This window comes from Flavobacterium flavipigmentatum, from assembly GCF_020911905.1.
GTDB classification, from domain to species: domain Bacteria; phylum Bacteroidota; class Bacteroidia; order Flavobacteriales; family Flavobacteriaceae; genus Flavobacterium; species Flavobacterium flavipigmentatum.
The window spans coordinates 2,883,574-3,806,319 of record NZ_CP087133.1 but is presented as its reverse complement, the minus strand read 5'-3'; the positions used below and the strand labels follow the sequence as shown (position 1 = coordinate 3,806,319).

General features: G+C 34.9%; 714 protein-coding genes, 7 tRNA genes, 6 rRNA genes, 1 other RNA gene, 8 pseudogenes and 1 riboswitch (1 of these 737 only partly in view). Of the genes and pseudogenes, 344 read left to right on the top strand and 392 right to left on the bottom strand.

What is annotated here, in order from left to right; all coding sequences use genetic code 11:
- The 9 genes from LNP22_RS16210 to LNP22_RS16170 form a co-directional block, all read left to right on the top strand.
- Nucleotides 1-58 carry the 3' end of a ribonuclease Z gene (locus tag LNP22_RS16210; protein WP_229974391.1) on the top strand. The gene continues 848 nt to the left of window position 1, outside the view, so the window shows 58 of its 906 coding nt (coding positions 849-906); its start codon lies off the left edge, out of view; the stop codon is at nucleotides 56-58.
- Nucleotides 59-147: 89 nt separating this feature from the next.
- Nucleotides 148-792, top strand: coding sequence for a pyridoxamine 5'-phosphate oxidase (gene pdxH / locus LNP22_RS16205; RefSeq protein WP_229974390.1), 645 nt, complete (start codon nucleotides 148-150; stop codon nucleotides 790-792).
- Between the two features lie 217 nt (nucleotides 793-1,009).
- Complete coding sequence (locus tag LNP22_RS16200) at nucleotides 1,010-1,456, top strand: CAP domain-containing protein (RefSeq protein WP_346432342.1); 447 nt, start codon at nucleotides 1,010-1,012, stop codon at nucleotides 1,454-1,456.
- A gap of 391 nt (nucleotides 1,457-1,847) precedes the next feature.
- On the top strand, nucleotides 1,848-2,333 hold the full coding sequence (locus tag LNP22_RS16195) for a SixA phosphatase family protein (protein ID WP_229974389.1): 486 nt from the start codon (nucleotides 1,848-1,850) through the stop codon (nucleotides 2,331-2,333).
- A gap of 5 nt (nucleotides 2,334-2,338) precedes the next feature.
- Nucleotides 2,339-4,420: a polyphosphate kinase 1 gene (gene ppk1, locus LNP22_RS16190; protein WP_210664868.1), complete on the top strand. Its 2,082-nt coding sequence runs from the start codon at nucleotides 2,339-2,341 to the stop codon at nucleotides 4,418-4,420.
- A gap of 36 nt (nucleotides 4,421-4,456) precedes the next feature.
- On the top strand, nucleotides 4,457-5,347 hold the full coding sequence (locus LNP22_RS16185) for a Ppx/GppA phosphatase family protein (RefSeq protein WP_210664867.1): 891 nt from the start codon (nucleotides 4,457-4,459) through the stop codon (nucleotides 5,345-5,347).
- Nucleotides 5,348-5,355: 8 nt separating this feature from the next.
- Nucleotides 5,356-5,937 carry a TMEM175 family protein gene (locus LNP22_RS16180; protein ID WP_229974388.1) on the top strand — a complete coding sequence of 194 codons (582 nt, stop codon included), beginning with the start codon at nucleotides 5,356-5,358 and terminating at the stop codon, nucleotides 5,935-5,937.
- A gap of 7 nt (nucleotides 5,938-5,944) precedes the next feature.
- Nucleotides 5,945-6,505, top strand: coding sequence for a Crp/Fnr family transcriptional regulator (locus tag LNP22_RS16175; RefSeq protein WP_229974387.1), 561 nt, complete (start codon nucleotides 5,945-5,947; stop codon nucleotides 6,503-6,505).
- A gap of 56 nt (nucleotides 6,506-6,561) precedes the next feature.
- Nucleotides 6,562-7,140: an NAD(P)H-dependent oxidoreductase gene (locus LNP22_RS16170; RefSeq protein WP_229974386.1), complete on the top strand. Its 579-nt coding sequence runs from the start codon at nucleotides 6,562-6,564 to the stop codon at nucleotides 7,138-7,140.
- A gap of 75 nt (nucleotides 7,141-7,215) precedes the next feature.
- Here the strand turns inward: LNP22_RS16170 and LNP22_RS16165 are convergent, their stop codons facing one another.
- Together LNP22_RS16165 and dnaX are read right to left on the bottom strand one after the other, a co-directional pair.
- On the bottom strand, nucleotides 7,216-7,659 hold the full coding sequence (locus tag LNP22_RS16165) for a DNA polymerase III subunit gamma/tau (protein ID WP_229974385.1): 444 nt from the start codon (nucleotides 7,657-7,659) through the stop codon (nucleotides 7,216-7,218).
- Nucleotides 7,660-7,898: 239 nt separating this feature from the next.
- A complete protein-coding gene (dnaX, locus tag LNP22_RS16160) occupies nucleotides 7,899-8,984 on the bottom strand; it encodes a DNA polymerase III subunit gamma/tau (RefSeq protein WP_229974384.1) in 1,086 nt (361 codons plus the stop codon).
- 527 nt (nucleotides 8,985-9,511) lie between these two features.
- Between dnaX and LNP22_RS16155 the strand changes: the two genes are divergently transcribed.
- The 8 genes from LNP22_RS16155 to LNP22_RS16120 all read left to right on the top strand — a co-directional run bounded on the left by LNP22_RS16155 (nucleotide 9,512) and on the right by LNP22_RS16120 (nucleotide 15,150).
- Entirely contained in the window at nucleotides 9,512-9,736 is a 225-nt protein-coding gene (locus tag LNP22_RS16155; protein WP_229974383.1) for a hypothetical protein, read from the top strand.
- Between the two features lie 421 nt (nucleotides 9,737-10,157).
- Nucleotides 10,158-10,859 carry a gasdermin gene (locus tag LNP22_RS16150; RefSeq protein WP_229974382.1) on the top strand — a complete coding sequence of 234 codons (702 nt, stop codon included), beginning with the start codon at nucleotides 10,158-10,160 and terminating at the stop codon, nucleotides 10,857-10,859.
- A 102-nt stretch (nucleotides 10,860-10,961) separates the two neighbouring features.
- Nucleotides 10,962-12,191 carry a TMEM143 family protein gene (locus LNP22_RS16145; protein ID WP_229974381.1) on the top strand — a complete coding sequence of 410 codons (1,230 nt, stop codon included), beginning with the start codon at nucleotides 10,962-10,964 and terminating at the stop codon, nucleotides 12,189-12,191.
- Nucleotides 12,192-12,235: 44 nt separating this feature from the next.
- Nucleotides 12,236-12,700, top strand: a complete 465-nt coding sequence (locus LNP22_RS16140) for an Mpo1 family 2-hydroxy fatty acid dioxygenase (protein WP_229974380.1) — start codon at nucleotides 12,236-12,238, stop codon at nucleotides 12,698-12,700.
- Nucleotides 12,701-12,775: 75 nt separating this feature from the next.
- A complete protein-coding gene (locus tag LNP22_RS16135) occupies nucleotides 12,776-13,396 on the top strand; it encodes an RDD family protein (RefSeq protein WP_229974379.1) in 621 nt (206 codons plus the stop codon).
- 17 nt (nucleotides 13,397-13,413) lie between these two features.
- The gene (locus tag LNP22_RS16130) at nucleotides 13,414-13,860 is read left to right on the top strand and encodes a hypothetical protein (RefSeq protein WP_229974378.1); all 447 of its coding nucleotides are present in this window, start codon (nucleotides 13,414-13,416) and stop codon (nucleotides 13,858-13,860) included.
- 431 nt (nucleotides 13,861-14,291) lie between these two features.
- The gene (locus LNP22_RS16125; protein WP_229974377.1) at nucleotides 14,292-14,771 is read left to right on the top strand and encodes a BON domain-containing protein; all 480 of its coding nucleotides are present in this window, start codon (nucleotides 14,292-14,294) and stop codon (nucleotides 14,769-14,771) included.
- Nucleotides 14,772-14,778: 7 nt separating this feature from the next.
- Nucleotides 14,779-15,150, top strand: coding sequence for a LysM peptidoglycan-binding domain-containing protein (locus LNP22_RS16120; protein ID WP_229974376.1), 372 nt, complete (start codon nucleotides 14,779-14,781; stop codon nucleotides 15,148-15,150).
- 317 nt (nucleotides 15,151-15,467) lie between these two features.
- Here the strand turns inward: LNP22_RS16120 and LNP22_RS16115 are convergent, their stop codons facing one another.
- Nucleotides 15,468-15,761 (bottom strand): hypothetical protein, encoded by a 294-nt coding sequence (locus LNP22_RS16115; RefSeq protein WP_229974375.1) that lies wholly within the window; start codon nucleotides 15,759-15,761, stop codon nucleotides 15,468-15,470.
- A 124-nt stretch (nucleotides 15,762-15,885) separates the two neighbouring features.
- Here LNP22_RS16115 and rnpB point away from each other — a divergent pair.
- From rnpB to LNP22_RS16100, 3 genes are all read left to right on the top strand, one after another.
- Nucleotides 15,886-16,207: RNase P RNA component class A (gene rnpB / locus LNP22_RS16110), an RNA gene on the top strand.
- A 28-nt stretch (nucleotides 16,208-16,235) separates the two neighbouring features.
- The gene (locus LNP22_RS16105; protein WP_229974374.1) at nucleotides 16,236-17,489 is read left to right on the top strand and encodes a cation:dicarboxylate symporter family transporter; all 1,254 of its coding nucleotides are present in this window, start codon (nucleotides 16,236-16,238) and stop codon (nucleotides 17,487-17,489) included.
- A gap of 137 nt (nucleotides 17,490-17,626) precedes the next feature.
- Nucleotides 17,627-18,538, top strand: coding sequence for a ketopantoate reductase family protein (locus LNP22_RS16100; protein ID WP_229974373.1), 912 nt, complete (start codon nucleotides 17,627-17,629; stop codon nucleotides 18,536-18,538).
- On the opposite strand, the gene LNP22_RS16095 is transcribed toward LNP22_RS16100, so the two are convergent.
- From LNP22_RS16095 to LNP22_RS16085, 3 genes are all read right to left on the bottom strand, one after another.
- Nucleotides 18,533-18,727, bottom strand: coding sequence for a hypothetical protein (locus LNP22_RS16095; protein ID WP_210664852.1), 195 nt, complete (start codon nucleotides 18,725-18,727; stop codon nucleotides 18,533-18,535). The genes LNP22_RS16100 and LNP22_RS16095 overlap by 6 nt on opposite strands.
- Before the next feature lie 98 nt (nucleotides 18,728-18,825).
- Nucleotides 18,826-19,512 (bottom strand): response regulator transcription factor, encoded by a 687-nt coding sequence (locus LNP22_RS16090; protein ID WP_229974372.1) that lies wholly within the window; start codon nucleotides 19,510-19,512, stop codon nucleotides 18,826-18,828.
- Nucleotides 19,513-19,522: 10 nt separating this feature from the next.
- Nucleotides 19,523-20,881: a sensor histidine kinase gene (locus LNP22_RS16085; RefSeq protein ID WP_229974371.1), complete on the bottom strand. Its 1,359-nt coding sequence runs from the start codon at nucleotides 20,879-20,881 to the stop codon at nucleotides 19,523-19,525.
- Nucleotides 20,882-21,031: 150 nt separating this feature from the next.
- On the opposite strand from LNP22_RS16085, the gene LNP22_RS16080 reads away from it, so the two are divergent.
- Nucleotides 21,032-23,134 carry an outer membrane beta-barrel family protein gene (locus LNP22_RS16080; protein ID WP_229974370.1) on the top strand — a complete coding sequence of 701 codons (2,103 nt, stop codon included), beginning with the start codon at nucleotides 21,032-21,034 and terminating at the stop codon, nucleotides 23,132-23,134.
- A 49-nt stretch (nucleotides 23,135-23,183) separates the two neighbouring features.
- On the opposite strand, the gene LNP22_RS16075 is transcribed toward LNP22_RS16080, so the two are convergent.
- Entirely contained in the window at nucleotides 23,184-23,786 is a 603-nt protein-coding gene (locus LNP22_RS16075) for an RsmD family RNA methyltransferase (RefSeq protein WP_229974369.1), read from the bottom strand.
- The gene (locus tag LNP22_RS16070; RefSeq protein ID WP_229974368.1) at nucleotides 23,783-24,604 is read right to left on the bottom strand and encodes a DUF3822 family protein; all 822 of its coding nucleotides are present in this window, start codon (nucleotides 24,602-24,604) and stop codon (nucleotides 23,783-23,785) included. Before LNP22_RS16070 ends, LNP22_RS16075 begins: the two co-directional genes overlap by 4 nt.
- Nucleotides 24,605-24,833: 229 nt before the next feature.
- Between LNP22_RS16070 and LNP22_RS16065 the strand changes: the two genes are divergently transcribed.
- A complete protein-coding gene (locus LNP22_RS16065) occupies nucleotides 24,834-26,258 on the top strand; it encodes an ATP-dependent DNA helicase (RefSeq protein WP_229974367.1) in 1,425 nt (474 codons plus the stop codon).
- A gap of 118 nt (nucleotides 26,259-26,376) precedes the next feature.
- Nucleotides 26,377-27,207 carry a 4,5-DOPA-extradiol-dioxygenase gene (gene ygiD / locus LNP22_RS16060; RefSeq protein ID WP_229974366.1) on the top strand — a complete coding sequence of 277 codons (831 nt, stop codon included), beginning with the start codon at nucleotides 26,377-26,379 and terminating at the stop codon, nucleotides 27,205-27,207.
- Nucleotides 27,208-27,479: 272 nt separating this feature from the next.
- On the opposite strand, the gene LNP22_RS16055 is transcribed toward ygiD, so the two are convergent.
- A complete protein-coding gene (locus tag LNP22_RS16055; RefSeq protein ID WP_229974365.1) occupies nucleotides 27,480-29,339 on the bottom strand; it encodes a carbohydrate-binding protein in 1,860 nt (619 codons plus the stop codon).
- A 602-nt stretch (nucleotides 29,340-29,941) separates the two neighbouring features.
- Between LNP22_RS16055 and kdsB the strand changes: the two genes are divergently transcribed.
- Complete coding sequence (gene kdsB / locus LNP22_RS16050; protein WP_229974364.1) at nucleotides 29,942-30,673, top strand: 3-deoxy-manno-octulosonate cytidylyltransferase; 732 nt, start codon at nucleotides 29,942-29,944, stop codon at nucleotides 30,671-30,673.
- A gap of 300 nt (nucleotides 30,674-30,973) precedes the next feature.
- On the opposite strand, the gene LNP22_RS16045 is transcribed toward kdsB, so the two are convergent.
- From LNP22_RS16045 to LNP22_RS15995, 11 genes are all read right to left on the bottom strand, one after another.
- Nucleotides 30,974-33,385: an alpha-ketoacid dehydrogenase subunit alpha/beta gene (locus LNP22_RS16045; protein WP_229974363.1), complete on the bottom strand. Its 2,412-nt coding sequence runs from the start codon at nucleotides 33,383-33,385 to the stop codon at nucleotides 30,974-30,976.
- 188 nt (nucleotides 33,386-33,573) lie between these two features.
- Nucleotides 33,574-36,324, bottom strand: a complete 2,751-nt coding sequence (locus LNP22_RS16040) for a gluzincin family metallopeptidase (protein ID WP_229976396.1) — start codon at nucleotides 36,322-36,324, stop codon at nucleotides 33,574-33,576.
- 297 nt (nucleotides 36,325-36,621) lie between these two features.
- Nucleotides 36,622-37,350, bottom strand: a complete 729-nt coding sequence (locus LNP22_RS16035) for an LOG family protein (RefSeq protein ID WP_210664842.1) — start codon at nucleotides 37,348-37,350, stop codon at nucleotides 36,622-36,624.
- Nucleotides 37,351-37,556: 206 nt separating this feature from the next.
- Nucleotides 37,557-37,916, bottom strand: coding sequence for a cupin domain-containing protein (locus LNP22_RS16030; RefSeq protein WP_229974362.1), 360 nt, complete (start codon nucleotides 37,914-37,916; stop codon nucleotides 37,557-37,559).
- Nucleotides 37,917-38,102: 186 nt separating this feature from the next.
- The gene (locus LNP22_RS16025) at nucleotides 38,103-39,200 is read right to left on the bottom strand and encodes a hypothetical protein (protein ID WP_229974361.1); all 1,098 of its coding nucleotides are present in this window, start codon (nucleotides 39,198-39,200) and stop codon (nucleotides 38,103-38,105) included.
- A gap of 12 nt (nucleotides 39,201-39,212) precedes the next feature.
- Nucleotides 39,213-42,044: an excinuclease ABC subunit UvrA gene (uvrA, locus tag LNP22_RS16020; protein ID WP_229974360.1), complete on the bottom strand. Its 2,832-nt coding sequence runs from the start codon at nucleotides 42,042-42,044 to the stop codon at nucleotides 39,213-39,215.
- A 99-nt stretch (nucleotides 42,045-42,143) separates the two neighbouring features.
- Entirely contained in the window at nucleotides 42,144-43,097 is a 954-nt protein-coding gene (locus LNP22_RS16015) for a Fic family protein (protein WP_229974359.1), read from the bottom strand.
- Nucleotides 43,098-43,161: 64 nt separating this feature from the next.
- Entirely contained in the window at nucleotides 43,162-44,946 is a 1,785-nt protein-coding gene (locus tag LNP22_RS16010) for a chloride channel protein (RefSeq protein WP_229976395.1), read from the bottom strand.
- Nucleotides 44,947-45,030: 84 nt separating this feature from the next.
- On the bottom strand, nucleotides 45,031-46,179 hold the full coding sequence (locus LNP22_RS16005; RefSeq protein WP_229974358.1) for a S1 family peptidase: 1,149 nt from the start codon (nucleotides 46,177-46,179) through the stop codon (nucleotides 45,031-45,033).
- 110 nt (nucleotides 46,180-46,289) lie between these two features.
- The gene (ggt, locus tag LNP22_RS16000; protein WP_229974357.1) at nucleotides 46,290-47,978 is read right to left on the bottom strand and encodes a gamma-glutamyltransferase; all 1,689 of its coding nucleotides are present in this window, start codon (nucleotides 47,976-47,978) and stop codon (nucleotides 46,290-46,292) included.
- Complete coding sequence (locus tag LNP22_RS15995) at nucleotides 47,975-48,559, bottom strand: acyl carrier protein phosphodiesterase (RefSeq protein WP_229974356.1); 585 nt, start codon at nucleotides 48,557-48,559, stop codon at nucleotides 47,975-47,977. The genes ggt and LNP22_RS15995 overlap by 4 nt, the downstream gene beginning before the upstream one ends.
- 194 nt (nucleotides 48,560-48,753) lie before the next feature.
- Here LNP22_RS15995 and glmM point away from each other — a divergent pair, with 194 nt between their 5' ends.
- Entirely contained in the window at nucleotides 48,754-50,142 is a 1,389-nt protein-coding gene (gene glmM, locus LNP22_RS15990; protein ID WP_210664836.1) for a phosphoglucosamine mutase, read from the top strand.
- A 79-nt stretch (nucleotides 50,143-50,221) separates the two neighbouring features.
- Here glmM and LNP22_RS15985 read toward each other — a convergent pair whose 3' ends face one another.
- A complete protein-coding gene (locus LNP22_RS15985) occupies nucleotides 50,222-51,706 on the bottom strand; it encodes a glycosyl hydrolase (protein WP_229974355.1) in 1,485 nt (494 codons plus the stop codon).
- Nucleotides 51,707-51,918: 212 nt separating this feature from the next.
- Nucleotides 51,919-52,788, bottom strand: a complete 870-nt coding sequence (locus LNP22_RS15980) for a lysophospholipid acyltransferase family protein (RefSeq protein WP_229974354.1) — start codon at nucleotides 52,786-52,788, stop codon at nucleotides 51,919-51,921.
- 116 nt (nucleotides 52,789-52,904) lie between these two features.
- Here LNP22_RS15980 and LNP22_RS15975 point away from each other — a divergent pair, with 116 nt between their 5' ends.
- Complete coding sequence (locus LNP22_RS15975; RefSeq protein WP_229974353.1) at nucleotides 52,905-53,543, top strand: rhomboid family intramembrane serine protease; 639 nt, start codon at nucleotides 52,905-52,907, stop codon at nucleotides 53,541-53,543.
- A 54-nt stretch (nucleotides 53,544-53,597) separates the two neighbouring features.
- Nucleotides 53,598-54,287 (top strand): SIMPL domain-containing protein, encoded by a 690-nt coding sequence (locus tag LNP22_RS15970; RefSeq protein WP_229974352.1) that lies wholly within the window; start codon nucleotides 53,598-53,600, stop codon nucleotides 54,285-54,287.
- 116 nt (nucleotides 54,288-54,403) lie between these two features.
- Here the strand turns inward: LNP22_RS15970 and LNP22_RS15965 are convergent, their stop codons facing one another.
- Nucleotides 54,404-57,031: a glycoside hydrolase family 3 C-terminal domain-containing protein gene (locus LNP22_RS15965; protein WP_229974351.1), complete on the bottom strand. Its 2,628-nt coding sequence runs from the start codon at nucleotides 57,029-57,031 to the stop codon at nucleotides 54,404-54,406.
- Between the two features lie 243 nt (nucleotides 57,032-57,274).
- Between LNP22_RS15965 and LNP22_RS15960 the strand changes: the two genes are divergently transcribed.
- The 20 genes from LNP22_RS15960 (at nucleotide 57,275) to LNP22_RS15865 (ending at nucleotide 91,256) form a co-directional block, all read left to right on the top strand.
- Nucleotides 57,275-58,306: a LacI family DNA-binding transcriptional regulator gene (locus LNP22_RS15960; RefSeq protein WP_229974350.1), complete on the top strand. Its 1,032-nt coding sequence runs from the start codon at nucleotides 57,275-57,277 to the stop codon at nucleotides 58,304-58,306.
- 308 nt (nucleotides 58,307-58,614) lie between these two features.
- Nucleotides 58,615-60,780 carry an alpha-glucuronidase family glycosyl hydrolase gene (locus LNP22_RS15955; protein ID WP_229974349.1) on the top strand — a complete coding sequence of 722 codons (2,166 nt, stop codon included), beginning with the start codon at nucleotides 58,615-58,617 and terminating at the stop codon, nucleotides 60,778-60,780.
- Between the two features lie 17 nt (nucleotides 60,781-60,797).
- On the top strand, nucleotides 60,798-61,538 hold the full coding sequence (locus tag LNP22_RS15950) for an SDR family NAD(P)-dependent oxidoreductase (RefSeq protein WP_229974348.1): 741 nt from the start codon (nucleotides 60,798-60,800) through the stop codon (nucleotides 61,536-61,538).
- A gap of 18 nt (nucleotides 61,539-61,556) precedes the next feature.
- On the top strand, nucleotides 61,557-62,729 hold the full coding sequence (uxuA, locus tag LNP22_RS15945) for a mannonate dehydratase (protein WP_319616446.1): 1,173 nt from the start codon (nucleotides 61,557-61,559) through the stop codon (nucleotides 62,727-62,729).
- Between the two features lie 128 nt (nucleotides 62,730-62,857).
- Nucleotides 62,858-63,964 carry an endo-1,4-beta-xylanase gene (locus tag LNP22_RS15940; RefSeq protein WP_229974347.1) on the top strand — a complete coding sequence of 369 codons (1,107 nt, stop codon included), beginning with the start codon at nucleotides 62,858-62,860 and terminating at the stop codon, nucleotides 63,962-63,964.
- 250 nt (nucleotides 63,965-64,214) lie between these two features.
- Nucleotides 64,215-65,648 (top strand): MFS transporter, encoded by a 1,434-nt coding sequence (locus tag LNP22_RS15935; protein ID WP_229974346.1) that lies wholly within the window; start codon nucleotides 64,215-64,217, stop codon nucleotides 65,646-65,648.
- A 28-nt stretch (nucleotides 65,649-65,676) separates the two neighbouring features.
- Nucleotides 65,677-66,711 carry a glycoside hydrolase family 43 protein gene (locus LNP22_RS15930; RefSeq protein ID WP_229974345.1) on the top strand — a complete coding sequence of 345 codons (1,035 nt, stop codon included), beginning with the start codon at nucleotides 65,677-65,679 and terminating at the stop codon, nucleotides 66,709-66,711.
- Nucleotides 66,712-66,790: 79 nt separating this feature from the next.
- Nucleotides 66,791-68,275, top strand: a complete 1,485-nt coding sequence (locus LNP22_RS15925) for a xylulokinase (RefSeq protein ID WP_229974344.1) — start codon at nucleotides 66,791-66,793, stop codon at nucleotides 68,273-68,275.
- A 7-nt stretch (nucleotides 68,276-68,282) separates the two neighbouring features.
- Entirely contained in the window at nucleotides 68,283-69,608 is a 1,326-nt protein-coding gene (xylA, locus tag LNP22_RS15920) for a xylose isomerase (RefSeq protein ID WP_210664823.1), read from the top strand.
- 279 nt (nucleotides 69,609-69,887) lie between these two features.
- Nucleotides 69,888-70,544 carry a fructose-6-phosphate aldolase gene (gene fsa / locus LNP22_RS15915; RefSeq protein WP_229974343.1) on the top strand — a complete coding sequence of 219 codons (657 nt, stop codon included), beginning with the start codon at nucleotides 69,888-69,890 and terminating at the stop codon, nucleotides 70,542-70,544.
- Nucleotides 70,545-71,113: 569 nt separating this feature from the next.
- Nucleotides 71,114-74,203 (top strand): SusC/RagA family TonB-linked outer membrane protein, encoded by a 3,090-nt coding sequence (locus LNP22_RS15910; RefSeq protein WP_229974342.1) that lies wholly within the window; start codon nucleotides 71,114-71,116, stop codon nucleotides 74,201-74,203.
- Between the two features lie 12 nt (nucleotides 74,204-74,215).
- Nucleotides 74,216-76,159 (top strand): RagB/SusD family nutrient uptake outer membrane protein, encoded by a 1,944-nt coding sequence (locus tag LNP22_RS15905; protein WP_229974341.1) that lies wholly within the window; start codon nucleotides 74,216-74,218, stop codon nucleotides 76,157-76,159.
- 292 nt (nucleotides 76,160-76,451) lie between these two features.
- Nucleotides 76,452-78,182: a glycoside hydrolase family 43 protein gene (locus LNP22_RS15900; RefSeq protein ID WP_229974340.1), complete on the top strand. Its 1,731-nt coding sequence runs from the start codon at nucleotides 76,452-76,454 to the stop codon at nucleotides 78,180-78,182.
- Between the two features lie 42 nt (nucleotides 78,183-78,224).
- Nucleotides 78,225-79,463: an SGNH/GDSL hydrolase family protein gene (locus tag LNP22_RS15895; RefSeq protein ID WP_229974339.1), complete on the top strand. Its 1,239-nt coding sequence runs from the start codon at nucleotides 78,225-78,227 to the stop codon at nucleotides 79,461-79,463.
- 83 nt (nucleotides 79,464-79,546) lie between these two features.
- Nucleotides 79,547-81,211, top strand: coding sequence for a sialate O-acetylesterase (locus LNP22_RS15890; RefSeq protein ID WP_229974338.1), 1,665 nt, complete (start codon nucleotides 79,547-79,549; stop codon nucleotides 81,209-81,211).
- Nucleotides 81,212-81,238: 27 nt separating this feature from the next.
- A complete protein-coding gene (locus LNP22_RS15885) occupies nucleotides 81,239-83,776 on the top strand; it encodes a glycosyl hydrolase 115 family protein (protein WP_229974337.1) in 2,538 nt (845 codons plus the stop codon).
- A 70-nt stretch (nucleotides 83,777-83,846) separates the two neighbouring features.
- On the top strand, nucleotides 83,847-86,147 hold the full coding sequence (locus tag LNP22_RS15880; RefSeq protein ID WP_229974336.1) for a glycoside hydrolase family 127 protein: 2,301 nt from the start codon (nucleotides 83,847-83,849) through the stop codon (nucleotides 86,145-86,147).
- Between the two features lie 51 nt (nucleotides 86,148-86,198).
- Nucleotides 86,199-87,770, top strand: a complete 1,572-nt coding sequence (locus tag LNP22_RS15875) for a glycoside hydrolase family 43 protein (protein WP_229974335.1) — start codon at nucleotides 86,199-86,201, stop codon at nucleotides 87,768-87,770.
- Between the two features lie 161 nt (nucleotides 87,771-87,931).
- Nucleotides 87,932-89,290, top strand: coding sequence for a glycoside hydrolase family 43 protein (locus LNP22_RS15870; RefSeq protein ID WP_229974334.1), 1,359 nt, complete (start codon nucleotides 87,932-87,934; stop codon nucleotides 89,288-89,290).
- Nucleotides 89,291-89,360: 70 nt separating this feature from the next.
- Nucleotides 89,361-91,256 carry a glycoside hydrolase family 97 protein gene (locus LNP22_RS15865; RefSeq protein ID WP_319616450.1) on the top strand — a complete coding sequence of 632 codons (1,896 nt, stop codon included), beginning with the start codon at nucleotides 89,361-89,363 and terminating at the stop codon, nucleotides 91,254-91,256.
- A 60-nt stretch (nucleotides 91,257-91,316) separates the two neighbouring features.
- Here the strand turns inward: LNP22_RS15865 and LNP22_RS15860 are convergent, their stop codons facing one another.
- From LNP22_RS15860 to LNP22_RS15855, 3 genes are all read right to left on the bottom strand, one after another.
- Nucleotides 91,317-93,785, bottom strand: a complete 2,469-nt coding sequence (locus LNP22_RS15860) for a glycoside hydrolase family 95 protein (protein WP_229974332.1) — start codon at nucleotides 93,783-93,785, stop codon at nucleotides 91,317-91,319.
- 327 nt (nucleotides 93,786-94,112) lie between these two features.
- Entirely contained in the window at nucleotides 94,113-94,172 is a 60-nt protein-coding gene (locus tag LNP22_RS18495) for a hypothetical protein (RefSeq protein WP_487320582.1), read from the bottom strand.
- A gap of 311 nt (nucleotides 94,173-94,483) precedes the next feature.
- Nucleotides 94,484-95,773 (bottom strand): hypothetical protein, encoded by a 1,290-nt coding sequence (locus LNP22_RS15855; protein ID WP_229974331.1) that lies wholly within the window; start codon nucleotides 95,771-95,773, stop codon nucleotides 94,484-94,486.
- Nucleotides 95,774-96,502: 729 nt separating this feature from the next.
- Here LNP22_RS15855 and LNP22_RS15850 point away from each other — a divergent pair.
- The 4 genes from LNP22_RS15850 to LNP22_RS15835 all read left to right on the top strand — a co-directional run bounded on the left by LNP22_RS15850 (nucleotide 96,503) and on the right by LNP22_RS15835 (nucleotide 101,783).
- Nucleotides 96,503-96,844 (top strand): DUF1398 family protein, encoded by a 342-nt coding sequence (locus LNP22_RS15850; protein ID WP_229974330.1) that lies wholly within the window; start codon nucleotides 96,503-96,505, stop codon nucleotides 96,842-96,844.
- Nucleotides 96,845-97,183: 339 nt separating this feature from the next.
- Nucleotides 97,184-98,371 carry an FAD-dependent oxidoreductase gene (locus LNP22_RS15845; protein WP_229974329.1) on the top strand — a complete coding sequence of 396 codons (1,188 nt, stop codon included), beginning with the start codon at nucleotides 97,184-97,186 and terminating at the stop codon, nucleotides 98,369-98,371.
- Nucleotides 98,372-98,384: 13 nt separating this feature from the next.
- Nucleotides 98,385-100,142 carry a flavin monoamine oxidase family protein gene (locus LNP22_RS15840; RefSeq protein ID WP_229974328.1) on the top strand — a complete coding sequence of 586 codons (1,758 nt, stop codon included), beginning with the start codon at nucleotides 98,385-98,387 and terminating at the stop codon, nucleotides 100,140-100,142.
- A 78-nt stretch (nucleotides 100,143-100,220) separates the two neighbouring features.
- Nucleotides 100,221-101,783, top strand: a complete 1,563-nt coding sequence (locus LNP22_RS15835; protein WP_229974327.1) for a peroxidase, FMP-type — start codon at nucleotides 100,221-100,223, stop codon at nucleotides 101,781-101,783.
- A gap of 285 nt (nucleotides 101,784-102,068) precedes the next feature.
- On the opposite strand, the gene LNP22_RS15830 is transcribed toward LNP22_RS15835, so the two are convergent.
- From LNP22_RS15830 to LNP22_RS15785, 10 genes are all read right to left on the bottom strand, one after another.
- On the bottom strand, nucleotides 102,069-102,446 hold the full coding sequence (locus LNP22_RS15830) for a hypothetical protein (RefSeq protein ID WP_229974326.1): 378 nt from the start codon (nucleotides 102,444-102,446) through the stop codon (nucleotides 102,069-102,071).
- Between the two features lie 907 nt (nucleotides 102,447-103,353).
- Nucleotides 103,354-104,610 (bottom strand): NAD(P)/FAD-dependent oxidoreductase, encoded by a 1,257-nt coding sequence (locus LNP22_RS15825; protein WP_229974325.1) that lies wholly within the window; start codon nucleotides 104,608-104,610, stop codon nucleotides 103,354-103,356.
- A gap of 866 nt (nucleotides 104,611-105,476) precedes the next feature.
- Complete coding sequence (locus tag LNP22_RS15820; protein WP_229974324.1) at nucleotides 105,477-106,031, bottom strand: YceI family protein; 555 nt, start codon at nucleotides 106,029-106,031, stop codon at nucleotides 105,477-105,479.
- Between the two features lie 5 nt (nucleotides 106,032-106,036).
- Nucleotides 106,037-106,432, bottom strand: coding sequence for a c-type cytochrome (locus LNP22_RS15815; RefSeq protein ID WP_229974323.1), 396 nt, complete (start codon nucleotides 106,430-106,432; stop codon nucleotides 106,037-106,039).
- Nucleotides 106,433-106,443: 11 nt separating this feature from the next.
- Complete coding sequence (locus LNP22_RS15810) at nucleotides 106,444-107,286, bottom strand: DUF5777 family beta-barrel protein (protein ID WP_229976393.1); 843 nt, start codon at nucleotides 107,284-107,286, stop codon at nucleotides 106,444-106,446.
- Between the two features lie 12 nt (nucleotides 107,287-107,298).
- On the bottom strand, nucleotides 107,299-107,700 hold the full coding sequence (locus LNP22_RS15805; RefSeq protein ID WP_229974322.1) for an OB-fold putative lipoprotein: 402 nt from the start codon (nucleotides 107,698-107,700) through the stop codon (nucleotides 107,299-107,301).
- A 113-nt stretch (nucleotides 107,701-107,813) separates the two neighbouring features.
- The gene (locus LNP22_RS15800; RefSeq protein WP_229974321.1) at nucleotides 107,814-108,692 is read right to left on the bottom strand and encodes a COG4315 family predicted lipoprotein; all 879 of its coding nucleotides are present in this window, start codon (nucleotides 108,690-108,692) and stop codon (nucleotides 107,814-107,816) included.
- Nucleotides 108,693-108,809: 117 nt separating this feature from the next.
- Entirely contained in the window at nucleotides 108,810-111,344 is a 2,535-nt protein-coding gene (locus LNP22_RS15795) for a carboxypeptidase-like regulatory domain-containing protein (protein WP_229974320.1), read from the bottom strand.
- A complete protein-coding gene (locus LNP22_RS15790; RefSeq protein ID WP_229974319.1) occupies nucleotides 111,345-112,244 on the bottom strand; it encodes a FecR family protein in 900 nt (299 codons plus the stop codon).
- A gap of 50 nt (nucleotides 112,245-112,294) precedes the next feature.
- Nucleotides 112,295-112,810, bottom strand: coding sequence for an RNA polymerase sigma factor (locus LNP22_RS15785; protein WP_229974318.1), 516 nt, complete (start codon nucleotides 112,808-112,810; stop codon nucleotides 112,295-112,297).
- Nucleotides 112,811-113,010: 200 nt separating this feature from the next.
- Between LNP22_RS15785 and LNP22_RS15780 the strand changes: the two genes are divergently transcribed.
- The 21 genes from LNP22_RS15780 (at nucleotide 113,011) to rrf (LNP22_RS15680) (ending at nucleotide 152,379) form a co-directional block, all read left to right on the top strand.
- Nucleotides 113,011-114,033 carry a hypothetical protein gene (locus LNP22_RS15780; RefSeq protein ID WP_229974317.1) on the top strand — a complete coding sequence of 341 codons (1,023 nt, stop codon included), beginning with the start codon at nucleotides 113,011-113,013 and terminating at the stop codon, nucleotides 114,031-114,033.
- Between the two features lie 1,322 nt (nucleotides 114,034-115,355).
- Nucleotides 115,356-118,094, top strand: coding sequence for a substrate-binding domain-containing protein (locus tag LNP22_RS15775; protein ID WP_229974316.1), 2,739 nt, complete (start codon nucleotides 115,356-115,358; stop codon nucleotides 118,092-118,094).
- A gap of 230 nt (nucleotides 118,095-118,324) precedes the next feature.
- A complete protein-coding gene (locus tag LNP22_RS15770) occupies nucleotides 118,325-119,683 on the top strand; it encodes a sugar porter family MFS transporter (protein ID WP_229974315.1) in 1,359 nt (452 codons plus the stop codon).
- Nucleotides 119,646-121,253 (top strand): glycoside hydrolase family 32 protein, encoded by a 1,608-nt coding sequence (locus LNP22_RS15765; protein ID WP_229974314.1) that lies wholly within the window; start codon nucleotides 119,646-119,648, stop codon nucleotides 121,251-121,253. Before LNP22_RS15770 ends, LNP22_RS15765 begins: the two co-directional genes overlap by 38 nt.
- Nucleotides 121,254-121,271: 18 nt before the next feature.
- Nucleotides 121,272-124,376, top strand: coding sequence for a SusC/RagA family TonB-linked outer membrane protein (locus LNP22_RS15760; protein WP_229974313.1), 3,105 nt, complete (start codon nucleotides 121,272-121,274; stop codon nucleotides 124,374-124,376).
- A gap of 21 nt (nucleotides 124,377-124,397) precedes the next feature.
- Nucleotides 124,398-126,089, top strand: a complete 1,692-nt coding sequence (locus LNP22_RS15755; RefSeq protein ID WP_229974312.1) for a RagB/SusD family nutrient uptake outer membrane protein — start codon at nucleotides 124,398-124,400, stop codon at nucleotides 126,087-126,089.
- A gap of 20 nt (nucleotides 126,090-126,109) precedes the next feature.
- Complete coding sequence (locus tag LNP22_RS15750; RefSeq protein ID WP_229974311.1) at nucleotides 126,110-127,507, top strand: DUF4960 domain-containing protein; 1,398 nt, start codon at nucleotides 126,110-126,112, stop codon at nucleotides 127,505-127,507.
- Nucleotides 127,508-127,528: 21 nt separating this feature from the next.
- Nucleotides 127,529-129,088, top strand: coding sequence for a glycoside hydrolase family 32 protein (locus tag LNP22_RS15745; protein ID WP_229974310.1), 1,560 nt, complete (start codon nucleotides 127,529-127,531; stop codon nucleotides 129,086-129,088).
- Between the two features lie 23 nt (nucleotides 129,089-129,111).
- Complete coding sequence (locus LNP22_RS15740) at nucleotides 129,112-130,017, top strand: carbohydrate kinase family protein (RefSeq protein WP_229974309.1); 906 nt, start codon at nucleotides 129,112-129,114, stop codon at nucleotides 130,015-130,017.
- A gap of 489 nt (nucleotides 130,018-130,506) precedes the next feature.
- Nucleotides 130,507-132,810, top strand: coding sequence for a beta-glucosidase BglX (gene bglX / locus LNP22_RS15735; protein ID WP_229974308.1), 2,304 nt, complete (start codon nucleotides 130,507-130,509; stop codon nucleotides 132,808-132,810).
- A 240-nt stretch (nucleotides 132,811-133,050) separates the two neighbouring features.
- The gene (locus LNP22_RS15730; protein ID WP_229974307.1) at nucleotides 133,051-137,211 is read left to right on the top strand and encodes a hybrid sensor histidine kinase/response regulator transcription factor; all 4,161 of its coding nucleotides are present in this window, start codon (nucleotides 133,051-133,053) and stop codon (nucleotides 137,209-137,211) included.
- Nucleotides 137,212-137,675: 464 nt separating this feature from the next.
- Complete coding sequence (locus LNP22_RS15725; RefSeq protein ID WP_229974306.1) at nucleotides 137,676-140,780, top strand: SusC/RagA family TonB-linked outer membrane protein; 3,105 nt, start codon at nucleotides 137,676-137,678, stop codon at nucleotides 140,778-140,780.
- Nucleotides 140,781-140,841: 61 nt separating this feature from the next.
- The gene (locus LNP22_RS15720; RefSeq protein ID WP_229974305.1) at nucleotides 140,842-142,365 is read left to right on the top strand and encodes a RagB/SusD family nutrient uptake outer membrane protein; all 1,524 of its coding nucleotides are present in this window, start codon (nucleotides 140,842-140,844) and stop codon (nucleotides 142,363-142,365) included.
- Nucleotides 142,366-142,375: 10 nt separating this feature from the next.
- A complete protein-coding gene (locus LNP22_RS15715) occupies nucleotides 142,376-143,476 on the top strand; it encodes a hypothetical protein (protein ID WP_229974304.1) in 1,101 nt (366 codons plus the stop codon).
- Between the two features lie 131 nt (nucleotides 143,477-143,607).
- A complete protein-coding gene (locus LNP22_RS15710; RefSeq protein WP_229974303.1) occupies nucleotides 143,608-144,999 on the top strand; it encodes an endo-1,4-beta-xylanase in 1,392 nt (463 codons plus the stop codon).
- A 46-nt stretch (nucleotides 145,000-145,045) separates the two neighbouring features.
- Nucleotides 145,046-145,969 carry a LamG domain-containing protein gene (locus LNP22_RS15705; RefSeq protein WP_229974302.1) on the top strand — a complete coding sequence of 308 codons (924 nt, stop codon included), beginning with the start codon at nucleotides 145,046-145,048 and terminating at the stop codon, nucleotides 145,967-145,969.
- Nucleotides 145,970-147,123: 1,154 nt separating this feature from the next.
- Nucleotides 147,124-148,637, top strand: a 16S ribosomal RNA gene (locus tag LNP22_RS15700).
- A 122-nt stretch (nucleotides 148,638-148,759) separates the two neighbouring features.
- A tRNA-Ile gene (locus LNP22_RS15695) sits at nucleotides 148,760-148,833 on the top strand.
- Between the two features lie 107 nt (nucleotides 148,834-148,940).
- A tRNA-Ala gene (locus LNP22_RS15690) sits at nucleotides 148,941-149,014 on the top strand.
- A 198-nt stretch (nucleotides 149,015-149,212) separates the two neighbouring features.
- A 23S ribosomal RNA gene (locus LNP22_RS15685) occupies nucleotides 149,213-152,095 on the top strand.
- Nucleotides 152,096-152,269: 174 nt separating this feature from the next.
- Nucleotides 152,270-152,379: ribosomal RNA gene (rrf, locus tag LNP22_RS15680) — 5S ribosomal RNA — on the top strand.
- Together the 16S, 23S and 5S rRNA genes with 2 tRNA genes alongside form the textbook arrangement of a ribosomal RNA operon.
- Nucleotides 152,380-152,501: 122 nt before the next feature.
- Here the strand turns inward: rrf (LNP22_RS15680) and LNP22_RS15675 are convergent.
- A pseudogene (locus LNP22_RS15675) lies at nucleotides 152,502-152,738 on the bottom strand (transposase); the annotation flags it as partial.
- Nucleotides 152,739-152,808: 70 nt separating this feature from the next.
- On the opposite strand from LNP22_RS15675, the gene LNP22_RS15670 reads away from it, so the two are divergent.
- The 3 genes from LNP22_RS15670 (at nucleotide 152,809) to LNP22_RS15660 (ending at nucleotide 154,004) form a co-directional block, all read left to right on the top strand.
- Nucleotides 152,809-153,111, top strand: coding sequence for a transposase (locus LNP22_RS15670; RefSeq protein ID WP_229974300.1), 303 nt, complete (start codon nucleotides 152,809-152,811; stop codon nucleotides 153,109-153,111).
- 32 nt (nucleotides 153,112-153,143) lie between these two features.
- Entirely contained in the window at nucleotides 153,144-153,620 is a 477-nt protein-coding gene (locus tag LNP22_RS15665) for an IS3 family transposase (RefSeq protein WP_229974299.1), read from the top strand.
- A 153-nt stretch (nucleotides 153,621-153,773) separates the two neighbouring features.
- Nucleotides 153,774-154,004 (top strand): integrase core domain-containing protein, encoded by a 231-nt coding sequence (locus LNP22_RS15660; RefSeq protein ID WP_229974298.1) that lies wholly within the window; start codon nucleotides 153,774-153,776, stop codon nucleotides 154,002-154,004.
- A gap of 428 nt (nucleotides 154,005-154,432) precedes the next feature.
- Here the strand turns inward: LNP22_RS15660 and LNP22_RS15655 are convergent.
- The 6 genes and pseudogenes from LNP22_RS15655 to LNP22_RS15630 form a co-directional block, all read right to left on the bottom strand.
- Nucleotides 154,433-154,513: transfer RNA gene (locus tag LNP22_RS15655), tRNA-Tyr, on the bottom strand.
- A gap of 174 nt (nucleotides 154,514-154,687) precedes the next feature.
- Nucleotides 154,688-155,074, bottom strand: a pseudogene (locus LNP22_RS15650) (TlpA family protein disulfide reductase); the annotation flags it as partial.
- Between the two features lie 18 nt (nucleotides 155,075-155,092).
- Nucleotides 155,093-155,857: a DUF4369 domain-containing protein gene (locus LNP22_RS15645; RefSeq protein WP_229974297.1), complete on the bottom strand. Its 765-nt coding sequence runs from the start codon at nucleotides 155,855-155,857 to the stop codon at nucleotides 155,093-155,095.
- Nucleotides 155,858-156,059: 202 nt separating this feature from the next.
- On the bottom strand, nucleotides 156,060-156,584 hold the full coding sequence (locus LNP22_RS15640; RefSeq protein WP_229974296.1) for a DUF421 domain-containing protein: 525 nt from the start codon (nucleotides 156,582-156,584) through the stop codon (nucleotides 156,060-156,062).
- 15 nt (nucleotides 156,585-156,599) lie between these two features.
- A complete protein-coding gene (rimK, locus tag LNP22_RS15635; protein ID WP_229974295.1) occupies nucleotides 156,600-157,967 on the bottom strand; it encodes a 30S ribosomal protein S6--L-glutamate ligase in 1,368 nt (455 codons plus the stop codon).
- Nucleotides 157,968-158,102: 135 nt separating this feature from the next.
- Nucleotides 158,103-160,649, bottom strand: coding sequence for an ATP-dependent Clp protease ATP-binding subunit (locus tag LNP22_RS15630; RefSeq protein WP_229974294.1), 2,547 nt, complete (start codon nucleotides 160,647-160,649; stop codon nucleotides 158,103-158,105).
- A 257-nt stretch (nucleotides 160,650-160,906) separates the two neighbouring features.
- On the opposite strand from LNP22_RS15630, the gene gyrA reads away from it, so the two are divergent.
- Together gyrA and LNP22_RS15620 are read left to right on the top strand one after the other, a co-directional pair.
- Entirely contained in the window at nucleotides 160,907-163,543 is a 2,637-nt protein-coding gene (gene gyrA, locus LNP22_RS15625; RefSeq protein WP_229974293.1) for a DNA gyrase subunit A, read from the top strand.
- A gap of 48 nt (nucleotides 163,544-163,591) precedes the next feature.
- A complete protein-coding gene (locus LNP22_RS15620) occupies nucleotides 163,592-164,860 on the top strand; it encodes a tetratricopeptide repeat protein (RefSeq protein ID WP_229974292.1) in 1,269 nt (422 codons plus the stop codon).
- Between the two features lie 71 nt (nucleotides 164,861-164,931).
- On the opposite strand, the gene LNP22_RS15615 is transcribed toward LNP22_RS15620, so the two are convergent.
- From LNP22_RS15615 to LNP22_RS15590, 6 genes are all read right to left on the bottom strand, one after another.
- Nucleotides 164,932-165,351 (bottom strand): OsmC family protein, encoded by a 420-nt coding sequence (locus tag LNP22_RS15615; protein WP_229974291.1) that lies wholly within the window; start codon nucleotides 165,349-165,351, stop codon nucleotides 164,932-164,934.
- Between the two features lie 177 nt (nucleotides 165,352-165,528).
- Nucleotides 165,529-167,487 carry a DUF349 domain-containing protein gene (locus LNP22_RS15610; protein WP_229974290.1) on the bottom strand — a complete coding sequence of 653 codons (1,959 nt, stop codon included), beginning with the start codon at nucleotides 167,485-167,487 and terminating at the stop codon, nucleotides 165,529-165,531.
- Nucleotides 167,488-167,792: 305 nt separating this feature from the next.
- A complete protein-coding gene (locus LNP22_RS15605) occupies nucleotides 167,793-168,542 on the bottom strand; it encodes a shikimate dehydrogenase family protein (RefSeq protein ID WP_229974289.1) in 750 nt (249 codons plus the stop codon).
- 2 nt (nucleotides 168,543-168,544) lie between these two features.
- Complete coding sequence (locus LNP22_RS15600) at nucleotides 168,545-169,939, bottom strand: tetratricopeptide repeat protein (RefSeq protein ID WP_229974288.1); 1,395 nt, start codon at nucleotides 169,937-169,939, stop codon at nucleotides 168,545-168,547.
- A 291-nt stretch (nucleotides 169,940-170,230) separates the two neighbouring features.
- Nucleotides 170,231-171,421: an aspartate aminotransferase family protein gene (locus tag LNP22_RS15595; protein ID WP_229974287.1), complete on the bottom strand. Its 1,191-nt coding sequence runs from the start codon at nucleotides 171,419-171,421 to the stop codon at nucleotides 170,231-170,233.
- A gap of 88 nt (nucleotides 171,422-171,509) precedes the next feature.
- Nucleotides 171,510-173,153: an OstA-like protein gene (locus LNP22_RS15590; RefSeq protein WP_229974286.1), complete on the bottom strand. Its 1,644-nt coding sequence runs from the start codon at nucleotides 173,151-173,153 to the stop codon at nucleotides 171,510-171,512.
- A gap of 285 nt (nucleotides 173,154-173,438) precedes the next feature.
- On the opposite strand from LNP22_RS15590, the gene LNP22_RS15585 reads away from it, so the two are divergent.
- Nucleotides 173,439-175,310, top strand: a complete 1,872-nt coding sequence (locus LNP22_RS15585) for an alpha-amylase family protein (RefSeq protein ID WP_229974285.1) — start codon at nucleotides 173,439-173,441, stop codon at nucleotides 175,308-175,310.
- Between the two features lie 85 nt (nucleotides 175,311-175,395).
- Here the strand turns inward: LNP22_RS15585 and LNP22_RS15580 are convergent, their stop codons facing one another.
- The 7 genes from LNP22_RS15580 to rsfS all read right to left on the bottom strand — a co-directional run bounded on the left by LNP22_RS15580 (nucleotide 175,396) and on the right by rsfS (nucleotide 181,016).
- The gene (locus LNP22_RS15580) at nucleotides 175,396-176,178 is read right to left on the bottom strand and encodes a superoxide dismutase (protein ID WP_229974284.1); all 783 of its coding nucleotides are present in this window, start codon (nucleotides 176,176-176,178) and stop codon (nucleotides 175,396-175,398) included.
- Nucleotides 176,179-176,190: 12 nt separating this feature from the next.
- Complete coding sequence (locus tag LNP22_RS15575) at nucleotides 176,191-176,454, bottom strand: acyl-CoA-binding protein (protein WP_229974283.1); 264 nt, start codon at nucleotides 176,452-176,454, stop codon at nucleotides 176,191-176,193.
- Entirely contained in the window at nucleotides 176,455-177,108 is a 654-nt protein-coding gene (locus LNP22_RS15570) for a phosphatidylserine decarboxylase family protein (protein WP_229974282.1), read from the bottom strand. It abuts the gene before it with no gap.
- Nucleotides 177,098-177,985: a phosphatidate cytidylyltransferase gene (locus tag LNP22_RS15565; protein ID WP_229974281.1), complete on the bottom strand. Its 888-nt coding sequence runs from the start codon at nucleotides 177,983-177,985 to the stop codon at nucleotides 177,098-177,100. The genes LNP22_RS15570 and LNP22_RS15565 overlap by 11 nt, the downstream gene beginning before the upstream one ends.
- A gap of 1 nt (nucleotide 177,986) precedes the next feature.
- Nucleotides 177,987-178,589: a lactate utilization protein gene (locus LNP22_RS15560; RefSeq protein ID WP_229974280.1), complete on the bottom strand. Its 603-nt coding sequence runs from the start codon at nucleotides 178,587-178,589 to the stop codon at nucleotides 177,987-177,989.
- 114 nt (nucleotides 178,590-178,703) lie between these two features.
- On the bottom strand, nucleotides 178,704-180,629 hold the full coding sequence (gene ftsH / locus LNP22_RS15555; RefSeq protein WP_210667953.1) for an ATP-dependent zinc metalloprotease FtsH: 1,926 nt from the start codon (nucleotides 180,627-180,629) through the stop codon (nucleotides 178,704-178,706).
- Nucleotides 180,630-180,644: 15 nt separating this feature from the next.
- The gene (gene rsfS / locus LNP22_RS15550; protein WP_007809313.1) at nucleotides 180,645-181,016 is read right to left on the bottom strand and encodes a ribosome silencing factor; all 372 of its coding nucleotides are present in this window, start codon (nucleotides 181,014-181,016) and stop codon (nucleotides 180,645-180,647) included.
- Between the two features lie 92 nt (nucleotides 181,017-181,108).
- On the opposite strand from rsfS, the gene LNP22_RS15545 reads away from it, so the two are divergent.
- Entirely contained in the window at nucleotides 181,109-181,837 is a 729-nt protein-coding gene (locus LNP22_RS15545; RefSeq protein WP_229974279.1) for a biotin--[acetyl-CoA-carboxylase] ligase, read from the top strand.
- A 135-nt stretch (nucleotides 181,838-181,972) separates the two neighbouring features.
- On the opposite strand, the gene LNP22_RS15540 is transcribed toward LNP22_RS15545, so the two are convergent.
- Both LNP22_RS15540 and pyrE read right to left on the bottom strand, forming a co-directional pair.
- Nucleotides 181,973-182,365, bottom strand: coding sequence for an SRPBCC family protein (locus tag LNP22_RS15540; RefSeq protein WP_229974278.1), 393 nt, complete (start codon nucleotides 182,363-182,365; stop codon nucleotides 181,973-181,975).
- A 159-nt stretch (nucleotides 182,366-182,524) separates the two neighbouring features.
- Nucleotides 182,525-183,169: an orotate phosphoribosyltransferase gene (gene pyrE, locus LNP22_RS15535; protein WP_210667948.1), complete on the bottom strand. Its 645-nt coding sequence runs from the start codon at nucleotides 183,167-183,169 to the stop codon at nucleotides 182,525-182,527.
- 7 nt (nucleotides 183,170-183,176) lie between these two features.
- Here pyrE and LNP22_RS15530 point away from each other — a divergent pair, with 7 nt between their 5' ends.
- Nucleotides 183,177-183,788 carry an NUDIX hydrolase gene (locus tag LNP22_RS15530; RefSeq protein ID WP_210667946.1) on the top strand — a complete coding sequence of 204 codons (612 nt, stop codon included), beginning with the start codon at nucleotides 183,177-183,179 and terminating at the stop codon, nucleotides 183,786-183,788.
- Between the two features lie 865 nt (nucleotides 183,789-184,653).
- On the opposite strand, the gene LNP22_RS15525 is transcribed toward LNP22_RS15530, so the two are convergent.
- The gene (locus LNP22_RS15525) at nucleotides 184,654-186,381 is read right to left on the bottom strand and encodes a M14 family metallopeptidase (protein WP_229974277.1); all 1,728 of its coding nucleotides are present in this window, start codon (nucleotides 186,379-186,381) and stop codon (nucleotides 184,654-184,656) included.
- Between the two features lie 169 nt (nucleotides 186,382-186,550).
- Between LNP22_RS15525 and LNP22_RS15520 the strand changes: the two genes are divergently transcribed.
- A complete protein-coding gene (locus tag LNP22_RS15520; protein WP_229974276.1) occupies nucleotides 186,551-187,900 on the top strand; it encodes a DEAD/DEAH box helicase in 1,350 nt (449 codons plus the stop codon).
- 216 nt (nucleotides 187,901-188,116) lie between these two features.
- Entirely contained in the window at nucleotides 188,117-188,563 is a 447-nt protein-coding gene (locus LNP22_RS15515; RefSeq protein WP_210667653.1) for a hypothetical protein, read from the top strand.
- A 126-nt stretch (nucleotides 188,564-188,689) separates the two neighbouring features.
- Here the strand turns inward: LNP22_RS15515 and LNP22_RS15510 are convergent, their stop codons facing one another.
- The 4 genes from LNP22_RS15510 to LNP22_RS15495 form a co-directional block, all read right to left on the bottom strand.
- Nucleotides 188,690-189,268: a PhnA domain-containing protein gene (locus tag LNP22_RS15510; RefSeq protein WP_229974275.1), complete on the bottom strand. Its 579-nt coding sequence runs from the start codon at nucleotides 189,266-189,268 to the stop codon at nucleotides 188,690-188,692.
- A gap of 193 nt (nucleotides 189,269-189,461) precedes the next feature.
- Nucleotides 189,462-189,920 carry a pantetheine-phosphate adenylyltransferase gene (gene coaD / locus LNP22_RS15505; RefSeq protein WP_210667656.1) on the bottom strand — a complete coding sequence of 153 codons (459 nt, stop codon included), beginning with the start codon at nucleotides 189,918-189,920 and terminating at the stop codon, nucleotides 189,462-189,464.
- Nucleotides 189,921-190,048: 128 nt separating this feature from the next.
- Complete coding sequence (locus LNP22_RS15500; RefSeq protein ID WP_229974274.1) at nucleotides 190,049-190,741, bottom strand: DUF421 domain-containing protein; 693 nt, start codon at nucleotides 190,739-190,741, stop codon at nucleotides 190,049-190,051.
- 180 nt (nucleotides 190,742-190,921) lie between these two features.
- Nucleotides 190,922-191,893 carry a D-alanine--D-alanine ligase gene (locus LNP22_RS15495; protein ID WP_229974273.1) on the bottom strand — a complete coding sequence of 324 codons (972 nt, stop codon included), beginning with the start codon at nucleotides 191,891-191,893 and terminating at the stop codon, nucleotides 190,922-190,924.
- Between the two features lie 130 nt (nucleotides 191,894-192,023).
- Between LNP22_RS15495 and LNP22_RS15490 the strand changes: the two genes are divergently transcribed.
- Genes LNP22_RS15490 through LNP22_RS15480 form a run of 3 tightly spaced genes read left to right on the top strand, consistent with a single transcriptional unit; the run spans nucleotide 192,024 to nucleotide 193,907 of the window.
- Nucleotides 192,024-192,209 carry a hypothetical protein gene (locus LNP22_RS15490; protein WP_229974272.1) on the top strand — a complete coding sequence of 62 codons (186 nt, stop codon included), beginning with the start codon at nucleotides 192,024-192,026 and terminating at the stop codon, nucleotides 192,207-192,209.
- Nucleotides 192,210-192,250: 41 nt separating this feature from the next.
- Complete coding sequence (locus LNP22_RS15485) at nucleotides 192,251-192,871, top strand: PASTA domain-containing protein (protein ID WP_229974271.1); 621 nt, start codon at nucleotides 192,251-192,253, stop codon at nucleotides 192,869-192,871.
- A complete protein-coding gene (locus tag LNP22_RS15480; RefSeq protein ID WP_229974270.1) occupies nucleotides 192,864-193,907 on the top strand; it encodes an RluA family pseudouridine synthase in 1,044 nt (347 codons plus the stop codon). The genes LNP22_RS15485 and LNP22_RS15480 overlap by 8 nt, the downstream gene beginning before the upstream one ends.
- Nucleotides 193,908-193,988: 81 nt before the next feature.
- Here the strand turns inward: LNP22_RS15480 and LNP22_RS15475 are convergent, their stop codons facing one another.
- From LNP22_RS15475 to LNP22_RS15450, 6 genes are all read right to left on the bottom strand, one after another.
- Nucleotides 193,989-194,603, bottom strand: a complete 615-nt coding sequence (locus tag LNP22_RS15475) for a hypothetical protein (RefSeq protein WP_229974269.1) — start codon at nucleotides 194,601-194,603, stop codon at nucleotides 193,989-193,991.
- A 4-nt stretch (nucleotides 194,604-194,607) separates the two neighbouring features.
- Nucleotides 194,608-195,849, bottom strand: a complete 1,242-nt coding sequence (locus LNP22_RS15470; RefSeq protein WP_229974268.1) for an ATP-binding cassette domain-containing protein — start codon at nucleotides 195,847-195,849, stop codon at nucleotides 194,608-194,610.
- Between the two features lie 27 nt (nucleotides 195,850-195,876).
- Nucleotides 195,877-196,722 (bottom strand): sulfurtransferase, encoded by an 846-nt coding sequence (locus LNP22_RS15465; RefSeq protein WP_229974267.1) that lies wholly within the window; start codon nucleotides 196,720-196,722, stop codon nucleotides 195,877-195,879.
- Between the two features lie 20 nt (nucleotides 196,723-196,742).
- Nucleotides 196,743-197,132, bottom strand: coding sequence for a DUF1398 domain-containing protein (locus tag LNP22_RS15460; RefSeq protein ID WP_229974266.1), 390 nt, complete (start codon nucleotides 197,130-197,132; stop codon nucleotides 196,743-196,745).
- Nucleotides 197,133-197,252: 120 nt separating this feature from the next.
- Nucleotides 197,253-197,690, bottom strand: a complete 438-nt coding sequence (locus LNP22_RS15455) for an acyl-CoA thioesterase (protein WP_229974265.1) — start codon at nucleotides 197,688-197,690, stop codon at nucleotides 197,253-197,255.
- 127 nt (nucleotides 197,691-197,817) lie between these two features.
- Nucleotides 197,818-198,285: a hypothetical protein gene (locus LNP22_RS15450; RefSeq protein WP_229974264.1), complete on the bottom strand. Its 468-nt coding sequence runs from the start codon at nucleotides 198,283-198,285 to the stop codon at nucleotides 197,818-197,820.
- A gap of 401 nt (nucleotides 198,286-198,686) precedes the next feature.
- On the opposite strand from LNP22_RS15450, the gene dnaK reads away from it, so the two are divergent.
- From dnaK to LNP22_RS15390, 12 genes are all read left to right on the top strand, one after another.
- On the top strand, nucleotides 198,687-200,573 hold the full coding sequence (dnaK, locus tag LNP22_RS15445) for a molecular chaperone DnaK (protein WP_210667678.1): 1,887 nt from the start codon (nucleotides 198,687-198,689) through the stop codon (nucleotides 200,571-200,573).
- Nucleotides 200,574-200,715: 142 nt separating this feature from the next.
- Nucleotides 200,716-201,786: a magnesium/cobalt transporter CorA gene (gene corA, locus LNP22_RS15440; protein WP_229974263.1), complete on the top strand. Its 1,071-nt coding sequence runs from the start codon at nucleotides 200,716-200,718 to the stop codon at nucleotides 201,784-201,786.
- A 62-nt stretch (nucleotides 201,787-201,848) separates the two neighbouring features.
- Nucleotides 201,849-203,942: a phosphate acetyltransferase gene (gene pta, locus LNP22_RS15435; protein WP_229974262.1), complete on the top strand. Its 2,094-nt coding sequence runs from the start codon at nucleotides 201,849-201,851 to the stop codon at nucleotides 203,940-203,942.
- 66 nt (nucleotides 203,943-204,008) lie between these two features.
- The gene (locus LNP22_RS15430) at nucleotides 204,009-205,193 is read left to right on the top strand and encodes an acetate/propionate family kinase (protein WP_229974261.1); all 1,185 of its coding nucleotides are present in this window, start codon (nucleotides 204,009-204,011) and stop codon (nucleotides 205,191-205,193) included.
- 11 nt (nucleotides 205,194-205,204) lie between these two features.
- Nucleotides 205,205-205,786, top strand: a complete 582-nt coding sequence (locus LNP22_RS15425; protein WP_229974260.1) for a hypothetical protein — start codon at nucleotides 205,205-205,207, stop codon at nucleotides 205,784-205,786.
- Nucleotides 205,787-205,859: 73 nt separating this feature from the next.
- Complete coding sequence (locus LNP22_RS15420; protein WP_229974259.1) at nucleotides 205,860-208,604, top strand: LuxR C-terminal-related transcriptional regulator; 2,745 nt, start codon at nucleotides 205,860-205,862, stop codon at nucleotides 208,602-208,604.
- A gap of 245 nt (nucleotides 208,605-208,849) precedes the next feature.
- Entirely contained in the window at nucleotides 208,850-211,864 is a 3,015-nt protein-coding gene (locus LNP22_RS15415) for a SusC/RagA family TonB-linked outer membrane protein (RefSeq protein ID WP_229974258.1), read from the top strand.
- 4 nt (nucleotides 211,865-211,868) lie between these two features.
- The gene (locus LNP22_RS15410) at nucleotides 211,869-213,326 is read left to right on the top strand and encodes a RagB/SusD family nutrient uptake outer membrane protein (protein WP_229974257.1); all 1,458 of its coding nucleotides are present in this window, start codon (nucleotides 211,869-211,871) and stop codon (nucleotides 213,324-213,326) included.
- Between the two features lie 174 nt (nucleotides 213,327-213,500).
- Nucleotides 213,501-214,886 (top strand): glucoamylase family protein, encoded by a 1,386-nt coding sequence (locus LNP22_RS15405; protein WP_229974256.1) that lies wholly within the window; start codon nucleotides 213,501-213,503, stop codon nucleotides 214,884-214,886.
- Between the two features lie 44 nt (nucleotides 214,887-214,930).
- Nucleotides 214,931-217,231, top strand: a complete 2,301-nt coding sequence (gene bglX / locus LNP22_RS15400) for a beta-glucosidase BglX (protein ID WP_229974255.1) — start codon at nucleotides 214,931-214,933, stop codon at nucleotides 217,229-217,231.
- A gap of 91 nt (nucleotides 217,232-217,322) precedes the next feature.
- Nucleotides 217,323-219,239, top strand: a complete 1,917-nt coding sequence (locus LNP22_RS15395; RefSeq protein ID WP_229974254.1) for a discoidin domain-containing protein — start codon at nucleotides 217,323-217,325, stop codon at nucleotides 219,237-219,239.
- Between the two features lie 108 nt (nucleotides 219,240-219,347).
- Nucleotides 219,348-220,736, top strand: coding sequence for a M20/M25/M40 family metallo-hydrolase (locus LNP22_RS15390; RefSeq protein WP_229974253.1), 1,389 nt, complete (start codon nucleotides 219,348-219,350; stop codon nucleotides 220,734-220,736).
- A gap of 66 nt (nucleotides 220,737-220,802) precedes the next feature.
- Here LNP22_RS15390 and LNP22_RS15385 read toward each other — a convergent pair whose 3' ends face one another.
- From LNP22_RS15385 to LNP22_RS15325, 13 genes are all read right to left on the bottom strand, one after another.
- Complete coding sequence (locus LNP22_RS15385) at nucleotides 220,803-221,108, bottom strand: hypothetical protein (RefSeq protein WP_229974252.1); 306 nt, start codon at nucleotides 221,106-221,108, stop codon at nucleotides 220,803-220,805.
- Nucleotides 221,109-221,114: 6 nt separating this feature from the next.
- The gene (locus LNP22_RS15380) at nucleotides 221,115-221,567 is read right to left on the bottom strand and encodes a hypothetical protein (RefSeq protein ID WP_229974251.1); all 453 of its coding nucleotides are present in this window, start codon (nucleotides 221,565-221,567) and stop codon (nucleotides 221,115-221,117) included.
- Between the two features lie 108 nt (nucleotides 221,568-221,675).
- A complete protein-coding gene (locus tag LNP22_RS15375; RefSeq protein WP_229974250.1) occupies nucleotides 221,676-222,353 on the bottom strand; it encodes a YiiX family permuted papain-like enzyme in 678 nt (225 codons plus the stop codon).
- A 164-nt stretch (nucleotides 222,354-222,517) separates the two neighbouring features.
- Nucleotides 222,518-223,396 (bottom strand): hypothetical protein, encoded by an 879-nt coding sequence (locus LNP22_RS15370; RefSeq protein ID WP_229974249.1) that lies wholly within the window; start codon nucleotides 223,394-223,396, stop codon nucleotides 222,518-222,520.
- A gap of 46 nt (nucleotides 223,397-223,442) precedes the next feature.
- Nucleotides 223,443-224,261: a 3-deoxy-8-phosphooctulonate synthase gene (gene kdsA, locus LNP22_RS15365; protein ID WP_229974248.1), complete on the bottom strand. Its 819-nt coding sequence runs from the start codon at nucleotides 224,259-224,261 to the stop codon at nucleotides 223,443-223,445.
- Nucleotides 224,262-224,573: 312 nt separating this feature from the next.
- Nucleotides 224,574-225,371 carry an arylamine N-acetyltransferase family protein gene (locus tag LNP22_RS15360; protein WP_229974247.1) on the bottom strand — a complete coding sequence of 266 codons (798 nt, stop codon included), beginning with the start codon at nucleotides 225,369-225,371 and terminating at the stop codon, nucleotides 224,574-224,576.
- 70 nt (nucleotides 225,372-225,441) lie between these two features.
- A complete protein-coding gene (locus LNP22_RS15355) occupies nucleotides 225,442-225,891 on the bottom strand; it encodes a 2-dehydro-3-deoxyphosphooctonate aldolase (RefSeq protein ID WP_229974246.1) in 450 nt (149 codons plus the stop codon).
- An 89-nt stretch (nucleotides 225,892-225,980) separates the two neighbouring features.
- A complete protein-coding gene (locus tag LNP22_RS15350) occupies nucleotides 225,981-226,670 on the bottom strand; it encodes a lysoplasmalogenase (RefSeq protein ID WP_229974245.1) in 690 nt (229 codons plus the stop codon).
- 8 nt (nucleotides 226,671-226,678) lie between these two features.
- Nucleotides 226,679-227,950 carry a sterol desaturase family protein gene (locus tag LNP22_RS15345; protein ID WP_229974244.1) on the bottom strand — a complete coding sequence of 424 codons (1,272 nt, stop codon included), beginning with the start codon at nucleotides 227,948-227,950 and terminating at the stop codon, nucleotides 226,679-226,681.
- A gap of 65 nt (nucleotides 227,951-228,015) precedes the next feature.
- Complete coding sequence (locus tag LNP22_RS15340; protein ID WP_210666644.1) at nucleotides 228,016-228,291, bottom strand: ATP-dependent Clp protease adaptor ClpS; 276 nt, start codon at nucleotides 228,289-228,291, stop codon at nucleotides 228,016-228,018.
- 36 nt (nucleotides 228,292-228,327) lie between these two features.
- A complete protein-coding gene (gene prmA, locus LNP22_RS15335; RefSeq protein WP_229974243.1) occupies nucleotides 228,328-229,161 on the bottom strand; it encodes a 50S ribosomal protein L11 methyltransferase in 834 nt (277 codons plus the stop codon).
- 147 nt (nucleotides 229,162-229,308) lie between these two features.
- Complete coding sequence (locus tag LNP22_RS15330; protein WP_115845979.1) at nucleotides 229,309-229,749, bottom strand: KTSC domain-containing protein; 441 nt, start codon at nucleotides 229,747-229,749, stop codon at nucleotides 229,309-229,311.
- A 352-nt stretch (nucleotides 229,750-230,101) separates the two neighbouring features.
- Nucleotides 230,102-230,353 carry a hypothetical protein gene (locus tag LNP22_RS15325; RefSeq protein ID WP_229974242.1) on the bottom strand — a complete coding sequence of 84 codons (252 nt, stop codon included), beginning with the start codon at nucleotides 230,351-230,353 and terminating at the stop codon, nucleotides 230,102-230,104.
- Nucleotides 230,354-230,439: 86 nt separating this feature from the next.
- On the opposite strand from LNP22_RS15325, the gene LNP22_RS15320 reads away from it, so the two are divergent.
- From LNP22_RS15320 to LNP22_RS15285, 8 genes are all read left to right on the top strand, one after another.
- Entirely contained in the window at nucleotides 230,440-231,009 is a 570-nt protein-coding gene (locus LNP22_RS15320; RefSeq protein WP_229974241.1) for a hypothetical protein, read from the top strand.
- The gene (locus LNP22_RS15315; RefSeq protein WP_089075917.1) at nucleotides 230,982-231,128 is read left to right on the top strand and encodes a hypothetical protein; all 147 of its coding nucleotides are present in this window, start codon (nucleotides 230,982-230,984) and stop codon (nucleotides 231,126-231,128) included. Before LNP22_RS15320 ends, LNP22_RS15315 begins: the two co-directional genes overlap by 28 nt.
- 110 nt (nucleotides 231,129-231,238) lie before the next feature.
- Nucleotides 231,239-231,469, top strand: a complete 231-nt coding sequence (locus LNP22_RS15310) for a hypothetical protein (RefSeq protein WP_229974240.1) — start codon at nucleotides 231,239-231,241, stop codon at nucleotides 231,467-231,469.
- Nucleotides 231,459-231,839: a YchJ family protein gene (locus tag LNP22_RS15305; protein ID WP_229974239.1), complete on the top strand. Its 381-nt coding sequence runs from the start codon at nucleotides 231,459-231,461 to the stop codon at nucleotides 231,837-231,839. The genes LNP22_RS15310 and LNP22_RS15305 overlap by 11 nt, the downstream gene beginning before the upstream one ends.
- 105 nt (nucleotides 231,840-231,944) lie before the next feature.
- Nucleotides 231,945-233,063 carry a vWA domain-containing protein gene (locus LNP22_RS15300; RefSeq protein ID WP_229974238.1) on the top strand — a complete coding sequence of 373 codons (1,119 nt, stop codon included), beginning with the start codon at nucleotides 231,945-231,947 and terminating at the stop codon, nucleotides 233,061-233,063.
- Between the two features lie 92 nt (nucleotides 233,064-233,155).
- Entirely contained in the window at nucleotides 233,156-234,619 is a 1,464-nt protein-coding gene (locus LNP22_RS15295; RefSeq protein ID WP_229974237.1) for a magnesium chelatase, read from the top strand.
- A 140-nt stretch (nucleotides 234,620-234,759) separates the two neighbouring features.
- Nucleotides 234,760-235,353: a 2OG-Fe(II) oxygenase gene (locus LNP22_RS15290; protein WP_229974236.1), complete on the top strand. Its 594-nt coding sequence runs from the start codon at nucleotides 234,760-234,762 to the stop codon at nucleotides 235,351-235,353.
- Between the two features lie 60 nt (nucleotides 235,354-235,413).
- Nucleotides 235,414-236,268, top strand: coding sequence for a DMT family transporter (locus tag LNP22_RS15285; protein WP_229974235.1), 855 nt, complete (start codon nucleotides 235,414-235,416; stop codon nucleotides 236,266-236,268).
- Between the two features lie 75 nt (nucleotides 236,269-236,343).
- Here the strand turns inward: LNP22_RS15285 and LNP22_RS15280 are convergent, their stop codons facing one another.
- Together LNP22_RS15280 and LNP22_RS15275 are read right to left on the bottom strand one after the other, a co-directional pair.
- The gene (locus LNP22_RS15280; RefSeq protein ID WP_229974234.1) at nucleotides 236,344-236,778 is read right to left on the bottom strand and encodes a DUF6526 family protein; all 435 of its coding nucleotides are present in this window, start codon (nucleotides 236,776-236,778) and stop codon (nucleotides 236,344-236,346) included.
- Nucleotides 236,779-236,824: 46 nt separating this feature from the next.
- A complete protein-coding gene (locus LNP22_RS15275; RefSeq protein ID WP_229974233.1) occupies nucleotides 236,825-237,313 on the bottom strand; it encodes a DNA-deoxyinosine glycosylase in 489 nt (162 codons plus the stop codon).
- 206 nt (nucleotides 237,314-237,519) lie between these two features.
- On the opposite strand from LNP22_RS15275, the gene LNP22_RS15270 reads away from it, so the two are divergent.
- On the top strand, nucleotides 237,520-238,545 hold the full coding sequence (locus LNP22_RS15270) for a helix-turn-helix domain-containing protein (protein WP_229974232.1): 1,026 nt from the start codon (nucleotides 237,520-237,522) through the stop codon (nucleotides 238,543-238,545).
- 68 nt (nucleotides 238,546-238,613) lie between these two features.
- Here LNP22_RS15270 and LNP22_RS15265 read toward each other — a convergent pair whose 3' ends face one another.
- The 7 genes from LNP22_RS15265 to LNP22_RS15235 form a co-directional block, all read right to left on the bottom strand.
- Nucleotides 238,614-239,813: an NAD(P)/FAD-dependent oxidoreductase gene (locus LNP22_RS15265; protein WP_229974231.1), complete on the bottom strand. Its 1,200-nt coding sequence runs from the start codon at nucleotides 239,811-239,813 to the stop codon at nucleotides 238,614-238,616.
- A 460-nt stretch (nucleotides 239,814-240,273) separates the two neighbouring features.
- Entirely contained in the window at nucleotides 240,274-243,075 is a 2,802-nt protein-coding gene (locus LNP22_RS15260) for an AsmA family protein (protein WP_229974230.1), read from the bottom strand.
- A gap of 10 nt (nucleotides 243,076-243,085) precedes the next feature.
- Nucleotides 243,086-243,880 (bottom strand): MlaD family protein, encoded by a 795-nt coding sequence (locus tag LNP22_RS15255; RefSeq protein WP_229974229.1) that lies wholly within the window; start codon nucleotides 243,878-243,880, stop codon nucleotides 243,086-243,088.
- A 23-nt stretch (nucleotides 243,881-243,903) separates the two neighbouring features.
- Nucleotides 243,904-244,683, bottom strand: coding sequence for an ABC transporter ATP-binding protein (locus tag LNP22_RS15250; protein WP_229974228.1), 780 nt, complete (start codon nucleotides 244,681-244,683; stop codon nucleotides 243,904-243,906).
- A gap of 1 nt (nucleotide 244,684) precedes the next feature.
- A complete protein-coding gene (locus tag LNP22_RS15245; RefSeq protein WP_229974227.1) occupies nucleotides 244,685-245,443 on the bottom strand; it encodes an MlaE family ABC transporter permease in 759 nt (252 codons plus the stop codon).
- A 260-nt stretch (nucleotides 245,444-245,703) separates the two neighbouring features.
- Complete coding sequence (locus LNP22_RS15240) at nucleotides 245,704-247,971, bottom strand: glycosyltransferase (protein ID WP_229974226.1); 2,268 nt, start codon at nucleotides 247,969-247,971, stop codon at nucleotides 245,704-245,706.
- On the bottom strand, nucleotides 247,952-249,010 hold the full coding sequence (locus LNP22_RS15235; RefSeq protein WP_229974225.1) for a glycoside hydrolase family 130 protein: 1,059 nt from the start codon (nucleotides 249,008-249,010) through the stop codon (nucleotides 247,952-247,954). The genes LNP22_RS15240 and LNP22_RS15235 overlap by 20 nt, the downstream gene beginning before the upstream one ends.
- Before the next feature lie 336 nt (nucleotides 249,011-249,346).
- Here LNP22_RS15235 and LNP22_RS15230 point away from each other — a divergent pair, with 336 nt between their 5' ends.
- Entirely contained in the window at nucleotides 249,347-249,508 is a 162-nt protein-coding gene (locus LNP22_RS15230; protein ID WP_229974224.1) for a DUF1328 domain-containing protein, read from the top strand.
- Nucleotides 249,509-249,882: 374 nt separating this feature from the next.
- Here the strand turns inward: LNP22_RS15230 and LNP22_RS15225 are convergent, their stop codons facing one another.
- The 9 genes from LNP22_RS15225 to LNP22_RS15185 all read right to left on the bottom strand — a co-directional run bounded on the left by LNP22_RS15225 (nucleotide 249,883) and on the right by LNP22_RS15185 (nucleotide 260,361).
- Nucleotides 249,883-251,301, bottom strand: a complete 1,419-nt coding sequence (locus LNP22_RS15225) for a TolC family protein (protein WP_229974223.1) — start codon at nucleotides 251,299-251,301, stop codon at nucleotides 249,883-249,885.
- Nucleotides 251,302-251,426: 125 nt separating this feature from the next.
- Nucleotides 251,427-254,588 (bottom strand): efflux RND transporter permease subunit, encoded by a 3,162-nt coding sequence (locus LNP22_RS15220; protein WP_229974222.1) that lies wholly within the window; start codon nucleotides 254,586-254,588, stop codon nucleotides 251,427-251,429.
- Between the two features lie 11 nt (nucleotides 254,589-254,599).
- On the bottom strand, nucleotides 254,600-255,742 hold the full coding sequence (locus LNP22_RS15215) for an efflux RND transporter periplasmic adaptor subunit (RefSeq protein WP_229974221.1): 1,143 nt from the start codon (nucleotides 255,740-255,742) through the stop codon (nucleotides 254,600-254,602).
- Between the two features lie 260 nt (nucleotides 255,743-256,002).
- On the bottom strand, nucleotides 256,003-256,596 hold the full coding sequence (locus LNP22_RS15210; RefSeq protein WP_229974220.1) for a TetR/AcrR family transcriptional regulator: 594 nt from the start codon (nucleotides 256,594-256,596) through the stop codon (nucleotides 256,003-256,005).
- 619 nt (nucleotides 256,597-257,215) lie between these two features.
- Nucleotides 257,216-258,160 carry a ketopantoate reductase family protein gene (locus LNP22_RS15205; RefSeq protein ID WP_229974219.1) on the bottom strand — a complete coding sequence of 315 codons (945 nt, stop codon included), beginning with the start codon at nucleotides 258,158-258,160 and terminating at the stop codon, nucleotides 257,216-257,218.
- Nucleotides 258,161-258,223: 63 nt separating this feature from the next.
- The gene (locus tag LNP22_RS15200) at nucleotides 258,224-258,805 is read right to left on the bottom strand and encodes a Crp/Fnr family transcriptional regulator (RefSeq protein WP_229974218.1); all 582 of its coding nucleotides are present in this window, start codon (nucleotides 258,803-258,805) and stop codon (nucleotides 258,224-258,226) included.
- Nucleotides 258,806-259,115: 310 nt separating this feature from the next.
- A complete protein-coding gene (locus tag LNP22_RS15195; RefSeq protein WP_210666672.1) occupies nucleotides 259,116-259,616 on the bottom strand; it encodes an SRPBCC family protein in 501 nt (166 codons plus the stop codon).
- Complete coding sequence (locus tag LNP22_RS15190; RefSeq protein ID WP_210666673.1) at nucleotides 259,613-259,933, bottom strand: ArsR/SmtB family transcription factor; 321 nt, start codon at nucleotides 259,931-259,933, stop codon at nucleotides 259,613-259,615. Before LNP22_RS15190 ends, LNP22_RS15195 begins: the two co-directional genes overlap by 4 nt.
- Nucleotides 259,930-260,361 carry a VOC family protein gene (locus LNP22_RS15185; protein WP_229974217.1) on the bottom strand — a complete coding sequence of 144 codons (432 nt, stop codon included), beginning with the start codon at nucleotides 260,359-260,361 and terminating at the stop codon, nucleotides 259,930-259,932. Before LNP22_RS15185 ends, LNP22_RS15190 begins: the two co-directional genes overlap by 4 nt.
- Nucleotides 260,362-260,700: 339 nt before the next feature.
- On the opposite strand from LNP22_RS15185, the gene LNP22_RS15180 reads away from it, so the two are divergent.
- A complete protein-coding gene (locus LNP22_RS15180; protein WP_229974216.1) occupies nucleotides 260,701-261,189 on the top strand; it encodes a hypothetical protein in 489 nt (162 codons plus the stop codon).
- 221 nt (nucleotides 261,190-261,410) lie between these two features.
- Here the strand turns inward: LNP22_RS15180 and LNP22_RS15175 are convergent, their stop codons facing one another.
- The 16 genes from LNP22_RS15175 to LNP22_RS15100 form a co-directional block, all read right to left on the bottom strand.
- Nucleotides 261,411-261,869: an Imm42 family immunity protein gene (locus LNP22_RS15175; protein WP_229974215.1), complete on the bottom strand. Its 459-nt coding sequence runs from the start codon at nucleotides 261,867-261,869 to the stop codon at nucleotides 261,411-261,413.
- A 160-nt stretch (nucleotides 261,870-262,029) separates the two neighbouring features.
- Nucleotides 262,030-262,932 (bottom strand): hypothetical protein, encoded by a 903-nt coding sequence (locus LNP22_RS15170; RefSeq protein WP_229974214.1) that lies wholly within the window; start codon nucleotides 262,930-262,932, stop codon nucleotides 262,030-262,032.
- 255 nt (nucleotides 262,933-263,187) lie between these two features.
- Entirely contained in the window at nucleotides 263,188-263,778 is a 591-nt protein-coding gene (locus LNP22_RS15165; RefSeq protein WP_229974213.1) for a hypothetical protein, read from the bottom strand.
- Nucleotides 263,779-263,937: 159 nt separating this feature from the next.
- Complete coding sequence (locus LNP22_RS15160) at nucleotides 263,938-264,873, bottom strand: hypothetical protein (protein ID WP_229974212.1); 936 nt, start codon at nucleotides 264,871-264,873, stop codon at nucleotides 263,938-263,940.
- A 150-nt stretch (nucleotides 264,874-265,023) separates the two neighbouring features.
- Nucleotides 265,024-265,539: a hypothetical protein gene (locus tag LNP22_RS15155; RefSeq protein ID WP_229974211.1), complete on the bottom strand. Its 516-nt coding sequence runs from the start codon at nucleotides 265,537-265,539 to the stop codon at nucleotides 265,024-265,026.
- A gap of 176 nt (nucleotides 265,540-265,715) precedes the next feature.
- Nucleotides 265,716-266,450 (bottom strand): YARHG domain-containing protein, encoded by a 735-nt coding sequence (locus LNP22_RS15150; protein WP_229974210.1) that lies wholly within the window; start codon nucleotides 266,448-266,450, stop codon nucleotides 265,716-265,718.
- 912 nt (nucleotides 266,451-267,362) lie between these two features.
- On the bottom strand, nucleotides 267,363-267,800 hold the full coding sequence (locus LNP22_RS15145) for a hypothetical protein (protein WP_229974209.1): 438 nt from the start codon (nucleotides 267,798-267,800) through the stop codon (nucleotides 267,363-267,365).
- A gap of 307 nt (nucleotides 267,801-268,107) precedes the next feature.
- Complete coding sequence (locus LNP22_RS15140; RefSeq protein WP_229974208.1) at nucleotides 268,108-269,598, bottom strand: serine hydrolase domain-containing protein; 1,491 nt, start codon at nucleotides 269,596-269,598, stop codon at nucleotides 268,108-268,110.
- A 104-nt stretch (nucleotides 269,599-269,702) separates the two neighbouring features.
- Entirely contained in the window at nucleotides 269,703-270,080 is a 378-nt protein-coding gene (locus tag LNP22_RS15135; RefSeq protein ID WP_229974207.1) for a hypothetical protein, read from the bottom strand.
- Nucleotides 270,081-270,177: 97 nt separating this feature from the next.
- Nucleotides 270,178-270,762 (bottom strand): hypothetical protein, encoded by a 585-nt coding sequence (locus LNP22_RS15130; RefSeq protein ID WP_229974206.1) that lies wholly within the window; start codon nucleotides 270,760-270,762, stop codon nucleotides 270,178-270,180.
- Between the two features lie 206 nt (nucleotides 270,763-270,968).
- Nucleotides 270,969-271,478: a hypothetical protein gene (locus LNP22_RS15125; RefSeq protein WP_229974205.1), complete on the bottom strand. Its 510-nt coding sequence runs from the start codon at nucleotides 271,476-271,478 to the stop codon at nucleotides 270,969-270,971.
- Between the two features lie 195 nt (nucleotides 271,479-271,673).
- Nucleotides 271,674-273,032, bottom strand: a complete 1,359-nt coding sequence (locus tag LNP22_RS15120; protein ID WP_229974204.1) for a tetratricopeptide repeat protein — start codon at nucleotides 273,030-273,032, stop codon at nucleotides 271,674-271,676.
- A 268-nt stretch (nucleotides 273,033-273,300) separates the two neighbouring features.
- Nucleotides 273,301-273,867, bottom strand: coding sequence for a hypothetical protein (locus LNP22_RS15115; RefSeq protein WP_229974203.1), 567 nt, complete (start codon nucleotides 273,865-273,867; stop codon nucleotides 273,301-273,303).
- A gap of 83 nt (nucleotides 273,868-273,950) precedes the next feature.
- A complete protein-coding gene (locus tag LNP22_RS15110) occupies nucleotides 273,951-274,811 on the bottom strand; it encodes a hypothetical protein (RefSeq protein WP_229974202.1) in 861 nt (286 codons plus the stop codon).
- Between the two features lie 394 nt (nucleotides 274,812-275,205).
- Nucleotides 275,206-275,460, bottom strand: coding sequence for a hypothetical protein (locus LNP22_RS15105; RefSeq protein WP_229974201.1), 255 nt, complete (start codon nucleotides 275,458-275,460; stop codon nucleotides 275,206-275,208).
- A 177-nt stretch (nucleotides 275,461-275,637) separates the two neighbouring features.
- Nucleotides 275,638-276,414: a hypothetical protein gene (locus tag LNP22_RS15100; RefSeq protein WP_229974200.1), complete on the bottom strand. Its 777-nt coding sequence runs from the start codon at nucleotides 276,412-276,414 to the stop codon at nucleotides 275,638-275,640.
- 229 nt (nucleotides 276,415-276,643) lie between these two features.
- On the opposite strand from LNP22_RS15100, the gene LNP22_RS15095 reads away from it, so the two are divergent.
- Nucleotides 276,644-278,239 (top strand): IS1182 family transposase, encoded by a 1,596-nt coding sequence (locus tag LNP22_RS15095; protein WP_429670527.1) that lies wholly within the window; start codon nucleotides 276,644-276,646, stop codon nucleotides 278,237-278,239.
- 89 nt (nucleotides 278,240-278,328) lie between these two features.
- Here the strand turns inward: LNP22_RS15095 and LNP22_RS15090 are convergent, their stop codons facing one another.
- Nucleotides 278,329-279,723: a hypothetical protein gene (locus tag LNP22_RS15090; RefSeq protein WP_229974198.1), complete on the bottom strand. Its 1,395-nt coding sequence runs from the start codon at nucleotides 279,721-279,723 to the stop codon at nucleotides 278,329-278,331.
- A 353-nt stretch (nucleotides 279,724-280,076) separates the two neighbouring features.
- On the opposite strand from LNP22_RS15090, the gene LNP22_RS15085 reads away from it, so the two are divergent.
- Entirely contained in the window at nucleotides 280,077-281,672 is a 1,596-nt protein-coding gene (locus tag LNP22_RS15085) for an IS1182 family transposase (protein WP_429670526.1), read from the top strand.
- A 99-nt stretch (nucleotides 281,673-281,771) separates the two neighbouring features.
- On the opposite strand, the gene LNP22_RS15080 is transcribed toward LNP22_RS15085, so the two are convergent.
- The 6 genes from LNP22_RS15080 to LNP22_RS15055 form a co-directional block, all read right to left on the bottom strand.
- Complete coding sequence (locus tag LNP22_RS15080) at nucleotides 281,772-282,152, bottom strand: YbbC/YhhH family protein (RefSeq protein WP_229974196.1); 381 nt, start codon at nucleotides 282,150-282,152, stop codon at nucleotides 281,772-281,774.
- Between the two features lie 184 nt (nucleotides 282,153-282,336).
- Nucleotides 282,337-282,792, bottom strand: coding sequence for a hypothetical protein (locus LNP22_RS15075; protein WP_229974195.1), 456 nt, complete (start codon nucleotides 282,790-282,792; stop codon nucleotides 282,337-282,339).
- 630 nt (nucleotides 282,793-283,422) lie between these two features.
- On the bottom strand, nucleotides 283,423-283,731 hold the full coding sequence (locus LNP22_RS15070) for a hypothetical protein (RefSeq protein ID WP_229974194.1): 309 nt from the start codon (nucleotides 283,729-283,731) through the stop codon (nucleotides 283,423-283,425).
- Nucleotides 283,715-284,803 carry an efflux RND transporter periplasmic adaptor subunit gene (locus LNP22_RS15065; RefSeq protein ID WP_229974193.1) on the bottom strand — a complete coding sequence of 363 codons (1,089 nt, stop codon included), beginning with the start codon at nucleotides 284,801-284,803 and terminating at the stop codon, nucleotides 283,715-283,717. The genes LNP22_RS15070 and LNP22_RS15065 overlap by 17 nt, the downstream gene beginning before the upstream one ends.
- Nucleotides 284,793-288,077 carry an efflux RND transporter permease subunit gene (locus LNP22_RS15060; protein WP_229974192.1) on the bottom strand — a complete coding sequence of 1,095 codons (3,285 nt, stop codon included), beginning with the start codon at nucleotides 288,075-288,077 and terminating at the stop codon, nucleotides 284,793-284,795. Before LNP22_RS15060 ends, LNP22_RS15065 begins: the two co-directional genes overlap by 11 nt.
- An 11-nt stretch (nucleotides 288,078-288,088) precedes the next feature.
- Nucleotides 288,089-289,471: a TolC family protein gene (locus LNP22_RS15055; protein WP_229974191.1), complete on the bottom strand. Its 1,383-nt coding sequence runs from the start codon at nucleotides 289,469-289,471 to the stop codon at nucleotides 288,089-288,091.
- A gap of 165 nt (nucleotides 289,472-289,636) precedes the next feature.
- On the opposite strand from LNP22_RS15055, the gene LNP22_RS15050 reads away from it, so the two are divergent.
- The gene (locus LNP22_RS15050) at nucleotides 289,637-290,677 is read left to right on the top strand and encodes a sensor histidine kinase (RefSeq protein ID WP_229974190.1); all 1,041 of its coding nucleotides are present in this window, start codon (nucleotides 289,637-289,639) and stop codon (nucleotides 290,675-290,677) included.
- A complete protein-coding gene (locus LNP22_RS15045; protein ID WP_229974189.1) occupies nucleotides 290,674-291,378 on the top strand; it encodes a LytR/AlgR family response regulator transcription factor in 705 nt (234 codons plus the stop codon). Before LNP22_RS15050 ends, LNP22_RS15045 begins: the two co-directional genes overlap by 4 nt.
- Before the next feature lie 89 nt (nucleotides 291,379-291,467).
- Here LNP22_RS15045 and LNP22_RS15040 read toward each other — a convergent pair whose 3' ends face one another.
- From LNP22_RS15040 to LNP22_RS15020, 5 genes are all read right to left on the bottom strand, one after another.
- Complete coding sequence (locus tag LNP22_RS15040; RefSeq protein WP_229974188.1) at nucleotides 291,468-292,190, bottom strand: DUF4386 domain-containing protein; 723 nt, start codon at nucleotides 292,188-292,190, stop codon at nucleotides 291,468-291,470.
- 129 nt (nucleotides 292,191-292,319) lie between these two features.
- A complete protein-coding gene (locus LNP22_RS15035; protein WP_210665018.1) occupies nucleotides 292,320-293,084 on the bottom strand; it encodes an SDR family NAD(P)-dependent oxidoreductase in 765 nt (254 codons plus the stop codon).
- 134 nt (nucleotides 293,085-293,218) lie between these two features.
- The gene (locus LNP22_RS15030) at nucleotides 293,219-294,142 is read right to left on the bottom strand and encodes a helix-turn-helix domain-containing protein (RefSeq protein WP_229974187.1); all 924 of its coding nucleotides are present in this window, start codon (nucleotides 294,140-294,142) and stop codon (nucleotides 293,219-293,221) included.
- A gap of 94 nt (nucleotides 294,143-294,236) precedes the next feature.
- The gene (locus LNP22_RS15025) at nucleotides 294,237-294,797 is read right to left on the bottom strand and encodes a 2'-5' RNA ligase family protein (protein WP_229974186.1); all 561 of its coding nucleotides are present in this window, start codon (nucleotides 294,795-294,797) and stop codon (nucleotides 294,237-294,239) included.
- Nucleotides 294,798-294,917: 120 nt separating this feature from the next.
- Complete coding sequence (locus tag LNP22_RS15020; RefSeq protein WP_229974185.1) at nucleotides 294,918-295,232, bottom strand: hypothetical protein; 315 nt, start codon at nucleotides 295,230-295,232, stop codon at nucleotides 294,918-294,920.
- Between the two features lie 240 nt (nucleotides 295,233-295,472).
- Here LNP22_RS15020 and LNP22_RS15015 point away from each other — a divergent pair, with 240 nt between their 5' ends.
- From LNP22_RS15015 to LNP22_RS15000, 4 genes are all read left to right on the top strand, one after another.
- Nucleotides 295,473-296,147, top strand: a complete 675-nt coding sequence (locus LNP22_RS15015; protein ID WP_229974184.1) for a response regulator transcription factor — start codon at nucleotides 295,473-295,475, stop codon at nucleotides 296,145-296,147.
- A gap of 1 nt (nucleotide 296,148) precedes the next feature.
- Nucleotides 296,149-297,537, top strand: a complete 1,389-nt coding sequence (locus LNP22_RS15010; protein ID WP_229974183.1) for a HAMP domain-containing sensor histidine kinase — start codon at nucleotides 296,149-296,151, stop codon at nucleotides 297,535-297,537.
- Between the two features lie 76 nt (nucleotides 297,538-297,613).
- Nucleotides 297,614-298,336 carry a hypothetical protein gene (locus LNP22_RS15005; RefSeq protein ID WP_229974182.1) on the top strand — a complete coding sequence of 241 codons (723 nt, stop codon included), beginning with the start codon at nucleotides 297,614-297,616 and terminating at the stop codon, nucleotides 298,334-298,336.
- 43 nt (nucleotides 298,337-298,379) lie between these two features.
- Nucleotides 298,380-299,327 (top strand): bestrophin family protein, encoded by a 948-nt coding sequence (locus LNP22_RS15000; RefSeq protein ID WP_229974181.1) that lies wholly within the window; start codon nucleotides 298,380-298,382, stop codon nucleotides 299,325-299,327.
- A gap of 66 nt (nucleotides 299,328-299,393) precedes the next feature.
- Here LNP22_RS15000 and LNP22_RS14995 read toward each other — a convergent pair whose 3' ends face one another.
- Nucleotides 299,394-300,812, bottom strand: a complete 1,419-nt coding sequence (locus tag LNP22_RS14995) for an aminotransferase-like domain-containing protein (protein ID WP_210665026.1) — start codon at nucleotides 300,810-300,812, stop codon at nucleotides 299,394-299,396.
- A 97-nt stretch (nucleotides 300,813-300,909) separates the two neighbouring features.
- Between LNP22_RS14995 and LNP22_RS14990 the strand changes: the two genes are divergently transcribed.
- Nucleotides 300,910-301,821 (top strand): EamA family transporter, encoded by a 912-nt coding sequence (locus LNP22_RS14990; protein WP_229974180.1) that lies wholly within the window; start codon nucleotides 300,910-300,912, stop codon nucleotides 301,819-301,821.
- A 121-nt stretch (nucleotides 301,822-301,942) separates the two neighbouring features.
- Nucleotides 301,943-304,201, top strand: a complete 2,259-nt coding sequence (locus tag LNP22_RS14985) for an acyl-CoA dehydrogenase family protein (protein WP_229974179.1) — start codon at nucleotides 301,943-301,945, stop codon at nucleotides 304,199-304,201.
- 63 nt (nucleotides 304,202-304,264) lie between these two features.
- Here the strand turns inward: LNP22_RS14985 and LNP22_RS14980 are convergent, their stop codons facing one another.
- Nucleotides 304,265-305,011: an NUDIX hydrolase gene (locus LNP22_RS14980; RefSeq protein ID WP_229974178.1), complete on the bottom strand. Its 747-nt coding sequence runs from the start codon at nucleotides 305,009-305,011 to the stop codon at nucleotides 304,265-304,267.
- Between the two features lie 264 nt (nucleotides 305,012-305,275).
- On the opposite strand from LNP22_RS14980, the gene LNP22_RS14975 reads away from it, so the two are divergent.
- The 5 genes and pseudogenes from LNP22_RS14975 (at nucleotide 305,276) to LNP22_RS14955 (ending at nucleotide 313,866) form a co-directional block, all read left to right on the top strand.
- Nucleotides 305,276-307,720 (top strand): glycoside hydrolase family 3 N-terminal domain-containing protein, encoded by a 2,445-nt coding sequence (locus LNP22_RS14975; protein ID WP_229974177.1) that lies wholly within the window; start codon nucleotides 305,276-305,278, stop codon nucleotides 307,718-307,720.
- Between the two features lie 134 nt (nucleotides 307,721-307,854).
- Nucleotides 307,855-309,501, top strand: coding sequence for a SusR family glycan utilization regulator (gene susR, locus LNP22_RS14970; protein WP_229974176.1), 1,647 nt, complete (start codon nucleotides 307,855-307,857; stop codon nucleotides 309,499-309,501).
- Nucleotides 309,502-309,701: 200 nt separating this feature from the next.
- Entirely contained in the window at nucleotides 309,702-311,918 is a 2,217-nt protein-coding gene (locus LNP22_RS14965; RefSeq protein WP_229974175.1) for a glycoside hydrolase family 3 C-terminal domain-containing protein, read from the top strand.
- An 82-nt stretch (nucleotides 311,919-312,000) separates the two neighbouring features.
- Entirely contained in the window at nucleotides 312,001-312,651 is a 651-nt protein-coding gene (locus LNP22_RS14960; protein ID WP_229974174.1) for a DUF1349 domain-containing protein, read from the top strand.
- A gap of 81 nt (nucleotides 312,652-312,732) precedes the next feature.
- Nucleotides 312,733-313,866: pseudogene (locus LNP22_RS14955) on the top strand (acyltransferase family protein).
- A 96-nt stretch (nucleotides 313,867-313,962) separates the two neighbouring features.
- Here the strand turns inward: LNP22_RS14955 and LNP22_RS14950 are convergent.
- Nucleotides 313,963-314,901 (bottom strand): alpha/beta hydrolase, encoded by a 939-nt coding sequence (locus tag LNP22_RS14950; protein ID WP_229974173.1) that lies wholly within the window; start codon nucleotides 314,899-314,901, stop codon nucleotides 313,963-313,965.
- A gap of 429 nt (nucleotides 314,902-315,330) precedes the next feature.
- On the opposite strand from LNP22_RS14950, the gene LNP22_RS14945 reads away from it, so the two are divergent.
- From LNP22_RS14945 to LNP22_RS14910, 8 genes are all read left to right on the top strand, one after another.
- On the top strand, nucleotides 315,331-316,776 hold the full coding sequence (locus LNP22_RS14945) for an MFS transporter (RefSeq protein WP_229974172.1): 1,446 nt from the start codon (nucleotides 315,331-315,333) through the stop codon (nucleotides 316,774-316,776).
- An 86-nt stretch (nucleotides 316,777-316,862) separates the two neighbouring features.
- Nucleotides 316,863-317,699, top strand: a complete 837-nt coding sequence (gene kduI / locus LNP22_RS14940) for a 5-dehydro-4-deoxy-D-glucuronate isomerase (RefSeq protein ID WP_229974171.1) — start codon at nucleotides 316,863-316,865, stop codon at nucleotides 317,697-317,699.
- Between the two features lie 6 nt (nucleotides 317,700-317,705).
- Nucleotides 317,706-318,491, top strand: coding sequence for a gluconate 5-dehydrogenase (locus LNP22_RS14935; RefSeq protein WP_229974170.1), 786 nt, complete (start codon nucleotides 317,706-317,708; stop codon nucleotides 318,489-318,491).
- 21 nt (nucleotides 318,492-318,512) lie between these two features.
- Complete coding sequence (gene uxaC, locus LNP22_RS14930) at nucleotides 318,513-319,919, top strand: glucuronate isomerase (protein WP_229974169.1); 1,407 nt, start codon at nucleotides 318,513-318,515, stop codon at nucleotides 319,917-319,919.
- Between the two features lie 13 nt (nucleotides 319,920-319,932).
- On the top strand, nucleotides 319,933-320,955 hold the full coding sequence (locus LNP22_RS14925) for a sugar kinase (protein ID WP_229974168.1): 1,023 nt from the start codon (nucleotides 319,933-319,935) through the stop codon (nucleotides 320,953-320,955).
- Nucleotides 320,956-320,966: 11 nt separating this feature from the next.
- Nucleotides 320,967-321,635: a bifunctional 4-hydroxy-2-oxoglutarate aldolase/2-dehydro-3-deoxy-phosphogluconate aldolase gene (locus LNP22_RS14920; protein WP_229974167.1), complete on the top strand. Its 669-nt coding sequence runs from the start codon at nucleotides 320,967-320,969 to the stop codon at nucleotides 321,633-321,635.
- 211 nt (nucleotides 321,636-321,846) lie between these two features.
- Nucleotides 321,847-323,310 (top strand): tagaturonate reductase, encoded by a 1,464-nt coding sequence (locus LNP22_RS14915; protein ID WP_229974166.1) that lies wholly within the window; start codon nucleotides 321,847-321,849, stop codon nucleotides 323,308-323,310.
- Nucleotides 323,311-323,313: 3 nt separating this feature from the next.
- A complete protein-coding gene (locus LNP22_RS14910) occupies nucleotides 323,314-324,936 on the top strand; it encodes a UxaA family hydrolase (RefSeq protein ID WP_229974165.1) in 1,623 nt (540 codons plus the stop codon).
- Nucleotides 324,937-325,020: 84 nt separating this feature from the next.
- Here the strand turns inward: LNP22_RS14910 and LNP22_RS14905 are convergent, their stop codons facing one another.
- A complete protein-coding gene (locus tag LNP22_RS14905) occupies nucleotides 325,021-326,049 on the bottom strand; it encodes a LacI family DNA-binding transcriptional regulator (RefSeq protein ID WP_229974164.1) in 1,029 nt (342 codons plus the stop codon).
- A 325-nt stretch (nucleotides 326,050-326,374) separates the two neighbouring features.
- Between LNP22_RS14905 and LNP22_RS14900 the strand changes: the two genes are divergently transcribed.
- The 11 genes from LNP22_RS14900 to LNP22_RS14850 all read left to right on the top strand — a co-directional run bounded on the left by LNP22_RS14900 (nucleotide 326,375) and on the right by LNP22_RS14850 (nucleotide 342,904).
- Complete coding sequence (locus LNP22_RS14900; protein WP_429670525.1) at nucleotides 326,375-327,775, top strand: glycoside hydrolase family 28 protein; 1,401 nt, start codon at nucleotides 326,375-326,377, stop codon at nucleotides 327,773-327,775.
- 33 nt (nucleotides 327,776-327,808) lie between these two features.
- A complete protein-coding gene (locus LNP22_RS14895; RefSeq protein ID WP_229974162.1) occupies nucleotides 327,809-330,949 on the top strand; it encodes a SusC/RagA family TonB-linked outer membrane protein in 3,141 nt (1,046 codons plus the stop codon).
- Between the two features lie 12 nt (nucleotides 330,950-330,961).
- Nucleotides 330,962-332,647 (top strand): RagB/SusD family nutrient uptake outer membrane protein, encoded by a 1,686-nt coding sequence (locus LNP22_RS14890; protein ID WP_229974161.1) that lies wholly within the window; start codon nucleotides 330,962-330,964, stop codon nucleotides 332,645-332,647.
- Between the two features lie 109 nt (nucleotides 332,648-332,756).
- Nucleotides 332,757-333,698, top strand: coding sequence for an alpha/beta hydrolase (locus LNP22_RS14885; RefSeq protein ID WP_229974160.1), 942 nt, complete (start codon nucleotides 332,757-332,759; stop codon nucleotides 333,696-333,698).
- A gap of 6 nt (nucleotides 333,699-333,704) precedes the next feature.
- A complete protein-coding gene (locus LNP22_RS14880) occupies nucleotides 333,705-334,670 on the top strand; it encodes a DUF4861 family protein (RefSeq protein ID WP_229974159.1) in 966 nt (321 codons plus the stop codon).
- 96 nt (nucleotides 334,671-334,766) lie between these two features.
- Complete coding sequence (locus tag LNP22_RS14875; RefSeq protein WP_229974158.1) at nucleotides 334,767-335,987, top strand: glycoside hydrolase family 88/105 protein; 1,221 nt, start codon at nucleotides 334,767-334,769, stop codon at nucleotides 335,985-335,987.
- 24 nt (nucleotides 335,988-336,011) lie between these two features.
- Nucleotides 336,012-337,631 carry a glycoside hydrolase family 43 protein gene (locus LNP22_RS14870; protein ID WP_229974157.1) on the top strand — a complete coding sequence of 540 codons (1,620 nt, stop codon included), beginning with the start codon at nucleotides 336,012-336,014 and terminating at the stop codon, nucleotides 337,629-337,631.
- A gap of 7 nt (nucleotides 337,632-337,638) precedes the next feature.
- Nucleotides 337,639-339,636 (top strand): pectate lyase, encoded by a 1,998-nt coding sequence (gene pelA, locus LNP22_RS14865; protein WP_229974156.1) that lies wholly within the window; start codon nucleotides 337,639-337,641, stop codon nucleotides 339,634-339,636.
- 23 nt (nucleotides 339,637-339,659) lie between these two features.
- The gene (locus LNP22_RS14860) at nucleotides 339,660-341,009 is read left to right on the top strand and encodes a glycoside hydrolase family 28 protein (RefSeq protein ID WP_229974155.1); all 1,350 of its coding nucleotides are present in this window, start codon (nucleotides 339,660-339,662) and stop codon (nucleotides 341,007-341,009) included.
- Nucleotides 341,010-341,065: 56 nt separating this feature from the next.
- Complete coding sequence (locus tag LNP22_RS14855) at nucleotides 341,066-341,809, top strand: rhamnogalacturonan acetylesterase (protein ID WP_229974154.1); 744 nt, start codon at nucleotides 341,066-341,068, stop codon at nucleotides 341,807-341,809.
- Nucleotides 341,810-342,085: 276 nt separating this feature from the next.
- Nucleotides 342,086-342,904 carry an SDR family oxidoreductase gene (locus tag LNP22_RS14850; RefSeq protein WP_229974153.1) on the top strand — a complete coding sequence of 273 codons (819 nt, stop codon included), beginning with the start codon at nucleotides 342,086-342,088 and terminating at the stop codon, nucleotides 342,902-342,904.
- Between the two features lie 214 nt (nucleotides 342,905-343,118).
- On the opposite strand, the gene LNP22_RS14845 is transcribed toward LNP22_RS14850, so the two are convergent.
- Together LNP22_RS14845 and LNP22_RS14840 are read right to left on the bottom strand one after the other, a co-directional pair.
- Complete coding sequence (locus tag LNP22_RS14845) at nucleotides 343,119-343,847, bottom strand: LytR/AlgR family response regulator transcription factor (protein ID WP_229974152.1); 729 nt, start codon at nucleotides 343,845-343,847, stop codon at nucleotides 343,119-343,121.
- On the bottom strand, nucleotides 343,844-344,896 hold the full coding sequence (locus LNP22_RS14840) for a sensor histidine kinase (protein WP_229974151.1): 1,053 nt from the start codon (nucleotides 344,894-344,896) through the stop codon (nucleotides 343,844-343,846). Before LNP22_RS14840 ends, LNP22_RS14845 begins: the two co-directional genes overlap by 4 nt.
- A 268-nt stretch (nucleotides 344,897-345,164) precedes the next feature.
- Between LNP22_RS14840 and LNP22_RS14835 the strand changes: the two genes are divergently transcribed.
- The 5 genes from LNP22_RS14835 to LNP22_RS14815 all read left to right on the top strand — a co-directional run bounded on the left by LNP22_RS14835 (nucleotide 345,165) and on the right by LNP22_RS14815 (nucleotide 354,521).
- Nucleotides 345,165-346,319 (top strand): efflux RND transporter periplasmic adaptor subunit, encoded by a 1,155-nt coding sequence (locus LNP22_RS14835; protein ID WP_229974150.1) that lies wholly within the window; start codon nucleotides 345,165-345,167, stop codon nucleotides 346,317-346,319.
- Between the two features lie 6 nt (nucleotides 346,320-346,325).
- On the top strand, nucleotides 346,326-349,490 hold the full coding sequence (locus tag LNP22_RS14830) for an efflux RND transporter permease subunit (protein ID WP_229974149.1): 3,165 nt from the start codon (nucleotides 346,326-346,328) through the stop codon (nucleotides 349,488-349,490).
- Between the two features lie 19 nt (nucleotides 349,491-349,509).
- Nucleotides 349,510-350,913, top strand: a complete 1,404-nt coding sequence (locus LNP22_RS14825) for an efflux transporter outer membrane subunit (protein ID WP_229976391.1) — start codon at nucleotides 349,510-349,512, stop codon at nucleotides 350,911-350,913.
- Between the two features lie 322 nt (nucleotides 350,914-351,235).
- Nucleotides 351,236-352,699: a glycosyltransferase family 2 protein gene (locus LNP22_RS14820; RefSeq protein WP_229974148.1), complete on the top strand. Its 1,464-nt coding sequence runs from the start codon at nucleotides 351,236-351,238 to the stop codon at nucleotides 352,697-352,699.
- A gap of 592 nt (nucleotides 352,700-353,291) precedes the next feature.
- A complete protein-coding gene (locus tag LNP22_RS14815; protein WP_229974147.1) occupies nucleotides 353,292-354,521 on the top strand; it encodes a PQQ-dependent sugar dehydrogenase in 1,230 nt (409 codons plus the stop codon).
- Nucleotides 354,522-354,567: 46 nt separating this feature from the next.
- On the opposite strand, the gene LNP22_RS14810 is transcribed toward LNP22_RS14815, so the two are convergent.
- From LNP22_RS14810 to LNP22_RS14795, 4 genes are all read right to left on the bottom strand, one after another.
- Nucleotides 354,568-355,584, bottom strand: coding sequence for an FAD:protein FMN transferase (locus LNP22_RS14810; protein WP_229974146.1), 1,017 nt, complete (start codon nucleotides 355,582-355,584; stop codon nucleotides 354,568-354,570).
- Between the two features lie 20 nt (nucleotides 355,585-355,604).
- Nucleotides 355,605-357,803: a PepSY domain-containing protein gene (locus tag LNP22_RS14805; protein WP_229974145.1), complete on the bottom strand. Its 2,199-nt coding sequence runs from the start codon at nucleotides 357,801-357,803 to the stop codon at nucleotides 355,605-355,607.
- A 48-nt stretch (nucleotides 357,804-357,851) separates the two neighbouring features.
- Nucleotides 357,852-358,334, bottom strand: a complete 483-nt coding sequence (locus LNP22_RS14800) for a DUF2271 domain-containing protein (protein WP_229974144.1) — start codon at nucleotides 358,332-358,334, stop codon at nucleotides 357,852-357,854.
- Between the two features lie 81 nt (nucleotides 358,335-358,415).
- Nucleotides 358,416-359,912 (bottom strand): ankyrin repeat domain-containing protein, encoded by a 1,497-nt coding sequence (locus tag LNP22_RS14795; protein ID WP_229974143.1) that lies wholly within the window; start codon nucleotides 359,910-359,912, stop codon nucleotides 358,416-358,418.
- A gap of 412 nt (nucleotides 359,913-360,324) precedes the next feature.
- Here LNP22_RS14795 and LNP22_RS14790 point away from each other — a divergent pair, with 412 nt between their 5' ends.
- The 9 genes from LNP22_RS14790 (at nucleotide 360,325) to LNP22_RS14750 (ending at nucleotide 381,075) form a co-directional block, all read left to right on the top strand.
- Nucleotides 360,325-360,861 (top strand): response regulator, encoded by a 537-nt coding sequence (locus LNP22_RS14790; protein WP_229974142.1) that lies wholly within the window; start codon nucleotides 360,325-360,327, stop codon nucleotides 360,859-360,861.
- A 63-nt stretch (nucleotides 360,862-360,924) separates the two neighbouring features.
- A complete protein-coding gene (locus tag LNP22_RS14785) occupies nucleotides 360,925-361,929 on the top strand; it encodes a chemotaxis protein CheB (RefSeq protein ID WP_229974141.1) in 1,005 nt (334 codons plus the stop codon).
- The gene (locus LNP22_RS14780; protein WP_229974140.1) at nucleotides 361,821-364,295 is read left to right on the top strand and encodes a CheR family methyltransferase; all 2,475 of its coding nucleotides are present in this window, start codon (nucleotides 361,821-361,823) and stop codon (nucleotides 364,293-364,295) included. The genes LNP22_RS14785 and LNP22_RS14780 overlap by 109 nt, the downstream gene beginning before the upstream one ends.
- Before the next feature lie 248 nt (nucleotides 364,296-364,543).
- Nucleotides 364,544-367,474: a triple tyrosine motif-containing protein gene (locus LNP22_RS14775; RefSeq protein ID WP_229974139.1), complete on the top strand. Its 2,931-nt coding sequence runs from the start codon at nucleotides 364,544-364,546 to the stop codon at nucleotides 367,472-367,474.
- A 216-nt stretch (nucleotides 367,475-367,690) separates the two neighbouring features.
- Nucleotides 367,691-371,656: a family 16 glycosylhydrolase gene (locus LNP22_RS14770; protein WP_229974138.1), complete on the top strand. Its 3,966-nt coding sequence runs from the start codon at nucleotides 367,691-367,693 to the stop codon at nucleotides 371,654-371,656.
- 178 nt (nucleotides 371,657-371,834) lie between these two features.
- On the top strand, nucleotides 371,835-374,504 hold the full coding sequence (locus tag LNP22_RS14765; protein ID WP_229974137.1) for a beta-1,3-glucanase family protein: 2,670 nt from the start codon (nucleotides 371,835-371,837) through the stop codon (nucleotides 374,502-374,504).
- 92 nt (nucleotides 374,505-374,596) lie between these two features.
- Nucleotides 374,597-376,234: a glycosyl hydrolase family 18 protein gene (locus LNP22_RS14760; RefSeq protein WP_229974136.1), complete on the top strand. Its 1,638-nt coding sequence runs from the start codon at nucleotides 374,597-374,599 to the stop codon at nucleotides 376,232-376,234.
- Between the two features lie 5 nt (nucleotides 376,235-376,239).
- A complete protein-coding gene (locus LNP22_RS14755; protein ID WP_229974135.1) occupies nucleotides 376,240-378,108 on the top strand; it encodes a carbohydrate-binding protein in 1,869 nt (622 codons plus the stop codon).
- A gap of 87 nt (nucleotides 378,109-378,195) precedes the next feature.
- Entirely contained in the window at nucleotides 378,196-381,075 is a 2,880-nt protein-coding gene (locus LNP22_RS14750) for an RICIN domain-containing protein (protein WP_229974134.1), read from the top strand.
- Between the two features lie 85 nt (nucleotides 381,076-381,160).
- Here LNP22_RS14750 and folE read toward each other — a convergent pair whose 3' ends face one another.
- The 5 genes from folE to LNP22_RS14725 form a co-directional block, all read right to left on the bottom strand.
- A complete protein-coding gene (gene folE / locus LNP22_RS14745; protein WP_229974133.1) occupies nucleotides 381,161-381,760 on the bottom strand; it encodes a GTP cyclohydrolase I FolE in 600 nt (199 codons plus the stop codon).
- Between the two features lie 22 nt (nucleotides 381,761-381,782).
- Nucleotides 381,783-383,261, bottom strand: a complete 1,479-nt coding sequence (locus LNP22_RS14740) for a cryptochrome/deoxyribodipyrimidine photo-lyase family protein (protein ID WP_319616472.1) — start codon at nucleotides 383,259-383,261, stop codon at nucleotides 381,783-381,785.
- A complete protein-coding gene (locus LNP22_RS14735) occupies nucleotides 383,254-383,904 on the bottom strand; it encodes a flavin reductase family protein (RefSeq protein ID WP_229974131.1) in 651 nt (216 codons plus the stop codon). The genes LNP22_RS14740 and LNP22_RS14735 overlap by 8 nt, the downstream gene beginning before the upstream one ends.
- Nucleotides 383,901-384,197, bottom strand: coding sequence for a TIGR03643 family protein (locus tag LNP22_RS14730; protein WP_229974130.1), 297 nt, complete (start codon nucleotides 384,195-384,197; stop codon nucleotides 383,901-383,903). The genes LNP22_RS14735 and LNP22_RS14730 overlap by 4 nt, the downstream gene beginning before the upstream one ends.
- Before the next feature lie 792 nt (nucleotides 384,198-384,989).
- Complete coding sequence (locus LNP22_RS14725) at nucleotides 384,990-386,306, bottom strand: hypothetical protein (RefSeq protein WP_229974129.1); 1,317 nt, start codon at nucleotides 386,304-386,306, stop codon at nucleotides 384,990-384,992.
- Nucleotides 386,307-386,966: 660 nt separating this feature from the next.
- Between LNP22_RS14725 and LNP22_RS14720 the strand changes: the two genes are divergently transcribed.
- The 10 genes from LNP22_RS14720 (at nucleotide 386,967) to LNP22_RS14675 (ending at nucleotide 406,410) form a co-directional block, all read left to right on the top strand.
- Complete coding sequence (locus tag LNP22_RS14720; RefSeq protein WP_229974128.1) at nucleotides 386,967-387,518, top strand: hypothetical protein; 552 nt, start codon at nucleotides 386,967-386,969, stop codon at nucleotides 387,516-387,518.
- Nucleotides 387,519-388,327: 809 nt separating this feature from the next.
- The gene (locus LNP22_RS14715; RefSeq protein WP_229974127.1) at nucleotides 388,328-389,296 is read left to right on the top strand and encodes a YheT family hydrolase; all 969 of its coding nucleotides are present in this window, start codon (nucleotides 388,328-388,330) and stop codon (nucleotides 389,294-389,296) included.
- Between the two features lie 403 nt (nucleotides 389,297-389,699).
- A complete protein-coding gene (locus LNP22_RS14710; RefSeq protein ID WP_229974126.1) occupies nucleotides 389,700-391,466 on the top strand; it encodes an Ig-like domain-containing protein in 1,767 nt (588 codons plus the stop codon).
- 74 nt (nucleotides 391,467-391,540) lie between these two features.
- Nucleotides 391,541-393,559 (top strand): OmpA family protein, encoded by a 2,019-nt coding sequence (locus tag LNP22_RS14705; protein ID WP_229974125.1) that lies wholly within the window; start codon nucleotides 391,541-391,543, stop codon nucleotides 393,557-393,559.
- A 436-nt stretch (nucleotides 393,560-393,995) separates the two neighbouring features.
- Nucleotides 393,996-394,454 carry an RNA methyltransferase gene (locus LNP22_RS14700; RefSeq protein ID WP_229974124.1) on the top strand — a complete coding sequence of 153 codons (459 nt, stop codon included), beginning with the start codon at nucleotides 393,996-393,998 and terminating at the stop codon, nucleotides 394,452-394,454.
- A gap of 129 nt (nucleotides 394,455-394,583) precedes the next feature.
- Entirely contained in the window at nucleotides 394,584-398,279 is a 3,696-nt protein-coding gene (locus tag LNP22_RS14695; RefSeq protein WP_229974123.1) for a two-component regulator propeller domain-containing protein, read from the top strand.
- Between the two features lie 176 nt (nucleotides 398,280-398,455).
- Nucleotides 398,456-401,425: a SusC/RagA family TonB-linked outer membrane protein gene (locus LNP22_RS14690; RefSeq protein ID WP_229974122.1), complete on the top strand. Its 2,970-nt coding sequence runs from the start codon at nucleotides 398,456-398,458 to the stop codon at nucleotides 401,423-401,425.
- 16 nt (nucleotides 401,426-401,441) lie between these two features.
- Nucleotides 401,442-403,184 carry a RagB/SusD family nutrient uptake outer membrane protein gene (locus LNP22_RS14685; protein WP_229974121.1) on the top strand — a complete coding sequence of 581 codons (1,743 nt, stop codon included), beginning with the start codon at nucleotides 401,442-401,444 and terminating at the stop codon, nucleotides 403,182-403,184.
- 85 nt (nucleotides 403,185-403,269) lie between these two features.
- Nucleotides 403,270-404,262, top strand: a complete 993-nt coding sequence (locus tag LNP22_RS14680) for a purple acid phosphatase family protein (RefSeq protein ID WP_229974120.1) — start codon at nucleotides 403,270-403,272, stop codon at nucleotides 404,260-404,262.
- 324 nt (nucleotides 404,263-404,586) lie between these two features.
- Nucleotides 404,587-406,410 carry an alkaline phosphatase gene (locus tag LNP22_RS14675; RefSeq protein WP_229974119.1) on the top strand — a complete coding sequence of 608 codons (1,824 nt, stop codon included), beginning with the start codon at nucleotides 404,587-404,589 and terminating at the stop codon, nucleotides 406,408-406,410.
- A gap of 155 nt (nucleotides 406,411-406,565) precedes the next feature.
- Here the strand turns inward: LNP22_RS14675 and mnmE are convergent, their stop codons facing one another.
- Nucleotides 406,566-407,966, bottom strand: a complete 1,401-nt coding sequence (gene mnmE, locus LNP22_RS14670) for a tRNA uridine-5-carboxymethylaminomethyl(34) synthesis GTPase MnmE (protein WP_229974118.1) — start codon at nucleotides 407,964-407,966, stop codon at nucleotides 406,566-406,568.
- Nucleotides 407,967-408,148: 182 nt separating this feature from the next.
- Between mnmE and LNP22_RS14665 the strand changes: the two genes are divergently transcribed.
- Nucleotides 408,149-408,982 (top strand): universal stress protein, encoded by an 834-nt coding sequence (locus tag LNP22_RS14665; protein WP_229974117.1) that lies wholly within the window; start codon nucleotides 408,149-408,151, stop codon nucleotides 408,980-408,982.
- A 70-nt stretch (nucleotides 408,983-409,052) separates the two neighbouring features.
- Complete coding sequence (locus LNP22_RS14660) at nucleotides 409,053-410,825, top strand: MutS-related protein (protein ID WP_229974116.1); 1,773 nt, start codon at nucleotides 409,053-409,055, stop codon at nucleotides 410,823-410,825.
- Nucleotides 410,826-410,888: 63 nt separating this feature from the next.
- Here the strand turns inward: LNP22_RS14660 and LNP22_RS14655 are convergent, their stop codons facing one another.
- From LNP22_RS14655 to LNP22_RS14630, 6 genes are all read right to left on the bottom strand, one after another.
- Nucleotides 410,889-411,518 (bottom strand): DsbA family oxidoreductase, encoded by a 630-nt coding sequence (locus tag LNP22_RS14655; RefSeq protein ID WP_229974115.1) that lies wholly within the window; start codon nucleotides 411,516-411,518, stop codon nucleotides 410,889-410,891.
- A gap of 332 nt (nucleotides 411,519-411,850) precedes the next feature.
- Nucleotides 411,851-412,969 carry a DNA polymerase III subunit beta gene (gene dnaN, locus LNP22_RS14650; protein WP_229974114.1) on the bottom strand — a complete coding sequence of 373 codons (1,119 nt, stop codon included), beginning with the start codon at nucleotides 412,967-412,969 and terminating at the stop codon, nucleotides 411,851-411,853.
- Nucleotides 412,970-413,074: 105 nt separating this feature from the next.
- A complete protein-coding gene (gldG, locus tag LNP22_RS14645; RefSeq protein ID WP_229974113.1) occupies nucleotides 413,075-414,760 on the bottom strand; it encodes a gliding motility-associated ABC transporter substrate-binding protein GldG in 1,686 nt (561 codons plus the stop codon).
- The gene (gene gldF / locus LNP22_RS14640) at nucleotides 414,760-415,485 is read right to left on the bottom strand and encodes a gliding motility-associated ABC transporter permease subunit GldF (RefSeq protein ID WP_229974112.1); all 726 of its coding nucleotides are present in this window, start codon (nucleotides 415,483-415,485) and stop codon (nucleotides 414,760-414,762) included. Before gldF ends, gldG begins: the two co-directional genes overlap by 1 nt.
- Nucleotides 415,486-415,683: 198 nt before the next feature.
- Entirely contained in the window at nucleotides 415,684-415,980 is a 297-nt protein-coding gene (locus tag LNP22_RS14635; RefSeq protein ID WP_229974111.1) for a putative quinol monooxygenase, read from the bottom strand.
- Between the two features lie 296 nt (nucleotides 415,981-416,276).
- A complete protein-coding gene (locus LNP22_RS14630; protein WP_229974110.1) occupies nucleotides 416,277-417,104 on the bottom strand; it encodes an SAM hydrolase/SAM-dependent halogenase family protein in 828 nt (275 codons plus the stop codon).
- Between the two features lie 184 nt (nucleotides 417,105-417,288).
- Here LNP22_RS14630 and LNP22_RS14625 point away from each other — a divergent pair, with 184 nt between their 5' ends.
- The 5 genes from LNP22_RS14625 (at nucleotide 417,289) to LNP22_RS14605 (ending at nucleotide 423,326) form a co-directional block, all read left to right on the top strand.
- Nucleotides 417,289-418,236 carry a PhoH family protein gene (locus tag LNP22_RS14625; RefSeq protein ID WP_210668141.1) on the top strand — a complete coding sequence of 316 codons (948 nt, stop codon included), beginning with the start codon at nucleotides 417,289-417,291 and terminating at the stop codon, nucleotides 418,234-418,236.
- A gap of 195 nt (nucleotides 418,237-418,431) precedes the next feature.
- Nucleotides 418,432-418,785: a DUF1801 domain-containing protein gene (locus LNP22_RS14620; RefSeq protein WP_229974109.1), complete on the top strand. Its 354-nt coding sequence runs from the start codon at nucleotides 418,432-418,434 to the stop codon at nucleotides 418,783-418,785.
- Nucleotides 418,786-418,911: 126 nt separating this feature from the next.
- Nucleotides 418,912-419,745, top strand: a complete 834-nt coding sequence (locus LNP22_RS14615; RefSeq protein ID WP_229974108.1) for a Cof-type HAD-IIB family hydrolase — start codon at nucleotides 418,912-418,914, stop codon at nucleotides 419,743-419,745.
- Between the two features lie 140 nt (nucleotides 419,746-419,885).
- Nucleotides 419,886-422,234: a S9 family peptidase gene (locus tag LNP22_RS14610; RefSeq protein ID WP_229974107.1), complete on the top strand. Its 2,349-nt coding sequence runs from the start codon at nucleotides 419,886-419,888 to the stop codon at nucleotides 422,232-422,234.
- 135 nt (nucleotides 422,235-422,369) lie between these two features.
- Nucleotides 422,370-423,326 (top strand): phosphoribosylaminoimidazolesuccinocarboxamide synthase, encoded by a 957-nt coding sequence (locus tag LNP22_RS14605; protein ID WP_229974106.1) that lies wholly within the window; start codon nucleotides 422,370-422,372, stop codon nucleotides 423,324-423,326.
- A gap of 73 nt (nucleotides 423,327-423,399) precedes the next feature.
- On the opposite strand, the gene LNP22_RS14600 is transcribed toward LNP22_RS14605, so the two are convergent.
- Both LNP22_RS14600 and LNP22_RS14595 read right to left on the bottom strand, forming a co-directional pair.
- A complete protein-coding gene (locus LNP22_RS14600; RefSeq protein ID WP_229974105.1) occupies nucleotides 423,400-423,939 on the bottom strand; it encodes an SRPBCC family protein in 540 nt (179 codons plus the stop codon).
- 45 nt (nucleotides 423,940-423,984) lie between these two features.
- Entirely contained in the window at nucleotides 423,985-424,485 is a 501-nt protein-coding gene (locus LNP22_RS14595; RefSeq protein ID WP_229974104.1) for a nuclear transport factor 2 family protein, read from the bottom strand.
- 357 nt (nucleotides 424,486-424,842) lie between these two features.
- Here LNP22_RS14595 and LNP22_RS14590 point away from each other — a divergent pair, with 357 nt between their 5' ends.
- Entirely contained in the window at nucleotides 424,843-425,220 is a 378-nt protein-coding gene (locus tag LNP22_RS14590) for an ankyrin repeat domain-containing protein (RefSeq protein WP_229974103.1), read from the top strand.
- Nucleotides 425,221-425,459: 239 nt separating this feature from the next.
- On the opposite strand, the gene LNP22_RS14585 is transcribed toward LNP22_RS14590, so the two are convergent.
- Nucleotides 425,460-426,548 (bottom strand): M42 family metallopeptidase, encoded by a 1,089-nt coding sequence (locus tag LNP22_RS14585; protein ID WP_210668153.1) that lies wholly within the window; start codon nucleotides 426,546-426,548, stop codon nucleotides 425,460-425,462.
- Between the two features lie 80 nt (nucleotides 426,549-426,628).
- Here LNP22_RS14585 and LNP22_RS14580 point away from each other — a divergent pair, with 80 nt between their 5' ends.
- From LNP22_RS14580 to rrf (LNP22_RS14555), 6 genes are all read left to right on the top strand, one after another.
- Nucleotides 426,629-427,309, top strand: a complete 681-nt coding sequence (locus LNP22_RS14580) for a DUF4294 domain-containing protein (protein WP_229974102.1) — start codon at nucleotides 426,629-426,631, stop codon at nucleotides 427,307-427,309.
- A gap of 1,007 nt (nucleotides 427,310-428,316) precedes the next feature.
- Nucleotides 428,317-429,830, top strand: a 16S ribosomal RNA gene (locus tag LNP22_RS14575).
- A 122-nt stretch (nucleotides 429,831-429,952) separates the two neighbouring features.
- Nucleotides 429,953-430,026, top strand: a tRNA-Ile gene (locus LNP22_RS14570).
- A gap of 107 nt (nucleotides 430,027-430,133) precedes the next feature.
- Nucleotides 430,134-430,207: transfer RNA gene (locus LNP22_RS14565), tRNA-Ala, on the top strand.
- Nucleotides 430,208-430,405: 198 nt separating this feature from the next.
- Nucleotides 430,406-433,288 (top strand): 23S ribosomal RNA (locus LNP22_RS14560).
- A gap of 174 nt (nucleotides 433,289-433,462) precedes the next feature.
- Nucleotides 433,463-433,572: ribosomal RNA gene (gene rrf, locus LNP22_RS14555) — 5S ribosomal RNA — on the top strand.
- 727 nt (nucleotides 433,573-434,299) lie between these two features.
- Here the strand turns inward: rrf (LNP22_RS14555) and LNP22_RS14550 are convergent.
- Both LNP22_RS14550 and LNP22_RS14545 read right to left on the bottom strand, forming a co-directional pair.
- Complete coding sequence (locus LNP22_RS14550) at nucleotides 434,300-434,944, bottom strand: endonuclease III domain-containing protein (RefSeq protein WP_229974101.1); 645 nt, start codon at nucleotides 434,942-434,944, stop codon at nucleotides 434,300-434,302.
- Nucleotides 434,945-435,012: 68 nt separating this feature from the next.
- Nucleotides 435,013-435,879 carry an alpha/beta hydrolase gene (locus LNP22_RS14545; protein WP_229974100.1) on the bottom strand — a complete coding sequence of 289 codons (867 nt, stop codon included), beginning with the start codon at nucleotides 435,877-435,879 and terminating at the stop codon, nucleotides 435,013-435,015.
- Nucleotides 435,880-436,017: 138 nt separating this feature from the next.
- On the opposite strand from LNP22_RS14545, the gene LNP22_RS14540 reads away from it, so the two are divergent.
- From LNP22_RS14540 to LNP22_RS14515, 6 genes are all read left to right on the top strand, one after another.
- Nucleotides 436,018-437,445, top strand: a complete 1,428-nt coding sequence (locus tag LNP22_RS14540) for a glycogen synthase (protein WP_229974099.1) — start codon at nucleotides 436,018-436,020, stop codon at nucleotides 437,443-437,445.
- Nucleotides 437,435-438,715, top strand: coding sequence for a glucose-1-phosphate adenylyltransferase (locus LNP22_RS14535; protein WP_229974098.1), 1,281 nt, complete (start codon nucleotides 437,435-437,437; stop codon nucleotides 438,713-438,715). The genes LNP22_RS14540 and LNP22_RS14535 overlap by 11 nt, the downstream gene beginning before the upstream one ends.
- Nucleotides 438,716-438,808: 93 nt before the next feature.
- Complete coding sequence (gene glgB, locus LNP22_RS14530) at nucleotides 438,809-440,716, top strand: 1,4-alpha-glucan branching protein GlgB (RefSeq protein WP_229974097.1); 1,908 nt, start codon at nucleotides 438,809-438,811, stop codon at nucleotides 440,714-440,716.
- Between the two features lie 196 nt (nucleotides 440,717-440,912).
- Entirely contained in the window at nucleotides 440,913-443,312 is a 2,400-nt protein-coding gene (locus LNP22_RS14525; RefSeq protein WP_229974096.1) for a glycoside hydrolase family 31 protein, read from the top strand.
- Nucleotides 443,313-443,397: 85 nt separating this feature from the next.
- Nucleotides 443,398-444,213 carry a M48 family metallopeptidase gene (locus tag LNP22_RS14520; RefSeq protein WP_229974095.1) on the top strand — a complete coding sequence of 272 codons (816 nt, stop codon included), beginning with the start codon at nucleotides 443,398-443,400 and terminating at the stop codon, nucleotides 444,211-444,213.
- A 142-nt stretch (nucleotides 444,214-444,355) separates the two neighbouring features.
- On the top strand, nucleotides 444,356-445,657 hold the full coding sequence (locus tag LNP22_RS14515; protein ID WP_229974094.1) for an MFS transporter: 1,302 nt from the start codon (nucleotides 444,356-444,358) through the stop codon (nucleotides 445,655-445,657).
- 513 nt (nucleotides 445,658-446,170) lie between these two features.
- On the opposite strand, the gene LNP22_RS14510 is transcribed toward LNP22_RS14515, so the two are convergent.
- Genes LNP22_RS14510 through LNP22_RS14500 form a run of 3 tightly spaced genes read right to left on the bottom strand, consistent with a single transcriptional unit; the run spans nucleotide 446,171 to nucleotide 448,300 of the window.
- A complete protein-coding gene (locus tag LNP22_RS14510; RefSeq protein ID WP_229974093.1) occupies nucleotides 446,171-447,232 on the bottom strand; it encodes a hypothetical protein in 1,062 nt (353 codons plus the stop codon).
- Entirely contained in the window at nucleotides 447,216-447,749 is a 534-nt protein-coding gene (locus LNP22_RS14505; protein WP_229974092.1) for an anti-sigma factor, read from the bottom strand. Before LNP22_RS14505 ends, LNP22_RS14510 begins: the two co-directional genes overlap by 17 nt.
- Complete coding sequence (locus LNP22_RS14500; RefSeq protein ID WP_229974091.1) at nucleotides 447,746-448,300, bottom strand: RNA polymerase sigma factor; 555 nt, start codon at nucleotides 448,298-448,300, stop codon at nucleotides 447,746-447,748. The genes LNP22_RS14505 and LNP22_RS14500 overlap by 4 nt, the downstream gene beginning before the upstream one ends.
- 255 nt (nucleotides 448,301-448,555) lie before the next feature.
- On the opposite strand from LNP22_RS14500, the gene LNP22_RS14495 reads away from it, so the two are divergent.
- The 5 genes from LNP22_RS14495 to LNP22_RS14475 all read left to right on the top strand — a co-directional run bounded on the left by LNP22_RS14495 (nucleotide 448,556) and on the right by LNP22_RS14475 (nucleotide 455,521).
- Nucleotides 448,556-449,254: a hypothetical protein gene (locus tag LNP22_RS14495; protein ID WP_229974090.1), complete on the top strand. Its 699-nt coding sequence runs from the start codon at nucleotides 448,556-448,558 to the stop codon at nucleotides 449,252-449,254.
- Between the two features lie 263 nt (nucleotides 449,255-449,517).
- Nucleotides 449,518-451,971, top strand: a complete 2,454-nt coding sequence (lon, locus tag LNP22_RS14490; protein ID WP_229974089.1) for an endopeptidase La — start codon at nucleotides 449,518-449,520, stop codon at nucleotides 451,969-451,971.
- Nucleotides 451,972-452,212: 241 nt separating this feature from the next.
- Nucleotides 452,213-453,232 (top strand): type IX secretion system protein PorQ, encoded by a 1,020-nt coding sequence (gene porQ, locus LNP22_RS14485; RefSeq protein WP_229974088.1) that lies wholly within the window; start codon nucleotides 452,213-452,215, stop codon nucleotides 453,230-453,232.
- A gap of 151 nt (nucleotides 453,233-453,383) precedes the next feature.
- The gene (gene cmk / locus LNP22_RS14480) at nucleotides 453,384-454,076 is read left to right on the top strand and encodes a (d)CMP kinase (RefSeq protein WP_229974087.1); all 693 of its coding nucleotides are present in this window, start codon (nucleotides 453,384-453,386) and stop codon (nucleotides 454,074-454,076) included.
- A gap of 68 nt (nucleotides 454,077-454,144) precedes the next feature.
- Nucleotides 454,145-455,521, top strand: coding sequence for a nucleoside permease (locus LNP22_RS14475; RefSeq protein WP_229974086.1), 1,377 nt, complete (start codon nucleotides 454,145-454,147; stop codon nucleotides 455,519-455,521).
- Between the two features lie 129 nt (nucleotides 455,522-455,650).
- Here LNP22_RS14475 and LNP22_RS14470 read toward each other — a convergent pair whose 3' ends face one another.
- From LNP22_RS14470 to LNP22_RS14460, 3 genes are all read right to left on the bottom strand, one after another.
- Nucleotides 455,651-456,037: a DoxX family protein gene (locus LNP22_RS14470; RefSeq protein WP_229974085.1), complete on the bottom strand. Its 387-nt coding sequence runs from the start codon at nucleotides 456,035-456,037 to the stop codon at nucleotides 455,651-455,653.
- Between the two features lie 86 nt (nucleotides 456,038-456,123).
- On the bottom strand, nucleotides 456,124-456,912 hold the full coding sequence (locus LNP22_RS14465; protein WP_229974084.1) for an anti-sigma factor: 789 nt from the start codon (nucleotides 456,910-456,912) through the stop codon (nucleotides 456,124-456,126).
- Nucleotides 456,912-457,442 (bottom strand): RNA polymerase sigma factor, encoded by a 531-nt coding sequence (locus LNP22_RS14460; RefSeq protein WP_210667231.1) that lies wholly within the window; start codon nucleotides 457,440-457,442, stop codon nucleotides 456,912-456,914. The genes LNP22_RS14465 and LNP22_RS14460 overlap by 1 nt, the downstream gene beginning before the upstream one ends.
- Nucleotides 457,443-457,986: 544 nt before the next feature.
- Here LNP22_RS14460 and LNP22_RS14455 point away from each other — a divergent pair.
- A complete protein-coding gene (locus LNP22_RS14455; protein WP_229974083.1) occupies nucleotides 457,987-458,571 on the top strand; it encodes a glutathione peroxidase in 585 nt (194 codons plus the stop codon).
- Nucleotides 458,572-458,779: 208 nt separating this feature from the next.
- On the opposite strand, the gene LNP22_RS14450 is transcribed toward LNP22_RS14455, so the two are convergent.
- Entirely contained in the window at nucleotides 458,780-459,274 is a 495-nt protein-coding gene (locus LNP22_RS14450) for a GNAT family N-acetyltransferase (protein ID WP_229974082.1), read from the bottom strand.
- 312 nt (nucleotides 459,275-459,586) lie between these two features.
- On the opposite strand from LNP22_RS14450, the gene menD reads away from it, so the two are divergent.
- Nucleotides 459,587-461,251, top strand: coding sequence for a 2-succinyl-5-enolpyruvyl-6-hydroxy-3-cyclohexene-1-carboxylic-acid synthase (gene menD, locus LNP22_RS14445; RefSeq protein WP_229974081.1), 1,665 nt, complete (start codon nucleotides 459,587-459,589; stop codon nucleotides 461,249-461,251).
- Nucleotides 461,252-461,337: 86 nt separating this feature from the next.
- Nucleotides 461,338-461,679, top strand: a complete 342-nt coding sequence (locus LNP22_RS14440; RefSeq protein ID WP_229974080.1) for a DUF2853 family protein — start codon at nucleotides 461,338-461,340, stop codon at nucleotides 461,677-461,679.
- A 177-nt stretch (nucleotides 461,680-461,856) separates the two neighbouring features.
- Here the strand turns inward: LNP22_RS14440 and LNP22_RS14435 are convergent, their stop codons facing one another.
- Complete coding sequence (locus LNP22_RS14435; RefSeq protein WP_229974079.1) at nucleotides 461,857-463,206, bottom strand: M28 family metallopeptidase; 1,350 nt, start codon at nucleotides 463,204-463,206, stop codon at nucleotides 461,857-461,859.
- Between the two features lie 167 nt (nucleotides 463,207-463,373).
- Here LNP22_RS14435 and LNP22_RS14430 point away from each other — a divergent pair, with 167 nt between their 5' ends.
- The 6 genes from LNP22_RS14430 (at nucleotide 463,374) to LNP22_RS14405 (ending at nucleotide 470,007) form a co-directional block, all read left to right on the top strand.
- Complete coding sequence (locus LNP22_RS14430) at nucleotides 463,374-464,231, top strand: CvfB family protein (protein ID WP_229974078.1); 858 nt, start codon at nucleotides 463,374-463,376, stop codon at nucleotides 464,229-464,231.
- 699 nt (nucleotides 464,232-464,930) lie between these two features.
- Nucleotides 464,931-465,764 carry a 1,4-dihydroxy-2-naphthoyl-CoA synthase gene (locus tag LNP22_RS14425; protein WP_035625114.1) on the top strand — a complete coding sequence of 278 codons (834 nt, stop codon included), beginning with the start codon at nucleotides 464,931-464,933 and terminating at the stop codon, nucleotides 465,762-465,764.
- Nucleotides 465,765-465,853: 89 nt separating this feature from the next.
- The gene (gene menA / locus LNP22_RS14420; protein ID WP_229974077.1) at nucleotides 465,854-466,816 is read left to right on the top strand and encodes a 1,4-dihydroxy-2-naphthoate octaprenyltransferase; all 963 of its coding nucleotides are present in this window, start codon (nucleotides 465,854-465,856) and stop codon (nucleotides 466,814-466,816) included.
- A 29-nt stretch (nucleotides 466,817-466,845) separates the two neighbouring features.
- Nucleotides 466,846-467,523 (top strand): metal-dependent hydrolase, encoded by a 678-nt coding sequence (locus LNP22_RS14415; RefSeq protein WP_229974076.1) that lies wholly within the window; start codon nucleotides 466,846-466,848, stop codon nucleotides 467,521-467,523.
- 200 nt (nucleotides 467,524-467,723) lie between these two features.
- Complete coding sequence (locus LNP22_RS14410) at nucleotides 467,724-468,926, top strand: tetratricopeptide repeat protein (protein ID WP_229974075.1); 1,203 nt, start codon at nucleotides 467,724-467,726, stop codon at nucleotides 468,924-468,926.
- Nucleotides 468,927-468,960: 34 nt separating this feature from the next.
- Nucleotides 468,961-470,007, top strand: coding sequence for an o-succinylbenzoate synthase (locus LNP22_RS14405; RefSeq protein WP_229974074.1), 1,047 nt, complete (start codon nucleotides 468,961-468,963; stop codon nucleotides 470,005-470,007).
- Between the two features lie 47 nt (nucleotides 470,008-470,054).
- Here LNP22_RS14405 and LNP22_RS14400 read toward each other — a convergent pair whose 3' ends face one another.
- Both LNP22_RS14400 and LNP22_RS14395 read right to left on the bottom strand, forming a co-directional pair.
- A complete protein-coding gene (locus LNP22_RS14400; protein ID WP_229974073.1) occupies nucleotides 470,055-470,612 on the bottom strand; it encodes a hypothetical protein in 558 nt (185 codons plus the stop codon).
- A gap of 18 nt (nucleotides 470,613-470,630) precedes the next feature.
- On the bottom strand, nucleotides 470,631-471,539 hold the full coding sequence (locus LNP22_RS14395; RefSeq protein WP_229974072.1) for an OmpA family protein: 909 nt from the start codon (nucleotides 471,537-471,539) through the stop codon (nucleotides 470,631-470,633).
- Nucleotides 471,540-471,734: 195 nt separating this feature from the next.
- Here LNP22_RS14395 and LNP22_RS14390 point away from each other — a divergent pair, with 195 nt between their 5' ends.
- Complete coding sequence (locus LNP22_RS14390; protein WP_229974071.1) at nucleotides 471,735-472,208, top strand: CYTH domain-containing protein; 474 nt, start codon at nucleotides 471,735-471,737, stop codon at nucleotides 472,206-472,208.
- Nucleotides 472,209-472,215: 7 nt separating this feature from the next.
- Nucleotides 472,216-473,184: a YpdA family putative bacillithiol disulfide reductase gene (locus LNP22_RS14385; protein WP_229974070.1), complete on the top strand. Its 969-nt coding sequence runs from the start codon at nucleotides 472,216-472,218 to the stop codon at nucleotides 473,182-473,184.
- 73 nt (nucleotides 473,185-473,257) lie between these two features.
- Here LNP22_RS14385 and LNP22_RS14380 read toward each other — a convergent pair whose 3' ends face one another.
- Nucleotides 473,258-474,826 (bottom strand): protein adenylyltransferase SelO, encoded by a 1,569-nt coding sequence (locus LNP22_RS14380; protein ID WP_229974069.1) that lies wholly within the window; start codon nucleotides 474,824-474,826, stop codon nucleotides 473,258-473,260.
- A 110-nt stretch (nucleotides 474,827-474,936) separates the two neighbouring features.
- Nucleotides 474,937-475,467 (bottom strand): peptide-methionine (S)-S-oxide reductase MsrA, encoded by a 531-nt coding sequence (msrA, locus tag LNP22_RS14375; RefSeq protein WP_229974068.1) that lies wholly within the window; start codon nucleotides 475,465-475,467, stop codon nucleotides 474,937-474,939.
- A gap of 178 nt (nucleotides 475,468-475,645) precedes the next feature.
- Between msrA and LNP22_RS14370 the strand changes: the two genes are divergently transcribed.
- Nucleotides 475,646-477,133, top strand: a complete 1,488-nt coding sequence (locus LNP22_RS14370; protein ID WP_229974067.1) for an aminotransferase class V-fold PLP-dependent enzyme — start codon at nucleotides 475,646-475,648, stop codon at nucleotides 477,131-477,133.
- Between the two features lie 226 nt (nucleotides 477,134-477,359).
- On the opposite strand, the gene LNP22_RS14365 is transcribed toward LNP22_RS14370, so the two are convergent.
- From LNP22_RS14365 to LNP22_RS14315, 11 genes are all read right to left on the bottom strand, one after another.
- On the bottom strand, nucleotides 477,360-477,812 hold the full coding sequence (locus LNP22_RS14365) for a DoxX family protein (RefSeq protein WP_229974066.1): 453 nt from the start codon (nucleotides 477,810-477,812) through the stop codon (nucleotides 477,360-477,362).
- 53 nt (nucleotides 477,813-477,865) lie between these two features.
- Entirely contained in the window at nucleotides 477,866-478,432 is a 567-nt protein-coding gene (locus LNP22_RS14360) for a Crp/Fnr family transcriptional regulator (protein WP_229974065.1), read from the bottom strand.
- Between the two features lie 548 nt (nucleotides 478,433-478,980).
- Complete coding sequence (locus LNP22_RS14355; RefSeq protein ID WP_229974064.1) at nucleotides 478,981-479,715, bottom strand: hypothetical protein; 735 nt, start codon at nucleotides 479,713-479,715, stop codon at nucleotides 478,981-478,983.
- A gap of 171 nt (nucleotides 479,716-479,886) precedes the next feature.
- On the bottom strand, nucleotides 479,887-480,273 hold the full coding sequence (locus tag LNP22_RS14350) for a VOC family protein (protein ID WP_229974063.1): 387 nt from the start codon (nucleotides 480,271-480,273) through the stop codon (nucleotides 479,887-479,889).
- Between the two features lie 110 nt (nucleotides 480,274-480,383).
- Entirely contained in the window at nucleotides 480,384-480,803 is a 420-nt protein-coding gene (locus LNP22_RS14345) for a hypothetical protein (RefSeq protein ID WP_229974062.1), read from the bottom strand.
- Nucleotides 480,804-481,023: 220 nt separating this feature from the next.
- On the bottom strand, nucleotides 481,024-482,766 hold the full coding sequence (locus LNP22_RS14340) for an APC family permease (RefSeq protein ID WP_229974061.1): 1,743 nt from the start codon (nucleotides 482,764-482,766) through the stop codon (nucleotides 481,024-481,026).
- A 143-nt stretch (nucleotides 482,767-482,909) separates the two neighbouring features.
- On the bottom strand, nucleotides 482,910-483,380 hold the full coding sequence (locus LNP22_RS14335) for a nuclear transport factor 2 family protein (RefSeq protein ID WP_229974060.1): 471 nt from the start codon (nucleotides 483,378-483,380) through the stop codon (nucleotides 482,910-482,912).
- 51 nt (nucleotides 483,381-483,431) lie between these two features.
- Complete coding sequence (locus LNP22_RS14330) at nucleotides 483,432-483,956, bottom strand: hypothetical protein (protein WP_229974059.1); 525 nt, start codon at nucleotides 483,954-483,956, stop codon at nucleotides 483,432-483,434.
- A gap of 18 nt (nucleotides 483,957-483,974) precedes the next feature.
- Nucleotides 483,975-484,445: a hypothetical protein gene (locus tag LNP22_RS14325; protein WP_229974058.1), complete on the bottom strand. Its 471-nt coding sequence runs from the start codon at nucleotides 484,443-484,445 to the stop codon at nucleotides 483,975-483,977.
- Nucleotides 484,446-484,451: 6 nt separating this feature from the next.
- The gene (locus tag LNP22_RS14320) at nucleotides 484,452-485,129 is read right to left on the bottom strand and encodes a peptidoglycan DD-metalloendopeptidase family protein (RefSeq protein ID WP_229974057.1); all 678 of its coding nucleotides are present in this window, start codon (nucleotides 485,127-485,129) and stop codon (nucleotides 484,452-484,454) included.
- 12 nt (nucleotides 485,130-485,141) lie between these two features.
- Nucleotides 485,142-485,807 (bottom strand): spermidine synthase, encoded by a 666-nt coding sequence (locus LNP22_RS14315; RefSeq protein WP_210667203.1) that lies wholly within the window; start codon nucleotides 485,805-485,807, stop codon nucleotides 485,142-485,144.
- Nucleotides 485,808-485,871: 64 nt separating this feature from the next.
- On the opposite strand from LNP22_RS14315, the gene LNP22_RS14310 reads away from it, so the two are divergent.
- Nucleotides 485,872-486,423, top strand: coding sequence for a 1-acyl-sn-glycerol-3-phosphate acyltransferase (locus tag LNP22_RS14310; RefSeq protein ID WP_229974056.1), 552 nt, complete (start codon nucleotides 485,872-485,874; stop codon nucleotides 486,421-486,423).
- A gap of 70 nt (nucleotides 486,424-486,493) precedes the next feature.
- A complete protein-coding gene (locus LNP22_RS14305) occupies nucleotides 486,494-487,504 on the top strand; it encodes a hypothetical protein (protein ID WP_229974055.1) in 1,011 nt (336 codons plus the stop codon).
- A 170-nt stretch (nucleotides 487,505-487,674) separates the two neighbouring features.
- Here the strand turns inward: LNP22_RS14305 and LNP22_RS14300 are convergent, their stop codons facing one another.
- The gene (locus tag LNP22_RS14300; protein ID WP_229974054.1) at nucleotides 487,675-488,142 is read right to left on the bottom strand and encodes a helix-turn-helix transcriptional regulator; all 468 of its coding nucleotides are present in this window, start codon (nucleotides 488,140-488,142) and stop codon (nucleotides 487,675-487,677) included.
- A gap of 312 nt (nucleotides 488,143-488,454) precedes the next feature.
- Here LNP22_RS14300 and LNP22_RS14295 point away from each other — a divergent pair, with 312 nt between their 5' ends.
- From LNP22_RS14295 to LNP22_RS14280, 4 genes are all read left to right on the top strand, one after another.
- Nucleotides 488,455-489,609, top strand: a complete 1,155-nt coding sequence (locus LNP22_RS14295) for a M14 family metallopeptidase (protein WP_229974053.1) — start codon at nucleotides 488,455-488,457, stop codon at nucleotides 489,607-489,609.
- 77 nt (nucleotides 489,610-489,686) lie between these two features.
- The gene (locus tag LNP22_RS14290) at nucleotides 489,687-490,166 is read left to right on the top strand and encodes an Lrp/AsnC family transcriptional regulator (protein ID WP_007805990.1); all 480 of its coding nucleotides are present in this window, start codon (nucleotides 489,687-489,689) and stop codon (nucleotides 490,164-490,166) included.
- 90 nt (nucleotides 490,167-490,256) lie between these two features.
- Nucleotides 490,257-492,842, top strand: a complete 2,586-nt coding sequence (locus LNP22_RS14285) for a phosphoenolpyruvate carboxylase (protein ID WP_210667198.1) — start codon at nucleotides 490,257-490,259, stop codon at nucleotides 492,840-492,842.
- Between the two features lie 44 nt (nucleotides 492,843-492,886).
- Complete coding sequence (locus LNP22_RS14280; RefSeq protein WP_229974052.1) at nucleotides 492,887-493,402, top strand: DinB family protein; 516 nt, start codon at nucleotides 492,887-492,889, stop codon at nucleotides 493,400-493,402.
- 172 nt (nucleotides 493,403-493,574) lie between these two features.
- Here the strand turns inward: LNP22_RS14280 and recQ are convergent, their stop codons facing one another.
- The 5 genes from recQ to aroB form a co-directional block, all read right to left on the bottom strand.
- Entirely contained in the window at nucleotides 493,575-495,713 is a 2,139-nt protein-coding gene (gene recQ, locus LNP22_RS14275) for a DNA helicase RecQ (RefSeq protein ID WP_229974051.1), read from the bottom strand.
- 123 nt (nucleotides 495,714-495,836) lie between these two features.
- Nucleotides 495,837-496,241 carry a DNA primase gene (locus LNP22_RS14270; protein WP_210667195.1) on the bottom strand — a complete coding sequence of 135 codons (405 nt, stop codon included), beginning with the start codon at nucleotides 496,239-496,241 and terminating at the stop codon, nucleotides 495,837-495,839.
- A gap of 7 nt (nucleotides 496,242-496,248) precedes the next feature.
- Nucleotides 496,249-497,217 (bottom strand): deoxyhypusine synthase family protein, encoded by a 969-nt coding sequence (locus tag LNP22_RS14265; protein WP_035681188.1) that lies wholly within the window; start codon nucleotides 497,215-497,217, stop codon nucleotides 496,249-496,251.
- Nucleotides 497,218-497,322: 105 nt separating this feature from the next.
- The gene (locus LNP22_RS14260; RefSeq protein WP_210667193.1) at nucleotides 497,323-498,726 is read right to left on the bottom strand and encodes a type III PLP-dependent enzyme domain-containing protein; all 1,404 of its coding nucleotides are present in this window, start codon (nucleotides 498,724-498,726) and stop codon (nucleotides 497,323-497,325) included.
- A gap of 294 nt (nucleotides 498,727-499,020) precedes the next feature.
- A complete protein-coding gene (gene aroB / locus LNP22_RS14255; protein WP_229974050.1) occupies nucleotides 499,021-500,088 on the bottom strand; it encodes a 3-dehydroquinate synthase in 1,068 nt (355 codons plus the stop codon).
- A 91-nt stretch (nucleotides 500,089-500,179) separates the two neighbouring features.
- On the opposite strand from aroB, the gene LNP22_RS14250 reads away from it, so the two are divergent.
- Complete coding sequence (locus LNP22_RS14250) at nucleotides 500,180-501,349, top strand: proline dehydrogenase family protein (protein WP_229974049.1); 1,170 nt, start codon at nucleotides 500,180-500,182, stop codon at nucleotides 501,347-501,349.
- Between the two features lie 415 nt (nucleotides 501,350-501,764).
- Here the strand turns inward: LNP22_RS14250 and LNP22_RS14245 are convergent, their stop codons facing one another.
- A complete protein-coding gene (locus tag LNP22_RS14245) occupies nucleotides 501,765-503,555 on the bottom strand; it encodes an ABC transporter ATP-binding protein (RefSeq protein ID WP_210667190.1) in 1,791 nt (596 codons plus the stop codon).
- Between the two features lie 242 nt (nucleotides 503,556-503,797).
- On the opposite strand from LNP22_RS14245, the gene LNP22_RS14240 reads away from it, so the two are divergent.
- The 5 genes from LNP22_RS14240 to LNP22_RS14220 all read left to right on the top strand — a co-directional run bounded on the left by LNP22_RS14240 (nucleotide 503,798) and on the right by LNP22_RS14220 (nucleotide 507,848).
- A tRNA-Val gene (locus tag LNP22_RS14240) sits at nucleotides 503,798-503,872 on the top strand.
- A gap of 174 nt (nucleotides 503,873-504,046) precedes the next feature.
- A complete protein-coding gene (locus LNP22_RS14235) occupies nucleotides 504,047-504,610 on the top strand; it encodes a Crp/Fnr family transcriptional regulator (RefSeq protein ID WP_229974048.1) in 564 nt (187 codons plus the stop codon).
- Between the two features lie 63 nt (nucleotides 504,611-504,673).
- Nucleotides 504,674-505,561: an NmrA family NAD(P)-binding protein gene (locus tag LNP22_RS14230; RefSeq protein WP_229974047.1), complete on the top strand. Its 888-nt coding sequence runs from the start codon at nucleotides 504,674-504,676 to the stop codon at nucleotides 505,559-505,561.
- A 12-nt stretch (nucleotides 505,562-505,573) separates the two neighbouring features.
- Nucleotides 505,574-506,503 carry an alpha/beta fold hydrolase gene (locus LNP22_RS14225; protein ID WP_229974046.1) on the top strand — a complete coding sequence of 310 codons (930 nt, stop codon included), beginning with the start codon at nucleotides 505,574-505,576 and terminating at the stop codon, nucleotides 506,501-506,503.
- Between the two features lie 304 nt (nucleotides 506,504-506,807).
- On the top strand, nucleotides 506,808-507,848 hold the full coding sequence (locus tag LNP22_RS14220) for a ligand-binding sensor domain-containing protein (RefSeq protein WP_229974045.1): 1,041 nt from the start codon (nucleotides 506,808-506,810) through the stop codon (nucleotides 507,846-507,848).
- Between the two features lie 292 nt (nucleotides 507,849-508,140).
- On the opposite strand, the gene LNP22_RS14215 is transcribed toward LNP22_RS14220, so the two are convergent.
- Genes LNP22_RS14215 through LNP22_RS14205 form a run of 3 tightly spaced genes read right to left on the bottom strand, consistent with a single transcriptional unit; the run spans nucleotide 508,141 to nucleotide 509,569 of the window.
- Entirely contained in the window at nucleotides 508,141-508,659 is a 519-nt protein-coding gene (locus tag LNP22_RS14215) for a hypothetical protein (RefSeq protein ID WP_229974044.1), read from the bottom strand.
- The gene (locus LNP22_RS14210; protein ID WP_229974043.1) at nucleotides 508,646-509,104 is read right to left on the bottom strand and encodes a hypothetical protein; all 459 of its coding nucleotides are present in this window, start codon (nucleotides 509,102-509,104) and stop codon (nucleotides 508,646-508,648) included. Before LNP22_RS14210 ends, LNP22_RS14215 begins: the two co-directional genes overlap by 14 nt.
- 6 nt (nucleotides 509,105-509,110) lie before the next feature.
- On the bottom strand, nucleotides 509,111-509,569 hold the full coding sequence (locus LNP22_RS14205) for a hypothetical protein (RefSeq protein ID WP_229974042.1): 459 nt from the start codon (nucleotides 509,567-509,569) through the stop codon (nucleotides 509,111-509,113).
- A 303-nt stretch (nucleotides 509,570-509,872) separates the two neighbouring features.
- Between LNP22_RS14205 and LNP22_RS14200 the strand changes: the two genes are divergently transcribed.
- The 3 genes from LNP22_RS14200 to LNP22_RS14190 all read left to right on the top strand — a co-directional run bounded on the left by LNP22_RS14200 (nucleotide 509,873) and on the right by LNP22_RS14190 (nucleotide 513,033).
- Nucleotides 509,873-511,840, top strand: coding sequence for a sensor histidine kinase (locus tag LNP22_RS14200; RefSeq protein ID WP_229974041.1), 1,968 nt, complete (start codon nucleotides 509,873-509,875; stop codon nucleotides 511,838-511,840).
- Nucleotides 511,840-512,583, top strand: a complete 744-nt coding sequence (locus LNP22_RS14195) for a LytR/AlgR family response regulator transcription factor (protein WP_229974040.1) — start codon at nucleotides 511,840-511,842, stop codon at nucleotides 512,581-512,583. Before LNP22_RS14200 ends, LNP22_RS14195 begins: the two co-directional genes overlap by 1 nt.
- 120 nt (nucleotides 512,584-512,703) lie before the next feature.
- The gene (locus LNP22_RS14190; RefSeq protein WP_229974039.1) at nucleotides 512,704-513,033 is read left to right on the top strand and encodes a DUF4870 domain-containing protein; all 330 of its coding nucleotides are present in this window, start codon (nucleotides 512,704-512,706) and stop codon (nucleotides 513,031-513,033) included.
- A 155-nt stretch (nucleotides 513,034-513,188) separates the two neighbouring features.
- Here the strand turns inward: LNP22_RS14190 and LNP22_RS14185 are convergent, their stop codons facing one another.
- Complete coding sequence (locus LNP22_RS14185) at nucleotides 513,189-513,785, bottom strand: hypothetical protein (protein WP_229974038.1); 597 nt, start codon at nucleotides 513,783-513,785, stop codon at nucleotides 513,189-513,191.
- Between the two features lie 482 nt (nucleotides 513,786-514,267).
- Here LNP22_RS14185 and LNP22_RS14180 point away from each other — a divergent pair, with 482 nt between their 5' ends.
- Both LNP22_RS14180 and LNP22_RS14175 read left to right on the top strand, forming a co-directional pair.
- On the top strand, nucleotides 514,268-514,855 hold the full coding sequence (locus tag LNP22_RS14180) for a Crp/Fnr family transcriptional regulator (protein WP_229974037.1): 588 nt from the start codon (nucleotides 514,268-514,270) through the stop codon (nucleotides 514,853-514,855).
- A 306-nt stretch (nucleotides 514,856-515,161) separates the two neighbouring features.
- Complete coding sequence (locus LNP22_RS14175; protein ID WP_229974036.1) at nucleotides 515,162-515,530, top strand: helix-turn-helix transcriptional regulator; 369 nt, start codon at nucleotides 515,162-515,164, stop codon at nucleotides 515,528-515,530.
- A gap of 62 nt (nucleotides 515,531-515,592) precedes the next feature.
- On the opposite strand, the gene LNP22_RS14170 is transcribed toward LNP22_RS14175, so the two are convergent.
- Nucleotides 515,593-517,134 (bottom strand): hypothetical protein, encoded by a 1,542-nt coding sequence (locus LNP22_RS14170; protein WP_229974035.1) that lies wholly within the window; start codon nucleotides 517,132-517,134, stop codon nucleotides 515,593-515,595.
- Nucleotides 517,135-517,572: 438 nt separating this feature from the next.
- The gene (locus LNP22_RS14165) at nucleotides 517,573-518,310 is read right to left on the bottom strand and encodes a hypothetical protein (RefSeq protein ID WP_229974034.1); all 738 of its coding nucleotides are present in this window, start codon (nucleotides 518,308-518,310) and stop codon (nucleotides 517,573-517,575) included.
- Nucleotides 518,311-518,711: 401 nt separating this feature from the next.
- On the opposite strand from LNP22_RS14165, the gene LNP22_RS14160 reads away from it, so the two are divergent.
- A complete protein-coding gene (locus LNP22_RS14160) occupies nucleotides 518,712-519,131 on the top strand; it encodes a DUF2452 domain-containing protein (protein ID WP_229974033.1) in 420 nt (139 codons plus the stop codon).
- Here LNP22_RS14160 and LNP22_RS14155 read toward each other — a convergent pair.
- The 4 genes from LNP22_RS14155 to LNP22_RS14140 form a co-directional block, all read right to left on the bottom strand.
- The gene (locus tag LNP22_RS14155) at nucleotides 519,128-520,420 is read right to left on the bottom strand and encodes a DASH family cryptochrome (RefSeq protein WP_229974032.1); all 1,293 of its coding nucleotides are present in this window, start codon (nucleotides 520,418-520,420) and stop codon (nucleotides 519,128-519,130) included. The two genes, LNP22_RS14160 and LNP22_RS14155, sit on opposite strands and share 4 nt — an antisense overlap.
- Nucleotides 520,417-521,964, bottom strand: coding sequence for a cryptochrome/photolyase family protein (locus tag LNP22_RS14150; RefSeq protein WP_229974031.1), 1,548 nt, complete (start codon nucleotides 521,962-521,964; stop codon nucleotides 520,417-520,419). Before LNP22_RS14150 ends, LNP22_RS14155 begins: the two co-directional genes overlap by 4 nt.
- On the bottom strand, nucleotides 521,954-522,091 hold the full coding sequence (locus tag LNP22_RS14145; RefSeq protein WP_229976390.1) for a DUF2256 domain-containing protein: 138 nt from the start codon (nucleotides 522,089-522,091) through the stop codon (nucleotides 521,954-521,956). Before LNP22_RS14145 ends, LNP22_RS14150 begins: the two co-directional genes overlap by 11 nt.
- A 741-nt stretch (nucleotides 522,092-522,832) precedes the next feature.
- Nucleotides 522,833-523,936, bottom strand: a complete 1,104-nt coding sequence (locus LNP22_RS14140; protein WP_229974030.1) for a PepSY-associated TM helix domain-containing protein — start codon at nucleotides 523,934-523,936, stop codon at nucleotides 522,833-522,835.
- A gap of 252 nt (nucleotides 523,937-524,188) precedes the next feature.
- Here LNP22_RS14140 and LNP22_RS14135 point away from each other — a divergent pair, with 252 nt between their 5' ends.
- Complete coding sequence (locus LNP22_RS14135; RefSeq protein WP_229974029.1) at nucleotides 524,189-526,522, top strand: TonB-dependent receptor; 2,334 nt, start codon at nucleotides 524,189-524,191, stop codon at nucleotides 526,520-526,522.
- Between the two features lie 75 nt (nucleotides 526,523-526,597).
- Here LNP22_RS14135 and LNP22_RS14130 read toward each other — a convergent pair whose 3' ends face one another.
- From LNP22_RS14130 to LNP22_RS14095, 8 genes are read right to left on the bottom strand one after another with little or no spacing between them, the layout of a single operon-like run.
- Nucleotides 526,598-527,989 (bottom strand): AMP-binding protein, encoded by a 1,392-nt coding sequence (locus tag LNP22_RS14130; protein ID WP_229974028.1) that lies wholly within the window; start codon nucleotides 527,987-527,989, stop codon nucleotides 526,598-526,600.
- A gap of 12 nt (nucleotides 527,990-528,001) precedes the next feature.
- The gene (locus tag LNP22_RS14125; RefSeq protein ID WP_229974027.1) at nucleotides 528,002-528,244 is read right to left on the bottom strand and encodes an acyl carrier protein; all 243 of its coding nucleotides are present in this window, start codon (nucleotides 528,242-528,244) and stop codon (nucleotides 528,002-528,004) included.
- Nucleotides 528,245-528,273: 29 nt separating this feature from the next.
- On the bottom strand, nucleotides 528,274-529,680 hold the full coding sequence (locus tag LNP22_RS14120; protein ID WP_229974026.1) for an MATE family efflux transporter: 1,407 nt from the start codon (nucleotides 529,678-529,680) through the stop codon (nucleotides 528,274-528,276).
- The gene (locus LNP22_RS14115; protein ID WP_229974025.1) at nucleotides 529,677-531,512 is read right to left on the bottom strand and encodes an IucA/IucC family protein; all 1,836 of its coding nucleotides are present in this window, start codon (nucleotides 531,510-531,512) and stop codon (nucleotides 529,677-529,679) included. The genes LNP22_RS14120 and LNP22_RS14115 overlap by 4 nt, the downstream gene beginning before the upstream one ends.
- A gap of 12 nt (nucleotides 531,513-531,524) precedes the next feature.
- Entirely contained in the window at nucleotides 531,525-532,877 is a 1,353-nt protein-coding gene (locus tag LNP22_RS14110; protein WP_229974024.1) for a lysine N(6)-hydroxylase/L-ornithine N(5)-oxygenase family protein, read from the bottom strand.
- 16 nt (nucleotides 532,878-532,893) lie between these two features.
- On the bottom strand, nucleotides 532,894-535,335 hold the full coding sequence (locus LNP22_RS14105; protein ID WP_229974023.1) for a GNAT family N-acetyltransferase: 2,442 nt from the start codon (nucleotides 535,333-535,335) through the stop codon (nucleotides 532,894-532,896).
- Nucleotides 535,313-536,833: a pyridoxal phosphate-dependent decarboxylase family protein gene (locus tag LNP22_RS14100; protein ID WP_229974022.1), complete on the bottom strand. Its 1,521-nt coding sequence runs from the start codon at nucleotides 536,831-536,833 to the stop codon at nucleotides 535,313-535,315. The genes LNP22_RS14105 and LNP22_RS14100 overlap by 23 nt, the downstream gene beginning before the upstream one ends.
- Nucleotides 536,834-536,863: 30 nt before the next feature.
- Nucleotides 536,864-537,496: a nitroreductase family protein gene (locus LNP22_RS14095; RefSeq protein ID WP_229974021.1), complete on the bottom strand. Its 633-nt coding sequence runs from the start codon at nucleotides 537,494-537,496 to the stop codon at nucleotides 536,864-536,866.
- A gap of 267 nt (nucleotides 537,497-537,763) precedes the next feature.
- Here LNP22_RS14095 and LNP22_RS14090 point away from each other — a divergent pair, with 267 nt between their 5' ends.
- Nucleotides 537,764-538,879, top strand: coding sequence for a Fe(II)-2OG oxygenase family protein (locus tag LNP22_RS14090; RefSeq protein WP_229974020.1), 1,116 nt, complete (start codon nucleotides 537,764-537,766; stop codon nucleotides 538,877-538,879).
- Between the two features lie 70 nt (nucleotides 538,880-538,949).
- Here LNP22_RS14090 and LNP22_RS14085 read toward each other — a convergent pair whose 3' ends face one another.
- Nucleotides 538,950-539,708, bottom strand: coding sequence for a phosphatase PAP2 family protein (locus LNP22_RS14085; RefSeq protein ID WP_229974019.1), 759 nt, complete (start codon nucleotides 539,706-539,708; stop codon nucleotides 538,950-538,952).
- A 410-nt stretch (nucleotides 539,709-540,118) separates the two neighbouring features.
- Between LNP22_RS14085 and LNP22_RS14080 the strand changes: the two genes are divergently transcribed.
- The 4 genes from LNP22_RS14080 to LNP22_RS14065 all read left to right on the top strand — a co-directional run bounded on the left by LNP22_RS14080 (nucleotide 540,119) and on the right by LNP22_RS14065 (nucleotide 544,202).
- On the top strand, nucleotides 540,119-540,298 hold the full coding sequence (locus tag LNP22_RS14080) for a hypothetical protein (protein WP_229974018.1): 180 nt from the start codon (nucleotides 540,119-540,121) through the stop codon (nucleotides 540,296-540,298).
- 74 nt (nucleotides 540,299-540,372) lie between these two features.
- On the top strand, nucleotides 540,373-542,196 hold the full coding sequence (locus LNP22_RS14075; RefSeq protein ID WP_229974017.1) for a T9SS type A sorting domain-containing protein: 1,824 nt from the start codon (nucleotides 540,373-540,375) through the stop codon (nucleotides 542,194-542,196).
- A 98-nt stretch (nucleotides 542,197-542,294) separates the two neighbouring features.
- Nucleotides 542,295-543,791 (top strand): hypothetical protein, encoded by a 1,497-nt coding sequence (locus tag LNP22_RS14070; RefSeq protein ID WP_229974016.1) that lies wholly within the window; start codon nucleotides 542,295-542,297, stop codon nucleotides 543,789-543,791.
- 219 nt (nucleotides 543,792-544,010) lie between these two features.
- Nucleotides 544,011-544,202, top strand: coding sequence for a cold-shock protein (locus tag LNP22_RS14065; RefSeq protein WP_229974015.1), 192 nt, complete (start codon nucleotides 544,011-544,013; stop codon nucleotides 544,200-544,202).
- A 147-nt stretch (nucleotides 544,203-544,349) separates the two neighbouring features.
- On the opposite strand, the gene LNP22_RS14060 is transcribed toward LNP22_RS14065, so the two are convergent.
- The 11 genes from LNP22_RS14060 to LNP22_RS14010 form a co-directional block, all read right to left on the bottom strand.
- The gene (locus LNP22_RS14060; protein ID WP_229974014.1) at nucleotides 544,350-545,825 is read right to left on the bottom strand and encodes an FAD-dependent oxidoreductase; all 1,476 of its coding nucleotides are present in this window, start codon (nucleotides 545,823-545,825) and stop codon (nucleotides 544,350-544,352) included.
- Nucleotides 545,826-546,029: 204 nt separating this feature from the next.
- Nucleotides 546,030-546,461, bottom strand: a complete 432-nt coding sequence (locus tag LNP22_RS14055) for a nuclear transport factor 2 family protein (protein WP_229974013.1) — start codon at nucleotides 546,459-546,461, stop codon at nucleotides 546,030-546,032.
- A 68-nt stretch (nucleotides 546,462-546,529) separates the two neighbouring features.
- The gene (locus LNP22_RS14050; RefSeq protein ID WP_229974012.1) at nucleotides 546,530-546,829 is read right to left on the bottom strand and encodes a Crp/Fnr family transcriptional regulator; all 300 of its coding nucleotides are present in this window, start codon (nucleotides 546,827-546,829) and stop codon (nucleotides 546,530-546,532) included.
- Nucleotides 546,830-546,877: 48 nt separating this feature from the next.
- Nucleotides 546,878-547,267 (bottom strand): nuclear transport factor 2 family protein, encoded by a 390-nt coding sequence (locus tag LNP22_RS14045; RefSeq protein WP_229974011.1) that lies wholly within the window; start codon nucleotides 547,265-547,267, stop codon nucleotides 546,878-546,880.
- Between the two features lie 68 nt (nucleotides 547,268-547,335).
- Complete coding sequence (locus LNP22_RS14040) at nucleotides 547,336-548,175, bottom strand: MBL fold metallo-hydrolase (protein ID WP_229974010.1); 840 nt, start codon at nucleotides 548,173-548,175, stop codon at nucleotides 547,336-547,338.
- A 290-nt stretch (nucleotides 548,176-548,465) separates the two neighbouring features.
- Nucleotides 548,466-549,047, bottom strand: a complete 582-nt coding sequence (locus LNP22_RS14035) for a Crp/Fnr family transcriptional regulator (RefSeq protein ID WP_229976389.1) — start codon at nucleotides 549,045-549,047, stop codon at nucleotides 548,466-548,468.
- A gap of 141 nt (nucleotides 549,048-549,188) precedes the next feature.
- Nucleotides 549,189-549,935 (bottom strand): succinate dehydrogenase/fumarate reductase iron-sulfur subunit, encoded by a 747-nt coding sequence (locus LNP22_RS14030; RefSeq protein WP_229974009.1) that lies wholly within the window; start codon nucleotides 549,933-549,935, stop codon nucleotides 549,189-549,191.
- Between the two features lie 17 nt (nucleotides 549,936-549,952).
- On the bottom strand, nucleotides 549,953-551,863 hold the full coding sequence (locus tag LNP22_RS14025; protein ID WP_229974008.1) for a fumarate reductase/succinate dehydrogenase flavoprotein subunit: 1,911 nt from the start codon (nucleotides 551,861-551,863) through the stop codon (nucleotides 549,953-549,955).
- A gap of 8 nt (nucleotides 551,864-551,871) precedes the next feature.
- Nucleotides 551,872-552,528 (bottom strand): succinate dehydrogenase cytochrome b subunit, encoded by a 657-nt coding sequence (locus LNP22_RS14020; RefSeq protein WP_229974007.1) that lies wholly within the window; start codon nucleotides 552,526-552,528, stop codon nucleotides 551,872-551,874.
- 40 nt (nucleotides 552,529-552,568) lie between these two features.
- The gene (locus LNP22_RS14015) at nucleotides 552,569-553,999 is read right to left on the bottom strand and encodes an anion permease (protein WP_229974006.1); all 1,431 of its coding nucleotides are present in this window, start codon (nucleotides 553,997-553,999) and stop codon (nucleotides 552,569-552,571) included.
- Nucleotides 554,000-554,010: 11 nt separating this feature from the next.
- Nucleotides 554,011-555,204 (bottom strand): porin, encoded by a 1,194-nt coding sequence (locus LNP22_RS14010; RefSeq protein WP_229974005.1) that lies wholly within the window; start codon nucleotides 555,202-555,204, stop codon nucleotides 554,011-554,013.
- A 404-nt stretch (nucleotides 555,205-555,608) separates the two neighbouring features.
- Between LNP22_RS14010 and LNP22_RS14005 the strand changes: the two genes are divergently transcribed.
- Complete coding sequence (locus LNP22_RS14005) at nucleotides 555,609-556,064, top strand: response regulator (RefSeq protein WP_229974004.1); 456 nt, start codon at nucleotides 555,609-555,611, stop codon at nucleotides 556,062-556,064.
- A gap of 125 nt (nucleotides 556,065-556,189) precedes the next feature.
- Here the strand turns inward: LNP22_RS14005 and LNP22_RS14000 are convergent, their stop codons facing one another.
- The 8 genes from LNP22_RS14000 to LNP22_RS13965 all read right to left on the bottom strand — a co-directional run bounded on the left by LNP22_RS14000 (nucleotide 556,190) and on the right by LNP22_RS13965 (nucleotide 561,910).
- The gene (locus tag LNP22_RS14000) at nucleotides 556,190-556,555 is read right to left on the bottom strand and encodes a hypothetical protein (protein ID WP_210665171.1); all 366 of its coding nucleotides are present in this window, start codon (nucleotides 556,553-556,555) and stop codon (nucleotides 556,190-556,192) included.
- 184 nt (nucleotides 556,556-556,739) lie between these two features.
- Complete coding sequence (locus LNP22_RS13995) at nucleotides 556,740-557,672, bottom strand: transglutaminase-like domain-containing protein (protein WP_229974003.1); 933 nt, start codon at nucleotides 557,670-557,672, stop codon at nucleotides 556,740-556,742.
- Nucleotides 557,673-557,691: 19 nt separating this feature from the next.
- Complete coding sequence (locus LNP22_RS13990) at nucleotides 557,692-558,543, bottom strand: substrate-binding domain-containing protein (protein WP_229974002.1); 852 nt, start codon at nucleotides 558,541-558,543, stop codon at nucleotides 557,692-557,694.
- Nucleotides 558,544-558,603: 60 nt separating this feature from the next.
- The gene (locus LNP22_RS13985; protein ID WP_229974001.1) at nucleotides 558,604-559,080 is read right to left on the bottom strand and encodes a DUF4265 domain-containing protein; all 477 of its coding nucleotides are present in this window, start codon (nucleotides 559,078-559,080) and stop codon (nucleotides 558,604-558,606) included.
- 4 nt (nucleotides 559,081-559,084) lie between these two features.
- Entirely contained in the window at nucleotides 559,085-559,477 is a 393-nt protein-coding gene (locus tag LNP22_RS13980; RefSeq protein WP_229974000.1) for a VOC family protein, read from the bottom strand.
- A 58-nt stretch (nucleotides 559,478-559,535) separates the two neighbouring features.
- Nucleotides 559,536-560,405 (bottom strand): nucleoside phosphorylase, encoded by an 870-nt coding sequence (locus tag LNP22_RS13975; RefSeq protein ID WP_229973999.1) that lies wholly within the window; start codon nucleotides 560,403-560,405, stop codon nucleotides 559,536-559,538.
- 107 nt (nucleotides 560,406-560,512) lie between these two features.
- The gene (locus LNP22_RS13970) at nucleotides 560,513-560,845 is read right to left on the bottom strand and encodes a translation initiation factor (protein WP_229973998.1); all 333 of its coding nucleotides are present in this window, start codon (nucleotides 560,843-560,845) and stop codon (nucleotides 560,513-560,515) included.
- 114 nt (nucleotides 560,846-560,959) lie between these two features.
- Nucleotides 560,960-561,910 carry an isopenicillin N synthase family dioxygenase gene (locus tag LNP22_RS13965; protein WP_210665177.1) on the bottom strand — a complete coding sequence of 317 codons (951 nt, stop codon included), beginning with the start codon at nucleotides 561,908-561,910 and terminating at the stop codon, nucleotides 560,960-560,962.
- A 172-nt stretch (nucleotides 561,911-562,082) separates the two neighbouring features.
- On the opposite strand from LNP22_RS13965, the gene LNP22_RS13960 reads away from it, so the two are divergent.
- Together LNP22_RS13960 and LNP22_RS13955 are read left to right on the top strand one after the other, a co-directional pair.
- Nucleotides 562,083-564,059 carry an alpha-ketoacid dehydrogenase subunit alpha/beta gene (locus tag LNP22_RS13960; RefSeq protein ID WP_229973997.1) on the top strand — a complete coding sequence of 659 codons (1,977 nt, stop codon included), beginning with the start codon at nucleotides 562,083-562,085 and terminating at the stop codon, nucleotides 564,057-564,059.
- Nucleotides 564,060-564,202: 143 nt separating this feature from the next.
- Complete coding sequence (locus tag LNP22_RS13955) at nucleotides 564,203-565,945, top strand: DUF885 domain-containing protein (RefSeq protein WP_229973996.1); 1,743 nt, start codon at nucleotides 564,203-564,205, stop codon at nucleotides 565,943-565,945.
- 79 nt (nucleotides 565,946-566,024) lie between these two features.
- Here the strand turns inward: LNP22_RS13955 and LNP22_RS13950 are convergent, their stop codons facing one another.
- The gene (locus LNP22_RS13950) at nucleotides 566,025-566,426 is read right to left on the bottom strand and encodes a glyoxalase (RefSeq protein ID WP_229973995.1); all 402 of its coding nucleotides are present in this window, start codon (nucleotides 566,424-566,426) and stop codon (nucleotides 566,025-566,027) included.
- 68 nt (nucleotides 566,427-566,494) lie between these two features.
- On the opposite strand from LNP22_RS13950, the gene LNP22_RS13945 reads away from it, so the two are divergent.
- Nucleotides 566,495-566,878 (top strand): acyl-CoA thioesterase, encoded by a 384-nt coding sequence (locus LNP22_RS13945; RefSeq protein WP_210665181.1) that lies wholly within the window; start codon nucleotides 566,495-566,497, stop codon nucleotides 566,876-566,878.
- A gap of 44 nt (nucleotides 566,879-566,922) precedes the next feature.
- Nucleotides 566,923-567,363 (top strand): hypothetical protein, encoded by a 441-nt coding sequence (locus tag LNP22_RS13940; RefSeq protein ID WP_229973994.1) that lies wholly within the window; start codon nucleotides 566,923-566,925, stop codon nucleotides 567,361-567,363.
- Between the two features lie 87 nt (nucleotides 567,364-567,450).
- Here LNP22_RS13940 and LNP22_RS13935 read toward each other — a convergent pair whose 3' ends face one another.
- Both LNP22_RS13935 and LNP22_RS13930 read right to left on the bottom strand, forming a co-directional pair.
- Entirely contained in the window at nucleotides 567,451-568,707 is a 1,257-nt protein-coding gene (locus LNP22_RS13935; protein ID WP_229973993.1) for a mechanosensitive ion channel family protein, read from the bottom strand.
- Nucleotides 568,700-568,987: a DUF3817 domain-containing protein gene (locus LNP22_RS13930; RefSeq protein ID WP_229973992.1), complete on the bottom strand. Its 288-nt coding sequence runs from the start codon at nucleotides 568,985-568,987 to the stop codon at nucleotides 568,700-568,702. The genes LNP22_RS13935 and LNP22_RS13930 overlap by 8 nt, the downstream gene beginning before the upstream one ends.
- A 102-nt stretch (nucleotides 568,988-569,089) precedes the next feature.
- On the opposite strand from LNP22_RS13930, the gene LNP22_RS13925 reads away from it, so the two are divergent.
- The 4 genes from LNP22_RS13925 (at nucleotide 569,090) to LNP22_RS13910 (ending at nucleotide 574,231) form a co-directional block, all read left to right on the top strand.
- Nucleotides 569,090-569,623 (top strand): DUF6155 family protein, encoded by a 534-nt coding sequence (locus LNP22_RS13925; RefSeq protein ID WP_229973991.1) that lies wholly within the window; start codon nucleotides 569,090-569,092, stop codon nucleotides 569,621-569,623.
- A 108-nt stretch (nucleotides 569,624-569,731) separates the two neighbouring features.
- A complete protein-coding gene (locus LNP22_RS13920) occupies nucleotides 569,732-571,273 on the top strand; it encodes a DEAD/DEAH box helicase (RefSeq protein WP_210665186.1) in 1,542 nt (513 codons plus the stop codon).
- 278 nt (nucleotides 571,274-571,551) lie between these two features.
- On the top strand, nucleotides 571,552-572,886 hold the full coding sequence (locus LNP22_RS13915; protein WP_229973990.1) for a DEAD/DEAH box helicase: 1,335 nt from the start codon (nucleotides 571,552-571,554) through the stop codon (nucleotides 572,884-572,886).
- Between the two features lie 85 nt (nucleotides 572,887-572,971).
- Nucleotides 572,972-574,231: an NAD(P)/FAD-dependent oxidoreductase gene (locus LNP22_RS13910; RefSeq protein ID WP_229973989.1), complete on the top strand. Its 1,260-nt coding sequence runs from the start codon at nucleotides 572,972-572,974 to the stop codon at nucleotides 574,229-574,231.
- 40 nt (nucleotides 574,232-574,271) lie between these two features.
- On the opposite strand, the gene LNP22_RS13905 is transcribed toward LNP22_RS13910, so the two are convergent.
- On the bottom strand, nucleotides 574,272-575,501 hold the full coding sequence (locus tag LNP22_RS13905) for a multidrug effflux MFS transporter (RefSeq protein WP_229973988.1): 1,230 nt from the start codon (nucleotides 575,499-575,501) through the stop codon (nucleotides 574,272-574,274).
- A 215-nt stretch (nucleotides 575,502-575,716) separates the two neighbouring features.
- On the opposite strand from LNP22_RS13905, the gene LNP22_RS13900 reads away from it, so the two are divergent.
- Nucleotides 575,717-576,142 (top strand): hypothetical protein, encoded by a 426-nt coding sequence (locus tag LNP22_RS13900; protein WP_229973987.1) that lies wholly within the window; start codon nucleotides 575,717-575,719, stop codon nucleotides 576,140-576,142.
- 114 nt (nucleotides 576,143-576,256) lie between these two features.
- Complete coding sequence (locus LNP22_RS13895) at nucleotides 576,257-576,670, top strand: hypothetical protein (RefSeq protein ID WP_229973986.1); 414 nt, start codon at nucleotides 576,257-576,259, stop codon at nucleotides 576,668-576,670.
- A 240-nt stretch (nucleotides 576,671-576,910) separates the two neighbouring features.
- On the opposite strand, the gene LNP22_RS13890 is transcribed toward LNP22_RS13895, so the two are convergent.
- Nucleotides 576,911-577,372 (bottom strand): hypothetical protein, encoded by a 462-nt coding sequence (locus LNP22_RS13890; protein WP_229973985.1) that lies wholly within the window; start codon nucleotides 577,370-577,372, stop codon nucleotides 576,911-576,913.
- Nucleotides 577,373-577,516: 144 nt separating this feature from the next.
- Here LNP22_RS13890 and LNP22_RS13885 point away from each other — a divergent pair, with 144 nt between their 5' ends.
- Nucleotides 577,517-577,906 (top strand): hypothetical protein, encoded by a 390-nt coding sequence (locus tag LNP22_RS13885; RefSeq protein ID WP_229973984.1) that lies wholly within the window; start codon nucleotides 577,517-577,519, stop codon nucleotides 577,904-577,906.
- Nucleotides 577,907-578,153: 247 nt separating this feature from the next.
- Here the strand turns inward: LNP22_RS13885 and LNP22_RS13880 are convergent, their stop codons facing one another.
- From LNP22_RS13880 to LNP22_RS13840, 9 genes are all read right to left on the bottom strand, one after another.
- Nucleotides 578,154-579,005 (bottom strand): hypothetical protein, encoded by an 852-nt coding sequence (locus LNP22_RS13880; protein WP_229973983.1) that lies wholly within the window; start codon nucleotides 579,003-579,005, stop codon nucleotides 578,154-578,156.
- Between the two features lie 6 nt (nucleotides 579,006-579,011).
- Nucleotides 579,012-579,533, bottom strand: coding sequence for a hypothetical protein (locus tag LNP22_RS13875; protein ID WP_091290622.1), 522 nt, complete (start codon nucleotides 579,531-579,533; stop codon nucleotides 579,012-579,014).
- A gap of 158 nt (nucleotides 579,534-579,691) precedes the next feature.
- The gene (locus tag LNP22_RS13870) at nucleotides 579,692-580,237 is read right to left on the bottom strand and encodes a hypothetical protein (RefSeq protein WP_229973982.1); all 546 of its coding nucleotides are present in this window, start codon (nucleotides 580,235-580,237) and stop codon (nucleotides 579,692-579,694) included.
- Nucleotides 580,230-580,406, bottom strand: a complete 177-nt coding sequence (locus LNP22_RS13865; protein ID WP_177178038.1) for a hypothetical protein — start codon at nucleotides 580,404-580,406, stop codon at nucleotides 580,230-580,232. Before LNP22_RS13865 ends, LNP22_RS13870 begins: the two co-directional genes overlap by 8 nt.
- 104 nt (nucleotides 580,407-580,510) lie before the next feature.
- Complete coding sequence (locus LNP22_RS13860) at nucleotides 580,511-580,909, bottom strand: hypothetical protein (RefSeq protein WP_229973981.1); 399 nt, start codon at nucleotides 580,907-580,909, stop codon at nucleotides 580,511-580,513.
- A gap of 111 nt (nucleotides 580,910-581,020) precedes the next feature.
- Nucleotides 581,021-581,527, bottom strand: a complete 507-nt coding sequence (locus LNP22_RS13855) for a hypothetical protein (protein WP_229973980.1) — start codon at nucleotides 581,525-581,527, stop codon at nucleotides 581,021-581,023.
- A 3-nt stretch (nucleotides 581,528-581,530) separates the two neighbouring features.
- Nucleotides 581,531-582,250: a hypothetical protein gene (locus LNP22_RS13850; RefSeq protein ID WP_091290613.1), complete on the bottom strand. Its 720-nt coding sequence runs from the start codon at nucleotides 582,248-582,250 to the stop codon at nucleotides 581,531-581,533.
- Between the two features lie 284 nt (nucleotides 582,251-582,534).
- Nucleotides 582,535-583,728 carry a hypothetical protein gene (locus LNP22_RS13845; RefSeq protein WP_229973979.1) on the bottom strand — a complete coding sequence of 398 codons (1,194 nt, stop codon included), beginning with the start codon at nucleotides 583,726-583,728 and terminating at the stop codon, nucleotides 582,535-582,537.
- Nucleotides 583,729-583,812: 84 nt separating this feature from the next.
- Nucleotides 583,813-584,139, bottom strand: a complete 327-nt coding sequence (locus tag LNP22_RS13840; protein WP_229973978.1) for a hypothetical protein — start codon at nucleotides 584,137-584,139, stop codon at nucleotides 583,813-583,815.
- A 612-nt stretch (nucleotides 584,140-584,751) separates the two neighbouring features.
- Between LNP22_RS13840 and LNP22_RS13835 the strand changes: the two genes are divergently transcribed.
- The 5 genes from LNP22_RS13835 (at nucleotide 584,752) to LNP22_RS13815 (ending at nucleotide 589,049) form a co-directional block, all read left to right on the top strand.
- The gene (locus LNP22_RS13835) at nucleotides 584,752-586,665 is read left to right on the top strand and encodes a DUF294 nucleotidyltransferase-like domain-containing protein (RefSeq protein ID WP_229973977.1); all 1,914 of its coding nucleotides are present in this window, start codon (nucleotides 584,752-584,754) and stop codon (nucleotides 586,663-586,665) included.
- A gap of 2 nt (nucleotides 586,666-586,667) precedes the next feature.
- Nucleotides 586,668-587,264: a 3'-5' exonuclease gene (locus LNP22_RS13830; RefSeq protein ID WP_229973976.1), complete on the top strand. Its 597-nt coding sequence runs from the start codon at nucleotides 586,668-586,670 to the stop codon at nucleotides 587,262-587,264.
- Between the two features lie 115 nt (nucleotides 587,265-587,379).
- Nucleotides 587,380-587,520: an SsrA-binding protein gene (locus LNP22_RS13825; RefSeq protein ID WP_210665194.1), complete on the top strand. Its 141-nt coding sequence runs from the start codon at nucleotides 587,380-587,382 to the stop codon at nucleotides 587,518-587,520.
- 75 nt (nucleotides 587,521-587,595) lie between these two features.
- A complete protein-coding gene (locus LNP22_RS13820) occupies nucleotides 587,596-588,195 on the top strand; it encodes a peptidylprolyl isomerase (protein ID WP_229973975.1) in 600 nt (199 codons plus the stop codon).
- Between the two features lie 8 nt (nucleotides 588,196-588,203).
- Nucleotides 588,204-589,049 (top strand): EamA family transporter, encoded by an 846-nt coding sequence (locus tag LNP22_RS13815; RefSeq protein WP_210665196.1) that lies wholly within the window; start codon nucleotides 588,204-588,206, stop codon nucleotides 589,047-589,049.
- A 90-nt stretch (nucleotides 589,050-589,139) separates the two neighbouring features.
- On the opposite strand, the gene LNP22_RS13810 is transcribed toward LNP22_RS13815, so the two are convergent.
- The gene (locus LNP22_RS13810) at nucleotides 589,140-589,694 is read right to left on the bottom strand and encodes a fasciclin domain-containing protein (RefSeq protein ID WP_210665197.1); all 555 of its coding nucleotides are present in this window, start codon (nucleotides 589,692-589,694) and stop codon (nucleotides 589,140-589,142) included.
- Between the two features lie 209 nt (nucleotides 589,695-589,903).
- Between LNP22_RS13810 and LNP22_RS13805 the strand changes: the two genes are divergently transcribed.
- Nucleotides 589,904-590,428, top strand: coding sequence for an ExbD/TolR family protein (locus LNP22_RS13805; protein WP_229973974.1), 525 nt, complete (start codon nucleotides 589,904-589,906; stop codon nucleotides 590,426-590,428).
- A 360-nt stretch (nucleotides 590,429-590,788) separates the two neighbouring features.
- On the opposite strand, the gene rpsA is transcribed toward LNP22_RS13805, so the two are convergent.
- Entirely contained in the window at nucleotides 590,789-592,567 is a 1,779-nt protein-coding gene (gene rpsA / locus LNP22_RS13800) for a 30S ribosomal protein S1 (protein ID WP_229973973.1), read from the bottom strand.
- Between the two features lie 362 nt (nucleotides 592,568-592,929).
- On the opposite strand from rpsA, the gene LNP22_RS13795 reads away from it, so the two are divergent.
- From LNP22_RS13795 to arsB, 5 genes are all read left to right on the top strand, one after another.
- A complete protein-coding gene (locus LNP22_RS13795; RefSeq protein WP_229973972.1) occupies nucleotides 592,930-593,439 on the top strand; it encodes a hypothetical protein in 510 nt (169 codons plus the stop codon).
- A gap of 145 nt (nucleotides 593,440-593,584) precedes the next feature.
- Nucleotides 593,585-593,911 (top strand): ArsR/SmtB family transcription factor, encoded by a 327-nt coding sequence (locus LNP22_RS13790; protein ID WP_210665201.1) that lies wholly within the window; start codon nucleotides 593,585-593,587, stop codon nucleotides 593,909-593,911.
- Nucleotides 593,912-593,971: 60 nt separating this feature from the next.
- Nucleotides 593,972-594,445 (top strand): DUF6428 family protein, encoded by a 474-nt coding sequence (locus LNP22_RS13785; RefSeq protein WP_229973971.1) that lies wholly within the window; start codon nucleotides 593,972-593,974, stop codon nucleotides 594,443-594,445.
- Nucleotides 594,446-594,496: 51 nt separating this feature from the next.
- The gene (locus LNP22_RS13780; protein ID WP_229973970.1) at nucleotides 594,497-595,126 is read left to right on the top strand and encodes a low molecular weight phosphatase family protein; all 630 of its coding nucleotides are present in this window, start codon (nucleotides 594,497-594,499) and stop codon (nucleotides 595,124-595,126) included.
- A gap of 1 nt (nucleotide 595,127) precedes the next feature.
- Entirely contained in the window at nucleotides 595,128-596,186 is a 1,059-nt protein-coding gene (gene arsB / locus LNP22_RS13775; RefSeq protein ID WP_229973969.1) for an ACR3 family arsenite efflux transporter, read from the top strand.
- Between the two features lie 220 nt (nucleotides 596,187-596,406).
- Here arsB and LNP22_RS13770 read toward each other — a convergent pair whose 3' ends face one another.
- Nucleotides 596,407-599,592, bottom strand: a complete 3,186-nt coding sequence (locus tag LNP22_RS13770) for a cytochrome c biogenesis protein CcsA (RefSeq protein WP_229973968.1) — start codon at nucleotides 599,590-599,592, stop codon at nucleotides 596,407-596,409.
- Between the two features lie 314 nt (nucleotides 599,593-599,906).
- Here LNP22_RS13770 and LNP22_RS13765 point away from each other — a divergent pair, with 314 nt between their 5' ends.
- The 11 genes from LNP22_RS13765 to LNP22_RS13715 all read left to right on the top strand — a co-directional run bounded on the left by LNP22_RS13765 (nucleotide 599,907) and on the right by LNP22_RS13715 (nucleotide 613,867).
- Entirely contained in the window at nucleotides 599,907-601,595 is a 1,689-nt protein-coding gene (locus LNP22_RS13765) for a glycoside hydrolase family 28 protein (protein ID WP_229973967.1), read from the top strand.
- 70 nt (nucleotides 601,596-601,665) lie between these two features.
- Complete coding sequence (locus tag LNP22_RS13760) at nucleotides 601,666-602,427, top strand: Rossmann-like and DUF2520 domain-containing protein (RefSeq protein WP_229973966.1); 762 nt, start codon at nucleotides 601,666-601,668, stop codon at nucleotides 602,425-602,427.
- Entirely contained in the window at nucleotides 602,411-602,938 is a 528-nt protein-coding gene (locus LNP22_RS13755; protein WP_229973965.1) for a KdsC family phosphatase, read from the top strand. The genes LNP22_RS13760 and LNP22_RS13755 overlap by 17 nt, the downstream gene beginning before the upstream one ends.
- 107 nt (nucleotides 602,939-603,045) lie before the next feature.
- Nucleotides 603,046-603,972: a geranylgeranylglycerol-phosphate geranylgeranyltransferase gene (locus LNP22_RS13750; protein WP_229973964.1), complete on the top strand. Its 927-nt coding sequence runs from the start codon at nucleotides 603,046-603,048 to the stop codon at nucleotides 603,970-603,972.
- The gene (locus LNP22_RS13745) at nucleotides 603,965-604,549 is read left to right on the top strand and encodes a Maf-like protein (protein ID WP_229973963.1); all 585 of its coding nucleotides are present in this window, start codon (nucleotides 603,965-603,967) and stop codon (nucleotides 604,547-604,549) included. Before LNP22_RS13750 ends, LNP22_RS13745 begins: the two co-directional genes overlap by 8 nt.
- A 10-nt stretch (nucleotides 604,550-604,559) precedes the next feature.
- Nucleotides 604,560-605,093, top strand: coding sequence for a mechanosensitive ion channel family protein (locus LNP22_RS13740; RefSeq protein WP_210665211.1), 534 nt, complete (start codon nucleotides 604,560-604,562; stop codon nucleotides 605,091-605,093).
- Between the two features lie 111 nt (nucleotides 605,094-605,204).
- On the top strand, nucleotides 605,205-606,305 hold the full coding sequence (locus LNP22_RS13735) for an AI-2E family transporter (protein ID WP_229973962.1): 1,101 nt from the start codon (nucleotides 605,205-605,207) through the stop codon (nucleotides 606,303-606,305).
- 97 nt (nucleotides 606,306-606,402) lie between these two features.
- Nucleotides 606,403-608,208 carry a BamA/TamA family outer membrane protein gene (locus tag LNP22_RS13730; protein WP_346432341.1) on the top strand — a complete coding sequence of 602 codons (1,806 nt, stop codon included), beginning with the start codon at nucleotides 606,403-606,405 and terminating at the stop codon, nucleotides 608,206-608,208.
- 206 nt (nucleotides 608,209-608,414) lie between these two features.
- Nucleotides 608,415-608,906, top strand: coding sequence for a hypothetical protein (locus LNP22_RS13725; RefSeq protein ID WP_229973961.1), 492 nt, complete (start codon nucleotides 608,415-608,417; stop codon nucleotides 608,904-608,906).
- A 584-nt stretch (nucleotides 608,907-609,490) separates the two neighbouring features.
- On the top strand, nucleotides 609,491-612,022 hold the full coding sequence (locus tag LNP22_RS13720; RefSeq protein ID WP_229973960.1) for a PIG-L family deacetylase: 2,532 nt from the start codon (nucleotides 609,491-609,493) through the stop codon (nucleotides 612,020-612,022).
- 114 nt (nucleotides 612,023-612,136) lie between these two features.
- Nucleotides 612,137-613,867, top strand: a complete 1,731-nt coding sequence (locus LNP22_RS13715) for a sodium:solute symporter family protein (RefSeq protein ID WP_229973959.1) — start codon at nucleotides 612,137-612,139, stop codon at nucleotides 613,865-613,867.
- Nucleotides 613,868-614,342: 475 nt separating this feature from the next.
- Here the strand turns inward: LNP22_RS13715 and LNP22_RS13710 are convergent, their stop codons facing one another.
- The 5 genes from LNP22_RS13710 to LNP22_RS13690 form a co-directional block, all read right to left on the bottom strand.
- Entirely contained in the window at nucleotides 614,343-615,185 is an 843-nt protein-coding gene (locus LNP22_RS13710) for a DUF2911 domain-containing protein (RefSeq protein WP_229973958.1), read from the bottom strand.
- Between the two features lie 71 nt (nucleotides 615,186-615,256).
- On the bottom strand, nucleotides 615,257-615,919 hold the full coding sequence (locus tag LNP22_RS13705; RefSeq protein WP_229973957.1) for an HAD family hydrolase: 663 nt from the start codon (nucleotides 615,917-615,919) through the stop codon (nucleotides 615,257-615,259).
- 102 nt (nucleotides 615,920-616,021) lie between these two features.
- Complete coding sequence (locus LNP22_RS13700; RefSeq protein WP_229973956.1) at nucleotides 616,022-616,738, bottom strand: tRNA threonylcarbamoyladenosine dehydratase; 717 nt, start codon at nucleotides 616,736-616,738, stop codon at nucleotides 616,022-616,024.
- A 76-nt stretch (nucleotides 616,739-616,814) separates the two neighbouring features.
- On the bottom strand, nucleotides 616,815-617,462 hold the full coding sequence (locus LNP22_RS13695; protein ID WP_229973955.1) for a TatD family hydrolase: 648 nt from the start codon (nucleotides 617,460-617,462) through the stop codon (nucleotides 616,815-616,817).
- On the bottom strand, nucleotides 617,462-618,061 hold the full coding sequence (locus LNP22_RS13690; protein ID WP_229973954.1) for a DUF1684 domain-containing protein: 600 nt from the start codon (nucleotides 618,059-618,061) through the stop codon (nucleotides 617,462-617,464). Before LNP22_RS13690 ends, LNP22_RS13695 begins: the two co-directional genes overlap by 1 nt.
- 97 nt (nucleotides 618,062-618,158) lie before the next feature.
- On the opposite strand from LNP22_RS13690, the gene LNP22_RS13685 reads away from it, so the two are divergent.
- The 3 genes from LNP22_RS13685 (at nucleotide 618,159) to LNP22_RS13675 (ending at nucleotide 621,714) form a co-directional block, all read left to right on the top strand.
- Nucleotides 618,159-619,373 carry an MDR family MFS transporter gene (locus tag LNP22_RS13685; RefSeq protein WP_229973953.1) on the top strand — a complete coding sequence of 405 codons (1,215 nt, stop codon included), beginning with the start codon at nucleotides 618,159-618,161 and terminating at the stop codon, nucleotides 619,371-619,373.
- 167 nt (nucleotides 619,374-619,540) lie between these two features.
- Complete coding sequence (locus LNP22_RS13680) at nucleotides 619,541-619,909, top strand: BlaI/MecI/CopY family transcriptional regulator (RefSeq protein WP_229973952.1); 369 nt, start codon at nucleotides 619,541-619,543, stop codon at nucleotides 619,907-619,909.
- A 5-nt stretch (nucleotides 619,910-619,914) separates the two neighbouring features.
- Nucleotides 619,915-621,714, top strand: a complete 1,800-nt coding sequence (locus LNP22_RS13675) for a M56 family metallopeptidase (RefSeq protein ID WP_229973951.1) — start codon at nucleotides 619,915-619,917, stop codon at nucleotides 621,712-621,714.
- 246 nt (nucleotides 621,715-621,960) lie between these two features.
- On the opposite strand, the gene acs is transcribed toward LNP22_RS13675, so the two are convergent.
- The 7 genes from acs to LNP22_RS13640 form a co-directional block, all read right to left on the bottom strand.
- Entirely contained in the window at nucleotides 621,961-623,871 is a 1,911-nt protein-coding gene (acs, locus tag LNP22_RS13670; RefSeq protein WP_229973950.1) for an acetate--CoA ligase, read from the bottom strand.
- A gap of 505 nt (nucleotides 623,872-624,376) precedes the next feature.
- Nucleotides 624,377-625,846, bottom strand: coding sequence for a ketol-acid reductoisomerase (gene ilvC, locus LNP22_RS13665; RefSeq protein ID WP_229973949.1), 1,470 nt, complete (start codon nucleotides 625,844-625,846; stop codon nucleotides 624,377-624,379).
- 65 nt (nucleotides 625,847-625,911) lie between these two features.
- On the bottom strand, nucleotides 625,912-626,433 hold the full coding sequence (gene ilvN, locus LNP22_RS13660; protein WP_229973948.1) for an acetolactate synthase small subunit: 522 nt from the start codon (nucleotides 626,431-626,433) through the stop codon (nucleotides 625,912-625,914).
- A gap of 84 nt (nucleotides 626,434-626,517) precedes the next feature.
- Complete coding sequence (gene ilvB / locus LNP22_RS13655; protein ID WP_229973947.1) at nucleotides 626,518-628,215, bottom strand: biosynthetic-type acetolactate synthase large subunit; 1,698 nt, start codon at nucleotides 628,213-628,215, stop codon at nucleotides 626,518-626,520.
- 57 nt (nucleotides 628,216-628,272) lie between these two features.
- Nucleotides 628,273-629,946, bottom strand: coding sequence for a dihydroxy-acid dehydratase (ilvD, locus tag LNP22_RS13650; protein ID WP_229973946.1), 1,674 nt, complete (start codon nucleotides 629,944-629,946; stop codon nucleotides 628,273-628,275).
- A gap of 269 nt (nucleotides 629,947-630,215) precedes the next feature.
- Nucleotides 630,216-631,334 carry a 3-isopropylmalate dehydrogenase gene (gene leuB, locus LNP22_RS13645; RefSeq protein WP_229973945.1) on the bottom strand — a complete coding sequence of 373 codons (1,119 nt, stop codon included), beginning with the start codon at nucleotides 631,332-631,334 and terminating at the stop codon, nucleotides 630,216-630,218.
- A 62-nt stretch (nucleotides 631,335-631,396) separates the two neighbouring features.
- Complete coding sequence (locus tag LNP22_RS13640) at nucleotides 631,397-632,572, bottom strand: 2-isopropylmalate synthase (RefSeq protein WP_229973944.1); 1,176 nt, start codon at nucleotides 632,570-632,572, stop codon at nucleotides 631,397-631,399.
- A gap of 155 nt (nucleotides 632,573-632,727) precedes the next feature.
- Here LNP22_RS13640 and LNP22_RS13635 point away from each other — a divergent pair, with 155 nt between their 5' ends.
- Entirely contained in the window at nucleotides 632,728-634,272 is a 1,545-nt protein-coding gene (locus tag LNP22_RS13635) for a hypothetical protein (RefSeq protein WP_229973943.1), read from the top strand.
- Between the two features lie 244 nt (nucleotides 634,273-634,516).
- Here LNP22_RS13635 and LNP22_RS13630 read toward each other — a convergent pair whose 3' ends face one another.
- The 10 genes from LNP22_RS13630 to hisG all read right to left on the bottom strand — a co-directional run bounded on the left by LNP22_RS13630 (nucleotide 634,517) and on the right by hisG (nucleotide 645,386).
- The gene (locus LNP22_RS13630) at nucleotides 634,517-636,172 is read right to left on the bottom strand and encodes a M1 family metallopeptidase (RefSeq protein ID WP_229973942.1); all 1,656 of its coding nucleotides are present in this window, start codon (nucleotides 636,170-636,172) and stop codon (nucleotides 634,517-634,519) included.
- Nucleotides 636,173-636,748: 576 nt separating this feature from the next.
- The gene (locus LNP22_RS13625; protein WP_229973941.1) at nucleotides 636,749-637,468 is read right to left on the bottom strand and encodes a hypothetical protein; all 720 of its coding nucleotides are present in this window, start codon (nucleotides 637,466-637,468) and stop codon (nucleotides 636,749-636,751) included.
- A gap of 80 nt (nucleotides 637,469-637,548) precedes the next feature.
- Complete coding sequence (gene hisIE / locus LNP22_RS13620) at nucleotides 637,549-638,148, bottom strand: bifunctional phosphoribosyl-AMP cyclohydrolase/phosphoribosyl-ATP diphosphatase HisIE (protein ID WP_229973940.1); 600 nt, start codon at nucleotides 638,146-638,148, stop codon at nucleotides 637,549-637,551.
- 44 nt (nucleotides 638,149-638,192) lie between these two features.
- Nucleotides 638,193-638,948, bottom strand: coding sequence for an imidazole glycerol phosphate synthase subunit HisF (gene hisF / locus LNP22_RS13615; RefSeq protein WP_229973939.1), 756 nt, complete (start codon nucleotides 638,946-638,948; stop codon nucleotides 638,193-638,195).
- Nucleotides 638,949-639,015: 67 nt separating this feature from the next.
- Nucleotides 639,016-639,741 (bottom strand): 1-(5-phosphoribosyl)-5-[(5-phosphoribosylamino)methylideneamino]imidazole-4-carboxamide isomerase, encoded by a 726-nt coding sequence (hisA, locus tag LNP22_RS13610; protein WP_229973938.1) that lies wholly within the window; start codon nucleotides 639,739-639,741, stop codon nucleotides 639,016-639,018.
- A 124-nt stretch (nucleotides 639,742-639,865) separates the two neighbouring features.
- Nucleotides 639,866-640,447 (bottom strand): imidazole glycerol phosphate synthase subunit HisH, encoded by a 582-nt coding sequence (hisH, locus tag LNP22_RS13605; protein WP_229973937.1) that lies wholly within the window; start codon nucleotides 640,445-640,447, stop codon nucleotides 639,866-639,868.
- Between the two features lie 102 nt (nucleotides 640,448-640,549).
- Nucleotides 640,550-641,686 (bottom strand): bifunctional histidinol-phosphatase/imidazoleglycerol-phosphate dehydratase HisB, encoded by a 1,137-nt coding sequence (gene hisB, locus LNP22_RS13600; protein WP_210665238.1) that lies wholly within the window; start codon nucleotides 641,684-641,686, stop codon nucleotides 640,550-640,552.
- A 284-nt stretch (nucleotides 641,687-641,970) separates the two neighbouring features.
- Nucleotides 641,971-643,017, bottom strand: coding sequence for a histidinol-phosphate transaminase (hisC, locus tag LNP22_RS13595; protein ID WP_229973936.1), 1,047 nt, complete (start codon nucleotides 643,015-643,017; stop codon nucleotides 641,971-641,973).
- Nucleotides 643,018-643,100: 83 nt separating this feature from the next.
- The gene (gene hisD / locus LNP22_RS13590; RefSeq protein ID WP_229973935.1) at nucleotides 643,101-644,393 is read right to left on the bottom strand and encodes a histidinol dehydrogenase; all 1,293 of its coding nucleotides are present in this window, start codon (nucleotides 644,391-644,393) and stop codon (nucleotides 643,101-643,103) included.
- 135 nt (nucleotides 644,394-644,528) lie between these two features.
- A complete protein-coding gene (gene hisG, locus LNP22_RS13585) occupies nucleotides 644,529-645,386 on the bottom strand; it encodes an ATP phosphoribosyltransferase (RefSeq protein ID WP_229973934.1) in 858 nt (285 codons plus the stop codon).
- A gap of 100 nt (nucleotides 645,387-645,486) precedes the next feature.
- Between hisG and LNP22_RS13580 the strand changes: the two genes are divergently transcribed.
- Nucleotides 645,487-645,633, top strand: coding sequence for a hypothetical protein (locus LNP22_RS13580; RefSeq protein ID WP_229973933.1), 147 nt, complete (start codon nucleotides 645,487-645,489; stop codon nucleotides 645,631-645,633).
- Nucleotides 645,634-645,674: 41 nt separating this feature from the next.
- On the opposite strand, the gene LNP22_RS13575 is transcribed toward LNP22_RS13580, so the two are convergent.
- Together LNP22_RS13575 and LNP22_RS13570 are read right to left on the bottom strand one after the other, a co-directional pair.
- Nucleotides 645,675-647,093: a sensor histidine kinase gene (locus LNP22_RS13575; protein ID WP_229973932.1), complete on the bottom strand. Its 1,419-nt coding sequence runs from the start codon at nucleotides 647,091-647,093 to the stop codon at nucleotides 645,675-645,677.
- 4 nt (nucleotides 647,094-647,097) lie between these two features.
- Nucleotides 647,098-647,760, bottom strand: a complete 663-nt coding sequence (locus LNP22_RS13570) for a response regulator transcription factor (protein ID WP_229973931.1) — start codon at nucleotides 647,758-647,760, stop codon at nucleotides 647,098-647,100.
- 200 nt (nucleotides 647,761-647,960) lie between these two features.
- Here LNP22_RS13570 and LNP22_RS13565 point away from each other — a divergent pair, with 200 nt between their 5' ends.
- Nucleotides 647,961-650,051: an LTA synthase family protein gene (locus LNP22_RS13565; RefSeq protein ID WP_229973930.1), complete on the top strand. Its 2,091-nt coding sequence runs from the start codon at nucleotides 647,961-647,963 to the stop codon at nucleotides 650,049-650,051.
- A gap of 168 nt (nucleotides 650,052-650,219) precedes the next feature.
- On the opposite strand, the gene ettA is transcribed toward LNP22_RS13565, so the two are convergent.
- From ettA to holA, 3 genes are all read right to left on the bottom strand, one after another.
- Complete coding sequence (ettA, locus tag LNP22_RS13560; RefSeq protein ID WP_210665246.1) at nucleotides 650,220-651,914, bottom strand: energy-dependent translational throttle protein EttA; 1,695 nt, start codon at nucleotides 651,912-651,914, stop codon at nucleotides 650,220-650,222.
- 74 nt (nucleotides 651,915-651,988) lie between these two features.
- Nucleotides 651,989-652,171: a CAL67264 family membrane protein gene (locus LNP22_RS13555; RefSeq protein WP_210665247.1), complete on the bottom strand. Its 183-nt coding sequence runs from the start codon at nucleotides 652,169-652,171 to the stop codon at nucleotides 651,989-651,991.
- Nucleotides 652,172-652,239: 68 nt separating this feature from the next.
- Complete coding sequence (gene holA, locus LNP22_RS13550; protein ID WP_229976387.1) at nucleotides 652,240-653,244, bottom strand: DNA polymerase III subunit delta; 1,005 nt, start codon at nucleotides 653,242-653,244, stop codon at nucleotides 652,240-652,242.
- A gap of 72 nt (nucleotides 653,245-653,316) precedes the next feature.
- Here holA and LNP22_RS13545 point away from each other — a divergent pair, with 72 nt between their 5' ends.
- The 3 genes from LNP22_RS13545 to LNP22_RS13535 are packed head-to-tail and all read left to right on the top strand — an operon-like array spanning nucleotide 653,317 to nucleotide 655,673.
- Complete coding sequence (locus LNP22_RS13545; protein WP_229973929.1) at nucleotides 653,317-653,769, top strand: type I restriction enzyme HsdR N-terminal domain-containing protein; 453 nt, start codon at nucleotides 653,317-653,319, stop codon at nucleotides 653,767-653,769.
- Between the two features lie 18 nt (nucleotides 653,770-653,787).
- Nucleotides 653,788-654,807 (top strand): glycosyltransferase family 2 protein, encoded by a 1,020-nt coding sequence (locus tag LNP22_RS13540; RefSeq protein ID WP_229973928.1) that lies wholly within the window; start codon nucleotides 653,788-653,790, stop codon nucleotides 654,805-654,807.
- Nucleotides 654,808-654,839: 32 nt separating this feature from the next.
- The gene (locus tag LNP22_RS13535) at nucleotides 654,840-655,673 is read left to right on the top strand and encodes an OmpA/MotB family protein (RefSeq protein WP_229973927.1); all 834 of its coding nucleotides are present in this window, start codon (nucleotides 654,840-654,842) and stop codon (nucleotides 655,671-655,673) included.
- Nucleotides 655,674-655,865: 192 nt separating this feature from the next.
- On the opposite strand, the gene LNP22_RS13530 is transcribed toward LNP22_RS13535, so the two are convergent.
- The 3 genes from LNP22_RS13530 to LNP22_RS13520 all read right to left on the bottom strand — a co-directional run bounded on the left by LNP22_RS13530 (nucleotide 655,866) and on the right by LNP22_RS13520 (nucleotide 660,154).
- On the bottom strand, nucleotides 655,866-656,486 hold the full coding sequence (locus LNP22_RS13530) for an L-threonylcarbamoyladenylate synthase (protein ID WP_229973926.1): 621 nt from the start codon (nucleotides 656,484-656,486) through the stop codon (nucleotides 655,866-655,868).
- Nucleotides 656,487-656,630: 144 nt separating this feature from the next.
- On the bottom strand, nucleotides 656,631-658,970 hold the full coding sequence (locus tag LNP22_RS13525; protein WP_229976386.1) for an ATP-dependent helicase: 2,340 nt from the start codon (nucleotides 658,968-658,970) through the stop codon (nucleotides 656,631-656,633).
- A gap of 416 nt (nucleotides 658,971-659,386) precedes the next feature.
- The gene (locus tag LNP22_RS13520) at nucleotides 659,387-660,154 is read right to left on the bottom strand and encodes a sulfite exporter TauE/SafE family protein (RefSeq protein ID WP_229973925.1); all 768 of its coding nucleotides are present in this window, start codon (nucleotides 660,152-660,154) and stop codon (nucleotides 659,387-659,389) included.
- A gap of 124 nt (nucleotides 660,155-660,278) precedes the next feature.
- Here LNP22_RS13520 and LNP22_RS13515 point away from each other — a divergent pair, with 124 nt between their 5' ends.
- A complete protein-coding gene (locus LNP22_RS13515) occupies nucleotides 660,279-660,800 on the top strand; it encodes a DUF7935 family protein (RefSeq protein ID WP_210665253.1) in 522 nt (173 codons plus the stop codon).
- Nucleotides 660,801-660,896: 96 nt separating this feature from the next.
- Here LNP22_RS13515 and LNP22_RS13510 read toward each other — a convergent pair whose 3' ends face one another.
- The gene (locus LNP22_RS13510; RefSeq protein WP_229973924.1) at nucleotides 660,897-661,796 is read right to left on the bottom strand and encodes a patatin-like phospholipase family protein; all 900 of its coding nucleotides are present in this window, start codon (nucleotides 661,794-661,796) and stop codon (nucleotides 660,897-660,899) included.
- A 53-nt stretch (nucleotides 661,797-661,849) separates the two neighbouring features.
- Nucleotides 661,850-663,910 carry a M1 family metallopeptidase gene (locus tag LNP22_RS13505; protein WP_229973923.1) on the bottom strand — a complete coding sequence of 687 codons (2,061 nt, stop codon included), beginning with the start codon at nucleotides 663,908-663,910 and terminating at the stop codon, nucleotides 661,850-661,852.
- Nucleotides 663,911-663,977: 67 nt separating this feature from the next.
- Here LNP22_RS13505 and LNP22_RS13500 point away from each other — a divergent pair, with 67 nt between their 5' ends.
- From LNP22_RS13500 to LNP22_RS13490, 3 genes are read left to right on the top strand one after another with little or no spacing between them, the layout of a single operon-like run.
- Nucleotides 663,978-664,751: a Dph6-related ATP pyrophosphatase gene (locus LNP22_RS13500; protein ID WP_229973922.1), complete on the top strand. Its 774-nt coding sequence runs from the start codon at nucleotides 663,978-663,980 to the stop codon at nucleotides 664,749-664,751.
- Nucleotides 664,748-665,149, top strand: coding sequence for a hypothetical protein (locus tag LNP22_RS13495; protein WP_229973921.1), 402 nt, complete (start codon nucleotides 664,748-664,750; stop codon nucleotides 665,147-665,149). The genes LNP22_RS13500 and LNP22_RS13495 overlap by 4 nt, the downstream gene beginning before the upstream one ends.
- Nucleotides 665,150-665,195: 46 nt before the next feature.
- The gene (locus LNP22_RS13490; protein ID WP_229973920.1) at nucleotides 665,196-665,702 is read left to right on the top strand and encodes a hypothetical protein; all 507 of its coding nucleotides are present in this window, start codon (nucleotides 665,196-665,198) and stop codon (nucleotides 665,700-665,702) included.
- Between the two features lie 8 nt (nucleotides 665,703-665,710).
- Here LNP22_RS13490 and LNP22_RS13485 read toward each other — a convergent pair whose 3' ends face one another.
- The 3 genes from LNP22_RS13485 to LNP22_RS13475 form a co-directional block, all read right to left on the bottom strand.
- Nucleotides 665,711-666,112, bottom strand: coding sequence for a DUF4348 domain-containing protein (locus tag LNP22_RS13485; RefSeq protein WP_229973919.1), 402 nt, complete (start codon nucleotides 666,110-666,112; stop codon nucleotides 665,711-665,713).
- The gene (locus tag LNP22_RS13480; RefSeq protein WP_229973918.1) at nucleotides 666,112-666,654 is read right to left on the bottom strand and encodes a DUF1697 domain-containing protein; all 543 of its coding nucleotides are present in this window, start codon (nucleotides 666,652-666,654) and stop codon (nucleotides 666,112-666,114) included. The genes LNP22_RS13485 and LNP22_RS13480 overlap by 1 nt, the downstream gene beginning before the upstream one ends.
- 81 nt (nucleotides 666,655-666,735) lie before the next feature.
- Nucleotides 666,736-667,173: a hypothetical protein gene (locus LNP22_RS13475; RefSeq protein WP_229973917.1), complete on the bottom strand. Its 438-nt coding sequence runs from the start codon at nucleotides 667,171-667,173 to the stop codon at nucleotides 666,736-666,738.
- Between the two features lie 324 nt (nucleotides 667,174-667,497).
- On the opposite strand from LNP22_RS13475, the gene recG reads away from it, so the two are divergent.
- The 6 genes from recG (at nucleotide 667,498) to pheT (ending at nucleotide 679,043) form a co-directional block, all read left to right on the top strand.
- Nucleotides 667,498-669,606, top strand: a complete 2,109-nt coding sequence (recG, locus tag LNP22_RS13470) for an ATP-dependent DNA helicase RecG (RefSeq protein WP_229973916.1) — start codon at nucleotides 667,498-667,500, stop codon at nucleotides 669,604-669,606.
- A gap of 285 nt (nucleotides 669,607-669,891) precedes the next feature.
- Nucleotides 669,892-670,953: an efflux RND transporter periplasmic adaptor subunit gene (locus tag LNP22_RS13465; RefSeq protein WP_229973915.1), complete on the top strand. Its 1,062-nt coding sequence runs from the start codon at nucleotides 669,892-669,894 to the stop codon at nucleotides 670,951-670,953.
- Nucleotides 670,954-671,051: 98 nt separating this feature from the next.
- Nucleotides 671,052-674,150 (top strand): efflux RND transporter permease subunit, encoded by a 3,099-nt coding sequence (locus LNP22_RS13460; RefSeq protein WP_210665265.1) that lies wholly within the window; start codon nucleotides 671,052-671,054, stop codon nucleotides 674,148-674,150.
- Between the two features lie 83 nt (nucleotides 674,151-674,233).
- Complete coding sequence (locus LNP22_RS13455) at nucleotides 674,234-675,544, top strand: TolC family protein (protein WP_229973914.1); 1,311 nt, start codon at nucleotides 674,234-674,236, stop codon at nucleotides 675,542-675,544.
- A 27-nt stretch (nucleotides 675,545-675,571) separates the two neighbouring features.
- Complete coding sequence (locus LNP22_RS13450) at nucleotides 675,572-676,435, top strand: bestrophin family protein (RefSeq protein WP_229973913.1); 864 nt, start codon at nucleotides 675,572-675,574, stop codon at nucleotides 676,433-676,435.
- Nucleotides 676,436-676,622: 187 nt separating this feature from the next.
- On the top strand, nucleotides 676,623-679,043 hold the full coding sequence (gene pheT, locus LNP22_RS13445; protein ID WP_229973912.1) for a phenylalanine--tRNA ligase subunit beta: 2,421 nt from the start codon (nucleotides 676,623-676,625) through the stop codon (nucleotides 679,041-679,043).
- An 87-nt stretch (nucleotides 679,044-679,130) separates the two neighbouring features.
- Here pheT and LNP22_RS13440 read toward each other — a convergent pair whose 3' ends face one another.
- The gene (locus tag LNP22_RS13440) at nucleotides 679,131-679,643 is read right to left on the bottom strand and encodes an adenine phosphoribosyltransferase (RefSeq protein WP_229973911.1); all 513 of its coding nucleotides are present in this window, start codon (nucleotides 679,641-679,643) and stop codon (nucleotides 679,131-679,133) included.
- Nucleotides 679,644-679,755: 112 nt separating this feature from the next.
- Here LNP22_RS13440 and LNP22_RS13435 point away from each other — a divergent pair.
- Nucleotides 679,756-679,829, top strand: a tRNA-Arg gene (locus tag LNP22_RS13435).
- On the opposite strand, the gene LNP22_RS13430 is transcribed toward LNP22_RS13435, so the two are convergent.
- Together LNP22_RS13430 and LNP22_RS13425 are read right to left on the bottom strand one after the other, a co-directional pair.
- The gene (locus LNP22_RS13430; RefSeq protein WP_229973910.1) at nucleotides 679,795-681,345 is read right to left on the bottom strand and encodes a recombinase family protein; all 1,551 of its coding nucleotides are present in this window, start codon (nucleotides 681,343-681,345) and stop codon (nucleotides 679,795-679,797) included. The genes LNP22_RS13435 and LNP22_RS13430 overlap by 35 nt on opposite strands.
- The gene (locus tag LNP22_RS13425; protein ID WP_229973909.1) at nucleotides 681,342-681,512 is read right to left on the bottom strand and encodes a hypothetical protein; all 171 of its coding nucleotides are present in this window, start codon (nucleotides 681,510-681,512) and stop codon (nucleotides 681,342-681,344) included. The genes LNP22_RS13430 and LNP22_RS13425 overlap by 4 nt, the downstream gene beginning before the upstream one ends.
- 535 nt (nucleotides 681,513-682,047) lie before the next feature.
- On the opposite strand from LNP22_RS13425, the gene LNP22_RS13420 reads away from it, so the two are divergent.
- From LNP22_RS13420 to LNP22_RS13405, 4 genes are all read left to right on the top strand, one after another.
- Nucleotides 682,048-683,097 (top strand): restriction endonuclease, encoded by a 1,050-nt coding sequence (locus LNP22_RS13420; RefSeq protein ID WP_229973908.1) that lies wholly within the window; start codon nucleotides 682,048-682,050, stop codon nucleotides 683,095-683,097.
- Nucleotides 683,098-683,212: 115 nt separating this feature from the next.
- Entirely contained in the window at nucleotides 683,213-684,169 is a 957-nt protein-coding gene (locus LNP22_RS13415; protein WP_229973907.1) for a hypothetical protein, read from the top strand.
- Nucleotides 684,170-684,255: 86 nt separating this feature from the next.
- A complete protein-coding gene (locus LNP22_RS13410) occupies nucleotides 684,256-687,084 on the top strand; it encodes a PIN domain-containing protein (RefSeq protein WP_229973906.1) in 2,829 nt (942 codons plus the stop codon).
- 15 nt (nucleotides 687,085-687,099) lie between these two features.
- Entirely contained in the window at nucleotides 687,100-687,846 is a 747-nt protein-coding gene (locus tag LNP22_RS13405; RefSeq protein ID WP_229973905.1) for a HEPN domain-containing protein, read from the top strand.
- Between the two features lie 715 nt (nucleotides 687,847-688,561).
- Here LNP22_RS13405 and LNP22_RS13400 read toward each other — a convergent pair.
- From LNP22_RS13400 to LNP22_RS13390, 3 genes are all read right to left on the bottom strand, one after another.
- Nucleotides 688,562-689,356 carry a hypothetical protein gene (locus LNP22_RS13400; RefSeq protein ID WP_229973904.1) on the bottom strand — a complete coding sequence of 265 codons (795 nt, stop codon included), beginning with the start codon at nucleotides 689,354-689,356 and terminating at the stop codon, nucleotides 688,562-688,564.
- 26 nt (nucleotides 689,357-689,382) lie between these two features.
- Entirely contained in the window at nucleotides 689,383-690,612 is a 1,230-nt protein-coding gene (locus tag LNP22_RS13395; protein WP_229973903.1) for a hypothetical protein, read from the bottom strand.
- A gap of 91 nt (nucleotides 690,613-690,703) precedes the next feature.
- A complete protein-coding gene (locus LNP22_RS13390; protein ID WP_229973902.1) occupies nucleotides 690,704-691,213 on the bottom strand; it encodes an endonuclease V in 510 nt (169 codons plus the stop codon).
- Between the two features lie 574 nt (nucleotides 691,214-691,787).
- Here LNP22_RS13390 and LNP22_RS13385 point away from each other — a divergent pair.
- Entirely contained in the window at nucleotides 691,788-692,765 is a 978-nt protein-coding gene (locus LNP22_RS13385) for a hypothetical protein (RefSeq protein WP_229973901.1), read from the top strand.
- 279 nt (nucleotides 692,766-693,044) lie between these two features.
- Here the strand turns inward: LNP22_RS13385 and LNP22_RS13380 are convergent, their stop codons facing one another.
- Nucleotides 693,045-694,319, bottom strand: a complete 1,275-nt coding sequence (locus LNP22_RS13380) for a hypothetical protein (RefSeq protein WP_229973900.1) — start codon at nucleotides 694,317-694,319, stop codon at nucleotides 693,045-693,047.
- A 169-nt stretch (nucleotides 694,320-694,488) separates the two neighbouring features.
- Nucleotides 694,489-695,193 (bottom strand): hypothetical protein, encoded by a 705-nt coding sequence (locus LNP22_RS13375; RefSeq protein WP_229973899.1) that lies wholly within the window; start codon nucleotides 695,191-695,193, stop codon nucleotides 694,489-694,491.
- A gap of 609 nt (nucleotides 695,194-695,802) precedes the next feature.
- Here LNP22_RS13375 and LNP22_RS13370 point away from each other — a divergent pair.
- A complete protein-coding gene (locus tag LNP22_RS13370; RefSeq protein WP_229973898.1) occupies nucleotides 695,803-696,486 on the top strand; it encodes a hypothetical protein in 684 nt (227 codons plus the stop codon).
- A 308-nt stretch (nucleotides 696,487-696,794) separates the two neighbouring features.
- Nucleotides 696,795-697,223 carry a hypothetical protein gene (locus LNP22_RS13365; protein WP_229973897.1) on the top strand — a complete coding sequence of 143 codons (429 nt, stop codon included), beginning with the start codon at nucleotides 696,795-696,797 and terminating at the stop codon, nucleotides 697,221-697,223.
- Nucleotides 697,224-697,994: 771 nt separating this feature from the next.
- On the opposite strand, the gene LNP22_RS13360 is transcribed toward LNP22_RS13365, so the two are convergent.
- Both LNP22_RS13360 and LNP22_RS13355 read right to left on the bottom strand, forming a co-directional pair.
- Complete coding sequence (locus LNP22_RS13360) at nucleotides 697,995-699,392, bottom strand: ComEC/Rec2 family competence protein (RefSeq protein ID WP_229973896.1); 1,398 nt, start codon at nucleotides 699,390-699,392, stop codon at nucleotides 697,995-697,997.
- A gap of 3 nt (nucleotides 699,393-699,395) precedes the next feature.
- Nucleotides 699,396-701,345, bottom strand: coding sequence for a gluzincin family metallopeptidase (locus LNP22_RS13355; RefSeq protein ID WP_229973895.1), 1,950 nt, complete (start codon nucleotides 701,343-701,345; stop codon nucleotides 699,396-699,398).
- A gap of 570 nt (nucleotides 701,346-701,915) precedes the next feature.
- Between LNP22_RS13355 and dinB the strand changes: the two genes are divergently transcribed.
- The 3 genes from dinB to LNP22_RS13340 all read left to right on the top strand — a co-directional run bounded on the left by dinB (nucleotide 701,916) and on the right by LNP22_RS13340 (nucleotide 706,961).
- Nucleotides 701,916-703,100, top strand: a complete 1,185-nt coding sequence (gene dinB, locus LNP22_RS13350) for a DNA polymerase IV (RefSeq protein WP_229973894.1) — start codon at nucleotides 701,916-701,918, stop codon at nucleotides 703,098-703,100.
- Nucleotides 703,101-706,157: a DNA polymerase III subunit alpha gene (locus LNP22_RS13345; RefSeq protein ID WP_229973893.1), complete on the top strand. Its 3,057-nt coding sequence runs from the start codon at nucleotides 703,101-703,103 to the stop codon at nucleotides 706,155-706,157.
- 579 nt (nucleotides 706,158-706,736) lie between these two features.
- A complete protein-coding gene (locus LNP22_RS13340; protein WP_229973892.1) occupies nucleotides 706,737-706,961 on the top strand; it encodes a hypothetical protein in 225 nt (74 codons plus the stop codon).
- Between the two features lie 166 nt (nucleotides 706,962-707,127).
- Here the strand turns inward: LNP22_RS13340 and LNP22_RS13335 are convergent, their stop codons facing one another.
- A complete protein-coding gene (locus LNP22_RS13335; RefSeq protein ID WP_229973891.1) occupies nucleotides 707,128-707,376 on the bottom strand; it encodes a hypothetical protein in 249 nt (82 codons plus the stop codon).
- Nucleotides 707,377-707,532: 156 nt separating this feature from the next.
- Nucleotides 707,533-708,198 (bottom strand): annotated as a pseudogene (locus LNP22_RS13330) (IS6 family transposase).
- A gap of 270 nt (nucleotides 708,199-708,468) precedes the next feature.
- Here LNP22_RS13330 and LNP22_RS13325 point away from each other — a divergent pair.
- Nucleotides 708,469-710,700 carry an NHL domain-containing protein gene (locus LNP22_RS13325; protein WP_229973890.1) on the top strand — a complete coding sequence of 744 codons (2,232 nt, stop codon included), beginning with the start codon at nucleotides 708,469-708,471 and terminating at the stop codon, nucleotides 710,698-710,700.
- A gap of 338 nt (nucleotides 710,701-711,038) precedes the next feature.
- Here LNP22_RS13325 and LNP22_RS13320 read toward each other — a convergent pair whose 3' ends face one another.
- From LNP22_RS13320 to LNP22_RS18475, 7 genes and pseudogenes are all read right to left on the bottom strand, one after another.
- Nucleotides 711,039-712,055 carry a cytochrome-c peroxidase gene (locus LNP22_RS13320; protein WP_229973889.1) on the bottom strand — a complete coding sequence of 339 codons (1,017 nt, stop codon included), beginning with the start codon at nucleotides 712,053-712,055 and terminating at the stop codon, nucleotides 711,039-711,041.
- A gap of 65 nt (nucleotides 712,056-712,120) precedes the next feature.
- Entirely contained in the window at nucleotides 712,121-712,987 is an 867-nt protein-coding gene (locus LNP22_RS13315) for an MbnP family protein (RefSeq protein WP_229973888.1), read from the bottom strand.
- Between the two features lie 31 nt (nucleotides 712,988-713,018).
- Nucleotides 713,019-713,402 (bottom strand): hypothetical protein, encoded by a 384-nt coding sequence (locus tag LNP22_RS13310; protein ID WP_229973887.1) that lies wholly within the window; start codon nucleotides 713,400-713,402, stop codon nucleotides 713,019-713,021.
- A gap of 5 nt (nucleotides 713,403-713,407) precedes the next feature.
- Nucleotides 713,408-715,387, bottom strand: coding sequence for a TonB-dependent receptor plug domain-containing protein (locus LNP22_RS13305; protein ID WP_229973886.1), 1,980 nt, complete (start codon nucleotides 715,385-715,387; stop codon nucleotides 713,408-713,410).
- Between the two features lie 4 nt (nucleotides 715,388-715,391).
- Complete coding sequence (locus LNP22_RS13300) at nucleotides 715,392-716,315, bottom strand: FixH family protein (protein WP_229973885.1); 924 nt, start codon at nucleotides 716,313-716,315, stop codon at nucleotides 715,392-715,394.
- A gap of 319 nt (nucleotides 716,316-716,634) precedes the next feature.
- On the bottom strand, nucleotides 716,635-717,012 hold the full coding sequence (locus LNP22_RS13295) for a hypothetical protein (RefSeq protein ID WP_229973884.1): 378 nt from the start codon (nucleotides 717,010-717,012) through the stop codon (nucleotides 716,635-716,637).
- A gap of 487 nt (nucleotides 717,013-717,499) precedes the next feature.
- Nucleotides 717,500-717,937 (bottom strand): annotated as a pseudogene (locus tag LNP22_RS18475) (IS1 family transposase); the annotation flags it as partial.
- A gap of 446 nt (nucleotides 717,938-718,383) precedes the next feature.
- On the opposite strand from LNP22_RS18475, the gene LNP22_RS13290 reads away from it, so the two are divergent.
- Complete coding sequence (locus LNP22_RS13290; RefSeq protein ID WP_229973883.1) at nucleotides 718,384-720,825, top strand: DUF4114 domain-containing protein; 2,442 nt, start codon at nucleotides 718,384-718,386, stop codon at nucleotides 720,823-720,825.
- 424 nt (nucleotides 720,826-721,249) lie between these two features.
- Here LNP22_RS13290 and LNP22_RS13285 read toward each other — a convergent pair whose 3' ends face one another.
- The 8 genes and pseudogenes from LNP22_RS13285 to LNP22_RS13255 all read right to left on the bottom strand — a co-directional run bounded on the left by LNP22_RS13285 (nucleotide 721,250) and on the right by LNP22_RS13255 (nucleotide 742,676).
- Nucleotides 721,250-721,393 carry a hypothetical protein gene (locus tag LNP22_RS13285; RefSeq protein WP_229973882.1) on the bottom strand — a complete coding sequence of 48 codons (144 nt, stop codon included), beginning with the start codon at nucleotides 721,391-721,393 and terminating at the stop codon, nucleotides 721,250-721,252.
- Between the two features lie 24 nt (nucleotides 721,394-721,417).
- A pseudogene (locus LNP22_RS13280) lies at nucleotides 721,418-721,852 on the bottom strand (serine hydrolase domain-containing protein); the annotation flags it as partial.
- Nucleotides 721,853-722,110: 258 nt separating this feature from the next.
- Nucleotides 722,111-722,242, bottom strand: a complete 132-nt coding sequence (locus tag LNP22_RS18470) for a DDE-type integrase/transposase/recombinase (protein ID WP_429670524.1) — start codon at nucleotides 722,240-722,242, stop codon at nucleotides 722,111-722,113.
- A gap of 504 nt (nucleotides 722,243-722,746) precedes the next feature.
- On the bottom strand, nucleotides 722,747-724,687 hold the full coding sequence (locus LNP22_RS13275) for an OmpA family protein (protein WP_229973881.1): 1,941 nt from the start codon (nucleotides 724,685-724,687) through the stop codon (nucleotides 722,747-722,749).
- 2 nt (nucleotides 724,688-724,689) lie between these two features.
- Complete coding sequence (locus LNP22_RS13270; RefSeq protein WP_229973880.1) at nucleotides 724,690-725,601, bottom strand: PorP/SprF family type IX secretion system membrane protein; 912 nt, start codon at nucleotides 725,599-725,601, stop codon at nucleotides 724,690-724,692.
- 58 nt (nucleotides 725,602-725,659) lie between these two features.
- A complete protein-coding gene (locus tag LNP22_RS13265; RefSeq protein ID WP_229973879.1) occupies nucleotides 725,660-739,375 on the bottom strand; it encodes a T9SS type B sorting domain-containing protein in 13,716 nt (4,571 codons plus the stop codon).
- 675 nt (nucleotides 739,376-740,050) lie between these two features.
- Nucleotides 740,051-741,085, bottom strand: coding sequence for a hypothetical protein (locus LNP22_RS13260; protein ID WP_229973878.1), 1,035 nt, complete (start codon nucleotides 741,083-741,085; stop codon nucleotides 740,051-740,053).
- A 58-nt stretch (nucleotides 741,086-741,143) separates the two neighbouring features.
- Complete coding sequence (locus tag LNP22_RS13255) at nucleotides 741,144-742,676, bottom strand: sulfatase family protein (protein ID WP_229973877.1); 1,533 nt, start codon at nucleotides 742,674-742,676, stop codon at nucleotides 741,144-741,146.
- A gap of 965 nt (nucleotides 742,677-743,641) precedes the next feature.
- Here LNP22_RS13255 and LNP22_RS13245 point away from each other — a divergent pair.
- The 8 genes from LNP22_RS13245 to LNP22_RS13210 all read left to right on the top strand — a co-directional run bounded on the left by LNP22_RS13245 (nucleotide 743,642) and on the right by LNP22_RS13210 (nucleotide 752,521).
- A complete protein-coding gene (locus LNP22_RS13245; RefSeq protein ID WP_229973876.1) occupies nucleotides 743,642-744,127 on the top strand; it encodes a hypothetical protein in 486 nt (161 codons plus the stop codon).
- A gap of 199 nt (nucleotides 744,128-744,326) precedes the next feature.
- Nucleotides 744,327-744,881 carry a DUF3592 domain-containing protein gene (locus LNP22_RS13240; RefSeq protein ID WP_229973875.1) on the top strand — a complete coding sequence of 185 codons (555 nt, stop codon included), beginning with the start codon at nucleotides 744,327-744,329 and terminating at the stop codon, nucleotides 744,879-744,881.
- Nucleotides 744,882-744,929: 48 nt separating this feature from the next.
- Nucleotides 744,930-745,748: a hypothetical protein gene (locus tag LNP22_RS13235; RefSeq protein ID WP_229973874.1), complete on the top strand. Its 819-nt coding sequence runs from the start codon at nucleotides 744,930-744,932 to the stop codon at nucleotides 745,746-745,748.
- A gap of 418 nt (nucleotides 745,749-746,166) precedes the next feature.
- On the top strand, nucleotides 746,167-746,604 hold the full coding sequence (locus LNP22_RS13230) for a hypothetical protein (RefSeq protein WP_229973873.1): 438 nt from the start codon (nucleotides 746,167-746,169) through the stop codon (nucleotides 746,602-746,604).
- A complete protein-coding gene (locus LNP22_RS13225; protein WP_229973872.1) occupies nucleotides 746,601-750,365 on the top strand; it encodes a DUF4132 domain-containing protein in 3,765 nt (1,254 codons plus the stop codon). The genes LNP22_RS13230 and LNP22_RS13225 overlap by 4 nt, the downstream gene beginning before the upstream one ends.
- Before the next feature lie 156 nt (nucleotides 750,366-750,521).
- A complete protein-coding gene (locus LNP22_RS13220; RefSeq protein ID WP_229973871.1) occupies nucleotides 750,522-751,007 on the top strand; it encodes a hypothetical protein in 486 nt (161 codons plus the stop codon).
- A 388-nt stretch (nucleotides 751,008-751,395) separates the two neighbouring features.
- Nucleotides 751,396-751,752, top strand: a complete 357-nt coding sequence (locus LNP22_RS13215; RefSeq protein ID WP_229973870.1) for a hypothetical protein — start codon at nucleotides 751,396-751,398, stop codon at nucleotides 751,750-751,752.
- A 379-nt stretch (nucleotides 751,753-752,131) separates the two neighbouring features.
- Nucleotides 752,132-752,521, top strand: a complete 390-nt coding sequence (locus tag LNP22_RS13210; protein WP_229973869.1) for a hypothetical protein — start codon at nucleotides 752,132-752,134, stop codon at nucleotides 752,519-752,521.
- A 589-nt stretch (nucleotides 752,522-753,110) separates the two neighbouring features.
- Here LNP22_RS13210 and LNP22_RS13205 read toward each other — a convergent pair.
- From LNP22_RS13205 to LNP22_RS13160, 10 genes are all read right to left on the bottom strand, one after another.
- Entirely contained in the window at nucleotides 753,111-753,644 is a 534-nt protein-coding gene (locus LNP22_RS13205; protein ID WP_229973868.1) for a hypothetical protein, read from the bottom strand.
- A 64-nt stretch (nucleotides 753,645-753,708) separates the two neighbouring features.
- Nucleotides 753,709-755,862 (bottom strand): Hint domain-containing protein, encoded by a 2,154-nt coding sequence (locus LNP22_RS13200; protein ID WP_229973867.1) that lies wholly within the window; start codon nucleotides 755,860-755,862, stop codon nucleotides 753,709-753,711.
- A gap of 42 nt (nucleotides 755,863-755,904) precedes the next feature.
- Nucleotides 755,905-764,067: a Tc toxin subunit A-related protein gene (locus LNP22_RS13195; protein WP_229973866.1), complete on the bottom strand. Its 8,163-nt coding sequence runs from the start codon at nucleotides 764,065-764,067 to the stop codon at nucleotides 755,905-755,907.
- Nucleotides 764,068-764,097: 30 nt separating this feature from the next.
- Entirely contained in the window at nucleotides 764,098-771,570 is a 7,473-nt protein-coding gene (locus tag LNP22_RS13190) for a SpvB/TcaC N-terminal domain-containing protein (RefSeq protein WP_229973865.1), read from the bottom strand.
- A gap of 461 nt (nucleotides 771,571-772,031) precedes the next feature.
- On the bottom strand, nucleotides 772,032-772,697 hold the full coding sequence (locus LNP22_RS13185; RefSeq protein WP_229973864.1) for an IS6 family transposase: 666 nt from the start codon (nucleotides 772,695-772,697) through the stop codon (nucleotides 772,032-772,034).
- A 64-nt stretch (nucleotides 772,698-772,761) separates the two neighbouring features.
- A complete protein-coding gene (locus LNP22_RS13180) occupies nucleotides 772,762-772,890 on the bottom strand; it encodes a hypothetical protein (protein ID WP_229976385.1) in 129 nt (42 codons plus the stop codon).
- Nucleotides 772,891-772,892: 2 nt separating this feature from the next.
- Nucleotides 772,893-773,102, bottom strand: a complete 210-nt coding sequence (locus LNP22_RS13175) for a hypothetical protein (protein ID WP_229973863.1) — start codon at nucleotides 773,100-773,102, stop codon at nucleotides 772,893-772,895.
- A gap of 24 nt (nucleotides 773,103-773,126) precedes the next feature.
- Nucleotides 773,127-775,526: a serine hydrolase gene (locus LNP22_RS13170; protein ID WP_229973862.1), complete on the bottom strand. Its 2,400-nt coding sequence runs from the start codon at nucleotides 775,524-775,526 to the stop codon at nucleotides 773,127-773,129.
- Between the two features lie 102 nt (nucleotides 775,527-775,628).
- On the bottom strand, nucleotides 775,629-776,654 hold the full coding sequence (locus tag LNP22_RS13165; protein ID WP_229973861.1) for a helix-turn-helix domain-containing protein: 1,026 nt from the start codon (nucleotides 776,652-776,654) through the stop codon (nucleotides 775,629-775,631).
- A gap of 466 nt (nucleotides 776,655-777,120) precedes the next feature.
- Complete coding sequence (locus LNP22_RS13160) at nucleotides 777,121-778,611, bottom strand: recombinase family protein (RefSeq protein ID WP_229976384.1); 1,491 nt, start codon at nucleotides 778,609-778,611, stop codon at nucleotides 777,121-777,123.
- Between the two features lie 359 nt (nucleotides 778,612-778,970).
- On the opposite strand from LNP22_RS13160, the gene LNP22_RS13155 reads away from it, so the two are divergent.
- From LNP22_RS13155 to LNP22_RS13145, 3 genes are all read left to right on the top strand, one after another.
- A complete protein-coding gene (locus tag LNP22_RS13155; RefSeq protein ID WP_229973860.1) occupies nucleotides 778,971-779,501 on the top strand; it encodes a hypothetical protein in 531 nt (176 codons plus the stop codon).
- A gap of 52 nt (nucleotides 779,502-779,553) precedes the next feature.
- A complete protein-coding gene (locus LNP22_RS13150; RefSeq protein ID WP_229973859.1) occupies nucleotides 779,554-779,952 on the top strand; it encodes a hypothetical protein in 399 nt (132 codons plus the stop codon).
- A gap of 119 nt (nucleotides 779,953-780,071) precedes the next feature.
- Nucleotides 780,072-780,347, top strand: a complete 276-nt coding sequence (locus LNP22_RS13145) for a hypothetical protein (protein WP_229973858.1) — start codon at nucleotides 780,072-780,074, stop codon at nucleotides 780,345-780,347.
- An 83-nt stretch (nucleotides 780,348-780,430) separates the two neighbouring features.
- Here LNP22_RS13145 and LNP22_RS13140 read toward each other — a convergent pair whose 3' ends face one another.
- A complete protein-coding gene (locus LNP22_RS13140) occupies nucleotides 780,431-781,567 on the bottom strand; it encodes an IS110 family RNA-guided transposase (protein ID WP_229973857.1) in 1,137 nt (378 codons plus the stop codon).
- A gap of 495 nt (nucleotides 781,568-782,062) precedes the next feature.
- Between LNP22_RS13140 and LNP22_RS13135 the strand changes: the two genes are divergently transcribed.
- Nucleotides 782,063-782,407 (top strand): hypothetical protein, encoded by a 345-nt coding sequence (locus LNP22_RS13135; RefSeq protein WP_229973856.1) that lies wholly within the window; start codon nucleotides 782,063-782,065, stop codon nucleotides 782,405-782,407.
- A gap of 695 nt (nucleotides 782,408-783,102) precedes the next feature.
- Here LNP22_RS13135 and LNP22_RS13130 read toward each other — a convergent pair.
- The 16 genes and pseudogenes from LNP22_RS13130 to LNP22_RS13055 all read right to left on the bottom strand — a co-directional run bounded on the left by LNP22_RS13130 (nucleotide 783,103) and on the right by LNP22_RS13055 (nucleotide 803,226).
- Nucleotides 783,103-783,800, bottom strand: a protein-coding gene (locus tag LNP22_RS13130; protein WP_429670523.1) for an IS1 family transposase whose coding sequence is annotated in 2 segments (ribosomal slippage) — nucleotides 783,103-783,617 and nucleotides 783,617-783,800 — 699 coding nt in all. Because the reading frame shifts where the segments join, the coding sequence is not laid out codon by codon here.
- 343 nt (nucleotides 783,801-784,143) lie between these two features.
- Nucleotides 784,144-784,539: a hypothetical protein gene (locus tag LNP22_RS13125; RefSeq protein ID WP_229973854.1), complete on the bottom strand. Its 396-nt coding sequence runs from the start codon at nucleotides 784,537-784,539 to the stop codon at nucleotides 784,144-784,146.
- A gap of 94 nt (nucleotides 784,540-784,633) precedes the next feature.
- On the bottom strand, nucleotides 784,634-785,020 hold the full coding sequence (locus LNP22_RS13120; protein ID WP_229973853.1) for a hypothetical protein: 387 nt from the start codon (nucleotides 785,018-785,020) through the stop codon (nucleotides 784,634-784,636).
- Nucleotides 785,013-785,702, bottom strand: coding sequence for a hypothetical protein (locus LNP22_RS13115; RefSeq protein ID WP_229973852.1), 690 nt, complete (start codon nucleotides 785,700-785,702; stop codon nucleotides 785,013-785,015). The genes LNP22_RS13120 and LNP22_RS13115 overlap by 8 nt, the downstream gene beginning before the upstream one ends.
- Nucleotides 785,657-785,866, bottom strand: coding sequence for a hypothetical protein (locus LNP22_RS13110; RefSeq protein ID WP_229973851.1), 210 nt, complete (start codon nucleotides 785,864-785,866; stop codon nucleotides 785,657-785,659). Before LNP22_RS13110 ends, LNP22_RS13115 begins: the two co-directional genes overlap by 46 nt.
- Before the next feature lie 118 nt (nucleotides 785,867-785,984).
- A complete protein-coding gene (locus LNP22_RS13105) occupies nucleotides 785,985-786,662 on the bottom strand; it encodes an IS1 family transposase (protein WP_229973850.1) in 678 nt (225 codons plus the stop codon).
- Nucleotides 786,663-787,076: 414 nt separating this feature from the next.
- Nucleotides 787,077-790,655, bottom strand: coding sequence for a DUF6443 domain-containing protein (locus LNP22_RS13100; protein ID WP_229973849.1), 3,579 nt, complete (start codon nucleotides 790,653-790,655; stop codon nucleotides 787,077-787,079).
- 55 nt (nucleotides 790,656-790,710) lie between these two features.
- Nucleotides 790,711-795,852 carry a DUF5977 domain-containing protein gene (locus LNP22_RS13095; protein WP_229973848.1) on the bottom strand — a complete coding sequence of 1,714 codons (5,142 nt, stop codon included), beginning with the start codon at nucleotides 795,850-795,852 and terminating at the stop codon, nucleotides 790,711-790,713.
- Between the two features lie 5 nt (nucleotides 795,853-795,857).
- A complete protein-coding gene (locus LNP22_RS13090; protein ID WP_229973847.1) occupies nucleotides 795,858-797,516 on the bottom strand; it encodes a T9SS type A sorting domain-containing protein in 1,659 nt (552 codons plus the stop codon).
- Nucleotides 797,517-798,007: 491 nt separating this feature from the next.
- Nucleotides 798,008-798,627 (bottom strand): annotated as a pseudogene (locus tag LNP22_RS13085) (IS6 family transposase).
- Nucleotides 798,628-798,822: 195 nt separating this feature from the next.
- Nucleotides 798,823-799,293, bottom strand: a complete 471-nt coding sequence (locus tag LNP22_RS13080; RefSeq protein ID WP_229973846.1) for a DUF1097 domain-containing protein — start codon at nucleotides 799,291-799,293, stop codon at nucleotides 798,823-798,825.
- Nucleotides 799,294-799,311: 18 nt separating this feature from the next.
- Entirely contained in the window at nucleotides 799,312-800,052 is a 741-nt protein-coding gene (locus LNP22_RS13075; RefSeq protein ID WP_229973845.1) for an SDR family oxidoreductase, read from the bottom strand.
- A 125-nt stretch (nucleotides 800,053-800,177) separates the two neighbouring features.
- On the bottom strand, nucleotides 800,178-800,573 hold the full coding sequence (locus LNP22_RS13070; protein WP_229973844.1) for a hypothetical protein: 396 nt from the start codon (nucleotides 800,571-800,573) through the stop codon (nucleotides 800,178-800,180).
- 14 nt (nucleotides 800,574-800,587) lie between these two features.
- Complete coding sequence (locus LNP22_RS13065; RefSeq protein ID WP_229973843.1) at nucleotides 800,588-801,340, bottom strand: SDR family oxidoreductase; 753 nt, start codon at nucleotides 801,338-801,340, stop codon at nucleotides 800,588-800,590.
- Nucleotides 801,341-801,547: 207 nt separating this feature from the next.
- A complete protein-coding gene (locus LNP22_RS13060) occupies nucleotides 801,548-802,471 on the bottom strand; it encodes an AraC family transcriptional regulator (RefSeq protein ID WP_229973842.1) in 924 nt (307 codons plus the stop codon).
- 135 nt (nucleotides 802,472-802,606) lie between these two features.
- Nucleotides 802,607-803,226 (bottom strand): annotated as a pseudogene (locus LNP22_RS13055) (IS6 family transposase).
- Between the two features lie 324 nt (nucleotides 803,227-803,550).
- On the opposite strand from LNP22_RS13055, the gene LNP22_RS13050 reads away from it, so the two are divergent.
- The 6 genes from LNP22_RS13050 to LNP22_RS13025 all read left to right on the top strand — a co-directional run bounded on the left by LNP22_RS13050 (nucleotide 803,551) and on the right by LNP22_RS13025 (nucleotide 808,891).
- Complete coding sequence (locus tag LNP22_RS13050) at nucleotides 803,551-804,114, top strand: Crp/Fnr family transcriptional regulator (protein ID WP_229973841.1); 564 nt, start codon at nucleotides 803,551-803,553, stop codon at nucleotides 804,112-804,114.
- Between the two features lie 175 nt (nucleotides 804,115-804,289).
- Nucleotides 804,290-804,679, top strand: coding sequence for a RidA family protein (locus tag LNP22_RS13045; RefSeq protein WP_229976383.1), 390 nt, complete (start codon nucleotides 804,290-804,292; stop codon nucleotides 804,677-804,679).
- Between the two features lie 99 nt (nucleotides 804,680-804,778).
- Nucleotides 804,779-805,681 carry an NmrA family NAD(P)-binding protein gene (locus LNP22_RS13040; protein WP_229973840.1) on the top strand — a complete coding sequence of 301 codons (903 nt, stop codon included), beginning with the start codon at nucleotides 804,779-804,781 and terminating at the stop codon, nucleotides 805,679-805,681.
- A gap of 26 nt (nucleotides 805,682-805,707) precedes the next feature.
- Nucleotides 805,708-806,619: a helix-turn-helix domain-containing protein gene (locus LNP22_RS13035; protein WP_229973839.1), complete on the top strand. Its 912-nt coding sequence runs from the start codon at nucleotides 805,708-805,710 to the stop codon at nucleotides 806,617-806,619.
- A gap of 791 nt (nucleotides 806,620-807,410) precedes the next feature.
- A complete protein-coding gene (locus LNP22_RS13030; RefSeq protein WP_229973838.1) occupies nucleotides 807,411-807,998 on the top strand; it encodes a TetR/AcrR family transcriptional regulator in 588 nt (195 codons plus the stop codon).
- 77 nt (nucleotides 807,999-808,075) lie between these two features.
- Nucleotides 808,076-808,891, top strand: a complete 816-nt coding sequence (locus LNP22_RS13025; protein WP_229973837.1) for an SDR family NAD(P)-dependent oxidoreductase — start codon at nucleotides 808,076-808,078, stop codon at nucleotides 808,889-808,891.
- A 207-nt stretch (nucleotides 808,892-809,098) separates the two neighbouring features.
- On the opposite strand, the gene LNP22_RS13020 is transcribed toward LNP22_RS13025, so the two are convergent.
- Complete coding sequence (locus LNP22_RS13020) at nucleotides 809,099-809,959, bottom strand: LysR family transcriptional regulator (RefSeq protein ID WP_229973836.1); 861 nt, start codon at nucleotides 809,957-809,959, stop codon at nucleotides 809,099-809,101.
- 89 nt (nucleotides 809,960-810,048) lie between these two features.
- Here LNP22_RS13020 and LNP22_RS13015 point away from each other — a divergent pair, with 89 nt between their 5' ends.
- From LNP22_RS13015 to LNP22_RS12995, 5 genes are all read left to right on the top strand, one after another.
- Nucleotides 810,049-811,023 (top strand): alpha/beta fold hydrolase, encoded by a 975-nt coding sequence (locus LNP22_RS13015; protein ID WP_229973835.1) that lies wholly within the window; start codon nucleotides 810,049-810,051, stop codon nucleotides 811,021-811,023.
- A gap of 603 nt (nucleotides 811,024-811,626) precedes the next feature.
- Complete coding sequence (locus LNP22_RS13010) at nucleotides 811,627-812,526, top strand: AraC family transcriptional regulator (RefSeq protein WP_229973834.1); 900 nt, start codon at nucleotides 811,627-811,629, stop codon at nucleotides 812,524-812,526.
- 6 nt (nucleotides 812,527-812,532) lie between these two features.
- On the top strand, nucleotides 812,533-812,772 hold the full coding sequence (locus LNP22_RS13005; RefSeq protein ID WP_319616482.1) for a helix-turn-helix domain-containing protein: 240 nt from the start codon (nucleotides 812,533-812,535) through the stop codon (nucleotides 812,770-812,772).
- Nucleotides 812,773-812,866: 94 nt separating this feature from the next.
- Nucleotides 812,867-813,595, top strand: coding sequence for a hypothetical protein (locus LNP22_RS13000; protein ID WP_229973832.1), 729 nt, complete (start codon nucleotides 812,867-812,869; stop codon nucleotides 813,593-813,595).
- Nucleotides 813,596-813,597: 2 nt separating this feature from the next.
- Nucleotides 813,598-814,299 (top strand): M23 family metallopeptidase, encoded by a 702-nt coding sequence (locus LNP22_RS12995; protein ID WP_229973831.1) that lies wholly within the window; start codon nucleotides 813,598-813,600, stop codon nucleotides 814,297-814,299.
- Nucleotides 814,300-814,499: 200 nt separating this feature from the next.
- Here LNP22_RS12995 and LNP22_RS12990 read toward each other — a convergent pair whose 3' ends face one another.
- From LNP22_RS12990 to LNP22_RS12975, 4 genes are all read right to left on the bottom strand, one after another.
- Nucleotides 814,500-814,952, bottom strand: a complete 453-nt coding sequence (locus LNP22_RS12990; protein ID WP_229973830.1) for an Lrp/AsnC family transcriptional regulator — start codon at nucleotides 814,950-814,952, stop codon at nucleotides 814,500-814,502.
- Between the two features lie 224 nt (nucleotides 814,953-815,176).
- Nucleotides 815,177-816,169: a bile acid:sodium symporter family protein gene (locus LNP22_RS12985; RefSeq protein ID WP_229973829.1), complete on the bottom strand. Its 993-nt coding sequence runs from the start codon at nucleotides 816,167-816,169 to the stop codon at nucleotides 815,177-815,179.
- A gap of 167 nt (nucleotides 816,170-816,336) precedes the next feature.
- A complete protein-coding gene (locus tag LNP22_RS12980; protein WP_229973828.1) occupies nucleotides 816,337-817,368 on the bottom strand; it encodes a methionine synthase in 1,032 nt (343 codons plus the stop codon).
- A 30-nt stretch (nucleotides 817,369-817,398) separates the two neighbouring features.
- A complete protein-coding gene (locus tag LNP22_RS12975) occupies nucleotides 817,399-818,451 on the bottom strand; it encodes a DUF1852 domain-containing protein (RefSeq protein ID WP_229973827.1) in 1,053 nt (350 codons plus the stop codon).
- Nucleotides 818,452-818,718: 267 nt separating this feature from the next.
- Here LNP22_RS12975 and LNP22_RS12970 point away from each other — a divergent pair, with 267 nt between their 5' ends.
- The 3 genes from LNP22_RS12970 to LNP22_RS12960 all read left to right on the top strand — a co-directional run bounded on the left by LNP22_RS12970 (nucleotide 818,719) and on the right by LNP22_RS12960 (nucleotide 821,445).
- Nucleotides 818,719-819,348 (top strand): nitroreductase family protein, encoded by a 630-nt coding sequence (locus LNP22_RS12970; RefSeq protein ID WP_229973826.1) that lies wholly within the window; start codon nucleotides 818,719-818,721, stop codon nucleotides 819,346-819,348.
- Nucleotides 819,349-819,647: 299 nt separating this feature from the next.
- Nucleotides 819,648-820,514, top strand: a complete 867-nt coding sequence (locus LNP22_RS12965; protein WP_229973825.1) for an SDR family oxidoreductase — start codon at nucleotides 819,648-819,650, stop codon at nucleotides 820,512-820,514.
- Between the two features lie 13 nt (nucleotides 820,515-820,527).
- Nucleotides 820,528-821,445 (top strand): helix-turn-helix domain-containing protein, encoded by a 918-nt coding sequence (locus LNP22_RS12960; RefSeq protein WP_229973824.1) that lies wholly within the window; start codon nucleotides 820,528-820,530, stop codon nucleotides 821,443-821,445.
- Nucleotides 821,446-821,904: 459 nt separating this feature from the next.
- Here the strand turns inward: LNP22_RS12960 and LNP22_RS12955 are convergent, their stop codons facing one another.
- Nucleotides 821,905-823,866, bottom strand: coding sequence for a metallophosphoesterase family protein (locus LNP22_RS12955; protein WP_229973823.1), 1,962 nt, complete (start codon nucleotides 823,864-823,866; stop codon nucleotides 821,905-821,907).
- A gap of 240 nt (nucleotides 823,867-824,106) precedes the next feature.
- Here LNP22_RS12955 and LNP22_RS12950 point away from each other — a divergent pair, with 240 nt between their 5' ends.
- The 3 genes from LNP22_RS12950 to LNP22_RS12940 all read left to right on the top strand — a co-directional run bounded on the left by LNP22_RS12950 (nucleotide 824,107) and on the right by LNP22_RS12940 (nucleotide 830,038).
- A complete protein-coding gene (locus LNP22_RS12950) occupies nucleotides 824,107-825,387 on the top strand; it encodes an acetyl-CoA C-acetyltransferase (protein ID WP_229973822.1) in 1,281 nt (426 codons plus the stop codon).
- Between the two features lie 126 nt (nucleotides 825,388-825,513).
- A complete protein-coding gene (locus tag LNP22_RS12945) occupies nucleotides 825,514-828,435 on the top strand; it encodes a PQQ-dependent sugar dehydrogenase (RefSeq protein ID WP_229973821.1) in 2,922 nt (973 codons plus the stop codon).
- A gap of 250 nt (nucleotides 828,436-828,685) precedes the next feature.
- Nucleotides 828,686-830,038 (top strand): GH1 family beta-glucosidase, encoded by a 1,353-nt coding sequence (locus LNP22_RS12940; protein ID WP_229973820.1) that lies wholly within the window; start codon nucleotides 828,686-828,688, stop codon nucleotides 830,036-830,038.
- Between the two features lie 35 nt (nucleotides 830,039-830,073).
- Here the strand turns inward: LNP22_RS12940 and LNP22_RS12935 are convergent, their stop codons facing one another.
- A complete protein-coding gene (locus LNP22_RS12935; RefSeq protein ID WP_229973819.1) occupies nucleotides 830,074-830,610 on the bottom strand; it encodes a hypothetical protein in 537 nt (178 codons plus the stop codon).
- A gap of 187 nt (nucleotides 830,611-830,797) precedes the next feature.
- Nucleotides 830,798-831,289, bottom strand: a complete 492-nt coding sequence (locus LNP22_RS12930; RefSeq protein ID WP_229973818.1) for a TlpA family protein disulfide reductase — start codon at nucleotides 831,287-831,289, stop codon at nucleotides 830,798-830,800.
- A 207-nt stretch (nucleotides 831,290-831,496) separates the two neighbouring features.
- On the opposite strand from LNP22_RS12930, the gene LNP22_RS12925 reads away from it, so the two are divergent.
- The gene (locus tag LNP22_RS12925) at nucleotides 831,497-831,799 is read left to right on the top strand and encodes an ArsR/SmtB family transcription factor (RefSeq protein WP_210667029.1); all 303 of its coding nucleotides are present in this window, start codon (nucleotides 831,497-831,499) and stop codon (nucleotides 831,797-831,799) included.
- A gap of 6 nt (nucleotides 831,800-831,805) precedes the next feature.
- The gene (locus tag LNP22_RS12920) at nucleotides 831,806-832,909 is read left to right on the top strand and encodes an NADH:flavin oxidoreductase (protein ID WP_229973817.1); all 1,104 of its coding nucleotides are present in this window, start codon (nucleotides 831,806-831,808) and stop codon (nucleotides 832,907-832,909) included.
- 68 nt (nucleotides 832,910-832,977) lie between these two features.
- Here the strand turns inward: LNP22_RS12920 and LNP22_RS12915 are convergent, their stop codons facing one another.
- From LNP22_RS12915 to LNP22_RS12880, 8 genes are all read right to left on the bottom strand, one after another.
- Complete coding sequence (locus tag LNP22_RS12915; RefSeq protein ID WP_229973816.1) at nucleotides 832,978-833,559, bottom strand: chemotaxis protein CheB; 582 nt, start codon at nucleotides 833,557-833,559, stop codon at nucleotides 832,978-832,980.
- Entirely contained in the window at nucleotides 833,541-834,350 is an 810-nt protein-coding gene (locus LNP22_RS12910) for a CheR family methyltransferase (RefSeq protein WP_229973815.1), read from the bottom strand. Before LNP22_RS12910 ends, LNP22_RS12915 begins: the two co-directional genes overlap by 19 nt.
- 5 nt (nucleotides 834,351-834,355) lie before the next feature.
- Complete coding sequence (locus LNP22_RS12905) at nucleotides 834,356-834,721, bottom strand: response regulator (protein ID WP_229973814.1); 366 nt, start codon at nucleotides 834,719-834,721, stop codon at nucleotides 834,356-834,358.
- 14 nt (nucleotides 834,722-834,735) lie between these two features.
- Nucleotides 834,736-838,305, bottom strand: coding sequence for a hybrid sensor histidine kinase/response regulator (locus LNP22_RS12900; RefSeq protein ID WP_229973813.1), 3,570 nt, complete (start codon nucleotides 838,303-838,305; stop codon nucleotides 834,736-834,738).
- Between the two features lie 14 nt (nucleotides 838,306-838,319).
- Entirely contained in the window at nucleotides 838,320-839,540 is a 1,221-nt protein-coding gene (locus LNP22_RS12895; protein WP_229973812.1) for a hybrid sensor histidine kinase/response regulator, read from the bottom strand.
- 385 nt (nucleotides 839,541-839,925) lie between these two features.
- Nucleotides 839,926-840,759 carry a hypothetical protein gene (locus LNP22_RS12890; protein ID WP_229973811.1) on the bottom strand — a complete coding sequence of 278 codons (834 nt, stop codon included), beginning with the start codon at nucleotides 840,757-840,759 and terminating at the stop codon, nucleotides 839,926-839,928.
- A 280-nt stretch (nucleotides 840,760-841,039) separates the two neighbouring features.
- Nucleotides 841,040-841,381: a hypothetical protein gene (locus LNP22_RS12885; RefSeq protein ID WP_229973810.1), complete on the bottom strand. Its 342-nt coding sequence runs from the start codon at nucleotides 841,379-841,381 to the stop codon at nucleotides 841,040-841,042.
- Between the two features lie 68 nt (nucleotides 841,382-841,449).
- Nucleotides 841,450-842,022, bottom strand: a complete 573-nt coding sequence (locus LNP22_RS12880; RefSeq protein WP_229973809.1) for a YciE/YciF ferroxidase family protein — start codon at nucleotides 842,020-842,022, stop codon at nucleotides 841,450-841,452.
- 192 nt (nucleotides 842,023-842,214) lie between these two features.
- On the opposite strand from LNP22_RS12880, the gene LNP22_RS12875 reads away from it, so the two are divergent.
- Together LNP22_RS12875 and LNP22_RS12870 are read left to right on the top strand one after the other, a co-directional pair.
- On the top strand, nucleotides 842,215-842,724 hold the full coding sequence (locus LNP22_RS12875; protein ID WP_229973808.1) for a hypothetical protein: 510 nt from the start codon (nucleotides 842,215-842,217) through the stop codon (nucleotides 842,722-842,724).
- 97 nt (nucleotides 842,725-842,821) lie between these two features.
- On the top strand, nucleotides 842,822-844,018 hold the full coding sequence (locus LNP22_RS12870) for an IS256 family transposase (protein WP_229973272.1): 1,197 nt from the start codon (nucleotides 842,822-842,824) through the stop codon (nucleotides 844,016-844,018).
- A gap of 132 nt (nucleotides 844,019-844,150) precedes the next feature.
- On the opposite strand, the gene LNP22_RS12865 is transcribed toward LNP22_RS12870, so the two are convergent.
- The 4 genes from LNP22_RS12865 to LNP22_RS12850 all read right to left on the bottom strand — a co-directional run bounded on the left by LNP22_RS12865 (nucleotide 844,151) and on the right by LNP22_RS12850 (nucleotide 846,842).
- Nucleotides 844,151-844,798: a DUF5661 family protein gene (locus LNP22_RS12865; protein WP_210667018.1), complete on the bottom strand. Its 648-nt coding sequence runs from the start codon at nucleotides 844,796-844,798 to the stop codon at nucleotides 844,151-844,153.
- Nucleotides 844,799-845,318: 520 nt separating this feature from the next.
- A complete protein-coding gene (locus LNP22_RS12860) occupies nucleotides 845,319-845,870 on the bottom strand; it encodes a hypothetical protein (RefSeq protein WP_229973807.1) in 552 nt (183 codons plus the stop codon).
- A 32-nt stretch (nucleotides 845,871-845,902) separates the two neighbouring features.
- A complete protein-coding gene (locus LNP22_RS12855; RefSeq protein ID WP_229973806.1) occupies nucleotides 845,903-846,175 on the bottom strand; it encodes a hypothetical protein in 273 nt (90 codons plus the stop codon).
- Nucleotides 846,176-846,281: 106 nt separating this feature from the next.
- Nucleotides 846,282-846,842, bottom strand: coding sequence for a hypothetical protein (locus tag LNP22_RS12850; protein WP_229973805.1), 561 nt, complete (start codon nucleotides 846,840-846,842; stop codon nucleotides 846,282-846,284).
- 918 nt (nucleotides 846,843-847,760) lie between these two features.
- On the opposite strand from LNP22_RS12850, the gene LNP22_RS12845 reads away from it, so the two are divergent.
- The 4 genes from LNP22_RS12845 to LNP22_RS12830 all read left to right on the top strand — a co-directional run bounded on the left by LNP22_RS12845 (nucleotide 847,761) and on the right by LNP22_RS12830 (nucleotide 852,048).
- Nucleotides 847,761-849,071, top strand: a complete 1,311-nt coding sequence (locus LNP22_RS12845) for an AAA family ATPase (protein WP_229973804.1) — start codon at nucleotides 847,761-847,763, stop codon at nucleotides 849,069-849,071.
- 1 nt (nucleotide 849,072) lies between these two features.
- On the top strand, nucleotides 849,073-850,329 hold the full coding sequence (locus LNP22_RS12840) for a tetratricopeptide repeat protein (RefSeq protein ID WP_229973803.1): 1,257 nt from the start codon (nucleotides 849,073-849,075) through the stop codon (nucleotides 850,327-850,329).
- Nucleotides 850,330-850,523: 194 nt separating this feature from the next.
- Nucleotides 850,524-851,393, top strand: coding sequence for a helix-turn-helix domain-containing protein (locus tag LNP22_RS12835; RefSeq protein WP_229973802.1), 870 nt, complete (start codon nucleotides 850,524-850,526; stop codon nucleotides 851,391-851,393).
- Nucleotides 851,394-851,643: 250 nt separating this feature from the next.
- On the top strand, nucleotides 851,644-852,048 hold the full coding sequence (locus LNP22_RS12830; protein ID WP_210667004.1) for a cupin domain-containing protein: 405 nt from the start codon (nucleotides 851,644-851,646) through the stop codon (nucleotides 852,046-852,048).
- A 74-nt stretch (nucleotides 852,049-852,122) separates the two neighbouring features.
- Here LNP22_RS12830 and LNP22_RS12825 read toward each other — a convergent pair whose 3' ends face one another.
- The 13 genes from LNP22_RS12825 to LNP22_RS12765 form a co-directional block, all read right to left on the bottom strand.
- A complete protein-coding gene (locus LNP22_RS12825) occupies nucleotides 852,123-853,481 on the bottom strand; it encodes a DUF3526 domain-containing protein (protein ID WP_229973801.1) in 1,359 nt (452 codons plus the stop codon).
- Nucleotide 853,482: 1 nt separating this feature from the next.
- On the bottom strand, nucleotides 853,483-854,931 hold the full coding sequence (locus LNP22_RS12820) for an ABC transporter permease (RefSeq protein ID WP_229973800.1): 1,449 nt from the start codon (nucleotides 854,929-854,931) through the stop codon (nucleotides 853,483-853,485).
- A gap of 9 nt (nucleotides 854,932-854,940) precedes the next feature.
- Nucleotides 854,941-857,394, bottom strand: a complete 2,454-nt coding sequence (locus LNP22_RS12815; protein WP_229973799.1) for a TonB-dependent siderophore receptor — start codon at nucleotides 857,392-857,394, stop codon at nucleotides 854,941-854,943.
- Nucleotides 857,395-857,428: 34 nt separating this feature from the next.
- Nucleotides 857,429-858,124: an ABC transporter ATP-binding protein gene (locus tag LNP22_RS12810; protein WP_210667008.1), complete on the bottom strand. Its 696-nt coding sequence runs from the start codon at nucleotides 858,122-858,124 to the stop codon at nucleotides 857,429-857,431.
- A gap of 284 nt (nucleotides 858,125-858,408) precedes the next feature.
- Nucleotides 858,409-858,759 carry a hypothetical protein gene (locus LNP22_RS12805; protein WP_229973798.1) on the bottom strand — a complete coding sequence of 117 codons (351 nt, stop codon included), beginning with the start codon at nucleotides 858,757-858,759 and terminating at the stop codon, nucleotides 858,409-858,411.
- A 134-nt stretch (nucleotides 858,760-858,893) separates the two neighbouring features.
- Nucleotides 858,894-859,943 (bottom strand): alpha/beta hydrolase, encoded by a 1,050-nt coding sequence (locus LNP22_RS12800; protein ID WP_229973797.1) that lies wholly within the window; start codon nucleotides 859,941-859,943, stop codon nucleotides 858,894-858,896.
- Nucleotides 859,944-859,980: 37 nt separating this feature from the next.
- Nucleotides 859,981-860,391, bottom strand: a complete 411-nt coding sequence (locus LNP22_RS12795; RefSeq protein ID WP_229973796.1) for an OsmC family protein — start codon at nucleotides 860,389-860,391, stop codon at nucleotides 859,981-859,983.
- Nucleotides 860,392-860,466: 75 nt separating this feature from the next.
- Complete coding sequence (locus LNP22_RS12790; RefSeq protein ID WP_229973795.1) at nucleotides 860,467-861,339, bottom strand: helix-turn-helix domain-containing protein; 873 nt, start codon at nucleotides 861,337-861,339, stop codon at nucleotides 860,467-860,469.
- Nucleotides 861,340-861,742: 403 nt separating this feature from the next.
- Entirely contained in the window at nucleotides 861,743-862,330 is a 588-nt protein-coding gene (locus LNP22_RS12785; RefSeq protein WP_229973794.1) for a DUF4142 domain-containing protein, read from the bottom strand.
- A 509-nt stretch (nucleotides 862,331-862,839) separates the two neighbouring features.
- The gene (locus LNP22_RS12780; RefSeq protein WP_229973793.1) at nucleotides 862,840-864,273 is read right to left on the bottom strand and encodes a TolC family protein; all 1,434 of its coding nucleotides are present in this window, start codon (nucleotides 864,271-864,273) and stop codon (nucleotides 862,840-862,842) included.
- Nucleotides 864,266-867,433 carry an efflux RND transporter permease subunit gene (locus LNP22_RS12775; RefSeq protein WP_229973792.1) on the bottom strand — a complete coding sequence of 1,056 codons (3,168 nt, stop codon included), beginning with the start codon at nucleotides 867,431-867,433 and terminating at the stop codon, nucleotides 864,266-864,268. The genes LNP22_RS12780 and LNP22_RS12775 overlap by 8 nt, the downstream gene beginning before the upstream one ends.
- Nucleotides 867,434-867,546: 113 nt before the next feature.
- Nucleotides 867,547-868,629, bottom strand: coding sequence for an efflux RND transporter periplasmic adaptor subunit (locus LNP22_RS12770; protein ID WP_229973791.1), 1,083 nt, complete (start codon nucleotides 868,627-868,629; stop codon nucleotides 867,547-867,549).
- Between the two features lie 171 nt (nucleotides 868,630-868,800).
- Nucleotides 868,801-869,196, bottom strand: coding sequence for a hypothetical protein (locus tag LNP22_RS12765; protein WP_229973790.1), 396 nt, complete (start codon nucleotides 869,194-869,196; stop codon nucleotides 868,801-868,803).
- Between the two features lie 608 nt (nucleotides 869,197-869,804).
- Between LNP22_RS12765 and LNP22_RS12760 the strand changes: the two genes are divergently transcribed.
- Nucleotides 869,805-870,389 carry a pentapeptide repeat-containing protein gene (locus LNP22_RS12760; protein WP_229973789.1) on the top strand — a complete coding sequence of 195 codons (585 nt, stop codon included), beginning with the start codon at nucleotides 869,805-869,807 and terminating at the stop codon, nucleotides 870,387-870,389.
- Here the strand turns inward: LNP22_RS12760 and LNP22_RS12755 are convergent.
- The 3 genes from LNP22_RS12755 to glyA form a co-directional block, all read right to left on the bottom strand.
- The gene (locus LNP22_RS12755) at nucleotides 870,384-870,881 is read right to left on the bottom strand and encodes a GNAT family N-acetyltransferase (protein ID WP_229973788.1); all 498 of its coding nucleotides are present in this window, start codon (nucleotides 870,879-870,881) and stop codon (nucleotides 870,384-870,386) included. The genes LNP22_RS12760 and LNP22_RS12755 overlap by 6 nt on opposite strands.
- 98 nt (nucleotides 870,882-870,979) lie before the next feature.
- The gene (locus LNP22_RS12750; protein WP_229973787.1) at nucleotides 870,980-871,573 is read right to left on the bottom strand and encodes a MiaE family protein; all 594 of its coding nucleotides are present in this window, start codon (nucleotides 871,571-871,573) and stop codon (nucleotides 870,980-870,982) included.
- Between the two features lie 130 nt (nucleotides 871,574-871,703).
- Nucleotides 871,704-872,978: a serine hydroxymethyltransferase gene (gene glyA, locus LNP22_RS12745; protein ID WP_229973786.1), complete on the bottom strand. Its 1,275-nt coding sequence runs from the start codon at nucleotides 872,976-872,978 to the stop codon at nucleotides 871,704-871,706.
- Nucleotides 872,979-873,086: 108 nt separating this feature from the next.
- Between glyA and fahA the strand changes: the two genes are divergently transcribed.
- Nucleotides 873,087-874,370 (top strand): fumarylacetoacetase, encoded by a 1,284-nt coding sequence (gene fahA, locus LNP22_RS12740; RefSeq protein ID WP_229973785.1) that lies wholly within the window; start codon nucleotides 873,087-873,089, stop codon nucleotides 874,368-874,370.
- A 156-nt stretch (nucleotides 874,371-874,526) separates the two neighbouring features.
- On the opposite strand, the gene LNP22_RS12735 is transcribed toward fahA, so the two are convergent.
- Together LNP22_RS12735 and LNP22_RS12730 are read right to left on the bottom strand one after the other, a co-directional pair.
- A complete protein-coding gene (locus tag LNP22_RS12735; protein ID WP_229973784.1) occupies nucleotides 874,527-875,864 on the bottom strand; it encodes an endonuclease/exonuclease/phosphatase family protein in 1,338 nt (445 codons plus the stop codon).
- A gap of 144 nt (nucleotides 875,865-876,008) precedes the next feature.
- Nucleotides 876,009-877,049, bottom strand: coding sequence for an agmatine deiminase family protein (locus tag LNP22_RS12730; protein WP_229973783.1), 1,041 nt, complete (start codon nucleotides 877,047-877,049; stop codon nucleotides 876,009-876,011).
- Between the two features lie 191 nt (nucleotides 877,050-877,240).
- Here LNP22_RS12730 and LNP22_RS12725 point away from each other — a divergent pair, with 191 nt between their 5' ends.
- Together LNP22_RS12725 and LNP22_RS12720 are read left to right on the top strand one after the other, a co-directional pair.
- Nucleotides 877,241-878,764: a choice-of-anchor I family protein gene (locus LNP22_RS12725; protein ID WP_229973782.1), complete on the top strand. Its 1,524-nt coding sequence runs from the start codon at nucleotides 877,241-877,243 to the stop codon at nucleotides 878,762-878,764.
- A 223-nt stretch (nucleotides 878,765-878,987) separates the two neighbouring features.
- A complete protein-coding gene (locus LNP22_RS12720) occupies nucleotides 878,988-880,250 on the top strand; it encodes an OmpA family protein (RefSeq protein ID WP_229973781.1) in 1,263 nt (420 codons plus the stop codon).
- 270 nt (nucleotides 880,251-880,520) lie between these two features.
- Here LNP22_RS12720 and LNP22_RS12715 read toward each other — a convergent pair whose 3' ends face one another.
- Complete coding sequence (locus LNP22_RS12715) at nucleotides 880,521-881,408, bottom strand: carbon-nitrogen hydrolase (RefSeq protein WP_229973780.1); 888 nt, start codon at nucleotides 881,406-881,408, stop codon at nucleotides 880,521-880,523.
- Nucleotides 881,409-881,701: 293 nt separating this feature from the next.
- Nucleotides 881,702-882,700: a zinc dependent phospholipase C family protein gene (locus LNP22_RS12710; RefSeq protein ID WP_229973779.1), complete on the bottom strand. Its 999-nt coding sequence runs from the start codon at nucleotides 882,698-882,700 to the stop codon at nucleotides 881,702-881,704.
- A gap of 172 nt (nucleotides 882,701-882,872) precedes the next feature.
- Here LNP22_RS12710 and LNP22_RS12705 point away from each other — a divergent pair, with 172 nt between their 5' ends.
- Complete coding sequence (locus tag LNP22_RS12705; protein WP_229973778.1) at nucleotides 882,873-883,826, top strand: hypothetical protein; 954 nt, start codon at nucleotides 882,873-882,875, stop codon at nucleotides 883,824-883,826.
- Nucleotides 883,827-883,829: 3 nt separating this feature from the next.
- Here LNP22_RS12705 and LNP22_RS12700 read toward each other — a convergent pair whose 3' ends face one another.
- From LNP22_RS12700 to LNP22_RS12605, 20 genes are all read right to left on the bottom strand, one after another.
- Nucleotides 883,830-884,798 (bottom strand): YeiH family protein, encoded by a 969-nt coding sequence (locus LNP22_RS12700; protein WP_229973777.1) that lies wholly within the window; start codon nucleotides 884,796-884,798, stop codon nucleotides 883,830-883,832.
- Between the two features lie 74 nt (nucleotides 884,799-884,872).
- A complete protein-coding gene (locus LNP22_RS12695; RefSeq protein ID WP_229973776.1) occupies nucleotides 884,873-885,769 on the bottom strand; it encodes a LysR family transcriptional regulator in 897 nt (298 codons plus the stop codon).
- A gap of 87 nt (nucleotides 885,770-885,856) precedes the next feature.
- The gene (locus LNP22_RS12690; RefSeq protein ID WP_229973775.1) at nucleotides 885,857-887,884 is read right to left on the bottom strand and encodes a hypothetical protein; all 2,028 of its coding nucleotides are present in this window, start codon (nucleotides 887,882-887,884) and stop codon (nucleotides 885,857-885,859) included.
- An 84-nt stretch (nucleotides 887,885-887,968) separates the two neighbouring features.
- A complete protein-coding gene (gene fabG, locus LNP22_RS12685; RefSeq protein WP_210666981.1) occupies nucleotides 887,969-888,715 on the bottom strand; it encodes a 3-oxoacyl-[acyl-carrier-protein] reductase in 747 nt (248 codons plus the stop codon).
- Nucleotides 888,716-888,899: 184 nt separating this feature from the next.
- Nucleotides 888,900-890,222 (bottom strand): Na+/H+ antiporter NhaC family protein, encoded by a 1,323-nt coding sequence (locus LNP22_RS12680; protein WP_229973774.1) that lies wholly within the window; start codon nucleotides 890,220-890,222, stop codon nucleotides 888,900-888,902.
- Between the two features lie 58 nt (nucleotides 890,223-890,280).
- Nucleotides 890,281-890,377, bottom strand: a riboswitch (SAM-I-IV-variant riboswitch).
- 566 nt (nucleotides 890,378-890,943) lie between these two features.
- Entirely contained in the window at nucleotides 890,944-892,293 is a 1,350-nt protein-coding gene (locus tag LNP22_RS12675; RefSeq protein ID WP_229973773.1) for a DUF4302 domain-containing protein, read from the bottom strand.
- Nucleotides 892,294-892,323: 30 nt separating this feature from the next.
- Nucleotides 892,324-893,184 carry a zinc-binding metallopeptidase gene (locus LNP22_RS12670; protein WP_229973772.1) on the bottom strand — a complete coding sequence of 287 codons (861 nt, stop codon included), beginning with the start codon at nucleotides 893,182-893,184 and terminating at the stop codon, nucleotides 892,324-892,326.
- A 23-nt stretch (nucleotides 893,185-893,207) separates the two neighbouring features.
- The gene (locus LNP22_RS12665) at nucleotides 893,208-894,695 is read right to left on the bottom strand and encodes a RagB/SusD family nutrient uptake outer membrane protein (protein WP_229973771.1); all 1,488 of its coding nucleotides are present in this window, start codon (nucleotides 894,693-894,695) and stop codon (nucleotides 893,208-893,210) included.
- Nucleotides 894,696-894,707: 12 nt separating this feature from the next.
- Nucleotides 894,708-898,436, bottom strand: coding sequence for a SusC/RagA family TonB-linked outer membrane protein (locus tag LNP22_RS12660; protein ID WP_229973770.1), 3,729 nt, complete (start codon nucleotides 898,434-898,436; stop codon nucleotides 894,708-894,710).
- Nucleotides 898,437-898,664: 228 nt separating this feature from the next.
- On the bottom strand, nucleotides 898,665-899,780 hold the full coding sequence (locus tag LNP22_RS12655; protein ID WP_229973769.1) for a FecR family protein: 1,116 nt from the start codon (nucleotides 899,778-899,780) through the stop codon (nucleotides 898,665-898,667).
- An 81-nt stretch (nucleotides 899,781-899,861) separates the two neighbouring features.
- Nucleotides 899,862-900,479, bottom strand: a complete 618-nt coding sequence (locus LNP22_RS12650) for an RNA polymerase sigma factor (RefSeq protein WP_229973768.1) — start codon at nucleotides 900,477-900,479, stop codon at nucleotides 899,862-899,864.
- Between the two features lie 384 nt (nucleotides 900,480-900,863).
- Nucleotides 900,864-901,289: a hypothetical protein gene (locus LNP22_RS12645; RefSeq protein WP_229973767.1), complete on the bottom strand. Its 426-nt coding sequence runs from the start codon at nucleotides 901,287-901,289 to the stop codon at nucleotides 900,864-900,866.
- A 142-nt stretch (nucleotides 901,290-901,431) separates the two neighbouring features.
- Entirely contained in the window at nucleotides 901,432-902,304 is an 873-nt protein-coding gene (sucD, locus tag LNP22_RS12640; RefSeq protein WP_065450100.1) for a succinate--CoA ligase subunit alpha, read from the bottom strand.
- A gap of 75 nt (nucleotides 902,305-902,379) precedes the next feature.
- Nucleotides 902,380-902,742 (bottom strand): nuclear transport factor 2 family protein, encoded by a 363-nt coding sequence (locus LNP22_RS12635; RefSeq protein WP_229973766.1) that lies wholly within the window; start codon nucleotides 902,740-902,742, stop codon nucleotides 902,380-902,382.
- A gap of 1 nt (nucleotide 902,743) precedes the next feature.
- Nucleotides 902,744-903,673 (bottom strand): UDP-3-O-(3-hydroxymyristoyl)glucosamine N-acyltransferase, encoded by a 930-nt coding sequence (locus tag LNP22_RS12630; protein ID WP_229973765.1) that lies wholly within the window; start codon nucleotides 903,671-903,673, stop codon nucleotides 902,744-902,746.
- 115 nt (nucleotides 903,674-903,788) lie between these two features.
- Nucleotides 903,789-904,355: an elongation factor P gene (gene efp / locus LNP22_RS12625; protein WP_026985157.1), complete on the bottom strand. Its 567-nt coding sequence runs from the start codon at nucleotides 904,353-904,355 to the stop codon at nucleotides 903,789-903,791.
- A 137-nt stretch (nucleotides 904,356-904,492) separates the two neighbouring features.
- Complete coding sequence (gene lpxA, locus LNP22_RS12620; RefSeq protein ID WP_210667868.1) at nucleotides 904,493-905,278, bottom strand: acyl-ACP--UDP-N-acetylglucosamine O-acyltransferase; 786 nt, start codon at nucleotides 905,276-905,278, stop codon at nucleotides 904,493-904,495.
- A 73-nt stretch (nucleotides 905,279-905,351) separates the two neighbouring features.
- Entirely contained in the window at nucleotides 905,352-906,740 is a 1,389-nt protein-coding gene (locus LNP22_RS12615) for a bifunctional UDP-3-O-[3-hydroxymyristoyl] N-acetylglucosamine deacetylase/3-hydroxyacyl-ACP dehydratase (protein WP_229973764.1), read from the bottom strand.
- The gene (gene lpxD, locus LNP22_RS12610; protein WP_229973763.1) at nucleotides 906,733-907,776 is read right to left on the bottom strand and encodes a UDP-3-O-(3-hydroxymyristoyl)glucosamine N-acyltransferase; all 1,044 of its coding nucleotides are present in this window, start codon (nucleotides 907,774-907,776) and stop codon (nucleotides 906,733-906,735) included. The genes LNP22_RS12615 and lpxD overlap by 8 nt, the downstream gene beginning before the upstream one ends.
- A gap of 39 nt (nucleotides 907,777-907,815) precedes the next feature.
- Entirely contained in the window at nucleotides 907,816-909,045 is a 1,230-nt protein-coding gene (locus tag LNP22_RS12605; RefSeq protein ID WP_229973762.1) for an HD domain-containing protein, read from the bottom strand.
- Between the two features lie 223 nt (nucleotides 909,046-909,268).
- Here LNP22_RS12605 and porX point away from each other — a divergent pair, with 223 nt between their 5' ends.
- The 5 genes from porX to LNP22_RS12580 all read left to right on the top strand — a co-directional run bounded on the left by porX (nucleotide 909,269) and on the right by LNP22_RS12580 (nucleotide 913,559).
- A complete protein-coding gene (gene porX / locus LNP22_RS12600; RefSeq protein WP_229973761.1) occupies nucleotides 909,269-910,822 on the top strand; it encodes a T9SS response regulator signal transducer PorX in 1,554 nt (517 codons plus the stop codon).
- Between the two features lie 107 nt (nucleotides 910,823-910,929).
- The gene (gene tsaE / locus LNP22_RS12595; RefSeq protein WP_319616415.1) at nucleotides 910,930-911,379 is read left to right on the top strand and encodes a tRNA (adenosine(37)-N6)-threonylcarbamoyltransferase complex ATPase subunit type 1 TsaE; all 450 of its coding nucleotides are present in this window, start codon (nucleotides 910,930-910,932) and stop codon (nucleotides 911,377-911,379) included.
- 13 nt (nucleotides 911,380-911,392) lie between these two features.
- Complete coding sequence (locus tag LNP22_RS12590) at nucleotides 911,393-911,866, top strand: GNAT family N-acetyltransferase (protein ID WP_229973759.1); 474 nt, start codon at nucleotides 911,393-911,395, stop codon at nucleotides 911,864-911,866.
- Nucleotides 911,867-911,949: 83 nt separating this feature from the next.
- Nucleotides 911,950-913,149: an alanine dehydrogenase gene (locus LNP22_RS12585; protein WP_229973758.1), complete on the top strand. Its 1,200-nt coding sequence runs from the start codon at nucleotides 911,950-911,952 to the stop codon at nucleotides 913,147-913,149.
- A gap of 35 nt (nucleotides 913,150-913,184) precedes the next feature.
- Entirely contained in the window at nucleotides 913,185-913,559 is a 375-nt protein-coding gene (locus LNP22_RS12580; RefSeq protein WP_229973757.1) for a DUF4258 domain-containing protein, read from the top strand.
- Between the two features lie 114 nt (nucleotides 913,560-913,673).
- Here the strand turns inward: LNP22_RS12580 and LNP22_RS12575 are convergent, their stop codons facing one another.
- Complete coding sequence (locus tag LNP22_RS12575; RefSeq protein WP_229973756.1) at nucleotides 913,674-914,345, bottom strand: uracil-DNA glycosylase; 672 nt, start codon at nucleotides 914,343-914,345, stop codon at nucleotides 913,674-913,676.
- A gap of 111 nt (nucleotides 914,346-914,456) precedes the next feature.
- Here LNP22_RS12575 and LNP22_RS12570 point away from each other — a divergent pair, with 111 nt between their 5' ends.
- The 3 genes from LNP22_RS12570 to LNP22_RS12560 all read left to right on the top strand — a co-directional run bounded on the left by LNP22_RS12570 (nucleotide 914,457) and on the right by LNP22_RS12560 (nucleotide 918,063).
- On the top strand, nucleotides 914,457-916,622 hold the full coding sequence (locus LNP22_RS12570) for an endonuclease MutS2 (protein WP_229973755.1): 2,166 nt from the start codon (nucleotides 914,457-914,459) through the stop codon (nucleotides 916,620-916,622).
- A 330-nt stretch (nucleotides 916,623-916,952) separates the two neighbouring features.
- Nucleotides 916,953-917,258: a GIY-YIG nuclease family protein gene (locus tag LNP22_RS12565; protein ID WP_229973754.1), complete on the top strand. Its 306-nt coding sequence runs from the start codon at nucleotides 916,953-916,955 to the stop codon at nucleotides 917,256-917,258.
- Between the two features lie 391 nt (nucleotides 917,259-917,649).
- Nucleotides 917,650-918,063 carry a thiol-disulfide oxidoreductase DCC family protein gene (locus LNP22_RS12560; protein ID WP_229973753.1) on the top strand — a complete coding sequence of 138 codons (414 nt, stop codon included), beginning with the start codon at nucleotides 917,650-917,652 and terminating at the stop codon, nucleotides 918,061-918,063.
- 178 nt (nucleotides 918,064-918,241) lie between these two features.
- On the opposite strand, the gene LNP22_RS12555 is transcribed toward LNP22_RS12560, so the two are convergent.
- Complete coding sequence (locus LNP22_RS12555; protein ID WP_229973752.1) at nucleotides 918,242-919,123, bottom strand: DUF808 domain-containing protein; 882 nt, start codon at nucleotides 919,121-919,123, stop codon at nucleotides 918,242-918,244.
- Nucleotides 919,124-919,506: 383 nt separating this feature from the next.
- On the bottom strand, nucleotides 919,507-922,113 hold the full coding sequence (gene clpB, locus LNP22_RS12550) for an ATP-dependent chaperone ClpB (protein WP_229973751.1): 2,607 nt from the start codon (nucleotides 922,111-922,113) through the stop codon (nucleotides 919,507-919,509).
- Nucleotides 922,114-922,320: 207 nt separating this feature from the next.
- Between clpB and ytxJ the strand changes: the two genes are divergently transcribed.
- Nucleotides 922,321-922,710, top strand: a complete 390-nt coding sequence (gene ytxJ, locus LNP22_RS12545; RefSeq protein WP_229973750.1) for a bacillithiol system redox-active protein YtxJ — start codon at nucleotides 922,321-922,323, stop codon at nucleotides 922,708-922,710.
- Nucleotides 922,711-922,746 lie beyond the last annotated feature (36 nt).

Sequence of the window (922,746 nt, the reverse complement as noted above, 5' to 3'; positions counted from 1 at the left end):
CAAAACAATTTTTCCGAACGTGCTTTTGGCAGATGACGGCAGCAGTTTTGAATTTTAGTTGAAAGTACTACTATGTAAAAAGTAAAAAGTAAAATGTAAAAGGTTAAAAATCAAAAATCAAAAATCATCAATTTAAAATCTAAACTCATGAACGATTTAAGTAATTATAGAAAATCATACGAAAAAAGCGAATTGTTAGAGGCCAATATTCCGGAGGACCCTATTAATTTGTTTAACAGATGGTTTCACGAAGTAGAAGATTTTGACGGAAGCGGAGAAGTAAATGCAATGACTGTTTCGACCATTGGTTTAGACGGTTTTCCTAAATCAAGGGTTGTTTTATTGAAGAAATTTTCTGAAGAAGGATTTATTTTTTACACCAATTATAATTCGGAAAAAGGAAAAGCGATGGCTCAGAATCCCAATGTTTGTCTGTCTTTTTTCTGGCCGGAAATGGAGCGTCAGGTGATTATAAAAGGGATCGCCCAGAAGACTTCTGAAAATATCTCTGATGGCTATTTTGACTCTCGTCCCGAAGGCAGCAAATTGGGCGCTGTTGTTTCGAACCAAAGTGAGGTCATTCCGTCCAGAACTTTTTTAGAAGATAATCTGAAACAATTAGAAAAGGATTACGAAGGAAAAGCAATCCCTCGACCTGAAAATTGGGGAGGCTATTTGGTGACGCCTTTGCAGGTAGAATTTTGGCAGGGAAGAGCCAATAGATTACACGACAGAATCCGATATACGAGTCAGTCTGATTTCTCCTGGAGTATTGATAGGCTCGCTCCTTAAAAGTAAGAAAATTATATTGTGTAATATAAAAAAAGTGTATTTCATCGATTTTTTTTGGTAGTTTAACGATAAATGAAGTATTTTTATTTCAAGAAAATAAACAATTTGTCAAATATAGTTAAAGAGTTTGCCCCACAATCTACTTAAACTTAAACTACTCTTAGTTATGAAAAGTATTATGCGTTCTGTAGTGTTTATAATTTTAATAACGTCGGTATTGTCGTGCTCCAAAGACTCGCCAGAGGTTACTGAAACAAATACAACGGCAGGGTTAGTAACAAATTATACTTATAATAATGATGAGTTGGAAGTAATGCAATTGATAAATAATTATCGTCTAAGTATTGGATTAAGAAAATTAGAAATAGTAAATCATATTTCTTATAAATCAGCGGAGCATGATTTGTATATGATCGCCAACAATGTTGTCAATCATAATGGTTTTGAAGATAGGTCAGAGAATATTGTTAGTGTTCTAGGAGCTAGTAAAGTAGGAGAAAATGTTGCCTACAACTACAAAACTTCCGCAGACGTGGTCAAGGGGTGGTTAGAGAGTCCTGGCCATAAGGAAAATATAGAAGGTGATTATACGCATTTTGGCATTGCTGTAAAGTTAGACAGTAATGGCAGAAAATATTATACTAATATTTTTGCTAAGATCTAAAAGAAAATTGGACTGGTTTATTTTTTGGTTGTCGTTGTGACTTAGGTTGCAACGACTTTTTTTGTTCGAAAAAATACTATCCGGAATAAAACAATTACCCACCCAAAAGTTGTACTAAAACAGCAAAAAATCCAGTCACAACAAACACGATATTACCGATTGAAAAGTAGATTTCGCTACCTGTAAACATGATTTTTCTCACTGAGAGCCATTCTCATCAAAATCATTTTTTAGGATGAATGTTATTTTTTATAATAACTTGAGATTCTAAATAATTATTTGAGCAAAATGTTAACAGAATTAAAAAACAACAGCGGATTAAAAATTCTTTTGTAAATTAGAACTGAAATAATTTTCTAATAGCACATATTGTTACTTAATATACTTTTCTATGAAAAATTTAGTTTTAATACGACATGCAAAGTCCAGCTGGGAAGCTCCTCTCAAAGATTTTGACAGGCCTCTGATGAAAAGAGGAATTATAGATGCTCACGATGTCTCTGTCAAAATTTCTAATTTTCTTCCTAAGACTTATATAATTTGGAGTAGTACTGCTGCACGCGCATCAGAAACGGCTCTTATTTTTGCCCAAAACCTGTCGTATCCCATAGAAAGTATCGTTTATAAAGACGATCTTTACACCTTTGACGAAAAACAGCTCGAGAAAGTTATCAAATCTTGTGATAATAGTTTAGAAAGCGTTATTCTTTTCGGGCATAACGAGGCTATTACAAATTTTGTTAATAAATTTGGGGATGTTTTTATAGAAAATGTTCCTACATCCGGATTTGTAGCATTGCAGTTTGAGACAGAAAGCTGGAGCACTATCAATAAAGGTAAAACCCATAAAACAATTTTCCCCAAAGATTTAAAATAAATAAAGTGCACGAACAAAGATATATCGATAGAGAAAAAAGTTGGTTAGCGTTTAATGCGAGAGTGCTTCAGGAAGCAGCAGACAACACAGTACCACTTCTGGACAGATTGCGTTTTGTTGGAATTTTTTCTAACAATCTAGATGAATTTTTTAGAGTGCGTTATGCGGCAATCCGCAGATTAAGCCTTTCTGGAATTTCTGGTGAAAAATATTTAGGCGGTGTTTCTGCACATCAATTAATCAAGGATATTACCGAAATCGTTATCCAGCAGCAATCTGAAAGTTTACGAATTTTAAGTAATATTGAAGCCGAACTAGAGGCCGAAAACATTTTTATCGTAAAAGAAGACCAAATAAATAAAGAACAGGAAGATTTTTTAAAAGACTTTTTTGTTCAGAAATTAAGTCCCGAATTGGTTACGATTATTTTGAATGATTTGGCCGAGTTTCCTATCCTAAAAGATACTTCGGGGTATCTGGCCGTGAGGCTTGAGATGAATACCAACGACGAAATTAGGTACGCAGTAATCGAAATTCCCAAAACGATCAATAGATTTGTTGTTTTGCCTTCGCCTGACGAAAAACAATATGTAATTCTGCTCGATGATGTAATTCGTCTTAACCTGAAGAACATTTTTAATATTTTTGATTATAAAAGTGTTTCGGCGCACATGATCAAAATTACACGTGATGCACAGTTAGATATCGATAGTGATTTGAGTAAAAGTATGCTCGAAAAAATTGCTACATCTGTAAAAGACAGACGAATTGGAGAACCGGTACGTTTTATTTATGACAGTTTGATCGAAGACGATACGTTGCGTTTCTTTTTGGATAAAATGAAAATCGTCGAAACAGACAGTATTATCCCCGGAGGTAAATATCATAATCGCCGGGATTACATGAGTTTTCCGAATCTCGGAAGATTTGATTTGCTTTATAAAACTAATGATCCTTTACCCATTCCGGACCTGAGTTTGGGGGGCAGCATATTAGAGAAAATTAGTAAAAAAGACTATTTGTTGCACGCACCATATCAGTCTTTTTCGTATCTCACAAAGTTTTTGCGTGAAGCAGCTTTAGATCCTAAAGTGACGACTATAAAAATCACCTTGTACCGATTGGCCAAGAACTCTCAAATTATCAGTTCTTTGATTAATGCGGCAAAAAACGGCAAAAAAGTTACGGTTCAGATCGAGCTTCAGGCACGTTTTGATGAGGCTACTAATATCTCTTATGCCGAACAAATGCAAACTGAAGGTATCGAACTTATTTTTGGTATAAAAGGATTAAAAGTACACAGCAAAATTTGTATTATCGAAAGAATTGAAGACGGTAAAACGCGCCGTTACGGATTTGTTTCAACTGGAAATTTCAATGAAGCTACAGCCAAAATTTATACAGACGTAACGCTTTTTACCTGCCATCAGGGTATTTTAAAAGATATTTCAAAAATATTCGAATTTTTCGACATCAATTACAGAGTGCATCGTTACAAACATTTGATTGTTTCGCCACATTATACCAGAACAAAATTTATCAAACTAATTGATCGTGAAATTTTGCATGCTTTAGCAGGTCGAAAAACGCATATCAAATTAAAAATGAATAGTTTATCAGACTTTAAAATGATTGATAAATTATACGAAGCAAGTAATGCCGGTGTAAAAATTCAGCTTCAGGTAAGAGGAATCTGCTCACTGATACCAGGAATTCCGGGGATGAGTGAGAATATTGAGGCAATCAGTATTGTAGATAATTACCTGGAACATTCGAGAGTGTATATTTTTGGGAATGCAGGACTAACGGAAGTTTATATCTCTTCAGCCGATTTTATGACCAGAAATCTGGATGGGAGGGTAGAGGTGACCTGTCCAATCTATGATTTATCAATAAAAAAAGAGCTTATTGATAATTTTGATATCGCATGGAAAGGAAATGTAAAAGTGCGTTACCATTCGTATAAATTAGACAATAAGTATAAAGTGCGTAATCATCATCCGGTTTTCAGAGCACAACTCGAAACTTATAGATACTATCAAAATAAAATAGAACAGGCAAAAACTGTAGTTCAGGACATTAATTAATAATAATACCACAAAAAATTTCAAATCATAGTGAGCATGATTAAAATAAAAAAATACGCAGCAATTGATATTGGATCAAATGCCATGAGGCTTCTAATATCGAATGTTGTGGAACAAGACGGAAAAGAACCTCAGTTTAATAAAAGTTCCCTTGTTCGTGTGCCAATTCGTTTAGGACAAGACGCTTTTACGGTTGGCGAAATTTCTGAAGAAAATATAGATCGAATGGTAGATGCCATGAAAGCATTTAATCTTTTGATGAAAGTACATAAAGTAGAACGCTATATGGCGTTTGCAACTTCGGCCATGCGTGAGGCATATAACGCCAAAGAAGTGGTTGCTTTGATTAAGAAAAAAGCCGATATAAAAATCGAAATTATTGACGGAAAAAAAGAGGCGGCTATAATTGCTTCTACCGATTTGCATCATTTACTGAAAACAGATCAAACGTACCTTTTTGTAGATGTGGGTGGTGGAAGCACCGAATTTACGCTATTCTCTGATGGTAAAATGATTAATTCCAGATCTTTCAAAGCGGGTACTGTACGTTTGCTAAACGATATGGTGTGCGATGTGGTTTGGGATGAAATCGAAAAATGGATTAAAAGCAATACTGCCGATTATGAAGAAGTCACGCTAATTGGTTCTGGCGGAAACATCAATAAGTTGTTTAAAATGTCAGGAAAACAGCAGGAAAAACCGCTTTCGTATATTTACATTAATTCACAATATGCTTTTTTAAATTCGCTAACCTACGAGCAAAGAATCACCGAGCTAGGATTGAATTCAGATCGTGCTGACGTTATCATTCATGCCACACGTATTTATCTCAATGCAATGAAATGGAGTGGAGCCCGACAAATTTATGTGCCAAAAATTGGTCTTTCAGACGGAATTGTAAAAGCAATGTATTACGGTAAAATTTAATTTTTTATATGAATAAAACTAGACTAGAAGCTTTTAGTGATGGCGTTTTGGCCATTATTATTACCATCATGATTTTAGAAATTAAGGTGCCTCATGGTGACCAATTTACCGATCTTATGCCGCTCGTGTCTAAGTTTTTTAGTTATATTCTAAGTTTTATCTATGTTGGGATTTACTGGAATAATCATCATTATTTGATTCATAGTCTATCAAAAGTCAATGGAAAAATTCTGTGGGCCAACCTGCATTTGCTTTTTTGGCTTTCGTTAATCCCGGTTGCTACTGGCTGGATGGGAGAACATAATTTTGCAAAAGCTTCCATGACTTTGTACGGTGTTGTATTATTATTTTCTTCTATCGCTTATTTTATTCTACAAAGGACGATTATCAATAGCGAAGGAGAAAACTCGGTATTGGCCAAAGCGATAGGCAAAGATGTAAAAGGCAAAGTATCGACAATATTATATCTCGTTGGAATAATTTGTTCTTTTTATTACGAATGGATTTCTGGAGTAGCATATTTTGTGGTGTCGATGTTATGGTTGATTCCCGACAAAAGAATTGAAAAAGTTTTTGCTTCAAAAAATTAGCGATTTAATGAAATCAATTTTTCAATCAATTCATGTTTTATCATCGGCTGAATTAGATCAGTTGGATGATTTAATCTCGATCCGCACACTTAAAAAAGGAGTATTTTTATTGAAAGAAAATCAGGTTTGTAATGAAATTGTTTTTATCAGAAAAGGAATTTTACGTTCTTATTTTTTTAATCATCAAGGCGATGAAATTACCAATTGTTTTGCTTTTGAGAATGAGTTTATGGCCTCTTTCGCCAGTTTTATAACTCAAAATCCAGCAGAAGAAAATATTCAGGCATTATCAGATGTGGAGTTGCAGGTTATCGATCGTAAAAGTCTTGAAACGCTGTATAAGTCAAGTAGTCATTGGCAGGAAATCGGACGCAAATTGGCCGAAATGGAATTTGTAACCCTGCAAAAGCGTATGATTTCCTTTCAGAAATTATCAGGAAAACAGCGTTATGAGGAATTATTTCAGCATCATCAAAAATATATTCAGCTCATTCCTCTTCAATATTTAGCCTCATATTTGGGTATAACGCCGAGGCATCTCAGTCGTGTCAGAAAAGCGATTTTATAGGACATTTGTCCAGTATGATTTTAGTGGATAATGATATTTTTGTTAAAAACTCTACTATGAAAAAAATTCTGGTCATCAACGGACATCCTAATTCGCAAAGCTTTAATTTTGGCTTAGCCGAAAGCTATTTAAAAGGTGCTAAAGCCTGTAGCGCAGAGGTAGATGTTGTAACAATTGCAACATTACAATTTAATCCTAATTTACAGTTTGGTTACCAAAAACGCACTGATTTAGAGCCAGATTTAGTAGAATCTTGGAAAAAAATTCAGAATGCAGATCATTTGGTTTGGATTCATCCTGTTTGGTGGGGAGGATTGCCAGCACTTACAAAAGGATTTATAGATCGGTTGTTTTTGCCTGGAATGGCTTTTCAATATCGTGAAAATTCAGTTTGGTGGGATAAACTATTAAAAGGAAAAACGGCTCATATTATCACCACTCTTGATCAGCCGGGTTGGTATTATAGATTTTTTTATGCGAGACCGAGTGTCAATCAGTTAAAGAAATGTACTTTAGAATTTTGTGGTGTAAAACCAGTAAAAGTGACGTATATCGGTATCATAAAAACAGCTGATGAGCTTCAAAGAAAAAAATGGCTGCAAAAAGTCTATGATTTTGGGTTTCGAAATAGATAGCGGTAAAAATTGGCCGGCATCAATGAGGATTTTCGTAATACAATTTAATACAATTAAAAAATTTCGTCTTTAAAACTAAGAAAGTAAATCGAGTCCAAATGTAGAACGCAACAGTTCTAGGTTTGGATTTATTTCCAGTAGACGATTGTATCGGTCCTGATCGTTAAAACTTCTTTTGCTTTCAATCTTTTCGTTTACAATCACTTCTATGGTAATATCATGATTGTGCAAATGCCCTTTTAGATGCCCTAGAAGTCCATGAATCTGACTTTCGAAATCTAGTTTTGATCCTTCATTTGGTAACTCTAGTGTAATGACAGTTCCGTTTAGCGTTGGGTCGTTAATAAGCAATAGGGACTCCATGATTCTAAAACCTTTTTCACCCAAACGTTGCGCATATTTATTCCATTGCAACAACATTTCTGTTTCTGTAAATGGTTCGGTAGGCAGCGTTGTAGTGGGTTTTATATACGATTTGCTGTTTTCTTCTAATGCTTTTTTGGCTCGAATACTGGCCAAAGAAAAAGCTGAAACCTTTGCCAGATTGTCTGTGGTACTCGCTGGTTTGGCTTCTTTTGGAGTCTCAACTATTTTCTCGACAGGAGTAGTTTGTACAGGTAGATTAGCTGTTTCTGCCTTCTCGTTTTGAGCGATATTGAGATTGTTTTTTTCTGGAACTTCTTGCTTGACAACCTGAGGTTTTAAATTGGAGACTTCTACAATAGAATATCCTCCATTTTTAAAATAAGTCGGCGGAATTATGAATTGCTCAGCTTTTTTTTTTCTCCATCAAAAGTGATAGAGGCCAATTGCATCAAACATAATTCGACCAGAAGTCGCTGATTTTGGCTTAGTTTGTATTTTAAATCACAGTCGTTGGCAAGGTCAATTCCTTTTAATAAAAAATCCTGCGTACATTTTTGGGCTTGTATGCCATACATTTGCTGCGCTTGCTCGCCAACTTCAAGCAAAGCGATGGTTGCAGGGGTTTTGCTTACCAAGAGGTCTCTAAAATGTGAGGCCAGACCCGCAATAAAATGGTGTCCATCAAAACCTTTTGCAAGAATTTCGTTGTACGCCAATAAAAGATCTGGAATTTTATTTTCTAAAAGTAAATCGGTGATGCTAATGTAAGTTTCGTAATCTAAAACGTTAAGATTTTCGGTAACAGCCTGACGCGTTAAATTGGTTCCGCAATACGAAACGACACGGTCAAAAATAGACAAAGCGTCACGCATGGCGCCATCAGCCTTTTGAGCAATAATATGTAATGCATCATCTTCAAAGTTTATACCTTGGCTTGTCGCTACTTCGGCCAAATGTTCTTTGGCATCTTTGACTGTGATTCTCTTAAAATCAAAAATCTGACAACGCGATAAAATAGTTGGAATAATTTTATGCTTTTCTGTTGTTGCTAGGATAAAAATAGCATGTTTGGGCGGTTCTTCTAATGTTTTCAAAAAAGCATTAAAAGCAGCCGAAGACAACATGTGAACCTCGTCAATAATGTATACTTTGTATTGCCCTGTTTGCGGAGGAATCCTAACTTGGTCAATCAAACTTCGAATGTCATCGACAGAGTTGTTTGAAGCGGCATCCAATTCAAAAACATTAAAAGCAAAATCTTCAGTTGGATCATCATATCCGGGCTGATTTATTTTTCGAGCCAAAATACGTGCGCAGGTTGTTTTACCTACTCCACGAGGTCCTGTAAACAATAGGGCAGAGGCAAGGTGATTGCTATCGATGGCGTTTAACAAAGTGTTGGTAATGGCTTTTTGCCCTACAACATCCTTAAAGGTTTGTGGGCGATATTTACGGGCCGATACTACAAATTGTTCCATATTCTCTATTATTCGATAGCAAATATAGGCTGAAAATTACCAAATCACAAATCTGGAATCAACAAATCTAAAACGTAATTTTAAGTGTTTGATCCGCCGAAGGTTTTGGTGTTTTAGGCCTAAAATTACAATTACCAGTTATGCATATTATAAGTTGTACATGCATAAAATAAATATGGGAATTGTGATCTGTTTTTTTGTATCACCAACGAACATAAACTTCGAAAATAATACTTAAAAAAAAGTAAATTATTTTTTTGTTCTAAATTTTAATTTAATTAATTGATTTTAAGTTGTTTAATTGGTTTTCTTTTTGAAAAATAAAAGCTCTCTCAAATTTTTCTACAATACGAATAAACCCAATCCTCCATTGATACGTATATGTTAAAAACGATACTCTTGAGTCGGATAGATTTGAATGAAAAGTAGTTTTTGGAGCATCTTGAGTTTGTCAGGTTCCTGATTATCGTTTGTTTTTATTTCATGTTAATAAGAGAAAAAAGTTGGAGAAATTAAATATTCAAAGATTGTCGCAAACTTTAAATTATTTAGAGAGCAAACAGCGTGAGTTAGAGAGGCAAATGCAAAACGACACACGAAGTATTGACTCTATGATAAGATATATAAAGAGAGATATGCTTAACGAGTTTCAATTGTCTGATTTTGATGCGTCTATCAAACATCAGCTTAAAAATACAGAAAATTTTATTTTGATTGTACAAAATATTATTGAAGAAAATACAGAAGCTTAAAATATAGACGTGGTCAAAGAAAAAAAGAGGCTCTTTGGCAGCAGCTATATCAACTGTTTCTAAAACCACCGCCGCAAAAGTTCCCCAACCTTTGCGGTTTTGGTCTTCTTATACTTTACCAAACTGATGAAAATAGATCCACTTTGACTAAAATTTTCAGGAAATTTTCAATCCTTGTTTTAGTTTCAACAATTTTATTGGTGGTTGTTACTTTTTAGAATAATGACATATTCATTGGTTTATTTTAAATAAAAACAAAATTTTAACCTTTTTCGTTTTTGAAGTTTAAAAAACATACAATCTTCTTATCTTAGCAATTATCTTACTAATTTTTTTCTTGTACTTTTAATGTTTCAAAGGCAGCGAGAAAAATAGTTAGTAACAATTATTCAAAGCTCCAGAAAACTTAAAATACGATAAAATGAAACTTACACAATTTTTGACTAATCAGGGTTACGACCTGATAGAAGGACCAGTTAGAAATCATAAACCATTGCAATTGTGGCTCAAAAAGAGTTTTGATGAAGCGCAATTGTATTATGGCAGCATTGATCATGCTTTTAAGAGTGATGTAGTGCTCACAGAGATAGAGAACCCGGCGCTTAGCATCAATACGTCTAAAAAAGATGATTACGGATTTAATATTGGTATCACGCTCTTGCAGGAAATCCTTAAAACATTAGGTTTGGGAGCTTTTGAAATCAGCGCAAAAATTAAATCAGGAAAGTCGGTTACGATTAGCTATGACAATTCTTTTACTAAAGAATACGCTATTGGGAATCTTGAAGAGTATTTTTTCGGAGCTGATTTTCTACATCCAAATCCATCATTATTAAAAAATGCCAACCAAAATAATATATTACTGGTAACGGGAGTTGTTTTTGCTAAAAACCTGGTAGCCGATATCGAAACTGATTTTGCATTTGATGCAGCATTAATGGCCAACCTAAACGAAATGGTCGAAGGCAAAATAGATTTTACCAAAAGTGCTCAGAATAAAATAAAGATGGTGGCCAACGGAGAAATTCATTTTCCTGTTGCGGTCAAAGCCAGCAGAATAGATTATGACAGAAGCAGGTTTAATAAACTAATTTTGGTTACGGACAGCAGTAATATATTTTAGCATATAAAACCTTAAAGCGGGTATAGAATTAAGACTGTTTTTTTTAATAAAAAAGAAAAACTTTTAGACCTTTGTAGCTACAAATCTAAGAACCTACAAAAAATGACACGAGAACATTACATTCCTTTCAACAAGGAATTTTTACTCGAGCATCAACTAGCCACTTTCGGAGAAGATAAAAAGAAGGCAGATGATTTTAGAAAATTATTTGATATCATCGAGCATTATTATCACTACGAAGCCTTTAATCTTAATAGAAATTTAAAGCAAAATTACGCCTTATTCGATCCCGATTTAAGTTCGAAAGAACGAGAAATATTTAGAGGGAAAAGTGATTTTGCTGTTTTTAAGGAAACACTTCTCAAAGTCTTGGATAACGGTAATTACAGGCGTATTGATCAGGAGACTTTAGACAAAGCATTTAAGAATTCAGATTTAATAGGTTTAAATCTCGCTATTGATTTTAATGCATTTAGAGATTACGAATTGTATGTTCGCGGGCATCATAAAGCCAAAGAAAAGATCACTAAATACACTTTTTGGAAAAAAGAAATCGAAGTAGAATATTACGATCGTGTGATGATTTATCTCAATTATAACGATGCAGATTATCTCAAAGAAAAGAAAGTCAAACTCGGAAAAATGCCTGTGGATCCAGCATCTATCGTGCTGAAAATCTTTAAGCGTGTACCCAAAAACGACCTCGAAACAATATTTCCAAATGCTGTACCCAAAATGTCAACTACAGACAAACTCTTCTTTTGGGTGCCAGGAGTTTTTGGAGGATTTTCGTTATTGAGTACCAAAGTAATTCCTGCTTTGATTAACATGTATGCCGCTTACCAATCGGGAGAAACTATAGATTTGTTAAACAGTAAAGCCTCACTCAATCAGGGGCTAATTGCGCTCGGAATATTGTCACTTTATTTATTTAGACAGTACAGTAATTTTGTCAACAAGAAGATCAAATATTCAAAAATACTTTCAGATAGTCTGTATTTTAAAAACCTCGGAAATAACAGTGGAGCCTTTTATTCTTTGTTAAATTCTTCTGAGGAAGAAGTGCTTAAAGAAACTATTTTGGCTTTTGCTTTTTTAAATAAAAGTAATCATCCGTTAACGGCCGAAGAACTTGATAATCAAATAGAATCATGGTTTGCCACAAAGCTTGATACTTATCTTGATTTTGATGTGAATGATGCTTTGCAAAAACTGAAAAATATTGGGTTGGGTATAGAAACTGATGGAAAATGGCAAGTGATTGCAATAGACAAAGCGCTCATTCAGATTGATGAATTGTGGGATGGTGTTTTTGATTATAACCAGTTATAAGAGAGCTGTTTTTTTAGTATATTTACGTATCAAAATCCAAAAAAATGAGAACATTAGAACAATGGTTTGAAGAATATGCAGTAAGTCATCAAAACCCAAAAAACAAAGCGATACACTACATCTGCGTTCCTGCTATTTATTTTTCTATAGTGGGGTTGTTAATGAGTATTCCGAGTGGTATTATTGCTAATACTTTGCAGTTAAATGTTCGTATTATCGAAAACTGGGCGGTAGTTGTACTTCTTTTTGTCCTTGTTTTTTATGTGAGATTATCTATTGCAATGGCCTTTAAAATCGCCATCTTCTCGGCGATTTGTCTGATTATAAATTATTACATCGCACAAGTTGCTCCTTTATGGATAGTATCGATCGCTATTTTTGCAGTAGCTTGGATCGGGCAGTTTTACGGTCATAATATAGAAGGAAAAAAACCTTCATTCTTAAAAGATATCCAGTTTTTAATGATTGGTCCTGCTTGGGTGGTAGACAATTTGTTTTCTAGAAAATAGTTTGTTAGAATGTTAATATGAGATAATTAATGTATAAATGCAAATTGTTGTCATTTTATGATTAATAGAACAAAAATGATACATGATTTTACTGAGGTAATGTCTAAAAAGACAGATGAAGAACTGATTCAAATATTAACTATTAATGCAGATAAGTATCAATCTTTGGCAATTGAAGCTGCACGGTATGAAATTAAATCACGTAATATTGATATTACGAAAATTGATGATCAGCGTGAAATGCACAAAGAAGTTATCGCACTTGAAAAACTAAATAAAATTCAAAAGCAAAAAGATACTCTCCAAAATATTGCTGGTACTTCTGTTCGGGGGATTAATTTTTTTATTGATATTACAGCCATCTTTATCATTTATACTATTGTAGTCTGTACGGCTCATTATGGATTTAAAGTTGTAAGTCCGAGACAGATTTTATTTATTAACAGAACAACTATAATTACAGCTTTCCTGCTTTATTTTATAGTAGGTGAAACCTTATTTCAAAAGACTTTAGGTAAAATTATAACAAAAACCAAAGTAGTAAATTTAGAAGGACAAAAAGCAACTCTTCTAGATATTATAGTACGAACATTTTGTAGATTAATTCCATTTGATGGTATCTCGTATTTATATACTTTGAATGGATTTCATGATAAAGTGTCTAAAACAGTTGTAATAAAAGAAACTCAATTCTAAAACAGAAATAGAAGAATATGCGGAAATATTTTACTCTTTTATTTATAATTTTTCTTTTTAGCTCATGTAATAAAATCGAAAACACTAGCACTCTTAATCAAGAAGATATTCATTTTATTAAAAGTTTAAAACTACTAGAAAACGGCGAGAAGATATACAGTTTTTACAGTGAATTTACGAATGAAAAGGCAGGGAATTTCTTTACTGATAAAAGAATTGCTAAATACTGGATAGACAAAAGGAATTCAAAAAGAAATGGTATTGATTTTGCTTATTATAAAGACATATCAAAAATAGACACTGTCTATAATGCCGGAGCCACGTATTGCCCTTATTTGCTAATTACAAAAACCAACGGAAGTAGTTTTAAGGTAAGTGTTGATGGAGAAAAAGAAGACGTTAAAATTTTTTTTGAAGATGCACTTCGGGAGTGGAGAAAAGATATAGCACATTCGAAAAAGTAAAATTACAAATAAATTATATTTAGTAAATTTAATATGAAAGAAATAGATATTGTACGAGCTAAGTCAAGGATTTTTTCATTAATGCTTGTTTTAGAGTTTGCTTATTGTTCTTTTTTGCATTTTATATATAAGATTTCCTCATTTCAGTCTGAGCTGTTGTCTTGGCTTTATCTTTGTTTTTTGATTCTCTTACCTCTTTTTTTTAATACTTATGTATTTTTTAGGAGTAAAAAGAAATTAGATTTTATAGAAGCTAATAATGCTATCATTATTCAAATCTTAATTTTCTATTTTATTTTTTCTTATTTGATTTTTTAATATTAACCTTTTGTAAATATAAAAAAAATATAAGTTTTTTATTATTTTTTAATAGTATTTTGTAAATTAATTCGTTAATTTTAAAGGGTTAAATAACTTTAAAAAATATTATTATGAAGATTAAATCTATTTTATTAGGAATAGGCTTTGCTTTTTTGTTAGGGGCTTGTGGTCCTAAAGATGCGGATATTCAAAAAGAAATCGCTACAAAATTAAGCGATATGCCTGGTGTAGAGGTTACCGTAACGGATGGTGTTGCTACTATTTCGGGTACGTGTGAAAATGATTTTGTCAAACAAAGTGCAGAAACAGTCATTAAAGGAGTCAAAGGAGTAAAATCTGTGGTCAATAACTGCCAAGTTCCTTTGCCTGCACCAGCCCCTGAGGTTGCCCCTGTTGAAATTAGCCCTGATACAGTTTTAAATACTTCTGTAAATGATGTAGTAAAAGCGTACAGTGGCGTGAGTGCTTCAGTCGTAGATGGTGTTGTAACTCTTACAGGAAATATAAAAAGGGAACAACTTCCGGCTTTGATAAAAAGTGTACAGGAATTGAAACCTAAAAAAGTTGAAAATAAGTTAACTATTAAATAAAGTCAAGATGAGTTTACAAGATAAATACAAAGAGTTAACAAATTTGGCCAGTAGTTTGGAAATAGCAAACTTAAATGTCAGAGAGCAAGATAATGTGCTATATGTTGATGGTACGGCAAAATCTGCTGAGGATAAGGAAAAATTATGGAACGCATACGGAACAATCGACCCTGATTTTAGATCGGCTGATGTTGTGATGAATATTGCAGTTACAGAAGGAGCAACTACAGATTATACCGTGGTAAGCGGCGATTCGTTATCAAAAATTGGAAAAAAACACGGCGTTTCTTGGCAAGCAATTTACGAAGCCAATAAAGATGTCATTAAAAACCCTGATTTGATTCAGCCTGGGTGGAAATTAAAAATACCAACAGCTTAATTGATTTTTTGAGTTGTTTTTAAAAAGTCTGTCTTATGATGGACTTTTTTTGTGGCTTACTCTTTTTAGAAGGCATAAAGGTAACAAAGATTTAAACGGGCTTTTGTTGTTTTTTATTCATTGCGAGGAACGAAGCAATCTCTTTTGCTAAATCAATTTTCGATGTGGTTGCTTCGTTCCTTGCAATGACCTAGATTTTGTAAACTATTATTTTCTAATGAAACCTAAAGCCCTAGCCCTGATGGAAGCGGCATCCTTTTGCTGGCTTTTTTTGCCAGAAAAAGATAAAGCGTACAGCAGGAAAAAGCTCCTGAAAATCACCTTCCTTTAATATTTAAATCGAATAAAAATTTTGCGGTTTCCTGATCTGAATCTGCCGAAAAACCCGCTACATAAACTCCTTTTTTGCCTGAAATTGATTTGATTCCGTATACAACTGCCTCATCGCCTGGGTCCGAATCCCCTTCGTATCGGTACACATGAACAATTTCAAATTTTTCAGGATTTTTTTTAATCATATCTGAATTTAAATTAAAATCAAACGTAAATCCTTTCTCATTCAATTGATCTAAAGCTTTTGAAACAGTTGCGTAATGATACATTTTAGTCATAATAAATGAATTTTAAAATTATGAATTTTAAAGATAACCAATTTAAAATTAAATAATTAGGTAATTTCTATAAAAAACAGAAATTTAAATGCTCGATTGTTAGTTCATAAATTGCTACTTTTGCCGTGCAGACCGCCTTATCGTCGTCCTGATTTATCGGGAGGGAGGAAAGTCCGGACACCAAAGAGAAGCATAGCGGGTAACCCCCGTCGGTCCTGATAATTATCGGGATTAGGACAAGTGCAACAGAAAGTATGTACAGGTAATGCTGTAGTGAAACCAGGTAAACTCTATGCGGTGAAATACCAAGTATATCAGCATTTAAGGGCTTCTCGTCCGTTGTTGAAGGGTAGGTAGCTTGAGTCCAGCAGTAATGCTGGATCTAGATAAATGATAAGGCTCTGATTGATCAGGGACAGAATCCGGCTTATAGGTCTGCTTTTTTTATATATTTGTAAAGTCTAACTTACTTTTATGAATATATCTTCGCTAGCTCCGACTCAACCTTCTAAGAAAAGCACTTTTAGAGTGATTGTTACCAATCTTACTTTTTGGGTATTAATCGCCATTATAGCAGGTGTTTTACTCGGACATTTTGCACCGAACATCGGTGTAAAAATGAAGATAATTGGAGATACTTTTGTAGATATTATCAAACTTTTTATTGGTCCGATTATATTTTTAACCATTGTTTTGGGGATTTCCGGCATGGGCAACCTTAAAAAAGTAGGACGTATTGGTATTAAAGCGCTGACTTATTTTGAAGTGGTTTCGACTATTGCCTTGGCAATCGGAATTGGGGTTGCCTATCTTTTTCAACCTGGTAAAATAGATAAAACGGGATTGGCTTTACAAGATGCTAGTAAATATACCAAGAATCCTTCGGCAGATTTTTCGTGGCTGCAATTTTTTCTTTCTAATTTTACATTACAAGTTCTTTTAGCGGCTATTTTTGTTGGGATTGCATTGAATTTTTATAAACATAGAGAGCAGACTATCTTGGTCTTAGAGCGTGTTTCTAAAGTTGTTTTTACAGGTTTGAAGTACGTAATGTATTTGGCGCCATTGGGTGCTTTTGGTGGAATGGCCTACACTATTGGTAAGTTTGGTTTGGAAACCTTGATTCCGCTCGGAAAGTTGATGTTGTGCGTCTATCTTACCATGATTTTGTTTGTGTTTTTGATATTAGGAACCATCCTGAGGTATTATAAAATTAGTATTCTTTCTATTCTAAAATACATCAAAGAAGAGCTTTTATTAGTTTTAGGAACATCATCATCCGAGGCAGCTTTGCCTAGTATTATGATTAAATTAGAGCAAATGGGCTGTAGTAAATCGGTGGTAGGTTTGGTGATTCCGACGGGTTATTCTTTTAATTTGGATGGCACTTCGATTTATTTGTCGATGTCCGTGATATTTTTGGCGCAATTGTATGATGTACATCTTAGTTTTTTCGAAATTCTTAGTGTGATTGGTATTTTGATGATTACTTCAAAAGGAGCGGCAGGCGTTACAGGAAGCGGGTTCATTGTTTTGGCTTCTACGTTGACAGCAATTCATAAAATTCCGGTAGAAGGTTTGGCTTTTTTGTTGGGAGTTGATAAATTTATGAGCGAAGCCAGAGCAATAACCAATTTGATAGGAAATACTGTCGCAACGATTATAATTTCTAAGACCGAAAGAGATTTTACAACTTTGAATTTAGAGCCTGTTCCGGAAGATAATTAATTCGTATGTCCTAATTTTGTGTCTTTGCGAGGAATGAAGCAAACTCACTAGCAAAAGACACAAAGTTTGATTTTGTAAATTAGATTGCTTCGTTCCTCGCAAAGACATAGATTGGGTGAAAAATAAAAAATAGTAGAATGAGAATAGGAATTTTAGGATTAGGAGGTGTTGGAGGATATTTTGGCGGTCTTTTGGCGAAAGCCTTTTTGGATTCGGATGAAGTTGAAATTGTTTTTATCGCTCGCAGAGAAACTCAAAAAGCAATATTTAACCACGGATTAAAAATCGTAACCGATGAAACTGAAACTATTGTTTATCCCAAAATAGTATCCAATAATCCCGAGGAAATAGGTGTATTAGATTTTTTAATTTGTGCTACAAAAACGTATGATATTGAAGAAAGTTTGCTTTCTTTAAAGAAATGTATACATCCAAAAACAGTTATACTTCCTTTGTATAATGGGGTTGATGCTCCAGAGCGCATTCAGTTATTATTTCCTGAAAATGATATTCTGCAAGGTTGTGTGTATATCGTTTCGATGATTTCTTCTCCGGGAGTTATTCGAAAAATAGGGTTTTACGAAAAATTGTTTTTTGGCTCGAAAACGGCTCCTATTTCAAAATTAAAGGAACTGCAAAGTATCTTTCAAAAGGCTAAAATCGAAAGTTACTTGGTTGATGCTATAGAGGAAACGGTGTGGGAGAAATTTATCTTTATTTCAGCTTTGGCCTCAGCGACTTCCTATCTCAATCAGAATATTGGTGAAGTTTTAAGTACTCCCGAATCAAAAGCATTGTATGTCGAATTGCTACAAGAAATTGTTGGCGTTGCTGCAGCAAAAGGGTTACAATTGCCAAAAGATATTGTCAATCAAACGATTATTAAACTTGAAAAATCGCCTAAAGAAGCGACTTCATCGATGCACAGAGATTTATTAGCGGGCAAAAATACCGAGGTGATTTCGCTAACGCAGTTTGTTGTAAATGAAGGATTAAAACACGGCGTAAAAACTCCTCTCTATGAAAAGATTGCTGATTCTTTGTTATGATTCGTCTTTTGTACCACGAACTAAACTGATACCGGACATAAAGAAGACGATTCCCAAAATACCGTAAATAATTAACGATTTAATATCTCTCGTCTCTCCTGAAGTACCCGCAAATATAACGGCTGTGTAAATAAGGCCCACTATTCCGAGGACGGTTAACAGCCCACCAAAAAATCTTTTTAGATTCATAATTTATGTTTTTAATGTTCACTCCAAATGTATTCGTATTATATCTGTAGAACGTTACATAATTAACTACTAAAATTATATTATTCGCAGGCTGAAAATTAATGGATTATTTTGAATTCTAAACCAATATTTCGAATGCTTTCAATACGGATTCCAGCATCATCTTTAAAATATTTTCTGAGTTTACTGATATAAACATCCATGCTCCTACCAGAAAAGAAATCATCATTTCCCCAGATGGCAGTAAGGATTTGTTCTCTTTTGAGCAATTGATTTTTATGAATATAAAAGTACTTAATGAGAGCGGCTTCTTTCTCTGTAAGCTGTTGTATTTGTTGATTAAAATGCAAAGTCAAACGTTTGCTATCAAAAGAATATAGACCAATCTGAACGTTTTCGTATTCGGGCAAATTGATTTTTTTCTGACTTCTTTTTAGTATGTTTTGCAGGCGTAAAATGAGTTCTTCGGCCTCAAAAGGCTTAACTATGTAATCGTCGGCTCCTAATTTTAGTCCGATGATTTTGTCTTCTTTTAATTTTCTTGCTGTCAGGAATATAAAAGGAACTTCGTGATTGATCTTGATGATTTTTTCGGCCAGTGAAAATCCATCAAGTTTAGGCATCATTACATCAAAAACACAAATATCAAAACTTTGATTCTGAAATAACTCCAACGCAATTTCACCATCTGTCGCCCAAGTGACTTCATAATTATATAGTGCTAAATATTGTTTTAAAACATTTGCAAAATCAATATCATCTTCGGCCAAAAGTATTTTTTTCAATGTAAATAAATTAGACTTTAAACATGATGGTAAACACAGCTCCTTTTCCTAAGTCGCTCATTACGGCAATTGAACCTTGATGCGCTTTTATGATTTGGTGTACATAATATAATCCTAATCCCAGCCCTTTTGTGGTGTGTAAATTACCTTGTTCTACGCGATAAAATTTCTCAAAAAGCAAGGCTTGCTTGTTTTTCGAAATTCCAATTCCGTTATCTTCAATCGCAATCGTAAATTGATTTTGATAGTTTTTAGTGGTTAACAAAATTTTGTTAGAACCATATTTTACGGCGTTTTCTAAAACGTTTAAAATTGCAGTAGTGAGATGAAATTGATCTAAAACCAAGATCGTTTTTTTAGTTTGAAAATCAGTTTCAATTGTGATTTGCGGATTTCCAATTTTAAAGTCCTTTATGATTGAAAGTAAAAAATCTTCGGTTATTATTTTTTCTTTTTGAAGTTCTATTTGGTTCTCTGCCAATGAATTTGCCATTACCTGATCGATTAAATGCTGCAGACGATTGTTCTGACGTGAAATTGTATTAACAAGCGAAATAAATTTTTCATCATTATCCCGAATGTTTTTTTGCTCTAAAATTTTGGTAGAAATACTTAAAGTCGCCAAAGGTGTTTTGAGTTCGTGGGTAATATTATTGATAAAATCTGTTTTGACATCGCTTACTTTTTTTTGTTTGATCAAAGCTTTGATCGCAATTACAAAAAGCGTGATGAGAGTAGCAATAGAAAGCAACGACAAAACTAAAATAAAAGTCATTCTCTTCAAAATAATCATTTCCCAATCTATAACAGCGACATACATAGAATCTTCGGTCAATAACTTATAGTCTTGATTTTCAAAGGAACCATTTGTAGTCCCGACATAATTTCGAACCAGAAAAGAATGGTTTAACGAAGCCAGATTTCCATACAGTTTGTTCTGAATAGAAGGTTTTTCAGAAAAAATAGTGTCGTTTTTTTTAGTGTTTTGGTAAATAATAAATTTGTTCAGTACAATAGCAAAATCGATTTTCAAATTCGGTAATTCTCTTTTTAATTTTTGCTGAATTTTTAGGCTTATAACATCTGTAAATTCGTTCTCAAGAATAGTTTTTTTTAACTGAAATTTTGTTTTTTTTCCTTGAATATAATACGTTCCAATTTCTTTATAAAGAAACTCTTTTTTAGTAACCAAAGCCGAGTCAATATCGCTGTAGTTGTTTGTGATTTGTGCAATTTCATTCTTAATTTCGGTATGAAATTGCGCAACTTTATAATCGTAAGTTGTTTTTACCAAGTAGCATTGTACCGTAGATAAAACAACCAGCGCTACGATCGAAAAAGCAATTAATAAGTTGATTCTTTGTTTCATATCAAAAAGAAATTCTGTTCAAAAATAAACCTTTTAGGACACAATTTTGGTATTAACCCTGCATTAACCTTCAATTAACTTTCGCAATGATTTTTTAGAAGCAAATTTGTATCTGTTTTATCCAAAATCTCTATTTTAACTGAAGTTTTTATGTCTTTAAAAATCATTTTAGCATTGTTGTTTTTTTGTCTTTCGTTTTTGGGATATTCACAAATTGAAAGACCAAAAGACAGTATCACTACACAACTAACAGAAGTAGTGATCCATCAAAACAAAAAAACATTTTCTAACCAAAACGGAAATATAAAGTTGGATGTTGCCAATTCGATATATAACTCTATTCCTACCGCTTTGGAGTTGTTGGGAAAAATGCCTACTGTACAAATTAGTGCCGACAAGGAGAGTATTTCTGTTGTCGGAAAAGGAAATCCGCTACTTTATATTGATAATCAAAAAGCAGAAATAAACGATTTGAATATTTTGGCTGTTGCTGATATTAAAACGATCGAAATCATTCAGAATCCATCTTCCAAATATGAAGCCGAAGGTCGTTCCGTGATTTTAATTACTCGAAAATTAAGTAAAAAAGATAGTTTTCAAACTTCAATTTCCCAAGTGGCTTCTTTCAAAAAAGACTATAATAATTATCTGGGATTCAATTCGAGTTTCAAAAAAAATAAAATGGAATGGAAAGCTAATTTTAACTACAATCAACTGCAGCCGTGGGAAGGTCATAGCATAAATTATCTAATATCAGATGCTGATATTGCGTCTGATTATGATGTGGAAGCGTATACAAAAAGAACGCAATTTATTTTTGGAGGCGCTTTTTTTTATAAAATTAATGAGGATGACTATTTCTCGTTTAAGATGAATGCTAAGTTGCAAAACGATACTTTCAATATTAGAACTTCAACATTTAACAGAAAAGAAAATGTCGAAAATAATGTTCTAACTTTGGGTGATAACACAAGCATAAAGAATTTTGTAAACTCATTTTTTAATTATTCCAGAAAAATTAAAGCTATTGATACAAGTATTTTTACAGGATTTCAGTATTCTAATTTTGATCAGGACGAATGGAGTCAGATGGGCAATAATTATAATAATTCTGAATTTGAATTGGCACAAAATCGGGATCAGCAATTTAATGTGACTGTTTTTTCTGGAAGAATTGATTTGGAAAAAAAGTTTAAAAATGAAGTAAAATTAGAATTAGGCGGACTTTATTCAGAAGCCAATTCTAAATCTGATTTTGATATTTTTAGTTTTGAAACCACTCAAAATACAATGAATCACTATGATTTTAAAGAGCAGAATACTGCAGCCTATGGTCAGTTTTCAGGAAAGATAAAGAAAGTAGATTTTTTAGGGGGAATTCGAATTGAAAACACTCAAGTAAACGGAAAATTTATAACAGATGCGGTTCCTTTAATTAGCAAAAACTACACTAATGTATTCCCGAAAGCACAAATTTCTTTTTTGATAGATAGTACAAAAAGCATCGTGTTTAATTACGCAAAAAGTATAATTAGGCCCAATTATTCGTCTTTGAGTCAGGGAGCTACTTATATCAATCCGTATTTTTTATATACCAGAAATAGTAATTTAGACCCAACGATTACCAATGAAATTGCTACTACTTTTCAATATCATGATCAATCGATTAAAGTGAGTTATTATCAAATTTCTAATGCAGTCGAGGGTAGTTTTTTTTATGATAATCAGCAAAATATCATGACTTTTAAAGATGTAAATTATAATAAGGAATCTGGTTTTACTGTAGAATTGACATTTCCTTTTAGTTATAAATTCTGGACTTCTACCAATTCTATATTGTTGATAAAAAATAAAGTCGAAGATGATGCAGCGGTTTTTAAAACATCAAAACCTTATTTGTATTATTTTTCTAATCAGGAATTTAAATTCCCGAAAGAATATGTTTTTGCATTAAATTTTTGGGGTATAACGTTGCAAAAAGAAGGTGTTTTTGAAAGGAATGCTAGATTTATAATAGATATGTCTTTTTCTAAAACTTTTTTGAAAAACTGGAATTGTACTTTAAGTTATAATGATATTTTTAGAAATACCATTTTTAAAGAGCAATTTACTGTGAATGCGATAAGTTCAAAATCCAGATATTTGGTCGATGGCAATGAAGTTTCAATTGCTGTAAAATACACTTTTGGAAAAATAAAAGCGACCGAATTTAAAGAAAAAAATATCGATGATAATGAAAATCGCGTACGATAATAAAGCAGAAAATCCCTTTGCTATAAGGGATTTTGTATGGTAAAAAAAATTAACCTTCGTCTTCTTCTATAATTTTATTTGAATTATCGGCAAGCTCTTCATCGTCGTCTGTAGAGTTTAATTCGAAAAAACTAAAGAACGAACCACCATAATTTTTCTGAAAAGAAAAATTGCTCAGATGCTCCATTTTTGTGTATTTTGAGTGTTCTATGATCATCATTCCGTCTTCATTTAGTAACTCACGTTCAAAAACCAGTAATACAATTTTTTCAAAAGTGACTTGATCCAACCCATAAGGCGGGTCGGCAAAAATAATATCGTAAGAGGTTTTGCAATTTTCTAAATATTTGAAAACATCACTTTTGGTAGCAGCAATCTCAAAATCATATTCTGAGGCCACTTGCTTGATAAATTTTACACAACCAAAATCACCATCAACAGAGGTAATGGGTGCACTTCCGCGAGATGCAAACTCAAAGCTAATATTGCCAGTTCCCGAAAATAAATCCAAAATTTTTAAGCCATCAAAACTAAAATGATTATTCAAGACATTAAATAATGCTTCTTTACTCATATCAGTAGTTGGTCTTACAGGAAGGTTTTTTGGCGGAAAAATGCGACGTCCTTTGTATTTTCCTGAAATGATTCTCATGATTGAAATAGAATATAATGTTTTTGATTTTGTGCAGTTGAAAAGTTGTTTTTTTGCTGTAAAGCGCTCACATCAAAAAACGAAATATTACGTATGTATTGATAAGCAATAGCATAGAAAGGATCGTCTTTACTGATGGTTCCCAGTAATTCTAATGGAAAAGTTTCTGGGTTTAAATTGGTTTGCTCGGCTGTAAAAAGCAAATAATAGATAAAATCTTCCGGAGTTTGATATTCAAATGAGTTGAACAACAAAAGCTTTTGGTTTTGTACGACGATAACTTCAAAATGACCAAAATTAAAATTCACAACCATTTTTTTGTCGTCATTATTTTTTGATCCTTCTAAGATTTTTTCGACCAAAATACTGTTGGCATGTTTGTATTCAAAAGAACCAAACTGGTCAATAAAAAAGTTGTTGATGTTGACATACGGAATATAAACTGCATTCATCTGATAATTTTTTACTTCATCAAAAGCAAAAAAATCAGTATCAAAAACCTTTGTATTGTACTGTAAATAGCTGCCTAAGTAGTTTTCATCAAATAGGGCAGTGGGTACAAAAGTTGAAAGATTATTGTTGTGAATGACTAAAATTTCGTCATAAGTATCTTTTAATTCAGGATGTTTATTGAAGGCTTCTCCGAACAATTCTTCTATTTGGGTCGATTTATGAAATGCATCAAAATGTACTTCGTTTAGCGAAAGTATAGTATTGTTGAGTGTATCAAAACAACAAAAAGACAATCCAGTCAAGGAAACCTGAATGGATAATTTTTTGTAATTTTTTGTGGTAATATTAGTATTTTGCAATGACATGGTTTGATTTACAATTCGTTACCTGCTTTAGTATCAAGAATGAATTTAATTCGAACACAAACTTACAAATTAAAAAGCAACAATAATAATCAATAGTAAAATTCGATAAGTATCTAGACTTGCGTTTGTGTTTTTATTTTGGCGTGACCACTAAAATTACTTTTGATTTTTGAAATTGAAAGTGAAATTACCATTAAAAAAACCGTACTTTGTAGTTCAACTTTACTTTATGAATTCATCACAGTTTTACAGCGTTTTACAAAAACGATTTCCTTTTGCACCCACATATAAACAGGATATTTTTTTTCAAAAAATTGCTATTTTTTTAACGGAAACCAATAATGACACTATTTTTGTTCTAAAAGGGTACGCCGGAACTGGAAAAACAACTGTGATTTCGACGATTGTAAACAATCTGGAAGCTATTAATAAAAAATTTGTTTTGCTGGCTCCCACTGGGCGAGCTGCAAAAGTTATTGCCAATTATTCGAATACGCCAGCGTTTACCATTCATAAAAAAATATATTTCCCGAAAAAATCTGCGGGCGGAGGTGTTGCTTTTACCAGACAAATTAATAAGCATAAAAATACGATTTTTATTGTCGATGAGGCGTCGATGATTTCAGACAGCAATTCCGATTCAAAATTGTATGATAACGGATCGTTGCTTGACGATTTGATTTCATATGTGTATTCCGGAACCAATTGCAAAATGATTCTCTTGGGAGATACGGCACAGCTTCCTCCCGTCAATTTAGATATCAGTCCCGCACTCGATACGCATACTTTGGGCGCCCATTATGATAAAGAAATAGAGCACATTGAACTTGATGAAGTGATGCGTCAGGAAGAAAGTTCGGGAATTTTGTTTAATGCCACAGCCCTTCGAGAACTGCTGAAAGATAGTTTTATAACCGAATTTAAATTTGATGTAAAAAAGTTTAAAGACATTGTTCGGCTCACCGATGGTTATGATATTCAGGATGCAATCAATACGGCTTACAGCAATTATAGTATTGAAGACACCGCTTTTATTGTACGTTCGAATAAAAGAGCCAATCAGTACAATGAGCAAATTAGAACCCGAATTTTGTTTAAAGAAAGCGAACTTTCTGTTGGTGATTTTCTCATGGTGGTAAAGAATAATTATTTTTGGCTGAAAGAAACAGACGAAGCAGGTTTTATTGCCAATGGAGATATTATTGAGGTGCTGGAAATGTTCGGAATCAAAGAATTGTACGGTTTTAATTTTGCGAGAGTAAAAATTAGGATGGTCGATTATCCGGATCAAAAACCTTTTGAAACCGTTCTGTTATTAGATACTATAAAAAGTGAATCACCTTCTTTAACGTATGAAGAATCCAACCGTTTGTACGAGGAAGTGATGAAAGATTATGAAAGCGAAACCACGAAATACAAGAAGTTTCAGAAGGTAAAAGCCAATGAATATTTTAATGGTTTGCAAGTAAAATTCTCGTATGCGATTACCTGTCATAAATCGCAGGGAGGACAGTGGAATACTGTTTTTATTGAGCAGCCCTATCTGCCAAACGGAATAGATAGAGATTATATTCGATGGTTGTACACGGCTATGACACGTGCTAAAAATAAATTATATTTGATAGGATTTAAAGACGAAAGTTTTACAGAATAAAAATTCAGCTACAGATTAAAATGATTCCCACAGATTTATTCTGGATAGAATGAGATGAATTTTTAGAAAAATATTTTTTAATCCTTTTAAATCTGTGGCAAAATAATATTTTTCAGCAATGACAACACTAAACGATTTACATTCGATTTCATCAACGTTTTCGAATACTGATAAAATGCCGGTGCTGTTTTTAGGACACGGCAGCCCGATGAATGCAATTGAGGAGAATCAGTTTGTGACTGGTTTTCGTAATCTGGCAAAAACTTTGCCGCAACCTAATGCCATTTTGTGTATTTCGGCACATTGGTTTACAAACGGAACCAAAGTTACTTCGATGCAAATGCCAAGAACGATTCATGATTTTGGTGGTTTTCCGCAAGCACTTTTTGATGTGCAATATCCCGCAAAAGGAAGTCCCGAATTGGCTCAGGAAGTACATACGATATTAGAACCTGTCGCAGTAGATTTAGATGAGCATTGGGGCTTGGATCACGGTGCTTGGAGCGTAATTAAACATTTGTATCCAGAAGCCAATGTCCTTGTGATTCAATTAAGTATTGATTATACTAAGTCGGGGCAATATCATTTTGAACTGGCTCAGAAGTTACAATCCTTACGACGTAAAGGTGTTTTGATTATCGGAAGCGGCAATATTGTACACAATTTACGCCTAGTTGATTTTCAAAATTTTGACAAAGACAATTACGGTTACGATTGGGCAATTGAAGCGCGCGAAACGATTAATAATTATCTTTTGGATGGTAATTTTCAGCCTTTAGTTGATTTCGAAAAAATGAATAAAGCGATTCAATTGGCTATTCCCACTCCCGAACATTATTTGCCTTTGTTGTACACTTTGGGTTTAAAAGAAAAATCAGAAGAACTGAATTTATTTAATGATAAATTATTAGCAGGTTCTTTGAGTATGACTTCGGTGAGGATTTGTTAGAAAAAAGTATCTTAAAAACGTTTCTATTTATCGTATAAATAAAAAGACTTTAGGAATCTTAAAATTAAAATAAAGGAATTATAATTTTATCTAAAACAGATTTTTTTAATAATAAAATATTTTTGTTTCAACTAAAATAGTAAAAATAAATTTGGGATAGTGCTTGTAATAGTGAATTGCTATTTCAAAAAAACAAAATACTTACACTTATTTCTTTAATAAAATAGGTGTAAGTATTTTTTTTGCATTCTCTATTGATAGATGAAATACATTTAATTAATAAGTAGTTTTTTTCTTTTGCCATTAAATTCTACAATGTAAATTCCAGAGTTAAGTGAACTCACATTTACTAATTGTGAACGCCCTGACAATACTTTTGAACCAGCATTAGAGTACACAATCCAATCATATTCGTTATTAAAATAAATAAAATCTTTTGCAGGGTTTGGATAAAAGGTATTTGAATCCGATTCTTCCATAACTATATTTTTACTAGAACTGGTTTTAGAAGTAACATTATTAGAGAAATTGAACCAATTTAAATTAAATCCATCTTTTACTATCTCAAATTTTAATTTATGATTTCCTTGAGTTAAATTGACAGTAGTACTTGAGGTTTGCCAATTTTGCCAACCCCCAGTAATAGGAAGATCTATTGACTTTTGGTAATTATTATCTACCAAAAGATTTAAACGTCCACTTTTTTCTAAACTTGCTATCCTAATATCAAAGTTATAATTCCCAGTATTGGATACTGTGACATTGTATTCTAATATATCATTTACATCAAAATAACCAACATTTTGTCCTCCTCCCGTATCGGTAGTATTCTCTAACTGAGTGCCAAAGGTCATAGAGTAATTTTCCGCTTCAATTTTACCAGGTATAGACAAACCAGAGGTTGTTTGAGATGAAAAATTAAACCAATTTAAGTTGAAACCACCTTTTACTACTTCAATCTTTATTGTGTGTAATCCAGCTGGTAAGTCTATATTTTTAGTTATTGTCTGCCATGTTTGCCATCCATTAGTGATTGGTAAATCTGTTGATTGATAATAAACGCCATCAATTAAAACGTTAATTTTACCACTTTCACTGTTGCTCGCATATCTTAAATCAAAAGTATATTTAGATGCACTAGCTACATCCACTTTATATTCTAACCAATCATTCAAATCAAGATATCCTACATTCTGACCTTGTCCAATATCTGTTGTGTTTTCTAATTGAATACCAAATGAATTAGAGTAATTCTCAGCTTCAATTTTACCTGGAATTACTTGTGTAACAGGAATTGGGGGTGTTGTAGAGTTATTATATCGAACTGTCGCTGCTATTGGATAATGATCTGAAGCAACAGGGTTTGTAATAACCCATGATGTTAACGAAGTGTATTTTGAATCAGTAGGACAATAAATATAATCAAACTTGGTACCAAAACCAGTATTTACATTTCCAGTAGGATAAACATCTCTATAAGTATCGCGAAATTTAATAGCATTGTCGGAACCATTTTTCATCCATATTGTAACTGCATCTCCTTCGGTAGAATTAAAATCTCCAGTGACATATACTGGATCAGTTTTAATGGCTCTGTTTGCTATTTTTTCTGTGAGTAGTTTAGCGCTTTTTAGACGTGCATTAGGTAAATCTGGAGTAGGAAAATGTGAATTAAAAATGTAGAAGCTTTTCCCTGAAGACTTTTCTATCAAATGGACATAAGTACAAATACGATTATAATCACCTTCAAATCGGGAAGGAATATTTGGCGTAGTTGACATCCAAAAACTTCCGGAATTTGAACTATCTAACGAGTATTTATCTGCTTTATAGAAAATCCAGGATCCCTCTCCATTGTCACCGCCATCACGTGCTATACCATACCATGCATAACCTGTTTGTTGGGCAATATAATCACGTTGGTAATTGACAGCTTCTTGTGTACCAATAACATCTGCTTGTGTAACATTAAAAATAGAAGCCACATTTGATTTTCTATTGTCCCAATTTGTTCCAAAAGGTTGTTGGATATTAAAAGACATAATTTTTAGATTCAAGTCTTGTGATTTTGCAGTCGTAATTGCAAATAAGAATAAAATTAATTGAATTAGTGATTTTTTTTGTTTTTTCATGGTTTTTTGGGGTTATTAAATTTATAAATCAAGTAGGGTTAAGTAATCTAACAAAGTGAGTGATTTTAAGTAAAAATAAAGAAAAACTGTTTAAAATAGTAAATAAACAAGAATTATTCTACATAGTATCATTTTTGATGTATCATTATTAAAGGGCACAGTAGAAATTAAAAAAAATTATCAATAGAATTATTAATGTTAAGTCTTAACTTTATCTTTTTATAGTATGAAAGTAGTAATTTGAAAATAATATTTTTAACTAATCTACTCCCAGATTATTAAGTTATAGATTTACATTAATACTGTTTTGATAATACTTTATATTTGCTTATACTTTAGTGTTGAAGGGATTATTTGGATGACATAAATGAATAAGTTAAAGTTGAAATTTAAACTGTTTATTATAAGTTTGCAAATGAAAAATAAAAGCGAACATCATTTTAGCTACAATTAATTATAGAAAAACCAAACCATAGTATTTTTAGCAAAGAGAAAAAATTAAAATCTAAATAATATTTAATTTCCAAAATTTAGATTTCTAGAAAAAATGTAATTAGAATTCAATTTTAATAATATTCAATAAGAATTAGCAATAGTAATAAATGAAAATAATAGCAGTTATTCCGGCACGTTACGCATCTACACGTTTTCCTGCCAAATTGATGCAGGATTTAGGTGGAAAAACGGTAATATTGAGAACGTATGAAGCCTCGGTGGCAACCAACTTGTTTGATGATGTATTTGTAGTAACCGACTCAGATTTGATTTTTAATGAAATTGTTTCGAATGGTGGAAAAGCCATTATGAGCGTCAAAGAACATGAGTCTGGCAGCGACCGAATTGCAGAGGCTGTAGCAAGTTTGGATGTAGATATTGTGGTAAATGTGCAGGGAGACGAGCCTTTTACAGAGACAGGACCATTAGAACAAGTGTTGTCGGTTTTTAGAAATGATGAAGAAAAGAAAATTGATTTAGCATCTTTGATGCGCGAAATCACCGATGAAGACGAGATTAATAACCCGAATAATGTAAAGGTGGTGGTAGATCAGTCGCAGTTTGCACTGTATTTTTCGCGTTCTGTAATTCCGTACCCAAGAGATAAGGATGTGGGCGTGCGCTATTTTCAGCATATTGGGATTTATGCTTTTCGAAAACAAGCGCTTTTAGATTTTTATAGTTTACCAATGAAATCGCTTGAAGCTTCTGAAAAATTAGAACAACTTCGCTATTTGGAATTTGGAAAAAGAATCAAAATGGTAGAAACTACGCATGTCGGAATTGGAATTGATACGGCTGAAGATTTAGAGAAAGCAAGAGCTATTTTAGGAGTCTAAATTGTTTCAGAATAAGTTTTCTTCTGAAAAGCGAGTGCCCTAGCCCCGATAGAAGTGGAAATCCTTTTGTGCCGGTGTTCGGCATAAAAGATTGGAGCGGATAGCGGGAATAGCTTCCAGAAATTCAACTTTTAAAATTAATTGATACGAATGCTATCTTTGTTAGGAACGAAGCAATCTCATTTGCTAAATAAGATTAGTAGGGTTGCTTCGTTTCTTGTAAAAACCAATCTTTATGGATAAAACGCAAAAAAGCTCCAGAATGTTGGAGCTTTTTTATATTTAAAACCGAATAAATTCTTAGTACAAATCAGGGAATTTAGCAGGATTTGCTTCGTGCATCATGTCGTATACTTTCTCGAAAATATCTTCGGCAGAAGGTTTAGAAAAATAGTCGCCATCTGTACCATAAGCGGGTCTGTGTGCTTTTGCGGTTAACGTTTGGGGCTTGCTGTCTAAATATTTGTAAGCGTCCTGCTCTTCTAAAATTTGTTGTAAAATAAAGGCCGAAGCTCCACCAGGAACATCTTCATCGATTACGAGAAGACGGTTGGTCTTTGTGATACTTTTTACAATATCTTTATTGATATCGAAAGGAAGCAAAGACTGAATGTCGATGACCTCGCAATCTATTCCTAAATCTAGCAATTCTGTTGCAGCCTGCTGTACCAATCTCAAGGTCGAACCATAAGAAACTAGGGTGATATCTGCTCCTTCTTTTAGGGTTTCTATCACACCAATTGGCGTTTTGAATTCGCCGAAATTCAAAGGTGTTTTTTCTTTTAAACGGTATCCATTCAAGCATTCGATCACCAAAGCGGGTTCGTCACATTCTAGCAAAGTGTTATAAAAACCTGCGGCTTGCGTCATATCTCTTGGTACCAAAACATGAATACCGCGAAGGGCGTTGATGATCATTCCCATCGGTGAACCTGAATGCCAGATGCCTTCAAGACGGTGTCCTCGGGTTCTGATGATTAGCGGCGCTTTTTGTTTTCCAACGGTTCTGTATTGTAAAGTGGCCAAGTCGTCACTCATGATCTGAATGGCATATAGCAAATAATCCAGATATTGAATCTCAGCAATCGGGCGTAAACCTCTCAAGGCCATTCCGATTCCCTGACCGATAATTGTGGCTTCACGAATACCAACATCGGCAACACGAAGTTCGCCGTATTTTTCCTGCATGCCTTCTAGACCTTGGTTGACATCGCCAATGTTACCAACATCCTCACCAAAAATCAGAGTTTCTGGATATTTGGTAAACAAAGCATCAAAGTTGTCACGCAAGATCATACGTCCATCCAGATCCGGTTTTGCATTTTCGGCATATTGAGGAAGTACTTTTTGTACCGAAAAAACATTTTTATCAGAGTCAGAATGTAAATGACTGCTAAATCTTGGTTGTGTTATAGCAATATAATTGGTGATCCAGTTGGATAATAGGACTTTACTATTCGGTACTTCGATAAAACGCAATATCTTTCTGGCAATCGTAAGCATTTCCTTTTTTAAAGGTGCCTTGATAGCTTTGATTTCTGAGATATAATTTTGAATTTTATCTTTATGATTAAGGCTTGCCGCCGAAATTTGTTCTAATAAAACAATAAGTTCTTTTTGGTCTTCAATAATCGGATTGATGAATGAATCCCACGCTTCTTTTTTAGCTTCGAGTACTTCTTTTTTTAATTGAAAATCAATTTCAGCCAATTCTTCCGGAGATGCAATATTGATGGCGATCATCCACAAACGCATCTGACGAATACAATCAAAATCTCTCTCCCAAGCCAGTCTGTCGCTGTTTTTGTAACGTTCGTGTGAGCCCGAAGTCGAGTGCCCTTGGGGTTGTGTTAACTCATTGACGTGAATTAATACCGGCACGTGCTGCTCACGTGCAATGGCAGCCGCTCTCTCGTAAGTAGAGACCAACTCGGCATAATCCCAGCCTTTTACTCTAAAAATGTCATACCCGTTTGAGTCTTCATCGCGTTGGTATCCTTTTAGTATTTCAGAGATATTTTCTTTAGTGGTTTGATGTTTGGCGTGAACCGAAATTCCGTACTCATCATCCCATACACTCATTACCATTGGCACTTGTAGTACTCCGGCAGCATTGATAGTTTCAAAAAATAACCCTTCAGAAGTACTGGCGTTTCCTATGGTTCCCCAGGCAATTTCGTTTCCGTTTACAGAAAATTTGTCTTTGGCGGTGATTCCTTCAACATTTCTGTAAATTTTGGATGCCTGCGCCAATCCCAATAATCTTGGCATTTGTCCGGCAGTTGGAGATATATCTGAGCTTGAATTTTTTTGTTTTGTTAAGTCTTTCCACGAACCATCTTCGTTTAAACTATGCGTTACAAAGTGGCCGCCCATCTGTCTTCCGGCAGACATTGGATCAAAATTTAAATCGGTGTGACCGTATAAACCTGCAAAAAATTGCTTAGGTGTAAGTTCGCCAATCGCCATCATAAAAGTTTGGTCACGATAGTAACCAGAGCGGAAATCTCCGTTTTTAAAAGCCTTTGCCATAGCAAGCTGCGGCACTTCTTTTCCGTCACCAAATATTCCAAATTTGGCTTTTCCTGTCAATACTTCTTTACGTCCCAAAAGACTACACTCACGGCTTGTTACTGCAATTTTGTAGTCGTTTAATACTTCTGTTTTAAAATCCTCAAAAGTTAATGTAGTATTGTTTTTTTCTTTAATCATAATCTGGAATGGGTTATGTTGTGATGCAAAAATACTTAAAAAGTATCAATAATCATAATTCATTAAAATAAATATAATTTAATTATTTGCAAGTAAACACTAAAAATAGGCTTCTTTTTTTAAATTATTATCATGCTAATTTGCTTTTAAATAATAATAATTCATGTTTTTATTTAAAATTTATTCAATTAGAACCATTTTCGGGTAAAAAGATTGACTAATGTTTTAGGAGAAAAAGTGACCACAAATCGTATTTTTTCGTTGTATTTATTTTGCGAAATTTCCCAACCATTATTAGAATAGACAGGAAAATAGAGCTCGAAATAGTCCGGAACCAAGTTTAATCGGATGCCGCTATCGTATACAAAAGACTCTTTTTGAGATTTACTTTTCAGGAAACCAACGTCGCCATATGCTTCAATCCAGTTCCAGATAGAATAACTGGCATTAAAAGTCGCCATCCATTGATTGGCATAAGCAGGTTGTAATTTTGATTTAAAACCACCTTCGGCCATCACAAACTGCTGACTGTAAAACCCCGTAGTCTCTGATCTCCCGAAAAGATTATAATCAAACAAATAATCTTTTGGCCTGTCTAATCCAAAACTGTAATAGTCAGAATTGGTTTTGTTATAAAGAAAACTTCCTGCGTATACCCGTAAATTCAACTGATGATTGTTCTCAAATAAATGTCTGAACTCTGTTTCTGCAGCAATTTTTCCAAAGCTGCCCGAAAACTGAACATCGGTCATGAAATTAAAATGATCAATCATTTCTGATTTGGTATTGTAATAGCGTGCATTAAAAATCGAGTAATTTGGTTGCGAATTATCAGTTATAAAAGCACTTTTTTCTCGATTCACGCCTACATGACGCAACATGATCAGTTGCCTGTGGTTGTCTCTAAAATCATTTTCCCTAATGCGTAGCTGAATCATCGTATTCAGTTTTAGATAAGTAGCATCGGGTGCGTAATGAAAGTAATTCTCACTGACAGAATATTTTACATTATAAAGACGGCTATTTCTAAAATTTTGGATGAATGTAAAGGCCGAAGAACTCGAAATGGTTTTGGCATTTAGCGAATACGAAGGATTGATATCAAAATTGAAAGGCTTGTCGAGAATGGTTTTGTTATGAAAACGAATTCCAGGCGAGAAACCATCGTACAAATTGTAGGTAAGCGTTGGGATGTACAAAATTTGATTGTAGTAAGGATCTTCGAGGTCTTTGGCAAAATTAAATTTTATAGGTCGATCTGTAATCGCTAAATTTTTGAGTGATTTCCAGTTGTTTCTTAAGTTGTATTCGGGAACTTCGTTCTCGTAATTCAAAACTATTTTATCAGCATTTTTTCTTTCTAAAGTATAAATAGAATCTTTAGTTTTGGGCTCAATCCATTGCTTAAAAACCACTTGATTTTTTTGGATTCCGTATATCGGAATCGGAGCGTAATGTCCTGTTTTGTTTTTTAATGAAAACTGAATACTGTCTTTGTTTCTCGAAACATTCGAAAATTTATAATCGATGAGGTCTCTGGAATTGATAATAGTGCTAAAAAACCAATCGATATTATTGGTGCTGTTTTGAGTCACAATTTTCTCAAAATCAAATCTAGTCGTTTGCGAATTTTGATTTAAATCATAAAATTCCTGTATGCTTTTGTTGACAATGTCATGATTGAGGTAATTGTCAAGATAACTAAAACTAAGGCCTGCACGATATTTACTTGCAATTTGCTCGTTAAATTTTATCAGACTATTTTTTGGATTGCCAAGTGGCTGATCGAGGTTTTTTCTCGCCATCAGCATATAATAATAACTGTATTGCTCATTAAAAGTAAGATTGACAATATTATAGCTTTTTAAGATTTTTAGATCAGAGAGGCTTCCCAGCATCTTTTGGTCTAAATGATTTTCTTCCATGTATTTCATCATGGTATAAATCTGAATTCCATCATACAACCAATTATCTTTTCTGGGGTCTAGACGTAAAGTGTTTCTCAAATAGGTATTGAGATAAGTCTTAAAAAAAGTAATTTCAAAAACAAATTCATCAGAAAACGGGCTAATAAATGAGGGTAATTGGTTCAAGCCATAAAACTGATTTCGGTCGTAATCAGTTTGTGAAACAGTAATTTTTTCGTACGGATATTTACCAATAAAAGCACTCACAAAAGAAACCGCTCTGTTGATAATAATAGCTTTCTGAATCTCACTGAGTTTCTTACTTTTCATATTTGTGACCACTTCTAGCGAGTTGTTTTCGTAGCTTTTAAAGCTATTTTGTTTTTCGATAAAAAGGCTAAAATCGGTTCTGTTTTTTCCTGTAAAGAAATAGGAACCATCTAAATTAGTGGTTTCGTTTTTAGCAACCGAATTCAGATCTGTGGTTATGGCGTAACCAATTGGAATTTTGATCTCAACATCATAATCTGTAACAGCATTGGCAATATCATCAATGTTGAGATTGTTGTATTTTACAAATTGATGATTGTCAAAGCGTGCAGGGCTTAGAAACCAGTTTTTTAAAATCATTCCGCCGCTTGCCGTGTAGCCATAACGTGTAAATTTGTCACTCGGAATTTTTACAACGTAATTCAAATGCAGTGCTACTTTTTGTTTAGGAAGTAATTTTTGATTTAGTTGTATGGTTATAATATCAGGGTTTTGCTCGGTTCTTTCCCACTCAAGGGTAGTATTTCCTTCGCCGGAAACTTTCAAAATGGTGGTATTGCCACGTTCTTTTTCATTAGCAAGATGAAAACCTTTATAAAATTCATCCGAAAAGCGTTTTGCGAGCGGCGTATTTTTACCCGAATACGCATTATTCCAATCATTCAAAATAATAGTTTCCAAAGAATCATTTGAATCATTATAAAACGTGATGTCTTGTTGTATATTTAATGTTTTAAGCTCAAAATTTACCGCAACCTCCATTTTAGAATGATGCTGTGCATACTGTTTTAAAGAACTCAATAAAACGAGGGCAAAAAGAATAATTTTATAAAATGATTTCAATTTTGGTTATAAAAAGATGGTGATACTAAATTTACGTTCATAAATTAGTTTTGGTTTTTTGTAAAAATAATATAAAAAATGAATTTTTAACCGCAAAGGACGCAAAGTATTTAGACAAAGGTTTTATAAAACGAAAGTTCGCAAAGCGGTATTTGCTTTGCGAACTTTGTAAATTGTAGGTTATAAAATCTTTGCTTCCTTTGCGGTTAAAAAAAACTAGAAATTCGGACTCAAATCATATTTCTTGTAGAATTTATCCAAGACATCAACTACTTCATCTTCAGTGTCAACGATCTTAAATAAGTTTAAATCATCTGGACTTACGGTTTGCATTTTTTCGACCAAAACCGTTTTTACCCAATCAATTAGCCCTGACCAGAATTCTACGCCAACTAATATAATAGGGAATTTTCCAATTTTTTTCGTCTGAATCAAGGTAATCGCTTCAAACATTTCATCCAATGTTCCAAAACCTCCAGGCATTACTACAAAACCTTGCGAATACTTTACAAACATTACTTTTCTAACAAAAAAGTAGTCAAAATTCAGGTTTTTATCGTGATCGATATACGGGTTAAAATGCTGTTCAAAAGGCAATTCAATATTCAATCCAACCGAAATTCCGCCACCCAAATGAGCGCCTTTATTTCCGGCTTCCATAATTCCTGGGCCACCGCCCGTAATCACGCCATAACCGGCTTTACTAATTTTATAAGCAATTTTTTCGGCCAACAAATAGTATTTGTCCTCTGGTTTTGTTCTTGCCGAACCAAAAATTGATACACATGGGCCAATACGCCCCATACTTTCATAACCGTTTACAAACTCGGCCATGATCTTAAAAATCGCCCAGCTGTCATTGGTTCTAATCTCATTCCACGTTTTTTGTTTCAAACGATCCTGAATTACCTTATCCTCATCGTTATCAAAATCTTCTAATCTCATTTTAGATATTTTAATTATTTATATTTTTATTTCTAGCTGTGTGTTTTAAAATTGTCATCCTAAGCATAGTCAAAGCAAGGAGCTATTTCCTGCTGTACACTATATCTTTTGTGGTGAACCCCACCACAAAAGGATGCCGTTCCCATCAGGGCTAGGACAGTCGTTTTCAAAAAGAAATTTGGTTTTACAAAACGAAGAATTTTTTATTAATACGTTTGTTCTTCAATTGACTTCGTAATGTTGCTTTTAACTTTTCCGGTATGTTCTGTAGTTTTAGATTCGATAAGCATTATAGAACATTCCTCAACCGATGAAACCCTATGATTTACGCCTTTTTTGACCACAAATAAATCACCTTTCTTCATAGTGAATGATGGCTCGTTTTCAATTTCCATCAAGAGTTCACCCTCGACGATATAAAATAATTCATCTTCATTTTCGTGATTGTGCCACGGAACTTCCTGACCTTTTATTTTAGCAACTTTAATATATTGATCGTTTACTTCATCAATTATTTTAGGAGAAAAATATTGGTCAACGTTACTAAATTTTTCTTTTAGATTCATAGATTTTATATTAACCTTTGTCAAAATCAAATAATGTTTAACAAAAACGGCTAGCTAAATTAGGACTTTTTTTAAGAATTGCCACAAAAATGAAGATTTATTAATGTATAAAAAGTAGTGAGATAAGTTTGTTTTATAAATGTATATTGATTATCAGTTATCTGTGAGGTGAAAAAGTACTATTTTTTAATAATAATTTATTTTTCTTGTCATTTTAGTATCGAGAGATCCATTTTTAAAAAATACAATAGTTGTCCAGTTATTATTTATATCATATTGATAAGTGTATTTTGCAGTAAACATATTTTCATTGCTCTCCTTATCTGTTAATATATCAGATATAACATTATTATTTTTATCGTATTTGCATTTTCGAATTGCTCCATCATAAGTAAATTCAATAATATTATTGTTAATGTCAAATTTAAAGCTATCAGTATTAGAATTGTCAAATTGCATAGTAGTAGTGATGAAGTTAATTCTACTAAAATTGTCATATATTAGACTAGTCGATTTTTCTTTACTTTTATCTGTAATAAATTGATCAAATTTCGAAATTTCTCCTTTTTTGTTTAGGTAATAAACATTTTTCTTGAAATTAGAATCAATTGATAGTGAATCCTTTTTCAATTCCTTTGTATAATGATTATTATGCTTAAAATAATAAATTTTTTCTGTTATCAAATTATTTTCATGCTCATAAACAGATAAATATCCTTCAATATAAGGAATGTTTTCTACGATGCTGTAACGATACATTTTTACTAATTTATTTTTTTCTAGATATTCATAATCTTCAATTTGTATTTTATAATTTTTTTGTTTTAAATCATAATTAGTCAAGGATTTTCTTATGATGTTTTGGTTTTGATCGTATACAATACTATCTATAGAAAATACTCTTTCTGACTTGTCATTTCTAATTTCGTATTTTTTTCTTATGATGATTTCTTTAGAATAATTAAATGTGATTTTTTCGTTTCTATAAAAATCCTCAGTCATCGCTATTTTACCTTCAGGGGTAAATTCTAATGAACAAGCTTTTGTATTATCGTCATTATAATAATAGCTAATGTTTTTAATAGGTTTCCCTTTTTTTAAATTTAAGTCTTCTAAGGTGACAGGAAAATAAGCTTCATTAAGTACCTGATAATTTAGTGTGGGATTAATTTTGAAATCTTTTGTTTCAACTCTATAGTGATCTTTGGGATAATTAAAAGTTTCTATTTGTTGACTAAATATAGTATGACTTATAAATAGTAAAGTGAAAAAGATTTTCTTCATAAATTTAAATTGTTATTCCAATTCTTTTTTCAAAAATTTAGCCGTGTGGCTCTTCTTGCTTTTTGCCACTTCTTCAGGAGTTCCTTTGGCGATCAATTCTCCGCCGCCTTTTCCACCTTCAGGACCAATATCGATAATATAATCAGCAAGTTTTATAACATCCATATTATGTTCAATTACCAAGATGGTATTGCCTTTGTCTACCAGTTTATTAATTACATCCATCAAAACACGAATGTCTTCAAAATGCAATCCCGTAGTGGGTTCATCCAAAATATAAAACGTATTTCCAGTGTCTTTTTTAGACAATTCTCCTGCCAATTTGATGCGTTGTGCCTCACCGCCAGAAAGCGTTGTACTTTGCTGCCCAAGTGTAATATAGCCTAAACCAACATCCTGAATCGTTTTTACTTTTCGATAAATTTTCGGAATATTTTCAAAAAACGGAACCGCCTCATCCACCGTCATATTCAAAACATCCGAAATAGATTTTCCTTTGTATCGAATTTCTAAAGTTTCTCTGTTAAAACGTTTTCCCTGACAGGTTTCGCATTCTACATAAACATCGGGAAGAAAGTTCATTTCAATGGTTCTAACTCCCGAACCTTCACAGGTTTCGCAGCGTCCGCCTTTTACATTAAAACTAAAACGACCCGCTTTGTAACCGCGAATCATACTTTCTGAAGTCATGGTAAACAAGTTTCTAATTTCGGTAAAAACTTCTGTATATGTGGCAGGATTCGATCGAGGTGTTCTCCCAATCGGACTCTGGTCAATATCAATTACTTTGTCAATATGTTCTAGGCCTTCAATTTTTTTATAAGGTTGCGGTTTTTTGACACCATTAAAATAATACGCGTTCAAAATAGGGTAGAGGGTCTCGTTTATCAAAGTCGATTTTCCGCTGCCAGAAACTCCCGTAACACAAATTAATTGTCCTAGAGGCAATTCGATCGAAACATTTTTCAGGTTGTTTCCTGTCGCGCCAGTAAGTTTCATAAACTTTCCATTGCCTTTGCGTCTTTCTTTCGGAATCTCCAATTTCATTGTTCCGTTCAAATATTGTGCGGTAATGGTATTTGATTTTAAAGTTTCTGCAGGCGTTCCGATACTAATGATTTCTCCACCATATTTACCGGCTTTTGGCCCAATATCGATAACATAATCGGCTCGCTCAATCATATCTTTGTCGTGTTCTACCACAATAACAGAATTTCCTATGTCACGCAATTGCTCCAAAGAATGAATCAATTTTTCATTGTCTCTTTGGTGCAAACCAATGCTTGGTTCATCCAAAATATATAAAACACCTACCAATTGCGAACCAATTTGTGTGGCCAGACGAATACGCTGTGCCTCACCACCCGAAAGCGATTTTGAACTTCGGCTTAAAGCCAAATAATTCAAACCAACATTCATCAAAAAGTTCAGTCGGTCTTTGATTTCTTTTACCACTTCAGAAGCAATCAAAAGCTGTTTGTCTGATAAATGTGTGTTAAGATCTTGAAACCAGGCTGTCAAATCAGAAATATCCATATCACACAATTCGGTGATGTTTTTTTCATTTACTCTAAAAAACTGCGCTTCTTTTTTCAAACGTGAACCATCACAAACAGGGCAGTTGATCTCGTCCATGAAATCTTTTGCCCAGCGTTTTATGGTTGTCGAAGCGCTTTCGTCATATTGATTTTTGATGAAATTAGAGATTCCTTCAAAGTCTATTTTATAATCACGCGTAATGCCTAAATCTTTAGAATTTACCGTAAATTTATCTTTTCCGCCATGTAAAATCATTTGCATGGCTTCTTCTGGAATTTTCTCAATCGGGTCTGTTATTTTAAAACCAAATTTTTCTCCAATAACTTCCAATTGTTTAAAGATCCAAGACGATTTGTATTCGCCAAGCGGAGCAAAACCACCGCTTTTAATCGATAATTTTGGATTTGGAATAATTTTTTGAACATTGATTTCGTGAACCGTTCCCAATCCGTTACAATGTGGGCAAGCTCCTTTTGGTGAGTTGAAAGAAAATAAATTCGGTTCAGGATTTTGATAGGATATTCCTGTAGATGGACACATTAAATTTCTACTAAAATAACGTACTTCGTTGCTATCCTGATCCAAAATCATCAATACATTTTCTCCATGATGCATGGCGGTATTGATACTTTCAGATAAACGTTTCTGATTGTCTTCACTGTCTTCAACCAACATTCTGTCTACGACAATTTCAATGTCATGGGTTTTATAACGGTCAAGTTTCATTCCTGAAACCAAATCTTGTACTTCGCCATTTACGCGAACTTTTAAGAAACCTTGCTTGGTAATTTGCTGAAAAAGTTCGGCATAATGACCTTTTCTAGCCTTAATAACTGGAGCCAGAATATTGATTCGTTTTCCGCTAAAGTCCTGAATTATCAGATCTTTAATTTGCTCATCAGAATACGATACCATTTTTTCGCCGGTATTGTAACTGTAAGCATCAGCGCCTCTCGCATACAGAAGCCTTAAAAAATCGTATATTTCGGTGATGGTTCCTACAGTAGAACGTGGACTTTTACTGGTCGTTTTTTGTTCGATAGCAATCACAGGCGAAAGCCCATCGATTTTGTCAACATCGGGACGTTCTAAACCGCCCAAAAATTGTCTGGCATAAGCCGAAAAAGTTTCTACATAACGACGCTGTCCTTCGGCATAAATCGTGTCAAATGCCAAAGATGATTTTCCAGAACCTGATAAACCAGTAATGACTACTAGTTTCTCACGCGGAATAGAAATATCGATATTTTTTAGATTATGAACTCTTGCGCCAAGAACTTCAATGGTATTGTCTTTTTCTAACATAAATTTGAGCAAAAAGCAAAGTTACCATTTTGATTTATTCTTTTGATACTAGAGGCAAAAGTTTATGTTACAATTAGTAACAAAAAACGCCAACCTAAGTTAGCGTTTTCTTTTTCGGTTAAGCATATATTCTTCGATGGCTTCTTTGGTGGTGTACCAATTTCGACCTTCCTTATAAGCGTCAATTTTGCCTGTTCTGGCCAGTAAACTAACATACTCCTGACCATAAGGAGTTTCCGGCTCGCTTACGATATCAGAAATTTTTTGATAATCGTTATCATTTCCAGGCATTGCACTTAGATAGATGTTCAGTGTGCGCTCAAGAGCCTGACACATCAAAAGCATTAATTTTTGATAATTGCTGTTGTTGGCCTGATTGAGTGCTTCGTAGTATTTCTTTTGGTCATTTTTAAGGATAATGGCAGGAGGAAAACCGCACCGCATCAATAATAAATTCATGCTTAAACGCACTGTACGACCGTTGCCATCAAAAAAAGGATGTATCCAAACTAGTTTATGATGAAAAATAGTTGCCAGCTCGATATCATTTAAGTTTAAAGGATTTGTGTTAATAAAATCAATTAATTCGTCTAAATAATCCGAAACTTTATTCGCATTTGGAGGCATAAAATTTGCTCCGGAAATACGAACACCACCATTGCGTAATCGTCCTGCAAAATCATCTTCGATAGAACGTAAAACCAATCCGTGAATCGAAAGAATATCGATGCTTCGGAGCTTGTAATGTTCATCGACAATAGCATAAAGATAGTCGATGGCTTTGTCGTGATTATGGGTTTCGAAATGCTCTCGAAGCGATTTTCCTTTGATGGTAATGCCTTCCTGAATGACCATTTGGGTTTCGCGCAAGCTCATAGTGTTTCCTTCGATACTGTTTGAATTGTAGGTCCATTCTAATGATAAACTCTCGCGAATTTTATTCAAAGCGATATTGGGCAATGGTCTGCTATTTTGCAAATCCTGCCTTTTTTGGTACAATCTTTCAAAAGTCGATTGAAAATCAGTTCTGTATGTTAGGTCTATGTTCCACATTACAAAACAAATGTAATTCTTAATATCGGATAATCCAAATAATTAACCTATCCGATATTAAGGGTTATTCAATGGTCATAGAACGTAATTTGGTTCTGTAGGCTTCCAGAGCTATAGATTTAGAAATAAAGCCGAAATACTTGTCGTTGCGAAGTACCGGAATAAAAGCCGATTTAGATTTTTCGAATTTACTCATCACAATTTCCATGTTATCATAAGAGTAAATCGTGGCTGGTGGAGTTTTCATAACATCCTTTATCAAAGTATATTTTACTCTGTAGGAGTTGAATATAATTTCTCTAATATCATTAAAATGCACGATGCCCAGAAGATCCTTTTCATTATTTATAACAGGAAAAACAACTTGATTAGAATGCGAAATAAGATCTACCAATTTGCTCAGACTTTCTTCCGGAGCAACTGTTAAATAATCGGTTTGGATGATAGTATCAATATCCAAAGTCGAAAGAATATTAGAATCTTTATTGCTGGTAAAGGCGTGCCCTTTTTTCGCGAGTCCTTTTACATCTAGAGAATGTTTTTCAAATCTTTTTGAAATAGCAAAACTAATAGATGAAATAATCATTAGCGGAATCATTAATCCGTAACCTCCTGTTATTTCGGCAATTAAGAAGATGGCGGTTAATGGAGCATGAAATAATCCGCTCAAAATTCCAGCCATTCCAACCATAGTAAAATTACTTACAGGCAAATTGGCAAGCCCTGTCATGTTGACTAATTTAGAAAAAAAGTATCCTAAATACGAACCTAAAAATAGAGCAGGAGCAAAGTTTCCTCCGTTTCCTCCACTACCAATAGTAAGTCCTGAAGCAAAGACTTTTACCATCATGGTAAGTCCCACAAATATAAGCAATACCCAACTGTTGTTTTGGTAGCGGCTAAAAAGAGTGTTTTCTAATAACTTGCCGGGGTCACTTTCAGACAAGGTTTTGATGCTTTCGTATCCCTCACCAAATAGTGTTGGAAAAATAAAAATGAGTAAAGCCAATAATGAAGCGCCAAATAGTGCTTTTTTGTAAGGACTCATTTTTAAATGTGAAAAATAATGTTCTGTTTTTTGAAAATTTCGAGCATAATAAATCGCGACTAAACCAGTTAATACGCCTAAAATTATATAAAAAGGAATATTATGATAATCAAATGTTTGCTGTGTTTTGAAGGAAAGAAGTATTGTCTCGTCTAACAAAATAGCCGAAACCAAGGCACCCGTAGCAGCAGAAATCATAATAGGTGTAAAAGCTGATATACTCACATCTACAAGTAAAACTTCTATAGCAAAAAGAACACCAGCAATTGGTGCGTTAAAAGCAGCCGAAATTCCTGCTGCAACCCCGCAACCGATGAGTAATGTTCGATCTTTATATGGAAGTTTATAATTTTGAGCATAATTAGAGCCAAAAGCAGCACCCGTAATAACGATCGGGCTTTCTAAACCAGCAGATCCTCCGAGGCCAACAGTCAGAGAGCTGGTGACAATTTGAGCATACATTTGCTTTTTCGGAATGATACTTGCTTTTTTTGCAACAGCATATAAAATTTGAGAAGTACCTTTTTGAATACTTCCGTTTAAGACTTTTTTTACGACAAAAACAGTCAGTAAAATACCAATTATAGGAAGGATACTATTGATGAAACTAATTTTTAATATTCCGTTTATGTATGTAGCAAATGAAAAGACGCTGTGTGCAAAAGTCTTTAAAACGATTACAGCCAGTGCACACGATATACCAACCAGAACACTTGATAAAAAAATAAATTGCTTTGGTGTCAATATAGATTGAGCCAAAGCAATTATGCTTTCTAGTTTTCGGAAATATTTTTTCAAGATTATTTTTTAAAAAGTTAGATATATTGCAAATTTAGCTTTTTAATCAATAAAATAAGGCTATTACAACTTCTTTGTGAAAAACAACTACTGAATTAGCGCCGCTGCATGTTTGGCAACGATGCCAAAATTGTACCCTTGTGCAGCATCATATCCAGCATAGTTTACAGCAATAAGTTGCCCACATTCGTTAAAAACAGGCGATCCGCTTGCTCCATGAGTAGAGGTTACATTGTACTGTAAACTCACACCATCAGATTCTTTATTGATCTGACCTTCATATATTTGAACTTTTATACCGCGACGTGTGTTGGCAAGTGTCATTCCCATAGGATAACCAATCAAAATAGCATTTGTACCCGGTTTGATATGAGAATCATCTGTTACAGCATTCTCCAAATCGACGATATTCGTCACCGATCCTGGTAATGTTTCGCTATTTAATTGTAAAACTGCCACATCTACTTCTTCACCATCGGCAATTTTATATACTTTGCATTTTAGCCAATCTTCTTTAGAGCCGTGAAGTGCAACACTAATTTCAACAGTTTTTGGCGTAATCGTTATGTCATCTACTTTTATATAATTCACCACTTTTTCTGGAGTTACTGCCTCTTCTGCGCTACTATCATTGCTTGTATTTTCAGAATTATCGCTTGCAACTACTGCGGTAGAATCTACAGTTTTTGGAGTCTCTGTCTGAACTACTTCTTCAGATTCCTCTTCATAATCCCCCTCTTCACCTTCATAATACGAATTCCAGTTTTTCTCTATAAAAGCTTTATAATCTTCGGCTTTTATAGAATCAGGTAAAACTGCGGCAATATGTTCTTTTAGATAACTGTAAGAATTTTTAGTTTCGTCACCATACAACCACGGTTCTGCCACATGATGATTGGTGACAATTTTTCCATCCTCTGATACAAAAAATCCTGTTCCAGAAATTGTTTTTGGCGCTAAAGTGCTGTCATCAACTTCAATTTGAAAAGGTTCTGACCCTTTGATACTAATTTCCAGTGCATAAGTATGTTTGACCAATACAACAGCATCTTTAAATTTTTCATAAATTTCTGTCTGACCGTTTAGGCAAACGACTTCTTTTTTGTTGTATTTAGCCCATATTTTGGGGATAAAAGCAACTCCAAGTACTACAATAATGGCTATCGTAATACCAATTTTTATTTTTTTTGAATTCTTAGTGGGTTGTTTTTCTTCTGAAAAAGATTCTTCGGACATATTAGGTTTTTGTTTGGTTTTGGCTGTAAATTTAATAAAAAAAAGATTTCATTTTCTAAAAATTAAAAACTCTTATTTCTCTAAATTTTCGAAAAAAATAAGAGATAAATTTAAAATCCAACGGCGGTATCATCGCCCCGAAAATCTGCTCCGCCTTCAAGGGTATTATTAGGCAAAACCAGTATAGCATCCAGTTTTCCAATTACTGGAGTTGCTTTTTCATTGATCAAATAACCTTTTGCTTTAAGGGCATCAATTGTTTTTGTGTCGAAAGTATTGGGCTCAAAAGTAATAAGGTCAGGCAGCCACTGATGGTGAAAACGAGGGGCATTTACCGCCTCCTGTATGCTTAATTTGTATTCATACACATTTAGAATCGCCTGTAAAACAGTGGTTATAATAGTAGAGCCTCCCGGAGAACCCAAAACCATAAAAAGTTTTCCGTTTTTCTCAACAATAGTCGGTGTCATAGAGCTTAACATTCGTTTTTGAGGAGCAATACTATTGGCTTCATTTCCTACTAATCCAAACATATTTGGCGCACCCGGTTTGGCGCTAAAATCATCCATTTCGTTATTCAAAAAGAAACCCAATTCATCACAATAATATTTAGAACCATAACCATCATTGATCGTTGTTGTGGCTGCAACGGCATTTCCCTGAGCATCTACAATAGAATAATGTGTGGTTTCAAGGCTTTCATTATAATTTATTTTTCCTTCTTTTATTTCAGAGGATAAACTGGCTTTTTCAGGATTAAAAGTAGCCATTCTGCCTTTTAAATAAGCATCATCCAATAAAGCTTTTACAGGAATTTTTACAAAATCAGGATCGCCCAAAAACTGACTTCTATCAGCATACGCTCTTCTTTCTGCTTCTACAATTACCTGAATAGAAGCCGCTGTATTGTGCCCCATTTGTGCCAAATCATAAGGCGCAATCATCTTTAGTATTTGACCTAAACAAATACCACCGCTGCTTGGTGGAGACATTGAAGTTATTTTTAAATCTTTATAAGCAAATTGCAAAGGTTTTCTCCATTTTGCTTCATATTTTGCTAAATCTTCAAGTGTAATGATACCGCCTCTTTTTTGAAGATAATCAACTAATATTTGAGCTGTTTTTCCTTTATAAAACTCATCTCTGCCGTTTTTTAAAATCCTTTTCAATGTTTCGGCTAAAGCCAAATATTTAATGGTATCATTTTTTTTAAATTCGGTTGACAAAAGTGTCTTCGGACCATTGATTTTCACTATGGCAGCGCGGTAATCGTTCATGCTTTTTTCTTGTTTTTCGGTGACGATCACGCCTTTTTCTGCAAGAGCAATTACTGGTTTTAGAATTTCAGACATGGGCAAAGAACCTAATTTTTTGTGTACTGCAAAAACTCCTGCAACTGTTCCGGGTATACCTATTGCCAGAGCTGTTTCGGTACTTTTTCCTTTAATGACATTGCCGTCTTTATCCAAAAACATGTCTTTTGTTGCTGCCAAAGGTGCTTTCTCTCGATAATCCAGCGAACCTACTTCACCATTTGCTTTTCGATAGACCATAAAACCGCCACCGCCTATGTTTCCTGCAAAAGGAAAAGCCACGGCCAGCGCCAGTTCTGTACCTACCATTGCATCAAAAGCATTGCCTCCTTTTTTCATGATCTCAACGCCAATTTGTGATGCTTCTTGTCGGGCAGAAACCACCATAGCTTTGGTAACCACTAGTCCTGTTGGTTTTGTGGTAGTTTGCTGCGCAATACAACCTACATAAATTAGGCTTAATATAAGTGTTTTGATCTTTTTCATAAAGAAAGTAGTTTTTGTTTTGAATGTTGTCGTAAATCTTCAAAAAACAAGGTAAATTCTTGTTCAAATTCAGTGTAAAATGTTACTAATTCTTCACTGGCAAATTGCATTTTCGATTCGTTTTTAGAACGTCTGTCCATTTGAGTCAGAATCCGATGAATTCCTTCAATGGTTTGATAACTTAAAAGCCAGTTTTGCTCAATCATGTAAGGCATCATTCCTTTTGTTTTCTCTGTTAAAATATCATAATTTTGGTGCAATGAAGCATAAAATTTATTGATAAATTCTTCCAGATTTTCATCGGAATATTTTGTCCAGTTTTTCGCCAAAAAGTGATCGTAAACGATATCTACAATCACACCCGAATAGTGGTGGTATTTTTCGTGTAATCTTTTAGTACTTTGTCTAAAAATATCGTGCGAATCGGTATAAGTGTCAATTGATCGGTGCAAAATAATTCCTTTTTGTACATCTTCCGGAAAATGTTCAAATTGTTTACCTCGAATTCCATCGGCCATAAAATTGCCGATTTTTATCAAATCATTGTCACCAGACAGGTAAATGTGCGCTAAAAAATTCATTGTTTTTGGTGTTACAAAGCGTTTTATATTCAAATTTGTGCGCTTTATGATTGTAAATGTATAAAATTTCTTTCATAAATTGTATGCTGCATGTTTTAAGCATACAATATGTTTTTCAAAACTTAATCCCTTATTATCTTCAGTTACTGAGCAACTTTTTTATATTTGTAAAACAATAAATATAACTCAAAAAAATGACTTTAATAAAATCAATTTCAGGTATACGAGGTACTATTGGAGGAAAAGTAGGGGATAACCTGACTCCTGTTGATGCTGTAAAATTTGCTTCGGCTTACGGTACTTTTCTTAAAAATAATTCTCCAAAAGAAAAATTAACCGTTGTAATTGGTCGTGATGCCAGAATTTCGGGGCCTATGATTCATAATTTGGTGGTCAATACATTAATTGGTTTAGGAATTAATGTCATCGATTTAGGCCTTTCGACCACACCAACCGTAGAAGTTGCCGTGCCTTTAGAAAAAGCAGATGGCGGAATTATTTTGACAGCTTCCCACAATCCAAAACAATGGAATGCCCTGAAATTATTAAACGAAAAAGGAGAATTTTTGAGTGGCGACGATGGTGCTAAAATCCTTGAAATAGCAGAAGCAGAAGCTTTTGATTTTTCGGATGTGGATAGTTTAGGCGAAATTACTTCGAATGATGCTTACATGGATATTCATATTGATGAAGTTTTGAATTTGCCATTGGTAGATATTGAAGCCGTAAAAGCAGCAAAATTTAAGGTAGTGGTTGATGGCGTAAATTCGTCAGGGGGAATTATCATTCCTAAATTATTAGAATTGATGGGCGTAGAAGTAGTAAAATTATACTGCGAACCAAACGGTCATTTCCCTCATAATCCGGAGCCTTTAAAAGAACATTTAACCGATATCTCGGAATTGGTTGTCAAAGAAAAAGCACATTTAGGAGTTGTTGTTGATCCCGATGTAGATCGTTTGGCTTTTATTTGCGAAGATGGAGAAATGTTTGGAGAAGAATATACTTTGGTGGCTTGCGCCGATTTTGTTTTGGGTAAAACTCCTGGCAATACCGTTTCGAATATGTCATCTTCTCGCGCATTGCGTGATGTAACCGTTGCTCATAAAGGAAATTATGAGGCTAGTGCAGTAGGTGAGGTGAATGTAGTAGAATTAATGAAAAAAAATAAAGCAATTATCGGCGGTGAAGGTAATGGCGGAATCATTTATCCAGAGTTGCATTACGGGCGCGACAGTTTGGTTGGAGTGGCTTTATTTCTAACACATTTGGCACAGAAAAAAATGTCGGTTTCTGCTTTAAGAGCTTCTTATCCGGAGTATTATATGAGCAAAAATAAAATTGAATTGACACCTCAAATTGATGTTGACGCTATTTTGATAGCGATGACAGAAAAATACAAAAATGAGGATATTACAACAATTGATGGTGTAAAAATTGATTTTGCCACAGAGTGGGTACATTTAAGAAAATCAAATACAGAACCTATCATTCGTATTTACACTGAAGCTCCTTCGCAAGAAAAAGCAGATGTTTTGGCACTTCGAATTATAGACGAAATAAAAGCAATAGCTGGAATTTAATCTTTATAAATGCATTCAATAAAAAAACTCTTTCATTGGTTTGAAAGAGTTTTTTTGTGTCAACTATTTTAGAGAAGTCTTAATTTTTAATGATTTTGAATGATTTCTTAACCGAGCCATAAACTGCTGTCACGATATAAATTCCAGCCGAAAGTTTATCTCCAATTTTAATATCTTCATTGGTTGAATGAGCATCAGACGAGTAACAAATGGCTCCTTTCATATCGACAATTTTTATTGTCAAAGGTTCTGTATTGCTTGATTTTATTTGAAGTGTCGCCTGATTTTTAAACGGATTTGGATAAATACTAAAAGAATCTTTTTCAACTATAGGATCGTTCACGCCTAAATTTGCTGTTGCAACATCAATATAATTAAAACTCATATCGTTTGATTTGAATTTAATTTTTAATAAAACTTCTCCTTTTGGCAACGTAACTCCGTTTACAATTTTGTCTGCAAAAGTTTGCAATCCACCCGTTGCAGGAAAAGTTTCATCAGTTTTTGTAACAACGCCGTTTACAGTAATATCAAATTTTCCGGGAGTGGTTGCAGAAGCGATTCTAAAAGTTAGTTTGTACGTTCCGGCATCGGCGATATTTAGTATAAATTCATTCCAATCCCCTTCATTTATTAAGCTCACATTTTGGGTAGTTCCAGAATCTGTAGTGTTTTGCAAGCTTGTTCCTTTGCGACGATAATGTTTGTTGGCTACAATTCGGCCTGGAACATTCATTTTTTTGGTGGTATAACTAACATTAATATATTCGGTTCCTATCGGATTCAAAACGCCGCTTGTAGGATTTAAAAGCTGTCCTTGAAGCATGTCTGTCCAATTTGCGGGAACTCTGCCTGTAAACCATGAATATCTGTAGATGTCCGGATCATTTTCAAAATTTGTTATGATTTGCTTCATAAAAGCAGTTTTCTCATCAGCTGTCTGAATAACTCTGTTTGCAAATTCGGTTACCCAAATAGGTTTTCCATATTTTTTTAGAAGGCCGGTAACACCAATGACAGATCCCGCAGTATTATCATACGTGTGAAACGAAATGTAATCTACTTTGCAGTTTGGGCAAAGACTAAAAAATTGATCGTGCCACAGTAAAGGATCGCTGTAACCGCCATAATTATTTGGACCGTTGTAAGCCGGCGATGCGCTTATGATTTCCAGATTTTTTGCTGCAGCAATTTTTTCAATATTTGTCCATGCATTCACGGCATCTTGAGGCGTTAAGCGAGCGCCATCATTAAAATTGGGTTCATTAAAAGCCAACAGATATTTTGTGCCGGGTTTTATTTTTTCAATAAAAGATTGAAGATCGGCATCATTTACCCTTCCCCATGCCATCGGAACATATTCAACTCCCAAAGAAGCATAATTGGCGTTAAGATCATTCTCGGGCAGAGAACCCCAGTTGTACCACCACGAAATTCCGGGTTTTAGAGCTTGTAAATCTTCCAGAGAATGATTCCCATAAGCAATTCCGCGTTTGGGGCTTTGCGAAAAACTGTTAATGGAAACACTGCTCACAAGGAGTGCTAAAATTATTTTTTTTATCATAAGTAGGATTTTTTGAAAAGATTTGGGTTAAACTTATCAACTTCAAATGTAAGTCGTTTACACCATTTTTTTAGTTTATTGATTTGGAAAAAACATTACAAAAACCCATCAAAAAACGCATACTTTAATTATTTACTCCTTTCGGAAGCTTTATAAACAAAAAAAGTCCAGAAAGTAAATGATACCTTTTGGACTTTTTGAAATTGAATAATTTATCGTTTGTATTTCCATCTTTTATGCGTCCAAAGATAATATTCGGGCGCTTCTAGAATTTGTTTTTCAACTTCTTTCAAATACATTTCTGTGATGGCAAAATCAGTAAATTCTTTTGAATTATTACAAATCGGAACAAATGTAGCTTCATAATAACCTCTTTTTAATTTTTTTACTTTCACAAATAAAACACTCAAATCGTATTTTTTTGCCAGCATTTCTGCTCCCGTATGCACAGGAACTTCGATGCCCATAAATGTTTTCCAATGAAAAATTCTATCCATTTTTGGAGATTGATCGCTCGCCAAACCGTAAAGGCTTAAAATTCCTTCACGCTGATTTTGCGCCATCAACGGAATTGTTTTTTTAGTTTCTACCAATTCGGCATCGTATTTCGACCTGATTTTTCGAACTAATTTATCAAAATAAGGATTTGCAATTTTTTTGTACACTCCGTAAGCTTTAAATTTAAGTTGTTTATTAAGTGTCAAAAGCCATTCCCAACTAGCGTAATGCGATGCAAACAAAACAATACTTTTGTTTTTTGCTTCATATTCACGTACTAATTCAATATTGGTAACGGTAAATCTTTTTGCCATTTCTTCGGGCGAAATGGTCATAGTTTTTATCATTTCTAAAAACATATCGCACATGTGCTGATAAAATTTCTTTTCGATAGTTTTTCTTTCAGCATCATTTAAATTGGGCAAAGTAAGTGACAGATTTTCACGAACCACTTTTCTGCGGTATCTTAAAATATGATATACCAGAAAATAGACAAAATCAGAAAGCAAATAAAATATCCGAAAAGGAAGTATAGAAATTAGCCATAGCAAAGGGTAGGCTAGTATATAAACAAGAAACTGCATCTAAATTTTTTTACAAATATAAAGTAAAAATAAATATCCAGAATTATTTTGGCTTTTTGCTAACTTTAGTTTCTTAGCGGAATTACTATATTTACGCTTCAAATTAAATATAGTGTATGAATACCATTTTGATAGGGATTATCGTTGCGAATGTTCTGGTAAGTTATAAAGGCTTTAATGATTATTCTTTTTTTAGAAAATATGAATTTCATGTAGGAAGTATTCGTTCGGGAGAACAAATCAGGATGTTATCGTCAGGATTTCTGCATGCAGATATGATGCATTTGGCTTTTAATATGCTAACATTATGGTTTTTTGCTCCAGCCGTAATAGCGCATTTAGGCAGTATTTCTTTTTTATTGATTTATGTTGGCAGTTTGATATTTGGCAGTTTACTGACGATGGTTTTTCATAAAAATGACTTTAGTTACCGTGCAGTAGGGGCTTCTGGAGCAGTTACTGGTGTGCTATATTCTGCAATTTTGCTCGAACCCAATTCTACCATTGGTTTGTATTTCCTGATTAATATTCCGGCTTATCTTTTCGGAATTTTATATCTTTTATATTCTATTTATGGAATGAAAGCCAAAAATGATAACATCGGGCATACCGCACATTTTGGCGGAGCGGTGGGAGGCTATCTGATTACTTTGATAAAAGAGCCAAGTTTAATGATAGATCATAGTTTAATGACGATCTTATTGGCGATTCCTATTATAATACTTTTTGTGATGGCTAAAATGGATAAATTATAATGTTGGCACAACTTTTGGTAAGAGATTACATAACAAATTTAAATTAATCAGAAAATGAAAAAGCTAGTACTATTTTTAACTATCATGTTTATGACAATGTCTTACGGTCAAGAAATAAAACAAATTCCGCAAATAAATGTAAATGGAGAAGGTAAAGTAAAAGTGACACCCGATCAGGTTTGCATTTCGGCAACAGTTGAAACCACTGGGAGTAATGCTAAAGAAGTCAAAAAGCTAAACGACGAAAAAATGGATGCCGTTTTAAAATTCATAAAAAAAATGAATGTGCCAACTGCCGATTTTAGAACAAAACAAGTTTCTTTGAATCCAATTTTTGATTATGAGAAAAAGAAAACAACGTACAATGCTAACCAAACTGTCGAAATTGTTCTGAAAGATTTGTCTAAATATGATGAATTGATGGAAGGTCTGGTACAGCAAGGAATTAATCGTCTAGACAACGTTACTTTTGAATCATCTAAATTGGCGCAATATCAATCAGAAGCTCGTAAATTGGCCATTAAAGATGCTAAATTAAAAGCAGAAGATTATGTTTCTGTATTAGGACAAAAAGTAGGTAAAGCGATCACTATTTCTGATAACTCGCAAGTATATCACCCACAGCCTTTATATGCTGCAATGCGAATGAAAGAGTCTGCCGATGCAGGTGCTTCAAACGAAACATTGGCTATCGGAGAAATAGAAATTACCGCAAATGTTAGTGTGAGTTTTGTTTTAGAATAAAAAGCAAACCTTTAATAAAAAACATAAAATCCCATAACTCGCATGATGTTATGGGATTTTTTATTGTAATTGCTATAAAAATAAGCTTGTTAAAGTCGAGATAATGATTGCTGTTTTTATTTTTCTATCTCAATGATTTTCGAAATAATATTGCTTTTTGTTTGATTTTTTTCATCAGGTTGAGAGCCTCCGATTGCAAGTTTAATTTTGCCTTCAAATTGTTTAAGTTCACCTTGAGCGGTAACATAAGAAAGGTCTTCGGGAGAAAGAGTAAACCTGATTTTTTTACTTTCGCCAGGTTTTAAAGTAAGCCTTTCAAATCCTTTAAGACTTTTTAGTGGTGCTTTTACAGACGAATCCTGATTGATTATATATAATTGGGCTACTTCATCACCTTCAGTTTTGCCAGTATTGGTTATCCTTACAGACACAGCAACATTGTTATTTTTTTTTATTTTGGAAGAAACATCCAATTGATCATATTTGAATGAAGTATAACTGAGCCCGTATCCAAAACCAAAAAGCGGATGGCCTCTAAAGTAGCGATACGTTTTGTTTTCCATACTGTAATCTACAAAAGCAGAAAGATCTGAATCGCTGCCGTAAAAAGTTACAGGCAATCTTCCTCCTGGATTATAATCTCCAAATAAAACATCAGCGACCGCGGTTCCTGCCGCCTGACCTCCATACCACGCATTTACTATGGCAGGAATATTTTCTGCTTCCCAGGGAACGGCAATTGCACTTCCAGTCATTATAACAAAAATCACTGGTTTTCCTGAGGTTTTTAGTGCCTTCATCAATCGGGTTTGTACTTCAGGAAGCAGTATAGAAGTGCGGTCTCCACCTGAAAAACCGGGAAAGTTAACCGGCATTTCTTCACCTTCAAGCTGCGGAGATATTCCACCAACGTAAATAAAAGCATCGGCATCTTTATGTTTGTCTACTATTTTTATAAAGTCAGTTTTCTCAAAATTGCCCGTATTTAATGACACATTTGCTTTTCCTTCTCCCTGCCAATATTCTAAAACTAATTTGTAGACAGTATTTTTTTTGGTAATTAATTTAAATGTTTTTTCTCCCCATCTGTTTTTTGTCCATGCATTTATCATTTCTTTTCCATCAATTAAAAAACGATAACCATCGTCTGCGCTGAGTTCAAATGTTATAGAACCGTCGCTGTCTGCGGTAAAATTAGTGCTGTATCGGGCAGAAAAATGGTTGGCTTTAATGTTTTGTACAACGGCTTCGCCTTCCTGCCAAAAGTGATTTATTTCGGGTTCAATTCTTGTTGTCAGGGGATTTCCGGATAAGTTTACATTATCATAATATTCGGCTTTAAAGCCTTGTTTTCCTTCATACGAATATTGATTTTTAAGGTTTTGATATACCAATAAAGTATCGTTGGTAAAGTTGGTTGCTTTCTCGTAAACAACCTCTGTCTTTGTACCTATTTTTTCTTTAATACCTTGTAAAACAGTAGTTAGTTTACTCGGGGTTCCGTTGTAATTTCCTAAAATAGAAATCGAATTATCTGCATTTGGACCAAGAACAACAATTTTTTTTAAGTTTTTATTCAGAGGCAGGATGTTTTTTTCATTTCGAAGTAAAACCATAGATTGTCTGGCCATCTTTAAGGCGTGCTGTTGATGCTCCTGACTTTCCAGAACCGAAGATGGCGTCTGAGCATATTTTACCATTGCTACCTGATCAAACATTCCTAATCTGAAACGTATCATAAAAAGTCTTTTTACAGAAATATCTATCTGTTTCTCACTAATTTTCCCGTTTTTTACAGCCTGAACCAAAGCTTTGTAAGCATCTGTACCACAATCAATATCAGTACCGTGAAAAACGGCATCGGCAGCAGCCGATTCAGCATCGGGATGTGTTTTATGATTCTTAAAAAAATCGTCAATTGCCCAGCAGTCTGAGGTTACATAACCTTTAAATTTCCATTGGTTACGAAGAATATCTGTCATCAGCATATCACTGGCACAACAGGGCTGCGTTTTAAAAGCATTATAAGCACACATAACGCCTGCCACATTCGATTCGGTTATTAATTTTTTAAAAGCGGGAAGATAGGTATCCCAGAGTTCGTAAGGTGTAACATCAACATCAAAAGTATGGCGCAAAGGCTCAGGTCCGCTGTGTACGGCATAATGTTTTGCACACGCAGCAGCTTTCAAATATTTAGGATCATCTCCTTGCAGACCTCTAACAAAATAATCTCCTAATGTACCCGTTAAATAAGGATCTTCACCATAAGTTTCCTGTCCGCGACCCCAACGCGGATCGCGAAAAATATTAATATTAGGGGTCCAATAAGTAAGCCCCATATAACGCTCGTTGGTTCTGTTGGATTCGACGGCTTTATTGTAAATCGCTCTTCCTTCTAGTGCCGAATAATCTGCCATTTTGTAAAGTGAATTTTTATCGAATGTTGCTGCCATAGCTATTGCCTGCGGATAAACCGTGGTTTTGAAAGGAGTTCTTGCTACACCGTGTAATGTTTCGTTCCACCAGTCATAAGCTATTATTCCCAGCCTTGGGATCGCTGGGGATGAATTGAGCATTTGTGAAACTTTTTCTTCTAATGTTAATCGGCTTACTAGATCGTCTACCCGTTCTTCAAAAGTTAAATTAGTATCTTGAAATAAAAATTTTCCCTGATTTTCCTGCCCGAAGCAACAACACGTGGTCAATAGCAGTACTAGATATTTGAATTTTTGTGATTTCATAAGCTTTATGTTTTTTGAGATTAAACAATGTATGGTTATAAATTATTTACTTTAGCTTTCAAACAACCGATTGTGTAAAGAAATAGCTTTTTTTCAAAATAAAAAAATTATGTTTTGAGTATCATACGAAATAATCATAATTTGTTATTAAAATCATTTAGAGATTTAGAATATGCTAAATTGACATAGAATGGATTGTTATATCATTAAAATAATTACTTTTACTTTTTAGTACTATAATTAATGGAAGAACACAGACATGTAACGATTTATGATATTGCGGAGAGACTGAATCTTGCTACCTCAACAATTTCGAGAGCTTTAAAAGATCACCATACTATCAGTGAGCAAACCATAAAAAAGGTAAAACAGACTGCTAAAGAAATGGGTTTTGTTCCAAATACTTTGGCGGCAGGACTGCGTGGTAATCAATCTAAAACGATTGGAATTTTAATTCCTACTATTACACAGCCTTTTTTATCCTCTTTAATTAGCGGTATCGAAATTACTGCCAGAAAATCAGAGTATTCGGTTATTATTATGCAATCGCATGACTCGTACGAGATGGAGGTTGATTTGGCGAAATCATTATACAGTAATCGTGTCAGCGGGGTGATTTGTTCTCTTGCAATGGAAACCAAAGATACTTCTCATTTTAGACAATTCTCCAATAATAATATTCCGCTGGTTTTTGTGGACAGGGTTCCGAGAGATTATGATACTTTTCGAGTAGTGATCAATAATTATTTGGCGGGTTATAAAGCAACAAAACATCTTATCGAGCGAGGATGTAAGAGAATTGCGCACTTAACCGCGGGATCAGAATTTGGGACTCTTTATAATGAGCGAAAAAGAGGGTATACGGATGCTTTGTTAGAACACGATTTGCCAGTAGAAAATGATTTAATTATCAGCCTAAAAGAAATGACTTATGAAGAGGGAGTCAAAGCCAGTAATCATTTATTTGATTTAAAATTACCTCCGGATGGTCTTTTTGCTCCTGGGGATATTCTTGCAGTAAGTGCTGTTCAGACTGCAAAAAAAAGAGGCATCAAAGTGCCGGACCAGTTTGCGGTAATTGGGTTTAATAATGATCCCATTTCAGAAATAATCGAACCAAATATTTCTACTATAACGCATCCCGCTGAAAAGATGGGGAAAGCAGCTGCAGAGCTGATTTTTAAAAATTTAAAATCTGTTAAAGAGGAAGAAGCCAAAGAAATTACTTTTTTAAACACGCAGGTTTTAGTACGTGAGTCTTCAAAGAAAATTTAAATTAGATTTTAGATTTAAATCAAAAAGCCTGTTATACTTTCTATAGGTATTAACAGGTTTTTTGATGAAAATTAAAACGTATTCAATCTGATTGCAACTACTGAAATACTAGTTGATGACATTACTCTAGTTAAATTTTTAAGTTTTTATTTTTTTATTACGTTTTTTTTATATTTTTACACAACCGATTGCAAGTGTTGTATTTTTTTTAATACCATATTTTTTTAAGCATTTTTTTGCCAATAGCACGGTTATAAGTATGAATTAACGAATTAGATGTAAATCAAAATAAAAAAATAATTAAGATAATGAAGCACACAAAAAAGACTTTGTTAGCATTAGTAATAGTGCTTTTTATAATTTCATGGTCTTCATGGGGTCAGAAGGATTATAAGTTATGGCTTCAATATGATAAGATAACCAACTCCCAAATCCGTTCAGAATATACTACAGCCATTACAGGAATCGTTGGTTTAGGAAATTCTGAAACTTCCAAAATTGCTGTGAAAGAATTAGAATTAGGCCTGAACAGTATGCTGGAAAAAAAATTAGAAGTAAAATCTAAATTAGAAGGTCAAAATACTCTGGTTGTGGGAGCTCAGTCTGCTTTAAACCCTGAACTTCAAAAAGAACTAGCATCTCATATAACTCAAATAAATGAGGAAGGTTTTGTAATTAAATTGGTTATCGTAGATAACGCAAAACATATTGTAATTACAGGAAAAAATGATGTAGGTGTTTTATACGGAGTTTACAGTTTTTTACGAAGGATTCAGACAAATAAATCCATCAAAAATCTGGAGATTACTGAGTCTCCAAAAATAAATCTCCGCATCTTAAATCATTGGGATAATTTAGACCGGACTGTAGAACGTGGCTATGCGGGATTTTCTCTCTGGAACTGGCAAAAATTACCTGATTTTATTGATCAAAGGTATATAGATTATGCCAGAGCAAACGCTTCAATAGGTATTAACGGAACCGTTTTGACCAATGTAAATGCAAATGCTTTGATTCTTACACCTCAATATTTGGAAAAAGTGGAGGCGTTGGCTAATGTTTTTAGACCTTACGGAATAAAAGTCTACCTGACTGCCCGTTTTTCGGCTCCGGTTGAAATAGGTGGTTTAAAAACGGCTGACCCAAAAGACATCGCTGTAGCAAATTGGTGGAAAGATAAAGCGAAAGAAATCTACAAAAGAATTCCAGATTTTGGAGGATTTTTGGTAAAAGCAAATTCAGAAGGTCAGCCAGGACCACAAAATTATGGCAGAAATCATGTTGATGGTGCCAATATGCTGGCAGATGCTGTCGCTCCTTTTGGGGGGGTGATTATGTGGAGGGCTTTTGTCTATTCAGAACACGATGCAAATGATAGAGCAAAACAGGCTTACGCCGAATTTCAGCCCTATGACGGAAAGTTTAGAGAGAACGTGATTGTTCAAGTCAAAAATGGTGCGATTGATTTTCAGCCAAGAGAACCTTTTCACCCCTTGTTTGGCGCAATGCAAAAAACGCCTATTATGATGGAGTTTCAGATTACGCAGGAGTATCTCGGTTTTAGCACTCATTTGGTTTATCTCCCGCAATTATTTAAAGAGGTTTTAGATTCGGATACTTATCAAAAAGGGAAAGGTTCTACTGTTGCCAAAGTAGTTGATGGTTCTTTGTATAATGCTAAACTTACCGGAATTGCCGGAGTTTCAAACATTGGAAACGATCTCAACTGGACGGGACATCCTTTTGCGCAGGCAAATTGTTATGGCTTCGGCAGATTAGCATGGAATCCGTATTTGGATTCAGAAACAATTGCTGATGAATGGCTGAAATGTACTTTTTCCAATGATGAAAATTTTATCAAACCAGTAAAGGAAATGATGATAAAATCGCGTGAGACGGTTGTAAATTATATGACGCCTTTAGGTTTGCATCATATCATGGACACAGGGCATCATTATGGACCAGGGCCTTGGGTGGCCAATTTATCAAGACCAGAATGGAATCCCGTTTATTATCACAAAGCAGATAAAAACGGAATAGGTTTCGACAGATCAAAAACTGGCACGAATGCAACCTCACAATACGCACCGGAAATTGAGAAACTTTTTGATAACGTGGCAACTTGTCCTGAAAAAGATTTATTGTGGTTTCATCATGTCTCCTGGGATTATAAACTTAAAAATGGACAGACACTTTGGAACGGTTTATCGTTGAAATATCAAGAAGGTTTAGATCAGGTAAAAGAAATGCAAAGCACTTGGAATAAAACTGAAAAGTATCTAGATGGCGAACGTTTTAAGGAGGTACAAATGTTATTAGAAATTCAATATAAAGAAGCAAAATGGTGGCGAGATGCATGTTTGCTTTATTTTCAGCAGTATTCGGGTAAAGAATTACCAGCCGGAGTAGAGAAACCCACACAAACTTTAGAGTATTTTCAATCCTTAAAATTTCCTTTTGCACCTGGAAATTAATATTCAAATTAAAAAATATGAGCATAAAAAAAACAGCAATTGTAACCGGAGGAAATTCAGGTTTGGGTTTTGCAACAGCAAAAAAATTATGTGATAACGGTATAACAACTTACGTAATCGGAAGATCAAAAGAAAAAACAGAAGAAGCTTGTCAAGAAATAGGCAAAAATGCAATTCCGGTTTTATTTGATCTGAATGATATAGCGGGAATCCCTGCCATGATTGAGAAATTGACTAAAAATACGCCGATTGATATTTTGGTAAATAATGCAGGTATCAATCTCAAAAAAGAGTTTCTGGATGTCACCGATGAAGATTTTTTATCGATAATTCATACCAATCTTTTAAGTGTTTTTGCAGTGAGTAAAGCCGTTGTAAAAAAGATGAAAGAAAATAAGGGAGGAAACATTATTAATATTAGTTCGATGGCATCGCAATATGGTATTCCCAAAGTCATTGCTTATTCGGCCAGCAAAGGTGCGATCGAATCGATGACAAGAGCAATGGCGGTAGAATTGGCTCCTTTTGGTATTCGTGTCAATTGTGTTGCACCTGGTTTTATCAAAACTAAAATGTCGGCGAAAGCTTTAGATAATGATCCCGAAAGAAAAAATAAAGTGCTGGGCAGAACGCCAATGGGAATCTTAGGAGAACCATCAGATATTGCGGATGCTGTTTTTTATTTTGCATCAAACGAATCGAAATTTACAACTGGAACTGTACTGCCTGTAGACGGTGGTAACAGTATTGGTTTCTAATTATAATACAGACATACCATGATAAAAATGCAGCAAACCATGCGCTGGTTTGGTCCACAAGACAAAGTTAGTTTATTAGATATTAAGCAAGCCGGAGCAACCGGAATTGTAACCGCTTTGCACCAAATTCCTGTTGGAGAAGTTTGGAGAGTTGAAGACATTATAGAAAGGCAGCAAATAATAAAAAATGCCGGAATGCAATGGGTGGTGGTAGAAAGCCTACCTGTTCATGAAGAAATAAAAAGAGCGTCAGGTAATTATTTGCAATACATCGAGAACTATAAAATTAGTATCAAAAACCTTGCAGATTGTGGCATCAGAACTATTACTTATAACTTTATGCCTATTTTAGACTGGGTTCGTACCGATCACAGTTTTATCAATCAAGACGGAAGTAAAGCGCTGTTGTACAATAAAGATGCTTTTACTTATTTTGATTTGTATCTTTTAAAAAGACCTAATGCGGAGACAGATTATTCTGAAACAGAGAAAAATAATGCATTACAGTTTGGCAGTAAACTTTCCGAAGAAGAAAAAGCACTACTTTTTAAAAATGTATTGTTGGGATTGCCGGGAAGTAAAATTAATTTCACAGCAGAACAAATCCTTACTTTATTAGATAATTACGCTGATATTGATAATGAAAGATTAAGAAAAAATCTGATTTACTTTTTATCAGAAGTAGCTCCTATTGCTGAAAAGTATCAGGTAAAATTAGCCATTCATCCAGATGATCCGCCATTTTCAGTTTTAGGTTTGCCCCGAATTATGTCGACTGAAAATGATATCAAATCGATTTTTGAGGCTGTACCTTTAAACGCCAACGGATTGTGTTATTGCACCGGTTCTTTGGGTGCAAATCCCAAAAACAATCTGGAAAAAATTATTGACGATTATGGAGATCGCATTCATTTTTTGCATCTGAGAAATACGATAAGAGAGAATGAAAATGTTTTTAGAGAATCAGAACACTTAAATGGAGATGCCAAAATGGCTGCGATTGTCGAAAAAATAGTGTTGATGATGAACCAGCGAAATGTGAGTTTGCCAATGCGTCCTGATCACGGATTTTTGCATAGCATTGAGGAAGGAGAGGAGCAATATCCCGGCTATTCTTTGGTAGGAAGACTCAAAGGACTGGCAGAACTTAGAGGCCTCGAAATGGGTATTGTTTACAAGTTAGCTCAGTAGATTTTCAAAAAAAAATATTACAGTTTGCCAAATATTTACAATTGTTTGTGAATATGATAGACGCAGAGATAATTGTTTAATTTCTAAGTTGCCTCCAAATAAATTTTAACCTAACAAAAAACATAAAAATGAGAGTACTTAACCACCATTTATTGCTATTATCGCTTCTTATTTTAAACAGTTGCGCTTCTAAAGAAGAGGTTTCTTTAAAAAACACTTACAAAGATGATTTTTACATCGGAGCAGCTTTGAGTGCCAGCCAAATTGAAGAAAAAGAGGCCAAAACAGATTCTTTGATCACAAAGGAATTTAATAGTATTACAGCGGAGAATATCATGAAATCGATGTACATACATCCTTCTAAAGATAAGTATGATTTTACATTATCGGATAAATTTGTGGCGTACGGCGAAAAAAATAAAATGTTTATTCACGGTCATACTTTGATCTGGCACAGTCAATTGGCACCTTGGATGCAGCAAATAAAAGATAGTACCGAGATGAAAGCTTTTATGAAAGATCATATCTCAACGATAGTTTCTAAGTACAAAGGCAGAATCAATTCTTGGGATGTTGTCAACGAAGCTTTAAACGAAGATGGAACGTTAAGAAAATCAATTTTTTTGGATGTATTGGGTGAAAATTATCTGGCTGATGCTTTCAAATTGGCAGAAAAAGCAGACCCTAAAGTACAGCTGTATTATAACGATTATAACATAGAAGAACCTGCTAAAAGAGAAGGTGCCATTACATTAATAAAAAAAATAAAAGCAGCCGGCGCTAAAGTTGATGGTGTTGGCATTCAGGCACACTGGAAGTTAGACCGTCCATCTTTGGAAGTAATCGAAGAAAGCATTCTGGCTTATTCGGCTCTGGGTCTAAAAGTAGCTTTTACAGAATTAGATATCACGGTTTTGCCAAATCCCTGGGATTTAAGAGGTGCTGATGTAAATCAAAATTTTGAAGGGAATGCGAAAATGAATCCGTATGCAGAAAAAATTCCTGATTCTATTCAGATCAAACTGGCAGACCGATACGCCTCTATCTTTAAATTATTCCTAAAACATAAAGATAAAATTAGCAGAGTGACCTTTTGGGGAGTAGATGATAAACAATCGTGGCTTAATGATTGGCCTATAAAAGGGAGAACTAATTACCCTTTATTGTTTGACGCCAAAATGCAGCCTAAAAAAGCATATTTTAGTGTTGTGAATTTAAAGCAAACTAAACAATAATTTAGGCTAAAAAGAATGTATTAATACAGAATAATTAACAATTAATTGTTTTTATTTCAGATTCTAAAATAATCATGTCGTAATTTTTTTATTCCGTATTTTTATATACATTTACACAACCGATTGTTTAAAACTAAAATTCTTTTAAAAACCTGCTTTGGTTGTATTAAGAACTAAGATGATTACTTTACTATTGTTATAAAAAAAACAGTTTTTGATCGGAAGCTAACCCCAATAACCACAACCCATAATGAGTAACATTTCACACAAATTATCTATTAAAGAAAAAATAGGATACAGCTTAGGTGATTTAGCAGCTAACTTAGTCTTTCAGACCTTGATGACGTATTTGGCTTATTTTTATACCGATATATATGGATTGTCTCCTACGGATTCTTCTATTATCATGCTGGTAGTGGGACTAATTGCAGCCTTTATTTTTAACCCTATTATTGGCGTTTTGGCAGATCGAACTTTTACGAAATGGGGAAAATTCAGACCTTGGATTTTGGCAACGGCAATTCCGTTAGGAGTGATCGCCTTGTTAGCTTTTACCACACCCGATTTTTCATACAAAGGAAAAGTGATTTACGCAGTAGTCACATATACATTATTGTTATTGTTTTATGCTGGTAATAATTTGCCTTATTCGGCTTTAAGTGGCGTGATTACAGGCGATATGCGCGAAAGAAACAGTTTGTCATCGTATCGTTTTGTGGCGGTTATGTTTGCCCAGTTTTTTGTGCAGGTTTTTATGCTTGGGATTATCAAAAGCGCTGGAAATGGTGACAAAGCAATTGGTATCGAAAAAGTCATGACCGTCTTGGCGATCATTGGTACCATCATGTTATTAATCACTTTTTTTACTACAAAAGAACGCATTATTCCAAAACCGGAACAAAAATCAAGCATTAAAGAAGATTTACAGGATTTGACAAAAAACAAACCTTGGATGATCATGCTCAGTCTTACAACATTAGTTTTTATCACTCTTGCCATGAAAGGCGGTGCGTATGTATATTACTTCGAAAATTATGTCAATAAAGATCAGTTAGCCACTTTTATACAACCAATTTTAGAAGTATTAGCCAGTTTGGGATTGAATCAGTTTGGGAATGATCCTATTGCAGCGGGATTTGGATTGTTTAATGCAGGTGGTATTATTTTTATGATAGTTGGAATTACCTTATCTAAAAAATTAGCCGATAAATATGGCAAGCGCAATGTATTTGCGACGTTTTTATTTATTTCGACGCTGTTTATTATCGCTTTTTATTTTTTTGAAGCACAGTCTGTTAGCCTCATGTTTTATTCTCAAATTCTCCACGGATTTTTCTACGGCATCACAATCCCGATTCTGTGGGCCATGATTGCAGATGTTGCAGATTATTCAGAATGGTTAAATAATCGTCGCGCCACTGCCATCATTTTTTCTGCAATGATGGTAGGTCTAAAAGCAGGTTTAAGCATCGGAGGCGCTTTGACCACATCTTTTCTTGGCTATTATCATTATCAACCGAACTCTTTAATTCAAACCGATACCGCTATTAATGGTATCAAATTATTGGTTAGTATTTTTCCGGCCATACCTTTTTTAATTGGGGTTGCCTTGTTGTTTTTCTATAAAATTAATAAAAAAATGGAAGTACAGATAGAATCGGATTTAAAAGAAAGAAGAACTTAATTAGTATTAAAAAAATAAAGATATCACGATGCCTGAAGATAGTATTGAGCAAGTTAATTTCGAAGAGATTAATAAAAAAGCCATTTCACAACCCTTAGTTTCCAATATTTATACTGCTGATCCATCGGCACACGTATTCAATAATAAAATTTATATTTATCCTTCACATGATATAGATGCCGGCATTCCGTTTAATGATAATGGGGATCATTTTGGTATGGAAGACTATCATGTTTTTTCGATGGAAACCATTAAATCAGAAGCTGTAGATCATGGAGTGGCTTTGCATGTAGCGGATGTAGCTTGGGCAGAAAAGCAAATGTGGGCACCCGATGCAGCCTGCAAAAACGGAAAATATTATTTGTATTTTCCGGCAAAACGCGCCAACGGAATTTTTCAGATTGGGGTAGCAATTAGCGATTCACCAGAAGGTCCTTTTACTCCTGAGCCACAACCAATTGCGGGAAGTTATAGTATTGATCCTGCTGTTTTTGAGGATGAAGACGGAAAGTATTACATTTATTTTGGCGGTATTTGGGGTGGACAACTTCAAAAATACCGAGCCAATACCTATGATCCAGATTACGAAGAACCTTCTAAAAACGAACCTGCGTTAGGACCAATTGTGGCACTTCTTACCGAGGATATGTTAGAATTTGCAGAAACGCCAAAAGAAATTCAGATTCTAGATGAAAACGGAAAAAATATCCTAGCAGGAGATAATGATCGTCGTTTTTTTGAAGCATCGTGGGTGCACAAATACAACGGCAAATATTATTTTTCTTATTCAACAGGTGATACACATTTTATTTGTTATGCAACGGGAGATAATCCGTATGGGCCTTTTACCTATCAGGGAAGAATTCTAAATCCTGTGATTGGATGGACTTCTCATCACTCGATTTGTAAAGTAGACAATGAGTGGTATTTATTTTACCATGATTCGAGTTTATCAAAAGGCGTGACCCATTTGCGAAGTATCAAGGTTACCAAAATTGAGTATTTGGAAGATGGTTCAATCGTGACCATTAATCCATACGGAATGGCAGGAATAGCCGATTAAGAAGGCTGCTTTTGATTAAAGAACAATTTTATAAAGTATTATTTATTAAATTTATAAATGATAAAAAAAAGTATAAATTATGTATTACCTAGGTTATGATATTGGAAGTTCTTCTGTAAAAGTGGCTTTAGTAGAGGTTTTTACGGGCAAAAAGATAGTTGTTTTGCATGAACCTCAAAACGAAATGGAAATCGTATCCTTGCAGCCGGATTGGGCAGAGCAGGATCCTGAAATTTGGTGGCAATACATTTGCGTAGCAACCAAAAGAGCCATTTTAGAGGCCAATATCGATGCTTCAAAAATTCTTGGAATCGGTATTTCTTACCAGATGCACGGATTGGTTATTGTTGATAAGGATTACAATTCGTTGCGAAATGCTATCATTTGGTGCGACAGCCGTGCAGTTGCTATTGGTGATAAGGCTTTTGATGATTTAGGAAAAGAAAAATGCATGCAACATTTGCTAAATTCTCCTGGGAATTTTACCGCCTCGAAACTAAAATGGGTCAAAGAAAATGAACCCGAAATTTACAGTAAAATTTACAAATACATGTTGCCTGGGGACTATATTGCCTGTAAACTTACGGGCGAGATTACGACCACCAAAAACGGTCTTTCTGAAGGAATGCTTTGGGATTACACAGAAAACAAAGTTGCCCAATGGCTGCTGGAATATTATGGAATAGATCCGTCATTGACCCCGAAAATTGTCGAAAATTTTACAGATCAGGGTTTGGTAACTGCACAAGCTTCTAAAGAGTCGGGGCTTCCTGTTGGTATTCCTGTGGTTTACCGTGCTGGAGATCAGCCCAATAATGCGTTGTCTCTTAATGTTTTAAATCCGGGTGAAGTGGCGGCAACAGGCGGTACTTCGGGTGTTTTTTACGCCGTTAGCGATAGTGCTGCAGGAAATAAAAGCACTAGAGTAAATAATTTTGTACATGTAAATGATGCTGTTGCATCGCCAAGAATTGGCAAATTACTCAACATCAACGGAGCAGGTATTCAGTACCGTTGGCTGCGGAACAATATGGGCACAGAAACCTATGAAACCATGAACCGAAAGGCTTCAAAAATTGGGATTGGTGCCGATGGAGTAGTGGTGATTCCATTTGGTAATGGCGCTGAGCGTATGTTTTACAATAAAACGATCGGTACTCATTTTTTAAATCTGAATTTAAACATTCACAGCAGTGCCCATTTATTTAGAGCATCACTGGAAGGTATCGCTTTTTCTTTTGTGTATGGAATGGAATGTCTGAAGGATGATAATGCTGCCATCAATGTAATACGAGCTGGAAATGATAACCTTTTTCGATCAGAAATTTTTTCGAATACCGTGGCTACTTTAATCGGACATGAAATTGAAATTTACAATACAACAGGCGCAGTAGGAGCTGCCAGAGCCGTTGGACTAAGGGATGGTGATTTTGAAAAATTTGGATCAAGTATTACCATCAACGATCATGTTATGACTTTTTTACCTCTAAAAAACAAAGAGCCTTACGAGAAAGCATATCAAAAATGGAAACAAGAATTAGAATTAATACTAACACATAAATAAGATACAAATGATAGTTTTAGGTAATAAAGAATACTACAAAGGCATAGGTCAAATTAAGTTTGAAGGAAAAGAATCCGACAATCCTCTGGCTTTTAAATATTACAATCCGGAACAGGTTGTGGCAGGAAAAACCATGCGTGAACATTTTAGATTTGCTATTGCATACTGGCACACGTTCTGTGGGCAAGGTAGCGATCCGTTTGGGCCAGGAACGCAAAGATTTGCGTGGGATCAATCGACAGACCCTATTCAGGCCGCAAAAGATAAGGCAGATGCTGCTTTTGAGTTTATCAGCAAAATGGGTTTTGATTATTTCTGTTTTCACGATTATGATTTGGTTGCCGAAGGTCCGACTTTTGTAGAATCTGAAAGACGTCTGGCTACGATTACAGAATATTTAAAACAGAAAAAAGCCGAATCTGGTATCAAGTTGCTTTGGGGAACTTCTAACTGTTTCTCAAATCCTAGATTTATGAATGGAGCAGCGACCAACCCCGATTTTAATGTGGTGGCCCGAGCGGGCGGACAAGTAAAACTGGCCTTGGATGCTACTATTGCATTAGACGGAGAAAACTACGTATTTTGGGGTGGTAGAGAGGGATATATGTCTTTATTAAACACTGATATGGGCAGAGAATTAGACCACATGGCACAATTCTTGACTATGTCCAGAGACTACGCAAGAGCCCAAGGTTTTAAAGGAACGTTTTTTATCGAGCCAAAACCAATGGAACCTTCAAAACACCAGTACGATTTTGATTCGGCAACAGCTATTGGTTTTTTACGCGAATACGGATTGGATAAAGATTTTAAAATTAATATTGAAGTAAATCACGCTACTTTGGCGCAACACACTTTTCAGCATGAACTGGAAGTGGCTGCAAAAGCAGGAATGTTAGGAAGCATCGATGCCAACAGAGGTGATTACCAAAATGGCTGGGATACGGATCAATTTCCTAACAACATTCAGGAAACTACCGAGGCAATGCTTGTTTTCTTAAAAGCGGGTGGACTGCAAGGCGGTGGTGTTAACTTTGATGCAAAAATAAGAAGAAATTCTACCGATCTTGAAGATGTTTTCTTGGCTCATATTGGCGGTGCTGATACTTTTGCAAGAGCACTTTTGACCGCAGATAAAATCATCACGTCTTCTCCTTACGAAAAATTAAGAAAAGAAAGATACAGTTCATTCGATTCTGGAAAAGGAAAGGATTTTGCTGATGGAAAATTAAATCTTCAGGATTTATACAAAATTGCTCATGAAAACGGAGAATTAAATCTTCAAAGTGGCAAACAGGAATTGTTTGAAAACATCATCAACCAATATATTTAATCTCTAAGGTTGTTGAGAGCATTTTATAAGGAAATTAAAGTTCGGTTCTTTTTTGTGTGATAGTTGTAAAACGTTAAAATTGAAATTTAGTTAGTGGTTTCTTTTTTAATTTTCTATCTCAATAAAAGATCAAAAAAAACGGGTCACCAGGTTTTTTTCGGATGCTTTAATTTCCTTATTTTTTTTCCAAAAAATTATTTTATATCTGAATAAGTATTTTACGATGCTTATAATCAATATTTTAGAAAGCAATAATTAACCAAACCAAAAAACACAAAAATGAAATTTTTTATTGATACAGCAAATTTAGAAGATATTAAAGAAGCTCAGTCTCTGGGGGTTCTGGATGGCGTAACTACAAACCCGTCTCTCATGGCAAAAGAAGGTATTGTGGGCAAAGACAATATTCTAAAACATTACCTTGATATTTGTAATATTGTCGATGGCGATGTTTCGGCAGAAGTTATTTCAACAGATTTTGACGGAATGATCAAAGAAGGATTGGAACTCGCTGAGTTGCACGAACAAATTGTGGTAAAATTGCCAATGATTGCAGACGGAATTAAAGCTTGTAAATACTTTTCTGATAGAGGAATCAGAACCAATGTTACTTTGGTCTTTTCGGCAGGTCAGGCTTTATTGGCTGCCAAAGCTGGCGCTACTTATGTGTCGCCATTTCTGGGAAGATTAGATGATGTCTCAACAGACGGAATGCATTTAATAGCCGAAATAAGGGAGATTTATGATAATTATAATTTTCAAACTCAAATACTTTCGGCTTCTATACGTCACACGATGCATATTGTAAACTGTGCAAAAGTTGGTTCTGATGTGATGACTGGGCCATTATCGGCAATCAAAGGTTTACTCAAGCATCCGCTAACAGATATTGGGTTAAAACAATTTATAGAAGATGCCAAAAAGATGAATTTGTAAAAAAAAAATTACTGAGTTTTAAGTTCAATTCAAACAAAAAATAGAAGTGTAATTTCAAAAAATAGCCCTTATTTAGTTTCTAAACTACTTTTAAACTCCTTTTCAATATCAATTTGAAAAGGAGTTTTTGTTATATAACAACCGATTGTTTGTTTTGAAGGGTTTTTAATGAATATTAGAAACAGAATTAATAACAGATATATTCATATTCGCAATCGATATTATTTTATGTATTCTCTATTTTAGTACTATTTGTATTTCATTTTTACTGAATACTATTGATGGATAGCAAGTTTTTTAGGTTTTTTTGTTTTATGATTTTTTTAAAGAATCTAAAAAAACTTCTTTAAATCATTAAAATTTTATTTAAAAAGTATTGAGTGTTTATGGATTGTTTAAATATTTATATTTAAAAATATATAGAATGTTTTTTTAAACGTGTTTTTTTTGTTAATTCGTAAAAAAAAATACAAACAACCGATTGTGTATTAATTGTTTTTTTTATATTTGTTGTAAATACACTAATTAACCAAACCGAAATCGAATTTTAACTATTTAAATCAATTTTTATGAATAACCTTTTTGTTACAAGTAAAGCGAAGCATCTAAAATGCTTTTGTTTTTTGATCTTAATGTTTGTGTTGTCACTTCATTCGAGTGCACAGACTAAAGTAACAGGCATGGTATCGGATGCAAGTGGTCCAATTCCGGGAGCTAATGTAAATTTAAAGGGAACAAAAAATGGAGTAAGTACCAGTTTTGATGGTAATTATTCTATTACTGTGCCTTCCAACGGAGTTCTTGTTTTTAGTTTCTTAGGCTTAAAAAGCAAAGAAATTGCTGTAAACGGGCAAACTGTAATAAATGTAACTCTCCAAGAAGATTCCAGTCTTTTAAAAGAGGTTGTGGTAATCGGGTATGGAACGCAGATGAAAGAAGCTGTAACGGGCTCTGTAGCGTCTATTGGCGGCAAGGAATTAAATGATGTGCCTGCCGCAAACGTTACACAGGCATTACAAGGCAGGTTACCTGGTGTAGAGCTTACACAGACTTCATCAAAACCGGGAGCTTCAATGCAGATCCGTATTCGTGGAACAAGGTCTCTTACAGGAAGCAACGATCCGTTAATTGTACTTGATGGAGTGCCATTTGCGGGTTCAATTGGCGATATTAATCCGGTGGATATTAAATCGGTTGATATTCTAAAAGATGCTTCTGCGACCGCTATTTATGGTTCACGTGGTGCCAATGGAGTTATATTAATTACCAGTAATAAAGGGCGTAAAAATCAAAAAGCCAGGTTTAATTATAATGCGTTTAGCGGTATCAAACAAGTCTTTGGTAAATACGATATGATGGATGGCGCTAAGTTTGGAGCACTTCGTGATTACGCTGGTTTGTATACAGATGGTGTTGATGAATCCAGAGGTACGAACACAGATTGGCAGGACTCGCTTTACGGCGCTGGCGAAATGATTAGCCATGATGTGAGCGTTTCCGGAGGTAGTGAGCGCGGATCTTATAATGCAGGTTTAGGCTATTATAAAGAAGAGTCTGTATTACCGGGCCAAAAATATGAGCGTTTTAGCCTTAGAGCAGGTCTAGACCAGCAGCTGGGATCGGCTTTTCGTATTGGATTCAATACAAATAGCAATTACGCTGTTACAAATGGAGACAACATTGGCACGGGAACGATCTTAGGAACTTCGCCTTTGACTAATCCTTACAATGCAGACGGATCTTTAAAAAGAACTGTTAGAATGGGTGCAGACGATCAATGGGTTTATACCAGAGAATCTATTAATAACCTAGGTGATTCTTATGTGAATTTAAACAGAGCTTTTAGTTCGTATAATAATATTTTTGCAGAACTTAAAATTCCTGGTGTTGAAGGTTTAAAGTACAGAATAAACACGGGATTAAATTTACGTGTGGCTAATAATGGTTATTATGAAGGACAAGGTGTATTTGATGTAAACCCTGCTACAATATCAAACGCTTCTATTAGCAATACTTTATCGACTCAATGGCTTATTGAAAACTTGTTAACTTATGACAAGACTTTTGCTCAAAAGCATACTATTAATTTTGTCGGATTATATTCGAATGAGCAGTTTACAGGAAATACTTCTCAAATATCAAGAAACGGAATCACTTCGGATGCATTTCAGTTTTACAACTTAGGACAAAGTGAAGAAGAGGCCGTTATAAATCCCGCCAATCAGGACTATACACAATGGGGTTTACGATCTTACATGGCGAGAGCAATGTATTCATTCGACAACCGCTACTTTATTTCAGGAACCATTCGTTCTGATGGTTCATCAAGATTATCCAAAGGAAATAAATGGGTAACTTATCCGGCTGTTTCTGCAGGATGGACAGTTTCTAATGAATCTTTTATGAAAAAGTTTTCAAAAGTAAGTTTGCTGAAATTACGTGCAGGATACGGTGAAACTTCTAATCAGGCTGTTAATCCCTATGCTACTTTGGGAGCTTTAAGTACGAGACCCTATAATTTTGGAACAACTAATTCGACCGGTGTATATGTTACCGAATTGCCTAATCCAGATTTAGGTTGGGAGTTTTCTACAACTTGGAACTATGGAATAGATTTTGGATTCTTTAATAATCGTTTGTCAGGTACAATTGAATATTATAAAACAAATACAAAAGATCTTTTGCAAAGAGTGGGTTTGCCGGCAACATCGGGTGTGAGCAGTTATGTAGCAAACGTTGGGGAAAGCGAAAATAAAGGTTACGAAATCTCTTTAAACGGTGTCATTTTAGACAATCCAAAAGGGCTAAGCTGGACTGTTGGATTTAATTTATATGCAAATCAGAATAAACTCGTGGCACTTGCTTCTGGATCACAAAGAGATGAGGCGAACTCATGGTTTGTAGGTTATAATATAAATTCTATCTATGATTACGAAAAAGTAGGCATCTGGCAGGAAGGTGATCAATATATGTCTATTTTAGAGCCAGGTCCAACGGGTATAAACCAACAAGGAACAGTAGTAGGATCTATAAAAGTAAAATATACAGGAGATTTTAATGCAGATGGTTCGCCAACACGCGCAATTAATGCAAGTGACAGACAAATTATCGAGACTGACCCTGATTTTCAAGGTGGTTTTAATACAAATCTAATGTATAAAGGTTTTGATTTTTCTGCTGTTGGAGCATTCAAAAGCGGAGGGGTTTTGGTAAGTACACTTTACGGAGGCGCCAGTTACCTTAATTTACTTAACGGACGCAGAAGCAATGTCGATGTAGATTATTGGACACCCGACAACAGAGATGCTGAGTATCCTAATCCAAGAGGTATTAGAAGTGGTGATAATCCAAAATATATGTCAACAATGGGTTATTTTGATGCCTCTTATGTAAAAATCAGAGCCTTAACTTTAGGATATACTTTAGATCAGGAGTTTATGAGAAATTTAGGTATTGAGAAACTTAGACTTTATTTTACGGCACAAAATCCTTTTGTACTTTTCTCTCCTTACCACAAACAGTCTGGAATGGATCCGGAAACCAATTCGTTTGGAGACGAAAATCAGGCAGTAGCTTCCTATCAGCGTAGATTTCTGGTTATTGGAACAAATACACCGACTACCAGAAATTATTTATTCGGACTTAATTTAACATTTTAATCAAGAAGAGCCATGAAACGATATATTTTTAAAAATTTAATTATAGGATCAGTAGTTTTGTTTTCCTTTGCAGGCTGCTCTGATATTTTAGAAGAAAAACCACATGATTTTTATGAGCCTGGCTATTTTAAAACAGAACAGGGCGTATTGCAGGGATTAACTTCACATTATGCTCACTTGCGCTACATCTACGGACAAGCCTATTTTTATAATGCTAGCCAGACTGGTACAGATGAAGCAACCTACGGACAACAGGCCGACGGAAATTTTAAAGATCATGACTTATCAGGAGTTGGGGTGATAAATCCAAACTCGAGTCGTTCTGATGTATTGTGGAATAATTCGTATAACGATATAAATACTGCCAGCGGAATTATCGAAAATGGCGCAGCAGTGGGTATTTCAAACAGTCTTATTGCAGAATCTAAATTTTTCAGAGCTTTTGATTATTTTTTATTAGTGCAAACTTTTGGAGGTGTTCCTTTGGATTTAGGAGCTGGTGAACTTAAATTTAACAGTAAACCGTCAAGATCTTCAAAACGAAACACAGTAACTGAGGTGTATACCAAAGCTGTTTTTCCAGATTTGATAGCGGCTGTAAACGAACTTCCAGATGCCCCACGTCTAACAGGTACAGCAACTAAAACTCTAGCTCGTTTAATATTAGCAAAGGCTTATCTGACTTATGGATGGTGGTTAGAAAACCCAAATAATATTCCGACCTATCCTGATACCCCAAGAACAGATCCTGATGGGCACAATGCGCAATGGTATTTTCAGAAAGCGTATGATGTAGCGATAGAAGGAATTAATAATCCTGGACCGTATGCATTACTGGATTATTTTTATGATGTTAGCTTAGGATCTAATGATCGTAATAAAGAGATGATGCTTTACGCCGATCATACACAGGACAGCGAATATTATAACGGAGGAAGCCTTTCATTTGGTAGCGGTGGTGCACCGGATAATTTTGCAGGCTGGATGGGAACATGGAATTATACCGCTATAAGAAGCAAAAATGCTGCGGGAGCTTCGGTTTCTTCTGTGCAACGAGCTGCCGATCAATTCTTGGGACGCCCGTGGGTAAGAATGGCGCCACCAATAGAAGTTTTTACAAATACTTTTGCAGATAAAACAAATGATTCAAGATACGACGGAACATTTACTTCGGCTTACCGTGGAAATTGGAATCTTACAGGAACTGGACTAACCACCGTGCCAACATTGTACAATGCTAATGGATTACCAATACAACCAGGCGATGCAATTGTTACTTTTCTTAATCAGGAACCAGGTACCCCAATTACATATCCTACGGGAGCAGGTGATAATGGTGTAGGCGCAGGAGTTTTACCAGGCAGATCTGATTATGTTATTTCTCCGTTAGGAATAAACAGAATCGTATATCCTGGTTTATGGAAATTAGGACCTTATCGTACAGATAATGCAGGAGGATTAGGACAGCCAAATGCCGGAAGTACCCGACCATTTGCAGTGGCAAAATTTTCAGAACTTTATTTTGTTGCAGCAGAAGCGGCGGTAAAAGGAGCAACGGGTACTTTGACCGCCAGAAATCTTATCAATGTAATACGCGCCCGTGCCGGAAAATGGCGTTGGGATAATAATGGAAGAGTGGCAAAAATTGCAGATAACAGCGTCGCATTAACAAATGCAACTCCTGCGGTAATTGACATCAATTATATTCTATCAGAACGCTCTCGCGAATACTTTGGTGAAGGCTACCGTTGGTATGATTTAGTAAGAACTCAAAAATGGAATGAATTGGCCGGAAAATATTCAATTGGTGGATCTAATTACGGAGATCACACTCCACAGGTGATTACCAGAACTATAGATGCTCATCACTATTTGCGCCCAATACCGCAAGGACAATTAGATGGTATGGAAATGTCAGCAGCAGAAAAACAAGCCTACCAAAATCCAGGGTATTAATATAGTTTGATAGAAAAGGACTTTTACTTTGACTGTAAAAGTTGACTTTACGAAATAATGCATAGTTGAGTTTTTAAGTTTGATTAGTTAAGCCGGGAATAACTTTCCCGGCTTTTAAACGGAATTCAATTTTGATAGACGATCTGCTTCAAAAAAGTACTTTTTATAAGTAATATTGGGAGCAAATTTAAATAAAAGACATTTCTGAAAGTAATGAATTATCTTTAATTGAGTATTTTAAAACAAAACAAAACCTCTTTTTGAGGCGGTACTAACATTAGAACAACCACAAATGAAACAACGACAATTACTTTTTTTACTAGGATTATTGTTTCTCTTTTCTTTTAAAGGAGTTACAGTTAAAGATACAATTACAGGAAAACAGAAAATAAAATCGCCTGTTTTTTCGAATGTTATTTATCAGGGAGACGATGCTATTTATAAAAATAATCCATTAAAGGCAGATGAATTTTATTCTCCAATTTTGCAAGGATGTTATCCAGATCCCGCAATTACCAGAAAAGGAGATGATTATTACATGGTCTGTTCTTCATTTGCCATGTTTCCCGGAGTTCCAATTTTCCATTCAAAAGATTTAGTAAATTGGAAAGACTTGGGGGGCGTTCTAAATAACGTTAACGAATTTAATCCACACGATACAGGTATCAGCCAAGGCGTTTATGCACCGGGAATAACTTACAATCCGCACAATGATACTTTTTATATGATTGTGACCGCTTTTACAGGAGGTCTGGGCAATATTATAGTAAAAACCAAAGATCCAATGAAAGGATGGGGAAGTCCAATTAAATTAGATTTTGGAGGAATAGACCCTTGTATTTTCTTTGATGATAATGGCAAAGGCTACATCGTGCACAATGATGCTCCCGACAAAGGCAAAGAATTGTATCAGGGACACCGCGTAATTAAAGTTTGGGAATATGATGTTGCAGCTGATAAAGTGATTCCGGGCACAGATAAAATTATTGTTGATGGAGGTGTTGATCTTTCTAAAAAACCAATCTGGATTGAAGCGCCACATTTGTATAAAAAAGAGGGGCGTTATTATTTAATGTGTGCCGAAGGGGGTACCGGAGGTAATCACAGCGAGGTGATTTTTGTAAGTGATAGCCCAAAAGGACCTTTTGTACCTTCCTCTAATAATCCGATCCTTACACAAAGATATTTTCCAAAAGACAGGGTCAATAAAGTAGATTGGGCAGGACATGCTGACTTAGTAGTAGGGCCAGACAATAAATATTATGGCGTCTTTTTGGGTATTCGTCCTAATGATAAAGATCGTGTAAATGCAGGACGTGAAACATTTATGTTGCCTGTAGACTGGTCAGGAGTTTTTCCTGTTTTTGAAAACGGATTAGTTCCTATGGGACCAAAATTAAAAATGCCCAAAGGAGTCGAAAATAAAACGGGAAGAGAAGGATTTTTTCCTAATGGCAACTTTACGTTTACCGAAAATTTTACAAACGAAAAATTAGACTATCGTTGGATAGGCCTCAGAGGACCAAGAGAAAATTTTATTTCCATAACAAAAAAAGGATTAGAGATTAAGCCATTCGAAGTAAATATTAAAGAAATTAAACCTACTTCTACACTTTTTTACAGACAACAGCACAATACTTTTTCTTTTTCGACCACACTTGATTATCAACCCTCTTCAGAAAAGGATCTTGCCGGAATTGTGTGTTTGCAGAGCGAGCGATTTAATTATGTATTTGGTGTAACAAAAAAAGGGAATGATACTTATATCGTGTTGCAGAGAACAGAAAATGGGCAATCAACCATTGTTGCAAGTACTAAAATTGACATGAAAAAGAACCTCCGTTTGCAGGTTAAAGCCACAGGTGACAGTTATGAATTTGGTTATGCCTTAAACGGAGTTGATTTTGTCAACTTGGGCGGAAGCGTTTCTGGAGATATTTTGTCAACAAATGTCGCCGGAGGTTTTACAGGTGCCTTAATAGGATTATACGCTACGGCTGCAAATGATGCTCAACCAGAATAAAAAAATATCAAATTGCAATCGTATTAATTTTATAAATTAAATATGAAAAAGGATTATTTTAGACGGCTACTTTTTTTACAATTTTTCTTTCTGGTTTGGGGTTGTATCTGTAATCCGTCATCGTTAGTTGCACAAAGTAAATTAAATAATGAGCATTGGGTAGGCACCTGGGCCTGCGCGCAGATGTTGGTAGAACCGCATAACATGCCACCTGTTCCGGGGCTTTCAGAGAATACTTTACGACAAATTATCAGGGTTTCAGTAGGCGGAAAACGTTTACGACTCCGCTTTTCGAACATCTTCAGTGATCAGCCAACAGTCCTGAAATCTGTTAGCGTGGCAAATGTTGTCAATGCACCAATTGTTGATTTAAAGACGCAAAAAACACTCAGCTTTATGGGTAATCCCGGAATAACAATGAATCCCGGTGAGGAAGTATTTTCAGATGCTTTTGATTTTGAATTGCAGTCTGGACAGCTATTGGCGATTACTATTCATTATGGGGCAACTTCGGCAAAAACTTCGGGGCATCCGGGTTCGCGTACGACTTCATATCTGCTTCAGGGCGATAATCTTACTAATGCAGCTTTTGACGGAGCCATAAAAACAGATCACTGGTACACGATTATGGGACTGGATGTCAGTGCTAATAGCGATTCTGCCACGATAGTTTGTCTTGGGAATTCTATCACAGACGGTCGCGGATCAGGAACCAATAAGCAAAATAGATGGACTGATATCTTATCGGCAAGATTGTCTGCAGATAAAAAAACTGAAAAATTAGGAGTTTTGAATTTGGGTATTGGAGGAAACTGTGTGGTTAGAGGAGGATTAGGCCCTACTGCATTGGATCGTTTTGACAGGGATGTACTATCTCAAAAAGGGGCAAAATGGCTTTTAATTCTTGAAGGCATCAATGATATTGGCGGAATTAGACGTGCTGAAGATGCACCTGGCATAGCTCAAGATCTTATTGAAGCATATAAAATAATGATTGATAAAGCTCATGCTAAGGGTATTAAAGTCTATGGTTGTACTATTTTGCCTTTCGAAAAATCATTTTATGATACACTTTACAGGCAGGAAGCTCGAGATCTCGTTAATTCATGGATTCGAAATAGTAATGCTTTTGATGCTGTAATTGATTTTGATAAAGTAATGATTTCAGAAATTGGTTCAAAAACGATTTTGTCAAACATGCATGACGGCGACTTTTTACATCCTAACGAATTAGGCTATTTTACGATGGGACAGGCTGTAAATATTGATTTATTCAAGTAATAAAATACAGTATTTTGTTTTTAGAATTGGATTAAATTTTCACTATTCCAGTTTCAAATGATTTTGACAATAAAAATATCGATATGATGAAATCAATAATTAAATTTTTTGCATTTGCTGTTCTTTTTTCAATAGGACAAAAAGGGTATTCACAGGATGCTGATTTTCAGGTTTATTTGAGTTTTGGACAATCTAACATGGAAGGCAGCGCTAAAATCGAGCCTCAGGATAAGGTTGGGGTAGACGATCGATTTCAGGTTCTGGCAGCGGTAGACTGTCCAGAAATGGGACGAAAAATGGGTAATTGGTACACTGCCATACCGCCATTATGCCGCTGTACAACCGGACTAACCCTAACGGATTATTTTGGAAAGACTATGGTGGCCGATCTGCCAAAAAATGTTAAAATTGGTATTATAAATGTTGCCGTAGGAGGCTGTAAAATTGAACTTTTTGATAAAGATAAATCGGAGAGTTATATCGCAACAGCACCCGACTGGATGAAAGGCATGATCAAGCAATACGACGGTAATCCCTATGCGAGACTTGTAGAGATGGCCAGAATTGCACAGAAAAAAGGAGTAATCAAAGGTATATTATTACATCAGGGTGAGTCGAATACCAATGACACTCTTTGGCCGAAGAAGGTAAAAATTGTCTACGATAATTTGATGAAAGATTTAAATCTAGACCCTAAAAAAGTACCGTTGCTTTCTGGTGAGACGGTAGGTGAAGACCAGAATGGTAAGTGTGCGGTCATGAACAAAATTATTGCAAAACTGCCACAAACGATACCCAATTCATACGTAATTTCATCCTCTGGATGCGCTGGTGCAGATGATAATTTACATTTTACTGCTGCGGGTTACAGAGAATTAGGTAAAAGGTATGCGCAGAGAATGCTGTCTTTATTAGGATATAAATTGGATGATGGTAAAACGATTTTAAGAATCCATGCTCCTATTGGTTATGATCAGTTAAACTCAAATATACCATCAGGAAAGGTTGAAAGCATTAGTTATAATTCAAAAATGGTTGGCTCTCTAAGAAAAGCAACTGTTTATACTCCTCCAGGCTTCAATACAAAGAAAAAATACCCAGTTTTATATCTTTTACATGGTATAGGCGGTGATGAAAAAGAATGGCTCAACGAAGGGAATCCTCAGATTATATTGGACAATCTTTATGCTGAAGGAAAAATAGAACCCATGATTGTTGTCATGCCAAATGGCAGAGCGATGAAAGATGACAGCGCTTCCGGAAATATAATGGCTCCGGAGAAGATAGAAGCATTTGCCGTCTTTGAAAAAGATTTACTCAATGATTTAATTCCTTTTATTGAAAAAAAATACTCTACGTACAAAGACAGCGAGCACCGTGCAATTGCCGGATTGTCTATGGGAGGAGGGCAGTCTCTGAATTTCGGTTTAGGAAATTTAGATCAATTTGCTTGGGTTGGTGCATTCTCAGCGGCTCCAAATACTAAAATGCCGGAAGAATTGCTTCCTAATCCCGAAGAAGCAAAAAAGAAATTACAACTCCTCTGGTTTTCCTGCGGAGATAATGATCGGCTTATTGACAATAGCAAGCGAACTCATGATTATTTAGATAAAAATGAGGTACCGCATATTTATTATATTGAGCCCGGTGTGCATGATTTTAAGGTTTGGAAAAATGGTTTGTACATGTTTTCACAGTTTTTATTTAAGCCTGTCGATCAGTCCAGTTTTGCATCTTATAAATTTTAACTGAATCGTTAATCTAAAAAAAATCCAATGAATAGATTTTCAACATTCATCATCATACTGGTCTTACTTTGTACAGGTATGTCTTCAAAAGCAGCTCAGCCTTTTATAACGACTCAAAAAAGTGATGATGTTATTGTACTTAAAGATAAATCTGCACCTCTTTCATTTTTTGTGAATGCAGGATTGGATGCTGGTATTTTGAGGGCTGTTACTAATTTACAGTTTGATTTTGAAAAAGTTACAGGAGAAAAACCGGTAATTTTCAATCAAAATCCAAATCGGTCTTCACCATTAATCATAATCGGAATGATCGGTGCGAACGATGTAATTGATGATTTAATTAGAAGAAAAAAAATAGATGGAAAGTCACTTCAGGGAAAAAACGAAAAATTTAGTATTCAGAATGTAAAAAATCCGTTTGATGGAGTAGAAGAAGCACTTGTAATTGCGGGTAGTGACAAGCGCGGAACTATTTACGGAATTTACGAATTATCCCGACAAATTGGTGTTTCGCCTTGGTATTACTGGGCGGATGTTCCTGTAGAGAAAAAAGAAAGCCTTTATTTTGTAAAAGGAATATACAGCGATGGAGAACCTGCTGTAAAATATCGAGGGATTTTCCTCAATGATGAAGCGCCGGCATTAAGCGGTTGGGCCAAAGCTACATTTGGAGGGTTTAATAGTAAGTTTTACGAAAAAGTTTTTGAACTGATGCTTCGCTTAAAAGCAAATTATATCTGGCCTGCAATGTGGGGCAATGCTTTTTATGATGATGATCCTGCCAGCGGACCTTTGGCGAATGAAATGGGGATTATAATGGGCACCTCTCATCATGAACCTTTGGCTCTGGCACAGACAGACTGGCATCGTTATATTAAGAAAAATAATCTTCCAAATGTATGGGATTACTCCAAAAATAAACAAGTGTTAGATCAATTCTGGAAGGGCGGTATTGAGCGCAGTAAAAACTGGGAAAAATTGGTCACGATAGGCATGAGGGGTGATGGCGATGAAGCGATGAGCAAAGGAACTAATATCAGTCTTCTGGAAAATATCGTAAAAGAACAGCGAAGTATTATTGCTGAGGTAACACAAAAAAAAGCCGAAAAAACACCTCAACTTTGGGCTTTATACAAAGAGGTTCAGGAATATTATGATCAGGGAATGCGCGTTCCGGACGATGTTATTTTGTTGTTCTGTGATGATAATTGGGGAAATGTGCGTAAACTTCCTGACCTTAGCAAACCCATGCATAAAGGCGGTTACGGCATGTATTATCATTTTGATTATGTAGGAGGCCCAAGAAACTCAAAATGGATTAACATTAGTCCGATCCAGAGAGTTTGGGAACAGATGAATCTGAGTTATTCGCATGGTGTTGATAAAGTCTGGATTGTTAATGTGGGCGATCTCAAACCAATGGAGTTTCCTATAAGTTTCTTTTTAGAAATGGCATGGAATCCGGATAAGTTCATCTCTCAGAATCTTACTGAATTTACCCAAAAATGGGCGGCAGAGCAATTCGGAACAAAACATGCAAAAGAGATCGCAAGGTTATTAAATACCTATCCAAAGTTTAACAGAAGAGTTACTCCGGAGACGCTCGACAGTAAAACCTACAGTCTTGAAAATTACAACGAATTTGAATCGGTAGTGAATGATTACAAGAATCTGGCCCTTGATGCGTATCGAATTTACAATGATCTTCCAAATGACTATAAAGACGCTTATTTTCAATTGGTTTTGTACCCGATAGATGCCTGCTGTAATCTTTACGAAATGTATTTTGCTCAGGCCAAAAACAGAAAATTGGCATCAGAGAAAAATATTTTGGCCAATGTTTTTGCTGATGAGGTAAAAAGCAATTTTGAGAGAGATTCTGTTCTTCAAAATAAATATAATAATGAAATTTCTGGCGGAAAATGGACGCACATTATGGATCAGATGCGCATCGGATACAAAAATTGGTATGATACTCCTAAAAATATTCTGCCTCAAATCGACTATGTTTCAGAAAAGGATCAGATAGTGCGAAAAGTATTCGTTGAAAAAGAAGGTTATGTTTCAATTGAAGCAGCGAATTTTTCTAAATCGAATAACACAGATAAAATCCACTGGGAAGTAATTCCCGATTTTGGAAAGACACAAAGCGGTATTACTACTTTTCCGCAGCACATTTATCCACAACCAGACGATAATGTTGCTGTGGAATATGAAATTGATTTTATCTCTACAGGCGAATTTAATGTTGAGTTGCTTTTGGCTCCTACGCTTAATTTTAACAGCAATAAAGGACTTCGTTACGAGGTTTCTTTTGATGGAGAAAAACCGCAGCTCATTAATTTTAATGGACACTACCGTGGTGAATTAGGAAAGTGGCAGGCAGAACATCTGATACATTCGGTTACTAAACAGACTATTTCAAAAACAGGAAGACATGTTTTGCGTTTTCGTGTTTTGGATCCCGGAATTGTTTTGCAGAAAATTTTGATTGACACCGGAGGATTAAAACCTTCTTATTTAGGGCCGCCCGAGAGTGAAATGATTTCTAAAGATGGTTTATAGCAGTCAGTTATAAATATAGCGTTGTTATCATATAAAAATATAAAATTCGACAGCTTTTTAATTACAAAATATGATGAAAATTGCTTTGATAAAATATAAAATTTCATATTGTCTACTCGGATTATTCATGGGGTTTTCGGCAACAGCCCAAATGCATTCGTTCGGTTTAAATCAAGTAAGACTAAAAGAAGGTCCTTTTAAAAATGCTCAGGATGTAGATCTTAAATATATTTTGGCGTTGAATCCTGATAAACTGTTAGCACCTTACCTCATAGCTTCTGGTATGCCTATAAAAGCAGAGCGATATGGTAATTGGGAAAGTATAGGTCTTGACGGACATATTGCGGGTCATTATCTTTCTGCGCTGGCAATGATGTATGCTTCCACCGGAAATACAGAGATTAAAAACCGATTAGATTACATGATTTCAGAATTAGCTATTTGCCAGGATAAGAATGACAATGGTTATGTGGGAGGAATTCCGCAGGGAAAGGTTTTTTGGGATCGACTTCACAATGGTGATATTGATGGAAGCACTTTTGGATTGAATAATACTTGGGTACCGCTGTACAATATCCATAAACTCTTTGCAGGTTTAAATGATGCTTACCGTTATGCACATAATGAAAAGGCAAAAGATGTTTTGATAAAACTCGGTGACTGGTTTATTGAACTCATCCGTCCACTTTCAGAGGAGCAGATACAAAACATATTAAAAACAGAACATGGCGGCATAAATGAGTCTTTTGCAGATTTGTATATCCTCACAAAAGATAAGAAGTATCTAGAAACAGCTGAAAAAATTTCTCATCTGGCGCTTTTAAATCCGCTATTGAAAAAAGAAGATAAATTAACGGGGCTTCATGCGAATACTCAGATACCAAAAGTTATTGGTTTTGAAAAAATTGCATCGCTTTCCGGTAATAAAGAATGGTCAGATGCTGCACAGTTCTTTTGGAAAAATGTGACTCAAAAACGCAGTGTAGCCTTTGGAGGAAACAGTGTTGGCGAACATTTCAATCCCACGGATGATTTCAGCAGTATGACCAGATCCAATCAGGGACCGGAAACCTGTAACTCTTATAACATGGAACGTCTTAGTAAAGCTTTATTTCTGGACAAAAATGATATCAGTTATCTTGATTTTTATGAGCGCACACTCTATAATCATATTCTGTCAAGTCAACATCCAGAAAAAGGCGGATTTGTCTATTTTACTCCTATTAGACCCAATCATTATCGAGTATATTCTCAGCCAGAAACTAGTATGTGGTGTTGTGTAGGTTCAGGGCTTGAAAATCATGCCAAATACGGAGAACTAATTTATAGCCATTCGGATAATGATCTTTTTGTAAATCTTTTTATTCCTTCAATATTACAATGGACAGAAAAAGATATTCAGATGGAACAAACCACAAAATTTCCGTTTGAAAATACTACTGACTTGGTTTTAAAACTTAAAAAAAGCAAAACATTTTCTTTCAATATCAGATGTCCAGAATGGGCAAAAAATTTCGAAATTTTAATAAATAATAAATCGCAGCAAATAGAAGCCAGACCATCCAGTTATGTGACACTCAAAAGAAAATGGAAATCGGGAGATCGTATAACGGTAAGATTCAAAACTACAACACGTTTAGAAGGACTGCCTGATGGATCAAATTGGAGTGCATTTGTCAACGGTCCAATTGTACTGGCCGCTAAAACAGGAACAAAAGATGTAGAGGGTTTATTTGCTGACGAAAGCCGCATGGGACACACAGCAAGCGGTAAATATTATTCTCTGGATAAAGCTTTTGCACTTGTGGGAGATCAGGAAGATTATATTAAAAACCTCAAGGAATTGGGTAATATGTGTTTCAGTTTAGATTCATTAGAATTAGAACCCTTTTTTAAGGTACATGACGCACGTTATCAAATGTACTTTCAAAACTATTCAAAAGAGCAGTTTCAAGAAAAACTGGCATTGCTTAAACAACAGGAAGCGGATGCGATGATGCTTGAGGCAAAAACGGTAGACAAGATTAATTGCGGAGAACAGCAGTCAGAAGTAGATCATCTTTACAAAGGCGAGAAAACGAATTCAGGTTACGACGATGGAAAGTCTTGGAGAAGTACCCGTTCTTATATTTCATATCAACTAATAAACAAAAATAATTCGGGTAGATTTTTGGATATAAGCAGTATAGAGGAACTTAAAACTGATGCCATTATAATTCTTGTAAATGATAAACCTGCACAGACAGTGTCTTTAGAAAATAACGTAATTAGGCTGAATATAGACAAATTGGAAGTGATAAACATTAAAATAACAGTAAAAGCGGATCTTAATAGCCCAAAGTTTAATCAGCTAAGAATTTTAAAATTATAATAAAACAGAAATGATGAGGTGTTGTTTTTTAATTCAATTATAAAATAAACTATGAAAATAAGAAAAGCTTTTTTATGGATTATTTTGCTGGCTGGTTTGGTCAAAAGCACTTACGGGCAACAAAATAAAGCTCAAAATCCTGTAGTATTTGCCGATGTACCCGATATGTCTATGATCAGGGTTAACGACACTTACTACATGAGCAGTACCACCATGCACATGAATCCGGGTTTGCCCATAATGAGATCTAAGGATTTAATAAATTGGGAGCTTCTTACCTACGTTTATCAAACACTCGAGGATAACAATGACCGCTTAAATTTAAATAACGGAAAAAATGATTACGGAAGAGGCTCTTGGGCCAGCAGTTTTCGTTATCATAATGGTATTTATTATGTAAGCACTTTTTCTGGAACAACGGGTAAAACGTATATTTTTTCTACCAAAAACATTGAAAAAGGGCCTTGGAAAAAAGTGGTTTTAAATGATTCGTATCATGATCACTCGATTTTTTTTGATGATGATGGTAAAGTTTATATGGTTTGGGGAGCAGGAAAACTCCAAATTATAGAGTTAGAATCAGATCTTTCGGATGTAAAAAAAGAAACCCAAAAGGTGTTGATCGAAAATGCGAGTGCTCCCGCAGGAAATAATATCATGTTACAGTCTGAAGGTTCGCAGCTTTTTAAAGTTAAAGGAAAATATTATTTGTTTAATATAACGTGGCCAAAAGGAGGGATGCGCACTGTTATTATACACAAAGCCGATCATATTTTGGGACCTTGGGAAGGAAAAGTAGCCCTACAGGATTTAGGTGTCGCTCAAGGCGGAATTATAGACACACCAGACGGAAGATGGTTTTCTTATTTGTTTAGAGATTCCGGTGGCGTGGGCCGTATTCCTTATCTGGTTCCGGTTCAATGGGAGAATGGCTGGCCAATCTTGGGCGAGAATGATAAAGTTCCCGATAATCTTGATTTGCCTGCAAGCAAAGATTTAATTCCTGGAATTGTACAATCTGATGATTTTAATCGAAAAAAAACTGATAGCGATTTGCCTTTGGTGTGGCAATGGAGCCATAATCCAGATAACTCGCTTTGGTCTGTAAAAGAAAGAAAAGGGTATTTAAGATTAAAAACGGCTAGAACAGACAGTACTTTTCTTCAGGCTAAAAATACATTAACACAAAGAACTTTTGGACCCGAATGCACAGGAACCACTGTTTTGGAAGTTTCTAAAATGAAAGACGGCGACTTTGCGGGACTTTCGTTGTTACAAAAGAATTATGGATTGGTGGGTGTAAAAATTGAAAAAGGGTCGAAAAAAATTGTAATGATCGAAGCCGCCAAAGATAATCCATTAGAAATTGAAAGTGTTTCTTTAAGTCAGGACAGAGTTTACTTGAAAGCCGAATGCAATTTTAAAGACAAAGCAGATACGGGCAGATTTTTCTACAGCCTTGACGGAAAAAAATGGATGAGCATCGGAAGCACAATAAAATTACCGTATACAATTCCTCATTTTATGGGATATCGTTTTGGGTTGTTCAATTATGCCACTAAAAATGTTGGCGGTTTTGTAGATTTTGACTATTTCTATATTGGTGATACCATTACAAGGTAGCATGTAAAATTAGAGGAAAAAGAAGTCAAATTTTAAAATATAAGTATAAAAGATTTTTATGTTAGTAGTTTCAATAATGTGCTACATGAACCATAATTGTGGCAATTAATCCTTTTTCTAAAATCTAAAAACAATCGTTGAACATGATTAATAAAAAAACAATGGATTTAAAAAAAAGCAGCTTTTTAGCATTAATTTTCGTTCCTCTGATGGGTTTTAGTCAAAATCCGATTGTACAGACAAATTACACAGCAGATCCAAGTCCGATGGTTTATAACGGTAAAGTCTATCTGTATACGACTCATGATGAAGACAATTCAACGTGGTTTACTATGAATGACTGGAAATTATACACCACAGAAGATATGGTAAACTGGACGGATCATGGTGTGATTTTATCTTATAAAAACTTCAGCTGGGCCAAAATGAATGCTTGGGCAGCTCAATGTATAGAGCGTAATGGCAAGTTTTATATGTACGTCCCTATCACCAACAAAGAGGGTCAGGGATCAATAGCAGTGGCCGTTGCAGATAGTCCTTACGGGCCCTTTATTGATCCTTTAGGAAAACCACTCATTCGTAACAGTAATGCCGATATTGATCCTACCGTTTTTATTGATGATAATGGTCAGGCGTATCTGTTTTGGGGCAATCCGGAATGTTATTTTGTAAGATTAAACGAGGATATGATTTCTTTCGATGGAGAGATAAAAACAATTCCCAATACCGTTGAATCTTTTGGGAAACGACTTGGAAAAGAAGACCCTAAAAGGCCGACCACTTACGAAGAAGGACCGTGGCTTTATAAGCGAAATAATTGGTATTATCTTTTTTTTGCAGCTGGTCCGATTCCGGAACATATTGGTTATTCTATGAGCAAAAGTCTGACCGGTACCTGGAAATATCAGGGTATTGTAATGCCTACTCAGGGCACAAGTTTTACAAATCACCCCGGAGTTATTGATTTTAAAGGGAAAACCTATTTTTTCTATCATAACGGCGCTTTGCCTGGAGGAGGAGGTTTCACCCGCTCAGTATCGGTAGAAGAAATGTCTTTTCAACAAGATGGAAAAATAAAAGAACTCAATATGACCGAGGGAATTAAGAAAGGGATCGCTGTCCTCAATCCTTATGTTAAAACCGAAGCAGAAACAATAGCTTGGTCAAAAGAGGTAAAAGCGATGCAAAATGAGCAGGTTGGAGTTTTTATTACAGCCATGAAAAATGATGCTTTTACGAAAGTAAGAGATGTTGATTTTCGAAAAGAAGGGGCTTCAAAATTTACAGCCCGTTTAGGAACTATTCACAACGGAAATGTAGCTCTTGAAATAAGATTGGATAGTGTAGAAGGAGAACTGATAGGTAAAGTTGAAGTTCCCATGACGGGCGGAAATGATCGCTGGGTGTTAGTAAAAACGGATGTTAAAAAAGTATCCGGAATACATGATCTCTATTTTGTATTTAAAGGAAAAGCTTCCAGTCAGATTTTATATTTTGATTATTGGATGTTTTCTAAATAAATTAATAAACGAAAAGACAGTTATGAATTTTAAATATCTTTTGTACTTGTGTTTGTTTTGTTTTTTAAAATTGAACGCACAATCGGTGGTAACAAGCCCCGATGGTAAACTGAAAGTTTTACTTTCTATTTCTAACGGAATGCCATTCTATAGTATTTCATACAATCAAAAAACTTTTCTCGAAAATTCCCCGCTTGGTCTTACCACCAATGTTGGTGATTTTAGTACAGGATTATTTTTAAAAACCGATCCAGATCAAAATAAAATCAATGAAACCTATCAACTTCCTAATATAAAGCAGCGTAATGTACATTATGTTACAAATGAGGCTGTGTTTTCTTTTACAAAAGACGGAAAAATGGCTATCGACATTATATTCAGGGTGAGTAATAATAATGTAGCTTTCAGATACAAGGTATATCCTCAAAATGAATCTCGTTCGTGCGTGGTACAGGAAGAGTCTTCTGGCTTTCTTCTGCCCGAAGGAACGACAACATTTCTCTGTCCGCAAAGTAAGCCCATGACAGGATTTGCCAGAACGGCTCCAAGTTATGAAACTTCTTATACTTTAGATGCTCCGATGGGCAAAAATGGCATCGGTGAAGGTTACACGTTTCCATGTCTTTTTAAAGTAAAAAACGATGGATGGGTTTTACTATCCGAAACAGGTGTAGACAGTGGTTATTGTGGCAGTAGGTTACTCGGTCATGATAAAGGATTATATACTATCGGATTTCCCATGGCTGGAGAAAATAACGGTAACGGAACCACGGCACCAGGAATATCGCTCCTAGGTGAAACGCCCTGGCGCACCATAACTATTGGAGAAACTCTGGCTCCAATTGTAGCGACCACTATCCCATTTGATTTGGTTAAACCAAAATACGAAGCTTCAAAAGAATACCAATATACCAAAGGTTCATGGAGCTGGATTATTAAAATGGATAATAATACTACTTTTCCAGTACAGAAACAATATATAGATTTTAGTGCTTCAATGGGGTATGAAACGATTTTAATTGATGCGCTTTGGGACACTCAGATAGGAAAAGAAAAAATAGCCGAACTAGCTGAATATGGTGCAAAAAAAGGTATTGGTTTGTATTTGTGGTATAATTCGAATGGGTATTGGAATGATGCACCGCAAGGTCCCAGAGGTAAGATGGATAATCCCACAATACGCCGTCAGGAAATGGCGTGGATGAAAAGCATAGGGGTAAAAGGAATTAAAGTAGATTTTTTTGGTGGCGACAAACAAGTGACCATGAAATTATACGAAGACATTCTAACTGATGCAAATGATTTTGGTCTAATGGTTATTTTCCACGGTTGTACATTACCAAGAGGATGGGAGCGTATGTATCCCAATTTTGCCGCTAGTGAAGCTGTTTTAGCGAGTGAAAATTTGTATTTTGGACAAGCAAGTTGTGATAATGAAGCGTCCAATGCCGCCACACATACTTTTATCCGAAATGTTGTGGGAAGTATGGATTTCGGTGGAAGTGCTTTAAATAAATTTTACAATAGCGAAAATATTCCTAACAAAGGCTCAAAACGAATCACTTCTGATGTATTTGCATTAGCGACTGCGGTACTTTTTCAAAGTGGCGTTCAGCATTTTGCATTAGCACCAAATAATTTAGCCGATGCTCCTGCCTGGGCCATAAATTTTATGAAAGAAGTACCTACAACTTGGGATGAAGTTCTTTTTTTGGAAGGATATCCAGGGAAATATGTTGTGCTTGCGCGCCGAAAAGAAGCAAAATGGTATATTGCTGGTGTGAATGCTCAAAAGGAGACTTTTATAACTAAAATAAAACTCCCAATGATTGTTTCCGGCACAGCATTAAAGCACTACTTTGATGATGAAAAATTAAATGGAAACATTAAAGCAATAAAACTAAATGATGATCATGAAGTAGAAATAAAAATTCCTTCTAATGGGGGAGTTTTGCTGCTAAATTAAGTGGCAAACACTGTTGGTTTGCATTTTCGTAAAAAATGATTCGTTTGTTTTATTTAGTTATTATTCTGTAGCTCTAATTGTATATGTTTTGCCTTTTTTAGCTTTAAAAATTAAGGTATACCCAATTGCTGATTTTTCACTTTTGCTAGCAATACCCTTAATACTGAAGGCTTCATTTATTCTAATTTTGCAAGGACCGTCGTTTTTTGCAGTGATAGTTGCGGTTTTCAGTTTATTCATGTCCCACGCAATAGCAACAACAAAATTGCCTTTGGCTACAACACCTTCAATTTCGCCCTGATGCCACGTGTCTGGTAGCGCCGGCAATAAATGTATTTCATTGTTTTGACTCTGCATTAGCATTTCTATGACTCCAGCTGTTCCTGCAAAGTTTCCATCAATTTGAAATGGCGGATGTGCATCAAAAAGATTAGGATAAGCGCCACCATGTCCTTCATATTCAGAATCATTGTCTTTCGTGAGGCGAAGCTGTTTTCTAAATAGTTTATAAGCATGATTGCCATCTAAAAGTCTGGCCCACATATTTACTTTCCATGCAAGACTCCAACCTGTCCCATCATCACCACGAAGTTCTAATGTACGTTTTGAAGCGGCGGCTAATTCTGGTGTATTCAAAGGAGATATTAAGTTGGCAGGATGCAAAGAATACAAGTGTGAAGTATGCCTATGATGTGGATCTTCTTCTTCAAAATCTTCAATCCATTCCTGTAATTGTCCTTTTTTGCCAATTTTAAAAGGTAATAGTTTTTTGTTTGCATTTTCTATGGTTTGTCTAAAATCGGGATCAATATTTAATTGAGTCGAAGCCGCTATGGTATTAGAAAATAGGTCTTTTATAATTGCAATATCCATAGTGGCTGCTGTGGTTACTGTTCCTTTTCTTTTTCCATCATAATAATACTTGTTTTCAGGAGATGTCGAGGGCATGGTAACCCAATACCCGTCTTTGTCTTGCTGCAGCCAGTCTAATGTAAAAGTGGCCGCACCCTTGATAATTGGATACACTTTTTTAAGATATTCGATGTCTCCTGTGTATTGATAATGTTCCCATAAATGCCTGCTTAACCAGTTGGCTCCCATGTACCAATTGGCCCACATTGGATCGCCTTTTCCAAAATCACCAACAGGATTGCTGGTGCCCCAAATATCAGAGTTATGGTGTACTACCCAGCCATTAGCATGATAGAAGTTTTTTGCAGTTTCAGCACCTGTCACCGATAGATTTTTTATTAATTCATCTAATGGAAAAAATAATTCGCTCAAATTGCCAGATTCAACAGGCCAATAATTCATTTGTAAATTAATATTTGTAGTGTAGTTGCTGCTCCAGGGCGCACGGAGGTGCTGGTTCCAGATTCCCTGAAGGTTTGCTGGCACTCCATGAGTTCGGGAAGAAGAAATAAGCAAGTATCTTCCGTATTGAAAAAACAATGCTTCAAGTCCAGAATCTTCCCCACCTTTTGAGTATTGTTCCAGTCGTGTTTCGATAGTTTGTGATGATTTATTTTTTTCTTCTTTGTTGAGTTTTAGCGAGACTCTATTAAAAAAATAATGAAAATCTTCGAGGTGCTCTTTCAGCAGTTCCTCATATTTTTTGCTGGTCGATTTTTTTAAATAATCTTCCGCTAGTTGGTGCTCGTCTTTACCGTCGCTATCAGGGCATTTATCGTAACCATTAAAACTGGTCGCAGCTGATATTACTAATAAAATTTCGGTAGCATTTTCTATTTTCAGTGCATCACCAAGCGTAGTAAGTTTGCCGCCTTTTATAATCGGTTTAACGAGTAACTCAAAACGCATACCACGACAATTGGCCGTATCTTTATAAATAATAGGTTCTTTATTGTACTCAATATAATTAGGGTCAGCATGAGCAGGAGCTTTTCCCTTCATGCTAAGAATCTGCTCTTGCGCTGTGATGCTGTTTTTTAAAAGACTTTTGGTGCTTACAAAAACCGATAGTTTTTCTGGCTGGCTGGCGGTAAGTTTTAAGATGATGCATTCAGCGGGAGCCGAAGCAAAGATTTCCCGCTTGTACGTTACTCCCTCAATTGTAAAGTAAGTTGTAGCAATACCGTCCTGAATGTTTAAATCTCGATAATAGTCGGTAGGCTTTTTGTTGTCAAAATTTTGTTTTAAAAGGAGATCTCCCAAAGGCATGTAGGCTTCGCTGTAAATACCTTGCATTTTTTTTGTAAGGTCGTATGCTTTTTCGTAATTGCCTTCTTTTAATGCCTCACGCACAGGGGCTAAATACTGAAAAGCATCAGGATTGACGTTTGCTTTTACAGGACCGCCACTCCACAGAGATGCTTCGTTAAGCTGTATTAATTCTTCCTCGATTTTTCCAAATATCATGGCACCAAGTCTTCCGTTTCCAATAGGGAGTGCTTCCGTCCATTCTTTTGCGGGCTTATCGTAATGCATTTTTAATTCCTGCTGTGCATGAACAAACGTAACAGGTAAAAGCAGTAGAAAAGTAAGTAACTTAAGTCTATGATGTAACATTCTTTAGCGTTTAATTGGTTATTGGGGCGTGTATTATTTCTTTGTTGTAAATTTAATATAAAAGAGAGAATTAGAAGAATGGTATTATCTATAAAAAATGTTGTTTATGAGGAAAAATGTGAAAAATAAGAAGATTTTCAGAATGAGGAAATCCAGTATACTAAATTAGATTTTCATTTTTTAAAAATTTTTCAGCTTTTGTAGTCAGGTGCAATCTGATCGTCTTTTTAATCTAATCTTTCTAGACGCTTAAGATTTTCTGTAAAATCTGATTCAGAGAAATCTGTTCTCTAAGTTGTGAAATAGGATTGTTTTAGTTGCATATAATTATTGATACAGCCATTTTTTAATCAGTTTGGTATAATTTGGCATGACAGCAAAAAACATCAAAAAAACCATCAAACCTGAATTTATCAAAGCATTAAAATAATGGAATTAGCAGTGACAATGGATAAATGGCAGACCAGGCTGTCTTTTTTAAGCGCCATTTATTATTTTGCTTCAATAAATTATATGTGTTTGTTGGTGCAGAAATATTCAACAATCAAAATAGCCTTACTGATGGTACCATCGGTAAGGCTATTTTTGTTGTTTTTTATGTAAAGATTTAATTTAAATAATTTTCAAACTAATACATAAGTGTAATATTCTTCTATTGATTTTAAAAAAACCGCTAGTAAAATAAATATAAATTAATTTTATTTTCCGCTAGATGCTGTGATTTTTCCTAATTGAAGTCTAAAATCTGGTCTTTTAGCATTAAATATATCAACGAATGTTTCTTTGTTATCACTTTGTGAATAAACATTAAAGAAGATGCTGTTACCATACCAGTATTCTAAGTTTTCATTATTAGAATTGTTTTCTGTAAAGATGTTTCCATTACATAGATTGAAAAACATCTCCTCAAATTTGATTTTCTTTAAGTTAGCATCATTAATTTCTGTTTTACTGTCTAATAAAACGGCAGGATTAAATCCTGAAATCACACTGCGTTTCATTTGAAGTGATGCATTTTCAGCTACATAAACAGCTTCTTTTACAAGACCAGCCTGAATATCAGCTTTTATATTTTCGCTATCATTAAGCATTGTAATGTTTGAAGCAACAACTAGAGTTCCTTTTTTAGTAAAATCAGTTTCGTTTTTTCTTTCGTATGATTTAACTTCAAGACAACGAGATCCGTCTTTATTACTAGATAAATAAGAAGATCTTACAGCCAATGAGTTGTATAAACGACATTGTACGCCTTGAGTAAATTTATAATCGTCGTTGATTGACTTGTAAGAAACAAATTTAGTAGCATTTACATCACCTCCAAAAAAGGCAAATGAATCTCCTCCTGAATAACTTACCATTATGTTTTCTAAAATTGTCTTATTTCCAACACCAGCAATAGTCAATCCGTTAAAAGTATCTAATCCTTTAACTTTTTTTCCTGCAAATTCGATTCTCACATATCTTAAAATCCCTGAATTTCCCGCAAGGTTTTCGCCGCCATAAGTGGTAAGAGTTGGATCAAGATCTAAGTTATAAGAACCAGCATTTCCAAATTTATTGATTGGAGCATCACCAAGAATTACTACGCCTCCCCAATCTCCTGCTTTTTTCATACTACGATTTGAAGTAAAAACAATAGGGTCAGTCTCAAGGCCATCAGCGATGATTTGAGCACCTTTTGTTACTACTAAAGTTCCCTTTGTTTCAAAGTCACCAATGATTAATGTTCCAGGCTCGATTGTTAAAACAGCATTGTTTGTTACATACACATTTCCTTGTAGCACGTAAACATTTCTCTTAAGTAATTTTGTATTAACACTTATATTTCCAGCTAAAATTTGGTTAGGTTCTCCATACTCAACTTTGTGTGGCTTAAATTCGGTCCAGTTGTCTAACCAGTTGTTGTAGCCCAGAATTCCTTTCTCTTGTTGTGCACTCATACTTGTAACTGTCAAAAGCACACAGATGATTTGAGTAATTTTTTTCATGATAAGGGGGTATTAGGTTAATATTTAAATTTGGTATAATAATTTTGCAATACAAAATTATTATGTTGGCTTTTGTAAATATACAACTTTAAAAACAATTTGCAACTATAAAAAACAAAAAATGCAGAGATGTACGAGTTCAAAATTGATTTAGAGAAGCTTAGAAAGTCAAATAGTTTTCCTTATTAGCGCTCTTTTATTAGATTTAAAGGCTGAACTGTTCCAATTATAAAGATTCTAATTTCACTCCCGTTAAGTTCATTAAAAAAAATAAAAGTACGTAAATACATTATTTTACGTTTTTTTTGTCTAGATAACATTATTAATCAATTTTATTTTTTGCCGCTATTCAATAAAAATAATTCTTAAAACAAAAAATAGTTTTATAATAGATGTAGCGAAAAACCTAGCAATGATCAAATTCTTATGAACTACTAGAGTGTTTGTATCTGTTTTTGGAGGATAAGCGGATTTTGGCAATTTAAGGAATTCAAACCAATAGATTTAATAATGAAATTTGTTAAATAATTACAGGCCTTTTAGCATCTGCATCTTTGCATTGTAATCTTAAAGTACATGCAATAAAAATGTAATTCTACAATCAATCATCATTTTGATACATAGTAGCATTATGATAGCATGTAATTCAACAAAACGTCTAACAATTAAAAATTAAAAAAATGTTTACAGTAGAACAAATTAATGCGGCTCACAGTAAAGTGAAATCTGGTGCAGATTTTCCTTCTTAACATTAATGAAATTAAAGCTTTAGGTGTTACACACTACGAAGCTTATGTTGCACATGGACATATTAACTACCATGTAGCAAACAATTATACGGCAAAAGTACTAGCAAAATATGAGCTTTTAGTAATTGCAGATAACTCGCAAAGTGAAGGATTTAAGTTGGAATTGGTAGCGCATCAACAAGTTAAGACAGATTTTCTGACCTTCATCAAAATGTGTGCGGCCTTTGGTATTGAAAAGAGGGAAATCTGTATGGACAAAATGACCTGTACCTATTGCGATAAAGCTGGAAAGGAAATTTTGGTAGAACTAATTCCTTCTTAAGTGTTTTTATGTGTTGTAATTGTTAGCTGAAGGAGTCAATTTGGGTGCGAATATGGGGAATTACCCCCAATGGCTTAAAACTACATATTTTACTTTGCTTATCAAGTTTTAATTTAACATGGAATTATTTTATAGAAGATGTACAAATGTCAGAGGACTTTGTGCATCTTTTTTGTTTTTAAATATTTCATTCAGTTTAAAGTTTGTTTTGTGACTTATAATCTCCGTTTTGTGTCATTTTTTTATAATTGATTTTGTAACTCCAGTAATTTAGACTTATGGCAATGCTTGTGTATTGTTCTAAATGCGTAACCAAAATCAAGAATAAAGAAGAAAATTATGAACACAGAAAACTACGATGTAATCGTGATTGGTGGTGGGCCAATTGGTCTGGCTACGGCATACCATCTTGGCATGCGAAAAGCAAAAACCCTGGTCTTAGAGCAGTTTACGTTTGTAAATCAGCTAGGAAGTTCAGCCGGAGTTTCTCGCCAGTTTAGAATTCCATATCCGCAGGAATATATGGTGCAGATGGCGTTGGATGCTCAGCCTTATTGGGATGCGCTGGAAAAAGAAACCGATACTGCATTACTCGATAAAGTGGGGACACTTTGGTTTGGAGATCCTGCTGTGCATTCTACAGAGGGAAATATTGCTGAAGCGGAACAAGCATTAAAAGAATTAGGAGTTCCTTATACAACGCTAACAGCGAAAGAAATCGAAGAAAAATACCATTTTAAGAATTTACCGGAAACCTATACCGGATTGTTTCAAGCCGATGGTGCCAGCATTAATTTTAAAGCAACCAATGAAACGCTTCTAAATTTGTGCAAAAAAGAAGAAACGGTTCAATTAGAAGAGAATTCTCCTGTATTGAAAATTAATCAGTTGGGAGAACTTTTTGAACTCACCACTCCAAACGGAATTTACATCGCCAAAAAAATAGTTATTATTCCTGGTCCTTACATTAATAGCGTGGTCAATCTACTCGATTTTAAAATAGAAGCCACGTATTGGAATATGTCTTCGGCATATTTTAAAAAAACAGATCCCAACATTCAATACCCAACCTGGTTTGTATTTCAAAATCCAGTAGGCGAAAATGGCAATCAGTTTTATGGTTTTCCTTCAGTCGACTGGGATCATCCCGAATACATTCGCGTAGCGCCAGACTTTGTGATCAATCCGCTCGAAGAACCAAGTGACAGAACCTTAATTCCTAATCCTCAAGAACTAGGTTATACTTCAGACTGGGTAAAAGAGCACATGACAGGTTTGAATACGGAACCTGAATATACATCAACATGTCTTATCGCCCTGAGTAAAATTGCCAATAAGGAATTGTTGATTGATTTTGCTCCAAGTTATGTACCCAATCATAAAAATATCGTGTTATACGCTACCGGATGGGCAGCAAAATTCACTCCGTTTTTAGGAAAAATCATGTCGGATCTTGCCTTAGACGGATATACAGATTTTGATATTACCCCTTTCCAATTAGGATACAAATATTTTAAAGCAATTTAAAAATCAAAACATTATGAATAAAAATACGCCGTTAAATTCAGGGATGAAACCTGATTTAAAAATCGAAACTGCTATTATTGGCGCCGGAACTTCGGGATTATATACTGCTTATCGTCTCGTTACTGATAAAAAATACACTGCTGATCAGGTACAAATTTTTGATATGAATAGTAAACTAGGCGGAAGGCTGGAATCTGTTATCATGCCTGGAATGAATTTCTGGGGTGAGTTAGGAGGAATGCGCTACCTGACTTCTCAGGAAATTGTAACAACATTAATTGAAGGTTATGTACCTCCGGAGGATCCTGACAAACATATTCCTATCCTGAAAGATGTTATGACGCCAGTACCATTTCCTATGGGCGATCCCGCAAAACTATTAATGTATCTTAGAAAAGAGCATTTTAAACAAGATGACTGGAATGTCGCTCAGGAAGAAGATAAAAAACTGCCAACCCGATATTATTTGAATGAAAATGATTTTGGATTTAGTTCAGATCAGCTTTTTAATAAAATTATTTATGATGTTTTAATGGCAGATCCATGGGTTGCTGAACACTATGCTAAAAAAATCAAAAAAGGACCTTCTATTTATGATTATAGTTTTGAATTAGACAGCAGAGATTGGGATGATATAAAACCCAAATTGGTTTATAATTTTCCTAATTCTCCTTACGACAAACGTAAAGTAAATGATCTTGGTTTCTGGAATTTAATTAAGGATCAGGTTTCGCAGGAAGGATATCAATTTTTAGCGAATGCAGGAGGTTATTATTCCAATACGATCAATTGGAATTCAGCCGAAGCTTTCCCGTACATGGTAGGTGATTTTTCAGCAGGAACCATTTACAAAACTATCGAAGAAGGCTATGATAGTATCGCGTATGCGTTAGCCAATTCTTACATAGATCATGAAGGTGCCTGTATCTGGTCTGAAAATAAACTGGTGACTTTTACAAAAGAACATTCAGTAAAAACGCATAAATACCAACTGACATTTCTAAATCTGAAAACAAATAGTAAATGGCATGTGTATGCCAATTCCATAGTTTTGGCTATGCCTAGAAAATCTTTAGAACTTCTGGATCAAAATAATTTCTTTTTTAATGCAGATGAAAACTCCGTTATCAATAAAAATATCCGTTCTGTAATTATGGAACCTGCTTTCAAAATATTAATGGGTTTTGAATATCCGTGGTGGAAAGAATTAGGAATTGACTCCGGGCATTCTATCACTGATTTACCAATGAGACAATGTTATTATTTTGGAACAGATCAAAAAACGAACAACTCTATGTTATTAGGAAGTTATGGAGATATGGAAACTGAAACCTTCTGGAAAGCACTTTCTGATGATAAAGTACTTTTTGAGGTAAAACCGGCTAAATCAGCTTCGCTAAAAGAGTTACATGAACTAAATGATGTTCAGGCAACCAAATTGATGGTGGGCGAATTGATGAACCAGCTACGTGAACTACACGGTGCAGATGTAACGATACCGGAACCTTATGTAACGTATTTTAAAGATTGGACAGACGACCCTTTTGGTGCAGGATATCATGCATGGAAAGCTGGGTATTCTGTTAAAAAAGTAATGCCTTACATGAGAAAACCAGATGTTAACGAACAAATTCATATTTGCGGGGAAGCCTATTCTGATCAGCAAGGTTGGGTTGAAGGTGCTTTTTGTGAAGCAGAGAAAATGCTTCAGGAATATTTTGGACTTGATCGTCCGTTCTGGTTGTCTAAAGATTATTATTTAGGATGGTAAAATGAATCTACTTCTTTAAAAAAAGAGCTGTATTATCATCTTTTAGATGCGCAAATTATTAATTTTAAAAAAGATATTATGCTAAAACGTAACAATTCTGAAGATGAGGTAAATTTACTTCGAGTAAATTCAAATTCAGATCAAAATAGAAATGAAGCATTTCTGGGAGATGCTCCGGAAGATAACAAAGGTGTATTAGAGAGTTTGATGTCAGGATATTCAAAAGTTCAAATTGAAGATCCCATTAGGCCTTTTTATGAGGATAATCTACAGAAGATAGTAAACAATGTAGATTACGGTATTTTAAAAGTATTGCAAGGTACCTGGGTCAGTTATAATAATAGTGAAAAAAGTGAAAGAAAATTAATTGGTACCGGTATACATACTACTATTATGCCTTCGCCGGGCACCAATGCAGGAACTATTCCTGGAAAATATAGTTTTGAATGTCAAGAGTATATAGAAAAACTAACATTTGATCTGGTTCCGGGAGGAGTTCGTAATCGCGGTGGTGCAAACGAACAATTTTGCGGAGCTGTAAAATATGACCAAAGCATTAAAAGTGTAACAAGTGCAGAAGGTCAGGATGCATTGCAATATACGCCAATTCACGAGGAAAACGGTATGTATTTATGGCTTAGCGATGTGTTTAATTACGCTGCCACTGAAAAAACGATTAAGGAAGATCGCGGCGTACATGCTGTATCACAGGACAACCCCAACAAAGATTTATATAAAAGCGGATATCAGGATGAAACCCTTTTTCTAATTATAAATGATCAGGGTGAGAAAGAATATGTAACGCAAGAGAATTTAAATGGTAGAAAATATTATGAAATTATCGCAGCCAAAGAACTTAAAGTTGGAGCGGGTCAAACAGGGCAATATTTTATACCAGATTACTCTATTTCACGCAGTGGCGTGATTCCGCACGGTAGTACCATAACTTTATTAGGAGATTTGGTTCGAAATAATTTGCATGAAAAGGACAAAAAATATTTATTCGATGGTCCGCCACCATTTCCGGAAGGTAATGCCGCCTGGAAATATGATCATCTTTCGATTTCCAGAACTATGGGAGGAGCAGGTGCAAGCGAAACTGACCCTATTAATCTTGACAAACCCGCACCTGACTGGGTATTTGAAAAACTAGATGATAGTAATGATCCCGGAGAAAATAAAATCTATACGCAACGCATACTCGCAGATCCTTTATATCCTTATTCTGTAAGGCCTGATTTGCGTCTTCGTGATACTAATAAAGAAGATTATATAAAAAATTATGTACTTATTCAAATGTCATCTAAAAACAAAACAGGCGCTCAAGGAGGAATACTTAATGTTCCGTTTGTAAATCGTTTTGTCCCTACAGTAGAAATGAATATGCGCATGTGGCTTGAAACAGTTGTAGAAGACGAAAAAGAAATTCTGCAGTTGCAATATGAACAAGTCATCTTTTTTGAATTTGACTTTGGAGATGACGGAGGGACTACAAGCTGGCCACATATACAAGTCAATACGCTTCGTAAAATAGAAGATGTTCCGCTTGATCAAAGACGTTTAATAGAGGAACAATTTCCAGATTCTAAAAAAATTGAATCTGCTGCATCAGCTTCAGGATGTCCTTATCAAAAAGAATAATTTTTTTAATTCCACGGTGTTTTGTATTGAAATGCCGTGGAGTTTTAGCTAATTGGTTGATCATTTTGCAATATCCTATATCAGCAATAAAAAATATAATTATGCTGATGTTTTAAATAAAAAAATGCTTTGATTTTTAGGCTTAGATAAGAGTAAGTGTAAAAATTATAGGATAGTAGTATTTTGCGTCCACTGTAAATTATTGGCAATGATGATAGTAAAAGGATAAGGCTTTGGATGATAATTATCCAAAGCTTTATCCTTTTTAACATTTTAAGAAAAGATCTAGTTAAAATATTCTGCTATATATACTGCTAGATTTTCATCACTCATTTTGTTAGAGGTGCTTTCACTTGATATTGCATTTTTATACTGTGGGGTTTCAGCCAAAAAATTAATAAATTGTTCTTGACTTTGACCAGTTCCTGTAATGTGAATTTCATCTATGTTAGGCATTTTGCTCGCAATCTCTTTGAAAAATTTTTGCATTAAGCTAATTTCCTGATTATTTGAATTTTTTTCATTTGAATTGTTATCTGGTCCTGAATTTTTTACATGCCCTAGTACAACAAACTCCCCATTATCAACATTTTCTTTTCCTACGATTGTCGCGTTGTGTGAATCCATCCAAACTCCAAACGACTTCTTGTTTTTATCTGACATAATTTTATATTTTGTTAAAGATAACCTTCTCAAAATCATTACTATGAAAATTGGCTAAAGATTGTGATTTTATAAGTTGATATTAATATGCACGTATACAAAGAATTAGAGAAAGACAGAGAAAATTGCTCTAAAGCAAAAAACCTGCGAATCCTAGGATTTGCAGGTTTTTTGAAAAGATTGAAAAAGTGACCCTTTTACTTCTTTTACCCTTTTAGTGGGGAGAGTAGTATTCGAACCAAAAGCTGAGAACTCGCTTGTTTACTGCATTTTTAATTGTTTAAAACCTAGTGTGCCACGATGTTGCCACGAAAATAAAAGTACCGGTTTTTACAACATTTCTAAGGTGACTTTTATATGTTAACTTATTTAAAATAAGTGTTTTAAATTTAAAATATGGATTGCAAAAATACAATTATTGATGATGTAATACTAAATACAATTTTAAAATTGGATAAGAGCATTCTGTCGCATCAAAAAAAAACCAAAGATAAAAGGTATTCAAAATTCGATAGGACCAAGGAATAAGCATGTGTCAAAATTTATCATTGCTATTTTGAAATCACTTATAGCATGGTCGCTTACGTTCTTATTTATCATGATTTCCGTAACGGGTTCAGGAATGCTGCCTTCTACCGTTTTTGCTATATGGCTGATTTTGTAACTGTGTTTAAAGTGCAGATTTTTAAAAGCTTTTTCAGGCTTACGGTGCAGTAAAGCCTAAAATTTGCACTGTTACGGATGGGCTTCAGAATCAAATACCTTTTTTTTCAAAATACGTATTGTGTGGGTCTTTATACTAATAAAGTGTTCAAGATCGTTATGGAAAAAGTTTTCTTTATTTGTTCATCTGCCTTTGAAAATTGTTGAATAAACTTATTATATTTCAACATATTATACCCCATAGTTATCGTTGCTGATCCATTACTGATCTATGTTGCTCTATCAAGGCCTTAGCCGCGTAATCTCCGGATAGTAGGGCAGCATTTAGGGAACCGTTGGCGAGCATATCGCCTGCAATGAAAATCCCTTCGGAGACTGTTACATTCTTTGGTACGTATAATACATCTTTTATATCGGGTAGTGCCTTGGGTATATGATATAGCTTTACAAACCTAAGATTGGTAAATCCGCATTGCTGGAGCAGTTCTTCTTTTACTTTTTCAATTAGTTCCTTATCTTCCAAAGCGTGTTCTTTTACGATGGTTACCGAAAGCATCACCTCGTTATCCTTCTGGGGATCGACCCTTTGGGCGTAGGAGAGGGTATTGATGAGTGTGTCAGGATCCGGAATCAGCCCGATTAGTTGTTGGTTACTTGCGGGATGCGCTACCTTGAAGTATAATGTTGTGCATTTTTTCCATAAGATCCTCTCAGTGTGGTATCCAGGCAGGACTTTGTCCGTATTCGTGGCGAGGATAATGTAATCGGCCTCAAGAACCTCACCGCTTTCGAGGTGTATACGCCTGTTATCCGGTTCGATGTTCACCACAGTTGTGCTTGTCCTGATTGCCGATCTTGCCAAGGGTCTGGCAAGAGCTTGTGCAACGTCATGCATTCCATTTGCTGGTAAAGCTGCTCTTCCTTGGCTAAACATTTTAAAAATGAATTCGAACATCCTCGAAGAAGTGGAGAGCTTGTCTTCCAGATAGATGCCTGTGAAGAAAGGCATGAAAAAATTCTCAATTATCACATGGCTGAAGCCATACGCTTTAAGATACTCAAGGGTTGAAATTTCGGGAGCGTCGAATATTGCATTGATTGTCTTTGCTTTAAGATGTCTTGTAAGACGATATATCAGGAATTTATCCTTTACTGAAGCAGCAGGCGACAGTAAGGTTTTCAGCAGCATTGACGGTTGACGTAAAGGGTCTCCCATTACAGATTGCCTGCCGTTGCTTAAAATCACAGCCCCTGGCTGGAAATAGGCAAGATTGAGGCTGGCAAGGTCTAAATACTTGTTTACAGCGGGATAAGCGGTCAAAAGTACCTGAAACCCATGATCAAGGGCATACCCATCGATGATATCGGTCTGCAGGCGTCCGCCAATTTTTTTCTCAGCTTCCAACACTGTGGCAGAATAGCCATTATCTTCAAGTACCCTTGCAGAAGCCAAGCCGCTTGCTCCGGCGCCTATTATGTATACAGATGGATTTTTAAGCATATTTTGTTTAATCTAAATCGGTTACAGTAAAACAAAATTACACTTTTAAAACGTATGATGACCATTAAATAATTTAATAAATAGCGAGCTGGGTTCTTTCGCACCCGGGAATCCCTTTTTATCTTTAGAATTTTAAATCCATCGAAAAATGAATACAAATGGTCATTGCTATTCGAAGTCTATTATATTGCAGGCAGTATATTTTAAGCTTAGGTTTACATTAAGCTATCGGGATGTTGAAGAGATGATGAAAATGCGAGGAGTTCATGTTGATCATGCTACTATTTAGCGATGCTAATACAATTGATTTCTTATTAACTAATAGAAGACATATAAATCAGTGCCCGGTCATTTCTAATTAAAGCAATTAGTAATACTGTTGTCCGAGAGTAATAAACATTGATAAAAGCGGTTCTAATACTGCAGCGATTAAGGTCTATAACAAGCGTTCTTTCTCAAAGATTAAAATCCGACAGTGTAATTATGGCAATAATATTGTAGAACAGGACCATCGTTTTATATAGTGGAAGATTTTAACTGGTTTAGGTTTTAAAGGTTTTGAATCGGCCAGACAAACCTTGAGCGGAATTGAAGTTGTGTATATGCTGAGGAAGAATCTGATGATTAGACCAGGGATAAGTATGTTTAAATCATGCTGTAAATTGGCGGTCTAACTTTTAAATTACTTAAATTCTTATATTTGATTCTGACAGATGCGAGAGAACAAAAAAAAGAGGTCAGCTTGGCATGAAACTGACCTCATAATATTAGTCCTGATTAATAATCTTCCAAATCAAAAAAAGATTTATTCAGCTAATAGTTGTGGGTAAATTCTATTATCAAAAGATTTAATTTTTTTGAAACTATCACTTGATTAATAAAAAATTGTAACTGATTTTTATTTTGTCAGCAATTTTTTTTCTTACTAGACCTGGTATTTCTATATCGTAATCTTCCGGTTTAACTTCAAATGAACCAATAGCATTTACTCCGTTTGCAGCTTTCGAAATTTTCACCGTTACAATTACCGGTTTAGTTTTTCCGTGAATAGTAAGATCTCCTTTTAAAATAAAATTTTGAGGTGTATTGGTAATTTTAGAACTATCAAAATTTTCAATTTTACCTTTTAAAGTAGCTTTTGAAAATTTTTCAGATTCCATATAATTTTCGTTGAAATGCTCCTCCATTAAAGCAACTTTAAAGCGAAAACCTTTTATAAGAACCAGAGCAGCGAAATCTCCGCTTGACTGCTCTAAGACAGCAGATACACTTTTATTTTCGGCAGCAACTTCTTCATAGGAAGGCACAGTCGCCTGAAATTTTATAGTTCCAGTTTTTGTGATTAGTTTTTGCCCAAATCCATCGGTATTTGTAACAATAATCAACAGTAATACAAAGAAATTGATCAATCGTTTTTTCATAATAATTAGTTTTCTTTTAATCCGTCTGTATTCCATTTCACAATAACATCAATATTGGCCTGAGACATTCTTCCTGCCTGAGGCATGATACCTTGTTGTCCCGTCTGTAATTGAATTCTATTGAGTAAACCTGCGTTTTCGACTGCTGCTTTTACTTCAGCATAAGTGGTTAAAGGTCTGAAACCCGCAGATCTTCCACTTTGATGACAACCAATACAATTGGCATCAATAATTGATTTAGCATTTTTAGTATAGCTGGTTACAGCTGGTGGGTTTGTACCTGGTGTTTCAGTAACTGGAGGCGTTACTGTAACAGGTTTCTCAATATCCTGATAGGTGTCAGAATCGCTGCAGCTCGAAAATGCTGCAAGTAAAATCGTGAATGCTATTAGTTTTTTCATAAGTTATAATTTTAAAATACTCTATATAAATTAAATCCAAAAAAGAAATCTCCTTTACCCCAGTCACCACTGGCGTTTGTAAGGTATCCGCTCTCGCTCATAGATTGTGAATTAGTAAATATTAACTGAAAAACATGTCCTCCGGTTTCTACGTCCAATCCAACTGACAAAGGATTTTTATAAAATTCAGGCGTGTCAAAATTGTGCATGTATTCTAAATTCACAGATAATCTTTTGGTGATTTTATAGCGTCCTCCTCCTCCAAAAGAAAACTGATTATCATTTTCGATTGCCGGATTATAAAGGTTTTTATGTACAAATGAGGGTACTAATTCTAAGGATAGTTTTTCGCTCACTTTTCTTGAGATAAGTAACTGTTGTACATAAGTCATACGATGCTTGAATTCTAAACCAGGATATTGATCTTTTTCTAAAAAAGTATTGATATCTGCAACGCTGTATCCTACAATTTCAAAAGGAAAATTGGCATTTTGTCTCATCATTCGATATTTTAATCCTGTCTCATACATTTTGTTTAAGGTATGCCTAGAAATACTAACGGACAGCCAATCTGTAACTCCGTAAATACCTCCCAATTTTGTAGTAGCGTTATCGAGACCAAAAAAACTGTCTAAACCGTCTTTAACAGTACCAAAACGATGCGAGACTACAAAGTAGAACTCTTTTTTTGCAGCCATTTTTGTGGTCTGTAAGGTTACCAGCTGTAAAGCTTTAAAAGTTGCTGCAGAATAACTATCTTCTACCTGAGTAGAGTCAAGATCCTTGAGTAGATCCTCCTGCGAATAAGTCAGTGAAGCCAGAAAGAGGCATATTGTAACTAAAAATTTCTTCATCATTTTTATTAATTATTTTTGTTTGGTTATGGAACATTGGTCTAACTTAACTTCTTGAAAAAGTTCATCATAACCAATACATTTACCTTTAACCGTTACTTTATTATTGATGTTTTGATATTTTGTTTTTTGAATAAATAGACAAAAAACACTATTTTCAAGTATAACCACAGAATCTGTTTGTTTGGTTACTTTTCCTGTAATTTCAATTGTTTTATTCAGATATAGTGCATCAGCATTTTGCGGATTCGAATTATAATCTTCAAGTAATTTTGTTGCTGTTATGCTGCAATCAGGCATTTCTGATTCTATATTGCGTGCTTCCTTAAAGAGAAATCCGTAATAAAAATAAATTCCCGCTGAAACCAGTACTACTAGGATGGTCATTACAAATGCTATTTTTTTTCTTTTCATATCGATGTTTTAATTTTTCAGGAAGAAATAATTCTTTTTTTATTTCAAATTAGTCCAGTTTGATTGGACTAATTTGAAATATTGGGCTGTACTATAAAAATTTCTTTGAAATTTTATATCGCAAGCGGATAGTCTTTTACTGCTACTGGCCAAATAGCTGGAGCAGGAAAACTAATCCCTTTATTTGCACCTCTTACGCTAGCGTCTTGACCAAAATAATACAATGGCCAGCCGTTGTAAACCAATTGTGATTTACCAAATACAGTAATAACACTAAACTTAGATTTATCCAAAATAGAAGGAACGACTATTTTATCTGTTTCGTAAATTGGCCAAACAGCATTGTTTGAAAAATCTGCTTTTGTAAAATTATTTTTCTTAAAATTGTCATTCTTAAAAGTATACAATGTTAACCCTTTTGCATCTGTAAAATAAGTTGTTAAACCATCTCCAACAGTATAATCAGATTTATAGTTTTTACCATCATGTCCTGTAAGCTGGCTGCTTACAATCATCACAGAATAATCTGGTTTTGCTATAAACCAAACACCGCCAATTCCGTCACCTGTTGTTTTACCTGCAGCTTCTGGAGTATTAGCTCCGTTTGTACTTGGCGAATAATAATACAATGGCCATCCTTTATAGGTTAATTGTTTTTTTGCAGAGGCAGTAGTAATGGTTGCAAAATCAGATAATGTTAGTCCCGTATTTAATTTATCAGCAGTTAAATTATCTACGTAAAATGGTGGCCAAACGGCTTCACATCCGCCAGAACAAGAGGCTTGTCCTTTTGCATCTGCTGCAAAAAAGTACAAAGATCTACCATCTTTATCCGAAAGATAAGAACCTAATGTTGCACTTGTAGAAAGACTAATTTCTTTTTTTACTTCGGTAGTAGGTGTAGTGTCATTATTGTTGTCACTACTACAGCTTAGGAAAAATGTTGATGCTATAATAGCAACTAATGCGAATTTAATTTGTTTTGATTTCATTGTTTTACTTTTGATAAGGTTCAATAGTAAAACAGTCATGATGCAAATTACCCTACCAAAAAAAAATAATTTTATAAAAAAAGAAATATGATTTTCTTAAAGATCATAAAAATAGCGCTACAAAGAAACTCTAATGCTCACATTTGGAGTCCTTTGCAGAGCAAATGTTTCTACTTCCTCAATAGAATTTGTCAGAGAACTCATTCTGTAATATTCGCTGATTTCATTTTTTCGGTTTAGGATATTTAAGATCGAAATCCCAAATTTGTACTGAACTCCATTTGCCGTTTTCCAATTGTAAGTAGAAGAAAAATTAATCTGCGAGAAGACGTTCAAATTGGTATTATTTGGTTTGTTGTAAACCAGTACTGGATTTGAAGAATCAATTTGCGAAAAGTTAAGAGAGGTTTTGGGTCTGCCTGAAGACCATTTAGTTCCGATAGCGATTTTAAAATTATTTTTCTCATAAATGCCAGCCCAAGATATTGTATGCATTAGCTGAAAATTATTGGGAAAAATTGGGTATTCAAAATTAGCAAAATGATAATTATTATGGTTATAAGTATAACTCAACCAAGTAAGATAGTGATTCATTTTTTTCTGTATCAGCATTTCTGCTCCCCAAACTTCATAATTGCCAATGGTTCGCACAAATTCTAACTGATTCTGAAAACCTTGACTGGAGGTCGTAATTCCGCTTACTTTTTTGTAAAAATTTTCAATATCCAAAAGCCAGTCATTCTTTTTGTAGAATAAATTCAAGGAAATTTGCTTGCTTCTTTGAATTGGAATTGTCGTATTATTAGCGACAATCCAACGTCTTTTTTCAATACCAAAATAATCTTTTTGCAAATCAATGATTTGTTGAGTATTCTGGCTTTTCAGCTCGCCAAGTAGTTCTAGATTTAAGTTTTTACTTATCCCATAACCAAATTGTATTCGGGGTTCTACACTGTATTTTTTAAATTTTTCAATGTAATTAATTCGTGTTCCTGATTTAAAATATATTTTAGAGAGGGTATCATTGTATTTTCCTTCCAAAATTAAGGCATGCACTCTCAGAACGTCTTTTACTTTACGATAAAAAGCAGGATTAGTAACCTGTTCTAAATTGGTAATCCCTATTTCATTAAACTGATAACCATCGTTAAAACTAAATTTAGAAGTAACAGTATGATTGTTTTCTAAATTAAAACCATTATTATTAATAGTGTTTTCTTGGATAACGATCTGGTTTTCAATACTCGTTTTTTGGTTGCCCAAAAGTTCATAAGATGAATTGTAAACATTAATTTTACTTATATTAGAGCGATTCCAGTTTCTTTTCCAGGACAAATTTCCTCCATAATTTTGCTGGCGTAAAACGTTGTTTTCAGATCTGTTAATGTCATACACCTTAGCACTCTGAAAGACTTCCAGATTGTCTTTTATGGTAATTAAATCGAGTACTAATTCATCTTTAAGACCAATTTTTTGAGCATATTTCAGCGTAGCGTCGTAAAAGCCAAATTTTTTATCACTTTGATAATCGATATTTTGGTTTTGTGAAAAATCAGTGATAGTAGTGTTTTGAAATATTTTATCGAAATATTCCTTGTAGGTAGGCGTCTCTACAAAATCGGTAATAGATTTTCGCGCTGAAATTTCGATATAACTCTTTTTTGAAAGATTGTATTTTGCATACACATCAGCATTGATCATATTAATTCCCGCACTAAAAGAGTTTTTTTCTGCTGTTTCCAGAGTTGAAGAAATAGCGACTACACTCGATACACTTTCTCCGTAAAATGCAGAACTTCCGTTTTTATAAATAGAAATACTATTTGCCAGATTTGGGTTGAAAACCGATATTAAACCAAAAAAGTGCCCCGTTTGAAACATTCGTATTCCATTCCATAAAAACAAATTCTGGTCGTGCGTGCCGCCACGAACATTGATGCTTGACACGCTTTCGTCCAGACTGTTTACGCCGGGAATTTGCTGCATAGTCTGCAAAGCATCTGGTTCGATAAGTCCAGGTAGAATACCGAATTTCTTGGGTTTAATTTCAAAAGAGCCATCGCTATTTTTTGAAATTCCCGAAGCCAGAACAGCATTTGCCTTAATTTCTTCCAACTGCGTAATTTCAGGTTCTAATAGTATTTGAAGACAATTTTCAGGTTTAGAATTGACTGTAATAATTCTTTTGGCCGTAAATCCTACATGACTAATGAAAAGCAAACCGTCATTTTCTTTTTTAAATTCAAAATATCCCTTTGAATCTGTTGTAACCTGAATTTTAGCACTTAAACTGATATTAGCATTTTCAATAGGTTTTTTATCTGTACCGGAAAAAACGTATCCGCAGATTATGTGAGTTTCATGTTCTTTTTTATAGATATTAATGAATTGGTTGCCAATATTTTCAAAAGACAAATGGGTTTTTATAGCCAGATATTGCAGTTTTTGTTCTAGAGAAAGTGATTTTTTTGGAGGAACTAATTGCAGGTCGGCAATATTTTCTTCGGTGTAATTAAAATTAACGTGATGCTTTTGTTCAATATCAATTATGATTTTTTTAAAAGGCACAGCTTTTCCTTTGTCCTGAGCAGAAAGATTCAGAACAAAGAAAAACAGACCAAACAAAAAATGAAATGATTTGGGGGATAGCATTTATTTTTCGTCAAAAATTATTTTATTTTTCGAGACTTTTTTAGCCTTTAAATGACAGGTAGTACTAATAATTTGCAGGGCGATATCCAAGTCTTGAGTTGGTAATTTTCCCGTAAAAAGCGAAGTTGTATCTTTCGCATTCAGTTCAATCGTAATATTATATTGTCTTTGAACTTCGTCTAATAGGCTTTTAATATTTTCGCTATAAAAAGCGATTTGATTATCCATCCATTCCGGTTTTGACAAATTTACTACCGCGCTAAATTGTTTTCCGTTTTCAAAACTTACGCTTTGGCCATGTGTCAATAAAATCTGAGTGTTGGCATAATTTACCTTTACACGACCTTCATAACACACTACATCAAATCTGTTTTTTCTAGCTTTTACATTAAATTGTGTTCCTAAAACAGCTACTTTTCCAAGATTCGTCTGTACTTCAAATCGTCTCCCTTTGGCGACCCTGAAATAAGCTTCTCCTTTTAACTCAAGATGTCTGTTGTTATCCCAATTCCATTTTTTATAATGTATTTCAGAACCAGAATTTAGCACCACTTCAGAATTATCAGGTAATGAAAAAGTATTTTTTTCGCCAAAATTAGCCGTATGCGTTTCTGGTAAAAAAGACCTCGTAACAAAAGTAATTCCAAGCGCTAAAACAAAGATTGCGGCGGCTCGAAACATCCATTTTTTATATAAAGGAATTACTTTTGGAGTCGCTTTTTTCTGGCTCAAAATATTCGACAGCATAACGTTTTCATCCAAATCATCTACTTCCAAATGAGCGGTATAATTCTTTATCTTTTGGTATTTTTTAAAATCGGGGCTTGCTTCAAATTTAGCTAATTCATCCTCGGATAAATCATTGTTCAGCCATTTTGCCAATAAGCGATTTTCTTTCATTGTACTCGAATTATGTTAATAAAACAATCGGGACTAAATTTACCCTACTTTTATAGATCAATTTCTTTGCGCAAGCTTAATAGAGCCAAATGAATGCGTTTTTCTACCGCTTTGACACTAATATTTAATTCCAGAGCAATTTCACTGTATTTTTTTCCGTCAATCCGATGCATTAAAAAAGCAGTACGTTGTTTTTCGTTTAAGTTTTCAATGGCTTTTAAAAGTTTGACTTGAAATTGTTTTTCCTCCAGAATATATTCCGGACTTTCATTGGTTTTATCTAGACCTGTAAAGTTTTTTTCATATCTCAATACCACTTTCTGGTGGGCAATGGCATTGAGGCTGCTATTGTTAGCAATAGTATAAACATATGATTTTGCTTTTTCAATTGGCACCGTAGCACAATTTTGCCAAAGTTTCACAAAAGCTTCTTGCGCTACATCGTCTGCTTGATCGATATTTCCAAATTTGTAAAAAAGAAAATTCCGAAGTGCTTTTACGTGACTTTTGAAGAAAGACGAAAAGATTATTTCATCACAAGTACTGGATTGATTTTTAAGTGACATGTAGATTTTCGATTTATACGACACAAAAGTATTTGTTTTTAGTAAAAGTAGGGTAAAGATAAAGCTGATTGTTTTATAGAAGTATAAAATGCTATTGCTTTTAATGATTTATTATAAAAAAAGAAGAGACTTAAATCATTGATAGCGGATTTATTAAAAACCAGTTTCTTAAATTTTATTACATTTGTAAAAATATAGATATGTTCCCTTTAAAAAAATATTTATCCATAGCCATTTTATTACTCTTATGGTCTTGTCAAAATGACTCTGAGGAGCAAGATATCAATGTACAAGGAACAGTTACCAATACTTCTCCTCTTACTACTTATTTGCAAAGGGTTGCAATGGTTCAAACCGTGCAGGATAATGTTATCGACGGGTCTAGTTATTGCACTATAAAATTACCTTACACCGTTACAGTCAATAATACTCAAATTGCGGTTAATACTGCAGCCGATTATCAAAAAATAACAGATAATATTAATGCCAATGGATACGATGATGATATTGTAAAAATAGATTTTCCTGTAACAATGGTGTACTATAATTACATCCAGAAACTGATCCCCAATGAAACTGATTTCAAAGACTTAATCGATTACTGGAATCTCTATCCTGATCTATTATCCAAAATTAACGGACTAAATATCAACTATCCCATTACCATTAATACTTATAACAGTGCGAATCAGATAGCAAGTTCTCAATCTATTACAAGCGATCAGACTTTTTTTAATTTTATTAAAAATCTGAACAATAGTGAATATATTGCCTTACAATATCCAATTTCTATAACAGATTATAATAATGAGACAAAATCAATTACGAATAATCTGGATTTCGAAAATGCGATCAAATACGCTATTGATTACTGTCCCGAAAATAACATTACAGCTCTTGATTTTACAACAGTGCTAACAAATGGTTCTTGGAATATACCTTATTATTTCTCGAATTCTGACAAAACCTCATCTTATAATGGATACTCATTTGTCTTTAAAAGTGACAAATCGGTAGTGGCTACCAAAGGAGGGATTCCCGAAATAGGTCAATGGGAAAGTACTTTACAGTATGGCGGAGTTAGGAAATTGCAGCTAAATTTCAGTTCAGCGGTACTTTCTAATTTGAATAAAAACTGGAACTTGTTTGAATTTAATAATTCACAAATACGATTACGTGATGTAAGTAATAGCACTAATTATCTTTATTTTGAAAAAAAATAAATTCTAGTGTAACAGTAAATTGAAACATTTGGATATAAGATAGATAATAAGGTTCTGTCGCATTTGAGAATACCTTTTATCTTTGGAATTTTATATCCATCGAAAAACGAATACCAAAGGGCATAGCTATTCAAAATCTATTATTCTTCAGGCAGTGTATTTTAAATTAAAATTTATACTTAGTTATCGTAATGTTGAAGAAATAATGAAGATTTGTGGAGTGCCTGTGGATCATGCTACGATCCAGCGCTTTAAACCTTTCGTTGAATTAAAGATGAAGAATAGAAAAGATAGAGTGGGTAGAAGCTGTAGATAGGATGAGACCTAATATCAAAGTAAAAGATATTTGGTATTATTTATTAAAGTAGATAAATTATGCGATACGGTTGACTTTCTTTTTGACTAGAAAAAGACAAAGAATCAGTGCGTATTCTTATCTAATTAAATCACTTGCTAATAACTACATGCCAAGAATAATAAACATTGATAAAAGTGGTTCTAATGCAGCAGCGATTTAAGTCTATAACAAACCTTCTTTGTCAAAGATTAAAATCCGACAGTGTAAATACATTAATAACATAGTAGAACAGTACCATCGTTTTTACAAAGTGGAGGATACAAAACGGTTTAAGCTTTAAAAGCTTTGAATCGGCAAGACGAACATTGAGCAGAATTGAAGTTGTTCATATGTTGAGAAAGAATCACATGATTGGACCAGAGATAATTACGTTTAAATCATTCTGTAAATTGACGGGCTAAGTTTTATTTCACTTAAAATCTTGGCAGATGCAACAGAACCCGTTATTTAATTATAATACTGCTTTTTTACTTGTTAGGAATCTGTCTTCTTTGGCATTGTTGGTAATTAAAGTTTTATTTGTATTAATTTAAATTTTAGCTTGACAAGTAAATCAATAAAAAAAAGTTTAATAAAGTTTCGAACCTAAACTTTTTTGACCTTGATTTTACAGACCTTTGACTTTTGAAAAACATTATACGCGACTATTCTGCCACAAAACTAAAAAGCTCGAAAATAGAAATAATAAACATATTGAATGTCTTAACTTTTTGTGACAGAAAAATTAGCAGTTCAATTTCAAATGTGCCACGATTTTTGATTGATTAAAATAACCATTTTTATTTTTTAGTCAAGATATTTCAGTACTCATTTGCGTTTATGGAATAAAAGCTTAATTTTACTTTTTAAACTATACACACCTTCTTCCTTGTCATTTTAAATAATCCTTCCTAATTATTGAGACAAGTTCGATTAAACAAGGCACTTTATATAATTATTTTCATTTACCATAACAGATAATTCTATGCATAATTCTGTAAAATATATTTTGCTACTTTTCTTAGCATCATTAAGTTTAGTTTCCTGTAAGCAAAAACAGGGAAACAAAATTAAAGTTGGATTTTCTCAGGCCATGACTACAGACGACTGGCGAAAACAAATGAACAGTTCTATAAAGATTGAAGCTTCATTGCGTCCTGAGGTTGAATTAAAGATTAGTGATGCGAATAACAATATTGCGAAACAGATTGAAGACATTGAAACATTCATTTCTAATAAAGTTGACGTTATTATTGTCTCTCCAATTCAATCAAAACCGCTAACAGCAGTAGTAGAGAAGTCGATTAAAGCCGGAATTCCCGTCCTTGTAGTGGATCGGAAAATTGAAGGTGAAAATTATACCGCTTATTTAGGTGCTGATAATATTGAAATTGGGAGAATTACAGCCCGATATATTATTTCAAACAGCAAAGGTTCTGGTAAAATTATTGAAATTACCGGAGCAAATGGCTCTTCACCTGCCTATGAAAGAAGCCTTGGATTTGATCAGATTATTAATGAAAATAAGCACTTCAAAGTCGAGAATACCATTCATGGCGATTGGGAGGGAGAATCGGTTAAAGTACCATTAAAAGCAATTCTTTCAAAAAACTCAGACATTGAATATATTTTTGCTCATAATGACCGTATGGCTTTAAGTGCCTGGGAAACTGCGAAAACCTTAGGCTTAGAAAAGAAGATTAAATTTATTGGAGTTGATGGACTCAATACTGTTAATGGTGGTATAGAATTGGTAAAAAGTGGTATACTGGACGGTACTATTTTATATCCGACGGGAGGAAATGAAGCCTTAAAACTGGCTCTGAAAATGTATAATAAAGAACCGATTTCAAAAAATAATATTCTCAATACCATTGTTATTGATCAAAATAACGCTGAAATTATCGAAAATCAAATGGATAAAGTAGATCAGCAACAAGTAGTTATTGAATCACAGCAAGGAGCAATAAAAGTGCAGGAAAGAGAATATGCTTCGCAGAATAATCTGGTTCGGTTGCTCAGTTTTTTCCTTGTGATTATTTTGAGTTTGACGATTTACAGTATTTATTCGACTATTTCTATTTCGAGAAAGAAAAAACAACTCGAAAGAATCAACCAAACTGTAATTGATCAGAATAATGAAATTCAGGAAATGGCTCAAATTGCCCAAAGAAGCAACGAAGCAAAATTGAATTTCTTTACCGGACTTTCGCATGAATTTAAAACTCCTATAACACTTATTATGAGTTATGTAGAGTCGTTAATTGAAAATGAAAAAATTAAAGGAACTACACTGATTGACGAAGTAAAACTAATTCATAAAAATTCAAATCGATTACTCAGATTAATAAATCAATTGCTGGATTTTAGAAAAATTGAAGAGCAAAAATTCACTTTGAGAGCTTCAAATACTAAAATTTATGATTTTACAAATGAAGTAATGACGAATTTCAAAGGCGAAGCTGCCCGCAGAAATATTGATTTTCAGCTTATTTGCAAAAACAAAAATCTGGAATTATTTATTGATAGAGGATTGATGGATAAAGTATATTTCAATTTGCTCTCCAATGCTTTTAAATTTACTCCTGATAATGGTAAAATTAGTATTTTGATCTCAGAAAATCAGGATAATACAGTTAGAATTAGTTTTAAAGATTCTGGAATTGGAATACCTGAAAATGAATTGTCGAATGTATTTAATCCTTTTTTTAAAGCTTCAAATAATAATAAGAATAGTTCGGGAATTGGACTTCATCTCTCCAAAGAGTTTGTGCTTTTGCATCAGGGAACAATCGAATTAAAATCGAAGCAAGGAACTGAGTTTATAATTACCGTATTAAAAGGAAACATTCATTTGCAGCCTTCGGAAATCGTAAATAAAGCCGAAAATTTAAATCGTACTCCAAACTTAATATTGGATAATTTAGATATAGGGACAGATTTAAATCCAGACATTGTAATCTCTGAATCAGAAAAGCATACGCTTTTAGTTATAGAAGACAATATAGATTTGGTTACCTTTTTAAGGGCTAAATTATCCAGCGAATACGTAGTTTATACTTCAGACGGAAGCGATGCTATTGAAAAAACAATGGAAATCATTCCGGATATTATCATTTGTGATATAAATCTGGTTGACAAAGACGGATATGAAATTAGCAAAGAACTGAAAAAGGACCTGCGTTCGTCACATATTCCTATTATTATTTTGACGGCCCAAAGCGATAAAGAATCTACTTTGAAAGGGTTGCAAAGTGGAGTAGATCAATATTTGACAAAACCTTTTAGTCTTTCGATTTTAAAACAATCTATTTCCAGCTTGCTTTTCAACAGAGAAAAGCTTCGTTATTATTACACCAATAATATTTATCGCGTTGAACCAGAATCTAAATTTGGCAATCAGGAGCAGTCCTTTATTACTAAGATGAATGATATTATTAATAGAAATGTAGAAAATCCTAAATTTTCTGTTGAAGATTTAGCTGATAAACTTGGAGTTTCCCGAGTTCAGCTGTATCGAAAAGTAAAAGCTATTATCGGAATTAATATCAGTGATCATATTAATAATGTAAAATTGGAGAAAGCAGCAGAGCTTTTAAAGTCCAATAATATGAATATTTCTGAAATTGCGTACTCGTTGGGATTCTCTTCTCCAAACTATTTTTCTACAGCTTTTAAGAATAAATTTGGAATTTCACCAAAGGAATACAAATCTTCCACTTAATATAAGTTCAAAATCGATACAAATTAAGTATCAATTTTGAACCTAATGTAACAAAATCGAAACTACATGGTTTTCGTAAATAAATTTTAAATTGCGTAAAGCCTTGTAAATAAAGGTGTTTTTATTTAAATGTGAAACTGTCAGTATTTGTAGAATTAAATTGTAACATCATTAAAAATAAGTTGTTTTTTTTGCGGATATCTTAGCAATAAGTTTTTAATACATCTACAATGAACAAGATATTGATTTGGTCTGTTACTGCTGCACTGGCAGGTTTTCTATTCGGTTTTGATACCGTTGTTATTTCTGGAGCTGATAAACAATTGCAGCTTCTTTGGCATTCATCTGATGCTTTTCATGGATCTGTTGTTATGGCAATGGCATTGTGGGGAACAGTTGTAGGTGCTATTTTTGGAGGAATCCCAACCAATAAGATAGGTCGTAAAAAAACACTATTCTGGATTGGGATCTTGTATTTTATTTCGGCTGTAGGCGCTGCTTTTGCAAATGATCCCTTTGTATTTGCCGCTTTCAGATTTATTGGAGGTTTAGGAGTTGGGGCTTCTACTATTGCTGCTCCGGCCTATGTTTCTGAAATTGCTCCCGCTGACAAACGCGGACGCTTAGTAGCCTTGTACCAATTTAATATTGTACTTGGCATTTTAATCGCCTTTATATCGAATTACTTTTTAAAAGATATTGGAGAAAATGCCTGGCGTTGGATGATAGGAGTGCAGGCTATTCCTTCTTTTATTTACCTTCTTTTTATACTTACAATACCGGAAAGCCCAAGATGGTTGTTATCTAAAAACCGAGATGAGGAAGCGCGAAAAGTATTGTATAAAATTGATCCGAGTGCAGATCTTAAAGATATTATGGATGATTCTAGGGAAAATGGTGTTACCAAACATGAAAATATTTTCATGAAAAAATACCGTTTCCCTTTAATGCTGGCCTTCTTAATTGCCTTTTTTAATCAGTTTTCAGGAATCAATGCCTTCCTTTATTATGCGCCAAGAATTTTTGAAGAAGCAGGTTTAGGACAAAACACAGCTTTGTTGAGCAGTATCGGAATTGGTGTTACCAATCTTATCTTTACTTTAATCGGCGTAGCATTAATTGACAAATTAGGAAGAAAGCTATTAATGTACATAGGTTCTGTTGGATATATTATTTCTTTAGGATTAGTCTCAGCTTCGTTTTATTTCAATTGGGGAGGATTATCGGTACCTATTTTCCTTTTCTTGTTTATTGCTTCTCACGCCATTGGTCAGGGGGCAGTTATATGGGTTTTTATTTCAGAAATTTTCCCAAATCACATTCGTGCTTCGGGACAGGCTTTTGGAAGTTCAGTACACTGGGTTTTAGCAGCAATTATTCCTTCTTTAATTCCAATGTTGTTTTCAGAAATAGGCCCTGAAGTCGTATTCTTAATTTTCACATTAATGATGGTACTGCAGTTATTGTTTGTCATTTTTATAATGCCGGAAACTAAGGGCATATCTTTAGAGGTATTAAGCGAAAATCTAACCAAAAAAAATATCAAAAAAAATGAAAACAAAGAAACATCTGCCGCTGGCATTTTATAGTGCCATACTACTATCGATAGGAAGCTGTAAACCCTATTCAGCTCTTGCACAAAATAGGTCTGTTGCAGTTTCAACTTCTTCAGAGGAGCAAATGTACCGTCCTAACTTTCATTTTACACCCAAAAAAGGATGGATGAACGATCCAAACGGAATGTTTTATGCTAATGGTTATTATCATTTGTTCTATCAGTATTATCCAGACGGAAATAAATGGGGACCCATGCATTGGGGACATGCAACAAGTAAAGACTTAGTGAAATGGGAAGAGCAGCCTATTGCGATTTATCCGGACAACGACAAATATATTTTTTCAGGAAGCGCTGTTGTTGATGTAAACAATACTTCGGGTTTAGGTACTGGGAAAATGGCTCCCATTGTGGCGATTTATACGCTGCATGACATGACAAAAGAAAAAGAAAACAAAATTGATGTTGAGCAACAGGATATTGCCTATTCTAACGACTATGGTTTTACATGGCAGAAATTTAAGGAAGGAAATCCTGTTGTGAAAAATCCTGGAATTCGTGATTTTCGTGATCCAAAAGCAACTTGGGATGAAACACATAAACAATGGATATTAGTTTTGGCGGCTCAAGATCGATCGCAGTTTTACAAATCAAAAGATCTGAAGAACTGGGAATATTTATCTGATTTTGGAAAAAATATCGGAGCTCACGGAGGTGTTTGGGAATGTCCTGATTTCTTTCAAATAAAAGTTAAAGGAACCAATGAAACCAAATGGGTTTTAATTCAGAGTTTAAATCCGGGTGGCGCTAACGGAGGTTCTGGAACGCAGTATTTTATTGGAGATTTTGATGGAAAGTCGTTTACGCTAGATGCTAATTTTGCTAAAAGAGTAGAACAGGAAAAAGCCGTTTGGATTGATTACGGAAAAGATAATTATGCTGGCGTAACCTGGAATAATGTTCCAAGTGCCGATGGCCGTCGATTATTTATCGGGTGGATGTCGAACTGGGACTACGCGCAAGATGTTCCAACATTTGTATGGAGAAGCAGTACTACAATTGCCCGAGAAATTAAGTTGATCAAAAAAGGAAATGATTATAGTCTGATCAGTAATCCTGTGAAAGAAATCAACAAATATGTTTCTAAGACAATCAAAGGAAAAAGCCTAAAAGGAAAAGGAAAACTCTCCATTCTGGAAGCAGGAAAACTCGATTTGACTCAGGCAATTGTCAATTTTAATTTAAAAAACATAAAACAGGATACGTACACTTTTATACTTTCAAACGCAATTGGAGAATCTTTGACCTTCGGGATCAATAATTCAGAGCACTATTTATTTGTAGATCGTTCGAAAGCAGGAAAAAATGATTTCTCTGAAAAATTTGCCTCATCAATTACCAAAGCAATTTTAGATGGGAATCAAAAAGAAGGTGTTTTTAAAATCATTTTAGACAAAACATCCATTGAAATATTTTATAACAATGGCGAAAAAGTAATAACCGAAATCTTTTTCACAAACCAGCCATTTACATCTCTATCAGTTTCTTCAAACGAAGGAGTTGAACTGAGCAATCTCCTAATTAACCAATTAAATATAAACTAACTAAAAACCACTAACCTCATGAAAAGTAAAATTATTTATTTTCTATTTTTCTTCTTTCCAATGCTGATAATGACAGCCCAGGAAAGTGGGATTAAAGGAACAGTAATTTCGTCAGATGACGGAATGCCGCTTCCGGGAGCAACCGTACTTATTTCGGGTACAAACACCAGTACAGTAACAGATTTTGACGGGAATTTTTCTTTCGGTAATCTAAATTCAGATGCCGTAATTGTTGTTTCTTTTATTGGATATGCACCACAAACCATTTCCGTGAAAGGGCAAAAAACATTCAATATAATTTTAAAAGTAGACAACAACCAACTTAATGAAGTTGTCGTAACAGGATATTCAAAACAAAAGAAAACAGATATTACAGGTGCGGTTGCTGTTGTAAACATGAAGGAAGTCATGAAACAGCCGGAACCAAACCCAATAAAAGCGCTGCAAGGAAGGGTAGCGGGAGTAAAAGTATCTTCTGATGGATCTCCAAGCGGTTCTAATACTAAAGTGGTAATTCGTGGTGTAGGAACTTTAAACAACACAGATCCTTTGTATGTAATTGACGGAATGCCGACTAAATCAGGAATGCATGAATTGAACCCGAATGATATTGAAACCATTCAGGTTTTAAAAGATGCTTCTTCAGCGAGTATTTATGGTTCCCGTGCTTCAAACGGAGTAATTATCATCACTACCAAAAAAGGAAAAGAGGGTAAAATGAGAATCAATTTTAGTACTTATACGTCTTTTTCTGATTATTCAAGAAAGCTTGAGGTGTTAAATGCCAATCAGTTTGGTCAGGCTTTATGGCAGGCAAATATCAATGACGGATTAAATCCGAATAACAATAATTTGCGTTATCAATTTGACTGGTCTGTTAACAATAGCAAACCACAATTAAACAAAGTTTTGGTTCCTGAATATCTAGATGCGAATCAAACCCTTAAAGCATCGAATACCGATTGGTACGATGCAATTTCGCAAACCGGAATCGCAAAATCTTATGATTTATCAGTTTCAAATGCTTCAGATAAAGGAAATTATGTCTTTTCTTTGGGATATTATGGAAATGAAGGTGTTGTGAAAACGACTGATTTTGAGAGAATCTCTGCAAGAATGAACAGTTCTTATAAATATTTTAATGGTAAATTAGTTATTGGAGAAAACTTTAGTTTCAATCGTACCAATGAAGTTACAGATCCCGGAGTTTTAGATCCAGCTCTTCGTGCTTTGCCAATCATTCCGGTACGTACTGTTGACGGAAAAGGCTGGGGAGGTCCTGTTGGAGGAATGAATGACAGACAAAACCCGGTACGACTTTTAGAATATAATAAAGATAATAAATACGATTATTTACGTCTTTTCGGAAACGCTTATGCCGATTTAGAGATTATTAAAAACCTTCATATCAAAAGTAGTTTTGGTATTGATTACGGGGTTTATAAAAAACGTACGCTGCAAAGAAGTTACCAATCCGGTTATTTACAAAACGATCAGACATCGGTTACAATAGATCAGTCCTTAAGCGATAAATGGACCTGGACAAATACTGCTATTTACAGTTTGAATTTCGGTAAAAGTAATTTGAATTTAATGGCAGGAACCGAGATGTACAAAGATACTTTTGATACCACGACTTTACGAAAAAATGGCTTTTTGATTGAAACGCCTGAATATATGTATCCTGATGCAGGAACAGGAGAATCGTTTACAAGCGGCACTTCAACACTATATTCCTTATTGTCCTATTTTGGAAAAGCGGATTATGAATTTGATAATCGTTATTTGCTTTCAGCTACAATCCGTCGTGATGGTTCATCTCGTTTTGGTAAAAACAATCAATTCGGAACCTTCCCTGCAGTTTCCGCAGGATGGAGAATTTCTAATGAAAATTTCATCAAAAATAATGCACCTGTTTTTTCTGATCTAAAACTTCGTGCAGGATGGGGGCAAACCGGAAATCAGGAAATTAGCAATACAGCTGTTTACAGTTTATATTTGGCAAGTTATGCAGGAGGAAGCCCAACTTGGGCAACGTCTTACGGTACTGCTTATGATATTGCAGGAAACGGAAACGGATTACTTCCATCAGGTTTCATCGCAACCCAATCTGGAAATGATGACTTGAAATGGGAAACCACAACACAAACCAACATAGGTTTGGATTTTGGATTATTCAAACAAAAATTAAGCGGTTCTGTTGATTATTATATCAAAAAAACAGAAGACATTCTGGTTTTACCAGCTTATTTGGGAGTAATTGGAGAAGGCGGAAATCGCTGGGTTAATGGTGCTTCGATGCAAAATGAAGGTTGGGAAGTTACGTTAGATTACAGTGACAAAACTTCATTTGGATTGAAATATGATATCTCAGCAAATATTTCGGCAAACAAAAATAAGATTACACAATTACCAGATGAGGTAAAAAATAATTATGGAGGAGACGGATTAAATGATAATATTCTGGGACGTCCAATTAACTCTATGTACGGTTATATTACGGATGGATTATTTAAAAATCAGGACGAAGTAGATAACTCGGCTATTCAGGAAGGAAAAGGCCTTGGCCGAATTCGTTACAAAGATTTAAACGGCGACGGAACCATTACAGATAAAGATCGTACCTGGATTGGTAATCCAAATCCGGGACTTACATACGGATTTAATTTAGGCTTGGGCTATAAAAATTGGGATTTTACCACTTTCTGGGAAGGAGCAAGTGACGTTGATGTCATTAATAATACCAAATACCAAACAGATTTCTGGAGTGTTGATGATGTAGGTTCTAATAAAGGAACACGTTTATTAAATGCCTGGTCTTTGGATAATCCAAATTCTACGATTCCGGCTTTAACTACAGTAGATAGAAATGCAGAATCAAGATTCTCAACTTATTATGTTGAAAACGGTAATTATCTTAAACTGCGTGTTTTACAATTTGGATACAGTTTGCCAAAAGATTTATTAAAAAAAATCAATATTGAAAGCTTTAGATTATACATAAGCGGACAAAATTTATTGATTATTGATGCTAAGAGTTTCACAGGCGTTGATCCTGAGAACGCAGCTTTTGGATATCCTCAGCCAACGACTTTCACGGCTGGTCTTAATTTTACTTTATAATAAAAGATTAAATCAAAAAACATGAAAAAGATACTATATATAACAGGGTTTTTGGTAGTGGGGTTATTGGCTTCCTGCTCCGATTTTCTGGAAAATGATCCGCGTGGAGTATTATCAGAAAAAGATATTGTGACACCAGAGACAGTAGAAGGATTTATGAATGCCGCTTATGCACAATTAGGTAATGATCATTATGATTCGCCTTATAGTTTATGGCCATTTGGAAATGTGCGTTCTGATGATGCTTACAAAGGCGGAAGCGGAACCAATGATATTCAGGATTTACACTTTTTTGAAGTTTCGAATAATATCAGACCGGATTTTGGCGAATTAGATTCTTTTTGGTACATCAGCTATGTGGGTGTGTCCAGAGCAAATAAAGCCTTGAAAGCATTAGAACAAATTTCGGAAGCCGATTATCCGCTAAAGAAAACACGTATGGCTGAAATGCGTTTTTTAAGAGGACATTTTTATTTTATGCTAAAAATTATGTTCCGAAATGTTCCGTACATCACAGAAGATATTCCGGTAGAAGAGTATAAAACAATTTCAAACAAAGCCCTTACAAACGAAGAACTTTGGAACAAAATAGCCGAAGATTTTCAGGCTGCGGCCGATAATTTGCCAGAAACGCAGCCACAAGTTGGCCGTGCGACTCAAAAAGCAGCTTATGCTTATCTGGCAAAAACACGTTTATATCAGGCTTATACGCAAGATGATAGTTATAAAGTTACAGGAGTCAATCAGCAGCATTTGCAGGAAGTAATTGCAGCAACAGACAAAGTAATCGGAAAAGCAAGTTTGGAGCCTGATTTTGCCAATAACTTTTTACCTGGAACTTATGAAAACGGAGCAGAATCTATTTTCTCCATTCAGTTCTCAGACAACGACGGAACTTTATACGGGAGATTGAATTTTTCAGACGTTCTTTCAACTCCTCAGGGATTAGGATGCTGCGATTTTCACAAACCAAGTCAAAATTTAGTAAATGCTTTTAAAACGGGCACAAATGGTTTACCGGAATTTGATACTTATAATGACCAGGATTTTGATTATAAAAATAGAGATGCCAATACGGTTGATCCAAGATTGTATCACACCGTTGCAATGCCGGGATTACCATACAAATATGATCCTGAATTTCTATATGTGGAAGCTTGGGTAAGATCTCCGGGGACTTACGGTTATTTTGCTTCATTAAAAGAAAATGTGGCACCTAGCTGCAGTTGTGTGGTAAACATTGATCCTTTTTATGGGAATTCAAAAAACAGAATCCAGATTCGTTATGCTGATGTGATTTTGATGCGTGCCGAAGCTTTGATTGAATTAGGAAGACAATCAGAAGCTTTACCATTAATCAATCAAATTAGAGATCGAGCAGCTCAAAGTACAGGAAGACTTCCGTATGTAAACAATTTTAAAATCAATACTTATGTAGATGGGGTTAATTGCAATTGGACACAGGATTTTGCCCGTAAAGCAATGCGTTTCGAACGTCGTTTAGAATTGGCTATGGAAGGAAACCGCTTTTTTGACCTTGTTCGCTGGGGTGTTACAGATCAGGTAATGAATGATTTTTATGCAGAAGAAAAAACAAAACGCACCTATTACCAAGATGCCTTTTTTGATGCTCATAAAGAAGAATATTGTCCAATTCCGTTGAAACAAATTAATTTCAGTCAGGGATTATACAAACAAAATCCTGGTTATTAATCTATTTTAAGAACATCAACATGAGAAAATTTATATATAAAAATTGGAAAAAAGTGTCTTTGATATTGGCTGTAGTTTTTATGATTACTGGCTGCGAAAACAATTTTGAGAATGGCGGTTTTGATGTTAATTCACCGTCTAATGTTACTTCTTTTAAAATAAATGGAGTAGCGGGTCAAATTGATCAGAAAACAGGAAAAATTAATATCACGATGCCTTATGGATCTGACATCACGGCAGTAAAACCTGAAATTATACTTGAACAAGGTGCAACATCAAATTTAGATGTAACACTGCCCGCTAATTTTGCTAATCCTGTAAAGTTTAGAGTGACAAATGGAAATTTGTACAAAGACTACACGGTAACGACAATAGTTTTGAGTCCAATTAAGAGTTTTACCATTAATGGAGTTGCAGCAACTGTAAACGATGGTAATAAAACCATTACTATGACCTTACCTGAAGGTGCCAATTTAACCGCTTTACAACCAGTTATAGAACTAACAGAGGGTGTTTCTATTTCGCCTGCTTCTGGAACGAAAATTGATTTTACAAAGGCAGTGACTTTTGTAATAACCTCTAAAGGGAAAAGCGTGAATTATACCGCTAATGTTGGAGTTCCTGTAACAGGTTTAGTGGTTGCTTTTTTAGGAACTGCTGCAACGAGAGCTGAAATAACAAATATGGACGAAGTTACCGCTGCCAATTGGTTCTTCTCCACTTTTAGCGGAGCGAAATACATTTCATTTAGCAGTATTGAAAACGGTACAGATTTAACTGATGTTGATGTAATTTGGTGGCATTTTGATTCCGCAGCTAATTTACCAGCAATTGCCTATAAACCTGCCGTAACTACAGCTTTAAAGAATTTCAGAGCTAGCGGAGGAAATTTACTTTTGACTTCTTTTGCTTCACAATATGTAGATGCTTTAGGAATTGTTCCTTCAGGAAAAGGACCAAATAATGTTTTTGGAGATTTTCCACCAAATGGGTTTGTTGATGGAAATTCCTGGGGAATGTCTTTTGTAGGTAACGAGAATCACCCAATTTTTGAAGGATTGATAACTTATGAAAGCGGAAAAGCAAATTTATTGCAAAGCGGAACTTTCAGACTAAATCATACTGCATGGTGGTTTTTACCGGAATGGGGCGGATATGTTAATGGAGAAGGTTGGAGAAACCAAACTGGCGGAACCAACCTAGCGAGCGAAGCTTGGGATAATAATCTTGATGGAAGAGTTACCATTGCGGAGTTTCCAAATACCGGAACTAATAAAAATGTGATCGTGATTTCGATGGGAGCTTATGATTGGTATAATGAAACCAACAGCAGCGGTGTTCCAAGTCAGGTAAATGAATTTATCACTAATATTAAGCTTTTAACACAAAATAGTATCAACTATCTGGCTAAAAATTAATCTATCTCCAAATCAACAAAAATGAAATATAGAAACAATATAGTAACAATAGCTTCCGTTTTCTTTTCGCTTGTTTCTTGTAGTCAGGACGATAAGTATATTGGAGGTTCTATTTCAGGAGGGAATTCTGAGACAACAAGTATTTTCCCAGTTCCGCCCGCTCAATGGATGGGGGGAAGTGATGCTTATTACAGTGCGGGTTATACAGGAGATATTATGCCTTTTTTTGACAATGGGAAATTTCATATTTATTTCCTTCATGATGCACAAAATAAGCCTGCTGGAAAAGGGTTTCATGATATCCATGAATATTTAAGTACAGATTTGGCACATTTTACCTACGAAGGGCAAATGATTCCATACGGAAAAACGAATGATCCTGATTTTGCTATTGGCACAGGATCAGTGATGAAAGTGGGTAATCTTTATTACTTTTATTACACGGGGCACAATGAAACTGCGGCTTTTGTACAATCCAATGCAAGAGAAAGTGTTTTGTGTGCTACAAGTTCTGATTTGAAAAATTGGACTAAGCTGCCTGCTTTTAAAATTACAGCCCCGGCAGGATATTATAATTACGATTTCAGAGATCCGCATGTTTTTTATAATGATGAGCTTAAAAAATACTCAATGTTGGTGAGTACCCAGACAGAGCAAGGCAGAAAAGCGGTTTTGCTACATTTTACAACTGCTGATCCGGCATCAGGAAAATGGGATGTTCAAGCACCAATTTACACGACAACACCGCAAGAGAATTATTTAATGATGGAATGCGCTGATATCTTTAAAATGGGTAATTATTGGTATTTGATGTTCTCTGAAAACTGGAGTAGTGATAAAGGCACGCATTACAGGATGGCAAATTCTATTAATGGACCATGGATCAAACCTGAAAATGATAAGATTGATGGAGAATATTTTTATGCCGGAAAAACAGCTTCTGACGGAAATAAAAGATATGTTTTTGGATGGAATGCTAGAAAAACACCCGAAAATGATTTAGGAAATAAAGATTGGGCGGGGAATATGGTTATTCATGAACTAATTCAAAATACCGATGGAACATTAGGAACTCAGGCACCACAATCTGTTAAAGATTTATTTTCTAAAAAAAGCGGTAATGTCGAAGTTGATGTGATGACAGCAAATGTAATAGCAAATAATGGAACTTATACTTTATCAGGCACAACAGAAAAAGCAATGTTGACTTTTAAAGCTGTAGGTAAAAAAGCCAAAATAAAAGCGGAAGTGACCTTATCAAATGATACTGGAACTACAGGATTTGTTTACCATACCAATGATGCCGGAAGTTATTATAAGATTATTTTTGATATCCAAAAAGGTAAAGTTGTCAGCTATAACTCTGCCTCACAAGAAGTAACCCGAATACCATTTCAATTTCAGACAACTACTAAATATAATATTGAAATAATTATGGAAGGAAGCGTTGTAGTACTTTACATTAACGGTAAAGCAGCTTTAACAAATCGTATTTACGGAAGAGATCAAAACAAATGGGGATTAATTTCAGAAGGACAAAATAGTACTTTTTCTAATCTTCAGATGACAAGACCAGAATAACATTAATATAAAATAATTTTAGAATGAATAACGGAAAAAACCTTAAGGCGGTGGCCTACGGAGAAGTGCTTTGGGATGTTTTTGCCAATGAAAAAAAGATTGGTGGCGCACCGCTCAATGTAGCACTGCGCATGAAAACATTAGGCTGCGAAGTAGCCATGATTAGCTGTGTAGGGAATGACGAAGATGGAAATGCAATTATAGATCAGGTAAAAAGTTTAGGTCTTGAAACAGCTTCAATTATTAAATCAGAGGAATTTCCAACGGGTTTGGTAAACGTAACGGTAAACGAACGCGGCTCTGCAAGTTATGAAATCAGTTATCCATCAGCTTGGGATAAGATTGTATTAAATGATTTTGCAAAGAAAAAAGCATTAGATGCCGATGTTTTAATTTATGGAAGTCTGGTTTGCAGAGATGAGGTTTCAAGGGAATCTTTGCAACAATTGCTGCAGACAAAAGCCTATAAGGTTTTTGATGTTAATTTAAGAAAACCGCATTATTCTTATGAAATGCTAGAGCAATTAATGCACTCTTCGGATTTCATTAAGTTCAATGATGAAGAATTATTAGAGATTACTAAAGCGATGAAGTCATCGTTTACCAGTTTAGAAGACAATATGTATTTTATTGCAGAAAGAACCAAAGTAACTGCAATGTGCGTCACTAGAGGTAAACATGGAGCTTTATTAATGTGGAATGGTCAAATCTTTGAAAATGCAGGTTATCCTGTTGAGGTTGCCGACACAGTAGGCGCAGGGGATTCGTTTTTGGCAGCTTTAATAACTTCATTACTAACTGGAAAAGAACCGCAAAAAGCACTCAATTTTGCTTGCGCAGTTGGAGCATTGGTAGCCGAAGCACCAGGTGCCAATCCTGAAATTTCATATTCTAAAATTGAAGATTTAATGTCTAAAATTAAGATGTAATTTTACAATACATTATTCTATTTAAAAATCCAGAGAAATTCATTTTTCTCTGGCTTTTTTTTAAATTTCTGGTTGTATTCTCTATATAAAAGAGGGAAAAAAATACATAAAAAAATATACTATTAGACAACAGTTAAAGTCTGAATGAAGTTTTTTTGTATTTACGCTGCGTGAGTAATATTTTATAAAGATATGTGCAGGTAGAGTATAGCATTACTTTTAAAACAGCTCATCTAAAATATTGTTCATTAATTGCAGTAAAATTAATCACTTTGATTTTTAGATTTATGTAAATGCATCATTTGTCGTAGATAATGCTTCAAATGTTCTAGACTAACTACTACCTGAAAACTACATTTACAATCTCAAAATTTATTGATTTCATGTAAATGAGGTTTTAAAATTATATTATATAAAATAAATTATAATAAAAAGTTACAATCTACTCTTTATTGCATGTTTTTAACAACGCAACAAAAAACAAATAAAATGATAAAAAGAAAATTTAAGAATTATGCATTTCTAATGCTAATCGTTTTTGGAAATGGATATGCTCAATCAAAAACACACCTGGATGCTACTAAACCAATTGAAGACCGGATTTCACTTTTGATGAAAGAAATGACATTAGAAGAAAAAGTAGGGCAAATGAATCAATATAATGGCTCATGGGATGTTACAGGTCCAAAACCTGAATCAGGTTCTAATGAAGAAAAGTACAATAATATAAAAAAAGGATTGGTAGGTTCTATGCTAAGCATAAGAGGCGTTAAAGAAGTAAGAGCCGTACAAAAAATAGCCGTTGAAGAAACCCGCCTTGGGATTCCTTTACTTTTTGGTTTTGATGTTATACATGGTTATAAAACCATAAGCCCTATTCCATTGGCAGAAGCGGCAAGTTGGGATTTAGAAGCCATTAAAAATTCGGCACGTGTTGCTGCTGTCGAAGCTTCTGCTTCTGGATTAAACTGGACTTTTGCACCTAATGTAGACATCTCTAATGATGCAAGATGGGGACGAGTGATGGAAGGTGCCGGAGAAGATCCTTATCTGGGCAGCAAAATTGCAACCGCCAGAGTTAAAGGCTTTCAAGGAGAAAGCTTAAGTGCCAATACGGCTATCATTGCTTGTGCCAAACATTTTGCAGGTTATGGCTTTGTAGAAGCAGGCAGAGAATATAATAGTGTTGATATGAGTAATTCTAAGCTGTACAATAGTGTGTTACCGCCTTTTAAAGCTGCAGTCGATTCGGGAATTCGTACTTTCATGAATTCATTTAATACATTAAACGGAATTCCGGCAACTGGGAATATTTTTTTGCAAAGAGATATTTTAAAGGGAGCTTGGAAATTTAATGGTTTTGTCGTTTCTGATTGGGCCTCTATAGCCGAAATGATTACACACGGTTACGCAGCCGATGGAGCTGATGCCGCTCAAAAAGCCGTCATTGCAGGTTCTGATATGGATATGGAATCAAATGTATATGTAACTGAATTAGCTCAGTTGGTAAAAAAAGGATTGGTAAAAGAAAGTCTGATCGACGATGCTGTTCGCAGAATTCTTAGAGTAAAATTTGAATTAGGTTTGTTTGATAATCCATACAAATATTGTGATGAAGCCCGTGAAAAATCAAGTATTGGAAACAAGGCCAACAATGATGTTGTTTTGGATATGGCTAAAAAATCAATTGTTTTATTGAAGAATACAAGTCCGTCGGGGAAGAATGAAACACTATTGCCATTAAAAAAAGAAGGAGTGAAAATCGCTTTAATTGGTGCTTTGGCAAATGATAAGAACAGTCCACTCGGAAGTTGGAGAATTGCCGCTGATGATAATACAGCAGTATCAGTTCTTGAAGGAATGCAGCAATATAAAAATAATATGTTAGTATATGAAAAAGGAACTGATGTGGCTTTAAATAAGCAGGCATTTGTTGATGAAGTCAAAATTAATACAACTGATTTTTCTGGATTTGAAGCCGCAAAAAAGGCAGCAAAAGAGTCTGAAGTTGTGGTAATGGTTTTAGGAGAAATTGGTTTTCAAAGTGGTGAAGGACGCAGTAGAACTGAATTAGGCCTGCCGGGGAATCAGCAGCAATTATTAGAGGAAGTTTACAAAGTAAATCCTAATATCATTTTGGTTTTAAATAACGGGCGTCCGCTCGCATTACCGTGGGCACAAGAAAATATTCCTGCTATTGTTGAAGCGTGGCAGTTAGGAACCCAATCCGGAAATGCAATTGCCCAAGTTTTGTACGGAGATTACAACCCAAGTGGTAAGCTTACAATGTCATTCCCCAGAAACGTTGGGCAATGTCCAATTTATTACAATTTGTACAATACAGGACGACCAACCAATAAAGATCAGAACGCTTTCTGGTCTCATTATATTGATGTCGAAAAAACACCGTTATATCCGTTTGGTTATGGATTAAGCTATACTTCTTTCGAATATAAAAATCTGAAATTAGCAAAAACTTCCTTCCAAAAAGGAGAAAAAATTGAACTAACTGTTGATGTTACCAATACTGGAAATGTTGATGGAAAGGAAGTAGTTCAGTTGTATATAAATGATGTCGCTGCCAGTGTGGTGAGACCTGTTAAGGAATTAAAAGGTTTTGAACTTATTGCGTTAAAAAAAGGAGAAACGAAAACCGTTCAGTTTACTTTAACAGATAAGGAACTTGGATTTTATGACAACAATGGTAATTTTTTAACCGAAGCGGGTTTGTTTAATGTTTTGGTCGGCTGGAATTCTAATGAAGGTCTTACCAGTAAATTCGAACTAAAATAAATGCTAAAGAACTTAAAAACAAAAATAATCTTCGGGATTTAATTTATTTTTAATCAATTTACAGCCTGAGTAGATTAATCCTTATGAGATTATTAATCTACTCAGGTTTTTAGCAATATGGTAAATCTGGATAAAAAAGTAAGTGTTCGATTTAGTTTTATTAATATTGTTTTAGATATGATGAAATAAATCAATTGTAAATTTTGTTTCAAATAGAATTGATAAATATTAAAATGTAAAATGAAAAATATCAAATATATTCTTCTGTGCTGTTTTGGTCTTATAAATTGTTTGTTTTCTCAGGATAAATTTGAAAACTACCAATTTAGAAGCATACAGGAAACTACTTCAAAAAGAGCTATTTCTTCTATAATTCAGGATCACAATGGTTTTATTTGGATAGGTACAAATGGCGCAGGGTTATATCGATATGACGGGGTAAATTATTTTGGATACAAACATGATAAAAAACCAGCTTCAGTAAACAGTAACTTTATCTATGCCACTTTTATTGATTCTAAAAATAACTTATGGATTGGTACAGATGAAGGCTTGTGTTTATACAATCGGGATCTGGATAACTTTACTAAAATCAATATTCAGGATGCAATTGTAAAAGGCTACCAACAGCCAATTACTATTAAAACCATTATTGAGGATAACAACGGTGACATCATTTTAGGTGCGTATGGTTTTGGATTATTTAAATTAAAGGTAAAAACTTTAAAAGCATCTTTAGTGCACTCAAAAGTTCTGGAAAAACCAAACTTTTTAATCAAATGTTCTGTAAAAAACAAACAGGGAATACTTTATTTAGGAACCAGTTACGGACTTTTAGAGATCGATCTAAACGGAAAAGTAAAGCAGGTTTATAAAGACAAGTTTAAAAGAGAACCTTTATTAGATGATGTAGAGAGTCTTGTCATAGACAAATTTGGATATTTATGGTTGGGAACGACTGAAAATGGGCTGATAAAAATTAAACCTGAAACAGATAATTATCAATTTGAGAATTTTTTTATCACCAAAAATAAAATCTTATCTATTATACAAAGCAGTCAGGATTATATACTTTGCGGTACCGAAAATGATGGCTTATTAGTTGTAAATAACAAAGGAGAAGTACTAAAAAAATACCTTCACAGTAAATACAATAACTTCAGTTTAAAATCCAATTCCGTATGGTCATTATATGAAGACAAAGAAAAAAGACTTTGGTTGGGTTATTTCAATAAAGGGCTTGGCGTATTTGATAAGCCTAATAATAAATTCAATTCACTTGAGTCGCTTGTTAATAATGATAATTCGTTGCAGACTAGTTATGTAACTTCAGTTGTAAAAGATAAAAAGGGCAATCTGATGATAAGTAATGAAGGCGGAGGACTTGATATCTATAATCTTTCTGCTAAAACTTATATCCATGTTAACAAAAACAATCAAAGTTACTATTCTGGTCTTGATGCCTTTGATATTCAGACTATATTTATCGATAGCAAACAAAATATCTGGGTAGGAAGCTGGGACCGTGGCATCTATTTTTTGAAAAATGGAACTAACCGATTCATAAACTACAATACGACAAATACAGCCGGATTGAAATCAAATCGGATTTTTAGTTTTTCTGAAGATTCAGGAGGGCGAATTTGGATTGGAACTTTCATAAAAGGACTTCATTATTTTGACAATAAAAACAACACATTTGTGCATTGTAACACTAAACCATTTGCTGAAAACGCTTTAGATCAAGCATTTATTCGCAAAGTTTTTGTAGACTCAGATAATATTTTGTGGGTAGGAACGATTTTAGGACTTTATCAGGTACACTTAATTGCCGATTCTAGTTTTAGAGTAACAAAAATGCGGGATCAAATGTTCAGCGATAAAACAAAGTATAACGGCATTCAGACCATTTTATCCATTTATGAGTCCAACGATAAAAAAATATGGATCGGTACAGATGGGGAAGGACTGTTTAGTTATAATAAAAAAAACAAGATATTTTCTAATTATGATGATTTTCCAGGTTTTGAAGAAAAATCCGTTCGCGCCATCATTTCTGATAATAATGGATCTTTATGGATAAGCGGTGGATTGGGATTAACAAAACTCGATTTTAAAAACAAACAAAGCACCAATTTCAATAAAGATGATGGTCTTGTTGATAACGATTTTAATAATAATGCCGTCTTTAAAGATGGAAATGGAGAACTGTATTTCGGTGGTTATGAAGGAGTAAACTATTTTAATCCTAATGAAATTAAAAAAACAGAAAAAGCTCCAAGGCTGTATTTCAGTGATTTCAAGTTATTTAATAAATCTGTAAAACCAAATGAAGAAAATTCACCGTTAACCAAAGTCATTTCTCAGACAAAAGAAATTATTCTCAATCATGCACAATCTGTTTTTACGATCGAATATGTTGGGATAAACTATAATTATTCCAGAAAAAACCAATATGCCTGTTACCTTGAAGGTTTTGAGAAAGACTGGAATTATGTAGGCAATAACAGAACAGCAACCTACACCAACCTAGAGCCTGGCAATTATGTTTTTAAAGTAAAATCGGCCAATGCAGATGGTTCCTGGAGCAATGTTCAGTTAGAGCTAAAAATAAAAATACTTCCTCCTTGGTGGAAAACCATTTGGGCTTATTTAATATATGTCTCGATATTAGTTTTCCTGATTATATATTTCAACAAAATTTATCAAAATCGTTTTAAAGCCAAACAGGCCATAATTTTAGAAAGAGAAAAAACAATTCAGTTAGAGAAATTAAATAACAAAAAATTACAGTTTTTTACTAATATTTCGCATGAGTTCAGAACACCATTAACTTTAATTATTAATCCTCTTGAAGATATTTTAAGAAGTAAGAACGTATCGCGCGAAATACACAATAAATTAAAAATTGTACACAAAAGTTCAGACAGGCTTTCGAGACTTATCAATGAGCTTATGGATTTTAATAAATTAGAGTTCAACAAAATTTTCCTTCAGGTTAAAAAAATTGAAGTGATCGCATTTGTACAAGAAATTATAGGCTATTTTGATGAGGAAGCAGTTGCGAGAAACATAACTATTGATTTTGAATCAGAACGGGAAAAACTTGAAGATTGGTTAGATCCTAAAATGCTGGAAAAAATAATATTCAATATCATCTCAAACGCTTTTAAATTTACTCCCGATGATGGCTTTATTACCATTTCTATAGGTGAATCAGATTCACATCATTCATTAATAATTAATGGAAATAAAGTTCCATCCTTTTCAATAACAATTTCAGATACTGGCTCTGGAATCTACAAAGAGGATTTGAAAAGAATTTTTGATAGATTTTATCAGGTCAATAATCTCAATAAAGATTACTACGGAAGCACCGGAATTGGGTTAGAAGTAGTAAAAGAATTTGTGGAACTTCATAAAGGAAATATTGATGTTGAAAGCACACCGGGAGAAGGAACAAAATTCATGGTAACATTTCCTTTAGGCAATTCTTTTTATAAGGAAAATGAAGTAGTGAATGCAGTTTTTGAAATAGAAAAAAATAAAAATAAGTTTTTGTTTGAATCGAATAAATATGAGACAGATGATGAGGATATTAGTAACGAATCAAAGAAAGAAATTGCTACAGATACAGCAAAAGCATATACCGTTTTGATTGTTGAGGACAATCTAGAATTACGAAATTATCTGAAAATGGAGTTGAGTAAATCATATAAAGTTATTACCGCCGAAAATGGAAAAAAAGGTTACGAACTGGCCGTTCAGAAATTGCCGGATATCATAATTACAGATGTTATTATGCCGGTAATGGACGGATTGCAGTTGTGTAAAAATATAAAAGGAGACTTAAAAACAAGTCATATTCCGTTATTAATGCTCTCTGCAAAAGCAATGGTACAGGACAGAATTGAAGGAATCGATTCTGGTGCTGATATGTATTTGAGCAAACCATTTGAATTGGATATTTTAAAATCCAGTCTGGCACAGCTTATTACAAGCAGACAAATAATGTTTAATAAATTTTATACCGGTATTACAAAAGATGGGAAAGAAAAAACAACATCTTTAGACAATGATTTCATTCAAAAAATTCTTCATTTTATTAATGAAAACCTGAGCGAATCTGATTTAAGTGTAGAGTTGCTTTCTTCTAAAGTTTTCCTGAGCAGGAGTCAATTGTATCGTAAAATAAAAACACTAACGGGTGTTTCAGTAAATGAGTTTATTAGAAATGTAAGATTAGAAAAAGCAAAACAATTGCTCGAACAAGGCAATAAAAATGTTAACATCAATGAGATTAGTTATAAAGTCGGATTTACATCCCCTTCCTATTTTGCAAAATGTTATAAAATTAAATACGGTCATCTGCCTACACAGGAAACTGGATCTAAAGAATAAAGAGTATAGAATAAAGAATAAAGATAAAAAAGCTTCATTAAAAGCTCATATAATTTTACAAGCCTCGATTTTAAATCGGGGCTTTTTTTTTAAGCGTGTTTCAAAAAAAAGTGCTTTTTGAATTTTTCTCAAACTTGTTATTTTAATAAAAATACTACAATATTATTTCGTATAATATATTTTAAAGTATAATTTTTTACCAATACTTCATTAGTTGTTTGACGGTTTTTATATGTTATTAATTAAATCTAGAGGATTAAAATGCTGTTTTGCATCAAATGATGCATGATTTGCTTCATCTGTTCTACACTTGAACTGCTCTAGATTTTACTTTCGTTAAGAAATATTTAAGAAATAGTTTTTTTATCAAAACTTATGTAATGAGCCAGACAAAAAACAACGCATCAAATATTTTTTACAAACTAAAATAACTAATTATCTAACTCAACTCTAAACCAAATTTTATGCAGAAAAGAACATTAAAAATACTATTGTGTTTAATAGTGTGTATGTGGGGAAATTTTTTCTTTGCTCAAACTGTTAAAGGAAAAGTAACATCAGGAGGGCTGGGCTTGCCCGGTGTTGGTGTAATTGTAGAAGGAACAAATAATGCAACAAGCACCGATTTTGATGGTGGTTTTATCCTAAATAATGTAGATCCAAAAAGTACATTGATCTTTAGCTATATAGGTTATAAAAATGTGTCCCTGCCAGCAGACACAAAATCAGTGATGAAAGTCAACATGGTTAATGACCTTGAAAAGTTAAATGAAGTAGTTGTAATTGGATATGGAACTTCAAAAAGAAAAGATATAAATGGTGCCGTTTCTTCCATTAAAGCATCCGAAATTCAGGACAAACCCTTCACTTCTATCGATCAGGCCCTTGTGGGTAAGGCGGCTGGTGTAAACGTTACGCAAAATTCAGGTACACCGGGAGGAGGAATTTCGGTACAAATTAGGGGAATCACGTCTATTAACGGTAACGAGCCCTTATATGTAATTGACGGAACACCAGTTTTTGCAGACAAAAACAACGACTCTTTTTCGTTTAGCGCTTTAGGCGGAGGAAACGGACAAACTAAAAATTCCGCTTTGTCGGGATTGAATATTTCGGATATCGAAACTATCGATATTCTAAAAGATGCTTCATCAACGGCAATATATGGAGCAAATGGAGCAAATGGTGTTGTTTTGATTACAACCAAAAAAGGAAAAAAAGGAAAATCGACTTTTTCGTATGAAACGTATTTAGGGACTCAGCAAGTGACCAATTCAGTTGATGTTTTAAACTTGCCGCAATATGCTGCTTATCAGGCAAAAATTTTCAAACTAAATGGTGAGCCAATTCCGTATCAATATCAAAAACCTGATTTATTAGGGATAGGTACAAACTGGCAGGACGAACTTTTTAGAACTGCTACCATGTACAACCATCAAATATCATTTTCAGGTGAAAAAGATGGAACAAGATATTATACCTCTTTAAATTATTTTGACCAGGAAGGAATTGTTTTAAATTCTGATTTCAACAGAATGTCTATGCGACTAAACGTAGATTCAAATGTAAAATCATGGTTGAAAATGGGTAACAATATGTCAATAAGTAAATCATCTCAACAAGTAGTCAGAAACGATGACAGAGGTGGTTTAGTCATGAATACTTTAAGACAATCTCCAGAATTGCCGGTTAGGTATGCTGATGGTTCTTTTGCTGGTCCTACAAGTGGTTTAGGTTCTTCGGCAAATGAGGCTACCAACCCAATTGCCTTATCCGAATACAATAACGCAAAAACGGACCGATACAAAATCAATGGAAATGTATTTGCTGATTTCACTCTTATCAAAGGTCTGGTTTTTAGAACGGAATTGGGATATGATTTAAATTTTGCAAAAAGCAGCTCTTTTGCGCCTGCCTACACTTTAGGAAACGTGTCTGAACTTTTAAACAAATCATTCAAGCAACAGGATCAAAGTTTTTATTGGAGTTTAAAAAACTATTTAACGTATAATAAAACCATTAGCGAGAAACACAATTTTACCTTTTTGTTAGGTCAGGAAGCGCAGGAAAGCCAATACGAATATTTAAGTGGTTACCGATCGGGCGATTTCTTAAGTAAAGATTTTACCAACTTAAATATAGGGGATATAGATACTGCAGTTAACGGAAATGGTTCGGGAAGATGGTCCATGACATCTTATATTTCGAGATTAAATTATAGTTTTTCAGATCGCTATTCTTTTTCTGCGTCTTTAAGAGCAGATGCTTCTTCGAACTTTGGACCTAATAACAAATGGGGTTATTTCCCTTCCTTTGCTGCAGGTTGGACGGTGAGTAACGAAAAGTTCTTTGAGCCATTATCTTCTACAGTAAATTATTTAAAATTCAGAGCGGGTTATGGTTCTGTTGGAAATCAAAATATTCCAGCAAACAGATACCAGACCATTCTTTCCCTGACGGCATCTCCATTTGGAGGCGTATCCCCAACAATTGATAATTTAGGTAATCCGGATATCAAATGGGAATCACTTAAGTCTTTTGATGTTGGTTTTGAATTAGGTATGCTTAATAACAGAGTAAAATTAGATTTTGATTATTATGTTAAAAATTCTTCTAATTTCCTGACGAAACAAATCAACGATGAATCGAATCAAAGTGCGCTTAATTATTACTTGAATACCGGTGAAATTGAAACGAAAGGAATCGAACTTACCTTGAATACCAGAAATATTATTACCGAAAATTTTACATGGGACAGTACCATTATTTTTTCAAAATACAATAATGAACTAACCAGTTTTCAAGGTGCAGGCAAATCTTTATTAGGAAAAGTACAATTTGATTTATATAATGTGACCAGAACTACAGAAGGCGAGCCAGTTGGACAATTCTATGGGTATGTTACGGACGGATTATTTAAAAATGCGGCAGAATTAACGGCAGGACCAACTCAGGAAGCAGGAACAGGAATTGGTGATATTCGTTTTAAAGATCTGAATAACGACGGAAAAATCGATGCCAAAGATCAAACTGCTATAGGAAGTGCAATTCCTGATTTCACTTATTCTTTTAACAATAACTTTAAGTATAAAAACATTAGTTTATCGGTTGTTTTAACCGGAAGCCAGGGCAATGAAATCTACAACTTTACCCGTCATTATACGGATGGTATTTATCCGGGATTTGGAGATCGGTTTGCAAACGTGAGTACAAGGGCCATAAATGCTTTTGAACCGGGAGTAAACGAAAATACAAATGAACCAAGAATTAGCCTTAATGATCCAAATGGGAATGGCAGAATCTCGAACAGGTTTGTGGAAGACGGTTCTTATTTAAGAATTCAGAACGTTTCTTTGAGCTACGATTTACCAAAGAAAATATTCGAAACCTCTATTATATCTAAAATTAGATTGTACGTCAATGTCCAAAACTTATATACGTGGACTAAATATTCCGGTTTTGATCCTGCTTTAGGAAATTTAGATCAGAACATCACCCTAAGCGGTATTGATCTGGGTCGATATCCAGTACCGAGAACTACTTCAATGGGTTTAAATTTAGAATTCTAAAATTTACGCTAAAAGACAAATTAACTTAATGATTTACAGTCGTTAAATAAAAATAATAGTTATGAAAAAACTTTTTAAACTTTTTATGATGGGAATGCTGCTACCATTGCTGTCCTTGTGTTCCTGTTCTGATGATTTTTTGGATGCGCCATCTGAAAATCAATTAACGCCTAGCGATTTACCAGAAGGAGTTACCGCTTTTGACGGAATCGCTGAGAGTTTGTATTTTAAACCCTGGTTTACTTTTAATGATAAATTCCTGATTGCCGTAGGGGATATGTACGCCGGCAACGCTTTTACCTTTGATGGTGCTTATGCGCAATTTAAAGATGCACAGGTAACCTCACAAAATCCAATTCTGACAGAAGGATACGTTTCGTTATTTTCGGTTATCGATCAATCTAACAATTTAATGAGTTTGGTCGAAGACAGAAAGAGCGAATTACCAGAAGCATCGTACAAAAATGCCATAGCAATTTCAAGATTTATGAGAGCCAATGCCTATTTCTATTTGGTAAGAACTTTTGGAGCTGTACCTATTGTTAATAAAGCAGGAACGGCAGCACAGCCAAAAAGAAATCTTGTCGCAGATGTTTACAAATTCATCAAACAAGATTTAGAATTTGCCATTGAAAATTTGCCTGAAACTTCAGTAAAAAAAGGATATGTTACCAAATTCGCAGCCATGGGTATTCTTGCAAAAGTGCATTTAACTTTAAATGAATATGCACAAAGTGCGGCTTTAACCCAGAAAATTATCGGAAACCAGTATAAGTTAATACAAGAATACGGAAACTTATTTAGCAGTCCTGAAAATAATAATAGTGCAGAGAGTATGTTTGCCCTGCAATGGAAAGCAGTTGCTACAGAATGGGGAACTCAAAACACCAATCAGGCTTATATAGTTCCGGGAGGCTCAGGCATAACTGGTGGCGGTGACGGTTGGGGAGTTTACCTGCCTTCTATCTCACTACAAGCTGGATTTGACCCCAAGGATACTAGAAAAAAGAACACGATTATGACAGATGGTGACTTTTATCCTGAGTTGTTAAAAAATCAGGGAGGTTTTACATACAAAAAAATCCTTTCTTCTACCGGAGCTAATTTCAGAAAATACATTGTAGGTTCTGCAGCCGAAAGAAACGATGTGTTTTTTATGAGAACATCGCAAAACACGATTATATTACGATATTCTGATGTTTTATTAATGCATGCCGAAGCGATTTTGGCCGGAGCAGGTTCTACTACTTCTACAGCTGCTTTAAGCGCTTTTAATGAAGTGAGATCAAGAGCCGGATTGCCAGCTAAAACGATACTTACCAGAGAGGATCTATTTAATGAAAGAAGAGTTGAATTTGCACTTGAAGGACAATATTTCTTTGATTTAAAACGCCGCGGTCTGGCTGAAGCAACAGCAATTATTTCGCAGCAGGAAGTTGGTTTTTATTCTGATGATGCCAGAACTGATTTGATTTCCAGAAAGATAACCCCTGGAAGCAATTATTTTGAATTGCCATTACCGCAATCTGCTATTGATACTAATCCATCATTATTAGAGCCTCCGGTTCCTTTTAACTTCAATTAATCTTATTACTATGATCAATAAAATAAAATATAGAATTATAATTCTTTTAGCAATGTTGTCTTTTACAGCTTGCCAAAATGATGACATCGTTTCTGCAAATATAGATGCCATGGTTGCTGAACCGGGAGATCTGTTGAATCAGGCTTTTCCATTAAATAAAGTCAGAGTCGAAGGTAAAGGGTTAATGGGATTAAAAAGAATCACGCTGGACAACAAAATTGATATTAGTTTCAATCCCAATTACAATTCAGATAAGGCGTTTATTTTTACGATTCCCTTTGATGAAAAACTAGGAAGCAGATTTGGTGTACAGCCTATTACATTTATAACCGGAAACGGATCTGTAACCAAAAACATTGAGATTTTACAACCTGTTCCCACTATTACAAAAACAATTCCAGCTGTGGCAACTCCAGGATTTCCATTAGAAATTGAAGGTACCTGGTTTTATAATATTTCTTCGGTAACTTTAGGAGGAAAAGCACTAAATTATACGCTAAAATCATCTTCATCAATCATTATCGGTTTACCTGCAAATGCAGTTTCCGGATCAGAACTGGTAATTATTACACCCGGAGGTACAGCAAAAAAGACAATAGAATTTGCGACACTAATTCTTGTATCTGATTTTGACGGTAATGGTACCAGAACAAGCTGGAACGCTTACGGCGATATCGATAGTTTTAACGCAAATACTACAGGTGGTCCAACAGGTAATTATGCAACTCTTGCGTGGACTGGCTCAACTGCCAACGGTTATAACGGAAGCAGCGCAGGAGGCGGAACTAATTTTCTAAGTGCAACCAATAAAGATGCTACAAAAACCTTTATAGATATTGATGTAAGTGCGAATGTAATAGGCGCTCAATTCGCCATACAATTAAATACTATTGATGGTAAAGACTATGGTTATAATTTTAAAGTAACTGATCTAAATTGGACAACAAAAACCATATCCTTAGCTGATTTTAAAGATAATTATGGGTTCGGGCAGCCTGCTACTGCGCTGGACGCTTCTAAAGTTAATGAAATCAAAGTAGGAATTGTACAGAGTGATACGCCAAATCCTAGCATAATAAAATTTGACAACATTAAAATTCGTTACGAATAATTGAGGATTGTATGCTTTAACTAAAAAAGAGGTTGTCATCAAAAGCAGCCTCTTTATAAAAGTAAATTATATCATAAATAATAAAGGAAGTATAATAAGAGTATTCCAGAATATTCTATAATAAAAACAATATGAAAATTAAATTTTTACTAGTACTCAGCAGTCTCTTCTTTTTTTTAAATGCGTGTTCTAAAGATGATAATGAAACTATTGAAACTTTAGAAAATCCGGTTGCAAACGCACCAAAAGATGTGAATGACAATGGTTTTAAAGCCAAATGGAATTATGTTTCCAATTCTAAAAGCTATCTTCTGGATGTTTCTACAACCGAAAATTTTGCAGCATTTGTGCCCAATTATAATGCAAAAGAAGTGACTGATTTAAATGAAGTTGTAGTTGGTTTAATGGGAGGTACACAATATTATTACCGAGTAAGAGCCAAATCAGAGACGCAAACTTCGGGTTATTCAAATGTTATTAGTGTTGTAACTACTGGTTCCAGTGGTATTCCTGAAGATCCTACTTTTTTAAAAGTAAAAGTCAATAAGGTAGCAAATCCATTTTTTGTTGGTATGGCAATAAAAGCTTCGCAATTAACAAGCGGAAGTCCTTATGATATCATTTTGAAAAATGAATTTAGCAGTATTTCTGCCGAATACGAAATGAAAATGGATCAAATTTCTACTGCAAGCGGTGTTTATAACTGGGCAGTAGCAGATAAAATTGTTGCTTACGGAAATTCAAATGGTATCAATGTTCACGGTCACGCTTTGGTATGGCATAACTCAGTACCAAAATGGTTAACAGATTTTTCAGGTACTGATGCTGAATTTGCTGCAGAAGTAAAAAAATACATTACGGATGTTGTGACGCATTATGCGGGAAAAGTAAAATCATGGGATGTGGTCAATGAAGCTGTAGATGATAATGGTGGTAACATGAGAAATACTCTTTTTCTTAGACGAATGGGACCTAATTATATAAAAGATTGTTTTCAATGGGCAAGAAATGCAGCAACTGCAGCAGGTGACACAAATTTATTATTGTTTTATAATGATTATGCAACCTCAACCAATATCCCAAAACAAGATAAAGTTTTTAGCATCATAGATGATTTAAAAACAAGTATACTAATTGATGGTGTTGGTTTTCAAATGCATAATACTTATTTAAGCCCGACAAAAACTCAAATTGAAACAGATATTAACAGAGCGGTCTCAAAGGGTCTGAAAGTTCATGTTTCAGAATTAGACATTCAAGTCAATCAGTTTAATGACATCTCTACTTTTACAAATGAAAGAAGGTTAGCTCAAAAAGAAAAATACAAGGAAATGGTCAAAATCTATAATGCACTTCCCGCAGCAAATAAATACGCTTTAACGATTTGGGGAATGAAGGATAATGAATCGTGGATTCCGTATAGCACAGAACTTAACCACCCGGGAAATGACTGGCCTTTATTGTACGATTCAAATTTTGCTATCAAAAGTTCGCATACCGGATTTCTCGAAGGTTTAGATTAAATTTTTTAATGCATACTACTTTACTATTAATTAACCACAAAAAATTATGAAAAAATTAAATTTGTTATCAGTAACATTATCATGTGTTTTAGGATTTGCATCCTGCTCAGATAGTACAACGCCTGTATTGGAACAAGGCCAATTGGCAAGTGTAGACAACTCTAAAAGTACAGCTAAAATAGCCGGTGCACCCTGGGTCAAACAATTTGAAGATACATTCAATGTAGGTTCTAATCTGGCACAATGGACAAAAGAACAACGAGCAGATTATAATTCCTGGTATTGCGACTATGCCAGTTCAGTGCCAACTACGCAATGGAGAGATGGAAAACAATGTCTGGAAATCAAGACTACAAAATTGAGCACGTACAAATATCAATCCGGATTCATTTCTTCTAATTATCAATATAAGCCTGAAAATAATACAGAGTATATGCTTTCCGCCAATATTAAACTAGTAGCGATGGATGGTACAACTTACAAATCTTTCACACAAACTTACGGTGCCTGGCCTGCCTTCTGGTCTGTGCAGCAAAATGCATGGCCAACCAAAGGAGAAATCGATATTCTGGAAGGCTACTCTTTTGCACCTAATGCAAGTCGTTATACTTCAAATATTTTTTATGGAACTACTTCCGGAACAAACTTACTTGGAAACTCTGCCGAAAGAAACTATCCCGGTAGTTTTAATTTAAACGGAAATAACGGATGGCATTTATATGAATCCTTTTGGAAAATGCAAAACAATGTTGTAACCGTAACCATAAAGGTTGACAATGTAACTGTTGCAACATATACGAACAGCAGTGTAGCGAATCTTAATTTTAATAATTTTGGAACTCATTCGATTATTTTCAATATGAACGTGGGATCTAAAGACTCCAATTTTATAGACCCTAATAAAATTAACTTATTTTCATCTGTAATGATGTGGGTAGATGATGTAACGGTTTACAAAAGACCAATTTAATTGATAAGTGGAGGAAGCAGATTTTGAAAAATTATAAATATTTGTGTTGTAGCTAACAGTTATGGTTCGAATTCAATTCTTCAAAATACAACTTTAAAAAGAGGTTTTTCCTTTAGGGAGAGCCTCTTTTTTTAATATCAATTTAATCCCTTGTTATGTTCATATTTTAGAATATATCTAAGAGAATTTTCTGTTGTGAGTTTCAGCTATGTCCCTTAGTGTGAGCTTACCTCTATAGATTCCATAATCTTTTAATTTATCATTCACCAAATAGTTAATATTTCTTACTGCAGCTTTTCCAGTTTAAAAAGTTTCAAATGAAAAATCAGGATGATTGTTATAAAAGTGCAGATCTATTGATGCAACAATTGGTTTTAAAACACTCTCAGAAAATGATCATCCTGAAATAGACACTTCTAATGTTATTCTCATTGTGGCGGGATGCTTTAAAAAGAATATCAACCCAAAGCTCTTCTCTAGCATAATTCAACTTATTAGATTAGTAAATGTAGAATTATAACCTCATTTAAACAAGATGTATACGTGCTTAAGCCCTTTGATATTGGTACTTAAGATGAAATTTTGAGGAACAACTTTGAACTTTGAAAATGCGCCACGATTTTGCCATAATATTAATAATATTGGCAATAGGTAAGACCAACTTCATAGCCTTAATTTTTTTTATAGTAAATTAGCGATAAATTCCATTATATATAAACCTTCTTTAAATATAGCATTTCATAAAATCATATAATGAAGTTGGTTTGGTTGGATATTTTATAAATACAGTGCTTTTTTTAAAGAAAGTTTTGTTTAAAAAACAATATACAGGAAAATACTTTCAAATAATTATAAAATTTCAATATCTAAATATATTGTTATCAGAAAGTTAAGAAAAAATGCTAAAAAAGATTGTAAAAAATTGGTAAAAACTCTTGTAAATGCAAATAAACTGTCTACTTTTGCACCCGCTTTGAGAAACAACGATAAGCGGAAAGAATAAAGAAACACACGTTCGTAGACATATTGAATTGACAGCCGTTTTAACAGAGATGTTAGAACAAAAGAATAAGAGTAATGGAATCGAGAGATTCGAGAATAACCACTAGAGAAAGCATCATTATAAATAGCTTAAGTAATTAAGCACACAATATACGATGAAGAGTTTGATCCTGGCTCAGGATGAACGCTAGCGGCAGGCTTAACACATGCAAGTCGAGGGGTATAGTTCTTCGGAACTAGAGACCGGCGCACGGGTGCGTAACGCGTATGCAATCTACCTTTTACAGAGGGATAGCCCAGAGAAATTTGGATTAATACCTCATAGTATTACGACTCGGCATCGAGATGTAATTAAAGTCACAACGGTAAAAGATGAGCATGCGTCCCATTAGCTAGTTGGTAAGGTAACGGCTTACCAAGGCTACGATGGGTAGGGGTCCTGAGAGGGAGATCCCCCACACTGGTACTGAGACACGGACCAGACTCCTACGGGAGGCAGCAGTGAGGAATATTGGACAATGGGCGCAAGCCTGATCCAGCCATGCCGCGTGCAGGATGACGGTCCTATGGATTGTAAACTGCTTTTATACGAGAAGAAACACTACTTCGTGAAGTAGCTTGACGGTATCGTAAGAATAAGGATCGGCTAACTCCGTGCCAGCAGCCGCGGTAATACGGAGGATCCAAGCGTTATCCGGAATCATTGGGTTTAAAGGGTCCGTAGGCGGTTTAGTAAGTCAGTGGTGAAAGCCCATCGCTCAACGGTGGAACGGCCATTGATACTGCTAAACTTGAATTATTAGGAAGTAACTAGAATATGTAGTGTAGCGGTGAAATGCTTAGAGATTACATGGAATACCAATTGCGAAGGCAGGTTACTACTAATGGATTGACGCTGATGGACGAAAGCGTGGGTAGCGAACAGGATTAGATACCCTGGTAGTCCACGCCGTAAACGATGGATACTAGCTGTTGGAAGCAATTTCAGTGGCTAAGCGAAAGTGATAAGTATCCCACCTGGGGAGTACGTTCGCAAGAATGAAACTCAAAGGAATTGACGGGGGCCCGCACAAGCGGTGGAGCATGTGGTTTAATTCGATGATACGCGAGGAACCTTACCAAGGCTTAAATGTAGTTTGACCGTTTTGGAAACAGAACTTTCGCAAGACAAATTACAAGGTGCTGCATGGTTGTCGTCAGCTCGTGCCGTGAGGTGTCAGGTTAAGTCCTATAACGAGCGCAACCCCTGTTGTTAGTTGCCAGCGAGTCATGTCGGGAACTCTAACAAGACTGCCAGTGCAAACTGTGAGGAAGGTGGGGATGACGTCAAATCATCACGGCCCTTACGCCTTGGGCTACACACGTGCTACAATGGCCGGTACAGAGAGCAGCCACTGGGCGACCAGGAGCGAATCTATAAAACCGGTCACAGTTCGGATCGGAGTCTGCAACTCGACTCCGTGAAGCTGGAATCGCTAGTAATCGGATATCAGCCATGATCCGGTGAATACGTTCCCGGGCCTTGTACACACCGCCCGTCAAGCCATGGAAGCTGGGGGTGCCTGAAGTCGGTGACCGCAAGGAGCTGCCTAGGGTAAAACTGGTAACTAGGGCTAAGTCGTAACAAGGTAGCCGTACCGGAAGGTGCGGCTGGAACACCTCCTTTCTAGAGCCTGAGTGTTAGCACTAGTGCACGCTTAGGAAAAAAGATGTGGATCTTTTGGATATGAATTTTAAAATTCGATTACTCTTGCTGTTAGTTCAAATAATAAATTTTAAGTAAAACAGAGTCTCGTAGCTCAGCTGGTTAGAGTACTACACTGATAATGTAGGGGTCGGCAGTTCGAGTCTGCCCGGGACTACTATTTAACTTAAAAAAAGGAAATTCTAGAAGTTGGAATTCACCAAAAGAAATTAGAGAAGAATTAGAAATCTAAAATCTGAATTCTACAATCTAAGATTGCAAAATGGGGGATTAGCTCAGCTGGCTAGAGCGCCTGCCTTGCACGCAGGAGGTCAACGGTTCGACTCCGTTATTCTCCACAAGAAGTACAAAGATAGTAGTACAAAGTATCAAGATTAGTCTTAATACTTAATACAAGAATCTTACATACTTATTAAAGTTCATTGACATATTGAGATAAGAAAATAATAAAAAGTAGAAAGCGTTTTTTATTATAAGTAGCAATACAAATAATAAAAGACAAAAAAAAACGGTCATAATTGATTTTATGATTGGTACAATAAGCAAAATAAGGGCGTATGGGGGATGCCTTGGCTCTCAGAGGCGATGAAGGGCGTGATAAGCTGCGAAAAGCTACGGGGATCGGCACACACGACTTGATCCGTAGATACCCGAATGGGGCAACCCACTATGTTGAAGACATAGTACACCGATAGGTGGGCAAACCCGCTGAACTGAAACATCTAAGTAGGCGGAGGAGAAGAAAACAAAAGTGATTCCGTAAGTAGTGGCGAGCGAACGCGGATTAGCCCAAACCAATGATGTTACGGCATTGTTGGGGTTGTAGGACCACGAGATTTTATGTACAAGGAACCGGAAGTTACTGGAAAGTGACACCATAGAGGGTGATAGTCCCGTATGGGTAACGAGTATAATAGATAGTGGTATCCTGAGTAGGGCGGGGCACGTGAAACCCTGTCTGAATTTGGCGGGACCATCCGCTAAGGCTAAATACTCCTGAGAGACCGATAGTGAACCAGTACCGTGAGGGAAAGGTGAAAAGAACCGTGAATAACGGAGTGAAATAGATCCTGAAACCATACGCTTACAAGCGGTCGGAGCCCTTTCGTGGGGTGACGGCGTGCCTTTTGCATAATGAGCCTACGAGTTAACGTTGCTGGCAAGGTTAAGTGGTTAAGCCACGGATCCGTAGCGAAAGCGAGTCTGAATAGGGCGCTTTAGTCAGTAGTGTTAGACGCGAAACCGTGTGATCTACCCATGGGCAGGATGAAGCTGTGGTAACACACAGTGGAGGTCCGAACCGGTTGACGTTGAAAAGTCTTCGGATGACCTGTGGGTAGGGGTGAAAGGCCAATCAAACTCGGAAATAGCTCGTACTCCCCGAAATGCATTTAGGTGCAGCGCTGAGCGTAAAATTATATAGAGGTAGAGCTACTGATTGGATGCGGGGGCTTCACCGCCTACCAATTCCTGACAAACTCCGAATGCTATATAATGTTTCTCAGCAGTGAGGGCTTGGGTGCTAAGGTCCAAGTCCGAGAGGGAAAGAACCCAGACCATCAGCTAAGGTCCCCAAATATATACTAAGTTGAAAGAACGAGGTTTGTCTGCCCAGACAGCTAGGATGTTGGCTTGGAAGCAGCCATTCATTTAAAGAGTGCGTAACAGCTCACTAGTCGAGCGGACGAGCATGGATAATAATCGGGCATAAGTATATTACCGAAGCTATGGATTTAGAGTTTACTCTAAGTGGTAGGGGAGCATTCTAACAGGGTTGAAGGTGTATCGTAAGGTATGCTGGACTGGTTAGAAAAGAAAATGTAGGCATAAGTAACGATAATGCGGGCGAGAAACCCGCACACCGAAAAACTAAGGTTTCCACAGCTATGCTAATCAGCTGTGGGTTAGTCTGGTCCTAAGGCGAACCCGAAAGGGACAGTCGATGGCTAACGGGTTAATATTCCCGTACTACTAATTACTGTGATGGGGTGACGGAGTGATGAAAGCGCCGCGAACTGACGGAATAGTTCGTTGAAGTACCTACCTATAAGATCTGCAGGCAAATCCACAGATTTTGGGGAAATACGATAGTACTCGGCGTCTTCGGACAAAGAGATAGTGCGCCTAAGGGCTTCCAAGAAAAACCTCTAAACTTCAGGTAATTAGTACCAGTACCGTAAACCGACACAGGTAGTTGAGGAGAGAATCCTAAGGTGCTCGAGAGATTCATGGCTAAGGAATTAGGCAAAATAGACCTGTAACTTCGGGAGAAAGGTCGCCAGCGCAAGCTGGCCGCAGTGAAGAGGTCCAGGCGACTGTTTATCAAAAACACAGGGCTCTGCAAAATCGTAAGATGAAGTATAGGGCCTGACACCTGCCCGGTGCTGGAAGGTTAAGAGGAGATGTTATCTTCGGAGAAGCATTGAATTGAAGCCCCAGTAAACGGCGGCCGTAACTATAACGGTCCTAAGGTAGCGAAATTCCTTGTCGGGTAAGTTCCGACCTGCACGAATGGTGTAACGATCTGGACACTGTCTCAGCCATGAGCTCGGTGAAATTGTAGTAACGGTGAAGATGCCGTTTACCCGCAGTGGGACGAAAAGACCCTGTGCACCTTTACTATAGCTTAGTATTGACCTTGGATAAATGATGTGTAGGATAGGTTGGAGACTGTGAAGTGGCGTCGCTAGGCGTTGTGGAGTCATTGTTGAAATACAACCCTTTGTTTATCTGAGGCCTAACCCCGCGATTGCGGGGGACATTGCTTGGTGGGTAGTTTGACTGGGGTGGTCGCCTCCAAAAGAGTAACGGAGGCTTCTAAAGGTTCCCTCAGTACGCTTGGTAACCGTGCGTAGAGTGCAATGGCATAAGGGAGCTTGACTGAGAGACATACAGGTCGATCAGGTACGAAAGTAGAGCATAGTGATCCGGTGGTTCCGCATGGAAGGGCCATCGCTCAAAGGATAAAAGGTACGCCGGGGATAACAGGCTGATCTCCCCCAAGAGCTCATATCGACGGGGGGGTTTGGCACCTCGATGTCGGCTCGTCACATCCTGGGGCTGGAGAAGGTCCCAAGGGTTGGGCTGTTCGCCCATTAAAGTGGCACGCGAGCTGGGTTCAGAACGTCGTGAGACAGTTCGGTCTCTATCTACTGTGGGCGCAAGAAATTTGAGTGGATCTGATTCTAGTACGAGAGGACCGAATTGGACAAACCTCTAGTGTATCTGTTGTTCCGCCAGGAGCATCGCAGAGTAGCTACGTTTGGAAGGGATAAGCGCTGAAAGCATATAAGCGCGAAACCCACCACAAGATGAGATTTCTTTTAAGGATCGTGGGAGATGACCACGTTGATAGGCTATAGATGTAAAGGCAGTAATGTCATAGTCGAGTAGTACTAATAATCCGTAAGCTTATGTACACCCTTTTCCCGAGCCGCAAGGCTCGGGGAGAAACTTTCTAAATCAATACTTTTTTCTTTATCTCAGTATGTTAAGATATTTGCTCGACGCAGAGCAGTCTTAAAGACGAAAGTCAAAATTCTTAAAGTGAAATACTTTAGACTTTATGACCTTAGACTTTAGACTAACAACCTTAAGGTGGTTATTGCGGCGGGGCTCACCTCTTCCCATCCCGAACAGAGTAGTTAAGCCCGCCTGCGCAGATGGTACTGCAGTTATGTGGGAGAGTATGTCGTCGCCTTTCTTTTTAAAACCCCTGTTTCAATCGAAACAGGGGTTTTTTGTTTATAAAAAAATCTCCAAATTTAATAAATAATGGATCAAGACGAAAACGGATCAAGACGAAAACCTGTGGAGTGATAAAAATTATGCATAAATAGTAGTGAGTCTAAAAAGGAAGTATTCTACATTTCTAACACCTCTGAATTTTGCTCTGAATGCTTTTATTTTAGCATTGAATGATTCTGCAGAAGCATTAGTACTTCTGTTATCAAAATAGTTCAATATCGTTTGATAATGATTCATAATGGTACGAGAGATTGTACCGAAAGACTTAAACCCGGATTGATTTACTTTTTCATGCCATTTGGCCAATTTTGCAAAACTGGAGTTGCTACATTTACTGGGACATAAATTTTAAGACTGTTTAAATAAAAATAAATATCTTAGAATTATGAAAAAACGAGTTTACAGTGCTGATTTTAAATCATCAGCAGTACGATTAAGTTACGATCGAGAAAATATCAAAGAATTAGCAGATGAACTAGGTATCCAGGTAGAGCGTATTTATAAGTGGAGATCCTCTCAAAAGACATTTACTAATCCAAAACCAATTATTTCTAAAAAAACAGAGACAGATTCTTTAGAAGTAAAACAATTGCGAAAAGCCCTTAAAGAAAAAGAATTAGAGCTTGAGATATTAAAAAAGGCCGTTCACATCTTTTCCAAGAGCGATGGTAAATCTACCAATTTATAGTCAGCTATAAACATTTATATCCTATTGAAAAGATGTGCAGCGTTTTAAAAGTAAGCCGAAGTAGTTATTATAGATGGTTCAGCGGTGGTCCTTCTAATAGATCCATAGAAAATAGTCTATTTACAGATTTAATAAAAGAAGTTTTTGAACTAAGCATTCAAACTTATGGAAGTCCTAGAATAGCAGAACAGCTAAAAAGAAAAGGGTATAAAATATCCAAAAGGAAAGTTGCTAAATTAATGCTAGTTAATGGTTGGAGAAGTAAACTTAAAAAACGCTTTAAAGTGACCACAGATTCTAATCATCGATATCCAGTGTGCAGTAATTATCTCAATAGAAATTTTACACCAAAATCACTCAATGAAGTTTGGGTGTCTGATATAACGTATATAAGAACAGCTGCTGGCTGGTTATATCTTACCACTATTATTGATTTATATGACAGGCAGGTTATAGGATGGTCATTAAGCACGCGAATGTATACCAATCAAACTATTATTCCAGCTTAGAAAATGGCAGTATCAAAAAGAGAAATAACAGAATCTTTACTTTTTCATTGCTTCGCCAATTCGAGCAAAGCTCTCGGGTCAGATCGAGGTATACAATATGCTTCGATAGAATTCAGAAAATTGATTAATAAAAATACTTTAATCACTCAAAGTATGAGTAGAAAAGCTAATTGTTGGGATAATGCTGTAGCTGAAAGTTTTTTCAAGACCCTCAAAGCAGAACTTATCTATCAGCATAAATTCACAACTATTGAGGAGGCTAAATTAGCAGTCTTTGAATATATAGAAGTATGGTATAATAGAAAACGTCTGCATTCTTCTTTGGGATATAAAACACCTAAAAAAATGGAACTAGAATTTTATAAAATCAAAAGTGTAGCATAGGTCTTAGAAAATTTGTCCGACTTTTTGTTGCAAGTCCAGATACCGTCAACAGTTATTCTGAAATACACAATCCATTCTCTACTTTCTATTTTGGGTCTTTTTAAAAAGAATCCCAAACCAAAACTGCTTTCCAACATAATCCTACTTTTTAAATTAATAAATGTAGAATAATATTACTGCCAAATCAAGTCGTTAATCTCGTTAACCCCTATGATATAAGGGATTTTCACTATTTCTGGTGCACTTTTCAGCACGCCGGAAAGTGCACCGATTCTGCACCTTTAATTTTGTGAGGATTTATAAATATTGAAAACAGCCCTAAAATAAAAAAAACCTGCAAATCGTTGAATTTGCAGGTCTTCAGACTTTTTTTGCGGGTTTTTGAAAAGATTGAAAAAGCTGCCTTTTTACTTCTTTTACCCTTTTTGTGGGGAGAGCAGGATTCGAACCTGCGAAGTTCACACAGCAGATTTACAGTCTGCCCTCGTTGGCCGCTTGAGTATCTCCCCGAAGCTTGTATTAATGCGCTTTGTTGTGCTAAGCGGTTGCAAATATATAAACGTTTTTGATGTTTGCAAACTAAAATCGCACTTAATTTCAACTTATTTTTTAATTGATTGGTATTGAATAAAATAAAAAATCTCCACTAGGGAGATTTTTTTGTTTTATGAAGAATCTTAGTCTTATTTGGCCAAAAGTTCTAAAATTTTTGCTCTTAATTCTGAACCTCTTAAATCTTTTGCTACAATTTTTCCTGACGCATCTAGAATAAAAGTGGCAGGAATCGATTCTACTTCATACTGTTTGGCAATTGGTTCATCCCAGTATTTTAAGTTAGAAACTTGAGGCCAAGTCAATTTATCCTTTGCAATTGCCTGTTTCCAAGCACTGGCTTCTTTATCTAATGACACTCCTATGATATTTAGCCCTTTTGAATGTAATTCGTTATAAATAGCTACTACATTAGGATTTTCTTGTCTGCATGGACCACACCAGGAAGCCCAAAAATCAACAATTGTTACCTTGCCTAAGCTTTCTTTTAGAGAAATTACTTTCCCTTCAGGATTTGGAGCCGAAAAATCTGCTCTTCATTTAGCGCTATCTAAAGAAGGAGCTGCAGTTGCACCCACTGATGGCATTTTCATTCTGCCTAAAGTTTCTTTTACTTTTTTCCCTGGAGTAGTATTTTTTACAGATTCATCTAAGGCATTATAAAGAGTTTCGATTTTTTTTACATCTGCAGTTGGGTCTCCAGCCATACCTTGAAGAATCAAAGCCGAAATAAAAGATTTTGGGTGACCTTCTGCGTAACTAACATATTTCTTTTTTGTTTCTTCTTGAACTTCTGTCTGAATTGTCATGAATTCTTTCATCAAACCATTGATAACAGCAGTATCTTGCTTTTGTTGAGCAGCTTGCATCGTTTGCGTATTTTTTTTCTGAAAATCGATCAGTTTTTTTGTTGCAACTTTAAGCTCTGCATCAAATTTTACATATTCATCATTGTTGTAAGTACCAGAGATTTTTGTTTTTTGAATGCTGTCTTTGTCAACAGCAATGTTGATTTCTCCTGTTTCTAAGATAAAAGGAACTAATCCTTGAACATCTTGTATAATTAAAGTATGAAAAGCTGGTTCAGTTACTTTTCCTTTGATTTCAAATTTTCCATTTTCAACTTTTACAGTGTCAAGTGCAACTGTCATTTGAGTTTTTGGATCCTGACCTTGTAAAATGATCGTTTTTCCGTTTTCAATTCCTTTTGCCGTTCCAGTAATTAGGTATTCTCCGTCTTTAACTTTACTGCATGAAATAATCGCTACTGAAGCGGTAAGTAATAAAAATATTTTTTTCATTATGAAATTAATTAGTTAATTGATTTGTGGAACAAAAGTATTTAAAATTATTAGAACATAAATAATTTTACTACCTAAATTTTTGTTATTGTTTATAGTTTAAATGCTATTTGAAATCGTTCTTTTTATAAATTGCTTTTTGTTCAAAAACAGAAGTTTAATTAAATCTTTCTGTAATATTTGAAGTTTTGCTCTTACAATATTAGGAAATTTGACTTCCGGAGCTTTTGTCGTTGTGTTTTCGTTTGTAATGCGTTTGTATTAGATTACTATTTTTAGAAATAATACTTATTGTTCCATCTATTTCAAGCATGGCAAGTTTTACTTCATAAAAATACTCAACACCATGCTCTCGCATTGCTTCTTTCAATTCTTCGTTAGTAATATCTAATTTACTAAGAGTTTTAAAATCTAATTTTCCGTAATGAATCAAAATCTCAGGTTTGTCCAATAAGAGGGTATTGAGCTTTGGATATTTGTGTTCTAACTTCTTGATTCCGTAATTAATTATAAATAAAGCCAACGCTGCTATCAATCCTCCCAAAAGGCTAGTATCTGGCCCCACCATTGCATTCTGAACTGAATTACTAATGAGTAAAATCAGAATGATATCGCCTGTATTGAGTTGCGAAAGCTCTTTTTTTCCAAAAAGACGAAGGGCAATTGTCATAAAAAAGTAGACGGCCACACTCCTAAAAATAATATCAAGATATGGACTTAGTGTCATTTTTAAACGGTGTTTTTATAACTTAAAATTCTTCTCGATAGCGCGTATCATTTCTCCGGCAATATCTTTATTAGTAGCGCCTTCAATTCCTTCAAGACCTGGAGATGAATTTACTTCTAATAATAAAGGTCCTTTGGAAGAACGAATAATATCAACACCAGCTACTTTTAAGTCCATTGCTTTGGTGGCTTTTATGGCAATTCTTTTTTCTTCGGCAGTAACTTTTATAACAGATGCCGTTCCTCCAAGATGAATATTGGCTCTAAATTCCCCCGGCATTGCTTCACGCTGAATTGCCGCAACAACTTTTCCGTCAATTACAAAACAACGAATGTCTTTTCCGTTTGCTTCCTTGATGAATTCCTGAACTAATATATTGGCATTTAAGCTTTTAAAGGCATTTATTACGCTTTCTGCTGCTTTTTTGGTTTCGGCCAAAACGACTCCTTTTCCTTGGGTTCCTTCTAATAATTTTACAATCAAAGGTGATCCTCCCACCATTTTGATCAAATTATCGGTATCCAAAGGAGAGTTGGCAAAACCAGTAGTCGGAATATCGATTCCACTATTTAATAGCAATTGCAAGGAGTACAATTTATCTCTCGATTGAGTTATGGCTGAAGCCGAATTGAGACAATATACTTTTAGTGCTTCAAACTGACGTGTTAAGGCACAACCATAAAAAGTCATACTTGGTCGTATTCTGGGAATAATAGCGTCAAACTGATTGAGGATTTTTCCGCCACGGTAATGAATTTCAGGAGTTTTGGCATCCAGTTTCATGTAGCATTCTTTAATGTTCAAAAAATGCATTTCATGGCCGCGCATTTCTCCCGCTTCCATTATTCTTTTATTGCTATACAACTCGGGATTGCTTGCCAGAAGTCCAATTCGTAAACCTGAACTTGCTTTTTCAGAATTTTTATATAATTCTTTTAAAGTATCTGTTGTAGGTTGTCCAAGTAAATATTTTTCTTCGGGATCAACCAGAACACGGCCACTCATGGCTTCACGGCCTAAAAGCATACGAAAACCCATCGAGTCACGATTGGTCAAAGTCATTTCTATTGGCCATTTGGTATCACCAATTAATATATTGGTTTGGATAACATAGCGATGTTCTCTAAAGCCACTGGAACTTTTTACAATTCTTTTGTCTACCAATGGAGCTTCGCAATGAATGATGGTTTTGATATTGTTCTGAATTGGGTTGATATCAAATTTGACCCAATTGGCGTCATTTTTTATAAAAGGCGCAATGTTTATGGCATGCATCGCCGATGTTTTGGCACCCGAATCAACGCGGGCTTTGATAGTAGGAATTCCTAATTCTGGAAAAGAGCACCATTCTTCGCTACCTAAAATGACTTTGTTCTGAAGCATACGTTATTATTATCGATATTAGTATTCAAAAGTAGCTATTTGCTTTTAATAAATATAAAATTTGTACCAAAGAATAAACCCGTTATGTTATAAAAACGTAACGGGCATATTATTTTTGTTGTAATTTATTTTTTTTTATTGATTTGTAGGTTCTTCTGCTTTGTGAATTTCTACCGAAAGTTCTTGCGAGTTTTCTTTAAGATCCATTAAGATTTCATCACCTGAATGTAATTTTGAAGTAATGATTTCCTCTGCCAACAAATCCTCAACATATTTCTGAATGGCTCTTTTTAGAGGTCTTGCTCCAAATTGTCTGTCAAAACCTTTTTCAGCAATAAATGCTTTTGCTTTATCAGTAAGACTTAAATTATATCCAAGTTCAGAGATTCTGGCATATAATTTTTTAAGTTCAATTTCGATAATCAAATCAATATCGTGTTTTTCTAGTGCGTTAAATACGATTACATCATCAATTCTATTCAAGAATTCAGGAGCAAAGGTTTTCTTCAAGGCATTTTCGATGATGCTTTTTGAATTTTCATCGGCTTGAGCCACTTTTGCTGCGGTTCCAAAACCTACACCTTGACCAAAATCTTTCAATTGACGAGCTCCAACATTTGAGGTCATGATGATAATTGTGTTTTTAAAATCGATTTTTCGACCCAAACTATCTGTCAAATAACCGTCATCTAAAACCTGAAGCATCATGTTAAAAACGTCAGGATGTGCTTTTTCGATCTCATCTAGCAATACAACACAATAGGGTTTTCTACGTACTTTTTCAGTCAATTGTCCGCCTTCTTCGTAGCCCACGTATCCCGGAGGCGCTCCAACTAGTCGGGAAATTGCAAATTTTTCCATGTATTCGCTCATGTCGATACGAATTAACGCATCTTCAGAATCAAATAATTCTTTTGCTAAAACTTTTGCCAATTGTGTTTTTCCAACTCCAGTTTGACCTAAGAAAATAAAGGATCCAATTGGTTTGTTTGGATCTTTAAGTCCGGCTCTGTTACGTTGAATAGAGCGTGCAATTTTTAAAACAGCTTCGTTTTGGCCAATTACTTTATTTTGAATTAACTCTGGTAATTTTGCTAATTTATTACTTTCGGTTTGTGCAATTCTGTTTACAGGGATTCCAGTCATCATAGAAACAACATCTGCTACATTATCTTCTGTAACTTCAATTCTGTTATTTTTTGAATCTTCTTCCCATTGTTCTTGTGCAATAGCTAAGTCTTTTTCGATGCGTTTCTCATCGTCACGAAGTTTGGCAGCCTCTTCATATTTTTGTTTTTTGACTACCATATTCTTCATCTCACGCACTTCTTCCAACTGACGTTCTAGATCTAAGATTTGTTTAGGAACATCAATATTGGTGATGTGTACACGAGAACCCGCTTCGTCAAGAGCATCAATCGCTTTGTCTGGTAAAAAGCGCTCAGACATATAGCGGTTGGTCAATTTTACGCAAGCTTCAATTGCTTCTTGCGTATAAATTACATTGTGATGATCTTCGTATTTGTCTTTAACATTGTTTAAGATAGCAATCGTTTCTTCAACAGAAGTTGGTTCTACAATTACTTTTTGAAAACGTCTTTCTAAAGCGCCGTCTTTTTCGATATATTGTCTGTATTCGTCCAAAGTGGTAGCACCAATACACTGAATTTCTCCTCTTGCCAAAGCAGGTTTGAACATGTTGGAAGCATCAAGTGATCCGGTTGCTCCGCCAGCGCCTACAATGGTGTGAATTTCATCAATAAAAAGAATAATATCATCATTTTTTTCAAGCTCGTTCATCACGGCTTTCATTCTTTCTTCAAACTGTCCACGGTATTTTGTTCCGGCTACTAAACTAGCCAAGTCAAGAGTTACGACGCGTTTGTTGAAAAGAATACGAGATACTTTTTTCTGAATGATGCGTAACGCCAATCCTTCGGCAATCGCAGATTTACCCACTCCGGGCTCTCCGATAAGAAGCGGATTGTTCTTTTTTCTACGGCTTAAAATTTGTGAGACACGCTCAATTTCTTTTTCGCGTCCTACTACAGGGTCTAGTTTTCCTTCCTCAGCCATTTCTGTTAAATCTCTCCCAAAATTATCTAATACTGGAGTTTTAGATTTTTTGTTTGACTTATTGGCTGGATTATTAAAACTACTTTCTTTCAGACTGTCATCTTGTCCTGAATCATCGTTATAAGATTCGTTTCGTGGCAAGTTTTCTAAGAATTCTTCTTCGTTTGGAGTCATGTTTAAATATTGTTCTTTAGCGATATCATAATCTATTTTTAGTTTATTCAATAGCTTGGTTGTTGGATCGTTTTCGTTTCGTAAGATACACAAAAGCAGGTGAGCGGTGCTAATCGAGGAGCTTTGAAATACCTTGGCTTCAAGGAAAGTGGTCTTCAGCGCCCTTTCCGCTTGACGGGTAAGATGAAGATTTTTCTTTTCAGCATTTATTTCAACGCTTTGATTGGCGGGGCTTAGTATTTCTACTTTTCTGCGTAAGTGATCTAAATCGACTGCTAAGTTATTAAGGATATGGATGGCTTTTCCGTTTCCATCCCTTAAAATGCCTAGCATTAGATGTTCTGTACCAATAAAGTCGTGGCCCAAACGCAAGGCTTCCTCTTTACTGTAGGTAATAACATCTTTTACTCTTGGTGAAAAATTATCATCCATAATATATAATTGGTATTGTAAATTTAGTGAATTACTTTTTGAAAAACAAAAATCGTACCCTTTGGAATCTCCTGTCAGCTAAGAGACAAAAAAATAAAGAATAAAAGAGTTAAAAAACGCTTAATTTATTAACTAAAACGCTAGATAAAGTTGTTAATAAATCATTGAAATAAGTATGCGAAAATTGTTATAAAAATTTCAAAAAACCGTATCTTGGCACGCTTTGAAACTAATATAATTATTTAATATAACAACTTATGTCTGAAGGAGAAAAGTTAATTCCTATTAACATAGAGGATGAAATGAAATCAGCTTACATCGATTATTCGATGTCAGTAATCGTATCGAGAGCGCTTCCAGATGTTAGAGATGGCTTGAAACCAGTGCATCGAAGAGTTCTTTACGGAATGTATGACTTAGGAGTTTTTTCGAATAAAGCTCATAAAAAATCGGCGAGAATCGTAGGAGAGGTTCTGGGTAAGTATCACCCTCACGGAGATACTTCTGTTTATGATGCGATGGTGCGTATGGCACAAGAATGGAGTTTGCGTTATTTATTAGTGGATGGACAAGGGAACTTTGGTTCTGTCGATGGAGATAGCCCTGCGGCAATGCGTTACACTGAGGCCAGAATGAAAAAGATTTCGGAAGAAATCATGGCAGATATCGAAAAAGAAACAGTTGATTTTCAATTGAACTTTGACGACACATTATACGAGCCTAAAGTAATGCCAACGCGCGTTCCTACTTTATTGATTAATGGAGCAACAGGTATTGCAGTAGGTATGGCGACCAATATGCCTCCTCACAATCTTACGGAGGTAATTAATGGAACTCTGGCATATCTTGATAATAATGATATCGAAATAGATGAGTTAATAACACATATTAAAGCTCCGGATTTTCCAACAGGAGGAATTATATATGGTTATGAAGGCGTTCGTGAAGCTTTTAAAACGGGTAGAGGTCGTATCGTAATGCGTGCCAAAGTTGGTTTTGAAGAAGTTGACGGAAGAGAATCAATCATTGTAACCGAGATTCCTTATCAGGTGAACAAAGCCGAAATGATCAAACGTACGGCTGATTTGGTGAATGATAAAAAAATTGAAGGTATTGCCAATATTCGTGACGAATCGGATAGAAATGGTATGCGTATCGTTTATATTCTGAAACGTGATGCTACGCCAAACGTAGTATTGAATACCTTATATAAATACACATCATTACAATCTTCTTTTAGTGTAAACAATATTGCGCTGGTAAAAGGTCGCCCACAAATGCTGAATCTAAAAGATATGATTCACTATTTTATTGAGCACCGTCATGATGTTGTTGTTCGTAGAACTCAATTTGAATTGCGAAAAGCCGAAGAAAGAGCACATATTTTAGAAGGATTAATTATCGCTTCTGATAATATTGATGAAGTAATTAAAATTATTCGTGGTTCTAAAAACACAGAGGAGGCTCGTGATAAATTAATCGAAAGATTTAAATTATCAGATATTCAGGCTCGTGCTATTGTAGAAATGCGTTTGCGTCAGTTAACAGGTCTTGAACAAGATAAGCTAAGAGCTGAGTACGAAGAGTTAATGAAGTTAATCGAGCATTTAAAAGCTTTATTGGCAGATGTAAATTTAAGAACAGAATTAATTAAAGAGGAACTTACAGAAATTCGTGAGAAATATGGAGATGCCCGTCGTTCTCAAATAGAATATTCTGGTGGTGATGTGAGTATCGAAGATTTGATCGCTGATGAAAATGTGGTGATTACAATTTCGCATGCAGGTTACATCAAACGTACCAACTTAACAGAATACAAAACACAAAATAGAGGAGGAGTTGGACAAAAAAGCGCTGGAACAAGAGATCAGGATTTCTTAGAGCACATGTTTGTGGCAACAAATCACCAGTACATGATGTTCTTTACGCAAAAAGGAAAATGTTTCTGGATGCGTGTTTACGAAATCCCGGAAGGAAGCAAAACTGCAAAAGGCAGAGCGATCCAGAATTTGGTCAACATTGAAAGTGATGATAAAGTAAAAGCTTTCATTTGTACTCAGGATTTAAAAGACAAAGATTATATCAACAGTCATAACCTTGTAATGGTAACGAAACAAGGTCAGGTGAAGAAAACTTCTTTAGAGAAATATTCTAAACCAAGGGTAAACGGTGTTGCTGCTATTACGATCAAAGAAGGTGACGAATTGCTTGAAGCAAAATTAACTAACGGAGAAAGCCAAATTATCTTAGCGGTGAAGTCTGGTAAACTAGTTCGTTTTGAGGAAACTAAAACGCGTCCGATGGGAAGAACAGCTTCCGGAGTTCGTGGAATTACCTTAAAAGATGATACCGATGAAGTTATTGGTATGGTTACTGTAGACAAAAATGATATTAACGACTCACAAATTTTAGTTGTAACTGAAAATGGATACGGTAAACGTACCAAATTGGTGGATGACGATGGTGAAGATGTTTATAGAATAACAAATCGTGGAGGAAAAGGTGTTAAAACACTTAATATTACAGAGAAAACAGGAAAATTGATTTCGATAAATGCTGTAACCGATGCTGATGATTTGATGATTATCAATAAATCTGGATTAACAATTAGAATGGCTATCGAGGATTTACGTGTTATGGGACGCGCTACTCAGGGAGTTCGATTGATTAATTTAAAAGGAAAAGACTCTATTGCTGCCGTAACAAAAGTAATGAAAGATGATGTTGCTGAGGTTATTGTTGATGAAGATGGTAACGTCATAGAATCAGTTATTGAAAGAGTTAAACCAGATTTGGAAGTTCTTGAAGACGACGGAGCAGTAGAAGACGATGACGACGATGATGACGATGTTGTAGAAGACGAAGAGGATACTGAAGAAGAATCTGAAGAATAAATTTAGAGTAAGAAAAAAAAAGAAAATTAAATACACAAATTGAATATTATGAAAAGTAAATATGTAATACTTGCGTCAGCATTATTGATATCATTAGCTACTTTTGCTCAAAAAGATCAGATTAAAAGCGCTGAAAAAGCACTAAAAAGCGGAGATGCTCAAGGGGCAATTGCAATTTTGAAAGATGCAGAAAACATTATTGTAAATGCTAAAGATGTAGAACAAGCTCAGTTTTATTTTATAAAAGGTAACGCTTTCTTAGATTTAGCCAATAAAAAAGTAGAGGAAGGTAAAAACTTGTCTCAAGCTGCTGAAAGCTACCAAAAATTAATTGAAATTGAAAAACAATCTGGAAAACCAAAATATTCTGCTCAAGCAGCAGGTTCTGTAACAGAAATCAAAGGAAAATTAATCAATGCTGCCATTGCAGATTCACAAGCAAATAAACATGCTGATGGAGCAAAAAAATTGTATGACGCTTACTTGTTAGACAAAAAAGACACTATCAATTTGTATTATGCAGCTTCTACAGCGGTTAACTCTCAGGATTATGATCTTGCGTTACCGATGTATGAGGAATTAAAAAAGTTAAATTATTCAGGAAAAGGAACCAGTTTTACTGCTGTTAGTAAAACTAACGGTGAAGTTCAAGGTTTTTCAGATGCTAAACAAAGAGATTTAGCGGTAAAATTAGGAACTCACGAAAAACCTGAAACAGAAAACATTCCTTCTAAAAGAGGTGAGATTTACAAAAATTATGCTTTGATTTTGCTTCAAAAAGGGCGTACAGAAGATGCTAAAAAAGCAATCGCTGATGCTAGAAAAGCAAATCCTGAAGATAGTTCATTGATTCTTTCTGAGGCTAATTTATATCTTGAAACGAAAGATTATGATACATACAAAAAATTGGTAGGTGAGGCTTTGCAAAAAGATCCTAACAACGCTGATTTAATTTTTAATTTAGGTGTAATTAGCAACAACGCTAAAAACCCAGTAGATGCTGAGAAATACTACCTAAAAACAATCGAAATTAATCCAAACTATACTAATGCTTACATTAATTTGGCGGCTTTAAAATTAGAAGCAGAGAAACCAATCATTGATGAAATGAATAAATTAGGCACTTCTGCTAAAGATATGAAGCGTTATGATGTATTAAAAGCTCAAAGAGAAAACGTATTCAAAAGTGTAATTCCTTACCTTAAAAAAGCTAATGAATTAGATCCTAAAAATGAAGATATTACTAAAACATTAATTGGTGTTTATAGTGCTCTTGAAATGACAGCTGAAGCTAAAGCCCTAAAAGCTAAAAAATAATTTATCAAATTATTTCATAAAAAAAACCATTCGGAAACGAATGGTTTTTTTATACCTAAAAATTACTTTTTCTAGCTTACCAAAGTAGCAGTTAATGTAATTGTAGTATTTAAAAGTTTAGAAATCGGACAAATTTCTTTCGCTTTAGCCGCGGTTTTTTCAAATTCTTCTGCAGAAATTGATGGAACTTTTCCCTTCAAATCCAAATGAATTAGAGTAATAGTACCATCTTCAAAAGTTACTGTGGCTTCTGTACTCAAATCATCTGCTACAAATCCAGCTTCATTCAATAAAAAGCTTAATTGCATCGTAAAACAGCCAGAATGTGCTGCAGCGACAAGCTCTTCAGGATTGGTACCAACGCCATCTGCAAATCGTGTCTTAAATGATAATTGTGCTTTATCCAGTGTGGTGCTTTGCGTACTGATCGTTCCTTTGCCTTCCATACCAGTTCCTTGCCAGTTGGCATTTGCTTTTCTTGTAAATTTCATTTTGTTGTTTATTAAAGTTAATAAATTAAAATTTTGAACGTCAATTATATTTTTAAACTATAAATATAAGCAATATTTGAAAGTAATGTTTTATGAATATGTTACTTAAAAGTCAAATTCCAAAAAAAAGAGCTCAATGATAGTTCATTGAGCTCTTGGGTATCGTATAAAAGTCTTTTATTCCTGACCTAAATTGCGTAATTGTTTTAGTTTTTCTTTCCAAACTTCAAGGCTTTCTTTATGAATAGCAATGTTTTTGCGAACTTCTAATACAATTGAATTTTCTTTTTTAGCATTTTTGGTATTCGTAAAAAACTGAATATTATTTTCTAACTGAAAAATTTCATTCTGAACTTCTTCAATTTTTCGCATTAAGAAAATCTTTTCATTGTCTAGTTTTCTGGTATCATTGCTTCCAGATAATGAATCAATTCTGTTTGAGAAACGCATCATTTCTGTTTCTTTTTTACTCAAACTTAATTTTTCAAAAAGGGCATCCAGTATTTTATTGAATTTTCCTTCGATATGGCGTCTAGAAAAAGGAACTTTTCCAAAACCTTTCCAGGTTTCTATGTGTAATTTTATAGCATCCAAATCGGTTTTGTGATCGCCGGTAAGTTGGTAAGCTCTCAGGGTATCCAAATAGGCTTTTTTATTATCAAAAGCAGTGATTTCGTCTACGTTTTCTTCAGATTTTTGCTCTTTTAGTTTATCAAAATAGTGGTTACAAGCATCTTTAAACTCTTTCCAGATCTTATCTGAATATTTTTTAGGAACATGCCCAATTTGTTTCCACTCTTCCTGAATTTGCTTCATTATCGGTGTAGTTGTAACAAAATCAGTACTCTCCTGCAATTCTTTAGCTTTTGCAACCAGAGCCATTTTTTTGTTCAAATTGTCGTTCTGGTCTTTTTTAATATCCTTATAAAATGAATTTTTAAAAGAATTAAAATTTCGAACAGCAGTTTTAAAGGCAGCCCAAGTTTCTTCATTTACTTCAGATGGAACTTTTCCTGCAGCAAAAAAATCATTTCTAAGTGCTTCTACTTTTTGTATTTGAACCAACCATTGAGAATGTGCATTTACTTTTTCGGTAGCTAAAACTTCTATTTTAGCAATAATTTCTTTCTTGGTTTCCAGATTTCTTTGCTCGTTTGCTCTCTGACCTTCAAACAAAACTTCTCTTTTATCATGAATTTGTTTGGTTAACTCGCTAAATCTATTCCAGATGGCATCACGATGTTCTTTAGAAACCGGTCCGATGTCTTCTTTCCAGATACGGTGCAAATCTTGCAATTCACGAAAAGACTTACTTATATCGGTTTCGTTGACCAATTCTTCAACGCGAAAAATAATTTTTTGCTTTTGGTCTAAATTGTATTTAAAATCAAGATCTCTTGCCTCACGGTCTAGGTGCAAATAATCATAAAAATTTTCTACATGAAAATGATAATTATTCCAAACGTGATTGTATTTGTCTTTCGGAATTGGGCCAGCGTTTTTCCATCTTTCTCTTAAATCATTAAAATGTTTAAGAGTGTCTTTGATATTTTCCTGTGGGTTAATAAGCTCTTTTAGTTCTTCAACGATGGCAAGTCGATTTTCTAAATTTGATTTTAAATTAGTCTGTAAATGCTTAAAATGGTCATTTCTTTTTTCTCTAAATACATTATAATATTGATCAAACTTAGCTTTTAAAGGAGAATGATATTCAAATTCTTCATTAGGATCTTGATTTGAAGCATTAAATTCTTCTCTTTTTTCGTCCAGAAGATGACTGAATTGTAGTAAAAACGATTTTTTAATTTCTTCAATATGATCTTTTACAGACATTACTTTGTCCAGAGCTACTAGTTTTTTTAATTCGTCAACCAGCGCATCCAGAGAAAAAGTATCATAATCCTGCAACGGAATATCATGACGATCTTTTAAGGTTTCGTCTTCACTCTCTGCGGCATTAGAGCTTGTTATGGCATCTAAAGCCTCTTGATGATCCGTTTCAGTTGTGTTTGTAACGTTTTGCAAATCGTTTTCTGTGGCTGAATCTTCAATCGGAGCTTCCGTTTGAACAGCATCATTTGCGATTTCTAATTTTCCATCTGCTTCTTGCAGGTTATCATTCTTTTCTTCTAACATTTTCAAATGTATAAGGTTTGTATTTAAGAGACCGAAAGATAGTGAAGGTGTTTCTAAATACAAAATAAATCCTTTGTTAATAGCTTATTTCTCTATGAAATTCTTAACTATACAGGTGTTTAGGAGGTATGAATGGCATTTTAATTTTAAATTTTTAAAATAAATTCAAAAAAAAGCTTCTTTTATTTTAGAAAGTAAAGAGTGTTTGAAACATGAAATGGCAAAGTATTTTATTCAAAAAAAACTAAAACATTAATTATTGAAGCAATATGATTTTTTGAAAAGTAGTTTTAATCTCTAAAAAATTATTTATTCCAGATTTTCCATGACTTCTCCGCCTGAAAAATAAGCATGTCGTAGCCATTTTTTATCGTGGCTCCATTAACTTTTGCTTTCTTCAAAAAAGTGGTTTCTTCAGGATTATAAATCAAGTCGTAAGCAATGTGTTTGTCTGTAAAAAACTCGTACGGAAGATCCGGACAAGCCTCTATATTAGGACTTGTGCCCACAGGTGTACAATTGATTATAATTTGAAAATTATCAAAAGTTGTGGCATTTATCAAGTCATAATCAATCATGTTTTCTTTGGGTTCTCTCGAAACAAAAGTATGTAGTATATCAAGCTCATCAAGTGCAAATGCAACGCCTTTGGAAGCGCCGCCAGTGCCCAAAATAAGTGCTTTTTTATGATGTGGCTTTAATAATGGTTTTAATGATTTTTTGAAACCATAATAATCGGTATTATAGCCTTTTAATCTTCCGTTTTTGGTGAGTTTAATGGTATTTACCGCACCAATTAAAGTTGCTTTTTTTGATAATTTATCTAAGAAAGGAATGACTTGCTCTTTGTACGGAATGGTTACATTGAGTCCTTTTAGATCGGGATTGTTTTTTACTATTTCGCTAAATTCAGTAATGTCCTGAATGTCAAAATTTTCGTAGCTATTGCCTGCAAAGGTTTCATGGCTAAATTTTTCTGTAAAATATCCTTTTGAAAAAGAGTAACTAATATTACGACCTAATAAGCCAAAACGTCTCTTTAAAATATCGATCATTACTATTTTTTATGTTTTGCAATATAGTTTTGTACTGTTTTTTTTGTCCAGATTACTGGAAATAAATCTTCGATTAAGATATAGTTGTCAAAGTTCAGGCGTAATCCATTGCTTAAATGAAATTTGGCTTTGGTATTCTCCTGAAGCATAAAATACAATCCTGCCAAACGGTACTCGATTTCGTTTTCTTCTGGAAAATATTCCGAAGCTTGTAATAATGTTTGAACAGCACTGTCAAATTCGCCTAAAAATTGAAGAATATCAACCCAGAATAACCAGGTATCTAGCTCACAATCGCCAAATTCTACGGCTTTTCTGTATCCAAATTCGGCTTCTTCAAAAAAGTTCATTTGTTTGTTGATCGTTGCGTAACGTTTCCAATACAAACGGTTCTGATTGTCTATTGCCAATGCTTTATTGACAAAAAACAATGCTTTCTGAAAGTTTTTCTGGCGTACATAAAAATCTGTAATCGCAATCCAGCCTTTGTCTAAAAGAGGATCTTCGTGTACGGTTTGATTGTAATATTTTAAGGCTAAAACAGCGTTGCCTAATTTTTCGTAGCATTTACCAATTCGCAATAAAGCATACGATGTAGCATCGTCTAGCTCGATCGTGCGGTTGTAGCTTTCTATCGCTTCTGCGTATTTTTTTAGACGTTCGTACGCTTTGGCTTTTTCCATAAAAGCGCCCAAAAATTCGTCGTCGATAAGGGTAGCATAATCAAAAGCTCGAATTGCGTTTTCGTATTCTTTTACGCCGTAATGCAAGCGACCCAGTTGGTGCCAAGCGATTTCGCTATAAGGATTTTTATTGATGTATTCGATCAAATAAGCAATTGCTTCTTGATTTTGGTCTAAAAATTCAAAACAATACACCACATTATACAAGGCCGATTGGTCTTCTAAATCTTCTTCAAGACATTTTATAAAACTGTCTTTTGCCATTTCGAGATTATCCATAAAAAGGTATTCCATTCCGATTAAGTTGTACACATCGGCGTAGTCGTCTGTATATTGCAATGCAATTTTAAGTAGTTCTACCGCTTTCTCGTGTTGGTCTCTCTTAGAATAAATATTGGCTTTCTGAATGTAAATTTCCTCGTTATTGGGTTCGATTGCGTACAACTCGTTTAAAAGCTTTTCAGCGATTTCAAGTTTGTCGTCGTAGACCAACATTTCTACTTGTACTAATTTTAAGCCTGTAGATTTCGGGTGTTGATCTAATGCAAGTTTTAAGGCCTTTTTTGCTAAATTAGCCTTGCCCATATCTAAATAATGAAGAATAATTTCTTCAAATTCTTCAGAATCAAAAAAGAGTACTTTGTTTGTTTTTAACATTGACTCAAATTTGGAGAGGGATAGGTTATAATCTTCTTCTTCGTTGCTTAATTGCATACTTTTTTTTTTGAAATTAGCCTGTTATAAATTTAGGCAACCATATTTTGTTGTGAGGATAGGAAATTAATTGTTTTGAACAATTTAATTAACAATATGGATAGAATCTGGATTCTATTTTTAAGTTATACTCTTTGATGTGTAAAAATTAAATTTTATTGTCATTCTACACTATTATTTTTTAAAATATCATTTTGTGTACAAGTGCCTTAGCCCTGATAGCAGGGATATCCTTTTGCTTTTTCCTTTAAAAAGCAAAAGATAAAGCGGATAGCAGGAAATAGCTCCTGATTATGCTTTTTGTTTCATTATTTCATCCATAGCCTCTAAGATTATGGCACATCCTTCTTTGATTTCTTCTTCAGAAATTGTGAGCGGCGGCGTTATTCTTATCGCACAGCCTTCAAACAGCAACCAGAATAAAATGAGCCCTTTGTCCTGACAGTTTAAAATAACCTGATTGGTTATTTCGGCAGTTTCGGTCATTGCGGCCAGCATTAGTCCTTTTCCTCTAACTTCCTTTATCAAAGGGTGTACCAAAAGCGTTCTAAAGAGTTTTTCTTTTTCTAAGGCTTGCTGCATGAGGTTTGTTTCGGTTAATTCCTGCAAAGTCGCTAAACAAGCTGACGCAATGACAGGATGCCCTCCGAAAGTAGTGATGTGTCCTAGTTTTGGATTTTCGGTCAGCAGATCCATTTTTTCTGCGGCTGCGGTAAAGGCTCCTACTGGCATTCCGCCGCCCATTCCTTTGCCCATCACGACAATATCTGGAACGACATCGTAATTCTGGAAACCGAATAATTTTCCGGTGCGTCCAAAACCGGGCTGAATTTCGTCTACGATCATCATGGCGCCCACTTCGTCACAGCGTTGGCGAACTTTTTGCAAAAAGTTATCCTGAGGCTGAATAAATCCTGCGCCACCCTGAATCGTTTCCAGCAAAATTGCGGCGGTTCTGGTCGTTATTTTTTGTAAATCTTCTTCGTTATTAAAGGTAATAAAATCGACATCCGGGAGCAAAGGGCGAAAGGCTTGTTTGCGTTCTTCAAACCCCATAACACTCATCGAGCCCATCGTGTTGCCGTGGTACGCGTTATTACAAGAAATTAGCTGGCTGCGGCCTGTTGTTCTTCGGGCTAATTTTAGCGCACCTTCGATCGCCTCTGTTCCTGAATTGACCAGATAGGTTTTATTGAGCGATTCGGGTAGGAGCGAAGCCAGTAATTTGCAATATTGCACGGCAGGACTTTGCGAGTATTCGCCATACACCATCACGTGTGAATATTTGTCTAATTGGTCTTTTATGGCCTGATTGACTCTCGGGTGTTGATGCCCAAGGGTGCAAGCCGAAACTCCTGCTACGAAGTCTAAGTATTTTTTATTATTGGTATCGTAAATATAGGAACCTATGGCATGCGAAACTTCCATCCCGAGTGGGTAAGGAGAGGTTTGTGCCTGGTATTTTATAAAATCTGGATTCATTTTTTTAAGGTTCTAAGAATCTGAGTTACTAAGGTTCTAAGATTTTTGTTGTAATGTGTCAAGGTGGCTCAAAAGGCCTTAATTATTGCTATTTTTTACTCTTTGCACCAGGTTTCTTCTTGTCGTAATTCAAAGTTTCTTTCCTGATTTTCATCGGAACATTTTCTTTGGCAGCTTCGTCTTTTCCTTCTTTGATTAATTTATCGTTTTCTTCATTTTCTTCTTTCGAAAAAATATCTTCTTTTGATTTTATTCGTTCGTCAATTCGCCAGACTAATCCTCTTAGTTTTCGCGCATTTTCGGGCAAATCAATTTCGGGGAAAATGTCACCATCTACTTTGTTAAAAAAGGTGATGGTTTCGATCGCATTATTCTCTAAAATAAGATTGATTTTGCTACTTACATTTTTATTAATTCCGATGAGTTCTTTTTCGTCATTTCGCATAAAATAAACCACTTCGGTATTTTTAATGACATCTACATCGTGCAGTTTTCCATCTTTGAATTTTCCGAATAAATTAAGTCCCTTGACCTGATTGAATCCAGTGCCGAGCGTGTCCCGCGAGACCATAAAAGTATTGTTGAGTACTTTTAGCGAGTCTAATTTTTTGGTTGTATTGTTCCCAATTAGGTGCATGATATCGCCGGTAATCTGACTTTCTCCATTCCACAAGATTGGATTTCCTATCAGTTTTGTGAGCGCAGTTTTGGCACTCGAATGTATCGAATCGCATTTTCCGCTCATGTCGGTTTTGTAAAAACGAACATTATTAAAAGCTCTAATGATGCGATTGTCTTCTTTTCCGGTTACCATTAATCTTTTTCCGTGAATGTAAACAGAATCATTGTCTACAAAATTTACGGCAACGGCTCTTTTGGTCACAAACATCGAATCTTTGAGTTTGTAAATTTCGGCATAATGACCTTTGATGATACCCCGATTGATAGAATCTGTAATTTTTACATTTCGGGTAGCAGATGCAAATTCAACATTTCGATTATAATACAAACTATCTCCTTCAATTAAGCGGTCATCGTACCTTATGTAAGACTTTCGAAGAAAATGGGCCAGGTTTTTTTTGGTGTCATAAAAGCCTTTTTCGGTGTAAATATAATTGGCTTTACTGGTAATCGTTGATGGGCCAAAGAGGTAAGAATGACCAGAATTACTGTAATAATCTAAATGATTCGATTTTATAACGTATTTTGGATTGGTAATGGTCACTGCTGTCAAAAACTGAAATTTCTTTTGGGCCACAAAATATTTTCCAGATTTACTCACCAAAGTATTGTCTTTGTTTATAATAGTTCCTTTCGAATTATAAAAAACTTCCTGAACATTTCGGTCAAAATTGATTGTATCGGTTTGCAGAGTCGCATCGGGAGAGGTCATTACAGCATCGCCAGTAGCAAATGCTTTTTTTAGATTTCCATTGTATTCTGCATATTTACTGTTTAAATATAAAGTATCACCTTGTACCAATTGTACATTACCAAAGGCTTTTAAGTAATTTTCCTTCTGAAAAAAATACGCCTTATTACAGGTCATAACAACACCGTCATGGTCAATTAATACATTTCCGGTAAGCAATAATGCGCCAGGGATTAATTGTTCATTGACCTCAGAAAGATCGGCATTTTTGATAATTATTTTTTTTGTTGTTTGTGCCAAAATGTTTTGAGCATGTAACAAAAACAAGCTAAAAGAGATGAAAAACAGTAATTTCTTCAATTGATTTAATTTTTGTCAAATTTATGAAAAAGGATAGAACCGTAACAGATATTAAGATTTATTTATAACCGAAAATAGTTTCTTACAGGCAAGTTCTAAAGGGGTGTTAAACTTATCAACAAAAAGACAAACTCTCACGTTGTAGTATTGTGTTTGCTAATGATTTGTAATCGATTTGTTTCCAGATACTTTTAAATGTTGAAAAATAGCCTAAATTTAGGGAATGATTATTAATTCTTTAATTAATTTTTAAAAATGGAATAATGTTATGTTAAAAAAGAGAATATGATAAATAAGAAAACTTTTGTTACCGGAATAACTCTTCTGATTTTGGTAACAGCTTGTAAAACAAATGATTTAAGAATGAATGCTGCGAAAGATGAAGCCTTACCCCAAAATAAAATTGTAGTATATCAAGTTTTTACACGTTTGTTTGGCAATAAAAATACAACCAATAAACCTTGGGGAACGATTGAAGAAAATGGAGTCGGGAAATTTAATGATTTTACAGACAAAGCACTTCACGAAATTAAAGATTTAGGGGCTACTTATATCTGGTACACGGGCGTTCCGCATCATGCTTTGGTGCGAGATTATACTGCTTACGGCATTTCAAACGATGATCCCGAAGTGGTAAAAGGCAGGGCAGGATCACCTTATGCCGTCAAAGATTATTATAATGTAAATCCAGATTTGGCGGTTAATCCGGCGAATCGCCTGCAGGAATTTGAAGCCTTGATTGTGCGCACGCACAAAGCTGGTCTAAAAGTGATTATCGACATTGTTCCGAATCATATTGCTCGTAAATATGAGGGTAAAACCAATCCTAAAGGAGTTAAAGATTTTGGTGTCGATGACGATGTTTCAGTTGAGTATGCTCGAAATAATAATTTTTATTACATTCCGAATACAGAATTTATAGTTCCGGATGGAAATCTTCCATTAAATGGAGAAAAAAATCCGCTCGTAGACGGAAAATTTACTGAATCTCCAGCAAAATGGACAGGTAATGGTTCGCGAAAAGCAAAGCCAGATCAAAATGACTGGTACGAAACAGTAAAAGTGAATTATGGAATTCGTCCTGATAGTTCCAAAGATTTTCCAGAATTACCGGCGGGATTTGATAAAAAGTCATATAAAGAACATTTTACTTTTTGGCAGGACAAAGACGTTCCGGACTCATGGAAAAAATTCAGGTCGATAGCTTTGTATTGGATGAATAAAGGTGTTGATGGATTTAGATTCGACATGGCAGAAATGGTTCCGTATGAATTTTGGAGTTACATGAATTCGGCAATTAAAACAAAAAAACCAGACACTTTTTTATTGGCAGAAGTGTATAATCCGAAAGAATACCGCAATTATATCCGTTTGGGGAAAATGGATTATTTGTACGACAAAGTAGAAACATATGATAAGTTGAAAGATGTGGTGCGGGGAAATTCATGGCCTGACGGACTTTCGGATATTCAAAAAGGAATGGCGGATATTGAGCATCACATGCTTCATTTTTTAGATAATCATGATGAACAGCGTTTGGCAAGTCCAGAATTTGCAGGAAATCCAGAGCGAGGAAAACCTTTGATGGTACTTTCTACCACCATCAGCACATCACCAACAATGGTGTATTTTGGACAAGAAGTGGGAGAGGCCGGTAATGAAAATCCAGGTTTCGGAACCCATTCCAGAACTTCTATTTTTGATTATATCGGTGTTCCTAATCATCAGCGCTGGATGAATAATGGCAAATTTGATGGAGGTCAATTGTCTGACAAAGAGAAGCTTTTGCGTGATTTTTATAAGCGGTTATTAAATTTTTCGATCAACAGTTCGGCCTTAATGGGAAGTTTTTACGAAATGCAAACTGCAAATAGATTTAAAACAGTGGGGTACGACGATTTTATATATTCGTATGCACGTTGGTCTGAAAGTCAAAAATTAATTGTAGTAACCAATTTTTCGGGAACTGTAACAAGTGAATTTGAATTGAAAATTCCATCGGAGCTTATCTCAAAATGGAGTTTAAAAGATGGTGATTATCAATTGAAAGACCAATTATACTACACAAATACCATTCAAATGAAGGTTCAAAACGGGGAAGGATTGGCAAAGGTGAAAATCTTGCCTTCAGAATGTTTTATTTATGAATTAAAATAAGAAGTTTTTAATCGACCCATTATTTTAGGTTATTGATTCCTAAAAAAAAAGCTGAAACAAATGTGATGTTTCAGCTTTTTTTGGTTTAGACTTTTTTAACTTTCGATAAAGCAGTTTTATAATTTTCGTTGACTTTTTCCCAATTGATTAATTTGTAAAAAGCATCGATATAACTTTTTTTCCTATTTTGATAATCCAGATAGTAAGCGTGTTCCCATAAATCAATTCCTAAAATTGGTGTTCCTTTGATCAGGGCATTTTTCATGAGTGGATTGTCCTGATTTTCGGTGGTAGTAACCTGTAATTTACCAGCTTTATCTACGACCAACCAAACCCAACCTGAACCAAATTGTTTGTTTGCTTCATTTTTAAATTGCTTTGTTAGATTATCAAAAGAACCAAATTCTATATTAATCGAGCTTGCAAGCGTATCTTTTGGCGTTTGTTCTTTTGGTGTTAGAATATTAAAATACAAAGTATGATTGTAATATCCTCCCGCATTCTGACGCAACTTTGCGTTATTCAAATCTAAATTTTTTAGTATGTCTTCAATAGATGAATTTTCAAATTCAGTGCTCGCTATTTCTTTGTTAAGATTATTGGTATAGGTTAAATAATGTTTAGAATAATGCGTTTCTAAAGTAAGCGAGCGTATTTGAGGAGCTAGACCATCATACGCAAATGGAAGTTTGGTGATTTCAAAAGAACCCGGATCTGCTTTTACATCATCTGGTTTGCCTATCGTGATTTTTTCTTCCTTGGTAGGCAAGGGTACTTCAACAACTTCGGTTAATTGTTTATCATTACAGGAAAATAATAGAGTGGATGAAGCTAAAATTGAAAGTGTAATAAAAAATTTATTCTTCATGATTAATTATTTTTATGTTAACGAATTGATGATTTCGATATACTTTTCTTTAGCCTCATCTATAGAAAGATGACTAATCTGCATCCATGCATTTGTTTTAAAGGCATTTCGCAAGTCAAAATTTTCAGAGTGATTATAAATTGCAGTACCAAAAGTGGCTTGTTTATAATATGCATAAAGTCTTAATTGCACATCTTGTGGCAACGAAGATTGTGTCATCTGCAACGCTTTCTCAACGGCTTCTGTAAAACGAATATCTAAATTTTTGGCTGTCATTTAAGCTTTTGTGGCAATAATGGTTTTTCCTCCAATGGCTTTTTGGTTCAAAACGACATTGATTGGAGTACCTAAAGGTAAAAATAAATCTACTCTTGATCCAAATTTTATAAAACCTGCGTCTGTTCCCTGAATAACCTGCATTCCTTCTTGTGCATAATTGACAATTCTTCGGGCCAATGCACCAGCAATTTGGCGGTACAAAATTTGACCAAAGGTTTCGTTTTCTATTACAACAGTTGTTCTTTCGTTTTCTTCACTTGCTTTAGGATGCCAGGCAACTAGGAATTTTCCCGGGTGGTATTTACTAAATTTTATGATACCGTCTATGGCATAACGCGTAACGTGCACATTGATTGGTGACATAAAAATTGAAACTTGCAAACGTTTATCTTTAAAAAACTCTCCTTCGTATACTTCTTCAATTACGACCACTTTTCCGTCTACAGGAGCAAGAATATGATCACTGTTTCTTATTGCGATTCTTTTTGGATTTCTGAAGAATTGCAAAATGATAATCAAAATTACCAAAGCAGCTAACTGAATCAGCATTCTTAGCCAATTGATATCAATAAATTTGTCAGCAAGTAATAGTACTGCAACAGTAAAAACTGTGCCTAATAAAATGGATGGGGCTCCTTCTTTATGAAACATAATATAAGATTTGGTAAAATAAATATATAATTGGTGCTACAAATATAACACTATCTAGTCTATCTAGAACACCTCCGTGTCCTGGCATGATCGATCCGCTGTCTTTTACACCCGCAACTCGTTTGAATTTTGATTCGACCAAATCACCAATAGTGCCGAAAACACTAACTATAAGAGCGATAATTGTCCAGATCAAAATAGACATATTTCTAAATTCTGGATTAGGCCTGATGTAAAATTTTGAAATTAAAAAACCGGCAAGTGCTGCAAAAATAACGCCACCAAAAAAACCTTCGATGGTTTTTTTAGGTGAAATACGTTCAAATAATTTGTGTTTTCCTATTGACTTTCCTACCAAATAAGCAAAAGTGTCATTGGTCCAAATAAGTACAAATAGACCAATTATGATTTTAGGATTGTAATTTTTAATTCCAAATGAAATTTTAGTGATAAAAATAAAAGGCAACGTAATGTATCCTATTAAGTAAATGTATTTGGATAATTTACTAATGCTCTGGCTCTCATCAAATAAAAAGAAAATACATTTGATAGAAACTAAGAGCGTTATCGCTAGAAGGATAATAAATAATAAATCAGTATCAACTGTAATCTCAACTTCTTTTTTTAGAAGTTTATTAAAGTAATTTTCGGTCTCGGTTTTATAAAAACTGACCAAAACAATCGATGTATAAATAAGGTAAACAAAGGTAAGTGCAAAAACTTTGTTGATTTTTGCCAAATTGCAAAATTCATAAGTTGCAATAATTAGAAAAATACCAAAAAGGATAATAAAGCTTTCAGTAGAAAACAAAATAGATGTTAGTAATAAAGCGATATAAACAGCACCAGAAATGGTTCTTTTAAGTGTTTCATTCATCTTAAAGATCTTCTAGAAGCAATAAATAAAGGTTTTTAGCAACACTTCCGTACTGTGTAAAATCTTCTTCCTTCGCTTTTTCAAAATATTTTATTGTGGTAATATTAGTAGGATAGTCTCTCTCATACTTTCTTTTGATAGCACTTAAGCCATCGCTTTTTACAGAAAGAATCTGACTCGTGGTCGCAATAATTACAATGTTTGCGGGTAACTCATTTGGCTTGTTTTGTTTAATTTGTTTTGAAGAAAATAAAATAGATCCTTCGTCTGCAATTAAATTTTCGCAAGTAGCCAATAAAAATTTAGGTTTTACAGGAGCAGTATAAAGTAACTTGTTTTCGTCTAATAAATTAAAAAGCGCTGGTTCATAACATAACACTTCATTTTCAAACCAATCATTTTCTTCTAAAATATTTTCAAATTGTTCAGCAACTTCTTGTTTGTTTTCACAATATAAAAATTTGCCTCCATTTTTTTTAAAATTAAAAATGAAGCGCTCATCTATAGATAAATGGCTATCCGAAATAGAACCCGCATATTCACTTACATTTTCTTCTTCGGAAGAGGCATTGCTCGAACCAAATAATTTTTTGAAAAAACTCATTATAGCTGAAATACTTTATATATTAATTTGAAATCGTTCAAAGATAAAAAAATCTTAATTCAAAAGCCTGTTTTGAATTAAGATTTTAATAATTATTAGATATTTTGTTAAAGCTTAGGAAACTACTTCTTCAAGATTTTTATCAAAAGTACGTTTTCCAAAAATTGTTTCTAAGTCGTCCTTAAAGATTACTTCTTTTTCAATTAAAATATCAGCAAGTTGATTCAGCTTGTCTTTATTTTCTTCAAGAATGTTAATAGCTCTTTGGTATTGACCTTCAATCAAATCTGAGATTTCTTTGTCAATTACTTTTGCTGTTTCATCAGAATAGGGTTTAGAAAAATTGTATTCGCTTTGTCCTGTAGAATCGTAATACGTAACATTTCCTATTTTGTCATTCAGACCATAAATTGTTACCATGGCACGAGCCTGACGCGTTACTTTTTCTAAATCACTTAAAGCTCCTGTAGAAATTCTGTCAAAAGTTACTTTTTCAGCAGCTCTTCCACCCATTGTAGCGCACATTTCGTCCAACATTTGATCTGTTCTCACAATTTGACGTTCTTCAGGAAGATACCAAGCTGCTCCTAAACTTTGTCCGCGAGGTACAATAGTTACTTTAATAAGTGGTGCAGCATGTTCTAACATCCAGCTTACAGTTGCATGTCCGGCTTCGTGAATAGCAATAGCTCTTTTTTCTTCTGGTGTGATAATTTTGTTTTTCTTTTCAAGACCGCCAATAATTCTGTCTACTGCGTCAAGAAAATCTTGCTTGTCTACAGCAGTTTTGTTGTAACGCGCAGCAATTAAAGCAGCTTCGTTACAAACATTTGCAATATCTGCACCTGAGAAACCTGGAGTTTGCTTGGCTAAGAAGTCTAAATCAAGACCTTCTACTTTTTTGATAGGAGCTAAATGCACGGCAAAGATTTCTGCTCTTTCGCGAATGTCTGGTAAGTCAACAAAAATTTGTCTGTCAAAACGACCCGCACGCATTAAAGCTTTGTCTAAAACATCGGCTCTGTTGGTTGCAGCCAAAACAATTACGTTTGAGTTCGTACCAAAACCATCCATTTCTGTCAATAATTGGTTCAAAGTATTTTCTCTTTCATCGTTTCCGCCCGACATATTGCTTTTTCCTCTGGCTCTACCTACAGCATCAATTTCGTCAATAAAAATGATAGCCGGTGATTTTTCTTTGGCTTGCTTGAATAAATCACGTACTCTTGATGCACCAACACCCACAAACATCTCAACAAAATCAGATCCCGACAATGAGAAGAAAGGTACTTGAGCTTCGCCTGCTACAGCTTTTGCCAATAACGTTTTTCCGGTTCCCGGAGGTCCTACAAGTAAGGCTCCTTTTGGAATTTTACCTCCAAGATTGGTGTATTTTTCAGGGTTTTTAAGGAATTCTACAATTTCCTGAATTTCCTCTTTTGCACCTTCTAAACCGGCAACATCTTTAAACGTAGTTTTAATATCTGTCTTTTCGTCAAATAACTTAGCTTTCGATTTTCCGATGTTAAAAATTTGTCCGCCACCGCCACCGGCACCGCCAGACATTTTACGCATAATAAAAATCCAAACACCAATAATAATGATGATAGGAAGTAAGCTGATTAAAATATCGCTCCAGTTGTTTTTTTCCTGAAAAGAATAATTTTTTATCTTTTTCTGGGCATAAGCAAGTTGTAAGGTTTTTTCAAAATTCTGAATATCACCAATTTTTACAACATAATGCGGTCCTTTGTTCGGTCTTTTAAACATATCTTCAGCTACTTTTTTGTTAGCTGGGTTTTTAAGAGCCGCATCCGTTAGAAACACTTCTGTTTCTGACTTGTTATAAATTATTACCTTTTCAATTTCTCCTTTTTGCAAAAGATTATTGAAGTTAGGAGGTGATAATTGTATTGGTTCGCTTAAGTTTGATCCTCCAGTTGTAAAACTGATAACCAAGAAAACCAAAAGTATTGCGGTATAAATTAACCAAGGACTTATTTTAAATTTATTCTGATTCGGATTATTATCTTTAGCCATTAGAAGAAAATTTCTTTAATATTTGTTTTCGATTGTAGTTATTTTAGCGTCACCCCAAAGACTCTCGATATTATAGTATTCGCGAATGTGTTTCTGGAAAACGTGTACCACAATGTGTACATAATCCATCAATACCCATTCTGCGTTATCGGTGCCTTCTACATGCCAAGGTTTGTCTTTAAGATCTTTGGATACTGTTTTTTGAATTGAGTTTACAATAGCATTCACCTGAGTGTTTGAGCTACCGTTGCAAATAACAAAATAGTCACAAACTGCTGTGTCTATTTCTCGTAAGTCAAGAATATCAATGTCATTTCCTTTTACTTCTTCAATTCCTTTGATTATGTTCGCCAATAGAACATCATTGTTTATAGTCTTTTTCGCCATGAATTATTTATATGAATTTGTAAAGTTACCAAATTTTGTTATTATTTTTGAACCTTAACAAAATATTAAATTAAGTTATTTAAATTACTTGAATGAAACTAATCAAACTCGATGCCATAGATTCTACAAATGATTTCCTGAAAGCACTAGCAAGCCACGATGAACCTGATAATTTTACCGTAGTAACAGCTGAAACTCAGAGCAAAGGCAAAGGGCAAATGGGGGCAAAGTGGCAATCTGAGTCGGGTAAAAACTTAATTATGAGTGTCTTGGTAAAGGATTTTGTATTTGATAATCAGCAGGTTTTCGACCTCACAGTCGTAGTCGCATTGTCGGTAACTGAGGTATTAAAATCGTTGAATATTCCTGATATAAGCATAAAATGGCCTAACGACATTATGTCATACAATAAGAAAGTGGGTGGCATACTGATAGAAAATACGCTCAAAAGTGATGGCAGAATCGTGTCAGTAGTCGGATTAGGGCTTAATGTTAACCAAACCAATTTCGAAAATCTGCCTAATGCTTCCTCATTGGCTTTGATTGCCAAAACGCAATTCGATAAGGAAATCTTTCCTAATTTGATTGTCGAAAAAATAAAAGAAAAAATCACTCTGTGGCCCACTCATTCCACACTGTTTTGGAGCGAGTATTTTGATGCTTTGTTTCGAAAAGGAGTTCCAATGGCTTTTAAAAATCTCGAAAATCAAAATTTTATGGGAATCATTCAGGGCGTTTCTTCCTCAGGAAAAGTTCAGATTTTACTCGAAGACGACTCTATATCTGAGTTTGATATTAAAGAAGTTCAGATGCTTTATTAGGGAGGTTCTGAGCCACTGAGTTATTAAGTTGCTAAGTTTTTGGCTTTGTAAGATGTATTAGAATGTTGTTTCAAAATAGCACAAAAAAAGCCTGATGATCAACATCAGGCTCTTATATTTTTATTTTCTGTCGATTTACAATTTGGTCATGTTATTGGCCAAAGTTTCAATAAATTTACCAATCGGCCCTTTGATCATCATGGCCATCATCGGATTAAAATCTCCTTCAAAATCCAGTTTTACAGTACTAGAAGTATCAGACTCACTTTCTATATTCGAAACCAAAGTAAAAGGTAGTTTATCACTTGCAGCTCCCAAAACAATTTTGTTTGGAGCCGTTTTTTCTTTCATTTTCAGTTTTATTTCTGGCATTCCTTTCAGTCCAAAAATAAAAGCATCTTCGCCAATCACTTCAAATTTAGCAATATTATCCGGCATCAATTTTTCAAAATTCTTAACATCACTCAATAAATCAAACAATTCTTGTGCTGATTTCTGAACAGTAACTTTTGGACTCTCTAGGTTCATATAGTATTATTTATTTTTAACGCAAAGTGCGCATGGTTTTTTTATTATGATTGCGAATATCAAACGCAAAGTTCGCAAAGCTTTGTCGAAACAATTTTTAAATTCCAATAAAGATCGAAGCGATTTTTCAGAAAATCTTTACTCTTTACTCTTTACTCTTTACTCTTGTCCCCAAGTAGATGGCGTTTTGCTCCATTCCTGCAAAGCTGCCTGATCGTCCTCGGTAATATATTGCTTTTGAACTGCCAAATCCAGTAGATTCTCGTAGTTGCTCAACGTATACAAATCGATATTAGCGTTTTTAAAGTTCTCCTCTGCAACACCAAAACCGTACGTAAAAATCGCTGCCATTCCCTTAATGTTTGCACCCTCGTTGCGCAAGGCTTCTACAGCCATCAAGCTGCTGTTTCCGGTACTAATCAAGTCTTCTACCACCACCACATTCTGGCCTTTTTGCAAAAAGCCTTCTACTTGGTTTTGTCGGCCGTGTTTTTTAGGTTCGGGACGTACATACACAAACGGTAATCCGAGGCTTTCGGCCACCAAAATACCGATTCCAATGGCACCAGTAGCGACACCGGCTATCACATCGGGTTTGCCAAATTGTTTTTCTATATTTTTCGCAAATTCATCACGAATGTAGTTTCGGATGGGCGGAAATGAAAGAATTAACCTATTATCACAATAAATAGGCGACTTCCAGCCAGAAGCCCATGTAAAAGGATTTTCTGGATTCAATTTAATTGCATTTATTTGCAAAAGCAATTCTGCTGTTTTTTCGGCGGTATCTTTATTAAAAATCATAGTACAAATGTATAAAGTTTTTGTGAACGACAAACCACTTTTTTTGACAAATGAAATCTCTAAGGAGACTAATTTTCAAATATTCTTGTTAGAAAGTATTGATATCGAACAACTTATCGTAAAGATATTTCAAAATAAAATACAATCGGCATATTTATACCATCCTGACGAAAAGGAAATAATGAAAACTTTGAAGACTAAAATTCCTGTTAATAAAGCCGGTGGTGGACTGGTTTTTAACAAGAAAGGCGAAGTTTTATTTATCTTCAGAAATGGTAAGTGGGATCTGCCAAAAGGCGGAATCGAGAAAGGCGAGGAGATCGAAGACACCGCAATGCGCGAAGTAGAAGAAGAAACCGGGGTCGGAAAACTCAGAATCACAGGCAAACTTCAAAAAACATATCACGTTTTTAAACGCAACGGAAAATACAAACTCAAAATCACACATTGGTTCGAAATGCATTCCGATTTCGAAGGAACACCGCAAGGACAACTCGATGAAGGCATCGAAAAAGTAGCCTGGCTCAACCCCGAGCAAATCAAAGAAGCCCTAAAAAACTCATACGAAAACATCAAATTATTATTTGAGGAAGAAAAGAAAGTCTCTATTAAAGAATAAAGCTTCTAAGTCGCTAAGTTGCTGAGAAACTGAGTCTCTACTTTACAGGGCGTGCCACCATCCCGATAAGAGGGCTAAAGTACGTTGCGCATATACGCCCTCTTATCGGGATGCTGTCGGGCTATTCGCGCTACTTCGGTAGCTTGCTACTATCCCTCACGCGGAGCTTCACTTTGTAGCTATTTGTTTCATGTTTTCTTTGTTTCAGGTCTTTCCTGCGCTAGTGCGAGCATCCTGCTGTGCCTATTTTAAATTTTAGATATAGTTGATCTAGATTGTGTTCAAGAGCGTGACGCTCGGAATGGCTGGGAGTTTAAATCTCTCAAATATAATACCTTAAAAAGATAATTTTGCTTTAAACCATCAACTTATGCATGATTTTAGAGCTGTCGAGGAGTTTAAAACCCCTCATTTGGGGTTCTGAGCTCCTCCGTTGGGGTTCCGAACCCCAAAAATGACGTTCCAGACGTCAAAAATGACGTTCCTGACGTCAAATTATACGTTAGCAGACGTCAAATTTGGGGTTCCGAACCCCAAAAATGACGTTCCGGACGTCAAAAATGACGTTCCAGACGTCAAATTATACGTTACCAGATGTCAAATTTGGGGTTCAGAACCCCAAAAATGAGGTTCGGAACGTCAAAGATGGGACTCGTAACCCCATCCACGGGGCTCAGAACCCCAACGATGCACCAAACAACGGCAAACGACCACTAAAAAGTCTAAAATTTCACATTTCACTTCCCACTTTTCACACACAAAACATTTCACTTCCCACATTTCACATGCAAAAAACATTTTACTTCCCACTTTTCACACACAAAAACATTTCACCTCTCACATTTCACATTTCACAAAAAAAAAATCACAAAATACGATAAACAGGATATTGCAAATGTGCCTTTTCATAATAAACAGAATGTTTGTAAATCCATTCTAGCTGGGCTTCGGGGCTTTTTGCAAATTCGGTGTCGGTTTGTTTTTTGGTTTCCAATTCAGCTTTCAGAGCGGGGTTGTCTTTTAGAAGTTGCGCTGCAGTATCTTCAAAAATATAGTTAGAATAATGCTCTTTTTGTTGCAAAATAGGGTCGAAGAAATTCCAATTAAAAAAAGAATCAACACCTTCGGGTTCAAAAGCTTCTACAAGATATTTTACACCTTTTTGTTGGGTTGGTATTAGATAATCGCCTTTGGCAAAAGTCATTTTTATAAGGGTAGAATTTACTGCAGTATTGTAGTGCAAATAATGTCCTTCATAGGCATTTGGAACCGTTTTGAAACTCGCCATTTTATAACTTTCAACTTCAATAATCGTATCATTTTGAAACTGCTGATACGTAATTCCATTGTTTTTTAGCAGGTCAATAATGTTCCAATAGCCTCTCGGAATCACATACGCACTCGGAATCACAACTTCCTTAACCGACTTGAATTCTTTGATGTACGGAACGTCCTTTTTGTACGGTTTGCTACGGTCATAATACAATCGGTTTCCTGCCGTGGCCTCGCTCTTTTTGTAGCCCGCTTCATACCCTAAAAACGAAAAAGTAGTGGCTTTTGTACTGTCTAATGCCCACTGCAAAGTATAGGTTTTTTTGGGCTGGTATTGTTGCAGGTTTTGTACACGAAGCGTTTTGATTTTTTGATAATTTGCATCGGTAAAATCGAGAGTCGTTTTCATGTACTCGTAGGTTACTTTTACACGCTCGGCATATTTTTTTAGCATGTGTGTTTCTACCACAAACCCAATGGTATTAAACAGTGATGTGTAACCCGTAGTATACCTCGGGCTATCGACAAACTGCCCAAATCCTTTGTCCGGAGTGTCTCTAAAAGAGTCGACATAAGGCGTTGTTTCTATCTTTTTGTTTTGTAAATCTTTTACCAAAGCAGGCATCATTTCGGCATTCATAAAATCGCCCAAAACGGTTCCTAATTTGTTGTGCTGCGTCATGATATAGGTGAGTTTGTATTGATAATCGGCACCATTGCTCACGTGATTATCGATAAAAACATCGGCATTTATTTTCTGAAAGATTTCGACAAAACTCTTGGTATTTCGAGTGTCCGATTTTATCAAATCACGATTCAGGTCATAGTTTCTGGCGTTGCCTCTAAAACCGTAAATTTCTGGCCCGTCCTGATTGGCTCTTGTAGTCGAGTTTCGATTCAAAGCGCCTCCAATATTATAGACCGGTATGCAAACAAGTACCGTATTTTTTGGACTTTTTATTTTTCCGATAGCTAAATCTCGGTACAGTTGCATTGTGGCATCGATGCCATCGGGCTCACCGGCATGAATTCCGTTATTGATAAAAAGTACGGCTTTATTCTTTTGAATTTTCTCAAAATCAAATTCTTTCTCAGGATTATAAATGATCATGTGCAAAGGTTCTCCAGAGTCTGTCAGTCCCATTTCGACCATCTTTATAGTGGCAAAATCAGTTGCTAAAAGTTTGTAATAGGCAATAGTTTCAGGATACGAAGCAGCTTGGTTTCCGTTTCCTTTTTCGAAAAAAGTATCGTATTTTTTAGTGTTTTGAGCGAAAATTGCAATGGTGAAAAGCAAAAAGGGCAATGTAAAAAGTTTCATGATTTTGGTTTTAATAGAAATCAAATATAAAGGTTTTAGTTTTATTTGTTTGAAGTTTCAGGTTTCAAGTTGATGAACTTTGTGCTATTCCTTGTGTCTTTGCGGTTAATAAACCTGAAACCTGAAACAAGAAAAACCTCAAACAACTTTTTTTAACTACTTTTGCAAAATGAATAAAAAACACCATTCCAATAACATACTTTCGAATTTAGGAATTGAGCGCCTAAACGAAATGCAGGAAGTAGCGCAAGACGCTATTTTGAACGATAACAATGTTTTATTACTTTCTCCGACAGGATCAGGAAAAACATTGGCTTTTTTGTTGCCTATTTTAGAACTATTACAACCCGAAATTCTCTCGGTACAATGTTTGATTTTGGTGCCTTCACGCGAATTAGGTTTGCAAATCGAGCAGGTCTGGAAAAAAATGGGTACCGATTATAAAGTCAATATTTGTTACGGAGGTCACTCTATAGATACCGAAATCAAGAATCTGAGCAATCCGCCAGCCGTTTTGATTGGAACTCCGGGTAGAATTGCGGATCATATTGACAGAGAAACTTTTCGTACCGATAAAATTCAGACTTTGATTTTGGATGAATTTGACAAATCGTTGCAATTGGGTTTTCATGAGCAGATGTCATATATTATTGGCAAATTATCAAAACTAAACAAGCGTGTTTTGGTTTCGGCTACATCCGATATCGAGATTCCGAAATATACTCGCGTGATCAATCCAACGGTGTTAGATTTTATTCCCGAGGAAGAAGAAAAGTCTAATCTTTCGATGAAGATGATTGTGTCGCCCTCCAAAGATAAATTAGGAAGTCTCTTCAACTTAATTTGCTCGCTGAAATCGCAATCGGCTATTATTTTCTGTAATCACCGTGATGCCGCAGAGCGCATCAGCGATACCTTGAACGAAAAGGGTATCTATGCCACTTATTATCATGGCGGGATGGATCAGGACGAGCGTGAGCGTGCTTTGATTCAGTTTAGAAACGGCAGTGTGAGTTACCTTATTACAACCGATTTGGCTGCACGTGGTTTGGATATTCCAGAAATGAAACACGTTATTCATTATCATTTACCATTAAAAGAAGACGAGTTTACACATCGTAATGGTCGTACAGCGCGTATGCAGGCCTCTGGTACTGCCTATATTATCATTCACGAAAGTGAAAAAGAATTGGATTACATCGACTACGGAATGGATGTTTTGAAAGTTGAAAATGCGACAACTTTGCCAAAACCACCCGAATATCAGACCATTTATATAAGTGGCGGAAAGAAAACGAAACTGAACAAAATTGATATTGTAGGTTTCTTTTCTCAGAAAGGAAAACTCGAAAAGGGAGATTTAGGTTTGATAGAAGTCAAAGACTTTATTTCGTTTGCAGCGGTAAAATTTAGTAAGGTAAAAGACTTGCTTCATAATATCAAAGACGAGAAAATGAAAGGCAAGAAATTTAAAATAGAAGTGGCTAGAAAAGTCGTGAAGAAAGAGGAGGAAAGGTAAACGGATGTGTTTTTTAAAAAAAAATTGTACTATTTTTTTTAGACTTGTTTTTACTTGAATTTATTATCTAATTCATTGATTTTAAGTTGATTATGTCTTAATAGAGCAGATTATAAACAATTTCCTTAATTAAATGTTAATAAAATAACGCCATAAACTGGATTTTCTCAGATTTTTTCCGTTTTTTTAATCCCAAATAAAAACCCCAAATTAGTTATGAAAAGAATTATTACGATTGCCGTTTTGATGTTTAGTGTTGTGTCTTTTGCTCAAATAAAAGTACTTGAAACTGTACCAGTAGAGAAATTAGGAAAGGTAAATAACAACTACATTCAGAAAATTGGAGATGAATATACAGTGTATTACACTGCTATTCAGAGCGATGACGAATCTTCAACTATGAAAAAGTTTACATTTAAGAATGTTAACAATGATTATGCAAGTCTTTACACGATTATTATGAATGGTTTTAATGCAAATCCGTTGTATGATATCAAATTAGAATTACCTAATAATTATATTTGGTTGCATTATACAGGAAGTGTGATTCCAGAGAAAGCGACTGTGCAGTTTATGGTTTCAAACAAAGACGATTCTTCTGCTACAAGCAGTATTTCTGAGCCATTTGTAAGAGATCAAATCAATAAATTGTTTCAAAAATAATTTACTTTTTAGTATAGGATTAAAAAAGGCTATTCATATCGAATAGCCTTTTTTAGTTTTATGGAGTTTAAGGTTTCAGAAAACCTCTGCATCTTTGTCTCTATGCACCTCTGAACCTTAAATAAATTATATTTTCTTAACGTATTGGGTGATAATCACGATTTGCTGACCATCTACTTTTCCCTCAATATATTCTGCATTTTCATGATCTAAACGAATGTTACGAACTGCAGTTCCTTGTTTGGCGACCATGCTGGATCCTTTTACTTTTAGATCTTTGATTAAAACCACAGAATCTCCATGTTCTAAAATTACGCCGTTACTATCACGGTGAATGATTTTATTTTCGTCATCTTCGCCTTCACCAGTTGCTTGCGCCCAAGCAAGAGTGTCTTCGTCTAAATACATCATATCCAGTAATTCTTTCGGCCAACCAGCAGCTCGCATGCGACTTAACATTCTCCAAGCGACAACTTGTACCGCTACATTCTCGTTCCACATGCTGTCGTTCAGGCATCTCCAGTGATTTAAATCTACATTATCTGGGTTTTCAATTTGGTCAATACAGGTTGTACAAGCCATGATGCTCTCGTCGAGACCACCTTTTTGAGTCGGTAATACCTGATATGCTTTTAAGTTTTCTTCTGCGCCACAAAGTTCACATTTTGACCCACTGCGTTTGCTTAATTCTCTTTCGATACTCATTGTTTAGTGTTTATTTGAAAGGCCGAAATTACTTATAATAGGCTTTGCTTGCAAGTTTATATTTTAATATAGTTTCTGATTTGTGAGTTTGATCAACGAATCAATTTCATGTTGGTTAGACATTTTTGGTATTCCATTTATATAACCAATGTTAGTTTGTTTGCTTCGTTCCTCGCAATGACTTTGCGATTGATTACTTCTTTACCCTAACCGCATCCGGAACCAACATTTCGTAATCGCCACCATTGCGCAATACATCTCTAACAATACTCGAACTGATGTAGGAGGTTCTTGCGGCAGTTAATAAAAATACGGTTTCGATTTTTGAAAGGCGTCTGTTGGTGTGTGCGATGGCTTTTTCAAATTCAAAATCGGCGGGATTGCGCAAACCTCTTAAAATGAAATTTGCTTTTAGTTTTTTGGCTAAATCAATCGTTAATCCTTCATACGTGATAACAGAGATTTTTGGTTCGTCTTTAAAAGTTTCCTCAATAAAGCGTTTTCTTTCTTCTAGGGAAAACATGTATTTTTTTTCGGCATTGACACCAATCGCAATAACGATTTCATCAAAAAGAGAAATTCCTCTTTTGATAATGTCTTCGTGACCTAACGTAATCGGATCAAATGATCCTGGAAATATGGCTTTTCTCATTTTTTAAGGTTCAGAGGTTCAAAGTTACAAAGGTTGAAAGTTTTTTAGAACAACACATTGCGCTTTATTGTTTTTTGAGTTTCTAAGGTTCTGAGTGGCTAAGGTAGTAAGATTTTATATTTGAATACTTATGTTATTCTGAGTGTGTTTATGGCTTCTACCCATTCTTCTTTTTTGCAAACAGTACATTTTGCCGTTCCTGCTTTTTGTTCTTCAGTATGACCGCAAAATGTACAGGCATGAATGCCATCATTTTTTATAATTTTACTTTTTTTATTGAAGGATTCCGGTAAAATAGGCAGACCATATTTTACTTCTTTTTCTTCGTAATAGAAAACACTTATTTCACCGCTGGTTTCGATAAAAGCATATTTTACCTGTCCCAAATGTTCGACAGATTTGATGCGAAGTTCTGCGAAAAACTCATCTTGAGCAAGACTTTCTTTTTTAAATGAAGCAATTGAAAACTTACCTTCTTTGATAAGACATTCAGTTTTACCTTCAATAAATTCTTCAAATTTTTTACTTTTTCCGGTTAACCAGGTTACCAATCGATATAGTACGATAATTACAATAAAAACGATTGCAGCAGGTACAATACCAACATCTTCATAAAACATTGGATCGCCTGCTGCTGAACCCAATGCAATGATGATCACGGTTTCAAAAATTGACAATTGTTTGACACCTCGTTTTCCTGCCAGCTTTAAAGTCAGTAATAAAATGGCGAACATTATCGTAGAACGAAATATCACTTCAAAAATGAAACTCGCAGGTAAATCGTTGAAAAGTAATCTATTCCATTCAAATATATCTTTCATTTTTTTGAGGTGCTGAGATTCTTAGTTACTAAGTTTCTGAGGTTTGTTGTATTCTGATAAAAGAATTGTTTTTATTAATCAATTTTGAGATTTCAGTTCGACTTAGTTTTACAATTATATATATGTTAATAAAAAAGGTTCTGAGATCTAAGCCACTTAGTATCTCAGAACCTTAGCATCTTAAACTAAAGCCAACTCTATTGCGTTGGTAAATAAATCTTCTAAAGAAATTCCGGCGGCTTTGGCTTGTTGTGGAATCAGACTTTCTGTGGTTAGCCCTGGAATAGTATTCATCTCCAGCATGTGTGGTTCGTTGTTTACAATGATGAATTCACTTCTGGAGAATCCTTTCATTTTTAAGACTTCGTATGCACGTTTGGCGGTATCACTTATTTTTTGCGTTAGTTGGTCTGAGATTCTTGCGGGGGTAATTTCCTGTGATTTTCCTTCGTATTTGGCTTCGTAATCAAAGAAATCATTGTCTGATACAATTTCGGTGATCGGTAAAACGGTGATTTTTCCTTTGTAATTAATGACACCAACCGAAACTTCGGTTCCGTCAAGGAAACTTTCTATGATGATTTCGTTGTCTTCTTTGTACGCAACTTCAATAGCAATTGGCAATTCTGCTGCCGTTTTTACTTTGGAGATTCCGAAGCTTGAACCTGCTTTGTTGGGTTTTACGAAACAAGGGAGACCCACTTTTTTTACGATTTCGTCTGTATTGATTACATCACCTTTGTTAAGGTAATACGAAATGGCTGTTTTGATGCCGTATGGTTTTAAAATCGATAACAAGTCGCGTTTGTTGAAGGTTACCGCCGCTTGATAATAATCGCATGAGGTTTGCGGAATCTGCAATAGCTGAAAATAAGCCTGCATTAATCCATCTTCGCCTGGTGAACCGTGTATGGCATTAAAAACACAGTCGAATTTGATTTTTTCGCCGTTTATTGTTACTGAAAAATCATTTTTATCAATTGGGAATTCAGCATCATTATCATCTACATAGACCCATTTTTCTTTAAAAATATGAATACGGAATCCGTTGTATTTTGTTTTGTCAAGGTATTGTTTTACGACGTTTCCTGAGATAAGCGAAATTTTGTACTCGCTTGAATATCCGCCCATGATAATGGCTATGTTTTTCATTGATTTGATGTTTATTTGTTTAATCGTTTAATTTGTTTCAGGTTTTGTCGGACTTCGACTTTGCTACGTCTGACAAGATTGTTAAAATTTCTTTTTTTTTAGAATGCCAAATAGTAATGAAAAGATCTTTTTGAAAACCAGAGCCCTAGCCCTGATGGGAGCGGCATCTCCCGATTTAGAAAAACAAGGCTTTTTAGCCGTAGTTTTTGTTAATCGGGAATACAGCGGACAGCAGGAAATAGCTCCTGACAATGACCATGCTCAGGATGACAATTTGATTCTTTCTTGCATTAAACAAAATTATCATTTTTTTTGAAACGAAATAGCTTTATCTTTGCCTCTAATAAAAATAAATTTATGAGTTTACGTAACTATTTAACAAGCCGTGTGTTTTTTTTGCAAGTATTGCTTGCGGCTGCTATTATTGCGGTTTTAGCATATTTGTTTATGCATTGGTTGACTTTTACAACAGATCATGGGCATGAAATTGAGGTGCCAAATTTGGCTAAACTGACCGAAGAGCAAGTGGAAGAAAAATTGGATGAGCTGGACTTGGATTATGTGCTTCTGGACAGTGTTGATTATAAAAGTGGATTCCCTAAATACAGTGTTGTTGAGCAAGATCCGTTGCCGGGAACAAAGGTAAAAGTGGGTAGAAAAATATATATTAAAATTAATTCTTCGGGATTCTCGTCTGTTAGAATTCCCGATTTGATCGAAAAAACCTATCGTGAAGCCGTACCAACTCTTAAAGCTTTAGGGCTGGAGGAAGGAACAATAACGTATATTCCGAATTTAGGAAAAGATATGGTTCTGGAGATGCGTTACAAAGGAAGAAACTTAAAAGTAGGAGATCGTGTGCTGAAAGCCTCTAAAATTGATTTGGTTTTAGGAGACGGAAAAGCAACGTACGAAGATGAAGGTGAGGCGATGGATAGCACCGCTGTACCCACTACTGAAACACCAGCAAATGAATAATAGTATTGAAAATTTGGATTTGGAAGACGAATTATTCGAACATTTCAGATTTGAAGTCCCTAAAGGTCAAGCGTTTTTGCGTATTGATAAATATTTAATGAATTTGATTCAGAATGCGACTCGAAATAAAATTCAGAATGCCGCAACTGAAGGAAATATTTTTGTGAATGATATTCCGGTAAAATCAAATTATAAAGTAAAACCGTTTGATGTTGTAACCGTAATGCTGTCGCATCCTCCGTTTGAAAATCATATTCTTCCGGAAGATCTTCCGATAAACATTGTGTACGAAGACGAGGCTTTATTGCTAATTAACAAAGAGCCCGGAATGGTAGTGCATCCCGGTCACGGGAATTATACCGGAACTTTGGTAAATGCGTTGGCACATCATTTTGATAATTTGCCAATGAACAGCAGCGAACGTCCCGGTTTGGTACATCGAATAGATAAAGATACATCCGGACTTTTGGTAGTGGCCAAAACGGAAGCCGCAATGACGCATTTGGCTAAACAATTTGAAGCTAAAACTTCTGAACGCGAATATATCGCCCTTGTTTGGGGTAATGTTGCAGAGGAGGAAGGAACTATTGAAGGAAATTTGGCAAGGCACTTGAAAGATCGCATGCAAATGGCGGTTTTTGCAGATCCAGAAATCGGTAAACCTGCCATAACACATTATAAAGTTTTGGAGCGTTTTGGTTATGTAACTCTGATTTCATGTAAATTGGAAACCGGAAGAACACACCAAATTCGTGCGCACATGAAACATATTGGTCACCCGTTGTTTAATGACGAGCGCTACGGCGGTCATTTGATTCTAAAGGGAACTACTTTTACCAAATACAAGCAATTTATAGATAATTGTTTTAAAGCTTTGCCACGTCAGGCTTTGCATGCTAAAACATTGGGTTTCGTGCATCCGAATACAGGTGAAATGATGCGTTTTGATACCGAATTACCACAAGATTTTCAGGATTGTATTGAGAAATGGCGTAATTATGGAAAGACACATACTATGGATGAAGAAGAAAATTAATTAGATAATTTATCAATTAGAAAATTCGTATACTAAAAAAAGCTCCAAAAACAGGAGCTTTTTTTAGTATATCTAAATACTTTACTTCAAATTTTTAATAATTATATCAGTTATTTTAACCTTTCCGTTTGTTATAAATCCTAACTTTCCTTTTTGGCTTAAATTGTTACCAACGATAGCGCATTCTAAGGAAGTTTCATTATTTACTGAAAAAAATAAATGATTATTGAGAACTTTAATTTTAACCGAATACCATTTGTTGTTTTCTAAATTTATTGCCTTGGTAAATATACTTGGACCTCCATGTTTTCCGTACTCGTCACTGTTTTTATTGTAAACTCCTCTTCCTATGATAAGATTTTGGTCTATTTTATACAAGTAAGTTCTAATATATTTATTTTGATCAATATGAAGCATGATTTCAAATAAAGATTCCTGAATCACATTTACTTTAAGATTAATTTCGTAATTTTTTGAAAGCTTTTTTTTAGATTCTAAAACGCTCCATTTCAAAGGACTTCCAATGCCTATTAAAGTATCTTTGTCCAGAAACCATTCTTTTGAATCTAAATTCCAGTCTGATTTTAGTTCAGATTTTTGCGTTATTGCATAGCCTTTTTTTGTAGTTGAAATGGTATTGGAGCATGAAATCATTATTAGATTAAAAACTAATAATAGGGTATATTTAATTTTCATTTTTTTAATTTATCGTTTTATAGGACTTTATTTTTCCAGTTGATCCATTTAGAGAAGGAGTCAATTCGAACACAGAAGTAGGCGCAAGTCCAGATTCTATCCTGTGCGATACATACAAAATACTTACATTCGTTTCTTGTTTAATAGTATTGATGAGCTGAATTATCAAAGCTACATTTTCGTCATCGAGACCTTCTACAGGTTCGTCCAAAATCAATAAAGGCGGGTGTTTTAAGACGGCACGAACAATCAATGCCACTCTTTGTTGACCAATAGAAAGATCAATAAAACGTTTTTTTGCTAACGCACTCATTTTTATTACTTCGAGCCATTGCGTTACGATTTGCTTTTGCAAATTGGTTGGTTCAGTGTATAATCCGATAGAATCAAAAAAACCAGAAAGAATCATTTGTTCTAAAGTGTGGCCTTTTTGAAATAAATCGGTCATCGAAGTCGTAAAAATTCCAATTTGCTTTTTGATGTCCCAAATGCTTTCACCGCTTCCTTTTTTTCTTCCAAATAAAAATAAATTCTGACCAAAACCTTTTGGATTATCGCCTGTTATCAAAGATAAAATAGTGCTTTTACCAGAACCATTTGGGCCGATTAGCTGCCAGAATTCGCCTTGTTTGATCGTCCACGAAATGTTGTCTATGATTTTCCTTTCGTCATAACTTACCGAAACAGCTTCCATTTTTACTAATACACTTTCGTGAAAGGAATGTACCTCGAGCGCTTTAGGTATAGGGGTTGCCGTTAAGGGTTTAAAGTCTTTTTCTATTTTAGAAATCGAATGTAATTCGAAAGAATCATCGATTATTTGGGCTTTATTGGGCACAAAATCAAGTACATCTCCCCAACGATTGACCAGTTGAATGATGGCAATCTTACCCGTTAATTTTTCTAATGACTGCGCCAAAGTGGTTCGCGAAGCTTGATCCAAATGATCAAATGGATTATCAAAAATGATAAAATCAGGATTTTTCTCGAGACAGTATTTCAGGAATTGCTTTTTTCTTTCGCCTGACGAAAAAGTTCGTAATTGCCTGTGTTCATTTTGAGCAGCCTCGACACTGTCGTACTGATATTCCTGTTCGATAAATTTTTCGATAGCAATATCAGAAAAAAGAACTCCTTTTTTATTGTTAAAAATAGCTAATTCTCCTTTTACTTTCCCAGAGAGCAAAATATCAATAAAAGCCTTTTTGTTTACTTGATTCGAGAGTAAAATATCCCAATGTTGCATTAAAAAAAATTAAAAATAGTATGCTGTTTATTTGGTTGCCATTGGTCTATTTTGGCGGGACCATTCGCTCCAGGAGCCCACGTACAATTTAGGAATAGAAATTCCGGCATAGTCCATTGCCAACAAAGTATGACAAGCCGTTACGCCCGAACCACAATGTACAATAATATTTTCGGGATTTTTATCGCCAATAATTTTAGAATATTTTTCTTTTAATGTTTCAGCATGATGATAAAAACCATTCTCATCCAAATTTTCGCTAAACGGAACATTAATAGCTCCCGGAATATGTCCTGCAATGAGGTCTAAAGGTTCGGTGAGACCGTCAAATCGATTTTTGTCACGCACGTCTATAACAATGCTTTGGGTATTATTTCGAGCTATTTCGACTTCATCACTATCTGTCAAAGGCAATTTCCATCCTTCGACAGGATATTTTTCGGTTTGGCTGTATTTTTCAACTATTGAACTCACAGGGAAACCACTTTTTACAGCCGCTTGCAAGCCACCATTTATAACCTGAACTTTTTCATGTCCAATCGCCCTAAGCATCCACCAAAAGCGAGCTGCAGCATTAGAGCCGTTTTTATCGTCGTAAATAATTACATGACTTGTCGGCAAAATTCCGAGTGTGGATAGCACTTCAGCAAATTTTTCGAATGACGGTAAAGCATGTCTGCCACCGTTTGCTGGGTCAGATGTAATCGTAGCCAAATCACGATTGAGATCGACAAAACGAGCGCCTTTTAGGTGCTCTTTGCTGTAATTTTGTTCAGCATTTATTCCGGCGCGGGCATCTACAAGCACAATTTCCGGCGAATTTAGCTTTATTACTGCTACATCAGGAGTTATAATAGGTGATAATCGTGGCATCTTATTGTAATTAGGAATAATTATCCAGGAATTTTTTCAATCAGAATTTCATCTTCTAATTTATCATAGTACGTACAGGTCATTTCAATAATATCTACGCGCCATTTCGCTATTCCGCATTGACCGGACTGATTGCAAAAAGTAATATAATCGGTTTGACCGTCTTGGTGGGCAACCAAAAATTCGATAAAACGTTCTTTATTGACTTTGTCTTCGATTTTAATCTCAGCGTATTTTTCATCCGAAGTTACCGTGTAATTATTGACACCATAATATTCTACATGACCATCATTTACAAAAGTATCATAGCCTTTTACACCCAAAATAATAAGATGTTGTATGTATTTTGGGAAATCTGCACCGCTTTGTACTTTTGCGTGTGCTTCTTTTATTTGTTCTATTGTAAACATGTTTTTTATTTTTTAGTTTAACTTTTATTCCTCCAAAAAAAAAGAATTAAAGGTTTGTTACTTCTTTAACAAAGATATTGATTTGTGGTATTTTTTTTACGTTAAAATTCAGATTTTATTTTAAAGCCCAATAAAATCATCACTTTTAGGAAAAATACTCAAAGCCTGAATAGCAATTTCTGGGGTTGGAGATGCTAATTTGCGGAGTTTGGTATCCATCCAAGCGCCATCAACCGTAATAACCGCACAAAGTGTATCATCTTCTTTTCTAAATTCGTGAATGATAGACCAGCGCGAAGCATCAGCTTTCATTTTGGATGTTTTGGTATGAATGAATATTTTGTCTGAAAGTTTTAGCTCTTTTCTAAAAACGCATTCTTCTCTAAATAGCACTGGTCCAAAACTTTGTGTTTGCATCACTCTTAATGTCAAACCCAATTGCTCCAGAATCTCGATACGGTGTTGCGCACCAAAATCGTAATAAGCACTGTGACGAACGTGAAAATTTGGGTCTAAATCTGACCAGCGAAAAGATATTTCTTTAATAAATGAAACCATTTTTTATTTAAATTTTAGAAAATCGAAATTACAAATAAAAAAGCAAAGGCGACTTTTTTGAAAAGTTAAAGTCTGAGAGAAAATTGTAAAGCACTTTTTTATGCAGCATAAAATGTTTTAAGGAGTTTTATAAGCTTTCGAGATTGTCCCATTCGTATTCTATTTTAGAAAGTTTTCTGAAATAGAGGATGAGCAATAAAAGTTCCAGACGTATTTCGTATTTATTATCTTCGGAAATAAAAGGCATTACAAACATCGAAATCAGACAGAGTACAACTCCGAGGATCGCATCAAATTTGCCGATAGAGATGGCGTTTTCTTTTTCGAACCAAAGCGAGTAAGCAGCAAAACCTTTAAAAAGAAAAACAGCTATAATTATCAATCCCGTAATCGAAATAGGCACATTTGTTTCAAAACCATAAAATGACAGATGAAAGCGGTTGATAAATAGGCTTGTCGGCAAGGCGATAAGTCCGCAAAGCCCCATAATCATAAAAATCCAACAAAAAGTTTTCATCCACCAGGGCAAAAGTTTTCTTCTAATGATTGCCGGTTTTTCAAACTGGTCAAAATTGTTGTCCGATTGTGGGGTCATTTTTTTGATTTTTGGTTTAGTGATGCGGCAACGAATATAATTAATTTTAAGAATATCGAAATATTAATTTTTTTATGAATATTAAAGCATAGTCATGATTACTTCGCTATATTCTTATTTTTAATAGTAATTCAGTAAACTTTTTTAGTATCGGCATTCTTTTTATCTACTTTTTTGCAGGTAAAAAGTGTAGAGTGGATAACAGGAGAAGTCTCCTGATAATGACACCTGAATGACGGTTATGCCACGAATGTCAGGTTTGTGAAATGTCATGTTGTCAGCTAGTTTTTGATGTGTAGACAGTAAAACTGACAATTTACTTTGGTTTTTTATATTGGCACAAAGATTGACTTATGCCACATGAGTTATTAAATAGTATATCAAAATTAATTATATAAAAAATGGGTAAAATAATCGGAATTGACTTAGGTACGACGAACTCTTGTGTTTCTGTAATGGAAGGTAACGAAGCAGTTGTTATTCCTAACGCAGAAGGAAAAAGAACAACACCATCTATCATCGCTTTTGTTGAAGGTGGAGAAATTAAAGTAGGTGATCCTGCAAAAAGACAAGCGGTAACGAATCCTACAAAAACGATTGCTTCTATTAAACGTTTTATGGGACACACTTTTGCTGAAACTCAGGAAGAGGCAAAAAGAGTTCCTTACAGTGTAGTAAAAGGGGACAACAATACGCCACGTGTTGATATTGATGGTCGTTTGTACACTGCTCAAGAATTGTCTGCAATGACACTTCAAAAAATGAAAAAAACTGCTGAAGACTATTTAGGTCAAACTGTAACTGAAGCGGTTATTACTGTTCCTGCTTACTTTAACGATGCACAACGTCAGGCTACTAAAGAAGCTGGTGAAATTGCAGGTCTTAAAGTGATGCGTATCATCAATGAGCCAACTGCTGCGGCACTTGCTTACGGATTGGATAAAAAAGGAACTGATCAAAAAATTGCTGTTTATGATTTAGGTGGAGGTACTTTTGATATCTCGGTTCTTGAATTAGGAGACGGTGTATTTGAAGTATTGTCTACAAATGGTGATACTCACTTAGGTGGAGATGATTTTGACCAAGTTATTATTGACTGGTTAGCTGACGAATTTAAATCTGAAGAAGGTATTGATTTACGTTTAGATCCAATGTCATTGCAACGTTTGAAAGAGGCTGCAGAGAAAGCGAAGATTGAATTATCATCTTCTGCTGAAACTGAAATCAACTTGCCATACGTAACGGCTACTGCTTCAGGACCAAAACACTTAGTAAAAAAATTATCAAGAGCTAAATTTGAGCAATTATCTGATACTTTGGTAAAACGTTCTATGGAACCAGTTGCTAAAGCATTAAAAGATGCAGGTTTATCTACATCTGATATTGACGAAGTAATCCTTGTTGGAGGTTCTACACGTATGCCAAGAATCGCTGACGAAGTAGAAAAATTCTTTGGTAAAAAAGCATCTAAAGGAGTTAACCCTGATGAAGTTGTTGCTATTGGAGCAGCTATTCAAGGTGGAGTTTTATCTGGAGATGTAAAAGATGTATTGTTACTTGACGTTACACCTTTGTCTTTAGGTATCGAAACTATGGGTGGTGTATTGACTAAATTAATCGAGTCTAACACAACTATTCCAACTAAAAAGTCTCAAGTTTTCTCTACTGCTGCTGATTCTCAACCATCTGTTGAAATTCACGTATTACAAGGTGAAAGAGCGATGGCTGCTGATAACAAAACTATCGGTCGTTTTCACTTAGATGGTATTCCACCAGCACCAAGAGGAGTTCCTCAAATCGAGGTTACTTTTGATATCGATGCAAATGGTATCATCAAAGTTTCTGCAACTGATAAAGGAACTGGAAAATCTCACGATATCCGTATCGAGGCTTCTTCTGGATTAACAGCTGAAGAAATTGAAAAAATGAAAAAAGATGCTGAAGCTAACGCTGATGCTGATAAAATAGCTAAAGAAAGAGCTGAGAAATTAAACGAAGCTGACAGCATGATTTTCCAAACAGAAAGTCAATTGAAAGAGTTAGGAAGCAAATTAGCTGACGACCACAAAGTTGCTGTAGAGTACGCTTTAACTGAATTGAGAATGGCTCACCAATCTCAAGACATTCCAGCTATTCAAACCGCTCTTGACAACATCAATGCAGCTTGGAAAACAGCTACAGAAGCTATGTATGCTCAAGGAGAACAAGGTCAACAAGCAGCTGCTCCACAACAAGAGCAAGCGCAAGGAGACAATGTTGAAGACGTTGAATTCGAAGAAGTAAAATAAGTATTAAGTAATTAGTACTAAGTATTAAGAAAACCGAGTCAGAAATGACTCGGTTTTTTTATGCCCATAAGTCACTACAAAATGACAATTGTCATTTCCTTTTCGGAAACTTTTTTGTAATATTACTTTATAAATCATTTTGATGAGAAAAATAAAATATAAGAAAGGTAGAAAGCTTCAACACACTAGTTTAGAGTATACTGGGGTGCACAAAGATCATGCAACCGAAATGCAACTTTTTGTGTACAACGATACAGATATTATCGAATATGAAAAGTTTACCGTTTTAGCTCTCAATACTTGTATTGATTATACCAAAAACAATTGGCTCAATATTCACGGATTAAATGATATTCACCTTATAAAAACACTTGGTGACCATTTTAAGCTAGACGATTTTTTATTGGCTGATATTTTAAATACTACCAAAAGAACAAAATTAGAAGAGCAACAGGATGTTTTATTCTTCAATATAAAATCACTTTTGCCATCAGAATCTACAGACGGTCTTAAAGTCGAGCAGCTTAGTTTTATTTTAAAAGATGGAATCCTTCTTTCTTTTCAAGAAAAGCGAAGTGACTTTTTTACGCATATTCGCGAACGAATTCGCACACATGCAGGAATTGTTAGAACAAAAAAAGTAGATTATTTGCTTTATTTACTGCTAGATGCTGTCATGGAAAATTTTTATATTACCATCGAGGATGAGGAGGAAAGCATTGAAGAATTGATCAATTTGGCCAAGCAGAGTGCGGATCCTTTTATTTTAGAAAAAATTGAAAGTCATCGTGATAATTTTAATTTTTTAAAACGCTCTATTATTCCGCTTCGAGATTCTTTGTATTATTTGAAAACCATTAAAGATGATGATACTTATAACGGAATCGAAAAGGAAACTTTTAGCTTTTTTGTTCGGTTACATCAAAAAAGTTTAGAACTTTTAGAGCAGATCGATTCAGATATGAGTTCGCTCGAGAGTGCTTCAAATTTTTATTTTTCAGAACAAAGCCGAAAAATGAATGAGATTATGAAAACGCTCACGATCATTTCGGCAGTATTTATTCCGCTTACTTTTATTGTGGGCGTTTATGGAATGAATTTCGACAATATGCCGGAACTCCATACTACAAACGGATATTTTATAGTAATGGGAGCAATGTTATTCTTAGTAGTGGGCTTAATTGTTTATTTTAAGAAAAGACGCTGGTTTTAATTTTTTTCGATAATAAAAAATCCTTTTTAAACGATATTTGTTTAGTTTCAAAATATAAAATTATGAGTAAAGCAATATACATAGCCACCAGCGATCAAAATAGCGGAAAATCAATTATTACACTGGGTTTGATGAGTATTTTGATTGGTAAAACAGCCAAAGTGGGCTATTTTAGACCAATTGTTGAAGATTTTGTAGACGGAGAATTAGACAATCATATCGAAACTGTTCTTTCGCATTTTAACCTTGATATTAAGTTTGAAGAGGCGTATGCGATTACCAAAAGCAAATTAATCAAAAAGAAAAATAAAGGTAAAATTGGCGAAGTTTTAGATTTAATTATCGAAAAATACAAACGTCTCGAGGAACGTTTTGACTTTGTTTTGGTAGAAGGAACAAGCTTTACAGGCGAAGGAACTTCGATAGAACTGGATTTGAATGTGCTGATTGCAAAGAATCTTGGTATTCCAACCATTATTATCGGATCGGGAGTGGGCAAAACCTTAGAAGAATTAGTAGATAGTTTGTACCTGGTTTACGATTCTTTCAAAGTAAAAGAAGTAGAGGTTTTATCGGTTATTGCCAATAAAGTGCAATTTGAAAATATTGATTTGGTTACTAAAGGTTTACGAAAAAGTTTACCCGAAAGTGTTTTGATTAATACCATTCCGCTGATTTCTAGTTTGAATAACCCAACCATGCAGGAAATTGTAAATGAGCTGGATGCGAAAGTATTATTCGGAAGCAATTACTTAAACAACGAAATTGGGCATTTTAGTGTAGGAGCAATGCAGCTGCACAATTACTTAGTCCATTTACATGATAATGCTCTGGTTATTACGCCCGGCGATCGATCAGACATTATCTTAGGGGCCTTACAAGCGAATGAATCTGCTAATTATCCGACTATTTCGGGTATTATTTTAACAGGTAATATTATTCCGGAAGAAAGTATTTTAAAATTGATTGAAGGACTTTCTGCCATTGTTCCGATAATTTCAGTTGAAGGTGGAACGTACTCGATTACGAACAGAATTGGTGCTATCAAGTCAAAAATTTATGCCAACAATACCCATAAAATTGAAACATCTATTACTACTTTCGAAAAATATGTCCAAGTTGAAGCATTGTCAGAAAGGTTAATCACTTTTCAGGCAGAAGGCATGACGCCAAAAATGTTTCAGTATAATATGGTCAAGAGAGCCAAACAACATCGTAAACATATTGTGTTGCCGGAAGGTAACGACGAAAGAATTATCATTGCAGCTTCAAGATTATTAGCTATGGATGTCGTGGATATTTCGATTATTGGAGATAAAAAACAAATCGAAAGCAAAATAGCAGAATTAGGAATTTCGTTTGATTTTTCGAAAGTAAAAATCATCAATCCGATAGAATCTGAATTTTACGAAGACTATGCCAATACCTATTATGAACTTCGAAAAGCAAAAAATGTAACCATCACAATGGCGAGAGATTTGATGGAAGATGTTTCGTATTTCGGAACTATGATGGTATACAAAGGCCACGCAGACGGAATGGTTTCCGGAGCGGCCCATACCACACAGCATACTATTTTACCCGCTTTGCAATTCATCAAAACCAAACCAAATTCATCAGTGGTTTCATCGGTGTTTTTTATGTGTTTAGAAGATCGTGTTTCGGTTTTTGGAGACTGTGCTATTAATCCAAATCCTACGGCAGAACAGTTGGCAGAAATTGCTATTTCATCAGCAGATTCAAGCGCTGCGTTTGGGATAGAGCCCAAAATAGCGATGTTGTCTTACTCTTCTGGCTCGTCAGGAAAAGGTGATGAGGTAGAGAAAGTAAGAGCTGCCACCGAAATTGTAAAACAAAAACGCCCTGATTTAAAAATAGAAGGCCCAATTCAGTACGATGCCGCAGTAGATAAAGTAATTGGCAAAAGCAAAATGCCAGATTCTGAAGTGGCAGGGCAGGCGAGTGTGCTTATTTTTCCGGATTTGAATACAGGAAATAATACCTACAAAGCCGTTCAGAGAGAAACCGGAGCCTTGGCCATTGGCCCGATGTTGCAAGGTTTAAACAAACCCGTAAACGATTTAAGCCGTGGTTGTACGGTAGACGATATTATCAATACAGTGGTGATTACCGCTATTCAGGCGCAAGGGCTTTGATCAATTAAAAATTACGAATTAAAAATTAAAAACTCAGCAACTTAGTGCCTTAGCAACTTTAAAAAAATGAAAATACTAATAATAAACTCAGGAAGTTCTTCCATAAAATACCAATTGATGGTAATGCCTAACAATGAGGTAATTTGTTCGGGTATGATTGATAGAATCGGACTGGAAACTTCAAATGTTACGTTTAAAACAGCAGCCAATTCAATAGAAGAAATTATTCCAATTGCAACACATAAAGAAGGTCTGACCAAAGTAGCTGAAATGCTTTTGGATTCTGAAAAAGGAGTAATACAATCGACTTCAGAAATTAGTGCTGTTGGTCATCGTGTCGTGCACGGAGGCAGCTATTTTTCTGATACCACAATCATTTCTGATGAGGTAAAAGAAAAGATCAAAGAATTGTCTGAGTTGGCTCCGTTGCACAATCCAGCTCATTTGGTGGGTATAAATGTCGCCGAAGAAATTTTTTCAAATGCTACGCAGGTAGCTGTTTTTGATACTGCTTTTCACCAAACCATTCCGGTAGAGGCTTACAAGTATGCGATTCCTAATTATCTTTTAACAGAGCATAAAATACGTGTTTACGGATTTCATGGAACAAGTCATAAATATGTTTCTGAAAAAGCAATTGATTATTTAGAAAATAAATCTAAAATAATTACGATACATTTAGGAAATGGATGCAGTATGACCGCTGTTAAAGATGGAAAAAGCATCGACCATACGATGGGTTTTTCTCCTGCTAACGGCTTGATTATGGGTACTAGAGCAGGGGATATTGACCAGTCGGTAATTTTTTATCTGATCAAAAATTTGGGTTACACGGCAGACGAAGTCAATTCGATTTTACTAAAACAAAGCGGAATGTTAGGGCTCACGGGTTATAGTGATTTGCGCGATATTGAAGCAGAAGCCGAAAAAGGAAACAAAGAGTGTCAACTGGCTTTGCTGATGAATGCATACCGAATTAAAAAAACAATTGGGTCGTATGTAGCGGCTCTCAACGGTTTGGATGCGATCGTTTTTACAGCTGGAATTGGTGAAAACTCATCTTTTATCCGCAATTTAGTTTGCACTGATATGGAGTATTTTGGTATAGAAATAGAGGAAGAAAAAAACCTAATTCGTTCTAAATCCATTCGCGAAATTAATAAGCCAAATTCTAAAGTGAAAATTTTGGTCGTTCCTACGGATGAAGAATTTGAAATTGCTAATCAGGTGTATCATTTATTGGAGAGTTAAATCCTAATTTTATGAAACAAATATTCAAATTTTATATTTTATTGATCTTGGGATTTTTATCAAGTAATTCCTTTTGTCAAAACTATAATCACATAGTTTTTGAGGTATATGGAGATTTAAATAAAGATGGATTAGCTGATTTAGTACTTGTAAAAGAAGAGAATAAGGATAAGCATAATCCATTTTTATTAGAAATTAAATTTCAGGAAAAAGATAAAAGCTATCGTACTGTTTTAAGTTCAGAAACGGCGGTAGTTGATAAATTTACAGGTGAAGATAAGATAACTATATGTTTGTTAGAAAGTATTGAAATAAAAAAAGGGATATTGATTTTTAATCAAAGCTTAATACGAGGAACTTTTAAGCATAAATTTAGATTCCAAAAAAACAATTTTGAACTAATAGGTATACATTTTAATAGTGCCAATCCAGGGTATTTTCTGACTGTTGATTACAATCTTTCAACGGGAAAAATGATAGAAGTGAAAAGAGCGTATGAAACAGATAAAATAATCGAAGAAAATATAACAATAGAAAAAATTACACCTTTGCCAAATCTAAAAAAGTTTAATCCTTTAGATCATTTATATTAGTTCTAATTGTAAAAAGTATCATATTTCTAAAATTGAATATTTGTCAGTATCTTTGAGTATAAATACGAATATTTTGAAATCGATACTTCTAAAAGCATTTTTCTTCTTTTTAATAGTTTCACCAATTCAAGCGCAAGAATTACTTCCTTTCGTTGAAAATTATAATAAATCAAATTATCAGGGTGACAACCAAATCTGGAATGTGGTTCAGGGAAATGATAATGCCATGTACTTTGCCAATAATCACTATTTGCTACGATACGACGGCGTAATTTGGGAGAAATATACCTTGCCTAATAAAACCATCATTCGTTCTATAATGGTCGATGGTGATAAGATTTATTCGGGTTCTTACAAAGAATTTGGTTATTGGTATAGAAAAGAGGGGAAGATGCATTATGTTTCGATGACCAAAAACCTTCATTTATTTGATGAAAAAGACAACGAAGAAATTTGGAAAATTTTCAAATTTAATGAAGCTATTTACTTCCAATCTTTCAATGATGTCTTTATTTATAAGGGAAAACAGGTAAAGAAAATCAAATTTCCTTTTTTGATTTCTTACTGTTTTGTGGTAGACAACAGTGTTTATGTGGCCTCGGTTGATCAAGGGGTTTTTAAGATGGAGGATGCTAAAATTGCAAATCCAAAAGGGTGGAATATACTTAAAAACTGTGTCGTACACGCCATCGAAAAACACCAGAAAAAGACGTATATTTTTACGCAGAAAAAAGGTGTTTTTATTGTTGGAAAAAACAATCTGATTCCTTGGAGTAATCCATTAAATGAAACTTTGAAGAAAACGACGATCAATGTTGCAAAGTTTATCAATAATAATAAATTAGTTATCGGTACCGGAAATAAAGGGGTTTATATTATTGATTTGAATACCAATTTGTACAAAAATATTGATCGTAACAATGTTTTGATGAACAACTCTATTTTGAGTATTGGAGTAGATAAAGAAAACGATTTATGGCTGGGTCTGGATAACGGAATTGCGCATGTTGAGGTAAATTCTCCAATTGCTATTTTTTATGATAATACAGGAGTTTTGGGCTCCGTTTATTCGGTAGCGCCAACAAAAAATGGTTATTTAATAGCTTCTAATCATGGTGTTTTTGAGTACGGATCCGGAAAATTTTCTATGATTCCAAATACGCAAGGACAAGCCTGGAATATAACAGAAATTAATAACCAATATATTATAGGTCATAATGATGGTACTTTTGTGTACAATAATGGTCTTTTTTCTAAAATAAATGCGATTAATGGCGGTTGGAATTTATCTAAAAGTTCTATCAATAATACTTATTTTCAATCTAATTACAGTGGGATTTTAGTCTATGATGACGCTACTAAATTAAAGGAAAATAAAACGATTAAAAATCTTTCTAAACCAATCAAATATGTTGCTCAGAATAAGAAGAACGAACTTTGGGCGGCAGATAATTATCGGGGTCTTTATCGTGTTTTATATAACGACGAATACCAAACCAGGAAAGTTGAAAACATAACGCAGCAAAGTAAAATCAAGAATGATTTTGGTGTAAAAATCTTCGAATTTAGAAATGAAATTCTTTTTCTTATAAATAATGCCTGGTACACCTACAATTCATTGACTAATAAACTGGAAGAAAACGAATTGTTTAATGATAATTTTAAGAATATTTCGGATGTCGTAGCCATTGACGAGAGTCATTTTATTGTGCTTCAAAGCGGGATTTTGTATCATATTTATGCCAATGGTAATAAGTTTGTCTGGAATATCATTCAGGAAAAATATTATAAGGGAAAATTGATCAATGACAATTTGAGAATTTTTAGAGAAAAAAATAATTATCTGCTTAATCTTGATGATGGTTTTATTTCGCTTCAGTTAAAAAATGCAAACAAACAAAATCTAAAGTTAAAAATTGAAGCGTTTAGCGATCAAAATCTTGTAAATAATAATGATAAAATCAAATTTAATTCAGATTTAAAAATTCATGTAGTATCTGGAATTTATGGTGCTCAAAAGCCCAATTTATTTTATAAACTTGATAAAACTAAGGAATTTGTTTCTATAAAAGAAGGCCTTATTGTTTTGAATAATTTGAGCAACGGCTTTCACTCTATTGCCATTTATAAACATAATGGTGCTAATTATGATGAAGTTTCTAGTTTCGAATTTAATGTGGCACAGCCTTGGTATTTTTCTTTTTGGATGATACTGTTGTATTTGCTTTTTGTTGGAGCAATATTTTTCTTTTATTATAAATGGAATAAATTGCGCTACCTTCAAAAGTTAAAATTACAGAAAGAAGAATTAAAACATCAGAAAGAAATTCTAGAAATGGAATTGAAAGCTGAGAATGAATTGAATATTCAGGAATACGAAAAACACATTCTTGAATTGGAATTGCAGACAAAATCGTCTGAAGTAGCTGGGAAATCATTATCTATTGCGAAGCAAAGTGAAATGATAGAGAACATTCAGCGTATTTTAGATTCGGAAAAAGATTTTAATAAACTGAAAAGTGAAATTAAAAAAGCAATCAAAATTAATGAAGTTAATAAACATGAGTGGGAAATTTTTGAAACCAACCTCAATCAGATTCACAATGAGTTTATTATTAATCTTTCCAAAAAATTTCCCAACCTTACTCCCAAGGATATAAAGCTGTGCGTTTACCTTAAAATGAATCTTTCTTCTAAAGAAATTGCTCCCATGATGAATATATCTTTTCGAGGAGTTGAACTGCATCGTTATCGTTTACGAAAGAAATTAAACCTTTCTCAAGAAGAAAATCTACCAAAATTTTTACTGACTATCTAATTTTACTTACTAAATTTTAAGAATATATTATTTTTAAAGTGCTTTTTTTACATTATTACAATACATCATTACTACATCATAATGATATGTTAATGAAGATGAAATTTGTAAATATGTATTTGAATTACAATGATTTAAGTGTTGTTTTTATAGTTTTGATGTAATTATGTAGTAGACCTAAATGATGTACTACAACGTTGTAATTGTGTAATTTGGCGCTACTAACTTAAACGATTACGAACTGTATGAAAAATTTTATTTTTAGCTTTTTAGCGCTTTTGCTACTTCCAGCGTACATGTCTGGACAAGCAATTAAAGGAAAAGTAGTAGACGGCACGGGAATGGGAATTCCGGGAGCTGTCATTAGTGCTGCTAATTCCAGAACTTCTGCTGATACCGATTTTGATGGAAATTTTACAATTAATGCCAAAGAGGGTGAGATTTTAAAAATCTCAATGCTTGGTTTTGATGCTGTTTCTGTTCCTGCAACTACAGGTACGATGAATATTGCCTTAAAAGAATCAAGCGACACTGCTTTGAAGGAAGTGGTAGTAATTGGTTATGGGACAAGAAAAAAAGTAGACAATACAACGGCTATCAGTTCTATAAAATCGGAAGAAATCACCAAAACAAAGGTACTTAACGCTTCGCAGGCCATACAAGGTAAAGCGGCGGGAGTACAAGTAATTTCGTCTGATTTGCCGGGTAGTTCACCGTCTGTTGTTATTAGAGGTTTGGGGACTGCTTTGGGAGGAAGAACACCTTTGTATGTGGTTGACGGAATGCAAACGGATAATATCAACAATATCAATACCAATGATATTACATCTTATGATATCCTTAAAGATGCGTCGGCATTGGCTATTTACGGTACAAGAGCGGCAAATGGAGTTATCATTATTACTACTAAAAAAGGTAAAGGTGACAAAGTTTCTGTTGAGATTGAGAGTTTTGCAGGTGTAAGATCACCTCTTAAAAAAGTAAAAATGGCTGATAGTAATCAATATGCAAGTTTTACTAATTCAGCTTTGCAAAATAACACCTTTGCACAAAATCAGCCTGTAAACACAGATTGGTTTGATGAGATTACAAGAACAGGATCATATACTCAAAATAATGTTTCTGTTTCGGGAGGAACCGAAAGCATTAAATATTTTTTCAGCTTAGGGAATTATGAAGAAAAAGCAGTTCTAAACGGATTGGATTATGGTCGAACTACTTTTAGAACGAATAATGAATACAAGATTTCTAAAAAACTGACATTAAACCAAAACTTTAGTTTTACTTCTACAAAATCTACACCTAAACCGTTGGGCGCTTTTACAAATGCTTACAAACAGTCGCCAATTGTTCCTGTACGCTTTGCTGATGGAAAATATGGAGTGTCAAGAGTAGGTGCAGATGGTTTGGTGAGTCAAACTGGATCTGCATTTAATAATGTAGGGAATCCAGTGGCTCAACTTGATTTTTTTGATGAAGAACAAAGAAGTATCACATTACAAGGAGGTTTAAAATTAGATTACGAAATTTTAAAATCGTTAAAATTTACCTCTCAATTTAGTGGAGAGTATTACACTTGGAAACAATATAACTTTTCAGATACTAAAAATATTTGGTTAGCGGCAAATCCTAACAAAGTATCGGGCGATTACGAAAAAGAATTTCCAAATGCTAATTTAAATTTATTAACTAAAGGAAGAGAGCAGTACTACAATTGGAATTTGGCGAACTATTTGACTTATAATAAAGTATTCGCAGAAATTCACGATGTTGAAGTAATGGCAGGTATTGAAACCAGCGTTAGAGGGTCAAGAGAAAAATTGACTATTGCAAGAAAAAATGTAAATACTGATGCAAATTACTGGGCTTTAAAAGATGTAGAATATGCTACAAATATTACCAGCTATAAAGATGAAGTATTTAATGAAGTGAAATTGGCATCGTACTTAGCTCGTTTTCAATACAAATTGATGGATAAATATTTGGTAACCGGAACGGTTAGACGTGATGGATCATCTAATTTTGGTAAAGATTACCGTTGGGGTACATTTCCTGCTTTTGGTTTAGGATGGATTATTTCTAAAGAAGCCTTTTTGGCCGATTCAAAAACAATTAATTTACTAAAATTAAGAGGAGGTTGGGGAAAATTAGGAAATCAAAATGTACCTCTTAACAGAGCAAGCTATACATCTGGTCAAAATGCTTATTTAGGTGGTTCTATTTTAAACGAAGGGTCAACTATTAACTCTCAAATTGATCCAAGTCTGTCTTGGGAAATTACAAAAGAATCTTCTGTAGGTTTAGATTTTGAATTGTTAAACAGTAAATTAACAGGAACTTTTGATGTTTACGATAGAAATACAAGCAATATAATCTTAAATACAAGACCTTATTCTACCTCGGGAATTACAAACGTTTCTCCTGCGCATGTTGGTGAAGTATCTAATAGAGGTTACGAAATATCTTTACGTTGGGATGATAAAGTGAGTGACGATTTTAGTTATTATATCGGCGGAAACTTTTCGGGTAATCAAAATGAACTTAAAGGTTTAAAAGACGTTATTCTGTCTCCTGTTATTGGAGGAGGATTAGGTAATGGTCAGGATACTAAATTGTTGGATAATACTACAGTGGGTCAGCCATTAGGAAGTTTTTACATTTACGAATATGCTGGTTTTGATGCCGCCAACGGAACTATGCTGTATTATAACGCAGCAGGTGACAAAGTAACTCAGAATGTTTTAAACGCTACTACCGACAAAAAATATGTTGGTTCTAGTTTACCAAAAACGAATTACGGAGTTTCTTTAGGATTCAACTACAAAAACTTTGATTTTTCTGTAGATGGTTACGGAACCAATGGAGCAAAAGTGTACAATGGTAAAAAAGCACAACGTTTTTCTGGCGAAAATATAGAAGCATCTCTTGCAACTGATTTTTGGACAGCAAGTAATTTATCTGCTTCTAATCCAGCACCATTCAATCAAGTCCCAGTTGCTTCTACTTATTATCTGGAATCTGGAGATTTCTTCAGAATAAATAATATTACAGTAGGATATAAATTGCCACTACAAAGTACCAGTTTTATTAGTGCTTGCCGAATTTATGTAAATGCTATTAACCCGTTTATTACGCAAAAATTCTCAGGATTTTCTCCAGAATTAAACGGTGACGGAAATCCTTACGGATCGCAAGGAGTAGAGTTAGATGCTTATCCAACTTTGAGATCATTTGTAATTGGTGCTAACTTAAAATTTTAAAATTATGAAAAAGATATATATAGCAACGTTTGTATTATCAACACTCTTTTTTACAGGATGTGCAGACGATTATTTAGATGTAGATCAAACAGAATCTATTTCTACTGATGATGTCGAATTGTTTAATAATGATGCTGGTGCAACTCAGTTTGTTACCTCTATTTATAATAAATTCTTGAATTGGGACATGACCTCATTTGGTTGGATTGGACTTTCAAGTATTACGTCTGATGATGCCGATAAAGGTTCATCTCCTGGGGATACTGGAACAGATAAAGACGTATTAGATAATTTGACTTACAATGCATCAAATCCTTCTGTTGAAGGTATATTCAATGCTAATTATGATGGTATCAATAGATGCAACCAGGCCTTGAATATTTTGCCTAAATTAGACAAAGCCGATGCCAATTTAAGAGCCAGATTAGCAGGTGAAGCTAAATTTTTAAGAGCCTTTATGTATTTTACTTTAGTGAAATGTTTTGGAGGAGTGCCAATTGTAGACCACTTGCCTGTTCCAGGTTCAGATTCAGACAGAATTATGCAGTTGACACGCAAAACCTCTGCTGAAGTATATGCCTTTATCGAAAGTGACTTAAACGACGCTATTGCTGCATTACCTGAAAAATCGGCCTATGGAGCCAATGAAAAATCAAGAGTATCAAAAGGTGCTGCGTATGCTTTATTAGCAAAAGTAAGTTTGTATCAAAAAAATTGGCAAAAAGTAATTGACAATTGTAATAAAGTTACAGGTTATTCACTTGCCAATGATTATGCTACCATGTTTAGACCTGCAGGAAAATTTGATTCTGAATCTATTTTCGAAATTTATGCTCAAGGTGCTGTACCTGCTAAAGGAATCGAAGGTTACTCAAACACACAAGGTGCTCGTGGTGCTGGTGGATGGGGCTGGGGTTTCAATACACCATCTCAAAGTTTAGTAAATGCTTATGAGCCTGGTGATGTTAGAAAAACTGCAACCATTATTTTTAGAGGAACTACTTTGTACGATGGTAGGGTAATTCCAACGACAGTTGAAAATGAAACCTATAACTACAAAGCTTATTCGTCTGCTTACACAGATGCCTGGGAGACAGATGTAGATATTAAATACCTAAGATATGCTGAAGTTTTATTGATGAAAGCAGAAGCTCTAAATGAGTTAGGACAAACTTCGGAGGCTATTCCTTTGCTGAATCAAATTAGAAACAGAGCAAATCTAGGAGCAACTCCTGCTGTATCACAAGCTGATGTTAGAACTGCAATTTGGAAAGAAAGAAGGGTAGAGATGGCTTTTGAGCATGATCGCTTTTTTGATCTAGTACGTACAGGTCAGGCTAAAGCTGCTTTTACTGCAGATAATAATAAAGTTTTTGTTGTGGGTAAACATGAATTGTTCCCAATTCCTGCGGCATTCTTAAAACAAGCAGGAACTTTGTCTTCTCAAAATCCTTTATATTAAATCCTTAATTATCATTGCTGAATCAAGTAATGTAGGATTTTGATCTTACTAATAGTGAAGTTACAATTCTCTTTAAAATAGAGAAAAAATAAAAGGTAACCCATCTTTATCATACACCTAGGACTAAAAATTCTAGGTGTATTTTTTACAAAAAAATACCACAACTTACAAAAAATGAAAAGCAGTTTATATATCCCTCTTTTTTTGAGTGTTATTCTCTCATGTTCGTCTTCTTCATCAGAAGGTAATAATGGAGTAACACCCTTACCAACAAATCCGGTAATTCCAGTAAAACAGCTAACAGATACCGAAGCTTTAGACCAGGTTCAGAAAGATGCAATAAAATATTTTTGGGATTATGCCGATTCTAATTCAAAATTGGCTCGAGAAAGATATCACACTGAAGATCCTAATTTCGAATCTAATATTATCACCACAGGAGGCTCTGGTTTTGGGTTAATGACTATTGTTGTAGGAGTAGAAAGAGGTTTTTTGCCAAGAGCTGAAGCTGTTTCTAGACTTACAACAGCTTTAAATTTTCTCGAAAAAGCAGATCGTTTTCACGGTGCGTGGCCACATTGGATGGATAATAAAGCAGGAAAAGTAATTCCGTTTGGAACCAAAGATAACGGAGGAGATTTAGTAGAAACGTCTTTTGTTTGTCAGGCTCTCATTACTATCAGAGAATATTTTAAAAACGGAAGCACGACCGAAAAAGAATTAGCTGCAAAAGCAGATGAACTTTGGAAAGGGGTAGAATGGGACTGGTACACCAAAGGCGAAGAAGCGCTTTATTGGCATTGGTCTCCCAATTATGGTTGGGAAATGAATTTTAAATTAGAAGGCTACAATGAATGTCTGATCACGTACATCATGGCTGCATCTTCGCCAACGCATCCGATTTCTGCTGCTGCATATCATAAAGCTTGGGCAAGAAACGGAGCAATTATAAACGCTGGCACCCAATACGGAGTTCCGGTTGTTTTAAATTACAACGGAGCTACAGGAAGCGTTGGACCCATGTTCTGGTCTCATTATTCGTATTTGGGACTTGACCCAAATAATTTAAAAGATAAATATGCAGATTATGGAGTTTTAACTCAAAATCACGCCAAAATTATGGTGCAGCACAGTATAACAAACCCCAAAGGATGGAAAGACTACTCTGATAAATGTTGGGGACTTACGGCAAGTTACACCAGAAATTCAGACAGCACAACTGGTTATACGGCACATCAGCCAAATAATGATACGGGAGTAATTTCGCCAACCGCAGCTTTGTCGTCTTTTCCTTTTGCTCCAACAGAGGCAATGAAGTTTTTACATTATTTATATGATGAAAATAAAACAAAATATGTCGGTATTGCAGGGCCCTATGATGCTTTTTCACCACAGTATAATTGGGTAACGCCCCGTTATTTGGCCATTGATCAGGGAACTATTGCTCCTATGATTGAAAATTATAGATCTGGTTTATTATGGAAATTATTTATGAATGCGCCCGAGACTAAACAAGGTTTGATCAACTTAGGTTTTCATTCATCGAAATACGGTTTTTAATTCACTTTCTTAAAACACACACACAAACATATAAATACAATAGAATGAAAAATAAAGTAGTATTACTCTTTTTAGGATGTGCCTTGTTGGGGTATTCTCAAAACAAGGAGTCTAAAAATAGCGTAAAAATCAAACCAAAAGCCGAATTTGTAGCCGAATTATTGTCGAAGATGACATTGGATGAAAAATTAGGACAATTAAATTTGCCTAGTTCAGGTGACTTTACAACTGGTTTGGCTAAAAGCTCTGATATATCAAAAAAAATTTCCGAAGGTAAAGTTGGTGGTTTATTCAATATAAAATCAGTCGAAAAAATTAGAGAAGTACAAAAGCTGGCTGTTGAAAATAGCCGATTAAAAATTCCATTGATTTTTGGTATGGATGTTATTCACGGCTACGAAACAACATTTCCAATTCCGCTTGGATTGTCTTGTACTTGGGATATGAATTTAATCGAAAGAAGTGCTCAAATTGCTGCTCAGGAAGCCAGTGCAGACGGCATCAACTGGACGTTTTCGCCAATGGTTGATATTTCTCGTGACCCTCGCTGGGGAAGAATTTCCGAAGGTTCCGGCGAAGATCCATACTTGGGAAGTCAAATTGCAAAAGCAATGGTAAACGGCTATCAGCAACATGATTTGTCAAAAAACACTTCAATTTTGGCGTGTGTAAAACACTTTGCTTTGTACGGTGCGCCTGAAGCAGGGCGTGATTACAATACCGTAGACATGAGCCATATCAGGATGTTCAATGATTATTTTCCTCCTTACAAAGCAGCTGTAGATGCTGGTGTAGGTTCTGTTATGGCTTCTTTTAATGAAGTAGATGGAATTCCTGCTACTGGAAATAAATGGTTAATGACCGATGTTTTAAGAAAGCAATGGGGTTTTAAAGGATTTGTAGTGACAGATTTTACTGGAATTAACGAAATGATCGATCACGGAATGGGCGATTTACAGGCTGCCTCTGCTTTGGCCATGAATGCTGGTGTAGAGATGGATATGGTAGGAGAAGGATTCTTAACTACTCTAAAAAAATCGATTGACGAGAAAAAAGTAACTATAGAAAGAATAGATGTAGCTGTAAGACTTATTTTAGAAGCCAAATATGATCTAGGATTGTTTGAAGATCCTTATAAATATTGTGATATAAAAAGGGCCAAAACGGATATTTTTACTTCTAATAATAGAATAGAAGCCCGCAAAATAGCCGCTCAATCATTGGTTTTATTAAAAAATCAAAACCAATTGTTACCGCTTAAAAAGTCGGGAACAATTGCGCTTATCGGACCTTTGGCTGAAGCCGAAGAAAATATGTCCGGTACTTGGAGTGTGGCGACCAAGAAAGGAACTTCGGTTACGTTATTGAATGGTATCAAAGAAGTGGCCGGAAAGTCTGTAAAAGTGCTCTATGCCAAAGGAAGCAATTTAGATTATGATGAAACTTTTGAGACGAACGCTACAATGTTCGGAAAAACATTGCATCGTGATGCTCGCTCAAAAGAAGAATTATTGTCAGAAGCCCTAAAAGTAGCCAACCAATCAGACATTATTGTGGCGGCACTTGGAGAATCGGCAGAAATGAGTGGAGAATCCAGCAGTAGAACCAATTTAGAGATTCCGCAGGCACAAAAAGATTTATTAAATGCATTATTAAAAACAGGAAAACCAGTTGTTTTAGTATTATTTGATGGCCGTCCTTTGGTTATTCAGGACGAAAACAATACTGTTCCAGCGATTTTAAATGTTTGGTTTGCCGGAACAGAAGCAGGTTATGCAATTGCCGATGTTTTGTTTGGAGATGTAAATCCTTCCGGAAAATTGACTGCTACTTTTCCAAGAAGCGTGGGGCAGCTGCCTATTTATTACGCTCACAAAAATACAGGAAGACCGCTTTCTAACACAGAGGGTAAGTTCGAAAAATTCAGATCCAATTATATCGATGAGAGAAATGAACCATTATTTCCTTTTGGTTTCGGATTAAGTTATACGTCTTTCGATTATTCGAATATTAAAATTTCTTCTGATAAAATGAATGTTAACGAAAAACTAAAGGTTACCGTAGAGGTTACCAATACTGGAAATTTTGAAGGTAAAGAAACCGTACAATTGTACATAAGAGATTTAGTAGGTTCTGTAACCAGACCGGTTAGAGAACTGAAAGGTTTTCAGAAAGTCAACCTTAAAAAAGGAGAAAAACAAACGGTGACTTTTGAAATCACGGTGGAAGATTTAAAGTTTTATAACACTGATTTACAATTTGTAGCAGAGCCAGGGCAGTTTGATGTTTTCGTAGGAGGAAATTCAAATGCCGATAAGAAAGTTAGTTTTGAGTTAACTAAATAGTTGGTTTGTTATTAGTAATTGCCCTTCGTGAATGGTTAAACGAAGGGCTTTTTTTTAATTTAAAATCTACTAATCCCTAAAATTATAGAAAATGAATAAACGATATTGCATTTTACTTTTGATTCTAATGATTGCTTTTTACGGTAATTTATCGGCACAGCAGATTCCGGGTAAAACAGAATGGTTTGACCCCAATAAGCCAGCTACAACCTATTGTAATCCGATCAATATTGGCTACAATTACACGACTAATAATCATAACGGAATTCCGGAATCGCGCCGTTCTAGCGCAGATCCAGTGATTATTAATTACAAAGGAGATTATTACTTGTTTGCCACCAATCAGGCAGGTTTTTTTTGGAGCAAAGATCTGGCCGACTGGAATTTTGTTTACGGAAGTTTTCAAAGAAAACCTGCCGATGATGATCAATGTGCTCCTGCGGCTTGGGTTGTAAATGACACACTTTTTTATGTAGGTTCTACCTGGAAAAAAGACCATCCGGTTTGGAAAACAGCTGATCCAAAATCGGGTCGCTGGTTAAGACATGTTGACACAGCGATGTTACCCACCTGGGATCCTGCTATTTTTCAGGACGACGACAAAAAAGTATATATGTACTATGGTTCAAGCGGAAAATTACCACTCGTAGGAGTTGAAGTAGATTATAAAACGTGGCTTCCAAAAGGAAATCAGGCAGATTATCGTAAATTATATGGAGCAACTAAAGTAGAGGATATTCAGCAGCCTTACGGCGAAATAAAAGCGGTCGTCAATTTAGATCCGTCCAATCATGGATGGGAGCGTTTCGGCCCTAATAATGATATGGAGCCAGCACCATGGGGAAATTTTATAGAAGGGGCATGGATGACCAAACACAACGGAAAATATTATATGCAATATGGCGCACCGGCAACCGAATTTAAAGGCTATGCAAATGGGGTTCATGTAGGTGATAATCCGTTAGGCCCATTCGTATATCAAAATCACAATCCGATGTCGTATAAACCTGGAGGTTTTGTAATTGGTGCGGGACACGGAAATACTTTTGCAGACAATTACGGAAATTACTGGAATACAGGAACGTGTAAAATTTCGATAAAAGACCGATTTGAGCGTCGTATCGATATGTTTCCGGCAGGATTTGATAAAGATGATATCATGTATTCTATCACTTCCTACGGAGATTTTCCAATCATGTTACCAACGCAACAGCGGGATCATACCAAAGGAGCTTCTTCGGGCTGGATGTTACTTTCATACAAAAAAGCGGTAACAGTTTCTTCTGCTGAAGAATGCAGCGACGTTGAGACGCACAGGGTGGATAATGGAGGCAAAAAGGTATTCGAAAAGTTTTGCTATAATGCAGAAAACCTGACCGATGAGAATATTCAAACTTATTGGTCTGCTACAACAGATAAACCTGGCGAGTGGCTGCAACTTGATTTAGGCAGAAAGATGCAGATAAATGCCCTGCAAATTAATTACGCAGATCACAAAGCCACACAATACAATAAAGCAATGGACATTTATTACCAATATAAAATTTACATGTCTGATGATGCTCAAAATTGGAAATTGGTTGTTGATAAATCCCAAAATGATAAAGATGCTCCTCACGATTACCTTGAGTTGATTCAACCAATTATGGCACGTTACATTAAAATGGAGAACATTCATAATGCTTCCGGACTATTTGCGATTTCAGATTTTAGAGTGTTTGGAAATGGATTGTTGGCGAAACCAAAAATGGTTAACAATTTTAAAGTTGACAGAAATTTACAAGATTCCCGCAATGCAATGATATCTTGGAAAAAGCAACCTGATGCCGTTGGATATACCATTTATTACGGAATAGAGAAGGATAAATTATACAATACCATCATGGTGTATGACGCTGATAAGTATGATTTTAGAGGCTTGGACAAAGGAACGAAGTACTTTTTTACGATTGAGGCTTTTAATGAAAATGGTATCGGTTTAAAAAATAAAACTATAGAAGTAAAATAATTTTGTTTCGAATTTCTGAAAAGGTTTAAAAAAACTACGTCGGGTTGTAAAGAATTTTGTTCTTTTGTGAAACCAATAAAACGAAAACCCAAAAAACACAATTAACCTATGAAAAAAACGATTCTTTTAACTGTAGTGCTTTTAAGCGGATTAACTTCATTTGCACAATCAAATGACGAAAAAAACATTAAATCATTTTACAGAAAAGCGCTAACCGACTCCAAATGTTATATGTGGTTAGAGTATTTGTCTAATGATATAGGAAGTCGCTTATCGGGTTCTGAAAGTGCTGCAAAGGCAGTACAATACACAAAAGCGCAGTTAGAAACTTTAGATCTTGACAAAGTATATTTGCAAGAAGTAATGGTACCGCATTGGGTACGTGGCGAAAAAGAAACGGCTTATATTCTAGACAATAAAACGAAGACAGTTGTGCCAATTTGCGCCCTTGGAAGTTCTGTTGCAACTCCAAAAACCGGAATCACTGCCGAAGTTATTGAAGTAAAAGGAATAGCAGATTTAGCTGCATTAGGAGATAAAGTAAAAGGAAAAATTGTGTTTTATAACAGACCAATGGACCCTGAAAATATTGAGACTTTCAAATCGTACGGAGCTTGTGTAGATCAAAGATATGCAGGAGCAAAAGAAGCGGCAAAATTAGGAGCAGTAGGAACGATCGTTCGTTCGATGAATTTGCGCTTAGATGATTTTCCGCATACAGGAAACCAAAGCTATGGTGATTTGCCAAAAGAACAGTACATTCCAACAGCCGCTATTAGTACCAATGGTGCCGAGTTATTGAGTGAATCTTTAAAAAATAATCCAAGTCTTAAATTCTATTTTAAACAATCTTGTGAAACTTTGCCAGACGTTTTATCATATAATGTGATTGGCGAAATTACAGGAAAAGAGCATCCGGAAGATATCATGGTTGTTGGAGGACATTTGGATTCTTGGGATTTAGCAGATGGTTCACATGATGATGGGGCTGGTGTGGTGCAAAGTATGGAAGCAATTCGAATTTTGAAAAGCTTTAATTATAAGCCTAAAAACACGATTCGTGTTGTCTTGTTTATGAATGAAGAAAACGGTACCAGAGGTGGAAAAAAATACGAAGAGGTTGCTAAACAGAATAAAGAAAACCACATTTTTGCATTAGAAAGTGATTCTGGCGGATTTACTCCTAGAGGATTTTCTATTGATGCAGATGATGCGAATTTGAAAAAAATTCAAGGCTACAAAGACTTTTTTGAACCGTATATGGTGCACAGTTTTACAATGGGCCACGGTGGTTCTGATATTGATCCTTTAACTTCTAAAACATTAGTAAAAGTAGGTCTTAAACCCGATTCACAACGTTATTTTGATTACCATCACGCAGCAAATGATAAATTTGATGCTATCAACAAAAGAGAATTAGAACTTGGTGCTGCCACTATGGCTTCGTTACTCTATTTAGTAGATCAAAACGGAATCGTGTTGCCAGCTTCTAACTAAGAGTTTAGAAATAATAGTCATAATAAAGCCACTTTAAGAGTGGCTTTTTTTGCTATAAATTGGAGCTTAAAGTTTCATTATAACGAGATAATATAGAAAAGCAATCGGAATATTGGATAACAGAATTAAAATTTTTACCGCAATATCTTTGCGATGCTGGCTTTTACGAACAAATAGATCTGTTAAATGAGACAGCATGATAAGATTAAGCAGAATGGCAGAAGCGATAAAAGGGGCAGCAATAATTAAAATGTCAGCGCTCTTCTTTGCTGTGATATAAAGTATAAATAGCAACGTACTAATAATAAAGCTTCCGATGGCTAATTCTGTAGATTGCTGTTCTTGAATAGATGCTGAGGTATAAATTTTCATAAAATTTTAAATTTTAAAAGTAGTTTGGATGGACTCAATAGGAGTAAGGAGCATTTTAGAAAAATCTAGATAATAAAAAGGAAGTGCCTTTTGTCCTCTTTTATATTTTTTTAAAAAATACCCAATTTCAGTAGGATAAAAGATCGTTCCCGAAAGAATAACCAAGAATAAATACAGGCTCTTTTTTCTATTTCCTAAAAGATAATACTGCATTGCGATTTCGTCCTTAACAGATATTCCAGTATTGGTTAGGACGTGAATAACATCATGATCTTCTAGTTTTTCCTGAATATCAAAATTATTTTGCATAAGAAAATCGCCAATTCCGCGACCTAAACTTCCCGTTGGAAAGTCTAATAATTCTTCTTTGGTAATATCCCAAGGCGCATTTCTTTTGATGTATTTTTGATAGGGTTTTCTCGACCATTCATACATTTTTTCAATAAATAGATCTTTCATATAATTTTTTTAAAAGTACTTTGTTTTTCAAAGTTTAAAGAGAAATAAAAAAGCATCAATGATACTTCTTTATATAGCGATTCGTGTGGTAGGTTTTAGAATAATTTTTTAATAATTGTCTATGATAGTTTCCAGCAAATCTGAGTCTAGCAGGTTAGAAGGAGCTACTACCTGTTCATCTAGCGGAATATGATTTCCGTATCTTTGTTTCAAAATTTCCTGTACACGTTGATCATTTAAATTAAACTCTTTCAAAGCATGCAAAGGGCATAAAGTAATTCCAGCACTATTTTTGTATATTTTCCAAACCAATTCAGAGCAATAAATGCGCTGATCTGTCCATTCAAAAAAAGCATCATATTCTTTTCCATCAAGCTGCTGACTGTAATTTTGCATTTTTTGTACGACAAGCGGAGTTAAAACCTGGTCAGCATTTTTTAATCTTTTTATAACATAGTTATTGTCTTTTCCATGCTGAATCCATTCGTTAAACGGAGTCAGTTTTACAGGCTGAACAGCTTCAAAAACAAACCATTTTCCGTCTATTGCGTAAATAATACCACAATGCGAAAATTTTGAATTAGTTGCAATTCGCACTGCTTCACATTGAGGAGATTGCGAGGTTTGAAAAATAATATCGCCATCTTTAAGTTTACTTTCTATGGTGTTTTCTGTCTTTGTTTTTAAAAACGGATTGTTAGGGAAGACAGACATTGCTACAAACAGTGCAAGGCCAAAACTTAGCAGAAACGTAATTCCAAGAAACACATATTTTTGTTTTTTCATCTTTTTATTTTAAATGCTAAAAGTACATTATTACACTTTAGGAGAATTATCTTTTTTTAATACTTTAACAATGATTAAAAGAACTTTGAAGTACAAAGTAAATTATAAAAAAAATAGTTGCCAAATTAATTGACAACTATTTTATATAAATTTTATGAGAAGAATTAGATTCTAAAAATTCCTCCAACAGCAATAATTCTTTGAAAAAAGAAAAAGTCTTGCGAAGCTCTGTCTTCACTGCTCTGCGTGGTTCTAATATCTTGCATATTGATATAACCACCCTTTAGCTCTCCTTGTAAGTAAAAATACTTGAAGAAAGTAAAGTTGATTCCCGCTTTTGCAGATACACCAAAACCAGAAATATGAAAATCATCATGACGGTCCATTCCTAATAAAGTTGAATTTGTTTTTGGGAATAAAACCCCAGCTCCTAAACCTTCAGTCAAGTTAATCTGAACTTTATCTGTATTGGGCAAACCAAACCATTTCGAAATATCGTCATGTCTGGAAACCTCAGTATTAATATAGTTCAAACCATCTGTATGTTCGTACATTAAAAAAGCAGTACCATTTGGATTAGTAACACCTTTATCATAACCGCCTTCAATAGCACCACCTTGAGACATATCTACAGGAGTATTATTATAAAGTCCGTTGTAAATAGATCCAGCTTGATCAGCAGGTAAATTAATAGTACCAGTCACATTAGCCGTTTGATTCTGAGTCATCACATATTTCATGTGATCCCAACCAATAGCAACACTATAATGATCGTTAATGAAATACCCCATTCTAAAATTAGTTTGTGGAATCGTCATGTTTGCCGGATTTATATAATCAATATGATATCCTTTTGGCTTATCATGTGCTTTCATGTCTGCTACTGTAAAGTTGTAATCTTTACCTCTAAAGTTTACATCAGATTTTGTATAGCTATCTCTGTTTCCTCCCCAGGAAACGAAAAATTTACCTTTATTATGAGCTGTGTATTTTTGTACTGCAATTTCTTCCTGAGCAAATGTGCTTACTGAAAAACACAACATAAAAAAAAATATAATTTTTGCTTTCAATTGAAAATAATATTAAAAATTAAAATGTATTGATTGTTTTTCTAATCGCTACCAATTTGGTCATCAAACCTTCAAAATAGTCCAAATGAAGCATGTTAGCACCATCACTTTTTGCATTTGCAGGATCAAAATGGGTTTCTATAAAAATACCATCAACGCCAACAGCAATTCCCGCTTTGGCAACAGTTTCAATCATGTCAGGTCTTCCGCCCGTAACACCCGCAGTTTGGTTAGGCTGTTGCAAAGAATGCGTTATATCCAAAACCGTTGTAGCATATTGCTGCATCGTCGGGATACCTCTGTAATCTACAATCATATCCTGATAACCAAACATAGTACCACGATCTGTAACCATCACATTTTCGTTGTGGCAGTCCAGCACTTTTTGTACCGCATGTTTCATGCTTTCCGGACTCATAAATTGCCCTTTTTTCAGGTTGACCACTTTTCCTGTGTTGGCAGCTGCCACAACAAGATCGGTCTGACGCACCAGAAAAGCAGGAATTTGCAAAACATCTACGTATTGAGCTGCCATATCCGCATCTTCATTAGTATGAATATCGGTCACGGTCGGAACGTGAAATGTTTCCGAAACTTTTCTTAAAATTTTCAATGCTTTTTCATCACCAATTCCAGAAAAACTATCAATTCTAGAACGATTGGCTTTTTTAAATGATCCCTTAAATACATAAGGAATCTGAAGTTTGTCGGTAATACCAACTAATTTTTCGGCAATTCTCAGCGCCATTTCTTCACCTTCTATAGCGCAAGGACCCGCCAATAAAAAGAAATTACCGCTTTCAGTATGCTTAATTTGTGGAATATGTTGTATGTTCATAATATGTTTTTTTGACAGTGCAAAGGTAGTTATGATTTACTATTTACGGTTCTTGATTTAAGTTTTTTTTAAGAAGCTATTCCTGCTATTCGTTCCTATCTTTTTTTCCAAATCCTTTTTTTCTTGGTCTTTGCAGGAGCTTCCGTTGGTCGCTCTGCCAAAACCAGAAAAAATAGGCTTTCTCAAAAAAGGATATTCACTGCTATCAGGGCTATTGCTATACGTTTTCAAGAAATTTCAGGAATGCCTTAATCGTAATCAATTTAAAAATTAGCGTAAATTAGTGCAGTTCGCAGCAAAAAGAATTCAACATTATTTGTCGATTGTAATGTTAAATTCGGTTTCCAGAATAGTCGGTAATTGATCCTTTTCAATAGACACAATTTCGCTTGTTCCATTTGTAACCGATTTGATTGCGTTTTTAAAAAGCATTTTTTTGCCCAACGGATTCTGCAAAACAACAATCAAGTTTTGTACAAAAAACGAATCAGGATGCGAGTAATTATAATGATTGGCAGGTTTAAAGTCAATCCATTTTTGTGGCGTCAAATCAAAGGAATACAAATTAGACCATTCTTTTCCAATTAAAACGCGGAGTAAAAAGTCACCCTCTTCAGTTGTAACCAAAGTAAAAGTATCAAAATCATGCTGAATCTCACGATCGGTTTCACTTAGTTTCAAAGGTTCTCTGATACTGTTACCGCCAAAGCCCAAATCAATCAAATACGCTTCATTTTCGATCGTTGCAATGATCGCCAAATGTGTTTTAGGATTTTGCCCGGGATTCACCAGAGGGCGTGCTGCAACATAGTAATGCGGAACACCAATTTCCTGCAATGCCAGAGAAAACAAACCATTAATCTGATAACAATATCCACCTCGATTTTTATGAACAATTTGGTCTACAATGTCATCACCCGACAGCGAGATAATTTTTCCTGCCTGAACATCAATATTTTCAAAAGGAACACTAAATAGCTGACATTGCATGAGCTTTTTTATACCTTCAAAATTTAATTCTATTGGTCCAAAAAACTTAATTCTGTCTAAATAATGCTGTAAATTAAAACTCGGAGCTTCAACTTTAGTATGATTTTTTGATTGTTGCATTCTTTCTAAAATTATATTTTTCGTTTATGTTTTAATCAGTTTGCTGGGTTTACAATCAAATGCAATACATTTATTGCTTCAATCTCAATCCCATCGGAACCATCAAAATACCTTTTTCGTAAACATTGAGATAAAGTGTTACCGGTTTTTTTTGTCCTTCCCATTTAAGTTCGTACACATTAAGAAATCCGGCACCCATGTCGCTTCTTTTGGTCGGGAAAGGACAACAGGTTTCCAATCGTGTATAGGTGATTTTTTCTCCATTAGGCCCCGCCAAAGCATTCAGAAACCGATTTTCGTTAAGGGCTTCGTCTCTGGTATTTTGATAAAAAATATTAACCGGATAGTCAGGGTCATAACCGTACTTTTTGTCTTTGCTAAACAAAGTAATGGCAAAAGTATTGTCTTTCTTCAAAATCAGATCGGGTGCGTTGTCATCTACATTTTTCAAAGTCGATCTCGTACTTACACAAGAAGCTGTTAAAATAAGTATGGCGATAAAAAAAGCTGTTTTTTTCATAGTTTGAGATATTGATACAAATGTAAAAAGTTTTTTGCCAAAGACTAAAGGATTAAAAAGTAAAAAAATCTCTTCAATTTGCTTCAGTCTTATTTTTCCTGTATTTTTTTGAATGTTGAATTCAAATTGAGGATACCCACTACAATCAGATATTGTGCCACAAGATAGGTAAGCATAATAAAAAAAGAACTTCTTTCAATTGGTGCATAAAATTTGTTAATAGCCAAAATACTATCCGACATTACAAACACAATAGCACCAACAAAAATAAATTGCTTTCCGGGCTTTTTCCAAACCAAAAATCCATTAAAAGCAAATAAAAGCATGACAGAAATTACGCTGGCATAAACGGTGACTGGAATTTTTAATGGTCCTAAATGGGGTATTAAAACAGCTAACATTCCAGCCAAATAGAGGATAATAAGCAGTATTCCAGCTCCAAAAGTAATTTTGTTATTTGTTGATCTAGTCTTGATTTGCTTGCTAAAAAGCAGACAATAAACCAAATGCGAAATTAAAAAACAGACCAAACCTACTATAAAACAGATTTCGCCTTTATCAGTAAAAATCAAAACTATATCACCCATCCAAGAGAACAGCAATGCCGTCAAAAGAATTTTTTTGGATGGAAATTTTTCATTCAAATAAACACCAACTCCTAATAATGGAATCAAAAATGGTTTTAAAAATACATCTAGACTTTCGTTTCCTGAGAGTAAAATAAAAAGGTAAAAGAGCCCAAAAAATATATAAATTTTGAGGAATAGTGTATTTTTCATAAAAGTTTTTAAGAATTGATAAAAGATCTTGGCTCAGTTTTAAAATCTATCTGAACAAAATAAAGTGTCGCCAAAAAAGATACTATCAAATAAACCAATATGATATAAGTACTAAAGGATAATACATCATTTAGCCCAAACCAATCGCCATAAAAAGATATAATTCCGATAGCAATCGCGAGACGAAAACCTTCCCAGAAAATCGCATTTTTGTTTTTGTCCATCAATTCAGAGTAGCTGTAAATGGTAATCAGAATAAAAAATCCATAAATAAAAATATTAGGCAGACCAATTTTAGCTACATTATCAAACAGATAAGTAACAAACAAAAGAGTGATTAAAACTTGCGTAACCGACCAAAAAATTAGTTTTTGCGAATTTTGCGTGCCGTATTTTTCAAAATTAAATACATTTTCTATTTTCTTTACAGGATATTTTTCTTCAAAATTTGCGGGTCTCCAGCCTGTTGGTTGGAACCAAATAGTCAGTTTGTCTTTCCAATTTTCAGCGCGCCATGCATCCGAAATTAATAAAATCAAATGCTGAAAATTAATTCGTATCGGATTCCAAGTATTAGCCGGTCTTGTAATGCCAAAAACAGGAGGAACATCGTCTAATTCTGCTTGAAAAGTACCGAAAAGCTTGTCCCAAAAAATAAAAATTTGCGAATGATTTTTGTCTAAATACTCTGGATTAATAGCATGATGTACACGATGATGCGACGGTGTTACCAAAATATTTTCGATAAACCCCATTTTTTTTATGTGTTTAGTGTGATACCAAAATTGCAGAAATAAATGCAATGGCAAAGTGATAGCAATTACCTTTGCTGGAACACCTAAAAGAGCAGCCGGAATCAATAAAAAAGTAAATAGATTAAGCAAACTTGCAATGGGCTGGCGCAAAGCACAAGCCAAATTAAACTCTTCACTACTGTGATGAATGGCATGTTTGTTCCAGAGAAAATTAATTTGGTGTGCCCAACGATGGCTCCAATAGCCATAAAAATCAATGACAAAAAAGGCGATGAAGTAGGAGAGTGCGTTGGCTTCTAAATGTTGAAAAGCTATTTTTGAAACCAGCCATTCATACGAAATAAACGTCAGGCTTAGCCCCAGAACATCCTTTACAGAGTTGGTCATCCCTGAGCTAACGCTGGAAACACTGTCTATTAAGGGTACAGTATCTTCCTTTTTGTAAATGCCGTATATTTTTTCAATTATAATTAAAACTAAAAAAATAGGTGAGGCAATAATTAATATTTTGCCATACTCTTCCATAAAAAAACATTCTATTTTATTCAAATATAGAAAAAAATAGAATGTTTTTATAAATAATTCGCAATCTAAACAATCTCAGCGCTTAGTCCTGCTTCTAAAAGTTGTGTGCATTGTGGTTTTAATTTGTCCATCGGACCCGTTTTTACGGTACATTTTCCGTTATAATGCACGATCAGCGAGCATTGCTCTGCTTGTTCGGGAGTGTGTTGGCATACGCGCATTAAAGTCTCAATTACGTGATCAAAAGTATTTACATCATCATTATAAACAATGATTTCGTTATTGAAACCAGTCGCTTCTTTTTCCCGAACTTTTTCTCTTACTTTTTCTTTAGTACTCATGTTTTTTAGGTTTTTGTACTGTTGGAATTATTTGAACTAATTTACGTATTTTAATGAAACCCAGTTGTTCCTTTGGTGCTTTTTAACATAAGTAAGCCCTTTTTCTGTGCAGCAAGCATCGATAAACGGAATGTCTTCTTCGTAAAAACCACTCAAAAGTAAAGTTCCTTTTGGGTTCAGGCAATCTACATAACTTTGCATATCGTTTAGCAAAATATTGCGGTTGATATTGGCAATAATCAAATCATATTTTTTACCCACCAGTAAAGCGGCATCTCCTTCGTAAACGCTAATATGCTTGCAGTTATTGCGTTCGGCATTTTCTATAGAATTGAGATAACACCAATTGTCAATATCGATCGCATCTATGGGTTGAGCGCCTTTCATTTCGGCCAAAATTGCCAAAATGGCTGTTCCACAGCCCATATCTAAGGTTTTCATGCCTTGCACATCTGTTTCTAATAAATGCTGAATCATCATGTGAGTCGTCTCGTGATGCCCCGTTCCAAAACTCATTTTTGGCTCGATAACGATGTCAAATTCAGCGTCTGTTTTTGGGTGAAAAGGTGCGCGAACGTGACAGTTTCCATCTACATCAATAGGTTCAAAATTTTTCTCCCATTCCTCGTTCCAGTTAACCTGATCAATTTCTTCAAAAGTATATTCAATCTTAAATTCTTCCGATTGCAAAATATAAATGTCGTCCAGAATATTTTCATCCCATAAATCTTTCTTCACAAAAGCCGAAATTCCGTTTTCTGTTTCGGTAAAACTCTCAAAGGCTTTTTCTCCCAATTCGGCTATTAAAATTTCAGACCCTAATTCTTTTGGCTCAATCGTAAAATGATACCCTAAATATATATTCGACATAAATAATTTTTTTGCAAAGGTAAGAATCGAAATCAGAAGTTGATTAAAAATAGAACAGAACCTTGCTAGTTTTAAGGATAATTTAAAGTTTTTTCATAAAAAAAGCGACACCAAAGTATCGCTTTTTCAAAATATAATAGTGTAAATCTATTCTTGATTTGTTTTCTTTCTCCAAGTAAAAGAATTCAAAATGTGTCTTTTTGCAAATCTTCCAGGAGAGTCAGCATTGACCATTTTTACGTAAGTCGCTTTAGGAACACTGATGTATTCGTAAACACTTCCGTTAGAAAAATCGATAATCAAACGACCGTCAACAAATTTATAATCTGTAATTGAACAAGTCGAAATCGTTTCTGTATATTCAGGTAAATTAGCTTTAATCGTCTCAGGATTAATGCTTACCAAAAAGTGATAAGCCTCAATAATTGCTTTACTTTTTTCTTCTGCAGCTTTCAAACCAGCATCATCACCTTGAAATTTGTCAGGATGTGACTCTTTCATTGCATTGCGATAAATGGTTTTTAAATCTTTTAATTCGGCAGTTTTGTCTACGTTTAGTAACTTGCGGTATTCAACTATTTTTTTCATAAATAAGGTAACTACTTGTCTATTAGTTTGAAATTGATATTAAGGATTCAAAAAGACAAATTTTTTGCAAAGGTACACTTTTTTTTAACTTTTTACTTTTGATCGAAAAAATATTCCAAAAATTGGTAAAAATGTATTTTCAAAAATGCTCTTTATGTATTCTAAAATTTTTTTAAGAGTGCTATTTTTTAAGGAGCTGTTTCCCGCTGTTCCTTCCAATCTTTTGTGCCGAACACCGGCACAAAAGGATTTTCCCTCCCATCGGGGCTAGGGATTCAAGGTGATAATAGAATTTAGTTTCAGGTTTCAGGTTCCAAAACTTCAAACTTGAAACAAATAAAACTTTTTAAAACTATTCCTGCTCAGGCTTAAGATTTGCTTTAGCGAAGTTCTTCGATTTTTTTGGATATTTGTCGTAGCTCATATCGCTGGGATTTTCGATTATAGATTTTATTGTAATCAAATCACCTATGTTATGATTAGAATGTGCCATTTTATAATCTAAAAGATATTCACCACAAAAATAATTGTTGTTTTCATCTTTTTCCATGATGCCGGTATAAACTCCTTTTTGCAACATTTTTTCTTGTGAACTTTTAGTCATGATTCAGTATTTTAAAATTGATGCTGCAAAGTTAATCAATTTATCTTTGTTTTAGGGAGTTCCAGACAATCTGAGTATATTTGCACATGCAAAAAAACTTTAAGCCACATCCTAATTCTTTCAAAAATACATTTTGTGTTTTTAAGGAAGTCTTGCCGGAAGCGATAGAAGGATTAAAAATTCAGTTTCAAAGCAAAGCCGGAAGTACCTATTATTACACCGAAGCCGGAATGTATCGTGTATCCAATCACTGGGGAAGACTAGCCAACAGCAAATGGCGATTGGTGGCTATGGAACCAGAAACCGAATCAAAAACAAAAATAGGTTTTGCCGCTTGGAGCGAGTTTTATCCCGACAATGCCGAAGAAAAATTATATTATATTGAGGCAGATTACAAAAAAAATACTGTCAATTATCAGCATAAAAAGAATCCTGAGTACGATAAAAAAGCGATTCTAAGGACAAGTTTTGAAACCACAAAACGAATCAAGCAAATCAGGAATTTACAACAACTGACTTCGTGGGCAAAATATTTTGATTACGAAGATATCGATGAATTGAGAGGAACAATCATCCATAAGTTAATTTACACCGAGAAATCATTAGACGAAATTAAAAGAGAAACACAATGGGACGCAACAACGAAAGAAATATAAAAAAGCACAACGACAAATTGCACAAAGCCCAGAATAAAGTAAAACAGGCTGAGATTGCGCGTAAAGAAAAGCTCAAAGAAATTATTAAGAAGTTCAACGAAGACAAAAAAGAAGAATAAAAAAAGTTTCAAGTTTTAATTGTTTCAAGTTTCAAGTTTCAACTTCCTTTGCTAGAAAATGAAACTAAAGAAAACCTGAAAATTCAAACAAAAAATACCAAAAAAAAGATATGAGTAAATTCGAAGATTTAAAAGTAAGCGTGCAAGAAATCATTGATCTAATTGCTGCAAAAAACAATAGAGAAGCAAACAATAAATTGCTTGAAGTAAACGAAACTTTAGACGAACTGCTGGATCATGCTGAGGAGGATGAAGATTTGAGAGAAATTAGTCGCTATCAAGTATTATTAAATCAGTTGCATGTAAAAATTAACGGCGAAGAGCAAGTTGATGGAGAATAAAAAATGTTTTTGTGACACTGGTTTATTGTTCGAAAACTGCTGTGGTCTGTATCTTCAGAATAATCAAAAAGCACCAACGGCATTGGCTTTGATGCGTTCGAGATATTCGGCTTATGCAATACATGATGCCGATTATCTTTTAGCAACGACTTCTATTTCGGAGCGTAAATATTATTCGAAAAGCGACATCCTAAAATGGGCCACCGCTAATACATGGCAAAAATTAGAAATTCTAAGTTGTACCGAAAATACAGTCGAGTTTAAAGCTTATTTTTTAGACGAGAAAAGCATACCTCAAATACATTACGAGTTTTCTACTTTTAAATTCGAAAACGATGCTTTGTTTTACCTAGACGGAAAGTTTCAATAAATTATGATTTTATGGCTAATTTCGGCCCATTTTTGATTGTTTTTTTAACTAAAAATTAATAAACGTTTGTTTTTTCATCGCTTTAAAAAAGTGTAATTTAGAAGTATGAAAAACGAATTTAAAAAAGGTTTTTATTTTAAAACATACGAAGCTCCTTTTCAATCTCCGTTTGAAAAGCTTTTTGGTATTTTCAAAGAGCTTATCACCCATACTTCGGGTGATTTTGATGAAGCTATAGACTGGCTTCGGGAGCTGGATAAAGAGTATAAACTTACCGACGAAAACTACACGATCGATGATTTTATTGAAGATTTAAAAAAGAAAGGCTACATAAAAGACGAGGCCAAGGAAGATGGGACTTCTGGTTTTGGCATAACAGCTAAAACAGAACGCGCGATCCGACAACAAGCTTTAGATCAAATTTTCGGTAATCTGAAACGTGCGGGAAGCGGTAATCACAAAACCAAACATGCTGGAAACGGTGATGAACACACAGGTGAGTTTCGAGAATTCAATTTTGGTGATGGTTTAGAAAGAATTTCATTGACCGAAAGTCTGCGAAATGCCCAAATCAATAATGGAGTAGAAAGTTTTATGCTCACAGAAAATGATTTGGTGGTCGAAGAAACACAATTTAAGGCGCAAATGAGTACTGTTTTGATGATCGACATCAGCCACAGTATGATTTTGTATGGCGAAGACCGAATCACGCCAGCCAAAAAAGTAGCGATGGCTTTGGCCGAATTAATTACTACACGTTACCCAAAAGACACCCTTGATATTTTGGTTTTTGGTAATGATGCCTGGACAATCCCAATTAAAGATTTACCGTATTTACAAGTTGGGCCTTATCATACCAATACCGTTGCAGGCTTGCAATTGGCAATGGATATTTTGCGAAGAAAGCGAAATACAAACAAACAAATTTTTATGATTACCGACGGAAAGCCCAGTTGTGTGCGCGAGCGCGACGGTTCTTATTATATGAACAGTAACGGTCTTGACGATTATATCGTAGATAAATGTTATACACAGGCGCAACAGGCCCGAAAATTACACATTCCGATTACGACTTTTATGATTGCCAATGATCCATATTTGCAGCGTTTTGTTAATCATTTTACTGAAGCCAATCAAGGAAAAGCATTTTATACGGGAATTAAAGGTTTGGGCGAAATGATTTTTGAAGATTATGAAACCAATAGGAAGAAGAGGGTTAAATAAAGGTTCTAAGTCGCAGACGGACAAAGTTTTTTTTAAATAAAAATAAATTGAATTTTTAAATCATTAAATCTTTCAATTTTTAAATAAATAACATGAAAATAGAAAATATAAACACATTATGTCAGTTAAAAGCCGCAGGATATAAAAGTCAAAGTATTAAAGACGAATTGCGAAATAATCTTCGAGAAAAAATCAAGACTGGAAAACCTGTTTTTGAGGGCGTTCACGGTTTTGAAAACACTGTAATTCCAGAATTAGAGCGTGCCATTTTATCAAGACACAATATTAATTTATTAGGGCTTCGTGGTCAGGCCAAAACGAGATTGGCCCGTAAAATGATCGAGTTGCTCGATGAGTACATTCCATTTGTGGCGGGTTCAGAAATCAACGATGATCCGTTAAACCCAATTTCGCGTTTTGCAAAAGATTTAATTGCTGAAAAAGGCGAGGAAACACCAATTTCATGGTTACACAGAAGCGAACGTTTTTTTGAGAAATTGGCAACGCCGGATGTTACCGTAGCCGATTTGATCGGTGATGTCGATCCGATAAAAGCGGCCAATTTAAAATTATCGTACGCAGATGACCGCGTGATCCATTTCGGAATGATTCCGAGAGCCAATCGCTGTATTTTTGTAATCAATGAGTTGCCGGATTTACAGGCTAGAATTCAGGTAGCGCTTTTCAATATTTTGCAGGAAGGTGACATTCAAATTAGAGGTTTTAAATTGAGAATGCCATTGGATATGCAATTTGTTTTTACAGCCAATCCCGAAGATTACACGAATCGAGGCAGTATTGTAACACCTTTAAAAGATAGAATTGGTTCTCAAATTTTAACACATTATCCAGAAACTGTAGAAATTGCCAGAACGATTACAGAACAAGAAGCAAAGTTGGATGCCACACAAAGTGATATAGTTTATGTGCCAAGTTTAGCCAGAGATATTCTGGAACAAATCAGTTTTGAGGCTCGTGACAGCGAATATATCGATAATAAAAGTGGCGTAAGTGCCAGAATGAGTATTACGGCTTTTGAAAATTTAATCAGTACTGCCGAGCGTCGTGCTTTAAAATTAGGAGCTGATAAAACAATTTTGCGCTTGTCTGATTTTATCGGAATCATTCCGGCGATTACTGGAAAAGTAGAATTGGTTTACGAAGGCGAGCAGGAGGGAGCAGCTTCTGTGGCGCAACATTTAATTGGTTCTGCCATTCGAACATTATTTCCTACACTTTTGCCAAAAATAGAAAAACTCGAAAAACAAGGAGAAAAAACACCTTATTCTGATGTAATCGAATGGTTTTTTGCCGAAAGTGGTTTCGAACTTTTAGATGATTGTTCAGATGCTGATTATCAAAGTATTTTGGATGAAATTAAACCGTTGGATATTTTACTTAAAAAATACCAGCCACAATTAGATAAAAAAGATCACTATTTCTTAAAAGAATTTATTTTATGGGGATTAGTTGAATATAAAAAGTTAAGCAAAGACCGTTTTGCAAAAGGTCATGAGTTTAAAGATATGTACGGAAGTTATATCAGTAAATTATAATTAAAATTATCCTGCATCATACAAGCCTAATAGATTTAAATCTGTTAGGCTTTTTTTATTTAATCAAAAAGAGAACGGTTTCATTTTTAATTAGTCTACCTTGCTCTGTTGGCTGTATTTCCAGTCTTTCCCAAAAAAAAATGAAAGAGAGTTTTGAAGATTTGATTGCGAGTTATATCGAAAATAAAATAGGTATTTCGGAGCATTTTTTGAGTGAAGAATTATTAAACAACCTAAAGCAAAACTTACTCGATTTAAACAAAAATAGTTTGCTCAAAGAAGCAGGAATAGGCAACTCTGAGAAATTTTCTTATAATGAAAAGGTGAGAAGCGACACTATTTATTGGTTGGATAAAAAGCACAATAATATTTTTGAAAATGAATTTTTCGAGACAATTGATGCTTTTGTACTATATTTAAATGAAAGTTGTTATGCCGGAATTACAGGTTATGAGTTTCATTATTCGCTCTATCAAGTGGGTGATTTTTATCTGAAACATTTAGATCAGTTTAAAAATAATTCTGGGCGAAAATATTCGATGATCAGTTATTTAAACAGTGATTGGCATGAGGCAGATGGAGGTGAATTATTGATTTATCAAGAGCTTTGTAATCAGAAGATTGCGCCTACTCAGGGAAAAACAATTTTCTTTAAAAGTAACGAATTATTGCATGAAGTTTTGGTGACTCAAAATACACGAATGAGTATTACGGGTTGGTTGAAGAGCGATTAAAGTTTTTTTTGAAAAGATTGAAACAGAGAAATGTTATTTTTGTAATTCAAATCAAATCGTATGTTGTTTCTTGTTTTAAGCATTTTTTGCAGTGTAATTGTAGGCGTTATTTTTAAAATTAGCAGAAATTATTCGGTCAATTCTATTCAAATAGTAGCCATCAATTATGTCACGGCACTGTTGCTTTGCTTTTTTACCTTTAGTCCTAATGTGCAGGAATTAAAAGTCAATGCGCCTTGGAGTATTTACATTGGGGTCGGCATTTTATTGCCTGTAGTTTTTCTGTTTTTGATCGCGTCTATTAAATATATGGGAATCGTAAAAACTGATGCCGCTCAGCGATTATCACTCTTTATTCCGATACTTGCGGCGTGGTTTATTTTTAAAGAAGACTTTAATAGCTATAAAATTTTAGGGCTTTTAGTAGGTTTTACGGCTCTTTTATTCATTTTAAAAAAGCAATCTGTAAACGACAGTAATAAATGGATATACCCGGCTTTGGTATTATTGGGTTTTGGCGTTATTGATATTCTTTTTAAGCAAATTGCACTTTACACTACTTTGCCATATACGACTTCTTTATTTGTTGTTTTTACTATCGCTCTAGTAGTTTCGCTCATTGTTGTCGTATATGACGTGATAGCAAAAAAATCGAAAATAAATTTACAAAACATGCTTTTTGGAGCTTTGGTAGGGATTTTTAATTTTGGAAATATTTTATTTTACCTTAAAGCACATAAATCTTTCTCTGACAATCCCTCTACTGTTTTTGCCGGAATGAACATGGGTGTAATTATTTTAGGAAGTCTTGTTGGCCTGCTTTTTTTCAAAGAAAAAATATCTAAGATTAATTTTATCGGCCTCTTTTTAGCCTTAATTGCGATCGTTTTGATTGTTATTTCACAATTCAAATAATTTTCGAATGTAGTAGAATATTTATTTTAAGCTTTAATTGGATATACAGATTTGTTTAGTTTTTTAAATAGCAATCTAAACCCGTTCGTAATCGCCTTTCCAGTTTACGATTGCTTTTTTGATATCATTTCCCGAAAGATGGTTTTGAAGCGCTAAATCGATAAGTGGTAAAAACTCATTGTCTGGTGCAAAACGAAAAGCAAACAGTTGATCGTCTGTAAATTGATATTCAATTTCTTCAAATCTTTTTCCAGATAAGGTAAAATAACGGTATCTGAGCTCTAATTTTACGATTCTGTCCTGTAAAATAAGCGCGTAATGCTGGCGCAACATAAAAGCAAGACAAAATAAAAACACAAAAACGATACTTATAAAAGTCCAGATTAAATGATCTTCTGTTTTAAAAGCAAAATAAATACTGCTGACCAAAAAGGCAATCAAAACAGGATAATAGACAAAATGATGGGCTGTATAAAAACGAATATGGTTCTTTAGGTTTTGAGGTTTCATAAGATGTTATTTTTGCTATGTCACGTAAATATACACTAATTCAGCTTTAATTTTTGAGTGTACCAATAATTTCCCACTCCTGTAATTTGTTTTGAAATGATTTACTGGCATTTGCAGGACTGGTGGAAGGCAAGGTAATAAGCTGATAGTTTTTCTTTAAAACGACATATTTTTTAAAAAATGCGGCTGCTTTTTGACCGTTAAAAACAATGGTTTCTATTGTATGATGATGATGTAAAAATAATTCAAAATCGTTTGCAATTTCATTTTTTATCGCGCTATCCAAACTTCCAATCCGATCGCAAAATTGTAAAACGTCCCAAAGCGCAATTTTATTCTTTAGCAAAAGTGTTTTTCGGGTCGCATAATCATTCGAAAAATCTTCTTGAAGAATGGCAAACATAAATTTCCAGAAATTATTCTGATTATGACCGTAATACTGATTCATTTCTAATGATTTTGTGCCGGGCATTGTTCCTAAAATCAAGACAGTAGCATCATCTGGAGCGATTGGAGGAAAAGAGAAACTTTTCATATTATATTCATTTTTTATTGGATGATATTTGGGTTTAAAATATTCATATATAGGTAATTATAAAACAATTTGTAAAAATTATATAACATATTCAATCCTTTGATATGCGAACTTTGAAATATAGATTTTTAAAGAATTTATTTACGCTTTAGATTGTTCTCATAAAACTATAAAAGTAAATCATAGAATCTTAAATACCTCGGAAAATGAAAATAGTTACCATACAATCGGAGAAAATTAACGATATTTTTGAAGAACTTAAATTAAATTTTGGAGGAGAATTGCAAATTGATTTAGATGAGTATTGTTTACAAATTGATAATGATTTTGCAAAAGGATCAATTATTGGTGCATCCTTTAATGATACTATTACATATCTGCAATTTGACATGCTTTTCTATGATAAAATCACTGTAAATATTTTGAATAGAGATGCATCATCTGTTTATTTTGCATATTGTTCTAAAGGAAATTTGTTGCATAGTTTTGGGGTCTCTGGAACGGGAAGGAAATTAAAAAACTATCAAACGGCTATTATTTCATCAAAAAAGAATAAAATCAATGTTTTGTATTTTGATGAAAATCGATCAACAAAATTCAACCTAATCACTTTAGGGATTGATGTTTCTAAACAACATCAAAAGAGTCTCCTGCACCAAAAAATCAAAGAAACTTTTTTTGAGGATGCAAATGAAAAGGAATTCTTTTATTTAGGTTCTTATAATTTGCAGATCGCCGAAAAAATAGAACAATTAGAAGCTGTAAATCAAACCGGAGTAGTAGGAAATTTATTGAAAGAAGGTATTTTAAGAATCATCTTGGCAATGGAAATTCAACAGCATTCTGATGATTTATATCATTTTTCAAAAGACACAAATTGCCTGACTTTAAAAGAGATGGAGGAAATAAAAGAGCTTTCTGATTTTATTAAATCATGTCCCGAAGAGGCTTTTACCATTAAAAATCTGAGTAAAAAATCAGGTTTGTCTCCTAATAAATTGCAGGAAGGTTTTAAACTGATTCACAATAGAACTGTAAATGATTATATCACGCACATGAGGGTTGTGAAGGCAGAAATTCTGATACGAACTTCAGATTTAAATATCTCAGAAATAGTCTATTGTATTGGTTTTACCAGCAGAAGTTACTTTTCTAAAATTTTCAAACAAAAATTCAATTGCAGTCCAAAAGATTATAAAAGTAGTACTAATCCATTGGCAATTACGGCTTAGTATTTTGGCACAAAATAAAATTGCTTTCGCAGTAATTTTGTGCCAAAAATAATCTCTTTTGTGTTTACTTATCTTCCAAATTTATAATATTCTAAATCCTGATGTTTTTCATTTTTGATAGAAGCAGTGATAGAATTCATTCCAAGAACGCTAAAAGTGATGCCATTTCCTCCAAATCCTAAAATATAATGCTCGTTTCGTTTTGGGTCAGGTTTTCCAAAATAGGGAAGACCGTCTTTGGTTTCGCCAAAAGTTCCCGCCCAGGAATAGTCGATTTTGAAATTAATTTCAGGGAACTTTAATTTAAATTGTTTCAAAAGATATTGCTCTTTTTGAGGTAATAATTTGTCACGTTTTACTGGATCTTTAAAATCTTCATCCCCGCCTCCCGCAATGATTCGGTTATCTGCCGTAGCCCGAAAATAGAGATAAGGATCTGCTGTGTCCCAAAATATAGAATTCTTAAAAGCGTCTGGCAAATCAATAAGACTCTCCGAAGTTATCACGTAGGTACTTTTTAAATCAACTACTTTTTCTTTAAGGGTTTCAGTACTTTCATAGCCACTGCAATGTATAATATTATTTGCAGTTATATTTTTTTTGTCTTCAGTGGTGGCGATCAATTTTCCTTTATGATCTTCTATAGAAGAAATACGTGTTCGATCATAAATCTGCATGCCGTTTTGCTGACAGTAAACCAGTAAATCCTGTGCCAGTTTGTAAGGATCCATAACGGCCGCAGTTGATGATTCTATAGCAGCAAGAGCGTTTAAACCTAATTCTTTCAAATCGGCTTTTTCGAGCCATTTCACGACAAATCCGTTTTCTTTTCGTGCTTCAAATTCTGCTTTTAGAAAAGGAACATCTTTTTCTGAAGAACAAAAATAGACACTTTTTTTAAACTCAAAATGGCAATCACTTTTTATAGTATCGATTATTTCTCTTAAATCAAAAATAGCTTTTTTACCATTTTTATAGCTATCGACTGCGCACTCTAATCCTCTGATTTTTATAAGCTCATGTAAGGCTACATCAATCTCATATTGAAGTAAAGCAGTACTTGCAGCCGTGCTTCCGTTGCAGATATCACGTTTGTCAACAAGTATTATTTTTTTGCCTTCATTGATGAGTTGATAGGCAATTAAAGCTCCAGTTATTCCTCCGCCAATAATTAAAATATCTGTTCTAGCGTCTGATTCTAATGACGGATAACTGTTTTCCAATGCGTTTTTTAGTGGCCAGAAAGTTTCGGTAGATCGTAAATTCATTTTCTTGTAATTTTATAGTGTTAACTATTTTGTATCCTGTGTTTTAGATAAGTATTGTTCATGTGTTTCTTCAATGAAGAGTAAGTCTTTTATTTTTCCTGTTTTTTTTTGATAAAAAAGAGTTATTTATTTAAATAAAACTTTATAAACCAGTTGTTTGATTATTGTCAACTAAACCAGAATTATAAATATTGTCTAAAATTGCTATTCATTTTATTTTAATGGAAAAATCCCGAGTTTCCACTTAGGATTTTTCTGAATTAAGCATGTTTTATCATATAATGCCTCTTATTTATTATTATCAAGTATTTGTGGTTCGGAATAATTAGAAGCTTTCTACAACAATTACCGTTATAAAAATGCTCCAAAATGGATGATTTTGAAGTCGCTCATGAAATAATTAGTTAGACTACTTCATAACCAATAGGATTATTTTTGATTTTTTGTTTTCAATAAAATTTTAGGCGCCACTTACTTTTTCTCTTTTTATGACCTTGTTGTTTTTTTCATCATAAATAGCGTCATCAATTTTTTTTCCTGTTTTGCTCAATACTTTGATTTTTGGGTTCTGATGTGTTCCAGTAATCACAATCGGAATTCCAATAATTCCGAAAGGAGGCAATCCTAGTCGCATTCGTAAATCCAACAAACCATCAAAACTGGTTGTTCCTTTGATAGTAGGTCTGAAAGTCGCAACTCTAAAAGTAAAGGGCTGAATATGAATCAGATTGTTATCAATGGATGATTTTATTTCGATGCCTTTTAGATCAGGATTATCAAAGCCTTTTTGTCCCGTGGCCGTACTTATTTTGTCAAATAATTTGAGTCCTTTTATTTGCACTTCTTCTAGCTTTATGACACCATCACCTTTTAGAGAGCCGTAAATTGGACTCATATTTCCATTTAAATCGCCCTTTATTTTATAGTCTATTGTAATAATTCCTTTTGCTTTGTCGGCAACAGAAACCATTTTTTTAAACATCGAAATCTCTTTATATGCCTTTTCTACACTAAAATCGTTGGCTCTAAAATACAAATCAAAGTTGGCCATCGTAGGAGATTCATCTTTATAAGTCGCATCAATTGCTACCGCGCAATCAATGATGTTAAAAGTAGTATTCTGCATAAAAAATTGCCCTTTTGTGATACCTGTTTTTCCAGAAATACTTTTTAAAAGTAAGCCGTTATAAGCTACTTTCTCTATAACTGTGTTGAATGCTACATTTAAGTTTTTTGGAATAAGAACAACGCCGCTCATTTTAGGATTATCTTCTTTTGAATATTCAATCGCTAAATTTCGATCGTTATTTTCTCCTTTTTTAAGAGCCATAAATTCATCTATATCAATAAGTTTTGATTTTACGTTAAAATTACCGCTCAGAGTACCTTTTGATTCCAAAAAGTAATTTATGGTATTGAGTAAATACCCATCTATATCAAAATCAGACTTGCCGTAGTAGGCGTAACATTTATCCCACCACATTTTTTCGTTCTGAAACCTAAAATTTCCTTGCTTGATATAAAATGATTTAGGAAAAAGTTCAGAAGTTGCTTTGATATTTTTGAGTTCAAGCGTTCCTCGGTTATCCAGTTGGTCATATTGTCCGTTGGTAGCATAACTCTGTTTTCCGCGCAGCGAAAAATCGGCTTTAGCCCAACCCTTCACATCCATTCCTTTTTGAGCAAATACTTTGTATATTTTGCCCACATTGAGTTCTCCTTTTACTTTTGCATTATAAGTCAAATCACTAAAATCTGTAAGTGCTAATCTGGCATAAACTGGATTACCCTCAAAAACAAAAGATGCAGGCGCAACGGCCAGAATCAAATCTTTGAAGGTGCCTTTTTTATTTAAAACATTTGCAACAAAAGTGATATTAGTAATAGGATTAGGGTACGAATCTGTTTTTAGCCATCCGTTTTGTAAACTAACGCCACCTTTTGTTTTTGGAAATAGTTTTTGTGAAGCACTAAAAAGGCCATTGGCTTCCAAATCGGTTTTAAGGATTCCTTTCAGCTCCATCGTGTGTAAACCTAAACTTTTATCAATGGTAGCAAGGTCCAGAATGCCTTTTATGCGTGCTTTTACATTCATTTCTGAAAAACCTTTGCTCTGTAAAAAAGCCGAAAAATGATCTTTGTTTCCTACCTTAAAACGCAAGGTTCTAAGATTGATCATCAATTTTTCGAGATCAAGCGAAGGCATAATTGCATTCAGATTCATCTCAAGATGTGTCAGCGGAACCACTGCATTTTTATAATTTATTGAACCATCTTTAATCTTCATATTAAAGGCGAGATCTGGTTTTTGCTTTTTAGAAACATTGTAATCGCCCTTAAAAGTAAAAAGCAAATCACTGCGACCGGACATTTGGGTGTCTTCCAGCCAGCCCGAATATTCGGGAGGCAGTACCGAAAATAAATCTTTTAAAGTCGAATTATCTGATGCTGCTTTGATATTGATTTTATAACCTTCTTTTAAAATGGTAAATAAACCTGTGAAACGTAATGGCAATTTATTGATATGCAATTCATTTTTTCTAAGAATAAAAGAAAGGGCGTGGGTGTTAATTGTGGTAATAAGATCGGCATGTACTTCTTTTTTTCTAAGATATGCAGTTCGTCCGTAATAAAAATCTACAGTATCGATTTTTGCGGCCGTACTCAGGTCAAAAATATCTTCACTAAGATTTCCTTTTCCAACATAATTAAAGCCTTTTGCATCTACCAAAACCTTAGCCGAACGGTCGTTGTATTTGATATGACAATCTTCAAAATCAATGCGTTCTAATCGAATGGCTGTTCCTTCTTCTGTGGTATCTTTATTTTTTTTATCTTTTGGTGCCACATAAATATTGTAGTTGGCTTCTCCTTTTTGGTTGACCATTATATTGATGTAGGCCTTTGAAACATATAATTTATAGATTTTGACTTCATCATCAAAAAGCAATTTTTTTAAATTGATACCAAATGCAACTTGCTCTGCTTTTAATAAAGTGTCGTTGTTAAATGGCGTAGAACCTGTCATGGATAAATTATCCAGTGAAACTGTTAAAGACGGAAAATGTGTAAAAAAAGACAATCTCGATTTAGAGAAATCTAATTTTGTATCCAATCGCTGATTGGCAATTTTTTTTACTTCTGCGGCAATTGTCCCTGGAAAAAGCATCGGAATCAAAAATAGCAGGAGCAAAGTACTGGCCACAATAATTCCAGTGATTTTAAGTGTTTTCAGCGTTATATGTTGAAGAGAAGAACTCATGAAATGATGATTATTTTTTATTTTTATCAGCTTCTGCTTTCTTTGCGGCTTCTTCTTTCTCTTTTTCTGCTTTTTCTTCAGCCGCTTCTTCCTGTTCTTCTTTTTTCTCTTTTACAGCTTCCTTTTTTTCTTCTGCTTTTTTTTGTTTTTTCTTGTAATAGCCTTTCAATAAAAAATTACTTTTTGCGGCTTCCATATTTTCGCTAAAACCTTTTGTTCCAGATTCCAGATTATTTAATGTTTTAGAAACGCTGTTGGCCATACCTTCGTCACGAACCAAACGTGCCAGAGCGCCATTTCCATTGTTCATGCTATGACTAAAAATCGCTAACTCTTCGGTGATGATACCTGCGTTATCAACACTCTTTTTGACACTTTTCATAATGTCATTCATTTCTATTCCGTCAATAGAAGCTATTTTTTCGTTGTTTTTAATCATCACTTTCGATTTTACACCGGGAATGATGGTCAAAACTTTATCTCCCATTAGTCCATCAGAACCAATAGTAGCGCGGGCATCAGTTTTTATAAATTTGCGAACATCGTCTTTTAGCACCATTCCTACCACTACAGAAGAATCATTTATTAACGTGATTTCTTCGATAGTTCCGACATTTATTCCAGAAAATCGAACATTGTTACCGATCTCTAATCCGCTAACAGTCTTAAAGTTAGATGTAATTCGAAAAGTCGAACCAAAGAGGTTTCGTTGTTTTCCAATAAAATAAATAGCTGTAATAAATAGCAGTAAACCTATTGTTACAAACATTCCTAATTTCCAAGTATATCCAGATTGCTTATCCATGTTTTTTAATTTTTGTTATAATTTTATTCAAAAAAAGAGCGTACCCATTCGTCTTCGCTTTTTTCTAGTTCTTCGTAGGTTCCTTCGGCATGTATCACACCTTCTTTCAACACCATAATTCGGTCGGCAGTTAGTCTTGCGCAAGCCATGTCATGCGTAATAATGATCGAAGTGGTTTTGCGTTTGTGCTTGATATCCAGTATCAATTCGCTAATTTCCCGAGATGTTATGGTGTCCAGACCTGTTGTAGGCTCATCATACAAAATGATTTCGGGTTTTAAAATTAACGTGCGTGCCAAACCAATTCGTTTCTTCATCCCGCCGGATAATTCAGATGGCATTTTGTCTATCGCATCCCCAAGTCCTACACTTTCCAGAGCTTCCATCACCTGATTTTCTATTTCACTTTCGTGAAGGTCACGCTGATGTTTTTTTAAGGTAAATGAAAGATTTTCGCGAACAGACATCGAATCGTAAAGTGCACCACTTTGAAACAAAAATCCAATACGGACTCTGATTTCGTTTAGTTTTTCTTTGGATAAATGAAGCACATTTTCGTCAAAGACTTTTATTTCGCCATGATCGGGTTCAATCAAACCAACGATACACTTTATTGTAACGGATTTTCCAGATCCAGATCGTCCTAAAATGACCAAATCTTCTCCTTTATTTACCGTTAGATTTACACCTTTTAAAACTTCATTGTTAGCGCCAAATGTTTTGCGCAAATCCTTGATTTCTATCATAGGAGACGCCTTTTTGGCTTTTGTTTTTGTGGCTGTTATTTCGTGTTCTTGGGTCATATTACATAAATAAATCGGTTATCTGAACTGCTACCATATCAATAATAAAAATGCTCAGGGATGCTGTAACAACGGCAGAATTGGCGGCTTTACCAACACTTTCGGTTCCGTTGGCCGCATTAAAACCTTTATAGCATCCGATCATTCCGATAAAAAAGCCAAAGAAAAAAGTCTTGATCGTAGCCGGAATGACATCTAAAAATTGTAACGACTGAAAAATTTGTACGAGAAAATGATAAAAAGTAACATCTCCATGAATGTTAATCCCAACATAACCACCCAAAATTCCAACAGCATCTGCAAAGAAAACTAAAAGTGGCACCATCAAAGTTGTCGCTAAAATGCGTGTTACCACCAGATAATTATAAGGATTGATGGCTGATACTTCCATAGCATCAATTTGTTCTGTAACTTTCATCGAACCTAATTCTGCACCAATTCCTGAGGATATTTTTCCTGCACAAATAAGTGCGGTAATCACGGGCGCAATTTCTCGTATAAGTGATAAGGCGACCATTCCGGGCAACCATGATTCTGCACCAAATTTTACCAAAGTAGGACGGGATTGCAGCGTAAGTACCAGACCCATAATAAAACCTGTTATGGCAACCAACGGCAAAGATTTATATCCGATGACGTAACATTGCTTTATAAATTCTTTTGTTTCGTAAGGCGGTATAAAAACCTCCTTAAAAAACTTAGTAGCAAAAATGGTCACGCTACCAATATTATCGAATGTATTTTTTAAATTAAGAATCAAAATAGATCGTTTTAATGGTTTGAAATAGAATAGTTTACCCTATAAATTATCTTTATTTTATTGGAAAAGAAAATTACTTCCATTTTAAAGAAAATATCTTACACAACTTATTTGGAAGTTTATATAATTTTCATTGTACAGCAAAACACCTCATTCTGCACGTAACAGTGCTTAATGAGTGTTATGTTTTTTTTGGAAAAGTGTTAAAAATTACAAATCCCTTATTTAGAAGGGATTTGTAACTATTGAAAATGAAGTATTTAAGAATTAATTGCGAGGTTTGTTTTAGTTTTTAAAGGAATTACTTTAACATCCGCAGCTTTTAAATTCTCCATTACCAGACGTGCTGTTAAATAACATACTGTCGATTCTGCACCTTGATTGAGATTGATATTTTCTTTCTCAAGACCGTCATATCCACCGCCGGTAATAGGATGGTACATAATTTGGTTCAGATGATTTTTGCCTAAAAACCAGTTAAAAGCGGTTTTCATTTGTTGTTTATGTTCTGTGTTCTTAAAAGCTGTATAAAACGAGTTTAAAGTCTGAATGGTATACGAGACATCGATCGGTTGTTCGCCATATTCGTGGGGCTCGCTGTCTTTATGATACCAGCCGTTGTTCGAAATTACTTTGAAACCCTTTTCCGTATACATTTTTGAGGATAAAAATTCAAGCGATTCCAGCGCCACTTTTTTATAAATGGGTTTGTTGGTCACTAAATAGGCATATAACATCGATTCCGGTAAGATTCCGTTGCCGTAAGTTAGATAATTTTCAAACCATTTCCAGTCTTTTGTAGTGTGTATCTCGTAATTGGATAACAATTTAGCGTTAAGCTTATTGATAATGGCCGCTACATACAAATTCGGATTTGTGCTGTGATACAAATACAATCCTTTTGTAGCAAAACCAATCGAACGCGGAGACTGAATATTTTCGGCCCATTTTAAAGAATTCAACAAACATTTTGACGCTTTATTGACCAATGCATCTGGCAAAACAGAGGTTAGAGACACTACTGTTCCCAACGCCCAAATGGCTCTCGCATTAGAATCTTCAAGATTTACTTCTGCATTTTGTTCTACATGTTCACGATTATTTTCATCCACATAATTGATAAAATCTCCTTTTGGTTTCTGACAGCGTTCGATAAAATCGATGTATATAAGGATATACGGCAAGTCTGATTTGTCTGCTGTGAGTTTGTAATGAAGGCAAAAAGCAACCAGCGCTCTTGCGTTGTCATCGAGTGTGTAACCTGTTGAAAGATCAGGAATAGAAATTTTGCTAAACTGAATGATACCCAGATCTGTAGTCATTTTTTTGACATGATCCAGCTGAATTGAAGGATAGTTATATTTAATTTCTGATGGGTTTTCAATCAATTCTTTATACGTATTGATATGTGCAATAGCGGTATTTTCCCATGAAGAAGTACAGGTTTTTCTAAACGAATTAAGTCCCATTTCGATGCGCAGGTTTTCATCAGACAATAATTTGATGGTTGCATCTGCAAATTGATCTTCCTGTCCAATATCAACCAAAATTCCTGAATCGGATGTTAAAACTTCTAAGGTATGCGGGATTTTTGAAGCCACAATAGGGCAGGCACAACTCATGGCGTATGAAAATGTACCGCTCACCGCCTGATTTGGGTCTTTGGAAGTAAATAAATATATATCAGTCGCTTTTAAGTAATCCAGCAGTTCGTCTGTATGCAAATAGCGGTTGATAAAACGAACATTATTTTCGAGTTGCAAGTTTTTTACGATTCCTTCCAATTTAGTGCGATACGAATCGACACCATCGATAATCAGATTGGGATGCGTTTTGCCCATAATCAAATAAAGCACATTGGGCGTGTTCTTGATAATTTTAGGCAAGGCTCTCAAACCCGTTTCGATGTTTTTTCCTTCTCCCAAAAGTCCAAAAGTCGCCAAAACGGTTCTGTCCTGCATGTCAAATTTTGCTTTGGCATTTTGTGGCGTTTCATAATTTACAATATGGGTTCCGTGTGGTACATACGTGATACAATCGGCACTGATCTTATAATCGTTCATCAAAATGTCTTTGGACTGATTGGTCATCACAAAAACAGAATTGCTGTACGAAAGCAACAATTTTACAAACGTTTTCAACTCTTTATTTGGATTAGGAATAACGCTGTGAAACGTAAAAGTCACGGGTTTTTTTAATTCATTCAAAAACAATAATAAAAAGTCGCCGTAATTACCGCTAAACAAGCCAAACTCATGCTGAATATGCACCAGCTTAACTGCTTTGTCCTGATTGATTTCTTTGGCAACACGGGTGTAGCTTTCTTTAATTCGTGTATTCAAAACATACGCTTGATCGCTCTGCGCATTGGGTTTGTCTACCAATTCGCAAATTTCACACGCTATAGATTTACCAAAAACATCGGTTATGCCTTTGATCGTGTCCTGAGTATACGTAGCGATGCCGCATTGTGTAGGAGGAAATGTAGAAAGAAAAACTATTTTTGATTTATTTGACAATTTCTTCATGTGGATTGTTTTTTAGTTCGATTAATAATGCGTTGAGGTTTACAGAAGCTGCCGAAATTTTGTCATCGGCGGCACCGTAATAAATGTAGAGTTGACCATCAAAAAGGGATGTTCCTGTCGGGAAAACAACATAATTTACATAACCGTGTCTCTCAGAATATTCAGACGGACTTATGAGGGGTTTTGCCAGTCTTGCAATTACTTTTAAGGGGTTATGAAGGTCTAATAACACAGCACAGGCATGATAAACCAAGCCTTTTTCTCTTCTCTCGGCGGCATGATAAATAAGTAACCAGCCGTCGGGAGTCTCGATAGGTGGCGCACCAGGCCCAATATGGCTTGTTTCGTGCTCGTATTTGGGTTCCATAACAATATATTCGGGCAAATTACTCATGTAATCTTTCCAGAAATTCTCTTTTAAATCGGTGATTTTTTCGAAAGTAAATAATTGTATGGAAGGGAATAATCGGTGTAAAGCGACAAATTTTCCATTGATTTTTTTTGGAAACAAGACTACATTCTTATCCCAGATAAACAAATTGTCTTTGATGGTTTCTGTCAGCGGATAATTCCTCTCCATATTAAAAGCAAATATTTTGGCAACACTGGGGTTTTGCAAATGCTTTCTAATAAGGTTGGTAAATTCATTCATGATGAATTTGGGCGTGATGATCCCTCTTTTTCTAAAAGTTTTTAAATCTTTAGAAGTTGCCAGTGCCCCCGAAGCATTAATACCATCATACGCAACATAGGTCAGATAATAAGTATCATCGATTTTGGTAATGCGAGGATCTTCGACACCATGAATTTCATAAATAAATTCGGGAGAAAATACAGGTGCTGAGTTTCGTTCGATTACAGTCAACGGACCTTGCAGCTGACAGTAACCAATAGTAGAAAAATTACCTTTTTTTGCCGCTCGGTAAAACAGGTGCACTATGTTGCCCTCTTGATAAATTCCTGGATTTAACACTCCTAATTCTTCAAAACTTCTTTCGGTTTTTTCTAAAATGACGCCATGTTTTAGTACTGATTCCATATCGTTTTTTATTTTTAATTAAAATTAGAACAAGCACTAGCCCATGTTTAATGCAATCGGCTAAAAAATTAACTCTAAAGCATTTAGATGGGAATCTTGTAAGTCAAAACACAAAATTGTAAGAACTTTTTAGCGCGCTCTAAAAAAATAAGCAGATTACCGTTTTGAGTAGCCAGATCTGAAGAAATGACTCTTTTTTAACTAAAAATAGGTGTAGAGTTTTTTTTTGAGCTAAAAAAATAGTGGATTGAGTTAACAAAGTTCGATTGAATGATTGAATTTTGATAAACAAAACAGACCTAATCAAGTCATATTACTAATCTAAAACTAATTATTATGTTACGTTGGACAGTCATTTTTATAGTTCTTGCTATTATTGCCGGAATTTTTGGTTTTGGCGGTATTGCCGTTGGAGCTGCAAGTATTGCAAAAGTTTTATTCTTTATATTCTTGGTATTATTTGTGATTTCGCTCATTAGCGGAAGAACAAAAGTCTAGCAATAAAGTAATAATTGTATATAAAAAAGCGCACTGTAAGAAATTACAAGTGACGCTTTTTTTTGGTTTTTAGTTCAAGCTATTGAATTTTAGTTCATCAGATTTAATTTGTAGTTGATGATCTCTAAATTTTACTTTTAGTGTTTTAGAGAGTGCCCAAAATGCTGTATAAAGTAAAGAGAATATTTTTTTCTGATGATATTTGAATGTCTATTTTACCCGAGTGCCTAGCCCTGATGGGAGGGAAAATCCTTTTGTGCCGTTGTTCGGCATAAAAGATTTGGAAGGACAGCAGGAAATAGCTCCTGAAAAAAAGCGCTATAAAACCGGAGTTCTATAGCGCTTTGGCAATCAATAGTAATCTAAAATGGGTATTATTTCCAACCGCCGCCCAGAGCGCGATAAAGCTCTATATTGGTAGCCAATTGTTCTCTTTTTATATTGGCCAGTTCCAGTTCGCTTTGCAGTAAATTGGTTTGGGCAACCAAAACTTCTAAGTAGTCTGCCATTCCGTTTTTAAACAAGAGATTGGCATTTTTGATGGCTTGTTGCAAAGTTGTTACACGCTCTTTTAAGAAAGATTCCTGCTTCTCTAATTTTTCAACTTTAACCAACGCATCCGAAACTTCGCTGACAGCTACTAAAACAGCTTGTCTGAAAGTAAAAACAGCTTTTTCTCTTTCGGCTTTGGCGATGTTGTATTCGGTTCTTATTTTTTTACTGTTTAATAAAGGTTGGGTTAAACCTCCTGCAACCGTGCCAAATAAGGAAGCCGGAATGTTGAACCAAGTGCTGGTTTCGAACGAATTGACGCCACCTTGCGCTGTAATTTTAAGTGTTGGATATAAGTTGGCTTTGGTAATTCCTACTCTCGAATTGGCTACTTTTAGACCCAATTCAGCACTTTTTACATCGGGTCTTCTGCTCACTAAAGAAGAAGGAATTCCGATTGCGGCATTGTTTTTCACTTCGATTACACTCAAACGAGTGGTTCTTTCTTTTGAACTTGGAAAAGAACCCGTAAGTACGCTCAATGCATTTTCCTGAATAGCAATGTTTTGTTCTAATAACGGTATCAATTGTGCGGAACTCAGTTTTTGTGCTTGCGATTGCTGAATCGCTAATGAAGTAACCTGTCCGGCATCGTATTTTAGTTGTATGATAGTGGTGGTGCTATCATTTAACTGCACGTTTTTCTTGGCAATATCCAGTTGTGCATCGAGCATCAAGAGATTATAATATCCTTTTGAAACGTTGGCCACAATATTGGTCTGCAATGCTTTTTTTACTTCTTCGGATTGTAAATAGGTAGCAAAAGCACCTTGTTTCTGACTGCGGATTTTACCCCAAATATCGGCTTCCCAAGATAGTGAAGCGCCAGCCGAGTAATCGTCAATATGTTTTTGACCCAGCGCCTGATTTAGATTCAGTCCTGTAAAACTATTGTCAGACGGATTGCTGGTAGTGGCATTTACAAACAAATTGACTTCAGGAACATTGTTCCATTTAGACTGTGTAAATCGGTATTGTGCAATTTCGATGTTTTTTGTGGCAATTTGCAAATCATTGTTTCTTGCTACGGCGCTGTCAATCAGTTGGATGATGTCTTTCTCTGTAAAGAAATTTTTCCACTCCAAATCGGCGATACTTGTGGTATCACTTGAAGTTGATGCATTCCTGAAGTTCTCAGGAAATGCATCTTTTGGTGTTTCGATATCCTTAGAAACTTTACAGGATATGAAGGTGATCATCAAAATGAGGACCATCACAATTTTGGTTATGTACTTTTTCATTTTTATATTTTATTTTTCTGAACAAATATCTTTTCGGGTTTCAAGATCTCTTGAAACTTTGTAGGATATGTATGCGATGCCAATTATGATGGTCATCAAAATGGTCGTTATATAATTTTCCATGTTTATTTTTCTTCGTTATGAATTACGGCTACTGGTTTTCCAGAAAGCTTTTCTTGTAAATGTTGGAATACGATAAATAAAACTGGGATGATCAACAGTCCCAGAATTACCCCCGAAATCATTCCGCCAGCCGCCCCAATACTAATCGAATGATTACCTTGGGCTGATGGTCCTTTGGCACTCATCATCGGAATCAATCCCACAATAAAAGCCAATGACGTCATGATAATTGGTCGTAAACGCAGTTTTGCAGCTTCGATAGAAGCGCGTACCAATGCCTGTCCTGATTTTCTTCGCTGCGACGCAAATTCGACAATCAAAATAGCGTTTTTGGCTAATAATCCAATCAGCATCACCAGTGCTACTTGTACGTAAATATTGTTTTCGATTCCTGTTAAACCGATGGCTACAAATACACCAAAGATTCCTGCAGGTATTGATAATATTACGGCTAATGGCAAAATATAACTTTCGTATTGTGCAGCCAATAAGAAGTAAATGAATATCAGACACAATAAGAAAATGGTTGTAGATTGACCTCCAGAAGCAATCTCTTCCCGTGTTTGTCCTGAAAACTCATAACTATAACCCGCAGGCAATTGTTGTGCAGCGACTTCTTCAATCGCTTTGATGGCATCTCCTGAACTAAAACCTGGTTTCGGAATTGCATTTATCGAAATTGAGTTGAAAAGGTTGTATCTCGAAGCCGTTTCAGATCCATAAATACGTGTGAGTTTAACCAATGTATTTATGGGTACCATTTCTCCTGTTTTGTTTTTGACAAAAACACGGTCGATAGAAGATGGATCTGCTCTGTCGGCAATATCTGCCTGAACAATTACTCGGTAATATTTCCCAAATCGATTAAAATCGGAAGCCTGAGCGCTACCAAAATAGGTTTGCATCGTCTGTAGAATATCTTTGACATTTACACCCAATTGATTGGCTTTTTCATCATTAATATCCAGTTGCAATTGCGGGTAATCTGCTTTAAAAGAGGTAAAAGCAACCGCAATTTCTGGGCGTTTCATCAATTCTCCGATGAAGTTCTGAGAAATCCCGCTAAACTTGTCCAATTTGCCACCTGTTTTGTCCTGCAACACCATGTCTAAAGCTTCTACGTTACTGAAACCAGGAACAGTAGGGAAACTAAATACGAAGAAACTTCCGCCCGAAATGGCGCCTAATTTTCCTCGAACCTGATTCATTATTTCTTCAATGTTTTTTACTTCTCCACGGTCTTCATTCGGTTTAAGCAAAACAAAAACGACTGCCGATGAAGGGCTGGTTGAGTTTGTCAGCAAATTAAAACCTGAAATTGCTGTTACAAATCGGGAAGCCTCCAAACCTCTTAAAGTATTTTCTGCCTCGGTCATCACTTTTTGAGTTCCATCTAATGAAGTCCCTGATGGCGTATTTACTGCTATTGCAATAAATCCTTGATCTTCTGTTGGGATAAATCCTGCTGGAGTTGTTTTTACCATTACAATAGTAGCTACTGTAATTAAGGCTAATCCGCCTAAGCTAATCCATTTTCTACGGATTAAAAATTGCAAACCACCCACATAACGGTTAGTTAAAGACTCGAAACTATTGTTGAATCCGTCAAAGAATTTTTCTTTAAATCCTCTTTTTACATACGGTTTATTTTCATCCAAAGAATGATTGTCTTTTAAGAATAAAGCGGCTAGGGCAGGACTTAAAGTCAAAGCATTAACGGCAGAAATCACAATTGCAATTGCCATTGTAAAAGCAAATTGACGGTAGAAAACGCCTGTAGAACCCTCCATAAAACCAACAGGTAAGAATACCGCGGCCATCACCAGCGTAATCGAAATAATCGCTCCAGTAATTTCGTGCATCGCCTCGTGTGTAGCTGCTTTTGGTGACAAATGTTTGTGCTCCATTTTGGCATGTACGGCTTCGACGACCACAATCGCATCATCGACGACGATACCAATGGCTAGAATTAAGGCAAACAATGTCAATAAGTTAATCGAGAAACCAAATAACTGCATGAAGAAAAAAGTTCCTAAAATAGCTACTGGCACTGCTATTGCCGGAATCAAAGTCGATCTGAAGTCCTGCAAGAAAATAAATACTACTATAAAAACCAGTATAAATGCTTCTAACAAAGTGTGTTCAACCTGTTCTATCGATTGGTCTAAAGATACTTTTGTGCTGTAAAAAATATTGTGTTTAATACCTGCTGGAAAACTTTTGGCTTGTTTTTCCATCAGTTTGTTGATCGCTACCTGAATATCATTCGAATTAGAACCGGCCAACTGAATGATCCCGATTACAACACCTTTTTTACCATTTAATCGGGTTAAACTGTTGTACGAATAAGCTCCGAGTTCTATTCTGGCAACATCTTTTAAGCGAAGTACAGAACCGTCCGGATTAGATCGGATGGCAATATTTTCGTATTCTTCGGGTTTGGTTAATTTACCTTTGTATTTGATTACATATTCAAAAACTTCCTTGCTTCTTTCTCCAAATTTACCTGGAGCAGCTTCCAAACTTTTGTCTTGAATGGCTGCCATTACTTCGTTTGGCGTCACCTGATAAGTTGACATTTGTGTTGGATTGAGCCAAACACGCATCGAATAATCTTTTACACCACCAAAAATACTGGCCGATCCCACACCGGGAATACGTTTGATCTCCGGAATGATATTGATCTGGGCATAATTGGCCACAAAAGTCTGATCGTATTTTGCTTCATCATCGGTATACATCCCAATAGCCATGATAAAGCTATTTTGTTGTTTTGCCGTAATAACACCTTGTTGTACCACTTCTGCAGGCAACTGACTTGTTGCTTGTGCTACTCTGTTTTGTACATTTACCGCAGCTTGGTCGGCATCGGTTCCTAATTTGAAGAAGACGGTAATGGCCAAACTACCATCGTTACTCGCTGTAGAGCTCATGTAGGTCATGTTTTCGACACCGTTTATAGATTCTTCAAGAGAAGGAGCAACCGAACGTAAAACCGTTTCGGCATTGGCTCCCGGATAAACCGCCGTTACCAAAACAGAAGGTGGTGCAATATCTGGAAACTGTTGTAAGGGCAATTTGGTGAGTCCTAGGATACCTAAAATCACCAATAAAATGGAGATAACGGTAGCCAGTACTGGTCTTTGTATAAATATTTTGAACATTTTTGTAAAAATTATTTTTTGTTAATTATTTGGGCAACTTTTGCAGTTGATTTTTCAGGTTGAATTTCCTGCCCTTCCTGAAGTTTGTCTATACCGCTCAATACAATTTGATCTCCTGCTTTTACACCATCTTTGATGAGGTAGTTGTTTCCGCTTTTTCCACTTATTGTGATAGGCGTTTTGGTAACCTTATTTTCTTTGTTTACAGAAAAAACAAATATTTTGTCTTGCATTTCGATGGTAGCCGATTGCGGCACCAGAATAGCATCATCATGCTGAATACCTAAACGGATTCTTCCTGTATTTCCAGAACGTAGTAATCCTTTGGCATTCGGAAAAGTAGCTCTCAAAGTAATTGCACCAGTTGTTTTATCAAATTGACCATCAACCATATCAATTTTCCCTGTTTGTGCGTAGGCATTATTATCTGCCAGGATTAAGGATACTGGAGGTAATTTTTTAATTTTTTCGCCAATCGTATTTCCTGCATATTGTTCTTTAAATTTGATAAAGTCAGTTTCGCCCAATGAGAAGTAAACAAACACTTCGTGCACGTCTGAAAGGTTGGTTAAAGGTTGTGGATCTGTTGCACCAACCAGACTTCCTTGTTTTTTTGGTAATCTTCCGATATAACCGCTCACCGGAGCCGTAACGTTGGTATATCCTAAATTGATTTTTGCTGAACCCACCATCGCTTTGGCTTGCTCGATGTTGGCAGCCGCAATTTTTTGGGAAGCTTTGGCTGTTTTTAACTGATAGTCTGAGACAACTTTGTTTTGTACCAAAGGAGTCAATTTATCTACTTCCAATTGTGCGTTGATATAAGCGGCTTCTGCAGCGTGAAGACTGGCTAAAGCATTATTCAATTGCTCACGATAAGGACGTTCGTTTATTTTGAATAACGTTTGACCTTTTGCTACATAAGCACCTTCGTCAACATATACTCTTTCGAGGTTTCCGCTTACTTGCGGACGAATTTCGACATCTACAGCTCCTTGTATCGCAGCCGGATATTCTGCATCTGTGTTAGCGTTTGAACTGGTGATCGCTAAAACAGGAAGAATAGGGGCAGCTGGTGCTGGTGCTTGCGCCTTATCCGCACAACTACTTAATACGAGCGCAAGGATAAAACTGGATATAATTACATTTTTCATTTTTCTATTGGTTTTAATTTGTTGGACATTCTCGCTATTTAAAATTCTATTCATCGGACTTTTTCTATTTGTATTTATGGGTATTAAATTTTCTAACGTCGTTAAGTATATTGGCGCAAATAATCATAATACAACGCCTTTCCGATTCTATCTCATAATCGGTATTAAATTATTTATCACTGTTAAGTATAGTAGCAAAACAAGCTTGTTATTTACTCTATTAAATCATTTATCACTGTTAAGTAAAATTTAAATTTTTTTTATTGTATTGATTTGATGATACCACCAATCGCATCCTTCAAGATTTGATTGTTAATCGTTTCCATTATATCACTTTGATTGATAATGTTTATCGCAATCAAACCATGAATAACAGAAAAGAAAGTAAAGTACTTTTGTTTGATGACTTCTTGCGTTGGGTTGCTGTTTTTCATTATTTCGGCAATCACAGAAGTAAATAATTCATAAGGCTTTTTAGCAGCATCACACTGTTGCGAACAACAATTCATTTGTACACCAAACATTACCTGATACATTTCGGTATCTGTAAAAGCAAAATCCCAGTACGCCATCCACATCGCTTCCAATTGTTTTTCTGGCTGATCAAATTTGGCTTTGGCATTCTCCAGCTCTTTAGACAATTTTACAAACCCTTTACCTGTTAATTCCTGAAGAATAGCTTCTTTGTTAGAAAAATATTCATAGATAATAGGAGCAGTATACTCAATTTTATCGGCAATCTTTCGCATACTCAGACCTTGCCAACCGTCTTCTTTTACGATAGCATAAGCAGCTTCAAGAATATTAGTTCTTGTCTCTTCTTTTTGTCTTAATATACGATCTTTACTTGCCATTTTTTTGAGTATTAAATTGTTTAACACCGTTAGGCAAATGTACAGCTGTTTTTCGTATTATAATATAAATTAGTTATAATTTTTTCTTATCATGCAATAGAGCAACTATAAAAACCTTCAAAAGTCTTTATTGACAAGGCTTTGTTGAATAATAGATTTCTTTAGAAGCAGACGATTTTCGTATTTTAAGACGATCTGTCCCGCTGTACGTTCTATCTTTTATGGCTCCTATAGTTGTCGTGATTGCCATAAAAGGATGCCACTTCCATCGGGGCTAAGTGAGAAATTTAATTTTTATAAGACGTTTTTAGTAGAATCTGTTAAAAACCTTTCTGTTCTGAAGGCTTTTTAGTCAACTAAACTTTCAGCATTAAAAAAAACTTGTATTTACTTTGAAAACAACATAGCAAATCTCTAATTCTCGTAAAATTGATTTTAGATATAAAAGATTTTATACTTAAAAGTGAATAAAGCATATTAAAAACTACTCAAAAAAAAGAGGACTATAAATCCTCTTAATTTTTTTTTCAAAATTTTTCGTAAATCCGATAGTTGCATATTTTCAGTGTTTCTGTTCAACATTAGTTGCATTTTTTGGGCGTCGCATCCAACGAAAACTTTAGCTGTTTTGAGTAGCTTTTATTTCCAGATATATTTTTTCAGAAAAAGGGGTACTTACATTTATTTCTTTTCCATAATTAATGATCGCACCAGCGAAAAGTTCCAGTTCATTATTTTCTTTTCCTGAATTTACATCAAGTTGTAAAGAAGTCGGTGTTTTCGGAGGAAACGTTGATGCTTTTTCAAATGTTTTTTGAATAATATCATCATGCATACGAATACCTTTTTTATCAGCAATTGATTTTATTTCAATCATAATTTTGGTTGCTTCTTCTCTTTGCGATTCAATAGTACAAACGTCACCAATAGATGAATTATGTTTAGCCGTTACTAAACCAAAACTTGCAATAAAAATAAATTTAGTCCAAATATCAACTTGAACATTCTCTTTAAAGTCAAAATTTATGTTACTTATCTCTAGCAAATTTAGAATCCAATCAATATTTTCAGAAGTATGTTCTGGATCTTTACCAAAAATTAATTGTCCTGCTTTCCCTTTATGTTCAACGATTCCTTTTTCTTTTATATGAGAAGCAACATAGACACAAGAAGGTAAAATAATGGTGTTAGGTATTATTTTTCGAATTCGATCATAAATATCAGCTCCGTTCATCATTGGTAGTAAAACTGTATTTTTTGTAATTATTTTTGATAGTTGAATGCAAATATTCTTTAAATCATATTCTTTAACGCAGATAAAGACCAAATCTGGATTTTTAATTTCCGAAATATTTTGATAAATAGCATCAGGATTTGTGATGCTATTTTTGTGTTCAGAAGAGAGCAACGTAAGACCTCTTTCTTTTACTATTTCAAATGTTTTAGCTCTAGCAATAAATGAAATTTCATTTTGTTTATTTGTTTCGTTACTCTGTGATATCTTAAACCCAAAATAACCACCAACGCCTCCAAGACCTATAATAACAATGTGTTTTTTTTGCATTTTTTATTTTTTCACAAATATTAAAACTCTTGACTAGATAAGCACTTGATAAATGGCAAGAAATTATATTTTGCTAATTTCTTTTCTAATTCTACTTAACGAACTGTCGGTAATACCTAGATAAGAAGCTATAATTTTTAGTGGAACGTTTTGAAAAATATGAGGTTGCTCTTTTAAAAGATTTATATACCTTGTTTCTGCTTTTTTACTTGCCATTTCAATCACTCTATCATTTAGTTTAGAATAATTTATAACAAATAAAAGTCTACTGAACTCCCTGAATTCAGGAATACTATGAAAATTTTTCTGGACGTTTTCTAAGTTTGTTTGCCAAAATGAGCATTCAGTTATGGTTTGATAAGTTTCTTTTGTAGGTTCTTTTTTGAAAAAAGATAAAAAGTCATTTACAAAGCAAGGAGCGGAATAAATATTGGTTGTAATTTCTTCATTATCTTCATTAAGAATATAGGAACGCATATATCCTTTCTCTAAAAAATATGTTTTTGTACTAATAGCATCTTTATCAAGTAATATTGTATTCTTATCTATTGTAAAATCGCAAAATGTTTCCGTAATTTTTTCAACAATTTCTTTTTGTATAGGAAATAAAGAATGAAAAAAGTTATTGAGCTTTGATTTGTCCATCAGTTTTTTTTCTGTTGCCCAAAAGGTTTGACCGCTTGGAGGTAGTTTATATTAATTAAATTCTTTGATTTTTATTTTCTTTCTGAACTATAAAAATTCTATTGTTGTAATGAATACATAAATTATTGTCAAGATCAATACCCAACGGCTTCATATATGTATATAGTTGATCATAAGTGATCAAACTTCACAAAGGAAAATACATTCAAAAAAAAGTATCTTACATCGCTAAAAATAATATAATTGCTTATACTTATCTCTGTTATAGTGATTGTAATGATAAACTATGTGCTATCAATTTATTTTTAAATTATTTTTGAGATAGCGTTTCTAATAACTTTTCTAAGTTATCAATACTCATTTTAAATCCTTCTGTAAAGCCCATTTCAATCATTTTTTCCAAACGTTCGAGAGATTCATTTACAATGGTGATTTTTACTTTTGTTATTCCGTTTTGTTCGCTAAAATTATAATCCCATTCAGAACCAGGTAATTGGCGGTTTTCATTTTCGTCTGAAAAAGTATTGTACATTTTAAAATTGGTTTTTGGCGAGATAGAAGTAAATTCCTGAACCGACCACCGTTCTTGTCCTTCAGGACTCACCATGGCATAAAATCTTCTTCCGCCAACTTCAAAATTCATGTGTTTTGTTCTGGCAGACCAAGGTTTTGGTGCAACCCATTGGTCCAAAAGTTCCGCTTTCGTAAAAGCATCCCAAACTAGCGGCAATTCTGCAGCAAATTCTCGTGTTATCAATACCGTTTTAGATGGTTTGTCTAAGGTAAAATCGAATAGCAAATCGTTTTTCATTTTTTCTGGTTTTTCATAGTTAATAATACGTCATCAAGCTGGTTAAAAGCAGTTTCCCAGATTTCTCTAAAGGGGTTCAGCCATTGATCAATTTCTTTCATTTTATTAATTTGAAGCGAATAATAAATTTCTCTTCCTTGTTGTTCTTGTTTTATAATTTCGCATTCTGTGAGTATGCGAAGATGTTTCGAAATCGACTGACGGGTTGTATTAAAGTTCTCTGCAATGGCATTTGGTGTCATAGACTGCAGAGCAATTAGCGTAATAATCGACCGCCTTGTAGGATCGGCAATGGCTTGAAAAATGTCTCGTCTCATGTGTTTCTAGGATCAAAATCTACCATCCATTGAACGCCAAATTTATCAGCAAACATACCAAAGTAATTTCCAGACGGACCGTAATTTATTGGCATTTCAATTGTACCGCCATTAGAAAGTCCTACGAATAATTTAACAGCTTCTTCCTGGCTTTCTACGCTAATAAAAACCGTATATCTGTTATCGGTTTCCATTACTTGTCCCATACTTGTTAGTGTATCACTTGCCATTAACGCATTACCATTATTAATAGGCAGGGCAATGTGCATGATTCTCTCGGCATCATTTTCCGAAATTGGATACTCATCGCTTGCTATGTCTTTGTAATGGGAAATCTTTGAAAACTCACCACCAAAAACCGATTTATAAAATGTAAATGCTGCTTCGGCATTTCCATTAAAGTGAATGTAAGGATTAATACGTGCCATAAATTCTATTTTAAATTAGTATTTGTGAAACCAATTGGTTGCAAATATATACGCAACTATTCGGTTTCGCAATTTTTTTAACTATTATTTTCAGAAAATAGTAAAAAATATTTTAGTAAATATATTGATAAGCAGTGTTTTAAGGTTGGTATTTGTGTGTTGTACTGACTTTGTAATTGTTTTATAATTGAATTTAGTAAGTATTAAAATTAATTATTCTTAGCCGTATTTAAGAAAAAGTGAGCAAACTTTTATAGTGTTCATAATTTACAAGTAGACTTTATAAGAAACGCAAAGTCAGGGGAGACTATGAGTAGGAGGGTAGAATGCTAGTTAAAAATGATCAAATTATCTTTGCATACAGCCGAATGCTACTTTAAAGTGGTCAAATCATACTTGCATACGGTAGAATTCTACTTTACAATGGCTAAATCTAACTTGAATACGGTCGAATTCTACTTTACAGTGGTCAAATCATACTTGCATACGGTCGAATTCTACTTTACAATGGTCAAATCATACTTGCATACGGTCGAATTCTACTTTACAATGGTCAAATCATACTTGCATACGGTCGAATTCTACTTTACAGTGGTCAAATCATACTTGCATACGGTAGAATTCTACTTTACAATGATCAAATCAAGTTTTCAGTCGGTCGAATCAAGTTTTCAGTCGGTTGAATCAAGTTTTCAGTCGGTTGAATCAGGTTTTCAGCCGGTCGAATCAAGTTTTCAGTGGCTCAATCAAGTTTTCAGTCGGTTGAATCAGGTTTTCAGTCGGTCGAATCAAATTTTCAGTGGCTCAATCAAGTTTTCAGTCGGTTGAATCAGGTTTTCAGTCGGTTGAATCAGGTTTTCAGTCGGTTGAATCAAGTTTTCAGTCGGTTGAATCAGGTTTTCAGTCGGTCGAATCAAGTTTTCAGTGGCTCAATCAAGTTTTCAGTCGGTTGAATCAGGTTTTCAGTCGGTCGAATTCTACTTGACGGAGGATAATAAACTTTCTAATAGAACACAATTGCTTAAATAAATAGAGAGTAGCTGTTATAATCAGGCTTTATTAAGTTGATTAATAAAATCTTCTTTTACAATTTTTATTTCAATATAATTTGCGTTGCAGAATTGAATTTCTCGATCATAGTTTTTCAGTTCATCAAAAATCATTTCAACTTCTCGGAGTTTCCAAATCAAAAATATTTTTTCATTGCTTTTGTAGCAATAAGCTTCAAAATCATCTGTAAATGTTGATCCTAAGATTAAATAATTTCTTCCAAAATATTTTAGAAAATTAAATAGTTCTATTGGATTTTTATCTTCAATATTCAACGTAATAATTTTAGCGTTTAATATTTCATCCAGCAATGACAATAAATAACCGTTCAAATAAATTAAGTCTTCTTTTGTGCCAAAAAAATTATTTTGTAACCATAATTTACCATAGCCCATTTCTGGGTTCGAATTCAATTTTTCAAATTCAATTGCGAAATTTTCTTTATTTCCGATTATCATTTTTCATAATATTGATGGCTTGAATATAACTTTCCACTGTTAAATATAGTTTGGTACTAAATTAAGCCCTATTTTTGAGCTATTGCGAACAGGCGAAGTAAATTTATCCAAATACAAAACTAACTTCCCATCAATCAATTGCCCAAATCTGTTGTAGTTATTAGCGGTAGTTTTTTTTAATTTCTTCTAAACTTCTATTGAATTTGTCAAAAACAATTTGCTCACTTTCTTTTTTACTTGGCTTCCATTTTTCAATAGTTGTTGTACTATTTTTATTTTTATAAATTTTACTTGAAGTCAGCGTCCCTTTCATTGGGTCTGTAAAATCTATAGTTACTTTTGATTTTAGATATTTCTCAACTATTTTGGGTATTTCAGAAAAGTGTTCTGTTTCATTATTAATGTCAATTATTTTATGTTGAGCGTCTTTTGGAAATAATTTATTTAGCCACCATTGTTTCTCATATTTTGTATAAACGGGTATTGAATTCAAATACAGTTTATAACCTTCATAATATTCTGTAAAATCACTCCTAACAACGTAATTATAATAAATAATGGCCTCAATAGATGGCCAACTTATAAAACAGTTTTTATCAAATAAAGGCATTTCGATAGTAATTCCTTTATCATTAGAGAATAATTTTTCTCGTCTTTTCTCTTGACTTTCCTCTATTAGTCTTTGTCGTTTTTCGGGAATCGAAAATCCAAAAACTAAACCATAAATCATTATTAACGGAAAAAAAGCAAATATAGAAATTGTTGACCAACCCAATAAATCAACATCCCAATTTAATTTAAATGCAAAAAACATCATTAAAAATCCAATTATTGAAAATATAGAAAGGGGTAAAATGAAAAAGATAAATTTGGTGTTTTTTTCAAAGATTTCTTTCGTCATTATTTTATTAAGCCATCTTAAAATACTTTCGTTAAAAATAGCAAACAGTCCAACTGCAACAAAAATTGAAGGAATTAAATATAAAACTGATAATCTATACCCACTTTTGATATCAAAAAAGATTATGGACAAGCCAAAGATCAGGGTAAAAATTCCAACCAATTTCGGAATTATTTTTTCATTAAAATTCATGATTATCTTTGATTCTTATTAAGTCTTTTCTTTTAGATTTTTGCTCATTATTTCTATTCTGGTTTCTATTTTGGAATGGTTTTTTTGTTAAAATTATCCCTAATGAGTTCTTTTATTAAAGTGGATTTGCTGAATTTCTCCAGATACAGAACCAACTTTCTTAGTAGACCAATTGCTTAAATCTGTTGTTGTAGTAATTATTGGAATATATTGCTATTATTTATATTAATATATTTCTGTATATAATTCCCATACTAATCTTTTTAAAAATGGGTTTTCTATTTTTACGTTTTTAATATTTTTTTGTTTTGCGATTTTATGAAAAGACAATTTGTTGGATATATATTCTAAAATTCCGTTTTTGACGTCTAACAAATTATAAGTATAACCAAATAATTCTCCTCCATAAACTAAATATTTAGTTGAATCCTTGTCTAATCCTCCGTATGGACTTTTATAATAAGCTTTTTTACCTTGAATAGGTAATTCTCCTTCATTTCCCGATCCTAAAATTGTATAAACTCCCTTTTCTGTTGTCAAAAAAAAAAATATTTTTTGTCCTCTCTTGTAATTTGTCCAACGTGAAGCGCAAGTCCAATTTTCAAATTGATTAATTTTTACAGTTAGGTTAGTTAGCTTTCCTTTGATTAATTCGCTAAAAAGTACAGAAATCTGTTTTCCCTCCACATTCTTTATTTCTCCAATTCCAATTATTTTTGAATTATCGATTAGTTGACTAATAAGAAGTGGTGAATATTTAGCATTACAAACGGATGTAAATATTAATAAAAGAAAGATTATAATTTTATTTTTCATTTTTAGTGTCTTTGTTTACTTAGCATTTCTATCAACATTTTGGAACTTTTAGAGGTTGGGTAAATAAGAGCAGAGTATTTTCTGCTTTACATAAACTTTTTTGATTAAAGTAATTCTACTAAAGATCTAATTTAGCCAAACAGCTCTTATAAACTTGCTTTATTTTGACATTCGCCATTCAGCCAACGTCATTAATTTATTATTTTTTTGATCGAAAAATTTTATTTCAAAAGTTTTCTCGTAAATGTAATAGTTAAATTCTTTGTCTTGTACTGTTTTAACCCTGACCCAATAATAATTTTTATCATTCTCTTGCGGCGATTCTATAATACTTGTTCCAGCCCATTTTTGATTTTCTGGAAGCTTCTCCATCAAGTTAAAAATCTTTCTTCTATTCTTATTGTCTGAATCGCAGATTTTAAACGCTGGATTTCCGGTCGGAAAATAAATTTCATTAAGAAGCTTTGGATTATTTTTATTAAGTTCATTTAATCTTGCAATTGTGAGTTTGTAGAATTCATAATGTTTTATTGATTTATTTTTTCTTATTGAATGATAAATTTTTAATGCGGCAATTTTGTTACCCATACTTTCATAATAATTTCCACGTGCATAATCAGAAATGTAATTGCCAATACTATCGATAAACAATCGAGCTCTTTTATAATCTTTTAGTTTTATGTAATTAGCGGCGTATGCAGCTGCTGCATCGCCTTGTTTATATTGATCAGTATTTAATTCCTTAATCGATTTACTAAACTCTCCAAGTTTGTAAAACAATTCGGCTTTTAAATAATGTAATTTGTCATCAATATTAGGCTTAATTTGCAATTTATATTTATCAAAATATTTGACAGTCAGTAAGCTATCTGCTTCTTTAATTACTTTTTCAGGATTCTTTTCGGAATCAGTGTACATTATTTTTAATTGTTCTTCAAATTTTCCTAATTCAGCACTGATTTTATCCATTTCACGATGGATTTCAACATGATGCTTATGTTCCAACTCTTCTTGGGGAAGCTTTTTTTCTAAATTACGTTTATCGCAAGAAGTTAATAGAATTAAACTAATAAATAGAGTAATAATCGTTTTCATAAAGTGCTTTTAAATATTGTTTCCAATCTGTTCCTCTAGTGCTGTAGGTTTGCTACTAAACTAAACGCTATTTTTTGATTTGCTGAATTTCTCCAGATACAGCGCCAACTTTTTCATTAAGTCAATTTAACCAATTAGTTGTAGCAGTAGTTAGTGGCTGTTGTTTTTTTTGTCATTAAAATATTTAACGCCATCATCAAATAATGAAATATCTGTTTCATTTCTATTTTTTTCATCTAATTTATTCACCGTTACAATTGAAGATATTTTCTTGTCATTTTTATAAAATTCTTCTTTTAAGTAAATTTTCCCTAACTTATTTTTGTAATCATTTATTTCAAAAACAGCATAACACAATTTATTTGTTTGATAATAGTATGTTTTATGAATGTACAAATCGGTCCCTCCTCCATAATTGATTCTATATATAAAATTATTTTCTATATCAGAAAGAGTTCTGATGCCATAACCACCAACAACTTTATTATTCATTTCTATGATACCATCCGAAATTGATATTACATAATTTGTGTTATATAAATCCAATTTATTTATAGAATCTATTTTAATTACATATTCTTTGATTTCTTTTATGAATGAGTCATCAGTTTGAGCATAAAAATAATTACAAATTAAAAATAAAAAGAATGTATAAAATGTTTTCATAAGAATTTATTTGAGTATTAGAAGTACAATAGCCACTAGCGTTATGGTATCAAAGCGGGTTTGGTAATAAACTAAACGCTATTTTTTGATTTGCTGAATTTCTCCAAATACAGAACCAACTTTCTTAGTAGACCAATTGCTTAAATCTGTTGTTGTAAGTGTTCGCGGAAGTTTTTTTATCCTGCAACACCAAAATCTATAAATTTTAGTTGATTATTTATGAATTTAAAATTCCAAAAATATGTAAATTCTTTGTAAATATCGGACGTGTATAATTCATCTTTGATATCTTCAGAACCACTATCATAATCATATCGAAAAAAGACATTATTACTTTCAATAATCATTTCATAACCGTATGTTTCAGATAAGTTATCTATTTTCTTTTTATAATGGGCTTGTTTTTTAAACCATCCTATTTCATCTACGTTTAAATTATGAATAACCTCAAAGAAATATTTGTAATTTTCACTATTCTTTTCTCCTAGAATTTTTTTAACAGAGAAATTGAAATTAGTATTTAAAATTTCTTCGTTATTTTGCAATAATGCAACTTTGAATAATTTTAAATCTTCAATTAATTTTTCTCTATCTTCTTTTAATACTTTTGTTCTTTCTTGAAATAATTTAATATTTTGCTTTTCAGTTGAATTATATTCAATTTTATTATTATCCTCAATTGGTTTATACCAAGTCTTTGTAGAATAATAATTATCAATAGTTGAAACTTTAAATTTATAACCTTTTCTTGCAAATAAATCATTTGTTAAAAAACGGATTTCGTCAATGCTTAGATCTTTAATTTGTTCTATTTTGATAATTTGTGTTGAACAAGTTGAGCAGTCTTTTAATGTTTGCCCAAATGATTGAATCGAAAAGGTCAGAAGTATAAGTAAAAATGATATTCGCATAATTTATTTTATTTAAAAGATTGCATTAGCATAAAATAAAGCAACAACAGCTATGGTCGTAAATACACTAAAAATTATTGCTATATTTCGTAATTTGGTTTGTTTTCGTTTGTTAAAAAGATAGATTTCTGTTAGTAGATATAATAAAAATATTATTGTGAAAATCAGGCTTAATTCAAAAAATCTATTAATTTCAGAAACAAAACAAAAGTGGTCTTCTTGTAAATGTTTTGGCAAAGTATAATATGATAGATAATATATCATTATGAATGATATTATGAATGTCAAAATTCTAATTGATATGTATTTATATACTTTCATTTTTTACTGTCGGTTCGATAAAATTTCCGCTAAGATTCTACTACTACAGCGGTTCTAGCTACTTGGGATATTTTCATTAATTAATTCATGGATTTTTATTTTCTTTCTGAATTTTATAAACTCTATTGTTGTAAGGAATACATAAATTATTGTCAATACCAAAACAGTTGTGAAAAATTTGAAGCCTGTATCAATATTAATTACAATTAAATAAATGAGGCAAATAGTTGGTATTCCCAAGAATGTTAATAATGATAAAAAGTAGTTGTTTCTAATCTTTTCTATTAGATTTAGAAAAAATAATAGCGAACAAACAAGCATCACAATAAGACATACTGTTGAAAACCAAATATCTAATACTGCCTCGATAATGAATAAAATTTTTTCAAATAAATTCATATCAACAGCATAATTAGTTCCCGCAATAATAAGCCTATAGATTATAAATAGTATAATACTTATCAATAAATTAATTACCCAAAACTTAAATATTATTTTTTTCATTTCTAAGGTTAGTTTTTCAATTCACGGTCTTCGGTTAAAATCACCTTTATTGGAGGTCTCATCTCCTCTGGCAATGGCAATTTTTGTTTAAAAGTTTAACCATATTCTGATTTCATTAACCACAACATGTATCAGTATTGGAATAAATAGTAAGATACCTAAAACAAATGACCAATATCTAAAATTTTCATCGAAGAAAAAAAAACTTATAAAAGTCAAAATAGAAATTACAATCAATTGCGTAATAACACTATTTTTATCTATTTTTTTAGAAATGATTGTACCTAAAATTTCTCCTAAAAACAACATGATTACAGATGCATTTATCAACAAGAAAAGCATTCTAAGCATATTTTCAAATCCGCTATCATACCAATAAAGAGCGATTAAAACTAATGCAAAGCCACAATAAACTAGACTAGTAGGTTGTGTAAAAATGTTTTTTATTACCTTTTTAATATATTCAGAATAGCTTTCTTCTGGAATGATTTTCTTAGGTTTTTTTCTGCGAGATTTTTTGTTCATTTCTTTTAATGCCTTGATGCTTACTAAAGTTTGTTATTAATTAAGGAAATACTACTTGCAAAAAAAATAAGTACAGAATTGTTATTTGTTATACTCAATATAAAGTATAAATTTTAGTAGTCGTTGTAATTCATTTTGTTTATAGATTTATATAATTTATCAGATTAGAATTTCGAACAGCACAGATTTACAATCTATGCCCACAATGAGTAATTTTTATTTTAAGTATTAATATTAGTCTCTCACTTTACGAACACCCATTGGCACTACCCACTAGATTGTCAAAAAATTGGTTGAAGTGCGTAGATTATTCTTTTACTTTATTCAATATATCACCACTCCATTTAAGAGCTGTAATTTTTCCAGACTTATCTCTTATAAAATTAAGTTGACTATCTTTTTCGATAACAAAAAAATCATCATCATTTGTGAAATGCATTTTCCAGATACAGTTGCCCCAATAGTCATTATTCGTTATACTAAGATAAATACCGTCATCTTTTTTGTTTACTGACCATATGTAATTGCCACTTCCGTATTTTCCTAGATAAGGTTGTAAATCTTCGTCTTTTATGTAGATTTCTTTTCTAATCTCAGGCGTATAAGCATTCTTCCAATGATACACAGAGGCAACACTTCTGATAATTTCATCAAATAAAGCTGTATTGTAAGTATTTGTCATAACTACAACTCCATTGCCTCCTTCAAGAGTTCCAATGTATTGACTTACAAAACCTTCGTCTACGCCGCCATGCTCAAAATTTTTAACACCATTTTTATTAATTATAAATACGCCCAAAGCTGATTTAGTATCAATATAAGGTGTTAGTCTTGTGATAGTCATTTCTTTTGAAAGCACTTTTTGTGATTTTCCTTGTAAAGAAAGTTGCGTTTCAATTACATATTTTGCTAAATCTGTTGGGTTTGTCCATAAGCCTGCTGCTGCTTGCTCTGGATAAATATGATATTTTCCTTTTACGGCTTTCCCGTCATTGTAATAGCCAGTTGCTGCTAATTTTAATGTTTCTTTTGATGGAGGTTGTTCATAAGAACTATTGGTCATGCCTAGTGGTTGTAATATATTTTTCCACATATATTCATGATAAGGTTTTCCTGTGACATCCTCAATGATTAATTGCGAAATAGTTGTTCCACCACCAGAATATTCATACTTAAGAGAGGGTTCATACGCAGAACGAACAGCTTCTGAGTTGGCAGGTTTCTCACCATTTAATGTTTGTATAATAGTTGGTATTGCTTCTCCTTTTTCGTACCCATTAAATCCATGCACTGTTAGGCCTGCTGTATGGCTCAGCAAATTTGCTATGGTTATTTTTTTGCCTCTGGATAAAGAGTCATAAGGAAATTTCCATGTTTTTAAGTAGTCGTTTATATCTGCATTGAGATTCAATTTTCCTTCCTGAACTAATTTCAATACACCAATTGCATTTAGTGATTTACTATTAGAACCTGCCTGAAATAAAGTTTGTGTTGTAACAGGTTTTTGTTCTAAACTGTCTGCCCAACCATAGCCTTTTGCCCATTCTATTTTATAGTTTTTGATCACTGCAATGCTAACACCATTTGCATGGTAAAATTTCATTCTTTGTTCTAATGTCCAATTTTGAGGATTATTTTCTAATTGTACCCAGCTCGAAAGATGGTTTTCGACTTCTTTAATTTTGGATTGAATTTCTTTTGAATATTTTTTTGAATTTTGTCCGTAGACTGAACATACTTGGGTACAAAAAAAAAGGAAGATAATTATTAAAGCAGAATTTTTAGTATTTACAATCATTTTTGAATGTTGAATTTTTTGTTTGTGATTAGAGTAGTCTTTCACTTATTTATATCCAAAAAAAGAGATGTAAACAGGAAGATTTGTTTCTGAGTTTTTGTGGATCAAATATATTTATTTTTTCTTACAAATAGAACAGACATTGGCACAAGTAGGGGAGGCACACCTGCAAATATTTTTGGGTTGTATGCCACTCTAATGGTATAATAATCGCAACCCACTATTTCTCTGGGACCACTGTCGAAATAAAGAATATATTCTGGTTTTATAAAATGATTTTTGACATACTGTAGTCCTTCTATAAAACTAGAATCTTTAATTTTATCAGTAGAATATTTTTTTGTTAGTGCTTCCCAAGCATTTTTAGATTGGCAAGTAGTGTTAATTGTTCCTATTTCTGAAGTCTCAGCATTGACACCATAACAACTAACGACAAGGATAGGAAGTAGAGCAATACAAATTTTGCAAAAGTTTTTTAGCATATTGATTTAATTGTTGACGTTTTTGTTGCTTTTTATTTGTAAAAACTGAAGGTATTTTTTATCAACCTCAGTTAATTAAATTTAGAATTCTATTTTTCTATTTTTTGCTCAATAGCTCATCAAATTCTTCTTTTGCTTCGTCAATACCTAATAATCTACTTTCAAAAACTCCAGTATATTTGGTGTCTTCAATCGTGACTTCTTCAAACTCATTTTCCATAATTCTTAAATAGATTTTCTTAGGTGTTTTATTTCTAATTATATGGTAATCAATAATGGTGAATTTATTTTTAATTTTTTCGCCATTAAATTCTTGTTCGATTATAGTTTCAAAAGTTAATTTTTTAATACTTAACAGATTGCTCTTTTTGGTACTGTTTTTCCAGATGGTTCTTTCGATCTTTCCAAGATGGTTTTGCTCAACTTTATATTTTGTGTTCTTATCGACATCATACTTTGAAATATTTTTCAAAATTTTACTAAATTCAGGTAAACTCAAAAACTTTTTGGTTTTGTTATTGAATACATTTCCGTGTTCATTTTGCGTTTTATATTCGTTACTAATTTTCATGCATGTTTCTGAAAATTCAGTTGTATCAATCTTTTTATCTTGGTGTTGAAGTTTGATAAAAGAACACAGTAGCAGCGTTATTACTGGAATTAGAATATATTTTAATTTCATAATTTATCTTCTGTTTTGATAGATCATTTTTTTGATATTGTATTTAGATTCTATAATAAAATAAGCATTATTAAATTTATAAACTATCATTTGTGAAATTGGTCGAATCTACTTTACAGTGGTCAAATCAAGTTTTCAGTCTGTCGAATTTACTTTTTATCAAACCAATTTCTCAAATCCGTTGTAGCTGTTAGCAAACGTTTTTCTTAGCGAATTTTCTCTGTAGTCGAATAAGCAACTTTAATCCCTTCGCATTTTTTATTTTGCTTCACATGAACTAAAGTATCATTTTTGATATAGAATTTTTCGTTAATGAACATTTCATAATCATTGTCTGAATCTGGGTTACAATCTTTTATTGATACTTCTCTACCATTTTTTCTTATTTCTTCAAACGTTCTACACATTATACCATATTCCCTTAAATAGATACATTTTTTTGGTTTGAAGCTATTAAGAATAATAGTGTCATTTTTTATTCTCCAACTTCCTTCGCTCCACCATCTTGCTGTACATGCTCCACCAATCAATTTAAAAGTTCTATTTTGTTTAATCTCTAACTTTTCTGCAAATGGAATTCCCCTTATTGTATCAAACCATGTTTTCACAAACTCAGAATTTTGATTCTCATTTAGTTGTTCTTTCTGTTTAAACTTGTTACAACTTGACAAAGAAATTATTAATAGTATAGTAGGTAGAATATGTTTTAATTTCATAATTTATCTTCTGTTTTGATAGATCATTTTTTTGATATTTTATTTATATTCGATAATAAAATAAGCATTATTAAATTTATAAACTATCATTTGTGGAATTGGTCGGATTCTACTTTTAAGTCGGTCAAATCAAGTTTTCAGTCTGTCGAATCTACTTTTTATCAAACCAATTTCTCAAAGCTTTTATATTGGCTTTTATTTGCAGTATTCTTTTATTCCTTGCTCAGCTTCACGTTCACCATATTTTTTTGCATTATAATAATCTTCACAGAAATCGGATATTCCGATTTGTTGTTTTGCTTGAGCTAAAACAATATAACCATAACCATATTTGGGATTTATTTTAATTGATTTGCTAGCATCCTCGAATGATTTTTTATATTGACCTAATTCTAAATACAAAAAGGAGCGGTAACCAAATGCTCTAAAAAAATCAGGTTTTAATTCTAATGATGTATTAAAATCTTTTTCAGCATTGGAATAATTTTTTAATTTTCGATAGCAAAGTCCTCTGTCAATATAGGGAACGTGATTTTTTGGATCTAGTTCAATACGTTTTGTTGCGTATTCTATTGATTTTTCAAAATTATTCATATCAAAATACAACAAACTTAAATTGTCATAAATTTGATCGCGTGATGCTTTTGGAAGAGATAAGGCTTTAAGATAATCCTTCTCAGCATTTACATACTCTTTAATTTGAAAATAGCAGTAACCCCGATTTAAAAAATTATCTGATTTTGTCGCCTTATTGTTGATTAACATGGTATAAGCAATAATTCCTTGTTTGTACAATTTATTTACAGTAAATAGATCCGAAGCAAATTGTAGTTTTTGATTTAAAGTCCCATTACAAATTGAATCGGGTAACTGAAAGGGATTTTTATGCCCTAATTTTACTGCCGTTTTTCCATCTTTACAAGCCAAATCAAAATTTAATAATGAGAAGTTAATTTTTGCTCTCGCAGAATATGCTTGTGGATATTGGTTATCAAGATTAATTGCTTTATTAATCATTACCAACGCTTTTTCGTTGTTTCCGCTTTCTGCCAAAAGAATTGCAAGATTGTTAAATAATTCTCGGCTTTCAAATTTATTTTCAATAGCTGCTTGATAATCATCTTCAGCACTTTGGGTTTCTCTTAACTGTTGGTTTACAATACCTTTCCAGTAATAATATTTACCGACTTTTTTAATGTTTACAGCCTTTTCAAATGCTTGTAACGCTATTTCAAGTTTATGAATTTTATTGTTAAGTAGACCTTTTTCAAAATACAACTCTGCATCATTTGGATTTAATTGAATTGCTTTATCAATACTGGATGAAGCATCTTCGTATCTAAAAAAAACAAATGAAGCTTTTGAATGTCTGAGCCAATAATCTGAATTAATTGAATCTTTTGCAAAATCTTCTTTAAGTTTTTTAATTGCGTCCATTGCGTTAATCATTGAATTACTCTCGATTAAAGCATCAATTTCCTGATATTTAATATCTGATTGTCCTTGTAATTTAATGCTAAATATGATTATAATTAGGAATAGTATTTTGTTCATTTTTGTTTATGTTGTATAAAATTCGCAGCTAACGTCAGACTCTGAAAAACTAAAATCATACTCTTGAGAATCTTATGTTTAAGTTTTCTTTGTTATCCTTCAGAATACTTTCTAAATTTAAAATAGTTTTTTTTACAGCAGTAGTTTTTTTTCTAGTTTATTTACACTTTTACATTCTTAAAATTTCATTTCCGAATACAAAATCTATATTACTTATATTTAATTTATCTCCGTTATAGTAGCTTTTATCTGCTGAACATTTGTTCATTTATCTTGAAATTATGTTTGACCAAATTATGTTATTCTTTTTCTGCTGTTCTTTGAAGTCATAGTCTAATTCTTTTTGAATACTAGATACTTTCATTAAGTTGAAGCCGATTTTGAATTTTATTTTAGAAGAATTAATTTTTGAACTCATTAATAGTCTAATTTCAACTGTTCTTGATTTTCCTGGTGCCAGCGTCAAAATAGTTGGAATATTTTTGTCACAATCTTTTCCTTCAACTTGCAATTTATTACTATCAACCGAATAAAATATTTGCCATGAACAAGACATACTGTAATATCTTAATGTATCTTTAGTATTGTTGGTCAAAGTTGTAGGAGTTATCCAAAATGTTTGTTTGTTTTTTTTTGCAACTTTTCCTCTTATGATTGTTAATGTATAATTCTCTTTTTTTGCAGTTTGAGAAAAAGTCAAACAGTTAAAAAGCAAAATAGCTATTGTCAATATTATTCTTATCATATTCTCTTTTGTTTTGTTTTCTTTTGCACAAAGTTCTGGCGCTTTGCGCGATTGGGTAATAAAAAAGCGAGGTTTTTCGGTTAAACACAAACTTTCAAATATAAAAACAACTTTATTTTAAGTCAATTTCTCACATCTGTTGGAGCTGTTTACAGTACTTATTTATATTTTCATTATTCTGTTTTGTATGCGTAATAAGTTGGATATTCTGTTTTTCGGACATTCGTAATTATATCAATACAGTTTGTTTTAAAATTTTCTTCATATTCACTAGCATTCATTTTTTCGCAACCGTCAATATTACTTTGACTAATTCCAAAAAATAAACGTCCAGTAACTAACACTTCACTAATACTATCTATTTTAAAAATTGTGTTTTTTTCATCAGCTTTTATTATTCGTATTTTTGTAGTTGCTTCAGCTCTATATTCTGGAACATCAAAAGTGATAGTAAATAAACTATCAGTTTCTAAAATATTTGTCTCACTTGTTATTAAATTATTTAAGATTTGTTTTTTGCTAATTTGTATTGTGAATTCTTTTTCGGATTTAATTTTCACTTTTGTTTCTTGCCTTGGATTTGTATCGGCTAAAAATGAATATATTGTTATTACTCCAATTAATGAATTTAGTGCAAAATTTTTATTCTTATTTTCCTTTTGTTCTTGATTTTTTTTATGAAAATAATGATACGAAATTGGTAAAATTGATAAGGCAATTAGGTCTGTTAAATCTACAGTTCTATGGAATGCAAAATCTGTAATTTGTGAAATAAGTTTTATGAATTGCTCGGAAATTTCAAGTTTCCAAAAAATAAAAAATAGAAAAGTAAAAATGTAAATTTCTTTTGTTTTGTTTGAAAAAAACACTGAAATGAAATAAGGAAAAATAAACAAGCAAGTAAAATCAGAAAGTTTACCTGTTATGAAATTAGAAAACTCATATTTTAAATAAAAATCGTTTAGTAACAGAATTACCAAGCATAAAATAAAATAGTTTGCAGTAAACAGATTTAAATTTAATTTAGTTTTCATTTTTTTAGTTTTGTGCGGGATAATTACTGCCGATGTTCTGCTACTATAGCGGGTTTTGGACTAAATTAAGCCCTATTTTAGGATTTGCCAAATCATTCCAAATACAAAACCAACTTTCCATTAAGCCTATGCCCAAATCTGTTGTAGTAGCTGTTATGCGATGTTCTACTTACGTGGTTTAGTAGATTATTGAGATTTACCACCCACTTTCCCTACTATGAAAATCTTGGAAAAATTTAAATGCTTTGATTTTTGTACTATCTGATTTCATTTCTATTCCAAGCAATTTTTCTTCATGATTTTTTATAAACTTTAAATCATACGTCCCTTTAAAAACTTCATCTTCACATTGAATTGATATTTTTAGTTTTTTTTGATCTTGAAAATCAATATTCTAGGTTGCGATGTAATCTTTTTCAAAGTGAATCGACTCTGGAATTGAAATTTTATTGTCGTTTTCAAACACCATAAAATTCAAATATAAATCTTCTTTATAATTTACCCCGTTATATGTTATTTCTCGAATTTCCCATTGGCCAACTAATTTATCAATGATTTTTTCTTCTTTGTTACAAGAAAGACAAAGGAATGCCAGTAGTAAAAAAATAGTTTTAAATTTATCTTTTAGAATAGACATAATAATTTTCAAATGTTATATTTTTAAGTTTGTTTAGCGAATATCGCATAACGTTCTGGCACTACAGCGGGTTTGGGATTAAAAATGCGTAATCTTTCGGTTATGCCAAAACTTCCAAATACAAAACCAACTTTCCATTAAGCCAATTGCCCAAATCCGTTGTAGTAGCTGTTAGCGGTTGTTTTATTTTCACTCAAAACCATATCTCAATACCATATCAGAATTTACATTTCGTTTTCTCATTTGAGCGGGTTTCCATTTTTCTCTTTTAATAATTTTTTTCAATTCACTTTCAAAATGTTTTTCTAATTTATGATTTGATTTAATGTCAAAATAAAAACTAAAATATGTGATTTTTGCATTTCCATTTTTATCTACATAGAATGAAATATTTACGAATGCTGAAACATCATAATTTGGTCTTTTTATATAACCTTTTGGATAATTAATTGCATCATCAATTTCTTTCTGCATAACTTCACTATATTCATCTTCGCTATCATCTTTGTCGTTCGGATAATTTGGTCTTCTATCACATTTAGCATAATGCATCGTGTCATTAATATGTTTAATTAGGTATTTTTCATCTGCTATATTCAATAATGAGTCGACAAACTTTTCTCCATATTTTTGGTTAATTTTTTCTTCCATTAACTCACAATAACAATGTTCGGTTTGATTTTCATAGACAACGCAAGACGAACCTTCATTTCTAAAATCAATATTATTTTCTTTAAGAACTTCAATTAATTCTTTTTCAGAGCGTAAATAGTGATTTATTATATTTCCAGAATAATGACAGTAGGTTAGTTTTCCATTTTCTAATTCTTTTTTTGCTTCTGCTATTTCCTTCAAACAAGTTGTATCAGATTCTGAAACAAATTCAAAAAATGAGCCTTGCGGTTTATTTTCAAATTTGCACGAAGTTAAAGTTATGCATAAAAATATAAAAAGAAATGTCTTCATAAAATCTGTCGTTCTGGCTAGGAAAAATTACCGCTAACCTTCTGGCACTATAACGGGTTTGGGACTAAATTAAGCTCTATTTTCGGATTTGCCAAATCTTCCAAATACAAAATCAATTTCAAATTAAGCCAAATACCCAAATTGCTTGTAGCGTGTGTGCTTGTTGCACAACTGCTCAAATATAACAAAAAGGAAACATTAAAAAGCGTGGTTTTATGTAAATTTAAGCATGCAAGGAAGAAAAGAATTTACCCCAAAAATGCTCTATCAAGTATACTTAACAGACTTGATTCCAGAGCATAATTTTTATAGATTATTAGATCAATCCATCGATTTTCGATTTCTATATAAAGCTACTGCAAAGTATTATGGAGACGAAGGACAAGAGAGTATTGACCCGGTTGTGTTTTTCAAAATCTGTTTAGTAGGTTATTTAAACAACATAAATTCGGATAGGAAACTCATCGAATATTGCTCGAATTGTTTAGATGTTCGCTTGTTCATTCGTTATGACATTGACGAGGCTTTACCATGGCACAGCACCATTAGTCGCACGCGTCAGTTGTATGGTGAAGAAGTGTTTTTAAGTTTATTCAAAGAAGTTTTAAAGCTGTGCGTTTCCAAAGGTATGATTCGAGGCAAACGTCAAGCAGTGGACAGCGTTTTTATCAAAGCCAATGCTTCTATGGATAGCTTGGTAGAGAAAGAAGTACTGGAAGACGCCAGTGCCTTTGTGGATGAATTAGAAGAAAACAGCGAATTTAAAACCACAAGCACCAGAAAGAAACTAGTTGATCAGCACCACAATTGGAAAAAAGAAGCTTACAAAGACCAACCCAATCCCAACTTTAATATTGACAAATTAGATGAACATGGGAATACAATACGACCAAGATTTATATCGAATCACACCCATTATTCACCCACAGATTCTGATGCCAGGGTAAGTGTAAAACCAGGCAAAGCAAGACAGTTAAACTATTTTGGACAAATCGCTGTAGACGATGCCCATCATGTAATAACAGGCGCATGTTCTGATTTTGCAGACAAACGCGATAGTCAATGTTTAGAAAAAATAGTTGAACTAACAGAGAACAACCTACATGAAAACGGCATTGCATTAGAAGAACTCTTAGCTGATGGAGGATATAGCAGCGGCGAAGCATTAGCCTATTTATACAAAAAAAATATCGATGCTTATATTCCAAACTTCGGACAGTACAAACCCGAACGTGAAGGTTTTGTTTTTAATAAAGAATTGCATCAATATGAATGTATCAAAGAAGGTTCTAACAAAGCTATTCTACTCTTTAAAGGAGAAAAGACCGATAGTAAAGGCTACATCAAACGTACGTATCGCAGTAGCGAGAGCGATTGTAAAACCTGTCCGCTCAGAGAACAATGCTGTGGAAAAAGCACCAAATACAAAAAAATAGACAACAGCATTCATAAAGAACATTACGATAGAATGCACCAAAAACTCACACAAAACCCAAACTATACTAAGAAAATGGTACGAGTGAGAAGTAAAACCGTAGAACCTGTAATCGGAACTTTAGTCAATTTTACCAATATGAAGCGTGTAAATACTAGAGGAATCAAGCAAGCTAACAAACATGTTTTGATGGCAGCATTAACCTATAATTTAAAGAAATACTTGAAGTTTATCACCAAAAAAACAAAAACAAAAGCCGGAGTAGTAAGTGAATTACAAGCAAAAGTGTCAACTTTTCTAAAAACTGCCATCTATAACCTGAGAAACATGTTTTTAAGCATCTCCATTTTTAAAGACTACAACTTAAAACCCAAAATAAACCTCGCTTAAATATCCTTAAACGAGGTTGTTTTTTAAGCTTATCTTGAAATTTTACTTTTTTAAGAGAGTTGCGCAACAGCTACGTGTGTTAGGCGTCGTTATTGTTTTGGAATTTTTGGAAACTTCACAATTTTACCCAGCCCATTATAGATTGCGTCTCTACAGTTCTTTTTAAATTCCTCATTTTCATTTTCACGTAAATATTTGATAATCTCAAATAAATCTGAGGTTCTCACCAATGCAATTTTTTCTCTTTCAGCACCTATTTTACATTTTTCAGTAAAATCTAATTTTCTTGATTTTGGCTCTAACAATCTTTGTGGGTTACCAAATAATATCCCAAAAGCTTTTTCTTGGACTTCGTCTCTTGCAAAATCAGCATTTAATGATTCAAGTAATTGTCTGAATTTAGTTATGTTTATATCTTTTGTATCCTTTCCTTCACACTCTCCAATAAATCTGTGTTTTTCGGGACTAATTATTACTTGGTCAAGTTCAAGAACACCGTCGTTATAATTTTCAGCTTCGTAACCAAGAGTTATAAGAGCTTCAGTGACAGAATCCTCTAATGGAGTTCCGGTTTCAAAAAGTAAATCTTTTATTTTATTTTCTTTTGCAAACTCATCTTTTAATTGAATTATTTTTTCTGTAATTTCTTCTATTTTTCGATTGTTAGTTTCAATGGATTCATTGATTAACAATGCATTTTTTGTAGAGAATTCGTTTTTGTTGGCCCATTCTGGAATTGGTGTTTTTGCGGATTCCAAAGAAATTTTGCTATCAATATCAATTAAACATTGAATTAAAGAGTTTCCAAAACTTATTGCTTCTTTTGACCAAATATCTTTGTCATTTTCTTCGTCATATTCAATAAATTTTTCATTCTCATATTCTATTTGAGGCAAAGTGATTAAATATCCACTTCCAACTCTATTAACTGAACCTAAAACTTTGCTTTTATCCTTTCCTGTATAAATTACTTCACTAGATTCAGTATTTTCTAAATATGCTTTATATGTTAAATAATGACCGAATTTTTTATTAAAATCACTGAATAACTGATTTCCAAAAAAATGGATTTTTTCACCTGATGCAGATGTAATTTTACCAATATTAATTGGTAAAAAGTCGTAGTTTGATGATGATGTAGTATTATATGTGTTATGTCCTTTTCTAGGTGAAGTAACATTTATTGCTAGGGAAAAAGATTGTTTTTGATTTAAAAATAAAAATACAGTTTTACCTAGTTCTAACATGTCAGACAATTCTTTTTTTAAGTGCTTTGTGTTTTCTACAAATCTTGCAGATGTTGAAACATCATAGCATCCACCACCTGAGGAAAAACTTATCCATCCATAACCATTTGGACTTATTGCTTCAGGTGAAATAGCAATAATATCAGCATCCATTAATGAAATATTAGAAGAAAAATCTTTTTCAAGATTTGAAAAACCAGGGATTTCAAACCCCATAGTAAGGATATCTTTTTTCATTTTATAAGGTTGTGTTGTAATTTCAACTAACGTTTTATTATGTTCTGTAAATCAAATGCCTACAAAGCTGTTTTTATTTAAATTAATTCCTTCCATTTCTTCATTTTTCCGCCGTTAGCTTAAGTGGTCAGGTCGGGAGTCTGCAGGGGAATGACGCCTAACGTTCCCGCGCTACAAGCAATTTGGGACTAAATTAGCGTTATTTTTCGGTTATCGCTAAACTTCCAAATACAAAACCATTTCCCCATCAAGATAAATGCCCAAATCGCTTGTAGCGTGTGTGCTTGTTGCACAACTGCTCAAATATAACAAAAAGGAAACATTAAAAAGCGTGGTTTTATGTAAATTTAAGCATGCAAGGAAGAAAAGAATTTACCCCAAAAATGCTCTATCAAGTATACTTAACAGACTTGATTCCAGAGCATAATTTTTATAGATTATTAGATCAATCCATCGATTTTCGATTTCTATATAAAGCTACTGCAAAGTATTATGGAGACGAAGGACAAGAGAGTATTGACCCGGTTGTGTTTTTCAAAATCTGTTTAGTAGGTTATTTAAACAACATAAATTCGGATAGGAAACTCATCGAATATTGCTCGAATTGTTTAGATGTTCGCTTGTTCATTCGTTATGACATTGACGAGGCTTTACCATGGCACAGCACCATTAGTCGCACGCGTCAGTTGTATGGTGAAGAAGTGTTTTTAAGTTTATTCAAAGAAGTTTTAAAGCTGTGCGTTTCCAAAGGTATGATTCGAGGCAAACGTCAAGCAGTGGACAGCGTTTTTATCAAAGCCAATGCTTCTATGGATAGCTTGGTAGAGAAAGAAGTACTGGAAGACGCCAGTGCCTTTGTGGATGAATTAGAAGAAAACAGCGAATTTAAAACCACAAGCACCAGAAAGAAACTAGTTGATCAGCACCACAATTGGAAAAAAGAAGCTTACAAAGACCAACCCAATCCCAACTTTAATATTGACAAATTAGATGAACATGGGAATACAATACGACCAAGATTTATATCGAATCACACCCATTATTCACCCACAGATTCTGATGCCAGGGTAAGTGTAAAACCAGGCAAAGCAAGACAGTTAAACTATTTTGGACAAATCGCTGTAGACGATGCCCATCATGTAATAACAGGCGCATGTTCTGATTTTGCAGACAAACGCGATAGTCAATGTTTAGAAAAAATAGTTGAACTAACAGAGAACAACCTACATGAAAACGGCATTGCATTAGAAGAACTCTTAGCTGATGGAGGATATAGCAGCGGCGAAGCATTAGCCTATTTATACAAAAAAAATATCGATGCTTATATTCCAAACTTCGGACAGTACAAACCCGAACGTGAAGGTTTTGTTTTTAATAAAGAATTGCATCAATATGAATGTATCAAAGAAGGTTCTAACAAAGCTATTCTACTCTTTAAAGGAGAAAAGACCGATAGTAAAGGCTACATCAAACGTACGTATCGCAGTAGCGAGAGCGATTGTAAAACCTGTCCGCTCAGAGAACAATGCTGTGGAAAAAGCACCAAATACAAAAAAATAGACAACAGCATTCATAAAGAACATTACGATAGAATGCACCAAAAACTCACACAAAACCCAAACTATACTAAGAAAATGGTACGAGTGAGAAGTAAAACCGTAGAACCTGTAATCGGAACTTTAGTCAATTTTACCAATATGAAGCGTGTAAATACTAGAGGAATCAAGCAAGCTAACAAACATGTTTTGATGGCAGCATTAACCTATAATTTAAAGAAATACTTGAAGTTTATCACCAAAAAAACAAAAACAAAAACTGGAGTAGTAAGTGAAATACCAACCAAAGTAACAACTTCTCTAAAAACTGCTTTCTATGACTTGAAAAACACCTTTTTAAGACTCTTTATTTTTACAAACTCCAACTTACAACCCAAAATAAACCTCGCTTAAATACGCTTAAACGAGGTTGTCTTTTATGCTTAATTTTAAATTTTACTTTTGAATGAGGTTGTGCAACAGCTACGTGTGTTGGTGGCTGGCTTTTTTCTCTTATTTTCCGTGTGTCAATTTAACTATTTGTCCATTTTTCGAGTTTATAATAATTAGAAATGTTCCACCAAGCATATTGTTTGGTAGTGTTCCATTTAAAACCCAATAATTGTCGATTTGGTTTATTTCGTACGGTCTTTGTTTAGTTATTTTGTCCTTCCCGTAAATTTTAAACAATATTGCTTCAGCAACTATTATCGCAGTTTCTTTGTCCTTAATAACTGTGTCAACTAATATTTGCTTTTCCTTTTTGTTATAAAGGGCATCTTTTAGTTCGCTTTTTGCATATTCAACACCAAATTGCGTTCTGTCACTTTTAGTTTGTCCGCAAGAAGTCAGACTTATAAAAAGTAAACCAATAAAAGCGATTTTAAAATTCATATTTTATTTTTTTATTAATTGTCATTTCATTTTCGGTATGCTTGCCACCAACGTTCCTGCGCTATAAGCAGTTTGGGACTAAATTAAGCCGTATTTTCGGAATTGCCAAATCTCCCAAATACAAACCAATTTTTCCATTAAGCCTAATACCCAAATTGCTTGTAGCGTGTGTTACCAGTAGCCTTTATTTGTCGTAAACTAAATTTATGAAATTCGGTATTCTTTCGTCGTTTTTATTTTCCCAACTTTTGAATGTAAAATTTTCAATTTCGTTTTTTAAATCTAGATCTAATTTCAAATTTGTTTGTTCGCAAAAAGCTAAAATTGTCGCAAAACCTACAATTGTTGGATTTGTATCTGTGCCAATTCTTCCTTCTAATCTCTTTATTTTAACTTCCCATTTTTCATTACTCTTTGAAAAAGCAAATTCCAATCCATTTTTTACAGCCTTTTTCCAAGGTTCATAACCATTCATTGACACGCTTTCTAGGTTTCCTTGACTTTTCCATCCTTCACCCAGATATTCTTCAACGATTTTGTTTCCAGTATCACTTCTGCTAACTTCAAGATTTACTATTGCAAAAAATGGTTTTCCATTCTTGACTTTTAAAAATCTAAAATCCAATTTGTCGTTTATCATTATCCGATATTTCTGAAGGTTACTGGTAACTTGTTTATACCAGCCACAAAATGGCTCCAATCTACCCTAATTTAGGTGTATATAAGAGGTTCAGTCTGGTTTTATACTGTGTTTCTGTTTTCACAACAAAGCATTACAAATGCTTCATTCATTCTTAAAACAAATATAACAAATCCAGCATCATCACCTCTGAGGAAAACCGTAATGATTGATTATTTATTTGGAGACAAGTATACCACTAAATAAAAATAGGAGAGCAGGTATTTATACCTGTTTTGATGGAGTGTTGTGGTTTTGTAATGAAGTTTTTGGGTGTTGTCACGAAGTTTTTGGGTTCCATCATGAAGTGTTTTGGGTCTACAACCTAAACTTTGGGGTTCGGAACCCCTCGGTTGGGGTTCTGAGGTGCTCGGTTGGGGTTCCGAACCCCAAATTTGACGTCTGGAACCCCATTTTTGACGTCTGCAACCCCATCGATGGGGTTTGACACCCCAAATTTGGGGCTCAGGACGTCATCGATGGGGCTTAGTACCCCAAACGAGCTGTTTTTTGAGCATTTACTTTACAAATAAAGCCTTTCGAAACTAAAATTTCAAAAGGCTTTTTAAGAAAGGGGTTACGTATAGCTACTTAGTTTGTCGTTACGCTTGTCTGAATTGCATTTATAGTAGTCTGGATGGTGTTGCTTCGGAATATTTTGATTTGACTACTAAATGCCATAGCCCTGATAGGAGCGGTATCCTTTTTAGGCACACTAAATAGCCTCGCTACCCGAAACGAACTGCCTAAAAAGATATAGCGAATTGCTTCGCCAGTTCGCCTTTCAGGCTCGTGTGCAGGAACCAGCTCCTGAAAAAAAATGCTGCAAAACCTAAGTCTTACAGCACTTCTTAAACAAATCAATTCTATAGGTATTGGGTATTTATTCGTTGATAACATCACCTTCTTTAATTTCTTCGCTGGCGATTTTTACGAGTTTGTCGTTGGCGTTGAGGTCGCCAAAGATTTCTATTTTATCGTCTATTTCTCTGCCTTTTTTTACATCGACTCTTGTGGCTTTGTGGTTGAGGACTTTGATGACAAACGTTCCTTCTGCCGAATTGACAAAGGCCGATTTTGGTACTACAAACGTGCTGTCTTTCGCGTTAAGCGGCAATACAACTTCGGCTACCATTCCGGGTAACAAATCGCCACGGGTGTTTTGCACGTCCATTTCTACGCGCTCTGAACGTAATTTTAGGTCTAAAGCACCCGACATTCTCTGAATCTTGGCTTTGAAGGTTTCGGGTAACGATTTTACGCTAAAACTCATTTCGTCGCCATTGTGCAAATAACCCGTGTACAACTCCGGAACCGAAACAGCCAAACGCAATTTGCTTTGTTGCTGAAGGGTAAGCAAAGGCAAATCTGAACCTTTTCCCGCTGGCCCAACATAAGTACCTAAGTTGACGTTTCTGGCCGAAACGATTCCGTCAAATGGTGCACGAATTTCGAGATACCCTCTCATAATCGCTACTTCTTTGTGTGCGGCAACAGCGGCTTGGTATTGGGCATAATCAGAGTTTTTCTTTCCGCTTGCCATTTCTAGGTCGTTTTTAGAAATCGTTCCTTCTACTTTGCTGGTTTCATACAAACGGTTGTAGGTGCTTTTGCTCGTAGTATAAATGGCTTCCATCGATCGCAGCCTTGATTCGGCGGCAGCCAATTGCGAACTGATTTCGGGTGCTTCTAAAACGATTAAAAGTTGTCCTTTTTTTACTTTTGTACCAATGTCTACTTTTAGCAATTTTACAAAACTGCTCACTTTTGCATACAGATCTACTTGCTGAAAACCTGTTAATTCGGCTGGTAAGCGCAGTTCTGTAGCTAGTCTTTCTTTTTGCAACAGAAAGGTTTCTGTTTTGGGTTCAATTTCTGCCGTAACCGTTTCTTCTTTTTTAGAATTACAACTGCTTAGTAAAAATACCGCCATAAAAAATAGCGCTGTCGATTGTAGTATTTTAGTGTTCATTTTTTGAATTTAATGATGAGATATAATGAATGCTTTCTTCGTCTTCGGGATCCAGCGAAACAGATTGCGTCGAGGTATGTTCTTGTGCCCATGCAAAGATAAGCGGCAAGATAAGCAACACGGCAAAAGTGGAGAATAATAACCCGCCAATTACGGCTCTGCCTAAAGGCGAAACCTGATCGCCACCCTCGCCATGACCAATGGCCATTGGCAACATTCCGGCAATCATGGCTACCGATGTCATGATAATAGGACGCAAACGCAAGGCTGCTGCTTCACGCGCCGATTCTAAGGCATTACCATTTATTTTTCGGAGTTGTTCGGCATTCGTGACCAACAAAACGGCATTGGCGATAGAAACTCCTACCGACATGATGATCCCCATGTACGACTGTAAATTAAGGGTCGAACCTGTAATGGTCAACATTAATAACGCTCCTAAAACTACCGCAGGAACTGTCGTCAAGATCACCAAAGAGACTTTGAACGACTGAAAATTAGCGGCTAACATTAAGAAGATTACAAAGATGGCAACCAATAATCCGACTTGTAAACTGCTTAATGTTTCGCTCAATACTTTACTCAAACCAATAGGCGTGATGAATAAACCACGTGGTAATTCTCCCAGCGAATGGATGGTTGCATCAACATCTTTTACTGCCGTACCTAGATCGGTCTGGCTGATGTTGGCTGTAACGGTAATGTATGGCATAGCCCCTAAATTGTCATTTTCGCCGCTTACAACAGCGGGAGTTATTTTGGCTACATCGCTTAAAACAGGACGTAACGAATTTTTTAGTACTGGAATTTCTCCAATATCTGTTTTGCTTTTCATTTTATTTAAAGGCACCTGAACCTGAACATTATAAGAGAGCCCCGCTTTTTCATCAATCCAGGTGTTTTTCTCGGTATAACGTGACGATGAGGTTGAGGCGATTAACGAACGTGAAATATCATTCATATCAACACCCAACTCGGCGGCACGTGTACGGTCGATATCAATGTTCATCGCCGGATAATGTATTGGCTGACCGATTTGTACGTCTCTGAAATAAGCTATTTTTTGCAGTTTTTCGACAATCTGATTGGCGTACAACTCATTTCTTTTTTTGTCTTTTCCTGCAATTCTCACCTCGATAGGAGTGGGAGAACCCTGACTCAGAACTTTATCGGTTAGCTCGATTGGCTCAAAAGAAATCTTGACATCGGGAAGGATTTTTTTCAAACGGGCTCTGAACTCGTCTTTAAAATCATCCATATCTACATGATATTCTTTTAAACTTACCTGAAAAACGGCTTCGTGCGAACCCGCCATAAACAAATAAATGGGGTTGATTGAAAACAAAGACGGGTGTTGTCCGACATAAACAGACGTAATGCCGATGTGTTCTTTGCCCACCATTTTGTCTAATTCTTTGAGCACCATAATCGCTTTTTCTTCGGTGCGTTCTAAACGGGTTCCGTCCGGAGCACGCATTCTAAGCTGAAACTGACTTGAATTTACTTTAGGAAAAACATCTTTTCCGATAAAAGAAATAAAGACAACGGCAAGAACCGTGATACCGATAAGGTAGGTGAGTCCTGCTATTTTTTTGTAAGGAAAGAGACGATCTAGGGTTTTCATAAATCGCATTCGGAACCTCTCAAAAGCACCTATTTTTCCGTTGCCATCTGCATCCGTTCTTTCAACATAATCTTTTTTCTGAGTGATCAATTGTTTCTCAGATTCTGGGGTAAGTCCACACGCATTAAACTCGGCTTCGTCATCTGTAATATTGGATGCATGCTCGTGTTTCGGATGCGCTTTCATCAGCCAGTTTGCCATTACAGGAACAAAAGTCTGCGAGAGTAAAAACGAAATCACCATCGAGAATCCGATCGCTAATGCTAATGGCAAAAACAACGCTCCGGGAATACCAACCATTGTAAAGGCGGGCGCAAAAACCGCCAAAATACAAAGCAAAATCAATAATTTTGGCAACGCAATTTCCTGACAGGCATCCCAGATAGCGAGTGCTTTGGGTTTGCCCATGTCGAGATGTTGGTGAATGTTTTCGATGGTTACGGTACTTTCATCCACCAAAATTCCGATTGCCAAAGCCAGTCCGCTCAACGACATTAAGTTGATGGTTTGTCCGAATAATTTCAAAAATAAAACGCCCGAAATTATCGAAATCGGAATCGTAAGAATTACGATCAGAGCCGCGCGCCTGTCACCTAAAAACAATAGAACCATCAATCCTGTCAGTACAGCACCGATAATTCCTTCGGTAACCAAACTTTTTACCGAATTGATCACATACACCGATTGGTCAAATTCGTATGATAATTGCACGTCTTCAGGAAGCGTACTCTGAATCTTAGGCAATTCGGCCTTTAATTTTTGTACCACATCCCAAGTCGAGGCGTCTCCCGCTTTGGCGATACTAATATATACCGAGCGTTTTCCGTTTACCAAAGCATAACCTGCTGTAATATCGGCACCGTCTTTTACACTTGCTACATCGCCCAGCGTTAGGTTTTGAACACCACCTTTGAACAACGGAATTTTCTCGAAATCTTTGACTTCTTTGATCGTATTATTGGTAGGAGTAAGGTAGTTTTTATCGCCAATTCTCACGTTTCCGGAAGGAGCGGTTTGGTTGTTGAGTTTGATGGCTTCTACGATTTGATCGGGCGTCATGTTGTGTGAGCGCAACAAATCGGGATCAACGTTTACCTCAATAGTTCTTGGGCTTCCGCCAAAGGGAGCCGGCGACAATAAACCCGGAATAGAGGTAAAGGAAGCACGAACGTAAACATTTGCCAAATCCTGCAACTCATTATTAGACCTGATTTTACTGCTCAAAACCAATTGGCCGATAGGCAAAGAGGAAGCATCAAAACGAATGATAAACGGAGGTTGTGTCCCGGGAGGAAATGCCGCCTGAATTCTGTTGGATAAAGCACTCAGCTCAGCTGCCGCCTGCGCCATGTTGGTGTTTTCGTAATAGGTCAGTTTCATGATCATCAACCCCTGAATATTCTTGGTTTCGACCGATTTTACACCATTGGCAAAAGGAAGAATGTTGACGTAGTTTTTGGCAAAATAAGCTTCCATTTGGTCTGGAGTATACCCACCAAAAGGATGCGCAATGTAAATCACCGGCAAATTCATCTTAGGTAAAATATCGACTTTGATGTCTTTGATGGCGCCAATTCCGAAGAAAAATAAACCCGCCACTAGTACCAATATAGAGATGGGTTTGCGGAGTGCAAAACGTATTAAATTCATTGGTTTTTTAATTAAAATTCATTTATAAATAAGTCAAAATTGCCAGTGGCTGCTACTTTCAATAAAAATGATTGCCACACATTATTGTTTACAATGTCTCGGTCGATTTCGGCACGGTTGAGTGTGTACATTATTTGTGTTAAATCGGTCAAAGTGGTCAATCCATTTTTGTACAAAGTCGATTTTTGCAGATAGGCTTGTCTTGCAGCATTGACTTGAATTGGTGCTTCTGCAACATTTTCTAAACTGACTTTTATTTTATCATCGGCAAAATTCAACTGCGATTTTAACTCTCTGTCTATCTGATTGTATTCTTCTTGTAAAGCTTGCGAAACCAATTTTTGTGCGCTTACCTGTTTGCTGGATCTAAAAGGAGTGGTAAGATTCCAGGTGATTCCAACGCCTACTAAATAGTTGGTTCGGTCAGGATTTATGCCGTCCCAGTAGTTTCGCGTAAAAGCAGTTTGGTCTGTAGCATACGACGAATCAAATCCAGAAGCTCTGGTTTGCAAAACACCAAAAGCTGTCATGGTTGGATAATAAAAACGTTTGAACAATTTGACTTGCTGGTTGCTGTAGTCCATTTTTGTTTTGTAAAACTGAAGCAATGGATGCAGGCTGTCTGTAGCAACTCCCGCCAATAGTTCTCTCGGAATCTGATTGACAAAAAGGGTGTCTGTCGCAAAATCCTGAGGAGCAATCCCCATCAAATCGACCAATTTATTGTTTTGTTCCTTAACGAAATTTTTTGCTAGATTCAGCGCAATTTTAGCTTTAGAAACTTCGGCGGTAGCTAATGTAGAATCAACTCCTGCGAGCAGTCCGTTTTTTACTCTTGCTGCGGCGGTTCGCTTAAAAACTTCGGCTCGGCTTAAATTTTTTTGTTGTGAAATCAACAATCTTTGGCTGGCCAATAAATTTAGATAAGCGGCAGTAATTTTTATTTTTTGTTGAAATTGTTCCTGTTGAAGATCTTTTTCTTTGCTGTTTACTTCTATTTTTGCCAAATTGATTTTTTCCTGTATTTTTCCGAAAGTAAAAAAATCCCAGTTCATGTTGACCAAATAGAGCGCTCCAAAAGCCGAGTTCCAGTTTTGTTCAGGAAGCGGAAGCCCAGACGAAGCCACTCCAAGACCTCCAAAACCATACAAGGGACCATTTTGCCCGTTTACTGTTCCGTAATCTTGTTGTGCAGACAAATTAAGATTGGGCAAATAATCGCGTTTCGATTGTTTTAGCGTTTCCCGAGATGCATTGGTATAGTTGCTTTTTGCTTTTATAGCACCGTAATTTTCTAAACCAGTTTTGATTGCCTCTTTTAAAGACAAGGTTTGTGAAAAACCGTTGGCAGCGAAAATCAAGAAAAATAATAAAGTAATTTTTTTGAAATACATAAAACTCAAATTGTGAAATTGTGAGACAAAATTATTTCACTTGCAGCGATATGTGCCTTCTTAAATGATGTAATACACTAATAAATGACGAATTGAATTGGTCATTTATTGGGAATAAAAATTAAAAAAATGTGGTTAATTTGTAGACTATTTAAGTTTTAAAAAATGAATAAGAAATTTGATAACATGTTAGACAACAAATGGTGGCAGGAAGTTGCCGTTGTTCTTTTTTCGTTTACAATTTATACCTTAAAGAATGATTGGATGCTCTTTAGCTCTTTTACGTCTATTCTAATGGGTATTTTTTTCTACTTTATTCTTTACATGCACGCTCAGTTCAATCGTTTTTTTTTACTTCCTATATTATTTAAAGAACAAAAACCTGTCACCTATTTATTTTTAACACTTTTTGGGGTGTTACTTTTTTCTGTCTTTTTATACGAAATAACGACCTTAGAAATGTTTGCTAATTGTCATTTGTATCAAAATTCGCATCAGCGAAGTTATGTTTATCAATTGGCTAGCGTTTTGGGGACCTTAGTGTGTATTTTGAGTCCGATTATTGTTTTTAAGTTTTATCATATCCATAAAAAGCAAACAGACGAAACGTTGCTTTTTAATCAGATGCAGCTTAATTCGTTAAAAGGGCAGTTGAATCCACATTTTTTATTCAATACTTTTAATACCCTCTACGGAATAAGCCTTGAATTTCCGGAAAGAACCTCTGATCTGATCATGAAAGTGTCGCAATTGATGCGTTATCAATTAGAGAGCAACAACAAACAATATGTCTCGCTGGAGGACGAACTGGAGTTTATCAACAGCTACATTCAGCTCGAAAAAGAACGTGTAGGATACCGTTGCGTTATTGAGTACGATTGTAAAATTGACAATGAAAATGCCTATAAAATTTCGCCAATGCTCTTAATTGCTTTTATCGAAAATGCTTTCAAACATGGTACTTGCGCTATCGAAAAATGCTATGTTCGCATTTTTATAATAGTAGAAAATGGTGTATTGCATCTGCATGTTGTCAACTCGATTCCACAGAAAAAAATAGCTGTAGTTTCGACTAAGATTGGTATTAAAAATACAACCGAACGTCTGAATCTCCTTTACGGGAAAAATTACAAACTTGACATTCAGGAACATAAAACCACCTACATCGTTGACTTGAAATTGCAACTTAAAAAGTTGGTAGAATGAAGGAAACAAAAAAATGTATTATTGTAGACGATGAGCCGGCAGCACATTATGTTTTGTCCAATTACATCAAGCAAAATCCGCAGCTAGAATTGGTTTTTCAGGGGTATAATGGTATTGAAACGATGGATTATTTGCGAGAAAACAAAGTAGATCTGATGTTTTTGGATATTAATATGCCTGAAATTTCTGGAATGGAATTGCTCAAAATTCTTCCCATTCAGCCCAAAACAATTCTAACCACGGCTTATTCTGAATTTGCATTAGAAAGTTATGATTATGGCGTGATTGATTACTTGCTGAAACCTATTTATTTTCCTCGATTTCTAAAAGCAATTGATCGTTTTTTTTCGATAGAAAATACAAAAAATCAAGAGGAACAAATCACGGCCAACTCGGTGATCGTAAAGGTAGACGGGCATTTGGTCGACATTGAGTTGAATCAGCTTTTGTTTGCGCAAAGTTTTGGTAACTATGTGAAATTGCACACAATAAAAAGAACCTATTTGGCTTCTATTACCACTAGCGAATTTGAAAAATGTTTACCAGAAAAAAGCTTTCTTCGTATTCATAAATCGTACATCGTTGCGATTGATAAAATAGAAGGAACAGACAAAGATTTTGTTATTATTAAAAAAGAAAAATTACCAATTGGTATTACTTATAAAAGAGAATTAACAGACCGATTGAAGAATAAAAGTTAGAAATAATGCTTACTAATTCAATTATTTCAAAAAAGAAGCCTACTAAGATTTATTTCTTGTAGGCTTTTTTGATGTTTTTATCTTTCAGATTATGAGATGTTTAACTTTTTTTTCCAGATAGTGAGGTTTACTCCTTTAAAAATCAGCCAGAGGCTAAGTGTTAATTCTGCGATCAAGCAAGGTAATAATACTACCATACTAGAAAGTTGTGGTGCAAGGATTAAGGCAAAGCTGTTGGTTAAATAACACAATCCGGCGATCGACATGAGAATGCCGATTATTTTTGGGAAATAACCTGACTTAAAAAGTAAATAACCTTCTATAAGACATACAAATCCGAAAAATATCAGCCCAACACCAAAACCAAAATTATGCAGTTTTATAGAAAGATAAGAGAGCGCATGCAATTGATCCTGACTAAAAGATTTTAGGTAATCGGATTCTCCTAAAAAGAATAAAGCAGCAAAAAGGTTTAATTTGTTTGCTACCAAAACAGCAGTCTGAATCAGGTTAAAAGACAAATTAAGAACTGCCAGTTTTTTACTTACAGGTTTGAGTAAAAAATAGAGCAGAATCATTACCGGTAAATCACAAATTTGCATAATCAAATCGGCAGTAATGCCAATTTTCCATAAAAATGGAGAATGTATAATATTATTTGCAGTTGCTGTCGCATCTCCCGGAACAATTAATTTATTTCTAACAAAGGTTTCTGCAAAAAATCCAGCTACGATAATAAGTAAGTATAATAATCCGGCGATTCGGGCATAAACTTGCGGAGAGGTTTCGAAATTCTTAAAATTAAGTTTCATAATGGTTGGTTTAGTTGTATTTTAAGACGTCTAAAGCTTATAAATGTTACAAAAATCTTAATTTTTTAAGAAATAAAAAATCCAGCAGACTTTTAAAATCTACTGGATTTAATTTAATAAAAGATAGTTTTACAGCATCATTCCGCCAGAAACTTCGATACGTTGAGCGTTTACCCAGCGTGCTTCTTCGGTACACAAAAAAGCAACTACACCGCCAATATCATCAGGTAGGCCAACTCTTCCTAAGGCAGTCAGCGAAGCGATCTGTTGATTGACTTGGTCGTTGTCACGAACCAGTCCACCGCCAAAATCGGTTTCAATAGCGCCAGGAGCTACTACATTTACTTTAATTTTTCTTTCTCCCAATTCTTTCGCTTGGTATTTTGTCAAGGTTTCAATTGCACCTTTCATAGCCGCATACGCTGCGTATCCGGGGAATGAAAATCGTGCTAAACCTGTTGAAATATTGATAATTCCTCCTCCGTCATTTAGTACATTTAAGGCTTTTTGAGTCAGGAAAAAAGGCCCTTTAAAATGAATGTTGGTCAATTGATCAAATTCGGCTTCGGAAGTTGCTGCAAATGAATTATGAATTCCGATACCTGCATTATTTACTAAAAAGTCAAATTTATTAGTATTAAAAACATTTTTTAAAGCGGTAGAAACACTTTCGAAAAAAGTATCAAAACTACCTGAATCTGTTACATTCAACTGAATCGCAACTGCTTTTTGACCCAGATTTTCAATTTCTTTTACAACTGTTTCAGCTTCGTCTCTTTTACTGTTGTACGTAATAATTATATCGATTCCTTTTTTAGCAATCGCGATTGCCATGTTTTTTCCTAAACCTCTGCTACCACCTGTAACTAGAGCAATTTTTGTATTTACTGCCATTTTATTTTTGTTTTAAATTGATAGGACAAAGATAGGATCGAAGTAGTGTCACCGATTTGCAAATATCAAATCGATGTTTGCGAAATTCAAATCGGAGAATCGATGTTTTAAGTTTTAAATCTACAATCTCAACTTTAAACTCTAAAAGCTAAAGGTGTTATAGAAGTTTGCTTTTTGAAGAAATTAGAAAAATGAGCCAATTCTTCAAAACCCAAAGAATAAGCAATTTCAGAGATGTTCCAGTCAGTTTGTTTTAAGAGAATTTTGGCTTCGCTGATCAATCGACTGCTGATTAATTCGGTAGTAGTTTTTCCGCTGTTTTCTTTTAAAACTTTGTTGAGGTGATTGACATGAACGGATAGTCTGTTGGCAAAATCCTTTGCTGTTCTGAGTTCCAGTCTCTGATGAGGTGATTCTATTGGGAATTGTCTTTCTAATAATTCTGCAAATAAAGAAGAAACTCTTGCGGCCGAATTGTGTTTGGAATAAAGGGCCGTAATAGGTTGTAATTTTTGCCCAAAATGTATTAATTCTGCAACATAATTTCGAATCAAATCATATTTATAAACGTAGTCGGAGTTAATTTCTTTTTTTATTTTGTTGAAAATCAGTTCAACTTCGATAACTTCTTTTTCAGAAAGTTGAAAGACAGGATAGCCATCAGAGGCAAAAATAGGAAGTGCATCTAGTTCAATTCCGCTTTTGTTTTTGGATAAAAATTCATTCGTAAAAACACAAAATTGGCCAGATTGATTGATGTCCTGAGGTAAGTAATTATAAGGAATTTTGGGTGTAGCAAACAAAAGTGCGTATTGATCGATCTCGATAATTTTATCGGCATATTCGGCTCTGTTTTTGCCTTTAATCAAACTTATTTTGTAATAAGCCCTGCGATCATAAGGCATAATCGATTTTCCCTGCAAGCGTTCGAGAATTTCTTTTATGTCAAAAACATTAAAATGACCAATTTCTTTTTGGATGTCATTGGGTAATAAAGAATGAGGCGTAACAGCCGAGCCTTGGGTAATATCCTGATAAAAAGAGTCTAATGATTTCATAAAAAGAATTGTAAAATTCAAATATATGAAATTTCAAGAATATATTTTTATGAAGTTTCAGACTCTTTTTGTTTCTACTTTAAAAAAGTTGTATTCAAAACAAACTTCCCTGTACAAATTCAGGTTGCGGATTGCTATTGAAAGTAAAAGTATCGGTTACAAAAAATTGTTTTTTGACAGGATCTAATTCTCGCAAAACGATAGAATCGCATAAAAAATTGATATCGATTGTGGTAAAAAGATGTGATGCTATTTTGATGCTTTCGGGAGTTAGTTTTCGACCAATAGAAATATGAGGGTCGGTACTTTTTTTGAGATTTGAAAGTCGTAATGTTTCCTGCGTTTTTTTCATGACAAACTTTAGCTTTTCTTTAGAATCATCTTTAGGAGCAATAAAGAAAGTGCCATTATCGTAAGTTCCAAAATGATCCAAATCGACTTGAAAAGGACTAAAACTATCACAAACTCTGCCCAATTTTGTTCTGATTTTTGCCACTTCGGTTTCGGTCAGTGTAAATTCGCAGATCGTGATATGTGGTGTGGCATTTTTACTATTGTACCAGCCAATTTTTTTAGACAAAAGTTCTTTCATGACCTTAATAGTCTGAATTATGGCCTCGGAAGGATAAATTGCCACAGAAAACTTTTTTTCCATTGTTTTGCGGTTTGGGTTTCACAAATTTAAAATTTAAATGCAACGACAAACATTTCATGAAAATATTCTTTGAGGAATTTCAATTGTATTTCTAACTATAAAAAAACATTTTTTTTGTGTCTAAATTTTTCCTTTTAGATGTAATCGATGCAATATCTCCGATTTTAACAATCCGCTTCCGCCACCAAAATGTTCAATTACTTCTACTTCCGGGTGATGTTGGAGACAAAAAGTGGTAAATTCTTTTTCGACCTGATCTTCTATAGCAGAACTCAAAAGGACAACGTCGATTTTGTTTTTCAGAAAATAATCCTGAGCTAGTTTCTCATCATCAAAACCAATGGCGTTCCAATTTTCGTAATTGTTTACCAATCGCAATAAAGTCTCTAAAATAGGCTGATTTTTTCCGAGTATTAAGAATTCAAATGTTTTCATAATCACTAATTTGTAATACAAATTTATCGTAAAAAAAATAATTTCAACTTAATCTAGGATAAGAAATAGGTTCTTTTAACGTGAAGCATTCAAATTATTTTTGCTTGGTCGATCAGAGGTAATTACGAAGTGTAAAATTGTTGTAATAAATTCATTTTTCATAATAAAATTATATAATTTCCAGATTGTAATTTTTATTTAGCAACAATTCTTATTTTTGTTAGATATACATTTTCTCAGATGAAATTACTAATAGTAGAAGACGAGCCCAATTTATTATCTATTTTACGGAAGGGATTTGCAGAGAACAATAACGAGGTAAGTGTTGCGCTTGATGGCAAAACTGCTCTTGAAATGATGTATAATTATACTTTTGATGTCGTTATTTTGGATGTCATGCTACCCGATATCAACGGAATAGAAATTTGCAGAAGATTGCGCGCCAGTAAAAATTTTGTTCCTGTGCTACTTTTAACCGCTCTTGGAACCTCAGAAAATATTGTGACAGGTTTGAATGCGGGAGCTGATGATTATTTGGTAAAACCTTTTAAATTTGGAGAGTTGGAAGCTCGCGTAAACGCCCTAAATCGAAGAGCGAATCAGGAAACCGAGAAGATTGACTCGATCACTATAAACGATCTCGAGATCAATGCTAAAGCAAAAACTGTAAAGAGAGAGGGAGAATTGATTGTTCTGACTGCCAAAGAATTTAAATTATTGTATTATCTGGCCAAAAACAAAGACATTATCGTATCTCGTGACCAAATTTTGGATAATGTCTGGGATATTAATTTTGATATGAATACCAATGTTGTCGATGTATATATCAATTATTTGAGAAAAAAAATAGACAAACCTTATGCTACCAAACTTATTCATACCATAAAAGGTTTGGGTTATGTTATAAAACCATAAAATGGATATAAGAAAAAAAATTACAATTACGTATGTTGCACTTTCGACCTTTAGCACGTTGCTATTGTGTATTGTTGTATTTGTTTTGTTTAGGGCAAATAATCAATATTATTTTTTAAAACGTTTGGAAGACAGAGCCAAAATTGTAGCGTCTATTCATTTTCAGAAAGATCTTGAGAAAATCAAGTATTACCGCAACCTTAAAAAAAATGGCTTAGAAGAACTTATAGAAGAAGAAGAGTTTGTTCTGCGGGTTAATAGTCAAAACAGCTTTGAGTACAATACCAATCTTAATTTGCCTAACGAGTTTTATACCAATATATTAAAGACTGGAAAAGACTTTTTTGAGGTAGATAATAAATATTATCTCGGGCAAATTTTTACCGAAAGCAATCAAAAATATATTGTAATTGTGGGCGCTCGTGATAGAAAAGGAAAAACAACGACCGTTTATATTGTAAAAATAATGCTTTTTGGCGGTATCGGATTTGTGTTTCTAGCTTTCTTTTTGGGAAGGTTTTTGGCAAAACGAGTGATTAATCCGGTGGCAAGAATAACCAAGGAGGTAAACAGAATTAGCGCGTCTAATTTGCATAACAGACTTCCGGAAGTAAAAAATTCTGATGAAATTTCGGATCTGACGGCGACTTTTAATGATATGCTCGACAGATTAGAAACCTCATTTGAGATTCAGGCTAATTTTATAAATAATGCTTCACACGAGCTAAAAACACCTATTACAACGATCATCGCAGAGGCCGAAATCATGTTGTTGAAAGATAGGGAAGTAGCAGAGTATAAAGAGTCGCTGGAGAATATTTACAGTCAGGCGTCACGATTAGGAAATCTAACAGAAAGCTTGCTAAAGCTCACGCAAACGGGTTATGATGGCAAAAAACAAGTACTTGATATTGCCAGAATCGATGAATTATTGATGGAGGTGAAATCTGATTTAGATAAAATTTTTCCAGATAACCGAGTGAGTATCAAACTTAATTTTGCTCCAAAAGATTCTAATTTATTGCTATTGCCTTGTAACAAGCCTTTGTTAGAACTCGCCATCAATAATATTATCACAAATGGTGTCAAATATTCTGATAATAATGAGGTATTTGTAACGCTTTCTGCCAATCAGGAAAAGATCAGGATTACGATTAACGATATTGGTATCGGGATTCCGCCTGAAGATATTCCGCATTTGTACGAGCCTTTCTTTAGAGGAAAAATTGCAACCAAATATATAGGTTATGGTTTAGGACTTCCTTTGGCGTCTAAAATTATCCGTATGCATGACGGAGAATTACAAGTGCAATCGGAAGAAAATAAAGGTACAATTGTGACGATTATCTTTAAAAAATCCAACATTAAAACTTCTAATGTTAAATCTTAGGAATTTCTAATTTTAAATTAAGTCCCTTCTAATTTGGGCGAACTTATTTTGTAAGTGTAAACTAAACATTATACTTATGAAAAATTTCCTTATACCTACCACCTTAAAAGACGATACTATTAGCGCTGTAAAAGCCGCCATTCATCAATCTAAACAAAATTCGTGCGAGATTATTTTAATGCTCGTTTCTGAAACCCCGGATACTTTTTCTGCTTCACATTTTTTACGCGAAATGAAAACAGGTCTGACTACTAGTCAGGAAGAAGTTTTAGAAACGTGTCGCTATATGATTGATCATACTTCAAATTGTAAAATAAAAATACACAATCAGTACGGACTTTCGTTGCCTATTTTTAGAAATATTATTGAAGCTTTTACGGTTAAATTAGTGATTTTGCCACATTCTTATAAAAAAGAAACCAAGCGTATTCATCAGTATTTGATACAATTGGCAGGAAATCAAAAATGTCCGATTTTGCATTTAGGAATAGAGCCATTTAAAGAAGATTCTAATAAAGCGCTTTACATCGAAAACGGCAAAGCCAATATGCATGTAAAAGATATTCAGCAGTTTTTGAGTGATAATTTTTCTTTTGAAATCGTGAGCCAAACTGCCAAGCTAGAAGACAATTACGAAGATTTGGCACCGTATTTAGACGAAGCTATTTCAAAGTATGATATTGATTTATTGGTTGAAACCCGTAAAGGCGAGAAAATAAAATTTCAAAAATCAAAAAAAGAAAGTATCAACGAGCGATTGGGATTACCTATTTTATCACTTTATGAGGAGTTTGTTTAAGAACTTGATTTTAAAAAAGCAAGTTTAATTTAAAACGAAAATTATGTTATTAAAGAAAAGAATTCCAATGAAGTATGTGCTTGGAAAAATTAAAGTTGAATTAGGACTTCTGCTTGCATACACGACACTGTTCGAAATATTTCATCATTATTTTATCAATGTTTCTGTAGATGTTCCGATTGCGATCCCTACAATGATTGGTACAATTATATCTCTTTTATTGGCTTTTAAGTCGAATCAGGCCTATGACAGATGGTGGGAAGCCCGAATTATCTGGGGATCTATTGTAAACGAGTCCCGAACTTTGGTAAGACAGATACTAACATTTTATAAAGACCCTGATTTTTCTGTTGAAGCAAATGAATTTAAGGAAAATTTTACCAAAAGACAAATTGCGTGGTGCTATAGTTTGGGTCAGGCTTTGAGAAATAAAGATGCCATAAAACCTATTAAAAATCTGATAAGCGACGAAGAATTGCGTTTTGTGAAAAATCATCAAAACATTCCGAATGCCATATTATTACTGCACGCCAGAGATCTTAGAATTGCCAGAAAAGAGAAGCGATTCAACACGTATCAGCAAGTAGAAATTGACAATACACTGACAAGATTATGTGATGCCATGGGAAAATGCGAACGTATTAAAAACACTATTTTTCCAACTACGTATAGTATGTATATCCGAATGACATTATGTTTGTTTGTACTCTTATTGCCTTTCGGACTGATTAGTTTGTTGAGCTGGTTTGCAATTCCGTTGATTACTATTATTGGAGGTACATTCTTCTTAATCGAAAAAATGGCCATTCATTTACAAGATCCTTTCGAAAACAGACCAACAGATACGCCGGTTACTGCTATTTCGAACACAATTGAAAAGAATTTAATGCAAATGCTTAACGAATATCAAAGCGAATTTGATATCATAAATGAATTTGATCTAAAGTCGCTACCAGCAAAAGTAAATAAAGATGAATACTATGTCTTATAATTAATTTTGGTTTCTTAATTGTTAGCCAGACAGCATTGCTTTATTGTTTTTGCTGTCTGTTTTTTTTTATGAATCGAGCAGTTTGCCTAAAGTTTGTATCGAATGCCTTAATTCATTAGTCCACGGAAGGCCAAAACTCAATCGCATGCAGTTTGAAAATTGATCCTGAAAAGAGAAAATTCGACCAGGCGCAATGCTGATATTATGTTTCATAGCCAAATGATAAAAGTCCCCAGTGTCTATTTTTTTGTCTAATTCTACCCAGAGGAAAAACCCGCCTTGTGGTTGGCTCACTTTTGTACCTGCAGGAAACGATTCTAAAACAGTATTGATATAATTATTACAGTTTTGATGCAGTATTTGACGTATTTTTCTAAGGTGATTTTCGTATCTGCCATTTTTCAAGAAATCGCCAACTACTTCATGCGTAATAGTAGGTGAGGAGAGCGTGTGATAAATTTTGTTGCGCAATATTTCTTTTTTAAATTTTCCCGGAGATACCCAGCCCACACGATAACCCGGAGCAAGCGTTTTAGATACAGAACTGCAACAAAGCACAATACCACTTTCGTCATAGGTTTTGCAGTTGGTTGGTCGGCTTGAGCCAAAGTACAAATCCCCATGTATATCATCTTCTATGAGCGGAATATTATAAAATTCCATCAGTTTTACGACTTCTTTTTTATGTTCTGCTGGCATCATGCTTCCGGACGGATTACTAAAATTACTCATAAGTAAACAAAGGCTTACTTTTTTGGTTGAAAGTGCTTTTTTTAATGCATCCAATTCTATGCCGGTGGTCATGTTGGTGGGTAGTTCCATAATGTACAATCCCAATGATTTGGCCAACTGCAAAATTCCGAAATAAGCTGGACTTTCGGTGATAATCGTATCTCCAGGTTGGGTTAACGTTCTTAAGCAGTGCGATATTGCGCTAGTACATCCGGGTGTGGTCACAATATCATCTTCAGTCAGGGATCCGCCCCATGTAAAAGACCATCTTGCAATTTCTCTTCTAAGGTTAAGGTTGCCTTGTACTTGCTCGTAACTGGTACCGCTATTGGGCAGCTGGCGCATTGCCTGAATCATTCCTTTATTTAATTTGGCAATCGGAAGCAGCTCATTAGACGGAAAACCCAACGAAAGCATCGTAATGTTGTCATCGGTCATATTGCCGTAAACTTGATCGATTAAATCTTCACGATCGATATTGGCAGATCTTAAAATAGGACTACTTGGCGAAGGCTCAGCAATAATTCTCGCAGAGGTATTGCTCACATAGTAGCCTGATTGTGGTCGTGATTCTATTAGTGATCGGCTTTCAATTTCGTAATAGGCTTTGCTTACCGTACTCATGCTGTACCCTGTTTCAGCACAGACTTCTCTTATCGATGGCAATTTGTCGCCAACGTTTAAAACCCCCGATTTTATTTGCTTTTCGATTCTATCAGCGAATTGCAAATACAAGTAATTTGAATTTTTCATAAAAAAACTGTTATGGTGCAATTTACAAAAACTGTATCTGTATTGCTGTTTTATTTTTTAGAAATTTGTTTCAATAGAATTAATAAATTAGAATTTCGTGAAAACAACAAAATACTACGTAGCGGCAATTACCGCATACACCATCTGGGGATTTTTTAGCTTGGTTTTAAAGCCAATTCATGCGTATCCTTCTTTGGATATTTTATTCAATCGTGTTTTTAGTTGTAGTATTTTGATGCTGTTGATCGTTTTTGCTTTTAAAAGAAAAATGTTAAAAGAAACGGTAGCAACATTTAAGGCATTGCCAAAATCTCAAAAAAGAAAAACGATTTTATTAAACATTGGTGGCAGTATTTTTCTCACTTCCAATTGGTTTACCTTTATTTATGTAATGAATCATGTGAGTGTAAAAGCGACTTCTTTGGCTTACCTCGTTTGTCCAATTTTGACCACTTTGCTGGCGTATTTTATTTTGCATGAAAAATTAAGCAGAACACAATGGATTTCTGTTGGGTTAAGTATTTCCGGCTGTTTACTATTGTCTTATGCCGATATTATGGACATGTTTTTCAGCATTATTATTGGGTTTACATACGCCTGTTATTTAGTGAGTCAGCGCGCGAACAAAGGTTTTGACAAGTTTATCGTGCTTACGTTTCATATTTCGCTGGCAGCGTTGTTTTTATTGCCTTTTTACCCAGCTTACAGCGGTCCTTTTCCAACAGAATTTAAATTTTATTTTTATATTGAAACCATAGCAGTACTTTTTACTATTTTTCCGTTGTTTTTGAATTTATATGCGCTTTCTGGACTTAATTCCTCTACTGTCGGAATGTTATTAAATATTAATCCGATGATAGCTTTTGCTTTGGCTACCTTTTTTTATCACGAACCAATTAGTCTGATACAAGTGATCGCCTACGGAATTATTTTTGCTGCAGTTTTAGTTTTTAATTCGCATCATATTTTTGCAATGAAACAAAGATGGATTCCGATTTCTAAAAATTAATAAAATTACCACAACCTTAACAGGATATTCAAACAGGAATGATTATTTTTCATTTCTGTTTTTTTTTGTTCAAAACAGTTGTACTATAATCTTGATTTTCCAAAACGATTTAAAATTTATTATGAAAAATACTAAGCTACAAGCCTTCACGCCTTTATTTTATTTATTATGGTCCGATGATCTTCTGACCCAAAAAGAGTTTACAACTTTAAAAGAATTTATCATTTCTAAAACTGGAATTTCACCAGAAGATCAAGAATACCTTTTTTCTAAAATTGATATTTCAAATCCGCCTTCGCGAAATGAACTCTCACAATGGAAAGCAGATATTACAAAAACGATTCAGAATAAACCTTCGATAAAAAATATTTTTGAACTTGCAGGAGCTCTTTCAGAAAAGGATTCAGATATTTATGTATCAGAAAGCGATTTTTTAAAATTAGAAAATGATTTAGGAATTTTAGGCGAAGAAGTAATTCAGAATTTTAAAAGTAAAGCCGACTCTTTTACAGCGAGTTCTCAAACCACAAATAATTTTGACATTCAAAAAATAACCAAAATTTTGGATGGAGAGCAAGCTGAAATTATAAAAAAAGTAAAAACAGTTATTTCAAGACCCGAATTTGCTTATGAAACGTCGGCAGATGTAGCTGTATATCGAGAAACCGTTTATGATTGGTGTAAAATTTTAGCCAAAGAAAATCTTGGAAACATGGCCTATCCGAAGCGCTACGGAGGAGGAGAAAACATTGCTGATTATTTTGCTATTATGGAAACCCTGAGTTACCATGACTTGAGTTTAGTCATCAAGTTTGGTGTTCAATTTGGGCTATGGGGAATGAGCGTTCAATCTCTAGGGACAGAAAAACATTATGCCAAATATTTAAATGATATCGGTACTTTAAAACTCCCAGGCTGTTTTGCCATGACCGAAACGCATCATGGTTCTAATGTAAAAGGTCTCGAAACTACTGCAACTTACAATCATAAAGATCAAACGTTTACGATTCATACGCCTCACGAAAAAGCGCAAAAAGAATACATCGGTAACGCAGCCGTTCATGGGCAAATGGCCACGGTTTTTGCAAAACTAATTGTTGATGATCACGATTATGGTGTAAATGCTTTTATAGTTCCTCTTCGTGATGCGGAAGGCAATACGCTAAGTGGAATTACCATTGGCGATTGTGGTCATAAAATGGGTCTAAATGGGGTTGATAACGGGACAATTTCTTTTGATAAAGTAATAATTCCGAAAGAGAATATGCTCGACAGATTTGCTTCTGTAAATGATAAAGGAGAATTTGAAAGCCCAATACCAAGTGATAACAGACGCTTTTTTACGATGTTAGGAACTTTGGTTGGTGGAAGAATCGGAATCCCGCGTTCGGCATTGGCTGCGGCTAAATCAGGGCTAACAATTACTATTCGCTACAGCGATCTACGCAGACAATTTGGACCAGAAGGTGGTTCTGAAGTACCAATTTTAAATTACAGAATGCACCAACGCAGGTTGCTTCCGCATCTTGCCAAAACGTATGCTGTTCATTTTGCTTTGCAATATCTTACGAAACGTTTTTTAAACAAAACAGAAGATGAAATGCAGGAAATCGAAGCTTTGGCTGCTGGTATGAAATCCTATTCAACCTGGAGCACTAGGGATATTTTGCAGGAATGCCGCGAAGCAATTGGTGGAAAAGGCTATTTGTCTGAAAACAGAATTGACGCTCTAAAAAATGATACCGAAATTTATACTACTTTCGAAGGTGATAATACTGTTTTGATGCAACTGGTAGCCAAAAATCGCTTGTCTGAATTTAGAAAATCGTTCGGAGAAATGGGTTCTTTAGGCATTATCAATTATGTGTATGAAAATGCCAAAACGGCTATTGCCGAGAAAAATCCAATTGCCACTCGCAGAACTGATGACGAGCATTTACTGGATGATCAATTTCATATTCAGGCATTTATTCATAGAGAAAAAACAATTCTGGCATCGGCAGCAAGACGTATCAAGAAATTGGTAGACAGTGGTTTAGAACCTTATGATGCTTTCAATGTTGTACAACATCAAATGATTGACGTAGCAGAAGCGTATTTAGAAAGAGTAGTTTTAGAACAATTTCAAGCGGCTATTCAGGCCATTGAAGATGTAAAAATCAAAGAAATTTTGACAAAACTAAATCAATTGTATGCATTGGCGCAGATTGAGAAAAACAAAGCATGGTATCTGGAAGATGGTTATATGGAAGCCGTAAAAACAAAAGCAATTCGTAAAATGGTCAATCAATTGTGTTGGGACATTCGACCAGATGCGGTCGCATTAGTCAATGCTTTTGATATTCCCGAGAGTTGTTTAGCGGCTCCGATTGCGGTATAATTTTTCGAACCATATAAGTTATTTATTTCATAGAATAAAAATAACTTATATGGTTTACTAAACTTACCAACTCCCTTTTAAGCCTTCTTTCAAAGCATTATTGTATTTTTCCAGATCAAAGCTGTACAAATCAGGAGCTTTATGCGCTCCGCCTTTGCGAGATTCGTCTAATTTGGTTAGAATATCATACCGTAATATTTTGCGGTAAAAATTTCCTCGGTTCAATTTTTTACCCAAAATGATCTCGTATAACTTTTGAAGTTCAGGCATTGTAAATTTCTCAGGAAGCAAGTTGTACCCAATCGGATGATGGTTTAATTGCTCGCGAAGTGTCAACAATGCTTTGTCAAAAATAGTGCGATGGTCCATCATAAACGAAGGAAGATTATCGATAGAATGCCACTCGCAAGCCGTAGAATATTTGTCAATGATTAAATTTACTTTCGAAAAATCTGCCAGCGCATAATATCCAATCGACACAAAACGTTGCTTGTTCCAGATGCTGTCATCATAAGCTTCAAAAGCACTTTCGGAACGTTTTAGATTTCCAAAAGTATAAAATTGCTGCAGATAAACATTTTCGGTACCCGTTCTGTCTTTTAGGATCCGAATGGCTGCGTCATCTACATTTTCATCTTTTTGCACATAACCACCTGGTAACGCCCAAGCCTCCTGATCTTTCATTTTGACAGTCAAAACCTGTAAGGAAGTTTCGTAAAAACCAAAAATAACACAATCAATAGAAAGTGTGGGAATGTATTTTTTCCACGACGCTTCAGATTGGGTTTCAAGTATTTTTTTGAGTTCCATTTTTTTGATTTATGTTCAAATTTACTGTTTTTCTTTAAGATAGTTGCTTCTGAATGTTTTTGTTTCACTATTTAATTGTTATCTAAATACTGTATTTATTGGTAATAATAAATATATAACACTTATTAATTATGGTTAATTAAATTTTAGACTATTTTATTTGCTGATATGAGAAAAAATAATTAATATTGCTTCATAATGAAGCAATGAATTCTTTAGCCATTATACTTTACTATTTACAACCACATTTTAAATTTTTCAAGTATGAAAAAAACAATAATACAAACAGCACGAGTATCATTTTTGACCGCAGTGGTAATTTCTAATTTGTCATGGAATAGTATTTCTGATGAAAAAAATAATCCGCCACTTCTTACGATTAAAGGCTTTACTTTTAAAGATTTAAATAACAACGGAAAACTTGATATTTACGAGGATACAAGACTTTCTATTCAGGAACGTGCTGCAGATTTGGTCAATAAAATGACTGATGAGGAAAAAGCTAATTTTTTGATGGGAACCGGAATGCCCGGCTTTGATGGTTTAACGCCTGTTGTAGGCGCCATCGAGGGACGCGTGCCTGGTGCTGCAGGAGGTACTTACGAAATTAAACGTCTAGGAATCCCTGCTGTTATTGTAGCCGATGGCCCGGCGGGACTGCGTATCAAACCTATTCGTACAAACGATAAAAATACTTATTATTGTACCGCTTTTCCAGTTGGAACGGCTTTGGCTTCTACTTGGAATGAGGCCTTGATTGAAAGTGTTGGTAAAGCAATGGGGAGCGAAGTAAAAGAGTATGGAGTAGATGTTTTGTTAGCTCCAGCACTCAACATTCACAGAAATCCTTTGTGCGGACGAAATTTTGAATATTATTCTGAAGATCCTTTGGTAGCCGGAAAAATAGCTTCGGCAATGGTAAAAGGAATTCAGTCGAATGGTGTTGGCACTTCTATCAAACACTTTGCGGCGAATAATCAAGAGACCAATCGTCTTTCGATTAATGAACACATTAGCGAGAGAGCCATGCGCGAAATTTATTTAAAAGGTTTTGAAATTGCTGTAAAAGAATCAAATCCCTGGACCGTAATGTCTTCTTATAATTTGATAAATGGTACATACACCTCTGCCAGAAAAGATTTATTGACCGATATTCTCCGCAATGAGTGGGGTTTTAAAGGAATTGTAATGACGGATTGGTTTGGAGGTTATGCCGGTTTTAATTCGATTATATCAGGTACAAGCAATGTAACCCAGCAATTAGAAGCCGGAAACGATTTGCTAATGCCGGGACTTCCTGCTCAGAAAAAGGCTATTATCGAGGACATGAAAAGCGGCAAACTTGCTAAAGAAGTGGTTGATTTGAATGTAAAAAGAATTTTAGAATTGGTTTTGAAATCTCCGATTATGAGTAATTATAAATATTCGGATAAACCCAATTTAACAAAGCATGCCCAAATAACCAGACAAGCCGCCTCTGAAGGAATGGTGTTGTTAAAAAATGATAAAAATGTTTTGCCGTATACTAATAAAGCTGCTTCTGTGGCCGTTTTTGGCGTAACATCGTATGATTTTATCGCAGGCGGAACGGGGAGCGGAGATGTAAATGAAGCCTATACTGTTTCTTTGATCGAAGGTTTGTCTAAAGCGGGATTTTCGCTTGACGAAGAATTAAAAACACTTTACACCCCTTTTGTAGCCAAAGAAAAAGCGGCGGAACTCAAAAGCCGTGAGGAAAGAGGAATTTTGGCTTTGCCACAGCGATTACCAGAATTAAAATTAGAAAAAGAGGCAATAGAAAAGAAAGCAGTTTCATCAGAACTGGCTATTATCACCATTGGAAGAAATTCTGGAGAAGGTGGCGACCGTACTGTTGATAATGATTTTAATTTGGCCGAAGATGAGGTAGTGTTGATCAACAATGTTTCTGAGGCTTTTCATGCCAAAGGAAAAAAAGTGGTCGTGATTATGAATATTGGCGGCGTGATTGAAACAGCCAGCTGGAAGGACAAAGTAGATGCTATTTTGCTTTCGTGGCAACCTGGACAAGAAGGAGGAAACTCGGTAGTAGATGTTTTCTCGGGAAAAGTAAATCCTTCGGGAAAATTAACGATGACTTTCCCAATGAAATATGAAGATACACCATCGGCAAAAAACTGGTTGGGAACCCCGATAGAGAACCCAACAACTGTAACTTACGAAGAAGGCGTTTATGTAGGATACCGTTATTTTAGTACTTTTAACGTCAAGCCTTCGTACGAATTTGGTTTTGGAAAGTCCTATTCTTATTTTGCCTATTCTGATGTGAAATTAAGCAACAGCGTGTTTAAAGATAAGTTGACTGTTTCGGTTACCGTAAAAAACACAGGGAAAATAGCAGGTAAAGAAGTGGTACAATTGTATCTTTCGGCGCCATCAAAATCTATTGATAAACCAAAAGAAGAGTTGAAAGCCTTTGCTAAAACCAAAGAATTAAAACCGGGAGAAAGCAGCACTTTACAATTGACAATTTCTCCTAAAGATTTGGCTTCTTTTTTAGAAAGTAAAAATGCTTGGGTGGCTGAAGCAGGAACATATAAACTGCTTATTGGTGCTTCATCATCGGATATTAAAAACACAACTGAATTTACAGTTGAGAAAGAAATTACGGTCGAAAAGGCAAAAAAGGCATTTGAATTGGATGTTCCGTTTAATGAACTTAAACCGTAATTAATTCTAAATATTTTTGGTTAAATAGAAAAAAGACTGATTCGCCATCAGTCTTTTTTGTGCCTAAAATAATTCGGTTTGTGTGGCAGTTTGTTCTATATTTGTAAGTCATATTCTTTTTATCTCTAATTCTCTTGAAAAAGTTTTTGCTCCTTATTTTATTAATTTTTCTAGTTTGTCCTGTCCAGGCATCGGATAGTACCAAAACTATTCTGATAAAATTAAATCATGCATTGGCCAACAAGCAAAAGTATGTTTTGCTTAAGGAAGAGCGTATTTTAAATTTCAAAAAATTAAAATCCGAGAATTTATCAAAGGAGCAGGAATACAATTACAACAAAGCGCTGTACGCAGAATATCAAAAATTCAATTCAGATTCGGCAATTTTATATGTAAAGAAAAACCTCAAAATTGCAGAAAAACTTCAAAATAAAGAGCTAAAAGATTGGGCACAATTGCAATTGGCCAATTTATATTCTTCGTCAGGAAAATACCGAGAATCCGAAGCTATTTTAAAAAGCATTCATAAAAAAGACTTAGCAAAATCATTGCTTTCCAACTATTATGTGGTGTACAGAGAGTTTTTTGAGCATTACAATGCCAATAGTGTCAGCAAGCAATATATTGCCCAAATTGCCAAATATAGGGATTCTTTGTTGGCGGTTTTACCATCCTCATCACTCGATTATAAAATCAATTTAATTCAGAAGAATATTTCTCAGAAAAAATTGGAAACCGCTAAAAAGCAATTATTTGTTTTATTAAAAGACACAAAAGAAGAGGATTCTCAGTATGCGATGATTACGTATCTTTTTGGAAGTATTTATGAAAGTACACACGAATTAGAATTAAGAAAAAAATACTACGCACTTTCGGCCACAGCAGATATCAAAAATGCTATAAAAGACAACGCTTCTCTACAGGAATTGGCATTGGTTTTTTACGAAATTGGTGATGTAGATATGGCGTATAAACTCACTCAATCGGCAATTGAGGATGCTCTGTATTGTAATGTTCAGTTTCGAACTTTGCTCATGTCTGAGGTGTATTCGATTATCAATACAGCCTATTTAGAAAGAGAAGCAAAAAGAAAAACCGAATTACAATTGTATCTTTTATGTATTAGTTTGCTTTCGGTATTTTTGATCGTGGCCGTGATTTATGTTTACAAACAGATGAAAAAGGTTTCTAAAATTCGTGGAGAATTGTACGAAACTAGTCAAAAATTAGTCGAATTAAACAAAGATATTTCCGAAACCAATAATCAGTTGCAGGAAAGAAACGCTCAGTTGTCTGAGTCCAATCATATCAAAGAAGAATATATTGCACACTTTTTTCACCTTTGCTCAACGTACATCAATAAAATCGAGAATTACCGTATCATTTTAAACAAAAAAGCAACCGCTAAACAGTTTGAAGAAATTCACAAAATGCTTAAATCGACTACTTTAATCGACAACGAGCTTGAAGAATTATACAAGCATTTCGACAGTATCTTTCTCAATTTATATCCCACTTTCGTGAAAGATTTCAACGCACTGCTTATTCCAGAAGAACAGATCGTTCTAAAGCAAGGCGAACTCCTAAACACCGAATTGAGAATTTTTGCTTTGATACGATTAGGGATCAACGATAGCGTAAAAATTGCTGCTTTTCTTCGTTACTCTTTGAGCACGATTTATAATTACAGAACCCGCGCTCGAAATAAAGCCGCTGTTTCGCGAAATGATTTTGAGGAAATGGTTGTCAAAATTGGCTCGATTTCGGTAAAAATTAAATAAAATTATTTTAAATCCACTACTTTTTTTACTATTTATTTTTGTTTAATTGATTGTTTTTCAGGTATTTGATTTTTTAAAATACTACTTTTTTGTCTTTAAAAATCAAATACGTACGATAACGTTTTAGTTTTACAATACTCTTAAAAGATGTTTTTTGACCAGAAACTCTTTGATTACAAAAAATACTAAAAAATACAGTTATGTTTAAAAATGTTAAAACAGTTGTTGTTTTACTGTTGTGGGGTGCAATTGGTGTAAATGCGCAAAATAAACTTCCCCTTTATTTAGATGATAAAAAACCAATAAGCGATCGTGTAGAAGATGCGCTTTCGCGAATGACACTCGAGGAGAAAATCGCCATGATTCATGCGCAGTCAAAATTTAGTTCGCCTGGTGTACCACGTTTAGGCATTCCGGAAAACTGGATGACCGATGGACCACACGGAATTCGTACCGAGGTTTTATGGGACGAATGGAAGCAGGCGGGTTGGACAAACGATTCCTGCATTGCTTTTCCTGCTCTTACGGCGCTTGCTGCAACTTGGAACAAAGAATTGTCTTCGTTATATGGAAAATCAATTGGAGAGGAAGCTCGTTTTCGTAACAAAAATGTATTATTAGGACCTGGTGTAAACATTTACAGAACGCCTTTAAATGGTCGTAATTTCGAATATATGGGCGAAGATCCTTTCTTAGCCTCAAAAATGGTAGTACCTTATATTAAAGGAGTACAATCAAACGGAGTGGCGGCTTGTGTAAAGCATTTTGCACTCAATAATCAGGAAACCAATCGTAACGCTGTAAACGTAATCGTAGAGGATCGTGCGCTGTATGAGATTTATTTGCCTGCTTTTAAAGCGGCTGTCCAAGAGGGTGATGCGTGGGCAATAATGGGTTCATACAATAAATACAAAGGACAACATTGCTGCCACAATGAATTTTTATTGAATGATATACTTCGCGGAGAATGGGGTTTTAAAGGGGTTGTAATCTCAGATTGGGGAGGTGTTCACGATACAAAACAGGCAATTTATAACGGTTTGGATTTAGAATTTGGTTCTTGGACCAACGGACTTACATGGGGAACCAGCAATGCTTATGACAGCTACTATTTGGCAGCTCCATATGCAAAAATGATCAAATCTGGAGAAGCAGGAACCAAAGAATTAGACGATAAAGTACGTCGTGTTTTGCGTTTGTCATTTTTGACTAATATGGATAAAAACAGACCTTTTGGCTCTTTTGGAACGCAAGAACATGCTCAGGCTGGTTTAAAAATCGCAGAAGAGGGAATCGTGCTTTTGCAGAACAAAAACAATATTTTGCCAATAGACCTTTCAAAAACAAAGAAAATTGCTGTTATTGGCGAAAATGCAATCAAAATGATGACTGTAGGTGGTGGTAGCTCTTCGCTTAAAGCGCGATATGAAATCACACCTCTGGAAGGTTTGAAGAAAAGAATTGGCAACCAGGCCCAGATTGTGTACGCCCGTGGTTATGTAGGCGATCCCACAAGTGAGTATAACGGGGTGGTGGCAAAAGTTAGTCTGGAAGAAAAACGCTCTGCGGCCGAATTGTCTGCCGAAGCATTAAAAGTAGCAAAAGATGCCGATATCGTTCTTTTTATAGGAGGTTTGAATAAAAGTGAATACCAGGATGACGAAGGTTTTGATCGTAAAGAATTGGGACTTCCATACCATCAGGATCAATTAATATCAGATTTGGTTAAAGTAAATAAAAATGTCGTTTTTATTAATATTTCTGGAAATGCTGTAGCAATGCCATGGGTAAAAGAAGTTCCCGGAATTGTACAAGGGTGGTTCTTAGGGACTGAGGCTGGTAATGCACTAGCAGCGGTTTTGGTTGGTGATGCAAACCCTTCTGGAAAATTGGTTTTTACTTTTCCTGTAACATTAGCAGACAATGGAGCACACGCTCTGGGAGATTTTCCGGGTGGCGATGAGGTCAACTACAAAGAGGGAATTTTTGTGGGATACCGTTATGCAGACAAACAAAAAGCAAAAACTCTGTTTTCTTTTGGACACGGATTAAGTTACACGACTTTTGAGTACGGAAAAGTAACGGCCGACAAAAAACAAATGAGTGCGGGAGATCAAATTACATTTTCTGTGAAAGTAAAAAACACTGGAGCCCGTGAAGGTTCAGAAGTGGTTCAGTTGTACATCAGTGATTTAAAATCGTCATTGCCTCGCCCAATAAAGGAATTAAAAGGGTTTGAGAAAATTTCGCTTAAAGCGGGAGAAGAAAAAACAGTGACTTTTACAGTTGATAAAACAGCTTTGAGTTTCTTTGATGATAAAAAACACGACTGGGTTGCCGAACCTGGCGATTTTGAAGCTATTATCGGAGCTTCTTCAACCGATTTAAAATCTAAAGTGAGTTTTTCACTTCAATAATTTCATTATTACATATTGGTTTGTTTTAAAGCTGCAACGGTTCAAAATTGTTGCAGCTTTATTGATCTAAAAATTAAATGATATGAAAAAAAATATAATAATTTGGATAGTGCTTTGTGTATTTCAAGGCCTTTCGGCGCAAAGCCTAAATAAAATGCAATGGTTTAATGAGCCCGAAAAATGGGAGATTAAAAACAATACTTTGATTATGAATGTTACAGCTAACAGCGATTATTGGCGCATTTCTCATTACGGATTTACAGTTGATGACGCTCCATTTTGCTATGCTAATTATGGAGGTGAGTTTGAAGCAAAGGTAAAATTGACAGGAGATTACAAAGCTCGTTTTGATCAAATGGGACTAATGATTCGTGTGGATGAAAAAAATTATATCAAAACTGGTGTAGAATTCGTTGACGGAAAATTCAATATCAGTACCGTTGTAACGCATGAAAAAAGCGATTGGAGTGTAACAACTTTAGAAAAAATACCACCATTTGTATGGATAAAAGTAGTGAGAAGATTAGATGCTATCGAAATTTTCTTTTCGTATGATGATAAAAATTATACTCTAACCAGAAATGCGCCTTTGCAAGACAATACGCCTGTCATGGTTGGTTTGATGGCTGCTTCACCTGACGGGAAAGGCTTTGAAGCTAAATTCGAAAATTTTACTGTAAAACATTTGCCCGATCAAAGAAGAGCAGAATGGCTTAAAAATCATCAGGAATAGTAAGAAGAATTTTTAAATCAGTTTTCTATTTATTCTTAATTTAAAATAAAAAACTAACCTATAACCACCAAAAAATAATTTATGAGCGTATCTTCAGTAGTTATAAAACCAAAAAAACATTACGAAATTCTTGATGGTTTGAGAGGAGTTGCTGCCATTTTGGTAGTGGCTTTTCACATTTTTGAAGCTTTCTCGGGTGGTAATCGTTTTAAGCAAATTATCAATCATGGCTATTTGGCGGTCGATTTCTTTTTCCTTTTGTCAGGTTTTGTAGTTGCGTATGCGTACGACGATCGCTGGGGAGAAATGACGCAGTGGGAGTTTTATAAAAGAAGGCTCATTCGGCTGCAACCCATGGTTATTATGGGATCTATAATTGGTGCTTTACTGTATTATTTGCAAGCTTCAGCTCTTTTATTTCCTATGATTGCAGATATGTCCGTCTGGAAATTACTACTAGTGATGGTCGTTGGTTTTACTTTAATTCCGCTAACACCATCTGCAGATATACGTGGTTTGGGAGAAATGCATCCGTTAAATGGTCCCGCCTGGTCGCTTTTTTTTGAATATATTGCTAATATTTTATACGCTTTATTTTTTCGTAAATTTTCGAATAAAGTACTGGCTGTATTTGTTTTACTATTTGCCGGAATACTTATTAATTATACTGTTTTCGGTACAAAAGGAGATGTTATTGGGGGTTGGTCTTTGAATGTTGAGCAGCTCAATGTTGGTTTTACGCGTTTATTATATCCATTTTTTGCTGGTATTTTACTCAATAGATTGGGGAAAATAGTGCATATAAGATGAGCTTTTTGGCTGTGCAGTTTGTTGATTACTGCTATACTTGTGATTCCAAGAATAGGGGATGAAAATAGTCTTTGGATGAACGGATTATATGAATCATTTTGTATTATTTTAATGTTCCCACTCATTGTAGCCATTGGCGCAGGTGGTGAAATTAAAAATGCCTTTTCGGCCAAGATATGCAAATGGCTCGGCGATATTTCATATCCTCTTTATATTACGCATTATCCGCTTATTTATTGGTACACGGCTTGGGTTGTAGACAACAAAGTTTCACTGAAAGACGGATTTGGTATGGGAATTTTGCTTTTGATTAGCAGTATTGTAATTGCTTATTTGTGTCAAAAATTTTATGATGAACCGGTTCGGAATTGGGTTCAGAAAAAGAATAGAAAACAAACTATCTAAATATACGGATATATGAAGTAATTGGTCAGGAAGCAGTTTAGTTCCTGACCAATTTTTTTAAAGTACAATTTATCCAATTAAAGATCTTTTTTATTTTTAAAAAGAATCTGATTTTAACCATTCTTCACACGCTTTTGTCCAGAAAAAGCTAGTATCTTTTATGCCTAAACCAAAACCGTGGCCGCCTTTTTCGTAAAGATGCAACTCGGCATGAACTCCATTATTTTTTAAAGCCAGATAATAATTAATACTGTTTTCGGGAACAACAACCGTATCATCTGTAGCATGAACTAAAAATGCTTGAGGGGTTTCTTTTGTTGTTTTTTTCTCATTAGAAAACGATTCAATTAAAGTTACGGAAGGATTTACACCTAAAAGGCTAGTCTGAGATCCTTTGTGTGTAATCGTGTTTTCCATCGAAATAACAGGGTAAATTAAAATAGAAAAGTCCGGTCGTGCACTCACCTTGTTAGTCGATTGATAAACGATATCGTCGTAATGTGTAGAAGCAGTAGCTGCAAGATGTCCTCCAGCTGAGAAACCCATAATCCCTATTTTAGTAGGATCAACTCCGTATTTTAGGGCATTCTGCCTAACATAGCGAATTGCTTCCTGAGCATCTTGCAAAGGTCCAATTGTTTTGTTTTTCATAATCAAATCACTTGGTAATCGGTATTTTAAAACAAAAGCAACAATCCCTAAATCATTGAGCCATTTTGCGACTTTGATGCCTTCTTTGTCCATCGCTAAATGCGAATAACCTCCGCCGGGACAAATTATTACCGCGGTTTGATTGGGCTTTGTACTCTTAGGAAAAAAAATACTTAGGGTTGGAATTGTTACTTTATTAATGCTTTGCACTAATTGATCCTTAATAATTTCTTTTTCCTGATAATCCGGAGCTTGAAGCTCATCAGGAATTGTTTTCCATAAATTTATAACTTGATCCTGAGCTTGTAATTCATTGGTAATACCCATAAATAGTACAATTATTATAAGTACTTGTTTCCAATAATCTGGTGTTGAAGTTTTCAATTTGATGATATATTAAGTAATAGTTCGTCTTATTGGGTTTAAAAATAGCTTTTTTTACCAACTTTTTTTATGTATTACAGCCGTAAAAGTAGCTTTTTGTTTTGTGTTTAAAAATTGTTTCCTCAAGAAGTTTAACAAATTCTTAATACCAAAATTATTCATTAAATGCTTCCATTTACAATGTTTTGGTAAATATTAAGTAGGATCGAAAAATGTAACATATCATTTAACAAATATATTGCTTAATGTGTAAATTTATATAAGTTTTTTTATCTGATATGTTTATTTTTGATAGTAAAATAATTTTATGTATAAATTATTTGGTATATAAAGATTTAAAACTATATTTGTGCAATCGATTACATTTTTTTTGTTACAAGATAATTTATAATTATTTCGGCTTTTAGAAATTAAACAAATACCATTATTATGAGTCAAACCAATACACCTACTGGAAGATATCGCTGGAGTATCTGTGCGTTGTTGTTTTTTGCTACTACGATTAACTATTTAGACAGACAAGTTCTTTCTTTGACATGGAGTGATTTTATCGCACCGGAGTTTCATTGGACAAATAACGATTACGGAAATATTACAGCATTGTTTTCTATTTTTTATGCAGTTTCTTTGCTATTTGCAGGAAGATTTGTCGATTGGTTAGACACAAAAAAAGGTTTTCTATGGGCTATCGGAATATGGTCTTTTGGTGCGTGTCTGCATGCATTTTGCGGTATTGTAACCTCGGGAATCATCACAGGCAATTGGTTAGTAGGTTTTGAAGGAGCAAGAGAAGTCATTCACACAGTTAATGATACAGGAATGGTAATAAATGTGAGTGTTACCTTGTTTATTTTTGCGCGCTTTGTTTTGGCAGTTGGTGAGGCAGGAAATTTTCCGGCGGCTATAAAAACAACAGCAGAATATTTCCCGAAAAAAGACAGAGCTTTTTCGACCAGTATTTTTAATGCAGGTGCGACTGTTGGGGCTTTAGCGGCACCAATTACAATTCCGTTTATTGCTGAATCTTTTGGTTGGGAAATGGCTTTTATTATTATTGGAGCTTTAGGTTTTGTCTGGATGGGATTTTGGGTTTTTATGTATGACAAACCAGAAAGACATCCAAAAGTAAGTGCATCAGAATTAGAGTATATCCAGCAAGATGATATCGCAGACAGTAAATTAGTGGGATATGTTCCTGAAACGACCACAAAGGTTTCTCTTATCGAATGTTTAAAATACAAACAAACATGGGCTTTTGCTTTTGGTAAATTTATGACAGACGGTGTATGGTGGTTTTTCTTGTTCTGGACGCCGGCTTATTTGAGTTCTGTTTACGGAATGGATTCTACTGAAGCTGCTTTGCCTTTGTTCGTGCTTTATATGATTACATTACTTTCTATTATTGGAGGTTGGTTACCTACTTATTTTGTAGAAAAAAAAGGAATGAACCCCTACGAAGGAAGAATGAGAGCGATGCTGATTTTTGCATTTTTCCCTTTATTGGCTTTGATCGCTCAGCCTTTAGGATACATTTCGTATTGGATTCCGGTAATTATTATTGGTATCGCGGGTGCTGCTCACCAATCGTGGTCGGCAAATATTTTTACGACAGTGGGAGATATGTTTCCTAAAAAAGCAATTGCAACCATTACCGGAATTGGCGGATTAGCCGGAGGTGTTGGTTCTACTATTATCAATAAAGGTTCGGGATTGTTATTTGATTACAGTAAAAATACCAATATGTCTTTTATGGGCTTTCAAGGAATTGAAGCAGGATATTTTATCATTTTTTCAATTTGTGCGGTTTGTTACTTAACGGGCTGGATCGTGATGAAAACTTTGGTACCAAAGTACAGTCCGATCACTAATTTATAAGATTTCCTTAATTTTTAATCATTCTAAAAGGTAATTTTAAAATAATATTTTAATTTTGTGCAATCGATTACATTAAAAATAAAATTATGACAAAATATAGTTCAAGATACTCATCAAGCCCAGAAGCTGTTAAAAAATATGATACCCAAGAATTAAGAAACGAATTCTTAATTGATGATTTAATGCAAGCGGATGAAATTGTACTAACCTATTCTCATTATGACAGATATATAGCAGGTTCAGCAGTTCCTGTGAATGACTTGAAACTAGAAACTATTGATCCATTAAAAGCAAATTATTTTCTGGAAAGAAGAGAAATTGGGATCATAAATGTAGGAGGAAGCGGTTCTGTTATAGTAGAAGGAACATCATATCCGTTAGATTTTAAAGATGCTTTGTACATCGGTAGCGGTAATAAAGAAGTAGTTTTTAAAAGCAATGACAGCAAAAATCCGGCTAAATTTTATATCAATTCTGCACCGGCTCACACTTCTTACCCAACAGTAAAAGTAAGTTTGTCAGAAGCTAATAAATTGCAATTAGGCGCAATGGAAACGGCGAATCACCGTACGGTAAATCAAATGATTATTGGAGGCGTGGTCACAACTTGCCAACTGCAAATGGGAATGACAGAATTGCGTCCGGGAAGTGTCTGGAATACTATGCCTGCTCACGTACATGATCGCAGAATGGAAGTATATTTTTATTTGGATATACCAGAAAATCAGGCAGTTTGTCACTTTATGGGGCAACCACAAGAAACAAGACATATTTGGATGAACAATCATCAAGCGGTTATTTCGCCACCATGGTCGATACATTCGGGTTCAGGAACCAGCAATTATACTTTTATTTGGGGAATGGCGGGTGAGAATTTAGATTACGGTGATATGGATGTTTGCAAAATAAATGAATTAAGATAATAGAGTATGAATTTATTTGATATAAAAGGAAAAATTGCCCTAATAACTGGAAGCACACACGGACTCGGAATGGCAATGGCAAAGGGTTTAGGTCAGGCTGGAGCTACAATTGTGGTCAACGGAAATTCTTCTCAGCAAAAAATTGATGATGCTGTAAAAGAACTTCAAAGCGAAGGAATCAATGCAGTAGGTTATAAATTTAATGTAACCAACGAGCAGGAAGTTATTGCCGCTGTTGCGAAAATCGAAAGCGAAGTAGGAGCGATTGATATTCTGATCAACAACGCTGGAATTATTAAAAGAATTCCTTTAATCGAAATGGAAGTTGCTGATTTTAAGGAAGTGATTGATATTGATTTAGTAAGTCCTTTTATTGTTTCTAAGCACGTTGCCAAAGGAATGATCGAAAGAAGACAAGGAAAAATAATTAATATTTGTTCGATGATGAGCGAATTGGGTCGTAATACCGTAGGCGCTTATGCTGCTGCAAAAGGAGGCCTGAAAATGCTAACTAAAAACATGGCGACAGAATGGGCAAAATACAACGTTCAAATTAACGGAATTGGGCCAGGTTATTTCGCTACCGAACAAACAAAACCTATTCGCGTAGACGGAAATCCGTTTAATGATTTTATTATCAGTAGAACGCCTGCTGCAAAATGGGGCGATCCGAGCGATTTGGCTGGAGCAGCAATATTTTTATCTTCAAAAGCAAGTGATTTTGTCAACGGGCATATTTTATATGTAGATGGGGGAATTCTGGCGACAATTGGTAAACCATCAAACGAATAATTACTCAATTTTATTAAAATCATGAGCGCAAATAAGACATTTATAAACGATAATTTTTTACTTGAAAATAAATACGCAGAAGAATTATACCATAATTATTCTAAAAATCAACCAATAATCGATTATCATAATCACTTAAATCCGCAGTTTATTACCGAAGATAAAATTTTCGATAATATTACTCAGGTTTGGATAAACGGTGATCATTACAAATGGCGTGCGATGCGTACTTTGGGTGTTAATGAACAATTTATAACAGGTACTGGTTCTGATAAAGATAAGTTCTTAAATTGGGGAAAAACGGTTCCGTACACGATGCGTAATCCTTTGTACCACTGGACGCACCTTGAATTGGCGCGCTATTTTGATATTCATGAATTGTTGAATGAAAAGACAGCTGAGAAAATTTATATCGAAACTTCAGAAAAAATAAATTCAGAAGCTTACAGTACCAGAAATTTGTTAAAAAAGGTAAATGCCGAATTGGTTTGTACGACAGAGGATCCAATTGATACTTTGGAGTTTCACCAAAAATTAGCCAAAAATCCTTTTGAAACTAAAATGAGTACGGCTTTTAGACCTGATAAAGCCATTTTAATTGCAAATGACGGTTACAACGATTATATCAATACATTAGGAACGGTTGCTGGCGTAGCGATTAATACGTATGCTGATTTACGCGATGCATTAAAAAAGAGAATTCAATTTTTTAATGATAATGGATGCAAATTAAGCGACCACGGATTGGATCAGATTTATTTTGAAAATTTCACAGAATCTGAGGTAACTACAATTTTCAAAAAGAAAAGAGAAAATCAAGTGATTTCTCCAGAAGAAGCTTTAAAATTTCAAAGTGCAATTTTATTGTTTTTATCCGAAAGTTATTACGAATTAGGTTGGGTACAGCAATTTCACTTAGGGGCATTGCGCAACAATAATGCACGTATGCACAGAATTTTAGGTCCAGATACAGGTTGGGATTCTATTGGAGATTATCCGCAAGCGCAAAAATTATCTTCATTTTTGAATGCTTTGGATAGTAAAGACAAATTGACAAAAACGATTATTTATAACTTAAATCCAGCCGACAACGAAGTAATGGCTACCATGATTGGAAACTTTAACGACGGAAGTGTTAGAGGAAAAGTGCAATTTGGTTCTGGCTGGTGGTTTTTGGATCAGAAGGACGGAATGACAAAACAGTTGAACGCTCTCTCAAACATGGGTTTGATCAGTTGTTTTGTGGGAATGTTGACAGACTCCAGAAGCTTTTTATCTTTTCCAAGACATGAGTATTTCCGTAGAATTTTGTGTAATCTTTTAGGAGATGAAATTCAAAGAGGAGAACTTCCTGCTGATATGGAATGGATTGGAAAATTGGTTGCTGATATTTCGTATAACAATGCAAAAGAATATTTTAAATTTTAATTAAGTATTGATTATGAGTAAAATAGTTGCATTTGGAGAGATCATGTTGCGTCTTTCAACAGAGAGGCATTTGCGTTTTTCGCAAGCGAAGGCATTTGGTGCTTCTTATGGTGGAGGCGAATTTAATGTGTGTGTTTCTTTGGCCAATTATGGCGAAAATGCTGAGTTTGTAACGAGATTACCCGAAAATGAGATTGGTATTTCTGCTTTGAAAGAAATGCGAAAAATGAATGTGGAGTCCAAAAACATTATTTACGGAGGCGAACGTTTAGGGATCTATTTTCTGGAAACAGGTGCGGGAACACGCGGCAGTAATGTTGTGTATGATCGTGCGCACAGCTCAATGGCAACTATTCAAAAAGGAAGTATTGATTGGGAGAAAGTTTTAGAAGGCGCCGATTGGTTTCACTGGAGTGGAATTACGCCAGCGATTTCTGAGAGTGCTGCCGAAGCTTGTTTAGAGGCTATAAAAGTAGCTCATCAATTAGGGATTACGATTTCTTGCGACTTAAATTACAGATCAAAATTATGGCAATATGGCAAAACACCAAGCGAAGTGATGCCCGAAATGCTACAATACAGCAACGTAATTTTAGGAGATATTGATACCGCTTATTTTATGTTAGGATTACCAAAAGTGAATCCGAATTATCAGGACGAAAAATCGCTTCCTGTTTTATATACAAAGTTGTTTGATTTGATTCCGAATTTAAAAACGGTTGCCACCACGTTACGTTATTCTGTAAGTGCCTCTCACCAAAGAATTGGAGGTATTTTATTCGAAGGAAAAGCAATTTATCAGGCTGCTGTCAAAGAGGTAACTCCTGTAGTTGATCGCGTGGGTAGTGGTGATGCTTTTATGGGTGGTTTGATTTACGGATTATTAAATTATAAAAATAATAACCAAAAAGCATTAGACTTTGCAGTTGCGGCTTGCTGTCTAAAACATACAATTGCAGGCGATTATAATTTGGTTACACTCAAAGAAGTTGAAAATATGATCGATGGCGATTCTTCGGGATTGGTGTCTCGATAATACACATAAATATGGCAAAATATTCAAGAATTGAAGTAGCACAAACAATGAAAGAAAACGGAATGGTTCCGCTATTTTTTCATTCAGATATTGAAATCAGTAAAAAAGTACTAAAAGCCTGTTATGATGGAGGTTCCAGATTGATGGAGTTTACCAGCAGAGGAGATTTTGCTCATGAAGTTTTTGGAGCATTAAACAAATATGCATTGGCAGAATTACCCGGAATGATGTTAGGAGTGGGTTCTATAACCGATGCTGCTGCGGCTTCATTGTACATGAGTTTGGGGGCCAATTTTATTGTAACACCAGTTTTTAGAGAAGATATTGCAATAGCCTGTAACCGCCGTAAAGTATTGTGGTCTCCGGGTTGTGGCTCTCTTACCGAGATTGCAAGAGCAGAAGAATTAGGTTGCGAAATCGTAAAATTATTCCCTGGTGATATTTACGGACCAGAATTTATAAAAGCAATAAAAGGACCATGTCCTTGGACGAATATTATGCCAACAGGAGGTGTTTTGCCCACTGTAGAAAGTTTGTCTTCATGGCTCAATGCAGGTGCGACTTGCGTAGGTCTTGGTTCGCAATTGATCTCAAAAGATATTATTGATAACCATGATTTTGAAGGTTTAAAAAATAAAGTAAGTCAGGTTTTAGACATCATAAAAAATATTAGAAAATAAACAAAGAGTAATCCTCCCGATTTTTTTATCGTGCATCGTTTATATTTTAAAATTATAAGAGCATTACGCTTGCCAAAATAAGAGAAGCCATTCCTCACAGCAACTTTTATTTTAGTTTAAACAAGTGTAATGTTTCTTTTTAAAATGCAACGCTTTTGTCATAAAATAAAAAGGTATCAGTGGTTATTTAAAACACTTTAAAAAATTTGTAATGGAAAAGATAAACAGAGCTAACTCGGAGTTTTCAAATAAACTTCCAATAAAAATAGTTCAATTTGGTGAAGGTAATTTTTTGAGAGCATTCGTAGAATATGCTTTTCAAAAACTTAATCAGGAAGCCAATTTTAATGCTGGTATTGCGGTGATACAACCTATTGACAGAGGTTTGGTGAACATGATTAATGAGCAGGACGGATTGTACACTTTGTTTATGAAAGGTGTAAAAAAAGGAGAAGAAATTCAGGAAAAAGAGCTGATCACCAATATCGTAAAAGCAATTGATCCTTATGCTTCTTTTCAAGATTATTTGGCTTTGGCCAAAGAAGAAGAGCTGGCTTTTATCATTTCTAATACTACCGAAGCAGGAATTGAATATGTTGCCTCTGATTTGCCAACGATGCAGCCACCGGCTTCTTTCCCCGCAAAACTTACTATCCTTTTGCACGAAAGATTCAAACACTTTGATGGCGATGAAGCCAAAGGTTTAACGATTATTCCTTGCGAATTGATCAATTACAACTCTGATACTTTAAAAGAAATTATTCTAAAATATAGTATCGAATGGAAATTGAAACAGGATTTTATTTTCTGGATTTTAAACAGCTGTTCTTTTCACAATACTTTGGTAGACAGAATTGTACCAGGATATCCAAAAGATGAAATCGAAGCGTATAATAGTCAGTTAGATTATAAAGATGACTTGATCGTAAGTGCAGAAAGTTTCTTTTTATGGGTGATTGAAGGAGATGAAAAATTAAAAACAAAACTTCCGTTTGAAAAAACAGATTTAGATGTAAAAATTGTTGCTGATATGCAGCCATACCGTACCAGAAAAGTGAGGATCCTAAATGGTGCGCACACTGCAATGGTGCCGTTTTCTCTCCTTTACGGAAATGAAACGGTAAAAGAAACGGTTGATAATGCTTTTACTGGTGAGTTTGTAAACAAAGCTGTTTTTGACGAAATCAATGAGACATTAAACATGGATAAAGCAGAACTGACTAGCTTTTCTGAAGAAGTTCTGGATCGTTTTAGAAACCCGTTTATCAAGCATTTATTGTCAACAATTGCTTTAAATTCTATTTCAAAATTTAAAGTGCGTGTTTTACCAAGTATAACGGAATATGTTGCAATACACGGAAAACTTCCAGTGCATTTAACTTTTGCGTTTGCAGCTTTAATTCGTTTTTACAAAGGGACTTGGAACGGTGCTGACTTACCTGTTAACGATAGCGAAGATATTATTGTTTTTTTTAAAAATCTTTGGACATCAAGCAATTATAATAAAATAGCGCAAATGACTTTGCAAAATAAAAGTTTTTGGGATGAAGATTTAACTGAAATTTCAGGTTTGACAGAAGCAATCGCAACAGCATTAGAAGAAATTGAGGCAAACGGAATTGAAAAAGGTTTCGCTCATTTTCAAACAAAAATAAATTCAACTCAGAAAGTTTAGGTTATGGCAACTCAAAAAAAACTAATAAAAGTACATCCTACAGACAATGTAGCGGTCGCTTTGGTCAATCTTATAGCAGGAGAAGTGATTGATTTTGAAGGAGAATCAGTGACCATTGAGTCTGATGTAAAAATGAAGCATAAGATTGCAATGATTCCTTTTAATGCAGGAGACAGAATTATTATGTATGGCGTTTTGGTCGGAAAAGCAAGTGCCAGAATCGAAAAAGGCGGTTTGCTTTCTACATCGAATGTAAAACACGAAAGTGATAAAGTTACAGGGAAAACAGAAACGATTGGATGGACGGCTCCCAATGTAGATAAGTGGAAAGACAGGACTTTTTTGGGCTATCACAGAGAAGATGGGCAAGTAGGAACCGAAAATATTTGGTTGTTTTTTCCTTTGGTTTTTTGTGAAAACAGAAATATCGAAATCCTGAAAGATATTTTCGAGAAGGAATTAATGAAGCCAAAAGAAAATGATTATCAGTTGTTATTGCGCTCTTTGGTGAAAACCGAAACTGGCGGTGCAGCTAATGAAGCGGCTTCTAACGATGCTAATTTATTCAATAATATCGAAGTAAAGTTTATCACGCATCAAGGCGGTTGTGGTGGAATTCGTCAGGATTCGCACAGTTTGGCCAAATTGTTGGCGGGTTATGTCAATAATCCAAACGTTGCTGGTGCTACCGTTTTAAGTTTGGGATGTCAAAATCTTCAGATTCAGATTTTTAAAGATGCTTTAGACGAAATAAATCCAAACAGTAAAAAGCCAGTTTTAATTTACGATCAACAACAAATAGGTACGATCGAAGCCATGTTAAGTAGCGTGGTAAAAGACACTTTTGAAGCTATCAAAAAAGCAAACGAAATAAAAAGAACGCCAGCGCCATTGTCTAAATTAAAAATTGGTTTAGAATGCGGTGGTTCTGATGGATTCTCAGGAATTTCTGCGAACCCAACATTAGGAGTGACTTCAGACATGCTTACGGCATTGGGAGGAACTACAATTCTTTCTGAATTTCCCGAATTATGTGGTGTCGAGCAAGAATTGGTTAACCGTTGTAACGATGATACAGACGGAAAACGTTTCTTGGAATTAATGAAATGGTACGAAAAAACCGTGGTAGATGCAGGTTCAGGATTTGATATGAATCCGTCTCCGGGTAACATCAAAGATGGTTTGATTACTGATGCTATGAAGTCTGCCGGTGCTGCTAAAAAAGGGGGAACTTCTCCTATTGTAGGTGTTTCAGATTACGGAGAATATATTTCTAAACCAGGCCTGAATTTACTTTGTACACCAGGAAATGATGTAGAATGTACGACCGCAATGGTGGGTTCTGGAGCCAATATGGTTTTGTTTACAACAGGTTTGGGTACGCCAACAGGAAACCCAATTGCACCAGTAGTAAAAGTTTCTTCAAACTCTGAATTGGCCAGAAAAATGTCTGATATTATCGATATTGACACAGGTGGAATCATCACAGGTGAAAAATCTATTGAAGAGATGGCAGATGAAATGCTAGAATTTATTATTGATGTAGCCAGCGGAACGATTAAAACCAAAGCGGCAATTTTAAACCAAAACGATTTTATTCCTTGGAAAAGAGGGGTTTCATTATAAAAAAACATTTTTCACTTACTCAACGATATAAATTTATTTATAACAATAATAAATTTATTTATATCGTTTAGTTTTTAATAAAAATTAAGAGGTAGTTCTGGACGATGATTTACGAATGTGTAATTCTGGAGTTAGAACTACCTTTTTTTCGATTTTGATGGTTTGTGTTTTGTCGACTTGCTCCAAAAATACACGGGCAGCCATTTTACCCATCTCAAGCGGAGACTGGTCTACAGAAGTAATGGAGAGTTCCATAAATTTGGTAAAAGGCTCGTTACTAAAACCACCTACACAAAACTCTTTTGGAATGCTTATATTTCTTTCTCTTAATTCCTGAATAGCACCCAAAGCCGCAAAATCACTCGAAGAGAAGATCGCATCTGGTGCAATATCATATCCTAATAAAATTTCTACAGCTTCTTTTCCTGCTTCAAGACTACTTTTAGACTGAATAACGTATTTTTCGTTAAACGTCATTCCGTTGTCCAGCAAAGCTTGTTTGTACCCTAAAAATCTGTTTTTGAAAATCTCAAGCGATTGATCTCCAGACAAGTGAGCAATGCATCTGCAACCTTCGTCAATTAAGTGTTTGGTCGCCATGTAGCCGCCTTTAAAGTCATTGATCGTTACAGAACTAACACCTTCTATGTGTTTGCTTCTATCAAAAAATACTAAAGGAACATTTTTCTTTAATACATTATGAAAAGCTTCATCATTTTCGTTGCTAACATCCGAAACCGACATTAAAATACCGTCTACCTGAGCATCAATTAAGGTATAAAGGTTTTCGTTCTCTCTTTTTGGATCTTCGTGAGTTTGGCATATAATTACCTGATAACCATTAGGATGCAATTCTTCTTCGATTCCTCTGATGACAGATGCAAAGAAATTACTATCAATACGAGGAACAATAACCCCTATGTTATTACTACGGCCGCTTTTTAGAGCTAAAGCAAGTTTGTTTTGCTTATAGTTCATTGATGCAGCTGTTTTAAGAACCAATTCACGTGTGCTTTCTTTTATTTTCGGATTGTTATTTAACGCTCTGGAAACCGTAGCAGCAGTGATATTGAGCTTTTTTGCAATATCATAAATGGTTATTTTTTCGCTCATTCAAAAGTTATTTTGATTAATTAACAGACAAAAATACATTTTTTTTATATAACTCAATACTTTTTGTTATCGATTACCATAATTTTTAACTAAAACGTTTTCTGTCTGATAATGATAAAAAATTATGTATTTTTTTATCTAAAATGTAAATATAATTCATAATAAAAATTAAATATACATTTTATTTCTAAATAAATTTGGTGTATTAGAACTTATTTTATACTTTCGTGTAATCGATTACATGCTTATTGTTATTTTAATTAATAAATCTTAATATACCACGCAAATGACTAAAAGTAAGTTCATAAACCTAAAGATAATTGTTTTGTTCTTATCAATTAGTGTGCTGTTAGGTGCTTGTGGAAAACAAGTTTCTGGTACTAACGCCGAAATTGCTTGGAGCAAAATAGAAATGGTGGTAAAGAGTATGCCTCAAACCAGCTTTTTAGATAAAATTTACAATATCAATGATTTTGGCGCTGTTGCTGATGGTTTAACTTCAAATACGGCTGCTTTTGAAAAAGCGATCAAAGCTTGTGCGGCAAATGGTGGTGGTGTGGTTTTGGTTCCTAATGGAAAATATTTTACTGGCCCCATTCATTTAGAGAGTAATATCAATTTGCATTTGGAAGATAATGCAGAAATTCTTTTTAGCACAAATCCAAAAGATTATCCGTTGGTTCATACTTCTTTTGAAGGAACCGAACTCATAAATTATTCTCCTCTTATTTATGCAAAAAACAAAACCAATATTGCCATTACCGGAAAAGGAACGCTAAATGGTCAGGCAAACAGCACTAATTGGTGGATCTGGGCAGGCAGTAAAAGTTACGGATGGCAATCAGGAATCCCGTCACAAAATGATCCTAACAATCGCGAAGTATTGGTAGATATGGCAGAAAGAGATGTTCCTGTTTCTGAGAGAGTTTTTGGGGAAGGACGTTATTTGCGTCCTAATTTTGTAGAATTTTTTGATTGTAATACGGCTTTGATAAAGGATGTAAAAATTATAAATGCCCCTTTCTGGATTTTACATCCCATAAAAACAAATAATATTATTGTTGATGGAGTTACGGTGACAAGTCATGGTCCTAATAATGATGGTTGTGATCCTGAATATTCTCAGAATGTCATTATAAAAAATTGCACCTTCAATACTGGTGACGATTGTATCGCTATAAAATCGGGTAGGGACGCAGATGGCAGAAGAGTCGCAATTCCGAGTAAAAATATCATTGTTCAGAATTGTAAAATGATTGATGGTCACGGCGGTGTGGTAATGGGAAGCGAGATTTCTGCTGGTGTAAATAATGTTTTTGTAGAAAATTGCATTATGGATAGTCCTAATCTCGAACGCGCTATTCGTATCAAAACAAATTCTAAACGGGGCGGTATCATTGAGGGAATTTATGTAAGAAATCTTCAAATTGGTACTGTAAAAGAATGTGTTTTGAAGGCTACAATGACCTACAATGTTTATGGTTCTCAAACAGGGAATTTTATACCCACGATACGAAACATCAATCTTGAAAATATTAAAGTAAATGACGGAGGTGAATATGGTATCTTGGCAGATGGCTATAAAGAATCCCCTGTCGAAAATATCACTTTCAAAAATGTGGTAATCAAAAAAGTTGACTCGATGTATTCTTTGAAAAATGTAAAAAATGTACATTTTGTCGATACCTATATCAACGATAAAAAAGTCGAATCTATTAAAGATTAAAAATAACTATCAATTAACCCTTAAAACCAAACTATGAATATCAACCAATTAGTAAAAAAAAGAATAAAATACAATCTTGTATTTATGTTCTTCCTCAATTTTCTGCTGAGCTATACCATGAGCGCTCAGTCAGGACAGACAAGTACAATAGCCGGTAAAATTACAGATGCCGCAGGGCTTTCGTTGCCAGGAGTAAATATTCTTGAAAAAGGAACAAAAAATGGAACTTCGACAGATTTTGAAGGAAGTTTTAAATTGAATGTTTCTAATGAAAAAGCGACTTTGGTAATTAGTTATTTAGGATTTCAAACAAAAGAAGTTAGCGTAATGGGTAAATCAACCATTAATGTAAGTCTTACAGAAGAATCCAATTCATTAAAAGAAGTTGTGGTTGTAGGGTACGGAACGGTAAAAAAATCAGACCTTACGGGCTCTGTAAGTACGATTAGTGCTGCGACTATCACCGAGAGAAATACAATTAACGCCCTTGAAGCCATTCAGGGAAGTACGCCTGGGGTGCAAATTTCATCTAGTTCTGGCCGTGCGGGCGATGGTTTTCGAGTTGTAATTAGAGGAAATAACTCCTTATTAGCAGATTCCAGTAATCCATCAATGGTAGGTTCTACTCCTTTATATGTTGTAGATGGTGTTCCTATGGATGGAATTGACTTTTTGAATCCGCAGGACATTGCCAGAATGGATGTTTTAAAAGACGCTTCATCGGCAGCAATTTATGGTTCTAGAGGTTCTAATGGAGTAATTATTGTGACTACAAAAAGTGGTACGAGCGCTAAGGCCGGAATCAATGTTACTTTTGATACTTCTTATGGTAGCAAGACAGCAACAAGAATGCCAACCATGATGACAGGAGAAGAATGGTGGAAATTTCATCAGGTGGCTTATATGAGCGCAACACCTGCAACGCAGACTCCGGCGCAATTGGCAACATTGGCAGGAAATCAGAGCCCTTTGTTGGTATCAAGAGCCAATAGTGGTTACAATTTTGACTGGGCCGATGCTGTTATAAAATCTGGAATGACAGAAAATAATTATCTCAACATTTCAGGTCGTTCAGATTCTGGTTTGAGTTATAATTTAGGTTTTGGTATTCAAAGTGATAAAGGGTTAATCGATAATGATTCTACAGATAAATACTCATTCAAATTAGGTTTGAATCATAAAATAAATGATAAATTTTCTACAGGTGTAAACGTTACAGTTGCCCGTATCGACTCGCAATTGGGTAGTGACTTGGCCATGCAGGATGCCTTGAGATTGAGCCCGTTAATGTCCCCGTGGGCTGTTGATGCTGCTGGAAACGAAAAAGTAGGTGAGTTGTTTTTTCTGCCGGGAAAATTAACCTATCCAAACGGTACTTTTGCGATCAATAAAACGAGTAATGTGAATCCGTTAGTCGAAATTGCTAATTCATCTCAAACTCAAAAAACATGGCAAACAGTTGGTAATGTTTACTTTCAATACCAACCTGCAAAATGGTTTTCTTTCAAAACTACATTTGCTTCAGGAATCGAAAACACTACAAACGGTACTGCTTATGGAGCACAATCTAATGCAGGTGTGACATTAAATAATAAAAATTCATCTTCACTAGAGAACTACGATAACTTCAATTATACTTGGGACAATCAGATTGATTTGAAAAAGACTTTTAATGAAGTACATGATTTTAGTGTATTATTATTGCAAAGTATCTATTCTAATCAAGATGACAGATCGTATTTATACTCTAATTCACAACCCTTTAATACAGGAACAGATAATATTGGTTCGGGTGTTCAAACGAGTTATGTTGTAAAATCTTCTTATGCAAAAAACACCTTAAACTCGTATGCGGTGCGTATTAATTATGCGTTTAGAGACAAATATTTATTGACTGCCTCAAACAGATGGGACGGTTCTTCTGTATTGGCAGAAGGAGCAAAATGGGAGAGTTTCCCTTCGTTAGCTTTAGGTTGGAAAATTAGTAAAGAAGGTTTTTTATTGAATAACGAAACAATTTCTGATCTAAAATTAAGAGCAAGTGTGGGTTATACAGGAAATGATAACGTTGCTCCTTATACTTCGCAAGCGTTGCTAAATCAGCAAACATTTTATGCAAATGGTGCTACTGTCGTTCCTGGATGGCAGTCAGAGAATTTGGCTAATCAGAATTTGTCTTGGGAAAAAACAAGAGAATTTAACTTAGGACTTGACTTTGGTTTCCTTAAAAATAGAATTACAGGTAGCGTTGATGTTTACGACAGATTATCAGATGATTTGATTTACAAACAGCAATTGCCTGCAGAATCGGGTTGGAAAAACACTTTTTCTAATGTGGGTTCTGTGAGTAACAAAGGGATCGAGGTTTTATTAACGACAAAAAATATTAAAACAAGCACTCTTTCTTGGGAAACTACTTTTACTTTTTCTAAAAACGTAAATAAATTAGAATCCATCTACAATCAAGATAAGGTAAGTGATATTGGTAACAAATTGATTCTTGGAGCGCCATTAAACCCAAATTACAATTATGTTTATGATGGCGTTTGGCAAGAAAGTGAAGCTACACAAGCAGCTTCTTACGGAATGGCGCCGGGTCAGGCAAGGCCAAAAGATTTGAATAATGATGGTAAATTTAATCAGGATGACAGAACTGTAATTGGAAACCCAAATCCAGAATGGCAAGGAAGTTTCTATTCTAAATTGACTATTGGCCAGTTTGATTTTAACTTTTCTGTTCTTACAAGTCAGGGACAAACAGTGTTGAGTAGTTTTCATAAAAACTTTACCGATGTAAGTGACAGAGGTCGTCAGAAAATTGCAATGGATTATTTTATCCCTACAAATGGCACAGGTATCGCCGCTAATGCTAATACAGAAAATCCAAGACCAGGCCCAGTGGCTACTGGTGCAGGAGCTTACTGGAGTTCAGACTTTGGTTATTACAGAGATGCTTCTTATGTAAAAATTAAAAATATCTCGTTAGGATACACACTCAACTCTGATTTGATCAAAAAATTAAAAATGAGTAATTTTAGAATTTATGTAAATGTTTTAGACCCGTTTGTATTCACAAACTTTGACGGATATGATCCGGAGTGGGCAGGTTCTGCTTTTGGTGTAAACCGTCCGGCGTCTATTACTACCCAATTGGGACTAAGTGTTAAATTTTAATAAAGATATCAAATGAAAAAAATAATAATAATTTTAGGAATAGTAATGGCTGCATTTACTTCTTGCAGTGATTATATAGAAGAAGAGAGTTTATCGTATGTTCCAGCTGATGAAACGTATAAAACAGCCTCTGGTTTTCAATTGTTAATCAATGCAAATTATGCTTGGCTTAAAGGAATTTACGGCGGAAATCCGTGGTTATTTGAGTCAGGAACCGATATGTATGCAGAAGGAAGAACTCCGGAACCAGCTGGTTTAAGCCAATATACATTGCTGATTCCGTCATCCAGCAACGTAGACGAATTGTATATTTCGTGTTATCAGCAAATTCAGTCTGTAAACAAAACCTTGTATTATTCGACCGTTACAGAGCAAACCTCCAATCTGGGCATGCTTGTTGGAGAAGCACGATATTTAAGAGCTAATGCTTACTTTTTGTTGGTTCAAACTTATGGAGGTGTTCCTATTGTGAATGAACATGTGACTGCACCTATTTTATCTTTTACAAGAAATACCGCAGAAGAAGTATATACTCAAATTATTACCGATTTAGAAGCTTCTTTGGCTAGTGTGGGTACAGGCCCTTATGCCGCAACGGGTAAAGTAAACAAAAGAGCGGTAAATGATTTATTGGCAAAAGTATACTTAACAAGAGGTTACGAAACGTTTGGTACGGCATCTGATTTTACAAAAGCAGCTTCTTATGCAGATGCGGCAATTGCAGGTCAAGCCTTAAACATACCTTTTAGCCAATTATTTGCTGCCACTGCAACTGGTGACAACGATCTAAATGCTGAGACTATTTTTTCTGTTCAGTACGACAAAGCCTCAACCAGCACAGATCCTACACGATTAGGAAATAATCAGTTTTATTATTTTAGTTCTTACTTGGGTGGTTCTGAAACGGGCGCTCCGTTAAGAAGTTACAATTTATGTCCTACTACGTATGCTTTAGGTCTCTACGAAAAAGGAGATAAAAGATGGGAAGCTACTTTTATGACAGAGGTTCTGGAAGAAACGGTAACGACCAACGGAGCAGCAAAAACAACGCTGTATTACCCTTATTACAGGCCTACAAATCCGGCAGCAGTAAAAGTGAGACATTTTTATGAGCCTAAATGGTTTACTCCTGCAGATAAAACAGCTTGGCTAGCAGCCAATGCCTCAAGAAGAGCGGCTACTTTTGTGTACCATCCTTGGGGAGAATACGGTGCCGACCATACGCTTATCGATAATCGTGATTGTTATACTATTCCGGTAAAGAAATTTGATGATGCAAACCCAACAACGCCAGTAAGTACAGGACCTGTAAGCACAAGAGATATTATTTTGTCACGATTGGGAGAAACGTATTTAATCGCTGCCGAAGCATACCTAAAAGCAGGTATTCCAACAACAGGTTTAGATCGTCTTAACGAAGTGAGAAGAAGAGCCGGAGTTGCAAATGCTACTCTTGGGGAGTTTAATATCGACTATATCTTAGACGAAAGAGGCAGAGAGTTGGTAGGAGAATACAAACGTTGGTTTGATTTGAAACGCACCGGTACACTGGTAGCGAGAGCATCATTGCATAATTATAAAATCAAAGCGGCCAATTTTGTTGGAATAGACGGTGCGCTTAAAATTTTAAGACCAATACCTCAAACCGCATTAGATTTAAATCAAAATAAAGATTTTCCGCAAAATCCCGGATATTAGTAAGGGATTGTTTTGTAATTAATTTATAATAGTTGTTTTTAGAAGCTAGTTAAAAAGGAGTTTGATAGTTTATCGAACTCCTTTCTTAACTAGAATTAAAAAAGTTCAGATGAAAAAAATGCTTTTGATACTACTGCTGATTTCGAATGCTAATTTTGCTCAAAGCAATTTTAGTATCGATACTTCGTACACAGAAAAAAGTGTTTATACTAAGTTAATAAAGAAATATCCTTTTATAACGATCCCTCAACTTAAGGAAGATAAAACAGTAGTGCAAGTTGCTAATGTTGTTTATCAGGACCACAAAGAAAGACCTTTGCATTTGGATGCTTTTTTTTATAAGAAAGAAAAACAAAACCCGGCTGTACTATTGATTCATGGTGGTGGTTGGAAATCTGGAAATAAAAATCAAATGCATATTCTGGCACAGAAAATAGCTGCAAAAGGATATTCGTGTTTTGCAATTGAGTACAGATTGTCATTAGAAGCAAAATATCCCGAAGGAGTTATAGATGTAAAAAATGCTATCAAATTTATTAAAGATAATGCCAAAAAGTTCAATGTAGATCCAGACAAAATTGCCGTGTTAGGATGCTCTTCCGGAGCTCAAATGGCAGCTTTGATTGGTACAACAAATGAAAATTTGGTTTTTGAAGACCCTTTGTTCAAAAGCAAAGCTTCTTCAAAAGTAAATGCCATTATCAATATTGATGGAATTTTAGCCTTTAAGCATCCCGAGTCTTCAGAAGGCGAAATGGCATCATTTTGGCTCAATGGTACTTATGAGGAGAAACCTGAAATCTGGAAAAAGGCTTCGGCTTTATCGCATACTGATAAGACAACGCCGCCCATACTTTTTATCAACAGCAGTATCGACAGGTTTCATGCGGGCAGAGACGACATGATAAAGATTTTAGATCAGAATAAAATTTACAGCGAGATACATACGATCAAAGAATCACCGCATTCTTTTTGGTTTTTTGAACCTTGGTTAGCAGAAACGGTACTTTATTCTACTCAATTTTTAGATAAAATTTTCAAAATAAATTAAAATAAAATGAAAACAGTTATTACAATTTCGTCAGCATTACTTTTAAGTTTTACAGCAGTACATGCACAAAAATATGATGTAAAAACGGCTAAAACCTACGCTGAGATTTCGGTTAAAACCGATGGAAAATGGGAAGGTCGTAAATATATTGGAGGCACTACTTTTAATAATGTAGACAAATTAAAACTGGCGCCGGAGCACACAGATCATTCTTTTGATATTCGTTATGAAGGCCCGGGTTGGGAAAGTAATAAAATAGGATATCGCTTGTATCTCGACTGGAGAAATGCAATTGATATTTTCGGAAAAAAAACCTCGGCAATGGTTTTGCCACAAGTAGGGCAGGATAATTTTGACTCGTATCACGAAATGAGCGATTGGGGCGCAGATATCCTGAAAGCGGGTAAAGGAATCGGTATCGGGTCAATCGACCGTTATCTGAACAACGAAAAATTACATTTTTATGAGGTAGATTCGACTATTGCAACTGTTGCAAATAAAACCAATGAATCCGGTGTAAAAGTTGATTATTATGGCTGGAAAACAGCTTCGGATAAAATTGATTTTACATCTGAGTTGAGCATCAAACCGGATCAATTGTACACCAAACATACGATTCGTGCTTCTAAGGAAATTAGCGGAATTTGTACGGGTATTGTTAAGCAAAAGAATACAGAATTGTTTAAAAAAGAAAGTAAAAACAAAAAGTGGGCATATATCGCTACTTACGGAACGCAATCATTGGTTCCGGACAAGTTAGGAATGGCTATTTTTTATGAAGTGAAGACCGTAGAAAGTTTGGTTGACACCGAATTGGATCATCTGATCGTTTTTAAACCAAGTACAAAAACAAATTCTTTTTATTTATTGGGAGCTTGGGAACAAGAAAAAGACGGAATCAAATCGCAGGAAGAGTTTGTAAAATATCTGGATCAAAAATTAGAAGAACTGAACAAAAAAGGTAAAATCTAAAATTTGATGGTTAAAACTATTTTAAGTTTTGTTTGTATGTCTTTGCCTTAGGCAGGTAAAACTCAAATATAAAATTGTAATTATAATATATTTAAAATGAAAAAAAACAATAAACAACGCTCGCTTCTGTCACTCGTATTGATGTGTTTGATGGTTTTTACAAATTGTAAAATGATTTCGCAGGAACCGGTAAAAAGTGATATCGTCATTTCTAAAAATGCAAAATGGTCAGAAAAAATGGCTTTGACATTGATGAAAAGACACGAAAGATCGTATATGATTGACGATTCTAAAACACCAAAATGGGATTATGTACATGGCTTGGTTTTACATGCGATAGAGGCATTAAATAAAGTGCAGCCTGATCCAAGATATGCTGCTTATGTGAGAGATTATGTCGATACTTTGGTAGACAAAGACGGTAATATTAAAACGTACGAACTGGAGAAATACAATATCGATATGGTGGTAGCGGGTCGCTTATTGTTTGACCTTTACGAAACGACAAAAGACAACCGCTATTTGGTAGCTTTGCAGACTTTAAAAAAACAATTAGAGGGGCAGCCAAGAACTAATTCCGGCGGATTTTGGCATAAAAAAATCTATCCTAACCAAATGTGGTTAGACGGTTTGTACATGGGCGAGCCCTTTTATGCGCAATATACAGTTACTTTCGAAAACGGTAAAAACTTAGACGATGTCGCAAAACAATTTGAGCAGATTCAGTTGCATGCTACCGATCCTAAAACGGGTTTATTGTACCACGGTTGGGACGAGAGCAAAGCAATGCCGTGGGCTGATAAAGTGACAGGAAATTCTCCAAACTTTTGGTCAAGAGCATTAGGCTGGTACGCCATGGCACTTGTAGATGCCTTAGATTACTTTCCAAAGGATCATCCAAAACAAAAAGAATTGGTTGGTTATTTGAATAATGTTGCTGCTGCTTTGGCGAAATATCAGGACAAATCTGGTCTTTGGTATCAGGTAACGGATAAAATGGGTAAAGAAGGTAATTATCTGGAAGCTTCTAGTTCTTCTATGTTTGCTTATGCTTTTGCAAAAGGAGCCAACAAAGGATATTTACCTTCTAAATATAAAAAACTAGCCAATAAAGCTTTTGATGGTTTGACAAAACAATTGATAAAAGTAGATGCTGACGGAACCATTACACTCACTCAGGCCTGCCAGGTGGCAGGTTTAGGTGGTGATCCTTATCGTGACGGATCGTACGAATATTATGTAAACGAAAGAAAAAAAGACAATGATCCAAAAGCAACCGGCCCTTTTATATTAGCGGCTTTAGAGCTTAACAGATAATCATTTAAAAGTAATTTTTTTAGAATGAAATATAGCAAAAGCATTTTTCTTTGTCTGTTTTTTCTGCTGATGCAAAAAGATTTCGCACAAGAAAAACCGTTTGTATCGCAAGTATGGGTTTCGGATAACGGAAACGGAACCTACACAAATCCTATCATTCATGCTGATTATTCAGATCCGGATGTGGTGCGTGTAGGCGATGATTTTTATATGACAGCATCGTCTTTTAATGCTATTCCGGGACTGCCTATTTTGCATTCTAAAGATTTGGTCAACTGGAAAATTATTAGTTACGCTTTGGCGAAACAAATTCCAACAGAAACTTTTGATAAAGTGCAACACGGAAACGGAGTTTGGGCGCCTAGTATTAATTTTCATAATAATGAATTTTATATCTATTACCCAGATCCCGATTTTGGAATTTACATGATAAAAGCTAAAAAAGCAGAAGGTCCTTGGTCTGAACCTATTATGGTAAAAGCAGGAAAAGGACTTATAGATCCTAGTCCGCTTTGGGATACGGATGGGAAAGCTTATCTGGCTCATGCTTTTGCAGGAAGTCGCGCCAAAATTAAGACTTTGCTAGTCGTTTGCTCGATGAATCTGGAAGGTACCATTGCTTCTAATGATGCCGTAATGATTATCGATGGGCACGAAGACGAAGGTACTATTGAAGGTCCTAAATTTTATAAAAGAAATAATTATTATTACATTTTTGCCCCTGCTGGTGGCGTTGCGACGGGCTGGCAAACTGTTTTGAGGTCTAAAAATGTTTTTGGGCCGTATGAAAAAAGGAAAGTTTTAGAAGAAGGAAAATCCAAAATAAATGGTCCGCATCAAGGCGCTTGGGTACAAACGCAGACAGGTGAAGATTGGTTTATTCATTTTCAGGACAGAGGCGCGTATGGCAGAATTGCACATTTGCAGCCTATGAAATGGGAGAATGATTGGCCTGTGATGGGTGTAGATGTAGATAAAAATGGCATCGGAGAACCCGTTGCGACTTTCAAAAAGCCCAATGTTGGTAAAACGTATCCGATAGAAACACCCGCTGATTCGGATGAATTTAATACGCCAAAATTAGGTTTACAATGGCAGTGGCAAGCAAACGATCAGAGCAATTGGGGATTTCCGACAAGTTTAGGGTATTTTAATTTGTATTGTCTTCCGGCTCCAAAAGAGGCAAAAGGTATTTTTGATTTGCCGAACATGTTACTCCAAAAATTTCCTGCTGAAGAATTTACGGCTACCGCCAAACTGACCTTCAATTCGAGAATCGACGGAGAATCGACCGGACTGATGATCATGGGTTTAGATTACAGTTGTTTGTCTCTGAAAAGTGACAACGGAAAATTATACTTAAACCAAAAAAACGGCGCTTTTGATAAGGTAATTTCGGAGACTGAAACGGCACCAGTAGCAATAACCAACAAAACGGTTTATCTTAGAGTAAAAGTAAAAAAAGGAGCTATTTGTAGTTTTTTTTACAGTCTTGACGATAAAAATTATCAATCAATAGGTAAAGATTTTACGGCCAAAGAAGGAAAATGGATTGGAGCAAAAATGGGTTTCTTTGCACTGAGTCCCAAAGTAACAAATGATTCAGGAAATGTTGCAATAGATTGGTTTAGAATTACAAAATAAATTGAAAATGAAAAAGATTATAGCACTATTATTATTTGTCACCTTCGGATTGAGTGCACAAAATAAGTACAAAAACTGGTCAGATGTCGTTCAGAAAAATCAACCGGAATGGTTTGCTACCGAAGAAGCAAAAAAGATCGCTGAAAATATTTTGCTGTACCAGAGAGATATCGGCGGATGGCCAAAAAATATTCAGATGCAAAACGAATTGACGCCTCAACAAAAAAAGGATTTGATTGAGTTGAAAAAATCAACAAAAGATGTGACAACAGATAATAAAGCAACGTGCTTAGAAATGCTTTTTATGTCTAAAATGTATGAGCAGGTTAAGGACGAGCGTTATAAAACATCTTTCTTAAAGGGACTTGACTATTTACTGGAGGCACAGTATGAAAACGGTGGTTGGCCTCAGTTTTTTCCTTTAAAAAAAGGGTATTATACGCATATTACCTACAACGATAATTCGATGGTCAATATTTTGGATATTCTAAGGGAAATCGCTTATGAGACCAATTTTTACAGTATAAAACCTTCTGCTGCAGAGCTTGAAAAAACCAAAGTTGCTTTGAATAAAGGAATAGATTGCATCCTAAAAACACAATACAAACAAAATGGAGTATTGACGGCCTGGTGCGCACAACATGATGAGGTGACTTTGGCTCCGGCTAATGCAAGAGCTTTTGAATTGGCCTCGCTAAGCGGCTTTGAATCGGCCAAAATTGTTTTGTTTTTGATGTCTTTAAAAAATCCTTCACCAGAAATTATTACGTCAGTAAAAAGTGCGTACACTTGGTTCGAGAAAACAAAAATTACCAATCTTGAGGAAAAAAGAGTACTTAATGATGCTGGAAAAATTATCGATAAAAAAATGATTCCGACTACCAATGCAGCGCCAATTTGGGCAAGATTTATGGAGTTGGATACCAACGAACCTTTTTTTTGTGACCGTGATGGCATTAAGAAAAAAACGTTGGCCGAGATTGGGGACGAGAGAAGAAACGGTTATTCCTGGTATTCTGATGCAGGAAAGGAAGTCTTAAAAAAGTATGCAAGCTGGGCGGTCAAAAATGGTGTAAAAGTTTCTGATGCTGGATCATCAGTAAAAAAAAAAGACAATTATTTTACGGTAGCACAAGACGGATCGGGTGATTTTACTAGAATTCAAGAGGCGATAAATGCGGCTCCTTCTTTTCCTTACGAAAGAATCACGATTTTTATCAAAAACGGAATATACACAGAAAAAGTAAGGGTTCCGGAGTGGAATACCCATTTGACTTTGGTAGGAGAAAGTAAAGAAAATACGATCATTGCTTTTGATGACAATTTTTCGAAAATAAATTTAGGACGGAACAGCACTTTTTATACACCAACTGTTTTAGTCGAGGGAGATGATTTCTCGGCGACTAATTTAACGATTAAAAATACTTCTGGCGATAACGGACAAGCAATTGCTTTGTCGGTTGTCGCCAATCGTGTTATGGTTGCAAACTGTAATATTCTGGGTAATCAGGATACATTGTATTTGTCCGGAAAAGCGGCAAAACACTACTTTAGAGATTGTTATATCGAAGGTACTACTGATTTTATTTTTGGAGGCGCAACAGTTTTGTTTGAAAATTGTGTGATTCATAGTCTCAAAAGTTCGTTTATTACCGCCGCTTCAACTCCCGAAGGAACGGAGTTTGGATTTGTATTTAAAGATTGTAAAATTACTGCAAATCCTTTGGCTACAGCCGTTTATTTAGGAAGACCTTGGCGTATTTATGCCAAAACAGTTTTTATAAATTGCGAAATGGGAAAACAAATCAAACCGGAAGGTTGGGAAAATTGGTCGAAACCCGATGCCGAAAAAAATGCTTTTTACGCAGAATACAGTTGCAAAGGCGAAGGCTTTAAACCCACTAAAAGAGTGTCTTGGTCGCATCAGCTTTCTAAAAAAGAAGCCGACAATTACACTATAGAAAATATTCTGAAAGAGGATGTATCTAACTGGTATGCAAAATAAATTTCGATAAAAAAACAAAAATTATGCAGTTTAAAGATCTTCTTTTTCTATTAATTTGCTCCGTAACATTTGCTCAAAATACTGATTTCCCGAGTGCAAAAGTAGACGAAATTGTCAGTAGAATTCAGTTACCAGTTTTTCCGTCTTATCAAATCAATATTACAAAATTGGGTGCTAAAGGCGATTCGCTGACCAACAACAAAATAGTTTTTGATAAAGCGATGGCACTTTGCAAAAAGAATAACGGCGGAACGATCATTGTTCCAAAAGGAATTTATAAAATCAACGGTCCGATTCATTTTGTGAGCAATGTGAATTTAAAGATTGAAAAAGGAGCTAAGATTAAGTTTAGCGATAATCCAGATGATTATTTACCGATGGTTTTGACCAGCTGGGAAGGTACGATGGTGTACAATTACAGTCCGTTAATATATGCTTTTGAGTGCGAAAACATTGCCATTACTGGTGAAGGAACGATTGATGGCGAGGGAGGAATGACATGGAAAAGTTTTAAATCAAAAGAAAATGAGGGTAAAAACCTGAGCCGAGAGATGAATCATAATAATGTTCCTCTGAAGGATAGAAAATTCGGAAAGGGTTATTTTTTGCGACCGCAAATGATTCAGTTTTTTAAGTGTAAAAATATTTTAGTCGAAAATATTCGTATCGAAGATTCTCCGTTTTGGTGCTTGCATTTGCTGCAATCTCAAAGTATTACCGTACGCGGCATCAGTTATAAATCATTTAATTACAACAATGATGGTATCGATCCCGAGTATGCCAAAGATGTTTTGATAGAAAATGTAACTTTTGATAATGCAGATGATAACGTAGCCATAAAAGCTGGCAGAGACGATGAAGGAAGAGCAAATTCGGCTACACCAAGTGAGAATATTGTCATTAGAAATTGCAATTTCAAAGGGCTTCATGGAGTAGTGATTGGAAGCGAAATGTCGGCTGGAGTACAGAATGTGTATGTCGAAAATTGTAAAACGGTAGGCTATCTCAAAAGAGGAATTTATTTAAAAACCAATGCGGACAGAGGTGGTTTTATAAAAAATATTTTTGTTCGAAAGATACAATTAGACGAAGTCGAAGACTGTATTTATATCACAGCCAATTATCACGGCGAAGGCAGCGGCCATCAGTCTGAAATTTCGAATGTTTCGTTTTCTGATATTACGTGCAACAAAGTTTCGGCAGCGGGCATTGTAATTCAGGGGTTTCCAGACAAAAAAATCAAAAATATCTCGCTCAACAATATTGAAATTAAGTGGGCAAAAAATGCTATTTCGAGCGAAAATGCAGAAAATGTATTGATGAACGAGGTTGTGATTGGCGAGAGAGCGACCATTCCATCGGCTGCGAAATAACCGTTTGGTTTTATGTTTCTTTTGAAGTTTTAGTTTAAAAATTTAATGATTGTACTATGAAAAATTATCTTCTGATTCTTTGGTTGGTTTCGGCTACTTGTTTTGCTCAAAAAACAACACTTTACGGCATTGGAGATTCTACTATGGCCAACAAGCAAAACCCCGATCGCAATCCCGAATTTGGTTGGATGCAAGTGCTTCAGCCTTTTTTTAAAGATAATATTAAGGTAGAAAACAAAGCCGTAAACGGTCGCAGTACCAAAAGTTTTATTAACGAAAAACGTTGGGATTCTGTTTATAAAAAACTGCAAAAGGGTGATTATGTTTTTATAGAATTTGGACATAATGACGAGAAAATAAACGATTCTACTAGATTTACAAATCCGCATACGAGTTACCGATATAATTTAATTAAGTTTGTAAAAGAGAGCAGAGAAAAAGGAGCAATTCCTGTGCTTTTGAGCTCTATTGCGCGACGTGATTTTAACGAAAAAGGAGTATTGGTGCCTTCGCATGTCGAATATACTTTAGAGACGAGATTGGTGGCGCAGGAGTACAAAGTACCGTTTATCGATTTAGAATATTATACCGAATTGATGGAGCTAAAGTACGGTCCTGAAAGATCAAAAGAACTGCATTTGCATTTCAAAAAAGGAGAAGAACCTTATTATACAGAAGACAAGGCAGATGATACGCATTTGTCTAAAAAAGGCGCAACCGAAGTGGCTCAAATTGTAATAAATCAAATTAAACTTCTGGAGGATTCTTCTGTCAGTGTACTCAAAAAAAGCATTAAATAAAAGTGATTTAAGAAATAAGCAATGTATGTCACAGTCAATTTTGTTTGCCTTTTTATCTTTTTTCAATTTAAAACTTATGAAACAGTGCTAAAAATATTGGTGGTGATACTGTTGAAGTTCATAATTATAGCGAGATAATTGCTTTTATAAAGAATAATTATTGGCTTAACAAAAGGCACATAACGATGCTTACCTAAACTATTAGAAATAGCTGTTACAGATTGGCAAAAAGACGATTCGCATTTGTTTAAATATTAAAAATAAAAAAATATAATTTTGAAAATAGACTTTACATTAAAAGGAAAAGTAATAGTAGTTACAGGTGGTACAGGAGTTTTAGGCGAAGCTTTTGTAAATGGCATTGCCGAAGCTGGTGCGGCTGTTTGTATTTTAGGTAGAAACAAAGAAAAAGCCACCGAAAGAGCTGATTTTATAAAAGAAAATGGAGGCGAAGCAATAGCACTGATTGCCGATGTAACCAATGAAGCAGATTTGATACAAGCACGTGATTTGGTATTGGCAAAATACGGTAAGATCGATGGCTTGGTAAATGCGGCGGGCGGTAATATGCCGGATGCTGTGGTACAACCAGACCAAGATATTTTTAAGCTCAATATGGATGCTTTGCAACAAGTGGTCAACTTAAACTTGTTCGGAACGCTTTTGCCTACTCAGGTTTTTGGAGAAGCAATAAAAAACAATCCAGAATCGGGAAGTATTGTAAATATTTCATCTGTAGCGACAGAGCAAGCGCTAACCAAAGTTTTGGGTTATAGTTTGGCTAAATCTGCGATTGATTCGTATACAAAATGGTTTGCGGTAGAACTTTCGAGAAGATTTGGAGATAAAATAAGAATGAACTCGATTGTTCCCGGATTTTTCTTAACGGAGCAAAACAAAAGTTTATTGACCAATCCTGACGGCAGCTTGACCGAAAGAGGTAATTTGATTATTCAAAACTCGCCTTTCAAACGTTTTGGAAATCCTGAAGAATTAGTTGGTGGGTTAATTTGGCTATTAAGCGATGCATCAAAATTTGCAACGGGCTCAAAAGTAACTTTAGATGGTGGATTTACTATTTTTAGCGGAGTCTAGGTTTACTTTTTTGTAATACGACGTTATGGATGATGTATACGTAGCGTGGAATCTTCAGCGTGGTAAAGAGGAATTGTTTGAGAATATTATCTATCAATATGTCTAATAGATCGTATTTTAGAAATAAATTTAACAGTAAATTAATGATGGCTTAGATTATAAAAATCTAAGCTAAGTTATTGATTAGGAAATGTATGGTTATTTGTGTATTGTGCTATTTTATCCACTTATCTGTAATGACCTTAAACGTTTCTTTATATTGCTCACCTACAGTGATTTCGGTTTTATTGATTAAAATAGAGTTTTTGCTTATGGCAGTAATTTTTTCTAATGAAACGATAAAAGAACGGTGCAATCGCATAAATTTTGACGAAGGCAATTTTTCTTCTAATGCTTTTAAAGAAATTAAAGAAAGTAGTGGTTTCAGAGGTGAAGTCAAATGTACTCGCACATAATCTTTCAAACTTTCGATGTATGAAATATCTTTCAGACTTACTCTTATCCACTGATATTCTACTTTTATAAAAATAAACTCATCATCTGTGTTAATTACTTGAGATGCTGTACTTGTTTCTTCGCTTAATTGCAGTGCTTTGCTAGTGGCTCTTAAAAATTCTTCATAGCTAAAAGGCTTTAAAAGATAATCTACCGCATTAACTCTATACCCCTCTATCGCGTAATGATTGTAAGCGGTTGTAAAAATAATTTTTGGAGTTATACCTGATTGTTCTTGCAGTAGTCTTGCGAGTTCCATACCTGTTAGGTTAGGCATGTTGATATCCAGAAAAATTAGGTCGGGTTGCTGCTCTCTAATCAGGCTCATGGCCTCGACAGCATTATCGCAACTACAAACTAACTCCAAAAAAGGGGTTTGATCTATAAAAGTCTCCACGAGCTTCAGTGCCAATGGCTCATCATCTACGGCTATGCATTTTAATATCATTGTTCTAAAGTTATTTGGAGATTTATTTTATATTTTCCGTTTTCAGTAATGCCTGCATTGATAACGTGTTTATCAGGATATATTAATTGCAGTCGGCGTTTGGTATTCGTAAGGCCTATACCACCTTCGCTTGACGGAATATTTGTTTTTTCAAAATAAGTATTTTCTACCTCGAGTTCGATATCATTTCCTGTTTGTCTGATGATAATGATAATTTCACTTTTATCAGTTGCGTTTACACCATGTTTGAAAGCATTTTCTACAAGAGGCAAGAACAGCATCGGAACGATAGGAAAGTCATGCAGTTTTTCGGGAATATCGGTTACAATAGTCAATTTGCTATTGGTGCGAAGTCGCATTAGCGCGATGAAATTCTTCAAAAATTCTACTTCTTTCAAAAGTGTAGTTCTTTCTCCTTCTGTACTGTACAGCAGGTAACGCATCATGCTACTGAGCGTGTGAAGCGCATTTCGCGAATCTTCTATATTAGAATAAGTAAGTGAATAAATGCTGTTGAGCGAATTGAAAAAAAAGTGAGGATTGATTTGCGCTTTAAGCATAGACAATTCTGCCATGGTTTTGTCTTGCTCTAATTTTTGTTTGTGCTGTGCGGCTTTTTGCCAGTGCTGCAACATTGCCCAGCTAGTACTGATTCCTAAAACTAATAGTGTTAGTGTAAAAACATAATTATCAAAAAAATTACTTCTGTATTTTTTAAAACCCAAAATGAGCGCCAGTTTATTGCGCAAATCAGTGTTATAATTATAAAAAAAAGCGATCAGCTGCATTAAAAAAATGACCAAAAGAACCAAAAGTAAAAAAGGGCCTATTTTATCTTTTATAATGGTTTTCGGGACTATTATTTTAGCATTGTAATAAAAAATAACAATCATAAAAAACAACACTATGGTTTGCCATATCCAAAAAATATCTGGAAGCATAATATTCCACGTAAGTGGAATGTAAAAAAGCTGAATGTATCCCAATAATACCCAGGCAAGGATATGTAATCCGGTAAACATATAAGGTCTAAAAATGTTTAATAACATTATAATTGATGTTTTTATTGAACAATATTACATTTTATTTACATACAATATAAAACCAATCGCCCAAAAGGGTTCTATAATCCCTAAAAACCATTTTAGAGCCGACGAGTTAGGGCTAAAATCCTCTAAAACTCTTCAATATTGGCTTTGTCGGTTCTGATCCTATCTCTATCGATTATCTTCTGCTCTACGTCTATCAGATCTTTTTTGCATGTTGTATTTTCTTTCTTTTGTACCTGTATAAATAGATAATTACAAATTTGTAAGTATGAATAAGCAATCCTTTTTAAGCATTTTCGCAGCGTCTGTGATCATCGCTTCGTGTGGTAATAAAAGTGATCAGGCCCCTATGGGAGGACCTGGGTCACAAGTAAAAGAGTATAAGACGTTGACTTTAGAGCCAACATCTGCAACATTGAATACCGACTATCCCGCGAGTATTCAAGGACAGCAAAATATAGAAATACGACCAAGGGTTGAAGGCTATATCGATAAAATTTATGTAGACGAAGGCGCTGTGGTCAAAGCGGGTCAACCTTTATTTAAAATTAGTGCACCAGAATATGAGCAAGAAGTACGTACTGCTGCTGCAAGTATAAAAAGCGCTCAGGCAGCTTTGAGTTCTGCAAAATTAGCGGTTAACAAAGTGAAACCTTTGGTAGAAAAAGAAATCATCAGTAAATATGATTTGGAGTCGGCTCAATACAATTATGATGCAGCTTTGGCTACATTGGCTCAAGCAAATGCCAGTTTGGTAAATGCAAAAACAAACCTTGGCTACACTACGGTTACAAGTCCTGTTAATGGCGTTGTAGGGTCTATTCCGTTTCGTTTAGGAAGTTTAGTAAGTTCAAACACAACAGATCCTTTAACAACTGTTTCCAGTATCGGAAATGTGTATGCTTATTTTGCTATGAATGAAAAAAAACTTTTAGACTTTACAAAAAGTAAAGGCCCATTGGCTGAGAAAATAAAAGAATTGCCACAAGTTTCTTTATTACTCTCGGATGGGACTACGTATGCAGAAAAAGGTCGCATAGAAACGGTAAACGGTTTAATTAATACCGAGACTGGTTCTGTAAATATTCGAGCTCGTTTTCCTAATTCAAAAGGTATTATTAGAAGCGGAAGCAGTACAACAGTTCGTATTCCGAATGAAGTTAAAGATGGAATATTGGTTCCACAAAGTGCCACATTTGAACTACAGGATAAGATTTTTGCAGTGACTGTAGGAAAAGATGGAAAAACAAAAAATGTAAATATTACGGTGGCTGAAAACACTGCAGGTAACTATTATGTGGTGACAAGTGGATTAAAATCAGGCGATAAAATCGTACTAGAAGGAGTTGCTTTATTAAAAGACGGAAGCGAAATTAAAACTCAAAATCAGAATCCAGAAACGGTTTACGCTGACTTAAAATAAGAAAAGATGTTTAAAATTTTTATACAAAGACCTGTTCTTTCGACAGTAATATCGGTTATTATTGTCATATTGGGGCTAATAGGACAGTCAGCATTGCCAATTGCGCAGTATCCTGATATTGCTCCGCCAACAGTAAACGTTTCAGCAAGTTATACTGGAGCCAATGCTGATGTGGTATTGAAAAGTATTGTAATTCCGCTTGAAGAGCAAATTAATGGGGTAGAAAACATGACTTATATGACTTCTACAGCAACAAACGACGGAAATGCATCTATTAAAATCTTTTTTAAAGTAGGAACAAATCCTGATTTAGCGGCTGTAAATGTTCAAAACAGGGTTTCAAGAGCAACAAGTTTATTGCCTTCAGAGGTAACGCAGGCGGGTGTAACGGTTACAAAGAGTCAGAGTAGTAACTTATTGATTTTCTCTTTATACAGTGAAAATAAAGCGTATGATCAGACTTTCCTTCAAAATTATGCCAAGATTAATCTTGTTCCACAAATTCAACGTGTTGTTGGGGTAGGAGATGTATCTGTTTTTGGATCAAAGGACTACTCGATGAGAATCTGGCTTAAACCAGATATCATGCAGCAATACAAGTTGATTCCGAGTGATATTTCGGCTGCTTTGGCAGAACAAAACATAGAAGCGGCGCCAGGTAAATTTGGTGAGAATGGCGATCAGGCTTTTCAATATGTTATTAAATATAAAGGACGTTTAACAACCGCTTTGGAATTTGAAGATATCGTTATCAAATCTGTAGGGAACGGACAAATGCTGAGATTGAAAGATGTCGCAAAAGTAGAGTTAGGTTCTTTAAGTTATGCCTCAACTATTAAAACAAATGGTGTAGAGTCAGCAGCGATGGCAATTAGCCAGACTCCAGGTTCAAATGCGCGTGACGTAATCAATAATTCTAAGAAACTTATTGAAGAAGCGGCAAAAAACTTCCCAAAAGGAGTAAAATATACTATTCTTGTAGATGTCAACGAGAATTTGGATGCATCTATCGAAAAGGTAATTCACACCTTGATTGAAGCTTTTATATTGGTTTTTATTGTAGTATTTATTTTTCTTCAGGATTTTAGATCTACTTTAATTCCCGCAATTGCTGTTCCGGTAGCTATTGTAGGAACATTTTTCTTTCTGAATTTATTCGGTTTTACGATTAACTTATTAACGCTTTTTGCGATGGTATTGGCTATTGGAATTGTAGTTGACGACGCCATTGTAGTCGTCGAGGCAGTTCACGCTAAGTTGGATAACGGGTATAAATCATCTAAAAAAGCAACCATTGACGCGATGGATGAAATTTCTGGAGCAATCATTTCCATCACATTGGTAATGGCGGCGGTATTTATTCCAGTAACTTTCATTACGGGTTCAACAGGTGTTTTTTACAAACAATTTGGTATCACATTGGCAGTGGCCATTATCTTATCTGCTGTAAATGCTCTAACTTTAAGTCCTGCTTTATGTGCCTTGCTTTTAAAGCCTCATGCTGATGATCATAAACATAAAAGTTTTATTCAAAGGTTCTATACATCCTTTAACGTAGCTTTTGATAATGTTACTAATAAATACAAAAAGTCAGTACAGTTTCTTTCTGTTAAAAAATGGATTGTACTTACTTCAATTGTTATTGTTGGAGCGGCATTATTTTATATGATGAAAACCACGCCATCTGCTTTTGTTCCTTCGGAAGATCAGGGTACTGTTTTTGCCAATATTAGTTTACCACCGTCTGCTTCTATGGAGCGTTCTGATATAATAGCCAAGAAAGTAGATAGTATTGCACAAACGATCCCAGGTGTTAAAAACACTTTGCGTATTGTTGGGCAGAACTTTACAGCTGGAGCAGGAAGTGCTTATAGTATGGTTATTGTGAAATTAGAAACGTGGGACAAACGCGATTTAAGTGTTGATGATGTAATTGGTCAGCTTTTTGCTAAAACGAGCGGCATTCGAGAAGCTAATATTTTCTTTATTTCTCCACCAACCATTCAAGGATTTGGACAAAGTGGCGGATTCGAATTTCAATTGCAGGACAAAGGGGGACACTCGACAGCAGAATTCTATAAAGTGAATACCGACTTTTTAGAAAAACTATCAAAACGTCCTGAAATACAATATGCCACAACGCCTTTTAATCCCGGTTTTCCGCAATACATGATGGATATTAACCTAGCAAAAGCAAAAGATGCAGGTGTGCCAGTCAACTCGATTCTTTCTACTATGCAAGGTTATTATGGTGGATTGTATGCTTCGAATTTCAATAAATTCGGAAAACAATATCGTGTCATGATTCAGGCCTCTCCTGAGTTTCGTACAAATACAGAAGGATTGAATAAAATTTTTGTTCGAAATAGTGCTGGAAATATGGCGCCTATTACAGAATTTGTAAAAATGACCCGAGTTTTTGGACCAGAATCGATTTCAAGATTTAACTTGTTTACTTCTATCTCGATTACTGGAGCACCAAATCCTGGCTACAGTTCTGGAGATGCGATTAAAGCCATTCAGGAAGTAGCAGCAGAAAATCTTCCTGCTGGTTATGGTTACGAATTTTCAGGTTTAACACGTGAGGAATTGGCTTCAGGAAGTGAAACTATTTTCATTTTTATCTTGTGTTTGGTGTTTGTGTATTTCTTGTTAAGCGCCCAATACGAGAGTTATATTTTGCCTTTTGCGGTATTGTTTTCTATTCCGTTTGGATTAGCGGGAGCCTATTTGTTTTCGATTATATTCAAATTAAACAGTAATATTTATTTACAGATTTCTTTGATCATGTTGATCGGATTACTGGCAAAGAACGGTATTTTGATAGTGGAGTTTGCATTAGACAGAAGACGAAAAGGTTTGCCAATTGTGCAAGCTGCTATCGAAGGAGCTGTAGCCCGTTTACGACCAATTTTAATGACTTCATTTGCGTTTATTTTGGGTCTTGTTCCTCTGATGTTTGCTACTGGAGCAGGAGCAGTGGGTAACAAATCTATTGGTACAGGCGCAGTAGGAGGAATGTTAATCGGAACCGTTTTAGGAGTATTTGTTATTCCGGTATTGTTTATCATTTTCCAAACGTTACAGGAAAAAGTGAGCGGCCCAGCCAAAGAAGGTTATGATGAAGAAGTTGAAGAAGAAACAAAGCAAATAGAAGCTCATAAGGAGTAGTAATTTAATTAAGAATATGATGAGTCAAAGTTTCAATAAATATATTCTCGTGCTAGTAACAGCTGCATTATTGAGTGCGTGTTCTGTTGCTAAAAAATACGAGCGTCCCGCAGCAGTTTCGTCGGATAAGCTATTCCGAGATCAGGCTTCCGCCGATTCTACAACCTTGGCCAATATGCCTTGGCAGCATGTTTTTAAAGACGGAAAACTAAATGCATTGATTCAGAAAGGGCTGGATCAAAATTTAAACCTTAAAAATGCTATTGAAAACATCGTTCAGGCGCGTGCCACTTTACGTCAAAGTAAGCTGGCATACTATCCTACACTGAATATTGATGCAAGCGCCACACATAACAAACAATCTGAAGCTTCATTAAATTTTGGAGGTGCTTCTATCAATACATTAACAACAACGTACAAATTAGGTTTAAGTACTTCTTGGGAAATGGATATTTGGGGAAAATTGAGCAGTTCAAAACGAGCGGCTTTGGCGACCTACTTATCTACAGATGCTGCAAAACAAGCAGTTCAAACACAACTGATTTCAGATATTGCAAATAATTATTTTCTGTTATTATCTTTTGACAAACAACTCAAAATTACAGAAGAAACTTTAGAAAGCCGTGTCAAAAATGTAGAAACAATAAAAGCCTTAAAAGAAGGTGCTATAGTTAATGGAGCATCTGTCGTACAAAGCCAGGCTAATATGTATGCGGCACAAGTGCTGATTCCAGATTTGAAAAGAAATATTCGCGAAACCGAAAACGTGTTGAATATTTTGTTAGGACAAGTCCCTGGACCAATCGAGAGAGGGACATTAGATGAACAGGTTGTTCCTGAGAACCTTTCAGTAGGTTTACCATCGCAATTGTTACAAAATCGTCCTGATGTACGTCAGGCGGAGTTTAATTTTAGAACTGCTTTTGAAACTACAAATCTGGCAAAAACCTATTTTTATCCAAGTTTGACTCTTACAGCTAGTACTGGTTTTTCGAATCTGGAATTGAAAGATTTTTTCACTAATTCTATTTTCTATTCGATAATTGGCGGACTGACACAGCCTCTTTTTAATCAAGGAAAAAATAAGGCAAGACTTACTACTGCACAATCGCAACAATTACAGGCTATGAATAATTTTCAGCAAAGTCTTTTAGTGGCGGGGCAAGAAGTTTCAAACGCTTTATATTCGTATGAAATGGCAGTTGAAAAAGAAGATTCTAGAGCGCAACAAATTGCAGCACTTGAAAAATCAGTCGATTTTACGCAACAACTTTTACAATATAGTTCAGCGACAAATTATACAGATGTACTCACCTCGCAACAGAATCTTTTGTCAGCACAAATGAGTGGCATAAATGATAATTTACAAAAATTGCAAGCTGTTGTCGATCTATACCGCGCTTTAGGTGGTGGCTGGAAATAGTAATCAATTTTATCAAAAAAACAAAAAACGTCTCAAATCTTGAGGCGTTTTTTTGTTTCAAACAGGTCTATATTCACTTTTATTCAATTTGAAAAATAATAGAAAGTTGTATAATTTGTATATGAAATGTATAAAATTTACACACTAAAGTTTTTTGAGGTTTTCTGTAAGCCACTGTTTTTCAGCTTCTATTTTTAATGGCACATCCCTTGCAAAGGAGAACTGTGTAAAACAATCCTGCTCTCTCAAGAATTTAAATAATAATTAAATAAAGGAGACAGAAGTTTAAATAAAAGCCATAAAATTCAACAGTATTTTTAATATGAAAAGCGAAGCAATTACCTCAAAACAATTTTTTTCTTCTAGTCATGACATTAGTAGCAACGAACATTCATTAAGCAATCCTGTCTTTCGTATTCAAAACGAATCGACGCATAAAGCTGTCAAAAGACCATCAAGTGTATTGGGTTTAATAGTCCTTATCGGAACTTTTATCCTAATGATTACAGGTGCTTTTTTTGTGTATCAATTTCAAGCCGACTTTGATCAGTTTCATCTGGAAAGGATCAATTCTACATGGGGACTTCCATTTCTTGTGCTAACAGTTGCCTTATTCTTTTTTCAAGCGGGTGTATTTTTGTATAATTTATACCTTTTTTATAAATACAAGCCAATCGAATCGGTAACCGATGATTTATTACCAACTTGTACCGTGATTGTTCCTGCCTACAACGAGGGAAAACTGGTTTGGGATACTTTGTTGAGTCTAGCCGATAGCGATTATCCGGAGCAAAAAATGCAGATACTTGCCGTTGATGATGGTAGCAAAGACGATACCTGGTACTGGATGCAACAAGCAAAAATAAGATTGGGTGACCGTTTGACTATTTACCAACAACCCGAAAACAAAGGAAAACGCCATGCACTTTACCGTGGTTTTAAGTTAGGAACGGGAGAAATTTTTGTAACGGTAGATAGTGATTCAATTGTAAAAAAAGATACTTTACGTAATTTAGTAAGTCCGTTTGTTGTGGATGAAAAATGTGGTGCCGTTGCGGGAAATGTTCAGGTTTTAAACAATAAAAAAGCATTGCTTCCAAAAATGCTAAATGTAAGTTTCGTAATGAGTTTTGAGTTCATGCGTTCTGCAGAAAGTATGTTGGGTTCTGTACTTTGTACTCCAGGAGCTGCTGCTGCTTATCGCAATACTGCTGTTTTTGGTTGCTTGCAAGAGTGGATCAATCAAACTTTTATGGGACAGCCTTCAGACATTGGAGAAGATCGTGCCATGACCAATATGATACTCAAACAAGGGCACCATGTATTGTTTCAAAAAAATGCGTATGTATTGACCAATGTTCCTGAAGAATATACAGGTTTATACAAAATGTTTATCAGATGGAGCAGAAGTAATGTTCGCGAAAATATCATGATGGCACAATTTGTTTTTAAAGATTTTAGAAAAGAATCCAAATTTGGTGCAAGGCTTTTATTTTTAAATCAATCTTTAAAAATTGTTTTGGCATACCCATTTCTACTGTTTATGTTCTATTTGATAGCAACACATCCCTTATTATTTTTAAGTTCGACCATGTTGGGGATATTGATTTTTTCTAGCTTTTCGGTTTTCTTTTATGCAAAGAGATACAGCGTAGCTGAGGCATTTTGGGCTTATTCGTATAGTATTTTTTATACCTTCAGTCTATTCTGGATTACACCTTATGCGATTATTACAGCCAACAAAAGGGGTTGGCTTACCAGAGGATTAACGGAGAAAGTTAGTTAATCTGTAACATATAAACAGGTAAAATAAATAAACGATATTACCATGAATCAAAAACCACTTTTATTGTAAAAGTGGTTTTTTTTTGTTCAAAAGTGATGCTCTTATTCTCAATCCTCATTATCAATAAAAGGTTTATATGAGTTTAAAAAAGAACCAGATAAGTAGAGTGTTTATATCCTAAAAAAATTAAATCTTAGCTATGTCAATCTGACATAAAAAATGCGCTTACGCTAAATTCCCTCTACCAACTTTAGACGGAGACTTGACGGAAGCGTGACGGAGAAGTGACCTTAAAAAACGCAATGTCATACTGGCAGTTTTTATAAAAAATGCTAGCTAACAAATGTTGCTAACCTTTTGATATTATACTTGATACGGATGTTTTAAAGAGATTGCAATGACATTACAATTATATAAAGAATACTAAAAATGCTATAAATTTTATTATTAGTTTTTAATGAAATTTACTTTCCTAATTTCTGCAGCAGACAATACATACGATAAAAAAAATAGTTATTTATGATTGTGTTGCAGTCGTGAATGAACACAATAAGTAAGAATAATACACGTTTTTAATTAAAATCCCAAGACTATGAAAAACATCACCTACATTGCTATTCTTTCGAGTGCACTCTTTACCGTGTTCAGCTGTAACAATGATAAAGATCCTGAAACACCAGATCCAGGCACAGTTACACCTCCCGTAGAAGGTTCTGCTGCCAATACTAATTATCCTCCGGCGTTTGCCGGACAAACTCGTGCCAATGGTTTATTAACCAACACAAAGTACGAGTCAACCGTTATTACCAGCACGCTTACTAGCCCATGGGGAGTAAAAGTGCTTCCTGACGGAAGGCTGCTGGTCACAGAAAAAGCAGGAAGATTTCGTATCGTAACTACAGCAGGAGTGGTGAGTAGCCCTATTTTAGGTGCTCCAACCGTAAATGCAGCTGGTCAGGGTGGCTTATTAGGCCTGTGCCTTGATCCTGAGTTTGCATCCAACCGAATGATTTACTGGGTTTTTTCTGAAGCTGCAACGGGCGGTAATCTCACCGCTGTAGCCAAAGGAAGATTGTCTAATGACGAAAAAGCTATAGAAGCTGCAACGGTAATTTATCGCACTAATCCTGCCAATGCCAGTACGCTGCATTACGGTGGTCGAATTCTTTTTGATAAATCGGGCAACCTTGTCGTGAGTACGGGAGAGCGCTCTGTTTTAGAGACAAGACCTTTGGCACAAGCTGTTACTAATGGTTTGGGCAAAGTGGTACGAATTACAAAAGAAGGTGCACCAGCATCAGGTAATCCTACCTTTACGGCAACTGGAGCATTACCGGAGTTGTACACTTTTGGTCATAGAAATCCACAAGGACTGGCGCTGCATCCTACTACTGGTGAAGTTTGGTTGTCTGAACACGGACCACGCGGAGGTGACGAAATCAATCGCCTTAAAGCAGGTACTAACTACGGATGGCCAACGATTACGTACGGAATAGAATATGCTGGAGAGAAAATTGGAGCAGGAATTCAGAAACAGGAAGGTATGGAGCAACCGGTTTATTATTGGGATCCTGTTGTATCACCAAGCGGAATGACGTTCTACAGTGGTAATCGCGTTCCAGAGTGGCAAAATAACCTTTTTGTAGGCGCACTAAGCGGTATGCATATTGTGCGTTTGGCCATTCAAAATAATGTAGTGATAGGCGAAGAAAGACTTCTAACTCAGGAAAATCAGCGTTTTAGAGACATCACGCAAGGTGCAGATGGTGCTTTGTACGCTGTTACAGACCAAGGCAGATTGTATAAAATTGATAAAAAATAAGAAGTCGATAACCACTTGGTATACAGAACACTTCCGTAATAAGAAACTAGAGCTTTGCTTTGAATTTCTTGATACGGAAGTTTTTTGATTGAATGACTTTGCCATTGTCGGTAATCATCAGACAACTATATTTCGGGTATTTCTCAAGCAAAAGTAATCCCTGATCTTTTCCTAAAACCATAAGCGAAGTACTCAAACCGTTGGCAGTTTCTGCATCGGGACCAAAAACCGTAACGCTGCACAATCCTGTGGCGGGATAACCTGTAGTGGGATTGATAATATGAGAATATCGTTTGCCATCAAAAACAACAAATTTTTCGTAACTGCCAGAAGTAGTTACAGCGTCTTGCTCTAGTGGTACGACAGCTAAGACTTTTTCAGGAAAAAACGGATTCGTAATTCCAATTTTCCAAGGTTTTCCATTGTGTTGTTTACCCCAAGTACTCATGTCTCCCGAGCCGTTTATGATGCCCGCTTTGATGCCTTTGGCCAGCATCATTGCTCTACATTTGTCGGTAGCATAGCCTTCGCCCAGAGCGCCAAAACCTATTTTCATTCCTTTTATTTTCAAGAAAATGGTCGAGGCTACACTATCGAGAATAATATTTTTATACCCTACTTTTTCTACAGATTTTTGTATGGCTTCCGCCGAAGGCATCTCGGTCATCGATCCGTCAAATTTCCAGATCCTGTCCATGGCAGCAAAACTAATGTCGAAACCGCCGTTGGTGGCTTCAGAAAAACGAATGGCTCTCTGAGTAAGTTCAAAAACTTCACGATCTACTTTTACAGGACGAATTCCAGCATTTTGATTGACTTCAGAAACTTGTGAGTCTGCTTTCCAGTCTGATATTAAATTTTCAATTCTGCTAATTTCTGCAATAACAAGATTTATATTTTGTTCTGCCGCCAAAGAATCTTTTGCGACGATACTAATGTCAAAACGGCCTCCCATCAATAGCGTGGTTCTTTTTCGCAAAACCTGCGTATTGCCCATAAGGCAACTCATTACCATGCTAATAAGGAGTATTTTATAAGTAACGTGTTTAGAAAGTTTAGACATCTTAGCGGAGTAAAATCAGTTTAATAACAATCTGTGAGCAACTGGCCATTGTTTTTGTAAGCTTCTAAAGGCATCATTTTTTCGGCACTGCACAAGGCATCCAAAACCGATTCTACATCTTGTTGCATGGCCAAAGACCCGCAAATCATGATAACGCCGCCATGTTTTAGCAAATCAATAAAAAAGGAAGCATCTCTTCGAATCAAATCCATTACATAAAAATGTTCGGCCTCACGCGATAAAGCCAAATGGAAACTTTGAAGCTGTTGTTTTTGAATCATCGCTGCAGCGAATTTTTTATAACCCGTAACTGTTTCGGTTTCTTTTCTAAAACCACAATACAAATGAGCAGCTGTTTTTGACCTATTTTGTGCTATCATTCCCAGAAAAGGGGCAATACCAGTTCCGTTTGAAATAAAAGCAACTAGAGGAGCTTTTTTAGGAAAATGAAAAGCATTATTTTGAATGATTTGTCCTTTAATAACATCTCCTGACTGTAGTTGATTTAGATAACCGGAACCCAATCCGTGAGGATGCAGTTTGATGACCAATTGAATGTTACCCAAACGATTTCCGATAGAATAGAGGCGTTCTCGGGTATCATTGGCTGGATAAATGGCCAATAAATCTCCAGATGTAAATTTGGCTCTGCTATTCGCGCGAAGCGTAAGTAAAAATGTTTGTTCGGTCTCAGAAACCATTGTTTTCTCTAAAACCATTAGTTTTTGTAATCCTTTGGGAACGTGATTATAGAGCGATGGAGTAGTAGATAAAGAGGTTTGGGATTTAACATTCCACAATTTCGTCCATTCGACAAATTCTACAGTAGATTTATCGTTTACTGTTTGTACCGATAAAAAGCGTTCCGCCCAACTAAGATTAGCTATTTCTTGATCTACTTTAAAAGCAAAACCACAAAAATCAGGATATGCTTTTGAACCAAAGCCCACCACCGAAAAATTGATTTTTTGCTGTTGCTGATGTGTCTTTAGCAACGAAATAAATTTGTTGGCATTAGAAGGTGCATCACCCAAGCCATGTGTTGAAGTAAAAATAATGATATGTGCCGCTTTCGGAAAAACAGTAAAACTATTCATTTCAGCGAGGAATACTTTTTCTCCGTGTGCCACTAATTGCTTTTGAATGGCATTGGCAAATCGTAACGAGCTTCCGTTTTCAGAACCTACTAACAAGATGTATTTACTTTCGTGGGCTTTGAATTTGTTTTTAATTCGGCTTGATCTTCGTTTCAACGTAATGGCAAAACCAGAGTAGATAAAAAAGAGAATGTTGATACTGGCAACAGCGAGTATAAAAGCCCAGATGGCATTGGTTCTCCCGGTATGTAGATTCAGACTTAGATCGGATAATTGAACAGTCATTGGTGAACGTTTTTCGCTAACGATAGCGCCTGTAACCTGATGAACTTCAACTTCACGATCTTGCAATTCGATGATGTAATATTCTTCTGGATCATCCGTAAAAGGAAACTCAATTTTCTTTACATCTGATAAAAGTGTATTTTTAAAAAGCGATATTTCACTACCTTTTTTTGCAATATCTGAAGCTGTTGTTTGTGTGGTTGCGACTGGTTTTTTGTCTTCGTCCATAAAAAAATTAAACCTTTCTAAAGACAAATACGTTCCGGTTAAGGCAATAATTAAAATCGGAATTAATGTCAACCTACCCAGTACAACATGATAATACTGAGCAAAATATTCTTTGATTACTTTCGAAAAGAAATTTCGGATACCTTTTTGCCTGTTGAGCACAAGGACAAAACCAGAAATTGCAATTAACACCAATAAAAATGAAATTACACCCACAAAGAACCGTCCAACCTCGTGAAGAAATAATGAGCGATGAAAACCTGTCACCCATTGAATAAATGCACTCTTTTTTTGAGGTGTACCCAGCTTTTTTCCGGTTCTTACGTCAATATACGCATTGACATCGTTGCCCTCCTGATCAATCGCCTGCAGTGTTACAAACTGGTTGTGATCAATACTTAATTCGGTGATTTCTGGATAGGTCTTTTTTAAGACTGGCAGAATTTCTCCCAGAGTTATTTGATCAAAATTTTCAACTTTGTATGAAAGCGTTTTTTCCTGCATGGCATCGATTGCCAGAATAATACCCGTTGACGCTGCCAAAAGTAAAAATAAAGAAGAAAACAAAGCCAGAGCTAAGTGTGTGTAACGCCAAAAAGAAAGAGTCATCGAGTGTAATCTATTGAAATGTAGTCAATTGTATTGAATGTCGGGCTGTTAGATTTTGTTGAGCCTTACGTAACGGATGTATCCTTTACCTTCTGTTTTATCAGCAATTCCTGCTGTTGTGAGCGGAATTTCTAAGTCGTTTACATAATATTTCTGATCTTCTACAGCAGATTCGAATCTTAATTTATAGCCTTTATTAACTTTAGCATCTTCAATTTCGATGGTAGTAATACTGCGATCGCCACCTGTAACAGATGCTCCCGTTTTGGCACTGATATCTGAAGGTTTTTTAGAGTGAAATTTATTCCATTCTTTTAGCGAACTGTACCATTTTTTATCATCACCCATTACATAAAGTGTCTTTTCATACTCTCCCGCCGGATTAATTAATGAAACGACTATATAAGCACCTTCGCCCATATAATTGGCCATTTGTAGCATACATTTGTATTTGCTTGCCTGCGCATTAGCTTGAAGAGAGGTAAGGAGGATAAAAGTGCTTGTAAGGGCTATTTTCAGTATTGATTTCATAGTAGCAAATAAATTTATATTTTGTTGGTAAAGCTATAACTTCTTTCTAAAGTAGAATTTAAAATCACAGCAATTTTGTATTTATTTTAAAAATTCGACAGCAATATTATTTTTGGTCAATGATTCATTTTCTTTGGCCAAAGCATACGCAGTTTCATCAAATTCTGTAGTGATTTCTTTTTTGGCTCCGATAGATAATAAATATTTAAGAATTTCGTCATCTTTGGCGGTCATCGCAGCTTTGTGCAAAGCCGTTAAGCTATCTTTATTTTTGGCATTAACATCTATGCCAAAAGAAGCTAATTTTATAATTAAATTCAAATCATTTTTGACAATTGCAGCATGATATAAAGTGTTTCCGTCTTTTTGTTGTGCAGCCAAATTAAGTCCTTTGTCTTGAAGTAATTTTGCTTTTGTTTCAAACGGATCTGTAGTTGACTCTTTTTCCTTACCCATTTTTGGTCGGTACGATTGTACCAAATAGTAACCTAAATTGTTACCATCTTTATCCTGAACATTTACGTCTGCACCTTTGTTTAATAAAAGAGCAACTGCCTCAGGAGTTCCTGATTTTACGGCCATAGTTAGCGCCGATTCTCCTTTTATATTTTGAGTATTATAGTCTTTTACAATTGGTAAAAGTTGCTCCAATGCAGTAGCATCTCTTGACCCGGCAGCAATGATAAGCGGCGTATTTCCTTCCTTATTAGCTTTATTTGCAGCTACACCTTTAGCTAAAAAATAACTAATGATTTCTTTTTGATTCGGCTTTGTTGCGAGGAGGTGCAAAACATTCTCTCCAGATTTGTTTGTGGCTGTTGGTTTTATTTTTACGTCTTCAACCAAAAATTTAAAAGTTTCAATAGTATTCGATTCTCTGCGATTCCCTTGAGCGGCAATTAAAAGAGCATTATCGGTATATTTTACTTTTTTTTCTAATAATTTTTTCAAAAGGGCAATATTTCCTGTTCTTGCAGCGTAATCAAAAGCTGTATTTCCATTGTTGTCCACATCTTGGTATGACATTCCTTTGGTGACAAAATAATCGCTGTTGGTTAGATTTTTATCAAACGGAATAGCCAGAAGCAATAGGTTTTCGCCATTTTTATATTTTTTCTTCGGATCAATTCCAGCCTTAAAAAAAGCATCATATATAGCAGGATTTACGACTCCGCTAGAGGCGGCAAAGGAAATTGGAGAAGTACCGTGACTGTCTTCAAAGTTAATGTCGGATCCTTTGGCAATTAAGTATTCAACCACTTCTGTGTTTCCTTTGTAGGCGGCCCAATGCAAATAAATACGATTATCGTGGGTCAATTTGTTGGTTTCATTTCCAGGTTGTTCCAGTAAGTACTTTATAGTGGCAACAGGAGCGTCATTGTTGATCGCTAAAACTGTGACATCAAAAGCATTTGCGTTGGCTTCTGACGCACTATTTCCTTTTGCTATTTCAGCTTTGACAGCGTTTACATCGGGTGCTGTTTTCCAAAAAGCAGGTTCTAATAAAATGTTCTTTTGTTGTGCATTGGCACAAAAAGTGGCTATTAAGGCAAGAGAAATAAAAAGACTCTTTTTCATATTTAGATTTTTATTGTTTTTGAATTGATTATGATTTATTTTATCGAAAGAAAAAGCGTTTGCTTAACAATCTATTTAGAATAAATAAAAATAGCAGCAAATGTAAAAAATAATATTATAAAATCAATTTTTATTTAAATTCAAAACTCAAAATTAACGTCAGTTTAAGTAAAAGTTATTCTTTTAGTGCACTGAATCGATCATGACGATTTTATATTTTTCGTGTGATAATGAAAAAGCTTTACTAAAAATGGAGATTTGCATAGCTTTTATTAGTCTTCACGAAATGAAAGTAATCTAAAACCTATTAAATAATAAATATTCTATAATTATTTTCAATCAAAATAAATTTGTAATAAACAGTAATACCGTGTTATATACGTTGTTTTCTTCTTAACAGATGTTAATTTCTATGTATAATAACGTAAGTAAATTACCTTATTTTATATCTCGCTCTCTATTTATGTTTATATTTGAGATAAATACTGCCGTTGCAATGAATAATAAGCCCAATATGAGGATTCTGTTAACAGATGATGATGAAGATGATAGAGAATTTTTTGCAGAAGCAATTGTAGATCTTCACCTAAATTATCCCGTTGAATTTTGTAAAAATGGTATTGAACTCATAGATCGTCTTTCTGATTTAAATTCTGATATTCCAGATATCATTTTTTTAGATCTCAATATGCCCTTACTTTCGGGTCTGGAAACTTTACAGCAAATTAGAGAGGATACAAAATTTAAACACATTCCCGTAATAGCTATTTATTCTACATCTTCAACCGAAGAGGGTATAAAAGATACTTATAGTTTAGGTGCCAACGCCTATATTGTAAAACCTATTGAGTTTAATGATTTGAAAAAAATATTAAAAAAAGTCATTGAAACAAATTGGGAGGAAAAATTAAAAAAAGAAGCAATGGACTCCTTTATAATTTCGCTTTAGCGAAAAACACACACTATCGCCAAATTAATTTGGTTCTTACTCATACACAAAAGGTTAACCATCATGTATACGCAGAAAAATATCTTACCAAAGGCTACTCGCCAAGACTTTCCTATTGTAGGTATCGGCGCTTCGGCAGGAGGACTTGAGGCTTTTAAGGAGCTTATTGACACAATTCCTCTCGATTCTGAAATGGCGTATGTCATTGTGCAACATCTGCATCCGACGCACGATAGTATGCTGACGGAAATACTTGCGAAAGTGGCTAAAATTCCGATAAACGAAATTACCGATGAGATTCATCTGGCGCCCAATACGATTTATGTTATTCCAGAAAATAAAATGCTTACTTCTTTTGATGGGGTTTTAAAGCTAAGTCCACGTCTTAAAAATACAAAAAATCAGGCTATAGATGTTTTTTTTAATTCTTTGGCCGAAGTTCATCTTGATCTGGCGTATGGCGTATTGCTTTCAGGAAACGGATCTGACGGAACTGCGGGACTTGAAGCGATCAAGAAGCACGGCGGAATTACTTTTGCTCAGAATATTGATGCTGCAAATAACGAAATGCCGCAAAGTGCCATAGACGCTGGCGTGGTCGATTATATTTTGTCGCCGGCTGAGATCGTAAAAAAAATGATCGAATTCTCAAAAGCAAGAAATTTAATCAGCGAAGAAAACAATCCCGATGATGAAGCAGCATTTCAAGAAATCATTAAAATACTGCGCCATCATAGCGGAGTAGATTTTACCTATTATAAACAAACCACAATTCGTCGTCGTATTGCCAGAAGAATGGCAATGTGCAACATGGAAAATTTGGCAGATTATCTAAAAATGCTTCAGATTGATAAAAATGCACAAGAAGATTTGTTTAAGGATATGCTAATTCCTGTGACGGAGTTTTTTAGAGATGACAAAATATTTGCGACTCTGCGCGAAAAGGTTTTCCCTTTGATATGCACCAAAGTTGCCGAAGAAAACACGATACGCGTTTGGGTGGGGTGGCGGGATGCTCTACAGGAGAAGAGGCTTATACGATTGCCATCTCACTTCATGAATGTTTAGGAGATAATTTGGCAGGAAAGGAAATTCAGATTTTTGCTTCAGACATCTCAGAAGTTGCAATAGTCAAAGCGAGAACTGGTTTTTATACAAAATCTCAGGTAAAAAATGTTCCAGAAAACATTCTGGAAAAGTATTTTACGCCAACTGTAAACGGCTATAAATTAAAAAGGAAAATTAGGGATATTTGCATATTTGCTGTTCATAATTTTTTGACTGATCCTCCTTTTGCCAAAATGGATTTAATTAGTTGCAGAAATGTATTCATTTATATGGATTCGCTTTTGCAGAAAAAGTCCCTTACCACTTTTCATTATGCTTTAAAAGAAAATGGTTTTTTACTTTTAGGAAAGTCAGAAACTACCGTTCCGGCTGGCGAATTATTTCAGTCTTTCGATAAAGCCGCAAAAATTTACAGTCGTAAACAAGTTTCTGGTAGAATTTTACATTCTGGAGTAAGGTCTGACGAAAAATCTAAAATACCAAAGACACCCATTAAAAGAAAAGAAATACCTAAAGAAGATTTTAGAAAAAGTGCCGAATTGGTTTTGCTTTCAAAGCATACACCGCCAAGCGTTATTGTTAATGAAAATTTGGATATTGTACATATTAATGGCGTTATTACAGAGTTTATAGCGCTTAATCCGGGTAAACCCTCTTTTAATCTCTTAAAAATGGCTCGCGATGGATTGGTTTTTCAACTGCGTAATGCCTGTCATAAAGCCAAAGAAACGGGTTCGCTTATTATAAAAGAGGGAATTCAGATTAAAAATAAACAAAATATCAGCGAAATAACTATTGAAGTTCAACCTTTAGAAGATACTGCAGAGCCTTATTTTTTAGTGATTTTTCGCAAAAGCAGCAGTAGAAAGGAAGATATCATTTCAACCGCGGCTGCTTCAGATGATCCTCGGAATACTGTTTATCTGAAAAGAATTGAACAGCTCGAAAAAGAATTAGCAAAAATACACGATGATGTAAACGCTATAAGCGAAGAGCAGGAAGCTTCAAATGAAGAATTGCAAAGCGCCAATGAAGAATTATTGAGCGGAAGTGAAGAACTGCAAAGCCTCAATGAAGAGCTGGAAACTTCTAAAGAAGAATTGCAGTCGAGCAATGAGGAGCTTTTGCAAATAAACCAGGAGCTCTTAAATAAACAGCTGCAAATTAATATTTCAAAAAATTATACCGAAGCCATTGTAGCGACTCTTAGGGAACCTATTGTGGTGTTGGACAATGATTTAAGAATACGAAACATTAACCGGGCGTTTTCTAACAAATACAATATTGCAAAACATGAAGCCACCGGTAAATTGCTTTATGAGATTCAGAATCATCTTTTTGATAACATTCCGATGCGCGCAATGTTAGAAAAGATACTTCCCGAAAAAATACAGCTTGACGATTACCAGATTTCTGTAAATCTTTTGCCTTATGGCGAAAGCACGATGTTGTTAAACGCCAGACAAGTAACCAACGAAACCAGTAAAGAACAGCTGATTTTGCTGGCTATTGAAGATATTACAGAACGAAAAATTACAGAACAAAGATTACAGGTACTAACGGATGGTCTTGAAGCAAAAGTACTCGAGCGTACGGTAGATTTATTAACATCAAATACCGAATTGGAAAGTACGATAAAAGACCTAAACGACGCCAATGTTCAGTTACAGGAATATGCCTATATAGCAAGTCACGATTTACAGGAACCTTTGCGTAAAATATTAATGTTTATCAGCAGGCTTTTAGGTTTGAAAGAAAATATTTCTGAGGAAGCACTTCTTTTACTCGAAAAAATCAGCAAATCTTCGATTAGGATGAATACTTTGATTAAAGATTTGCTCACATATTCGTATCTAAAAAATACAGAACGAAGATTTGTAGTGACAGATTTAAATGTAATTGTCGAAAACATTCTTATTGATTTTGAACTTTTAATAGAGGAGCAAAATGCTCAAATTGAAGTAGGTAAATTGCCTGTTATCAAGGCTATGCCGCTACAGATGAATCAGCTTTTTTATAATTTGATCAGTAATGCACTAAAGTTTAGTAAAAATGATGGCTCGATATCCAAAGTAGAGATTAGTTCGAGCCAAATGACTTCTAATGAAATTAAAAAGTATCCTACTTTAGACCTGCATGCCCGCTATTGCGAAATTATCGTCAAGGACAATGGCATTGGTTTTAAGCAGCAATATGAAAATAAAATTTTTACTATTTTTCAAAGATTGCATAACTCTGATGTCTATAACGGAACGGGTATTGGTCTTGCTATCGGAAAGAAAATTGTAGAAAATCATAAGGGAATTATTTTTACCGAAGCGAAAGAAAACGTGGGAGCAACATTTCACATCATATTGCCGATGTAAGTTTATTTTTATCACTTTATTTATTGATTTACAGATTTTTTATACAGAATGTAATTTGTTGCATTAAAATAAAATTTTATATATTTGAATTTAGATATTCGTTTTTTTTATGATTTAAAATATTGAATTATCAGTATTGGTGTTAATAAATAAACGATTTGTCTCGCTCAGAAACAGCTTTTCCCAAAGAAGTTGTTTTTTGATATTGTGGTTTCAATAGCCACAAATTAACCTACAGACAAAGCCAAATGACGAATTTTATACTTAGATTTTTAGTTGTATGCCTATTTATTTTCCCTTGTTTAGTCAATGCTCAAATAAAAAAAATAGGGGTTCCCTTTATTACCAATTATAGTCCGAAAACCTATAAAGCTGCTTCAGAAAATTGGGATGTTTTGCAAAATTCTAAAGGAATGATGTTTTTTGCCAATCATTTCGGAATCATGCAATTTGATGGTGTGCGATGGAGTATTGTAACGCAACCCGAAAATAAAAGCATGATTCGCTCGCTCGCCATTGACAAAAAAGATGTTATTTATGTGGGCGCTCAAGGCGAATTTGGCTATGCGGCTCAATTATCAAACGGCCAATATAAATACACTTCTTTAGTAAAATTATTTCCAAACTTGGCCAAAAAATTTGGCGATGTTTTGCATACGACTGTTGTAAATGAGGAAGTGATTTTTTTCTCTAACGAAAAAATATTTATTTTTAAGAATAACAAAATCAAGGTCATAAAGTCGGATTCTAGTTTTGACGAATTTTTTACTATTGGTATGGATAGTTATGTTTTGGATAATGCCAAAGGCTTGCTAAAACTCAAAGGCGATGCTTTGCAACCCGTCACTGGCGGACAACAGTTTGTGGGCATGAATATTCGAAAAGCTCTTGCAACGAAGGAAGGCATGCTCTTACTCACACAAAAAAACGGACTTTTTATTTTTAAAAACAATCAAATAAAGCCTTTTGTAACCGAGGCAGATTATTTATTAAAGCAAAACCAAATCTCTACCGGAATTTTACTTCCCGATGGTTATTATGGCATCGGAATGCGTCAGGCTGGTTTGGTGGTGATTGATAGTCAAGGGCATTTGATTCAGCATATTAACAAACAAATGGGTTTGCAGAATGAATATGTGACCAATCTTAAAACCGACAAAGAAGGCAACTTGTGGGTAACGCTAAAAGAGGGTATTTCGATGATTCAGATTTCATCACCCTTGTCAAGAATATTAGATACTTCTAATTCTGAAACCAAAATTTATTGCAGTCAGATTTATCAAAATAAATTATACATCTGCACCGATAATGGTTTGCTTTGGCTCGATTGGGAGGCATATAAAAGTGGAAAGCAAGAAAATGTACACTTTCAACACATTTCTGGAATGTCTGAAAATGTCTGGAATATTGGGGTTTACGGCAATTCGCTTTTGGCTTTTGAAAAAAACGGTATTTTCGAAATAAAAGGAAATTCTGCTCAATTACTCACAAAAACAAATGGTGCCTGGCAAGGGATAATTATTCCAAAACATCCAGACTTGCTTCTTGTTGGCGGTTATACGGGTTTGTATCTTCTAAAAAATATAAATAAAACATGGGGATATCAAACAAAAATAAAAGGATTTGATGAAAGCAGCAGAGTCATTGTAACCGATAGAGATGGAAACATTTGGGTGGCTCACGGATACAAAGGTATTTTTAAACTAAAATTTAATAAAAACTTTGATACGGTTACAGATTATGATTTTTACAACCAAAAAAATGGTTTTCCATCGAGTTTGTTTCTGAATAATTTTAGCATTGACAATCAGATGCTTTTTGGAACCACAAAAGGAGTTTACAAACAAGATCCAAAGTCGAAAAAAATGATTCCTGATGCCACTTTTAAAAAATATCTCGGCACAGAAAACCATATTCGCCTGCTCAAGGAAGACCATCAAAATAATATTTGGTATGTATCCGGCGACAATACAGGGAAGATGAGCAGGGAGGCAAATGGCAAATTTACTACAGAAGAATTGCCTTTTAGAAAATTAAGATATTTGTATATTCCGGGTTTCGAAAACATTCAAACAACAGCAAGCGGAGATGTATTTTTTGGCACGCAGGATGGTTTAATTCATTATAAAAAGAACGGAAATAAAAGTTATCTTTCTAAATATAAAGCTGTCATCTCGGAGGTAAAATGTATTTTTCCTAAAGACAGTCTGCTATTTTCAAGCAGATATGATGTGTTGCCAACTCATAATATTTCTTCGGGCGATCAACTTTCTCCTGTTTTGTCTCATGCTAATAACGCTTTACATTTTTCGTTTGCATCTTTGTGTTATGACGAAGCCGATGCTACAAAATACGAGTATTGGCTGGAGGGTTTTGATCCCAAATGGTCGGATTGGAATCTTCAGACTGAAAAAGAATATACCAATTTGCCCGAAAATGAATATGTTTTTCACGTTAGAGCAAAAAATCTATATGATGTTGTAAGTGATGAGGCTGTTTTTAAGTTTCGAATTTTACCGCCTTGGTACAGAACAAGCTGGGCATACCTGTTGTATTTGGCACTTTTTTGTGTGTTGATTTATGCTATTATCAGATACCAAAAAAATCTTGCAGAACGCGAACGCGAACAATTGATCCTGAATCAGGAAAAAGAATTGTTGCGAAATCGTGCCGCATTAAACGAGCAAAAATTAGCATTAGAACAGGAGAATATGGCTATTATGCGTGAAAACCTTGAAGCTACCATCAATTTAAAAAATGCAAAAGTGGCTTCGAATACCGTAAATCTTATTCATTTAAACGAAATTTTACTGTCTATCAAGGAACTTATTGGTAAAATCGACAAGAAAAATGATGCGAATGTAAATTTTACTTTACTCACAAAAATAAATCGGATAATTGATCATGAGTTGCAAGGCGATCAGCATTGGAATGAGTTTGAAGAAATCTTCAATCAGCTTCATGATAATTTTATGCAACGACTCAAAACCAGTTTCCCAGAACTGACACCTCGAGATATGCGTTTGTGTGCTTATTTGCGAATGAATTTCAATACTAAAGAAATTGCACCGCTTTTAGGAATCTCCGTAAGAGGCGTTGAGGACACCCGATACCGCATTCGAAAAAAATTACAGCTTCCTTCAGACGCCAATATTACTGAGTTTATTCTTAATTTTTAGTATTTTATTATTAAGTATAATCTCAGGTACTTCTACTTATTTTGAATGCTTATTACTACATTTTTTTACAAGTACCGTAGTCAAACCGTACCTAAAAACAAGACTTCTACCTATTTTATTTGTTAATATTGTATGTTGTTAATAAAATAATAGTCTATTTTTTACAAATAGATCAATTATGGAGCTAGCAGACTTTACTAACAAAAAAATAAAAAAATGAAACAAAAAGACTCCTTTTTCGGACAACCACCGAGAAGTAATTATGCTTTACGAAAAAGATTTATTATTCTTACGATTTTGATTTTTTCGTCTTTTCTAAAAATGAGTGCGCAGTGTAATACTCTTATTTGGTCAGACGAGTTTAATGGTACAACAGTCGATGCACTGAAATGGCAAAGCATTTCAGGAAATGGTTGTCCTTCGCTTTGCGGATTCGGAAATGCCGAAGCGCAACGCTACGATCCTAATCAGGCGACAATAGTAAAAGAAGGAACAAACAGTTATTTGAACATTCAGGCCAAATATGAGCCGAATGCGCAATTTCCGCAACAACCTTATGCCTCTGCAAAATTAACTACAGAAGGAAAATATGCTGTAAAATACGGAAGAATAGAAGCCCGAATGAAGCTATCATCAGGAATGGGAGCGTGGCCTGCCTTCTGGATGTTGCCAGAGGGAGGATCTGGAACTTGGCCATTTACAGGCGAAATTGATATTATGGAAGCCAAACACAGGAATCCACAATCTGTAGATGGAACCATTCATTATGATGCTGGCGGTTATCATTATACAGGTAGAAGCTACGCATCTCCAACCGATTTGTCTACAGAATTTCACGTGTATGCAGTAGAATGGGCACCCAATAGTATCAAATGGTTTATTGATGGTAATTTATTTCATACCGCAACACCTAATACAACCGTAAACGGTGGATGGCCTTTTAACGACAGACCGTTTTACATCATTCTGAATCTTGCAGTAGGAAGTGCTGGAACGCCTTACACAAGTGTAAATGGTGCTGGAGTAGCACCAATTCCGGGAGATTTTCCAGCAAAATTGCAGGTAGATTACGTTCGTGTTTACAGCGGCAGTTTTACGTATGGTGTAACTGGTGATGCAAAAGTATACAACAATGAGACCAATAAAACTTATTCTATTAACACAATTGCCGGAGCAACCTATAATTGGACAGTTCCTGCGGGAGCAACAATTACTTCAGGGCAAGGAACGAATACAATTACAGTAAATTGGGGAACAACTGGAGGAGATGTTGCTGTAGCGACCAGCGTTTCTGGTTGTTCAGCTAACACTTACAAACTGGCTGTAACCACAGAAGCACCTTTACCCGTAGAGAGAATTTACGAAGATTTTCAATCCAATAGAAATATTGTTTATGGAAACAAAACCGGTGTTCTGAGTGAAGCTATTGCAAATCCGTCGGCTACAGGAATTAATACATCACCTTTGGTAGGAAGATATGTTCGTAACTCATCTGAATTGTATGATGTTATGAATATTAAAAATGTAGTGATCAGTAATGCCAATGATTACGTTTACGGTCGCAAAAAGATTTCTTTTGATATTTATACTTCTGCTCCCGTAGGTACTAAAATCTCGATGCAACTCGAAAATAGTCTGGTTACAACAGCCATTAATTTTCCTTCAGGAAGACACAGTGGTTACAAAGCCACCACTACCGTACAAAACAAGTGGGAGACTATTGAGTTTGAATTCGAAAAAGTAATCGATCCCAACACAAGTGCCCTTTCTATCAATACTGTAGTTTTTCTTTTCGAATCTAATTCTAATGCTGGAACTACTTATTATTTTGATAATCTACTTACAAAAGCGGCTCCTGAAAAACCTGTTATTGCTACTGATGTTTTGCAAAATTATGACGGTATCAATAGAATTATCAAGGGTACTACTACCGGAACTTACAGTGTAGTAGCTAATCCTGGTGCTAATTCGGTAAACGCTTCTGCGAATGTGGCAAGATATGTTCGAAATGTAACCGAGCAATATGATGTTTTATTTTTTAATACACAAAGTACGATTGAAGATGCGGGGTTATTAAAAAATCAGACCAATAAAATTATGATTGACGTCTATACTTCTGCTCCTATAGGAACTGTTGTAAGTATGAATCTAGAGAATAGCGCCACATCGCTTCCGGGTAATTTTCCAACGGGAAGAAATAGTAATTATGTTGCGATTACTTCAAAACAAAATCAATGGGAAACCCTGACTTTTTATTATAATTCAAGTCCGGACGCAGGAACATCGAACTTAGCGATCAATCAAATGGTTTTGTTGTTTAACTCTGGTTCTTATACCAGCGATACGTATTATTTTGATAATATTAGAATTGGTTCAACCAAATTGCCGGATACTTTTACGCCGGGAGTGGTTTACGAAGATTATCAAAATACACACAATATTACTTTTAGAGATGCGATCGGAACGTATACGCCAAACATTGCAAATCCGAGCGCAACCGGAATTAATACTTCTTCAAATGTTGGAAGATATGTTAGAAAATCAACAGAATTATACGATAATTTTTCTTTCAACACGACTTTAAATAATATTGGAGATTTCAAAAGCGGAACTAAAAAATTTGCGATGGATGTGTATACTTCAGCGCCAGTAGGTTCTGTTATTTCATGGCAGGCAGAAAGCAGCGCTTCAATTCCGTCTAACTTTCCGGTAGGAAGACACAGCGTTTATCAAGCGGTTGTAAAACAAACCAACACTTGGCATACGCTAATTTTTACGTATGCAAGCGCACCTGACGCCTCAACATTAAATAGCGAAGTAAATCGTTTTGTATTCTTGTTTGAGCCGGGAACCAGTTCTGGAAACACGTATTATTTTGATAATATCAGAGCGGTCAATTTAGTTTCTACAGAAAATCCGCCAGCGACATTGCCATCTCCTTGGGTTAGTACAGATTTGGGAGCTGTAACTCCGGCTGGAGAAGCAACTCACAGTAACGGAACTTTTACAATAAAAGGAGCAGGTACAGACATTTGGGAGTCAAGTGATCAGTTTCAGTATGTTAACCAAGCGATAACAGGTGATGCCGAAATTATTGCCAAAATAAATTCGTTAACCAATACCAATACCTATGCAAAAGCAGGTGTAATGTTCCGCGAAACACTTACGCCAACTTCTAAACATGCTATGACAGATGCCAGTGCAGGAGCAGGAATTGAATTTCTATCCAGAAACACAACAGCGGGAATAACAATTTTTGAAGGAACTGGCGGTGCGTCTCCAAAATGGGTTCGTTTGGTAAGATCAGGAAATACATTTACGTCTTATTCATCAGACAACGGTACAACATGGACACAAATTGGTACGCCAAGAACGATCGGCATGGCCAATACTATTTATGTGGGTATGGCGGTGACTTCTCATGCCAACGGAACATTGGCGACTGGAGTTTTTAGCGATGTCATTGTTAGAAATATTACTTCAAACAACAACGTCAATTTGGCTTTATCAAAACCAACTGTTGCTTCTACAGAGGAGAATGCTACTTACGCTTCGGCGAAAGCCACAGATGGAGATGCCACAGCCTCAAGATGGTCGAGCGGTTTTGCCAATGCCAGCGAATGGATTTATGTTGATTTGCAAAGCAATTACACTATCAATCGTGTGGTTTTGAAATGGGAAGCGGCTTTTGCAACCCAATATAAAGTGCAAATTTCTACTGATAACGTTTTTACAGAAAACGAAACAGTAAATACGCAAACGGCCAGCGATGGCGGAACAGACGATTTGGTCGTGAATGGAACCGGAAGATACATCAGAATTTTATGTACCACAAAGGCCTTGGCTCCATACGGATATTCTCTTTTTGAGTTGGAAGCTTATGGAACTGCTTCTACCGCTAAAAAAACAGCAACAATTGTTGAGGAACCGCAAGTAGAAACCGCAGTTTTTGCCATGTATCCTAATCCAGCAAGTAATTATGTTCAGGTTTTGGTACCCGAAAAATTAGATCATAAAGTGATCACAATTTTTGATAATTCGGGAACTCAGATTATCGAGTACAAAATGGATGCTGACAATAACGAAAGCCTGATCGATATAAGCAAACTTTCTAGAGGAATTTATATTCTGAATTTTAAATCGGATCAAAAAAGCTGGACCAAAAAAATGATTAAGCAATAATTATAATCCGTTGGGTGTGATTTGTTTAAAAATAAATGTTCTTGTTATAAATAAAACTGGAATAAAATTTAAATGGATAGCACCAATAATTACACCTGACGGATCAATAAAGTCATCATTTCTAAAAAATGGCTTTATGATTTCAAACCTATTTACGTAACCCCAAAATAACTTAAATATGAATAAAATTAAATTATCAGCAATTTCCTTTCTGATGACACTATTTCTGGTGTTGTCAAACTCTATGTATGGGCAAGGTGCCATACCTTTTACAATCACGAATAATTCTACATTTAATGATAACGAATTATATGTGGCGATTGTAGGTATCGATTACAACACAGGTAATCACGTTTGGGTCAATGCCAAAACGAGTCAGGTTTTACCCATGAGCTCTTCTTATAATACGGTTACGGGCCCAACAATTGGCGGGAATACCGGACCAGGACAGAACTCTAAATATGCTAATTGCTTTACCAAATTAAGCGAAATTCCAAATAAGACTTTTACATTGCCTTTAATCGCAGGCTGTAGAGTTTTTATCGCCAAAGGACAGCAATTGTATTTTTACTTTTTTGGCGCTAATGGTGCTCCTTCGGGATATACTTCTCCAAATCCGTTGAATGTAACCGATCCTAATCAGGGTATTTTATATGAAATCATTGAACTTACCAATAACCAATACGGTTTCTTTGGAAATCCTTCAAGAGTAGATTCGTATAAATATCCAATGGGACTGGAATTATTTGGTGCCAATGGTTATCAGAAAAAAGTAGGGGAGTTAAAAAAACACTCCGAAATTGTGGCGGCTTTCAAAGCCAATGTTCCCTCAGAATTTCAAGGTTGTGTAAATGATGCTACAGGCGAAATTACAGCACCATCCAAAACTCCTGCTTTTGCAGATGGAACAGGAGGAACAAGTGTAGGTCCTCACGCCAATTATTTAAAATCATACATTGATGCAATCTGGAATAAATATAAAAACGAAGATTTAATATTTTATGCAGGTGATGCAGGTGTTTTTAAAGGAAGAATTATTGGAGAACAGCTTCAAGTAGTAGGACAATCCGGTGGATTTACGGGCCGTACGGGTAGAGTGCAAAGCAGACCTTCGACTCAGGAAGCTCTTGAAGGCAAAGGTGTTTTAGACAGAAGATTGGTTGACGGAGATTTGGATCTGGTTATTCAAGCTCAGTTAACTGCGGCAATTAACAGACACATGGTAAATGTTACTACACCCAATCCGGGACAACAAAACTGGTACAATGCGTCGCAATTTTACCAAGCCAATCCAACAAATCATTATTCTAAATTCTGGCATTTACCCGGTATAAGTGTTGATAATCTGGCGTACGGATTTGCTTATGATGATGTAGCCGATCAATCACCTTCATTACATTCGCCACAACCAACAAAAGTGATTGCTGTTTTTGGAGGATACGCAGGATTAGTACCTTCTGTACCCGCTACTACAGATGTAATTACAGCTTATAAAGATTGTAACTATACCGGATTTTCTGGCGGATTAACTATAGGAGATTATAACTTGGCCCGATTAAAAACGTTAGGAATCGAAGACGATGCTATTTCTTCGCTAAAAATTACTAAAGGTTTTCAGGCGATTTTGTATCAAGATGATAATTTTGGCGGAGCTTCAACTGTCATCAATTCTGATAATTCTTGTTTGAATACTACTTGGAATGATAAAGTAACTTCTATCCGAATTTTGGCAAACGGAACCACTACTTTAGGAAATACGACTTATTACCTTCAAAACAGAAACAGTGGTTTAAACATGGATGTTTGGAATGCCAGTACGGCTAACGGAGCCAATGTAGCGCAAGGTGTTGCCAATAATAGTAACAACCAGAAATTTACTTTTACTCATTTGGGTGATGGTTTGTATAAAATTATTGTCAACCACAGCGGACAATCATTAGATATCAAAAACTTCAGTAAAGAAAATGGTGCCAATGTAGAGCAATATCCATACAATGCAACAACAAATCAGCAGTTCATATTGGTTTCAACAGGTGACGGATTCTATAAAATCGTTGCCAGAAATAGCGGTAAAATAGTTGAAGTTGGTGGCGCAAGCACTGCCAATGGTGCTAATGTGCAACAATGGGATGACAACAACCAGACTTGTGGTCAATGGAAATTGATTCCAGTTACCACTTCTTCAACATCTGTTTTAATACAAGCCGAAGATTATTCTGCCATGAATGGAATTCAGCTTGAAGCAACCACAGACACAGGTGGTGGTTCGAATGTTGGTTATACCGAAACAGGTGACTGGTTGGCGTATAACGCTATTAATTTTCCAACAACAGGATCTTATTTAATCGAATACAGGGTAGCAAGTGCCGTAACTGGCGGTAAGTTATCTTCAGATTTAAATGGAGGAACTATTGTTTTGGGTACTGTGGATGTACCAAATACCGGAGGATGGCAAAATTGGCAGACAATCTCGCAAACGGTAAACGTAAATGCAGGAACATACAATTTTGGTATTTACATTCAAAATACGGGTATGAATATCAATTGGATCAAAATTACTAAAGTTGGCGCTGGTTTAAACGCTAAAACAGTTGCTACAACAGTAGAAGAAGAACCAGTTGAAATGACTCTAAATGTCTACCCAAGTCCTGCAGAAAATACACTTTTTATCACAGCTGATGTAACTGAAGGAAATGTTAAGATTGTAGATTCTCAAACAGGAGAGGTAGTGGTGTCACAAAAAAGCAATAACAACAGCATAGATGTTTCGCGTTTAAAAGCAGGAATTTATTTGGTTGTTTTTGAAAAAGATGGTAGAAAAACGGTTAAACGTTTTATAAAAAAATAGTTTTAAATGATTAAAAGCCTCGAACATTCTAATCAAATGAGAAAAATTTGAGGCTTTTATTTTCTTCCCCAAAAAAAATAAAAAAGAAGATTATGAAAAAAAATTATACAAAGATTCAACTAAAATGGATCATTATTTTGGCTTTGAGCGTTTTCAATTTTTCTATCGCTCAAAAAAAAGTAATTGCGTACATTCCTAACTGGATTGATCTGAATGCTTTTTCAAGCACTATTCAATACAGTAAATTAACACATATAAACATTGCGTTCGAAAATCCAGATGCCAACGGATACCTAACATTCAATTCTGGTTCTACTACCATTATTAATGCAGCACATGCACAAAATGTAAAAGTTTTTGTTTCCCTTGGTGGAGGATCTATTTCTGAAGGCGGTGTCATTCGTGATAATTATTTCAACCTGATTACTCCTGGAAACAGAACAGCATTTATTCAAAAAATTTACGATTATGTTGTCGCTCATAATTTTGATGGAGTCGATGTAGATTTGGAAGGTCCTGCAATCAATGGTGATTACGGAGGATTTGTAATTGCTTTGGCGAATAAATTACATGCGGGTGGGAAACAAATTACAGCCGCACTTTCTGAAGGTTATGGTGGTGCCAATGTTCCTTCTTCTACGTTTGCTGCTTATGACTGGATTAATATTATGGCGTATGATGCAACAGGTCCTTGGGCTCCTGGAAATCCTGGTCCACATTCTCCGTATAGTATGGCGGTTAATCAGTTTAATTATTGGACAGGAAGAGGTTTACCAGCAAGTAAAGCCATTATTGGAGTGCCGTTTTACGGATATGGTTTTGGAGCTGCTGCTAATCAGGGAATTTCGTATGCCAATATTATAGCACAATATCCGGGTGCTGAAAATGTAGATCAGGTAGGAAATACGATTTATTATAACGGAATACCAACCATCAAACAAAAAACAGCTTTTGCGATTCAAAACGCCGGAGGTGTTATGATTTGGGAGCTGTCGCAAGATGCTGTGGGGTCAAAATCATTATTAACTGCAATCAATCAGGTTATTACAGGAAGTCAGCCACCAGCAGGAGGTACTTTGATTCAGGCCGAAAATTTCTCCTCAATGAGCGGTGTGCAAACCGAACCAACAACAGATACCGGCGGAGGTTTGAATGTGGGTTATGCAGATACAGGAGATTGGATGGCCTACTTTAATATCAATTTCCCTACGTCAGGTTCTTATTTGATTGAATATAGGGTAGCAAGTGCTGTTTCGGGAGCCAGAATTTCATCAGATTTAAGTGCTGGAACCATTCAGTTAGGGGCTGTTAATATCCCCAATACTGGAGGTTGGCAAAATTGGCAGACGGTATCTCAAACCGTAAATGTAAATGCTGGAACGTATAACTTTGGAATATACATTCAAAATTCTGGAGTGAATTTAAACTGGTTCAGAATCACAAAATCAGCTGCTGCTTTAACAGCCAAAATGACTTCTCCTGAAACTGTAGATGAAAAAACTATTGCAAGTCTGACTGTTTATCCAAGTCCTACGCAAGAGACTCTTTTCTTTTCTACAGAAATTTCAGGAGCGAGCGTGAGTATTATCAATTCTCAAGGTGGTCAAACGCTTTCTGAACAAAAAGTCAATAACAATAGTGTAGATGTTTCGGGTTTAAAAACCGGAATCTATCTTATTTTGGTAGAGAAAGACGGAATTAAAACGGTAAGACGTTTTGTGAAAAAATAAAGTAGATGAAGAAAAATATAATAGTTTTAGTTCTTTCAAAGCTACTTTTATTGACATTTATTTTCTTTGGTTTAAGCTGCCACGCTCAGGTTATAATGTTTGATGATTTTAATTATTCAGGCAATAATGATCCACAATTGTCATCATTTAATAAATGGCAAATTGTTAACGGAGTAAGCGGACCGCCAGAGGGAGCTATGTACAGTAGAAATAACGTAGCTTTTGTTACAGATCCAGATAATTCGACCAATAAGTTAATGACATTGAAAACGACTGTTAATGGCCAATCAAAAGCTGTAACACATTCTAGAATAGAAAGTTCTTATGAATATTTTGAAGGAACTTATGCATCAAGAGTCTACTTATCTGATGAATCTTTTGTATCGAAAGATGCCAATATACAGACCTTTTTTACCATTGTAAGTTCAAGTCTTGCTCAGGATGGTTCGAAGTATAGTGAAATGGATATAATAGAATATATGGCTGCTGATAAATGGGGTGTTTCTCCAGACAACAGAGTTGGATATACGACTTCCTATCATAAATATATTGCAAATCCTTGGAGGCCTTGGAAAACTTATTCTACCCAACAAAAATCATTAGCGGGGTGGCATACTTTTATCGCTACTTGCACAGATGGTGTGAATATCAAATATTACATGGATAACACGCTTATTGCAACTCATTCTGTTACTGATAATGAAACTCAGGCTGGTCTTCCTGTTTATCCCCGAAGTACGATGCAGGTGGCATTTGCTAACTGGATTTGGAATAATGTATTAGGTACCAGCACTAGTAATAGAGAGAATACTTTTATGGCAGACTGGGTTTTATATTATAAAAACACAGAATTAAGCCTGAATCAGATCAATACTTTGGTAGCCAATTATAGAGCACAAGGATTGAAAAGAAGAAACCTGGCAGGACAAACATTTTATGATACACCGCAAAATGGCGTTGCCACAATGTATAAGGATTGTAATTATGGTGGATCTGCTGTGAGTTTACCAGCTGGTAACTATACTTTAGGTGACTTGCAGGCAAAAGGAATTTTAGATAATGATATTTCTTCGCTTAAAGTGCAAAATGGTTATGAAGTAGTGCTGTACACAAATGATAATTTTTCTGGTTCTTCTGCAGTTATTACCTCAGATGATACTTGTCTGGTAGATAATAGTTTCAATGATACAGCTACTTCTTTAAGAGTGAGAGCGATAACAAATTCTTCTTCAGTATTGATTGAAGCAGAGAGTTATGCCGTCATGAGCGGAATTCAAACTGAAGCTACAACAGATACTGGTGGAGGATTGAATGTAGGTTATACAGATACGAGTGATTGGATGTCTTACAGCAATATCAATTTTCTAACATCTGGTTCTTATTTGATTGAGTACAGAGTTGCCAGCAATGTCAACGGAGCAGTCATTTCTTCAGATTTGAGTGCAGGAAGCATTCAGTTAGGAGCTGTTAATATCCCGAATACCGGAGGATGGCAAAATTGGCAAACAGTTTCTCAAACCGTAAATGTCAATGCGGGAACGTATAACTTCGGGATTTACATTCAAAATTCCGGTGTGAATTTAAACTGGTTCCGAATCACAAAAGCAGGATCGGCTCTTACTGCGAAATCAGCTCCAACAGAAAAAATTGAAAGTCTGACTGTTTATCCAAGTCCAACGCAAGATACTCTTTTCTTTTCTACAGAAATTTCTGGAGCGAGCGTGAGTATTATCAATTCTCAGGGCGGTCAAACGCTTTCTGAACAAAAAGTCAATAACAATAGTCTGGATGTTTCGGGTTTAAAAACTGGAATCTATCTGATTTTGGTAGAGAAAAACGGAATTAAAACGGTAAGACGTTTTGTGAAAAAATAACTTTTTAAAAAGAGCGCTATTGCTTATTTATTTATAAAAAAAGAATAGCGCTTTTTAATCAATAGTAACCCCAAACCTTAAATAAAAATGAAAAACAATTACAGCTTTCGCTTAATTTTACTCGCGTTTTTAGCTTTTAGTAGCTTTGCTGTTGCGCAGACCTCTCTAGGTTCGAGTAAAACATTTATGAACAGTTTAAAAAAAGAACTCGTTAATTCTGCTACTTCAAAAAGTGTCGAAAAAACAGTTTTGCTTGAAGTCGAAAATTCCAAAAAATTCAACGGAAAAATAAATTACAAACAATCTAATTCTTCGAGTGAATTTTTGATTGGCGAAATTAAAAATGTGGCAGAATCTTCTTTTTACATCAAAGTGATGGATAAATCATTAGAAGGGCACATTATTTTTAAGAAAACAAAAGAGGCATACAAATACCATTCTGATGCACAAGGAAACGCCTTTGTTTCTAAAGTAGACATCAATACGTTAGTTTGTATCAATTATGAAAATGTTCCTGAAAATACAAGTAAAACAAGTAAAGTGGCAGCTGCAGCAGAAATTGCTCCGGCTTTGTTAAACTTGCAAAGTTTACCGGGTGCGGCAGGTTGTGTTTTATTAGATTTTGATGGATATAACATGCCGGCAGGAAATCTTTGGAACAACGGTAACGCAATCAATGCAGCACCATCAGGGATGAGCGATGCCGCTGTACAGCAACATTGGGAGGTAGTAGCAGAGGATTACAGGCCTTTTAATGTGAACATTACAACGAGCGAAGCAGTTTTTAATTCCTATCCAAGAAATAGAAGAATGCGCGTGGTGGTAACTCCAACCAATACTGCGGCCCCGGGGGCGGGAGGTGTAGCATATATTGGTTCTTTTAACTGGGACAACGATGTGCCTTGCTGGGTATTTATTACTTCGGGCAAATCGGGTGGAGATGCCTCAGCGCATGAAATAGGTCATACTTTTGATCTTGGTCATGACGGTCGTACAAATCCGTCAGAAGGTTATTTTGTAGGGATAGATGGTACATCTTGGGCACCTATCATGGGAGCAGGTTATTACCGACCTGTTGTACAATGGAGCAAGGGAGAATACAATTATGCCAATAATAACCAAGATGATGTGGCAACGATTGCCAGTGCTAAATTTGGCGTGGGCTACAGAGGCGATGATTACGGAAATAATATTGCTTCGGCAGCAAACTTAGATTATAATGCTAGTGGCGCTATCAACCAGAAAAATGGTGTAATTGCCAGTGAGGCCGATTATGATTTTTTTACGTTTACAACTGGTGGAGGAAATGTTTCTATAAATGCCAATACGGTGAGTCGTGATGGAAATTTGCATCTTTTGATGCGGTTGTACAATGCTGCAGGAGCTGAGATAGGGACCTATTGGAACTCTGATCCGTTTGTTTTGAATGCTTCAATGAATGTAAATCTGCCAGCCGGTAAATATTATGTTGGTGTTGACGGAAGTGGTGCCGGAAATGCCGGTTACGGAGGATATTCGGCGTATGGTTCTATCGGAAGTTATTCGATTACAGGAACGATTCCGCCAGGAGGAAATGTCAGTCCATCAACAGATGTGATTACAGTGTATAAAGATTGTAATTACACAGGATTTTCAGGCGGATTAACGATTGGTGATTATAATATGGCCCGTTTGAATGCACTAGGTATTTTAAATGATGATATTTCTTCGCTTCGAATTACACAAGGTTTTCAAGCAATTTTGTACCAAGATGATAATTTTACAGGAGGATCGACAGTAATTAATTCTGATAATTCATGTTTGAATACAACTTGGAATGACAAGGTAACTTCTATTCGAATTATTGCAAACGGAGTGACCACTTTAGGAAATGCAACCTACTTTTTGCAAAACAGAAACAGTGGTCTAAATATGGATGTCTGGACTTCAAGTCTGGCCAACGGAGCCAATGTAGCGCAAGGAAATGCCAATGGTGGAAATCATCAAAAATACACCTTTACGCATTTGGGTGATGGATTGTATAAAATTATCGCCAATCATAGCGGTCAGTCATTAGATGTAAATAATTTTAATAAAGCTAATGGTGCCAATGTAGAGCAATATCCGTACAACGGAACCACAAATCAACAATTTATTTTAGTTTCTACAGGCGATGGATTTTATAAAATTATTGCCCGACACAGCGGTAAAGTTGTTGAGGTAGCAGGGGCGAGTACTGCCAATGGTGCCAATGTTCAGCAATGGGATGATAATGGCCAGACATGCGGACAATGGAAATTGATTCCTACTACGACAGCACAAACTTCAAGTTTAATTCAGGCCGAGGATTACTCAGCCATGAACGGAATCCAAACCGAAGCTACAACAGATACTGGTGGCGGATTAAATGTGGCATACACCGATACAGCGGACTGGATTGCGTACAACAATATCAATTTTCCGACTTCTGGTTCTTACACTATAGAATACCGAGTTGCAAGTGCTGTTACGGGAGCAAAAATATCTTCTGACTTAAATGGTGGCACTATTATTTTGGGAGAAGTTGGAATTCCGAATACCGGAGGATGGCAAAACTGGCAAACGGTATCGCAAACGGTAACTGTAAGCGCAGGAACGTATAATTTTGGCATTTACATACAAAACAGTGGAGTAAATATTAACTGGATTAAAATCACCAAAATAGGTGCTGCAGCAAGTACTCCTCAGGTTTCAACAATTGTGTTGAATGAAGAAATAGATGAGGTTGCTTTCAACGTATATCCAAATCCAGTTTCAGAAACACTTTTCTTTACAACAAATGTGTCAGGTGCCAATCTTAGTATCGTTGATTCGCAAACAGGAAGTTTGGTTACAAAGCAAAAAATTAATGATAATAATGTTAATGTTTCGGGCTTAAAAAGCGGCGTTTACATCATTGTTTTTGATAAAGATGGTCAACAAACGATCAAACGTTTTATAAAAAAATAAGTTTTCTTTTTTAATAAATCAGCCGTCTCGAAATTTTTCGGGACGGCTTTTTTTATAATTGAGTAGAAATGCGTATCCAACCAATTTAGCTCAACTTATTTGAAATTAAACTAATAAATTCTGCTCGGGTTTTGTTCTCTTCAAAAGCACCAGTAAAAGATGAGGTTGTGGTAAAAGAATTTTGTTTTTGAACACCTCGCATCTGCATACACATGTGCTGCGCCTCAATTACAACAGCCACTCCCAAAGGATTTAAAGCTTCTTGAATACAATTTCTTATTTGGTCTGTCAATCGCTCCTGAACTTGTAATCTTCTTGCAAAAGCATCAATAATTCGGGGTATTTTGCTCAACCCAACTATTTTTCCGTTTGGAATATACGCAACATGTACTTTACCAAAAAAAGGCAATACATGATGTTCGCACATAGAATACATTTCGATATCCTTTACCACGATCATTTGTTTGTGATCTTCTGTAAACATCGCCGATCTGATAATTTCTAGTGGATCTAATTCGTAACCATGTGTCAAAAATTGCATTGCTTTAGCAGCTCTTTCAGGCGTTTTTTCGAGTCCTTCTCGTGTCACATCTTCACCTAAATTTTTAATAATTGATTGGTAATTGGTTGCAATTGTTTCGAGTGTTTCTGAATTATAGCTTTCTGTTTTTTCGTAATTTCTCATTCAATATTTTTTTTATTTTTTATTATTTTCTTACTGATTTTGGATTGTTTACATGTTTTTTTAAAATTAGCTTCCCAGCTTCTTTTACATCATCTTTTTTTCTAAAACCCCAAATAATGGTACTCGCATACTTCCTTGTTTCTTCAATGTCTACTATCGGAAACGGATAATCTTTACCAATAAAACAACCATAAAATTCCTGATCTATCAAACCTAATTTCCAGGGTTCATGAAGTAGGTGAGCGGGAACATTGGCCAGTTCTGGAATCCATTTTTTTATAAAAATTCCATCAGCATCATGTTCTTCAGAATTTTTTATCGGATTATAAATTCTTATCGTATTTATTCCGGTAACACCAGATTGCATTTGCAATTGCGGATAATGAATACCGGGTTCATAGTCTAAAAATTGCCTTGCTAAAAAATGTAGCTCCCGCCAATCCTGCCAAAGATTAAACACAAAAAAAGACACCACCAAAGCACGCATTCTAAAGTTGATATAACCCGTTTGTACTAGGCAACGCATACACGCATCGACTATTGGTACGCCCGTTTTTCCTTCTTGCCACGCTTTTATATAAGTTTCATTCTTCGGTTTTTCCAGAACATCAAACGCACGATTAATGTTTTCAAACTCTATTCTGCATTCACTTTCAAACTTTTGAATGAAATGACAATGCCAATGCAAACGTGATATAAAGTTTGAAAGCGCTCTTTTGTTGGCAGATTTTTCATAATGCTGCATCGTATATTGATAAACCATCCGCATACTGATGTTTCCGTAGGTCAGATAAGGAGACAATCTGCTGCATCCTTTTCTACTTAAATTTGGTTTAGAAATATGTTTGCTATAATTGATATAACGTTCTTTTAAAAAACTATCCAGATAGCGCCAAGCCCAATATTCGCCTCCTTCCTGAAAATTTTTATTCCTTGTTTTTATTGCTTCCGGTAATTTTTCACCTTTTAAAGTATCATAATAAACGGTTTCTAAATCTAAAAAGCTTCCTTTTTTAGCATCAAATGAGTGCGGAATACCACTCATGGCGTGATTCCACCTTTTGTCCCAGTCACTTCGGGTTTTTAACTTTCGAACAACGCCATTGGTTTGAAATTCTTTCCAAATAATATTTTTTTCAAAGCAATATTTTTGAATGGCTATATCTCTCTCAAACGTTACTTTATTGCCAGTTTCCTGATACGAAAAAATATTTTTTATGACATACCTTTTTGAAAGTTCTTCTAAAACAAAACCTGCTTCCTGATGAAAAACATGAATTTTAGCAGAAGCTTTATCAAAACTTTGTTGTAGATAATTCAATGATTCATAAACAAAACGCCAGTGCCTCAAATCCGAATCATCATAATTCATCACCGAAGGTTCAAAACAATACAGTAATAAAATGGGCAGATCCTGTTGCTGGGCCGTAAACAAGGCCTCGTGGTCTGTCACTCTCAAATCCCTTTTAAACCATACAATATTGATTTCCTTTTTACTCAATTGAAAGTATTGAAGTTATCTCTTTGTTGGGTTTTGCGTAGCTCAACCTATCCAATCTTTTTGTTGTATGATAACTGTCTAGACCTGAACAGGTAATAGTGTTGGCTCTTTCTATGTCAATAAATCCGTCTTCATACAAACAATCTTCGGGAACGTACAATTGTACAATTTCGCCAATAACCATTGCGGTATTGTTAATGGTAATGTCTATTTTTTCTCTAAATTCTATCCCGAGTTGAATGTGGCTTTCTTTTACAAATGGAGCCTGAAAGTTGTTTTTGTATTCGGGTGTCAAACCAACAGCATCAAATTCAGATATATCAGAATCATAACGTGCCGAAGTTTGATGCGCTTGTTGATAAATAGCTTCGTTAATATGATTGATAGTATAAAAACCGGTAGCAAGAATATTTCTAAAAGTATCACGTTCAGGTGGGCTTGGTCTAAAGATCAAAGCAATTAGCGACGGATTGGCGCCAAGGTGAAAAATAGAACTAAAAACCGCCAGATTTGAAGTATTCGCATCACTTTTTGTACCTATTAAAGAAACACTTTTAAAACCGCCGAGACTGTTAATAAGGTGAACTCTTTTTTGTTTGTCTAAATGATCAATGTCTGATGAGTTTAGGTATGTTTTTTTCATCGTCGTTTGGATATTTTATTGTTTGAAATTGCTCGCTGTAAATTGCACTTAAACCGATCTATACCGGCGACACGTTTTGCGGCATGTTTTGTTTTACAATTTTCTACTCTTGTGCGCCAAAGCCTGTAGCTACTAAATTTTAGCTCTTTTTTCATCAAAGATTTTACATCAGCCTCAGACAAATTAAACTGAAACTTGATGGCTTCAAAGGGCGTTCTGTCTTCCCATGCCATTTCAATAATTCGATCTACATCAACTTCGGATAAACTTTCTACTTTTTTTACAGACAACATATTACTTTGTTTAATGAAAATTTTAAAAGATTAAACAAAAGTACATAATTTTGACAAACCAGAATTAAAAAATTAAAAGAATTTATTTCTTATCAAAAAATTATTGGTCTCAGATTCGGGTTTAAAACCCTTCAATTTATTGCAGTACTTTGGTAATCTGGCGCGTACTTATAATTTAAAGTAAACAAAAAAAGGCCAGTCCACATTCCCAGAAGTCTTCTCCTGAAAAGCTCGTAACTATTTTTGAAAGTGATTAGGTTTTTTTTAGGAATAAAATAACTGTATTTTGAGGTTATGAAAACCCCAACGTTTAGGTTCGAGACCTAAATGATGCGGTTCCAAACCCCACTGATGTGGTTCGTAACCCCACTGATGTGGTTCGTAACCCCGTTGATGCGGTTCACAACCCGACTGATGGGGTTCATAACCTCACTGACGCGGTTCGCAACCCCAATGATGCGGTTCACAACCCCACTGATGGGGTTCACAACCCCGTTGATTCGGTTCGCAACCCCGCTGATGGGGTTCCAAACCCCGTTGTTGTGGTTCCAAACCCAACTGATGTGGTTCAGAACCCCGTTGATTGGGTTCAGAACCCCGTTGATGCGGTTCGTAACCCCGTTCCTGGAAGGATTCTTACAATACGCCATACAAATTTCTCTTTCTGAACATGTATCATTAAAACAAAAAAAGCCATTCCGTAATGACTTTTTGCTTTTTAAATGGCCAATTACAAAGAGGTTGATACAATAAAAGACCGTCTAGATTTATTTTTTCTAGCAATAAAATAACTTACAGAACACTAATTTTTACCGAACTTGCTTTGTCGTTAAAAGTTCCTAGACAACTGTTATTTCCAGTTATTATAATAGTTTCTCCTCCAAAATTATCGTTTTGATACAGTGTAATTTTATAGCCACTTTCTAGACGTACCGATGACAAATCATCATTTACAACACCATACGATTTAAGCTGAGCCAGTGTATAATTACCTACTGGCAAGGCAACTGCATAACCTGTATAGTTGCAATTCTGGAAAACGGTTACAACACCTCCGGCCGCAGCATTATAATTATTATTGATATAAGTACGTGAAAAATTTCCAACTCCATCAAAATAATTATCGGCTAATTTGGCCGGATCTGTGGCAAGTTCTCCGCCTTGTACAATACCATCATTGCCATCATTCCAAGCCCATGGAGCATTGGCTCCACCTGATTTAAAATCATTTCCTTTAAAGCCTCCACCTGCATTAAAAAACAAATCGGTGTTGAATCGTTGGTCCCATAATCCTCCGGCTTCAAAAATATTAACAAGTTTGTACTCAACATAATTGTCATAATTATCGGCTGGTATCTGTGCAACTCCACTTGCAGAAGGGTAGTAGATAATTCCGTCTCCGTTTATATCGTGTTGTGGCCACGCTTTTAGGCCGTGCCCTTTTGCTTCTTGCGCCGTAACAGGATGCATTTCTCCGTTAAAGTCTTTCATTTGCAATGTTCCATCAATACTTTCTAGTCCGGTTACAAATGAGCTGCCCGCAGTTGCATAAGAAAAGAAGTCGGAATGATTGGTGGTAACGGCTCCTTTTAGGCTTCCGTAAGCAGATCCATCTTTTTCTACAATCATTAATACACCTTCTAAATCATTTTCGTGTTGGTCTAGTTGGTACAAAAGCGCAATATCTGTCCAATCTCTCGGAGAAAAAAAGGCGTATGTAATAAACCAATGTGTTTTTGATTCTACTACCGAATAGTAACAATGTGCAGATAAAGAGTTGGCAAACGCAGGAAGATTGTTCCAGTTATTCTCTGCATTCCAGTCATTATCATAATTTATGGCAGTAAGGTAATCTGATTTTCCTCCTTCAGAATAGGTTCCCGTAGCATCTACATCTTTGTAATGAATTGGTGCCCATCTTCTGGCTAAATCTGAACTGGCAGATGCACTAATTTTATTAAAAAAAAATTTTTTTTCTACCACATTTGTAGTTGTTTTTTCTTCTTCTAATGTGGTGTCCTGACATGAAAATGTCATTGCCAATGCCATCATAACGAAGACCTTACCGAATACTTTACTGATTACCTCTTTTCGATTCTTTTTTTTCATAATTCTAGTTTTTAATTGTTTATAACATATTTAAAATTCCTTGATTTTGATTCAATGCTAGTGTTATGATCCACTGTCAGATGATAAATATGATCAGCAATCTTTATTTTTTCTGAAAATCTTTCTACGGCATTTTATAGTTCGTTTTTTATTTTTTGAATTATAATTCTTACTTGCTTAAAAGTACCTAAAAGAAGAAATCGTACTATCTAAAAATATTATGATACCGTTAATAAAATGTTATTGCTTGAGGAAGGGGATTTTTTATTTTTTGAAGTCACTCAAAAGTTACGCGCACGGAAGCTTTATAACAAATGATCATTCATAGTTATTTACTTGTTTTTGCTTCTGATCGAAGTGCAGAAAATTTTGTAGCTACGTATCAAAATGCAGTTATTGATACTAAATGATGGAACTTTTTTTTTAAAATAGATTTACTTTAAAACATTAGAAAGCTATTTTTCAATTTTAATTTTGAAAAATGGCTTCCTCTTGGATTCTAATGTTAAGAATTCATCAGAGGGCAAAACTTAACATTGGCGAATACTTTTTAACGCTACCTTTGTTAATGATTTATTAACATTGAATTAACTATTAATTTAAGTTGATAATATCGTTAAGTTATAATAACACGTTTTAATAGATCAAATTAAGAGAATAATGAGAAAAAAAGTAATTCCAAATGAACTTGATCCCGAAGTAGAAAAGGGAGAAATAAATTCCTCTGTTGAAAACTTAGAAAATCCTTCTGAGGGTGCAGAGCAAGAAACAGTTTCGGTTGAAGATTTTCCAGAAATAAGCAAAGTAAAGAGACCTGTGAGAAAGGTGACTGAAAAACCAACGTTGCCTATCGAAGAAGTAAAAGCTGAAAACGAAGAAGTTGAACCACTAATAATTTCTGAAGAAGTAGAAGAGTCTACTGAGGAAAACGAAGATAAAGCGAATACCAAATCAAAAAAGAAGATCAAAAAGATGAAAGAAAAGGAAAAAGAAAAAAAGCAATTGGCTAAGAAAAAAGAAAAAGCGAAAACAGAGAAAAAGAAAGAAAAAGCTAAATTGGACAAGAAGAAAGAAAAGGCCAAAAAAGCAAAAGTGAAAGCCAATGCCAAAAAGAAAGCCAAAGCTAAAAAAGCAAAGGATAAGGCAAAAGCAAAAAAAATTGCCAAAAAGAAGGCAAAAAGATCAAAAGTAAAAAAGAATAAGAAAAAATAATTTTTATCTGACTGGCATTTGCTAATTTTTAGTTTGCATTATACGCTAAACCTTTCAAAAATAAGACATTAAATTAATTTTAGAAGCCAAGCAATTGTGCCAGTACTACTCCATAAAAAAACCGTAAAACGATTTGTTTTTACGGTTTTTTTGTTGTGAGATTTAGTGTTTTTTTAATTGCTTGGTGTTTGTTTTTTTGTTTTTGAAAAATTATAAGTTATACCAAAATAGCCACTAAAAGAAAAGATACTTTCTATAGGCACTTGTCCTCCAACTCCTATGTCATAAATTATTGTACCATCTGCTTTTGGACTTGCCTCGAGAGCGAATAATCTTTGTCTTGAATGGGCTTAGATTATCATTTTTAAATTTAAAATATATTCTTGTACCAATAAAAGCTAAAGAATCTTAGGCTACAAAGAAAACTTTTTCATTCATAAAATTCATTAAAACAGTGTTGACTATTTGCTCGTTGTCCTCTTTGTTTCTGTCTTCTTCGCTTTTTCGGTTCTTCATTTTCATCTGTAAAAGTTCAATCAGAAGTTTTAAGAGAAGTATTTTTATTTTCTTTAGACTGGCATGAAAAAAGAAAGTAGAGATAAAAAAGCATTAAAAAATTTTTCATAAACGTTTTTTAATTAAGTATCTCAAATTTAGTTTTTTAGTTATGTTTTGTTACACAATTGCATCAGGATCTTATGTCTTATTGATAATTTGAAAAAATGTAATAAAAAAAGGACAGATTTAAATTGTGTATTGATTGATTTCATAGATTTGTATTCAAACCGGACCATAAAAACTTCTTTATCATGCCAATTATTGAACAATCAGAGTATAATTTTCCTTCTATTATTCATCGCAACAGGCATGTTTCTACTATTTATGCTGCTTTGTTTAAAAAATTTGACGCTCCTGGATATACAAGAGAAAAACTTGAGTTAAAAGACGGCGACTTTATCAATATTGATTTTATTCTAAATGATCCTAAAAAAGCAGTTATTTTATGTCATGGTTTAGAAGGCGATTCCCGTAGAACATACAATAATAGTTGTGCCGTTTATTTTCAGGAGAAAGATTTTTCAGTTTTTGCATGGAATAATCGCACCTGTGGAGGAGAAATGAACCGTTTGCCAAGACTTTATCATCACGGCGCAGTAGATGATCTGGACGCAGTAGTGAAGTTTGTTTTGCAAAAAGGATTTGAAGATGTTTACTTAATCGGATATTCAATGGGAGGTGTACAACTGCTCAATTATTTTGGCTGGACAAAAATGGATGAACGCATAAAGGCGGGAGTATGTATTTCTGTACCCACTCATATCGCAACAAGTGCCGAAGTGCTTAAACAGGGCTTTAACAGAGTTTATTTAAAGAATTTTACAATTGATATTAAAAGAAAACTAAAACACAAAGCGGCGCAGTTTCCGGATTTTATAAACCGTGATCAAATTGACGGCATTTCTTCTTTTGATGAAGTCGATCATTATTTTACCGCTCCTTTACATGGTTTTGCAAGCCGTGACGAATATTATCAGCGAGTTTCTCCTGAATTCTCTCTTAAAAATATTACCACTCCGGTTTTAATTATTAATTCTCTTGACGATCCTTTTTTAGGAGAAAGATGCTATCCAAGGGCTATAGCTCAAGAAAGTGAATATGTTTATCTTGAAACTCCAAAGTATGGAGGTCATTGTGCTTTTCCCCTGCGTAATTCAGAGTATTCTTATGCTGAGAAAAGAGCTTACGATTTTTTTGAATCTTGCAAAGAGCCTGCATAGTATTTTATAATTATAAAGTAATAAGGCTTTTATATTCGAATTAAAGAATTCATACTATTATGTATGTTGCTTTGCAATGTACTGACTTTTTATCCATTCTCTCTTCTTTTCCTTTACCAGTTATTCGTAAGGTCATTCAGTTGTTACTTCTAGTTTTAGTAATAGAAAGTAATGATCTTAATTCGGACTATGATATTAATCTGTTTAAGCTTTAAGTATTGAAAAAAGTCATTAAACATAGCTCATTACAGCGGTTACTGACTTATAAATCATAAATTATAGAAATCCACATACAAATAGTGTTAATAATACAACTCTCACTCTTAATTGTATAATGTTTAATTGTTTTTCGGCATCACCTTTACACAATCAAATAATCTAAATCTTAAACAAAACAAAATAAATGAAAATCAAAATTTTACTATTAACCTTTATTGTATTATGTATCGCATCTATCACTGGATGTGAAAATGATGATTTTAAAGAAGTCGCTGGAGAATGTCCTGTAGTTGAGTCTACAACTCCTTTGCAAAATGCATTAAATGTTCCTTTGGATCAGGTTATTAGCGCTACATTCAACGAAGATATGGATCCGAATTCTATTACTTCGACTTCATTTATTGTATCGGGAATGTCTCCTATAACGGGAACAGTTACCTATACCGGGAGAACAGCAACCTTTAGACCACAAGCTTTGCTTGAGGAAAATACTACGTATACAGCTAAAATTACAACAAAAGCAAAAGATGTAAATGGTAATTTTTTACAGCTCGAGCATGTATGGGTATTTTCTACAGGAATGCTTTTAAGACCTGTAGTTACTGCTGCAGATCCTATAAACAATGCCATTGGGGTTGCCTTAAATAAAACAATTTCGGCAACATTCAATATGGCTATGAATGCAGCTACCTTAAATAGTACTACTTTTAAAGTAAATCAAGGTACTAATCCTGTGGCGGGAGTAATTTCTTATACAGGATCTACCGTATCTTTTGCTCCTACAAATCCTTTATTGGCTAATAGAATTTATACGGTAACGATTACTGCTGGTGCAAAAAACTCAATAGGTACTGCGATGATAGCAGATTATTCATGGAGTTTTACGACAGATGGTGTACCCACAGTAACTGCTACAGACCCTATGAATAACGCTATTAATGTTGCTTTAAATCAAACTGTAACTGCAGATTTTAGCACTCTAATGGATGCAGCTTCAATCACAACAGCTACATTTACTTTAAAACAAGGCACAACCACAATTCCGGGTACTGTTTCTTACTCAGGTAACACGGCTTCGTTTAATCCAACAAATGCGTTGGCATTAGGACAAATTTATACAGCCACAATTACAAATGGAGCAAAAAGTGCTTCTGGAACAGCATTGACTGCTGACTATGTTTGGAACTTTACTACGGTACTTTTACCACCTGCACCTATAATTGTAGATCTTGGAACGGCTGCTATGTTTGGCTCTTTTGGCGGAAATGCCGGAGTAACAAATCAGGGATTAAATACAGTAATAAATAATGGAAGTCTGGGTACTACAGCAGCTTCAACCACGATTACAGGATTTCACGATGGCCTTATCATTTATACCGAAACACCTCTAAATGTTGGTAATGTGACGGGTGATATATTTACTGCCCCTCCGGCTCCAGGAACAGCTACATCTTTATTAATTGCAGAAAAAGCATTATTAGATGCAAATACAGCATATTTAAGTATTTCGCCAGCGGCAAAACCAGGTGGTTCTGATCCGAATGCAGGAGAATTAGGTGGATTGACATTGGCTCCGGGAGTATACAAATCAGCAAGTGGTACATTTAAAATCAGCAATGGCAACCTGACCCTTGATGCGCAAGGTGACCCAAATGCTACTTGGATTTTTCAAACTGCATCTGGACTTACTGTTGGAATTGCAGGGCCTACGGGTGCAAAAAGCGTTATCATGATCAACAACGGACAACCTAAAAATGTTTTTTGGTATGTAGGTAGTGCGGCTACTATTAACAGTGCCGGAGGAGGAACGATGGTAGGAACTATTATTGCCAATTCTGGTGTTACGTTTTCTACTGCCGGAAATGCAAATCAGACGGTGCTTAACGGAAGAGCGATATCTTTAGTCGCATCTGTTACTATGGTAAACACCACTATTAATGTTCCTAACTAAAACATTTACGAAATAATATATCCCGTCTTCGGGCGGGCTATTTCTAAAGAAAAATAATCACTAAATACATGTAAATGAAAACTAACATTAGTTTTAAAACAAATATAAAAACAACAAAAAATTTAGATAAAACACTGTTAAATAGGTTTTTATTTTTGTTTTTATTGTGTGTAAGTACGCCAACGATGCTTCAGGCACAAGAGGTTTATTATACAAAGCCTTCTTGGTTCTTTGGTGTGGCAGGTGCCACCAATTATAGTTTTTACCGTGGTTCAACACATCAGCTTAATGCTAGTTTAACGCCACCGGTTACTTTTCATAATGGCGAAGGTGCGGGACTTTATTTGGCACCGCTTGTAGAATTTCATCAACCAGATACAAGATTAGGGTTTATGTTTCAGGCAGGATATGACAGCAGAAAAGGTTCTTTCGATCAGAAATTTACTTCTTGCAACTGCCCTGCAGATTTATCTACAAAATTAAGTTATGTTACCGTTGAGCCGAGCATTCGTTTTGCTCCTTTCAAATCTAATTTTTATTTGTATGGAGGCCCACGTTTGGCTTTCAATGTCGATAAATCATTTAAATATACATTAGGAACAAATCCGGCCTATCCGGAACAAGAGGCAACGCCAGCTGTAAGAGGTGATTTTGATAATATGAAAGAAGTTCTTGTCTCGATGCAAGTTGGAGCAGGTTATGATATTCCGTTATCGTCACAAAATCATAAAACACAATTTATTTTGTCTCCTTTTATAAATTTTCAACCTTATTTTGGACAACATGCACGTACTGTCGAAACTTGGAGTACAACAACTCTTAGAGTAGGTATGGCGCTTAAGTTTGGACAGGGAAAAGCATTAGAAACTCCTGGTGCAGCAGAGTCTAAGGTACAGTTTTCTGTAAATGCTCCTAAAAATATTCCAGGAGAACGTAATGTACGTGAAGTATTTCCTTTACGAAATTATGTTTTCTATGATCTTGAATCGAATAAAATACCAAGTCGCTACAAATTACTGAAAAAAGAAGATGTAAAAGATTTCAATGAAGATCAGATCGGAATTACGCCTAGTGTAAATACATCTGGACGTTCTGCAAGACAAATGACAGTGTATTATAATGTAATTAATATTCTTGGAAATCGAATGGTGAAAAATCCTTCAGCCAATGTAAAACTTGTTGGTTCTTCTGAAAAAGGATCTGAAGATGGTGTTGCTATGGCCGAATCGATCAAAACATATTTAGTTACTGTATTTGAAATAAATGCATCAAGAATCACAACCAAAGGGCAATCAAAACCTGCTGTTCCGTCTGAACAACCCGGCGCAACAAAAGAATTAGTATTGCTTCGCGAGGGAGATCGCAGGGTTTCTATCGAAAGTAATTCACCAGAATTATTGATGGAATTTCAAGCGGGACCAGATGCACCTTTAAAACCACTAGAATTAGTTACTTTGCAGGAGGCACCTATTGACAGTTATATTACTATTGATGCAACTGGTGCAAAACAGGCCTATTCGTCTTGGTCTTTAGAAACTACAGATCCCGATGGAAAAGTAAAAACTTTTGGCCCTTATACTCAGGAAAAAGTAAGTATTCCGGGTAAAAGCATCATGGGAACTCGTTCTGAAGGTGATTATAAAGTAAAAATGATTGGTAAAACCAAAACTGGCGGTATTGAAGAAAAAATAACCACCACACACATGGTACTTTGGACACCATCTAAAACTGATGAAGGACTTAGATTCAGTATTATTTTTGAATTTAATAAATCAAAAGCAATCGCGATGTATGATAAATACCTGACAGAGGTTGTTACGCCAAAAATACCAAAAAATGCTGTAGTTATCATTCACGGCCACACGGATATTATTGGTGAAGAGTCTTATAATTTGAATTTATCTATAGACAGAGCCAATGAAGTAAAAGGAATTATAGAAAAAGCATTATCAAATTCGGGCAGAAAAGATGTAAAATTTGAAGTACACGGTTTTGGAGAAGACGAAAATATGTCTGCTTTTGAAAACAAACTTCCCGAAGAACGTTTTTATAACCGTACAGTGATAATCGACATTATTCCCGCAACAAAATAAAAATATAGTTTTCATTTTAATATACAAATTCAGTTGTATATGAAGGAGATAAACAAAATAGTAAGCATAAACTCAGTATTAGTGTGAGATGAATTTGTTAATTTTAGTGAAATCAACTACTATTAAAAGCAATAAAAATACGATCAGGAAGATTATATAGGAACATAAAATGGAAGATTATGTTTTTATGGACGGCCCGTCTTATACATCTGTATGAGGCGGGTTTTTTTTGAATCAAATTCTGAACAAAGTAAATTCACAACCTATTTAATTATAATTTATTCTGTGTTTACTATTTAAAATATAATGGAGTTACGAATCTTTTTTTTTACTTCAATCTAAAGAAAAAAGGAACTAATTTGGGATGACAATGCTACTTTTTATGATGTTTGTTTAAGTATTGATTTATGTCCTTACAGTTTGTACTTTTGTGTTTATGAATGATAACTTTGTAAATGAATATTTCGGGATAGGGATACAAAATGGTAAAACGCCTGAAAATTTAGGTGTTTTGTGGCGATCTGCTCAAAATTTAGGCGCTACTTTTATCTTTACCATTGGTAACCGATATGCCAAACAAGCCTGTGATACTCATGATGCGGTAAAAGCAATTCCATATTTTCATTATGATACTTTTGAAGTTTTTTATGAAAATTTACCCAAAGGTGCACGATTGGTGGGTGTTGAATTAGATGAAAAAGCTTGCGATTTAGAAACTTTTGAACATCCAAGACGTTGTGTTTATTTATTAGGGGCAGAAGATCACGGCTTATCCTCAAAAGTAATGGATAAATGCCATCATTTAGTAAAATTCAAATCAGAAAAAAGCTTGAATGTCGCAGTAGCAGGAACTATTATTATGTACGACAGAAACTTATCGAAACCACGTTCTTAAAGCAAAAGCTTTTTCTCTACTGTCTAAAGAAATTAGAGTATTAAGATTTGCTTGTTTTTTTAAACTTAACATACACTTTATGTTTAAGTAAACCTCTGATTGTATACTTGTAGGTTAAAAAACAAACAAATGGTTAGAGGGTTATTGATAATGTGTTTGATCACATTACAGTCATTTGGTCAACAAATAAAGTTCGAAAATTTTACTACCAATCAGGGATTATCCAATAATTCGGTAATAGATATTGAAAATGACAAAGACGGAGGGCTCTGGGTTGCTACCTGGGATGGACTGAATTATTACGATGGTCATAATTTTAAGTGTTTTAAGCACAATGCAACTGATCATGAAACAGTATCTAGCAATTATATTATCAAACTAAAAAAGGATACTTCTGGATGTATTTGGCTGATTACTAAAGAGGGTGACGTCAATAAATACGTCGGAAATGGTAAATTCAGGACATTTAAGTTTAAGACACTTCCGCAAAACATTTATTTATCTCGAAAAGGAAATATCGTCGTTCAAACCAGTACGGCTTACTACGAATTTATAAAGGGAGCTTTCAACGCAATATCCTATAATAAAGTACAAAAAACAAATTTGAGTGATCTCAAAAACAGCTTGCTTAAAGAATATCCAAGACTGATTATCAATGATGTTTTAAAAGATAAATTCGGAAATATTTGGTATGCTACCCAAAAAAACGGAATATATATTATTTCTAACAAAGGGGGCAAAAAAAACATTGAACACTTAACCTCAGACTTGTATTTGCCTTATTCGTTTAGCAGTAATGAAATAGAAACGCTTCACGAAGATGCTTTTGGTAACATTTGGTTAGGGCAAAAAGATGGCGGATTAAGTATGGCGTACACAGGTTCGGAAATGTTAAACACAATACTGCCACATCCTGTAAAACATCCTAATTTGCCAACGGAAACTATTAGAGCCATTACCAAAGATAAAGAGGGTAAAACTTGGCTGGGCTACTACACAAATGGACTCTATTATTACAATAAAAAAAATCATTCTTACGACAAGTTTAGAATAAAAGAAGCCGCTTTGCATCCGGATTGGGAAAGGGTCAGGAGTTTATTCACCGCCAGTGACGGAACAATTTGGGTAGGAACTTATAAAGGAATTATACGTATTTCAGGCTCTCAATATAGGTGTTATGAGGCTGAAAAAATCAAGGAATTGCCCAATAACAGATCTTATTCTATTTGTGAAGATGAAAATAAACAGCTTTGGATAGGGTGCTGGGGTGGTTTGGCTAAATTTAATTTAGTAACGGAAAAATGGGAGAGTTTTAAAGGACAAAATTTGTTGAATAAATACCACATCAGATGTGTCAAAAAAGACAAACAGAGTTTAATTTTAGCTACCGAAAATGATGGTGTACTTATTTTAAATTTAGAAACCGGTAAGTTAGAACAAATTTCAACCCATCAGGGTCTTTTGGGCAATAGTGTTTATTCTGTTCTAATTGACAAAAATACTCATAATTACTGGATTGCTTCATTAGGAGGTGTTAGTGTTTTTAATAAAAAAAAGGGTCTGATTAAGAATATTATAGAGACGGACGGACTTCCTAGTCACATGGTGTATGGTCTTATCGATAACGGAAATAAGGTTTGGATGAGTACCACTAAAGGAATTGCATCTGTTGCTAAAAACAACTTTAAAATCACATCATACAATCCAAATCATGGGTGGCAGGCACCAGAATTTTCAGAAGGAGCCTATTATCAGGATAATAAAGGTCTTTTGTATTTTGGAGGAGTAAATGGACTTAATTATTTTGATCCGAATAGTCTTCGTACCAACACATCAGTTGAAAAGATCAAATTAAATATCGATGGTATCGAAAATTATTTGCCCGTAATAGAAAAGAGTTTTACGGATAATGAATTAGAAATAGAAATAGTACCTATTGTCTTTCCGAGAGAAAATTCAGCCCCAATTTATTATAAGTTAGAAGGAAGAGATAAAAATTGGATTTTATTACGAGATACCAAAAAAATAGAATATGGTAATTTATCTTCGGGAGAGTACCATTTTTTGATTAAAAAAGGCGAAAAAGGAGCAGTGAAGCCAGCCTTTTTTACGCTTCATATCAGGAAAGCTTTTTATGAAACAATATTGTTTTACATTTTATTATCAGCTTGTATTTTATTGTGTTGTATCACGCTGATTTATTTTAGAAATAAAACTGCAGCAGCGCAGCAAAAGTACTTGGTGGCAAAAATAGGAGCGCGAACCGCCATTATCGAAAAGCAGAAGAAAGATCTACAGGCTATCAATGAGAAACTGGATGAAAAGAACAAAAAAATTTCAGAGCAGAAAGAGAAACTTTTAAAACTTCACAGCACTCTTAAAAACGAAAATTTTGAAATCGAAAAATTTAAAACTTTTATGCTGGCAGAGTTTCAAGAGCCAATTGCTGAGATCATTAAAATTTCAAGTACGTATAAAAAAGATAGCGAAGTGCAACGGGATTTACTTTTTCAATCAGGTAAATTAGCGAATCTGATCTCGGGATGGAATTATTTGAGTTATGTAAAAGATATTGGACCGATCAGAAAATCGGCGGTCAATTTGTTTCCCGTTTTAAAGAATAGTATCGAAAAATTAAAAGAAGAACTGCAGCACAGTCAGGTGAACTTAAATTGCGAAATAGAGAATGCTGTCTATTTTGTATCTGTAGATGTATTGCGGTTAAAGTTACTTTTGCAGTATTTTTTTAATGATATCTGCAAATATTCTGAAACAGATAGTACTTTACATATTGAAATAGGGTATGAGGATAACTTCTTAAAAGTGAGTGTTATCTCTGATAGTGTTATCTTAAAAAATAATTGGTATAATATTCTACATTACAGTCCTTATTTTAAAGCATTAAATGTGTTGTTGGAAGATTTGAATGGGAATTTTTTTGATTATTCTGATGAAAAATTCAAAAGTACTTTACAAATTCCTTTAGAATTAGCGGCCGAAAATTTAAAAATGAAGGAAACAATTTCCTGGAAGCATTTCAGCGAACAGGATCAGCTTTCGCTGGATAAAGAATTGTTTTTGGTTTTTAGCGATCAGTCAGATTACACCGCAGCAAATCAGATTTTAGAGAATAATAATTATCATTTGCTTTTCGAAAATTCGGTAGCTAATTTAAATTCAGCTTTAACGCAATTAAACGTTTCTGTTTTGGTGTTTTATCAAGCGACATTCTCAAAAGAATTGGTTCATTTTTTAGCTTCTCATAAAAAGATGTCAGGTCTCAAAATACCGATGATTTATATCTCAGAATACATTAATTATGAATTGCATGAACAATTATTAGAGTTAGGTATCGATACACTGATTCAGTTGCCTGCAAGTTCCTCATTTATTATGAAAAAGATACGTTCTCTGCTTGATAAGAACAAAGAGGCATTAAAGGAAAATAAATTGCAGCAAAAAATATTCGAAATTTTAACAGAAGACACTCCTTTTTTAACCAATAATGATAAGTTGGTCAAGCAAGCTTTAGAAACTATAAAAAAGGAGTTGCAAGATCCTTCTTTTAATGTTGAAACACTTGTAGAAACCTTGGGGATTTCGAGAGTGAAATGCTACCGTATTTTTAAAGAAACATTAAATCAGTCACCTTCAGATGTAATAACCTCATTTAGATTACAGAAAGCAGAAATATTATTAAGAACCAAAAAATTGAATATTTCTGAGATCAGTTTTGAGTGTGGTTACAATGATCCGAAATACTTTGGACGTTCTTTTAAAAAATATTTTGGAAAAAGTCCTAAAGAATACAAAGGATTCTCTTAGAAAATTTGTTAGCCCTGTGTTTACAGAAAGTTATATGAATGTTATTGAACAAAACACCCCTTTTTTGTAGTTAATTTTATCCTAATTTGAATCTAAAATCCTCATTAATGCATCAAAATTACCCCATTTGGCAGGATTCATAAAATACTTTTGGCAAAACATAAAATAATATTTAAATGAAAAAAGTTTACGCATTATTAATTCTTGCCTTAGGATGTATGTCCTATTCCTATGCGCAGGTATCAGTATCTGGAGCTGTATTTTCGGGTGCTGAAAAAATACCAGTACCGGGAGTCTCAGTTTATATAAAAGGAGAGCCTAAAGGAGCTGTTACGACAGATTTTGACGGTAATTTTGTAATTAAAGCAAAACAAAACGATGGTGTTTTAGTTTTTTCTTATGTAGGATTTCAAACAAAAGAAGTAGCTTTCTCTGGGAGTCAAAAACTGAGTGTTTCTTTGACTGAAGAGGTTAGTACTCTTAATGAAGTAGTTGTTGTAGGTTATGGTTCTCAAAAAAGATCGGATGTAACCGGAGCTATTGCTTCTGTAAAGAGTGAAAATTTTAATAAAGGAGTGGTAGCAAATGCTGGACAGTTGATTCAAGGTAAAGTTGCCGGGGTTAACGTTACAGCCGCAAGTGGTGAACCGGGAGCTTCTCAGGACATTATTATTCGTGGAGTAGGAAGTTTGCGTTCAGGAACAACACCGCTTTATGTAGTAGACGGTTTTGCTTTGGACAATAGTAATAACGGTGTTGCTTCAAATCCTTTAAACTTTATCAATCCACAGGATATCGAAAGTATTGAGGTACTTAAAGATGCATCTGCATCTGCTATTTACGGTTCGAGAGCTGCAAATGGGGTGATTGTAATCACAACTAAAAAAGGATCAAAAGGAAGAAGTCAAATCAATCTTTCTATGACTTCCGGATTTTCAACATTAGCCAACAAGGTTGATGTTTTTAGTGCTGATGAATTTAGAAAACAAGTTGTAGCAGTAAACGGAAATTTACAAGATGGTGGAGCAAATACAGACTGGCAGGATGAATTGACCAGAACAGGTGTTTCTCAAAACATTAATTTCTCCATGAGTGGTGGAACTGATAAATCAACTTATGCCGCGTCTTTAGGGGTAGATAATCAGGAAGGTGTTTTACGAAATAGTGATTTAAAACGTTATTCAGGACGTTTAAATTTAAACCAAAAAGCCCTTAATGATAAATTTAATGTTGCTTTTAATTTGACAGGTACTAAACTGGAAAATTCAAGACCTGACGCCAGAAGTATAGTAGGGAATATGCTAACAATGAATCCCACAGATGCAGTTTATGTAGATGGACAGCCAAATGTTAACTTAAGTAATGATGTTTTGAATCCTTTAATCAGTGAGCGACTTTACTCTGATGAAACGAACAACAATCGTATTTTGGCCAATATTGCACCATCTTATGAATTTATAAAAGGGTTAACTTATAAATTTAATTTAGGAGTAGATTATTCTATGTCTGAGAGAGATATTCAGGTCTTGCCATACAGATCGGCTACAAACACGACTTTAGGATCTTTGAACAATATCGTTACGACCAATAACAATATCTTATACGAAAATACACTTACTTACAATTTTAGTAAAGAGGCTCATAATTTTACAATTTTAGCAGGTCAGTCGTATCAAAAAATACAAGTAAATCAAAAGAGTTATAATTTATCCGGATTTCCTGATAATGGTGTTGAGCCAAAAAATCAGATAGAAACTGCAAGTGAGCGCACCACTCAGGCTTCGTCTGCAGTAGAAAACGAACTTCAGTCTTTCTTCGGAAGATTAAATTATGGCTATGATAACAAATATTTGCTTACAGCAACTATGCGTGCTGACGGTTCGTCTAAATTTGGTAAGAATAATAGATACGGATACTTTCCATCTGTAGCTTTGGGTTGGAATATTACCAAAGAAGATTTTCTAAATGAATCTGAAATTGTTAATAATTTGAAGTTAAGAGCAAGCTGGGGACAAACTGGTTCACAGGAGATTCCTTCTAAAATAACAAAAGCAAGTTATACAGAAAGCAATACAGGAAACGATACGTATCCTTTAGATCCTTCTGCAACAGATTTAGGCGGATATCCTTATGGCTCTATTTATACTCGTTTGGCCAATCCTAACATTCAGTGGGAGGTTTCAACGCAGACCAATATAGGGGTAGATTTTAGTTTATTCAATAATAGAGTTTCAGGGACTATTGATTATTTTAACAAAGTTTCAGAAAACATTTTATTAGAAGTAGCGCCTGTAGATCCTATTCAACCTACATCAAAATATTGGACAAACATTCCAAATATGGAGATACAAAACAACGGTATCGAAATTGCTTTAGATTATAGCAGCGATAAAAGCCGTGATTTCTCTTATAGTATTGGCGGAAATATATCTTTTACAGAGAATAAAGTAGAAAATTCACCTTATAAAATATTGACTACAGGTGGAGCACAAGGAGGTGGACAGTCTGGAGCAACCATAAATGGAGTCCTAAACGGGCAGCCTATAGGTTCTTTTTACATGCTAGACTTTACAGGAATTGGTGCTAATGGTTTAAATCAATTTGCTGATACAAATAATGATGGTGCAATTCTTGACGATGACCGTATTGTTGCTGGCAGTGCATTACCAGACTATATTTATGCTTTCTATTTGAATTTTAAATATAAAAACTGTGATTTAGGATTTAATTTTAATGGTGCAGGCGGGAACAAAATTTACAATCACGTAGCAATGACTTCATTCAACAGAGGAAGCCTAGCAAATTCTTTTAATACCACAGACCGAGCTTCAGAATTTTCAAACGAAGCCTCTACGAATTCAAATACCGTATCTACAAGATATTTAGAAGATGGAAGTTTCTTACGATTAAATAATGCAACTCTTGGTTATAATTTAAGTCCAAAATCAATTGGACTTGATACTGTAATGGATAATATTCGCCTTTCGTTAACTGGACAAAATTTGTTTGTGATCACAAAGTATAGTGGTTACGATCCTGAAATAAACACGGGTACTGCTGTTGGTGATATTCAGTCTTTTGGAATTGATTATTTCAGTTATCCTAGAAGCAGAACCGTTTTAATTGGCTTAAACGTGGCATTTTAATTAAAAATAATATAACATGAAAAATAAAATAATAATAACAGCTCTTGCATTCGGTTTATTATTTACTTGGAGTTGTACCGACTTGGAAGAAAAAGTATTAGATGAATCGTTGAATGGCAGCGGTCAAGGAGATGCAATTAGTGGTGCAATTGCTCCGGCTTATGGTCAATTAAAAGCGACTTGGATACACACCAACAACTTTGGTTTGCAGTTAATTGCCAGCGACGAAGGTATTTTGCCTTACAGAGGAGGAACAGACTGGTATGATGGCGGTAAGTATCTGGCTGTACACGCACATACTACCACACCTACAAACGATTTGGTTACAAGTACATGGAATGAGCTTACAAAAAACATTTCCAGAACATTGTCTGCTATTGAAGTGTTGACTCCTCTTGCAAAAAGCGGAAATGCAGAGGCTCAGGGAGCATTGTACGAAATGAAAGCCTTGAGAGCTTACCTTAATATGCTTACCTTGGACAGTTGGGGAATTGTGTTTAAAAAAGAATCATCAGCGAGTACTTCAGAAATACTTCGCGGAACAGATGCAGTTTCTTATATCGAAAGTGAGTTATTGTCTGTAGCCGATGTTATTAATACGACCAAAGGACCAGGAAGAATGACACAGGCTGCCGTTTGGGGACTTCTTGCCAGATTGAATCTGAATGCTGCAGTTTACCGTGATCCTTATGGTACACCTACATTTGCTGCTGCCGATATGGATAAGGTAATTAAATATACCGATAACATTATTAATTCTGGTAAATTTAGCTTATCTCCTGAGTATTTTGACCTTTTTGACGATGCGAACAATTCAAATAAAGAATTAATTTTTGCTTTAGATCAGCGCGGAGTTTTAAGAGATGAAAATAACCGTTGGGCTTACTGGTCAATTCCGGGCTCAATGTTCCCTAGACCGGAATCAATTAACGCAGACGGAACAGATGGTCCGGCCATTACTTCAGATTTCTATCAGACATGGGTTGATGCTTATGGTAACGTAGATCCTGCTGATGCCGACTCGAGATTTTACAAGAACAATGCACAAGTACCAGCAAATTTGAAGGATCTTACTGGGCTTTCACCTTTAAACGATCAAAATCATTATTACTGTGTAAAAGGAGAGACCTTTGAAATAGACAGAGGAATTATGAGAGGTATTCCATGGGCAGCAAGAAAAGATGCTAATGGTGCATTTTTTAAATGCGATGGCGGGTACAGAATTTATCCTGTTAAACAAATAAAAGGGAATGGACCTGACAAAAATGTGGGTTACGTTAATCTTACGCTGAAAGTTGATTTTACTAAGGAAGGAAGTACACATGCAGCTGGATATAGAGTCTCTAAATACCAATTTAGTCACACTTCTCCTGATGGAAATTATTTTAGTAGCGTAGATATGGTACTGCTTAGATATGCTGAAATTTTTATGATGCGTGCCGAAGCCAAATTAAGAAAAGGAGATACCGCTGGTGCATTAGCAGATATGAATACTGTAAGAACATCAAGAACTGCTCGTGCTCCAATTCCAGCGGCTCTTCCAACGATCAATTTAGATATTTTGTACAGAGAATATGGTTTTGAATTTTACTGGGAAGGTCTGAGAAGAACCAATCAAATACGTTTTGGACATTATGAGGACAAATGGACTGAAAAAACAGATACAGATGTAAACAAAAGATTGTTCCCAATTCCTCAAGTTGCTATTGACGGGGCTTCTAATACTCCGGGATATTTGGTGCAGAATAAAGGATATTAAAACAAATAGAGTATAGATTTAATTTGAAGGCTGTTGGTTTTTCAAAGAGAGACTAAAAAGCCTTCAAATTTTTAATTTTAATAAAATGACAATACCAGTATTAAAAAAATATATATTCAAAGTATTTATTTGCACACTTTCTGTAAATTTTGCTTCTGCTCAAACAAAAGATACTAGTATCAAAAAATACCCAAATGCTCTTAATTTTATTGTAATGGGGGACTGGGGTAGATTTGGCGAAGACCATCAAATTCCTATAGCTAAGCAAATGGGTAAGACGGCTACTGCTATCAATCGTGATTTTATAATTTCTACAGGAGACAACTTTTACCCAATAGGTGTTGCAAGTGAATATGATCCGCAGTGGAAATCTTCTTATGAAGATATTTATACCGATTTTTCATTGCATTGGAACTGGTATCCGGTGTTAGGAAATCATGATTATGCCGGTAATCCGGATGCGCAGGTTGCTTACTCTAAAATAAGCCGTCGCTGGAATATGCCAGCCCGATATTACAGCAAGACATTTAATATAAACGGAGATTCAAACCAACAGGTATTAATTGCTTTTATAGATACAAATCCTTTAATTCCTGAATTTTACAAAAACGAAGTGTATGGTAAAAATGTAATTTCACAAGATACCACTGCACAAAAAAAATGGCTTATTAAAACCTTATCAGATGCGCCTAAAAGTGTTAAGTGGAAACTCGTTGTTGGACACCATCCTTTGTTTACTGCAACTCTAAAAAGGCGAGAAAGTTATGATACCAAAGCAGTACGTAAATCATTAAAATCCTTATTTGATAAATACGAAGTAGATGCTTACATAGCAGGTCATGATCATGATTTACAGCATTTATTGCCAGAGGGCAAGACAAATTATTTCGTTTCGGGATCAGCTTCTGAGGCTACTCCCATCGATCAATTGCCAATTAGTAAACTGGCTTCTTCCGAATACGGATTTATGACATTTTCAGTTCTCCCCGATACATTATATGTGCAAGCGGTTAATGAAAAAGGAGAAGTCATTTACAGTACCGAAATTAAAAAACAAGAAAATCTTCGACAGAAATAAATATGCCGAATTTACTTTATGGTAATTTAATCTGTACATATTCTGCTGATAATTTAAGTATTACATAAATAAATTTGCCTTTTTAAAGCAAGGCGGATAATTAATAATTTTGTTTGTTTTGTTTATTTTTTTTTTTGCTGCAGACCTGGTTGGGTCTGCAGCTTTCACAAAAATTAGTATGCAATTTATTTTAAAATCAAATTTCTTTTTGCCTACCAAGGGCTATGTTTTTATGTATTTTACATAATTCCACCTTTATAATACTCAATTTATATTCTTAATAAAGTTACCTACTGCTTTAAAAGAAATGAAACTCAATTTTCAATGAAAAAAATAATTACCCTTTTTTGCCTCCATTTTTTCCTGTCTGTACAAGCGCAGGAATACAGTTCTTCCAATATTCATTCGCATAACGATTATGCTAGCGCACTTCCTTTTTATGGAGCATATTCTAATGAAGCGGGAGTTATCGAAGCCGATGTTTTTTTAGTAAATAATGAATTATTGGTGGCACATACTTCTAAAGAAATTCTCGCTCATAATTCCTTAAAAAGTTTGTACTTGGAGCCATTATCTGCTAAATTAAAAACTTTAGGAGGAAAAGCATATCAAAGCAATAAGTCTCTGATTGTAATGATTGATGTAAAATCTGAAGCAGATGCTACTCTAAAATTAATTGTTGAACAATTAAAAACTTTTCCGGAAATAATTTCGAACAAAAACATAAAAATAGTGATTTCAGGCAACAGACCATCTATAGATAAATGGACATCTTATCCCGATTTTATTTATTTTGACGGAAGGTTCAACGAAACTTATTCTGCATCTGAATTATCTCGTGTAGCCATGATCAGCGAGGATTTACATAGAATAACAGTTTGGAACGGCAAAGGTGTTTTGACACAAGCCGATTTAGAAAAAATGCAACAGGCGATTAAAAAAGTTCACGATCAAAATAAAAAAGTAAGATTTTGGGCAACGGCGGATAATGTCAATACTTGGATGACTTTGATGAATTTAAAAGTTGATTTTATAGCTACAGATAATGTTTTTGGATTAACCCAATTTATCAAAAACATCAAAACTACTTTTTATCAAAATACGGAATTTCATCAGGCCTATGTTCCTAAAAATGTTTCGGCTTTCGCCAAAAAGAAACCCAAGAATGTAATTCTGCTCATTGGCGACGGAATGGGTTTAACTCAGATTTATTCCGGTTATACAGCTAACAAAGGACAGTTGAATCTTTTTAATATTCCGACGCAAGGGCTGTCTATTACCAAATCTTTAGACAGTTATATTACCGATTCTGCCGCAGGCGCAACGGCTATGGCAACCGGACAAAAAACAAATAACCGTTTTATTAGCGTTGATGAAAACCAAAAACCATTGGAATTGATAACACAACAACTAGCAAAGAATAATTATAAAACTGCGATTATTTCTGCAGGTAATATTACAGATGCAACTCCGGCAGCTTTTTACGCGCATCAGCCTGAAAGAAGTTTCAGCGAACCCATAGCGGCAGATTTTATAAATAATCCGTCAGATATTTTAATTGGTGGAGGGTTAAAAGAATTTAAATCTAGAAAAGATGGTAAGGATCTGGCTAAATTGCTAACGGAAAAAGGCTTTACATTTTCAGATAAATTCAGTACTCTGGATACCATCAAAAACAATCGATTTGTAGTTCTGGAAGATGCCTCGGTAGTTTCTATGAAAGATGGGAGAGGAGATTTCTTAGCTCAATCTCTGCTAAAAGCAACTTCGACTTTTGCCAAAACAAAGAATCCATTTTTTATTATGTTGGAAGGAGCTCAGATTGATTATGGTGGACATCAAAATAATTTGGAATATGTTGTTCGGGAGATGCTTGACTTTGATAAAGTAGTAGGGCAGGCAATGGAATTTGTTGATAAAAATCCCGAAACATTATTAATAGTAACTGCTGATCACGAAACGGGCGGACTTTCCTTAATTGGCGGAAGCACTACAGACGGATATGTGCATGGTAGTTTTAGTACAAACGATCATACTGCAGTTCCTGTTCCTGTTTTTGCTTACGGCCCTGATGCTCAAAATTTTATGGGTGTTTACCAAAATACAGAGATTTACACTAAAATAATGGAAGCACTTTTCAAAAAGTAATTCGTACTTAAAAATAAATTCCCTTGTTTAAAATTATATTTAGGCAAGGGAATTTTTTTTTTGTGAACTCAGAATAAATGAATCTAAACGTGAAAAGACATCTTTTTAAATATTTGATATTGTCTAACGGAAATTCTAATCCAGTTTTGTGAAATCTACTTTCCAATACAGAAATTAGCAAAAATATTGCCTAATAGCTCATCATTGGTAACTTGACCTGTTATCATTCCAAAGTGATATAAAGCTTCGCGAATATCAAGTGCCATTAGATCGCTCGAAAGATTTGTTTCAAGGCCAAATTTAACTTTCATGATCTCGTCTAATGCTTTAAGTAAAGAATCGTAATGTCTTGTATTAGTGACAATAGTTTCGTTATTTCGAAGTGCACCAGTATTTACAAATGATAATAGTTCATTCTTCAAATCATCAACGCCAATTTTGGCTTTGGCGCTAAGAAAAATTTGTTTTAGATTTAAAGTTTCAAGTTCCAGACGAGTATTCTGAAGTTGTTCCGGGCTCAACTGGTCTATTTTATTACAAACAATCAGAATTTCTTTTAAAGGATATTTGTTTTTTATTTTCTCAATTTCAACTATGAAGTCAGTACTTGAAATCTGAAATTTAAAAGTATCCATCAGGTAGATAACTAATTGCGCTTGTTCTATTTTTTCGAATGTTTTTTTGATTCCGATACTTTCTACAACATCTTTAGTTTCGCGAATTCCAGCGGTATCGATGAATCGAAAACCAATTCCACCAATAACTAATTCGTCTTCAATCGTATCACGTGTCGTGCCTGCGATATCTGAAACAATAGCGCGTTCTTCATTTAATAAAGCATTTAATAAAGTTGATTTACCAACATTGGGTTCTCCTACAATGGCTACTGGAATTCCGTTTTTAATAACATTTCCAACTGCAAACGAATCAATTAAGCGTTTTAATACAAACTCAATTCTATTCAATAATTCATAAAATTGTGTCCTGTCGGCAAATGCAACATCCTCTTCAGCAAAATCTAATTCTAATTCGATTAACGAAGCAAAATTCAAAAGTTCTTCTCTCAATTTGGCAATTTCATTACTAAAACCGCCGCGCATTTGTTGCATCGCAATTTGGTGTGACGCTTCGTTATCAGACGAAATAAGATCAGCAACAGCTTCTGCTTGCGATAAATCGAGTTTTCCGTTAAGAAAGGCTCTGAGGGTAAATTCGCCTGCATCGGCCATTCTGCAACCTTTTCTTAGTAATAATTGAATAATTTGCTGCTGAATATACGTTGAACCATGACATGAAATCTCGATAGTATTTTCGCCCGTGTACGAATTTGGCCCTTTAAATACAGAAACCAAAACTTCATCCAGCGTTTTGGTATCATCAACAATATGACCTAAATGCAAAGTATGTGTTTTTTGTTTGGTCAGATCTTTGTTTTTAATGGATTTAAAAACACTATTTCCGATGGTGATGGCGTCAGAACCCGAAATTCGAATGATGGCAATCGCTCCGGCTCCCGAAGGAGTGGCCAAAGCAACTATAGAATCTTGATTTATCATGCAGCAAAGGTATAAAAAAAGCCTTAAAATTGCGAATGTTAAGTACAGCCAAAACAGTGATTTGAAGAAAATAGATTACGTGTTTTAAGAAATGGTTAAGTGTTAAATTACTGATAATTATCAGGTTATTTCGGGTTTAGAATGACTAAATTTGAGAAACAAACCTCTAAAAATAAATTAACATGAAAAAGATATTATTTCCAACTGATTTTTCTGAAGCTTCGACAAATGCTTTTGTGCATGCTTTAGAATTTGCTAAAAGTGTCAACGGAGAACTGGTTTTATTGCACACTTTTGAAATTCCTGTATACGACAGCCAATTTTTCCCGCAAAATTATGCCTCGATTTACGACTCGATTGAGTTGGCAAATTTTGAAATGTTTAAGGATGGAATTCCAAAGTTAAGAGCTATCGCTGCCGAACGAAAGCTTGATGATATTGTACTAAAACATCGCTTGATGGATGGGGATTTACTTTATAATTTGAAAAATGCTGTTAAAGAAGATCATATAGATTTTGTGATTATGGGCACAAACGCCATCTCAGACTGGACAACTTTTTTTATCGGATCGAATACAAGTTCTGTGATTTCCGGAGTTGAAGTGCCTGTTTTATGCGTGCCTTTGGAAGCTAAATTCAAAAAAATAAAAACAATCGGATTTACCACTCGTTATCGTGAAAAAGATAAAAATGAATTGCTTAAAGTACTGCAAATTGCAAAGAAAATGAATGCAAAGGTAAAAGTGCTGTACGTGAGAACTTCTGATTCAGATGTTTTAGAGACTACCGTTAAACAATGGGAGAAAGATTTTGCTGGAGAAAACGTAGATTTTTTAGTTTTGCCAAGTGACGAAGTAAAGGACACTATTCTTGATTTTGTACTTTTTAAAGATATTGATGTTTTAGCAATGATTACACACAAACGCTCTTTTTTTGAAAGTATTTTTGATTCAAGTTTTACTAAAAAATTGTCAAAAATAGTTCCTGTACCTGTTTTAATAATGCATGAAACATAAAATTCTATTGTTTTTTGGTATCATTTCAGGCGATGGAACACTTATATTTGCAGTTCATTAAATTACACAAATGGATTCATATCAATATAAGGTTGCACATTACACAGAAGCGTTTCAAAAAATCAGTAAAAAATACAATAGCATAAGTTTTCTAAGGCTTTTAACCATTTTTTTATTTTTAGTTTTGATGTTTTATTACATCAAAACCAATGAAATGGTGTATGTAGCTTTTGCTTTTTTGTCTTTTGCTGGTTTTATTTTTTTAATGCGAATTCATGCTCGTTTGTCTTTTCAAAAACAGCTTACGACAGCGCTTTTACAAATTAATAAAAATGAAATTTCATATTTAAAGAGAGAAAAAAATCCTTTTGAAAATGGTGTCGAATTTAACGATTTTCATCATCCGTATGCGTATGATCTGGATGTTTTTGGAGACCATTCTTTATTCCAGAATCTAAATAGAACCGCCACTTTTATAGGAAAAAAAACTTTGGCACATCAATTATTGCAACTAAATTCAAATGAAGCTATTCTAGAAAATCAGGAAGCAATCAATGAATTAAAAACTAAAATAGATTGGCGACAAGATTTTCTGGCTTTGGCTACTGTCAGTCATGACACTAAAAATGCTTATGAATCTTTAATGTATTGGAAATCATTTATAAATAGTTCTTTATCTAAAGTTTTAGTTATAAGTTCAATTGTATTACCAACTTTGTTTCTCGGACTTTTGGTTGGATATTTTATTACTTCAAAGACGGTTTTACTTTCGTATTTGACGTATGTTTTTATCGCCAATATGATGGTGATGGGTAAGGCTTTTAAACAAATTCAGTCAGAAATTGCAAAGGCAGATAATATTGACAAAATCATCAAACAATATGGTCTCCTGATAGAGAAAATCGAAAATGAAACTTTTCAATCGAAGAAATTAGTAGAACTCCAAAATCAATTGATTTTTAAAAATCAAAAAGCCGGCACTCATTTAAAACAGTTGTCTGAATTGTTTTCGAGAATGGATACTATAAATAATTTTGTAACAGCTATCGTTTTTAACGGCACATTTTTATTCAACTTGCATGTTTTAAAAGCACTTTTAAAATGGAAAGAAAATTATGCTGATGAACTTGAAAAATGGGTCAACATTATAGGTGAGGTCGAGTCTTTGAACAGTTTTGCAAATTTGGGGTATAATAATCCTGATTTTGTTTTTCCTAAAATAAATTCTGACTATAAAATTGGATTTTCTAATTTGAGTCATCCTTTGCTAAATCCAGCAACAAGGGTAGGGAATGACACTCATTTTTATCCCCAATCGTTTATGATTTTGACAGGATCGAATATGTCTGGAAAAAGTACTTTTTTGAGAAGTTTAGGAATTAATATGGTTTTGGGCGGAATTGGTTCTGTGGTTTGTGCCTCTGAAGCGAATATGCATCCATTACCTGTGCTGGTTTCGATGCGATTATCGGATTCATTGGCAGACAGTGAATCGTATTTTTTTGCCGAAATTAAACGCTTGAAGCAAATTATGGATGCCCTGCAAGATCAACCGGCTTTTGTTTTGTTAGACGAAATTTTAAGAGGAACCAATTCTGATGATAAACGCAACGGAACAATTGAAGTAGTAAAGAAAATAATTGCGAAGAAAGCAATTGGAGCTATTGCAACTCACGACATCGAGGTTTGTTTGACTACTAATGATTATCCGGAAATTTTAACGAATCAATGTTTTGAAGTAGAAATTGAGAATGATGAATTGCATTTTGATTACAAACTCAGAAGTGGAATTTGTAAAAATAAGAGTGCTACTTTCCTGATGCAGAAAATGGGGGTTATTTGATTTTGGATTTTTTACTCGTGTACTGTGTCATCCCTGGCTCCTTGGGATGACAAGATTGGTTTATTATTTAAGAACCTCTTTGATAGTATTGACAAAAGCTTCTACAGGTTGCGCTCCAGAAACAGCATATTTTCTATCAAAAACAAAAAACGGAACGCCTTGAACACCAATTTCCTGCGCTTCGGTAATGTCGTTTTGAACTTCGTTTAAAAATGAGTTTTCATCTTTTAAAACTTCCAATACCTGAGTTTGATCTAAACCCGCTTTTACAGCTAATTCTATTAGAGTAGGACCGTCATTTAAATCTCGTCCTTGAGTAAAGTAAGCTTTAAAGAAAATTTCCTCCATTTCGTCCCCTAAACTTTTGGTTTTGGCCATTTGTATGATACGATGTGCAGTTAAAGAATTTGAGATGATAGCTTTATCGAAATGATACTCTAAGCCAACGCTTTTTGCACGTTCTGTGACTCCTTTATGCATTTCTTTAGATTGCTCAAGAGACATACCTTTTCGCTCGGCTAGAAACGTGTAAACGTCTTTGCCCGATTGAGGTTTAATGCTAGGATCAAGTTGAAAGCTTTTCCATTCGATTTCAAAATCATTTTCTGGAAATTCTGCCAAAGCAGTTTCCAATTGTCTTTTTCCGATATAACAAAACGGACACATGATGTCCGACCAAATTTCTATTTTCATATCACAAAAATAGGAAAAATTTGTTTCAATTTTTCTTTGTTTCAGGTTCAGTTTCCAGCATTGTGCTGTTTAACCGCAAATTTCGCTAAGTATTTATAAAAAACTTTGCTTGATTTTCTGCAAAAATTCATACAAGTGTTAATTGTATTTTAATCTGAAACTTAAAACTTGAAAAAGAATCATCACAGATATAAAAAACCGCAACTCTTAATTTAAGAATTGCGGTTTCCAGGTATAAAAAATGGTTGGTTAATAGCTATATTTTTTTTACAATGATAGCTCTTTCATTCGAAATAAAAAAAAAAGCCCTGTAACAAAAAGAAACTTTGATGTTAACTGTTTAACATCACTGGCATTACAAGCATTGTAACACTTTCTCCTTCTTCTAAACCATCAACGGGAGTAAGAATTCCGGCTCTGTTTGGAAGTGACATTTCGAGCATAATCATATCCGATTGTAAATTGGTCAACATTTCTGTTAAAAAACGTGAGTTGAAACCAATTTGTAAATCATCTCCCTGATAATCACATGTCAATCTTTCTTCGGCTTTGTTAGAGTAATCAATATCTTCGGCAGAAACATTTAGTTCTGCTCCTGCGATTTTTAGACGAATTTGGTGTGTGGTTTTGTTAGAGAAAATTGCAACACGACGTACAGAACTTAAAAATAAAGAACGGTCAATCATTAATTTATTTGGATTTTCTTTTGGAATTACCGCTTCGTAGTTAGGGTATTTTCCGTCGATTAAACGACACATTAAAATATAATTGTCGAATGAAAAAGTCGCATTCGAATCATTGTATTCAATTTTTACTTCCGCATCAGAAGTTCCTAAAATACTTTTTAGAATATTCAAAGGTTTTTTAGGCATAATAAAATCGGCTACCTGAGATGCTTTTACATCTGTACGCGCATATTTTACCAATTTGTGTGCATCTGTTGCTACAAAAGTCAATCCTTCCGGCGAAAACTGAAAGAAAACACCTGACATTACTGGACGCAAATCATCGTTTCCTGCTGCAAAAATAGTTTTGCTTACCGCAGTTGCCAAAACATGTGCAGGAACCAAAGTTACCGAAGGATCTTCAAGATTTACCGATTTTGGAAATTCCTCTCCCGCAGCATACGCCAAAGCATATTTTCCAGAGTTAGAACTAATCTCAACTGTATTGTTCTCTTCAACTGTAAACGTTAAAGGTTGTTCTGGGAACGTTTTTAAAATTTCAAGTAAAAGCTTTGCCGGAACAGCAACACTTCCTGTACTTGTAGAATCAATGGATAATGTTGCCGACATCGTAGTTTCTAGATCAGAAGCAGAAACGGTCAATTCATTATTGTTTAGTTCAAATAAAAAGTTGTCTAAAATAGGCAACGTATTGTTACTATTGATTACACTACCTAAAACCTGTAATTGTTTTAATAAGTACGAACTCGATACTATAAATTTCATCTGTTATGTTTTATTTTTTTCTGTATTTTGAGCATTTTGTTGCAAAATATACGTTTTACAAATATATCGTAAACAATCTTAGTTTTGCAAATTTTTTATCAACAACTATTTACTATACTTCCTTTTTCGGATGTAAGTAAAGGCAAGTCCGAAAACCAATAATATTAAAATTGGAAGCCCGATAGTTATGAATTGTGTAAGGCTGTAATTTTCGTAAACTTTCTCTTTGTCTAATAACGGCAAATCCAAATCTTTGCTTCTAATGTTAATAAGTCCTGTATCATCGAGCAAATAATTAATACAATTCATCATAAAATCTTTATTATCATACAGATTTCCTGTTCGCTGATCGTAACCCAATTCTACTGGCATCATGTTTTTATCCAATTGGTTTTTAGCTAAATCTCCATCGGCGATCACAATCATTTTGGTTGGTTTTCCTTTTGCTGTAAATGAATTTTCTTTAAATGGCAAAACACGATTTTCAAACGCAGAATCAAAATTTCCTTCTAATAAAACAGAAAGTACCAAATTTCCTTTTCCAACATAATCTTTTGGGGAACTTTCTTCAGAAACAATATTCAGATTAATTTCGGCAGGAGTTCCTATTTTCTTAGAATAGGGAGAAGATTGTAACAAAACTGTTTTTTTAATTCCGTTTTTTAAAGTATCAATCGGACTCGCAAAATCGAATTTGATACCACCTAAATTTTTCACGATCGGATGTTGACTTTCCGGATAAACCTGCGGTGCAAATTTCCAGACAAAATCCTGATATTGTGTCGCGCTTCCTTGCTCGCCAGTGGCCAATTTTATTGGGCTTCCTTGTTCGTCTTTTACCAAATCAGGATTGATTCTGAATCCGTATTTAAAAAACATATCATTCAGATTTAAATCTCTAGGATATGCCAAAGTAGCGCCCGCTTGGTTGTACAAACTATCCATATCTGCCGAAACCTGGTCGATTAACCATAACGTTTTTCCGCCATTCATGATAAATTGATCTAGCACCTGTTTCTCTTCGTCAGAGAAAGTTTCGGTAGGTTTGGTGATGATGGCAAGATCGTATTTCTTTAAAGCATCTAAACTTCCTGTTGGATTTTTTGCTACCGAGTCTAAGGTAAAAGGACCAATATAATAGCTTTCGCGAATTTGCATTAGCATTTTGGCAATATGAATTTCTTTCATTTCGCCGTTTCCTTTTATAATAGCAACTTTCTTTTGTTTGTCTTTTGTAATTTTATTGATCGCATCGGCAATCGAATATTCTAAATGCTGAATCGATCCTTTAACTTTTTGCTCAGTCGAAGCGCCCATAATGTTTTTCAACAAAGGAATATTTACTTCTTTATTGTTGTAAACCGCAACTGCCCACGGAAAAACCATCGCCTGTGATTGTTTTCCTTTATCATCAACAGTGATGTTTATTGGTGTAAGTCCTTTTTGATACAATGATTTGATCAAAGCCATGCTTTCGTCTTCATTTTCTAAAGGATTCACAAATTCGAAGACAATGTTATTGTTGTAAGCTTGAAATTCTTCTAATAATTGTTTCGTTTCCTGCTGTAAACGTCTAAAATCTGCGGGAAGTTCGCCCTCCATATAAATCTTGATCGAAAGCGGGTTTTTGACTTGCTTTACAATTTGCAAAGAAGTTTCGGATAAAGTATAGCGTTTGTCTTTGGTCAAATCAAATCGGTGGAAAAATAAACTTCCGAGTACATTGAGAACAATTAAAACAAAAATAGTAATCCCTAATGTCTTGATATTTTGTTGAGTAGCTGCTTTCATTAGGCTTTAAAAGATTTTAATTTATAAACTGTGAAAGACAAGAACAACACGGTAATACTCAGAAAGTAAATAACATCGCGAGTATCTATCACGCCTCGGCTGATGCTCTTAAAATGATCTTGCATTCCGAAAGCCGAAATAATTTCGGAAGTACCTGGAATCAATGAAGCCAAACCTTCAAAACCAAAATAAAAGAAAAAGCATAAAAAAACTGAAATGATAAACGCTACAATTTGATTTTCTGATAGGGTAGAAGTAAAGATTCCGATTGCCGAATAAGCCGCTATTAAAAACAATAAGCCAAAATAGGAGCCAATGGTGCTACCCATATCGATGTTTCCTTGTGGCAAACCTAAATTCGAAATTACTTTTACATAAATAAAGGTTGGAATAATTGCGAGTATAATTAGTACTAGCGATCCCAAAAATTTGCCGTTTACAATTTCCCAAATCGATAATGGTTTGGTTAAGAGTAATTCGAGCGTTCCTTGTTTTTTTTCATCAGAGAAACTTCTCATCGTTACAGCCGGAACCAGGAAAATCAGGATCCAAGGTGCTAATGTAAAAAATGGTGTAAGATCAGCATAGCCTGAGTTTAAGATGTTGTAATCTCCTTCAAAAACCCATAAAAAAAGTCCGTTGCTAATTAAAAAAATAGCAATGACCAAGTAGCCAATGGGAGACCCAAAAAAAGACTTTATTTCTCGTAATAGTATTGATTTCATGTAAAAAACGTTTATTCGTTTAATCGTTGATTTGTTTTTTTTGTTTCAAGTTTCAGGTTTCAGGTTTCAAGTTAACGCCGTTTTGCGAACTTTGTGTTTCCTAAAACCTTTTAAATATAATTTTTGCGCTCTTTGCGGTTAAATCTAGTTTTTAATACTTTGAAGTTTCAAATTTCACGTTAGGTGATTAACTTGAAACTAAGTTAAACTAACCAATTTATCTACGCTCCAGGCTTCTGGTTTTGCATTAAATAGTTTTTTTGTAAAACTCCAAACGGTATCAAAAAGTTCAGATTGTCTGTAATTTTCCAGATCGGCTTCGGTTTCCCAGTAGCTGTAAGTAAAAAAGATGCATTTATCATTTTTATCCTGATACAATTCTAAAAAACGATTTCCTTCCGCATTTCGTATTTTATTTTTGATACTTTCAAAATTTTCCAGAAATTCCGGAATTTTTTCTTCGTGAAAACTCATTTTTACTATTCTGACAAACATGCGTTGCAATTTTAGGTTTCTAATTTTAGATTTTTAAGTATGATGTCTCAAACGCTAAAGGTGCGCAAAAATACCAAAATTGATTGTTCTTTTTAGCAAAATTTAAAATATTCTGAAAAGCTTATTTCACAATGCTTTTCCACAATATTGTCATTTCCACGAAGGAGAAATCTCCGCAAGTAACTCGTTAGCGATAATCCAATCTTTGTAGAGCTTCTCATGAAGATTTCTCCTTCGTCGGAATGACAAAAAGACGAGAAATATTTTTTTAAATCTGCATCAATCAATCTAAAATCTTAAATAAATTGAATCGTAATTACATCACGATAATTCAATCCCAACAAACTATTGGCCGAGCCTACTTTTGAAGGATTGCTTCTAAAAATAGCAATTTCCAGAAATCCTGCTTCATTAAAAATAGCCAGTTTTTCGCCTTCATAAGTTTTAATGGGATATTTTTCTGAAGTTGCGATCGCCGAATAATTAGGCAAAATTGTTTTGATACTTTTGGGTTTCATTACAATTTCGTAAGGACGACCTTTGGCTACTTCAAGAAATTGTTGTTTTGAGATATTGGTGACAATGTTTCCAAAATGGTCAATATAAATAACATATCCTTTTAACGAATTACCATCTTTGCCTACAACCGCCTGCAACTCGGTAACTTGTTTGATTTCCTGAATTTCTTTACCAATAACATTCAATAAACCGCCTTTGGCAAGATGACAGGCAACTTGTATAAAAATATCCAAATCGCTTGATTCTGCAGGGAAACGATCGTGAATATTGATGATCACAATTTTTTCCGGAACGATTTTTTGTGTAAGCATACTCAAAATCCCATTATCTGCACAAATAAAGTAATGATCGTTCCATTGCATCGCAATGTGCTGGTTTTCTTTATTGCGTTCTATATCTACCCCAATTAAGTGTACGGTTCCTTTTGGGAAACTTAGATAGGAGGCTCCAACAATGTAACTTGCTTCGGCAGTGTTAAATGGATCAATATCGTGCGAAATGTCAATAATTTGTGCTTCAGAATATTCAGAAAGTATTTTACCCTTAAGGGAACCAACAAAGTGGTCTTTTAAGCCGTAATCGGTAGTAAGGGTAATTATTGACATATTTTTGTTTATAACTATTGGTAGTTTTTCAATCTAATTTTTATTAAATTTGAGAAGTGCAAAGCTAATAATAGTAAAGTCATAAATGCAAGAAACAAAAGACAAATTGCGTTTAAAGATATAAACATACCCGACAGCCAATTGATTTATAAAAAGATTTAATTTTAATTTAAAACTACCTCATTTGAACGAAAGAATAATCGAGCTCATAGACATCGCTCCAAAAGACTTTTGGGGCGCTCAAGACACTCATCTTGAAATCATCAAAAAGTATTACCCAAAGCTTAAAATAGTAGCAAGAGGGACCACTTTGAAAGCATTTGGCGAAAAAGAAGTTTTAGATGAATTCGAAAAAAGATTTCAAAGGCTGATGCTCCATTTTACCCGATACAATAATATTGACGATAATGTAATTGAACGCGTGATTATGGATGGTCAGGATGAAAGAAAATCATACGATCATGATAAAATATTGGTACATGGCGTTGGCGGAAAAATAATAAAAGCCATGACGCCTAACCAGCAATTACTTGTCGATACTATCAAAAAAAATGACATGGTATTTGCAGTAGGGCCGGCAGGAACTGGTAAAACCTATACGGGTGTCGCTATGGCCGTCAAAGCACTTAAAGAAAAAGAAGTAAAAAGAATTATACTAACGCGTCCAGCGGTAGAAGCAGGAGAAAATCTTGGTTTTTTACCGGGTGATATGAAGGAGAAACTGGATCCGTACATGCAACCACTTTATGATGCTTTGCGTGATATGCTGCCCAACGAAAAGCTCGAAGATTATATTTTAAAGGGAATTATTCAGATTGCGCCATTGGCATTTATGCGTGGGCGCACCCTGGATAACGCTTTTGTAATTCTCGATGAAGCGCAAAATACAACACATTCGCAAATGAAAATGTTTTTGACCCGTATGGGAAAAAATGCCAAATTTATGATTACAGGCGATCCCGGTCAGGTTGATTTACCCCGCAGGACCATTTCCGGGCTTAAAGAAGCTATTCTGGTTCTGAAAGACGTTGACGGAATCGGAATTATTTATCTAGACGATAAAGATATTGTTCGTCACAGATTGGTCAAAAAGGTAATCGATGCTTACAAACAAATAGAGAATCACGATTAAGTTTTTTATTTAATAAAATGTCAAATGTAAATCGTGTTTTGATGTTGAATACTATTCGTTTTATTTATATTCTTTTATAGAAATGAGTAAAACGAATATTTTTTGGAAGAAAAATTTCTACAATCTTGTCATTTCGCAGGAATCTCAACCCCCAATTAAATGATAGTTTTACATTCTTAGAGAGTATTAAAATAAATGAAACAACTAGATGATTTTTATTTAAACCAAGAAGAACCTATAAAAGGGATTTTTCTTGCACTTAAAAAAATTATCTTAAAACAAGACAGTAACATTACAAATGTTCTCAAATACGGAATGCCCTTTTTTTGTTACAAAGGAAAAATGTTTTGCTATTTATGGTTTCATAAAAAACTCAAACAACCATACATTGGAATTGTGGAAGGAAAGAGTTTTGAAGAACCCTTTTTAATTCAGGAAAAACGGTCCCGAATGAAAATTATGTTACTCAATCCTGATGAAGATTTACCTTTGGAAATAATAGAAAATGTTATTCAAAAAGCCTTAAAATTATATATAAATGATAAATAATACCAAGTATTGAGAAATCGTTAAATAAACAATAAACTTGTCTAAATAAAAGGGTTAAAGACGCTTGACCTTTGTTCTTCTGGCCATAAAAGTTTAAATTTGCCCCATAAATACTTGAACTATAATATGAATTCGAATCTCTCTACTATAAAAGTCGTTGTTACCGATTTAGACGGAACTTTACTTAATCCACAGCACAGAATATCAGATTACACCAAATCTATTTTTGAAGAACTACACCAGCAAAACTACCTTATTATCGTGGCCACAGGTCGTCATCACCTCGATGCTATGGCAATTATTGATGCGCTTGGTGTGCCAGTTTATCTGGTGAGTTCAAACGGAGCGAGAATTCATTCTCCCGAGAAACAAGAACTTTTTTCTTTTAATCTAAAAAGCGAAGTCGTAAAAGCAGCGTTAAGCGTAGAGATCGATCCTGAAATTACAGTAGTTTTGTTTAAAGAAAGTGTTTGGCAAACCAATAAACTGAGCGAAAAATTAAATGCTTTTCAAGCTGATCTAAAATACCTTCCAGAATTGGTGGATTATCAAACTTTAGAAGATTTTGAGTCGATTAAAATATTTTTTGCACACGATAATCACGAAAAATTAGTGGTTCTAAAAGATGCTATTTTGCAAAGTGGCGTAGACGAACTGCATCATGCTTTTAGTTTGCCAACTTGCTTAGAATTTATGGATAAATCTGTAGATAAGGCTGTTGCGATTCAGAGAGTGCTCGAAAAAGAAGGCCTCAGCATGCAGCATGCGATTTCTTTTGGTGACGGTTTTAATGATGTTCAGATGTTGTCAGCCACCGGAAAAAGCCTTATCATGGGAAATGCTCCCTTAGTACTAAAAGAAACTTTGCCGCATCTGGAAGTTATTAAAACCAATGCCGAAGATGGTGTTGCAAAATACATCGCTTCTAAAATCTTGAATAAGGAATTCGTAGCGGGTTAATTTTTTTATAATATATCGGTATCTAAAATAGCGTCCCTGACTCATTTTTCAGGGATTTTTTGTTTGAAATAATTCCAAACGCAAAAAACATTTTTTTAATAGTTTTCAAAGTGTATTTTTGTTTCACTAAAACAAAAACCATGACCAAAAACATTTTTATCCTTTCTTTTCTGTTTTTTTCGATAACAGGAATTAGTCAAAATTTAAAGTTAGAAGAAATAATGAAAGGAGAGTCTTTCATCGGAAACCAGCCTACATACGGACGTTGGTCGCTGGATGGAAAGAAAGTTTATTTTGAATGGAATCCGAAAGACGAATTAGGAAATAGTACGTATTACTGGCAAAAAGGAATGACTCAGCCGGCCATTGCTGATCCTAAAGAAGCAGTTTTTTCTAAGCTTAATTTTAAAAGAAAGCCAACATCAGACATTGTTTATTATTTGGATAAAGGCGCTTTGTATTCGTACGTAATAAGTACAAAATCGACCAAAAAAATGATTCAGCAAAGTACGCCGATTTCAAATATCGAATTAGGAAATGAAGCCGGAATTGTATTTTTTGAACAAAACAATAACCTTTTTAAGTACAACACCAAAGAAGGAACTGTTCTTCAAATTACCAATTTTGCCAAGGGAATCAAAAAAGCTAAAGCTCCCGAAAAAGAGTCTTTTTTGAAAGACCAACAAAAAGAATTGTTTCAATTTATAAAAGATAAAGAAGCCAGAAAACAATGGAATTTAGCCAAAAGTAAAGCCGTAAAATCGGATTTTGCTAAAGAGTTTTTTTACGGAGAAGACAATTTATACAGTTTGAAAGTAAATCCAAACGGCAAATTTGCCACTTTTAGTTTGGTTGAAGAACGCAAAACCAAAAAGGAAAAAATGGAAGTTTTTATAACAGAAGATGGTTATAATCAAACTCCGGAAACTAAAGACAAAGTATCGATAGATAATTTTGTAAAAACCAAATTTGCAATTTATTCTGTAGCAAAAGATTCTGTTTATTATGTTAATTTTTCATCATTAAGCCACATTCAGGATACGCCAAAATATTATGAGGAATACGATAAATTAAAAAATAAAGCCAAAGAAGACAGATGGGTTGTGGCTCAAGAACCTGTTTATAATGAAGACGGATCGCTCGCTATTGTCGAAATTAGAAGTCAGGACAACAAAGACAGATGGTTGGTGAGTTTGAATCTCGAAAACGGAACTTTTCAGGAAATAGAACAACAGCATGACGATGCCTGGATTGGCGGACCTGGAATTCCTTCTTATGCTTTCGACTCAGGGAATATTGGTTTTCTGGCAGATAATGAAACTGTTTATTTTCAATCTGAAGCTACTGGATATTCGCATTTGTATAGTTTTAATTTAAAAACAAAAAAGAAAACGCAACTCACAAAAGGCAATTGGGAAGTACGTGATCTGGCTTTATCCAAAGACAAAAAAGTATTTTATTTAACCACCAATACAACGCATCCTGGAAATAGAAATTTTTATAAATTGGCTGTAGCGGATGGTATTTTGCAACCGATTTTAACAAAAGACGGGGCGCACGAAGTAGTCATTTCTCCTGACGAAAAATCGCTTTTGGTACGTTATTCGTATAAAAATAAACCTTGGGATTTTTATATTGCCGAGAATAAAAACAATGCTGTATTACAGCAAATTAGTTCTTCTACTTCAGAAAAATTCAATAACTATAAATGGCGAGAAGCCGAAGTTATAACCTTTAAAGCACAAGACGGAACTCCGGTAAATGCTAGATTGTACACTCCGAAAACCGAAAATGCAAACAAAGCTGCTATTATATTTGTGCATGGTGCGGGATATTTGCAAAACGCTCATAATTATTGGAGTACGTACTTTCGTGAATACATGTTTCATAATTTGCTGACAGATTTAGGATACACGGTTTTAGACATTGACTACAGAGGAAGCGATGGTTACGGACGCGATTTTAGAACGGGTATTTATCGTTTTATGGGCGGAAAAGACCTTTCTGATCAAATTGATGGTAAAAAATACTTGGTAGATAAATACGGAATTGATGCAGATAGAGTAGGGATCTATGGTGGTTCTTACGGTGGTTTTATTACCCTGATGGGAATGTTGACTACTCCAGGTGAATTTAAATCTGGAGCTGCTTTGCGTTCGGTTACAGATTGGGCACATTATAATCATGGATATACAGGTAACATTTTAAATTTTCCGGAAACAGATCCACAGGCATACAAAAAAAGTTCACCAATTTATTTTGCGGATAATTTAAAAGGTAATTTGGTAATGCTTCACGGTATGGTCGATGATAATGTCGAGTATAAAGATATTGTGCGTCTGTCACAACGTTTTATAGAATTAGAAAAAAAGAACTGGACTCTGGCGTCGTTTCCCGTAGAGGCGCATGGTTTTAAAGAAACCTATTCATGGATCGATGAATACAGCAGAATTTTAAATTTGTTTAATTCGACACTTTTGAAACCATAATGCAGCTTCGCTTTCAGTCTAATTTCAAGGACTCAACGAAGTCGCTAAGAATCCTAAATGATTATATTTTTTTCTTTGTTTGCTCTTTTAAATAGTTTTAAATTTGCATTCTAAAAAACAACACAACTAAGCATAATGAGCAATACAATAACAACGACAAATTTTAATTTCCCGAATCAAAAATCGGTTTATCGCGGAAAAGTTAGGGAGGTTTACAACATAAATGACGAACTTTTGGTAATGGTTGCTACAGACAGACTTTCTGCTTTTGATGTGGTATTGCCAAAGGGAATACCGTACAAAGGACAAATTTTGAATCAAATTGCGACAAAATTTATGGAGCTAACAGAAGATATTGTTCCCAATTGGTTGATTGCAACTCCAGATCCTAATGTAGCTGTTGGACATTTGTGTGAACCTTTTAAGGTAGAAATGGTCATTCGCGGTTACGTTTCGGGTCATGCTGCTCGCGAGTACGCTGCGGGGAGAAGACAAATTTGTGGTGTAACAATGCCAGAAGGTTTAAAAGAAAACGATAAGTTTCCTGAACCTATTATTACGCCAACTACAAAGGCAGATAACGGTTCTCATGACGAAGATATTTCTCGTGAAGATATTTTGTCAAAAGGAATTGTTTCTGAAGAAGATTACATCGTTTTAGAAAAATATACACGTGATTTGTTTCAAAGAGGAACTGAAATTGCTGCAAGTCGTGGTTTGATTTTGGTAGATACAAAATATGAATTCGGGAAAACAAAAGACGGTGTAATTGTTTTAATTGATGAAATTCATACTCCGGACTCTTCTCGTTATTTTTATGCAGATGGCTATCAGGAAAGACAAAATAATAATGAAGAGCAAAAACAATTATCCAAAGAGTTTGTGCGTCGCTGGTTGATCGAAAACGGTTTTCAAGGTCAGGAAGGACAACAAATTCCAGATATGACAACTGCTTACATCGAATCTGTTTCTGAAAGATATATCGAGTTATACGAGAATATTTTGGGAGAAAAATTCGAAAAAGCCGACATTACCAATATTGATGAACGCATCAATAAAAATGTAGTGGACTATTTGGCTTCAAGAGAATAGTTTTTAGTTAAAATAAAAGAAATCCCAAATTCTAATTTTTTTGAGAATTTGGGATTTTTTATTAGAAATAAATTTAGTTCTCCATTTTTGTTTTTAGGTTTTCTAATCCCTTTTGCAAATCATTTCCAAGCATTTCCTCCATTTTCATGAAAGGAAGCATGATGTTCATAGGATAAGGGATAACACCGCTAACACCACATTTTACTTTGGTTTGATTCGCACCAATAGCTTCTGTAGAAGTAAATCCAACGGCAGTATCCTCAAAAGGTTCTTTAAATCGAAGTGCAAAATCAATGCGTTTACCTTCTGTAATTTTGGTAATTTCCTGCTCGCCCACACCAACTTCTTTTGCTTTACTTTCCCAAGCAGAAATTGAGCCAACTGCACCATCGGTTCCTGAATAAGTCAATTTCATTTTTGGATCAATTTTTGTCCAAACATTAAACTCGTTTTGATTTTTGAGAAATCTCACATAATTAAAAACCGAATCAACTGGTTTATTAATGGTAATTTCTTTCTCTACTTCATATTTTTTTGGCATACAATATGCCGCAATTAAAGCGCTGGCTAAAATAAAAATTAGCACAACAAGAATTTTTTTAATGATTCCCATAGTCTTTTGGTTTTAAGGTTAATTACTGTTTTTTGTTTCTTGGTTTTAATGTAAGCTGACTACTCGGGTTATTTTCCAATTATTATTGTCATTTTTCCAAATAATCATAAAGCGCCCAATATTGGATTTTGCATTTTTGGGCTCTGTATTATTATGAAACTTATGCAGCCCTATTTCGATAGCTCCAAAGTTTTTGATAGGATAGACTTCAATGCTTCCTTTTACAAGTTCTCGAGTGACTTTACCACAAATATTTTTTTGGGTTCCTTCTATAATAGCGTTTTTTGATGTCATAATGCCGCCATTATCATGATAAAACTCAATGTCATCAGCATAGAAATTTCCGTATGTTTCTAAATTGACCTCGCATGTATTGTAAGCATTAAAAAATAGACTGTCCAGAACTACGATCGTCTCATACAACTTTTGATCGTCTGGTTTGTAATTTTTAGTAATAGTATATTGATATTCTTTTGAAGATGTACAACTCCAAAAAAGAAACAAAACGATACAATTTAGAGCTGTTTTGAAAATAGTATTTAGCATAAAGTATTTATTTTTCTTTAAAATGAGTTTAAAAATTAAGTACGAATATACGTAATTTTTATTCAAGAAAAGGCATATTTATCAGGGTCTAGGAGCTGTAATTAGTAGTGAAGTCAAAAACCAAATGTTGTGAATTTGATATTTCGGAATGTTTTTTTTAATAAAACTTTAAAATAAGTGTAACAAAAAAGGTTTTTATTAGTCTTATAGTAAAACAAGACCTCGATTATTGCTTTAACATTAATTAAAAGTTAAGAATTAGTTAAAACACAGTACTTGGTAATGCATAATAATAAAATTTGAATTACTTTTACACAGAAATTAAAAATCATCATTAATCAATTAATAAACATCATCATGAAAAAATCAATTATTTATTTAGGAGTAGCTTTAGTAGCTTTTGCAAATGTTTCAATGGCTTCAAATACAAGCCCACTAGTGAAAAGTCATTTTGTGACTGCACCATACATTACACCTTTACACGTTGCAATTAGCAAAGGAGACATAGAAGTAGTTAAGAAATTTGTAGAGTACGGAGCAAATGTAAACGAAAGAACTGAAGATATGACACCTTTGATGGCGGCTGCACGTTATAATAGAGTTGAAATCATTAAATTTTTATTAGAAAACGGCGCACGTCCTGGAGACAAAACAGAAAGAGGCTTTACAGCTTTAAAATATGCTGAATTATCTAATGCAAAAGAAGCAATTGCTGTTTTGAAAGACTTAAAATAGTCAGACACATACATTTTAATATTTTTGAGTTAGTAGACAAAAATCAAAAGACCTTCTGTACAAGAAGGTCTTTTTTGTTTAGTGTTTTTTTAGCCCCAATGGGAGCGGCATCCTTTTGTGGCGGGGTTCGCCACAAAAGATACAGCGGACAGTGGGATTGGCTCCTGAAAAATAGCCACATTATTTTTTTACAAACATAAACTGAAATTTCTAGGTAGTGTTTAAATCATTTTTGATTTTTATTTAAAATAAGAGAAAGTTTCGTTGTTTTCAATTTTCAACAGCGATTCATAAATTAGCTGTATCACGTTTTCAACATCTTCTCTGTGTACCATTTCTACCGTGGTGTGCATATAACGCAAAGGCAACGAAATCAATGCCGAAGCCACACCACCATTACTGTAAGCAAAAGCATCGGTATCGGTTCCGGTCGCTCTTGAAGTAGCATGACGCTGAAACGGAATTTTCTTTTCTTCGGCTGTATCGACAATCAATTCACGTAATTTATTCTGCACAGCTGGCGCATATGCAATCACGGGGCCTTTACCCATTTTTAGGTCGCCTTCTACCTTTTTATCAATCATTGGCGTAGTGGTATCGTGGCAAACATCGGTTACAATCGCTACGTTTGGCTTGATGGTTTGTGCAATCATTTCGGCACCACGAAGACCAATTTCTTCCTGAACAGAATTAACAATGTACAAACCAAACGGAAGTGTTTTGTTGTTCTCTTTTAGCAAACGAGCTACTTCGGCAATCATAAATCCGCCCATTCTGTTGTCAATCGCGCGACAAACAAACTTGTTTTCGTTCAGAATCATAAATTCGTCCGGATAGGTAATCACACAACCTACATGCACGCCCATTTCCAGAACTTGTTCTTTGGTTTCGCAACCTAAATCGATAAAAATATTACTAATTTTTGCCGGTTCTTCCTTATCGCGCAAACGAGTATGAATGGCAGGCCAGCCAAAAACACCTTTTACAATGCCTTTTTTGGTATGAATATGAACTCGCTTCGAGGGTGCAATCTGATGATCGGAACCACCATTTCGAATCACATACAGCAAACCATCATCTGTAATGTAATTAACATACCACGAAATTTCATCGGCATGACCTTCGATCACAACCTTAAAGGGAGCGTCCGGATTAATAACACCTACGGCCGTTCCGTAAGTATCCGTGATAAAAGTATCCACGTAGGGTTTTAAATAATTCATCCAAAGTTTTTGCCCTTCGCTTTCGTAGCCAGTAGGAGAGGCGTTATTAAGGTAACTTTCCAAGAAAGCGAGAGAGGTATCTTTTAAGATAGATTGTGTGCTCATAAAATATTTTTTTGCTAATTTATAAATTTGGTATTAGAGTTGTATATAAATATATAATTTTACATTTAAATTATGACTCTATGAGATGTACCAGTTTTATTTTATTTTTTATGTTAGTTTGCTTTCTCGGTGAAGCTCAGGTTACGCCCAAGGAAAATACCGAGATGGGTTATATACTCACCGAAAACGATTCGATCTTAAATGATACCATCCAATTACCGGAGATTATTATTTCTAGAGAGAAATTAGATCCAGAAGCACAAAAACAATTTATGATTCTTCAAAACAGAGTCTATAAAACATATCCGTACGCAAAAGTAGCTTCAGACAGATTAACCGCACTAAACCGCGGAATGGCTCGTTTGAAAACCAATCGCGAAAAGAAAAAATATTTTAAAATCGTAGAAGACTACTTAAATAATGAGTTCGAAGATAGGCTCAAAAAGTTGTCACGCAAGCAAGGTCAAATTCTCGTAAAGCTCATTCATCGCCAAACCGGAATCACAACATACGAATTGGTCAAACAACTAAAAAGTGGTTTTAAGGCTTTCGTATCCAACTCGACTGCCAATTTATTTGATATAAGTTTAAAGAGAGAATACAAACCCTACGAAGTAAACGAAGACTATCTCATAGAAACCATTCTCGTCAGAGCCTTCGAATCTGGCAGATTAATAAATCAGAAACCCGCCAATCCTGTAAATTATAATGATTTGATGACGCATTGGGAAGCAATGGCAAAAAAGCCTCTCGAAAAATAACATGTTACATAATAACCCGACATTTTTTTCGATCTGTCGGGTTTTTCATTTGTACCTAATATATAATGTATTTTTTGAGGAGCTATTTCCTGCTATTCGTTTCAATCTTTTGTGCCGAACCCCGGCACAAAAGGATTTCCACTTCTATCAGGGCTAGGGGTTGTTGTTTTCATAGGAAGAGATGTATCTATAATATATATAAGGACAAAGCATCATACTATTATTAAAGTCTTATACTATATATGGTATACAAACGAAAAGATATCGCCTTTGCATTGACGATTAAAACGTTTTAAAAGTTTCAAATGTGTTCTTCAGGAGAAAAAAGTATTTTTTAGGTGCGTTTGCAAAGTTGCGATAAAAGGGGTTGTATGGTTGTTAAGTCAATAAAAATGGTTGTTTGGGGTTGCGGTGTATTGTGAAGTCTTGAAAAGTAAAAAGATAATTCTCACAAATTCCAAAAAGGTATAAAAGCTAAGTTTGCTGTTATCAGAAAGTTAAGAAAAAGTTTTACAAAAGGTTTAAAATATGTAACAAAAAGTCTTGTAAATGTAAATAAAGGGACTACTTTTGCACCCGCAACAGCGATAGACGTTCACTGAAATACTGACAAGTTGAGATAATCAAAAGAAAATTTATTTTCAAAAAAGATTGTAAAAAGCTTGTGAGATTTGAAAACAGATGTTACATTTGCACCCCGCAAAACACGGAAAGTTCATTGATAGATTGGTAAGGTTGAGAAGTGAAAAAGGAAATAAATTTTCTTAAAAAAAAACTTCAAAAACATTTGCCAGTTAAAAATAATTTTCTACTTTTGCACCCGCTTTGAGAAACAACGATAAGCGTAAAAGAATAAATAAATACACGTTCGTAGACATATTGAATTGACAGCCGTTTTAACAGAGATGTTAGAGCAAAAGAATAAGAGTAATGGAATCGAGAGATTCGAGAATAACCACTAGAGAAAGCATCATTATAAATAGCTTAAGTAATTAAGCACACAATATACGATGAAGAGTTTGATCCTGGCTCAGGATGAACGCTAGCGGCAGGCTTAACACATGCAAGTCGAGGGGTATAGTTCTTCGGAACTAGAGACCGGCGCACGGGTGCGTAACGCGTATGCAATCTACCTTTTACAGAGGGATAGCCCAGAGAAATTTGGATTAATACCTCATAGTATTACGACTCGGCATCGAGATGTAATTAAAGTCACAACGGTAAAAGATGAGCATGCGTCCCATTAGCTAGTTGGTAAGGTAACGGCTTACCAAGGCTACGATGGGTAGGGGTCCTGAGAGGGAGATCCCCCACACTGGTACTGAGACACGGACCAGACTCCTACGGGAGGCAGCAGTGAGGAATATTGGACAATGGGCGCAAGCCTGATCCAGCCATGCCGCGTGCAGGATGACGGTCCTATGGATTGTAAACTGCTTTTATACGAGAAGAAACACTACTTCGTGAAGTAGCTTGACGGTATCGTAAGAATAAGGATCGGCTAACTCCGTGCCAGCAGCCGCGGTAATACGGAGGATCCAAGCGTTATCCGGAATCATTGGGTTTAAAGGGTCCGTAGGCGGTTTAGTAAGTCAGTGGTGAAAGCCCATCGCTCAACGGTGGAACGGCCATTGATACTGCTAAACTTGAATTATTAGGAAGTAACTAGAATATGTAGTGTAGCGGTGAAATGCTTAGAGATTACATGGAATACCAATTGCGAAGGCAGGTTACTACTAATGGATTGACGCTGATGGACGAAAGCGTGGGTAGCGAACAGGATTAGATACCCTGGTAGTCCACGCCGTAAACGATGGATACTAGCTGTTGGAAGCAATTTCAGTGGCTAAGCGAAAGTGATAAGTATCCCACCTGGGGAGTACGTTCGCAAGAATGAAACTCAAAGGAATTGACGGGGGCCCGCACAAGCGGTGGAGCATGTGGTTTAATTCGATGATACGCGAGGAACCTTACCAAGGCTTAAATGTAGTTTGACCGTTTTGGAAACAGAACTTTCGCAAGACAAATTACAAGGTGCTGCATGGTTGTCGTCAGCTCGTGCCGTGAGGTGTCAGGTTAAGTCCTATAACGAGCGCAACCCCTGTTGTTAGTTGCCAGCGAGTCATGTCGGGAACTCTAACAAGACTGCCAGTGCAAACTGTGAGGAAGGTGGGGATGACGTCAAATCATCACGGCCCTTACGCCTTGGGCTACACACGTGCTACAATGGCCGGTACAGAGAGCAGCCACTGGGCGACCAGGAGCGAATCTATAAAACCGGTCACAGTTCGGATCGGAGTCTGCAACTCGACTCCGTGAAGCTGGAATCGCTAGTAATCGGATATCAGCCATGATCCGGTGAATACGTTCCCGGGCCTTGTACACACCGCCCGTCAAGCCATGGAAGCTGGGGGTGCCTGAAGTCGGTGACCGCAAGGAGCTGCCTAGGGTAAAACTGGTAACTAGGGCTAAGTCGTAACAAGGTAGCCGTACCGGAAGGTGCGGCTGGAACACCTCCTTTCTAGAGCCTGAGTGTTAGCACTAGTGCACGCTTAGGAAAAAAGATGTGGATCTTTTGGATATGAATTTTAAAATTCGATTACTCTTGCTGTTAGTTCAAATAATAAATTTTAAGTAAAACAGAGTCTCGTAGCTCAGCTGGTTAGAGTACTACACTGATAATGTAGGGGTCGGCAGTTCGAGTCTGCCCGGGACTACTATTTAACTTAAAAAAAGGAAATTCTAGAAGTTGGAATTCACCAAAAGAAATTAGAGAAGAATTAGAAATCTAAAATCTGAATTCTACAATCTAAGATTGCAAAATGGGGGATTAGCTCAGCTGGCTAGAGCGCCTGCCTTGCACGCAGGAGGTCAACGGTTCGACTCCGTTATTCTCCACAAGAAGTACAAAGATAGTAGTACAAAGTATCAAGATTAGTCTTAATACTTAATACAAGAATCTTACATACTTATTAAAGTTCATTGACATATTGAGATAAGAAAATAATAAAAAGTAGAAAGCGTTTTTTATTATAAGTAGCAATACAAATAATAAAAGACAAAAAAAAACGGTCATAATTGATTTTATGATTGGTACAATAAGCAAAATAAGGGCGTATGGGGGATGCCTTGGCTCTCAGAGGCGATGAAGGGCGTGATAAGCTGCGAAAAGCTACGGGGATCGGCACACACGACTTGATCCGTAGATACCCGAATGGGGCAACCCACTATGTTGAAGACATAGTACACCGATAGGTGGGCAAACCCGCTGAACTGAAACATCTAAGTAGGCGGAGGAGAAGAAAACAAAAGTGATTCCGTAAGTAGTGGCGAGCGAACGCGGATTAGCCCAAACCAATGATGTTACGGCATTGTTGGGGTTGTAGGACCACGAGATTTTATGTACAAGGAACCGGAAGTTACTGGAAAGTGACACCATAGAGGGTGATAGTCCCGTATGGGTAACGAGTATAATAGATAGTGGTATCCTGAGTAGGGCGGGGCACGTGAAACCCTGTCTGAATTTGGCGGGACCATCCGCTAAGGCTAAATACTCCTGAGAGACCGATAGTGAACCAGTACCGTGAGGGAAAGGTGAAAAGAACCGTGAATAACGGAGTGAAATAGATCCTGAAACCATACGCTTACAAGCGGTCGGAGCCCTTTCGTGGGGTGACGGCGTGCCTTTTGCATAATGAGCCTACGAGTTAACGTTGCTGGCAAGGTTAAGTGGTTAAGCCACGGATCCGTAGCGAAAGCGAGTCTGAATAGGGCGCTTTAGTCAGTAGTGTTAGACGCGAAACCGTGTGATCTACCCATGGGCAGGATGAAGCTGTGGTAACACACAGTGGAGGTCCGAACCGGTTGACGTTGAAAAGTCTTCGGATGACCTGTGGGTAGGGGTGAAAGGCCAATCAAACTCGGAAATAGCTCGTACTCCCCGAAATGCATTTAGGTGCAGCGCTGAGCGTAAAATTATATAGAGGTAGAGCTACTGATTGGATGCGGGGGCTTCACCGCCTACCAATTCCTGACAAACTCCGAATGCTATATAATGTTTCTCAGCAGTGAGGGCTTGGGTGCTAAGGTCCAAGTCCGAGAGGGAAAGAACCCAGACCATCAGCTAAGGTCCCCAAATATATACTAAGTTGAAAGAACGAGGTTTGTCTGCCCAGACAGCTAGGATGTTGGCTTGGAAGCAGCCATTCATTTAAAGAGTGCGTAACAGCTCACTAGTCGAGCGGACGAGCATGGATAATAATCGGGCATAAGTATATTACCGAAGCTATGGATTTAGAGTTTACTCTAAGTGGTAGGGGAGCATTCTAACAGGGTTGAAGGTGTATCGTAAGGTATGCTGGACTGGTTAGAAAAGAAAATGTAGGCATAAGTAACGATAATGCGGGCGAGAAACCCGCACACCGAAAAACTAAGGTTTCCACAGCTATGCTAATCAGCTGTGGGTTAGTCTGGTCCTAAGGCGAACCCGAAAGGGACAGTCGATGGCTAACGGGTTAATATTCCCGTACTACTAATTACTGTGATGGGGTGACGGAGTGATGAAAGCGCCGCGAACTGACGGAATAGTTCGTTGAAGTACCTACCTATAAGATCTGCAGGCAAATCCACAGATTTTGGGGAAATACGATAGTACTCGGCGTCTTCGGACAAAGAGATAGTGCGCCTAAGGGCTTCCAAGAAAAACCTCTAAACTTCAGGTAATTAGTACCAGTACCGTAAACCGACACAGGTAGTTGAGGAGAGAATCCTAAGGTGCTCGAGAGATTCATGGCTAAGGAATTAGGCAAAATAGACCTGTAACTTCGGGAGAAAGGTCGCCAGCGCAAGCTGGCCGCAGTGAAGAGGTCCAGGCGACTGTTTATCAAAAACACAGGGCTCTGCAAAATCGTAAGATGAAGTATAGGGCCTGACACCTGCCCGGTGCTGGAAGGTTAAGAGGAGATGTTATCTTCGGAGAAGCATTGAATTGAAGCCCCAGTAAACGGCGGCCGTAACTATAACGGTCCTAAGGTAGCGAAATTCCTTGTCGGGTAAGTTCCGACCTGCACGAATGGTGTAACGATCTGGACACTGTCTCAGCCATGAGCTCGGTGAAATTGTAGTAACGGTGAAGATGCCGTTTACCCGCAGTGGGACGAAAAGACCCTGTGCACCTTTACTATAGCTTAGTATTGACCTTGGATAAATGATGTGTAGGATAGGTTGGAGACTGTGAAGTGGCGTCGCTAGGCGTTGTGGAGTCATTGTTGAAATACAACCCTTTGTTTATCTGAGGCCTAACCCCGCGATTGCGGGGGACATTGCTTGGTGGGTAGTTTGACTGGGGTGGTCGCCTCCAAAAGAGTAACGGAGGCTTCTAAAGGTTCCCTCAGTACGCTTGGTAACCGTGCGTAGAGTGCAATGGCATAAGGGAGCTTGACTGAGAGACATACAGGTCGATCAGGTACGAAAGTAGAGCATAGTGATCCGGTGGTTCCGCATGGAAGGGCCATCGCTCAAAGGATAAAAGGTACGCCGGGGATAACAGGCTGATCTCCCCCAAGAGCTCATATCGACGGGGGGGTTTGGCACCTCGATGTCGGCTCGTCACATCCTGGGGCTGGAGAAGGTCCCAAGGGTTGGGCTGTTCGCCCATTAAAGTGGCACGCGAGCTGGGTTCAGAACGTCGTGAGACAGTTCGGTCTCTATCTACTGTGGGCGCAAGAAATTTGAGTGGATCTGATTCTAGTACGAGAGGACCGAATTGGACAAACCTCTAGTGTATCTGTTGTTCCGCCAGGAGCATCGCAGAGTAGCTACGTTTGGAAGGGATAAGCGCTGAAAGCATATAAGCGCGAAACCCACCACAAGATGAGATTTCTTTTAAGGATCGTGGGAGATGACCACGTTGATAGGCTATAGATGTAAAGGCAGTAATGTCATAGTCGAGTAGTACTAATAATCCGTAAGCTTATGTACACCCTTTTCCCGAGCCGCAAGGCTCGGGGAGAAACTTTCTAAATCAATACTTTTTTCTTTATCTCAGTATGTTAAGATATTTGCTCGACGCAGAGCAGTCTTAAAGACGAAAGTCAAAATTCTTAAAGTGAAATACTTTAGACTTTATGACCTTAGACTTTAGACTAACAACCTTAAGGTGGTTATTGCGGCGGGGCTCACCTCTTCCCATCCCGAACAGAGTAGTTAAGCCCGCCTGCGCAGATGGTACTGCAGTTATGTGGGAGAGTATGTCGTCGCCTTTCTTTTTAAAACCCCTGTTTCAATCGAAACAGGGGTTTTTTGTTTATAAAAAAATCTCCAAATTTAATAAATAATGGATCAAGACGAAAACGGGGATCAAGACGAAAACGGATCAAGACGAAAACCTGTGGAGTGATAAAAATTATGCATAAATAGTTAGGGATTCCTAAAAGTGCGTTAAGGATGTAAGTGGCATCCTTTTGCGATCGATTCATACTCTATCATACCCAAAATATCCCTCGCAAAAGATATAGCGGACAGCCTGACCCATAGGGAAACGCCATAAATAGTAAATACGAAAGGCTAGAATAATAACGATAAACTTTTCTTATTCCTCTTAGCGTATTATCAAAAAATAAATTACTATTTTGATACAAGCGATTCTAACGAATTAAAAAATAAATTACATCTTTCTAAATAAAGTTTCTTCTGATTTTTTTTTGAAAAAAAAGGGTTTGTATCCTCTGAAAATATTCTAATGAAGTATGGAAACTTGGTAAATTGTTTTGATCTTCAAAATAATGTTTGACTAAGATGGCAATAATGTTTAATTAAATTTTTAAAATCATGAGAGTATGTAGAGAAGTTAGTCGCTGGATAACAGAAAATGTACAGCAACCTGTTGAAAACTGGATAAATAGAGAGGAGCGAAGATGTAGAGAACACTCTTGTAACTGGTAGTTTTTGTGCTGCAATAAATAGATCACAGACCAAGGCTTAATTTGTTTATTAGGCCTTGTTTTTATAGAAATTGCAATAATCATTTATAAGGCAGCAATCACATTTTGGTTGGGTAGGGCGACAAATTTCCCTTCCCAAAAATGAAATCGCCATTCCGATTTCTAGCCAAATATTTTGTGGTAGGATTTTCATAAGTTCATTTTCGACTTTATTACCATCTTTATTTTCTGCCACTATACCGATTCTTGGTGCTACACGAATTACATGAAGATCAACAATAATTCCCTCATGCGCTTGTTTTGCTTCTCGCAATATTACATTGGCAGATTTTCGTCCGATGCCTTTTAAAGCAACTAATTCTTTCATATTTAATGGAATTTTTTCATCACTTTGCAGTGTCTTTGCAATATCCAGAATCCATTTTGACTTGGTTAAAAAATTTCTAACCTTACTAATATAGGGTAATAAAGTTCCTTCATCAGTGTTTGCAAGACTACTAAGAGTTGGAAATTTTTCAAAAAGTATTGGTGCTATTTTATTAATATTAGCATCAGAATCCTGAGCAGATAAAATCACCATAATCATCAATTGATAAATGTTTTGGTGTTCTAAAGGATGCTTTTTACCCTGATATTTGGCTAGAATGGGTGCTAATTTTGTCTCCCAATTTGATGTTTCTCCAAATAAATCCATTTAATTTTCTTTAGGTATTTTGTTAGTTATAACTGCCAAATAAGAGGTAATTAAGTTTTTTTTTGGAACTATTTAATAAAATTAATTATTTTTTGAATAACATCTTTATCACCCAAAATTTTTCGATGCCCTAAACCTTCCGTTACGACTAATTCACTATTTTCTAAATATTTATGAATATGAATTCCTGCTGTTACAGGTACATCATGATCATTCTTATCATGAATAACTAAGACCGGAATTTTTACCTCTTGAGCCGCTACATAAGCAGAGAAATCATTCATTTTTACTTTGTATTTATTTTCAAAATAATCGCATAAGCGTTGACTATAAATTGGTTTTAATTTTATTTTTGAAGTAAAATCCTCTAAAATATCTTGTACAATATCACCACTTCCTATGATTACCGCCTTCTGTACTTTTAGACCTTTTTTTACCGAATTTAGGACTGACATTCCCCCCAAAGAATGTCCTATAGCTATTTCGAATGGGCCATATTGTTTTTCTATTTCAAGAATAGACTCAATAAAATCCATCATAATTGTTGTTTTTCCAGCCGATTTTCCATGAGCTGGCGCATCAAAACTCACAGTAGTAAAACCATTGGCCAATAATTCATCTGCTATTTTAAATAACTGTGTACCACGCCCAGACCATCCATGGACTAACAAAACTGTACGTTTACTCTCATTTTTTCCGTATTCGTAGGTAATGATTTCTTTTTTAATAGTAGGGATCCATAATTTTTTCTGAATACTTTTTAGTTCCATATCAAGCTCTCTTGCAGGAATTTTATGTTTTATAGGTGTTGTAAAAAGCCTAGCAGCAAATGATGTCGCCAATTTTGAAGAAATTAAAGAACTTATTTTACTAATTATAAGAATATACTGTGGAATTTTTAAAGACTGAGTTTTTTTCTGAGATTTCTTTGTCATTTTAATAAATCGGAATTATTGTAGTGATTTTATTATTTTTTTGCTAAATTTAGAAAACATAAAAGTACTACAAATAATAAGTATTTTATCAACTTTTAATTTGAATTGAAGCGCATCTTTAGATTTAAAATTTAATAAATGGAAATTTTTCATATCAGTGCAGAATGTTATCCTGTGGCAAAAGTGGGTGGTTTGGCCGATGTTGTCGGAGCATTGCCAAAATATCAAAAGATAGCGGGCCATCACGTAAGAGTTGTAATGCCTTGTTATGATACAAAATTTAAGAGTGAAAATATCTTTGAAACCGTCTATTCGGGAACAGTAAAATTAGGAAGTTTCAATTTTCCGTTTAGTGTTTTAAAGGAAACAACTGATAAATTAGGCTACGAGCTGTATTTGATTGAAATTAAGGAACTTTTTGATCGTCCTAATGTTTACGGCTATCAAGACGATATTGAGCGATTTGTATCTTTTCAGATTGCTGCACTCGATTGGATTACAGCTCGGGAAACTATTCCTGATATTCTCAATTGTCATGATCATCATACAGGGTTAATTCCTTTTATGATGCAATATTGTTACAAATATTCCAAAATTGAGAAGGTAAAAACGGCTATCACCATCCATAACGGATTGTATCAAGGGCAGTTTGGTTTTGACAAATTATATTACATACCCGAATTTGATTTGAAGCATGTTGGTTTTTTAGATTGGGATTATGCTATTAATTCTTTGGCAGTTGCCGTAAAATGCGCTCACGCTGTAACCACTGTTTCCCCGAGTTATTTAGACGAGATTAATGTTTTTGCAAATGGATTAGAATCACTTTTTAATTCTGTTCGGAATAAATCAAAGGGCATCCTTAATGGTATTGATATAGAAGTCTGGGATCCCTCAAAAGATGCTATGATTGAGCAAACATTTTCTATAAAAGATTTCGAAAAAGGAAAACAAAAAAATAAAGAAAAACTATGCGAAATATTCGAGTTAGACGCTACAAAACCACTTTTTAGTTTCATAGGCCGATTGTTTGAAGAAAAAGGAGGCGATTTACTTCCTGAGGCTTCGGCCTTGGCCTTGGCAGAAAATTTTAAAGCCCTTAATATTTTGATTTTGGGTTCAGGTAATGCAGGTATTGAAGAACAATTAGCAGAGTTAAAAAAGGATCATAAAGGCAATTACAATGTTTTTATAGGATATAATGAAGAGTTATCACATTTAATTTATGCAGGCTCTGATTTTATATTAATGCCTTCAAGAGTAGAACCTTGCGGGTTAAACCAAATGTATTCGTTGCGTTACGGTACCGTTCCGATTGTACGAAGAACAGGTGGTTTGAAGGATACTATTATTGATTTTGGAGATAACGGAAATGGTATTTGTCATGATCAGGCATCTGTAGGAGATATTGTGTATTCTATAAATAGAGCTGTGGAGCTTTATGATGATAAGGAAAGTTTTAATAAAATAAGAACGCTTGGAATGGGGACAGATCATTCTTGGGAAAGCGTTTGTCAGGAATATATCGAAATTTACAACTTAATAATTCGGAAAAATGAGATTTAACAAAAAAAGTATTGTTGCCATTATTTTAGGGGGAGGTCAAGGGTCTCGTCTATATCCGTTAACAGAAACAAGATCTAAACCAGCGGTACCCATTGGGGGTAAATACAGACTGGTTGATATCCCGATTTCAAACTGTATCAATTCTGATATATACAAGATGTTTGTCCTGACACAGTTTAATTCGGCATCACTAAATGCGCATATCAAAAACACGTATAACTTTAGTGTTTTTAGCAGCGCTTTTGTTGATATTTTGGCAGCAGAGCAAACGCCCGATAATCCTACCTGGTTTCAGGGCACAGCAGATGCAGTAAGGCAGTGTATGCCCCATTTTTTGAATCATGATTTTGAATATGCCCTGATTCTTTCAGGAGATCAGTTATATGAAATGGATTTTAGTGCCATGATCAAAAAACACATAAAAAATGGTGCCGATATTTCTATTGCAACCCTACCCGTAAACGCAAAAGACGCTCCTGAATTTGGAATATTAAAAACCAATGCGGATAATGAAATTATATCATTTATAGAGAAGCCAAATGCTTCGTTATTGCCAGAATGGGAATCTGAAGTGAGTGATGAAATGAAGAGCCAAGGCAAGCATTACCTGGCTTCAATGGGGATTTATATTTTTAATCGCAAGCTTTTGGTAGAATTGATGTCTAATACAGAGACAAAAGATTTTGGTAAAGAAATAATTCCGCAAGCCGTTGGAAACAAAAAAATATTAAGTTATCAATACGAAGGATATTGGACAGACATTGGAAATATTGATTCGTTTTTTGAAGCGAATATTGGTCTTACGGATGACTTGCCAAAATTTAACTTATTTGATAATGATAAAAAGATTTTTACAAGACCGAGATTACTGCCTCCGTCAAAATTTTTCAAAACAACAATTGATAAAACCCTTATTTCAGAAGGTTGTATTATAAATGCTAAAGAAATTATCAGGTCTGTAATCGGTATTCGCTCTAGAATTGGGGTTGATACGGTTATCGAAAATTGTTATGTAATGGGTAACGATCTCTATCAAAATCTAAAAGATTTGGAAGATGATATCGAAAACGGCAGAAAACACATCGGAATAGGGGAAAGATGTTTTATAAAAAATGCGATTGTAGATAAAAACTGCCGTATCGGAAACGATGTTTACATCAACGGCGGACCTCATTTAGAAAATATTACGAGCGATTTGTATGCCATCAAAGACGGAATTGTTGTCATCAAAAAATCAGTCACGATTCCAGATAATTTTAGAATTGAATAAAATTTTAAAAACCTATTTTTTCTAAATTTCTAGTTTTAGACTAAAGATTTTAATTTATTAATTTTCTATTTATTTAGAAATTACAATCAATATATGAGCAACGTTATTACGCACTCTTTATTTACAGATTTTGACATCAATTTATTTAAAGCTGGAAAACATTATAAATTATACGAAAAATTAGGAGCACATTTAATTGAAGTTGATGGTGTAAAAGGAGTTTATTTTGCTGTTTGGGCTCCAACAGCGCAGTCTGTTTCGGTTGTTGGAGATTTTAATTATTGGACACAAGGTGAGCATCTTTTACAAGTTCGATGGGATTCTTCAGGTATTTGGGAGGGTTTTATTCCTAATCTTGAAAAAGGAGCGCTGTATAAGTATAAAATACAGTCGAATATTGACGGGCTTGTAACCGAAAAAGCTGATCCTTTTTCATTATACTGCCAAAAACCACCACATACCGCATCGGTAATTTGGGATTTAGACTATAACTGGAATGATAATAAATGGATGGATTTGCGTCAGGAAAGTAATGGTCTTGATAAACCTTATTCTGTCTATGAGTTACATTTAGGGTCCTGGAAGCGCAATGCTCATGACAACTCTTTTCTAAGTTACGTGCAACTTGCAGAAGATTTGGTTGCTTATGTCAAAGAAACTGGGTTTACGCACGTGGAGTTCATGCCCGTAATGGAGTATCCTTATGATCCCTCTTGGGGTTATCAATTGGTAGGATATTTTGCGCCTACTTCACGTTTTGGCAAACCACAGGATTTTATGTTTTTGGTAGATAAGCTTCATCAGGCAGGAATTGGTGTTATTCTCGACTGGGTTCCGTCTCATTTTCCAGATGATGCACATGGTTTGGGCTTTTTTGATGGCTCGCATTTATACGAACATCCAGATCGCAGAAAAGGCTATCACCCCGATTGGAAGAGTTTGGTTTTTAATTACGGTCGCAATGAAGTACGCGCTTTCCTGATCAGTAATGCTGTCTTTTGGCTAAGTCAATATCATGCAGATGGGTTAAGGGTAGATGCCGTAGCTTCTATGTTATACTTGGATTATTCCAGAAATGATGGAGAATGGGAGCCTAATATTTATGGCGGAAGAGAAAATCTGGAGACCATTAGTTTTCTTAAAGAATTTAATGAGGTGATTTACGCCAATTTTGTTGGAGTTCAGACCATTGCTGAAGAAAGTACTTCGTTTCCAATGGTTTCAAGACCTACTTTTACAGGTGGTTTAGGCTTCGGAATGAAATGGATGATGGGATGGATGCACGATACTTTAAAATATTTTCAAAAAGATACTATTTATAGAAAGTACCATCAAAACGATTTGACTTTTTCGATGACTTATGCTTTTACAGAAAATTTTATGCTGCCTTTTTCTCATGACGAAGTAGTCTATGGCAAGCAATCTATCGCCAATAAAATGCCCGGTGATGAGTGGCAAAAATTTGCCAATTTAAGATTATTGTATGGATATATGTTTACGCATCCGGGAACAAAATTATTGTTTATGGGCTCTGAATTTGGACAAACAGACGAGTGGAATTTCGAGAAAAGTCTAGACTGGCATTTATTACAATATGACTTTCATAAAGGAATAAAACAGACCATTACTGATTTGAATCAGTTGTATAAAAGCAGTCCTGCATTATATGAAAAACAATTTTCTGGCGATGGTTTCGAGTGGATTAATTACTCAGATCATCAGAATGCTGTTTTGTCTTACATAAGGAAGGGTAATAACGAAAGCCAAAATCTAATCGTAGTATGCAATTTTACTCCCGTTGTAAGAGAAAATTATCGTATCGGGATTCCTCAAAAAGGTAAATTAAAAGAAATTTTTAATACCGATTCCAGTCAATATGGAGGAAGTGGCGTCACGAATTCAGGTTTATTAGCTATTGAATCTTCTCCTTACGATGGCAGGGATTATTCTATCGAATTGATTTTACCTCCCTTGAGCGTCACCGTTTATTCTATCGCATAATGCTGTTACTTTTTTTTACTGTGATTTTATGATTTTTAGTTTTTTAAATTATAGAATTATCGATTTTATAAGATATAAATTACCATTCAGTCAAAGATATCGTTTTCGTGAAAAAACGCATTATTTTTAGTGCTATACCTGTATTTTTTGTACGTTTGAAATACAAGTAAGTTATTGAAATTAAATTATTTAAAAAATGATTACAAATACCGAATTAGAATATAAAGGGGATTTATATCCATCAAAAATAGTTGCGTTTGAGCAGGAAGGAGATTCCATCTTTTTTCATACTGATAATAAGGTTATTTTGAAAGTTACGGTTTTAAGAGACAGTTTAATACGTTTTAGATTTACTACAAAAGGATATTTTAGCAACGATTTTTCGTATGCAATAGACAAAACGCAATTGCATGGTTACAATTTTCTTGAAGTTACCGAAGAAGAAACGTATTATCAAATTCAAACCAGCAAAGTAAAAGCCAAAATTCAAAAAGCAGATTTACGCACTTCAATTTTAGACCTTAATGACAATGTTATTCTGGAAGATGAATTAGGTTTTCACTGGGAAGAAAGCTACGAATACGGCGGAAACATTGTAAAAATGAGCAAATCATCAAAAGATGGTGAATGTTTTTATGGTCTGGGAGACAAAGCTACTCAGTTAAATCTAAAAGGAAAAAGACTGGAGAATTTTGCCACAGATCAATACGCTTACAGCAAAGATCAGGAACCTTTATACAAAGTGGTTCCTTTTTATATTGGGTTGCAAAACAAACAATCCTACGGAATATTCTTTGACAATACATTTAGAACCTTTTTTGACTTTTGTCATGAAAGAAGAAGTGTAGCAAGCTTTTGGGCAGAAGGAGGCGAAATGAATTATTACTTTTTCTACGGCCCAAAAATGCAGGATGTTGTAACTTCTTATACAGATCTTACAGGAAAACCAGAACTTCCGCCACTTTGGGTGCTCGGGTATCATCAATGCAAATGGAGTTATTACCCTGAAAACAAAGTAAAAGAAATTGCCTCTAAATTCAGAGAACTAAAAATCCCTTGTGATGCTATTTATTTAGATATTGATTACATGGAAGGATTTCGATGTTTTACTTGGAACAAAGAATACTTTCCTGATCCTAAAAAAATGGTGGCAGAACTGGCAGATGATGGATTTAAAACCATCGTAATCATCGATCCAGGAATCAAAATAGATAAAGATTATTGGGTATATAAAGAAGCATTAGAAAAAGATTATTTCTGCAAAAGAGCCGATGGCCCTTATATGAAAGGGAAAGTCTGGCCTGGAGAATGTAATTTTCCGGATTATACAAATCCAGTAGTAAGAGAATGGTGGGCTGGTTTGTTTAAAGAATTAATTTCAGATATAGGTGTAAAAGGGGTTTGGAATGATATGAATGAACCAGCTGTTATGGAGGTTCCCAACAAAACCTTCCCAATGGATGTGCGTCATGTCTATGATGGAAACCCTTGTAGCCACAGAAAAGCACATAATATTTATGGCACACAAATGGCACGTGCCACGTATCATGGTGTAAAACGTTTTGCATATCCTAAACGCCCTTTTGTAATCACTCGTTCTGCTTATTCGGGTGCTCAACGTTATACTTCGTCCTGGACTGGCGACAATGTAGCAACTTGGGAACATCTATGGATTGCCAACATTCAGGTACAACGCATGTGTATTTCCGGAATGGGTTTTACAGGCTCTGATATTGGTGGTTTTGCTGAGCAGCCTACTGGCGAGTTATATGCACGCTGGATTCAGTTAGGGGTATTTCACCCGTTTTGTAGAACACACTCTTCTGGGCATCACGGCGATCAGGAACCTTGGGCGTTTGATGAAGATGTTATTAATATTACCAGAAAATTTATTAATTTAAGATACCAATTATTACCTTACTTATATACTATGTTCTGGCAGTATATCGAGGAAGGTGTGCCAATGCTTAAACCTCTTGTGTATTATGATCAGGAAGACATTCAGACACATTATCGCAATGATGAGTTTATCTTTGGGAATCAAATTTTGGTGTGCCCAATACTCGAACCTAATTCTTTAGGTAGACGAATGTATATTCCTAGAGGCGAATGGTATAACTATTGGACCAACGAACTTGCCATTGGCGGTAGAGAAGTCTGGATAGACACTAAGTTTGATGAAATTCCTGTGTATGTAAAAGCAGGTGCCATTATTCCAAAATATCCTGTACAGCAATATGTTGGCGAATTGGAGTTTGACGAATTGACACTTGATCTGTATTATAAAAATGGTAAAGAAACTTCAGTAGTATACGAAGATGCTCAAGATGGTTATGATTACAAAAAAGGAAGATATAGTTTTCTTTCTTTCCGAAACGTAGGAAAAGAAAAAGAGCTTATCGTACAGCTTCATAAAGAAGGGAAATATGAAACACCCTACACCAAATACAGAATCAATTTTATTGGACTTCCATTCAGAGTAAAAGAAATAGAAATCGATAACGAAATAATTTCTTTTGACAGAACAAACTTCGATACCGAGGGTTCTTTGGTAATTGATAAAGAATTTAACGAGCTTCACCTTATTGGCTGGTAAGAAATTTTGATAAGTTTTTTGATAATTATGTAAAGAGAACAATCAATTATAATTGTATTTTTGGATGTTTTAAAAATTATAAATCATGAAAAAACGTTTAGTAACAGGTGCTTTTTTGGCCATTTTAGTAGCCGCTTGTGCTACAAATCCTTTTTCAGGAAAGAGTACGTTAGCATTGGTTCCGGATAGCGAAATACTTCCGGCTTCCTTTCAGCAATACGATAAGTTCTTATCAGAAAACAAAGTAGTAACCGGTACTGCAGATGCAAAAAGAGTTGAAAATGTAGGAATCAAAATCAAAAATGCTGCCGAGATTTGGCTCAATGCAAATGGGTACAAAGAGTACCTTAAAGATTATAAGTGGGAGTACAAACTAATAGATAATAAAGAGTTGAACGCTTGGTGTATGCCGGGTGGTAAAATTGTTTTCTACACCGGTATTCTTCCGGTTTGCAAAGATGATGCAGGAATAGCTACCGTTATGGGGCACGAAGTAGCGCATGCGCTGGCCAATCACGGTCAACAACGTATGAGCGCCGCACAGTTACAACAAATTGGGAGTGCTGCTCTGGATGCTGCAACTACCAATAAATCATCAACAACAAGAGCTATCTTTTCTCAGGCTTACGGTCTTGGTACAGAGGTAGGAGGTATGTTGCCTTTTAGCAGAAGTAATGAGAGTGAAGCAGATAAAATAGGTCTTACGCTTATGGCAATTGCAGGTTACAATCCGGATAATGCTGTCGCTTTTTGGGACAGGATGTCTAAAGCCAGTGGAGGAGCTGCCCCGGCAGAGTTCTTGAGCACGCACCCTTCAGACGCTACACGTATCGCCAACTTAAAAGCTTTAATTCCGCAAGCAAAAGCTGAAGCCGCAAAATATGGCGTAAAGTTTAAATAATATACTTATTATTTTATCATAAAAACAAGGCTATTCTTTTTAAGAATGGCTTTTTTTATAAAAAGTAATCAACTTAATCTTCAAATAACAAATTCTTAATAAAAAATAGATAAATTCGCAACAGACTAACACAACCCTATTTATGAGTAATTTATCCAAAGGAAGCAAAAAATTATTAAACGCATGGGCCTTCTATGACTGGGCAAATTCAGTTTATCCTTTAGTAATTTCGTCCGCTGTTTTCCCTATTTTTTACGAAGCATTATTTTTAAAAAGAGATCATTATATCGATGCTTTCGGAATGAATCTTAAAAACACAGCTTTAATAAGTTTTATTACCGCAGCTGCATTCTTGGTAGTGGCTTTTATTTCGCCTCTTTTATCAGGTATTGCAGATTATGTGGGCAATAAAAAGGCGTTTATGAAATTCTTCTGTTACATGGGTGCCCTGTCTTGTATGGGTTTGTATTGGTTCAGGCTCGAAAATATATACGTGGGCGTACTGTTTTATTTCTTAGGATTAATCGGTTTTTGGGGGAGTTTGGTGTTTTACAATTCGTACCTGCCAGACATTGCATTTCCGGAGCAACAAGATAAATTAAGTGCGAAAGGATATTCATTAGGGTACGTAGGCAGTGTGGTTTTGCTGGTAATCAATTTGTTCATGATCATGGGTGCTGAAGGCGATGCCAAAATCGAAGCCATGAGATATTCGTTTTTAATGGTAGGGGTCTGGTGGATTCTTTTTAGTCAATATACCTATTATTATCTCCCAAAAGGAAACAATAGTACGGGCGAAAAAGTAACGAGAAGTGTCATTTTTAATGGTTTTAAAGAATTAAAAAAAGTCTGGAAATTATTAGAAGAAAACATTTCTCTCAAAAGATATTTAGGAAGCTTCTTCGTTTACAGCATGGCCGTTCAGACAGTTATGATCGTCGCAACTTATTTTGGAGCACAGGAAATTCAGTGGTCGTCAGAAAGCGAAAGCACAACCGGTCTCATTATTTGCATCTTATTAATACAATTAGTGGCCATCGGTGGCGCGATTCTTACCTCTAGAGCATCTGCCAAATTTGGCAACATCCCAACACTCATCGTCATCAATTGCATTTGGGTATTGCTTTGCATTCTAGCCTATTTTATAACATTACCCATCCATTTTTATGTCATGGCAACCCTAATTGGTTTTGTAATGGGCGGAATCCAAGCCTTATCACGCTCTACCTATTCAAAATTATTGCCTGAAACAGAAGACACAGCGTCCTTTTTTAGCTTTTACGATGTAGCCGAAAAAATAGGCATCGTAATCGGAATGTGCGTTTACGGCATAATCGATCAAATTACGGGTAGCCCGCGTCTTGCAATTGTTATTTTGGCCGTATTTTTTACTGTTGGAGTGCTTTTGCTCAGAAGAGTGCCAAAAAAAGGTGTTTTAAAATAATAAAAATACCTCACTTAAAACGATAAGAAAATGATTGTAACAAAAGATCCTTTTACTTTTAAACTATTGTTGTAAAAGTGAAAGGATCTTTTTTGTTTATCGAATGTGTTTTAGGTTTTAGACCCAAACGTTTGAGTATAGAACCTAAAGTTTGGGGTTCCAAACCCCTCGTTTGGGGTTCTGAGGTGCTCGGTTGGGGTTCCGAACCCCAAATTTGACGTTCGGAACCCCAAATTTGGCCCCCAAGGACGTCAAATTTGACGTTTGGAACCTCATTTTTGACGTCTGGAACGCCATCGATGGGGTTCAATACCCCAAATTTGCGCCTCAGCACCCCATTAATGGAGCTTGGAACCCCAAATAGGTTTAAAAACTAAAAGCACAATAGATCAGGGATGATTTTATTCATTTTTTGATTGATGATTGATTTTGCGATTGCTTTCTTAAAAAAAATCTTTTTATAATACTTTAAAAGCCAATCTTAGAACTGATTTTTTATTGTTTTGATATAAATTATTGTTTTTTGATCAAAGACACATTGCCATAATTAGAACTCACAGCCACTTTATTTTGACCTTTTTTCTTATAATAACCGCTAATTCTCTTTGTATTACTTTTACTTTCATTGATCGAAATCTCTAAAGTTCCATCACTTTTAATGCTTCCGTATTTGGTAGTGATATCAAAATCAAAAGGATAGTTTACATCATAACCCAAAGAAACATTCGTATATCCCGATTTGATCGTCACATTATTTGCTTTTTCATCCAAGACATCCACATTGATCTTCGAATAATTTCCTTCAAAACTAAAATTCTTTAAAATTTCTCCCACAGCAATCGTAATATAATTGCCATTCCCAGTAAAAGAATTTATTTTTTGAAATTTAAAAGTACCGTAATTACAATCATAATTGATGTTTTGCCCTTCTGCGATCGTCACATCGGTATAATTGGCATCCAGATTAATATTTCCCGCATCATTGATTTTTAAACCCGAATAACGTGCTTCTATTGTACCGCTTTTAATATAATCAATACTCGAATTTTGGCAGTAACCTATCTCAAATCTGTTCGAAGATCCGTTGAGTTTCCCAATCGTTACTTTACCATATTTACACGTGATATCGGTAGTAGATTCAAGGCTTAACGCCGAGATATTACCGTATTTATTGTTCAGTTTTACGGTTCCGTTTTTCGGAATCTTTATCACATAATTAATTTCAAAACTATTATGGCTTCCTTTGCTTTTATAACTCGAATTTCCGGTATTGGTAATAGCTGTAACCATCGCTTTTAAGGCTGTAATATCAACATCAATGCTGTTTAATCTTTCGTTTACCCAAGTTTCGTTGCTGCCAGTCACTTTGATCGTAATATCAAGGTCAATTTTGTTTTCGTTCCAGGTCGAAACCGTAATATTTCCGTATTTATTGTCGATATCAATGCCTGCATCCGCGTTTACAATGTAGGTTTTCTTGATGTTTTTTTGCTTTGAAACAAAAGTATCATCGTTTGCAATTCCTAAAATCGGAATTAATAGTAATAGAATCAGTATGTTAAAATGTTTTTTCATCGTTGTTATTTTTTAAATTTTCGTTTTCTTCAATTCGTTGCAAAACAGTTTGCAAAAAAGATATTCTGGTTTGCAGATTGCTAATCATGGCATAAATAATTTGTTTGTTTTCGCCGTTTTTCTGCAATTCTTTTATAATCTTTTCATAATCAGTATCAAAAGCTTTCATTTGTTGCAGCGCATCGTTTATAATTTGCTCGTTTTCCGGAGATTTTTTTTCTTTCAGTTTTACGAGTTCATTGTCAATTAATGCACTAAAAATAGAATCGGTACGCTGCGTCTCTTTCGATGCAAATTTAAATTCCTTAGGTTTTTGATTGTTATAAAAAATAGATACTCCCAACAGCACCACAATTGAAGCCGCAATGGCCCAAACCGCTCCAATGTTTTTTGCAGGTTGTTTTTTGTTCAGTTTATTCAAAAAATCAATTTGATGGCTGCTATTTAGCTCTTCTACATCCCACTGATTCTCAAATCTTTCAAATAATTGATCAAAATCGTCATTATCCTTTTTCATATTTCCTCTAATTTTTTTCGTAAACTTTCTTTTGCTCTGCTCAACGTCGTACGGCAGTTGGCATAACTGATATTCAAAATGTCGCAAATTTCTTCCTGATCATAACCTTCAATATAAAACAGCGTCAAAACCATTCGATAATTGTCTTTCAATTCTGAAATTGTATCCAAAACTTGTTTCACTTTAAGTGAATTCAAATCGATGCTTTCAGAAAGAATGCTATCATTTTCTTCTGCTTTATAAAGCGTTTTACTTAAATCCTCGAACTGAAAAGCGGTATTCTTTTTATAAAAATCAATACTATAATTGACAATTATTTTTTTCAACCACGCTCCAAAAGCCACTTCTTGCTTATAATCATTGATTCTGGTAAAAGCTCTCAAAAAACCTTCTTGCATGACGTCTTGTGCAAAATGTTCGTCTTTTACAATTCGATACGCCACATTATACATGGCTTTAGAGTATCTATTGTAAATTTCGAATTGAGCTTTCTGATTGTTTTTTTTACAAAGCGCGATTAATTCTTCGATATTTTGATTGGTTATGTTCAAGTAATGGTTGCTAGTTTTTTATAATGACTTTGCTTTTTTTGGTTTGTTACAGTTTTTGAATATTTTTTTAAAAATTAATTAAAAGAACTTCACAATTAAGCGTTATTTTGAAAATACTATTTAAGTTCTACATTAATTAACTGATAATCAAATTGTTATTTTTAATTTTTGAGTTAAGAATTTATTTGTTAAAAAAAACTAAAAGATATCATTCATTTTATTATTTTTGATGAAATAAAAATAAAAATTTAAATTATGAAAAAATTAAAAAGCATTGCTTTAGTGGTATTATTTGTTTCTACATCTTTGTTTGTTTCTTGTTCCAATGATTCAGATAATCCTAACGAAGAAACACCAGAAGCTTCAAAAGGAGATTATTGGCCAACAGCAGTTGGTAATCAATGGGTTTTAAACCAAAGTGGTTCTGAAACTATCATGAAAATCCTTAGCTCAGAAAAAGTAAACGGACAAACCTATTTTAAATTTGATAAGTTTTTTACGACAACTAGTCAAGTTACAGGTTCAGCATCAGCTTCAATTAAAAAAGTAGACGGAGATTATTATATTAAATTAGATGATATTGTAACTAACAGTAATGGGATTTCCAGTAAAATCAGTGGATATGAATTTATCTTCTTTAAAGATTATTTAGAAGTAAGTAAAACATGGACTGGAAATTATACACAAACAACGACAATTGATTTTCCTGGAGTTCCTGCTATAAAAATGAATGTTAAATATACAGGAACAATTGTAGAGAAAGGTGCAACTGCTACGATTAAGAATGTTACTTATAAAGATGTTGTCAAATTTAAACTAAAATTAGAGACTTCATTAGAAGGACAAAGTGCTGGTTCTACAGAAGCAGAATATTGGATTTCAAAAGGTGTAGGTGTCATTAAGTTTACTATGAATGATGTATCTTCTGAATTAGTTTCGTATAAACTGAACTAAAAATATTCATTGATTTAAGATTTTAAAACTCGAAAGTGATTTCGGGTTTTTTTTATGCTTTTTTCTTTCAGTATCATAAATAGTTAGAATTAAATACTAAATTTCAAAGTGAACTCTTTTGTTTTTGGCATAATGATTGTCTAATTTTACGGTCTATCTAGTATTTGAAAGACTTGATGTGTTTGTAGTAAAAACAAACGGTTTTAAGAGCAGATTTACAGTTAGAATAAACCTTTTAATGACAAAACGACTTATATATTATTATGTCAAACCATAAAATACTCACAATTGACAATCTGTCACTTCAAGAATTTGATTCAGAAGCAGAATTGATTCCATTATTAACACCTGAGGACGAAGAGGAAATGAATAACGAGGAACTTCCTGTTTCGTTGCCAATTTTACCTCTGCGAAATACGGTTTTATTTCCGGGTGTTGTAATTCCAATTTCGGCGGGTAGAGATAAATCTATAAAACTAATTAATGATGCAAATTCGGCGGGTAAAATTATTGGAGTAGTATCGCAAATCAACGAAGAAGACGAAGATCCATCCAAAGATGATATTCATAAAATTGGTACTGTAGCCAGAATTCTGCGAGTCCTTAAAATGCCAGACGGAAATGTTACGGTAATTTTACAAGGGAAAAAACGTTTTGAAATAGATGAAGTAGTGACCGAAGATCCTTATATCACGGCTACTATTAAAGAAGTATCTGAAGCTCGCCCGGATGAAGATGATTCTGAGTTTACAGCTATTTTAGATTCTGTAAAAGAGTTAGCAATTCAAATTATAAAGGAAAGTCCAAACATTCCGTCAGAAGCTACTTTTGCCATCAAAAACATCGAAAGCCAATCGTTTTTGATCAATTTTGTTTCTTCTAATATGAATTTATCGGTAAAAGAAAAACAAGGTTTGTTATCGATAAATGGTTTAAAAGAAAGAGCTCTCGAAACGTTGCGCTACATGAATGTGGAGTTGCAAAAATTAGAACTAAAAAATGATATCCAATCAAAAGTTCGCTTTGATTTAGACCAACAGCAACGCGAATATTTCTTGCATCAGCAAATGAAAACCATTCAGGAAGAGCTGGGCGGTGTTTCGCAAGAGGAAGAAATGGACGAAATGGGACTGAAGGCAAAGTCTAAAAAATGGGACGAAAAAACGCAGAAACATTTTGAAAAAGAATTGTCTAAAATGCGCAGAATGAATCCGCAATCACCTGATTTTGGTATTCAGCGCAATTATTTAGAACTATTTTTAGATTTGCCTTGGGGCGAATTTTCTAAAGACAAGTTTGACTTAAAAAATGCTCAAAAAATATTAGATAAAGATCATTTTGGACTCGAAGAAGTAAAGAAAAGAATGATCGAGCATCTGGCTGTTTTAAAACTTCGTAACGATATGAAATCGCCTATTATTTGTTTAACAGGGCCTCCGGGAGTGGGTAAAACCTCTATTGGTCGTTCTGTTGCAGAAGCTTTAGGGCGCGAATATGTCCGTATTTCATTAGGTGGTTTGCGTGACGAAGCAGAAATTCGCGGACACAGAAAAACATACATTGGTGCAATGCCGGGGAGAATTATTCAGAGTTTAAAGAAAGCCGGAACTTCAAATCCTGTCTTTATTTTAGACGAAATTGATAAACTTTCTAGTGGCAATAGTGGCGATCCTTCTTCTGCATTATTAGAAGTTTTAGACCCTGAACAAAACAATTCTTTTTATGATAATTTCCTCGAAATGGGTTATGATTTATCAAAAGTAATGTTTATTGCAACCTCAAATAACATGGCCGCCATTCAGCCCGCACTTCGCGACAGAATGGAAGTGATCAAAATGTCAGGTTACACTATCGAAGAAAAAGTAGAAATTGCCAAAAGACATCTTTTTCCAAAACAACTTGAGGCGCACGGTTTAACAACCAAAGACCTGACAATTGGTAAAAAACAATTAGAAAAAATTGTAGAGGGGTATACCCGCGAATCAGGCGTACGTAATCTCGAAACCAAAATTGCACAAGTCATCAGAAATGCAGCCAAATCGGTTGCGATGGAGGAAGAATACAATAAAAAAGTGACAGACGAAGATATTATCAGCGTTTTGGGAGTGCCAAGATTAGAACGCGATAAATATGAAAACAATGATGTTGCCGGTGTAGTTACGGGTCTTGCCTGGACAAGCGTTGGCGGTGATATATTGTTTATAGAATCTTTAATTTCTGAAGGAAAAGGAGTTATGACCGTTACCGGAAATCTGGGTACTGTCATGAAAGAATCGGCTACAATTGCACTTGAATACATAAAAGCAAATGCTAAGAAGTTAGGTTTGGCTACCGATTTATTTCAAAAATATAATATTCACTTACACGTTCCAGAAGGCGCAACACCCAAAGACGGTCCAAGCGCCGGAATTGCAATGTTGACTTCTTTAGTATCATTATTGACTCAAAAGAAAGTTAAGAAAAGTCTTGCGATGACAGGCGAAATAACACTTCGTGGAAAAGTCTTACCAGTGGGCGGAATCAAAGAAAAAATTCTGGCTGCTAAGAGAGCTAATATCAAAGAAATTATTTTATGTCACGAAAATAAAAGTGATATTGATGAAATTAAAACTGAATATCTTGAAGGCCTAACGTTTCATTATGTAAAAGAAATGAGCGAGGTTTTGGCTCTTGCTTTGACAGATCAAAATGTTAAAAACGCAAAACAGTTAAAATAAAATTTTAGCGAAATATTACTTTCCTGATCTTGAGATAGAGATCAGGAAGTTATACATCTCAAATACTATTCTGATGCATTTCAGTTTCAGTATTTGAGATTTTTTTATTGCCTTTTTATTATAAAGTGGTAATTCTGAAAGAATTAAGTTTTGGGTATAAATTTTTATATATTTTTAATTTTCAAACGTTTATAATTTTATCTTTGTAATTGAGTTTAGAATATACAAGCTACCTGTAAACATGTTAAAACAACTTGTTTTTTTTTTTATTGCATTTAGTTGCTCCCTTTCATACGGGCAAATTGGTGGCCGTTACACTTACCAATTTCTTAATCTAACGACATCGCCAAGACAGGCTGCGTTAGGAGGAAAATCGATAACAATTTATGATGAAGATGTAAATCAGGTGATGTTTAATCCCGCTACACTAAATGCAGATATGGACAAACAACTTGCAATGAATTATGGAAGTCTTTACGGAGAAGTTTCATACGGAACGGCTTCGTACGCCTATACGTATGACAGGCATTTGCAAACTTTTCACGCCGGAATGAGTTATGTAAATTATGGTAGTTTTGAAGGATATGATGAAAATGGTCTGGCGACTTCTAATTTTACAGGAAGCGAAGCCGCACTCTCATTTGGTTATGCTTACAATATTCCGTTTACCGACCTTCACGTAGGTGCAAATGCAAAATTGATAACTTCAACTTTAGAAACCTACAGTTCTTTTGGTGGTGCCATAGATCTGGGTTTTTTGTTTGTGGATGAAAGAAATGATGTAAACTGGGCTTTGGTAATCAGAAACATAGGAACTCAATTTACAACATATTCAGGAATACAGGAAAAATTACCACTCGAAATCATCGCAGGAGTTTCGCAAGAACTCGAACATGTACCTATTCGTTGGCATCTTTCGTTAGAAAATTTGCAACAATGGAATATTTCTTTTTCTAATCCAGTGCGAGGAGAAACCAATATTGACGGTTCTACCAACGAAGAAAAAGTGTCGTTTGTAAATAATGCTTTGAGACACGTGATAGTTGGAGTTGAGCTTTTTCCTAAAAAAGCATTTAATATTCGGTTAGGATATAATTTTAGAAGAGCAGAGGAACTAAAAATAGCAGAACAGCGCAATTTTTCGGGAATCTCTTTAGGATTTGGTTTGAAAATGAACCGATTAAAGTTTAACTATTCGTATTCAAGATACACATTAGCGGCAAACAGCAGTCTTTTTGGCCTTATCTTAAACCTTCAATAAGCAATTTTATGACAAACATGAACGACTAATCGTAACAGAAAGTTTTTTTTTAAAATTGAAAAAAAAATTGATAATTCAAAATAGAACATTATTTTGAATATTGATTAGTAAAACAAATAATTACAAATTTTATAAACATTAAAAGATTATTTTGAAAAAAATAACCATTGCAATTGACGGATTTTCGTCAACAGGAAAAAGTACTTTAGCAAAACAGTTGGCAAAAGAATTAGCATACGTATATGTAGATACAGGCGCAATGTACCGTGCCGTTACGCTGTACACAATGAAAAACAACTTTATCAATGCTGATTTTTTTGATAAAAAAGCCTTAATAGATTCTCTTTCTAAAATTCAGTTAGAATTTAAATTCAATGCCGATTTGGGTTTTGCCGAAATGTATTTGAATGGCGAAAATGTCGAAAAACAAATCAGAACTATCGAAGTTTCTAATTTTGTGAGCAAAGTGGCAGAAGTTTCTCAGGTACGTTCTAAATTAGTAGAGCAGCAGCAGGAAATGGGCAAAAATAAAGCGATTGTGATGGACGGAAGAGACATAGGAACGGTTGTTTTTCCTCATGCTGAACTAAAAATTTTTATGACCGCCAGCGCCGAAACCCGTGCGCAAAGACGCTTTGAAGAGTTACAACAAAAAGGAGATAACGTATCTTATGAAGACGTTTTGAAAAATGTTGTAGAAAGAGATTATATAGACACCCACCGAGAAGATTCTCCTTTAGTGATTGCAGCTGACGCAATCGAAATAGATAATTCGTATTTAAGTAGGGAGGAACAATTTTCTGCTGTTTTAGAATTAATAAATGACGTTGTTAAAACGACTTAATTTTTTGCAGATATCATTTTTAATGGTAGTTTTACCACTTCATTTATTTTAAAAGACAATCGCATCGTATGGGAATTAAAAACAGATTGATTATAATGAGTTTTCTTCAATTTTTTGTTTGGGGAGCTTGGTTGATCACAATTGGAAATTATTGGTTTGGAACAAAAAATTGGGAAGGAACACAATTTGGATTAGTTTTTGGTACCATGGGAATTGCCTCTTTGTTTATGCCTACTTTGACCGGTATTATTGCCGATAGATGGGTAAATGCCGAAAAATTATATGGTGTTTTGCACATACTTTATGCCGTAGTTTTATTTGCAATTGCTCAAGTTACTACTCCAGATAATTTTATATACGTTATGCTTGTTGCAATGTGTTTTTACATGCCAACAATTGCGCTGAGTAACTCCATTTCATACACTTCTTTAAAGTTAAATAATAAAAATATTGTAAAAGACTTTCCGCCAATTCGCGTTTGGGGAACTATTGGTTTTATCGTTGCCATGTGGATCACCAATTTGAGCGGAAGTAAAGCAACAGAATATCAGTTTTATATTGCGGGTGTAGGAGCTTTAATTCTGGGTATTTACGCCTTTACCTTACCAAAATGCCAACCACAACGTCTTACCAAAGAAAACGCTTCTTGGGTCGAGACGCTAGGTTTAGAAGCTTTTAAGCTATTTGGAAATTACAAAATGGCCTTGTTCTTCGTATTTTCAATGTTTTTAGGAGGTGCTTTGCAATTAACGAATGCTTATGGAGATGTTTTTCTGGATGAGTTCAAACATTTTCCAAAATATGCAGATTCTTTCGTCATAAAATATTCAACGATTATTATGTCAATTTCTCAAGTTTCTGAAACCTTGTTTATTTTGGCTATTCCATTTTTCTTGAGACGTTTCGGAATCAAGCAAGTGATGCTTATTAGTATGTTGGCATGGGTTTTACGTTTCGGATTATTTGCATTTGGAGATCCTGTAACGGGATTATGGATGATTATTTTGTCTTGTATCGTTTACGGAATGGCCTTTGATTTCTTTAATATTTCAGGTTCATTATTTGTAGAAAGCAATACCGATTCTAAAATACGTTCTTCTGCTCAAGGTTTGTTTATGATGATGACCAACGGCGTTGGAGCCGTATTAGGAAGTTTGACCTCTGGATGGGCAATAGATCGTTTCTTTACAAAATCGTTTAACAGCACAACCGAATTAGCTGGATTTTTGCAAACAGATACAACCAATTCTAAAATGTTAGAATTTGTAAAAACACAAGGAAATTCAGTAACTACAGACGGCATGTTTGCTAACCCAATTCTGATGAAAGACTGGCACACAATCTGGTTATCATTTGCGGCTTATGCTTTGGTAATTGCAATTGCTTTTGCTATTTTATTCAAACACAAACACGATCCAAAAGAAATAGAGAATTTAAGTCATTAATCCTTTTGGTTTAAAATAGTACAAAAAGTAAAAATAATTGGAGAGAAAAAATACTAGAATTAAATGTTTTAATGTTTAATGTATTTTTTCTCTCCAATTATTTATTTTTGGCCTTACCTTTTAATAAAGCTACGATTCTCTTTTAGTTTTAAATCCATTAGGAAAGATAATGGCCAGTAAAACGCAAATCAGTAAAAAATTGTATTCTACACCATTACTGCCACCACCAACAACAAACCATCCATTTTCAAAATGTACTAGAATAATTCCCATAAGAAGTACAAAAATTGTCACAAAACCAGCCAATCGAATGTATTTATTCCACAACAAAAGCACTGCAGCAATGACATGTGATATTTTAATAGACCACGCAATAAAAACACCAAAAGGGGCAAACCCAATCTGATTGAGGTATAAATTGCCAAAATCATTTATTCCGTTATTAAAGATTCCAAAAACAGAATGCGATAGCAGTATAATGGCTACTGCAATTCTTAAAAGTAATGTTCCGTTCATAATTTTAATTTTGATCCACTAAAAATAACAAAAAATGCCTCTCAAATAAATTGAAAGGCATTTTTAAAAATATCATCAGGCAGTTTTTAAACTTTTCCTAAAGTATACAATTGCTCCATTGTTGGCGTCAGACTTCCTCCAGCGGGCTCCAATGTTATTCCAAATGCTTCTGCAGCATCAGTTTGTTTTACTGCAAATATTTTTTGATCGTTGACATCAAAATCACTTAACAAACCAATACTGGTAGGAGTTAAGACTGGGCTTAATTTTAATGCCCAAACCTGATACACCATACCTTTTGGTGGTTTTGGTAAACCAGCCGCATCAATATAGGTAGTTTTGGTTTCTTTATTCCAATAGACTTTTGCAAACGATTTTGGCGAAACTGCCTGACCACCAAGTGTTACACCTGTATTTTTAATATCTCTTACAATTGTCAGATTTTTTTCTACTTCCGCATTTTTCTGTCCTAAAAAAGCATATTCTCTTTCAATTTTGGTTTTTTCATTGCCAAGAGTCGAAATCTTTTCTTTAGTTTGGCTCAATTGCAAAGTTTGATATCCAACACCCAAAAGCATTAAAACAGCAGCGGCCCAACCAGCATATTCAGACAAGCGTGAAGCAGGCTTCATATCGATTACCTTAGCGTGCTTTAATTCTAATTGTGCTTTTATCTTCTCAAAATTCGCTACCGAATGAAAAGGTGAAAAACTTGATGACAAAGCCACAATAGCGCGTTCTATTGCAATAATTTCCTGCTCAATTTCGGTATTTGTTTTGGCCAATTGAGCAATTTCTAGATTTTCAGACTCGGTCAATAAACCGTAAACGTATAGCTCTAGAGTTCCTGATTCTATATATTCTTGTGCTTCCATTAGATTTTTAAATAATTACGTAGGTCGTTAATACAATTTCTGTTTTGCGTCTTGACAGTCCCCAGCGGTATTGCAAGCTCTTCCGACGCTTCTTGCTGAGTATATCCTTTAAAAAATAATAAATCGATTATCTCAATACATTTTGGCTTTAATTTTTTTACAAATTCCTGAATTCCAATAGTATCAATTCTATTCACGAGTTTATTACTGTCGTCTAACAGATGTACGAAATTATCTGAGGATAGGTTTTTTTGGCTGTTGTTAAAATTTTTAGAACGCAATTTATCTATAGAGGTATTTCTTGCTATATTAAGGATCCAGGTATAAAATCTACCTTTCCCTTCATTATAGGTATCAATGTTTTTCCAGATTTTCACAAAGACCTCCTGTAATACATCTTCTGCCTCTTCGCGATTTTTTATGAGAACATTGATTACCGAAAACAAACTTTTCGAGTACATATCATATAAATAGGTAAAAGCTCTTTCGTCTTTCTTGTAAATTAAAACTAACAATTCTTCTTGACTCATAAATTTGAGAATTTTATTTTATGTGGATAAATTGACTTTTGGACTGTAATTTTCTTTTTTGTGAAATCTTGAGTTAAAGATAATTTATTTTTTTTTGAAAAACATTTTTTTATAACCATAAACTCATAAAAACATAATCAAATTTAAAATATTTCTTTTTTTCATTTTTTTAAAACCATAATCAAACTAATTACGTAAATGATAATAAGGCTGCAATAAAAAACATAGTGCAAAACAGAAAATAAATAAAGAAACGATAAAATAAAAGATCTGAAATTAAAATGATTAACAACTGAAAAAGTTCAAATCCTTAATCAATTTTAAATTTTAGAGGCAGGTATAGACAATAATAAAGCAATATTGATTTTTTTAAGAATCAAGTGAAGTACAAATTTTAAATTCATGGTTTGATTTGTTTGTTTTGGGGGAAGCCTAGCGTCTGATTAACGCTAGGCTTCATTTTTTAACTTATGTTTAATAAAAATAAAGACTTACCAAGTTCTCTCTCCGAAAGATTTTGATTAATTTTATAAAAAAATACACAATGAAAAAAATACTATTTTTAGCTATCGGATTACTCGTAGCGAGCACTCAAATGCATTCGCAAACCAGTAAAACCAAACTTCCAAAAACAAATAAAAACATGACAAAAGGAACGATCTATCAATTTAAAGTAGAAGATTTATCAGGTGACACTTTTGATTTTGCATCATTAAAGGGAAAAAAAGTAATGATTGTCAATACGGCTTCAAAATGTGGTTTAACTCCACAATACAAGGATTTAGAGGCTATTTACAAACAATACAAAGACAAAGGATTTGTGATTATTGGTTTTCCTGCAAACAATTTTGCTTCGCAAGAACCGGGAACCAACAAAGAAATCGAAACTTTTTGCCAACAAAATTATGGCGTAACTTTCCCGATGATGGATAAAGTCTCTGTAAAAGGAAACGATATGTGTGAGGTCTATAAATTCTTAACACAAAAATCTAAAAATGGTTTGCAAGATTCAGATGTAGAGTGGAATTTTCAAAAATACTTAATCAACGAAAAAGGCGAATTAGAAAAAGTAATCATGCCTAGAACATTGCCAACAGATCCTGAAATCATCAACTGGATCAAAAGCTAGTTTTACCTATTTTCTCAACAAAAAACCACCAATTTACGCGTAAGTTGGTGGTTTTTTTGTTGAATTAAGGAGCTACTTACTTCGTCAGTCGCTATCGCTCGTGTCCTGCTATCCGCTTGTATCTTTTGTTTTTTAAAGAAAAAACCAAAGGATAACGCTTCTAACAGGGCTAGGCAATCAACCTCTGTATCTTTGAACCTTTGTCTCTCTATAAAACCAATTGCATAAAAACCAAATCCAGCCAATGATCAAATTTATAGCCAACTTCACGTAACGTTCCGGTAACCACAAAACCATATTTTTCGTGAAAAGCAATACTACCAGCATTATCGGCGTCAATGGCACCAATCATGACATGTATGCCTTGCTGTTTGGCAAGCCGAATCAACTCGGTTAATAATTTTCCTCCCACACCTTTTCCTATGGCGCTTTCCACAACATAAACCGAATGCTCTACTGTGTATTGATAGCCAATTTTTTCACGAAACTGCCCATAACTTCCAAAACCAATCACTTCACCATCCAGATCTGCAACCACAATAGGTAGGTTTTTAGCTTTTTTATCTTCAAACCATTTAGTTTGCACTTCAAGTGTCTGAATATCATAATTATAATTGGCCGTTGTATGCAGTATAGAATGATTGACGATTTCCAGAATTTTTTCTAAATCGTCTGTCGTTGCGGGTCTTAGTTTGATGTCCATAGTTTTTGTTCTAAGTTTATTTTGAGCCTAACTTAATCTTTTGCATTTCAGATCATTTCTATTTCCAATTTTTTATTTTTTTAAATACATTTTAGTACCCCTATAAAAAGACTAAAAACAAATAAATAAAAAGCATCGGAGAAAATTATTTAGGCAAATTTGATGAATACAAATATATCGCCTTTTTCTAAAAATAGGGTCTAATATCTCGCTATTTATGAGTAAAATGAGAGGTGAAGTTTGTAACTTTGTAGCATCAAAAAGTAGAGTCTTATTTTTAGATTTTCTTTTAAAAAAATAATACACATCAGAATGATTTACCCCAAAATAGCGTTAGCGCAAAGCATTATCGAAATTTGTTCAGCTAAAGGAATCAACAACATTATCATATCACCGGGATCAAGGAATGCGCCCCTCACTATTGGCTTTGCACAAAATTCTAATTTTACCTGCTACAGCATTGCAGACGAGCGTTGTGCCGCTTTTTTTGCGCTCGGAATTGCCCAGCAAACAAAGCAACCAACCGCTGTGGTATGTACTTCTGGTTCGGCCTTGCTTAATTATTACCCAGCGTTTGCAGAGGCTTTTTACAGTCAGATTCCCCTAATTGTGATTTCGGCAGATCGCCCGCAAAGCAAGATCGATATTGGTGACGGGCAAACCATTCGTCAGGAAAATGTATTTCAGAATCATTCGGTTTTTAATGCTAATCTTACCGAAGATGCTTCCATCGAAAATGATTTAAAAATTAATAAAGCCATAGAAACGGCAATATTGCAAAAAGGGCCTGTTCATATCAATGCACCCTTTGAAGAACCTTTGTACGAAACTGTCGAAACCCTTTCTGTACAACCCAAAATTACCAGTTTAGAAGCAGTTTTACCAACAACAAAAACAATAACAAATAAAGAAGAATTTGTTTCTATTTGGAATGCTGCTCAGCGAAAATTAGTCTTAGTAGGCGTTAATGATACCGACTGTATCGATCAGGAAATAATCGATAATTGGGCAAATGACCCATCGGTGGTGGTGCTCACAGAAACTACTTCCAATTTGCATCATCCTACTTTTATCAATAGTATTGATACTTTAATTACACCTTTTGATGCAAATGATTTTCAGGAGTTTCAGCCCGAAATTTTAATAACTTTCGGTGGTATGATTGTTTCCAAACGTATCAAAGCTTTCTTGCGACATTACAAACCCCAACAGCATTGGCATATTGATACGTTGCGCGCATACGACACTTTTGGCGCTTTGACACAACATTTTGTGATGGAGCCAAATGATTTTTTCAAAGATTTATTAGCCAAAACAACTACTACTGAAAGTAATTATTTTAAAAATACAAAAACAATTTATGATCTGAGAAAAAAAAGAAGACAAGAATATTTAGATAAAATTTCGTTTTCAGATTTTAAAGTTTTTGAGAAAGTCATCACTCAATTACCTCAAAACAGTCAGTTGCAGATTAGTAATAGTTCTGCCATACGATACGCACAGCTTATTCATATAGACCCTACGATTGCCGTTTTTTGCAACCGTGGTACCAGCGGAATCGACGGAAGCACTTCTACAGCAATTGGCGCAGCTGTTGGCAGTACACAAGCAACTGTTTTTATTACGGGCGACATCGGATTTTTGTACGATAGCAACGCACTCTGGAATTCCTACACTCCTTCAAATTTTAAGATTATTTTGATTAATAATGGGGGCGGAGGTATTTTTAGAATTTTACCCGGACACGAAGAAAAACCGGTATTCAATACTTATTTCGAAACTTCGCACGAGCTAACGGCGGAACATCTGGCAAAAATGTATCAGTTTGATTATCTGACAGCTACAGACGAAATAACGTTAGAGAAAAGTCTCAAAATACTTTTTAATACTAATGATAAACCTGCTATTTTAGAGGTATTTACGCCTACCTTAGAAAACGGTAAAATCCTAAAGCAGTATTTTAAGGAACTAAACTAGTAAAATAATTTTTGTAAGTATTTATTTCTATATTTATAATTATTTATATATATTTGGCTATATTTAAAAATTATAAAATAATATTTATGAGTGCAAGAGAAGATTTAATTACAAAATACGCAGCCGATTTAAAAGAGAAATGCGGCGTAACACCAGACATGGATTTACTAACAAAAGTAACGATTGGTTGCGGACCCTCTATTTACAACATGGATTCTGCAACAGTTGCAGGTACAAGTCAATCTGAATTGGATACTGTAAAAAAGAATTTTTTAATAAAAAAGTTAGGATTAACAGCTTCACCAGACTTAGACGCAGGACTCAACGCTGTGTTAGAAAAATATGGTAAATCTAACAGAAACAAATACAGAGTAGTTGTTTACTATTTACTGACAGTACACTTTAAAAAAGAAAGCGTTTACAAGTAATATTTACTCCTATAAAGCATTAAAAGCGTCTAAAAAAATTAGACGCTTTTTCTATATTGATAAGTGGTAAATCTTTTATCACATGACTAAAGTCTATATACGCATGCACAATCTCTAAATACGTATGCACAAGTCTACAAACGTGTAGGAAACTTTTGTATTCGATTAGGTAAAAAATTATCGAATAGGAATAGGAAAAACCGGTAAACTCGCATGCCCTAATGCATCAACAGATTGAACAGCAAAGAAATAATTATCTTTAGAATACGGTATTTCGGCTTTCGCATCTTGTACAAAAAAAGTCTTTTCCCAATGAGAAGACTGTGTTTCTCTCATCAAAATCTGATAGCCAAAAGGTTTGGTTCCTTCAGGTGCTGTCCAACTCAAAGTCGAAGAGTTCGAGAGCTGTTTTACTTCTATACCAACGTTTGTAGGTGCTTTTGGAGACCAAGCAAGATTGGCCAAAGTGGCTAAATTAGCGCAAGTGTTTTTTCTTAAATAATCAAAATCCATAAATTCGGGAAGATCACCGTAAACAATGCCGTTCTCTGTTCTTAAATCTTGGTGCTGATGATTAAAATTCTCGTTAATTTCGCAAAAACGAACCGCAGTAAAACCATTTTGAGAAAAAGGCGTATGGTCACCACCTCTTAAAAAGCGGTCATTTCGATACACCAATTTTACCTTTAATTGATCTACATATTGCTCCGTTACCGTTTTGATATAACGCGCCAATAATCGCGATGGACTGTCGTTATCTCTGTTGATCGCTTTTCGCAATTTCGCTTCATCTTCTGTTTCTAGAAACGGAATTGTTTCGCTAAATATTCTAACCTGCGTGTTGTCTCTCAAATTGGTACCGCTCGACAAACTATTGCCAATCATATCGTTATTAAGCATCGCAACGATATTCCATTTTGATTCTTTAGCAAATTCTGCAAGATGTCTGGCTCCGTAAAGGCCTTGTTCTTCTCCTGTTACCGCCACAAAAATAATAGTTGCCGGAAAAGATCGTTTGCTCATTACTTTTGCCAGTTCCATAAGAGCGGCAACGCCAGAACCATCATCGTTAGCACCCGGAGCATCCGATTTTACATTCATTACATCCGTAACTCGCGAATCAAGATGCCCACTAATAATCAAAATGCGGTCATCATTAGGGTCTGTTCCTTTCAGGGTGGCCATCACATTTCCAAGCTGGCTGTCCTCTTTGATGCGCTTTCCATCGGCTTTTACTGTAAAATAATCAATTTTAGAAGTCAGTCTTCCGTTGGATTGCAAAGCATATTGATCAAATTCAGATTTCACCCATTGCTGTGCGGCTCCGATTCCTTTTGTTTTACTTTTGGTGTCGCTCAAAGTATGTCTTGTACCAAACGAAACTAGCTTTTTTACAGTGGCTTCGAGGCTTTCTGCTTTAATCTCGGCAATCATTTTTTTTATCTCAGGGTCTTCAACAGTTTGCGAAATAGCCGTTTGAAAGAAAATAAAGAAGACAAAAATGGAGAGAAAAGAGTTAATTTTCATGGATTTGGAGTTTAATTAGGTTTTCAAATTTAATCAAAAAAATAGAATAGTTCAACAAGTTAACTGCCGTTATTTTATCTAAAATATTTTTTGATTTCTGTCTTTCAAACTTCGTACCTTTGCACTTTAAAAACTTAGCTGCTTTAACAGCTCAGAATCTCATTAAAATGATAGAATTAGGAAAATACAACACACTCATTATATTACGTGATACCAAAGTTGGTCTTTTTTTGGGTGATCCCGAAAAAGATCCAGAAGGTATTCATGACATATTATTACCCAATAAATACGTGCCGAATGAGTTTGAAATCGGCGAAGAATTAACCGTTTTTGTTTACTTGGATCACGAACAACGTCCTGTTGCCACCACACTCGAACCTTATATTTTATTGAATGAATTTGCCCTTTTGCGTGTCAATTACATCAATCAAGTAGGTGCTTTCATGGATTGGGGAATGGAGAAAGATATTTTGGTTCCGTACAAAGAGCAAGCGCGCCCAATGGAGAAAGGAAAACGCTATTTGGTGTATCTTTATATGGATGAAAAAACAAACCGTTTGGTGGCTTCCAGCAAAACCAATCAGTTTTTGAATAATGATAATTTGACCGTTGAAAAAGGGGAAGAAGTAGATCTAATCGTTTCTCATATCACCGAAATCGGAATTAATGTTATCATTAACGAAGTGCATAAAGGATTATTATACAAAGACGAAGTGTATGACGACGCGATAAGAACCGGAGACAGAATGCGTGGTTTTATCAAAAATATTCGTCCCGACAATAAAATAGACGTAGCCCTCCAGATACAAGGTTATCAGAGTATTGAGCCAAACGCAGATAAGATTTTGGATGAATTGCGTGCCAATCGTGGTTTCCTGCGCCTAAATGATAATTCGCATCCCGAAGACATCAAAACGGTATTGAAGATGAGTAAGAAAACATTCAAAAAAGCAATTGGAGCATTGTACAAAGATCAACTTATAGAAATCAAAGAAGACGGAATCTATCTGTTGAAGGACCAATAATAACAAGAAAGGCTAATCATTACGATTAGCCTTTCTCTTTTTTATTCTAGTTTTAAAAAAAATTGTAATTAAAAAAAAACAGAAATAAAATAAACTCGAATCCCCAAAAACGTAAAACGTTATAAATTTTTGAAATTACATTTTTGAATGGTATGTCTTTAAATGATGAAAACATTTATTTTAAAAGCAAAAAATCAATTTCACGGCAGAACCATTTGGTTTTATAAAATAACTTATAGAAAGTTCCTTTTCAGTATTGCTTTTCTAATATCAATTTATTTAGACTGATGATAGAACATTTCAAGCGCTTAACCGTAGGTGTTACTTTATCCTTTTTGAAGTTTCAACAAACGAATACATCATTTGCCCATTAGTTGAAGGTTTGTAATTAAAAACCATAAAAAAATGAGCGACAAATTTTTTAAATTTTCTCAAAAAAATCATTTTTTAGGTTAATAAATCAGTGAAAGAAAATCAATCTTAGAATCAATAAATAAAAATGTATCTATTTGATTACTAGGTTGTAAAATTACATTTTTTTATGGAAAAGAAATGTTAAATAATGTTATTTTTTACAAGTAAATTTTATTTCTCTTCCCGTTACTTATTTTTAACCATTACTTAGCGATCAAAGAGTGCTTAAAAATCTAAAAAATGGTTTATTTTTACACTATTAAATTTTTAAAATAAAAAATAAAAATGGATTGGATTACCGCCAGAGAATTTGAAGATATCACATACAAAAAATGTAACGGAGTGGCCAGAATTGCTTTTAACAGGCCCAATGTTCGAAATGCTTTTCGCCCTAAAACAACCTCAGAATTGTACCAAGCTTTTTACGATGCGCAAGAAGATACTTCGATAGGCGTAGTGTTGCTTTCTGCCGAAGGTCCTTCTACAAAAGATGGTGTTTATTCTTTTTGCAGTGGCGGGGACCAAAATGCCAGAGGTCACCAAGGTTATGTGGGTGAAGATGGTCAGCATCGCTTGAATATTCTCGAGGTACAACGCCTTATTCGTTTTATGCCAAAGGTAGTTATTGCAGTTGTTCCTGGATGGGCAGTTGGAGGCGGACACAGTCTACATGTGGTTTGCGATATGACTTTGGCAAGTAAAGAACATGCTATTTTTAAACAAACTGATGCTGATGTAACTAGCTTTGACGGCGGTTACGGATCGGCGTATCTTGCCAAAATGGTAGGGCAGAAAAAAGCTCGTGAAATTTTCTTTCTAGGAAGAAATTATTCGGCTCAGGAAGCAATGGATATGGGAATGGTAAATGCTGTTATTCCGCATGATGAACTTGAAGATACCGCTTATCAATGGGCTCAAGAGATTCTTCAAAAATCACCAACTTCTATCAAAATGCTAAAATTTGCCATGAATCTTACCGATGACGGAATGGTCGGACAACAAGTTTTTGCGGGAGAAGCAACTCGTTTGGCCTACATGACAGAAGAGGCAAAAGAAGGTAGAAATGCTTTCTTAGAAAAACGAAAACCCAACTTTGGCGAAAATAAATGGTTACCATAATAATTTTAGATATCTAATTTGAGATTTTAGATTTTTAAATCTGAAGTCAAAATCCAACAACCTAAAATCTAAATTCTAAAATAAAAATAATGAAACATTGGATTGAAGCCGCAAGATTGCGCACGTTGCCTTTATCAGTTTCGGGAATCATAGTGGGTAGCGTTTATGCACTGTCCAATCCAACCGATAACATTTATACGCCAACCGAAGTTTTTAACTGGACTGTTTTTGGGTTTGCTATTCTGACTACATTAGGATTACAAGTTTTGTCTAATTTTGCCAATGACTATGGCGACGGAGTAAAAGGGACTGATAACGCAGATAGAGTGGGGCCACAACGCGCCATTCAGAGTGGGGTAATTACACCGCAAGCTATGAAAAAAGCCATTATTATCACGTCTTTGCTTACTTTAATATCGGCTATTTTACTTATTTATTTTGCTTTTGGCAAAAGTAATTTTGCCTATTCTATCTTTTTTTTGGTATTAGGAGTCGTGGCAATCGCTTCAGCAATTCGTTACACGGTGGGTAATTCTGCGTATGGTTATAAAGGTTTTGGAGATATTTTTGTATTTGTATTCTTCGGTTTAGTGAGTACTCTTGGTGTTAACTTTTTGTACGCCAAACAAATAGAACCTCTCCTCGTGCTTCCTGCAATAGCAATTGGTTTATTGAGCGTTGGGGTCTTAAACCTGAACAATATGCGTGACGAAGCATCTGATAAAAAATCAGGAAAAAATACAATTGTGGTGCAAATAGGAGGTAAAAAAGCCAAAATATATCATTTTTTACTCATAATAACAGCCATGATCTTGGTGGTTGTCTTTGCAATTTTAAACGGTTATAATTTTGATCAATACTTGTTTTTATTGGCATACATCCCTTTAACCAAACATTTAATTACGGTTTATAAAAATCAAGATTCCAAGTTATTAGATCCGGAATTAAAAAAACTAGCATTGAGTACATTTTTGCTTTCAGTACTATTAACCCTGTGCATGATTTCGTTAATATCAGACATTATTGTGAACCTATTTCTAGGCGGAAGATAAAAAAATATCTAATTTTTAATATTATCAAAATGAAAATTACATTTTACGGACACGCCTCTTTAGGCATTGAAGTGGGAGGAAAAAACATCATTGTTGACCCATTTATTACAGGAAATCCAAAAGCAGCTTCTATTGATATCAATACGCTCGCTGCAGATTATATTTTGCTCACGCACGCACATGGCGATCATATTTTAGATGTAGAAGCTATCGCAACACGCACCAATGCGACCATTGTATCCAATGCAGAAATCGCTAGCTTTTATGCAAAACTCGGGTTTAACGCCCATCCAATGAATCACGGTGGAAGCTGGAAATTCGATTTTGGAAAAGTAAAATATGTAGCAGCGATTCATTCGAGTGTTTTTCCTGACGGGAGCAATGGCGGTAATCCAGGCGGTTTTGTAATCGAAGGCGAGCACAAAAATATCTACATTGCTGGCGATACTGCGCTTACGATGGATATGAAACTAATCCCAATGCGCACAAAACTTGATTTGGCTATTCTTCCTATTGGCGATAATTTTACTATGGATGTCGAAGATGCCATAATTGCCTCAGATTTTGTAGATTGTGATAAAGTTTTGGGCTATCATTTTGATACTTTCGGGTATATCGAAATCGATCATACAGAAGCCATTAGAAAATTTTTCGCTAAAGGAAAAGATTTAATGCTACTAGAAATAGGAGATTCAATCGAATTGTAATTTGAAGGAGCTCTTTCCTGCTGTCCGCTGTATCTTTTGTGGCGAACCCCGCCACAAAAGGATGCCGCTCCCATCAGGGCTAGGGGTTTAGTAGTTATAAGAACATTCGTTGGTAATTTATTACAAACAAAGACCAGTAACAAAAAATCAGGCTCGAATTTTGATTAAAAAATTTAATTATTCAAAAATAGACTTCATCAATGGATTTAAAAAAAATAGTTTTATTCTTTTTAGTGGCAACTATTCAAAATACTTTTGCTCAAAAAGACGGTTACTGGGACAAGGAGCGTGCTACTACAAAAGAAATTATTCTCTCAGCACGTGATCGGGTGATTATTCCGAGCGAAGATTTACCCATTGGAACTACAGAAATCGTTTATCGTATTACACTTTTAGACGAAAACCAGCAAATGGCCAATAGTTTGGTTTCGGTTTTAAAAGCCATACCAGATCCTACGGGAATTAGTCAAGGATCTGCTGGCGCCGTATTTTTGATGTCTAAAATTTCAGGAGATGACGAATGTACTTACGCTGTTTTTAACTCAAATGACAACGCAAAAAAATACCTCGAAGATGGCAAAACAGATAAAGCTTGTTACGCCAAAGAAGAGGCTGTAAGCAAAGATGCCAAAAGAATATCCTTTGACAAATCGAGTTGTTTGCAACAAAATGATGGTATGATTTGGTTTGGTTTTCTAAGCAAAAATTGGATTTTAAATCAAAAAGTAGTGTTAGAAGTGGTGCCTTGGGTAGATACTAAACTAAATCGGGGTTGGAATCAGGATAACAAAAACGAAATTATCAGTTTGTGTAAAACATCAAACATGGCGCAAAAAATGGCCAATTCTGATGATTTTTGCGTTTGTATCTTAGATAAAATCATCAAGCAATATCGCTACACGGAGTTTCAAAAATTATTAGCCATCGAAAAAACAAAAGTTTTTAAAGACTTCGGAAACGCTTGTTATAATGATGTTGCGATCTCAAAAAATGTTTTTGAAGATTTGAGAGCTGAAGCTAATACTCTTATAAAATTGCAGAAATACAATGAGGCTATTCCTAAAATAAACACCATCATTGCCGAGGGGAAAGCGACTGCTTTAGATTACAGTTCAATTGGTTATGCCTATATCTTAACCAAACAATATGCAAAAGCTATTAAGTTTTTAAAGGAAGGTGAGAAATTAGACGATACAGAACTGTTGGTCAAATTAAATCTGGCACATGCATATTTAGTGAGTGATGATTATGGCAGTGCAAAACAGATTTATAAAAAATACCAAAACCAAAATGTCACCGACAGCCTCAGCTGGACGGATAAAGCGAAGCTGGATTTAGAAAATTTTAAAAAAGCAGGTCTTCCATCTTCCGATTTTGATAAAGTTTTGAATCTATTTGATTAAAAAAAATAAGTCATTTATATATTAAAAAAACATTTTGAAAGCTACTTACCACAAATACATGCTCGAGTTTAAACGTCCTTCCGGAACTTCTCGAGGCGTAATGACTCAAAAAGAAACCTGGTTTATCGTTCTCGAAGAAAACGGTAAAAAAGGAATAGGCGAGTGTGGTATTCTAAGAGGCTTGAGCGCAGATGATCGAGATGATTATAAAGAAAAACTCAGTTGGGTTTGCCAAAATATAGATTTGGGAGAAAAAGTATTGTGGGAATCGTTATTAGAATTTCCATCAATACAATTCGGAATAGAAATGGCTTTTTTATCCTTAAAAAGCGTAAATCCTTATTTGTTGTTTCCTTCAGATTTTACCAATAATTCTAAATCTATAACCATAAATGGCTTAGTTTGGATGGGAGAACCTGCTTTTATGAAAGAGCAAATCGAGGAAAAGTTAACAGAAGGATTTACCTGTATCAAACTTAAAATTGGTGCTATCGATTTTTCAAAAGAACTCGAGTTATTACATTTTATAAGGGCTCATTTTTCAGCTGAACAGATAGAAATTCGTGTAGATGCTAATGGTGCTTTTGCTTTAAGCGAAGCTTTAGATAAATTACATAAATTAAATATTTTTCAATTACATAGCATAGAACAACCTATTAAAAAAGGAGATATTCGGGCAATGGCAGATTTGTGTAAAACAGCACCTTTTCCTATCGCGTTAGACGAAGAGTTGATTGGTATTTTTACATTTGATGAAAAAGAAAAATTATTACAGGAAATAAAGCCACAATACATTATTTTAAAACCAAGTTTTATTGGAGGTTTCAGAGGAACGCAAGAATGGATTGATTTGGCAGAGAGATATAAAATTGCTTGGTGGATCACATCGGCATTAGAGAGCAATATTGGACTCAACGCTATTGCGCAATGGACATTTCTTAAAAACACAACGATGCCTCAGGGATTAGGAACTGGCGCGCTTTACACCAATAACTTCGAATCTCCTCTTGAAGTTTCAAAGGGACAATTATGGTACAGTCCTACTGTCAATTGGGGCTCAAGTTTTCTAGAAAAAGTATAAAAAAAAAACTGATCGAAGTCAGTTTTTGAAGTGAATGTTTTTAGTTTTTATTCTTTTCCTCCCTGCAAACTTTGCTGCCAGTCTTTAAGTTCCTGCCATTTTCCCTGATAAGCAAACAAAGCTTGCTTATTCCAGGTACTAGGATTGTGCATGGAGTAGTTTTCGCCGGCGGCTTCCAAAATAGCCAGTAGTCTTTCCGTTGGTGTTTCCGAAAGATCAAGCCATGTTCTGATGCCTGAATCATTGAATAACGCTTCAATTTTTGGGCCAATTCCTTCGACGATTTTCAAATCATTTTCTCTTATTCTTTTACCAAAAACAGCCATGGCCAATGCTTCATCAAAAACAATTGTAGGACTTGCTTTTGCGGTAAAAGATTGCGAAGTTGATGAAATAATATTGCTTTTTGCAGTCAAATCGGCTTCCATAGCTGTAATTTTAGCATTTAAGTTTTTTGTATTTGCTTTGCAAGCATCTAATTCTGATTGTAAAGAAACAGCCAAAGAAGTATCGCCATCTTTGGAGTTCATCTTCCCAAGTAAGTAGCCTAAAATTCCACAGATTAATCCCACTAGCGCAGGTATTAAGATACAAGGTATGTTCATAATAGTATATTTTATTAATTATTTGATCGTAATAACAGTTCTTCTATTGTTTGCTTTGCCTTCAGTAATGGCATTTTCGTCAATTGGTTCGTCAGGCCCTTTTGACTCTGTTGTAATGCGGTCGGATTTAATGCCCTTTTGAGTTAAATAATTCTTGATAAATTCTGCACGTTTTTCACCCAAAATTATATTTGAATCTCTGTTGCCTACATCATCTGTGTGACCAACTACCATGATAGTGGCATTGCTAACATGTGAAACATATTTAGTGATGTCGGCCATTTTTTGCTTTTCCTCCGCCGTTAAATTATCAGAAGTTTGGTTGGTGTTAAAATGTAAAATTAGAGGACTTCCGTTAATTTTTTCCTTCAGCATACTCCATTCATCAGAGGTTGTATCTGTACTCATTGGTTCAAATGTATACTCGGCCGGACCCAATAAAGTATCTGCAGCCATTTTCCATTTATCAATAATTTCACCTTTTATCACTAATTGCTTTTCAGACAAACCTTTAGAAACAAAGAATGTTTTTACATCGTGTGCCCTCGCTAAACCAAGATTCTCAAATTTTGTGGTGTTGGTTTCTTCCGAAGTAGCATAACCCGTAATAGTGATTTTTTGCTTGGCATTTGTAGTTAAAAAAGATTTTAAATTTTCAATACCAATTGATATTGAATCACTTACCGGAGTAATAATAGTAGCGCTGTTTTTCAAAAACTTAAAATTATCATTTGTATGATAATCAATTCCTGAACCATTTAGAACAAAAGGGACAAAATTAGCGTCTGTTGCCTTCACAATTGATGGTTTTTCAGTATCAACTATTGGCGTTTTCATACAGCAATTGCAACAAAATTTGAGATATAAAAAAGTTCCCAAAATGATGGTTACAGCAATGCCTAGCAAATAAAGTGCTTTTTTAGACATAGTTATAATGTTAAGGTTGGATCAAATTTAGTAAAAATTAAATTACATAACCTATTAATAATCAGTTATTTTTATTTTACAATGTAAGTAAATACATTATTTTTTTTATTATGATAAAATTTTAAAAAATTATAACTCAGATTTATGTTTTAATTAAAATGAGTAACTTGCACCATAATTAAATTACCACTACAAATGATAGAGATTGAGCGTAAATTTTTAGTGAAATCAGACCAATTCAAAAAGGAAGCTTTTACCCAAAATAAAATTGCTCAGGGATATTTGAGCTCACTTCCAGAAAGAACAGTTCGCATTAGAATTAAAGGAGAGAGAGGTTTTATCACGATTAAAGGAATTGGTCGTCAAGGTGGGATGTCGCGTTTTGAGTGGGAAAATGAAATTCCGATTGGAGAAGCACAGGAATTATTAAAATTATGCGAAAAAGGAAAAATTGAAAAAACGCGTTTCGAAATAAAATTAGGAAATCATGTATTTGAAGTTGATGAATTTTATGGCGAAAATGAAGGTTTAATAATGGCTGAGATCGAATTAAACTCAGAAACAGAAACTTTTGAAAAGCCTGATTGGTTGGGCGAAGAAGTGACCAATGATGAGCGTTATTATAATGCCTATTTAAGTAAGAATCCTTTTAAAGATTGGGGAAAATAAGCTGTTTATGACACAAGAATACGATCTGATTATTGTGGGCGGTGGCCCGATTGGTCTCGCTTGCGCAATTGAAGCACAGAAAAAAAAATTACACTATTTAATTATTGAAAAAGGTGCAATTGTCAACAGCATTTTTAATTATCCGTTGTACATGACTTTTTTCTCGACAGCAGAAAGACTAGAAATTGGAAATATTCCGTTTAATTGCCTCGCACCAAAACCGGGTCGTCAAGAAGCTTTGGAATATTATCGAAATATTCATCGATATTTTAATTTCAATATCCATTTATTCGAAAAAGTTACAGAAGTTTACCAACTTGAAAATGCCGCTTTTCATGTAGGAACAGATACAACTTCTTATGAAGCAAAAAATGTAGTTATTGCGACAGGATTTTATGATATTCCGATTGAAATGAATGTAAAAGGCGAGAATTTGCTCAAAGTTAGTCATTATTATAAAGAAGCGCACGAATATGCTTTTAGAAATATTTTGGTTGTAGGTGCAAATAATTCTTCTGTAGATGCAGCTTTAGAATGTTGGCGAAAAGGCGCAAACGTAACAATGGTCATTCGTAAAAACGAAATCAATAATCGAGTAAAATATTGGGCAAAACCCGATATCGAAAACAGAATTGCAGAAGGAAGTATAAAAGCTTATTTTGAATCAAGTATTACTGAAATTCGTGAAAATGAAGTGGAAATTGAAACTCCGGACGGACAAATTACCATAGAAAATGATTTTGTTCTCGCATTGACAGGTTACAAGCCAGATTTGATATTTCTGGAAAAGATGGGAATACAACTCTCTGACGATGAGTTGAAAATACCTAACTATAATCCTGATACTATGGAGACTAATGTTAAAGGTTTGTTTCTGGCAGGAGTGATTTGTGGCGGAATGCAAACTCATAAATGGTTTATCGAGAATTCGCGTGTACATGCCACTATGATTGTAGATTACATTACTTCGAAATAATTTTGGCTACAAATTAAAGGTTTTACACAGATTTAATCTTTACAATGTCTTTAATTTGTAGCCAAAATTAAAATTAAGAGCTACAAGAAAGCATAGAACATCCAACTTTTGATCGCGCCCAGTCAGGTCTTTTCGCAAACCATTTTTCAAATTCTGGTTGCTCATCGTACGGTTTTTGCAAAAGTGAATACAATTCCTTTATAAGTGAATAATCTCCTTGATCAGCGGCATCTATGGCCAATTGTGACATATAATTTCGTAACACATATTTCGGATTTACGAGATTCATCTCTTGCGAACGACTTTCATCGGATAGATTTTCTGTATTCAATCTTTCGATGTAAATCGTAAACCATTTTGTCCAAGAAACTAAAATTTCTCCCGTAATTTCTTCAGGCAGATAAAAAGCGTCCTGTATTATTTCTAAAGCTTTATCTGCAGAATCTTCCTTTTTTACTTTGCTCAAATTTCTAAAAAACAGGGTCATATCTGTTTCAGATAGTTGCAGAGTAGCTTCTAAATCAGCAATCAGTTTACTATCACTTTCGGTTGAAGTAAAAATTCCTAATTTACTCAAAAACATGTTTTTATAACCTGAATCGTAATCAGTAATAAAAGAGGCTAATATTTTTTCTAAAGGCTCTGCTTCATTAATAAGAGGATAAATGGCATTTGCCAATTGGTACAAATTCCATTGTGCAATCTGAGGTTGGTTCCCAAAACGGTAGCGGCGATTTTGGCTGTCTGTGGTGTTGGGCGTCCAGTTAGGATCGTAGTTTTCTAACCAGCCATACGGCCCATAATCGATTGTAAGACCGTGAATCGACATATTATCGGTATTCATTACACCGTGCACAAACCCGACACGCTGCCAATGTAGGATCATTTCGCGGGTTGTATCGGCTATTTTCTGGAAAAATTGTAAATACTGCTCTTTGGGTTCTCCTTTGATTTCTGGAAAGTAATATTTGATGTTATACTCTACAAATTGCTGCAAATTTTTAAGTTCATTGCGGGCTGTAAGCATTTCAAAACTTCCAAAACGAATAAAAGACGGCGCTACACGACACACGATGGCACCTTTTTCGTAAGCAGGATTTCCGTTGTATAAAATATCGCGCAAAACTTGGTCGCCCGATAGCATTAGCGAAAGCGATCGGGTAGTGGGTACTCCCAAATAATGCATTGCTTCTGCGCACAAATACTCTCTTACAGAAGAGCGCAAAACTGCCAAACCATCTGCCGTTCTGGAATAAGGTGTTTTTCCTGCTCCTTTAAGTTGTAGCGTAAAAAAAGCATCATCATGCTCAACTTCTGTCAAGTTGATGGCGCGACCATCGCCAAGCTGTCCTGCCCAATTGCCAAACTGATGTCCTGCATAACACATAGCATACGGGCGTGTATGCGGCAAAACTTCTTTTCCGGAAAACACATTCAAAAAAGAATCTGAAGTAATTTCTTCTTTAGCAATTCCAACCAATTTTGCTACTTCCTCAGACGCATGTATGAGTTTTGGGTTGGAAGGTGTTGTTGGATTTACAAACGAAAATACTGCATTAGACACCTGACGAACTTCGTTGGTTTCATTAGTATCAGCGGGTAATTCGTTGGTAAATCTATTGTTTATTTTTAAGTTTTTCATCAATATATTTTGATTTTTAGCCACAGATTAACAGTTTTAAAAACATTTAATCTGTGACTAATTGCTTTCAGTCTGTAATGATTTATTCAAAAATAAGCTGGAGCTGTAAATTAGCTTAATTTATCTGCGTACATTTTTTTTAATTTCTGTATTTTAGGATCAATTACGATCTGGCAATAACGTGCATCCTGATTGTTATTGTAGTAGTTTTGATGATCTTCCTCTGCTTCATAAAACACTTCTAAAGCCTTTAATTCGGTTACAATAGGATCACTGTAAGCAGGCTGTACTTCCTTAATTACTTGTTCTGCAATTGCTTTCTGCGCTTCGTCATGATACAAAATAATAGAGCGATATTGTGTTCCCGCATCAGCTCCTTGTCTGTTAAGGGTTGTGGGATCATGACTCGTCATAAAAATGAAAATTAAGTCATGGTATGAAATTATGTCAGGGTTAAAGGTTACTTGTATCACTTCGGCGTGACCAGTTCTGCCTGTGCACACTTCACGATAGGGTGGATTTTTAATAAACCCTCCGGAATATCCTGATTTTATACTTTCTATCCCTTTTAAACGCTGAATTACAGCTTCTATACACCAGAAACACCCTCCACCAAAAGTGGCTACAGCTACATTTTCCATATATTATTTTTTAAGTTTATTAAGCCTATTAATCCGATAGAATATTATGATAAATTATTTATAAAATTACTAATTAATTAAAGATACCAAAAGGTTATTTAATGTTTGAAGTTTATAATTGATAAATTCGCAATTCTATAAAAAAGCAATATATTTGCAGTCAAACTAAGGCACAACAATGGATAGCAAAAATAATACCATCACTTTAGAGACCTATTTTCAGGATTTTAGACAGCATATTGTGGGTGTAAATCAAGAATTTATGTCTCCTTATGGCAAAAAACAAATTGTTTACACCGATTGGACTGCCAGCGGAAGATTGTATCGCCCTATAGAAGAGAAACTTCTCAATCAATTTGGGCCTTTTGTTGCCAATACACATACAGAAACTACCGTGTCAGGTACTGCCATGACAAAGGCGTATCATCATGCCAGAGCTATTATAAAGCGTCATGCCAATGCAAATCAGGATGATGTTTTGATTACAGATGGCACCGGAATGACAGGTGTTGTCAATAAATTTCAACGTATTTTGGGACTAAAAATCCCCGAAAATCTTAAAAATCATACTGTTGTTCCTGCAGAAAAAAAACCGATTGTTTTTATTTCGCACATGGAGCACCATTCCAATCAGACTTCTTGGTTAGAGACGATTGCAGATGTCGAAATTATTCCGTCTTGTGAGAAAGGTCTTTTTTGTTTGGATAATTTAGCGTTATTGCTTGAGAAATATAGTGACAGAACGATTAAAATTGCTTCTATCACTTCGTGTTCGAATGTGACAGGGTTGAAAACACCTTTTCATGAAGCTGCCAAATTAATGCACAAGCATCACGGAGTTTGTTTTGTAGATTTTGCCTGTTCAGGACCTTACGTACCTATAGATATGCATCCTGAAGATCCAGAAGCGTATTTGGATGCCATTTTCTTTTCGCCGCATAAATTTTTGGGTGGGCCAGGAACTTCAGGTGTGTTGATTTTCAATAAAAAACTATACCATAACATGATCCCGGATTGCCCGGGAGGAGGAACTGTGAGTTGGACAAACCCTTGGGGTGAGCACAAATATATTGATAATATCGAAGAGAGAGAAGATGGCGGAACTCCCGGTTTTCTTCAGGTTATTAAAACAGCTTTGGCCATTGAGCTGAAAGAAGAAATGGGTATCGAAAACATTTTGCAGCGTGAGCACGAAATTGTTGACTATGTTTTTAATGCTTTGGATGGCGTGCCGAATATTAAAATTTTGGCGGGACAGCACAAAAATCGTTTGGGTGTAGTTTCGTTTTTTATTGATGATTTGCATTTTAATCTGGGTGTAAAATTATTGAATGATAAATTTGGGATTCAGACGCGAGGCGGATGCAGCTGTGCCGGAACGTACGGTCATTTTCTACTGCACGTAGATCAGGAAACTTCGAATAAACTGGTCAACGAAATTACCATTGGAGATTTGATCAAAAAGCCGGGATGGATTAGAATGTCTATTCACCCGACTACTACCGATAAAGAAATTGCTTTTGTTTGCGACAGCATCAAAGACCTGGCAAAAAACCACCAAAACTGGGCATTAGATTATTCTTATAATAAAAATACCAACGAATTCATTCATAAAAATGCAACTTCGTTTGAAGATGAATTGGTAGCCGAATGGTTTAATTCGTAATACATAATACTCAGAAAAGTGGAAGCACTTTTTAAATTCTTTTGTATAAAAAACATAATATAACCCGAGAGATTTTATTATTTCTCGGGTTTATTATTTCTGGCGATGTTCTTTTTTTAAAGAAGTATGGAGCTAGATTTTGTTTTGTGCCTGAAGTAATTACTTGTTTTGGTCGTTTTTTCAAAATTGTTCTTGGCAAAACTATTGCATCCGTTTTGGGTTGTGGTCAGGATTTGATAGCAGATAGATACGTCCAGACGATAAACACTATTTGAAGCGGTATTCTAAACCATAAATAGCCGATAGCGTTGCCTTGCAGATTTGCTTTTTGATAGTCAATGTGTTTTATTGCCGCATAGATATTGGCCGGGAGCAATAGTATAAAAAATACAATTAAAAGCCACGCTACAGTTGGCCTTAGACCAGTAATAAACAACCCAAAGGCAGCGACAATTTCTATCACACCTGTTATGTAGACCAGCTGTATTTTGTACGGAACAAAGTCGGGCAGCATCATTGCCATTCCTTTTGTAAAGACAAAATGTGCGATTGCGGTAAAGGCAAGCATGGCTGCCATTGCAATCCTTCCTGATAAGGCAAATTCAAAATTACCACGCCCAATTTTGGTTACCAAAAGGCTCAGGACAAATACGCTTAATAATACTAGTAGTGGTTTCATCTCTTTTTTTGGCAAAGATACTTTACCAAACAGGGTCAAACTATGAACCCAGGTTAAGAAATACGTTTTCGTATTCTGCTGAGCGCTTGCGGTGTGATGCCAATATAAGAGGCAATGTATTGCAAAGGTATTTGCTTGATGAGTTGGGGCTGTTCTGTAAAGAGGTTTAAGTAGCGCTGTTCGGCTTTGTCGTTGAGTAGCGAAAGTTCCCTGTTGGATTTCTTCAAAAATAAATCTTCGCCGGCTAATCTGCCTATTTGATGGCCAATTTTTGTTTCCTGATAAATGTTTTGCAAATCCTGATATGTCAGGCGCCAGAGTTTGGTGGGAGTAAGGGTTTCTATATGATAATGAGACGGTTTTTGAGTTAAAAACGAGTCGTAACCGCTTACAAAACCGTTCTCAAAGGCAAAAGCAAACGTTAAGTCTTTTTCTACTTTAGGGAGGTACATCCTGACAATACCTGTCTCGATAAAAGACAGGTAGTTCTCTGTCTGTCCCGCCTTTAACAGCAAATGTTTCTTTGGAAATTCCTGTACAGTGAGCTTCGAAGAAAAAATGTGCCAATCTTCGTCTGTGAGCTGGGTTGTTTTTTCAAAATAGTGTCGTATTCTTTCCATTAAATGGTGCAATATGAGTTTTTTCTGGTGCCACAATTTTAAATTTTCATTCTTTTACTGAATAGTAGCAACGCAATGCCGATTCTAACTGTAAACGAAGTTACTAAAAAAACGGTTTCTAATGATCATAAGACATGTTTTTACCAGCCTGAAACTAGCGCACGACATTGTTTGTTGTATGATTTATTGGGGACTTTTGTGGTATTAATGTGTTTTTGGCTGGCTTTGTGAGTTGCTTTTGCAGATTTACAAAACACTTCTTAATAAGTAGTAATTGCTTCGCTAACTTTATAAACTACTTCGCTAGATTTATAAACCGCTTTGCTAAGTTTATGAACTACTTCGCTAGATTTATAAACCGCTTCGCTAACTTTATAAACTACTTCGCTAGATTTATAAACCGCTTTGCTAAGTTTATGAACTACTTCGCTAGATTTATAAACCGCTTCGCTAACTTTATAAACTGCTTTGCTAGATTTATGAACAGCTTTGCTAAGTTTATAAACTGCTTTAATAGATTTATGAACTGCTTTGCTAGTTTTGCACTTTTATCTAGGGCTTGTAAATCCTAAACTGCTAATTTGTTTGAACTGTGGGCTTGTAGCGCCAAAAAGGCTTTTTACATATAATTTTACCTCTTTTGCCATTTGTTTTATTCCGTTTTGTGGGTCGTACATCGTTTGGTCTCTTCTTAGCATTGCATTGCTGTATTTGGTATAGCTGTTAATTAGCTGGTTGTTTTTAGCTTTTAATTCGGCTAGTTTTGCTTGCAGCGAGGTTACTTTTAGTTCGTTTTCGTTGGGATTGTACATTTTATTTTGCACCAGCACTTGTATCAGGTTTTCCAGATGGTCTATTTGTCTGTCGTAGGAGAGTTGCGATGTCGATATTTGGGTTACAGTAGTACCTGTAGCACTTTGTGGATCTGATGTTTGTGGTGCTTTTGCTCTGATGCCCTGCAGCTTTTTGTTGATTGCTTTTGCGTCTGAAATTGCCAGTGGGTCTGCGCCCGAAACTGCAAATGCATTGATAATTTTTGTAAATAAGGGCTTTAGGTTTTCGAACAAGTTTCTGCGTTCGTTGGTTGCGTAGTCGAAAGCTGTTTTTGCGATGGTGAGTTCGTTTAGTTTATCGATCGAATTTTGATGCAATAATTGAAGTTCTACGATTTTTAGGTTTCCTTTTGCGGGGTTGTAAATTGCTCCGTATCCTTTGCAAAACGAAATAATTTCTCTAAAATTGGCCGCGTTTTTGATGTGCCCGGTTTCTGATCTAGATGCCATGATTTAAAAATTTAAAGATTAATACTACACAAAATTAGTAAAAAAGAACTTACATTTATTTTGCAAAGTGTTAAAAATTAAATAATTATAAAATCAAAAGAAAATGCCCAGTTGTACTTATTCTTTTGTTTAAAGATTTTGTACTATTTTTTAAGAAGTTCTTTTTCACGACTAATTGGTTTGCGTACTTACCGACCAATAGTTGCCCGCACAATCGTAAAAAGATCCTCTTGTGTCGGGATCACCCAATTTATTTACAGGTTCTTCGATAATTGTACAACCCTTTTCTACCGCCAATTTGAAGGTTTTAAAAACATTTGGCACATAAAAATGTAGCATGGTTTGGTTGGCAGGATAGGTATCGGTGCTATTGCTAATCATGATTACAGAATCGTCTAGTTTAAGTTCGATATGCGCAATAGTTCCGTTTTGGTGGTCAAACCGTCTTAGTTCTGTGGCTCCAAAAACGGCTTTTAATAAATCTACTAATTTTTGAGCATCATCTGCAATTAAATAAGGTGACAGCGAATTGTAATTTTCTGGTTTGAATGTTTTCATTTTTACTGTTCTTTTTTTTATTATTGAATGATTTTAGAGGTAAAAGTAGTTTCAATATCATCATTGTATAAATAGGTTGTAGCAGTTTTTTTTGTAGCCTGTCTCTTTTATTATTCAATTTGAACTTCAAACAATACAAATGAAAGACTTTTTTTTCCGTTGCTCTCTAAATATAAAATTGCATACTTTTTTTTCTTTTTTTTAGAATTGATTAAGAAGCTTACAGGAAAGGAGATTGGATTTCCGGTTCCGATACTTTTTCCAGCCATTGTAAATCGATTTTCTTCTGATCCGATCATTATTCCTGTGCTGCAATTATTACAATTAGCATCTGAAAAGTATTTTACAGTAATGGAATCTCCAATTTTATAATTACTACTTTTTATGATGAGAGGTGTTTTATTATTATACTGATTGTACTCTTTTATTTTTACTTTATTATAGTAAACATGCCAAACACTTATGGTATCGGAAGCGTTGCAAACGATAGAAATTAAGAAAAAGGATAGTGCTAAAATCAGGGTTTTCATGAATGATTTTTAGAGTAATTATTTACGTATATTGCTCAAATTGAGCTTATACGAAGATATTAAAGTTTATGTTTTGATTTCAGGATTTCTAAAAAAATACTACAGTTCTGGCCTAGCCCCGATAGAGCCGCTATCCTCGCAGTGCAACGGAGAGATAAAGGCGAAAGCGGGACTAAAGTACTAGAAAACCTGATTTGTCTGCTCCTGAAAAAATAGTGTATTACATGATTAATCGAACGCCGCCGAGGTCTGAGACGCGGTAGGAGAATTTGTTGCCGGGCGAGCCAATAAACATAAAGTTTTTTGGAATCTGCCATTTTTTGGAGAGTTCGTCTATTAATTCGGGACCAAAAACACCTTCGATTTCGATAAACTCAATGTCGATTTGATCGTAAGCACGGTCTAAAACCTGTAAATCTTTTATTAGGGCTTCGTTGTTTTGAGAAGTGGTTTTGACATTTACGATTTTTAGTTTTTTTGTGGTTTCGTTTCCTTCGACGTATTGCAAAACTTTATTGAGGATCGCGATATCGTCTCCTTTTGTAAAAAATACAAATTCTTGTGAGTTGATTTTCAGACTCATTTTATGCAAATAGCGATTGCTGACAATCACGAATCGGCGTAATGGCTGGTAAAAATATTCTAAACTTTGTATTAAAACCCGAATTAGAAGGACACGGTTGAGCATGATGGCGACAAAAATCGTGGCGGGCACCATGTATTTGAGGAAGGTATAAAACGAGTTGATGTTGAGCTGCATGTTGCCGACAAAAGCTGCGATAATGGCTGTAACCGCCAGTACGACTACAAAACCACGTGCGCGCTCAGGTCGGGGTAATTTACTTCGTTTGAATTTGAGCAATAAATTACCGATGCCAAATAGTGCCATTACAGCCAAAAACGAAAAGGTATAGACGCCGGCCAATGATTCGAGATGTCCTTTTGTTACGAATAATACAGAAATGCACAGTACCAAAAAACTAATGACAATGCGATAATGAGAACCTCTTTTGTTTTGTTTGAGAAAATAATTGGGTAAGATTCTGTCTAATGTCATTCGGTTTAACAAACCCGAAACACCTACAAATGAAGTTAATACGGCTCCGCACAATACCAAAACGGCATCGATAGAAATAAGCCACGCGAGCCAGGAACCGCCCGTTGTCTCACCTAAATAGGCGAGAAGGGATTCTTTGTTTTCGCCCACTTCTGCCATTGGAATGATGGCGATGAGCAATAAGGCAATGACTGGATTGAAGAAACTTACAATAGCCCACATGTTGCGGAGCGTTTTAGGAAAAACGCCTTGTTTTTGCTCTTCGACAAAATTGGCAGAGCTTTCGAAACCTGAAATTCCGAGCATGGCAGCCGAAAATCCTAAAAATAATGCAGTGGTGATGTTTCCGAACTTAACAGGTAGTTCCCAATTGATGTGAAAAGTGTCTAAACCATTGTTGAGGATAAACCATAACGATGCTAAAACCAGTAAACTAAGGGTAACCAGATGGGTTATAAAAATAAAAACCGCTACAAATGCCGACTCGCCAATGCCTAAAATAGCCAATCCTGTAAATAATAATAGGACTACAATGGTAGCGTAAATGATGTTGATGTTGTGGAAAATTCCGTGTAAATAATGCATTCCTTCTGAGGCAGAAATCACTGCGGTGGCCATGTACGACAAAACAGTTAAGGTAGCTGCCAATGAAGCGAGTCTTTTGGTAGAGGTATTGAGCAAAACGTTGTAAGCGCCACCGTTTAAAGGGATTGCACCTACGACTTCGCCATAAATTTTACGAAATAAAAACAATACAACGGCTACAATTAATAACGAAATCCAGGCAAATTGACCTGCGTATAAGATGGTTAATGCAGATACATAAAGACAGGAAGAACTAATGTCGTTTCCGCAAATGGCTGTGGCTTGTAATTGATTTAATTTTTTGTGTACGATTTCTTTCATAATATAAAGATTATAACACATCGGTTGATCGTGAGTAGGAGGCACGACAAATAATCTTTTGGGGCAAAGATTATTTATTTTGAATTTATGCTAAAAGCATGTTTTTTGCTGATGTGTTTTTTTTAATCTTCAATTTATGAAAATTATTTGGCTTCCTGAAACTTTTTGAGAGATAATAAAGCCTGTTCCTGAATTTTTTTCTGAAAAAAACCTGTCCAACCTAATAAATAACCTGTAGGACCAAAGGCTTGCTTAGACCATTTCCATAAATCAAATTGGTCAACATGTTTGATGATCAATCCGTCCTGAAAAATAAACTCTGCACTTATTTTGTTGATGACGTTTCTGTTTGTTTTGGTAAAGTTGTAAGTTGCTACCCAGTTTGCGGTACCTGAAAATTCGTCTGCTTTGACATTAGAAAACTCGATTTTGAGGTTTCCTTTGCTTCTTAGAATCAGCATTTTCCACATGTCTGAAACTTGCTCTTCTTTAAGAAGTCCAAAAGCAGGATCTATAAAATGAACTTTTGGATGATAACATTCGCACATTGTTTTAGCATCGGCGTTGGCAAAAGCGGTGTAAAATTTGGAGATTAATTCTTCGTTTGAATTCATTGATAAAAAATTAGAATGCAAATGTAAGATTATTTTTCTGTGAATTTTATCTTATAAAACGCTAATTTGTTTAGCGGTATCAAAAGTTTTTATGCTTGTGCCGTAAGTCGTAGAAAAATAACTCTGTTTGTTTACAGCAGTGTAATTTCCGTTTTGATTCCCAAATTTACTCAAGTCTCCTGTAACATTGAATCGGATGGATTGTATGTTTTTCCTTTTTAACTTATTCATTTCTAATGGAGTAAAAGTGTAATAAGTAATTGTTTTTCCGTCGAGCGTTTCACTGATATTGCGGTCTACACATGCAATGACATCACCATCGATAAAATAAACGTAAACTCCTCCCGAGATTTTCATTTTGTCGTTTGAAGGAGTGATTGATAATTTTAAAATTCCGCCTTTCTCTGTTTTTGCGATTTGTACATTTGCTTCGCCGGTTAAGGCATATCTTTCGCAGATAAAAGTATAATTTTCTGTTGCTGGATAGGCCTTAGAGCCTTTTAGACTCATGGTTTCTTGTGCAGAAACGAAGGTAGAAATCAACAAACAGAGCCACAGCGGAAATTTTAAATTCATAGTATCTTAGTTTATTTTTTAGTTAATTTTAGCATCAAAACTTTCATCCCAATCCATTGATTTTATGGCAGATATCAAATTACTTTCGTCTACAAAAATTCGAAGTTCTTTATTGGCTACTTTTTTTGTGTACAGCGCATGATAACGATAAATTGTTTCCTGTCTGGTTTTGTAAACGCCATCTAATTTCAAATCAATAAAACTTCCGTAAAACTGTCTGAACTTCAAACAGGTTTTGGTCAAACGTTCTTCTGTCGTGTTTTCCATAACCGTTTTGGTCACTTCAGTTTCGTCAAAAGGCTTAAATTTAGAAGTGTTGCACGTTTCTAAAACTCGTTTTCCTAACTGATACGCTTTTTTCTGCTGATTAGAATTGATTTCGGCTTCTACTACTTTCTTGATTTTTAAATCGTCGGTATCTCTGCTAACCGTTTTTGATTTACATCCTACGATTAATAACAAACTTAAGATCAATAAGGCTTTCTTCATAACTATTTATGTTATTTTTAATAATAAATTTGGGTCAGGACAGTTTTCTATGTAAAAATTCAAATCGTTGATATTGCAAACTCCGGGATAATCGCCCCAATAATCCTGGATATCCCTAATAATCTGAAAATGCAAATGTGGTGCGTAATCTCCATTTTCGAATGATTTTCCTAGAGTTGCCAAGTTTTCTCCTTTTTTAAAGAAAGTCCCAACGGTTAAGTGCTCTATACTTTCTAACGACAAATGTCCGTATAAAGTATAAAAAACTTCATCATCTATCTGATGTTCTAAAATAATGGTTGGTCCGTAATCACCGAATCCAATATTATTTTTAAAACTGTGTACTTTTCCGTCAAGTGCAGCCAAAACTGGTGTTCCGGCTTTTATCCATAAATCAAGGCCGATGTGTATGTCACGTTCTAAAGTTGAGTCTTTTTTGAAAATCTCACTTCGTTTGTACATGTTTCTGGTCTCGATATAACCGCCGTAGGCTACTTTTACAGCATTTTTTTCTAAATAATTTTGGATGTATACTTCAAAATCAGAAGCGTTTGGAGCCTTTTTTTCGCCAATCTCTTTATTGAGTACAGATAAATCTAGCGGAATATATACTGAATAATCAATACTTGAATCTATTACTTTTGTTCGGGGTAAGGCTTTTAAAATAGAGGCTAGTGTCTTCATAACAGGGTTGATTTAAAGTTTTTTTTCGATGATAATTAGTTCGTTATGATCCTCAATGCGAGGCAACATTTTGGTAGTAAATATTTTTTGATCTATTTCAGCAATGTATTTTCGATTTCGTACGTTGTGTTCTTCATCAAGAATCATGGTGTTAAAGAGAATGTAACCTCTGTTTTTTAACAGAGAGCAAAGATGAGCGCTAAAGAAACTTTCGAACAAAAAATTAGGCATTTTTATGTCTTCAAAAATATCAATAATGATCAAGTCGTATTTGTCTTTTGTTCGGAGTACAAACTCAAAAGCATCATCAATAACAACTTCTAATTGCTTGATTTCATTAAGTTTAAAGTATTGATTGGCAATGGTTATGATGTCAGGATCGATTTCGACTCCTGTGATTTTTCCCGGATATTGCACTTCGTCTGTCAGAGTTTTGATCACGCTTCCACCGGCAACTCCTAATAGTAAGATATGATCCATTTTTAGGATGTTTCCGTATCCTATATTTCGTAATCCGTACCTTAATATACGCTGTAAACTTCCATAGGAATAATTGGTGTTTTCAGAATCGAGAACCAATTCGCCATTTGCCCAAGTTACCTCTAAAGTTTTACTTCGGGCGGATTTTTTCTTAAAAATTTTAATTGGAATAATATAACTGAGTATTTTTTGAATCATTTATTGCACTTTTACTCAAATTTACCATTTAAATCTTTTATTTTGCAACGTAGAATACAATTTAATGAAGAAACAATTATACAAATTCATATTTTTTAAGCTAATGGGCTGGAAAATAGAAGGAATAGAGAATGCCGAAATAAAAAAATGTGTTATGGTGGTGATACCGCATACAAGCAATCATGATTTTTATTTAGGGCTTTTTACCCGCGGGATTTCGGGCTTGCAAATGAATTGGGTGGGAAAGAAAGAATTATTCAGGTTTCCTTTTGGTTATTATTTTAGAAATGTAGGAGGAGAGCCTTTGGATCGTACCGGAGGTTTAAACAAAGTTGATTCTATTGTAGCCATCTTTAACAGGAAAGAAGTTTTTCGCCTGGCTGTTGCACCAGAAGGAACTCGCAAAAAAACACATGAGCTTAAAACAGGTTTTTATTATATTGCATTAAAAGCAAATGTGCCCATTGTTCCGGTTGCTTTTGACTGGGGCAAAAAAACCGTCAAACTGGGAGAACCTTTTTTTCCTACAGGTGATTATGACGCCGATCTGCAAATTTTAAAAAGATTTTACGCCGGAGTATTGGGTAAAATACCTGAAAACAGCTACTTATTTTAATATGAGTTAAAAAAATAAAACTAAAAGATTGAATTTTTCGTAAGTAAATTAAACTATAAAAATTATACTTATGAAAAACGTAATGATTACTTCGGCTCTTTTAATATTTCTTTTTATTTCATGCGATAACGACGATTCTCAAAATACACCACCAGCTTCGCCCGAGGCTACTTTGGTTACTTCGAGTAATACCTCGGGAAAAATTACATATCTTGATTTATTGCCTGCTTCTGCAATGGTAAAATCGTTTACAATAACTTCTGTCGATGCAGAAGGCGTTTTTTATGATAGCATGAGTGATGCTGTTATCGTAGCTTCGAGAACCAATAATAGACTAGAAAAATATACGGGAATCAAAACTGCTATTACAGCGGGAACCGATAATCTGACTTTGGCATTAAATAGTGTAACTGGAGATTTCACAAATGCTAGAGAGACGGCAGTTTCTGGAGATGTAGTAGTGGTGACTCAAGACCAACTTGCTTCTAACGGTATGATAAACAAACTTTTTGTTTATAAAATGACTAGTACGGGTTTTACTCTGACCAAGACTTTTACAACAGATTTTAAACTTTGGGGAATTCACATGGCAGGAAATGATTTGTATGCAGTTGCCGATTTAACAGGCGATATTGTGCAATACAAGGATTTTATGAATAATGCTTCCGGAAATATTGCCCCTACAAAACGTGTCACGATTCAAGGTTTGGTGCGTTCGCACGGAATTACCTATTCTTCATCAGATGATGTAATGATTTTGACCGATGTGGCAAGTGCAACTTCTGGAACAGATGGAGGTTTGATTATAATAAAAAACTTCTCAAGTGTTTTTAATGCTACTGCGGCAGCGGGTACCATTATGATGACCAACCAAATTAGAGTTTATGGACCAAACTCACTTTTAGGAAATCCTGTAGATGTGGCTTATGATAGTACAACAAAAAACATTTATGTTGCAGAAAGACTAAATGCGGGCGGAGAAGTGCTTACGTACAGTTATCCAACTGCTTCTGGGGACTTTGCTCCAAAAAATATACGATTGGAAGCAGGAGTAACTTCTGTTTTTCTTTTGAGAAAATAAATATATTGAATTAGTACTTTTGTTATTAATGACCTCAATTCATGTATTTGAATTGGGGTTATTTTTTTTTAAACAATTAAATTGAATAAGAGGGCGCTTTTTTTGCCTTCGTGAGAATACGCTAAACGAAAAATAGTTTTATTTTTTTTTAAATACGAGCTATTTTCAGATTACGGTGTATAGACCTTAAAGGTTCCGTTTTTATAAAAAAATACAATCTTCTCAATTTCTTCTTCAACAGCTGTAGTATTATTTTTTACTTCGGGAATATTTGGTAGTTCTTTTTTATTCTCTGAAAAATTAATTTCAGAAAATAAATCTCCGGAAACATTATTTTCTAGAGGAGAAAGAGTGTATGAATTTGTAATTTCTGGTAAACTACTATTTTTTTGAATGATAGGTTCTTCTCTGTTTTTAGGAAAACTCCCTTTACCATTTAATATCCAATACAAATCTACATCCGGAAAAACATCCAGTATCTTCAATACAAAATCTAAACTAGGCTTATTCCTTCCCGAAAGTAGGTGAGACATGCTAGATCGCTGTACGCCAATTTTATCAGCAAAAGAAGAAGCATTTAAGCTATAATAATCCAATATTATTTCAAGTCTTTTTACAAAATCATCGATGTTTACCATTGTAAATTGTTATTTAGAAATCACTTGTTTACAAATGTAACTAAAAGAAAGCAATAAAGCAATTTTACAGTTGTAAATTATGTTTTAAGAGGTATATTGTGTAATGTTTAGCTATATATAAAGTGTGTTAATATAATGAAAAACAGATATTTAAGCATTAAAAGAGTTATAAATAACATTTGTCAATTAAATAACCATAAAACCCAGTTACAAAGGCTAAAAGGCTGTTTACAATTATAACTTTTTGTAATTTTTTATTGTTTACAATTGTAAAAATAAAGATGTTTACTTTTGTAAACTAATTAAGAAACAATGAATTTAGAAGAATTATTTAGTCAATACAAAGAACAATCTATAAAAGGTCGTTACATTACTTTAGATCATATTCAACCTTTATTAGATCGATTAAACACCAATAATCAGGTGAAAATTATAGGAAAATCTGTTTTGGATAAACCTATTTATAGTTATCAAATTGGTACTGGTACAACACGTATCTATATGTGGTCGCAAATGCATGGTGACGAAAGCACTACTACCAAAGCACTGTTTGATTTTATCAATTTTTTGAATGGTGACTCAGAAGATGCTCAAAAAATGCTTAAAACGTTTACTTTTTACGCTATTCCAATGTTAAATCCCGATGGAGCAAAGCTTTATACGCGCGAAAATGCTAATGTGATAGACCTAAATCGTGATGCCCAGAATTTGACACAACCCGAGAGCAAACTTTTACGTCAAATCTTTGAAGAATTTCAGCCACATTATTGTTTTAACCTTCATGATCAGCGTACCATATATGCCGTGGGTGATACGAAAATGCCAGCTACGGTCTCTTTTTTGGCGCCTGCGTACAACGAAGAACGTGATATAAATGACTCACGTTTGAAGGCAATTAACCTTATTGCAGGTATCAATGATGTGTTAAAAAAGTATATTCCGGGGCAAATAGGCCGATTTAGTGATGCTTTTAATTTTAATTGTACTGGAGATACCTTTCAGTTTTTGGGTGCGCCAACCATTTTGTTTGAAGCAGGACATTTTCCAGACGATTATCAGCGTGAAACCACCAGAAAACTCCTATTTTTCTCACTTTTATCTGCTTTTAGGATTTTAAGCGAAAACGATTTAGTTGATAATCGAATTAATGATTATTTGAATATTTCACAAAATAAAGTCCTTTTTTATGATTTTATGTATAAAAATATCAAAATAAATTATGATGGTATCGAAATTATTACGAATTTTGTCGCACAATACAAAGAAGAATTGATTGAAAATGAGATTCATTTTAACGCTTACATTATTGAAGTAGGTGAATTAGAAAATTATTATGGCCATTATGAATATGATGCGAAAGGCGCAACGTATTCGGATGATTTTAGTAATTTTCCGAAAATGAATCAAAAAGCAGATTTTTATTTAAATAAAAATACTAAATTTGTTAACGGTTTGATAAAAAGTTAATTTTTATGTGAATTTGTTGTTTTTTATATATATTTTTATACTTTGTAATAGCAATTAGTAATATTAATTAAAGAATTATGAGTAAATTTCGTTTAGATGAAGTAGATCACCAGATTTTAGATATGTTAATAGACAATACGAGAGTTCCGTTTACTGACATCGCTAAAAAACTATTGATATCTGCTGGAACAGTACATGTTAGAGTGAAAAAAATGGAAGACGCAGGAATCATCATGGGGTCTTCATTAGCGTTAGACTATGATAAATTAGGATATTCATTTATTGCCTATGTCGGTGTATTTCTTAATAATACCTCACAAACTAAATTTGTGCTAGAGCGAATCAATCAAATTCCGTTTGTTACTGTGGCTTCTGTTACAACAGGAAAATTTAATATTTTTTGTAAAATCAGAGCAAAAGATACTAAACATGCCAAAGAAGTTATTTTTATGATTGACGATATTGAAGGAGTTTACAGAACAGAAACTATGATTTCGTTAGAAGAAAGTATTAATGATAAGAAACGTTTGATGCATACTATTTTTAAAAATATGTAACAATTTTTCTTGAATGCTATATAAAAATATACCTCAAGTTTATTCTTGGGGTTTTTTTATGACCTATTAACCAACCAACTACACACGATTATGTACACGTTACCAAAAATTGAGCGCTTTAATCAAGATGTTCTCTCAAAATACCACATTTATAATAGTGTATTTATAACCTTGCCTTTTGATTCTATAGACAATACGGGAGTTTTACTTCCTTTGTTTACAGAAACTTGCGAAACAGGTTTTAAAAAACAGGAAACCCCAAAAGAAATCTTTAATTTTTTCTCTGATAAATACCTGAATAATGCTTCTGAGACTGAAAAAATCGATTTAATGTTTCGATTTATTCAATATATAGAGCGACAAATTGTTTTGTTTGATGCTATAGAAGATGCTGCTTTTCCTGCTGTAAATAATATGGAAGGCCGAGGATCGCTTCGTGATATTAAAGAAAAATCTGAAGCCAAAGAAAAAGGAGAGGAATTGGTTGAATTTCTTGAAAATTTTAATGTTAGAACGGTTTTAACCGCTCATCCAACGCAGTTTTACCCTGGTCCCGTATTAGGAATCATAAATGACCTGACTGCTGCAATCCGTTCTAATGATTTGCTTAAAATCAAACAACTGTTAGCTCAATTAGGCAAAACTCCTTTTATTCAGAACGAAAAACCAAATCCGTACGATGAAGCTGTAAGTTTGATTTGGTATCTAGAGAATGTTTTTTATGCTACATCAGGCGAAATTGTTCATTATTTACAAAAAAACATGCTTCAGGGTGATGCGATAAAAAACCAACTAATCAAACTTGGATTTTGGCCGGGTGGAGATCGTGATGGGAATCCTTTTGTTACAACAGAAATAACACTAAAGGTTGCAGATCGTTTGCGTACTTCTATTTTAAAGTGTTATTATGTAGAGATGAGAAATTTAAAAAGAAAGTTAACTTTCTCAGGTGTAGATACTTTAGTATCTGAACTTGAACATAAACTATATCGTTCTGTATTTTATTCTAAAGGTGAAATTTATATCACTTTGGAAGAATTATTAACGCAATTGAATAAAATTAGAAGCATCATTATCGAAAAACATCAATCTTTGTATCTGGATGAATTGGAAGCTTTTTTGGTAAAAATTAATCTATTCGGATTTCATTTTGCTACTTTAGACATTCGTCAAAATAGTAAAATTCATAATGCTGTTTTCCATGATATTGTCGATTATTATTTGAAGTCAGGCTCAGGAGTTTTTCCGGAAAATTATTTTGATTTGTCTGAGTCCGAAAAAATCACAGTTTTATCTAAAGTAAAAGGGAAGTTGAATCCGAATGACTTTAATGATGAAATTACTAAATCTACTTTAGAATCTATTCAGGCAATTAAAACAATTCAGCAAAATAATGGAGAATTTGGCGCTAATCGTTATATTATCAGTAACAATGAAAGCGCGCTAAATGTTATGGAAACGTTTGCAATGATTCGTTTGAATAATTGGGAAGATCCTACGGTTGATATTATTCCGCTTTTTGAATCGGTTGATGATTTGCAGAACGCTCACGAAATCATGGAGCAGTTGTATACTAATCCTGAGTATTCTAAACACCTAAAATCCAGAGGAAATAAACAAACCATTATGCTTGGTTTTTCAGACGGAACAAAAGATGGTGGCTATCTGATGGCAAATTGGAGTATTTATCAGGCAAAAATTGCTTTGACTGAGATTTCGAGAAAATACAATATCAAAGCCATTTTCTTTGATGGACGTGGTGGACCTCCGGCTCGTGGTGGTGGAAAAACACACAAGTTTTATGCTTCTTTAGGACCAGAAATTGAAAATAACGAAATTCAGATTACGGTTCAGGGACAAACAATTAGTTCTAATTTTGGCACTTTGGATTCTTGTCGTTACAATATCGAAAATCTTTTGAGTGCTGGCGTTACCAATCAGGTTTTTAGTAAAGGAGAAAATGAATTGACTTCTGATGAAAAAGAAATTTTGAATCAACTAGCTGATTTAGGGTATAATAAATACTTGAACTTCAAGAATCACCCGAAGTTTATTCCGTATTTAGAAAAAATGAGTACGTTAAAATATTATTCTAAAACAAACATTGGTAGTCGTCCATCAAAAAGAAGCAAGTCTGATCAACTGGATTTTGCAGATTTACGAGCGATTCCTTTTGTGGGTTCCTGGAGTCAGCTGAAGCAAAATGTCCCTGGTTTTTTTGGAGTGGGTACTGCATTGAAACATTTTGAAGATACTAATCAATGGGATAAGGTGCATGATTTGTATCACAACTCATTATTCTTTAAAACTCTTCTTGAGAATAGTATGATGTCTTTGGCAAAATCATTTTTCCCGCTTACCTCTTACATGAAAAAAGACCCTGAGTTTGGTGAATTTTGGCAAATTATCTACGATGAATTTTTAGAAACAAAACGACTTTTGCTCAAAATTGCCGATCATAAACAGCTCATGGAAAATTATCCAGATGGTATAGCTTCAATTCAGGTAAGAGAACGTATTGTATTGCCGCTCTTGACAATACAACAATATGCTTTGTTGAGAATTAACGAATTGAATAAAGAAAAAGATAGTAATGAGGAGCTGATCAAAGTATACGAAAAAATCGTAACCCGATCTCTTTTCGGAAATACAAATGCAAGTCGAAATTCAGCTTAATGCTATTATAGTTTAAAAATTTTAAATCTCATAAAACGTATACCATGACAACAAGTGATTTATTGGAAAATGAATATTCGGGCGGATTTACAAATTATATTCGTGAAGCTGGCGATACTACTTTAATCGAAGAACTGGAAATCAGTTTGCATCAGTTTATTAAATTTGTACAAAATATCCCTATGCATAAATTTGATTACCGTTATGCAGAAGGGAAATGGACAATCAAAGATATTATTCAGCACATTATCGATTGTGAGCGTATTTTTGCCTATCGCGCTTTACGTTTTTCAAGAAATGACAATACCTCTTTGCCTAGTTTTGATGAAGATTCTTATGCCAACAGTACGAATTCAAACAATAGAAGCATTCAGGATTTGTTAACAGAATTTTCTGCCTTGCGACATTCTAATTTGTTGTTTTACAAAAGTTTATCAGAAGAACAATTAAAGAGAATCGGTACAGCTTCTAACAACAACATCTCAGTTCGGGCCTTAGGTTTTGTAATTATTGGACATCAAAAACACCATCAAAAAGTTTTTGAAGAAAGATATTTATAGAATTTTGAAATGTTTAAAATATAAAAATCCTGTGAAATACACTTCACAGGATTTTTTATTGCTATCGTAATTTTTTATCTAAAAATGTTACTTTCTACAAAGTATGTTGTCCCGAGGAACGAGAGGGCTTGTTTAGAAACTTACATAAATGACATATAACATACCTTTGTTCTTATGTTTTAATTTTAATGACTTCAGAAGCATTTTCTTTTCGTTCTACAATAGCAAGTCCAAATCTAATTTTATCATAAGAAACTTTCTCTTCAAAATAATCGAAATAAGGCTTTAAAGCCGTTGGGTATTCTAGCTTTATTTGTGCCTTGCGAAGTAATTCAATCTCTTCATCTGAAACAAATTGCTGTATGTTTATGTCATAACCATCAACATATAATTTGGCTAAATGCGAAACAATAGTTGTCTGTCCGAGATTTCGTTTTTGTGCAATTTCTTCTACGGTATGTCCGTTCTCAAAAAGTTCTAAAGTTATTTTATAAGTGCTGCCTTCTTTTTTTGTTTTGGTTGTTGTCTTTTTACTTTTATGAAATTCGATTATGGCATTTATAAAGGCGGAACCATATTTTTCTAATTTTGCGTTTCCAACACCATCAATAGCAATAAATTCTTCATCGCTCATAGGACGCAACGTTTCCATTTGCCTCAAGGCAGCATCACTAAAAATTACATACGCAGGAACTTCTTCTTCTTGGGCAATTTCATAGCGTAATTTTCTGAGCATCTCAAAAAGAGAATTTTTTACAGCTTTTACTTTTGCTTCTTTACTTTCGGCTTTATCAATTGTTTTTTTGATTACAGTTGTCAATTTTACTTTTTCGCCTTCAAATAAAACTTTTTTTGCAAAAGGGGTTAGTAAAATTTTATTGTGTTGATGAAAGGCAATTTCGCAATACCCTAAATTTATTAGCTGAATCAGATATTGGTTCCAGTCGTACCAGGAAATATCAGCGCCAATTCCGTACGTTTTTAAGCTTTGATAATTTTTTTCGTATATATATGCGTTTCTCGAGCCGCGCAAAAAATCAACAATTACAGCCAAGGGTTCCGATTCTTGTAAACGACTGATGGCAGACAACGCTTTTTGAGCCAAAATTGTTCCATCAAAGAAAATGGGAGGCTTTTTACAAATGTCACAATTGCCACAATTTTCAGTTACCAACTCACCAAAATAAGACAGCAAAATTTTTCTTCTACAGCTCAATGCATCCGCATATTGCTTCATTCTTTCTAATTTTGCCAATTGCACATCCGAATTTAATCCTTCCGAAGCAAATTTCTGAAGCTGTATCAGATCTGCGTAACTTTCGAACAAAACCGTTTCTGCAGGTAAACCATCTCGACCGGCACGACCAATTTCCTGATAATAGCCTTCAATATTTTTAGGCAAATTATAATGAATCACCCAACGTACGTTTGATTTATCGATTCCCATTCCGAAAGCAATTGTAGCACAAACTACCTGACAATCATCATTTATAAAAGCATCTTGTGTTTTTGCACGAAGTTTGCTGTCTAAACCAGCATGATAGGCTTTTGCAGCAATGCCGGTTTTTAGTAACTTATCAGCCAGTTCTTCGGTAGTTTTTCGACTTAAACAATAAATAATTCCTGATTGGTTGGGCTTATTCTGAACAAAATCAATTATTTGTTTGACACGATCGAGCGCAGGTCGCACTTCTAAACTTAGATTCTGGCGATCAAACGAAGCCACAAAAGTTTTAGGATTTTTCAGGTTTAATTGTTTGGTGATATCGGTGCGTGTTGCCTTGTCGGCAGTAGCCGTTAGAGCCAGAACAGGAGTAGAGGGAAAGCGGTTTTTTAGATACCCCAAATTGGTATAAGCCGGTCTGAAGTCATGTCCCCAGGAAGAAATACAGTGTGCTTCATCAATCGCTATAAGGCTAATAGTAAGTTGGTTGAATATACTATCCAGATAAGACAAACTTTCTGGTGCAATATAAACCAGTTTGAAGGTGTTTGATTTTAAGTTATCAATATAAAATTGTTGCTCCTCAGAAGATTGGCTGCTGTTGATGTAACATGCGGATATTCCGTTGGTTTTTAGACTATCAACCTGATCTTTCATCAATGCAATAAGAGGCGAAATGACAATGGTGATTCCGGGTAAAACCAATGCCGGCAACTGAAAACATATTGATTTTCCGCCACCGGTAGGCATAATTGCCAAAGCATCATGACCAGAAAGAATCGTGTTTATAATCGTTTCCTGATTGGGTCTGAATTTTTCGAACCCAAAATTTTCTTTTAGTTTGGCGTGTAGTAAATCTGAATTCATCTAGCTGATATTTGTAGAGATTAAATATACTATTTTTCTTATAAATAAAATCTCTTTTAATTTTAATTAATAAAAAAGGAACCCTGAAAAGAGTTCCTTAAATTATTTTTAAAAGATTATGTATTAATCTTCGTCATCTTCATCTTCGTAATCGTCTGCAACGTCATTTTTATCCTCGTCATCGTCATCATCGCCACCATCCAAATCAGGTTTGTCAAGATTTTCATCTTCATCGTCATCATCAATATCATCATCAAGATCTAGTCCTTTTACTGGCTCGATGATATCAACATCTACGTCGATTTCATCATCTTCATCATAATTCTCAATTCTATCAGCAAGTTTAGTACTGATTTTTACTAAATAAATAGTGTCTTCAGTACGCACTTCGACAGCTTCGATCAATTCGTTTTTAGCATTTCTAAAACGGATAACATCCGAATCATCATAACCATCAGGAAACTTTTCTACCAAAAGGTTTAAAATTTCATTGGTAAGTTTAGCGTAGTCAACTATAACTCTTTTCATAAATATACTATAAATCTAATAAATAAGCAAAAATTAAAGGCGCCACAATTGTAGCATCCGACTCAATAATAAATTTTGGAGTTTTAATATCTAATTTACCCCAGGTAATCTTTTCGTTAGGAACAGCTCCAGAATACGAACCATAACTGGTTGTAGAGTCTGAAATCTGGCAAAAATAACTCCAAAACGGAATATCATGCATTTCCATATCCTGGTATAACATTGGTACCACGCATATAGGAAAATCTCCAGCAATACCACCACCAATTTGAAAAAATCCGATACCGTTTGTGCTGTTTTTTGGGTACCAATCTGCTAGAAAAGTCATGTATTCAATTCCGGATTTCATAGTAGAGGCTTTCAACTCACCTTTTATTACATAAGAGGCAAAAATATTACCCATAGTACTATCTTCCCAGCCTGGTACAATAATAGGAAGGTTTTTTTCGGCAGCGGCATACATCCAGCTGTCTTTCAAATCAATTTCATAATATTCTTCTAAAACGCCTGATAACAACATTTTATACATGAATTCATGCGGAAAATAACGTTCTCCTTTATCATCTGCATCTTTCCAGATTTTGTAAATGTGTTTTTGCAAACGACGAAATGCTTCGTGCTCAGGAATACAAGTATCAGTAACACGATTCAATCCTCTTTCAAGCAAAGCCCATTCATCTTCCGGAGTCAAGTCACGATAGTTTGGCACTCTTTCGTAGTGAGAGTGTGCTACTAAATTCATGATATCTTCTTCTAGATTGGCTCCAGTACATGAAATAATCTGAACTTTATCCTGTCTGATTATTTCGGCAAAAATTTTACCAATTTCTGCTGTACTCATTGCGCCAGCCATACTTACCATCATTTTGGCACCATTTGCAAGCTGTTGCTCGTATGCTTTTGCAGCATCAACCAAAGAAGCAGAGTTAAAGTGTAAATAATGTTTTTCAATAAACTGACTGATTGGTCCTTTCATTTTTTTTTCTTTTTTTTTGTTTTTGAATTAAAAGCTTAACCTTTTTGGATGATACTGCAAATTAACAATTTTATGGATATTAACTTTTATTTTGCAGGTTTTATTTTATACTTTTTTAGTATAACCTAAAATTTTCAATACATCATCTGATGTTTGTTGCTCTGAGAAAACTTCAGTAGCCAAAATTCCATTTTCATCACGATCTATCAAAATATGTTTAGGCTGTGGAATCAAACAGTGGTGTAATCCACCATAACCTCCAATAGTTTCCTGATACGCACCCGTATTAAAGAAACCAATATACAATGGCTTTTCTTTGTTGTATTTAGGCAAATAAATCGCATTCATGTTTTGCTCTGAGTTGTAATAATCGTCACTATCACAAGTCAAACCTCCTAACAGAACCCGCTCATACGTATCATTCCAGCGGTTTACCGCCAGCATAATAAAACGTTTGTTTATAGCCCAAGTATCTGGCAAAGTGGTAATAAAAGACGAGTCAATCATATTCCATTTTTCTCTATCATTTTGTTGTTTTTGATACAAAATCTGATAGATTGCGCCACCGCTTTCACCTACTGTAAACGATCCAAATTCTGTAAAAATATTAGGAACATCTACTTCGGCTTCATCACATGCAATTTTAATCTGATTGATAATTTCATCAATCATATATTGGTAATCGTACTCAAAAGCAAGCGAGTTCTTAATCGGGAAACCGCCACCGATGTTCAAACCATCCAAAGTTGGGCATTCTTTTTTAAGCGCTATGTATACTTTAATACATTTTACCAACTCGTTCCAATAATAGGCTGTATCATTGATACCTGTATTGATAAAAAAGTGAAGCATTTTAAGCTCTAATTTATCATTCTCCTGAATTTGTTTTTTATAAAAAGAAACAATATTCTTGTAACCGATTCCTAATCTCGAGGTATAAAACTCAAATTTTGGCTCTTCCTCAGCTGCAATACGGATTCCGATTTTAAATTTTCCTTTTATTTCTGCCTGAAGCAAATCAAGTTCTTCATAATTATCAATGATCGGTATCGTGTTTTTATGTCCGTTATTGATCAATCTTGCTATGTTGCTAATGTATTCGTCTCTCTTAAAACCATTGCAAATAACATAGGTACTTTTGTTTATTTTACCATTTTCAAGCAAGTTTTCAACAATATTTACATCAAAAGCTGACGAAGTTTCTATATGAATGTTGTTCTTGAAGGCTTCATTCATAATGTATTCAAAATGAGAGCTTTTTGTACAATAACAATAGTAATATTTGGCTTCGTATTTGTTTTTTTCCATGGATTTTCTAAACCATGATTTTGCCTTATTGATGTTCTCAGAAATCTGAGGCAAATACGTAAATTTTAGTGGCGTACCATATTGTTCAACCAATTTCATCAAATCGATGTTGTGAAACTGAAGGTTGTCTTTGTTTAATTTAAATTCCTCTTGTGGAAAATAATACGTTTGATTTATTAAGTCAGAATATTTTGTATTCATTTATTTTGTGATATTAAGGATGTAATTTATAATGATGTAAACGGTGTTCCATCATCATTCAAACCCTAATATTGGCAAATACAATTTGCAGTTTTTCGTTTTCTGCTTTCGAATATAAAAAAACATCAAAACAAAAAGGGCTTTTACTCGCATAAAAGCGATTCAGGATCCTTAGCAAGGAACTCTTGAGACGGTTTCTGTAAGAACTGAATCTTCTTTGTTTTTTGTTTGTTTTCATTGGGGCAAATGTAAAAAATAATATATACCTAAAGCAACGCTTTTGATTAAAAAAGTTTACGATTTATAATCTTCAAACGCTTCCAGAATCAATTTATTTTCAACCAATTGGTTGATTTTGATTTTTCCGATACCTTCAATTAACGCAAATTGAATGGTTCCGTACTCATTTTTTTTGTCATGAATAAGCAGTTCTAAGATCGGATCGATGTCATTTTCTTCAATTTGTACATCGTCATAAATACTTTTAATAGCCGTTTTAATTTCTGCATATTCTGTAGCTGTAAGCAGTTTTTTTTGCATCGAAATATAACTTTCCAGAATCATACCAATCGCAATCGCTTCGCCATGTAATAATGTTTTTTTGCTTTCGCTTTCCAAAAAATAACTTTCTATAGCATGACCCAAAGTATGCCCGAAATTCAGTGCTTTACGAATGTTTTTTTCTGTAGGGTCCTGAATTACAATGTCGTTTTTTATTTCAACCGAGCGATAAATCAATTCATCAAAATCAGCGTAATCAATAGATTTTAAATCCAAAAACTGTCTCCAGTATTTGGCATCATAAATAAGTCCGTGTTTTAGCATTTCGGCAAGTCCGGAGCGCATTTCGCTTTGTGGCAGCGTTTCAAGATAATCCGTATCAATCAACACCATTTGTGGTACGTTGATCACGCCAATTTGGTTTTTTAAATTGCCCAAATCAACACCCGTTTTTCCTCCCACAGAAGCATCCACCATAGACAATAGAGTAGTGGGGATGTTTATAAAATCGATACCACGTTTAAATGTAGAAGCTACAAAACCACCCAAATCGGTCACAACGCCACCGCCCAAATTAATAATAAGCGATTTTCTATCGGCACCCAACTCGGTCAAAACATTCCAAATCTGAATGCATGTTTCGATGTTTTTATTCGCTTCGCCAGCTTCAAATTCGATAATTTCTATCGTCAAATCGGTTTCCAGTAAAGGCAAAAACTTCGGAAGGCAATACTCATTTGTTTCATTATCAACTATAATAAACAAATTTGAATATTTATTTTCTTTTAAATGTTTATGTAAAGCTTCGTAAGCATTTTGATTAAAATGCACGTGATAATTATTGGCTTGAATAGATTGCATAGTTCTTCGGTTAATTGAAAGCGCAAAATAAGGCTTTTTTAACTAAATAATATTTAAAATCAGTCTATATTTGCACAAAAAAATACCCTAAATGGAAAAAATATTCGATAACACTCAAGTCGCGTTTTCATTAAAAAGCGATACCGAACTTGATAGAGCTTATTTTCTTTTTAAAATGATTGACAGCCAACCCTTGGTGAGGATAGGGACTGCTGTTACCAATTTTGCCATTAAGGCAAATCTTCCGGTAGAAGGATTAATTCGTGCCACTGTTTTTGACCACTTTTGTGGCGGAATCAACGAAAACGATTGTATCTCGGTAGTAGACAAAATGTTTACCAAAGGCGTTTCATCTGTTTTAGATTATTCGGTAGAAGGAAAAGAAGAAGAGGAGCAATTTGATGCCGCTTTAGAAATGACACTCAAAACAATTGAATTTGCCAAAGAACGATTGGCTATTCCGTTTGCAGTTTTTAAACCAACTGGTTTTGGACGTTTTGAATTGTATGAAAAATTAGGAGAAAAACAAATATTATCTGCCGCAGAACAAGCAGAGTGGGATAGAGTAGTAGCTCGTTTTGACCACGTTTGCAGTGAAGCACATAAAAAAGATGTAGCATTATTGATTGATGGTGAAGAGAGTTGGATGCAAGACGCAGCTGATGATTTGGTGACCGATATGATGCGCAAATACAACAAAGAAAAAGCAATTGTTTTTAATACTTTGCAAATGTACCGTTGGGATCGTTTGGATTATTTAAAAAATTTGCACGAAACAGCAAAAAAAGAAGGTTTTTATATTGGTATGAAACTCGTTCGCGGTGCATACATGGAAAAAGAACAAAAAAGGGCCGAAGAAAAAAATTATGTTTCTCCAATTTGTGTTTCCAAACAAGCCACAGACGATAATTATGATGCGGCTGTACATTATATGTTAGAACACCTGGAAACAATGGCTATTTTTGCAGGAACGCACAACGAATTGAGCTCGTACAAATTGATGGAAATGATGCAAGCCAAAAACATTGCAAAAAATGATAACCGAATTTGGTTCGGACAATTATACGGTATGAGCGATAATATTAGTTACAATTTGGCCCAAAACGGGTACAATGTAGCCAAATATTTACCTTTCGGTCCTGTAAAAGACGTGATGCCATACTTGATTCGCCGTGCCGAAGAAAACACTTCTGTGGCAGGCCAAACAAGCCGTGAACTATCAATGATCAAAGCAGAACGCAAAAGAAGAAAAGGAAAATAGAACAATACTCTGTTTTTTACACTAATACAAAAAAACTTCAATGAAAATTGGAGTTTTTTTATTTTTAATATGTTTGATTTTTTTATCGAATTTGAAGATAACATCCTCAAACAATATTTCCTTTACGAAAAATAATTAGGTGCAATTGCTATAGTTACTTTACTCTGATAGTAAAATATTCTCAAAACTTTACACAGATTTTTGGACACTCTCCTATAAACGTACCCACAAAGTCTGAAAACGTATGCACAAAGTCTATAAATGCATACACAATCTCTATAAACGTATGCACAACTTCCATAAACGCATACACAAAGTCTAAAAACGCATGCACAACCTACGTAAACGCATGCATAACCTCCATAAACGCATACACAAAGTCTATAAACGCATACACATTTTTTTAAATTCCAGTTTAAGAATTGCTAAACTGAAGATTGCTTAAGTTTTTATAAATTCCGTTTTCTAGATTCATTAATTCCTGATGTGTTCCTTCTTCGGTAATTTTTCCGTTGTCCAACACCAGAATTTTATCTGCTTTTCTAATGGTCGAAAGACGGTGCGCAATAATAATACTGGTTCTTCCTTCCATCAAAACTTCTAAAGCTTCCTGCACCAGTTTTTCGCTTTCACTATCTAATGAAGAAGTAGCTTCGTCTAGAATCAAAATACTCGGGTTTTTAAGCAAAGCTCTTGCAATTGCAATACGTTGGCGCTGTCCTCCAGATAGTTTTACACCACGTTCTCCTACCAAAGTCTCGAATTTCTCCGGAAAACCTTCAACAAAATTTAGCGCATTGGCTTGTTTCGCAGCCAGAAAAATTTCTTCGTCAGTAGCATCGGGTTTTCCGTAAGCAATATTTTCTCTAATGGTACCTCCAAACAATATAACATCTTGCGGTACAATACTCATATTGCCACGAAGATTTTCTAAATCATAATCGTAAATGCTTTTCCCGTCTACCAAAATTTCACCCGAAGTAATATCGTAAAAACGCAATAACAACGAAGAAATAGTCGATTTTCCTGCACCACTTGGTCCTACAAGAGCAATCTTTTGCCCAAAATCGGCAGAGAAATTAACATCTTTTAGTACCTCAATTTCTTTTCTTGAAGGATAACTAAAAGCAACATTCTTAAAAGTCACGTTTCCTTTGATTTTTTCTAAAATAACTCCTTTTTTATTGGCATTTATTTCTTCTGGAGTTTCCTCCAAAAGTTCAAAAACGCGTTCTGTAGCACCCACGGCCTTCTGAATCTGAGCATACATTTCTGCAATTCCTCCAAAAGAAGCCCCAATAAAAGTGGTATAAAGTACAAACGAAATTAAATCTCCAACGCCCTGAACTTCACCTTTTATTGTTAGTGTAATTCCGTACCAAACCACAGCTACCACACAACCAAAAAGACATAATATGATAAACGATGCAAAATAACCTCGGTATTGCCCGCCTTTGATGGCTATTTTTACAATTTCTTTGATTTTATTTTTATAACGTTCTAATTCGTACCATTCATTAGCAAAAGCTTTTACATTGCTTATTCCTTGCAGCGTTTCCTCTACAATTACCTGACTTTCTGCTACTTTATCTTGTGTCTTTTTACCGTATTTTCGAATGAAGCGACCAAATATAACTGCCGCTACAGCCACAACCGGCACAATAGCCAACATCATCAATGTCAATTTCGGACTGATACTTCCTAAAATAACAAACCCTCCAATGATCAAAATAAATTGTCTTAAAAACTCTGCAATGGTGGTGGTAAAAGTATCTTGCAATTGCGAAATATCTGCACTAATTCGACTGTTCAATTCACCTACACGTTTTTGTGAGTAGAAAGACATGGGTAATTTTACCAAATTCTCATACAACGCAAAACGTATGTTGGATAAGGAATTCTCAGTAAAATTTACAAAAAGTGAAATTCTAAAAAAAGAAAAAATGGCTTGTAGCGTCAGTATGCCCATCAATGCCAGCGCAATTTCGTTGGCTTTGTTTAAGTCTTTATTGGTAACGCAATCTACCAGCATTCCCATCAGTTTAGGAAAAGCCAGAGCCGTTGCACTTGTCAGCAGTAAAAAAACAAGTCCGACAAAAAATTTCCATTTATGGTTTTTAGCATATTTAAAAATTCGTAAAGCTTTTTGTAGTGAATTAGAGTCTAATTTAGCTTTGGGTAAATCATTTTCTTGAAATCTTGCCATTTGTATATACAATTAAGTACAGCAAATGTATGACTATAGCCCCTGAATACAAAAGAATGTTAACATTTAGATTTAATATTTTAATAAAAAGTAAAAAGCCACTTCTAAAAAGCTTTAAAATTCAAAAAATAAAACACTGTAAAAGAGATCACTAAAAATTAAATCAAAAAATATTTCTTTTTTTTTCGAAATATCCTTGCAAATACAAATTCTAGATGTATATTTGCACACCTTTAAACAAAGGGCGATTAGCTCAGCTGGTTCAGAGCACCTCGTTTACACCGAGGGGGTCGGGGGTTCGAACCCCTCATCGCCCACAACAAACTCCTTAAGAAATTAAGGAGTTTTTTTTATATTTATTTTTCTGCCAAGCCGCTATTTTTTTTTAATCCCAAACAAGGCTTCCAATTATTTTCGCAACTACTAAGTAACTTTTTCTCAGAATCGGTTGCATTTGAATTGTATCTTAGCACAATTTTTAATGATATTCAATGAAACAATTATCTGATTTTATTAAATCTAAAGTAGTAATTAGCGCAGATGAGCTAGAGCATATTTTGTCTAATTTTCAAGAAATGATGCTTGAAAAAGGACAGTTTATTTTAAAAACAGGCCAAATTGCTAATCATTATTATTTTATAAAAAAAGGGGCTTTGCGCTTTTATTACGGAGATTATGAAGAACAACTAACAGCATGGGTAATTGTTAAAGATGAGTTTTTTACCGAAATATCGAGTTTAAATCCTCAACTCCCCACACGTTTTAATATTGAAGCTATCGAAAAAACAGAATTATTTTGCATTCATAGAGATGACATGGAAATATTGTACAAACAAATTCCCACCTGGCAGGAATTTGGCAGGATTACCTGGGAAAACATGGCTATCAGAATGATTAATCAAATTATTAGTTTTCAAACGTTATCGGCAGAAGAACGCTACCTAGAATTTATGCGTGATACCGAATTAATGAAAAGAGTGCCCGTAAAACAAATTGCCTCCTACCTTGGTATCACTCCAAATGCATTAAGCAGGATACGAAAAAACATCAAATAGTAATTACCTACCAAATGGTAGCTTTTTAAATGACAATGGCGTTTTAGATTTGCATTAAAAATAATGACAATGAAAAACACTATTGTGGTAGCCGGCGCTACCGGAAATTTAGGCCATCGTATTTGTACGGAATTAATTAAAGCGGGGACTCATGTTAAAGCAATCGTACGCGATAGTAGCAATCCCTTAAAAGTTGATGCCCTTAAAAAAATCGGAGTTGAGATTATTGAAGTTACTCAATTTAAAGAAAAAGAACTTACCCCTATATGCCAGGGTGCTTCATGTGTGGTATCTGCCGTTACAGGATTATATGATGTAATTGTTAATGCACAATTAGAACTATTACACGCAGCTATTGCAGCTGGAGTACCACGTTTTATACCCTCAGATTTTTCTTCCGAATTTACAAATATCCCCGAGGGTGAAAATAGGAATTTTGATTTAAGAAAAGAGTTTGGACATCACCTTGAAAAAAGCTCTATCAAAGCCACTACTATTTTTAATGGATGCTTTGCTGATATTTTAAGATACAATACTCCGCTATTTAATGTAAAAGGTCAAACGGTCGCTTATTATGACGATAAAGCCGACTGGAAAATTGATTTCACAACCATGGACGATACAGCGGCTTTTACTGCGAAAGCTGCACTCGATGCTACAACACCAAGATATTTAAGAATTGCCAGTTTCAGAGTTAGCCCAAACGACTTGGTTGCCTTAAGCGAGCAATATAAAGATAAAAAATTTAAACTTGTTGATATGGGTTCTATGGAAGGATTCTCTGCTTACAATAAAATACAGCGGGCACAGGACTCTGCCGGAGAAGATGAGCTATACCCAAAATGGCAGCAGGCACAGTACTTATACAGTATGTTTTTAGTACATCACGAAGCACTTGATAACGATAGGTATCTCAATTTGATGTGGTCTAAAGTAGAAGATAATATTTAAATACTTAGAATTATGAATATTGAAAATAAAAAGAACAGCACTGACCAGTACTCTGATGAAGAGCTTATTAAAAACTGGTTGGGATTTGAAAATAAATATACAGTGGTGAATGGTATACAACTGCATTATGTAGAAGGTGGTAGCGGTATGCCCTTATTATGCCTGCCCGGATGGCCGCAAACATGGTATTCTTTCCATAGAATTGCACCCCAACTTGCAAAAAGTTATAGGGTAATTGTTGTTGACATAAGAGGTATGGGGACTTCTGGAAAACCAGAAGATGGTTATAACAAAAAAACAATGGCCAAAGATATTTATGAACTTACAAAGCATCTGGGATTTGAAAAAGTAAACCTTTTAGGGCATGATATTGGAGGTATGATAGCAATGAGTTTTGCCTTTAATTATCCTGAGGTAATTAATAAATTGATTGTGATGGATGGTGCTCATCCTACTGAGGGTATGTTGCAAATGCCGCTGATACCGGCAAAAGGAACGTTTACAAATAAAATGGATATTAACATGCCCTATGTATGGTGGATGGGCTTTAATCAGGTCAAGCATCTTCCTGAAAAATTATTAGAAGACAGATTCAGGTACCTGCTTGATTATCTTTTTTCCTATGTAATGCTGGATGATACAAAAATGACTGATTTTGAACGGGAAGTTTATGCATCAGTATACAACAACCCTGAAAATATACGTGCTTCTAATGCATGGTATCAAAGTTTTACACAAGATATAGAAGATTCGAAAAACTATAAGCCGTTGACCATTCCGGTTTTGGGTATCGGGAGTAACTCAAGTTACAACTATATAAAAATGGGATTACCTTATGTGGCAATTAACTGCAAAGTAGAAGGAATTATAGATAGTGGGCATTATATGATAGAGGAAAATCCTGAAAAAATTATTGAATTGGTTACTGGTTTTTTAAGTTGATCAAATTATACTCTACCATAATTTTACCTTATCTAAGAACATCAAAATAGTGACTAGGTATTCAAACTTTCAAACTTTTATCCCTGATACTCCACCAAAATACTCCTTAAGAAATTAAGGAGTATTTTATTAAAGATATTTTTCTTCACAAATCCATCAGCTTCTATTTTTGTTATTTTAAAAAATAATTAAATCTCAAATATTCTTTTTTGAAACTTTATAGTACATTGCGTAATGAAAGTATTAAATATTCTACTGAGATAGTATAATATACAATTGTGCATCATTAAAAAATACCATTTATATGAAATTAAAATTAGATAAGTATTATATATTCAAAATTTGTTGTACATTCTTAATCGTTATGACAATCTCTTGTCGACAAAACCAATCAGAAGGAAAAAAAATTATTATCAATCCCGAAACCAATGATGTAATCACCTCCGAAGGACCTGAATGGATAGCTCGAAATATTATACAAGATAAAAAGAACAACATTTGGATCGCTGCATTTTCTGGTATTTTTCGTTACGATGGAAAGTCTTTTACCAACATTACAAGTAAAGTGATTTCGACACGTTTTTTTTCTATTTTAGAAGATAAAAAAGGCAATTTGTGGTTCGGTTCTATAGGCTCAGGTGTTTATTGTTACGATGGGAAATCCTTTCAGAATTTTACGACCGATGAGGGATTGCTTAACAATGAAGTTACAAGTATTTATGAAGATAAAAAAGGCAAAATTTGGTTTGGTGTTTCTGGGGGTGTAAGCTGTTATGACGGGATGTCCTTTCGAAATTATATAATAGATGGGAATGTAATGAATGAGGATCGAACTGGAAAAACTTTTCCTAATAGACGTCCTTATGAAATTACTTCTATTATTGAAGACACAAAAGGTAAATTTTGGTTTGCCACAAGAGGTAACACCTTTGTTTATGATGGTAAAACATTCTCTGTTTTTACACACGATAACAAACCTTTTAAAAATGTTCGTTCTTTAATCGAAGATAAAAAAGGAAATGTCTGGCTTGGTGGGGCTGATGGTCTTTGGCGCTATGATGGTAATGCATTGATCAATTTTACAAAAAATTTTGTGGGTTTTATCATCGAAGATAAAAAAGGCAACATTTGGACTAGTTCGCAAAGGGATAATAGCCAAGTTTGGGCACTTTTTCGGTATGATGGAAAGTCTTTGTCTGATAAAAAGCCTACTATAACCGAAATTAAGTCAGGTGGAAACGGTCTTTTTGGGATTTTAGAAGCTAGTGATGGGAATATTTGGTTTGGATCTATGAAGGGTGTGTACCGTTTTGATGGAAAGATCGTTACTGATTTTAAAAAGTAAAGATCTTCAGAAATAATATTGTATTGAATAATTTTAAGATAAAATTTATTGCTACTGATAATACGTTAGCAGAGATTGCATGATTTAGTGGAATCATAGTTTAGAATAGCGTTTATTTCCAATCAAAATTCTAATATAAATTCAATAAAAAAACTATTTTATATAATTGTAATCTCCTTTAAATCTTGAGTAAAATGATTCTTAAATAGTTCTGAAAGAATCCGCAAATTAAAAAATCTCCAAAGTCATTAGATTTCGGAGATTTTTTTTGGATTAGAAATTTCGTATCAATCTAATTTTTTGAAGCATGAACTGAATCAATCAATTTGTTGATTTTCATTAAAACTTGTTTTTCGTATTCTTCTTCTTTTTGTTCGCTTTTTTTTCCTGAACCGAAATTTTCGCTGATCGCGTAACTTTTTATAAAATGACTTTTTTTAGCCCCCAAACTATAATGCCAGCTTCCCATTTCGGAGCTGACAAAAATAACTGCTTCTTCGAGTTTCATAATTTTTTTGTTTGCAGAAAAGGGGCTCATTCGATAAATCGAATTATTTTTGAGATCAAAAGTATAAAGTATTTTCGCTTTGATCATCATATCGTATAAGCTATTGAGTACACCACAAACCAATAAAATATAAAGGGCATAAAAGAAAGCTTCGTCTAAAATTTCCCTTAAAGAAGGCAATACGATAGCTCCTGCAAAAAGACCAGCCAAAAACCAATGCGATAATTTTTGCAGCGGTTTTGCTGGCTGAAATGAAAAAGAATCTGATGTTTCTTTTATATTGTATCTTTCACGAATGTTCATTGCTGTTCAGTATTTCGTCTAATTCATTTGCTAAATTCTGCATTGCTCTGGCAGTAAATCCTTGAGCAATCAAAATAGATTTTTCTTTTCCATCCTTTAAATAATTTACGTTTAGTGATGTGTTGATCGTAACAAAAAAATGCTTCATTCTTATCAATTCAAAATTTTGAAAATCTTGTAACGGAATAGGAACAGGTTTCCCAATTAATCCCACTTTTACTATTATTTCATTTGCTTTTAAATCGATAATCACCTGTTTTGACCAAATAGAAATAATACAAAAAATGGATAAAACACCAAAAATCCAAAACATAGCCATATTATTGATCCAGATTCCTCCCACAGCAAATGCGGCAAGTCCAATGCTAATTAATATAGCAAAACCTAATTCTCTTTTCATGACATAATTATTGCCATTCCTTGTAAAATATTTAAGTTGTGACATTTTATACTATTCTAAAGTTACACCGTCTATTATTAAGGAGCGGCAATTCAATGAAAAATACGAGCTCGAATAATCGCCATTTAACTGGTCACTTAAAGCATCTAATGTAGCTCCTTTAAATTCAAATTTTCTTGATGGTGCTTTTCCGTAAATATCAATCATAGTCAATTCACCGTCGATTCCCGTCTTGTTTTTAGCGAAAGCGCGCAATAAGTTGATATCCTGTTTTTCAAAATCGATGGACAAATAATAATTTTTTAAATCATTGCTATTCTCTGTATCTTTTACAGAATTTGCTGATCTGCTAAAAGATACTGTTGAAGAGCGTACAGGCACAATTATCGTTTTATTTCCATCTTTGATACTAATTTCTATTTTAGTACGCTTTTCATCAAATTGACTGTAACTGATTTGAGTTAGAAAAAAGAAAACAATTGCTAGTAATATAAGGCTTTTCTTGTTCATGGTAGATTTGTTTTTTTAATAATTTAATAGGACAAGATTACTTCATACAAAAATTAATACCTACTGCGAATTGGTAAATGGATACTTTAGATTTTTATTTGGTTACGTCTGAAATATATTGGAAATCTAATAAATTCATCTTATTCTGAAGGCCTTATGATTAAGTGTGTTATCGTTTGAAAACAACGCATAAATGTTTGGTAAGTCAAATGACAATTTGTATTTTGCCGTCAATTACTATTATTTATGCCCACAATATTTACTATTAGATTCAAAAAAGCAAGAAAAAAACACCTGATTTTTTTGATATTATTATCGTTTGTATTTGTCGCACCACTTCAGGCACAAAGTATTTCTTCTGTCGAAAAAATAGTCAGTCTGGGGTATGCAAAACGCTTTTCGGATACGACAGGTTCTCTTAAAATTCAGCATCAAGCTCTCAATTTAGCCATAAAAAACAAAAGCAAAGTCGATGAAGTAATCTGTTATGCTTATCTCGCACTCACACAAAGGCGTTTACTTCATCTAAAAGAGTTTTTGCATTATGCAGATACAGCTTATTATCTTTCTAAAAATGTACAGAATGTGCGGGCAAAAGCTCATGCGGCAGCTGCAATGGGATCGTTAAAGTCGTATATAGAAGATAAACCTCAGGCGTTGAATTATTTACTAAAGGCTTATCAATTGTTTTCTAAAATAAACGCACACGATCAATGTGCCAAAATAGCTTCGGACATATCGTATCTTTTTTCGCCTGCTTCTCCTCCAAAAGTAGAGAAATATGCCCGAGAAGCGATGATTCATGCGGCAAAATCTGGAGATCCCGAAAGTAACTTGTATGCAAGACTGGCCTTTGGAAGTTTCTTAACCGATAAACTGGAAACGGGTGGAGTAGGCGACTGGGAAGTTGCTGTAAAATTTTTTAAAGAAACCGTTGCTTTAGCAGAAAAAAACGCCGATAAAATCATTAGTAAAAGTAACATAGGTATTGCTTACATCAATCTTGCCGATCTTTACACCAAAGACCCCAAGTCGATTGACGAAAAAGCCTTTTTGATGAATCTTGAAAAAGCGACTACAATTGCCAAAAGATACAATATAAAAATTATTTACCGCAGTGCGATTGGACTTCAAGGATATTATTTTACTCAAAAAGGCGATTATACAAAAGCGGAACTTCTTTTTATAGAGGGAATCAATTACCAAAAAAAACTTCCGTATACTGATAATTATCTATTGGCAACTTTTTACAGCTGTTTGAAAGATGTTTCTGTAAAAAGAAAAGATTTTAAGGCCTATTATGCTTACGATACTCTTTATGCAAAATACAATCAGCTGAAATATAATGAAGCAACTCAGTCTAAATTGCAAAATGCCGAAGCCAGATATGAATCTTCTAAAAAGGCAGAACGTATCAAACAGCTTGAACTCGAAAATGAATTACAACAAAAAAATAAACTATTAGGATATGCCATTGCCGGAGTTTTGCTAATTGGATTAATATTTATGTTTCGTTCCTATTATTATCGTCAGCGATATTATCAAAATAGAGAAGATTTTCTAAAGCAGGAACAAGCCAATAGCGAATTGAAAGTACAATTGATGGAAAAAGAAACGATAGAAAATCTTTCGGCCAGACTATCCTTAGAAAGACGATTATTGCGTTCGCAGATGGATCCTCATTTTATTTTTAATGCTTTAGGAAATATTCAAAGTATGATACTGCAAAAAGATACTATTCCGGCAGTTTCTTATCTAAATAAATTTGCCAAACTTACCAGACAGGTTTTAGAACAATCCCGCAAGGAAACTATTTCTCTGGAAGAAGAAATAAATACTTTGAAAAATTATATCGAACTGCAGCAGCTTCGCTTAAACAATGGTTTTGATTATGTAATTGAATGTGATGGCACTATTGAAACTGATGTTTTAATTCCGCCTTTATTGATTCAGCCTTTTATAGAAAATGCAGTAGAACATGGTTTGAAACCCCAGGAGAATAATGTACGAGGATTAATAGAAATTTATTTTAAAGAAGACGAAATAAAACGAAATTTGATCTGTACCATCAAAGACAACGGAATTGGATTAGCCGCTTCAAGAAAATTAAAAATCAACGATACACATCAATCTTTATCTACCACCATTACAGATGAAAGATTGACAAAAATGCAAAAAGAGAATCCAAACGCCGGTTTTACTGTAAAAGAGAGAGAGCCTGAAACAGACGGGCAGGGCTGTATAGTAATTTTAAACATTCCGATATTGTAATGATATACAAAACATTAATTATAGAAGACGAGCATCGATTAAGAGAAGCTTTATCTATTATGCTTGAAATGGTGGCCGGAGAAAATATTCAGATCATAGGATATGCCGAAAGCGTTGAAGAAGCCACAAAAATGATCGACAGACTCAAACCTGATTTGGTTTTTATGGATATTATGCTCAAAGACGGAACTGGTTTTGAGGTACTGCAGCAAATTTCTTTTAATGCTTTTCATCTCATATTTACAACCGCTTACGAGCAGCATGCCATAAACGCATTCAAATACAGTGCTGTCGATTATTTGCTTAAACCCATAGATTCACAAGAACTAAAAACAGCAATTGACCGTATTGCCATTTTAGAGGAAAGAGTGTTAGAAAAACAACAAATCACCGAATTGCAAACCAATGTTTCTAAAACGCCTGACAGACTCGTTCTACCAACGCAGGAAGCGATGTATGTTGTGAAATTAGAACAGATTTTAAGGTGTGAAACTTCGGGCTCCTACACCACTTTTTTTCTAACGGACGGCCGAAAAATAATGGTTTCAAAACCTTTAAAAAATTATGAAGATATTTTACTAGCACCAGTTTTCTTTCGTGTACATCAATCACATCTTATTAATGTAAATGCTATTCTGAGTTATTCCCGAGAAGGTATGGTTCACATGATTGATAAATCTGTAGTGCCCATATCAAGAGCAAAAAAAGAGCAATTTTTTAAATTAATGAAAGACGAAATCTAATTATTCACTGCATATAAATTTAACTGATCCAAATACCAACCAAAAGCTACACATGACAAAGTGGTTGTTTTGTTTTTCTCTAATTGTATCTACTTTTGAACCACACTAAAAATTGAAACAATGAATAATAAATCCTTATCAATCCTGAGCTACATCACCATCATTGGTTGGATTATAGCTTTTGTAAAAAGCAAAGATGTAACACCAAAAAGTGATCTTGTAACCTATCACCTTAAACAAGGCTTCGGAATTTTTCTATTTTCCTTTGCAGTAAATATTATACTTTCTGTTGTGGTCTTTACGGTAACTTCGCTTTATTTTCTTAATTACATTGGTTATGCTCTTTTTATTTTGTGGATTTTCGGAATAATTAATGCTGCCAACGAACAAAAGAAACCTATTCCTGTTATTGGAAAAATGTTTGAAGATAAATTTGGCTTCATCAACTAAACTCAATTAAATTTTACAAACCTAAGTGGCATTTTTCATTTTCTATAATGAAAAAATGTCACTTTTTTTGGCTATCCTATTTTATACTTTTTTGATGATGACTTTGGCTGCGATCATTTCAATGGAGAAAATATCAGTTTTTTAACAACTTCCATTTATTCTTTTATTAACACAATAGTAGCTTTATAACCCGTACCAACATTCCATTGACTTGCCTCAATAGCCACTCCTTTATCGTCATAAACCTGAAATTCTGCAGTATTGGGCGATGCAGAACCCTCGTTTAACGCTTCAAAATCAATTTTGTTAATTCCAGGTACCAAATTAATTTTGAATCCCTGAAATTCACCATTCAAACCCACTTGAGGCTCTATTATTTTATCATTCAGATATACTTTTATTTTGTCTCCATCAACAAAAGCAGCATCTCTGTAACGAATAGTAGAAACAAAAGCTTTCGTTTTAAAATTTCCTAAAAACTGATTTCTTCTGTAAAAAATACCATCTGTATTGGCTTCTTTTTTGTAAAGCATGGTATTCTTAAAAAGTTCCTCAGGGTTGATTTCTAATGAATCTGGCTTTTTAGTAAATTCTAACGGAGCGATTCGAGGAATAATTTCCTTTGGAGGAGCAATTTCCTTCATTTTTGAATCTGCTGGCGGAATAGCTCTGTATTTATTGCTCATTTCCTTTTGTGCATATCCTTGTAGGGCAATAGCCATCATCATAATTGTAAAAAATATCCTTTTCATAATCATTAGCTTTTAATAAATTAAATATAAATGAACCTCATGATCCATTACAGTAAAACTTATTTAAAAACATTTATTTCGGCTATTTATTGCCTGCACCGTAAATAATTGTCAAAGAATAATACATTTAAATGCTGGGGACAGCGCATTGAAATTTCAAGGAAACATGAGGTTTCTGATAGGGATTTGTATTAAAATAGGCCAAGCAATATTTTTAAATTAAAAGATAATTGTACTTAGTTTTTCAACTTATTGATCCAATTCATGTTACTCTTTAATAATAAAAAAGTAATCGTTTACATTTTTTGTTTTTTTAAGTTTTTAATAAGAAGGTGAAACTATCAAAAGCGTTAATTTTACACATTAAATAAAGAGACAGCTTTTACCAATTTATGATTTAGCATTTATTTGATAGTATATTGAAGTATCAAAGGCTAAATGCTTTTTTAAGTTGGTTTAAAATTCTAAGAATAAATAGTAAAATGGATCATGATCTTGAAAAAATACGTGAATTGATTTCAAGTTTTATTGAAATTAGTGATTCAGAATGGGCTCAATATTCTCCAAAGTTTACTGTTGAAAAATTCAGTAAAAAAGAGGTTATTCTTTGTCAGAATACAATTTGCAAAAACATATACTTCATTATAAATGGCTTAATAAGAAGTTATTATGTTGATGATAACGATGAAGAAAGGATTTTTCATTTTGCTGTAGAAAATACTTTTGCGACCAATTATGAAAGTTTTATAAAAGGTATTCCTTCCAGTTTTTCAATGCAGGCAAGTGAAAATACAACGGTTCTTGTTATCACGATCGAAATGGTGCAAGAGTTGTACAAAAATCTAAAGAATGGAGAAAAATTAGGCAGGTTGATTGCTGAAAATTACTTCTTTATGCTTAATGATAGAATTAAGGCATTATACACTCAGACTCCTTTGCAGCGATACAATAGCATGAATGCTACGTTTCCCAGAATACTAGAGCGTGTGCCGCAACATTACATCGCTTCTTATCTCAATATAACCTCTGTTCATTTAAGCCGATTGAAGTACGGAAATAAGGAAGATTGATTCAAACTGTTAACAAATGTTATTGTTTATCATAAAAACCTATTTTTACTTTGCATTTCTATTGTTCAGAAAGGCAAATAGGGTTTTAATTTACGTCTGGTATTATTTTTATTACAAAAATAGTATATTCTGTTTTTATTTATTTTTATTATTTGTTGTGATGAAATATTTTCATTAATGTTTTGGTTGTATAGAGAGTAGGGTAGTGCGAACGAAGAGGTAGATTTCTAAAAGTTTAATAATCAAAAAAAATATCAAACATCATTTCACTTTTAGTTGTAAAGTGATTTTGTTTAAATTGAATTTATGAATACTTCAATAGGAAATAATATTAAAAGTATAAGAGAATTAAAAAATTATACACAGGAATATATGGCAGATTGCCTTGGTATTACGCAAGCCGGTTACAGCAAAATTGAAAGTGGAAAAAACAATATTAGCTATAAAAAAATAGAAAAAATAGCTGTTGTTTTAGAGGTAAATTTAGAAGATATCGTTTATTTTGAAGGTCAGCGTTATTTTAAGAATGTCAAAGAAAACGACGTTGGAGATTTTATGGCTACTTGCAGTAAAGTAGAAAAACTCTATGAAGACAAGGTTTTTCTTTTAGAAAAGTTGCTTTGCAAAACTGATTTAGAATTAAAGAGATACAAGGAAAAATTTGGAGTGATATAAAAGTGTTCCTTAATAAAACAAACGGCCCAATCATAAAGTGACTGAGCCGTTTTTGTTTAGTTTTAGTTTTCACAAAAAGCACCAATTTGCTGCAAATGCTTTTCTGTTTGGTATTTATTAAAGTTATTCCATTTTGGTGGAGCACTTGTTTTTTGACCGTACATAGCATCCAGACAAATGTTGCTGTCTTTGTATCTGTCATGCAAAACAGCCAGAATTTTAAAGAAAAATTCATCTAGCAATACGATAGCTTCAAATTCAGCTTTTAATGCGTTGTAATCGCTATTAGACGGATTTAATAATTGTAATAAATCTAAAACTTCAGCCTTTTCTTCTTCATTAATTTCGGTTGCATAACCCATTTTTAAGGTTTTAAAAACCAGGTTATTCCATGCTTTGCTGTCATGTGCCCATTGAACATCAGCCAGGTTTAAAGAATGCTCACAAATTAAAATAATAGAAAAAAGAACATCGTTTAAATACTCAGCCGGAAACTCGTCAAAACTTCTGAATTCGAAACCACTTTGATACATTTTTTCCTGATTAAAATCAAGTCCAACTTCCGAAAGTAGTTCATATTCCATCTCGACTTCGATCTGGTCTCGCCACCAAATGTTTTCTTCTTTTTCAAATTTCAGAAGTTTTCTAAACTCGTCTACATTATAAGTTAAAATTTTACCTTTTGGCATCGCTTTATTAAAAGTTCCTACACCTATGTATCGCGACATCGCATTGCGCATAGAACCCAAAGTAAATTTTTTGTCTAAACTGTATTTATCGCTAATCACACCCATAATATCAGGGCTTCCAAGAGTGGCTATAAAAAAAGGCTCAAACCATTGTAATAAATAAATAGCATTGGCGTGCGTTTTCTCAAAATTATCATAATCAATAATTCTGCTGTCTTCTGTTAGCGTAGGCAAAGTGATATGAAAATGATAGGTTCCGTTATTAAACAAAACCAGATTCTCCTGATTGGTCATAAACATATTCAGACCATTGTTGTAGTCTGGAAAATTTAATTTTCCGTCAAGTACCGCCGATTCATTGATTTTATCAAGGAATAATTTTTTGGTTGCTTTTAGTTCTTTACACGAATCAACAACTGTTCTGTTTTCAAAATATTTGGTTACAAATTCAATAGAATCGCCATCAAAATGTACAGAACCCATTGTTTTATTTCTTTGGGTAATCATACTCTGAATGTTGTACGGCTGATCTTCAAGAAAAAGCTCCATGATCGATTGTCCCAGATATTCAGGATTTTCGGTGGGTTGTGCGATCACTTCTCCAGCTTCTGTATCAAGCAATGGTTTTATGGGTGATAACGTTTTGTGCTGATAGTTGATGTCTAGTTTTTCAAGCGAATGACTGTTCATCATTCGGCTCACTTTGTAGTTTTTATCCAAACCAAAAGCTTTTTTCAACAAAGGGGCTAAACTTTCTGGTTTGTAGCATTTTCTGTAGTCAATACTATATTTTTCAAAACCAATTTTTTCTTGTATAAACTCACCAGAAACTATTAGGGATTCTTCAAATTGCATGTAGGTTTCGTTTTCTAATCCTATTCCCCAATAATATTTTTGTGTCTGATTGTCTTTCATTTATACTAATTTTCTTTTTTTATGATGAATTATTCTTTTAAAGGCATTATTTTTATTCGAAAATACAATTATAATCGGTTAATAATCAGAGCCAAAAAGTCATTTAATGGAGAAAGCATCCAGGTTGCATCCACTAAAAAGGCTTGTTTTACTTTTAAAATTGTATGAAATTCTATTTTATTCTTAGAAATTTTGCACGTGTATCAACCGAAAGACGAATATAAAAGTCAAATTTTATAAAAGAGTTATAAAATCAATAAAGTTATTAATTACTTTTAAATCAGTATTTTGAGCAGATGAATAACCTAATTGCAACTTTTGCTATTCTTCTTTTTTCTAAGTTGCAAAAGTAGTTCTTTTTTATGTTATTTACAAGTAGCTAATATATTGAAAATCAATTACGGTCTTAAATTTAGAAATTGGGTTACCTATTTTTATTTATTCATGATAATAAAAAACATAAGAAGAGTATAATTCGTCATTCCACCAATCTTTTCTAACTTCTGAAAAATAGTTGTAATTGAGCTTTCCTGCCTGTGATTGCAACGGATAAACGACTACACCATTTTCTCGATAGGCTTTATGAAAATCCGTTTCTGGCACAACAGGCACAATGTGTCCAGAGAGACCTTTTATTTTTCTTTTGGCGCAAATAATTCCAACACCGCCATTGGTGTTAACATGATTCTGAATTTCATCAGTGGTAAACATTCTTTTCCAGCCAAAACTGGCTCCCCACTGCAAAAACCAGTCGTGTATGGCGCTAGAATAGATACGGTCAACCGTTTCTTCAAAAACAGCTTCTATTTCCTGGCCTTCTAGTATTTTTTCAAGAGATTCCGCTGTCCACCAAACCGTTGGTAGGTATACTTTAGAAAAATAACAATAATCGTAAGAATACACGTTGCAATAGGTATCTTCTATTGTTTTTTGATATCTGATACTATTTTCAACGTCTAATTTTTCAATAAGTCGCGCAAAACTTTCTTTTTTAGTGGTAGCATTGGTTACATCTCTAAACGGAATACTCAAATCCTGCATGGGTCTTTCTTTCTTGTCCATTGAATTCAGGCAAGATTCAGGATCAGGCAATAAATCGGCTTTCTTTATGAAACGGTTTACTATAGGATTATCCACCAAAGGTAATATTGTTTCTGATACGGCATATTTTTCCATCTTCACTTCTTAAAATTAATTGCTTTACGATGCTTAAATTGATTATTTGTACAGCGTAATTTTGTCCACCAGAACGTAAATATAAGGTTTTTAAACTTTGCAAATACCGCTGGAAAATGACAAATTAAAGAAAAAAATACAACTAATAAGGCAACTTTTTCGCTTTTAACTATTCAATTCAACCAAAATCATAGTAAAATAAAAGGTAAATTTCTTACCAAAAATAATTTAGCATCGGTTGGTATTTGCTTGTATTTCTTTTTAAGATTTTATTTCTTTTTTTAAGACTAAAATTGCTATTAAAACGACAAATTTACCTGTAATTTTATCCATAATATTTGTTAAAGATTGTAATCAATAGTATCTTTATGATCTAAAAAAAATAAAGAGATAACCCAATTATGGCAAATAAAAAACCAGACAATATTGTTTATTCTGAGAAGGAAGGATATAACTCAAGTAAGTTGCCATACGCAACAAATATTGGTGCACCCGTAATAAAAGTTGATGACGTTGTGGCTTGGAAGAGCAGAGGAATTCATAATGTCAATAAAGAATTCGAGAACAAGTTTAATGAACTTAAATCTGAATATCAGAAATTAATAGATGAGTTTAAATGGAACGAACTTGTGTACAATGCCAGGTTTTCGTTTGAACCTGTAATGGGCGAAATTTATCATCTTTATCTTGACACGGATGGTAAAGAATTCTTGTCTCTAATATCACCTGAGGAGTGGAATAAGGAATTTATTGGCTCATTTAAGCTCAACAGTGATAAAAAATGGATTTTGTTAGAAAAAAAAGGCTTGGATTTTTATTAATCCTTAAGCCATAAATTTCTAAATGATTTATTTTTGTCATAATCTGAGGCTTGTTTATCAATATTAAAATAACGATTGCCTCTCGGGTCATTGCCTACGCCCGCCACATAAGACCAGTTTCCCCAATTGCTGCAAACATCATAGTCAATAAGCTGCTGCTCAAAGTAGGCTGCTCCATAACGCCAGTCAAGTTTTAAGTCGTTACACAGGTAGCTGGCAACATTTTGGCGACCGCGATTGCTCATAAATCCGGTCAGTTTGAGTTCTATCATGTTGGCATCAATAAAATCTACGCCGGTTTTACCGTTAATCCAGTTTTGAAGCTGCTCAATATTAACTTTTTTCACTCCTGAGTCAGTGCTTTTAATGCCGTTTTTCTGAAAAAATTTGTTTTGGTGTTTCTTCATCATAAACCTAAAATAATCTCTCCAAAGCAATTCAAACACCAGCCAGTATGTCGATTCATTGGCAGTATGAAGAGATTCGTATTTTTGAAGTTCCTGATAAATATGCCTTGGAGAAACACATCCCAAAGCAAGCCACGCCGAAAATTTGGATGAATAATCAGCACCGACCATTCCGTTTCGGGTTTCTTTATAGTTCGAAATTGATTTTGTTTTAAAAAAATAATAATCCAATCTTTTCAGGGCCTGCGATTCACCTCCTTTAAATGCAATCGCCGCTCTTTTGTCTATTTTTACTTTTTTTAGACCTAATTCTTTCAGGTCCGGCAATTCTAGTTTAGGAATCTCTGGTGACTTGATCGTCGATGGCTTTTCTAAAGACACTCGAATAACCGAATCTTTCTCAATTTTTTTTCTAAAATTTGTAAAGACATCCGGAATATCTTTTATAGAGAAAGGCAGATCCTCGGCATGATATAAAGTACTGGTGCTCAGCGTTAACAACTCACATTTAAGTTTCCAAAGTTCAGACTGTACTAATGTTTCTAGCTGTTTTTCTTCAAAAGCAACTTCACGTTTGGCATACACCTTCGCCGCTCTGTACTGTTTCACGATCTTCGGAATTTCAATTTCTGGCTTTCCTTTCAAAATAATTAAACCGGAGCCTAGTGCTCTTAAATTTGCATCCAAATCGATCAGAGATTCCATCAAAAACTGCGCTCTGAAATCACCTGTTTTTTTAAATCCGTATGGGGTAGTTTCAAAATGAGCATCGTCAAAACAATATACTGGAACGACACTGTCACTCTGCGAAATTGCTTTTAGTAATGCTTCGTTGTCAGTAACTCTTAAATCTGTTTTAAACCAAACTATAGCTGTTTTCATAAACTGTTGATATTTTTTAAATAATAATCCGCCTGCTCTAAAAGCACTGTTTTATCCTCTGGCTTCATTTTGTTCCATACATTGTACATCATCCCAATTCTCGGATTTTGAGATAATTTATCTTTGTGTTTGTCATAAAAATTCCAATACAAACTATTAAAAGGACATGCTTTTTCGCCTGTTTTTTTCGCTTTATTATAAAAGCAGCTTCCACAATAATGGCTCATTTTATCCATATAGGCAGCAGAACTTACATACGGTTTTGTGCCTACAATACCGCCGTCTGCAAATTGACTCATTCCGCGGGTATTGGTAATTTCTACCCAATCAAGCGCATCGATATAAATACCCAAATACCATTGATCGACCTCGTCTGGATCAATTCCAGCCAAGAGTGCAAAATTTCCTGTAATCATCAAACGCTGGATATGATGTGCATAAGCATACTCTAGAGACTGCGTTATAGCATCTTTTAAGCAATTCATTTTGGTTTTTCCTGTCCAGAACCAATCTGGTAATTTTTCTTGATGGTTAAAGAAATTTAATTTGGCATATTCGGGCATCTTTAACCAATAAATACCACGCATATATTCTCGCCAGCCAATAATTTGACGCACAAAACCCTCCAACTGATTGTATGCTATGAGTTCGGGATTATGCTGCCAAGCTCGGATGGCCTCATTTACAACCTCAAGCGGACTAATCATTTTTGTGTTTAGTGAAAAGGACAATCGAGAGTGATACAACGACCATTGACCTGGCGACATTGCGTCCTGATAAGAACCAAACAAAGGCAAACACTCGGCTATAAAAAATTGCAGCAGTTCTAGTGATTGATCTCTGTTTATGGGCCAAATAAAGTTTTTTGCATCTATTTTTCCAATGGTTTGTATCGTCGTTTTCGAAATTTCCTCTGCTATTAACGCAACATCGGAGCTAAAAAGCAAAGGTGTTGTGGCACGATGGTCTTTTGGCAACTTTTTTCTGTTGTCACTGTCGTAATTCCACTGGCCGGTAATAGGATTATTTCCTTCCATCATGATGTCATGTTTTTTTCGCATAGTGCGATAAAAACTTTCCATTATAAAAGTCTTTTTTCCTTCAAAAAAAGCACCTAACTCATTTCTAGTGCTAAAAAAATGCTCTGTATCAAAGACTTCGTTCGAAATAGAAAGACTGGACGAAAAGTTTTTCAGCACACAGTCCAAACGATATTCATCTGGTAACTGATACTCAAAATGAGCGATATTCTCTTGCTTGATGATCGTATTTAGATTCGATTCAAAAGATTGTAAATTATTTGAATCGTTTATTTTTATATACAGTACTTTATGATTTTTCAATTGCAGCCAATCAGCAAACTGGCGCATTGCAGCAAAAAATCCAACCACTTTCTGAATATGATGGGTAGCATAATCCGTTTCGGTTCGAACCTCCATCATCACATACGTAATCGTATTGTCTATAGTATCAAACCACGAATGATTGTAATTGAGTTGATCCCCAAGAATCAGCCGAAGTGTTGGTGTATTTCTATTTTTCATTTTTATTTTTTCTGCACTTATCGCTACAATATTTTACGTCCTCCCAAACTTTCTCCCACTTTTTTCTCCAGGTAAACGGCAACTTACACACGATGCAGATTTTAGTCGGTAGGTTTTCTTTTTTTATTTTTCTCATCAGTTTTGTAAAGCACGGAACCTTTTTTTCAAAATTACTATGCTATCGAGGTTATTACTTTCAGATTATTTACAGCTTAAAAAAAGCAATATACTTTTGTTTAACTATTTGAATTTAATGCTAAACAAAATTACGTGTTTTTTTAATCAAAAAGAATAAAATAATGGATTAATTAGTATTTCAAACAGAAACTTTTTGCATGAAGCAATAAATTAATTTGTTTGCTTTTTATTTTAATTAATTAAACAAATAGAAAAGATAAAATGATTGACCAATTTTAAAGGAAGCGGAGGAAAGTTCTAATTTAAAACAATAAATTTTACATACAATTGAGCCGTAAATAAAGACACAAGACCACAGAAAAGTATTGATTTTAAAGAATAGGAGCAGAAATTTTGTTTTTATAATCACCACCCGTCCCGCTGTACGCTATATCTTTTGCTTTTTAAAGAAAAAAGCAAAAGGATACACTTCCATCGGGGCTAGAGTAGAAGTTTATTTTTCATAACCAAAAAAGAGCGGAAAGCCTATTTTATAAATGTATGGTGAGAGGTAAAAAGCAAATCAAACGCCTTGCAAAAAAGATTTTAATCTAATTGTTTAGGTGTTCTCGTTAGGTTTTGTGGTTTCAAAACCTAACGTTTAGGCGTTTTTCCTAAAGTTGTAGTTACCAACATCTAAAAACTTCATCAAAAGACCCAAATCCAGTAAAATAGTGGTGCACAACAACTACTATTTTTTCTTTCTTCCCCACCAAATTAAAAATCCTGATACAGGTAAGGTCAAAGCAAAAAGACACACGAGAAAAGCTATTATTTTGGTAGGATATCCATAAATACTGCCCGAATGAATAGGGTAGATGAGACGTCTGATTTTATCACCTCTTGAAAAATTCTCATAAGGTCTTGACTCAATAATTTCTGCCGTATATTTATCAAAATAAGCTGCGCTGGACTGAAATGGAATTGTTTTTTCTACATTTTCTTTTAGTACCAAAATACTATTTATGGTATCAGCTGGCATTCTAATCTGGATATTTCCTTGGTAATCAAAAATACTATCTGCTTGATTATAAATGGTCTGATAAAAGGCAGTTTTATTCAATTTTGGATCTGTTTTGTTTGGGTTTTCAACTTTATTCGAAAGCTTTTTTGTTGTGCCGTCAGCAAAATAATAAATGCCTTTTTCGAACCAATCGAAGGCAAATACAAGACCTGTTAGCGAAATAGTTAATAAAAATAAAAAGCTGTAAAACCCAAAAGTAGAATGAAAATCCCAGTTGATTCTTTTAAAAGAAGCTCCCCATTTTACGGTTAATCTTTGTTTGAGGTTTTTTATTTTTTTGGGCCACCACAAAATAAGTCCGGAGATAAGCATAAAAGCAAAGATCAGACAAGAGATTCCAGTGATAAGTTTTCCTATATCATCTAATAATAAGTGCCTGTGGAGCGACAAAACGATAGAGAAAAATCTGGTTTCCTGATCTACAGATCCTAAAATTTTACCGGAATAGGGATCAAACGCAAAAATGATACTTTCACCGTCCATATCTTTTCCCACAATTAATAGTGTTCGCTTAGGATCATTAAATGTGCTAATTCGGGTTATTTTTTTTATCGAATATTCTTTTTGAAGTAAATCGGTACAGTAATCAATGGGCTTTTTTGTCTTGCCAATTGTGGAAACAAAGTAAAAATCTGAATTTATATATTGGTCAATTTCTTTTTCGAAAACCATTATACTGCCTGTCAATGCTACTATAAAAACAATAAGTCCCGAACCTAAGCCCAGCCATAGGTGTAGTTTGCCAAAAGTTTTCATTAATTTTTTCTTCATTGTTTTCCGTGCGTTTTAGAGAGAAAAGGATGCTCACGAGTGATCCTTTAAATTTTCTTCAAATTTATAATTATTTAGACTATATATAAATAATTAAAGTGAAATATAAAAAACATTTCTTCTGTTTCGCTATTGGTTGATAAAAAAAGCACTAATTCTTCTCATCATAACTTGTTAAATAAATATTAATTTATATTTTTGCCTTGTTTTTATTTAGAATGAATAAAAACAATAACTAATATTTACAAAACAATGAAATATATTACTTTTAGGACAACAAGTTTTTTGTTTACAATTATCTTTTTGTTTTCATGCATTTCTGTTTTTGCCCAACAAAATCATGGAAAAATAAAAGGTCAAATTACCACTTCTGATGGCGATCCTGCAGCCGATGTGTATATCATATTAAAAAACTCAAAATACAATACGTCAACAAATGATGATGGTAGCTTCGAATTGAGCCGAGTAAAACCCAATACGTATACTTTACAAATTTCCTTGGCAGGATACGAAACATCAGAGCAAGAAGTGGTGGTTGTAGACAATGAGACAACGACAATCAACCTACAATTGAAGGTTTCTAATAAAGAATTGAATGAAGTTGTAATTAGTAGCAGAAAAAGTATCGTCTCAAAAAAAACAGTATATGTGGCTAGAATGCCTCTAAAAAATTTAGAAAATCCGCAGGTTTATAGCGTAGTACATAAAGAACTTTTGCAAGAACAGATGGCGGTAGAAATTGGTAGTGCCGTTCGAAATTCTCCTGGAGTTGTTCCGCTTAATTATCCGTCAGGAGGATTTGCAGCTATTTTTAGAGGATTTACAGTTGGAATTAATTCCAGAAATGGAATGGAAACTTTGTCAGGACGTTCTTCTGTTGGCATTGCAAATCTGGAAAGAATCGAAATTTTGAAAGGCCCTTCAGGAACTTTATTTGGTTCTTCAGCATCTTCTTTTGGCGGCGTGGTGAATTTGGTGACCAAAAAACCTTTTGAAGCAACGTCAACAGAGATAGCGTACACTGGCGGAAGTTTTGGTTTAAACCGACTTACGGCCGACATTAATACGCCTCTTACAAAAGATAAAAAAGTATTGTTCAGACTTAATATAGCGGTTAATAAGGAGAAAAGCTTTTTGGATTATGGTTTTAATAATACGCTGGCTGTTACTCCAAGTATTACCTACAAGGCGACAGACAGGCTTACATTTAACATAGATGCTGAATTATTTAATGTAAACAGTACTAAACCATTATATCCTACAGTGACTGCTGCTTCTGGCATAACAAACCCTTCGGAGTTTAAAATAGATTATAAAAAATCATTGGTTCATGAAGATGCAGACGCTAAGTCATCGGCTTCAAAAGCTTTCGTACAGGCAGAATATCAAATATCAGATCGCTGGAAATCAACTACTTTGTATTCTTTTGTAAGTGAGAATGTCGATTATAGCTATCAAGTAACACCTACTTGGACTTCGCCAACAACGGCTACTATTCGCGCCACGGTTTTTGGGCCAATTTCTAGTAATTATACCAATATTCAGGAAAATATTAATGGGGAGTTTAACACTGGATTCTTGAAACACAAACTCTTAACGGGTATTAATTACAGATATTATTCGGATACTTTTTCGTCTACACCAACTCCTACAGCTCCTTTTAGAACAATTGATGTTACGACAAACTTCGTTCCTGTTAGAAAGAATGATATTGATGCCGTAGCACTGGCTCCCGTGATAAGAGCGGGTAGAGAAGAGTACACCTTTAGTGCTTATGCTTCTGATGTAATTAGTTTTGCAGACCGACTTTCGGTGATGTTAAGTTTGCGTGTAGATAATTTTGACCGTAAAGAAAGTGGTACTACTCCAGCATACAATCAGACGTCTTTATCACCAAAATTAGGGTTGGTTTATCAGGTTGTAAAAGATCAGGTTTCGTTATTTGGTAATTATATGAATGGATTTCAAAATCTTGCACCAGTAAATCAGCCAGATGGGGCACAATTGATTTTAGATCCTTTATATGCTAATCAATTTGAAGGTGGTATTAAAGTTGAAGCATTCAATAAAAAAGTAAGTACTACCATTAGTTATTACAATATCACTAATGATAATGCCGTCATGAGGTTTACAGATTTAACGTACCAACAAGGCGGTAAACAAGTAAGTAAAGGGTTTGATTTTGAGTTAATAGCCAACCCAATTGCAGGACTTGATATCATTGCTGGATATGCTTATAATGATAATCGCATCGTAAAATCGGCAACGGCTTCTCTTGAAGGAAAAAAAGCAGCAGATGCACCCGAAAACGTTTGGAATATCTGGGCTTCTTATAAGTTTCAAAATAGTCTGAAAGGATTTGGTATTGGTTTTGGAGCTAATTATGTTGATGATACTTTTATGGCTACAACCAATACTTTTTACATTCCGTCATACACCATTTTTAATCAAACTTTATTCTACGAACAGCCTACTTGGAGAGTTGGTGTTAAATTGAATAACATAACTAACGAAAAATATTGGAGTACGTGGGGAGCAGCTCAGGCTCCGGCAAATTTCTTAGTAAATTTAACTTTCAAGTTTTAATTATTTATTTAAATCAAAATTTAAAAATCACCTCTATTTAAGTATAGAGGTGATTTTTTTTATAAATCGATGGTTTTATTGTACCAGTATCTCAGATTCTAAAGATTCTTTGATAAGCGGGTAATTTACTTTTCCGTTAACCGTCAATGGTACATCAGTTATGTGAATTATTTTTACAGAACTCGCATGCAAATGCAATTTTATTTTTAAGGTTTGTACCATTATTTCTTTATTCAAATTAGCATCTGTGTACAAAACAGCTAAATGTTTATCATTCAGATCCAAGCAAATAAAGGTTTTTCCACCGAAAGTGTCTTTTAAAAGAAGTTCGATTTCGTCTAAATTAATACGGCTGCCAAATAATTTGACAATTCGTTTTAATCTCCCTGTTATGTAATAATAACCTTCATCATCTTTTCGTGCCTGATCGCCGGTATGCAGTTTTTCTTCCTGATGATAAAATTGTAAATCTGCCCTTCTTTCGGCATAACCGCCAAAAATATTAGGACCATAATAAATTAGTTCCGAAGTATTTTCTTCAATCTCAAAGCGTCCATTTTGAATAGGTCGCCCAATCGAAGCTCTTTTTCTGAGTAAGTCTTCCGGTGGTAAAAAAGCCATACGTCCACTTGCTTCGGTCTGACCATATTGTGCAAAAAACTTTTTACCATATTTCTCGGTGTATTCAGAAATGACTTCGATTAATTTATGATTGATAATGCCGCCTCCATGCGTAAAATAACGTAATGTTGGATAGTCTTTTTTAAAAAAACCAATACTTTGAAGCATTTCATAAAAATAAGGCACGCCACCTAGTGTCGAATAACCAAAATTTTTCAAGTCATGCCAAAATTCCTTCTTAAAAACATCTTTGTCGGTACAGACAATTTGATGTGCTTTTATACAATTGGTATTAAATATCGATAATCCGTAAACAGAATTTATCGGAACATTGAGCGGTACCACATCATCACTTTTAACAGGCAGATAATCCAGAATCGATTGTGCATTTTCAACAAGATTTTCATCAGACAATCGCACAAATTTAGGTGATCCTGTTGTTCCTGAAGTGCTCAGCAAGAGTTTGACTTTTGGATGTATCGGGTAGATGGCATTTTCAATACGTTTGAATAATTGTATTGTACGTGATGCATCAACAACCTTATATCCTTCAATTTCGCTTCTGGACGGATCGTAAATATAATAAGGCGTATAATTTTTTTCTAAATTTTCTTTAAACTCAACATTCACTCCCAATCCTAATAAAGCAATTGTAAAACGGCTTTGGTAAAAATTTAAAAAAGTTTCAACGGCTGGTAACTGATTATCATTGTAAATAAACACAACAGAACGAAGATTTTCGATCTCCAGCGATTGATGCATTTCTTTTATAGTTTTAGAAAATCCAGTTGTAGCATCGGTAAAAATTAAATTTTTATTTTCTGATATTAAACGGTATAATTCCATAGCTTTGGGTTTCTAATTAATTTCAAATCCGTATTTCTTAAGTACTATTTTTATTCTTTCAACACTACTCATTTCCAGAATATCTTCCATTTCTATTGAGATTTTATACGTGCTTTCTAGTTCTTCAATTAGCACGAGATGACTCATAGAATCCCATTCTACTATTGCCTGATATTCTAGTTGGTCGTTTACCGATTCAACAGGTATTTCAAACGCTCTTGCAAATACGTGGTGTAATTGTGCTATTGTATTCATCTTTTTTTAGTATTTAAATTGATATTTTATTAAACTTTGGTATGTTTCCATTTTCCTTTACGAAAGACAATAATACAGGCTACAGCCAATACAATTTCTGACAGAAGGATGGCTGTAAAAACACCATTTGCCCCTAACTCAAAAGCAATTCCTAACGAATAGGCCAGCGGAATCTGAACGATATAAAACATTAAAATATAAAGCCATGTTACCACCTTGACTTCGCCCGCAGCGTTGAGCGCCCTAGAGATGACCATCGTGTAGCCTAACAAAATGTAGGCTATCGAAATAAAATGAATGTACCTTGTGCTGAAAGAGATAACTTCTGGAATATCTGTAAAAAATTTCACTACGGGAGCAGCCATGAAAATCCAGCAAATCCCGATTAAAATAAGGAATCCCATATTGAGCATTCCGGCTCTCCATACAGATTTTTCGGCTCTCTCAGGTTGTTTGGCTCCCAGGTTTTGTCCGGTCAAAATTCCGGCTGCATTCCCGAGTCCCCATGCTGGCATTGTTGCTATTGAGGCCACTCTTTGAGCCAAAATGTAACCTGCCAATGCATTTTCTCCAAAATGAGACATAATTTTTATCATAAATACCCAGCTTGAAGCAGGAATAATAAATTGAACGGTGCCGCCAAAAGCCAGTTTTACTACCCTTTTAAAAATAGCCAAATCGAATAGGAGTTGAGTCTTAGCAATTCTAAGCACCGTTTTGCCTTTTACCAAATACCAGGCCTGATAAATCACGCCGATAACTCTGGCAATTAAGGTCGCTAAACCTACTCCTAGTAAACCGTAAGCAGGAATTGGCCCCCATCCAAAAATAAACAGGGGGCACAATACAATATTTAAGGCGTTCGAAAGCCAAAGGATTCTCATCGCAGTAGAAGCATCGCCGGCTCCACGAAATATGCCGTTTATTACTATTCGCAGAATCAAAAATCCGCTTGAAGCAAACATGACCATGCCATACCATTTTCCTTCCTCAACCATTGCTTTAGAAAGTCCCATTGCGGTCATGATTTCGGTTGCCCATACAGAACAAACTACACTGATGATTATCGCTATTGGTGTTGTTATATAAATAACCTGCATGGCGGTTTGACCTGCAATTTTGAACTCTTTTTCACCTATTCTTCTCGAAATCATGGCCGATGCCGCAATACCAAGACCTATTGAAACAGAGTAACAAAAGGTAATAAATGTTGTGGTGGCACCAGCAATCGAAATGGCAGAAGTGCCTAATCTACTCACAAAAAAAAGATTGGAACAAACAAATAAAGATTCCATTAGCAGTTCTGCTACCATTGGTACAGACAATAGAATAATGGCTTTATTGATACTTCCAGATGTAAAATTAGTTTCAGTTCCTGATAGCGAGCGACTTATAAGCCCCAAGAAAGAGCGTGTTTTTAGAATCGCTTCTTTCATGAATTTTCCTTTACAATTAATAATTCTTTATTCACCAATTGAAACAATGGATTTGGAATAAAACCGCTTTTTTTCATGTGTGGAAAACCAGCCGTTTCTTCATAACCATTAAATAAACGTCGGCTATTAAAAATGAGACGTTTGAATTCTGGTATCAATAAATTATACTTCTCAAACATCTCCTGTAGCTCTGGATGCTCTTCCTGAAACTCTAAAATAATGTCGTAAACGCAATTCCAAAAAGAAACTTCAGAATAATTGGTAGTTGTTATTAGTACATCACTCAAGTATCTAAAAAAAGCATCAAAAACGGCAATCAGGATTACTAACGGCGCATTTTCAGGGTTTGGAGAGGCATTAAACATGTTATCTATAAACTCCTGCGGTAGTTTTTTCTTTCCTTCTTCGTTGATCAAAATATCTCCCACAAAATCCTGCAAAGCGATACGCGTTGGCACATAATCTTTTAGAATTAGAATTACATTTTGCCCGTGCGGATCAATACACAACGAATGCTGATAATAAATTTGAAGTACAGGTTTAAGGTACGCTCTCATATATGCTTTTAGCCATTGTTCTGTAGAAAGGCCTGATTTTGTTATCAATTCCGCAATAAGACTTTGGCCATGATCATCTACATAAAGCAAGGCTGCCATTGTCATCAAATTTTCTCCATGTTTTAGAAAATTGATAGGGCTTTCTCGCCACATCGCACCCAAATATTCATTGTATTGATAAGGCGGATTTTCAATTTTACAGTAACTAGGATGCGTATACGTGGCCGAAACCATTTCGCCTAACAACACAACACCCATATTTTGTAAATGAAGATCTTTTTTTAGTATCTCTTTAATATATTCTGTGAGACGTGGTGCTATCGATAATTGTTTCGGACACAGTCCTCTGATGTGGCTTGTGTTCAGTATCGATATTGACGTTTTTACATAATGTTTGTGCGGTTTGCTGTAATTAAAAAAGGTACGAATACTTTGTTGAGGACTGTAAATATCGTCTGAGAGGTCTAACGGAATTAGCTTTTTTGAAGCAATATCGTGCGAAAACTGCATGACCAGTTTATGTTGCCATTGCCACAAATGTACCGGAATAAAAATATAATCATCAGGATTTACATCAGATTGGATTAACTTATTTTTAAAACTATTAATTTTTTCAGAACCTATTTCACTTTCATAAAAATCATGTTTATTCATATCGGTTTGTAGTTGTATGCTAGCTCTATTTTTATGAGCTGCCAACCAGACCAAACGTGTTTTTTGACCCGCTTCTGGTGCGAAATTTTTATGATCTTCTGAATCAAAACCAATTCGGCCTTTATTAACAATTACCCACGGATGCCCATCAAGGCTGTGTTCTATAGTTTGAAAATCAGCATCTGCTAGTTTTGCTGCTGATAAACGTCGCTTTGAATGAATGAAAGCATCAGCATATAAAGTATGCAATAATTCTTCAACATAATGAGCAAGTGTAAAAGAATTGACTCCAAAAGTCTCCTGAAGTTCGATAAAGAAATTAGGTACGTCTACATGTTCTAATGTTTGCTCATTTTCTATTTTGTGAATACTTTCTGCAACAACATGCCAATAATTAAGAAACCTCGGATACGCAGAAAAGCGATAATGAATATTTTCTTTATCTGTTGCTAATATAAAATGGGTAAGTTCATTCTCATCTTTACCAATTATTTCGGGCTTAGCCAAATCCTCTCGCATCAATTCTGCAATGCTTTTGGCCAACAGTTTTCGATTTACTTTGTTCCAAATAGGAGCATTAAGATGCTGTGCGCCTGTGAATATATTTTCTGAAATTATCATTGTAATTCAATTTTAATGGTTTAATGGCTCGTTTACCAATTCGATAACATTTGCCTCTGTAAACTCTTTTGTAATTTTTTGTACACCAAACTGTTGAAAAGCAATTCGTTTTTCTACCTTATAGACTTCACGATTTGCAAGTTGATTAATAATACATGAATTTCTGTAAGCTCCCATTCCTAAATCAGGCGTAGAGAGGCCATGTGTGTGAAGTTCTGCATTCTGCACAAAAATATCCGTCGCGTTTTTATCAATTGTGTAATTGCGATGAACATTAAATAAACCATTTTCCAAACGATTGATCTTTGCTTCAATTCCTGACAGAATCGCTGGTTCTTTGTATTTATAACCTGTTGCCAAAATAATGCAATTACTCTGATCGTCATAAGGTGCATCAAGTTCTGTATGAACAAAATCCAGATTATAAGAACCATCGACAGTTTCTTTTACAGAAGTCAGGCGCATATTAGAACGTAATTCGACGTTTAGAGGAGTATCTTCCAGACTCATTTCGTATAAACTATCAAAAATTTCGTTTATTAATTCCTGATCAATACCTTTATAAAGACCGTGTTGTCTGGCTAAAAGTCGTTTTCTCTTTTCATCAGACAAACTATGAAAATGGTCAATATATTCGGGTGAAGTCAGTTCTAAAGTTAGTTTTGACTTATTATCAAGCGGGAAGAAATGCGAAGAACGGGTAAACCATTTTAGTTGCAATCCGTTTTGAGTTTCAGGTAAAAGATCACGAAATATTTCTGCAGCACTTTGTCCAGAACCAATAATACTAACAGTGGCGTTTTTTGGGATATGCGATTTATAGTATAAATATTTTGATGCATGAATTACATTAGGAAATGCTTCATTATCAACAAAATCAGGCATATATGGCGAAGTTCCTGTTCCTAAAACAATTTTCTGAGAATAATACGTAGCTATTTCAGATGTTTTTGTGTTTCTAACTATAATTTCATACAAATCATTTGCATGATTTATAGCAACTACTTTATGTGAGAATTTGCAATTGGGCAGTTGAGATGCTACCCATTTACAATATTCGTTATATTCTCTTCTGTAAATAAAGAAATTTTCTCTAATGTAAAAAGGATATAAACGTCCGCTTTCTTTAATAAAATTAAGAAAACTATATTTGCTCGTAGGGTCTGCCATTGTTACCAAATCTGCCAAAAAAGGAACCTGAAGCGTTGCGTTATTTAACATTAATCCAGGATGCCAGTCAAAGCTTTCAGACTGATCAAAGAACAGGGATGTTAATTCTTCTACGGGCTCTATTAAAGCCGCCATACCAAGATTGAAAGGGCCGATCCCGATCCCTATAACCGAATATATTTTTTCTGTATGCATTGTTATTTTTTAAGGATTAAACCTGAGAGGCGATTATTGGATTATTTTGAAAATCTTTTGCGGCAGGAAATTTTGCCCAATACCATTCTCTGTAGCAAAAGTTTAGATTGGCAGTTTTATGAGGCATTTCGATAACTTTATCAATTTTAAATCCTACATGAGCTTTGTTCATCATCGATGCGATCGAATCTACAGCACCTTCACCAACCATTCTACCTACTTTTGACTCTGCCCATACAAAATCCATCATAGATTGCGTGGCTGGCGAACCGTATTTTAGTTTAGGATCAACCGGCGCAATAAATTGATGAGTGCCGTAATCTGAGGGTTTTGCATCATAATATTCACCCAATATGTCGCGGCATACCCAGTACACTTCAATATTAAAAGTTGGAACACCGTTGGCTTCACCTATGTAACTATGTGCGTGATCTCCCGGAATAAGCGTGCGATAATAAGCTTCTAATTTTCGTATTGGCCAGTTCATTTGCCAGATTTTCAGCGCGTGTTCACGATGAAACCATTCGTGAAGCATCTCAAGATCTTTATCAATATCTACAGGTCGTAATGTGATTGTTACATTTTCCTTTTCAAAATACCTGCTAAAAACAGTTTCATTTCCTTTTGGATTAATTAATTTTTTAGAAAAAAAGTGCTTATTTAAAGGATTTGGATACGTTTTATAAACTGCAGGATTTGTTCTTGGAGCACTGGCTTCGTCCATGTTATTCAGACTTGTTAGCAAATTGCCTTTTACCATCAGCTTTACACTATTTGTGAGTTGAGCAGCCAAACCCGTGGTATCAAATTGCTCTTCGTTTTTTAGCGTTTCATATATCAAACCAAGAAGTGTATTTTCCTCGGCAAGTTTATTTTTACCAAAAGCATTTACAATTCCAAATAAATGATTTACCAATAAATAATATCCCCAGAGATTAATAATTTTAGTTTCGGCAATAAAAGATCTGCTTTCTTTACCAAAACCAGGAATCAATTCCTCCAGTTTTTCTACTATTCCTTCACGGAAAAAATAGCCCTGATTGTCTCTAAAATAAAGCTTTGAAGGAAAAAGATTTTCGTCAAACTCGACAAGCATATTTTGCTGATGAAACTCAGCTCCAAATCCGTATTGATTAAAAATACCTATCAGCGGTTTCAGACTAATATCTAAATAGTGTTTAAACCATAAAAGCGCAGTATCAGCTACCGTTGCATCTCGTCTCTTCGCAGCTTCATTAATAATATTGAGAATTCGCGGAGATTCGCCTAAAATACCATCCTGACAAAGAGAGGCAATCATCGTTACATTTTTGTTGATATTGGCTCCACTAAAAGGATTTTGGCGAACGCTAGTGCTAAAACCATCAATAGTTTTACCCTCGTAAGTAACCGTAATAAAAGCAGGATCAGTAATAAGTTCTATTTGAGGATAGTCTTTTTGAATGCCTTTTCCCCAATCGGTTTTCATGAGTTCTGCTGCATCGTAACCACGATTTAATTCATGAAGATAATTAACACGAAACGAATTGGTGATTTTTACATGCAAAGAGAATTTGTACATCCATTCACTTTCGGCATTATAAACCGTCCGAACAGAGGATGTAGCGGTGTAGGAGGGACCAAACTCCCCGAGACTAAATAGAATTTCTTTTGTCTGCATTTCCTTTACTTCGGTCAGATTCAATAAATATTGAGCTTCCCAAGGATGAGTTGGTACCACTTTATAATTTGTGTAGCGACCTAGTAATCCTTTGCTTGCAGGATCTGCGTACTTTAAAATTTCTTTTTTTAAATAGTCTGTAATTAAATAATCTACAGCGCTTTTTTCATGTACATTTTCGGGATGAACTAAGAAAAAGTGTAGAGGAAATTCACCTCTGGTTTCCGGAGAATATTTTTGGAGTTCTTCATTTGTAAATCCTTCTCTACTTTTTGTCAACGGATGTACGGTATGTCCTAAAATAAGGGATTGTTCTGCTTCAATAAAGGTTTGCTCAATAGTATTGGCGGCATGACCCCTATTTTTATAATGCGATAGATATAGCGCAAGATTATCGATACTATTTTTTAAACGCTCTTTTGTTGGCAAAGAATCAATCTCAGGATAATTTTCGGTGCTGTATGCAGCTACGAGTTCCGTAAATTGTAACGGATTTATTGCTGTAATTTTTTCTGTTGCAACATCACGAACCACAACAGGGAAACCGAAAGAATGCACGCCACTCTCTGAAAAATAAGTCAAAGGCGCAAAAACTTCCTGGCCAATAGACGCAAAATCAAATCTCATAAAAGAGGTATGACCTATCGTTTGCATACAATCGGCTAATGTCTGGTCGTATCTTGGAATACCTTCGTAACGGCTCCAATTATTGAATTCCCTGCAATAACAATTGAGCAGAGATTTAAAATTTATCTCTTCTGCCGCTTGGGGAAAATTAGTTAAGTCCGTAGTATTCATCTCCGTTTTGTTTTATCAGGTTAAGAATTTTTTTAATATCAGTAAGAGTCGTTAGGGGATTAAAAATGGTAAACTTCAGATAGAATTCTCCGTTTACTTTGGTACTAGCTACTAAAACTTCTCCGCTAAAAAAGAGTTTTTCTTTGATATACTGATTGACTTTACAAGAGCTATTTTTTGCTGAATCTCCAAGATATCTGAACACCAAAACCCCCATATCTGAGTGACACAAAAGCTCAAATTTTTGGTCAGATTCTATATATTCTGCTGTTTTTTGGGTTGTTTCAATAATAGTATCTGTAAACTGTCCTAATTTTTCTTTACCCATGTAGCGAAGTGTAAACCATAACTTCAGGGCATCAAAACGACGTGTACTTTGTATAATCGATTTGTTGATTTGAGCCGGAAGTGCGTCGTAATTTTGCTCTTTTGGATTTAAATAATCAGCATGATGCTTAATAATATTGAGGTGCAATTTGTTTTTTACAATAAAAGCACTGCTGCTAATAGGCTGAAAAAATGATTTATGGTAATCTATAGTTACTGAATCGGCTAGTTCGATACCGTTTAAAAGGTGACGGTGTTTGTCGGTCAAAAGCAATCCGCAACCATAAGCAGCATCTACATGAAGCCATAAATTGTATCGACCGGCAATAGCTGCAATGGCTTTTAGCGGATCAACATTTCCAAAATCTGTAGTTCCAGCAGTAGCAGTGATTGCAATCGGAATATTGCCTTTTTCTATTTCTTCAGCGATTGCTTTTTCTAGCTGTTCTGGGTTCATACGATATCTGTGATCAACTCCCACATGTACGATAGATTGTTCTCCAAGACCTAAAATCCAAGCATTTTTATGATTGCTAAAATGTGCTTTATCTGAAACAAAAATTCTAAATTTTGAGGCATCTGAAGGAAGTCCATCCAATTTGATATTGTGTTTTTGATACTGTAAAGCATAATAATCCCGAGCCAAAAGCAGTCCCATTAAATTGCTTTGAGATCCACCGGCAGTAAAAATACCATCGCCTTCTCTGTAACCAATTTGTTCACTTGTCCAATCAATTAATTTGCGCTCTATAAAAGTTCCGCCAGCACTTTGATCGTAAGTATCTTGCGAAGAATTTATAGCACTTATAAGCATTTCTGCTGCTAATGCTGGTATTACAACTGGACAATTTAAGTGTGCTATATACTCCGGAAGGTGATAAGCGGTAGCATGGTTAACATAAAGCTCATCAACTTCATTAAGCAAGCTTTCATAATCCGGTAGGGGGGATGCCAAATCTATTTCTTCAACTTTTGTTCGAATTTCTTCCGGTCTTATTCCGCTAAAAGGTTTACGATTGTTTTTTAAGAAATTAGCAACACGTTCTTGTGCTAATTTTACAGCCTGAGCATATTCAGCTCCAGAATTCTGGTGAAAAATGTCTTTGTAGAAATCTTCGTTAATAAGAGGTACTTTTACAGACTCTTCCTTATGGATCAATGTGTTGTTCATAAAATATTTGTTTAAGGATTTTAGTTATTTTTATTCGAGATAGATTACTTTTTTGGATAAAGGCGTTCTTTTCTTACTAGATGACTTGAGGTTTTCTGGATAATAGCCCAGATAGAGAAGACCAAGTGACTTTTCATTTGCTGCAAGACCAAATTGGGCAACATAATCAAGGGCTACTTGCTTGGTGCTCCAATAACTGCCTATTTTATGAGCAGTGCAGGTAAGTGCTATATTTTGTACCGCCGAAGATATTGCGGCAATCTCTTCCCATTCTGGTAAATCAATTTTTGTATTTCGCACCATGATCACACCAATAAGGCAAGCAGCATTTAATGGGTAGTTTGCGAGATAATTTAGCTTTTCGTTCTTGGCTTCGGCAGATAATTCATCATAAAAATCTTTGTAATAATGCGCCATATATTGACCATATTCTTTTAGATATTTCCCTCTAAAAACAATAAACCTCCAAGGTTCTGTCATTTTATGAGTTGGAGCCCAAGTAGCATTAATTAGTATTTCTTTAAGCAGTTTTTCGGGTAACTCTTTTTTAATAAAGTCATTGGCGAAAACACTTCTCCTTTTACGAATATTCTTCGAAATTTTATTTAATTTTTCAGAATATTCGGAACTATTGTTTTTACTGGGATTGTCTTTAATTTTCATATATATTTTGATTTTTTTTAACTATTTTCTTTTTATTTAGATTAAATAAAAATATATTTGTAAGTAATTACTATTTAGAATAAATAAGAATAATGAAAAACAAATGTATAAATTAATATCAATAAAAAAAATAAATATGAAAATTTTATACGAATGGACGTACATAGCAATGTTTAATTAGTAGCTAATTATTTATTATAATACTGATTAATAATTATTTTTTGTTAATTCCTCTATCTTTTAATAACTATAAAACGAGTTAAAAAAATGAAATCACAAACTATTGTTGCAGAAGAAAGACCTGCAAAAACTAATTTACATTTTGACATTCCTACAAAACCGTTAATCGTAGTGGTAACGCCTCAGGAAAGGAATATTTTATCAAATGTTGGTAACCTTTTAGTAAAAGCATTTGGCAATTATGAAAATCCAGATTATATCGCAGCACTCCATCTTCAAGCTTTTCAATTGCTTCCGGAACGAATTAGTAGAATCTTAAGTCACTTTGGAAGTGATTTTTCAGCAAATCAATATGGCGCGATTGTTTTTCAGGGACTTTTAGAGGTTGACCAAGAAGAGTTGGGACCAACTCCTCCAAACTGGCAAGAAACGGATTATGCAAAATTGAATAAATACGGTTTTATTTGTTCGCTTCTTCATGGCGCTGTACCTTCTAAACCAGTGCAATATTATGCGCAACGAAAGGGTGGAGGACTCTTGCATGCTGTAATTCCGGATGAAAAAATGGCAGTAACACAAACGGGATCTGGGTCCAAAACAGATTTATATGTGCATACAGAAGATGCTTTTTTACTTCATCAAGCTGATTTTTTAAGTTTTCTTTATCTAAGAAATGAAGAAAGAGTTCCTTCTACACTATATTCTATTCGTTCTCATGGAAAGGTTAATGAAACCATGCAAAAGTTGTTTAATCCTATCTATCAATGTCCAAAAGATGCCAATTATAGCGATAAGCAAGTCGTTTCAGGACCAACGGCTTCGGTTTTATATGGAAATAAACAGCTTCCCTTTATTCGTTTTGACGCTGCTGAACAAATCTTCAACGAAAATGCAGGACAAACTCCGGAAGCTCTTTATAATTTGACAGAATTTTGGAACGAAGCTAAAGAGCTTATCAATAGTGATTACATTCCAAATTCTGGAGATGTAATCTTTGTCAACAATCATTTGTGTGCTCATGGGAGAAGTGCTTTTGTTGCCGGACAGCGCGAAGAGAACGGAAAAATTATAAAGTGCGAACGTCGCCAGATGCTCAGGATGATGAGTAAAACTAGTTTAATTCATATAAGATCGGTGACGCAAACTCATGATCCATCGTTTATTATGGAAGAACATTTAGGAAATGTTTTTAATCTAGAATAGCTTTTATTAATTGAAAATAAATATTTAAAACTCAAAAAATAATCGATATTTGAAGCCTTTTTAATAGCAATTAAAATGTTTTGATGTAGTTAATAGTAAAATTTTTGCCATCATAAGTTGGAGCTAAAAAAGAGGTAGAGTTGTTTTCTTTATTTCCAAAAAGTTTTCGGGTCAAATAAGGATTCATCCAGTAAGCTATCTTAGTACTCAATATTCCGATACCAGCACCCGCCGCCACATCTGTGAGCCAGTGTCTGTTATTGTACATTCTAAAGATTCCTGTGCCAGCAGCAATAGCGTATCCTGCTACACCATACCATATAGATTGGTGTTTGTATTCCTGATACAAAAATTCGGCACCTGCAAAAGCTACAGCAGTATGACCTGAAGGAAAAGAATCATTTGATGTTCCGTCAGGTCGTTCGGCTTTTGTGATTGATTTTAATGCAAAAACGGTTCCTGTCATGATAATAAGTGAAGTACCTAAAATAACCGATCGGTCTCTCATGTCATTTTTTCCTTTTACTCCAAAAGCATTTAAAGTATAAACAGAAAGCGCAGGTACATATCTCGAAAAATCATCAACAGAAAATTTGCGATCTATGTTTTCTGTAATTTCTTCGCGAATCTGGTGATTGAAGCTTTTTATTTGACCGCTTTCAATTCCCCAAAAACCATAACCTATCAAAACGCCGGGAATAATAAGTTGTTTATAACTGTATTTAATATTTTGTACCGTATCACTACTGATGCTGTCGTTTTCCTTCTGATTTTGAGACCAACTGTACAAAGAAGTAAAGACAAACGATATGATTATAATTTTTCTCATTCTTGAATTTGTGATTTAAACTGCGGCATCATAGTAAATTGAACTTTTTAATTTCAGAATAATACTAAGATAGCAATCTTTTACCTAAGAAATGTAAAAGGTTTTTAATTTACAAAGAAAAAATTCAATAACTCATTTTAAAAAATGCATCTAGTGTAAATATTTGATTACAAAAAACACACAACAGGTGAGAATTATAAAACTTTAACACTTAATGATGTAAGAATAATTATTTTTTTTAGTAAATTTGAGTATGTCACTTTTAAGAAGTTATATAGAAGTGCAGCAAAAGATTACTACTACACGCCGTTTTCAAGAAATTCTTTTTTTTCCTTATAACCCCTTAGGTTACTTTTTTTTACGCAACAATCTTACATCACTATTACAACGAATTTAACCCCAAAATAATAATGAAAAAATTTCTTATCCTTTTGCTTGTTTTAGTTCCTTTTTGGTGCTTTTCGGATAATCCGCCACCACCTGGTTTACCCGATGAACCACCGCCGCCACTACCAGTAGATAGTATGATAAGTGTTTTGTTTATTGGCGGTATTATTTTGGGAACTTACATCATCAGTAAGAAAAGATAAATCAATTAAATAGAATACACTAAAAATTAGGTTGATTTAAAATCTAATTTTTGATGTAAAATAGATTAAAAATTATGAGAACAAAATTACTCTTATTTTCTTTTTTTATTTCGTTACAGGCCTATTCACAGCTCTTTATTGGTGCTAATACACCCGTTTATGTAAAAAGTCAGGTGTTATATGTCGGACAGAATTTAAACTTAGATACCAATTCAAATCTTTATTTAAGAAATAATTCTCAGTTGGTACAGGGTACAGCGGGATCATCTGCCAACGTGGGAACAGGAATACTTTCTGTTTACCAAGAAGGAACCTCAGACAACTTTGAATATAATTATTGGTGTTCACCTATCGGTGCACCGACTTCTTCATCGGTAAATAATAACTTTGGAATCACTTTATTGAATCGTCCTACGACTTCGGTTGCCGCAGTTCCTGCTACAGTTCTTCCTATTGGAAATTACAACGGAACTGCAAGTCCATTGGCAATAGCGCCTTACTGGATTTACAAATTGACCAACGCAAACAACTATTCTCAATGGGTACAAGTTGCAAGTGCTACCACTATTGCTCCGGGAGAAGGTTTTACTATGAAAGGAACAGGAGGTACAGATACCACAGATCCTGAAAGTACAGGAGTGGTCAATAATCCGGGAACTGGTTTACAGCGATATGATTTTAGAGGAAAACCCAATGATGGTACTATTACAGTGGCAGTAGGTAGTGGTAATGCTGCAACCTTAACAGGGAATCCCTATCCTTCTGCGTTAGATTTAAATGCCTTTTTATTAGATCCGACAAATAGTGCCTGTACGCGTGTGGCTTATTTTTGGGAACAGGACAAAACAGTAAATTCTCATTATCTTTCTGCTTATCGAGGAGGTTACGGAACATATTCGCCTGGGACTTTAGGTTCAAACGGAATTTATACAGCGGCTACTTTTAGTAGCTATAACCCTGATGGATCATTAAATACCGCTGGAACATCTTCTGGTTTGGTGATTGAAAGAAAATATTCGCCTATTGGACAGGGTTTTTTAATAAATGGTACTGCAAACGGTTCGGTTACTTTTAAAAATGCCCACAGAGTTTATTATATCGAAGGTGCTGGTTTGTCTCAATTTGCAAAACCTTCAAAAAATAAATCAGAAAATAAAACCACTGATAAAACGGAAAGCAAAGGTGAGCTTACTGAAGCAGTTGCAGAAATTTCGCATTTTAAAATAAACACCATCATCAATAATCAATTTACGAGACAGCTTGCATTGGCGTTTTTGCCAGAAGCAACGGATGGCGTAGACGCCGGAATTGATGCTTTGAATATGGATGGAAGCCTTCCAAATGATGCTTCATTTTGGCTGGAAAACGGTAACTACGTGATACAAGGACTTACTTTTGATGTTTCAAAAAAAATACCTTTAACAGTAAAAGCGGCTACCAGTACTACTTTAAAATTTTATATTCCTGAAATTATAAATTTTGATCCCACACAAAATATTTATTTGTTTGATGGATCTAACTCAACATACCATGATATTAAAAATGGAACTTATGAAGTTACTATCCCGCCAGGAGTAGATAGAGAGCGATTTAAAATTGCTTTTACAAGTCAGACATTAAGTACTAATAATCCGATAAAAGATGCTTTTTTTATCTCTCAGGATAATACTAATCAGGTCTTGAAAGTATCAAATCCTGATAATAAAAACATATCTTCATTTGCATTGTTTGATATTCTGGGTAAGACGATATTATCTCAAAACAACTTAGGAGCTGATCAAAATTACACATTTTCTACTTCGGGGTTGAGTTCTGGAATTTACATTGCCACATTTGTGACTTCAGATAATGAAAAAATAACTCAAAAGATTATTATCTCAAATTCAGGAATGCAATAATCAAAATTCTAAAATTTTACTTCTAATTTTTATATTTTTTAAACACTTTACAATTTCTCAAATCTACTTTATTACGAACAATGCTAATAACAAAAATTATGGTACATAAATTTATCGCACAAACTAATAATACATTTTTCTTGTTGCTATTTTTCATACTCTCATCTACTGGAAATGCACAAATTGGTATTGGTACAATTACACCCAATGCGAGTTCTGTTTTAGATATTTCCTCTACTACACAAGGTTTATTGGCTCCGAGAATGACAACCGCTCAAAGAAATGCCATAACAACGCCTGCAGATGGGTTAATTGTTTACGATACAGATCTAAAATCATTTTATTATTACGTATCAACTTCATCTTCATGGACCGTGATCAACAGTGGCGCTACACCAAGACAAAATTTTAAAAGAATACGTACAGGTGATGATCTGGCAATTGTTCTGGCAGCAGAGCTAGCAGCTGGTGCGGGTGCAAAATATTTGTTGGACTCTAATACTTTATACGAAATCAATGGTACCGTTACTTTTACCTTGCCTATAGATCTAAACAATGCTTACATTCAAGGTTTAGATTCCCAAAATGATGTTATCTTTAAGGCTTCAGGAAATCTTTTTGAGGGCGCTACTGGCGGAACTATTAAGACCCTTACTTTAAGAGCTGCTGCTGGTAGTGTATTTAATCTTAGTGGTGCAGCAACTCAAGCTCTGATATTTAGAGATTCTATCGTAGCTAGTTCTGCTAGTGTAGGTACAATATCAGGTTTTGGATTGGTTTTTTTTAGCATCGTTCAGTATGCTGCAAATACAACAGGTATTACGTATGACAATATAGGCAATTTATTACTAAGCAATCTGGGATGGTTTAGCAGTAATACAGGCACCTATGAAAAATTTACAGGAACATTTAACTTAATAGAAAAGCAAGGTGGATTTAGTACTGTAAATGGAACCGCCATTGGTTTTGATGTATCTACTGCAGGTCTTACTATTACTGGTGACGCTGTGTTAGAATCGGTTGTTTTTACCGGTACTAATACTGCAGGATATGTAAAACCCTATACTACAGGAACCTACACAGGGTATAATTTTAACAACAGCTGGAATGTGAGATCAGCTGGTATACCTACTGAAACGGATGCAACTGCTGTTGGAGATTTTTCTGTGGATTACGCAGTAGGATCTGGGGCAGCTACAACTTTTAATACCTCGAATCCTAGTAATATTGTAAAAGTTAATGGAGTTTCTACATCAAATAACTTATTTAGGTTCGCCATAGATGCTAATCCTAACAATAACAATAGATTACGATACCTGGGAAAAAAGAAAAGAATTTTTCAAGTTTCGGGTTCTATTTCTTTTCAAGTCCCTGCTGTTGGAACCTATATAATTTATGTAGCAAAAAACGGCACAGCATTAACTCAATACAAAGTCTATGGAAGAGGACTCGCAACCAATGATATAGTAGTTCTTCCAATAACTGCAACAGTTGAATTATTAAATAACGATTATATCGAAATTTTTGCACAGCGTTTTACAGGAGGTACAGGTGATTCGATAATTGTGCCTAACATGACGATTGTAATAAAATAAGAAAATTAAAAAACACTATTTTACATATAAAATAGCATTTTTCGTTTAAACATAAAATAGAGATAGAGAATTGGTAATAATTGACTCTTTTGAAACGGTATTATCTCATCAAAATTTGAGATAAATTAGGAGTTGTTAAGTTGTTTTCAAAATAAAAAACTTATTTTCAGTTAGTTCTCAATTTAAATGATTACATTTGAGGAATTAAATACATTAAAAATGCAAGAAGGTACAGTAAAATTTTTCAATGAAGAAAAAGGATTCGGATTCATAACTCCTAACAATGGAGGAAACGAAGTTTTTGTTCATGTTTCAGGTCTATCAGAAAACATTCGTGAAAACGATGCAGTACGTTATGACGTAGAAGAAGGCCGTAGAGGTCCAAACGCAGTAAACGTAGTAATAGCATAAGCACACTATAACAGTTACTTCTAAAGGCATTTGTATCAAGCAAATGCCTTTTTTATTTGTAGTATGTTACCGTTTGTTTATAAAATGAGCCAATAAAACGAATATCGAGAAAAAATAATACTTTTTATATCACTTGAAAAGCCTTTTTTATTTGTCTTTTTGTTGGAAATACGTTCCTCTTGGCGCATCACTTTCGTGAAGTACAACTTCAGAATGCAAAAACTCAGCAGCGTCAGCAGAATCTTTTACTTTTGATGTACTACGTTGTAACATTTTCAATTCAAAATCAGTTAACACACTTTCTCTAATACCCGCTTTTTTCCACCTCGCAGATTTACATCCTCTGGAGATTTCTCTAGCCAGTGTAAGCGCATCCAAAAGTGCCTGATTGGCTCCTTGTCCTTTAAACGGACTCATCGGATGGGCTGCATCACCAATTAATGTTACGGAACCTTTTTTTTCTAATAATTCAGATTGGAGTAATTCTCGATCATACACTGGATAGCCCGAAATCTGAGCTTCAGGCGTTGCTGCCATTATTTGTGGAATCGGATCGTGCCACTGTGTTCTACGACACGCTTCTTCCTTTAGAGCCTGAGGTCCTTGAATACTTAACGCCTTAGCTTCTTTTTCAGACATTAGAAAACTAAGTTGCCACATGATAGCATTGGCTGTATATGGCATCATATAGATACGCTCGTTACCATTGGCAGTTTGAAATACAGTAGCCGAATCTAGTAAAGAACTGTTAAGACCTTCGAGAGCAGTTAGCGGGCAAATACCCAATATTACAATACAGCCCAGATAACGAAGCGGGGTACTATCTTCCCCAATCAGTAATTTGCGTACGATACTACGAATACCATCGGCTCCGACCAAAAGGTCTGCCTTTGAGGTCTTCAACTCACCATTAACCTGAAAAGTTAGTTCAATGCCATTATCATCAACTTCCTTAAAATCTATTAGTTGATGTCCCCAATTTACAGTATTACTTTCACCTAGTTGATCCAAAAGCGCAAGACGCAAAGATTGTCTGGCAATGTGTATGTTGGTACGTTTTGGAACCTTTTTTTTGTCCGAATGGAGCCATTTTCTAATTCCCCATTCTCCAATTATTTTTCCTTCTGTAGTGTGTACGACATGTCGTGTAGAAATTATACCTTCTTTTAACGATAAAACACCCAACTCTTCCATTGCTTTGCTGGCTTGTTGCAGAGTGAGTCCGTAACCTTGTGATCGTGCACTAAAGTCACTATCACGCTCATAGAGAGTAAAAGGAATTCCGCGATGCAAACAAGCCACAGCCAGAGCCACGCCTCCGATACCGCCACCCACAATAGCAATACGCGGAAAGTTCTCATGATCCGGGGCAGGAGGGCTAATAGCAGGTTTCAATCCAGATCCCGAACATTTCGAACATAAATGTAAATGACCTTTGGGTGGAATAGGAGCTTGTCCTTCACCATTTGTTTTTTCAAATTGTGCTAATTCCGTTTGATAGCGGAGTCTTGCTTTCTTGGTGAGACCCCGACTTTTCTTGCCACGTCCTTGACATTCCTCACAAACAGTCCAGCTTGTTTCGTTATTTTTCAATTTTTTATAATTAAATGCAAATCTTTTCATTATCTAAAAGATTTCCAGTACAAAATTACTTTAAAATTTTCGGAAAAACCGCCAAACAAATAGTGTTTAGTTGTTCTCTCGAATGTCAAATTGTTTTTTGTTTTAAATTTAATTAATAGTTCTTAAATGAATAATATCTCATAAAAAAAACCGCTGATAGTAGTCAGCGGTTTTCAATTTATAAACAATATTTTTACCTGATGTTTATTCTGAAGCAAAACTTCCACCACTCATTGCTTTCTGAAAAGCTTGTGGATTCCAATATTCACGATAATTCACAATTAGGCCATCACGAAAAGTTACAAAAGTGGCATAACTCATTTCATACGGATTTCCATTACCAATTACTACTCCGGATGCACTCCATTCTGCGATGGCGACATTTGCATCATCGGTACCGTAGATTTTTAAGGCTGGAATTGTCTTTACATCTATAAAACCTGGGTAGTCTTTTAGGTAGGCATACAGCGCCTCACGGCCTTCAAATCTAGATGGTGAACCTTCTGGAGCAAAAGGAAATTCTGCCACAACATCTTCTGCACAAAGCGCCGACCAGCCTTTCATATCTTTGGCAAGAAAAGTATCTAAACTGTTACGAAGAAGTTGAACTGCTGAAGTTTTTTTTGAGCTTTCCATTTTTTTTAAAATTTAAAAGTTATTTTTTTATTCATTTTGATAAGGCAAAGTTGCATCAGAAGTAAGCCTCATAACAATGAGATATGATAAAAAAAACCGTTGATAATAGAGCTTTCACGATCACCTGCCCAATAATTTTCGATATACAAATGTACAATGTGCTCAACGCCTTTATCATCTACACTGTACTGTCGCATAGCACCTTTTACAATAAAACCAATCTGTTTGCAAACATCGCCTTCCTGCAAAAAATACTGTTTTTTTCTGAGTTTCTTGGGCTGAAAATTAGCTTCAATCAATGCTTCTTCATCAATTGTGAGCGGTAATCCAATATGCCGATTAATATAGGTAAAAAGTGCTTCGTGCATTGGTTTTTATAATTACATTAAACCAGTGCAAGGTATAAAAAATGATTCTTATTGCATCGCATCGGTGACAGTTTTGCTGTCGACAAACTGTTCAAAACTAATTATTTTACCATCCTTCAATTTCCAAATATGAGCAACTCTGGCTTCAAATGATTTTCCAGTTGTTTTATAAGTACCCGTATAAGTGCCAAAAGCGATTACTTTATCATCGTGGGCAACATAATCTTCGGGAGTAAATTTGTAGTTTATCCATTCGCTGCCCAAACGTTTAAACACATTTTTAGTCACGTTTTCCAAACCAATATAAGTCCCGGCATAAGGAAAACCTTTTGCTTCTGTCCAGGAAACATTATCGGCAACATATTTAGCCAAATTTTGACCATTTTCCTCTGAACTTTTTCCCTCGTAAGTACTTTTTACTATTTCAAGATTTGTCATTTTAGTTTTGTTTAAAGTACAGCCTGACAGTGCAAAAAGCACAACCAAGCTGCAACTGAATAACCATTTTACCATTTCATTTCTCCTGTATTTACTTTTGCACCAATCATCAAAGCGGTTTCAAAAGTGAGTGTAGGATATTTTGCTTTCAAAGCTAAAATTAATGCTTCTGAAGTTTTGTTTGTTTTTAGAGATTCTTCGTAAAACTGAATATAACTTTTTGTATGTTTTACAGCCGAGATGTCAAACGGACTTTGAGGATTGGAATGAGCTGGAATTACAATCTCCGGATGTAGAGCCGTAATTTTGTCCAAAACAGTTATCCAACTTTTACGCTCTTCTGCCGTCTGCGCATCCGCCATCCATAAGTGAAAAGTAGAACCAAAAACATTAATTCCTCCCACAACGGCTTTCATAGAAGGGATCCAGATAAATGTTTTCTCTGGGAAATCCTCCAAACCTATTATCTCTAACTTTTTTCCTTCCAAATCAATACTATTTCCTTTTAAAACCTGAGGCAAAACAACGTTTGAGGTAATATTTTTGCCTAATCGTTCTCCCCAAACTTCCAGTTTTTTCTGAGCGGTCTCTTTGATGTGTTCTATTGTTTTAGGAGCTGCATATACGGTAACTTCGGGAAAATATTTTTTAAATACTTCTAATCCAAAATAAAAATCAGGATCACCGTAAGAAACATAAATAGCAGTTAATTTTTTGCCTGAATTCTTAATTTCTTGTGCTACTTTTTCAGCTTCCGCTAAAGTAAATTGTGCATCAATTAGCACGGCATCTGTTTTCCCAGAGACAATTACCGATGCAACACCGAAACTATTTTCGGATGCATTGAATATTTGAAGTTTTAATTCTTTTGTTTCGAATGTTTTAAAACTTTGTGCTTGTGTTTCCATATTAAATAAAGTTAAGGACATTAATAATATTGTTATAATTCTAGTTTTCATATTTTTATATTAAAATTAATACTGCAAAGATGCAGTCATTTACTGTCCGAAAACATTAAACTAGTTTAATAAATTAGTGCAAAATAAGTGTGGATTGTTTTTGTGCAATACCATGTTTCCGGATTCCTGCGGATACAATATCAAAATCAAGTAGGTATTTGTGTTTTTGGAATAATTTGCAGATGTAGAAGCTGTTTTTGTAATACCCCCTAAACGGATCAGTAAATAGAGCTAAAAAATTATTTTTTCAAAACAATTTTTTTTCGAATATTGCTTAAAAAAACATTGGTAATCCCCAGATAAGCAGCTATTTGTATATTAGAGAGTCGTTGTATGATGTGTGGGTATTTCTCTGTAAATTCGATATATCGAGATTCTGCTGTTTTGCTCAGATTATCAATCATTCTTCTTTGAAGCGCCACGTGCGTTTTTTGCGTCATTACCCTGAATAATTTTTCTATTTTTGGCAAATTAGCGTATGCAAATTCTTTGTTTATTTTTGTAATGACCAGCACTTCACTATCCTCAAGAGCTTCTATACAAAGCTGTGAAGGAGTTTCATTGCAAAAGCTATCAATATCGGTAATCCACCAATTTTCTACTACAAAATAGAGAATTTGCTCAAAACCATTCTGATCTATATGATACACTCGAAAAAGGCCTTTTGTAACAAAACCTTCAAACTTACAGACTTCACCTTCTCTGAGTAAAAAACCTTTTTTCTGAATTGACTTTTCCTCAAATAAATCACAAAATTCTTCTGTTTCATTTTCAGAAAGTACAATATGTTTTCTAATGTTCTGTTTTAGAAGTTCTTTCATATTCGAAGTACGTAAAATAGCTGCCAAAGAAGTTTTTTTACTTTAAACGTAGCTAAGGTACAGAAAATATTAAATAAACAACCTAATTGAAGTGATACAATTTGTTTTTAACATAAGTTTATTTTTACAAAAAAAACAGCTTTACTTTTTTAAAAGTTGTGCTTTATTGTATTCATAGTTCATTCGGGCGATCGACAATACCGATATATCCTGAGGGCATTCTACCTCGCAAGCTCCAGTATTTGAGCAACTTCCAAAGCCTTCTTCATCCATCTGATTTACCATTGTAATGACTCTTTTTGAGGTTTCCAGCTTTCCTTGTGGCAATAAGGCCAGGTGTGTTATTTTTGCACTTGTAAATAATGCAGCACTGGCATTTTTACAGGTTGCAACGCAGGCACCACATCCAATGCAGGCTGCAGCATCAAAAGAAGCCTCACTTGCTTCGTAAGTGATAGGAATACTGTTGGCCTCAGGTGCTTGACCTGTCGAAACACTAATATAACCTCCTGAGCCGATGATCGCATCCAACGCTTTACGGTTGATTTTTAAATCTCTCAACACAGGAAATGCTAAAGCTCGAAAAGGTTCAATATAAATAGTGTCTCCATCCTTAAAACTTCGCATGTGCAGCTGGCAGGTGGTGGTATGTTTGAGCGGGCCGTGCGCCCTGCCGTTTATCATTATTCCGCATTGTCCGCAAATACCTTCTCGGCAGTCGTGATCAAACTCTATCACTCGCTCGCCACGCTGTAAAAGCGATTCGTTTAAAAGATCCAGCATTTCGAGAAAAGACATGTGTTCAGAGATATCATCTATTTCATAATTGACCATATTTCCTTTAGTAGTAGCGTCTAGTTGGCGCCATATTTTTAGATGCAGTTTCATTTTTTATTTTTTTGAAATTATTTGTAGCTCCTTACCGCAAGTTCTACCGAATCAAAGACTAACGGTTCTTTGTGAAGTTCCGGAAGCTGTCCTTCTCCTTTCCATTCCCAAGCAGAGACATAGCAGAAATCAGTATCATTTCGAACTGCTTCTCCTTCTGTCGTCTGAAATTCTTCTCTAAAATGTGCCCCGCAGGATTCTTCTCTTTGTAGCGCATCATGGCACATAAGTTCGGCCAGCTCGATATAATCTGCTACACGTCCTGCTTTTTCCAGTTCGCTGTTTAGTTTTTCGTCTCCCGTTATCAAAAGGTCGTTTTCAAAAGATTTCTTCAATAATTGTAGCGAATTGATTGCTTCCTGCAGTTTTTCTTTACTTCGTGACAACCCACATTTTTCATAGAGAAGCTTTCCAATTTTTTTATGAAAATAATCTACAGAATACTTTCCCTTACAGTTCAAAAACATATTTATTTGTTCCTGAGCCGATTTTTCCGCTTCCGCGAAAGCGGGATGATCCGTATTTATTTTTGGTGTTTTTAGCTCTCCAGACAAATAATTTGGAATAGTGTAAGGTGCAATGAAATAACCGTCTACACAGGCTTGCAGAAGAGAATTGGCTCCGAGTCTATTGGCTCCGTGATCCGAAAAATTAGCTTCTCCCAATGCAAAAAGTCCGGGAATAGTCGTCATTAGTTCATAATCAACCCAGAGTCCGCCCATCGTAAAATGTGCGGCAGGAGAAATGAGCATCGGCTCTTTGTAAGCGTCGATTCCGTTAATTTTTTCATACATCGAAAATAAATTACCATATTTCGACTTTATTTTTTCAATTCCTTGAAAATCAATTGCTTTAGAAAAATCAAGATAAACTGCATTTTTCATAGATCCAACGCCAAAACCTGCGTCAATACGCTCTTTTGCGGCGCGTGAAGAAATATCTCTTGGCGCAAGATTTCCAAAAGCAGGATAGCGGCGCTCGAGGTAGTAATCTCGTTCTTCCTCAGGAATACTATTAGGCATGCGTTGATCTCCCGCCTTCAATGGTACCCAAATACGTCCATCATTTCTAAGTGATTCAGACATTAATGTTAGCTTAGATTGGCTTTCGCCCCGTTGAGGAAGACAGGTAGGATGGAACTGAATCCAGCTAACGCCCGCCATATAAGCGCCTTTTTTATGTGCCCGCCATATAGCCGATCCGTTGCAGCCCATTGCCAGAGTAGAAAGGTAATAAACCTTGCCATATCCGCCTGTTGCCAGCACTACAGCATCTGCCTCATGACGTTCCAGAGCTCCTGTTTCCAGATTTCGGGCTATGATTCCTTTGGCTTTTCCATCAATCAAGACAAGTTCTACCATCTCATGACGTGTGTGCAAGGCAACTTTTCCAGCAGTTGCTTGGCGTAGAAGTGCCTGATAAGCTCCCAATAAAAGCTGCTGTCCCGTTTGTCCGCGAGCGTAAAACGTTCTTGATACCTGAACTCCTCCAAAAGATCTGTTGTTCAGATATCCTCCATATTCTCTTGCAAAAGGAACTCCCTGAGCAACGGCATGGTCAATCAGTTTGGCAGAACATTCGGCCAGTCGGTATACGTTTGCTTCCCTAGATCTAAAGTCACCACCTTTTATGGTATCATAAAACATTCTAAAAACGCTGTCGCCGTCATTTTTGTAATTCTTTGCAGCATTGACACCGCCTTGCGCCGCAACAGAATGTGCCCTTCTGGGCGAATCTTGAAAACAGAAGGATTTTATATTATAACCCTGTTCTGCAAGAGAAGCGGCACAAGAAGAGCCTGCCAATCCGGTACCTACTACAATGATGTTAAGTTTAGTTCGATTAGCAGGATTGACAAGCTTTGCTGTGGCTTTATAGTTGTCCCATTTAGTTTCCAGAGAACCTTCAGGTATTTTTGAGTCGATCATTTTGATACTTATTTAAAATAAATGTAAAGAGGTATTGCCATAAAACCTCCTGTAATAATCAGTGTATATACCCATCCGATTATTTTTACTGCTTTTATATATTTAGGATGATAAAGCCCCAATGTTCCGGAAGCACTAAAAAATCCGTGCAGTAGATGAAAGCCCAGTGCAACCAAGGATATTTCGTAAATTAAAACGTACCAAAACTGAGAATAAGAGTGTACAACTATTGCATATAAATCCTTGTGACCTTTGCTGTCGAGAGGCAATTCGGTAAATTGGTAGACATACCAGAAATCCTTAAAATGAATTATAAGAAACAATAGTAATATGGTACCGAGAATTCCCATATTTCTGCTGTTCCATGCGCTGGCGTAATTTCTCTTATCATAGTAATAATTTTTTCCGCTTGCTGTCTTATTTTTTATCGTGATAAGAAGAGCCAACACAGCATGACCCATAATTGATGCATACAATATCCATGAAATTATTTTGATCAGAATATTGCCGGAGAGCATCTTCGAATACCAATTGAACTGTTCTCTTGCCACATCTTCGGGCAGCAAAAGCTGAAGATTTCCCAGTAAATGTATCACGAGAAAAAAGCACAGAAAAAGACCTATGTTAGCTATAAATAGCTTCTTTTTTAGTGTGCTATTTTTCATAAGATCAAAATATTATAAAAATTCATAGTAAAAGATATTATTACCAAAGCCCGATAGCTTTCCACCAAAGTCCTCCTACAGTAAACCATATCAGTAGAAAAAGAACACTCATATAAAATCCTTGTTTCCACCAATCTTTTAAGTCTACGTAGGTGCTTCCAAAGAAAATAGGAGCGGGACCATGACCATAATGAGTAAGCGAACCCATGAGTGAGGCACAGGCTCCGAGGAATATGGCAAGCATCGTTCCCGGAACTCCTACTGCAATTCCTACCGATAAAAACACAGAATACATTGCGGCTACTTGTGCTGTTGCACTGGCAAACATGTAATGGCAGTAAGAATATACGATAATAATAAGCGGAAAAGCCCAATGCCAGCTTAGTTGAGAAAGTTCACTACCGACCAATTTGCCAAACCAACCAATAAGTCCAAGTGAATTTAGGTAGGATCCCATCATTACAAGAGATGAAAACCAGACAATGGTATCCCAAGCTCCCTTTTCAGATTTTACGTCTTCCCAAGTCAGTACGCCGCTCAATAGTAAGATGCAAAGCCCTATTAATGCTGCTGTAGTGGCATCAATGGCAAATAAATTTCCGAAGATCCAAAGTACGAGCAATATGATGAAAGTAGCGACCATTAACCATTCTTTTAGAGAAACAGACCCCATTTCGTCAAGTTGTTTTGCTGCTATTGCGGGTGCTTCTTTCGTTTCTTTTAATTCTGGAGGATAGGATTTATAAAGAAATAACGGAATCAGTAAAAAACAAACAAGACCAGGGACAGAGGCAGCAAGTGCCCAGCTTCCCCATGTAATGTTTACACCCAGATCGGCAGCGAATTTCTGCGCCATAGGATTACTGGCGGTAGCTGTTAAAAACAGTACTGAGGTAATCATATTAGCATTATAACTGCTAAGGGTAAGGTAAGCGCCAATTTTTCTGTGTGTTTCAGGTTTTTCAGCATGCGATCCCATATTTGTAGCAATTGATTTCATGATAGGGTAGATAACTCCTCCGGCTCTTGCTGTATTACTCGGAATAGCCGGGGCAAGTATAAGATCTGCTGTATTTAATCCGTAGGCTAGACCAAGCGGACTTTTTCCGAATATTTTAATAAAATTGTACGCTATTCTTGTCCCAAGACCTGTTATAATAAATCCTCTTGCAATAAAAAAAGCAAGCCCGATTAGCCATATTGTAGCGTTTCCGAATCCACTCAGCGCATTCACAATAGATTTTGCAGGATCTCCGGGAGCAAGCACTTGGGTGACGGCACATAATGTTATTCCGATTATAGCCATAGTTCCCATTGAAGCGGCTTTTGAAATGATCCCCACAATAGTAGCGACAAAAATAGCAAGGAGGTGCCATGCATTGGGCTGCACGCCTTCTGGATTTGGGATAAACCAAATTGTAAGGCCTATGGCGCAGGTAATAAAAACAGATTTGAAATTGATCTCTTTCATAATAATTAATTTTAGAATCTTACCTGCAATTGTACGTAAGCAAGGCTATTAGAATTTGTGGTCGTAAGAGGAATACTTTTTTTATAAATATCTATGGAAACTCCCATCTGCAGTGCGGCATAAAAATCATCCGCAAAAATCAGAGACAGGTTAGGAATTAAGGTTTGGCGTATATTATTGTCTATTTTGTAATTTTCATCAAAATATTCATAACGGGAAGAAAATTCGATAGCCCGCAATCTTCTATTTTTACAATCGTATCTTAGAGTAGGAAGCAGGTAAAAACCCTGCATTTTAAACTCATTTATAGATGGTTTTATAACTTGATTTACATCTGAATTACTTGCCATGTATGCCAGAAAATTGGTACCTGTCTTTCCTTCGGTCATCAGTAGCAGTTGCCATTTTTCTGAGAAATTAATTTTGCCCGTAAAATCAATACCGTAAGCATTTCCGATACCGCTTTCGCCAAGGTTCCCTCTGGCAATATTAGCTCCGATTGTTATCGTTTTGGCTACATCTGTTTCCAGCCTCAGATAGGTGTTTTTTGTATTATTGTTATCTTTCTTCTGGTTTTTATTGTTTCCGTTGTAGGCTCCTGCATAATATCTTAAACGGCCACTTGGTACTATATTTCCAAATATAGATACCCCGATCTGGAAACTCTGCCATCCGTTTTTTCCAAATGCATAATACTGATTTGAAAAATCAAGTGTGCGTATGATATCAACGGGAACAACATCTTCTATTCCGAAAAAAGGACGAAATTGTCCTGCCTGTAGGCTGAAATATGGATTGAGTTTGTACTTTATATACGCATTTTCAAGTACCTTATTAGATGGATTATCATTAAACTCGGCAAAATTCACCAGTACATTGGCTGAAAAATGGTCATTTATATCTGTTTTGAGCATTACTCTAGCTCGCTTGAGCATAAAGGTATTGGTAATGCCTTTTGTTGTGTTAGCGTCAAAATTTTTTCCATCAACGTCTGCGTCTTTTGTCAGCGAATAGACATAGCGCGTTTGCAGTACGCCCGCAAAACTTAGTTTTCTCTTGTAAGCAGAATAATTGGTAATGGTATCTGTAGAAGATGTCCTGTCTTTTTGCTGCGCCAACGATGATAGCATAATTGAAAATAAAGCAATTAAGAACATTTTATTTTTTGATAAAAAAAGAGGCGGAGATGTCAATTTATGTAGCATGACGATTTGTTCTTTTAAAATGGAATGTAAATGAACGACTTAAATATGCTTAAAGATATGATTTTTATCATATTTTTCTTAAAAAATCAATTATAATTTTTTAAATAACCCTTATTTGTTCAATAAAAATAAAATCAGAATTAGAAGATTTTCTATTCAAGCACATTCTTTGTTTAAGCCTCTACTTTACTGATAAATACAGTAGAAAATTATCATTATTTGTGATAAAATATTGAATGTTTTTGAACGTTGAAATGAAAATTTCGAAGTTTTTTTTAAAAATTTTGTAAAAAAGAATTAAAAACAAAATAGAATATTTGTATTATAAATAGTACGATTCTACCGTTTGGTTTTCGTATAAAAATATTTTTTGAACATTTTGTCTGACTTTAAAAAAGAAACAAATGAATAAAAAAGGAGATATTATAGTAATAGAAAATAATCAACGTGATAAAAATTTATTTATTGAAGTTTTTAAAGAGTTGGGATTTTCTAATAAGATAGCCTATTTTAAATCGGGAAAAGAGGCTTACAATACGATTATTAAAAATAAAGTAAATCCATTTCTAATATTTTCAGATATTGTACTGCTTCAAATGGAAGATCATAAGTTAATTGACCGAACGTACAAAAATGTAAGCAAAGAGCTTAATTGTCCGTACATGTTCTTTACTACGGCAGTAGCGCAATCTTTTATAATTGATGCCTATTCTAATCCCACAAAAAGCTATTTTGTAAAACCCTATAACTATGAAAAATTCAAGAATACGATCAAATCTATTATTGAATATTGGCTTAAAGCCGAGAAAATGACGCACCATATTGATAAAAAAGTGCTAAAAATAGAGACAAGCGATTAATGCTTTTATTTAACATCTTATTCAAGAAAACCAACGCAGACGATGCTTACAAGTGCTTATAAGCCCAAAAGAATAGTATAAAAAGACTCCTCAGACATGAGGAGTTTTTTGGTATAAACAGGTTTCTATTTGCTGGTAAGTGTAATTTTCATCGTTGGGTTATCTAGTATTAAACCCTCATGTTCGATGTCACTAACATACTTATAAGGTGTTTGTGTTTCGTCCTTTAAGACCAGACTTTTTCCTCCTTCTGATAAAATAAAAGTTCCGTTCATGTCATGTTCCAAAAAACCAGTTACTTTTCCATCTTCTGTAAAGGTTAGATTTCCTTTGGACAAAATTAAATTTTTTAACGAATCAGATAAGGGTTTTTTAAGTTCGACAGCGGTAACTTTCCAGGAATTAATAAGCTTTTTTCTCCCCTTGTGACAGGAAACAAATAGCAGTGCAAAAATGGCAATTGCAACAATAAGTAATTTTGATTTTTTCATGATTTTTGGTTTTAAAGTTAGAAAGCAAAAGATACGGAAAATATTTATATAAAACTAAAAATCAAGCACTTATATGAAAATGATTAAATTAACAAAAATGAATATTAGCAATTGTTTAATTGCCTAAATTATGAAATGTGAAATATGAATTGTAGAATAATGTAAAAAGTGAGGTTTTATTAACTTAATTTAAAGTCAAAGCACCCAAAATTTCTTCGTACATAAATGGCCCTCCGGGATATTGAGCCGTATAATCGAGATTTAGCCACACTTGACCACGTTCGTCAATATGATAATGCAACTTTTTTTTGTAGCTTTCTCTCTTAAAAAGCACATTTTTTATCAAATAATTGACCTTTTCTAAGTCGATTAAAGAGCCAATAAGAATTTCAGGATAAATATGACCTTTGGTATGTATAAGCCTCGGAGTACCGCCAATAGAGCGAATCGCCGCTGCCATCAAAATAGAATGATCATCACAATCACCAGAAAAATATTGCAAAGACTCGCTTGCGGTGGCAATATAATCACCTTCTTTTGGGTCGTTAACGTAATTCCAATGGCTATTAATTTCTTTAAAAACGGCAAAACACTGTATAATGGTTCGATAATCCGAATAGCCTTTTATACCTTTAAAATGTTCTGTAGTAGCCATAATCGCAAAATTTCGAACTTTTGGATCTTGATATTCGATGGCATTGATAATTTTTGATTTATTAGGGAACGGAAGTAATTTGGCCACAATAATATCCTGAGGGAACGGATTGTCTGACATGGTGTAAATCATCGAATTGTAATCTTCCGAAATTTCATTAAAACCATAGTTACCAAATACAGAACCATACACCAAAACCAACAAATATAAGGCAATACAAACAATTATAATAGTTCGCAAATACATTAAAATTAGAAAAAAACAGGCCAAAACAAACAAGAAAATAATCACTCTGTCGATGTTAAAGGGCCATCGCAGATCAATCAAATTCTGATGTAGAATAATGAAGACAGGAATCGTTATTAAAACACTCAGCAACATAATGATAATCCGATCCCAAGGCGATTTTACCTGTAGTTTGGATTTTAATTGCGGAAAGTTAATTTTAGGAATTCTTATCATACTTACAAAAAGCAATATTTTATAGTGCTTTTACGGTTTCAACAAATGTACTTTTTTTATCAATAATTCCGAGATCAAATAATTGATTTTGAATTTTAATGAATGCTTTTTCGTTTAAATTTTTTTGCGACCATTGCGTAAGCTTCAACCATTCTTGTATGTCTTCAAGTTTCTGATTAAAAATTTCTGCTAAGGTTTTATCTATATCTGGAATTTTAGCAAAATCATGGGTCGTTTTATTAATAATTTCGAGGATTTTCTCAATTATTGTCGAATTTTTCTTCAAAAATTCATCGCGAATCACAATAACAAACGAAGGCCACGGAGTTGGGCAGTCGCCGACACGTCTAAAAATTCCCTGATCGACAAGTGGTTTTGTCATAAAATGTTCCCACATAAAATAATCAGCCGTTCCGTTGGTCAAAGCTTCTACAGCACCATCAATGGTATTCACGATCTCAAACTGAAGATTATCGGTATTCCAACCCTGATGATCTGCATTGACATACGCCATTAATTGCGATCCAGAACCCAATCTGGAGATTGCTGCTTTTTTATTTTCTAAATCTTTAATGCTATGAAAATCAGATTTTTCAGCCACATGAATTCCCCAAATCAAAGGAGATTGAACGTAGATTTGTACAATCTTGCTGTGGTTTCCTGCCGTAATATCTTTTATAATACCTTCGGTCAAAATAACCGCTATATCTGTCTCGGCATCCCGTAACATTTGGCACATTTTACCTGTTCCTTCGGGAATATTTTGCCATTGCAAATCAATATTTTCTGCTTCAAACTCGCCATTTTCAATGCATATTTTCCATGGCAAATTGAAGTGTTCGGGCACACCTACAATTTTTACAGTCTTCATTTTTGTTCAAGTTTAAGTTAGTTTGGTATGCGTATTATAAGTTTGTCAGTTCAAAATCAACTAATTCTTCAATAAATCAGTTTTGTGTTTTTCAGAAAGGCAAGGTTCTGCAACTTCTATGATAGAAAGTGATTCATATTCATTCAAAAGTCTTTTTACAACAGCATAATCAACATCTTTTATCACTTCAACAGCAAAAAAAGTATCGTTTAAAGCTTCAGATACACAATTGATTGATTTTAATTTTTCTCTAATGCTTTCTTTGTCAAAACCTTCTTCTAAAATCAAAACCTGAATTATCGAATTTCCAGAATGGTGAAGGGTTTCCTTGTGAAAGAAACACTTTTCATTTTCATCATATGCTGCGCGAAAAATATCGTCTGTCGCTATAAAAGGTCCAAAAAACGGAATGTTATCCAATTTGAAATGTCCCTTTTCTAAATCAACAATCTCTCCCCACATGGTTTCTGAAACGATTTCTTCCAGGTAAGTGCTGTAATATTTAAATAGTATTTTTTTATGTGTTTCTTCTTCCATGTATCTATTTTTCAGATTGACTCACTACTTTTAAAGGCGATAAAACAATTCGATAACCATCAGGATCCTGAAACATTTTTCCGTTTTCATTCCAATATGGATTGACTGCAGTTATTATTGAGATATTGTTCTCTATGATACTATCAATTAATGAGTTATATTCTAAAAATGTTTTTGGGTAAAGAATTATAGCATCATCTTCATCAAAGAAATTATTTGCTTTTACATCAGATTGTGTAAACTCAAAATGCCAATCTAAACCAGTTTTTCCTACAAAAATTCCATCATAATTATCATGTTTTTGAAAACCACCCAAACGTTCAAAGCCCAAAATGTTTACATAAAAATGTTCTATTTTTTCTAAATCATTCGTATGACGTGCAACTCTTAAAAACATATATTTTTAAAGTTTTAAATAAGATTATTTATTTTTCAAATTGACTAATTATCTAATTTTACGAATTAGCAATTTTATCCAACGTATATGCAATCAATTCATCAACAGCCTTGTACGGATCTTCACTAAAAGTTCCCGAAGCACGATTGGCTATGATCGCATTCAAAGACAAGGCGTTATGTCCTAAAAGTGCAGAAAGCCCATAAATAGCTGCGGTTTCCATTTCTAAATTAGTAATTCGATTGCCATCAAAATCAAAATTATCCATTTTACTATTCAAATTTTCATCTTGAATATTCAAACGTAAAATACGTCCTTGAGGGCCATAAAAACCTCCGGCTGTAGCGGTAATTCCTTTGAAAATAATATCACTTTCAATTAATTTTTCTAACTTTTCTGAGCACGCAATTGCATAAGGCTTTCCTTTTTTGATGTCCCAATTGGTGTGCAGAACAAAAGCGTCTTCGACCGCATGATTCGAAACTTCATCAATCAAATAGGAGCGGAGCATATTGTCTAATCCTAAACCCATTTTAGACATTACAAAACTATCCACAGGAATAGATGCCTGTAAAGAGCCAGAAGTTCCAATTCGAATAATATTCAGAGAAATCAGGTCTTCTTTGGGTTGGCGAGTTTCTAAATCAATATTGACCAAGGCATCCAATTCATTCAAAACAATATCTATATTGTCAGGACCAATCCCGGTTGATATCACAGAGATTCTTTTGCCTTTGTACATTCCGGTTTGGGTTTTAAATTCCCTTTTTTGAGTAGAATATTCTATCGAATCAAAAAACTGTGTAATTTTTTCGACTCTATTTTGGTCGCCCACAAAAATGATATCGTGCGCAATATGCTCAGGACGAAGGTTCAAATGATAAACGCTTCCGTCTGGATTAAGTATTAATTCTGAATTTTGTATCATTTTTTTAGTTGCTAAAGTTTTTTTTAAGATTCTGAGTTGCTAAGGTTTTAAGGTTTTTTGTTTCAAGTTTCAGGTTTCATGCTGTGATGACCTGAAACTTGAAACCATTATCCGCCAACACGTTTCGTTTTAAATCCTTTTTCTTTTAAAATTGTCATTATTTTATCGCGGTAATCGCCCTGAATTATAATCGAATCGTCTTTAAAAGTTCCGCCTACGCTTAGTTTTGTTTTAATTTCTTTGGCCAAGATTTTAAAATCTTCGTCTGATCCTTCGTAACCTTCGATTATAGTGATTGCTTTTCCTTTTCTTTTTTCGAATTTGCAAATCATGGGCTCTTTTTGCACATAAAGTACATGTTCTTGCTCCTGAATTTCTTCCGGTTCATTTGATTCTACGTGATCTGGAAACAGATTTTTGAGTTGGTCTTGTAAGTCCATAAATTTTTTATGCTAAAAAATAAATTACAACTATTAAATATAACTAAAAATTAAATTCCAAATCCCAATTAGAATGTTGGGATTTGGAATTTTTAAATTGAATTTTCTTCTTGTTTATTTTTTTATTAAACCTAAATCCACTAAACGTTCGTATAAATAATCTCCCGCTGTAATATCTTCAAATTTCTTAGGATTCTCGGCATCAATACAATTTTCAAGGCAATCCAGACGCATATCGCTTACGGGGTGCATAAAAAACGGAATAGAATAACGTGAAGTTCCCCATAACTCTCTCGGAGGATTCACTACCTGATGAATCGTAGATTTTAGCTTATTATTGGTATGTCTCGACAACATATCTCCCACATTTATCACCAATTGATCGTCTTCTGCGATCGCATCAATCCAGTCTCCATTATGATTTTGTACTTGCAAACCTTTGCCCTGAGCACCCATTAATAAAGTAATCAGGTTGATATCACCATGAGCAGCAGCGCGAATTGCATTTTCTGGCTCAGAAGTAATGGGCGGATAATGTATCGGTCTTAAAATAGAGTTTCCATCTTTTGCATACTGATCAAAATAAAACTCATCAAGTCCTAAGTGCAAAGCCAAAGCTCTAAGCACGTAAACACCTGTTTTTTCAAGCATTTGATACGCTTCTTTACCGACAACATTAAAACGGGGCAACTCTTTTACTTCTACATTTTCAGGATATTCTGCAGCGTATTTTGAAGCTGCGTCAACATACTGACCAAAATGCCAGAATTCTTTCAAATCTCCTTCTTTACGTCCTTTAGCATGTTCTTTTCCAAAAGAAACATACCCTCTTTGACCGCCAATTCCGGGAATTTCATAATTATGCTTGGTTTCTATTGGCAAAGCGAAAAATTTTCTAATTTCGCCATAAAGCTCGTCTACTAACTGGTCATCCAAAAAATGACCTTTTAGGGCTACGAAGCCAATGTTCTCAAATGCACTGCCGATTTCATTTACAAATTTTTGTTTACGTTTCGGGTCGTCCGAAAGGAAATCACGTAAGTCTACACTAGGAATGTTTTGCATACTTTACATTTTTATTTTAAGATGAAAGGAGTTGTAAAGCCTTTCTGTAACAAAGGTAGAGAATATTTTAGATTTGAATTTTAAAAGTTATATTAAAATCAAAAAAATATAACAAAAATAACTAAAATTGTTATAATTTTTTATCTTTGAAACACTAAAAACGACAACCGACATGATCTTTTACAGACAAAACCTTTCCGATACTCAATTATTAGGTTTATATACAAAATTATTAAAGCCACGTTTGATCGAAGAGAAGATGCTAATCTTAATTCGACAGGGAAAAGTTTCTAAATGGTTCTCCGGAATCGGTCAGGAAGCTATTGCTGTTGGGGTTACAGCAGTATTGGATGATTCTGAGTACATCTTACCCATGCATCGTAATTTAGGCGTTTTTACATCCCGAAATATTCCTTTGTACCGTTTGTTTTCGCAATGGCAGGGAAAAGCCAACGGGTTTACTAAAGGCAGAGATCGCAGCTTTCACTTCGGAACGCAGGAATATAATATTATCGGAATGATTTCGCATTTGGGTCCACAATTAGGTATCGCAGACGGTATCGCTTTGGCAAATAAACTTCAAAACAATAAAAAAATTACAGCCGTTTTTACTGGTGAAGGCGCTACCAGCGAAGGTGATTTTCATGAAGCGCTAAACATTGCAGCAGTTTGGAAATTGCCCGTGATGTTTATTATCGAAAATAATGGTTACGGGCTTTCTACGCCCACAAATGAGCAATATTTATGTGAGAATTTGGCAGACAAAGGTATCGGTTATGGAATTGAAAGTCATATTATTGATGGAAATAATATTCTGGAAGTCTACACTAAATTAGCACAGCTAAAGGCCGAAATGCAAGAGAATCCACATCCGGTTTTATTAGAATTTAAAACTTTTAGAATGCGCGGTCACGAAGAGGCGAGTGGCACCAAATATGTTCCTGAAGAATTGATGAAAATGTGGGGTACAAAAGATCCGGTAGACAATTACAAAACGTTTTTATTGGGTGAAGGTGTTTTATCCGAAGAATATGATACTCACTTACGTGAAGAAATTAAAAAAGAAATTGACGAAAATTTAGCTATTGCAAATGCCGAACCAGAAATAATTCCGACTTACAGTGGAGAATTAGATGACGTCTACAAAGACTTTGAATATGAAGAAACTAGATCAAGTTTACTAACAGAAAATATTCGTTTTATTGATGCTATTAGTAGTAGTTTAAAACAATCAATGCAACGTCATGAAAATCTGGTAATTATGGGACAAGATATTGCCGAATATGGTGGTGCTTTTAAAATTACGGATGGTTTTGTAGCACTTTTTGGCAAAGAACGTGTACGCAATACGCCAATTTGCGAAAGTGCTGTTGTTTCTGCCGGTATGGGATTATCCATCAACGGCTATAAAGCTATTGTCGAAATGCAATTTGCCGATTTTGTTTCTACAGGTTTTAATCCAATTGTTAATTTATTAGCAAAATCACATTACAGATGGGGAGAAAAGGCCGATGTTGTCGTGCGAATGCCTTGTGGCGGCGGAACGCAAGCGGGCCCTTTTCATTCGCAAACAAACGAAGCTTGGTTTACCAAAACTCCAGGTTTAAAAGTGGTGTATCCAGCTTTTCCGTATGATGCTAAAGGCCTTCTCAATACGGCAATTAATGATCCGAATCCTGTGTTGTTTTTTGAACACAAACAATTATACAGAAGTATTTATCAAGACGTTCCGAGCGATTATTATACGCTTCCACTGGGCAAAGCAGCTTTATTAAAAGAAGGAAATTCGGTAACGATTATTACTTTCGGAGCTCCCGTGCATTGGGCTTTGGATACATTGGCGAAAAATCCTCAAATAGAGGCGGATCTGATCGATTTGAGAACGTTACAGCCTTTGGATACCGAAACTATTTTTGCATCGGTAAAAAAGACCGGAAAAGTGATTATTTACCAGGAAGATACTATGTTTGGCGGAATTGCGAGCGATATTTCGGCACTAATTATGGAAGAATGTTTTGAATATTTGGACGCTCCCGTAAAAAGAGTAGCAAGTTTAGATTCGCCAATTCCGTTTACAAAAGCTCTCGAAGATCAATTTTTGCCTAAAAATCGTTTCGAAGAAGTTTTAAAAGAATTATTGGCTTACTAAATTTTAAGTTTTCACATTCCTGCAAGGTTTTCAAAACCTTGCAGGAGAACAACTCATCATAAAATAGCCTAACAGCTATATAACTTATTTGTCTTTTATAAAGCAGATTTTTTTATCTTTAAACCATTAAAACAATCTACTTTATGAAAAAAATCTTTGTTCCAATTCTTGCCTTTACGCTTCTTTTTTCGTGTAATAAAAGCACAAAAACCAATGAGAGTAAAGCTTCCGATAAAAAATTCGATCAATACAAAGAAGGTTTTGTCACTTCTTTATGGCAACTAAATCCTGATTGGGCTTCAAGTCAGGGCTATCACAAATTTGATAGTATTTTGGTTATTCCCGATGGCGCACAACAAAAAAAAGAGCTTGATTTTGTAAAAGCGCAACTGGATTCTTTGCAACAGTTTGAAATTGAAGATCTGTCGGATAACAATAAAACCGATTTTCGAATGATAAAAAATCAGCTTGAAAGTACTGTTTTTAGTATCAAAGAATTAAAATCATGGCAATGGAATCCTTCTGAATACAATGTTTGCGGTTCTTTTTCTGAAATTTTAAATGGTAAATACGCTTCAGAAGAGGTTCGTTTACGTGCTTTTGGTGCAAAATTAAGTGCCGTTCCTGCGTATTATGAAGCGGCAAAAAAGAACATTAAAAACCCAACTATTGAGCATACAGCACTAGCAATTGCTCAAAATTTAGGCGGCTCTTCGGTATTTGAGGGCGAATTAAACGATATTTTGGCTAAAAGTAAATTGAGTGATGTCGAGAAAAAACAAATTCAGGAAAAAGCTAAATTAGCCAAAAAAGCCATTACAGATTATGCTGCATGGCTAGAAAAAACTCCCAATAAAACGCCTCGTTCTTTTAGATTAGGAACTGAATTATATGCTAAAAAATTCGATTTTAATATCCAATCAGGTTATTCTGCCGATGAAATTTTTAAAATCGCAACCGAGCATAAAAAATATTTACACGAAAAAATGTTTGTTTTGGCTGATAAATTATGGTCCAAATACAAAGGAAACGAGCCAAAACCTGCTGAGAAATTAGATGTAATCAAACAAGTAATTGATAAAATCTCGCTCAAACATACCACTCCGGAGAAATTTCAATCTGAAATAGAAAAACAAATTCCGGAACTTACAGCATATGTAAAAACTAAGGATTTATTGTACATCGACCCTTCAAAACCATTGGTGGTTCGTAAAGAACCGGCTTATATGGCGGGTGTTGCAGGCGCTTCAATCTCTGCTCCTGGACCTTACGATAAAAATGCGAATACCTATTATAATGTGGGAAGCATGGCGGGCTGGACAGCAGAAAACTCTGAAAGCTATTTGAGAGAATACAACGATTATATCCTTCAAATTTTGAATATTCACGAAGCAATTCCTGGACATTATACCCAATTGGTTTACAGCAATCAATCACCAAGTATTATAAAATCTATTTTAGGAAATGGAGCAATGGTTGAAGGTTGGGCGGTCTATGCCGAATTGATGATGCTTGAAAGCGGGTATAAAAACTCAGATGAAATGTGGTTGATGTACTACAAATGGAATCTAAGAACGACATGCAATACTATTTTGGATTATAGTGTACATACCAAAAACATGTCTAAAGAAGCTGCGATCGATTTATTGACTAAAGAAGCATTTCAGCAACAAGCTGAAGCAGATGGAAAATGGAAACGTGTAACACTTTCTCAAGTACAATTATGTTCTTATTTTACAGGTTATACAGAAATTTATAACCTAAGAGAAGAACTTAAAAAACAACAAGGTGACAAATTTAAATTGAAAGAATTTCATGAAAAATTCTTAAGTTTTGGAAGCGCTCCCGTAAAATACATTAAGGAATTGATGTTGTCGAAAGAGTAAATCCTTAAGATATTTTGTAAAAAAGGTTTGATGAGATTAGAGTTTCATCAAACCTTTTTGCTTGTAATACAATTTACTTTTAGTTTGACTCTAGCTCAAACAATTGCAATTGACTTTTCAGTCTTTCAACCAATAAATTCATCATTCTTTTGTTTAAACTCGAAGAATTCTGAATGTAAGTAGTGTATTCTTCGACAGTAAAAAGCCCAATCACCATTCCTTTTAGAGCATTTCTGAATTTAATATCTTTTTGAATAGAATTTTCAATGGTTTGAATTTTCTTTTCGATGGTATATCCATAAAAGTCAGGTTTGTTTTTATTTACATAATTGATAAAAACTGCGATAAACAGCTCATTTTGAAGCTTTAAAATTGGTCTAATTGTTTGATTTTGAAACAATTCGTCAGGTGAAGACTGAGTACCAACGGTTCCTAAAGTTTCGCCTCTAAATTCTCTTAAAAAAGTATCCCTGTCTGCCATGTTTTTTCTTTAAATTTAAAAAAAAATAACATACAAAAAGGTTATTTTTGTTTATATAATAGTAAAATATGAGATTCCATACCAGAAAATGGGTCAAACCCCAAGATTTAAATCCAAACGGTACTTTATTTGGCGGACAATTACTCGCCTGGATCGATGAAGAGTTGGCTTTGTACTCGATTGTTCAATTAGAAAACCCAAGAGTAGTAACCAAACACATGTCTGAAATCAATTTTAAAAGCTCTGCCAGACAAGGTGATATTGTCGAAATTGGTATTGATGTGGTAAAGTTTGGAAATACTTCTCTCGTTTTAAAATGTGCTGTTCGAAATATGATGACCCGTGAAATTATCATCACTATTGACAGTACGACTATGGTAAATCTGGATGAAGACGGGAAGCCAAAAGCACACGGAAAAACACAAATTGAGTTTGTAAAAGATCGTTTGTAAAGAGTTTTATTAATTAAGTTATATTTTTTAAAATAACATTAAAAATGTCAAAAAGATCACTGCTTTTTGTTGTGCTGAGTTTAAGTATTTTTGTCGCTTGCAATTCAAAGGAAGATAAAGATACGTACAAATTTTCTTTGTACCGTGCAGTTAATAAAAACGATACTGCGACTTTAACAATAAACAAAAATGAAAAACGCTTTTTTGGCCAATACGAAATAACCCATTATGAAATTGGCAAAGATTCTGGTGATGTAGAAGGAAATATAGTAGGGGATACGCTAAAAGGGAGTTTTCATTATAAAACTCATGGCGGGAGCTGGAAAAGAGTGCCACTGGCTTTGTTACAAAAAGACAATAAACTTTTTCTGGGTACAGGCGTTATAGGAACTTATCTTAATCTTCCCTGCTATATACCTGATATTCCTATAGATTACACAAATCCTGAGTTTCTTTTTGAAGAAATAAAAGTAGAAAAAAAATAAAATAAGGGAGAATATGATATAAGTAAACTTTAAGTTTTATATTAAATGAAACACTATTTACTTATATCATTTTACATTATATTGACCTCATTGTGTGTTTCCAATCTTAGAAGGAAGTTCAAATATCTCTAAATCAAAATATTGTACAGACGCCATTACATGATCAAAAATATCCGACATGATATACTCGTAATTGGCCCAGCGTTTGTCACTCGAGAAAGCATAAATTTCTAGAGGAACACCATGCGCAGTAGATTGCAGCTGACGACACATAATATGCATATCCTTGTTAAGGCCAGGATGCGTCACCAAATACTGAATGATATATTTTCTAAACAAACCCAAATTAGTCATATTGCGACCATTTAGAGCGAGGGTTTTGTCTACTCCGTTGGATGTATTGTATTTCTCAATTTCTACCTGTCTGGTTTCGATATAAGAGGTAATAAGCTGTACTTTTTTCATCTGCTCCAAATCTTCGGGATATAGAAAACGAATACTGCTGCTTTTGATTAAAATATGTCTTTTAATGCGTCTACCATCAGATTTTTGCATGCCGCGCCAGTTCTGAAAAGAATCTGAACTCAATGCATAAGTTGGAATCGTAGTGATGGTATTATCAAAATTTCGAACTTTTACGGTGGTCAGATTGATTTCGATAACATCACCGTCAGCACCAAATTTGTCCATTGTAATCCAGTCACCAATACGAACCATATCGTTTATCGCTACTTGTACACTCGAAACAAATCCTAAAATAGTATCTCTGAAAATCAAGATAATAATAGCCGAAAGTGTTCCTAAAACAGTTAGCAATTCGCCTTTTTTTACTCCAAATAAAGTCGAAATGATCATTGCGATTCCAAAAATCCAAAGCACGATCATGATTACCTGAATAAAGCTATCAATTGGTTTGTCGCTGTATTCGGGCTTCTGTTTTAAATAATCTTTTAAAGCATTAAAAATAGTTCTGGTAATCCATAAACTGATCAAAACGATATAAACGCCCACTATTTTTCCAAAAACAGATTCCCAGTACTCATATTTGTCCAAAATGATGGGAACCGCCTTATAAATAAAGAAAAACGGAATAAGGTAAGCGGTATATTTGGTTGTTTTATTATGAATGAGATAATCATCAAACTTTGTCTTGGTTTTTTGCGCAAAAACGGCCATCAATGTTACCAAAACAAATTTGGCAACATAATAAATAGCATACGCCAAAGCGAGCATGAGGACAATATTGAAGGCAAGGCTGATGTAAGACGCAAAGTTGCGACTCATTCCCCAATGTCTAAAAACAGGATATAAAAAGTTGAATAATTTATCCAAAATATTATGCATTTACAGCTAAGTATTTTTTCTCTATATAAAAAGTACCAAACGGAATAAGAGACGCAATCAATATAATTCCGAAGGTTTTAAGATCCCAATTTTGAGATTTTCTAAGCAAAATAGCCAAAATAATATAACCTATAAACAAAACACCATGTCCAATTCCGAAAGGACGAACTATTGTATGGTAAAGTTCCGGATTATTGCTTTTTAAAATAAGCATATTGGCAATTAAGACCAAATAAGAGATTCCTTCTAAAATTGCTGTAACCTTAAAAATCTTGAGCATTTAATTATTTTTTTAATTTGTAAAAGCAAAATTAAGTATTATCCTTGGTTTTTGATTAGGAATGCTAAAAGTAATTTACTTTTGTATTCTTAAACTTTGATAATGAGTAAACGCGATTTAAAAAAATACCTGGGCGAACTGACCAAAGAGCAACTCGAAGAACAAATTATCGAGTTGTACGAGAAATTCAGTCCTGTGAAAGTGTATTACGATTTTGTTTTTAATCCGAAAGAAGACAAACTTTTGCAGGAATGCAAGACAAAAATCTCTCACGAATATTTTCCTGTCAGAAAACCAGGCACAAAATCACGACCAAAAGCAAAAATGCGCCGTTCTGTGGCACAAAAATACATCAAACACTTTATTTTACTTGGTGTCGATCCTTTTGTGATCGCCGATGTTATGCTGTACAATATTGAAATTGCGCAAACGTTTTCTTCAGGAAATCACATTAAACAAGAATTATTTTACAAAAGCATCTTTAACTCCTTTGAACAGGCGGTAAATTTTATAATTTCAAACGGAATTTTATCAGAATTTAAATCCCGAATTGTCGCCATTCACGAAGAAACAACCCAACAAAAATGGAAGAATAAGCATGATTTTGAGGTGGTTCTGGAGAAAACCGACTTTTGAAAGATTTTCTTATAAAAAATCTTATTTAAAAAAATCATTTATTTTACGTTAAAATAAGGTGAATAACTGTTTTTTAGGTGTATTTTTGCAAAAATCCAAAAATTTACAATGTCTCAAAACACTTTAGAAATAGAAAGAGAAGAGAAAAAAGAACTTTATGCCTATCAAAAAGGTGACATCGACGCCATTTTTGAACGTTTAGACAATGCTTCTTCAAAACATCATTTATTATATCAACTGCCAACTGGTGGAGGAAAAACTGTGATTTTCTCCGAAATCGTTCGTCGTTATCTAGCCAATAATGATAAAAAAGTAGTGGTTTTAACGCATCGTATCGAACTTTGTAAGCAAACCTCTAAAATGCTTAAAGGTTTTGGAGTTACCAATAAAATTATCAACAGTAAAGTAAAAGAATTGCCGGATCAAAACGATTATTCTTGCTTTGTTGCGATGGTAGAAACGCTTAAAAACCGTATCAACGACGAAAAATTACACCTTGATAATATTGGTTTGGTCATCATTGACGAGGCACATTACAATTCGTTTAGAAAATTATTAAACTCATTCAAAAATGCTTTTATTCTTGGAGTAACGGCAACACCTTTGAGTTCGAATATAAAATTGCCAATGCATCAGAGTTATGATGAGCTAATCGTAGGCGATACGATTAGTTCCCTGATCGACAAAGGTTTTCTTGCAAAAGCAACAACATATAGCTATGATGTAGGATTGACATCGCTAAAAGTGGGTATCAACGGAGATTATACCGTAAAATCATCAGATGATTTGTACACCAATACCATCATGCAGGAGAAATTGCTACATGCGTATACAGAACGATCTTTGGGCAAAAAAACCCTGATTTTCAACAACGGTATCCATACTTCTTTATACGTTTATGAAACTTTTAGGGAAGCCGGTTACGACATCAGACACCTTGATAATACAAGTAGTGCCGAAGAAAGAAAAGATATTTTGGCATGGTTTAAGAAAACTCCAGATGCAATTTTAACATCTGTCGGAATCTTAACCACTGGTTTTGATGAGCCAACGGTAGAAACTATTATTTTAAACAGAGCCACAAAATCATTGACTTTGTACTACCAAATGATTGGTCGTGGTTCTCGTAAATTACCCGGTAAAGACGAATTTACGGTAATTGATTTAGGGAACAACGCCGCTCGTTTTGGACTGTGGAGCGAGCCTGTAAACTGGCAACATATCTTTAAATCACCTGAATTTTACCTGGAAAACCTACGTGATGATACCGAAATCGAATTGTATTTTAAGTATACGATGCCACCGGAATTACGTGCTAAATTTAGCAAAACAGCCGATGTAACTTTTGATGTAGACGAAGAACACAAATTAATTATCAAGCAAAATTTACGTTCAAAAGTGGTTTTAGACAAGTCTCTGGAACAACACGCCGCCATGTGCGTAGACAATTCTGAAACCCTTCAGGAAGCAAAAGCACTAGGAAAAGAGCTGGATGATGATATCGAATGCCGCATCAAACGCTATGCAAAATGTTTGAGCCAATGCAGTAAAAACTACCGCGAATGGCTGGTTGATGATTATAAACTAAAAATGGTACTATTAATCGGTAAAAAATACCGTGAAAAAATAATGAACGAACCAGATGAATAGCAATTTGTTTTATGTTTTTTTGTTTCAGGTTGTGAAGTTAAACATTGGAATTTCAACAATAATTTAAGGAGCTATTTCCTGCTGTCCGCTGTATCTTTTATGCCGAAACCCGGCACAAAAGGATGCCGCTCCCATCAGGGCTAGGGCTTTAGGTTTTATAAGAAAAATAGATACACAATAAAAATTAAGAATAAAAAGTTCTAATAAAAAATCATTTTAAACTGAGTAATCTGTGGCAGAAATCGCAAATCGCAAATCAGAACTCTAAAATAAAAAATATGTCTAAACAATTCTCAGCATTAGGGATTTCAGCACCGATTATAAAAGCGTTAAACGAATTGAACATTGTTGAACCAACAGAAATTCAACAAAAAACAATTCCGTTGCTTTTGGCTGAAACTCATGACGTAGTGGGTTTGGCCAAGACGGGAACGGGTAAAACAGCCGCTTTCGGATTACCATTGTTGCAATTGATAGATACACAATCGCCCATTGTACAGGCTGTTATTTTGGTGCCAACACGAGAATTAGGGCATCAGATTTTTAGAAATTTAGAAGATTTTTCCAAACACATACCCAACATTTCGATAGCGGCAACTTGTGGAGGAATCCCCATAAAACCTCAAATAGAGCGACTTGCACAGCCAACGCATATTGTTGTAGCGACGCCAGGACGTTTGATCGATTTGATTCAACGTAAAGCAATCGACTTAAAACAAACACAATTTTTAGTGTTAGACGAAGCCGATGAGATGGTGACTATCCTTAAAGAAAGTCTAGACGAAATTGTGGCTGAGCTTCCTAAAAAACACCGCACTTTATTGTTTTCGGCAACTTTGCCAGGAACGATCAAACAACTGATTCAAAATTACTTAAATAAAAATGTTGTTCAGGTAAGTGCCAACATGGAGACAGTTGGTAACCAAGGAATTGATCATGAATACATTGTAGTTGATCCTATAGAAAAATTAGATGTTTTGATGCATTTTCTGAACTCCAGAGACGGAGAACGCGGCATTATTTTTTGCAAAACCAAAGCTGCTGTTAATAAATTGGCTAAAAATCTGGCGATAAACCGTTTTTCTTCGGGAGCAATCCACGGAAGTTTGTCGCAGGGAATTCGTGACCGAATTATGGAACAATTTCGTGAAGGACACATTAATATTTTGGTAGCTACAGACTTGGCTGCCAGAGGAATTGATGTAAAAGAGATTTCTTATGTTGTCAATTATCATTTACCAGACGTTTACGAGACCTACGTGCACAGAAGTGGAAGAACTGCCAGAGCAGGAGCAAAGGGGCTTTCGTTAACAGTTTTACAACAGGAAGAAGTAATAGAAATTCCTGAATTTGAAAAAGCATTAGGTCTAAAATTTACCGAGTTCAAAAAACCTTCGGTAGCAAGTTTAGAAGAGAATAATACGCTTTTATGGGCCAAGCAAATCTTCAAAACCAAACCCAATCACGAACTTTCTGGGGATTTAAAAACAAAGGTAAAAACAGTATTTCATCATCTTACCAAAGACGAATTAATAGAAAAATTATTGGCCAATTACGTTTTGCAAAACAAAGTAGATGTAACTGAAAAACCTGTTAAAAAATTCAAAAAGTAATATTTCAAACTGTTGACTTTGCAAATTTATGTCGTACATTTAGGAGGTATTATTTTTAATAAAACCTACTTAATAAACAACATATATGAATATAGTCATCATTGGAGGTGGTTTTGCGGGCATCAATTTGGCAAAAGAACTTGTAAATCATCCTCAAATACAGGTTACACTTGTAGATAAAAACAATTACAATTTTTTTCCACCACTTATATACCAGGTTGCTACAGCTTTTTTAGAGCCTTCGAGCATTAGTTATCCGTTTAGGAAATTTTTTGCCGGCAAAAAAAATCTTCAATTTCGTTTAGGAGAATTGCTTTCTGTTGTTCCTTCCGAAAACAAAATCATTCTCAATAATGGCGAATTGGTTTACGATCACCTGGTTTTTGCCACTGGTGCCGAAACCAGTTATTTTGGTATGGAAAATGTAATGAAAAACGCCATTCCGATGAAAACATTGAACGATGCCATCGAAATGCGAAATACATTACTTAAAAACCTCGAAAAAGCGGCCATTACAAAAGATATTCGCAAACGCCGCAAATTATTGACTATTGTTGTGGCCGGAGGCGGTCCGACAGGAGTAGAGGTTTCGGGAATGTTTGCTGAAATGCGAAAAAATATACTTTTAAAAGAATATCCAGAGCTCGAAACTTCTGCGAGCAATGTCTATTTGGTAGATGGAGGAGACGCATTACTCTCGCCAATGAGTAAGGCATCACAAAAAGATACTTTAGAAGCACTGACAAATCTGGGTGTTGTTGTAAAATTAAACAGCCGAGTAACAGACTATGTTGATGATACCGTGTTTTTTGAAAATGGAGAAACTATTAAAACTAAGAATTTAATTTGGGCAGCCGGCGTTTCTGCAAAAATTTTCGAAGGAATCCCCACAGAAAGTTATGGCCGTGGCAGGCGTATGGCAACGGATCCGTATAATAAGGTAAAAGGTTTTGAAAATATTTATGCTATCGGCGACACTGCGATTACTGCCGGAGATAAAAACTTTCCTGATGGGCATCCGCAAGTTGCTCAGGTAGCAATTCAGCAAGGATTAAATTTAGCTAAAAACTTTAAAGCTTTAGTTCAAAATAAGCCTCTCAAGCCTTTTGCTTACAATGACAAAGGTTCTATGGCAATCATCGGGAAAAATAAAGCTGTAGTAGATTTACCTAGCCCAAAATGGCATTTTAAAGGATTTTTTGCCTGGATAATCTGGCTGTTTATTCACTTAATATCTTTGATCACGTACAGAAACAGGCTGAAGACCTTTTATAACTGGATGATCGCTTATTTTGCCAGTGATCAATCACTCAGAATGATTATCAGACCTGATAGAAAACAGTAACAAAAAAGCCAGAAAATATTCTGGCTTTTTGTTTTGATCATTAATGCGAAATATGAGTTTCTTCAGCTGGCGATACATCAACTTTTTGTTTGATAAAACGCTTTCCAATATTGAGAAAAACAAATGCAATAATGGTTGTTACGGTCATAATAGCAACCATTGGCGTTATTGAATCCTTTACAAAAATTCCAACCGCAAAAGAAGCCAAAGCACCTAACCCCAGCTGAATGGCACCCATTAAAGCAGAAGCACTTCCGGCATTTTTGGCAAAAGGAGCCATTGTCAGACCAGCAGTATTGGGGTTTGAAATTCCTAAACACGCCAAAAACAAAAAAAGCATACCGATAGTTTCATACAATCCTAATAAATTATTTAAAGAAAGCAACAGAAAAACAATACTCACCACAGATTGTAAAACCAAAGCACCAAAAATCATTTGTTCGCTGGAAAATCTTCTCAATAAAATAGAATTTAACTGACTAGAGCCAATAAAACTAACCGACATAAAGGCAAAAATCCATCCGTATGTTTTGGCATCTACATGGTAAATATCCATAAAAATGGTAGGAGAAGCCGCCACATAAGTAAACAATCCCGAAAAAGCAATCGAACCCGTAAAGGCATACGTATAAAATTGAGGCTCTTTAAGCACTTTTAGAAAGTTGGTAATAATGGGTTTGGGCTTTAGCGAAATTGTAGTATCTGGTTTGTAACTGTTAGGCAAACCTATCTGCGAAGCCACCAAAATAGCAATACCCATACACATTAAAATAAAGAAGACTGTGTGCCAGCCATAATCCTCGGTTACATAACCTCCAATTGTGGGTGCCAGCATTGGTGATAGCCCAAGGACAAGCATTAATAATGAAAATACTTTCGGAATGTCTTTTACAGGAAATAAATCTCGAACCATTGCTACTGAAGCCACTGTCGCTGCACAACTGCCAATGGCCTGCATAAAACGTAAAAGTATAAAGTAATCAATATTTGTAACATAAATACATCCTAAAGAAGCAAGAATATAAACCATAAGACCTATAAACAAAGGCTTTTTTCGTCCGAAACGATCTAATAAAGGACCATAAAGTAATTGTCCGACTGAAATTCCGATGAAATAGCTGGACAAACTAATCGAAACTTTGGCGATAGTTGTGTTTAAATCTTTTGCAATACCCGAAAAACCAGGCAAGTACATATCGATAGAAAAAGGTCCAAGGGCTGTTAGAAAACCTAATATAAGGATGAGTTTAATGTATTTTTTTGTTGTCATTTGCTTCAAAAACTGCTTTTATTTTTTTTGCAAAGGTAAAAATTTACTATCGGATCACGTATAATAATTACTTTTTATGACAAAAGTGGTTATTCTGTAAGTTTTGAGAAATGTTCTGAAACTCATAACAAAGACTTGTGTACTACCTTAGTACCATAATATTCCTCTATGAAAGAGAGTGTTTAAAAACCAATAATAATCTAATACTAAAAATTATGAAAAAGTACATTTTATTTTTTACACTTATTTGTGCAAGCGTTTCTTTTGCTCAAACGATTACTACTAAAATTGAAGAAGTGAGCGTTAGCCAATACGAGCTGCTAAAAAAAGTAAATGAGTTTTATCCAGACATTACTCTAAACAAAAACATCACAAATTTCTATGCAGATGATAAAATCATTGATTCTCAACAAGAATTTGACTTAAGAGGATCAAGTTTCTCAAAATACAAATTAGGAATTGAGCCAGATAACCAAAAACTTCTTTATCAGTACACTACAAAAGAAGGAGCAACAGTTTACGGTGATATCACGGTTTTTAACGGTAATGTTTTAAGAACTAAATTTGATAAAGAAACAAACGAAATCGAAGTTTCTATGAATGGTAAAGCTGTTTATGTGAAAAAAAATAAGAAAAAATAAATTTCTACTCTTTAGACTTTCAAAGCACCATAAAATGGTGCTTTTTTTGTTTTGGAAAATTTCGGAAATATTATTTATTCTTTCAACTATTAATATATTTGTTAAAAAATGATTATGGAAACATTTCTAGCTATTGGTGGTTTCTTTTTAACAGTTATTGGCACTTATTATGCTTGGAAATCATATAAAAGTAGTGCTGATATAACAGACGATAAAAATAATTTTCTAGCTATGTATAAATCTACGCAAACTTTATCTTTAGATATACAAAGAAAAATTCAAAAGTTAATCGATGAAAAAGATGCAGGAAATCACGAATTGTTTGCTAATATAACGTATCAGCAATATCTTACCATATTGAAAAGGGAATATGATAATTCACTTTCGGATAAAAATTATGAAGCTTTTAAAAATAATCAAGACTTAACTAAAAGTAATATAGCTTCTTATCTTAAGATGATTGAGACACAAAATAATGCTTTGTTGCAGTTTAAAAATCAATTATTGTTTTTTGATTTAGATCAATAATGATTACAAAATGAAAGTGCTATGATTGAAAGGAATAACAAAACACTGAAAAAAAAATTTAACATTTTAAAAGTATATATCATTTGAACTATAATTTATAGTATGGTTTGCAGTATGTCCAAGAAGATGTTAACAACTTTATTAACAGCATTTTTAACCCCTATTTTGTAGAAATCTAAAGATATAAAAAAAATATGGACATAAAAAAACCCCGTTTTATTGGGGCTTATTTATTACTTTTTAATTTAATCCTTCATAGGGATTATCACTATAAACTTCTTTACCATTTTTATACAATTGAAAAAAGTATTTACTTTTTCCTTTTATAGCAGTATCTACTTTGTACACATCTGAACCTAAAATATAAATTGAGCCTTTAGTTTTTAAATTACCATTTCCAACAGCGTAATTAAACTCATAATCTAAACGTTTGTTGTCAGGCTGAACTGTAATAAGATATTCGTCACAATCATTAGGCGGTTTTGGATATTCAATATAGCTTTCGGCAATTTGTTTATCTGAATCATAAATGTTTAACATTTTTGTGGGTAAAATAAATTCAGGATAATAGCGATTCACTAACGTAATAAAAGCAGATTGACCTGAGTTTAAAGATTCTGTTTTAGATATGAATGTTTTTTTCTCCTGTGACTGTACTGAAAAACAAATTAATAGAATGAATAATAAAGTAGTTTTTTTCATGTGTTAAATTTGTGAGTTAATAATTATTAAATAATTCAAATATAATGCCAAAAGGTTAAATATAAAGCTGTTTTGTTATAAAAGAATAAATAATTATACCTTTATATAAGTATTTTAACTTTAAGTAACGTAAAAATCGTAGAAATGGAGAACCAAGAGTTTTATCAGAAAAGTTTTGAAATTAAGTATAGCCAGCTTGTAGAATTAGCCTCAAGTATTTTAAATTTTGATTGTGTGGGAGGATATGAAGAAGTAAACAATGAAACGGTTTATTATATTAAACTTGATGAAAACATTAATAATTTTAAAGATAAATCGGAAGCGACTGCTTTTAACGAGTTTTTCAAAAATAATTTCAGCCAGTATAATAGCGATAATGAATCAAAGCTTCCTTACAATATAATAACAGTCCAACGAATACTATATTTTAAAACTCCTTTTGAAGCATTAAAAAGATTAATTGGAGCGTGGAAAGAATGGCAAATAATAAGCCCTGAGTTGAAAAGAAATTATTTCGAACAAATAAAAGTATAAAACTTTTAAAAATCAATAAGCCTTTGTAAATTAATACAAAGGCTTATCTATTATATAGTCATTGCAATACTGTCGAGAAATATAATTACCTGTTTTTCGATTGTAAATATTAATGTAGTGATAATCAAATCCAACATTTTTGCACCAATTATGCAAGTAAAATATTGATTTACAAAACTCAATTTTTATAGGTCTTATACTTTTATCTTTATTAAAGATTGTACAACTGTACGGAGTTGGAGTAGTATTAGCCATAAATATTACTGATTTGTAACTCTATCCCATAAAGAAGATTTTTAATCTTAAAACCTCCGTTCACACAAACAAAAGTCGAAATATCAAATTCCCCCTTTTTAATAATACTTGTGCCGGCTTCAATATAATTCACATAAGACCAAAATTCATTAGTTCTTATATCCGTGAATATAAAAACGCTAAGACCATACGGATAAGGATTAACTGTAGTCATTTTTACGTAAAAATCTCCAAACTGAACAATACTACCGTTATTCTGAACGGGAAAAGACGTAACCAAGTCATAACCGTTTCTAATGTAATTTGGGTTTTCTCCCTGAAACTCTAAATTATCAATATGAGTACCATTTCTATAAGTATCATAAAATGCTGTATAGAATTTATTATCAGATTGAATTGTACTAAGTTTTAGTACAGAATATACTCTAGTATCATAAGCATAACCTGACCCCTGAGAAAATCTACCATCTAAACGAAATTGAGGTAATTTATACTCTTTTAAATATCTTAATGGCTTCTTTTGAAAATCACTAAAATTTGAAATCTGAATACTTGAACCAGTAGAGTAAGGAACTCCAAGAAATATTTCTGTAAAAGCAGTAGCAAAATGATTTTCAGGAATAACATTTAAATCGACATTACCTAAATCATTAATAACTGATAGCATAGCCAAACTATCATAGTTATTAAAATAAACTCCATTCACACGTTTATTGTCGATAAAAAGCGACAATATGAAAAATGGTGTTTGAATATCTTTTACAGCGTAACCCTGTTCATCATAGTACGGAATTTCCTTTACTTTTACTGCGTATGTATCATCAATATATTGTATATAATTCATGTCGTTTTAATTGAATAAAGGAGCTTTTTTCAAGTCCGAGGTTGATAAATATTTTTTCAAATCAGCCTTTAAATCACGTCTTGTGATAACATAATAACAGCCAATTACTAATGGTACGGTCGTAGCTTGTTTAACTTTAAGTAACTCGTTAACTGTTTGATCTTCATTTTCGAAATTTGAAAACGGCTCAGTTATCCAAGTATACCAAGGTGCATCTTTTGTTTGCTTATTTGTTCCTAACCATACAGCTAAAGACTCCGCTATGTTGTGAACTTCTTTACGAGGTGTAATTTTGTTCAATTCAATTTCTTTAGTCATTGGATTTGAAACCGCAATTTTCAAATCTTTTTCTGCATCTTCCAAAGCTTTTTCCTCAGCATCTTGCGTAAATTTAGCATACCATTTTTTTAATAATGGATAACACACAATGATACCAACAACCAAAAGCCAGTACTTTTGAAGAAAATCAAAGAGCCAAACTGTGTTGGCTTGGCTCTTCGTTCTGTTTACTATCTCTCTTTGAGCCATAATTATTTTTTCTTAAATAATTTATAAGCTAAGAACCCTGCTAAAGCAACTAATACAACATTTGAAATAGTTTTATTGCTTGCGTAAAAAAGTTTGATTTTATCTAACATCTTGTTTAAATTTTTGAATTAATAATTTTTATCGTTTTGGACGTTTGTTTAGACTGTAACGCTGTAAACAGTATAAAAAAAAAGCAGTACGGGAATAATCAAATAATTAAATTTGAATCTCTTTTTAGCCGTTACGGTTACACCTGAAAGATTATAGTCTCCCATAATGTCAATAGCATCCTGAATGTCAGAATCGTAAATTAAATTATGATCAGGTGAGCATTCATGCTTAATAATTGCCCTTGCAATCACTAAATAAAATCTTGCATCTACAATTTTGATTGTTTGATCAGGGTCTAAGCCTACAGCTTTTGAAATAACTTCAATGTATTTTTGAGTATCATTTTCAGATGGTGGAGCATATTCAGTTATTAATTTTCTAACTGTATTTTTTCCCTTGTCAATGTCATTAGTCAAATCACGTAACATTGCACGAATACCAAATTTTACTTCTGTAAACTGTTCAAAATGCTTATCAGTATTTTGGCTATTTGGAATTTTCCCCTGCCAAGCAATGTTTGTTAAAACCAAGTTGCCCGGATTATTATTTCGAATCCCTCGAGTTAATTCCTTTCGACCTAAAAAACTACTCATTTTCTTCTGTAGTTAATGGTTTAACAGGCGTTTGAGGTTCATCTTTTCCAAAATCAAGTTTACTTAATTCATCAGACACAACCTGAATACCTTTCAAAATAGCAGTTACAACTGCCCCATATTTCACGATAATACCAATTATCGAAACAATTCCTTTCAAATTTTTCATGACTTATTTTGTTTTTAATTCTTTTCTTTTCTCTAAATACTCTTTGAGTAAATCAACTCCCTCATGTAAGATCAGAGGGAGGAATTTTAATATGAACTTAAACATTAGTTCGAGCGTAAAAATGTACCTGCATAACCTCCGTTTTTCGCACGTGGGTTAATTACAAATGCCATGCTGTCAATTACAACCTTACCGCCATTTTTCTGCATTGTACCCCAGTGGAATGATTGAACACCCGTTTTAGTGTTTGTAAAAGTGCATGCTACAGAGCCAAACCAACCTTTATCTGAAAGATTTGATTTTGTAGTAGTTACACATTTAATTGCTATCAATTCCCCTTTTGATAATCTCCAACCAGTTGTAAGATGTTGTTCAACGCCCTGATTTGGACCTGAAACAGGGGTATACGTAGTGTACTTTGCACCTGAATGCTTTACTTTTTGTTGATTATTATTGTTATAATTCTGATTATTAGAATTATAATTCTTTTTATTATTTGCCATTACTTTATAATGTGTTTAATTAATAGTACGATTTCAGCCATTTTTTTTAAAATTATTACTGCCGAATCTATCAGAAATACTATTAGATAGATTCGATAGTAATTTTTAGGCTTATCGTTTTTTAACAACTCTTTTGCCTGTGTTATTGCGGTCACGTCTTACAAACCAAATCAATGCTATAAGACCGACGAAAGCACCAACAACGATTTTCCAATTTCTTTCAAACCACACTTTAATAGTTGAACTAACCACAGTAGCACCAACCTGACCACTTCCCTGAACAAAACCTGCACTTAAACCATCGTTAATTCCAGTTGCAACAGCTTTACCGAAAATATTAGCACCTGCACCAGCGACAGCACCAGCCGTATTTGCAGTAGTTTGCTTTAAAGCTTCTGTTTGTGCATTCCAATAATCCGCTTCGGCTTGTTTTCCTTGTGCTTCTGCTTCTTTAGCAAGCTTTTTGGCTTCTACAGCATCAGTAACTTTTCCAATTACTGTTTGAGCAATTCCACCAACGCCTGGAACAAAACCAACGGCAGTAGTCGCAACTTTTACCAAGTTTTTGAACGAGACATTTTTCTTAATGGATTGACCAATTTTTTTAAAGAATCCCATATTTTACACAGTTTTTAAACATCTTACGACGAAGTTAATAATTGAGCCTTGTGACTTATTGATCTCAATACCAACAACAGCCACCAAAGGCAAGGTTAATCTATCCGTTAAACCTTGAACAACTTTTCCGTCAGCAAGAACTGCTTGGATTGGGTCAATGTCACGGCTTAAAGTTTGCAATTCGAAAGGAAGATATTTAACTACCTGACCATTTGCATATTGATACGATAAATCGCTTACAGAATCGTCGACAGTCATTACAGCCAAATCAAATCCCTGAACATCAATTTTTTTGTTAAACTCCTCAGAAGCAACAGATTTTTGTTCAAAGAAGAATAAATTGTTTGTTTGCTGTGGCTCTTCTATACCGTGCAAATCGTAGCGTTTACCTGCAATTAAATCTTCAAGAGTAATTTTAATACTCTCTTTATCTGCAAGATAAATTGAACCTTCGTCTGCCAATTCACATAATGCGATCAAAGCATTATCTTCATCCGACTGTGTATTTTCAGTTCCGTAGGTACTTGCTAAAATGAAATCTTTAAGCAAAACTTTATTTGCTAAAATGACATTCGAACCATTTCCACGTTCAATGTAAATACTAATTTTCTCAGTTGTTAAGCCTGATAAAGGCAAATCACTTGAAAGAATCAAAGCACCGATTGCTTTTGTCACTTGTAATTCTGGCGATTTTGTAACGCCTGTAATAGTTGCAATTTTCATTTGTTATAAATTTTATTTGTTTAATTTCTTTCACAAAGGTTATTGCAACTATTATTTGACGTTTTCTAATTCTTCCTATTTCTTTCTATTTTTTTCTAATTTTTACCATTTTAAGAAAGAATTTTGTACTCAATTAAATCCGAAATCATTAAGTATTTCCTTTTTAGTGCAAGGCTATCCAAAATGATTTGATACTCTTTTCTTGCCGTAGGATAGCTAACTTCAAGAATGTGCATTAATTGAGTTTTAGTAACTTTTTGGCTTGTATTTTGTGTTTTCATGGCTTATAAAAATAAAAGTTGATGTTCGTGGAATAATTCAGAATCAAAATCATTTACTAATTTTTCCTTTGTTCTAAATTCATGCAGATAAAAATGTAATTTGTTTTGAAACCATATTAAAAGTTGATTTTCAGTAGTCATGTCCATATCTTGAAGTAAAAGATTTAGAGCAACGATATAGGATATATCTTGATTGTTAGCGTAATATTCTCTAAAAAGAGATTTTGCAAGACGCTTTTTAATGGTGGTTGAAGAAAGAACAACTTTCTTTAAGCGTTTAATTATAGGATTGAATTTTGTAATTTGGGATTGTAAAAAATCAAAATCAAATAGAGTAATAAGCTTTTCTTTATTGATTTGGCTTTTACCCGTATTCTCACGAAGTTCAAAAAAACCTTTATTTGCAATTTTCAATAACTCATAAAGATTTGCTTTATCAAAAACACCCCAAGTCATTGTTTGACTGATATTTACATCAGCTTTAGAATGTTCATTTAGACCTCTGAAAAACGAGGAATTTAACTGATATTCAAAACGCCAAACATTGTCATTTTTTAAACCATTATTCGCATAATATTCATTTATATATGGCTTTTCAGTTAATTGCAATGACAGCGTTTTGTTATAGCATCGTATTATTTTGTCAGATGTTCTTTTGCCGATTTGAAAGCCGTTAAGAATTGATTTTCCTTTGTATGTTTCAAAATAGCTTTGTAAATTTTTCGGACGCCCTGAAATAAGGTAGTTACCTGCAACAACATTACTATATAAATTACGGTAAGAATTGTTGATATCAGACTTATCAAGGCATACATCCAGTCTATTAACTGACTTAAATAAATAGTTCGTTTCATCGCAAAAAGCGTTTATGATACCTCTTAAGGCATCGTTAGACAATGTATAAAATAGGTTGTTTTCAAATTGCAGTTGTGCAAATTGTTCGCTCATAATTACTGAACGAGGTTTTGCGGTATAAATACCAATTTTTAAATCTTCATAATATAAGTCAGCCCTTAACTCAAATATTTTAGTTCCGTATTCGTAAGGTTTCAAACGAAATTTCGACTGTTCAGGAAATTCTCCAAACGGTTGACCCTCAAGATTAATAATTAAGTAGTCAATATTTACAAGAGTAGGTTTTAAATTGTTTTTTTTAAATTTAGTCTGGGCTTGATGCCTTTCTTTATATGAAATCATAGTTTTTTAGTAGGTTTGAGTGAGTTAGTTGCCGTTATACCCTACGGCAACTATTAAAAAAATCGAAAGGGGAGTAGCAAAAAATTAATTTTCTAAATTTTGCCAAAGCGAATAATGATTTTTAGGCAAATCATTAATTGTAAATTCCTTTTTCGAAACAGCTTCAGTTATTTTCTTTTCAATTTCAAAAAATTTGCTTTTGTAATTGGAAATCTGAGAATTAAAAAAAACATTTATCTGCTGACCAATTTTTGTAATTTCTCTGATCGTAAAATCATGCTGATATTTAAGACCAATTAAATCGACAGTTTCTACAGGATTCTTTGAATACTCGTTTAAATCATGATTTAAACCAGCTAATTCCATGAGTAAATTTTCTCGTTTTTGGATTAAAAGTATAATTGTAGACATATATTAAGGTGTTAAAAGATTATGTTTAAGAAGTTTTGAAATGAGTGTTTTCTGAGAATTGCAGTAAAAAATAAATTCGTGAACACAAAAAGATTGAGTTACTATAAAGCAATCCGTACAAACTCGAATTGTAATTCCTATATTTGAACCACGGATTCTTAGAAATAATGTTTTAAACTTTAAATGAGAGGTTTTGCAAAATGGACGCATTTTTTTCAAAAATGTTTTTGCATTGAAATTTGTGTGACGCATCTTGTTTAATTCTACAAGTAATAGAGTGTAATTCTCTAAAGAAGATCGTTTTAAGGCCATGTGGTAATTGTTAATTAGTTATACCACAAATGAACTATAATTTATATTATGTAAAATAGGAAATTCTGGAAATTACCTATCATACTTTCATTTTACCTAATTATCATTCAATTCTTAAAATTCAAAAAAACAAATTGATCAATTACTCCATTAAAGCCTTTAAAAAAAACTATTTACAAATTATAAATAACTTAAAATTAGCATTTTATTAAAATAAATATATTCTGTTTAAGATGCTTTCATTGTAAGGTTTTATTTTATTATTTTTACATTCGATACTTTAAAAAAAATATCAAACGTATGAATACTATTGCTGAGCATATTGCAGATTTTTTAAAAGAATACCCGCCATTTGACAATCTAACTTTTCAAGAATTATCTGAAATTGCTTCTAATATTCATGTACTGAATTTAGAAAAAAATGCTATTTTGTTCCAGATTAATGACGTATTGCACGATAGTTTTTACGTTGTTGCCAGCGGAACGATCAATCTGAGCACCATTGCTGATGCAGAGGAAACCATTCTAAATAAATGCCATGAAGGTGACGTTTTTGGACTTCGCCCGTTTTTTGCCAAGAACAATTATATGATGACGGCAAAAGCACGGGAAGAAAGTATCATTTACGCCATTCCGATAGCTGTTTTTAGACCTTTTGTCGCCAATAATTCTAATGTACTGAATTTTCTGTTAGAAAGTTTCGCTGTAAACTCGCGTCATACAAAAGACACTGTATCGGGCAGCAAACAAATTTCAGACACGGGTTTCTATGTAGACCAACAGACTGAAATGCAATACATTCAGTCACTTTCATACAACAATTCGCCTCTTACAGCTGATCAAAATAGTATTGTAAAAGATGTGGCGCAATTGATGACAAATGCGATGGTCGACAATGTTGTCGTTACCGAAAAAAAGCATCCAATTGGTATTGTTACAGAAGCCGATTTATCGTCAAAAATTGCAACAGGCCGCTATCCTATTACCGAAACTATCGATAAAATCATGTCGTCTCCAGTGGTTACCGTTATTGAAAATGTTTCTTTGGCCGAAGCACAATTATTGATGTTAAAACACAATGTTTCGCACTTGTGCGTTACCAAAGATGGCACGAGTAAATCTGTTGTAAAAGGAATTATTTCTGAACACGATTTAATTGTTGCGCAAGCCAGTAATCCCGGGGTTTTGATCAAAGAAATCAAACGTGCACAACTGGCAAAAGATTTAAAACAAATACGCGATCGTTTGTCTGATTTGATTCAAAATTCAATTCAAAAAAATGTACCGCTATCTCATATCACAAACATTGCCGGAGAGATTAATTTGGCCATCATCAGGCGTGCTGTAGAGCTGTCTATTTTAGATTTGGGCTCCCCTCCTGCTCGTTTTGCATGGTTAAGCACTGGTAGTCAAGGACGTAAAGAACAATTATTGCTTACCGATCAGGATAGTATTTTGATTTTTGAAGATGTGGCTCCAGAAAAATACCGTGATGTAAAAGATTATTTTTTAAGATTGGCCAAAAGAACTTCTTCTATCCTAGAAAAAGTAGGTTACAGTTATTGCCCTAACGGACACATGGGAAGCAATATGTTGTGGTGTAAATCATTGACAGACTGGACAAAACAATACAATAGTTGGATGAATACTCCAGGTGAAAACAGTAATGATTTGAGCAGTATTTTCTTTGATTATGAAATTGTTTTTGGTGAACCTAAAATTGAGGAAGCACTGGAAAATGTTATTTTCAAAAATGCGACCAATAACACTCTTTTCTTTGATTTCTTAGGAAATGATGCATTACGAAAAAATTCGCCTTTGAGTTTCTTCAAAAAGTTAGTTTTGGAGGAAGAAGGACCGCATAAAGGAAAATTTGATATAAAAACAAGAGCCTTGATGCCGTTGATTGATTCTGCACGTCTCTTAATTTTGAGTTCAAACATCAAAGGAATTAAAAATACTTATTTAAGATTCAAGCAATTGGCAATAACCGATTCTAAAAATGCTGAAATTTATTTGAGCTGTGCCGAAGCTTTTTTGACCTTATCTAAATTTAGAACGATCGAAGGATTAAAAAATGATGATTCTGGTGAATATGTTAATATCAAGGAGTTTTCTAAAATTGACAGAGAGAAATTAAAAAATGCTTTGCAGCCTATGAAAGATCTTGAGGAGCTTATTAAGAGCAAATTTCAACTTACACAATTTTCATAAACATGTTAGACTGGCTTAAAAATATAAATAAAGAACATCCGGAATTCTGGAAAAACTACTTAACAAAATTCGATTCAAAACCGAATAGATTTGTTGTACTTTCTACTGAAACTTCTGGGTTAAACCCGGATAAGGATGTGATTTTGTCAGTGGGCGCTTTTGCTATTGTAGAGGATGCCATTATAATCAAAGATAGCTTTGAGAGCGTTTTACTTCAATATCAATTCCTGCAAGACCATCAGCTCTCGAATGATTTTATTATTGACAGCAAAATAAAAAAACTTACTGAACCAGAAGCGATTGAGTCATTAATTGACTTCATTGGCAATGCTGTATTGGTCGGACATCATATCAATTTTAATATAGAAATGCTCAACGAGGCGCTGGAACGACTTGATTGCGGCAGACTTAGAAACGAAGCACTAGATGTAGAGATGATGTACAGAAAGCACAAGGATATCACCGATAAGGAATTTACGCTGGATGATTTATGTGAAATTTATAAAATCCCAAAAAGCGACAGACCTTCTACTTCTGAAAATGCCTATAGAATTGCACTTTTATTCTTAAAATTAAAATCAAGATTGGGAATTAAATAAAATATTAAGATATTCTATGTTAAATCTAAAACCGAAAGACTTTGTATCAACACAAGGTCTTTTTTTATATCTTTGAAAAAATCTACGCAAAAATCTATGCAAAAATCTACCTACTATGTATAAAATTCTAGCCCGACTCAACAAAATTCTATTGCCTAGTTTTACCAAAAAAGGTTTAGATATTTCGAAAGCAAAAAAATGGCAAATGGCGATCATTGGTTATCGTGCTTATGTTACAAAACGTGCTTTGGGATAAACAATTTTATTATCACGCAAGATTGATAACGCATTCTTTTTTGTCAGGTATTTTGTTGCTTTTATTTTTTTTAATATGAAATTTTTTTTCGCGATAACTTTTTCACTGATTTGTTTATCTGTTTTAGGACAAGGTATTAAAGAGCAATTAAAGTCAATAAATACGATTGATCAGGCCAATGAATTTATTGAAAGCCATTCAGAACTTCAAAGTGAAATCTGGAAAGTTAATCCCGAAATTGAAACGAATTTAGCGTATAAAATTTTTGACAAGAAGAAACCAGGTGATGTTTTCTCGGATCAAAATGGTCTTTATAAAGTTATTAATTCGAAAAAAACCAATGCCTTCAGGGTAAGTTATATTTTTTTGGATGGAAATAAAATTTCGATACAATCGATAAATGATTTGCGAAATACTATTTTGAAAAAATACAAAAACGGAATTTCTTTTACTGATCTGGCCAATGAATACAACATGGATAGCAATAAAAACGGTGATTTAGGCTGGTTTGCAGAAGGCATGATGGTAAAAGAATTTGAAGCAGCCATAAAAAATCACCACCAAAATGATATTTTTACTGTTGATCTGAACCAGCAAAAATGGTATTATGTTATCTATAAAACATTCACTGACAGAAAAGTAGATGAATTGACTATTTTAAAAATTAGAAGCTAAATTTGAACATGAAAAATAAAGAATTTAATATTCCTCCTGTACCAGCAGTTCTTTTAGCTATTATTAGTGTTCAAAGTGGCGCAGCAATTGCCAAAACTCTTTTTCCTGCAATTGGAGCGGCGGGCACGGCATCTATTCGAATCGGAATTTCGGCTCTAATTTTATTGTTGGCGTATCGACCGAATTTATTTCAAATTACACCCAAACAATGGCGAATAGTCATTCCGTACGGACTGTCTTTGGGAGCCATGAACTTGATTTTTTATCTCGCTATAGAAAGAATTCCAATTGGGCTCGCCGTTACACTTGAATTTATCGGGCCTTTGTTAGTTGCTATAATTGGTTCTAAACGCTTAGTTGATTATTGTTGGGTAGTACTGGCTGCAGCAGGAATCGCCTTGATTGCTCCGTGGACCAATACCCGAATTGATTCTTTGGGTGTTTTATTTGCGCTTGTTGCGGGAGCGCTTTGGGCTGCCTATATTGTTTTGGGAGGGAAAATTTCCAAAATAATGAATGGTGGTCAGGCCGTTTCTACAGGAATGCTTTTTGCTGCAATTCTTATTCTTCCTTTTGGTTTTTACGAGAACGGATTTGCGAATCTCACTCCAAAATTCTTTGGTATGGGTGTGGCACTTGCGCTTTTATCAAGTGCTATTCCATTTACATTAGAAATGAAAGCTTTAGGCCAACTTCCTCCACGTACTTTTAGTATTTTAATGAGTTTAGAACCGGCAGCAGCAGCCATTTGCGCCTTTATATTTTTACAAGAAAATTTAACTTTTTACGAAATTTTGGCAGTAATTTGTGTTGTAATAGCTTCTGCCGGATCAACTTTGACGGCCAAGAAATAAATTTACAAAATTCTGAATACTTAAAAATTCCAAACTCCAACTTTTTAAAAATTGGAATTTGGAATTTAGGTTTTAAATTTTAAAAGGGTATTACATTTTTGGCAATAATACTGTATCAACTACATGAATCACACCATTTGATTGGTTAACATCTGCAATTGTTACTTTAGATTTGTTTCCACCTTCATCTGTGATGTATAAATCTTTTCCTTGCATCCAGGCAGTCAAAGTACCACCACTAACTGTTGTAAAAGTTGCTTTTCCGTTACCGGCTTTTATTGCTTTTGCAATATCAGAGGCATTCATTTTTCCTGCAACAACATGATAGGTTAACACCGTTTGTAATGTTTTAAGATTTTCAGGTTTCAATAATGTATCTACTGTTCCTGCAGGCAATTTATCAAACGCGGCATTTGTTGGGGCAAAAACGGTGAATGGTCCTTTACTTTGTAATGTTTCTACTAATCCAGCAGCTTTTACAGCGGCTACCAATGTAGTGTGATCTTTTGAGTTAACTGCGTTTTCTACAATATTTTTATTTGGATACATGGCTGCTCCACCAACCATTACTGTTTTTTGAGCAAATGATGTAAATCCAAATCCTAATGCTAATACTGCTACGGCTAAAAAATTTCTAGTTTTCATAATTAATGTTTTAAGTTATAAGCTCATTTACGGCGTAAGATTCGTTTTGGTTTTATAAAAAAATTAAAAAAGAGATCCCTTTATTAAAACATCTTAAAAAAACACTGTAAAACAAGGCTTTACTGATTAAAATTATTTTTAAAAAATTTTCGATTCCGTGCCTTTTTGGTATTCTTTTTTTCGATAACTTTAATAAAAATTAGCTCAATATGCAAAATCTACCAAAAAAAGTAAGAAGTAAAAAGTTAAATACACGAGTTGATTTGACTGCGATGGTGAGTGTTTCTTTTTTATTGATCATCTTTTTTATGGTGACAATTGAATTGGCAAAACCAAAGGGTATTGATTTAAGTTTACCTGATAATGGTTGGACTTGTGGTCCAATAGGTTGTATTGACGGAAATAGACTTTACACAATTTTGCTTGATGAAAATGATAAAATAGTAACCTATTCGGGATTATTATCATATCCTAATGACTTTCCAAAACAAGTTAAATTTGGAAAAGAAGGTATTAGAAAAGAAGTTTACTTAAAAAAGAAACAGATTGTTGAATACATGACAGGAATGGGAAAACCTAATAGTGGTGTCATAATAATCATAAAACCAAGTAAAAAATGCAACTTTAAAAATTTGGTTGACATTTTGGATGAAATGGCAATTGCAAAAATTGAGACCTACGCAATTATAAATGATTTTACTCCTGAAGAATCAAAATTATTGGCTTTGAAATAAAATATCGCAGAGATTCTTCGTCTTTCTCAAAATGGTAAGATTCTGAAAAAATGAATTTTTACTGAAAACCACTGCCCTAGCCCTGATAGAAGGGAAAATCCTTTTGTACCGCTCCTTTAGCGGGGCAAAAGATTGGAATGATAGCAGGAATAGCTTCTGAAAATTCTAATAATACAATTCAAAATTCTATCAAAATTTGACGGATTGCTGTGCGCTTCTATAGAAAATACTTAAAAGGTTCTTGATTACAAACTTGTAACCTGAAACAAAGAAAACTTAAAACAAACAAAAACCTAAAATAAAAAGCGTAAAAAAAATCCCACATCACTGTGGGACTTTCTATTTACAAAAATCTAAGAATTATTTTTTCTCAGTTTTTTCCATTTTAGCTTTCAATGCAGCCAATACATCATTGTTATCTCCTAAAGTTGCAGCTGGTGCATTTGTAGAAGAGTTAGATGAAGTATTTTCAGTTGCAGCTTTCACATTTTTCTCTTCTTCTTCACGGAAGATAGCTGTGTGAGAAGCAACTACTCTTTTGAATTCTTTGTTGAATTCGATTACTTTGAAATCAGCAGTATCACCTTTTTTCAATTTCTTTCCGTCTTCTTTTTCAAGGTGACGAGTAGGAATGAAAGCAACGATATCATCTCCGAATTCTACAGTAGCTCCTTTGTCAACGATTTCAGAAATTTCACCATTGTGGATAGTTCCTACAGCGAAAGAATCTTCGTATTGATCCCAAGGATTAGCAGTAGTTTGTTTGTGACCTAAAGATAATTTACGTCCGTCAACATCTAATTCTAATACAACTACATCCAATTTCTCACCAACATTTACAAATTCAGATGGGTGTTTGATTTTCTTAGTCCAAGATAAGTCAGAGATGTAAATTAATCCATCAATTCCTTCTTCTAATTCTACGAAAATACCAAAGTTTGTAAAGTTTCTAACGATACCTGTATGTTTAGAACCTACTGGGTATTTAGAAGTAATATCAGTCCATGGATCTTGAGTCAATTGTTTGATACCTAATGACATTTTACGGTCATCTCTATCTAAAGTTAAGATAACAGCTTCAACAACATCTCCAACTTTTACGAAATCTTGTGCAGAACGTAAATGTGTAGACCATGACATTTCAGAAACGTGGATCAAACCTTCAACACCTTCAGCAACTTCGATAAATGCACCGTAATCAGCGATTACAACTACTTTACCTTTTACTTTATCACCAATAGTTAAATTAGCATCTAAAGCATCCCATGGGTGAGCGTTTAATTGTTTCAATCCTAATTGAATTCTTGTTTTCTCATCATCGAAATCAAGGATTACAACGTTTAATTTTTGGTCTAATTCAAGAACTTCACTTGGGTGGTTAATACGGCTCCAAGAAAGGTCTGTAATGTGAATCAATCCATCAACACCACCTAAGTCAATAAACACACCATAAGAAGTAATGTTTTTAACAACACCTTCTAATACTTGTCCTTTTTGTAATTGACCGATGATTTCTTTTTTCTGTACTTCGATATCCGCTTCAATAAGCGCTTTATGAGATACAACAACGTTTTTGAATTCGTGGTTAATTTTTACCACTTTGAATTCCATCATTTTGTTTACATATACATCGTAGTCTCTAATTGGCTTAACGTCAATTTGAGATCCTGGTAAGAAAGCTTCAATTCCAAAAACATCAACGATCATACCACCTTTAGTTCTGCATTTTACAAAACCATTAACGATTTCTCCTGTTTCGTTTGCAGAAATAACTCTATCCCAAGATTTAATAGTACGTGCTTTTCTGTGAGATAATACCAATTGACCTGTTTTGTCCTCACGGATGTCAATTAATACTTCTACTTTGTCACCTACTTTTAAAGCTGGGTTGTAACGGAATTCGTTTAAAGAAATAACACCTTCAGATTTAGCATTGATATCAACGATAACGTCTCTATCTGTAATTCTAACAACAACTCCTTCAACTACTTCTTCTTGATCTGTAGCTATAAAAGTTTTTGATACTAAGTCTTCAAACTCTTGTAAGTTTTTCTCATCCACTGCATCAATACCTTCTTCGAAATTGTGCCAGTTAAAATTTGCTAAAAACTCTTCTTGTGATTTTAATTGTTCAGACATGCTGATAAAAAATTTGTATTCTGTTTTCCTCGAGTTTCATAAAGCAGTAGAAAAAACAGAAGTTGTTTTACATAAATAGTTGATTCCTAATGGAAACTCTTCTTTGCCAAAAGGATTGCAAAATTAGTACATTTATTTGTACCTGCAAAATAAATAACCGATGATTATCAGTCAATTGCTCAGAAGCACCACTTTTATCGCTTTTCAAGACCAAAAGTCCCGCTTTCGCCCCTATCTTTTATGGCAAACACTGCCATAAAAGGATATTGGGCTCTATCGGGGCTAGATTAGAGGTGAAGGACTTTTTAGAACTCTCCAAAAAACTAAATTTCAAATTAGAAATCTTTACTTATTTTTGTTTAATGACTCTTGACCAAATAAAGCAAAAAATAGCAACACTCCATCAAAACGGACAAGTGATAAACGCCACATATTGGCTTTTAAAAAAATACAATCTCAAAAACACAAACCTAAAAGCCTTCCAATTCAGAGAAAAAGCCAAACCCGACTTTATCCTCATGACCACCGAAGGCGACTTCGGGAAACCACAAATCATCCGAATTCCAGAAAACACCTTCGAATTTCCCTTAGAATTAATGCTAATTTTAATCGTGCACGAAATGGTACATGTCAATCAAAAAACCATAAAACCCTATGTTTTAGACAAAAATGAACGGGAATGGCAGGCCTATTACGAAATGAATTTTAATATTTTATTTCCGCAAGTTCCCGAAATCTCGACTTTTCATAAAAAGTTTTTCGCTCAAAAAGGCCTGGAATATTACCAACGCATGGGCGAAGGTTCTGAGCTGCAGCAAAAATATGCAAAACAAAAACAACAAGTCGAAGATTTGATCGCATCTTTGCAATAACCCTTTTTCTCTTTACAGGCTAGGATGAGAACTCTAAAATATTAGTTTTCAAAGACATTAATAATAGATTAAACAAAATAAAAGTGATTTTTCTTTTTTCAACAGAATGTTTATCGTAATATTGCAATATAAATATAAACAAAAAATGGGAGCTACCAAAACAGATCACTTTACAGACAGGCAAAACCAAATTGCAATTATCGCAAAAGCATTGGGACATCCCGCCAGGATTGCCATAATCGACTATTTGCTCAAAGTAAATTCGTGTATTTGTGGCGATATCGTAAACGAATTACCACTAGCACAGCCTACCATTTCGCAACACTTAAAAGAGCTAAAAAATGCAGGGTTGATAAAAGGTAGTATCGAAGGAAACTCAATTTGCTATTGTATTGATGAAAAAACTTTTGATATCCTAAAAGACTATTTTTCAAAAATCATCACAACAGTTACCAATCAAAAATGTTGCTAAAGAGCATTTTTTTGCTTTTTAGTATCGCAATATTGCAATAAACAATCAATATAAAATATTATGAAACTATCAGAAATTAAAAAAACATTAGAAACAGTTGAAACTGTAAATTTTCAGTTACCAAACGGAAACTTCGTTCCGGAACATTTTCACGTCACTGAAGTCGGCCTGATCACCAAAAGCTTTATTGATTGTGGCGGAACCGTACGCAAAGAAACCGTTGTCAACTTTCAGCTTTGGGACGCCAATGATTTTGATCACCGCTTAAAACCCAATAAATTACTTAACATTATTGAACTTTCGGAAAAAGTTTTAGGAATTGAAGATTTTGAAATTGAAGTAGAATATCAGGACACGACAATTGGCAAATATGATTTAGGCTTTAATGGCAAGGATTTTATGCTTTTAAACAAACAAACGGCTTGTCTGGCGCAAGACCAATGCGGAATCCCTTCTGAAAAGCCAAAACTAAAACTCACACAATTAAATGCTGATAGCTCAAATTCCTGCACTCCCGGCGGAGGTTGCTGCTAATATTTGACTTATCGAAGACCAATAAACCTACGTATTAACAATTTATATAACATGTCAAGTCAAAACCAATTATTCCCGGAAATTCAAACTATAGTTCAATCTTTTAATTTTGAAGGAATAAGCCCGGAACGTAAAAACATTCTGCAACCGCTGGCAGATTTTATTCAGCAAAAAGTAGATACACAAAGCGAAATCAGGCTAAATTTAATTTGCACACACAATTCCAGACGCAGCCATTTGTCTCAGGTTTGGGCGCAAACAGCGGCTTATTTTTACGGCATTTCAAACGTATTTTGCTATTCTGGCGGAACAGAAGCTACTGCCCTATTCCCAAAAGTGGTTGAAACTTTGGAGAAATCAGGCTTTAAAATTCAGAAACTATCTCAAGAAAACAATCCTGTTTACGCAATAAAATTTGCAGAGAATCAAGCACCTGTAATCGGTTTTTCTAAAACCTATGATGCTGATTTTAACCCCGAAAATGGTTTTGCAGCGATCATGACCTGCTCGCAAGCAGATGGCGGATGCCCTTTTATTGCGGGTGCCGAAAAACGTATTCCCATTACTTTTGAAGATCCAAAAGCATTTGATGGTACGCCACAACAAGCCGCTAAATATGAGGAAAGAAGTCTTCAGATTGCAAACGAAATGTTTTATGTTTTTTCTCTAATAAAAAAGTAATATGGCTATCAATCATTGTACTCCCGCAGTCGCGAGAAAAAAACTGGGTTTTTTAGACCGATTTTTAACCCTTTGGATTTTCTTAGCCATGCTTATTGGCGTTGCGATTGGTTATTTTATTCCGTCAAGCGGAAATTTTATCAATGCTTTTTCAAGCGGAACTACTAATATTCCGCTCGCAATTGGACTCATTCTGATGATGTACCCGCCCCTAGCAAAGGTAAAATACGAAAAGATGGGAGACGTTTTTAAGAACACAAAAGTATTAGGCGCTTCTTTGTTTTTGAACTGGATTGTAGGCCCCATTTTGATGTTTATTTTGGCGCTTTTATTTTTAGAAGGATATCCTGAATATAGGATTGGTTTGATCCTGATAGGACTAGCGCGTTGTATTGCTATGGTCGTAGTTTGGAATGATCTTGCAGATGGAAACAGGGAATATGCGGCTGGTTTAATCGCTTTAAACAGTATTTTTCAGGTCTTGCTTTACAGCGTTTATGCGTACATTTTTATCACCGTTTTGCCTCCTTATTTTGGTTACACCGGATTTAATGTTACCATTAGCATCGGGCAAATTGCAGAAAGTGTTGGTATTTATTTAGGAATTCCGTTTGCGCTGGGTATCATCAGTCGATATGCTTTGATAAAATGGAAAGGTGAAACCTGGTTTCAAGACAAATATGTACCGTTTATTTCTCCTATTACATTAATTTCGCTATTATTTACAATTGTAGTGATGTTTAGCCTAAAAGGTGAATTGATCGTTAAGATTCCGATGGATGTTATTCGGATTGCGATTCCGTTATTGATTTATTTTGTACTGATGTTCATCGCTAGTTTTTTTATCGGAAAGTATTTTGGTGCAGATTATTCTAAAAGTACTGCGATTGCTTTTACCGCTACCGGAAATAATTTTGAGCTCGCCATTGCCGTTGCTATTGGTGTCTTTGGCATTAACAGCGGGCAAGCTTTTACAGGCGTAATTGGCCCTTTGGTCGAAGTTCCTGCTTTGATTGCTTTGGTAAATGTGGCTTTTTGGTTTAGGAAAAAGTTTTTTTAAGGTACTAAGCTGCTTCGTGACTGAGATGCTGAGTTTTTTTGAAATGTTTCTAATGAAAACAACTGCCCTAGCCCTGATGGGAGGGAAAATCCTTTTGCTTTTTTCTTTAAAAAGCAAAAGATTTGGAAGGACAGCAGGAATAGCTTCTTATTAAAATTTAAATAAAAAAAAGGTTCAAATTGAACCTTTTTTTGTGAATTAATATAACGTATTTACTGTTCTATTTTTTATAATATTTACGATAAGCAGGATATGTGACTGCAGCAATAAGAGCAATTGCGCCCATAGAATACCAAATCCAGCTAAGAGAATGCGCTTCTCCGCTTGCATACGAGTGCAACCCAACCAAGTGAAAATTGACTCCGTAGTAGGTAAACAAAATTGATATAAACGCAAACATACTCATCACATTAAAAAACCAAGCACTACGAAGCGACGGCACAAAACGCGCATGAATTACAAAGGCGTAAACCATAATCGAAATCAATGCCCAGGTTTCTTTCGGGTCCCATCCCCAGTAGCGTCCCCAACTTTCGTTGGCCCATTGACCTCCTAAAAAGTTACCAATTGTAAGCATAATTAGACCAATTGTCAAAGCCATTTCGTTGATGTAGGTAATTTCTTTGATGTTCAGGCTCATTTTTTCTTTATTCTTTTCGTTGGTGAAGAAAATCAATATCAACGCCACAAAACCAAGAATCATTCCAAGTGCTGTCGGTCCGTAACTCGCTACGATTACCGCTACGTGTATCATCAACCAATACGAATTAAGTACTGGCTGTAAATTTGATATTTCCGGATCAATCCAATTTAAATTTGAAGACATAAAAATCATTGCCGTAACAAAAGCTGCTGAAGCTACAGTAAGTTTTGATTTTCGGTCAAAAGCTAATCCAAAGAACATCGTAGACCATGCAACGTATACAATGGCCTCGTATGCATTACTCCAAGGTGCATGGCCAGAAATATACCAACGCGCGATTAAAGCTAGTGTATGAACTCCAAATATTAATCCGATTAAAATATGAAAACCATTTACTGTAACGCGTAAAAACTTTTTATCGAAAAAAGTACTAAAAAGTGTAAAAATCAGCATAAATATGCCGGTAAGCAAATACCAATAAACCATTTTTGGTAAAATATTGTATTTGTTAGAGGCTATTTCAAGATCGATTTTTCTTTCGCTCGGACGAACTTTACTTCCAAATTTTTTCTGAAAACCATTGATACTTTCTACTAACTGATCTGCAGTTTTAAAATCTTTGGTAATAGCACCATTATTCAAAGCACTAAAATACAACGGAATAATTTGTTTGGTATAAGTAGCATCCATACCTTTTAAACCTGCATGTTCCAGCTCTAAATACGAAATCCATTTGTTGTTTGGGTCATTCGGAATTGGGAATATTTTTAAGATACTTCCGCTCAAAGCAGATTCCATTAAGTTGACTCTTTTATCTGTTTCGATAAAATCTTTCTCAAACTGATTTGGATTTGCCGCTTTGTAAGCAGCATCTAAATAGGGAGATAATTTATAATTTCCGTTAGCGTCAAAAAACTTGACAAAAGGAGCTTTTTTCGCCTCTTTCTCCACCCCGATAATTTTTCTGATACTATCATTTCCAGCTCTTAAATGAATAATAGGAACCTGTATCCAAACTTGAGCATATTGCGTCATGGACAAAAATACCTGATCAGAATTCATTCCGCTATAAGTATCATTCTGACTTACTTTTCGAAGTAATTCTGATGAAAAAGTATTGATTGGCTTCATTCTACCTCCCGCATCCTGAATAATCAAGCGACCAAATTTTGCAGCATGTGCCTCGGGTGCTTTGTAAATATTCAATAACGAATCGATTTGCTTTTCGCTTGGTGGCGCTGTCACGTGATTGGCGTGATCATTTGGGTCTTCATTATTTTGATGTTTGTGTACATGAGGCGCCTGTGCAAAACCTCCAAAACTTAGCATTAGAACCAAAATAGTAATGAGTTTCTCTTTTTTCTTTTTTACTACGTCTAATTTGCGTTTTAGATCTGCAAAACGAGAATTTTTGGTAAACATAATGGCCATCATACCAAAGTATAGCATAAAATAGCCTAAATACGTTATAGAAGTTCCCCAAAAATCATGGTTAACAGACAATACTGTTCCTTTTTCATCTGGATCAAATGAAGATTGAAAAAAACGGAATCCTTTGTAGTCTAAAACATGATTCATATAAATAGCAGCATCAAAAGTAGTGGCAGAATCCTGAACGGTTACTTTACTTTCAAAAGCAGAATAACTTTTTTCTGTTCCTGGATATTTGGTAGCAATAAAATCGTTTAGTTTTATTTTGAAAGGCAAAACATAAGCTTTACTTCCGTAGAATAGAGTATAATCGATATTGCCAATTTTTACCGATTTTGGTTCCCCTAACCTGCCTTTTGACCCCATAAGTGTAATTTCTTTTTCCTGACCTTCTGCTTTTACTTTTACCACCAAAACATCGTTATGCGCTTTTGCTTTAAAATCATTATTTGATTCGTAGGCAATAGTTCCTCTCACCGCAGGATCTGGAAATACAATGCGGATATCGCCAATACTGTACAACGAACGCATCATCAAAGGCTGAATATTTTCTTTGGTTACTGTTCCTTGCAATTTGTCGGCCATTCGCATAAAAGTACCTTCAAATGGTGTCTGAATTGTATATTTTTCTCCCGTAGTATTAATGTTTATAGCGCCTGCCGTTGGTTTATTCAAAGCAAATAAAACATTATGAATATTCTGAACTTCTCCTTCTTTCAAGAAATGCTCTTCACGCCCGCCTTCACCTGCTTCTACTAATTTTAGATATAAAGTTCCTTTTGCATCGGGTTTTACCATTTCTTTGGCCCCCAGAATATAATTAGAATAAGTCACTTCAAAAGGAGTTTGGTCAAACTTACCTGAAACCGTAAAATCGTTGTTGGTTACTGGAGATAATAAAAGACTTTTTTCGAAAACTCTGCGCTTCATTTCGCCTTTGTATTCGCCATCAGCAAAAATCGTTAGATACGTTTTTTCAGAAAGAATCTGATTTTCGGCAGCGCCTTCTCGAATGGGCATTACACCTTCATAACTAATGTATCGCGTAACAAAAGCCCCTAAAAGAATAAAAATAAAAGCAATATGCAACAATAACGTCGCCCATTTTTCTTTTTTAAGTAATTGATAACGTTTAATATTTCCTAAGAAATTAATCATAAAAAAGACCATTATTGCTTCAAACCACCAAGAATTGTAAACTAAAATTCGGGCAGTATCTGTATTGTACTTGCTTTCTATAAAAGTTCCGACACCCATCGCGATTGCAAATACTAAAAAAAGAGTGGCCATTAAACGTGTAGAAAACAAAAAAGAGAATATTTTTTTATCCATTTTTAACGAATTACATTGTATAAAAGTGCCACAAAAGTACTCAAAATTGTTGAGTTCTAATATTTGGCATTTGTTAATTAAAACCAAAAAAAACTGTCATTTTGATCAAATTTACCTCAATCATAAGTTTAGGTTTACAAAACAACTGAACACAATATTTTTCTCTTTTTAAAAAATTTTTATTAAATTTGTGTAATCGATTACATTGTTATTATCATTATTTAACAGAATATTTTTTTCACTTTTAATAAAAACAGATAACATCACACAACGATTTAATACATAACTATCCAACCGCATCTAACATAAAAAAAATGAAAACTAAAACAATTCGGCTATTGTATATTGCTTTTGCAGTTGTAACAGCAAATTATCCAAACAAAAGTATAGCTCAAACAGTTAAGGTTTATGATACTTACGAAAACATCGAATTTAAGATGTCTAAGGTTCAAGAACCTGTGATTCCAAATAATATGGTAAACCTTAAAGATTTTGGCGCTGTAAATGGTGGTCAGACTTTAAATACTCAAGCTTTCGCTGATGCTATTGAAGCTGTATTAAAAAAAGGTGGCGGAAAAGTTATAATTCCACCAGGCATTTGGCTAACAGGACCAATTATACTTAAAAGCAACATCGAATTGCACGCTCAAACGGGTGCTCTAATAAAATTCTCTACTGACAAAAAATTATATCCGATCATTCAGACTAGTTTTGAAGGACTCAATACCTGGCGTTGCATCTCGCCCATTTACGGCAAAAATCTAGAAAATATAGCCTTTACAGGGAATGGTGTTTGGGATGGTTCCGGAGAAGCTTGGAGACAAGTTAAAAAAAGTAAACTTAACGAAAGCCAATGGAAAGAACTTGTTGCCTCAGGTGGTGTCCTAAACGAAAAGAAAGATACTTGGTACCCCTCTGAAGCCTTTATGAAGGCGGCTGTAGGAGCCGATCAAAATGTACGTCTTGATCTAAAAACCAAAGAAGAATTTGAAGCCATTCATGATTTTCTGCGTCCCGTTTTGGTGAGCATTCAAAATAGCAAAAGAGTACTTTTTGACGGTCCCGTTTTTCAAAATTCACCTGCATGGAATATTCACCCGCTGATGGTAGAAGATTTGATTGTTCGGAATATAAACGTTCGTAATCCTTGGTTTTCGCAGAATGGTGACGGTCTTGACGTTGAATCCTGCAAAAATGTAGTCATCGAAAATTCTAGTTTTGATGTTGGTGATGACGCTATTTGTATTAAATCTGGAAAAGATAAAGACGGTCGCGATCGCGGTATTCCCTGCGAAAATATTATTGTAAAAAACAACATTGTCTACCACGGACACGGTGGTGTAACAGTGGGAAGCGAAATGTCCAGCGGTGTAAAAAATCTGCATGTTTCTAACTGTACTTTTATGGGTACTGATGTAGGATTGCGTTTTAAGAGCACGCGCGGACGTGGAGGGATAGTTGAGAATATCTATATTTCGGATATTTTCATGACTGATATTCCCTCTCAAGCCATTTCATTCGACCTTTATTATGGTGGAAAATCTATTGCCGAAACATTAGCCGAAGGTGGTAATAAAATCAATACTAAAGCGGTTCCTGTAAACGAAGAAACACCTCAGTTTAAAAATATTTCGATAAAAAACATAATCATAAACGGAGCTTATCAAGCCGTATTTTTGCAAGGTTTGCCTGAAATGAATTTAGAGAATATCGAAATTTCAAATTTAATAGCCAAAGCCGAAAAAGGTTTCTCTATTATTGATGCGAACGGCATCCAAATTAGCAATGCAAAATTGGATATTGAAAACCCAACGGTATTCGAAATTTACAATAGTAAAAACATGTCTTTCAAGGACATCGAATTCAATTCGACTTCTGCAAAAGCAATTACTATAGATGGATCAGAAAGTAAAAACATCGAATTAGCCTCTTCTAAAAATCTAGATTTTTCTAAAAAAACAACCATTGGAGAAACCGTTGCAAAAGGAGCTGTGAAGTTTTAATAAAAATAAATTGTGGAGACGCAAAACAGTAGCGTCTCCACAATTTAAAAAATAATGCTAATTTTGCGCTATGATTCGAATAACGCTAATTGGTTCTGGAAATGTTGCACAACATTTGATACAGGCTTTCGCTAAAAGTGAGCTTGTCGACATTGTACAGGTATTTTCGAGGCAAGAAGAAACGTTGTCTCACCTACTCGATCCTACTCAAATTGTAACAGATTATTCAGCTTTACAAGAGTCAGATGCATATATCATAGCAGTAGCGGATAATGCTATTTCAAGCGTTTCAGAGCAATTACCTTTTAAGAATCGATTGGTGGTGCATACTTCAGGAACGGTTTCTTTAAACGCTTTAGATCCAAAAAATAGACGTGGTGTTTTTTATCCTTTACAAACATTTTCTAAAAACGCAGCCGTTGATTTTTCCGTAATTCCGTTTTGTTTAGAAACCGAAAATCATTCCGATTACAGTGTTTTAGAAACTGTAGCCAAAAGCATTTCGAATGCCGTTTTTCCGATTAGTTCAGAACAACGAAAAGCATTACACGTTTCTGCCGTATTTGTGAATAATTTCACCAATCATTTGTATCAAATTGGTCATGAAATTTGCAAAGAACATCAGGTTCCTTTTGAAATTCTGAAACCTTTAATTGAGGAAACTGCTCAAAAAATAAAGATTTTAAATCCCGCTGATGCACAAACAGGCCCTGCAAAACGTAATGATTCCAGTACCATCGAAGCACATTTGGACTATCTGACCAATGAGAATCAAAAAAACATCTATAAACTCCTAACACAATCTATACAGCATAATGGCAAAACATTTTAAAGAAATAATGAACGACATCACAACTTTTGTTTTTGATGTTGATGGCGTACTGACAGACGGATCTGTTTTTGTAACCAACGAAGGAGAAATGCTTCGCACGATGAATATTCGCGATGGTTATGCCATGAAAGCAGCTGTAGAAAGTGGTTATAATGTTTGTATTATTTCGGGAGGAAGCAACGAAGGCGTTCGCATTAGATTGCGCAATTTAGGGATTACCGATATTCATTTAGGTACTCCTGATAAAGTAACAACTTTTAAAGAATATACTGATATTTACAACATAAAATCAGAAGAAGTATTGTATATGGGTGACGATATTCCAGATTTTCATGTGATGAAATTGGTTGGATTACCTACCTGTCCGCAAGATGCGAGCCCAGAAATAAAGAATATTTGCCGCTACATTTCGCACATAAAAGGCGGAAGAGGCGCGGTACGTGATGTGATTGAGCAAGTCATGAAAGTACAAGGAAAATGGATGGATTATTTTGATGGAAAACACGATTGATTTTTTTGTGAAATGAATTTTGTAAAAGTAAAATATAGCTCTAGCAACTTTATTTTAGAAAAACCTTTGAACCTTTGTAACTCTGAACCTTTGTCTCTTAAAAAAAAATGAAATTCCTTAAACTCATTCGATACCAGAACTTACTCATGCTTGCTTTTATGCAGGTATTGTTTCGATATGCTTTTTTAAAATTGCAAAATATTCCGCTGGCTTTGGCCGACTGGCAATATGGATTGCTAATTTTAAGTACAGTTTTGATTGCGGCCGCAGGTTATGTAATCAATAATATCATGGATGTCGCAAGTGACAACATTAATAAGCCAAAAGATGTTGTCATTGGTAAAGGAATTACAGAAACAGCAGCCTATAATATTTACATTACCCTCAATATTACAGGCGTTGCCATTGGTTGTTATCTGTCTAATGTGATCATGCGACCTAGTTTTGCCGTACTTTTTATTCTAATTGCCACACTTCTTTATTTTTATGCTACTGCTTTAAAACAAATTATGGTGGTAGGGAATATTGTTGTTGCATTATTGCTCGCCTCGAGCGTTGTCATTATTGGGGTATTTGATTTATTTCCGGCTACTAACTCAGAAAATCAGGCGCAAATGGCAAGCTTTTTTTCTATTTTGACAGATTATGCTTTGTTTGCTTTTATGATTAATTTAATTCGTGAAATCATTAAAGATATAGAAGATGTAGACGGTGATTATAACCAAGGAATGAATACTTTACCAATTGCAATTGGAAACCGACGAGCGGCGATAGTTGCCCTTGGGTTGGCTATTTTTTCCTTTATTTTACTGCTTCTGTATTGCAATAAATATTTTGTAGAAAATGGTCTTTTTTTCGTCACTTTTTATGCTTTTGCCTTTGTATTGGCTCCTCTGCTTTATTTTATTGTAAAAATCTACAGCGCAAAATCAAAAAAAGATTTTCACCATTTGAGTACCGTTTTAAAACTGATTTTACTTTTCGGAATTTTATCAATTGCGGTGATCACTTTTAATATTCATTATAATGCTTAAAGAAAAATTAAAAAAATACACGTTAATACTAGCCTCAGGTTCACCACGTAGACAACAGTTTTTTAAGGATTTGGACTTGGATTTCGAAATACGATTGAAAGATATAGAAGAAATTTATCCTCTGGAACTAAAAGCAGTCGAAATAACAAATTTTCTGGCTGAATTGAAAGCCAGTGCTTTTGAGGGAGAATTGCAACCTAACGAAATTTTAGTAACCAGCGATACTATCGTCTGGCATCAGAATAAAGCCTTGGGGAAACCAAAAAATGCCGAAGAAGCTTTTACGATGATAAAATCATTGTCGAATGCAACACATGAAGTAATCACTTCGGTTTGTTTCAAGACCAATACCGCTTCTACCCTTTTACACGATACTACCAAAGTTACCTTTAATGATATCTCTGATGAAGCTATTTTGTATTACATTCAAAATTATCAGCCCTACGACAAAGCTGGTGCTTATGGCATTCAGGAATGGTTTGGTTTTATGGCTGTAGCAAAAGTAGAAGGTTCGTATACAAATGTTATGGGGCTTCCAACTGCTAAAGTTTACGAATATTTAAGTACTTTAGAATAAAATTAAAATTATGTTTTCTTTCAAAGAATATTCACAGGAAATACTGGTAACAATCGTACTTTTTATCGTATTGATGTTACTGAGAGTTATTGTTGCAAAATTAATTCGAAAATTTGCAAAAACCAGTGAAAGATTAGAACACCGAACCAATTTGGTAATTAAATATGTTCATTTGTTAATGAATATCCTGGTAATTACGAGTTTGATTGTCATCTGGGGTGTTGATACTAAAGACATTTTTATTACGATTTCTTCCATTACAACCGTGATTGGAGTGGCGTTATTTGCACAATGGTCTATTTTAAGTAATGTTACTTCGGGGATGATTTTGTTTTTTTCGTTTCCTTTTAAAATCGGAGATACAATAAAAATTCACGACAAAGATTTTCCAATAGAAGCAGAAATTGAGGATATAAGCGCCTTTCATGTCAATTTAAAAACCAAAGATGGCGAACGAATTATTTACCCCAATAATTTACTGCTTCAAAAAGGTATTTCGATCATGCCTGCCCATTCTTACGAAGAGAAAGACTTCTTTGATTAATTTTTAAATGGGAATTTTGTAATTTAATCTTAAAAAATTAAAACAATAAAATCTTTGTAAAATACCATATTTGCTTCATCCAAATTTTAGTTTCACCAAACTTTCAAAAACATGATTAAGCAGATAGAATTGCCTTTTTTCGCAAAGATCGCCTTTATTTTAATTACATTACTCTCGCTCGGATTCCTTTTTTATATTGGTAAAGACGTTATTACGCCGGTGTTAATGGCTTTTCTGGTTGCCGTTTTATTATTACCCATATTTACTTTTCTAAATGTAAAATTTAGATTTCCCCGTTATTTGGCTGCGATCCTTAGTGTACTGTTTTTTGCTGCCTGTATCATTGGTATTATGGTCTTTATATCGTATCAGGTTAGCGATATTGCCAATGATTTCTCTACTATCAAAAAAAATGCAAATAGCTTTCTGGTCGACATTCAAAAATTTATAAAAGACAATTTTAATCTTAGTCTTGGCGAACAAAATAAATACATTGACGATGTGGCAAAGGATTCTGTAAAGAATGGCAAGGCTACTTTGGGTTCTGCCCTAATCTCTGTCTCTGATTTGCTTTTGGATTGTACAATAATTCCAATTTATACCTTTTTATTTTTAATTTATAAAGATCATTTTATTCTTTTTCTGGCCAAATTGATCAAAAAAGAAAACCACAATACTCTAAAAGATATTTTATGTCAGATAAAGGTTTCTGTCAACAATTATATCATAAGCCTGATTCTGGAAATGATTATTGTTTCTATTTTAACAGCATTAGGACTTTGGATTATTGGGGTTAAATATTTTGTGTTATTAGGACTTATTACTGGTATTTTGAATATGATTCCGTATATCGGTATCATGCTCGCTGGTGTAATTACCATTTTTGCTTCGCTCACAGGAACTCCGGAAACCTCTGTAATTATTAGTATTTTGATTGTAAACGTTATAGTACAACTAATTGATAATAACGTACTTGTTCCTTTAATCATTAATTCTAAAGTAGAAATAAATGCTATGGTTTCTATTATCGGAATCATTATTGGCGGTGCAGCTTCGGGAATTTCTGGAATGTTTCTTGCCATTCCTCTTTTGGCTATTCTAAAAATTATCTTTGACAGAATAGAATCTCTGGAACCTTGGGGTTATTTTATGGGAAATCACATGCCTAAAAAATTCACATGGAGAATTCGAAAAATTAAAATTGAAAGTTAAAAACGAATTTATTTGAGAATATTTATATTATTTGACTTATATTCATGATATAATTATCTATACACCCTTTTTTTTGATGTTTCGAAATTTTAAAATATTGTTTTTTATTTTACTTTGCATGTACTCTAATGAAGTACTATCGCAAGAAAAAGATACTAAAAAAGAAAAAGACAAGACAGAAACGCATTCTGAGATAAAAAAAAGAGCCAAAAAGAGTAAAGCAGCAAAATTCTTTAAGAAAGTAATTTTTCGATCTCCAAAATCTAAAACTAGTCAAATTCCTGTAATTATAAAAGATACAGCGAAATTTGAGGGCAAAATTATTCGAAAAATCCGAATCGTAACGCTAGATCCTTTTGGTCGTTCAGATACTGATTCTACTGTCGTTCCTAAAAATTGGGGAGAAAGAAACGGCAATAAATTTCATCTCAAAACCAAAAAATTTGCCATACAAAATTTATTACTTTTTAAAAAAAACACACCTTACAATGCTTACAAAGTACAAGAATCTGAACGTATTATCAGGTCGCAACGTTATGTGAGTAAAGTAACTATCTCTGAAGAATTACTTACAACCACCAACGATTCTATAGATATTACAGTTCGTGTTCTGGATGCCTGGAGCATACTGCCAAGATTTTCTATATCAAGTTCCCGAGTTAATGCCGGTTTTTTAGATCGAAACATTTTTGGTACAGGGCAACAATTAGAATATCGCTTTACCAATAGATTTCAGGATGGCCGCGATGGTCACGATGGTACGTATACAATTCCGAATATCAAAAATACTTTTGTTAGTACCCGCGTAAAATATAGAATTGATTTGGATAATAATTATAGCAAAAGTATTGCTATCGAGCGTCCGTTTTATTCTCCTCTAACAAAATATGCAGGCGGGATCGTTCTAGGCCAAAGATACCAGCGAGATACTTTGCAAGCTGCAGATTTGAGTTTTGCTTATCAAAATTTCAAATACAATGTACACGATTTTTGGATCGCAAAAGCATTCGATGTTACCAGTGATAATCCTAAAAAAGAGCGGACAACAAATCTTATTTTAGCAACACGATTGTTAGATGTTGATTATGTCGAAAGCCCACTTCCTGCTTATGATTCGATTCAATTTTTTTCTGATGAAAAGCAAATGTTACTTGGATTTGGATTGAATACCCGTGAATTCGTTAGAGACAATTATATTTTTAGAAATGGAAACCCTGAGGATGTACCCGTTGGAAGAATTTACGGAATTACATTGGGTTATCAATACAAAAATAAAATTTGGCGTCCTTATGCAGGCGCGCAGGCTTCGTTTGGAGATTATTTTCCCTGGGGATTTTTAAGTACCAATTTTGAAGTCGGAACTTACTTTCATCAATCAAAAACATATCAGACAGCGTTTTCTTTTCAAGCCAATTATTTTACCAACTTAATTGAAATGGGCAACTGGAAACTGAGGCAATTTATTAAACCCGAATTTATAATAGGTGTTAATAGAGCCGGTTCTATGGGCGACCAGCTTAATATAAATGAAGATTATGGTATCCAAGGTTTTAACACCGCAATTTACGGAACCAGCAAAATGGTACTAACGCTACAAACACAAACGTACGCTCCGAACGAAATTTTAGGATTTAGGATTAATCCGTTTTTTAATTATTCTATTGCTGTTTTAGGTAATAGTAATGTGGGCGTATTGCAAAATAAATATTATCAGAAATTAAGCCTTGGTCTCACTATTAATAATGACTATTTGGTATTTAGTTCTTTTCAGCTTTCTATTTCCTACTATCCAACGATTCCAAATCAGGGAGACAATATCTTTAAAACCAATACTTTTCAAAATTCAGATTTTGGAATGCAAAGCTTTGGACTTGGAAAACCTCGAATTGTAGAATATAAATAACTTCTGTTTTAAATTTTAGTAGTATTTTATCAAATAAAAACAATTTCGTAATGTTTTTATAAACATTTAATAATCAGTATTTTTCCTTTTAAATAGTGAAATTTCATAAACAAATAGACTAAATTTTAAGAGTAAAATGCATTTGTTTTTTAATTTTGGCACAGTATATGAATATTCACATACAGATTAACATAAAAACAATAAAAATGAAAACGCTAAAATTAACAATCTTCGGAATATTTCTTTTGGTTGCCAATGCCACACAAGCTCAAGTTTCTGTAAATATTAATATTGGTTCTCCTCCAGAATGGGGACCTGTAGGTTACACAGAAATGGAATATTACTACTTGCCTGATATCGAAGCCTATTATGATGTTCGAGCTACACAATTTATTTATTTTGGAGGGGGAAAATGGATTCGTTCCAGCCGTTTACCAAGACAATACAGAAATTATGATTTGTACGGAGGTTATAAAGTAGTTTTGAATGATTATCACGGAAGACGTCCTTACACATATTTTAAGAATCACAGGGTAAAATATTACAAAGGATACCACGGTGCACCTCAAAAATGCTACAAACCAAGAAAAGGAAAAGGTCACTACAAACACGAGCGAGATGATCACCACGATGATCACCACGACGATCGTCATGATGATCGTCATGATAGAGGACATGGAAAACATCACAGAGATTAGTTATTTTAACCTCTTCTTGATCAAACTTACATAGTTTAATTATTATAAAAAAATAGCAGCATCAGTAAAAGGTGCTGCTATTTTCTTTAAAATAATGGACAGAATTGTTAATTTACTCCTGAAATAAAAAAAATGATATTTAAAAAAATAATTTGTTGAAAAAAACGTTAACAATAGGTTTTTTCTGTCTTTAATGTATTAACTTTGCACTTAATAAATTTCTTTAATAGCAGAGATAATTGTTTTTTTTGTAAAAAATATATTGGTAAATTATTAAAAATCAAAATAATAGATAAAAAAAAGCAAGAAATAAATTGTTATAAGCTCCTGATTTAGTAAAGAAAAATTGCAAAAATAAATTAAATAAGTTGAAAAAATAAAATTCAAATTTTATATCCTAAGAATACCACAAGATTTGTTTACAAATCAATTCTTTTTAAAAGCTGCTAGTGATCCTTGCGGCTTTTATTATTTAATTTTTTTCTGTGTTAACAAATAAAAGACAAACATTAACATATCGTTTAAATACGCTACAAGAATATTATTAGTATTTTTGAAGCTATTACAAAACATTTATTCACGATATGCTTAAAATTGCAACACAATCTTTTTTTATTTTTTTAATAGGACTATTATCTTCTTTTGCCCAACAGCCACAAAAACCTAGTTCGGTAGAAATTTATAATCAAATAAAAAAGCTTAATTTTTTAGGCTCTGTTTTGTATGTAGCAGCTCATCCCGATGACGAAAATACACGTTTGATCTCTTACTTATCTAACGAAATGAACGCCAGAACTGGTTATTTATCATTAACTCGTGGTGATGGCGGACAAAATTTAATTGGTCCGCAATTGAGAGAATTGTTAGGCGTAATTCGTACGCAAGAATTGATAGAAGCCAGAAAAATAGATGGCGGAGAGCAATTTTTTTCTCGTGCGAATGATTTTGGGTTTTCAAAAAATCCTGATGAAACTTTGGAAATTTGGGACAAAGACAAAGTTCTGGCAGACCTGATCTGGACCATCAGAAAATTTCAGCCAGACGTTATTATAAATCGTTTTGATCACCGTTCTCCAGGCACGACACACGGGCATCATACATCATCAGCTATGTTGAGTGTAGAAAGTTTTAATTTGACAAATGATCCCAAAAAATACCCTGAACAATTGCAATATGTAAAACCATGGCAGGTAAAACGCCAGTTTTTTAATCCATCGTGGTGGTTTTACGGAAGTCAGGAAAAATTTGACGCTGCAAATAAATCAAAATTCACTAAACTGGAAACTGGAGTATACTACAATAGAATCGGGAAATCCAATCAGGAAATTGCGGCACTTAGTCGCAGTCGACACCAGTCACAAGGCTTTGGAAGTACTGGAGCGCGTGGAAATGAAACGGAATACTTAGAACAAATAAACGGTGAAGATCCAAAAGAAAGAGACAATCTTTTTGATGGTATTGACACGACTTGGAACCGCATTAAAAATGGTAAAGCAGTTGGAGAGTTAATTTCAAAAATCATCGACAAATACGATTTTAATAATCCGTCGGCTAGTATTCCTGACCTGATAAAAGCATATGGTATGATGCTGTCTTTAGAAGATGAACACTGGAAAACGCTTAAATTGGCAGCCATAAAAAATATCATTGCGACAAGTGCTGGTTTGTACCTCGAAGCAGTCGTACAAGAGCAGGAAGCTACTCAGGGAAGTGTCATCAACCTTACTGTTGAAGCTATAAATCGCAGTACTGTAGGTATGGAATTAGTTAGTATAATGTCATTACCCGATCATAAAATTATTCCTCAAAACAGTTCTTTACATAATAACAAAGATCTGAAATTCAAAACACAAATACAGCTTCCAGCTACTCTGGAATACACACAGCCTTATTGGTTGAAAGATAAAGCAAGTGTAGGTATGTATACCGTTTTAAACCAAGAAAACATTGGAATTCCGGATATTATCAGAGAAGTAAAAGTTGTTTTTAATGTAAAAATTAACGGAACCGAAATTCCGTTCGAACGTACGGTCGTTTACAAATACAATGACGATGTAAAAGGAGAAATGTACAATTTTCTGGATATTGTGCCAGAAGTTACGACTTCGATCTTAGAAAAAGTACTGATTTTTAATGGCGTTAAGACTAAAATGATTCCCGTAAAAGTTCGCGGCGGAAAAGATAATATTAAAGGGAATCTGCAACTCGAATTGCCAAAAAGCTGGATGATTTCGCCTAAACAAATTCCGTTTACTTTAGATAAAAAAGGAACAGAGCAAATTTTTTATTTTGAGGTAAGTGCTCCTTCACAACCAGAAGAAACCACTGCAAAAGCGGTTGCCATTGTTGATGGAAAGCGTTTTGATAAGGACCAAACTATCATCAATTACAGTCATATAACGAAGCAAATGGTTTTAAAACCAGCAGAATCCAAAAGCATCAAATTAGATCTGAAAACCAACGGAGAAAAAATAGCTTATATCATGGGTGCCGGTGATGAAGTTCCTGAAAGTCTGGCTCAAATGGGATACAAGGTAACCATCCTGAAACCAGAAGAAATTACCCCCGAAAAACTGGATGCTTTTGATGCTGTAATGACCGGAGTTCGAACTTATAATACCGTAAACGCATTGTCTAACAAGCAAAATATTCTTTTTGATTTTGTAAAAAGAGGTAAGAATATGATTGTACAATACAATACGCCAAATGGTTTGGTTACCGATAAAATAGCGCCTTTTCCTTTAAAAATATCTGCTGATAGAGTGACGGATGAAAACGCAAAAATTACATTTTTAGCGCCTAATCATCCTATTTTAAATACACCTAATACAATAACAGAAAAAGATTTTCAAGGCTGGACACAAGAACAGGGTTTGTATTACCCTAACGAATATGATGCTGCTTTTACTCCTATCCTTTCTTCGCATGATAAAGGAGAATCTGCCAAAAAAGGGGCTTTATTAGTGGCTCCGTACGGAAAAGGATATTATATTTACACGGGGTTGAGCTTTTTTAGAGAATTACCGGAAGGCGTTTCAGGAGCTTTTCGATTATTATCGAATATGATTTCGTTGAAACAACCCGTAGAAGCACCTAAACTAGAAATTAAGCAATAAATAATGGAAGCAAAAAAAACTAAAAAATGGAAAAAAAGCTACACTTATGTACTGGTAGCAAACGCCGTTTATATTTTAATTTTTTTCTTAATCATGCAATTATATTCTTAAACTATGCAACTATTTGATTGGATTGTCCTAATTGTTACGCTTTTATTTATCGTCATTTATGGCTCCTGGAAAACCAAAGGAAGCAAAAGTGTGGAGGATTTTATTTTAGGAAATAATGAAACTCCTTGGTATACGGTAGGTCTTTCGGTGATGGCAACACAAGCCAGCGCTATTACTTTTTTATCTACTCCCGGACAAGCATATCACGACGGAATGGGTTTTGTACAATTCTATTTCGGACTACCAATTGCCATGATTGTCATTTGCGTGACTTTTATCCCAATGTATCATAAAAACAAAGTATATACTGCTTATGAATTTTTAGAAAAACGTTTTGATGTAAAAACACGTTCTCTGGCGGCTATTTTATTTTTGGTGCAACGCGGTTTAGGAACCGGATTAACCATTTATGCCCCAGCCATTATTTTGTCGGCTATTTTAGGATGGAACCTGACTTTTATGAATATTGTAATTGGTCTTCTGGTCATCGTTTATACCTTTTCCGGAGGAACAAAAGCCGTAAACGTCACCCAAAAGCAGCAAATGTTTGTGATTATGTCGGGAATGTTTATCACTTTTTTTCTAATATTACATTATCTGCCGCAAGACATGACGATTTCGAGTGCCATGCATATCGCTGGAGCCAACGATAAAATGAATATCGTAGATTTTTCTTTTAATCCTGAAGAAAAATATACTTTTTGGAGCGGAATCACGGGAGGTTTCTTCCTGGCTCTCGCCTATTTTGGCACCGATCAGTCTCAAGTCGGGCGTTATCTGTCTGGAAAATCAGTCAAAGAAAGCCAAATGGGACTTATCATGAATGGTTTGCTCAAAGTGCCTATGCAATTTTTTATTTTGCTAACGGGTGTCATGGTTTTTGTATTTTTTCAGTTCAATCCCGTGCCTCTAAATTTCAATCCCAATAATAAAATTGTGATCGAGAAATCAGCTTATAAAGACGAATATCATGCTTTAGAGACCAAACTCAACAAACTTTCTGAAGACAAAAAAGTAATTAATCTTTTGTATATTGAGCAGTTAAATCTCGATTACGACAACCCAATTCTGCGCAAAGAACTGGTTACTTTATCCAACAAAGAGAAAGACCTTCGCGATCGCGCCAAAGAAATCATTTCTAAAGCCGACAGCAATAGCGAAACCAACGACAAAGATTATGTCTTTTTTCACTTTATTTTGCATTATTTACCAAAAGGACTCATCGGATTGTTGCTGGCCGTTATTCTCTCAGCCGCCATGTCTTCTACAGCTTCGGGTTTAAATGCTTTGGCATCGACAACAGCAATCGATATTTATAAACGAAATCTCAAAACTCAAAAATCAGATAAGCATTATCTTAATGCTACCAAATTTTTTACGCTTTTTTGGGGAATCGTAGCGATCCTTTTTGCCTGCGTGGGCACATTGTTCGAAAATTTGATTCAGTTGGTTAACATCATCGGATCGATTTTCTACGGAACCGTTCTAGGCATCTTTTTGGTTGGGTTTTACCTGCGCCGCGTACAAGAAAAAGCAATGTTTTACAGTGCCATCATAAGTCAAATTACCATTTTTGTAATTTATTACTTTATGATTTATATTTACCCTAGTGGTCAGGAAAAACTGGGTTATTTATGGCTCAATTTTATTGGCGCCATGCTTACCATTCTCCTTTCGCTGTTCATGCAAATTACTTTTTTTAGAAAACAAACCGTCACAACCGATTTAGTATAAAGCAAAACACATTCATAATTTTACGGCAGTAAATTGTAATAATAAGGGCGTGCCACCCTCTAAGAAAAGGCCTCATCAACGTTGCGTTCATGAGGCCTTTTCTTAGAGGGTGTCGTGCTATCCGCGCTACTTCGGTAGCTTGCTCCTATCACTCACGCAAAACCGTGGCACAAAAACATCTTTTGCTTTTAAAAGTTCTTTTACCGTTTAATAACCTCTGAAAAACAAGTGCCCTAGCCCTGATGGGAGGGAAAATCCTTTTGCTTTTTTCTTTCAAAAAGCAAAAGATTTGGAAAGAACAGCAGGAAATAGCTCCTGATTTCTATACTTTTATAACAAAGCACATTTTTTATTATGGAAGCTTGTGAAATGTAAATTGTAAAATAAGTTGCTCATTTATTGTAGCATAAAAAAAATCCAAATTTCAAATGTAACATTTGAAATTTGGATTTTTTTGTATTAAATGTGTTGCATTTTATCTACTCCACTCCGTAATACTATCTTTGTTCATTTTTACATAATCCTGATTATTAGCTACTTCAGCCGCTGCAAGCGAAACTTTTGCAGTTTCTATTGCCCCCGCTTTATCACCTTGTTTGGCCTGAATTAGAGATTTTAGGCGGGTAACATAAAAAGGTTTTTCAGTACTCAATTCTAAAGCTTTGTCGATATAAGTTCTAGCTTCAGTAATGCTTCCGTTTGTTTGAAATAAGTACTGAGAAGCAGCAAAATAATCGCTCCAAGAAGGACCGCCTAATGTTTTCTGAATACTGCTTGTAGCTGTTTTTGCGGTAGGAACCTCAAATTTTAAAGCAACATGAGAATTTTCCCAAGCCATTTCGAGGTATGCAAAATTAGGATCCAGACCATTAATTCCGATCGTAAATGTCTCTACTGGAGTTGGTAAAGCGTCTTCTTTTACAGTAGTTTTAAGCGCTACGTTTGCCTCATTCCAATTTTCTGGTAGTCCCCAATTGTCTGTGGCTGTGTAAAAAATTATTTCCCAGCTCTCGATTTTAGGAATCGTATAAAGTGAATATTTACCTTTTTTTAGCGTTTTTCCATCAATTACGACGTCATCACTAAAAGAAATAATCGTATTTTCGTTGGCACCCGTTCTCCAAAGTTTTCCAAACGGAACCAAATTTCCAAACACAGCTCTGCCTCTTGATCCTGGTCTTGAATATACCACTTCAACATCTGTTAGGCCAACAGTTTGTTTTACAATAGCTTTAGGACTCGCTTGCGGAGTTTTTATTTGTGCTTCTGTAGCAAAAGGAGCCAAAACAATGGCCAATGCGATAAGTAATTTCTTCATTCTCTTAGTTTATTTAGTTTTCTTCAAATTTACAAATTCCATTAAGTAACAAATGTTAAATTTTATATAATTCAGAAGTGTAATTGTGCTATTTTTTGAGCATTCAATTCGCTAAAATCATTAATAATAAGGTCGGCAGTTGATAAATCCTGCATTTTTGAATGAGTGCTGTTGTAACCTACACAAAAGATACCTGCTGCATTGGCTGCTTTTACTCCGTTTGTACTGTCTTCTATAATAATACAATTCGCTTTTGGAGCCACAGACAGCGAGGCTGCATGCAGGAAAATAGCAGGATCGGGTTTTGATTGCGGAAAATCTTCACCACTTACAATAGCGGTAAAATATTGATGCAAATTAAATCTTGTAAAAACGCGGTCAATAGTAACTTTTGATGCCGATGAGGCCAAAATCAATTGAATTCCGCTTTGATACAAATCTTTTATAAGATTTTCTACGCCTTCCAATAAAAATAAATCTTCTTTTGTATCAAAAGCATCATTAAATATGCTTCTTTTTCTCTGAATCAAATCTTCAACTTCGTGCTCAATTTCCGGAAAATGAGTTTTTAAGGTTTGAAAAGTATTGCGAGTAGAAAATCCTGTAAACGAAGTATACATTTCTTCGGTTACGTCAATATTCAACTCCGAAAACTGTTGGTAATACGCATAACGGTGCACAGGTTCTGTGTCTACAATCACGCCATCCATATCAAAAATTACTGTTTTTATCATTTTTTTTTTAGGTGCTAAGGTTCTTAGTTACTAAGATTATACGTTTTTTGTTTCAGGTTTCAAGTGCTTTGTACCAAAACCTGAAACTTTAGACTTCAAACATTACTCGTTTTTAAGTAAATGTCTGATCACGGTTTCGGCTGCATGCAGACCAAATAATCCGGGCATATAGCTGTTTGTTCCGTAGAAGGATTTTTTAAAATTTTTCCCGTCTGTTAATTTTAAACTTTTTGTATCCTGAATTTCAGACGAAAAAACTACTTTTAATTTATTGATTTTAAACTCTTTCAATCGTCTTCGGATTGTCTTAGAAAAATAGCAATTTATTGTTTTAGAAATGTCGGTGACTTTTACTTTTGAGGCTAACATTTTTCCGCCTGCGCCCATGCTGCTTAATATTTTGACTCTCTTGCGTTTTGCAGCGATGATTAGATTTAATTTTGGAGTGATACTGTCAATACAATCTAAAACATAATCAAAATCAGGCGAAACGATCTCAAAAGCACGTTCTGGCGAAAGAAATTCCTGCACACGAGTAAGCTTTAGTTCTGGGTTGATATCCATCAGGCGATCGCCGACAATCTTTATTTTAGGTGCTCCAACTGTCGAATGCAAAGCGGGTAATTGCCTGTTGATGTTGGTAATATCTACTACATCACCATCCACAATGGTCATGCTTCCTACTCCTGCTCTTGCCAGAAATTCGGCTGCAAACGATCCTACTCCTCCCAAACCAACTACCAAAACATTAGCGTTTTGTAGTTTTTCTAATCCCTCTTTTGTAAATAAAAGTTCGGCTCTTTCCGTCCATTCTGCCATATATTTTTTTATTTTTGTTTATTTTTTAGTTTCAAGTTTTCTCTGTTTCAAGTTTAAAGGTATCCGCTTGACTATTTTATCTCTCAAATACTTTTCTAAAATTACTTGCAATAATATCTTTCAATTCTCTGATTGTAATGTTTTTATATTCTGATGCTAACTCATAAACCTGCTCAATACTTTCATCGATAGTATCGGTTTCAAGAAAAAATCTGTCAATGGGAACTTTCTGAAAAACTGTTTTTAAATCTGGATTACGAAGCAAATATTTTCCAAAAGAAATATAAAAACCCTCTTTAATCAGTTGTTGTGCTACTTGATTGTTTTTAGAAAAACCATGTACAATCATCGGTACAGAAATTTTCATCTTTTTCTTGATGGCTATTACTTCCTGAAAAGCCGCTACACAGTGTATTACAACAGGTTTTTGATATTTTTCGGCCAAAGCCAACTGTTTTTCAAAAACTTTCATTTGTTGTTCCAGCGGAATTTCGATTCGCTTATCTATGCCGCATTCGCCAACTGCCAAACAATTTTCAGTTTGCAATTTTTCTTCTATAATTTTCAGGTCTTCATCGATTCTGTTTTCAACTATATACCAAGGATGAATCCCAATTGAATAAAACGGAATTGTACTATCAAATTCGTGAGGATATTGATTGACCAACTCCAAAATAAGAAGTTGATTGGTAAAGCGATGAGTATGAAAATTAAAAAAATCCATTAATGAAATGCTTTAACTCCTGCTCTTATGGCTACTTTTAAATCATTTTCTAAGGGTACAATCGGACAAGAATACTTATGATTATAAGCACAATACGGATTATAAGCCTGATTGAAATCTATTGCAATTATATCTCCTTTTGGAATTTTTAAATCGATATATCTTCCGCCAATGTAACTTTCTTTTCCAGAAGTGACATCCGAAAAAGGTAAAAATAAATGATCTTTGTATTCCTCCTGTTTAGAAAGTTCTATATTTCTATACACATTCAGTCGCAATGCTACTCCATCAATGGTAAAAAAAACGGTTCCGTATTTTATATATTTTGGTGTTCTTTTTCCCGTAGTTTTCATTTCAAAAACTTTCTCGTTGTTTGCTTTTACAAATTTTGCATCAACAAAATAGTTTTTATTGATCGGGAAAAATTCTAAAGTTTTAAAGGTTTTTAAATCCTCCTCCATCAACGGACTTGTTTTAGCATCAGCAAATTCTGCATTAATGGTGCTCTGGAATTTTTCAACTTCAGTTTTACTAAAATTTGCCTGAGCAAAGCCAAAGTTCCATATCAGGATTACAACAAAAGAAAATAAGTTTTTCATCTTCAAAAATTTATGCAAAAATAGTTTAAAAGTAACAAAGCAGCAACCGATCTACGTTACAAAGTTTTCTAACTTTGCGGCAAATAACATTTTTATAATGATCAAAACTGCTTTTAACCACTACATTAATAATTTTAGAGGATTTACAAGAGAAATCTGGATCCTTACTGTTGTCACTTTTATTAATCGTGCCGGAACGATGGTACTGCCTTTTTTGTCCAAATATCTAAAAGAAGAGCTTCATTTTGATTACGTTCAAATTGGCTGGATTTTGGTTGCTTTTGGTTTAGGATCAATGTTAGGATCTTGGTTAGGCGGCAAGTTATCTGACAAAATAGGTTTCTATAAAGTAATGATTTTCAGTCTTTTTACCAGCGGAATTTCGTTGTTTTTTGTGCAATATATAACTACATTTTGGGCGCTTTGCAGCGCTATGTTTGTACTAATGACCATTGCAGACATGTTTCGTCCCGCTATGTTTGTCTCTTTGGGAGCTTATGCCAAGCCCGAAAACAGAACACGAGCGCTTAGCTTAGTGCGTCTCGCAGTAAATTTAGGATTTGCTGCGGGTCCCGCATTAGGTGGTTTGATTATTATGGGGATCGGGTATTCGGGTCTTTTTTGGGTTGATGGTGCTTCGTGCATTATTTCTATTTTAATTTTTGCTTTGTTGGTTAAAGAGAAGAAAAAAGTAATTCAGAATGATCAATCACAGTATTCTATTGAGACAAAATCAGTTTTTCATGACAAAATATTTTGGGTTTTCTTGTTTGTGAGTTTTGTTACTGCCATGATTTTCTTTCAGCTTTTTACAACATTACCTTTATATCATGACGAAAAATTTGGTTTAACCGAATTTCAAACAGGTCTTTTAATGACACTCAACGGACTAATAATCTTTGCTTTAGAAATGCCCACCGTTGGTTTCCTCGATAGAAAAGGAATTCCAAAAATCAAAATTATTATCTGGGGTTCTTTTATAATGGCCATTAGTTTTTACATCTTACTACTTAATGTTTGGGTCGGAATATTGGTTATCAGTATGATTTTTATTTCGATTGGTGAAATCTTGGCTTTTCCTTTTTCGAATGCTTTTGCGTTAAGTCGTGCAACAAAAGGTCAGGAAGGTCGATATATGGCCTTATATACGATGAGTTTTAGCTTGGCGCACATTGTCAGCTCTAAAGTTGGGTTTGAAATCATCGATCGAATGGGCTACCAAACCAACTGGTTTTTTATGGCTTCTATTGGTATTATCGCAACAGCTTGCTGCTTCTGGATAAAAAAAGCCTTGATTGATGAAAAATTATAAAAAATAGTCCACTTATAATTAAGTACTTGATTTTCATTTTATTAAATATAAATTAGAAGTATTTTTAATGCCTAATACTTTTCTTTCAACTTCTTTTTTAGTTAAATAACTATTTTTATAGTTGTGTAACTAAAAAAATAGTTTATCTTTGAATTAAAATTAAAAAAATGCAAAAGTTAACTAACAAAGAAGAGGAAATCATGCACATTTTATGGAAGCTAAAAAAAGCTTTTGTAAAAGAGGTTCAAGCAGAGATTACTGAGGATCAGCCACATTATAACACACTCTCTACTATTGTTCGCAATCTGGAGGAAAAGGGATATGTGAGTCACCATGCGTTTGGCAACACACACCAATACTACCCGATTGTAAGCATCGAAGAATACAGAAAAAGGTTTATGAGCAATGCCATTGATAATTATTTTGGCAGCTCTTATAAAAGTATGGTTTCGTTTTTTGCGAAAGAAGAAAAAATTTCTGCTGCAGAATTACGCGAAATCCTGGCCATGATCGAAAGTCCAAAAGAAGAAAAATAATTACTATGGAAGCACTTTTCATTTTTATCGCAAAGTCTAGTGGGTTGCTAATGCTGTTCTATTTTGCCTATTATTTTTTATTGCGAAAAGACACTTTTTTCAACAGTAACAGATGGTTTTTACTTTCAGGTTTAATTAGCTCGATAGTATTGCCACTCATCGTATACACCAAAATTGTTTGGGTAGACCCCACGCCTGTTGCATCTTTTTCCCAGTTCACCAATTATCCGCTGATGAATGCTTCGCAGTCTGTTGCTATTGAAAGTTTTACAATCAATTGGGATTATGTAATGTTTGCCGTTTACGTGATTGGTTTTATCGCTTTTTTAATCAAATTTGGAATTGATTTTTACAGTCTAAATTTAGTTTTAAAAGGAAAAAAAGTGCAACAACAAGCTGATTTTAAATTTGTTGATATCAATGAAAATATTGCCCCTTTCTCTTATTTTGATTACATCGTGTACAACTCATCAATGTACAGCGCATCAGAATTAGAAAATATTGTTGAACATGAAAAAGTACACAGCGAGCAAAATCATACTATAGATGTTTTGATTTCGAGAGTATTTTGTGTGTTATTTTGGTTCAATCCAATAATGTGGCTCTACAAAAAAGCCATTTTGCAAAATTTAGAATTTATCGCAGATAGTGAAGCTGCAAAAAAAATATCAGACAAAAAAGCGTATCAATACACGCTTTTAAAAATAACAACACATGAAAGCTGTGTTGCCATTACCAATCATTTTTATCAATCATTAATCAAAAAACGAATTGTCATGTTAAACAAAAATCAATCAAAAAAATGGAACTATCTGAAGTTCTATGCCATTATTCCGGCACTTGTGGCCTTTGTGTTAATTTTTCAAATTGAAACTATAGCGCAGGAGAAAAAAGAAATCAAAGAAGTTTCTGAAAAGAAACAAGAAATTGATATTTACAAAATTAAAAAGTCAACAACCGATCAGGAATTAAAAGAAATCACCGAAAAATTAAAACAAAATCATAATGTTGAAGTTTTAATTTCTGAGGTAAAAAGAAATGCTGATAATGAATTGACAGCAATAAAAGTTGATATTGAGCAAGGTACTGGAGAGGCTCAAACGATTCAAATAGAAGGAAACAATCCTATAAAAAGCTGCGGAATCATTGTTACAACAGATAACGGAAGAAAAAAAATAAATGTAGTCACCGACGGTGCAATTGATAAACCCATTGTGATCGAGAATCGCACATTTGAAACTAAAGTTACACAAAGTAATGATGTTGCTGGACTGGCACCAACACCTCCTACGCCACCCACTCCTCCTGTTTTTCCAACGGGTCCGATGCCAACTCCTCCAGCTCCCGATTTGTCTGGTCTGCCAAAACCACCAACACCTCCTGTCAATCATAACGATAAGGCAGCGATGAAAAAATTTGAGAAAGAAATGGCGGATTTCGAGAAAAAAATGGAAGCTTTTGAGCCTGATATGTCTGCTTACGAAAAAGAAGTTGATGAAATCATGGAAAAACGCTCTGCTATTTTTGACAAAGAAATGGAGAAATATGAAATTGCCATGGAAAATTTTAATTCTGATATGGAGAAATACAATCAATATATGGAACAGCAATATGGTGGCAACTCTCAGCAATATCGCACTGATATGAAACAGTATGATGTAAATATGAAGCAGCATGCGCAGGAAATGAAACAACATGCGATAGAAATGAAACAGTATGAAAAAGAGATGAAGCAGCGTGAAAAAGAAATGAAGCAACAGGAAAAAGAGATGAAGAATAGGGAGAAAAAAAGTAAACAATCCTAATTTATATTCCACAATAAAAAGAAAACCAGTGTATCAAAAACACTGGTTTTTTTTTGGGTTAAAAGCATTTTTTAAGAATGTTGCTGCCTGAAAATAATTCTACTGACCACAAAAAAGTAATATCCAAATGTTTCAAAAAAAGAGAGGCTGTCAAAAAATAGCCTCTCTTTTTTAAAAAATATTTTCATGCCTATCCTTTATTAAAAATAAGAAGGAAACGCCTTTTTGTAACTCGTAATTTAAAAGTTATGCAATTCTGTTATTCATAATTTCTTCTACAATTTCAGGGTTTAATAAAGTAGAAGTATCACCAAAATTAGAAAAATCTCCTTCGGCTATTTTACGTAAAATTCTACGCATGATTTTTCCTGAACGGGTCTTTGGCAGACCAGATACAAACTGAATTTTATCTAATTTTGCGATAGGTCCAATGTGATCAGAAATGTATTGATTGATTTCTTTCATCAGGTTTTCTTTATTACGAACTTCCCCTGTTTCTTTCAGAATTACATATCCGTACAAGGCATTTCCTTTGATGTCATGCGGAAAACCAACAATCGCAGATTCTGCAACAGCCTGGTGCTCATTGATCGCATCTTCTATTGGCGCAGTCCCTAAATTATGACCTGATACAATCACGACATCATCCACTCTACCCGTTATTCTGTAGTAACCCACTTCATCTCTCAATGCTCCGTCGCCAGTAAAATATTTACCAGGAAAAGAAGAGAAATACGTGTCTTTATAACGTTGGTGATCTCCCCAAATGGTTCTTGCAATTCCCGGCCACGGAAATTTAATACACAAACTTCCTACTACTTGATTGCCTTCAATTTCATTACGTTTTTCATCCATCAAAACTGGCTGAATTCCGGGTAATGGCAGTGTGGCATAAGTAGGTTTTGTCGGGGTTACAAATGCAATTGGCGAAATCATTATACCACCTGTTTCTGTCTGCCACCAAGTATCTACCACAGGACATCTTTTATCTCCAACGTGATCATTAAACCAATGCCAAGCTTCTTCATTGATAGGTTCACCTACCGAGCCAATAACTTTTAGTGATTTTAGAGGGTATTTTTGAATATAATCTAAACTTTCTTTTGCTAATGAACGAATAGCTGTTGGCGCCGTGTAAAATTGTGTTATTTTGTGTTTTTCTATAATTTCCCAAAAACGACTAAAGTCAGGATATGAAGGTACTCCTTCAAAAATTACAGTAGTTCCTCCGTTTAATAATGGCCCGTACACAATGTATGAATGACCGGTAATCCAGCCAATATCAGCAGTACACCAGAAAATATCATTTTCTTCGTAGCTAAATACATTTTTAAAAGTATAAGCAGTATACACCATATATCCTGCTGTCGTATGTACCATTCCTTTTGGCTTACCAGTTGAACCAGAGGTGTATAAAATAAATAACGGATCTTCTGCATCCATTATTTCTGCAACGCTGTTATCCAAAGCTGCATCCAACAAAGGCTGCAACCATAAATCACGTCCTTCTTTCATTTTAACATCTGTATTCGTTCTTTTGACAACCAAAACTTTAGTTACCGAAGGACTACTTTCTAAAGCTTCATCGATGATTCCTTTTAAGTCGATGGTTTTATTTCCTCTGTAACCTCCGTCAGAAGTAATTACCATGCTACAATCGCAATCGTTAATTCTAGCCGAAACAGCAGAGGCTGAAAATCCTGCAAAAACCACAGAATGTATGGCGCCAATTCGGGCACATGCCAAAACAGCAACTGCCAATTCTGGAATCATAGGCAAATAAATGCAAACTCGATCTCCTTTTCGAACGCCTTGCTCGCGCAAAACATTCGCCATTTTAGAAACTCTTTCGTAAAGTTCGTTGTACGTTATATGCAGTGCACTTTCTGAGGGATTATTCGGTTCAAAGATAATTGCCGTTTTCTCTCCTCTTTTGCTTAAATGTCTGTCAATACAATTTTTGGTAATATTAACTTTGGCTTCTGTAAACCATTTTACTTCGGCATCAGCCATATTAAAATCCACCACTTTGTCCCACTGCTGGTACCAAGTGAAGTTTTCTTCCGCTATTTTTCCCCAAAATTTTCTTGGTTCTCTAATTGATTTATTGTAATGCTTAAAATATTGTTCTAAATTTTCAATTTTATAATAACTCATAGCTTGTGGAATTTTTTTTTTATAAATGTATTAAATATCGACGTATTCTAAAAACTATTTAATTTATAAATTTTATGAAAAAAAAACACATAATAAAAAAAACACCTTTTTTTTATGTATTTAATATAAAAAAACACTTTTTTAAACAAAGAATACTTTCTGCATAAAAGGCATGGTAAAAAATACCATGCCTTTTCCCTAAAACAATTTCAATAACAATTAATCTTGTAATTAACAATTACCAACTTTGTACTATTGTAAAAATAGTAGCAACTTTAATTAATTAAAACAGAAATTTCAACAAGTACGCTCATCAACTAAACGTACCCCAATCCTTGAGATTACCGCAACTTAACTACAATTGTTATGAGGTTAAGCAAATGTAATATGCATCTATATCTGTATTATTTAAAAATAAGTGCTTACTAATTCAAAATATTATATTTAAATCTAAGATACAGTACAAATCCCATCACATTTTGATGTGTGGTAATTCCCAATTTTATTATCCAATTTTTTTCATTGCGGTCATAGACGCTCTCAACCATTCTCCCACTTCTTCGATAGGATGTTGGCGAATTTCTTTATTTACGGCAATTAAAACAGCATTGTCTACTCCGTTTGAAGTTGAAAATGGTTTTCCAATTACATTTGTATCAATTTTTTTCATGAATTCAGTCAATAGAGGCTTACAAGCATGATCAAATAAATAACAACCATATTCGGCTGTATCCGAAATTACACGGTTCATTTCAAATAATTTTTTTCTTGCTATTGTATTGGCAATCAAAGGCAATTCGTGCAAAGACTCATAGTATGCTGATTCTTCAATAATTCCAGCTTCTGTCATAGTTTCAAATGCCAACTCAACACCAGCTTTGACCATTGCAATCATCAAAACGCCATTATCAAAATATTCCTGCTCTGGAATTGGAGCCTCTTGCGGAGCTGTTTTCTCAAAGTTAGTTTCTCCTGTTGCCGCTCTCCATTTTAATAAATTTACATCATCATTGGCCCAGTCAATCATCATTGTTCTGGAGAACTCCCCAGAAATAATATCATCCTGATGCTTCTGGAATAACGGACGCATAATATCTTTTAATTCGTCTGCCAATTCATACGCTTCAATTTTTGCAGGATTAGAAAGACGGTCCATCATATTGGTGATACCACCATGTTTCAAAGCTTCTGTGATGGTTTCCCATCCATATTGGATGAATTTTGAAGCATAAGCAGGTGCAATTCCTTTCTCTACCATTTTATCAAAACACAAAATAGAACCCGTCTGCAACAATCCGCAAAGAATTGTTTGCTCACCCATTAAATCTGATTTTACTTCAGCCACAAATGATGATTTCAAAACTCCTGCTTTATGACCGCCTGTTGCTACAGCGTACGCTTTTGCCTGATCTAAGCCAAAGCCATTTGGATCATTTTCCGGGTGAACCGCAATAAGTGTTGGTACACCAAAACCTCTTTTATATTCCTCGCGCACCTCAGAACCTGGGCATTTAGGCGCACACATGATAACCGTAATATCTTTACGAATTTGCATTCCTTCCTCTACAATATTAAATCCGTGAGAATAGGCTAATGTAGAACCGTTTTTCATTAATGGCATAATAGCAGTAACTACCGCGGTATGTTGTTTGTCTGGCGTTAAGTTACAAACCAAGTGAGCAGTCGGAATCAATTCTTCATAAGTACCTACTTTAAAACCGTTTTCGGAAGCATTTTTATAAGAAGGTCTTTTTTCTGCAATTGCATCAGCGCGCAACGCATACGAAATGTCTAAACCTGAATCTCTCATGTTTAAACCTTGATTCAAACCTTGTGCACCACAACCAACAATAACAACTTTTTTTCCTGCTAATGCCGAAATTCCGTCTGCAAATTCAGATTGCTCCATAAATTCGCAAACGCCTAATTGTTCTAATTGTAATCTAAGTGGTAATGTGTTGAAATAATTTGCCATTTTTTTTAAAAATATTTAATGAATGTGTAATTTAATGATTTGATTAACCGTTGATTAAAATTGTATTATTTGAATGATTCCAATAATGTTGATATCTCCATTTTTTCTTTAGAAACTGATATTCTTCCCGAACGTACAAATTGCATGATGCCAAATGGTTTAAATTTTTCATATAATTCTTCAATTTCGGAACGTCTTCCTGATTTTGAAATCACAAAGAAATCACGAGAAACCGTTACAATTGTCGATTGGCTATCTTTGATGATATTCTGAATTTGTTTTTCATCAAATAATAAATTGGAAGCAATTTTGAACAATGCATTTTCTAAAAAAATGGTTTCTTCATCTGTATGATAAAAAGCTTTTATCACTTCAATTTGCTTTTCAATCTGGCCTACAATATTCTGAACCCATTTTTCGGTTGTGCTAACTACAATGATAAACCGAGAAACATTCTCGATTTCTGACTCTGAAACGTTTAGACTCAATATATTAATGTGTCGCTTTAAGAATATTCCAGATATCCTGTTCAACAATCCAACGTTATTTTCTGAATATACCGATATGGTAAATGTTTTATCTTCCATCTTTTTTTAGTTTATTTTTGTTTCAGGTTTCAAGTCCCCATCTTAACTTGAAACTTTCAACCTGAAACTTGAAACTTTTTTTCTCTAGCTCAATCTAATATCAGAAACACTGGCTCCAGTAGGAATCATTGGAAATACATTGTTCTCTTTTTCGACCATTACTTCTAAGAAATAAGAATCTTTTGAAGCCATCATTTCTGCTACAGCAGCATCTAAATCCTCACGTTTGGTGACTTTTTTTGCTTTAATATAATAGCCTTCAGCAATGGCTACAAAATTGGGATTGATCATGTTGGTGGAAGCATATCTGTTGTCAAAAAACAATTCCTGCCACTGACGTACCATTCCTAAGAATTCATTATTTAAAATGACAATTTTAACTGGAATTTTGGTTTGAAAAATAGTACCTAATTCCTGAATCGTCATCTGAAAACCTCCATCACCGATAATAGCGACTACTTCACGATCCGGTCTTCCCATTTTAGCTCCAATTGCAGCAGGCAACGCAAATCCCATAGTTCCTAAACCTCCGGAAGTAATATTACTTTTGGTCGAATTGAATTTTGCATAACGACAAGCGAACATTTGATGCTGGCCCACATCCGAAACCATAATGGCATCACCTTTTGAATGTTTATTGATCATTTCGATAGTTTCTCCCATCGAAATACCTTTATCATTTGTCGGATTCAATTCTTCTTTTATTACCGATTCAAACTCAATTTTTTGTTTTTCTTTGAACTCGTTGTGCCAAGATTCATGCGATTTCTGCTCAATTAGAGGCAATAAGGCCGTCAAAGCTTCTTTTACATCACCTAAAACTGCTACTTCGGTTTTTACATTTTTATCAATTTCTGACGGATCTATTTCAAAATGAATCACTTTTGCCTGTTTGGCATAAGTCTTCAAATCTCCCGTTACACGATCATCAAAACGCATTCCGAAAGCTATTAAAACATCACATTCGTTGGTTAATAAATTAGGTCCGTAATTTCCGTGCATTCCCAACATTCCAACATTTAAAGGATGATCCGTTGGCAAAGCCGAAAGTCCAAGAATCGTCCAGGCGGCAGGAATTCCTGATTTTTCAACCAAAGCTTTAAATTCAGCTTCGGCTTGGCCTAAAATAATTCCTTGACCAAAAACGATAAAGGGTTTTTTAGCAGTATTAATTAATTCTGCGGCCGCAGCCACTTGATCTAATTTTAATTTAGGAACCGGAACATAACTTCTGATCGAAGTACATTTTTCGTAACTAAATTCAAGTTCATCAAATTGAGCATTTTTAGTAATATCAATCAATACAGGACCTGGACGGCCGGAACGGGCAATATAAAATGCTTTTGCAATGATTTCAGGAATCTCAGAAGCCTCTGTAACCTGATAATTCCATTTGGTAACCGGGGTTGAAATTCCGATAATATCAGTTTCCTGAAAAGCATCAGAACCCAATAAATGTTTTCCCACCTGCCCCGTGATACAGACCATCGGAGTCGAATCTATTTGTGCATCTGCAATTCCTGTAACTAAATTTGTAGCACCTGGACCAGAGGTAGCAATTGCGATCCCAACTTTTCCTGTAGCTCTCGCATATCCTTGGGCAGCGTGTGTTGCACCTTGTTCGTGACGTACTAAAACATGATGTAATTGATCTTGAAATTTATATAATTCGTCATAAACCGGCATTATAGCTCCTCCCGGATAACCATAAACCAAGTCTACTCCTTCTGCCAGCAAACATCTAATAACGGCTTCGGCGCCTGATATTTTTATCTTTCCCATTTGGTAATTTTATTGTTTAGAATTTGAAAAAATACATTTCAAATTCGTTTTTGTCGATTATTTATCGGTTACACAACCGGTAGAAGCGCTAGAAACAGACCTTGCATATTTAAGCAAAACTCCTTTTGTCGCCTTCAAAGCGGGCTGAACCCAGTTAGCTTTTCTTTCAGCAAATTCTTCATCGGATATTTTAAGGTCGATGGTGTTTTTTACGGCATCAATAGCAATTAAATCGCCTTCTTCTACAAGTGCAATACCGCCTCCATCATACGCTTCAGGTGTTATGTGACCTACCACAAAACCATGTGAACCTCCGGAAAACCTACCATCTGTAATCAGAGCAACGCTACTTCCTAGTCCTGCTCCTATAATGGCAGAAGTCGGTTTTAGCATTTCGGGCATTCCAGGACCACCTTTTGGTCCACAATTCCTGATGACGACGACATCACCCGGTTTTACTTTTCCGGCCTGAATACCGGGAATAACATCAAATTCACCTTCAAAAATTACAGCCGGCCCTTCAAAATATTCTCCTTCTTTTCCGCTAATTTTAGCTACAGCACCTTCAGAAGCAAGGTTACCGTATAAAATCTGAATATTTCCGGTTGGTTTTAAGGCCTTCTGAATTTCATGAATTACTTGCTGACCATCCTGTAAATCTGGAATTCCAGATAAATTTTCGGCTACTGTTTTTCCTGTTACAGTCAAACAATCTCCATGAATCAAACCTTCTTTTAGCAAATATTTCATCACGGCAGGAACTCCTCCAACAGCGTGAATATCTTCCATCATGTATTTACCACTAGGTTTTAAGTCGGCAAGAACAGGTGTTTTATCACTAATTCTTTGAAAATCATCAATTGTAATATCCACATCTACAGCATGAGCCATTGCTATAAGATGCATGACAGCATTGGTAGAACCTCCTAAAACCGCCACCAAAGTGATTGCGTTTTCAAAGGCTTTGCGTGTCATGATATCTTTTGGTTTTATATCTTTTTCTAATAATATTCTGATCGCTTTTCCTGCATCAAGGCATTCTTGCTTTTTTTCGTCACTCAAAGCAGGGTTTGAAGAACTATATGGTAAACTCATTCCCAACGCTTCAATCGCAGAAGACATAGTATTGGCTGTGTACATTCCGCCACAGGCACCTGCTCCTGGGCAAGCATTTTGTATTACCCCTTTAAAATCTTCTGGTGAAATTTCGTTTTTAAATTTTTTTCCCAAAGCTTCAAAAGCAGAAACAATATTTAACGATTCTCCTTTCCATGTTCCTGAATGAATAGATCCTCCGTAAACCATTATAGCGGGTCTGTTTACTCTTCCCATTGCCATCAAAGCTCCTGGCATATTTTTATCGCAACCCGGAATAGCAATCAAGCTATCATACCATTGTGCGCCCATAACAGTCTCAATAGAATCGGCAATAACATCGCGGGAAACCAATGAAAAACGCATTCCATCTGTACCGTTTGAAATCCCATCACTCACTCCAATAGTATTAAAAATAAGTCCGACTAAATCTGCATCCCATACCCCTTTTTTAACATCTTTTGCCAAATCGTTCAAATGCATGTTGCAGGTATTTCCCTCGTAACCCATGCTGACAATGCCTACTTGTGCTTTTTTCAAATCTTCTTCAGTTAAACCAATACCATACAACATCGCTTGCGCTGCAGGTTGTGTTTGATCTTGAGTGATGGTTTTGCTGTACTTATTTAATTCCATTATGTTAAATTGTATTTTAATTTTTATTCAAAAAAAAACCTCCCAATATCTGGAAGGTTTATAATATATTTTTTCAATTATATTTATAACATTCCCGATGCAGATGTGTGAATCACATTGACAACAAAGACAGTAGTAATAATAATTGAGATTTGCATTATTTGTTTTTTTTAGCTCTGTAAAAGTATAAAAACTATAAGGACTAAAAAAATAAATTCTCAACTTTTTAAATACTTTTTGTTGTTTATTTTATAATTTTAATAAAAATTTTAAACTATTGTTGATTGACCAATATGAACATTATCATTATTAAAATACAACAAATCGTCTTTACTAAAAATAAAGTTTGAAACAAACTCTCCTACTTCATTAGTCCCAAATTTTGAATCGGGTTTTAAATCTGTGGTTACCACTTGAAATTCTATTGCTTTTTCAACCGCTTGATAGACCACATTGGCCTCTTTAAACAAACCAAAATGTTCCAGCAACATGGCCGCAGATAAAATAGAAGCAATAGGATTGGCAATATTTTTTCCTTTAGCCTGCGGATATGATCCGTGAATGGGTTCAAAAAGAGCATTTTTTTCGCCCAATGAAGCCGAAGCCAAAAGTCCTATAGAGCCTGTAATCACACTTGCTTCATCTGATAAAATATCTCCAAAAAGATTCTCTGTCAAAATCACGTCAAACTGTTTTGGATTCAGAATGATTTGCATTGCGGCATTATCAACAAACAAAAAATCCAGAAGTACATCCGGATACTCTTCGCCTATTTTCTGCACCACTTTTCTCCATAATCTCGAGGTTTCCAAAACATTCGCTTTGTCTACCATTGTTAACTTTTTACGTCGGTTTTGTGCCGATTTAAAAGCTAAATGTGTAATTCTGGTAATTTCCTCCTCTGAATATTCACATAAATCCGAAGCGTATGTTCCTTCATCATTGATGGTTTTGGCTCCAAAATAAGCGCCTCCTGTCAGTTCTCTGAAAATAGTAAAATCAGCTCCTTCTATTATTTCTCTCTTTAACGGAGAAGCGTCAATTAAGGCTTTATAAGGTTTTATTGGTCGAATATTCGCAAACAAACCTAATTCTTTTCGCAATTTTAATAATCCTTGCTCTGGACGAACTTTTGCATTTGGATTATTATCATATTTTGGATCCCCAATAGCCCCAAATAAAACGGCGTCTGTATTCAAACAAAGATTTAGCGTTTGTTCCGGCAATGGATTTCCTGTCTTGTCAATGGCGATTGCGCCCATGAGCGCTTCTTCAAAAACAAATTCATGATTGTAAACCTCGCCAATCGCATACAATGTTTTTTTGGCTTGTAAAATGACCTCTGGGCCTATTCCGTCTCCTGGTAACACAGCTATTTTCAAATTCATAACGTCTCGTTCTTTATGTATTTAAATCTTTATTTTTCTCTTTCTTCTATTCTCTTTTTCAACTAGCTTCTTATTAAATCGCTTTCAATTTTTGAAGCTTCTATAATTTGATGAATATCAGCATCTAATACCTCTTTTTTGATATCTGCAAATTTCAAAAACTCAGTGTATACAATATCCAATTGTACTTTTGTAAGCTCGTAACCTACTTTTTTAGCACGGTAAGCCAACGCTGCTCTACCACTTCTTGCTGTTAGAATAATCGAAGATTCGTTTACACCAACATCCAGCGGATCCATAATTTCATAAGTAGCTCTGTTTTTGATCACCCCGTCCTGATGAATTCCGGAACTGTGTGCGAACGCATTTGCGCCAACAATAGCTTTGTTGGGCTGTACAATCATTCCCATACTTTCAGAAACCAAACGGCTCATTTCGTTTAATTCTCTGGTATTGATATTGGTGTCTAAATTTAAGTAGGGATGTTGTTTGAAAATCATTACAACTTCTTCAAGTGCCGTATTTCCTGCTCTTTCTCCAATACCATTTATCGTACATTCTATTTGTCTTGCTCCGTTTATAGCTCCTGCGATCGAGTTAGCGGTTGCCATTCCTAAATCATTGTGACAGTGACATGAAAGGATTACGTTTTCGATTCCTTTTACGTTTTCTTTCAAGTATTTAATTTTTGCTCCGTATTCTTCCGGCAAGCAATATCCTGTTGTATCTGGAATATTGAGTACAGTTGCGCCAGATTTAATTACTTCTTCGCAAACTTTTGCCAGGAAAGCATTATCTGTTCTTCCTGCATCTTCGGCATAAAATTCTACGTCTTCAACGTAGGATTTTGCGTGAGATACTGCAAATTTTGCTCTTGCAATAATATCTTCTCTTGTGGTATTTAATTTATGAAGGATGTGAGATTCTGAAGTTCCGATCCCTGTATGGATTCTGGGTCTTTTAGCATGCTTTAATGCAGCTGCAGCAACATCAATGTCATTTTTTACGGCTCTTGTAAGTCCGCAGACGGTTGCATTTTCTACAATTTTACAAATCTCAGAGACCGATAAAAAATCGCCCGGGCTTGACACCGGAAAACCTGCTTCGATTACGTCAACTCCCATTTTATCAAGTCGTTCTGCGATAACTAATTTTTGCTTAGTATCTAACTTACATCCTGGAACTTGTTCACCATCGCGCAAAGTGGTGTCAAAAATTTGAACTTTCTCTCTATTCATATTCATTTATTTAATGTAATTTCACATCTTGATAACAAATATATATTGTAGTTCTCCAGTACAAAATTCATTTTAACGAAATTATACTGTTCATAAAACAATTTATAACCAATTAAACAACTGAAAATCAATAATTTATATTATTATATTTTACAATGGCTAACCATCAAAAAGATTTCTTATTTGTACTGATTAAATCTCTTTCAAAGTCGGAAAAAAGGCAGTTTAAAATTTTTGCGAGCCGACTCGAAACCAGTTCTAATACGAAATTTATTGAATTATTTAACATTTTAGATAAATCTGAAACCTACGATGAGAAGCTCATTCTAAAGAGTGGTATTATCAAAAAAGTACAGCTATCTAACTTAAAATCATATTTGTATAAGCAAATTTTGGTCAGCATACGATTGAATATTCCCAGCCAAAATATTCGTTATCAACTCCGTGAACAAATCGATTTTGCGGTTATTTTGTACAATAAAGGTTTGTACAAACAGAGTTTGAAAATTCTGGACAAGACGAAAATTATTGCACTTGAAAATGACGAAAAATTAATGGCTTACGAAATTGTAGAATTCGAAAAACTAATCGAATCACAATACATCACCAGAAGTATTCAGGGGCGTGCAGATGAATTGGTTGTTCAGGCCAAAGAATTGAATTACAGAAATACAATCTCAAGTAAATTATCGAATTTATCGCTTCAATTGTACGGAATCATGCTCAAAACGGGTTACGTAAAAAGTGATGAAGAGTACAAATACATCGACGATTATTTTAATAAACATATTGCCAAATTAGACGAAACTAAATTTGGTTTTCGTGAAAAATATTGGTTTTATAATGCCAACTTATGGCGCAGTTTCTTGGTTCAGGACTTTTTAGCGAGTTATAAATATGCTTATAAATGGGTTACTTTATTTTATGATAACCCAAATATGATCTATCAGAATCCAGTATTTTTTCTAAAAGGGAATCATTACTTTCTGGAATCGCTTTATATGCTTAAGTATACGTCTAATTTTAAGAAATACTTATCGCTTTTAGAACAAACTATTACTGATGATAAATTTCCTGCAAATGATAACATTGCATCGCTATCATTTTTATATATCTATAATAATAAGCTGAATCTTCATATTTTGGAAGGAACTTTTGCCGAAAGTGAATATCTGATTCCTGAAATTTTAGATAAGATAAAATTACACAGCGAACATCTTGACGAACATCACGAAATGTTATTTTTCTATAAAATTGCCTCTATTTATTTTGGAAATGAAAAGTATACAGAATGTATTTATTATTTAGATAAAATCATTAATAATAAGAACTTAACGATGCGAGAAGATTTAATGTGCTTTGCAAGACTTTTGTCGTTAATTGCGCATTATGAGTTGGGGAAAGATTATTACCTAGAAAATCATCTTAAAAACACGTATAAATTCTTATTGAAAATGAACGACTTGCACGAAGTTCAAAAAGAAATTATCAAGTTTTTAAAAAATCTGAATAATTTTTATCCTGCTGATATTAAAAAAGAATTCAAAAAAATGCATGTTCGTTTTGTAGAACTTGAAAAGAATACTTACGAAAAAAGAGCTTTTTTATATCTGGATATTATTTCCTGGCTTGAAAGCAAAATCGAAAATCGAAAAATAGCCGATATCATTAAGGAAAAGGCAAAATTGAATAGTCGATAGGGTTTAAAATCCAATATTTTAAAATCCAAATTCTAATAAAAATGGGGGAAAGATTAAAATCGTTGACACCGTTTTTTGTCATTACCGAATGGAAAATTTTAAAAAAAAACGTGCATAAAATTGCAAATCTTTGTCGAGCCACTTGCGAAGATTTCTCCTTTGTCGAAATGACAAATTTTAACTAAACAACAAACCCGACAGACTTTAAAAATCTATCGGGTTTGTTGTATCAATTATAATTGGCTTATTCCACAATATTAGCACTAGTTACATAAAAATTCTTATCAACTTCTAAAATTCGATTTTCGTTTGTTACTTTCTCTGATTTCCAGCTTGTAGTAGGTTTCAACCAAGTCTCAACACCATTTACAGTCACTTTTACAGGCATATCAAAGTTGGGTACACAGTTTGTCCAATGGTAACCCAATTGTCCGTCTTTAAAAATATATTCTAAAACCGGAATTTGAGTTGTTGTCAAATATTGCGCAAATACCCTATTAAAGTTAATTCCAGATTGCGTATTGATGTAATCCTGAATTTGCTTAGAAGTAACCGTTTGGTGGTAAAAGGTACTGTTTAAACCCCTTAAAATCGATTTCCATTTGTCATCATCATTAATAATTTGACGAATCGTATGCAACATATTGGCTCCTTTTGGATACATATCACCAGAACCTTCGTTGTTGACATCGTAGTGGCCTATAATGGGTTTATCGTTTTGAATCCCTCTTCTACAACCTATTACATACTCTGCCCCTGCTTCTTTACCATAATAATATTCTACAAAAAGGCTCTCCGAATAATTGGTAAAACTCTCGTGAATCCACATATCTGCAATGTCTTTGTACGTAATATTGTTTGCAAACCATTCGTGTCCTGACTCATGGATGATGATAAAATCAAATTTTAATCCCCAACCTGTTCCGCTTAAATCACGACCCAAATAACCGTTTTTGTACCCATTGCCATACGTCACGCTACTTTGATGTTCCATCCCTAAATAAGGCGCTTCGACCAATTTGTAACTGTCTTCATAAAAAGGATACGGACCAAACCAGTTTTCAAATGCTTTTAACATTCTTGGCGCATCTTTAAATTGTTCTTTAGCGATAGCCAAATTATCTCTCAAAACATAATAATTACAATCTAAGTCTCCTTTTTCTCCTTTGTATTTCTCAGAAAAATTAACATAATCGCCAATATTAATATTTACTCCGTAGTTATTTATTGGGTTTGAAACATACCAATTGAATGTCTTTGTGCCATCTTTTTCTTTTTTAACGCTTTGCAATCTTCCGTTTGAAACATCGGTTAAATCTCCCGGAACATTCACGCTAATGAGCATATTTTCTACTTCATCATACATGTGATCTTTGTTCGGCCACCAAACGCTCGCACCCAATCCCTGACAGGAAGACGCAATAAAATCTTTTCCGTTTTTGTCTTTTTTCCATGTAATTCCTCCGTCCCAAGGTGGTTTTATCGCTTCTTTGGGTTTTCCTCCAAACGAAATAACAATTTCTTTGTTTGCACCTATTTTTTGAGCCGCGGTCAATTCGATAAAAAAGACATTTCCTTCTCTTTCAAATTTCAATTCTTTTCCGTCCTGCATTACTTTATAAATCTGCATAGGTTCCTGCAAATCGATCTGCATTTTTTTGTAATCACTTAAAACTGTATAACGTATCGTGTTGGAACCTTTGATTGTTTTGTCTGCTGGATTTACTTTTATATCCAAATGATAGTATTTTAAGTCCCACCAAGCTCTTTCTTTTGTGATGCTTCCGCGCAAGGTATCCTGATGTGTAAAAACGGTTTCAGACTTGTTAAGAAGTCCTTGTGCATTGGCTGAAGAACCAACCAGAAAGGCGAAAAAAACGCCACCAAAATATTTTTTCATTTTTAGAAATTTGGGATAAATAAAGTTACAGATGCGAAATTAATCCATAACAAAAGTAAACATTACGATTAAGTTTTTAGTGTTTTAACGATAGCTATTCTAAAAAAGTAGTTTTAAAATTGATTACTATTCTCTTTTTTAACTTTTAAGAACATTCTAAAATTGATGAAATTCGTTTAAGAATAGTTTTCTTTCACTTTCGTGAAAACTGAATGTATTGGTACTAGAAATTAAAAAGTTTTTATACTGATTTTATTCTCGCTTTTTTCTAATGAAGGAAGAATCCTTGTAAGAAGCTAACAAAAACTTTTTTAATATTGGGTGAATTTCAGACGGCGATTCTTCCTTCGTCAGAATGACAAGATGGGTTTATCTACTCTGTAATCATTTAGCTTACAACCTATTTTAATATTTTAAATCTAGCATTAAAGTTCTTTATTTACTACAAAATTGCCTCTGAAACCTAAAGTCCTAGCCCTGATGGAAACGGCATCCTTTTGTGCTGGGGTTCAGTACAAAAGATACAGTGTACAGCAGGAAATAGCTCCTGAAAACTATTATTTATTTACTATTTAATTAGCTATAGGCTTCTGAAAGTTCTTTAAATTGTTTTTTTATAAAAATTTTCCCTCTAATTCCCGCTACAAGCAAACCTAAACCTGATAAAATTGCACCGTACATTATAATATTTCCACCAGTTCCAATGGTGAAAATTAATCCAAGTGTAAGTAGTAGAAGGCCATAAAATATTTGTTTATTAAATCTTTTTCTAAAATCTCTCATGGCTATCATATTAACAAAATCAACTTTTATCATTATTACATATGAAAGTTTTAGGTTTCTTTTTTCAATAATATTACTTGTAATAAAGTAGTTTTCCCTTGAATGAATATCAGTTATGTCCCCAAAATCACCAGTCTTCATTACAGTATCTAATATTGTCTCAAAGTTTTGAATTAATTCTTCATCGGTCAGATTTTCATTATTTTTTTCAACTATTTCTTCGATATTTTCTTCAAATTCGGCCCTTTTTTCAGATAAATACTCGATTTGTTCTATTGAAGAAAGGCTCTGAATATAGCTTCTTTCAATTTCATCCTCATCCAACTCAATTTTGGGTTCGCTTTCTGCTTCTTCTTTAAGAATAGTTCTAATATCTACATTTCTATCTATCAAAATTTCATTTGCAACAACCAATGCGTCAGGATTGTATTTACTAGCATTTTTTGTCAGCATCAAAATTAATTCTTCATCAGAATAATGCACAAAACGTTTCCTGAATGTCTCTATGTCCATAATTTACTATTTTGTGTAAATATTAAAAAAATAAATTAATTTTAACATAAATAATTACGAATTTTATATTTTTCAATAAACTATTTTTGGCGTTTCTTTAAAACATCAACAACATCATTTAGCTGGAAACCTTTGGCTTGCAATAAAATTAGATAATGAAACAGTAAATCGGCGCTTTCGCTAAGGAATAAATTATCATTATTGTCTTTGGCTTCGATGACTACTTCTACAGCTTCTTCGCCTACTTTTTGCGCTATTTTATTGATGCCTTTTTCGAACAAAGATGCTACATAACTTTTTTCTGAGTCTGCATTTTCTCTACGGATTTTGATTGTATTTTCTAAATCTGAAATAAAACCATAATTTGCCACATTGGGCTCTTGCCAACACGTATCTGCACCTGTGTGACACGTTGGCCCCACTGGTTTTGCCTGAATGAGAAACGTGTCGCCATCGCAATCATTTTTGATGTCTACCAACTCTAAAAAGTTGCCACTCTCCTCGCCTTTTGTCCAAAGTCTTTGTTTGGAACGGCTGAAAAAAGTTACTTTTTGAGTTTCTATTGTTTTTTGAAGGGATTCTTCGTTCATGTACCCCAACATCAGAACATTTTTAGTTTCGGAGTCTTGAATAATTGCCGGAATCAATCCGTGTGCGCTTTTTGTGAAATCTACTTTCATTTTTTTAGTCTAAAGTTGTAAAGTCGAAAGTTGCAAAAGTAAAACTAAATTCGAACTTCTATATTGTTATTTTTTAATTCCTTTTTCAATGTTTTAATTTCGATTTCTTTAAAGTGAAAAACACTCGCAGCCAAAGCCGCATCTGCTTTTCCTTGTGTAAAAGAATCGACAAAATGTTGTATATTTCCAGCACCTCCAGACGCAATTATCGGAATATTTACCAATTCTGAAAGTCGAGCCAAAGCCTCGTTGGCAAAGCCGTTTTTAGTACCGTCATTATCCATAGAGGTAAATAAAATTTCGCCTGCGCCACGTTGGGCTACTTCAACCGCCCAATCGAATAGATTTAATGCTGTTGGCACTTTTCCGCCCACTAAATGCACGATCCATTGTCCGTCAATTTGTTTGGCATCTATCGCAACTACAACACATTGGCTGCCAAATTTCTGCGCCAAATCATTGATTAATTGCGGATTTTTTACTGCCGAAGAATTGATCGAAACTTTGTCGGCTCCGTTATTGAGTAAAATTTCAACGTCTTCTACAGATGAAATTCCACCACCCACCGTAAACGGAATATTGATTTTTTCGGCGACACTTCGTACCATGTTTATCAACGTTTTACGACGTTCTTCCGTTGCCGAAATATCCAAAAAAACCAATTCATCAGCTCCTTCATCAGAGTAAATTTTGGCCAATTCTACGGGATCACCAGCGTCGCGTAAATCTACAAAATTAACGCCTTTCACGGTTCTTCCGTTTTTTATATCGAGACAAGGTATGATTCTTTTTGCTAACATTTTTTTTTAGTGGTTGGTTAGTGGTTGTGAGTTGCTGGTCAATAAACGATCAAACGACAACCAACAATTATTTACCTATTATATAGTTCTCCAGTTGTTTCAACGAAATTCTGCCTTCGTAAATCGCTTTTCCTATGATCGTGGCCTCACAGCCTAATTCGGCTAATTTTGGCAACTCATCAAAAGTTGAAATACCGCCAGAAGCGATTAGTTTTACTCCTTTCGCTTCCGCTAAAATTTTCGCATACAAGTCAAAACTTGGGCCTTCGAGCATGCCGTCTTTAGCAATATCGGTACAGATTACGTACTGAATTCCTTTAGTTTGATACAGCTGAATAAACGGAATCAACTCTTCATCAGAATCTTCTAACCAGCCTGAAACTGCAATTTTTTCGTCTTTGGCATCGGCTCCTAAAATGATTTTATCCGAACCGTATTCTGCAATCCATTTTTCGAAAATTACTCTGTTTTTTACTGCAACACTTCCGCCCGTTATTTGGTTTGCACCGCTTTCAAACGCAATTTTCAAATCTGAATCTGCTTTTAAACCACCTCCAAAATCAATTTTTAAACTTGTTTTTGAAGCAATTTGTTCCAAAATTTTATAATTGACAATTTTGCTCGATTTTGCTCCGTCTAAATCTACCAAATGCAAATATTCTATGCCGTGCGCTTCGAATGATTTGGCTACTTCAAGCGGATTTTCGTTGTAAATAATTTTGGTATCGTAATCGCCTTTTGATAAGCGAACACATTTCCCGTCAATGATGTCTATGGCTGGTATTATTCTCATTTATTGATGTCTTAAAGTTTGAAAGTCTAAAGTCGTAAAGTATTATTTTTGATTGTCGATTAACGATTTTTGATTTCAGATTTCCTAAATTGGTATTGTAATTGATTTTTGAAATTGATATAGATTAAATTTTAAGAAAATTCTCCAAAATCTTCTCCCCAACTGCACCGCTTTTCTCTGGGTGAAACTGTGTCCCATAAAAATTATCTTTTTGCAATGCCGATGCATATTCTGACTCATAATTTGTCGTTGCAATTGCTGCTTCACAATACGGTGCGTAAAAACTATGCACCAAATACATGAATTCATTCTCCGGTATTCCTTTAAACAAATCCGACTTTAAATCGTAAATCTGATTCCAGCCCATTTGTGGTACTTTGACTTTTGGTGTAAATTGTATCACATCAACATCAAAAATTCCTAATCCTTTGGTAGCGCCTTCTTCAGACGATTTGCACATCAGCTGCATACCCAGACAAATTCCTAAAACGGGCTGTTTCAAATTCGGAATCAAACGATCCAAACCGCTTTCTTTCAGTTTTTTCATGGCCGAGCTTGCTTCGCCAACACCAGGAAAAATCACTTTGTCTGCCGCCAGAATTTCTTCTGGATTATTACTCAAAACGGCATTAAAACCAAGCCTTTCAATAGCAAACATAATGCTCTGAATATTTCCTGCTCCGTAATTTATGATTACTATTTTCATTTATATTAGTCTTAAAGTTGTAAAGTCAAATGTCTTAAAGTCTCTTGCGAATTTCCATAATTTAGGAATCTTTGGACTTTATGACTTTCAACTTTTGACTTATTAAAGCATTCCTTTCGTCGAAGGCAAAATCATTTTCTCTGTGTCTCGTTTCACCGCTACTTTTATGGCTTTCGCAAAAGCTTTAAAAATAGCTTCAATTTTATGGTGCTCATTGGTTCCTTCAGCTTTAATGTTAATATTAGCTTTGGCGCCGTCAGAGAAGGATTTAAAGAAATGATAAAACATCTCTGTTGGCATTTTACCCACCATTTCACGCTTAAATTCGGTTTCCCAAACCAACCAGTTTCTACCACCAAAATCAATCGCTACTTGTGACAAACAATCGTCCATCGGCAAACAAAAACCATAACGTTCGATGCCCAATTTATTGCCTAACGCTTTTGCAAAAACTTCTCCTAAAGCAATCGCAGTATCTTCAATCGTGTGGTGTTCATCAACTTCCAGATCCCCTTTTACCAAAATTTCCAAATCCATTTGGCCGTGGCGCGCGATTTGGTCTAACATGTGGTCAAAAAATGCAATCCCAGTTTCGATTTTACTTTTCCCAGTTCCATCAAGATTTAGGTTGATAAAGATGTCTGTTTCATTGGTTTTACGCGTTATAGAAGCCGAACGTGCTTCTAACTTCAAAAACTCATAAATGGCTTTCCAACTCATCGTTTGAAGAATAATCGTTTGGTCTAATTCTTCGCGTTTAGACGAAATTTCGTTGCTACCAATTCCATCATTATCGTTGATAAAAATGGCTTTTGCACCCAAATTTTTAGCCAACTCTACATCGGTCAAACGATCTCCTAGCACAAAAGAATTTTCTAAATCATACTCGGGATTATCAATATATTTGGTCAACATTCCGGTTCTTGGCTTGCGTGTTGGCGCATTATCTTCTGGAAAAGAGCGATCGATAAAGATATCATCAAACAGAACACCTTCGTTTTCAAAAGCTCTTAAAATAAAATTCTGAGTAGGCCAAAACGTATCTTCAGGAAAACTATCGGTTCCAAGGCCGTCTTGGTTGGTCACCATTGCCAATTCGTAATCCAATTCATTGGCAATTTTAGCCAAATATTGAAACGCTTTCGGGTAAAATTCTACTTTCTCCAAAGCATCCAATTGGTAATTTTCGGGTTCTAAAACAATCGTTCCGTCACGATCGATAAAAAGTACTTTTTTCATATTTACATTATTTTTTGGGCGTGTCCCTCTGGGTCGGGCTTTCGGCTTTATCTTTTGTTCCGCTTCTCTTCACAAAAGTATATCGCCTCTATCCCTCACGCAAAACGATTTTCGATAATATTTTTTTGTTTTGCCACAGATTATGCAGATTAAAAGGTTTTTTTCGCCACGAATTGTACTAATTTTCACTAATTCAATTCGTGCTAATTTGTGAAATTCGTGGCTAAAAATTACACACAATCAAAGAGAAAAATCATTTTAATCATTGAATCTGTGGCTCTATTTTAGCTTAACAACTTCAATTCCTTAATCAAAACTGCATTTTCTTCTGGAATTCCAATCGTTAAACGTAAACAATTTTCACACAAGGGCTGTGTAGTTCTGTTGCGAATTACAATTCCTTTTGCGATCAACTCTTTGTATCTTTTATTGGCATCATCTACTTTTATCAACACAAAATTGGCTTCTGTTGGATATACTTTTTCTACAAAACTAATATCAAGTAAAACTTTAAGTAACTCTTCTCTTTGTTCAATTATAGAGCTTATTTCATTTTTTATTTTATCCGCATCATTTAAGCGTGAGATAGCTCTTTGTTGTGTTAATTCGTTGACATTATAAGGTGGTTTTATTTTATTCAAAACCGAAATTACTACTTCTGAACCATAACAAATTCCCAGACGAATTCCAGCCAGACCATACGCTTTAGAAAGCGTTTGTGTTATCACCAAATTAGGATATTCATCCATTTCGGTCAGCCAGCTTTCTTTCTCAGAAAAATCAATATACGCTTCGTCAATCACTACCAAGCCTTTAAAATTCTGAAGCAATTTTACAACACTTTCATCCGTAAAAGAATTTCCAGTTGGATTATTTGGCGAACATAAAAAGATAATTTTAGTATTTTGATCAACTGCATCTAATATTTTCTCGACTTGCGGCTGAAAATCATCAGAAAGTAAAATCTCTCTATTTTCTACCGCATTAATGTTGGCCAAAACTCCGTACATGCCGTACGTTGGCGGCAGCGAAATAATATTATCTGTCTTCGGCTCACAAAAAGCTCTAAATAGCAAATCCAGCACTTCATCACTCCCGTTCCCCAACAAAATCTGACTTTGTTTTACCTTATTATTTTTCGACAAAATTGCTTTTACTGAGTTTTGCTGCGGATCAGGATAACGATTTACGCCATTTTGAAACGGATTTTCATTCGCATCCAAAAAAATCATTTCGGCAGTATCAAAATCTTCAAACTCATCACGAGCAGATGAATATGGTTTTAGTATTTTAACGTTTTCACGTGTTATTGTATTTATATCGAACTCCATTTTTTTTATTTTTTGAGAAGAGAAAAGAATCAAGAATAAAGATTCAGATCTATCCTTTAACTCTTTCATCTTGCTTCTTGTTTCTATTTTCTTTGTTCTATACTCTTCAATCTTAATGTTACGGCATTTTTATGTGCTTGCAAACCTTCTGCTTCAGCCATAATTTCAATCGCTTTTCCAATGTTTTGAATACCTTTTTCGGAGATTTTCTGGAACGTCATTGATTTCATAAAACTATCCAAATTCACTCCGCTATAATTTTTTGCATATCCGTTTGTCGGCAAGGTGTGATTGGTTCCGGATGCATAATCACCAGCACTTTCGGGTGTGTAATTCCCAATAAAAACCGAACCAGCGTTGCAAACCCCATTCGAATAAAAATCATCAAATTCCGAGCAGATAATAAAGTGTTCTGGCCCGTATTCGTTGATCAAATCTAAAGCGATAGTGTCGTTTTCGACCAAAATCAATTTTGAATTTTCAATGGCTTTTGCGGCGATTGCTTTTCTGGGTAGTGCTTCCATCTGAATTTGAACCTCTTTTTCGACAGCATTAATCAGTTTTCTTGAGGTCGAAACCAAAATCACCTGACTGTCTGTACCATGTTCTGCTTGTGATAGTAAATCAGATGCCACAAATGCTGGAACAGCAGTATCATCAGCCACGATCAACAATTCTGAAGGTCCCGCCGGCATATCGATTGCGACTCCAAATTGCGTTGCCAATTGTTTTGCAACGGTTACAAATTGGTTACCCGGACCAAAAATTTTATATACTTTGGGGATAGATTCTGTACCGAAAGTCATTCCGGCAATCGCCTGAATTCCGCCAACTTTTACTATTTTGGTTACGCCACACAACTGCGCAGCGTATAAAATTGCGGGATTTATTTTTCCGTTTTTATCGGGTGGCGAACATAAAACAATTTCTTTGCAACCCGCAATTTCAGCTGGAACTGCCAGCATCAAAACAGTCGAGAATAAAGGCGCTGTGCCGCCCGGAATATACAAGCCAATTTTTTGGATCGGACGTTTTTCCTGCCAACAATTAACACCTTCAATAGTTTCTACAGCGACTTTTTCTGTCTTTTGAGCGGCGTGAAATTTATAGATATTACTTTTTGCTAATTGAATAGCCTCTTTTAATTCAGTAGAAATTAAACCTACTGCTTCCTGAATTTCTTCTGAGGTTACCTCATAGTTTTCTATAGTAACTCCGTCAAAAATAGAAGTATATTTAGCCACAGCTTCATCTCCTTTTTTCTGAACTTCCTTGAAAATTTCTTTTACAGTAACTTCAATATCATCTACCGTTTTGGTGGGTCTTTTTAGTATTTCAGACCACGTGTTTGGTTTTGGATTGTCTATTTTATTCATTTTTTTTTTTGCTTTAAGCTTAAGGCTGTAGGCTTTAAGCTTTGTTACTTTGTGTTTTTGTTGCAGTAAGCTTTAGACATTAAGCATTTCAAAAGCTTATGGCTTAAAGCCTATTGCCTAAAGCGGGCGAAGCCCTTAAAGAACCATTTTTTCAATTGGACATACCAAAATTCCTTCGGCTCCAGCCTCTTTCAATTGATCGATTACATCCCAAAAGGTGTCTTTATCAATTACCGAATGTACGCTGCTCCAGCCTTCCTGTGCTAATGGTAAAACTGTTAAACTTCGTAAAACTGGTAATATTTTGCCAATAGCTTCTATTTTATGGTTCGGAACGTTCATCAAAATGTATTTGGAATTTCGAGCTCTCAAAACCGACTGAATTCTGAACTTTAAAGTATCGATGTGTTTTTGAATTTCAGGAGAAACCTTTGGTGAAACGGCCAAGACAGCTTCACTTTTTAAAATTACTTCTACTTCTTTTAAATTGTTTTTGAATAACGTGCTGCCACTTGACACGATATCGACAATAGCATCGGCTAGACCAATATTAGGAGCAATCTCAACAGAACCTGAAATTTGGTGAATATCAACGGTCAAGCCAAAAGAATTAAAATATTCGGTAACGGTATTCGGGTATGAAGTGGCTATTCGAAGTCCGGCTAAATCCTGAATAGAATTGTATTCGAAGGTCTTAGGAACCGCTACAGAAACTTTGCATTTTGAAAACCCAAGTTTTTGAATCACCTCGATATGTTTTCCTTTTTCCACTAATAGATTGTCGCCAACGATAGCCAAATCCACTACTCCATCGATTAAATACTGTGGAATATCCGAATTTCTTAGATATAAAACTTCCAGAGGAAAATTGGAAGCTTCTGCTTTTAACTGATCGTTTCCATTGTTGATAGAAATACCACAATCTCTAAGAATTTGAATGCTGTCTTCGTTTAAACGACCTGATTTTTGAATTGCAATTTTTAATGTACTCATTTTTTAGTTTTAGTTAAGATTAATAGTTTGAGTACAAAGAATTAGGAATAAAAAAACCCGTTTGATGTACTCAAACGGGTTTTAAAATATGATGATTTACATGCATACCATTAACACATCGCCTGAGAGCAATAATGAAAATGATGATGATGTAATTGATTTAAAAACATTTTTTATTGAATTTTATTTCTTTGATTCGGATGCAAATATAATAGATTATTTAATAAAAAACGATGTTTTTATTTAACTTAAATGTATTTTTTTGTTAAGAAAAAAATATTTTGGTTTTTAGTTTGCTTCATTTAAGTAAGTCGGAACTTCCAGATCATCAACAAAAGTGAGAGTTACCGTAGTTCCTTCTCCAATTTTACTATCAATTTTAAAGTCAATATGAAGGAGTTCTGAAAGACGTTTTACTATAGATAATCCTAGTCCAATTCCTTTTATTTCTGGATGATCAGATGCTTTTGACCTAAAAAATGGATTAAAAATTACTTCTAAATCTTCTTTGTCTATTCCGATTCCATTATCCAAAATCTTGCAGATAGTTTTACCATTCTCTTTGTAAAGCAAAATCGATACCTGCCCATTATTATGACTGTATTTGATGGCATTTGAAATCACGTTTCTAAAAATAGTAACAATCAAATAATTATCCGAGTTAATAAAGTAAGCTTCCTCTGCATCCACTTTTACAGCGATTTTTTTACTTTTAATTTTAGATGAATTTAACGTAAGAACATCCAAAATTAGCCCATTCAAATAAACCGACTCAGATAAAATATTCTTCCTCTGATTCTCAAAACGCGCTAGTAACAATAGTTGATCAACCAATATATTCAAATTATCAACTTCTCTAACGCAAAAATTTATTTTGTCTTCATATTCTTTTTTATCACGAGATTTACGAATCAATACTTCGAGTGTTCCTTTAATAACTGTAAGAGGCGTTCTTAATTCGTGTGATGCATCAGAGGCAAATTGTTTTTCTCTTTCAAGTGCATCTTCAAGTCGGTCTAATAAATTGTTAATCGTTTGAGAAAGAATATATAACTCGTCTTTTGTTGTCGGAAGCGTAATTCTTGTTTTTAAATTGTTTCTTGTTATGGTTCGGGAAGTATTTATGATAGAATTGATGGGTTTTATACTCCGTCCAGCAAAAAAACGGGCAATAAAAAATAACAAAACTAAAATTAACGGAAAAGTAAATACCAAAATATCGAACAAATTATCTAAAAGTACTCGAGAATAAGTAAGCGACATGGCAATAATCAAGTATCCGACTTTTTTAGAATTCATTATAACAGGAACCTGAACCTGTCGTAAAATATTATTACTGATTTTTGTGTCAAACAATTCAAAATTTTCTACAGAATCATGAAAAATAAGACTCTGTGTTTTAAGATTGGGAGATTTTTCTAAAACCTTTTTATTTGCATCTAAAAACATTACAAAAACTGGATTTACATCAACTGCTCTGTGTTCACGCTCATTCCATTCTTCCTTGTCTGTTAAAATTATTTGATTGTCTTTTACTGTAATTTCATTTAAATGATTTTTGACTTCAATCGTAATATTTTCATCAATATGTTGGTAAACAGAATGTTTTACAATGTAATAAATCGAAAAAAAAACGGCAAAAATAAGTAATCCCGTGATTACGATATAATTTAAAGCTATTCGGCTTTTAAAAGAAATTTGAATCATGTTCTTAATCATTTGCAATGTATCCTATACCCCGAATTGTTTTTATATAATCTTCCTCTATTTTTAAGTTTAGCTTTTTACGAATGGCATTCATAAAAACATCAATAACCCCAGTATCGTATTCAAAATTAATTTCCCAAACATCTTTTAAAATTTGATTACGAGTACAAACTTTACCTTTATTTTTTACCAAATATGTCAACAATGCAAATTCTCGTTGCGTAAGAGCAACTTCAAGATCATTATTGGTTATGATATGTTTTGTCAAATCTATTTTTATACCGCCCAAAGTCAGGATATCTTCCTTTTTGTGGGTTCTAAAATGAATTTTTATGCGCGCCAATAATTCATCAAAACTAAAAGGTTTTTTTATGTAATCATTAGCACCAGCCCTAAGTCCTTCTACCGTTTCCTGAACAGTATCTCTTGCCGTTAAAAAAATAATAGGAGTTATTTCGTCTTTAAGCCTAATGGCTTTGCATACGTCCAAGCCATTAATTTTTGGCAGCATCCAATCTAATATAATCAAATCGAACTTTTTGTGCTGAGTGAGTTCAAAACCTTTTGAACCATCGCTGGCAGTCGTTATCTCATATCCCTCCTCTTGCAATCCTTGTTGCAAAAACTGAACAATACCAAGCTCGTCTTCCACTATTAAAATATGCATTTTGATTTTTTTATTTGGCTAATAATTTAATTTTTATGAGGTGTTTTTAAATATCAAAGATACTTTTTTTAAGCACAAAAAAGTTTCAAAATCATGATTATAGTCAATTTAAGCAATTCTTAAGTTAACGTTAAGCAAGGTAAAAGCATAACCGAGCACTTGTAAAAGTGATTGCTCTTAATTTTGCTAAAAAATATCACATGAAGTTTTTGAAAAAATTTGCACCTCTATATTATCTTGCATTATTTTACCTGATTATCAGTTTTTTGCTTAGAATTATTTTACTATTTCATCCTATCACGCAGTGTACTTTTACTGTTTTCCAAAGTTTAAAAATATTTAGTCTGGGATTATTTTCTGATCTTTTTGTTTTTGTAATTGCAAGTTTATTTTTATGGTTGTATTTGATTTTTATATCGAATTCTAAATACAATAAACCGTATGGATATATCATTTTAGGAGTTCTTACTACTTTGTTTTTATACGTAGCCTCCGGCAAAAGTATCGTGACTGAATATGGTGGTGCTTTGCCTGGAATTGTGTTAATTTTTATCGGACTAAAAACCATTTTATTCGCACTTTTACTGTTTTTTCCTAAATGGAGAGCAAAAATTAGATTTTGGCTTTTTGCCTTTGTGCTGTTTTTGTATGTTTTACTGATTTTACAAAACGGTATAAGTGAGTTCTTCTTTTGGAATGAATTTGGTGTAAAATACAACTTTATCGCAGTCAATTACCTTATTTACACCAATGAAGTAATCGGAAACATAATGCAATCCTATCCTGTGATTCCAATATTTAGCGCTTTATTTTTGATCACTGGTTGTGTTACTTACTTTATTCTAAAAAAAGTAAAAAATTATATTGAAGAAGTTCCAAATTTTACCGAAAAAATAAAAACAAGTGTTCTTTATTTGGGACTTTTTGTCGTTTCGTTGTTTGCTGTTCCAACTTTGGCAAAAGCCGAAAACTCTCGCAATGTATTTGTTAACGAGTTACAATCTAGTGGTTTGTACAAGTTTTATTTGGCTTTTCAGAATAATAAATTAGATTATTTTAAGTTTTACAAAACCCTACCAGAAGAAAAAGCATTTGCGTTGCTAAAGCTTCAATTTCCAACTATTTCAGGAACTACTACTATTAGAAAAATAGAAAGCGATTCTGCAGAAATACATAAAAATGTCGTTTTGATCACGATAGAAAGTTACAGTGCCGACTTTATGAAGTCTTATGGAAACAAGCAAAACATCACTCCTTTTTTAGACAGTTTGGCTCAAAAAAGTTTGCAATTTACCAACTTATATGCGGCGGGAAACCGCACCGTTAGAGGACTTGAAGCCGTAACGCTCTGTTTGCCTCCAACAGCGGGAGAAAGCGTTGTAAAACGAGAAGACAACAAAAATAAATTTTCTACTGGAGCCATTTTTAAGCAAAAAGGATACAACTTAAAATTTATGTATGGGGGCGATGCATTCTTTGATAATATGCAAGATTTTTACTCTGGGAATGGATACGAAATTGTAGATAAATCAAGTCTTTCTACAGAAGAAATTACATTTTCTAATGTTTGGGGAGTTTGCGACGAAGACATGTACAACAAAGCGATAAAAGTTATGAATCTTGAAGCGAAGCAAAACAAGCCGTTCTTCAATCATATAATGACTGTGAGTAATCATCGACCTTTTACCTATCCTAACAATAAAATTGATATTCCGGGAGACATAAAATCGCGCGATGGAGGCGTAAAATATACCGATTACGCATTGCGAAAATTCTTTGCCATGGCTCGTAAACAGCCTTGGTTTAAGAATACCGTTTTTGTGATTGTTGCAGACCATTGCGCTTCGAGTGCTGGAAAAACAGAATTACCGCTGGATAAATACAGAATTCCTTGTTTTATTTTTGGTACTGATATTAAACCGCAAAAAATCAATAAATTGGCATCTCAGATTGATATTATGCCAACTCTTTTTGGTTTGCTGCATTTTAGTTATGAAAGTAAGTTTTTTGGTCAAAATGTTTTACAATCAACTTATCAGCCCAGAGCTTTTATTGCAACTTATCAGGATTTAGGTTTGATAAAAGACAATGTTCTGACTGTTTTATCGCCTAAGCAACGTGTTAGACAATTTAGTTTACATCAAAATACGCAAGAAGGCGTTGCACCGGAATATCAAATCTATTATGATGAAAAATGTATGAAAAAAGAAAGAACCGATTTGGTCAATGAAACGATTTCGTTTTACCAAGCGGCTTCCTATTTGCTGAAAGAAAAGAAATACGAGAAATAGCAACTGCGAAAGTGCCTCTGAAAATGAGTGCCTTAGCCCTGATGGGAGCGGCATCCTTTTTATTTTTTCTTTAAAAATAAAAAGATACAGCGGACAGCAGGAAATAGCTTCTAAAAAAAAGCCTCAAATCGTTATAATTTGAGGCTTTGCTTTATTAAGAAATTAGCATTAATTTCTGATTAACTTTTTGTATTTCAAACGTTTAGGAGTTAAATCACCACCTAAACGTTTCTTTTTGTTCTCTTCGTATTCTGAGAAACCACCTTCGAAGTAATACACTTCAGAATCGCCTTCGAACGCTAGAATATGTGTACAAATTCTGTCTAGGAACCATCTGTCGTGCGAAATTACAACAGCACAACCTGCAAAATTCTCAAGACCTTCCTCGAGTGCACGAAGGGTATTTACATCTAAATCATTGGTTGGCTCATCTAATAAAAGTACGTTTCCTTCTTCCTTTAGTGTCATCGCAAGGTGCAAACGGTTACGCTCACCACCCGAAAGCATGGAAACTTTTTTGTTTTGATCACTTCCGCCAAAGTTAAAACGGCTTAAATAAGCGCGGGAATTTACCTGACGACCTCCCATCATGATTAATTCCTGACCGTCTGCAAAATTTTCCCAGATCGATTTGTTAGGATCAATGTTAGAATGCGACTGATCTACATACGCAATTTTTACAGTTTCTCCCACAGAAAACTCCCCTGAATCTGTTTCTTGCTCGCCCATAATCATTCTGAAAATTGTAGATTTACCAGCACCGTTTGGCCCGATAACACCCACAATACCAGCTTGTGGCAAAGTGAAGTTTAAATTATCATACAATAATTTATCGCCAAAAGCTTTGGCTACATTTTTGGCTTCAATAACGTTGGTTCCTAAACGTGGTCCGTTCGGAATATAGATTTCTAGATTTTCATCCAGTTGTTTTTGATCTTCGTTTAATAGTTTGTCGTAGTTCTGCAAACGTGCTTTTTGTTTGGTTTGACGACCTTTTGCTCCTTGACGAACCCAGTCTAACTCACGTTCTAAGTTTTTACGACGTTTTGAAGCCACTTTTTCTTCAAGAGCCATTCTACTTGATTTTTGGTCTAACCAAGAAGAATAATTCCCTTTCCAAGGAATACCTTCTCCTCTATCCAACTCTAAAATCCAACCTGCTACGTTATCCAGGAAATATCTATCGTGCGTTACAGCGATTACTGTTCCCGCATATTGCGCCAAGTGCTGCTCTAACCAAAGCACCGATTCTGCATCTAAGTGGTTGGTAGGCTCATCTAGCAACAATACATCTGGCTGTTGCAACAACAAACGGCACAAAGCAACGCGACGACGCTCACCACCAGAAAGGTTTTTGATTGGCGTATCTCCGTCTGGCGTGCGCAAAGCATCCATAGCGATTTCTAGTTTGGTATCGATTTCCCAAGCTCCCATTGCATCAATTTTGTCTTGCAAAAGCGCCTGACGCTCCATTAGTTTGTCCATTTTTTCGGCATCTTCGTAGACTTCCGGCAAACCAAAACTATCGTTTATTTTATTAAATTCGTCTAAGACAGCCATTGTTTCGGCAACACCTTCACGTACAATTTCGATTACTGTTTTATCATCATCTAGTTGTGGTTCTTGCTCTAAATAACCAACTGTATACCCTGGAGCAAAAACAACATCTCCCTGATAATTTTTGTCAACACCGGCGATAATCTTCAAAAGCGAAGATTTTCCAGAACCGTTTAAACCCAAAATACCAATTTTAGCTCCGTAAAAAAAGCTTAAATATATGTTCTTCAATACCTGTTTGTCGCTACTTGAGTAAGTTTTACTCAGTTTTGACATCGAGAAAATTACTTTCTTATCGTCTGACATTTCTATTTATTTTTTATTATTTTAATTGTATAACAGTATTCATAATTCAATTGATTTTTCAATTCAATTGAATTTTAAACTCTTCCTTTTAAGGCATTAAAAACCCATGCATTGGCAAAAAAACCAACACCTACAGCTACAAATCCCCAGCCCGAAACATCTCTGTATCTAAAGGCTCCGAGAGCTATAAGTAACAATCCCATTAGTATCATTATAAAAGTGGCCCATCCTAAAATGGTATTTTTATTCATTCCCATAACTTTGTTAATATAATTTTAATGTGGCTTTATTTTTTTGAAGTGCAAATATCGTGAATTTTCACGGTTTAATTAAATATTTTATACAGCATTTCTTTTAACAAATCAGATTGGGGCAAAGCATTGGCGCCTACTCCCTTACTTTTAACGTCGACATCGCGTAAAGCACCTACAATTTGACTCACTTTTCGCATCGGATAATTTTTGATCGCCAAATCGTATTCCTTTAAAAAATAAGGATTTACCCCTATCACAGAAGCGACATTTTTAGGATTTTTATCTTTTAATCCGTGGTATTTTAAAAGCTGCACAAAAAATCCAAAAACCAATCCCGTTGTCATTACCAAAGGATATTCTTTAGGATTATGAGCAAAATTTTCGGCAATTTTATACGCTTTTAGTTGGTTGCGTTCCCCAATAGCTTTGCGGAGTTCAAAAACATTATAGTCTTTGCTAAAGCCAATGTTTTCCTCAATATGTTGTGGTGTAATAACAGTTCCCTGAGGCAAAATAATTTGCAATTTTTCGAGTTCGTTATTGATTTTACTTAAATCGGTACCCAAAAACTCAACCAACATGGCGTTTGCTTTTGGATCAATCGTGTATTTTTTACCAGCTAGTACACGCTTTATCCAGTCGCCTACTTGGTTTTCGTATAATTTTTTGCTTTCGTAAACCACCCCACTTTGTGCCAATAATTTGGTTACTTTTTTACGCTTATCAAGCGTTTTGTACTTGTAGCAAAAAACAAGTACCGTTGTTTCCATTGGATTATTGACGTATGATTCTATTTTATCAATCGTTCTGGACAAATCCTGTGCTTCTTTTACAATAACCACTTGTCGATCCGCCATCATTGGATAACGCTTGGCCGTTGAAACGATATCTTCAACTGAAACATCACGACCATACAAAACCGTTTGATTAAACCCTTTTTCTTCCTCAGAAAGCACATTTTGCTCTATGTATTCTGATAATTTATCAATATAATAAGGCTCTTCACCCATTAAAAAATAAATAGGTTTGATGTTTCCCGCTTTTATATCATTAACAATTTTTACAACTTCATCCATTCCATTCTTTTGTTTCAATTTTTAAATTTCAAGTTTTACCCGAAACCTAAAACTATTTTATATTTTTGCGCTATGCAGCAATTAAATTTTCCTTCTTATAGTTTCCGATTCAAAAATAGCGAAAATAAAGTGTCTATTTTTGATGAAATAAGGAAAAAATTTATCATTCTCACCCCCGAAGAATGGGTTCGTCAACATGTTGTTCATTTTTTAATGAATGAAAAAAAATATCCGAAATCACTCATAAACGTAGAAAAAGTATTAAAAGTCAACGGATTACGCAAACGATATGATGTTGTCGTTTTTGATACTGACGGAACCATTCATATATTAGTAGAATGTAAAGCTCCGGAAGTTAAAATTTCGCAAGCTACTTTTGATCAAATTGCACGTTATAATATGACAATGCAGGCACGGTTTTTGAACGTCACCAACGGTCTCCAGCATTTTTTTTGTAAAATGGATTTTGAAAACAAAAAATATGATTTTTTACGAGATTTGCCGAATTATAAAGATAGAGAATAACCTAAATATAAGATACTTTTGGATAAAATAGCAGTTGTAATTTTAAACTGGAACGGAGCAAAATTGTTAGAAAAATTTTTGCCATCTGTTATTCAATATTCGGCAGAAGCCACCATTTATGTTGCAGATAATGCCTCTACAGATAATTCTATAGCTTTTGTACGAGAACATTTTCCAACCATTAAAATCATAAAAAACTCAGGAAATCATGGTTTTGCAAAAGGCTATAATGAAGCCTTAAAACAAGTCAATGCCGAGATTTATGCGTTAGTCAATTCTGATGTAGAAGTAACAGCAAACTGGTTGCAACCTATTATAGCTACCTTTGATGCAGAGAAACAGACCTCTATTATTCAACCTAAAATTTTAGATTTTAAGAACAAAGAATACTTTGAATATGCAGGTGCAGCAGGCGGTTTTATTGATAAATTTGGTTTTCCTTATTGTCGTGGTCGTATTTTTGATACTTTAGAAAAAGACAATGGCCAATATGATGATTATGCTGAGATTTTTTGGGCTTCTGGAGCTTGCTTTTTTATTCGAAGTGAAATTTATAACGAATTAAAAGGTTTTGACGAATCTTTTTTTGCTCATCAGGAAGAAATCGATTTATGCTGGCGCGCCATAAACGACGGACACAGGATCAAATACAACTCTCAATCGGTAGTCTATCACGTGGGTGGAGCAACTTTGCAACAGGCAAATCCAAAAAAAACCTATCTGAACTTTAGAAATTCGTTGCTGATGCTGGTTAAAAACCTTCCGAAAAAAGGATTATTTTTTATAATTTTTGCCCGAATGGTTCTGGATGGAATAGCTGCGGTCAGATTTTTAACACAAGGAAAATTCAAACATTCAGCAGCAGTTCTACATGCGCATTTTTCTTTTTACTGTGTATCATTGGTTTACCTTAGAAAGAGAAAAGATTTTCAAATGAAGCAATACTATTCGGTAAGAAGTATCGTTTTCCTTTATTATATCAAAAATTTGACTCTTTTTAAAGAAATCTTTAACATTAATCAAAATTTTAAAAACTAAATTTGTAATCAACATAATTAAATTTTACATATATGAGAAAAGTAGTAATTGCACTATCCGTATTAATGGCATTAACGTCGTGTGTTTCTAAAAAGAAATATGCTGACTTAGAAGCTAAAAACAAAGAGACTCAAGATTTATTAAATTCTTGTACCGTAAAACTAAATACTTGTTTAGAAGAAAAAGCAGGATTGGCGGCTACCGCACAAAGTTATAAGGAGCACAATCAAGACTTGATCAGTACCTCAAAAGATTTGACAGTTTTGACTACAAAAGGTGCTGAAAACCTTGAAAAATCTTTAGAAAGCTTAAAAGAAAAAGATTTAAAAATATCAAGACTTCAAGATGCTTTGACTAAAAAAGACAGCGTAACACTGGCTTTGGTTACCAGTTTGAAAAGCTCTGTTGGAATCTCTGATCCAGATATCGAAATTAACGTAGAAAAAGGAGTTGTTTTTATCTCTATCGCTGACAAATTATTGTTTAAAAGCGGAAGTTATGATGTAACTGATAAAGCAAAAACGGTTCTGGCTAAGGTAGCAAAAGTAGTAAACGACAAACCTGATTTTGAATGTATGGTTGAAGGTCATACTGACAATGTTCCTTACAGAAGCAACGGCGTTTTGCTTGACAACTGGGATTTATCTGTAAAACGTTCTACTTCTATCGTTCGTGTTCTTACCAATGATTTAGGAGTGAATCCGGCTAAATTAATTGCTGCTGGTAGAAGTTCTTACATTCCATTAGTAGAAAATGATACACCAGAAAATAAAGCTCGTAATAGAAGAACTCGTATTGTGGTTATGCCAAAAATCGATCAATTCTATGATATGATTGAAAAAGAAATGAAAAAGCAACAACAATAATTTACGCTTTTAACATTCTTTATTATAAACAAAAAGCAGGTCTTACGACCTGCTTTTTATGTATTCATCATTTTTTTAATAACCAATTAAACAGAAATCAGAAGTACATTTTTTTTAAATTAACTAACTAAATTTTAACTTTAATAAAGTTAGTCAAATATATTCAAACTTTTACATAATTTAGGTTTATTTTTACAAAATTCCGATATCTCCTTTTCCTTCCCTTACAATAACGGGTTCATGCTCTGATAAATCAATGATTGTAGAACCAATATTATCTCCGTAACCCCCGTCAATAACCATATCTACTAGATTTTGCCATTTTTCAAAAATCAATTCCGGATCTGTGGTATATTCTATTACATCATCTTCGTCCCGAATAGAAGTCGAAACAATAGGATTTCCTAACTGGCGCACAATTTCGAGCGCAATTGCATTATCGGGAACACGAATACCCACCGTGGTTTTCTTTTTAAATTCTTTTGGTAAATTGTTATTCCCCGGCAAAATAAACGTATAAGGGCCCGGTAAAGCTCTTTTTAAAATCTTAAAAGTAGCCGTATCAATCTGACGCACATAATCTGATAAATTGCTCAAATCATGGCAGATAAACGAAAAGTTTGCTTTTTCTAATTTAACTCCTTTAATTTTTGCAATTCTTTCTAAAGCACGCGAATTGGTAATATCACAGCCCAATCCGTAAACAGTGTCTGTCGGATAAATAACTAAACCTCCGTTTTGAAGCACTTTTACAACTTTTGCAATAGCCGCTTCACTGGGTTTGTCAGGATATATTTTTATAAATTCGGCCATTTTGTTTTTTGTTTAAATTTAATTTGTTTCAGGTTTGTTCAGTTTCAAGTTTAAAGTTTAAAGTTATCAAAATCGATTTACAGACCTAACTAAAAAGTTTGGAAAACCTGAAACCTTAAACTACAAAAATTCCAAACTTCTTTTTTACCCTATAACATCCAACTTGGCAAATCGAAGCAATAGTTTTTTGATTCCGCCAACTTCAAATTTTATTTCGGCCTTTTTATCAGCTCCAACTCCTTCCAAATTTATTACTTCGCCTTTTCCGAAACGTTCGTGCATCACCACATTTCCTATGGTTAATTTACTGTCAAATAAATTAGCGTTTGAGGAACTAGGCACATTTCCTGCAACAGGTTTTAACTTTCGAACGCTAAGATCAGACTTCGATTCGGTATCTGAACTATATTTTACTGGTGGAGTTCCCCCTACCGGTTTTGCCAGTCGCAACTTTGATTTGTCGATATCGCCAAAAATATCACTGTCAATCATGGGTTTGTAACGATAATTACTTTCTGAAGGTGTTAAATATTCTAAATATTGCCCATCGATTTCTTCGATGAAGCGAGAAGGTTCACTGTCTGTTAGTTTTCCCCAACGATAACGTGATTGCGCATACGTTAAATACGCTTGATGTTCTGCGCGTGTCAAAGCTACATAAAATAAACGACGTTCTTCTTCCAATTCGCTTCTGGTGCTCATACTCATGGCACTCGGAAACAAATCTTCTTCCATACCCACCACAAAAACATGAGGAAATTCTAGTCCTTTTGCAAGGTGAATGGTCATTAAAGCCACACGATCTTCATCAGATGTATCTTTATCTAAATCTGTCGCAAGCGCTACATCTTCCATAAATTCTGATAATGCTCCTCTTGCGCCGTCAATTTCTTTCTGACCTTCAGTAAAATCTTTTATACCATTTAATAACTCCTCAATATTCTGAATTTTCGCCATTCCTTCTGGTGTGGCATCTTTTTTTAATTCCTGAACCAAACCTGTTTTTTTGGCCACATAATCGGTGATATAAAAAGCATCCTGATTTTGATCGATAACCTGAAAACTCTGAATCATAGTGACAAAATCATTCAACTTTTGCTTCGTTCCTGAATTCAATTTTAAGTCAATTTTATCAATATTGACCATAACTTCCCAAATCGAACGTTTGTAATGATTGGCAGCAATTGTTAGTTTTTCAACAGTTGTATCTCCAATTCCACGTGCAGGATAATTGATCACACGAATCAAAGCTTCCTCATCTTTCGGATTAATTACCAAACGCAAATAACACAAAACATCCTTAATTTCTTTACGCTGATAAAACGATAATCCACCATAAATTCGGTACGGGATATCTCGTTTTCTCAAAGCGTCCTCCATCGCACGTGACTGCGCATTGGTACGATACAAAATTGCAAAAGAGCCATTGTGCAACTGATTTTGCATTTTTTGTTCGAAAATAGTACTGGCTACAAAACGACCTTCTTCGGCATCGGTCAAACTGCGATGAATTTTTATTTTCGGACCAAAATCATTTGCCGTCCATACGATTTTATCAAGTTTGGTTTTATTATGATCAATAATGGTATTGGCTGCTTCAACAATATTTCGAGTAGAGCGGTAATTTTGTTCTAATCGAAAGGTTTTCACCCCTTCATAATCCTTCTGAAAGTTTAGAATGTTATTGATATTGGCACCTCGAAACGCATAAATACTTTGCGCATCATCTCCTACAACACAAATATTCTGAAATTTATCAGATAAAGCCCTCACAATCAAATACTGAGAGTGATTGGTATCCTGATACTCATCTACCAGAATATACCTGAAACGGTTTTGATATTTAGCCAAAACTTCTGGAAAACGAGTTAGTAATTCGTTGGTTTTCAATAATAAATCATCAAAATCCATCGCTCCGGCTTTAAAACAGCGTTCTACATATTGCTGATAAATCTCGCCCAAACGTGGCTTTTTAGCCATCGCATCTGCCTCTTGCAATTCTGGATTATTAAAATAAGCTTTAACCGTAATCAAGCTATTTTTGTAACTCGAAATACGACCTAAAATCTGTTTGGGTTTATAAATATCACGATCGAGCTGCATTTCTTTTATAATGGAAGAAATAAGTCGCTGTGAATCCTGCGAATCATAAATGGTAAAATTAGAAGGATAACCCAAATGCTCTGATTCTGAACGCAGAATACGTGCAAAAATAGAGTGAAAAGTACCCATCCAAAGATTTTTTGCCTCGCTTGCTCCCACAATATCCGAAATCCTATGTTTCATTTCGCGGGCTGCTTTGTTGGTAAATGTAAGCGATAAAATGCTAAATGCATCCACGCCCTGACTCATCAAATAAGCAATTCTTATGGTTAAAACACGTGTTTTTCCCGAACCTGCACCCGCAATAATAATCATCGGCCCATCTTTTTGTAAAACGGGTTCGCGCTGTGCCTCGTTGAGCTGGTCAATATATTTGTGCATGAAATTTTTTCTGTTTATGCAAAAATAAGAATTTAAAAAGAAAGTTCCTAAGATACTAAGGCACTGAGATTCTAAGTTTTTATCCTGAAGTTTTAAACGCTCTAAATTGTTGACTTTCATTTATTTTGAAGCCAAACAAAAGGCATTTTTTCAGGCAAAGTTCCCGCTTTCGGCTTTATCTCTCCGTTCCACTTCGAGGATACCGCCTCTATCGGGTCTAGAAAACAAACAAAAGGCTTCTTTTGAAAAAGTGGCTAAAATTCTAAGATTCATTAAAGAAAAAATTAGAGGCTAAAACCTAAATAAGAATCCGCTTTTATCTGCGTTTTCGCTTTAGCGAATAAGTATATTTCACATCAAATTCAACACAATCCCAAAAAAACTTAGAATCTTATTACCCTAGTAACTTAGCATCTTTATTTATAAAAAACATCATAAGCAAAACGAATCAATGTCCCGATTACCACCACCAAAAAGAAGATTCTGATAAAACCGTTTCCTTTGTTTATCGCCAACTTAGCGCCTAGCCAGCCTCCAAAAGCATTACTTGCGGCCATGGGTATAGCAATGGCCCAAATAATTTTTCCTTTAGAGAGAAACAAACAAATCGAACCAAAATTGGTAGCCAAGTTGACCATTTTAGCATTCGCAGAAGCGTGTAAAAAGTCAAAACCCATTAAAGCGATAAAAGCCACTACTAAAAAACTTCCAGTTCCGGGGCCAATAAATCCGTCATAAAAACCAACAACGATACTGATAAGAACAGCATATAAAATTTGTGTTGCAGGCGACATGTCTTTTGCTTCATGTTGTCCAAAATTTTTCTTGGCATACGTATAGACAAGTAAAAGTGATAATACGACTAATAAAAGCGGTTTCATAAAATCATTGCTCACATGTGTCAGTAAAGTAGAACCCAAAAAAGCAGATGGAACGGCCAAAAGCATCATAATTAACAATATTTTCCACTGGATAACGACTTTTTTTAAATATTGAAAAGCCGCAAAAGCGGTTCCGCTAAAAGCTGGTATTTTTAATGAACCAATTACGGTAGAAACGGGTAAATTTGGCAATAAAATGAGTCCCATTGGTGTCTGAATCAATCCTCCGCCACCCACAATCGCATCAATAAATCCTGCCGCAAAAGCAGCTAAACAAAGCAAAAATATGATATAGGTTTCCATTTCTATTGGTTATCAGGAGGTTTTTAAAGTCGTGTACAAAAGTAGGTTTACAATTTGTTTATTACAATAAATTTAATGTGGATTTGTCGTCAAAAAGTATATTTTTGTTGAAAATATTTAGAAAATGGATTTTACAAGAATTATAGAATTGGCCAGCTACACTTTACCCGCCATCGTCACCGGATTTGTAGCGTATAGTTTTTTTGAATTACACATTAAAAACAACGATAAAAAACGTGCGTTTCTACTAAACAAGCAATCGCATTCAGAATCATTACCCATACGTTTGCAGGCCTACGAGCGCATGACACTGTATCTCGAGCGTATCAACCTAACTAAATTATTGATTAGAATCACGCCAATTTCTACTGAAAAACACGATTACGAAAACTTTGTGATCGACCAAATAGAACAGGAATTTGAACACAATCTGACACAGCAAATCTATATGTCTGATGAATGCTGGACGATCATTACAACTGCTAAAAATTCGACGATACAGATCATCCGCAAAGCTGCTATGAGCGATCGAGTTGACAGCGCAGACAAACTACGCGAAGTGATTTTGAATGATTTATTAGAAAAACAATCACCAAGCAATGCGGCTCTGGCGTATATTAAGAATGAGGTTTCTGATTTATGGTAGCCTTGCTTTTAGATTTTAGAAGGTAAGTGTTTTAGAATAAAAATTACTACGTAATAGTTTTTATATCTAAAATCTACATTCTAAAATCTAAAATTGTTATTTGTTATCACTCATTATTTCAGATTTATTCTGAGCATATTCATACCCTTGATCCCACCATTTTTTCATTACTTCTTTGTTAAAAATTAATGCATTATTGGTTAGTTTTGTAGGTGTGTAATATAAATTTAATTTTACATTCTTATTATTTGCTATAAGTTTTCCTATAGCAATGTCGTGTTTTTCGACCTGATCTAGGGCAATTCGAAATAAATCAATCATGAGAGAAAACGGGTTTCTACCAATAACGGTTTTGTCCATATTGACCTCTGTTTCTAAGATGATTACGTCTATTTCAGTGGCCCCGCGATTGATTGCTTCTCGAATAGGTACCAAACTAGAAAATCCTCCATCTCCGTATTCGAAGTTGTCTTTGGTCACCAAACTCATAAACGGAACATAATTGCTGGAGATCCACGACCAGTCGCAAAATTCTTCGTATGTACAATCTTTTATAGACTTATATTCGGATTCGTTTTTGGTGAAATTCGTGACGGTAATCACCACATCTTTATTTGTTTTTTTGAGTTTATTGAAGTCCGACAGCGAAAAATTATCTTTAATGTATTTGCGTAATCCTTTGCTTTCGCCGAAGGTTCGTTTTCCCTTAAAAAATTGTCGCAAAACATTAAAGTGATTGATCGTAACAATATCAACTCCGTCTTTGCTTTTGACAACAAACGGACAGATATTAAAGATTTTACTCATGCTGACATTGGTGTAGACCCAATGGATTTTGGTAATCTGGCCAAGCGCCAAATGTGGAATAAGCAAACTTCCTGTAGAGGTTCCCAAAAATAAGTCGTATTCGTGTTTTTTTTCTTCAATCAAATATTGTGCAACACCACCTGCGAACGCACCTTTGCTGCCACCACCAGAAATAACCAATGCTCTCATAAATGTATAGTAGGTTTTTATAGAAAATTAGAGATAGATTTTTTATTTATTTTTTACTCTTTCAATAAACGATTCAGCTGAAATTGTTCATCGGGGTTCAAATTAGTCAAAATTCTTTCAAATGAAACACGATTATCTGAATTTTTCAATAAAAGGCGAATAGTATCTCGGCCAAATTTAGAAAATTGCCACATGTGATGCGTGGTGGCACTCACTAAATTTGATAAAACCTGATCGTTTATTATTTTAAAAGCAATTAATTTTTCAAGAGCATTTTGTCGTGTAGTGGCCTCATACTTTGTCGATGAAAACCCAATCAATTCATCTGCCAATGATTTTGGATTTTCAGAATAATTGGGCGTTGATAATGCCAGAGAAAGCCATAAAGTTCTCAGATTGTAATCGTTAAAACCAATCCAGTTTTGAGATTTATCCAAATATTCTTTTTGATGACTCGGGAAGCTTTTCCATAGCCAGAACAAAGCAACTTCCTGCGTTTGATAGGATTTATCCTCGAGCAAGGTTTCGTATTCGGCTCTAAAATCTTCCGGAATTTTTGTTACTGTTGCGGCAACAGTTTGACGAATTTGAATATTATTAGTCTGCAAAGCCAGTTGTAACAATGATTTTTTTGCGTCATATTTCTCGCTCTCTAATTGATCAACAATGGCCTCTTTTACTGACTGGTAAACAGCCGATTTTAAAGTTTTTATAAAAAAATCCTGCTTCTCATTCAGAGGTGTTTTCTTTAATTTATCGACTTCAAGGCGTACTTGAATCGATTTGTTTTTACTTAGCAAAGCGTTGGCTGTCGCAGTATCAAAAACGGTAGATTCGAGCCATGTTTTTTGAAATTTATCGACATCAAAATCAGAGACTTTTTTTATTTCATCAAAAAAATTAGAAGTATTTACCGTTTGATAAGCATATTTTTTCAAATAGTTTTTTATTGCCTTTTTAAAAGCCTTGTCACCAATAGATTCGTGTAAGACAAATAAAGTCCAGGCGCCTTTTTCATAAAATGTAAGCGAACTTGCCTTTGCATTCAAAACGGGAATAGTATCGGTACGCGAAGCAAATTTTAACTGCTGTGCCGTTTCATATAATTTCGAATAAAAATAATCATCGCCATAAATATCACGTTCAGCAAGCAAGGCAAAATAGGTTGCAAAACCTTCCTGAAGCCAATGATGCGTACTGCTTTCGGCTGTTATCAAATCGCCAAACCAGTGATGCGCCAATTCATGAGCATCTACATTGGTGTAGTTTCGATCTGCAAAACCTATCGAGTCTACTACATATCGGGTTGCGAAAAGTGTTGTTGTCGTATTTTCCATTCCCGCATACAAAAAATCCCGAACCGGAATTTGTCTGTTAATTTGCCACGGATACTTTACTCCGATTTCTTTTTCGAGGAAATCAAAAATACGTTTTGAATACCGATAAGTTGGTTCAAAACGAGTTGTATCTTTATTTTCTAAATAATATTCTAAAGGAATTTTAGACTTTGATTTGAACTCTTTTTTATCAAATTTGCCGATCGCAAGCATTAACAAATAAGAGCTCATCGGATTTTCCATCACATATTGCCACTGTATTTGATTGCCGTTTTCAACTCTATTTTTTAAAATTCCGTTTGAAATAACCTCATAATTTTTGTCGAAAATAATTCTCAAATTAAAAATCACTTTTTCTTTCACATCATCAAAACTAGGAAACCAATTGCTCGTGTACCTGCCTTGTCCCTGCGTCCAGATCTGAACATCATCATTTTCTATAGTAACAAAATACAAAGCCTGTTTTGGTTTTACGCTGTAGCCAAAAGTCAAATGATTTTTACCTTTATCAAAAGATGAAACGAGCAGCAATTGTTTGCCTGTATTGATGAATGGAATATCCTTATGATCCAGCTGAACATCGGTAAATTCCATATTCTGCGCATCAATTTTGATGGTGTCAAGGGCTTTTAACACTTCAAATTCATAATCTATACTACCTGAAACCTGTTTTTCTCTGGGATTTATTTGTAGTTGTCCTGAAACAGACTTGAAATCAACAAATTGGGTTTGCTGCGAAAATGCAAAACTCGTAATAAAAAGAAAAAGGTATTTCATTGAAAATAAATTAGTGCCAATTTTCCAAAGTTACAAAGGTTTTACCAACAAATCGAATGAAATTTGTATGTTTACAATAGAAAATTATATCAGCGTGTCAACACCCAAAAAAGCATTATTTAACTGGAGCAGCGGAAAAGATTCTGCTCTTACATTGTACAAAATTTTACAGAATTCAGATTTTAAAATCGAATATTTATTGACGAGTGTCAATCATCAGTATCAGCGAATTTCGATGCACGGCGTTCGTGTTGAACTATTAAAAGCACAAGCCAAAAGTATCGGTTTACCGCTAAAAATCATGCAAATTCCCGAAATGCCAACTATGGAAGTTTATGAGAATGTCATGACCGAAACTTTGACAGAATTGAAGAAACAAGGAATTACACATTCGGTTTTTGGAGATATTTTTTTGGAAGATTTACGCAAATACCGCGAAGATAAATTAGCCACATTAGGTTTTGAAGGCGTTTTTCCTCTTTGGAAGATTCCTACTCATGATTTGATTCAGGAATTTATTTCGTTAGGATTTAAAACCATTGTAGTTTGTGTTAACGAGCGATATCTGGACAAAAGTTTTGTGGGTAGAATAATTGATCAGGATTTTATTAATGATCTACCCGAAAATGTAGATGTTTGCGGCGAAAACGGCGAATTTCATACCTTTACGTTTGATGGTCCTATTTTTTCAGAACCCATTAAATTTGAAATTGGAGAAATCGTGTATCGAAAATATGAAAAACCGAAAAACGAAGACTCGTCCAATACGGCTTGCGATACAAATGCCAGCGATGCTTTTGATTTTGGATTTTGGTATTGCGATTTAATTGAGTTAAAATGATGACATTAAGATTTAAAACATTTTGTAATTTTATTTTAGTAATTGGCATTGCATTTCTTTTTCAAAGTTGTTGGGTTAGCAGATGTAAAAGACCTAAAATAGTGGGGTACATTTATGATTCTATTACTCGAAAACCCATTGAAAATTGTAAAGTTGGAGAAAGTCTAACGGACCAGAACGGTTATTTTCAACTGAAAGAATTGCGATATTCACAATTTACATTTGTAGGTTTTGAAGCCCCATCATTAATGGTAAATGAGCCTGTTAATAAAGAAGGTTACCAAAAAAAAGCTATAGAATTATTCAACCCTTTTGGTGGTGGGATAAAAAAAGGCGCTTTGCATAACGCTGATACTATTTTTTTGAGTAAATCAGAAATAATACCTGATTTTAAGTGATTTATATTTTATTTTATAGCAATACAAATGTGAAAATTAAAGTGTTATGCCATTAAAAGAGAAAAGTCCAGAAATAAAAAAAATACTATTATTTTTAGATGAAATAGGACTGCAAACCATTGAAAAAAAACTAGAAAACACATTTTTACCGGGACTTAGTTTAGGTCCGGATTGTCTTTATATCGATTTTGAAAAATTATTGTATCCTGGCGATATTTTGCATGAAGCAGGACACTTGGCCGTTGCAACATCGGAAGAAAGAAAATTGGCAGGTACTCCCGAAATGTCGACCGAATGGCCTCCGCAGAGTGAAGAAATTGGCGCAATTCTGTGGTCATTTGCTGCCGCAAATCATCTAGAATTACCACTCGAATTTGTATTTCATCCTAATGGTTATAAAAATGCGTCAGATTGGTTTATTTCTAACTTTAGTAGTAAAAATTACATCGGATTGCCTTTTCTACAATGGATAGGATTAACGCTGGGAGAGGAAAAAGCTTTAGAAGAAAAAAAAGAATCTTTTCCTATAATGCAAAGATGGTTGAGAGATTAAGCTATTTTTTAGGTAGATTCATCGATCCAAGTCTTTAAAAACCACAAACCTTTTCTTTTTTCAAATACATAATCAATAAAAATTCCGTTATTCACACCCCTTTGCTGAATAATAACCTTGTCTTTTTTTAAAATTGTTTTTTGATTATAATCTCTTTCTTCTTTATTTTTATTGAGGTTGATTATCGTATACTCTTCCTTTTTAATTATATAATCAACCAATTCAAAATCATCATTATTTAATTTTACGGTTAGCGGAAAATGGATCCTGCTCATTTGAAAAGTTTTATTTTTATTGAACTTTTCAAAAAAAGAAGCAAATTCTTCGGCTTTATTATTTTGTTGAGCCAGAATAGTGGTAGTGGCAAATAAACTCACTAACAGTACTACGATAAATAGTTTATTTTTCATTATTCAGAATAGATATTTAATAAATTAGTCACTGTATTCCAGTTTCTAATAGTTGCTGTCACATTTAGTTTTTTCTCAATATATTTTTGGTCAAATCTGGTTTTGCCTGCTCCAACGGCGTATTTAATAAAAATCCGATTGCCGTCTATACTGGCTTCATCAGGTTTAAACTGACTGATTTTAAGATCGTTTATATTTTCTTTTTTCAAAGAAATTGAAACAAAAGCGACGTAAAGTTTTTTGGTATCAACATCTTTTTCCATCAAATAAGGATTATTTTTAAAACACAATTCCAAATCTTCTTTAGTGATCACAATGGTAGGAACTTCATGACCAAAAACCTTAAAAATTTCCTGTTTGATCATAAAAGCTACTTTCGAAGCGCTCTCTTCGTCTGTATCTACAAAAACATTTCCAGATTGCAAGTAAGTGCTAACGTTTTTAAAACCTATATTTTCCAACATAGCTTTCAAGGGCTCCATCTTCATCATATTGTGTCCCGAAACGTTGATGCCTCGTAAAAGTGCTAAATGTGTTGTCATTTTTTTAATTTAAAATAAAAATAAAGAGCCCTTCAAAAATTAAAATGAAACGCTCTTTTATCACTGCAAAGTTACAGTTTTTTATTGCGATTTTTTGTACACCAAACCCGGGCCATCACATGTTCTCCAAGTGCCTGTTAACAAACCATCTGCATCTATAAATAGTGATTCTTTCGAATTGCCATAACAATTTCCTGCAAGAGTGCTATTGCCTAAAAAAGTCAATTCAAAATGTGTTAGGCCATTGAAATCTTTGGTTTCAAATATACCCGATTCGGTTGTGGTAGTATTATTTCTTACTCTGGTTTTAACAAAAGTTCTATCAGTATTAAAAATATAAAACTCCTGCCATTCCATCTGATTTCCGGTGGTTTCAGAGTCTGGAAAAGTGCCTGACATCTTAATTAATGTCCATTTGCCATGAAAATCAGATGCAGAAGCGGCACTGATTTCTTTCGTTTCATTTGAACAGGAAAAAAGACTTAACACAAGAATAAAAATGATTCCGATTTTTTTCATTTGCTTTGATTTTTAAGATTTTATACCCTCACAAGATACTTATTTTAGCTAACTATTTTTACAATTTAATAACCTAAGAATTTAAGTAATAATTCAGGCTGTTATTTTTTAAATTTAAAGATAAAAACTACTTTCTAACGTAAAGATATCTTTTTTTGTGCTTAATTTTGAAATCCGATTACACTTTCAAATTTCCTAATTAAAATCTATCTTCGCTTTTTGAAAGAGAAAAAAAAATAAAAAGCATAAAATACAAAAATCAATCCTCTAGATTCAAGCTCTTTTTACAATCTAAAATCAATAATCTAAACTCTAAAATTAGTAATGTCTAATAATCTCCTGGAAACTCCAATAGAATACTTAAAAGGCGTTGGTCCCAGTCGTGGCCAGCTGCTTCGTAAGGAATTGGGGATTCATAAATACGGAGACTTGATCAATTTTTTTCCGAATCGATACATTGACAGAACGCGTTATTACAAGATCAACGAACTGCAAAATACAGGTTCTGAAGTGCAGATTATCGGAAAAATAATCAATATAAAAACGGTCGAATTTGCTAAGAATAAAAAGCGTTTGGTTGCCACTTTCGTGGATGATACCGGGCAGATAGACCTCAATTGGTTTCAAGGACATAAATGGATTCGGGAAAGTCTTAAACTTAATGAAGTTTGCGTGATTTTTGGAAAATGTTCCTTGTATGGAAGTCAATTTAGTATGGCCCATCCGGAAATTGAGTTACTGACTGAGCACGAAAAAAGTCTTCGATCTGCGATGCAGCCTGTTTATCCTTCGACAGAAACCCTGACCAACAGAGGTATTTCAAATCGGACGATCAACAAATTAATGCAACAATTATTTATTGAAACACAGGCTTTATTTACCGAAACTTTTCCTTCTTATTTAATCGAAGAACTGAAATTAATTTCGAAAAAAGCAGCTTTATTCAATATTCATTTTCCAAAAAGCACCGAAGCTTTAGCGAAAGCGCAATTTAGATTAAAATTTGAGGAATTGTTCTTTATTCAGTTACAATTAATCACCAAAAACTTAATTCGAAAACATAAAATAAAAGGACATCCGTTTACCAAAGTAGGCGAATTTTTTAATGAATTCTATCAAAATCACTTGCCATTTGAATTGACGAACGCACAAAAAAGAGTGGTCAAAGAAATCCGTTCAGATATGGGGAGTAATGCCCAAATGAACCGATTGTTACAAGGAGATGTGGGTTCGGGAAAAACTATTGTTGCTTTTATGAGTATGCTTTTGGCACTGGACAATGGGTTTCAGGCTTGTTTGATGGCGCCTACCGAAATTCTGGCCAATCAGCATTTTATTGGATTATCTGAGTTTGCCGCGACCTTAAACATTAACATAAAAATACTAACAGGATCAACCAAAACTGCCGCACGAAAAATTCTTCACGAAGAATTAGAAAATGGCACTTTGCACATCTTAATCGGGACGCATGCTTTGTTGGAAGATAAAGTGAAATTTCACAATTTAGGCCTTGCCGTAATTGATGAGCAACATCGTTTTGGAGTGGAACAACGTTCTAAACTGTGGAAAAAAAATGAAATTCCGCCTCACGTTTTGGTCATGACCGCCACTCCTATTCCGCGGACTTTGGCGATGAGTTTGTACGGCGATCTGGATATTTCGGTGATCGATGAATTGCCTCCCGGAAGAAAACCCATTCAAACGGTACATCGATACGACAGTAACCGTCTAAAGGTATGGAAGTTTTTGCGCGACGAAATTGCCCTCGGAAGACAAATTTATATTGTTTATCCGCTTATTCAAGAGTCTGAAAAAATGGATTTTAAAGATCTGATGGACGGTTACGAAAGTATTTCCCGTGACTTTCCGCTACCGCAATATGCTATTTCGATTTTGCACGGAAAAATGAAACCAGCCGATAAAGATGCAGAAATGAAACGTTTTTCTGAGGGAAAAACCAATATTATGGTAGCCACAACGGTTATTGAGGTTGGGGTAAACGTACCCAATGCAAGTGTTATGATTATCGAAAGTGCCGAACGTTTTGGCCTGTCGCAACTCCATCAACTTCGCGGGCGTGTAGGTCGTGGCGCCGAACAAAGCTATTGTATCCTGATGACCAGTCATAAATTATCAAGTGATAGTAAAACAAGGATGGAAACGATGGTGCAAACCAACGACGGTTTTGAAATTGCCGAAGTCGATCTGAAATTGCGTGGCCCCGGAGATTTAATGGGAACACAGCAAAGTGGTGTTTTAAACCTTCAAATTGCCGATATTGTGCGTGATCGTGATATTTTGGCACTTGCCAGAAATTATGCGATGAAAATATTAAAGGAAGATGCACCACTTCAAAAACCTGAACATGCTGTTTTGAAAGCCGTTTTTATCGAATTGACGAAAAAGAAAAGCATTTGGAACTATATTTCTTAGTTTTAAAATATAAAATACCGAAATTTACGGAGATTTCTTTACAATTTGAAAACCTTTAAAGCACTCTAGGGCTTTAACTTTGTCCTTTTTTATAAAAAAAATCAAATTACGATTAAACCTTTCTTCACAAACCATGTCTAAATACATTCGCATCGAGCAAAAAAAGAAAATATTTGTACATACAAACGTTAAATAATAGTAAAGACCTTTTCATTTGGTAACAAAAAACTAAATTTGTCGCTGCTAGAAAAATACCAAAAAAGAAAAAAAACATTACCCAATTTTATGAAAGTAAAAAACCTAATCTACGCCTTACTCATCATCGCAATTGCAGGATTTATTGGCTACCGAGTTCTATCAAACAAAAGTAAAAATGAAGAATCTAAAAAATTTGGCGATAAGGATTCTCCAACAATAGTAACAGGAATTGTGCTAAAAACGGCAACATTTGATAATAACTTATCATTATCCGGTTCTATTGATGCCAATGAACAAATTGAGATAAGAAGCGAAGTTTCCGGAATTGTTGAAGGAATTTATTTTACTGAAGGCACTTATGTAAACAAAGGTCAGGTACTTTTTAAGGTAAATGATATTGAATTGAAAGCGCAATTGAGACAAGCTGCTACAAAAGAAGGTCTGACGGCTGAGAATGAAAGAAGAGCAAAATTACTACTTCAGAAAGAAGCAATCAGCCAAGAAGAATTTGACGTTGCTCGAGCAGATCATGCTTCGGCGCAAGCCCAAACTCAGTTGATAAAAGCTCAGATTGCAAAAACAGCTGTAAAAGCTCCTTTTTCGGGAAAAATTGGTTTGCGTTCTATTTCGCCGGGAACTTACATCACTCCTACTATATTGGTTGCAAAATTGGTTAATACCGGAAAATTGAAAATTACTTTTTCGATCCCAGAAAAATATGCCACTCAGGTACGATCTGGTTCTGTAATCGACTTTACGGTTTCGGGATCGACAAAAATATACAAAGCAAAAATTTACGCCATTGAACCGGAAGTAGAAGTTGCTACGCGTACCTTACAAATTCGCGCCATTGCAGAAAATACAGACGGAAAACTTTTACCGGGAACTTTTGCCGATGTAAAATTACCTTTAGACATCATAAAAGATGCCATCGTAGTACCTTCGGAAGCTATAATACCTGTAAAAGACGGTAAAAAAGTATTTATATCAAATATGGGTAAAGCCAAAGAAATAATGGTAGAAGCAACAACAAGAACAGATGCTTCTATTTTGATTCTTTCTGGGCTAAAAGCGGGCGACACCTTGATAACCAGCGGTGTAATGTCATTGAAAAATGAGTCTCCAATAGAAGTTAAAGTAAAAAATTAGTCCTTTTGAGTGAGTTGGTTATGCGTTTTTCGAACGCTATTTAACTTTATTTATCATTCAAAAATCTAAAATCAAAAATAAGAAATCTACAATCTCACATGAGTTTATCCACCACAAGTATAAAAAGACCTGTTTTAACCATCGTACTGAATCTTCTGATTATTTTATTCGGTTTTATTGGTTATACGTTTTTGGGTGTTCGGGAATTTCCCTCGATTGATCCTGCGCAGGTTTCCATTAGAACCAATTACACCGGAGCCAACGCAGATATTATCGAATCTCAAATTACAGAACCTCTTGAAAAAGCTGTAAACGCTATTGACGGAATTAGAAATATAACGTCGTCGAGCAATCAGGGAAGCAGTAATATAACGATAGAATTTAACCTTGATAAAGACTTAGAAGAAGCTGCAAATGATGTACGTGACAAAGTTTCGCAAGCGATTAGAAGCTTACCGCAGGATATTGATGCTCCCCCAGTTGTTTCTAAGGCTGATGCCGATAGTGACGCGATTATATCGATGACGGTTCAGAGTGATAGTCGTAGTTCATTAGAATTGAGTGATTATGCAGAGAATGTTATTTCGCAACGATTAGAGACCATTCCCGGTGTGAGTGGAGTTCAGATTTGGGGACAAAAACGTTACGCCATGCGTTTGTGGATCGATCCTGTAAAACTGGCAGCCTATGGTTGTACCGTTGCAGAAGTTCGTGATGCTTTGAATGCTCAAAACGTAGAATTACCATCTGGAAAACTTACGGGTAATAATACCGAACTTACTGTAAAAACAATCGGAAACTTATCCAAACCAGAAGAATTTAATAATATCATTATCCGTACCGATGGTGATAAAATTGTGCGTTTTAGCGATGTTGGTGGTGCCGAATTAGGTCCGGAAAATATCGAAACAAAATTGAGTCAGTCCGGTCTTCCTATGATTGGTTTGGCAATTGTTCCGATGCCGGGTGCCAATTATCTTGATATTTCATCAGAATTTTATAAAAAATATGAAGCCTTAAAGAAAGATTTACCTAAAGATATTAAGTTAAATATTGCTCTTGATAATACTATTTTCGTAAAAAAATCAGTGCTTGAAGTAGCCGAAACACTGGGAATTTCTATTATTTTGGTAATCATCATTATTTACTTGTTTTTTAGAGACTGGGCAATTGCTTTCAGACCTTTAATCGATATTCCAGTATCTTTAATTGCTACCTTTTTTATTATGTGGCTTTTTGGGTTTTCGATAAACGTACTGACTTTATTGGCAATTGTACTTGCTACGGGACTGGTCGTAGATGACGGAATCGTAGTAACCGAGAATATTTTCAAAAAAGTAGAAGAAGGAATGTCGCCGATCGAGGCTGCTATCAAAGGATCAAACGAAATATTTTATGCCGTAATTTCGATTTCGGTAACATTGGCCGCCGTATTTTTGCCCGTGATTTTCTTAGAAGGTTTTGTGGGCCGACTCTTTCGGGAATTTGGAGTTGTGATTGGTGCCGCCGTATTAATTTCGGCTTTTGTGTCCCTTACTCTAACACCGATGCTGAACGCATATTTGATGAAAGGCGGCGAACAGAAAAAATCTAAATTTTACATTAAAACAGAGCCCTTTTTCGAAAGATTAAATAGTGGTTACGCCGAATCGTTGCAAAAATTCATGACTAAAAAATGGATTAGCTTTCCTATTCTAATTGCGTGTTTCGGATTGATTTATTTATTTTTTACGATACTTCCAAAAGAAACTGCACCCTACGATGACCGTAGCTCGGTAACGATGCGTATGACAACCCCAGAAGGTTCTTCTTACGAATATACAGATCGCTTTATGCAGGAAATTTCAAAATTGGTTGATGATTCTGTTCCTGAGAAAAAAGTAAGTTTGGTGATCACTGCCCCAGGTTTTGGAGCTTCGGCTACTAATACTGGTTTTATCAGGCTGTCACTAAAAGAATCTGACGAAAGAAAAGCATCTCAAAAAGAAATTGCGGATAAATTAACCAAATGGACAAAAAAATATCCGGATGCTAAAACATCAGTTATTCAGCAACCAACCATCGCTGTTAACAGACGTGGAGGTTTGCCTATTCAATATATCATTCAGGCTCCTAATTTTGAAAAATTAAGAGAAAAAATACCTGTTTTTATGGATGCGGTGGGTAAAAGTGATGTTTTTTCGATTTCGGATGTCAATTTGAAATTTAATAAACCCGAAATTAATGTGAGTATCGACCGAGAAAAAGCCGAAAGTTTAGGCATCTCGATTATCGATATTGCACAAACTTTACAACTTTCGTTAAGTGGCCAGCGTTTTGGTTATTTTATCAGAAACGGAAAACAATATCAGGTTATTGGTCAGTTTGATCAAAAAGATCGTTCGAAACCACTTGATTTAACGTCGATGTTTGTCAAAAATAATAAAGGGCAATTGATTCAGATGGATAATGTGGTCAATGTAGAAGAGCAAAGTAATCCTCCGCAATTGTATCACAACAACCGATACATGTCTGCTACAGTTTCTGCTGGTTTGGCGCCAGGAAAAAGCATCAGCGATGGTATTCAGGCAATGGATCAGATAAAAGCAAAAGTGCTGGATGAGAGTTTTACAACCGATTTAAGTGGAGAATCTCGTGATTTTGTTGAAAGTAGTTCCAATACTTCTTTTGCATTTGGATTAGCGCTTTTATTGATCTTCCTGATTTTGGCAGCTCAGTTTGAAAGTTTTATAGACCCGTTGATTATCATCCTAACAGTACCAATGGCGGTAGCCGGAGCGTTATTTTCACTTTGGTTATTCAATCAGACTTGGAATATCTTTAGTCAAATCGGAACCGTAATGTTGATTGGTTTGGTAACCAAAAATGGTATTTTGATTGTTGAATTTGCCAATCAGTTGCGAGAACAGGGAAAACCAAAACTGGAAGCGATTTTAGAAGCTTCAGAGGCACGTTTACGTCCAATTTTGATGACCAGTTTGGCTATTGCTTTAGGAGCATTACCTATTGCAATGTCGCTTGGAGCGGCTTCTACGAGTAGAATCGGGATGGGAGTTGTAATCGTTGGAGGAACTATTTTCTCTCTGGCACTAACACTTTTTGTTATTCCAGCTATTTATTTGATGTGGTCAAAAGCCAGAAAACATTACCCGGAATTTGATCATATCGAAGAATACGAGAAAGAAAGCAAATCGTAGATTTAAATTAACATAAATTAATCCTGACCGTTTTTAAAAATTTGTTAGGATTCAAAAATAAATTCGTAGACAACATTTATCCTATGAAAACTAAAAATATATTAAAAACCTTGGTTTTGTTTTTGTTTTGTATTGCAAAAAGTAACGCTCAAGAAGTTCTGACTATCGAAAGTGCTATAAAAATTGCTTTAGAAAATAATTTTGAAATTAGGATTGCAAAAAATACTTCTAAAATCAGCGAAACCAATGTCACTCTTGGAAATGCAGGCATGTTGCCCACAGCAACTGCTTCGGTTGTAGATAATAATAGCATTCAGAATTCCTCGCAGACCCGTCAGGATGGCACATCTACTTCTTTAAATAATGCCAAAAACAATAGCTTGACGTATGGTGTAAGTTTAGGTTGGACTATTTTTGACGGAATGAAAATGTTTGCCCGATTAGACCAGCTAAAAGAGTTAGAAAAACTAGGCGACACCGAACTTAAAAGAACTATTTTGTCTAAAATTAGTCAGGTAAATTCTGCTTATTATGATTTGGTGCAGCAACAGCAACAGTTGGCCGCTTTAGATACGACCATTGTCATCTCTACGCAAAGATTAGACTTGGCAAAAAACCGTTTTAGCATTGGAAAAGCTTCAAAACTAGAGGTTTTGAATGCACAAGTCGATTTAAATTCAGATCAGGTAGCACTTTTACGCCAAAAAGAAGCCTATGCAAATGCCAAAATTTTATTGAATCAATATTTGGCGCGTGATTCAAAAGTTGACTTTAAAGTAATGAATGTTGTAACAGTTGATGAAAAATTGATTTTGGCCGATTTATTAGCTTTAGCACAAAAACAAAATCCAGTGCTGGAAGCTCAAATCATTAACAAAAGAATTGCCGAATTACAGCTTAAGCAGGTAAAAGCAGACCGCTACCCTACTGTACAGCTAACATCTGGTTACAACTTTTCTGAGAGCCAATCGAGTTTAGGATTTACAAGCCAAGCTTCTTCAAAAGGTTTAAATTATGGTTTTAATGCTTCTCTGAATATTTTTGACGGATTCAATCAACATCGTAACGAAAAAATTGCAAAATTGGATATTGAAAATACTCAAATTGCAATAGAACAACAAAATAATATATTGAATACCCAAGTGAGTACTGCTTTTCAAACCTACTTAACAAACCTTGAATTAATTGGTTTAGAGCAAGATAATGAAGAAATTGCAAAGCAAAACCTTTCGATTACGCTGGATAAATTTAAAATTGGAACAATCACTACTATAGAATTCAGAACAGCTCAGTTAAACTATGTAAATGCAAAAGTGCGATACAGCAACGCACAATATCAGGCAAAATTATCTGAAATTGCTTTGAAAGAATTAGCGGGAAATATTAATTTTTAATTTATTTTTGCTTCAAAAAAACGGTAAATGACATCCTATAACCCAAAAGATTGGTTTAGTTTTATTTTTCATTTTAGCAAAGCGGATACCTTTCGTAAATTACTTCCGATAATGATTTTCATCGGAATTTACTCGGCAACAATTGCTTATCTCGAAATAGAATTTTGGGATTTACCCGAAGATAGCCATGTAAAAAACATCTCGGTCATGCACAGCATGCTGGGTTTTGTCATTTCGTTATTGTTGGCTTACAGAACCAATACCGCTTATGATCGTTGGTGGGAAGGCCGCAGAATGTGGGGAAGTCTGGTTAATAACAGCCGTAATTTTGCTTTAAAACTATCGGTGATTTTGACAGACGAGAAAGACAGAGCCTTTTTTAGAAAAATAATTCCTGCTTATGCTTCTCTGTTAAACAAACATCTGAAAGACGAAGAAACGGGCAAGCAACTTTTTGATGATGTAGATTTAGTAATAGATCACCATAAACACAGGCCCAATCAGGTTGCGAAAATTATTTTTACAAAAATACATGATCTTTACAAAAGCAATAAAATTACAGGCGATCAACTTATTATTCTTAATAATGAAGTGATTACTTTTACAGATATTTGTGGTGCCTGCGAACGTATCAAAAACACGCCCATACCCTATTCTTACAGTGCTTTTATCAAAAAATTTATTTTTATTTTTGTATTGACACTTCCTTTTGGTTATGTCTTTTTGTTAGGTTATTATGTGGTTCCCGTAGTGGTTTTTATTTTTTATGTTTTGGCAAGTTTAGAATTAATTGCTGAAGAAATCGAAGATCCTTTTGGAATAGATGCCAACGACTTGCCTACTCAAAAAATATCCGAAAACATCAAAAAACATGTTGAAGAGTTGATTTAGTAAAGAATTAGAATCTAAATTTTGTGTTTAGATTCTAATTTAACCAAAGCACACGGCACGTTATCAAATGTCTGTTTCGTATTCTTTTTAATAAAATAAAGACCGGACTAAAAAACCAAATAAAATCTTTCTTTCTAGAACTCTCAATCCTTATATTTGTATTCTTATTTAAGAATAAAAAATTATCATGAAAATATCTTACAACTGGTTAAAACAATTCATTAAAACAGATTGGACATCTGAGCAAACTTCAGAATTACTAACAGATTTAGGACTTGAAGTAGAAGTTGTCGAAAAATACGAATCGATAAAAGGTGGTTTAGCAGGAGTGGTTGTAGGACATGTATTAACTTGCGAGAAACATCCTGATGCAGATCGACTAAAAATAACTACCGTAAACATTGGTCTTGAAGCACCTATACAAGTAGTTTGTGGCGCGACAAATGTTGCAGCAGGGCAAAAAGTACCTGTAGCAACTGTGGGTACAGTTTTGTATGACAAAGAAGGAGCTGCTTTTACTATAAAGAAAGGAAAAATTCGAGGACAGGAAAGTCACGGAATGATTTGTGCAGAAGACGAATTAGGCCTTGGTACAAGTCATGATGGTATCATGATTTTGGATGAAACATTAGAGCCTGGTACTCCTGCTGCGAGTGTTTTTAAACTTGCAGACGATGAAGTTTTTGAAATTGGCTTAACGCCAAATCGTGCCGATGCCATGAGTCATTATGGTACAGCACGCGATTTAAGAGCCGGAATGCTGCAAAGAGGTGTAAACGTAGAATTGATCACGCCTTCTGTGAGTAATTTTAGAGTAGAAATGCGTACTTTAAAAATTGATGTAAGCGTAGAAGAACCACTTCTGGCTCCTAGATATTGTGGTTTAACCATTTCAGGGATTTCTGTTGAGCCGTCTCCAGCCTGGTTACAAGACCGATTAAAAGCTATCGGATTAACTCCGAAAAATAACATTGTCGATGTCACCAATTATGTTTTGCACGAACTGGGACAGCCTTTACATGCTTTTGATGCCAGTAAAATAAACGGAAAAGTGATTGTAAAAACACTTCCGGAAGGTACAAAATTTGTCACTTTGGATGATGTTGAAAGAACATTACATAAAGAAGATTTGATGATTTGCGACGAAAAAGGCCCTCTTTGTATCGCAGGTATTTTTGGCGGAAAAAAATCGGGTGTTACAGAAGGAACTACAGCTATTTTCTTAGAAAGCGCTTATTTTGATCCTGTTAGTATTCGTAAAACTGCCAAAAGACATCAGTTAAACACAGATGCTTCTTTTAGATTCGAGAGAGGTATTGATCCCACTATTACAGAATATGCCCTAAAACGTGCAGCACTTTTGATTCAAGAGGTTGCGGGAGGAAAAATTACATGTGATGTGGTAGAAGTGTATCCTAAAAAAATTGAAGATTTTTCGGTTTTACTAAATTTTAACAATGTTTATAAAATTATTGGTCAGGAGATTCCAAAAGACACTATAAAAAAGATATTGGTTTCGCTGGACATCAAAGTAAATAGTGTTTCCGATTCTGGTTTAGGCCTGACGATTCCTGCATACCGAGTAGATGTGCAACGTGAGATCGATGTTATTGAAGAAATTTTAAGAGTTTACGGGTATAATAATATCGATTTTTCGAAAAAATTCAATGCGACCGTTTCAAATTCGCCAAGAACAGAAGATTATAAAGTTCAAAATGTAATAGCTTCTCAGCTAAACTCGCAAGGTTTTCACGAGATGATGGCCAACTCTTTGACAACAGCTGCTTACGCCAAATTATCAACAACTTTAAAAGAAGAACATAACGTAACAATGCTAAATCCTTTGAGTAATGATTTGGCTACTATGCGTCAATCGCTGTTATTTTCGGCTTTAGAAGCCATTTCTTATAACATCAATAGAAGAAATTCTGATTTGAAATTATTTGAATTTGGAAAAACATACCATAAATATCTCAACGGATACGAGGAGCACAAACACCTTACTTTGTCAATCTCTGGAAACAGAAACAAAGAAAGTTGGATTGCAGTTCAAAAATCTACCGATTTCTTTTTATTGAAAGGTTATGTAACGGCCATTTTAACGCGTTTAGGGATAGAAAAGATCACAAATGCTCCTGTGGCATCTGATGTTTTTTCTGAAGGAACTTCGATTTGCTACAACAATGATACATTAGTGGAAATGGGTGTGGTAAAAAAATCGATTTTAAAACATTTCGGAATCAAACAAGAGGTCTATTTTGCTGATTTTAATTGGGATTTAATTCTAAAAATTATCACAGGAAAAATTAAATACAGTGAGATTCCAAAATATCCGGAAGTTCGAAGAGATTTGGCTTTGTTGATAGACCAGAAGACGACTTATGAAAGTATTTATAACCTGGCAAAACAAACCGAAAAAGGACTTTTAAAAGACGTTAATTTATTTGACGTTTACGAAGGGAATAACTTGCCGGAAGGAAAGAAATCTTACGCATTAAGTTTTACTATTCAAGACAATACAAAGACGTTAACCGATGTTCAGATTGATAAAATCATGTCGAAATTACAACAAACGTTTGAGACAGAACTTGGAGCCAGTTTAAGATAGAACAGTTCTTATAGCAAAAGTAAACCCGACCATTTTTTTAAATTTTGTCGGGTTTGTTTTTTTATCTCATTCGATTTCTGGTTTTAATTAATACGTAAGAGCTGCAAAAATGGGATTGTTTTTTATTTTTTCTCTTCCATTTAAGAAAGTCAGTTCCATCAAAAAGTTGCATTGCACAATCTCACCCCCAAGTTTCTCGACCAAATCGCAAACTGCTTTCGCGGTCCCGCCAGTTGCCAAAACATCATCGTGAATTAAAACACGATCTCCTCTTTGAATGGCATCAGTATGTATTTCAAGACTCGCAGAGCCATATTCAAGGTCATAGGAAGCAGATAACGTCTTAAAAGGTAGTTTTTTAGGCTTACGAACCGGAATGAACCCTGCATTGAGCTCTTGAGCCAAAAGTATTCCGAAGAAAAAACCTCTGCTCTCAGCTCCTACTACTTTATCAATTTGTTGTCCTTTTAATGAATCTAATAAAATATTGAGGCATTTTTTTCTGGCAAGTGGGTCAATTAGCAAAGGTGTTATATCTTTGAACAAAATTCCTTCTTTGGGAAAACCCTGAATATCACGTATATAATTTTCTAACTGCATTTTTTTTTATTTTTATGTAAATTTTCGCTTGTATATGTCACTTTTATGCCTATCTTTGCACCCGCTAACAGCGTTTACCAAAACTACAAAAAATTAGTTTAGTAAAAAAATAGGCCTCGTGGCGCAACTGAATAGCGCATCTGATTACGGCTCAGAAGGTTACTGGTTTGAATCCAGTCGAGGTCACTACTCGGGACAAAAGAAAAATATCATCTTTTGTCCCGTTTTTTTTTGCCCGTAATCTATTGTTTACCAGATAGATACATTTAACCATTTCATTGACTCGGGCGGTGCGGATTTTCTGTTCTTGAAATGTGAAATTTTCGGGAAAAATTAAACCAATTAATTCTCTAGAATCAGCTAAAGTCCCACCATCAAAGGCTTCACCTAGCTTTAAAAGGTTTTCCAATCCAGTCGTCGTTAAATGCTCTATACTCGCCCTGTCGTCCTCTACATTACCCATCTCTTTTTCCAGATTACTGATAATCTCATTGTATTCAGTCTTCATGAGATTGTAATCTTCAGCATCGATTTTCTCGGTAACTAATAAATTTCTGGCCACAGATAATTTCTTTTCATAAACTGCAATCTGCTCAAGGGACTTCTTTTTTTCGTTAGCTATTACTCCAGTATGCTCTCTATAACCTTCAAGCAGAACTGCGGTATATAGCTTCTTAACTTCTTCTAAAGGTTTAAATTTATTTAAATGTTCTTTAAAAATCTTGTTAGCTATTTCAGAATTCACTCTCCATTTACATACTTTATCACAGTGATAATAGTAGTAATATTTATTCCTTCCTTTACATTTACTTCCTGTTAACTTCTGACCGCACTTTGGACAAAGAAAAAAACCTCGCAAAGGAAAATTCTCAATAGTCTTAATTTTTGGTCTATAAGTTCGCGCTTTACTATCAAGAACATCCTGTACCCGATAAAATAATCCCTCACTGATTATTGGCTCATGCTGACCATTGACCCACCTCTCCTCTTCATCTCTATACTTAGGGACAACTATCTTTCCGCAATAAAGTGGATTTCTTATAATAAGCCACAAGTTATTCTTAGAAATGGCAAAACCTTTTTCTTTGGCCATTTGATAAATTGATTCAGTACTAAAAATATTTTTAGCAATCTGCTCAAAAATCCAAATAACTTTTACAGCTTTATCTGGTACAATGGCAATATACTTTTTCCCATCCTCAGTTATTTTATTAGCATATCCATAAGGGGCCATACCCATATGCCTTCCCTCCTTCTTACCCCTTCTAAGCCCCTGAAAGGTATTCAATGCCCTTCGGTCGTTTTCAACCTCGGGTGCGGCTAGGTAAAATGCTAGCATCATTTTGTTTTCCGGAACACTCAGATCAAGTGGCTGCTCTATAGCCTGCGGTTCTATACCTAGCTTCCTTAATACATTGATCATTTGGTAAGCATCACCCGCATTACGACTAAACCTGTCCCACTTCATAAAAAGAACCAGATTAATTTTATTTTTATTTTTTTTTACTTCATCAAGAAATTTTTTCCATTGAGGCCTGTTAAATGTCTTTGCTGAATGATCCTCATAAATTACATTGCGTATCTGTATTTGGTTTATGCTACAATATTTTCTTAGCATCTCTTCCTGATTACGCTGCGAGAAGCCTTTTTCTGCCTGCTCGTCAGTACTTACTCTGATATATAAGTCCGCTATCTTGCTCATTTTGTTTTATTTAAATGTTTCAACACAGCGATATTAGCAATTATTCTTAAGAAATACAAAATTTCCTTGGCTTGTTCAATTGTAACATCTGATCCCTCAGATCTAAGCATTTGTAATGCTTTTTCTGGGGTCAACTTTGAAGTACCGTAGTCAATATCTTTCTCCATAATCACACTTTTAAAAATTTATAAAAAAGTAATTTAAATAGAGGTATGCTTCAAATTTAGTTATTGGCAATACTTGTCCTTACAAGGAAGTCTTTTTCCGAGTTGAGCGTCTTAGAGACCGAAATATTATGTGAGAATACTAAACAATATTTGGAGTTGAAATTACTTTAAATACTTGCAGATGCTTATTCTATAGAATTTAAAAAACATTCAGTATATGAAACATTCAAACATATGGGAACAAGAATGTAAATAAGTAAACCAACTTATTAAATCTTTGTCATTTCAAAAAAATAAAAGAAATATTTTATCTCTATATTACTTCTTCAAAACTAAAAACATCTGTATATCAAAAACTTAAAAGTAAATAATACAAATAAGGTACAAAAAAAATCTATTATTTTTAGAAAGCAGGTATTTAGCAGAAAAAACTAAACTATTAAATGAAAGATTTTTCCGCTCAACTGACTTATATTAGGACAAAACTCTATTATTTTTACAAAGTTATTTTAAAATACTCCGTAAAACAATTTAAATGTCGTTAGAAAAACATATAGATTTTAATCAATTAACCCCTGATCAGTTCGAAGAGTTATGCTTCGAGCTTTTGATTAAGCATGGCTTTACATCGATAACCTGGCGACAAGGTGGAGCCGATAATGGCAGAGACATAGAAGCAGATTTCTCCATTTCGAATGGGTTGCTTGGTACATTCAATGAAAAGTTCTTTTTCGAATGTAAGAGATATGAAAAAGGGGTTCCTCCTTCTGAACTAAATTCAAAAATAGCATGGGCTGATGCGGAAAAACCGCAACATATAGTATTCTTTATTTCTTCGTACCTTACTAACAATGCCAGAGAATGGATTGAAAAAGTTAAGAGAGACCGATTTTACAAAATTCATGTTGTCGAAGGCAAGACATTAAGTAGATTACTTGCCCAGCACGATGACCTGATTTCAAAATATTTTATAAAAAACAAGTTTATTAATCTTTTAGATGAAACAATAAGCAAGTGGACTCTACATAACCTTACACCAAATTTTTGGACTTACTATTATCTTTTAGATAACCTCGACAAAGAGTCGCTGACTACCAACCAACTTGTATATCTTTATGTGCTGTATTTCACCAACTATTCTAAATTAGAGGAACTTGAGAATGAAATTTATCATGGTATCATAATTTCAGATCATTTAAATGAGCTAAGCGAATTACTAAAGAAAAAACATTCATGCGATCACTCGGTTTTAATTGGTGAATTTGATTTTGATGTGTTAAGTGATGAAGGCTATTTAAAAGCGGATGAGGAAAGCAACCTAAAATTCAACTATGACTTTATCGCTACGGAGGCTTCAACAAAAAAACCAGATGGAAAAAGCTACAAATTATGTTATTATTTGTTTAGACGTTTATCATCAAATGAAAGCATTGAAATAATACTTCATCATACTTCGTCATTAGATTTTAAAATCCGGTATTCCAACAGCTATACTTTTGAACAATTTAAGGAAGCTTTAAACTTAATCAACTTACGTAAACAATTTCAGTATGAAGTTATAAAACTTAGCACCAATATGAAATAGAATCATCCTTGTACAACTTATCTAAATTTCATCGTTCTTTAATTAAAAAACAGAAGACATTACAGTAATGTAAAGTTTTATATTTACTCAACAGATTTAAAAACACATTCAATAAATGTTATACGATTACAACAAAGAAACTTTTGAGAAAATACAAAGCCTACCACAGGGTTTTTATTTGAATTATGACAAGAAAAAAAATCTAGTCCTAACAATTAAAGTACTTGCAGGTGTACTTGCCTCTATTGTAAAAGGCTGCCCTATCACTTTATATTTAATTAAAGATGAAAAACTGATTACGTTGTACATAATGGACCATCCAATAATGCCATTATATTTTAAAGGTATTAATTTTAGTGAGGAAGATAAAGATTTTAAAAACTTCGAGGCAGTTGTAATAGATCTGATCAAAGCGGAAAGTTTCACATTAGTCGTGATGAACGAGACACATTACCAGATTGTAAATTCAAAAATCAGCAAAAAAAATTCATTCAACCTTTTCTTAAAATGGCTAGCAGACAGTGAACAGGTATTTGAAATAATATTGTCAAATAGCAGCTTCAGCACTGATAACATGCCTATGTACATTGATTCGTTTGAAAATAAAATATGGGATGACAAACTTATTGACAACAAACCATATTATAAGTTTGACGAGTACACGAAAGATGGAAAACATGGATATCATCAAGAGTTTTCTTTTAGAAATATCCTTTCACTTTATTATGAGCCTAATGTAGAATTATATCATTCTATCAAAAAATTAAATGGAGAAGAATTTACAGATTTCGTTTTAATGTATGAAAGAGCAATAGTACTGATCGAATCTAAGTATACTATAAGCTCAAAACAAACTATGTTTAATAAAGCTATTAGTAAAGCAGTTAGGCAACTTGAAAAAGCAGAAACAACACTATTGGAGCAACCAGATTCCATCGCAGAACCTAAAGTGCGTCACGCGTTGTTAAATTTTGAAGTCCTTTTAAAAATGTGTGTTTTTTACGACGACGGGAGAGATTTATTGAACGCTTTTAAAAACATTTCTCATACAATATTTCTGCCTGGTATGTAAAAGCACTTACTGCGGGTGATCTGAAATCCTTTATTCCATCTATACCCAATACAGTTCTCTCGCAGTATAATTTCCAATTAGGATTAGTGCAGCACATTGTTGTGACAGGACAGTTACTTTTTTTTGAAGATTTATCAGACTACGGTCTTACTTTGAAAATAGATTTCTCAAAGTATAAAAAATTAACTTTTACTGCCCTTGAGGGGTGGCGGATTACAATTGATCTTGCTATCAATAAATTCCTGAACGAGTACTCCCAAAAATACATCTGCGGGGATGAGTTCATTTATAACAACAGTTTAACGATCGATGACGCAATACAGATTCTTGCCACATATGTCGAAACACTGCAGAATACTGAAATGAGCGAACTGATCTTGCATCAGCAGTTTTTTCTCTCGTACCTCCTCTACCTGCGCAATAACGATCAGCGTCAGCCTGACATTTTAAAATCATTATATCCTAGGATTCATAAAGATTTGTGGTTTTATACCTTCTGTTTCTGCCAGGTGCTGAATCATAAAAAAGAATATAAGTATTCACTGGACTGTGTGCTCCAATATGAATCCAATGGCGGTGAGCTATACAGCGAAATCTATCTCTTTAAAGGCGCCCTGTTCCATCTAAACGGAAGAAGCTCTGAAGTAATAGATATATTTACAGATTATCTCAACTCCTTAGAGATTATAGAGGAAAGGAATGGACTAAATATTGTTAATGCATTTGTAAGCATATTATATAAAAAACTAGATGAAGATATTCTACAATTACAGCTAGCCAAAATAAAGGAGAAAGAATTCAAAAACGAAGAGCTCAAGGGCTTACTGGAGATCATAATTACAACGAGATTCTTTAAGAATTTTGATCGTGAAGAAATTTACGAAAAGCTGTGTGTATTGCAAGAATTCAAAGAATTTGACATCAAGTGGAAAACCCTTATTGCCGAAAGTTTTAATTCGATTGGAAGAAGAAAGGAATCCATCGAATTTTTAAGAACATTTCTGGATAAAACGAAAATTACCGAAACACTCCGTTTTTATATAGTTCTGCTTCATGAACAGCTCTGCGACCGAAATGATCAGGAAAGAGGATTTTACGTAGAACTGCTTGAATTATTAAAGTTTTGGAGGGAAAATGCCTATTCACCTGACCGGCAATTACTTGAATATGAACACAATTTATACGGCGAGATTAACGATTTTGACGAAATCGAAAAAATCGACCAGTATCTCTATGAAAATTTCCCTTCCAATGAGCAGTATATCCTTTCATATCTGCACATTCTGGAAAGACGCCAGAACTTCTCCAAGCTGAAGGAGGTCTCAGAGAACATCGAATGGGAGATTCATAACGAAACATTTGGGGTGGAGCTAAGCATGATCTTAATAAGGACAGAGGCTGACACAGACCGAGGTTTTTCATTGCTTTATAAACTTGCCTCCAACACTTCGAATACTGAAGCGCGAAGAAATTATTTTGCAAGCCAGATATTATTAAAAGAACAGAAATATTTTAAAAGCTATCAGACCGTTGAGCTCGGCTGTTGGGTAACTTATTATGTAGGTGAAAAGAAAGATTATCTAAAAATTGAAAAAGAAAGCGGTCTGCAGAAAGACTTTTTAGGACGTAAGTGCGGAGAAACTTTCACAACGTCAACCGGTGTTTCCCAAAGGATTACCACCATATACATCCACGAAATATTAAATGATGCATGGCACTTATTCCGCACCATACAGGACCAGGCGGCAAATCCTGTCAATGAGCTGGGGTTTGAAGCGTTACAGACACCAGAAAATCCCAACGATTTAATAGAATTCTTCAAATCCCATTTCGGTCCTCTAGGGCTGAAAGATAAAGAATTTAAAGATCGGTCTTTGGAAGATTATTTCAATTATCGACTAGGTTTTTCAGAAATTTCCAAAATGGTTTTTGGTGAAAACTATATTGATGCGTATATGCATCTTACCAAGAATCCTGCCTTTAAGTTTACAACAATTCCATTGCTGCTCTCAAAGCCGATTCCGGAAAACCACGATTCATTAGAATTTGCCCTGGATTTCAGTACGCTGATGCTTTTTTATTCATTGGAAAAAGAGCTGGGCTTTGAATTCAAGCACAGATTTACCGTCTCATTTCTTGTAAAAGACAAGATAGAGATGGAAATTTTAGAACTGACGAATTCTGCACCTTCTTCAATGACTTTGCAGATAACCCCTCAGTCAGTAACAAAATTTGATACACCGGAAGATTTTAATCAAAAGAGAATTTTATTCCTAAAAGATATTTTAACGTGGATAGAAGATAACTGCAAAATTGATCTGGTCGCCGAAAAATTAAATATCGTTCGAAAAATAGGCCCCAAAGAGAGTATGGAAGGCATGATGAAAATTTTAGTGGAAAGTATGTGTATAGCGGACCGAGAAGACTTTCTGCTTATCAGCAGTGATTCAACTTTATACCTGGCAACTAGAAGTACCATCGGAAACATTATCAGCCCCGAGAAGTATTTAAATAGTTTTTATCCTGATAAATGCGGTACAGACTTCTACAGCTTTCTTTTAAAGTCAAATTATATTGGTATAAACATAATTTTCGATACACTTAAAACTGAATTCTATCAATATTTAGCTGGGGGAAAGAATTATTATAACCTCTGCCTTCAAAACCTCCAGTATAACGTTCATCAAAATCCAAATACTGTCGTTATGCTGAGCCGTTTCCTTAAGGATTTATATATCATGCCCTTGCTCAAATCCGAGCAGCAGGATCACCAAGCCCAGGTAATATTAAGCAGAGCTTTATTTGGTATGCCTAAAGAGGTCGCAATTAAATTCAGCAAACAGTTGGGAGTCGATTTTAAATTACTGGGAAACAAGTATGTACAAGTGATGAAGGTATTAAACAATTTTTTTTAGAAAAAGAGAACTTAAATGAAAGAAAATCAAGAATTTGCAGACAATGTTTTCAAAAATTTTAATGACTTGTTTTTTAATCCAGAAATCGAAAGAAGAAGACAGCTAAATCTAATTCAAGAACCATTTTACTTAATAGCAGGTCAAGTTGTATTCTTTTGTGACGGAAAACAACCAATAATTCGCCTAAACGAAGAAGTTAAAGCTACAGTTAAAATTAAAAAAAATGTAGATATCACAAATGAAAATTTTTGGGCATCAAGAAATGAAGTTGAAAAAGTACTATTTAGCGACCCTGAAAATTTAGATTGTGGTCACGCAACGATGATTCATTTTAAAGATGGTTATAAATTAACATTTGACTTTATTTACAATAAACATACTTGTAACAAGTATTTAAGTACAGCCGAGGAATTTCTTAAATCAGCACAATTTGCGCTTGAAAATAATTTTATATCTGCTTTTATTGATAATTCTTTTAGCTCGATGGAATTATTAGCAAAAAGCAAATTGCTTTTGGAGACAAATAAAAATATCAATGGTAAAACAAATCATAAAGCTATAAAAGCTGAATTTAATAAACGTTATAAAAACGATTTGAATAATATTGAAATAAATTATAAAATTGTATTAAATAAATTGTCTCTATTGAGAAATGATGCGCGTTATTTAGAAAAACCATTTACCATATCCGAAGAAGATAAAAAGTTAATTATAGATTCAATGCTTGATTTACATAAGAAAATTAAAGAAAACATCAGCTAAGACCAACTATTTAGGCAATTGTATTATTGGAAAATTAAAGGAATTAAAAATTAAACTGACAGGGTTCTATACTTTGGATTATAGCAAAATAATAGTGATGTCCTACCCTAGCCCCGATAGCAGTGGAAATCCTTTTGTGCCGGTGTTCGGCACAAAAGATTGGAACGTATAGCGGGAAAAAGCTCCTTAAAAATAAGATTAAACCTAAAAAAATCAGGGATCAGCAAATAAAATAAAAAATTCCCCTACAACCAAAAATTACGACAAGCACCACCGTAATTCCCAAAACCCGCTCAAAGCCCCAAAACACACAGCCAAAAACACCCAACCCCTATGACCCGCAGCACCCTTATAAGGAACCCAAAGCGGCCCCAAAGACATCACCTGCAAGGACATAGAAAAGGACCTTATAGAGAATGACACATCGGAGGGGTCACAAATGGATAGGAATACCCAAAAGAGCGATGAGGCTCAAAATGAATCCTTTGCGACCATAGCGCCCGAAAAGGACAATCCGATAAGGAAGGAATTCTAAATTAGGGAACTGGGAAATGACGAGCTTAAAGAAGATGAGATCGCAAGGGACTCGTCGCCTGATGGCGCACCCCGCAACAATAAACCTTCCCAGCGAAAAGTTTAAAGAACTTAGATTGGATACATGTAAAAAGCCGTTATCAGTGGAGTTTTTTTTATGCCTTGTACACAAAAACAAAACTTATTGCTTTGGTGTCAAAGTATCGCCAATACTTAAAGTATAAGAAAGCCTTGGATAAACGAAGTCTGTAACGGTATTTTCTTCTGCTCTTAATTTAAAAAATGCTGCTTTTTGATCGTCATTGGCTACTTCTAATACTTCTCCGGTAGCAAATCGAGGTACTCCGTCATTAAAATTTATAAAGGTTTTCGATTTTCTAAAAGTAATACCAAGCCATTTATTGTCTGATTCAGACTTTTTTATACTTGGCATGGACTCCAATATAATTTTATGCAGATACTTTGTATTGGCAGACAATGAAAACAAAACCATTGAATTATGGGTCAATGTAATATCAAATTCTTGGTTTGTTGTTTTATCTTTGAGCTTGAGTTTTCTTACGTTTTTCTCTGTCAATTTATCCGGATTTTCATAGCAGGTAAAAAGTCCGATATAAGAATCACTTTCCAAATCCATACATTGATCAGAATGGTATTTCATGGTGGCGTAATGGCAGTCATAGACTTCTATTAAGGCATTATTAAAATCCAGCAATGGCAATTGATGCGTTTGGTCACTTTGAATTGTCTGGTTTACAGATTCAACAATTTTGTGATGAAGGGCAGAAAAATTATGCGCCGGTATAGTGTATAGGGTCGTAGTTCTCACTATGGGTATACCTTTTTGAGATATCGCGACCAAATGATTCCCGATTCTGCCTTTTGCTACATCTTCAAAAGAAACAGAATTGGATAATTCGTCGAATAGATTCTTTTCTAAAGGAAGCGTAATTGTATAAAACCCTGAGTTTTCCATTATTGATTTTTAATAAAAAATTCCGTTTAAAATATTGGTTTTTCGTAATCACCGGAATTCATACTAAAATGAATTTTTCCATATTCCACTTTCTTCTCATACCTATTTTCTTGGTAGTAAGAATTTCGCAAATCAACCATCGTTTCTGAGGTCATTTCTGCCAGCTTAATTAATTGGCCATTTTCTTTGATATAAGTCTGACCGTTCATGTGTACAGCTTCCAAATTAGAGCAACGCGCCACATAACCCATTCTCACCGGAATTTTATCTACATTTAATACCGAAGGTCTAATTTCATGCGTATAGAACCTATTGGTAGAAAGCGGTATTAAAAATGCTGAATTTGGATATAATGTCACGCTGAATTCTTTTTCTAAAGCGGCATCAGTAACCGTACTTTTTAATTTGAAATGCAGTTTTGTCAACCCGCTTGTTTCTTTATAACACCAATCGTATTTGTCTTTTTTTGATGGCTTTAGCTGATCAAAATTAGCATCATCATAAAAAGTACAAAATACAATAATGCCTTCTTTGGGCATGTCTTTGGTTTTATCAGAATGCGCTTTTATTTTCGATTTTACTTCTTTTGAATTCTCAGCCGTTTTTACTTTGTTTTCATAAAGCTGCACCAATACATGATTTACTTTCGTTTCCTGTTCAAAACTATATCTGGCCGCATCGTTTAATGCATTGATGATAATATGATCGGTTTGGCGAAAGTTATCTGTTGGTCCTGTAAAATTGCTGGAACATCTTAAAAGACGATAATGCAGTATTTCATTTTCTTCTGCATTTTCTTCTTTTGAAACTTGGGTTAAATAAATCCCTTTTCTTAAAGCTAAAGAGTCTTTATTGGATTCTGTTAAATGCTGAAAAATATGCTCTGATTTAATTTTATCAAAATAATCTTTATCAAACATATCTCTAAAATAAACACCCGCATTGCTAATCAAAATTGGCACTTTTCCCAAATCTGTAATATGAAAGTTTTCTTGATGACATTTTTGGTAATTCACAGAGAGTTCCTTAATAATGTACAGCGTATTGGTATCATTTTTAAGTTCCTCTAAATCTCCGCAGACATACATTTTCTTATTGTCTAAAGGAGGCTGGATTTCAGAAAAACTTTTGACTACAGTTCCGCAAAAGTTTTCGATTGTATACTGAAGTTCTGCCGTATCCTGCTGCTTATTTTCTAATACAACAAGAATATTTTTATCTCTGGCAATTCTGTTTTCAATATCTGATCTCATCATTTTATATTTTAGTTTTAATCCGTTTGTTGTAAATGCATAATTGAATTAAACACAATGGTATTTAGTTTTGATACTTGCTTTTCGCTTTTATTTATATCGTGTCTTCCTTTGTCAATCGATCCAGTTCTTTCAGCAATGTCGGAATCCTGAATTCGCCCGCCATACTTGCTACTTTTTGTACTGCATCGTCTAGTTCAATTCCTATTGCTGTAATAAATAATGGTTTCTGACTATCTCCCCTTAATATGCCAATTTTATCTTTTTCGATCGAAGCAAAATTGGTTTTGGCAACGCCAATAATGGGAATTTCTTTGTTTAGTTTTTCATACAAATGACCACCCAAACCGTATTTCTTTTCATCGTCTAAATAAACAAAACTGTCCACGATAATAGCATCAACAGTTTTTAAATCTATTTGATTCAATAAACTCATAATACAGGGAAGTTCTCTTCTGTAAAATTCACCGGGAATATATTCTTCTACATTGTCTATAATTTCTGTGTGAATTTTAAAATTTTCACTTTCATTCCATTTTTCAAATTCCAGACAAACTGTTTTTGCTTTTCCGTCAAAATAGTAAGTATCAAAGGCTAATATCATATACAAGAAGCGTGTTAGTAATAAATTATATGATGAATTGAATTTCATTTTAGCGAATATAAAACTTATTTCTGCTACAAACATGAACTTACTGAAGTTGATTTCAAGAATTATCATAAAATCAAAAAACTCCATTAACGTTTTTTTTATTGGATTTTGGGATAATCTCCTTCTTTAACTATAAATTATCCAGTAAAATCACATTAAGCCATAGTTGGAAGGCAGTAGTTACTACATATGCCAGCAAAAGCTACAGCAGATCTGAAAAAGGCTTAATGGAAAGTTAGTTTGTATTTGGAAATAATAAAAAACCAAAGCCCAAACAAAAAAAATGGATTCAACTCTTAGTCCCTCCCGATTGCTTCGACAGTTCGCTTCGCTCGTGTGCCGTGATATGCTTTTGTGTCAGGGTCGGCAAAAACGATTCGAGCGGATAACCCGGGATTAGCTCGTAAAGATAATTATCCCATAGAGCAACGTACTTTAAATTTTCATATTATTAATTTTAGGATTGTATTTCTTCTAAGGATTATTATATTTAGGACCTCAATACAAAAGTTTAGCAAACGACACTATGTACGAATATCTTGAAAAAAACTTCAATCATTCCAACTGGTTTTATGAGTCTTATAATGGAAGTAAACTTAATAACCTGCAAGGAAACATCAAATTCATGAAGCAGACTAAATACTGGTTAAACAGAGACACCAATGAGCTTGAATTCGAGAATGGGACAGCTTCTTTCTCTTTTGAATTTAACCGGGAAAAAGAAATTATTACCGCACTAACAAATGAAGAAAAATACGAGACAAAGTATAGCAGTTTTAAAGAAGGCAAAATAATTTCCCACAGACATTGTCCCGATAACTCTGTCGAACTTTATGAATATGATGAGGCCACTGGCTTATGTAATAAATATATCACGATAAACAAAGAGGGAATCAGAACCGAGTACCCGCGGACTATTCAAATTTTAGAAGATCAGTCGATACTATACTCTGATAAAAATTTTATGATTAATTATGATCAGTACGGCAGAGTAAAACATAATAAAGTAAGCGCCAATTTCCAATACGTTTATGACTATCTTCCTGCTGCAAAAAAGGGATATTATATCAAAACTTCTCTTACTAATGAGCAGATTAGTTGTGTAGAAAAATACAATTATGATCATTATATAATAGAAGTAGTAATGTACAGGAATAACTCCGTTTCGAGTAAAAAAATGATGTTTTACGATGAAACGGATAAATTAATACAGGATCTTACCTTTTTTGACGATGATTCTTTCGAAAGCCACTACTATTTTTACAATGATAAAGGTCTGCTTATTGAAGATAAAATCTGCTCTGAAGGCAGAAAAACAGGAACATGCGATTTTTTTGAATACGACATTTACAATAACGTCATTAAAACAAGAGACAATACTTTCCAATATACGTATGACCAGCATGGAAACTGGACAGAAAAATTAGAACTTTCACATGGTGTGGTAATCTGCAAAATAACCAGGGAATTTGAATATTTTCCCTTGAGTCTTCGAAGTGTCTAGAAAAAGTATTTCTGAAAAATAACCTGTATTATCAGATGTGTTTGGAAAAACAATGGCAGAATAAGAAAAATATTTACTGGTATACGCTCTAAGCCCTTGCCTTGTGTGTACTTTTTGGTTAATTTTATCCTATGAGACCTCTGGCTCAAGCAAGAAAGGTAAAGATCAGAGAGCGAACATACCAAACAAATCCTCCAAATCCAGAACTATTTTCAATTAATCTAATTACCCAAATCTATTCTACAAATTTTTAATCGTTTGATTATTAAATATTATTTTTTAGTTTTTAAAGAAAATCTCATATCCCAATTCTATTTTTACAATTACAATATTGAGTTTTTCCTTAATTAAATTTAACCCATCAGTATCAAATAAATATTTCGTTTGGTAGGAAAAATGATACTGCCTTCCTTTTTTAAAATCTTTCTTATTGGATTTTTTTACCAGTTCTATATGAAATTCTATATTGTCAATTTCTGTAGACAAATCAGAATATTTCTTGATACTTCTGATTTCTTCTGCTGTTAACTTTTGATTTTCAAAATCAAAATCAATACAGCCATTTTCTTTTAATTTTTCATAAGTACTTTGGTCAGCCAATACAATTCCGAAATCGCAAAATTCATAAGAGAGTAAATAGAATTTCTTTTGAACATTAGCTTGTGTTAATTCCAAAATTTCATTTAAAACCATAGTAATTCTTTCATTATCGATATAATGGCTATATTTTTGAAAAAAAGTTTTAAAAATTTTGCCCTCTATTTCTAACTCAATAAAATATTTATCTTCTTTTTCTTCAATAGCGGTGATGGAATAATCAATATTTATATCAAGTAAATTGAAACTTTTGTCAAAAATTTCCAAGTAATCCTTACCTTCAAATATACCATCCGGAACATCATAAAAGAATTCTTCATTTGAAATTATATTCTCTAATTTCTCCAATGCATTGCCATAATAAGCATTATTTTGTAGCGATAATTTATTGAGATCTAAATAAAAATCTAATTTTTTATTTAAAGTCAAAGGTTTAAAATTAGAATTATCTAAATCAATATAAACTACTTCGGATTTATTTTCTTCAACAAATAAAGCACCATTGCTTTTATTACGTGCTATAGGAATTAAGTTTTCTGCACGGAATACCGGATAAAACTCCCTGTTAACTATGTTGCTTATTTCTTCTTTTAAAAAGCTTGGATTATTGAAATTGTTGTCTTTATTGTTATAATTTAAAACATTAAACTCCCCAAAATAAGGAACCTTAAAAATAACTTCCTTATTATGTTTTATTCTAAATTCTAAAATTTCTTTACTAGAACTAGGTATTTGCAGGTTTTCATTTTCTTCAAATCTGTGTATACCCTTAAATTTGCCATTATTCAAAAAGGTAATTTTTAAGATTTTAACAACTGATACAAAACCTCCATAAATTATCATTAAAAGTCCCATATAGTGAAACAATGTCACAGTAAAAGAATATAAATAATAACCAAAAAGGATTAAAATTATACCAATTAATATATTTATTAGGCTTCTTTTTTTAGAATTCATTTTATGTTTAATTATTTAGTGTATGATGTGGCTTAAGCGACAACTAATATTTTGAATCAGATCTTAGGCGGCTTTCAAAGTACAAAATTCCCTATTTTGGTATTTATGAAACATAATTCTCTGGACTTACAGGTCAGCCCCACTGGTGGCAGTGTTAGATACTTGTAAATTATTGCTCGAGTTCATTTAATATTTTTTTTGGAGCGTAGTGTATTTGAAAACCTCTCTCTAATGATTTTTCTATAAATCTTTTATATTCTTTGTACGCAGTTTTCTTGTCTGTAAATTTTAAGAGCCCGGCACCCGTGAATATTTCATTATTCCGAATTTCACAAATATCCCATTTGGAGTAATCATTTGGGTCCATTAAACAACAAACAGTCTGTACCTGAAGACTGTCAATAAATGATTCTAAATCACAGATTCCTTTTTCCAATTTGTATTTCAGCCAGTCCTTATCTGATAAGTCAGAGACATGGAAAATGTGAATAGTGTCCTTGAATTTATTTAATAATACAATCTCAGTTGAACCATATAAATTTCCAATTTGTATAAAATCGTAGGGAACTTCTGGTCTGAATTCACTCTCGAATAATTTTAGGGCTTCCAGGCTGTCTAAAAAACTAAACGGTTTTTCAAATTCTTCATCATCACCCTCCGTAATTAGGTTCGCTGGTATGGCAAGTAAATTGTCTCCAAAAATCTTAAAGGAATGAAGCTTTCTGAAATTTTCAGGCAATACCAAAAGGTTTTCTACAGAGAGTCTTGATTTTCCTGAAAGTTCTCCCATTTTTTTTTCAAGCTCGGTGAGTTTGTCGGTCATTTTATCGTTATTAAAATCTATATGTCTAATAGACCATATAGTATGACGCATAAGGTCAATTTATGAAAAAACTTCGTTTCTTTTACCTCAAATGTAACAAAAAAGTTGTGCTAAAAAAGGATTTTTTGAGTTTTTAGAAATACATCATATTATAGGAATTCATCACAGCCAAATCCATTTTTTTAGTCTATAAGTCCCTATGAAATGACTCTGCACAATTCGGTTCAGAGATTTGGAAAACTTTATTACCTTATGGTATAACAGCATCATAAAGTATGTCTTAACAATAGTGACGACATAACAATTAGCCCTGATAGCAGTGGAAATCCTTTTGTGCCGGGGCAAGGCACAAAATATTGCTTCGCCAGTTCACTTGCGATCTGGTGGAACGTATAGCGGGAAAAAGCTCCAAAAAAACAGCACTTTATACAATTGACTATGTTGATCACTCCAAATTAAATTATGGCAGTAATTCGTGATACGGGATTAATCCAGCCTAAAACTAAATCAGCTTATTTCCAGCTATACTAAAACAGTAGCAGGACAATTAGAATATCTCATTCACAGCTATTACTGCACAACTAAGAGATTTAGTATATTATTGTTATATTCGCTAAAAATCTTACTAATTACGCACTGCAAGTTAAAAAACTCGTATTTGTGCCATATTATGGCTGGAATAAATTAGTTAGTTGTGAAATAACAAAAACTGGAATGAAAAACAAAATGATAATCGAAAGTCTAAAGGAGAATGAAATCCTATTAGAAAAAATTGTAATTAAAAGTCTGCAATTAACCAACAATAAAACGCAATCTGAATTTTATAAACTTTGGAAAGAACATAATACCAATAAATATATTGAAGTTATGTTCAATGATTTGAAAACAAATATTGAAAAGTATTGGCTAAATGACAAATACAATAAAGACTTAGAAAAAAGCTTTAATATGCTATATTTTGAACATAGCGGACTTTATGGGGGAGAATTTGACACATTTGCAATCGATTTTAATTACAAGGGCAATGAAAGTCCAATTTTTGAAACTATGGATGATAGACTTAATTATTTAGAAAACATTTCTTGTCTGCCTGGATGTGAAATTCCATTACTTTACGATTTGACAAGAGAAATTCAAGGAAAAGAAGCTGATTTCGATGATTGGGATGACTTAATGGAGATTTATAACTTATTTGAAACTACAGCCTTAATAGAATCTCATCAAACTTTTTTAAAAGCTGACAATGAAAAACTATTTAGAGATTTGAATTTTAAAAAACCATTTTATTTTGCAGTTGGTGAGCACGATGCTGGAGCTCCGAAATTAATATACGTAATTGAATAAAAATATAAAAGCTAACAGCTACAAAGGACTTGGGCAATCGGCTTAATGGAAAATTGGTGTTATATTTGATAAGATTTACTTCGTCTATTTGCTAAGGCTAGGCTGGCAAATCCGAATAATGGGCTTAATTTAGTCCCAAAGTGCGTAAAGCCGCTGAACGTAAGGCTGTAAAAAAACCTCTTCAAATTTAGAGAGTATTCGGAGAGCTACCAAATAAAAATCTCAAATACGGGATTCTCATGAGGGTATTTTAGTTTTTTCATAGACTGACGTTATGGCTCAGTTTAGCAGAACCAAAACTAAATCATATGAAAATACATAATGCTGATTTTAAAATAATACGTTTGGATTTCAACATTGAGATTCTAAAAACAAAACCTTTAATAGAATCTAATCCTGAAATAGCTTTAGAATTATTCAAGGCTTCTGATGGAATGAAAGATGTTTGCAGGCTTGGCTTTAGGATTGCGTCACATTTTTTAGAAAAAAAATCGAAAAAAGAAGTTGTCGGTTATCTCTCTGAATATTTCTCTGATTTTGTGATAGAAAATAAAACGAAAGATTTGGTTGATATTAAACGATTTGTAGAAAACGCATTTCTTAATCACGAAATTCAATTCCAAGACAATAAACCGACACAAGTTATAATGGATAACTTAATTTTAAATCCAAATATTGACGGTTTTACGGAGCATATTTTTTCTCTTCTAAAAAAGCACGGCTATTACCCTGAATAATTAGCATTGGCTCTTACTTAAACGGTGCGGAAGCGATTCCGAAAATTGGAATAAATAGAAAAACCGAATGTATAACAGCTACAACGGATTTGGGTAATAGGCTTAATGGTAAATTTGTTTTATATTTGGGATGATTTACTTCGCCTGTTCTCTATAAGAAAAGGATTAAAGATAAAAGTTTTGTCAAGTGCTTATGAAATTATTATTTAAAAACTAAAAGCAAAAGCATAAAAAATGGATTCAACTCTTTAGCCCCGATAGCAGTGAAATCCTATGTGCCAGTGTTCGGCAAATAGCATATTTTGAAAAGATACTTTTTCTAATAAATGAACATTAAAATTTCAAATTATCAATCATAATCATTGGACCAGACTGCATCATAATTCAGCATACTAAATCCTGTTTTTAATAAGTCAAGACTTGAAAGTTTATTTCTCAAATCATTATAAATTTCTTCAAAACTTTTGCCTTTCAATACCCAATGCATAAACTATTCCTGTAATTGTTCCCCCAGAGAAAGTTGAAAGCATCTGCACATTTTCCAATAGCGGTTTTTTAAAATATATGAGTCGGTTCAGATAAGACATAGATCTTAAATGAAAGACAGCTGCTCTTTATCCTCCTCCTGAGCAGCTTAATGCAATTTTACCCAATGGCTTACTTGGCATTAATTGTTTATTCATTCTTTAAATATTTATAAATTATAATTCAAAGCAAACATATTTTCAAGAATTCAATTTTAAAGTAATTTGACAACTAATAAATGTCAAATTAAGTTTTTATGGTATATTCCACATATAGTGACCTAGAATCAACAGCCCCGGATAATTTTGACCATGATTCTTTAGCAACATTCGAAAGAGATGGATCACAATCTTTATCATAAGTATCTTCCATACGAATGATGCGAAATTTTGTTTTTTCTTTTAGACGGTTATGAAGGTTACTTGCAGGCATCTTCCATCCATTTTTTTTAGTAATATTAGGATCATTTTTATCTACAGGTATCATTGCTACAAGTTCCTCGCTATTCATTTTCTCAAGACCTGCAACCAGCGTAGCATTATGACTGCAATGATGTCCTACCTTATAAAATACTGTTTTCTCCAGCAGATTATCAACATTAAAACCCGATGGCTTGTCTTGCCATAAAATATCATTCCAAGACAACCAATTGCCGGTTTGAGCATCACCTACAAAAAGCAATACTTTACCTGATTTTACTAATTCAAAAGCCAGGACAAGACTTGTATTATTGGTATAACTATCCAGATAAAGTGCGAGTCTGCCTGCTTGATCCAACCAATCTGTATCAATTCTCTGCCACTCGTTTTTTACATCATTATAGGTACTCTTAACAAATTGATCATCACAGATCGGTTTCTGCAGGCGATTATTAAATGGAAAATAATCTTCATCCGGATCTGCTGCTCCTGTATTGCTAAAATTACTCAGCGCCTTTAGAAAACTTTGGGCATTATCGTCTGCTGCCTTAAGTTTATGATCATAAGATTCATCTTTTGCTGCTGTTATATCAAAAAGCAATTTGGTATTTCTAGGAGGACCGAGCACGTAAACTTTAACTTCTTCATCCATACCAGGGAGTGAAAATTGATTTCCAGGCTGTAAATATTTTACTTCAGAGCTCATTTCTTTGAGAATTTTTAATCCTTCAGCAGGCACGGCAGGAGCATCCCCATCTAAATAGAATCCCAGAATGTCATTTAAGCGCTCAGTCGCTATATGGTTTGAAAAAGCTGCATTTTTACTGTCGCTTATCGCAGTTTTAATCCCCCTTAATTTAGCAGTGAGCTCTTTCTCTCCACGGCTAATTTTCTGTGCACTTTTATCTTCTGGATCGTCAAGCCACGAGAGCCACGCTTGTTTGGCTTTTAATTTCAAAAAAATATCTTTGGCATGTTTAAAACCGGATAGATGATCATTGTGCTGATGGGTTCCCACTACAACATCTAAAGCATCTTCTTTTTGTTCATCTGCTATATGTTGTGCAATCTCCCTCATTCTTTGGACTGATTTTCCTCCATTTCTGAAGGAGCCACAATCAATTAAGACTGAACAACTTTTCTCCCCTTCTGCAAACTTTAGATAAAAGCAATCTCCCAGTTCTCCAACGCGATACATTCTTATAGATACACTTAATTTACTCATAGATTATAGATTATCGTGAAAATGTAATTTTGAAAAGTTAATACGATCGGAGAAACAATCGTCATCGTACATTGAACCGTCAAAGGAATGGAATGCATGAGTATCGTTTCCTTTTTGATAGTTTAGCTGTGTAAGAAATCGGCGCTGACTGCTAATATTTTTTGTAATAATGTAATCCAGATTAAAATTGTCTGCCAGATTAAATATTAAGGTGCACCCACCCCTAAACCTAAATTTTTCTTTATCACTTAGAGCTACCTCCGCTTTTTGCGTGAGCGTAACTATTACCTGTTCCAAAATATTTCCCTCACGTCCAATTCTGTAAGCAGGTCTAATTTTATGCACTTCAATTTTAAATGCATTTATGGGAATCATTTCTTTTCCAAAATTATCAAGATAAATAATTGGTTTATCTGTCAAACCTAATTTTTTAAGAAATGTTGACCATTTTTCTGGTCCAAGTTTATTCTCCTTTAGATCAAGCAAATCATGCAGCTGCAATTGACTGTTATTGTATTTATTAAATATTGCCTCACGGTCACTCATTCCTAAAATTACCCTGACCTCTTTTTCAACCTTTTGGGCAATGATATCTAATGCAATTTTTTCATCATTATTAAAATCATCTGGTTTAGACCATCGAAGACTTTCCTCAGAAAAGGTATTGACACGATCAGGAAAAATACCCCAATCACGAAAAGATTCCATAAAAGCGACCCTGTAATTATTATCATCAGCTGGAGCGGCGTCCATATCTGCTGTAATCAAAGCTCGGAAATAGTCACCAAAAGTGATATCAACAGGCGGGCAATAATCTAAAGCACGGATTGCTATATTGAGCAAATGTCCGGCGATCTGACAAAGTTCCTGAGCTAGGCGTTTTGTAAGATCATAAGAAAGTTGTCCCGATGGTAATATTCCTGTTCCATTGGATGCTATTCTTAATAAATCTTCTGTTTTAAAAGTATATACTTTAATAAGTGCATCAAAAAAAGCGGCTACAAGCAATGATCCCCTTTCATGTGGAGTTTCTACTGAATGATAAAGGGAAGAATCAGGCCTTTTACGTTCCCATTTTCCATCTTTATTTCGCGAGCCAATTGCACTGCGCAGAGCGCCATGCCCATTAGGTAAGGCATTGCCAAATTGTGTTGCAAGATCTCCAAGTAAATTAAATTCGTTTAAATCACCTTTGGAGGTTCGAAGCTGGCTTTCTACAAGTTCTGTAATAGTAAAACGTTGAAGAAGTGCAATAATATCTGAAAATGCTTCATGAAAAGCTGCTACATCGCTATTAGTAGACTCAAGAAAACGAGGATGAATACTGTCTAATATAGCATGAGTTACTTCGTGAGCGATAATATCCGGAGAAAGACAAGTAAAAACTGCTCCTCCTGGAAAACTTTTTGCATTTAATCTTGATGAAGCTTTGAAATATCCAAAAATTAATGCCTTTTTATTTGAATCATAATATGCATTTGCGTCTCTGGTCCCATGAGGATAAATCCTAATTTTTGCAACATATTCTGTTTTCTTGTCTTTTATTCGAGGGCTCCAGATAACTTTTCTTCCCAATGCTTTCTCAAAACTATCTAAGGTCTTCATTGCAATGGTATAAACAAACTGCTGATGAAACTTTGGATTTCCTTCATCTGGCTGGAGTCCGTTTTGAGATAATACTTCTATGCTGTTTAAATTTACTGCTTCATAGTAACAATTACTTGGAGGATCTACATCAATTATCTCAAAATATTCTCCATTAATACATATAGGATCTATGAAGTCTTTTGGATCTGTAAGGTTCTTGGATGCATTGACAGCTCGGGAAGGCTTCTTCAAATCCTCCCATCTAATGCGATAAACTGTCTGATTAAAATTCATGGTGTCTAACTGACTTGAAAATCCGGGATCAAGCGTGTAGCCCCTTAGATAACGGTAAGAAAGTTTTTTCATAAGCATTTAAATTAAAATTTGAGCACAAACCCTATTTCTGTAATTCTATATGGCATTAAAATGATATTTTTAAGAAATAAAAAATATTCTATTACTTATTCAAAATTTCACATCCTAAAGCCATCTCTAATCTTTTTCAAATTTAGATAATCAAAAACACATACAAATACGTAAAAATACTCATTTTCAATAACTTAAATAAAAATTATTTTAATCATTTTACCAACTTCTTTCAGGAAGAGACACTTAAACCCCAAAAAAAAACGTTATGCACAATATCTTTTCAATAAAACTAAACAGGAAGAAAAAACAAGCAGACCCGCGGATGAATTCGAAAGACTACAACATAATTTAAGTAAGGATTGCATTGCTAGTTAAGAAAAAACGCATTAAAAAAGTTACCGTTAATTTCTCTGTGTCACTCTGGTTTATGCTACATTTCAATATTTAGAGGCACCTAGAGTGTCAGAAAATCTTCATTAAATAATTTTGTTCTAATTTAGAACAAAATTATTTTTTTATATGTTACAATCCATACTAATTTTGACCTGTATAAAAAAGGAAAAGAGTATGGAAAGGGCAATTGTACATATCGATATGAATACGTTTTTCGTGTCCTGCGAAAGGCGAACCAATTCACAGTTAAACGGAATACCCCTCATAATTGGAGGAGGCGAAAGGGGCGTTGTGGCATCCTGCTCTTATGAAGCCCGACGTTTCGGGGTTCGCTCTGCCATGCCGATTCACATGGCCATGAAGCTCTGCCCGCAGGCCAAAATAATGAAAGGCGATATGGAGCTCTATTCCAGACTCTCCCATGACATCACCGAAATTATTCAGGAAAAAGCGCCCGTGGTGGAGAAAGCCAGCATCGATGAATTTTATCTGGACATCACCGGCATGGACAAATTCCATGGCAGCTACAAATGGACGAGTGAACTGGCCCAGACCATAATCAAAGAAACCGGCCTGCCGCTCACCTTTGCCCTTTCCATCAATAAGACCGTATCCAAAATCGGAACCGGGGAAGGCAAACAGAAGCAGAACCTTGAAATCCCTGAGCATCTGGTACAGCAGTTCCTGAACCCTTTGTCAGTGCAAAAAATACCCATGGTAGGTGAAAAGACCTTTCAGCTGCTGTCGAGAATCGGTATTAGAAAAATTGAAACCCTATCGAAAATGCCCTGCGAAGTCCTGCAGCAGATGATCGGCAAAAACGGATCTGAGCTCTGGAAAAAAGCCAACGGAATAGATCATAATCCCGTGGAGCCTTACACAGAGCGAAAATCAATATCAACCGAACATACATTCCAGCAGGATACCATCGATATTGACAGGCTTAAACGGGTAATCCTTGGAATGGTGGAAAAACTGGCCTTTCAACTGCGCTCCGAGCAGTGGTTGACATCAACAGTGACAATTAAAATACGCTACGCCAATTTTGATACCGAAACCAAGCAGTGCCGCGTACAGTATACCTCGGCCGATCATATCCTGACCCAGACCGTAACGGAATTGTTCGAGAAACTATACCAGCGCCGTATGCGGCTTCGTCTTATCGGTGTGCGCTTTAGCGGCCTTGTCCGAGGTACCTACCAGATCGATCTTTTTCAGGATACCGAAGAAATGCTCGCGCTCTATCAGGCGATGGACCGGATGAAAACCCGCTACGGCTTTGACGCGGTGATGCGATGCGCCGGGGCATCGTTTAAGCCCAATACTAAAAATGAAATTTTAAAACGTAAATCAGACTAAATGTATCTCAATTGTCATTCCTTCCACTCCCTGCGTTATGGTACGATCCCTCTGGAAGACTTAATTACTAAGGCCACTGCCTGTGATGTTACCGCTATGGCACTCACTGATATTAATACAGTAACGGGGATTTATGATTTTATAAAAGGATGCGAGGCTGCAGGTATTAAACCTCTGGTAGGTATGGAATTTCGATCTGAACACAAATTAAGATATATTGGTCTGGCTAAAAATGCTTCTGGTCTTGCCGAGATGAACCGTTTTTTAACCCGGCATAATTTTGAAAAAACAGTACTGCCTGCTTTTGCACCTGAATTTGAAAATGTCTTTGTTATTTATTCTTTAGAGAATGCACCGGATATCTTAAAAAGAAATGAATACATCGGTATTGGTCCGCAGCAATTACAAAAATTGGTATTGTCAGAATGGAAAACAAGACAAGATAAAATGGTTATTCTTCAGCCCGTAACCTTCCGTTCCAAAAGAGAATACAATCTCCACAGGATTCTCAGGGCAATAGATATGAACGTCATACTTTCCAGACTTACACCTGATGATTACTGCAGAGATTCGGAAGTAATGGTCCCAATGGAAACATTACTCTCCTGTTATGTGGAATATCCTCAAATCACTGCCAACACAGAGAAAATCATTCAGGAATGCCATTTTGAATTTGATTTTAAAACGCCAAAAAACAAAAAATTCTATACCAACAACAGAAAAGACGATATCAACCTTCTGACCACCCTTGCTCAGCAGGGTTTGGAGTGGCGTTATGGCAAAAACAATGCAGAGGCCAAATCCAGAATGTTCAAGGAACTAAAAGTTATTGACCAGCTGGAATTCAGCGGTTATTTCCTGATTACTTGGGATATTATCCGGTTCAGCAATTCTCAGGGATTTCTGCATATCGGACGCGGAAGCGGGGCCAACAGCATCATTGCCTATTGTCTGGGCATAACTGACATCTGCCCATTGGAACTGGATCTTTATTTTGAAAGATTCCTGAACCTGAACCGCAAAAGTCCGCCTGATTTTGACATTGACTGGAGCTGGAAAGAGCGAGATACAATACTCGAATATATATTTTCACGCTACGGCTATGAACACGTGGCTTTCTGCGGAACAAACGTTGAATTTAAATACCGTTCTATTTTCAGGGAGGTTGGAAAAGTCTTCGGGCTTCCCAAGGAAGAGCTCGATGCGCTTGCCAAAAATCCAATGGAACTGCATGCCACCAATAAGGTGGTCAAACAAGTACAGCAATATGGAATGCTGCTCGAGAAATATCCCAACCAAAGAAGCATGCACTCCTGCGGTATCCTGATCTCCGAAGAACCTATCACCAACTACACCCCGCTGGAGATGCCTCCAAAAGGGTTTCCAATTGTGCTTTTTGATATGCATATTGCCGAAGACATTGGCCTTGAAAAATTCGATATCCTGAGCCAGCGCGGTATCGGGCATATTGATGACAGCGTGAAACTCATTGAAAAGAATCGTGGCATCCGTTTGAATATTCGCGACACCTCCATTTCAAAAAATGAGGCCAGCTGCAATGCGTTTCTGGCCATTGGCAGGACCATTGGCTGTTTTTATATTGAAAGCCTCGCCATGCGCGGGCTACTTCGTCGTTTAAATTGTGATAATTACAAAACACTTGTTGCAGCCTCTTCCATTATCCGTCCAGGAGTTGCACAATCTGGAATGATGAAAGAATATATCTTCCGTCATAACCATCCCGATAAATTCGAGTATTTCCATCCGGTGTTCCAGGAGCAGTTAGGAGAAACGTATGGCATTATGGTATACCAAGAGGACGTCATTAAAATTGCGCTGCATTATGGAGGCCTGCCTGCTGCAGATGGCGATATCCTGCGACGTGCCATGTCCGGAAAAGGACGATCCAAGGAAGCACTCCAAAAGGTAAAGGATAATTTCTTTGCCTCCTGCCATGAGCAGGGGCATCCACTAAAACTCAGCGAGGAAATCTACCGGCAGATCGAATCCTTTGCCGGCTATTCATTCTGCAAGGCCCACTCTGCCTCCTATGCCGTGGAGAGTTACCAGAGCCTGTATCTGAAAGTGCACTATCCTGTAGAATTTATGGTTGCGGTGATCAACAATCAGGGCGGTTTCTATAGAACTGAAGTGTATGTCCATGAGGCAAGAATGTCAGGTGCTACCATCCACAACCCCTGCGTGAACAAAAGCGAACAACAGACCACTTTATACGGCACCGATGTCTATCTGGGTTTTATGCACCTGCAGAGCCTGGAATCTAAAATTGCCCTTCTCATACAGACCGAGCGGGAACAAAACGGTGATTATAAATCACTCGAAGATTTTATCAACCGCATTCCAATTGGGATTGAGGGCATTCAGATCCTGATTTTTATCGGCGCCTTCCGCTTTACCAAAAAAACCAAGAACCAGCTGCTGGTGATCGCCCGGCTGATTCTGGTAAATTTCAAACCCGAGAACCGAAGCCTGATGCTCATTCAGGAGCCTGTCAAGGAATATGAACTTCCAAAACTCGAACGTTCCCAGTTTGAAGATGCCTTTGACGAAATTGAGCTTTTGAGTTTTCCTGTTTCCTGTTCGCCTTTTGCGCTGCTGCAGACCAGATTCAGGGGCGATGTAATGGCCAAAGACCTTTTTGGACACCATAAAAAAACAGTCCGGATGCTGGCCTATCTGATCTCCAGAAAACACGTGCCAACCAAAATGGGCGCCATGTATTTCGGTACCTGGATCGATGCCCAAGGTGAGATGTTCGATACAGCCCATTTTACAGACAGTCTGGCGAAATATCCCTTTCAAGGAGGGGGATGTTATCTGCTGCTGGGCCATGTGGAAGTGGATTACCACTTCCCTACTATTACCGTTACCAAAATGGCGAAAATGCCTTTTATTGCAGATCCCCGCTATTCGAATTCTGATGAGCGGCAGTTTAAAGTACATGGCCAGCTTCGGGAAGATGTCAGCATGACCCAACGCCAGCCCTACCCGCAGGAACATGAGATCAACCTGCCCAGAATTAAGATGGGCAATTAAGAAGTTTTTCACTTGATTCTTTTGGCTTCGAATGTGCAGTTCTCCAAAAAAATAGGACTCTTCGGCAGCCCTAGCCCCGATTGCTTCGCCAGTTCGCTTCGCTCGTGTGCAGTGAAATACTTTTGTGACGGTGTTCGGCGCAAAAGATTGGAACGGATAGCGGGAAAAAGCTCAAAAAAAATAATATCAAATCTAAAAATTAAGTGATCAGCATCGTCCATATATACAATACTACACCTACCTATCTGATTACCTGATAGCTATTTTATAAATGCAAACCGTTATTCTGAAAAAAAAAGTGCTGCTATCCTTTTAAATTTGACAAAGACAAAAAAAAAGAAAAAGAAAAAAAAAGCATAAAGGACAACTAAGAACAAAGGACAAAGAAACAAACGCAAGACAAGCACGGCCATACCTCCCACCTGCCCCGCTACACCCTTTAAAAAAACAATAGCAATAATTTAATTCAAAAAATAAAATGACAAATTCAGATACAACAAAAAATTACCACAAGGACCACCGTAATTCTCAAAACCAAATCAAAGACCCAAAAATCGCAGCTAAAAACAGCAGGCCCCTATGACCCGGAGAACTCCCGTAAGGAACCCCAAAAGCAGCCCCAAAGACATAACCGCGAAGGACATAGAAAAGGAACCTATAGAAAATGCCCCATCAGAGGGGTCTCAAACGGATAAGAATACCCAAAAGGATGATGAGGCTGAAAGTGACAAATTTCAAACCATTGAACCTGGTGAGGATAACCCTGTTCAGAAGGGTATTCGAAATTGGGGATCTTGGCAATGAAGAGCTTAAAGAAGATGAACTTACCAGGGATGAAACAGGTGATCGAGCGCTGCACAATTATAAACCTTCTCAGCAAAAATTCTAATAAAAAAAAGCGACTCTTTCATTGAAAAGGGCGCTTTATTTGTAATGCTTTTTACAGGCTAATTAATTCAATTCTCTGACTTTACTTAAAAATAGATATACTGTCCTCAAGCTGCTCTCTGGCAATAAATTCAGTGATAAATTCACGGACTTCACTGTCAGTTCCGCTCTCAATATCAAAAGAATTGATGTGAAATTCATCATCCTGATCCAGAATATGTATGATCTCTGTGTAACCCTTTGAGATCAGGCTTCCTTTTAATTTAATAATATTAGACTGCTGCCTGCTGTCCAGTTCTTTTCGAACCTTAAGCTTCATCCCCTTTTCCATTGCAATTAATTTAAATAATATTGATGCTGTTTGATATCAAATATAAAAATTATTTAATGATATCTAATTCAAGATTCGATAAAATATATTAATACTTTGATTAGGGTTCTGTCGCCTCTGTCAGAATCAAATGTAAGACTTTAAGTAATTTTAAAGTTAGTCCGTCAATTTACAGAATGATTTAAACATAGATATTCCTGGTTTAACCATCTGATTCTTTCTCAACATATGCACAACTTCAATTCCGCCCAATGTTCGTCTTGCCGCTTCAAAGCTTTTAAAGCCTAATCCGTTTTGTATGTGCCACTTGATAAAACGATGGTCCTGTTCGACAATATTGTTGCCATATTTATATTGCCGGATTTTAATCTTTGAGAACGAAGGCTTGTTATATACTTTGATCGCTGCTGCATTAGAGCCACTTTTATCAATGTTTATTACTCGTGGCTTGCAGTTATTACTAATTGCTTTAATTAGAAAAGACTGAGCGCTCATTCTCTGTCTTCTCTTAGCTAAGTAAGAAATCAACTGTATTGCCAGACCTATCAAATGCCCTATATAAATAACACCATTGCCCTTTAATCTTAATATAAGTCTCGTCCATTCTCCAGCTTACCCCACTTTGACCTTTCTCTTCTTCATCTCTGATTCAATGAAAGGTGTAAATTTATAAACCCACCTTTGGATCGTAGCATGATCCACAAACACTACTTTAATCTTCATTATTTCTTCAACATCCCGATAGCTTAATGCAAACCTAAGCTTAAAATATAAGGCCTGCAGTATAATTGACTTTGGATAGCAATGACCTTTCGTATTCATTTTTCAATGAGTTTAAAAGGCTAAAGATAAAAGTTATTCTCAGATCCGACAGAACCTTGCGAAGCGCTTGCTATAAAACCCTAGAACTAACTATTCAATAATACATCGATGCCTAATCTTAGATTTTTCCTTTCTACATTATTTATGCAAAACATAATTGTACAATATAATTTTTCATCACATCCCAAAAATTAAAAAAAACATGTTTTTTTACTAATAAAAAAACTACTTTTATAATTTTTTTTGAATTTTAACACCGTATTTTTGAATATGAGGAAAACTTTACTTTTACTATTTATTTTATCTTATCCACCCCTTATCAATGCACAAACTGTAACTACTTTTGCAGGTGGTGGTAGTGGTGGTGGAATTTTTTCAGAAGGCATAGGCACAGGAACAGAAGCTAGATTTAACAGACCCGAAGCGCTCTGTTCTGATGCAAACGGAAATATGTATATTGCTGATACCGAAAATCATAGAATTCGAAAAATTACACCTGCTGGTTTTGTAAGTACCATCGCAGGCTCAGTACAAGGTTACGCTGATGGTCAAGGTGCAGCCGCGCAGTTTAGCAATCCTTCAGGAATCTGTATTGATCCAAATGGCAATCTATTTGTGACCGATTATAGCAATCACAAAATTAGAAAAATTACTCCTACAGGAATTGTCAGTACTTTTGCCGGGACTACCAAAGGTTTTTTAGATGGTAATGCTCTTACATCTAAATTCAGCAGTCCATATGGTATATTTATTGATCCAAACGGCAATTTATATGTTTCTGATTTTGCTAATGACAAAATTAGAAAAATTTCACCATCTGGTATTGTAAGTACAATTGCTCCTTTAGAAAACTTTCACTTGCCTAAAGGTATTTGTATGGATAAAAATGGTAATGTTTATGTCGCTTCTTCTGGTTCTGATAAAATAAAAAAAATTACTCCTACCAATAACGTAAGCGATCTGGCAGGATCAATTTCAGGATTCGCAGATGGTCTTGGTGCAATGGCTATGTTCGATTCTCCAAGTGGAATTTGTGTAGATTTCGATGGAAATCTATTTGTCGCTGATGCTTTGAATAACAGAATTAGAAAGATTTCACCTACTGGAGTTGTTACTACCTTTGCTGGAAATGGTGTTCGATCAAACTATGACGAGAACGGTGTCAAAGTAGGTTTTTATGGCCCTCTAGGTATTCATATAGACGCCGATGGAAATATTAACGTTGCAGACACGTATAATCATAGCATTAGAAAAATTACACCGTCGGGCTGGGTCAGTACTTTTGCTGGTTCGGGATCAGGAGATTCCGATGGTTTAAGATTAGTAGCAAAATTTGCAGGACCTAACGGGCTTTGTACTGATGCTGCAGGAAATATCTATGTCGTTGATAGACTCAATGGCAAAATCAGAAAAATTACTCCTGCTGGTATTACCAGTACTCTTGCAGGGTCCTCTGACAGAGGGAATACAGATGGAAAAGGTCCTAGTGCCAGATTTAGTTTCCCCAATGGAGTATGTGCAGATGCTAATGGAAATATTTATGTTACTGATGCAGATAATTACAGAATTAGAAAAATTACGTCTGAGGGTGTAGTAAGTACTCTAGCAGGTTCTACCGTAGGAATTTTAGATGGTCCTGGTGCCTCAGCTAAGTTCAGTGGAGGAATAAATGGGATTTGTGCAGACAAAAATGGTAATATTTATGTGGCTGATGATGAAAATTTTAAAATCAGAAAAATTACGCCAGAAGGTGTTGTGAGTACTTTTGCCGGCTCTACTTTTGGTTTTGCTGATGGGCCAGGAAATACAGCCAAAATCTGGCAGCCAAGAGGAATTTGTATCGATAAGAATAGTAATTTATATGTGGTTGACAGAATGAATCAGAGAATCAGAAAAATTACTCCAGCAGGTGTCGTAACTACCTTCGCCGGATCGACAGAAGGTTATACAGACGGCCCGGGTAATACAGCACAATTCTCTTACCCTGAACAAATAGGGATCGATAGTAATGATAATTTGTACGTATCAGATTATTCCTTTGGGAACTATTTAATTAGAAAAATAACCCCTACTGGAATAGTTAGTACCTTAGCCGGTTCTACAATAGGCTTTCTAGATGGTCCTGTAGCTTCCGCCCAATTTTCGGGCTTGAAGGGAATCTGTACTGATTCAAGTGGAAATGTGTATGTAGCAGATGATAACAACAGCAGAATTAGAAAAATTAGCCAAAATAAAGATCTGGGCTTGGATCAAAATAATGAGTTAAAGCGGCTCGTGAAATTTTATCCAAATCCAGCATCTGGTTTGTTAAATATTGAAATGGAAAGCTTCAATGAAAATACTAAGATTATAATCACGGACGTATTAGGTCAAACGATATATTCACAGAAAATACAAGCTTTGAATAGTACCTTAAATACAAATCGTTTTGTCAAAGGTATTTATTTTATAAGTTTGACAGATGGTGATGAAAAATTTACTCAAAAAATCATTTTCCAGTAAATAAATAACTTATCATAGGGATTTAATTTTTGCAAATCATTTATAAAAGTTCGAAAATTGTCCCTTTAGGGATAGAAGGTTAAATAAAATCCTGAGAAATCTAGATTTCTCAGGATTTCCTCTGATTAATAATTTTTGTTTCATTTTTTTTAAAATAATAAAGATAAAAGTTATTCCAAGATGCGACATAACCATACAAATATAATTAAATGAAAATATCATCTTGATATCAGCATCTTAACCGAAATAGGTCTTATTTTTAGATCCCTGGCAGTTTAAATCAACAGCACTAAGAGGTTCATTAACATTTTAATACTTTGTAATCTATACCTAAAGCATTAATTTCCTAAAAACTCACTATCACTTAATGTTTTCATAAACGCAATAAGGTTATTTTTTTCCTCTTCGGTGAGCGGAATCCGCTTTCCATTATTTTTAAAAATCGGATCAAGGTTATCGGCATCCAGAACACCATTATCAAAATAATCCAAAACAGATCTTAAATCAGAAAACTGCCCAAAACTTCCATAAGGGGCCGTATATTCAATATTTCGTAAAGTAGGAACACGAAAACTCATAAAATCAGCAGGAATTCCTGTAACCCTCCCTCGCCCCGCCTCGTTGGTATTGGTATTTATTGGAAAACCTATATTTCTAAAGCTCTGGTCGGTAAACAATTCTGTAGCGTGACAGCTGGCACATTTCTGCTGAAAGGTTTGGTAGCCCTGCAATTCACTTTGTGTAAAAGCTGCTATGTTTTGTTTTACCTTATCGTATTTGCTGCCGGCCGAAATTAAAGTATACTCAAATTGTGCAATGCTTTTATAGATCCTATCGGGTGTAATATTGGAATCCCCAAAACTTTTTTGGAACAAATCTTTATAAGATACATCTTCTTTAATTTTACCTATGACCTCCAGAATCGATGAGTCCATTTCTTCATGGGTGATGATGGGAACCAGGGGCTGGGTTTCAAGCTGGAGTTTGCTTCCGTCCCAATTGTAAAATTTCAAAAAAGCCAGATTCTGAAGCGATGGCGTATTACGAAGCCCTACCCTTCCCTTAATACCAACAGCCTGGGCATTATGGTCCGTAAAGGCGTTGGACTGGATATGGCAAGTAGAACAGGAAATGGTATTATCGGCACTAAACCTTTTTTCCGAAAATAGTTTCGCGCCCAATTCTACGCCGTATTTAGTTGGCTTATTTCGGCTTACAAAAGCATTCAGCTCTGGAAATCCAGATGGAATACTAAGCGAAATTTCGGGATTATCAATCAAAATCATATCAGCATCCTCATTGCTGCAGGATGCAAAAAACAAGGATAGTAACAGTATACTGATTATTTTTTTCATTATAAATGAGTTTAAAAACAGAACCGCCAGGCTTTAAAAAATCCAGACGGTCCTGCAAGATGAATTTAGTTCTCTACGCTTGTCACAGAAAACATTCCAGTGATATCACTTGATGCGTTTCCTCCTAAATTATCAACAAACTTTACCATTTGGGCAGCAGTATGAATATTTGGCGTTGCATTATCATTCATACCTGTTCCAGTTGACAAGGTAATGGTATTGGCTTTTCCGCTTAATAATTTATCAAAATCAGCTTTAATCTTAATTTTCGGAGCTTTGCTGCCCACAACTGCATTTGTCGTCAGGTTCAAAGTAATGTCTCTGTAAGCATTCACTCCTTGGGTATAGTTTGGCGCAGTTCCTTCCATTGTACTTCCTGTATGAATTGACATTGCTTTATTATCAGCATCATAAAAACCTTCCACTTTTGTAAAACGGTAGCCACTTCCCCATTCCCACATCATTTCTGTATCGTTGGCTCCGGCGCCCGCATAGAAATTAGGAAACCTTACCTGATCTAAAGTGTTTTGTTCTGGTTTGATCCCCAAGCCAAATTTAATCTGCTTATAAGTGGCAGAAGGCACATTGCTCAAAACATAACTAAGGGTCGCTGTTTTGGCCTGATCAATTACGGTTGCGCCTTTATCCAGATCATTTACGTTATAAGGAACTTCATCTCCGTTGTCTTTTACAAGGCGAATGTTGCTGATCACATATTTCAGTTCTGAGAAATGGTGCACCTGTCCTGCAGCTGATGTATTTGCTGTTGCTGATGCTGAAGCTGCATTACCTAACACGATAGTGGCATTCTTGAAAGTATTATTGAATTCCAACGTTACATTGTTCGCTGCTGGATTATCGTCATCACTTGAACACGATACGAATGCCAATGAGACAATGGATAATAAAAGGTATTTTTTTAAATTTTGCATTTCTTTTAATTTATGTATTTCTATTTATTTATTAAACCGCAATAAGAAAATATAAAATAGGAGGCGGTACAAAAATCTCAAGACAAGGCTCTAAAAGTTCCAGTTCTTTATAAAACAATACTTTATTAGAATTTATAGTTTTTAAAACAGAAACCGTGAATTCTAAATCGGAAATCAAAGTCATGTCTATTTTCTTTCCAATACTGGTAAGCTCCGAATCCGTGCTGTCCGATTTTTCCAGTTCTTTCTTCAAATGACATTTACCGTGGCATTGAAGTTCCGGCCTGGCTTTGTTGACGCAAAACTCCTGTTCTATATTTTTCTGATCGAACTTAAAGTGTACAATAATGAGTGCCTGCTGGAAAGAAACCAGCAGCAACAGCATTGTCATTGTGATACTAAAAACTTTTCTCATTTTGATTAGAAATTGAATTTTAAAGACGTGAAAATATTGCGCCCCATTCTCGGGATATTTCCCCAGTCTGCATAAGTGCTGTAATATTCATTTAGTAAATTCTCAGCCCCAACCTGCACCACTGTTCTGACTTTATTGATTTTAAAAGAATAATCCGCTGATATATTCCAGATCGTATAAGCAGACGTCAGGTCTTCTCCGTACTCCGGACTGTAATTGATCTGCTCAAAATCACCATTTACAGCAGTCTGTATTCTGAAATTTTTATGCATAAAGTGAAGTGAAGTCTGATAACTCAGCGGGCGAATAAATGGCAGGTTTCCTCCCTGACCATCCATTCCGCGAGCATAGGTAAGCGTTCCTTTCCAATGCAGATGCTCAAGGATATCATAACCCGAGTTGATTGACATATTAAAAAGTGTGGCATAATCTAATGACGTATAGCCTTTCACTCCAACGGACTGATAGTTCATCGGGCTTCCCATGCTCAAGATCCTTCCAATGATATAATTGTCAATGTAGAAGTAATTTATTTTTCCCTGAATGCTTAATTTTTCGTTTTTAAAACCTCCACTGGCATTTCCTTCATACGAAATTTCATTTTTCAAGTTGGGATTTCCAATATAATCGTAACGGTCAAAACTATTGTAGATGTAATACCCGTACCCTTCAGAAACCGAAGGTGCCCTGTGCCCGTAACCTGTTCCAACAGAGAAATTAAAATGATCAATATCCAGATTATAACCCGCATGTAAACTCGGCAGAAACCTTGTTTTTTCCTGTGGCGCTCCGGGATGAAAAATCCAGTTGAATTCCACATATTTGGAATAATTGTAATTTACCCCCAAAGAACCGCCTAAACTCACCTGGCTTTTCTCTGAAAGATCCCAGGAATTATTCATAGAAATCCCCCCGTAACGGGTCGTTACCCAAGGCCAGCTGTAAGCAAACATGGTTCTGTTGCTTCTATCCTGAGGATACATTCTCATCTCGGCTATAGATAAGTTATCATAAGCATTGAGTTGTATTTCAGACGAATAACTGTTCTTTTTCAAATTGGCCTTGGAAACCAGTCCATAAGTGGTACTCCAGCCCGGCATATCCATGTGAACCAGGTTTTCAGGACGGGTGGTATCATCCATATAATGCTCAATGGCGTTGAAATATATCTTTGAATCAATCACTTTTATCAGTCCGTCTTCAAATAGCTGCTTATAAGAAGCCGATGTAATAATTGCTCTTGAAAGTGATAAATCCATTGGCAGGGCGGGATAACCAACATCTTTTGCCATATCAAAAATCGCATCCACTCTTACAGATGATAAATCAGTAGTTTTATAGGCAAAACCCAGTGAAGTGTTGATTTTTTTATATTGAGAGTGTTTTACTTCGTCGTTGTTTCCGTCATAATAATCACCTGCTTTTCGATAGGAAATACTTCCCTCGGCCACAAATTTGTCACCTGAATACGCCACGTTTCCCAAATTGAAAAACTGTTTGTTATTGAACTCAAATCCGCTTTGATAGGCTCCTTTCCATTTTTTTTCTAGACCAAACGGTGTGCTTTTTCTTTTTAGATCAATACTTCCGGCCACCGTTGCCCCGTGTAGGCTGCCCTGCTGCCCTGATTTTATATCAATAGTTGAAAGATTATTGCTCTCCACATAAGAGGTTACCGGATCCATCTTGTCGGTGCAGGCACCAAAAATGTGCATCCCTTCAATGGTAAGGGTAGAACGTTCGCTGCTCATATTGTTTAAAAGCGGTTCCCAGGCATATGCGCCCCGTTTTATAAAGCTGATATTATCTGATGAGGATAAAAATTCATCAACAGAAACTGCCATTTTCATTTCGGTTTCAATTTTCTTTTTGGCGGCATTTTTTACCTGTACTTCTTCTAAGTTTTTTATGCTGTCGTGATGCGCGTGTGTTTTTTGCGCCGTAACAGACATTCCCAAAAAAAGGAGCATTATGATATATTTCATGTTTTTAGAATAAGGTATCAATATAAAGTTCACTTTTCACCCCTTCCTCACCGGGCGTAAAATCTGTTGGAACAACGGTTCCTTTTAGGATCAGCCCATTTTGATTGATCATAATTAAATTAAGGGTCCAGTTTCCTGTCATGGTATAATTTACAACGCCATGATACAAACCATCGTTTTGCTGCGTGAGATCCTGATTATTAGGCGAAGAATGGTTTCCCATTGAAGGCTCGGGCATTCTTGGGTCTAATTTTAAAGTATAACCACGCACCTGTGAATAAGAGTACTGGGAAGGATCGGGAAAAACGCCTGCAGGAGCAGTTGGTTTATTGTATTTGTAAATACCTGCAACTAACTTATTTTCGGAGACTTTCGGTTTTTGAGGGGAAACGAGTGCAATAACATATTGCTTGTCATCCTTTCCGGTAAAAGCGGTCATATTCAAATTTTTGTTGCTCTGCTTTTCAACCGAAATATCTTTACTAATGTCATATTTCTGATTATTAGCCGTAAAATTCACATATAATTTCCAGCTGTTTGCCTTAGTACTTTCACTTGTAAATACACAATAACCAGCGAAATATTTATTGGTCGGAACATATTGAAGATTGTAATTGTGCGGACAGGATGTTTTGCTTCCATCAGCAGCGCTCAAAATGGGTAAAAAAGTTACTTCTGAGGAACTTACATCCTGATTGGTCTGTATATTTATAATTTTCAAATGAAGTTCGTTGTAACCCTTAAAAAAGGTTCCGTTCAAGGCTTCAATACTTATTTTATAATTGCCACTTGATAGAGAAACAGCTTCTTTAAACTCATAATATTCCGGGACTTCAGAGCCTATTTCGGCCTGATAATCTGTTTTATCGATAGTGCAGGAAGTAATCACACAAAACAGTGCAATGACTAAAAATTTATAAGATTTCATTGGTAATGATTGTTTGAAAAACGATTTAAAATACAGCAGAAAGCGATCAAATTTTGAAAGCCAAAATACCATGACATTAAAATGGATGTTCTTAATTAAATTACTGCATCAAAGCAGATTTTTAACTATTTAGAAGACTATTTAGAAGACTATTTAAAGTTTACAAGTGTAAAATAAAAAATTGACTTTCTTATTACACACTCAAATCTTGGAATAAATTCTCATAAACTATTGTATATGAAAACACATTACACTTTATGCATCATTGAATGTTTACAATGAAAGCATTTTTTTACAAATTGTAAACTGAAAAATTTATCTATGAAAACCAGAGCGGAGGGTGAAAAGTAAGATTAGAAGCCCCGACAGGTTTCTTTTCAAATAACGCAGAAGTGTTTTCTTTTGATTCAATAGTAGCAACAATAGCAAAGCTTATTTCAGTAGTACTTTGAACATAAACAAGCTCTAATTTATCTTTTAGGCTGTCCTGCATTTTTCTTTGGTTATCAGAATATTTTTTTATACTTTTTTGAAGTTCGCATCGGCCATTACAACTATTGAATACCAATTTACGTTGTACACATATAGTTTTGGCTATTTCTTTCTGATTGAGTTTGAATGAAGCATATACAAACAGGCTACCGAAAGATGGCGATAAAATTAAAATAGAAAGTACTATGATGATTAATCTTTTCAACTGCTTGTTATATTTCGAAAACAAAAATACATCCTTTTTTATTTTTATTTTGAAGAAACTTCCTGTTTTTTTTAAACGTAATATCTTTCCCGTTTAATTAACAATTATTTATAACTTTTCTACCAGCTGTATTTTAAGATCAATCTGGCATTAAATGGTGTCCCAACTGTGAGATGAATTTATTCCAGCGGATGAGTTTCATTGGCCAGAGTTCATTAGGTTAAGAGTTGCGTTTCCCTCGATTTTCTATTGAAAATGTTGTCAATATTTCTTACCACCGAAACTTTTCTGATTTGATAATTTACAGAAAAATCCGTAATGTACTACCTTTTTGCTCTAGCTGCAGTATCTTCATTTGCCGGACGATTACCTAAAAATCTTGTTCGCAGGCTTTCTGATAATGCTTTTAAATCTTTTACCGAAAAGCCGTACACTAAAGCATGAACTGGAGCTAAATGCAAATAATAATTTCATTTTGATTCATCTATTGTTTGCCAACATTAAAACTCGCTACAGTTTTAAAATCTTTTTCTAAAGCATAAATAAGCTAGATAAAATTTCGTTTATATCTGATATAATTAAACAGTTTATCAACTTCATAGGTTTTTCCTTACTGATAATTGGTGGTTTAATATTCCTCGTAATTTAAAAATTCTTTTCAATAATATTGTGGTTGAATTTTTAATATTCTTGAAATACTATTTATCCCTAAACCTTCTTTGGTCAACTGAATATTTTTTTTTATTGGCATCAGACTTATAAGCCATATAAGTGTAATTTTCTATCAATCGTTTACCACAATTTTCATAATTATATTGTTATTTTTTACTTTTAGTTGTGCTGTTTTAGATACTTTTTTCTCTTTGCAACTTGAACAATTGATACTATCACTAACTCTTGAACACAAGGAAGAATTTTTGCTTATTTTGGCTCTTTTAAGGCAATATTAAAACAAAGAACATCAACATTACTGCCCATCTTTAACTTATTTTTTACTAGTAGTAATTATATCTCAACAAAATATAAAATTAAAATCTCATATAAGTAACTCTTGAGCACTAACCTACTGTATTGTTCTTTGTGGGATCGGATATACTTTGATAATTAGGAAGCATAGCTTCGATGAGCTACCGCAGCTCAATGTTTCTGAGACATTCTTTTTTCAGTTTGCGTCTACTCTTTAATCCGTTGAATAGCCCTATAAATAGATTTTTAGAAATACTTGTTTATCCTAACAGGAGCGGACTACTTTTAAAATCGATTGTCTCTAGGAAATTGTATTTCGTCTACAATAAAATACAGCTTAACTAATAATCCAGATTAAATTTGATTTGGATCATAAATTTGTTTTATCATTTAATATTCTTGATTATGAAACGATATTTACTTTTGTCAGTTCTTTGTGTTTTTTCTGCATCTTTTGGACAGAATTATAATTTTTTGGGGCCTTACACATTCGATGGGACACCACAATACTTTGTAACTAGTGATGTAATTACAACTCAAACTTTAGATTTAATAAATAACTCACTTCCGGAAAGGTACCCTGTGCCAATTTATAATCCACAATACATTTCATCGGGTTATGATACTGATTTAGTTATAAGCAAATATGCTGATGTTTGGGTGACTTTTGTTAGTGAAGGAGCTGGATATAAAAATGTTTTGGGTTTTTATACCTATGACATCAATAATCCACCAACTACAATTCCTAGGGCTGATCAAATCACTATTGTATTTCCTAATGTCTCGGCTACAGGAAGCGGAGGAAGTTTGGTAGCGGGTAATAAAGTAAAAATTGGTACTTTTCCAGCAGGAACAGGAATTGGTTGGGTTTTATTGGCTAATGGATGGAATGGTTCTGCAGTAACATCTGGTTTGTGGCAATTATTTTCTAATCCTAATTTTAATCCAGAAGCTATTCCTGCATTAAGACAACATAATGTACTCTTGAATGACCCTACTAATGAAAGAATTATTCTTGGCTTTGAAGACATTCGAAGAGACTATGGCAGTTGTGACAATGATTTTAATGATGCCATCTTTTACATTACAGCAAATCCTTATGACGCTATTTTGATAAATAATATTGCTGATGTAAGTATAGCAACCGATGTAAGTTCTGGAAATAACGGAGGATTAGAGAGCAATGGAGATTTAGCCACATTAATCGCTAAAAGAAATTTTATACGAACAAAAACAAATAGTTTTGATGACAAAAAAATAACACAAAAAAAGTTTGTTAAATCCTTAAATAATGATAAAATATCAAGTTCTAGTTTTGATTTTTCAACCATTATCCCAAATACAGGAATGTTTGGTACTGAAACAACTTCAGTTTCCAGTCCTAGCGACTTAGTTGGTATCACAAATGCAAAGCAAGTATATTCAGTGGATTATTATCAAGGTGAAAATCGTCTTGCAGCAGTTCTGGCAACAGCAACTACAGGAAGTATCTACAGTCATTCTAAAGCGATTTGTGACCGTTTGAATAATTCATCTCTTGAAGATATTAGAACAATTGACCTAAATGGATACGAAATTATAATGGCCAAATTAAAAAGAGCTAATGGATTGATAGAATATGCATTGAATTTTTCTATTCAAGATTTAGGAACCGAAAAAAAATTACACAGCTATTGGAATATTGATCAATATCCAGCTGGAGATTACCTTAATTTTCAGGTTTGGGGTTCATCAATGGGACAAATTTGTAGCATTACAAATGTTATGTTGGCTAAATTTAAAGAACAAGGAACTTTGATCTCTCCTGTAGTGACTAATCGAATTCCATCTGTTTTTGTAAAAAAAGGCTCTTACAAAAACGGTAAATTAGCTCTTACTTTAATAAATAAATCGGGTTCTTCTACTATAGACCTTCAGGGTAATAAAAAAGTAACTGAAGTATCCAATTTTGATTTTGTCTCTAAAAATATCACTCTAACAGGTTCTTATGAGCAAAATATTCAGCTTGATTTAGAGCGATTATTTGATGTTGGACTTTCTATTTTAGGTAACAAATCAAAACAAATAGATGCTTTGTATTTGGCAGATGGTCCTTGGGGATTAGATTATTCAAAAACAGAAACCAAAGTGTCGAACTTTAATATAGATAATATTTCGAATAGTGATTTTTCGACTGATCAATATGCAATAGAACGAAATGTAAGTGTCGCTGGAACTATTTATGGAACTTTGAATGTGTTTAGAAATATTCTTCCAGGCGAATTAGCTTTTGATGCAAGCTCTTATTCAACGGTAGGTTTTACAATTAGCAATTCGCTTCCTGTAGAAGTCGTTTTAGTAACAGAAAGCACAATAGATTGGAACAACAGATTGCGATTTAAAATCCCAGCAAATACAAGCGTTACAGAGGTAAATATTCTTCTAGAGAATTTTACAAACCCACTTGGTCAAAAGTACAACAACGAAAAAGTTAAAGGATTAGTTTTTTCACTTCAAGGGGATTATCAAGCTTTCCAATCATTTGCGACTAATATTTCTAAAGTAGCCTTCAAAAATTCAGGTACTTTAAGCATTACTGAACTTAAAAATGAAATCATCGCAAAAATATATAATTATCCAAATCCTTGCACCACGGTTACAACAATAGTTTTACCTAAAGCAATTGAGTATGCCAATATAAAAATAATTGATATGAATGGAAGAATAATTACTAATAAAAATTATAATGCTATTGCATCAACCAACGAAATTGCAATAACATTAGAAAACACAAGCAAAGGAATTTATATCCTTAAAGTTACCACAAAAGAAAACGAAACCTTTCAAACTAAATTAATTGTAAATTAATTTAGTTTGCTCTAGATTTTTTTAAGAGGCTGTCTAATTTTAGGCCGCCTTTTTGTTTATCCAGACTTACAAATTAAAATCCAGCGTTAGATCGTTGTATAATCAACAATTACACCTCTCATTTTCATTATTTCTTCAACGTCACGATAGCTAAGTGTAAATCTTAATTTAAAACACACTAACTGCAGGATTACCTATTTTGGATAGCAATGAGCTTTCATATTGATAATTTTAAGAATCTAAAAAGGTAAAGATAAAACTTAATGATAGTCGCGATAGAATCTGGCGGGGAACTACAAACAAAAAAAATCATATTTCTCTGAAGCTTTTTTTATTTTCTAAACTTTCGTTAAAACTTTTAAATTAACAAATTACAGTAATTATTTTAATGCTTTTTGGTAGTTGTATAAATCTAAAGCCGTACTTACAATACCTCCATTTCCATAAAAGTTGCTTTTAAGGTTTGAACATTCTCTGCATTTAATGAATAAAAATTTGAATAAGTGTACAATTCTACTTGCTTGGGTTCTTTAAGTTTTCCATTCTTAGGCAGAAATGAATCTTTCATTTTAGCAGGGGTTAAAATATTTTTTTATAAATAATCTCCAAAACTAATTCCTGTTATTTTTTCTACTATCGATGCCGCAAGACAGAAATTTACATTATTATATTCACATTTGTTTCCTGGAGCAAACCAAAGAGACACTTTATTATCAATTAATGCTGGTATAATAACTTCATTTGATATAATTTCCCATGGCTTTTCTTTTATTACATTATCAAATAGATGATATTCTTGCCCCAATCCATAAGTATTGCTTAGTAGATGTCTAGTACTAATATTTTGATAATTAAAATCTAAAAGATATTTTTGGTTTGGATCAGCAATATTCAATTTTCCTTTTTCTTTATGCTATAATATTGCTACCGCTGTAAACGTTTTTGATACCGATGCAATTGGAAATTGAGATTTTTTATTGATTTTTTGTTTCTTATCTATATTAGAATATGCATAAGAATATGAAAAAACTTTTTCTCCTTATTTTGAAACTAAAACACTGCCGTAAAAAAGATCATTTTTAGCAATCGTTGAAAAGAGATCTTTTATATATTGTCTTTAGATGGTACTTGTAAAAAATAAAGCTGTAAAGTAAAGAAAGATTTGTTTTTTCATTTAATTGATTTGATTAATGACTGATTGCTCCTTTAACGAAAATAATAAAATATTATTACTACAATTATTTTTTTATATTTAAATTATAGTTATGCTTTACAAAAAGCCACTTCAAATCATGTCAAAAATGATTTGCAAACAATTTGAATTTTTATTGAAATTAAAGGGATTATTGCCTAATTTATCTACTGCTCGATATAAATAACACCAAATACCATTTACTTTTATATAGGTTTCATTCAATCTACAACTCTCCCACTCTACCTTTTCTCTTATTTATCTCTAATTCAATAAAAGGTGTAAACTTATAAACCCAGCGCTGAATAATAGCATGATCAACATGAACTCCTCACATTTTCATGATCTCTTCAACATCCCGATAGTTTAATGTAAACCTAAGGTTAAAATATACTGCCTGCGGTATAACAGACTTCTGATAACAATGACCTTTCGTATTCATGAGTTTAAAAATTAATAAAAGGTAAAGATAAACTTAGCTTTAGATGCGACACAACCTCTATAATTCTGAATATTAAATCCTTAGCTAAGCCATCAAATTTCGGAGAACTAAGCAATTTAATGAAACATGTAAATACTTATATTGAATCTTCAACAGATAAAAATAAAGTCAATATCTAAAAAGGTATTGATCGAATTAATGAGAAATCTTAAAAACTCTTATAAATACAAAAATCCACTTTTCAGGTGGATTTTTATTTGTTATACTGGGTATATCATTATCTTTCTTTATTTAATTGAAAGAACGATGAACTCACTTCTTCTGTTTATCTTGTGCTCTTCTTCTGAACATTTTACATTATCCGAACATTGATTTACCAACTGGCTCTCGCCATATCCTCTACCCGAGATTCTTTGATTAGAAATCCCTCTTTTTACAAACCATTCTATTGTTGCTTTAGCTCTTTTGTTTGATAAAATCAAATTGTAATTTTTATTTTCTCTACTATCTGTATGAGAGCGGACATCTATTTTCATTTTAGGATATTGCGTCATTACGGCTAAAACTTTCTCTAACTCGAATTTAGCTTCGGGTGTAATAAATGATTGGTTTAAATCAAAATAAATAAGTGGAATATCTAATGTTTTAGCTAAATCGGTTCCGACTTCTATTTTTTTAATCTGTTTTTCTAATTTAACGTCAAGTTCATATTTCTCTTTTGATGATCCAATTTTGATCTCACTTTCGTGTGTTTCAAAGTCTTGTTTTAAAACTCTTATATAATAATTTTTATTGCAAGTAACTTCAAATGTATACCTTCCCTCTTTATCCGTTACAACTTCTAAAATTTGTTGAAAATTAGAATCAAGCAAAATTACCTTCGCATCACTCAATGTCAGATTCGTTTGAGAATCTACGACTACTCCTGATAATTTTTTATTGCAATCTAATCTTCTTGTTTCGGTAAATTTGTAGATATCATCACTGCCAATTCCGCCAGATTTATTTGAAGAGAAAAATCCTTTTCTACTAGCAGGGTCTATTATAAAAGAAAAATCATCAAATTTTGTATTAACTGGTTCTCCAATATTCTGCACAACACCAAAACCTGCATCGTCTTTTATCTTTGCCACAAAAATATCAAGACCTCCTAATCCTGGACGACCATCACTTGCAAAGTATAGTTCATTATCTCCCGAAATAAAAGGAAAAGTTTCTCTTCCTTCAGTATTAATAACTGGCCCCAAATTTTCTGGCTTTCCAAATGTACCGCCATTATTAATGGTAACACTATATAAATCAGATTGTCCCTGACCTCCTGGCATATCTGAGGCAAAAAATAATTTCTTTTCATCAACACTTAAAGCTGGATGCGCAATACTATATTGATCGCTATTAAAAGGCAATTCTACAACATTTATCCATTTATCTTTTACAAGTTCTGCTTTGTATAGTTTTAGTAGCGTAACTTTTTTATCATCCTTACCTCTTTTTCCTGCTAAAAAGTTATTTCTGGTAAAATACATTGTATTTCCGTCTTTAGTAAAAACTGGAGTAGATTCATTAAACTTTGAATTAATCTTTTTATCAAGTTGTATAGGAGATTCAAGACTTCCGTCTGATTTAACTACTGCCGTATATAAATTTGTAAAAGATCTATTTGTCCATCTAAATGTATTTTTACTTAATCTAGCTGTATCTCTTGCAGAAGCAAATACTAATTTTCCATCAAGCATGGTGCTTCCATAATCGGATTCAGTTGAATTAATTCCTGCATCAGCGATTTCAAATCTGCCGGAATTTAATTTAATTTGTTCGAGGTAATTTTTATTATTTTCAAACAAGACACCTCTACTGTCAGTCTTGATTTTTTCATTGAAGATATCCAACATCTTATCTGCTTCTGAATAATCTCCAACAGATTTAAGAGTTTGCGCATAGCGATAATAATACTCCGGATCTTGCTGATTATTTAACAAGAATAATTCGTCGTACCACTTTAGCGCTTTTGTTAATTCAGCATTAAAATAATAAGCATTCCCCAATCTTTGAAAAATTTTCTCCTCTCTATAACCCGCTTCTGCTAACTTTTCATAAATAGCAATTGCATCTATGTAAGCATATTTGTTATAATCTCTGTCTGCTCTACTTAATACAGCCTCTTGAGCATTAGTATTAAAAAATAAAAATGACAAAAAGATGCTGTATATTAATTTTTTAATTTTCATAACTAAAAGAATCTAGGTGAAGTTATACGACTGTATTTGTTTAAAAATTCAAAGCGAAAGAAAATCTCATGCGATCCTGAATTATAATTTACCAACTTGGTTGTTTCGCGATCATACGCATAACCAATATATAAACCATCAGTAACTTGAAATCCAGCCATTGCACTTATAGAGGCGCTCCATCTATAAGCGGCTCCTAATACAAATTTTTCATTAAACATAAAATTGGCTGAAATATCTACTTGTAGTGGCGAACCAGCTACCATTTTTGCTAACAAAGCAGGTTTAAATTTTATCATTTCATAACGATCTAAATTAAAAACGTATCCTGAAATAAAGTAATAGCTAATTTTGTCTTTGAAAATAGCAATATTATTATCGTTATAACGATCGGTTTCAATAAAATTTGGTACAGAAAGACCAACATATGCCTTATCAGAATGCCAATAGATTCCAGCGCCAATATTTGGTCTAAACTTATTAGCAAAATCCTGAAATTGAGGATCTCCTTGATTTTCTGGAGATAGTCTGGTAGGATCAAGATTAAATATATTTGCTGTTCCTTTTATACCGAAAGAAAGTTTAGCATCTGCAGATGTTTGAATAGAATAAGACAAATCAACAGATAAGTTATTTTCAGTAGTTGGGCCTATTTTATCATTGATTAACGAAACACCAAGTCCTAAATTGCTATTATTTAATGGCGTATTTACCGAAAAACTACTTGTTTTTGGTGCTCCCTCTAATCCAACCCATTGGGTACGATATAAACCAAAAATACTCAGTACTCCACGTGATCCCGCATAAGCAGGATTCACATTAATGGTGTTGTACATGTATTGTGTAAATTGTGCATCCTGCTGTGCAAAGCTTGCAGTTGAACAAAACAGTAAAATTAGAATTAACTTTTTCATTTTTTTCATTTTTAATAACAGCTCAAACTTCAACAAGCCAATTAATTAGCATAGAATATTATTTGGTCAAGTACAAATAACCCGCTTCCTGATGAGGATTAGATTGATGGTCTTTATATTTTATGATATAATAATATGTTCCCTCTGGTAATCCATTTGATTCTTTAATGGTAACACGTCCTTCTGAAATTCCTCTAAAGGCAACATCGGTATTATTGTAATGATCTCTTTCAAAAACCAATACACCCCAACGATTATAAATTTGAACTGTGTTGTCAGGATAACATTCTATTCCTTGTATATAGAATCTTTCGTTCATACTATCACCATTTATTGAAACGGCATTAAAAATTTTGATTACACATCCGCTTAACACTACGACTGTTGGATTATCACCTAGATTATTTATATTATCTGACTTATCCTCAACTTTAATTCCACTTAGAGTACTACCCATTACACTAGCCTGATTACTAACACTTCCGATATTAATATCATTTTGCGTGATGCTATATTGAGCACTAAAAGAAACTTCATCCGTATCATTTACATCCAAATCTATTGGACTTCCTGACATAATAATACCAGGTAATGGATCTGAAACAGCAATATTGTACAAAGGAACATTTCCAGTATTAGTAACCTTGAAGTTATAAGTTATTGTTTCTCCAGCATCTGCATTTCCATTACTATTTTCATCATTAAATACCGCTGTCTTAATTATAGCAATTGATGGAACTTCAACAATCGCTGGGGCACTTACTACTACCGTAGAGCTAATGGTACTACAATTCAATGGGTTGTTTACTTCACAAATCGTATAGCTTACGGAATAGTTTCCAGATGGGGTGTTGGCTGGAACTGTTACTGTTCCATCTGCATTTACTACTAGTCCTGATCCTACTGGAACCGTACTTGATGTAATTTGTACATTCCCTGCTGCAGTACCTACTACTACTGGACTTCCATTTAAGGTGTCGTTGCTCGTTAATGCCGTGGTGGTGCCTCCTGGTAATCCATTAACCGCAGGGGTCGTTTCTGTTACCGCAACAATCGCTGGGGCACTTACTACTACCGTAGAGCTAATGGTACTACAATTCAATGGGTTGTTTACTTCACAAATCGTATAGCTTACTGAATAGTTTCCAGATGGGGTGTTGGCTGGAACTGTTACTGTTCCATCTGCATTTACTACTAGTCCTGATCCTACTGGAACCGTACTTGATGTAATTTGTACATTCCCTGCTGCAGTACCTACTACTACTGGACTTCCATTTAAGGTGTCGTTGCTCGTTAATGCCGTGGTGGTGCCTCCTGGTAATCCATTAACCGCAGGGGTTGTTTCTGTTACCGCAACAATCGCTGGGGCACTTACTACTACCGTAGAGCTAATGGTACTACAATTCAATGGGTTGTTTACTTCACAAATCGTATAGCTTACGGAATAGTTTCCAGATGGGGTGTTGGCTGGAACTGTTACTGTTCCATCTGCATTTACTACTAGTCCTGATCCTACTGGAACCGTACTTGATGTAATTTGTACATTCCCTGCTGCAGTACCTACTACTACTGGACTTCCATTTAAGGTGTCGTTGCTCGTTAATGCCGTGGTGGTGCCTCCTGGTAATCCATTAACCGCAGGGGTCGTTTCTGTTACCGCAACAATCGCTGGGGCACTTACTACTACCGTAGAGCTAATGGTACTACAATTCAATGGGTTGTTTACTTCACAAATCGTATAACTTACGGAATAGTTTCCAGATGGGGTGTTGGCTGGAACTGTTACTGTTCCATCTGCATTTACTACTAGTCCTGATCCTACTGGAACCGTACTTGATGTAATTTGTACATTCCCTGCTGCAGTACCTACTACTACTGGACTTCCATTTAAGGTGTCGTTGCTCGTTAATGCCGTGGTGGTGCCTCCTGGTAATCCATTAACCGCAGGGGTTGTTTCTGTTACCGCAACAATCGCTGGGGCACTTACTACTACCGTAGAGCTAATGGTACTACAATTCAATGGGTTGTTTACTTCACAAATCGTATAACTTACGGAATAGTTTCCAGATGGGGTGTTGGCTGGAACTGTTACTGTTCCATCTGCATTTACTACTAGTCCTGATCCTACTGGAACCGTACTTGATGTAATTTGTACATTCCCTGCTGCAGTACCTACTACTACTGGACTTCCATTTAAGGTGTCGTTGCTCGTTAATGCCGTGGTGGTGCCTCCTGGTAATCCATTAACCGCAGGGGTTGTTTCTGTTACCGCAACAATCGCTGGGGCACTTACTACTACCGTAGAGCTAATGGTACTACAATTCAATGGGTTGTTTACTTCACAAATCGTATAGCTTACGGAATAGTTTCCAGATGGGGTGTTGGCTGGAACTGTTACTGTTCCATCTGCATTTACTACTAGTCCTGATCCTACTGGAACCGTACTTGATGTAATTTGTACATTCCCTGCTGCAGTACCTACTACTACTGGACTTCCATTTAAGGTGTCGTTGCTCGTTAATGCCGTGGTGGTGCCTCCTGGTAATCCATTAACCGCAGGGGTTGTTTCTGTTACCGCAACAATCGCTGGGGCACTTACTACTACCGTAGAGCTAATGGTACTACAATTCAATGGGTTGTTTACTTCACAAATCGTATAGCTTACGGAATAGTTTCCAGATGGGGTGTTGGCTGGAACTGTTACTGTTCCATCTGCATTTACTACTAGTCCTGATCCTACTGGAACCGTACTTGATGTAATTTGTACATTCCCTGCTGCAGTACCTACTACTACTGGACTTCCATTTAAGGTGTCGTTGCTCGTTAATGCCGTGGTGGTGCCTCCTGGTAATCCATTAACCGCAGGGGTTGTTTCTGTTACCGCAACAATCGCTGGGGCACTTACTACTACCGTAGAGCTAATGGTACTACAATTCAATGGGTTGTTTACTTCACAAATCGTATAACTTACTGAATAGTTTCCAGATGGGGTGTTGGCTGGAACTGTTACTGTTCCATCTGCATTTACTACTAGTCCTGATCCTACTGGAACCGTACTTGATGTAATTTGTACATTCCCTGCTGCAGTACCTACTACTACTGGACTTCCATTTAAGGTGTCGTTGCTCGTTAATGCCGTGGTGGTGCCTCCTGGTAATCCATTAACCGCAGGGGTTGTTTCTGTTACCGCAACAATCGCTGGGGCACTTACTACTACCGTAGAGCTAATGGTACTACAATTCAATGGGTTGTTTACTTCACAAATCGTATAGCTTACGGAATAGTTTCCAGATGGGGTGTTGGCTGGAACTGTTACTGTTCCATCTGCATTTACTACTAGTCCTGATCCTACTGGAACCGTACTTGATGTAATTTGTACATTCCCTGCTGCAGTACCTACTACTACTGGACTTCCATTTAAGGTGTCGTTGCTCGTTAATGCCGTGGTGGTGCCTCCTGGTAATCCATTAACCGCAGGGGTTGTTTCTGTTACCGCAACAATCGCTGGGGCACTTACTACTACCGTAGAGCTAATGGTACTACAATTCAATGGGTTGTTTACTTCACAAATCGTATAACTTACGGAATAGTTTCCAGATGGGGTGTTGGCTGGAACTGTTACTGTTCCATCTGCATTTACTACTAGTCCTGATCCTACTGGAACCGTACTTGATGTAATTTGTACATTCCCTGCTGCAGTACCTACTACTACTGGACTTCCATTTAAGGTGTCGTTGCTCGTTAATGCCGTGGTGGTGCCTCCTGGTAATCCATTAACCGCAGGGGTTGTTTCTGTTACCGCAACAATCGCTGTGGCACTTACTACTACCGTAGAGCTAATGGTACTACAATTCAATGGGTTGTTTACTTCACAAATCGTATAGCTTACTGAATAGTTTCCAGATGGGGTGTTGGCTGGAACTGTTACTGTTCCATCTGCATTTACTACTAGTCCTGATCCTACTGGAACCGTACTTGATGTAATTTGTACATTCCCTGCTGCAGTACCTACTACTACTGGACTTCCATTTAAGGTGTCGTTGCTCGTTAATGCCGTGGTGGTGCCTCCTGGTAATCCATTAACCGCAGGGGTTGTTTCTGTTACCGCAACAATCGCTGGGGCACTTACTACTACCGTAGAGCTAATGGTACTACAATTCAATGGGTTGTTTACTTCACAAATCGTATAACTTACGGAATAGTTTCCAGATGGGGTGTTGGCTGGAACTGTTACTGTTCCATCTGCATTTACTACTAGTCCTGATCCTACTGGAACCGTACTTGATGTAATTTGTACATTCCCTGCTGCAGTACCTACTACTACTGGACTTCCATTTAAGGTGTCGTTGCTCGTTAATGCCGTGGTGGTGCCTCCTGGTAATCCATTAACCGCAGGGGTCGTTTCTGTTACCGCAACAATCGCTGGGGCACTTACTACTACCGTAGAGCTAATGGTACTACAATTCAATGGGTTGTTTACTTCACAAATCGTATAACTTACTGAATAGTTTCCAGATGGGGTGTTGGCTGGAACTGTTACTGTTCCATCTGCATTTACTACTAGTCCTGATCCTACTGGAACCGTACTTGATGTAATTTGTACATTCCCTGCTGCAGTACCTACTACTACTGGACTTCCATTTAAGGTGTCGTTGCTCGTTAATGCCGTGGTGGTGCCTCCTGGTAATCCATTAACCGCAGGGGTTGTTTCTGTTACCGCAACAATCGCTGGGGCACTTACTACTACCGTAGAGCTAATGGTACTACAATTCAATGGGTTGTTTACTTCACAAATCGTATAACTTACGGAATAGTTTCCAGATGGGGTGTTGGCTGGAACTGTTACTGTTCCATCTGCATTTACTACTAGTCCTGATCCTACTGGAACCGTACTTGATGTAATTTGTACATTCCCTGCTGCAGTACCTACTACTACTGGACTTCCATTTAAGGTGTCGTTGCTCGTTAATGCCGTGGTGGTGCCTCCTGGTAATCCATTAACCGCAGGGGTTGTTTCTGTTACCGCAACAATCGCTGGGGCACTTACTACTACCGTAGAGCTAATGGTACTACAATTCAATGGGTTGTTTACTTCACAAATCGTATAACTTACGGAATAGTTTCCAGATGGGGTGTTGGCTGGAACTGTTACTGTTCCATCTGCATTTACTACTAGTCCTGATCCTACTGGAACCGTACTTGATGTAATTTGTACATTCCCTGCTGCAGTACCTACTACTACTGGACTTCCATTTAAGGTGTCGTTGCTCGTTAATGCCGTGGTGGTGCCTCCTGGTAATCCATTAACCGCAGGGGTCGTTTCTGTTACCGCAACAATCGCTGGGGCACTTACTACTACCGTAGAGCTAATGGTACTACAATTCAATGGGTTGTTTACTTCACAAATCGTATAACTTACTGAATAGTTTCCAGATGGGGTGTTGGCTGGAACTGTTACTGTTCCATCTGCATTTACTACTAGTCCTGATCCTACTGGAACCGTACTTGATGTAATTTGTACATTCCCTGCTGCAGTACCTACTACTACTGGACTTCCATTTAAGGTGTCGTTGCTCGTTAATGCCGTGGTGGTGCCTCCTGGTAATCCATTAACCGCAGGGGTTGTTTCTGTTACCGCAACAATCGCTGGGGCACTTACTACTACCGTAGAGCTAATGGTACTACAATTCAATGGGTTGTTTACTTCACAAATCGTATAGCTTACTGAATAGTTTCCAGATGGGGTGTTGGCTGGAACTGTTACTGTTCCATCTGCATTTACTACTAGTCCTGATCCTACTGGAACCGTACTTGATGTAATTTGTACATTCCCTGCTGCAGTACCTACTACTACTGGACTTCCATTTAAGGTGTCGTTGCTCGTTAATGCCGTGGTGGTGCCTCCTGGTAATCCATTAACCGCAGGGGTTGTTTCTGTTACCGCAACAATCGCTGGGGCACTTACTACTACCGTAGAGCTAATGGTACTACAATTCAATGGGTTGTTTACTTCACAAATCGTATAACTTACGGAATAGTTTCCAGATGGGGTGTTGGCTGGAACTGTTACTGTTCCATCTGCATTTACTACTAGTCCTGATCCTACTGGAACCGTACTTGATGTAATTTGTACATTCCCTGCTGCAGTACCTACTACTACTGGACTTCCATTTAAGGTGTCGTTGCTCGTTAATGCCGTGGTGGTGCCTCCTGGTAATCCATTAACCGCAGGGGTTGTTTCTGTTACCGCAACAATCGCTGTGGCACTTACTACTACCGTAGAGCTAATGGTACTACAATTCAATGGGTTGTTTACTTCACAAATCGTATAGCTTACTGAATAGTTTCCAGATGGGGTGTTGGCTGGAACTGTTACTGTTCCATCTGCATTTACTACTAGTCCTGATCCTACTGGAACCGTACTTGATGTAATTTGTACATTCCCTGCTGCAGTACCTACTACTACTGGACTTCCATTTAAGGTGTCGTTGCTCGTTAATGCCGTGGTGGTGCCTCCTGGTAATCCATTAACCGCAGGGGTTGTTTCTGTTACCGCAACAATCGCTGGGGCACTTACTACTACCGTAGAGCTAATGGTACTACAATTCAATGGGTTGTTTACTTCACAAATCGTATAGCTTACGGAATAGTTTCCAGATGGGGTGTTGGCTGGAACTGTTACTGTTCCATCTGCATTTACTACTAGTCCTGATCCTACTGGAACCGTACTTGATGTAATTTGTACATTCCCTGCTGCAGTACCTACTACTACTGGACTTCCATTTAAGGTGTCGTTGCTCGTTAATGCCGTGGTGGTGCCTCCTGGTAATCCATTAACCGCAGGGGTCGTTTCTGTTACCGCAACAATCGCTGGGGCACTTACTACTACCGTAGAGCTAATGGTACTACAATTCAATGGGTTGTTTACTTCACAAATCGTATAACTTACGGAATAGTTTCCAGATGGGGTGTTGGCTGGAACTGTTACTGTTCCATCTGCATTTACTACTAGTCCTGATCCTACTGGAACCGTACTTGATGTAATTTGTACATTCCCTGCTGCAGTACCTACTACTACTGGACTTCCATTTAAGGTGTCGTTGCTCGTTAATGCCGTGGTGGTGCCTCCTGGTAATCCATTAACCGCAGGGGTTGTTTCTGTTACCGCAACAATCGCTGGGGCACTTACTACTACCGTAGAGCTAATGGTACTACAATTCAATGGGTTGTTTACTTCACAAATCGTATAACTTACGGAATAGTTTCCAGATGGGGTGTTGGCTGGAACTGTTACTGTTCCATCTGCATTTACTACTAGTCCTGATCCTACTGGAACCGTACTTGATGTAATTTGTACATTCCCTGCTGCAGTACCTACTACTACTGGACTTCCATTTAAGGTGTCGTTGCTCGTTAATGCCGTGGTGGTGCCTCCTGGTAATCCATTAACCGCAGGGGTTGTTTCTGTTACCGCAACAATCGCTGGGGCACTTACTACTACCGTAGAGCTAATGGTACTACAATTCAATGGGTTGTTTACTTCACAAATCGTATAACTTACGGAATAGTTTCCAGATGGGGTGTTGGCTGGAACTGTTACTGTTCCATCTGCATTTACTACTAGTCCTGATCCTACTGGAACCGTACTTGATGTAATTTGTACATTCCCTGCTGCAGTACCTACTACTACTGGACTTCCATTTAAGGTGTCGTTGCTCGTTAATGCCGTGGTGGTGCCTCCTGGTAATCCATTAACCGCAGGGGTTGTTTCTGTTACCGCAACAATCGCTGGGGCACTTACTACTACCGTAGAGCTAATGGTACTACAATTCAATGGGTTGTTTACTTCACAAATCGTATAACTTACTGAATAGTTTCCAGATGGGGTGTTGGCTGGAACTGTTACTGTTCCATCTGCATTTACTACTAGTCCTGATCCTACTGGAACCGTACTTGATGTAATTTGTACATTCCCTGCTGCAGTACCTACTACTACTGGACTTCCATTTAAGGTGTCGTTGCTCGTTAATGCCGTGGTGGTGCCTCCTGGTAATCCATTAACCGCAGGGGTTGTTTCTGTTACCGCAACAATCGCTGGGGCACTTACTACTACCGTAGAGCTAATGGTACTACAATTCAATGGGTTGTTTACTTCACAAATCGTATAGCTTACTGAATAGTTTCCAGATGGGGTGTTGGCTGGAACTGTTACTGTTCCATCTGCATTTACTACTAGTCCTGATCCTACTGGAACCGTACTTGATGTAATTTGTACATTCCCTGCTGCAGTACCTACTACTACTGGACTTCCATTTAAGGTGTCGTTGCTCGTTAATGCCGTGGTGGTGCCTCCTGGTAATCCATTAACCGCAGGGGTCGTTTCTGTTACCGCAACAATCGCTGGGGCACTTACTACTACCGTAGAGCTAATGGTACTACAATTCAATGGGTTGTTTACTTCACAAATCGTATAACTTACTGAATAGTTTCCAGATGGGGTGTTGGCTGGAACTGTTACTGTTCCATCTGCATTTACTACTAGTCCTGATCCTACTGGAACCGTACTTGATGTAATTTGTACATTCCCTGCTGCAGTACCTACTACTACTGGACTTCCATTTAAGGTGTCGTTGCTCGTTAATGCCGTGGTGGTGCCTCCTGGTAATCCATTAACCGCAGGGGTTGTTTCTGTTACCGCAACAATCGCTGGGGCACTTACTACTACCGTAGAGCTAATGGTACTACAATTCAATGGGTTGTTTACTTCACAAATCGTATAGCTTACTGAATAGTTTCCAGATGGGGTGTTGGCTGGAACTGTTACTGTTCCATCTGCATTTACTACTAGTCCTGATCCTACTGGAACCGTACTTGATGTAATTTGTACATTCCCTGCTGCAGTACCTACTACTACTGGACTTCCATTTAAGGTGTCGTTGCTCGTTAATGCCGTGGTGGTGCCTCCTGGTAATCCATTAACCGCAGGGGTTGTTTCTGTTACCGCAACAATCGCTGGGGCACTTACTACTACCGTAGAGCTAATGGTACTACAATTCAATGGGTTGTTTACTTCACAAATCGTATAACTTACGGAATAGTTTCCAGATGGGGTGTTGGCTGGAACTGTTACTGTTCCATCTGCATTTACTACTAGTCCTGATCCTACTGGAACCGTACTTGATGTAATTTGTACATTCCCTGCTGCAGTACCTACTACTACTGGACTTCCATTTAAGGTGTCGTTGCTCGTTAATGCCGTGGTGGTGCCTCCTGGTAATCCATTAACCGCAGGGGTTGTTTCTGTTACCGCAACAATCGCTGTGGCACTTACTACTACCGTAGAGCTAATGGTACTACAATTCAATGGGTTGTTTACTTCACAAATCGTATAGCTTACTGAATAGTTTCCAGATGGGGTGTTGGCTGGAACTGTTACTGTTCCATCTGCATTTACTACTAGTCCTGATCCTACTGGAACCGTACTTGATGTAATTTGTACATTCCCTGCTGCAGTACCTACTACTACTGGACTTCCATTTAAGGTGTCGTTGCTCGTTAATGCCGTGGTGGTGCCTCCTGGTAATCCATTAACCGCAGGGGTTGTTTCTGTTACCGCAACAATCGCTGGGGCACTTACTACTACCGTAGAGCTAATGGTACTACAATTCAATGGGTTGTTTACTTCACAAATCGTATAGCTTACTGAATAGTTTCCAGATGGGGTGTTGGCTGGAACTGTTACTGTTCCATCTGCATTTACTACTAGTCCTGATCCTACTGGAACCGTACTTGATGTAATTTGTACATTCCCTGCTGCAGTACCTACTACTACTGGACTTCCATTTAAGGTGTCGTTGCTCGTTAATGCCGTGGTGGTGCCTCCTGGTAATCCATTAACCGCAGGGGTTGTTTCTGTTACCGCAACAATCGCTGGGGCACTTACTACTACCGTAGAGCTAATGGTACTACAATTCAATGGGTTGTTTACTTCACAAATCGTATAACTTACGGAATAGTTTCCAGATGGGGTGTTGGCTGGAACTGTTACTGTTCCATCTGCATTTACTACTAGTCCTGATCCTACTGGAACCGTACTTGATGTAATTTGTACATTCCCTGCTGCAGTACCTACTACTACTGGACTTCCATTTAAGGTGTCGTTGCTCGTTAATGCCGTGGTGGTGCCTCCTGGTAATCCATTAACCGCAGGGGTTGTTTCTGTTACCGCAACAATCGCTGTGGCACTTACTACTACCGTAGAGCTAATGGTACTACAATTCAATGGGTTGTTTACTTCACAAATCGTATAGCTTACTGAATAGTTTCCAGATGGGGTGTTGGCTGGAACTGTTACTGTTCCATCTGCATTTACTACTAGTCCTGATCCTACTGGAACCGTACTTGATGTAATTTGTACATTCCCTGCTGCAGTACCTACTACTACTGGACTTCCATTTAAGGTGTCGTTGCTCGTTAATGCCGTGGTGGTGCCTCCTGGTAATCCATTAACCGCAGGGGTTGTTTCTGTTACCGCAACAATCGCTGGGGCACTTACTACTACCGTAGAGCTAATGGTACTACAATTCAATGGGTTGTTTACTTCACAAATCGTATAACTTACTGAATAGTTTCCAGATGGGGTGTTGGCTGGAACTGTTACTGTTCCATCTGCATTTACTACTAGTCCTGATCCTACTGGAACCGTACTTGATGTAATTTGTACATTCCCTGCTGCAGTACCTACTACTACTGGACTTCCATTTAAGGTGTCGTTGCTCGTTAATGCCGTGGTGGTGCCTCCTGGTAATCCATTAACGGCAGGGGTCGTTTCTGTTACCGCAACAATTATATTTATAGGTGTTGGAGTAACATTAGAAGTATTATCACCAGGTGTAGGATCGGCTTCATTAGCAGCGATACTCGCGCTATTGGTATACGATCCTGAGGCATTTACTGTCGCAATAATAGACAAAGTAGCATTGGATCCATTGGCTAAAGTACCTATGTCCCAGATACCTGTTCCAATTGTATAGGTTCCTGCAGCTGTACTAGCACTTACAAAAGTATAACCAGAAGGTAAAACATCTGTTACACTCACTCCTGTGGCGTCGCTTGGTCCTGCATTAGTAGCCGTTAAGGTAAAAGTAACATTACTACCTACATTAGGTGTGCTGCTGCTTGCGGTTTTGGTGATAGCAATGTTCGCAGTACACACTGTAGATACTGCATTATTTGTTACATTAGCGTAAGATCCTGTATAAGTAGCTGCTGAGAGGTTTACTCTACCATCAGCTAAAACCGGTGCTACTGCTCCGCCTAATTGACCAAATTGTTGACCTGAAGCAGCACTTGCAGCATTGTTATAATACTCATTAGAGTCTGAGCAACCATCATTATCTGAATCTAGATCAAGTAAATTTGCAATTGTATCACCATCACTATCTAGCGCTCTACACAAAGAGAAAATAAATTCGATACCATCACCTCCAGAGCCTTCGGCTCCCTTTCCAGTCCAATCAAATGTTAACGAAGAATAGACGCCTTCTACTAACAAGGATCCCGCTGCAGTACCATTTTCAGGCAATGCAGAAGCTTCACTAGCTGCAACACCTGTAATAAGTGGATTCACATTCATTTCAGTAACTCTTCTAAAAGTAGTAGGAGTAACATATAGATTGCTTGTTCCTGCCAGCTTTTTTAATGTTGCTCCCGGTGTGGTAACCGTAAAAACTGCTGAATTTGGAATAACCCCTGAAAGTCCTCCTATCCTATCTAAATGAATAATAGGGTTGTAAACAGGCTGACTAAATGTAAATGTGATCGTTGCCGATCCTTTATCATCATTGGCTTGATCTATATTGGCAATATAACCTTCTGCGGTTGTATCCCAATTAAAAAGCGTTTGGAACGAAGATAGATTGTTTACTGCTTCACTCCAAAAGGTAGGCTCATTAGCAAAGGTACCAGCTGAGTTTGTTACACTAGTATTAGCGGCGTTAGTAACAGTTGCTGTCACATTTACACCATCGAGTGTTGAACCAGTAAACGGTCCTGAACCTGAAAAATTCCCTGTAATTCTGTTTGCTAAAACGGCACATGCATTTTCATCTGAATCAAGAATCCCGTCGTTATCATCATCCATATCATATCGATCTGAAACAAGATCCCCATCACTATCCGATCCTGCTGTCAAACAAGATGTAAATACAGACGCTTGCATAAAATTGTTTATCCCTGCGGTTTGCGCAATAGCGTAATTAATTCCTGCAGCTACTGTGTCATTCGTTTCTACAAGACTAGACAGACCATTAGCACCATAAGTTCCACCTATAGTACCAGAACTAGATAAAGCTTGAGTACTACCACCTTCTCGGGCATCATAGCACCCATCTTGATCAGCATCAACATCAAGATGATCTGGAATTAAATCACCATCTGTATCCCTGTCACAAAATGTTGCTGGCGTAATTGTAATTCCCCCAATTGCTCCCCCTGTACCTGTATCCGATCTTCTGATCACTAAACGTGTCACATTTTTTAAATCAATATTCCAAAGATTTGAAGCACTAGCAATATCAACGGTTGAATTTAGTGATATTTTGCCTGGTATTTGTGTAACATTTAAATTTGCAGTACCTCCTGCTGTATAAATGGCTGATGTTACTCCAGCATCATATTCAACACTATAATCTTCTACATCGTCAAAAGTATTACCTGCCTGCCAAGTTAAAACAGCATCAATGGGTTTGTTAAATTCATAAGTAACTTCTACAAATTGTCCCGCTGCAGACCCAGCATTATTTGTAAACTGAACAGATCCATTGGTGGTTAAATCAATTCCAATGTCATTCGTCGTCGCTCCTGTTCTAGCTGACAAGGACACTCTAGCTACAGTTTGGTTTGCTTGTGTTGCTGTTGAACCAACTATCCTGTAATTATTAGATATAGTTGTATTGGTATTATTTACTGTTGCACCTTCCGTAATTGAAGTGGTTTGATTTGGTGTGATATTAGGAGAACAACTTGTTACACCTTCATCTACATCTCGAATACCATCGTTATCATCATCTATATCAACAACATCAACTACAAAATCTTGATCTGAATCTATACAATTAGCTCCTATGTATATATTATCAACACCCCAATCGTCCCCTGCTGCAGGAGTAGTAGCTGCGAAAGATAAGGCAGCGACATTGTTTGAAGCCGTTTGCGTCCAAGGAATATCAATTCTTATCTGTGAGCTCACTAATCTAAATGTTGTTGGCACCACACCTGAAGTAAAACCAGATATAGTCGCTCCGTTACTTAAGGTAGTTGTTACTGCTCCTGCTCCAGTTGGATTTGTAAATGTAGCGTATATTGTACCTCCAAGAGAAACTGTTAAGGTAGCAGTACTTGCTCCATTTGTATCCCCAGAGTTTCCTGCCCAAAGATCAAAATACAAGCTTACTATACCAGCAACAGGTGTAAGAGAAATTCCTCCTATATTTTGAGTCATTGCAGAATTTGTTACTCCATTGAGATTATTAACAGCAATTCCTGTTGTTGTATTAAGTGCCCATGCACCTGTAGCTGGAAGCCATGCTTCATTAGGCGTTGCATTTTGAATAAAACTTCCTGAAAAAGTACCATTGCGAATTACATTCCTACAACCAGTTTGAGCTTGAAGATCAACACTAAAAACGCAAAAAAGAACCAACCAAAATAGCATTTTAAGCTTTATCGACGGTCTTTGAGAAAACATTTTAGCTGTTAAAAGTATACACGCCATTTTATGAGCAAAATTTGCAAATAAATGTTCTTTTAAAAACTTAAGGCAACTAAAAAAAATGTATAAGGTAAAGTTTTCCTTCATGATAAAAATTTTAGATAGACAGTAACAAATCATTTTTTTTTTTTACTTTTTGGATGTAAACATCTATTTTAGTAAAAAAATATTGCTCTAAGAAGATCATAAATAAATGACCTTCAAAATGAACAAAACATAAAAATTCAAAAAAATTATAGTAGCGTAATTTTAAAGATTATGGTTAGTTTTCATCTTTATCAACGCACAGATTTTATAATATAAAAAAAGTTTCACAATTGTGTTGTTATTACATACCCTTTAATAAAAACCTTAGTGAAAGATCTCTAAAGAAATGTGATTAAAAAACATTACATGTTAAAATAAAATTATCCTAATTTTTTTCAGACCATAACTAATTTCGTTAAACTGTTTAAAATCTTCGACGAATGAATAAAAAATATCGACGAATGGTTTTAAAACTAGTTGCTATTTAAACGTAAAATGAAGAAAAAAGTTAACTTATTATGATAATATTGAGACTTTACTTTAGGGAAAAATATTGATCATAAATTAGTAAAAAAAAACGTTGTGGAGTTAATGCTTAAAAATGGATACAAAAACACAAGATCTTTTATTTTAAAAAAATGCAAATCCCATCTATTGTTCGATATTTACTTTTGCAACAAAAGAAGATACTGTTTTTGTATCAGTACTATCTACGACTGCGTAAATACCTAAAATATTATTTCGATATACTGTATTAGCACTTGTAACGCTTGAGTTTGGAAAATCAATATCTACCCAATTTGCTTCTCCAAATGATCCGTCAGAATTTCTACTAACAGCAACAAATGATGCTCCATTTTTTTCTCCATTTACCGTAAGCCAATCCGATGGCATATTATAACCACCCTTTTTAGAAATAGTAATGCCTTCAAAATGAGTTATTACAGACAAAACTGTTTCGTTTTTGTAATTAAATGATTTCAAATTACTAGTTTGTTTCGTTTTAGAATTATAATCAACCAAAAAGGCTTGGCTTATTTTGCCGATTTTTGGGCTTGTATATCCTCCTGCCATGGTATAACTATCTCCGCCATTATGCCAAATACCATACAAAGTAGTGGTTAATGAATCGGGTACTTTAAAGTCTGTGCATTTTTTATTGACTATATCATAGAGAAATGCGTATCCGTTTTTATCATTATCAACGTCATAATTTCCCACAGCAAGACCGCCCATAATACTATGAACAAATACATTATTGGTATTCCCGCCATTCGGTGACACCTGAACCCACGTTCCTGAGCCATCAACAGGGCCTTCATAAAAGAATCCGAGATTTCCACTTGGTGCTTTGCCCGTAGAGGCTGATATTTTATAAGATCCAACTAACTGTATCGTGCCATGAGGCCCGTTGTTGGGTCCGTAGCAAGAAGTATTGATAACGGTAGCTTCTGGTGTACTCGGAAAATTAACATTGTACCACTTTCCTGCGTTACCGCTTCCTTTAAGTGGTCCCTCATAAATTAATCCCTGAACAAGATTGTTCTGACCTACTAAACTGCCTGCGATATATACATTTTCAGACTCCGAAACGCCTCTGATTCCTTGTATGGTGGTTTGTCCCGCAGGATTATTAAAATCTGCATAACTTACTGTATTTACCTCTGGTGTTATATTTTGTGACATAATTTTTGTTTTTTTATTACTATTTGAATGGGTGTATTTTAGATTTTTGAATACGTTTTTAGTCGAGTGTTGTAGTACCATAAACATCTTTTGGCATATTGACCCAGAGTTTTTCTATCTCAAGTTGGTGCAATTGCGCTTCTAAATCCTTTCTGATTTCGCTATAAGCGGGATCATAAGCAAGATTGGTAATTTCTAAAGGATCATTAATCAAATCATACAATTCATATTGTTTGAAATAAGCTGTCGAGGCATCAAAATAATAATCGAATTTCCACTTTTCTGTTCTAATACAACGAATACGATTAGCAGCCTTTACAATTGTCCAACTACTGTTAGAACCTGCCTTAATGTCGTCATAAGTAAATAAGATACTATCTTGAACAGGCGTATTATTCTCCATTATAGGAAGCAAACTTGTACCTGCCAAACCAGTAGGCGGATTTGATACATTTGCTATGTCTATAAAAGTGGGCATAATATCTACCAATGTTGCCAATGCCATTGATTGCTTTATTTTGTGATCTTTAAATAGTATTGGATTTGAAATAACAAGTGGTACTCTTAATGCTTCTTCATAAGCCACAAAAGTTTTCTGACGCAAACCACCATGAGCCAAGCCCATTTCTCCGTGATCAGATGTTAAAGTAACAATTGCAGCATCTGCTAATTTATTTCCATGCGCATCTTCTTTGTATAATTCTTCAATCAGATATCCGATTTCCTTATCAACATGACTTAATAAATAACCGTAAAAATTAATATAGTTTAGTTTATCCTCTGTACTAGCTATTTCGCCCAGACTTAATGCCATATTGAGTAAAATTTGTTCCTGCGCCATTGGTTTTTTATTTTCAAGCAAATTTTCATTTACGGTAGCCGGAAGTCCAATTTCTCTTCCTGACCAGGTTGTGGAATGATATCCCGAAGTTCCTGCCGATTTTGGATACGCCAATACATCATGCGGATTAACCAGTGAAAGAATCAGACAATACGGTTTATGATTTCCAGCGGCTCTTTGAGCTTTTACTTCCTTAAGATATTGTATGGCTTCGGCTGTATATTTCGCATCGTGATTGGCATATCCACCACCAAAATTAAGTGGATTTACATCTTCGCCAGCATCTGGAGCAACCCAGCCCATGGCGCCGTATAATGAGATATCTGCAGCGGTTAAATCTTCGTAATTTGTTTTTGTTCCATTAGGCGCTACTCCTTTACTCATGTGCCATTTACCTCTGTATTGCACATCGTATCCATCTGCCCAAAGTACATTCATTATATTAGGTAAAGCATTACTTAGTGTTGGTTCTTGCGGAGACAAAAGACCTCCTTCGGTTAGCGTTTGGCTTACTCCATGCTTGGCCGGATATGTTCCTGTAAACAAGGTTGCCCGGCTTGGAGAGCACATACAGGTATTGCAAAAAGCTCTATCAAAACTAAATCCATTCTGTTTTAGAAACGTGAGAGTTGGGAGATTTTTCTCTTCCCATCCCAACGGAAAATGTTGTGTGGCGCGTTGCTCATCCGTAATAATAAGAATCATGTCAGGCTTTTGTCCAATCTTATTCAGTTTTTTTTTAAAGTCCATTGTGTATTTGTTTAGTGTTAAATTATTAATAAAAGGATGTAATTATATGGCAACAAATATGCACCGCCTAACTATCTATCAATTTGTAGAATCTAAAAAAGTTACTCTTGAAAGCTTTTTTAAAATTCCGTTGAAAAGCAATAGTCTCGTCTCATTCGTATCAGGTCAAAAAACGCCAACCCATAGTTTTATTGCTTAATGAATAGTGCTTGTTTTGCAATAGCTTTTTTTAAAGCAAAAAAATAAAACTCCACGACATATTCATTTATGGTTTTGTGCCAAATACTATTACTTGATGCGCTTCAATACAAAAGCGTAAACCACTCAGAATGCTAAAAAAAAGACCACTGTATACTGTTGTAACTGTTTTGAATTAATAAGATTAAAGTTGCAATAATAAAATAAGTTTGTACTAAGTATAAATACCTGTTTTACAAATTACTATAAAAAATTTAAGGACTATATTTAAAGCTTAATTTTATTGGGGTAAGTGCTAACCCATTTTGTATCCTCAATTTTGTATCCTCAATTTTGTATCCTCCATTTTATAAATCGATGATCCTGTTCTACAATATTGGTCCCATATTTACATTGTCGGATTTTAATCTTTGAGAATGAAGTGGATACCTTTTTTGCCACAAAAAGTTAAGGCTGTCTCTTTCTACTTTAAGTAAAATTATAAGATTACATTTATGGTAAAATCATATATAAAATTAAACCATTTTTGCTTCAATCCCAAAGAGGACATCCAAACCAAATCCTTTAAGCCATACAAACACATGCGTTACCAGTAGTAAGCCAATCTCTTCAAATCATCTATAAAATTTATAGAAATTTATCCTTTTCAAGCCATAAACAAGCCAAATGGTGCCAATTAAAGACAATTGGCGCCATTTTTTTATAACCTTACTTATTTTTATTAGTCTAAAAAATCGGGCTCCTCAGTACCCCTAGCCCCGATAGCAGTGAAAATCCTTTTGTGCCGGGGTTCGGCACAAAAGATTGCAACGAATAGCGGGAAAAAGCTCCTAAAAAATAACATCAAACCCAAAAAGATACAACCAATAATTGCCACAAGGACCACCGTAATTCCCAAAACCAAATCAAAGCCCCAAAACACGCAGCCAAAAACACCCAGTCCCTATGACCCGCAGCACCCTTATAAGGAACCCCAAAGCGGCCCCAAAGACATAAGAGGGAAGGACATAGAAAAGGACCTTATAGAGAATAACCCTTTAAAGGGGTCACAAATGGATAGGAATACCCAAAAGAGCGATGAGGATGAAAGTGAAACTTTTGAAACCATAGCGCCCCAAAAGGATAATCCGGTAAGGAAGGAATTCGAAATTGGGCAGCCTGGAAGTGAGGAACTTCAGGAAGATGAAAGCACCAGGGATGAGCCCAGTCAGGGTGCAACGGGCAATATTAAACCTTCCCAGCGAAAATTTTAATGCATTCAGGTTTGATACATGTAAAATAACTGATGCATAGCTATTGCCGCACAATTAAAAGATTTAGTAGAATATTATTATATTCGCTTAAAAAAACTTGCCAACCGCACAAAGCAAAGTAAATAAAAGTCCTACTGGTGCCATTGTAAGACTGGTATAAACTAGCCGGCAGCATTGATAACGAAAAAGAAATGAAAAGATGAATTTTGAAAATTGGGAATATGGCGTGATTCCAACTGTTTTTATATGTGTTTTATTACCCCTATTTCTTTATTATTCATACTGGCTGTTTATTTCAGGAATTATCGGGCTGCATAGAATGGAAGAAAGTACAAGATGGAAATATTGTATTGGAGAGGTTAAAAACGCTGAAATAAAATACATGTCATTTTCTGAGGATTACCGCTTTAGGTTAAAAAAGACATATAACTATGTTGTAGACGACGTGGAATATGAATCAAATCAAACCTACGCCAGTGATTATCTGTTTGAAAAAGAGTATAAAAGTCTGGATCAATTTCCAATAATCGATGAAATCTTTTTAAAAAGCAATCAATTCATTCAGACTGAAAAAGAAAAAGAAATCCAAACAGGAACAAAAGTAACGGTCTATTACGATAAAAACAATCCAAAAAGATCCTGCCTGATAAATAAAATCAACAGTCAGATTTACTTGCCAATATGTATGGGATTTTTTTTTGGACTGGTACTGACGATTTTTGCTTTGAAACTAATCGGTAATTTAACGGCATGAAAAAATCATATAACTGGAACTAAAAGTTGAAAAACGAAATAATTATTTATGAAAGACTTTAATGCTGATGAATTTCCCAGAAATTTAAATGACCAGGAAATTGAACTATTATCTGAGCAGGTTATCAAAAATCCAATATCAGATTTGTGGAAACAAATTGCCGTTAAACTAACTTCTGAACAAAAAGTAAGAATCAATAAAAAAATTGAAAGTAAAAAATATCCTGAATCAGAAAAATTACCTTCATATAATAAAAAAGAAGTGAATGATGAAGAATGGGAAAGGTCAGTTAAGGAAAAAGAATTGGAAAAATTTCAAGGCAATATGGTGAAGTATGGATTATGGGAAGAAGTTTTGATTAACTCAAAAAAAGAGTGTTCAGTAATCCCATTCTTTAGTAACAAATACAAAGATTATTGGGAATTTCCATTCGACAAAGCAATAAAAAACATTGATAGAATAAAATCAACTTTTAGAGTTGAATTAAATAATGCTTTGAACATATTTCCTAATCCAAAAAATCCTTTGAAAGATAAAAACGTAAAGTATGAAGTAGTAAATGAAATTTTAAAATCGTTGTTGATTACAAAAAAATTAGAAGAAAAAGATAGTTTACTTATTTATAAAAACAGAAATCTAAATTCAAATTTGCCAAATGAAATTTCTGATTCTGTATTTGTAAGACTTCGAAAAAATTATGAAAAGATGAAAAAAGAATGGCATCCAAAAAAATTCATAACTAATTATAATTGCTATCTAGACGGAAGGAAGGGGAGAATTTATCAGTTAAATTATAACGAAAAAACCAAAAGTTATGATGTGAAAAATTATAGACAAGATCAAGGCTATACTTTTTTAACAGAATAAAACCGGACGGCTAACAGCAGAAGTTTCGTTGCGTGCGAAGCACTAACAAGGAAACCCGTGTTGAACGGAACCGCTGAGATTCCGCAACTATGGGTTTTTCGATAAATGAGTTATAAGAATTTCAAGAGGCTATCGCGAATCTTTCTTTTGGAGTAGTTTTCGATTATTTTTGTAGTTTTTTTTCTTATTATATAGCGAGTGTCACACTCGTAAACACAATCAAAATCAATAATTTTTTCTAAAGTTAAAAGGATAATCATTTAAATAGCCTGCTTTATCATTTATAATCTTTTTTGGTTATTTTTGAAAATATATAAAACGAAACAAACATTCGTATATACACCCAATTTTGGGAAGATTGGCGCTACTTTGTAACCTATATAAATAAGTTGGGTAAAATTTAAGACACAAATAGAACATGGCATCAATAGAGATACAAAAACTTAGTCGAACCCAAAAGAATTATCTTAAAAATTTATTTAACTATAAGTTTGAATCCTTATTTCAACTTTTATTTGAATTATTTGACAGTCACAAACATGGACATAAAGAAATCTTTGAAATAGAAGCATTATTAGCCGAAATCGGATACGGTAATTTGAACGAAATACCAAAAAATGAAACTGAAGAAATAAAAAAACTTATACGTTCAAAGTTACAAGAATGGGACCAAAAATCTGATTTTGAAAATCTTAGTTATAAATTAATGAGTCAAATTCAATCTAAAAATATAATCGTTATTTTAGACAATAAAGTTATTGAGCACATTGAAAATCCTATTATAATTAACCCTAATTCTGTCATATCCTTTATTGATAATTCCAAACTGGATAGCATAACCTTTACAACATTATGAACATTTTAGAACAAATTTTTAAATTAGAAAATCCAAAATTAGAGTATAAAATTTCAGAGGACATTTATGACTTACTTTTTGATTGGTTTAATGAAAGTAAAATTAACGTCACAACTTTTGAAGCAACCTTTTTTGAACCATTAATTAAAGTTTACAGAACATTAGAGCATGAAAACAAGTATTTTGAAGATAACTTTGAAGAGGTACGAAAAGGGTATTATTTAAAGTTTGCTTTCATGTATGTAATTAATCATTATCCAAATAACATATTACTAAAAAGGTTTTTTGAATTAAAAGATACGCCTTATGACTTTCATCGTAATATTACCTTATGGCATAGCCACGCAACTTTAGCTCATCAAAACCCAGACTTATTCAGACCATTAAATATAGGTTCTCAAATTGCAAATTATTATCATGCAATTCATGCGCGAATAGACCACAATATTAGTTATTTACCTTGCAATTTCGCTCAATTAAAATTTGATAACGATGCAATATATTTCAATGCTGTTTTCGAATACGTAAATGCACAAACATTTAAAGAGAAACCATATTTATTATTTTTATTACTAAAATCTACTACTTTAAACCATGATTATTTAATTGACGAAAACGGTAAACGTATTAACAATGGTCCCAAAACAATTAGTATTAGCCCATATGATGAAGGTATTGAAATAGCCTTTGAAAAGGCCATCAAAGAGCATAATCATTCATACAAAACGAATTTGAACAAGGAAATGTTTTTAATTTTAAAAAACTTTCTTGCTTTTAAATTAATAGATAAAAGAGCCAAGCTAAACATAGATAATTTTGAAGAAGCTAAGGAGTTAATAAATCAATCAAAAGGAATTGAAATAGTAATCTTAGAACATATTATATATTTTATAAAAAACGAATACTTATATGAACAAGATAGATACTGGAAAGTTTTACTACTTTCACTAACCAATAATCTTGTTTGTACAACCGAATGGTTAGAGGAAAAAATAGACTTTTTGTTGTCAAAAAGTGGAGACCGTACTTCTCTATTAAAGAACGAGATTAGAAACTCTCATCTTATTTTTTGCTATATAATTACACCGTTGATACAAAATTTATCATCTCAATTAGATTATTACAATTTACTTGTTCAGAAGTATGAAATGCTTTTATTACAAAGAACAAAAACTGAACCCTATTTAGATGGAGTAGTTCTTTTAAAAGAAATAGCTTCTAAAACAGACGAAAAATCAAGTGATAATGCAGCGTCAGAAAGTTTTATAACAAAATTATTCAGCGTAAAAAAGCCTTCTAGTTTTCAAATACGAGATTTCAATAAAGCACTTACCTTATTAAAATATAGCGGTTTTTATTATAAAACTAAAATATTTCATATTGAATCATACAGTAACTTGACTGATCAAGAAAAATCAAAATCATTGGATTTAATAAAGAAATTTATTGATGATTTGAATGTTTTGGTACCTGTTGCTTTAAAAAAAGTACATAAAGAAATGTTATATGCTGATGATAATGATAAAATATTCACCATCAACTATAAAGGTAAAGATATAATCTTTAGAAGTTCATTTTTTGTAGAAGATTGTAATAATCTGCTTTCAGAAGCAAATAGTCCTTACAGATTAGTTTCTATTCCTTTATCTGCAACCACTTATCATTCGGATACCGTTCCTTATGTTTTACTTTCTCTAGCCTTCATGAATAAATATGAACATGAAAATTTCGTGAAAACATATTTAAATGATGTTAATATACATGATTGGTTTACTGATAATGAGTACACCACTTATCAAAAGTTCGAATCAAGTATTAAAAAATCTAAAAATTTACACCCAACATTTTACTCAGAAACTACTATTCCTTTTTCTGAATTAAAAAATTTTCAGATCAATAAACTAAAGAGTGAAGAACATGATAATTTATTTCTTTCAGATATTAATTGGGAGTGGTTTAAAGTTAAGTACATTGATGAATTGAGTTCAAAAGAACAATGGTATGAAATAATGAATGTTATTTGCCGAAGTCCCAAAGGAAAAAAACCTACTGCTGCATGGATATCTAGTTTGCGAAAAGTAATAGAAAAATTAGGCGTCGAAAAATACTTTAAAGAATTACAAGTATTATTTGATTTATCATTAAAAGAAGAGTCGTGGTTTTTTGATGTTTATGCGAATGCCTTAAAAGGTTTAATTTGGTCATGTGCTTATATTGAACCAAATGATTTGTCTTTGAGTATTCTAAAAAAGATCACAGAGTATTCTTATTCTAAAATTCATGGAGTTGGCGCAAAATCTACCATTACTGGAAATTTAGCATTAGAAGCTTTGGTTGCTACTGAAAAAGAAGAAGCCTTTGGTATGATTAACATCATGAGGAACAAAACAAAATATAATAAATTTGTAGTTGCCTTAGAAAAAAGTATAGATAAGTTTAAGGAAAATTCACCAATACCAGAACAACTATTAGCAGATATGTCAATTCCTTCTTTTGGTTTTAAAGATGGCAAAAAAATATTTGAAATAGGAGATTGTAAGATAATTATAAGCTATCCAAAGAAAAAACTATCAAAAAACTATGAGGATAAAGATGGGAATAGCTTAAAGAAACTTCCAACCCAAATATCAGATGACCATGCCAAAACAGTAAAGGAAATCAATGCAGAAATCAAACAAATCAATTCAATTTTTAATGATTTAAGTAAACGCATCAAAACGTATTGGCTTTATGATAGGGTATGGTTTTTTTCAGATTGGAATAAATATATTAAAAGCCATGATTTACTATATCCACATATTGAAAACTTGATTTGGACAAATAAAACCCTAAATAAAGACTTTATTGTTTTAGACAATCAGTTATTAGATATCGACAATAAAGAAGTTACTTCGAACTCAGAAGATGAAATATGCTTATGGCACCCTGTCTCAAATAGTGAAGAAAATATAAGTCAGTGGCAAAATTACTTATGGATAAATAAAATTGTTCAAACCCAAAGGCAGGCATTTAGAGAAAATTATCCTTTCTCAAAAACAGAATTAGATTTGTTAGAAACACCACGTTTTGCCCATCATTTTTTAGAAGTTCAAAAACTAATGGCCATTGCTAATAATGCAGGCTGGATTTTTACTTATGTTCACGAAGGTGTAAACTGGCCACGTGTTTATTTGAAGCCATTGAATATTACAGCTCACATAATATGCGATTATGACAGATATAGTTTTGCCATTCCTACAAAGCAAATTTATTTTACCAAAGACAATTCAACCAAAATTACTGATTATAAACGAACTCAGCCTTCTGAAAAAATAAAACTATCTGAAATTCCCATAAATACCCTATCTGAAATCTGTAGAGATATTGATCTTTTTATTGCAACTACGAGTATCGCTAATAATGTTGAATTATCAGAAAATAGGCAAGAGTTTGAAACTTATACAGCCGAATATCAAAAAGGACTGTTTTCAGACAATGCAAACGTAAAAATCAGAAAACAAATTATTGAGAAAGTCGCACCTATTTTAAAACTCAACATAGAAAAATTTGAAGGTAATTTCGTTATAATCAATGGAAAGAATGACACTTATAAAATTAACTTAAGTAGTGGATTTGCACAATCTAATGAAACTCAAAAACACATTAATCTAATTCCGAATACAAGTAAATTAAAATCTGATAAAAAAACAAAACTACCGATTGAGGATGATGAAACATTGTACATTATCTTGGCAAAAATAATGCACTTGCAAACAATGTAAACTTCACCCAACAGCAGTTACACAATAGACAAGGCTTTGTGGAATTATCGTTTCGCAAGACGTTTTCGTTTAGCGGAAAATACTCGGGTTTCCGAATCCTTGTGCATCGTGTAGGCGAAACGTTGGCAGTAACTTTAGCGCAGAATCAATAAAAATATGAAAATAGAAAAAATAACGAATATCTTTTTTATAATTATTATTCTATTAATAATTTGGAAAGTCTATAATTATTATAACCCAAATTATCAAAAAAATTTTAGACAAAACATAAGTGAATTACAAGACAAAAGAACAGAATTAAATAAAATTGTGGAAACCGCTACATTAGAAATCTCAAGGCAAAATATACCAAATAAGTCAATGGATTTGGACGATATGTCTGAACCATTGCGAGAAAAAATGGAAGAACTAGGTTTTAGCAGTTTTAGGTTTGAAATAATTAATAACTGTAATAAAAAATATAGATTTTACTTTAAAGTTTGTAAAGGTTGGAATTTAGACAACTTAAATTATATAGAAATAATATTTTCCCCGTGTGACAGTGAAACAAAAGAAGGATTTCACAGTTTTGATGGAAATCACATAGACGTTTTTGGAGCTGGTGAAGAATGGAAAATTTTATCAGACACAGACTTTATATAAAAAAGCTACTGCCAACAGCTAAGGGTCTCGTTGCGTGTGTAGCACGAACAATGAAACTCGTATTGAACGGAACCGCTGAGATTCCGCAACTATAGGTTTTTCGATAAATGAGTTATAAGAATTTCAAGAGGCTATCGCGCCTCTTTTTTTGTGGAAGTAGTTTCTGCTTGGTTGTATAGTGTTTTCCATTACTTTTGAGCATAAGTTCCCTTATCCATAAAGTTAGATTTTACAAGGATTGGAGTTTTGGCTATCGTCAAGATACCAAGCTGGTGGAACACGTTGATCAAAAACTGCTGTTTTAGCACACCTTTTTTGTTATATTTGAGGTAATACAAATGGAGGTTTTTTCACAGACTGACGTTGTGCGAAATTTAAAAAAACAATAATGACTCTTAGAAAAATCAGATATAAAAATATTGGAATTCTATTAATTTTAGCTTTTGTAACATTTTGCATAATCTTTAATCATTATGTCAACTTAAAGAAGGAAAAATATCGAAAAGAATTTAAGGAATCGAAATTTATTGGAATAATCACCAAAAATTATCGACAAAAAGGTGGAACTATACTATTTTATAAAAACATAGAAACTGGTATTGAAACAGAATTAAATCCTTCTGATACTTTAGCAGATATTGCTAAAATTAGTGATACAATCATCAAAATAGAAAACTTGAATGAATGTATAGTTAAAAATATGGGCAAACACATAAGAATTATTTGTGAATATGAAGAAAAATGAGCCATCGCACAACAACTAAGGGATTCGTTGCGTGCGTAGAACGAACAATGCAGCCCATGTTGAACGGAACCGCTGAGATTCCGCAACTATAGGTTTTTCGATAAATCAGTTATAAGAATTTCGAGAAGCTATTGCGCCTCTTTTTTTTTGGAAGTAGTTTCTGCTTGGTTTTCTCGTGTTTTCCTTCACTTTTAGGCATCTAACCTTACCCGTAAAATTAACTCTTGCAGGGATTGGTATTTTGGCTACCGCCAAGATACCAAGCTGGTGGATCACGCTGGTCAAAATTTCCTATTTTAACATAATTTTTTTGTTATATTTGAGGTAATACAAACTGAGGTTTTTTCACAGACTGACGTTACCTGCAAGCTTTAAACCTATGAAAATTCCAATAGCACCAGATGATTTTCAAAATGAATTTTATTCGTCTATAGACTTAATGGATAAAATTGGAGATTTAAGAATCCGACAACTTGTTAATATATTAGATAAAGTTAATGACGAAATTATCATAAGCGGAATAATTAAAATATTCAAAAACACAAAAAGACCGAATACGGAATATGTTGACCAAAAATACGCAGGAAAAATATTGAACAAAATTAAACCTAAAACTCAAATTGATTTAATACTCATTTTAAAAGATACTATCGAAAATTGGAACAAAAGTGTTGAAGAATTGCCTTTTTGGTTAAAAGAAAATTTGGAGTGGATACCTTTTTTGCCACAAAAAGATAAGGCAGTTTTTAAAGATATGTCACCATTCTAAGTTTTGTGGCAGAATCGTGGCACATGGTTATCTTGCAAACTAGAAATCCAGCAAAACTGAGGTCTGGCGAGTTTAGGTTCGAAACTTTTAGAACCTGCTGAGTAGGACTCTTATTAAACAGATAGTATTTTGAATTGACCAAGTAGTTAAACTTTATATCACAACTGCTACTTAGGTGATGAAAATGTTACTTCGAATGTCATCAACACATCTGTAACACCTAGTCTGGTTTGATCTCATTTTTTTCGATTTAAGGAACTATAAAATAAAAAACAGCCCGAAGGCTGTTTTAATTTTTATGCGATATTAATATAAATCATTGATAATCTGTAACTGTTTTATGTAATAATTAATCACCAACACATCTGATACCATTGCCCTCTAAGATACTATTTTAGATTAAAAACAGCAAAAAAAAGAGGCTGTCCTTACTTTTCGGACAGCCTCTTACAAATATTGAAAAATTACTTTAAACAGAACTTCAATAAAAGCATGCGCCTTTAAAGTTTTTGTAAATTTACGACACTATAAAAACATAATAATGAATGTAAACCAACCTCCCTGCAAAGAATCTTTGCAGGGAGGTTAGTTACTCACCCCAACGATTAAATCCTGGGTTTCCAGTATCTTCCAGCGGACAGGTATCTGTAGTTAACCTTGCCTTTCGTGCTACGACACATCCACAGGATTTACAGGTTCGCTTATCTTCATTCTTTTTTAAGCTGAAATTATACACCAGCTGATCGGGTGCTTCTTCCAATTGATCACATGATCTGCAAGCGGCAAGTCTTTTATCATAGATATCTTCTGTTACTGTAGAAAACCCAACCAAGCCCCACTTCCACATGGATTTACCAAGTTTTTCGATTAGCTCCAGGTTTGAATATCCGCTTTGCTTTGCTTTTTGTTGGGCTTTAGGAATATAATTTGCCTGTTGTGCCATGAGCATATTCATCAATTCCGAACTTCTCCGCGACAATAATAAGTTTCGGGCATAATCATCATCGTCCAAGGCGGCATACAACACACTATCGGGTACCGGTTTTGATAAACCCAGGATTTCACCAAAGCGAATACATGCTTCATTGATATCGGTTAATTCTTTTAGTTCATTTAGTTCCATACCTTATTGTTTTAGTCAAAATCGCTGTCGGAAATACTTTCCAACAGCGATAGTAATGTTACTTTTAAATTTTAAAAGAAATAGAGCGTTGCTGTAAATCAATCGTTGATCCGTTATACGAACGTACATTGGTCGACGCAGTCAACGTATATTCTACACCTCGTTTGATTTCGGCAGCGATTTCTACTACAGGAATATTGGTTTTGGCCTGAACAGCACCAATGCTCGAATGCGGATTGAGTGTAAAATCGTGGTAACTTGAAGCCGATGCCGGGTTTACGATGGTATTAAATTCCAATTCGATAAGTCCCATTGCATGGATCAGATCACTACGTACCTGCCCGATCATCATGTCTCGTTGATTATTATCCGAAACTCCCGGAAAAAGGAAGTTTAAGTCGGTATTAACCGTAAATTTAGGAGAAACTTCGCCGTTAACGTCAACCACTTTATGCACTACCAATTCCTGGAATGCTTCTTGTGATGCATTCTGATCAATATCTTGGTTTACAAAGCTAAATGCGCCAACCATTGGCGGGAATGCCTTTACGCCCACCACTTGTAAGCCACCGGCTGTAGGGCCTCCGATACCATCTGGCGGGAAGTCCATTGCCTTACCGGCATCGATAGCATCAAAACGAGTATCTACCGTTGGCTGATACGGATCATTCATATAACGTTGATTTTCAGGAGAAATAAATTTAAACAAGGAATTGTCTAATTGTTTGATTCCAGGATTGTACATCGCTCCGAAATTTTTTCCGAAGTAAACATCCATCAAAAAGCTAATACTGTAATAATCGGCCATAGCCACAGAAGTCCAACCATTGGCACCAACCGGACTGGATTTTTGAAGCGCCGAAATCATATGTGCCAATACAAACGATATTCCTTCCTGTTCCATTCCTTTCAGACGTGTTAAACCACCAGTTAGTACAATATTTTGTACGTCCATCTGATTAAAGGCATAGGCATTAGGCGTCACGTTCGACTGATCATAATAGAAATTGATTTCAGGGAAAAACCCTTTGAATAAACGCAATATATATTTTATTAGCGCGCTGTTCATTCCGATATCTTCAAAATCCCAGCGTGGTGCATTGTTGTAAACATCTTCCGCCTGAGCATCGTCCAGGTAAGCCGCAGCGGTATTCGGAATACTGATCGCACGTTCGCCATGAAGGTAAAATTTTTGTGGACGTTGTACTTTTTCTTTTCTTCCATCGCTTAAAGCCGTTATGTGCATCACGCCAAAGAATTCATTCGATAGTTGCGTATAGCGTTTTTCATATTCCTTCGATCCGATTTTAGGTAGTTGTTTATGATCTTCCATAAGCCCCATATCAATCAGCTGACCCGAATTGGCCTGTAAGGTAAAATCTCCCGAAATAACTCCTTCCGACAATAACAAGTGTCCGTCGATAGCACCATCAAAAACCGCTAATGTTGAAATATGGTGTACACCACCGATATATTCCCCGATACTGATCTCATGGATGGGCACGGCCTCTCCCCATTCGTTTACCAACTGATCCACACCCGGAACCAATCGGTCACTGCGTTTTAGTTTACCGGTACTCATCAGGAATAACTGATCCGGTGTTACAATAATCTGACGATCGTCATTTCCAAAATGAATGTAAACCATAGCCGATTGATGTCCATCCGGTCCGGTACCCATACTGTAGGATACTTTTCCGGTATTCCATTTCGGTTTGCCAACTTCCATCGATGCCGTAAGTACTTCATCTCCACTCTGGAAATATTCAATTGCTTTAAATCCCCTCGGAACGGCAATCTTCGTACCGTTTGCATAACAGGAACAACAGCAAAAACACGTTAATGGGTAATAGCTGCCGCCTTGATTGGTACAGGCACGTCCACGTTTGGTACTATAATCGGATGGATTATTAATATTCAGACAAACACCGCTTGCATACGGATACAACACATTTTTAGGAACACAATCTTTAATCGGATTCCCATTTACGTCTTTACAGTTACATAAGCTGTGTGCCTGAGGTGAAAAATCTCCATAATCCTGACAGTGTCGATCCGGACAAATCAACGCAAACGGTTTACTCTGTGAAAAACTGTCGGTATCAAGATTCTCCTGAGTAACCTGCGCTTTTGGCCCTGTCCAGGTTACCTGATTTACTTCTTTTGCGTTAGGGTCAAGGTTAGCCCTAATGGATGTTACGCATTCTTCCCATGCCATAATTTTAAAGTTTAATGGTTATTATTAAGTTAACGATAGACTCTATTGTATTGCAAATACGTTAGAGGTATAATTGATGATAAAGAGCAGTCCGGTTAATTTTTCCGGATTCAGTTGCTTTTTGTCAGCGGTAAGTAATTCATCCGGCGTGGCCGCAATATGGAATACCAACTCGGCTTTTTCGGCCTGGAAGGACCCGCTAAGACTCACCGTTCCGACATTGTTGCCAACCGGAATGGACAGATCTGCTTTGTCCGTTTGTTTTAAGGTTAGAAAACTTCCTGATGGTTTATCAGAAACAGCACTATTGTTTTTAGTCTGCACCACTACATTCACCGATTTTAACTCCACTTGCTTAAGATTCGGTAGCACTATGGCATCGGTAAGAGTAAACGCCATGGTTTGGGTAACCGGATCGACCTGAGGATGCATAAACTGATACCAGTTGGCACTAAAAGCCTGTTGTAATACGATTTGTTTGGATACCTGATACGGATAAGGCGGATTTTGGGATTGCAGCTGTTTTTTCACATCTTTGGCAAATTGTCCCTGATCTTCATAAGCCGTATAACTGATCTTCACAATAATGTCGGATATCGAATTGAAATCAAAATGATTTGTTTCCGGCGGAAGGCTGAGTTCCCAATCCGAAACCGCTCCCGTTCCTTCAAATGGCAGGTACATATTGTCGTTAAAATTAAGTACAAACAAACCGTTATCGTCCACACCTCTTGAAAGAGCAATTTTCTGGTTAGGAATCCAATCTACGCGAACATTACCCGGATTCGGATTCGTAACAGGGTCCATTACATATTTCACGGCATTGATTTTTGGTTCCATAACCGTATAATTTTTCGTTTGTCGCAATACCGCATTGATATTTTGATAAGGACCTACAACAGCCGGAATGGATATCGAAATCGTTTTGATTTTACGCAGGTATTGTCCGGGGAAATCAAAATCAAACAACTGCTCGGAAAGTTTAAAACGCAGTGTTCCTCTTTCACCGGAATGCAGGCCTGTTTTAAATACAACAAATTGTAACGGATCCAATTGTAATAGCGAAATTGTTTTTTCTATTTCGAAAGTACGCGTGTTTTTTAGCGTATAGCTTTGTTCCATTTGTTTGAGCGACAACGTCAACGCTTCCCCGGAAAGTAGTCCTTTGTGAAGGTTATCCCAATAATCAAACTGAATAAACTGAGTGGTACTGTTCATTTCATTCTGATAGGCAGCCTGCGCTGCCAGGGCCATTCCGAGCGTAAGCTGGTACGATTGGAAATAAATCGTCGAAAGTCTGCTAATCATCCATGTATACAAATCCACATTGGTAAAACGGGTTGTCAGAAATTGTTCATAGGCATTTTCCTGATCGATGGTTTTATTATGGATCAACAGATTCTGCTGACTAATGAGTAGTTGTGCATTGGCCGAATTGATCTGATCCTGGATCTCTGCTATATCATAAGCTGCAGTTTGCTCTTGCAATTTCCAGTCGTCACGACGTCTACCATATTGTGCTGTGGTGGCTATAATTCCCGCACTCTGATTGAGAATTGATGAAGAGGTTTGTGCAATCTGAGCCCCTGCATTGATCGCATCTCCAAACTTCATACCTCCATCAGCAAAACCAAATATATTTGGAGCCAGGTAACCCGCCACGGAAATTCCATTGATACCAATCGAAACATATTCCGGGTAAATTGCAGCTCCCTGTAACGCAAGACTGGCAATTTCTAGGGCGTTTAAATTCTCATCGTACTGTTTTTGATAAAATTGTTCCCGATTTTGTGCACTAAGCAAGTTTTGTTGTAAACCGGCAATACCTTGTTTCGCCTGTTCAATTTCCTGCTCCTTGATCATGGTATTAAGATTGAGCAGCACATTTTGTTGCGTAGCCTGTAATCGGGCCAGAGCCGATTCGTCTTTACGTTCCATTGCGCTGAGCAAACCGGAACCCAACTGACTTAGGGATGCCGCCATATTTTTTACACGATCGATAAGATATTCAAAACGGTAGGCGGGAATCGCTGCGTTTTGCGTCATAATACTCAGCGGATTTCCTCCGGTAGCAGCAACGCGTGCCAGCAATGCCGGATCAATTGGCGGTTCAAACAACTGCAACGCCTGTTGTACCCCATTGATATTTAAACTGTTGTTAATTTTATACAGACGATCGATAACCGTATCCCAATATTGCTCCAGTCGGTCGTTTTCGGGAACACAGAAGTACGCGTCAATATCGTTATACGGTTGGAAATTCAACCCACTGGAAGCCGTTCCGACATGATCTTCCAAGGTGATCTTAAACTGCGGGATATTATCGCCATATTGTGCCACAATCTCGTTAAAATTAGCCGGATCTTCACTTTGACAAGGCCCCAGATCTTCCGGTTTTGGCCCCAGCAAATTGTAGGCATAGATATACAACATGTTGGCCATGGTATTAGTTTCCCAGGTATATTGCGTAAAATACCAGTCGCCCCATTTGATCAGGTTATCAATATATTGCATTACAACTGCTTTTTCATAAGCACCAATACGCAAACGGGCAATTGCATGCGGATCAAACGGATATTGATTATAAGCTGCAATTTGCTTTTCGTTGGTAATATTATCGAGCAACGAAGCAACTGTATGATTCCGGAAAGGATTAAACTGCCACACCCTACAAATATGTCGGGCAACCTGATGGTTGAGCAATACATTTTTTACCGATTGGATCTGTACCGGCTTCAAAAAGGACAAAATCGAGTTAAGATTCGTTTTGGCTGTAAATTTACTACTCACATACCCTTCGTTATCAATCCATTTGTTGTCCAGTAAAACCTTGTAAATCCTTTTGGAATCCGTAACACCTATCGTAGCACATACAAAAGCATCTTCTCCTACCAGATAAGGAGGTGCCGTTGGATCGTAGATGTATTTGTACCATTTTTCGGCCTGATCAAATACCTGATTTATTTTTAATAAACCGGCAATATACATTGGCGCGTGAAAAAACAATTCCCAATAGTAGAGTTCATACGCACCGTTAAAATCAACCTGACCGCCATCGGGTGCTTCGGGAGCAATGACATACGGTTCTTCAAAACCAAATCGGCTAAATGGCAATTCCGGATCAACAGGAATCAACTGACTTTCGAAAGCCAAAAGCTTGTCGACCCCTCCTGAAAATATACGGGCGCTAAGATTGTGAATGGCTCCCGTAGTAAGACGAATCGCCTTAAAGTTATATTCACATTCATAAGGTGTTGTTTTTAAACTGCGGAAAAAACCAAGCGATGAAGGATATTCCGCCTGATACAACACCTGAACTATAAAGCGTATTTTTTTATCGATATCCGGTTGTACTCCCAGAATTGTATAGAGTTCTTTCGTTAACTCATTAAAATCAATATCCGTCATCAAGCGACCGTTTTGATCGAGATACCCCGCCAACATTAGCTGATTATAGATATTTTTAGAACCGTCGGCTGTAATGCCCACACTCGTCGAGATAAAATCGGTAGCGTAAAACAGCGGTTGATTCGTCAAAACATCCAATACGACCGCCACCTTATCACTTTTATCGGGCTGACCCTCAAATATATCGTTAAGCGCTTTGGTTAAATCGTCAATTGTGGTGACGCGTTCCAATTGTCCATCATCCGTAAAATAGCCGTAATCAATCAGACTTTTATAAACCTGAATTGATCCTTGTGCTTCAATACCGGCGCCTGAAGAAACAAAAGATAGTTCCTGAAACATGGTATCTGCATTAAACAACAGATCGGAAACAAATACGGGACTCTTATCAGGATCTTCCATCAGAAAAGCCTCTTTATCCCCATAAAAAACAAAGGTTCCAACCGCATTTTTAATCGTAAACAATCCGTAATTTTTATTGCGTACATTTTGGGATAACCAGCGAGACCCGCTGGCATTGTTTACGACTCCCATTACAAACTGTGTCTTTTTGTCCGGATCCGGATCGCCTTTTAAAATACTTTTTACATCGGTACGCATCGCCGAAAAATCAGACCGTCCCAAATACCCTTTATTATCGATATAACCATAGTCGACAAGTGAATCATAGATCGTTTTGGAACCGGTTGCAGTAATACCAGCATCGGTCGAAATAAAAGAACCCACGGTCAGTTTTGTTTGTGGTCTCGGAATCGCAGGAGTGATAATTTGCCCCGCAATATCATTGTCATAAATAGTATGGGAAGTACTAATCAGATCCATTTGCCCCGATGTAGCATCGATCTGCGGTGTAAACATATCATTACACTTATCGCTATCTTTTTCGAAAAACAGGATCTCATCCGGATTGACCAGAAAACTCACATTAAGACTGTCGTTTAAAACGATCGGCTTGCATATTGGCAATTGCCCTTTATAGCCCAGCTTATACACATAATTGTAATTTTGTCCCGTTTCAAAAAGCTGATTTTCAAATTGCTGAAGCGCTTTATTGGCAGCAGCCGGTGGCGTAGTACCCGGTTGTGGATACTCAACCGTAGTATCGATCATGGGCCCAAAAGCAATTACAAGTTGTTCAAAGCGGTTGCCTCCGTTGGTCACCTCCCAGAAAGTATCCTGTTCTATTTTTAGTGGATATACTTTATTCCACCAAAGACTGTTGGCATTAAAGAAATCGTCCGGAAAAAGTTTTTTATTGCTATCTCTGTAAGCACTCGGACTGACATCAACGATATAATCTTTTACCAACGATTGTGCCGGTACCCATTGGTTCTGGAAATTATAGAACGTATAATTAATAGAGGCTCTGACGATGGTTTCGGTTGTCGTATTTGGAGTTTTATCGACCGTAACACTTTGTTCCACCCAAAAGAGGAACAACTTGTTAAAGGCATACACCGGTGTGACTTGTACCGCATTAATCGCAAGGTCAATTTTCGTCCATTGCGACCAAGTGCCTTCACTTTCACGCGTGATATAGTAATACGTATACGGATCGGTTGCAGTTCGTGCAAACAAGAAAAGCGTAGGCTGATCATTGCGGGTATCATCTGAAACTTTACAATAGTAAGCATCGACATACACCAATTTGGCCAGTTCGGCAAATCCTTCCAGGTATTTCATGTAGGCGGAGGTCACGTTACCTTCCGTAATATCATTTTGTTTCAGATCGTTTTCAAGTTGTTTAAAAAGATCCGTTTTTGTACTACGAAACGCCGGATCCAAATAATTTTCAGGATACAGGAATATTTCCCGGTTGGCTTCCCACACCCGATAATTCATCATCCATTCCCACCACACTTCTGGTATGGGTAAACGCTCTACTCCCATTTCCAATTTGGAACGGCAACGGTTCATATATAACTGAACCGCATTGAGCGCTTCTTTGATGTACGAAATTTGCGCTACATCCGACATATCGACATCAATAAGCAGATAGTCATGTAGATCACGTGTATTCTGAATATAAGCCGTTGCATCTGCCGATCGCAATGCAAAAATAGTAGCTCCGATAAGTGCGTTTCTTTTTGCTGAAGCCGTTTTACCGCCAATTTGCACCGCCAACTGATCCCACTCACTACCTACGTTATATCTTGCCTGAATGGCTATTAGCAATCTGTTCTCCTGAACCGTAAACAAATCCCAATCGGTTGCTCCTTTACCGGCCAGACCAAGTAGTTCCTGTAAAGCATTGAAATTTAATCCTGTTTTATTGATCAGGTTAATTACGACCTGCATACTGTAAAGACGATCTACCTGGTTGGTATATTGTAACGCAAATAAAGCACTGATAACAGACTTGTCCCATCCTGTAGCTTCGGACAGTATGATTGCCGCATCGTCATTCTTACCGTTGACGATTGCCGTCATATAGGCGGAAAAACGATTGTTGGCATCACCAAAAATTCCCGTAAAAAATTGAAACTGCAATAACACCAAACTATTGTCGAACGATAGCGCCGCACTATTTGTAATACCATAGGCAACCTTATCGGTAGCAATATTGTTAAGTAAATCAGGAGTAATTCTCGCTTTTTGAATAAACACTAGCCAGCGTGAAATCAAACGCAACGTTTTTAGCGCATCGGCAGTATTAGCATTCAGAAATACTGTAAGAGGATTGGTAACCGTAAGGGTCAGCACCGATTGGGCCAATGCCTGCGGAATTCCGAAAAAGGACGCCACCTGCTCATACAGTTTGGTCATTTGGACTTCATCCGATTCGGATGCTGGAATTAATATCGGTAATGTTTTAAGCCATTGTTCACTTTTATCGGTATGATACAATAGGTCTACCGTTGGTCCCGCGATATCGTTTACCGTATACTGCATATCCGATAGAGTCAATTGAGGTACTGTAGCCAATAGTAGCGTATTGTCGGTCAATGTCATCAAATCTTCGATGGTAAAAACCAGTTTTACTTTTCCGGATAAACTCAGGAAACTAAAATAATCCGCAATGCTAAGTTTGAAATAAGCGGCCAGACGTACATGTCGCACTAAAGCAGAAATGGTCGGTACATTAAGCACAATTGTTTTTGTAGTACCGTATAAAGCAGTAACCAATATTTGCAAATCGTTTTGCGAAACTCCGAGTGCAGAAGCTACCCGAACGGCATAAGTAGGATTGTCTCCTTTTTGCGAATCATATTCCCAACTCCAAGGGTTGTTCAGATAGGTTTTGTTAAGCGGATAAGCCACTGTATCGCTATTTTTTGGATGATAGAGGATTTTTTGTCCGGTATTAAAAACAATATCAAACGGAGTAGTCGATTGTCCCGGTTCATTCCCCATCCCATATGTTTTCAGATCAAATAAATACATACTGACTGTTGCCACATCACTATTCATCCGGGTAACCAACTGTTGCAATTTGGGAACAAGCTGTAAGATGCTTTCGTTGATCTCCGGTTTTCCGTTGTTAAGTACATGTAATGCCCAATCCAGATCGTCAAACGACCAGGCACTCAGGATCACAAGGCGTAAATATCGATTGATCTGATCCAAAGCAGTTGGCGTAAGATTGTCAATGGTATTCACCGAATCAGTATTTCCTACGACGACAGGTTTGGTTAAGCCTTGATTAATATAGAATTGTCCATTTAATCCGGCTTTAATTTCAACAGCCGACAGGTTTTGATATAGTAAATCCTGTACTTGTGTAACCAGGAGATCGGTTTGTTTGGAAAAAATTTCAAAACTTTTTAGATCCTCCAGTTTTTTGACCCCAAAATAGATTTGCAATTTTGTCGTATCCACGGTAGCTGTTTTGAGCAGATTCCATCCTTCAAGCGTAGTCTGCAACTGTTCGGCAGCCAATGCCGGTCCGGTTAACTGCTGATCGGCAAATACCTCTGCGAGTGATGTTTTAAGCTCTTCCAGATAGATCCTTATGGAACTTAACGGTTGTAAAAAAGGCAAATTAAACGGATAGTACGTCACCGCAAGCTGTTTGTATAAATCGGTATTGGTTGCAATTTTCCAACTGTTGGAAAGACTTTGTTCCAAACGTTCAATAATGATCTGTAGGTACGGTACAATGGTATTGGTTTTTTCGCAGGTAAGCGGTATTTCTCCCAGATCGGGGCGCCTTACAACTAATGTACTGGCATCGGGAATAGTGGAAGTATTGGGTTCCGTAATATACTTTAGTACAATACGCATCAAATCAACAAAGTAAGCTGCCGGTCCCAATACTGATTTACATTCCGGACAGTCGCAGTAATTCAAATTCCCAAATAACTCCTGATAGCCCACCAATCCGTTAAAGTAGTCCGTAATATCTCCACTCACGGAAGATGTTTCCATCGCTTTGGAAAGCGGTGATGACATATTAAGAATGGCCTGAGTAAGGTTGGATACATTGTTCGTTACTTCTGTTGCTTTTTTATACACATCGGCGGCAACCACAGGACAACCAAATGCATAGGTATATTGTTGGACAAAAACATCACCACTTTGTCTTGCAATATCATGTGCCGAATGCAAGCCATTAAATTTTCTATAGAGCGTACCTATAGCATCGGCCGTTAATTTTTTGCCGGTTTGCGCTTCGGGGTGTAACCGTACAACCCTGGCTACCTGCTTAAGCTGTTCAATCGTATCCGCTGTAGAAATTCCTCTTTTCTTCGATAGGTTCAATGTTGCTAGCGTATCTTCCAGATGAAGATTTGTGGCCAGCAAATCAACTCCAGGATTTGCCTCATAAAATGTATGAATCAATTGTTCTATTTCCATGACTTGTAGGTTTACTGTTTTTTTATATCATTATTCACTATCGGTATCATTATCGTGGACCTTACTGCCCATTAACCCTTTATTTTTATAAAATATCCCTTGATAGGTAGTCATACTCAAATGCTCCTGATAAGGGCTCAACGACAGAAGTGCCGCTTCAGAATCCCAATACCCGCCTGGATGCTGACCATAGGATGAGGTTGCAATTTGATGAACCTGAAAAAATAAGCTACAAACCATACAAGGTCTGCGTGTTCCGCCGATGTAGTCAAATTGTTTTCCGGCTTCCACAATTTTGGTTTCGGCATGTTGTTCTTCATGTCCTTTAACGAATTCCAGTTTATAGTCTTTATAAGCTCCTTTGATCTCCGTTTCCAGCTTCCCCAAATGTCGGGCTACACGTCCTGAATAGTTCGTTTTATCCGGAACCGCAAAATCTTTTAAGGTAGCCGATAATAATCCTTTCAATTCATTTTGTTTTTTATTACTGGCTACATAAATGGTTTTTTCGCTATGATTGATCGCTGCCTGTACCTCTGTAAATCCATCATTCTGCGCTAAAAGTGCCGTAGATAAATGACGTACCAATAAGCGTTCAGGACTCATTGCGGTATTGGGGTTTACAATCTGTTCGGTTACACCGGTATATAAAGTAGACTGATGAATCTTTTTAGCATATTGCAACTCATCTTTATACCGGGCCACGATTTGCTCTTTCAGCTTTTTACTTTTATCCTTACGAACTTTTTTAGTTACTTTCTGAATTACCGATTTACTACTACTGCTATCCGATTCATCATCGCCGTCACTTCCCGAATCGTCACTGGATGAGGCTCTTGTTCTTTTAGCATTTCTTTTACCAGCTTTTCCTTTAACACTTTGTCCGTCGGCATCCCGCATACTCGCCGGATTCCCGATACAAAAAGCATATAAATTAAGCCCGTCGATACCACCGGCAGGATCGGGTTTATTCCAACGCATGAGCCAGGGAACATAATACCGGTGACCGTAGTAATATAACCCGGTCGTATCATCCCGTTCTTTTCCTGAATAGCGGTAATTTTTTAAGCTCACTTCCTGCTGATTCCGCCCCGCAATAATAGCAGTACCACCATAAGGAAAATATTCTTCGTAACTGATCAGACGAGCCTGATCATCGACCTCTACCGCTACCGAATCCAGCTTACTACAAAGCTGCCAACGGAACGAGCGATCCCCCGTTTGCATTTCTTTTTTAGCATCATCCTGTTTCCAGTAATGCATGATTAACAGACAAGTTCCACCATCCATAATACGCAACGTCTCGCGTTCCAGGGTGATTACAGTGCGCGTTTCCGATACCGTTTGCTGTTGTTTTACTTCATAATTGCCAAAGTAAACTGTACTTTCAAGCATCGTGACAGCTCCCCCATTGGCGAACCTTTCGCTAACCTTCCGGGTGCGTTGTTCCTCGCTGTTATAAACATAATAATCCGCATCATCTGCCTCATCCGGACGGGTTATAATACTAGCCCGTACCAGATTTTCACAACAATTATAGTCCAATGCTACAGGTTTGTTGATCATAATCTGACGAAGATTCCCGGAATTGTCATACGTGATTCCGTTGAGTCGATTGGAATTGACATCGACCGGCAAATCGCGTGTCCATGATGCCGACTTAGCCCTGTGCTTTAGCTGCACCAGATTACCGGAATTGTCATAACTATAGCTTTCAATGTAATTTTCCAGTTTGCCATAATCAGATGGTGATACAGAAAACTTACTTTGTTTAAAGTCATTATTAACGACATTGTTCTGATAGGTATTGGCTAGTATTCCGGGATGTTGATAACCATTAGCCGCAATTAACCGGTATAAGATATCATGGGTATAATCGGATAGCGGTACTACACTCTGATTATTATAAAACACAGTATTCCGACTTAAATCCCGTAGTCTGGTAATGTTTCCTACGGGATCATATACATAGGTCATGTTTTGTAACATTGGGTTTTCTCCCGAAGTGACCAAACGGGTATTTTTAAGCGTGAGTAAGCGTTGCGTCGTCGTTTCGTAGGTATAATTCGTAGCCGAATTATTGGCAAAAACAATCCGTTTCCGCTGATTCGACGGATTATACTCAATATGTTCGATAACCGGTTTTGATTTTCCGTCCGGCAATGTCAGGCTGACCGTTTTTAATAAACCCGATTTCGAATAACCGTGCGCTGTTACAGTACCATCTGTCGTGGTTTCGGTTAGCAGCTCTCCAAGCGCGTTATAGGTTTGTTCCAGTGATAGAAACGTCGTATCCAGAGGTACCGCTTTGGGATTATTCCAATCGATCGCATCTTTGTATACCGTAGTCATCTGTCGTTTTTTCTGAATCGACTGTCCCGTAAGCGCATAGGCATTCAGCATCAGGATTCCCGACAGATCTTTTAATTTATAAAGTTTTCCGCGCAGGTTTAACACTGTAGCGTCCTGCACCTCTTCACCATAGGTAAATTCTTCCACCAAAGGATACTGATCAGCCGGAACAAGCGGATCGCCATCGGCATAACGTTTTACCCGTAATGTTTTTCGGCGTTGTAAACGATCATAGGTAATGAGCTGATTGTACCCCCTTGGAGTCCATGACCAACATAACAACCCCATAATATTGTTGAAATGCAATTCGTTTCCGGCATCTGCAATTTGAGTAACCAATGCTTTTGTCTCCTCCATCTGATAGGTATTACGCTGATTGACATAGTCGGTTCCGGTCGTTACATTGGTATAATATAAGCGTGGATCTATTTGCAGTAACACACGACTTTGTATATCGGTAGCCGAATAGTTTGTGAGTACTCCCTGCAAAAGGATTTCCGTTATACCAGTTAGCAATGAATCAAACTGAGACCCCAGATTTAATTTAAAACCGGGTTGATAAGGTGTAAAAGCAGTGGTAAGCCATCCCTCTTCCGATACATATCCTTCGGTAACCAGTGCTTGTAAAATTGCATCACCGGTACTTACCGAACCAGTAGTAATCCCATCAAACGTACCAGCGGTAACTTTGCCAAGATTATCTACTTGATGTAAAAACTGCGTTCCGGTATTGTCAAAAATCAAAGTAACAGGTGTATTGTAGCATTTTGCAGCCTTATCTAACGCATTCTTTTCATCCTTTTGCTTCTGGGTCGGATTAGCCGGATAATCGGCCATAAAGGTTTTATAATATACCGAATCCAATACTGTATCGTTAGAATCAAATGTTTGTTGTTCCCAGGCTGTAAAAGTGATTTTTGAAAAGAATCCTTTCGGATCATCGGTACGGATCAATCGGCCGATGGCATCATATTTCATGACCGAAGGCGGCGGAATAATTCCTTCATCAGCCAGAATCTGTTGTTTTTCATAATCCGGCGTAGCACTGAAAAAGGGCAGATACTGTTGGGCCAGCAGTCCTTTGTTATTGTATACGGTCCGACCTGAAGTGTTCCAGCGTTCAGCAACTTCAACAAGTGTATTTCCGACATAAGTCAATCCCGGATCCACTAACTCCTTTTGTTCAACGACACGGCCAAAACCATCCGAATATTCAATACGTATTCTGCAATCACTGGTTCCTATAGCTTTATGAGCAAAATTTGTTGCCGACAAAGATAATGCTGCAAGTGGTTGCCGGCGTTCGGTCCATATTTGTTCATCATAAAAAAAGTAGGATAATGCCCCTTGCAGATAATAATCCTGATGGTCTAAAACAGATTTTAAACTAATTGCCGTTCCATCGGGTGCCGTCGTTCGCAATTGATATTCGGCTGAAAAATCACCATAAGGATATAACAACATCCCTCCTTCTAATGTTCCGTTTTTAATACCAAATATGGTAGACACGCACACTTGTCCCAACGGATCATAAAGCACCTGTGATACATTTCCGTTGATATCCACCAATTGCTTTGGCGCAAAAGCCTGATAATCCAGCGTAAGCTGTTGTATGTTTTTTATATCTAGCTCGTAATCAATATATTCAATTAACTTTACCACCTGCATATTATAAGGCGCATCATACGCCATTATACCACGAACCGCCAATTCGGAATTCGGATCGGCAAAAGGATTGGTCACTTCCTCCGGTAAATAAAACAATTCGGGTTTATCGGGTTTAAAGTAATTTTGCACCGTTCCGTTGTTCCACCAATATTCCGTTTCTTTGTCGAAAATAAATCCTGCACTGGTAACCGTCTCGACCGGTAGTTTTCCATTATAAGCAGTATCGATATAGTGCTGAGTAAATTGCGCTGTGGCAGTATATGCCGCCAAGCCGCGTGAAGAAATGTCAAATAAGGGTAAAAAATCATCCTGCGCTTCATCCCAAAAATAATTCCTACTCCAGGAAAGTTGCAGTGCTGCAATGGTCTGAACAGTAGTTTCGCCATAAGGGACAACATGTTTAAGTGCATCTCCAACCAGACGGTTACACAAATCGAAATCCATATACAATTCATTTGTCCCTAATTCAAAACCAGAAAGCTGAAATTTTTGTTCCTCACAAACAACACCGCGCCAATACATTCCATTTTCACCGGTATTTATAACATCGGTTGTCTGGAAAGTCGCAAGTGGCTGCAACTGCTCCGGATAAAGCGCTGTTCCCCTTGTATTTTCTGTGCGTCGTGGCAGGTAAACGGTACAAGCCCGTTTTACAATACCGCTTAGAGGATCCACTTCAAGCGTAAAGTTTTGTTCTACACGCGGATCGGTACTATTACGTTCATAATGATAGGTAATATGTTCGCGCGGATCCACTCGGAAAACAGCGTGTTGTCCATTGGAAACCGGATGAATCAGCGCAACAAAATAATTTGCCTGTTCTACAGTATACGGTATATTCGATTCCGGAAGATTATCCAATCCGTAAATTTCTGTTCGAACCACTCTTCCGTTCAGTGCCACATAGGCTTCCCTAAAAGTTTCGCCATTGGCAGTATATATATCATTAGCAAACACATGATCCGGAAAATCATAGGCATAACCATCACCATTAAAAAATTCGGTACGGTATTGTTCCTGTAGCTCATTATAACTTTCAAATACACCGGTATTGAACCATTTTTTTGTATAAACCGGTGGAACAAAAAGTTCTTCATTTATGCTATTTACCGGCATTAGCTGATTTTGGAGAGTCGTCTGAAAGGTTTCATACGTTTGCGTATCCCAACTTTCTACAAAACCAAATCCGCAAAAGCTTCTTTCTACTGGATCATAATACCCATCGTGGTACCGAAATTCCTGTACGTAACACGATTCCGAAACGGCATCGGTTTGTATAATCCGATCGATCACCTGAACCGGAAAAAACAACCGGGTTTTCCAAGGTCTTCCAGCCTCTTGATCTTCCAAATAAAAGCGTACAGAACTAGAATAATGCAAAGCAATACGACTTCCTGTATTGTTATTGGTTTCGATGAGGAGATAGGGTTTCAGTACTGGAAGAGACATATCCGAAGGATTCACCCCAGAAAAATTTAGATAATAATGCCGCGGAACTTCTGTTAGTTTAGAAAAAACCAAACTACTGGTTCCTGTACCCAATATATCGGCAAAACAAATGCTATCTAACTGATCAAAAGATTCAGGCAAAACAACAGTAATCGGATCTGAAAACCCGTTCCCATTTTGATTAAGGAAAAATTGAACTGTAGTATCCAATACATACACAATGTCCATTGCCCCCGTTCCGTTCAGGTCTGCAAAAAAGAAACGGGAAATATCAAACCCGGTTTCAAAGTAGGGTGCATTAATGAATTCGATACGCCGACCGAAACGACCGTAGCCCAAACTAGGCCAACAGGCAACAATTCCATTTGCCACCATAACCCTATGTTGCAATCCGTCGCCAAACAAATCTGTAAAAGAAACGGACACTTTTGCTGAATTCTGACTTTTCAGCGGAAAATCTTCGGGGCTTGGCATTTGTTGGGGATCGCCATATCCTGCTGTTCCCAATCCGGGATAAACAGTCAGGCAATCTTCCGAAGCAACAAGAAAATCAGATTTCCCGTCTCCACTTAAGTCAACAGATTCCGTATCGGACAATGTTGTAGGGTAATGTTGAAACGGATTAAATGGCTCCCATCCTTTTCCTGTATTAGTATAATATCCAGCCGGGCTTGTAACCATCAGGTCCTTTGTTCCATTTCCCTGTAAATCGGCAATAACTGCCGAATCGCTAATGGCAAAATCCGGTAACGTCTCCGGTTTGGTATAATTACCGCCTCCTTTTGGATGGTAATACAACGCCCCGCTATCCCGGGTAAATAAAATTCCGGGCAGGCCAGCTCCATTCAAATCAATCGGAAGAAAATCACCCGTATCCAGTTTTCCAGGAATACTACCGTCATCCGAAACCATTAACTGCCTGAAAGCGGCCATTTCATCCATTTCAAATACCGAAAATGTAAGATCCAGATCTGGTTTTGCTAGTAATTGATAACTACCGTCATCCCGAATACGGCAACCGGTAACGGTTACTTTTTTCAAACAGGAAATGATACTTGTCTGATCCGGAACATCCTTATATTCATCTGTATCGTAATACGTCAATCCCATACGGCTTACCAGAAAGGGTTCACCTTTGTTTTCTTCTTCAAAATGGTGAAATAACAATATGTTTTGACATCTCCGATAAGTCCGCAGTTCGAAACCGCTTCTAAAAGACGAAAATGGATCGGGTCTGCAAGCCCATGGATGAGCTGTTGCATACGGATCCGCAGCAGATGTCGTGAGATTTTCCAATTCATGCGACCCGTAATCGAAAATAACTTCAAAAGCAAATTTTTCTTTTTCCGGAGCCTCGAGATAATTACCATAAACAATACGTTCAATATAATTACGCGCAAATGCACCGCGATTAAAAACACCTGTATTCTGTTCATTTTCCCTCTTATACTGAAACTGAACTTTGTTTCCCTTCGGATCTGTTATGGAAACGATTTGCCAACTAAAAATATGGGTCTCATTACCCGGATCTGCAACACGTGCATCGGCATTCGATCCGTATTCAGAAATGCTATTATTCGTAGCGTAAGTACGCCAGAAACTTTCACCTGTAGTACTATTTTTATGATATTCAATCCGGGAATAATCATCTTCAACTCGTAAAAGGTAGATATTTATTATCCATTCCTTGCCGTGTGCGTCCGTGTGCGTCCGTGTAGCATTCTCTTGTGGAACGAGTTCTTTTCCTGAAAAAAGAAATATGTCACTTCCATCATATTTAGGGATTCCCTTTTCGGTTCTAATCGAAAAGTTAGGAATTTCAACATCCCAGCCTACACCAAAAGCACCATTACCTGCGCCGGAATTGTAAACAAGTGAAAGTGATGGCAATAATCCACGACCAGCGGTTAAAGGAACTGGAATGTTATAAACAGCAGTTCCGGAGAATGAATTTGGTTGAAACGTCTCTCCTATTCCCTTTACTGCTCCACCACCAGCAGGGAGCGAAGCACTAGAAATTGATAATTTTTCCATAACTATCATTTTGACCGACCGTACTTAAAACACATTTAAAACTATTCCGTAATGCATTTATCTTGTCAAATTTCGTTTTCATGGGCAATTTATTTACGGTTAAACTTTAATCGTTTTCGGTTTAGGATTATCAATAATTAATTCAGTTGTGGGGTAAGGTCAGTCTGTAAAAAAAATAAAATCAACCTCTTGTGAATCTCATATTTTGAGATTTTTCATTCATAGCCCTCTCAATACTTTCTAAATTTCAAGAGTTTTTTTCACAGCATAACATTCCCGAATTAACAACTTCTACTCCCGATTTGAATAGTATTTGTTATGAAACAAAAAAAAGATGCCATAAAGCACCTTTTTTAAGGTATTGAATTAAGATCAAACCTTATTTTTTCAACTTCTAATCCCAAATTACGGTTCTGTCGCATCTGTTAGTATCAAATATAAATATTTAAGTAATTTAAAAGTTAGCATGCTAATTTACAGAATGATTTAAACATAGTTATCCTTGGTCCAATCATCTGATTCTTTCTCAACATATGCACAACTTCAATTCCGCCCAATGTTCGTCTTGCCGATTCAAAGCTTTTAAAGCCTAATCCGTTTTTTATGTGCCACTTAATAAAACGATGATCCTGTTCGACAATATTGTTGCCATATTTACATTGCCGTATTTTAATCTTTGAGAACGAACGCTTGTTATATACTTTGATCGCTGCTGTATTAAAACCGCTTTTATTAATGTTTATTACTCTTGGTCGGGAGTTATTACTAATTGCTTTAATTAGAAAAGACTGAGCGCTCATTCGTTGTCTTTTTCTGCTCAAAAGAAAGTCAACCTTATTACCTAATTTATCTACCGCTCGATATAAATAACACCATATATCTTTTACTTTGATATAAGTCTCGTCCATTCTCCAGCTTGCCCCCACTTTGACCTTTTTCTTCTTCATCTCTGATTCAATGAAAGGTGTAAATTTATAAACCCACCTTTGGATCGTAGCATGATCCACAAACACTCCTCTAATCTTCATTATTTCTTCAACATCCCGATAGCTTAATACAAACCTAAGCTTAAAATATACGACCTGAAGTATAATTGACTTTGGATAGCAATGACCTTTCGTATTCATTTTTCAGTGGGTTTAAAAAGCTAAAGATAAAAGTTATTCCCAGAAGCGACAGAACCCGCTGCTTTTATGGCATGAGTATCTCCACTTTTGCAATAGCCGCATCATTTTCAATATCAATAAATAGGATGCGTCCAATACGGTTTGATTTTTTGCCATCTTTGAAGTTGCCGATATACTCCTGCCCTTTCCAAATTCTCAGACTATCTTTTGCAACAGAGTACAGATTGAAATCGGGATGAAAGGCTTTTTTAGCCTTTCAGGTTCTGCATTTGCAGTCCCTTCAATGTAGTGCATCAAAGTTTCTTCAATCTGTCCTTTTTCAGATTTCTTATTTGCTGTTTGTGCAAAGGCAGTACTTTGGAAAATCATTGTTAATAGTATCAATACAGTTTTAGAGAATTTCATAGTTTTAAATTGTTAAAGTTATTTTTAGATTTTTTCGAAAAGTAAATTCTTAACCTTATCAGAATTTATATAAAATCCTGTAATTTTCTGTTGCTTATCACGAACAAACCGAATGCCACCCAAATTTCTGGCACTACTCAGAAACAAATCTGAATGAATTGGAGTAAAATTGATGATGGATTGATTCTTATTACTTGTGAATAAACCTTTTTCATTTTGAGCCAATGTATAGCTTGCTCCCAAAGCTCTGCAATAATAGGTACCTGAAAACTCATTTAAATCTGTTGTAGAATATGTTTTTGGGTTGTAGTATTCATAGGCATATTGGTCGCTTTCACCAGAAGTATAAATCATTTTAAAATAGTCACCTTCCTTACGAAATTCGACCATAATTACATCGTCTCCATCAACCACCATTTGAAATTTTTTGTCTGTAATAGGCACTAACAAACTTTCAGTTGCAGTGCCCAACACCTGATAGCGTAAAGTGTCATTTTTCACAAAAACCCTGCGCCCGGACATTCTTTCATTATCCCAATAAAAGCCATTGTAAACTCCTAATTGTTGGGGTGTCATTTTTATTCTTTTAAGCTTACTAAAGTCAATACTTGCCGGTTGTGGAAAAACATTTCCAAGTACTTCAATAGCCATGTTCATAGCAAGACTACCGTTATATCTGTTGTTATTTCCAAGCACAAACGAAGTAACATTTTGATTGGGGAATATGAAAATATTGCTTGCATAACCGCCTTCTAAACCATACGTCCAGATTTTTGGAACACCACGTTTTGCATGCACGTACTGTTGTCCATACAAAAGTCTTCCTGAGGTTGGATTAAAAGTCGTTTTACCATCATTTAAAGTAACCGGAGAAGTCAGTTTTTCTATCAATTTTTTACTGCCTACTTTAGGTTTGTCAAAATTGAGATACCAACGGCTCAAATCTGCCGCCGAAGTATAAAGATTGGTAGTCCCGAAAATAGAATGATTGATGAGATTATTCTTGAATCCGTTTTTAGATACTTGGTACGAAATAGCGACATTAGGTATTATCATTTCATTATCATCGCAAAACAAAGTATTGGTCATGCCCAAAGGTTGAAAAATAAATTCCTGAGAAAATTCAGCAAGTGTTTGACCTGTTACTTGTTTGACTACTTCAGCTAATAAAATAAGCCCTGATGAAGTCTGTGAGAATTTTGTTCCTGGTTCATAATCCAATTCTTTTTGTCGGAAAATTAAATCCAAAGCGTCTTTTTGTGTAAAAACATCTTTTTCTTGCCAACCTGCAATTTCTTTCAGAGCCAAAAAGTCTTGCAAACCACTTGATTGACTCAGTAAATGTTTTATGTTAATTTTAGTACCAAAATCAGGAAGTTGTGGAATATATTTGCGCGCATCATCAGATAAAGACAGTTTGCCTTGTTCTTCAAGCAATAAAATAGCAAAGGCCGTAAATTGCTTAGCCATAGCCCCTATTTGAAATTTGGTATCTGTATTGATGGGAATTTCGTTATTTATATCTGCACTACCAAAGCCTTTTATATAGACAATTTGCCCCTCTTTTAGAAGACCTGCGGCTACGCCCGGTTTAGCCTTAGCATTATCCCACTCAGAGAATACTTTATCCAAATTTCTAATGGATTCTTGTTGTATAACAAGTTTGTTTTTTTCTATAAGAGTGATTATTTCGGAAGCCATTTTTGAGGCTGCGCTAGGGTCTTGTCCTGTTACAAACCGGCCATCTACCACATAAAAACCTTCTCCTATTTTATCCGAATGCACAAAGTTACCTTCATTCTTTTTAATAGCCTGATCAATAGAAAAAGGAAAGGTTTTGTAATATTCGGCTTGTTTGTCTTCAAATTTATCCGAAAAACCAGTTATTTTTTTTGCTTTATAGAGCGATGTACCTGCCTCGTCTTTCAAATACGCTAAGCCTGCCGTACCATGGCAAATAGCCGAAACCACACCATTTTTTAGAAAAATCTGTCTTGCAAGGTTTTGAATGATAACGTTTTCTGCTACACCATACATAGCAGCGCCTCCGCCGCCATAAAAAATCGCACTATAATTTTCAGCAACAACTTCGGTAGGCTTCATGGTAGTTTTGAGTTTATTCATTAAAAAATTATTGTATAGGAATTTCTTATGAATACTATCCGAAGCATTAATATAGCCGATTGGAACAGCCCCTCCTTTTGGGCTTACAAAATCTACGGTAAATCCTGATTTTGAAAATACGTCGTAGGGCACAATAATCTCCCCAAAGTGATTACCAGTTTTAATCTTTGAAGTTCCATAGTAGTCCTGATTAGAAACTACAAACAGGATTTTGTTTTGCGAAAAAACAAAGGGAGAGAATAAGCATAAACAAGTGCTTATTAAAAGCGGTAACCTGAACTTTGATATTACTTTGAACATATTTGCGTTTTTTAATTTTTAAATTACATGCAAATATGTGACGAAGAAATAGCTTAGAGGTTTTGGTTTGTAATGCAGGAGTTCGATGTTATAAAAACGAACTCATTTTACAGGCATTTTTTGGTATTGGGCTGGGGTTTTTCCTGTCATTTTTTTAAATGTGGTAAAAAAAGTTGATTTTGAATTAAAACCACTTTCATATCCAATACCTTCGACACTAAGGTTGTTTTCGGTTTCCAATAACTTTTTTGCTTTTTCAATCCTATACTCATTTATGAGATTGGTGAAGGATTTGCCAAGTATCACATTCAGATATTGAGACAACAGATGTTTTGTTACATTGAGTTCTTTTGCGGCTTCGTCAAGAGTGAAATTAGGTTTTAAGTATAATTCTTTATTAACAATAATAGAAAGATTATGACCAATCAGATCCAATGTATCCATGTCAATTTCTTTGTTTTTGTATTTCTCTTTTTCCTGAAAAAAAGTAGATTCTTTGCTGCTTTTAAAAATCAAAAGCAAAGCTATTAAGTACAAAATAAATGTGAATGATAAAGCTCCAACAATATAAGAGGTATAGGCTGCGATATAATATGCCAACCAAATAAGGAATGTTCCTAAATAAATACTAAGATGCCAAACATCTATTTTTTTTAGACTTTCTTTAGCTTTTATTTTTTTTAGTATTGGTAGGATGTATTGAAAAGATAAAACAATATAAAGGAACCATTGCCAATAAATAGCTTTTACAATCCATTTACTCCAAACAGCACGATGATCAACATAAGGATACAAAATACCTCCTATACTTATAATTGTTAAGTAAGGTAAAATATGAATAAGCCACTTTGATTTTTTATTATCTACATTTGATTTTAGAAATAAATAAAGAAATGGACCAATAAGTATGCAGGCTGAAAGTCCAATCTGAATAAAAATATTTGATAGATGAGGATTAAAATAGAAAAATACAGATTTTATAACCCGAATACTTAATACCAAAAACAGAAATGATAAGAAATAATTTGAAAATTTTTTCTTTTTAGCATTGTAGGCAAAATAACCTGAAAGTAGTAAACCATTAAAAGCTCCTAAAGCGCTAAAAAAAAATATAAATTGGTTGGACATATTGTTTCTGTGTCAATATTATGATTTGTGTCTTAAAATATCCGTTAACGGTTTACGGCTTGGCGATCATGGGACTAAATTAAGCGCATTATTTGGATTTGCCAAATCTCACAAATACAAAAATAGTTTTTAAATAATGTCAAAACGTCAACCTTGCCAAGCATCTGTTCACTAAAAAATCAAATATTGTCAATTTCATTGTATAATGTTGAGACATGAATCCTTCTAGTGGCAAAATTGTGGCATATATTGTTTGGAGTTGATACCAATTTTGCCACAAAAAAGCCAAGACGGATTTAATAAAAAGAGGTCAACTATTTGTTTTTTTTACGCTACATTTCCTTCAATCCTCAACAGGACATCCAAACCAAATTCATAAAGCCAATGAAAGACAGACACTAAATATAGTAAGCCAATCTCTTCAAATCTTCCATAAATTTTGTTGAAATTTGTCCCGTAGAGGTCACTACTCGGGACAAAAGAAAAATATCATCTTTTGTCCCTTTTTTTTTGCCCGTAATCTATTGTTTACCAGATAGATACAGTTAACCATTTCATTGACTCGGGCGGTGCGGATTTTCTGTTCTTGAAATGTGAAATTTTCGGGAAAAATTAAACCAATTAATTCTCTAGAATCAGCTAAAGTCCCACCATCAAAGGCTTCACCTAGCTTTAAAAGGTTTTCCAATCCAGTCGTCGTTAAATGCTCTATACTCGCCCTATCGTCCTCTACATTACCCATCTCTTTTTCCAACTTACTGATAATTGCATTGTACTCAATTTTCATAAGATTGTAATCTTCAGCATCGATTTTCTCGGTAACTAATAAATTTCTGGCCACTGATAATTTCTTTTCATAAACTGCAATCTGCTCAAGGGACTTCTTTTTTTCATCAGCTATTACTCCAGTATGCTCTCTATAACCTTCAAGCAGAACTGCGGCATATAGCTTCTTAACTTCTTCTAAAGGTTTAAATTTATTTAAATGTTCTTTAAAAATCTTGTTGGCTATTTCAGAATTCACTCTCCATTTACATACTTTATCACAGTGATAATAGTAGTAATATTTATTCCTTCCTTTACATTTACTTCCTGTTAACTTCTGACCGCACTTTGGACAAAGAAAAAAACCTCTCAAAGGAAAATTCTCAATAGTCTTAATTTTCGGCCTGTAGGTTCTTGCTTTACTATCAAGAACGTCTTGAACCCGATAAAATAATCCCTCAGTGATAATTGGCTCATGCTGTCCATTTACCCATCTCTCCTCTTCATCTCTATACTTAGGAACAACTATCTTTCCACAATAAAGAGGATTTCTTATAATAAGCCACAAGTTGTTCTTAGAGATACCAAAGCCTTTCTCTTTGGCCATTTGGTAAATAGATTCAGTACTAAAAATATTTTTCGCAATCTGTTCAAACACCCATATAACTTTTACGGCTTTCTCAGGCACAATGGCAATATTTTTTTTTCCATCTTCTGTAACTTTATTAGCATAACCATAAGGGGTCATACCCATATGCCTTCCCTCCTTCTTACCCCTTCTAAGCCCCTGAAAAGTATTTAATGCCCTTCGGTCGTTTTCAACCTCGGGTGCGGCCAGGTAAAATGCAAGCATCATTTTGTTTTCCGGAACACTAAGATCAAGTGGCTGTTCTATTGCCTGCGGCTCTATACCTAATTTTCTTAATACATTGATCATTTGGTAAGCATCACCCGCATTACGGCTGAACCTGTCCCACTTCATAAAAAGAACCAAATTAATTTTATTTTTATTTTTTTTTACATCATCAAGAAATTTTTTCCACTGAGGCCTGTTAAAAGTTTTTGCTGAATGATCTTCATAAATTACATTACGTATCTGTATTTGGTTTATACTGCAATATTTTCTTAGCATTTCTTCCTGATTCCGTTGGGAGAATCCTTTTTCTGCCTGCTCGTCAGTACTTACTCTGATGTATTGGATTGTTTACATATTATGCTGTCTTGAGCGAACATATTAATTGTAAAAAACAAAGTAAGAATTATTATCTTTTTCATTTTTATTATACTTTTTTATATGAGTAGATAAATACCAACATCATCTATTTAGTTTAGCCAATATATAGAAAATTTCTCGCCGAAGATATGTTTAGTACTGGAGCTATTTAATACATAACTGCAATCCTCGTCATTTGGACGAAATCAAAAAGATTTAATATTATTCCTATATTCGCTAAAAAGCTTATAATTGCGCAAAGCCAGCTAAAAAGGTCTTATTGGTACCATTTTATTAGCTGGTATAAATTAGTTGACAGAAAGTTTAAACCAAAAAATATGGCCAGCAGTTTTATAAATATAAAAAATATTGGATATTGGGCAAAAGATGGTTTTGTAGAAGCCATGCAACTTTGTTTGATAAATGAAATTGAAATACAAAATCTTGATTCAATAGAGTGGATTAATGAATATAAAAATGAGTTGGCGCTGGAATCATTACCGATGATTTATGGCGGAATGTCAATGAGTCTTGACGAGTTTATTAATACAGATGAAAGAAAAGCAATTGTAATTGAATTGATTGATGTGATTACTAAAAAAATAGAAACGACAGATGATTATTTAACTGGTCCGAGTCTGCATGAGATTAGAAAAAGAGCCATGGAAATACTTTTGGAAACAAATATGCTTGAATTTAAGGATCAAGAAGATTTTGAAAGAACAGTTAATGACTCTGGATGGGACATCTCTTTAGGAATTAAAGATGTGAAAGACAGGTATAAACATTCATTTAAACTTTTGAAAATGCTACTTAACGGAGAAATGAATTCAACAGCATCATCACCAGAAACTTATTGGAACTACTAAAAAAAACTTCTGCCAACAAATGTTAACTGTTATTTCACAAAAACATATTTATATGAAGAACTTTCCTTTGATTTTTACTTTTCTTTTACCACTACTGTGCTTTTGTCAATCTGACAAGGACTTTAAATATATTGCCCAGGATAATGATGGCGGGAAAATCTATATCACAATTCCTGAAAAAGAGGGTGATTATTTAAAATTTTGGATAAGTCATACTATTCCCGTGCGACCTGCGAAAAACATAGAATTAAAAGAAATATTCTTTGGCGGAAATCGTGAATTGATGTTAGTGGAATTAAAGTACCTCGAAAAAACCTATACAGTAATTAAAGTAATCACGTATGACAAAAAGGGGAAAATCGAAAAATCAGAAACCCCTGCAATAAGATTGGAAAAAATCTATCCTGAATCTTTCATGGATATTATTGCAACGGAAGTATGCAAATTATAGAAAAAAATCTGCTAAAAACTACTACAACGTATATGGGCAATTAAATTATTCCCAGGTTTGCACAAGCATCTTACTCTATACCCAGCCAAAATCAATAAAGTATTTTTAAAACAGTTTCCATGTATTCAACCAAAATATTTACCGGTCTATGCTTTTTTATAGGTATTCTGCTTCTTGCAGTTGGTGCTTATATGAAGTTAAATAATATTTTATCAACTGGCCAATCCTACAAAACCCGTTTAGGCGTTAGTATGAACGCCGAATCAATTGACGGAAATGGAGCTTTATTTTTCGGAATACTTATTTTAATTGTATCGCTTGTTAGTAATCGAATTTATATTTCCCAAAAGAAAGAGAGAGACAAAAGAATCGAGGAAGAAAACACCCTTAATTAAAATGGCGGCCAGTAAAAAACGGGGTTACCTTCCTAGGTACTATCTTAATTACCTAATTAATTTTAATATTTTTTATATTTGTTTTAACAGAGAGGAAACTTACTGTGATCATTCACTGGATGTTTACCTTGTGCAGCCTCAATTTTATTGGGGCTGTTTTTTATGCCTTTTTCAAAGGCAAACAGAGAGAAAGACTTCTGTTCCTTTTCTTGGATGCTTTTGATGTAATTTGGTTCAAAACGTTCATTTTTCTTCCACATATAATAAATTATCATCAGCAATTTCTTTTGAACGGCAACATAGCTTTTCATTTTGATTCCGTGCTTATTATAAGTTCGTTCAAATAATTCCTTAAATGGTTTTACTTCGCATTTTATAACAACAAGTGATGGCATATGCATTGCTCTTCTAATTCTGGAATTACCTTTTTTTGATATTTTGGTTTTTCCAATCCTGCTTCCTGATTGGGCTTCTATAACATCATAACCTGCGTAAGAAACCAATTGTTTGTAGTTATTGAAGAGTTCGAAACCATTAGTTTCGGCTAAAATTGTTGCTAAAGTTAAAATCCCAATGCCTTTTATTTCTAAAATATTAGCAACACGTTCAGCTATTTTTGCATCTGATTTTATGTGGTTGTTGATTACTTTTTCCAATTCTTTTAGCTGTTTGTCAAATAAAATTATAGTTTCTTTTAATTGATTTGTTACTGGATCGACTTGATGCATGGCAAAATTTAATGCATCGAATTGATTTTTTAAAACCGTTTTTAATTCGGTTACATTTTGATGTTGTCTGGTATATAGTCGTAATTCATAAAAAAATGTTCCCATAGGCTGCCAGGTATCCAAACATTGCTCGGCTCCCATCTGGGATAATCCTTTGGCATCAATACTATCATTTTTTGATTTTAATCCAACTGCTTCCAAATATTTTTTGGCCTTATTGGGTAAAATAATAGAAACCGAAAATCCTTTTTCAAATAAATAATAAGCGCAATTTTCATGATAAATCCCTGTAGCTTCCATACATACAACAACTGGAATATTTTCCCTTACGTGTTTTAACACCCAATCTTGTAAAGTTTTAAATCCTTTTTTATTATTGGAAATTACAGTACTTGATTTTACAACTACTTTTTGTTTTTCATCAATACAACTCATACAAGCATTGATCTTTTTGCTTGAAACGTCTAGTCCCACAGAATACTTTAAATTCATAATTCCATATTTTAGAATAATAAACAAAAAATTAAATTGGTCTTTGCTCATTTTTTATACAGCATCTTTATCTAAAATAAAGTGCTTAAGTACTATTGTGACTTAAAATGTAATTAAAACTAAGAGGATTTACCTAGTGTTTACAATATCATCAATGATGTATTTCGCCCCGATAGAATTTTGCAACTTAGTTCTGTTTATCAATAGGTTATATTCAAAGATAAGCTTTTGATATAATTATGTAAAGATATGAGCCCCGATAGCAGTGAAAATCCTTTTGTGCCGGGGTTCGGCACAAAAGATTGGAACGGATAGCGGGAAAAAGCTCCAAAAAAACAATATCAAACCGAAAAAGATACAACGAAAAATTACGATCATGAAGACCGTAATTCTCAAAAACCGATCAAAGACCCAAAAACCGCAGCCAAAACAGCAGGCCCCTATGACCCGCAGCACCCTTAAAAGGAACCCCAAAGCGGCCCCAAAGACATAACGGTGAAGGACATAGAAAAAGACCTTATAGAGAATGCCCCTTCAAAGGGGTCCCAAACGGATATGGATACTGAGAAGAGCGATGAGGATGAAAGTGATTCCTTTGAGACCATAGCGCCCGAAAAGGATAATCCAGGAAGGAAGGAATTCGAAATCGGAGAACTGGGCAACCAGGAGCTTCAGGAAGATAAATGCACAAGGGACGCGTCAGGTCATGGGGCATTGGGCAATACTAAACCTTGTCAGCGAAAATTTTACTATACTGAAGATTTTATGCCAATAAAAAGACCGTTATTCCTAACGGTCTTTTTATTAACCCTGGGGACAACCTGCTTTTGTAAACTATAATTTATCGGGCAAAACCAAACTAAGACATTTGTGACGCGATTCTTATCGCATTGCCAAGCCGTTAGAAAAAGCCATCTCTATTCCAAGCCTTTTTTGAAACAAAGCAGGATTGAATGAAGCATTTACCATCCAATAACCGCCTGTGCATATATTTCCTCCATTCTAATTTAAATAGTGTAAAAAGACATAAAAAAAAAAGTCCAGCTTTTACAATCCACTGGAATTATAAAAGTAAAATTTTGAATTACCTTTCCATAAATCAAATTTTGATCAGGAAGCAGAGCAAAATGATTCTAGGTACAACCAAAATAGAAATTGAAAAGTAAAATTAGAGCCCTAAAATCAAACCAATTTTATATATAATCTTAAAAAAGTAAAGTATTCCAAGTTTTGTGGTAGAGTCTTGGCACATGGCGTTTTTTTAAAAATGAAAAAACAGCAAAATCAAGGTCTCCCAAATTTAGGTTCGAAACTTTTAGAAAACTTATGGAAGATAAATATTAATAGAGTATTAATTTGAATTTAGGTGCAGAATCGGTGCATCTAGTTTCAAGAAACAAACTACAACACTGTTAAACAAATACTTAAAAGATTAAGTTCGAATGATTACTAGCCTGTTTATCTTATTATTTTTATTCTTTCGGATTAGTTCGAGTCCTGTTCCCGTAACTCATAAAAAAAATAACTTACTAAACTCAAATCCAAAAATAAATCTTCAAAACAGCAGTAAAAATTACTAAACTTTTGCTGAAGCAGATTGTCCTGCGGTTGAGTCGTTTCAGATGAGTTCTGAGTGTCAAATTCTTCCTTTCAATATGGTTTGTCCCAAAACGTTTTATCGAATGTAGTTTCTCGTCAATCAGATACCTGTAGTTTTTAAGTCTCTCTGTAAATATCTTTTTAGCCTCAGATAGTTTTAGAGTTTCCAAAACACGGTTCAGCGTTTTATTGGTTCGTTTTCCAACATTAAAACTCACAACTGTTTTAGAATTCTTTTCCAATGCATAAACCAGCCAGGTGTAATTTTTCTTGTGTCTGATATAAGTACACAGCTCATCGACTTCGTAAGTTTTGCCTTTGCTGATAATTGGCTTGGAAATACTTCTTGCGATAGAAATAATCCTTTTCAATAATGTTGTAGTAGAAATATTTAATATTCTTGCTGTGCTTCTTATTCCTAAACCCTCTTTGGTTAATTGAATGTATTTTGATTGATATTTAATTTGTAAGCTTGATTTGTATAACTTTCTATAAAACGGTGACAGCACATTTTACAGTAGTACTGCTGTTTATAGTTTTTAGTTCTACCATTTCTAATAACCTTTTTCTCGTTACATTTTGGACAATTTACATCATCACTAACTTTGGAACACCATGTCGAATTTTTATTCATTTTAGCACATTTAAGGCAATAATAAAACAAAAAAGATGAGCATCACTGCTCATCTTAAAATTATTTATTTCTAAAATTTGTTCAATTTCAAAAAGGTTAGAAATCTAAAATCTTGTATCACTAACTTTGAAACACTACCATTTTTATGCGATATTAATATAAATATCTGATTTTCTGTAAATGTTAGATACAATAATTAACCACCAACACATCTGATACATTACCCGATTTTACCACCCTGGAGTGCTCTTAAAAAGACCATTTTATAATAAACGGCCCGTATAAGGAACTAACGTAAAATTGAAACACTACCCAAATTAGATGCATTCATATCATTACCTTTTTAATCTTTAACGAACATGCGATCGTCAGCTAATAATATCTTTCTTTTAAATTTAGATTTTGCTGATGGATATATAATAGATACGAATGGATTTTTAAATTCTTTGGGTATTACTAAACATGTATCTAAAACTAAAATACCACTTGAATCAATTTTGAAATTAAGCTCAACATTTGAAGGCTTTATTTTTAATTTTGATTCATAAAAAGAGCACAATTTCTTTTCATCTATTTTCCCACTAATTTTAAAATTAAGAATTTCCTTTCTATTTTCAAATATAACAACCTTATCATTTCTATAGGCATATCCTGTGATTTCTATCTTTCTGTTATTTGAACAAGAAGTTAAAATACAAAAGCTAGAAAATAAACCTATTATTAATTTATAATTTTTCATTTATCATTATTGTTTAAATATCCATTACTATAATACCTCATAATACTTGCTATTTGACCTCTAGTTGCTGAACCCGTTATGGAATGGCTTTACTTTAATTTATCTTATTTAAAGTTATTGAGCATTTTTTATTTTTTTTCTTATAATGATAATAAGATAACCTGATTTGTTGAGTACTATATTTTTCAATTTTGTACTCTTCATTATCCCAAACAAAAATAGAGTCATTTTTTAGTGACCAAGTTCTTGAACCACTTAACAAATCACCGTCATTATTGAACAAATCAAAACCAGTATATGATTTCAAATATTTGTCATAACTTCCATTTTTATTAAATCTAAAATAAACTCTACTCTTAGCACAATAATCATTATACTGCCAATATTCGCTTTTTTTAGTAACAAAAGTATTTTCTAACTCCCTCTCTTTTCCACAAGATAGCAATATTAGAAATGCTATCAAAATAAGTTTTCTATTCATTGATTTTTTTATAAGATATTGGATGAGTTTTACCTTTATATACAGCCTCTAAACTTAGAGAGCCCTTTTGAAGAGCACCATTTAAACCAGGACGTTGTATTTGAAATCCACCAGTATTTGTTTTATTAAATGAATCCATTTTAGACAATATTTCTCCCGTAGTAAAATCAGGACTAGCATCCATGTTTAATAAGTAATTTCCAAAAGAACCAACGTTCCCAGTTTTAAAATCATCTGTCGCAGAACTGAATGATTCATCTTTCATCTGGTCAACGTAAACATCTGCATGAGTTGATAAATCACTTTTAAAATTAGGATTTTCATTATCCTCTTTATGTCCATTTTCATGCTTCATAATACTCTTAAAATTTGAAATATTATCATAATCTTTACTAAAACCACCTTTTGCATTCAAAGAAATAGCTGCTCCAGTAGTATATGCTTGGTTATCTGTTGATGTTTCTTTTCCAATACCTGTAGTAATTTTAGTGCCTGCATCAGTACCAACTTTTCCAGCATAAAATGCACCAATTTTACTCATTGCAGTTCTGGAACCTCGTGAAGTATCAAGTTGTGAAGGACTATACAATTTACCACCAATTTGGATTTTTACACTATTTCCAACTTTAGTATCTTTTACAAAATTACCACGAGCATCAAATATATGGTCATTAGGAGCCATTCCATCTGGGTGTATAAAATAAATTGGATTATTAAATGCATAATTATAAGGGCTGTTCTACGCATTTTTTCTGCAAGTGGGTCAACATTCATCCATCGACCAATTGCTGGGTCATAATTACGTGCGCCATAGTCGTAAAAGTTAAGTCCCAGCTCGTCCTGCAATTCTTTTCCGTTATACTTGAACTTGTAGGGGCTTACAACTATTTTTACAAGTTTTTACTTGTTAAATATAAAATTTTTAAGAACATAATTTTAAAGGATAAACTTACTATTTTATTACTCAAATCCAAAAATAAATCTTTAAAACAGCTGTAAAAATGACTAAACTTTTACTGAAACAGATTGTCCTGCGTTTAAGTCTATTCAGATGAGTTCTGAGTGTCAGATTCTTCCTTTCAATATGATTTGTTCCGAAACGTCTGATAGAATGCATTTTCTCATCAATCAGATACCTGTAGTTTTTAAGTCTATCTGTAAATATCTTTTTAGCCTCAGATAGTTTTAAAGTTTCCAGAACACGGTTCAGCGTTTTATTGGTTCGTTTTCCAACATTAAAACTCACAACTGTTTTAGAATTCTTTTCCAATGCATAAACCAGCCAGATGTAATTTTTCTTGTGTCTGATATAAGTACACAGCTCATCGACTTCATAAGTTTTGCCTTTGCTGATAATTGGTTTGGTGATATTTCGAGCGATAAAAACGATTCTTTTTAATAATGTTGTTGTTGATATTTTCAATATTCTTGCCGTGCTTCTTATTCCTAAACCTTCTTTAGTTAATTGAATAATATTCTGGTTTATATCTCCTTTATAAGCCAGATATGCATAATTTTCAACTCTGGTTTTCCCACATACTCTGCAAATATATCTTTGATTACCAGACTTTGTCTTTCCATACTTTATCATCTTTCGAATATCACCAACACATCTGTAACGCCTAGTCTGGTTTGACTCCATTTTTTTTCGATTTAAGGCATTATAAAATAAAAAAACAGCCCAAAGGCTGTTTTAATTTTTATGCGATATTAATATAAATATCTGATTTTCTGTAAATGTTAGATATAATAATTAACCATCAACACATCTGATACATTACCCACTACCTACCATTTGGTAAAATAAAAATAAACATATAAAATTGACATTAAAATGCTGAGAGCAATTCTAAATTTTTTATCATTAATTATTCGTAAAATAATTAACACATGAATTAGACCAACAAATAAAAATCCAACAGCCCATATATCAATATTTTTATCGGCAGATGCGCCTGAACCGTTTATTAAAAAAATATTTAAATTATACAAAAAGCATAATATTTCAAAAATTATGATATTTAGAACAGTTATTACAAACATTCTCATACTTAAATTATTTTACGGTTACGGTTATATTATACTTTTCTTTCATAGTTTTTACAAAATCATTGACCAAGTCTTTACTTGAACCACCTTTTAAAAATGCTGAAGCAAAAGCTTTCAAATCTTTATTAAAAGATTTTATAGTATGAGCTCCTATTATACCTTTTCCTTCATTTGAGGTAAATGCTCCTTTTGTACCACTCATTCTATTTCCTGATATGCTATCATCCGTATGATCGCTGCTATATGTAGGAACACCTTTAACAGCTGATACACTCCAAGATTGATGTGGAGCCATATTGTAAGAAAACTCTATTTCATTTTCAACATCAGCAAATTCATCACCATTTTCTTTAATTAATTCCATTAATCTTTCTGTGTAACCTTGGCCAAATGCCGCTCCTCTACTATGAGTATAAATTTGAATTTTTTCAATAATTTTACCTTTTGAATTTCGTTGTAGCTTAGACAAAATTACTTTAAATTCTGACTTAGTCATAGCCATTCTACCTGCCGCTCTTCGTTCAAGTGGATCATTTCCATCAGTATAACCACCTTTTTGAATTCCTCTAGTAAAATTTGATGGATCATAATCAATTACTGGGTTATAATTACCAGTTGAATTATAATATCTGTCTCCATCAACATAATGGATTTGCCCTCCTGGATTTGCAATCCCCGAACCTTGAATTGTTGCGACAATTTCTGATGTCCAATAACTTTGACTCGCTCTTTCACTATCAGCACTAACCCTACCGTTTATCAGAATAGGAAGTTCCCCATCCCGATCTAAATAAACTATTGGACAATTAAGAGCATAAACATAGGGCGAAGATTTTTCTAGCATTTCTGTTTTAGGATCCACATTCATCCAACGACCAAGTGCAGGGTCGTAATTCCTTGCACCATAGTCATACATCCCAAGCCCCAGCTCGTCTTGAAGCTCTTTACCATTGAACTTATACTTTTGTGCATCATTATTTCCTAATGAAGTATTTGGCGGATTATACCCATTATGCTTCAACCCAAAAGGATAATAATTGTTTTCTTCGATAATTTCAAGAACATTTGTGGTTGGGTTTTTAGCATAACTCAAACGTACATTACCCAAATGGTCTTTGTACTGAAACACATACGAGAGCACTCCTGCATCGTTTTTTACATAACCCTCAGCCGTTGGAAAAAACTGCAACACATTATCTTTGTACTGAAAACCTCCCAAATAATCGGTGGTAGTTTCTACTGCTCCCTCAATTACAATTTTCCTTAACTTTTGTCCTGCCGCATTGTAAATATACTCAATAGTACCCGTTGTGCCAAAACTAATTTTCTTAGGCAAATTGAGTTGGTTGTACTGTATCTGGGTGATGTTTTTGTTTTTATCAGTAATCATGTTGCCATTGGCATCATAGCTGTAATCATCACCACTTTTATTGAGATCTTTAAAACCAGAATTATCATTTCCTGCAACGCTCTCCTCAACTTTTACCAGCAAATTAGAATTTTCATTTAAATAGCCATACGTTAGGTCATCAATCACAAAGGGTAGCATCTGAGGATCGGTGTCCCCGTTTCTACCCAACGATACAATATTTCCGTTTTTGTCGTACGAGAGACTTTCATTGTAGGCATTGGTTACCAATCCGTTTTTAGCATACATCGCATTAGTCAATCGATTTAGATTATCATACTGGTAGCCATAACCACGTTCGGCATTATCCGAAGCCGTTTTCCAAAACGTTTCTGCAATGTTTCCGTTGTAAAGTGCCCTAACAGCAGGATTCATTGGGTTATCACTATAATTTAGCTTAAAAGCAAACAAATCTAACGGATCGGTATCTTGCTGTAAATTATCCATTTTATTAATCTCCGTCAGCCAGCCTCTAATATTGTAACTAAAATTAACTTTCTGCATCGGATTTCCTGTGCTGTTTCCCACACTTTTGCTTTTCAGCTGTCCTAATTCGTCATATTCATTAGCCGCCAAAAGCATTACCGTACCCCCATTAATCTGGTGCGTGTGTGTGAGCAAGCGATCTTGCGCCGTATAGGTAAACTCTTCTCGTATACTGATCTCGGTGTCCCCAGAACTGCGCTTGTGTCTGGTAAGGGTGTAAAGTGTTTTTCCCGAAAAATCGATTTTACTATTGGAAGAGGTGTACCCTCCTAAATGGTTTTGAGTATAGCTGCCTATGGGTCTGGCTTTGGCATCATAAAAAGTAGTACTGGTTTCACCTAATATCGCTGCAACGGTGGTTACCGTACGGATCCAACTACCTGTGGCAAGTGTTTTAGTATTGGCCAAAACAGTTTCTCCTTCGATACTCGTAGGCACTGCCGGAGCATTGGGATAGGCATAATTATCGTAATAATTAACAGTTAAGAGTTTGAAGGCCTTAGGCTCTATATTGTTGCTGTAATTGACCGAAATCCCATCGATAGTACCTGAAGTTTCTTTGCTTTCGAACAATAACGTGGCTCCATTTTGAGCGTCCTGCAATGACTTTCGTGCCGCTGAGGTACACATTTGACCGCTCCAGCCTGTATAGACAGGCCTGCCAAAAGCATCGTATTTGGTAATGAGCCAACCCTGTGCTGTTTCGTCTTTAAAAGGTGAAAAAGCAGGTCCTGTGGCTACAGGTCGGTCTAGTTTGTCATAGACAATAAACTCCCATTGTTTGCCCGGTAATTTTTTCTCGACCAAGCGGTTGCGATAATCGTATTTGTATTGGTAACAGAGTCCGTCTAAGACGTCAGAGTTAATAGCGCCTGATACTTTGGGTGGCAGTACGTATGTTAGATTTCCGTAAAGATCATACACATAATAAGTGTCGTGTTTGTCACCCGCAGCATAGGTTCTTTTGAGTAGTACCTGTCCTTCTTTGTTTTTAAATTCTATGGTAGCACCCGCAGTCTCTATTGGAGTTGCAGTGGTATTCTCATCGTAGGTTACGGTTTTGTACAATTCGCCAGCAGTATAAGTACCGTCTTCTGCAAGGCTAATTTCGTACAAACCAGAACCCGCTTGCCAGTTCGCTGTGGCTCTGTATAATTTTACAACATCAGTAGCTGTATTGGTCTGATAGTCTAGTTTGATTTCATGACCAGAATTCATAGCCCAAGAGCTACCAGGTGCTACTTGTTTTAAGACCCTGTTTAAGGGTGAAGCTTCTAATTTCTTTTCAGAAAAAGGATTATCGGTGTTCTGATACTTGTTGTTGTAAAATACTCTTGTGGCATCTATAGCAGATGTTGGATCTATTTTTGGATAATAAGTACCGCCATTAGAAGCAGTGTACGGCAAATACTCCTTGACCTGCCTGCCAAAACCATCATACGCTACAGGGGTAATAACATCCAAACCATTATTTCCCTGCCCGATAGCAATAGTTTGTATCGGACGACCCAGACCATCAAAATACGTCACATTTTGATTGATTTCTTCTTTGGTCAACGTATTAAAATTAGCCGCTTGCACCGCTTTTTTGGGCGCAGCAGTGTAAATAAAATTATCATCGCTGAAGGTTTGGGCTTTCAGTCCAAATCCTGTAAACAAAAACATTATTATAATTGGTATATATTTTTTCATAAAATTAAATGTCTTTTTAAAAATGTTTCAAATAACATACTACTGGTTTAAAAATTTACTCTTCGAGTTCACCAGGATTTAGACATCGCCCATTTGCGTTAGCATAAGCTTGTCCGTTTACATTTACTTCATTCCACGCTTTTCCATCTGCATCATTTTGCGATATATTAGACTGATATTTAGCATAAGGTACATAATAATACACGTAAGGATAAGTCGTTCCCGGAGGGCAATAATCATTTTTATAAATTTGTTGCATAATTTGTACACTGTAAAAAGTACAATAACCATTAGCGTTGGCATATGCCTGACCATTAGTGTTAAACATAGTCTGTGCTCTTGCATCTGCATCAGCTTGGGAAACCGTTGAGGTAACCGCACCAGAGGCCAAACTAAAACCAACATTAGAGCCTGTTCCTCCTGAAGCACAATTGTTTTTAGTGAAACTACCCCCTATGGCACTGCTATAAAAAACACAATAACCATAAGCATTGGCATTGGCCTGACCTTCTGCATTAAAATATGTGAGAGCCTGAGCATCGGCATCGGCCTGTGAGATCGTAGAGGTAAAACTACCTGCAGCAAGATTAAAGCCTACACTCGAACCAGATCCGCCAGAGGCGCAATTGTTTTTGGTAAACGCTCCACTTCTGGCAACACTGTAAAAAGTGCAATAACCATTGGCATTGGCGTTGGCCTGACCTTGTGCATTAAAATAATTAATAGCCTGAGCATCCGCATCGGCCTGTGAGATCGTAGAGGTAAAACTACCTGCCGCAAGATTAAATCCTACATTGGAACCAGCCCCCCCTGAAGGGCAATTGTTTTTGGTAAACGCTCCGCTTCTGGCAACACTGTAAAAAGTGCAATATCCATTAGTATTGGCATTGGCCTGACCTTGTGCATTAAAATAACTCAGAGCCTGAGCATCGGCATCGGCCTGTGAGATCGTAGAGGTAAAACTACCTGGAGCAAGGCTAAAGCCTACACTAGAACCAGATCCGCCTGAGGCGCAATTGTTTTTGGTAAACGCTCCACTTCTGGCAACGCTGTAAAAAGTACAGTAACCATTCGCATTGGCATTAACCTGACCTTGCGTGTTAAAATAAGCAAGCGCCTGAGCATCGGCATCAGCCTGTGAGATCATAGAGGTAAAACTACCTGCAGCAAGGTTAAAGACTACACTCGAACCAGATCCGCCTGAGGCGCAATTGTTTTTGGTAAACGCTCCACTTAATGCTCCACTACTAAAAGTACAATATCCATTAGCGTTGGCATTGGCCTGACCTTGGGCATTAAAATAACTCAGAGCCTGAGCATCGGCATCGGCCTGCGAGATCGTAGAGGTAAAACTACCTGCCACAAGGTTAAAACCTACACTAGAACCCGATCCGCCTAACGCGCAATTATTTTTGGTAAACGTTCCACTTAATGCTCCACTGCTAAAAGTACAATATCCACTAGCATTAGCGTTGGCCTGACCATCAATATTAAATTTGTTTAAGGCTTGGGAGTCCGCATTAGCCTGAGAAATAGTTGAAGTGACAACTCCTGCCGATTGGCTATACGCAACGCTTGAACCAACTCCTACTGAACCACAACTATTTTTTGTAAAAGAACCACTCAAAGCAACACTGCTAAAGCTACAACCGCCCTGAGCATTGGCATTGGCCTGACCATCGCTATTAAATTTATCAAGACCTTTTGAATCTGCATCTGATTGCGAAATAGTCGAAGTCACTGCACCTTCAGCCTGGGCAAAAGTTATACTTGAACCAGTACCTCCAGCTCCACAATTGTTTTTAGCAAAGAAACCACTTCTGGCCATGCTTTTATAAATATAAGTAGAAGTAGAACTGTTATCACTACAATCTACTTGTTGCCCCTTATAATTGTAACAGTATTTTTGAAGGATATTTAAATCTTTATCTTTTATAAATTTAAGGCGATTAAAAGCGTCGTACTCATAATAAGATGATATTCCTTTAGGATCCGTAATACTGGTAACACCAACAAGGGGATTATAAGTGTAGGTTGTCACCATAGACTGCTGAAAATTAGCTCTTAATGCATTTAAAGCCACACGTAAAGTTTGTTCTTTACAACTGCTAGACATGCAGTTGTCATTGTCTAAATCAGACAAATTTTGTAAATTCGATACGTATTGCTCTACTGCTGTATACGTCGCATTTTCTATCTTAGCTATAGGCTGTGTTTTATTATACCCCCAAATAATGCTTACTGGAATTCCGCTCTCTGGAGTATATTGCAAAACATTTCCTTTATCATCGTATTGATTGTAGACGATTTTCTTTTCGAGATTTCCAACATTTAGAATACTGGGTAAATCATTAGGAAACTTAGCAGAGTACACTTCTTTTGGAAGCAGTAAATTACCTGTTGAGGCATCTTTAGCAAAAACTGTTTTATTCTTAGAAAATAAGTTACCCCCCTTGTATTGTTCTGTAATTATGGGTGTGCCAATTCTATTTACCGCTTTTAGTTCCGACATTAGCGGTTCGCCCAGTAGATCATCGGGATAAAAATATTTGGTTTCAATTATTTCTCCTTTAGAACTTTTTGTAGTCTGTGACGTTAGTTGCGCATGTGCTGGATTATCATATATGTATTCTTCCTCTCTTTTTAAGATTTTCCCGTCTAGATTTTCTTCAACCGTTTTTTTATCCATATAATACCAGGCTGATATTAGTCTGAATTCCGAATATGAATAAATATGATATCTGGATTCATTACGAGCATAAACATGTAAATCTATACTTCTCTTATAAAACTCATTAGGAAATGTTGGGTTATTTAAAGGAAAACCCGGTTCGTTACTAGACATAATGGATCCCGGCGGTGTGTCTAAAAAATTATAAGAAAACGTAGTTTTTCTTATAACATCCCCATTATTAAATTCATTGATTTGAGATGGTAATCCTCTTTTCCAATTATAGGATATTTTTGAAAAATAAGTCTGCTCACCATATCGTATATCATCATAAAAAGTAAAATACTTTTCTGTTTTTATTTTGTTGGATGGGTTATATACATCCGTAACTTTTTCGGTAACTTTTTTGTAAAATATATGATAGCCATTAAAACCAAATAAATCAGTAGGAATTCTGGAATGTTGAACGGCATAACTAACTTCACCCGACAAATAGTTGTTTTGCTCAGGGTTATAAATATTAGCAAAATAGCCATATTGATCAAAGTAAAATGGTTTTTCATACAATAATCCAGAAGACTGGCCATCAATATCATATTCAAAAGATCGGATACTCTTAACACTACCTGATTCTTTTGTTTTTATATCACCTATTCTAAGGCCTCCAACCGAAGTAATTGGATTTGGGACATTAGTTGAAGTCAAAAATGATATCGTGACAAATTTCTCCTGATTCTCTTCATTATCTTTACATCTAAGCACTAATTTGTATTTTTTACCTCCTTCTAAAGGATATCCGTGATAAGGTTTAGTCTGGTTTCCAACACCTGTAAGTACAAATTCAAGTTTGCGCAACTGTCCATTATCTTTAACTTCATAAAGTTCAACAACTACGTTATTTTCTGTTGTGGCTGGTCCCTGACTATGAATATTAAAAGTTACAGCCGGAACAGTGGCATAGTTTTCAGGTACAGTAAAAATTGAATCAACCACTTGTTCCTGATAGCTTAGTTGATCATCCACATTCGAATGAACCGAATAATGTGCCCAATCATAAATTGGTGTAGACATATCAACATTAGAACAAGCATTAAGTTCATATGAAAACTCCACTTCTCCTTTGGTTGGAAGCGTAACATTTTGTAGTACATTGGTTTTACTTTTCTCCAGATTAGGTAATTTCTGATTTAAATTGAAATCACCAAAAAGAATGTTCATTGTATATCTGTTGCAGTTATCACTATAATATCCCCAGTGATCTAAACAAGGCGTATATCTTTCCACCGCAGCTTCATTATAATAAGAAAAGACATAGGGATTTTCTCCTGTCTTTTGGAAACTTTTTAATTTTAATTTATACCCTGTATTTTCATTTACCAATAAACCTTCAAAAAGACCCGGGTCATATGAACTATCTGAAATACCAAAATAACCATAGTCAAACTTATAAGTCTCTACTTCGTTTTTATAGGTAACTTTTATATTATCTAAAGTTTTTGGGGCAGTCAACTGAGTTGTCGCCAGACCTTTTATATCTTTCCTGAAATTTTTATATAAGAAATCAATTTCATAATCCTGATTAACTTTAATTTTAGTTAAAACCTTGGTCGTAATTTCTGAGTAATAAGATGTAATTTTTTCTCCTCCTCCATAAATCGAATGATAATATCTTGTATAATCTTTATCATTCATCAAATTATATTTGACGGTTTCATAAATAAAATCTACCGTCTCATTATTAGACGTGATAATTTGAGTCAGGTAATAAGTATAGGAGTTGTTTCGAACTGAACCACTTAAGGCAGGAAAAGCCAAACAAGTATTTGTAGTTAAATTAGCAGTTTCTGTTTGCACACCATAGATGTATCTAACTCCTTCTGTATCTGTAATTTCAAAATAACCATTACCTGAGCCGTAAACAATTTTATCTTTCCCAAAAGGAATCTGTTTCGTTTCACGGTTACTAGCGAAGAAAAACTTTCCAGATTTATTTGAAGTTGAATAGTAAAATATATCTGGTTTTGTATCTATATTAAATTGATCTATTTGATTAAAAATAAAATAATCTGTATGGGGCTGCAGTAAACTATCCCTAACATTTGGCCTATCAAGACCCTGAAAATAATCAGGAAGTGGTAGTGGAAGTTTAAAATTTTTATCATGCGGTAAATTCCAATAAGGATTTGTGGGACCAGTATTTTCAATATCATTCTGCCCAACCACATTTTGCGTGATTTTCCCTCCTGCATTCAATTCCCAACCTAACCCCACATTACTCGCGATTTCTGAAGGTTTTAACCCTGAAGATTGGTAAGTTAAAGTTATAGGGATATTTAAATTCTTTAATTTGATAGTATGAATAGGAATGGAATAATTAGTAACTCCAGTAGAATAGTTAACAGGTACATCAACATATCTCATTAAAGAATTTGCCTCTGGTGTCGGTGGAAAATAATTATCCTTTCCCGTTTGAGACATTAATAAGGTAATTTTTAGCAAGAATAGTATAAGAAATCTCTTTTTCATCTTATTTATTTAATAGTTTTAATCACTTTGACACTTCCACTCCCCGCATCCGTCTTTACATTAATAATATAAATCCCTTCTGAATAACGACTCAGATCGAGAGGAATCGTGCGATTTTTAATGTCCAAGTGTTGCAGGATTCTACCTGAAATATCAACCAATGTGGCTGAGCCACTCTCATAATCAAAACCGATAATGATATTGGTAAATGTGGCTGCAGGATTGGGTATGGCCTCTATATTGGATTTCTTTTTCTCAATTTTTTCTTTGTCTTTTAATTTGACCACCCAAAAATCGTTACCGCCCATATTCGAATTTTTGTCTTTTGAGGAACTTGAGTTAGATGTTCCTGCCATCAAATAACCACCATCGCGGGTTTCGATTAACTTTCTAAGGATATCTTCGCCTCCACTGCCTACTGTTTTATTCCAAAGTTCTTCACCTTTGTCATCCATCTTTAGAGCAATATAATCGTTAATACCGTCTTTTTCCTTTGCAATCAAACCTTGCGCTTTACCCATCACGCTTTTGTCGTTTGAAGTCATTTCGCCTCGAGCGTAACCTCCAATCAAATAGGTATGATCACTATTTTCTACCAGTGAAGTCAGGATATCAACCTTTCCAAAATCATAGGTTTTGCTCCAAATCACGCCGCCTTCTGGGTCTAATTTTAAAATCCAATAATCAGTGCCGTTACTTACAATGCCACCAAGAGAAGTTAGCGGATTTTTGCTGTTGGTATTTCCACCCACAATGTAACCGCCATCAAAAGTCTGTCTAATAGCATACGGCTGATCATCGCCATCTGCGCCGTAGGCATTTTGCCACTGAATTTCTCCTACATCATTGATTTTTAGAATCCAAAAATCACCGACACCTTTGTTGGCAACTGTTTTATCGCCCGAGACTGGAGAACTGGAGTAGCCTGCTAAAATATAGCCGTTATCAGCGGTCTGTTCCATACTACGGAGTAGGTCTGCATACTGACCTCCATAGGTTCTTTGCCACTGAATCACTCCTCCTTTGTCCAGTTTTACTACCCAATAATCCATGTTGCCTCTACTTTTTTCTGACTTATTGTATAAATCTGATTTTGTAGTCAGGGAAGATTTTGCATCGAATTTTTCAGAGACTGGAGGATTAGAACTGGAAGAACCTCCTAAAATATAACCTCCGTCTTTGGTTTGAAATGCGCACAAGAGTTCGTCCTGACCACTGCCGCCAATAGTTCTTTGCCATTGCTCCTGACCAGAGGCATCTAACTTTATCATCCAAAAATCGGTAATCCCTTTACAGTCTTCTTTTTTCTGAAAACCTTTGGAAGATCCAGAAGTACCCGCCAGAATAAATCCGCCGTCTCTGGTAATTTTAATGCTTTGAAGCAAGTCAAAACCGCTTCCGCCAATGCTTTTTTGCCAATCAAGATCTCCTTTCTCATTCATTTTCCAGATCCAATAATCAAGATCTCCATGATTGTCGTCTGTTTTGTTTCCCGTTTTATTAGACAAGGAACTTCCAGCTAAAATAAAACCGTAGTCGGCAGTAGGTTGCGCATCAAAAAGATAATCGGCATGTTGTCCTCCATACGATTTTTCCCAAAGAACATCTTGAGAATAACTAAAAAACGATAAAAGGAAGAGAAGTAATAAGTAAAGTTGTTTCATTAGCGGTTTTTTGTAAGATTTAGCATGATTAAATTTCGCAAGCAAATCTAAATTATTTATTTGAAATAATTTTACGCGATTATTTATTTTACTTTCTCTTGTAATAGGACAATGAATTAAATTACAAATAAATTCGTGCAAATAATTGAATTATAGTGAATTACAAAAAAAACAAATCTTCAAATACTGCATTGTTAAAAAAAACAGGTATTTATACCTAATATTTTATTTATATAATATGGAAAAGCATTCATCTTTAAATTTTAAGATAATATTAGAATCCAGACCTTTATTTTTTTGGAAGTTATAAATAAAATGATTTTATTTTCTTTTTCGTTTAAGGACTATCAATCACAACATTTAAAGTATTTACCTCATTTTGTTTTATCGGTGTAAGATATCCATCTTTTTCAAATCCTCTTCATATCATACAAAAGTCGGTTCTATCGCATCTGTCAGAATCAAATATAAAAATTTAAGTAGTTTAAAAGTTAGCCTGCTAATTTACAGAAGGATATAAAAATAGTTATCTCTGGTCTAACAATCTGGTTCTTCCTAAGCATATGTATAACTTCAATTCCACTCAATGTTCTTTTGGCCGATTCAAAACTTTTAAAGCCTAATCCGTTTTGTATACGCCACTTTATAAAACGATGATCCTGTTCTACAATATTGTTGCCATATTTACATTACCAGATTTTAATCTTTGTGAATGAACGTTTATTATATACTTTGATCGCTGCGGCATTAGAACCGCTTTTATCAATATTTATTACTCTTGACCGGTAATTATTAGCAATTGCTTTAATTAGTCTACTGTATTGCCTAGTTCATCTACTGCTCGATATAAATAACACCAAATACCTTTTACTTTGATATTGGTTTGATCCATTCTCCAGCTCGCCCCCACTCTACCTTTTCTCTTCTTCATCTCTGACTCTATTAGAGGTGTAAACTAATAAACCCAACGCTGAATCGTGGCATGATCCACAATGACTCCTCTAATCTTCATTAGTTCTTCAACATCCCGGTAACTTAGTGTAAATCTTAGCTTGAAATATACTGCATGAAGAATTATGTATTTTGGATAAGAATGACCTCTAGTGTTCATTATTTAAAGATTCAAAAATCTAAAGATAAAAGTTATGATTTATAAATACGACAAAGCATTTCTAAATATTGGAATTTAAATCCTTCTCTTAGATGACATTAATTAAGATTTTAACCAGAGATGAATGGTCAAAATAAAGCGCCCTCAAAATTAATTCGGCTTGAATTTAAAATAGAAAAGTATTAAACTAATTTCTTAGTATACCGAATCATAATGAATTTTATCGACAGCTGCATTGTTTAAAAAGGCAAAGACGAAACCAAAAATTAATGGAACTGTTAATCCCAATATCGGTAAAGGCTCGAGTTTTGGATGAATCCCAAAAAACACAATAAGCCCCAGAAACCAAGCAGGAATATTACTTAGACTTTTTATAGTAGAAAGATAGGCTAGTGAACCGATAAATAGAAATATAGATAACGGCAAACCAAATACACCTAAATAGCTACCTAAAAAAAATCCCGTTAACTCTATCATTACTCCCATCGTTATTCCTAAAATGATCTGAATAAAAGCAAAAAAAGAGGTTTTAATATTTTTACCAAAAATGTAAAAACTGACCCAAGCAATAAACATTACCCAAGTTGGCCATTGAGCTGCAAATGATATTGAAACAGCAACTGCTCCAAAAAGTCCAAAAATAATGGCAGTTAAAAAAGTTTTCATAATTATTATTTTTTTATTTTAAGCCATTCCACCGTTTACTCCAATGTTTTGAGCAGTAATCCACTTTGCTTCATCACTAGCAAGGAATGCAACTGTCTGCGCAATATCTTCTGGCTCTCGCAATCTATTAAATGCAGATAACGATGCCAATCTGTCTATAACCTCTTGTGGTTTTCCTGTTGTGAAAAGTGCTGTATTGGTCGGGCCAGGAGAAATTGAATTAACATTAATTCCTCGTGCTCCTACTTCTTTTGCCATCACTCTAGTTAATTGTTCTACAGCTGCCTTTGTAGCCACATAAGTGCTATAAGTAGGCAACATGATTCTGTTTACAGAAGTAGAGAAATTGATAATACTGCCGTTGTCTGCCAATTGTGTTGCAGCTTCTCTAAGTGTATTAAATGTGCCTCTTACGTTAATATCAAATTGTCTGGTAAAATCCTCATCTGTAGTGTCTTTTATCAATTTGGTGATCATAATACCTGCATTATTGACCAATACATCAATTTTACCATAATGAGCAATTGCATACTCAAACATGGCTTTTACTTCCTCTGATTTACTTACGTCTGCCTGAACAGCAATTGCATCACCTCCAATGCTTTTAATTGCATTTACAGTTTCTTCTGCGGCCTGCAAGCTACCAGAATAGTTAACGATAATTTTTGCGCCTCTTTCAGCTAAGTTTTTGGCTACTGCTGCGCCAATTCCTCTAGAAGCTCCTGTTACTAAAATTACTTTGTTGTGTAAATTTTTCATGATTATGATTTTTTAAATTATTATTATTTTGTTGTTCTAATTTGCTATCCAAGATTGTTGTTATTATTATTTTTTAAAATGTAAATACTAAAGAATTACTTATACAGCTTAAAGGATATGCCTGCTTAATAATCTGCTTGTCCAATATCTAATCGTTCTATTTTCCCTTCATCATTAATTTTAAACTTAAAATACGTTTGAAAATTCCCCCATAAATCACTGTGAAATTTTCCATAAATTAAGAGTGAATTATTCTCTATTTTGTCAATAGAAGTGAATTTTTCGTGTCCTATGGCTCTTTTAAAAAAACTCTTAAATTCCTTTTTATTTCCATCATCATAAAGTTGGGCGTCATTAGTAAATAATGAAAACCACGCAACTTCATCGGCATTTTGCAAAGCTTCAATTGCTTTTTTTACGGTTTGATTTTTTATTCTTTCAAAATCCACTTTCTTCAAATTATTTGTGGGCTGTCCACACGCCACACACATAAGGAACAGTCCTATTAATAATATTTTCAAAATAATCCTAAATTTTAGTTTATTGCTCCACCGTTTACCAACAAATGCTGCCCGTTTACAAAAGAAGACAGATCACTTGCGAAAAATTCAGCAACATTGGCTACATCTTCCACTTCTGCCAGTCGTCGCATTGGGCAGCTGTCTAAGAGTTGTTTTCTCAATTCTGGATAACTATCTGCTTCTGCAAATATCCCCGAATGATCTACAGCAAAAGGGATTATAGAATTTACCGTTACCCCTCTGTGTCCTATTTCCTTAGATAAAATATCAACCAAATATCTTGGTGTTATTTTACTTCCTCCATAAACTGCCATTCCGGGAACTGGGAAAGAAGTTGTACTTGAAGCTATGTAAATAATTCTTCCGTTATTTTCAATATATTTAGCTGCTTGCTGAAGCGTGAAATAAGTTCCTTTGGTATTAATAGAAAATACTTTGTCAAATTGTTCTTCTGTAAATTCAGTTACAGGAACCTCTACCATTTCAATTCCAGCATTGGCCACTACAATATCAATTTTTCCAAAAGCTGCTTTTGCCTCGGCAAATAATCTTTCTAAATCGACCAATTTACTTACATCGGCCTGAACTGCAATTGCTTTTACTCCCATTGCTTTAATGTTTTTTAAAACTTCATCTGCCGAAACTTGATCTTTAGAATAATTGATTACGATGTCTGCTCCCATAGCGGCATATCTCTCGGCAATGGCTTTTCCTAATCCTCTAACAGAACCTGTAATTAACGCTACTTTATTGTTTAATTTTTTCATGATTTCAATTTTTTAAACGATTATTAATTGTTGTTCAAATTTGATATGGCAAATATAGGGGGGTACTAAGCGTTGAATATTGCAAGGAATAAAGCATAACATACAAATTTTAAATATTTAGAATTTACATGCATTATTTTGCAAAAAAAAGGATAAGGAAATAATAAAAAAAGCCTGCAAAATTTGAATTTGCAGGCTTTTTTTATTTTAGTTGGCGGTCTCCTTTCGATAAAGTACAGGAGAAATATTGGTATGTTTCTTAAAATAATTACTAAAATGCGCAGCTTCTGAAAATCCCAGCAAATAAGCAATTTCTTTAATTGAAGCTGTTGAATTTTGTAATAATGATTTCGCTTCTGATATAGTTTTATCGGCAATCCAGGTTGCGATTGGTTTGCCTGTTTTGGTTTTTATAACGGTACTTAAATAATTAGGATGCAGATTTTGAGCATTTGCATAATCCTGTACTCTAAAAACAATCTGAGTTTTACCGCTACCTAAATCACGATAATGCTGTTCCAGTGCACGTTTAAAATCTTTTACAATCTGCGAGGATCGGTTACCTTCATATATTGGATTATAATCTTCCCAAAAATATTCCTTTATCTTTATAAGAAGAACAACAAACAAACTGCCTATTATTCTATATTTGTATCTGGAATTTCCTAAATATTCTTTTTGAATCTGTAGATAAATCTGTTCGATCTGACTGTAAAACTCAATATTTAGGATTTTTGGCTGAACGGTTTCTGTCAATAAAAATGAAAATTCATTAAATACATCCTGATGCACATTTTCCTTTAGAAAGCTTTCATCAAAACAAATCAAATAAATCTCTTCTATTGCATTCCATTCAAAAGTTCTGTAATTGCTTGGATTGGTAAAATAAATGGATCCAGGTTCTACCGTAAAGTTATTATCATCTATAGTATATTGTCCCAAACCTTTTTTTACAAATAGAAATGAAAAATAGTTGGGTCTGAATGCCGGTGATTTATAGGGCAATTCAAAACCCACATCATTTAAATTAACTATAGCAATACCTGCTTTAGGATCCAACATCTCAACTGATACGCCTAGTTCGATGTATAAGTCATATAATGTTTTTGTTATGATATTTTTTTCTGCCATTGCGGATTTCTTTGGTTGAGCAACTACAAATCTACTAAATTGACATATTTAGTTGTCAAGTAAAGCTATTAATATCACAAATTGGTTCTGTCTCATCTGTCATAATCAAATATAAGAATTTAAGTAATTTAAAAGTTAGCCTGCTAATTTACAGAAGGATATAAAAATAGTTATCTCTGGTCTAACAATCTGGTTCTTCCTAAGCATATGTATAACTTCAATTCCACTCAATGTTCTTTTGGCCGATTCAAAACTTTTAAAGCCTAATCCGTTTTGTATACGCCACTTTATAAAACGATGATCCTGTTCTACAATATTGTTGCCATATTTACATTACCAGATTTTAATCTTTGTGAATGAACGTTTATTATATACTTTGATCGCTGCGGCATTAGAACCGCTTTTATCAATATTTATTACTCTTGACCGGTAATTATTAGCAATTGCTTTAATTAGTCTACTGTATTGCCTAGTTCATCTACTGCTCGATATAAATAACACCAAATACCTTTTACTTTGATATTGGTTTGATCCATTCTCCAGCTCGCCCCCACTCTACCTTTTCTCTTCTTCATCTCTGACTCTATTAGAGGTGTAAACTAATAAACCCAGCGCTGAATGGTAGCATGATCAACATGCACTCCTCGCATTTTCATGATCTCTTCAACATCTCGATAGCTTAATCTAAACCTAAGCTTAAAATATACTGCCTCAAGTATAATAGACTTCGGATAGCAATGACCTTTAGCATTCATGAGTTTAAGAATTTAAAAAGGCGATAAAACTTAGCTTTAGATGCGACAGAACCGATATAAAATATTGTATTGTGGCTTTGATTAGTAGTAATTATGTCTTCTTTAAAAGAATTTAAACATTAAATTTAAAAACCGACTCCCTTAAGAAGGTGTTTTGTTTAATGAAAAAAAATAAAATTTCAAATCAAAATAAATATTTACTCAACCCAATAGCGCATTAATGTGGGAATTAAATTAGCATCTATTCTAAACATATTTTTTAAGTAAAAAATATCTATTGCTACTTGTTTAATTTAAATTTGTGAAATCTTTCAATTTAAAAAAATGCAAGAAAACTTAAAAAAACATATCGAAAAAATAGTAACCTTAACTATTGATGAGATAGACATGATTAGTTCGCTTTTTTCAGAAAAAAAATATAAAAAAAATCAGTTTCTTATCAAGGAAAGTGAAATGGTAAATGAGGCATACTATATCGTTTCTGGTCTTGTGAAACTTAATTATACTGATGATTTGGGCAAAGTACATATTATTTCTTTTGCGATGGAAGATTGGTGGGAATCGGACTTTAATGCCTATTTCACTCGCACGAGATCAACAATGTCTTTACAATGTATTGAAGATACTGAAGTGTTGTGTTTACCGATTGAAAATTATGAATTTATTTGTGCAAAAATTCCTAAAATGCAACAATTTTTAATTAAGTTATCAAATTCAGGATTCATTGCATCTCAACAACGTATAATATCTTTATTAACAAATAATGCACAAGAAAGATACCATCAATTACTATCTAAATATCCTACTCTGATTCAAAGAGTACCAAAAAATCAACTAGCTTTATATTTAGGTGTTTCAAGAGAAACATTAAGTAGATTTTCTTCCTAATATCATTTCATTCAGCTTTTTTATTTTGTGATGTACATCACATCTTTTTTAATTCCACTGCTGCAACTTTGTTACATTAATTAAAAATAAATTTATGAAACAAACTGCAAAAATTTTAGTCCTCGCATTATTAACAATTAACAGCGTTTTTTCACAAAACAAAAAAGAAAAAAAAATGGAAAAAAGAATCATTAATCCTTGGCAATGGCAGGATAGTAGAAGTTATGTACAAGCAGTTGATGTACAAAATGTAAAAGGTACTTTGTATGTCTCTGGACAAACAGCAATTGATGCTGATGGTAAATCTAGTAACGGCGATATGAAAAGTCAACTTATTCAAAGTTTGCAAAATTTAGAAAAAGTAATAGTCGATGCTAACTATGAGTGCAAAAACATAATTCGTTTAAACATTTATACCACTTCATCTGAAGAACTTTTCACTTGCTTTGACATTTTTCAAAATTGGATTGAAAAGCACGGAATAAAACAAACAAGTACGCTATTAGAAGTTAAAAGTCTATTTGAAACATTGAAAGTCGAAGTTGAAGCTACTGTTGTAAAATAATTTCTAAATAATCTCATTTAAGTTACAAAATACGGTAATTAAGCTACATATGTATTTAGCTTGTATTTGATCTTTGCATAATTAATTAAATATAATGTTATGAAAATAATAATTACTGGTTCTTTAGGGAATATAGGAAAAGTGCTTACACCAATCTTAGTGCAAAAAGGTCACGACGTAACAGTGATTACAACTAAAGCTGATAAACAAAAAAACATCGAAGCATTAGGTGCAAAAGCGGCAATAGGCTCTATGAAAGATGTTGATTTCTTAATCCAAACTTTCAAAGGTGCAGATATCGTTTACCTTATGGAAGCTTGGGAAGGTATCGGTAATCTTTTTGACAAAGAAGTAGACTTCTTGGCAGGATTTCATCTTATTGGCAATAATTATAAAAAAGCTGTTTTAACTTCTGGCGTAAAAAAAATTGTACACTTAAGTAGTGTAGGTGCACATAGTGCAACTGGTTATGGGGCAATTTCTGCTCATTATGATGTAGAAAACATCCTTAAACAACTTCCAAATGATATTGCCATAAAATTTATCCGACCAACTTCGTTTTACACAAATTTGTACAGATCTATGCAATCCATCAAAGAAAAAGGAGCAATCATTTCAAATCATGGTGGTGACAAAAAAGAACCTTGGGTTTCACCATTGGATATCGCAGATGCAATTGCCGAAGAAATGGAATTGCCTTTTGAAGGTAGAAAAGTTCGTTACTTAGCAAGTGATGAAATATCTCCTAATGAACTAGTAAAAATTATAGGTGAAGCCATTGGAAATCCAAATTTAAAATGGATTCAAATTTCAGACGCAGAAATGCTTGAAGCAATGTTGTCCAAGGGTGTAAACAATGAAATTGCAAAGGGATTGGTTGAAATGCAAGCAAGTCAGCGAAGTGGTTTACTTTATGAGGATTTTTATCGCAATATACCGACATTTGGTAAAACAAAATTTATTGATTTTGTTAAAGAATTTGCCTTAGAACATAGTAAATAAAAATACTCAAATTGAAAATTCAAAACATGAAAAGAGATAAATCATTTTATAAATTTGAATCACTAACAGACTTTCATCAGGTGTTTGGGCTGCAAAAGCCCTTACATCCGATGATTAGTTTTATTGATATTCAACAACTTCAAAAGTTGCCGTATGATTTCCCAAAATCAATGGTTATGAATTTTTACAAGATTTCCTATAAAACAGGAATTTGCGGTAAGTCAAAATACGGACAAAACTATTATGACTTTGGAGAAGGCGGTCTCGTATTTACCGCACCTAATCAACTATTTGAGAGTCCAAGTCATCATCATACCAACAGTAGTTTATTGTTAATTCATCCCGATTTTCTTTTATCATATCCATTAGCAAAAAAAATTAAAGAGTATGGTTTTTTCTCGTATGCTGCCAATGAAGCACTGCACCTATCCGATAAAGAAAAAGAAACGATTTTATCCCTTTTCAATAGTATTGATGACGAATTAAATAGCAGAATAGATGATTTCAGTCAAGATGTTATTATTGCTCAAGTTGAATTACTATTGAATTACTGTAACCGGTTTTATAAGCGTCAATTTATAACCCGCAAGTCAGTAAATAATACAATATTGATAAAGTTGGATGAAATTTTGGACAATTATTTCAATAATGTAGATTCATCAATTCAAGGAATTCCATCAGTTCAATTGATTGCTGATCAACTGAATGTTTCTCCAAGTTATTTAAGTGATATGTTACGAAATCTTACTGGACAAAATGCACAACAACATATTCACAATAAGTTAATTGAAAAATCAAAAGAAATACTATCTACTACAAATTTATCTATTTCAGAAATTGCTTATCAGTTAGGATTTGAACATCCACAATCATTCAGTAGATTATTTAAAAGTAAAAGTGGTCTAAGTCCTTTAAAGTTTAGATCAAGTTTTAATTGAAATAAGCATTCTGAAATCCGCGATTTAACTCAACAATTCATTGATTTGGTTACTTTAATAAATTAATTTCTAGAGAACTTTGCACCCCTCCTAACATCATCATTTTATAATAAAAGGTTCCGTATAAGGAATTAACGTGAAAATAGTAGTATTATTAATGATCAAACTAAATCATAAACAGATTAAAGCTATAAAAAATCCAATACTGATAAAAATCGGCTACTGAATAAAATAATTAATTCCAGTTGCTATTTTAAATGCATAAAGAAGTGATTCCCTCGGAAAATTTAACAAAAAAGAAGGTTTTTCCTTTTTATAAAGTTTGTTAAGGCTATTGGTTTAAATCCTTATACTTATTAGAAAAGTATCAAGGATGAAGCACCGCTGAATAGTAGCATGATCAACATCAACTCCACACATTTTCATGATCTCTTCAACATCCCGATAGCTTAATGCAAACCTAAGCTTAAAATATACTGCCTTCAGTATAATAGACTTCGGATAGCAATGAACATTAGTATTCATGAGTTTAAGAATTTAAAAAGGCGATAAAACTTAGCTTTAGATGCGACAGAACCGGTTCATAAACTATTTAAACTGGATCGCGTAATGTATATCACATTCTAAAAGAATCCTCAAAAACCTAATAAATATCTGCATTTAAAAAAGCTCCCGGATAGGTAAAAAAACCACGGAAATCTTGACTTTTAAAGAATTAGGCAAAAAAAAAATGTCATTTTATTTTTTTATATGACCGTTCGGTCATATATTTGCTTTGTAATTCAATCATCATGTCAAAAGGAGAATCAACAAGACAGTTCATCATTGAGAAATCAGCACCTTTATTTAACACGAAAGGAATAGCAGCCACAGCAATGAGTGATATTATGGAAGCCACAAAACTTTCAAAAGGCACTCTGTATGTACACTTCGAAAATAAAGATCTCTTAGCTGCAAGTGCTGTTGATTATAATATGGAACAACTCTCAAACAAATTGATAAACAAATTAAGTCAATACAAAACAGCCAAAGAAAAGCTTTATAATTACTTGGATTTCTTTATTGATCCTAATAAACCGACAGTAATTGGCGGATGTCCTATGCTTAATTTTGGTACAGAAGCCGATGATACTAATGAAATTATTAAAATGAAAGTAAATAATCTGATTGCAAAAAGTCAAAAATTACTATCAGATATCATTAAAGAAGGAATTGATAATGGTGAATTTAAACTGGATTGGAAACCTGAAGATTTTGCTACTATGATGTTTGCTATGATTGAAGGAGGTGTTTTAATTTGTAGAGTAGCTGGTAACAACACTAAAATGAAAATTATAAATAAAAATCTAAAAAAAATGATTACAGCACAATCACTGTAGTTTTTTTTTAATTAAAAAATGACCGATCGGTCATTTGTATAAACAAAATAATTCAAGTATTAATTTTAAACAAAAAAATGTCAAAAACAATTTTAATTACAGGTGCTTCGAAAGGATTTGGTAAAGTCTGGACAGAAGCTTTTTTGCAAGAAGGTTACAAAGTAGTTGCCGCAGCAAGAAATATCGAAACTTTAAACGATTTAGTGTCAAAATACGGTGATGCTATCTTACCGTTATCACTAGATGTAAATGATCGTGATGCAGCATTTTCCGCGGTAAAAAAAGCACACCAGCATTTTGGAAAAATCGACGTCCTTATTAACAATGCGGGTTATGCCCTATTCGGCGCTATTGAAGAAGCTAACGAACAAGAGGCAAGAGATCAATTCCAAACCAATTTCTTTGGTGCTTTATGGATGACACAAGCAGTGTTACCCATTATGAGAGAGCAAAAAAGCGGTCATATTATTCAAACTTCAAGTATTCTGGGATTAATCACTTTACCTTTCTTAGGATTATACAATGCTTCAAAATTTGCATTAGAGGGCTTTAGTGAAACCTTAGCTGCAGAAGTTAAAGACTTTGGAATCCATGTTACTCTAGTGGAACCAAATGGTTATGCATCTGATATTTGGAAAAATGAAACTCATTCGAAAGGTATCGCTGCTTATGATGGAATTAAAAAAGCTTTCTCGGAAAGTGGTACAACAGGTTCTTTCGGTACTATTGAAGCAACGTCCCAAGCTTTATTGAAGTTAATTGCTGCAACAAATCCACCTTTGCGTTTATTTTTAGGCAAAGTGGCTCTCCCTTTTGTAAAACACCATTATGAGCAACGATTAGCTGTTTGGGAAGAATGGGCAGAAGTCTCTGAGCTAGCACACGGAAATTAATTAGATTAAAAAAAGAAAAAATCCCTCTCAAAAATAAACTGAGAGGGATTCTTTATAACATGTTAATTTACAATAAATTAATTTTTAAAATCATCAAAATAAGCCGTTATTTCTATGAATTTTGGATTAATATGACCTTTAGTATTGATTTTTTCATGAGGTTTAAAATTCTAAAAATAAAAGTCATTACCTGATGGTTCAGAAACTTTAATTCCGATACTGATCTAAAAATACATTTAAAGCCTTTGAAGGTGCTTCATCATTTCTGTAAATTAAAACTGTGGTCATCGTGGCAAGTTCTTTTGTTACAGGAAAAGTTTTTATATTTCTGTTACTGTAATATTGCTCTACCACTTCTGCAGGAAGTATACTAATACCAAGACCTGCCTCCACAAAATTAATAATGCCTTCTATCGAATTGAGTACGGTACTTTTATAACGGAGGATTCCTTTTGAACCGAGCCAGGTTTCAAGTCGCGCCCTGAAAAAACAACCTTGCTCAAAAACTACTATTTTTAAAGGTTCTTGTTTTAATACTACCGAAAGCTTATCAACATCACCACCTGCAATTATTACAAGTTGTTCATCACGAACAATAAGCTGCTGTAAGCCCAGAATATTTATGGGTGCTGCAACAAAAGCAGCATCAAGTTTATAACTGATTACATCACTTATCAATGCTGATAACATTGAAGAATAAAATTCAAGCTCTACATTGGGATAAAGTGCTGCAAAACCTTTGATGATTTCTGGCACTTTAAGAGCCATAGTGGTCTCAATACACCCTATGCGTATGGTCCCTCCTATTTTGTCTGCACTCTGTATATCACTTTTTGCATCCTCCAATAATCGTCCTATTTTTTTAGCATATTGCAAAAGTGTTTCGCCTGCTTCAGTTAGAACCACTTTTCTGGATACTCTTCTAAACAGTTCAGCTCCAAATTCATCTTCTAGATTTTTTATGCGAGCCGTTACGTTTGATTGTACCGTAAAGGTTGCATCTGCAGCTTTTGTAAAACTTCCGAGTGTTGCTGCAGCTTCAAATATTTTTAGGTCATTACTATTCATAGTATCACTTTTAGTGATTGATTAGATCATTATAAATCGTTTTCACGTATCAAATATAGAGTGTATTTTTGTCTTAAACAATTGAAAATATGAAAAACACAATTAAATCCTTAACTCTAATTCTAAGTCTAATTATGCTACCACAAACAGCTGCAAATGCACAAGTTAAAAACTCTTTAACTACGAAAAAGAACACTGAAATTCAGGCCACTCATTACAATTACACTGAAGCCAATGGACTAAAGATATTCTATCGTGAAGCAGGATCTAAAGATGCTCCAACTCTATTATTATTGCATGGTTACCCTACATCATCTCATATGTTTAGAAATCTTATTCCTATTTTAAGCAAAAAATATCATGTAATAGCTCCTGATCTTCCTGGTTTTGGCTTTTCAGATGCACCAGACCATCTTACTTTTCAATATACTTTTGACAATCTTGCCAACACGATGCAGGAATTTATCGATAAGCTTGGTTTAAAACGTTTTGCCATTTATGTATTCGATTATGGCGCGCCCACAGGATACAGACTTGCTCTTGCTAATCCAGAAAAGATAACTGGTATCATATCACAAAATGGCAATGCCTATGAAGAAGGATTAAGCACTGGTTGGAATCCTATTCAGAAATACTGGAAAGATCCTTCGCTGGCTAACAGAGACGCACTTAAGGATTTTGTTTCTAAAGAATCAACCTGGTATCAGTATCACGAAGGTGCTTCGGATCCTGCTCTTATCGCACCTGAAACATACACATTGGATCAGCATTTTCTGGATCGCCCGGGAAACATAGAAATACAGCTTGACCTGCTAAAAGATTACAGAACCAATGTTGCTTTATATCCTAAATTTCAAGCCTATTTTAGAGATAAAAAGCCTATGATGTTAGCTGTTTGGGGCAGTCAGGATCCTTATTTTCTTCCCGCAGGAGCAGAAGCATACAAACATGACAATCCAAATGTTGCTGTAAAGTTTTATAAAACGGGTCATTTTGCCCTAGAAACTCATTATAAAGAAATCGGTACTGATGTATTGTTATTTCTTGCCAAACTTCCTAATTAATTAGGCTAAAATATATTTAAGATAGCGGTTGTAAAAGACCGCTATTTTTTTAAATAAAATTACAAAGTTTAAATCTTTTACAGTATAAGCTCCATCTTATCATGTGGTTTACTGAAGTCAGGACTTTTTCTCAATGACGAATGCTTTTAATTCAGCTATTTTGCCATTATTAAATCGCCCAATGTCACAATAAATATAATGATCATATTCTCCATTCACATTTTTTAAGGAAATGTTACCTGTTGCAGTTACAAAGTCGCCCTCCTCTATCGGAGAAGCGCGGAAAACAGTACAAATAGTTGATTTACCATTCGATAACTTAACAGGATTCGAACACCAAGAATGAAGAGAACATAATTGTTGCTCGTCTGAATCAAAAAAATGGTTTTCCATAACTAAAATAATGAAAGAATCGCGGCTTCATAATTTGTAATTCTGGATCTTATTAATTGTCTTTTTATTTAGTTTTAATTGTATTTGCTTTAACATAAAATGAAATAAATTAAGTATAGTTTCGTGAAATAAAATGTAGGTAATAGAGTAAAAATATTTTTGTACTGGAAACATTATGGCAGCAGTATATTTAAACAACAAATATATAGATTGATCTTTACAATATTTTTTAACACAGCAGTTTTTCAAGGAATAGTTTTAGGAGCAATTATCTTAAAATCACCATTATTCAAAAGCAAAGCCAATAAATATTTGGCTTATGCAATATTTACGCTTTCCATTCTTATTGCTAACCTCGTCTTTGAAATAATTGATCTTTACAGCAGTATACCTTTTCTTCGATTTCTTGACGATGTCGAATGGGCATTTCTCTTTCCTGTTTTAATTTTTATGTTTGTTGTACATCAGTTGAATCATCCCATCAGAAATTCGAAAAAGATTCGATGGTTGTATGCACCGTTTCTATATTCAGCCATTACAAATGTTTTTTATGACTGCGATGTTGTAGCGCATATTTTTACAATTCCGCATTTTCTTAAAAGCATTATAGAAACTATTGGAAGTTTTGATTTTTATCTTGTTCTGGTATTTATGCCCTTTATGGCTGTTTATACCTTCGGATTTATTAAATTTTCAAAAGATAAACAGGAAAAGAAATGGATCACTTTTTTATGGTTTTTGGTTTATGTATTAATGCTTTCCTGGATGGTGGCTATTCTGACAGGCTTGCTTTTTGAATATGATCTTTCGTATATTATGCAGATTCTGGCATTGTTTGCTACATTTTTAATTCATTGCACAGCTTATTATGGTGTGTTTAGATACAGGCTAGCCGACAATAAAGCAGGAATAGAAGAACTGTTAAATAAAAAAACTTTGTCAGAAGATGAAATATCTATCGAAGAAGTAATCCTTAAAAAAGGAAATGATGCAAATGGTTTAGATCTCTTTACAAAAGAAAACCCTTATTTTAAAAGGCTGGAAATACTTTGCGAAGAGCATCAAATTTATAAAGATAACAATCTAAACAGAGAAAAAGTAGCAGAATAGCTAGGAATAAGTGCAGGATATGTTTCGCAACTCATTAATATGATTACGGGAGATAACTTTGCCAATTATATAAATAACTATCGGGTCGAAGCCGTGAAAGAAATGATTCTAGATTCAGACTATGAAAACTACAGCTTACTGGCAATAGGATTAGAATCTGGATTCACTTCGAAGACAACATTTCACAATGCCTTCAAAAAATCTACAGGTATGACACCAAACAGTTTTCGGAATACCAATAAATAAGTTCGGATTTCTCCAGTCTTAAGATATTTGGACTTTATCGGTTTTTATTTCATTTAGGTTTGCCATCATAATCAACTTAATCATTTCAATTTATATGAAATTAAATCGACTCATTTTTACGACTGCGATTTTGTCTGCAGTCTCGGTTCAAGCACAAACTACCGAAAAAAAGAACCAGCTGGAATTTTCGACAGGCTATAATTTTGGCTATTTGAAAAACCTCGAATTTGCGCCAGTGTCAATGTATAAGTATGAAAGCTCGGTGTATCAATTAAATTACACACATACTAGTAAAAAAGAAAATCTATTTGAAATTAAGATGGATTATCTTTCATCTGAACTAAAAACCGATAAACTTTCCAATCTGAATACTGATTTTGAGAAAGTTGGGTTGGGTTTTTCTTATCTCAAAAAGTTTTATGATAAAGATCGATTTGTTATATATGGAGGACTTCAATCACAGACCAATATTTCTATTTATAGCAATCCAAACACTTCTTCTTTTAATAATGAGGATTATTATACGCTACATCAGGAATTTGGAATAACGAGTAGATTTACATACCAATCTGGTGAAAAACAACATTTATCATCAAAATTAACTCTTCCTGTAGTGTTACTTAGACTTACCAACGCAGAAGGTAAGTTTTATACCATAGACAACTATCAAAGTGTTTTATGGGAATTGGAGTATGGCTATAAGCTTTCTAATCATTTTGATGTAAAAGCAGTCTATAATTTTAATTATGCGAGGCTTCAGGTGCCAAGTGCATACAGAGAACTGCAGCATCAATTAAATCTGGGTATTAACTATAAATTTTAATTATGAAACAAATCAAATCTTTGGGATGCTTTTTTGCAATTATCTTTATGGTTTTATTTACCTCTTGTGCAGACATGCTTATGGGTGATGAAGGAAAATACGATGAAGAGATCTATTTAAATTACAAGACAAAAACAGTTTTAGAATTGCCTTTTGATGACGACTGGTATATAGTCGCAGGAGGGAAATCTCTGGAATTAAATCATCATTTTATGCCTAACCGGCACCAGAGATATGCACTGGACATTGTTCATATAATAAACAGAAGAGCGACTACAGGAGACGGAAACAAAAATGAAGATTATTATTCTTTTGGAAAACGTTTGAATGCGCCTGGAGACGGAAAGATAATAGCGATGGAAAACGCAATTGAGGATAATGTTCCCGGAATTAAAAACAGCAAGCAATCGTTAGGGAATTATATTATTATTGATCATTTGAATGGAGAGTTTTCCTTTATGCTTCATTTAAAAAAGAACTCTATAATAGTAGCGGTCGGAGATACGGTAGAGAGAGGTCAGCAGGTTGGTCTAGCTGGAAACAGTGGTTATTCTACAGGGCCACATCTGCATTATCATCTACAGACAACTTCATCTCTTACAACTGGTGTTGGTCTCCCTATGCAATTTCAAAACTACTATACCGACGATTTTTTTACAGAGAGAGGAGAGCCAATTACTTCCCAGATAGTGAGGAAAAATTAAAAAATGATAATTTTCAATCTTTTGGTATACTAACCAAAGTGACAAAAAATTAAAGTATTGAATCATAAAAAAGCCTGAGAAATTTAATTTCTCAGGCTTTATATTTTTTCTCGAAGCTGGAACATGATTCTAACTGGACTTGATAAATTTTCTACCACAAAAAGCTAAAGCGAATTTTAAATAAATAAGCCATCGCGGAACTATCCATACATATTTTTTATCTCTGACATAACAAAGGTACTTTGGGTACTTCCTATACTTTCAACTGATCCCAATTTATTAAACACAAAATCCTGATAATGCTTCATGTCTTTAGCAGAAACTTTCATTAAAAAATCGTAATCCCCTGAAATATTATAACATTCCACAATTTCTTCTATTTTCATAATATCACTAACAAACTGATTCCCGATATTACGATCGTGCTGTTTAAGTTTGATATTACAAAAAACAATGAAACCTCTATTTAATTTTTCTGCATCCAACAAGGCAATATATTTTTTAATATATCCGCTGTTTTCCAATCTTTTAATCCGCTCAAAAACAGGCGATGCCGAAAGATTCACCATTTTAGCAAGCTCTTTTACAGTGTATTTAGAATTATCGTGAAGTATATTTAATAACTGAAGATCAATTTCATCTATCTGCTCCATAGAATATTACTTTAAACAGGTTTAATTTATTTTTAAATCAGAATAAAATTCTTCAAATATAACCAAAAACAACACAAAAATCTTATTTTATATGAATTAAAAACATAACATACTGCAGCGTTTATCTTCACAGTATAAAAATCTAAAAGGCATTATTTTATAGCAGGGAGCGTTATCCTTGGTGCCCTTTATCGAAAAAAGATAAAGGGCCACGTCAAATAAAATTATACTTCTTTTCGTCGAGCCATACCCTGAGCGATGATACTAGCGGCAATCAATTGCAAGGCATGATAAAGCATGAGCGGCAGCAATACGATGCCGGTGATGGTACTGTGCTGAAAAAGTACTTTTGACATAACGGTGCCGTGAACCAATGACTTTTTAGACCCGCAGAATAAGACAGTAATACGGTCTTCATCTGAAAAACCAAGCAGGCGGCTGAGTAGTCCGACACAAAAGAATACGGCAAAAAACAACGCCATCATCCCTGCAGCGAGTCCAGCAAGTTCAAGGGCGGTGAAGCCTTCAAAAAGATGTTCGGAAAATGACTTGCAAAATGACGTGTAAATAATCGTTAAAATAACTGCCTGATCGAAATATTTGAGCTGTTTCTTGTATTTTTCGGCAATGGCGCCGAAACGGGAATTGAGGCTTATGCCAATGATGACAGGCAGCAAGACTTGAAGAATCAACTTTATGACGATATGAGTAACATCAAAATCACCTGTTGCAGAAGCTATAAATAGCCCAACCCAGAGCGGCGTAACCACTACTCCGATCAAACTGGAAATGCTTGCATTGAAAATGGCTGCGGGAATGTTTCCCTTGGCGATAGAAACCATGACCACCGAAGAGGAAACTGTGGACGGTAATGCTGCCAGAAAAAATACACCCAGCCAAAACAGCTCGAAGCCGTTATTGATAAACAACGGGCGAAATGCCAAAACTATGAGCGGAAAAAATAAAAAGGTTGTCAACTGGACGACAATGTGCATTTTCCAGTTGGAAAGTCCGGCTTTTAGTTTCTCAACACTCAGTCGCATACCATAAAACAAGAAAATCAAGGAAACACCAGCATTGGCAATCTCCTCCAGCGAAACAGGTTCTTTGACCATGCCCGGCTTTGGCAAAAAATAAGCCATCAGAATCATGGTGGCTATCATTAACAGGAAACCGTCGAAACCTGCTTTTTTTAATACTTCTAATAATTTTTTCAATGTGTTTTAAATATTATTCCTCCGTAGAGTCAAGATTACGAAAATATCTTACGCAGATAAACGCAGATTCTCTAGATACATTAGTCTGTCCGCAGAGTCGCTCTGTTAAATTCTACGGACAGCAGGCTTCAAACAAGGAAACCATATCCAAATTAATACATTGAGAACTAAATCCCAAGTTCTTTACGTATAATTTCTGCTCCTGCACTCAAAGCACTTAACTTACCTCTAGCTACGTTTCGAGATAGCGGGGCCATACCGCAGTTTGTAGAAGGATAAAGATTTTCGGCATCTACAAACTCAAGAGCTTTACGCAGGGTATCAGCTACTTCTTCTGGTGTTTCGATAGTGTTGGTTGCCACATCAATGGCACCTACCATTACTTTTTTACCGCGAACAAGTTCCATTAAATTTAAAGGCACATTGGAGTTGTGACATTCTAAAGACACCACATCAATTTTAGATTTTTGAATTTTAGGAAAAATTTCTTCGTATTGTCGCCACTCTGAGCCTAATGTCTTTTTCCAATCAGTATTTGCCTGTATTCCATAACCGTAGCAAATATGAACGGCAGTTTGACAATGTAAACCTTCAATGGCTCTTTCTAATGCTGCCATTCCCCAATCGTTTACTTCATCAAAGAACACATTAAAGGCAGGTTCATCAAACTGGATAATATCTACCCCTGCGTCTTGAAGTTCTCTTGCTTCTTCATTGAGTGCTTTCGCAAATTCCCACGCCAATTTTTCACGGCTTTTATAATGGTCGTCGTACAAGGTATCTACCATTGTCAGCGGGCCTGGCAAAGCCCATTTTATAGGCTTATTAGTCTGTTTACGTAAAAATTTAGCATCTTCAACAAAAACTGCTTTTTGACGTGCAACCTCACCTACAACCACTGGAACACTCGCGTCATAACGGTTACGGATTTTTACTGTTTTACGATTTTCAAAATCTACACCGCTTAAATGTTCGATAAAAGTCGTTACAAAATGCTGGCGTGTCTGCTCACCGTCACAAATGATATCTAGATCTGCCAATTGTTGTTCCTGCAGAGAAATGCGTAAAGCATCTTGTTTCCCTTCAAGTAGCTGATCGCCATCTAATTTCCATGGTGACCAAAGTTTTTCGGGTGGTGCAAGCCAGGCAGGTTTGGGTAAACTTCCAACAATAGAGGTCGGTAATAATAATTTCTTCATAATAGTATAATTTTAATGCGTTGTAATCAATTAAAGGGTAAAATTAGCAGACCATTGTTCCATGAGACTTTTATAAGGTTTAATGAAATGCTCTTCTGCATATTTACCCTGTTCAACAGCCAGTCGGCTGCGCTCTTCGCGATCATAAACCACTCGAGTCAGTGAATAATCTTCGTGTTTAAGAGTAGGTTGATAGATTTTCCCAGCCACAGAATTTGCATTATAAATTTCAGGGCGATAAATCTTCTGGAAAGTCTCCATCGTGCTGATTGAGCTGATTAGTCCAAGATCCGTATAATCAGTAAGTAGATCTCCAGAATGATAAAAAGCCATCGGTGCCACACTATTCGGAGGCATGAAAAAACGAACTTTTAAACCCATCTTAGAGAAATATTCATCAGTAATAGAATAGTGATCCTGCAGATACTCAAAACCCAGAACCGGATGCTGATACTCAGTGCGAGTATAAGTTTTGTTGCTCGATACACTTAGACAAATGATCGGTGACATCTTAAAATGCTCTTTATAAGTGGCTGAACTCACAAAGCACTTATAAAGTTTGCCGTGCAAATCACCAAAATTCTCAGGAATACAAAAATTAGATTTATTTTTATTGTGCTCGATCAATAAAATACTGAAATCATAATCACGAACATAAGAAGAAAAATTATTTCCGGCAATACCTTCGATACGTTGGTTAGTCTTGTGGTCAAAAATATTCGTTTTTAAAACTTCAATCAACGGCAGATTGTTACTACCATTCTTATCATCAATACTCATCGTTACTGTGATGATTTCAAGTTCTACAAGGTAACGATCTGCTTTTGGGTTATCCAAATGAGCCAATGCATTGAATCGATTATTAATCATATATAAGGCATTACGTAAGTTTTGTCGGCGATTAGCTCCTCTAGCCAAGTTTGCAAAATTGGTTGTCACACGCGTTTCACTTGAGGGGTGATAGTTTTCATCTAAACAAGTGCTCTTTAGTGTAAATACAAAATCATTCTGGATTGTATTCTCGGTGTTTTCAATATCCTGCTTTTCGTTTATTCCCCTATCTTCTTGTATGTTCGCTTTCATCTGATGACAATATTTAGTTTTTTTACCCTGCAAATTTGAAAATAAAAGATTAAATATTTTTATTTATACTTAAAATCAGATAATTATTCTTTATAAATATGTTTTTAAAGATTATTAATCCTTAAACAAATATAATAATGAAGAAAAACAGATAAATATTCTTTAGTGAACTAAGATGATTGCTTTGGAGTTTCCTAGTGCGCTTCAAAAACTCCAAAAAGAGAACAATATAATTTATCTTTGCTAAAATTTAAGATAGACATAGTAATGAATTTGATAGAAATTTTAAAATGGCGCTACGCCACAAAAGCTTACAATAACATTAAAGTAACAGAAGAGAAGGTCGATCAGATCTTAGAGGCTATAAATCTTTCAGCATCTTCCTGTGGTCTGCAATCTTACCGTATTTTTGTTGTGAGCAACCCAGAAATCCAAAAAAAATTAAGTGCCGATTCGTATAATGGACAGATTAGCTCTTGCTCTCATTTATTGGTTTTTGCTGCTTTCACTGACATATCTTCGACTTACATTGACGATTACATGGCAATGACAGAAAAGCAAAGAGGTCTTGATGCTGGTGCCTTATCAGGATTTAGAAATGGACTGTATTCCTATTTCAGCGCTATTAACGCAGAGCAAAAAGCACTTTGGGCGGCAAAACAGGCTTATATTGCACTAGGAACAGCACTTATTGCTGCGGCAGAATTGAAAGTGGATGCCACTCCTATTGAAGGATTTAATGCTTCTATTATCGATGAGGTTTTGGGTTTGAAAGAGAAAGGACTGCATTCCGCAGTTATCCTTGCTTTGGGATATCGTGATTTGGAAAAAGACTACATGGCAACTATGAAAAAAGTTCGTTTGCCTATCGATGAAATGATCACGAAAGTTTATTAATGCTATTAGATATGTCAATTATTATGGGAAAAGTATACGTTCAACCTTGTGGACTTGATATCTTCTCTGCTATAAAGGACTAAGGCAAATAATACAGTTTTTATCCTGCATAAGTTTTGTGACAGAATCATGGCACATTGCATTTTGGAGTTCATACTTAAAAGGGCACAAAGAAATGTAAAGAGTTTCTCTTTGAGAAAGTCATGTTTGGTTACAATAAAGAGAGATTTGGCTTCATTTAATATAAGTATGTTGCGGACTTTTGCATTGCAATTTTGCAAAATCTTATAATACAAAGAATGAAAATATTAGTAACAGGAGCAACAGGACATCTGGGAAGCACTGTAATTGAAACTCTATTAAAAAAAATATCATCAAATCAAATTTATATTCTAACTCGAAAAGAAGAAAAAAGAAAAGAATTTCAATCCAGAGGATTTAATGCTTTTTTGGGTAGTTATGATGATATAATTGCACTAGAAAATGCGATGGAAGGAGTAGATACCGTTTTACTCATTTCATCAGGCGACGAAGGCGACAGAATGCAAGAACATAAAAATGTAATAGACACTGCTAGGAAAAAAGGTGTAGAACACATTGCATATACAAGTAGATGTTTGAATGACCGAAATACTTTGGCTAACAAGTTAATGGTTGAACATTTTGACACAGAAGATTATATTTTTGAAAGTGGTTTGCAATACACTATTTTTAGGAACATTTTGTATATGGACGCAATTCCGCAATTTATTGGAGGCAAGATATCCTTAGAAAAAGGAATATTTCTACCAGCAGGAGACGGTAAAGTATCCTTTGCATTACGAAGTGAAATGGGAGAAGGAATGGCAAACGTACTTTTAAAAGAAAAAAATGACAATAAAATTTACAATTTTACAGGCGATAAAACATATTCTTTTTACGATATTGCAACTGCACTTTCACAGATATCGGGGAAGGATGTAAAATATACAAATATAGAAACGGCTATGTTTGAAACCATGATGAAACAAAGAAATTTACCAGAGTCAGTAATTCAAAAAATCGTAGATTTCGTTACAGACATTAAACATAACCAGGAAGCAAATATTTTTGACGAACTTGAAATTCAGTTAGGCAGAAAACCAACAGGTTTAAAAGACGGGTTGAAAATATTATTTGGATTTTAAAAGCTAACTTCAAATGGCATTACCACATCAAATAAAAAGTATCGGAGAATATCATAGCTTCATGGATCTGCCCCAACCGAAGCATCCTTTAGTAAGTGTCGTGAAATTCGAAGATATCAAACCAAAAAGAAGCGTCGAACGGCCTAAAAGTATTTTGAATGGTTTTTACTCTATTGCAGTAAAAAAAACTTTCAATGCAAAAATGAAATACGGACAGCAGTCCTATGATTTTACCGAAGGAATTCTTGCTTTCATTGCACCAAATCAAATCATTAGCATTGTAATAGATGAAAGTCAAAGCATAGAACATTCGGGCTGGCTGCTCATCTTTCACCCCGATTTTTTATGGAATACCCCTTTGGCAAAAAAAATAAAGCAATATGATTTTTTCGGCTATGACTTAAACGAAGCCTTACATCTTTCTGAAAAAGAAGAAGCAATTCTTACAGCTATTATCCAAAACATCAATCAAGAATATAATTCAGCCATTGACAAATTCAGCCAAGATGTGATTATAGCTCAATTGGAATTATTGCTTACCTACTCGGAACGTTTTTATCAAAGGCAATTTATTACACGAAAAATAACAAATCACACAATACTTGACAAACTAGAAAATTTGCTCACCGTTTATTTCAACCAAAATAATTTACCTGAGAAAGGTTTGCCTACAGTTCAGTATATTTCTGCAGAGTTAAACATATCACCTAATTATTTAAGCAGACTACTAAAAACATTGACAGGCAGAAGTACCCAACAATTCATACAAGACAAGTTGATTGATTTGGCAAAAGAAAAACTATCGACGACAGACTTATCAGTCAATGAAATTGCCTATGAAATGGGTTTTGAACATCCACAATCTTTTAGTAAAATGTTTAAGACAAAAACAAATTTAACACCAATACAATTTAGAAACTCATTCAACTGACAACAAAGGACTCATTAATACGTTTTTTGCAAAAGCGATGCATTTATGCTTGCATTTTTCCGCCTTCTACAAGCTCTAAAACTGTAACCATGATTTTATAAAGACATCTTTTAGATTAGTCCTGCTCTATAATCGTTGTTTCACTGTCACGACAATATATTTTAAGTTATTTGCTTAATTTTAGTTCTTATGGAAATGAATTCTTTTTATTAAGCGAACTAAGATAAAAATCTTTGCGGTCTTTACGGTTAATTTTATGTATAACTGAACCCTGTTTTTTGATAGTCTGTCCTCCCGAGGAACGAGGGATTCCCGTTAGTAATTCGACAATCAAAAAAAATACTTTATGTTAGGTTCTTGCGAAGATCACTCGTTCCTCAGGAAAACAAAACTATTTGATTTGCGAAATCTTGGTGCTATCATAAGCATCCAAAAACCTGAAACCTGAAACAAAAAAAACTATTCAACCAGACTCTTAACAACTCCAGAATTCATATCAACGCTGAAATGATCTGCTGGAACTTCTTTCATAAACTTATTAAAAATGAGCAGAAAAAGACGCATTTGGTTTTGCAGAGGTTTCTCTTTCGAAAGATTTTTTTCTTTATAATTTTCGAAAAATACTTGCGATAACAGCTTGTATTGTTTTGCTCTTTTTTCTCCAACATCTGCCAAAGCCAGTTCATCTGCACTTCTAAAACGGTAGAAATCAACTAAAAAATCGTAACCTGTCCAATTTAGGTCTTCTTTCTTCAGATTATTTTCGGTTAAAGTTTTTTCTACTTCAAGTTGGGATTCCGTCCATTCATTTTTGTAAAAAGCTTTATTCTTTAGCAATTCATCATAATCTTTCTCCGATTTGATATTGGCCAAAAGCAACAAATCTTCGCCTGAAGTATTTAGAATAAAATCTTTAAAACCATTTGGCCAGTCATCTTTCAGGAAACGCAAACGAACCAATTCTTTTAGATGAAAATCGGTAAAATCATGATAGTTTTTGGTTTTCAGAATATCGATGTTCCAAATATCTTGGGTGTTCAGACTTTCTAAAAAATGATGTTCAGTTTGGTATAAATCAAAAAGTTCGTCATATTTCGGCACATCATCAATAGTTATGGTTTGTATATCGACCAAATTCTCTTTTTTAATAGTCAATAATTTATAAGCCGGAATGTAAGCCGCCAACGACGGCGTTTGGATATTGACCAATGTATTGCCTTTTGCGGTAGTGCGAACTCCCGTATCATTGATGTGCATGTGACCTCCAAAATGAATTTTAAGACCTGCATCAGCAAAAACCTGCGCTACTTCTTCGGTAGGAACACGATTGAGCTGCCATTTATTGGGACCTAATAATTCTTTTATTGCCGCAGAAGCGTCATCATTAAAATCAATCATCGGAAAATGACTAAAAGCGATAAGTATTTTGCCCTGTTGTTTGGCTTGCGCCGAAATGTCTTCGACCCATTTTATAAGATGTTTTTTATTGGATAAAACATTATTATAGCCCGTACTTGCCTCCGAATAATTTTGAGAGTCTTTAGTATCGGCGGTCGCATTTTTCTTCGGAATATAAACATTGCCATCAATCGCCATTAGCCAAATTCCCTCTATCGGCTCTACCACATAACTTACATCAGGAACTTCAAAACCTGCCGCAACATGGTACACTCGATTCTGTAGCAATGCGGCTTGAGAAGCTTTTTCAAAACTATAATTTTGAGAAGTGTACGTAGAAAAAGGCGTTGCCCAAAATTTATATTTTTTGTTTGGATGAAATCCGAAGTTTTTTAAGCCTTCCGTAATTCCTAAATAACCCATTTTAGCAATATCTGCGGTAACGACAACAGGCTGTTCGATCTTCAAATTTGACGTATACATGCCTTCTTTGCTGTAAATCGGCTGATTTTTACCTTCTTCCCCTAAGAAATCTTCCTTTCCTGATTCTTGAGCAAAAGGCCCAACAGGATCGTGATTGCCTGTAGTGATAAAAAATTCGATGTTGTATTTTTTTCGATATTGATTTAAAATTTCAGCTAAGCCACGCACGTGAATCGGTTGTCCATCATCTGTGTAATCACCAGGAAGTGCTACATATTTGATCTTTCGCTTAGCGATATCTTCCAAAGCCGCAATAAAAGCAAAATAATTTTCATTAAAAATTCGTGTCGAATGCAATTGAGACGCCATTGATCTTAACAAAGTGTATTTGCCTGTTTTTGGATTTAAAATTCCACGGTAATTGTTATCTGAAAATTTTCCGTATAAATCCTGTAAATGCACATCTGATAAAAAAGCAATTTGAGTGCCTTCAAGCCTTTTTTGTTGCTGCGCAGTCGCTTTACAATTCAAAAAAATAAAAAAAACAATCGATAAGTGCAAAAAATATATTTTGTGTTGAGAAATAGTTCTAAAAATCATAGGTTATGCTGTTTTCAAATGGAGAAATCATGAAATGTCTTTTATACTATTGATAAAAAACAATCTGCAATTTTATGGATAAAAGCCTAAAACTCGTTTATGCCAATGTTACTTAATGATAATTTTTATGCTTGAATTTGTAAAATAATCGGTTTCTTCTGCTCGATTATTCTTTTTACAAATAACTGTGCTTATCTTTATCATTATTTTTTATCTATTTGAAACATAATTCCGAAAGCTATGAATACTCAAAATACCGTTAGAAAAGTTGCCATTGTTGGCTATAACAGAATTCCTTTTGCAAGAGCAAATTCAGCGTATGCCGAAGTAAGCAACCAGCAAATGATGACTGCAGCACTTGACGGACTGATTAAAAAATACAATTTGGAAGGAAAATTATTGGGTGAGGTTGTTGGTGGTGCCGTAATCAAACATACCGCAGACAGTAATCTAATGAGGGAATGTGTGATGCAAACGGCTCTTGATCCCGCAACTCCTGCCTGCGATTTGCAACAGGCTTGCGATACGGGTATAGAAAGTGCTATTTATATTGCCAATAAAATTGCTCTCGGACAGATTGATTGCGGTATTGCCGGCGGCGTTGATTCTATTAGTGATATGCCGATTTCGGTAAGCGAAAATTTAAGAAAAACATTGTTGAATGCCCGAAAAGCAAAATCATTAGGAGAAAAAATTAAATGTTTTTTAAAGCTCCGTTTGAAAGATTTAACACCATTAGTTCCGCGGAATGAAGAATCGCAAACCGGACTTTCGATGGGCGGCCATACCGAAATTACGGCAAAACATTATAAAATATCCCGAGAAGACCAGGATAATCTGGCACTAAAAAGTCATTTGAATATGGCAAAGGCATACGATGAAGGTTTTTTTGATGATATGATTACGCCATTTCAAGGCTTGGATAAAGACAATAACCTGAGAAAAGACAGCAGTATTGAAAAATTGGCCAAATTAAATCCTGCCTTCGATAAAAAAAACGGAACATTAACCGCAGGAAATTCTACACCACTTACAGATGGTGCTTCATGCGTACTTTTGGCAAGCGAAGAATGGGCAAAAACACATGACCTACCTATCTTGGCATATATAACTTTTGCCGAAGTTGCAGCAATTGAATATGTAAAAAATCAGCAAAATCTTTTATTGGCGCCTCTATTTGCCGCCAGCAGAATGCTTGAAAAAGCAGGACTCAACTTGCAGGATTTTGATTATTATGAAATTCATGAAGATTTTGCAGCGCAGGTTTTGGCTACCTTAAAAATATGGGAAAGTCCGGAACTTAGCGCACAAATAGGCCTGCCGAAACCTCTGGGCGCCATTAACAGAAACAAATTGAATGTAAAAGGAAGCAGTCTCGCAGCAGCGCATCCCTTTGCGGCAACTGGCGGAAGAATTATTGGTGTAATGGCTAAATTATTAAACCAAAAAGGTTCAGGAAGAGGATTTATTTCTATTTGTGCCGCGGGAGGTCAGGGAATCACTATGATCGTGGAGAAATAGCTGTAAACAACTCTTAAACAAATATTTAAATTAGGAAGAAAACCATACAAATTAGTTTTTTTATTATAACAATTAGGAAGAAAAAGATTAGATTTGATTTCCCAAATTTTAATTTTCTAAATAATTATGAAAAAAAATCTACTTCCAAAAACCGACATAAGGAAGCTGTTTAGCTTTGTTATGTTTGCTTATTTTTTAATGATATCCGGGCAGGTCAATTGCCAATATATCACAGAGAATCTGGCTCCTACAGCTGTTATTAGAGAAGGTCTGTCACTAGAACAATCCTCAGACGGTCGAATTTTTATAGCAGAAAGAGCCGGTATCGTAAAAGTTTTTCAAAACAGTGCCGTTTCGACCGTTTTTACAGTCACAACCGTTACAGATGACGAGCAAGGTTTACTCGGACTTACATTGCACCCAAATTTTGCAACAAACGGTTTTATATATGTATTTTATGCCATCAATGACGGAGCCGTAATCCGACATCGGATAGAAAGAGTACAAATTGACAATGCCAATCAGGTTGTCAGCAGGCAGGAAATTTTATTATTAGAACCCATAGGTGGAGGTTTTCACAATGGTGGCGATTTAAAATTCTTTAATGGTTTGCTGTATGTGACCGTTGGCGATAGCCAGCAAAATACCAATTCTCAGGATCTGGATACTTATAAAGGAAAAATACTCCGAATTACAGAAGACGGTCTGCCAGCTCCCGGAAATCCATTCTACGGAAGTGGTTCTATACAAAGACAAAGCATCTGGGTGTATGGTTTTAGAAATCCTTGGAGACTGGTTCCTAATATAACGGCAAATAAATTATTTGTTTTGGATGTTGGAACTTCATGGGAAGAAATAAACGAAATCAGTAATCCGACCATTCGCAATTATGGCTGGGGACATCCACAAGGAGGAGATGGAAATCAAACCGAAACTAATTTGTTTACCAACCCCATCTTCACTTATGCTACGGGAAGTATCGGAAATGCTCTGACCAATGGATTACTGTATAATCCGACCACACCCCGATACCCTAATCTGCAGGGAAAATTTATTATCAAAGATTTCGTTCGTAATGCTATTAGATCTTTTGATCCGACAATTACTGATCCGGTTTCAACCGAATTTTACACCGCACCACATCAACAAGCACTTGGAATGATGTTAGGAAATGATGGTTATATCTATTATTGTGCTTACGGAAACAATGGAGCACTTATCAAACTCGATTATATTGAAACTGCAGCTCCTACAATTGTAAATCACCCTCTGTCACAAAGTATAATGGAAACCTATCCGGTTACTTTTAATGTAACAGCTAGTGGTGTCGGACAAACGTATCAATGGCAATTTAATAATGTAAATATAAACGGAGCAACAGACGCAAGTTACACTATTCAGAATGTGACCACAGCAGACGCGGGAACTTATCGTGTTGTCGTTACTAACACAGCAGGGGCTGTAACAAGTAATCCGGCGACACTTACAATAACTCCTTTTAGCAATGACCCAACTGTAAATTTAGTTTCTCCTTTATCAACCTTAAAATGGAATGCAGACGATATTATTCATTTTGAAGCTACGGGGACCGATACTGAAGACGGGACATTGCCTGCAAGTGCTTTTTCATGGAGTATGGATCTTTTTCACGAAGATGTTCCCGGAGCTGGACATTCGCATCCAGGTGCAAGTCCGCAAGGTGTAAAATCAGGAAATTTTATCGCTTCTAATCAAGGTGAAAAAACACCTAACGTTTGGTATCGATTTACGATAAAAGTAACAGACAGTAACGGATTAACGGCTACAAAATTTGTAGATATCAGACCAAATCTGGTTGATGTTACCACTACAAGTTCACCCGCTTTACTCAATTTAGAATTCAACCAAAAACCTGTCGTGGCGCCTGCAACAAAACAAGTCGTAGCCAATGCAACGCTGCAAACACTTAATGCACCTACGCCGCAATATGTAAGCAATATCAGATATGATTTTGACCATTGGAGTCAGGGTGGTGCTGTCAATCAAACGTTTCAAGCACCAGTTACGGGTACAATAACCTATACTGCATTCTATACAGCCACTACACTTCAATCTGCGCCTTATCAGGGAACAATTGCCCAAATTCCGGGCATCATCGAAGCAGAGAATTATGATATAGGTCCGGCTGCTTATTTTGATAGTAATGGCGGAGGCGATACTGCTTACAGAGCTGTTGATGGCGTTGGAACAGAAGCTTGTAATGAAGGTGGTTTTAATATCTCTTATGTTGCCAGAAATGAATGGCTTAAATACACTGCAAAAGTTAATACAACAGGAAATTATACTATAAATTTAAGAATTTCTACTCCTTATAATACCCGAAAAGTACATCTTGAAGTAGATGGCATCGATGTAACCGGAACTGTAAACGTTCAAAATACCGGAGGTTTTCAAGCATGGCAAAATACAGAGATTACAAATATTGCTTTGACTGAAGGTGTTCATGTTATCACTTTATTTTTTGATGAAGCAGATATTAACGTCAATAAAATGGAATTTACACTTTCAGGAAGTAATACGGCTCCAATTGCTGATTTTGAAGTAAATACACAGATGGGATGCATCAATACACCGGTTACTTTTACATCCGTTTCATTAGGAACCGTAGATACTTATTTGTGGAACTTTGGTGATGGCGCGCAACCTGCTACAGCAACTGGAGTTGGACCACACTCTATTTTATATGGTATCGAAGGAGACAAGGAAGTTTCGCTAACCGTTACCAATGCAAACGGTAGCAGTACAAAAGACATTTCTTATATGGTACATAATTGCACTCTTGGTGTTGAAATTCCATCTGAAGCATCAAACGCGGTGAAAGTGTTTCCAAATCCTTCAAGAGGAACGTTCTATCTTTCAAAAGAACTTGAATGGACGGTTTATTCTCCTTTGGGAATTAAAATAAAGCAAGGTTCCGGAAATATAATTAATATTGCCGATCAGGCTTCCGGAATCTATTTCGTAAAAACGAAGGAAAGTAATAAAGCCCTGCCAATTATAAAACAATAACTTTCAATTTTTATAAAAGCAAAACCTCTAAAGTTTCAGTATTTTAGAGGTTTTTTTAAATTTAGATACCAAAGTTAACTATCTGATAACATTTACGTTACGTTATACTTAAGAAGATTTCATTAATTTGATTAAAATTAAACATTATGAAATTCTTTCACTTCAATTTTTTAGTTTCATTTAAAGAATGGCTTTTTCTAAGAGCTATGCAATCTACTTTTCTACATTAAAAACTGGAAAGTACTATTAAATGAATAAATTCGAGAACTCACAATTAAGCAAAGAACAATTTGGAGAAGATTTTCTTTGGGGAGTTTCTACAGCAGCGTTTCAAACAGAAGGTGCACATGATGTCGATGGCAAAGGTGCTTCTATCTGGGATGTTTTTACTTCCCAAAAGGGTAAAATAAAAAACGGCCATCATGCCATAAACGCCTGCGATTTCTACAACTTTTACAAAAATGATATTCAGTTAGTACGTGATTTAAACATACCTAATTTTAGGTTTTCCATTAGCTGGTCGCGAATCATGCCAACTGGTGTCGCTCCTATCAATCAGGCGGGTATAGACTATTACAACAACATTATCGATTTTTTACTTGAATGTAATATAACCCCTTGGATCACGATCTATCATTGGGATTTACCTCATGCTCTGGAACTTAAAGGCGGATGGACGAATCGGGAATGTGTTAAATGGTTTTCTGATTATACAGCTGTCTGCGCACAATATTTTGGGGATAGAGTAACCAACTGGATGGTCATCAACGAGCCATCTGTTTTTACAGGAGCCGGATATTTTCTTGGTATTCATGCACCCGGCAAAAAAGGTATTACCAATTACCTGAAAGCCATGCATCACGTAACGTTATCTACAACCGCGGGTGCCAAAATACTTAGAAACACATTGCCGAATGCCACAATTGGTACTACTTTTTCGTGTACATACATTGAGCCCGAAACCGAAAAGCAAAAAGATATTGAAGCCGCAAAACGCGTCGATACTTTACTTAACAGAACTTTTATAGAACCTATTTTAGGACTTGGATATCCACAAAGTGATTTGCCCGTACTCAAGAAACTCAAAAATTATATTTTGGACGATGATCTCGAAAAAATGGCTTTTGAATTTGATTTTATAGGTCTTCAATGTTACACCAGAGAAATTGTAAAACACTCCTTATTAACGCCTTATATTGGAGCTGAATTGGTGAGTGCCGAAAAAAGAAATGTTACCGCTACCCAGATGGGATGGGAAGTGTACCCGCCTGCTCTGTATCATATTATCAAAAGATTTAATGACTATAAAAGCATTAAAAAGATTATCATTACCGAAAATGGGGCCGCTTTTCCTGACAAAGTAACCAATGGAAAGGTATTCGATATCAGACGAACACATTTTATACAGGATAATTTAGAACAGTTGCTCAAGGCCAAAAAAGAAGGTTACCAGGTTGAAGGTTATTTTGTTTGGAGTCTTACCGATAATTTTGAATGGGCCGAAGGTTACAATGCCCGATTTGGACTCGTTCATATTGATTTTGAAACACAGCAACGTACCATAAAACAATCTGGTTTGTGGTTTCGTGACTTTTTAGCATAAAACAAAAAAACCTCTGAAATTCAGAGGTTTTTTTGTTACTTTTTGCTTTTCTTTTTCAAAAGTTTTCGCAATTTTTTCATTGCTTTCTTTTTTATTTTAGCATTTTTCTCTTTTATTTTCAGCTTTTTCTTCTTCTTTTTATCCTTTGCTTTTTCTTTCTGTTTTTCCTTCTGAGCCTTCTTTTTTTGAGCTTTAACTTTCTTTTTTTGCTTTTTAGACTTCTTTTTAGCTTTACCTTTCGATAGTGATTCTTTCTCCTCTTTTGCAGCTAGTTTGTCTTTCTTTTCTTTCTTTGTTTTTTTCTCATCTGCAACAAAATCTTCGGCTATTTCTAAAGACTCTGAAGAAGAAGACTCTGAATTTTCAGATGTAATTTCTTCTGAAACTATAACAGGCGTTTTTCTAACCGTTCTTTTTATAGGCTTTGCGTTTTCATTTATCGAATCCGGTTGTTTTTCAACACTTTCAGAAGCAATTGCATCTGAAGCAATTACCGTATTTTCATCTGAATGTACTTCCTCTTTGGCAACAGCTTCCTGTGTTGGATTTGGAACTATTTTTTTTCTTATCATGATCCTAATTTTATAATAAAACTTTATTTTAATTATTTAAAAATCAATAATATGATTAATTAATAGTTAATTAATCATTGATTTACTGTTATCAAAGATAAGAATTTAAAAAGATTCTCCAATGTTAAGCTTTTTTTCAAACCACTCGGTAAAGGAATTCCAGAAGCAATCGATATTATAACGGATATTATTGCCCAAGCTGACTTTTAACAAAATCATTTAATGCAGCACCATGAATATTTTTTGCCAGAATAACTCCATTTTTATCAATTAAGAAATTAAGCGGCAGCGCCTGAATCATATAACTGGAAACCACGGGCGAGCTCCAATATTTTAAATCTGAAACTTGTGTCCACGGAATCTTTAATTTTGCAACAGTTCCCGTCCATGCACTCTTTTTTGAATCTAAAGAAACACCGTAAATAGCAAGTTTTTCGGGATAAGTATTGTAGAGCTTTAGTAATTCTGGCTGTTCTTTGATACAAGGCCCGCACCAGGAAGCCCAAAAATCAATAAGCACCAATCCGCCACGCAAAGAAGATAATGCAACATTGTTTCCTTTAGCGTCTGGAAGGTCAATTTCAGGAGCGATATCACCCACATCAACTCCTACATTTTGCGCCTGAACATTTGTAAAAACACAAATTAAAAATCCTAAGATTAAGATTGCTTTTTTCATAATTAAAATACGTTAGTTTAGATAAATTGGGGCCAAATCAATTTTTTAATCGCACAAATATAAAAACTTATTGATGATAATATTCTATTCTATTTAAAGTCTCTTGATAATTTTTTAAGAATTAAGAGCACTACTGCCCTGTCTTAAAATTTTGCTAAATAAAATAGTTTAAATTGATATATCGGGAAAAGTCGATATATTTGCATCATGGAACATATAGAAATATTTAAGGCCTTGTCTAACAAATCCAGATTACAAATGCTGGAATGGCTCAAAGAACCCGAAATCAACTTTCCGGAACAACTCCAGCATGCAGGATTTGAACATGGAGTTTGCGTAGGACAAATACAAGCCAAAGCAGGCCTTACCCAATCGACAGTTTCTGAATATTTGTCGATTTTGCAACGCGCCGGATTTATAGAATCTACACGCGTTGGACAATGGACATACTACAAACGCAACGAAAGTGCCTTTGAAGCACTCAGTAAATTAATTCAATCTAATTTGTAAATTATTATGAGTACAACCAACTTATTTACGTCCTTTAACTTAAAAACATTACATCTAAAAAATAGAATCGTAATGGCACCCATGACACGTTCTTTTTCTCCAAATGGCGTTCCGACTGATCAGGTAGCCGAATACTATCAAAAAAGAGCAGAAGGAGAAGTAGGCCTGATTTTATCAGAAGGAACGGTAATAGATAGACCATCTTCCTCAAATGATGCAAATGTTCCTCATTTTTATGGAGAAGAATCCCTAAAAGGATGGAAAAAGGTAATTGATAAAGTTCACACCGCCGGAGGACAAATGGGGCCACAAATATGGCACATGGGAATTATGGACAATCACCATTCGGGATGGGTTCCGCCAGTTCCTTTTGAAGGACCATCAGGTCTAAATCGTCCTGATTTTAATAATGGTAACACTATGTCTGAAAAAGATATTGAAGCTACTATAATTGCCTTCGGAAAAGCCGCTGCTGACGCCAAAAGACTAGGTTTTGACACTATAGAAATTCACGGTGCTCACGGCTATTTAATTGACCAATTTTTTAGAGCAGAAACCAATTTGCGCACCGATATTTATGGTGGAAAAACATTGCCGGAACGCAATCGTTTTGCTGTTGAAGTTGTAAAAGAAATTAGGAAACAAGTGGGTAATGACTTTGCCGTTATCATGCGATTTTCGCAGTTTAAACCTTCTGATTACAATTATAAGCTAGCCAAAAATCCGCAAGAATTAGAAGCTTGGCTAACTCCCCTTGTTGATGCAGGTGTTGATATTTTGCATTGTTCACAACGTCGTTTTTGGGAGCCTGAGTTTGAGGATTCTGATCTTAATTTTGCTGGATGGGCCAAAAAAGTAACCGGGGCTCCTACTATCACAGTAGGTTCTGTGGGGCTTTCCTCTGATTTCTTTGGCGCTTTTGCTGGAGAAAGTTCTGAACCTACTTCTTTAGACGAATTAAACAGACGTTTCGACAGAGGCGATTTTGATTTGGTAGCTGTAGGAAGACCTCTTTTATCTGATCCAAATTGGGCAGCTAAAATAAAAGCTGGTAAAACTGAAGATTTAGTTGGTTTTAGCAAAGAAGCTTTGGGAGAATTAGTACTATAACTAATGCTTCGTCACTATATTATTTTCAAAACCTCTATTTTATTATTTTAAAATAGAGGTTTTTGCTTTTATTTATCAAGTAAAATAATAAAATCTAATAGTTGCTGTACGTTTAAAACGTAATCTGGTGTGGTGTTGGCGATTGCATTATTGGGCATAAAAGGCATTTCGGCCGATTTAGGATCCTGAATTACAATTGTTCCTCCTGCCTTCTGGATTGCTTTAATCCCAGCCGTACCATCAGTGTTGGAACCAGATAATAGAATTCCGACCAAGTCTGTTTGATATACCTCTGATGCCGATTCAAAAGAAACATCAATACTGGGTCGACTGTAATTTATTTTTTCGGAAGTATCGAGGGCAAGTATACCGTTTTTTTCAAACAATAAATGATAATTTGAAGGAGCAATATAAAGAAATCCCGCTCGTAAAGGCACTTTATCTTCTACAGAAAAAACGGGTATTTTTGACTTTAATTTTATTAAATTTTCTAATGCTGTATCGTCGGTACTTTTTCTATGAAGTACAATTACAATCGCAAACGAACGTACAGGAGGTAATTGAGGTAATATCTGTAATAAAGCCTGTAAGCTCCCTGCAGAACCGCCAATTATTACTACTTTGCATTTTTTTACTTTACTTTCCTCCATATTTTTTCCTGCCCTAACTGTTTGTACTTGGTCTGAGATATAGAATATTTTATGGTTTCTTTTGTCCCCAAAGCTAAAAAGCCTAAAATAGACAAACTTTCATCAAATAAATTAATAACTCTTTTTTGCAAATCAGTATCAAAATAGATGAGAACATTTCGGCATAAAATCATATCAAATTCATTAAAAGAATTATCTGAAACTAAATTATGCTGAGAAAAAACCATTTTTGATGCTAATTCTGCATTAAATTTAGCAATACCATAATTGGCTATATAATAACTTGAAAAATCTTCCTGGCCGCCCGCATCACGGTAATTTTCTGAGTATTCTTTCATCATTCGCAGCGGAAAAATACCTTTTTTTGCAGATTCTATAACCGTGGCATTTACATCTGTAGCGTATAACAATGATTTGTGCAGCAATCCGGCCTCTTTTAAGATTATTGCCATAGAATATACCTCTTCGCCGGTAGAACAGCCTGCGTGCCAAAGGCGAATGAAAGGTTTTGTCGCTAATATAGGTAAAATCTCTTTTCTTACCACAGCATAAAAAGAAGGATCACGAAACATCTCCGTCACATTGACTGTTATTTCGTCTATCATGCTTCTGTAATAGTCGGAATCAGAACGAACTTTGGACAGAAACTCATAGAAATTTTCAAATTCACCCAACTGATAAACCCGATTTACACGCCTTTTTAAGGAGGCCTTAGAATAACTTCCAAAGTCAAAACCATAATATTCGTAAATATCATTAATTAGGGTTTCTAACTCAATGTCTTCTATCATTTGTTTTAAATTTTGGATAATGCCAGAAGCAATTTATCAACATCGATAGGCTTTGAAACATAATCGTCTGCTCCTGCATCAAGACATTTTTCTTTATCTCCAGTCATGGCCTGAGCCGTCACCGCAATTACTAATACCTTTTCTCGCAAAGGGATTCTTTTAATTAATGGAATAGCATCATAACCATCCATTTCGGGCATCATCATATCGATCAAAATGGCATCAATATGCTCATCATTTTCTAATAATTTTAATGCATCTTCGGCACTCAAGCAAGACAAACAATCAAAAGATTTTGCACGTAATGTATTTACAAGAGCAAAAATATTTCTCGAATCATCGTCAATAATTAAGATTCGTTTTTTATTCATATCTGAATGCTTTATTAATTTTTATCATACAACCAAACTCGCAATAATGATAATAACTGGTCAATATCTACCGGTTTGGTAATATAATCTGAAGCACCGGCTTTTATACATTTTTCTCTATCGCCCGTCATTGCTTTTGCCGTTACCGCAATCAACGGCAAATTGATAAATTTTGGATTCATCCTGATCTTTTCTGCAGTTTCATAACCATCCATGTTTGGCATCATCATGTCTAACAAAACAATATCGGTATCGGGGTTTTCTTCTAATATTTTTATAGCTTCGTTTCCGTCAAATGCTGTAATAACATTCATTTTAAAAGCTTCAAGCGATTTGGTCAGCGAATAAATATTTCGAACATCATCATCTACAATCAAGACCTTTTTTTCATGCAGGACATTATTCAGCAAATGAAGTTTTTTATAACTTTCTTTGGCACCGTCTGTCACTTTCTTTTCTTCGACCAAATGCAGGAAAAGTGATACTTCATCGAGCATTCTTTGGTACGAATGGGCCGTTTTTACGATAATAGAATCAGCGTATTTCTTGATTTTTATTTCTTCCTTTATAGAAAGACTTTTACCCGTAAATACAATTACAGGAAGGTTCTCTAATCCCGGATTTTTCTTGACACCATCCAAAATCTGATAAGCATGTTTATCTGGAATTCCCATATCCAGAATAACGCAATCCACATCATTTTTATTCAAAGCTACCAAACCATCGGCTACTTCGCTTTTAATTTCTGAGTTGATATTGTATGTTTCTAAGAAATATGATAATGCTTTTGCATGTTTCGGATTGTCCTCTATAATCAAAACCTTTTGCGATTCTTTGCTGATAATATGTTCTATTCGCATGAAAACTTCTGGAATTTTATCAAAAGCGACTGGTTTATCTAAGAAATCTACAGCGCCTTTTAACAAACTTTCCTGCTTGAGTTTGTGAGAAGACATAATATGCACGGGAATATGTTTCGTTTGCATATTGTTTTTAAATTCATCCAAAACTTCCCAACCACTTTTTATCGGAAGTTCGATATCCAATAAAACACCTATGGGTTTGTAAAGAAGGGCAAAATTTAAAGCATAATCCCCTCTTACCGATACAATTCCTTTATATCCCTTTTGACGGCTAAAAGTTAATAATGACTTTGCAAAGTTAATATCATCCTCTACGATTAAAATTACTTTATCACCGAGCAAAATACTATCGCGATCATCCTCTATTTCCTCCGGAATTAGACTTGCAATGTATTTGTTTTTTAATTTTTTTAACTCTTCAAACTCTGTGTCGGTAATCTCTATAGGAGGCATTTTCTCATGTACGACTTTTTTAAGCGCTGAACCAAAAACGGGCAAACATAAGGTAAAACTACTTCCTTTTCCTTCGTCACTGTGCAAAATTATTTCTCCTTTCAACAACTTGGCCAATTCTCTACTAATAGACAACCCGAGGCCTGTTCCGCCGTATTTGCGTTTGGTAGAGCCATCTGCCTGCTGAAAAGCTTCAAAAATCAACGGTTGTTTGTCTAACGGGATTCCGATTCCTGTATCTTTTACGATAAAACAAATGATATGATCGTCATCATCGTTTATTTTTATTTCTAAACTTACCGAACCTTTGTCTGTAAATTTTATAGCATTCGAAATTAAATTTTTCAAAATTTGCTCCAGACGCATTTTATCTGTTTTAATGACAACTGGCGCTTCTTTTGAAATAATTTCGAAACCAATATTTTTTTCTTTAGCAACCTGAGTAAATAAATTAGATAAACTATCTGTTATTTCTTTGGTAGTAACATCTAAAAACTCAAGCTCCATCTTCCCTGCTTCGATTTTTGATAAATCCAAAATCTCATCAATCAAAGCCAGTAAGCTATTTCCGGAACTCTGAATCACCTTGGCAAACTCAATTTCCTCCTCATTCATGCCTTTGCTGTTATTTTCGGATAACAATCTGCTAAGCAACAAAATCGAGTTTAAAGGCGTTCTTAATTCGTGAGACATATTGGCCAAAAACTCTGATTTATAACGAGTTGTAACCTCTAAAGCTTCCGATTTCTTTTGGATTTCTGTGTTTTTTTCTTCTAATAAAACACTACGCTCAGAAAGTTCTTTGTTGGTCTGTTCTAATTCTTCTTGTTGCACTCGAAGTTCTTCTTCAGACGCCTGTAATTTTTCGGTCTGTACTTCCAACTCAGAATTTATGGCTTCTAATTCACTATGCTGAATGCGCAATTCTTCAGATTGAGATTTGGTTTCTTCTAATAATTCCAGAACACGTTTTCTGTTTTGTGTCGATTTTATCGCAATTCCGATATTATTCGAAATAATTCTCAAAAACTCCAAATGAAGTTCTGTAAAACCATAAATACTAACCAGTTCCAGTGCTCCTTCTACCCTATTGTCGAGCAAAGGAACTGCTACAACATGCGTGGGTTTTATCTCGCCCAAAGCATAATTGATCGGAATATTATCTGGAGACAATTCTTTTAGTTCTAAGACTTTTCCTGAAATAATAGATTGCCCTAACAAACCTTCTCCTTTTTGAATGCGCTCTCTGTTTTTGGTCGGAATGTTACAATATCCGGCTGTTGCCACAAGCTCATCGCCTTCTAAAACATACAAAACTCCTGCACTGCTATTCGTATAATTACATAAAAACTCAATAATATCTTTGGATAATTTATTCATTAATTTATCTCCCAACATCACATTATTTAGCTTCGCGATACCCGTCTGCATCCACTCTTTTTCTGATAATAAATTAAAAGATTTTTTTAGAGAAATCCCCATATTATTGAGCGATTCTCCCACATTTCCTAACGCATCAGATTTAGTATCGTCTATGCGAATGTCATAATTACCATTAGAAATATTGGTTGCTATGGCACTTATCGCCTCAATTCTTTGGGCAGTTTCTTTATTTTTTATTTCGAGTTCATGTTGCAAAAAAGCACGTTGATTAAAATCTCTTAAAATCCTGATTATAAAAATAATAGAAATAAAAAAAGCAACAAAAAAGGCTACTACAATGAGTACAAAACTATAATTACCATAGCGTTCAGAATTTTCATTTCGCTCTTTTAAAAGGACTTGTTCTGTGTTTTCAATACGTCTAAAATAATTTTTTAACTCTTCAATCATTCTTTTTCCTTCTGCAAGGTCAAAATCTGTGACTTTTTTATTAAGTTGTTTTTTTACAATTTGATTGTTTAAATATTTAAAAAAATTAAGGCGTAAGGGTTTTAAATCTTCCAGCGTTTTTTGCTGCAAAAGATTATCAATAGTCAGCTCTTCGAGTTTATCAAAATAGATGTTTGATTCTTTTTCTGCCTCATTGTATTTGGTCAAAAATTGATCTTCACCAGTAATTAAATAACCTCGCATATAGGATTGTGCTTCTGTGATGATCGAGGCACCTTCATTTAAATTATAAATAACACTTTGAGTATGATTTACCAAACTATTACTATTTAGTAAACTTCTGATACTCAAAAATGAAGCCGTAGAACTAATCGTCAAAATAAGCAATGAACCCACTGTGCTTATTAATAAATTTCTTTTAAAATTACTTTTCATAGACAGTAAATCAATTATTTATTATCATATTTTAATGGAAGCACCATAATAAAGCTCGCTCCTTTGCCTACTTGACTTTTGGCGGTTATGAGTCCGTTGTGTTTTTCCATTATTTTTTTGGCAATTGCCAAACCTATCCCCGTTCCTTCATAAGTTTGTCGGTCGTTGAGACTTTGAAAAATAATAAAAATTCGGTCTAAATAGATTTCGTCAAAACCAATTCCGTTATCTGAAACTATTATTCTGCAATATTCACCGTCGGGAGAAATTTCTGCATCAAATTCTTTGGTCTTTATCAGCTCTGAAGTGATTTTGATAATAGGAACCTCTTCATTTCTGGAAAATTTAAGCGCATTACCAATCAAGTTTTGAAAAACCTGTCGCAATTGACTCGGAATACTGTCTATTATAGGAAGCGCACCCGTTTTTATGATCGCTTTTTTTCGCTCTATCAGATAATCAAAATCAGAGAGTACTTCTTGTAAAACTTCATTAAGATCGGTTTTCTCGGGCTGAACCTTGGATGACAATCTAGAATAAGCAAGCAAATCGGTAATAAGAGTTTGCATTCTCTCTGCCGATTTTATGGTTCTGTCTACATAATCGATTGCTTTTTTATCATCAGTCAAATATAATTCTTTTATAATTTTGATAAAAATTTGAATCTTCCTCACTGGTTCATTCAAATCATGCGAAACTACCCATGCAAACTGCTGTAATTCATGATTTTTCAATTCTAATTCTTCATTTTTTAAAACCAGTTCTTTGGTTCTTTCGATGATTTTTATTTCGAGATTATCCTGAGCTTCTTTCCGAATTTTTATTTCCTTCGAAAGCAAATCTTTCATCACTTTCAACTCGTTTTTTTGCTCATAAAGTTTCAGGAATGTCTTTACTTTTAGAATAAGCAAATCAATATCAACCGGTTTTGTTACATAATCAACTGCCCCGGTTTCATATCCTTTAAAGATGTATTTTTTTTCGATATTAATCGCCGACAAAAAAATGACCGGAATATCTTTTGTTCTTTTATTTCCTGAGAGAATTTTTACTACTTCAAAACCATCCAGTCCAGGCATCTGAACGTCCATTATGATGAGGAAATAATTGGTCTTCAAAATTTTCTTCAAAGCCTCTTCACCAGATTCTGCAGTATCTACATTAATATCATGCAGCTCTAAAGTTTTTTTTAAGGCAATTATGTTGGCCCGAATATCATCTACAATTAATACCATTTTTTAGGTTAAAACGTTATGAATTAAATTATTTTAAAATAAAATTCGGTTCAATAAAAGTAATTTTGCTTCGGAACATTAAATTCACTTACAAAATAGTGTATAAGGCGCCAAATTTATAAAAAAAAAGTTAAGGATTGTTTTATTAGACTTCAAAAAAGTTACATAATTCCCACATTATGCTTAAAAAAACATCTAATATCCTTCACTTTTTTTAAACATCTTTTATTTTTTTTGAATTATTTATTTAAAAGAAAATATCTGATTTTAAACCCCAAACTTCTGATTTATAAAATAATCCAATCTAAAACTCATCCATTTTAAAACAAAAAAAACAGCTTTGCAGAGCTGTTTTTTCTAAAATTGAATAATATCGGAGGCTTTTTTAGCTAGCTAATTTCTGACTGTATAGTTTATGAATAGAAAAAAATTGTTTTTCTTTAAAAATACGGGGAAAATAATTTTTGCTGACCAATCTCGAGGCAGAAATTGCTTCTTGTAGATTGAAGTGCGATAATTTCTTTATTTCGGTGATTTGTCGGGTAGCAAGGCTCATAATAGGATCAAGCACTTTTAGATAATTATAACTATGTTGCGCTATCTCCATTTCGATGATGCTTTTTAAAATCTGCTTTTTTTTAAGCAAACCTCTGGCTATTCTTTTTTCAGAGACTGTTTTAAGTTCTTTCATTTTCATGGTGATTTTTGCGTTTTCAGTACCTAAATAAATGTAATTACCGGACTCGTTGGTAAACATTTTTTTTAGTTGTGAAATAAATACTGAATTTTCATTCTTCTCACAAATAGTAGGCACTACGATAAGTGAAAACTGAACTCTTTTATGACTTTCAAAATGCAAAACACTATTGATAGAAGCTGTGTTGCTCAAAATCCCGGATTGTTGTCTTTTAATGCTTTTTTTATCGCCATTAACACCAAAACTGTGTGTTAGACTGCCTTCTTCGCAATACGCAAAAAACACAGGAGCGGTCTGAATTGACTCTATACTTAGCGTAACATCATTATAAAAAACAATGTCAAAATGCATAAACGAAATTTCTTTGTCAAAACTCACACCACTGATGTTGCCTTGCGCAAATTTGGTTTTTATGGCCAAATTATGTTCGTTGTTGTTAGCCGTTAACTCGCCATCAAAACTTTCTTTAAGATCGGTAAAGATAGCATTGAATCCGCCTGTATTCAAGTATAGATTTTTCATGTTGATATGATTTAAACAAAGCGGTGCATAACTACTTTCATACACATACACGACTTCGATTTTGATTCATTATTTGATTATTCAAATTTCATACTTATTGCTAATCAATTCGTTATACAATTATCAGGATATCTTTCAAAATTAATAGGAAACTACGTTTTGTTTTTTCTATATAAAAAAACAGCTGCCTCAGAATCGTTCCGAAAACAGCTGCTTCCAACCAAATTGAAATTCATTACAATCGTTTATGATGATAGTTATGATAGTCTAATTTGATGTATTATGTAAGTTCATCAATATCGGCATTCTTAGAATAATTTTCTTCGGGAATGTCTTTAAAAAACTCTGCCTCTTCCAGATCAGCCATTGGGCCATACCCTATTAAATGTGTACCTCGTTTCTGATCCTTAGTGTTTATTGCATACAAAATAGACATATCATCAGGATCGCTCATGCCTTCGTAACGATGATGGGCTACAATAAAAATTTCGTCAGGCTGATAAGCATATTTGGTTTCAGAATCGACCAGGCATCCTTTATCAAACAAAAAATTGGTGGTGTATCCTTCGTTTTGATACTTCTCTATATAATTGACTTCGTGTTTTGAATATTCTTTTTTCATGATTATAAGGGTAAGAAAGTTATAAAAATGCACAACCGTAAGATTGTACATTTTAAGGTTTTAGAAAATTAATTTTCCTCTGCAGCTTCAAGATTTACGACATTCACAGCCACTTCTGTAAGTTTTTTGTCTGCGTCTTTTTCTTCGTCTAAAGTATGCTGCAATAATGTTGCAACTTCTAATAAGTTTAAAGTTTCGGCAAATTGTCTCAACGTTCCGTATGTGGCAATTTCGTAATGCTCTATTTTCTGACTCGCCGCTATAATGCCTGCATCACGCACCACGCCTATCTCCGTCTCTTCCATAATACCTTTTCCTTCTTCGATCAGTCCTGCCATCGCATCACATTTTTTAGCAACCGCTTTTTTTTCTATCAGACCAAAAATAGTTTCCAGGCGTGTTACCTGATCTTCGGTTTCGGTTAAGTGATTATTAAGTGCATCAATCAACTCGGGAGATGTAGCATTTTTTGCCATCAACGGAATTGCTTTTGTCAGTGCTTTTTCTGCCCAGTAAATATCTTTCAATCCGTCTTCAAACAATTCTGTAAGTCCAGATGCAGGAGTTGCTTTTGGTTTTGTATAAACGCTTTTTTTAGCGTCTTTTTTTGGAGCGCTTTTTTGTTTGCTTTTCGTTTCCATAATGACTGTTTTTTTTACATTAATATTTGATAAAAGTAGTCGGATTACTACGGATATTGTTATATCATTAAGTTCTTATTTTACATCCTAAACAGCTGTTAATTATAGAATTGACAATTAAAATTCTATAATACAACCCCTCCTGTTCTTGACTAGATTTGTAAAACACAAAACAATTAAAAACAAATTATCATGCAAACTACAACACAAAAAAACAGCATCTTAAGAGAGAATAGAGAAACTGGAAACACCCAGCCGACTCATAAAAACATCTGGCCGGAAAAAGCCAGCTATGATAAAGAAAAGGCAAAACATACTCCTACTCCTCAAAGCAATACAGAAGCTGCCGAGCTTGGTTATACGGTACGTAACAGTTACGATCCTAAACAGACTGATCTGGGCAAGGAGCAAATTACCAATGACGAAGACGATATGGAAGATTTAGACGATGATTTTCATACCGATCAGGATTTGCAACATGACGAAATAGACGAAGAGGATTTGGAAGAAGAAAATGACGAACTGGATAATCCCAGCAATGTTCTTGAGGATGATTTTGATGAAACAGAAGATTTAGAAGACCTTGATCAAGACGACGAAGACGAAGACGAAATGGAAGATGACGAAATGGAAGATGACGAAATGGAAGAAGATGATGCTATCGAAGAAAAAATTCCTGACAACGATCCCAGAAAATTCTAAAAGTTGTGGTAGTGTCTCACTAACTGTGTAAGTTAAAAAATGATGGGGTTTAAAATCACTCATCATTTTTTTTTAACTTTAACTTTTACACAGTCTTATGAAAAAAGAAGATTTATTATCAGATGAATTTTTAAAACAATTCAAAACAGGCGAAGACCTAAATGGTTTTCTTGCCCAATTACAAAAACGAGGAATAGAAGCTATTCTATCAGGAGAGTTAGATTCTCATCTAGGTTATGAGAAACACGAAAAGACGCCTTCAAGTAATTCTCGTAATGGTTTTTCAAACAAGAAGATAAAAACTTCATTTGGAGAATCAAACATCCAGGTTCCAAGGGACAGAGAAGCTTCTTTTAATCCCATGATTATTCCAAAACGTCAAAATATGGTTGATGGATTAGAGAATGTTATTGTCTCTCTTTATGCCAAAGGAATGACCGTTAGTGATATTGAAGAACAAATAAGAGAAGTCTATAAATTTGATATCTCAACCTCCACTATTTCTAGAATTACTGAATCTGTTTCTAATGATGTAATAGCTTGGCAAAATCGCCCACTAGAAGCTGTTTATTTAATTGTTTGGATGGACGGGATTGTATTTAAAGTTCGAGAAAACTCTAAGGTCATTAACAAAACTATTTATTTAGCTGTAGGCCTGAATCGAGATGGAAAAAAAGAAGTTTTAGGTATGTGGCTGGGCAAGAATGAAAGTTCCAGTTTTTGGTTGGGAGTTTTAACCGATTTAAAAGCCAGAGGTGTTGAAGATATATTAATTACTGCTACAGATAACCTAAACGGCTTTACTCAAACCATTAAAAATGTATTTCCTGAATCACAGACTCAAATCTGTGTAGTGCACCAAATACGCAACTCAGCGCGTTATGTAGTGTGGAAAGATAAGAAGGAATTCTCTAAAGATATGAAGCAGATTTATGATGCTCCAACCAAACAGGCTGCCAGGGCTTCTCTTGAAGATTTTGCTAATAAATGGAATAGTAAATATCCATATGCTGTAAAATCATGGGAAGACAATTGGGAAGAACTTACCGTATTCTTTGACTTCCCCGTTGAGATTAGAAAAATAATTTATACCACTAATCTAATCGAAAATCTAAACGGTAAGATTAGAAAATACACCAAAAATAAATTATCATTCCCAACCGATGAAGCAGTTTTAAAATCTGTATATTTGGCTTTAAGAGAAGCTACCAAAAAATGGACAATGCCAATCCATAATTGGGGATTAATACTCAATCAGTTCTTAACTATATTTGAAAAAAGGGTTCAACTTTAATTAAAAAGTCAAACCCCGTTATTTTTAAACTTACACACTTTTTAGGACAGTGTCAAAGTTGTTTTACAACTTCTCCTCAACAAAAAAACCGTTAGCTGTCTAACGGTTTTTTTTGGTTTTATATCACAATGTTTAGTCGCCAATAATGGTCAAAGTAGGTATATCGTCCATTCGTTCTAAACGGTCATCAAGCCCTGATCTGGCTTCTTTCAGCTCTTCTTCGGCTTCCATAAGTTGCTTGTACCACTTTTCTTTTTCAGATGTTGTGGCTTCTATTTTGCGCATGATTTCGTAGATTTCCCCTTCGGCTTCCATTACTTTCAGGCGCTGATAATAGGTTAATGTCTCGGTCATGTGAGCCAATGCGATCATGGCAGTCAAAAAAGGATGATTGTTGGTTACATTAACATCTTTAATTTTTCCGTGTTCGAGTTCTACTTTTAAGGCAAAAGCAAATTCCCTCATATTAAAAGGTTCATGTTTGCTGTTTGGATTCAGATATGCTTTTATCGACTCGACATTGTTCATCGTAGACAAATCAACATCTGTCGACACATTTTCGTTCAAATCGCTCAGGATCACATTGCCTATTGCACGAGCCTCAGCACTTGTCGGATCGTTTTCAGGAGTATCAAAATCACGTACAGACCAATCCCAATTTTCGGGATGTACCGGTTTAATATATTTTTCGCAAAAATCTGTCACGTCTTTCTTTAAGCTAACCATTTCATTGTCTCTTTTTATATAGACGTCTTGATAAGTACCACTTTTTGTTCCCATAATTGTATTTTTTTAATGATTTAGAGCCTCTTTATTTAATCGTTTTCTATCAATGTTAACAAAAGAAAACAGACTTCAGGAATAACATTCCTGATCATGGCAAGGCAACAGACATATTGGTACCACAACTATGCTTAATAAGGTGTTTACAACAACTACTTATTAAGTATCAGGTGTACCAAAATAGGGTATGTCTTTTGCAAAAAAGTGCAATGATTTTGCCTTTATTTTCTTTAGATCGATCTTTACTGTAAACGTACAGGTTGGTATAGCGCATTACGCTTTTATATCCTTTTTTGGATGCCCCAGATTGGGCAGAACAAAAAGATAATCTGCCGTAGATAGAAAACTACAGGTCAAAATTCGTTTAAAACCAATCTTTTTGAGTTATATAATTATCGCTTTAATTTTCATAATTAACTATATGTTAACATTTTGAATCTAGACATAAAAAAATCCTATCTGAAAGAAAATAGGATTTTAAAACTCTTTTTTTTATGCTTAGAAGAACATTTGTCGATCATTCGGGAGAAATACACGAAACTATCTTTCCGTCTTTTGTTGCTCCTATGTAGCCGTGTCCTTTTAAATAATAAAAATTAAAATGGCCATAACTCACATGAGCCTCAATTACCAATAAATTTTTGTACTCGCAATAAGGCGTTCGCAATTCTCCTTTATAAGAAAGAATTTTAAAATGATCTTTTCCGTTGGCTGCTTTCCAGATATGTCCTTCTGGAAAACTATTATCGTACCGAACAGTTTCTTTTTTCATATCCTCATCATACTGCAAAACGACTCCATTTTCTTCTCTGTAATACAATAGATTAGATTTTCCGTTATTCCATTCCTGCTTAAGTTGAGTGTATGTTATACCATTGATTATTTTTACTTCTTCTTTTGTTTCTTTATAAAAATCAGTATACCAAAAAACCTTTTTATTAAAATTAATCAATGACACAGGAAAGTAAGGCCCCTCTTTTGTCTCCTCGCAAAATTTCTGTCCTTCGCTTATTTGAGAAAAAGCAGGACAAGCGGTAATCATTAAAAAAAACAACACTAATTTCTTCATTATACTACTTAAAAAAATGTTTTAGATACCTACTAGTGATTGCCAATATCTTCAATTGTCTCCTCTGGGATAACGTTAGGCTTTATTAATCTTAAAGCTAATTTTGAGAAATAAACTAACAGCAACACAAAAAATAAGATCCCAACCACATTGCCAAAAAGGAAACCAATGCCCTCGGATTTTGATTTGCTGAGTTCGTATTGAATTTGAGGTATCACTTCTAATACAACAAGAATAAGGAGTAATCCAAATAATATACAACCGATTAATAAAATGTACCCAAAAACCTTTTTTACTTTCTTCATACAAACATTTAAAAATATTATACATTCATTACTATCAAAAAAATCCAGACAGTAAATAATGTTCTAATTGATCATTTACAGTTATTTGATCTAAAATTGCTGCTTTTTACTTTTTCTTTTTTATGGAATGTAATAGCTGCCTCATTGCCGTTGAATCTCGTAAAGTATAATTTTCTTTAGATAAATGAACGCTTACAAACAAATCATTATCAAACATACCATACGCATACATATTCTTTTGTCTCATTTTGATTCCCTCATATTCTAATATATCACATTGTCGAAACATAAAATCATCTGTAATGTTTCCCCAACCCGATTTGTTTACTTCGTATTTTTTTAAAGGAGAATTATCAGAAAAATAAATCATAGGAATACCCGCCATAGCAACTCCTCCAAAAGGCTCTACCATATATTTTTGCTCTTCTTTATTTAGCTTGAAATAATACACAGAACAAATTATCGAATCTTTACTTGTCCCTAAATAATAGTAATCTGTTCCTCTCCACTCCTCTGTAAAACCCTCAAAATTAGTAGCATTTAAGGTAATAGTAGTGTTATTTCTTTTTGGAAAACTAAATTCAACTACTTTTTCATTCGCAAACCTAAAAGAAAATAGTGACGTAAGTATCAACACCGCTATTGCCATTTTTTTAAATCTTTTCATTTGTTTTTTTTAAGTTTTGGATGTTGTTTTACTAGGTAATAAGAATTAAAAAGCAACTGCAGTCGGTTTTCTCTAAAACGACCAATTGTCTTTTCACGTGGCTAATATAACAATATTAGTAGTGTACAAAAAAATGCCTGCAGAAACTTTATCAACTATGTTATAAGCACAAAAAAGGCAAAATTATAAATCAAACATTCCCAAAACATTCTCTAAACCTTACACAGATTTTTGGACACTCTCCTATTATGCTGTTCTGAATAGAACTCACGGGGTTCTGAATATAAATTGAGAGGTTTTAACATAAAGCTATGCAGTTTTAACATAAAGCTATAAGGTTCTAATATAAAGTCAAGGAGTTTTAACAAGAAGTCATAGGGCTTTGACATAATGTTATGGGGTTTCAACATAAAGTCGTGGGGTTCTGACAAGAAGTTGTGGGGTTCTGACATAATGTTACGGGGTTCTGAACCTAAACGATGGGGTTCCAAACCTCAACGATGGGGTTGCGAACCTAAACGATGGGGTTGGGAACCTCAACGATGGGGTTCTAAACCTCAACGATGGGGTTCCGAACCTCAACAATGGGGTTCCAAACCTCAACAATGGGGTTCCGAACCTAAACGATGGGGTTCTAAACCTCAACAATGGGGTTCCGAACCTAAACGATGGGGTTCTAAACCTCATCGGAGGAGTAAAAGATACTTATGGTTGATGATTTTACTTCAATAAACCATTAAAAAGGTTGTAAAAACTCATAACTGAATAAGTAACGTACAGAGTAAAGCGTTTTAGTGAAATTATCATTTTAATTTGTATTTTCGAACAATAAAAAATATCAGGTTTTAAATTATTCAAAATAAAATTTAGAACACAATTGACACTAATTACAACAGACGACACCGTAACATTCAAAATATGAACGACAATACAATTGAAAGTTTAAAAGAAGCATTAAAACATTCGCCGGAAAACACGCCTTTGAGGATGCTTTTGGCCGAGACCTTGCTGGCGCTTAACAGGCTGGAAGAAGCAGAAACAGAATATCTTACACTTTTAAGAAGTACCAACGATATTAAGGTAAAAGTGGGACTTGCGACAACATTCTTTAAAAAAGGAAGCTACTCTGCCTGCAATGTGATTTTGGAGGAAGTGATCGAGAACGGAACTCAGGATTTGAGCACCTTTACGCTGTATGCAAAAGGACTTTTAAAAGAAAATTCGGTTGGAAAAGCCATCGAAACCTATAAAAAAGCATTGGCAATAGACCCCAAGTACTTTGATGAAGAACTTGATAATCAGTTGCGATTGAGAGGAACTAATGAGGTGCAGGAAGCGGAAGATGAAGAGATAGACAGTAGATTTTTGGAGAAACCAACTGTTAATTTTTCAGATGTTGGTGGCATGGAATCGGTGAAGAAAGAGATTGAGTTAAAAATCATAAAACCACTGCAACATCCTGAACTTTATAAGGCTTACGGAAAGAAAATAGGTGGCGGGATATTGTTATACGGCCCTCCCGGCTGCGGAAAAACGTATATTGCCAAAGCAACAGCAGGACAAGTAAACGCTAAGTTTATAAGTGTGGGTTTGAATGATATTCTGGACATGTGGATTGGCAGCAGCGAAAAAAATCTGCATGATATTTTTGAGCTCGCGAGACAAAATACGCCCTGTGTTTTATTTATTGATGAAATAGATGCTTTGGGAGCCAGCCGAAGCGACATGAAGCAATCCAGCGGGCGACATTTGATCAATCAGTTCTTGCAGGAACTGGACGGAATAGAGCATAATAATGAGGGAATATTGGTTCTTGGTGCGACCAACACACCGTGGAATCTCGATCCGGCTTTTAGACGCCCAGGTCGTTTTGACAGAATTGTTTTTGTACCGCCACCAGACGAAACTTCAAGAGAATCTATCTTGAGATTGAAACTAAAAAACAAACCCATCGAAACGATTGATTATAGCACTATTTCGAAAAAAATAGAAAACTATTCCGGAGCCGATATAGAAGCCATGATCGATATTGCGATAGAGCAAAAACTAGAATCGTCTTTTGAGGATGGTATTCCGAAACCTATTAGTACAAAAGATTTGCAAAACGCCATCAAGAAGCACAAAGCAAGCACGCAAGAATGGTTTATGACAGCCAAAAACTTTGCCATGTTTGCCAACGATTCAGGGTTGTATGATGATATTCTAACGTATTTAAAACTTAAAAAATAATATGACAGAAGATTATCAGTTATCAAAAGTTAGCATTTTAATCCAACAGAAAAAATACACAGAAGCCGAAAAAGTATTGAAGGACTTACTTGCTGCAGATGCCAATAACATCTATTTATTGTCCTTGCTTGCCGAAGTTAATTTGCAACAAGATCGCTTTGATGTCGCCAGAAGCCTTATTGATAATGCGATTGGCTTGTCGCCCGATGTTCCTCATCTTTTTTATATCAAGTCGAGAATTGCTATTCAGCAAGACGAATATGATGAAGCAGAAAAATACATCATGCAAGCCATTGAGTTTGATCCGTACGATGCAGATTATTTTGCTTTTCTGGCCAATATAAAATTAGCGCGCAAACAATATGAAGTCGCTTTAGAATTTGCCGATAAAGCACTAGAAATAGACGCCGAAAACCTATTAGGGCTTAACACCCGAAGTACCGCTCTCTTAAAATTGAATAAAAGCGAGGAGTCTTTTGATACTATCGAAGGTGCTTTGAGAGAGGATCCCAATAATGCGTATACACATGCCAATTACGGCTGGGGTTTACTCGAGAAAGGCGAGAATAAAAAAGCATTAGAACACTTTAACGAAGCCTTAAAAAGCGATCCTAATTTTGCCTACGCACAATCCGGAATGCTCGAAGCGATAAAAGCAACAAATCCTGTGTACAGGCTGTATCTGAGGTATTCTTTCTGGATGGGGAATTTAACCTCTAAATACCAATGGGGAGTAGTGATTGGTTTTTACCTCGGATTTAGGGCTTTGAGAAGCTTGGCAGATCAAAATGAGGCGTTGCAGCCCTATCTTAATCCTTTACTGATTCTTTTGGCATTGTTTGCGTATTCTACTTGGGTGATGTACCCGATTGGCAATTTATTTTTACGTTTTAATAAATACGGGCAATTGCTGCTTACCAAAAAACAAAGGCAGAGTTCTAATTTTGTTGCGGCAGGTCTGGGGCTTTTTGCCGTAGGTTTGACACTCTATTTTATTTTGCCAGATGAGCGGTTTTTATCGGTAGCGGTTTTTGGATGCGCCATGATGTTGCCTTGCAGCGTGATGTTTTCGCCCACAAAATACAAATATTCACTCTTGATATACAGCATTGTACTGGCAGTTGTTGGTCTTGCCGCCATTGGGCTCACTTTTGTAACAGGAGAGTTATTCAACATTCTGTCGATATTCTTTCTATTCGGGTTTATAGTTTTTCAATGGGTTGCCAACTTCATGATCATAAAACAGAGTAATTATTGATTGAAAAATTAAGTAGTTTACAACTCATTAGAGGTAATAAAAAGCGCAGCAGAATATTTTTCTACTGCGCTTTTTGGTTTGTTTATCACCAAAGAAATAGTTTACTAATCTTTCCGTTTTTCTAAGTGTAACGTAAAACTTGAAACATGAAACAAGTTTTTTTTATTTCTGTTTGAATTTCATAACTTTGTTTTATGAATGATCAAACTGTTTCTCCGCTTTCAGACTTTAACGCAAGTGATTTAAAACTAAAAGGTTTTAAGGTTTATAAAATCAGTGATGATGTGAGTAAGATTCCGTCTTACAACCGTAGGGATTTCTACAAAATTTGCATTAATACCAGTCAAAGCCTTATTCATTATGCCGATCGTGGCATTGAGGTAAATGGAACCATATTGTTTTTCGGGAATCCTCATATACCATATTCATGGGAAGCAATCTCCCCTTATGAGGGATATGCCTGTGTTTTTACAGAAGAGTTTCTTAAAGTAAATGACCGCTCTGAAAGCCTGCATCAGTCGCCTTTGTTTAAGATAGGTGGAACGCCGATTTTTAATTTATCGCCTGATCAAAAGGCATTTATAGATACTTTGTTCGAAAAAATGATTGCAGAACAAGAAACAGATTATGTTTTTAAAGATGATTTGCTCCGCAATTATATCAACCTGATTCTTCACGAGTCGATGAAAATGCAGCCTTCGGAGAATTTCTTTAAACATAAAAATGCTTCCGCCAGAATCACTTCTTTATTTTTAGAACTTTTAGAAAGACAATTTCCGATAGAAGCAAAAGACAGTCCGCTTATGCTAAAAACGCCGCAGGATTATGCACAAAGCCTTGCTGTACATGTAAATCATCTCAATCGTTCGGTAAAAGAAATTACCGGAAAATCGACTACCGCTCATATTTCTGAGAGAATTATCGGCGAAGCAAAAGCCTTATTACAGCACACTAACTGGAGTATTGCTGATATTGGATATTCCTTAGGGTTCGAATATCCGAGCTATTTTAATAATTACTTTAAAAGACTTACCGGAACGGTTCCGAAATCGTTGAGAATGTAAAATTGTTTCAAATTCATAATTTTTTGTTTGATTATTGTTATCTAATGTCGTTGCTACTAAAGTACATTTGTATCGAAATAAGTAGTAAAAATACCTATTGGTAGTTGGCGAACTGCCAATATACTACCTAAAAACAACTTTTGTTTTCCTTATTTACTGCTGTTAGCACTATCATAAACGGATTCTATTCTGGAACCAGCAAGCAACATTGTTCATTTTTTAATACAAACCAATTTAACACAACTATACCATGCCAACACCTTACACCATTAGTATCGAAGAAGGAAAAATACCCAATACGTATATGACTGGCGATGTTACTTATAAAAAACAAACCAGTACCATTCATCCCGAAAATACCATTATTAAAGAAGTTGCTTTTGAGCCCGGTGCGAGATGCAACTGGCACATCAATGCGAGTTTGCAGCTGCTTATTGCAACAGACGGCATTGGTTATTTTCAGGAAAAAGGGGCAGCTATACGATTGCTTCACAAAGACGAAGTCGTAACCATCTTACCGGGAGTAGAACATTGGTATGGCGCCACACCCTTTAGCCGATTCGCCCAAATATCGATCATAACAGAAATAGACAAAGGCAAAGGAATTTGGCTCGAAAGCGTGAGTGACGATGAATATTATAATTTTGGAAAGTAAGTTTTTCATCTAAAAAAAATACAAAAAGTCCCAATTCATTACGAAGAGGGACTTTTATTATGGAAATAAAAAAATTAACAAGCTTGAAACTCATTTCTTTTTTTAAATTTCCACCAACCTAAAAAAACTAATATTATATTGAAAACCAATAACGGAAGAAAGGCTTTTAAAACGTTTATTTTTGATGTATCAGTAAAAGTTTCCACTTTAAATTTTTCCCAGTTTTCTTTCTCTACTGCTTCATCACCAAATATTTTGGGATAAAAATACAGACGCATTTTCTCATGAAATTTTTTGGTTTCTTTTAGAAATAAAAGCTGATTGCCTAAATCAGATTTGGCAATTTCGTTGAGCTGTATTTGCGCGTGTAAACTAGGAATAAATTGTGCAATCGTTTGACTGGCTTTGTTTCTTTGCTCTAATTTTACGGCTAATTCCTGAGATTCTTTGCTCGAATCATCATCACCCATTTGTTGCATTGCATAATACCAAAGCCAACTGAATTCTTTGTCAGGCAAAGCATAACTTTTGAATTGCGGATAATGAGCAAAGAACTTAGACATTGTAATCTTTTTGTCCATATCCCATTTCTCATGATAAGCATTTCGCTGTTTTACAGTCAATTCTAACGCCTCTGGCACAGGATATTGATTGGTGATATAAGTATTGATTGTAGCAGGCAAAATAATCATCAGAAACAACCAGATCGTTAATAAAATAACGGCATTAAAATTAGAATTTTTTTGCAGCGAAACGATAAAAAAGCAAATGGCAAACCAGAAGAATACGTACAAAATCCCGATGCCGTAGAAAATTAGAAACGAGAAATCAAGAGGAATATCCAAAAGAAAAACCGCCATAAATAGTACTATTGATAAAAGAGAAACCAAGCTTAGTATTCTGATATAAAATAGTTTAAGAATGTACAAAAAGATATTTGAGCTTTGTGTCGCCACAATTTTCCAGGTTCCGCTTTCTTTTTCCTCAGAAACTAAATTGTATGAAAAAGTAATTATCAATAAAGGGAAAAGATAAATCAGTACAAAACTAAAATCGATATTGCCTAACAGAAGATTGTTCGGATTATTCAGCTCAGCATCATATTTTTGTCCTTCGAGACCACGAATCGTTACACTTTGTATCGACGGATTGACATCGCGCTGCCCAATTGCCAAACTGTTTATAGGGAGAGTTTGGTTGACCAATGAAAACTTTACATAATAAAGCAAAAGACCAATTTCATCAGCGTGAAATTTAACATTTTTAGCAATATGCTCTTTCTGGTAGATCTTTGCTTCAATGTTATTTTGGTTTTGCTTTTCCTGATATTGTTGTCCTATTAAAAGGCTTAAACAGCTTATCATTAAAAGAAATAATAATCCAATTTTGGTTCCCCTTGAGCGGAAGAAGTTTTTAAATAGTAGTGCTAACATATTAAATTGCTTTGAGGTTTTTAGCTGCCAGTCTGATTAAAATAAACAACAAACCAACCCACAGAATAATTGAGAATATCGAAATGATTTCGTTTTTTAAAACTAAAAACACCCCTTTTGGCTGATAGTAGAATTCTTTTACATCGGCCCAGTGATTTTTATGAATAGAATAAGGCTTGTCGCCAGGTTTTTGCTTTTTATTACTAATGTATTTGATCTGCAAGGCATTCATCTTTTGCGCCATATCATAACGATATTTTTCGGCTTGCTTTTGAAAATCGATGTACGAATCATAATCGGTATTGGACAATGCCATCGATAAATTTTTTATGGCGATATACGGATTTACAAATGAAATCGCTTTTGAAAAACTATTCTGCTTATCATACACCTGCAACAAAGTATCCAAATGTTGGTTGTAAATGCGAGCACTGATTTTTTCGCCCTCAGCCATTATAAAACCAGAATAATTAAATGGTAATTTCTGTACAGAATCAATTTTGTAAGCATGAAGCAAAGAGTCTTTGATTGCTTTGTAGTGCACATCATTCGGATTGTGACTGTCGCCTTGTTGCAAAATGTCTTTTTCGATATTGCTATTAAATTGTATTTTCGAAGGAGCTTCATAAATGTATGCCCCCAGAGCCTGTGTGCCTCTTGGTAGAATAATTGTAAAAATTAACCATATACCTATTAGCGAAATCAATGCTTTTTTGGAGGTTGCGCTTGCCGCGGAAATAAGAACAGCAATGGTGCAGAAAAACATTAAATAAATAAAATGAAAACCGATAAAAAGCAACAATTTGATCGTTTCATCCCATGAAATGGTAAAGTTCTGAAGCAACATCCAAATAAAAACAAGTACCATTATTGCAGGAACAAAGAGCATCATGATGACGCTGGCAATTCCAAATATTTTGCCCCATAAAAGTTCTTTCCAGCTAACGCCCTGACTCAGGATTAGCTTTAAAGTTCCGTTTTCTCTTTCGGCTGCGATCGCATTAAAACCAATAAAAAAAATAAGCAAAGGCAATAAGATTTGCAATACCATTGCGATAGTAATTTCTCCAAAGCGAAGCATACTGTTTGAGAAACCCGCTTCAGAGAAATTGGCGGTATTTTGCTTGTGAGCTTCAAGAAAAATGGCGTTACCAAAAAACGGTTCCATTCCAAATTCAAAAACGCTTAAAGAAGTATTTTTTCTAAAAGCAAAATTGCCGTAATGTGCCATTCTATGCGGATTTTTGTCCGGATTTTTGAGCCAGTCTTCTCGTGATTGCTGTTGGTATTTTTCGCTTGTATGACGCTGATGAGTATATTTTTGCCAGCCTGAAAAAGCAGCGTATAATAGTAAAATACCAATAAAAAGAATGATGATCAATACAGCGGTATTTCTAAAAACACTATTTTTAAAATGCTTGGCTATTAAAATTTTGTTATGTAATGACATGGTTACAGCTTAAAATTTATAAGTTACGGTGATAGTGGCATTTCTTGTGGCTCCGGGAAATAAGCGGAGATAGTTTTGAGCTCCCAGCCAATACGTTTTATTTAGTAAATTACCTGCATTAATGGCAATTTGCATGTTGCTTTTTGTGGGTTTGTAATAAAGTGCAGCATCAAAAACGGTAAAATCCGGAATTGTAAAATCTCTTGTAAACCACGGAATTTTGCTGCTTTGGTATTGCATTCCCAAACCAATTCCGAAATCACTTAAAGCTGAAGCCGAATCAAAATTGTAACGTGTCCAGAGATTGGCACTATTTTTTGGCGTATTTTGTTTTCGGGCTCCAATCAAAGAGGCCTCTCTATCGTTGGTAATTTCGGCATCAATATAACTGTAAGAAGCGTTTATTTGCCAGTTGCTAGTGATGTATCCAGCAATGTCGCATTCGAAGCCACGACTGCGTTCAGCACCTCTTGTAACCAACAAATCAGGATTGTTAGGATCATTGGCATTCATCAAAATATTGCGTTGGTTGATCTCGTACACCGCCGCATTTATACTTATTTTGTTGTTGAATAACGTTGCTTTTGCTCCAAATTCTTTCAGGTTACTTTCCAAAGGGTCAAACAAACTTCCTGCAGGCAATGATCCTGTTTGTGGCATTAATGTAACTGTATTAGACTGTGGCTGATAGCCCTCCAGATACGTCGTGTAGATATTTATAGCATCGTTAATTGCATAAGTCACACCAACTCGTGGCAACAAAGCCGATTTTTTTACCGTCAATTCATTCGTTGTTTCATAATTGGTAATGTCCTCAAACCATTCGTTTCTTAAACCCAGTAAAAAAGTAAATTTTGCCAAATGAATCTGATCCTGAATATAAATAGCATTGGTCGTTGTGAGTGCCGATGGCAAGGCAGTTCTTACATTCAAAGTATAATCTTCAATGTTTCGAAGGGTGTAGGCAGGAGTATTCAAATTAAAATAATTCACATTAGGCTTTGGCAAAACCACGCCATCTATGGTGGTCGTCTGATAGTTATCGGCGTTGGCCAGAACAAACGTACTGGCAACAGTTCCGTCTTTTAGTAAATAACCTCTTGCTGCATTTTGGCCACCACCTTTGGTTTTGTTCCAACTGCTCAAATCATATCCGGTTAGTAATTTGTGACGGAGTTTTCCGGTTTTAAAATCAAAATTAAAATAAGCGTTCAAATTATCGACATTCCAATATTGCTGGCGTTGCACAAATTGCATCATTGCCAGACTCGCTACCGGCTGGTTGTTGATGTCTACAGCAAAAGCATTGGTAGTGCGGTGTTCCTGAAGGTTTTCTGTCCAGGATTGTTTCATATACGAAGCATTAAAACCAATTTTTGAAGTAAATTTATGTGCAAAATTGGTCATCAAAATCATTTCCTTCGACTTAAAAAAATCATTTGGGGCTCCCAGATTAAGGCTTATCGGTGTTTTGTTCAAATTGGTTGTTCCTGCCACAGCTCCAAAAATAGGCTGACCTCTGTCGAGATTTCCCGTCATATCGCTCAGTATCAATTCGGTATTAATGGCGGTTTTTTCATTCGGAATATAACTGAAAGAAGGAGAGATTAAAAACGATTTGTTTCCCACCAAATCACGAAAGGATTTCGCCTCTTGATATGCTCCGTTTACTCGGTATAAAAGTGTTTTAGATTCGTTTAAAGGTCCTGTAAAATCAAGAGTTCCTCTAAAAGTGCTAAAACTTCCGACACTTAAACTAACTTCTTTACGATCAACGGCCAACGGTTTTTTGGTTACCAGATTGATACTTCCGCCCGGATCAACAGAAGAAAAAGTGGCACTAGATGGTCCTTTGATTACTTCAACACGCTCTATATTATTTGTTAAAGGCTGTAAAAAATAGTATTGACGTGTACGCATGCCGTTGATGATTTGGCCTTCTTCATTTTGACTGATACCTCTAATGGAATATTGGTTGTAATAGCTAGACGGAATTACGCCACTGGCCATTTTTACAGCATCGGCGAGATAAAAAGCATTTTTGTCGGCAATTAATTCTTTGGTAATTGTCGAGATAGATTGTGGAATATCTTTATTGAGTGCCGCAATTTTTGTTGCCGAAAAAGAATAATCACTGTTGTATTTTTTAGAAGCACGACCAAGGATTTCGACCGTTTGCAACTCGTTTCGATCAGAACTGATTTCGATATTTAGAAATTTTGCACCCGATTTTACTTGAATTGTCTTGTAACCTAAGGCAGTAATTTCTAGTATTCCTTCGCCTTCAATAGCAAAGTTCCCGTCTGTTGCAGTGGTGGTTTGCAGATCAGAATTCAGTAATTTAATGGTTGCACCTACGATTCCTTCTTTGGTGTCGCTATCGGTGATTTTTCCTGTAATTTGTTGGGCGTTTATAATATTCATCCCTAGAAAGAGGAATAAAATGAGGTGTAGATGTTTCATTTTGGTAGGTGGATAAAGAGGGTTGTATCTCCGTTTAGACAGTTTGTAAATATAAATCTTCAAGCTCGTTGGCTGATATTGCCGCAGCTTCAACAATGGTCATAAGATTTCCCTGTTTCATGATTCCGATGTGTGTTGCGACTTCTCTGGCTCTAAAAATATCATGAGTGGCCATCAATATGGCAGTTCCTTCGGCTGAAAGTTCTTTTAGAATTTGCGAAAACTCATTAGAAGCTTTTGGGTCTAATCCGCTTGTGGGCTCGTCAAGCAATAAAACCTTTGCTTGTTTGGCGATAGCGATGGCAATGCCTACTTTTTGTCTCATTCCTTTAGAATAGCCACCTAAGGTCTGATGATGAGCCGTTGTTTGTAATCCAGCTTTGTTTAAAAAATAAGCCAATTCTCCTTCAGAATATTTAAAACCTGCCAAAGACGAGAAGAATTTAAGATTCTCTATTCCGGTTAGATTAGGATATAACATTACAGTTTCAGGAATATAAGCGATATGCTTTTTAGTCTCTTGCGGGTTTTGAGTAACCGAAATATCATTTATTTTTAATTCTCCTTCCGTAGGCTCAATAAACCCCAAAAAGAGATTGATAGTAGTGGTTTTTCCAGCACCATTCTGCCCCAATAATGCAAAGATTTCTCCTTTTTTAATGGTTAAATTCAGCGCATTCAGTGCAATTTGATTGCCATATTTTTTAGTTAGGTTTTCTGCTATAAGCATAGTATGTGTTTGTTTTGGATTGATATTAGAATACTATAAATCACCAATATTCAATAATGTTTTACTATTGAAAGTCAGTTGAATAGGATGATTGAAATGATGATAAAGCCCAGCGCAAATAGTACAAAGGAGTACTTGCCAACTGTCTCGACAAAAAAGTGTAGTATAAATTAGTACTGTAAAAAGAATATCAAAAGCGCAGTGTAACCAGTAATTGTCTTGTCATTATTTAAAAACAAGACACAACTGTACTTTTTATATTCAAATACAAATCTAATTTAGGATTATAAAAGGGCAGGAGGTGCACGAAGTGCAAAAAGACTTCCTTTAAAAAAAGTGGTACTTACCGCAGCATACAAAAATGTACACGAAGTGGCTTCTGTACAGTTGGTAAAAGCAGCATAATAAAAATCGGTAGGGATAAATGTACTGAAAGCAAAGTGGCAGATAGAACAATCACTATCAATGGAGTGACTGTGCGTTATTTGATTTTTGCTGGTACTATCACTGTGATCGCAATGTTTTTCGGTAATTTGCCTGTACACATGCTCGTAAGAATGAACGGTCTGAAACAGCATTGCAAACAATACTACCAGAGATACGGCAAAATTAAGGAAGGCAAATTTGTTTTTCATTCTTTCTGTTTGCTATAACGCAATTAGGTTGCAAATATAGAAATCTTATTTAGAAATATAGCATCGTCTGTAACAAAAAAGAGAGCTGACACCAATGTCAACTCTCTTTTGAGGCTTAAAAAAAGCGGTATTTTTTATTTTAAAGTAGTTTTAATCACCACAGCTGCTTGCTTAATGGCAGTTTTCACGGCTGGTACATCCGCAATCGGATTTAACAATCCGTAATCATGAATCATTCCGCTGTATCGTGTTAGGGTTACAGGCACACCGGCTTCGTTAAGTTTTCTGGCGTATGCTTCACCTTCGTCTCTTAACACATCATTTTCGGCTGTTTGTACCAGAGCAGGTGGCAGGTTTTTAAGTTCTTCTACACTCGCTTGCAAAGGCGAAGCATATTTTTCGGTTCTTTTAGAAGCATCTGGCAAGTAGTTATTCCAAAACCATTTCATCATATTTTTGGTCAAAAATCTTCCGTTAGCATAAGAGTTATAAGAAGCTGTTTCAAAATTAGCATCCGTAACAGGCCATAATAAAACCTGCAATTTAATATGAGGGCCTTTTTTATCTTTTGCCATCAGCGTAATCGCCGCGCTCATGTTGCCACCAACACTGTTCCCAACTACGGCAAGGTTTTTACCATCTACACCAATTTCTTTTCCGTTTTCGGCTACCCATTGGGTGGCAGCATATATTTCGTTTATTGCAACCGGATATTGCGCTTCTGGCGAAGGAGTATAATCTGGAAATACCGCTACAGCGCCACTTTCTACGACTAAATCTCTCACCAATCTTCTATGGGTAGGGTAATCTCCTAGAACCCATCCGCCACCGTGGATGAAGATAAACACTGGTGCATTTGCTTTAGCTCCTTTGGGTTTTGTGATATGAATGTTTACCTTCAAACCATTCTGAGTAATCACTTTCTCAGATTCTTCAATACCCGAATAATCTACTGCTACAGATTGCTGTGCACCAACCAATACGCCGCGTGCATCTGCAAAACTCAATTGTTCCAACGGTTTGCCGTTACCTGAGTTTAGTGCTTTCAAGAAGCTGCGTATTTCAGTAAAAACTTCCGGGTCATTTTCTCCTTTGTATTGTCTTTCTTGTGCCATGGCTATGGCATTTACAGTTAATAATGCAAAAATAAAGATACTGCTTTGTATTAATTTTATAGTTTTCATAATGGTATATTTTTAGTATAATGTTTTGTTTTTTTAATTAAATAAGGTGAGCTTCCAAAACAATTTCAAAAGAAAAAGCCTGACTTACCGGACAAGTTTGTTCGGCTCCTTTTGCAATTCTCAAAAATTCTTCTTCAGAAATTCCGGGTACTTTAGCATTCAATACCAATAAGGATTGTGTAATTTTTCCGTCGTTTAAAGTAATGGTAGATTGTGTAGCCAACTCTTCTGCAGTAAAACCTGCTGTGGCAAGATCTAAACTCAGTTTCATAGTAAAACAACCTGCGTGAGCAGCTGCCAGAAGTTCTTCAGGATTGGTACCTACGCCTTCGGCAAAGCGGCTGTTAAAGGAATACTGAGTTTGGTTTAATACCGTACTAGCGGTAGTTAGGGTTCCTTTTCCGTTTTTAATGTCTCCGTTCCAAACGGCTTGAGCTTTACGTTTCATATCTTAAAATGTTTATCAGTTATTTTGATGGTACAAAGATATGTCGGTAATAAGGCTCTGGAAATACACAAAAGTCTATTCTAATTGTACATTTTTCCCTTGAAGGTATTTCTTCTTAAAATTTGAAGGAGTATCACCAACTTTGTGAGTAAAAAGTCGGTTAAAGTAAGCCGGATCTTCATACCCCAACTGATAGGCAATTTCTTTTACACTCAAACCAGAATGTCCCAAAAGCCTTTTTGCTTCCAGAATAATGCGCTCTTTTATAATGTCGTTGGGTTGCGCAAGCTCCAGCCTATTAAATTTATTCGACAATGTTTTGGGAGCCAGCCCCAACATAGCGGCATAATCTGCTACGGTATGTTTGGTTCTGAAATGAATATCGACCAGACGGCTAAAATCTCTAAAAAACTCGATTTCTTTAGATGGCTCTTGGTTCAAAGCCCCCAATTGCTGCATTTTCCAGAGGCGGGTCGCTCTTATGATGAGTTGTTTCAAATACGTCCTGATCATTTCTTCCTGCGAAGGATCAGGATGGTCAAACTCTTCCTGCAAGAGGTGATAGATGCTTTCTACAGGGGCAACATGATGCGCCGGCAAAGCCGTCATGGGCATCTCAAAAATATTATTAAACAATAAACCATCGCAGGCAACCTCGGCATCATGAATCTGCACACAATAAAAATCACGGTTGTAGAACATAAAATAGCCTTGCTTTTGACCTTTTTTGTCAATTTGCAAATATTGATTGCTATTGATAAAAAAAAGTGCCGGCGTAGTAGTGTGGTACTGCTTAAAATCAATCGTAACGGAGTATTCTTCCGGTAAATAAAGCACTTTGATGTAGGATTTGTATGCATCGCCATTGATATCTTCCATCGAATTTTCATTCACAATAAAAAAGCCTATTTTTTTATAATTCGATTCAAAAAAGACAGGTTTACTCATGATCTGTTATTGTTTAGGTGTATTAAAACTGAAAAAGTATCGCTATTTTGTGCTTGCTAAAAAGTACGTCTCGTGCTTTAAAAACAGTTCAAAAGCGCTTCTCGCCGTACTTTTTATTGCTAGTAAAGATACAAAGGCATTTTTAATTTTAAACAATCGTTATCTGCTACAATTTCAGCAGTTAGAGGTAAAATTGGCTTTGTAGAACCACTAGAAGTTGCCTTTTTTGCAAAGGAAGAATGGGGGATTATTAAAAATTATATTTTCTACTAGCTGTATAATCGTCACCTTGTAGAGTGAGTGGTGGCAACAATAGGTTTTACTTGGTTTATAATACGAAAAACCCGCAAACACTGAGATGTTTGCGGGTTCTTTTGAAAATAAACCGATAACGAGTATCCGTTTATTTTTTATCTAAATTTTGTTTGAGCATTTTGGCATGTTCCAAATGTGCGGTCATACCTGCAATACTATTAGAAGCCCAAAGTTTAACGTCTTGATCTGTTGCGTCTTCAGAAGCTTTTCTAAGTTTATCAATTGCTTTTTGGTGACCATCGATCATCATATCTGCAAACTTTTTGTCAAAATCAGTACCTGATTTCTTGTTTAGTTGGTTGTATTCTTCCTTACCATCTTCAGTAATTGCAACTGGCAAAGTAATGCTTTTGGCATCTGCCAAAGCACTTACTTCAGTAGCCGCTTTAGTGTGCTCGTCTACCAACATTTTACCAAACTTTTTTACTTCGGAGTTGGTACTTTTTATCTGAGCTAATTTTCCAATTTCAATTTCAGCCAAATTCACTTCGGCAATATCAACAAGAAATTCAGAATCATTTTTGGTGTCCTCAATAGAGTCAAATTTGGCTTCATTAGTATCTTCGGCAACTTCTTTAGGATCTTCTTGTTTTGCTTCATTTTTGCACGATTGCAAAAAGATAATAATAAGTCCTGCGCCTAAAATCAATTTGCTGGCTAATAGTATTTTTTTCATGATCGAAAGTTTTTAGTGTTTCTACGATGTAAAATTACTCAGCTAACATAAGATTTGGTTTACAATATTTTGAGATAATGTTACAGGATTTGAATATCAGTTAGTATTCCTCAGCTTTTCACTGCCGTGAAAGCCTTAATAACCTTCATTTTTACTAGAATTAGCCTCGTTTTGAAGGTTTTACCCCAAATTTGACGTCTGAAACGCCAAATTTAGGGTTCTGAACCCCATTGATGAGGTTCGGGACGTCATTTTTGACCCCTACCAACGTCATTTTTGAGGTTCGGAACCCCAAATTTGACGTCTGGAACCCCAAATTTGGGGTAGAACACCCCATCGTTGGGGTTCTGAACCCCATCGCCGGGCCTTAGAACCCCAAAATACCTGTTTTCGGGTTCAATTTTCCTAACTATTACATATTTACTTATTTTTCGGCGGAGCACGACAAAAAAAACCTTCCGAGATTGGCTCTCGAAAGGTTTTGATCTACAAATAATCTAACCAACTAATTATTTCCAACCACCGCCCAGTTCTCTATATACATTTACTGAGGCGTTCAATTGCTCTTTTTTGGTTTCTATCAACTCTAATTTCGATTCTAAGGCATCGCGTTGTGTCATCAATACCTCAAAATAATCTACACGAGCCGATTTGAACAAATCATTAGAAACATCTATCGATTTATTTAGGGCATCAACTTGTTGCGATTTTAGAGCATAACTTTTTTCTAAATTATTAATTTTAGAAAGTTGTGTTGAGACTTCTAAATATGCGTTTAGGATCGTTCTGTCATAATTGTACAATGCCTGAAGCTGTCTAGCATTGGCACTGCTAAACTCGGCTTTTATAGCATTTCTGTTGATCAATGGGGCAACCAAATCTCCGGCCAAAGAGTATAAAAGCGACTCAGGGAGCGTAAATAAATACGATGGATTGAACGCATTTACACCCACTCCTGCCGAAATATCCAAAGACGGATAAAACTCGGCACGCGCTACTTTTACATCTAGTTTTGCAGCCGTCAGCTCTAACTCAGCTTTCTTAATATCAGGGCGATTGGCCAATAATTGCGACGGAATACCCGAATTGACAGCCGATGGCAACAAAGTCAGGAAAGTGCTTTTCTCTCTCTTTATTTCCTGCGGATATTGCCCTGCCAGGAAGTTGATTTTGTTCTCGGTTTCTTTTATTTGCTGCAAAATATCAAATTCTTTGCTTTTTGAAGCCAATACTTCGGCCTGAAATTTCTGAACCGCCAATTCGGTAGCACGAGCGGCTTCTTTCTGCACTTTTACAATCTCTAAAGCATTCGATTGCAATTCGATATTCTGTTTTACGATCTCCAACTGACTGTCTAAAGCGATTAATTCGTAATACGAATTGGCTATCTCGGCAATCAGGCTTGTCACCACAAAATTCTTCCCTTCAACAGTAGCCAAATACCTGCTCACGGCTGCTTTTTTTGAGTTCCGAAGTTTTTTCCAGATGTCGACTTCCCAATTCGCGTAAGCGCCAATTACAAAATCGCCCAGCGGATCGGGCATTTCTTTACCCGGCTTAATTTCGGTCGAAGCATCACCGGCTCCCTGACTGGTATATCGTCCTACTTTTTCTACTCCTGCGCCTGCTCGCAAACCAACTGTTGGCAAAAAAGCGCCTTTTCTAACACGAATATCATTTTTTGCAATTTCGATTTCCTGCAACGTAATCATGAGCTCCTGATTGTTTTTAAGAGCCGTATCGATCAACGCAATCAGGTTTTGATCTTTAAAATAGGTTCTCCACGGGATAGACGCCATAGTGGTCGTATCTTTATTGCCTGCAAAAGCTTCCGGAAGCGGTTTGCTTGCCAAATTTGTAGCTTCTGATGGGGCTTTACAACTTACCACCGCAGCACAAGCGCCTACCGCAAGTAGGTATCGGTATGATTTTATTTTATACATGATTGTTGTCAATTTCTTCTGTTAATGGATTTTCTTCTTCCTGTTTAACCAGCTTGTGTTTCTCGGCTATTCTTGCAAAAATGTAATACAATCCCGGAATTACAAATACACCACAAATGGTTCCGATTAGCATACCACCAGCAGCAGCAGTACCAATTGTTCTGTTACCAATTCTACCCGGACCAGTTGCAAAAGCTAGCGGTAGCAAACCTGCTATAAAAGCAAACGAAGTCATCAAAATAGGTCGGAATCTTGCTTTTGAACCTTCCATAGCCGCTTCAAGAACTGATTTTCCTGCTGCATGCCTTTGTATTGCAAACTCTACAATTAACACGGCGTTTTTACCCAGTAAACCAATAAGCATTACCATGGCAACCTGCGCATAAATATTATTTTCTAATCCTGTTAATTTTAGCAAAAGGAAAGCTCCAAAAATACCTGCCGGCAACGAAAGAATTACCGATAACGGCAGAATAAAACTCTCATACTGTGCTGCCAAAACCAAATAAACAAATCCTAAACAGATTAAGAATACCCAAATGGCTTGATTGCCTTGCGCAACTTCATCGGCAGAAATACCTGCCCAATCAATGTCATATCCTCTAGGCAATTTTTTGGCAGCTACTTCCTGAATCACTTTAATCGCTGTTCCAGAACTGTATCCTGCAGCAGGCCCACCACTAATTTCGGTAGAAGTATACATGTTGTGTCTGGTAATTTCAGAAAGGCCGTATACTTTTTCTAATCGCATAAAGGCCGAAAAAGGCACCATTTCGTCCCGATTGTTTTTTACATATAATTTTAAAATATCATCGGGCTGCGCACGGTACTCAGGAGCTGCCTGAACGATTACTTTATAATTGATTCCGTATTTAATAAAGCTAATCTCATAGTTACTTCCCACAAGAGTTGACAAGGTATTCATGGCATTTTCTATAGAAACACCTTTTTGCTGTGCCAAATCATTATCGACTTTCATCATATACTGAGGAAAACTGGCACTAAAAAAGCTAAATACGTTTGACAATTCAGGACGTTTATTCAATTCTTCTACAAACTCTTTATTGACTTCTTCTAATTTTTTGAAATCACTAGAACCAGTTTTGTCCAACAAACGAAGTTCAAACCCTCCTGCTGCACCATATCCTGGTACTGCCGGTGGTTGGAAAAACTCAATATTAGCTCCGGGAATGTCTTTGGATTTCTCTTCCAATTCTGTCATAATCTCCTGAACAGACTCCTTTCTGTCGTTCCAGTCTTTAAGATTGATCAAACATGTACCTGCATTCGATCCTGTACCCTCTGTTAGAATTTCATAACCTGCCAACGAAGAAACCGATTTTACTCCGTCAATCGTTTCGGCGATTTTTTGCAATTTCTCTGCAATATCATTGGTTCTCTCTAACGAAGAACCCGGCGGCGTCTGAATAATAGCATAAAACATTCCCTGATCCTCATTTGGAATAAATCCGGAAGGAACCGTACTACTGATGAACCACGTTCCAGCACAAAAACCAAGAAGTGCAATAATCGTAACCGCTCTTCTGTTGACAATTTTACCTAATACATTTTGATATTTGCCCTGAGCAAGGTTAAATTTATTGTTGAAACCATCGATAAACGTATTGACAGGCGTTTTCTTTTTAAGCGTTCCATGATTATTTTTTAGCATCATCGCACAAAGTGCTGGTGTCAGGGTCAATGCCACAATACCGGAAAGGATGATGGCGGTTGCCATTGTAATCGAAAACTGTCTGTAAAACACACCAACAGGTCCTGACATAAACGCAACCGGAATAAATACCGCAGCCATCAGGAAGGTAATAGCGACAATAGCACCAGCGATCTCGTGCATGGCTTTTTTTGTTGCCTTCATTGGCGAAAGATGCTCTTCCTCCATCTTGGCATGTACGGCTTCAATCACAACAATTGCATCATCGACGACGACTCCAATTGCTAAAACCAAGGCAAATAATGTAATTAAGTTGAGTGAAATATCAAAGAATTGCATAAACATAAAAGTACCAACCAACGAAACAGGCACTGCAATTGCAGGAATGACCGTAGAACGCCAGTCTCCTAAGAACAGGAACACTACCAAACCTACCAAAATAAAAGCTTCGATAAGGGTGTGAATTACTTTCTCGATAGAAGCATCAAGGAATTTAGAAACATCATACGAAATTTCATATTCCATTCCTTTTGGAAATTTTTTCTTTATGGTTTCTAATTTGGCTTTTACGTCTTCAATAACCTGATTGGCATTACTGCCAAAAGATTGTTTTAGTACGATCGCTGCTGATGGCTTTCCATTTAAATTAGAATAAATATCATACATCGAACTGCCAAACTCTACTTTGGCGATATCTTTCAAACGTAAAAGTTCGCCATTGCTGTTAGATCGTACTACAATGTTTTCGTACTGTTCTTTGGTGGTAAAACGTCCTGAATATTTTAAAACATATTCAAATGCCTGTGAACGCTTTCCGGAACTTTCGCCCGTTTTACCCGGCGAAGCTTCCAAACTCTGACTTGATAATGCTTCCATTACTTCGTCGGCAGAAATTTTGTAAGCCAGCATACGATCAGGTTTTAGCCAGATACGCATGGCATATTCACGAGTTCCTAAAATATCTCCAGAACCCACACCGTTTACCCTTTTTAATTCTGAAAGTACATTGATATCGGCATAATTGTACAAAAACTTCATGTCGGTGTTTTTGTCTGTACTATAAAGATTCACATACATCAGCATACTCGGTACTTCGCGAGTGATCTTTACACCTTCTCGAACTACCAAAGGAGGTAATTTGTTGGTTACGGAAGCCACACGGTTTTGAACATTAATAGCAGCCTGATTAGGATCTGTACCTAAGTTAAAGACAACTTGTATGCTCGCTTCACCGTCATTTCCTGCATCAGAAGTCATGTATTTCATGCCAGGAACTCCATTTAGGGCTCTTTCTAAGGGAATAACGACCGATTTGATCATTAATTCACCATTAGAACCCGGATAATCTGCGGTAATATTTACCATTGGAGGAGAAATGGAGGGAAACTGCGTGATCGGCAAACTCAATACCGACAATACTCCTAAAAAGACAATTATTAGCGATATTACTATCGACAGTACAGGTCTTTGTATAAATTTATTAAACATTTATTTATTTTTTAATGATTAAACTAATGGGGAAATTAAAAGTGTTTCAAGTTTCAGGTTCCAAGTTTCAAGTTCACATTGGAACCTTAAACTTGAAACATGAAACAAAACCTTTACTCCGCTTTTAATCGTAAATTATTAATCACTTTTTGAGGAGTTATGTAAGTAAAATTAATCTTGTCATCCTCTTTCACTTTCTGAACTCCTTCTAGTAAAATTTTATCATTTTCGGAAAGTCCGCTGCTTACCACATACAGATCAGGGATTTCGCCCGTGATCGTAATCTCTTTTGAACTTACTTTGTTGTTTTTATCTACAACAAAAACATATTTTTTGTCCTGAATTTCGTAGGTCGCTTTTTGCGGAATCACGATAGCGTTTTTAAGCGGTACCAACATTTGAACCTTTCCGGTTTCTCCATTTTTAAGCAATTTACCAGAATTAGGGAATCTCGCTCTAAAGGCAATATTACCCGTTTCGTTATCAAATTCGCTTTCGATAACTTCTACATTACCTTTGTACTTAAACAACTCACCATTAGCCAAAAGCAATTTGACATTTGTTTCTGCACGATCTTTTACATCTGTTTGGTATTGCAAATATTCAGGCTCAGAAACGTTGAAATAAGCAAATACCTGACTGTTGTCTGAAAGACTTGTCAATAATTCGCCTTCATCAATAAGACTTCCTAGTTTTAATGGAATGCGGTCGATGGTTCCGTCAAAAGGTGCTCTGATTTCTGTGAATGATAAGTGAAGTTTTGCCAACGCTACTTCGGCTTTGGCTGCCTGAAGTTTTGCCTGAGCTACAGCTTGTTCGTTTTTAGAAACGATATTTTTGTCTGCCAAAGTTTTAGCATTTAACAATTCTATTTCGGCTGATTTTTGCTCGGCCAGCGCTTTCAGCAATTCAGCTTCGTACATTTTAGGCATAATTCTAAATAATACTTGACCCGCTTTTACAGATTGACCTTCGTCTACATAAATATTTTGAAGAAAACCTTTCTCCTGAGCACGAATCTCTATATTTCGCACAGAACGTATTTGCGAAACATATTCTTTGGAAAACGAAGTGTCGATTTTTACAGGATTGGTTACTGTAAATTTCTCTGCTTCTTCTTTTTCTTCTTTTTTTGTTGTACAACTTATTAGGCACAATAGGGCACAAAAACCCGTTAACACGACTATTTTTTTCATGGTATAAAAATGGAAATTAAGCGATTGATTGCTCGGAATGAAAATTCCTTTAGACAGTAAAAATCATCAGTCGTCAGGCAAAAACCTGATCTGTTATAGAAGAAAAAAACTACTATACATCATTATAAGACATGAAAAATCACGCCTCATACAACTGATGCTAGGTGTTTATCAAATTCTTAAAACTCGTTGAGTAATGTAAATAGGATTGGTTTTGCCGCTATATGGCAAAGAAAATTGTAAGCGTTTGTAGTAATCGTCATTAAGACAAAATGAAGGCGAAAAAGTAGACAACCATTTTTCTGGTGAGTTGTACTTTACCACAAAAAAATCTCTTGTGGTTTTGTTGGTAACATCGTCTTTGTTTAGAAATTCTTCTTCAAGATCTAAGTCAGCTTCTTCGATGATAGAACTTCCGGGCTCCTGAGTAGAAATTTTAACATGGTGCTTTTTGCCGAAATGATGAGAATAAAAATCTTTATTAGGATGTATACTTGCATTGAGGTATTGCCCTCCGCAAAACAGAAGGAAAGAAAAATACACAAAAAAGACTACTATTCTTCTCATATCGGGATCAAAATTAATCAAAGATTGAAATAAAAAAAACTTTTTTTAAATACCTTAACAAGAAAAATAAACGAAAACGTTTTCATTTTTTTTAATCTCTTTTTCGTACCATAAAAGTCTTACTATTCTGATCGTGTAATATATTAATTTAGAGACCGTTTACGTAAAAACTGCAACCATTAATTATTTTGATTACTTTTTAAAACTCTTTTCTTAAATTCATAAAAAAAACCTTAAACAACACTTTATTTAAGGTTTTAGAAATCTCAATGAGGAAAATCTAACGATGAGACTGAATCAAATTTTCTATTTCAGCATCGGAGATCACAAGATTTGCTCCTTCTGATTGCGCTAGCAAAGCACCTAGCGAGCAGCCGTAAAGCAACATTTAGAGGAGCTCCACCTATCATTCTTTTGTCCTCAAAAACATACCAAAACACTTCTCCATAAGCAACTGTCATTGCCTTTTTGCTATTCATCATAAAAAAATAGTTGAATTATAAAACTACATTAATTTTGAAGTATAATAAAATAATCAATCGCAAAAAAACATTAAATAACCGCTATCTTTAGTATCTTTTTACCCAAAATCACCATTAATTAAAACCTTGAAAAAAACGTCTGACTATTTCCTTGATAAAGAATACGATACTGTTGTGTATGGTAAGGACGATCTTAATTTTAAGGATTTTGAATGTTGCATTTTTAATAATTGTAACTTTTCGAACTGTACTTTTGTCGCTGTTACTTTTATTGATTGCGTTTTTAATGACTGCATTTTTTCGGAAGCCAAAATCAATTATGTCGCTTTTCGAACTGTAACTTTTAATGATTGCGAAATTAAAGAGGTCAATTTTGCGATGTGTGACAAATTGATTTTTGAAGTCCATTTTTACAATTGCACGCTTGATTTTTCGAAATTTTATACCTTAAAACTAAAAGGTACCACGTTTACCCATTGTAGTCTAATTGCTGTAGATTTTATGGCGACTGATCTAACAAGTGTTCTTTTTGACAATTGCGACTTGTACCGATCAGAATTTGACAAAGCGATTGCCAACAAAGCCGACTTTAAAACGAGTTATAATTACACTATTGATCCTTCTAAAACCAAACTAAAGAAAGCCGTTTTTGCTTTGAAAGAATTGAAAGGATTATTGTTTAAGCATGATATTATTGTGAGTTCATTATAATTTTTTCTCCATCACATAATCTTCCATAAAATAACCGTTTCCAATTTCGATATCTACTTCTTCTATAACTTCAAAACCTATTTTTTTATAGAAAGTTAAAGCTGTATTATAACGATTTACGTTTAATGACAAAGCGGTTGAATTGTTTTCTAATGCCATTTTAGCGATTTCATCTATCACTTTTTTGCCAATTCCTTTTCCTTGCGTTTCTGATAAAAGATATATTTTATGAATTCTTGTAACGTTTTGTTCTTTATAATGATGCTCAATTCCGATAAAGCCTAAAGTACTTTCAGCATCCACAATCAGGTAAAACAATTGTTCTTTTTTCTTGTATTGATTCGTTAAAGCTTCATCAGAATAAATTAAATCTAACATGTAATCTAACTGTTCTTTCGATAAAATCTCGCCATACGTAAGAGGCCAGGTTGTGTATGCAATATTCTGAATTATTGAAATATCTTTTAATGAAGCTTCTAAAATAGTAATCATATGTAGAAAAAAAATTGATTTTATAGAGCAAAATTTGATTTTAGTGCTCGTTTAGGCCTGTAAATATTGCATTATTAACTAGATTTAAAAACGAGAAACTATCCATGAATCGTTTCCCCTTTTCCGTACTTAGATATAATTGATTCTTCGTAAGCCAGCCATTCTCTCCAACGTTTTTCAACGTCAATTCCAACACCATATTTTCTGGCGTAGGTGATAAAAGTAACATAGTGTCCGGCTTCGCTTTCCATCAAATCTCTGTAGAAAATAGCCAATTCTTCGTCCTGAATATTTTCGGATAAAACCTTAAAACGCTCGCAGCTTCTGGCCTCGATCATTGCCGAGAATAATAATCGTTCTACCAAACCCGAAACACGGCTGCCATCGCCACTTTTCTTCATATATAAATACAATTCATTTACATAATCGTCTTTGCGCTCGCGACCTAGTTTTAGTCCTCTTTTAATAATGATATTGTGAACTTGCTCAAAATGATCGATTTCTTCTTTGGCTAAAGCCAATAAATCTTTAACCAAATCCTGATGTTCTGAGTTATTGGTGATAATGGTAATCGCGTTTGTTGCTGCTTTTTGCTCGCACCACGCATGATCTGTTAAGATTTCTTCAATATTTTTCTCAACAATATTTACCCATCTTGGGTCGGTTGGTAGTTGTAGTCTTAGTACGCCCATTTTTTTAAGTCTTAAAGTTAGAAAGTCATAAAGTTGTAAAGTCAAAAAAGTCGAAGATCAAAACTAAAATAGAATTCACATTCCATTTCAAGACTTTCGACCTTCGACTTTAAGACTTTATGACTAATATTTAGTATACGAAAATCGGTCTTTCGCTCATCATTTCATTTACTTCGTTTGCCACTTCTTCAATAACTGCTTCATTGGTATGATCCGTTAAAACTTTATCGATAAGTGCTACAATAGTTTCCATGTCTTCTTCAACCAAACCACGAGTGGTGATTGCAGCGGTTCCAACACGAATTCCTGAGGTTACAAATGGTGATTTATCATCAAATGGAACCATATTTTTGTTAACCGTAATTTCTGCTTTTACCAACGCATTTTCTGCTTCTTTACCCGAAATATTTTTATTTCTTAAATCAATAAGCATCATATGATTGTCTGTTCCGCCAGAGATAATATTGTACCCTCTTTTTACAAAAGCATCTGCCATAGCGTTTGCATTTTTTTGCAATTGCATCGCATAAGTAAAGAATTCATCTTTTAGCGCTTCACCAAAAGCAACCGCTTTAGCAGCGATAATATGCATCAACGGACCACCTTGATTTCCTGGGAATACCGCAAGATCTAACAAAGATGACATCATTCTGATTTCACCTTTTGGTGTTTTCAAACCTTGTGGATTTTCAAAATCTTTCCCCATCAAAATCAAACCTCCACGTGGTCCACGCAATGTTTTGTGCGTTGTTGTAGAAACAATGTGACAATGTGGAATCGGGTCATTCATCAATCCTTTGGCGATAAGACCTGCAGGGTGAGAAATGTCAGCAAATAAAATGGCTCCTACGCTATCTGCAATTTGTCTGAAGCGAGCAAAATCCATATCACGAGAATAAGCCGAAGCCCCTGCAATGATTAGTTTTGGTTGTTCTTTTGTTGCAATTTCTTGAATTTTATCATAGTCTAAACGACCTGTTTCAGCATCTACTCCGTAAAAAACCGGACGGTACAAACGACCTGAAAAGTTTACAGGAGAACCGTGAGTCAAGTGACCACCGTGAGATAAATCAAAACCTAAAATAGTATCTCCAACATTTAAACAAGCGTGGTAAACTGCTGTATTTGCTTGAGATCCTGAATGAGGTTGTACGTTTGCATACTCAGCACCAAATAATTCTTTGGCTCTGTCAATAGCAATTTGCTCAATAACGTCAACTACTTCGCAACCGCCGTAGTATCTTTTGCCAGGATATCCCTCGGCATATTTGTTGGTTAAAACAGAACCAGCTGCTTCCATTACTTCATCACTTACAAAATTCTCAGAAGCGATAAGTTCTAATCCGTGAATTTGTCTGTCTTGTTCCTCTAGTATAAGGTCAAAAATTTGTTCGTCGCGTTGCATTTTTTCGTTTTTCGTTAATTTCCTGCAAAAATACAAAAAAACGTTTGTCATACAGTTAGATTATGATATATTTGACAAGTAATTTTTCAACAAATAATTAACATTCACATGCCAATAACCGCCAACGATACCAAAAGAAAATCATGGTTAGAAGTACCAGAAAATAGTGACTTCCCTATTCAAAATATTCCTTTCGGTGTATTTCTTACCAAAGAAAATGTCGTTACAGTAGGAACCAGAATTGGCGATTATGCTATCGATTTAGGGGCTTTACAACAATTAAACTATTTTGCAGGAATAGATTTGACAGATGATATGTTTATGCAGGACACGCTAAATGATTTTATTTCTGATGGAAAGAAAACATGGCGTTTGGTTCGAAATCGTATTGCTGACATTTTTGATGCCACCAACCCGCAACTGAGAGATTCTGCAAAAGATCGTGATATTGTTATTTTTAACATAGATGATGTCGAGATGCAATTGCCTGTTTTAATTGGTGATTACACCGATTTTTATTCGAGTAAAGAACATGCAACCAATGTTGGAAAAATGTTTCGTGACCCGGAAAATGCTTTATTACCAAACTGGTTACACATTCCGGTAGGTTACCACGGCAGAAGTTCTACGATTGTACCGTCTGGAATTCCTGTACATCGCCCAATGGGACAAACATTGCCAAATGGCGAAAAATTGCCTGTTTTTGGCGCTTCTCGTTTGGTAGATTTTGAGCTGGAAACTGCTTTTATCACCACAGATGTAAATGTGATGGGAGAAAATATCCCAACGTATGAAGCTGAAGACTATATTTTCGGAATGGTTTTATTGAATGACTGGAGCGCTCGCGATATCCAGAAATGGGAATACGTGCCTCTTGGTCCGTTCTTAGCCAAAAACTTTGCTACATCAATCTCTCCGTGGATTGTTACGATGGATGCCTTGGAACCTTTTAGAACAAAAGGTCCGAAGCAAGATCCTTCTCCGCTTCCTTATTTACAGACAAAAGGCAAAAAAACTTTTGATATTCATTTAGAAGTTTCGCTTCAGCCTTTGAATAAAGAAGAAACCATTATTTCAAAATCAAATTTTAAGTATCTATATTGGTCAATGGCACAGCAATTAGCACATCATACGTCTAACGGATGTCGCGTCAATTCTGGCGATATGATGGGTTCCGGAACCATTTCTGGCCCTACTCCTGATAGTTTTGGTTCGATGCTAGAACTTACTTGGGGAGGAAAAAATCCAATAAAATTAAATGATGGCAGTGAGCGTAAATTTATCGAAGATAATGATACTGTAATCATTAGAGGTTACTGCGAAAATGCAGAAGTACGACTTGGTTTTGGAGAAGTTAGCAGCCAATTATTGCCTCCTTTTATCAGACCATGAAGAGCAGATAAATCATCTGAACAGATATAAAACACAAAACCTTGTTAGAATCTAACAAGGTTTTTTTTGTATCTATAATTTATAACGTTATTTACATCACACAAAGTCGCAAAGTTTAAATTTTAAAAAGTTTTAAGGCTTTGTACCGCTCGTTATTTACTCCAAAATCACTTTTACCCAAACTAAACGATGATCCGAACTTGATTCACGTTTTTCAACCAATTCTGACATTGGTTCACCTTTGGCAGGCCAGAACACACCACTGTTAATAACCTTAAAGCCAAGTTTGGAAGGCAATACATAATCAGCGCGCATTCTCCAAAAGGCAGTATGGTTAATGCCGAAAGGGTTTTGAGGACTATGCTCAGCACCACCTTTACTGGCTGGTATAAGGTCGCTGTTAATTTTTGGATGGGCAAGTAATGACTTTATACCTTCCGAGATAGCATTTCCTTCAACTGGTGAAGCGTTTTGATCACCTAATAAAACAAATTGAGAATTCGAAGGTAAGACTCCTTTTACACCTTTGTCGTCATAAATGTATGAAGTAGAATTGTCTGAAATGTAGTCCTTCCAGAACCGGATTTCATCATGATTTCTCTTTCCATTACGATCTTCGGCACCATCAAAAGAAGCTGGAGTAGGATGGCTGGCTAAAATATGAACCGTCTTATTGCCAATCTGAACTGGAACGTCCCAGTGAGATTTGGAAGATAATGGAAATTGCGACCAGACCTCCTTGCTATACCAATCCGATCCATCGGGCTTTTTGGTAAGCAATGCTCCCGGCATATCTTTCCATTTGAAATGTTGAAAAGTGCGAACCGCCTTAACATCAATAGGATATTTTGACAAAATCATCATCGCATATTGACCAGGATACATACCAAATCCCCAGGCATCACTTCCAAAATTTTCCGACTTTCCGTCATTGTTCAAATCATAAGGGCTTGACTGACCAGTATTCACGGTGGAGTGATAGTAGTAAGGATAATCAATGGCAGTTGCTCCGCCTTGACCCACTTTTAAATAATTTTTAATAAACGCCTTTACACCAAGTTCAGGGTTTTTAATGTAGTCAAACTCGTTTAGCAGAATAACGTCGGGCCTTACAGTCTGAATAATCTGGGCGATATTTCTGATTTGAGCATTATTTCCTGACTCAAGCTCATTAATCAATACCTGCTCCGAATTTCCCTTTGTACCTCTTGGAAAATAATTCTCCGATTCCATACTTACATTGTAGGTAGCAAACGTAAGTTCAAGGTTTTTTTGTAGATCATGCTGTGAGAAAAGAGCTCCGGTAGAAAGTATGGAAAGGATAAAAAATATTTTATTCATATAGAAATTGAATCTGCATTGCTGCATTGTTGATGGCACAAATTTAAGAATGTTGTCGCTACACAAGGCCGTCTGTATGTTAAGTGTATGTAAATAAAAGCTGAATCTTTTTGAGTTGCCTCCAGTTTTAACTGAAGGTATTCTATTTTGCATCAAAAAAGGCTTTAGCCAAAACCCATATTTTGACTAAAGCCCTTGATGATGACTTTATTTTTTCCTTCAGTTAAAACTGGAGGCTATTGAATAAATTTAAACTTAAAAAAATTTGCTTCTTTGTAATGCCTTAACAGCAAAAAATTATGCCGGAATTTGCTGACTCAAGCAATGCAATGTCCCGAATCCCCAGATAAAATCGATACAGCTGATGCCGATTACTTCTCTGTCCGGGAAACACTCTGATAAAATATTTAATGCCACACGATCGTTGCTATCATTAAATGTTGGAACAAGAACACAATTATTCAAAATTAAAAAATTAGCGTAACTGGCTGGTAACCTTAAATCTTCAAAATCGACACGTTTTGGCATCGGCAACGCTACGATTGTTGGTGATTTTCCGTCTTCTAATTTTGCGCTTTGCAAACGTTTTAAATTGTCTTGTAAAGGTTTATAATTAGCATCATTTTTATCTGTTTCTACAATTGTAACAATCGTATCTTCGTTTACAAATCGGCATAAATCGTCAATGTGGCCATGGGTATCATCACCTTGTATTCCATCTCCAAGCCAGATTACATTGGTAACTCCAAGGTATTCTTTAAAAACGGCTTCATAATCTTCTTTCGTAAAATTTTTATTTCGTACCTGAATACTTGGATGTATCAAACACTCTTCAGAAGTCAATAACGTTCCTTTTCCGTTAACATCAATTGCGCCACCTTCTACAATTACCGGTTTTCCTTTATACATTACCTGTGTAAGCGGAACATCAATAAAATCAGCTATTTTAGAAGGAACCAATTTATCTAACTGATAGTTTTTGTACTTTGCCCAACCATTAAAATTAAAGTTTAAAGCTTCTCTTTTAGTACCATTTTTTACAATAATTGGCCCTGAATCTCTCATCCAGCTTCTGTTGGTTTTATAAATAATAAAAGAAACTTTTGCACTATCTACACGGGCTCTTTCGAGCATTTCTGCAACTTTTTCCTTTAGTTTTTCATCGGCTACGACCAAAAAAACAGTTTCGAAAGTCGCAACTTTTTTAATAAATTCGACAAAAGCCCATTGAACGGCTTCATATTTTCCTGGCCAGTCGTTGCCATTGTGCGGAAAACACAACACAATTCCTTGCTGTTGCTCCCATTCTGCCGGAAATCTTCTATTGTTTGCTGTCATAAAAAGGGTCTAAATTTAGAAAGAGTACAAAGATAATCATTCAGAATGATTATTAAAAAGGAGAAATACTCCAAATTATACTTTATTAAAAATTAGTACCAAAATTTAAGTTAAAGATTAAATAATGAACGCTTAATATACACTCAAAATTCGCAGATTACATTTGGCATCACTAAACAAAACCAAAAAAAATGAAGAAACTTACCCTTTCGTTATTAGCATTAATTACACTTTTTGCAAGTTGTAATAACGATGATAATCCAAAAAATCAAGAACCAGAAGTCGTAGTCAATGAAAATCCTGCTACTTTTAAAGAAATTAGCTCAATTAGTATTGGAGGCGAAGGTGCTGCTGAAATTACTGCTTATGACGAAAAAACAAAAAAACTTTTTACCGTAAATAATAGTAGTACCAATCAGATTGATGTGATTGATTTGAGCGATCCTACAAAACCAACCAAAATTAGTAAAATAGATTTAACTCCTTACGAAGGTGCTTCTAACAGTGTCGCTATTTTTGATGGAAAATTGGCGGTTGCATTAGAATCTACCGTAAATAAGCAAGCCAACGGGAAAGTAGTTGTTTTTAATACTACCGATTACAGCGTAATCAAACAAATCACGGTAGGTGCCTTACCAGACATGGTTACTTTTTCGCCTGACGGAAAATATATTATGACTGCCAATGAAGGCGAACCAAATACCACGTATACACAAGATCCTAACGGAACGATTTCGATCATTGAAGTAGCCAATAATTATGCCGTAACGACTCTAGATTTTGCTTCTTTTAGCACACAATTGTCTACTTTGAAAAAAGATGGTTTTAGAATTTCGAGTTTTGCCATTTCATTTGCTGCCGATGTTGAACCAGAATACGTTACGATTTCTGATGATTCTAAAACGGCATGGGTAACTATGCAGGAAAATAACGGTGTTGCAAAAGTTGACTTGGCTTCTAAAACCATTACAGCTATTTTTCCTTTAGGTTTTAAAGATTTTAATACTGCCGAAAACGGAATTGATGTGAGTGATAAAGATGATAAAGTTGCTTTCAGCCCTTGGAAAGTAAAAGGGATGTATATGCCCGACGCTATTAGTCATTTTACTATAAATAACACTCCTTATTTTGTAACTGTAAATGAAGGAGATGCAAGAGAATATAATGCCTACAGCGACATCAAGAGAATGAAAGACGTTAAACTGGATGCTAGCGTTTTTCCAGATGCAGCTACTTTAAAATTAGAAACCAATCTTGGTAGACTGAACCTTATTGCCGATATGGGAGACACTGACGGCGATGGTGATTTGGATGAAATGGTAAGTTTTGGAGCGCGCTCTTTCTCTATTTGGAATGGAAATACCGGAAAAATTGTTTATGACAGCAAAAACGATCTAGACAAAAAATCGCAAGAATTTGGAACTTATGATGATAAAAGAAGTGATGACAAAGGTTCTGAGCCAGAAGCAGTAGTTGTTGCCAAAATGGGTACACAAAGCATTTTATTTGTAGGAGTAGAAAGATCTGATGCTTTTTTGACTTATGATGTTACCAACCCAGCTGCTCCTCAATATTTGCAAACAGTAAAAACAGGAGATGCGCCAGAAGGTCTTCTTTTTATTCCAGCTTCTAAGAGTCCAACCAAAAGAAGTTTAGTAATAGTAAGCAGCGAAGGCGATGGCGTTATTAAAATCTATCAGCCCGATTTGAAATAGTTTTTTTTTATTTTTTTGGAGAAAAGGATCAAATGAAAATTTGATCCTTTTTTATTTGATCTCCTTTTGTACTTAATTTAACAAAATCTTAGTAAAACATGGCTTTTGATGGGAATTATATAATATCACAATGACTATATGAAACAATGTTGCTACATCATTAAGGTAAGTTTGTCTCAAGTTTAAGAAAACTTAAATACAAATTTTAAATTAATAGATTGACATGAAAAAGAAATTAGCATCCGTATCACTTTTGTTACTTGCATTCGCTGCAAATGCACAAAATATGACTACAACAACTACGAGGACTACCATTGAAAAACCTGCATACAATAAATGGTCTCTTGAATTAAATGGTGGTATCAATAAACCAACCAGAACAATGACTCCTGGTTACGCTACTGCTACACTTAATCCTTTCCACGCTGATTTAGGCGTTAGGTATATGTTCAATCCTAAATTTGGTTTGAAACTGGATGTTGGATATGATCAATTTCAGGAACGTGATGAAACCGCTCCTTTTGAAAGCAGATCAATCAGAACAAGTTTGCAGGGAGTTGTGAATATTGGAAGAGCTTTAAATTTTGAAACATGGACCAATACTATCGGTATCTTGGCACATGGTGGATTTGGAGTTTCTCAATTAACATCTGACAATGGTTTTGATGGGAAAGATTATATGGGAAATGGAATTTTGGGACTTACAGGACAACTTAGACTGAGCGACAGGGTTGCTTTAACCGGAGATTTAACCGGAATTGTTAACGGAAGACAAAACCACAACTTTGACGGAATGTCACCAACTTCTACAGGTTCATTTGATGGTGTACTTTTAAACGCTTCTGTTGGTCTGACATTTTACTTAGGTAAAAATACAAAACATGCTGACTGGTATTCTGAAGAAAATGAGCGATTAAATAATTTGGAAGACAGAGTGACAACAATTGAAACGGGTCTTATCGATACAGACAAAGATGGTGTAGCAGATTTGTACGATTTAGAGCCAAACTCTGTTAACGGAGTAGCTGTCAATACTAAAGGACAAGCAATTGATACCAATCAAAATGGTGTTCCCGATGAATTAGAAAGTTATCTAGAAAAAACATACGGACAAAACGGTAAAGGTGCTACAAATACCACGGTAGAAGAATTAATTAACGGTGGATATGTAAATGTTTACTTTGACTTTAACGCTTCAAAACCAACAAATGCTTCATTGTCTGGTGTAGATTTTATAGTTAAATACTTGAAAAATAATCCTGGTAAATCTGCTGATATTATTGGTTATTCTGATGAAATTGGAAGTTCAAGCTATAATACTGAATTATCAAGAAAAAGAGCTGAAGCAGTTAAATCAATTGCTATTGATGCTGGAATTGATGCTTCGAGATTAAATGTTATTGCAAATGGTGAAGACACTTCTGTAAATAAAAATTCTAACGAAGCACGTCAAATCGTGAGAAGAGTTACTTTTAGAGTGAAATAATATTCTAATAACTTTGAATAAAAAAAGGACAAAATGTAAAAATTTTGTCCTTTTTTGTTTTTATAAAATGCAACTAAACCAATATAGACTAAAAGTCCATAAATTTGGGTGGCAGACTGAAAGTCTGCAAGGTTGTAGTACTTATTTATTTGCCACAAATTTCACAAATTAGCACTAATTAATTTGTTAAATTTGTGGCTATATTTTTTTAGAAGCTAAAGCAAAATGCACTGAAGTACATAGTTGTAAACTATATCTGCGAACAATAAATTAATCGATAGCTCTTTTGGTAATATCGCTAAAAGCATCGATTCTTCTGTCTCTAAAAAATGGCCAGTTCTGACGCACATTTTCCTGCAAGTCCAAATCGACTTCGGCAATTAAGATTTCTTCCTGATCGTGAGAAGCTTGTGCTAAAATTTCGCCTTGCGGACCCGCAATAAACGAAGCTCCCCAAAACTGAATTCCATCTGTTCCTTCTATATATTTTTCTAAACCAATTCGGTTTGCCGCTGCCACAAAAACGCCATTAGCCACAGCATGACCTTTCATTACGTTCATCCAGGCTCCATACTGATTTTCTCCGTATTGCTCTTTTTCTTTTGGATGCCATCCAATTGCGGTTGGATAAAACAATACTTCGGCACCTTTTAGCGCTGTAATACGAGCTGCCTCAGGGTACCATTGATCCCAACAAATAAGCGTTCCTATTTTTCCTTTTTGAGTTTCGATAGCTTTAAAGCCTAAATCACCCGGCGTAAAATAGAATTTTTCGTAAAAATAAGGATCATCCGGAATGTGCATTTTTCTGTACAATCCAGCTTCAGTTCCGTCTGTATCGATAATGTAGGCACTGTTGTGGTAAATTCCAGCCATTCTTTTTTCGAAGAAAGGAACGATAATCACCACTCCTAATTCTTTTGCCAATGCACTGAAAGCAATAAACGAAGTGCTGTAAAGTGGTTCTGCCAAAGCAAAATTGTCTACATCTTCGCTTTGGCAAAAATAATGACTGCTATATAATTCTGGTAATAAAATAACTTCTGCCCCTTTTGTTGCAGCATCTTTTACCCAACTGATACATTTTTTAAGGTTATTTTCGGCAACGTCGTTAAGATTCAATTGAATAACGGCTATTTTGTATTTTCTCTTCGGCATGACATAAAATTTAGAGTGCAAAAATAGGAATTTTTAAAGGAATGACAAAAGCCATAATTTCCAGATTTTTTCTAATGAAACCTAAAGCCCTAGCCCTGATGGAAGCGGCATCCTTTTTATTTTTTCTTTAAAAATAAAAAGATACAGCGGACAGCAGGAAATAGCTCCTGAAAACATACTTACAAAGTTTAAATATTTGAGGTGAAAGTATTTCTTGAATGATTTATATAAAACCATAAAAGCCTTTGAAATCAATATCTCAAAGGCTTTTGTATCAAATAGCAAACGATTATTTAGTCATTTTGATTTTTCATTCCGAATAAATCTCCTTGTTGAAATAATTTTAAGTCTTGTTTTAAAGCTTTGCTGTTTCTTTTGGTTACTTCCTTAGCATCCAGATCGCTTAAATCAGGTTTTCCGGCGTTTACCCAGGCTGTATACCAAAAACTTGCCGTGGCTTCGATGGCTTTTTTCATCTGTTTTTCGACCATTCCGTTTAATTCGGCATGTAATTTCTCTGCGTATTCGTCTGAGAACCTGGCGCTATTGTATTTGTTTTTAACCACTTTGCCTTCGGCGTCAACTACAAAAACTTTATTTTCAGGAGTAGTCGTTCTCAGTTTTTTGTCTACTGCCAACAATGGATCAACCAAAGTATGCGTGTCGTAAATCATGTCCCAGATCGCTTTATGCACGTCTTCATAATGATGCGCCTGAGGTACATTTAGTTTGTAATTTTTGACGAATAACTCTGGTAATCTGCTTTCCCACAATGAGTGAATTCCTTTTTGATCGGTCAATTGTCCGTCATGATTGGCAGAAGTATGCAATGGCATGTGCGCATCGCCTATGTAATGTCCTAAATCTGCGGCAAGAAAAATGATTTCAGCTCTATTTTTATCTTTAAAAGCTTTTGTTAGTTTTACCATCATATCTTCGATATACCAAGGCAAGATTCCGTTATCGTTTAAGAATTTGGCATCGTATTTCTTTTTGGCAGCCTCTAAAGTCTGTGGCAAACTATCAAGGTTTCCAAAGTTTTCTAAATCCATGTAGTGTCTTGGATTTTCGTCTTTATAATTTAGCGCATATTTGCGAATATCCGGCACGGAAGCTTCCTGTGTAATAAAATCGATGTGATTGTAAAAAAACACTTGTATTGGCTGTGGTAAAGCCATTACTGCTGCTTTGTTGATGCGCTCGTGACCAACAATTCCCCAAGACAATGTCAAAAAGCCAATAGCTAACGCAAAAACTGCGATTAGTTTTGGTTTCATTTTTAAATTTTTCATTTGCAAATTTTTATTTCCTGCAAATTTATTTGATTTGAACATCATTTGAAAGCATCTCAATTAAGATTATGTTAATTTAATCACTATTTATTGAACAACATTACTGCTGATATGGTTTTGCATTGAAAGTTTCTTTGTAAATTCGTTTTATTTTTATTCAAAATTTTAAAATATGCGCCTAATTTATTCAGGTATTCTCTTCTTGATTTTTACTTCTATTTGTACCGCACAAGACGATATTGTACAACTAAAAAACGTTAGCGATACGATATTAAATACCAAAAGGCAACTGAAAGTAGCTGATCCTCTGGATGTGGTAAAAACGATGCAAAAGTTATTTCCAGGCAAAGTATATACCTTGTCTGACTATAATACTTTTATAAGTTGGAATTGTAAAAACTGTAAAACAACTTTGTATACCGACGTCAATGGTGTTGAAGGAGATCAAAATTTTCCTTATGAAAGAGGCGTTGCGACAAGGCTTCTGGATAATATTGATTATTCAGATTCAAAAGGAAATCAATTTAAATTACTACTCTTTAATCATTCTGGATACGATGAAGACGGATTGCAAACAGGTAGATTTTCTGGCGGACTTATTGGTCTTGCCAAGTTTGCAAAAAATGCTAATATTTGGGAAATGAGGTCTTTTCAACCAGCAATCGCTGCTTTTGGTGCTTTTTCTCAAGCTCCTAAACCTAAATTGGTAGAAATTGGTCAAGACCAATATGCTTTTATTTTGGTACACTCCAACGGTGGTGCTGGCGGCGCGTATTTCGGATACCTCTACCTCATTGTAGGTTTTGACGGAAAGTATCAACCTCTGATGGAAGTGCCAAATTTCACATTATCCAATAGTAGTAGCTCAGAATGGTCCAGTTCATACAAAGTTGTTACCGATAACAACAAGAAATTTTTTAGAGATTTTGTTATTACAACAACCGGTTCGTATAGAAAGGCAAAAGGTACTGAAGATGACTATGAGGTCGATATGCCTGTGGAAGTAAGCGCAATGGCTAAGACCAAAAAACAATTTAATTTTGTCATTGAAAAAAGACTTTCTTTCAACGGAAAATGGTATAATATTACAGGAAAGCCAGTTGTGAAATTTTCGAATATAAAATAAATCCTAATTCAAATACATAATTGAAATTAAACTCAGACCCGCGATAAATATCCAAAGGAAAACACCTTGAAGCAAAGGCTTCACTCCTACTGATTTTAAAGTATTTAGATTTAAAGTAGCACCAATTAAGAATAAAGTGATCGTTAAACCAATTTTGGCAATAGTGACTACTTGCGGTGCTATACTCGAGATTGCAGGTACGTAGGTATTTAAAAGCATGGCCAAAATAAACAGTCCAATAAAGTACGGAATCTTGATTGTACTGTTTTTATTTTTGAAAATTACAGCCGTTACAAGAGAAATCGGGATAATCCATAATGCTCTGGCTAATTTTACTGTTGTCGCTATCTGCAAAGCTTCAGCACCATATTTATTGGCCGCACCCACAACAGAACTGGTGTCGTGAATGGCTATAGCACACCATAAACCGAACTCTTTTTGCGACAAATCGAGTTGGTGACCGATAAACGGAAAAGCAAATAAAGCAATCGAATTCAATATAAAAATCACGCCCAAAGCTATAGAAGTCTGATTTTCGTTTGATTTAATAACGGGTGAAATCGCTGCAATCGCACTTCCTCCGCAAATTGCGGTTCCGCAAGAGATGAGATGAGATGTTTTTTTATCGGTTCCAAACCACTTTCCTAATAGAGTTCCGAAAATCAAAGTACTGAAAATGGAGAAAATGGTAAGCAGTAAACCTTCTTTTCCTGTCGAAACAGCAGCAACCGCATTCATTCCAAAACCTAAACCTACAACCGAAAATTGCAATAAAAAAGTAATCGCACGATGATTGAATGCTACAAATGGATTTCCAAACAAATTCACCAAAAACACTCCCAATAATAAAGCTACTGGAGGAGAAATCAGCGAAAATAAACACAATACAATCACCAAACCAAAAATAATTTGTTGACTCAAAAGGTTAACTTCAAATAAATGTTTTGCAGTATGTTGTGGCTTTGTTTCCAAAGTAAGATAGTTTAATATTTCGTTACAAAGATCAGTCGTTTACTTGTTATTTACCAATCTTAAAAAACAATTGACTATAACTTTAAATTATAGTGATCGCCTATATTTTGAATAAAAAGTTCAGACAAAGCATCTGATTTTCCTAATAAAGTGATGATGTAAAAGTAACGTTCTATTTCTAAATTCTCGACATCCAGAACCATTAACTCATTATTTGTAAGCTCTTTAGATACTGCATGTATTGACATAAAGGCCAAACAATCCGAATTGAATAAATACGACTTTATGCTTTCGGTACTTCCCAATTGCATTTCGATTTGCAAATCGGTAATTTTCAGACCTACTTGTTTTAATGCAAATTCTATAACTTCAAGTGTTCCTGAACCACGCTCGCGAGTAATAAACTTCATTGCTTTTAGATCGTCAAGCGAAATTTTGCTTTGCTGTACCAACGGATTTTTACTGTTGCAAACCAAAACCAATTCGTCTTTTAAGAACGGAATGTATTTTATAGACTGATTTTTAGATTGTCCTTCTACAATTCCGATTTCGATTTCTTTATTGATCAAGGCATTTTCAATTTGCTCGGTATTGCCGTTGAGCAAATTGACCTTTATATTTTGTTGCTTTTGATGAAAGCCCGCCAAAACCGGCGAAATAACATACTGCGAAATGGTTGTACTTGCCCCCAAACGCAACAAACCCTGACGTTCTTTGCTAAAGAAACTCATATCAAAATCGATTTCTCTGTAAACTTCAAAAATGTTTTTGGTGTGTTTTAGAAGAATTTCTCCTGCGGGAGTCAAGGCGATTTTAGAACCATTTCGCTCAAAAAGTTTTGTTTTATAGGTCTCTTCGAGTTCCTGAATGTGTTTAGAAACCGCTGGCTGCGAGATATACAATTCGGTTGCCGCTTTGGTAAAATTAAGGCGGAGCGCAACCGTGTAGAATACTTTTAGCCTAAAATCCATTTGTTCTTTGTTTGTTTGCTTTTTGTTTCAGGTTTCAAGTTCACTGAAAGACTTTGAATCTTTGTCACTATGAACCTTTGTAACAAGTTAAAGTAACCCATTGTATTTCCTAACAAACCATTCGGTCGTCAATAAAGCAGCAATTAAAATCAACAACCAAATCCAATCAATCAAAGGTGTTTTGGTTGAGATGTTTTTCTCTATCGATTTGTATTCCTTATTTTCTAAAAGCGTCTGAACCAAATTATCAACCTGATTCTCAAAAAAAGCTTTTCCGTTGGTTTGCAACGCCAGTTGCTGGAGCTTTTTTACATCTGGATTTACAAATTGCTTTTCGATATCAAAATCTAAAATCTCAAAATGACTCGAATAAACTGTATTGGTGTTCAATTCCTTTACCGTAAAATTATATTTACCCGCAACCAAACCATCTAAATTTACTGAAAAAGAATTATTACCTTTTAATAAATCATAATTTTTGGTTTGCTTCGTTTCGGTATTTGTAACCTTAATCGTAATTCTGGCTTTGTCATCAAACTCATAATTTTTATTAAAATATTGTGCGTTGATCACAATCGCCTCTCCCGAATTATAAAAATTTTCGTGTTCTACCACCAAAGATTTTTTAGCTGTTGTAGAAGCCAAATACTGAATTATTTTATCTACAAAAACATCATATTTTTCAAATGATTGATGGTCAACATGACTCTGCAAACGCCATTTCCAGCTGTTTTCGCCCAATAAAAAAGCCGTTCGTTTGCCTTGATTTTCGGCGAAAGCCAACAAAGGTGCATTGGTAGCTACATTTCTAATTTTTGAAGAAAGTAAAACCGAAACGCTTGTATTGGTCGTAATTGTGCCAAATAAATTTTGCAACGGCGGAAAATTTTCAAAACCTATATTATCAATCGCAAACAAATTAAACTGTGACTGAAACTCGGCCAAATAATCTTCTTTTTGACCGCTCATTCTAAAAACCAAACTATTTTGCTGTTGATTAAGAAAATTAAAATCGGTACCAGTTCCCGTAATGATAAAAGTATTGGTAGTGGCCAATTTTGCATTATCAAAAATACCTTTAAAAGCAGTATTAGGTTGGTACAAAACCAAAATAGCAACATCATCCAATTTACTTATTTCATTGGGTTTAACCAATATTACTTTGCGTTGCGCATTTGTTTCTATCGAACGTTTCAAAGCTCCAATATCGGGGTGATTGATCGAAGATACAATGGCAATAGTAGACTTTTGATCGATCACTTCGACAGCAAAATTTTTACTGTTATTGTAACTATTTTTCTCTTTTACGTTGGAAGCAATCGTCGCTTTAAAAATTTGCAGACCTACTTTATCAGCCGGCAAAAGCAGATTTAATGTCGCCGTTTTTTTAGAAGGAGAAAAAATGACTTTTTCTCGCATCATTACCGAATTTCCTTGCTGAATATTAAAATCTGCCGTTATGGTTTTGTCTCCTGCATATTGCAGAAAAACTTCAACTGGAAATTTATTTTTATGAAAAGCGTATTTATTTACGTTAAGCTGATTAATTTTTAAGTCAAAAAAAGTAGTTGTATCTCCCACAACCAAAGGATAAATTTTATTTTGAGGGTCAAAACGATAAACATAATCGTTACCCGTCGTTTGATTTCCGTCGGTAATAATTACCGTTGGAAAAATCAGGTTTTTATTGATACTTTTTAAGTTTTTTGCCACTGCATCCAAATTAGTTTGCTTTCCTTTAAAATCAAATTGATCAGAAGGTTTCAGATCGGCATCAAACTGATAGGACTGAATTTCGAATTTCTCCTGTAGCGCAGGATTTGAAACCAATTTTTGATACAATTCATTGACTTTTTTATCCGATTTTAAAGCTACAATCGAACTCGAGTTATCGACCGCAATTGCCAGAGGTGTTTTGGTAATCTCCAGCTTATTTTTGGTCATTATGGGGTTTATGAGCAAAACCAATAAGGCAAAAATCGCTGCAAAACGTAAAAAAGCCAAAAACACATTCACTTTTGAATGGTTTTTGACTTTAAAAAAATATTGAAAATACGACAAACCACCCGCTATTACTATAGAAAGTAATAATAATAAAATCGTGTTTGTAGTCATATATATTTTGTAATTGGAAGATTTAACAATTCAAAGATCCCAAAAAAAACCTTTGAACCTTTGCAACTCAGAACCCCAAGAATTTTAGGTAAGCATTCCTCCGCAAACATTTAGAACCTGTCCTGTAATGTAAGCACTCATATCTGAGGCTAAGAATAAACATGCATTTGCTACATCTTCAGTAGTTCCGCCACGTTTCAAAGGAATTCCTTCTCTCCAGCCTTTTACTACATCTTCTCCTAGTTTAGCCGTCATTTCTGTTTCGATAAAACCTGGTGCGATCGCGTTGCAGCGAATGTTACGCGAACCCAATTCTAAAGCTACCGATTTGGTAAAACCAATGGCGCCCGCTTTTGAAGCTGCATAGTTCGTCTGACCCGCATTTCCAGATACTCCAACAACAGAACTAATATTAATGATAGAACCAGAACGTTGCTTTAAAAAAGTCTTCTGAATCGCTTTTGTCATATTAAAAACCGATTTTAAATTCACATCAATAACCTGATCAAAATCTGCTTCAGACATGCGCATCAACAAATTATCCTTTGTAATTCCGGCATTATTTATCAAGATATCTACAGTACCAAAATCAGCCAAAACGGCCTCTACAAAAGTCTGTGCTTCATTAAAATCGGCAGCATTCGACTGGTATCCTTTTGCTTTTACTCCCAAACCATTCAATTCTGCTTCTAGAGCCTGCGCAGATTCTACAGATGAGCTGTATGTAAATGCCACATTGGCACCATGTTTAGCAAAAACTTCAGCAATTCCTTTCCCAATTCCACGACTAGCGCCTGTAATAATGGCAACTTTTCCTTCTAGTAATTTCATATTCAAAATTAATTTTTATTTTTATTTAGTAGCTATTCCTGCTATCCGCTTCAATCTTTTATGTTTTTAAAGAAAAAACACAAAAGGATTTCCACTTCTATCAGGGCTATGAATGACTTGTCAAATATAGAACAATTCCCTTTTTAAAAAAATAGCAATTACAATAACCTTTAAACAATACTTTTTAAACCTTAAAGATTTTCTCTACCCATTTGTCCCAAAAAGTACTATAAATGGCAATCATAGTAAATATAAACAAAAATAAAATATACCACGCATTGCCCACCAAATCAATAAAACCTAATTTTCCACCAGCAAAATTAAGCAACAATAAAACTTGTGCTCCATAAGGTAAAATTCCTTGTACCAAACACGAAAAAATATCCATAATTGTTGCGGTTTTTTTTGCGTTTAACTCATATTCATCATTAATTTCTTTGGCAATTCCGCCTGTAATCACGATCGAAACTGTATTATTAGCGATCGCCAAATTGGTCAAACCTACCAAAGTTCCTATTCCAACCTGAGCGCTTCTTTTGTTTTTGATCCGTTTTTTTATCTGGTGCAAGATAAAATCAATTCCGCCCGCTTTATCCACCATAGCCGCCAATCCGCCAGAAAGCATTGAAAGAATAAAAATATCGGTCATACTAGTAAAACCTTCGTATACTTTTTGTGCAAAAACCAAAAGTGTAAACTGATGGTTAAAAAAACCAATTATTCCCGCCAGCAAAGTCCCAATAATCAAGGTTGAAAATACATTCACGCCAAACAAAGCCAAAACAATTACTAAAACATAAGGTACAATGGTAATCCAGTTAAAAGCATTTTTCGGAATTTCAACTGCTTGAATTTCAGAATTAAAACCTAAATAAAACAAAACTGCAATCGTAATTATCGAAGCTGGCAAAGCAATAAACAAATTGATTTTGAATTTATCTTTGAGTTCACAACCCAAAGATTGCGTTGCTGCAATCGTAGTATCCGAAATCATCGAGAGATTATCGCCCAACATAGCACCGCCTAACAAAGAACCACAAATAAGCGGTAACGAACTTCCGCTGGCATTAGCCAAACTAACAGCAATGGGTCCTAAAGCCACAATTGCTCCCACCGAAGTTCCTGTCGCGGTGGATAAAAAAGCTGAGATCAAAAAAATTCCTAAAGGAAAATAAGCCGCATCAATGGTATTGATTCCGAGATTCACGACCGCATCTACTCCTCCCATAGCTTTACTTACCACTGCAAAAGCTCCTGCAAGCAAATAAATAATACACATAGTCATGATTTTACTTTCGCCACAACCTGCAATCAGGGTATCTACTTTTTCGTCTGTAGAAGATTTAAAAAGTACAAAAGCAACAATAATCCCAATCAGAACGGCAACTGGGGATGGAAATGCATAAAAGTCATTGAGGGCAATTCCGACTCCTAAAAAGGTAAAAATAAAAACAAATAAAGGAATTAAAGCTACTGCATTTCCTTTTTTCTTACTGAGTTTTGTCATAAAGTAAATTATAAAATGAAACATTTACAACGACAAGCAAATCCAGAATAATAATGTGAAAAACAACATTTTTTCCAAAGGATTTGGCTTATCGTTTTAGCACCTTGCTTGTTGTTGCAGGTTGCTATCTCTTTGCGAGATTCGTGATAACGGGTGCAAAAATAGTAATTATTTTATCATATAAAACATAATTATACCATTTCTATAGAATTTATTCAAAATTAACATTTTATAAATCAAAAAAGCAGCTCATGTGAGCTGCCTTTTCTTTCCAAAAACGTATTTAAAAAAAGTTTTACATATACTGTATCGTTACAAAATAAATAACTAGCATTGCGACTCCAATAAATAGTAATCTATAAAGTGACGATTGAAACTCTTTTGTTCCATTAAGCTTATCTTCTTTTCTTAGTTTTATCATGCTTAAAATTACTATTGGAGTTATCAGAATCAAACCGAGATACAAAAAGGATGTACTGTATTTACGATATATCAAACCCAAAACTTGACATGAAATAAGTACGAGAGTAATGCTAATTGATGGTATGTATTTTTTCATCATGTTTGTAAAATTTAATAATTATGCTACTTGTATAATACTTATTTTCTTATTTCATTTTGTTACGCAACCTAATGCCCTATTGATATTCTACTATGTATTTAAAAAAGCAGCTCAAATTGAGCTGCTTTTTCTTTCCAAAAACGTATTCTAAAAAAATCTTTATAATTGATACGTTGTTATTCTAAAATTAGAGGATGCGCTTGTAATCGTCCAAATTGTATTAGAAAAAGTTATTCTAAAAGTTTCTTTCTTTATATACAATCCAGAAGCATTCATAAATTCGTCATCAAGACCTTTTAGGAAGGCTGGCGCAGGTATTAGTGCTACACCATTATCCCATGAATCGTGATTTAGAATAATCGTTTTATTAACTGCATCTTCAGTTGTAGTGAAATTATGGTAAACACTTGGTCTTCCTCCATTGAAACGATATTCTATATAATTTCCGAACGCAGAATTAAAATAGATTTGCACTCTGGCAATTTTTTGATTGGCTGGCAATGTTGCGTTAGCCTGATCTAACAAGTTTTTACAATATTGAGAAGTTGTTGGTGCTGTATACAAATTTGCAGCAATATAACTCAATACCATTTGTGGTTTTCCATCTAAAAATGTTTTGTAATCATCTGTTAAAACTAGAGGTGAATTACTATATTTTATAGTAGCTGTTACTCCCCCAGTTCCAGTGGCAGTAAGACTTCCATCTGCATCATTATAAACAAAAGTTGTTAATTTTTGACCTGCAACAACTATAGCCGGACTCACCACAATACCTGTTGGGGTGTATCCAACTCCAAAACTCAAAACTTCAGAAGAACCTGCAGCAATAGAATTTGATACTGCAAATCGGGTTGCTCTAGAAAATGCAAAATCATATTTTTTTACTGCCGTACCATCATTGGTTTCCAATAATCTAAAAAGCGGGCGAGTACTGGCTCCTACTACATTTTGTTCTGTCACTAAGTTTTTAGGTAAATCAACCCAATCCTGAGCAGTTGCTTTTACAAAACGAACTTCTTTAACCAATCTATTACTTTTGAAAAGGATATCTCCATTTTCTTGACCATAATACAAAAACTGAAAATCACCCAGATATCCTCTTCCTCTTAAAGCTGTAGTTGGAAAACTATTAGAATCTGATAAAAGATGTATTCTATTATAGGTGGTAAATAGCAAACTAACCGTACTTCCTAAAACAACATCATAATCACTCTCGTATGTTGCCGTATCGTTGTTAAAATCAGAAGCCATTTGTACTTTTCCGTTGGCAGAAAACTTAAACAGGTGTGTAAACCCTCCTAGCTGAGTATCATCTGTAAAATAAACTGCTTTCCATCCAAACTCAGAAGATAGCAATGCGGTATTTAATTCACTTTTTTGCTCATTTAGGCGTTCTGCGGGTGTCTTATCAAATTTTTGTTCCGCCGATGTATCGCTTGTACAAGCACTAAATAAATGTAGCGCCAGAAAAACAATCATGGCGTACTTTAATATATTTTTAGGTTTCATAATAGTATTATTTTAAATTAAAATGACGGCTTAATTATTAACAACATTGGTCGTGTTTTTCTCTGCTGCATCTCTTAGTGCATAGAAATCAATATTAAAAGCATCTTTATAATACTGTACTACCATAGCTTCTTTTTGCTGTAATTTGGCTCTACCGTTTGCATCGGTAATACTTGCAAGAATAGCCGCATACTCTGCTTTTGAACTTGTTAGTATTGTAGAAGCAGTTTCTGCAAAATCTTCAATAATATTATTTCTGGCATAATTGGTTATAAAACCTAAATTTCTAGATGTTTGAAGCACTTCTAAATGCCAGGTCCCTGTATAATCTCCAGGTGTTATTTTTTGCCATGCCTGCTCATCAAAAGGTTTGTTTTGATTTAAAATGTGCACATATTCGTGTTGAATGGTATGCACAAATTCAGTTACGTTCTCACGATCTTTTTTGTTCAGATAATCCACTTCAAATAGTGTGATTCTTTGTCCTGAATCTGCAATTCCTAAGGTTCTAGTACCGTTTGAATTGGAATTTACTCCTCCAACCAAAACAATTTCTCTTGGTGCTACTTTTTTTACAAAATCAGCGCCACCAACAGTCGTGTAACTATCCAACCAAATTTGCTTTACCACTTCTAATGCAGGTTGCACTTTATCAACCATTGGAGGAAACAAAAATCTATTGTTATCTACTGTATTTTGATTCCATTTATATTGTGCATTAATATTGTAAGGATTAAGATAATTGGTAGTGATCCAATTGTCTAAAGCATTTTTTTGAGGTTGCGAATAATCCAGCTGGCTATCACCAGGTTGATCCTCGTGTGCGCAAGCTACAAAAGTTAAAACCCCTGCAACTAGCAATATCACTTTATATTGTTTTAATATTTTCATGTTTTTAAAATTTTAGTTAAAATTTATCTAGGATTTTTTTCTATTCCATAATTTGATGCGCTTAGAGGTACTTGCAAAGCTCTACGCTTATCATCCTTAACCAAGGTATTTGTTGGCAGACCAAAAGTTGCATGATCCACCACAATATTAAAACGTTTTACATCTAACCATCTTAATCCTTCATGAACAAAATCTCTTCTTCTGGCTTCAGCAATAGCTTTTACATAAGAAGTCTGCAAAGGTGTCATAGTGTAGTAAGGTGTAAACTCATTAGCAATTACGGGATACAATGTCGTTATTCTTGCTTCAGTTAATTTATCTGTAGCCGCATTATAACCACTAGTTCTTGTTCCTAAAAAGTATTCTAATTCGGTATTGGCTTCTGTAATTCTACCTTTCATTACAAGTGCTTCAATGCGATTTAGATAAAACTCATCATTAGATAGAAGTACCACTCCAGCGTATGGAATTCCGATGTTTGCCGTTAAATTGGTGTATTTAAAATATTCTTCAAACTTTGGCGTAAATAATGTTCTACTACTATTATAGCTGTAGAAATCAAATAACCATGTTTTGTTGAATGGATTTGTTTGTACTCTAAAAATTTCCGTTTGTTTTTCATCTGACAAATAAAAATTACTACCACTTGCAGATCTTCCGATAAGTGTATTTGGAGAAGCAACTAATAAGTTAGCGGCGTATGACGATTTTGCATATTCGATAAATTGAATATCTGGTGCTAAACTTGACAAAGTAAGGTAATCTTTTAATTTTCCAACAGGCTTAGAACCGAGACCTTCTGAAACTTCTAACACTTTATCCCAATCTCCTTTTACCAAATAGAAACGACTGGCAAAGGCTTTTGCTGCATCTTTATTAAAGTGGAATTTCGGTTCTTTATAATTGTTTGTTACATAAGGTAAACCTTCTTCTAAGTCTTTTTGAATAAAGTCAAAAACTTCTTTTACGCTATTTCTCTTATAATTTTTTAATAATTGAGTTTCTGGTTCCGTTACATAAGGCACTCCCAGATCCGTTTCGGCAGTAGCCGGATTGTAACGATTTGACCAAAAAGTAACCAGCATAAAATGAGCATAGGCTCTTGCCAACAAAGCCTCACCCTTTTGAGGGTTTAAGTTTGCCGGATTACCTAATTGCTCAATTGATTTTAAAGCCTGATTGGCATGAGCAATAGCTCTGTAGCAACCGTCCCAGTAATTGGCTTCAGAATCAACATTGGTTTCATCATGCATCTCCCAGTTATAACTTTGTCTGTTTTTGACACTCACAGAACCTAGCTCACCATCTCCTACATTATCCGACATCGTTTCTGCAAAATCCATGTAAGATGCCTGTGGGTATGCATTTACCAATAGTTCGGATATTTTCTCAGGTGTGTCAATTTGTGTTCTGTTATCCGGTACTTCCGACAAAAACTCATCGCAACTACTAATACTAAGAATTAGTAATGAAGCAAAGGCTATTTTTATATTTTTTATATTTTTTTTCATAATCAACGACTATTAGAATGAAAGATTTATAGAAAAACTGTATTGTGTTGTAATTGGAAAAGCAACACCACCCGTATTACGGAACTCAGGATCTTGACCGTTTAGTTTTTTATCAGAATAAATTAACCACGGATTAACTGCAGAACCTTTTAATGTAAAGTTACTTACCCCAATTTTTTTCTTAAAATCATTTGGAAACTCCCAGCTTAAAGATACATTTTTCAATCTTACGAAATCTCCATCTGCAATTCTTACATCTGAGAAATTGTATGTGTTATATGCACGTCCTAATGTATTTGCACCACCATAATTTGTTAGTAATCTTTTGTCAGCAATAACAGGAACATCAGTAAATTCTTCATCTCCCGGGTTAATCCAACGGTTTGTAAAATCTTTTGTAAATACTGTTAAATCATCATATTGACTACTGTAAGCAGGATTTAAACGCACTTTATTTCCACCTGATCCTACTACAAATACGTATAAAGACCAGCTCTTGTAAGTAAAGGTATTTGCTAAACCAATCGATTTATTTGGCTCGATAGATCCTTCGTATTTTAAATAATCGGTAACTTTTTCTGTATCTTGAAAATTAGCTCCTGTAACATTATCTGTTTCACCATTTTGCATTATAAAAGTTGGTAAACCTTGATTATTCAAACCTGTAAACTGATAAGAATAAATTGAATTTCTCGGATGACCAATAGCGTTTCCACCGTTACCATCAACCAAATCAAATGCTGAAGGCTGATTCTCTAATTTTGTAATTTCTTGGTTAAAAACCGAAAAATTAAGTGTACTAGACCATTTAAAGTTATTTGTTACAACGTTTTGAGTTGTAAAACCAACTTCAAGACCTTTAGTCTCCATATTAGCATTATTTCCTTGTTTGATTTTTTGTCCTCCAATTCCAGAAGTCACTACATAATCAACCAAATCAAAGGCTTTACGGCTGTAAACGTCTGTTGTAAATTGTACTCTATTATTAAACATGCCTAAATCCAGACCAATATTCGTTTCAAATTGCTTTTCCCAAGTAAGATCACCATTTTGCAATTGATCAATATCTATACCTGTTTCTCTGTCGGAAATACCTAAACGATCTGTAATAAAGCTTTTGTAAATCGCTAATGAATTTGTAGCAGGTCCCGCAGTAGCTGTTAATCCATAAGAACCTCTTAATGCTAAATTGTTTATAGACTCAACATTTTTCATAAATTGCTCTTCGGTAACATTCCATTTACCACTAAAAGTATAAGTCGGCAACCATCTGCCTGATCCACTATTTCCTTGTCTGTTTGATCCATCATAACGACCTGTAATAGATCCTGTATAACGGCGATCATACGTATATCCTACTTTTCCAAAGAAACCAACAGTTCTTTCTCTTTCTGCATTAAAAGCAAAATATGAATTTCCTTCGTTGATAATTTTTTCAATAATTTTAGGATCCGTAAATGCTGTAAGTCCTCTATCATACTGAATTCCAGCAGCAGTAAAGTTATCGCTATTTCTGTCTAAAGAACGTAATTCTGTACCAAAGAAGCCTTCTACCTCGTGTTTATCATTGAAAGTATTTCTGTAATTAACACTATTTCTAATATTATAAGAAGTCAATTCGTTTGTAAATTTTCTTAAAAATCCTCCGTTAGGTAATACTGAAATTGGCTGAGCAGTTAGATCTTCAGGATCTTTGTACAAAAAGATATTTGCATTTCTAACAGTGGTATTTACTCCCTCTACACCATATTCTGTACCTGCTTTATAAGCTCCTACTACATTAGAGTTTTCATAAATTTTATGCTCTCTTGAAGTATTAGCATAACGCGCAGATCCCGTTAGATTATACGTTAAATGTTTATTGATTTTATAATCTAAATCCATTTGAAAACGAATATCTTTTACTTTAATTTCTAAAACATTATTTTGTAATTCATTAATAATGTTCATCGGAGCCCAGTTGTTTCTGTAGTATTCTAAATTACCATTTTCGTCATAAGGTCTTAATGTTCTACTGGTACTTAACACGTAATTGAATGGGTTGATATCAAAATCTCTAGTTACATTTCCAAACACAACATCTTGTTGACTTTCATAACTTCCCGGAGCTCCTTGATCTCTTACAGACGCTAAAGTAGATAAAGTAATATTCAATTTATCATTTACATAAAAAGTTCCTTTTATGTTTGATGATAATTGTTTTACGTTGTCAGCAATAGTCCATCCCGGATCGGTATAATATCCTAAAGAGGCATAAAAAGTATTATTTTTTCCACCACCCGAAAAACTCAATGAATGATTTTGTGTCATAGAGGGTCTAAATAAAACCTTAAACCAATCTGTATTAGCCAATTCGTACTTTCTTAAAAAATTATTTCTACTAACTGGATCATTATTTACCAAATAACTGTCTGTTTCTGGAACATAAGTATTGATTGCTTTACTCAAAATGTTGTAAACTCCACCATATCGTCCTTGAAGAGTTGATGGTACATCAAGAAAGCCTTTTTGTTCCATTTCTTTTAAAATACTCATTGATTCTTGAGAATTTAAAATATCATACTGTGTATAACTTGGCACTGTTCTTACTGTGTTTTCTACACTATAAGTAACTTTTAGAGGAGAATCTCTACGGCCTTGTTTGGTGGTTACAACTACAACACCATTTAATGATCGTGAACCATAAATAGAAGTTGCCGATGCATCTTTAAGAATTTCGATACTTTGAATATCGTTTGAATTTAATCCAGCAACAGAAGAACTTAATAAAGTCTCTGAGTTACCTGAAGCCAAATCAGCAAATGAAATGTTGATGATATCTTCTTGTACAACACCATCAATAACCCATAATGGTTTTGTATCTCCAAAGATAGAAGAAGATCCACGAACCGTGATTTTTGGAGCCGTTCCAAAAGTTCCCGTTATATTTTGAACGGTAACCCCTGCTGCTTTTCCTTCAATCATTCTACTAATATCTACTACTCCATCCACTTTAAGTTCTGAGCCAGAAATTTTGCTGATAGCACCTGTAAATGTTCTTTTTGATGTTTTTTCGTAACCCGTAGTTACTACAACTTCTTTTAAGTTTTGTCCTTCTTCTGTTAAAACGATAGTTGGAGATGTATTTCCAATACCGATTTCTTTAGATTCCATTCCTACATAAGAAATTACCAATCTATCGCTGTTTGCAGGCATTTCGATAGAAAAATTTCCGTCAAAATCCGTTAATACAGCCATTTTTGTTCCTTTTGCCAATACTGTTGCACCTGGCAAAGGGCTTCCGCTTGCATCTGTCACTTTACCTTTTATAATTGGTCCTACAACTAAGGTCTCAAATAAAGAGTTATGGTTTTCGAAACTTGTAAAACCATCAAGTTTAGTATTCTTTTGTAGCACGATTTGATTACTTACTTCAGAAAAAGTAATATTAAAGGGCTGTAAAACACGCATAAGAATACTCGACAATGATTCATCATTAGCCTCAATAGTCACTTTTTGGTTAAGCTGCGATAATCGGGAATTGTACGAAAATCTAACCTTTGCAGATTTTTCAAGTTTAGACAAAGCGTTACTCAAAGATAAATTTTCAACAGCGATTGTAACTTTTGTATCTAATTTCTTCTGCCCATTTACACTGTTTGCCATAGTAACACTTGAAAATACAAGCGCTAAGGCGAACTGAAATAGTGTTATTTTCATAATTCGATGGAGTAATCGTTGTTTAACAACTGGTTTTTTCATAATTTTGGTTTGTTTTGATTAATACTGTTCGAGTGTATTTTAAGAAACATAATAAACACTCTTTACAGAGAGTGATTTAATTGTATGAAGTGTCGAAAATGTTACAGCATTTCGGCACTTTTTTTGTTCATTTTATTCTTTACATAGGCTTTAAATGTTTGGTTGGTTACTGTTTGGTTTATTTTTAAGATATAGCCCGGCTATCCTCTGTTATTCCTTATTTTATAGCTAATTACAGCCTTCAGATGTAATAATTATTTGATTTCCATTCATCTCAAAACTGGTTTCATTGCCAATACTCTTGCAAATAATTCTTAGTTTTTCCGAAAGAGGCTGATCGCTAAGGGAAGTGGTTAAATGGCAATCTTTTAATTTGTCTTTGGGGTAGTCAATATTAATTAAATATGCCTGCTCTATGGTCTCGAATATTTGTGCTACAGGAATATCTGTAAATTCAAAACTAAGCTGCTCAATGTTGCCAACACTGCGAACTAAAATTTCATCTTGAGTAATATTAGTTATTTTATTAAAAGTTAAATCTTTACGAATGAACCGCAGTGCCTGATTAGGAAGCAACACGACTTCATCTGAAGTCGATCTCGAGATAAGTTCATTCGATTTTACCCTAACTTTACCGGTGCGAACAAGAACTTCAACATTTTGCTGATCTGGAAACGCTTTAATTCTAAAACTAGTTCCTACAACTCGTGTTACAATTTCGTTTGCGTAAACAAAAAATGGTTTTTTAGGATTTTTACTAATTTCAAAGAAACCTTCGCCGGATAAATACACTTTTCTTTCGTTTCCGGTAAAGATTTTAGGATAACTTAATTTACTATGGGGTTGCAACAAAACAGAACTTCCGTCTGATAAAGTGATAATTTGAGATTTATCTGAGTTATTGGTCTGCTCTACTAAACCTTCATTATTTCCTTCAATAAGCTCGTTGTAGGTAACAACGGTATGAGTTGTAACAATGTTACTATTATAAAACCAAATCGAAAAAAAAGCAAAAAACAATGCAGCAGCCACAGCAGCTAGCCAGTGTCTTTGCAAAAACATTATTTTGGATTTGATATGTTGTTTAGAAAAATTTTCTTTTTCCTCAATTTTTCTCCAAGTTGCTTCTAATGCAGATTGTATTTCAGATTGCGGTACATTTGAGTCTGCCACTTTCATTGCCAACAATAAAAGTCTTGCGTTCTCTACCAACTGAGCGCGCTTTTGATTCTCTAATGTCCATTCTTCCCAGCCTTGATCATCTATTCTAGACAATACCCATAACTGGAAGGAATCATCCGCCAAAAAATCTTCTACTTCGCTATAATTATTACGTTTTTGCATTTTTACATAAAGGTTACAAAAACATAGAGGACAGCTTCTTTATTATATACTCACTTATTTGTGATTATTTTTAAGTTTTTTTTAAGAAAATTGCAAACCCCCCGAAAACAGTACTATAATAGATGCCAAATTACCCTTAAATTCTTTACGAAGACTCAACAAACCACGGTGCAAAAGGTTATTTGCAGACTGATAATTAAGATTTAGCAGCTCTGCAATTTGTTCTACAGATAAGCCTTGGTGATAACGCAAGTACAAAGCTTCTTTTTGACGTGGAGGCAAGTCATTTAATGATTTATTCAATTGTAAAACACGTTCTGCGGTTATCTCATCATCGATCAGTGTATGTTCTACAGAAAAATCAAACAAAAATTCTATAGAATCAGTAGAAGTTGCTTTACGAAAAATATGATCTCTTTCGAATAAACGTGCGATTCTTTTTCTAACACTCGCCAATAAATAAGCCTTTACTACTACTGAATCCTGTAATGATTCACGATAAACCCAGATGTCGGTAAAAACATCCTGAACACAATCCTGAACCTTTTCTTGTAAGGGAGAAAGTGAATTTCCGTAACTTATTAAATTTGTATAATATCTTTGAAAAAGCAATGAAAAGGACTTTTCATCACCTGCTTTCAAATTAGTCCAAAGGGTATTATCGTCAAATGCTATTTTTTTTAAAATCTGCCTTTCCATAATCTTGCTTGAATGATAATTTAATCTAAATGCCTCAAAATATTTGTTTTTATAATGCTGAATTACCAATCTTAAAATCTTAACAATAAAGTACTCAATTGCTTCAAATGAATTTGTTAGGTTGAAATATTTACTTCTCAATAAAATGCGTTTATTACAACAGAAAACACAAATAAAAGAGCAGTACTACTGGTAAAGAATTAGATTTTTAACATTATAATTCTATTCTGTGCGATAAATATATAAAAAGCAAATATTTAAAACCAATTTATTTACAAAAAAGAAACAATATCTTTAATTATAATATTTCTCAGATATAATCCAAAAAAAAAGCCTTACTAAAGAACAGCAAGGCTTTTGAAGGGTTTTATTAGAAAATAACGCTTAGAAAGCTACATTCCATCTTGGTAATTTTGAATTTTCACCTAAGAAATTCTGTAATATTTGTCCTTCTACTGAAGTTGGAATCGCTTTTACATCTGCATTAAACGTTTCGAACCAGATTACTTCCAGAGCTGTAATATTCTCTAATTTCATTTGCGCAGGCCAAGAATATTTTCTTCCTGTTTTTGCAAATTGATGACCGTTTACGATTTTATCGTATAAACCACCGTTTTTACTTTTTAAAGTTCCATCATTTTGAACAGTTCCTGTAGAAGCAACCATAATTAATTCTTTTGTATCACCTTCAACAGCATAAACTACAAATACACCTGCGCCTTCCGGAGCATTACAAGCTTGTTCTAAACTATCTTCAATCGTAAAAGTAAAACTATTACTTACTTTAAACTTTTCTAATTCTTTGTACATATTTCTTTTTTTTAAGCTTCTAAGAGTTTGAGAATCTAAGTTGCTAAGTTTTTATTTATATTTCCAACATTTTAAAAATGTAAAAAAGTCTCAACAAAATAGTGAGACTTTTTTCGGAATTTATTCTTGTCAATACTGGAGATTATCCAAGTATTTCTTTTACTTTTTTACCAATTTCAGCTGGTGAATCAACAACATGGATTCCGTTGTCTCTCATAATTTGTTTTTTAGCAGCAGCTGTATCATCAGAACCACCAACAATAGCACCTGCGTGTCCCATTGTTCTACCAGCAGGAGCAGTTTCTCCAGCGATAAAACCAACAACTGGTTTACGGTTACCATCAGCTTTTACCCATTTAGCAGCATCAGCTTCTAATTGACCTCCAATTTCACCAATCATGATGATGATTTCAGTCTCTGGATCGTTCATTAATAATTCTACAGCCTCTTTTGTTGTAGTTCCAATAATTGGGTCTCCACCAATACCGATAGCAGTAGTGATTCCTAAACCTTGTTTTACAACCTGATCTGCAGCTTCATAAGTTAAAGTTCCAGATTTAGAAACGATACCTACTGTTCCTTTTTTGAAAACGAAACCTGGCATAATACCAACTTTAGCTTCACCCGGAGTAATAACACCTGGACAGTTTGGCCCGATTAATCTAGAATTTCTTTCTTTAACATAATTATTTGCTTTAATCATATCTGCTACAGGAATTCCTTCTGTAATAGCAATAATTACTTTGATTCCAGCATCAGCAGCTTCCATAATTGCATCAGCAGCAAAAGCCGGCGGAACAAAAATGATAGAGGTATCTGCTCCAGCTTGATCTACAGCATCTTTTACTGTATTAAAAACCGGACGATCTAAGTGGCTTGTGCCTCCTTTTCCCGGAGTAACACCACCAACAACATTAGTACCGTACTCAATCATTTGAGAAGCGTGGAAAGTTCCTTCGCTTCCTGTAAATCCTTGAACAATTATTTTGGAATCTTTATTAACTAAAACACTCATGATATATATTTTATGTAGTTTTTAAAATTGTGATGCAAAAGTAACGTATTTTAAACTTTTTATCCTTAAAAAAAATTAAGAAAATTGACTCATTTGATAACCTCGATAAAATTTATCGTCTTTTATCTGCCAAATTGTAGTAAAATGAGCCAATAACATTTCTTCTCTTGGATTTTCAATCGTTTTTACAAAGTGAGAATATCGTATCGAAACTAAGTCATCCTCGGCTAAAATATGACTAATGCGCACTTTTGAACGCACATAAGCACGACTTAATTCATTGGCCATCTCCAACATCGAATCATGATCCATCTCAATCAAACCTTTGGTACTGTTCCATTCTAGCTTTACATCTGGATGCAGATATGTCTTCATGATTTCGCTATCAATTAAGGCATCTGATTTGTAAAATTTTTGAACAAATTCTTTAATAGACATATTATTTCAATTTATTTAGAATTTCAGGAATCTTCTTGATATTGGCCAATTGTTTTAACTTTTCTCTTGATTCTTCGATTGGAGTTCCGAAATATGATTTTCCGCCTTCTACTGACTTTGTAACCCCTGTTTGTCCCATAATAACAGCCTTCGCTCCTATCGTGATACCGCTAGTGGTACCTACTTGTCCCCAAATAGTTACTTCATCTTCGATAATAACGCAACCCGCAATACCCGTTTGCGAAGCGATGAGACATTTTTTTCCTATTACAGTATCGTGACCAACATGTACTTGGTTATCGAGCTTTGTACCTGCTCCGATAGTAGTATCACCTGTAACTCCTTTATCAATGGTGCAAAGCGCGCCAATACCTACATTATCTTCTATAACAACTCTTCCTCCCGAAAGCAGCTGATCAAAACCATCTGGACGTTTTTTATAATAAAAAGCATCTGCTCCTAAGATAGTTCCTGCATGAATAATAACATTATCGCCAATTACAGTATGATCGTAAATAGAAACATTGGAGTGAATGATACAGTTTTTACCGATCGTTACATTATTCCCAATAAAACAATTGGGCTGTATAACAGTTCCCTCTCCTACGGTTAACGAAATCGATATCGAAACGTTTGTAGCTTGAAAAGGTTTAAAGTGTCGTGTTAATGTATTAAAATCTCTAAAAGGATCATCAGAAATTAAGAGTGCTTTTCCTTCCGGACAATCTACTTTTTTGTTAATCAAAACAATAGTTGCCGCAGATTGCAAGGCTTTGTCGTAATATTTAGGATGGTCAACAAAAACAATGTCTCCCGGTTCTACAACATGAATTTCGTTCATGCCGAAAACCTCAAAGTTTTTGTCACCTATAAATTCGCAATTAAGCAAATTTGCAATTTCTTCTAAAGAGTGAACTTTTGGAAATTTCATATTTTATAATTAGAAAATTTGTCAATTAGAAAATGTGTCAATTTAGAAAATGTGTCAATTTGAAAATATTTTTCAATTATCTAATTGACACATTGACAAATTTTCTAATTAAAAATTACTCCTTTACACGCTCCATGTAAGAACCTGAAGCCGTATCTATTTTAATTTTATCTCCTTCGTTAATGAACAAAGGTACGTTTACAGATGCACCAGTCTCTACCGTAGCAGATTTTGTAGCATTTGTGGCGGTATTTCCTTTTACTCCTGGCTCAGCATACGTAACTTCAAGAATTACAGAAGATGGCATATCTACAGACAAAGGTAAATCAGTTTCAGTATTTACCTGAACCATTACGCTTGTTCCTTCCTTCAATAATCCTGGAGCATCTAGGATATTTTTATTCAAAGAAATTTGCTCAAAAGATTCTGTATTCATAAAATGAAATTCATCTCCTTCAGCATATAAAAATTGGTAATTATGCGTCTCTACACGCACATCATCAATTTTATGTCCTGCAGAAAATGTATTATCCAATACTCTCCCTGTCGTTAAGCTTCTCAATTTTGTTCTTACGAAAGCGGGGCCTTTGCCAGGTTTTACGTGAAGAAATTCGACTATTTTATAAATATCGTGATTGAATTTGATACACAATCCGTTTCTAATATCTGATGTAGATGCCATTTTTTTTATTTTAGATTTAAGAATGTAGATTTTAGATTCTGAGAATCAAATCTTCATTATTTTTTATATTTAATATTTTTGTTTGAATTTTAATTTTGCAGCTCAGAAATCTAAAATCAGAAATCTAAACTCTAAAATTAATAATTCCCTGAATAACCTTTCATAATTCCTCTTGATGAATTTCTGATAAAATCAAGAATCTCATCTCTCTCAGGAGTGGCTTCCATTTCTGCTTCAATTATACTTAAAGCTTGTGTTGTATTATAATTTTTTTGGTATAAAATCCTGTATATTTCCTGAATTTCTCTGATTTTTTCTGTACTGAAACCTCTTCTTCTAAGGCCAACAGAATTGATCCCTACATAAGACAAAGGCTCTTTTGCTGCTTTTGTAAAAGGCGGAACATCTTTACGAACCAAAGAACCCCCAGAAATCATAGCATGATCTCCGATATGAATAAACTGGTGAATAGCAGCCAAACCTCCAATAACAGCATGGTTTCCTACCACAACGTGACCCGCAAGAGCCACTCCGTTTACGATAATCGCGTTGTTACCAATCTCGCAATCGTGAGCGATGTGTGCATAAGCCATGATCAAACAATTGTTTCCTAAAATTGTCTGGCCAGAAGCAACTGTGCCTCTATTGATGGTTACACATTCTCTGATAGTACAATTATCACCAATAATAGCAAGAGAATCCTCTCCTCCAAATTTTAAATCTTGCGGTACTGCAGAAATTACTGCGCCTGGAAAAATATTGCAATTTTTACCAATACGAGCACCTTCCATGATGGTTACATTTGAACCAATCCAAGTACCATCCCCAATAACGACATTATTGTGAATTGTTGTAAAAGGCTCAATTACAACATTTTTGGCGATTTTGGCGCCGGGATGAACATATGCTAATGGTTGATTCATCTGTATATTTTATATTTTAAATTAAAATAATCTAATTTGGGCAACAAACCTAAACAATAAAATTGATTATTTATTATTGTTTTTTTGCAATTTGAGCCATTAGTTCAGCTTCGGCTACTAATTTTCCGTTTGCGTAAGCATTTGCCTGCATGTGACAGATACCTCTTCTAATAGGAGAAATCAAATCACATTTGAAAATCAGGGTGTCACCTGGTAAAACTTTATGTTTGAATTTGACATTATCAATTTTCATAAAATAAGTCAAATAATTTTCTGGATCTGGAACAGTACTTAAAACCAAAATTCCTCCTGTTTGTGCCATTGCCTCTACAATTAAAACGCCTGGCATTACCGGTGCGTCTGGAAAATGCCCTACGAAGAAATTTTCATTCATGGTAACATTTTTCATTCCAACCACATGACTTTCAGACATTTCTATAATTCTATCAATTAACAAAAATGGAGGTCTGTGAGGCAAAACAGCCATAATTTTATGAATATCCATCAAAGGCTCCTGATTCAAATCATAAACCGGAACGTGATTTCTTTGCTCTATTTTGATAATTTTTGCTAATTTTTTGGCAAACTGCGTATTTACAAAATGACCTGGTTTATTAGCAATAATTTTTCCTTGAATTCTAACTCCTATCAACGCCAAATCACCAACAACATCCAACAATTTGTGACGTGCCGCTTCGTTTGGATAATGCAAAGTAAGATTGTCTAAAACGCCATTTGGTTTTACCGAAATTTTCTCTTTTCCAAAAGCTTTTTTTAGGTTTTCCATTGTAGATTCAGAGATTTCTTTGTCTACATAGACAATTGCGTTGTTTAAATCTCCTCCTTTAATTAATCCGTGCTCAAGTAAAGATTCTAATTCGTGCAGGAAACTAAAAGTTCTAGAGTTCGAAATTTCATATTTAAAATCGGCTATACTTTTCATTGTTGCATTTTGTGTACCTAAAACTTTAGTACCAAAATCAACCATTGCAGTCACTTGATAATCATCGCTTGGCATCACCAAAATCTCGCTTCCGGTAGTTTCATCAGTAAACGAAATCACTTCTTTTACCACATAAACATTACGTTTGGCTTCCTGCTCCTCGATACCCGCTTTTTCTATTGCTTCAACAAAATACTTTGAAGAACCATCCATAATAGGAAGTTCTGAAGCATTTAATTCTATGATAACATTATCCAAATCACAACCTACTAATGCGGCAAGAACGTGTTCTGGAGTTTGAATTTTTACACCTAATTTTTCTAGATTTGTGCCTCTTTGCGTATTCACAACATAATTGGCATCAGCCTCAATAATAGGCTGACCTTGCAAATCTACTCTTACAAAAGTGAAACCATTATTTATTGGAGCAGGTTTAAAAGTCATTGTAACTTCTTTTCCAGTGTGTAATCCAACTCCTGTTAGTGAAATTTCATTCTTGATGGTCTTCTGTTTAACCATTATTTCCATTTTTTGGGTTTATTATTTGTTTCTTTAATTCTTCTAATTCAGACACAATTTTAGGAAAGTTCTTAAAATGAACATACGATTTACTAAAATCATTATAATTAAACGCTGGACTTCCTTGCAAAATTTCGTCATCCTTAATATTTCGAGCTACTCCGGCCTGTGCTTGAAGTCTAACGTTATTTCCTATTGTTAAGTGTCCTGCGATACCCACTTGTCCGCCAATCATACAGTTTTTGCCGATTTTTGTAGAACCAGCCACGCCTGTTTGCGCTGCTATTACGGTATTTTCTCCGATTTCTACATTATGAGCAATCTGAATCTGATTGTCTAATTTAACTCCTTTTCTAATTATGGTAGAACCAAGAGTTGCTCGATCTATAGTGGTATTGGCACCAATATCTACATTGTCTTCAATTACAACGTTACCGATTTGAGGAACCTTACTGTAAACACCTTCTTCATTTGGCACAAAACCAAAACCATCTGCTCCTATAATTGCTCCTGAATGAATCGTACAATTGTTGCCAATGATCGTTTCAGAATATATTTTTGCGCCTGCAAAAATATATACATTATCTCCAATAACAACATTATCACCAATAAAACTGTTAGGGTAAATCTTTACATTATCTCCCAAAACCACGTTTTGCCCCACATAGCTGAAGCTTCCAAGGTATAAATTTGCTCCATATTGAACTCCTTCGGTGATAAAAGCTTGCGATTCTATCCCGTTTTTGTTCAATTTTACTTGATTGTAAAACTCTAAAAGCTTAGAAAAAGACGCATACGCATCCTCTACTTTGATCAAAGTAGTGGTGATTTCAGATTCAGGCACAAAAGAATCATTAACAATTGTTACCGAAGCTCTCGTTGTATAAATATGATTGATATATTTTGGGTTTGCCAAGAAAGTAAGAGATCCTTCCTCTCCTTCTTCGATTTTAGAAAGTCGAGAAACCTCTGCATTGGGATTACCAATAACCTCTCCTTCTAAAATTCCTGCTATTTGTTCTGCTGTAAATTTCATTCCGACAAAAATATAAAAAATAGGTTTTAAATGTTAATTTTAGATAAGTTGTTTTGGGAAACAGATGTAATATTTTGTAACCAGTTTAGATAACGATTTCAAATTCAGCTGATCAGAGGCTTCCACAACATCTTCAATTGTTTTGTCTTTTTTCCAAATTCGTATCGGTTCTGCCTCTTTACTGTAGGCTTGATTTTTAATTTTTCCTCTAAAAATAAAATATCCTGCTTCAATTAGAGAAATATGATGCTCACTCGCAAATTGTTCTTTTAGAGATTGTGATTCTTCCATCGGAATTTTCTCGGCGCTGAGTTTTATTTTTAATAAATCTCTGTTAATGATCATTTTACTCAACGTCGAAAGAATAAAATCATCCTGTTTTTGCCAGGTTTTCAAGGCACTTATAATGTCAAAATCATCCAATTGAGAAAATAAATCCAGATTTTCGGCATCAAAACCTTCGAGCGTAATTTTGTTTTGCATAAAAAATTTAAGTGGCTCACTGCAAGGCAAATTCACCCCTTTTAAAGTCAGTTCTTTGGCTCTTTTTAAGACTTTCATCAAAATTAATTCGGCCACCAAACTCGTTTTATGCAAATACGCCTGCCAATACATCAGTCTTCTCGAAAGCAGAAATTTTTCGACAGAATAAATTCCTTTTTCTTCAATAACCAAAACCCCATCTACAACATTCATCATTTGTATCAATCGCTCCGAATTGACATTTCCTTCTGCAACTCCGGTATAAAAACTATCGCGTTTTAGATAATCCATTCGATCCATATCCAACTGACTTGAAATAAGCTGCAACATGAATTTTCTGTGATATTCTCCTTTAAAAACCTGAATGGCCAAACTCAATTTTCCATCAAATTCCTCGTTTAACTGATGCATAAACAACAACGAAATTGCCTCGTGATTCACATCTTCTACAATACTTTTTTCCATCGCATGCGAGAAAGGCCCATGACCAATATCGTGTAACAAAATAGCGATATACAACGCATTTTCTTCTTCTGATGAAATAGCGATTCCTTTAAAACGTAGTGTCTCAACAGCTTTTTGCATCAAATGCATGCAACCCAAAGCATGATGAAAACGGGTGTGATTGGCTCCTGGATATACCAAATATGATAATCCCATTTGCGAAATACGTCGCAATCGCTGAAAGTACGGGTGCTGAATTAGGTCGTAAATAAGCTCATTCGGAATAGAAATAAAACCGTAAATTGGGTCATTGAATATTTTTAACTTATTGATATGAGTCACTATTTGGCTGTTTTTTTTAGGTCAACAAATATAAGTAAATAACGATTAACTGTTTTGTGTTTTGCATTTAAAAAACAACACCCAAAAATGCTTCAATTTCTTCGCATGAATCCCTACAAAATATGTTTTGGATAAAAATGCAATTTATTAAACTGAAATTTATACTATTTTTAATACTTTTTTAGTTCTATACCCTTAAATTGCATTAAAATTAAAGTTGTTTATGGATAAGATAAAAATACTTTGGGTCGATGACGAAATCGATCTTTTGAAACCACATATATTGTTTCTCGAAAAAAAAAATTACGCTGTAACTACTTGTAACAACGGTCTGGATGCTATTACTATGTTTGACGAAGATAATTTTGATATTGTCTTTTTGGATGAAAATATGCCCGGAATGAGCGGATTGGAAACACTTTCTGAAATGAAAGAAAAAAAATCGGCGATACCCATGATCATGATTACCAAAAGTGAGGAAGAGTATATTATGGAAGAAGCGATTGGTTCTAAAATCGCAGATTATTTGATCAAACCCGTAAATCCAAACCAAATTTTATTGAGTTTGAAGAAAAATCTGGATCATTCGAGGTTAATTTCAGAAAAAACAACTTTAGACTATCAGAAAGAATTTAGAAAAATTTCGATGGAAATGGCGATGGTCAATTCCTATGAAGATTGGGTCGAATTGTATAAAAAATTGATTTTTTGGGAATTAGAATTAGAAAACATCAACGATCAAGGCATGATCGAAATTCTTGAATCGCAAAAAGTAGAAGCCAACTCGCAATTCGGAAAATATATCGAAAGAAATTACGAAGATTGGTTTGCTCCAAAAGCCGATAAACCTATTCAATCGCACAACTTATTTAAGGAACTGGTTGTGCCAGAACTTAAAAAGAAAGACAAACCCATTTTGTTTGTCGTGATTGATAATTTGCGCTACGACCAATGGAAATCTTTTGAAACTGTGGTTGCTAATTACTACAAATTAGAAAAAGAAATTCCGTACTTTTCTATACTTCCAACCGCAACGCAATACGCTAGAAATGCTATTTTCTCAGGTTTATTGCCTTCGGACATGGAAAAGCAGTTTCCGCAATATTGGAAAAATGATGTAGAAGATGGTGGAAAAAACCTGTTCGAAGCTGAGTTTTTATCAGCTCAATTAAAGCGTTTAGGCTTAAACATCAAAGAAGATTATTTTAAAATCACCAATTATGCCGGTGGAAAGAAGTTGGCAGAAAACTTCAAAGCCTTAAAAAGCAACGATTTAGTAACGGTTGTATATAATTTTGTGGATATGTTATCGCATGCCAAAACCGAAATGGATGTTGTAAAAGAGCTTGCCTCAGACGACAAAGCGTATCGATCTCTGACTTTGAGTTGGTTTAAAAATTCGCCTTTATTAGAAATTATACAACAAGCACAACTTTTGGGCTTCAAATTAATATTGACAACCGATCATGGGACGATCAATGTAAAAAATCCATCAAAAGTGGTTGGAGATAAAAATACAAGTCTCAATTTGCGCTACAAAACGGGCCGAAGTCTTACGTACGAACAAAAAGACGTATACATGGTAAAAGACCCAAAAAAAATTGGTCTACCGTCTATAAACATGAGTAGTTCGTTTATTTTTGCCAAAAATGATTTGTTTTTGGCCTACGTCAACAACTACAATCATTATGTGAGTTATTACAAAAACACGTACCAACATGGTGGAATTTCATTAGAAGAAATGATAATTCCTTTTTTGGTATTTAATCCAAAATAAAAACCTATTGCTACGAATTTTGAGAATTTACATTAATTTATTTTTAATATTCTAATAGAAAATTAGACTTTAATTCAGGAAAATTATTGAAATTCGTGGCAAAAATAATTTCGCATTCGCGGAAGACAATCGTACTAAATAAACATAAAATGAATATCGTTTTTTCATTAGATCAAATTCAGGAAGTAGCGGAACAAATTTTGGCTTCAAATCCAAAAAAAATCATTCTTTTTAACGGAGAGATGGGCGTTGGAAAAACGACACTCATCAAACAATTGTGCAAAACTTTAGGCGTTCAGGATGCTACAAGTAGCCCTACCTTTTCGTTGGTAAACGAGTATAATGCAAACAACAATCAAATTGTTTATCATTTCGATTTTTACCGCTTAAACAAAGAAACCGAAGCACTAGACATGGGAGTTGATGATTATCTGTACTCTGGAAATTGGTGTTTTATAGAATGGTCCGAAAAAATTGCAAGCTTGATTCCTGAAGAGCACTCTGTAATCAATATTGAATTAATGGCCGATGGTAAAAGAGAATTGAAATTTGTTTAAAATATTTTTTAAAATGAATCCCCAAAACACAGTCGAAATCATCCCTTTTTCAGCCGATTTAAAAGAACATATTAAAATTCTAAATTTAGCTTGGCTTATTAAATATTTTAGAGTTGAAGAAAAAGACGAATTGGTACTTTCAAATCCGCAGGAAGAAATTATTGACAAAGGCGGAATGATTTTTTATGCAAAATATAACAATGAAATCATTGGAACTGCTTCTTTAATGAAAATAGATACCGATACTTTCGAATTGAGTAAAATGGCTGTTTCGGATAAGGCACAGGGTCTCGGAATTGGTAATAAACTGCTCGTTCATTGCCTTGCTGTAGCCGAAGAAAGTGGCATCAAAAAGGTAATTTTATATTCCAATACAAAATTACTTCCCGCAATTCATCTGTATCGAAAATTTGGTTTTATTGAGACTCCTCTGGAAGGAAAAACATATGAAAGAGCCGACATTAAAATGGAAAAAATAATATCTTGATTTTTAAAGCAGTATTAGCAGAATTTTTGCACTAATTTTAAAACTTTTTACGTAATTTGTACTCTTAATTTTTTGCACAACCCATGTCAATAACCTTAACGCCATTTACGAAACAACAATTGTTGCCACAGGAAGAAAAACTTGAAGTGGGCCGATTTAAAAGAGAACTTTTTATAGGAATTCCTAAAGAAACAAGTTATCAGGAACGCCGTATTTGCCTGACTCCGGATGCCGTTAATTCTTTAACCTATGAAGGGCACCGCGTGATGATTGAAGCTGGAGCCGGAGAATGTTCTAGTTATTCTGATAAAGAATATAGTGATGCGGGGGCAGAAGTTACAAATGATACTAAAAAAGTCTTTGGTTGTCCGATGCTTTTAAAGGTAGAACCACCAACTTTGGCAGAAATCGAGATGATAAATCCTGAAACAATTATCATTTCTGCTATTCAATTAAAGACAAAAAAGAAAGCCTATTTTGAAGCTTTAGCGCAAAAAAAGATTACAGCACTTGCTTTTGAATATATTAAAGACGAAGATGGCTCGTACCCAGCGGTAAAATCGCTGAGCGAAATAGCAGGAACAGCTTCTATCTTGATCGCAGCCGAACTCATGATTACCGATGAATTTGGTAAAGGACTTTTATTCGGAAATATTACGGGTGTCCCTCCTACAGAAGTGGTTATTTTGGGAGCAGGAACGGTGGGCGAATTTGCTGCCAAAACTGCAATTGGTTTGGGTGCAAACGTAAAAGTCTTTGATAATTCGATTACCAAACTACGCCGTTTACAAAATAATTTAAGTCAAAGAATCTTTACTTCTACCATTCAGCAAAAAGCATTATTAAAAGCGTTAAGACGTTGTGATGTCGCTATTGGTGCGATGCGCGGCAAAGAACGTTGCCCGATTGTTGTGACCGAAACTATGTTAGAACATATGAAAAAAGGAGCCGTAATTGTCGATGTAAGTATTGATACTGGCGGTTGTTTTGAAAGTTCTGAAGTAACTACACACGAAAAACCGACTTTTATAAAAAGTAATGTACTCCACTATTGTGTTCCAAATATTCCGTCAAGATATTCTAAAACTGCCTCGCTTTCGATCAGCAACATCATAACACCATATTTGTTGCAAATAGCTGAAGATGGTGGTCTGGAGAGCGCAATAAGATGCAATAAAGGTTTGAAAAACGGAATTTATCTGTATCACGGAATTTTAACCAATAAAGCGATTGGCGAGTGGTTTGATTTACCTGACAACGATATTAATTTACTTGTTTTTTAAGCGAACTTTAGCTTACCTTTGCAAAAAAAATCTTCATGAAGTTCGTACATCGTTTTGCTTATTATTTAATTGGTTTGATTATGGGATGCTTTTTTGTAGCCCTTGTTTTTAGTGGTAAAGACACGCGTTGCAACTATTTTCCGAATGCTAGAGTTCTAAATACCTTGCGAACAAAACCGTTTCAATATTCAGATAAAGCAATTCAGACATTAAATGAAAAATGGATTGATACTGTCGATATAAAAAATACCTTGCAATACGGTGATGTAGATTTTGATCAAAGTAACATTGTTTTCAAAAAAGGAAAATTGTACGTTATTGAAGGAAAAACAGTCAAAAATCAAGAAATCATCTTGAAAGTAATCAACTACGAAAACAAAGCTGTTTTAGAAGAAATCATCAAAAAATAATTTTTAAAAATTATACCCATTAATGGTTTCAAACTGCAAATGACATAAACAAGTTTAATTGTTTTTTAGCTTTGTAATAAAATAATTTATATCAAATCAAGTATTGAAACCCTTCTATAACCACTCGATCTTTTGAATTTCCTTTGATTCCAAGAAAGCATTTGTTTGGCTAAAATGTTTGTTACCGAACCATTTTCCTTGATTAGCACTCATGGGCGATGGATGACCGCATTCTAAAACAAAGTGTTTGGAACGATCTATTTTCATTCCTTTTTTCTGAGCAAAACTTCCCCACAGTAAAAAGACAACATTTTCTTTTTGGTCAGAAATAATTTGAATGACGGCATCTGTAAAAAGATTCCATTTTAGGTATTTATGACTATTGGGACTGTCTTTTCGAACGGTTAAAGAAGCATTTAAAAGCAACACTCCTTGCTTGGCCCATTTTGCTAAATTTCCTGAAGTAGGCATAAAAATCGAATCTAAATCGTCGTTTAATTCTCTGAAAATATTGCGTAAGGAAGGAGGAATTTTGACCGAATCATTTACAGAAAAACTCAAACCATTGGCTTCACCCTCGCCGTGATAAGGATCCTGACCAATAATAACCACCTTTAAATCTGCAAAAGAGCAACTATGAAAGGCGGAGAAAATCAATTCAGCCGGAGGATAACAAATATATTTTTGGTATTCTTCGTCTAAAACTTCTATCAAATCCTTAAAATAAGGCTTTTTAATTTCATCTGCCAAAACGGCTTGCCACTCAGTGGAGAGATTGATTTTCATGCAAAAAATATTTATTACAAATTACGCAAAGTTTTTTTCAAAGTACCAATAAATAGTGCTTTTAGTTTTAAAACTTTGTAACTTTGAAACTTTACAACTTACGACAAATTAATGATATCCATTACCGAAAAAACATTACAGGATTTACAATTTCCAACAGTGCTCGAAACCATTTCGGCTGGCTGTAATACAGATATTGGAAAAGAAAAAGCGCTGCAAATAATCCCTTTTAGAGACAAAGAAACTTTGATGCAAGCCTTGATGCAAACCTCTGAGTATGTCTCGTCTTTTCAAAATAACAATGCAATTCCGAATCACGGTTTTGACGCCATAACACATGAAATCAAATTTCTTGCAATCGAAGATAGCTTTCTGGAAGTAGGTAGTTTTAGAAAAATAGCCACACTTTCGTCAACAACCAATTTTTTGTTGAATTTCCTCAAAAAATTTGATGATTATTATCCGAATCTGAATGCAAGAGCTTCAAGAGTAGAATACACAAAAGACATTGTCACATTAATTGACGCCATTGTAGATAAATATGGTGAAATAAAAGACAATGCTTCGCCTGTTTTACTGGATATTCGTCGCAATATGAATACGGTTCGCGGGAAAGTAAATCAGAGTTTTGGAGTCGCTTTGACGCACTACAACGGGCTTGGTTACTTAGACGACATCAAAGAAAGCTTTGTTCAAAATCGCCGTGTTTTAGCAGTTTTAGCGATGTATCGTCGTAAAGTAAAAGGCTCTATTCTGGGAAGTTCGAAAACAGGAAGTATCGCTTATATTGAACCGGAAGCTACTTTAACCTATTCTCGTGAATTGGCCAATCTTGAATACGAAGAAAAAGAAGAAATTACCCGAATTTTAAAGCAATTATCCAATGCTATTCGCCCTTTTTTACCTCTTTTGATCGAATATCAGGAATTTTTAAGTGATATTGATGTGGTGGCTGGAAAAGCAAAATATGCCAATAGAATTAACGGAATTCTTCCAACCATTAGTGAGGAGCGAAGATTGTTTTTTAGAGAAGCCTACCACCCTATTTTATATTTGAATAACAAACAAAAGAACGAAATTACACATCCTCAAACTATTGAATTAAAGCAAGATAACCGAATCATTGTAATTTCAGGGCCTAATGCTGGAGGAAAAACAATTTCGCTAAAAACAGTAGGTTTATTGCAATTGATGCTGCAATCGGGAATGTTGATCCCCGTGCATGAACGCAGCGAAACTTTCTTGTTTGATAGAATTTTGACCGATATTGGTGATAATCAATCTATTGAAAATCATTTGAGTACCTATAGTTACCGACTGAAAAACATGAATTATTTTCTAAAAAAATGCAACAAGAAAACCATGTTTTTGATTGATGAATTTGGTACCGGTTCTGATCCTGAATTAGGTGGCGCTTTGGCAGAAATTTTTCTCGAAGAGTTTTACCATCGTGAGGCTTTCGGAATTATAACGACCCATTATTCAAACCTGAAGATTCTGGCCAACGAATTGCCTTTTGCTACTAATGCCAATATGATGTTTGACGAAAAATCGTTAGAACCGATGTACAAACTCGCTTTAGGCCAAGCAGGTAGCTCGTTTACTTTTGAGGTAGCGCAGAAAAATGGTATTCCGTTTGGATTAATTAATCGTGCCAAAAAGAAAATTGAAGTCGGTAAAGTACGCTTTGATAAAACCATTGCAACGCTTCAAAAGGAGCGTTCTAAGCTAGAGAAAACGTCCATCAATCTGAAAGAAGAAGAAACCCGAGCGCGAGAAGAAAGCAAAAAGATGGAAACCATCAATGTAAAAATCAAACAAAAACTGGAAAGCTATCAGGAATTATATGACAGCAACCAAAAAACTATTTACATTGGTCAAAAGATTGAAGATATTTCGGAAAAATACTTTAACAATAAAAACAAAAAGGAACTTATTGGTGAGTTTTTGAAAATTATCGAAATCGAAAATTCGAAACGTAAAAAAGCAACGCCAAAAGAAGCCAAAGCGATTGTAGAAAAAAAGAAAGAAGTAATCGCCGAGGTTGCTGTTAAAGTTGAAGAAATTAGAAAAGAGAAAAAAGAAAAGAAGTTAAAAATAATAGTCGAAAAACCTAAACCCATACTAAAAGTAGGCGATCGCGTAAGAATGCTGGAAGGAAGATCTGTTGGAAGCATTGATGCTATTGAAAAAAATAAAGCTACTGTAAACTACGGAGTCTTTACCTCTAAAGTGAGTTTGGACGAATTAGAATTGGTTGAAGCTGTGAAAAAATAACTTATTAAAAAGTTACAAGTCATTGCGAGGAACGAAGCAATCTCACTAAAATGAGCTGTTAACAACTAATTAATGCTAGAATTACTATTTTGTATAAATTCTTAGCGTGCGAAAAAAAAGACTAACTGAATGTGATTGCTTCGTTCCTCGCAAAGACCTAAACTCCAATTCATTGCGAGGAACTAAGCAATCTCACTAAAAATAAGTAGTTAATTAACAATAAAAATACTATATTTACATAAATCCTTAGATTACAAGAAAAGATTAACCTAAAATGTGATTGCTTAGTTCCTCGCAAAAACAGTTAGAATAGAGAATCAAGAAAAAAATATGAAACCAGGTTTTGTTTACATTATAACAAATAAGTACCAAACCGTTGTTTATACAGGTGTGACATCAAATCTGCCTCAAAGGATTTTAGAACATCGAGATAAAAAATACCCAGGGTCATTTTCTGCACGTTATAATGTGTTTTACTTAGTTTATTACGAGCAGTTTCAATGGATTCAGGATGCAATTACTCGAGAAAAGCAAATAAAAGCGGGTTCAAGAGCAGTAAAAAATGATTTAATTCGATCAATAAATCCAACTTGGAAAGATTTGTATGAAGAAATCAAAGATATAATGACTGAATAACAGAATAATAGTAGATCTAAATTATATAGCGAATGTGATTGCTTCGTTCCTCGCAAAGACATAACCTGCAAGTCATTGCGAGGAACGAAGCAATCTTACTAAAATGAGCTGTTAACAACTAATTAATGCTAGAAATACTATTTTATATAAATTCTTAGCGTGCGAAAAAAAAGACTAACTGAATGTGATTGCTTCGTTCCTCGCAAAGACCTAAACTCCAATTCATTGCGAGGAACGAAGCAATCTCACTAAAATGAAAAGAGGAATCTCTATTCGTTATTCGACAAAGAAAATCAAACTTTGCGTTAGTTACTTGTGAAGATTACTCGTTCCTCGGAATGACAAACTAAATTTTAAGCCAACTCGAAACCCAAAACTTGAAACAAAAAAAATGATAAACTTTCCTCAAAATAAAAAAATAATTCTATTTGATGGCCTTTGCAATTTATGCAACGGAGCTGTTCAGTTTATTATTAAACGTGATAAAAAAGATGTTTTTCGGTTTGTGGCTTTACAATCTGAGTTGGGGATAGAGATTTGCCGTTATATCGGAATAGATCAGCAGAAAATAGATAGCATCGTTTTGTACAAACCTGCTGTTGCTTACTATTATAAATCTACGGCAGTACTTGAAATTGCTGATGAACTCGGAGGTTTTTATGGTTTGCTGGCTGTTTTTAAAATAGTTCCGGAGAAAGTTAGAAATTATATTTATGATTACATTGCCAAAAACCGATACAAATGGTATGGAAAGAAGGAAAGCTGCATGATTCCGACGCCCGAATTGAAGGCGAAATTTTTATGAAGTTTAACCAAGATTTCTTGTAAGTGCAAGAATCTCTAGCCTAGCCCCGATAGCAGTAGAAATCCTTTTGTGCCGTTGTTCGGCATAAAAGATTGGAGCGGATAGCGGGACAATTGGTCTTTTGAAAATGAATCATCTGCTCCTGCAAAAACTTTTATAAGCTAGCCGTGATGTTTTATTAGTGACTCTCTTTTGTTTTCTTGAAAATCTTTTTGAAAAGGCTGACGATTGCTAAAACAACGAGGCCGATTGCTAACCCAAAAACAAACTCTTTTATGATTGAGGGGATATTGGGCCATAAATGATGTAGAAAATCGCTGTTGTGTACAAAAATACCTCCGGCCACTAAAATCAAGGCTATTGTGCCAATAACTGATAAACTTTGGATGACTTTTGGCAATGCCTTAACGAGAATATTGCCGATAGTTTTGGAAATACTGCGTTCTTTTTTACTCCATTTTATCATTTTAAAACCAAACTCGTCCATTCTGACAATAAGAGCGACGATGCCATAAACGCCCACGGTTGCAATGATTGCGATTATTGACACTACGGCTATTTGTGACGAAAGTGGTTTTTCTATGACCGTGCTCATTGCAATGATGACAATCTCTACGGAGAGAATAAAATCGGTTACGATGGCTGATTTTATTTTTTCTTTTTCGATGATTAAAATTTGTTCTTCGGTCAAGTCTTCGTTGATAATGTCTATTTTTGAATGTTGATGCGGAAATATAAATTCGTATATTTTTTCGGCACCTTCATAAGCTAAAAAAAGCCCTCCTAATACTAAAATTATGGTTATTGCTACAGGTAAAAAAGCGCTTAGTAGAAAGGCAACGGGCAAAATAATTAATTTATTGACAAAAGATCCTTTTCCGATTGCCCATAAAACAGGAAGTTCTCTCGAGGAAACAAATCCAGATGCTTTTTCGGCATTTACGGCCAAATCATCGCCCAAGATACCCGCTGTTTTTTTTGCTGCAACCTTACTCATTACAGCAACATCATCCATAATTGCTGCGATATCATCTAATAGTGCGAAAAAACCTGATGCCATTTTAATTTTTTTTTAGTGCTGCGAATCTACTACTTTTTGATCAATTATAGCAGTTAAAATTAACTACACTGACCTAAAAGTACCCATATAATAATAAAAACCAAAATAGTTCCGAAGCATCCGCCTCCTAATTTTTTGGCACCGTAGCCTGCTAATAATCCTCTAAAAATATTATTCATAATGCAATTATTTTGTGTTACTATTTTTTCTTTAATTGGTTTGGTACAATTTTACCTCTGCAAATATGAGAACTAAGTTAAAGATTGTTTTTATATTACTTTTCTAAAAAGTTTCAAAATTTGTAGATTTTTCCTTAAAATTTGTAATTTAAAAAAAACACCAGCTCTGCAACTGGTGTTTTTTACTTTTAAAAACTAAAAAAATTATTTTACTAATTCGGCAGATTGGTTTCTAAAAACCAAGTTACCATCAAAAGCATCGATCAAAATGATACTGTCTGTGGTGATTTTTCCAGCCAGAATTTCTTTAGACAACTGGTTCAGCACCTCTCTCTGAATCACACGTTTTACAGGTCTTGCTCCGTACTGAGTATCATATCCTTTATCAGAAAGGTATTTGATGGCTTCAGGAGTTGCATCCATTGTTATGCCCTGAAGTGCTAACATTTTGGTTACACTTTTGAGTTGCAAACTCACAATTTTCGAAATATTTTCTATTGTTAGCGGCGTAAACAATACAATTTCATCGATACGATTGATAAATTCAGGTCGAACGATCTGTTTTAACAAACCTAAAACTTCTACTTTTGCAGCCTCAGTTGCTGCTTCGATTCCGCCTTTTAAATTATCAAACTTCTCCTGAATAATATGGCTTCCCATATTGGATGTCATGATGATAATCGTATTTTTGAAATCTGCTAATCGCCCTTTATTATCTGTCAAACGACCTTCATCCAAAACCTGCAATAAAATATTAAACGTATCGGGATGTGCTTTTTCTATCTCATCCAACAGAATTACAGAATACGGTTTTCTACGAACGGCTTCGGTCAGCTGGCCTCCTTCTTCATAACCCACGTATCCCGGAGGCGCACCTACCAATCTGCTTACGCTGTGGCGTTCCTGGTACTCACTCATATCGATTCGGGTCATGGCATTTTCGTCATCAAAAAGATATTCTGCCAATGCTTTTGCCAGCTCCGTTTTACCAACTCCTGTAGTTCCCAAGAACAAGAAAGTCCCCACTGGTTTTTTCATGTCTTGCAATCCCGCACGACTTCTGCGCACGGCGTCACTTACTGCCTCAATCGCTTCTTCCTGACCTACTACACGTTTGTGCAATTCGTCTTCCAGATGCAACAGCTTTTCTCTTTCGGTTTGCAGCATTTTCATCACTGGAATTCCAGTCCACTTTGCTACGACTTCGGCAATATCTTCTCGGGTGACTTCTTCTTTGATCAAAGAGTTACCTGACTGGTATTCTTGCAATTGTTTCAATAATACATCTAAACGCTCCTGAGCTTCTTTGATTTTTCCGTAACGAATTTCGGCTACTTTTCCGTAATCACCATCACGTTCGGCACGTTCGGCTTCGTGTTTAAAATCTTCTATTTCTAATTTTACAGCTTGAACACCATCTACAACATCTTTCTCCGTTTTCCATTTCGTGTAAATTTCGTTACGCTCCTCTTTGAGATTCGCCAAATCCATTCGTAAAATTTTGAGTTTGCTCTCTTCTTTTTCACGTTTAATGGCTTCGATTTCAATTTCAAGCTGCATGATTTTACGATCCAAAACATCTAATTCTTCTGGTTTTGAATTGATCTCCATACGTAATTTTGATGCCGCTTCGTCCATCAAATCGATAGCTTTATCAGGCAAAAATCGATTGGTAATGTAACGTTGCGAAAGTTCTACTGCAGCGATAATCGCTTCGTCTTTAATCTGAACTTTATGATGCGTTTCGTATTTTTCTTTGATACCACGCAAGATCGAGATGGCACTTTCGGTATCTGGTTCGTCTATTAAAACCTTTTGAAAACGACGTTCTAAGGCTTTGTCTTTTTCAAAATATTTTTGATATTCATCTAGAGTGGTAGCGCCAATAGCTCTCAACTCACCACGAGCCAAAGCCGGTTTTAAGATGTTGGCCGCATCCATAGCGCCTTCGCCTCCACCTGCACCTACAAGCGTGTGAATTTCATCAATAAATAAAACAATATCACCGTCTGCGGCGGTTACTTCTTTTACCACCGATTTTAAACGTTCTTCAAATTCTCCTTTGTACTTGGCACCTGCAATAAGCGCTCCCATATCCAGCGAGAAAACGATTTTATTTTTTAAATTTTCAGGAACGTCACCATCTACAATCCTATGCGCCAAGCCTTCGGCAATAGCGGTTTTACCCACTCCGGGTTCTCCTACCAGCATCGGGTTATTTTTGGTTCTGCGGGTAAGGATCTGCAGCACACGGCGAATTTCTTCATCACGGCCAATTACGGGATCAAGTTTTCCTGTGCGCGCCAGCTCATTTAAATTTTTAGCATATTTATTCAACGAATTGTAATTCTCCTCAGCTGAAGCTGATGTCACTCTTTCGCCTTTTCGAAGTTCCTCAATAGTGGCTTTCAATCCTTTTCCAGTTACACCCTGATCTTTCAGGATTTGCGCTACCTTGCTTTTAGAGTCAAAAATTGCTAAAATTAAATGTTCAATTGAAACATATTCATCGTTCATTTTTTGTGCAATAATCTCTGCTTCATTCAATGCTTTGTTTGCATCGCGTGAAAGCGTGATATCACCTCCTGAAACTTTTGGAAAACTTTGAATAGTAGCATCTAATAACTGCAGAAATAAAGGCAGATTTACATTTAATTTTTTCAAAATAAAAGGTGCTACATTTTCGTCTACTTCAAAAATAGCTTTAAAAATGTGCTCATTTTCTATTTGTTGCTGCCCATATCGTTGTGCCAATTGCTGTGATAGCTGAATAGCTTCCTGCGATTTGGTAGTAAATTTATTTATATTCATCTTTTTATATTTTAAGTTTTTTGTTTTGTTTATAAAAATCGATCTGATTAAAATTTGATTGGATTGAAGTAAATTTTAAAATTAAATCCTATAACTTTGTTTCAGAATGTTCAAAATACATTCCATAGTAAAATTAAAGACAAAATGACATTTAAAGTGATTTTTTACTCTTTATTTAATGTCAGAAAGTCATAAATCCAATCAAATATGAGTTTTTTCAATTCAATCTTCGGAAATTCTGACGCATCAGATACACCAAAAAGCAGTGTTAACTGGACAGAATTAACCGATATAGCACAATTAATGGAAGTTCAAGCGGTATCTAATGAAAAGCCGGTCTTCATTTTTAAGCACAGTACAAGATGCAGCATTAGCCGAATGGCTTTGAAGCAATTTGAGCGCGAATACGATTTGAATGATACTGTTGATGCTTATTTTCTTGACTTAATTGCACATCGCGATATTTCGAATGAAATTGCAAATCGTTTTAATGTGTACCATGAATCACCACAATTGATTTTAATCAAAAATGGAAAAGCAGTTTATGATGTTTCGCATAGTGATATTGATGCAATAGCTTTAAAAACTAAAGTTTAGTTTTTTTGTGTAAAATGTGAAATGTGAAAAACATCA

Excerpts from the sequence above, each read along its gene's own strand:
- pdxH (WP_229974390.1), top strand. The coding sequence starts at position 148 with ATGAACGATTTAAGTAATTATAGAAAATCATACGAAAAAAGCGAATTG.
- LNP22_RS16195 (WP_229974389.1), top strand. The coding sequence starts at position 1,848 with ATGAAAAATTTAGTTTTAATACGACATGCAAAGTCCAGCTGGGAAGCT.
- LNP22_RS16185 (WP_210664867.1), top strand. The coding sequence starts at position 4,457 with ATGATTAAAATAAAAAAATACGCAGCAATTGATATTGGATCAAATGCC.
- LNP22_RS16180 (WP_229974388.1), top strand. The coding sequence starts at position 5,356 with ATGAATAAAACTAGACTAGAAGCTTTTAGTGATGGCGTTTTGGCCATT.
- LNP22_RS16175 (WP_229974387.1), top strand. The coding sequence starts at position 5,945 with ATGAAATCAATTTTTCAATCAATTCATGTTTTATCATCGGCTGAATTA.
- LNP22_RS16170 (WP_229974386.1), top strand. The coding sequence starts at position 6,562 with ATGAAAAAAATTCTGGTCATCAACGGACATCCTAATTCGCAAAGCTTT.
- dnaX (WP_229974384.1), bottom strand. The coding sequence starts at position 8,984 with ATGGAACAATTTGTAGTATCGGCCCGTAAATATCGCCCACAAACCTTT.
- LNP22_RS16150 (WP_229974382.1), top strand. The coding sequence starts at position 10,158 with ATGAAACTTACACAATTTTTGACTAATCAGGGTTACGACCTGATAGAA.
- LNP22_RS16145 (WP_229974381.1), top strand. The coding sequence starts at position 10,962 with ATGACACGAGAACATTACATTCCTTTCAACAAGGAATTTTTACTCGAG.
- LNP22_RS16140 (WP_229974380.1), top strand. The coding sequence starts at position 12,236 with ATGAGAACATTAGAACAATGGTTTGAAGAATATGCAGTAAGTCATCAA.
- LNP22_RS16135 (WP_229974379.1), top strand. The coding sequence starts at position 12,776 with ATGATACATGATTTTACTGAGGTAATGTCTAAAAAGACAGATGAAGAA.
- LNP22_RS16130 (WP_229974378.1), top strand. The coding sequence starts at position 13,414 with ATGCGGAAATATTTTACTCTTTTATTTATAATTTTTCTTTTTAGCTCA.
- LNP22_RS16125 (WP_229974377.1), top strand. The coding sequence starts at position 14,292 with ATGAAGATTAAATCTATTTTATTAGGAATAGGCTTTGCTTTTTTGTTA.
- LNP22_RS16120 (WP_229974376.1), top strand. The coding sequence starts at position 14,779 with ATGAGTTTACAAGATAAATACAAAGAGTTAACAAATTTGGCCAGTAGT.
- LNP22_RS16115 (WP_229974375.1), bottom strand. The coding sequence starts at position 15,761 with ATGACTAAAATGTATCATTACGCAACTGTTTCAAAAGCTTTAGATCAA.
- LNP22_RS16105 (WP_229974374.1), top strand. The coding sequence starts at position 16,236 with ATGAATATATCTTCGCTAGCTCCGACTCAACCTTCTAAGAAAAGCACT.
- LNP22_RS16100 (WP_229974373.1), top strand. The coding sequence starts at position 17,627 with ATGAGAATAGGAATTTTAGGATTAGGAGGTGTTGGAGGATATTTTGGC.
- LNP22_RS16095 (WP_210664852.1), bottom strand. The coding sequence starts at position 18,727 with ATGAATCTAAAAAGATTTTTTGGTGGGCTGTTAACCGTCCTCGGAATA.
- LNP22_RS16085 (WP_229974371.1), bottom strand. The coding sequence starts at position 20,881 with ATGAAACAAAGAATCAACTTATTAATTGCTTTTTCGATCGTAGCGCTG.
- LNP22_RS16080 (WP_229974370.1), top strand. The coding sequence starts at position 21,032 with ATGTCTTTAAAAATCATTTTAGCATTGTTGTTTTTTTGTCTTTCGTTT.
- LNP22_RS16075 (WP_229974369.1), bottom strand. The coding sequence starts at position 23,786 with ATGAGAATCATTTCAGGAAAATACAAAGGACGTCGCATTTTTCCGCCA.
- LNP22_RS16070 (WP_229974368.1), bottom strand. The coding sequence starts at position 24,604 with ATGTCATTGCAAAATACTAATATTACCACAAAAAATTACAAAAAATTA.
- LNP22_RS16065 (WP_229974367.1), top strand. The coding sequence starts at position 24,834 with ATGAATTCATCACAGTTTTACAGCGTTTTACAAAAACGATTTCCTTTT.
- ygiD (WP_229974366.1), top strand. The coding sequence starts at position 26,377 with ATGACAACACTAAACGATTTACATTCGATTTCATCAACGTTTTCGAAT.
- LNP22_RS16055 (WP_229974365.1), bottom strand. The coding sequence starts at position 29,339 with ATGAAAAAACAAAAAAAATCACTAATTCAATTAATTTTATTCTTATTT.
- kdsB (WP_229974364.1), top strand. The coding sequence starts at position 29,942 with ATGAAAATAATAGCAGTTATTCCGGCACGTTACGCATCTACACGTTTT.
- LNP22_RS16045 (WP_229974363.1), bottom strand. The coding sequence starts at position 33,385 with ATGATTAAAGAAAAAAACAATACTACATTAACTTTTGAGGATTTTAAA.
- LNP22_RS16040 (WP_229976396.1), bottom strand. The coding sequence starts at position 36,324 with ATGGAGGTTGCGGTAAATTTTGAGCTTAAAACATTAAATATACAACAA.
- LNP22_RS16035 (WP_210664842.1), bottom strand. The coding sequence starts at position 37,350 with ATGAGATTAGAAGATTTTGATAACGATGAGGATAAGGTAATTCAGGAT.
- LNP22_RS16030 (WP_229974362.1), bottom strand. The coding sequence starts at position 37,916 with ATGAATCTAAAAGAAAAATTTAGTAACGTTGACCAATATTTTTCTCCT.
- LNP22_RS16025 (WP_229974361.1), bottom strand. The coding sequence starts at position 39,200 with ATGAAGAAAATCTTTTTCACTTTACTATTTATAAGTCATACTATATTT.
- uvrA (WP_229974360.1), bottom strand. The coding sequence starts at position 42,044 with ATGTTAGAAAAAGACAATACCATTGAAGTTCTTGGCGCAAGAGTTCAT.
- LNP22_RS16015 (WP_229974359.1), bottom strand. The coding sequence starts at position 43,097 with ATGTGGAACATAGACCTAACATACAGAACTGATTTTCAATCGACTTTT.
- LNP22_RS16005 (WP_229974358.1), bottom strand. The coding sequence starts at position 46,179 with ATGTCCGAAGAATCTTTTTCAGAAGAAAAACAACCCACTAAGAATTCA.
- ggt (WP_229974357.1), bottom strand. The coding sequence starts at position 47,978 with ATGAAAAAGATCAAAACACTTATATTAAGCCTAATTTATGTAGGTTGT.
- LNP22_RS15995 (WP_229974356.1), bottom strand. The coding sequence starts at position 48,559 with ATGAATTTTTTAGCGCACATTTACCTGTCTGGTGACAATGATTTGATA.
- glmM (WP_210664836.1), top strand. The coding sequence starts at position 48,754 with ATGACTTTAATAAAATCAATTTCAGGTATACGAGGTACTATTGGAGGA.
- LNP22_RS15985 (WP_229974355.1), bottom strand. The coding sequence starts at position 51,706 with ATGATAAAAAAAATAATTTTAGCACTCCTTGTGAGCAGTGTTTCCATT.
- LNP22_RS15980 (WP_229974354.1), bottom strand. The coding sequence starts at position 52,788 with ATGCAGTTTCTTGTTTATATACTAGCCTACCCTTTGCTATGGCTAATT.
- LNP22_RS15975 (WP_229974353.1), top strand. The coding sequence starts at position 52,905 with ATGAATACCATTTTGATAGGGATTATCGTTGCGAATGTTCTGGTAAGT.
- LNP22_RS15970 (WP_229974352.1), top strand. The coding sequence starts at position 53,598 with ATGAAAAAGCTAGTACTATTTTTAACTATCATGTTTATGACAATGTCT.
- LNP22_RS15965 (WP_229974351.1), bottom strand. The coding sequence starts at position 57,031 with ATGAAATCACAAAAATTCAAATATCTAGTACTGCTATTGACCACGTGT.
- LNP22_RS15960 (WP_229974350.1), top strand. The coding sequence starts at position 57,275 with ATGGAAGAACACAGACATGTAACGATTTATGATATTGCGGAGAGACTG.
- LNP22_RS15955 (WP_229974349.1), top strand. The coding sequence starts at position 58,615 with ATGAAGCACACAAAAAAGACTTTGTTAGCATTAGTAATAGTGCTTTTT.
- LNP22_RS15950 (WP_229974348.1), top strand. The coding sequence starts at position 60,798 with ATGAGCATAAAAAAAACAGCAATTGTAACCGGAGGAAATTCAGGTTTG.
- uxuA (WP_319616446.1), top strand. The coding sequence starts at position 61,557 with ATGATAAAAATGCAGCAAACCATGCGCTGGTTTGGTCCACAAGACAAA.
- LNP22_RS15940 (WP_229974347.1), top strand. The coding sequence starts at position 62,858 with ATGAGAGTACTTAACCACCATTTATTGCTATTATCGCTTCTTATTTTA.
- LNP22_RS15935 (WP_229974346.1), top strand. The coding sequence starts at position 64,215 with ATGAGTAACATTTCACACAAATTATCTATTAAAGAAAAAATAGGATAC.
- LNP22_RS15930 (WP_229974345.1), top strand. The coding sequence starts at position 65,677 with ATGCCTGAAGATAGTATTGAGCAAGTTAATTTCGAAGAGATTAATAAA.
- LNP22_RS15925 (WP_229974344.1), top strand. The coding sequence starts at position 66,791 with ATGTATTACCTAGGTTATGATATTGGAAGTTCTTCTGTAAAAGTGGCT.
- xylA (WP_210664823.1), top strand. The coding sequence starts at position 68,283 with ATGATAGTTTTAGGTAATAAAGAATACTACAAAGGCATAGGTCAAATT.
- fsa (WP_229974343.1), top strand. The coding sequence starts at position 69,888 with ATGAAATTTTTTATTGATACAGCAAATTTAGAAGATATTAAAGAAGCT.
- LNP22_RS15910 (WP_229974342.1), top strand. The coding sequence starts at position 71,114 with ATGAATAACCTTTTTGTTACAAGTAAAGCGAAGCATCTAAAATGCTTT.
- LNP22_RS15905 (WP_229974341.1), top strand. The coding sequence starts at position 74,216 with ATGAAACGATATATTTTTAAAAATTTAATTATAGGATCAGTAGTTTTG.
- LNP22_RS15900 (WP_229974340.1), top strand. The coding sequence starts at position 76,452 with ATGAAACAACGACAATTACTTTTTTTACTAGGATTATTGTTTCTCTTT.
- LNP22_RS15895 (WP_229974339.1), top strand. The coding sequence starts at position 78,225 with ATGAAAAAGGATTATTTTAGACGGCTACTTTTTTTACAATTTTTCTTT.
- LNP22_RS15890 (WP_229974338.1), top strand. The coding sequence starts at position 79,547 with ATGATGAAATCAATAATTAAATTTTTTGCATTTGCTGTTCTTTTTTCA.
- LNP22_RS15885 (WP_229974337.1), top strand. The coding sequence starts at position 81,239 with ATGAATAGATTTTCAACATTCATCATCATACTGGTCTTACTTTGTACA.
- LNP22_RS15880 (WP_229974336.1), top strand. The coding sequence starts at position 83,847 with ATGATGAAAATTGCTTTGATAAAATATAAAATTTCATATTGTCTACTC.
- LNP22_RS15875 (WP_229974335.1), top strand. The coding sequence starts at position 86,199 with ATGAAAATAAGAAAAGCTTTTTTATGGATTATTTTGCTGGCTGGTTTG.
- LNP22_RS15870 (WP_229974334.1), top strand. The coding sequence starts at position 87,932 with ATGGATTTAAAAAAAAGCAGCTTTTTAGCATTAATTTTCGTTCCTCTG.
- LNP22_RS15860 (WP_229974332.1), bottom strand. The coding sequence starts at position 93,785 with ATGTTACATCATAGACTTAAGTTACTTACTTTTCTACTGCTTTTACCT.
- LNP22_RS15855 (WP_229974331.1), bottom strand. The coding sequence starts at position 95,773 with ATGAAAAAAATTACTCAAATCATCTGTGTGCTTTTGACAGTTACAAGT.
- LNP22_RS15845 (WP_229974329.1), top strand. The coding sequence starts at position 97,184 with ATGAACACAGAAAACTACGATGTAATCGTGATTGGTGGTGGGCCAATT.
- LNP22_RS15840 (WP_229974328.1), top strand. The coding sequence starts at position 98,385 with ATGAATAAAAATACGCCGTTAAATTCAGGGATGAAACCTGATTTAAAA.
- LNP22_RS15835 (WP_229974327.1), top strand. The coding sequence starts at position 100,221 with ATGCTAAAACGTAACAATTCTGAAGATGAGGTAAATTTACTTCGAGTA.
- LNP22_RS15830 (WP_229974326.1), bottom strand. The coding sequence starts at position 102,446 with ATGTCAGATAAAAACAAGAAGTCGTTTGGAGTTTGGATGGATTCACAC.
- LNP22_RS15825 (WP_229974325.1), bottom strand. The coding sequence starts at position 104,610 with ATGCTTAAAAATCCATCTGTATACATAATAGGCGCCGGAGCAAGCGGC.
- LNP22_RS15820 (WP_229974324.1), bottom strand. The coding sequence starts at position 106,031 with ATGAAAAAACGATTGATCAATTTCTTTGTATTACTGTTGATTATTGTT.
- LNP22_RS15815 (WP_229974323.1), bottom strand. The coding sequence starts at position 106,432 with ATGAAAAAACTAATAGCATTCACGATTTTACTTGCAGCATTTTCGAGC.
- LNP22_RS15810 (WP_229976393.1), bottom strand. The coding sequence starts at position 107,286 with ATGAAGAAATTTTTAGTTACAATATGCCTCTTTCTGGCTTCACTGACT.
- LNP22_RS15805 (WP_229974322.1), bottom strand. The coding sequence starts at position 107,700 with ATGAAAAGAAAAAAAATAGCATTTGTAATGACCATCCTAGTAGTACTG.
- LNP22_RS15800 (WP_229974321.1), bottom strand. The coding sequence starts at position 108,692 with ATGAAATCAAAACAAATTAAATTCGCATTAGTTGCTATTATAGCATCA.
- LNP22_RS15795 (WP_229974320.1), bottom strand. The coding sequence starts at position 111,344 with ATGCTATCCCCCAAATCATTTCATTTTTTGTTTGGTCTGTTTTTCTTT.
- LNP22_RS15790 (WP_229974319.1), bottom strand. The coding sequence starts at position 112,244 with ATGAAAGAAAATCGCTTATTGGCAAAATGGCTGAACAATGATTTATCC.
- LNP22_RS15785 (WP_229974318.1), bottom strand. The coding sequence starts at position 112,810 with ATGTCACTTAAAAATCAATCCAGTACTTGTGATGAAATAATCTTTTCG.
- LNP22_RS15780 (WP_229974317.1), top strand. The coding sequence starts at position 113,011 with ATGTTCCCTTTAAAAAAATATTTATCCATAGCCATTTTATTACTCTTA.
- LNP22_RS15775 (WP_229974316.1), top strand. The coding sequence starts at position 115,356 with ATGCATAATTCTGTAAAATATATTTTGCTACTTTTCTTAGCATCATTA.
- LNP22_RS15770 (WP_229974315.1), top strand. The coding sequence starts at position 118,325 with ATGAACAAGATATTGATTTGGTCTGTTACTGCTGCACTGGCAGGTTTT.
- LNP22_RS15765 (WP_229974314.1), top strand. The coding sequence starts at position 119,646 with ATGAAAACAAAGAAACATCTGCCGCTGGCATTTTATAGTGCCATACTA.
- LNP22_RS15760 (WP_229974313.1), top strand. The coding sequence starts at position 121,272 with ATGAAAAGTAAAATTATTTATTTTCTATTTTTCTTCTTTCCAATGCTG.
- LNP22_RS15755 (WP_229974312.1), top strand. The coding sequence starts at position 124,398 with ATGAAAAAGATACTATATATAACAGGGTTTTTGGTAGTGGGGTTATTG.
- LNP22_RS15750 (WP_229974311.1), top strand. The coding sequence starts at position 126,110 with ATGAGAAAATTTATATATAAAAATTGGAAAAAAGTGTCTTTGATATTG.
- LNP22_RS15745 (WP_229974310.1), top strand. The coding sequence starts at position 127,529 with ATGAAATATAGAAACAATATAGTAACAATAGCTTCCGTTTTCTTTTCG.
- LNP22_RS15740 (WP_229974309.1), top strand. The coding sequence starts at position 129,112 with ATGAATAACGGAAAAAACCTTAAGGCGGTGGCCTACGGAGAAGTGCTT.
- bglX (WP_229974308.1), top strand. The coding sequence starts at position 130,507 with ATGATAAAAAGAAAATTTAAGAATTATGCATTTCTAATGCTAATCGTT.
- LNP22_RS15730 (WP_229974307.1), top strand. The coding sequence starts at position 133,051 with ATGAAAAATATCAAATATATTCTTCTGTGCTGTTTTGGTCTTATAAAT.
- LNP22_RS15725 (WP_229974306.1), top strand. The coding sequence starts at position 137,676 with ATGCAGAAAAGAACATTAAAAATACTATTGTGTTTAATAGTGTGTATG.
- LNP22_RS15720 (WP_229974305.1), top strand. The coding sequence starts at position 140,842 with ATGAAAAAACTTTTTAAACTTTTTATGATGGGAATGCTGCTACCATTG.
- LNP22_RS15715 (WP_229974304.1), top strand. The coding sequence starts at position 142,376 with ATGATCAATAAAATAAAATATAGAATTATAATTCTTTTAGCAATGTTG.
- LNP22_RS15710 (WP_229974303.1), top strand. The coding sequence starts at position 143,608 with ATGAAAATTAAATTTTTACTAGTACTCAGCAGTCTCTTCTTTTTTTTA.
- LNP22_RS15705 (WP_229974302.1), top strand. The coding sequence starts at position 145,046 with ATGAAAAAATTAAATTTGTTATCAGTAACATTATCATGTGTTTTAGGA.
- LNP22_RS15670 (WP_229974300.1), top strand. The coding sequence starts at position 152,809 with ATGAAAAAACGAGTTTACAGTGCTGATTTTAAATCATCAGCAGTACGA.
- LNP22_RS15665 (WP_229974299.1), top strand. The coding sequence starts at position 153,144 with ATGTGCAGCGTTTTAAAAGTAAGCCGAAGTAGTTATTATAGATGGTTC.
- LNP22_RS15660 (WP_229974298.1), top strand. The coding sequence starts at position 153,774 with ATGAGTAGAAAAGCTAATTGTTGGGATAATGCTGTAGCTGAAAGTTTT.
- LNP22_RS15645 (WP_229974297.1), bottom strand. The coding sequence starts at position 155,857 with ATGAAAAAAATATTTTTATTACTTACCGCTTCAGTAGCGATTATTTCA.
- LNP22_RS15640 (WP_229974296.1), bottom strand. The coding sequence starts at position 156,584 with ATGACACTAAGTCCATATCTTGATATTATTTTTAGGAGTGTGGCCGTC.
- rimK (WP_229974295.1), bottom strand. The coding sequence starts at position 157,967 with ATGCTTCAGAACAAAGTCATTTTAGGTAGCGAAGAATGGTGCTCTTTT.
- LNP22_RS15630 (WP_229974294.1), bottom strand. The coding sequence starts at position 160,649 with ATGGATGATAATTTTTCACCAAGAGTAAAAGATGTTATTACCTACAGT.
- gyrA (WP_229974293.1), top strand. The coding sequence starts at position 160,907 with ATGTCTGAAGGAGAAAAGTTAATTCCTATTAACATAGAGGATGAAATG.
- LNP22_RS15620 (WP_229974292.1), top strand. The coding sequence starts at position 163,592 with ATGAAAAGTAAATATGTAATACTTGCGTCAGCATTATTGATATCATTA.
- LNP22_RS15615 (WP_229974291.1), bottom strand. The coding sequence starts at position 165,351 with ATGAAATTTACAAGAAAAGCAAATGCCAACTGGCAAGGAACTGGTATG.
- LNP22_RS15610 (WP_229974290.1), bottom strand. The coding sequence starts at position 167,487 with ATGTTAGAAGAAAAGAATGATAACCTGCAAGAAGCAGATGGAAAATTA.
- LNP22_RS15605 (WP_229974289.1), bottom strand. The coding sequence starts at position 168,542 with ATGATCGATATTTTAAAGAGACGTTTTGGCTTATTAGGTCGTAATATT.
- LNP22_RS15600 (WP_229974288.1), bottom strand. The coding sequence starts at position 169,939 with ATGCAATTAAGCAACGAAGAAGAAGATTATAACCTATCCCTCTCCAAA.
- LNP22_RS15595 (WP_229974287.1), bottom strand. The coding sequence starts at position 171,421 with ATGAATCCAGATTTTATAAAATACCAGGCACAAACCTCTCCTTACCCA.
- LNP22_RS15585 (WP_229974285.1), top strand. The coding sequence starts at position 173,439 with ATGATAAATAAGAAAACTTTTGTTACCGGAATAACTCTTCTGATTTTG.
- LNP22_RS15580 (WP_229974284.1), bottom strand. The coding sequence starts at position 176,178 with ATGAAGAATAAATTTTTTATTACACTTTCAATTTTAGCTTCATCCACT.
- LNP22_RS15575 (WP_229974283.1), bottom strand. The coding sequence starts at position 176,454 with ATGACAGCCAAAAATTTAGATATTCGTTTTACAGAAGCCGTTGAGAAA.
- LNP22_RS15570 (WP_229974282.1), bottom strand. The coding sequence starts at position 177,108 with ATGTTTCATAAAGAAGGAGCCCCATCCATTTTATTAGGCACAGTTTTT.
- LNP22_RS15565 (WP_229974281.1), bottom strand. The coding sequence starts at position 177,985 with ATGAATGAAACACTTAAAAGAACCATTTCTGGTGCTGTTTATATCGCT.
- LNP22_RS15560 (WP_229974280.1), bottom strand. The coding sequence starts at position 178,589 with ATGAGTTTTTTCAAAAAATTATTTGGTTCGAGCAATGCCTCTTCCGAA.
- ftsH (WP_210667953.1), bottom strand. The coding sequence starts at position 180,629 with ATGGCTAAAGATAATAATCCGAATCAGAATAAATTTAAAATAAGTCCT.
- rsfS (WP_007809313.1), bottom strand. The coding sequence starts at position 181,016 with ATGGCGAAAAAGACTATAAACAATGATGTTCTATTGGCGAACATAATC.
- LNP22_RS15545 (WP_229974279.1), top strand. The coding sequence starts at position 181,109 with ATGAAACTAATCAAACTCGATGCCATAGATTCTACAAATGATTTCCTG.
- LNP22_RS15540 (WP_229974278.1), bottom strand. The coding sequence starts at position 182,365 with ATGAACCTAGAGAGTCCAAAAGTTACTGTTCAGAAATCAGCACAAGAA.
- pyrE (WP_210667948.1), bottom strand. The coding sequence starts at position 183,169 with ATGATTTTTAATAAAGATACCGCCGAAAAAACAGCAGAATTGCTTTTG.
- LNP22_RS15530 (WP_210667946.1), top strand. The coding sequence starts at position 183,177 with ATGTATAAAGTTTTTGTGAACGACAAACCACTTTTTTTGACAAATGAA.
- LNP22_RS15525 (WP_229974277.1), bottom strand. The coding sequence starts at position 186,381 with ATGAAACTTTTTACATTGCCCTTTTTGCTTTTCACCATTGCAATTTTC.
- LNP22_RS15520 (WP_229974276.1), top strand. The coding sequence starts at position 186,551 with ATGAATAAAAAACACCATTCCAATAACATACTTTCGAATTTAGGAATT.
- LNP22_RS15515 (WP_210667653.1), top strand. The coding sequence starts at position 188,117 with ATGAAAAGAATTATTACGATTGCCGTTTTGATGTTTAGTGTTGTGTCT.
- LNP22_RS15510 (WP_229974275.1), bottom strand. The coding sequence starts at position 189,268 with ATGAGTATCGAAAGAGAATTAAGCAAACGCAGTGGGTCAAAATGTGAA.
- coaD (WP_210667656.1), bottom strand. The coding sequence starts at position 189,920 with ATGAGAAAAGCCATATTTCCAGGATCATTTGATCCGATTACGTTAGGT.
- LNP22_RS15500 (WP_229974274.1), bottom strand. The coding sequence starts at position 190,741 with ATGAAAGATATATTTGAATGGAATAGATTACTTTTCAACGATTTACCT.
- LNP22_RS15495 (WP_229974273.1), bottom strand. The coding sequence starts at position 191,893 with ATGAAAAACATAGCCATTATCATGGGCGGATATTCAAGCGAGTACAAA.
- LNP22_RS15485 (WP_229974271.1), top strand. The coding sequence starts at position 192,251 with ATGAGTTTACGTAACTATTTAACAAGCCGTGTGTTTTTTTTGCAAGTA.
- LNP22_RS15480 (WP_229974270.1), top strand. The coding sequence starts at position 192,864 with ATGAATAATAGTATTGAAAATTTGGATTTGGAAGACGAATTATTCGAA.
- LNP22_RS15475 (WP_229974269.1), bottom strand. The coding sequence starts at position 194,603 with ATGAAAATTAAATATACCCTATTATTAGTTTTTAATCTAATAATGATT.
- LNP22_RS15470 (WP_229974268.1), bottom strand. The coding sequence starts at position 195,849 with ATGCAACATTGGGATATTTTACTCTCGAATCAAGTAAACAAAAAGGCT.
- LNP22_RS15465 (WP_229974267.1), bottom strand. The coding sequence starts at position 196,722 with ATGCCACGATTATCACCTATTATAACTCCTGATGTAGCAGTAATAAAG.
- LNP22_RS15460 (WP_229974266.1), bottom strand. The coding sequence starts at position 197,132 with ATGTTTACAATAGAACAAATAAAAGAAGCACACGCAAAAGTACAAAGC.
- LNP22_RS15455 (WP_229974265.1), bottom strand. The coding sequence starts at position 197,690 with ATGGTTTCATTTATTAAAGAAATATCTTTTCGCTGGTCAGATTTAGAC.
- LNP22_RS15450 (WP_229974264.1), bottom strand. The coding sequence starts at position 198,285 with ATGACCCCACAATCGGACAACAATTTTGACCAGTTTGAAAAACCGGCA.
- dnaK (WP_210667678.1), top strand. The coding sequence starts at position 198,687 with ATGGGTAAAATAATCGGAATTGACTTAGGTACGACGAACTCTTGTGTT.
- corA (WP_229974263.1), top strand. The coding sequence starts at position 200,716 with ATGAGAAAAATAAAATATAAGAAAGGTAGAAAGCTTCAACACACTAGT.
- pta (WP_229974262.1), top strand. The coding sequence starts at position 201,849 with ATGAGTAAAGCAATATACATAGCCACCAGCGATCAAAATAGCGGAAAA.
- LNP22_RS15430 (WP_229974261.1), top strand. The coding sequence starts at position 204,009 with ATGAAAATACTAATAATAAACTCAGGAAGTTCTTCCATAAAATACCAA.
- LNP22_RS15425 (WP_229974260.1), top strand. The coding sequence starts at position 205,205 with ATGAAACAAATATTCAAATTTTATATTTTATTGATCTTGGGATTTTTA.
- LNP22_RS15415 (WP_229974258.1), top strand. The coding sequence starts at position 208,850 with ATGAAAAATTTTATTTTTAGCTTTTTAGCGCTTTTGCTACTTCCAGCG.
- LNP22_RS15410 (WP_229974257.1), top strand. The coding sequence starts at position 211,869 with ATGAAAAAGATATATATAGCAACGTTTGTATTATCAACACTCTTTTTT.
- LNP22_RS15405 (WP_229974256.1), top strand. The coding sequence starts at position 213,501 with ATGAAAAGCAGTTTATATATCCCTCTTTTTTTGAGTGTTATTCTCTCA.
- bglX (WP_229974255.1), top strand. The coding sequence starts at position 214,931 with ATGAAAAATAAAGTAGTATTACTCTTTTTAGGATGTGCCTTGTTGGGG.
- LNP22_RS15395 (WP_229974254.1), top strand. The coding sequence starts at position 217,323 with ATGAATAAACGATATTGCATTTTACTTTTGATTCTAATGATTGCTTTT.
- LNP22_RS15390 (WP_229974253.1), top strand. The coding sequence starts at position 219,348 with ATGAAAAAAACGATTCTTTTAACTGTAGTGCTTTTAAGCGGATTAACT.
- LNP22_RS15385 (WP_229974252.1), bottom strand. The coding sequence starts at position 221,108 with ATGAAAATTTATACCTCAGCATCTATTCAAGAACAGCAATCTACAGAA.
- LNP22_RS15380 (WP_229974251.1), bottom strand. The coding sequence starts at position 221,567 with ATGAAAGATCTATTTATTGAAAAAATGTATGAATGGTCGAGAAAACCC.
- LNP22_RS15375 (WP_229974250.1), bottom strand. The coding sequence starts at position 222,353 with ATGAAAAAACAAAAATATGTGTTTCTTGGAATTACGTTTCTGCTAAGT.
- LNP22_RS15370 (WP_229974249.1), bottom strand. The coding sequence starts at position 223,396 with ATGTTGTGTTTTTCAGTAAGCACATTTGCTCAGGAAGAAATTGCAGTA.
- kdsA (WP_229974248.1), bottom strand. The coding sequence starts at position 224,261 with ATGAACATACAACATATTCCACAAATTAAGCATACTGAAAGCGGTAAT.
- LNP22_RS15360 (WP_229974247.1), bottom strand. The coding sequence starts at position 225,371 with ATGCAACAATCAAAAAATCATACTAAAGTTGAAGCTCCGAGTTTTAAT.
- LNP22_RS15355 (WP_229974246.1), bottom strand. The coding sequence starts at position 225,891 with ATGAAAAAAACAGCTTTTTTTATCGCCATACTTATTTTAACAGCTTCT.
- LNP22_RS15350 (WP_229974245.1), bottom strand. The coding sequence starts at position 226,670 with ATGAAAAATACACTATTCCTCAAAATTTATATATTTTTTGGGCTCTTT.
- LNP22_RS15345 (WP_229974244.1), bottom strand. The coding sequence starts at position 227,950 with ATGGAAGAGTATGGCAAAATATTAATTATTGCCTCACCTATTTTTTTA.
- LNP22_RS15340 (WP_210666644.1), bottom strand. The coding sequence starts at position 228,291 with ATGAGTACTAAAGAAAAAGTAAGAGAAAAAGTTCGGGAAAAAGAAGCG.
- prmA (WP_229974243.1), bottom strand. The coding sequence starts at position 229,161 with ATGTCGAATATATATTTAGGGTATCATTTTACGATTGAGCCAAAAGAA.
- LNP22_RS15330 (WP_115845979.1), bottom strand. The coding sequence starts at position 229,749 with ATGAAAAAAATAGTTGAATACCGCAAGTTACTAAACGTAGACAAAACT.
- LNP22_RS15325 (WP_229974242.1), bottom strand. The coding sequence starts at position 230,353 with ATGACTAAAAGTTCACAAGAAAAAATGTTGCAAAAAGGAGTTTATACC.
- LNP22_RS15320 (WP_229974241.1), top strand. The coding sequence starts at position 230,440 with ATGCAAAAAAACTTTAAGCCACATCCTAATTCTTTCAAAAATACATTT.
- LNP22_RS15315 (WP_089075917.1), top strand. The coding sequence starts at position 230,982 with ATGGGACGCAACAACGAAAGAAATATAAAAAAGCACAACGACAAATTG.
- LNP22_RS15310 (WP_229974240.1), top strand. The coding sequence starts at position 231,239 with ATGAGTAAATTCGAAGATTTAAAAGTAAGCGTGCAAGAAATCATTGAT.
- LNP22_RS15305 (WP_229974239.1), top strand. The coding sequence starts at position 231,459 with ATGGAGAATAAAAAATGTTTTTGTGACACTGGTTTATTGTTCGAAAAC.
- LNP22_RS15300 (WP_229974238.1), top strand. The coding sequence starts at position 231,945 with ATGAAAAACGAATTTAAAAAAGGTTTTTATTTTAAAACATACGAAGCT.
- LNP22_RS15295 (WP_229974237.1), top strand. The coding sequence starts at position 233,156 with ATGAAAATAGAAAATATAAACACATTATGTCAGTTAAAAGCCGCAGGA.
- LNP22_RS15290 (WP_229974236.1), top strand. The coding sequence starts at position 234,760 with ATGAAAGAGAGTTTTGAAGATTTGATTGCGAGTTATATCGAAAATAAA.
- LNP22_RS15285 (WP_229974235.1), top strand. The coding sequence starts at position 235,414 with ATGTTGTTTCTTGTTTTAAGCATTTTTTGCAGTGTAATTGTAGGCGTT.
- LNP22_RS15280 (WP_229974234.1), bottom strand. The coding sequence starts at position 236,778 with ATGAAACCTCAAAACCTAAAGAACCATATTCGTTTTTATACAGCCCAT.
- LNP22_RS15275 (WP_229974233.1), bottom strand. The coding sequence starts at position 237,313 with ATGAAAAGTTTCTCTTTTCCTCCAATCGCTCCAGATGATGCTACTGTC.
- LNP22_RS15270 (WP_229974232.1), top strand. The coding sequence starts at position 237,520 with ATGAAAATAGTTACCATACAATCGGAGAAAATTAACGATATTTTTGAA.
- LNP22_RS15265 (WP_229974231.1), bottom strand. The coding sequence starts at position 239,813 with ATGAATTTACGATCTACCGAAACTTTCTGGCCACTAAAAAACGCATTG.
- LNP22_RS15260 (WP_229974230.1), bottom strand. The coding sequence starts at position 243,075 with ATGAGTTCTTCTCTTCAACATATAACGCTGAAAACACTTAAAATCACT.
- LNP22_RS15255 (WP_229974229.1), bottom strand. The coding sequence starts at position 243,880 with ATGGATAAGCAATCTGGATATACTTGGAAATTAGGAATGTTTGTAACA.
- LNP22_RS15250 (WP_229974228.1), bottom strand. The coding sequence starts at position 244,683 with ATGACCCAAGAACACGAAATAACAGCCACAAAAACAAAAGCCAAAAAG.
- LNP22_RS15240 (WP_229974226.1), bottom strand. The coding sequence starts at position 247,971 with ATGAAGAAATTGTCAAATAAATCAAAAATAGTTTTTCTTTCTACATTT.
- LNP22_RS15235 (WP_229974225.1), bottom strand. The coding sequence starts at position 249,010 with ATGGAATCAGTACTAAAACATGGCGTCATTTTAGAAAAAACCGAAAGA.
- LNP22_RS15230 (WP_229974224.1), top strand. The coding sequence starts at position 249,347 with ATGTTACGTTGGACAGTCATTTTTATAGTTCTTGCTATTATTGCCGGA.
- LNP22_RS15225 (WP_229974223.1), bottom strand. The coding sequence starts at position 251,301 with ATGAAAAAGTACATAACCAAAATTGTGATGGTCCTCATTTTGATGATC.
- LNP22_RS15220 (WP_229974222.1), bottom strand. The coding sequence starts at position 254,588 with ATGTTCAAAATATTTATACAAAGACCAGTACTGGCTACCGTTATCTCC.
- LNP22_RS15215 (WP_229974221.1), bottom strand. The coding sequence starts at position 255,742 with ATGAAAAATGTAATTATATCCAGTTTTATCCTTGCGCTCGTATTAAGT.
- LNP22_RS15210 (WP_229974220.1), bottom strand. The coding sequence starts at position 256,596 with ATGGCAAGTAAAGATCGTATATTAAGACAAAAAGAAGAGACAAGAACT.
- LNP22_RS15205 (WP_229974219.1), bottom strand. The coding sequence starts at position 258,160 with ATGCAAAAAAAACACATTGTTATTATAGGTCTTGGAGGCGTTGGTGGT.
- LNP22_RS15200 (WP_229974218.1), bottom strand. The coding sequence starts at position 258,805 with ATGGACAAATCAAAGCTCAATAACTTTTTTCATTCTTTATTTCCTATA.
- LNP22_RS15195 (WP_210666672.1), bottom strand. The coding sequence starts at position 259,616 with ATGAAAAACGATTTGCTATTCGATTTTACCTTAGACAAACCATCTAAA.
- LNP22_RS15190 (WP_210666673.1), bottom strand. The coding sequence starts at position 259,933 with ATGAGACGAGACATTTTTCAAGCCATTGCCGATCCTACAAGGCGGTCG.
- LNP22_RS15185 (WP_229974217.1), bottom strand. The coding sequence starts at position 260,361 with ATGGCACGTATTAATCCTTACATTCACTTTAATGGAAATGCCGAAGCA.
- LNP22_RS15180 (WP_229974216.1), top strand. The coding sequence starts at position 260,701 with ATGATCAAATTATCTTTGCATACAGCCGAATGCTACTTTAAAGTGGTC.
- LNP22_RS15175 (WP_229974215.1), bottom strand. The coding sequence starts at position 261,869 with ATGATAATCGGAAATAAAGAAAATTTCGCAATTGAATTTGAAAAATTG.
- LNP22_RS15165 (WP_229974213.1), bottom strand. The coding sequence starts at position 263,778 with ATGAAAAATAAAATTATAATCTTTCTTTTATTAATATTTACATCCGTT.
- LNP22_RS15160 (WP_229974212.1), bottom strand. The coding sequence starts at position 264,873 with ATGAAAACGATTATTACTCTATTTATTAGTTTAATTCTATTAACTTCT.
- LNP22_RS15155 (WP_229974211.1), bottom strand. The coding sequence starts at position 265,539 with ATGAAAACATTTTATACATTCTTTTTATTTTTAATTTGTAATTATTTT.
- LNP22_RS15150 (WP_229974210.1), bottom strand. The coding sequence starts at position 266,450 with ATGCGAATATCATTTTTACTTATACTTCTGACCTTTTCGATTCAATCA.
- LNP22_RS15145 (WP_229974209.1), bottom strand. The coding sequence starts at position 267,800 with ATGAACAAAAAATCTCGCAGAAAAAAACCTAAGAAAATCATTCCAGAA.
- LNP22_RS15140 (WP_229974208.1), bottom strand. The coding sequence starts at position 269,598 with ATGATTGTAAATACTAAAAATTCTGCTTTAATAATTATCTTCCTTTTT.
- LNP22_RS15135 (WP_229974207.1), bottom strand. The coding sequence starts at position 270,080 with ATGCTAAAAAACTTTTGCAAAATTTGTATTGCTCTACTTCCTATCCTT.
- LNP22_RS15130 (WP_229974206.1), bottom strand. The coding sequence starts at position 270,762 with ATGAAATTAAAATATATTCTAATTCCAGTAATAACGCTGCTACTGTGT.
- LNP22_RS15125 (WP_229974205.1), bottom strand. The coding sequence starts at position 271,478 with ATGAAATTAAAACATATTCTACCTACTATACTATTAATAATTTCTTTG.
- LNP22_RS15120 (WP_229974204.1), bottom strand. The coding sequence starts at position 273,032 with ATGAACAAAATACTATTCCTAATTATAATCATATTTAGCATTAAATTA.
- LNP22_RS15110 (WP_229974202.1), bottom strand. The coding sequence starts at position 274,811 with ATGAAAACTAAATTAAATTTAAATCTGTTTACTGCAAACTATTTTATT.
- LNP22_RS15100 (WP_229974200.1), bottom strand. The coding sequence starts at position 276,414 with ATGAAGACATTTCTTTTTATATTTTTATGCATAACTTTAACTTCGTGC.
- LNP22_RS15095 (WP_429670527.1), top strand. The coding sequence starts at position 276,644 with ATGCAAGGAAGAAAAGAATTTACCCCAAAAATGCTCTATCAAGTATAC.
- LNP22_RS15090 (WP_229974198.1), bottom strand. The coding sequence starts at position 279,723 with ATGAAAAAAGATATCCTTACTATGGGGTTTGAAATCCCTGGTTTTTCA.
- LNP22_RS15085 (WP_429670526.1), top strand. The coding sequence starts at position 280,077 with ATGCAAGGAAGAAAAGAATTTACCCCAAAAATGCTCTATCAAGTATAC.
- LNP22_RS15080 (WP_229974196.1), bottom strand. The coding sequence starts at position 282,152 with ATGAATTTTAAAATCGCTTTTATTGGTTTACTTTTTATAAGTCTGACT.
- LNP22_RS15075 (WP_229974195.1), bottom strand. The coding sequence starts at position 282,792 with ATGATAAACGACAAATTGGATTTTAGATTTTTAAAAGTCAAGAATGGA.
- LNP22_RS15070 (WP_229974194.1), bottom strand. The coding sequence starts at position 283,731 with ATGTTATCAACGAATAAATACCCAATACCTATAGAATTGATTTGTTTA.
- LNP22_RS15065 (WP_229974193.1), bottom strand. The coding sequence starts at position 284,803 with ATGAACACTAAAATACTACAATCGACAGCGCTATTTTTTATGGCGGTA.
- LNP22_RS15060 (WP_229974192.1), bottom strand. The coding sequence starts at position 288,077 with ATGAATTTAATACGTTTTGCACTCCGCAAACCCATCTCTATATTGGTA.
- LNP22_RS15055 (WP_229974191.1), bottom strand. The coding sequence starts at position 289,471 with ATGTATTTCAAAAAAATTACTTTATTATTTTTCTTGATTTTCGCTGCC.
- LNP22_RS15050 (WP_229974190.1), top strand. The coding sequence starts at position 289,637 with ATGAATAAGAAATTTGATAACATGTTAGACAACAAATGGTGGCAGGAA.
- LNP22_RS15045 (WP_229974189.1), top strand. The coding sequence starts at position 290,674 with ATGAAGGAAACAAAAAAATGTATTATTGTAGACGATGAGCCGGCAGCA.
- LNP22_RS15040 (WP_229974188.1), bottom strand. The coding sequence starts at position 292,190 with ATGAAACTTAATTTTAAGAATTTCGAAACCTCTCCGCAAGTTTATGCC.
- LNP22_RS15035 (WP_210665018.1), bottom strand. The coding sequence starts at position 293,084 with ATGGCAGTAAATACAAAAATTGCTCTAGTTACAGGTGGTAGCAGAGGT.
- LNP22_RS15030 (WP_229974187.1), bottom strand. The coding sequence starts at position 294,142 with ATGAAATCATTAGACTCTTTTTATCAGGATATTACCCAAGGCTCGGCT.
- LNP22_RS15025 (WP_229974186.1), bottom strand. The coding sequence starts at position 294,797 with ATGGAAAAAAAGTTTTCTGTGGCAATTTATCCTTCCGAGGCCATAATT.
- LNP22_RS15020 (WP_229974185.1), bottom strand. The coding sequence starts at position 295,232 with ATGAAAACATTTGAATTCTTAATACTCGGAAAAAATCAGCCTATTTTA.
- LNP22_RS15015 (WP_229974184.1), top strand. The coding sequence starts at position 295,473 with ATGAAATTACTAATAGTAGAAGACGAGCCCAATTTATTATCTATTTTA.
- LNP22_RS15010 (WP_229974183.1), top strand. The coding sequence starts at position 296,149 with ATGGATATAAGAAAAAAAATTACAATTACGTATGTTGCACTTTCGACC.
- LNP22_RS15005 (WP_229974182.1), top strand. The coding sequence starts at position 297,614 with ATGAAAAATTTCCTTATACCTACCACCTTAAAAGACGATACTATTAGC.
- LNP22_RS15000 (WP_229974181.1), top strand. The coding sequence starts at position 298,380 with ATGTTATTAAAGAAAAGAATTCCAATGAAGTATGTGCTTGGAAAAATT.
- LNP22_RS14995 (WP_210665026.1), bottom strand. The coding sequence starts at position 300,812 with ATGAAAAATTCAAATTACTTGTATTTGCAATTCGCTGATAGAATCGAA.
- LNP22_RS14985 (WP_229974179.1), top strand. The coding sequence starts at position 301,943 with ATGAAAAATACTAAGCTACAAGCCTTCACGCCTTTATTTTATTTATTA.
- LNP22_RS14980 (WP_229974178.1), bottom strand. The coding sequence starts at position 305,011 with ATGGAACTCAAAAAAATACTTGAAACCCAATCTGAAGCGTCGTGGAAA.
- LNP22_RS14975 (WP_229974177.1), top strand. The coding sequence starts at position 305,276 with ATGAAAAAAACAATAATACAAACAGCACGAGTATCATTTTTGACCGCA.
- LNP22_RS14965 (WP_229974175.1), top strand. The coding sequence starts at position 309,702 with ATGTTTAAAAATGTTAAAACAGTTGTTGTTTTACTGTTGTGGGGTGCA.
- LNP22_RS14960 (WP_229974174.1), top strand. The coding sequence starts at position 312,001 with ATGAAAAAAAATATAATAATTTGGATAGTGCTTTGTGTATTTCAAGGC.
- LNP22_RS14945 (WP_229974172.1), top strand. The coding sequence starts at position 315,331 with ATGAGTCAAACCAATACACCTACTGGAAGATATCGCTGGAGTATCTGT.
- kduI (WP_229974171.1), top strand. The coding sequence starts at position 316,863 with ATGACAAAATATAGTTCAAGATACTCATCAAGCCCAGAAGCTGTTAAA.
- LNP22_RS14935 (WP_229974170.1), top strand. The coding sequence starts at position 317,706 with ATGAATTTATTTGATATAAAAGGAAAAATTGCCCTAATAACTGGAAGC.
- uxaC (WP_229974169.1), top strand. The coding sequence starts at position 318,513 with ATGAGCGCAAATAAGACATTTATAAACGATAATTTTTTACTTGAAAAT.
- LNP22_RS14925 (WP_229974168.1), top strand. The coding sequence starts at position 319,933 with ATGAGTAAAATAGTTGCATTTGGAGAGATCATGTTGCGTCTTTCAACA.
- LNP22_RS14920 (WP_229974167.1), top strand. The coding sequence starts at position 320,967 with ATGGCAAAATATTCAAGAATTGAAGTAGCACAAACAATGAAAGAAAAC.
- LNP22_RS14915 (WP_229974166.1), top strand. The coding sequence starts at position 321,847 with ATGGAAAAGATAAACAGAGCTAACTCGGAGTTTTCAAATAAACTTCCA.
- LNP22_RS14910 (WP_229974165.1), top strand. The coding sequence starts at position 323,314 with ATGGCAACTCAAAAAAAACTAATAAAAGTACATCCTACAGACAATGTA.
- LNP22_RS14905 (WP_229974164.1), bottom strand. The coding sequence starts at position 326,049 with ATGAGCGAAAAAATAACCATTTATGATATTGCAAAAAAGCTCAATATC.
- LNP22_RS14895 (WP_229974162.1), top strand. The coding sequence starts at position 327,809 with ATGAATATCAACCAATTAGTAAAAAAAAGAATAAAATACAATCTTGTA.
- LNP22_RS14890 (WP_229974161.1), top strand. The coding sequence starts at position 330,962 with ATGAAAAAAATAATAATAATTTTAGGAATAGTAATGGCTGCATTTACT.
- LNP22_RS14885 (WP_229974160.1), top strand. The coding sequence starts at position 332,757 with ATGAAAAAAATGCTTTTGATACTACTGCTGATTTCGAATGCTAATTTT.
- LNP22_RS14880 (WP_229974159.1), top strand. The coding sequence starts at position 333,705 with ATGAAAACAGTTATTACAATTTCGTCAGCATTACTTTTAAGTTTTACA.
- LNP22_RS14875 (WP_229974158.1), top strand. The coding sequence starts at position 334,767 with ATGAAAAAAAACAATAAACAACGCTCGCTTCTGTCACTCGTATTGATG.
- LNP22_RS14870 (WP_229974157.1), top strand. The coding sequence starts at position 336,012 with ATGAAATATAGCAAAAGCATTTTTCTTTGTCTGTTTTTTCTGCTGATG.
- pelA (WP_229974156.1), top strand. The coding sequence starts at position 337,639 with ATGAAAAAGATTATAGCACTATTATTATTTGTCACCTTCGGATTGAGT.
- LNP22_RS14860 (WP_229974155.1), top strand. The coding sequence starts at position 339,660 with ATGCAGTTTAAAGATCTTCTTTTTCTATTAATTTGCTCCGTAACATTT.
- LNP22_RS14855 (WP_229974154.1), top strand. The coding sequence starts at position 341,066 with ATGAAAAATTATCTTCTGATTCTTTGGTTGGTTTCGGCTACTTGTTTT.
- LNP22_RS14845 (WP_229974152.1), bottom strand. The coding sequence starts at position 343,847 with ATGATATTAAAATGCATAGCCGTAGATGATGAGCCATTGGCACTGAAG.
- LNP22_RS14840 (WP_229974151.1), bottom strand. The coding sequence starts at position 344,896 with ATGTTATTAAACATTTTTAGACCTTATATGTTTACCGGATTACATATC.
- LNP22_RS14835 (WP_229974150.1), top strand. The coding sequence starts at position 345,165 with ATGAATAAGCAATCCTTTTTAAGCATTTTCGCAGCGTCTGTGATCATC.
- LNP22_RS14830 (WP_229974149.1), top strand. The coding sequence starts at position 346,326 with ATGTTTAAAATTTTTATACAAAGACCTGTTCTTTCGACAGTAATATCG.
- LNP22_RS14825 (WP_229976391.1), top strand. The coding sequence starts at position 349,510 with ATGAGTCAAAGTTTCAATAAATATATTCTCGTGCTAGTAACAGCTGCA.
- LNP22_RS14820 (WP_229974148.1), top strand. The coding sequence starts at position 351,236 with ATGAAAAGCGAAGCAATTACCTCAAAACAATTTTTTTCTTCTAGTCAT.
- LNP22_RS14815 (WP_229974147.1), top strand. The coding sequence starts at position 353,292 with ATGAAAAACATCACCTACATTGCTATTCTTTCGAGTGCACTCTTTACC.
- LNP22_RS14810 (WP_229974146.1), bottom strand. The coding sequence starts at position 355,584 with ATGTCTAAACTTTCTAAACACGTTACTTATAAAATACTCCTTATTAGC.
- LNP22_RS14805 (WP_229974145.1), bottom strand. The coding sequence starts at position 357,803 with ATGACTCTTTCTTTTTGGCGTTACACACACTTAGCTCTGGCTTTGTTT.
- LNP22_RS14800 (WP_229974144.1), bottom strand. The coding sequence starts at position 358,334 with ATGAAATCAATACTGAAAATAGCCCTTACAAGCACTTTTATCCTCCTT.
- LNP22_RS14795 (WP_229974143.1), bottom strand. The coding sequence starts at position 359,912 with ATGAAAAAGAGTCTTTTTATTTCTCTTGCCTTAATAGCCACTTTTTGT.
- LNP22_RS14790 (WP_229974142.1), top strand. The coding sequence starts at position 360,325 with ATGTATAATAACGTAAGTAAATTACCTTATTTTATATCTCGCTCTCTA.
- LNP22_RS14785 (WP_229974141.1), top strand. The coding sequence starts at position 360,925 with ATGTATACGCAGAAAAATATCTTACCAAAGGCTACTCGCCAAGACTTT.
- LNP22_RS14780 (WP_229974140.1), top strand. The coding sequence starts at position 361,821 with ATGCACCAAAGTTGCCGAAGAAAACACGATACGCGTTTGGGTGGGGTG.
- LNP22_RS14775 (WP_229974139.1), top strand. The coding sequence starts at position 364,544 with ATGACGAATTTTATACTTAGATTTTTAGTTGTATGCCTATTTATTTTC.
- LNP22_RS14770 (WP_229974138.1), top strand. The coding sequence starts at position 367,691 with ATGAAACAAAAAGACTCCTTTTTCGGACAACCACCGAGAAGTAATTAT.
- LNP22_RS14765 (WP_229974137.1), top strand. The coding sequence starts at position 371,835 with ATGAATAAAATTAAATTATCAGCAATTTCCTTTCTGATGACACTATTT.
- LNP22_RS14760 (WP_229974136.1), top strand. The coding sequence starts at position 374,597 with ATGAAAAAAAATTATACAAAGATTCAACTAAAATGGATCATTATTTTG.
- LNP22_RS14755 (WP_229974135.1), top strand. The coding sequence starts at position 376,240 with ATGAAGAAAAATATAATAGTTTTAGTTCTTTCAAAGCTACTTTTATTG.
- LNP22_RS14750 (WP_229974134.1), top strand. The coding sequence starts at position 378,196 with ATGAAAAACAATTACAGCTTTCGCTTAATTTTACTCGCGTTTTTAGCT.
- folE (WP_229974133.1), bottom strand. The coding sequence starts at position 381,760 with ATGAGAAATTACGAAAAAACAGAAAGCTATAATTCAGAAACACTCGAA.
- LNP22_RS14735 (WP_229974131.1), bottom strand. The coding sequence starts at position 383,904 with ATGAAAAAAACATACCTAAACTCATCAGACATTGATCATTTAGACAAA.
- LNP22_RS14730 (WP_229974130.1), bottom strand. The coding sequence starts at position 384,197 with ATGTTGTCTGTAAAAAAAGTAGAAAGTTTATCCGAAGTTGATGTAGAT.
- LNP22_RS14725 (WP_229974129.1), bottom strand. The coding sequence starts at position 386,306 with ATGAAAAAAAAGAATCGAAAAGAGGTAATCAGTAAAGTATTCGGTAAG.
- LNP22_RS14720 (WP_229974128.1), top strand. The coding sequence starts at position 386,967 with ATGAGAAAAAAAGTAATTCCAAATGAACTTGATCCCGAAGTAGAAAAG.
- LNP22_RS14715 (WP_229974127.1), top strand. The coding sequence starts at position 388,328 with ATGCCAATTATTGAACAATCAGAGTATAATTTTCCTTCTATTATTCAT.
- LNP22_RS14710 (WP_229974126.1), top strand. The coding sequence starts at position 389,700 with ATGAAAATCAAAATTTTACTATTAACCTTTATTGTATTATGTATCGCA.
- LNP22_RS14705 (WP_229974125.1), top strand. The coding sequence starts at position 391,541 with ATGAAAACTAACATTAGTTTTAAAACAAATATAAAAACAACAAAAAAT.
- LNP22_RS14700 (WP_229974124.1), top strand. The coding sequence starts at position 393,996 with ATGAATGATAACTTTGTAAATGAATATTTCGGGATAGGGATACAAAAT.
- LNP22_RS14695 (WP_229974123.1), top strand. The coding sequence starts at position 394,584 with ATGGTTAGAGGGTTATTGATAATGTGTTTGATCACATTACAGTCATTT.
- LNP22_RS14690 (WP_229974122.1), top strand. The coding sequence starts at position 398,456 with ATGAAAAAAGTTTACGCATTATTAATTCTTGCCTTAGGATGTATGTCC.
- LNP22_RS14685 (WP_229974121.1), top strand. The coding sequence starts at position 401,442 with ATGAAAAATAAAATAATAATAACAGCTCTTGCATTCGGTTTATTATTT.
- LNP22_RS14680 (WP_229974120.1), top strand. The coding sequence starts at position 403,270 with ATGACAATACCAGTATTAAAAAAATATATATTCAAAGTATTTATTTGC.
- LNP22_RS14675 (WP_229974119.1), top strand. The coding sequence starts at position 404,587 with ATGAAAAAAATAATTACCCTTTTTTGCCTCCATTTTTTCCTGTCTGTA.
- mnmE (WP_229974118.1), bottom strand. The coding sequence starts at position 407,966 with ATGATAAATCAAGATTCTATAGTTGCTTTGGCCACTCCTTCGGGAGCC.
- LNP22_RS14665 (WP_229974117.1), top strand. The coding sequence starts at position 408,149 with ATGAAAAAGATATTATTTCCAACTGATTTTTCTGAAGCTTCGACAAAT.
- LNP22_RS14660 (WP_229974116.1), top strand. The coding sequence starts at position 409,053 with ATGGATTCATATCAATATAAGGTTGCACATTACACAGAAGCGTTTCAA.
- LNP22_RS14655 (WP_229974115.1), bottom strand. The coding sequence starts at position 411,518 with ATGAAAATAGAAATTTGGTCGGACATCATGTGTCCGTTTTGTTATATC.
- dnaN (WP_229974114.1), bottom strand. The coding sequence starts at position 412,969 with ATGAAATTTATAGTATCGAGTTCGTACTTATTAAAACAATTACAGGTT.
- gldG (WP_229974113.1), bottom strand. The coding sequence starts at position 414,760 with ATGAAAGCAGCTACTCAACAAAATATCAAGACATTAGGGATTACTATT.
- gldF (WP_229974112.1), bottom strand. The coding sequence starts at position 415,485 with ATGAAATCAATACTATTACGAGAAATAAAGTCTTTTTTTGGGTCTCCC.
- LNP22_RS14635 (WP_229974111.1), bottom strand. The coding sequence starts at position 415,980 with ATGTTTGTCAGAATAGTAAAAATGAGTTTTCACGAAGAAAAAATTCCG.
- LNP22_RS14630 (WP_229974110.1), bottom strand. The coding sequence starts at position 417,104 with ATGTCAATAATTACCCTTACTACCGATTACGGCTTAAAAGACCACTTT.
- LNP22_RS14620 (WP_229974109.1), top strand. The coding sequence starts at position 418,432 with ATGAAACAACTAGATGATTTTTATTTAAACCAAGAAGAACCTATAAAA.
- LNP22_RS14615 (WP_229974108.1), top strand. The coding sequence starts at position 418,912 with ATGAATTCGAATCTCTCTACTATAAAAGTCGTTGTTACCGATTTAGAC.
- LNP22_RS14610 (WP_229974107.1), top strand. The coding sequence starts at position 419,886 with ATGACCAAAAACATTTTTATCCTTTCTTTTCTGTTTTTTTCGATAACA.
- LNP22_RS14605 (WP_229974106.1), top strand. The coding sequence starts at position 422,370 with ATGAGCAATACAATAACAACGACAAATTTTAATTTCCCGAATCAAAAA.
- LNP22_RS14600 (WP_229974105.1), bottom strand. The coding sequence starts at position 423,939 with ATGGGAATCATTAAAAAAATTCTTGTTGTGCTAATTTTTATTTTAGCC.
- LNP22_RS14595 (WP_229974104.1), bottom strand. The coding sequence starts at position 424,485 with ATGCTAAATACTATTTTCAAAACAGCTCTAAATTGTATCGTTTTGTTT.
- LNP22_RS14590 (WP_229974103.1), top strand. The coding sequence starts at position 424,843 with ATGAAAAAATCAATTATTTATTTAGGAGTAGCTTTAGTAGCTTTTGCA.
- LNP22_RS14585 (WP_210668153.1), bottom strand. The coding sequence starts at position 426,548 with ATGAGCACACAATCTATCTTAAAAGATACCTCTCTCGCTTTCTTGGAA.
- LNP22_RS14580 (WP_229974102.1), top strand. The coding sequence starts at position 426,629 with ATGAGATGTACCAGTTTTATTTTATTTTTTATGTTAGTTTGCTTTCTC.
- LNP22_RS14550 (WP_229974101.1), bottom strand. The coding sequence starts at position 434,944 with ATGGATTTATTTGGAGAAACATCAAATTGGGAGACAAAATTAGCACCC.
- LNP22_RS14545 (WP_229974100.1), bottom strand. The coding sequence starts at position 435,879 with ATGACAAAGAAATCTCAGAAAAAAACTCAGTCTTTAAAAATTCCACAG.
- LNP22_RS14540 (WP_229974099.1), top strand. The coding sequence starts at position 436,018 with ATGGAAATTTTTCATATCAGTGCAGAATGTTATCCTGTGGCAAAAGTG.
- LNP22_RS14535 (WP_229974098.1), top strand. The coding sequence starts at position 437,435 with ATGAGATTTAACAAAAAAAGTATTGTTGCCATTATTTTAGGGGGAGGT.
- glgB (WP_229974097.1), top strand. The coding sequence starts at position 438,809 with ATGAGCAACGTTATTACGCACTCTTTATTTACAGATTTTGACATCAAT.
- LNP22_RS14525 (WP_229974096.1), top strand. The coding sequence starts at position 440,913 with ATGATTACAAATACCGAATTAGAATATAAAGGGGATTTATATCCATCA.
- LNP22_RS14520 (WP_229974095.1), top strand. The coding sequence starts at position 443,398 with ATGAAAAAACGTTTAGTAACAGGTGCTTTTTTGGCCATTTTAGTAGCC.
- LNP22_RS14515 (WP_229974094.1), top strand. The coding sequence starts at position 444,356 with ATGAGTAATTTATCCAAAGGAAGCAAAAAATTATTAAACGCATGGGCC.
- LNP22_RS14510 (WP_229974093.1), bottom strand. The coding sequence starts at position 447,232 with ATGAAAAAACATTTTAACATACTGATTCTATTACTATTAATTCCGATT.
- LNP22_RS14505 (WP_229974092.1), bottom strand. The coding sequence starts at position 447,749 with ATGAAAAAGGATAATGACGATTTTGATCAATTATTTGAAAGATTTGAG.
- LNP22_RS14495 (WP_229974090.1), top strand. The coding sequence starts at position 448,556 with ATGAAAAAATTAAAAAGCATTGCTTTAGTGGTATTATTTGTTTCTACA.
- lon (WP_229974089.1), top strand. The coding sequence starts at position 449,518 with ATGTCAAACCATAAAATACTCACAATTGACAATCTGTCACTTCAAGAA.
- porQ (WP_229974088.1), top strand. The coding sequence starts at position 452,213 with ATGTTAAAACAACTTGTTTTTTTTTTTATTGCATTTAGTTGCTCCCTT.
- LNP22_RS14475 (WP_229974086.1), top strand. The coding sequence starts at position 454,145 with ATGGGAATTAAAAACAGATTGATTATAATGAGTTTTCTTCAATTTTTT.
- LNP22_RS14470 (WP_229974085.1), bottom strand. The coding sequence starts at position 456,037 with ATGAACGGAACATTACTTTTAAGAATTGCAGTAGCCATTATACTGCTA.
- LNP22_RS14465 (WP_229974084.1), bottom strand. The coding sequence starts at position 456,912 with ATGGAAGCACAAGAATATATAGAATCAGGAACTCTAGAGCTATACGTT.
- LNP22_RS14460 (WP_210667231.1), bottom strand. The coding sequence starts at position 457,442 with ATGAGTCAAGAAGAATTGTTAGTTTTAATTTACAAGAAAGACGAAAGA.
- LNP22_RS14455 (WP_229974083.1), top strand. The coding sequence starts at position 457,987 with ATGAAAAAAATACTATTTTTAGCTATCGGATTACTCGTAGCGAGCACT.
- LNP22_RS14450 (WP_229974082.1), bottom strand. The coding sequence starts at position 459,274 with ATGGACATCAAACTAAGACCCGCAACGACAGACGATTTAGAAAAAATT.
- menD (WP_229974081.1), top strand. The coding sequence starts at position 459,587 with ATGATTTACCCCAAAATAGCGTTAGCGCAAAGCATTATCGAAATTTGT.
- LNP22_RS14440 (WP_229974080.1), top strand. The coding sequence starts at position 461,338 with ATGAGTGCAAGAGAAGATTTAATTACAAAATACGCAGCCGATTTAAAA.
- LNP22_RS14435 (WP_229974079.1), bottom strand. The coding sequence starts at position 463,206 with ATGAAAATTAACTCTTTTCTCTCCATTTTTGTCTTCTTTATTTTCTTT.
- LNP22_RS14430 (WP_229974078.1), top strand. The coding sequence starts at position 463,374 with ATGATAGAATTAGGAAAATACAACACACTCATTATATTACGTGATACC.
- LNP22_RS14425 (WP_035625114.1), top strand. The coding sequence starts at position 464,931 with ATGGATTGGATTACCGCCAGAGAATTTGAAGATATCACATACAAAAAA.
- menA (WP_229974077.1), top strand. The coding sequence starts at position 465,854 with ATGAAACATTGGATTGAAGCCGCAAGATTGCGCACGTTGCCTTTATCA.
- LNP22_RS14415 (WP_229974076.1), top strand. The coding sequence starts at position 466,846 with ATGAAAATTACATTTTACGGACACGCCTCTTTAGGCATTGAAGTGGGA.
- LNP22_RS14410 (WP_229974075.1), top strand. The coding sequence starts at position 467,724 with ATGGATTTAAAAAAAATAGTTTTATTCTTTTTAGTGGCAACTATTCAA.
- LNP22_RS14400 (WP_229974073.1), bottom strand. The coding sequence starts at position 470,612 with ATGAACATACCTTGTATCTTAATACCTGCGCTAGTGGGATTAATCTGT.
- LNP22_RS14395 (WP_229974072.1), bottom strand. The coding sequence starts at position 471,539 with ATGTCTAAAAAAGCACTTTATTTGCTAGGCATTGCTGTAACCATCATT.
- LNP22_RS14390 (WP_229974071.1), top strand. The coding sequence starts at position 471,735 with ATGATAGAGATTGAGCGTAAATTTTTAGTGAAATCAGACCAATTCAAA.
- LNP22_RS14385 (WP_229974070.1), top strand. The coding sequence starts at position 472,216 with ATGACACAAGAATACGATCTGATTATTGTGGGCGGTGGCCCGATTGGT.
- LNP22_RS14380 (WP_229974069.1), bottom strand. The coding sequence starts at position 474,826 with ATGAAAAACTTAAAAATAAACAATAGATTTACCAACGAATTACCCGCT.
- msrA (WP_229974068.1), bottom strand. The coding sequence starts at position 475,467 with ATGGAAAATGTAGCTGTAGCCACTTTTGGTGGAGGGTGTTTCTGGTGT.
- LNP22_RS14370 (WP_229974067.1), top strand. The coding sequence starts at position 475,646 with ATGGATAGCAAAAATAATACCATCACTTTAGAGACCTATTTTCAGGAT.
- LNP22_RS14365 (WP_229974066.1), bottom strand. The coding sequence starts at position 477,812 with ATGAAACCACTACTAGTATTATTAAGCGTATTTGTCCTGAGCCTTTTG.
- LNP22_RS14360 (WP_229974065.1), bottom strand. The coding sequence starts at position 478,432 with ATGGAAAGAATACGACACTATTTTGAAAAAACAACCCAGCTCACAGAC.
- LNP22_RS14355 (WP_229974064.1), bottom strand. The coding sequence starts at position 479,715 with ATGGCATCTAGATCAGAAACCGGGCACATCAAAAACGCGGCCAATTTT.
- LNP22_RS14350 (WP_229974063.1), bottom strand. The coding sequence starts at position 480,273 with ATGAAAACATTCAAACCAGAAAATTACAATTCGCTGTCACCTTATTTA.
- LNP22_RS14345 (WP_229974062.1), bottom strand. The coding sequence starts at position 480,803 with ATGAAAACCCTGATTTTAGCACTATCCTTTTTCTTAATTTCTATCGTT.
- LNP22_RS14340 (WP_229974061.1), bottom strand. The coding sequence starts at position 482,766 with ATGAAAGAAATCGTACACAAAAAATTAAATCAATTACAAGCCACAGCC.
- LNP22_RS14335 (WP_229974060.1), bottom strand. The coding sequence starts at position 483,380 with ATGAATTCAAACGAAGAATTAATCTCCAAATTTTACACCGCTTTTGCC.
- LNP22_RS14330 (WP_229974059.1), bottom strand. The coding sequence starts at position 483,956 with ATGAATTTAAAATTTCCGCTGTGGCTCTGTTTGTTGATTTCTACCTTC.
- LNP22_RS14325 (WP_229974058.1), bottom strand. The coding sequence starts at position 484,445 with ATGAAGAAAGCCTTATTGATCTTAAGTTTGTTATTAATCGTAGGATGT.
- LNP22_RS14320 (WP_229974057.1), bottom strand. The coding sequence starts at position 485,129 with ATGAAGACACTAGCCTCTATTTTAAAAGCCTTACCCCGAACAAAAGTA.
- LNP22_RS14315 (WP_210667203.1), bottom strand. The coding sequence starts at position 485,807 with ATGATTCAAAAAATACTCAGTTATATTATTCCAATTAAAATTTTTAAG.
- LNP22_RS14310 (WP_229974056.1), top strand. The coding sequence starts at position 485,872 with ATGAAGAAACAATTATACAAATTCATATTTTTTAAGCTAATGGGCTGG.
- LNP22_RS14305 (WP_229974055.1), top strand. The coding sequence starts at position 486,494 with ATGAAAAACGTAATGATTACTTCGGCTCTTTTAATATTTCTTTTTATT.
- LNP22_RS14300 (WP_229974054.1), bottom strand. The coding sequence starts at position 488,142 with ATGGTAAACATCGATGATTTTGTAAAAAGACTTGAAATAATATTGGAT.
- LNP22_RS14295 (WP_229974053.1), top strand. The coding sequence starts at position 488,455 with ATGAATTTAGAAGAATTATTTAGTCAATACAAAGAACAATCTATAAAA.
- LNP22_RS14290 (WP_007805990.1), top strand. The coding sequence starts at position 489,687 with ATGAGTAAATTTCGTTTAGATGAAGTAGATCACCAGATTTTAGATATG.
- LNP22_RS14285 (WP_210667198.1), top strand. The coding sequence starts at position 490,257 with ATGTACACGTTACCAAAAATTGAGCGCTTTAATCAAGATGTTCTCTCA.
- LNP22_RS14280 (WP_229974052.1), top strand. The coding sequence starts at position 492,887 with ATGACAACAAGTGATTTATTGGAAAATGAATATTCGGGCGGATTTACA.
- recQ (WP_229974051.1), bottom strand. The coding sequence starts at position 495,713 with ATGAATTCAGATTTACTACACGCCAAACTAAAAGAAAATTTTGGGTTC.
- LNP22_RS14270 (WP_210667195.1), bottom strand. The coding sequence starts at position 496,241 with ATGAAAAGAGTTATAGTTGACTACGCTAAACTTACCAATGAAATTTTA.
- LNP22_RS14265 (WP_035681188.1), bottom strand. The coding sequence starts at position 497,217 with ATGAAAGGACCAATCAGTCAGTTTATTGAAAAACATTATTTACACTTT.
- LNP22_RS14260 (WP_210667193.1), bottom strand. The coding sequence starts at position 498,726 with ATGAATACAAAATATTCTGACTTAATAAATCAAACGTATTATTTTCCA.
- aroB (WP_229974050.1), bottom strand. The coding sequence starts at position 500,088 with ATGCAATCTATTCAAGCCAATAATTATCACGTGCATTTTAATCAAAAT.
- LNP22_RS14250 (WP_229974049.1), top strand. The coding sequence starts at position 500,180 with ATGGAAAAAATATTCGATAACACTCAAGTCGCGTTTTCATTAAAAAGC.
- LNP22_RS14245 (WP_210667190.1), bottom strand. The coding sequence starts at position 503,555 with ATGGCAAGATTTCAAGAAAATGATTTACCCAAAGCTAAATTAGACTCT.
- LNP22_RS14235 (WP_229974048.1), top strand. The coding sequence starts at position 504,047 with ATGAAACAATTATCTGATTTTATTAAATCTAAAGTAGTAATTAGCGCA.
- LNP22_RS14230 (WP_229974047.1), top strand. The coding sequence starts at position 504,674 with ATGACAATGAAAAACACTATTGTGGTAGCCGGCGCTACCGGAAATTTA.
- LNP22_RS14225 (WP_229974046.1), top strand. The coding sequence starts at position 505,574 with ATGAATATTGAAAATAAAAAGAACAGCACTGACCAGTACTCTGATGAA.
- LNP22_RS14220 (WP_229974045.1), top strand. The coding sequence starts at position 506,808 with ATGAAATTAAAATTAGATAAGTATTATATATTCAAAATTTGTTGTACA.
- LNP22_RS14215 (WP_229974044.1), bottom strand. The coding sequence starts at position 508,659 with ATGAACATTCGTGAAAGATACAATATAAAAGAAACATCAGATTCTTTT.
- LNP22_RS14210 (WP_229974043.1), bottom strand. The coding sequence starts at position 509,104 with ATGTCACAACTTAAATATTTTACAAGGAATGGCAATAATTATGTCATG.
- LNP22_RS14205 (WP_229974042.1), bottom strand. The coding sequence starts at position 509,569 with ATGAACAAGAAAAGCCTTATATTACTAGCAATTGTTTTCTTTTTTCTA.
- LNP22_RS14195 (WP_229974040.1), top strand. The coding sequence starts at position 511,840 with ATGATATACAAAACATTAATTATAGAAGACGAGCATCGATTAAGAGAA.
- LNP22_RS14190 (WP_229974039.1), top strand. The coding sequence starts at position 512,704 with ATGAATAATAAATCCTTATCAATCCTGAGCTACATCACCATCATTGGT.
- LNP22_RS14185 (WP_229974038.1), bottom strand. The coding sequence starts at position 513,785 with ATGAAAAGGATATTTTTTACAATTATGATGATGGCTATTGCCCTACAA.
- LNP22_RS14180 (WP_229974037.1), top strand. The coding sequence starts at position 514,268 with ATGGATCATGATCTTGAAAAAATACGTGAATTGATTTCAAGTTTTATT.
- LNP22_RS14175 (WP_229974036.1), top strand. The coding sequence starts at position 515,162 with ATGAATACTTCAATAGGAAATAATATTAAAAGTATAAGAGAATTAAAA.
- LNP22_RS14170 (WP_229974035.1), bottom strand. The coding sequence starts at position 517,134 with ATGAAAGACAATCAGACACAAAAATATTATTGGGGAATAGGATTAGAA.
- LNP22_RS14165 (WP_229974034.1), bottom strand. The coding sequence starts at position 518,310 with ATGGAAAAATATGCCGTATCAGAAACAATATTACCTTTGGTGGATAAT.
- LNP22_RS14160 (WP_229974033.1), top strand. The coding sequence starts at position 518,712 with ATGGCAAATAAAAAACCAGACAATATTGTTTATTCTGAGAAGGAAGGA.
- LNP22_RS14155 (WP_229974032.1), bottom strand. The coding sequence starts at position 520,420 with ATGAAAACAGCTATAGTTTGGTTTAAAACAGATTTAAGAGTTACTGAC.
- LNP22_RS14150 (WP_229974031.1), bottom strand. The coding sequence starts at position 521,964 with ATGAAAAATAGAAATACACCAACACTTCGGCTGATTCTTGGGGATCAA.
- LNP22_RS14140 (WP_229974030.1), bottom strand. The coding sequence starts at position 523,936 with ATGAAGAAAAAATTAATGAAAACTTTTGGCAAACTACACCTATGGCTG.
- LNP22_RS14135 (WP_229974029.1), top strand. The coding sequence starts at position 524,189 with ATGAAATATATTACTTTTAGGACAACAAGTTTTTTGTTTACAATTATC.
- LNP22_RS14130 (WP_229974028.1), bottom strand. The coding sequence starts at position 527,989 with ATGGAATTATACCGTTTAATATCAGAAAATAAAAATTTAATTTTTACC.
- LNP22_RS14125 (WP_229974027.1), bottom strand. The coding sequence starts at position 528,244 with ATGAATACAATAGCACAATTACACCACGTATTTGCAAGAGCGTTTGAA.
- LNP22_RS14120 (WP_229974026.1), bottom strand. The coding sequence starts at position 529,680 with ATGAAAGAAGCGATTCTAAAAACACGCTCTTTCTTGGGGCTTATAAGT.
- LNP22_RS14115 (WP_229974025.1), bottom strand. The coding sequence starts at position 531,512 with ATGATAATTTCAGAAAATATATTCACAGGCGCACAGCATCTTAATGCT.
- LNP22_RS14110 (WP_229974024.1), bottom strand. The coding sequence starts at position 532,877 with ATGCATACAGAAAAAATATATTCGGTTATAGGGATCGGGATCGGCCCT.
- LNP22_RS14105 (WP_229974023.1), bottom strand. The coding sequence starts at position 535,335 with ATGAATACTACGGACTTAACTAATTTTCCCCAAGCGGCAGAAGAGATA.
- LNP22_RS14100 (WP_229974022.1), bottom strand. The coding sequence starts at position 536,833 with ATGAACAACACATTGATCCATAAGGAAGAGTCTGTAAAAGTACCTCTT.
- LNP22_RS14095 (WP_229974021.1), bottom strand. The coding sequence starts at position 537,496 with ATGAAAATTAAAGACAATCCCAGTAAAAACAATAGTTCCGAATATTCT.
- LNP22_RS14090 (WP_229974020.1), top strand. The coding sequence starts at position 537,764 with ATGAAATCACAAACTATTGTTGCAGAAGAAAGACCTGCAAAAACTAAT.
- LNP22_RS14085 (WP_229974019.1), bottom strand. The coding sequence starts at position 539,708 with ATGAGAAAAATTATAATCATATCGTTTGTCTTTACTTCTTTGTACAGT.
- LNP22_RS14080 (WP_229974018.1), top strand. The coding sequence starts at position 540,119 with ATGAAAAAATTTCTTATCCTTTTGCTTGTTTTAGTTCCTTTTTGGTGC.
- LNP22_RS14075 (WP_229974017.1), top strand. The coding sequence starts at position 540,373 with ATGAGAACAAAATTACTCTTATTTTCTTTTTTTATTTCGTTACAGGCC.
- LNP22_RS14070 (WP_229974016.1), top strand. The coding sequence starts at position 542,295 with ATGGTACATAAATTTATCGCACAAACTAATAATACATTTTTCTTGTTG.
- LNP22_RS14065 (WP_229974015.1), top strand. The coding sequence starts at position 544,011 with ATGCAAGAAGGTACAGTAAAATTTTTCAATGAAGAAAAAGGATTCGGA.
- LNP22_RS14060 (WP_229974014.1), bottom strand. The coding sequence starts at position 545,825 with ATGAAAAGATTTGCATTTAATTATAAAAAATTGAAAAATAACGAAACA.
- LNP22_RS14055 (WP_229974013.1), bottom strand. The coding sequence starts at position 546,461 with ATGGAAAGCTCAAAAAAAACTTCAGCAGTTCAACTTCTTCGTAACAGT.
- LNP22_RS14050 (WP_229974012.1), bottom strand. The coding sequence starts at position 546,829 with ATGCACGAAGCACTTTTTACCTATATTAATCGGCATATTGGATTACCG.
- LNP22_RS14045 (WP_229974011.1), bottom strand. The coding sequence starts at position 547,267 with ATGACAAATCTTGAAATAGTAAAAAGTACTTACGAGGGAAAAAGTTCA.
- LNP22_RS14040 (WP_229974010.1), bottom strand. The coding sequence starts at position 548,175 with ATGGAAACACAAGCACAAAGTTTTAAAACATTCGAAACAAAAGAATTA.
- LNP22_RS14035 (WP_229976389.1), bottom strand. The coding sequence starts at position 549,047 with ATGAAAGAACTTCTAAAACAGAACATTAGAAAACATATTGTACTTTCT.
- LNP22_RS14030 (WP_229974009.1), bottom strand. The coding sequence starts at position 549,935 with ATGAAACTGCATCTAAAAATATGGCGCCAACTAGACGCTACTACTAAA.
- LNP22_RS14025 (WP_229974008.1), bottom strand. The coding sequence starts at position 551,863 with ATGATCGACTCAAAAATACCTGAAGGTTCTCTGGAAACTAAATGGGAC.
- LNP22_RS14020 (WP_229974007.1), bottom strand. The coding sequence starts at position 552,528 with ATGAAAAATAGCACACTAAAAAAGAAGCTATTTATAGCTAACATAGGT.
- LNP22_RS14015 (WP_229974006.1), bottom strand. The coding sequence starts at position 553,999 with ATGAAAGAGATCAATTTCAAATCTGTTTTTATTACCTGCGCCATAGGC.
- LNP22_RS14010 (WP_229974005.1), bottom strand. The coding sequence starts at position 555,204 with ATGCTACATAAATTGACATCTCCGCCTCTTTTTTTATCAAAAAATAAA.
- LNP22_RS14005 (WP_229974004.1), top strand. The coding sequence starts at position 555,609 with ATGAATAAAAAAGGAGATATTATAGTAATAGAAAATAATCAACGTGAT.
- LNP22_RS14000 (WP_210665171.1), bottom strand. The coding sequence starts at position 556,555 with ATGAAAAAATCAAAATTACTTATTGTTGCAATTGCCATTTTTGCACTG.
- LNP22_RS13995 (WP_229974003.1), bottom strand. The coding sequence starts at position 557,672 with ATGATAAGAATTCCTAAAATTAACTTTCCGCAATTAAAATCCAAACTA.
- LNP22_RS13990 (WP_229974002.1), bottom strand. The coding sequence starts at position 558,543 with ATGAAGACTGTAAAAATTGTAGGTGTGCCCGAACACTTCAATTTGCCA.
- LNP22_RS13985 (WP_229974001.1), bottom strand. The coding sequence starts at position 559,080 with ATGGAAGAAGAAACACATAAAAAAATACTATTTAAATATTACAGCACT.
- LNP22_RS13980 (WP_229974000.1), bottom strand. The coding sequence starts at position 559,477 with ATGTTTTTAAGAGTTGCACGTCATACGAATGATTTAGAAAAAATAGAA.
- LNP22_RS13975 (WP_229973999.1), bottom strand. The coding sequence starts at position 560,405 with ATGATACAAAATTCAGAATTAATACTTAATCCAGACGGAAGCGTTTAT.
- LNP22_RS13970 (WP_229973998.1), bottom strand. The coding sequence starts at position 560,845 with ATGGACTTACAAGACCAACTCAAAAATCTGTTTCCAGATCACGTAGAA.
- LNP22_RS13965 (WP_210665177.1), bottom strand. The coding sequence starts at position 561,910 with ATGCAAAACATTCCTAGTGTAGACTTACGTGATTTCCTTTCGGACGAC.
- LNP22_RS13960 (WP_229973997.1), top strand. The coding sequence starts at position 562,083 with ATGATCTTTTACAGACAAAACCTTTCCGATACTCAATTATTAGGTTTA.
- LNP22_RS13955 (WP_229973996.1), top strand. The coding sequence starts at position 564,203 with ATGAAAAAAATCTTTGTTCCAATTCTTGCCTTTACGCTTCTTTTTTCG.
- LNP22_RS13950 (WP_229973995.1), bottom strand. The coding sequence starts at position 566,426 with ATGGCAGACAGGGATACTTTTTTAAGAGAATTTAGAGGCGAAACTTTA.
- LNP22_RS13945 (WP_210665181.1), top strand. The coding sequence starts at position 566,495 with ATGAGATTCCATACCAGAAAATGGGTCAAACCCCAAGATTTAAATCCA.
- LNP22_RS13940 (WP_229973994.1), top strand. The coding sequence starts at position 566,923 with ATGTCAAAAAGATCACTGCTTTTTGTTGTGCTGAGTTTAAGTATTTTT.
- LNP22_RS13935 (WP_229973993.1), bottom strand. The coding sequence starts at position 568,707 with ATGCATAATATTTTGGATAAATTATTCAACTTTTTATATCCTGTTTTT.
- LNP22_RS13930 (WP_229973992.1), bottom strand. The coding sequence starts at position 568,987 with ATGCTCAAGATTTTTAAGGTTACAGCAATTTTAGAAGGAATCTCTTAT.
- LNP22_RS13925 (WP_229973991.1), top strand. The coding sequence starts at position 569,090 with ATGAGTAAACGCGATTTAAAAAAATACCTGGGCGAACTGACCAAAGAG.
- LNP22_RS13920 (WP_210665186.1), top strand. The coding sequence starts at position 569,732 with ATGTCTCAAAACACTTTAGAAATAGAAAGAGAAGAGAAAAAAGAACTT.
- LNP22_RS13915 (WP_229973990.1), top strand. The coding sequence starts at position 571,552 with ATGTCTAAACAATTCTCAGCATTAGGGATTTCAGCACCGATTATAAAA.
- LNP22_RS13910 (WP_229973989.1), top strand. The coding sequence starts at position 572,972 with ATGAATATAGTCATCATTGGAGGTGGTTTTGCGGGCATCAATTTGGCA.
- LNP22_RS13905 (WP_229973988.1), bottom strand. The coding sequence starts at position 575,501 with ATGACAACAAAAAAATACATTAAACTCATCCTTATATTAGGTTTTCTA.
- LNP22_RS13900 (WP_229973987.1), top strand. The coding sequence starts at position 575,717 with ATGAAAAAGTACATTTTATTTTTTACACTTATTTGTGCAAGCGTTTCT.
- LNP22_RS13895 (WP_229973986.1), top strand. The coding sequence starts at position 576,257 with ATGGAAACATTTCTAGCTATTGGTGGTTTCTTTTTAACAGTTATTGGC.
- LNP22_RS13890 (WP_229973985.1), bottom strand. The coding sequence starts at position 577,372 with ATGAAAAAAACTACTTTATTATTCATTCTATTAATTTGTTTTTCAGTA.
- LNP22_RS13885 (WP_229973984.1), top strand. The coding sequence starts at position 577,517 with ATGGAGAACCAAGAGTTTTATCAGAAAAGTTTTGAAATTAAGTATAGC.
- LNP22_RS13880 (WP_229973983.1), bottom strand. The coding sequence starts at position 579,005 with ATGAATTATATACAATATATTGATGATACATACGCAGTAAAAGTAAAG.
- LNP22_RS13875 (WP_091290622.1), bottom strand. The coding sequence starts at position 579,533 with ATGGCTCAAAGAGAGATAGTAAACAGAACGAAGAGCCAAGCCAACACA.
- LNP22_RS13870 (WP_229973982.1), bottom strand. The coding sequence starts at position 580,237 with ATGAGTAGTTTTTTAGGTCGAAAGGAATTAACTCGAGGGATTCGAAAT.
- LNP22_RS13865 (WP_177178038.1), bottom strand. The coding sequence starts at position 580,406 with ATGAAAAATTTGAAAGGAATTGTTTCGATAATTGGTATTATCGTGAAA.
- LNP22_RS13860 (WP_229973981.1), bottom strand. The coding sequence starts at position 580,909 with ATGGCAAATAATAAAAAGAATTATAATTCTAATAATCAGAATTATAAC.
- LNP22_RS13855 (WP_229973980.1), bottom strand. The coding sequence starts at position 581,527 with ATGGGATTCTTTAAAAAAATTGGTCAATCCATTAAGAAAAATGTCTCG.
- LNP22_RS13850 (WP_091290613.1), bottom strand. The coding sequence starts at position 582,250 with ATGAAAATTGCAACTATTACAGGCGTTACAAAATCGCCAGAATTACAA.
- LNP22_RS13845 (WP_229973979.1), bottom strand. The coding sequence starts at position 583,728 with ATGATTTCATATAAAGAAAGGCATCAAGCCCAGACTAAATTTAAAAAA.
- LNP22_RS13840 (WP_229973978.1), bottom strand. The coding sequence starts at position 584,139 with ATGTCTACAATTATACTTTTAATCCAAAAACGAGAAAATTTACTCATG.
- LNP22_RS13835 (WP_229973977.1), top strand. The coding sequence starts at position 584,752 with ATGAATACTATTGCTGAGCATATTGCAGATTTTTTAAAAGAATACCCG.
- LNP22_RS13830 (WP_229973976.1), top strand. The coding sequence starts at position 586,668 with ATGTTAGACTGGCTTAAAAATATAAATAAAGAACATCCGGAATTCTGG.
- LNP22_RS13825 (WP_210665194.1), top strand. The coding sequence starts at position 587,380 with ATGTATAAAATTCTAGCCCGACTCAACAAAATTCTATTGCCTAGTTTT.
- LNP22_RS13820 (WP_229973975.1), top strand. The coding sequence starts at position 587,596 with ATGAAATTTTTTTTCGCGATAACTTTTTCACTGATTTGTTTATCTGTT.
- LNP22_RS13815 (WP_210665196.1), top strand. The coding sequence starts at position 588,204 with ATGAAAAATAAAGAATTTAATATTCCTCCTGTACCAGCAGTTCTTTTA.
- LNP22_RS13810 (WP_210665197.1), bottom strand. The coding sequence starts at position 589,694 with ATGAAAACTAGAAATTTTTTAGCCGTAGCAGTATTAGCATTAGGATTT.
- LNP22_RS13805 (WP_229973974.1), top strand. The coding sequence starts at position 589,904 with ATGCAAAATCTACCAAAAAAAGTAAGAAGTAAAAAGTTAAATACACGA.
- rpsA (WP_229973973.1), bottom strand. The coding sequence starts at position 592,567 with ATGTCTGAACAATTAAAATCACAAGAAGAGTTTTTAGCAAATTTTAAC.
- LNP22_RS13795 (WP_229973972.1), top strand. The coding sequence starts at position 592,930 with ATGACTCTTGACCAAATAAAGCAAAAAATAGCAACACTCCATCAAAAC.
- LNP22_RS13790 (WP_210665201.1), top strand. The coding sequence starts at position 593,585 with ATGGGAGCTACCAAAACAGATCACTTTACAGACAGGCAAAACCAAATT.
- LNP22_RS13785 (WP_229973971.1), top strand. The coding sequence starts at position 593,972 with ATGAAACTATCAGAAATTAAAAAAACATTAGAAACAGTTGAAACTGTA.
- LNP22_RS13780 (WP_229973970.1), top strand. The coding sequence starts at position 594,497 with ATGTCAAGTCAAAACCAATTATTCCCGGAAATTCAAACTATAGTTCAA.
- arsB (WP_229973969.1), top strand. The coding sequence starts at position 595,128 with ATGGCTATCAATCATTGTACTCCCGCAGTCGCGAGAAAAAAACTGGGT.
- LNP22_RS13770 (WP_229973968.1), bottom strand. The coding sequence starts at position 599,592 with ATGGATAAAAAAATATTCTCTTTTTTGTTTTCTACACGTTTAATGGCC.
- LNP22_RS13765 (WP_229973967.1), top strand. The coding sequence starts at position 599,907 with ATGAAAACTAAAACAATTCGGCTATTGTATATTGCTTTTGCAGTTGTA.
- LNP22_RS13760 (WP_229973966.1), top strand. The coding sequence starts at position 601,666 with ATGATTCGAATAACGCTAATTGGTTCTGGAAATGTTGCACAACATTTG.
- LNP22_RS13755 (WP_229973965.1), top strand. The coding sequence starts at position 602,411 with ATGGCAAAACATTTTAAAGAAATAATGAACGACATCACAACTTTTGTT.
- LNP22_RS13750 (WP_229973964.1), top strand. The coding sequence starts at position 603,046 with ATGAAATTCCTTAAACTCATTCGATACCAGAACTTACTCATGCTTGCT.
- LNP22_RS13745 (WP_229973963.1), top strand. The coding sequence starts at position 603,965 with ATGCTTAAAGAAAAATTAAAAAAATACACGTTAATACTAGCCTCAGGT.
- LNP22_RS13740 (WP_210665211.1), top strand. The coding sequence starts at position 604,560 with ATGTTTTCTTTCAAAGAATATTCACAGGAAATACTGGTAACAATCGTA.
- LNP22_RS13735 (WP_229973962.1), top strand. The coding sequence starts at position 605,205 with ATGATTAAGCAGATAGAATTGCCTTTTTTCGCAAAGATCGCCTTTATT.
- LNP22_RS13725 (WP_229973961.1), top strand. The coding sequence starts at position 608,415 with ATGAAAACGCTAAAATTAACAATCTTCGGAATATTTCTTTTGGTTGCC.
- LNP22_RS13720 (WP_229973960.1), top strand. The coding sequence starts at position 609,491 with ATGCTTAAAATTGCAACACAATCTTTTTTTATTTTTTTAATAGGACTA.
- LNP22_RS13715 (WP_229973959.1), top strand. The coding sequence starts at position 612,137 with ATGCAACTATTTGATTGGATTGTCCTAATTGTTACGCTTTTATTTATC.
- LNP22_RS13710 (WP_229973958.1), bottom strand. The coding sequence starts at position 615,185 with ATGAAGAAATTACTTATCGCATTGGCCATTGTTTTGGCTCCTTTTGCT.
- LNP22_RS13705 (WP_229973957.1), bottom strand. The coding sequence starts at position 615,919 with ATGATAAAAACAGTAATTTTTGATATGGATGGCGTGATTGTAGACACA.
- LNP22_RS13700 (WP_229973956.1), bottom strand. The coding sequence starts at position 616,738 with ATGGCAGAATGGACGGAAAGAGCCGAACTTTTATTTACAAAAGAGGGA.
- LNP22_RS13695 (WP_229973955.1), bottom strand. The coding sequence starts at position 617,462 with ATGGATTTTTTTAATTTTCATACTCATCGCTTTACCAATCAACTTCTT.
- LNP22_RS13690 (WP_229973954.1), bottom strand. The coding sequence starts at position 618,061 with ATGAAAAACTTATTTTCTTTTGTTGTAATCCTGATATGGAACTTTGGC.
- LNP22_RS13685 (WP_229973953.1), top strand. The coding sequence starts at position 618,159 with ATGATCAAAACTGCTTTTAACCACTACATTAATAATTTTAGAGGATTT.
- LNP22_RS13680 (WP_229973952.1), top strand. The coding sequence starts at position 619,541 with ATGCAAAAGTTAACTAACAAAGAAGAGGAAATCATGCACATTTTATGG.
- LNP22_RS13675 (WP_229973951.1), top strand. The coding sequence starts at position 619,915 with ATGGAAGCACTTTTCATTTTTATCGCAAAGTCTAGTGGGTTGCTAATG.
- acs (WP_229973950.1), bottom strand. The coding sequence starts at position 623,871 with ATGAGTTATTATAAAATTGAAAATTTAGAACAATATTTTAAGCATTAC.
- ilvC (WP_229973949.1), bottom strand. The coding sequence starts at position 625,846 with ATGGCAAATTATTTCAACACATTACCACTTAGATTACAATTAGAACAA.
- ilvN (WP_229973948.1), bottom strand. The coding sequence starts at position 626,433 with ATGGAAGATAAAACATTTACCATATCGGTATATTCAGAAAATAACGTT.
- ilvB (WP_229973947.1), bottom strand. The coding sequence starts at position 628,215 with ATGGGAAAGATAAAAATATCAGGCGCCGAAGCCGTTATTAGATGTTTG.
- ilvD (WP_229973946.1), bottom strand. The coding sequence starts at position 629,946 with ATGGAATTAAATAAGTACAGCAAAACCATCACTCAAGATCAAACACAA.
- leuB (WP_229973945.1), bottom strand. The coding sequence starts at position 631,334 with ATGAATTTGAAAATAGCTGTGTTACCAGGAGACGGAATAGGCCCAGAG.
- LNP22_RS13640 (WP_229973944.1), bottom strand. The coding sequence starts at position 632,572 with ATGAATAGAGAGAAAGTTCAAATTTTTGACACCACTTTGCGCGATGGT.
- LNP22_RS13635 (WP_229973943.1), top strand. The coding sequence starts at position 632,728 with ATGGCTAACCATCAAAAAGATTTCTTATTTGTACTGATTAAATCTCTT.
- LNP22_RS13630 (WP_229973942.1), bottom strand. The coding sequence starts at position 636,172 with ATGAAAAAATATTTTGGTGGCGTTTTTTTCGCCTTTCTGGTTGGTTCT.
- LNP22_RS13625 (WP_229973941.1), bottom strand. The coding sequence starts at position 637,468 with ATGGACATAGAGACATTCAGGAAACGTTTTGTGCATTATTCTGATGAA.
- hisIE (WP_229973940.1), bottom strand. The coding sequence starts at position 638,148 with ATGAAAGTAGATTTCACAAAAAGCGCACACGGATTGATTCCGGCAATT.
- hisF (WP_229973939.1), bottom strand. The coding sequence starts at position 638,948 with ATGTTAGCAAAAAGAATCATACCTTGTCTCGATATAAAAAACGGAAGA.
- hisA (WP_229973938.1), bottom strand. The coding sequence starts at position 639,741 with ATGAGAATAATACCAGCCATAGACATCATTGACGGGAAATGTGTTCGC.
- hisH (WP_229973937.1), bottom strand. The coding sequence starts at position 640,447 with ATGAAAATAGTAATCATAAATTACGGAGCAGGAAATATTCAGAGCATT.
- hisB (WP_210665238.1), bottom strand. The coding sequence starts at position 641,686 with ATGAAAAAAGTACTTTTTATCGATCGTGACGGAACGATTGTTTTAGAA.
- hisC (WP_229973936.1), bottom strand. The coding sequence starts at position 643,017 with ATGGAGTTCGATATAAATACAATAACACGTGAAAACGTTAAAATACTA.
- hisD (WP_229973935.1), bottom strand. The coding sequence starts at position 644,393 with ATGAATAAAATAGACAATCCAAAACCAAACACGTGGTCTGAAATACTA.
- hisG (WP_229973934.1), bottom strand. The coding sequence starts at position 645,386 with ATGAGTACATTAAAAATTGCAATTCAAAAATCAGGTCGTTTAAACGAA.
- LNP22_RS13580 (WP_229973933.1), top strand. The coding sequence starts at position 645,487 with ATGCATACCATTAACACATCGCCTGAGAGCAATAATGAAAATGATGAT.
- LNP22_RS13575 (WP_229973932.1), bottom strand. The coding sequence starts at position 647,093 with ATGATTCAAATTTCTTTTAAAAGCCGAATAGCTTTAAATTATATCGTA.
- LNP22_RS13570 (WP_229973931.1), bottom strand. The coding sequence starts at position 647,760 with ATGCATATTTTAATAGTGGAAGACGAGCTTGGTATTGTTCAGTTTTTG.
- LNP22_RS13565 (WP_229973930.1), top strand. The coding sequence starts at position 647,961 with ATGAAGTTTTTGAAAAAATTTGCACCTCTATATTATCTTGCATTATTT.
- ettA (WP_210665246.1), bottom strand. The coding sequence starts at position 651,914 with ATGTCAGACGATAAGAAAGTAATTTTCTCGATGTCAAAACTGAGTAAA.
- LNP22_RS13555 (WP_210665247.1), bottom strand. The coding sequence starts at position 652,171 with ATGGGAATGAATAAAAATACCATTTTAGGATGGGCCACTTTTATAATG.
- holA (WP_229976387.1), bottom strand. The coding sequence starts at position 653,244 with ATGGATGAAGTTGTAAAAATTGTTAATGATATAAAAGCGGGAAACATC.
- LNP22_RS13545 (WP_229973929.1), top strand. The coding sequence starts at position 653,317 with ATGCAGCAATTAAATTTTCCTTCTTATAGTTTCCGATTCAAAAATAGC.
- LNP22_RS13535 (WP_229973927.1), top strand. The coding sequence starts at position 654,840 with ATGAGAAAAGTAGTAATTGCACTATCCGTATTAATGGCATTAACGTCG.
- LNP22_RS13530 (WP_229973926.1), bottom strand. The coding sequence starts at position 656,486 with ATGGCCGAATTTATAAAAATATATCCTGACAAACCCAGTGAAGCGGCT.
- LNP22_RS13525 (WP_229976386.1), bottom strand. The coding sequence starts at position 658,970 with ATGCACAAATATATTGACCAGCTCAACGAGGCACAGCGCGAACCCGTT.
- LNP22_RS13520 (WP_229973925.1), bottom strand. The coding sequence starts at position 660,154 with ATGGAAACCTATATCATATTTTTGCTTTGTTTAGCTGCTTTTGCGGCA.
- LNP22_RS13515 (WP_210665253.1), top strand. The coding sequence starts at position 660,279 with ATGGATTTTACAAGAATTATAGAATTGGCCAGCTACACTTTACCCGCC.
- LNP22_RS13510 (WP_229973924.1), bottom strand. The coding sequence starts at position 661,796 with ATGAGAGCATTGGTTATTTCTGGTGGTGGCAGCAAAGGTGCGTTCGCA.
- LNP22_RS13505 (WP_229973923.1), bottom strand. The coding sequence starts at position 663,910 with ATGAAATACCTTTTTCTTTTTATTACGAGTTTTGCATTTTCGCAGCAA.
- LNP22_RS13500 (WP_229973922.1), top strand. The coding sequence starts at position 663,978 with ATGTTTACAATAGAAAATTATATCAGCGTGTCAACACCCAAAAAAGCA.
- LNP22_RS13495 (WP_229973921.1), top strand. The coding sequence starts at position 664,748 with ATGATGACATTAAGATTTAAAACATTTTGTAATTTTATTTTAGTAATT.
- LNP22_RS13490 (WP_229973920.1), top strand. The coding sequence starts at position 665,196 with ATGCCATTAAAAGAGAAAAGTCCAGAAATAAAAAAAATACTATTATTT.
- LNP22_RS13485 (WP_229973919.1), bottom strand. The coding sequence starts at position 666,112 with ATGAAAAATAAACTATTTATCGTAGTACTGTTAGTGAGTTTATTTGCC.
- LNP22_RS13480 (WP_229973918.1), bottom strand. The coding sequence starts at position 666,654 with ATGACAACACATTTAGCACTTTTACGAGGCATCAACGTTTCGGGACAC.
- LNP22_RS13475 (WP_229973917.1), bottom strand. The coding sequence starts at position 667,173 with ATGAAAAAAATCGGAATCATTTTTATTCTTGTGTTAAGTCTTTTTTCC.
- recG (WP_229973916.1), top strand. The coding sequence starts at position 667,498 with ATGTCTAATAATCTCCTGGAAACTCCAATAGAATACTTAAAAGGCGTT.
- LNP22_RS13465 (WP_229973915.1), top strand. The coding sequence starts at position 669,892 with ATGAAAGTAAAAAACCTAATCTACGCCTTACTCATCATCGCAATTGCA.
- LNP22_RS13460 (WP_210665265.1), top strand. The coding sequence starts at position 671,052 with ATGAGTTTATCCACCACAAGTATAAAAAGACCTGTTTTAACCATCGTA.
- LNP22_RS13455 (WP_229973914.1), top strand. The coding sequence starts at position 674,234 with ATGAAAACTAAAAATATATTAAAAACCTTGGTTTTGTTTTTGTTTTGT.
- LNP22_RS13450 (WP_229973913.1), top strand. The coding sequence starts at position 675,572 with ATGACATCCTATAACCCAAAAGATTGGTTTAGTTTTATTTTTCATTTT.
- pheT (WP_229973912.1), top strand. The coding sequence starts at position 676,623 with ATGAAAATATCTTACAACTGGTTAAAACAATTCATTAAAACAGATTGG.
- LNP22_RS13440 (WP_229973911.1), bottom strand. The coding sequence starts at position 679,643 with ATGCAGTTAGAAAATTATATACGTGATATTCAGGGTTTTCCCAAAGAA.
- LNP22_RS13430 (WP_229973910.1), bottom strand. The coding sequence starts at position 681,345 with ATGAGCAAGATAGCGGACTTATATATCAGAGTAAGTACTGACGAGCAG.
- LNP22_RS13425 (WP_229973909.1), bottom strand. The coding sequence starts at position 681,512 with ATGGAGAAAGATATTGACTACGGTACTTCAAAGTTGACCCCAGAAAAA.
- LNP22_RS13420 (WP_229973908.1), top strand. The coding sequence starts at position 682,048 with ATGTCGTTAGAAAAACATATAGATTTTAATCAATTAACCCCTGATCAG.
- LNP22_RS13415 (WP_229973907.1), top strand. The coding sequence starts at position 683,213 with ATGTTATACGATTACAACAAAGAAACTTTTGAGAAAATACAAAGCCTA.
- LNP22_RS13405 (WP_229973905.1), top strand. The coding sequence starts at position 687,100 with ATGAAAGAAAATCAAGAATTTGCAGACAATGTTTTCAAAAATTTTAAT.
- LNP22_RS13400 (WP_229973904.1), bottom strand. The coding sequence starts at position 689,356 with ATGGAAAACTCAGGGTTTTATACAATTACGCTTCCTTTAGAAAAGAAT.
- LNP22_RS13395 (WP_229973903.1), bottom strand. The coding sequence starts at position 690,612 with ATGATGAGATCAGATATTGAAAACAGAATTGCCAGAGATAAAAATATT.
- LNP22_RS13390 (WP_229973902.1), bottom strand. The coding sequence starts at position 691,213 with ATGATATTAGCCTTTGATACTTACTATTTTGACGGAAAAGCAAAAACA.
- LNP22_RS13385 (WP_229973901.1), top strand. The coding sequence starts at position 691,788 with ATGTACGAATATCTTGAAAAAAACTTCAATCATTCCAACTGGTTTTAT.
- LNP22_RS13380 (WP_229973900.1), bottom strand. The coding sequence starts at position 694,319 with ATGAATTCTAAAAAAAGAAGCCTAATAAATATATTAATTGGTATAATT.
- LNP22_RS13375 (WP_229973899.1), bottom strand. The coding sequence starts at position 695,193 with ATGCGTCATACTATATGGTCTATTAGACATATAGATTTTAATAACGAT.
- LNP22_RS13365 (WP_229973897.1), top strand. The coding sequence starts at position 696,795 with ATGAAAATACATAATGCTGATTTTAAAATAATACGTTTGGATTTCAAC.
- LNP22_RS13360 (WP_229973896.1), bottom strand. The coding sequence starts at position 699,392 with ATGAGTAAATTAAGTGTATCTATAAGAATGTATCGCGTTGGAGAACTG.
- LNP22_RS13355 (WP_229973895.1), bottom strand. The coding sequence starts at position 701,345 with ATGAAAAAACTTTCTTACCGTTATCTAAGGGGCTACACGCTTGATCCC.
- dinB (WP_229973894.1), top strand. The coding sequence starts at position 701,916 with ATGGAAAGGGCAATTGTACATATCGATATGAATACGTTTTTCGTGTCC.
- LNP22_RS13345 (WP_229973893.1), top strand. The coding sequence starts at position 703,101 with ATGTATCTCAATTGTCATTCCTTCCACTCCCTGCGTTATGGTACGATC.
- LNP22_RS13340 (WP_229973892.1), top strand. The coding sequence starts at position 706,737 with ATGACCCGGAGAACTCCCGTAAGGAACCCCAAAAGCAGCCCCAAAGAC.
- LNP22_RS13335 (WP_229973891.1), bottom strand. The coding sequence starts at position 707,376 with ATGGAAAAGGGGATGAAGCTTAAGGTTCGAAAAGAACTGGACAGCAGG.
- LNP22_RS13325 (WP_229973890.1), top strand. The coding sequence starts at position 708,469 with ATGAGGAAAACTTTACTTTTACTATTTATTTTATCTTATCCACCCCTT.
- LNP22_RS13320 (WP_229973889.1), bottom strand. The coding sequence starts at position 712,055 with ATGAAAAAAATAATCAGTATACTGTTACTATCCTTGTTTTTTGCATCC.
- LNP22_RS13315 (WP_229973888.1), bottom strand. The coding sequence starts at position 712,987 with ATGCAAAATTTAAAAAAATACCTTTTATTATCCATTGTCTCATTGGCA.
- LNP22_RS13310 (WP_229973887.1), bottom strand. The coding sequence starts at position 713,402 with ATGAGAAAAGTTTTTAGTATCACAATGACAATGCTGTTGCTGCTGGTT.
- LNP22_RS13305 (WP_229973886.1), bottom strand. The coding sequence starts at position 715,387 with ATGAAATATATCATAATGCTCCTTTTTTTGGGAATGTCTGTTACGGCG.
- LNP22_RS13300 (WP_229973885.1), bottom strand. The coding sequence starts at position 716,315 with ATGAAATCTTATAAATTTTTAGTCATTGCACTGTTTTGTGTGATTACT.
- LNP22_RS13290 (WP_229973883.1), top strand. The coding sequence starts at position 718,384 with ATGAAACGATATTTACTTTTGTCAGTTCTTTGTGTTTTTTCTGCATCT.
- LNP22_RS13285 (WP_229973882.1), bottom strand. The coding sequence starts at position 721,393 with ATGAAAGATTCATTTCTGCCTAAGAATGGAAAACTTAAAGAACCCAAG.
- LNP22_RS13275 (WP_229973881.1), bottom strand. The coding sequence starts at position 724,687 with ATGAAAATTAAAAAATTAATATACAGCATCTTTTTGTCATTTTTATTT.
- LNP22_RS13270 (WP_229973880.1), bottom strand. The coding sequence starts at position 725,601 with ATGAAAAAGTTAATTCTAATTTTACTGTTTTGTTCAACTGCAAGCTTT.
- LNP22_RS13265 (WP_229973879.1), bottom strand. The coding sequence starts at position 739,375 with ATGGCGTGTATACTTTTAACAGCTAAAATGTTTTCTCAAAGACCGTCG.
- LNP22_RS13260 (WP_229973878.1), bottom strand. The coding sequence starts at position 741,085 with ATGTCACAAAATATAACACCAGAGGTAAATACAGTAAGTTATGCAGAT.
- LNP22_RS13255 (WP_229973877.1), bottom strand. The coding sequence starts at position 742,676 with ATGGACTTTAAAAAAAAACTGAATAAGATTGGACAAAAGCCTGACATG.
- LNP22_RS13240 (WP_229973875.1), top strand. The coding sequence starts at position 744,327 with ATGAATTTTGAAAATTGGGAATATGGCGTGATTCCAACTGTTTTTATA.
- LNP22_RS13235 (WP_229973874.1), top strand. The coding sequence starts at position 744,930 with ATGAAAGACTTTAATGCTGATGAATTTCCCAGAAATTTAAATGACCAG.
- LNP22_RS13230 (WP_229973873.1), top strand. The coding sequence starts at position 746,167 with ATGGCATCAATAGAGATACAAAAACTTAGTCGAACCCAAAAGAATTAT.
- LNP22_RS13225 (WP_229973872.1), top strand. The coding sequence starts at position 746,601 with ATGAACATTTTAGAACAAATTTTTAAATTAGAAAATCCAAAATTAGAG.
- LNP22_RS13220 (WP_229973871.1), top strand. The coding sequence starts at position 750,522 with ATGAAAATAGAAAAAATAACGAATATCTTTTTTATAATTATTATTCTA.
- LNP22_RS13215 (WP_229973870.1), top strand. The coding sequence starts at position 751,396 with ATGACTCTTAGAAAAATCAGATATAAAAATATTGGAATTCTATTAATT.
- LNP22_RS13210 (WP_229973869.1), top strand. The coding sequence starts at position 752,132 with ATGAAAATTCCAATAGCACCAGATGATTTTCAAAATGAATTTTATTCG.
- LNP22_RS13205 (WP_229973868.1), bottom strand. The coding sequence starts at position 753,644 with ATGGAACTAAATGAACTAAAAGAATTAACCGATATCAATGAAGCATGT.
- LNP22_RS13200 (WP_229973867.1), bottom strand. The coding sequence starts at position 755,862 with ATGGCATGGGAAGAATGCGTAACATCCATTAGGGCTAACCTTGACCCT.
- LNP22_RS13195 (WP_229973866.1), bottom strand. The coding sequence starts at position 764,067 with ATGGAAATAGAACAATTGATTCATACATTTTATGAGGCAAATCCTGGA.
- LNP22_RS13190 (WP_229973865.1), bottom strand. The coding sequence starts at position 771,570 with ATGGAAAAATTATCAATTTCTAGTGCTTCGCTCCCTGCTGGTGGTGGA.
- LNP22_RS13185 (WP_229973864.1), bottom strand. The coding sequence starts at position 772,697 with ATGAATACGAAAGGTCATTGCTATCCAAAGTCAATTATACTTCAGGTC.
- LNP22_RS13175 (WP_229973863.1), bottom strand. The coding sequence starts at position 773,102 with ATGAAATTCTCTAAAACTGTATTGATACTATTAACAATGATTTTCCAA.
- LNP22_RS13170 (WP_229973862.1), bottom strand. The coding sequence starts at position 775,526 with ATGTTCAAAGTAATATCAAAGTTCAGGTTACCGCTTTTAATAAGCACT.
- LNP22_RS13165 (WP_229973861.1), bottom strand. The coding sequence starts at position 776,654 with ATGTCCAACCAATTTATATTTTTTTTTAGCGCTTTAGGAGCTTTTAAT.
- LNP22_RS13155 (WP_229973860.1), top strand. The coding sequence starts at position 778,971 with ATGGCCAGCAGTTTTATAAATATAAAAAATATTGGATATTGGGCAAAA.
- LNP22_RS13150 (WP_229973859.1), top strand. The coding sequence starts at position 779,554 with ATGAAGAACTTTCCTTTGATTTTTACTTTTCTTTTACCACTACTGTGC.
- LNP22_RS13145 (WP_229973858.1), top strand. The coding sequence starts at position 780,072 with ATGTATTCAACCAAAATATTTACCGGTCTATGCTTTTTTATAGGTATT.
- LNP22_RS13140 (WP_229973857.1), bottom strand. The coding sequence starts at position 781,567 with ATGAATTTAAAGTATTCTGTGGGACTAGACGTTTCAAGCAAAAAGATC.
- LNP22_RS13125 (WP_229973854.1), bottom strand. The coding sequence starts at position 784,539 with ATGAAAAATTATAAATTAATAATAGGTTTATTTTCTAGCTTTTGTATT.
- LNP22_RS13120 (WP_229973853.1), bottom strand. The coding sequence starts at position 785,020 with ATGAATAGAAAACTTATTTTGATAGCATTTCTAATATTGCTATCTTGT.
- LNP22_RS13115 (WP_229973852.1), bottom strand. The coding sequence starts at position 785,702 with ATGGCTCCTAATGACCATATATTTGATGCTCGTGGTAATTTTGTAAAA.
- LNP22_RS13105 (WP_229973850.1), bottom strand. The coding sequence starts at position 786,662 with ATGGAGTCAAACCAGACTAGGCGTTACAGATGTGTTGGTGATATTCGA.
- LNP22_RS13100 (WP_229973849.1), bottom strand. The coding sequence starts at position 790,655 with ATGAAAAAATATATACCAATTATAATAATGTTTTTGTTTACAGGATTT.
- LNP22_RS13095 (WP_229973848.1), bottom strand. The coding sequence starts at position 795,852 with ATGAAAAAGAGATTTCTTATACTATTCTTGCTAAAAATTACCTTATTA.
- LNP22_RS13090 (WP_229973847.1), bottom strand. The coding sequence starts at position 797,516 with ATGAAACAACTTTACTTATTACTTCTCTTCCTTTTATCGTTTTTTAGT.
- LNP22_RS13080 (WP_229973846.1), bottom strand. The coding sequence starts at position 799,293 with ATGAAAACTTTTTTAACTGCCATTATTTTTGGACTTTTTGGAGCAGTT.
- LNP22_RS13075 (WP_229973845.1), bottom strand. The coding sequence starts at position 800,052 with ATGAAAAATTTACACAACAAAGTAATTTTAGTAACAGGAGCTTCTAGA.
- LNP22_RS13065 (WP_229973843.1), bottom strand. The coding sequence starts at position 801,340 with ATGAAAAAATTAAACAATAAAGTAGCGTTAATTACAGGTTCTGTTAGA.
- LNP22_RS13060 (WP_229973842.1), bottom strand. The coding sequence starts at position 802,471 with ATGGCAGAAAAAAATATCATAACAAAAACATTATATGACTTATACATC.
- LNP22_RS13050 (WP_229973841.1), top strand. The coding sequence starts at position 803,551 with ATGCAAGAAAACTTAAAAAAACATATCGAAAAAATAGTAACCTTAACT.
- LNP22_RS13045 (WP_229976383.1), top strand. The coding sequence starts at position 804,290 with ATGGAAAAAAGAATCATTAATCCTTGGCAATGGCAGGATAGTAGAAGT.
- LNP22_RS13040 (WP_229973840.1), top strand. The coding sequence starts at position 804,779 with ATGAAAATAATAATTACTGGTTCTTTAGGGAATATAGGAAAAGTGCTT.
- LNP22_RS13035 (WP_229973839.1), top strand. The coding sequence starts at position 805,708 with ATGAAAAGAGATAAATCATTTTATAAATTTGAATCACTAACAGACTTT.
- LNP22_RS13030 (WP_229973838.1), top strand. The coding sequence starts at position 807,411 with ATGTCAAAAGGAGAATCAACAAGACAGTTCATCATTGAGAAATCAGCA.
- LNP22_RS13025 (WP_229973837.1), top strand. The coding sequence starts at position 808,076 with ATGTCAAAAACAATTTTAATTACAGGTGCTTCGAAAGGATTTGGTAAA.
- LNP22_RS13020 (WP_229973836.1), bottom strand. The coding sequence starts at position 809,959 with ATGAATAGTAATGACCTAAAAATATTTGAAGCTGCAGCAACACTCGGA.
- LNP22_RS13015 (WP_229973835.1), top strand. The coding sequence starts at position 810,049 with ATGAAAAACACAATTAAATCCTTAACTCTAATTCTAAGTCTAATTATG.
- LNP22_RS13000 (WP_229973832.1), top strand. The coding sequence starts at position 812,867 with ATGAAATTAAATCGACTCATTTTTACGACTGCGATTTTGTCTGCAGTC.
- LNP22_RS12995 (WP_229973831.1), top strand. The coding sequence starts at position 813,598 with ATGAAACAAATCAAATCTTTGGGATGCTTTTTTGCAATTATCTTTATG.
- LNP22_RS12990 (WP_229973830.1), bottom strand. The coding sequence starts at position 814,952 with ATGGAGCAGATAGATGAAATTGATCTTCAGTTATTAAATATACTTCAC.
- LNP22_RS12980 (WP_229973828.1), bottom strand. The coding sequence starts at position 817,368 with ATGAAGAAATTATTATTACCGACCTCTATTGTTGGAAGTTTACCCAAA.
- LNP22_RS12975 (WP_229973827.1), bottom strand. The coding sequence starts at position 818,451 with ATGAAAGCGAACATACAAGAAGATAGGGGAATAAACGAAAAGCAGGAT.
- LNP22_RS12970 (WP_229973826.1), top strand. The coding sequence starts at position 818,719 with ATGAATTTGATAGAAATTTTAAAATGGCGCTACGCCACAAAAGCTTAC.
- LNP22_RS12965 (WP_229973825.1), top strand. The coding sequence starts at position 819,648 with ATGAAAATATTAGTAACAGGAGCAACAGGACATCTGGGAAGCACTGTA.
- LNP22_RS12960 (WP_229973824.1), top strand. The coding sequence starts at position 820,528 with ATGGCATTACCACATCAAATAAAAAGTATCGGAGAATATCATAGCTTC.
- LNP22_RS12955 (WP_229973823.1), bottom strand. The coding sequence starts at position 823,866 with ATGATTTTTAGAACTATTTCTCAACACAAAATATATTTTTTGCACTTA.
- LNP22_RS12950 (WP_229973822.1), top strand. The coding sequence starts at position 824,107 with ATGAATACTCAAAATACCGTTAGAAAAGTTGCCATTGTTGGCTATAAC.
- LNP22_RS12945 (WP_229973821.1), top strand. The coding sequence starts at position 825,514 with ATGAAAAAAAATCTACTTCCAAAAACCGACATAAGGAAGCTGTTTAGC.
- LNP22_RS12940 (WP_229973820.1), top strand. The coding sequence starts at position 828,686 with ATGAATAAATTCGAGAACTCACAATTAAGCAAAGAACAATTTGGAGAA.
- LNP22_RS12935 (WP_229973819.1), bottom strand. The coding sequence starts at position 830,610 with ATGATAAGAAAAAAAATAGTTCCAAATCCAACACAGGAAGCTGTTGCC.
- LNP22_RS12930 (WP_229973818.1), bottom strand. The coding sequence starts at position 831,289 with ATGAAAAAAGCAATCTTAATCTTAGGATTTTTAATTTGTGTTTTTACA.
- LNP22_RS12925 (WP_210667029.1), top strand. The coding sequence starts at position 831,497 with ATGGAACATATAGAAATATTTAAGGCCTTGTCTAACAAATCCAGATTA.
- LNP22_RS12920 (WP_229973817.1), top strand. The coding sequence starts at position 831,806 with ATGAGTACAACCAACTTATTTACGTCCTTTAACTTAAAAACATTACAT.
- LNP22_RS12915 (WP_229973816.1), bottom strand. The coding sequence starts at position 833,559 with ATGGAGGAAAGTAAAGTAAAAAAATGCAAAGTAGTAATAATTGGCGGT.
- LNP22_RS12910 (WP_229973815.1), bottom strand. The coding sequence starts at position 834,350 with ATGATAGAAGACATTGAGTTAGAAACCCTAATTAATGATATTTACGAA.
- LNP22_RS12905 (WP_229973814.1), bottom strand. The coding sequence starts at position 834,721 with ATGAATAAAAAACGAATCTTAATTATTGACGATGATTCGAGAAATATT.
- LNP22_RS12900 (WP_229973813.1), bottom strand. The coding sequence starts at position 838,305 with ATGAAAAGTAATTTTAAAAGAAATTTATTAATAAGCACAGTGGGTTCA.
- LNP22_RS12895 (WP_229973812.1), bottom strand. The coding sequence starts at position 839,540 with ATGGTATTAATTGTAGATGATATTCGGGCCAACATAATTGCCTTAAAA.
- LNP22_RS12890 (WP_229973811.1), bottom strand. The coding sequence starts at position 840,759 with ATGAAAAATCTATACTTGAATACAGGCGGATTCAATGCTATCTTTACC.
- LNP22_RS12885 (WP_229973810.1), bottom strand. The coding sequence starts at position 841,381 with ATGAAAAAAGAATATTCAAAACACGAAGTCAATTATATAGAGAAGTAT.
- LNP22_RS12880 (WP_229973809.1), bottom strand. The coding sequence starts at position 842,022 with ATGGAAACGAAAAGCAAACAAAAAAGCGCTCCAAAAAAAGACGCTAAA.
- LNP22_RS12875 (WP_229973808.1), top strand. The coding sequence starts at position 842,215 with ATGCAAACTACAACACAAAAAAACAGCATCTTAAGAGAGAATAGAGAA.
- LNP22_RS12870 (WP_229973272.1), top strand. The coding sequence starts at position 842,822 with ATGAAAAAAGAAGATTTATTATCAGATGAATTTTTAAAACAATTCAAA.
- LNP22_RS12865 (WP_210667018.1), bottom strand. The coding sequence starts at position 844,798 with ATGGGAACAAAAAGTGGTACTTATCAAGACGTCTATATAAAAAGAGAC.
- LNP22_RS12860 (WP_229973807.1), bottom strand. The coding sequence starts at position 845,870 with ATGAAGAAATTAGTGTTGTTTTTTTTAATGATTACCGCTTGTCCTGCT.
- LNP22_RS12855 (WP_229973806.1), bottom strand. The coding sequence starts at position 846,175 with ATGAAGAAAGTAAAAAAGGTTTTTGGGTACATTTTATTAATCGGTTGT.
- LNP22_RS12850 (WP_229973805.1), bottom strand. The coding sequence starts at position 846,842 with ATGAAAAGATTTAAAAAAATGGCAATAGCGGTGTTGATACTTACGTCA.
- LNP22_RS12845 (WP_229973804.1), top strand. The coding sequence starts at position 847,761 with ATGAACGACAATACAATTGAAAGTTTAAAAGAAGCATTAAAACATTCG.
- LNP22_RS12840 (WP_229973803.1), top strand. The coding sequence starts at position 849,073 with ATGACAGAAGATTATCAGTTATCAAAAGTTAGCATTTTAATCCAACAG.
- LNP22_RS12835 (WP_229973802.1), top strand. The coding sequence starts at position 850,524 with ATGAATGATCAAACTGTTTCTCCGCTTTCAGACTTTAACGCAAGTGAT.
- LNP22_RS12830 (WP_210667004.1), top strand. The coding sequence starts at position 851,644 with ATGCCAACACCTTACACCATTAGTATCGAAGAAGGAAAAATACCCAAT.
- LNP22_RS12825 (WP_229973801.1), bottom strand. The coding sequence starts at position 853,481 with ATGTTAGCACTACTATTTAAAAACTTCTTCCGCTCAAGGGGAACCAAA.
- LNP22_RS12820 (WP_229973800.1), bottom strand. The coding sequence starts at position 854,931 with ATGTCATTACATAACAAAATTTTAATAGCCAAGCATTTTAAAAATAGT.
- LNP22_RS12815 (WP_229973799.1), bottom strand. The coding sequence starts at position 857,394 with ATGAAACATCTACACCTCATTTTATTCCTCTTTCTAGGGATGAATATT.
- LNP22_RS12810 (WP_210667008.1), bottom strand. The coding sequence starts at position 858,124 with ATGCTTATAGCAGAAAACCTAACTAAAAAATATGGCAATCAAATTGCA.
- LNP22_RS12805 (WP_229973798.1), bottom strand. The coding sequence starts at position 858,759 with ATGAAAAACAAATTTGCCTTCCTTAATTTTGCCGTATCTCTGGTAGTA.
- LNP22_RS12800 (WP_229973797.1), bottom strand. The coding sequence starts at position 859,943 with ATGAAAACTATAAAATTAATACAAAGCAGTATCTTTATTTTTGCATTA.
- LNP22_RS12795 (WP_229973796.1), bottom strand. The coding sequence starts at position 860,391 with ATGAAACGTAAAGCTCAAGCCGTTTGGAACGGAGACATTAAAAACGGA.
- LNP22_RS12790 (WP_229973795.1), bottom strand. The coding sequence starts at position 861,339 with ATGAGTAAACCTGTCTTTTTTGAATCGAATTATAAAAAAATAGGCTTT.
- LNP22_RS12785 (WP_229973794.1), bottom strand. The coding sequence starts at position 862,330 with ATGAAAAAAATACTATTAGCCAGCAAATTGATTTTAGGCGCAGGACTT.
- LNP22_RS12780 (WP_229973793.1), bottom strand. The coding sequence starts at position 864,273 with ATGTATAAAATAAAATCATACCGATACCTACTTGCGGTAGGCGCTTGT.
- LNP22_RS12775 (WP_229973792.1), bottom strand. The coding sequence starts at position 867,433 with ATGTTTAATAAATTTATACAAAGACCTGTACTGTCGATAGTAATATCG.
- LNP22_RS12770 (WP_229973791.1), bottom strand. The coding sequence starts at position 868,629 with ATGAAAAAAATAGTCGTGTTAACGGGTTTTTGTGCCCTATTGTGCCTA.
- LNP22_RS12765 (WP_229973790.1), bottom strand. The coding sequence starts at position 869,196 with ATGAGAAGAATAGTAGTCTTTTTTGTGTATTTTTCTTTCCTTCTGTTT.
- LNP22_RS12755 (WP_229973788.1), bottom strand. The coding sequence starts at position 870,881 with ATGATTACTATTTTAGAAGCTTCATTAAAAGATATTTCAATAATTCAG.
- LNP22_RS12750 (WP_229973787.1), bottom strand. The coding sequence starts at position 871,573 with ATGGGCGTACTAAGACTACAACTACCAACCGACCCAAGATGGGTAAAT.
- glyA (WP_229973786.1), bottom strand. The coding sequence starts at position 872,978 with ATGCAACGCGACGAACAAATTTTTGACCTTATACTAGAGGAACAAGAC.
- fahA (WP_229973785.1), top strand. The coding sequence starts at position 873,087 with ATGCCAATAACCGCCAACGATACCAAAAGAAAATCATGGTTAGAAGTA.
- LNP22_RS12735 (WP_229973784.1), bottom strand. The coding sequence starts at position 875,864 with ATGCAAAATAGAATACCTTCAGTTAAAACTGGAGGCAACTCAAAAAGA.
- LNP22_RS12730 (WP_229973783.1), bottom strand. The coding sequence starts at position 877,049 with ATGACAGCAAACAATAGAAGATTTCCGGCAGAATGGGAGCAACAGCAA.
- LNP22_RS12725 (WP_229973782.1), top strand. The coding sequence starts at position 877,241 with ATGAAGAAACTTACCCTTTCGTTATTAGCATTAATTACACTTTTTGCA.
- LNP22_RS12720 (WP_229973781.1), top strand. The coding sequence starts at position 878,988 with ATGAAAAAGAAATTAGCATCCGTATCACTTTTGTTACTTGCATTCGCT.
- LNP22_RS12715 (WP_229973780.1), bottom strand. The coding sequence starts at position 881,408 with ATGCCGAAGAGAAAATACAAAATAGCCGTTATTCAATTGAATCTTAAC.
- LNP22_RS12710 (WP_229973779.1), bottom strand. The coding sequence starts at position 882,700 with ATGAAAAATTTAAAAATGAAACCAAAACTAATCGCAGTTTTTGCGTTA.
- LNP22_RS12705 (WP_229973778.1), top strand. The coding sequence starts at position 882,873 with ATGCGCCTAATTTATTCAGGTATTCTCTTCTTGATTTTTACTTCTATT.
- LNP22_RS12695 (WP_229973776.1), bottom strand. The coding sequence starts at position 885,769 with ATGGATTTTAGGCTAAAAGTATTCTACACGGTTGCGCTCCGCCTTAAT.
- LNP22_RS12690 (WP_229973775.1), bottom strand. The coding sequence starts at position 887,884 with ATGACTACAAACACGATTTTATTATTATTACTTTCTATAGTAATAGCG.
- fabG (WP_210666981.1), bottom strand. The coding sequence starts at position 888,715 with ATGAAATTACTAGAAGGAAAAGTTGCCATTATTACAGGCGCTAGTCGT.
- LNP22_RS12680 (WP_229973774.1), bottom strand. The coding sequence starts at position 890,222 with ATGACAAAACTCAGTAAGAAAAAAGGAAATGCAGTAGCTTTAATTCCT.
- LNP22_RS12675 (WP_229973773.1), bottom strand. The coding sequence starts at position 892,293 with ATGAAACCTAAAAATATATTAAAGTACGCCATGATTGTTTTTCTGGCG.
- LNP22_RS12670 (WP_229973772.1), bottom strand. The coding sequence starts at position 893,184 with ATGAAAATATTAAAACAATATAAAGTGATATTGCTAGTTGCAGGGGTT.
- LNP22_RS12665 (WP_229973771.1), bottom strand. The coding sequence starts at position 894,695 with ATGAAAAAAAATATAAAAAATATAAAAATAGCCTTTGCTTCATTACTA.
- LNP22_RS12660 (WP_229973770.1), bottom strand. The coding sequence starts at position 898,436 with ATGAAAAAACCAGTTGTTAAACAACGATTACTCCATCGAATTATGAAA.
- LNP22_RS12655 (WP_229973769.1), bottom strand. The coding sequence starts at position 899,780 with ATGCAAAAACGTAATAATTATAGCGAAGTAGAAGATTTTTTGGCGGAT.
- LNP22_RS12650 (WP_229973768.1), bottom strand. The coding sequence starts at position 900,479 with ATGGAAAGGCAGATTTTAAAAAAAATAGCATTTGACGATAATACCCTT.
- LNP22_RS12645 (WP_229973767.1), bottom strand. The coding sequence starts at position 901,289 with ATGTACAAAGAATTAGAAAAGTTTAAAGTAAGTAATAGTTTTACTTTT.
- sucD (WP_065450100.1), bottom strand. The coding sequence starts at position 902,304 with ATGAGTGTTTTAGTTAATAAAGATTCCAAAATAATTGTTCAAGGATTT.
- LNP22_RS12635 (WP_229973766.1), bottom strand. The coding sequence starts at position 902,742 with ATGTCTATTAAAGAATTTGTTCAAAAATTTTACAAATCAGATGCCTTA.
- LNP22_RS12630 (WP_229973765.1), bottom strand. The coding sequence starts at position 903,673 with ATGAAATTTCCAAAAGTTCACTCTTTAGAAGAAATTGCAAATTTGCTT.
- efp (WP_026985157.1), bottom strand. The coding sequence starts at position 904,355 with ATGGCATCTACATCAGATATTAGAAACGGATTGTGTATCAAATTCAAT.
- lpxA (WP_210667868.1), bottom strand. The coding sequence starts at position 905,278 with ATGAATCAACCATTAGCATATGTTCATCCCGGCGCCAAAATCGCCAAA.
- LNP22_RS12615 (WP_229973764.1), bottom strand. The coding sequence starts at position 906,740 with ATGGTTAAACAGAAGACCATCAAGAATGAAATTTCACTAACAGGAGTT.
- lpxD (WP_229973763.1), bottom strand. The coding sequence starts at position 907,776 with ATGAAATTTACAGCAGAACAAATAGCAGGAATTTTAGAAGGAGAGGTT.
- porX (WP_229973761.1), top strand. The coding sequence starts at position 909,269 with ATGGATAAGATAAAAATACTTTGGGTCGATGACGAAATCGATCTTTTG.
- LNP22_RS12590 (WP_229973759.1), top strand. The coding sequence starts at position 911,393 with ATGAATCCCCAAAACACAGTCGAAATCATCCCTTTTTCAGCCGATTTA.
- LNP22_RS12585 (WP_229973758.1), top strand. The coding sequence starts at position 911,950 with ATGTCAATAACCTTAACGCCATTTACGAAACAACAATTGTTGCCACAG.
- LNP22_RS12580 (WP_229973757.1), top strand. The coding sequence starts at position 913,185 with ATGAAGTTCGTACATCGTTTTGCTTATTATTTAATTGGTTTGATTATG.
- LNP22_RS12575 (WP_229973756.1), bottom strand. The coding sequence starts at position 914,345 with ATGAAAATCAATCTCTCCACTGAGTGGCAAGCCGTTTTGGCAGATGAA.
- LNP22_RS12570 (WP_229973755.1), top strand. The coding sequence starts at position 914,457 with ATGATATCCATTACCGAAAAAACATTACAGGATTTACAATTTCCAACA.
- LNP22_RS12565 (WP_229973754.1), top strand. The coding sequence starts at position 916,953 with ATGAAACCAGGTTTTGTTTACATTATAACAAATAAGTACCAAACCGTT.
- LNP22_RS12560 (WP_229973753.1), top strand. The coding sequence starts at position 917,650 with ATGATAAACTTTCCTCAAAATAAAAAAATAATTCTATTTGATGGCCTT.
- LNP22_RS12555 (WP_229973752.1), bottom strand. The coding sequence starts at position 919,123 with ATGGCATCAGGTTTTTTCGCACTATTAGATGATATCGCAGCAATTATG.
- clpB (WP_229973751.1), bottom strand. The coding sequence starts at position 922,113 with ATGAATATAAATAAATTTACTACCAAATCGCAGGAAGCTATTCAGCTA.
- ytxJ (WP_229973750.1), top strand. The coding sequence starts at position 922,321 with ATGAGTTTTTTCAATTCAATCTTCGGAAATTCTGACGCATCAGATACA.